An 897974-nucleotide genomic window follows, 5' to 3' on the forward strand; every position below is an offset into this window, starting at 1 on the left:
GCGCGGCGCATCTGCTCGCGCGCCTCGTCGGTGGTGTTCTCGGTCTGCGGCTTGCGCTTGGTCGCCATGGGAGTTCCCTTCCAGGGTGCGGACCACCGGCACACGGCGGCCCTACGGGGCGTCCGACCCCTCCCGCCCGGCGCGTTCCACCGCGCCGCGACGTGAAGCCGTCGGTCTGCTGAGCGCCGGCAGCGGTCCGGGATCACCGGAGCGGCTCCCTGGCAGCGTGAGCCCGGGTCGGTCTGACCCTGGAGGGAGGGAGCACCGGGTGTGGCACCACCGCCCATGACCAGCGCCGAAGCGCCGGCCCCCACCCAAATTAACGTTCACTTTCCAGATGCTGCCCACTGTTCCCGCGATACGGACACCGGAGAACGCGCCTCAGCGGGCCAGGAAGTGCCAGCCCAGCCACCACCAGAACCCGAACAGGCCGATCCGGCCCACCGGCACCGGGCCGACCTCGTACCGCATCACGAAGGCGCAGACGTCGGCCAGGGACGGGATCCGGGAGCCCTCCCGCCGGGCGGCCCACTCGACGGCCGCGAAGAGCAGCAGCGCGGCCAGGAAGCCGCCGATCGCCAGCGCGCGCATCATCGGCGGACCAGCCCCCAGAACGCGGTCAGCCAGGCGAACCAGGCCGCCGAGCGGACCAGGTGGTCCTCCAGCAGCGGGTCGGCCAGCCGGGAGAAGGTGGGGAACTCGTCCCCCACCGACAGCACGAACGTGGCTCCCTCGAACACCCCGAACACGGTGACCGGGAGCAGCCACCAGAGCGCGCCGGGCGGCAGCCGCGTCGGCGCCGGCCGCCGGGGCGGCACCCGGTTGCTCAGACCGACCCAGATCAACGCCCCGCCGGTGCCCAGGGTGTAGAGGTTGGCGGCGGCGGAGAAGGAGGGCATCTGCCCGCCGACCAGCGAGAGGCAGATCAGCACCGGCACGGAGACGACCGGGCGGTCCCAGGCCCGGGGCGCCTCGACGGTGAGCTCACGGGGGTGATCCATCACCCGATTGTCCCCAGCGTCACGGAGCGCGGGAAGACCGGCACGCCCCGGAGTAACCCCCGGTTCCGACCCCGAGCCGCTGTGGGTCAGGCGGGCAGCAGGGCGCCGGACAGCTCGGCGCGGATGCGCTCGACCACCTCGTCGACAGTGCCCCGCCCGGTGAACCCGGCCGCGAACCGGTGGCCGCCGCCGCCGAGCACCGTGGCCACCCGGCTCACGTCGACAGCGCCCTTGCTGCGCAGCGAGACCGCCCACTCGTCGTCGCCGGCCTGCTTGACCACGCAGCTCACGTCCGCCTCGGCGGTGCAGCGCACCGAGTCGATCAGGGCCTCCAGCACGTACGCCGGCTGGTCGTGCCGGGCCAGGTCGTCGCGGGTGGCGTAGGTCCAGACCAGCCCGTGCCCGGCGGCGGCCGCCAGCTCCAGCCGGGCCCGGCCCAGCACCTCACCGAAGAGGCGGACCGCGCCGAAGGGGCGGGTGTCGAAGATCCGCCGGGAGATCTCCCCCGGCCGGATCCCGGTGGCCAGCAGCCGGGCCGCCAGCTCGTGCACGGCGGGCGTGGTGGCCTCGAAGCGGAACGAGCCGGTGTCGGTGCTCAGCGCCACGTAGAGGCAGGCCGCGATCTCCGCGTCCAGCGCCACCCCGAGCCGGTCCAGCAGGCCGAGCGCGACCACCGAGGTGGCCGCCGCGTGCGGATCCACGAGGTGGATGCCGCCGAACCCGGTGTTCGAGGCGTGGTGGTCCAGCACCAACGCGGTGCCCGCCTTGTCCAGCCGGTCGACCAGGTCGCCCAGCCGGGACTCGCTCGCCGCGTCGAAGCAGATCACCAGGTCCGGGTCCGGGTACGCGTCGTCCTGCCCCACGAGCAGCTCCGACCCGGGCAGCCAGCGGAACGGCTCGGGCACCTCCGGCGGGCCGGGGAAGGTCGCCTGGAGCTGCCGTACGCCCAGCCGGCGCAGGCCCAGCCCGAAGCCGAGCATGCTGCCCAGGGCGTCGCCGTCCGGGTTGATGTGACAGATGAGCAGCACCCGCGCCGTGGCGGGGAGCCCGCGTACCGCCGCGACGGCGGCCGCCCAGTCGGTGTCGGTCGGGCCGGCACCGGCCGGCGGCCCGCCCGCGGCGGAACCGGTCACCGGCGGTCGCCGCCGCGCGGCTCGTCGTCCTCGGTGTCGGCGTCCTCGACCTCGTCGGTGTCCTCGTCCTCGACCCGGTACGGCTGGGGCTCGCCCGCGTACTGGGCCTTGGCGGCCAGGCGCTGCACCTCGGCGTCGGCGTTGCGGGCCGCCGCGAGCAGGTCGTCGATGTGCTTGACCTGGTCCTGCACGTCGTCGAGGACGAAGGTCAGGGTCGGCGAGTGGCGCAGCCCGAGCGCCTTGCCGACGGTGCTGCGGAGCATGCCCTTGGCGCTCTCCAGCGCCGCCGCGGTGCTGGCCTGGGCCGCCGCGTCGCCGAGCACGGTGTAGAAGACCGTGGCGTCGCGGAGATCGGCGGTGATCCGGGCGTCGGTGATGGTGATCATCCCGAGCCGGGGGTCCTTGATCTGGCTCCGCACCACCGACGCGACCAGTTCACGGATGCGCTCCGCGTGCCGGCGTACCTTGGCCGGATCCGTCATGTCCCCCACCTCCAGGGCTTCGTGCCTGCTACGACGGCTCCGGCCCGGCGCGTCCGACGCCGGCCCGCTACGACGACCTCAGCTCGGCGCGTCTGACGCCGCGCCGCCACCTGAAGCCGTCGCGGGAGCCGTCGGCCGGAGACGGACGGCGCGGGCGCCGCCGGGTCCGACCGCCCAACATCCCGAACATTACCCGCGCGATCGCCGCCCCCGCGCGGGGCCGCCCGTGCCGACCGGGAGGGCCCGCTCAGTCCTCCTCGCCGTGCAGGCGACGGCGGACCGACAGCAGTTCGATCTCCGGGCGCGCGGCCACCAGCCGCTCGCAGGAGTCGAGCACCTCGCGGACGTGCGCCGGCTCGGCGGCCACCACGGCCACCCCGATCTGGGCCCGGCCGTGCAGGTCGAGCGCCCCGACCTCGGCGGCGGACACCTCGAACCGGCGGAGCGCCGCGACGATCGGCCGGACGTACGACCGCTTGGCCTTCAGGGACCGGGAATCCCCCGGGAGCAACAGGTCGAATTGCGCGGTTCCGGTGTACACGGCGAGCAACGGTACGGCAGGAGCCCCGCCCCGGTCACCCGTTTTGGTCCCCGGGCGCTACCGCCACCAGCACGTCCCGCTCGATCGCCTGGTCGACCCGGTGCGCGAGGTCCCGCCAGCCGGGCCCGTCCACGACGCGCAGGCCGGCCTCGGCCAGCACCGCCTCGGCCGCCGCCCGCGGGGCCACGTGGGTGTTCCAGGACAGCCCCAGCGCCCCGCCCGGGCGCAGCAACTCCCGCCAGACCGGCACGGCGGCGCCGAGCAGGTCCAGCGGGCTGCGGGAGAGCCCCGCGTCGCTGCGGCTGCCGTGCGCCACCCCGTACGGAGCGTCGGTGACTATCACGTCGGCGCAGCGGGGCCGGAGCGCCTCGCGGGCCCGGGTGGTGTCGGCGTGCAGCACGGTCACCCGCTGGGTCGCCCCGGCCCGGTGCGCGTCCCGGGACGGCGCGATCACCGCCTCGAACCGCCGGGCCACGAGCTTCCGGTCCCGCCGCACCGGCACCATCTCGGCGGTGTGCTTGAGCCGCTTGCGGCGCAGCCAGGTACGCAGGAACGCCGCGTACGCGTCGACGTCCTTGCCGTCGTGCTCCACGCCGATGCCGTCGTAGCCGTACATGAGCGCCTGGTTGAGGGTGGTTCCCCGGCCGCAGAGCGGGTCGAGCACCACGACCGGTCCGTCCAGCATCCGGGGCGCCGAGGCCGACGCCAGCACGGTGACGTTGAGCAGCAGCCGGGTGAACTGCTCGTTGGTCTTGCCGGCGTACTTGGGGATGGTGATGAGGTCGGAGTCGTACCGGGCGAGGGGGTGCAGCGGCACCGGCCGGAGCAGGTCGTCACCCACCCGCTCGAAGAGCGCGTACGCCGCCGACAGGTTGGCCAGGTGGGCCAGGTCGCGGGCGCCGAGGCCGGGTTCCGGCGCGGCGAAGGTCAGGTACTCCACCCCGCCGATCCGTTCCACGGCGGCGTCGGCCGGCGGCGCGTCGAGCACCCCCGACCCGGCGAACACGGTCAGCTCGGCGCGGGCGAGCCGGCCGGCGGCGTCGGCGTAGACGCGGTTGGCGGAGGGGGCGAGGAGCAGCGCGTACCTGAGCACGCCCGAGATTGTCGCAGCCTGCGGAAACGGCGACGGCCGGGACCCGCAGGCCCCGGCCGTCTCCGTCGTTCACACCGCTCAGGCGCGCGGCTTCTCCCGCATCTCGAAGGTCTCGATGATGTCGCCGACCTGGACGTTGTTGAACCCGCCCAGCGTCAGACCACACTCGAAGCCTTCGCGGACCTCGGTCGCGTCGTCCTTGAACCGCTTCAGGGAGCTGATCGTGAGGTTGTCCGCCACGACCGCCCCGTCCCGCAGCAGCCGCGCCTTGGCGTTGCGGCGGATGAGGCCGGACCGGACGATACAGCCGGAGATGTTGCCGATCTTGGACGAGCGGAAGACGTCGCGGATCTCCGCGGTGCCCAGCTCGACCTCCTCGTACTCCGGCTTGAGCAGACCCTTGAGCGCGGCGTCGATCTCCTCGATGGCCTGGTAGATGACCGTGTAGTACCGGATCTCCACGCCCTCGCGGTCGGCGATCTCGCGGACCTTGTTGGCGGCCCGCACGTTGAAGCCGATGATCGTGACCGCCTCGGACGAGGCGCTCGCGAGCATGACGTCGCTCTCGGTGATCGCGCCCACGCCCCGGTGGATGATCCGAAGCTGGACCTCCTCGGGGATGTCGAGGTTGAACAGCGCGTCCTCGAGGGCCTCCACGGAACCGGAGACGTCGCCCTTGAGCACCAGGTTGAGCGAGGTCTTCTCGCCCTCCTTGAGCTGCTCCATGAGCGTCTCGAGGGTGGCCCGGCCACGGGAGTTGGCGAATGCCGCCGCCCGCCGTCGCGCCTGCCGCTGCTCGGCGATCTGCCGCACGGTCCGGTCGTCCTCGGCGGCCAGGAAGGTGTCACCCGCACCCGGCACCGTGGTCAGACCCAGCACCATGACCGGACGCGCCGGACCGGCCTCGTCGACCGGCTTGCCGTTCTCGTCCAGCATGGCGCGGACGCGGCCGTGCGCCCCACCGGCGACGATCGAGTCGCCGGCACGGAGCGTGCCCTTCTGCACCAGCACGGTAGCCACCGCACCACGGCCCTTGTCCAGGTGCGCCTCGATGGCGACACCCTGCGCCGGCCCGTCGATCGGAGCGGTCAGCTCCAGCGACGCGTCGGCGGTCAGCAGCACGGCCTCGAGAAGCTCCTCGATGCCGATGCCGGGCTTGGCCGCCACGTTGACGAACATGGTGTCGCCGCCGTACTCCTCGGCGACCAGACCGTACTCGGTCAGCTGCTGGCGGACCTTGTCCGGGTTCGCCTCCGGCTTGTCGACCTTGTTGACCGCGACCACGATCGGCACGTCCGCCGCCTTGGCGTGGTTGAGCGCCTCGATGGTCTGCGGCATCACGCCGTCGTCGGCCGCCACCACCAGGATCACGATGTCCGTCACCTGGGCACCACGGGCACGCATGGCGGTGAACGCCTCGTGACCCGGGGTGTCGATGAAGGTCACCGCGCGGTCCTCGCCCTCGTGCGGGACGTGGACCTGGTAGGCGCCGATGTGCTGGGTGATGCCACCCGCCTCGCCGGCCACGACGTTCGCCTTGCGGATCGCGTCGAGCAGCTTGGTCTTACCGTGGTCGACGTGACCCATGACGGTCACGACCGGCGCACGGCTGACCAGGCGGTCCTCCGACACCACGGCGTCGAGGTCGATGTTGAACTGCGCGAGCAGCTCGCGGTCCTCGTCCTCCGGGCTGACGATCTGCACGTCGAAGCCGAGGTGCTCACCCAGCAGGAGCAGGGTGTCGTCGGAGCAGGACTGGGTCGCGGTCACCATCTCGCCCAGGTTGAACATCTCCTGGACCAGCGAACCCGGGTTGGCGTTGATCTTGTCGGCGAAGTCCGACAGCGAGGCGCCACGGGACAGCCGGACGACCTGACCCTGACCCCGGGGGGCACCCGAGGACATGGTCGGGGCCGACAGGTTGTCGAACTCCTGTCTGCGCTGCTTCTTCGACTTGCGACCGCGGGTCGGCCGGCCACCGGGACGCCCGAAGGCACCCGCGGCGCCACCGCCACGGCCACGACCGCCACCACCCGGACGGCCACCGCCGCCGGCCGGGGCACCCGGGCGGAAACCGCCGCCGGGAGCGCCACCGCCGCCACCGGGACCGCCGCGGTAGCCACCGCCACCGCCACCGCCACCGGGACCGCCGCGGAAACCACCGCCGCCGCCACCGCCACCGGGACCGCCGCGGAAACCACCGCCGCCACCGGGACGGCCCGCGCCGCCACCGGGTCCGCCACGACCGCCACCGGGACCGCCGGGGCGACCCGTGGTCGGCCGCTGGCTCGGCATGGAGGCCGGGCTGGGCCGGGGCGGCATGGACGCCGGGCTGGGCCGCGGCGGCATGCCCGCCGGGCTCGGCCGGGGACCGCCGGCACCGGCGGCCGGGGGCCGCTGCTGCTGGCCACCCTGGATACCGAACGGGTTGTTGCCGGCGCCGCGCGCCGGCGGACGACCACCCGGCCGGGCACCCGGGCCCGGGGTCGGGCCACCGGGACGGCCGGCGCCCGGGGCACCCGGACGCGGCGGCGCCGCGTTCGGACCCGGACGCGGCCCCGGACGGGGACCACCCTCGGTCGGGGGCTCGCGGCGGACGTTCTCCCGCTGCTGCTGGCGGGCGGCCTGCGCGGCCTTGACCGCGGCCTCCTGCTCAGCCTTGAGGGCGGCGGCGCGCGCCTCGGCGGCCGCCACCTCGATGTCGTGCGCGCTCGCCGGCTTGGCGACCGGGGTCGCCGCCTGCGGCGGGCCGGGGACCGGGCCCTTGGGCTTCGGTCCAGGGGTCGGCGCGGCCGGCCGCCGGGGCGGCATCGGCTTGGCCGAGACCCGGGGGGCGCCCGGGGTCGGGGACGGCGTCGGGGTCGTCGCCGGGCTCGGGGCGGCCGCCGGCGGGGCGGCCGGCGCCGAGGTGCCACCGGCGGACGCGACGAATGCGCCACGCAGCCGTCGGGCGACGGGCGCCTCGACGGTGCTGGACGCGGACTTCACGAACTCGCCCATCTCCTTGAGCTTGGCGAGAACGGTCTTACTCTCGACCCCGAGCTCCTTGGCGAGCTCGTGTACGCGGGCCTTTCCTGCCACTGCACTCCTCACTCCGAGGTCGTGCGGGCAGCACCCGCAGCGACCTCACTCGTGCACTTGAAGCCTGGTCATTTCAGGGACTTCATCGTGTGCTCATGTCGGTCGTCCTACCTTGCTAGCGACCCTCGGCCGGTCGGGTTGACCGGTCGTCGGGGTTTGCGCGTCAACGTGCTCCGCGAGCGGACCGTGGTCGAGGACCCCGGTGATGCGCAGTGCCCGCCCGAAGGCGCGGCGCCGCACCGCCTGCGCGAAGCAGGCCGGATCCGGGTGCATGTTCGCTCCCCGACCCGGCAGTCTGCGAGCCGGATCAGGCCGGAGGCTGTAATGACCAGCCTCGTCCCCGACCGCGACCATCCGCAGCAACTCGCTGGCCGGCGCTCGCTTCCGGCAGCCCACACAGGTGCGCTCCGGCAGCGCGCGTCGTGCCACTGGAGGAAGTCTACCCCTAGCTGCTCGAGATCGCGCCGCCCGCCTCGGGAACGTGATCAGCTCCGCCCCGGCCGGGCGCCCCGCTCTGCTCGGCGTCGGACCGGATGTCGATCCGCCAACCGGTCAAGCGGGCCGCGAGCCGGGCATTCTGCCCTTCCCGTCCGATGGCCAGCGAGAGCTGGAAGTCCGGGACGGTCACCCGGGCGGTCCGGCTGGCCAGGTCGACGACCTCCACCCGGAGCGCCTTGGCCGGCGAGAGCGCGTTGCCGACGAAGGTGGCCGGGTCGTCCGACCAGTCGATGATGTCGATCTTCTCGCCGTGGAGCTCGCTCATCACGGCGCGGACCCGCTGGCCCATCGGGCCGATGCAGGCGCCCTTGGCGTTGACCCCGGGGGCGGTCGAGCGCACCGCGATCTTCGTGCGGTGACCTGCCTCACGCGCGATGGCGCCGATCTCCACGGTGCCGTCGGCGATCTCGGGGACCTCCAGGGCGAAGAGCTTCTTCACCAGCGCGGGGTGCGACCGGGACAACGTGATCTGCGGACCGCGCATTCCCTTGGCCACGTGCACCACGACGCAGCGGATCCGCTCGCCGTGCGCGTACCGCTCGCCGGGGACCTGCTCGGACTGGGGCAGGACGCCCTCCAGCTTGCCCAGGTCGACGCTGACGATGCCCTTCTCGGCCCGCGCCTCGTGCGCCTGCACCACGCCGGTGACCAGGTCGCCGTCGCGGCCGACGTACTCGCCGAAGTGCACCTCGTCGGTGGCCTCCCGCAGCCGCTGGAGGATCACCTGCTTGGCGGTCATGGCGGCGATCCGGCCGAAGTCGTGCGGGGTGTCGTCCCACTCCCGGACCACACTGCCGTCGGCGTCCACCTCCTGGGCGTACACCGAGGCGGCACCGGTCTTGCGGTCGATCTCCACCCGGGCGTGCGGCTCGGCGCCGTCGGTGTGCCGGTAGGCGGTCAGCAGCGCGGTCTCGATCGCCGCGAGGATCGTGTCGAACGGGATCTCCCGCTCGCGCTCCAGGGCGCGCAGCGCCGCGAGGTCGATGTTCACCTCTCCTCGTCCTCCAGATCTTCGTCGTCGTCGATGTCGGTGTCGTCACCGAAGTCCTCGTCGGACACCTCGTCCAGGCGGTGGAACTCCACCTGGACCCGGCCGGGCCCCAGCTCGGCGTACGGGTGCTCGGCGCGACCGGCGTCGGTCTCCAGCGCCACGCGCTCGTCGTCGGCGGCGGCGATCCGCCCGGTGACCTGCCGGTCCCCCTCGGGGCCGCGGACGGTCACCTTGACCAGCCGGCCGGCGTTGCGCCGCCAGTGGCGCGGCAGGGTGAGCGGGCGGTCCACGCCGGGCGAGCTGACCTCCAACTGGTACTCGCCGGCCACGATGTCGCCGCCGGCCTCCTCGGCGGCGTCCAGCGCCGCCGAGACCGCCCGGGAGACGTCCGCGACGGCGTCGAGGTTGATCCCGCCGTCGGCGTCCACGATCACCCGGACCACGTGCCGGCGCCCGGCGCGGGACACGGACAGGTCCTCCAGGTCGTAGCCGGCGGCGGTGACCACCGGCTCGATCACCTCGCGCAGCCGCGCCCTGCGGGCGTTCAGGTCGCCGCGGGGTGCGCCGCCCCGGTCCGCGCCACGGGGGCCGTCGGACCGGCGGGGGCGCCCGGAGGGCCCCGTCGGCCGGGTGGCACGGCCACGCTGCGTCATTCGGCGCACCTCTCTGCTGTTGCCACGGACCCGGGGGCCCGGTCGTCTCACTGCCCGGGCGGGCCGGTCGGCCCGCCATGCCGGCACGCCACCGGGGCGTCCGCGCCCCGGTGGCTGCGCAGAGCGTAACGCGCGGGCCGGGCGGCGGCCCGGGCGGCGCACCGACGCCACTGGCCCACAGCGCGCCGGAGATGGTGTTGACTTGTCCGGTGGCGACGGGCAGAACAACGACGGACCAGGGCGCACCGGGACATTCCCGGCGGATGCTGCTGCGCGCCGGGGCGCTGCTGGCGCTCGGCGGCGCGGCCGCGCCGCTGACCGGCTGTGATCTTTTCGACCGCGACGACGAGTCCCGGACCCCGGATCCGCTGGAGCCGCTCGCGGCCGAGGCCACCGCGCTGGAGGCCCGCCACCGGGCCGCCGCCACCGCGGTCCCGGCGCTGGCCGAGCGGCTCACCGCGATCGCCGACGCGCACCGGGCGCACGCCGAGGAGCTGCGCAAGGCGATCGGGCGGCCGGCCCCGTCCGGCAGCCCCGCCGTTGCGCCGTCGGCGGCCCCCGCCGACCCGGACACGGTCCGCGCCGAACTGCGGCAGGCCGAGCAGGAGGGGCGGGACAACGCCGCGAAGGCGTGTGCGGCGGCGCCCGCCGAGCGGGCCGCGCTGCTCGGCTCGATCGCGGCCGCCCGGGCGACCCACGTGGAGGCGTTGAAGTGAGCCCGACCAGCGGCCCGGCCCAGGCCCTCGGCGACGCGCTCGCCGCCGAGTACGCGGCGATCTGGGCGTACGGGGTGATCGGCGTGCACCTGACCGAGGCGGCCCGCTCCGCCGCCCGCGCCGCCGAGGCGGCGCACCGGTCCCGCCGGGACGCCCTCATCCTCCAGCTCAGCTCCGGTGGCGGTCAGGTCCCCGCCGACCGGGCCGGCTACGCGCTGCCCTACCCGGTCACCGACCGGGCGAGCGCGCTCAAGCTGGCCGTGGAGATCGAGGAGCGGACCGCCGGCCACTGGCGGGCGGCGCTGCCGCACACCACCGGGGCGGACCGGAACAAGGCCCTCGCGGCGCTCACCGACTGCGCGCTGCGGGCCACCCGCTGGCGGCGCACCGCCGGGGTGACACCGGTCACCGTCCCGTTCCCCGGCCGCCAGGCCTGAGCGCAGGCCCTGGTCACCCGCCGGAGCCCTGCGGTTGCGGACCGCATACCAGGTATGCATACTCCACGCCATGTCCATCCGCCACGGCCTGCTCGCCCTGCTCGAGCGCGGCCAGATGTACGGCTACCAGCTCCGCTCGGCGTTCGAGGAGTCGACCGGGTCGACCTGGCCGCTGAACATCGGGCAGGTGTACACCACGCTGGCCCGGCTGGAGCGCGACGGCCTGGTCCGCTCGCTGCCGGAGAGCGAGGCCGGGCAGCGGCCGTACGAGATCACCGACGCCGGGCGGGCGGACCTGGCGCTGTGGTTCGCCACCCCGATCAGCCGGGCCGACCGGCCCCGCGACGAGCTGTCGATCAAGTTGGCCCTGGCCCTCACCACCCCCGGCGTGGACGTCCGCGCGGTCGTGCAGACCCAGCGCAGCGCCACCATGCGGGCCCTCCAGGAGTTCACCCGGTTGAAGTTCGCCAGTGACAAGCCGGAGGACCTGCCCTGGCGCCTGGTGCTGGACGCGATGATCTTCCAGGCCGAGGCCGAGGTCCGCTGGCTCGACCACTGCGAGACCAGCCTGGTCCGCCACCGCCCGGCGCCGAGCCGGCCGGCCACCCAGCCGGAGGCGGTGGACCGGGCCGACGAGGAGGCCCGGCGGTGACCGCGGGAGGTCGACCCGTGAACGGGGTGCTGGAACTGCGGGCGGTGCACCGGACCCACGGTGCCGGCGAGGCCGCCGTGCACGCGCTGCGCGGGGTGAGCCTCACCGTGGCCGCCGGCGAACTGGTGGCGGTCATGGGCCCCTCCGGCTCGGGCAAGTCCACCCTGCTCGCCCTGGCCGGCGGGCTGGACCGGCCGACCGGCGGCGAGGTGCTGGTCGAGGGCGAGGCCCTCGGCGGCCTGCCCGCCCGCGACCTGGCCCGGCTGCGCCGCCGCCGGATCGGGTACGTCTTCCAGGACCTGAACCTGCTCGGCAGCCTCACCGCCGTGGAGAACGTGGCGCTCCCCCTCGAACTGGACGGCGCCGGTGTCCGGGCGGCCCGCCGGCTCGCCCTGGCCGCGCTCGCCGAGGTGGACGTGGCCGGGTTGGCGGACCGGTTCCCCGACCAGATGTCCGGCGGCCAGCAGCAGCGGGTGGCGATCGCCCGCGCCCTGGTCGGCGAGCGCCGCCTGGTCCTCGCCGACGAGCCCACCGGCGCACTCGACTCGCAGGCCGGCGAGGCGGTGCTGCACCTGCTGCGCCGCCGGGTCGACGCCGGGGCGGCCGGGGTGCTGGTCACCCACGAGGCGCGGCACGCCGGCTGGGCCGACCGGGTGGTCTTCCTGCGTGACGGGGTGCTTGTCGACTCGACCGCGCCGCTGGTCGGCGTCGAGCACCTGCTCAGCGGTAGCGGTCGGTGAACCGGGGCCGGCTCGCCGCCACGCTCGGGTCGTGGCGGGCCGCGCTGCGGATCGCGCGGCGGGAGGCCCGCCGGGCCCGCCGGCGTACGGCGCTGGTGCTGGCGATGATCGCCCTGCCGGTGCTCGGGTTGAGCTTCGCCGCGGCGAGCTACGACATGGCCGAGCTGACCCGGGCGGAGCAGGTGGACCGGCGGCTGGGCGACGCCGACGCGGAGCTGCGCTGGGGTGACCTCAGCCCGATCGTCCAGGACGCCTGGGGCGAGGGCTCCTGGCCGGTCCAGGGCGATCCGGTGTCCCGGACCCGCCCGGCGACGACCGACGAACTGCGGGCGCTGCTGCCCGCCGGCACCCGGCTCACCCGGCTGCGCCGGTGGGTTCCGTTCGAGGTGCGGATCAACGCGAAGAGCGTCGCGTTCGACGCCCGCTCCGTCGACCTGACCGACCCGATCAGCCGGCCGCTGGCCACCCTGCGCGAGGGCCGGCGGCCGACCCGCCCCGACGAGATCGCGGTCAGCCGGGCCGCGCTGCGCCGGCTCGGCGTCCGGCTCGGCGCGCCGGTGCGGACGGTCGAGGGCTCGACCTACCGGGTGGTCGGGGTGGTGGAGTTCCCGGACAACCTCGGCGAGGTGGTGGCGCTCCGGCCGGAGCTGCCGCCCGGGCCGCTCGGCCCGGGGGACGAGAGCTGGCTGGTGGACCTGCCCGGGCCGCTGGACGGGGCGCTTGTCGACCGGCTGAACGCCCGGGGCGTCCTGGTGGCCGCCCGGAAGCCGCTGCCCGGCCGGGAGGAGATCGGCGCCGGCCCGGACCTGCCCGACGCCGAGGAGACCGGCAACGTCGTGCTGGTCGGCGGGCTCGGCCTGCTGGAGGTGGTGCTGCTGGTCGGCCCGGCCTTCGCGGTCGGCGTACGCCGCCGGCGGCGCGACCTCGCCCTCGTCGCGGTGGCCGGCGGGGACGCCACGCACCTGCGCCGGATCGTGCTCGCCGACGGGGTGGTGCTCGGCGCGGGCGGGGCGGTGGTCGGCCTGCTGCTGGGCACCGGTGCCGCGCTCGCGGGGCGCCCGCTGGTCGAGCAGTTCCTGCTCCAGCAGCGCTTCGGCGCGTACCGGGTCTTCCCGGCGGCGCTGGCGGCGATCGCCGTGGTGGCGGTGCTGGCCGGGGTGCTGGCCGCGCTCGCCCCGGCGTGGGCGGCGGCCCGGCAGGACGTGGTCGCCGGGCTGGCCGGCCGGCGCGAGCCGCCCCGGCCACGTCGCCGCTGGCTGGTGCTCGGGGCGCTGCTCACGGTGGCCGGCGCGGCCGTGGCCGCGTTCGGCGCCACCCGGACGGCCCCGACCGGCGTCCTGGCCGGGGTGGTGCTGGGCGAGCTGGGCCTGGTCTTCTGCACCCCGACGCTGATCGGCGTCCTGGCCCGGGCCGGGCGGCTGCTGCCGCTGGCGCCCCGGCTGGCGCTGCGCGACGCCAGCCGCAACCGCTCGTCGGCCGCGCCCGCCATCTCCGCCGTGATGGCGGCGGTGGCCGGCAGTGTGGCCCTGGGCGTCTACGTGGCCAGCGACGACGCCCGGCAACGGGCGGCCTGGCAGCCCGGTCTGCCCCCGGGCCACGTGCTGCTCCAGCGCACCGACGGGCGGACCACCGGCACGCTGCCCACCGCGGACGAGGTGGCGGAGCGGGTCCGGGCGGTCCTGCCGGGCGCCACGGTGGTGCCGGTCGCGGCCGCGGAGTGCGCCCGGCCGGCGACCCCCGAGGACTACTGCGTCGCCACCGCGGTGCGCCCGCCCGAGCAGCGCTGCCCCTACGACCCGGTCGACCCGGGGCACGCGGCGGCGCGGAAGGACCCGCGCTGCGTGCGGCCGTTCCGCGAGCCGAGCGACCTCTACCTGCCGGCGCTCGTGGACGACGGGACGGGGCTGCCCACGCTGACCGGCGCCCCGGCCGGGGAGGTGGCCGCGGCCCGCCGGACCCTCCAGGCGGGCGGGGTGGTGGTCACCGACCCCCGGCAGTTGGTGGACGGCCGGGTCCGCGTGGAGGTCAGCCACGGAACGACCGCCCCGACGGCCGACGGCACCTTGCCCGGGTACGTGCTGCGCGGCGGCCTCCCGGTGGACCGGCTGGTCCTCTCCCCCGCGGCGGCGGCCACTCTCGGCCTGGCCGCCGCGCCGCTGGGCTACCTGGTCGACACCGCCAACCCGCCCACCGACCGCCAGCGGGACCGGCTGGCCGCCGAGCTGAGCGGTGTCGCCCCGCTGGCCGTCCAGGTGTCGGCGGCCGGGCCGCCGTCCGACCAGCGCCCGCTGCTGCTCCTGCTGGCCGGCGCGGCCGGCGTGATCACCCTCGGCGCGGCCGCGGTGGCGACCGGCCTCGCCGCCGCCGAGGGCCGCCGGGACCTGTCCACCCTCGCCGCGGTCGGCGCCGATCCCCGGGTACGCCGGGTGCTGTCGCTCTGCCAGGCCGGGGTGATCGCGGGGCTCGGCTCGGTGCTCGGCATCCTGGCCGGCCTCGGCTCGGCGGCCATCATCCTGGTCTCGCTCAACCGGCGGTACGCGCAGTCCTGGCCGGTGGAGCCGCCGTACCCGCTGGTGGTGCCCGGGTCGACGCTGACCGTGCTCGTGGTCGTGCCGGTGGTGGCCATGGTCGGGGCGGCCCTGCTCACCCGGTCCCGGCTGCCGGTGGAGCGCCGGCTGGACTGACGACCCTCGATCCGCTCCGACCGGTCGGGGGGTGTCGCGGGCGGGGCGCGGCCGGCACACTGGGCGGGTGTCCGCCGTGCAGTCCCTCACCCGCCGTCTCGGTCACCAGAAGTGGTTCGCCGCCACCATGCGCCTGCTCGTCCCCGCCGACCGGCTGGTCGGCCGGCTGACGAAGGGACGCGTGGTCGCCTTCGGGCTGGTGCCCTCGCTGGTGCTCACCACCACCGGCCGCCGCTCCGGCAAGCCGCGCAGCAATCCCCTGCTCTACGTGCCGGACGGCGACGCGTACGTGGTGATCGGCTCGAACTGGGGGCAGCAGCACCAGCCCGCCTGGTCCCTGAACCTGCTGGCCCAGCCGGCCGCCGAGGTCGACGTCAAGGGGCACCGGGTCCCGGTGCGCGCCGAGCCGATCAGCGGTGAGGAGCGGGAGCGGCTGTTCACCCGGCTGGTCGCCGAGTGGCCGGCCTACCGCACGTACGTGGAACGGGCCGGCGGCCGGGAGATCCGGGTGTTCCGGCTGGTCCCGGTGGGCGAGCCGGCCGCCTGACGCCCGGGCGCGGCGAGCCGGCGGTGCCGGTCCGGCTGGCTAGGGTGGTGGTCGGTCGACGCGCGCCGGGTCGCCGCCGGGCGGGCCGCGCGCGGAACGGAGGTGGACCGTGGACGCCAGCGGCGCCGGGCTGGACACCGACCGGCACCTGGACGATCCCCGGTGGCGGGTCGCCGAGCGGGTGAGCGACGCGGCGTTGCGCCGGTTCCCCGCGGACGTCCTCGCGGTCGCGGTGCACGGCCCGCTCGCGCACGGCGACGACGACGGGGGCGGCAACGGCGAGGTGGGGCTGCTCGTGGTCACCTACCGGCCGGGCGGCGGGCCGTCCCCGGCCACCCGCCGGGTGGACGGGGTGCTTGTCGACCTCACCGTGGCCGGCGCCGACGACTACCTGCGGCAGGCCACGGCGATCACCGCGCTCTGGCCGCTCACCGCCGACCGGTACGTCACCACCCGCGCCCTGCACGACCCGACGGGCTGGCTGCGGACCCTCCGCGACGAGCACCTGGCCCGGCTGGCCCGGGCCCGGCCCGCCGAGTTCACCGACGCGGCCCGGCAGGCGTGGTACCGGGGCAGCGCGGCCCACGCCCGGGCGCTGCGGCTGGCCGAGTGGTACGAGACCGACCAGGCGCTGCTCATGCTCGGCGAGGCCCGGCTGGCCGCGGCCACCGTGCAGGGGCTGCTCAGCCGCACCTACTTCCGGGACCCGGGTGACGCGGTGCGGCGCACCGGCCTGGCCGGGGCGGACATGACCGAGGTGGGCACGGTGCTGGCCCGCCAGGCCGAGGAGCTGACCGCGCGGGGCCGCCCGGTCGACGGCACCGTGGACGACCTGCTCGGCGGCTGACGCCCGCGGGGCCTGTCAGCCGATCCCGCCCTGGATGCCGATCAGCGCGCCCACCAGATAGGTGGCGCCGGCCGCGAGGGCGCCGAGCAGCAACTGCCGCAGCCCGCCGGCCCACCAGGGGCGGTTGGTGAACCGGGCCACGATGGCGCCGGCCACGAAGAGCCCCACCCCGCCGACGCCGAGCGCCAGCGCCAGGCTCGTGAAGCCGAGCAGGTAGGTGATCAGCGGCACCAGCGCGCCGACCGAGAAGCAGAGGAACGAGGAGACCGCCGCCGCCCACGGGCTGGGCTGCTCGTCGGGGTCGACGCCCAACTCCTCCCGGACGTGCACCCGCAGCGCCTCCTCCGGGTTGCGCCGGACCGCCTCGGCGACCTGCGTGGCCAGGTCCCGGGGCAACCCCCGGGCCACCCACGCGTCGGCCAGCTCGCGGGCCTCCGCCTCCGGGTGCCGTTCCAGCTCGCGCCGCTCCTTGGCCACCTCGGCGGCCACCTGCTCGTTGGCCGAGCGGACGCTCGTGTACTCGCCCAGCCCCATCGAGATGGCGCCGGCCACCAGGCCGGCCGCGCCGGTCAGGACGACGCTGCGCGGGGAGACCCCGCCGCCGCCGACGCCGGCGATCAGCGCGATGTTGGTGACCAGCCCGTCCATCGCCCCGAACACCGCCGGCCGGAGCCAGCCGCCGGACACGTCCGCGTGGTGCGCCTCGCGCAGCGCCGCCGGGGTGTCGGTCACGGCAGGGTCAGGATCTCGTAGCCGTCGTCGGTCACGACGATGGTGTGCTCGAACTGCGCCGTCCACCGGCGGTCCTTGGTGACCACGGTCCAGCCGTCGTCCCACATGTCGTACTGGTGCGTGCCGAGGGTGATCATCGGCTCGATGGTGAAGGTCATGCCGGGCTCCATCACGTCGGTGGGGCGCGGGCTGTCGTAGTGCGGCACGTAGAGGCCGCTGTGGAAGGACTCGCCGATGCCGTGGCCGGTGAAGTCGCGGACCACGCCGTAGCCGAACCGCTTGGCGTACGACTCGATGACCCGGCCGATGACGTTGATCTGCCGGCCCGGGGCGACCGCCTTGATCCCCCGCATCATGGCCTGGTGGGTCCGCTCGACGAGCAGGCGTGCCTCCTCGCTCACCTCGCCCACGCAGAAGGTGGCGTCGGTGTCGCCGTGCACCCCGCCGATGTACGCGGTGACGTCGACGTTGATGATGTCGCCGTCCTGGAGCACCGTGGAGTCCGGGATGCCGTGGCAGATGACCTCGTTGAGGCTGGTGCAGCAGGACTTCGGGAAGCCCTTGTAGCCCAGCGTCGAGGGGTACGCGCCGTGGTCGCAGAGGAACTCGTGGACCACCTTGTCGATCTCGTCGGTGGTCACCCCCGGCTTGCAGTGCTCCCCGGCGAGCTGGGTGGCCTGGGCGGCGAGCCGGCCGGCGATCCGCATCTTCTCGATGGTCTCCGGCGTCTGCACGTGCGACCCGCGCCACTCCTGCGGCCGCTTCTTGCCCACGTACTCGGGACGCGGGATGTGGGCGGGGACCGCTCGCCACGGGGAGAGCGTGCCTGGGGTCAGCGGCGCACGGACGGTCATGACGACAGCCTATCGCCGGGCCCCCGGTGACCCCCGCCACGGCCCGCTCGCCCAGGTTGTTGCCGCGCCGCAAGCGCTGTGCCATTGTTGCTCCGTGGATCAAGGGGGCGCACCGCCCGTCTTCTCCGCGACCGCGGAGCTCGACGGTGATCAACTGCGCGTCCGCGTGGCCGGCGAGGTCGACATGGCGACCGCCGACACCATGTACCGGACCGTCCTCGGGGAGTCCGCCCGGCACGTCACGCTCGACCTTCGGTCGGTGACCTTCTTCGACTCGGCCGCGATCCATGCGCTGGTCCGGCTGGCCCAGCAGTTCCCCGGCACGCTCACCGTGCTGCCGTCCCGGCAGGTCCGCCGGGTGCTGGAGATCTCCGGCCTGGGCGAGCAGGACTGGCTGGCGCCGGCCTGAGAGCCCGCCGCCCGCCGCGGCCTCAGTCCGCCAGCCGGCGGCGCAGGACCAGCTCGGTGCCGTTCTCCGTGCGGGTCACGCTCATCTCGCCGAGCGCCTGGATCAGCGCCAGGCCGCGACCCCGGAAGCTCGACCCGCTGGACTCCCGCCACCGGCCGCTGTCGCGGATCGTGGCGGTGACCGTCCGGTCCTCGATGGTGACCTCGACGCCGATCGTCGGCTCGGCCGGGGCGACCGGGTGCTCGATGGCGTTGGCGGCAGCCTCGGAGATGGCCACCGTGAGGTCGAACAGATCGGTCTCACCGACGTGGTGAGCGACCAGGAAGTCCTCCAGCCGCTTGCGCAGCACGCTGAGCCGCGTCGGGTCGGCCGGCAGCCGCAGCGCGAAGCGGTTCAGCTCGGTCGCCTCCAGCGCCAGCACCGCCACGTCGTCGTGCCGGGTGCGCCCGGCGACCCGCTCGACCACCGCGTCGACCAGATCGGCCACGTGCTCGCCCGGGGTCGCCGCGTCCGCCCGGAGCTCGCCGAGCCCGGCGTCGATACCGGCCTGCCGGTCCTCGATCAACCCGTCGGTGTAGAGCAGCAGCCGGCCGCCGGGGGCCAGCTCACCCTCGACGGTCCGGTACGACGTGCCGGGGATCGCCCCGACCGGCGGCCCGAGCGCCCGGTCGTGCAGGAACACCGCGTCTCCGTCCCGGATCAGCAATGGTGAGGGGTGGCCCGCGCTGGCGTACCGGAGCCGGCCGGTGCGCGGGGAGAACCGGAGGCAGACCACGGTGGCGAACGAGCCGCCCTCGGTGGAGCCGACCAGCCGGTTGAGCCGGGTCAGCGCCTCGCCCGGGTCGTAGCCCTCCAGCACGTACGCCCGCAGGGCGTTGCGGAGCTGGCCCATCGCGGCGGCGGCCCGCACCCCCTTGCCGACCACGTCACCGATCACCAGCACCAGCTCGTCGTCGGCGGTGCCGATCACGTCGTACCAGTCGCCGCCGACCTCGACGTCGGCGCTGCCCGGCAGGTAGCGGCTGGCCACCACGGCGCCGGGGAGCTGCGGCAGGGTCCGCGGCAGCAGGCTGTGCTGGAGGGTGGTGGCGATCCGGTGCTCGGCCTCGTAGAGCTGCGCGTTCTCCAGCCGCACGCCGATCAGCCGGGCCAGCTCGGTGAGCGCCGCCTGCTCGGCGCCGCCGTCCTCCCGGCGCCAGACGCGCAGCTCACCGAGCTGCTCGCCGGTGGTGCCGACCAGCGGCAGCACCACGGACGGCTCGGCGGAGACGTCCCCGCCGCCGTCCGCCTCGTAGCGGGCGCCGGTGGCCGTGACCACCACCCGGGCGGCCTCGGCCAGGCTGAGCGCGTGCCGCGCGGCGACCCGCACCACCTCGGCGGTCGACCGGGCGGTGTTGATCGCCACGGCGGCGTCGGCGAGCGCCCGCAGCCGGCGGACGATCTGGCCGCGAAGCTGGCCCAGCTCGACGTTGGCCCGGACCCGCGCGATCAGCTCCTGGCTGGAGAACGGCTTGATGAGGTAGTCGTCCGCACCGACCGCGAGCCCGGCGACCTCCTCGGCGGCGCCGGCCCGGGCGGAGAGCAGCACGATCGGCACCCCCCGGGTCACCGGGTTGGCGCGCAGCGCGGTGACCAGCCCGAAGCCGTCCAGCCGGGGCATCATCACGTCGGACAGCACCAGGTCGAACGGGGAGTCGACGGCCAGCCGCAGCGCCTCCACGCCGTCCGGCACCGTGACCACCTCGTACGACGGGGAGAGCAGCCGGCTCACGTGCTCCCGCAGGTCGGCGTTGTCGTCGGCGACCAGGACCCGGCCCGCCCCACCCGGCACGCCGACCGGCTCCGGCAGCCCACCCGGCCGCGCCACCTCGTCGGTCCAGAGCGTCGTCTCCGCGACGTAGAGCCGGGCCTGCTCGGGCTCGCTCAGCGGCACCGGGGCGAGGGCGGCCACCCGGTCGGCGGGCAGGTGCGCGTACCCGAACGGCAGCCGCACCGTGAAGGCGCTCCCCCGGTCGACGGCGCTGTGCGCCTCGACCGTGCCGCCGTGCATCTCGACCAGTTCGCGGACCAGGGCGAGGCCGATGCCGGTGCCCTCGTGGGTGCGGGAGCGGGCGCCGGGCACCCGGTGGAAGCGCTCGAACACCTGCGGCAGCTCCGCCGGCGCGATGCCGACGCCGGTGTCGGCCACCTCCAGCACGGCGACGCCGTCACGGGCGCGGACCCGGACCCGGATCTCGCCCTCGAAGGTGAACTTCACCGCGTTCGACACCAGGTTGAGGACGATCTTCTCCCACATGTCCCGGTCGACGTAGACCGGCGCGGGCAACGGCGGGCAGTCCACCACCAGGCGCAGCCCGGCCCGCTCGGTGACCGAGCGGAAGGTGCTCGCCAGCCGTGCGGTGTAGTCGGCCAGATCGGTGGGCTGGTAGCGGGCGGCCAGCCGGCCGGACTCCAGCCGGGAGAAGTCGAGCACGGTGTTGACCAGCCGGAGCAGCCGCAGCGCGTTGCGGTGCATCATGGCCAGCCGGTCGAGGTACGGGTCGGGCAGGTCGCGGTCGGCGAGCAGGTCCTCCAGCGGCCCGAGCACCAGGGTGAGCGGGGTGCGGAACTCGTGGCTCACGTTGGCGAAGAAGTTGGTCTTGGCGCGGTCCAGGGCGGCCAGCTCGGCGGCGCGGGCCCGCTCCTGCTCGTACGCCCGCTGCTTGCCGACGGCCCGGGAGACCTGGGCGGCGACCAGGTCGGCGAAGTGCCGGTAGTCGTCGGTGAAGGGCAGCCGGCGGGCGACTCCGAGCAGCAGCGCGCCGGCCAGCTCGTTGGTCGCCGTGAGCGGCAGCAGCAGGGCCTGATCGGCGGCGTCCGGCGGCACCGCGCCGAGCAGGTCGGCGGTGGAGACCCAGCGGGGCTTCTCCGGGGACCCGCCGCGGCGTGGGGGTCCGCCGGCCACCGTTCCGGGGTCCACCCCGGCGCAGCCGGCCAGCGCCGGGACCCCGTCCTCGTCGTGCAGCCAGACGGCGCTGAACGGCACGTCGGCCCGGTGCCCGTCGAGCACCTGGGCGACGGCCCGGCCCAGCTCCACGGTGCTGCGCACGTCGGCCAGCTCGGTGCCCAGCTCGGCCAGGGCGCGCAGCCGGCGCTCGCCGACGACCCGGCCGGTGGTCTCGTTGACGAAGCAGAACACGCCGCTCACGCTGCCGTCGGCGTCCCGGATCGGGTCGTACGAGACGTCGAAGTAGACGTCCTCCAGGAAGCCGTGCCGGTCGAGCACGAAGGGATGGTTCTCGCCGCGGTAGGGCACGCCGGTGCGGCGCACCCCGTCGAGCAGCGGTCCGAGCACGTCCCAGGTCTCGGCCCAGTACCGGCGGGCGGACTGGCCGAGCACCGCCGGGTGCTTGTCGCCGATGGTGGGCCGGTAGGCGTCGTTGTAGAAGGCCAGGTGGTCCGGGCCCCAGAACATCACGATCTGGGCGCGCGAGGAGAGCATGGTGCTGACCGCGTGGCTGAGCGAGGGGGGCCAGCGATGCGGGGCGCCGAGCGGGGTGGTGGACCAGTCGAAGCCGCGCAGCCGCTCGCCCATCTCGCCGCCGGCGGCGAACGCCGCGGTCAGCAGTGGAGAGAGTTTCGCCTCCCCGGTCCCCGAGGACGAACGATCGACGTCCCCGCCCCCCTGGGCCGAGCCCATGCAGCCTCCCGCTTCGGCCATGTCCACGACGACCGGCGCGATCACGCCGGTCGTCCCCGGCTACTACCCCGACGGAGGAGCAACGTAACGCATGTCGCCGGTCGGACGCTGGTTACCTACGCCTCATCCTGACGCAACCGGCGGCCGGGGGCGAGTCGGGCGGGGCGGGGCCGGTGCGGCGCCGGCCGCGGCGCGGACCAGCGCGGCGACCGGCCGCGGATGGGCGTCGTTCTCCGGGTGCCACTGCACGCCGAGCAGGAAGCGTCGCGCCGGATCCTCCACGGCCTCCACGACCCCGTCGTCGGCCCAGCCGGTCACGGCCAGGCCGCCCGGGTCGGCCACCCCCTGATGGTGGTACGAGTTGACCTCGTCCACCCCGGCCATCACGGCCCCGGCCAGGCTGCCGTCGGCGAACCGGACGGGATGCGACCCGTACACCCCGGGGGCCGGGCGGTGGCGGTCGTGCCCGACGACGTCCGGCAGGTGCTGGTGCAGCGAGCCGCCGTAGGCCACGGCGAGCAGCTGCATGCCCCGGCACACCCCGAGCACCGGCAGGTCGGCGGCGAGCGCGGCGGTCAGCAGCGCCAGCTCCCCGGCGTCCCGGTCCGGGCGGCTCTCGGTGCGCGGGTCGGGCGGCCGGCCGTACCGCTCCGGGCCGACGTCGGCGCCGCCGGCCAGCAGCAGCCCGTCGAGCACCCGCAGCACGTCGGCGTCGGTGTCGTCCGGGGGCAGGACCACGGCCCGGCCGCCGGCCGCCGTCACCGCCCGGACGTACGCCTGCGGCACCAGCGCCGCCGGCACGTCCCGCCACACCGCCCAGGCGGCCGGCTCGACGTACGCGGTGACGCCGATCACGGGACGTCGGCTCATAGGGGTGTGACGTACGCGCCGGTGATCCCGCCGTCCACCACGAACTGCGCGGCGGTCATGAACGAGGCGTCGTCGCTGGCCAGGAAGGCCACCGCGGCGGCGATCTCCTCGGGGTTGCCGAACCGGCCCATGGGCACGTGGACGAGGCGGCGGGCGGCGCGCTCCGGGTCCTTGGCGAACAGCTCCAGCAGCAGCGGGGTGGCGACCGGGCCGGGGCAGAGCGCGTTGACCCGGATGCCCTCCCGGGCGAACTGCACGCCCAGCTCCCGGGTCATCGCCAGCACCCCGCCCTTGCTCGCCGTGTACGCGATCTGCGACGTGGCCGCGCCCATGAGCGCCACGAACGAGGCCGTGTTGATGATCGAGCCCTTGCCCTGCCGCCGCATGTGTGGGATCGCGTACTTGCAGCAGAGGTAGACGCTCGTGGTGTTGACCCGCAGCACCCGCTCCCAGGCGTCCAGCCCGGTCTCCAGGATCGAGTCGTCGTCGGGCGGGGAGATGCCGGCGTTGTTGAACGCCACGTCCACCCGGCCGTGCCGCGCGGCCACCCCGTCGAAGAGGTCGCGCACCGCCGCCTCGTCGGCCACGTCGGCGGCCACGAACTCGCCGGCGACCTCGTCGGCGGCCCGCTTGCCCGCCTCGGCGTCGATGTCCACGCAGACCACCCGGGCCCCCTCGGCGGCGAACCGCCGTACGGTGGCCAGGCCGATGCCGCTGCCCGCCCCGGTCACCACCGCGACCCGGTCCTGAAGCCGTCCCTGCATCTCACTCCTCCGTGCTGATGAACACGTTCTTGACGTCGGTGAAGGCGTGCAGCGCGTCCGGGCCCAGCTCCCGGCCGAGGCCGGAGCGCTTCATCCCGCCGAACGGGGTCCAGTAGCGCACCGAGGAGTGCGAGTTGACGCTGAGGTTGCCGGACTCGACCGCCCGGGCCACCCGCACGGCGCGGCCCACGTCCCGGGTCCAGATCGAGCCGGAGAGGCCGTACTCGGTGTCGTTGGCCAGGCGGATCGCATCCGCCTCGTCGTCGAACGGGAGCACCGACACCACCGGGCCGAAGATCTCCTCCCGCCAGTGCCGGTCGGCCGGGGAGTCGGCGAGCAGCACGGTCGGGGCGTACCAGAAACCGGCGCCGTCGGGGCGGGCGCCGGTGAAGGCGACCTTCGCCCCGTCGACGTACCCGGCGACCCGGTCCCGGTGCCCGGCGGAGATCAGCGGGCCCATCTCGGCGGTCTCGGCGGCCGGGTCCTCGACGCGGAACGCCCGCACGGCCGGTTCGAGCAGTTCCAGGAAGCGGTCGTACGCCGATCGCTGGACCAGGATCCGGGAGCGCGCGCAGCAGTCCTGGCCGGCGTTGTCGAAGACCGCGGCCGGCGCGCTGGCCGCCGCCTTCGCCAGGTCGGCGTCGGCGAAGACCAGGTTGGCGGACTTGCCGCCCAGCTCCAGCGTCACCCGCTTCACCTGGGCGGCGCAGCCGGCCATGATCCGGGTGCCGACCTCGGTGGAGCCGGTGAAGCAGACCTTGCGGACCGCCGGGTGGGTGACGAACCGCTCGCCCACCACGCTCCCCTGGCCCGGCAGCACGGTGAACACGCCCTCCGGCAGGCCGGCGTCGAGAGCCAGCTCGGCGAGGCGCAGCGCGGTCAGCGGGGTCAGCTCGGCCGGCTTGAGCACCACCGTGTTGCCGGCGGCGAGCGCCGGGGCGAAGCCCCAGCCGGCGATGGGCATCGGGAAGTTCCACGGCACGATCACGCCGACCACGCCGAGCGGCTCGTGGAAGGTGACGTCGAGCCCCCCGGGCACCGGGATCTGGTGTCCGGTCAGCCGCTCCGGCGCGCCCGCGTAGTAGTCGAGAACGTCCCGGACGTTGCCGGCCTCCCAGCGCGCGTTGCCGATGGTGTGCCCGGCGTTGCGCACCTCCAGCAGCGCCAACTCCTCCCGGTGCGCGTCGACCACGGCGGCGAACCGCCGCAACAACCGCGCCCGGTCCCCCGGCGCCACCGTTCGCCACGTCTCGAAGGCGGCCGCCGCCCGCCCGATGGCCGCGTCGGTCTCGTCGAGCGAGGTGGCCGGCACCTCACGCAGCGCCTCACCGGTCGCCGGGTTGATCACCTGGGTCACGCGCCCCACCCTTCTCCTGGCCGACGGGGAGCGCAAGGTCAGAGGCGCTCGAAGCCACGGGTCAGCTCCCAGTCGGTGACGGCGGCGTCGAAGGCGGCCAGCTCCACCCGCGCGTTGTTGGCGTAGTGGGCGACCACCTCGTCCCCGAAGGCGTCCCTCGCCGTCGCCGAGGACTCCCAGAGGGTGAGGGCGTCCCGGAGCGTCCCGGGCACCCGCTCGGCGTCCCCGTCGTCGTACGCGTTGCCGCCGCACTCCTCGCCCAGTTCCAGCTCCCGCTCGATGCCGTGCACCGCGCCGGCCACCAGCGCGGCGATCGCCAGGTACGGGTTGACGTCCGCGCCCGGCACCCGGTTCTCCACCCGCATCCCCTGGCCGTGCCCGACCAGCCGCAGCGCGCAGGTGCGGTTGTCGGTGCCCCAGCGCAGCGCGGTCGGGGCGAACGAGCCGGGCTGGTAGCGCTTGTAGGAGTTGATGTTGGGGGCGAAGAGGAGGCTGAACTCGCGCATGGTGGCGAGCAGCCCGGCCAGCACCCGCTGCCCTGTGACCGACAGGTGCGCCGGCCCGTCGCCGAGCATGGCCGAGCGGCCGTCGGCGTCGCGCAGCGAGAAGTGGATGTGGCAGGAGTTGCCCTCCCGCGCGTTCGGCTTGGCCATGAAGGTGATCGACATGCCCTCCTGGGCGGCGATCTCCTTCGCCCCGTTCTTGTAGATGACGTGGTGGTCGGCGCAGGCCACCGCCTCGTCGTAGCGGAAGGCGATCTCGTGCTGCCCGAGGTTGCACTCGCCCTTGGCGCTCTCCGGGACCAGCCCCGCGCCGGCCATCTGGTTGCGGATCCGGCGCAGCAGCGGCTCCACCCGGGCGGTGCCCAGCAGCGAGTAGTCCACGTTGTACTGGTTGGCCGGGGTCAGGTCGCGGTAGCCGCGCCGCCACGCCTCCTCGTACGAGTCGCGGAACAGCACGAACTCCAGCTCGGTGCCGGCGTACGCGGTCAGCCCGTGTGCGGCCAGCCGGTCGAGCTGGCGGCGCAGGATCTGCCGGGGCGACGCGACCACCGGGCCGGAGCCGTCCAGCCACTCCAGGTCGGCCAGGAGCATCGCGGTGCCGGGCTGCCAGGGCACCCGGCGCAGGGTGTCCAGGTCGGGCCGCATGGCGAAGTCGCCGTAGCCGCGTTCCCAGCTCGACATGGCGTACCCGTCGACGGTGTTCATGTCGACGTCCACGGCCAGCAGGTAGTTGCAGCCCTCGCTGCCGTGCGCGACCACCTGGTCGAGGAAGTACGGGGCGTGGAAGCGTTTGCCCTGGAGGCGGCCCTGCATGTCGGTCAGCGCGAGCACCACCGTGTCGATCTCGCGCTCGGCGACCGCGACGCGCAACTGTTCCAGCGTGAGCGGAGCTTTCCTCATCGGCGCGCCTCCATCACCAAGGTCTACTGGCAGAACCGGATCACCGTCAATGCCCGTTCCGGACACCTCGGCAAACGCAACGGTCAGTCGGCAGGCGTCCTGGTGCGGAGAGCGCGGCGACGAAGACCTCCCGACTGGCCTCGATGTAGGCGAGTTCGCGTCGTGTCCACGCGACCAGTTCGGCGGAGCGTGCGCGAGGGACCGACGCGGCCGGGTCGTCCTGGACGTCCCGCCAGAACGCCTCGTTGCGGCGTAGACGATCGCCGATCGCGGCTGGCAGGCGCTCGCGGTGGGCCGGACCCAGGCCATAGGCGTCGGCCAGAGCCCGGACCTGGCGGGCCTGTTCCGTCACCGGTCCCCGGTCCGGCCGTGACGAGACGCACCAGGACCAGGCCAGATAGCTCACGTCCTCCAACGGGTCGCCGGGTGCCGCGAAGTCGAAGTCGATGAACGCGACCGGCTGTCCGTCCCGGAACACCGTGTTGTTCGGGCCGGGGTCGTGATGACAGATCACCTCACCGCCGAGTGCCGGCGCGAGGTCACGCGTGGCGTCGTGGAGTCGTCGTAGCAACCTCGCTGCCCGGCACACCTGATCGTCGGTGAAGCGCTGCCATCGTGGCGGAACATGGCCGGGCACGAACGACAACATGTCGCGGCCGAGCTGGTCCCGTCCCAGATGTCGAGGGCAGCCGTCGAAGCCCTTTCCGGCGAGATGGGCCAGCAGCCGCGCCACGAATTCCGACGCGGGCGAGGCCGGGCGACGCACCGTGTCACCGACACGCACCACGCCGGCCGTCAGGCGCCCGCCGGCCAAGGGCTGCTCCGCGTCACCGCAGGGGAGCTGCGGAGAAGGCTCAGTCCTGTCCGGCACGCTGGCTCTCGACAAGGGCCAGCAGGGCGGCGTGGGTCCGCTCGTCGGCGGCCACGACCAGACCGCCCGCGCCGGTGTGCGGGGGCTGGCCGTCGATGCCGGTCACCACACAGCCGGCTGCCGCACAGAGCGCGATGCCGGCCGCGAAGTGGACGCTGTCGCGCAGGTGGCCGTCGGTCACGTACGCGGCGCGCCGGCCGGCGGCGACCCAGGCCACCGCCAGGGTGGTGGAGACGACACGGGGTCGGAACCGCTCGATGAACCGCGGGTCGGCGAGTAGCCGGGCGGCCCGGAAGACGCGCTCGTTGGGGAACGGTGGATCGAGATTGACGTCCACCAGCCCCGACTCGGCCGACGGCGCGAGTGGCTCGTCCACCCCGCCGCGACGCACGTGGGCACCGGCGCCGTCGGTCCAGAACACCTCGTCGGCGAACGGGTCCGCCGAGGCGGCCACGACGACCTGCGTCCCGGTGCGCAGCGCGACGTTTACCGAGACCAGCATGCTCCGTACGGCATAGTTCAACGTCCCGCACAGCGGGTCCACGAGCCAGGTGCGGCCGTTCCCGCCGGTGCCCGTGCGCCCGCTCTCCTCCGCCAGCACGAGGTCGTCCGGCCGGGCGGCCCGCAGGACGTCGAGGATGGCCTTCTCCGCTTCGATGTCGGCCGTCGTGGCGAAGTCTCCGGCGGACTTCCCGAAGCGGGTCAGCGACGTCCCGTAGTGCGAGCGCACGACCGCGGCCCCGGCTGCCGCCGCCTCGATGACCAGATCCCGGTCGGTGATCGACATGCCCGCACAATAGATGCCGGGAGGGCCCGCGGTTACCCGCGTCGGGTCAGGAGACCGCGGCCTTCACGAGCGCGACGACCTTCTTCTCCACGGCGGGGCTCCACTTCTGGAGCGCGTACGCGACCGGCCACATGTCCCCCTCGTCGAGGTTGGCCGGGTCCTGGAAGCCCAGGGTCGAGTACCGGTAGTTGAACTTGCCCGAGTCCTGGAAGAAGAAGACGATCTTGCCGTCGGCGTTCGCGTAGGCGGGCATCCCGTACCAGGTCTTCGGCGAGAGCTGCGGGGCGGCAGCGGTCACGGTCGCGTGCACGCGCTCGGCGAGCGCCCGGTCGTCCGGCGCCATCTGCGCGATCCGGTCGAGGACCGCCTGGAGGTCGTCGGCCTTCTTGGCGCCCTTCTTGCCCTCGGCGCGCAGCTCGGCGGCGCGCTCCTTCATGGCGGCGCGCTCCTCGGCGCTGAAACCATCGGACACGGTCGTGGCGTTCTTCGCGGACATTCTGGGCTCCCTCTCGCTGATCCGGCCCGGCGTCCTGCCGGCTGCCTGGGAAAAGGCTAGGCCCGCCGGCATCCTCGTCGCTTCTTGATTCCTGATCGCTTGGCCGGACCCGCCGGGGTGTCCGGGCAGCCGGTGCCACTCGTGTGCCAGGAGGCCGTAGACCACGAGATCACGTCGTTCGTCGGGGAAGGCCGCCGCCCCGCGCAGGACGGCCTCCTGGGTGAACCCCAGGCGCTCGGCAACGCTGCGGCTGCGGGTGTTGTCGACGGTGGTCGGCAGCCCGATCCGTTCGAGGCCCAGCGGCCCGAACGCGTGGTCGAGCACGGCCGTGACCGCCCGGGTGACCAGTCCCCTCCCCACGTGGCCGGCGTCGAGCCAGTAGCCCACCTCACCCGACCGCGCGGGACTGTCGATCACCAGCTGGACCCAGCCGACCAGGCGCCAGCCGCCCTCCGCCGGCACCGCGATGGACAGCGGGAGCAGCGAACCTTCCTGCCACGCCTGGCCGGCCCGTTCGAGGTTCGCGCGAACCCCTTCCAGGGTCGGCGGCTCCTGGAACGCGTCCGGGAACCACCGGGCGAGCCGCTGGTAGTTGGCCTCTACGAGGGCCAGGTGTGCCTCCGCGATCGCGGCCGTGCGCGGTATCAGGACCGCGTCGTCCCCGAGCGGCCAGGTGAACAGCGCGGCGGTGACGGGTGACACAACTGCTCCCGATTCGGTGGCGGGGGCCCGCAAAGTGCGGGCCCCCGCCGGCGTACGAGGGGTGGTTCAGGCCGGGTCGTCGGCGGGTGCGGCGTCCGCGGCGGGGCGCTGCGCCGGAACGTCCACGGTACGGCGGGGGCCGGTGAACCACTTCCGGGCCGAGGCGTACCACCAGATGGCCACGCCGAGCAGCACCCCGCCGATGGCGAGCGGTGCGTAGTTCACCGCGGTCCAGCTGAACTCCGCGTTGCCCGGCACGCCGGCCGGCACGATGGGCAGCACGAAGTAGACGGAGATGATCGCGATCTCGATCACCGCGATCCAGCCGAGCAGCCGGTACCTGCGGCCCAGCGTCCACGGCCCCGGCACGAACCGGTCCGCCATCCGCAGCCGCAGGAAGATCGGGATGAGGAAGGACAGGTACAGCCCGATCACCGCGACCGAGACCACCGCGTAGAACGCGACAGGCACGCCGGCCTTCTGGTAGAGCGCGGGCAGGGTGAGCACCAGCCCGGCCAGGGTGGCCCCGATGATCGCGTTGACCGGGGTGCCGTTGCGATCCACCCGGGACCAGAGCCGCCAGCCCGGGACCGCGCGGTCCCGGCTGAACGCGTACGCCATCCGGGACATCGAGGTCACGCAGCTCATCCCGCAGAAGAACTGGCCGATCGTGGAGATGATGATGACGGCCTTGAAGAAGAACGGCGTCAGCGCGGACTCGAAGATCGCGCCGGAGAAGCCGCCCGCCGAGTTGATCGCGTCCACGTCGGTGGCCGCGAAGAGGAAGGCGAGCAGCAGGATCCAGCCGCCCACCGCCGAGTAGAAGATCGACCGCCAGAGTCCCTGAGCGGCGGCTTTCGAGGCACCCCGGGTCTCCTCGGAGACGTGCGCGCAGGCGTCGAAGCCGGTGATCGTGTACTGGGTGAGCAGGAAGCCCAGCGGCAGCACGTAGAACCAGAAGGTGAGCCCGCCGGTGTCGCCGTCGCCGAAGCCGGAGTTGTTGAACCGCTCGGTGAAGACGAACCTGAAGCTCTGGTGGTCGTCGGGGACCAGGACCAGGATGAGCACCACCGCGGCCGCGCCGGCCACGTGCCACCAGACCGAGACGTTCTGGAGTACGTCGATGACGTGGTGCCCGTAGATGTTGATGAGCCCGTGCAGGGCGAGGATCACCACGAACAGCCCGAAGGTCTGGTGCGCGGTGCCGGCCCAGCCGTCGAAGAGCGCGGAGAGGGTGAGGTTGAGGAAGGTGGCGCAGCCGTAGTCGACCGAGGCGGTCACCGCCACCAGGCCGATGAGGTTGAGCCAGCCGGTGAACCAGCCGTGCACCGGCCGTCCCATGGTGGCGGCCCACCAGTAGATACCGCCGGCGGTCGGGTAGGCCGAGACCAGCTCGGCCAGGCAGAAGCCGATGATCAGAATGAACAGTGAGATCAGCGGCCAGCCCCAGGAGATGGCGACCGGACCGCCGTTGTTCCACGCCTGGCCGAAGGTGGTGAAGCAGCCGGCCAGGATCGAGATGATCGAGAACGAGATGGCGAAGTTGGAGAAGCCGCTCCACTTGCGGTGGAGTTCCTGCTTGTAGCCGAGTTCGGCGAGCCGTCGGGCGTCGTCGTCCATCGGTTGCTCGGCGGTCGGCGCGGGCGTCGTGGCCACTGCACACCTCCTCGAGGTGGGTTCCCCGGTGCGAGTGGGCAAAGTGTGATCCCGCCGATCAAGGCGGTCAATACGGCAGCCGTGGGAATCTCACGGCCGGCACGGCTAATTGCGTTGCCGCGCCAGACCGTTCCGGGGCATCCTTGAGCCCGTGACCAGGCCCGATCGCGACGGGCCACCGCCGGGCGCTCGGCAACGCCCGGTGCGCGGCGGCGCGCGGCGTCCACCTCTCTCTCACTGAAGTACGGCGGTTCGCCGTACCCCCGGACGCCCCGCGCCGCCGCCTCCTCCGCTATCGTGCGGCGATGGCCGCTCCGCGTGCCCGGTACCGCACCGGCCTCACCGACAGCAGCCGGTGGGACGGTTTCGCGTTCCGGCCGGACGACATCGTGGTGAGCACGCCGTCCAAGTGCGGCACGACCTGGTGGTGGTGGTGGGGCGCGACCCGCGCGACGTCGCCGTGTCGATGAGCCACCACCGGGCCAACCTGGACGGTTCGGTCCTTGCGCGTCTCCTCGCCGTGGCCGGACCGACACACGAGGGGCCCCGGCCGCCACGCCCGAGCGACCCGCGGCTCCGGGTGCTGGAGTGGATCGACCAGGACCTGCGTGAGACGGTCCGGCACCTGGCCGACGCCTGGTCGCGTCGCGACGACAGCCAGGTGGTGCTGCTGCACTACGCCGACCTCTCCCGGGACCTGGCCGGTCAGATGCGGCTGGTCGCCGCCCGACTCGGCGTCGACGTGCCCGAATCGCGCTGGCCGGAACTGGTCCGTGCAGCGACCTTCGGTGACATGCGGCAGCGGGCAGGTCAGCTCGCGCCGGACGAAGGGCTCGGCCTCTTCTCCGACAACGGCCGCTTCTTCCGCAGCGGCTCCTCAGGGCAGTGGCGGCAGCTCCTCACCGAGGCCGACGAGGCCCACTACCAGCGCCGGCTGGCCGCACTGGCCCCGGCAGACCTGCGGCAGTGGCTGCACCACGGCGGCGGAGCGTAGCCGCAGACCCACGCGCTGGCCTCAGGCGAACAGCAGCCCGGCCACCCAGAGCACGGCGATGACCAGGCCGGCCAGGAACTCGACAAGCATGGACAGCCCGGCCGCCTTGAGCGCCTGCACGGTGGCCGGCCAGGCGAGCTGGTTGCTGCCCAGCCGCAGCCGTTCGGCGCCCCAGATCCCGCCGATGAAACCGATGGGCAGGCCGACCACCGGGATGACGAAGAAGCCCACCAGGCCGAGCAGCCCGCCGGCCAGCAGCGACGAGGTGGGCACCCCGGTCCGCTTCAGGTTCCGCCCCGGCCAGAGGTACTTGACCACGACGCCGCCGAGGGCGACCACGGTGGCGGCGGCCAGCACCGCCCAGCGGCCCGGGCCGGCGTCGCCGAAGAGCGCCCACACCAGCACGCCGCCCCAGCACAGCGGCAGCGCCGGCAGCCCGGGCACCACCACCCCGGCCAGCCCGGCCACGATGGCCAGCGCGGCCACCACCGACACCACGGCCTGCGAGTCGCTCAGGCTCACCGCGTCTCCTCCCCGGCGGCACGGGCCTGCGCCCGCCCGGCTCGCTGTTCCGGCAGGTGGGCGGGCAACCCCGCGTCACCGGAGGCGTCCCGACGGGGTGCCGCCGCGGCGGCCAGCCGGGTGCGGATGTCGGCGGCGGGCACCGGGGGGCCGAACCAGCGGCCCTGCCCGGTGTCGCAGCGCAGCGACCGCAGCCGCTCGGCCTGCACCTCGGTCTCCACCGCCTCGGCGGTCACCCACAGCTCCAGCGCATGGGCCAGCCGGACCAGCGCGTCCACGATCCGCTCGTCGCGGTGGTCGGCGACCGCGTCCGCCCCGTCGGCCCGGATCCCCTCGACGAACGGGCCGGCCAGCTTGAGGCACTGGATCGGCAGCCGCCGCAGGTACGCGAGGTTCGAGTAGCCGGTGCCGAAGTCGTCGATGGCCAGCCGGATCCCGAGGTCGGCAAGCTGGTGCAGGGCGCGCAGCGGCTCCCCTGCGGTGCCCATCACGGCACTCTCGGTCAGCTCCAGTTGCAGCAGCTCGGCGGGGAGCCCGGTGCGCTGCAACGCCTCGGCGACGGTCTCCACGATGGCCGGGTCGTCGGCCTGCCGGGCGGCCAGGTTCACGCTGACCACCAGCCGCGCCTCCGGGTACGCCCGCCGCCAGCTCTCCGCGTCCCGGCACGCCTGCCGGAGCACCCAGGCGCCGAGCCGGACGATCAGGCCGGTCTCCTCGGCCAGCCCGATGAACCGGTCCGGGCCGATCAGCCCCAGCTCCGGGTGCTGCCAGCGGACCAGCGCCTCCACCGCCACCATCGTGCCGTCGAGCAGCGAGACGATCGGCTGGTAGTGCAGCACGAACTCGCCCCGGTCCAGCGCGGCGGGCAGGTTGGCGGCCAGCGCGGAGCGGGCGATGTCGGCGGCGCTGCGCTCCGGGTCGTAGACCGCCCAGCGGCCCCGCCCCTCGGCCTTGGCCCAGTAGAGCGTGGTGTCGGCGGCCTTCATGAGGTCGGACACGCTGGTCTCGGCGGCCGGGCACTCCACGATGCCGATGCTGGCCGAGACGGCGAGCTGCTGGTCGCCGACGTGCACCGGGGCGGAGACCGCGGCCAGGGCCAGCTCGGCCACCTCCACGGCGTCGTCGAGGCCGCCGTCGGAGTCGACAAGGATGACGAACTCGTCGCCGCCCATCCGGGCCACCAGGTGGCCGCGGCCGGACACGCAGTCGGCCAGCCGCCGGGCGATCACCTTGAGCAGCCGGTCGCCGAGGTCGTGGCCGAGGCTGTCGTTGATCGCCTTGAAGCCGTCCAGGTCGATGAAGCAGAGCCCGATCCGCTGCTCCGGCTCGGCGGTGTCGAAGACCTGGCCGAGCGTCTCGAAGAAGAGCGTGCGGTTGGGCAGGCCGGTGAGCGGGTCGTGCAGCGCCTGGAAGCGCAGCCGCTGCTGGAGCTGGTAGCGCTCGGTGATGTCCTCGATCATGGCCACGGTGAACCGGGGACGGCCGTCGTCGTGGCGGATCAGCGACACGGCGAGATCGGTCCAGACCACGCTGCCGTCCTTGCGGTAGTAGCGCTTCTCCACCCGGGCGCTGTCCCGCTTGCCCTCGATCAGCTCCTGGTACAGCTCCCACATCCCGGCGGCGTCGTCCGGGTGGAACAGCCCGTCCACATTGATCTCACGCAGCTCGGCCATCGTGTAGCCGAGCATGTCCGCGAACGACTGGTTGACCTCGATGATCCGCCCGTCCACCCCGGCGATGCCGATGCCGATGGCCGCCCCGGTGAACACGGCGCGGAACCGGGCCTCGCTGTCGCGCAGCGCCTGCTCCACCGCGTCGCGCGCCTGCCAGGCCGAGCGGGCGATCCGCTCCTGCTGGCTGAACACCCGGTCGCGCAGCGCCCGGCTGAAGCCGGCGGCGAACGCGCCCTGCATGGCGGCGATCCGCTCCCGCACCTCGGGCGCCTCCACCATGGTGGGCAGCACCCAGGGCAGGAGGCGGTCACCGAGGGCCTGCACCGACCAGTCGAGCACCCCGGGCTCGGTGAGGTGCGCCTCGACCAGGGCCCGCCCGACGTTCTCCGCCGGCTGGGCGGAGAACGCCGGGGCGAGCAGGGCCCGGCCGAGGCGGACCGTGTGTGCCAGCAGCAGCCGCTCGGTCTCGGCCGCGCTCAGCGGCACGAAACCGATGCGCCGCACCGCCCGGGCCCACTCGGCGGCGTACGCCGCGGCGCCCGGCCGGCTGACGTCGCCCCCGTCGGGGTCCGGGGCGCGCATGTCGGCTCAGCCGGCGGTGCGGTCGTGCCGGGCGACGCCGCCGAACGCACCGAACCGCTCGGGGTGCTCGTCCACGTCGGACGGCGAGTCGGGCCGCCAGAGCGGCATGTGCACGACCCCCGGGTCGAGGACCGTCCAGTCGCCGAAGTAGCCGGTGATCTCGGCCCGCGAGCGCAGGGTGATCTCGGTGGCGGTGCGCGCCGACAGTCGCTGCGCGTCGAGCATCTCCTGCGGCTGGTCCTCGAAGGTCGAGTGCGAGATGACCAGGAAGCTGCCGGGCGCCGCGGCGGCCCGCAGGGTGGCCAGGATGTCGCCGGGCCGGTCCTCGTCGGGGATGAAGTGCACCACCCCGGCGAGCAGGATGCCGACCGGGCGGTCGAAGTCGATCAGGCCGCTGGCCCGGGCCTGGTCCAGGATCAGCTTCGGCTCCCGCAGGTCGGCCAGGATCGCGGTGGCCCGGTCGTTGCCGGCGAGCAGTTCCCGGCTGTGCGCCACGGCGACCGGGTCGATGTCGACGTACACGATCCGGGCCTCCGGGTTGGCCGCCTGGGCGACCTCGTGCACGTTGCCGACGGTGGGAATCCCCGAGCCGATGTCGAGGAACTGGTCGATGCCGGCGTCGAGCAGCACCCGGACGGCCCGGCGCAGGAACTCCCGCCCGGAGCGCATGGTGGCCGCCAGGTTCGGTGTCATGGCGGCGATCTGCTCGGCGAGCTGCCGGTCGATCTCGAAGTTGTGCGCGCCGCCGAGGAAGTAGTCGTAGACCCGGGCCGCGCTCGGCCGGGTCAGGTCGATCTCGGCGGGAAGTCCGTCCGGCGTCTGCATTCGCTCGGTCCCCCAGGTCGTCGCCGCGGTGCGCGGGCGCCCGGCGACCGGGCCGACCCCGCGGCATGGTGTGGTCCACACCACTCTATGCGCGCGCTCCCAGGAACGGGAGATCCACAGTCGACGCTTCCCGGGACCTGCCGCGTCAGTCGGCCGACTCCAGCAGCAGCGAGATGCCCTGCCCGACGCCGATGCACATGGTCGCCAGGGCCCGCCGCCCGCCCCGCCGGCGCAGCTCCAGCGCGGCGGTGAGGGCGAGCCGGGCGCCGCTGGCGCCGAGGGGGTGGCCCAGCGCGATGGCCCCGCCGTTCGGGTTGACGTGCTCGGCGTCCTCGGGCAGCCCCAGCTCGCGCAGCACCGCCACCGACTGGGCGGCGAACGCCTCGTTCAGCTCGATCACGTCGAGGTCGGCCAGGCCGAGGCCCTGCCGGTCGAGCAGCTTGCGGGTGGCCGGGACCGGGCCGACGCCCATGATCCGCGGCGGCACGCCGGCCGCCGCCGATCCGGTGACCCGGGCCAGCGGGGTGAGGCCGTACCGCTCGACGGCCGCCGCGGAGGCGACCAGCAGGGCCACCGCGCCGTCGTTGACGCCGGAGGAGTTGCCGGCGGTCACCGTGCCGCCTTCGCGGAACGGGGTGGGCAGGGCGGCGAGCTTCTCCAGCGAGGTCTCCCGGGGGTGCTCGTCGGCCTCGACCAGCTTCGTCTCCCGCTTGCCGGCCGGCACGGTCACCGGCACGATCTCCTCGGCCAGCCGGCCGTCGGCCTGCGCCTTGGCGGCGCGCTGCTGCGAGCGGAACGCGAACTCGTCCTGCGCGGCGCGGTCGACGCCGAAGTCCGCGGCGACGTTCTCCGCCGTCTCCGGCATCGAGTCGATGCCCCACCCCTTCTTCATGAGCGGGTTCACCAGCCGCCAGCCGATGGTGGTGTCGTAGACCTCGGCGGCGCGGGCGAACGCGGCCGTGGCCTTCGGCATCACGAAGGGCGCCCGGCTCATGCTCTCCACCCCGCCGGCGACCAGCAGGTCGGCCTCCCCGGCCACGATCGCCCGGGCGGCCGTGGCGAGGGCGTCCAGGCCCGAGCCGCAGAGCCGGTTGACAGTGCTGCCCGGCACCTCCTCGGGCAGCCCACCGAGCAGCGCGGCCATCCGGGCCACGTTGCGGTTGTCCTCGCCGGCCTGGTTGGCGCAGCCCAGGATCACGTCGTCGGTGCGGGCCCAGTCCACCGAGGGGTGGCGGGCGACGAGCTCGCGGATCACGTGCGCGGCCAGGTCGTCGGGGCGTACCCCGGCCAGGGCGCCGGCGTACCGGCCGATCGGGGTGCGGACACCGGCCACGAGGTATGCGACGGTCATCGGCGCTCAATCCTTCGGGGGGTGGGCGGGGGTGGCGGGTCGCCCGCCGGGTCACGGGGACGCCCGGCGCCAGGATATCCGCGCCCGGAACGGATAGGTTGGCCGCATGGCCCGGGCCCAGTTCAGCGCAGAGAACTCCGGCGGCGGCGCGTTCGTCCGCCAGCCCAACCGGTTCACCGGTCGGGTCACCCCGCACTCCACCTCGCCCGAGGGCGGCGGCCCCGACGACCAGGGCCGCTGGCCGCTGGAGGCGGGCCGCTACCGGCTCATCTGGTGCCGGGCCTGCCCGTGGGCGCACCGGGCCCGGATCGTGCGCGGCCTGCTCGGCCTCGACGAGGTGATCTCGCTGGGCACGGTCGACCCGATCCGGGACGAGCGGGGCTGGCGGTTCAGCCTCGACCAGGACGGCTTCGACCCGGTGCTCGGGATCGGCTACCTCAGCGACGCGTACCTGGCCACCGACCCCGACTACACCGGCCGGGTGACCGTGCCGGCCCTTGTCGACACGCTTACCGGCCGGGTGGTCACCAACGACTACCCGCAGCTCACCCTCGACCTCTCCACCGAGTGGCGGCGGTTCCACAAGCCGGGTGCGCCGGACCTCTACCCGGTCGAGCTGCGGCCGGAGATGGACGCGCTCATGGCGGAGATCCACCGGGACGTCAACAACGGCGTCTACCGGTGCGGCTTCGCCACCTCGCAGGAGGCGTACGACGAGGCGTACACCGCGCTGTTCGCCCGGCTGGACGTGCTGTCGGGGCGGCTGTCCGGGCGGCGCTACCTGATGGGCGAGCGGATCACCGAGGCGGACGTGCGCCTGTTCACCACGCTGGTCCGCTTCGACGTGGCGTACCACGGGCACTTCAAGTGCAACCGGCAGAAGCTCACCGAAATGCCGGTGCTGTGGGCGTACGCCCGGGACCTGTTCCAGACCCCGGGCTTCGGCGAGACGGTGGACTTCGACCACATCAAGCGGCACTACTACGCCACCCACGAGATGATCAACCCGACCCGGATCGTGCCGCTCGGTCCCGACCTGTCCGGCTGGACCACGCCGCACGGGCGTGGCTGACGCCGGCGTCCTCCGGGCCGCCGCCGCGTCCGCCGCGGCCGGCTGCGTCGTGGCCGGGGCGGTCGCCGTGACGGTCGCCGTGGCCGCCGGTCCCGGTCCGGGTCTGACCGGGTACGTCAGCGAGGCCGGGGTCACCGACAGCGGGTACGCCGGGGCGTACCGGATCGGGGTGTTCGCCCTGGCGGCGGCGCTGCTGCTGCTCGCCGCGGCGCTGCCCCCGGCGCTGCGGGCCGCGGCCGGGCTGCTGGTGGCCGGCGCCGCCGGCACGGCGCTCTCCGGGGCGGTGGCCTGCTCCACCGGCTGCCCGCTGCCGCCGTTCGAGGCCGCCACGGTGGCCGACCTGGTGCACGGCGGCGCGAGCATCGCGGCCACCGCCGCGGTGGTCTTCGCCATGCTGGCGTTGGTGCGGCATCCGGCGGCGGGCCGGGCGCTGCGCCGGGTCGCCGGGGTGGGCGCGGCACTGGCGCTGCCGCTGTCCGGTGCGGTCGGGCTGGCGATGCTGCTGGTCGGGCGGGGTGGCCTGGTCGGGGTGCTGGAGCGGCTGCTGCTCGCGGTGGCCGCCGGGTGGGGGCTGGTCACCGCCGCCGTGCTGGGCCTGGCGCACCGCCGATCGTGACGAACGGCGCGGATCGGTCCCTGTAAGGAGCGTCACGCATACCGCTCCTTCCACCTGGGAGCCGGCTGGGAGTAGCGTCGCCAGGCGATGACCAACGTCTGGCACCTCACCGTGCGCCTGTACGTCGACCTCCGACGGCAGGCCAGCGGCATCTGTCCGGCGCAGCCGCTCTCCTGACGCTGCCCGTTCACCCCACCCAGACCTTGGACAGATCCCCATGGCTTCCGCCCTGCGCAAGTTCCCCTTCTCCGTGCAGATCCTGCTCGGCCTCGTCCTCGGCGTGGCGCTCGGCTTCCTCGCCCGCGCCAACGACCTCGCCTGGCTGACCAGCACCCTCGACACCGTCGGCGGCCTCTTCGTCCAGCTGCTCAAGCTGGCCGTGCCGCCGCTGGTCTTCACCGCCATCGTGGTCAGCGTGGTCAGCCTCCGCGGCGTGGCCAACGCCGCCCGGCTGGCGCTCAAGACGCTGCTCTGGTTCGGCATCACCGCGCTGATCGCGGTGAGCATCGGCATCGGCCTCGGCCTGCTCACCAACCCCGGCAAGGGCGTCACCCTCGACGTGGCCGGCGCCACCGCGCCGAAGAAGACCGGCTCCTGGACCGACTTCCTCACCGGCATCGTGCCGACCAACCCGGTCGGCGCGTTCGTCGAGGGCAACGTCCTCCAGATCGTCTTCCTCGCCCTGGTGGTCGGCGCCGCGGCGCTGCTCATCGGCGAGGCCGCCGAGCCGTTCGTGACCCTCAACCGCTCGGTGCTGGCCATCGTGCAGAAGGCGCTCTGGTGGGTCATCCGGCTCGCCCCCATCGGCACCCTCGGCCTCATCGGCAACGCCGTCGCCTCGTACGGCTGGGACCTGCTGGCCCCGCTCGCGAAGTTCACCACCGCCGTCTACGTCGGCTGCGCCATCGTGCTGTTCGTGGTCTACCCGCTGGTGCTCGTGGCCGCCGGCCGGCTCAACCCGCTGCGCTTCTTCGCCGGCGCCTGGCCCGCCATCGAGCTGGCCTTCGTGTCCCGCTCCTCGGTGGGCACCATGCCGGTGACCCAGCGTTCGGTCGAGCGCCTCGGCGTCCCCCGCGAGTACGCCTCCTTCGCCGTGCCGTTCGGCGCCACCACGAAGATGGACGGCTGCGCCGCCATCTACCCGGCCCTCGCCGCGATCTTCGTGGCGCAGGTCTTCGGGGTGCACCTGGGCGTCACCGACTACCTGCTGATCGCCTTCGTCTCGGTGGTCGGCTCGGCCGCCACGGCCGGCCTGACCGGCGCGATCGTCATGCTCACGCTGACCCTCAGCACGCTGGGCCTGCCGCTGGCCGGCGCCGGCCTGCTGCTGGCCATCGACCCGATCCTCGACATGATCCGCACCGCCACCAACGTGGCCGGCCAGGCCCTGGTGCCGACCGTCGTGGCCGCCCGCGAGGGCACCCTCGACCGCACCGCGTACGACTCGGCCGGCAAGCGCGACCTGGTCGACCCGGACGAGGCCGACCGTCCGGCGGAGCGGCTCGCACCCGTCCCCGCCTGACCTGACTGATCGAGGAGGGCCCCGAACGGGGCCCTCCTCCGTCATTGGAGGATCACCCCATGAGTGCCCTGTTCACCCCGCTGACCCTGCGCGCCGTCACCCTGCCCAACCGGGTGGCGCTCGCCCCGATGTGCCAGTACAGCGCCGGCCCCGACGGCCTGCCCACCGACTGGCATCGCGTCCACCTCGGCTCCCGCGCGGTCGGCGGCGCCGGCCTGATCATCACGGAGGCGACCGCCGTGGTGCCCGAGGGCCGGATCAGCCCGCAGGACACCGGGCTCTGGTCCGACGCGCACGCCGAGGCGTGGCGACCCATCACCGCGTTCATCGCCGCGCAGGGTTCGGTGCCGGCAGTGCAGCTCGCGCACGCCGGGTTCAAGGCGTCGACGTACCGGCCGTGGGCCGGGCACCGGGGCGGCGTGCCCGACACCGAGGGGGGCTGGACCCCTGTCGGCCCCGGCGCCGAGCCGTTCCTGCCGGACTACCGCACGCCGGCCGCGCTGGACGAGGCGGGCATCGCCGGGGTGGTCGAGGCGTTCGCCACCGCCGCCCGCCGGGCCCTCGACGCCGGCTTCGCCGCCGTGGAGATCCACGCCGCGCACGGCTACCTGCTGCACGAGTTCCTCTCCCCACTCACCAACCGTCGCACCGACGGCTACGGCGGCGACCGGGCCGGCCGGATGCGGCTGACCCTGGAGGTGGCCCGCGCGGTCCGCGCCGCGGTCGGCGAGGGCGTGCCGGTGCTCACCCGGATCTCCGCCACCGACTGGGTGGACGGCGGCTGGACCGTCGAGGACAGCGTGGTGCTCGCCGGCGAGCTGGCCGCCGCCGGCGTGGACCTGGTGGACGCCTCCTCCGGCGGCGCCTCGACCGCGGCGAGCATCCCGATCGGGCCGGGCTACCAGGTGCCCCTGGCCGCCCGGATCCGCCGCGACGCGGGCGTGCTGACCGGCGCCGTCGGCCTGATCGTCGAGCCCGAGCAGGCCGAGCAGATCGTCGCCGGCGGCGAGGCCGACCTGGTCCTCCTGGGCCGCGAACTCCTCCGCGACCCCTACTGGCCCCACCGCGCCGCCGCCAAACTGACCCCCACGGCCACCTGGCCCAACCAGTACACCCGCGCCTTCTGACGGGCGCCGCCCCGCCCGCGCGGGCGGGGCGGCGCAGGGCGGACCGGAACGGCCGGCCGTCAGCCCGCCAGGTGGCCCCAGCGGGGTTCCAGGTCGTGCCAGGGGCCCTGGGCCGCCACCGTGCCGTCGACCAGGACCACCACGTGGTCCGCGCGGACCAGCGCGGCCCGCTTCGCGGTCGAGCCGACCACTGTCACCCCGTGCTCGCGCAGCGCGGCCCAGAGCGCCAGCTCCGTCGTCACGTCCAGCGCGGACGAGACGTCGTCGGCGACCAGCAGCTCGGTACGCGGCGCGAGCGCCCGGGCCAGCGCCAGCCGCTGGAGCTGGCCGCCGGACAGCCGGGTGCCCTTGTGCCCGATGAGCAGGCCGAGCCCGCCCCCGGCCGCCGCCAGGTCGTGGTCGAGCTGGGCGGTCGACACCGCGCCGGCGGCGTCCACCTGGTGCCCGAGCGCGATGTTGTCGGCCACCGTGCCGGAGAGCACCCGGGGCAGCTGGCCCACGTACCCGACCTGGTTGGGGCGGAGGAACAGCTCCGGCTCGGTGACCGGCTCGCCGTTCCAGCGCAGGGTGCCGGTGTGGTGCACGATCCCGGCGAGGGCCCGCAGCAGCGACGACTTCCCCGCGCCGACCGGCCCCACCACCAGCACCAACTGCCCGCGTTCGACGGTCAGGTCGACGTCCCGGACGGCCAGGGTGCCGTCGGAGTGCAGCGCGCCGAAGCCGGTCAGCTCCAGCCGGCGCAGCGGGTGCCGGGGCGGGGGCTCGGGCGCCGGGGCGGTGCCGGCGGCCAGGTCCAGGCCGGGCACCGTGGCCGAGTAGGTGGCCTCCCCGGTCATCGCCACGGTCCGCCGGGTCCACACCCGGGCCGACGGGTAGTGCGAGACAAGCGACGCGGTGGTCCAGGCGAACCAGCGGGCCGCGCCGAGCGTGGAGACCGCGACAAGTGTGGCGCCGGCGGAGAGGCCGCCGGCCAGGTAGAGCGCCCAGGCCCCGATCGGCAGCAGCCCGCTGGCGATCGACGGGGTGGACCGGGCCCACACCTGCATGGCGATCTCCCGGCGCTGCCGGTCGCTGCGCACGGTGTCCAGCGTCGCGAGGTGGTGCAGCACCGGGCGGGTGGCGCCGGCCAGCTTCACCGTACGGGCGGCGGAGAGCGAGGACACCAGTGCGGTGGCGAAGGCGGCGCGGGCCTTGACGGTGCCGGCGGCCGTGCGCTCCAGGCGGGGCCCGAACAGGGTGGCCGCCAGCCCGGAGACCACCATGGTCCCGACGAAGAACAGCGCGGGTACGAAGCTGCCGGTCACCAGGGTCATGGTGAGCACGAGGGCCAGGGAGATGAACTGGTCCATCAGGTTGTCGGCGAGCTGCACCACCCGGTCGGTGTCGCCGCCCTGGGCCACCACCTCGGCCGGGGTGTGCCCGCTGACCCGGCGGGCCCCGGTCTGCCCGTGCACCAGCCGCGCGCTGATCCGCAGCATCTGCCGGATCCACCACTGCGGGAACCACAGGTTGGTCAGGTACGGCAGCGGCAGCACCACCAGCAGGGCGGCGACGATGCCGAGCGCCGGCAGCCACGGGTCTCCCCCGCCGACCACCTCGGCCCAGAGCCACGGCAGCACCGAGCCGTCCAGCCCGAGCAGCGTCATCACGATGAACAGGCAGACGGAGACCAGCCCGTACCGCGGGTCGTTCGTGCCCAGCCGGAGAATCTCCCGAAGGGTCCGCGCGGGCGGCGGGGCGGGCAGCGGCGGCGGGTCGGTACGCGGCACCGCGACCTGGCGCGGCACGGTGGCCGGCTCGGGCGGCGCGGCCGGCTCGTCGGGCCACCCGTCGGGGCCGTCCAGCAGGTCCACCCCGCCGCGGCGGGCGCCGGCGCCCGCGTAGGCGCTGGCGTGGCTGGTGGCGAGCAGTTCGGCGAACCGGGCCGACTCGCGCAGCGGGCCGGCCTCCAGCACCGCCCCGTCGGCCATCACGACGACCTCGTCGCAGCGGCGCACCGAGGAGAGCCGGTGCGCGATGACGATGCCGATCCGGTCGGTGAGCAGCCGTTCGGTGGCCTGGCGTACCCGGTTCTCGGTGACCGGGTCGAGCCGGGCGGTGGCCTCGTCGAGGATCACCACGTGCGGGTCGCGGACCAGGATCCGGGCGAACGCCACGAGCTGTTCCTGCCCGGCGGAGAGCACGTGCCCGCCCTCGCCGAGCCGGGTGTGCACGCCGTCGGGGAGTTCGGCGATCCAGCCGGCCAGCCCCAGCTCCTCCAGCGCCCGGGTGGCGTCGTCGAGCAGGTCGGGGTCGAAGAGGGCGACGTTCTCGGCGAGGGTGCCGGCCAGGATCTCGGTGCGCTGGGGCACCACGGCAATCCACCGGCGCAGCGCCTCGACGTCGAGGTCGACCAGGTCGGTGTCGCCCAGGAAGACGGTGCGGGGCGGCACGTCCACGGCCCGGGTGAGCACCTTGGCCAGCGTGGACTTGCCGGATCCGGTGCGGCCGACCAGGGCGTACGACCGGCCGCGGGCGAAGGTGAGCGTGACGTCGCGCAGCGCCGGGCCGCGATCCTCGCCGGTGGTGGCGTAGCGGAAGGTGAGACCCTGGACGGTCAGGTCCCCGTCGATCGGGGCGGCGCCGCCGCTCGGCTCCTGCCGGGAGTCGGCGAGCAGTTGCACCCGCGCCCAGGCGCCGAGCGCCTGTTGCAGGTGCGGCACCCAGCGGGCGATGTGCTCGACGGTCGCGCCGAAGGCCAGGGCGAGCAGCCAGATCGCGGTGAGCCGGGCGGCGTCGACCCGGCCGGTGGCGAGCGCCCACGCGCCGGCCAGGACCACGGCGGCGATGCCGACCCGGACGCCGCCGCCGGCCAGCGCCGTGACCCGGGCGGACAGCCGGAACACCCGCTTACCCCGGGAGATCACCTCGGCGGCCCGCCGGGCGTAGAGGCGCAGCACGTACGGGCGGGCCAGGCTGGTGCGCACGTCGTCCTGGCCGTGCACCGCCTCCTCCATCACGGCGGCCAGGTCGGACCAGGCCTCCTCCTCGACCATCCGGGCCGGGGCGATCCGGGCGGTGGGGCGGCGCAGCGCCACCCCGAGCAGGGCGGTCAGCAGGATCATCCCGACGCCGGCCGGCCACCAGACGACAAGCGCGCTGACCGTGGCGAGCAGGCAGACGGCGACGCCCTGGACGAGCCGTACGCCGGTGTTCCGCATCTCGGCGGCGACCTGGTAGACGTCGTTGTCGATCCGGTCGAGCAGCTCGCCGACCGGGGTGGTCTCCAGGGTGGGCAGGTCCTGCCCGAGCGCGACCCGGCAGAGCCGGCGGCGGACGTCGGCGGACCAGTCGGCGGTGAGACCGGCCATCAGCAGGCCGATGAGCAGGTCGCTGACCACGGCCGCGACAAGCGCCACGGCCAGCGCCGTGAACCACCCGAACGAGCGGTGCACGAGCACCGGCCCGGCCAGCGCGGAGGCGGCGGCCTGGCCACCGGCGCCGAGCAGGATCAGCAGCAGGACGACCGCCATCCGACGCGGAGCGGTGGCCCGGAGATCGCGGAGCAGGCGCATGGACAGTCCTCCGGACTCGGGTCGGTGGGGGCGGTTCCCCCAGCCTCACCCGGCCGGCCTGGCCACTCAAACGATTTACCGCTCCGGTGTCACGTCTGGGCGACCCGGCGGACGATGCCGAGCAGCGCCTCCTGCACGTCCTCGATGGGCCGGTCGGGCTGGAAGACGAGCCAGTCCACGGCCACCACGAGCCCGACGCCGAACAGCGCCGAGCTGGCGGTGCGCACGTCCAGGTCGGCGGGGAGGTCGCCGCTGGCCACCCCGGCGCGTACGGTCTCCGCGATCACCTCGATGGCCTCGCCGCGCAGCAGCCGCAGGGTCTGCTGCCACTCGCGGTTGGTGCGCCACATCTCGGAGAGCAGGAGCTGGGCGAAGGCGCGGTAGCGGCGGATGTACTCCAGCTCGGCGCGGACCAGCGCGGCCAGCGCCTCGCGCGGCGGCAGCCCGTCGACGGCGGCCCGGAAGTCGGCGGTGAGCAGGCCGATCCCGTGCCGCAGCAGCTCCTCGAAGAGGACCGTCTTGGACTCGAAGTTGTAGTAGACGGTCCCCTTCGCCACCCCGGCCCGGGCCGCGATGTCGTCCACGGTGGTGGCCGAGAAGCCCTGCTCGGCGATGAGTTCCACCGCCGCCACGAAGAGGCGCTGGCGGGTGTCCTCCCGCCGGCGGGTCCGTCCGTCCGTCACCCGCCCATCCTCACATGGTCAGTTCGGGGTGCAGCTTGGCCGGGGTGAGCCGGCGGGAGCGGCGCGCGGCGCCGACGGCGAGGGTCATGGCGCCCAGCCCGAAGGCGAGCAGCACCAGAGCGCCGGTGACCACCGGCCCGGACGGCCCGCCGTTGATGGTGTGCCGCAGGCCGCCCACCACGTACGTCATGGGCAGCCAGGGGTGGATGGCCTGGAAGAAGCCCGGTGAGGTCTGGACCGGGTAGGTGCCGCCGGAGGAGGTGAGCTGGAGCATGAGCAGGGCCAGCGCGGCGAGCCGGCCGGCGGGGCCGAGCGCCACGCCGAGCAGTTGCATGATCGCGGTGAACGCCAGCGAGGTGAGCGCGAGCAGCCCGAAGGTGGCCGGCCCGTGGCGCGGGTCGAGGCCGAGGGCCAGGGTGACCACCGTGTAGAGCACCGTGACCTGGGCCAGCCCGATCGCCGCGGCGGGCAGCCAGCCGGCGAGCACGACCCGCCAGCCGGGCGCGTCGGACATCACGTGCCGCCGGTTCACCGGCCGCAGCAGCATGTACGTGATCATCGCGCCGACCCAGAGCGCCAGGGCGAGGAAGTACGGGGCGAAGCCGACCCCGTACGAGCCGGCCGGGTGGTCGGAGTGGCGGATCAGGCCCACCGGGTCGCCGAGGATGTCGGAGCGGCTGTCCGCGTCGTCGTACCCGGGCAGCTTCCGCTCCCCGGCGGCGAGCCCGTCGGCGAGGTCGCCGGCGCCGCCCTCCAGCTTGGTCAGCCCGTCGGCGAGCCGGTTGCTGCCGCTGCTGAGCTGGGCCAGGCCGCCGTCGAGCTGCCGGGCGCCGGTGGCGAGCCGGTAGAGGCCGCCGCGGAGCTGGTCGGCGCCGTCCGCGGCGTCGCCGAGCCCGTCGCGCAGCTTGGCGCTGCCCTGCGCCAGGGTGGTCAGACCGCTCGCGAGCTGGTCGACCTTGGCCCGCGCCGAGGCGACGTCGTCGGCCAGGTGCGGCGCGGCGGCGGCGACCTCGCGGGCGGTCTTCGCGACCTCGGTCATCTGCTTCTTGAGCGCGGCGAGGTCGGTCCTGTCCAGCGCGGCGACCATGGCCCGGGCGGCGGTGACCGCCTGGTCGGCGGCCTTGCGGGCGGCGACCAGGTTCGGGTCGTCGGCGAGTTCCGGGTGCTCCGCGACCAGCGCGTCGAGCCGGTCGCGCACCTTCTCCGCCTGGCCGACCACCTCGTCGGCCCGGGCCGGCAGCGCGTCGAGGCCGTCGGCGAGCGCCTGCGCGCCCTCGGCGACCACTGTGGCGGCCCGCTGGATGTCGCCGGCGTTCTTGCGGAGCAGCGGCTCGTACCTGTCCGCCGCCGCGTCGACCTGCTTCGCGGCGGCGCGGGTCTCGGTGGCCGCCCGGTTGGCGCCGTCGGCGATCTGCGCCGCCCCGGTGTAGAGCTGGTCCAGGCCGGTGGCGAGCTTCGTCGCGCCCCGCACCGAGGTGTCCAGCCCGCCGGCGAGCTGCCCGGCGCCGTCCTCGGCGGTGCCCAGCCCGTCGGCGAGCTGGCCGGCACCATCCTCGGCGGTGCCGAGCCCGTCGTGGATCTTCCCGGCGCCGTCGGCGGCCCGGCCCGTCTCGGCCTTGGCGTCGGTGAAACCGATGAGCATCTTGTCGAAGTACGACGCGGCGGTGCTCTCCGCGGCGGCGGCCCGGATCTCGCTGAAGGCGGAGCGGGCGAGCAGCCCGGACAGGTAGTTGGTGGCGTCGTCGTTGACCACCTTCAGCTCGCCCCGGCGGGCCGGCCGGTCCGGCTCGGGGCTGGCCGCCAGGGTGGCGGAGAAGTCCGCCGGGATCGAGAAGACCAGGTGGTAGCGGCCGTCGCGGAGCCCTTCGGTGGCGTCGTCCTGGTCGGTCACGGTCCAGCCGAAGACCTTCCGGTCGAGCAGTTCGTCGGTGAGGTCCCGGCCGGCGTGCACCTCGCTGCCGTCGCTCGCCTTCGCGGGCCGGTCGGCGTTGACCAGGGCGACCGGGATGCGGTCGAGGTTCCCGTACGGGTCCCAGAAGGCGTAGAGGTAGAGGGCACCGTAGAGCAGCGGGATGACGGTGAGGACGGCGAGCGCGGCGCGCGGCAGCCGGCCCCGGGTCATCCGGCGCAGCTCGAACAGCGCGAGTCGAACGACACTCATGCGGTCACCTCGGGGGTCAGGTCCGCCTCCACGGCGGGGCGGGGGGCGACGAGGGCGGGGCTCGGCAGGGCGGGGTCCCCGATCCGGTGGGTGACGGCTGTCGCGCCCGGCTCGACGGCGCGGGCGCTGACGACCACCGCGTACCCCTGGTCGGCGAGGCGGGACAGGGCGGCCCAGATCCAGGCCCGCTCGGGGGCGTCGGCGCCGGCGTCCACGTCGTCGGCGACGATCAGGTTCGGGCCGCTGAGGCTGGCCAGCACGAGCCCGAGCACCTGCCGCTCGACGGGGGTGAGGTCGCGGCCGTACCGGTCGGGGTCGAGCGGGGCGTCGGTGAAGCCGGCCCCGGCGATCGCGGCGGCGAAGGCGTCGCGGCGGTAGGCCCGCCGGGCCCGCACGGCGGCGACCGGGACGAGCTGGCGACGGCGGCGCGGCACCGGCCCGAGCAGCAGCAGCCGTTCCTGGATGTGCTCGGCGACGGTCAGGGTGGGGTCTGGCTCGTGCACCCCGGCGACCTGCCCGAGCGCGGCCGGGCCCCGACGGCGCAGCTCCCCGTGGGTGTGCGGGAAGCGGCCGGCCAGGGCGAGCAGCAGCGAGGTACGCCCGCTGCCCGGCGGGCCGGTGACGGCGTGCAGCTCGCCGGCCTCGGCGCTGAGGTCGACGTCCCGGTAGACCCAGCCGCGGCGGGTCCGCAGCCCGAGCCCGTTGGCCTCGACGATCTTCATCCGCACGTTCCCCGACTTCTAAACTGACCGGTCAGTACAAAAACATGCCCAGCATAGCGTCGGGTGTCCGGTTCGAGGCAAGGTGCGGCGACGTGATCCCGGCCATGCCGACCGGTTCGTCGGGTCAGAACAGCACGGTGGCGAGCGTGCCGACCGGGCGGAACCCGCAGCGCTCGTAGACCCGGCGGGCGGGCCTGTTGAAGTCGTTGACGTAGAGGCTGACCGAGGGCGCCACGCGTTCCAGGGCGTCCCGCACCACGGCCGCCATGGCCGCGGTCGCGATGCCCCGGCCCCGCCACTCCGGCGCGACCCAGACGCCCTGCACCTGGGCGGTGCGGCGGGTCACCACGGCCAGCTCGGCCTTGAAGATCACCTTGCCGTCCACGAACCGGGCGTAGGCACGGCCCGCGCGGACCAGGTCGCCCACCCGCCGCCGGTAGCCGCGCCCGCCGTCCTCGGCCAGCGGCGACACCCCGACCTCCTCGGTGTACATGGCCACCGCCGCCGGGAAGAGCCGGTCGACCTCACCGCTGCGCACCCGGCGCACCTCGGGGTCGGGCGCCACGGCGGGCAGCGCGTCCGTGGCCAGCAGCGGCTGGTTCGGGCGTACGTCCCGGGCCGGCCCCCAGTAGGCGGAGAGGCGGTCCCAGAGCCCGAGGACTGCGTCGGCGCGGCCCACGATCGACGAGCAGAGCCGCTCCTCGGCGCTCAACTGCTCGGCGAAGGCGGCCACCGCCGACTCCGAGGCGAGCACCGGGGTCAGGTTGCCGCCGAGCCAGCAGATCGACTCCAGGTTGCGGCGCGGACCGTAGCCGAGGATCCGCCCCTCGGCCCGCCACCAGGCCAGCCCGCGCGCCGCCACCCGCTCGGCGACCTGCGCGCCGGCGTAGGGGTCGAGGTCGAGCAGCCGTTCGACCGCGCGGCGCTCCGACTCCCCGAGTTGGCGTACCGGAAGCGTGAGCACGGATACCAGCCTGCCAGATGCACCCGGCCCCGCGCGGGCCGACCTGAGGACGCCGGACGATCGGTGGTGAGTGGCGGCTCAGCCCACCGGGACCGGCGCCGGCTCCGGCAGGGCGGGCCGGGTCCGGGCGGCCCAGCGCACCACCGGCGGCACCAGCGCCCCGAGCACCAGGAACAGCCCACCGAGCAGCAGCCAGCCCGGCACGCCCCAGCCGACCGCCAGGGTGGTCACCACCACCGGGGCGACCATCGAGCCGAGCTGCATGCCCATCCCGTACGCGCCCTGGTACTGGCCCTGCGCGTGGGCGGGGGCGAGCCCGAACGAGATGCCCCAGCCGGCCGCCGCGTGCCACAACTCCCCCACCACGTGCACCAGCGCACCGGCGAGCAGCAGCGGCACCGCCACCGCCACGGGCACGCCACCGCCGGCCGCGAAGAGCGCGCAGGCGACGGCGATCACCGCGCCGGCCCGGCGGGCCGCCCGGCCGGCGCCGGTGAGGTCCTCGGTGCCCCGCGAGGCGCGGACCTGGAAGAGCACCACCACCACGGTGTTGACGAGCAGGCAGGCCGAGATCAGCCAGCGCGGGGCGGTGGTGTGCCCGGCGATCCACAGCGGCAGGGCGATGTTGATGAGGCTGAAGTGCATCGACATCAGCCCGTCGAGCACGGTGAAGGCCAGGAACGGGCGGTCCCGCAGGGCGATGAGCCGCGGCCCGTGGGTGGGCGCCGGCACCGGCGGCACGGGCGGCAGCCGGAGCAGCACCGCCGCGGCCAGCAGGTAGGTGGCGCAGTCGAGCAGGATCAGCGACACGTACGCGGTCCGGGTGTCGGCGGCCAGACCGAATCCGGCCAGCACGGTGCCGACCGAGATGCCGACGTTGGTGACCGCGCGCAGGTAGGCACGGGTGCGTACCCGCTGGTCCGGCGGCACCGCGCCGGCGATGAGCGCGCCCCGGGCGCCCCGGGTCGCCGAGTCGGCGACCGCCATGAGCACCCCGACCACCAGGAACCCGGCGAAGGAGCGGACCGCCACGAGCGCGGCGGTGAACCCGGCGGAGGCGAGCAGGGCGGCGAGCTGGAGGCCACGCGGCCCGAGCCGGTCGGCCAGGTAGCCCATGGGCGTGCTGGTCACCAGGCTCACGAGCGCCGTGATGGTGAGCGCGAGGCCGACCTGGGTGACGGTGAGCCCGACCGAGCGGGTGAGGAAGAGCGCGCTGGCGGTGAGCCAGGTGCCCCGACCGACGGTGTTGATGAGGGTGGAGAGGGCGAGGGTCCGCGAGGGGCCCGGTTCGGGAAGCAGGCGCACCCCGACACCCTAGCAAAACGTACGTACGGTTTGTGGATCGTTTCCACATGTTGACTTGTCGACGATGCATTGCCGATATATCGTTGATGCATCAGCGATAACCCGAGAGAAGGAGTCACCCATGGGTTTCCACCGACGGATGCACGCCGCCCACGACGAGATGCGGATGCGGGGCTTCGGCTTCCCGCCCGTACCCCCGGGCCCGCCGCCCTTCCCGCCCGGACCGTTCGGTCACGGCCACGGCCGCGGCGGACGGGGGCGTGGGCGCGGCCGCCGGCCCAACGTGCGCGGCGCCGTGCTGGCCCTGCTCACCGAGCGGCCGATGCACGGCTACGAGATGATCCAGGAGATCGACTCCCGGACCGGCGGGGCCTGGCGGCCCAGCCCCGGGTCGATCTACCCGACCCTGCAACTGCTGGAGGACGAGGGCGTCATCGCCGCCGCCGCGGACTCCGACGGCGGGCGCAAGCGGTTCGCCCTCACCGAGCAGGGGCAGGCCGAGGCCGCCGAGGCGGCACAGACCCCGCCCTGGGGCGAGTTCGCCGAGCAGACCGTGAACAGCTGGCACGACATCCGCGACGCGGGCGCGCAGGCCATGAACGCGCTGCGGCAGGTGATGATGACCGGCACCGACGACCAGCGGGCGCGCGCCGCCCAGGTGCTCGACGAGACCCGGCGCAAGCTGTACGCGATCCTCGCCGAGTCCGAGTGAGTCGCCGCGTCGCGTGCGCCGGCCGGGGTGGTCACGGGACCGCCACCCCGGCCGGCGGCGCGGACCTGAGACGACACGTGCGGCCGCCCCCGGTGGGGACGGCCGCACGTCGTCGGAGCGGGTGCGTCAGTGCACGGTCACCGTGGCGCCCGGCACCAGGTCGCGCAGCTCCTCGGGGATCTCGGCGCCCATCTCGTCGGCGATCCGCAGCGCCTCCTCGATGAGCGTCTCCACGATCTGGCCCTCGGGCACGGTCTTGACGACCTGACCCTTGACGAAGATCTGGCCCTTGCCGTTGCCGGAGGCCACCCCGAGGTCGGCCTCGCGGGCCTCGCCGGGGCCGTTCACCACGCAGCCCATGACTGCCACCCGCAGCGGCACCGGCAGCCCCTCCAGGCCGGCGGTGACCTCCTCGGCCAGCTTGTAGACGTCGACCTGGGCGCGGCCGCACGACGGGCAGGAGACGATCTCCAGGCCCCGCTCGCGCAGGCCCAGCGACTCCAGGATCGCGGTGCCCACCTTGATCTCCTCGACCGGCGGGGCGGACAGCGAGACCCGGATGGTGTCGCCGATCCCCTCGGCCAGCAGCGCGCCGAACGCCACCGCGGACTTGATCGTGCCCTGGAACGCCGGGCCGGCCTCGGTCACGCCCAGGTGCAGCGGGTAGTCGCACTTCTCGGCGAGCTGCCGGTAGGCGCGGATCATCACCACCGGGTCGTTGTGCTTCACCGAGATCTTGATGTCCCGGAAGCCGTGCTCCTCGAACAGCGAGCACTCCCAGAGCGCCGACTCGACAAGCGCCTCGGCGGTGGCCTTGCCGTACTTGGCCAGCAGGCGCTTGTCGAGCGAACCGGCGTTCACGCCGATCCGGATCGGCACGCCCGCGTCGCCGGCCGCCTTGGCGATCTCCTTCACCTTGTCGTCGAACTGCCGGATGTTGCCCGGGTTCACCCGGACCGCGGCGCAGCCCGCGTCGATCGCGGCGAAGACGTACTTCGGCTGGAAGTGGATGTCGGCGATCACCGGGATCTGCGACTTCTTCGCGATCGCGGGCAGCGCCTCGACGTCGTCCTGGGACGGCACGGCCACCCGGACGATCTGGCAGCCGGACGCGGTCAGCTCGGCGATCTGCTGGAGGGTGGCGTTCACGTCGGCGGTCAGGGTGGTGGTCATGGACTGCACCGACACCGGCGCGCCCCCACCGACCGGCACCGAACCGACCATGATCTGACGGCTGGCCCGGCGCGGGGCGAGCGGCGGCGGCGGTACGGGGGGCATACCGAGACTGACAGCTGTCACTTCAGGCACTCACCTTGAGAAGAGCGTGATCGGGTTGACGACGTCCGCGGTGACGGTCAGCAGCGTGAACGCGCCACCGATGAGGATCACCGCGTACGTGAGGGGCATGAGCTTGAGGTAGTCGACGCGGCCGGGGTCGGCCCGGCCGATGCGGGCGTAGAGCCAGGAGCGGGCCCGCTCGAACCAGGCGATGGCGATGTGGCCGCCGTCCAGCGGGAGCAGCGGCAGCAGGTTGAACACGCCGATGAAGAAGTTCAGCGAGACGAAGAGCATGAAGAACACCAGCCACGCGTTGTTCTCCACGGCCTCGCCGCCGAGCCGGCTCGCGCCGACCACGCTGATCGGGGTGTCCACGTCCCGCTCGCCGCCGGTGACGGCGGTCCACAGGGCGGGGACCTTCTGCGGGATCCGCTGCATGGCGTGCACGGTCTGCACCGCCATGTTGCCGGTGAAGTCGGCGGTGGCGCCGAACGCGGCGACCGGACCGTACTGGACCCGGGTGGGGGTGGACGGCTGGAGCGCGACGCCGAGGGCGGAGACCGCCGACGTGGCGCCCTTGGGGTCGCCCAGCGGCGGGCGCTGCACGGCGGCCAGGTCGACGGTGGCGGTGCCCGGCTTGTCGTCGCGCACGTACGCGACGGTGGCCGTGCCGGGCGGGGTGGCGCGGACCACGTCGAGCATGTCGCCCCAGGTGGAGACCGGCCGGCCGTTCACGGCGGTGATCCGGTCGCCGTCCTGGAGCTGGGCCTTCGCGGCCGGGCTGGCCGGGTCACCGGCCTGGCAGCCCCGGGCGGCGTTCTCCACGACCACGCACGGGGCCAGGGCGATCACGGCCGGCTCGGCCTTGAAGCCGTCCTCCGTGTTCGGGAACTTCGGGTTGGGCAGGCCGGCGGAGACCGCGAGGATCCAGAGGGTGATCAGGGCCAGGGCGAAGTGGGTGATCGAGCCCGCGGACATCACGATCGTCCGCTTCCAGACCGGGTAGCGCCACATGACGCGCTTCTCATCGCCCGGCTCGACGTCGTCGTCCTGCGGGGTCATCCCGACGATCTTGCAGAAGCCGCCGAGCGGGATGCCCTTGACGCCGTACTCCGTCTCGCCCCGCTTGAACGACCAGAGCGTCGGACCGAAGCCGACGAAGTAGCGGGTGACCTTCATCCCGAAAGCCTTGGCGGTGAGCATGTGCCCCGCCTCGTGCAGGCTCACCGAGATGAGGATCGCCAGGGCAAACAGCGCCACCCCGAGCAGGTAACTCATCAGGCTCCTTCCACCGACCCGACGATGATCTCCTGGGCGTGCGCCCGTGCCCACGATTCGGCGGCGAGCACGTCCTCGACGGTACCTGGTTCGTCGAAGTCGGGAGCGTCCTCCAGCACGCGCTGGAGGGTGTCGACGATGCCGAGGAACGGCAGCCGGCCGGCCACGAAGGCCGCCACGCACTCCTCGTTCGCCGCGTTGTAGATCGCCGGCCGGCAGCGCCCGGCCTCGCCGGCCGCCTTCGCCAGCGCGACCGCCGGGAAGGCCGCGTCGTCGAGCGGGAAGAACTCCCAGGTGTGTGCCGTGGTCCAGTCGACCGCGGCGGCGGCACCGGGCACCCGGTCCGGCCAGCCGAGGCCGAGGGCGATGGGCAGCCGCATGTCCGGCGGGCTGGCCTGCGCGAGGGTCGAGCCGTCGGTGAACTCCACCATCGAGTGGATCACCGACTGCGGGTGGACCATGACCTCGATGTCGGCGTAGGGCACGTCGAACAGCTCGTGCGCCTCGATCACCTCCAGCGCCTTGTTGACCATGGTGGCGGAGTTGATCGTCACCACCGGCCCCATGTTCCACGTCGGGTGCGCGAGGGCCTGCTCCGGCGTGACCTCGGTCAACTCGTCGCGCCGCCGGCCCCGGAACGGCCCGCCGCTGGCGGTCACCACGAGCCGGCGTACCTCACCCCGGGTGCCCCCGCGCAGGCACTGCGCCAGCGCCGAGTGCTCGCTGTCGACGGGAACGATCTGCCCCGGCCGCGTCACCGCGGCCTTCACCAGCGGGCCGCCGGCGACGAGGGACTCCTTGTTGGCCAGGGCGAGGGTACGCCCGGCGCGCAGCGCCGCGAGGGTCGGCGCGAGCCCGAGCGAGCCCACCACCCCGTTGAGCACCACGTCGCACGGCCACCCGGCCAGCTCGGTCATCGCGTCCGGCCCGGCCACGATCTTGGGAAGCTTGAAGTCGCCGGTGGCCCAGCCGCGCCGGCTCGCCTCGGCGTAGAACGCGAGCTGAAGATCCTGGGCGGCGGACGCCCGGGCCACCCCGACCGCCTCCACGCCCAGCTCCAGGGACTGCGCGGCGAGCAGCTCCACGTTGCCGCCGCCGGCCCCGAGGGCCACCACCCGAAACCGGTCCGGGTTGCGCCGGACGATGTCGATGGCCTGGGTGCCGATCGAGCCGGTCGAGCCGAGCAGGACGAGGGAGCGGGGAGACGTCACCCGCCCATTCTTCCCCAGCCCTCCTGAACGCCCGCTGGGAGCCTCACTCCCCCGCGTCGAGCGCGTTCGGGACAGCGGATCTTGGACACTTTCCGTTCGCTGCGAACGGCAACTGTCCAAGATTCAGAGAGCGAAGGAGCAGGGCGACGGCTACGCCGGGCGGGTCAGGACGAAGGTTTCGAGTTCGGTGCCGCCGTACCAGTCGGTGCGGGTGCCGACGTGCGTCATGCCGAGGCGGCGGGCCACCGCCATCGAGGGCTCGTTGCCGGCCATCACCACCGCGTGGACCTGCCGGGTGCCGGTGGCGAACTCGCGCTCCAGCACGGCCCGGGCGGCCTCGGTGGCGTAGCCGTGCCCCTGGGCGTCGGGGTGCAGGTGCCAGCCGACCTCGATGTCGTCGGTGGGCGTGACCCCGTCCCGGCCGGGCAGCGGCTTGAGCAGCACGCTGCCGACCGCCCGGCCGGCCTCGCGCGGCTCGATCGCCCACAGGCCCCAGCGGCCGGCGTACGGCGCGTAGCGCTCGCGCCACGAGCGCACCCGCTCGCGTGCCTCGGCCGGATCGGTCATCCGCCCCGCGCCGCCGCCCAGCCAGCGCATCACCTCGTCGCGGGAGTAGATGTCGTAGATCCGGGCCAGATCGTCCGGCGACTCCGTCCAGTCCCGGACCACCAGCCGCTCGGTCGAGGCGATCACACGTCGGATCGTAATGCGTGCCGAAGCACCGTACGGGGAACCGCAGGGCGATGGGTGAGCGGTGGCAGACGGCGAAACGGATCACCAGTGCGGCGTTCCGGCCGGTACGCGGGCGGGACCTCTCGCTGCACGCCGCCGCGATCACCTTCTACGGTGCGATCGCCGTGGTGCCGGTGGCGCTGCTGGCCATCTGGCTCACCGGCCTGGTGGCCGGGGACGACCGGGTGCGCCGGCTCACCGCGTACGCGATCAACACGCTCCCCACCGACATCGGCGCCAACCGGGCGGTGGCCGCGCTCGTGGAGGCCGGGTTGGGCCTGACCCCGCTGCTGGCGCTGGCCTCGCTGCTGCCGGCGTCGCTCTACGGCGAGGGGCTGCGCCGGGCGTTCGTCTCGGTCGCCGTCCCGCGCGGCCAGGCCGAGACGCTTGTCGGGTGGCGGGGCCGGCTGCTGCTGCTCCCGCTGCTCGCCCCGGCCCCGGCGCTGCTGCTGTCGGTCCTGCTGGCGCTGCCGCTCACCACCCACCTGGTCCGGCAGGGCGGCTGGCTCGGCGCGCTCGGTGTGGTGCTGTCCTTCCTGGCCACCTGGCTGGTGCTCACCCCGGTGCTGATGTGGGTGTTCCGGGTGGTCGGGCCGGCCGCCCCGGACTGGCTCGCCACACTCCTCCTGGGCTCGTTCACCGCGGCGAACCTCTCCGGGTTCCTGCACGGCTTCGTGCTGTTCTGCTCGCTGCCGCTGGACCTGGGGGCGCCGTTCGGCGGGTTCGACGAGATCGGCGGCGGGGTCGCGGTGCTGCTGTGGCTCTACCTGTTCCACGTGATCGTGCTGGCCGGCTACTCGGCCACCCTGGTGTTCTTCCGCTGGCGGGCCGGCCGCGCCGCCGCCGGCTCCTGAGCACGGAGATCCCGCTCGGAGGTACGGCCCGGCTCCGCCGACCCCTCCCCGGACGGGCGCCCGCGCCACTAGGCTGCCCGGGCATGAGCGAAGCGAGTGAGCTGCCGTCCCGCGCCGACGTCGTCGTGGTCGGCTCCGGGCACAACGGTCTGGTCTCGGCGATCCTGCTGGCCCGCGCCGGCCTCGACGTGCTGGTGCTGGAGGCGGCCGAGGTGATCGGCGGGGCGACCCGCACGGAGAACCCGTTCCCGAAGGTGCCCGGGCTGCGGCACTCCACCGGGTCGTACCTGCTCGGGTTGATGCCGCCGGAACTGCTCACCGCCCTCGACGTGACGATCCCGGTGCTGCGCCGCGACCCGCACTACTTCCTGCCCACCCCGGGCGGGCTCGGCTCGCCGTACCTGCTCTTCGGCAGCGACGCCGCGGCGAGTCGGCGGCAGCTCGCGGAGATGTTCTCCCCCGCTGATGCGGCCGCCGACGACGCGCTCCAGGCCGAGCTGGCCCAGCTCCGGGAGGACCTGGCCCCGGCCTGGCTCACCGAGCCGCTGCCGGTCGAGGAGACCGCCGAACGGTACGTCCGGCCCGGGCTCCGGCAGGTCTTCGTCGACCTGGTGCGGGGCTCGGTCGCCGACTACCTGGCCCGCTTCGACTTCCGCTCCGAGCTGCTGGTCAGCATGTACGCGGTCACCGACGGCCTCTCCGGGCTGAACGCCGGCCCGGACGACCCCGGAACGGGGCACAACTTCCTGGTTCACAACATGTGCCGGCTGCCCGGTTCGGGGGGCACCTGGATGATCGCCCAGGGCGGGATGGGGACGGTCTCCCGTACCTTCGCCGACGCCGCGCGGGCGGCCGGCGCCCGCATCGTGACCGGCGCACCGGTCACCGCGGTCACCCTCGACGGCGGCGCGGCCGCCGGGGTCGTGCTGGCCGACGGGCGGGAGGTGACCGCCTCCGTGGTGCTCGGGGCCTGTGACCCGTACCGGCTGATGGACCTGTTGCCCGGCGGCGCGCTCCCGGCGGAGCTGGGCGCGCGGATGGCGGCGGTCCGCCGGCCCGGCACCACGCTCAAGCTCAACCTGGCGCTCACCGGCCTGCCCCGCTTCTCCTGCCTGCCGGAGGGCACGGCGAGCCCGTTCGGCTCCACCATCCACCTGCTCCCCGGCTCGGCCTCGCTGGTGGGCGCCGGCGGCGAGCCGCCGATGGCCGCGCTGCGCGCCATGTGGGCGGACGTGCAGGCCGGGCGGCTGCCCGAGGAGCCCACGATCGAGTGGTACCTGCACACCACCGTCGACCCGTCGCTCTCCGACGGCGCCGGGCACCACTCGTCGGCGCTGTTCGTCCAGTCGGTCCCCTACGAGCTGGCCGGCACCACCTGGAACGCGGCGCTGCCCGGCTACGTCGACCGCCTCATCGACATCTGCGAGCGGTACGCCCCGGGCACCCGCGACCTGATCGCCGACGCGGTGCCGCTGCCCCCGCCGGGCATCGAGGCGCACTTCGGCATCACCGGCGGGCACATCCACCACGTCGACAACACCGTCTCGTTCACCGACCGGATGCCCTACGCCACCGGGGTCGACGGCGTCTACGCGGGCAGCGCCGGCTGTCACCCGGCCGGCAGCGTGATCGGCGCGGCCGGGCACAACGCCGCCCGGCGGATCCTCAGCGACCTCGGTCGCTGACCTCGCCGCCGGCCCCGGCGGAGCGGGGCAGGTCGCCGGGGCGGCGGACGAGGGAAAGGCCGACGAGCAGCAGCAGGTAGAGGAGCAGGCTGAGGATCGGGTCGACGAAGACGAAGGCGAAGGCCACCGTGTAGAGCAGCGGGCGCACCACCAGCCGGCGCGAGACCGCCCGGGCCAGTTGCGGGTCCAGGTCGGGGTGGAGCAGCCGGCGCCGGCGGGCCCACCACCAGCTCAGGTTGAAGAAGAGCGACTCGCCCAGCACGGTGCCGAGGTACAGGACGGCGGTCAGCCGCTGCTCGGTCTCGCTGCCGCGCAGGTTGTCCGCCAGCAGGTCGGCGGTGAACGGGATCGCCGCCACGAAGAGCAGCACGAGCAGGTTGAACATGAGCAGCGCCTGGTCGACGCGGACCACGTACCGCCACATGTTGTGGTGGCCGAGCCAGATCTGGCCGGCGATCCCGAAGGTGATCACGTACGCCAGGTAGGTCGGCCAGGCCTGGACGAGGGCGTCGGGGAGCTGCCGCCCGGGATCCCGGGCCGGCCCGTTCTGGAGCAGTTCGACGGCCATCACCGTCAGCACGACCGCGAAGACGCCGTCGCTGAACGTCTCCACCCGGGAGGCGTCCCGGGTCATCTCCCGGTCGCCCCGGAACCGGTAGCCGCCCCTGCCCGCGCCGTCCGCCACGCCGCCCCGCCCCCTTCCCGACCTGATGGTCACCCGGCGGGGGCGGCGGGCGGAGGGAAACTCAGCTGATCGCCTCGCCGGCGGGGGCGGGGGTCTCCGCGTCGGCGCGGTGCGCGCGGATCTTGTGTCCGACGCTGGTGAGGCAGCGGCCGCTGGACAGGTCGAACTTCCACCCGTGCAGCTGGCAGGTGAGCTGGTCGCCGTCCACGATTCCGAAGCGGCTCAGGTCGGCCTTCAGGTGCGGGCAGCGGCGCTGCACCACCCAGCCGTCGAGGGTGATGTCCTCGGCGTCGACGGCCCGCTCGTGCTCGTCGTACCAGCCCTCGGCGTACTGGAGCCGCTCCTCGGAGAGGCACTTGAAGAACGCGTAGACGAACTCGTTGTACTGGCCGATCCGGGCCGCCGAGAACCGGCAGGACAGGAAGAGCGAGTTGACCCAGTCCACCTCGCCGATGTGCAGCAGGTGCTCGATGAGCGCCCGCTCGGTGCGGAACCGGTAGCGGACCTTCTCGTCCGCGTACGGCCGGACCTCCTTGCCCGGGAAGTCCACCACGATGGATTCGACGCTCTCGCCGTCGTAGCCGACCAGGTCGAAGCGGACCGGCCCGCCCACGCCCTTGGCCAGGTAGATCGACTCGTCCAGCAGCGGCTCGATCCGGCGCTTCATCTCGCCGAGCACGTCGACCTCGGGGTGCCGCCAGGACGCCTTCTCCGCCTCGATGACCGGGCGCTTGCGCTCCCGCATCTCCTCCAGGTGGGCCCGCTTGTTCGCGAAGAACTCCTCGACCGGCACCGGGTGGGTGGTGGTCGCGCCCTCGGTGGTGACCTCGGCGACGCTGCCCGGCAGCAGCACGATGCCGTTGGTGCCGCCGACCTTGGCGTACTCCGACAGGAACACCGACTGGTCGGGGAAAATGTTCCCCTCGTCGCCGAAGACGTCGTTGAACTGGTACAGCTCGTCGTCGAGGAAGCAGGGCGGGCCGGCGATCGGGAAGACGTGGTCGGCCTTCAGGTCGTCGATGTAGCGCCAGGTGCGGTCGAACTGCCGCTCCCGCTTCTGCTTGCCGAACGCGGTCTTCGCCGCCTGCGGCAGCTCGTAGACCATCGGGTACCAGATCGCGCCGGAGAACTGGAGCAGGTGGGCGTGCACGTGGCCCAGTTCCGCGAAGACCGTGAGGTCGGTCGGGCGGGCGTCGTTCTGGTTGAGCAGCCGGACCCCGTCGTACTCGACCCACAGCGACGAGTCGCCGATCGGGCCGTCGGTCGGGCTGGTCAGCGCCTGGATCATGATCTTCAGGCCGCCGGGCAGCTCCACGACCTGCTCGTTCGGGGCCTTGAGGAACTTGGTGAAGCCCAGCTCCCGCAGCTCGTCCTCCATCTCCGAGGTGGGGAACTCGGGCAGCAGGACGGTGGCGTCCTTGGAGATGTGGTCCCGCAGGTGCTTGGCGTCGAAGTGGTCCCGGTGCAGGTGCGACACGTACAGGTAGTCGCACTGGCCGAGGGTCGCCCAGTCGAGCTGGGAGTTGTCCGGGAAGGGGAACCAGGAGGCGAAGTAGGCGGGATTGACCCACGGGTCGCACAGGATGCTGCCCGCGGGCGTGTCGATCCGCATGCTGGCATGGCCCGTACCGGTCACTCGCACCGCAGTCCCCCTCAAAAAGACAATCAGGCGTACGTCAAGACGCTACCGGAGGCAGTGTGGTCACCGTCCCGCGACGCCGGTAGTGGCCTTCCGCCCCGGCGGGACGGGTCCAACGGCCCGGGTCGCCGGGTGGGCCCGGGGATCCGGGCCGCCGATCAGGGCGGACCCCGCACCGGGGCCGCCACGGGGCGTGCCAGACTAACCGGAGATCCGATCGCGAGGGAAGGACCGACAGTGGCAGGAAGCGAGCCGGTAACCGCGCCAGATCAGCACAAGCCCGGACACCGCAGGTCCGGACGGATCGGGGCGGTGCTGTCGGCGGCGGTGTTGGTGCTCATGGCGCTCTGCGGCAACCACGAGGGCAACGTGGAGAACATCTGGCTGTTCGGGCTCGCGGCGCTGCTGCTGGCCGTCGTCATCGGCGACGCCGTGCTGCGCCGCAACGGCCTGCGGTCCTGACCGGCCCGCACTCGCCCGGTACGCACGAACGCACGAGGGCCCGCCCCCGGTCGGGGGCGGGCCCTTCGTCGTTGCTGGCGGGCGTCGCCGGCGGGGTCAGCGGCCGAGCAGGATGTCCTGCACGTCCTTGAGCGCGGCGTCGACCTCGGCCTCGAAGTAGCCGCCCTGCACCAGCCCGAAGCGCAGGGTGTCCAGGTCCTTCGGGTTCACCGGCATCGGGTTGCGGCCCTGCATCCCGCCGAGCAGGGTCTCGAAGAACCTGTCGACCTGGTCGGGGTCGTACCCGCTGCCGAACCGGCGCACCTGGAAGCTGCGGCGGATCTGGTCCACGCGGTAGAGGTCGCTGCCGGGCGGGCCGGCCATGGGCGGGCCCACCATCGGCGGACCGGCCATCCCGGGGCCACCGCCGTAGCCCTGGTCGGGGGCGCCGTAGCCCTGGTCCGGACCGCCGTAGCCCTGGTCCGGGCCGTAGCCCTGCTGCGGCAGCGGCGGCGGGCCGGCCGGGCCACGGCCGCGCGGGTCACGCAGGTCCCGCTCGGGCATCCGGATCTCGGCGGTCATGTCGGTGCGGCCGTGCCGGCCGGCCTCGAAGCCGTCGAAGCCCCCGTCCTGGCCGTAACCGCCCGGGCCGGGGGGCAGGCCGCGGGAGGGCGGGCCGCCGTGCCCCATCGGGGCGCCCGGACCCATCGGGCCGGGGCCACCCGGGCCGCGGGGCGCGTCGTAGCCGCCGCGCGGGCCGTCGTACCCGCCGGCGAAGGCGCCGGTCGGCTCGTCGTAGCGGTTGCCGTAGCGGTCGGCGGGCGGGCCGGCCTGCGCGGGCATCGGCCGCGGCGGCATCGGGGGCTGCGGCACCGGCGAGAGACCCCGGTCGTCACGCATCGGCGGGCCGAGCCGGTCGGCCATCCGGGGGTCGCCACCCCGCCCGCCGGGGGCGCCGGAGCGCTCCTCCAGCTCGGCGAGCTGCCGCTCCACCCGGTCGAGGTGCAGGTCCACCTGCCACTCGTCGTAGCCGTTGAAGCGGACCCGGAAGACGACGTCGTGGACCTCCTGGGAGGCCACGGGCGCGCCCACCGGCTGGCCGGCGAGTGTCGCCTCGACCCGGTCCAGGAAGGCGTCCACCTCGTCGACCTTGTATCCCCGGCGGAGCGCCTTACGCCGGAAACGCTGACCCTGACTCGCCACTATGTCTCCTGGTCTCTACCGCTACGCCGTTGCGGCGCGTGGGTCGCTGTCCCTGTCCTCGGCGGCGGCGAGCTGCCCACACGCCCCGTCGATCTCGCGACCCCGGGTGTCCCGCACCGTGGTGGACACCCCGGCGTCGCGCAACCGCCGGACGAACTCCCGCTCGACCGGCTTCGGGCTGGCGTCCCAGCGGCTGCCCGGAGTCGGGTTGAGCGGGATCAGGTTCACGTGGGCCAGCTTGCCGGCCAGCAGCCGCCCGAGCAGATCGGCTCTCCACGGCTGGTCGTTCACGTCCTTGATCATCGCGTACTCGATGGACACGCGACGCCCCGTCGTGTCCGCGTAGTCCCACGCCGCGTCCAGCACCTCGGACACCTTCCAGCGCTGGTTGACCGGCACGAGTTCGTCGCGCAGCTCATCATCGGGGGCGTGCAGCGACAACGCAAGGGTCACTGAGAGGTCTTCGCTGGCCAGTCGGCGGATGGCCGGGACCAGGCCGACCGTGGAAACGGTGATGTGCCGCTGGGACAGGCCGAGCCCCTCCGGAGCCGGTGCGACGAGCCGGCGGATCGCCGCCACCACCCGCGAGTAGTTGGCAAGCGGCTCGCCCATGCCCATGAACACCACGTGCGACAGGCGCGGCGGGGAACCGGCCACCGCCCCCGAGGCGGCCACCCCGGCCAGGTAGACGGCCTGGTCGACGATCTCGGCGGTGGACAGGTTGCGGGTCAGCCCGGCCTGGCCGGTCGCGCAGAACGGGCAGGCCATGCCGCAGCCCGCCTGGCTGGAGATGCAGACCGTCACCCGGTCCGGGTAGCCCATCAGCACGCTCTCGACCAGCGAGCCGTCGTGCAGCCGCCAGAGCGCCTTGCGGGTGGCGCCGTCGTCGCAGGCCAGCTCGCGGACCGGGTTGAGCAGGGTGGGCAGCAGCGTGCCCGCCAGCCGCTCGCGCGTCGCCGCCGGCAGGTCGGTCATCTGCGCGGGGTCGCGGACCAGCCGGCCGAAGTAGTGGTTCGAGACCTGCTTGGCGCGGAACGCGGGCTCACCTAGCTCGGTGACGAGCGCCTGCCGGCCCGGCAGGTCCAGGTCGGCGAGGTGACGGGGTGGCATCGCGGGCCGGCGGCCGCGGGCGTCGGGGTCTACGGAGATCAGCGGGAGGCTCGTCATGGCGCGTCCAGTCTGACACGCCGAACGGGGGACGCACCTGTCCGCGGGTGCCGAATCGGCACCGGCCGGGCGGCCGGTGCGACGCCAGCCGCGTGATTCACGCCTCAGCCCGCCATCGGCACGAAGACGGCCAGCAGCAGGTACGCGGTCGGCACCGCGAAGAGGATCGAGTCGAGCCGGTCCATCAGCCCGCCGTGCCCGGGGAGCAGGTTGCTCATGTCCTTGACCCCGAGATCGCGCTTGATCATGGACTCGGCGAGGTCGCCGAGCACCGCCGCGACGGAGATCGCCACCCCGAACACCGCGCCCCACCAGGGCGCCACGTCGAGCAGCAGCCAGAGCAGCAGGGCGCTGCCCGCGGCGGCCGCCGTCACCGAGCCGGCGAAGCCCTCCCAGGACTTCTTCGGGCTGATCGTGGGCGCCATCGGGTGCTTGCCGAAGGACACACCGGCCGCGTAGCCGCCGGTGTCGGAGAGCACCACGGCGACCAGGGTGACAAGCACCCGCAGGTGGCCGTCGTCGGGGGCGGCCGCCAGCATCGCCGCGAAACCGCCGAGGAAGGGCACGTAGACCGCGATCAGGGTGGCCGCGGTGAGGTCGCGCTGGTAGTTGCCGGGGCCGTCGCCCAGCCGCCAGATCATCGTGCCCAGCACGGTGACCAGCAGGCCGAGGCAGAGCGCGTCCGGTCCGGCGAACCAGGCCAGCCCGATGGTGATGACGCCACCGGCGACGAGCGGCACCAGCGGCGGGTGGGCGCCGCTGCGGCGTACCGCGCGGGCCATCTCCCAGGAGCCGATCGCCACCGCGGCGGCGATCACGGCGAGGAACGCCGGCAGGTAGAAGAAGAGCGGCACCACGATCGCCGCGCCGAGGGCAAGCCCGACGCCGATCGCGGCCGGCAGGTTGCGGCCCGCCCGGGAGGTCTTCGGCTGGACGGTCGGGGGACGGTCCGCGCTGGCCCGTCGCCGGCCCCGCGACCGGCGGGCCGCCGGCTGCTCCGGGTCCGGTCCGGGCTCGTCGCGCACCGGCGGGAGCTGAGTGGTCGGTTCGTCCCGTACCGGGGCGATCTGAGCGGTCGGGTACTCGTCGTCCCGCGGGGTCGCCTCGTACCGTTCCCGCGGGTCGGCGTCCCGGCCCCGGTCCCGCGGGGCGTGGTCCCACTGGTCGCGGTCCCGCGGGGCGTGGTCCCACGAGTCCCGGTCCCGCGGGTCGTGGTCCCAGCGGTCCCGGTCCGCGGTCCGGAAACCGGCCGGACCGGCGTCCCGGTGGCGTCGTCCGGCGTCCGCGTGACCCGCGTGACCCGGGCCGCGGGGGGCCGGCTCGTCGCGCCAGCCCCGCTCGGGAACCGGCGGTCCGTCATACGGCCGGCGACCGCGCGGCGCGTCGTAGGCGTCCACGGGCCGGGCGTGCGGGTCGGCGGCGGGGCGGCCGGGCGGACGCGCGTACGCCTCCGGCCCGGCGTCCGGTCGGCGCCAGGGCCCGGGCTCCAGGTCGGTCTCCGGCCAGGGCAGCGGGGCCGGGCGGTCCCAGCCGCGCGGCTCGGCGTTGCCGTAGGGGTCGGGGTGGGACATCACGCACCGGCAGGCGGTACGGGAGCCACCACATGACGCAAGACCAAGACCATCCCCTACAGCCGCGAGCAGTTCCGGTTGACCGGCCCGACGGCCGGCCGATCCCCGCCGTTCACCCGGTGGTGGGGCGGGAATCGTGCCGAGCCTACTGCACCCGGGAAGCCCGCACGGCGGACGCCGCCCGGCACGACGACGGCACCGGGCCGCCACCCGTGTCGGGCGGCGGGGCACCGGTGCCGTGGCGGTACGCGGGCGCTCAGACCTCGAGCAGCTCGTTCTCCTTGTGCTTGACCAGCTCGTCGACGGTGGCCACGAAGCGCTGGGTCAGGTCGTCCAGCTCCTTCTCCGCGCGCCGGCCCTCGTCCTCGCCGACCTCGCCGTCCTTGACGAGGCGGTCCAGTTCTTCCTTGCCCTTGCGGCGGATGTTGCGGACGGCGACCTTCGCCTCCTCGCCCTTGTGCCGGGCGACCTTGATCATCTCTCGGCGCCGCTCCTCGGTCATCTGCGGGAGCACGATGCGCAGCTGGTTGCCCTCGTTGTTCGGGTTGACCCCGAGGTCCGAGTCGCGGATCGCCTTCTCCATGGCGTTGATCTGCGAGTTGTCGTACGGCTTGATGATCACCATGCGCGGCTCCGGCACGGCGATGGACGCCATCTGCGGCAGCGGGGTCGGGCTGCCGTAGTAGTCGATGACGATCCGGGAGAACATCGCGGCGTTGGCGCGACCGGTGCGGATCCCGCCGAACTCCTCTTTGGCGTGCTCGATGGCACGCTCCATCTTCTCCTCTGCCTCGAGGAGGGTGTCGTCGATCACCGGTCTCCTCGCCTCCTTCTGTGCTCGTGGTGGGCTGTGCGGTGCTGCGGTTGTCGGAGGACCGCTGCCGGCTCGGCGGAACCGGTCAGGCGGTGATCAGCGTGCCGATCTTCTCACCGCCGACGGCACGGACGATCGTGTCGTCGCCCTGGGCGCCGAAGACCAGCATCGGCAGGCCGTTCTCCATGCAGAGGCTGAACGCCGCGGCGTCGGCCACCCGCAGGTTGCGGCGCAGCACCTCGGAGAAGGTGATCGAGTCGAGCTTGCTCGCCGTCGGGTCGATCCGGGGGTCGGCCGTGTAGACGGCGTCCACGCCGTTCTTGCTCATCAGCACCACGTCGGCGCGGATCTCCAGCGCCCGCTGGGCGGCCACGGTGTCCGTGGAGAAGTACGGCATCCCGGCGCCCGCGCCGAAGATGACCACGCGGCCCTTCTCCAGGTGCCGGATCGCCCGCAGCGGGATGTACGGCTCGGCGACCTGGGCCATGGTGATCGCGCTCTGCACCCGGGTCTCGATGCCCTCCTTCTCCAGGAAGTCCTGGAGGGCCAGGCAGTTCATCACGGTGCCCAGCATGCCCATGTAGTCCGCGCGGGCCCGGTCCATGCCGCGCTTCTGCAGCTCGGCGCCGCGGAAGAAGTTGCCGCCGCCGACCACCACGGAGACCTGCACGCCGCGGCGTACCACGGTGGCGATCTGCCGGGCGATGGCCTGCACGACGTCCGGGTCGACGCCGATCGCGCCGCCGCCGAAGACCTCACCGGAGAGCTTCAGCACCACCCGGCGGGCCCGACCGGGCGGCGGAGCGGTGGGATCATCCGCCGCCAGGCTCCGGTCACTCACAACCTGCGTCATCCGACCCGCCCCTTCCATCGCGCACCCCGTGGGCGCCGCGTACCGCGTACCTGCCGCTGCCGACCCTATGTGACGAGGAGGCCGCGGTGCCTGTCACGTACACCGGCGGCCTCCTCGTCGAAGATTTCCCTGCGCCCGGCCGCGTCATGCGTCCGGGCCGCGGCTCAGGCCTGGCCGACCTCGAACCGCACGAAGCGGGTCACCTCGATGCCGGCGTCGGCCAGCAGCTGCTTCACCGTCTTCTTGTTGTCGGCGACCGACGCCTGCTCCAGCAGGACGAAGTCCTTGAAGAAGGCGTTGACCCGGCCCTCGACGATCTTCGGCAGCGCCGCCTCGGGCTTGTTCTCCTCGCGGGCGGTCTGCTCGGCGATGCGCCGCTCCGACTCGACGGTCTCGGCCGGAACCTCGTCGCGGGTCAGGTACTTCGGGCGCATGGCGGCGATCTGCATGGCCACGCCGCGGGCGTCCGCGTCGCCGGCCTCGTCGGCCTTGCCCGAGTACTGCACCAGCACGCCGACCGCCGGGGGCAGGTCCTGGCTCTTGCGGTGCAGGTAGACCGCGGTGGTGCCGTCGAGCTTGGCGAAGCGGTTGAGCACCAGCTTCTCGCCGATCTTGGCGGACTGCTCCTGGATCAGGTCGGCCACGCTCTTGCCGTCGATGGTGCTGGCGAGCAGCTCCTCGGCGTTGTTCGCGCCGCTGGCCACACCGTGCTCGACCAGCTGCTGGGCCAGCGCGATGAAGGCGTCGTTCTTGGCGACGAAGTCGGTCTCGCAGTTGAGCTCGAGCAGCGCCTGGCCGGCGTGGGCGATGAGGCCGTTGGCCGCCGTGCGACCGGCCCGCTTGCCGACGTCCTTGGCGCCCTTGACGCGCAGGATCTCGATGGCCTTGTCGAAGTCGCCCTCGGCCTCCGTCAGCGCCTTCTTGGAGTCCATCATGCCGGCGCCGGTGAGGTCGCGGAGCTTCTTGACGTCCGCGGCGGTGAAGTTGGACATGACTCTCTCTTCGGTGTTTGAGACTGCGTTGGGATGGTCTGGCTGCCGGTTACCCGGATCCGGGCCGGTTGTGCCCGGCGTACCCGTCGCGCCCCACCGGCCGCGAAAACGGACGGTGGGGACGCGACGGCGCGATCACTCCGCGGCGGCGGTCGCCGGCTGCTCGGCGGTGGTCGCCGGCTGCTCGTCGGCCTTCTTCGGCTCCTCGAGCAGCTCGCGCTCCCACTCGGCCAGCGGCTCGTCGGCGCCGACCTGGCCCGGCTCCGGCTTCTCGTCGCCGCCACGGCCACGGCCGGAGCGGGCGATCAGACCGTCGGCGACGGCGGCGGCGATGACCTTGGTCAGCAGCTCGGCCGAGCGGATGGCGTCGTCGTTGCCCGGGATCGGGAAGTCGACCTCGTCCGGGTCGCAGTTGGTGTCGAGCACGGCGATCACCGGGATGCCCAGCTTGCGGGCCTCGTCGACGGCGATGTGCTCCTTCTTGGTGTCGACGATCCAGACCGCGGCCGGGAGCTTCTGCATGTCCCGCAGACCACCGAGGGTCTTGGTGAGCTTGATCTTCTCGCGGGAGAGCTGCAGGGTCTCCTTCTTGGTGTAACCGGCGGCGGTGCCGCTCAGGTCACCCAGGGCCTCGAGCTCCTTCATCCGCTGGAGCCGCTTGTAGACCGTCTGGAAGTTGGTCAGCATGCCGCCGAGCCAGCGGTGGTTGACGTACGGCTGGCCGACCCGGGTCGCCTGCTCGGCGATGGCCTCCTGGGCCTGCTTCTTGGTGCCCACGAAGAGGATGCTGCCGCCCCCGGCCACCGTGGTGCGCACGAAGTCGTACGCCTTCTCGATGTAGTCGAGGGTCTGGCGCAGGTCGATGATGTAGATACCGTTGCGCTCGGTGAAGATGAAGCGCTTCATCTTCGGGTTCCAGCGCCGGGTCTGGTGCCCGAAGTGGACACCGCTTTCCAGCAGCTGACGCATGGTCACGACGGCCATGGTGGGTACTCCCTGTTCATCCCTGGTTGTCCCGTCCGGCCGGCGGCCGGACGCCTGGCGCCCGGTCGTCGGCCATGGTGGGCCCGATCAAGATCGGGACCAGGGAGGCCGCCGCCCCACGAGAGGTCCGTGGAGAGGGCGCGCGAGGTCGACCGCGCGAGGCGGTCGCCAGTCGACCAGTGTACGCCCCTTCTCCGCCCTCCGGTCCCGGGGCTCGGGAACCCCCATTCCGCCCCTTTCGGGACGCCCGACGCCGCCACGCCGGGACCGGACAACCGGTGCCGACGGGGCGGCTCGTTCAGTCGACGGGTCAGCGGGCGGCGAGGGCGGCGGCGAGGAAGAGAACCAGTCCGACCGTCAGGTAGGCGGTCGGCGGGCGGAGCCACCCGCGGCTGCCGTCGGCGAGGGCCAGCCCTCCGGTCCGCAGTCCGTACAGGCCGGTGCCGAAGATCGGCAGCCCGAGCACCAGGAACGTGCCCACCACGACGTGCGAGGTGGAGACCGGGTCGCCGACCAGGCCCCGCAGCAGCACCCGCAGCGCGGGAATCTCCAGGACGAGCACCATGACCGCCAGCAGGACGGCGAGCGCGGGACGGCGGGTCCGGTAGACGCCGTCGCCGGGCGGCGGGCCGTCGAGCCGGGGCGCGACCGACGGCATCGGGCCGGTCGGCATCTCCAGCGGGTGCGGGGTCGGGCCGGCCGCCGGCTCCGGCCCGGTGACACCCGGCCGCTCCCCGACGACCAGCGGGGTCGCCGCGCCGGGACCCGGGCGGTCCCCCACGGTGATCGGCGTCGCCCCGGCGTGGGCCGGCTCGGCCGGCCGGCCCGGCTCGACGATCGGGTAGCCGCCCACCGGGCCGGGACGCAGCGGGTCGACGGCGTGGCCTGCGCCGAACGGTTCGCCGGCGCCGTGCGTTGCCGTGCCCAGCGGGCCGGCGCTGCCGTGCGTCACGGTGTCGAGCGGGCCGGCGGTGCTGTGTGCCGGCGGGCCGAGTGGGTCGGCGGCCTCGCGGGCCGCCCGCCGGCCGCCACGCTCCCCCGGCAGTTCGCCGGAGGTCTCCGACGGATCGTCCAGCCGGTGCGGGCGCCAGCTGCCCGAGTCGTCGCCCAGCGGGTCGGCGGTCCCGAAGCGGCTCGGTTCGCCGAACCGGTTCTCCCCCGTGCGCTGCTCCGGGGCGCGGAAGTCGTCGTCGCGGTAGCGCGGTTCGCCGGCGGCGCGCCAGTCCTGCTCGTATCCGCGGTCGCCCCAGTGCGACCCCTGCTCATCCTCGGGAAAGCTCCGTCGTCCGTCCACGACCGGCACGGTATGCGACCGGCACCAGGTGCGCCATCCGGGCCGCCCACCCTGTCGTCGCTGGTCACGGCGATGTCGACGGGTAACCAGGAACACACGATGAGTGATCGGGCGGCCAGGGCCTAGCACAGGCAGGGCATGATCGTCCGCCCGTCCACAGGGCACCCCGTCGTCCACAGGGCGCCCGCCCGGCGCCCCCGCCGCCGCCCGGACGCCGCACGCTCACCGGCATGACGAAGCGGAACCAGGCCGTCGGGGCGTACGGCGAGCGGTGCGCGGTCCGGCACCTGATCGAGGCGGGGCTGCGCCCGATCGTCCGGAACTGGCGGTGCCCCGAGGGGGAGATCGACATCATCGCCTGGGACGGGCCGGTGCTCGCCATCTGCGAGGTGAAGACCCGGCGTACGGAGGAGTACGGCAGTCCCGCCGAGGCGGTGGTCCGGGCCAAGGCGCGCCGGCTGCGTGGGCTGGCCGCCCGGTGGCTCGCGGAGACGGGCACGACCGCCGAGGAGATCCGCTTCGACGTTCTCTCGGTCCGACTCCCGGTCACCGGGCCGGCCCGGGTCGAGCACCTGAGGGGCGCGTTCTGATCATGAGCTACGCCAAGGTGCTCTGCGTGGGCCTGGTCGGGATGGCCGGGCACGTGGTGGAGGTCGAGGCCGACCTGGCCCCCGGGCTGCCCGGCGTGGTGATCTCCGGCCTGCCCGACACCGCGCTGCACGAGGCCCGCGACCGGGTCCGCGCCGCCATCGTCAACTCGGGCCAGCGCTGGCCGAACCGCCGGATCACCCTCAACCTGCTCCCGGCCACCCTGCCGAAGTACGGCTCCGCCTTCGACCTGGCCATCGCCGTGGCGGTGCTCGGCGGCTCGGGCGAGCTGCCGCTGGTGCCGCTGGAGGCCACGGTGGTCCTCGGCGAGTTGGGCCTCGACGGCACGGTCCGCCCGGTGCGCGGCGTGCTGCCGATGGTCGCGGCCGCGGCCCGGGCCGGTTTCCCCCAGGTGGTGGTGCCCGCCGGCAACGCCGCCGAGGCGGCGGTGATCCCCGGCGTCCAGGTCCGCGCCGCCGACACCCTGCACCGGCTCGTCGCCTTCGTCCGAGACGGCACGCCGCTGCTCGCTCCGCCGGACGACGCGCCCACCGCCGAGGCCGGCGGACCGGATCTCGCCGACGTGGCCGGGCAGCGGCTCGGCCGCCGGGCGCTGGAGGTGGCGGCGGCCGGTGGGCACCACCTGGCGCTGCTCGGCCCGCCGGGCGCCGGCAAGACCATGCTCGCCGAGCGGCTGCCGTCGGTCCTGCCGGAGCTCGACGACGACGCCGCCCTGGAGGTCACCGCCCTGCACTCGATCGCCGGTCTGCTCCCGCCCGGCGGCCGGCTGCTCCGCCGACCCCCGTTCCAGGCGCCCCACCACACGGCCACGGTGCCGGCGCTGGTGGGCGGCGGGTCCGGGCTGGCCCGGCCTGGGGCGGTGTCGCTGGCCCACCGGGGCGTGCTCTTCCTCGACGAGGCGGCCGAGTTCAGCAAGGGAGCGCTGGAGGCGCTGCGCCAACCCCTGGAGAACGGCCGGGTCCGGGTCGCCCGGACGCAGGGCTCCACCGAATACCCGGCCCGCACGCAACTGGTGCTGGCCGCGAACCCGTGTCCCTGCGCGAAGCCGTCCGGCGACGCCGCCTGCGAGTGCACCCCGCTGGCCCGGCGGCGCTACCTGGGCCGGCTCTCCGGGCCGCTGCTCGACCGGGTCGACGTGCAGGTGCGGCTCCCCCCGGTACGCGCCGCGGAGCTGTTGCAGACCGGCACGCCGAGCGAGTCGTCCGCGACGGTGGCGGCCCGCGTCGCCGAGGCGCGCCGGGCCGCGGCCGACCGCTGGGCCGCGACCGGTCGCCGGCTGAACGCCGAGATCCCGGGCCCGTACCTGCGCCGGCCGCCGTGGTGCCTGCCCGGGCGGGACACCCGGGAACTGCGGAAGCGGCTCGACAGCGGTTCGCTGTCGGCGCGCGGCTTCGACCGGGTCATCCGGCTCGCCTGGACCATCGCCGACCTGGACGGGCGGGCCCGCCCCGACGGCGGGGACATCGCGGAGGCCATCCAGCTGAGGACAGGAGAGGGCGCATGACGGGCAGGGCGGAACGCCTGATGGCGCGGGTGGCGCTGACCTGGCTCGCGGAGCCGGGCACCTGGTCGGTCCACCGGCTCGTCGACCAGCTCGGCCCGGTCGCCGCGCTCGACCTGCTCCTGGCCGGCGAAGCGCCCGACCGGGCACTGCGGGCGGCCGTCGCGGCCCGCTCCGCCGAAGGTGAGGCGCGGGCGGTCGCCGAGCAGGCGCTGGCCCGGACCGAACGGCTCGGCGCCCGGGTGGTGACCCCCGACGACGAGGATTGGCCGGCCCGGGTGGCGGACCTGCGCGCGCTGCGGCTGTCGGGAGCCGGCCGCCGCGTCGACCTGGAGACCGCGCCACCGCTCTGCTTCTGGGTACGCGGGGCGTGGCCGCTGGGCGAGGCCCTGGCGCGGTCGGTCGCCGTGGTCGGCGCGCGGGCCGCCACCCCGTACGGCACCCACGTCGCCACCGAGCTGGGCTACGGGCTGGCCGAGCGGGACTGGACGGTGGTCTCGGGCGGGGCGTTCGGGATCGACTCCGCCGCGCACCGGGGCGCGCTGACCGCCGGCGGGCTCACGGTCGCCGTGCTGGCCTGCGGGCTGGACCGCCCGTACCCGATGGGCAACGCCGCGCTGTTCGACCGGATCGCCGAGACGGGCCTGCTGGTGAGCGAGTGGATGCCCGGCGCGGAGCCGCTGCGGCCCCGGTTCCTCATCCGCAACCGGGTGATCGCGGCGGCGACCGTGGGCACCGTGCTGGTGGAGGCGGCGGCCCGCAGCGGCGCGACCCAGACCCTCAACCGGGCGATCGGCGTGGGCCGCCCGGCGATGGTGGTGCCGGGGCCGGTCACCTCCGCCATGTCCGTGGGCGCGCACGAGGCGCTCCGCGAGCACCACAGGGCGCGGCTGGTGACCGGCACGGCCCACGTGCTGGAGGAGGTCGGGCGGATCGGCTACGACCTGGCGCCGCCCGCCCGCGCGCCGGAGCGCCCCCGGGACCGGCTCGACGACGAGGCGGCCCAGGTGCTGGAGGCGCTGCCCCGGCGGAAGGCGATCGGCCTGGAGCGCGTCGCGGCGCGCGCCGGGGTGGACCTCCGCACGGCGATGCGCAAGCTCTCCATGTTGGAGGAACTCGCCATGGTGGTACGCCGCTACGACGGCTACGCTCTCGCACCGCCGGCCGAGCGCAGCACCGCTGCTGGCCGGGCACCCACCACCGCCGGGCCGGGCCCGTCGCCCGCTCCGCCGAGCTGAGCCGGCCCGGCCGAGCGGACCTGCCGGCCTGGGCTGTGCGCTCAGTCGCCCTCGAACCGGATCTCGGCGTCCCGGCTGGTCAGGCAGCGCCGGGCCAGGATGGCCAGTCGTCGGATCTGGTCGACCTCCGCGGGCTCCCGCGCCACCTCGGCAAGGCACGGCAGCTCGGCCAGCAGTTGCGGGACCGCCTCGGCGTCCACCACCAGCTCACCGAGCGGGTCCACCCGGTCCAGCAGTGGCGTACGACCGCCGCCCCGCACCCGCTTCAGCAGGTCCAGCAGGACGTCGTGCGGGTCCGCCACCACCTCGGTCGAGACGTACGACGGCCGGCGCCGCGCGGGCCCGGCCCGCACCTGCCGGTAGAGGACGGCATCCACCCCCACGCTCGGTACCTCCTCCCACCGGCGTCGCCACCCGGGGGACGCCCGCTCCGATCGGTCTCGCGAATCACCCTTCCGCGCCGCCACCACGCCCGGTACGCCCCAGCGCCCGGTCGCCCGCCCATGCGCGGGGTGTCGGCACCTGCCGGCAACGCCTGTGGGCCGCCCGACGGCGGACCCGGACGTTGCCACCGTCCTCTTCGTAGTAACAGTTTCCCCTGTACAGGCCCCCGTCAGCCACCCCGAACGGCGTGCCGCGCCCACCGTCGGGTCCGGTGGCGTCGCGCACCGGCCGTCGGGCCGCCACCGGAAGCACCACCCGGCAGGCCGGAGCGGCGGCCGGCAGCCACCTGCGCACGCCCTTAGGCTGGACCGGTGTCTCCCGCCACCCCGGAGCGCGCTCCGGTCACCCTCGGCACCGACGCGGCAGCCGGAGCTCCCGGTGACTGACCAGCGGCGCGGCACGCGGGCGGCCCACGAGGCGCTGCCGGCGCCGATGCGGGCGGCGGTCGACGACTTCGCCGACCACCTGGCCCGGGTGCGCAACCGGTCGGCGCACACCGTGCGGGCGTACGTGACGGACCTCGTCTCGCTGCTCGACCACGCGGTGCGGATGGGGTGCGCGGACCTGTCGGAGCTGGACCTGACAGTGCTGCGGAGCTGGCTGGCGAAGCAGCGGACCATGGGCGCGGCCCGGACGTCCCTCGCCCGGCGGGCGGCCGCCGCCCGCACGTTCAGCGCCTGGGCGCACCGCGCCGGCCTGCTCGCCGCCGACGTGGCGGCCCCGCTGGCCAGCCCCAAGGCGCACCGGGAGCTGCCCACCGTCCTGCGCGCCGACCAGGCCGCCGCCTTGATGGCCGCCCCGGACCGGACGGATCGGGACGGCCCCGACACGCGGCGCCCGGGTGACGGCGTCGCGCCGGCAGACGGGAGGACCGTCGACAACGCGGGCCGCGGAGACGCACCGGCCCCGGGTGGGAACGACGACTCCGAGGCCGTGCTGCTGCGGGACCGGCTACTGCTCGAACTGCTCTACGCCACCGGTGTGCGGATCAGCGAGGCCTGCGGCCTGGACGTCACCGACGTCGACCAGGCCCGCCGGGTGGTACGCGTCCTCGGCAAGGGCGGGCGGGAGCGGGCCGTGCCCTACGGGGTGCCCGCGCAGCGGGCGCTGGACGCGTGGCTCGCCCACGGGCGGCCGGCGCTGGCGGCGCCCCGCTCGGGTGGCGCGCTGCTGCTCGGGGCCCGGGGCGGCCGGCTCAACCCCACCACCGCCCGCCGGATCGTGGCCGGGTACGCCGAGGCCGCGGGCCTGCCCCGGGTGACCCCGCACGGCCTGCGGCACTCGGCGGCCACGCACCTGCTGGAGGGTGGCGCGGACCTGCGCGCCGTGCAGGAACTGCTCGGGCACTCGTCGCTGGCCAGCACGCAGATCTACACGCACGTCTCGGTGGAGCGGCTGCGGGCGGCGTACCGGCAGGCGCATCCGCGGGCCTGACGGTGGGCCGGCCGGACGACTCAACCGCAGGGGTTGATGATCCACGGCGGGCTACGATCAGCCGATGACGGTCCCGCAGCCGCCCGAGCCGATCCCCGGGGCTCGGCTGCTCTTCTCCCTCGACCCGTCGGTCAGCCACCTCAACCACGGATCGTTCGGCGCGGTCCCGATCGTCGTGCAGCGCGCCCAGCAGCGCCTGCGTGACGAGATGGAGTCCAACCCGCTGCGCTTCTTCACCCAGGGTCTGGTCGACCGGATCGCCCACACCCGGCGGCACCTGGCCACCTTCCTCGGCGCGGATCCGGACGGCACGGCCCTGGTCGGCAACGCCACCACCGGCGCGGCCGTCGTGCTCCAGTCGCTGCGCCTGGGGCCGGGCGACGAGGTGCTGACCACCGACCACGGGTACGGGGCGGTCGGCCTCTCCGTGGAACGGGAGTGCGCACGGACCGGGGCGGTCTCCCGGACGCTGCCGGTGCCGCTGACCGCCACCGACGAGGAGGTCGTGGAGATCGTCCGGGCCGGGCTGCGTCCCGGGCGGACCAGGCTGCTGATCGTCGACCAGATCACCTCGCCGACGGCCCGGCTCTTCCCGACGGCGGCGATCGTCGGGGTGGCCCGCGAGCAGGGGATTCCGGTGCTTGTCGACGCCGCGCACGCCCCGGGCATGCTGCCGACCACCGTGGCGTCGGTCGGCGCCGACTTCTGGGTCGGCAACCTGCACAAGTGGGCGTACGCGCCGCGCGGCACCGCCGCGCTCGTGGTCGCCGAGCCGTGGCGGGAGCGGATCCAGCCGCTGGTCGTGTCCTGGGAGCAGGGCAGCGGGTACCCGACCCGCGTGGAGTGGCAGGCCACCCTCGACTACACCGGCTGGCTGGCCGCCCCGGTGGGCCTGTTCACCCTGCGCAGCCTCGGTGTGGACCGGGTGCGGGCGCACAACGCGGCGCTGGCGGCGTACGGGCAACGGGTGGTCGGGGACGCGCTCGGGGTGGCGCCGGCCGACCTGCCGGAGCCCGGCGGACCGACGGTCGCCATGCGGCTGATTCCGCTGCCGCCCGGCGTCGCCACCACGATGGACGCGGCCCGTGAGCTGCGGGCCCGGATCGCGGACCGGCTCTCGGCCGAGGTGTCGACCGCCGCCTGGAACGGTCGCGGCTACCTGCGCCTGTGCGGGCAGGTCTACAACACCCCCGACGAGTACGACCGGCTGGCGGTCCGCCTGCCCACGCTGCTCGCCCGCGGCTGAGCGCCGGGTCCGGCGGGCGGTGGGTCGAGCGGGAGCAGCCGGACCGGGCCGAGTCCGAGCAGGGCGAGCGGATCCAGGTACTCCTCGCCCCGGCGCAGCCCCCAGTGCAGGCAGGCCGCCGCGGCGCAGCCGGGGTGCCCGGCGGTCAGCAGGCCGATGGGTGTGCCGGCGGCGACCCGGGTGCCGGCCGCCGGCGCGGCACGGACGGGCTCGTAGGTGGTGCGCAGCCCGTCGGTGTGCCCGACGGTGACCACGGGCCGCCCGGCCACCGTGCCGGCGAAGAGGACCACCCCGGCGCCGGCCGACCGGACCTCGGCGCCTGGAACGGCGGCCAGGTCCACGCCCCGGTGCCCGGGAAGCCAGGGCTGCGGCGGCGGGTCGAACCGGCGCACGACGCGCGGTGTGCCGGCCAGTGGCCAGCGGAACCGCGCCCCCGGCGCGCCGGCGGCCGACGACCTGGGCGACCCCGGCGACGGCACCGCTACGACCGGCCCCGACAACGACGGCATCCCGACCGACGCCAGGACGGGCGGAACCGCCGCCGATCCGGACGATGAGCCGGGCATGAGCGTGGCCGACGGCGTGACCGCCAGGGTGGGGGCGAGGAGCAGCACCGTCACCAAGGCAGCCACCCCGGCCCGGTTCGACAGGATCCACACGGCCCGCACTCTGCCGCCCCCGCCGCAGCCCCGCGACCGTCCGACCGCCGCCACTGTGGACAACCGCCCACCTGTGGACGCGCCCCCGTCTGCGGGGCGGATCTGCTACCGGCGCCCCGCCTATGCTGGCCGCGTGACGAAGGACTGGTACGCCTGGCACACCGACTACGACCAGCCGGACTCCGCCCTGTCCCGTCGGCTCGCCGAGGTGCGGGACCGCATCGCGGAGGCGCTGGACGGCGCGCCACCCGGGCCGCTGCGGACGATCAGCCTCTGCGCCGGCCAGGGGCGGGACCTGATCCCGGTGCTCGCCACCCACCCACGCGGCCACGACGTGACGGCGCGCCTGGTCGAGTTGGACCCGCGCAACGCCGAGGTGGCCCGGCGCGCCGTCGCCGAGGCCGGGCTGACCGGCGTGGAGGTGGTGGTGGGGGACGCCGCGCTGACCGACCGGTACGCCGATCTCGTGCCGGCGGACCTCGTCGTAGCCTGCGGGATCTTCGGCAACATCACCGACGCCGACATCCGCGCCACCGTGCGGCACTGTGCCTCGCTCTGTGCCACCGGCGGCACGGTCTTCTGGACCCGGCACCGCCACGAACCGGACCTGGTGCCCGCGATCTGTGACTGGTTCGCCGAGGAGGGCTTCGCGCCGGTCGCGGTGAGCAGCCCGGCCGACGGGGTGGGCGTGGGCGTGCACCGCTTCACCGGCCCGCCCCGCCCGCTGGAGCCGGGCGCGGCGATGTTCGCGTTCATCGGCTACGACCGCCTGACCCACCCCTGAGCCGGCCGAGGAGCAGCGACATGACCACTGTGGACGACGTCAGCGGGCCCTCCCGGGTCGCCGGGCCGGACGAGGCGATCAGCGCCGAGGAACTCCAGTTGGCCGCGCGCAACCACGGCATCCCGCTGGAGGCGCTGCGCTACGACGTGACCCCGGCGGGGCTGCACTACCTGCTCATCCACTACGACATCCCGGACGTCGACCCGGCGGCCCACGCGCTGACCGTGGGCGGGGCGGTCGACCGCCCGCTCCGCCTCGACCTGGCGGCGCTGCGGGAGCGGCCCCGGGTCACCCACCGGGTCACCCTGGAGTGCGCGGGGAACGGCCGGGCGCTGCTGCACCCTCGCCCGGTCAGCCAGCCGTGGCTGGTGGAGGCCGTGGGCAACGCCGAGTGGACCGGCACCCCGCTGGCCCCGCTGCTGCGCGAGGCCGGGTTGGCCGCCGACGCGCTGGACGTGGTGTTCACCGGCGCCGACCACGGGGTGGAGCGCGGCGTCGAGCAGGACTACCAGCGGGCGCTGCCGGTGGCGGACGCGCTGCGCGAGGAGGTGCTGCTGGCGTACGAGATGAACGGCGCTCCCCTGCTGCCGCAGCACGGCGCGCCGCTGCGGCTGATCGTGCCCGGCTGGTACGGCATGGCGCACGTCAAGTGGCTGCGCGACATCCGGGTGCTGACCGAGCCGTTCGACGGCTACCAGAACGCGGTGGCCTACCGGCTCCGGCAGGACGCCGACGACCCGGGCGTGCCGGTGACCCGGATCGAGCCCCGCGCCCTGGTCCGCCCGCCGGGCTTCCCGGACTTCATGTCACGGAAGCGGGTGCTGCGGCCGGGCCCGTGCACCGTGGACGGTCGGGCCTGGTCGGGGCACGCGCCGGTGACGGCCGTCGAGGTGACCTTCGACGGGGGTACGACGTGGGTGCCGGCGACCCTGGACGAGCCGACCGGTGGCGCGTGGGCGTGGCGGCGGTGGCAGGTGTCATGGCGGGCGACGCCGGGGCGGCACGTGCTGGGCGCCCGGGCGGTCGACGCCTCCGGGCGGACCCAGCCGGTCGAGCAGCCGTGGAACCGGGGCGGGTTCGCGAACAACCTGGTGCAGCGGGTCGAGGTGGTCGTGCTGGCGGAGTGATCCGCTTCGGTCGGCGGGCCGGGCGGCCCGCCGACCCGGATCAGCTGCCGAATCCGGAGTCTGCGGGAAGCGAGATGTCGGGCTTTTCGAGCTCTTCCACATTGACGTCCTTGAACGTCATTACCCGGACATTCTTGACGAACCGCGCGGGGCGGTACATGTCCCACACCCAGGCGTCGTGCATCTCGACCTCGAAGTAGACCTCGCCGTCCGAGTTGCGCACGTGCAGGTCGACCTGGTTCGCCAGGTAGAAGCGGCGCTCGGTCTCCACCACGTAGGAGAACTGGCGGACAATGTCGCGGTACTCCCGGTAGAGCTGCAGCTCCATCTCGGTCTCGTACTTCTCGAGATCTTCCGCGCTCATCGCACTCCGCCTTCCATGACCACATCTTCCCCCACCGGCGCCGGAGGTCGCGGCTGCTCGCCCAACGCCACGCCGACGGTACCCCCTGGCGCGCCGGAGCGCTCCATCGGCTCGTCCGGGCCATCGGTGAACGCCTCCTCGGTGACGCCGAAGAGCGCCTCCTCGGGGCTGCCGGCGGCCGGCCGGCGCGAGCGGGGCGGCCGCCCGTCCCGTCCGGAGACGGTGGCCACGTTCACGTACGAGAAGCGGTGCTCCCGGCAGGGCCCCCGCTCGCGCAGCGCGGCGCTGTGCTCCGGGGTGATGTAGCCCTTGTGCTCGGCGAAGCCGTAGCCCGGGTACCGCTCGTCCAGCTCCACCATGATCCGGTCCCGGGTGACCTTGGCCAGCACACTTGCCGCCGCCACACAGGCGGCCACCCGGTCACCCTTCCAGACCGCCAGCCCGGGGACGTCCAGCCCGTCCACGCCGAAGCCGTCGGTCAGCACGTATTCGGGGCGGGTGGTCAGCGAGGCGAGCGCCCGGCGCATGGCGGCGAGGTTGCACACGTGCAGCCCCCGCGCGTCGACCTCGTCGGCGGGGATGACCACCACGGCGTACGCCAGGGCCCGCGCCACCACCTCGTCGTAGACGCGCTCGCGGGCCGCCGGGGTGAGCAGCTTGGAGTCGGCCAGCTCGTCGATCTCGCCGCGCCGCCCCTCGGGCAGCACCGCGGCGGCGGCCACCAGCGGCCCCGCGCAGGCGCCCCGGCCGGCCTCGTCGGCGCCGGCCACGTGCCGGAAGCCGCGCCGTTGCAGGGCCCGCTCCAGCGCGTAGAGGCCACCGTCGCGGCGCACCACGGTGCGCGGAGGTGTCAGCACGCCGCACCGCCGTCTCCGGCCGGCGCCACACCGGCGCCGAGCGCCCGGGCAAGCACGGCAGGAAGATCGTCGGGGTAGTAGCGCTCGTCGCTGGCGGCCAACTCGTCGACCGCCCACCAGCGGTGCCGGTGCATTGTCGCCCGCTCGATCTCGTTGAAGCCCGCCGTGTCGACCTCCCAGCTCGGCACCCGCACCAGGAAGAACTCCTGCTCCTGCCGGTACCAGACCCCGTCGAACGGGAACTCGACCGTCTCGGCCCAGACCGGCGGGCCCAGCTCGGCCGGGGCGAGCCGCAGCCCGGTCTCCTCGGCCAGCTCGCGGGCCGCGCCCGCGGCCGGGGTCTCCCCCGGGTCAAGGCCGCCGCCGGGGGTGAACCAGTAGCGGTGGCCCGGCCGGGCCGGATCACTGCCCTCGAACAGCAGCACCCGGTCGGACGCGTCGACGAGCAGCACCCGGGCCGCGCGACGAGGGGTGTAGACGGTCACCGCCCAAGCCTGCCAGACGCCTCCGACGAACGACCACGCCCTCCGGCTCCCGGAACGCGGCCACCGGCGCGGAGCCGGGCCGACGACAGGTCAGGGATTGGGGATGCCGTCGAACTGCTCCGGCACGCTGAGCCAGCTCGCCCGGCCGACCGGCCAGAAGATCGTGAAGGCCCGCCCGACCACCTGGTCCTCGGGGATGGTGGCCTCGGTGATGTCCTCGCCGGACTGCTGCCAGTGCTCCAGCGAGTCACCGGAGGCCTCCCGGTGGTCGCCCATCACCCAGAGCCGGCCCTTCGGCACGGTGATGTCGAAGTCCTGGTCGGCGGGCTTGTTGCCGGGGAAGATGAACGGCTCGTCGATCGCCCTGCCGTTGATGATCAGCCGTTCCTGGCCGCCGGTGCGGTCGCAGCAGACGACGTGGTCGCCACCGACACCGATCACCCGCTTGATGAAGTCCTCGCCCTCCGGATTGCCGCTCCACTCGGTGGGCGCCTTGAAGACGATCACCTCGCCCCGGTGCGGCGAGCGGAAGTCGTACACCAGCTTGTTGACCAGCACCCGATCGTCGATCTTGAGGGTGTTCTCCATGGACGGGGAGGGGATGAAGAAGGTCTGCAGCACGAAGGCACGAACCAGCACTGCGACCAGGATCGCCACGCCCAGGAGGATGGGCAGCTCCTTCCAGAAGGAGCTACGCGGCTTCTCGGTCTGCTCGTCAATCACGGGTGGAGCCTACGTTGCCGGCCCTGGCGCGGTCGCCCCGAACGCGCGAGAACGGAGAGGGCGGCCGTGACCGGGAGGATGAGGACGACGCCACCCACCGGGTCGGGATCCACCGGGGCGGGCCGGGCCGGCGCGGCGTTGGGTCTCGGCAGGTCGGCGAAGGTTTCCGGGACCGGCAGGGTGGTCCACCGCTGCGACGGCCAGACGATCATGAAGGCGCGGCCGACCACGTTGTCGATCGGCACCGGACCCTGGCAGCGGGCGTCCTGCGAGACCAGCCGGTGGTCGCCCATCACGAAGATCTGCCCGGGCGGCACGACGATCTCGGTGAACTGCCGCGAGCGGCACTCCTTCGGGTTCGGCGGCAGCTCGACAGGCGAGTCCTCGGAGACGTAGCCCTGCTCGTCCAGCGGTACGCCGTTGACCACGACGCGACCCTTGTCGCAGCACCAGACCCGGTCGCCGGGCACGCCGATGACCCGCTTGATGAAGTCCTTCTCGCCGGGGCGGCTGATGCCGACCAGGTCGCCGAGGGTGCGGCCCACCTTGCCGGCGAAGTTGGTCGGCGGCGCGGGAGCCTCCTGGGCGACCCACCTGTCGGTGCCCCGGAAGACCACCACCTCGCCGCGGACCGGGTCGCGGACGTCGTAGACGACCTTGTTGACAAGCACCCGGTCGCCGATGAGCAGGGTGTTCTCCATCGACCCGGACGGGATGAAGAAGGCCTGGAGGAGGAAGGTGCGGATCAGGACCGCGAGGCAGAAGGCCACGACGAGGAGCAGCGGCAGCTCCTGCCAGAGCGGCATCTGCCGGCGGGTGCGCCGGGCTCGCCGGCGCCACGGGTCGACGGTGCCGTCCTCGTCAAGCATCTGCACCATGCCACTCTCCGGTCCGCGGAAACGACACTACCGCCCGGGAGTCCCCTCGGAGACCCCACGGGCGGTAGTGGACCGCTTCGCGCCGTCCGGCTGCGCCCGTACCGACCAGGGTAATGCGATCCTGTCGATACGACATCCGCGCAGCTCGGGCGGCGTGGCGAACGAAAAGTCAGCTCGCCGGCTGCTTCTCGCGCAGCTCCTTGATCTTGGCCTTCTTGCCCCGCAGCTCGCGCAGGTAGTAGAGCTTGGCGCGCCGCACGTCGCCGCGGGTCACGACCTCGATCCGGTCGAGCGCCGGGCTGTTCAGCGGGTAGGTGCGCTCCACACCCACGCCGAAGCTGACCTTGCGGACCGAGAAGGTCTCGCGCAGACCGTCACCCTGGCGGCGGATGACGACGCCCTGGAAGATCTGGACCCGGGACCGGTTACCCTCGACGACCCGCGCGTGCACCTTCACGGTGTCACCGGCGCGGAAGTCGGGGATGTCAACGCGCTTCGACTGGGCGTCAAGGGCGTCCAGGATGTTCATCGCTGTGTCCTCGTGAGGCTCACGGCGCACCGTCAGTCGATGCGCGGATGGGTGATTCTGACCCCCGGGTGGTGCCGGCGACGCCGACCCCGGTCGAGGGTCCTCGCAGCCGCCCACGGCGTGGACGGATGCGGCAACCCCTCTACTTTGCCACATCCCCCGCCGGCGGCTGAAATCCACCCCGGTCCAGCGCCGCCCGGTCCCGCTTGTCCAGGCTCTCCGGGGGCAGCGCGGCGATCATGTCGGGGCGGCGGGTCGCCGTCCGCAGCAGCGCCTCGTCGCGCCGCCAGCGGGCGATCCTGCCGTGGTCACCGGAGCGCAGCACCTCGGGCACCTCGTGCCCCCGCCAGGTCGCCGGCTTCGTGTACATGGGGGCTTCCAGCAGCCCGTGGGCGTGCGACTCCTCCTCCAGCGAGCCGGCGTTGCCGAGCACCCCGGGCAGCAGCCGGGTGACCGCCTCCAGGATGACCAGCACGGCCACCTCGCCACCGAAGAGCACGTAGTCGCCGAGGGAGACCTCGGTCACCCGCATCCGGCCCGCCGCGTGGTCGAGCACCCGCTGGTCGATGCCCTCGTAGCGGCCGCAGGCGAAGAGCAGGTGCGACTCGGCGGCCAGCTCGTGCGCCATGGCCTGGGTGAACGGGACGCCGGCCGGCGAGGGGACGAGCAGCCGGGGCAGGGTGTGCCCGTCCGGGCTCAGCTCGTGGGGGGCCAGGGCGTCGAGCGCCTCACCCCACGGCTCCGGCCGCATCACCATGCCGGGACCGCCGCCGTAGGGGGTGTCGTCGACCGTGCGGTGCACGTCGTGGGTCCAGGTCCGCAGATCGTGTACGGCCAGCCGCAACGTGCCGCTCGCCCGGGCCTTGCCGATCAGCGACAGGTCCAACGGGGCGAAGTACTCGGGGAAGATCGACACGATGTCGACGCGCATGAGGGGTGGCTCCAGTCAGAGGTCGAGCAGCCCGCCGGGCAGCTCCACCACCACGCGTCCGCCGGGGACGTCGACCTCGGGCACGATCGCCTTGACGAACGGGATGAGCGCGGTCCGCCCGTCGGGGCGCCGCAGCACCAGCAGGTCGGACGCGGGGGCGTGGTCGATCCGGGCCACCTCGCCCAGCCGCTCACCAGCCGGGGTCACCACGGCCAGACCCACCAGCTGGTGGTCGAGGAACTCCTCCGGGTCCGCCGGCGGAGCGACGTCGGCGCTGTCCACGCCGAGCAGGGTGCCACGCAGCACCTCGGCCACGTCGCGGTCCAGCACGCCCTCGAAGGCGACAAGCAGCCGCCCCTGGTGCCAGCGCGCCGACTCGATTGTCAGCTTCTCCGGCACCCGGTAGGCCCCGGGCGCCGGAGGCGCGACCGCGCCCGGGTCGGTGACGAGCACCGACCCGGGCGCGAAACGTGCTTCGGGCTCATCGGTCCGCACCTCCACGGTGACCTCACCGCGGATGCCGTGCGGCTTGCCGATCCGGCCGACGATGAGAAGCATCAGTACGAGTCGACGATGTCGACGCGCACCCCGCGCCCACCGATGGAGCCGATCACCTGGCGCAGCGCCTTGGCGGTCCGGCCGGACCGCCCGATCACCGTGCCGAGGTCCTCCGGGTGCACGCGGACCTCGAGCCGCTTGCCCCGACGGGAGTCGACCATGCGCACCCGGACGTCATCCGGGTGGTCGACGATCCCCTTGACCAGGTGCTCCAGGGCGGGACGCAGCGCCATGTCAGGCCTGCTCGCCGGACTCGGCACCGGTCTGCTCCTCGGCCTTCGGCGCCTCGGCCTCGGCGGCCGGGGCCTGCGCCTTGGCGGCCTTCTTGGCCGGCGCCGGGGTCTCCGCCACGCCGGCGGCGGCCTTCGCCTCGGCCTCGTACGCCGCCTTGCGGTCGGCCCGCTCCGGGGCGACCTTCAGCGGCGGCGGGGCCGGCAGGCCCTTGAACTTCTGCCAGTCACCGGTCAGCTCCAGCAGGCGCTGCACGGCCTCGCTCGGCTGCGCGCCGACCGACAGCCAGTACTGGACCCGCTCCGACTTGACCTCGATCACCGAAGGGTCCTCCTTCGGCTGGTACACACCGACGAACTCGATCGCGCGACCGTCACGCTTGGTGCGCGAGTCGGCGACGACGATGCGGTACTGCGGGTTGCGGATCTTGCCCATCCGCAGGAGCCGGATCTTTACGGCCACAGTTGTTTCGCTCCTGTTGCGATCTCACCGGCCCGGTGCGGGCGGTGTGGCGGGTGAGCGCCGACCGGCACAGTGGGGTTGGGCCGGAGACTGCTCGGTTAACTGGCGACGCGCCCGGGTTAGAGGGCGCCGGACGCGCGCCGGATACCAGCGACCCATTCTGCCATGTCCGGCCCCGATCTCTCACACCGGACCCGGACAGCTCACCCGGGTCGCCCGCGACGGTGACGAACGACACGGGCTCAGCGCACCGGCGGGCGGTCCCAGCCGGGCGGCAGCTCGTCCGGTACGTCCCATTCGGGGGGCGGGGTGAAGTCGCACCAGGTGCCGTCGAAGGGGAACTCCCCGGCCTCGGCGATGCGGATCACCCGCTCCCCCTCGGCCCGGACCGCCTTCTCGTCGGTGACCCAGTAGTGCCCGGGGAAGGCGAGGCGCTCGACGAACTCGTCCTCGTCCTTCCACTCCCAGCTCAGGTCCGGGTGGACCACCACGTCGAGGTCCTGGTCGACCATGTCGACCCCGGCCACGGCGCCGTCGTCCCAGCGGACGCCGGGCTCCTCCAGGTTGACGTACCAGTTCTGGAACCGACCGTGCGCGTCCCGGAACCACCAGACCGAGTGGGCGGCGCCGGTGGGCAGGAACTTCAGCACCGGCGGACCGTTCCAGCGCCCCTGGTCGAGCCGGTAGGACGAGGTGATCCACTCGGCGAAGGGGACCGCGCGCATGCCGAGACCCGCCGCCGTCACCTCGTGCGCGACCGGGCTGTTCCGGGCCACCCAGAGCAGCAGGCCCCGGTCGTCGTCGGAGACCACGCGGGCCGCCCGCACCCAGCCGAGCCGGCCGTGCCGCACGTTCCGGTGCATGATCAGCCGGCCCGGTGCGAACCGCACGTCACCACCCAGACTTGTTAGCAGGGGACCCCTCCTCTACCGCAGGCGTTAAGAAGGGGCCCTTCCTTACACCTCAGTAGGCGCGGGCCAGGACGGCGACGAGGTCGGGCTCGTCCTCGGAGTCCGGCACCGAGCCGTCGGCCCGCAGCAGGCACCGGACGGTGACGCCCTGGCCGTTCGCCTCTGCCTCGCCCTGGACGCCGACCGCCGACCACGGCACCTTCGCCCAGCCCGTCGCGGCCGCCTCGATGGCCTCGGCCAGCGTGCCGACCTCGACGGTGCGGGACTGCCGGAACGCCAGCGCCTGGTCGTGCAGCGCCTGCTGGTCCGCCTCCAGCGCGGCGAGCACCGCGCCCACCACGTCGGCGACCGCGACCGGCGCCTTCGAGCCGTCCGTACGCCGGACCACGACCGCGTTGCCGGCGGCCAGGTCGCGGGGGCCGACCTCGACGCGCACCGGGTAGCCGCGCAGCTCGGCGTCGACGGCGCGGCGGCCGAACGCAGTGTCGGTCCGGTCGTCCAGCGCGACCCGGACCCCGGCGTCGCGCAGCGCGTCGCGCAGCTTGGCCGCCGCCTCGCCCACGCCCTCGCCGTCCTTGACGATCATCACGTACGCCTGGACGGGCGCCAGCTTCGGCGGCACCCGCAGCCCGTTGTCGTCGCCGTGGCACATGATCAGGCCACCGAGCATCCGGGTCGACGTGCCCCAGGAGGTGGTCCACGCGTGCTCCCGGCCGCCCTCGGCCGAGGAGTAGCTGATGTCGAACGCCTTGGCGAAGTTCTGGCCCAGCTCGTGGCTGGTGCCCAGCTGGAGCGCCTTGCCGTCGCCCATCATGCCTTCGCAGGTGTAGGTGGCCGTCGCGCCGGCGAAGCGCTCGCGGGCCGTCTTGAGGCCCACCACCACCGGGATGCCGAGCACGTTGACCATCAGGTCCTCGTACGCCTCGTGCAGGATCCGGCGGGCGTACGCCCGGGCGTCCTCGCGGGTCGCGTGCGCGGTGTGCCCCTCCTGCCACAGGAACTCGCTGGTGCGCAGGAAGATCCGGGGGCGCAGCTCCCAGCGGACCACGTTCGCCCACTGGTTGAGCAGCAGCGGCAGGTCCCGGTAGGAGTCGATCCACTTGGCCATGAACTCGCCGATCACCGTCTCGCTGGTGGGGCGCACCACCACCGGCTCGGCGAGCTGCTTGCCACCGCCGTGGGTGACCACGGCCAGCTCCGGCGAGAAGCCCTCGACGTGCTCGGCCTCGCGCTTGAGGTAGCTCTCCGGGATGAACAGCGGGAAGTAGGCGTTCTCCGCGCCGGCCGCCTTGATCCGGGCGTCCATCTCGGCCTGCATCCGCTCCCAGATGGCGTAGCCCGCCGGTCGGATGACCATGGTGCCCCGCACCGGGCCGTTGTCGGCCAGCTTCGCCTTGGCGATCAGGTCCTGGTACCAGCGGGGAAAGTCCTCCGCACGGGGAGTGAGCACGCGTGCCATGACCGCACATCCTATGCGCCGGGCGGGCCGCCGCTGCGCCCGGGAGTCGGCGCGCGCCGTGTCGCGCCGCCCGACCGTAGACTTCGACAGCGATGGGTGAGCTTCCGAACGACGGCTCCGGACCGGCACGCGGCGTCCGACGCGCCGAGCCGGAGTCCAACGACGGCTCCAGGTCGCTGCGCGGCGCGAGACGCGCCGAGCTGGAGCCGTCGAAGCGGCTGCGGGACGCGATCGTGGACGCCGCCCGCGCGCAGGCGATCGCCGCCGGCTGGGACGGCGTGCGGATGGGCGGGGTGGCGCAGGCCGCCGGGGTGAGCCGGCAGACCGTCTACAACGAGTTCGGCAGCAAGGCCGGCCTGGCCGAGGCGCTCGCCCGACGCGAGGTGGACCGGTTCGTCGGCGAGGTCCGCGCGGCCCTGGCCGCGCACGGCCCCGACGTGCGGGCGGCGGCGTACGCGGCCATCCGCCACACCCTCGCCGCGGCCGCGGACAACCCCCTGGTCAAGGCGATCCTGACCAGCGCCCGCGGCGGTTCCGACGAGCTGCTGCCCTACCTGACCACCCGGTCGGAGCTGGTGCTCGCCGAGTCGTCCGCGGCCCTGCTCGAATGGGCCGGCCACCACCTGCCCGAGGGCGACCCGGCGGCACTGGCGTTCGCCGCCGACACCATCGTCCGCCTGGTGGTCAGCCACATCGTGCTCCCCCGGACCCCGGTGGACGAGACCGCCGACAAACTCGCCACCCTGGCCCTGCACCTGTTCCAGACCGCCGCCACCCGACCAGCGGGTTGATCAAGAAGTTTGCGTCAGGACACGCCCGTCCACTGACGCAAAACTTCTTGATCAACGAGAAGAGCGCACGTCAGCGCAGGACCCGCCCGCGCACGATGATGCGGGACGGGGTGCGGACCACGCGCAGGTCCACGCGGGGGTCCTCGGGGTAGACGGTCAGGTCGGCGAGGCCGCCCTCGACCAGGCCGGGGAAGCCGAGCCACTCCCGGGCCCGCCAGGAGGCGGCCGCGAGCACGTCGTCGGCGGACATGCCGGCCTGCTCGTGCAGGAGCAGCATCTCCTCGGCGGCCAGCCCGTGGTCGATGCCGCCGCCCGCGTCGGTGCCCACGTAGATCGGCACCCCCGCCTCGTGCGCGGCGCGGACCACCCCGGGGAAGCGGTCGCGCAGGGCGAGCATGTGGTCGGCGTACCCGGGGAACTTCGCGCGGGCCTGGTCGGCGATGTGGCCGAAGGTCCGGATGTTGATCATGGTGGGCACCAGCGCGGTGCCCTGCCGGGCCATCAGGTCGATGAGGTCGAGGCTCAGCCCGGTGCCGTGCTCCACCGAGTCCACCCCCGCCCGCACCATGATCTCCACGGCCGACTCGGAGAAGGTGTGCACGGCCGCGCGGGCCCCGGCGGCGTGCGCGGCGGCGACCGCCGCGGTCAGGGTGTCGGCGTCCCAGGCCGGTGCGAGGTCGCCCACCCCGCGGTCGATCCAGTCGCCGACCAGCTTGACCCAGCCGTTGCCGGCGGCGGCCTGCGCGGCGACCGTCGCGGCCACCTCCGCCGCGCCGACCTCCACCCCGATGTCGCGCAGGTAGCGCTTGGGCGGCGCGACGTGCCGGCCTGCGCGGGCCAGTCGCGGCAGGTCCGGCTCGTCGTCGAGTTCCGGGTACGGGTACGGCGAGCCGGCGTCGCGGATGGCCAGCACCCCGGCGTCCCGGTCGGTGCGGGCCAGCTCGCGGGCCTGGTCGAGGGAGGTGATCGGGGCGCCGCCGCGGGCGATGCCGATGTGGCAGTGGGCGTCGGTCAGGCCGGGCAGGACGAAGCCGCCGTCCACGACCGTCTCGGCGCCGGGCACCGGTTCGAAGGTGACCCGGTCGTCGACGAGCCAGATGTCCCGGACCTCGTCGTCCGGCAGGAGCACACCGCGCACATGCAGAGCCATGTGCACAGTCCTACCGGATGGCGGGCACGGGCGAGGCACCGGCCGGACACGCGGCGGGGCCCGGCCGATCCGGCCGGGCCCCGTCACGCACATGGTCAGCGGGGACCCTTGTCACCGCCCTTGCCGAGCTTGTTGAAGTCGATCTTCGGAAGCTTGAAGCCCGGGGGCAGGCCCTGGCCGCCGGCCAGGTCGCCCGGGTCGAGGCCCGGCGGGAGCTGCGGCATGCCGCCCGGGAAGCCGCCCGGCACGCCGGCGCCGGTGCGCGGCCGCCCGCCGCCCTTCGTGCCCTTGCGCTTGTTCTTCGGCGACTTGGTGGCCTTGCGCCGGCCGCCACCGGGGAGGCCCATCATGCCGCCCATCTGCTTCATCATCTTCTGCGCGTCGGCGAAGCGGTTGAGCAGCTGGTTCACGTCCATGACGGTGACCCCGGAGCCGGCAGCGATGCGGGCCCGGCGGGAGCCGTTGATGATCTTCGGGGTGGTGCGCTCGGCCGGGGTCATCGAGCGGATGATCGCGGTGACCCGGTCGAAGTGCTTGTCGTCCAGCTCGGCGAGCTGGTCCTTCATCTGCCCCATGCCGGGCATCATGGCCAGCACGTTGGCGATCGGGCCCATCCGCCGGACCGCGATGAGCTGGTCGAGGAAGTCCTCCAGGGTGAACTGCTCACCGCCCATCAGCTTGGCGGTCATCTTCTCCTTCTGATCGGCGTCGAAGGCCGCCTCGGCCTGCTCGATCAGAGTGAGGACGTCGCCCATGCCGAGGATCCGGCTGGCCATCCGGTCGGGGTGGAAGACGTCGAAGTCCTCCAACTTCTCGCCGGTGGAGGCGAAGAGGATCGGCTGCCCGGTGACCTCCCGGACCGACAGCGCGGCACCGCCGCGGGCGTCGCCGTCGAGCTTGGAGAGGACCACGCCGGTGATGCCGACGCCGTCGCGGAACGCCTCGGCGGTGCGGACCGCGTCCTGGCCGACCATCGCGTCGATGACGAAGATGACCTCGTCGGGCTGGACCGCGTCGCGGATGTCGGCGGCCTGCTGCATCATCTCGGCGTCGATGCCGAGCCGGCCGGCGGTGTCGACGATGACGATGTCCCGGGCGGCCCGCTTGGCGTGCTCGATCGAGTCGCGCGCGACCTGCACGGGGTTGCCGACGCCGTTGCCGGGCTCCGGGGCGTACACCTCGACGCCGGCCCGGCCGCCGAGCACCTGCAGCTGCCCGACGGCGTTGGGGCGCTGGAGGTCGGCGGCGACAAGCAGCGGCTGGTGGCCCTGGGCCTTGAGCCAGCGGGCCAGCTTGCCGGCGAGGGTGGTCTTACCGGAACCCTGGAGGCCGGCCAGCATGATCACGGTCGGCGGGTGCTTGGCGAACTGGAGCCGCCGCCCCTCGCCGCCGAGGACGTTGATCAGCTCCTCGTTGACGATCTTGATGATCTGCTGGGCCGGGTTCAGCGCCTCGGAGACCTCGGCGCTGCGCGCCCGCTCCTTGACGTTCGCGATGAAGCCCTTGACCACCGGCAGGGCGACGTCGGCCTCCAGCAGCGCCATGCGGATCTCGCGCGCGGTGGCGTCGATGTCGGCGTCGGTGAGCCGACCCTTGCCGCGGAGCTTGGTGAAGATCCCGGACAGGCGGTCACTCAAGGTGTCAAACACGCGAACATCCCGTTTGTCGGTTTGGCGAGCACAGTCGGCCGGCACGCACACGTCCGGCTACCCGCAAGGGTAACGGTCCCGCCTCCGCACTGCTTCCCGCCGGCCCGACCCCCACCAGGAGATCACGACCGCCGGTCGATCACGACGCGACCAGCCCCGACTGGTACGCGAAGACCACGAGCTGGGCCCGGTCCCGGGCGCCCAGCTTGACCATGGCCCGGCTCACGTGGGTCCGCGCGGTGGCCGGGCTGACCACCAGCCGCTCGGCGATCTCGACGTTGCTCAGCCCCTCGCCGACCAGGCCCACCACCTCGCGTTCCCGGTCGGTGAGGGCGCCGAGCCGGGGGTGCGGGCGGGGCACCCGGGCCGGCCGGGTGGCGAACTCCCGCACCACCCGCCGGGTCACCGACGGGGACAGCAGGGCCTCCCCCTCGGCGACCAGCCGGATGGCCCGCAGCAGCTCGGCCGGGCGGGTGTCCTTGGTGAGGAAGCCGCTGGCGCCGTGCCGGAGCGCGTCGAAGACGTACTCGTCCAGCTCGAAGGTGGTCAGCACGACCACCCGGGTGCCGGCCAGCGCGGGGTCGGCGACGATCCGGCGGGTCGCCTCGATGCCGTCGACGCCGGGCATCCGCACGTCCATGAGCACCACGTCGGGGCGTTCCCGGCGGGCCGCCTCGACGGCGGCGAGCCCGTCGGCGGCCTCGCCGACCACGGTGAGGTCGTCCTCGCTCTCGACGAGGGCGCGCAGCCCGATCCGGACCAGGTCCTGGTCGTCGGCGATCAGCACCCGGATCATGTGACCTCCTCCACGGGCAGTGTGGCGGACACCCGGAAGCCGCCGGCGGAGGCGGGGCCGGCGGCGAACGAACCGCCCAGCGCGGTGACCCGCTCCCGCATGCCGGCCAGCCCGTACCCGTCGGCCCGGCCCGCCGGGGCGGCCGCGCCCCGGCCGGTGTCGGTGACCTCCACGGCGACCTCGGTGGGCGCGTACCGCAACCGGATCGTGGCGGTGGCCGGTCCGGCGTGCCGCAGCACGTTTGTCAGCGCCTCCTGCACCACCCGGTACGCGGCCAGGTCGACGGCGACCGGGAGTGGGCGCGGTGACCCGTCCACCTCGACGGTGACCGGGAGCCCGGCGCCGGCCAGCCGCTCGCGCAACTGCGGGAGCTGGGCCAGCCCTGGCGCGGGGGCGCGCTCGTCGGCGGCCTCGTCGCGGCGGACCACGGTCAGCGTCACCCGCAACTCGTCGAGCGCCTCCTTGCTGGTCCGGCTGATCGCGGTGAGCGCCGCCTCGGCCTGCTCGGGCTTGCGGGCCAGCAGGTGCAGGGCGATCTCGGCCTGGAGGTGGATGGCGGCGAGACCGTGCCCGACCACGTCGTGCACCTCCCGCGCCACCCGCAGCCGCTCGGCGTCGGCCAGCCGGCGCGCCTCGTCGGTGCGGCTGCGCGCCGCGTTCTCCCGGCCCAGCCGCACGGTGACCCCCACGGCGAACGGCACCACCACCCACGCGGCGGCCGGCATGAGCCCGACCAGGCCGGGCGGGCGCACCCCGACGAAGACGTGCGTGAGCAGCACGAGCAGCGCCACGCCGTTGGCCACCGCCGCATCCCGCGCCGGCCGGTACGCGGCCACCGTGTAGACCGCGACGAAGAACGACAGGAGGATCGGGCCGTACGGGTAGCCGAGCACCAGGTACGCGGTGCTCGCCGCGGTGACCACGGCCAGGGTGGCAAGCGGCCAGCGCCGGCGGACGGCCACCGCGAGCGCGGCCACCACGACCAGCGGGTACGCGGCCGGCCCGGCCTCCACGCCCTGGTTGAGGCCGGCCGGCGCGGTGCCGGCCAGCCCGATCACCAGCAGGGCCAGGGCGACGAGGCCGTCCAGGAGCCGGCGGCCCCGGTCGCCACGTTCGCGGTCCACGTCCCCTCCCCCGCCCCGCCTCAGCCGATGTCCCGCCGGCGCAGCAGCACCGCGCCGACCGCCGCGAACCCGACCAGGTACGCGGCCACCACCACGGCCGCCTGCCCGCCGCCGACCGCGGTCGTGGCCCCCGGCACGTCGCGCGGTGCGCCGAGCGCGACGACCAGCGACCCGGCGTTCGGCCCGGGCAGCCCCTCCTGCGCCTTCGCCACCCAGTCGACAAGCGGCGCGGCGATCGCGGCGAGCAGGTTCTGCACCGCGAGCATCCACACCAGGCCCAGCCCGACCGGCAACGCCACGGCACGCAGCGCGACGGCGAGCACGGCACCGAGCATGGCCCACATCGTCGCGATGAGCCACCCCGCCCCGATCCCGGTGAGCAGGTCGCCGGCCGACGGCCAGGTCACCGGCTGCGCCTCGGCGGACGCGATGAGCAGGCTGGCCACCGCGCCGACCGCGAAGACGGCGAGCACCACGGCCAGCGCGGCGGCGGCCAGGGCGAGCAGCTTGCCGGCGTACACCTCCAGCCGCGTCGGGCCCTGGGTGAGCACCGTCTTCCAGGTGCCCCAGCCGTACTCGCCGCCGACAGTGAGCACGCCGAGGATCAGCAGGATCGCGCCGAGGAAGACCGGCAGGCCGCCCAGGGAGTTCCCGACCAGCTGGTCGGGGAGCAGCGCGGGCAGCCCCCGGTCGGTGTTCGGCCCGTCGGTGCCGCCCGCGACGCCGGCGTACGGGAAGACGTAGGTGAAGATCAGCGAGAGCACCAGCGTGATGGCCAGCAGCAGCCAGGTGGCCGGCCGCCGGACCAGCTTGACGGTCTCGGCGCGGAAGCTACGCGACATCTGCCGTTCCCTTCTCCACGAGGTCGAAGAAGACCTGTTCCAGGTCCCGTTCCCGGGGGCGCAGCTCGCGCACGGCGAGCCCGGCCCCGACCAGCTCGGCGTTGAGCCAGGCGGCCTGCTCCGGCGCGACGGCCAGCTCCAGCCCGCCGTCGACCACCCGGACCCGCTCGGCGCCGACCAGTTCCCGCGCCCGTTCGGCCGCGTCGTCCAGCGGGTCGGCGAGCAGCCGAAGCCCGGCCGCCCCGCGCAGCTCGGCGACGCTGCCCTCGGCCACCAGCCGGCCCCGGGCGATCACCCCGACCCGGTCGCAGACCTGCTCGACCTCGCCGAGCAGGTGGCTGGAGACCAGCACCGTGCAGCCGGCCGCGCCGAGCCGGCGGATGAGGGTGCGCATGTCCGCCATGCCGGCCGGGTCGAGGCCGTTGGTCGGCTCGTCGAGGATCAGCAGGCGGGGGTCCTTGAGCAGGGCGGCGGCCACCCCGAGCCGCTGCTTCATGCCCAACGAGTAGCCGGCGTAGCGGTCGCCGGCCCGGTCGGTGAGGTCGACCAGGTCGAGCACGAGCGCGACCCGGTCGGCGCCGACCCCGGCGTAGCGGGCCAGCACCCGCAGGTTGTCCCGGCCGGAGAGGTACGGGTAGAAGGCCGGCCCCTCGATGAGCGCCCCGACACCGGTGAGCCGGCCGGCGGCGGGCGGCCGGCCGAGCAGCCGGACCGTGCCGGCGGTGGGCCGGACCAGCCCGAGCAGCATGCGCAGGGTGGTGGTCTTGCCGGCGCCGTTGGGGCCGAGGAAGCCGTACACCTCGCCGGCCCGGACGGTGAGCTGGAGGTCCTGCACGGCGGTCAGGCCGCCGTACCGTTTGGTGAGCCCTTCGGTCTGCACTGGCAGGTTCATGCCACCGAGCGTCCCGCCGGGCGGCCCCCGGCACGTCGCCCCACGGGCGGCTCCGCGCCTACGTCGCCGGGCGTAGTGCCGGCGTGGGTGGGTGTTAGGAGGGGTCCCCTGCTCTACCCGAGGCGTTAAGAAGGGGCCCTTCCTTACACGGCGGCGAGCACGGCGGCCTCGATCCGGGCCCGGTCGGCGTCGGACGGCCAGCCGCCCACCAGGTAGAACGCGTCGACCACGTCGCCGCCGAGGGTGGAGATCCGGGCGGCCCGCACCTGGGCGCCGGCCTCGTCGAGGGCGCAGGAGACCCGGTAGAGCAGCCCGGCCGCGTCGGCGGCCCGCAGTTCCAGCAGCACCGCGTCGGTGGCCGCCTCGCGGTGCCAGACCACTCGGGGCGCGGCGCCCTGACCGCGCGCGGCCAGGGCCCGGCCGCGCAGCCGCTGGGTGACCGAGACGTCGCCACCGACCGCGCGGCGCAGGTCGGCGCGGAGCGCGATGGGGTCGGGGGCCAGCCCGTAGCGCGGCTGCACCCGGCACTGCACCAGGGCCCGGCCGTCGACAGTGGCGGCGTCCGCGGAGATCACCTCCAGCCGGTGCAGTGCCAGGCAGCCGGCCACCGTGGCGAGCAGCCCCCGCCGGTCGGCCGCGGCCACCGACACCCGGTCCTCCCCCAGGTGTACGACGGGCAGCGGCCCGGCGACCAGCGCCGGGTCGGGGGCCGGCGGGGCGGGCACCACGCCGGTGTCCAGGGCGGTGCGCACCCGCGCGACGAGTTCGGCGATCAGCCGCCCCTTCCAGTCCGACCAGGCGGCCGGCCCGGTGGCCGCGGCGTCGGCCCGGACCAGGCCGTGCAGCAGGTCCAGGTTGGTGGTGTCGCCGACCCGCTCGGCGACCCCGGCGACGGTCTTCGGGTCGGAGAGGTCCCGCCGGGTGGCCACGTCGGGCAGCAGCAGGTGCAGCCGCACCAGCCTGCCGATGAGCGCCACCTCGTCGTCGGGCAGGCCGATCCGGGCGGCCACCGCCTCGGCCAGCGGTGCGCCAACGGTGCTGTGGTCGCCGGGGAGCCCCTTGCCGATGTCGTGCAGGAACGCGCCGAGCAGCAGCAGGTCGGGGCGGTCCACGTCGCGGGTGTGCCGGCTCGCCTCGTACGCGGCCTGCACGAGGTGCCGGTCGAGGGTGAACCGGTGGACGGGGTTGTGCTGCGGCAGGCTGCGCAGCCGGGTCCACTCGGGCAGCCAGCCGTCGATCAGGCCGTACCGGTCGCAGGTCTCCCAGGCGGGCACCAGGCCGGGACCGGCGCCGAGCAGGGTGATGAGGGCGGCCCGGGCGGCCGGCGGCCAGGGCGCGGGCAGCGGCGGACAGTACGCGGCAAGCCACTCGCAGGTGGCCCGGGCGATGGGCAGCCGGGTGGTGGCCGCCGCGGCGGCGACCCGCAGCGAGAGGCTCGGGTCGGGGCGGGCGCCGATGGCGGCGCGGGCGAGCACCAGCTCGCCGTCCTGCTCGACCACGTCCCGCGCCACCGGGCGGCGCAGCGGCCGGCCGCCGGCGGTCCGGTGCCGGCCGGCGCGGAGCCGGTCGGCGGCCCGCCAGGCGTCGTCGAGGGCGTGGCTGACGGTCCGGGCGTCCCCGGCCACCCGGCGCAGCAGCGCGTCCCCGTCACCGATGACGCCCCCGGCGTCGGCGACGCGCAGCCCGAGCAGGGCGGCGACGCCGTCGCGTTCCTGGGCGACGAGCCGGTCGACCCGGCGGCCGACCTGCTGGTGCAGGGCGTCGCGGGTGTCGAGGAGCCGCCGGTGGGCGGCGTGCACGGCGGGGCGCAGCGCGTCGGTCACCCCCGCGGTGGCGATGGCCCGGAGGATGCCGACGTCGCGCAGCCCGCCGGCGGCCTCCTTGAGGTCGCCTTCGAGGAGGAAGGCCAGTTCACCGTGGGTCTGCCAGCGGGCGGTGGTGATCTCCCGCAGGCGCGGGAGCTGCCGCACGGCGGTACGCCGCCAGTGGTCGGCAGCGGTGCGGACGAGCTGGTCGGCCAGGGCCGGGTCGCCGGCCACGTGGCGGGCGTCGAGCAGGCCGAGGGCGACCTTGACGTCGTCCTGGGCCACCGAGAGCGCCTCGGGGACGGTCCGCACGGAGTGGTCCAGCCGCAGCCCGGCGTCCCAGATCGGATACCAGAGCGAGGCGGCAATTTCGTCGATGCCGGGCACCCCCGCGTGCAGCAGCACCAGGTCGACGTCGCCGTAGGGCGCACACTGCCGCCGCCCCAGCCCGCCGACGGCGACCAGAGCGATCCCCGCCCGCTGCGGAAAGGCGGACTCCAGCCACGCGTCCAGCGCCTCTGCCCGCGCCCGCCGGGCGTCGGCACCGATCCCGCCCGGCACGCCGACGACCTCGTTGATCAAGAAGTTCGCGTCACCGTCACCGGGGTTTCCTGACGCATTCTCCTTGATCAACGAGGTCATCGAGACGTCCTCAGAGGGCGTCGAGGCCGCGCTCGCCGGTGCGGACCCGGACGACCTCCTCGACACCTGTCACCCAGACCTTCCCGTCGCCGATCTTGCCGGTCCGGGCGGCGCCCACGATGGCGTCGACGATCTTGTCGACGTCCATCTCGTCGGTGAGCACCTCGACCCGGATCTTGGGCAGGAACTCGACCGTGTACTCGGCACCCCGGTAGACCTCGGTGTGCCCCTTCTGCCGGCCGTAGCCCTGGACCTCGCTGACGGTCAGGCCGGCCACGCCGAGGGCGTGCAGGGCCTCCTTCACCGCGTCCAGCTGGTACGGCTTGATGACCGCGGTCACCAGCTTCATGTCCAACCCCTCCATCCCAGGAACGTTAACCGGCGACCTTCTCGCTGACCGGCTCGGCGGGCTCCTCCGCCGGGTCGGTGGGTTCCGGGGCGGGCCTGGCGGCGCCGATCCCGGCCATCGCGAACGCGCCACCGCCGCTGCCGCCCGTGCTGGGCGACAGGTCGTACGCGCTCTCCGCGTGCTCGGCCACGTCGATGCCGTCGACCTCGGCCTCGGGGTCGGTGCGGAGCCCGATCAGGGCCTTGACGGCGAGGGCGATCACCGCGGCCACGGCGAACGAGTAGACCGTGACGATGCCGCTGCCCAACGCCTGGCGGCCGAGCTGGGTGAGGCCGCCGCCGTAGAACAGGCCCTCGCCGCCGCCCAGGCCCTCGATGGCGGAGTTCACCTGGAGGGTGGCGAAGAAGCCGATGGAGAGCGAGCCGATCCAGCCACCGACGAAGTGGACGCCGACCACGTCGAGCGAGTCGTCGAAGCCGAACCGGTACTTCAGGCTCACCGCCAGGGCGCAGACCGCGCCGGCGACCAGGCCGACCAGCACCGCCGGAAGCGGAGCGATGAAGCCACAGGCCGGGGTGATGGCGACCAGCCCGGCGATCGCGCCGGAGGAGGCGCCGACCAGGGTCGGCCTGCCGTTGCGCAGCCACTCCACGACGATCCAGCCGAGCACGGCGGCGGCCGTGGCGACCTGGGTGTTGACGAAAGCCACGGCGGTGGTGCCGTCGACGGTCAGCTCGGAGCCGGCGTTGAAGCCGAACCAGCCGAACCAGAGCAGACCGGCGCCGAGCGCCACCAGCGGCACGCTGTGCGGCTTGAAGCTCTCCTTGGGCCAGCCGATCCGCTTGCCGAGGACCAGCACGAGACCGAGGGCCGCGGCACCGGCGTTGATGTGTACCGCGGTGCCGCCGGCGAAGTCCAACGCCTTGATCTTGGCGCCGATGAAGCCGCCTCCCCAGACCCAGTGGGCGACCGGGATGTAGACCAGGGTGAACCAGGCGAAGGCGAAGAGCAGCCAGCCGGAGAACTTCAACCGGTCGGAAACCGCGCCGCTGATCAGGGCCACGGTGATGATGGCGAACATCATCTGGAAGACCATGAACACGTATGTCGGGATGCCGGTGCCCGCGCCGAGGAAGAGCCACTCCTCGCCGATGAACTTCGTCTCCGTGCCAAGGTACTGGGAGAAGCTGCCGATCACGTTGTTGAGCCCGGCATTGCCGTTGGTGCCGAACGCCAGGGTGAAGCCGTAGATGACCCAGAGTACGGAGATGAGCCCGATGGAGCTGAAGCTCATCATCATCATGTTGAGTACGCCCTTGGACCGGTTCAGGCCACCGTAGAACAGGGCGAGACCCGGCGTCATGAGCAGCACGAGCGCAGACGACAGGAGCAACCAGGCGGTGTTGCCGGTGTTGATCTCCACGCTGCCTCCTCTCGGTGTGGTTGTCCTCCTTCCGACTGAGACCTGGCAGCATCGCCCGTCAGCCGGTTGCGCGGAAGCTTGCTCGGCGGCTGTTTCCTTCACCGACACCGCTCGATTTCCGACGCGTGACGGGTTGTTTCCGGCGTGTGAAGAACGACGATCTTGCCTGGGGAAAACGGAAGGAGTGGCCGGTCCCACGCGGAACCGGCCACTCCTCCTCGACAGGCGGTCAGCGCAGGGCGTACTCCAGGGCGTGCCGCTCGTAGTCGAGCAGCCGCAGGTCGCGCATGGGCCGGCGCAGGTGGCCCTTGTGCACGATCCGGACGAACGCGGGCTCGCCGGCGGCGGCCATCCGCCGGATGCCCTCCACGTGGTCGACGATCCGCTTGCGGATGGTCCGGATGAGCCGGTGCCGGTCCCGCGGGATCAGCCCGTACGCGTCGGCGAAGAGGCGCAGCCGGCGCGGCCGGTCCGGGTGCTTCCAGCCGAGGGTGATCGAGTCCCGGTCGGAGAAGATCGGCACCCAGGTCCAGGCCGCGTACGCCACGTCGTAGATCCGGGCGCCGGGCGAGGCCAGGTCGAAGTCGATCAGCCCGAGGGTGCCGTCGGGCCGCCAGATCACGTTGTGCGGGGCGGCGTCGTGGTGGCAGATCACCTCGGTGTCCGGCGGGGGCGGGCCGAACGAGCGCCAGACCGCCCCGGGCGGCGGGGTGAAGCCGTACTGGGCGTCGTGGAACATCCGCAGCATGGTCGCCACGGTGACCAGGGCCTCGTCGGTGACCCAGTGCGGGGCGAGGGGGTACTCCCCGCACTCCCCCTCCAGGTACGACAGGACCTCGCGGTTGCGCTCGTCCATGCCCAGGGCGCGGGGCGCGCCGGTGAAGCCGACGTACTCCAGGTGGCGCAGCAGCGCGTGCACCGAGGGGGTCCACGGGCCCGCGTTGCGCCGGACCGTGTCGCCCACCCGGACGACGGTGCTCACGTTCCCGCCGTGCAGCGGGATCTCCTGCGAAGTCACGTACGGTCTCCCGAGGCGTGGCGACGGGTGGCTGGGGTCGCGCCACCCCGCGTAGGCGCGATCGTCAGTCGTCACGTCGAGGCTACGCGTCCCGGGCGAGCGGCTCAGTGCCGAGCAGCGCGTCGACGAACTGCGCCGGGTCGAACGGGGCCAGGTCGTCGGGGCCCTCGCCGAGGCCGACGAGCTTCACCGGGATGCCCAGCTTGCGCTGCACGGCGATCACGATGCCGCCCTTGGCGGTCCCGTCGAGCTTGGTCAGCACCACGCCCGTCACGTTGACCACCTCGGTGAAGACCCGGGCCTGCTCCAGGCCGTTCTGGCCGGTGGTGGCGTCGAGCACCAGCAGGGTCTCGTCGATCGGGCCGTGCTTCTCCACGACCCGCTTGACCTTGCCCAGCTCGTCCATGAGGCCGACCTTGTTCTGAAGCCGGCCGGCGGTGTCCACCAGCACGGTGTCGACGGCCGTGTCGATGCCCCGCTTGACCGCGTCGAAGGCGACGCTGGCCGGGTCGGCGGCCTCGGGGCCGCGGACGGTCTCCGCGCCCACCCGGCCGCCCCAGGTCTCCAGCTGGTCGGCGGCGGCGGCCCGGAAGGTGTCGGCCGCGCCGAGCAGCACGGTCCGGCCGTCCGCGATGAGCACCCGGGCGATCTTGCCGCAGGTGGTGGTCTTGCCGGCGCCGTTGACACCGACCACCAGCAGCACCGCCGGGACGCCCTCCTTGGGGGCGGTCTTCAGCGACCGGTCCAGGGTGGGGTCGAGCGCGTTGACCAGTTCGGCGGCGAGCAGCGTGCGCAGCTCGTCGACCGACCGGGTGCCGAGCACCCGGGTCCGCTCGCGCAGCCGGTCGACGATCTCCCGGGTGGAGTCGATGCCGACGTCGGCGGTGATCAGGCTGTCCTCGATCTCCTCCCAGGTGTCCTCGTCGAGGCGGTCCCGGCTGAGCAGGCCGAGCAGGCCCTTGCCGAAGACGTTCTGCGAGCGGGACAGCCGGGAGCGCAGCCGGACCAGCCGGCCGGCGGTGGGCTCGGGGACCTCGATGGTGGGCAGCGGCGGCGCCTCGACCACGGGCGGCGGCTCGACCAGGACGCCGGTGCGCAGGTCCGACTCCGCCGCTTCGACAGGCGGCCCGGCCAGGTCCTCCTCGGCCCTGGTGTCGACCTCCGTCTCCGGCAGCGGCGGCTCGGGGCGCCGGCGCAGCCGGGGCACCACGAGGCTGAGGCCGCCGAGGATCAGCGCCACGAGCAGGGCGAGTGCGACGAGGAGGTATTCCTTCATGCCCGAAATCCTGTCAGATGCCGGCGACGGCGTCCCACTCACCGCCTCGGCACGTGAACAAGCTGCGGGTACGCTCGCGGCTGGAAGGCGTGCCGCAACCGCCGGCCGGGTAGGAAAGGGTTAATGATCTTCGTCGGAGGTGCGCCGTGACCGGTCCCCGTCTGCTCATCGGCCCGCTCCTGCGCCGGGTCGTGGGCACGCGCGCCACCGTCTGGGTGGAGACCAGCGCGCCCGCGATGGTCACCGTCCGCACGGCCGGCGGGGCCACCGGCAGCGCCCCCACCTTCTCGGCGTACGACCACCACTACGCGATCGTGGTGGTGTCGGGGCTGACCCCGGACAGCAGCACCACCTACGAGGTGCTCATCGACGACGTGGTGGCCTGGCCGGTGCCGGAGAGCGGCTTCCCGGCCAGCGTGATCCGGACCCGGGCGGAGGACGACCGGGACCAGCCGGTGACCCTGCTCTTCGGCTCCTGCCGGGAGACCACCCAGCACGCCACGGCCCGCCGGCTGCCCCCGGACGCCCTCGACGCGTACGCCCGGCGGCAGATCGCCACCCCCGACCCGGGCTCGCTGCCCGACCTGCTGGTGCTCCTCGGCGACCAGGTCTACGCCGACGAGACCTCGCCGACCGTGCGCCGGCTGCTCAAGCGGCGGCGCCGCCGCCCGAAGGGCGCCCCGGCCACCCAGGTGGTCAGCTTCGACGAGTACACCAAGCTCTACCTGGAGTCCTGGCGCGACCCGGAGATCCGCTGGCTGCTCTCCACCGTGCCGAGCGTGATGATCTTCGACGACCACGAGATCATCGACGACTGGAACACCTCGGCGTCCTGGCGGGCGGACATGCGCACCCAGCCCTGGTGGGCGGAGCGGATTCGCAGCGGCCTGGCCTCCTACTGGGTCTACCAGCACCTGGGCAACCTCGCCCCGGACGAGATCGCCGCCGACCCGGTGTACGCCAAGGTGATGGCCGCCGAGGACGCCACCGGCGTGCTGCACGAGTTCGGCGAGCGGGTCGACACGGAGGCCGACGTCGCGCACGACACCGAGCGCTGGCGCGCCGTGCAGTACCAGTGGAGCTACGCGCTGGACCTGGGGCGGACCCGCCTGGTCATGCTGGACAACCGCTCCAGCCGGGTCCTCGAACCCGGCAGCCGGGCCATGCTGCCGCCCGGCGAGTGGTCGTGGTTCCTGGACCGGGCGCACGGCGTCTACGACCACCTGGTGGTCGGCGCCTCGTTGCCCTGGCTGCTGCCGCCCGGCATCCACCACGTGGAGTCGTGGAACGAGAAGCTCGCCGACTCCCGCCGGCCCTGGGTCGCCAAGCTGGCCGAGCAGATGCGGCGGGCCTGGGACCTGGAGCACTGGGCCTCGTTCCGGCGCTCCTTCGAGGCGCTGGGCGAGCTGTTCGCCCGGCTGGGCAGCGGCACGGCGCCGCGCGAGGGGGCGCGGGTCGGCGCCGGCCCGGCGTACTCGCGGCCGGCCTCGATCAGCGTGCTCTCCGGGGACGTGCACCACTCGTACGTGGCCCGGGCCCGGTTCGCCGACCGGAGCGTACGCACCCCCGTGCACCAGCTCACCTGCTCCCCGATCCACAACCAGGTGCCGGCCGGGATGCGCCCGCTCATGAAGCTGGGCTGGAATCCGGGGCCGGCCGGCGCGGCCCGGGCGCTGGCCCGCTCGGCCGGGGTGCGCCGCCCGCTGGTGCGGTGGAAGAAGCTGGCCGGACCCTACTTCGGCAACGCGGTGGCCACGCTGACCCACGAGGGCCGGACGGCCGACGTGGTGATCGAGGGCACCACGAGCGACGGGCACCTGCGCACCGTGGCGCGGCAGCGGCTCAGCGACGAGGGGTGAGTACCCTCTCAGGGTGGACGAGAGCCTGCGCGCCGTGGAGCACGAACTGACCGCGCTGCTGCGGCGCGGGCGCGCCCTGTCCTGGGAGATCGCCCGCGAGGTCCACCCCAACCTGGAGCCCAACGCCTACGGGCTGCTGCTCTGGCTGCGCCGGTCCGGCTCGACCCGGCTCACCGACCTGGCCGGGAAGCTGGGCATCGGCAAGGGCACGCTGAGCCGGCAGATCGGCGGCCTGGAGGCGCTGGGCCTGGTCCGCCGCGACCCGGACCCGACCGACCGGCGCGCCGCCCAGCTCAGCCTCACCGAGGAGGGCACCCGCCGGTTCGACGCGGCACGGGCGGCCCGACTCGGACAGATCCGGCGCTCGCTCGAATCGTGGCCGAAACAGGACGTCGAGGACTTCGCCCGGCTCATGCACCGGTTCAACGAGACCTTCTGACCGGGTCCGCCCCGGAATAAGACCTGCGCCACGTGCGGTTGTTGCTTGAGGCAACCAAGCCATACGGTTGCCCGAGGCAACCCCTTCCCCCGTCTTTCCCGGAGGCAATCCACGATGACGCAGGCGACAGCGCCCACCCGGGCGACCGCCGTCGACATGTCCCACCGGCAGATCCTGGAGGCGCTCTCCGGCCTGCTGCTGGGCATGTTCGTCGCGATCCTCTCCTCCACGGTCGTCTCGAACGCGCTGCCGCGGATCATCACCGACCTCCACGGCGGCCAGTCCGCGTACACCTGGGTGGTCACCTCGACGCTGCTGGCGACCACCGCGACCACCCCGATCTGGGGCAAGCTCGCCGACCTGACCAGCAAGAAGGTCCTCGTCCAGCTCGCCCTCGGCATCTTCGTGCTGGGCTCGGTGCTGGCCGGGCAGTCACACACCACCGGCGAGCTCATCGCCTGCCGGGTGGTGCAGGGCGTGGGCGCGGGCGGCCTGACCGCCCTGGCCCAGGTGATCATGGCGACGATGATCGCGCCGCGCGAGCGCGGCCGGTACAGCGGCTACCTCGGCGCGGTCATGGCCGTGGGCACCATCGGCGGCCCGCTCATCGGCGGCGTCATCGTCGACACCGACTGGCTCGGCTGGCGCTGGTGCTTCTACGTGGGCGTGCCGTTCGCCGTCCTCGCCCTCGTCGTGCTCCAGAAGACCCTGCACCTGCCGGTGGTCAAGCGCGAGGCGAAGATCGACTGGTGGGGCGCCACCCTCATCACCGCGGCCGTCTCCCTGCTGCTCATCTGGGTCACCCTGGCCGGCGACAAGTACGACTGGATGTCCTGGCAGACCGCCGTCATGGTGGCCGGCGCCGTGCTGCTCGGCGCGCTCGCCCTGCGGGTGGAGAACCGGGCCGCCGAGCCCATGATCCCGCCGCGCCTGTTCCGCAACCGCACCATCACCCTCGCCGTGATCGCCAGCATCGCGGTCGGCGTGGGCATGTTCGGCGCCTCGGTATTCCTGGGCCAGTACTTCCAGATCAGCCGCGGCGAGAGCCCGACCATGTCCGGCCTCATGACCCTGCCGATGATCCTCGGCCTGCTGATCGCCTCCACCGTGGTCGGCCGGATCATCACCAACACCGGCCGCTGGAAGCGGTACCTGGTGGCCGGCTCGGTGCTGCTCACCGCCGGCTTCGCGCTGATGGGCACCATGCGGGCGGACACCCCGTACTGGCGGCTCGCCGTGTTCATGGCGCTGATCGGCCTCGGCCTGGGCATGACCATGCAGAACCTGGTCCTCGCCGTGCAGAACACCGTCGGTCCGCACGAGCTCGGCGCCGCCAGCTCCGTGGTGGCGTTCTTCCGCAGCCTCGGCGGCGCCATCGGCGTGAGCGCGCTCGGCGCGATCCTCGGCCACAAGGTCAAGGACTATCTCGCCGAGGGACTCGCCGGACTCGGCATCCCCGCCTCCAGCTCCGGCAGCGGCGGTAGCCTGCCCAACGTGCACACCCTGCCCGCACCGATCCGCGCGGTCGTCGAGGCCGCGTACGGGCACGGCGCCGGGGACATCTTCCTGGCCGCCGCCCCGTTCGGGCTGATCGCGCTCATCGCGGTGGTGTTCATCAAGGAGGTGCCGCTGCGCCGGACCAACGGCGACGCGGTCTCCGCCGAGGTCGAGCGCGAGTCGACAGTCGCGGCCGGCGCCGGCGCCCCGGTGGTACGCACCGGCGGGCGGGACTGACCCGATGGACGCACCCGAGCGCGAGAGGTACGGCCCGGAGGCCCGGCCGCTGCCGTTCGAGCGCGGCACGGACGGGCCCCGGGTGGTACTGGTCGGCGTCGACGGCAGCCGCACCTCGCTGCGCGCCGCCTCGTACGCCGCCGGGCTGGCCCGCCGGCAGGGCTCCGGGCTGGTGGTGGTCTTCGTCAGCTCGCCCGCCCCGTACGCGGGCATCATGTCCGGAGTGGTGGCCGGGGCGGTCCAGCAGACCCACGACGAGCTGGCCGCCGAGCTGCGCGAGGAGTGCCGGCGCGGCGCCGAGGAGCTGGGCCTGCCGGTGACCTTCCTGTGCCGGCGCGGCGACGCGTACGCCGAGCTGTGCAAGGCGGCCGACGAGCACCGCGCGGACCTCGTGGTGGTCGGGTCGTCCGAGCAGGCCGGCCACAAGCTGGTCGGCTCGGTCGCCACCCGGCTGGTCCGCACCGGCCGCTGGCCGGTCGTGGTGGTGCCCTGAGCGCAAGGAAGGGCCCCCTGTTAACGCCTGGCGTTGTACAGGGGGCCCTTCCTAACATCGCGGGATGACCTGGAGAGCACCCGAGATCGACCGCAGCCACGAGCCCTACGTCGGTGACGAGCGCACCATGCTGGAAGGCTGGCTCGACTACCACCGCGACACCCTGCTCCACAAGTGCGCCGGCCTGACCGCCGAGCAGCTCCGGACGGCGAGCGTCGAGCCGTCCACCCTGACCCTGCTCGGGCTGGTCCGCCACATGGCCGACGTGGAGCGCTGGTGGTTCCGGATCCGCGCCGCCGGTGAGGACATCCCCGGCCTCTACGACGGCGACGAGGACCCGGACGCGGATTTGAACGCGATCGCCGACGCCGACCCGGCGGAGGCGTTCGCCACCCTCCGCGCCGAGATCGAGGCGGCCCGGAAGGCCGCCGCCGGCCTGTCGCTGGACCACACCTTCCGGCGCCCCCGTCGCGACGGCACCGCCGACGAGATGAGCCTCCGCTGGGTCTACGTGCACATGATCGAGGAGTACGCCCGACACAACGGCCACGCCGACCTGATCCGCGAGCGCATCGACGGCGTCACCGGCGACTGACCCTCCCCGGCACGGCGAGGTGGCGGCGTCCCGGCCGACCGGAACCCGCCACCCGGCCGGCTCAGTACGCCAGCGCCGCGCGCAGGTAGCGCAGGTCCGCGGGCCCGCTCCAGCGGTGCGCGGAGAGCCCGGCCACCCGGGCGCCGGCCACCGCACGGTCCTCGTCGTCGACGAACAGCACCCGCGCCGGCGGGGTCCCGAGCGCCTCGCAGGCCGCCTGGAAGTACTCCTTCGCCGGCTTGTGCACCCCGATCACCGAGGAGTTGACCACCACGTCCAGCTCGTCGGTGAGGTCCAGCGCGGCCAGGTCGGCGTCGAGCACGTCGGTGGCGTTGGTGCCCAGCCCGACCCGGACACCGGCCGACCGGACCTCCCGGATGAAGGCGAGCACGTCGGGGTCGACCTCGCCGCGGTAGCGCTGCCACGCGTCCACCGCGGCCCGGGCCCGGCCCGCGTCGCCGACCGAGGGGGTGAGCGCCTCGGCCACGCTGTTCATCCACTCGGCGTGACTCACCTTGCCGGTGAGCACCGGCTGGAGCAGCCCCCAGGACATGGCGATCTCGCCGAGGACACCCTCGGTCAGCCCGTACTCCCGCTCGACCCGGGCGGCCACCGCCGGATCCCAGCGGCGCAGCACGCCGTCGAAGTCCACCAGGAGCGCCGTGGCGCGTTCCCGACTCACTCGCTGTTCCCCTGCCCCTCGTCGTCGGCCCGGTTGAGCCGCTGGCTGATCACCTGGGTGACGCCGCTGCGCATGGTCACGCCGTAGAGCGCGTCGGCGATCTCCATGGTCCGCTTCTGGTGGGTGATCACGATGAGCTGGCTCTTCTCGCGGAGCTGGGCCAGCAGCGTGATCAGGCGACCCAGGTTGACGTCGTCGAGGGCCGCCTCCACCTCGTCCATGATGTAGAACGGGCTGGGCCGGGCGCGGAAGATCGCCACAAGCATGGCCACCGCGGTGAGCGACCGCTCCCCGCCGGAGAGCAGGGAGAGCCGCTTGATCTTCTTGCCGGGTGGCCGGGCCTCGACCTCGACGCCGGTGGTGAGCAGGTCCTCCGGGTCGGTGAGCACCAGCCGCCCCTCGCCGCCGGGGAAGAGCACCGTGAAGACCTGCTCGAACTCCCGCGCGGTGTCCTCGAACGCGCTGGCGAAGACCTCCAGGATCCGGTCGTCGACGTCCTTGACCACGGTGAGCAGGTCCCGGCGGGTGGCCTTGAGGTCCTCCAGCTGCTCGGAGAGGAACTTGAAGCGCTCCTCCAGCGCGGCGAACTCCTCCAGCGCGAGGGGGTTGACCTTGCCGAGCAGGGCCAGCTCCCGCTCCGCCTTGGCGGCCCGCTTCTCCTGCACCGGCCGCTCGTAGCGGACCGGCTCGGGCACCGGCCTGCCGTCCTTCTCCGCGGCGGCGACATCGGCGTCGGTGGGCGGGACGAGCTGGTCCGGGCCGTACTCGGCGATCAGGGTGGCCACGTCGAGGCCGAAGTCCTCGGCCGCCTTCGCCTCCAGCTGCTCGATGCGCAGCCGCTGCTCGGCGCGGGCCACCTCGTCCCGGTGCACCTGGCTGGTCAGCCGCTCCAGCTCGGCGCCGAGCCGCTTGGCCGCGCCGCGTACCTCGGACAGCTCGGCCTCGCGGGCGGCGCGCTCGCGGGCGACGGCGTCGCGGTGCTCCTCGGCCCGGGCGATCGAGACGGTGAGCCGGGTGAGCGCCTCGCGGGCGCCGCCGACCACGGCCCGGGCGATCTCGGCGCCGCGGGTGCGGGCCGCGCGCCGGGCGGCCGCGCGCTCCCGCGCGGCCCGCTCGGCGGTCGCCTGCCGGGCGAGGGAGTCGGCCCGGCCGGCGATCGAGGAGACCCGCTCCTCGGCGGTACGCACGGCGAGCCGGACCTCCATCTCGTTCTGCCGGGCCTGCGGCACCATGGCGGCGAGCTGGTCGCGTTCCTCGGTGGACGGTTCGGCGTCCAGCGGGGTGGCCTCGGCCAGCCGGAGCCGCTCCTCCAGCTCGGCGAGGGCCTGGAGGTCGCGTTCCCGGGCCGCCTCGGCGCGGGAACGAGACTCGCCGAGCCGGTCGGTCTCCGCCTTGGCCGAGCGGGCGGCCGCGCCCAGCTCGGCGAGGCGGCGGGCGGCGGCGTTGCGGTGGCTCTCGGCCTCCCGCTTGGCGGCGGCGGCGTGCTGCACGGCCTCCTTGGCGGCGGCCACCTCGGCGCGTGCCTCGATGAGCTGCTCGCGCAGCTCGGCGCTGGTCCGCTCGGCGGTGGCCCGGTTGGCCCGCGCCTCCTCGACGGCCGCCTGCACCTCGATGTAGCTGGGCGCCTTGGCCGACCCGCCGGCCGCCGCGTACGCCCCCACCACGTCCCCGTCAGGGGTGACCGCGCGCAGCTCCGGGTTGCCGGCGACCAGCTCAGCCGCGGCGGCGAGGTCGTCGACGAGCGCCACGTCGCGCAGCGCCCGGTGCACGGCCGGGCGCAGCTCGGCGGAGCACTCCACCAGGTCGGGGGCCCAGCGGGCGCCCTCGGGCAGCTTCGGGCGCAGCGCGTCGGCGGAGCCGGCCATGCCGGGGCCGGCGGGGCTGCCGACAAGCAGCCCGGCGCGGCCGGCGTCGGAGATCTTGAGCAGCCGCATGGCCTCGACGGCCTCGTCCACCCCGCTGACCGCGACGGCGTCGGCGAGCCCGCCGAGCGCGGCGGCGAGCGCCGCCTCGTTGCCCGGTGCGACGGTGAGCAGGCCGGAGAGGCTGCCGAGCAGGCCGGGCACCTGGTCGGCGCGGGCCAGCAGGGCGCCCGCGCCGTCCTTGCGGCGCAGGCCGAGGGCGAGCGCCTCCTCGCGGGCCTTCCAGGTGGCGGCGTCCTTCTCGGCGGCCCGCTCGGCGTCGGCGAGGCTGCGCACGGCGGCCTGGGCTTGCTCGTGCACGGCGACCGCCTCGGCGTGCCGGGCGTCCAGGTCGGCGTTGTCCCGGTCGGCCTCGGTGGACTGCTCCGCGACGGCGTCCAGTTCGGCCTGGGCCTTCTCGGCGCGGGTCAGGGCGTCGGTGTGCGCGGCGGCGAGGCGTTCGATCTCCTCGCCCGCGCTGGTGGTGCGGGCCCGGGCGGAGTTGACCTGGCCGGTCAGCCGGGCCAGCCCCTCCCGCCGGTCGGCGATGGCCTTGGCCGCGGCGACCAGTTCGCGTTCGGCGGCGGCGAGCTGCCGTTCCAGCTCCTGCCGGTGCTCGACCGCCTCGGCGAGCCGGACCTGGTCCTCGGTGAGCGCCGCGCGCAGCTCCTCCTCCTGCTCGCGGACCCGCCGGGACTCGGCCTCCAGCTGGTCCGGGTCGCGGCCGGGGCGCTCGTCGTCGCCGGTGGCGCTGAGATGCCGGAGCCGTTCCCGGGCGAGCTGCTCGATGGAGCGGAACCGCTCCTGGAGCGCGGAGAGCTTGTACCAGGTGTCCTGCGCCGCGGCGAGCAGCGGGGCGTCCTCGGCCAGCGCGGCCTCCAGCTCGCCGAGCCGGGCCTGCACCTCGCCGTGCTCGCCCTCGATCTGCTCGCGCCGCTCGCGCAGCGCGGTCTCGTCGGCGATCTCCCGGTCCAGCGTGGTGCGCAGGGTGTGCAGGTCGTCGGCGAGCAGCCGCAGCCGGGCGTCGCGCAGGTTGGCCTGGATGGCGGCGGCCCGGCGGGCCACCTCGGCCTGCCGGCCCAGCGGCTTGAGCTGGCGGCGCAGCTCGGCCGTGAGGTCGGTGAGCCGGTTGAGGTTGGTCTGCATCGCGTCGAGCTTCCGCAGCGCCTTCTCCTTGCGCTTGCGGTGCTTGAGGACGCCGGCCGCCTCCTCGATGAACGCCCGCCGGTCCTCCGGCTTGGCGTGCAGCATGCCGTCGAGCCGGCCCTGCCCGACGATGATGTGCATCTCCCGGCCGATGCCGGAGTCCGAGAGCAGCTCCTGGATGTCCAGCAGCCGGCAGGAGTCGCCGTTGATCTCGTACTCGCTCTCGCCGGAGCGGAACATCCGGCGGGTGATGGAGACCTCGGTGTACTCGATCGGCAGCGCGCCGTCGGTGTTGTCGATGGTGAGGGTGACCTCGGCCCGGCCGAGCGGCGCCCGGCCGGCGGTGCCGGCGAAGATGACGTCCTCCATCTTGCCGCCGCGCAGCGCCTTGGCGCCCTGCTCGCCGAGCACCCAGGCGATGGCGTCGACGACGTTGGACTTGCCGGAGCCGTTCGGGCCGACCACGCAGGTGATCCCGGGCTCCAGCTTCAGCGTCGTCGCGGAGGCGAAGGACTTGAAGCCCTTCACCGTCAGGCTCTTGAGATGCACCTTCTCGATCCTCGTCCGGTGGCCGCCGTACCGTCGCCGGCTGCGCGGACCTGGTGAACCCGCAGACTAACCCGCGGGCGGGGAGAGCCTGGTACGCGACCCACCCGGTGCCGGAGCTGTCCGGTTTCCGGCGATGTGGCGTACGCCACGGAAAAGTGCAAGATCAGAATTGCGGGACGCAATTCCGGGAGGCCGTCAAGATCGCGAATTGCCGTCCCGAAAACAAAAAGCTGCGCGCCGGCACTGGGTGTCGGCGCGCGTTTTCTGTGTGGTGCGATTCAGTTTTCCGACAACCGGAGATCAGGTCAGCGCGGGCTCGGCCAGTCGGAGGAGGTCGTCAGCCTCCGCCGCAGCCGCCGCAAGCCGATCGTTGTCGGCGCGCAGACGCGTGATCTCGAACTCCAGTGCCTGAACCCTGGCACGCAGTCGGGTGACCTCGTCGAGCAGACGCCGGTCGGGCGCTGCACCTACGTGGCCGTAGAGGGCCTTCGCCATGCTGACTCCTTGATATGCGCTGCCGGAAAGGCCGGCCAACGCGCGCCCATGATGTTCGCGGCTGCCATCCCCGCGAAATCCGGGCATGGCTGGGCGCGACTGGCGACACCTATATATTGAGCCGAACCCCCCTCCTTCGTCAAGTTCCCGCAGGCCGTAGATCATCTCCACGTCGCCCGGTCCACTTGTCGGGGGGTTGCCACAAGGCGCGGACACGCTCTGTCCGGACGCCTTTACTGTACGCCCGGGAATGTGTGAACGCCTCACCCTTGCCGTCCGGTTCCCCTTAACTCTTTCTTAGCCACGTTGCCGCAGCTCGCGGCCCGCCCGTAGCGTCACTGCGGCCCGCAACCGACCCGTGGAGGGGACAGGCGTGTACCGCTGGACCGACCCGATCGAACCGGATGGCGTTCCCCGACGCCCCGAGCCGCCGACCGACGAGGGACCGGCCTGGCTCACCGACCGGCCCGAGCCGCGGTCGTCGTACCTCTTCGGCGACGAGCCGGAAGAGCCCGGCCCGCGCCCGACCGAGGCGCCCTCGGGCACCTGGCGGGACGACGCACCGGCCACCGCGTGGCGGGACGACCACACCACGGAGCGCACCGGCACCCTCCCCGCCGCCGGTGCCGCCGCGCACGGGTGGGCCGACGCCGGGCGGTACGCCGACGCCGACCGGACCGGGTACTCCCCGGCCGTCGAGCCGACGTACGGCCCGGCGGCCCACCCGGGCGCCCCGGCGTCCCCCTACGAGCCGGCCGCCGGCTGGCACGCCGGGCAGCCGACCGCCGCGTGGCGCCCGGAGGAGCAGCCCGCCGACACCTGGCAGCCCGGGCAGCCGACCGCCGCCTGGCGCCGCGACGAGCAGCCCGCCACCACCTGGCAGCCCGAACAGCCGGCCGCCGCCTGGCAGCGGGAGGAGCAGCCGACCGGCGCCTGGCAGCCGGCCGCCGACGAACAGCCCGCCTGGCGCCCCCAGGAGCAGCCGACCGCCGCCTGGCAGCCGGTCGCCGACGAACGGCCCACGGCCGCCTGGCAGCCGGTCACCGACGACCCGGCGGACGACACCGGCCGGCACCGGCAGCGGCGGCGGCTGCCGCGTCCCCTCCTGATCGGTGGGGCCGCCGCCGCGGCGACCCTCGTGGTGAGCCTCGGCGTGGGCGCCGTGCTGCTGCCCGGCGACGACCAGCGGACCAAACCCACCGCCGCCGACGGCCCGGTGGCCGCCGCCCCGCTGACCTCCGACAGCGCCGGGGCGGACGCCGCCGACGCGCTCGCACCGGAGTCGACAAGCCCCAGCGCCGCGCCGACCACCGTCAAGCCCAGCCCGACGAAGAAGCCGACCCCGACGCCGAGCCGGACCACCGCGCCGTCCCGGCAGCTGCCGCGGGCCACCGCGTCGAGCGGCACGGGCGCCACGACGACCTCGACCAAGGGACTCACCGCCGAGCTGCGGGAGGTCGTCGACCTCGTCAACCAGGAGCGGGCCAAGGCCGGCTGCAAGGCGCTGACCGTCGACGACAAGCTGACGCTCGCCGCCCAGCGGCACAGCCAGGACCAGGCCGACCACAAGACCATGTCGCACGACGGCAGCGACGGCAGCGACGTGGGCGACCGGCTCGACCGGGTCGGGTACGCGTGGCGGTCGTACGGCGAGAACGTGGCCTGGAACCAGCAGAGCCCGGCCGCGGTGATGGACGCGTGGATGAACTCCCCGGGTCACCGGGCGAACATCCTGAACTGCTCGTTCACCGAGATCGGCGTGGGCGTGGCGCGGAGCAACGGGCCGTACTGGACGCAGGACTTCGGCACGCCGCGCTGAGCGGCGCGTCGTGACCGGGTGCGCGCTCGTTGACCGGGTGAGGTACGCCGGGGACGCCTGAGCGTTGCCGGCCCTGTCGCCGGCGCGCCGGGCCACCGGAGACGTACCGGCAGGGGGCGGGGTGCCGCCCGCGACCCGGGAGCTGTCCATGCGGATCCGGCCGGCGTGGGCCATGCTGCCCCGGCCGGTCCGCGTCCGCCGACGTGGGCCGCGCCGGGGCGTTGCGGTGGTGCTGACGGTGCTGCTGCTCGCCCCGGCGCCGGCCTGCCGGGAGCCGATCGTCCCGCCCGGGGCGCCCACCCCGTGGCCGGTCGCGCAGGCCCGCCACTGGCAGTGGCAGTGGCAGCTCACCGGGCCGGTGGACGTCACCGTCGACGCCGACGTCTTCCTGCTCGACGCGGTGCGGACCACCTCCGGCGAGACCGGCGCGCTGCGCGCCCGCCACCGCCGCCTGGTGTGCCAGGTGCGGGTCGGCACGTACGCGGCCACCGACCCGGACGCGAGCCGCTTCCCGGCGGCGGTACGCGGCACGGCGGTGCCCGGACGGCCGGGCAGCCGGTGGCTGGACATCCGCCGGTGGGACTCCCTGGAGCCGGTGCTGGCCGACCGGTTCCGGCTCTGCCGGGGCAAGGGCTTCGGCGCGGTGGCGCTCGACGACGCCGACGGCTACCTGCACCGCTCCGGCTTCCCGCTCACCTTCGACGACCAGTTGGAGTTCAACCGCCGGCTGGCCGAGCTGGCCCGGCGCCTGGACCTCTCCCCCGGGCTCGTCGACGACCTGCCGCAGGTGGCCGCGCTGGCCCCCGACTTCGACTTCGCGGTCAACCAGGAGTGCGTGCGCCGGGGCGGGTGCGACAAGCTGCTCCCCTTCACCGACGCGCACAAGCCGGTCTTCCACGTCGAGTTCAGCGGCGACCCGGCCGACTTCTGCGTCACCACTGTCGGCTACGGCTTCGCCTCGATCCTCAAGGACCGCAAACTCGACGCCTGGCGCGAACCCTGCACGCTCCCCTGAGCAACCGATCAGATCGAACGACGTGCGATGCGTGGCCGCTGCGGTGGTCTCAGGTGCCGCTCCTTGTGCTGCCGGACCATCTCGTCCCACACCTCCTGGGGAAAGTCGATCGCGGTAGGGCGCGGCCGTTGGGGTGGCAGGGCTGGGCCAGACTGGTCCGCCATGGACCTGGATGAGTATCAGCGTGGCGCTCTCCGCACCGCCGCTCCACGTCACAAGAGGAACGAGCTGTTCCACCTGGTGCTCGGGCTGGTCGGCGAATCGGGTGAGCTCGCCGAGAAGTTCAAGAAGTGGGTCCGCGACCTCGACAGCGACGAGTCGCGGATCGACCGGGCCGGCATCGCCAAGGAACTCGGCGACGTGCTCTGGTACGTGGCGGTGCTCGCCGACCACCTCGACCTGTCACTGAACGACATCGCGACGGCGAACCTGGCCAAGCTGGCCAGCCGCCAGGGCCGTGGTGTGCTGGGTGGCAGCGGCGACGACCGCTGAGCCGGTCGGTCGTCGGGCGACGATCTGCGCCTCGTCGGGAGCCGGCGGTAGCCGGGGGACGGAGCGGTGTGCGTACCCCTGAAAACGCGGCACCGCCCCCGGCCTGGACGGGCGGGGGCGGTGCCGGGGGGAGCGGCGGAGGTCAGCCCGGGGCGCCGCCGGTGACCGGGGCCGGGGTGCCGGCGCCGCGCTGCGCCGGGATGCCGGCGTGCTCGGCGCTGAGCGGGGTGGCCAGTTCCTCCAGGGACTTGCCCTCGGCCTTGACGCCGAGGGTCAGCTCCACGAGACCACCGATGATCATGACGGCGGCGCCGATGACGAAGGCGACCACGGTGTCGCCGACCTTGCCGGTGCCGACCAGCTTGGCGAAGAGCAGCGGGCCGGTGATGCCACCGGCGGCCGTGCCGATCGCGTAGAAGAACGCGATGGCCATGGCCCGGGTCTCCATGGGGAAGATCTCGCTGACCGTCAGGTACGCGGCGCTGGCGCCGGCGGAGGCCAAGAAGAGCACCGCGCACCAGCAGGCGGTCATGGTCACCGCGTTGAGCACGCCCGAGTGGAACAGCCAGGCGGTGCCGAGCAGCAGGATGCCCGAGCCGATGTACGAGCCGGCGATCATCGGGACCCGGCCGACGGTGTCGAAGAGCCGGCCCAGCAGCAGCGGGCCGAGCAGGTTGCCGACCGCGATCACCGCGAAGTAGTAGCCGCTGTTGCCCGGCGGGACGTCGAAGAACGTCTGGAGGATCTGGGCGAAGCCGAAGGTGATCGCGTTGTAGAGGAACGCCTGGCCGATGAAGAGCGAGAAGCCCAGCGTGGCGCGCTTCGGGTAGCGGGCGAACAGCGTCTTCGCGATCTCCAGGAAGTTGGTGCTCTTCCGCTGCTTGATCTCGATCCAGTTGTCCGCCTCGGTGAGGTCCCTGCCGGTCTCCCGCTTCACCTCGGCCTCGACCGAGTCGACGAGATGGTTCGCCTCGTCGGCGCGGCCGTGGATGAACAACCAGCGTGGGCTCTCCGGGACGTGCCGGCGGACCAGCAGGATCACCACGCCGAGCAGGGCGCCCAGGCCGAACGCCACACGCCAGCCGAGGTTGGTGGGCAGGCCGTTGAGCAGCGGCACGGTCAGCAGCGCGCCGAGCGCCGCGCCGAGCCAGAAGGTGCCGTTGATGATGATGTCGATGCGGCCGCGGTGCCGCGCCGGGATCAGCTCGTCGATGGCCGAGTTGATGGCTGCGTACTCGCCGCCGATGCCCATGCCGGTGAGGAACCGGAACAGGAAGAACCACCAGGTGTCGAAGGACAGCGCGGTCAGCGCGGTGGCCACCAGGTAGAGCCCGAGGGTCAGCAGGAACAGCTTCTTGCGCCCGAACCGGTCGGTGAGCCAGCCGAAGAAGAGCGCGCCCGTGCAGGCGCCGGCCACGTAGAGCGCGGCGGCCAGGCCGGTGACCTGGCTCTGGGTGATGCTCAGGCCGCTGCCCGGCTCGGCGAGCTTGCCGGACAGGTTGCCGACGATTGTCACCTCGAGGCCGTCGAGGATCCACACCGTGCCGAGGCCGATCACGATCATCCAGTGCCAGCGGGACCAGGGCAGCCGGTCGAGGCGGGCCGGGACGTTGGTCCGTACGGTGCCGGTCCGCACGTCGGTGCTCATGACGCGCTCCGGAGGGCTGCGGGGGCCGGGGCGCGACGACGGGCCGCCGGCGTGAGCTGTTCGTCCATGGCGGCCCAGATGCCCCGCCGTCACGGCCGTTAATCCTGCCGTGACACCTCCGTCACAGGACGAAGGGCGGACCGGACCGGCCCGCCCTCCCCCGTCCCGTGAATCAGCGTGCGCCGACCAGCTCCGGGGCCGGCGCGGGCGGCTCGGCCGGCGGGGTCGCCGCCCGGCCGCGCAGGAACCGCGGCGCCCACCAGTTCGCGTCGCCCAGCAGGGTCATCAGCGAGGGCAGCACCACCGCCCGGATGATCGTGGCGTCGAGCAGGATGGCCGCGGCCAGCCCGATGCCGAGCTGCTTGAAGTCGATGGTGCTCAGCGTCGCGAAGATCGAGAAGACCCCGACCATGACGATCGCCGCGCTGGTCACCACGCCCGCCGAGGAGGTGATCCCGTACGCCACCGCGTCCTTGTTCGACATCCCCTGGCGGATCCCCTCGCGGATCCGGCTGACCACGAAGACGTGGTAGTCCATGGAGAGCCCGAACAGCACCACGAAGAGGAACAACGGCAGCCAGGTGACGATCGCGTCCATCGAGGTGAAGCCGAGCAGCCCCTCCGCCCAGCTGCCCTGGAAGACCAGCACGAGCAGGCCGTACGCGGCCCCGGCGGAGAGCAGGTTCAGCAGGATCGAGGTGAGCGCCACCACCACCGACCGGAACGTCCAGGCCATCACGAGGAAGGTCAGCGCCAGCACGAAGGCCGCCACCACGGGCAGCTTCGCCCAGATGTGGTCCGCGTAGTCCTCGCTGGCCGCCACGCCGCCGCCGACCGCGTACTCGACGCCGGGGATGCCGCCGAGCGCGGCCGGGACGAGGTCCTGGCGCAGCTCGTGCAGGGACCGGGACGCCTCGTCGGTGCGGCTGGCGTACGGCGTGGCGACCTCCAGCACCGACACCCGCCGGTCCGCCGACACCTTGATCTTCGGGCCGTCCCCCTCGGCCGGCGCGAAGAGCGGGTCGGCGGCGGCGCGGTCGGCCAGCCCGGTCAGCGCTGCCTTCACCCGGTCGGCCTGCTCGGCCGGGGCCTTCACCGCCACCGTGTGGCTGGTGCCGTTGCTCGGGAAGGCAGCGGTGAGGCGGTCGTACGCCTGCATGGCCGCCGTGGTGCGCGGCACGTCCTCCATGCCGGGAAACTTCAGCTTCATGCCCAGCGCCGGGGCGGCCAGGGCGAGCAGCAGCCCGACCGAGACCACCAGGGTGGCCAGCGGGGCGCGCAGCGCGGGCTTCAGCACGGCCGGCCAGAACCGGGGCCCGGCCGGCTGGCCGTGCCGCCCGGCGCGCGGGGCGGTGAGCCGCCACAGCAGCGGCACCCGGGGCCGGTCGACCCAGCGGCCCAGCTTGGCCAGGAGCGCCGGCAGCACGGTCAGCGAGCCGATCACGGCGACCGCGACCACGAGGATCGAGCCGACGGCGAGCGACGAGAAGATGGCGTCCTGGGCGAGCAGCAGCCCGGCCATCGAGATGATCACGGCGGTGCCGGAGACCACCACGGCGTGCCCGGAGGTCTCCGCCGCGATCTCCACGGCGTCGAGGCCGGAGCGGCCCTTGGCCCGCTCCTCGCGTTCCCGGCGGACGTAGAAGAGCGAGTAGTCCACGCCGACCGCCATGCCGATCAGCAGGATCACGCTGGCCGTGGTGTCGGTGGCCGGCACCAGGTGCGAGGCGAGGGTGGAGAGCCCCATGGCCGCGGCCACCGAGGACAGCGCGAGCAGCACCGGCACGCCGGCCGCGATAAGCGCGCCGAACGCGATGATCAGGATGGCCAGGGTGACCGGCAGGCTGAGCAGCTCGGCCCGCTTGAAGTCCTTGCCGAGGGTGTCGTCGAGCGCCTTGCCGATCGACGGCCCGCCGACCTGCTCGACGCGCAGCGCCGGGTGCGCCTCCTGGACCTTCGCGGTGGTGTCGCGCAGCGGCTGCACCCGGTCCGAGGCGGTCTCCGGGTCGCCGGACATGGTGATCGGCACCAGCAGCGCGTTGCCGTCCCGGGACGGCATCGGCGCGCCCACCGAGGTCACCCCGTCGACCTGGCGCAGCCGGGCCGTCGCGTCGTCGGCGGCGGCCTTCGCGGCGGCCTGATCGAGCGTGCCCGCGCGGGGAGTGATGAGCACGTTCTCCGTGGCCGGCTCGTGGAAGCCGCCACTGTCGACGATCAACTGCGCCCGCCCGAACTCGCCGATCGCCTGGTCGTCGTCGGTCGCCTCGTTCAGGCCGGCGGCGTTGCCGCCCACGAAGCACACCGCCACGAACACCACCCAGAGCGCGATGGCCCGCCACGGATGCTCCGCACTCCACCGTGCCAGCCGCACGGTCACCGGTCGCCTGCCCATACCTGGGATCCCCCTCCAGACGTCGGCCCAGTGCCGACGTCTGCTGACGCTAGGGAGTGGGGCGGGCCCGGACATCGGGGAAGGGCCCCCGCTCGTCCCCCATCCGGCCGGCTCCGGCCGGGCGGCCGGAATCGGGTCGGCTAACCGGACAGAAAGGACTTTTCAGGGTACGACCGGGGGACCCACCGGGCGGCGTCCGGTGCGGCACACCGGCGCAACCCCGAGCCCGCTCGGGGTCATCCCCGAAGGCTGCCCCGGGGGCGGGGCTGGCAGCGCGGGCAACTGTAGGACGAACGGTTCATGAACGCCTCGCGCCGGATCGGCGTGCCGCACCGGGGGCAGGGCTCGCCCTCCCGCCCGTACGCGTTCAGCGACCGGTCGAAGTAGCCGCTCTCGCCGTTGACGTTGACGTACAGCTCGTCGAAGCTGGTGCCGCCCTGCTTGATCGCCTCGCCGAGCACGTCCCGGACGTGGCCGAGCAGCCGGCCGGCCGCCGGGCCGGTCAGCGCGTCGGTCGGCCGGGCGCCGTGCAGCTTCGCCCGCCAGAGCGCCTCGTCGGCGTAGATGTTGCCGACACCGGAGATCAGCGTCTGGTCGAGCAGCGCCCGCTTCACCTCGGTCCGCCGCTTGCGCAGCGCGGCCACGAAGGCGGCGTCGGAGAACTCCGGATCCATCGGGTCCCGGGCGATGTGGGCGATCTCGGCCGGCAGCTCGGCCCCGCCCTCGGAGACCGACAGCCCGCCGAACGTCCGCTGGTCGACGAACCGCAGCTCCGGGCCGTCGTCGGCGAACCGGAACCGGACCCGCAGGTGCAGCTCGTCGGCCGCGCCGACCGGCTGGAGCAGGAGCTGGCCGGACATGCCGAGGTGGCCGATGAGGGCGTCCCCGCTGTCCAGCGGCAGCCACAGGTACTTGCCCCGGCGCCGGACGTCGGTGATCGTCCGGCCGGTCAGCACGTCGGCGAAGTGCGCGCCGCCCGGCTCGTGCCGGCGGACCGCCCGGGGGTGGCGCACCTCGACGGCGCTGATCCGCCGGCCGATGACCCACTGGGCCAGCCCCTGCCGGACGGTCTCGACCTCGGGCAGCTCAGGCACGGCCGGCGCCGGTCTCGGCGGGGTCGCCCGCCGGCTCCACCCCGTCGGCGGCGGCCTTCGCGGCGGCCTCCGCCTCCGCCTGCTCGGTCAGCATCCGCCAGGCCGACTCGGCGGCCCGCTGCTCGGCCTCCTTCTTGCTGCGCCCCTCCGCGCCGCCGTACCGGTTGCCGGCCACCACCACCCAGGCCGTGAAGGTCTTGAGGTGGTCCGGGCCGGTGCCCTCGATCCGGTATTCCGGAACGCCCAGCCCCAGCGCGGCGGTCAGCTCCTGGAGGCTCGTCTTCCAGTCGAGCGCCGCGCCCCGGCCGGCCGACTCCGCCATCAGCGGGTCGAACAGGCGGTGGATCACGAGGGCCGCCGTGTCCAGGCCGTACTGGAGGTAGATGGCGCCGAGCAGCGCCTCCAGGGTGTCGGCCAGGATGCTGGCCTTGTCCCGGCCGCCGGTGGCCTCCTCGCCCTTGCCGAGCAGCAGGTACGCGCCCAGCCCGTCCGGGCCGAGGCCGCGCGCCACGTCCGCGAGGGCCCGCATGTTGACCACGCTGGCCCGCAGCTTGGCGAGCTGCCCCTCGGGCAGGTCCGGGTGGTTGTGGAAGAGCGCCGTGGTGATCACCACGCCGAGGACCGAGTCGCCGAGGAACTCCAGCCGCTCGTTGGTGGGCAGGCCACCGTTCTCGTACGCGTAGGAGCGGTGGGTCAGTGCGCGCTCCAGCAGTTCCGGGTCGAGCGACACCCCGAAGGCCGCCTCCAGGTGGCCGACGGGAGCACGCCGCCGCTTGTCGTTGGTCATGGCGCTACCTCGGTGTCGTTACGGTCAGGTGCGGGATCGTGCGGGACGTCGTCGAGCAGGGTCGAGACGGTGTCGGTGGCGCCCCGGCGCCACAGGTGGGCGGCGAGGGCGATGCCGGAGGCGACGTCGTCGGGCCGGGCCGCGCCGTGGCAGACCACCACGGTGCCGGCCACCCCGAGCAGGGCCGCCGCGCGGGGAGCGCCGCCGCTCGCCGGGGGCCCGCCGGCCATGGCGTACGCGCCCTCGATGGCCTTGAGCAGGACGTTGCCGGTGAAGCCGTCGGTCACCACCACGTCGGCGCGGGCGCCGAGGGAGACGTCGTACCCCTCGACGAGGCCGACGTAGCGGGCGCCGCAGGGCAGCGGCACCGCGGCGAGGGCGGGATCGGCGGAGCGGCGGAGCCGGTCGCCCTTGCCCGCCTCGACGCCGACGGAGAGCAGCCCGACCCGGGGCGCGACCACGGCGTGCGCCACGGCCGCGTAGGCGGCGCCGAGGACGGCGTGCCGGGCCAGGGTGGCGGGTCCGGGTTCGAGTGTGCCGCCGACGTCCAGCAGCACCACCGGCCCTTCGACGGCGGGCAGGGTGGCGACCAGGGCGGGCCGGCGGACGCCCGCCCAGCGGCCGAGGCCGAGCGCGGCGGCGGTCACGGTGGCGCCTGTCGAACCGGCGGAGACGAGCGCGTCGGCGATGCCGTCGCGGACGGCGTGCACGGCCGCGCGGACGGTGCTCTCCCCGCGCGCGGCGGTGGGATGGTCGGCCATGCCGACGGCGGTCCGCACCGGGCGGACGGTGACCCGGCTGCGCTGCTCCGGGTCGAGCGCACCGATCAGCCCGTCGGCGACCTCGGTCGGTCCGACGAGCAGCAGGTGCAGGTCAGGGTCGGTACGCACGGCCCGCAGAGCGCCGTCAACCACGACGGCGGGAGCATCGTCCCCGCCGAGGAGGTCGACGGCGATCCGCGCGGTGCCCGGCTCCGTCGGCGCGCCGGCCGGGGAACGGCCGGCGGCGGAGGGAGCCGGGGCACCGGGCGAGAGCCTTGGTGCGTGCGCCACCCGACCGGTGGTCGGGGACGTCACTCGGCGTCCGGTCAGACCTCGAGGACCTGACGGCCGTTGTAGGTGCCGCAGACGGAGCAGGCGGCGTGCGGCAGCTTGGCCGACTTGCACTGGGGGCAAGGCACGGTCGCGACCGCCGTGGCCTTCCAGTTCGCCCGGCGGGCGCGGGTGTTGCTGCGCGACATCTTGCGCTTGGGGACGGCCACGGTTCTTACTCCTCTGTACGGGTCAGTTGCGACAGGCCCGCCCAACGCGGGTCGATCTGCTGGTGACTGTGGTCGGCCGGCAGATCGTCCCAGTGCACCCCGCAGTCGGGGCACAACCCTGGGCAGTCCTCCCGGCAGAGCGGGTTGGTCGGCAGCGCGAGCACCACCGCGTCCCGCAGCGCCGGCTCCAGGTCGATCAGATCGCCCTGCATCCGGCCCACCTCGTCCTCGTCGGTCGTGTCGTCCGTGGTGCTGTTCTCGTACGCGTACAGCTCCTGGATCGTCACGGCCACCGAGTCGTCGATCTCGCGCAGGCAGCGGCCGCACTCGCCCTTGACGGGACCGGTGACGGTCCCGGTGACGAGCACGCCCTCGGACACCGACTCCAACCTCAGGTCGAGGTCGAGGTCCGCGCCCTCCGGCACAGTGATCAACTCCACGCCGAGGTCCGCCGGTGCCGGTACGACGCGCCGGTGCGTACGCAACGCGCCAGGCCGACGCGGCAGGTCCCTCGTGTCGAGGACCAGCGGCGACCTGGGGTCGAGTTGGCTTGGCATGTCTTTGGGCATAGTTAGACTCCGGCCGGTGAGAGGCCGACAAAGAAGGTTACCTGGGCGACCCGTGGACCGTCGAACCGGGGCGTCGTCCCTGGCCCGTCGGCTGCCGGTTGTCGGCCACCGGCCCCCGTGCCGCTGGCAAGGGTAGCGCGGTCGCCGGCCGCCGCCGGCGGCGCTCAGAAGGGCAGCGGGCGGTCCGCCTCGTCGCCGGCGAAGGTGCCGATCTCGCGCAGCGCGTGCATCTTGTCCCGGCCGCGCTCTATCGAGGCGAGCGCCCGGGTGAGGAACTGCTCGAAGTTGGCCAGGGCGGTGTCGACGTAGTCGTCGACCTCCTCGCGCAGGCGCTGCGCCTCGGCCCGGGCCTCGGCGATGATCCGGGCGCCCTCGTGCTCGGCGGACACGGTGATCTCGTTCACCGAGACGAGGCGGGCGTGCTCCGCCTCACCCTCGCTGATGATCCGGTCGGCCTCGCGCTTGCCGGCCTCCATGATCTTGTCCCGCTCCTCCAGCAGCGCGGCGGCCCGGCGCAGGTCGGCGGGAAGCTCCACGCGCAGCTCGTCCAGGGCGGCGATCATCTCGCCCCGGTCGACCATGCAGTTGTTGCGCGACATCGGCACGGAGCGGGCCTGCTCCACCATGGCGATCAGTTCGTCGATGCGATCGAGCGGGTCCACCGGTACCTCACTCCTGTCGTTCGTCGGCCGACCTTCATGATGCGGCCTGCGCCCGGGTTCGGCGCTGCACACATCATGTAACGCGCCCTCCACCCGCGCCGCCGCACCCCTACCCGGCGCGTCGCCCGCGCGGCGGTCAGCGGCGCAGCCGGGCGACCAGTTCCTCCCGGACCACGTCGGGGACGTGCGCGGAGATGTCGCCGCCCCACTTGGCCACGTCCTTGACCAGGCTGGAGGAGAGGAAGGAGTAGAGCGGGTTGGTCGGCATGAAGAGCGTCTCCACGCCGGCCAGGCCGATGTTCATCTGGGCCATCTGGAGCTCGTAGTCGAAGTCGCTGACCGCGCGCAGGCCCTTGATCAGCACGCTCGCCTGCTGGGCGCGGCAGAAGTCGACAAGCAGGCCACGGAACGACTCGACCCGGACGTTGTCGTACGACGAGGTCACCTCGCGGAGCATGTCGATCCGCTCCTCGACCGTGAACAGCCCCTGCTTCGACTGGTTGACCAGCACGCCGACGATCACCTCGTCGAACAGCCGGCTGGCCCGGCCGATGATGTCGAGGTGTCCGTTGGTGACCGGATCGAACGAGCCGGGACAGACCGCACGTCTCATGATCGGCGACCGTACCAAAGGGTGGTCTCGCCGTAGCGGCGGCTGCGCTCGGCAGTGATGCCCTCCACCCACTCGAACGCGCCGCCGCGGCTGGACCGCTCGACGACCACCAGGGCGTCCGGGGCCAGCCAGCCGCCGCCGACCAGTGCGGCCAGCATGGCGGTGATCTCCTCCCCGGGTACGGCGTAGGGCGGGTCGGCGAAGACCACGTCGTACGCCCCGCCCTCCGGGCCGGCGGCCAGCACGGTGGCGACCTTGCCGGTGACCAGCCGGGCGGCCGGGGCGGCCCGGAGCGCGGCGATGTTCTCCCGGATCACCCGGGCGGCCCGGGGGTCGGACTCGACGAGCAGCACGTGCGCCGCGCCCCGGGACAGCGCCTCCAGCCCGACCGCGCCGGAGCCGGCGTAGAGGTCGGCCACGCGGGCCCCGTCGAGATCCGTCTCGGCCTGCACCGCGCTGAACAGCGCCTCGCGGACCCGGTCCGAGGTCGGCCGGGTGCCGGCGCCGGGCGGCGCGGCGATCCGCCGGCCGCCGAGCACCCCCGCCACGATCCGGGTCACCGCCTGCTCCCGCACATGCCCCAGACGCTACGCGACGGCGGGACCGGGCCGGGCGGACCACCCGACGCGACGACCGATCACCTGCCGTACATCAATGATCTCAAATTCATAACAGACCCTTTACGGGCCGTCGATCGCGGTAACGCCCGCGGTGTCGATTTCGCTAGGGTCTGCCCGGTTGTCGGCTCGCCTCGCCGGCACCAGCGTCGGGACGGCGGCGCCGCGCGGATCCGCAAACCTCTCCGCGCCCGCTCCCCGCCCCCACGCGACCACCCCGAACCCCCTCAATCCGGGAGTACCCGTGATCCGTACCAGGCTGTCGCCGCGGCGACCGCTCGCCGTGCTGGGCGCCGCCCTGCTCGGCCTCGCCGGGGCCGTGGCGGTCTCCGCCCCCGCCAGCGCCCACCACACCACCATCAGCGCCACCTCCGCCTGCGACCAGCTCACCGGCGAGCGGGTCCTCACCTGGACGGTGGAGAACAGCGAACGGGACAAGGCCGCCACGCTCCAGCAGGTCACCCCGAACCCGAAGACCGACGTGACCGTCGCCGTCGACGGCGCGCCCGCCATCCCGCTGGAGGGCACGGTCGTCCCCGACGGCGGCTCCGTCCAGGCGGTCCAGCGGGTGCCCGCCGACACCCGGTCGGCCTCGCTGACCATCTACGCGCTGTGGAAGAAGAACGGCAAGGACCACACCGACACCGGCACGGTCGACCTGACCCGGGACGCGCCCTGCGCCCCCGCGCCCAAGTGCGTGGACCTGGACAAGGCCACCTACAGCCACACCTTCGACGGGCCGAAGGGCACGGCCACCGTCAAGCTCGACGGTGACCTGCCGCTGTGCGGCGACGGCAGGCAGTGGTTCACCCTGGTCTCCTACTTCGCCCCGCGCCCGCGCTTCGCCACCCCGCAGTACGTGCACGGCACTCCGGCCAGCGACTGGATCGGCGGCACCCGGACCGCCATCGACCTGAAGGTCGACCTGCCCGACTGCAACACCCAGGTGGACCTCATCTGGGGCGACACCAGCCAGGTCATCGACCCGCTGACCGAGGACGGCAAGCGGTACGGCAACCTCAAGCTCGGCTCCCCCGGCGCGCCCGGCAACCGGTCGCACGGCCCGCAGGGCTGGTACAACGGCGGCAGCCGCGGTTGCGTCAACCCCGCCTCGCTCTTCACCGCCAACTGCGACGGCACGGTCACCGTGGCGCTGAGCAACGACGGCAGCCTGAGCCGCTACCCGGTCGAGTTCGAGGTGCGCGGCGCCAACGGCTGGTCGAGGAAGGTGACCGTCGAGCCCGGCAAGGCGAACACCGACACCGTCGTCCCGGCCGCGAACGCCGCCGCCGTCCAGGTGCTTGTCGACGGCAAGGTGCTCGACAAGGGCACCTACTCCTGGCAGCGCCCGAAGGACTGCCCACTGCCGACGGTGGCCACGAAGGCCGACTGCGACACCTTCACCCTGACCGTCGCGAACCCGAAGGGTGGCCTGCCCGTGAAGGCCGAGCTGGCCTACGGCGGGCGCACCGAGACCCGCACGGTCGCGCCGGGCAGGGCCGAGAAGGTGACCTTCAAGGCCGGCAGGGACGAGCAGGCCACCGTGACCCTGCCCGACCTCGGCCTGGAGCTGGAGGCCGTCTACGCCCCCGAGCAGAACTGCGGTGGCGGCGGTGGCGGGGGCGCCGAGCCGGGCCTGCCGGTGACCGGCGCGGCGGCCGGCGTCATGGCGGCCGTGGCGGGTGCCCTGGTGGCCGCCGGCGCGGTGCTCTTCGTGGTGACCCGACGGCGGCGGATCCGCTTCACCGCCTGACCTGAGCCTGCCCGAGGGCGCGCCGACCACCCCGGCCGGCGCGCCCTCGACTCATTCCAGCTCCGCCTTCAGCAGCGCGGGGTCGATCTCGGCCTGGTTGGTCAGCACCACCAGTCGGCGGTCCGAGTCGGGGAACCAGGCCGCGAACGCCTTGTAGCCGCCGTTGTCCCCGGAGTGGTGGATCGCCCGCTCCCCGGCCAGCGGGCCGACGAACCAGCCGTAGCCGTACGCCTCGCCGGGGCGGCCGGTCGGCGCGTGCGGGGTGATCATGGCGGCCACCGCGGCGGGCCCGAGCAGCCGGCCCCGGCGTGGCACGTCCAGCCAGGTGAGCAGGTCGGCGCCCGTGCACCAGACGTCCCCGGCGCCCATGCTCACCGTGTCCAGGTCCCAGGAGGGCACCGGCCGGCCGCCCTCGTGCCCGACCGCCACGTCGTCCCGCCCGGCGGCGTCGCCCGCGAAGCTGCCCGTCATGCCGAGCGGCGCGAAGACCTCCTCGGCGAGGAACTCGGCGTACGGGCGGCCGGAGGCGCGCTCGACGGCCCGGGCCAGCAGGACGTAGCCCGGGCTGCTGTAGTGCCAGCCCGCACCGGGGGCGAACAGCGGCGGCACGCCGGCGAAGACGGCCAACAGCTTGTCGGGTTCGGCCGGCCCGGCCAGGTCGATCATCGGGTATTCCTCCCAATGGCCCAGGCCGGAGGTGTGGGTGAGCAGGTGGTGCGGGGTGATCCCGGACCAGGCCGCCGGCGGGTCCGGCAGCCAGCGGTTGATCGGATCGTCCAGGCGCAGCGCGCCCCGCTCGGCGAGGAGCAGCACCGCGACGGCGGCCATCTGCTTGCTGATCGAGGCGATCTGGAACCGGGTCGCGGGGGTGCAGGGCGATCCGGCGTCGGCGGAGCCGGTGACCCGCTCCACCTGGAGATCGTCGCCCCGCGCCAGCAGGAGCACACCGCGGTCGAGGGATCGGGTCGGCATCACCCGAGCCTAGGCCGGGACGGGCCTCCGGTGGGGTCAGCCCTTTTCCAGATATTCCGCGCGTTCCTCGTCGACCAGGGCGGCGACCGAGGCGGCCAGCGCGGGGTGGCGGGCCAGCTCCGGGTCCTCCTCGACCAGGGCGATCGCCTCGGCCCGGGCGTCCCGGATGAGGTCGGTGTCACGCAGCAGCGACAGCAGCCGCAGGTGCGACCGGCGGCCGGACTGGGTGGCGCCCAGCACGTCGCCCTCCCGGCGCTGCTCCAGGTCCAGCTCGGCGAGCTTGAAGCCATCGGTGGTGGAGGCGACCGCGTCCAGCCGTTCCCGGGCCGGGGAACCCTCCATGGCCTCGGTGACCAGCAGGCAGAGGCCGGCGGCCGAGCCCCGGCCCACCCGGCCGCGGAGCTGGTGCAGCTGGGAGACACCGAACCGGTCGGCGTCCAGCACGATCATCACGGTGGCGTTGGGCACGTTCACGCCCACCTCGACCACCGTGGTGGCCACCAGCACGTCCAGGTCACCGGCGGCGAAGGAGCGCATCACGGCGTCCTTCTCGTCGGCCGGCAGCCGCCCGTGCAGCACCCCGATCCGCAACCCGTGCAGCGGCCCCTCGGCGAGCAGCGGGGCCACCTCGGTCACCGCCAGCGGGGGCCGGCGGCCGTTGTCGTCCTCGCGGGGGGCCTCCTCGTCCGAGGCCGGCCCTTCGCCGATCCGCGGACACACCACGTACGCCTGGTGTCCCTTGCCGACCTCCTCGCGCAGCCGGCGCCAGGCCCGGTCGAGGAAGGCCGGCTTCTCGGCGGCCGGCACCACGTGCGAGGCGATCGGCGAGCGGCCCTGCGGCAGCTGGGACAGGGTGGAGGTCTCCAGGTCGCCGTAGACGGTCATGGCGACCGTGCGCGGGATCGGGGTGGCAGTCATGACGAGCACGTGCGGCGGCTGGTCGGCCTTGGCCCGCAGCGCGTCCCGCTGCTCCACGCCGAACCGGTGCTGCTCGTCGACCACCACGAGCCCCAGGTCGTGGAAGTCGACCCCCTCGTAGAGCAGGGCGTGGGTGCCCAGCACGATGCCGGCGCGCCCCTCGGCCACCTCGGCGAGCGCCCGCCGCCGCGCCGCCGCGCCGAGCGAGCCGGTCACCAGCTCCACCCGGGTGGCGTCGTCGGCGGCGCCCAGCTCGCCCGCCTGCGCGAGCGGGCCGAGCAGGTCGAGCATGCCGCGGTGGTGCTGGGCGGCGAGCACCTCGGTCGGGGCGAGCAGCGCGGCCTGCCCGCCGGCGTCGACCACCTGGAGCATGGCCCGCAGCGCCACCACGGTCTTGCCGCTGCCCACCTCGCCCTGGAGCAGCCGGTGCATCGGGTGCGCGGTGGCCAGGTCGGCGGCGATCTCCCGGCCGACGGCCTGCTGGCCGGAGGTCAGCTCGTAGGGCAGCCGGGCGTCGAACGCGTCCAGCAGCCCGCCCGGCTTCGCGGGCCGCGCCTTCGCGGGCCAGGCCGCCGCCCGGTGCTTGCGCTGCACCAGTGTGAGCTGCACGGCGAACGCCTCGTCCCACTTGAGCCGACGGCGCGCTTTGTACAGCTCCTCCTTGCTGGTGGGCCGGTGGATCTCGCGCAGCGCGGCGCCGATGCCGACCAGGTTCCGGCTGGCCCGAACGGTGGCGGGCAGTGGGTCGTCCGGCGGGGTGAAGGTGTCCAGCACCACCCGGACGCAGCGGGCGATCACCCAGGTCGGCACGGCCGCCGCGGCCGGGTAGACCGGGATCAGCGCCCCGGCGAACTCCTCGACCTCCTCGTTGGCCGCCGCCTCGCCGTCGCCGCCCTCGCCGAGCAGCACGTACTCCGGGCCGTTGAGCTGCCGCTTGCCCCGGAACTCGGTGACCTTGCCGGCGAACAGCCCCCACCGGCCGGGGCGCAGCTCCCGTTCCCGCCACGCCTGGTTGCCGAAGAAGGTGAGGGTGAGCACCCCGCCGGAGCCGTCGCCGACGGTGACCTCCAGCAGGTTGCCCCGGCGCTGCCGCATCGGCCGGACCGCGGTGCGCTGCACCTGGGCCAACACGGTGACCTGCTCCCCCACGTCCAGCGAGCGGATGTCGGTGTGCTCGCCGCGCTCGTCGTAGCGGCGCGGGAAGTGGTAGATCAGGTCGCCGGCGGTGTGCAGGTCGAGGTGGCTCGCCAGGGCCTTGGCGGTGCGCTCGCCGACCAGCTTCTTCAGCGGCGTGTCCACGGTGGCCGGTTCGCTCGTCATTCGACCCCCACGAGGAGCGGATAGTGCGGCTGCCCGCCCTCGTACGCCTGCACCTCGACGAACGGCCAGGACCGCTCGACGTGCTCGCGGACGCGGTCGGCCAGCCCGGCCGGGGCGTCCGCCCCGCAGAGCAGGGTGACCAGCTCGCCGCCGCCGCCCAGCATCCGGTCGACCATGGCGGTGCAGGTGTCCAGGAGATCGGCGCCGATGAGGTGCACCTCACCCTCGACCAGGGCCAGCACGTCGCCCGGCCGGCACGGCCCGGCCACCGTGAGCGCCTCCTTGCTCGCGTGGCAGACCTCGGCGTAGCGGCAGGCGCCGGCGGCCTCGGCCATGGCGATGACGTCGTCCTCGAAGCGCCGCTTCGGGTCCCGCACGGCGAGGGCGGCGAGTGCCTGCACCTGGGACCGGGTGGGCACCACGCTCACCTTGACCCCGAGCCGGTGCGCCTCCCGGGCGGCCGCGCTCGCCACCGACTGGGTGTTGGGGTCGTTGGGCAGCACCACGACCCGGGCCGCGCCGGTGGCCCGGATCGCGTCGAGCAGCTCGCCGGTGGACGGGTTGGCCGGCACCACGGTGGCGCCCTCGGCGGCGAACAGCTCGGCGAGGCCGGCGCCGGTGGCCACCACCACGGCGGCCCGGCCGTCGGGCAGCGGCGCCGGCAGGGGCGCGGCCGGGGCCACCTGGTCGGCGAACCGGGTCACCGTGATCCGGTGCGGCCGGCCGGCCACCACGCCCGCCTCGACGGCCGCACCGACGTCGTTGACGTGCACGTGCACGTTCCACGTGCCGCCGTCGCCCACGATCACCAGGGAGTCGCCGAGGCCGTCCAGCTCGCCACGCAGCCGCGCCACGGCCTCGTTGGTGGCGTCGAGCAGGTACTGCACCTCGTAGGCGTACGCCGGGGAGCCGGTCTCCCGGACCGCGGTGGCGGGCGGGCGGACCGCGGGCGGGGCGGGCGCCGGTCGCGCCGGGCTCTCCCCGGTGACCACCTCGACCAGCGCGTCGAGCAGCAGGCAGAGGCCGCGCCCGCCCGCGTCCACCACGCCGGCCCGGGCCAGCGCGGGCAGCTGCTCGGGGGTACGCGCCAGCGCGCGGGCCGCCCCGCCGGCCGCCGCCCGGGCCACCGCCCGCAGGTCGTCGGTGTCCGCCTGCTCGGCGGCGCGGGCGGCGGCGGCGACCACGGTGAGCAGGGTGCCCTCGACCGGGTGGGCGACCGCCGCGTACGCGGCCGTGGCGGCGTCGGCCAGCGCGGCGGCGAGCTGCCGGCCGCGGACCGCCGGGGCGGCGGCGAGCGCGTCGGCCAGGCCGCGCAGGATCTGCGAGAGGATCACGCCGGAGTTGCCGCGCGCCCCGAGCAGCGCGCCCCGGGCCATCAGGCGCAGGGCGTGCCCGTGCGGCGTGTGCCCGTCGTCGGGCAGGGTCTCCAGGTCCATGGCGAGGGCCTGCTGGGCCGAGGTGAGGGTGAGCACCAGGTTGGTGCCGGTGTCGCCGTCGGGGACCGGGTAGACGTTGAGGTCGTCGATCTCGCCCTGGTGCCGCTGGAGGGCGGCCAGCCCGCTCGCGCACCAGCGGCGCACCGCGGCGGCGTCGAGGGTCTCCAGCACGTCGGGAAGCCTACTGGCGCGCACCGACACGCGCCGGGTCCGGCCGTCTCCGGCCGGCGTGTCCGGCGTACCCGGGCCGGCGTGGCCCACCGGCGCCCCGGGTACGCTGGGCCGGTCCCGACCGGGCCGGTTGGGCGCCCCGGCATGTCATCGGGTAACCTGGCCAGGTTGCCCGGGCTGCGCCTGGCGGCGACCTCATGAACGTTTCAATCCCAGGAGTATCCCGTGGCTAGCGTGTGCGACGTCTGTGGCAAGGGGCCGGGCTTCGGCCACAACGTGCCCTGGTCCAAGAAGAAGACCAACCGCCGCTGGAACCCGAACATCCAGTCGGTGCGTACCCCGGCCGGTGGTGGCACCACCAAGAAGTTGCAGGTCTGCACCTCGTGCATCAAGGCCGGCAAGGTCACCCGCGCCTGACGCGGTAGCACCGCCTTCACAGTTTCGCCGGATGCCGGCGGACCCCTCGGGTCCGCCGGCTTCTGTCGTGTCCACGGTTCGGCGCTGACGGGTCGCCGACCGGCCGATGGCCGGCCGGGCCGGCCCGGTTAGGGTGCTGCTGCGCCGGCCGTCCGTTCCGGCGCCAGGGGTGGGGAGGACCGACCGGTGGAGCTGGACCTGGGGCGGGAGCAGCTGGTGGTGGTCGGCGGGTCGTTCGGCTCGCTGCGCTGGTTCGACCAGGAGCTGCCGCCGGGCAGCGTGGTCCTGGTCGAGGAGCCGGACGTTATCCGCCGCCGGGGCCTGGAGCGCTTCGCCGCCGGGCTGCCGATGATCGCCCGGCTGGTACCGGCCGAGTACCAGACCGGCTTCGACGCCGACGCCCTGCTCGCCCGGGAGCCCGGCCTCGCCACCGCCCGGCTGGTCCTGCCCGGCCTGGAGTACGCCGTCGGCGCCGCCGCCCGGCTCGCCGACCGGCTCGGCCTGCCCGGCGCGGGAGTGGCCGCCGCGGACGTGTTCTCCGACAAGCACCGGATGCGGCTGCTCGCCGACGCCACCGGCCTGGCCAACCCGGCGTACGAGCTGGTCGACGACCCGGCTCGGGCGGCGGAGTTCGCCCGGGCACACGGTGGCCGGTGCGTGCTCAAGCCCACCCGCCGGTCCGGCAGCCTCGGCGTGCAGCTGGTCACCGACCCGGCGCAGGTCGCCGCGCGCTGGGCGGCCAGCGCCGCCCCGCCCGAGCCGGCCGAAGCCGCCGAGCGCGGCCTGCCCACCGGCGTGCTCGTGGAGGAGCTGCTGGTCGGCTCGGAGCACAGCGTCGAGCTGCTGGTCGCCGAGGGCGAGACGATCTTCGCCAACGTCACGGACAAGCGGATCGCCGGCGGCCGGTACCCGGTGGAGACCGGGCACACCGTGCCGTCCGCGCTGCCGGACACGCCGCGGCGGGCGCTGCGGGACGCGGCGGTCCGGCTCGCCGAGGCGGCCGGCTTCCGCAGCGGCATGCTGCACAGCGAGTGGATCCTGGTCGACGGTGTGCCGACGCTTGTCGAGTGCGCCGCCCGGATGCCCGGCGACATGATCACCGCGCTGGTCTCGATCGCCTACGAGGTCGACTTCATAGAGGCGTACCTGCGGGTGCTGCGCGGCGAGCGCCCCGCGTTGCCGGCCCGGCCGACCGGCGCGGCGGCCGTCGAGTTCCTGGTCGCACCGCCCGGCCGGGTCACGGCGGTGGACGGCCGGCGCGGCGCCCTGCGGGTGCCCGGCGTGCTCGACGTGCAGGTCGAGGCGAAGGTCGGGGACCACGTGCCGGAACTGCTCTCGTCGGCGCACCGCAGCGGGCACCTGCTGGCCTGGGGCGCCACCCCCGACGAGGCGGAGAGCGCCGCCCGCAAGGCCGCCGGCGAGGTCCGGATCACCGTCGGCTGAGCGGCGTCAGAGCGGGCGGCCGTAGGAGAGGCAGCCCGGGGCGTCCTGGTAGAAGCCGAAGTTCGGGATCCGCTCGTAGCCGGCCGAGGTGTACATGGCGATCGCCTCGGGCTGCTTGTCGCCGCACTCCAGGATCATCCGCTTGCGGCCCTGGTCCCGGGCGGAGTGCTCGACGGCCGCGAGCACCGCGCGGGCCACGCCCCGGCCCCGGGCGGCCGGCGCCGTGTACATGCGCTTCAGCTCGGCCGTCTCGCCGTCGTCGCCGTGGCTGCGCCAGCCCCCACAGCCCACCGGCTGCCCGTCGAGGTAGGCGACCAGGAAGGTACCGGCCGGCGGCTCGAACTCGGCCGCGTCGACAGGGGTCTCGTCGCCGCTGCCGCCGTACCGCGCCCCGAGGTCGGCCAGGGCCGCCCGGATCAACGCCTGCGACTCGGGCGCGTCGAAGCGCCGCACCCGGATCTCGATCTCACTCACGACAGGCAAGCCTACGACCGGCCCCCGGCCCGCCCGGGGCCCGACGGCGCGCATCGGACGCAGATCACTCCGTCCGGCGGAAGTGGTCCCAGCCGGCGGTGCCCGAGAAGGGCGCGCCGTCCACCGTCACCCCGGCGCCCTCGGTCACCCGTCCGACCGGCCGCCAGCCCTCGGGCAGGGTCGCGGTCGCCGGGAAGGTCGCCGCCAGGGCGTGGTCGTCGCCCCCGGCCAGGATCCAGGTGTACGGGTCGACGCCGAGCGCCTGCGCCGCGTCGCGCATCTGCCGGGGCACCTCGAACGCCTCCCGGGTCAGGTCGACGGCCACCCCGCTGGCCTTCGCCACGTGCCCCAGGTCGGCCAGCAACCCGTCCGACACGTCGATCATGGCGGTGGCGCCCAGCCCGGCGGCCTGCGGGCCGGCCGCGTACGGCACCTCGGGGCGGCGGAACGCCTCCACCAGCAGCCGGGGCGTGCGGAACCCCCGGGACAGCACGGTGTAGCCGGCGGCCGCCCAGCCGGTGCGTCCCGCCAGGGCCACCACGTCGCCCGGGCGGGCCCCGGAGCGGACCACCGGCGCCCGGCCGGCCAGGTCACCCAGGGCGGTCACCGCGATGGTCAGCGTCGGGCTGGCCGACATGTCCCCGCCGACCACGCTCGCGCCCACGAGGGCCGCCTCGGCGCCCAGCCCGTCGGCCAGCTCCTCGGCCCAGGCCGGGTCGAGGTCGGCGGGCATGCAGAGGGCGACGAGCAGCGCGGTCGGGGTGGCCCCCATGGCCGCGATGTCGGCCAGGTTGGCCGCCGCCGCCCGGTGGCCCACGTCGCGTGCCCCCGACCAGTCCCGCCGGAAGTGCCGCCCCTCCACGAGCACGTCCGTGGAGGCCACCACCCGGCGGTCCGGCGCCGCGACCACGGCCGCGTCGTCTCCGGGGCCGAGCAGGCAGCTCTCCCCCTGGGCCAACCGGGCGGTCACCCGGTCGATCAGCCCGAACTCACCGACATTCGCGACAGTCATGCCGTCCCCTCGTCGCGCTCTTCCCGCTTGGTCGTCCCGCCACCACTACCCCGACGTGGGCTCGCTCACCGCGTCCCGCCGGCGACCGATACAGATCAGGGCCGCTCCGTAGGGTAGTTTCACCCTTCGGGCCGCCCCAGGCGGCGACGGACGGAGGTCGAGTCGTGGTACAGGCGTACATCCTCATCCAGACGGAGGTCGGTCGGGCGCGTGACGTGGCCGGTCTGATCGCGGACCTTGCCGGCGTGGTGCGCGTCGACGCCGTCACCGGGCCCTACGACGTGGTCGTCCTCACCGAGGCGAACACCGTCGACGAGCTCGGCAAACTCATCGTCAGCAAGGTGCAGATGGTGCCCGGCATCACCCGCACCCTCACGTGTTCGGTGGTGCGGCTGTAAGTGGAAGAAGTCACGTCCTCCCCCGCTTCCGACGACTCCGGCCCGGCGCGTCGCGACAGGTCGAACCGCAGCGCGGCGCTCTGGGCGACGCTCGTCGCGGTGCCGGTCACCCTGGCCGTGGCCGGGTTCACCTTCGCGAAGCTCGCCCCCGACACCCCGGCCGCCGAGCCGAGCCCGTCGGCGAGCACCGTGCGGGCGCAGTCGACCACGCCTGTCGAGGTGCCCGCCCCGGCCCTGGCCGAGCGCCCGGCCACGGTGTGCCGCGCCCTGGTGTCGCAGCTCCCGGCGACCGTCCGTGACCTGGCGCAGCGCCCGGTCACCGCGGGCGCCGAGCAGAACGCCGCGTACGGCGACCCGGCGCTCACCGTGGCCTGCGGCGGCACGCCGCCGGTGGTGCAGCCCACCGACGAGGTCTGGTCGGTGAACAAGGTCTGCTGGCACGCCGTGCAGGAGGCGGACGCCACCGTGCTGACCACCGTCGACCGGGAGACCCCGGTGCGGGTACGCGTCCCGAAGCGGTACGAGCAGCCGCTCCAGTGGGTGACGCCGATCTCCGACGCGGTGGTCGCCTCGGTGCCGGCCGCGAAGACCGCCCCCTCGGGCTGCTCCGCCTGACCGTCGCCGGCCGGTCGCGACGCCCCGGCGTTCAGCGGCCGGCGCGGCGCAGGGCCGTGCGGATGAGCCGGTTGACAAGCTTCGGATACTCCAGCCCGCTCGCCGCCCACATCCGGGGGAACATCGAGGTCGGGGTGAAGCCCGGCATGGTGTTGATCTCGTTGAGGTAGACGTCCAGCTCCGGGGTGACGAAGAAGTCGGCCCGGGCCAGGCCCGAGCAGTCCAGCGCGGTGAACGCGCGGGTCGCGTACTCCCGCACCTGCCGGGTCACCTGCTCAGGCAGGTTCGCCGGGATGTCGTACTCGCAGGCGTCGTCGATGTACTTGGCCTCGAAGTCGTACCAGTCGTGGCCGGAGACCACCCGCACCTCGGCCAGCACCGACGCCTCCGGGGCGCCGCCGGCCTCGCCCTCCAGCACGCCGCACTCGACCTCACGGCCGACGATCGCGCCCTCGACGAGCACCTTGGTGTCGATCTCCCGCGCGGTGGCGACCGCCGCGTCGAGCTGCGCCCAGTCGTCGACCTTGGTGATGCCGAACGAGGAACCGGCCCGGGACGGCTTCACGAAGACCGGCAGCCCGAGGCGCTCCTTGTCCTCCTCGGCCAGCGTCATTCCGGCGCGCAGCACCACGTACGGGCCGACCGGGATGCCCTCGGCGGCGCAGAGCTTCTTGGTGAACTCCTTGTCCATGGCGGCCGCCGAGGCGAAGACGTTCGCCCCGACGTACGGGATGTCGGCCATCTCCAGCATCCCCTGGATGGTGCCGTCCTCGCCGTACGCGCCGTGCAGCACCGGGAAGACCACGTCCACGTCGGCAAGCGCCACCGGGCCCTGGGTCGGGTCGAGCACCATGAGGCCGCCCACCGCCGGGTCGGCGCGCAGCACCAGCTCGGCGCCGGAGCCGGCGGTGATCTCCGGCAGCTTGCGGTCGGCGATGGCGAGCTGGCCCGGGTCGCCACTGGCCAGCACCCACTGGCCCTGCCGGGTGATGCCGACCGGCACGACCTCGAACTCGTCGGGGTCGAGGGCGGCCAGCACGCTGCCGGCGCTCACGCAGGAGATGCCGTGCTCCGGGCTGCGGCCGCCGAAGACGATCGCCACGCGGGTCTTGCCTGGGGTGGTCACTGGAGTCACCTCTTCGTTCGCGACTGCGGCTGGCCGTGCTCGCCGGTGGCGCTCACCCGCTGACCTTACTGTGCGTGGCGAGCGCCGGTAGCCGATACCCGGGGAGACGACGCAGCGGCCGACATCCGGTCAGTGACCCATATACGGGGAGTAACCGGGCGGCTGCGGAAGCGCAGAGGTGGATCGAGGTGGCGCGGCTGGGGGCGAGCCCGGGCGGCCGGTGGCGGGACCTGCCACCGGCCGCCCGGCTCCCCGCCCCCGTCACCGCGTCCCGGGGGCGGGCCCGGTTCAGTTCAGGTGGTCCGGGGTCCGCGGCCGGCGCCCGACCGCGATGACCTTGACCCGTTGCCGGCCGGCGCGGACCATGCCCAACGCCATGAAGGCGCCGGCGATCCGGTCCGCCGCCTCGCGGTTGTTCGCGCCGACGACCTGCCGGCGCCGCTCGGGGCTGGTGCGCTCGTTGCGCCAGATCCCGTCGAGGGGGCGCACGTCGGTGAGCACCACGAGGAACCGGGTCATCCCCGTCCACCCCCGGCCTGGCGGGCCGTCGCCGTCATCGCGTCTCCTCCCCGTCTGGCGTGCCGGTACGGGCACGCGGCGATCGGGTCGTGGGGGAGTAAAACCCGATCGCCGCGCGCCCCATCCCCTCCGGTCGCTCACCACCACCGTCGCCACGACAACCGGCGGTGAGGACGCCGTCACAGATTGACAGGTGGACACGCGTGAATGCAACTCTCATCGGATTTCTCTCATGCCCGTTCTCCCGTTGATGTGCGACCATCGATGCATGGCGCCGAAGACCGCCCGGGCCCGACGGCTCGGCATCGCCCTGCGGACCCACCGGGAGGCCGCCGGCCTCACCCTGGAGTCCGCGGCCGACGAGATCAACAGCACCCGCAGCACGCTGTCCCGCTACGAGAACGCGCAGACGCTTGTCAACCCGGCCACCGTGCGGGCGCTGCTCACCCTCTACGGGGTGGGCTCCGACGAGATCGCCGCGGCGGTCCAGCTCGCCAAGGACGCCCGCAAGCCCGGCTGGTGGGTGTCCTACTCGTACCTGCTGGACCGCCGCACTATCGACTTCATCGCGCTGGAGGCCGAGGCGACCGGGATCGCCAACTTCGAGCCGTCGGTGGTGCCGGGCCTGCTCCAGACCGCGGACTACATCCGCGGGGTCATGCGCGGCGGCCCGCACACGCTCAGCGACGAGCAGGTGGAGCAGCGGGTCAAGCTGCGGCTCGACCGCCAGCAACGACTCACGGGTGACGATCCGCCGATCCTCGACGCCATCATCGACGAGGGGGCGTTACTGCGCCCGGTCGGCGACCGGACGGTGATGGGAGGTCAGCTGCAGCACCTGTTGAAGATGGCCGAGCTGCCCAACATCACCGTGCAGGTGATCCCCCTGGCCGCCGGCTACCACCGGGGGACGCGGGGGTCGCTGCACATCCTGGAGTTCGCGGATCCGGAGGACCCGATCATCGCCTCGGTGGAGACGGTCGCCGGGCAGATGGTGCTGGACCGGCCGGGCGACCTGCGTACCTGCACCAAGATCATGGAGCACCTGCGGACCGTGGCGCTGAGCCCGGCGGCCAGCCGGGACGAGCTCCTCCGCCTGCTGAACGAGAGGTAGAAGCGATGAACGGCACGAACAGCGGCCCCGTGGCGACCGGTTGGCGCAAGAGCAGCCACAGCGGCGACGAGGGCGCGTGCGTCGAGATGGCCCTGCTGCCGGCGGCGGTCGCCGTCCGCGACTCCAAGGACCCGGCCGGCCCGGTGCTGGTCTTCCCCCCGGCCGCCTGGACCGCCTTCACCGGCGCCCCGCCGCGCCCCTGACCGGGCGCGGCGACGCCGCGGCTCAGCCTGCGACCAGCGGGGCGGCTGCGGCCCCGCCGCGGACCGCCTCCAGCGCCGCGACGGCCACCCCGCGCGCCCCGGCCATGTCCCGGTCCGGCACCAGGGCGAACGAGGCCACCGCGCGCTGCTCGGCGCGGAGCACGGTGTGCTCCCGCACGGTGGCCAGGAACCAGTCGCGGAACTCCGGCGCCGCCTCCACCACCCCGCCACCGACGAAGTACGCGTGCGGATCGGTGAAGTTGGCGGCGATGGTGAACAGCCGGCCCAACGCCATGGCCTGCTGGGTGAAGACCTCGCGAGCCAACGGATCGCCCCGCTCGCCGTAGCCGCGGACCAGCTTCGCCGCCCGGGCCGGCTCCTCGGCCGCGAGGGGATGCCCCGGGAACCGGCCCAGCCAGTACGGCAGCAGGTTGTTCACGATGGCGGTGAGCGAGGCGACGCTCTCCGCGTCACCCGCGAAACCGCAGGCGCAGACCGGCACCGGCTGGCCGGGCGCGAGCAGCCCGTCGAGCGGGATGTGCACGTGCCCGAACTCGCCCGCCATGCCGGCCGCGCCGCCGACCACCCGGCCGCCCTCCACCACGCCGCCACCGAGCCCGGTGCCGACGATCGCGGCGACCGAGGAACGCTCCATCGCGTCGGCGCCGAAGTGCACGTGGTGCGCGTAGAGGGCCGCCGCGTTGCCGTCGTTGGCGTAGACCACCGGCAGGCCGAGCCGGTGCTCCAGCGCGCCGCGCACGTCGTAGCCGCGCCAGGCCGGCTGGGAGAAGTTTGTCGAGCCGCGCGAGGAGATCACGCCGGTGGCGCTGGCCGGGCCGGGGGTGTCCAGCCCGACCGCCCGGACCAGTTCGCGGGGCACCCCGGTCAGCGCCAGCACGCCGTCCAGCGCCCGGGCCAGGGCCTCGATCGCCGCCTCCGGCCCGGCCTGCACCTCGCTCGGGGTCTCCACGAGCCCGTCCACCAGGAACCGGCCGTCGACGGTCAGCACGGTGGCGTTGTTGCTCGTGCCGCCGTTGTCCAGACCCACCACCACCGGCACACCCGCGCTGCCCACCGCCACCGCCTCCCACCGAGCCTTGATCCGAGGCTAGTGGGCGGTGCGGCGTCCCGCCACGGTCGCGCGTGACCCCGCCCGGTCCGGAACCGGGCGGTGCCAGGGTGCGCGGCTCAGCCGGGCCGGCGGGCGGTGACGGCGGTGGCCTCCAACTCGTCGTCACGCACCACGGTCGGGGTCAGGCCGACGTCGGCCAGCACCGCGCAGAGCGCCGCGGCCTGGCCGGCGCTCACCTCCACCGCCAGGTGACCGCCGGGGGCCAGCCACTCGGCCGCGCCGGCGGCCACCCGGCGCAGCACGGCCAGCCCGTCCACGCCGCCGTCCAGCGCCACCGGCGCCTCGTACAGCCGCGCCTCGGGCGGCAGCATCGCCACCGCCTCGCTCGGCACGTACGGCGCGTTCGCCACCACCAGGTCCAGCCGCCCCCGCCACCGCGAGGGGACGGGCGTGAACAGGTCGCCCTCGTAGACCGGGACGCCCAGCGGGTCGAGGTTGCGCCGGGCGCACGCCACGGCTGCCGGGTCGAGGTCGGCGGCGGCCAGCCAGCGGGGCGCCAGCCGGCCGTGCAGCACCAGCGCGGCGGCACCCGAGCCGCAGCAGAGGTCGAGCACGGCGGGCGCGGGACCGGCCACGGCCGCTGCGGCGGCGACCAGCAGGGCGGTCCGCCCGCGGGGCACGAACACCCCGGGGTCGACGGCGACCCGCAGGCCGCAGAACTCGGCCCAGCCGAGCAGGTGCTCCAGCGGCAGGCCGGCGACCCGGCGGTCGACCAGGTCGGCCAGCGCCTCGGCCGAGCCGGCGGCGGCGATCAGCAGCTCCGCCTCGTCCTCGGCGAAGACGCAGCCGGCGGCGCGCAGCCGACCGACGAGGGCCGGACGGTCGGGAGTGAACAGGGTGGGTGTCATGGCAGGCCTTTCGGGAACGCTCGTCGGCGCTCCCGGCGTCGCCTAACCCTGGGGCGACGCGGACTCGGAGGGAGCGCCGGTCCTCTGCTGGTGGATCGGTCTCACCTCCTCGGGTCGGGGCCCGCGCGGGCCGCTGCTGCCCGTCACCCTAGCGGAGCGGGCACGCCGGTGTCAGGCCGCGTCGAGCGCGGCGGTCACGTCGGCCACCAGGTCGGCGGTGTCCTCGATGCCGCAGGAGAGCCGGACGAAGCCGGGCGGGGTGTCGTCCCCCCACTGGGCCCGCCGGTCGGCGGTGGTGTGCAGCCCGCCGAACGAGGTCGCTGCCGCCACCAGGCGGGACGCGTCGAGGAACCGGGCCACCCGGTCCGCGTCGCCCAGGTCGAAGGAGAGCACGCCGGGCATCCGTCGCATCTGGACCGAGGCCACGGCGTGGGCCGGGTCGGTCGGCAGCCCGGGCCAGCGCACGCCGGTGACGTCCGTGCGGCCGGCGAGCAGCCGGGCCAGCGCCTCGGCGTTGGCGGTCTGCCGGCCCAGCCGCAGGTCCACGGTCGCCAGCGAGCGGTGGGCCAGCCAGCAGTCGAACGGCCCCGGCACGCCGCCGGTCGTCGTCCGCCAGGCGGTCACCGCGTCGAGCAGTTCGGCCGAGCGGGTCGCCACGTAGCCGAGCAGCAGGTCGGAGTGACCGGTGAGGGCCTTGGTGCCGGAGGCGACCACCACGTCGGCGCCGAGCTCCAGCGGGCGCTGCCCGAGCGGGGTGGCGGTGGTGTTGTCGACCGCCACGAGGGCACCGGCACCGTGCGCCGCGACCGCGAGCGCCGTCACGTCGGCCACGTCGAGGCCGGGGTTCGCCGGGGTCTCCAGCAGCACCAGCCGCACGCCCTCGAACGACGGGTACGGCCCCGCGGTCGGCACGAAGCCGACGCGCACCCCGATGCCCGCGAGGGTGTCGGTGGCGAAGGCCCGCACCGGGAAGTAGCCGTCGGCGGGGAGCAGCACGGTGTCCCCGGGGCGCAGCACGGCCAGCAGCAGCCCGGTGATGGCCGCCTGGCCGCTGGCGAAGACCCGGCAGTCGCCGCCCTCCAGCTCGCCGACGGCCGCCTCCAGCAGCCGCCGGGTGGGGTTGTCGGGCCGCCCGTACCCGTTGGGGCTGGCCTCCGGCCCCCGCCACGGGTCCAGGTGGTAGGGCGCCGCGAAGACCGGGCCGGGCAGGAAGGGCTGGCCGGGTTCCGGCGCGGGCAGCCCGGCGTGCACGCTGCGCGTGCCGTCACCCCACTCGTCGGTCATCGCCACCTCACTCGTACGACTCGGGCTTCGCGGTCCGGCTCATGAGGGCGTCCACGGCGAGCCGCGGGTCCATCCCCTCGTGGCAGATCCGCTCGATCTGCTCGGTGATCGGCATCTCCACACCGTGCGCCCGGGCCAGGTCACGGATGGCCAGGCAGCTCTTCACGCCCTCGGCGGTCTGCCGGGTGGCCGCCTGGGCCTGCTCCAGGGTCTCCCCCCGGCCCAGGTGCTCGCCGAAGGTGCGGTTGCGGGCCAGGGGCGACGAGCAGGAGGCGACCAGGTCGCCCATGCCGGCCAGCCCGGCGAAGGTGATCGGGTCGGCGCCCAGCGCCACGCCCAGCCGGGCGGTCTCGGCCAGGCCGCGGGTCATGAGCATGGCCCGGGTGTTGTCGCCGAAGCCCATGGCCGTGGCGATGCCGTACGACAGCGCGATCACGTTCTTCACCGCACCGCCCAGCTCGCAGCCGATCACGTCGTCGTTGGTGTACGGCCGGAAGTACGGCGTCCGGATCGACGACTGGACCAGCGCGGTCCGGCGGCTGTCGGTGCCGGCCACCACTGTCGCGGCCGGCTGCTCGGCGGCGATCTCCGGTGCCAGGTTGGGCCCGGAGACGACCACCACCCGGTCGGCCGGCACCCCGGCGGTCTCCATGATCACCTGGCTCATCCGCTTCGTGGTGCCCAGCTCGATGCCCTTCATGAGGGAGACCAGCGTGGCGTCGGCGTCCAGGTACGGGGTCCAGTCGGCGAGGTTGGCGCGCAGCGTCTGCGACGGCACGGACAGCACCACCACCTCGGCCCCGGCGATCGCCTCCTCGGCGTCACCGGTCGCGGTGACCCGGTCGGGCAGCCGCACGTCGGGCAGGTAGTCCGGGTTGTGCCGCCCGGTCCGGATGGCCTCGGCCACCGAGGCGCGCCGGGCCAGGATGGTCACGTCCCGGCCGGCGTCGGCGAGGATCTTGGCGAACGCGGTGCCCCACGAGCCCGCTCCCAGCACGGCGACGTGCCCGCTCATTCGGTCACCTCGGGCGTACGCGTCCGGGCCGGCCGCTCCCACAGCGGTGGTGGCGTGCCGCCGCGGATCTCGGCCACGAGGTCCCGGATCCGCAGCATGATCGTGTCGGTCATCTCCTCCAGGATCGCCCGGGTCGGCGTGGCGCCCGCAAACCGGCTCAGGTCGATCGGCGGCCCGGCGACAACCGTCACCGGCGTACGCGGGCGCAGCCCGATGCGGGCGGTCCGCGGGTCGAACATCTTCTCCGGGCCCACCATGGCGACCGGGATCACCGGGGCGCCGGTGGCCAGCGCCAGCCGGGCCGCGCCGGTCTTGCCCTTCATGGGCCACAGGTCCGGCTCCCGGGTGGTGGTCCCCTCCGGGTAGATCACCACCGCGCCGCCCTCGTTGAGCGCGGCGACCAGCTTGTCCAGCGACTTGACCGCCTCGACGCTGCCGCGCTCGACCGGGATCTGCTTGCAGCGGTGCAGGATCCACCCGATCACCGGCACCTTGAACACGCTGGCCTTGCCGAGGAACTGCGGCCAGCGCCCCGAGTCGTAGATGAAGTGCGCGGACACCAGCGGATCCGCGTGCGAGATGTGGTTGGGCACGATGATGATGCCGCCGTCGCGGCGCAGGTGTTCCATTCCCCGCCAGGTGCGCCGCGTCCAGACGGTCAACACCGGCTTCACCAGCACCACGGCGAACCGTGGCCAGAATCCCAGCCTCCGCGGTGCCACCCTGCCTCCTCGTTCCGCCCCATGCGCGCGCACGCCCCGGGACGAAATCATGCCTGCTCGCCCCCGGTCCGGCCAGTGAGGGTACCGCCGCCCGACTGGCAGGATTGTCACGTGCCTGAGCCGACCTGGACCGTGGTGGTGCCGGTGAAGCGCCTCGGGGTGGCGAAGAGCCGCCTGCGCGGCGCGCTGCCCGGCGTACCGCATGAGGAGCTGGCGCTGGCCCTGGCTGCCGACACGGTCGGCGCGGTGCGGGCCTGCCCGGCGGTGGCCCGGGTGCTCGTGGTGACCGACGACCCCCGGGTGGCGGCGCAGGCCACGGCGGCCGGCGCGGAGGTCGCGCCGGACCCGGCGGCCGGGCTGAACGCGGCCTTCCGGCACGGCGCGGCCGTGGCCGGCCCGCGCGCCCCGGTGGCCGGCCTGACCGCCGACCTGCCGGCGCTGCGCCCGGCCGAGCTCGCCGCGGCGCTGCGGGCCGTCCCCTCCGCCGGGGTACGCGGCTTCGTGGCCGACGCCCCGGGCAGCGGCACGGTCCTGCTCGCCGCGCCGCCCGGGGTGCCCCTGGCGCCCCGCTTCGGCCCCGGCTCGGCGGCGGCGCACGCGGCGAGCGGGGCGCTGCCGCTGGCCGGCGGCTGGCCCACCCTGCGCCGGGACGTGGACACCGCGGCCGACCTGGCCGCCGCCGCCCGGTTCGGCGCGGGCCCGCGCACCGCCGCGCTGCTGGCGCGGGCCGGCGACGACGTCGGGTACGGTGCTGGCATGCAGGGCACGGTGGCCACCTACGACGCGTCGACCCGCAGCGGGGTGCTGCTCCTCGACGACGGCACCGAGCTGGCCTTCCCGGCCCGCGCCTTCGACGCCTCCGGCCTGCGGCTGCTGCGGCTCGGGCAGCGGGTCCGCATCGAGCGGGACGCCGCCGGCGAGGTCGTCCGGGTGACATTGCCGACGATGGCGTGACCAACCTGCCCCGAGTTCATTTTCCGTTCACCGTTGTCGGGGAATCATGAGGTGGTGAGCACCCCTCGCGAGCACCACGACGGTCCCCGTAACCTCGTCGACCCCGGCGCGCCCCGCAACGGCGCGTCGACCCGCGGCGCCGACGGCCGGTTCCGCCGCGTCCGCCCGCCCGAGGAGAGCGTCAGCCCCGATCCCGCGGCGGCGGCCTCCGCCGGGCTGGAGGAGGCGCTGGACCCGGTCGAAGGGCCGGGCCCGCAGGCGGAGCCGCCCGCGGCCCTGCCGCTGCCCGAGGACCGGTTCTTCAACCGGGAGCTCTCCTGGCTCGACTTCAACGCCCGGGTGCTGGCGCTGGCCGAGGACCCCCGCACCCCGTTGCTGGAGCGGGCCAAGTTCCTGGCCATCTTCGCCAGCAACCTGGACGAGTTCTACATGGTGCGGGTGGCCGGGCTGAAGCGCCGGCTCTCCGCCGGCCTGCCGGTGCGCGGCGGCGACCGGCTGCCGCTGCGGACCCAGCTGGACCTGATCACCGAGAAGACCGCCGACCTGGTCTCCCGGCACGCCGCCTGCTTCGTCGACGACGTGCTGCCGAAGCTGGCCGAGGAGGACATCCGGATCCTGCGCTGGAGCGACCTCGACGACGCCGAGCGGGAACGGCTGCGCACCTGGTTCCGGGAGCACATCTTCCCGGTGCTCACCCCGCTCGCCGTGGACCCGGCGCACCCGTTCCCGTACATCTCGGGCCGGTCGCTGAACCTGGCCGTCTCGGTGCGCGACCCGGACGGCGGCTCCGAGCTGTTCGCCCGGGTGAAGGTGCCGAACAACGTGCCCCGGTTCGTGCGGGTGGCCCGCGACCAGCCCGGGGTGCGCTTCCTGCCGGTGGAGGACCTCATCTCGGTGCATCTCGGGCAGCTCTTCTCCGGCATGCAGGTGGTCGAGTGCCACCTGTTCCGGGTGACCCGCAACGCCGAGGTGGAGGTGGACGAGGACCGCGACGAGGACCTGCTCCAGGCCCTCGAACGGGAGCTGGCCCGGCGCCGGTTCGGCCCGCCGGTGCGGCTGGAGGTGGCCGCCTCCATCTCCGACCACATGCTGGAGCTGCTCGTCCGCGAGCTGGACATGGACGGCCACGACGTGCTCCGGGTCCGCGGCCTGCTCGACCTCTCCGCGCTCTGGCAGGTGTACGGCGAGGCCGACCGCCCGGATCTCAAGGACCCGCCGTTCGTGCCGGCCACCCACCCCCGGCTCGCCGAGGGCGAGGTGCCGCGCAGCGTCTTCGCGACCCTGCGGGACGGGGACGTGCTGGTGCACCACCCGTACCACTCGTTCGCGACGAGCGTGCAGCGCTTCATCGAGCAGGCCGCCGCCGACCCGAACGTGCTGGCCATCAAGCAGACGCTCTACCGCACCAGCGGCGACTCCCCCATCGTCGACGCGCTCGTCGACGCGGCTGCCGCCGGCAAGCAGGTGGTGGTGCTCGTCGAGCTGAAGGCGCGCTTCGACGAGGTGGCCAACATCGGCTGGGCGCGCACGCTGGAGCGGGCCGGCTGCCACGTGGTCTACGGCCTGGTGGGCCTGAAGACGCACTGCAAGACCGCCCTGGTGGTCCGCCAGGAGGGCAACCAGATCCGCCGCTACTGCCACATCGGCACCGGCAACTACCACCCGAAGACGGCCCGGCTCTACGAGGACTTCGGCATGCTCACCGCCGACCCGGAGATCGGCGCCGACCTCACCGACCTGTTCAACGTGCTCACCGGCTACAGCCGGCAGACCGCGTACCGGCGGCTGCTGGTGGCCCCGCAGGGCATCCGCAGCGGCCTGGTCGAGCGGATCGAGCGGGAGATCGAGCACGTCCGGCTCGGCATGCCGGGGCTCGTGCAGTTCAAGGTGAACGCGCTCGTCGACGAGGAGATCACCGACGCGCTCTACCGGGCGTCGCGGGCCGGGGTGCACGTGGACCTGCTGATCCGGGGCATGTGCACACTGCGGCCCGGGGTGCCGGGGCTGTCGGAGAACATCCGGGTCCGCTCGATCCTCGGCCGGTTCCTGGAGCACTCGCGCATCTTCCGGTTCGGCAACAACGGCGACGCGGAGTTCTGGATGGGCTCCGCCGACCTGATGCACCGCAACCTGGACCGCCGGGTGGAGGCGCTCGTGCAGGTGAGCGACCCGGTGGCCCGGGCCGAGCTGGACCACGTGCTGACCGCCGCGTTCAGCCCCGACGTGGACGCCTTCGAACTGGCCGCGGACGGCAGCTGGCAGCGGCGTACCGGCAGCGACGACACGCCGCTGACCCACCTCCAGGACCTGCTGCTGCACCGGGTCGGCGGGAGGGCGGGCTGAGCGGACCACGGCGCGCCGCGGGCGGGCATACGGTGAGCGGATGACGGACGACGAGCCGGTGCGGATCCGGGCGGCGGGCGGGGTCGTCTGGCGCCCGGTGGCCGGCGGCGTCGAGGTCTGCCTGGTCCACCGTCCCCGCTACGGCGACTGGTCGCTGCCGAAGGGCAAGCTGGACGCCGGCGAGCACCCGCTGCGGGCCGCCGTCCGCGAGGTCGCCGAGGAGACCGACGTCCGCGCCGTGCCGCAGGTACGCCTGCCCACCGCCCGCTACCGCAGCGAGGGCCGGCCCAAGGCGGTCGACTACTGGTCGATGCGGGCCGCCGCGCAGGGCGGTTTCCAGCCGGACACCGAGGTGGACGAGGTGGCCTGGTTCCCCGCCGACCGGGCCGTACGCCAGGTCAGCTACCCGCACGACGCCGAGGTGATCGCCGCGTTCGCGGCGCTGCCGCCCGTCACCGCCACCCTGCTGCTGGTCCGGCACGCGCACGCCGGCAAGCGGGGCACCTGGACCGGCCCGGACACCGGCCGGCCGCTGGACGCCGAGGGGTGGGCCCAGGCGCAGGCCCTCGCCGCTCTGGTGGCGCTGGTCCGCCCCACCCGCCTGGTCTCCGCCTCGGCCCGGCGCTGCGTGCAGACCCTCGACCCGGCGGCCGCCCTGCTGGACCTGCCCATCGAGGTGGTCGGCGACCTCGACGAGCCGCGGCCCGGCCAGCAGCCGGACGAGTGCGCCCTGGCCGCCGCGGCCCGGCTCAGCGCACTGGCCGCCGCCGGGGAAACGCTCGTGGTGTGCAGCCAGGGCAAGGTGATCCCGGGCGCGCTGGAACACCTGACCGGCACCGCGGAGGACTTCACCACCCCGAAGGGCGGCGGCTGGCTGCTCGCCTTCACCGGCGACCGGCTGCTCGCGGCCGACCGCCTGTAAGGAAGGGCCCCCTGTTAACGCCTGCGGTAGAGGAAGGGATCCCTCCTAACACCACACCGTGTTCAGGGCAGGGCGAGCGTTACCGCCACCGGGAGGTGGTCGCTCGCCGTGCCGCGCGGGGCCAGCGCCCCGGACGCGATGAGGCCCGCCGAGACGAGGACGTGGTCGATCTGGGTGCGCGGGTCGTCGGCCGGGCTGGTGCGCAAGGGTCGGGCCGCGGCGAGGGCGTCGACCAGGCCGGCCCGGGCGAACTCGGCGAAGGCCGGGTCGGCGGGCTCGGTGTTCAGGTCGCCGCCGAGCACCAGCGGGCGGCCGGCCGCGTACCGGGTGGCGAAGGCGGCGACCTCGCGGGCCTGGGCCGCCGGGTCCTGCCCCGGCGGCGGTTGCAGGTGGGTGGCGACCACCGCGAGGTCCCGGCCGCCGAGGTCGAGCGTGACACCGAGCGCCTGCGCCCCGGTCGGCGCGCCGTGCGCCGCGAGGGGCCGGGTCTCGCCGGCCCGCACCGGGAAGCGGCTCAGCACCGCGTCGCCCCACACCGGATCGGCGGCGGGCGCGAAGACGTACGGCATGCGGAGCCGCCCGGCGAGCAGCGCGAGGGTGTCGTGGCCGCCGTTGAGCAGCCAGCCCCGGTCCACCTCGCTGAGCAGCACCACGTCCGGCCGGCTGCCGTTCACCGCCCGGGCCAGCGCGTCGACGTCGAGCCGCCCGTCCAGCCCGAACCCCATCCGGATGTTGTACGCCACCACCCGTACCGCCGCGGGAGGGGTCGCGGGCGGGTGCGGGGCCGGCGCCGGCCGGTGGATCCCGCCGCCGACGGCGGTCAGCAGCATCGCGCCGAGGACCGTCCACGCCGGCACCGGCGTGCGGAACCGGCGTGCGGCGCCCGGCGGGGCGGCCACGGCCGCGGCGGCCACGGCGAGCGCCGCCAGCACCGGCACCCAACCGTTGGGGTACCCGAGGTCGTAGGCGGCGTAGTAGGCGACCGCGCCGACCGCGAAGCCCAGCATCCCGCCGACGACGGCGAACCCGCGCCGCCCGCCACCGTCCCCGCCGCCCGTGTGCGGCCCGGCCGGCTCGCCGGAACGGGCTGCGTCGTCCGGTCCGGTCACCACGCCGGCACCTGCGCCTGCGACGGAGCCGGAGGCCGTGGCGGTTCCCGCGACCGTCGCGCGGACGAGAGCCCTCCCGGAGCGGCGGTGCGCCAGCGCCTTCCCGGGGTCGGCGACGGTGTCGACGAGGGCGAGGCAGCCACCGAGGCCGGCGGCGCCCAGCAGGACCGCCGCCGCCAGCCAGCCGGCCCGGTCGGCGGCGAACAGCCCCGCGCCGGCCACCAGGGCCACCGGCCAGAGCAGCCGGGCCACCGGCCGGGGTGGCTGGACGAGCAGCGCCACCAGGAACAGGCCGATCGCCAACTCGGGGACCGCTGCGAGGTGGGCCGGTGGCAGTCCCAGGCCGGGCAGGTCCGCCGAGCCGTGCCAGTACGAGGCAGCGGCGTCCCACACGGCCGGCGCGAGCGCCAGCTGACCGGCCAGCAGCAGCACCGGCCCGACCAGCAGCCAGGCGAGCCGGCCCGCCGCACCGCTGTCCCGGAGCCCGGCCGCGGGACCGGCGGCCGACTGCGCGGCGAGGAAGGCGCCGGCCAGCAGGAGGCTCACCGCCCACCCGAGCACGCCGCCCCGCCAGACGAGGTCCTCGGTGCCGAGCAGGGCGTGCCCGACGGCGGCCCCGGCCAGGCCGAACGCCAGCCCCGGCGCCGGGCGGTCGACCGTCGCGGCGGTCGCGGCGAGCCAGACCAGGCCGGCGAGCAGGCCGGCGCAGGCCAGCCAGAGCTGCACCCGGCCGCCGGGCGCGGCGGTCAGGGCGAGCCGCGTGGCGGCCAGGAGGCCGGCCGCGGCCAGGCGTGTCCGGCGCGCACCGAGCCGGCGGACCAGGACCGGTGCGGCGAGGGCGAGCACGAACCAGCCGAGGGCGAAGGCGCCGAGGAGTTCGGCCGGCGTCTCGGCCGCCTGGCCGAAGATGGTGATGATCGACGGCAGCCACACCCGCAGCACGTCGAGCAGGACCCCGACGCCCAGGGCGAGCGCCACGGTGGGGAGGTGACGGTGGCGCACGGGCGCCCCCTCTTCTCGTGACCGACGGGGGTTTCGGCACGAGGATTCTGCGGGTCCGCGCGAGGGCCGGTCAACGCGTACCCACGAAAAGGGCGCCCACCGCGGACGGTGGGCGCCCTTTTCGGCCGTGCGGTCAGCGCCGGGTGGCCGCCTTCTTGGCCGGAGCCTTCTTCGCCGGCGCCTTCTTGGCGGCCGTGCTCTTGGCGGCCGTCGTCTTCTTGGCGGCCGTCGTCTTCTTCGCCGCGGTGGTCTTCTTGGCCGCGGTCGTCTTGGCCGCGGCCTTCTTCGCCGGCGCGGCCTTCTTGGTCGCGGCGGTCGTCTTCGTGGCCTTCGCCGCCGTGGTCTTCTTGGCGGCGCCCGCCGCCGTGGTCTTCTTCGCGGCGGTCGCCTTCGCGCCGGTCGCCTTGGCCCCGGTCGCCTTCGCGCCCGTGGTCTTCGCGGCGGCCGCGGCGGTCTTCCTGGCGGCGGCCGTGGCCTTCGGCAGCTTGCCGCTGGCCACCATCTCCTTGAAGCCCGCGCCCGCGCGGAAGGTCGGGACGGAGGTCTTCTTGACCTTCACCGCCTCGCCGGTCCGCGGGTTGCGCGCTGTTCGGGCGCCCCGGACGCGCTTTTCGAACGCTCCGAATCCGGTGATCGCCACCTTCTCGCCCTTGGTGACCGCCGCCTGGACCTCAGCGAGAACCGCGTCGAGAGCGGCCGTCGCCGTCTTCCGGTCCCCCAGGCGAACGGCGAGCGCCTCGATGAGCTCGGCCTTGTTCACGACTTCCTCCCGATTGTGCAACTGACTCGACGCGAGCCATTCTGCGCGCACGGTATGCCCTGTGCTGCCTGGACACAAACATTCGGTGGAAAAAAGCCCTTGTGTCGTAACGGATTCGCCCCCACCGGCCCCGGCCGGTGGGGGCGAAAAGCTATCTGCGGTCAGGCTACCGAGGGCAGGAACGACGGCCGGGACCCCTCGTAAGCGCTGATCTCGGCCTCGTGCCGGAGGGTGAGTCCAATGTCGTCCAAGCCCTCCATCAGCCGCCAACGGCTGTGGTCGTCCAGCGGGAACGCCCAGGTGGCGTCACCGGCGTGGACCTGGCGGGCGGCGAGGTCGACGGTGATCGGCGTGGTCGGCTCGGATTCCACGAGATCCCACAGTTCTTCCACGGCTTTCAATTCCAGCTCGACCGGAAGGAGGCCTTCCTTGAGCGCGTTGCCGCGGAAGATGTCGCCGAAGCGGGGCGAGATGACGGCCCGGAAGCCCCAGTCGCGCAGCGCCCAGACGGCGTGCTCCCGGGAGGATCCGGTGCCGAACTCGGGGCCGGCGATCAGAATCGACGCACCCGAATGGGCGGGATCGTTGAGGACGAATGACGGGTCCTCCCGCCACGCGTTGAACAGTCCGTCCGCGAATCCGGTCCGGGTCACCCGCTTGAGGTACACGGCGGGGATGATCTGGTCGGTGTCCACGTTGGATCGGCGCAGCGGCACGGCCGTGCCGGTGTGGGTGGTGAACTTGTCCATCTCTCGGCTGCCCTTCTACAGGTCGGCGGGGGCGGCCAGCCGGCCGACCACGGCGGTGGCGGCGGCGACCGGCGGGGACACCAGGTGGGTACGCCCGCCCCGGCCCTGGCGGCCCTCGAAGTTGCGGTTGGAGGTCGAGGCGGAGCGCTCGCCCGGCTTCAGGGTGTCCGGGTTCATGCCCAGACACATGGAGCAGCCGGCGAAGCGCCACTCGGCGCCGGCGTCGGTGAACACCTTGTCCAGCCCCTCGGCCTCGGCCGCCTCGCGGACCGCGGCCGAGCCGGGCACCACGAGCATGCGTACGCCGTCGGCGACCTGGTGGCCGCGCAGCACGTCGGCGGCGGCCCGCAGGTCCTCCAGGCGGCCGTTGGTGCAGGAGCCGACGAAGACCACGTCCACCGCCAGGTCGCGCAGCGCGGTGCCGGGGGTGAGGTCCATGTACTCCAGGGCCCGGCGGGCGGCGACCCGCTCCGGCTCGGTGACGAACTCCTCCGGGTCCGGCACGGCCGCGCCCAGCGGCACGCCCTGGCCGGGGTTGGTGCCCCAGGTCACGAACGGCGTGATCCGGCTGGCGTCCAGGGTCACCTCGGTGTCGAAGGTCGCCCCCTCGTCGGTGGGCAGCGTCCGCCACCAGGCCACCGCCGCGTCCCAGTCGGCGCCCTGCGGCGCGTGGGACCGCCCCTTGAGGTACGCGAAGGTCGTCTCGTCCGGCGCGATCATGCCGGCCTTGGCGCCCCACTCGATGGACATGTTGGCGATCGTCATCCGGCCCTCCATGGAGAGGTTCCGGATGGCCTCGCCCCGGTACTCGACGATGTGGCCGCGCCCGCCGCCGGTGCCCACCTGGGCGATCAGGGCCAGCACCAGGTCCTTGGCGGTCACGCCCGGGGCGAGTTCACCGACGACGTTGACGGCCATGGTCTTCGGGCGGGCCTGCGGCAGCGTCTGGGTGGCCAGGACGTGCTCGACCTCACTGGTGCCGATGCCGAAGGCGAGCGCACCGAACGCGCCGTGGGTGGCGGTGTGCGAGTCGCCGCAGACGATCGTCATGCCCGGCTGGGTGAGGCCGAGCTGCGGGCCGATGACGTGCACGATGCCCTGGTTCTCGTCGCCCAGCGGGTGCAGCCGTACGCCGAACTCGGCGCAGTTGCGGCGCAGCGTCTCGATCTGGGTGCGGGAGGTGGGGTCCGCGATCGTGAGCAGGTCGCCGCGCCGGGAGCGGAACGCCGGGTCGTCGTACCCGGTCGGGGTGTTGTGGTCCTCGGTCGCGATCGTCAGGTCGGTCCGGCGGACCCGACGGCCGGCCAGGCGCAGCCCGTCGAACGCCTGCGGGCTGGTGACCTCGTGGAGCAGGTGCAGGTCGATGAAGAGCAGGTCCGGCTCGCCGGCGGCGGAGCGGACGACGTGCGCGTCCCAGACCTTCTCGGCCAGGGTCCTCGGTTGAGTGACTCCCACCATCTGGACATCCTAAATTCTGGGAGGTAAATTTCGGCTTGTGGGACACAGTATGAGCGGTGTCGGCGTTCTCGACAAGGCGGTGGTCATCCTGGCCGCCTGCGTCGACGGCGCCAGCCTTGCCGAACTCGTTGAACGGACCAAGCTGCCCCGGGCCACCGCGCACCGGCTGGCACAGGCGCTGGAGATCCACCGGATGCTGGTCCGGGACACCCAGGGCCGCTGGCGCCCCGGCCCCCGGCTCGGCGAGCTGGCCAACGCCGCACCCGACGTGCTGCTGACCGCCGCCGAGCCGCTGCTCGCCGCGCTGCGCGACGCCACCGGGGAGAGCGCTCAGCTCTACCTGCGGCGTGCCGACGAGCGGATCTGCGTGGGCGCGGCCGAGCGGGCCAGCGGCCTGCGGGACACCGTGCCGGTCGGCTCGGTGCTGCCCATGACGGCCGGTTCCGCGGCGCAGATCCTGCTGGCCTGGGAGCCGCCCGAGGCGGTCATGCCGCTGCTGCCCCGCTCGAAGTTCACCGGCCGCACCCTCGCCGAGGTGCGCCGCCGCGGCTGGGCGCAGAGCGTCGCCGAGCGGGAGGCCGGTGTGGCGAGCGTCTCGGCCCCGATCCGCGACCGCACCGGCCGGGTCATCGCCGCCATCAGCATCTCCGGCCCGATCGAGCGCCTGGGCCGCCGCCCCGGCGAACGCCACGCCATGGCCGTGGTCCGAGCCGGCCAACGCCTCTCCGGCCTGTAACCCGGCCCCCTCGCGCTGGTTGATCATGAAGTTGGCGGCGGTTCCGGAGATCGAAAACGCCGCCAACGTCATGATCAACGAGGCAGGGGTCGGGCCGGAACGGCGAACGGCCCGTCTCGCGGGTGCGAGACGGGCCGTTCGTGTGTGGTAGCCCCGACCGGATTCGAACCGGCGCTACCGCCTTGAGAGGGCGGCGTCCTGGGCCGCTAGACGACGGGGCCAGGCACTTTTCCTGCTTCACCACCCTGACGGGCGGTGCGGCAGTAGTCTAGCGGCACCACGTCCCGCCCTCCACGAGGGGGTCGGCACGCCGGACCACACAGCTGGAAACACGAAACAGCCCGCCCCACGAGGTGGGACGGGCTGTCAGCGCTTGTAGCCCCGACCGGATTCGAACCGGCGCTACCGCCTTGAGAGGGCGGCGTCCTGGGCCGCTAGACGACGGGGCCAGAACTTCGTGCTTCCACGCCCTCGCGGGCGGGAAGCTGCACTCTATCAGAGATCATCTGCCGCCCCTCTCACGAGGGGCGGAGCGGAACTCCGCCAGAATCCAGCGTCCGGGATTCTCGCGAATCCGCGGCTGCGCTGGGGTACCAGGACTCGAACCTAGACTAACTGAACCAGAATCAGTCGGGCTGCCAATTACCCCATACCCCATTGGCCCCTTGCGGCGCCGGGAATGAACTTTACCCTCCCGGTGCCGGCAGGCCAAATCCAACCCCCCGAAACCGCCAGTGAGCTGCGGAAACGAGGCGTCGGACGCATCAGGCGACCGGGACCACCGGGTTGGTGAGCTCGCCGATCCCCTCGATCCGCACGGTGACCGTATCCCCGTCGGTGAGCGGGCTAACCCCCGCCGGAGTGCCGGTCAGCACCACGTCACCGGGGAGCAACGTCATGACGTGGGAGATGTACGACACCAGGGCCGGCACGTCGAAGACCATGTCCTTGGTCCGGCCGAGCTGGCGTACCTCCATCTCCTCCGGGTTGCGACCGACCTCACAGCGGACCTCCAGGTCGCTGACGTCCAGCCCGGTGGTGATCCACGGCCCGATCGGGCAGAACGAGTCGAAGCCCTTGGCCCGGGTCCACTGCCCGTCGGAGCGCTGGAGGTCCCGCGCCGTGACGTCGTTGGCGCAGGTGTAGCCGAAGATGGCCCGCTCGGCGGCGGCCCGGTCGGCCCGCCGCGCGCCCGGCGCGCCGATCACGACGGCCAGCTCCGCCTCGTGCTCGACCTGCTTCGAGAAGACGGGCAGCCGGATGGCGTCCCGGGGACCGATCACCGAGGTCGACGGCTTGAGGAAGAGCAACGGCTCCTTGGGCACCTCGCTGCCGTGCTCGGCGGCGTGTTCGGCGTAGTTGCGGCCGACGCAGACCACCTTGCTCGGCAGGATCGGCGAGAGCAGCCGGACGTCGGAGAGCGCCCAGCGGGCGCCGGAGAACTGGATCTGCCCGAACGGGTGGCCCTCGATCTCGGCGATGGTCAGGCCCTGCGGCCCGGCCTCCGGCTCGCCCTCGACGACCCCGAACGACATTCCCTTGGCATGAGCGAAACGAGCGATACGCACCCGGCCAATCTATCCCCGACGTCCGGCCGGGCCACGCCGGACGCGGCCACGGGCTCCGCCGGGCGGGTGGCGCGCCAGGGTACGCCGGCCCGCGCCGGCCGGGGCGGGATTGGCGGCTTCGTACCCGCCCGGCGGGCCCGGGCCCATAGCTTCGGGGCCGGAGGTTCGTTCGTATGCCTGCATCGAGACGACACCACAGGACCCTGGCAGTGTTCGTGAACTGCCTCGGCATCATGGCCGCCGTGCCGGCGCTGCCGCTCACCGCACCCCGGGCGGAGGCCGCGACCCCGCCACCGGCGGCTCCGGCGGCAGCACAAGCGACGCCGGCAGCGCGAGCGGCGGCTCCGCCGGCCGTGGCCGCCCGGGCCACCCCGATTCCGACCGGGATGCCTGCGGCGCCACCGGCGATGCCGACCACCAAGCCGGCGCCGATCCAGCTGACCACCCCGCCGGTGACCGTGGCGGTGGCGGCGGCCGGCACCCCGGCGCCGGGCTACCGGATCCAGGTCCGCAACGCCGGCCCCACGCCTGTCGAGACGACCGTCCGGCAGGAGTTGCCGGCCGGGTCCCGGGCGACCGCGGTGACCGGTGGCGGCCGGGCGAACCGCCCGATCGGGTCGGCCACGGCCAACGAGGTGACCTGGCGGCTGCGACTGCCGGCGCGGAGCACCACCACGCTGAACACCGCGCTCAGCGGGGTCGCCCAGGGCCGGGAGGTGACCGCGCCGACCTGCGCGTACGGCACCGACGGCACCCGCCCGTACGACTGCGCCACGGCGACCTGGACGGGGCCCGCGACGGTGCCGGCCGCGAAGGTGACCGCCGCCCCGGCCTGGCGCCGCCCGCCGGTGCTGCTGGCCGCGCTGGCCGCGCTCCTGGTGGTGACCGGCGGCGTGCTGTGGTGGGCGTGGCGACGCCGGCGCTCCGGCCCGCCGCGGGCCACCGGCACCCCGGCCGGCCCGACCCGGCTCGCCGCCGGTGTCCCGCCGGTCGCGGCTGGGACGGGCGGCCCGGCGGACCGTGGCACCGTCTACCCGCGCCCGGCGATGCCCGCCGTCACCGCCCGGCGCCGCCGGCCACCGATCTGGGCGGTGATCGGGGTCGCGGCCGCGGTCCTGGCGGGCGTGGTCGGCGCGGCGGCGTGGACGGCCACCCAGCGGGTCGCCGCCATGGACACCACGAAGCAGCCGACCAGCGGCGCCTGGGTGGGCAACAGCGTCACCGGCCCGCTCGGCGTCCCGCTGCGCGAGAACGCGTTCGAGTTCACCGTCTACCGGCTGGCCTGTGGCGTTGGCACCCCGCCCGCGGCGTCGTCCGGCGGGCGGCAGTGCCTGGCCACGGTCGGGGTGCGCAACGTCACGTCCGGCGAGCAGACCTGGCACGGGCAGTTGCAGCGGGCGTACCTGCCCGGGGGCAACTGGGTGGCCACCGACGAGAGCGCCACCCGCGTGGCGAACCTCGGCCGGGATGTCTTCGCCCAGCCGGTCGCCGCCGGCTCCCGGGTGCTGCTGCCGCTCGTGTTCACCGTGCACGGCGACGACCCGCCGAGGCAGTTGGAGCTGCGCAGCGGGGTCTTCTCCGCCGGGGTGCGGGTGGACGTGCGGTGACCGGGGGCGGGGCGGCGGTCGTACCCTGGGGTCCGTGACCGCCGCCCTCGCCCCCGCCGCCGTGCTCGACGCGGCCGACTGGCAGGCCCGGCGTCGCGCCCACGAGGAGCGGGTGGACGCCTGGCTGGGGCCGCACCTGGCCCGCCGCCGGTCCGGGGTGCGGCACCCCGTCGAGGACTTCCTCTTCACCTACTACTCGCACCGCCCGGCGCAGCTGCGGCGCTGGCACCCCGGCGCCGGGGTGGTGCTGCGCGACGCCGACCCGGCCGGGTTCGGCCGGGACTACCGCGCCACCGCCGCCGGGGTCACCCTTGACACCGAGGGGGTACGCGCGCGGCGCGCCGAGTCGATCGCCTGGATCCGCGCGCTGCTGGCGGCGACCGCCGGCCGCCCGGCCCACCTCGGCTGCTTCGGCATGCACGAGTGGGCGATGGTCTACCGGCAGACCCAGGACGAGGTGCGGCACAACGCCTGGCCGCTGCGGCTCAGCCCGGCGGAGACCGCGGCGGTGGTCGAGGAGCGGGGCGTGCGGTGCAGCCACTTCGACGCGTTCCGGTTCTTCACGGCGCCGGCCCGGCCGCTCAACGTGCTCACCCCGACGCGGGAGAGCCAGCACGCGCTGGAGCAGCCGGGCTGTCTGCACGCCAACATGGATCTCTACAAGTGGGCCTGCAAGCTCTCGCCCCTGGTCGCCTCGGAACTCGTGGCCGACTGCTTCGAGCTGGCGAAGGAGGTCCGGACCCTGGACATGCGGGCGTCGCCGTACGACCTCTCCGAGCTGGGCTACCCGCCCGTCAGGGTCGAGACCGTCGAGGGCAGGCACGAGTACGTGCGCGCCCAGCGGTCGTTCGCCGAACGTGCCGCACCCTTGCGTGCGCGCCTGATCGCGGAGTGCGATCGGATCCTTCCCGCCGCGAACGGGTGAGCCCGCACCCTCCCTCGCAGGCTCTACGCTTCGGCGCATGACGAGCGAGAGGCCCTGGGTACGCGGCGAACTGCCCTGGATTCGTTCGGGTCCGCTCTTCCGGGTGCACCAGGATTCGGCCCCGGCACTCACCAAGTTCCTCGACCGCTGGTCGTACCGCAGGGTCGAACTGGACGGGCGGCGGATGACGTCACGTGCGGACGCGCACACAGAACTACGCCGGGCGTTCGGCTTCCCGGGCTACTACGGCAGGAACTGGGACGCCTTCAACGACTGTTTCGGGGACTACGTCCTGGAGAACAACGGGGCCCTCATCGCCGTCGTCTGGACCGGCATCGAGGCGGCCGCGAAGGCTGCCCCGGCGACGACCGCCGAGGTCGGCTGGGCCCTCCTGCAGGCAGCCGGTGGACAGATGCACTCGCCTGCTGAGGGGGACAACTCAGCCGTGTCCCTGGACGTGTTCGCGATCGGCTCAGGTCCGGACTTCGACCGCGCCGGTTGAGCAGGTGCCCGCGCGGCCGGCGGCGCGGTGGAGACGAGGGCGAACCCGACCGCGAGGGCGGGCAGGAGGGCGGCGACCTCAGCCGGCCGGGTGGCCCCGGTGCGCGGCCCACTCGTCGGCGAGGATCGACATGACGGTGGCGTCCACCCAGCCGTCGCCGTCGCGGAGGACCTGCCGCAGCGTGCCCTCGGCCACGAAGCCGACCTTCTCGTAGGCCCGGCGGGCGCGCGGGTTGAAGGCGAACACCTCCAGCCCGATCCGGTGCAGGCCGAGCTGCTCGAAGCCGTACCCGACCACGAGCCGGACCGCCTCGGTGCCGAGCCCCCGGTCCCGCCCGGCGGGGCCGATCAGGGTGCGGAAGTTGCAGCTGTCGTTGTGCCTGTCCCACTCGTTGAGCACCACCTCGCCGACGCAGGCCCCGGTCGCCCGGTCCACGACGGCCAGGTCGAGCCGGTCCGGCTGGCTGTTGCGGGTGCCGTACCAGGCGCGCAGCCGCGCCGGTTCCAGCCCCTCCCCGGGCGGGCTGCCGGTGAGCCGGGCCACCTCCGGGTCGGCCAGGATCGCCTCGAAGGCCGCGAGGTCGTCGTCGACGAACGGACGCAGCAGGACCCGGTCGCCGGTGAGGGTGGGCTTGACGGAGAAGTCGCTCGGCACCCGGCGAATTCTGGGTGACGGCACGCGGGCCCTCAAACAGTTTTCCGGCGCCTGCCGCTCCAGGGGTGTTTGGAACGGATCCCCGGTCGGCGCCCGGCCCGGTTGGCACAGTGAGGTGGTGGGCGGCCTCGGTCGGATCCAGCTGGCCGGCGACGCGGGCGACGTCAGCCGGCTGGAGCTGTTCCTCGACCTGATCTTCGTCTTCGCGTTCCTCAACGTCACCGGGGTGACCGCCGAGCAGCTCAACCTGTCCGGGCTGCCCCGGGGCCTGCTGCTGCTCGTGCTGCTCTGGTGGTGCTGGGCGCCGTTCGCCTGGCTGGGCAGCACCGTCCGGTTGGACCGCGGGGTCATGCCGGTGGTGATGTTCGGGCTCAGCGCCACCCTGTTCGTGATGGGCCTGACGGTGCGGGAGGCGTTCCAGGACCGGCCGGGCGGCCTGTCCGGCCCGCTGGTCTTCGCCGTCGGCTACCTGCTCGTACGCGGCACCACGCTGACCGTCACCGTGGTGGCCGCCGCCGGAGAGGTGCGTCCCCGCCGGCTGCTGCGGCGGGCGTCGCCGCCCCCGTTGGCCGGCGCACTGTTCCTGCTCGCCGCCGCGCTGGTCCCGGCCCGGGTGCCGGACGAGGTGGGTCGCGAGTGGATCCGCTTCGCGCTGGTGGGCTGCGCGATCGTCGCCGAGTACGGCGGGGCCATGCTGCTCGGCGCGGACCTGTGGCGGATCGGCTCGATCCCGTACTGGGCGGAGCGGCACGGACTGATCATCCTGATCGGGTTCGGCGAGACGATCATCTCGGTGGGGCTGAGCCAGGGGGTGGCCACGGCCCAGCCGCTGACCCCGGAGGTGCTGGTCGGTGCGCTGCTCGGGGTGGCGCTGGCCGGCGCGCTGTGGTGGACGTACTTCGACCTGGCCCGGTTCGCGGCCGAGCAGGCGCTGGAGCGGGTCGCCGGCACCCGGCGCGCGCTGCTCGGCCGGGACGCGTACAGCTTCCTGCACCTGCCGATGATGACCGGGCTCATCCTGGTGGCGCTCGGCCTCAAGAAGGTGCTCGGTGAGCTGCAGGTGGGCAGCGACAAGCCGACCCCGCTGCTCACCCTGCTCGTGCTCCACGGCGGGGTGCTGCTCTACCTGTCGGCGCTGGTGCTGTTCGAGGTGCGGACGCTGCGCATCCTGGGCCGCTCCCCCGTGCTCGGGATTGTGCTGGTGGCCGGGCTGGCGCCGCTCGCTCCGCACCTGCCGGTGCTGGCCGAGCTGGCCCTGCTGGCCGCCGCGGTGGGCGCGACAGCGCTGGCCGACCTGACCGTGTTCCGGCGCCGGCACCGCCGGTTGCACGCGCAGATCGGGCCGGCCCAGGAGCACGCCGGGGTCACCCCGAAGGAGCTCTTCTTCGACCTGGTCTTCGTCTACGCGTTCCTCCAGGTGGCCGCCCTGATGGCCGACGACCCGACGTGGCCGGGCCTGGCGCGCGGGCTGCTGGTGCTCGCCGTGCTCTGGCAGGGCTGGTGCGCGTACGCCTGGCTGGCGGCCGAGGTCCGCGCGGAGAACGCGGTGGTCCGCCTGGTCATGGTGCTGGTGGTGGCGCTCACCGCGATGATCACGCTGGCCAGCCCGCAGGCGCTCGACGACTCGCGCGGCGGCCTGCCCGGGCCGCTGGTCTTCGTCGCCTGCTACGCGGCCATCCGGCTGCTGCACCTGGCCTCGTTCGGGCTGGTGGCGTGGCAGGACCCAGGCTGGCGGACACCGCCGGTGCGGGCCGCCACGCCGACCCTTGTCGCGCTCGGCCTCATGCTGGTCGCCGCGCTGCTGCCGCTGCCCGTCGGCGACGTCCGCCAGTTCTCCCCGCCGCGGGTCGCGCTGTGGGTGCTCGCCATCGCTGTCGACGTGCTCGGCAACGCCCGGGTGGGCGTGCGCCACCTCAGCGTGCGTTCGGCCGAGCACTGGGCCGACCGGCACAGCCTGATCATCATCATCGGGCTGGGCGAGGCGGTGATCTCGATGGGCACCGCGGTGGTCTACACGCCGGTCTCGGCCCGGATCGTGGTGGCCGCGTTCCTGGGCACCGCCCTGCTGGCCGCCCTGTGGTGGACCTACTTCGGCTGGGACAGCACCGAGGGGGAACGGGCGCTGGCCGCGGCCGACCTCCGGACCCGGACCCGGCTGGCCCGCGACGCGTACACCTGGTTGCACCTGCCGATGGTGGCCGGGATCGTGCTGGTCTCGCTCGGCCTGCGCAAGACCATGTCGGTGCTGGGCAGCCGGGGTTTCTTCGAGCTCGGGCCGCCGCCGTACCCGCTGGCGCACGCCGCGCTCTTCGGCGGGGTGCTGCTCTACCTGTTGGGGGTCCAGGCGTTCCGGTGGCGGACGACCGGGCGCGGGCGACCGGCCCGCCAGGCGCTGACCCTGGTCGTGGCGGCGCTGCTGCCGCTGACGGCCGGCCTGTCGGCGCTGCTCGCGCTGGCGCTGCTGGCCGCGGCCTGCCTGGCCCTCACCGCGTTCGAGGTGCTCCGCGACCACGAGCGGGCGGCCACCGGGCCGGTGCCGTCGCGCTGACCCGCGGTCAGTCCCCGTCCACCCGGCGGTCGCGCTTGCGCTGGGACTGCCGCTTCTTCTCGGCCAGCCGGCGCTCCTTGGCGGCGCGGGACGGGCGGGTGGGGCGGCGCGGCTTCGGCGGCGGCGCGACCGCCTCGCGCAGCAGGGCGGCCATCCGCTCGCGGGCCGCCTCGCGGTTGGCCAACTGCGCCCGGTGCTCGCTGGCCGCCACTGTCAGCACCCCGTCGACCAGCCGGCCGGCGAGCCGGTCCAGGGCGCGGGCGCGCAGCGTCTCGGGCACGCTCGGCGACCCGGCCAGGTCGAAGCTCAGCTCCACCCGCGAGTCGGTCGTGTTCACCCCCTGGCCACCCGGGCCGGACGAGCGGGAGAAGCGTTCCCGCAGCTCGGCGTCGGGCAGCACGAGCCGGTCGGTCACCCGCAGTCCGTCGTCCACGCCCCGAGGCTAACGCCCGGCGCGGTGGCCCGGGGTGGCGGTCACGGTCGGGGTCGGGGTGGGGCCGGGGCCCGCGCGGTCGTGGTCCGACCCGGACGCCGCGTACGCCGCCGCCCCGAACAGCAGCAGCGCGATCACGCCGATCTTGGTGATCACCGCACGGGTCGCCATCCAGGCGGTGCGCCGGGCGCCCGGGACGGTGGTCCGGATGGTCTTGTAGTCCTTCCAACCCCGCTGCGCGCGGGCGTACGACGCGCCGACACCGGCGCCGATGACCAGGCCCACCAGGAGGAGGGCCGCGATGACAGCTTGCTCCACCTCCGCCAGTATCCATACTCAGCGTAATATTTCCATGGCCCGATGGTCCCAGGCCGGATATCCGACACTTCTGACCTTCCGGCCGGACGTTCGGCACGCCGGCGCAGGTCAGGACCGCGGGACCGGTCAGCCGCCCCGCCCGATGATGGTGTCCGCGGTCTGCTGGACCTGGTCGATCGGGATGGCGAACCCGATGCCGATCGAGCCGTTGCCGTCGATGGTGGCGATGGCCGTGTTCACCCCGACCACCTCACCCCGCGCGTTGACCAGGGGCCCGCCCGAGTTGCCCGGGTTGATGGAGGCGTCGGTCTGCACCGCGGTGTGCCGGCCGTTGCCGATGCGGACCTGCCGGTTGAGCGCGCTGACGATACCGGCGGTGACGGTGCCGGCCAGGCCGAGCGGCGAGCCGACCGCGAGCACCGGCTCGCCCACCCGGGTGGAGTTCGGCTTGGCCAGCGGCAGCGCCGACAGCCGGGCCGCCGCCGGGACCTTCAGCACCGCCAGGTCGCTGCCGGGCTCCCGCCCCACCACCTCGGCGGTGAACCGGCGCCCGTCGGACGTCTCCACCGTCACCGGTCCGGAACCGCCCTTGGCCAGGATGTGGTCGTTGGTGACGATGTGCTGCTCGTTGTCGATGGCGAAGCCGGAGCCGGAGGCCGAGGCGCCGGATGCCCCGCCCACCATGACCGAGACCACCCCGGGGACGGTCTTCTCGGCGGCGGTGACCAGTTCCGCCGGCACCGGCGCGGCGGAGGCCGCCGCCGGGCCGGGGGCGTCCCGGTCGGCCGCCCACGTGCCGGCCGCCGCCCCCGAGACGGTGGAGAGGGCCACCACCGCCGCCGCGCTCAGCAGCCGGCCGCGCCAGCTCCGCCGTGCCGCCTCCCGCTCGGACCCGGGTACGTCCCAGCGCCCGCGTCCGTCCGGGTCCAGCTCCGGCGAGACGAACCACGGGCCGCGCGGCTCGCCGAGTCCGGTCTGCACTGCCATACCTGAACTCCTCACGTCTCGTGCGTCGTCCGGTCGTGGTGCGCGGGTCAGGGCAGCCGGGAGAACCACCGCAGCGAACCGGCGGCGGCTCCCATGGCGAAGACCAGCCCGAGGCCGATGAAGCGGGCCGAGATGTCCTGCCGTTCCTTGCGGTAGCCCACCGACGTGCCGATGTCCTCGTAGACGGCACGCAGCTCCTCGCTGGTGGACGCCTCGTGGAAGCCGCCGCCGGTCTCGTCGGCGACCGCCTTGAGGGTCTGCCCGTCGACCGGCACCTGGATCGCCCGCCCGCCCCGGTCCACCGAGCCGGACGGCGTGCCGAACGAGATGGTGTGCACCGGCACCTTGGCCGCCACGGCCTGGCCGGCCGCCTCCATGGGGTCCATCCCGGAGGTGTTCGCGCCGTCGGAGAGGACGATGATGCGCGCGGGCGGCGGGTCCTTCGCCGCCTTCGCGTCGAGGCTCTTCACCGCTCCCAGGGAGGTGCTGATCGCCTCCCCGATGGCCGTGCCCTGCACCCCGGTGATGCCTTCGGCGAGCCGCTCGATCCCCTCGTGCAGGGCGTCCCGGTCGGTGCTCGGCGGCACCAGCACCGCCGCGCTGCCGGCGAACGCCACGAGACCCACGTTGAACTCGTCCGGGAGCCCGTCGACGAACCGGCGGGCGGCCTCCTTGGCGGCGGTCAGCCGGTCCGGGTCGACGTCGCCGGCCAGCATCGAGGTGGAGACGTCCACGGCCACCATCACTGTGGCCCGCTCCCGGGGCACCCGCACCTCGGCGTTGGGCCGGGCGAAGCCGACCACCAGCAGCGCGAGCATGGCGAGGAAGAGGCCCGCCGGCACGTGGCGGCGCCAGGCAGGCCGCTGCGGGGCGACCCGGTCCAGCAGCCGCAGGTTGGTGAAGCGGACCGCGTAGCGGCTCTGCCGGCGCTGTATGACGACATAGCCGACGACAAGCGCGGCGACGCCGAGCAGGAGCCAGAGGCGGGCGGGTGACTGCCAGGTCACGCCGCACCTCCCCGGGCCGCGGCGGGCGCGGCGGCCAGCCGGCGCTGGGCGTGCACGTGCCGGACGATGTCCGCGCTCCAGTCCCGGTCGGTACGCAACGCCAGGTGGGTCGCCCCGGACCGGCGCAGCGCGTGCCGGACCTGGTCGCGCTGGGCCGCGGCGGCCTGCGCGAACCGCTCGCGCAGGCCCGGGTCCCCGGTCCACACCTCGCGGTGGCGGCCGGTCTCCGGGTCGACAAGGGTGACCAGCCCGACGTCGGGCAGTTCCAGCTCGCGCGGGTCGGTGACCTCGACGGCGAGCACCTGGTGCCGGACGGCCAGCCGGCGCACCACGGTCTCCCAGGCCGGGGTGGCGTCGGGGTCGTCGGGCAGCCCGTCGAGGAAGTCGGAGACGACCACCACCAGCCCGCGCCGGGTGGCCACCCGGTGCAGCCCGTCCAGCCCGTCGGCCAGGGTCGGCGGGGGCGCGTGCCGGTGCCCGTCGGTGCGCGGCGCGCCCAGCAACGCGCGAAGCAGCCCGAGCAGGTGGGTACGCCCGCCCCGGGCCGGGAACCGGCGGACGCCCTCCGGGGTGAGCACCTGGCCGCCGAGGCGGTTGCCGACGCCGGCGGTCAGGAAGCCGATCGCCGCCACGGCGGCCACCGCCAGTTCCCGTTTGTCCAGGGTGGCCGTGCCGTACTCCATGCTGGGGCTGGCGTCGACAAGCAGCCACGTGGTCAGCTCGCGGTCCGCGTCGACCTCGCGCACGTGCGGGACGGTGGTCCGGGCGGTGACGGCCCAGTCCATCCGGCGTACCTCGTCCTCGCCGGGGCGGTACTCCCGGCTTCCGGCCGCCTCGCTGCCCGGCCCGGGCAGCAGGCCGCGGTACTGGCCGTGCAGCAGGCCGTCGAGCCGCCGGGTGACGGTCAGTTCCAGCCGGCGCAGTCGCTGGTCGGGGGCGAGGTCGGCCAGCCCGGGCTCGGGCAGGACGGGCGCGTCCCGGCGCCTCATGCCGCCGCCAGGTCGGGCGCCGCCTCCGGGTGCCCGGTGACCACCCGGGGTGGCGGCACCGCCTCGACCAGCCGGCGGACCAGCGTCTCGGCGGAGATCCCGTCGGCCACCGCGTCGAAGGAGAGCACCAGCCGGTGCGCCAGTACGTCCACCGCCAGGTCCCGGATGTCCTCGGGGAGGACGTGGTCCCGGCCGTGGATCAGCGCCTGCGCCCGGGCCGCCGCCACCAGGCCGAGGGTGGCCCGCGGGCTCGCACCGTACGCCAGCAGCGGCGCGATCTCGGACAGCCCGAACCGCCCCGGGTCCCGGGTGGCGAGGATGAGCCGGACCACGTACTCGGCGAGCGCGTGGTGGACGAAGATGTCGGCGGCGCGGCGCTGGAGCGCGCGCAGCCGGGACGGGTCGAGCACCGGTCGCGCGGTGGGCCGCTCGGTGCTCATCCGGTAGAGGATGGCCAGCTCGTCGGCGTCGCTCGGGTAGCCGACGACGATCTTCATGAGGAAGCGGTCGCGCTGCGCCTCGGGGAGCTGGTAGACCCCCTCCGACTCGATCGGGTTCTGGGTGGCCAGCACGAGGAACGGATCGGGGACGGGCCAGCTCCGGCCGCCGATGGAGACCTGCCGCTCGGCCATCGCCTCCAGCAGCGCCGACTGCACCTTGGCCGGGGCCCGGTTGATCTCGTCGGCGAGCACCAGGTTCGCCATGATCGGGCCCAGCTCCACGTCGAACGCCTCGCTGGAGGCCCGGTAGATGCGGGTGCCGACGATGTCGGAGGGAACCAGGTCGGGGGTGAACTGGATCCGGGAGAAGGTGCCGCCGACCACCGTGGCGAGGGTCTGCGCCGCGAGGGTCTTGGCCACCCCCGGCACGCCCTCCAGCAGGCAGTGGCCGTCGGCGATCAGGGCGGTGAGCAGGCGGTCGACGAGGCGATCCTGCCCCACGATCACGCGTTTGACCTCGAAGAGGGTCTGTTCCAGCTCGACGCCGCTCGCGTCGGCATCGACCGGGCTGGGCACGCTGGCCAGGGTGTCCGAGATGTCCGTCACGGTGCTTGCTTCCCGTGCCGACGTACGGACAAACGTCGGATTATCGGCCCCTCGGCGTCCCTTTCCGCCCCGGATCGGGACGACTCCCCCGGCCGGTCGGCAACGGCGCGAGCGGGCCCCGGGCACCCCAGGCCCACCCGAAGCGGGCCGGCCGGCCCCCGCGTGGCGCGGGGGCCGGCGTGGCGGCCCGCCGTCAGTTGGCGATGACCAGGTGGAACGGCCGGTCGGCGTACCCGCCGGAGGAACTGCGGGTCTGGACGAAGACGGCGTTCGGGGTCAGGTAGCGGGGCGCCACCGAGACCTCGCCGCCCGGCGGGACGTTCGCCGGGTCGTTGGTGCCGATTGTCGCGTGCAGCGACTTGAGGTGGATGTCGTAGTCGAGCGTCACCTGGTACTGCCCGGCGAACTGGCCCGGCACCGACGGCGAGAACTTCTTGGCGCTCACGACGTTCGCCGAGTGCTGGAGCAGGGTCCCGTTGGCACTCACCACCGCCCAGGCGACCAGGCCGGGGGTGGGCGCGGCGAGGGTGGCGTTCAGTGCCGCCTTCGCCGCCCGGCTCTCGGCGGCGGTCACCGGAGGCTGGTGGCCGGGCTGCCGAGCGCCGGGCTGCCCGGCCTCGGCCGCGGTCTTCGCCGCCGGGTTGGCGGCTGCCGCGATACCCCCGCCGGCCAGGGTGAGGGACAGCGCGGCGAGGGCCACCACCGTCGCCTTGCGCTTGAGGAATGTGGCCATGACAGATCTCCCTTGTGTGACCGTGGTGACACGGCCGACCCGCGTGCGGTGCGGGACGGCTGAATTCGGCACGCGAAGCCAGGTGCGGAAAATTGCGGGCCATCGGGGGACCCACGTCGTCAGCGCACCGTGAATGTCGAGCTACACCTGGCTCTGAACTGGGCTTACTACGGAGAGTCGCGACGCCTCGACCACGTGGAACCTAACACCGCAAAATGCGGAGGGTCAATGGTTCACATTTACGACGCGCCATTCGAAATGCGCTTTCGACAATTGTGAGAGGCGAGGGTCCGGCCATTCACGAAATGAACGCGGGTACACCGCCGCGGGCGGCCGGCCGGTAGCGTGACGGCCGTGATCACGACGAGTGGGCCGGGACCGGCCGGCACCCGGGTCCGCCGGTTCGCCACGATCGCCTGCTGGCTGGCGGTCGCGCCCGTGGCCGCCTGGGCGGTGCTCCGGCTGGCCGGGCTGGAACGGGGGCCGCTGGTGCAGGCGGTCGCCTTCACGCCGTACGTCGCCGCCGCCGCGCCGGCCGCTGTGGCGCTGGCGCTCGCCCTCCGGCGCCGCGCGCCCGCGATGGTCGCGGCGCTCGCCGCCCTGGCCCTGCTCGGCGCGGTGGCGCCGCGCGTCGTCCGCGACGACCGGCCCGCGGTCGACGGGCCCGTGCTCCGGCTGCTCACCGCCAACCTGCTCAAGGGCGGCGCCGACCCGGCGCGGCTGGTCGAGCTGGTACGCACTCACCGGGTGGACGTGCTGGCCGTGCAGGAGTTCACCCCGCAGGCCGCGGCCGAGCTGGACCGGCTCGGGCTGGCGACCCTGCTGCCCTACCGGATGCTGAACCCCGAGGTCGGCACCACCGGCTCCGGCCTGTACGCGCGCCACCCGCTCAGCGGCACCGGCTACCGGCGCAACCAGGGCTTCTTCTTCAGCCAGGCGTACGGGACGGTGGCGGTGCCGGGCGCGCCGCCGCTGCGGGTGGAGTCGGCGCACCCGGCCGCCCCGTACGCCGTCGAGGTGGTGCCGGACTGGTGGACCGACCTGCGGGCCCAGCCGCCGGCCACCCCGCAGGGCGGGTTGAGCGTCCTGGCCGGCGACTTCAACGCCACCCTCGACCACGCGCCGCTGCGCGACCTGATCGACACCGGCTACGTCGACGCCGCCGCCGCGGCCGGCGCCGGGCTCTCCGGCACCTGGGGCCCGTACGACGGCGACCCCATCCCGCCGGTCACCATCGACCACGTGCTTGTCGACCGGCGCATCGCGGTCCGCGGCGTCGACGTGTACGCCGTGCCGGGCAGCGACCACCGCGCCGTGCTGGCCGAGCTGCGGCTGCCCGCCGGGTGAGCCGGCGTCAGACCCGCGCCCGGTCCAGGCCGTAGGTGAGGGCGTCGACCAGGGCGTGCCAGCTGGCCTCGACCACGTTGGGGTGGACGCCGACAGTGGTCCAGTCGCGGCCGGCCCCGGCGGTCTCCACGAGCACCCGGGTCACCGCGCCGGTGCCGTGGCTGCCCTCCAGGATGCGGACCTTGTAGTCGGCCAGCTCGAACTCGCGCAGCTCCGGGTAGTGCCGGGCGAGCGCCACCCGCAGCGCCTCGTCGAGGGCGTTGACCGGGCCGTTCCCCTCGGCGGTGGCGATGACGCGCTCGCCGCGTACCCGGATCTTGACGGTGGCCTCGGAGACCACCGCGCCGTCCTCGCGGTGCTCGACAAGCACCCGGTAGGACTCCAGCGCGAACGGCCGGGCCGGCGCGGCGTCCGGCAGCTCGGAGCGGACCAGCAGCTCGAACGAGGCGTCGGCGGCCTCGAACGACCAGCCGCCGGCCTCCAGCTCCTTGACCCTGTTGGTGACCCGGGACAGGGCGTCCGGATGGCCGGCCAGGTCCAGGCCCAGCTCGCGGCTCTTGAGCTCGACGCTGGCCCGGCCGGCCATCTCGGTCACCAGGATCCGCATGTCGTTGCCCACCACCGAGGGATCCACGTGGTTGTAGAGCAACGGGTCGACCTTGATCGCGCTCGCGTGCAGCCCCGCCTTGTGGGCGAAGGCGGCGGCCCCGACGTAGGCCTGGTGGGTGTCGGGGGCGATGTTGGCGATCTCGGCGATGGCGTGCGAGACCCGCACCATCTGTTCCAGGCAGCCCTCCGGTAGGACGGGCATGCCGAGCTTGAGTTGGAGGTTGGCCACGATCGCGAACAGGTCGGCGTTGCCGGGGCGCTCGCCGTACCCGTTGGCGGTGCCCTGGACGTGCCGGACGCCGGCCTCGACCGCGGCGATCGTGTTGGCCACCGCGCAGGCGGTGTCGTTCTGGGCGTGCATGCCGAGCCGTTCGGGGGCGATCCCGGTGCGGGCGGCGAGGTCGGTGATCGCGGCGGTGACCTGGGAGGGCAGCATCCCGCCGTTGGTGTCGCAGAGGACGAACCGTTCGGCGCCGGCGGCCAGCGCGGTCTCCGCCACCGCGGCGGTGTACGCCGGGTCGTACCGGTGACCGTCGTAGAAGTGCTCGCCGTCGACGAAGACCCGCCGCCCCTGCGCCACCAGGTACGCGACCGTGTCCCGGATCATCGCCAGGTTCTCGTCGGCGGTGGTGCGCAGCGCCCGCTCGACGTGCCGCAGGTCCGCCTTGGCGACGAGCGCCACGGCCGGGGTGCCCGCGTCCAGCAGCCCGCGCACCTGCGGGTCGTCCTCGACCGCGACGCCGGCCTTGCGGGTGGCCCCGAAGGCGACCAGGACCGCGTGCCGCAGTTCCAGTTCGGTGCGGGCCCGGCGGAAGAACTCGGTGTCCTTGGGCACCGCGCCCGGCCAGCCGCCCTCGATGAAGCCGACCCCGAGGTCGTCGAGGAGGCGGGCCACCGCCAGCTTGTCGACCACCGAGTAGCTGAGCCCCTCGCGCTGGGCGCCGTCGCGCAGCGTCGTGTCGTACACCTGGAAGGTCATGGGAGTTCCTCTTCTCGAACCTGGGGGGAGCAACAAAAAGACCCCCCGCGGATGCGGGAGGTCTGCGCGCTCGGCGAGAGGGAAGGCCGGCGCGCTAGCTGCCAATAATGAGGACGGAGCTGGTCACGGCTCGTACTCTGCCACCCCGCACCGGTTTTGGGAGGCGAAATCCACATCGCGGGACGGGCCCGTGATCGGGTTAACACGGCGCCCGCCCGGCGTCCGGCGGGAACCGGCCTGGGGAAGCATCTGGAACAGATCAAGTTACCGGCCTGGCGTCGTCGCCCGGCCGCCGTCAAGGAGGACCCGTGCTCACTGTCGGTGACCGCTTCCCCGAGTACGAACTCACCGCCTGCGTCTCCCTCGACGCCGACAAGGCGTTCGAGACGATCAACCACAAGACCTACGAGGGCAAGTGGCGCGTCGTCTTCTTCTGGCCGAAGGACTTCACCTTCATCTGCCCGACCGAGATCGCCGAGTTCGGCCGCCTCAACGGCGAGTTCGCCGACCGGGACGCCCAGGTCCTCGGCGTCTCCGTGGACAACGAGTTCGTCCACTACGCCTGGCGCAAGGACCACCCGGACCTGCGCGAGCTGCCCTTCCCGATGCTCAGCGACATCAAGCGCGAGCTGACCGCCGACTGCGGCGTGCTCGGTGAGGACGGCGTCGCCCAGCGGGCCACCTTCATCGTCGACCCGGACAACGAGATCCAGTTCGCCATGGTGACCGCCGGTTCGGTCGGCCGGAACGTCTCCGAGGTGCTGCGGGTGCTCGACGCCCTCCAGACCGACGAGCTCTGCCCGTGCAACTGGAACAAGGGCGGCGCCACCCTGGACGCCAACGCGCTGCTCGCCGGCGCCGGGGCCTGAGCATGGGTCTGGACGCGGTCAAGGCGGCCCTGCCGGAGTACGCCAAGGACATCCGGCTCAACCTCGGCTCCACCATCACCACCTCGACCCTGAAGCCGGAGCAGGCCTGGGGCACCGCCCTGGCCTGCGCGGTGGCGGCCCGCAACCCGGTGGTGCTGCGGGAGATCGCCGGCGAGGCGGCCGGTCATCTCACGCCCGAGGCCGTCGAGGCGGCCAAGGGCGCGGCCACCATCATGGCCATGAACAACGTCTACTACCGGGCCAAGCACCTCATCGGCGACGAGCAGTACGCCTCGCTGCCGGCCCGGCTGCGGATGCAGATCATCGCCCGGCCCGGCGTGGAGAAGGTCGACTTCGAGCTGTGGTCCCTCGCCGTATCGGCGATCACCGGCTGCGGCGTCTGCCTGGAGTCGCACGAGAAGACCCTGCGCGCCGCCGGGTTCAGCCGCGACCAGGTGCACGAGGCGCTGCGCATCGCGTCCGTCGTGCACGCCGCCGCGGTGGCCCTGGACGCGGAGGCCGCACTGGCCTGAACCGGTTGGTGTATCGATCTTCGCATCCGGGTATGAACGGGTCCGACAGGCACATCCCCCAGAAGTCGAGAAAGGGAGTGTTGACGCCATGGAGCGGCTCGACCCTCGAACGACCCACGGGACGCCGGATCCGCTGACCCAGGGTGGTCAGGGCGCCTTCGCGGGCGGCGCGCCCGCCGGGCGTTTCGATCCGTGGAGCTACCGGGACGACGCCGGGGTGACCGGTGTGGACCTGGTCGGCTACAAGGTGGAGGCGACTGACGGTTCGATCGGCAAGGTGGACCGGGCCAGCCACGAGGTGAACTCCAGTTTCCTCGTGGTGGACACCGGTCCGTGGATCTTCGGCAAGAAGGTCATGCTGCCGGCCGGCACCGTCAACCACGTCGACCACGACGAGCGGAAGGTCTACGTCGACCGGAGCAAGGACCAGATCAAGGCCGCGCCCGAGTACGACGAGACCACCGACACGGACCCGGCGTACCGGGACAAGCTCGGCGGCTACTACGACGACACGTACTCGTCGATCCCGCCGGGCACGGCCCGGTAACGGAGACACCTGCAACCAGCGGCCGGCGGGGCACATCGTGGCCCCGCCGGCCGTTACCGTGTCAGCTGTGGACGCCCTGGAGACCCCCTTCCCCGCGCTGTTCAACTTCCGCGACGTCGGCGGCTACCGCAGCCGGGACGGGCGCACCGTCCGGCACCGCCGGCTCTACCGCTCCGACTCGCTGCACCGCATCGACGAGACCGACCAGGCCGCGTTCACCGCGCTCGGCATCCGCACCGTCATCGACCTGCGCCGCCCCACCGAGGTGGCGCGGGACGGCCGGGTGCCCGCCTACGACGGGCTCACCTACCGGCACATCCACCCGGAGCACGAGGACTGGGCCGAGCGGCGGTACGAGCCCGGCAGCGACCTGGCCCGCTACCTCGCCGACCGGTACGCCGACCTGGCCCGCACCGGCACCGCCGGGCTGGCCGAGGCGGTCGGCCTGATCGCCGACAGCGCCAACGCGCCCGTGGTGGTGCACTGCGTCGCCGGCAAGGACCGCACCGGGATCGTCTGCGGCCTCACCCTCGCCGTGCTCGGCGTGCCCGACGAGGACATCGCCGCCGACTACGCGCTCAGCACCGCCGCGTCCGAGCGGTTCAGCGCCTGGGTCCGGGCCACCGTGCCGGGCGCCGAGGAGCCACCGCCGCCGTTCCTCGCCTCCCCCGCCGAGGCGATGATGCTCTTCCTCACCGAGCTGCGTGAGGGCTACGGCTCGCCCGAGGGCTACCTCCGCCACGCCGGCGTGACCGACGACCAGCTCGGCGCCCTCCGGGCCCACCTCCTCGACTGACCGCCGCCGCGGGACGCGCACGGCCGGCGCCGTCGAGGACGGGCCGGCCGTGCGGGACGAGCGGGGATCAGAGGACGCGGGTGACCCAGCCGTGCCGGTCCTCGGCGCGGCCGCGCTGGATGTCGACAAGCTTCTGGCGCAGCGCCATGGTGGAGCGGCCCGGCTCGCCGCCGCCGATCAGGAACTCCCCGTCCGGGAAGCGCACCCCGCCGATCGGGGTGATCACCGCGGCGGTGCCGCAGGCGAACACCTCGCGCAGCCGGCCGCTGGCCGCGTCGGCCTGCCAGTCGGCGAAGCTGACCGGGCGCTCCTGCACCTTGTGCCCCGACTCGGCGGCCAGGGTGAGGATCGCGTCGCGGGTGATGCCCGGCAGGATGGTGCCGGTCAGCGGCGGGGTGACCAGGGTGTCGTCGTCGTAGACGAAGAAGACGTTCATGCCGCCCAGCTCGTCGACGAAGCGCCGCTCCACCGCGTCCAGGAAGACCACCTGGTCGCAGCCGGCCTCGATGGCCTCGGCCTGGGCGGCGAGCGACGCGGCGTAGTTGCCGCCGCACTTGGCCGCGCCGGTGCCGCCGGGCGCCGCCCGGGTGTAGTCCGGCGAGACCCAGACCGTCACCGGCTTGACCCCACCCGAGAAGTACGCCCCGGCCGGCGAGGCGATCACGCAGTAGAGGTATTCGTTGGCCGGGCGGACGCCGAGGAAGACCTCGCTGGCGAACATGAACGGACGCAGGTAGAGGCTGGCGTCCTCATGCTCCGGGATCCAGTCCTGGTCGATCTCGACGAGCCGGCGCAGCGACTCGACGAACGTCTCCGCCGGCAGCTCCGGCATGGCCAGCCGGTGGGCGGAGGCGACGAAGCGGGCGGCGTTGGCCTCCGGGCGGAACATGGTCACCGACCCGTCGCCGGTCCGGTACGCCTTCAGCCCCTCGAAGATCTCCTGCGCGTAGTGCAGGACCGCGGCGGCCGGGTCCATGGGGATCGGCGCGCGTGCCTCCACCCGGGCGTCGTACCAGCCCTTGCCCTCGGCGTACCGGATGGTCACCATGTGGTCGGTGAACACCCGGCCGAAGCCCGGGTTCGCCAGCAGGGCGGCCCGGTCGGCGGCGGATACGGGCGCGGGATTCGGACGGATCTCGAAATCGAGCTTGTCACCACCGCTCATCGCGCTGACCTCCCTGCGGGTCCACGGCATGCGGAATCGCACGCCGACGTCACTGGTGCCAGAAACTTACCCCGAACGGTCGTTCAGCGGATAGCTCCGCCCCGGCACATCGCGCGCTCCGGACGGGCGGCCCGCACGGGCCGGGACTCGAACGGGCCCGGGTACGGGTCTGGCGGCCCGCATCCGGGCCGAGGGTGACGGCCCGGTCAGGCTACGGCGTACCCGGCGAGCCGGTCGCCGACCTCCTCGGTGCGCAGCGGCGCGCCCGGCGTACGCCCGGCGAGCTCGGTGCCCACCGCGGCGGTGACCCGCGCGGCGGCGTCGGCGTGGCCGAGCTGGTCGAGCAGCAGCGCGGCGGAGAGCACCGCGGCCACCGGGTCGGCGGCGCCCTTACCGGCGATGTCCGGCGCGGAGCCGTGCACCGGCTCGAACATCGACGGGTAGCGCCCCTCCGGGTTGATGCAGCCGCTGGCCGCCAGCCCGATGCCACCGGTCACCGCGGCCGCGATGTCGGTGAGGATGTCGCCGAAGAGGTTGTCGGTGACCACCACGTCGTACCGCGACGGGTTTGTCACCAGGAACATCGCGGCGGCGTCGACGTGCTGGTACTCGGTGGTCACGTCGGGGTGCTCGGCGGCGACGGCCGCGAAGGCGCGCGCCCACAGCGAGCCGGCGTGGGTGAGCACGTTCGTCTTGTGCACGAGGGTGACCTTGCGCCGCTCCCGGCGGCGGGCCCGGGCGAACGCGTCGCGGATCACCCGCTCGACGCCGTGCCGGGTGTTCAGGCTCTCCTCGGTGGCCACCTCGGCCGGGGTGTCCCGGTGCAGCGAGCCGCCGGCGCCCGCGTAGAGGCCCTCGGTGCCCTCGCGGACCACCACGAGGTCGACCTCGCCGGGCTTCACGGCGGCCAGCGGGCCGGTCACGCCGGGCCAGAGCCGGGAGGGGCGGAGGTTGACGTACTGGTCGAAGGCGAACCGAAGCTTGAGCAGCAGGCCGCGCTCCAGCACGCCCGGCGGCACGGTGGGGTCGCCGACCGCGCCGAGCAGGATGGCGTCGTGGCCGGCCAGCTCGTCGAGGACCGAGTCGGGCAGCACCTCGCCGGTGCGGTGGTAGCGGGCCGCGCCCAGGTCGTACTCCGTGGCCTCGACGCCGGGGAGCACCGCGTCGATGACCTTGCGGGCCTGCGCGACCACCTCGGGTCCGATGCCGTCCCCGGCCACCACCGCAATGCGTGCCACCTGGCGCTCCCTCACCTCGTCGTTCTGCGCAACCGTACGTCGCCGTCCCGGCTCCCGGTACGCGTCTTCCAGCATTCGGGACGCCCCGATGCACAGGAGTCTCCCAGGTGGCATTCATGGTGCGGTCATGTCCGCTGCCTAGGGTCGGTGTCATGCGGATCGAGGAGCAGCGGCGGGCCCGCTGGACGGACGAGCAGCCCCGCAACCGGTGGATCGACCAGTCCGCCTTCCGCCACCGCCGTCCCGACCTCCGCCTCGGCACCCGCAGCCACAAGCTGGAGCGGGCCGGCGGCGCCACCGGGGACCGGATCAGCGTCCGGCACACCGTCCGCACCTCCACCGCGGAATACTCGCTGCTGCTCAACGCCCCCGAGTGGCTGGGCCGCCGGGGCGTCGGGGAGGCGCTCCGGGACGCGGTCGCCGAGCTGCGCGCCATCGACCTGACCTACGGGCCGAACCAGCCCGACAGCCTGGTGTCGAAGCTGCGCCGGGGCGAGATCGCCCCCGAGTCGTACCCGCCGCTGGCCGACCTGGTGGACCGCTGCACCGCGATGCGGGCGGCCACCGACGGATGGTTCGACGCCTGGGCGGTGCCGGGCGGCTTCGACCCGGGCGGCCTGCTCGGCGGCTGGGCGGTGGAGCGGGCCGCGGCCCGGCTGCGCGCCGCCGGGGTGCACGACTACGCCGTGCTGGCCGGCGCGGACCTGACCGTCCGCGGCCACGCCGCGCACGGCGGCCCGTGGCGGGTCGCGGTGCACCACCCGACCGACGCGAAGCGGGCGCCGCTGGTGCTGGAGATGACCGCCGGCGCCGTGGGCACCTCCGGGGTGACCGGGCGGCGGGGGCACGTGGTGGACCCGCACACCGGTGAGCCCGCCGACCAGCTGGTCGCCGCCACGGTGGTGGGCCCGGACCTCGCGGTGGCCGACGCCTACGCCACCGCCCTGTACGCCGCGGGCCCGGCCGGACTGGCCTGGTTCCGCAACGGCTCGGACTACCGGGCGCTCTTCGCCCACCGCCGGCACTGACCGCGCCGTCCCGCCTTCGCATCCGGGACGTGAACCGCGATCGGCCCCCACGGTCTCGGCAACGACCGTGGGGGCCGGTCAGCGACGAGTGCGCGTGGCTCGCGCAATCGAGGGGTGCGGGCCGGTGGGCCGGACGGCCGACCGCGCCACCCGAAGACGGGCCGGTGCGTCGACTCAGCCAGTGACCGCACGGGTACGCTAGCGAATCGACGCAACTCGACGCAAGAGTCTCCACAGCGGACCGTCCGGCGTCCTGTCGGTAATCGGCGGGTTGCCCTGCGGCGGGGCAGGGGTGACGGCGCGGACCGGGGATGGCACGCTGTCCGCCGTGAGTTTCGATCTGAGCGTGTGGGCCCTGCCGGCCGGGGCCACGCCCGACGACGTGCGGGCGGCGGTGCAGCGGTGCCGCGAGGGGCGGCACGGTGAGCGCTACCCCGACCCGCGGGTGGTCGCCTTCTACCGGGCCGTCACGGCCACCTACCCCGACCGTCCGGCGGCCCCGGGCACGCCCTGGGAGGTCGCCCCGCTGCACGCGGCCGGCGACCACGTGGAGATGAACCTCTTCCCCACCTGCCCGGACCAGGTGCTGCTGGACATCGAACGGCTCGCCGGCGAGCACGACCTCATGCTCTTCGACGCCCAGGACGGCTCGGTCTACCCGCCACCGGCACGCGTCACGTCCTGAACCAGGGATACGACGAGGGGCCCGGCCGTCCGGCCGAGCCCCCATCCGTCGTGGTCGGACTACTCGTCGCGCAGGTCCGCCGCGCTGGCCGCGACCGCGCCGATCGAGTCGGCCGCCGAGGTGAGCAGGTCCGCGCCGAGCGCCTGGTCCACGGTGAGCGTCATCAGCGTCTCGCCACCGGCCTCGCGGCGCGCCACCTGCATGGCGGCGATGTTCACGCCGGCCTCGCCGAGCAGCGTGCCGACGGTGCCGACGACACCCGGCCGGTCGGCGTAGCGCAGGAAGACCAGGATGCCCTCGGCGCCGATCTCCACGTCGAAACCGTCCACCTCGGTCAGCTTGAGCACGTCCCGGGTGCCGGTGTGCGCGACAGTGCCGGAGACGCTTACCGTCCGGCCGTCCGGCAGCGCACCGCGGACCGTCACCAGGTTCGGGTGGTCGACGGTCTCGGCCTGGGTGGCGAGGGTGACCTCGACGCCCCGCTCGGCGGCCAGGTGCGGCGCGTTGACGTAGGTGACCTGCTCCTCCACCACCGAGCTGAACAGGCCCTTGGTGGCGGCCAGCTTGAGCACCGACACGTCGTTGGTGACGATCTCGCCGCGCACCTCGACGGTGACGCTGGCGGCCACCCCGCCGGCCACCGCCGTGAAGGCCCGGCCCAGCTTCTCCGCCAGCGGCAGCAGCGGCCGCACGTCCTCGGCGACCACGCCGCCGGCCTGCACGTTCACCGCGTCCGGCACGAACTCGCCCTGGAGCGCCAGCTTGACGCTCTTCGCCACGGCCAGACCGGCCTTGTCCTGCGCCTCGTTGGTGGAGGCGCCCAGGTGCGGCGTCGCCACCACGTTGTCGAAGGCGAACAGCGGCGAGGAGGTGCAGGGCTCCTTCGCGTAGACGTCGACGCCCGCGCCGGCGACCCGGCCCTCGGCGATCGCGTTGGCGAGCGCCTGCTCGTCGACCAGCCCACCACGGGCGGCGTTGACGATCCGGACGCCCGGCTTGACGATCGCCAGCTCCTTCTCGCCGATCAGGCCCAGCGTCTCCGGCGTCTTGGGCAGGTGGATCGAGATGAAGTCGCTCTCCCGGAGCAGCTCCTCCAGGCCCACCAGCCGCACCCCGAGCTGCGCGGCGCGGGCCGGCTGGATGTACGGGTCGTACGCGATCAGGCGGGTGCCGAAGGCGGCGATGCGCTGCGCGAAGAGCACGCCGATGCGACCGAGGCCGACCACGCCGACGGTCTTGCCCTGGATCTCCACGCCGGTGTACTTCGACCGCTTCCACTCTCCCGCCTTGAGCGCGGCGCTGGCGCTGGCGGTGTTGCGGGCCACGGCGAGCAGCAGCGCGAGGGCCTGCTCGGCGGCGGAGACGATGTTGGAGGTGGGAGCGTTGACGACCATGACGCCCCGCGCCGTGGCGGCGGGCACCTCGACGTTGTCCAGCCCGACGCCGGCCCGGGCGACCACCTTCAGCCGCGGCGCGGCGGCGATCGCCTCGGCGTCGATCTGGGTGGCGCTACGTACGATCACCGCGTCGGCCTCGGAGAGCGCGGAGAGCAGGGCCGGACGGTCGGTGCCGTCCACGTGACGCACGTCGAAGTCGTGCGCGAGCACCTCGATGGCGGCGGGAGCGAGTTCTTCGGCGATCAGTACGACAGGATTCATCGGTCCTCGTAGACGCTCGGATTCTTGGTCGGCCGGGGGCGTCGGGACGCCTCGCTGCGCCCTGCGCCGGTCCGTGCCGTGGCCGTCGGGTGCCGGCTGAAGCGGCACCTCACCAAGGATGGTAGGGGTCGGCCCGCCCTCCGGGTCGCGGACCGCGGGGTGAGCGCCCTCACACAGGCTCGTCGCACGCCGGTCATCCCCCGTTCACCGGACGCGGCGGCTGGCGGAGCACGCGTACAACGGAACCCAGCACCCGCACGGGGAGGGAGCCGCTGATGTCGCTCGTGGTCCGGATCGCGCTGCTGCGGCCGCTGGCCCGGCTCGGCCCCCACCGGTGGGGGCCGCGGCTGGCCGAGGCGTTGGTCACCCGGTCCCACCAGATGAGCGGGCTGCCGGGTTCGACCGGCCGGCGCACGGCGGCGGCGGAGGAGGCGGTGGCCCTCTGCCGGCGGCTGGCCGCCGAGCGGCCGGACCAGCACCGGGTCACGCTGGCCCGGGCCCTGGTGGCCCGGGCCGCCGCTCCCGACACCGCCCCCGCCACCGAGGCGATCGACCAGCTCCAGGAGGCCATCGGGTACGTCGAGGACGCCGACGACAGGCCCGCGCTGGTGGTGCTCGCCTCCGCGCGGGGACTCCTCGCGCTGAACCTTCACCTGTGCGGGGAGGTACGCGAAGCGCTCACGCTGGCGCTGCGGGCACGGGCGACCTGGGACGCCTGCGGGCGGTTGCGGCGGCCGGAGCGGATGCGGCTGGCCCGGACCCTGCTGGTGATCGGCGACTGCCACGAGGCGCTGGGCCGGAGGGAGGAGGCGAACACCGCCCGACGGCAGGCGCTGGAACTGCACCGCGCCCTTTCCGCTGTCCGCCGGTCCCAGTGGCTCACCGTCGGCGTGACGGCCGCGACGGACCTCGCCCAGGGCCTGACGGTCACCGGTCCGGCGCGGGAAGCCCTCGCCCTGATCGAGGAGTCCCGCGCCGACGTGGAGATCTGGAGCCGGTTCCAGCCCCGGCAGGGGCGACCGCTGCTGGCCCGGGCCATGCTGATCGAGGCGGAGTGTCGGGCCCAGCTGGGCGATCCGGAGGTGGCCGTGCGGATCGCGGAGCAGGCCGTCGACCGCCAGCGGGCGATGCTGGCGGCGGAGATGCCGGGATCCCGCGCCGCGCTGGCCCACGGGCTGCTCGTGCTCGGCAACCTGGCGGCACGGGCGGGCCGGGAGGGCGAGGCGGTCGCGCACCTGACGGAGGCGACGACGCTCGCCCGGAACCGCCACGACGATGTGCTGGCCCGAGCCCTGTTCGAGCTTGTCGACCTGCGGGTCGCGGCCGGGGACCGGGCGGCTGTCGAAGAACTCCTGGCCGAGGCCGTCCCGCTCTGCCGGAAGCACGCCGGGCGGCTTCCGGAGGTCTGGCGCTCCCGGCTGGCCCGCGCCCTGCTGATGCGCTGCGGGCTGACCGTCTTCGAGCTGCCGGCCACCGCGGGTAGCCGCGGGACGGCGGCACGGGACGGGACGTCGCCGGTGGACGGACCGGACGGGGGCGCGCCGGCGGGCGAGGGCGCGATCGGGCGCGGGAACGGGCTGGCGGCCGGGCGGGAGGCGGTCGAGCTGGCCCGGTCGCTGGCCGGCGCGGACCCGGCGTACCGGGAGTTGCTCGGGCGGTGCCTGTTCACGCTGGCCCGGGCGGTGCACCTGGCCGGCGACCCGCGCGGGTCGGGCGTTCTGCTCCGCGAGTGCGTGGCGGTCCGCCGGGAGCTGTTCTCCGCCGACCCGGTGGAGTTCCGGCTGGGCCTGGCCGATGCGCTGTGCGACCTGGGCAACCGGATGCACGCCGTCGACCGGCTCGACGAGGCGGTCGGGATCTACCGGGAGTGCCTCGACCTGCTGCGGGCCGACCCGGAGCGGATCGACCAGGCGGAACTCCTCACGCCGCTGCGCAACCTCGGACGCACGCTGTGGCGCCTCGACCGGAAGGACGAGGCGGCGCGGATCTGGGACGAGATCGTGGCCGTCGAGGAATTTGTCGACACGGCCCGTTCCGGTCCCTCGCCGCGGCGCGAATGACGGCGGCCCGCGGCCCGACGCCGGGGAGAGCGTCGGGTCGCGGGCCGCCGCGGAGCTGCCCGACCCGTGGTCAGGCGGTCTCGGTGATGGGCCGGTCGACCCAGCTCATCATGGCGCGCAGCTTCTGCCCGGTCTCCTCGATCGGGTGCGCCGCGCCCTCGGCCCGCCACTTGGCGAAGTTCGGCCGGCCCGCCTCGTCCTCGGCCACCCACTCGCGGGCGAACTCGCCGGACTGGATCTCGCCGAGGATCTTGCGCATCTCCTCCTTGACGCGGGAGTCGATGACCCGGGGGCCGCGGGAGAGGTCGCCGTACTCGGCGGTGTCCGAGATGCTGTAGCGCATCCGGGCGATGCCACCCTCGTACATGAGGTCGACGATGAGCTTCAGCTCGTGCAGGCACTCGAAGTAGGCCACCTCGGGGGCGTAGCCCGCCTCGGTGAGCACCTCGAAACCGGTCTGCACCAGCGCGGCCGCGCCGCCGCAGAGCACCGCCTGCTCGCCGAAGAGGTCGGTCTCGGTCTCCTCGGTGAAGGTGGTCCGGATCGCGCCGGCCCGGGTGCCGCCGATCGCCTTGGCGTACGCCAGGGCCAGGCCGAACGCGTTGCCGCTGGCGTCCTGCTCGACCGCGACGAGGCAGGGCACGCCCTTGCCGTCGACGTACTGGCGGCGGACCAGGTGACCGGGGCCCTTCGGGGCGACCATCGCCACGTCCACGTCGGCCGGGGGCTTGATGAGGCCGTACCGGATGTTGAAGCCGTGGCCGAAGAAGAGCGCCTTGCCGGCGGCGAGGTGGGGGGCGATCGCCTCGGCGTACAGGCCGCGCTGGGCGGTGTCCGGCGCCAGGATCATGATCACGTCGGCCTCGGCCGCCGCCTCGGCCGGCGTGAGCACGCGCAGGCCCTGCTCCTCGGCCTTCGGCCGGCTCTTCGAACCGGCGGGCAGGCCGATCACCACGTCGACGCCGGAGTCGCGCAGCGACAGCGCGTGGGCGTGGCCCTGGCTGCCGTAGCCGATCACGGCGACCTTGCGGCCCTGGATCAGGCCCAGGTCGGCGTCGTCGTCGTAGAACACCTCAACGCTCATTGACTTCCCTTTCGTACGGCGGTGCCCGTCGGCCCGTCGAAATCTGGTGTGGTGCGGATCAGGCGGCGCGCAGCGCCGGGCCGGCGGTGATGGAGCGGGAGCCACGCCCGATGGCCACCGTGCCGGACTGGACCATCTCCTTGATGCCGAACGGCTCGAGGTCACGCAGCAGCGCGTCGAGCTTGTCGGGGGTGCCGGTGGCCTCGATGGTCAGCGTGTCCGGCGCGACGTCGACCACCCGGGCGCGGAACAGGGCGACCGTCTCCAGCACCTGACCGCGGGCGTTGCGGTCGGCGCGGACCTTGACCAGCAGCAGCTCCCGGGCCACCGAGACCTGCGGGTCCAGCTCGACGATCTTGAGCACGTTGACCAGCTTGTTGAGCTGCTTGGTGACCTGCTCCAGCGGAGACGACTCGGCGTTGACCACGATGGTGATGCGGGAGACGTCGGGGTTCTCGGTCTCGCCCACGGCGAGGCTGTCGATGTTGAACCCGCGCCGGGAGAACAGCCCGGAGACCCGGGCCAGGACACCCGGCTTGTTCTCCACCAGCACGGACAGGGTGTGCATGGTCATCAGAGCTCGTCCTCGTCGAAGGCGGGGCGGACGCCCCGGGCGAACATGATCTCGTCGTTGCTGGTGCCGGCGGCGACCATCGGCCACACCATGGCGTCCTTGCCGACCACGAAGTCGATGACCACCGGGGCGTCGGTGATCGCCATGGCCGCCTCGATGGTCTTGTCCACGTCGGCGGCGTTCTCGCAGCGCAGGCCGACGCAGCCGAGCGCCTCGGCGAGCTTCACGAAGTCCGGGATGCGGTGCTTGTGGGTGCCCAGCTCCGTGTTGGAGTAGCGCTCCCCGTAGAACAGGGTCTGCCACTGCCGGACCATGCCCAGGTTGCCGTTGTTGATGACGGCGACCTTGATGGGGATGCCCTCCAGGGCGCAGGTGGCCAGCTCCTGGTTGGTCATCTGGAAGCAGCCGTCACCGTCCACCGCCCAGACCGTCGTGTCCGGCTTGCCGACCTTGGCGCCCATCGCCGCCGGGACGGCGTAGCCCATGGTGCCGAGGCCGCCGGAGTTCAGCCAGGTGTACGGCTTCTCGTACGAGATGAACTGGCTGGCCCACATCTGGTGCTGCCCGACCCCCGCCACGTAGACGGTGTCCGGGCCGGCGATCTCGCCCAGCCGCTTGATCACGTACTGCGGGGAGAGCGTGCCGTCGGCCGGCTCCTCGTAACCCAGCGGGTAGCGCGCGCGCAGGTCGTCGAGCTGGTTCCACCAGTCGGCGAGGTCGGCGGCCGGCCGGGCCGCCTGCTCGGCGGTGACGGCCGCGATCAGCTCGTCGATGACGTGCCGGGCGTCGCCCACGATCGGGACGTCGGCGTGCCGGTTCTTGCCGATCTCGGCCGGGTCGATGTCGGCGTGCACCACTGTGGCGTCCGGCGCGAACGAGTCCAGCTTGCCGGTGACCCGGTCGTCGAAGCGGGCGCCCAGCGCCACGATCAGGTCGGACTTCTGGAGGCCGTAGACCGCCGCGACGGTGCCGTGCATGCCGGGCATGCCCAGGTGCTGCCGGTGCGAGTCGGGGAACGCGCCGAGCGCCATGAGGGTGGTGACCACCGGGATGCCGGTCAGCTCGGCCAGCCGGCGCAGCCCCTCGGTGGCGCCGGCCTTCAGCACGCCGCCGCCGACGTAGAGCACCGGGCGGCGGGCGCCGGTCATCAGCCGGGCCGCCTCGCGGATCTGCTTGCCGTGCGGGTGCAGGGTGGGCCGGTAGCCGGGCAGGTCCAGGGTGGGCGGCCAGGTGAAGGTGGTCGGCGCCTGGAGGACGTCCTTGGGGATGTCGACCAGGACCGGGCCGGGCCGACCGGTCGAGGCCAGGTGGAACGCCTCGGCGAGCACCTGCGGGATCTCCTCGGCCGTCTGCACCAGGAAGTTGTGCTTGGTGATCGGCAGGGTGATGCCCTGGATGTCCGCCTCCTGGAAGGCGTCAGTGCCGATCGACGGGCGGGCCACCTGGCCGGTGATCGCCACCATGGGCACCGAGTCCATGTACGCGTCGGCGATCGGCGTCACCAGGTTCGTCGCGCCCGGGCCGGAGGTGGCGATGCAGACGCCGACCTTGCCGGTGGCCTGGGCGTAGCCGGTGGCCGCGTGCCCGGCGCCCTGCTCGTGGCGGACCAGGATGTGCCGCACCGTCGAGTCGTAGAGCGGGTCGTACGCCGGCAGGATCGCACCGCCCGGGATGCCGAAGACGACGTCGACGCCGAGCGCCTCGAGCGACCGCACCAGCGATCCGGCACCGGAGACCGGCGCCGGGTCCGGCTGCCGTACGGCCGGCGAGGCCGGGGTGGCTCCGGTGCGGGGGGCGGGGGCGTGGTCGGCGTCGCCGGCCGGCTCGGTGGCCGGGCGGGCTCGCCGGACGGAGTGGGCGAGGGTCTCTGGCGTGGGTCTCGTCATGGCGGTTCAGGCCTTCGGCTGGAGTGTGTGATGCGCTTCTCAGGATGGGACGCGGGCGTCCCGGCGATGGTCCGACGGCAACAAAAACGGCCCACGTGCAGATGCACGGGGCCAGCGCACTCTCGTTCGGGAGAGTGCGCTCAGGTAAGTACTCGCAGCGACCGGTTCGACGACATGCGGTCAAGCCTGACGCATCTCACGCGATGAGTCAACTGATCCCACATTTTGGTTCACGGACGTGGGCGTGTCGGCGCCCGACACCCCCTCCGCGCCCGGCGCGACCTGCGAAGATCCCTCATTCGAGGTGCGCGGCGCGGGAATCTGGGCGGGTGGATTCGACCGCAGCCGGGGCAGCAGCGGCGACGGCCCGGTACGCACCGGCGCGGCCGGTGGGGCGGGCGGCACGGAGGTCGGGCGGTTGCCGGGCGAGGTGGCCGCCTCGAGCATCGCCTCCAGGTGCTCGGCGGGCACGCCCCAGCCGAAGGCCGCGCCCTGCCCGAAGCGGCAACCGGCGGCCACCACGGCGGCCAGTTCGGCGGGGGTGGTGACGCCCTCGGCGATCACCTCCAGGCCGAGCTGGTGCCCGAGGCGCATGACGATGTCGACCATCGGGGCGAACGCCGGACCGTCCCGGCCGACCGGCCGGACCGGCTCGTGCTCCGCGACCAGGCTGTGGTCGATCTTGAGAATGTCGATCGGGAGGCGGCGGAGCTGCCCCAGCGAGGAGTAGCCGGCGCCGAAGTCGTCCAGCGCGATCCGCACCCCGGTGAGGCGCAGCGCGGTGAGCCGCCGGATCAGCTCGTCCAGGTCGGTGGCGACGGCGTGCTCGGTGACCTCCAGCACCAGCCGCTGCGGCGGCACATGGTGGGCGCGCAGCGCGTCGGCGACCTGGACCACGTACTCCGGGGCGTGCAGCTCCCGGGGCGAGACGTTTACCGACACCCAGACGTCGTGCCCGTCGGCCAGCCAGCGGGAGAGCTGGTAGCACGCCTGGTGCAGCACCCAGGCGCCCAGCTTGGAGATCATCCCGCACTCCTCGGCCAGCGGGATGAACTCGTCGGGCCGGACGTTGCCCAGCTCCGGGTGGTGCCAGCGGAGCAGCGCCTCGGCCCCGACCGGGCGGACCGAGGGCAGCGAGGCCACCGGCTGGAAGGCAAGCCGCAGCTCGTCGCGCTCGATCGCGCCGCGCAGCTCGTGCTCCAGCATGGTGCGCCGGCGCAGCAGCTGGTCGTAGGTGGCGTCGTAGCGCTCGATCCGGTTCTTGCCGCGCTGCTTGGCGTAGCGCAGCGCCAGGTCGGCGTTGCGCAGCAGCAGCTCGACGTCGGTCTCGCCGTAGGCGCCGGCCACCCCGATGCTGACCGAGAGGAAGACCGGCCCGTCGGCCTCCTCGTAGGGGCGACCGAGCACCCCGAGCAGCCGCTCGGCGACCGGCCCCGGGTCGGACGTGCCGTGCATGAGCACGGCGAACTCGTCGCCGCCGAACCGGGCGGCCAGGTCGCCCGGGCGCAGGTTGCCGCGCAGCCGCCGGCCCACCTCGGCGAGCACCGCGTCGCCCACGTCGTGGCCGCGCATGTCGTTGACGTTCTTGAAGCCGTCCAGGTCCAGCCCGAGCAGCACGCAGGGGACGCCGGCCTCGGCGCAGCGGTGCAGCGCGCCCAGCAGGCCGCGCCGGTTGGCCAGACCGGTGAGGGGGTCGGTGTGCGCCAGCTCGCGGAAGTGCGCCTCCCGCTCGGCCAGCCGGCCGGCGTAGCCGCGGACGTCGTTGAGGGCCAGGTACTGTCGCGCCACCAGGGCGAAGCCCTCGAAGCTGCCCGCCGCGATGCCGAACACGTCGAACCGGCCGCCCTGCACGAGGTGGTACATGGCGGAGGCGGCCATCGCGAACATCGGCACGAAGGCGTACTCGCCGTCGCGGCCGATCAGGTCGACGTCGACCCGCGGCAGGTCGACGCGGTGCGCGGCCAGGGCGGTGGCCAGCAGGCCGGCGGCGATCACCGCGGCGCCCGCGAACGCCAGGCCCGCACCGGCCTGGCAGAGCCCGGCCGACAGGCCCAGGCCGCCGCACGTCACCCCGGTCGCGCCGGCGCCGAGCAGGACGAGGCGGCCGCGCGGCGGCGCCGCCCGCAACACCATGATCACGGTCAGCCCGGCGGTCAGCGCCGCGCTCACCGTGGCCAGCAGGATGGGCAGGCAGGCGACAGGCGTCGCGGCGCCGAGCAGCCGGGTCGGCGGGCTGAACAGCGCCCAGCCGACGAACCAGAGCGCCCCGGCCATGATCAGGCCGTCCAGCAGCAGCCGGGCGGTGGCCGCCCGGGTCGCGGCGGTGCCGGGCAGCCGGAGCAGGGCGACGCCGAGGCCGAGCCCGGCGAGCGTGGTGCCGAAGGAGACGAGGGTGGCCCAGCCGGTGCGCTGCCCCTGCCGGTGCGCCCAGTGGTCACCGGCGGCAAGCGTGCCGGCCAGCCCGAGGAGCAGGCTGAGCAGGGCGACCCCGGCGGCGACCGCGAGCAGCACGTGGGCCTGCCGGTGCGGCCCGCCCCGGCGGCGCGCCGACGCGGCGAGCAGGGCGGCGGCACCGGCCGCGGCGAGCCCGCTCAGCACCGCGACGGTGACCATGCCCGGGGACGACTGCACGACCTCAACTGTGCCGGATCGGCGCCCCCCGTGGGGAACCGGGTGTGCAACTGTTGGGACACGGCGCGCGTGCCCGGGGGCCGCCGGGCCGGCGGTGTCAGACTGGTAGGCATGCCTGAGCTGCGGTCGAGGACCTCCACCCACGGTCGGACGATGGCCGGCGCCCGGGCCCTCTGGCGGGCCACCGGGATGACCGACGACGACTTCGGCAAGCCGATCGTCGCCATCGCGAACAGTTTCACCCAGTTCGTCCCGGGCCACGTACACCTCAAGGACCTCGGCGGCCTGGTCGCCGACGCGGTGGCCGAGGCCGGCGGGGTCGGCCGGGAGTTCAACACCATCGCGGTGGACGACGGCATCGCCATGGGCCACGGCGGCATGCTCTACTCGCTGCCCAGCCGCGAGCTGATCGCCGACGCGGTGGAGTACATGGTCAACGCGCACTGCGCGGACGTCCTGGTCTGCATCTCCAACTGCGACAAGATCACCCCGGGCATGCTGCTGGCCGCGCTGCGGCTCAACATCCCGACCGTCTTCGTCTCCGGCGGCCCCATGGAGGCCGGCAAGACGGTGGCGATCGAGGGCGTCGTCCACTCCAAGATCGACCTGATCGACGCCATGATCGCCTCCTCGAACGAGGCGGTCACCGACGACCAGCTCGGCGAGATCGAGCGCTCCGCCTGCCCGACCTGCGGCTCCTGCTCCGGCATGTTCACCGCCAACTCGATGAACTGCCTCACCGAGGCGATCGGCCTGGCGCTGCCCGGCAACGGCTCGACGCTGGCCACCCACGCCGCCCGCCGGTCGCTCTTCGTCGAGGCCGGCCGCACCGCCGTCGAGCTGGCCCGGCGCTGGTACGACGGCGACGACGCCTCAGTGCTGCCCCGGTCGATCGCCACCCGGGCCGCCTTCGAGAACGCCGTCGCGCTGGACGTGGCCATGGGCGGCTCGACAAACACCGTGCTGCACCTGCTCGCCGCCGCCCGCGAGGCCGAACTGGACTTCGGGGTTGCCGACATCGACGCCATCTCCCGGCGGGTGCCCTGCCTGGCGAAGGTCGCGCCGAACTCGCCGCAGTACCACATGGAGGACGTGCACCGGGCCGGCGGCATCCCGGCCATCCTCGGCGAGCTGGACCGCGCCGGCCTGCTCCACCGGGACGTGCACGCGGTGCACTCCCCCTCGCTCCAGCAGTGGCTCGCCGACTGGGACGTGCGCGGCGGCTCCCCCACCCCGGAGGCGGTCGAGCTGTTCCACGCCGCTCCGGGCGGGGTGCGCACCACCGAGCCGTTCTCCACCACCAACCGCTGGTCGTCCCTGGACACCGACGCGGCCGGCGGCTGCGTCCGGGACCGCGAGCACGCGTACAGCGCGGACGGCGGGCTCGCCATCCTGCACGGCAACCTGGCGCCGGACGGCTGCGTGGTGAAGACCGCCGGGGTGCCCGAGGAGTGCCTGACCTTCCGCGGTCCGGCCAAGGTCTACGAGTCGCAGGACGACGCGGTGGCGGCGATCCTGGCCAAGCAGGTCGTCGCCGGGGACGTCGTGGTGATCCGCTACGAGGGCCCGAAGGGCGGCCCCGGCATGCAGGAGATGCTCTACCCCACCTCGTTCCTCAAGGGGCGCGGGCTGGGCCGCTCCTGCGCGCTGCTCACCGACGGCCGGTTCTCCGGCGGCACCTCCGGCCTGTCCATCGGGCACGTCTCCCCCGAGGCGGCCTCGGGCGGGCTCATCGCGCTGGTCCGGGAGGGCGACGAGATCGTCATCGACATCCCGGCCCGGTCGATCCGGCTCGACGTGCCCGACGACGTGCTCCAGGCGCGCCGGGTGGCCGAGGAGAAGCGCGACCGCCCGTACACCCCGACCGACCGGGTGCGGCCGGTGTCGGCGGCGCTGCGCGCGTACGCCTCGATGGCCACCTCGGCCAGCGACGGCGCGTACCGGCGGGTCCCGGAGTAACCGCCCCCGGCGGTCAGCCGGCCAGCGCGATGGCGCGGGCGTGGCGGATGGCGGCGGGGGTGTCCGGGAAGATCAGCCCCTCCCGGCGCAGCTCGGCCGCCACGCCCAGCGTGCTGAGCACCTGGTCGTGACCCGGCGTGATGCCGGAGAGCAGCACGGTGATGCCCCGTGCGCGCAGCCGGTCGACGGCGTCGCCGAGCACCTGCGCGCCGGTGGCGTCGACGGTGGACACCCGGGACATCCGCAGGATGACCACGCGGACGTCGGCCACCTCGGCCAGCTCCAGCAGGAACGTGTGCGCGGCGGCGAAGAAGAGCGGCCCGTCCAGCCGGTACGCCACGATGTGCTCGGCCAGCAGCGCGTGCTCCTCGGCGCTGTGCTCGCCGGGGTCGAGGGGGACCTGTTCCAGCCGGGCGCTGCGGGCCACCGCGCGCAGCGCGAGCACGACGGCCACGGCCAGCCCGACCGCCACGGCGGTGACGAGGTCCCACATCACGGTGACCGCGAAGGTGAGCACCAGCACCACGGCGTCGGCCCGGGTGGCCCGGAGCAGCGCCCGCAGCGACCCGGCCTCGACCATCCGTACGGTCGTGGCGAGCAGGACGCCGGCCAGCGCGGCGAGGGGGATGCGGCCGACGAGCGGGGCGGCGGCCAGCACGATGGCGGCGAGGGCGACGGCGTGGGTGAGCGCGGCGAGCTTCGACGACGCGCCGGCCCGCACGTTCACGGCGGTGCGGGCGATGGCGGCGGTGGCCGGGATGCCGCCGAACACCGGGGCGGCCAGGTTGGCCAGGCCCTGCCCGAAGAGTTCCCGGTCCGGGTCGTGCCGCTCCCCGACGGTCATCCCGTCCGCCACGGTGGCCGAGAGCAGGCTCTCCAGGGCGGCGAGCGCGGCCACCGCGAGCGCGCTGGGCAGCAGGACGCCGATCGCGCCGGGGTCGAGGAAGTCCAGCGACGGGGCGGGCAGCCCCTGCGGCAGGGCGCCGATGCGGACCAGGTCGACCGGGGCCAGTTCGGCGAGGAGCGTGGCGGCGGCCACCCCGAGCAGGGAGAACGGCAGGCCGGGCCGCCAGCGGGCGCCGAGCAGCATGAGCGCGGCCACCCCGAGCGCGACGGCGACGGCCACCGGCCGGGGGTGGGCGGCGAACCGCACCACCGCGTCGGCGGCCACCGCCCAGACCTTCTCGCCGTGGGCGTCGGTGACGCCGAGGGCCGCCGGCACCTGTTGCAGGGCGATGACCACGGCGATGCCGGCCGTGAAGCCCTCGATGACGGGGGTGGGCAGGTAGCGGACGTAGCGGCCGAGGCGCGCCAGGGCGAGGGCGAGCAGGATCAGGCCGGCCAGCGCGCCGACCATGAGCACGCCCCGGGCGCCGAAGCGCTGCACCACCGGCACGAGCACCACGGTCATGGCGCCGGTGGGGCCGGAGACCTGGAGGTTGGAGCCGCCGAAGATCGCCGCGACGGCCCCGGCGACCACGGCGGTGACCAGCCCGGCCTGCGCGCCGAGCCCGGAGGTGACGCCGAAGGCGAGCGCGAGGGGCAGCGCCACCACGGCCACGGTGAGCCCGGCGAGCAGGTCGCGGCGGGGCGAGCGGCGTACCGCCGCCCAGTCGGACCGGCCCGGCAGCAGCCCGGACAGCCGGGTCCCGAGCAGCCGGCCGGCCCGCCGCGGGCCGCCGGGAAGGCCGGGCCGGGACGGGGCGTCGACGGCGGAGGGGGCCGCCGCGTTCACCGCTGCCCGTCCCCGGCGCGCAGCTCGTCGAGGAGGGCGTCCCGGTCGGTGAGGACCGCGCCGAGGATCCGTCGGCCGGCGGCGAGCAGGTCGGCGACGTCGGGGGTGCTGAGCGAGTACACGACCAGCGGGCCGTCCCGGTGCGAGGTGACCATGCCGGCCCGGCGCAGGACGGCGAGCTGCTGGGAGAGGTTGGACGGCTCGACGTCGATGGCGGCGAGCAGGTCGCGGACGGGCTTGGGCCCGTCCTGGAGCAGTTCGAGCACCCGGATCCGGACCGGGTGCCCGAGGGTGCGGAACAGCTCCGCCTTCGCCTGGTACAGCGGCACCGACATGAGAACTCCTCCCCGAGAACCCTGAAGACTTTAGCACTTGCGAAAATCTTCAACTCAACTGCGAGATCTTGGCGAGCTGCCGTCGACCACGAGCGGCAACTCGCCACGATCCAAGCGGCTACCGGGTGAGGTCGTTGACGCAGCGGAGGACCGGGCGGGCGGTGAGCGACGCCGGGTCGAGCGGGGACTCGGCGTGCACCGTGAAGGTGGCCGACTCCCCCGGCAGCAGGGTGACCAGCGCCCGGTCGACCTGCGCGGCCGGGTCGAGCCGGTCCGGGAAGATCGTCAGGTCGCGCAGCACGGTCCGGGCGGTCACCCGCACCCGCTGGCCGCCACCCGCGGGCTCGACCGTCGCGGACAGCTCCGCGGCCGGCCACTCGACCTCCCGGTCGGTCGCGAAGAACCACAGCGCCCGCTCCGCGGTCTCGCCGGCCTCCGCGACCAGCAGCTCCCGCCGGGCCTCGTCCGGCCGCACCAGCTCCGCCGGCAGCGCCAGCACCACCGAGGAGTACGCGGGGACGTCGAGGTCCACCGAGGTCTTCGCCCTCGGCTCCCCGGTGAGCGTGAGCCGGGTGACAGTGGCCGGCGCGCGCCACGCCTCGCGGGTCTCGTTCACGGCCACCAACGCCAGCCCGCCGTCCCGCGGCTGCACGGTGAGCAGCCGGTCGGCGTACGCCCGGCGCAGCGCGTACCACAGGGGTTTGCGCCGGCCGTCGCCGTCGACCGCCGCCCACGAGGTGACCGGCCAGCAGTCGTTGAGCTGCCAGACGATGGTGCCCATGCAGACCGGCCGGTGCGAGCGGAAGTGCTCGACGCCGAGCTGGATGGCCCGGGCCTGGTTGAGCTGGGTGAGGTAGTGCCAGTCGTCGAAGTCGGCGGCCGCCGGCAGGTGGGCGTCCAGCCCCCGTTGGAGTTTCCGGTCGCCGTCGGCCGCCTTCTGGTGGTGGGCCATGCCGGGCGAGTCGTGGGCGAGCGGCTCGTCGGAGAGGGCCCGGCGCAGCGTCGCGTACGCCGGGGGCGCCTGGTAGCCGAACTCGGCGACGAAGCGGGGCACGTACTCCCGGTACTTCGTGTAGTCGTCGGTGTTCCACACGTCCCAGATGTGCGTGGTGCCGTGCGCCGGGTCGTTCGGGTACACGTCCTCGCTGCCCGACCAGGGGCTGCCCGGCCAGTACGGCCGGGTCGGGTCCAGCTCGGCCACGATCGCGGGCAGCAGCTCCAGGTAGTAGCCGCGCCCCCAGGTGCGGCCGGCCAGGGGCTCCTGCCAGTCCCAGTCGTGCCAACCCCAGATGTTCTCGTTGTTGCCGGTCCACAGCACCAGCGAGGGGTGGCTGGCGAGCCGGGTGACCTGCTCCCGCGCCTCCGCCTCGACCTCCGTGCGGAACGGCTCCTCCTCCGGGTACGCGGCGCACGCGAAGAGGAAATCCTGCTGCACCAGGAGCCCGAGCTCGTCCGCCAGCTCGTAGAAGTCCTCCGACTCGTACCGGCCGCCGCCCCAGACCCGCAGCAGGTTGACGTTCGCGCCGACGGCCTGCGCGAAGCGCTCGGCTAGGCGGGCCCGGGTGACCCGGTTCGGGAAGGCGTCGTCGGGGATCCAGTTGACGCCCCTGACGAAGACCGGCACCCCGTTGACGTGCAGGGTGAACGCGGAGCCGTGCGCGTCGGGGGCGGTGTCCAGGCGCACCGAGCGGAAGCCGATCCGGCGGGACCAGCCGTCCAGCGCCCGGCCGTCGGCGGCGCACAGGGTCACGTCGAGGTCGTGCAGGGGCTGGTCGCCGTACCCCACGGGCCACCAGAGCGCCGGGTCGCGGACGGTGACTGTCGCCACGGCGTGACGCTCCCCCGCCGGGACGGCGACCTCGACGGCGACGCCCGCGACGGTGGCGCGCACGGTGAGCGGGTCGTCGCCCGCCCGCTCGACCTCGACGTGCAGGTCCACCCGGCCGACGCCGTCCTCCACCGTGACCAGCGGCCGGACGGTCGCGAGCCGGGCGGTGGACCAGGCGTGCAGCCCGATCTCCTGCCAGATGCCGGCCGTGACCACTGTCGGTCCCCAGTCCCAGCCGAAGTTGCAGGCGGTCTTGCGGATGAAGTGGAAGGGCTCCGGGTACGCGTTGGGCCGGTCGCCGAGCCGGTCCCGGTGCGCCTCCGCGTAGCGGTACGCCGAGCCGAACCGCACGGTGAGGGTGTTGGCGCCTCGCCGCAGCAGGGGGCCGGCGGGGAAGCGGTAGCCGCGGTGCTGGTTCTGGGTGCGGCCGACCTCGGTGCCGTTGAGGGTGACCGTGGCGACCGTGTCCAGGCCGGCGCAGACCAGGTCGACCCGCTCGTCGCCGCCCCGCCGCCAGTCGAAGGTGGTCTCGTAGACCCAGTCGGTCCGGCCGATCCAGTGCAGGCCGTTCTCGTTGTCGTCGAGGTACGGGTCGGGGATGAGGCCGGCCGCCAGCAGGTCGGTGTGCACCTCTCCGGGTACGGTCGCCGGCACCGCCCGGCCGGCGACCTCCGGCGGCACCTGCGGGCCGGGCACGGCCCGCAGCACCCAACCCTCGTGCAGCGTCTGACGGCTCACGACTTCACCGCGCCTTCCATGATTCCCCGGACGATCTGACGTCCACCGATGAACAGCATGACCAGCAGGGGGACGGTGGCGATGAACGCGCCGGCCAGCACCCGCCGGTAGATCACGTAGTTTCCGCTGGCCAGGTCGGACACCGCCACCATCGAGGTGGGGAAGTCGGTGCCGCTCAGCGTGATGAGCGGCCACTGGAAGTCGTTCCAGGTGGCCACGAAGGTGAGCAGCCCGAGCACGGCCAGGGCCGGGCGGATCGCCGGCAGCACGATGCTGGCGTACACCCGCATGGTGGTGGCGCCGTCCATCCGTGCCGACTCGACCAGCTCGTCGGGGACGGTGTTGACGATGAACTGCCGCATGTAGAACACGCCGAACGCGGTCACCAGCCCGGGGGCGATCACCGCGAGCAGGGTGCCGTTCCAGCCGAGCTTGCCCATCACGATGTAGAGCGCCACGATGCCGAGCTGGTTGGGCACGGTCAGGGTGAGCACCACGAAGAGCATCAGCGCGTTGCTGCCCCGGAAGCGCAGCTTGGCGAAGGCGAACCCGGCGAGCGAGCAGAAGAACAGCACCGACGCGGTCACCACGCTGGCCACGATGACGCTGTTGACGAGCGAGGCGGCGAAGTAGACGTCCTGGAGGGAGAAGACCTCGTCGACGTTTGTCATGAACCGGCTGCCCGGGACGATCGCCGGCGGCAGCTTCGCGAGGGCCTCGTCGTCGCTTGTCGCGATGACGAACATCCAGTAGAGCGGGAACGCCGCGAACAGCATGGTCAGCGCGAGGAACAGGTAGGTCCAGAGGCCGGCCGGAGTGTCCTGCGGGGCCCGGGACATCAGCCGCGGCCTGCGGCGCGCGGGTGCGACGCTTGTCATTTGCGCCCTCCGGACAGGCGGTTCGTCACCACGTAGTTGACGCCGGCGACGATCAGGATGATCAGGAAGAGGGCCCAGGACATGGCCGCGGCGTAGCCGAGGTTCAGGTCCTTCCAGCCGACCTTGTAGATGAGCTGGGCGATGGTCTGCCACTCGCCGTTCGGCCCGCCCGTGGCGGCCTGGGCGTTCGGGTCGAAGAGCATCGGCTCGGTGAAGAGCTGGAGGCCGCCGATGGTGGAGAGGATGACGGTGAAGAGCACCACCGGCTGGATCATCGGCACGGTGATCCGCCAGAGCTGCTTCCACGGCCCGGCGCCGTCGATGGCCGCCGCCTCGTAGACGTCGCGCGGGATGGACTGCATGGCGGCCAGGTAGAGCAGCGCGTTGTAGCCGATCCACTTCCAGTTGACCATCGTGGCGATGGCGATCCAGGAGTGCAGCTTGTCGGCCCGCCAGTCGATCGGGTCGTCGGGCCCGCCGAGGCCGAACAGGCCGAGGACCCAGTTGGCCATGCCGAAGTCGCGGGAGAAGAAGACGCTGAACACCATTGTCGAGGCGACGATCGGGGTCACGTACGGCAGCAGCACCCCGACCCGCCACCAGGTCTGCGCGCGCAGCCTGCGGTTGAGCAGCGAGGCGACCACGAGCGCGAGCAGCAGTTGGGGCACCGAGGAGAGCAGGAAGATGCCGAAGGTGTTGTAGAGGGCGTTCCAGAAGTCCTCGTCGCCGACGAGCCGGCTGAAGTTCTCGACGCCCGCCCAGTAGGGCAGCGTCGGGTCGTCGAGCCGGTAGTTGCGCAGCGACACCACGGCGTTGAAGAGCAGCGGGAATAGCCCGAACACGATGAAGAGCAGGAAGAACGGCGCGATCATGAGGTACGGCATGTAGCGCATGTCGAAGCGGTACAGCCGGTTGCGCCAGGTCAGCCGCCGGTCGCCGCCCCCGGAGCTGCCGCGCTCCGGCGCGGCTCGGCGGCTCGGCGACGCGGGCGCGGCACGGGTGGTGGACATCGGATCACTCCAGGGCCGAGGTGGGTGAGGAGATCGGGCGGTGACGGGGCCGGCCGCGGCCCGCCCCGTCACCGGTGTCCGGTCAGGACCTGGCGGCCTTGTCGGCCTCCTTGACCGCCTCGCCCCAGGCGGCGTCCGGCTTCAGGCTCTTGTTCTCGACCCGCCGGATCACGTTCTCCACCGCGACCCGGGTGGGGCCGTTCTTCCTGCCCAGGTACTGCGGGGTGAGGCCCTGCGCCATCTTGGGGAAGATCTGGCCGACCGGCGCGTTGTTGAAGAACGGGTTCTTGAAGTCGGCGATCGCCGGGTCGGCGTAGAGCGCCGGCTGCGAGGGCAGGTTGCCGACCTTCTTGAAGATCTCGATCTGCTGCTCCGGCGCGACCAGCCACTCCAGCAGCTTGTACGCCTCGTCGACGTGCTTGCCCTGCTTGGGGATGGTCAGGAACGAGCCGCCCCAGTTGCCGCCGCCACCGGGCACCGCAGCGATGTCCCACCTGCCCTGGGTGCCGGGGGCGGTGTCCTTGATGTGGCCGAGCATCCACGCCGGGCAGGCGAGCACGGCGAACGCGCCGCTCGTGAAGCCCTTGTCCCAGTCGGCCTGGAAGCTGACCAGGTTGGCCGAGAGCCCGGCCTGGACGGCCTTGACGGTGTAGTCGAAGGCGACCTTCGGGCCGCCGTCCATCTGGAGCTGTTCCTGGTCGGTGTAGAAGCCGACCTGCTGCTGGCCGAGGATCGGGTTGAACAGGTTCGTGCCGGCGTCGATGAACTTCTTGTTGGTCTTGGCGGTGTACTGCCGGCCGACCTCGATGAACCTGTCCCAGTCGGGCCACAGCGCGGAGACCTGGTCGCGCTCGGTGGGCAGGCCGGCGGCCTTGAACAGGTCGGTCCGGTAGCACATGGCCAGGCCGCCGACGTCGGTGCCGAGGCCGATCTGGGTCCTGCCGTCGGCGGAGAGCGACTGCTTCCACTTCCAGGGCAGGTACTTGCTCTCGTACGAGCCGGCGCCCTTGTCCAGCAGGTTGACGAACTTGTCGGCCTGGCTGCGGAACTGGACCATGAAGCCCTCGTCGATCGCCGCGATGTCCGGCGCGCCGTTGCCGGCGACGAGCTTCTTCTGCAGGTCCTCGTGCTGGGCGTTGTACTCGCCCGAGTTCAGCTGGATCTTGATGTTCGGGTGGTCGGCCTCGTACCTGGCCTTGAGGTCCTGGAGGCCGAAGTCGCCCCAGAAATTGATCTTCAGGGTGATCTGACCGTCGGCCGCGTCGGAGCCGCCGGTGGTGCTCCTGCCGCTGCAGGCGGCGACCATGACCAGGCTGACGGCACTCACGGCCGCCGCCCGGGCCCAGTGCGTCCAGGACCGTTTCATGTCATCCTCCGCGCCAAAATGGGAACGCTCCCGACATCGAGAGACGTTGACTGAACCGGATAAGTGAGCACACCGTACGAGGGACACCCTGGACTGTCAACGGCCGGTTAACACGAGGGGAGGACGGGGGAGGGTGGGTCTGGCCGTACGCTTAACCGCGCAAGTGACAGGCCGCCCGGATCCGTTCCGGGTCGCGCCGTGCCGACGGCGCGGCAGCCCCCTTGCAGTAGCGTGACAGCCGCCGGTCACCCGCCGGTTTGTCGAAGGTGGCCCCGCGCGGGCCGGACGAGTGGAGGAGCGCGCCCGTGAAGCGGCCGACAATCGCCGACGTCGCCCGGCGGGCCGGGGTCTCCAAGGGCGCGGTGTCGTACGCGCTGAACGGGCAGCCCGGCGTGTCCGAGGCGACCCGCCAGCGGATCCTGGCGATCGCCGCCGAGATCGGGTTCAGCCCGAGCAGCGCGGCCCGGGCGCTCTCCGGCGCCACCGCCAAGGCGGTCGGCCTGGCCCTGTGCCGGCCCGCCCGGATACTGGGCATCGAGCCCTTCTTCATGGAGCTGATCAGCGGCGTGGAGGCCGAGCTGTCGGCCCGCTCGTACGCGCTGACCCTCCAGGTGGTGGCCGACCAGGAGGCCGAGATCGCGGTCTACCGCCGCTGGTGGGCGGAGCGCCGGGTCGACGGCGTGTTCGTCTGCGACCTGCGCACCGACGACCGGCGGGTGCCGGCACTGGAGGAGCTGCAACTGCCCGCCGTCGTGATCGGCGGGCCGGGCCACACCGGCAGCCTGGCCAGCGTCTGGTCCGACGACGCGGCGGCCCTGGTCGAGACCGTGGAGTACCTGGTCGCGCTGGGGCACCGGCGGATCGCCCGGGTCGGCGGCCTGCCCTCGCTGCTGCACACCGAGATCCGCACCGACGCGTTCACCGGGGTGTGCCGCCGGCTCGGGCTGGACGAGGCCACCACGGTCTGGTCCGACTACACGGGCGAGGAGGGGGCGCGGGCCACCCGCCGCCTGCTCAGCTCCGCCGGCCGGCCCACCGCGGTGATCTACGACAACGACGTGATGGCGATCGCCGGGCTCTCGGTGGCCCAGGAGATGGGGCTGAGCGTGCCCGGCGACCTGTCCATCGTGGCCTGGGACGACTCCCCGCTCTGCCAGCTCGTGCACCCGCCGTTGACGGCGCTGGGCCGGGACATCCCCGCGTACGGGGCGCACGCCGCGCGGCAGCTCCTCGCCGTGATCGCGGGCGAGCCGGTCACCGGCCTCCAGGACGAGACCGCGCACCTCACCCCGCGCGGCAGCACTGCTCCCCCGCGCCCTCGGTGAACCGGTTCAGCGATCACGCAGAACGACCAGGTCAGCGCGGCGTCGACGGGAACTCCTCGAACCACGCCTCCACCCGCTCGGCGGGAGCCGGGCGGGCCAGCGCGAAGCCCTGCCCGTAGTGGCAGCCGGCCCGGCGCGCCCCGGCCACCTGGGCGTCGGACTCCAGGCCCTCGACCACCACCTCCAGGCCGAGCCGGTCACCGAGGTTGGCCACCACGTCGATCAGCGGGCGCTGCCCGTCGGCGCCCGGCCCGACCAGGTGCGGGCCCACCTTGAGCAGGTCGATCGGGAGCCGGCGGAGCTGGGCCAGCGAGGCGTGCTCGGCGCGGAAGTCGTCAAGCGCGGTGCGGATGCCGAGCGAGCGGAGCCCGGCGAGCCGGGCCACCACTGTGGACAGCTCGGCGGCCACCGCCGGCTCGGCCACCTCCACGACCAGGCGCTCCGGCGGCACGTCGTACGCCGCCAGCGCGGTCGCGGTGCGGGCCACGAAGTCGGGCGCGGCCAGCTCCTTGGGAGTGACGTTTACCGCCATCCACAGCGCGCGACCCCCCTCCGACCAGTCCGCGAGCTGACGGCAGGCCCGGTCCAGCACCCACCGCCCGAGCTCGCCGAGCAGGTCGAGGTCGGCCGCGACGGGCAGCAGCTCGTCCGGCAGCACCGTGCCCAGCGCGGGGCTTCGCCAGCGCAGCAGCGCCTCGGTGCCCACCGGCAGCCGGTCGGCCAGCGCCAGCACCGGCTGGTAGACCAGGTCCAGCTCGCCCCGGGCCACCGCGCCCGGCAGCTCCCGCTCCAGGTCCAGCCGGCGGACCAGCTGCTCCTCCAGGTAGGCGTCGTACCACTCGACCCGGTCCCGGCCGAGCTGCACGGCGCGCCGCCGGGCCAGGTCGGCCTGGCGCAGCACGTCCTCCGGCTCGCCGCCGGTGGTCTCGGCGAGCCCCACGCTGGCCCGGATCCGGCTCGCCCCGCCGGGCCGCGGGCACGGCTCGGCGAGCGCGACAAGCAGCCGGGTGCCCAGCGCGTACGCGAGCACGGGCCCCACGTCGGTGAGCACGGCGAACTCGGTGTCGGTGAGCCGGGCCACGACGTCGTGCGGGCCGGCACCGGCCCGGAGCCGGCGGGCGACCTCGGCCAGCACCGGCGCGTCCAGCACGGCCGTCTCGTCGGCGCCGTGCAGGTCGACCACGAGCAGCGCGCCGCCGGCGCGCCGGTCCAGGGCGCGGACCAGCCCGGCCCGGTCGACCGGCGCGGTGCCGGCGGACGGGCGGTCGTCGCCGACCAGGTGCCGCAGCCGCGCCTCGCTGGCGGCCAGCCGCTCGGCCCGGCGCCGCTGGTCGGCCGCGGCGAGCACCTCCCGGACCACCATGGGCGGGATGACGGACAGCCCCAGGGCGATCGCCGGGGCGGTGAACTCTCCCACCGTCCACAGGTGGTGACCGGCGGCCAGCGCCGCGATGCCGGCCGGCGCCGTGAGCCCGGGCCAGGCGGCGGGGGTCACACCGGCGCGCGGCCGCTCCCCGGCCGCCGTACGCCGGGCGCCGGCCGCGGTGACCAGCGCGCCGGCCAGCAGCGGCGGCGCGACGGCCAGCACGGCCCGGTCCGGGGCGGCGTAGGCGAGCAGCACCACGAGCAGGGCCAGCCCACCCAGCGTGGCCGCCGCGCCGGCGTGGCAGCGGGCGGCGCCCGGCCGCCGGCGCCGCTCGGCGAGCGCGGCGACCAGCAGCGCGGCCAGCGCCACGGCGCCGCCGACGCTGGCGGCCCGCGCGGCCGGGGGCACGGGGCCGGGCGGCAGCAGCACCCAGCCGGCGAAGACCAGGCTCACGCCGAGGCCGGCCACGTCCACGCCGCGGCGCAGCCGATCCCGGGCGGACAGCCGGGAGCGGCCGGGCAGCCGGAGCAGGGCCACGGCGTACAGCGGGGCGGTCACCGCCAGGCCGGCCAGCGCGACCGGCAGCCGGTGCGCGGGCTCGCTCAGCGGCAGCACCGCGACGGTGAGCCCGGCGGCCAGCACGGCGACGTCGAGGATCCCGGCGACCCGGCGGGACAGCGCCACCCGGCGGGCCCGCCGGCCGGTCGGCCGGCCGGCGGCCGGGTCGGCCGGGTCCGGCGACGGAATTCGGCCGGGCCGCTGCCCGGACGGCGTGGACGGCGAGGGCGGGTCGGACGCCGTCAGCGGCGTGGACGGCGCGGCGGACAGCCCGGGCGGGTCGGGCGGGGTCAGCGGCGTGGGCGGGTCGGGCGGCGCGGGCGGGGCGCCGGCCAGCCAGGCGAGGCGGACGCAGGCCAGGGCGCAGCCACCGGCGACGGCGAGCGCCACGGCGGCCGGGCCGGGAACCAGGCCGGCGGCGCCGGCCAGGACGAACAGCGCGCCGGCGAGCGACACGGCGAGGTCGGGCAGCGGGGGCCGGCTGCGGGGGCCGGCGGCGGGGTGGGTGACGGGCACGGCGGTCGCCTTCGTGAGGGGGCACGGGGCGGTGCGGTTGCGGTACGACGTGCGGGGTCAGCGGGCAGGGCGGGTCGGCTCTCGGGCACGACCGGCACCGGACGGGGACCGGCGCGGCCACGCCCATAAACGATCCCGGACACCCTGGGTTACGCGACACAGCACGTGACGCCCGTCACACCAATGCGCCGGACCACGCGACGCCGCCCGCCCGGATCGCGCCCGCTCCCGGGTGGGATCATCGTGGGGTGAGCCGCGCCGACACCGTCCGTTTCCGCTACAACCAGGCGATCCTGGTCGCCGCGATCGTCGCGTTCATCGGCGCGCTGCCGCTGGCCACCGCGCGCTGGTGGCTGCTCTGGGTGCTGCTGATCCCGCTCGCGCTCGGCGTCTGGGCGTGGCGGGCCGGCACCGACGCGGACCCCGGCGAGCTGCGGTTGCGGGCCCTCGTGGGGCAGCGGCGGGTGCCCTGGACGCGGGTCGCCGAGCTCACGGCCGACGCACGCGGCCGGGCGGTCGCCCGGCTCGACGACGGCGAGACGCTGGTGCTCCCCGCGGTACGCGCCGCCGACCTGCCCCGGCTGATCTCCGCCACCGGGCAGGAGCTGCCGGAGTCCGCGGGCTGAGCCCTCAGTAGCCGTCCACCACCCGGTTCACCAGCGGCTCCCCGGCCGCGAACCGGCGCACCTGCTCCCCCACCAGCCGGTACGCCCGCGGCAGCAGGCCGCGGACCGAGCCCGCGACGTGCGGGGTGAGCAGGACGTTCGGCAGGTCCCAGAGGGGATGGTCGGCGGGCAGCGGCTCCGGATCGGTCACGTCCAGCGCGGCCCGCAGCCGCCCCGACGCCAGCTCGGCGACCAGCGCCGAGGTCCGGGCCACCGGCCCCCGGGCGGCGTTGACCAGGAGCGCGCCGTCGCGCATGGCGGCGAGGAACTTCTCGTCGACCAGGCCCCGGGTCTGCTCCGTCAACGGCACCAGCAGCACCACGACGTCCGCCTCGGGCAGCAGGGCGGGCAGCTCATCCACCCCGTGCACCTCCTCGGCCGGGCGTGGCGTCCGGGCGACCAGGGTGAAGCTCACCTCGAAGGGGGCCAGCCGGGCCCGGACGGCCGCGCCGATCGAGCCGGCGCCGACGATCAGCACCCGCTTGCCGGCCAGCTCGTCGGTCGGGGCCACCTCGTCGTACGCCCACTCGCGGCGGCCCTGGGCGCGCGCCAGCGGGCCGAAGCCGCGCAGCGCGGACAGGATCGCGGCGACCACCCACTCGGCGGTCGCCGAGTCGTGCACGCCCCGGGCGTCGCAGAGCGTCACGCCGTCGGGAACCCGCCCCACCCAGGCGTCCGCCCCGGCGGAGAGGAGCTGCACCACCGCGAGGTCGGGCAGCTCGGCGAGGAGAGCGCCGGCGTCCGGGCCGGCCAGGAAGGGCGGCACCCAGAACCGCACGTCGGACGGGGACGACGGCAACCGGGCGGGGTCCGTCAGCAGTTCCACGGTGACGCCCGCGGGCAGGTCGCCGAGGAGGCTCCGGCCGGCCGGGTGCGGGATCCATACCTTCACGACCGCCGACGATAGTCGTACGCGGCGCCGCGGGCGGCCGGGCCGTGATGACCGCCGCTCGGCGGGGTTGACGGTCGGCCGCGCGAGGTATAACCGAGTGCGGAACGCCGACCGGCGCTCCGCATGTCGAAGACGGGTGGTCATGAGCGAGGACGGCGTCGGACGTGCGGTCGTGCCGATCCCGGCGCTGGCCGACCCCGAGCGGCTGCGTTCCCTCGCCGAGACCCGGCTCGGCTCGGCGCCCGACGAGGCGTTCGACAGGTTCGCGCGGCTGGTCGGCGACCTGCTCGACGTGCCGGTCGCGCTGGTCTCCCTGGTCACCGCCGACCGCCAGTTCTTCCCCGGGGCCACCGGGCTGCCCGAGCCGTGGGCCGGGCGGCGGGAAACCCCGCTGAGCCACTCGTTCTGCCAGCACGTGGTCGACGTCGAGGTGCCGATGGTGCTGCCCGACGCCCGCCTCTACCCCCGCGTACGCCGCAACCTGGCCATCGAGGACCTCGGGGTGGTCGCGTACGCCGGGATGCCGCTGACCGACCTGGACGGCCGCGTGCTCGGCTCGCTCTGCGCCATCGACAGCAAGCCGCGGGCCTGGACGGGCGAGCAGCTGCGCACCCTCGCCGACCTGGCCGCCGCCTGCTCCTCGGAGTTGCGGCTGCGGATCGCCGTGGAGGGGGCCGAGCAGGCCCGCCGCCGCGCCGAGGAGGCGCACGACCGGCTCGCCATGCTGGCCGGGCTGAGCGAGCTGCTGGGCGGCACGCTCGACATGGCCACGGCGGTGGACCGGCTCGGGCAGGCCATGGTCCCGCTGCTCGCCGACTGGTGCCTGATCACCCTGGTCGACCCGGCGGGCCGGCCGCGGACCGTCTCGGGAATGCACCGGGACCCGGCCCTGGCGGCCGACCTGGACCGCTTCACCGGGCTGCTGAGCACCGGCCTCGGCCCGGACTCGATCATCCGGTCGGTGCTGCGCACCGGACGGCCCGTCATGCGGGGCACCGCCGCCCTGGCCGACGTGGAGCAGGGCACCACCCGGCCGGAACTGGCGCCCCTGGCCGACCGGCTGGGCTTCGGCTCGCACCTCACCGTGCCGATCACCGCGGCCCCGGACCGGGTCGTCGGCGCCGTCACGCTTGTCAACGGCCCGTCCCGGCGCGCGTTCGACGAGAGCGACCTGCGCACGGCGCTGGACATCGGCCACCGCGCGGGCCAGGCCGTGGGCAACAGCCGGCTCTACGGCGAGCAGCGGCACGTCGCCGAGGTGCTCCAGCACAGCATGCTGCCCACCCTGCCCGTGGTGCCCGGCGTCGAGCTGGCCGCGCGCTACCTGCCGGCGGCCGACCGGGTCGAGGTGGGCGGCGACTGGTACGACGCCTTCGTCCAGCCCGACGGCGAGCTGATCGCCGCGATCGGTGACGTGGCCGGGCACGACATCGAGGCGGCGGCGACCATGGGGCAGCTGCGCAACCTGGTCCGCGGCGACGCGTACGGGCGGGACGACCGGGTCGACGAGCTCATGACCCACCTCGACCGGGCCATCCAGGGGCTGCCCGTGCCGACCGTGGCCTCCGCCGTTCTGGCCCGGGTCCGCCCGGCCGCGCCCGGGCTCCGGCTCTCCTGGTGCAACGCGGGGCACCCGCCGCCGCTGCTGCTTCCCACCGAAGGGCCGGTGCAGGTGCTGGACGGGACGCGGGGACCGCTGCTCGGCCTGGCCCGCCCGCCCCGACGCACGCGCCGGGAGCTGACCCTCGCCCCGGGCGACACCCTGCTGCTGCACACCGACGGGCTGATCGAGCGCCGGGACCGGCCGATCGACGAGGGGCAGGCCGCCCTGGTCGAGCAGCTCGCCGACGGCGTGTCACTCCCCCTACCGGTCCTCTGCGACCGGCTGGTCGCCGCCGCCCACCGGCGGGAGGACGACGTCGCCCTGCTCGCCCTGCGCGCCCGCTGAGCCCCGGAGGCGGTTCGTCGAGCCCGGTTCGCCACCCGGCCCGGCTAGGCTGGCCAGGTGAGGTCGCGTCCCCCGTACCCCCGCACCGGCCGCCTGCGGGCGGCGCTGGCGGCGTCCTGCGCGACGCTGCTGCTGGGCACCGCCGGCTGCGCCTTCGGCGACCCGGATCCCGACCCGGCCGGCGAGCCGCCCAACCTCCCGTCGCCGTCCACCTCGGCCAGCCCCGGGGGCGCCGGCCAGCAGGTGGTCGCCACGGTGCTGGCGAAGGGGCTGGCGGTGCCCTGGGGCATCGCCTTCCTCCCCGACGGCGGCGCGCTGGTCACCGAGCGGGACAGCGGGCGGATCCTCCAGGTCGGCCCGGAGTCCGGGCCGGAGGGGATGACCGTCCGGGTGGTGCAGACGGTGCCGGACGTGGCCGCCGCCGGCGAGGGGGGCCTGCTCGGCATCGCGGTCTCCCCGGCGTACGCCCGGGACCGCACGGTCTTCGTCTACTACACGAGCGCCGCGGACAACCGGGTCGCGAAGCTGGAGCTGGGCCGGCCGCCGACGCCGATCCTCACGGGCATCCCGAAGGCCGGCAACCACAACGGCGGCGGGCTGGGCTTCGGCCCCGACGGCTTCCTCTACGCCAGCACCGGCGACGCCGGGCGCACCGCGAACGCGCAGGACCCGAAGAGCCTCGGCGGCAAGATCCTGCGGATCACCCGGGACGGCAAGCCCGCACCGGGCAACCCGACCGCCGGCTCGCCGGTCTGGTCCACCGGGCACCGCAACGTGCAGGGCTTCGCCTGGACGCCGGACAAGAAGATGTTCGCCGTGGAGTTCGGCCAGAACACCTGGGACGAGATCAACCAGATCAACAAGGGCGGCAACTACGGCTGGCCGCAGGTCGAGGGGCGCGGCGACGACAAGCGCTACGTCAACCCGATCGTGCAGTGGCGCACCGGCGACGCCTCCTGCTCCGGCCTGGCGGCCGTGGAGCGGCTGCTGGTCACGGCCTGCCTGCGCGGGCAGCGGCTCTGGCTGGTCGGGCTGGCCGGCAACGGCACCGTGCTCGGCCAGCCGCGCGAACTGTTCACCGGCCGGTACGGCCGGCTGCGGGCCGCCGCCGTGGCACCGGACGGGTCGGTCTGGGTGAGCACCTCCAACCGGGACGGGCGGGGCAAACCGGCCGGCGACGACGACCGGATCCTGCGGCTGGTCTTCGCCGACGGCGGCGCCGGACGAAGCTGATCCGCATCCGGCGGGTTTGCCAAGATCCTTCTACGGGCAGGTCAGAATCTCAGCATGGACGGCCAGGAGAACGAGCAGCACGGCGCCGCGGACGAGGCGGCCCCGGAGGACGCCCGCGCCCGCCGACAATGGCGGCCGCGCAACGCCCTGCGCCGGCTCGGCGTGGTGCTGGCCCTCCTCGTGGTCACCCTGGCCGGCGTGGTGGCCGGCACCTACGCCGGCGGGCACGTGGGCACCGACATCGGGCCGTTCCGCGCCCAGCTCAACCTCAGCCCGTCGCTGAGCGGCGGCACCACCGTCGACATCCCGCCGCTGGGCGCGCTGCTGCTGGACAGCCACGACGGGCCGGCGTACCTGACCGTCGAGCTGGGCGCGCTCGACCAGCGGCGCACCGAGGCGCTCATCGACGATCCGGCGAGCATCAGCCGGGCCAGCCAGTCGGCGGTCGAGGACGTCCGGGCCGGCGTGATGCGGCTCGGCCTGAAGACGGTCGGCTCGGCGGTGCTGGCCACCCTGCTGCTGGCCGGGCTGGTCTTCCGCGACGCGCGCCGGACGGCCTGGGCCGGCGGGCTGGCGCTGGCGGTCACCGCCGGCAGCCTCGGCCTGGCCGCCGCCACCATCCGGCCGCAGGCGATCGAGGAGCCACGCTACGAGGGGCTGCTGGTCAACGCGCCGGCCATCGTCGGTGACGCGCGGCGGATCGCCAACGACTACACCAAGTACGCCGAGCAGCTGCAACGGCTGGTCGGCAACGTCAGCAAGCTCTACACCACGGTCTCCGCGCTGCCCGTGGTCCAGCCGTCGCCCGGCACCACCCGGGTGCTGCACGTCTCCGACATGCACCTCAACCCGACCGGCTGGCAGCTCATCCGCACGGTGGTGGAGCAGTTCAACATCGACGTGGTGATCGACACCGGCGACATCACCGACTGGGGCAGCGAGCCGGAGGCGTCCTTCGTCGGCTCGATCGGCCTGCTCAAGAAGCCGTACGTCTACATCCGCGGCAACCACGACTCGGCGAAGACGGCCGCCGCGGTGGCCGCGCAGCCGAACGCCGTCGTGCTGGACAACTCCACGACCACTGTCGCCGGGCTGACCATCGCCGGCATCGGCGACCCCCGGTTCACCCCGGACAAGGAGACCTCGCCGGCCGGCAGCGGGCTCACCAAGGTCGTCGCCGACCAGGTGATCGGAGCCGGCGAGCAGCTCGCCGCCACGGTCAAGGCCTCGCCGAAGCCGGTGAACATCGCGCTGGTGCACGATCCGGCCTCGGCCGGCCCGCTCTCCGGCACCTGCCCGCTGGTGCTGGCCGGGCACACCCACGCCCGGCAGGTGTCGAAGCTGCCGCAGGTGCCGGACAAGCAGCCGACCCAGCTCTTCGTCGAGGGCTCCACCGGCGGCGCCGGGCTGCGCGGCCTGGAGGGCGAGAAGCCCACCCCGCTGTCGATGTCGGTGCTCTACTTCGACCAGCAGAAGCTGCTCCAGGCGTACGACGACATCACCGTGGGCGGGACCGGGCAGTCGCAGGTCAACCTGGAACGGCACATCATCCAGGACCCGAAGAAGGGCGACCAGGTGCCGGTCACCCCGACGCCGACCCGGGGCGGGCCCGTGTCGCCCGCCCCGACCGGCAGCCCGACCGCGACGCCGAGCCCCACCGGCTGACGCCCTAGCGCAGGGAGAGGGCGGCCAGCGCGGCGTTGACGATGCTGCCGGGCAGCAGGTCGTGCAGCTCGTACAGCTCGCCGACGCTGCCGGACTGGCCGAACTCGTCAACGCCTAGCGGGACCGCCGGGGCGCCGAGCGCGGAGCCGAGCCAGGCCATCGCGTGCGAGGCCGCGTCGTGCACGGTGACCACCGGCACCCGGTCGGCGAAGGCCGACCGCAGCGCGCCGGGCACGCTCGGCACGGTCGCCGTCCGCACGCCCTGGCGCAGCGTCCGCTGCCAGGCCCGGTAGAGCCGGTCCAGGCTCGTCACGTCGACCACGTGCGCCGCGACCCCCTCCTCCGCCAGCTCCGCGGCGGCCGCGAGGACCTCCGGCAGCACCGCGCCGGAGGCGGCGAGCTGCACGACCGGGGCGTCCGCCAGGTGGGGGTACGCCACGTGCGCGTCGACGAGCCGGTAGGCGCCCGCCACCACCTGCCGGCGCAGCACCGCGTCACCGAGCCGGGCCCGCGCCGCCTCGAACGGCGCCTGGTCGATCGGCCGGGTGCTGAGCCGGAAGTAGTACGCACCGTCCTCGGCGGGCGCGGCGGTGGCGGCCGGCGCCGCTCCCCCGGCGATCTGGCCGAGCGCGTCGCAGAGCAGCCAGTCGAGGCTGCCGGCGTACGCGGGTTCGCAGAAGGTCACCCCGGGCAGTTCCAGGCCGACGGAGGCCGTGATTGTCGACTGGTGGGCGCCGCCCTCGGGGGCAAGGGTGATGCCCGACGGGGTGCCGGCGACCACGAACCGGGAGCCGGAGTAGGTGCCGTAGAGGAACGCGTCCAGGCCGCGCAGCACGAACGGGTCGTAGACAGTGCCCACCGGCAGCAGCGGCTGCCCGGACAGGTCCCACGACAGGCCGAGCTGGCCGAGCAGCAGGAACAGGTTCATCTCGGAGATGCCCAGCTCGATGTGCTGCCCGGCGGGGGTCTCCGTCCAGCGCAGCATCCGGTCCTCGGTCCAGGAACGCTGCTCGGTCGGGGCGAACACCCCGGTCTTGTTGATGAACCCGGCCAGGTTGGTGGAGGTGGCCACGTCCGGCGCGGTGGTGACCAGGTAGGGCGCCACCTTCGGGTCGCGGGCCAGGTCGACGAGCACCCGACCGAAGACCTCCTGGGTGGAGACCGGCTTGTTCACGCGTACCTTCGTGGTCTCCGGGACGGTGACCCCCAGCGCCCGCTCGCGCGGCGCGCGGGACAGCGCCTCCCGGCGCTCGCCGGCCCGGATGCCCGCCGGGGACGCCGGGTCGAGGCGGTCCCACTCGGTGTCGCGGGTCAGGCCGTGCGCCGCGCGCAGCGCGTCGACCTGCTCGGTGGTGAGCAGCGCCGAGTGGTTGCGCGGGTTGCCGGCGATCGGCAGCCCCCAGCCCTTGACCGTGTAGGCGAAGACGACGCTGGGCCGGTCGGTGACCGCGTCGCACTGGGCGTACGCGTCGAGCATCGCCTGGAGGTCGTGCCCGCCCAGGTCGGTGACGAGCGGGCCCAGCTCGTCGTCGGGGATGTCCGCCACGAAGGCGGCCACCTCGGCCGGGGCGCCGTCCAGGAACTGCTTACGCAGGGCCGGCCCGGCCAGCCCGAACAGCGACTGGTACTGCTCGTTGGGCATCAGGTCGATCCAGTCGCGCAGCGCCGCACCGCCCGGCCGCTCGTACGCCTCGGCGAGCTTGCGCCCGTACTTGACCTCGACCACGTGCCAGCCGGCGGCCTCGAACTGCCCGCGCCACTGGTTGATCCGCACACCGGGGACGACCCGGTCCAGCGACTGGCGGTTGAAGTCGACGAGCCACATCACGTTGCCCAGCCCGGTGGTGGCCGGGTCGGCGACGGCCTCCCAGATGTTGCCCTCGTCCAGCTCCGCGTCGCCGATGAGGGCGATGAACCGGGAGTGCGGCCGCGCGCCGAAGTGCGCGTCGACGTAGCGGCGGGTGACCGCGGCGAACAGCGGCGCGGCGGCGCCCAGGCCGACCGAGCCGGTGGAGAAGTCGACAGCGTCCGGGTCCTTGGTCCGGGACGGGTACGACTGCAACCCGCCGCGCGCCCGCAGCCTCGGCAGGTAGGACCGGTCCAGGTTGCCGAGCAGGTACTGGACTGCGTGGAAGACCGGCGAGGCGTGCGGCTTGACCGCGACCCGGTCCTCGGCGTCCAGGTGGGCGAACCAGAGCGCGGTCATCGCGGTCACCAGTGAAGCGCTGGACGCCTGGTGGCCGCCGACCTTCACCCCGTCGCCGGTGTTCCGGTCGTGGTTGGCCGCGTCCACGATGCGGGTGGCGAGCCAGAGCACCCGCCGCTGGATCTCGTCGAGGACGTCGAGGTCGTGCTGGTTCACGGTGACTCCATCCGGGCGTCGCCGTTGACGCCCTCAGCGGGGGTGGGGTGAGGCGTTAGGAAGGGCCCCTTCCTATGCACGAGGCGTTAAGAAGGGGCCCTTCCTTGCACGTCAGGCGCCGAGGCGCGCCAGGATCAGCTCGCGGACGGTCTTGGCGTCCGCCTGGCCGCGGGTGGTCTTCATGACCGCGCCGACCAGTGCGCCGGCCGCCGCGACCTTGCCGCTGCGGATCTTGTCGGCGACGTCGGGGTTGGCCGCGATCGCCTCGTCCACGGCGGCGGTCAGCGCGCCCGTGTCGGAGACCACCTCGAGGTTACGGTTGGTCATGACCTCGGTCGGCGAGCCCTCGCCGCCCACCACGCCCTCCAGGACGACGCGGGCCAGCTTGTCGTTGAGCTTGCCGGCGTCGACCAGGCCCTGCAGCTCGGCGACCTGCTCCGGGGTGGCCCCGACGTCGGACAGCTCCACGCCGGTCTCGTTGGCCCGCCGGGACAGCTCGCCCAGCCACCACTTGCGGGCGGCGGCCGGGGTGGCGCCGGCGGCCACGGTCCGCTCGATCAGCTCGACCGCGCCGGCGTTGACCACCGACTGCATGTCCAGGTCGGACAGGCCCCAGTCCTGCTGGATCCGCTTGCGGCGCAGCCGCGGCAGCTCCGGCAGGGCGGCCTTCAGCTCCGCCACCCAGGCCGTGTCCGGCGCCAGCGGGACCAGGTCCGGCTCCGGGAAGTACCGGTAGTCGGTGGCGGTCTCCTTGGACCGGCCGGGCGTCGTGTCCCCGGTGTCCTCGTGGAAGTGCCGGGTCTCCTGGGTGATGGTGCCGCCGGCGTCGAGCACCGACGCCTGGCGCAGCATCTCCGAGCGGACCGCCCGCTCGACCGAGCGCAGCGAGTTGACGTTCTTGGTCTCGGTGCGGGTGCCCCACTCCTCGCCCGGCAGGTTCAGGGAGGTGTTGACGTCGCAGCGCAGCGAGCCCTCCTCCATCCGGACGTCGGAGACGCCCAGGGAGCGGATCACGTCGCGCAGCTCGGTGACGTACGCCCGGGCGACCTCGGGGGCGAGCGCGCCGGTGCCGGGGATCGGCTTGGTGACGATCTCGACGAGCGGGATGCCGGCCCGGTTGTAGTCGACGAGCGACTCGGTGGCGCCGTGGATCCGGCCGGTGGCGCCGCCGACGTGCAGCGTCTTGCCGGTGTCCTCCTCCAGGTGCACCCGCTCGATGCCGATCCGCACGGTCTCGCCGTTGACCTCGACGTCCAGGTAGCCGTCGACGCACAGCGGCTCGTCGTACTGGCTGATCTGGAAGTTCTTCGGCATGTCCGGGTAGAAGTAGTTCTTCCGGGCGAACCGGCACCACTCGGCGATGGAGCAGTTCAGCGCGAGGCCGATCCGGATGGCCGCCTCGATGGCCGCCTTGTTGGCCACCGGCAGCGAGCCGGGCAGACCCAGGCAGACCGGGCAGACCCGGGTGTTCGGCTCGCCGCCGAAGTCGGTCGGGCAGCCGCACCACATCTTGGTGTTCGTGCCCAGCTCGACGTGGGTCTCCAGGCCGATCACCGGTTCGTAGCGCGCCACGACCTCGTCGTACGCGGGCAGTGTCGTCGTCATCGGTGCTCCTGCCTCACAGTGCCGGTGGGGTGAACGTGCCGACCGTGGACTCCAGCGCGGCGGCGACCCGGTACATCCGGTCGTCGGCCATGGTCGGCGCCATGATCTGGAAACCGACCGGGAGCCCCTCGGACAGGCCGCACGGGACCGAGATGGCCGGTCCGCCGTACAGGTTCGTCGGGATGGTGAACAGGTCGGCCAGGTACATCTGGTAGGGGTCGGCGGTGCGCGACCCGATCGGGAAGGCCACGAACGGGGTGGTCGGCGAGATGAGCGCGTCCACCCGCTCGAAGGCGGCCGTGAAGTCCCGGGTGATCAGGGTGCGGACCTTCTGCGCCTGCCCGTAGTAGGCGTCGTAGTAGCCCGAGGAGAGGGCGTAGGTGCCGACCATGATGCGCCGCTTCACCTCGGGACCGAAGCCGGCCTCCCGGGTCAGCGACATGACCTCCTCCAGGGACCGGTTGCCGTCGTCGCCGACCCGCAGGCCGAACCGGACGCCGTCGAACCGGGCCAGGTTGGAGGAGCACTCGCTCGGCGCGATCAGGTAGTAGGCCGGGAGCGCGTACTGGAAGTGCGGGCAGGAGACCTCGACGATCTCGGCGCCCAGCTTCGCCAGGGCCTCCACCGACTCGCGGAACGCGGCCATCACGCCCGGCTCGGCGCCCTCGCCGGTGAACTCGGTCACCACACCGAGCTTCACCCCGGTCAGGTCGCCCGATGCGCCCAGCTTCGCGGCGCTCACCACGTCCGGCACCGGGGCCGGGATGGAGGTGGAGTCGCGCGGGTCGTGGCCGCCGATCGCCTGGTGCAGCAGCGCGGCGTCCAGCACGTTGCGGGCGCACGGGCCGGGCGTGTCCAGCGAGGAGGAGAACGCCACCAGGCCGTACCGCGAGGTGCCGCCGTAGGTGGGCTTCGCGCCGACAGTGCCGGTGACCGCGCCGGGCTGGCGGATCGAGCCACCGGTGTCCGAGCCGATCGACAGCGGCGCCTCGTACGCGGCCAGCGCCGCGGCGCTGCCACCGCCCGAGCCGCCCGGGATGCGGTCCAGGTCCCACGGGTTGCGGGTCGGGCCGTACGCCGAGTATTCCGTGGAGGAGCCCATGGCGAACTCGTCCATGTTGGTCTTGCCGAGCATCACGGTGCCGGCCTCGCGCAGCCGCTCGACGATCGTCGAGTCGTACGGCGGGCGCCACCCCTCCAGGATCTTCGAGCCGACGGTGGTCGGCACGCCCTTCGTGGTGAGCACGTCCTTCACGGCGACCGGCACGCCCGCGAGCGGGCCCAGGTCCTCGCCGGCGGCCCGACGCTCGTCCACGCCGCGGGCGGCGGCCAGCGCGCCCTCGCTGTCGACGTGCAGGAAGGCGTGGACCCGCTCGTCCACGGCGGCGATCCGGTCCAGGTGGGCCTGCGTGACCTCGACGGCGGAGGTCTCGCCGGCCGCCACCAGGCCGGCGATCTCGGCGGCGGTGAGCCGGGTCAGGTCAGTCATGAAGCCACATCCTCGTCCAGGATCCGCGGGACGCGGAACCGCTGCTCCTCGGCGTCGGGCGCACCCGACAGCGCCTCCTGCGGGGTCAGGCACGGCGTCACCACGTCCTCGCGGAGGACGTTCGTCAGCGGCACCGAGTGGGACGTCGGCGGGATGTCCGCCGCGGCGACCTCGCCCACCTTGGCGACCGACTGGAGGATCACGTCCAGCTGGCCGGCGAAGACGTCCAACTCCTCCTCGGTGACGGCGAGCCGCGACAGTCGCGCGAGGTGCGCGACCTCCTCGCGGGAGATGGCGGCCATCGGGTGCCCCCTTCGTGGCTGTCCTGCTGCGTCTGCGGTGTGCCGGCCGCGCGCTCGCCGGTGACGATGACGCGCGGTGACCGGAGCGAGTCTATTGCCCTCCGGTCGGGTCGACGCCTCCGACTCCCGGTGCCGGCCCGCCGGACGCCGGTCAGCGGGCGGCCGGGTTGCCGGTGAGCGGTCCCGGCCCGCGGCCCGGGTTGCCGGTGAGCGGTCCCGGCCCCGGGGGCCGGTTTGGCGATGAGCGCCGGCCCGGGGCCGGGTTGACGGTCAGCGGGGCGGGCGGCGCGGCCCGTCGCCGTCCGCCGCCACGGCCGGGTGGACCGGGCGGTAGCGGGACAGCCAGGTGACGAGTTCCTCGGCCGGCATGGGCCGGGCGTGGAACCAGCCCTGCGCCACGTCGCAGCCGGCCGCGTGCAGCAGCCGCCAGGTGCGCTCGTCCTCCACGCCCTCGGCCACCACCCGCAGCCCGAGCGCCCCGGCCAGCTCGATCATCGACCGGACGATGGCCGCGTCGTCGGGGTCGTCGGCCATCCCGAGCACGAACGACCGGTCCACCTTCACCTCGGACAGCGGCAGCCGGCGCAGGTGCTGCAACGACGAGTAGCCGGTGCCGAAGTCGTCCAGCGCGATGCCGACCCCGATCCGGTGCAGCTGGGTGATGCTGGCCAGCACCCGCCGCGGGTCGGCCATCAGCGCGCCCTCGGTGATCTCCACCTGGAGCCGGTCCGGCGGGACGCCGTACCGGGTCAGCCGGTCCGCGATCTGGTCGGCGATCTCGCCGGTGTGCAGGTCCCGGACGCTGACGTTGAGCGCGGCGCGCAGCGTGAGGCCGGCCGCCGACCACTTGGCCACCTGCTCCACCACGTCGTCCACCACCCGGCGGGTGAGCAGCCGCATCACGGCGCTCTGCTCGGCGACCTGGATCAGCTCTCCCGGATCGACCATGCCCCGGCGCGGGTGCCGCCAGCGCAGCAGCGCCTCGACCCCCACCACCTCGCCGGTCGCGATGGCGATCTGCGGCTGGTAGTACATGGTGATCTCGCCGGGGTCCCCGGCCGGGTCGTCGAGCCCGTCGCCGCGGCGGGCCCCGCCCGTGCCCCGCCGATCCGCCGTCCGGGCCGGCGCCGGGATGGCGTCGACCGTGGCGTCCGCCGGTCCACCGGCGTCCGGCGAATCCGGACCGCCGTGCTCCCGACGGCCGGCGGGCACGGTTTCGCCCGGGCCGCCGAGCACCGCGGCGGGCCGGCCGTGCGGCGCCTCGGCCTGCTCCACGCCTGCTGCCCCAGCGTCGGAGGCCGGGGCGAGCCGGTCCCCGTCACCGGGCGCGGCCGCCGGGGTGAGCCGGTCCCCGTCGCCCGGTGCGGCGGCCGGGCGCGCGCCTCGGCGGCGGATCGGGTCGGCGCCCGTGACGATCCGGTTGATCAGCTCGTCGTCGTGCCGCACCTCGACCCGCTCGCGCCGCCGCAGCCCCCACCGACCCGACCGCTCCAGCGTGCGGCGCGACCGCGCCGCCCCGGAACCGTCCGCGGGCCCGTCGCCGCGTCGCGCCCCCCGCATCCCGTTGCGGGGCAGGGCGTCGGCACGGGCGGGCCGCCCCGACGGGTCGGGCAGGCCGGGCGCCGGGGCGAGGGTCGCGCCGTCGCCGCCGCGTACGCCGGTCGGCTCCTCGGCCGGGGCCCGCGGGCCGGACTCCAGCACGCGGCGCAGGTCGGCGAGGAGGCTCAGCCGCTCGGCGGAGTTGTGGTCGGACTCGGGCGCGTAGACGGCGACCGTGTCGTTGCGGTGCTTCGCGTCGTACATGGCCACGTCGGCGTGGCGCATCAGGGTGGCGAAGTCCTCGCCGTGCTCGGGGAAGAGGGCGACGCCGATGGAGCCGCCCACGTCCAGCGGCAGGCCGTCCAGCGGCACCGGCTCGGCGAGCGCGGCCACCACCCGGTCGGCCCGCTCGCGCGCCTCGTCGGTGCCGGTGAGCCGGGGTACGACGATGGCGAACTCGTCGCCACCGAGCCGCGCCACCAGGTCCTCCTCGCCGACCACCTCGATGAGCCGGGCGCTCACCTCGACCAGCAGCCGGTCCCCGACGGCGTGCCCGAGCGCGTCGTTGACGTGCTTGAACCGGTCGAGGTCGAGCAGCAGCAGGGCCAGGTGGGCGTCGGGCTCGCCGCGGGCCGCGCGCTCGGCGTGCAGGTGGACCTGCTCGGCCACCTCGGTGAGCAGGGCCTTGCGGTTGGGCAGCCCGGTCAGGGGGTCGAGGTCGGCGAGCTGTTCCCGCTCGGCGGAGAGCCGCGCCATCCGGTAGACCGCGAACAGCGGCACCAGCACCAGCGGGATCAGGGCGGCGCTGGCCCGGGCGGCGGCCACCAGCACCGGGGCGAGCAGGAGCAGCGAGCCGGTGGAGAGCAGCTCGTAGGCCAGGCCGAGCCGGACGGCGGGCCACCAGCGGTCGCCGAACCGCAGGCGGATCGCGGAGCTGACCAGGCCGTAGTTGACCACGAACCACGCCGCCGTGGCACCGCCCACCGCCGCCACGTCGGTCCAGTGCAGCCGGCCGCCGTCGAAGAGTTCGCCCGACCCGAGCCGTGTGACCGCGTACGCGGCGGCCAGCGCGCACGCGTACTGGGCCCCGTTGAAGGCGGTGCGCCAACCGGCGTAGCCGAGCCGCCAGCCGGAGACGGCCACCGCGACGGCCTGCACCGCGACGGCCGGCCCGAGCCCCCAGCCGAGCAGGATGGCGAAGGTGAAGCAGGTCGACGGGAACACCGCCGAGGTCTGGCGTCGCCCGGGCGGCACGAACGGGCGGGCGTCGCAGGCGACGGCGAGCGCCGCCATCGTCCAGAAGGCGGCCGGCAGGTGGGGCAGCTCGTCGGGGAGCGCGGCCAGCGGCCCGGCCGAGACGAGCAGGGCCACGACGCCGACCACGCTGACGAAGCCGAAGAACGGCCCGGTCCGCCCGGGCGGGACGGAGTTTCGCGGGTCGCCGGTCTCCATCGCACCTCCCGGGATCGGCCCTGGCGCGCGCCGTCACACGCCGTACGCCAATGAAACGCCCTCGGTGCCGATTTCCCCGACACGACAGTCACGAATCGGTCGTAGTCGTAATTAAGTTGGAATACGCGCCAGGCAGTGACACGAGGGCGGTCAGCCCTCGGTGCGGGCCACCTCCCGGGCCGCGTCCGGGCCGGACTCCAGCAGGACCCGGAAGCCCTCCTCGTCGAGGATCGGCAGTTTCAGGTCGGCCGCCTTGTCGGCCTTGGACCCGGGGTTGTCGCCGACCACCACGAAGCCGGTCTTCTTGGAGACCGAGCCGGTGACCTTGCCGCCCCGGCTCTGGATCGCCTCGGACGCCTGGTCGCGGCTGAACCCGGCCAGCGTGCCGGTGACCACCACCGTCACCCCGTCGAGCGGGCGCGGGCCCTCCTCGCCGGCCTCCTCGGCCATCCGTACGCCGGCCTCGGCCCACTTGCGCACCACCTCGCGGTGCCAGTCGACGGCGAACCACTCCTTGATGCTGGCCGCGATCGTCGGGCCGACCCCGTCCACCGAGGACAGCTCCTCCTCGCTCGCCGCGTCGATGGCCTCGACCGAGCGGAAGTGCCGGGCGAGCGCCTGGGCCGCGGTCGGGCCGACGTGTCGGATGGAGAGCGCGACCAGCACCCGCCACAGCTCGCGTTCCTTGGCCACGGCCAGGTTGTCGAGCAGCTTCGTGGCGTTGCTGCCGAGGCTGCCGTCCTTGTTGACGAAGAACGGGGAGCGGGAGAGCTGCTCGGCGTCGAGGCCGAACAGGTCGCCCTCGTCGTGGATGACCCCGGCGTCGAGCAGCGCGGCGGCGCCCTTGTAGCCGAGCACCTCGATGTCGAAGGCGCCCCGGCCGGCCAGGTGGAAGACCCGCTCCCGCAGCTGCGCCGGGCAACTGCGCGAGTTGGGGCAGCGGATGTCGACGTCGCCCTCCTTGGCCGGCGCCAGCGGGGTGCCGCAGGCCGGGCAGGTGGTGGGCATCACGAACGGGCGCGCGTCGGCGGGACGCAGGTCGACCACCGGGCCGAGCACCTCGGGGATGACGTCGCCCGCCTTGCGCAGCACCACCGTGTCGCCGATGAGGACGCCCTTGCGCTCGACCTCACGGGCGTTGTGCAGGGTGGCCAGGGCGACCGTGGAACCGGCCACCCGGACCGGTTCGAGGACGGCGAACGGGGTGACCCGGCCGGTGCGCCCCACGTTGACGTCGACGTCGAGCAGCTTGGTGGTCACCTCCTCCGGCGGGTACTTGAAGGCGATGGCCCACCGCGGCGCGCGGCTGGTCGAGCCGAGCCGCCCCTGGATGGAGACCGGGTCGACCTTGACCACCACGCCGTCGATCTCGTGCTCGACGTCGTGCCGGTGCTCGGCGTAGTAGGCGATGTATTCGGCCACCCCGGCCAGGTCGGGCACCACGCGCCAGCGGTCGCTGGTGGGCAGCCCCCACGCCTTGAGCGCCGCGTAGGACTCGGACTGGGCGGCCGGCTGGAAGCCCCGCCGGGCGCCGATGCCGTGCACCACGAGTCGCAGCGGCCGGGAGGCGGTGATCCGCGGGTCCTTCTGCCGCAGGCTGCCGGCGGCCGCGTTGCGCGGGTTGGCGAACGGGGCCTTGCCCTGCTCGACCAGGCCGGCGTTGAGGTCGGCGAAGCCGGCCACCGGGAAGTAGATCTCGCCGCGCACCTCGAGGAACTCCGGCACGTCGGGGAAGTCGTCGGAGGGAGTCAGGCGGGCCGGCACGTCCCGGATGCTGCGTACGTTGGCGGTGACGTCCTCGCCGGTGCGCCCGTCGCCCCGGGTGGCGGCCCGGACCAGCCGCCCCTTCTCGTAGGTCAGGTTGATGGCCAGGCCGTCGACCTTCAGCTCGCAGAGGTAGGGCACCGGGCCGCCGGCGTCCCGCTCGACCCGCTCGGCCCACGCGGCCAACTCCTCGTCGGCGAAGGCGTTGTCGAGCGAGAGCATCCGCTCGGCGTGGGCCACCGGGGTGAAGTCGGTGGAGAAGGTGCCGCCGACGCGCTGGGTCGGCGAGTCGGGGGTGCGCAGCGCCGGGTATTCCTCCTCCAGGGCCTCCAGCTCGCGCAACTGCTTGTCGAACTCGGCGTCGGAGATGGTCGGCGCGTCCAGCACGTAGTAGCGGTACTGGTGCTCGGTGAGCTCCTGGCTCAGCGTCGCGTGCCGCTCCCGCGCCTCCGGGGTCGGTTCGGCGCCCGCCGCCGCCTCCTGCGCGGCGCTGACCGTCTGGGGAATCGCTTCTTCGGACACCCTGCCGCCTTCGGACACCGCTGTCGACCTCCCGTGATCGTGCTACCCCCGCACGGTAGCGGGCGGGCCCGACAACCGCTCCCGCCCCGTCGTCCCGTTCCCCGTCGATCATGAGGTCGGCGGCACCGAAGCGGACATTCCACCCCGCCAACCTCATGATCGACCAGCGGGTTGCGGGCCGGGGGCGGGTCGTGGTGCCAGGTGGTGGGGTGGTTGGCGTGCGAGGATCGCCGGGCGGTGGTTCGCCGGCAGTGGCGAGAGGCAGGAGTACGGATGCGCGACGCGCTGATCTGGGCGGCGGTGATCGTGGGCTGCGTCGCGGCCGGCTGGCTGTGGGGCGAGTGGCGACGCCGGGCCGCGGACCGGTCCACCGGGGCGGGTCGGAGCGCGGGGGGCCGTGGCTCCCGGCCCGACGGTCGCCCCGACGGCGGCCGGCCCGGCGGGAAGCCGGCGCGCGGGCGTACCGGGGCGCCGCCGCGGCCTCGGCGCGCCGGGAAGGACTCGGCGGAGGGGCCCCGGCCAGGGGAGATCTGGTGGGCGGACGTGCCCTACGCCGACGGGACCGGCTCGAAGGTGCGGCCCTGCCTGGTGCTGCGGGTCGACAGCCAGGTCGCCGACGTCCTCAAGATCACCAGTCAGGACAAGTCGGACCGGGACGACCACCTGCCGATCCCCACCCGGAGCTGGGACCCGGACGCCGACCACGACAGCTTCCTGGACATCAGCGAGCCCATCCCGGTGCCCCTCGCCGCGTTCGGGGACCGGGCCGGCGCCTGCGACCCCGACCTCTGGCGCGGCATCCGCCGCCTCCCCCACCTGACCGCCTGACCCGTGCAACCAGCAGCTCAGCCGCGTCGGTTTCAGGTCGCATCTCCCGGGAACCACGCCTGCCATGTCCGAGCCCCTGGAGGAGCGTGCGAAGAACGCGGTGCGCGACGTCCATCGGGCCGCCACCCGGCACCGGGACGACAGCCTGCACCGGGCGGCGGTGGAAATCAGCCACATGGCTCGTGAGCTGGGGCACGATCCCGGCCCGATCGCGGATTGGCGGCCCTGCCCGGTCTGCGGGGCGGACCCGGGGGCGCACTGCATCCAGGTGCCCGGGCACGACATGGTCGATGGCATGCATCCGGAACGCACCAGGGAATAGGACGCGGTGGATGGCCACCGAGTGAGTCCGTCGGCGGCGTGCGGGGGCGGCCGTCAGTCGAGCGGCGCGGCGAGGGTGGCGAGTTGGTTGGCGTACTCGATGCGGGTGGACCAGTCGGCCGGCCAGGCAGCCATGCCGTAGGTGGCACCGACGAAGGCGCCGGCCAGGGCGGCGATGGAATCCGAGTCGCCGGCCGTCGTTGCGCCGCGGGCCAGCGCGCCGACCGGGTCGTCGGCGTGCCGCAGGGCGCAGAGCAGGGCCGTGGCCAGCGCTTCCTCCGCGATCCAGCCCTCGCCGGTGAGCCGGCACGGGTCGCCGCCGTCGTCGGGGCGGGCCAGTGCCGCGTCGAGCCGGCCGAGCACGCGCAGGCACTCGTCCCAGCCCCGGGCGATGAACTCCTCCGGCGTGCGGTCGTCCGCGCGCCGCCACAGGTCGCCGAGCCAGTCGGCCCGGTAGACCGTGCGCTGGTCCTGGGCCCGGTCGGTGAGCAGTCGCGGCAGGTCGGGCAGCGTGGCGCCGTCACGCAGCAGCCGGACCGCGTACGCGGTCAGCTCGCTGGCCGCCAGGCCGGTCGGGTGGCCGTGGGTCAGGCCGGCCTGGAGCTGGGCCAGCCCGGCCAGGGTGTCGAGGTCGACGTCGAGCAGCCCGACGGGGGTGACCCGCATGTTCGCGCCGCAGCCCTTCGAACCGGCGACCGTGGCCTCCTGCCAGCGGGTGCCCCGCTCCAGCTCGGCGCAGGCGCGCAGGCAGGTCATCCCGGGCGCGCGGTTGTTGTCCGGGCTGACCGCCCAGTCGAGGAACCGCCGCCGCAGCAACGGCTCCACCGCCTCCGCCGTGTAGGCCGGGGCGTCGTGCAGCGCCCAGGCCACGGCGAGCGCCATCTGGGTGTCGTCGGTGACCAGCGCCGGGTCGCCGGTCAGCTCGCGGGGGCCGGCCGGACCGTAGCGGCGGACGATCTCGGTGACGGTGAGGAACTCGGTGGGCTTGCCCAGGGCGTCGCCGTAGGCGAGGCCGAAGAGCGAGCCGGCGGCGCGGCGCGGGGCGGAGTCGATCACGGTGGCGATCATGCCCCGCCCGCGCAAGACCCGCCCGGTCAGTCCCAGCAGAGGCAGAACGGGTGCCCGGCCGGGTCGGCGTAGACCCGGAAGCCCTCCCCCTCGCCGGGCAGCCGGCGGGCGCCGAGGGCCAGCGCGGCCTTCTCGGCGGCCTCGATGTCGTCGACCGTCACGTCGAGGTGGAACTGCTGCGGCCGCTCCGGGTCCGGCCACTCGGGGGCACGCAGGTTGAGCGCCTTCTGGAAGGCGACACGCGGCTGGTGACCGGGCCGGCCACCGAGCACCACCCAGTCGTCACCGTCGGAGTTCTCCTCGATCAGCGGGAGGCCGAGCAGCTCCGCGTAGAAGCCGGCCAGCGCGCGCGGATCGGGGCAGTCGATCACCACGGAACGCAGCTGTCCAATCATGCCGGTCATCCTGCCCCGGACGTACGACAGGAAACCTCAGTCCTCGGCGAGCCGGCGGCCGGCGTCCCGGCAGGCGGCGAGGACCGTCCGCACGTACGCCGGGGTGGCCCCGGCCAGGCCGCAGGCGGGGGTGACCACCACCTGCTCGGCGAGCCGGCGTCGGGGGAAGCCGAGCTGGTCCCAGACCCGGCGTACCCGCTCGGCGACCTGGGCCGAGGTCGGCGCGCGACCGGCCGGCGGCGGCAGCGCGGGCGCGGCGCCGGCCAGCAGCCCGAGCCCGGCGTCGATGGCCTCGCCGAGCGGGTCCAGATCCTTGACCAGGTCGAGGTCGAGGGCGACGCCGACGGCTCCGGCGGTGCGGATGAGGTCCAGCGGCACGTCCGGCGCGCAGCAGTGCACCACGGTGGGTACGCCGGCCGCCTCGATGACGTCGTGCAGCAGCGTGCGGGCCACCTCGGACCCGACCGCCCGGTGGGTGCCGAAGCCGCTCTCGGTGGGCACCCGGCCGGCCAGCACCGCGGGCAGCGACGGCTCGTCGAGCTGGAGCAGCACCGTGGCGCGGGGCAGTCGCCGGGCCACCGCCGCCACGTGCCCGCGCAGCCCCTCGCCGAGCGAGCCGGCGAGGTCCCGAACCGCGCCGGGGTCGCGCAGCAGCCGGCCGCCGATCGGCAGCTCCAGCGAGGCGGCCAGGGTGAACGGGCCGGCGGCCTGGACCTTGACCGGGCCGGCGTACTCCTCGGCCTGCTCGGCGAGCTGGTCGAGGTCGCGTTCCATCAAATCCCGGGCGCGGCGCAGGTCGCGGCCGGGGCGCGGGGCGATCCGCCAGCGGGCCGCGTACAGCTCGACGGGCAGCTCGACGAGGAGGCCGCCGGTGCGGCCGATCAGGTCGGCGCCGGGGCCCCGGGCGGGCAGCTCCGGCAGGTGCGGCAGGGCGGGCAGCTCACCGAGCACGATCCGCTGCGCCTCGGCGACGTCGGTGCCGGGCAACGACCCGATCCCCGTCGCCGTGCCCACTCCCCACGGCCAGGTGGTCTCACTCACCGCCGCAGCCTATCCACCGCCGCGCGCGCCGCGGGCTCTAGGCGGTGATGGTGGCCGAGCCGAGGACGACATCGCCGGCGGGGTCCGGGCGGTACGCCACGATCGCCTGGCCGGCGGCCACCCCGCGTACCGGGCGGCGCAGGTCGGCGTGCAGCCCGTCGGCGTGCAACGACACGGTCGCCGGCACCACGTCGCCGTGCGCCCGGAGCTGCACCTCGCACTCGATCGGCCCGTCGGGGCGCGTGCCGCCGGTCCAGACCGGACGGGTGGCCCGCACCTCGGCGACCTCCAGGGCCTCGGCCGGGCCGACCGTCACGGTGTTGGTCTTCGGGGTGATGGAGAGCACGTAGCGCGGCCGGCCGTCCGCGGCGGGCCGGTCCAGGTGCAGGCCGCGCCGCTGCCCGACGGTGTACTGGTAGGCGCCGGTGTGGCTGCCCACCACCGCGCCGGTGAGCGCGTCCACCACCTCGCCGGGCGCCTCGCCGAGCCGCTGGGACAGGAAGCCCCGGGTGTCGCCGTCGGCGATGAAGCAGATGTCGTGCGAGTCCGGCTTGTCCGCCACGGCCAGGCCGCGCCGGGCGGCCTCCGCGCGCACCTCGGCCTTCGTCGAGTCGCCGAGTGGGAAGATCGACCGGTCGAGCTGCGCGCGGGTGAGCACCGCGAGGACGTACGACTGGTCCTTGGCCGCGTCGACGCTGCGGCGCAGCAGGCCGTCCGCGCCGAGCCGCGCGTGGTGGCCGGTGACCACGGCGTCGAAGCCCAGGGCAACGGCCCGGTCCAGCACCGCGGCGAACTTGATCTTCTCGTTGCAGCGCAGGCACGGGTTCGGGGTACGGCCCGCCGCGTACTCGGCCACGAAGTCGTCCACCACGTCCTCGTGGAACCGGTCGGCCATGTCCCAGACGTAGAACGGGATGCCGAGCACGTCGGCGGCGCGGCGGGCGTCCCGGGAGTCCTCCAGGGTGCAGCAGCCCCGGGCGCCGGTGCGGTAGGTCTGCGGGTTGCGGGCCAGCGCCAGGTGCACGCCGGTCACGTCGTGCCCGGCCTCCACCGCGCGCGCCGCCGCCACGGCGGAGTCCACCCCGCCCGACATCGCCGCCAGAACCCTCACCAGCTCACTCCCCTCGTCATCACCGAGGGTATCCGGGTCAGCGGGGGGTGCGGAGGGCGGCCGCGCGGCGGGCCCGCTCCACGGCGCCCGGCAGCGCCGCGATGAGGGCGTCGACCTCCGCCTTGGTGCTGGTGTGACCGAGGGTGAAGCGCAGCGACGAGCGGGCCCGGTCGTCGTCGGCGCCCATGGCGAGCAGCACGTGCGAGGGCTGGGCCACCCCGGCCGAGCAGGCCGAGCCGGTCGAGCAGGCGATGCCCTGGGCGTCGAGGAGCAGCAGCAGCGCGTCCCCCTCGCAGCCGGGGAAGGAGAAGTGCGCGTTGCCGGGGAGCCGATCGGTCGGGTCGCCGTTGAAGATCACCTCGGGGACCGCCTGCCGGACCCGCTCGACCAGGTCATCGCGGAGCGCGGCGACCCGGGCCGCGTACTCCTGCTGGCCCTTCACCGCGGCCTCCACGGCGACCGCGAAGGCGACGATGCCGGCGGTGTCGAGGGTGCCGGAGCGGACGTCGCGCTCCTGGCCGCCGCCGTGCAGCAGCGGGGTGGCGGCGACGTCGCGGGCCAGCAGCAGCGCGCCGACCCCGGCCGGACCGCCGAGCTTGTGGCCGGTGACGGTGAGCGCGGCCGCGCCGCTGGCGGCGAAGTCGACAGGCACCTGGCCGACCGCCTGGATCGCGTCGGTGTGGAAGGGCACGCCGTGCTCGGCGGCGACCGCGGCCAGTTCGGCCACCGGCTGCACGGTGCCCACCTCGTTGTTGGCCCACATGGCGGTGACCAGGGCCACCCGGTCGCCGTGCGCGGCCAGTTCGGCGCGCAGCCGCTCCGGGTCGAGCCGGCCGGCGGCGTCGACCGGCAACCAGCCGACCTCGGCGCCCTCGTGCCCGGCCAGCCAGTCCACCGCGTCCAGCACGGCGTGGTGCTCGACGGCGCTGGAGACCACCCGGATCCGCTCGGCCCGGGCGGCGCGGCGGGCCCAGAAGATCCCCTTCACGGCGAGGTTGTCGCTCTCCGTGCCGCCCCCGGTGAAGATCACCTCGGACGGGCGGGCGCCGAGCACGGCGGCCACCCGCTCGCGGGACTCCTCCACCCGCCGCCGGGCGCGCCGGCCCGCCGCGTGCAGCGACGACGCGTTGCCCACCTCGCGGGCCGTGGCGACGTACGCCTCGAGTGCCTCGTCGAGCATCGGGGTCGTCGCCGCGTGATCCAGGTATGCCATCACCGTTCAGCCTAACGGCCGACGGGCGTGCCGCCGGATGCCGGACCGCCCGTCCCGCACTGGGGTGGGGGCGGGCGGTCCGGACGCCTCAGGTGGGAACCGCGGTGACGACGATGTTGTCCCGGTAGTGCCGGGTCTTCGCGTCGAACGGGCCGCCGCAGGTGATCAGGGTGAGCCGGGGGCTGCCGTCCCGGGCGAAGTACCGGTCGAGCGGGATACGCGTCTTCGCGTACTCCTCCCGGGCCACCACCCGGTAGGGGCGCTCCCGGCCGTCGGCGCCGGTCACGGTGAGGGTGTCCCCCCGGTCCAGCTCGCGCAGCCGGAAGAACGCCCCCCGGCCCTGGTCGGCGCTGTCGACGTGGCCGGCGATCACCACCGAGCCGGTCCCGGCCTCCAGGCCGGGCCCGTAGCGGTACCAGCCGACCCGGTCGACGCTGGGCGGCACCTCGAACTCGTCGGTGCGCCGGTTGATGCCGACCGGGTCGACCGTGGCGGTGACCCCGATGGGCGGGATGCGCAGCCCCACCGGCGGGACGGTCGTCCCGGCCGCCGGCAGGGTGCCCGCGTTCACCGGCACCGACGGGTCACCCGTCGCCGTTGGCGTGGCGGCGGGGGTGGCGCTGGCCAGGGCCGCCGCCTCCTCGGCGCCGACGTCCTCGGCGGGCCGTGACCCGCAGGCCACCACGGCCGCGACGGTGAGCGCGGCGACGCCGGCGGCCATCGCCGCCAGCGCCCCGCGGTGTCGCACCGTCACCGGCGACCGGTCCGGGCGGTGGCCACCCGGGCGCCGCCGCTGACGAGGAGCAGCACGCCGGCGCCGGCCAGCACGTACCACCAGGCGTCCACGCCGGTGCCGGCCTGACCACCGGTGCCGCTGGGCACGCCGCCGGGGGCCGAGTGCAGCCCGCTGATCGTCTGGGCGACCACCGTCAGGTTCTTGGCCTCCGCGGAGCCGATCGCGTAGACGATCGTGGCGGTGCCCTCCTTGAGGTTCAGGTCGGCCGGGCCGATGGCGACCGTGTCGGTGCCGGCGAGCACCACGTCGGCCTTCACGGTGCCGGCGGCCACGTCGGCCTTGGCCTCCTTCGGGTTGGTCAGGTTCTCGAAGACCGGCTTGCCACCGGCGCGCACGTCGACGGCCGGGGCGGCGGCGGTGTGCCGGACGATCAGGCGGGCCTTGCCGGCGTCCACCTTGGACACGTCGTTGACGAACGGGGTGATCCGCGGCTTGCCGTCGGCGCTCAGGTGGGCGGCGAGGCTGATGTTCGCGCCGCCCGGCACCGCGGCGTCGTCGACCGTGAGGATCGCCTTGTCGATGGCCTCGCCGGGCTTGGTGAGGGCGATGTCGTACTCCCCCTGGGGCAGGGTGAGCGGGCCGGCCACGTCGCCGGGCTTGAAGTTGTCCAGCGTCTTCCTGCCGTTGACGTACACGTCGACCGGGGTGTCCGGGATGCCGTGGACCACGGAGACCTTGGACGAGGCGGCGTAGGCCGGGCTCGAGGTGGCTGCGCCGACGCCGGCGAACGTCAGGGCGGACACCGCGCCGATGGCGGCGGCCCGACGGAACATGGCGAACTGCATTGTCTGCCTCCTGGTGGTTGGTGCTGATTCGTCAGGACTGGCGTGCAGAACGAGTTACGCCGGCTCCGTCAGCCCCGGATGCGCCCGGGATCCGATTTCTTTTTCCGGCCCGCGGCGCATCCGGACCGGCCCCCGCCGACGAATGGGAGGTGACGGGGGAACCCGACCGACACACCGGGAGAGTGGGGCGACGGCTGTGGGAGTTACAGTTCGGCATGCCCCAGGGAAGGCGAGCCGCCCCGTGACGGTGCCATCGCAGGGACCGGAGCCGCCGGGCGAGGACGACCTCGCGACGCGGTTCCGTGACGGCGACGAGGCCGCTCTGCGCGAGGCGTACGACAGGTACGGCCGAGCGGTGCTGCACCTGGCCACCACGACGCTCGCCAACCGGAGCGACGCCGAGGACGTGACCCAGGCGACATTCGTGGCCGCCTGGCTCGGCCGGGAGACGTTCGACCCGGCGAAGGGTTCGCTGATCGGCTGGCTGCTCGGCATCGGGCGGCGCAAGGTGGTCGACCGGATCCGGGTCGCGACCCGGGAGACCCGGGTGGTCGAGACGGTGAAGCAGTTGCCCGAGCCGGTCTCCACCGGTCCCGACCCCGACACCGTGGTCGACCGGCTGGTGGTCGCCGACGAGCTGGCCCGCCTCCCCGACGAGCAGCGCCGGATGCTGGAGCTGGCGTTCTACGACGACCTGACCCACCAGCAGATCGCGACCGTGACCGGAGTGCCGCTCGGCACGGTCAAGAGCCATATCCGGCGCGGCATGCAGAGCCTGAAACGCAGATGGGAGGTGGACGGTGCAGCACCTGGACCACGACCGGCTGGTCTTTCTGGCGCTCGGTGAGAGCGAGGCGGCGGACCGTGAGGCCACCCATCTCGACACCTGCGAGCACTGCCGCGGCGAGCTGGAGACGCTCCAGCACGTCGCCGGGCTGGGCGCCGGCACGCAGGGCCTGACCGACCTGCCCGACCCGCCGGAGCACGTCTGGCAGGGCATCGTCGCCGAGGTCCGGGCCGCCGAGGCGCTGCCCACGCTGACCGACCGACGCCCGCCGCGCGCCGGTGAGCCGGCCGCACCGGCGGCCGCGCCGCGCCCTCGCCGCGGCCGCCGGTGGCCCCGCTGGGCCACCACGGCGGTCACCGCCGCGGCCGCCGCTCTGATCGGCGTGGTGGGCACCGCCGCGGTGCTGGGCGGGGGCGACGAGCCGGCCCCGCGGCCCACGGTGCTGGCCAGCGCGCCGCTGGCCGCTTTCGGGTCGACGCCGAAGGACGCCTCGGGTGACGCCCGGGTGCTCGGCGACAACCAGTTGCACCTGCACGTGGCGAATCTCCCGAGCGTTCCCGGGTACTACGAGGTCTGGCTCATCGATCCCAAGACGATGGAGATGTTCTCCTTGGGTACGCTGAGCAAGGCGTCGGGAGACGAGTTGCTGCCGATGCCTCCGAACGTGGACCTCCGGACCTACTCGGTGGTCGACGTCTCCGCCGAACAGTTCGACAACAAGCCCGCCCACTCCGGCGACAGCCTGCTGAGGGGCACCCTGACGGGCTGATCGGCGGGCCGGCTCAGCTCCCCGGCCCGCCGATCAGCTCCCTTCCACCGCACGGAAGGGCCCGCGACACACGCGAGCCGCCGCCCGGATCACCGGACGGCGGCTCGTGTCGTGACGGGGTCACTTGCGCTTGCGGATCTCCTCGGCGGCCTGCGGGACGACCTTGAACAGGTCGCCGACCACGCCGAAGTCGGCCAGCTCGAAGATCGGCGCCTCGCCGTCCTTGTTCACGGCGACGATGGTCTTCGAGGTCTGCATGCCGGCCCGGTGCTGGATCGCGCCGGAGATGCCCAGCGCGACGTAGAGCTGCGGGGAGACGGTCTTGCCGGTCTGGCCCACCTGGAACTGGTGCGGGTAGAAGCCGGAGTCGACCGCCGCGCGGGACGCGCCGACCGCGCCGCCGAGCAGGTCGGCCAGCTCCTCGACCAGCTTGAAGTTGTCGGCGTTGCCGACGCCGCGACCGCCGGAGACGACGACCGACGCCTCGGTGAGCTCGGGGCGGGAGCCCTTCTGCTCGGCGACCCGCTCGACGACCTTGGCCAGCTTGTCCGCGTCGGAGACCGACACGGTGAGCTGCTCGACGGCCGGGGTGGCCGCGGCCGGGGTCGGGTTGAGCGAGTTGGGCCGGACGGTGACCAGCGGCAGGCCCTTGGTGACCTTGGACTTGACGATGGTGGAGCCGGCGAAGGCGACCTGGGTGGCGGTGCCGTCGGCGGCCAGGGCCACCACGTCGGTCAGGATGCCGTTGTCCAGCTTGACGGCCAGGCGGGCGGCGATCTCCTTGCCCTCCTGGGAGGAGGCGAGCAGCACGGCGGCCGGCTGCACCCGCCGGACCAGCTCGGCCAGCACGGTGGCCTTCGGGGCCACCAGGTAGCCGTCGATCTCCTCGCCCTCGGCGGCGTAGATCTTCTCCGCGCCGTACTCGCCCAGCTTGGCGCTCAGCGCCTCGGCGGCGCCGGCGCCACCGAGCACGACCGCGCTCGGGGTGCCCAGCTCGCGGGCGAGGGTGAGCATCTCCAGGGTGACCTTCTTGACGCCGAATTCCTTGGTGGCTTCGACGACGACGAGAACCTCAGACATGTCCAGACCTCTCACACGAACTTCTCGGTGGCGAGGAACTCGACCAGCTTCACGCCGCCCTCGCCCTCGTCGGTGATCTTCTCGCCGCCGGAGCGCGGCGGGCGCTTGGAGTGCTCGAGCACGGCGCTGGTGGCGCCGTCGAAGCCCACCTCGGCGGCGGCGACGCCGAGGTCACCGAGGGAGAGCGTCTGCACCGGCTTCTTCTTCGCGGCCATGATGCCCTTGAAGGACGGGTAGCGCGGCTCGTTGATGGTGTCCCAGACGGAGACGACGGCCGGGGTCGAGGCGGTGACCACCTCGTAGCCCTCCTCGGTCTGCCGCTCGACGGTCAGGGTGGCGCCGTCGACGGTGAGCTTGCGCGCGCCGGTCAGGGCGGCCACGCCCAGCCGCTCGGCGATCATGTGCGGCATGACCTGGACCCGGCCGTCGGTCGACTCCGCGCCGCAGATGACCAGGTCGGCGTTGAGCTGACCGAGGGCGGCGGCGAGCACCTTCGAGGTGGCCACGGCACAGGACCCGTGCAGCGCGTCGTCCACCACGTGCACGGCCTTGTCCGGCCCCATGGAGAGCGCCTTGCGGATCGACTCGGTCGCCCGGTCCGGACCCATGGTCAGGACGGTGACCTCGCCGCCGTGCGCCTCCTTGATCTTCAGCGCCTCCTCGATGGCGTACTCGTCCATCTCGTTGATGACGTTGTTCGCCGAACCGCGGTCGACGGTGTTGTCGTCAGGACGCAGGTTGCGGTCCGCGCCCGAATCGGGCACCTGCTTGACGAGTACGACGATGTTCATCGCGCTTCGACGACCCTCCTGTTTGGTGTAGCGATCACTCGCCCGGTCACGGGCGCAGCCTCGCGCGTGACTTAACGTTCGGTCAACCGCGCGGGGCTGTGCAGTTGCCCACGACGGCAATGTTACCCGCAAGTAGCATCCGCTCCCCGGAGCCTCAGAGTGACACAGCTCACCGGAGACCGTCGCGCCGGGTAAGCTCCCGAAACAGGGAGGTGACGGATATGTCGAAAAAGCGCGTTTCGACGGAGGCGCGGGAGGCGGCGAGCGGCTCGCGTACCGCCTCCCGGGCCTGCCGCCGGATGCTCGCCGACACTTACCGGTGCGCCTGCGGCCGGGTCCGTGACCGCTGCGTCCGCGCCAGCGTGCGGGCGCTCTGGTCGGCCGAGCCGGTCAGGCGGGCTCGGCCAGCGCCTGCCTGATCTTGTCGATCACCGCCGCCTCGGCGGGCGCGATCCCCCGGTGGGCCTGCGCCACCCGGTCGGCCGCGGCCAGCACCACCGACCGGTACGCCTGGACGTCCCCCGGCGACTTGGCCCGCAGGATCTCCACCGCCCGGCCCAGCGCCGGCAGCACGATCGCCTCGATCTCCAGCGCCGAGTCCCGCGGCAGCTGCGGCAGCGGACCGGTGGTGAGCGCTTCCTTCACCACCCCGCTGGCGTCGCCCAGCGCCCCGGACGCGGCGATGCTCTCCCGCACCATGGCCAGCATCCCGGGCACGGCGTTGGAGACCAGGAACACGGCTCCGAAGGCGCCGGTCTTGAGGGTGAGCTGCTCGTCCGCCGTCAACCGCTCCATGATCACGGAGTGTAGACGTACGGGGTGGTCGTGGTGACCGCAACGAGCCCGAGCCGCTCCAGGATCGGCCGGCTGTCCGGCGAGCAGTCCACCTGCACCAGCGTCTTGCCGCGCTGCTCGGCCAGCCGCGCCCGGTACGCCACCAGCGCCCGGTAGACGCCCTTGCGCCGCCACTCCGGCAGGGTCGAGCCGCCCCACAGCGTGGCGAACCCGGTGTTGGGCAGGTAGCGCACCCAACCGGCGCTGACCACGGTGTCGCCCGCCTCGGCCACCACGATCGTGATCGACTGCGGGTCGGCCTCGATCTCCTTGGCCAGCCCGGTCACCAGGTGGCTCCGGTCCTCGTTCCAGACCGCCTCCTCCATGGCGGCGATCCGTTCCAGGTCCTCCCGGCTGGTGACCTCGCGCAGGCGTACCCCCTCGGGCAGCACCGGGACGGCGGCGGCCAGGGCCGCGACCGGGCCGACCACGACGGTCTCCAGGTCCTCCGGCACGAAGCCGGCGGCGCGCAGCCGGTCACCCAGGTCGGCCGGCTCGTCGTGCCCGTTGAGCTTCCACTCGACCCCCTCGCCCCGGGCGCGGAAGAACTCGACCTGCCGGGCGATCAGGGCGTCCAGGTCGGCGCCGGCCAGCCCGTCCAGCGTCCGGTACGTGATGAAGCCGCGGTGGTCCAGGCCGAGGATCCGGACCAGCGGGCCGTCCCGGTCGACGGTCACCCCGGCCGGCAGCGGGTCCGGGATCTCCGGGCGGATCTGGGTGTCGTAGGCGTCGCGCAGGCTCCGCGCGTCAAGATCGGTCATCCCTTCAGGCTAGGCACCGGGCAAAGCGGATAATCGGCGACGTGTGGGAGACGATCAGGCGGTGGTTCGACCCGCGCGAGCTGCGGTCGGTCGGCAGCACCCCGGACTACCGCTTCTCGCTGGCCAACGAGCGGACCTTCCTGGCCTGGCTGCGCACCGGGCTGGCGCTGGTCGCCGGCGGGCTGGCCGCCGCGCAGTTCCTGCCCCCGCTCCCCGTCGCCCACCTGCGCGAGGCGATCGCCGTCGCGTTGCTGCTGCTCGGCGCGACGGTCGCGGTCCGGGCGGTGGACCACTGGGCCCGCACCGAGCGGGCCATCCGGCTGGGCGAGGAACTGCCCGCCTCCCGCTTCCCGGCCGTCCTGGCCCTGGTCGTGGCGCTGGGCGCGCTGCTGCTGGTGGTCGCCGTGCTGGCCCGGGGCCTCGGGTGAGCCGGGATCCCGGGCTCCAACCGGAACGGACCCGGCTGGCCTGGCGGCGGACGCTGCTCGCGGTCACCGCGATCCTGGTGCTGGAGCTGCGGCTGGCGTTCACCGGCCGCGCGTTCGACGCGGTGCTGGCCGGGCTGGCGGTGGTCACCTGGCTGGGCGTCCTGGTTGTCGACTGGCGCCGGGCCACCGGCGCCGGGCCGCGGGGCGGGCAGCGCCTCTCGATCCCGCTGACCGCGCTGGCGGCGGCCGTGCTGGCGCTGCTCGGGGTCCTCCACGTGCTGCGCGGGCTGCGCTGACCGTCCCTCGTGGTCCATGATGTCCGGCATGGTTCGCCTCTACGGGCTGCTCTTCCTGGCCCAGATCGTGCTCGCCGTCTGCGCGCTGATCAGCTGCCTCTCCGCCGAGGAGGGGGAGATCCGGGCGCTGCCCCGGATCGCCTGGGTGCTCATCATCCTGTTCTTCCCGCTGGTCGGCTCGATCGCCTGGTTCGTCGCCGGCCGTGAGGCGGGCGCCCGGCCGGCCCGTACCGCCTGGCCGATGGGGAACGGTTTCTCCGAGCAGCAGCGCCGGCGGCCGGTCGCGCCGGACGACGACCCCGAGTTCCTCTCCTCGCTCGCCGAGCGCTCCCGCAACGAGGACCAGGAGCGTCTCCGGCGCTGGGAGGACGACCTGCGCCGGCGCGAGGAGGAGCTGCGCCGCGGGCAGGACGACCGCGACCGGCCGGAGGTCTGAGCACCGCCGGCGGGCGCCGGCCGGGCACAATCGACGCCGTGCGGATCAGCCTGCTCGGCCCCCTGGAGCTGCGCACCGACACCGGTACGCCGGTCGAGGTGGGCGGCGCCCGGCTGCGCCGGCTGCTGATCCTGCTGGCCCTGGAGCCCGGCCGGACGGTGACCGTCGGCCGGCTCACCGACGCGCTCTGGGCCGGCGAGCCGCCGGCGGGGGCGGCCAACGCGCTCCAGGCCCTGGTCTCGCGGCTGCGCCGGGCCGGGCTGCCCGTCGAGGCGCAGCCCGGCGGCTACCGGCTCACCCTCGCCGCGGACGACGTGGACACGCACCGGTTCGAGGCCGCCGTCCGGGCCGCCCGGGCCCGGCTCGCGGACGACCCGGCCGAGGGCTGCCGCCGGCTGGCCGAGGCGCTGAACCTGTGGCGCGGTCCGGCCCTGGCCGACGTGGCCGACGCGGACTTCGCCCGGGCGCCGGTGGCCCGGCTCACCGAGCTGCGGCTCGCCGCCACCGAGGACCTGGTCGAGGCGCGGCTGGACCGTGCGGCGCCCGAGGCCCTGCTGCCGCAGCTGCGCGAGCTGGTCGCCGCCCATCCGCTGCGGGAGCGGCTGACCGGACTGCTGATCCGGGTGCTGAACCGGGCCGGCCGCCCGGCCGAGGCCCTGGCCGAGTATGAGCGGCTGCGCGCCACCCTCGCCGACACCCTCGGCGCCGACCCGGGCCCCGAGCTGGCCGCCCTGCACCTGGAGATCCTGCGCGGCGAGCCGGCGGCCGTCCCCGCTCGCGCCGACCGCCGCGTGCCGGCGCCGGCCGCCGCCCCCGCCGGCGGCCACCGGACGCCCGTCCCTGACCCGGGTGGACCCGACCGGGGGAACCTGCCCGCCACGCTGACCAGCTTCGTCGGGCGCGAGGAGGAGGTGGCCCGGGTCGCCGGGCTGCTCGACCGGTTCCGGCTGGCCACCCTCACCGGCCCGGGCGGGGCCGGCAAGACCCGGCTGGCGGTCGAGTCGGGCCGGGCGGTGGCCGGGCGCTTCCCGGACGGGGTGTGGCTGGTGCCGCTCGCCCCGGTCACCGATCCAGCCGAGGTGCCGCAGGCCGCCCTCGCCGCGCTCGGCCTGCGCGAGCAGGCGCTGCTGGCGCGGGCGGGCCGCGGCGCCCCCGAGCCGGCCGACCCGGTCGGGCGGCTGGTCGACGCGCTCGCCGGTCGGGCCGTCCTGCTGCTGCTGGACAACTGCGAGCACCTGCTCGACGCGGCGGCGGACCTCACCGAACGGCTGCTCACCGCCTGCCCCGCGCTGCGGGTGCTGGCCACCAGCCGGGAGCCGCTGGGCATCACCGGTGAGGCGCTGCGGCCGGTGGAGTCGCTGGCCCTGCCCCCGGCCGACGCGGACCCGGCGGCCGCGCTCGCGTACCCGGCGGTGCGGCTCTTCGCCGACCGGGCCGGCGCCGTCCGCCCGGACTTCGCGGTCGACGCGGCCACGGTCGGGCCGGTGGTGCGCATCTGCCGGGCGCTGGACGGCATGCCGCTCGCCATCGAGCTGGCCGCCGCCCGGCTGCGCACGATGACGGCGGCGCAGGTGGACACCCGGCTGGACGACCGGTTCCGGCTGCTCACCGCCGGCAGCCGCACGGCCCTGCCCCGGCACCAGACGCTCCGGGCCGTGGTCGACTGGAGCTGGGACCTGCTCGACGACACCGAGCGCGCGCTCTGGCGGCGGCTGGCCGTCTTCGCGGGCGGCGCCACCCTGGAGGCGGCCGAACGGGTGTGCGGCGACGGAGCGGTCGCGGACGTACTCGACGGGCTGTCCGCGCTGGTCGACAAGTCGCTGGTCGTGGCGGGCGGCACGGGCGAGCCGCGCTACCGGATGCTGGAGACCATCCGCGAGTACGGCCTGGACCGGCTGGCCGAGGCCGGCGAGGCGGACGCGGTCCGGCGGGCGCACGCCGCCGAGTTCCTGGCCCTGGCCGAGACGGCCGAGCCGGAGCTGCGCGGCGCGGCACAACTGGACTGGCTGCGCCGACTCTCGGCCGACCAGGACAACCTGCACTCCGGGCTGCGCCACGCGATCGCCGTCGGCGACGCCCCCACCGCCGTCCGGTACGCCGCCGCGCTCGGCTGGTACTGGTGGCTCACCGGCCAGCGTGCCGAGGGCGCCGACCTGGCCGGCCAGGTGCTCGCGCTGCCCGGGCTGGCCGGCGCGCCGCCCGCCCCCACCGCCATCGCCCTCGCCACCGCCGCGCTGAACCTGGCCGCCACCCGCCCCGACACCATCGCGATGAGCCGGGAGTGGCTGGACCGCGCCGCGGAGCTGTCCCGCGGGCGGGAGCACGAACACCCCCTGCTGCGCCTCGCCGGGCCGATCACGGCGGCGTTCGCCGGGAACTTCCAGCCGCCGGCCATGGCGGCCGTGGCACCCCTGTTCGACGACCCCGATCCGTGGGTGGCCGGGATCGCCCGGCTGCTCCGGGCGCACGCCCTGCTCAACGCGGGCCTGCCGGACTCCGACGCGGAGGCCGATCTGCGGGCCGGGCTGGCGCACTACCGCGGGGCCGGCGACCGGTGGGGCATGTCGTTCAGCCTCACCTCGCTGGCCGACCTGCTCGACCGGCGCGGCCAGGCCGCCGAGGCCACGCCCTACCACGAGGAGGCCATGACCTACTTCGAGGAGCTGGGCGTCCGCGAGGACGTGCCGGAGATGCGGCTGCGGCTGGCGCACAACCTGTGGCGGCGCGGCGACCGGGACCGGGCGTGGGCGGAACTGGACCGGGCGGTGCACGAGGCCGACATCTCGGGGTCGGACGAGACGCGGGCGGCCCTCGCGTACGGCAAGGCGGAGCTGCTGCGCGCGGAGGGCGACCGGGCCGGGGCGCGGGCCTGCCTCGCGGAGGGCGCCCGGCTGGTGGGCGATCGGTCGATCGCCCCGCAGTGGCGGGCGCTCAACGCCTCCACCCTGGCCGTGCTCGACGCCGCGGACGGCGACCTGGTCTCCGCCCGGGCCGGGCACGACCAGGCCCTGAAGCTGGCCGTCGGCTCGCACGACGCCCCCGTGGTCGCGGCGGTGCTGGTCGGCTACGCCGACCTGGCGCTGCGGCTCGACCGCCCGGCCGCCGCCGCCCGGCTGCTGGGGGCGGCGACCGGAATCCGGGGCGGTCCCGACCACGCGGTGCTGGACCGCGCCCGGGTGGAGGCGGCCGCCCGCGACGCGCTCGGTGAGGCGGGCTTCGCCGAGGCGTACGCGGGCGGGCTGGGCTACCGCTGGGAGACCGCCGCCGAGGCGGTGGCCGTCACACTCGACGGCTGAGCGCGCGCACCGACAGCGGGGCGAACACCAGCAGGATCCCGGCGGCCCAGAGCAGCGACTGCCCGACCGGCCCGGCGACCGGCCCGCCGACCAGGAGGCCGCGCAGCGCGTCGGCCAGGATCGTCACCGGGTTGACGTTCACCCAGTGCTGCAACCAGCTCGGCATCTGGTCGGTCGGCACGAAGACGTTGCTCGTGAAGGTCAGCGGGAAGATCACCGTGAAGCCGAAGATCTGCACCTTGTCCGGCTCGCTGACCAGCACACCGACCAGCACCGAGATCCACGAGGCGGCCAGCGAGAAGACGAGCAGCAGGACCAGCGCGCCGAGCAGCCCCGCCACGCCGTTACCGAGCCGGAAACCGAGGATCATGCCGATCCCGAGCAGCAGCGCCAGGGACCAGGCCTGCTTGACCGTGTCGGCGACGATCCGGCCGGCCAGCGGCGCCCACCGCGCCACCGGCAGGGCGCGGAGCCGGTCGAAGACTCCCTTGGTGAGGTCCTGGTTGAGACCGAACCCGGTGGTCATGGTGGCGAAGAGCGCGGTCTGCACGATGATGCCGGGCAGCGCGAACTTCAGGTACGTCCCGGGCGAGCCGGAGATCGCGGTGCCGAAGACGTACGTGAAGAGCAGCACGAACATGACCGGCTGGACGCTCAGGTCGAGCAGCTCCATCGGGTTGTGCTTGATCTGCACCAGGCTGCGCCAGGCCAGGGTGAGGGTGTGCCGCAGGCCGGCGAGGAAGCCGGGCCGGCGGGCCGGGGCGACCGGGGACGCGGTGGCGGTGAACGTGGTCATGCCGGGCTCCCTTCCAGGGTGGGGGTGGCCTCCTCGGCCCGGTGGCCGGTGAGGGAGAGGAAGACCTCGTCGAGGCTGGAGCCGCGCAGGGCCAGTTCGGCCACGCGTACCCCGGCGTCGTCGAGGCGGCGGACCACCGTCGGCAGCACCTCCGGGTCGCTGACGCCGACGGTGACGGTCTGGTTCGCCACCTCCGGGGTGGCCCGGGTCACGTCGCCGGTGACGGCGAGCACCGTCGGCAGGTCGGCCGGGTCCGCCGGCCGGACGGCGAGCACCTGCCCGCCCACCTTCGCCTTCAGCTCCTCCGGGGTGCCCTGGGCGATCACCCGGCCGTGGTCTACCACCGCGATCTCGCCGGCGAGCTGGTCGGCCTCCTCCAGGTACTGGGTGGTGAGCAGCACTGTCACCCCGTCGGCGACCAGGGTGCGGACGACGTCCCACAGCTCGTTGCGGCTGCGGGGGTCGAGCCCCGTGGTCGGCTCGTCGAGGAAGAGCACCTGCGGGCGGCCGACCAGGCTGGCGGCCAGGTCGAGCCGGCGGCGCATGCCGCCGGAGTAGGTCTTGGCGGCCCGCTCGGCCGCGTCGCTGAGCTGGAAGTCGGCCAGCAGCGCCCGGGCCCGCGCCCGGGCGTCGGACCGGGACAGCCCGAGCAGCCGGCCGATGAGCAGCAGGTTCTCGGTGCCGGTCAGGTTCTCGTCGACCGAGGCGTACTGACCGGTGAGGCCGATCAGCTGGCGCACCCGGTGGGCGTCGCGGCGGACGTCGTAGCCGCCGACCGTGGCGTGCCCCTCGTCGGCGGCGAGCAGGGTGGCCAACACCCGGACCGCGGTGGTCTTGCCCGCCCCGTTCGGCCCGAGCAGCCCGAACACCGTCCCGGTGGGGACGGCCAGGTCGACCCCGGCCAGCGCGGTGGTGGCGCCGAAGCGGCGCACCAGACCTTCCGCGCGGATCGCGTACGTCATCGGAACTCCCGTCGTTCTCGCTGGTCACCCCACCTTGAGCGACGGCGCTGACGTTACGGCGACAGGCGCTGACAGACCGCTGATTTAACCTCCGGGCAGAACGGCGCGACCGCCGTCGCCGGTCACCCGGGCGACGGCGGTCGCGGTGTCGAGGTCAGGCCAGGTTCGACGAGCGGGGGTACGCGTCGGCCGGGTCGGTCAGCACGTTGACCAGGTACGGCACGCCGGCGTCGAAGGCGCGGGACAGGGCCGGGCCGAGGTCGGCGGCCTTCTCCACCGTCTCGCCGGCGCCGCCGAGCGCCTCGACCACCCTGTCGTAGCGCAGCCCGGGCTGGAGGTCGGCGGCCACGTCGTAGCCGTACATGGCCCGCATGGGGTGCTTCTCCAGGCCCCAGATGCCGTTGTTGCCGACCACGATCACGACGGGGAGCCGCTGGCGGGCCAGGGACTCCACGTCCATCAGGGAGAAGCCGGCCGCGCCGTCGCCCATGAGCACGCAGATCTGCCGGTCGGGGTGGCTGACCCGGGCGCCCATGGCGTAGCCCATGCCGGTGCCCAGGCAGCCGTACGGGCCGGGGTCGAGCCAGGTGCCGGGCTGGGCGGGCTCCAGGTACCTGCCGGCGTACGAGACGAAGTCGCCGCCGTCGCCGATCGTGATGGCGTCCGGGGCGAGCACCTTGCGCAGCTCGCCGTAGACCCGGGCCGGGCGGATCGGGTCGGTCTCGGCGGCCATCTCCTCCGCGTCGCGGGCCTTCGCGGCGTCCTCGGCGGTGCGGAGCTGGGCGATCCAGTCGGCGTGGTCGGCCCGGTCGCCGGGGTGCTCGGCGAACGCGGTGAGGATCAGCCGCAGGTCGCCGGCGGGGGCGGCGGCCGGCTGGACGTGCCCGGCGCGCTGGCTGGGCGCGTCCACCACGTGCACGACCCGCGCGTCGCCGAAGTCGCCGAACGCGAGCCGGAAGTCGAGCGGGGTGCCGACGACCACGACCACGTCGGCGCCCTTGAGCGCGACCCGGCGGGCCTTGGCGAAGGCGAGCGGGTGCTCCGGCGGCAGCGCGCCCCGGCCCATGCCGTTGGTGAAGACCGGCGCCTGGAGGGATTCGGCGGCGGCCCGAAGCGCCTCCACGGCGTCGCCCGCGTACACGTCGGAGCCGGCGATGATCACCGGCCGGGACGCGCCGGCGATCAGGGCGGCGGCCTTCGCGACCTCGTCGGGGTCGGCCTCGATCGGCGCCGGCGGGGTGACCGTGGGCAGGTCGGCCTCGCCGACCGAGAAGACGGCCTCCAGGGGGAAGTCGAGGAAGGCCGGGCCGCGGTGCGGGGTGAGCGCGGCGGTGAGCGCCGCGGTGACCGCGCGCGGGATGTCGTCGGCGCCGAACACGGTCTCGGCGTGCTTGGTGACCGGGGCGACCAGCGGCAGGTGGTCCATCTCCTGGAGGCTGCCGGAGCCCCAGCGGAACTGCGGGGCCCGCCCGCCCAGCACCAGCACCGGTGAGGCGTTGAAGAACGCGCTGGTCAGGCCGGAGACGCCGTTGGTGACACCGGGGCCGGCGGTGAGCACGGCCAGGCCGGGGCGGCGCTGGAGCTTCGCCACCGCCTCCGCGGCGAACACGGCGGACTGCTCGTGCCGGACGTCGTAGATCGGGAAGCCGGTCTTGTGCGCGGCGTCGTAGAGCGGGAAGACGTGCCCGCCGGAGAGGGTGAACATCTCCCGTACGCCGTGCGCGCGCAGCGCCGCGAGGGCCAGTTCGCCGCCGTGCCCCTCGACCCGTTCCGTCATCGCCACTTCCCTTCGTCATGACCGGAGTCACACGCTACTGGCCGGTAGGCGGGATGTGAACCGTTCTCGGGTCGGCGGCGGGTGGGCCGCCGACCCGGACCGGCGGTTCAGCGGCCGGTGAAGCCCGGCTTGCGCTTCTCCACGAACGCCGCCATGCCCTCGCGCCGGTCGTCGGTGGCGAACAGCGCCGCGAAGAGCTGGCTCTCCCAGGCCAGGCCGGAGTTGAGGTCCATGTCGAGGCCCCCGTCGACGGCCAGCTTGGCCGCCCGCAGGGCCTGCACCGGGCCGGTCAGGTACGGCTTCACGTAGGCGACGGCGGCCTCGTAGACCTCGGCGGCCGGGACCACCCGGTCGGCCAGGCCGATCCGCAGCGCCTCCTCGGCGTCGACCATCCGACCCGTCATGATCAGGTCCTTGGCGCGGGCCGGGCCGACCAGGCGGGCCAGCCGCTGGGTGCCGCCGGCGCCCGGGATGATGCCGAGCTTGATCTCCGGCTGGCCGAGCTTGGCGTCCTCGGCCACGATCCGCCAGTCGCAGGCCAGGGCCAGCTCGCAGCCGCCACCGAGGGCGTACCCGGTGATCGCGGCGACCACCGGCTTGGGGATGCGGGCGATCGCGCCCAGCGCGCTCGACAGGTCGGCGGCCCGGTCGGCCATGTCCACGTAGGACATGTCCGCCATCTCCTTGATGTCCGCGCCGGCGGCGAAGACCTTCTCCCCGCCGTACACGATGACCGCCCGGACCTCCGGGTCGGCGGTGGCCGCCGCGGCGGCGCGCAACTCCTCCTGCACCTGGGTGTTCAGCGCGTTCATCGGCGGCCGCTCCAGCCGGATGGTGCCGATGCCGTCCTTCACTTCCAGCCTGACGAACTCGCCCACGCTGCCCTCACTTCCTCGTCGAAGTCGCGTGCCAACCTTACGACCAGTGTCGTTGGGGTAGACAGTGTGGTGTCGACGGCCCCAGGTCGCACCGGGAGTGAGGCCATGATCACCTACTACGACGACCGCGCGGTCCGGGTCACCTCCACCGCCGTCCGCGTCGACGGGCGCACCTATCCCCTCGCCGAACTGGGCATGGTGTGGCACCGCCGGGGCAACCGCTCCTGGCGGGTGCTCGCCGGCCGGGGCGCGATCGGTGCGGCCCTCGCCGGCCCGCTGGTGGCCGCCGTGCTCGGCATCGGGCTGGCGGTCTGGCTGCACCGCTCCGCCGTGGTCACGATCGCCATCGTCGGCGCGTCCGTGCTGGTCGGCCTCGGCGTCGGGCCGCTCGCCGACGTGCTCTTCGAACACCTCGACCGGTCGTACGCCCGGGGCAGCCGGGAGTGGGAGATGTGGGCGCGCTGGCGGGGCCAGCCCGTGCGGCTGCTGCACACCGGCGACGCGCTGCGCTTCGGCCAGATCTACCGGGCGGTGCAGCGCGCGATGGAGAGCGCGCCCGCCGCTCAGAAGGCGATCGGCTCGTCGGGCAGCAACCCGAGGCCGCGCAGCAGGCCGTAGGTGTCCTGCTCGCCCCAGAACTGGACGATCCGGCCGCCGGCCAGCCGGTACATCTTGCAGGCGCTCTGCACCGTGGTCGCGCCGGTCGCGTCCCGCCGGTAGGTCTGCGCCATCGACACCACCACCCGGTCTTCGGCCGCGAAGATCTCCAGTATCTGCTGGTCGAGCACGGTCAGGCCCGGCGAGGAGACGGCCGCCTCCGGGTACCGCCGGCCGCGCACCGCCGTGCCGGAACCGTAGATCTCCACGTCCTCGGCGACCACCTCGGCCAGCTCGGCCAGGTCCTTGGTGAGGAAGGTCCGCAGGTAGCGCCGGACCACCTCGACGTTGCGCTCCTGCTCGGTGCCCGCCTCGATTCCGCTCCGGTCCGCCATGCGGCGACGCTACCCCGGCGGCGCTCTCCGCACCGTCCCCTCTGGACCGCGGGTGGTTAGGCTGAGTGATGACCCTCTATTACCGGGACGACGCGGTACAGGTCACCTCCGAGGCCATCCACGCGGGCGGGCACGTCGTCGCGCTCGCCGACGTCACGTACGTCTGGCACGCCCGCGGCGCCACCACCCTGGCGGTCCGGGGCCGGGTCCTGGGGCGTGGGGTGCTGGTCCTGCTGCTGTCGCTGCCGCCGCTCGTGGCGCTGGTCTGCGTGCTCTCGCTGGCCTGGGCGGCGCAGGACCGGGGCGACTGGAAGCTGGCGCTGATCATCGTGGCGGCGTTCGTGGTGGTCGGGCTGGCCCTCACCCCGTTCCTGGAGGTGCCGCTCGGCTGGCTGGACCGCTCGTATGAGCGGGGCAACCGGGTGCACGAGCTGTGGGTGCAGCACCACGGGCGGGAGGAGTTGCTGCTGCGTACCCCCGACGCGCTCCGGTTCGGGCAGATCTACCGGGCCGTGCAGCGCGCGGTCGAACAGCAGGGCGACCGCCGCTGACGGCCCGGGTGTGACGGTGGCCGCCCCGCCACCACCCGGCGGTCCTGGCCGGCGGGACGCACACTGGGTGGCATGGCGATTCCCCTCCCCCGTCCCGGCGCCGTCGTCGGGCTCACCCGTTCCGCCCTGGACCAGGCGTTCGGCTCGGCCGCCGCGTTCGCCGCCGTGCCGGCCCGCGCCTTCGCGGTGCTCGACGAGGTGGAGACGCTGCTGCGGCGGATCAACGGGGTGGTCGACCGGATCGAGGGCACCCTGGACCGCACGGACCGGGTGCTGGACGACGCCGAGGCGGCGGTCCGGGAGGTCGGCGTGATCAGCGCCGCCGCCACCGAGGCGATCGAGACCGCCACCGAGGTCGCCACGGCCGCCGCCGTCGTGGTGGGCGAGGCCGACCGGGTCTCCCGGGCGGCGGCCACCGTGGTCGCCGAGGCCGACGCGGTGGCCACCCGGGCCGCCGGCACGGTGGTCGCGGCCGGGGAGGCGGCCGGCACCGCGGCCGAGCTGCTGGAGGCGTACGAGCCGGCGCTGCGCCGGGCCGCGCCCATGGCGAGCCGGTTCATCGAGCAGCTCAGCCCGGAGGAGGTGACCGCCGCGATCCGGCTTGTCGACGAGCTGCCGAAGCTGAAGGAGCACCTCACCTCGGACGTGCTGCCGATCCTGGCCACCCTGGACCGGGTCGGCCCGGACCTGCACGACCTGCTGGACGTCACCCGCGACCTCAAGCTGGCCGTGGCCGGCATCCCCGGGCTGGGCATGCTGCGCCGTCGGGGCGAGCGCCTGACCGACGAGCCCGTCGACTGACGGTCAGCAGTCGCAGGCGACCGCCGACCGGGGCGCGGTCAGCTCGTCCACCCGGCGGCGCACCGTGCCGGTCGGCGTGACCACCGGCAGCCCCTCCCGGGCCCAGTACTCGAAGCCGCCGATCATCTCCTTCACGGGCCGGCCGAGCCGGGCGAACTCCAGCGCCGCCCGGGTGGCGCCGTTGCAGCCCGGCCCCCAGCAGTACGTCACCACCGTCGACCCGGCCGGCACGAGTTCGGCGCCGCGGGCGGCGATCTCGGCGGTGGGCAGGTGCAGGGCGCCCGGCAGGTGGCCCTGCCGCCACGCGGCGTCGCCCCGCGAGTCGACCACCACCAGTCCGGGCGTGCCCGCCTCCAGGGCGGCGTGCACGTCGCTGACGTCGGTCTCGAAGCTGAGTCGGGCGCGGAAGTGGGCGGCGGCGGTCGCCGGGTCGGCCGGCGGCACGGAGAAGGTCATGTGCCGATCCTGCGGCCCGCGGGGACACCGGCGGGAGTGGCGTGATCGCCGTCCTTCGCTAACATCCCGCCATGACCTCCGTCGACCGGACCGTGGCGGTGCTCGCGTACCCGGGGATGTCGGTCTTCGAGACCGGCATCGTGACCGAGGTGTTCGGGCTGCCCCGGCCCGAGCTGGAGGTCGACTGGTACCGGCTCACCGTCTGCGCGGAGCGCCCCGGCCCGGTGCCGGTCGTCGGCGGGGCCGCCCTGCACACCCCGTACGGCCTGGACACCCTCGCCGCGGCCGGCACGGTGATCCTGCCCGGGGTGCCGGACGTGACAGCCGACCCGTCGCCGGAGCTGGCGGCCGCGCTGCGCCGCGCGCACCGCCGGGGCGCCCGGCTCATGTCGATCTGCTCCGGCGCCTTCGCCCTGGCCGGCGCCGGCCTCCTCGACGGCCGGCGGGCCACCACCCACTGGCGGTACGCGGACCTGCTGGCCCGCCGCCACCCGGCGGTCACTGTCGACCCGGACGTGCTCTACCTGGACGACGGCGACATCCTCACCAGCGCGGGCAGCGCCGCCGGGCTGGACCTCTGCGTGCACGTGGTCCGGCGGGACTTCGGCGCGGCCGTGGCCAACGCGGTGGCCCGCCGGCTGGTGATCCCGCCGCACCGCGACGGCGGGCAGGCGCAGTTCATCGAGGCGCCGGTGAGTGTGGACCCGGACGACGACCGGATCGCCGCGAGCCTGGCCTGGGCGGTCCGCCACCTGGCCGAGCCGCTGACCGTCGCGGCGCTGGCCCGGCAGGCGCACCTGTCGACCCGCAGCTACCTACGGCACTTCGCCCGGGCCACCGGCACCAGCCCGATCCGCTGGCTCATCGACCAGCGGGTACGGGCCAGCCTGGCCCTGCTGGAGACGACCGACGCTCCGGTGGCCGAGATCGCGGCGGCGGTCGGCTTCGACAGCCCGGTCACCTACCGGCACCACTTCGGCCGGGCCATGCGGACATCGCCGTCGGCGTACCGGCGGGCGTTCCGGGCCGGCGCCGCCTGAGGTCAGGCCGGCCGGCTGAACAGCTCGTCGATCTCCACCCGGCGGGGCAGCGCCACCGAGGCGCCCAGCTTGCGGACGCAGGCCGCCCCGGCCGCCGCCGCCCAGTGCACCGCCTCGACCAGTTCCCGCCCCTCGCCCCAGGCCACCGCGAGGGCGGCCGTGAAGGCGTCACCGGCGGCCGTGGAGTCGACCACGTCCACCTTCACGGCCGGCACGTGCACGGCCGGCCGGTCGCGCTCGACGTACCAGGCGCCGTGGCCGCCGAGGGTCAGCACCGCGCGGGGCACCAGGTCGAGCAGCGCCGTCGGCTCGTCGGCGGCCCGGCCGGTGAGCGCGTGCGCCTCCGTCTCGTTGACCACCAGCAGGTCGACCGCGGCCAGCAGCTCCGCCGGCACCGGCCGGGCGGGCGCCGCGTTGAGCACCACCCGGGTGCCGGCCGACCGGGCCGCCAGCGCCGCCGCGGTCACCGTCTCGACCGGCACCTCCAGCTGCGCGACAAGCACGTCCGCCTCGCGTACGGCGGCCAGCTCGTCCTCGGTGAGGCCGGTGAACGCCTCGTTGGCGCCGGGCGTGACGAGGATGGCGTTCTCCCCCGCGCCGCCCACCATGACCAGGGCGACGCCGGAGGCGCCGTACACCACCCGGAGGTGGGCGGTGTCGACGCCGGCCGCCGTGATCCGGGCGCGGAGGGTGACCCCGAAGGCGTCCGAGCCGATCGCGCCGAGGAAGACGCAGGAGGCGCCGGCGCGCACGGCGGCGACGGCCTGGTTGGCGCCCTTGCCGCCGGGCAGCATGACGAAGTCGCTGCCGAGCACGGTCTCCCCCGGCCGGGGCAGCGCCGCGGCGGTGCCCACCAGGTCCATGTTCGCGCTGCCCACCACGGCGACCCGGGTCTGCTGCACGGCGTCGTCTCCCGTCGGGATCAGGCGGCGCGCGCGGTCCAGCGCTCGCCGGCCCGCGACACGACAAGCGGCAGGCCGAACGTCTTCGACAGGTTGTCGGCCGTGAGGGTCTCGGCGAGCAGACCCTGCGCCACGATGCCGCCCTCGCGCAGCAGCAGCGCGTGGGTGAAGCCCGGCGGGATCTCCTCGACGTGGTGGGTGACCAGCACCATGGCCGGGGCGTCCGGGTCGTACGCCAGCTCGGCGAGCCGGGCGACCAGGTCCTCCCGGCCGCCCAGGTCGAGCCCGGCGGCCGGCTCGTCGAGCAGCAGCAGCTCCGGGTCGGTCATGAGGGCCCGGGCGATCTGGACCCGCTTGCGCTCGCCCTCGGAGAGCGTGCCGTACGTCCGCTCGGCGAGGTGGGCGACGCCGAGCTGGCCGAGCAGCGCGCGGGCCCGGGACTCGTCCGTGCGGTCGTAGCTCTCCCGCCAGCGACCGACCACCGACCAGGCCGCGGTCACCACGACGTCGGTGACCCGCTCGTCGGCGGGGATCCGCTCGGCGAGCGTGGCGGTGGAGAGGCCGATCCGGGTGCGCAGCTCGTTGACGTCGGTGCGACCAATCCGCTCGCCGAGCACGTGCGCCACGCCGGTGGTCGGGTGCAGCCGGCCGGCGGCCAGGTTGAGCAGGGTGGTCTTGCCGGCGCCGTTCGGGCCGAGCACCACCCACCGTTCGTCCAGCTCGACCCGCCAGTCGACGTCCTGGAGCAGCGCGCTGCCGGAACGCTTGACGCCGACGCCGTCGAGGCTGACCACCAGATCCGCGTCCACGGGTGCGGGGGCGGGGGCGCCGGCGGCGCCGGGGATCAGGTCACCAGTCACGGCTCCCATCCAACCACGCAGCCGGCCCGGTGCCCCCCACGGGCGTCGTCGCGGCCATAGGGTGGGGCGCCGTGTCGTTGGTCACCACTCCGGGAGGACGCCTCATGCCCCACCGCTGCCGGGAGGCGTGCGGATGAGCGCGGTCATCGAGATCGCCGGTCTCCGCAAGACGTTCCACACCCTGCGCCAGGGGCGCCGGGTCGCCGTCGACGGCTTCGACCTGCTGGTCGAGAGCGGGCAGGTGCACGGTTTCCTCGGGCCGAACGGCTCGGGAAAGACCACCACGCTGCGCGCCCTGCTCGGGCTGGTCCGGGCCGACGCGGGCCGGATGCGCGTGCTCGGGGCCGATTCCCCGGAGCGGCTGTCCGAGGTGGCCGGGCGGGTCGGCGCGATCGTGGAGAGCCCGCAGTTCTTCGGCAACTTCACCGCCCACAAGACGCTGCGGCTGCTGGCGCTGGCCGGCGGCGTGCCCACCACCCGGGTCGACGAGGTGCTGGAGCAGGTCGGCCTGCGGGAGCGGGGCGACGAGCGGGTGAAGGGCTACTCGCTGGGCATGAAGCAGCGGCTGGCGGTCGCCTCGGCGCTGCTCAAGGACCCGGAGCTGCTGATCCTGGACGAGCCGGCGAACGGCCTGGACCCGGCGGGCATCCGGGAGATGCGCGACCTCATGCGGTCGCTCGCCGCGGCCGGGGTGACAGTGCTGCTCTCCAGCCACATCCTGGCCGAGATCCAGCTCATCTGCGACCACGTGACGATCATCAGCCGGGGCCGGCGGGTCGCGTACGGGCCGGTGGAGCATGTGCTGGCCGGCTTCGACCAGCACCAGTGGCAGGTCCGGGTGGCCGAGCCCGAGCGGGCCGTGGAGCTGCTCGGCCGCGCCGGCCTGTCGGTGACCGCGTACCCGGAGCACCTGGTGGTGACCGGCGTCGTCGACCCCGAGCTGATCAGCCGCACGCTGGGCGAGCAGGGCCTCTGGGTGCGCGAGCTGGTCCCGCTCCGGCCGGACCTGGAGAGCGTCTTCCTGGAGCTGACCGGCGACCACCCGCACCCGGCGCTGCCCCGCCAGGTGGACGGGGCCCCGCCGAGTGACGGAGTGATCGACCTGGACGTCCGGGAGAGCCGGGAGGTGGACGCGTGAACCTGGTCCGTGCCGAGCTGGAGCGGCTGGCCGCCCGCCGTTTCGTGCAGCTCATGGTGCTGCTGCTGGTGGTCGCCTTCGCGGTGACCGTGGCGACGACGCTGGCCGGTTCGCACCGGCCCACGCCCGTGGAGCTGAGCCGGGCCCAGGCGCAGGCCGCCGACGAGGTGCGCAACCTGGAGCTGGCGCACGACCGCTGCCTGCGGATCAAGGCGGGCACGTTGACGCCCGACGAGAACGACTACCTGCCCCGGGACTGCGCGCAGATCGACCCGGCGCGGATGGAGAAGCTGCCGGCCGCCTCCGACTACCTCAGCGGGGTGTTCGTCTTCGCCAACGAGGCCGAGCCGCTGCTCTACTTCCTGATCGCCTTCCTGGCCATGTTCGGGTTCCTGGTCGGCGCCTCCTACATCGGCGCCGACCTGAACTCGGGCGGCGTGGTCAACCTGCTGCTCTGGCGGCCGCGCCGGATCGCCGTGCTCGGCGCCAAGCTGGGCACGCTGCTCGGCGGGCTGCTCGGGCTCTCCGCGCTCGCCTCGGTGGCGTACCTGGGGGTGTTCTGGCTGATCGGCGAGGCGTCCGGGCTGGCCGGCCGGATGGGCGGCGAGTTCTGGTCGTCGCTCGGCGTCGTCTGGGGGCGCGGCCTGGTGCTGGTGCTGCTGGCCGCGGCGCTCGGCTTCGCCGTGGCCACGCTGGGCCGGCACACGTCGGCGGCGCTCGGCACGGTGGCCGCCTACCTCGTGGTGTGGGAGCTCGGCGCGCGGCTGGTGTTCCAGATCCTGGAGGTGACCCGCCCGGAGCGGTTCATGCTCTCCAGCTACCTGGCCGCCTGGCTGAGCGGCGAGGCCCGGTTCTGGGACGGCAGCGCCTGCGACGACGGCATCGGCGGCTTCTGCGACGGCTTCTACACGCTGGGCTGGGCGCCGGGGCTGGTGGTCCTGCTCGGCCTGACCGCGGCCCTGGTCGTGGCGGCCTTCGCGGTGTTCCGCCGCCGCGACCTGATCTGAGTCGCGCCGGTGCGGCCCCGACCAGGGGCCGCACCGGCAACTCCTTGCAGTCGCTCGCGGCATCGTGAAGAATTCCTTCACATGGCGGCGCGGGCGACGACGGGCCGGCGGTCAGCCGACCGTCGAGCCGAACACCTCGTCGCGCACCGCGTCCAGGGCGGTACGCAGCGCGCCGCGCAGGATCGGCTCCTCGGTCAGCCCGGTGCTCACCACCCGCGGCCGGACCAGGGTGATGGCGGCGACCTCGTGCTGCACCCGCTCGGCAAGCGCCGCCCCGCCGGCCTGCCCCACCTCGCCGGCCAGCACCACGAGCGGCGGGTCGAGCACCACACAGGTGCTCGCCACGCCGAGCGCCAGCCGGCGGGCGAGTTCGTCCAGCATCGGACCGCCCTCGGTGCCGGCGGCGATGGCGGCGCGCACCGCGTCGGCCGCGCCGGCCGCGGCGAAGCCGTGCTCGGCGGCCACCGCGCGGACCGCGTCGGCCCCGGCGAGCTGCTGGAACGCCGGCTTGGCCCGCTTCGACACGTCGCGCGGGATGGGCACGCCGGGCACCGGCAGGTAGCCGATCTCGCCGGCCGCGCCGCTGCTGCCGTGGTGCAGCCGCCCGCCCAGCATGATCGCCAGGCCGACACCGGCGTCCACCCACACCAGCACGAAGTCCGCCGTCCCCTGCGCCGCGCCGGACTGGGCCTCGGCCACGGCGGCCAGGTTCACGTCGTTCTCGAAGACCACCGGGGTGTGCAGGTCCTCGCGGAGCGCGGCGAGCAGGCCGCTGTGCCAGCGCGGCAGGTTGAACGCGAAGGTGATGTCGCCGGTGCCCGGGTCGACGAGACCCGGGGTGCCCAGCACGATCCGCCGCACGCTGGACAGCTCCGCGCCGGCGCTGCTGGCCGCCTGGACCACCGCGTTGTGCACCACGCCCACCGGGTCGTCGGTGTCCTTCGTGGACTGCTCGACCCGGCCCACCACCGCGCCGGTGATGTCGGCGCAGGCGGCCACCACGCGCTCGGCCCCGACGTCCACGCCGACGACGTACGCGCTGCCCGGGCGGACCGCGTAGAGCTGGGCGTTCGGGCCCCGCCCGCCGGCCTGCTCACCGACCCGGGCGACCAGGCCGCGCTCCTCCAGCCGTTCGACCAGCTGGGACGCGGTGACCTTGGAGAGCCCGGTCAGCTCGCCGATCCGCGCCCGGGTCAGTGGCCCCTGCTCGAGCAGCAGCTCCAGCGCCGCGCGATCGTTGAGCGCCCGCAACAGTCGGGGGGTGCCGGGCAGCCGGGTCGCACTCATGCCACGTCCTCTATTTTCAGTAAAGTTTGCTAACCACAAAACGCCTGCCGAGGGGTGTCCGTTAGCGTATCGGCCGCCCCGATCCGGGGTCGTCGGACGACCCGGCAGGGAAAGGGGCTACTCGTGGGGTTGGATCCAGGACTCCGTCGGCTCGCGCTGGGCACGCTGCTGGCGGCGTACCCCGGCCCGGTCCCGCCCGACTGGGCGGTCGACCTGCTCGCCGACGGGCTCGCCGGGCACACCCTGTTCGGCACCAACATCCACGACCCGGCCCAGGTGGCGGCGACCACCGCGGCGCTGCGCGCCGGCCGACCGGACGTGCTCATCGCGATCGACGAGGAGGGCGGTGACGTCACCCGGCTGGCACACGCCACGGGCAGCCCGTACCCGGGCAACGCCGCCCTCGGCGCGGTCGACGACGTGACCCTGACCCGCCAGGTGTACGCGGCGATCGGCGCCGAACTGGCCGCCCTCGGCATCAACCTGGACCTCGCGCCGACCGTCGACGTGAACACCGCCGACGAGAACCCGGTGATCGGCACCCGCTCGTTCGGCGCCGACCCGGCCCGGGTGGCCGCCCACTCGGCCGCCGCGGTCGCCGGCCTCCAGTCCGCCGGGGTGGCCGCCTGCGCCAAGCACTTCCCGGGGCACGGCGCGACGGTCGCCGACTCCCACTACGAACTGCCCACCGTCGACGTGCCACCGGCCGTGCTGCGCGAGCGCGACCTGCCGCCGTTCGCCGCGGTGGTCGACGCCGGCGTACGCGCCGTCATGACCGCGCACATCCGGGTGCCCGCCCTGACCGGTGACGGTCCGGCCACGTTCAGCCGGGCGGTCCTGGTCGACCTGCTGCGCCGCGAGTACGGCTTCACCGGCGCCGTGATCACCGATGCGCTGGAGATGAAGGGCGCCGCGCTGGCCGCCGGCGGGGTGGGACCGGCCGCCGTCCGCGCCCTGGCCGCCGGGGCGGACCTGCTCTGCATCGGCGCGAAGGTCGACGCCGACCTGGTGGCGCACGTCGTCGAGGAGATCGTGGCCGCCCTCGCCGACGGCCGGCTGGACCGGGCCCGGGTCGAGGAGGCCGCCGGCCGGGCCGCCGAGCTGGCCGCCTGGGCCGTCGCGGGCGGCACGGCGGCCAGGACCCCGGACGGCCTCGGCTACGCGGCCGCCCTGCGCGCGGTGCGCGTGGAGGGTGACGTCGCCGGCCTCACCGCGCCGCTGGTGGTGCAGGTGCACGCCACCTCCACCATCGCCGAGGGGCGGGTGCCGTGGGGGCTGGGTCCGCACCTGGCCGGGGTCGAGGAGGTCCGCGCGGTCGCCGGCGAGACCGACCCGGACGAGCTGCGCCGGCTCGCCGGGGAGCGGCCCATCGTGCTGGTCGGCCGGCACCTGCACCGGCTGCCCGGGGCGCCGGAACTGGTCGACGCGCTGGCCGCCACGCACCCGGTGACCGTGGTGGAGATGGGCTGGCCGGGCGGGTGGCGGCCGACCGGGGCGCGGGCCTTCGTCACCACGTACGGCGCCAGCCACGCCAACGGCCGCGCGGCGGCGCAGGTGCTCGGTCTGGCCGGCTGAGGTCTGCCGGGTCCCGTTCCGGGGTACACGTCTCGGATGAGCGCAACCGACTCCTGGCACCGGGCGCTGGCCGACCTCGCCGAGCGATCCCACCGGGTACCCCCGGACGCGGTGCCCTCGGCCGTGACCGCGGCGGTGCGCGACCTCGGCGTGACGGTCACCACGTACGTGGTGGACGTGGAGCAGGAGCTGCTGCGCCCGCTCCCCGAGCCGGGTCGGCCGCTGCCGGATCCACTGCCGATCGACACCAGCCTGCCCGGGCGCGCCTACAGCGAGGTGCGGGTGCGCACCGGGCAGGACGGCCGGCTCTGGGTTCCGGTGGTCAACGGCACCGAGCGGCTCGGCCTGCTGGAGGTCCGGCTGCCGGCCGGTGCGGACCCGGACGATCCCGCGCTCCGGGACGGCTGCCGGAAGATCGCGGGCCTGGTCGGGCACCTGGTGACCAGCAAGTCCTCGTACGGCGACGGCCTCCAGCGCGTCCGCCGCAGCGAGCCCATGGCGGTCTCCGCCGAGCTGCTCTGGCAGCAGCTGCCCCCGCTCACCTTCGCCATCGACACGGTCGTGGTCAGCGCGATCCTGGAGCCCTGTTACGAGGTGGGCGGGGACGCGTTCGACTACGCGCTGGACGGCGGCCGGCTCGCGCTCGCGGTGCTGGACGGGGTCGGGCACGGGCTGCCCGCGACCTTGACCACCTCGGTGGCGCTCGCCGCCCTGCGGGCCGCCCGGCGCACCGGCGGCGGGCTCGCCGAGCAGGTCGCCGCTGTCGACGCGGCCCTGCTCAGCCAGTGGCGGGACGGGCGGTTCGTGACCGCCGTCCTGGCCGAGGTCGAGGTCGACACCGGGCTGGTCCGGTACGTCAACGCCGGCCATCCCGCCCCGGTGCTGCTGCGCCGGGGACGGGCGGTGCGGGCCCTGACCGGCGGCCGGCGCCCGCCGCTCGGACTGAACCTGCCCGGTGGCGAGCCGGGCGAGGCCCGACTGGAGCCGGAGGACCGGCTGCTGCTCTACACCGACGGCGTGACCGAGGCCCGCGACGCGACCGGGGAGATGTTCGGTCTGCCCCGGCTGGCCGATCTGGCCGAGCGGCACATCGGCTCGGAGCTGCCGGCGGCGGAGACGCTGCGCCGGCTGAGCCGCGCCGTGGCCACGCACCGCGGCACCGCCTCCCAAGACGACGCCAGCATGGTGCTGGTGGAGTGGTCCGGCGCGGCGGCGGCCCGGATGGAGCCCTGAGGCGTTCAGCGGAGGCGGCGCCAGCCGGGTTCCACGGCGGTGCCGTCGTCGTCCCGTCCGCCCGGCCAGCCGAGCAGGACGTCGACCGCGGTGATCCGCAGCACCCGGGCGACCAGGGGCTGAGGATCGGCCACCCGGAGTGTGGCGCCGCGGCCGACCGCCTCCGCGGCGCCGCGCAGCAGGGCGGCCACCCCGGTCGAGTCGAGGAAGGCGACACCGCCGAGGTCGACCACGACCTCCAGCAGGCCCGGCCGGTCCAGCACGCCGTCGAGCGCCCGGTCGAACGCCGGCGTCCCGGCCATGTCGAGGTCGCCGACCGGGCTGAGGACCAGCCGGCCCGCCCCCGCGTCCCGCGTACCGATCTCCATGACCCACCCGTCCGCTCCGTCGACGCCGTCGCGACCATACCGGCCGCGCGGGACCGGCGCGACGGACGCCCCTCTTGAACGCGTTCAAATCTTGTCGTAGGCTGAGCCGGACTTCGATTTGAACGCGTTCAAGAGAGGCGACGGGGATGGATGCGAAGGTCTGGATGTACCTGGCCTACCTCACGGTCAGCATCGGGCTGACCGTCTGGGTGGCCCGGGCGCTCTCCCGCAACGGGCTGGTGTTCTTGGAGGACGTCTTCGCCGAGAAGCGGCTGGCGGACGCGGTCAACAGCCTGCTGGTGGTCGGCTTCTACCTGCTCAACCTCGGCTACGTCACGGTCGCCATGAAGGAGTCCGACCCGGTGGCCGACACCAGCCAGGCACTGGAACAGCTCTCCATGAAGGTGGGCCTCGTGCTGCTGGTCCTCGGCGCGCTGCACTTCTTCAACGTGTTCGCGCTCGGCCGCTACCGCCGCGGGCGGCTGCGCCAGCAGGCAGCCGCGCACCCGCCGCTCGCCCCGGTCGGCTACCTCCCGCCGCAGGGCGGTTCCCGACCGGTCAACCCGGCCGGGCCCACGCCGGCGCAGACGCCGCCCGTCCCGCCACGATGACGCTCGCCCCGGGCGGGCGCCCGACGGATCCCACCGGGCACGGGGCCGGTGGGATCCGCGGGTTCACCGTCCTCTACGACGCGCACTGCCCGCTCTGCCGGGCCGCCCGGCAGTGGCTCGCGTCGCGCGCCCAGCTCGTACCCCTGGAGTTCGTGCCGGCCGGCTCGGCGGAGGCCCGGCGGCGCTTCCCCGGGCTCGACCACGACGCCACGCTGCGGGACCTCACCGTGGTGGCCGACACCGGCGCGGTCTACGCGGGCGACGGCGCCTGGTTCGCCTGCCTCTGGGCCCTGGCCGACCACCGCGGGACGGCCGAGCGGCTGGCCCGCCCGCACCTGCTGCCGCTGGCCCGGCGGATGGTGACGACCGCCTCCGCGGTACGTGAGCTGGTCCGGGAACCCCGGCCGGACCCGGGATACGGTGACGACGATGACCGAGCAGACTGCGCCGACGACCGCTGCGGACGGCCCGAGCACCGGGGCGACCGCCCGGGGTGAGCAGACCCGCCAGCTGATCCTGGACACCGCCATGCGGCTGTTCCGCGAGCGGGGGTACGCGCGCACCACCATGCGCGCCATCGCCCAGGAGGCCGGCGTGGCGGTGGGCAACGCCTACTACTACTTCGGCTCCAAGGAACACCTGATCCAGGAGTTCTACGCGGACACCCAGCGCGAACACCAGCAGGTGGCGGCGCCCGCGCTGGCCCGCGAGCGGGACCTCGCCGCCCGGCTGGCCGCCGTGCTGCACGCCGGGGTGGACGTGCTGACGCCGTACCACTCGTTCGCCGCCAGCTTCTTCAAGACGGCGGCCGAGCCCACCTCGCCGCTCAGCCCGTTCTCGGCCGAGTCGTCCGGCGCGCGGGAGGCGTCGGTCGCGCTCTTCCGCGAGGTGCTGGAGGGCTCGACCACCAAGGTCGACGCCGAGCTGCGCGAACCCCTGCCGGAGCTGCTCTGGCTCGGCTACATGGGCGTGGTCCTCTACTGGGTGCACGACCGCTCCCCCGGCCAGGCCAAGACCCGCCAGCTCATCGACGGCGCGGTCCCGCTCGTCGACCGGCTGGTGGGGCTGTCCCGGCTCCGGGTGCTGCGCCCCGTGACGCGCCAGGTGGTCGCCTTGATCCACACGTTGCGTCACTGACCACCCCGGCCACCCCGGCCGGCTGAAGCGCAGGTCAAGTCCGTAACCGGACAGGGGTCACCGGCCCGTCACCCCTTGCTCGACACGCGGTGGACACATAGCGTTACCAGGGTCGGGACCTGGGGGGAGAGGCCGCGGACCGTGGATCCGGCCCGGGATCCACGGTCCGCGCCCGCCTCACCGCGGGAAGACCCCGTACGAGGTCCAGCCCCGGTCCGGGAAGCCGGCCGCCTCGGCCACCCGCGCCGAGGCGTGGTTGTCGTGGTTGTGCAGGTAGGTGGGGACCGCGCCCTCGTCCAGCACCCGCCGCGCCGCCTGGGCGACCAGCCGCCGGGCCAGCCCGCGCCCCCGCGCCGCCGGCGCCGTGCCCACCGCCAGCTCGTGGCCGTACGCGTCGTGCCGCTTGATCCCCGCGCCCGCCTGGTACGCCCCGTCGGCGTCCCGGACCACCAGCACCTCCCGGTCGAACAGCCGCAACCACGGCGGCAGCCCGGGCGTGGTGGGCGCGACCCACTCGCCGACGTCCGGCAGCGGCGCCGGGGCGGTGCTCCACCGGAACTGCCCGGCGTGGGTGGTGAACTCCGGCGTGCCGACCGCCGCCGGGAGGGCGGGCAGCAGGCTGCCGTCGGGCCGCTCCCGGACCAGCTCCCGGATCGCGGCGGCCCGGTCCGGCGGCACCGACAGGAGCGCGCACTCCGGTGAGGCGACCGCGATGGCCGGGCGCAGCCGGCCGTCCCAGGCCGGGCGGGCCCGCCGGTGCGACCGGACCACGTGCAGCCCGGGACCGGCCGGCCACTGCCCCAACCAGGTCGCCAGGTGCAGGAACAATCGCCGGTCGAGCACGTGATCACGGTACGCCCGCCGCGCCGGTCCGGCGCGCCGGATGCGCCCGCCCGGCGCCGTAAGAACTCGGCAATGGATCGACCACCCGCCCGTGACTACGCTGGCCTCCGGGTACGGGGAGGTACGCCGTGGCGCAACGGGTGCTGGTGGTCGACGACGACCGGACGGTCGCCGACGTGGTCTGCCGCTACCTGGAGCACGCCGGCTACGAGGTCGGCCACGTCGGGGACGGGGCCGCCGCGCTGGCCGCCGTGTCCCGCCAGCCGCCACAGCTCGTCGTGCTCGACCTCATGCTGCCGGTGCTGGACGGGCTGGAGGTCTGCCGGCGGCTGCGGGAGCGGCCGGACGGCGTACCCATCGTCATGCTCACCGCCCGCGGCGACGAGGCGGACCGGATCCTCGGCCTGCAACTGGGCGCGGACGACTACCTGAGCAAGCCCTTCTCCCCCCGTGAGCTGGTGCTGCGGGTCCGCTCGGTGCTGCGCCGGGCCGGCGGCGACCCGACCGGCGTACCCCCGGAACTGCTCACCGACGGCGGCCTGGAGGTGGCGACCGGCCCCCGGGTGGCCCGGCTGCACGGCCGGGAGCTGACCCTGACCCTGCGCGAGTTCGACCTGCTGGCGCACCTCATGCGGCACCCGGCGCGGGCGTTCCGCCGGGCCGAGCTGCTGGAGCGGGTCTGGGGGTGGCGCTTCGGCGACCAGTCGACGGTGACGGTGCACGTGCGACGGCTCCGGGAGAAGATCGAGGCCGACCCGGCCGCGCCCCGCCGGATCGTCACCGTCTGGGGCGTCGGCTACCGGTACGAGCCGGCCGATGCGTGACCTCGCGCTGATTTTCGGGGCGGCCCTGGTCGCGGCGCTCGCCGTCGGGCTGGCCGGCGCCGTGGCGCTGCGGGCGCTGCGCGGCCGGTCGATCACCGTGCACATCTCCGTGCTGCTCGCCATGACGGTCGGCGCCGTGGCGGCCGGCGTGGCGGTGGTCGCCGAGGCGATGTTCCTCTCCCCACACGACCTCGAGGTGGTGCTGACCACGGTGTCCGCCGCCGCCGTGGTGAGCCTCGCCGTCGGCTGGCTGTTCGGTCGCCGGCTGGCCGCCGCGGCCGTCTGGGCCGACCAGGCGCGGGAGCGGGAACGCCGGATCGAGAAGGGACGCCGCGACCTGGTCGCCTGGGTCTCGCACGATCTGCGCACCCCGCTCGCCGGGCTGCGGGCGATGGCCGAGGCCCTGGAGGACGGGGTGGTGGACGACCCGGCGACGGTGGCCGAGTACCACCGCCGGATCCGGGTGGAGACCGACCGGATGACCCGGCTCGTCGACGACCTGTTCGAACTGTCCCGGATCAACGCGGGCGCGCTACGGCTGTCGCTGTCCGCGGTGCCGCTCGGCGACGTGGTCTCCGACGCCCTCGCCGGCACGGCGCCGCTCGCCGCCGCGCGCCGGATCCGGCTCCTCGCCCCCGAGTCGGGCTGGCCGACGGTGACCGCCAGCGAGCCGGAGCTGGCCCGGGTGGTGGGGAACCTGCTGCTCAACGCGATCCGCTACACCCCGGATGACGGCACCGTCCGGGTGGACGCCGGCCGGGACGCCGACACCGCCTGGCTGGCCGTCGCGGACACCTGCGGCGGGATCCCCGAGCGCGACCTGCCCCGGGTCTTCGACGTGGCGTTCCGGGGCGAGCCGGCGCGGACCCCGCGCGCCGCCGACGACGGCGGTTCGGGCGGTCTGGGGCTGGCCATCGTGCGCGGGCTGATTGAGGCGCACGGCGGGCGGGTAGATGTCCAGAACATCAGCGACGGCTGCCGGTTCGTGGTCCGGTTGCCGGCCACGGGAACCTGACGCATCGATCCCGCGTCATATTCATTTCCATACATGTACAAGTTTCTCTGGGACGGTAATGGTCATGCCGAATCAGCCGAATGACCGGTACCAGCAGGACGCCGAGCAGCGCTGGCAGGCCGTCGAGGCCGCCGGGCGGTTCCCGGCCCAGGCCGACTACCGGGGGGCCCGGCGCGGGTCGCTCTCCTGGGCGGAGCTGAACGCGCTGCCCGCCGGCGCCTCCACCCGGCGCGGCCTCACCGCCCGCTGACACGCCCGGGCCGCTCCGCACCGAGCTTTCGCACACCTGTCCTGTAGCGTCTTGTGGTCCGAATCCGGCCAACCACAGGAGAAGCTCCGCGCATGGGCAAGAAGACGATCCACGTCTCCGACTTCAGCGGCCAGGTGCTGCGCCCCGACGACGAGGTGGTCAGGGTCGTCGTGCTGGAGCACCCGGACCTGGTCGCCGGGCCCGTGCAACTCGACGCCACCCCGGTCGAGGTGGAGAGCATCGACGACGCCGCGCTGGACGTGGCCGTGGTGGAGATCCACGACAAGCACGGCGGGGGCGAACCGCGCCGGGTGGTGCTGACCGCCAGCGAGTTCGACGCCATGGCCACCGACGTGCCCATGGCGCAGTTGCTGCGCACCGCCGAGCGGGTCAAGCCGCCCAAGGCCCGGCGCGGCGCCGAGAAGGTCGACTACGGCACCATCGAGCACGCCGGCAAGCCGCACCGCGGCCGGGTCACCGAGGAGGAGGCCCGGCTGGTCCGCGACCGGCTCGACGAGGTGAACAAGCGCCTCGCCGACGCCGGGATCCGCCAGGTCGACCCCGCCGACCCGGAGCACGCGGCCCGCTACGGCTTCCCCACCGCCTGACGCGCCCGTGCCGGGCACGCGCCCCCGTGGCGCGTGCCCGAAGCGGCGCGGGTGTGGTTCAGGCCCGCTTGCGGGTGATCTCGGCCAGGGCGCCCTCGACCGCGGACTCCAGGGCCGCCTTCTCCAGCCCGAGCCCGGTGAGCACGCCGTCGCCGCCCTCCTCCTCGAGCAGGGCCAGCAGGATGTGCTCGGTGCCGACGTAGTTGTGGCCCAGCCGCAGCGCCTCCCGGAAGGTCAGCTCCAGGACCTTCTTGGCCCGCGCGTCATAGGGGATGAGGTCCGGGACCTGGTCGGCCTTCGCCGGCAGGGTCGCGGTGACGACCTCCCGCAGCCGCTCCAGGGGTACGCCCCGAGCCACGATCAGCGCCGCCGCCAGGCCCTCGGGCTCGGCGAGCAGGCCGAGGGCGACGTGCCCCGGCGTTATCTCGGCGTTCCCGGCGGCGCGCGCCTCCTCCTGTGAGGACAACACGACGTTGCGGGCCCGCGGGGTGAACCGGCCGAAGCCGGCGTTCGGGTCGAGCGCGGCGGCCGTCTCGGCCTTCGCGGCGGACCGCTTCTGGGCGGCCTGCTTGCTCACCCCCATGCTGCGGCCGATCTCCGTCCAGGAGGCCCCCGACCGGCGGGCCTGGTCGACGAAGTGCCCGATCAGGTGGTCGGCGACGTCGCCCAGGTGGTCGGCGACCAGGACGGCGTCGGCGAGCTGGTCGAGGGCGTCCGTGTGCGCCTTCTTGATGCCGTCGATCAGGTCGTCGAGGCGTACCGGGTGGTTCATCTTCAGCGGCTCTGTCTCCTCCATGCGTCAACCATAGGTTGACGGCAGCCCTCCGTCAACCATCGGTTGACGATCCACGGGAGCAGTGGACGGCAAAGCGCCCCGGCCCGCGGGAGCGGGTCGGGGCGCTTCGGTTGGCGTGCGGTCAGGCGACGAAGCGGGTGCGGCGGCGCCGGGCGATCAGGTAACCGCCTCCGCCGAGCAGCCCTCGCTGCTCCACTGTGGCCTGTCCAACACCGAAGGCCGGCACCCGCTCGGGGTACCGGCCTTCGTGCGTGTGTCAGCTGTTCCAGTTGTGGGCGACGATGTCGGCGGCCTGCTGCTCCCACTGCGCGTACGCATCCGGGTAGGCCGAGACCTGCACGGTCTGAGCGGCCTCGGTCAGCGGCATGTCCTGCCACCCGTCAACCTGCTTCAGACCCTTCAGGAACGCCAGCGTCGAGTACTCCGGATCGGTGATCTGCTCCGGCGTGCCCCAACCCGAGGACGGGCGCTGCTGGAACAGGCCCAGCGAGTCATGGTCGTTGCGGTCGCCGAGGTGACCCAGGTTCTCCAGCTTCGACTCCTGCAGCGACGTGGCGATCGAGATGACCGCCGCCCGCTCCGGCAGACCGGCCTTCTTCGTCGCGGCGATGATCGCCTTGGCGTTGGCCAGCTGCTCATCGTTCAGGTCGATGTGCGACTGCGCGCCCTGCACACCGTGCGGGATCAGCTTGTCACCCTGCACGCTCACCGCGACCGGCTTGCTGCCCTGCACGGGGGCGGCGTCGGCGTGAGCGGCGATCGGACCGGCGAACACACCACCGGTGAAAGCCAGACCAGCAATACCGAGAACGCTCTTCCGCAGCATCGTGTTCATGGGGGAAAGCTCCATTCGGGGGTTGGCGCACCACGCCGATGGGGGTCGGCGTGTGCGCAAGCACCGTCAGGCGCTCAAAAGAAGTCTTGGGGGGATCCGGCGTGCGGGGCGGGGCCTCTTCGTCGCGCCGGGACCATGTACAACGACCGGCAGCCCACCATCATTCCGGGCCCGACCACCCCGCCTGGCGGGGCGCCCTTCCTCGGCCGTTCACGCAGATACAACGACGCCCACCCGCCGACCATTCCGCCGCCAGAGTGCCGCCGACCACGGCGAACCGGACAATACGGCCCAGATGACCTCGGTCGGGGCACGTCATGTAGGTATCCCCCACCGGGAGACATACATAGCGTTCCACCCAGCGGCGTTGGCAGCGAACGAACCGGACATCAGCCCCGGTCCCGTGCCGGGGGGGCACCACCGGAACGGCCTGCCGCCACCGCAGGCCCAGGGGTCGCCGCTCTGCAGCCACGGACGCACCACGTCCCCACCAGGGCCGCTGCGTGAATGGCTGCAGAGCAAAGGCACCTCGCACCCACGGTGCGGGGCAGGCGGACGTGATCGCGCCGATCGGGTGCCGGAGCGGGGTGAGTCAGGCCAGGGGTCGACAGACGCCCCCCAAGCCGGCGGCAGACGGCATCGACAGCGTCTCGATCTCGCATGAGCCAAGCGGTGCGGCGGCGGCGAGCCGGACCCTGAAATGCGTCAGGCCCGGTCCGAGAGGACCGGGCCTGACCGAACCGTGCGCCGCCAGGGACTCGAACCCCGAACCCGCGGATTAAGAGTCCGCTGCTCTGCCAGTTGAGCTAGCGGCGCTCGTCGGCAACGGCAGGAACGGTAACACGCCGCCGATCGGCCCCTTCCAGGGGCGGCCACCCTTTGGCCCAGGGTGCCGGCGGCTACGGCCGGAGCACCACCCGCCGGCCTGAGCCAGCATGAACAAGAGGCCAAAAGACTCAGGCCCGGTGCATCGCACCGGGCCTGAGTTTCGCTTGTCGTGCGCCGCCAGGGACTCGAACCCCGAACCCGCGGATTAAGAGTCCGCTGCTCTGCCAGTTGAGCTAGCGGCGCTCGCTGACAACGGGAAGAACCTTAGCACGCCCCCAGACCCGGGTTCCAATCCGATACCGGGCTCCACCCTTCGGACGAGCTTAACCGGCGAAAGCGCACAAAGTTCGCAGCTCCCCGGCCGAGGGGCGCAGAGCACGGGCGCTCATGCGGCACGATGTCCGCCAGGCACGCGAGAACAGAGGTGGGGATGGGCAGGTTCGCGCGGACCGGGGCGATGGTGGGCGTCCTGGTCCTCACGGCGTCGCTGGCACTGACCGGGTGCGGCGACGACCAGAAGAAGCCGGCGTTCGTGGCCGGCGCGCAGCAGGGCGACGGGGTCCCGACCACGTCGCCGGACACGACGGGCGACCCGAGCGAGCCCGCCCTGCCGGCGTTGGCGGTGAGCCCCGCCGACGGGTCCGACAAGCGGCCGGTCAGCACCGAGATCAGCGCCCGGATCCCGGGTGGCGGCAAGGTGTCGAAGGTCGTCCTCACCGCCGCCGACGGCGCCACCGTCGCCGGCCGGCTGCGCCGGGACGGCTCGTCGTGGGTGCCGTCGGCCCCGCTGAAGTACGCGACCAGGTACACCGCCACGGTCACGGGCACCGGCACGGACGGCCAGACCCGGCAGGGCAGCAGCAGCTTCACCACGATGGCCAAGCCGAAGTCGATGATCGGCTCGGGGCTCTACATGTTCAGCGGCAAGACGTACGGGGTGGCCATGCCGGTGGTCGCCGAGTTCTCGCCGGGCATCCCGAAGAAGGACCGCGCCGCGGTGCAGAAGCGGATGTTCGTGCAGACCGACCCGCCGCAGCCGGGCGCCTGGCACTGGCTCTACAACGGCACGCAGGCCTACTACCGAGCACCTGAGTACTGGAAGCCGGGCACCACGATCACCGTCCGGCTGGCGCTGGCCGGGATCCCGCTGAGCAACGGCCGCTACGGCAACGTCGACCGCAGCGCCACCGCCAAGATCGGCCGCGCGTTCGAGATGAAGGTCGACAACGCGACCAAGCAGATGACGGTGTACGAGAACGGCGCGGTGGTCCGCACCCTGCCCGTGAGCCTCGGCAAGAAGAGCACTCCCTCCTCCAGCGGCACCATGGTGGTGATGGAGAAGAAGGAGTCCACGGTCTTCGACACCCGCGACGAGCCGGATCCCGACAACCAGTACGTCACCAAGATCGACTTCGCGCAGCGGCTCACCTGGGGCGGCGAGTACATCCACGCGGCGCCCTGGTCGGAGGGGGTGCAGGGCCGGGCGAACGTCTCGCACGGCTGCGTCAACGTCTCGATGGCGAACGGCCGGTGGCTCTTCGGCAAGACGCTTGTCGGCGACCCCATCACGGTGCGGGGCACGGAGCGGCGGCTGGAGCCGGGCAACGGCTGGACGGCTTGGAGCATGAGCTGGTCGCAGTTCGTCGAGGGCAGCGCCCTGCCGGTGCCGGAGGGCGGCCAGGGTTCGCCCTTCTGAGCAGGCGTAACGTGGGCGGACGCGGCATCGCCGGCGACCGTTCGGCCACGTACGGGCGGGTGGAGGATGGACCACTCCGATCGACAAAGCGCCGCAGGATATCGGAATCGTTACATCACGGGCGGGGTGTTTCGGTTCACGTCCGGCAACGGGTAACCGTTCCGGTGCGTCTGTAGGGGACGATGGGACCCGGGACCACGACTGTGAGGGAAGCATGCGAGCTAGCCAGGACGAGCTGATCCGGGGCGGGACCGCCCGGCGCGGCGGGCGACGCCGCGTGTTCGCGGCGGCGGTGCTCGCCGCCGCCATGGCCCTGACCGGCTGCACCGGCAGCGGCGGCGACGACAAGCCGTCGAGCTGGCAGGGTGGCGGGGAGAAGGGCCCGAAGGCGTCGGCCACCATCACCGAGCCCGCGGCCGACGCCAAGGACGTGCCGGCCTCCACCGCCGTCACCTTCACCACGAAGGAGGCGGAGGAGACCACCGTCGAGCTGAAGGACTCCGCCGGCAAGGTCGTCGAGGGCCAGCTCGCCAAGGACGGGAAGAGCTGGCTGCCGGACGGCGCGCTGGCCTACGGCGAGACCTACACCGCGACGGTGACCGCGACGGGCGACGACGGCAAGCCGGCCACCGCCACGAGCACCTTCACCACCATGGCCAAGCCGGGCAAGCAGATCCGGGTCACCAGCTTCCTCGGCGACAACCAGGTCGTCGGGGTGGCCATGCCGCTGATCGTCAAGTTCGGCCGGGCCATCCCGGAGGACTACCGCGACGACCTCCAGCGCCGCATGACGGTCACCGCGAAGCCCGCCCAGGAGGGCATCTGGCACTGGGTCAGCCCGACCGAGGTGCGCTACCGGCCGAAGGAGTTCTGGAAGGCCAACAGCACGGTCACCTACAAGGTGCAGGCGGGTGGGCTGCCGCTCGGCGACGGCTGGTACGGGCGTTCCGACCTCACCGTCGACATCAAGATCGGCCCGTCGTTCGTGATGACCGTCGACAACCGCACCAAGAAGATGACGGTCACCAGGGACGGCCAGGTGATCAAGACGATCCTGGTGAGCCTCGGCAAGAAGACCACCCCGTCGTCCAGCGGCACCATGGTGGTGATCGAGAAGCTCCGCCACACGGTCTTCGACACCATGGAGGAGCTGGGCCCGGAGGAGGGCTACCGCACCGAGATCGACTACGCCCAGCGGCTCACCTGGGGCGGCGAGTTCATCCACGCCGCGCCCTGGTCCGAGGGTGTGCAGGGCAGGACGAACGTCTCGCACGGCTGCGTGAACGTCTCGATGAAGGACGGCAACTGGCTCTTCGCCAACACCCGCATCGGCGACCCGATCACGGTGAAGGGCACCGAGCGCAAGCTCCAGAACGGCAACGGCTGGACCGACTGGAACATGAGCTGGGACGAGTACGTCAAGGGCAGCGCCGTGCCGTACGAGCCGCCGGCCGAGCCGGGCGACGACACCAGCCCGAGCGCGGACGAGCCGAGCGTCGAGCCGACCCCCTGACCGACGGACACTCCAGCGGCCTCCTCCATCCCGGAGGGGGCCGCCGGGCGTTGCGGGGCCGGAAACGACGGAAGCCCCCTCCCGGAGGAGGGGGCTTCGGTCTTCCTGGGGTGACTGATGGGAATTGAACCCACGACAACCGGGACCACAACCCGGTGCTCTGCCAACTGAGCTACAGCCACCATGCTCTCCGCGCCGGTCGGCCGGGCGGTGCGCGGACTAATAATAGCCACACCCCTGCCGGCCCCGTCCAGCGGGTTCGGGCCGGGCCGCCCGGCGGGGCTCAGAGCTGGGCGGCGATCCCCTTGGCGGTCTCCACGTCCGGGCCGGGCAGCGGCACGAAGACGGTCCGCCGGTAGTACTCCAGCTCGCGGATGCTCTCCCGGATGTCGGCCAGCGCCCGGTGGGCCAGCCCCTTCTGCGGCTGGCCGAAGTACACCCGCGGGTACCAGCGCCGGCAGAGTTCCTTGATCGAGGAGACGTCGATCATCCGGTAGTGCAGGTGGGCGTCGAGCCGGGGCATGTCCCGGGCGATGAAGCCCCGGTCCGTGGCGATGGAGTTGCCGCACAGCGGGGCGGTCCGGGGATCCTTCACGTGGCTGGCGACGTAGTCGAGCACCATGTCCTCGGCCTCGGCCAGGGTGACCGTGGAGCGGCGTACCTCCTCGGTGAGGCCGGACTTGCCGTGCATGGTGCGCACGATCTCCGGCATCGCCTCCAGCGCCGCCTCGTCGGCGTGGATGACCACGTCGACGCCCTCTCCCAGCACGTTCAGGTCGGGGTCGGTGACGAGCGCGGCGACCTCGATCAGCGCGTCCCGCCCGAGGTCCAACCCGGTCATCTCACAGTCGATCCAGACGAGAAGATCAGCCACCGGGACAGACTACGCGCCGCCGACCCGCCCGCGCCTGAAGCACCCTCGCCCAGGTGGACCGCTAGGGTTTCCCCGTGCCAGCCGAACCCGTCGCACCACCCGCCGTCACCGAGGACGACCCGGGTGGGCGTACGGCTCGTCGGCTGGTCACGGTGGTGGCGCTCGCGGCGGTGCTGCCGGCGCTCTACCTGCCGGGCCTGGTGCACGACTTCTTCGACCTCAAGATCTACATGCGGGCGATGGACTGGTGGGCGGCCGGTCACCCGCTCTACGACTACGTCCAGCCGGACCGGGTGCAGGGCGCGCTCTACTTCACCTATCCCCCGTTCGCGGCGCTGCTGCTGCGGCCCTTCGCGCTGCTGCCGCTCGGCGCCACCATCGCGATCTTCACGGTGCTGACCGTGGTGGGCGTGGTGGCGACCACGCGCTGGCTGGTGCTGCCCGTGGTGCGGCGGCACGACCTGCCGGCGCTGTTCACCGTCACGGTCGCCGTGCTGCTGGTCCTGGCCGTCGAGAGCACCCGGGAGACGCTCACCTTCGGGCAGATCAACATGCTGCTGGTGGTGCTGATCCTGGGCGACCTGCTGTTCGGCGTACCGCAGGGGCGGCGTTGGGCCGGCGTGGGCGTCGGGCTGGCGGCGGCGCTCAAGCTGTTCCCCGGCATCTTCGTGCTCTACCTGCTGGCCACCCGGCGCTGGCGGGCGGCGGCGGTGGCCGCGGTGACCGCCGCGCTGGCCACGCTGCTCGCGGCCGCGGTCGCGCCCGGCGACTCGTGGCGGTTCTGGACCCACGAGCTGTGGGCGACCGACCGGGTGGGCCGGACCGACTACACCGGCAACCAGTCGCTGTTCGGCCTGCTCAGCCGGATCACCGCGCCGGACAAGCCCAGCCAGCTCCCGTGGCTGCTGCTGGCGCTGCTGGTCGCGGCCTACGGGCTGTGGCGGGCCGCCCGCGCCGCGCGGGCCGGGGACGCGCTGGCCGGCCTCACCCTGACCGGCCTGGTCGGCGGCCTGGTCAGCCCGATCACCTGGACGCACCACCTGTACTGGTTCATCCCGGCGGCCGTGGTGCTTGTCGAAGCGGCGCTGGACACCGACCGGGGCACGGTGGCGGGGGCCCGCCGCCGGCGTTGGCTGCTCGGCCTCGCCATCGGCACCGGCTTCGTGATCATCTACGGGGTGGTCACCTTCCAGGACTGGGGTGTCGCCCCGGCGCGCACCGACAACCCGGGCGAGTTCGTCACCCGCAACGCGTACGTGCTGCTCAGCCTGCTGCTGCTGGCCGTGCTGCCGACCCGCCGGCCGGCGCCGGAGCGGGTCGACGCCGCGGCCGGAAACTTGCACTAACTGGACAGAACTCGCGACAAGCAGCGTTCAGCGCTAATCTGGTCGCAACTACCTCAGGTTTCTCCCAGGTAGCACCGAATTCCCCCGGTGACGGTGGCCCTTCGCGTCGGCAGCGCGGAGGGCCACCCGCCGTGCGGGGCGGGGTGTCACTCGTCGACCGGTGTGGCCGGCCGGACCGGCCGGGGCGTGTCCGCGGCGGCCACCGGGGGCCACGACCAGTCCGCGTCGGCCGGCAGGTCGGCCAGGCTCACCGGCCGCCGGCTCGGCACCGGGCCGATCGCCGCGCGGGAGCGGCCGGTGGGCGCCGAGCCCACGGAGACCAGTTGCCGATCGGGCAGGGTGGACGGTTCCGACCGCTGGCCCAGCCCGCTGAGCGAACTGACCCCCAGCCGCCCGGCCAGCACCGGAACCTGGTCCGGCTCGACGACGAAGACCACCTCGCGGGGGCGCACCGGTCGCAACAGCAGCACCACGGCGAGGACCACCAGCAGCGTCCCGCCGGCCAGCAACGCCCAGGCCACACCCGGGAACCAGCCGGCGCGCAGTTCGGCGCGCAGGTCCAGGGCCAGGTCGGCCCGCCCGTCGGGCCGCATCACCACGAGGCTCAGCGACCGGTCGGCCAACTCGGCCGGGCTCCACTCCAGGGCGCCGATACCCTCGCGTACCCAGAAGTCCTGGCCGAGCGGGACGGCGGCGGCGGTGCCGGCGGTGGCCGGGTCGAGGCGGACCGGCAGCGATCCGCGGGCCAGGGCGACCCGGCGCACGGCGGCGTGCGGGACGTCGGCCAGCCACCGCCGCACCTGATCGGTCGGGGCCAGGCCGAGGAAGGCCGGACCGTCGGCGGTCCGCGCGGTGAGCCGAAGCCGGGTCTGCCCGGCCCGGGCGACCGGCGCCTCGGCGCGGAGCAGGGCGTCCACGTCGGACACCACGACCGCCCGGGCGGGGGTGCGGACCGTCTCGAAGCGGGCGGCGAACCCGCCGTCCGGGTCGGCGTGCCGGGCGGCGAGCCAGAGCCCGGCGCCCACCAGCAGAGCCGGAATCCCCACGGTCAACAGCAGCATGCCGGCGATCGTGCGCACGAAACGCATTCGCGTCGTCCCCCTCGGTAGCGAAGTACCCGGCCGACCTTACCGACGGCGACCACACAATCGCCGGATATCCACGGCAAGCACCTGGAGGACCGGCGAAAGGCCGCCGGCCCACCGGAAGATCCAGCGGGCGGGCGGAGGTCAGGACTTCGCGGCGGGCTCCCGGCGGGTACGCAGGAAGGCCAGCCCGCCGAGGACCAGGCCGGCCAGGCCGGCGACCAGACCGGCCACGCCGAACGCGGTGGCCGTGCCGGTGTCGGCGTCGTCATCGTCGTCGTCCGCGGCGGCCGCCGGGGCGCTCGCGACCGGCGAGGCGGAGGCCGTGGCGGCGGTCAGGGTGAGCACCGGGGCCGGGTTCTCCGGCTCCTCCCCGCCCGGGGTCGGCTCCTCGATCCAGCGGGAGATGTTGCCGTCCGAGTAGGTCTGCAGCACCTTGAACACCATCCGGTCGGCCTGCGGCAGCGGGCCCATCGACACCGGGAACTCCTGGAACTCGCCAGGCTTGACTCCGCCGTTCGGCGCCGCCGTCCAGGTGAGCTTGGAGACGGCCTCGGTGAGCTGGCTGCCGTGCACCTCGATCGGCGGGTCGACCTTGCGCTTCTCCACGGTCACCGTCCAGCCGGGCACCGGCATGGTGGAGACCGAGCCGACCGGGGCGTTCTCCGGCAGGTTCACCTCGACCTTGGTGGTCGACGCCGTGTCGCTCTCGTTCGGCACCCGGAAGGCGAAGCGGCCGTAGCCGCCCTGCCTGGCCTCCGTCGGGTTGACGGTGACGTGCGCCGAGGCCGGCCCGGCCAGGCCGAGCACGGCCGTGGCCACGGCGGCGAGGGTGAGCGCGGCGGCGGTTGCGGGACGCCGGAGACGGATCATGTGGGCGGGCCTTCCGTTACTTGACGGGCACGGTGGCGGTCACCGTGGCCTGGTCGATGTCGGACGTACGGACGGTGAAGCGCAGCTGCCACTGCCCCGCCGCCGGGAGGCTGATCTCGCCGAAGGCGTGGTTGTCGGTCAGCGGCAGCAGCGGGATGGTGATCGGCTCGATGCCGGCCGACGGCAGCGCGGCGGTGGCCTTCCACTCCTGCACCGGCTGGGGCCGGTTGTCCTTGGTGTACGCGTAGAGGTGCAGCGAGTTGCTGCCGGTCTCGGCCGGGTCCAGCTCGACCTGCAGGGAGTAGATCGGGCTGCTCAGCGTGGTCGAGAAGTAGCCGGCCGGCGCGCCGGCCACGTCGGCCGAGGCGGTCCGGGCCGGGGTGGTCTGCACCAGCGTCGCCGAGAGGCCGAGCACCACCGCGGTGATCGCCAGCTCGGCCAGCACGGCCCGCCGCATCAGGCCCGGGCGCCCCGCGGCGGTGCGCCGCCGGACCAGCGACCGGGAGTACGCGGCCACCACGACCACCAGCGCGAACAGCACGATCTTGGCGAGCAGCAGCCGCCCGTACGTGGTGTCGACGAGCGCCTTCGGGGTGGCCACCTCGATGAGCCCCTGCACGGTGCCGGCGAGCAGCAGCGCGGCCACGGCGAGGGCCGCCCAGCGGGACCAGATCGGCAGGATCGCGTCCAGCTCGCGCTCGTCGGCCCGGCGCAGCAGGAAGACCGCGAGCATCACCAGGCCGCCCAGCCAGACGGCCATGCTGCCCAGGTGCACGGCGTCCACCACCACCGACACGGCGGGCGCCGGCGACGCGGCCGGGTGCCCGGCGAGGGGCCAGGTGAACAGCGCCGCCCCGCCGAGGATGGCCAGGATGAGCCCGTCGGTGCGGCCGACCGGGCCGGCGAAGAGCGGGCGGAGCAGGAACGCCGCCGCGGCGAGCAGGCCGAGCCGGACCAGGTGGGCGGTGCCGTACGTGCTGTTGAGCACGTCGCCGAAGCCCGAGCCGGAGACGTCGAACAGGCCGCCGCCGTTGGTGTAGGGCACCTGGAGCCACATCTCGGCCAGGGTGGCCACGGCCAGCAGGCCCAGGCCGGACCAGGCCAGCCGGGCGGGGCCGCGCCGGGACAGCCGGCGCGGCCAGAGCGCGGCCAGCACCAGGGCCGGGCCGACGAGCAGCAGCAGCCCGGCGTAGCCCAGGTACTTGGCCACCTTGACGGCGTTGCCCACCACCGGGTTCGCCCGGGTGTCCGTGCCGGTGTCGGTCGGCGGGGTGGACGGCGCGCCGACCGAGTAGGTGAACGCCCCGGAGACCGGGTGGCTGTCGGCGGAGATCACCCGGTAGCTGACCAGGTAGGTGCCGCGCGCGCCGGACGGGTCCACCGGGATGGTGACCACGGCGCCCTTGAAGGTGGGCTCGCCCCGGTCGGCGCGGGAGCCGTCGGGGGCGATCACCCGCACCTTGTCGGGAACCTTGCGGACCCCCTCGCTGAAGGTGATCACCACCTCGGCGGGCGCGCTGGGCACCACCGCCGAGGCGGCGGGACTGCTGCTCACCAGCACCGCGTGGGCGCTGGCCGGGGTGGCCGGGGCCAGCAGCAGGGCGACGAGGGTGACCAGCAGTCCGGCGGCGGCCCCCAGCCGGGCGACCCGGCGACGGTCGGCGCCGGCCACGGGGCGGCGGCGTACGGCAGCAGTCATGACCGTCATGCTTCCCGAACCGTGCGGCGCCCGGCGACCCGACCTCATCCGCGCCCCGGCGCCGTGGCCGGCCACTGCGCGCGGGCCGGCCGGGGCGAGCGCGCCTCGCGCACGTCGTCGCAGTTCACGAGAAGGTAGTCGGCGGGCCGGCGGGAAAAGTTCCCGGCGTGGGCCGGACCACGGAATGGGCCGAAGGACCCTGTCGGGCACCGGTACGCCGCGTAACCTCGTCTGACGTGATCCCCGCCCCGCGCGACACCTCCGCCGGCCGCCCCGCGGCGGCCCACGAGGCTGCGCGGGACGCCGCGACCGGCGCGGCGCTGGCCGCCCGCGACGGCGATCCGGCCGCCCAGGCCGCCTTCGTCCGGGCCACCCAGGCCGAGGTGTGGCGCTTCGCCGCCGCCCTGGTCGACCCGGACAGCGCGGACGACCTGACCCAGGAGACGTACCTGCGGGCGTTCCGGGCGCTGCCCGGCTTCGAGGGGCGGTCCACCGCGCGGACCTGGCTGCTCGGCATCGCCCGGCGCGCCTGCGCCGACCACCTGCGCACAGTGGTCCGCCGCCGGCGGCTGGACCAGCGGCTCGCCGCGCACGCGGTCGCCGACCGGCCGTACCCGGATCCGGCCGGGCAGCTCGGCGCCACCGACCTGGTGCGCCGGCTCCCCGCCGAGCGGCGCTCCGCGTTCGTGCTCACCCAGCTGCTCGGCCTGTCGTACGCCGAGGCCGCCGCGGTGGAAGGGGTGCCCGTGGGCACCATCCGCTCCCGCGTCGCCCGGGCCCGCGACGAGCTGGTCGCTGCCGTCGGCGACGCGCTGGCGGGTTGATCGTGGAACTTTCCTCGGAGACGGGCCGACCAACGAGCGTGACCGCATCCCGCACCCGGGCCGCCCGCTGGCCCGCCGCCCGGCCCTGGCTCGGCGTCGCGGCCCGCCTCGGCCTGGCCGCCGTCTGGTTGGTCGCCGGCGGCGCGAAGATCGACGACCTGGCCGCCTCCGGCCGGGCCGTCAACGCCTACCAGGTGATGCCGTACGACCTGGCCACCGTGATCGGCGCCGCGCTGCCCTTCGTCGAGCTGGCGCTCGGCGTGCTCCTGCTGGTCGGGCTGGCCACCCGCGTGGTCGCGGGCGTCTCCACGGCGCTGCTGCTGGTCTTCGTCACCGGCATCGCCTCGGCCTGGTCCCGCGGCCTGGCCATCGACTGCGGGTGCTTCGGCAGCGGCGGGCAGCTCGCCGCCGGCCAGGCCCCGAGCTACCTCCCGGAGATCCTCCGGGACCTGGGATTCCTGGTACTGGCCGGATTCCTGCTGATCTGGCCCCGCACCCCGTTCTCGGTGGACGGCTGGCTGGCGGGCGAATCACCCGTGGAGGACCTCGATGAGTAGTCGCAAGGGGCGGAAGAACGCGGCCCAGGTGGTCCGCGCCCAGCTCGCCCGGGAGAAGCGGCGCACCCGCACGATCTGGACCTCCGTCGCCGCGGTCGCGGTGCTGGTGATCGCCGGGCTGATCGGCTGGGCGGTCTACTCCAGCCAGAAGTCGGAGAGCTTCACGACCCCGCCCGGCGCCAACCCGCCCGGCACCGCCATCGTCCTCGGCCAGGGACCGGTCACCGTCGACCTGTACGAGGACTACCTCTGCCCGGTGTGCAAGCAGTTCCAGGAGACCAGCGGCGCGACGCTCAACCAGCTGATCAGCGACGGCAAGATCCGGGTGAACTTCCACCCGGTGGCCTTCCTCAACCGCTTCTCCACCACCGAGTACTCCACCCGCTCCTCGGCCGCCTCCGGCTGCGCCGCCCAGGGCGGCAAGTTCAAGGAGTTCACCGACCAGCTCTTCGCCCGCCAGCCGGCCGAGGGCAGCGCCGGGCTCAGCGACGACGAGCTGATCGACATCGGCGCCGGCGTCGGGCTCAACCGCGACGACTTCGGCTCCTGCGTCAACGACGGCAAGTACAAGGGGTGGACCGAGCACGTCACCGACGACGCCAGCAAGTCCGGCGTCACCGGCACGCCGACCATCCGGGTGAACGGCAGGGACGTCGCGGACCGCTCCCCGGAGGGGATCAAGGCGGCGGTGGAGGCGGCCGGCAAGTGATCCCCGCACCGCTGCGGCGGGCCGGCCTGGTGGTCACCGCCGCGCTCGCCGCCCTCCTCACCCTCGCCACGCCCGCCGCCGCGCACGGCGCCGACGCCCCCGCCGGGACCGACTTCCGGGCCGAGGTCACCGGGGTCGGCCCCGCCCGGCCCGGGCTCACCGCCCGGATGGTCGAGGCCGGCGCCCGCCTGGAGCTGACCAACCGCACGGGGGCCGACATCGAGGTGCTCGGCTACTCCGGTGAGCCGTACCTGCGGATCGGGCCCGGCGGGGTGTACGAGAACGCCCACTCCCCCGCCACCTACCTGAACCGCACCCTCGCCGGGGAAACACCGCTCCCGCCGGAGGCCGACCCCGCGGCCGCGCCGGCCTGGCGGCGGATCTCCGACGGGCCGACCGCCCGCTGGCACGACCAGCGGACCCTCTGGCGGGAGTCGGAACCGCCCGCCCAGGTGGCCGCCGACCCCGGCCGCGAGCACCGGATCCGCGACTGGGTGGTGCCGCTGCGGGCCGGCACCGCGACGGTCGAGGTACGCGGGACCCTGGACTGGGTGCCGCCGCCGGACGCGTACCCCTGGTGGGTGGCCGCCACCCTCGGCCTCCTGGTGATCGGCGCGGCCGGGCTGGTCCCGGCCGGCACCGCCACCGGCGTCCGCGCGCTGCGCGGGGCCGGCGCGCTGCTCGCCCTGGGCGGGGCGGCGACAGTGGCGCTCACCGTCGGCAAAGCCGTGGACACCGGCGCCGCCGGGACCGGCGCGGTGCTGCTCGAACTGCTCACCGGGCAGCTGTGGACGCTGCTCACCGGGCTCGGCGCGCTCGCCGCCGGCGGGTACGCCCTGGCCCGCCGCCCCGCCGCCGACTTCGCGCTGGCACTGGCCGGCGCCTGCGTGACCCTGTTCGCCGGAATCGGGAACCTGGCCGCCCTGTCCCGTGCGGTCCCCCCGATGGCCGGCCCACCCACCCTGACCCGGGTGCTGGTCACCGTGGCCCTGGCCACGGGCGCCGGCGCGGTGACCGCCGGCCTGCTCCGCCTCCACGCCGCCGCCCGGACGACCCGCCCCACCCCCGTCCCCCGCTGACGCTCCCGCCGATCTTGCGGTTCCGGCCCCTGAGTTGCGGCTTTCATCCCGGTCCGGGAGGGCCGAACGTGCAAGATCGCGGGGGTCAGGAGGGGCGGGGGGCGAAGCCGTAGGGGAGTTCCAGGCGGTGCTGGGCCAGCAGGGGCTCGTTGGACAGGAGGTCCAGGGTGGGGGCGTCGGCTGCGATGCGGCCAGCGTCCAGGATCACCGCGCGGTCGCAGAGCTCCGCCGCGTACGGCAGGTCGTGCGTCACCATGAGCAGGGTCACCGGGAGGCCGCGCAGGATCTCCGCCAGCTCCCGGCGGGCGGCCGGATCGAGATTGGACGACGGCTCGTCCAGCACCAGGATCTCCGGGCGCATGGCGAGCACGGTGGCCACCGCCACCCGGCGGCGCTGCCCGAACGAGAGGTGGTGCGGCGCCCGGTCCCGGTGCTCGCTCATCCCCACGGCGGCGAGCGCCTCGTCCACCCGGGCGGCCAGCTCCGCCCCGCGCAACCCCAGGTTGGCCGGGCCGAACGCCACGTCCTCGGCGACAGTGGGCAGGAACAGCTGGTCGTCCGGGTCCTGGAAGACGATGCCCACCCGGCGGCGGATCTCGGCCAGGGTGTCCCGGTCCCGGCTCACCGCCAGGCCGCCGACGCTGACCGTCCCCTCGGTCGGCGTGAGGATGCCGTTGAGGTGCAGCACCAGCGTGGTCTTGCCGGCGCCGTTCGGCCCGAGCAGCGCCACCCGGTCGCCGCGCGGCACGGTCAGGTCCACCCCGTGCAGGGCGACGTGACCGTCCGGGTAGGCGTACCGGACGCCACGGACGTCCAGGGAGGGCGGCTGCTGCACGTACCCGATCATGTCAGGACGAGTGCGACGGCGGCGATGGAGGCCGCGATCGCCGGGACCGTCGCGGCGGCCGCCCACTGGCCCGCGGTGGCCGCGCCCGCGCCCTGCCACACCGCCGGCATCCGGCCCGTGTAGCCGCGGGAGACCATCGCCAGGTAGACCCGCTCGCCCCGCTCGAAGGCCCGCAGGAAGAGCGCCCCCACACCGGCGGCGAACCCGCGCAGCTGCCAGAGGAAGCGCGGGTCGTCGCCCCGGGACACCCGGGCCACCCGCATCCGCCGGGCCTCCCCCACCAGCACGTCCAGGTAGCGCAGCATGAACGTGGCGATCTGGGTGAGGATCTGCGGGCAGCGCAGCCGGTCCAGGCCGACGATCAGGTCCCGCGTCGTCGTGGTCGCCGCCAGCAGGAGCGACGCGAGTACGCCGAGCGTGCCCTTGGCCAGGATGTTCCACGCGCCGTGCAGCCCGTCGACGGAGAGGCTCAGCCCGGCCACCTCGACCCGCTCCCCGGTGCCGAAGAACGGCAGCGCGAACGCGAACAGCACGAACGGCAACTCGATCAGCGCCCGGCCGAGCAGCCAGCCCGGCCCCACCCGGGCCAGCGCCGCCACGGCGGCGACCAGCAGGGCGTAGCCACCGAAGGCCCAGTACGCCTCCCGGGGCGTGGCGACCACCGCGACGGTGAACAGCACCATCGCGACGATCTTCACCTCCGGCGGAAGGCGGTGCACCCGGGAGTACGACTCGCGGTAGAGCACGTGGGCGTGGCCGGCACCCATCCCGGGCTCAGCGGGTGCCGGCGGCGCGCGCCGCGCGCTCGTCCGCGGTCGGGTCGCTGTCGGGGCCGGCCGGGCCTTCCGTCGGGCCGTCGGTGGGGCCGCTTGACGGGTCGGTCGCCGGGCCGCGGCGGCGGGCCAGCCAGAACAGGCCGCCGCCGAGGGCGAAGGTGAGCAGCACGCCGAGCACGCCGGACAGGCCGGTGGAGAGGAAGCCGTTGCTCACCCCCCGGACGCCGTAGTCGGCCAGCGGGCTGTCGGCCAGCTCATGGTCCTTCGCCTGCTGGGCCGGGCAACTGCCGCCGGTGATCTCGTGGTCGGCGTTCACCGTGCAACCCTTGAGCAGCGACGAGTCGAGCCCGTCCGGGTGCGCCGAGGCGTAGTTGCTGACCACGCCGGCCAGCAGCAGGGCCACCAGCAGGCCACCGAGGACGAACGGCCAGGGACGCTTGCTCATCGGGCACCTCCGGCGACCGGGACGGCGGGAGCCGGCACGGCCGGCTTCAGGGCGCGCAGCGCGTACACCAGGTCGGGGCGGACCTTGGCGACGGTGACCACCGTGGTTGCCGTGATCAGGCCCTCGCCGATGCCGATCAGCAGGTGGACGCCGGCCATCGTGCCGGCCAGCCCGGTGAGGTTGCCGCCCAGGTCGGTGGTGCCGCCCAGCCAGTACTGGAGCACGAAGCCCTGGGACGCCACCACGACGCTGACCAGCGCGGAGACGAAGGCGGTGACGGCGAGCCCGGCCGGGGTGCGCGGGAGCACCCGCAGCAGCAGCGCGATCAGCAGGTACGCGGCAGCGGTGCCGAGAATCGCCATGTTCGTGATGTTGAGGCCGAGCATGGCCACCCCGCCGTCGCCGAACACCAGCGCCTGCACGACAAGCACCACGGCGACGCAGAGCGCGCCCACCCACGGGCCGACGAGCATGGCGGCCAGGGCGCCACCGAGCAGGTGGCCGCTGACCCCGGCCGTGAAGATCGGGAAGTTGAGCATCTGCACGGCGAAGATGAACGCGGCCACCAGGCCAGCCATCGGCGCCAGCCGGTCGTCGAGGTCACGGCGCCCGCGCAGCACACAGAAGGTGAGCACGGCCAGCGCGAGGGCCGCGAACACCGCGGCGACGGGACCGTCGATGATCCCGTTCGAGATGTGCATCGCCAGGGTTTCCACCCGCTGAGCTTATTTGCGTACGGTCGTTGTTGCCAATCCCTTGCAACAAGCCATGGTGATCATCACCCGGGCGGCGCGTCGACACCCGCACCGGACCGCCCAGCGGCGGTATCGTCAGCGCCATGACCGACCGCCTGAACCCCGGCGACCCCGCCCCCGAGTTCACCCTCCCCACCGACAGCGGCGGGACCCTGTCCCTGGCCGACCTGCGCGGCCGCAAGGTCATCCTGTACGCGTACCCGGCCGCCATGACCCCCGGCTGCACCAAGCAGGCCTGCGACTTCCGCGACTCGCTCGCGTCGCTCCAGGCGGCCGGCTACGAGGTCGTCGGCATCTCCCCGGACAAACCGGAGAAGCTCGCCAAGTTCCGCGACCGGGACGCCATCACCTTCCCGCTGGTCGCCGACACCGACAAGTCCGTGCTGACCGCGTACGGCGCGTTCGGCGAGAAGCAGATGTACGGCCGGACCGTCACCGGGGTGATCCGCTCGACCTTCGTCGTCGACGAGGACGGGAAGATCGAGCGGGCGCTCTACAACGTCAAGGCCACCGGGCACGTCGCCAAGCTGCGCCGGGACCTCGGCCTCGACTGAACCTGTCGCAGGCCGCCGCTACGGTGCGCGCATGCCTCGTTACAAGTACCCGCCCGAACGGCTGGGGGCCGCGGCGGCGCAGGCGCGCAGCGTGACCGAGGTCATGCGGCTGCTCGGGGTACGGGTCAGCGGCGGCTCGCACGCGCACATCAGCCGGCAGCTCAAGCGCTTCGGCATCGACACCTCGCACTTCACCGGCAGCGTGCACAACAAGGGGCAGCGCGGCGCACGGCGCACCAGGTCATCGCAGCTGCTCGTGCGACTGCCCGCCGGCTCGCGACGCACTCCGGGCACCCGGCTGAAGTGGGCGCTGGGCGACATCGGCGTGCCCGAGGAGTGCGAGGAGTGCCGGGTGGGCCCGGTCTGGCGCGGCCGGCCGCTGACCCTGCACGTCGACCACGTCAACGGCGACTTCCTCGACAACCGGCCGCCCAACCTGCGGATCCTCTGCCCGAACTGCCACAGCCAGACCGACACCTTCGCCGGCCGCAACAAGGCCGATGGTGGACTCCAGCCCCGGCCCCCACCGGACTCGGCGCACCGGGCCCTGCGAAGCGACTGCCGGCGGACCGCGTGGAGGACCTGATCCGGCAGGTGGAACAGGGAATGCTCGGTCCGGGCGAGGCCGCCCGGCGGATCGGCTGTCACCGCAACCGCGTGGCCCGGCTGCGAGCTCGACTCGCCACTCGGGGCACCTTGGCACCCGCACCTCGGCCGGCCCGCGGCTCGCCCTGGGACGAGGTCGTGGTGCGGCACGCGCTGGCGAATCCCGGCCTCGGGCCACGCAGCTCGCCGATGCGATCCGTGCGGCCTCCGACGGCGCGACGGTGATCAGCCACGGGACGGTGTCGAACATCCTGCGGCGGGCCGGACTGCACACCGTCTCGGCGCGACGCTCTAGACTCAGCGGGTCGGCGGGAGTGGCGGAACGGCAGACGCGCAGGCCTTAGGAGCCTGTGTCCGAGAGGACGTGGGGGTTCGAAACCCCCCTCCCGCACCAGCAGCGGTGTCACGAGGGTCACGATCCCGGGTCGGGCCGCGTCGCCTCGCGCAGGATGGCGGGCGTGAACCTGCGTTTCGTCCTGGACCCCGACCTCACCCCCGAGCTGCGCGAGCAGATCATCGCCCTCTGGGTGGACGTGACGAACGCCGGCGGCGCGGTCGGCTTCGTCGCCCCGGTGACCGAGGCCGACGTGCGGCCCATGGCCGCGACGACCTTCGCCGCGATCAGCGACGGCCCGGACCGGCTGCTGGCCGGCTACGAGGGCAACCGTCTCGTCGGCGTCCTGATCATCGGAGACAACCGGTTCCACCTGAAGACGCACTGGCGGGTGCTGAAGCGGGTCATGGTGCATCCGGACACGCAGGGGCGCGGCTACGGCGCGGCGATGATGCGTGAGGCGGAGCGGATCGGCCGGGAACTGGGTCTGGCGGCGTTGCACGTGACGGTCCGGGACGGGCTGGGCCTGGGCGGGTTCTACGAGCGCCTCGGCTACCGCGAGGTCGGGCGGCTGCCCGGCGCGCTGCGGCTCGCGCCCGGGGACGACCGGGACGAGGTCTTCATGTGGCTCGACCTGGGCCCCGCCGCGGCCTGAGTCCGCCGGCGCCGAAGCGCATCCGCACCCGGCCGGGTTTGCCGGGCCCACGCGCGAGCCGGACTCCCGCCTGCGCGCGTGACGCGCCTGGCAGCCTCCGAACCGGAGCCGGGAGGACGTCAGCCGCAGCCGGCAGGGACCGGGGCGAGGCTGGCCGGGGCGGCGGCCGCGTCCACCACGGCGGGAGTCCCGGGCGGCGCGGTGGTCGACGGGGTAGCCGAGGCGCTCGGCCGGGGGCTGGGCCGGGCCGACGCCGAGCGGCTGGGCGTGGCCGGCCGGGCCGGGGCGGCCGCGCCGTACATCCGGACGGTGCTGCGCTGGACCTGGCCGGGGAGCATGCGGATGCCGGTGGCGGTGGCGCGGTGGCCGTACGCGTCGGTGACCCGGATCGTGTACGGCCCGGGGCCGGCGCCGGAGGGGATGAGCCAGTAGTTGTAGTCCTCGCGGGCGGCGGCGCGCCAGGAGCCGCCCTGCCGCACCTCGACGGCGCGCAGGGGGTTGCCGTGGTCGCCGACCAGGACGGCGAACCACCACTGCGAGGCGCCCTCCTTGAGGCGGAAGGTGAGCGGGCCGGGCAGGGGCGGGTCGACGACCGCGCGGTAGGTGACCTTGACGACGCCCTGCACGGGGTCGGCGATCCGGGCGAACGCCTCGGCGGAGAGGTCGAGGTGGCCGGGTTCGCATTCCGGGCACTGGTCCATGACGAGGACCCGGACGGTGCCCCTGGGGCCGGTCACGTCGAGGTGGCCGCCGCAGGACGCGCCGGCCGCGTACTCGTCGGGGCCGAGGGCGACGTAGAGGTGGTTGGCGGGCGCGGCGGGCCGGGAGCAGTTGCCGCCGGCGCCCTTCGAGTCGTAGAAGGTGGCCTTTCCGCTGTGGACGGCACCGCCGAGCGGTGGGGCGGCGAGCGCCCCGGCGGGCAGGCCGCGGGGCGGCGGGGCGGCGCAGGCGGGGGCGGCGCCGCCGCGTACCGCGAGGGTCACGGCGACCACGGCGGCGAGCGCGGCGAGGCCGCCGGCGGCGAGCCACCGGCGCGGGCCGGTCGGGGCACGGCGGCGGCCGGCCCGGGCGGGCCGGTGCGCGTCCCCGGCGGGCGTCGGGCGGCTGGGAGCGCTGCCGTCGGTCACGCCGGTCGATGCTGCCGGACGTGTGGGGTGCCGGACAAGCGGGCTAAGCGAAAGCTAAGACGGGTCCGTCACCAGGCGACGCCGATGCCATCGCCCGGGTACCAGTGCCGGGCGGGGGTCTCCCGGTAGGCGAGGAACCGGCGGCCGGTCCGTTCGGCGTGCTCGGCGAGGACGTTTGTGGCGGTGACGTTGTCGGTGAGCAGCACGGCGCCGGGGGCGAGTTTGGGTTCGACCGCTTCGAACTCGCTGCGTTCGTGCACCCGGCTGTGGTCGCTGTCGTGGAGGAAGAGGTCGACCGGCCGGTCGAGCGCGCCGATCGAGGCGACCGAGTCGCCGATCACGAGATCGACCACATCGGCCCACGGGGTGGCCCGGGCCAGGTAGCCGGCCTCGGGGTTGATGTCGAGCGAGGTGAGCCGGCCGGGGTGGCCCTCGGCGGCGTTGCGGAGCAGGGCGGCGGCCAGGACGCAGCTGCCGAGGCCCTTGTCGACTCCGGTCTCGACGACGTGGGCGGGTTTGCGGGCGCGGACAATGGCGTACCAGCCGATGCGGCGGGCGTAGCGGACCTGCCGGTCGGCCAGGCCGCGGCGGGAGGCGGTGGCGGTGGCGGTCTCGATGTGGACGCGCAACTTGTCGTCGCCCTCGATCTCGGCGAACCAGCGGCGCACCTGCCCGACGGGGACGTCGCAGGTCACGCTGACGAACCAGGCCAGGTGGTGCCTGCTGAGCTTGGTCAGCTCGTACGTGTAGTTGTGGTGCTCCCGGGAGGTGAGCAGCCATCGGGCGGAGGTGCGCAGCACCCGGGCGTCGTGCCGGGCCACCCGGGCCAGGCGCTTGGGAAAGGCGGCGACCGGCGCCAGCCGGCTGCGGGCGATGGCCCGACGGAGCTTCGTTGCATCCACCCGTGCCGTTGTACCAGGTTCGGGGTGACGGTTGAGGAGGAAAGCGCCGATCGGGCGACGGAGGCTGGCCGGTCGGACGAGGGTCCGCGCGGCGGGGCGTCAGTCAGTAGCATCGCGCGCATGTCAGATCGCCAGCGGACCGTCGCCGGACCGTACGTGTCAACCAGCAGTTCCGAAGTGGATCCGGGCGACGCCGGGCCGGGCACCACGACCGCTCCGCGCCGGCGAAGGGGGCGGCGGATCCTGCTGATCACCCTGCTGGTGCTGGCCCTGCTGGGCGCCGGAGGGGCCGGCGCGGCCGCTCTCTACCTGCGGTCGGTGGAGTCTGACATCGAGCGGGTGGACGCGTTCGAGGGTGTGCCGCAGGAGGCGCGACCGCCGGTCGCGGCGGCCGACGCCATGAACATCATGATCCTGGGCAGCGACTCGCGCGACCCGGAGACCACCGGCGGTTCGCGGTCGGACACCATCATCGTGGCGCACCTGCCCAAGGGGCGGAAGAGCGCCCAGCTGATCTCCATCCCCCGGGACACCTGGGTGCACGTGCCGCGTTCGAAGGACGGCCAGCACGGCGACCGTGACGCGAAGATCAACGCGGCGTACGCCTGGGGTGGCGTGCCGCTGATGGTGCAGACCGTCGAGCAGTTCACCAAGGTGCGGATCGACCACGTGGCCATCGTGGACTTCGCCGGGTTCAAGGAGATCATCGACGCGCTCGGGGGCATCGACATCGTCTCCGACCGGGAGTTCACCTCCATCCACCCGCCGTTCCGCCAGTTCGCGAAGGGCGTCCAGCACATGGACGGCGAGACGGCCCTGGACTACTCCCGGCAGCGCAAGCAGTTCCCGGACGGCGACTTCGCCCGGATCCGTCACCAGCAGCAGGTCATCAAGGCGATCCTCGACAAGGCGGCCTCCGGCGGCATCCTCACCAACCCGGGCAGATTGAACGCCTTCGTCAAGGCGTCGACCTCGTCGGTGTCCGTCGACAAGGGAATGTCCCTGCTGGACATGGCCACCGACCTTCGGGGCCTGCGCGGTTCGAACCTCGCCTTCTACACCAGCCCCACGAAGGGCACCGGCCGGGTCGGCACGGAGAGCGTGGTGTTCCCGGACACCGCCAAGGCGCGCACGTTCTACGACGCGGTACGCCGGGATGCGGTGTCCGAAATCGCGCCCGCCGGAAAGTAGGAGCCCGGACTGCCCGGGCGGCCCTGTCGGCATGGCGGTTCCGACCATATCCTGCGTTCGCTCCGTGCGGTCAGTGCTGCCGTGCGTGGGCACCACGGGGGAAGGACCAGTAATGCCATGGCAACCGTTGACGGGCCAGCAGTCTGCCGCGACCAGGGATCCTGTCGAGCATCCACAGGGGATGTCCGGGGTGGCGGATGACGACCACGAGAGCAGCCGGCCCGGTGTGCCACTGAGGCCGGCGGTCCAGCCGGCGGCCGGGCCTCCGGCCGGGGCGGGGCGGCCCGGGCTGGACGTGACGGCGGTGCTGCCGTACGCCGGCTCCCGTGCCTCCCGCCGCACCCGGGGCCTGCGGGCGTGGATGATGACGGCGCCCGTCGACGTCGCCGCGCTGCTCGCTCCGCTGCTGGTCACCCACCAGTACTGGCGCGGGACCCTGGTGATGGCGGGTCTCACCGTCGCCTTCTTCACCGCCGGAGGGCTCTACCACGCCCGGCGGCACGTGAGCATCCTGGACGAGCTGCCCAGCCTCTGCGGGCGGCTGCTGGCCTCGGCCGCGGTGGTGGCGATGATCGCCGCCCTGCGTCACGAGTCCGCCGAGTACGTCCTCGGCTTCACCCGGTTGGTGGGTGTCGCGGCCGGGCTGGTGATCGTGGGCCGGGTGGTGACCCGGGAAGCCGCCACCATCGCCCGCAAGCGCCGGTGGGTGGAGCACAACGCGATCATCATCGGCAGCGGCCCCACCGCGGTGGAACTCGCCCGCCTGCTGCGTCGCTACCCCCAGTACGGCCTGCGCTTCGTGGGCTGTGTCGACACCTCGTCGCGTCCGGGGCCGGCGGCCCACCCGCTGATCGGCCGCCTCGACGAGCTGGAGCAGCTGGTGCGGATCGTCGAGTGCGACGTGCTCATCATCGCCGACCCGGACTGCCCGGAGCCGGTGCTCATGGAGGTGCTGCGGCGGCCGGCAAACGCGAGCTGTGACCTGTGGGCGGTGCCCCGGCTCTGGGGTTCCCGGTCACACGGCGACCACATCGGCGCGATTCCCATCGTCAAGGTCCGCGACACCACGCTCTCCGGTCCCCGGTGGGCGCTCAAGCGCGCGTCCGACGTGGCGTTCGCCCTGGTGGCGCTGCTCCTGCTGAGCCCGGTCCTGCTGCTGTGCGCGCTCGCGGTGCTCATCGACGGCGGACCGGGCATCTTCTTCCGGCAGGAGCGGATCGGCCGGCACGGTACGCCGTTCCACATCATCAAGTTCCGCTCGATGCGGCCGGTGGACGAACACGAGTCCCAGACGAACTGGTCCATCGCGCATGACCAGCGGGTCGGCCCGATCGGCCGGTTCCTGCGGCGTACCTCCCTGGACGAGTTGCCGCAGCTGTGGAACATCCTGCGCGGCGACATGAGCGTCGTCGGCCCGCGGCCGGAACGCCCGTACTTCGTGGAGAAGTTCTCCGCCGAGTACCCGACGTACGCCATGCGTCACCGGGTGCCGGTGGGCCTGACCGGGCTGGCGCAGGTCAGCGGCCTGCGGGGGGACACACCCATCTCCGACCGCGCCCGGTTCGACAACTACTACATCGAGAACTGGTCGCTGTGGCTGGACGCCAAGGTGCTGCTGCGCACGGTGGCCGAGGTGTTCCGCGCCGGCGGTCGCTGACCGACCGGGGCCACCCGGTGGTCCCCGGACCACCGGGCACGTTCCGCCCCTGATTCCCTGGAGATCTTCTTGCCGGACGTTTCGGTCGTCATTCCCACGACGGGCAGGCCCAGCGTCACCGAGGCGGTGCGCAGCGCCCGAGCCCAACGCTCGGTCTCCGTGCGCGTCGTGGTGGTCTGCGACCTCGCCGAGGTGCCCGCCACCGTGCGGGAGCTACGCGGCGAGGTGGACGAGGTGGTCTGCACGGGCGGAGGGCGCCGGGGCTCATACGCGCGCAACGTCGGCGTGGCGCACGCCGCGCCGGGCAGCCACGTCGCGTTCCTCGACGACGACGACGCCTGGCTCCCGGGCAAGCTGGCCGCCCAGGTGCCGGTGCTGGAACGGCTGGCCGCCGAGGGCTGGCGGCCGGTGGTGTCGTCCCGGATCCTGCAACGCAGGGCCGGCGGGGAACCGCTGCCTACCGCCGCGCCGAGCACGCTGATCGCGGACGGCGCGCGGCCCGAGGACTACCTCTTCCGGCGCCGCCGGCTCGGGGTCGGCCGGCAGTCGCTGCCCACCTCGACCCTGCTCACCACCGGGGAGCTGGCCGCCGCGTGCCGCTGGGACGAGACGCTGCCCCGGCACCAGGACTGGGACTGGCTGGTGCGGGTCGCCCGCCTGCCCGGCGCGCGGATCACCCAGGTGCCGGAGGCGACGGCCGTCTACACCGTGGGCAGCCCCGGGTCGATCTCCGCCGGGGCCGACTGGCGTACGTCATGGGCATGGGCTCGCCGCTGGGAGGGTGTCTGGGCCCGGGAGACGTTCGCGGACTTCGTCGCCGCGCAGACGCTCCGGTACGCCCTGCAGGCCCGCGACTGGGAAGGGGTACGCGAGATGATGCGGGCGATCCGGCGGAACTCGACGCCGTCGGTGCCCAACGCCGCGCTGGCCGCACTCGGTATGGTGCCGCGTGCCACCCTCGAACGCGTGGCCATGCGGCGGTCCCGCACGGCCACCGACGCCGCCATCCCGCGACAGCCGGGCGGTTCCCACTGATGCGCCTGCACTTCGTCCTTCCCCAGTTGGAACCCTGCTACGGCATGGAGCGGGCCGCCGTCCTGCTGATGCGGAGCCTGCGGGCGTCCGGGGTGGAGGTCTCCGCGACCGTGCTGTCCCGGGGTGTCCCACCCGGCGTCGACGACCTGGCCGTCGAACGGCTGGGGGTGAGCAGCCGGCTCACCCGCCTCGTGGAGGCCGTCGCGCCGCTCCGGCGCCGGCTGCGGGCGCTGCCCGCCGAGACCGTGGTCGTGTCCAGCGGGCTCTGGGCCACGGTGCCCGTCGGCGCGGCGCTGGCCGGCTCCGGCCGTGACTTCGTCGCCTGGGAGCACTCCGTGCTGCCCGCGCGGCTCGCCGTCGATCGGCGGGTCCGGGTGCTGGCCCGGGTCGCCCGGACCGCGGCGCTGCGACCGCGCCTCGTGGTCGCGGTGTCCGAGGGGGTCGCCCGGACGGTCCGCGGACTCGCGCCCGGCCAGCCGGTGACCACCATCCCGAACCCGCTGCCGGTCGGCGAGTTCGTCCCGCCGCGCCCGATCGGCGCCGGCGACGTCCGGCTCGTCACCACCGGCGCTCTGCGGCCGCTGAAGAACCACGGGTACGCCCTGGCCGCACTCGCCCTGCTGCCCGAGCGGTACCGCCTGACCCTCGCCGGGGACGGCGAGGAACGGGACCTGTTGGCGGGCCGGGCCCGGGAACTGGGGCTGGCGCGCCGCGTCCGCTTCCTCGGACGGATACCGGACGTCGGGGAACTGCTCGCGGAGGCCGACGCGCTGGTGCACCCGTCCCGGGCCGAGACCTTCGGGTTGAGCCTGATCGAGGCGGCCGGGGCGGGCGTCCCGGTCGCCGCCCTGCCGGTGCCCGCGCTGGACGAGCTGGTTCCGACACTCGTGCCCGGCGCCCTGGCCGTCGAGTCGACGCCGCGGGCGCTCGCGGACGCGGTGCTGGCCGTGACGGGCGAGCAGCGTCCGAGCCGCGCCGACTTCGAGAAGGCCTGGCGGGCGAGGTCGGCGGCCCTGGATCCCGTCGAGGTCAGCCGCCGCTGGGTGGAGGCGACGAGCCGATGACCGTCGACACCAGCACGGACCGGGCCGGGCGGGCGGAACCGTCGCGAGCCGCCGCCGGCCCGAGCGACGGCTTCCTGGGCAAGGCGGCGAAGTTCCTCACCGGCACCCTGCTGCGCACCCTCGCCCAGGGAGCGCTGTTCGTCCTGCTGGCCCGCGAGATGCCGATCGGCGAGTACGGGCTCTTCGTCGGCGTCACCGCACTGATCGCGGTGGTGTCGCCCTTCGCGTCCGCCGGCGTGCCGAGCCTGATCTTCCAGAGCCACGCCGACGCGCCGGCGGACTGGGCCCGGCACCTCGCCCGTGGCCTGGTGCTGACCGCCACCTTCGGCGTCGGCGCGTCGGTGCTGGTGACCGCCGCGGGCACCGCCGTCTGGGCGGCCCAGGTCGATCCGGTCGACGTCGCCGCCCTGGCCGTCGCCGACCTGGTCGCCTGGCGGCTCATCGAGGCCGTGGCCGCCTCCGTCCAGGCGCGCGGGAAGGTGTTCGTCGCCTCGGTGATCCCCGCCGTGCTGCACGTGTGCCGGCTGGCCGCCGTGGTGGTGCTCGCCGTCATGGCGCCGGGCAGCGTGACCCTGCACGGCTGGGCGGTCACCTCGGCGCTGCTCTCGGCGGTGATCTGCCTGCTGGTGCTGGCGTACGGCCTGCGCGGGGCGGGCCTCCCGCCGGCCACCGGCGCCTTCGGGCAGGTGCGGGCCGGGCTGCTCTTCGCGGTCGGTCTCTCGGCGCAGACCGTCTACAACGACCTCGACAAGGTGATGCTGTCGCGGCTCGGCAGCCCGGAAGGGGCTGCCATCTACGCCGCCGCGTACCGCGTGGTCGACTTCGCGTACACCCCGGCACGGGCCATGGCGGCGGTCGCCTATCCGCGCTTCTTCGAGGCCGGACGGGACGGCCCCCGCGCGGCCCTGCGGCTGACCCGGCGGTTGCTGCCCCGCTACCTGATGTTCAGCGTGCCGGCGTCCCTGCTGCTGGTGGCCTGCTCCGGACTGACGCCGACCGTCTTCGGCAACGGCTACGCGGCGGCCACCACCGCACTGCAGGGGCTGGCCGCGCTGCTCGTGCTGAAGGCGATCCACTACCTGGCGGCGGACACCCTCTCCGGAAGCCGGATGCAGGGCCGGCGTACCGTCTGCCAGATCGCGATCGGCGTGGTCAACGCCGGGCTCAACGTCTGGCTGATCCCGGCGTACGGCTGGCAGGGCGCCGTTGCCTCCAGTCTGGTCTGCGACGCGCTCCTCGGCGTACTGCTGTGGGGTTGCGTCGTGGCCGCCGTGCGGCGCGACCCGTCCCGGCGGGAACCGACGAGCACCATGGAAAGGGCCTGAGTTGACCGTCTTCTTCGCGTTTCTCCTGACGGTGAGCGGCGTCGCGACGGCCGCCTGGTTGGTGGCCACGCGCCGGAAGGTCGCCGCCGCCTTCGGTGACGGTCGCACCGCGCTCGCGCTCGTGGGCTTTGTGGTGCTGGCCAACGCGGCGCCGGTGCTGGCCGGCGAGCACAGCTCCGCGCTGATCGGTCTGCTCGTGCTGGGCCTCCTCGCCTGGGTGGTCGGCACCGGCGGGCGGGACCTGCGCGGGCCGTCCGACGGGTGGCTGCGGATCGCCTGGTGGGCGGTCGCCGTTCTGCTGCTGTGGTGCCTCGCCGTGGACGCGATCGTCGGCGCCGGCCTGTACGGCTCCCGGCTGGTCTCGTACGCGGCGGCCGGGCTGTTCCTGCTCGCCGGGCTGCTGATCGCCGCGCGTACGGCGGTGACCACCCGGGCCCTGGCGTACACCGGGCTGGCCGTGCTGGCTCTGCTGACGATCCCCACGCTCTTCTCCGGCACGAGCGCGTGGCGGACCTGCACGGGCGGCCAGTTGGAGAAGTGCTCGGTCGCCGGGGCGCTGTTCAAGAGCTTCTTCGAGTCGGAGAACTACGTCGCCATGGTCGCGACGTTCACCCTGGTCGCGGCACTCTGCGCGATGCGACGCGGTGAACTGGTCGTGACGGCGACCCTCTGCCTGCTCGTCATCGTGGCGACCGGCTCCCGCACCAGCTACCTCGCGCTCGCCGCCGGCGCCGCCTGGCTCGCCGGCAGCTACCTGATCGAGCGGTGGCGCCGGTTCGAGCGGATCCCGCTCGTCCTCTCCGCCGGGCTGGTGGTGGTCTTCGGCGCCGCGGCCACGTACCTGATGTGGAGCGCCGACCGTTCGACGCTCAGCAACCGCGGCAACATCTGGGTGCACGCCCGCGAGTACATCGCGGAGCGGAAGGTCACCGGCGTGGGCGTCTCCAAGTGGTACTACCTGCGCGACGTGGGCGAGGCGCCGACCCACTTCTTCCACTCGGGCTATGTTCTGGCCATCTTCGCCGGGGGCTTCGTCGCTCTCGTGATCTGGGGAGTCTGGGCGAGCGCGCTGCTGCACGGCCGGGTCCGCGACGGACGGGCGTTCACCGCGAAGGCGCCCGTCGTGCTGTTCCTCGTCTACTCGGTCACCGAGGTCGTCTGGAACCCGCTGTCGGTGGACGGGCTGTCCTGGATCTTCCTGCTTCTGATGCTGATCCGGGCGGCGGGCAGCCCACGCGACGCGCTGGCCGCCCCCGGCCCGGTGGACGCCGCGGACCGGCCCGGTGGTCTCGCCGGCCTGCGCGCGCTCGCCACCCGCCACCAGCGCCGGAGGTCGACGGCCGACAGCGTCCGCTGAATGGGCGATCAACCGGGCTCGGCGATCGGCAGGCCCTGGAAGGCCAGCAGGCCGATGCCCGAGGCGTTCACGACCCAGGGGCCCGCACCCGTGTGGCCGAGGTAGGTCACACCGGTCGCCCCGGTGGCCGGCGCGGACAGCGTCAGCACCAGCTGTCCGCCCGGCCGGTACGCCACGTCGACGACACTCACTGCGCTGCCCTCGATGCGGAAGTCGGCGGCCACACCGGGCTGCACGGTGAGCGGGGTGTCGTCGCGGAGCCGAATCACCACAGCGGTCCGGCCGGCGTCCAGGAAGGACGCGGAGCGCGGGTTCGGCGGCGCGACCCCGGCAGCCGGCCCTCCGTACAGGTCCCGGGAGAGCACGGCGAACGCCTGGTCGCCCAGTTCGCGGTAACCCTGCTCCCAGCCGAAGTGACAGCCCTCCTGACCGGACAGCCCGTTGGTGGACAGCACGGTCACCCCGAGGGTGTCGCCCATCCGGCGCTGCGCCTCGCGCAGCCGGGCCGAACGGCCGTCACCGCACGGCGACGTACGCACCTGGAACACGTAGTAGCGGGTGTCCCGGCCGCCGAGCTCCGCCCGCCAGTCCCGCAACAGCGCCGTGAAGCCGGCCAGGTGGGCGGCAGCGTTGTCGTTGTCGGCCTCGCCCTGGTACCAGAAGACGCCACGGACGTCGCGGAGCACACCGGCGGCCGTCAGGCGCTGCCGTAGCCGCCCGTAGTTGGTGCGCAGGTCGTCCGGCCGGGCGCCGACCCGCTGGAAGTAGCCGATCGGCCGGCCGTTCTCGCCGCCGTTGATGACGGCCACCGGCACCTGGTAGGTGTCCGAGATCCGGTGTGCCATCCGGATCCCCCACTGGCCGACGGAACCCGGTTGCTGGGTCAGGTCGCCGACGGCGTAGTTCCAGCTCCGGGCCGCCGCGGACCGGGGGCCGTCGGCCACCGGCGAGCCGTAGCTGCGCAGGTACGGGGACTCCTCTGCCGCGGCCGAGCCGCGCTGCATGCCCGCGGCGGCGTTGGACTGCCCCTCGATGACGTAGACGTCGCCGGCGACCACGCCCTCCCAGACGCCGACCCGGCGGGCCACGCCGTCACCCAGCACCCGGAGTTCGAAGCGGTACTCCCGGAGGGCGGCGGTGATCCGGTGGCGGAGCGAGAAGGTGCCGCCGGGGCTGGCCACGGCGCCGTAGTCCCAGCCGTCCGCGCCGCTGCTCACCTTGAGCTGCACGGCGGTCACCCGGGGATCGGTGAACCTCCCGGCCACCTCGACCACAGCGCCGTTGCCGGCGTCCCGCGGGAAGAGCTGGCGGTCTGCCGGATGCCGGTCGATGGTGAGGACCGACGCGCGGGCGTACACGGTCAGCCGGCGTTGGGTGAAGCCGCCGGCGTTTCCGGCGAAGGTCCAGTCCGGGTTACCGGTCGGGGCGGGGCCGATGCCCACCGCGAGCGGGCCGGACCGCGACGTGATGCCGTTGACGGCCAGCACGGTCTGCGGCGGCGTCGTGGTTGGCCGGGTCCCACCGACCAGATGCACCTGGAACGAGCCGTACGCCAGCGCGGGCAGCACCTCGTCGTCCGCGTCGTAGCGGTCCGCCGCGGCTCCGGAGATCTGCCCGGTGCCGCCGGGACCGTAGCTGTTCGGCCACATCTCCAGGTAACCGGGCAGCCCGGTGCCGGTGGTCAGCCCCGCGACGTTGGTGGCAACCTCCAGGTCGTTGACGCGCTGCTGGACGATCTGCCCGGCACGGGTGGGCGGGGCGAGCCGGCCGGGGTCGGTGGTGAACGGTTCCATCGCCGTCCACACCCACTGCCGTCCGGCGGGGCCGTTCAGCTCCAGGCAGTAGCCCACCCGGTCGAAGCCGCGCGCCATGCTCGCGGTGCGGTCGAAGGCGTACGCCGGCGCACGGCCGGTTGCCCGTGCCGGCAGGTCCAGCGCCGCGACCGGGGTGAAACCCGCCATGCCGGCGACGTTCGCCGCGCAGCTCGTGCCGTCCACGGGCACAACGGGCGGCTGCGGCCGGGAGCCCTCCGGAGTGGACCACGCAGCGGTCGGCGCTCCGGACCTGCCCGAGGGCAGCGCGACGACGACGATCGAGGCGAGCAGCAGCACGGTCACTCCCACACCGATCCACGCCGCACGGGGCACAGACCGCAGGCGCTGCCTCACGGAGGGAGCTGAGGGCACCCGTCGAACCTCCAGACCGTTCAGCCAGCGTCGCGGGAAAGGTTATGCGATGGGCGGTCCACGGATCGTCCGGCCGTCGTCGGGGCCGGGCGGGAACGTGCCCGCCCTCGCCGTCTGCCATGATGCGCGCCATGGCCGCAACGAGCACCACCGCACCGGTGACCGCCCGGTCCGCCGGTGTGGACCTTCTCCGGATCGTCGGCATCGCCGCGGTGGTCGTCGGTCACGTGTGGACCGATCCGGTCACCCGCGCCGCCGTCTACCCGTGGCACGTGCCGCTGTTCTTCGTGCTGACCGGATACTTCTGGACGCCCGGCCGGCCGATGGCCGGCGAGGTGCGCAAGCGGTGGCGGTCGCTCGGCCTGCCGTACGTCGTCTGGTTCGTCCTGCTGTTCGCGGCTCTCCTGGCCGCCGAGGCGGCCACCGGGGAGGTCGCCGAGGGGGCGTTCGGCAACGCGCTCTACGGCGGCAGCGCGGCGGTCCGGCCGTTCTCGGCCTTCTGGTTCGTGTCGGTCCTCTTCCTGCTCGCCCTGGCGTACCGCGCCGTGGAGCGGTTCCCGGTGGCGGCCTGGGTGCTCGCCCTGACCGGGCTCGCCGTCGCGTACCTGGCGCCGGAGGTGGTCACCGCCGGTCCGCTGGGCGCTCTCCTCGTGCCGGCGTGCCTGGTGTTCGTGCTCGCCGGGCGGCTGCTGCGCCAGCTGCGGTCGCACCTGTCGATGACCACGGCGGCGGTCATGCTCGCCCTCGGCGCCGGCCTGGTGATCACCGGCCTGAGCGCCCCGCTGGACGTCAAGGCGGGCGACTTCGGCACGCCCGGCGTCAGCGTGGTCACCGCCGTTCTGATCAGCGGTGGACTGCTCGTCCTCGCCGAGGAACTGGACCGCCGCATCACGGGCGGGTCCGCACGGACGATCAGCGAGCTGTCCGCCTGCGGCATCGCCGTCGTGCTGAGTCACGCCGCCGTGCTCTGGGTGCTGCACACCCCGCCGAGCGGCGGTTGGCTGCACCTGGCGGCCGCCCTGGTGCTGCCCTGGGCGTTCGCGCTGGTGGCCCTGCGCACGCCGGCCAGCCCGTACCTGCTCGGCCGGGACGGGGTCGGCCGCCGCTGAGCGGCCGCCCCAACCCCGGGCGGCGTCACACCGCGCTGTTGCGCCGCCTGAGCAGGATCACCACCAGGACGACGAGGCCGGCGACCAGCGCTCCCGCAGCCGCGGCGAGCACCGGGACCGCCCAGTTCGACCCGCCCGACGACGACTCGCCGCCGCCGCTGTCGATGGCGGCCTGCCGGTAGACCTGGGCCAGCACGTTCGTCGGCGAGTCCTGGGCCACCTTGCCGAAGCGCTCGGCCGCGGTGGAGTTCTGGCCGGCGAAGTAGGCGTCGAGGCCGCTGCGATACCGCTTGTCGGCGTCGCCGAGGGTGTTCTGCACGCCGGCCGTGGAGAGGAGTCCGGCCATGGTGGACACCGGCACGACGAACCGGTTCGCCTTGTCCGGTCGCAGGATGTCGTTGTCCAGCATCCCCACCACCCGGCCGCTCGGGTCGATGGCGATCCCCCCGCGCGAGTAGAGGCCCAGGTCGTCGTTGATCCGGTACGCCTGCACCGGCGACTGGGCGTCCACGCCGGTCACCGTCGCCGGCTTGGACGTCACGCTGTAGGTCGCGGACCGGTAGCTGGTGTCGGTGGTGTTGTAGCCGAGGATGAGCAGTGACGTGTCCGCGGCGATGGTGGCGGAGGGGTTGAGTTCCGCGGCCGGAAGGTTGCCCTGTTCGAGCTTGACCAGGGCGAGGTTCCCCGCGTCGAGGGCGAGCGACTGCACGACAGCGCCGGGGATCGCGGGGCTGTCCGTGGTGTCACCCTTGGCCACGTTCAACTGGCCGTAGAGCTTGGCTTCCGGTTCCGTGCCGGCCTCGGTGCCGGTGAACACGGCCGTCTTCATCCGCGATTTGGTGAACGCGGCGACGTCCTTGGAGTTGAGGGTTCGCTCGGCGACCATCGCGTTGGCCAGAGCACCCAGCGCGTTGCCCAGCAGGATGTCCTGGGTGGGGCGTACGCACTGGGTGTTGGTCAGGACGTGCCCGTCGGAATTCACCACGAAGCCGCTGCACCGGCGATTGAAGGTGATGGGGGCCTTCCGCAGCAGGGCGTTGTCCTGCTTGTTGCGGACGTAGCCGGTGAAGATGACCTCGACGAACACCATGGACGGACCCGCCGTCGCCAGCGCGTGCTCCTCCGGGCTGCGCAGCGCCGCCTGCGCCCACGGCTTCAGGCCCGGGTTCACCGGCGCGGCACTCGGGAAGGCGCTGGACGTGGCCGTGGGCGTCGTCGCCGGCTCGTCGGAGCCGTCGCCGGCGACACCCCAGACGCCCACTCCACCGGCCACCACGGCGACCAGCAGGAGCGCCGCCAGCGCGGCCCACAGCCCGTTCTGTCGTGGCGGACGCGGCGGGGACGGCTGGATCCGGCGCACCGGCGAGCTGAACGGGTCACCGGGCGGGGCACTGACCGGCTGCGCGGTGTGCGGGTACGCCGGCTGCGGCGGAGCGGACACCGGGGGCGCCGACACCTGCTGCGGCACGGGGGCCTGCTGCGGCGGCGCGGAAACCTGCTGCGGTGGAGCCGACACCTGCTGGGGCGGCGCCGACACCTGCTGAGGCGGCGCCGACACCTGCTGCGCGGGAAGCGGCGTCTGCTGCGCCGGAAGGGGTGTCTGCTGGGCGGGAACCGGCGTCTGCTGTGGCGGGGACGAGACCTGCTGCGCCTGCCGGGGATCCCCCTGCAACGCCCACGGGGCCAGCTGCGGCTGCTGCTCGGTGGGCACCTGCAGCATGGCCACCGTGCTGTCCTCGACCGCCTGCTCGCTGCGGATCTCCTGGCCCAGCGCGAAGAAGAGATGTTCCGCGCCCGGCCCACCGTCGGCGATGTACGCCGCCCAGGGTGCCTTCGCCGCGAAGTCGGCGGACAGGTACGGCCGACCGCTGCCGCCCGGCGCGGCCAGGGTCTCCGCCATGCCGGAGAACGCCTGGCGCCAGGCCGGATCCTGGGCCACCGCCGGGTCGAGCACCGCGATGGTCACCAGCCGATCCTGCCCGTCGACGGCCCACCAGGCCTTGCCCACCTGGCAAACGCCCATCACCTCGGTGAGCCGGTACGGACCAACGGGCTGCATGCCATATCTCCTCTGCTTATCCGCCGTGCGGATAGTACAGAGACGATGCCCGCGCGCTCGTCCTCCGGTCGCCGCGCGACCACGGCCCGGACGGCCCTTCACCGTACGAGGGTTGCGTCGTGAAAGTTTTCATGCATAGAGTCACGCTGTGAATGAAAGCGGTGCGGCACCCACCGACCGCCTGCTCGACCTCTTCCACGGCGTCCGGCTCACGCCAACCCAGCGCCGGATCGCGCACTGCCTGGTCCAGCAGGCGGGCGCGGCGGCGTACCTGTCCGCGGCGGAGGTGGCCGAGCTGGCCGGGGTGAGCCAGCCGTCGGTGACCCGGTTCGCCATGGCGCTCGGGCACGACGGCTACCCCGCGCTGCGCCGCCGGCTGCGCGAGCTGACTGCCGGCGGCGCCGCCGACCCCGCCGACGCCGGCAACGCCCTCCAGCGGGCGGTGCACGCCGAGATGGGCAACCTCGACCGGCTCGCCGGGCAGCTGGCCGACGCCGGCCGGATCGCCGAGGTGGGCAAGCTGCTCGCCGCGAGCCGGCCGCTGCCGGTGCTCGGGCTGCGCGCCGCCGCGCCCCTGGCCGCGTACTTCGCGTACTTCGCCGCGAAGGTGCACCCGGACGTGCGGGTCCTCGACGACGGCGGCAGCCTCCTCACCGACCGGCTCGAACAGGCCGTGGCGGCCGGGGCGGGCGCGCTGCTCGCCTTCGTGCTGCCCCGCTACCCCCGCGAGACCATGGACGCGCTGCGCGAGGCCCGGGAGGTCGGGCTGACCGTCGTGGCGATCACCGATTCCCCGGTGAGTCCGGCCACCGACCACGCCGACGTGGTGCTTCCCGCCGCCGTCGGCACCGATCTGGTCTTCGACCTGCACACCGCACCGATGACCCTGGCCATGGTGGTGCTGCAGGCGATCTGCGACGCCACCCCCGCCGAGACCCAGGCCCGGCTCGAGGCGTTCGAGTCGTCCGCCACCCGTCGTCAGTTGTTCCTCGGCTGAGAGGAGTACGAGATGCACCAGCCCGTCCGCGCCGCCCGCGGCACCGCACGCACCGCGAAGGGGTGGCCGCAGGAGGCCGCGCTGCGGATGCTGATGAACAACCTCGACCCGGAGGTGGCCGAGCGCCCCGAGGATCTGGTGGTCTACGGCGGCACCGGCAAGGCGGCCCGGGACTGGCCGTCGTACCACGCGCTGGTCCGTACGCTGACCGACCTGCGCGAGGACGAGACCATGCTGGTGCAGTCCGGCCGCCCCGTGGGCGTCATGCGCACCCACGAGTGGGCGCCCCGGGTGCTGCTGGCCAACTCGAACCTGGTCGGTGACTGGGCCACCTGGCCGGAGTTCCGCCGCCTCGAAGCGCTCGGCCTGACCATGTACGGGCAGATGACCGCCGGCTCCTGGATCTACATCGGCACGCAGGGGATCCTCCAGGGCACCTACGAGACGTTCTCGGCGGTGGCCGAGAAGCGGTTCGGTGGCTCCCTGGCCGGGACGCTCACGCTGACCGCCGGCTGCGGCGGGATGGGCGGCGCGCAGCCCTTGGCCGTCACCATGAACGGCGGCGCCTGCCTGATCGTCGACGTGGACCGCACCCGGCTGGAGCGCCGCGCGCACGACCGCTACCTGGACGAGATCGCCGACTCGCTGGACGACGCGGTCGAGCGGGCGCTCGCCGCGAAGCGGGACCGGCGGGCCCTCAGCGTCGGCGTGGTCGGCAACGCCGCGACGGTCTTCCCGGAGCTGCTGCGCCGGGGCGTCGCCATCGACATCGTCACCGACCAGACCAGCGCGCACGACCCGCTGTCGTACCTGCCGGAGGGGGTGGAGCTGGCCGACGCCCGGGACTACGCGGCGACGAAGCCGGCCGAGTTCACCGACCGGGCGCGCGCCTCGATGGCCAAGCACGTCGAGGCGATGGTCGGCTTCCTCGACGCCGGCGCCGAGGTCTTCGACTACGGCAACTCGATCCGCGGCGAGGCGAAGCTCGGCGGCTTCGAGCGGGCCTTCGACTTCCCCGGCTTCGTGCCGGCGTACATCCGTCCGCTGTTCTGCGAGGGCAAGGGCCCGTTCCGCTGGGCGGCGCTCTCCGGCGACCCGAAGGACATCGCGGCCACCGACCGGGCCATCCTCGACCTGTTCCCGGAGAACGAGTCCCTGGCCCGGTGGATCCGGATGGCCGGCGAGCGGGTCGCCTTCCAGGGCCTGCCGGCCCGGATCTGCTGGCTGGGCTACGGCGAGCGGGACAAGGCCGGAGTGCGGTTCAACGAGATGGTCGCCTCCGGCGAGCTGAGCGCGCCCGTGGTGATCGGCCGGGACCACCTGGACTGCGGCAGCGTGGCCAGCCCCTACCGGGAGACCGAGGCGATGGCCGACGGCTCCGACGCGATCGCCGACTGGCCGCTGCTCAACGCGCTTGTCAACACCGCGAGCGGGGCCTCGTGGGTGTCGATCCACCACGGCGGCGGGGTCGGCATCGGCCGGTCCATCCACGCCGGGCAGGTCTGCGTGGCTGACGGCACCGCCCTGGCCGGGCAGAAGATCGAGCGGGTGCTCACCAACGACCCGGCCATGGGCGTCATCCGGCACGTCGACGCCGGCTACGACGACGCCCGCGAGGTCGCCGCGCGCACCGGCGTCCGCATCCCCATGGCCGAGGCGTAAGGAAGGGCCCCTTGTTAACGCATTCGGTAGAGGAAGGGACCCTTCCTAACAGGTTCCGCAAGCTGTGGGACGAGATCGCGCCGGTCGGGCGGGACGCCGGCAGCGGCGGCTACCTGCGCTACGCGCTCACCGAGCCGGAGCTCACGCTGCGCGGCTGGTTCCGGGAGCAGGCCGGGCAGCGCGGCATGCCGGTCACCGAGGACGGCAACGGCAACCTGTTCGCCTGGTGGGGCGACCCGGTGGCCGGGGACGCCGTGCTCACCGGCAGCCACTTCGACTCGGTGCCGCACGGCGGGGCGTACGACGGGCCGCTGGGCATCGTGAGCGCGTTCCTGGCCGTGGACGAGCTGCGGGCCGCCGGGGCCACCCCGGTCCGGCCCGTGGCGGTGGCCGCGTTCGTGGAGGAGGAGGGCGGCCGGTTCGGCGTACCCTGCCTGGGATCGCGGCTGCTCACCGGTGAGATCGCGGTGGACCGCGCGGCCGGGCTGCGCGACGCGGCGGGGGTGAGCTTCGCCGAGGCCCTGGGTGATCGGCCGGCGGGCGCCGATCCGGGGCTGCTCGGCCGCTTCGCGACCTTCGTGGAGCTGCACGTCGAGCAGGGCCGCGCGCTCGTCGACCTCGGCGCGCCCGTCGCGGTGGCCAGCGCCATCTGGCCGCACGGCCGCTGGCGCTTCGACTTCCACGGCGAGGGCAACCACGCGGGTACGACCCGGATGGCCGACCGCCGCGACCCGATGCTCACCTACGCGTTCACGGTGCTCGCGGCGAACAAGGAGGCCCGGCTGCGCGACGCGCACGCCACAGTGGGCCGGGTGGCCGTCGAACCGAACGCCACGAACGCCGTCCCGTCGAAGGTGACCGGCTGGCTGGACGCCCGGGCGGCCGAGCCGGCGACGCTGGACGGCCTGGTCGAGGCGGTCCGGGCCAAGGCCGCCGAGCGGGCGAAGCGGGACGGCACCGAGCTGACCTGCACGCAGGAGTCGGCCACCCCGCTGGTGTCCTTCGACGGCGGGCTGGCCGACCGGCTGGCCGCGCTGCTCGACGCGCCGGTGCTGCCCACCGGGGCCGGGCACGACGCCGGGGTCCTCGCCGCGCACCTGCCGACCGCGATGCTCTTCGTGCGGAACCCGACCGGGGTGTCGCACTCCCCCGCCGAGTCGGCGAGCGACGCCGACTGCGCCGCCGGGGTGGCCGCCCTGGCCCGGGTGCTGGAGGAGCTGGCATGCCGCTGACCCGCTGGCTGGCCGAGTACGCCTGGCTGCCCGACCACGCCGAACCCACCCCCGACGTGCTGATCGAGGCCGAGGGCGGCCGGATCACCGCGGTCACCCCGCTGGTCGGCGGTGGCGCGCCCGCCGCCGGGGTCGAGGTGCTGGGCGACGCCGTACGCCTGCCCGGCCTCACCCTGCCCGGCCTGGCCAACGCCCACTCGCACGCCTTCCACCGGGCGCTGCGCGGGCGCACCCACGGCGGGCGCGGCGACTTCTGGAGCTGGCGCGACGTCATGTACGACGTTGCCGCCCGCCTCGACCCCGACTCCTACCTGGCCCTGGCCCGGGCCGCGTACGCCGAGATGGCCCTCGCCGGGATCACCTGCGTCGGCGAGTTCCACTACCTGCACCACGGCCCCGAGGGGAAGCCGTACGCCGACCCGAACGCCATGTCGGCCGCGCTCGTCGAGGCCGCCGCGCACGCCGGGATCCGGGTCACCCTGCTGGACACCGCCTACCTGACCGCGAGCGTGGACGGCGAGGAACTGGCCGGGACGCAGCGCCGGTTCGGCGACGGCGACGCGCTGCGCTGGGCGGAGCGGGTCGACGCGTTCCGCCCGGAGAACGACCACGCCCGGCTGGGCGCGGCGATCCACTCGGTCCGGGCGGTGCCCGCCGAGCAGCTCGCCACCGTGGCCGGCTGGGCCGACCGCAACGGGGTGCCGCTGCACGTGCACCTCTCCGAGCAGCCGGCCGAGAACGACGCCTGCCGGGCCGTGCACGGCTGCACACCGACGCGGCTGCTGGCCGACCACGGGGTGCTGGGCCCGCACACCACGGCGGTGCACGCCACCCACCCGACAAGCGCCGACGTGGCCCTGCTCGGGGAGAGCCGGACCGGTGTGTGCCTCTGCCCCACCACCGAGCGGGACCTGGCCGACGGGATCGGGCCGGCCCGCCGGATGGCCGAGGCGGGCAGCCCGCTGAGCCTGGGCAGCGACAGCCACGCCGTGGTCGACCTCTTCGAGGAGGCCCGGGCCGTGGAGCTGGACGAGCGGCTGCGCACCCGCAGGCGCGGGCACTTCAGCGCCGCCGAGCTGGTCACCGCGGCCACCGTCGGCAGCCACGCCGCGCTCGGCTGGGGTGACGCCGGCCGGCTGTCCGTCGGCGACCGGGCCGACCTCGTGACGGTACGGCTGGACAGCGCCCGGACCGCCGGGGTGCCGCCGGTCGGCGCGTTCTTCGCGGCCACCGCCGCCGACGTGACGCACGTGGTGGTCGACGGGCGGACCGTGGTGGCCGACGGCCGGCACCTGACGGTGGACGTGCCGGCCGAACTGCGCTCGGCCATCGCGGAGGTGACCTCATGAGGGGCAGCCTGCTTGTCGACAACATCGGGGAGCTGGTCACCAACGACATCGGCGGCGAGGGCGGGCCGCTGGGCATCCGCCGGCACGCCGCCGTACTGGTCGAGGACGGGCAGGTGGCCTGGGTCGGGCCGGCCCGGGACGCGCCGGCCGCCGACCGGCGGATCGACGCCGAGGGCGGAGCCGTGCTGCCCGGATTCGTGGACAGCCACGCCCACCTGGTCTTCGCCGGCGACCGGGCCGCCGAGTTCGCCGCCCGGATGGCCGGCGAGCCCTACACCGGGGGCGGCATCCGGACCACCGTGGGCGCCACCCGGGCCGCCTCCGACGACGAGCTGCGGGCCACCGTCCGGCGGCTGCGCGGCGAGGCCATGCGGCAGGGCACCACCACCATCGAGATCAAGAGCGGGTACGGGCTGACCGTCGCCGACGAGGCCCGCTCGCTGCGGATCGCCGCCGAGTTCACCGAGGACACCACCTTCCTCGGCGCGCACGTGGTCCCCGCCGAGTACGCCGACCGCCCCGACGACTACGTGGGCATGGTGTGCGGGCCGATGCTCGCCGCCGCCGCGCCGTACGCCCGCTGGATCGACGTGTTCTGTGAGCGGGGCGCCTTCGACGTGGACCACGCCCGGGCGATCCTCGCCTGCGGGCAGGCCGTCGGGCTGGGCGTGCGGGTGCACGCCAACCAGCTCGGCCCCGGGCCGGGCGTCCAGCTCGGGGTGGAACTCGGTGCGGCCAGCGTGGACCACTGCACGCACCTGACCGACGCCGACGTCGACGCGCTCGCCGCCACCCGGGTCGACTGCATGTGCGCCGAGGGGCAGCACACCGCCACCGTCGCCACCCTGCTGCCCGGGGCCGAGTTCTCCACCCGGTCGCCGTACCCGGACGCGCGCCGGCTGCTCGACGCCGGTGTCACCGTCGCACTGGCCACCGACTGCAACCCCGGGTCGTCGTACACCTCGTCGATGCCGTTCTGCGTCGCCCTCGCCGTACGCGAGATGCGGATGACCCCGGCGGAGGCGGTGTGGGCCGCGACGGCGGGCGGGGCGGCGGCGCTGCGCCGCACCGACGTGGGCCGGCTCGCGCGGGGCGCGCGGGCCGACCTCATGATCCTCGACGCCCCGTCCCACCTGCACCTGGCCTACCGGCCGGGGGTTCCCTTGATCCGCCAGGTTCTGCACAACGGAGTGCCGCAATGTCGACAGTAGTCATCCAGCCCACCGGGATCTCCCCCGCCGACGTGCTCGCGGTGGCTCGCGGCACCGCCAAGGTCGTTCTCGACCCCGCCACGGTGGAGGCGATGGCGACCAGCCGGTCCATCGTGGACGGCATCGAGGCCGCCGGCCGGCCCGTGTACGGCGTCTCCACCGGATTCGGGGCGCTCGCCAACACGTTCGTGGCGCCCGAGCGGCGGGCCGAACTCCAGCACGCGCTGATCCGCTCGCACGCCGCCGGGGTCGGCGCGCCCATGCCCCGCGAGGTGGTGCGGGCCATGATGCTGCTGCGGGTACGCTCGCTCGCCCTGGGCCGCTCCGGCGTCCGGCCGCTGGTCGCCGAGGCCCTCGTGGACCTGCTCAACCACGAGGTGACCCCGTGGGTGCCCGAGCACGGTTCGCTCGGCGCCTCCGGTGACCTGGCGCCCCTCGCGCACTGCGCGCTGGTGCTGCTCGGCGAGGGCTGGGTGCTCGGCCCGGCCGGCGACCGGATCCCGGCCGGCGACGCGCTGCGCCGGGTCGGGCTGGAGCCGCTGGAGCTGGCCGCCAAGGAGGGCCTCGCGCTGATCAACGGGACCGACGGCATGCTCGGCATGCTGCTGCTGGCCGTCCACGACGCCCGGCACCTGTTCGCCATGGCCGACGTGACCGCCGCGCTGGCCATCGAGGCGATGCTCGGCTCGGAGCGGCCGTTCCTGCCCGAGCTGCACGCCATCCGGCCGCACCCCGGCCAGGCCACCTCGGCCGCGAACATCCACAAGCTGCTGCAGAACTCGGCGGTGATGGACTCGCACCGCGACGACCTGGGGCACGCGGTGCAGGACGCCTACTCGATGCGCTGCGCGCCGCAGGTGGCCGGCGCGGCCCGGGACACCCTCGACTTCGTCGAGGTGGTGGCCGGGCGGGAGCTGCTGTCGGTCGTGGACAACCCGGTGGTGCTGCCGGACGGGCGGGTCGAGTCGACAGGCAACTTCCACGGCGCGCCGCTCGGCTTCGCCGCCGACTACCTGGCCATCGCCGCGTCCGAGGTGGGCGCCATCGCCGAGCGCCGGGTGGACCGGCTGCTCGACGTCACCCGCTCCCGGGAGCTGCCGGCGTTCCTGTCCCCCGACGCCGGGGTCAACTCCGGCCTGATGATCGCCCAGTACACGGCGGCCGGGATCGTCGCGGAGAACCGCCGGCTGGCCGCGCCCGCCTCGGTCGACTCGCTGCCCACGAGCGGCATGCAGGAGGACCACGTCTCGATGGGCTGGGCGGCGACCAAGAAGCTGCGCACCGTGCTGGACAACCTGACCAGCCTGCTCGCGGTGGAACTGCTGGCCGCCGTGCGCGGGCTCCAGCTCCGCGCCCCGCTGACCCCGTCGCCGGCCGGCCGGGCCGCGCTGGCCGCGCTCGGCGAGGTGGCCGGCGAGCCGGGCCCGGACGTGTTCCTGGCCCCGCTCATGGAGGCGGCCCGGGACGTCGTCCGCGGCCCCGGGCTGCGCGCCGCGATCGAGCGCGAGGTGGGCCCGCTGGGCTGACCCCGGTGTGGCGGTGTCCGGCCGGGCCGGGCACCGCCACCACGTGCCGTCAGGCGGCCGGCGGGAGCACCTTGGCGACCAGCTTGGCCAGTTCGCGCAGCGCCTTGCCGCGGTGGCTCACCGCGTCCTTCTCCTCCGGGGTCAGCTCCGCGTTGGTCCGCTCCTGCCCGTCGCCCAGGAAGATCGGGTCGTAGCCGAAGCCGCCGTCGCCGCGCGGGGCGCGCAGCAGCCGGCCGGACTGCCGGCCGTCGACCAGGTGCTCCTTGCCGCTGGGGAGCACCAGCGCCACAGTGCAGACGAAGGCGGCGCCGCGGTGCTCGTCCGGCACGTCCGCGATCTGGTCCAGCACGAGCTGGAGGTTGGCCCGGTCGTCGCCGTGCGAACCGGCCCAGCGGGCGCTGAACACGCCCGGCATGCCGTTGAGCGCGTCCACCGCCAGACCCGAGTCGTCGGCGATCGTCGGCAGGCCGGTGCGCCGGCAGCCCTCCCGGGCCTTGATCAGCGCGTTCTCGCCGAAGGTCAGGCCGGACTCGGGCAGCTCCGGGTACTCCTCGACGTCGTCGAGGCCGAGCAGGGCGATCCGGTGGGCGCCGAGCGCGCCGTCGAGGATCCGCTGGAGCTCGACGAGCTTCTTCCGGTTGCGGGTGGCCAGGAGCACCGTGTTCATCAGTTCAGCGCCTTCCGCTGCGCGTCGGCCAGTTCCAGGCAGCCCGCCACGCCCAGGTCGAGCAGGGCGTCGAGCTGCTCCCGAGCGAAGACGCCGGCCTCGCCCGTCCCCTGCACCTCGACGAAGTCGCCCGTCCCGGTGCAGACCACGTTCATGTCGACCTCGGCGGCCACGTCCTCCTCGTAGCAGAGGTCGAGCCGCGGCTCGCCGGCGATGATGCCGACGCTGACCGCCGCCACCGACCGGTGCATGACCTTCTCCACCTTGCCCGCCAGGGCCTTGCGCTCGGCGAGCCAGGTCACCGCGTCGTGCAGCGCCACGTACGCGCCCGTGATGGCGGCCGTCCGGGTGCCGCCGTCGGCCTGGAGCACGTCGCAGTCGAGCACCACCGAGTTCTCGCCCAGCGCCTTGAGGTCCACGCAGGCCCGCAGGCTGCGGCCGATCAGCCGGGAGATCTCGTGGGTCCGGCCGCCGACGCGGCCCTTGACGCTCTCCCGGTCGGAGCGGGTGTTGGTGGCCCGGGGCAGCATCGCGTACTCGGCGGTCACCCAGCCGAGCCCGGAGCCCTTGCGCCAGCGGGGCACGCCCTCGGTCACGCTGGCCGTGCAGAGCACCCGGGTCGCCCCGAACTCGACGAGCACCGAGCCCTCCGGGTGGGTGCTCCAGCCCCGGGTCAGGGTCACCGGTCGGAGTTGGTCGGGCCGCCGCCCGTCAGGTCGCGCCATGCCTGCACCTTATGCGGTGCCGTGATCGAACCGGCCCGCGGTCTCCCCACGGTCGCCCGCGCCGGTCACCGGCAGCAGGCGCGACAGCCCAGCGGAAGGACTCACGCTCGGTCACGGCCGCGCCGTCCCGGCGGGTGCCCCGGAGCGCCTTTGCTCTGCAGCCACGGACGCATCAGCTACCGACCGTCATCAGGGTCGGCCGCGGCCGACCGGGAAGAGGATCGGGAAGCCGCAGCTCAACGAGCTGCTGCGTGGATGGCTGCAGAGCAAAGGCGGCCGCGGGCGACCTGCCGTCGGGACCGGGCTGGACACGGAGTGTCACAAGACGCGCCCATACGATGAGTAACGGGGACCGGCGCCGCCGGCAATGCCGGCGGGGTCAGATCTCGTAGGAGGCGCCGGCCCGGACCACCTCGAGGGGCCCGGCGTACGCGCCGGCCGCCGACTCCACGGTGTGCGACTCGCTGCCCCAGGCGGGAACGAGGTGGGTGAGCAGCAGCCGACCCACCCCCGCCTTCGTGGCCGCCTCGCCGGCCTCCCGGCCGGTCAGGTGCAGGTCCGGCGGGTTCTCCACCCCGTCCATGTAACTGGCCTCGCAGAGGAACACGTCGGCGCCCTGGGCCAGCCGCAGCAGCGCGTCGCAGGGCGCGGTGTCCGAGGAGTAGCAGAACACCCGGCCCCCGTGCTCCAGCCGCACCCCGTACGTCTCGACCGGGTGGTTCATCTGGTCGACGGTGACGGTGAACGGGCCGATCGGGAAGGTGCCCGGCTGGAGGCCGTAGAACTGGTAGACGTCCTCGACCGTGCTGTCCTCCTGCCCGTACGCGCTCGCGAGCCGGTCCGGCGCGCCGGAGGGGGCGTACATGGGCAGCGGCGGGTAAGGGCCGTCCGGGGCGTACCGGCGCACCACCACATAGGTGACCGCGTCGAGCATGTGGTCGCAGTGCAGGTGGGTGAGGAGGATGGCGTCGGGGGCGTGCAGCCCGACGTAACGCTGGAGGGTGGAGAGCGACCCCGAGCCGAAGTCGATCAGCAGCCGGAACCCGTCGGCCTCCAGCAGGTAGGCGGAACACGGGGACTCGGGCCCGGGAAAGCTGCCGGCGCAGCCGAGAACGGTCAGTCGCATCCGGTCGCCTCGATCTCACGCTCGGTAGTCGACACGCCGGCGGTCGCCCCGCCGATGATCTCTACCGACGCGTTCGCCACGCTGCGCAGCCTACGCGTCGGCCCGGTCGGGCAAGAATCATCTGCCGGAAGTTGTCATCAACGTGACACCCGCACGCGTCCGGTCCCGGGACGTAACGGTCGGTTCGGTCCGCGGCGTGCGCGGACCGAACCGACCGGCGGGTCGTCAGGCCCAGAGCTGCCCCTCCAGGGCGTCCTCGGCATCCGCGAGGGTGCCGCCGTACGCCCCGGTCGACAGGTACTTCCAGCCGCCGTCGGCGACCACGAACGCCACGTCGGCGCGGCGGCCGTCGCGGACCGCCTCGTGCGCCACGGCGAGCGCGGCGTGCAGGATCGCCCCCGTGGAGAAGCCCGCGAAGATGCCCTCCACCTCGACGAGCTGCCGGGTCCGCAGGACCGCATCCCGGGTGCCCACCGAGAAGCGCCGGGAGAGCACCGAGGCGTCGTACAGCTCGGGCACGTAGCCCTCGTCGATGTTGCGCAGCCCGTAGACCAGCTCGCCGTAGCGGGGCTCGGCCGCGACGACCTGGATGCCGTCGACCTTCTCCCGCAGGTAGCGCCCGGTGCCCATGAGGGTGCCGGTGGTGCCCAGGCCGGCCACGAAGTGGGTGATGGTCGGCAGATCGTGCAGCAGCTCCGGCCCGGTCGTCTCGTAGTGCGCCCGGGCGTTCGCCTCGTTGCCGTACTGGTAGAGCATCACCCAGTCCGGGTGCTCGGCGGCGATCTGCTTCGCGGTCGCGACGGCCTGGTTCGAGCCGCCGGCGGCCGGCGAGAAGATGATCTCCGCGCCGTACATCCGGAGCAGCTGGACCCGCTCGGTGGAGACGTTCTCCGGCATCACGCAGACGAGCCGGTAACCGCGCAGCTTGGCCACCATGGCCAGGGAGATGCCGGTGTTGCCGCTCGTCGGCTCCAGGATGGTGTCGCCGGGGCGGAGCCGGCCGGACTCCTCTGCCGAGCGGACCATGAACAGGGCGGCCCGGTCCTTGATGCTGCCGGTCGGGTTCCGGTCCTCCAGCTTCGCCCAGAGCCGCACCGGCGGCGCCCCGTCGGGCACCGTCGGCGAGAGCCGGGGCAGCCCGACCAGGGGCGTGCCGCCACAGGCGTCGAGCAGGCTGTCGTACCTGGCCATAGCCGCAGCCCTCAGCGGGCGGTGACGGCCGCGCGGTGACCGGCGATGGCAGCCGCGGCAGCGAAGCCGAACGCGCCGCCGGCCACGGCCGGCAGGATGGTGACGCTGTCACCGTCGTTGAGCTTGGCGTCGAGCGCGCCGAGGAAGCGGACGTCCTCGTCGTTGACGTAGACGTTGACGAACCGGTGCAGGGCGCCGGCGTCGGTGACCAGCCGGGCCCGCAGGCCGCCGTGCCGGGAGTCCAGGTCGGCGAGCAGGTCGCCCAGGGTGTCGCCGCTGCCCTCGACGACCTTCGCGCCGCCGGTGTAGCTGCGCAGGATGGTGGGGATGCGAACCTCGATGGCCATGATGTCTCGTGCTCCTTGTTCGGGTGCTGCCAGGTGACGGAAGGAAGAAAAGGTGTGCCGGCGCTGGGAGGTCAGCGGTCGGAACACTCGTAGTCGACCGTCGCCGGGCTCTGCCCGAACATGTAGGACTGGACGGCGTGCGGGTCCACGGCAGCCACGATCTCGACCGGCTCCTCGGTGACCACGCCGTCGACGATCCGGAAGGACCGGATCTCCTCGGTGTCGGGCTCGCGGGTCGAGACGAGCAGGTAGTGCGCTCCCGGCTCACCGGCGAAGGAGATGTCCGTGCGGGACGGGTAGGCCTCCGTCGCGGTGTGCGAGTGGTAGATGACGACCGGCTCCTCGTCGCGGTCGTCCATCTCGCGCCACAGCCGCAGCTGCTCCATCGAGTCGAACTCGTAGAAGGTCATGGAGCGGGCGGCGTTCGCCATCGGGATGTGCCGGGTCGGGGTGTCGCTGCCGGCGGGACCGGCGACCACGCCGCACGCCTCGTCCGGGTGGTCCCGGCGCGCGTGGGCCACGATCGCGTCGATGATCGACCGGTCGATGCTCAGCACGCCGCCCAGCCTAGCGCCTGGCCGTCCCGGCCGGCGAGGTGGTGACCGTCACGGCTCAGTCGATCAGGGCGTTGAGCAGGGACTCCTGGAGATATCCCAGGTACGCGTAGACCGATAGTTGGAACACGCGCGACGAGGTGGGGTCCTCGGCGACCGCGTCGTCCAGCTCCTCACCCAGGTCGGTGCCGTCCTTGATCTCCAACCGGACGCCCATGGCGAGCCGGGCGTCGTTGAGGGCGCGCAGCCACGCCTCGGCGGCCTCCGCGTCCAGCCGCACCTCGCCGCCGGCCTCGCCGTCGGGCAGCGCGGCGAGGATCGCCCCGGCCTGGTCGATCTTGGCGGTCTTGAGGTCGCCCTCGGTGTAGCGGCGGAACTCCGCGCTGCCCGCCGCGTCGTCCGGGTAGACCTCGGGGAAGAGCCGGCCGACCACCGGGTCGCCGTGGTCGAAGCCGTCGGTGAGCAGGCCCACCACCTCGGAGGCGACCTTGCGCAGCACCCGGACCTCGTCCACCGCGAAGGTGGCCACGTAGCGGTCGCCCTGGCGACGGAACATGCTCATGACCGGTCCACCGTCGCCCAGAGGCCGTACGCGTGCAGCTGCGACGCGTCGTGCTCCATCCGCTCCCGGGCGCCGCTGGAGACGACCGCCTTGCCCTTGTGGTGCACGTCCAGCATGAGCTGCTCGGCCTTCTCCCGGCTGTATCCGAAGAGCTTCTGGAACACCCAGGTCACATACGTCATGAGGTTGACCGGATCGTCCCAGACGATGGTCACCCAAGGCCGGTCGGAGACCGGCACCTCTTCGGTGTCCGGCGTCTCGACCGGCGCAACCTGTGGAGCCGCCATGCCCCCCATCGTGCCACCGGATCCGGGGAACCGATGAACCGGAACGGCGCGGCGGTCGGGATCACCCGCCCGGGCCGCGTACGCCGGCCCGCGCGGCAGTGCGGCCGCCCCGACCTCAGGCGAGCAGGATGCCGTGGTCGACAGCATCGGTGAGGACCGCGCCCAGCGAGAGACGGATCACCTCGAAACGGCGGGACACCTGGCGGGACAGCTCCAGCTCGACCTCGCGCAGCGCCCGCTGCGCCCAGGAGCGGGCGGCGTTCGGGTCGGCGTTGCCGGGGACCCGCCAGTGCTGCCAGCACCCGCCGTTGAGGGCCACCCCGACGGGTGGGAGCGCCTCGTCGCGCTCCGCGCCCGGACAGCCGGCCAGCGCGTCGAGCGCGCCGGCCCCGGCCAGCCCGGCCACCCCGGCCGTGCTGGTGACCAGGAGCACCCGGTCCAGCTCCGGACCATCGGGGTGGTCGGCCAGGCCCCAACGGACGGCGTGCACGATCCGGCGGCGCACCCCCTCGGCGAGCGGCGCGCCGAAGACCCGGGCGGCCGCGTCGTCGACGATGCCCCGGACCGCCTCGTCGCACTGCGCGGTGGCCAGCAGCGACAGCGCCTCCATCTCGCGGTCGAGCAGCTGCGGCAGGCCGGCGCAGCCCACCCCGAAGACGATCTCCTGCACCACCCGGAGGTGGATGTCGGCCAGCTCCAGGGCGAGGTGCTGGCGGATCCGCTGGGCGCACGAACGGGCCTGGCGGTCGATCCGCTGGGTGAGGTCGGCCGGCTCGACACCGGCCACCACGGGCACGCGGCCGTGCGCGCCGGGCGGCTCCGGCGGGCGGGAACTGGCCCGGCGCAGCCCCTCGTCGGCGGCCCAGCCGACCAGTGCGCGGCGCAGCACCGAGTGCTCGTTCTGGCGGACCGGGAACCAGCGGGCCGACGCGAGCGCGGGCACCGCGGCCAGCAGCGCGGCCCGGTGCGCCGCCACGGAGACGTCCACCGGGTCGTACCGGCGGGCGGCGGGGCCGGGCGGGCCGGACCCGCCGGCCGACGACCCGGACGCCCCCGTGTCCTCCGTCGTCGTGCCGTCCGCCGGCGCCGCCCAGCCCGCCACGCCGGGGGTGACGGCGAAGAACACCTCGACCCGCGTGCGCGCCACCTCGGCCAGCAGGTGCAGCTCGGCCGCGCTGAACGCCTGGTCGGCGGAGATCACGAAGAGCAGGGCGCCGGCCCGGCCCGCCGCGTCGAGCAGCACCCGGCCGCCGGCCACCCCGAGGACGCCGGTGTCCGGCGTGTCGAGCACGGCGAAATGCCGCAGCAGCGGGTCCGGCAGGCTCAGCTCCACCCGGCGTGGCGGCCGGGCCAGCGCCGGGCCGGCGGCGAGCGGGTCGGCCCCGTAGGAGTGCGGCTGGCGGTAGCCCGGCACGTAGGCGGCGCGGGTGGGCACCTTGGCGTGGTTGACGAGCAGGTGGCTGCCGGCGGGCACGGCGAGCATCCCGGGATCCAGCCCGAGCAGGCCGGCGAGCAGCTCGCGGCGGCCGGCGCCGGCCGGGCCGGTGACCACGACACCCAGCGGCTCCTCGGGCCCGGGCTCGGTCACCCCCAGCCGGGTGGGCAGCGGGGCACAGCGGGGCGGCTCGGCGAGCCCGTCGGGGTCGGGCACGTCGATCGAGGGGAGCGAACCCGGCTTCATCAGGCGGCCTCCCGGTGAGGCGACCGGGTTGCGGTCCGGTCGCGTGGAAATCCCTGGTCGCAGGGGATGTCGGAAGAGTACGGCTGTCGCGGATCCGACACCGAACACATCCGATACTCACGAGTAATCGACAGATTACTCAACTTCGCTCCGTGACGGTATGCGCGCGGACGGAACACCATCGATATGCTGCACCGATGAGTCGGTGGGACTTCGTCGGCCGAACGGATGAGCTCAACCGTCTGTTGTCGGCGGTCGGCGGCCAGGAGGGACGCGGGCTGCTCTTCAGCGGAAGCGCAGGGGTCGGCAAGAGCCGGCTGCTGCGCGAGGGGGTGGCCGCCCTCCCCACCGACCGCTACGCGATCTGGTCCGTCGCGGCCAGCGCCACCACCGCCGCGCTGCCGTTCGGCGGGCTGGTCCAGGTGCTCCCCGCCGCCCAGCCGCAGGGCCTGTCCCCCGCCGGCATCCTGCGCTGGGCGGTCGACGTGCTCCAGGAGCAGGCCGCCGGCCGGCCGATCGTGCTGGCCATCGACGACGCGCACCTGCTCGACCCGCCGTCGGCCGCGCTCGTGCACCTCATCGCCCGCTCCGAGAACGCCACGGTGCTCGGCACGCTGCGCAACGGCGAGCAGATCCCGCTGCCGATCCGTGCCCTGTGGACCGACGACCTCGTCGACCTGGTCGAGCTGGGTCCGCTGGGTCCGAGCGAGACCACCGGGCTGCTCGCCGCGATCCTCGGCGGGCCGGTCGACGCCGGCTCCTCCGAGCGGCTGTTCCGGCTCTCCGCCGGCAACCCGCTGCTGCTGCGCGAGCTGGTGCTGGCCGCCTCCGGCGGCGACGAGCTGAGCCGCAGGTACGGCATCTGGAAGTGGACCGGCCGGCTGGAGCTGGCACCCAGCCTCACCGACCTGATCGACACCCGGATCGGCCAGCTCACACCCGGCGTACGGGCCGTGGTCGAGCTGGTGGCGTTCGGCGAGCCGCTCGGCCTGCAACTGCTGGAGCAGGCGGTCGACCCGGCCGACGTGGAGATCGCCGAGGAGCGCGGCCTGATCGCCATGGTGCACGACGACCGGCGGCTGAACGTCCGCCTCGCCCACCCGCTCTACGGCGAGGTGATGCGCCGGCACTGCCCGGTCAGCCGCACCCGCCGGCTCCAGGCCACCCTGGCCGGGCTGCTGGAGCGCGTCGGCAAGCGGCGCCGCGACGACCTGCTGCGGGTCGCCGTCTGGCGGCTCGACTCGGGCACGGCGCAGGACCCCGCCCTGCTGCTCGACGCGGCGGCCCAGGCCTTCGGCCGCTACGACGTGCCGCTGGCCACCCGGCTGGCCCGGGCGGCGCTGGACGGCGAGGGCGGCTCGGACGCGGCGGAACTGCTCGCCACCATCCTCATGTTCGGCGACCGGCCGGAGGAGGCCATCGAGGTGCTCGACCAGGTGGCCGGGGCGATCCAGGACGACCGGCGCCGCGGCCGCTGGCTGACGGCCCGGGGCATGGTCAGCTACTGGGGGCTGAGCCGGGAGTCCACGGTGGAGGAGATCGCGGCGCGGGGCGCCGAGCTGACCGACGCCGCCGACCAGGCCCGGGTCCGCGCCTTCGAGGCGATCATGCGGCTGCACCGCCTGGACATCGAGGCGGCGGTCCGGCTGGCCCAGACGGTGCTGGACCGGCCGGCCGCCCCGATGGCGGCACGCGAGCTGGCCCGGTGCACCCTCGCGCACCTCCAGGCCGCGCAGGGGCAGTACCGGCGCAGCGCCACGGCGATCGCCCGGGTCGAGGCCGAGGCGGCGTACTGGCGGGGCGACATGCCCTACCTCCAGCTCGCCATGGAGCTGGCCCGGGGCACCCGCCTGGCGCTCTCCGGCGACCTGGCCGGCATCGACGCGATCGTCGCCGACGAGTTCGCCGACCTGGCCGGCGCCGGGGACTTCCGGCTCGGCACGGGCTACCTCGCCATCCTTCAGGCGTACGCGGCGCGGCTGCGCGGGCGCGGCGACGAGGCGCTGAAGACCAGCCTGGGCGCCTGTGCCGTGCTCGCGACCAGCCGCGTCTACGCCGGTCTGGCCCACGCCGAGCGGGCCCAGGCGGCGGCGCTGCGCGGCGACGCCGACCACGCGGCGGAGGCGATGGCCGAGGCGGACCGGACCCACGCGCCCGGGATGGCGGTGCTCTACCCCTGGCTGGAGCAGGCCCGGGGCGCCGTGCACGCGGTGGCCGGCGACCTGCCGGCGGCCGTCAAGCACCTCTGCGCGCTCGCCGACCGCCTGCGCGAGGACGGCCTGGCCGGGCACGAACTGCTCGTCCTGCTCGACCTGGTCCGGTTCGACCAGGCCGCCGCGGCGGTCGGGCCGACCTGCACCGACGGCGGCCGGCGGACCGTGGCACAACGCCTCGCCGAGCTCTCCGAGCAGGTCGACGGGGTGCTGCCGCCGCTTGTCGCCCGCTACGCCCGCGCCACCCTCGACGGCGGCCCCGACGAGCTGCTCGCCGTGGCCGACGGCTTCGCCGCCCGGGAGCTGATCGTCTACGCCGCCGAGGCGACCGCCATGGCGTTGCACCGGATGGGCCGCAGCCGCGCCGGCGCCACCGGCCCGGCCCGGGAACGTCTCGCGGACCTGCTCCGCCGCTGCGACGAGGTGTCCACGCCGGCGCTGCGGCTGCTCCGCCCGACGCTCACTGAGCGCGAGTGGGAGATCGGCCGGCTGGCCGCCGACGGCGTGACCAGCCGCGCCATCGCCGAGCGGCTCTTCCTCTCCACCCGCACGGTGGAGAACCACCTCCAGCGGATCTACAGCAAGCTCGGGGTGGCCGGGCGGGCGGAGCTGCGGGCCGCGCTGCGCTCGATGCCGGGCCACGACGGCGGGGATCCGGCCTGAACTCTAGGCTGAGGCGGTGAGCACCCTTCGCCCCGCGCTGCTGACCGACCACTACGAGCTGACCATGGTCAGCGCCGCCCTGCGGGACGGCACGGCCGACCGTCGCTGCGTCTTCGAGGTGTTCAGCCGGCGGCTGCCGGCCGGCCGCCGCTATGGCGTGGTCGCCGGGACCGGCCGGCTGATCGACCTGATCCGCGACTTCCGGTTCGACCCCGACGAGATCGAGTTCCTGCGCCGCACCGGCGTGGTGGACGACCGGGCCGCCCGGTGGTTGGCCGACTACCGCTTCAGCGGCGACGTCGACGGGTACGCGGAGGGCGAGCTGTTCTTCCCCGGCTCCCCGATCCTCACCGTCTCGGGCACCTTCGCGGAGTGCGTGGTGCTGGAGACGCTGGTGCTGTCGGTGCTCAACCACGACTGCGCGGTGGCCGCCGCGGCGGCCCGGATGGTGACCGCGGCCCGGGGCCGGGCGCTGATCGAGATGGGCTCCCGGCGGGCGCACGAGGAGGCCGCGGTGGCCGCCGCCCGGGCCGCGTACCTGGCCGGGTTCCGGTTCACCTCCAACCTGGCCGCCGGGCAGCGCTACGGCATCCCCACCGCCGGCACCGCGGCGCACGCGTTCACCCTGCTGCACGACGATGAGCAGGCGGCGTTCGCCTCGCAGGTCGCCACGCTGGGCAAGGACACCACGCTGCTGGTCGACACCTACGACATCAGCCAGGGCATCCGCAACGCCATCGCGGTGGCCGGGCCGGAGCTGCGCGCGGTCCGGATCGACTCGGGCGACCTCGCGGTGATCGCCCAGCAGTCCCGCGAGCTGCTCGACTCGCTGGGCGCCACCGAGACGAAGATCATCGTGTCCGGCGACCTCGACGAGTACGCCATCGCCTCGCTCGCCGCCGAGCCCGTCGACATGTACGGCGCGGGCACCGCCGTGGTGACCGGCTCGGGCGCCCCCACCGCCGGCCTGGTCTACAAGCTGGTCGAGGTGGAGGGGCGCCCGGTGGTCAAGCGCTCCGAGCACAAGGCCACGATCGGCGGCCGGAAGGTGGCCGTGCGCCGGCACAAGCCCACCGGCACCGCCACCGAGGAGATCATCGTCCCGCAGGGGGTGCCGGACCGGCAGCCCAACGACCGGTTGCTCCAGCGCTCGTTCGTCGTCGAGGGCGAGCCGGTGGCGCTGCCCACCCTCGACGAGTCCCGGGAGCACCTGCGGCAGTGCCTCATCTCCATCCCCTGGGAGGGGCTCAAGCTCTCCGGCGGCGACCCGGCCGTCCCGGTGACCGTCGTACCCGCGAGCTGAGAGGAGCGATCCGATGGCCAACGCCTTGATCATCGTCGACGTGCAGAACGACTTCTGCGAGGGCGGCTCCCTGGCGGTGACCGGCGGGGCGGGCGTCGCCGCCGGCATCTCCCGGCTGCTCGCCGCCGAGCCGGAGCGCTGGGACCACGTGGTCGCGACGAAGGACTACCACATCGACCCGGGCGCGCACTTCGGCGACCCGCCGGACTACGTCGACTCCTGGCCCCGGCACTGCGTCGTGGGCACCGCCGGCTCGGAGTTCCACCCCGACCTGGAGACCGGCCCGGTGGAGGCGATCTTCCACAAGGGCGAGCACGCGGCCGCGTACTCGGGTTTCGAGGGCCACGCGGACGACGGCGAGTGCCTGGCCGACTGGCTGCGCCGGCACGACGTCGACCGGGTCGACGTGGTCGGCATCGCGACCGACCACTGCGTCCGCGCCACGGCGCTGGACGCCGCCCGGGAGGGGTTCCGGACCACCGTGCTGCTGGACCTGACGGCCGCCGTCGCGCCCGACACCCTGGACGTGGCGCTGCGGTCGCTGGAGGGCGCCGGGGTCACCATGGTCGGGGAGCCTGTGATCAGGGCCGCTTGAGCGGGTAATCGGTTGCGGGTGTCGTACCCCCGGCCCAGGATTGCGGCCGGAGGTACGGACCGTCGTGAACTTGAAACCTTACCGGGAGGCGCTCGCCCTGCCCGGTCTCCGGTCGTTGCTGCTGATCTCGGTGCTGGCGCGCATCCCGCTCACCGCGACCGGCGTGACGCTCACCTTCCACGTCGTGCTGGACCTCGGTCGCGGCTACGGCGCGGCCGGCCTGGTGGGCGCCGCGTCCACCGTCGGCGCCGCGCTCGGCTCCCCGCTGCTCGGCCGGCTGGTCGACAGGCGCGGGCTGCGCCCGGTGCTGCTGCTCACCACTGTCGCGGAGGGCGTCTTCTGGGCCTGCGCGCCGACCCTGTCGTACCCCGTGCTGCTGCCCACCGCGTTCCTGGCCGGCCTGCTCGCGCTGCCGGTCTTCTCGGTGGTCCGGCAGTCGGTCGCCGCGCTGGTGCCGGCCGAGCGGCGCCGCCCCGCGTACGCCCTCGACTCGATGTCGGTGGAGCTGTCGTTCATGGTCGGCCCCGCGCTGGCCGTGGCCATGGCCGCCGCCGTGTCGCCCCGGCTGACCATGTGGGCGGTCGGCGCCGGCATCGTGGCCTCCGGGATCTGCTTCTGGCTGCTCGACCCGCCCACCCGCGCCGCCGACGAGCCGGCCGGCCCGGCCCGCAAGGTGCCCCGCCGGGAGTGGCTCACCCCGCGGCTGCTGGCCGTCCTGGCGGTCAGCCTGGCCGCCACCCTCGTGCTCGGCGGCACCGACGTCGCGGTGGTCGCCGTGCTACGCGAGGGCGGCGAGGTCGGCTGGACCGGCGCCGTCCTGGCCATGTGGGCTATCGCGTCGCTGCTGGGCGGCTTCGCGTACGGGGCGGTCACCCGCTCGCTCTCCCCGCTGGTCCTCGTGGCGGCGCTGAGCCTGACCACCATCCCGGTGGGGCTGGGCGGGTCGCACTGGTGGCTGCTCAGCCTGGCGCTCTTCCCGGCCGGGGCGCTCTGCGCGCCGTCCATCGCCTCGACCTCCGACGCGGTGAGCCGGCTCGCCCCGGCCGGCGTACGCGGCGAGGCCATGGGCCTGCACGGCTCGGCCGTGACCGTCGGCATCGCGCTGGGTGCGCCGCTGGCCGGCGCGGTGATCGACGCCTCGGCGCCGGCGTGGGGGTTCGCGGTCACCGGCGCGATCGGCGTGCTGGTCGCCCTGGCCGTCCTGCCGCTCGAACTCCGCCACCGCCGCAACCAAACCCCGACCCCCACCCCCGAACTGGCCCCCGCCACCCTCTGACCCCCTCCCTGGGGGCGCGTTGATCAAGAGGTTTGCGTCAGGTTCGGCCTCGTCCCCGACGCAAACTCCTTGATCAACGCGCGCCGGGCGAGAACGGGCATCGGTTCGCCGAGGTGGGGGTGTGCGGCCTCCTCCGCCTCCCTCGCCCCGACCTTCAGCGGGTCGATCAAGAGGTTTGCGTCAGGTTCGGGCTGGTTCCTGACGCAAACCTCTTGATCAACCGCGCCAGGCCGTGGGGTGGCGGTGCGCGTCGGGGTTGGGGTGGAAAGCGACGGGCGCCGCACCCCCGTGGGGTGCGGCGCCCGTCGTTCGGTTCTGGCCGGGTCAGCTCTTGTCGAGCCGGCCCTCGGTGTCCTCCTGGTAGCTGGCGCCACCGTCGGACTCGCTGGTCAGCGGCTTGGCGCCGCCCTCCGGCGGGCCGGCCAGGGTGGTGCCGGCGGCCAGCTCGGGGAACTTGAGGTCGAACGCCGGCCGCTCGGAGCGGATCCGCGGCATCCGGTCGAAGTTCCGCAGCGGGGGCGGCGAGCTGGTGGCCCACTCGAGCGAGTTGCCGTGGCCCCACGGGTCGTCGACCTCGACCACCGGACCGGTCTTGTACGACTTCCAGCAGTTCCAGATGAACGGCAGGGTCGAGATACCGGTGATGAACGCGCCGATCGTGGACAGCGTGTTCAGGAAGGTGAAGCCGTCACCGGGCAGGTAGTCGACGTACCGGCGGGGCATGCCCTCGGCGCCGAGCCAGTGCTGCACCAGGAAGGTGGTGTGGAAGCCGATCATCGTCAGCCAGAAGTGGATCTTGCCGAGCCGCTCGTCGAGCATCCGGCCGAACATCTTCGGGAACCAGAAGTAGATGCCGCCGAAGACGGCGAACACGATGGTGCCGAAGAGCACGTAGTGGAAGTGCGCGACCACGAAGTACGAGTCGTGCAGGTGGAAGTCCAGCGGCGGGCTGGCGAGCAGCACACCGGTAAGGCCACCGAAGAGGAAGGTCACCAGGAAGCCGACCGCGAAGAGCATCGGCGTCTCGAAGGTGATCTGGCCCCGCCACATGGTGCCGATCCAGTTGAAGAACTTCATACCGGTCGGCACGGCGATCAGGTAGCTGAGGAAGCTGAAGAACGGCAGCAGCACCTGGCCGGTCGCGAACATGTGGTGCGCCCACACGCTCATCGACAGGGCGGCGATGGCGATGGTCGCGGCGACCAGGCCCTTGTAACCGAAGATCGGCTTCCGGGAGAAGACCGGGATGATCTCGGTGATGATGCCGAAGAACGGCAGCGCGATGATGTAGACCTCGGGGTGCCCGAAGAACCAGAACAGGTGCTGCCACAGCATCGGGCCGCCGGTGGCGGGGTCGTACACGTGGGCGCCGATCAGGCGGTCCGCGGCCAGCGCGAAGAGCGCGGCGGCCAGCAGCGGGAAGACCAGGATCGCCAGCAGGCTGGTGACCAGCATGTTCCAGGTGAAGATCGGCATCCGGAACATGGTCATGCCGGGGGCGCGCAGGGTCAGGATCGTGGTGATCAGGTTGACCGCGCCGAGGATCGTGCCCAGACCGGAGATGGCCAGGCCGACGACCCACATGTTCGCGCCGACGCCCGGCGCGTGCTCGGCGGTGCTCAGCGGCGTGTACGCCGTCCAGCCGAAGTCGGCCGCACCGCCCGGGGTGATGAAGCCGGCCGTGGCCATGGTGCCGCCGAACAGGTACAGCCAGTAGGCGAACGCGTTCAGTCGGGGGAACGACACGTCGGGCGCGCCGATCTGCAGCGGCACCACGTAGTTCGCGAAGGCGAACACGATCGGCGTCGCGAAGAACAGCAGCATGATCGTGCCGTGCATGGTGAAGAGCTGGTTGTACTGCTCGGGCGACAGGAACTGCAGCCCCGGTCGCGCCAGCTCGGCGCGCATGATCAGGGCCATGAGGCCGCCGATCATGAAGAACGCGAACGCGGTGACCATGTACATGATCCCGATCTGCTTCGCGTCCGTGGTGCGCAGCAGCCGCGCGAGGGCCGACCCCTTGACCGGCTCGCGGACCGGCCAGGGCCGGGTCACGACCGGCTTGGGTGCGACGGTGGTCACGAGTGGCCTCCGGTTCTGGGTTGTCCCGCTCGGCGCGCTGTTCATCTGCGCAGCCGTCATCCGCAAGGAGGATAGTCCCCGGTAGTGGGCCCCGCCGCGTGGGGTGGGCGGCTACGATCTTCGGCCCTCAGAGCGGGCCGGTGAGGAGCCGGTAGTGCTCCTGGAAGATCCGCCCGCCACGTCCGCGCAGCAACGGGTCGCGCAGCGCCGGCGGCACGTCGCGGGTGCGGTTGCGGTCCCGGGTCCGGTCCCGCACCCAGCGGGTACGGGGGCGGCGGCGACTCTCGTACGCGATGAGCGCGGCCTCGACGCTGCCGGCCGCCCGCAGCGACTCGGCGAGCACCACGGCGTCCTCCAGCGCCATGGCGGCGCCCTGGGACAGCGTCGGCGCGGTGGCGTGAGCGGCGTCACCGACGAGCAGCACCCGGCCGTGGAACCAGCGCCCCAGCTCGACCTCGGTGGTGAGCTCCACATCCACCGTCTCCAGCGCGGCGAGCACCTCGGGGACCGGGCCGCCGTAGTCGCCGAACAGTTCGTGCAGCCGGGCGAGCGGGTCGGCCGGCAGGCTGGTGCCGGCCTCGTCGGCGTAGCAGTGCAGCCGGCCGGCGCCGAGCGGCACCACGAGGAAGCCGGCGCGCTGGCCGAGCAGGGCGGTCCAGTCGGCCACCCGGGGGCCGCCGCGCACCACGCTGCGGTAGACGACCTGGCCGGCGGGGCGGGGCGGGCCGCCGAGCGCGGCCAGGGTACGCACCGCCGAGCGGGGGCCGTCGGCGCCGATGACGAGGTCGTACTCCCCGCTGGTGCCGTCGGTGAAGCCGACCGCGACGCCGCCGGGCAGCGGATCGACGGTGCTGACCTCGGCCCCGTGCCGGACGGCGCCGCCGGCCCCGCTGAGCAGCACCCGGTGCAGTTCGGCGCGGGGCAGCGCCCGGCACTCGCCCACCCCGGCCCAGAGCCCGTCGAGGTCGACCTCGCAGAGCGGCGCGCCGGTGGCGTCCAGGAAGCGCTGCCGGTGGATGACCTGGCCGAGGGGGCGTACGGGGCCGTCCAGGTCGAGCCGGCGCAGCGCGCGGGCCGCGTTGCCCGGCAGGTAGAGGCCGATGTCGGCACGCTCGGTCGGCGGCAGCTTCTCGGTCACGTCGGGGCGGAACCCCGCGAGGCGCAGCGCCCGGGCCACGGCGAGACCGGCGATGCCCGCGCCGACGACGAGGATGCGCAGGGGGGAACCACCCATCGTGGGGTACGCCTCCGGAGGGGATCGGAACGCGTTGGAGGCAAGACATTACTCGCCGCAACCAACTGGCGGAAGTGCCCATCGGCCCGGGCGTACCGGCCCGGTCAGCGACCGGGAGCCCTCCCACCGGCGGGAATCCCGCCCCGACCGGGGGAACCGCCTTGCGACCGCCACAACAGAACGACATCAGAGCTTCACCGACGGTGGCCGGAACTATCGAGATGGTCGGTGCGGTTGCGCAGCAGTTTCAGGCATGTAAATGTGTTGGTCTAAGTGTGGGAGCGCTCCCGGACCCACCCGCCACCACGAATCGGAGCATCATGAAGCGTCCACTGAGAGCCCTCGCGGCGGCCGGCCTGCTGGCCGCCGGCGCGATCGTCGCCGTCGCGCTCGGCGGCACCGCCTCGGCCGACACCCAGATCTGCGAGCAGTACGGGTCGACCACCATCGGCGGGAAGTACGTCGTGCAGAACAACCGCTGGGGCACCAGCGCGCAGCAGTGCATCAACGTCACCTCCACCGGCTTCTCGATCACCCGCCAGGACGGCGTCGGATCGACGAGCGGCGCACCGGTGTCGTACCCGTCGATCTTCGTGGGCTGCCACTACACGAACTGCTCACCCGGCACCAACCTGCCGGTGCAGGTGAAGAACATCAGCAGCGCGCCGGGCAGCATCAGCTACAACTACGTCAGCGGCGCCATCTACGACGCCGCGTACGACATCTGGCTCGACCCGTCCCCGAAGAAGGACGGCGTGAACCAGATGGAGATCATGATCTGGCTCAACCGGCAGGGCCCCATCCAGCCCATCGGCTCGCCCGTCGGCAACGCCAGCATCGCGGGCCGGACCTGGGAGGTCTGGCGGGGCAGCAACGGCTCGAACAACGTCATCTCGTACGTGGCCCCGTCGGCGATCCCCAGCATGAGCTTCGACGCCATGGCGTTCATCAACGACACGAAGAACCGCGGTGCGATCACCAGCGACTGGTACCTGACCAGCATCCAGGCCGGCTTCGAGCCGTGGCAGGGCGGCGTCGGCCTGGCGGTCAACTCCTTCTCGCAGAGCGTCAACACCGGCGGCACCACGCCGACCACGCCGCCGCCGGCCACCACCCCGCCGCCGGGCAACGCCGCCTGCTCGGTGAAGTACACGACAAACGTCTGGAGCAACGGCTTCACCGCCGACGTGACGATCACCAACACCGGCTCCAGCACCGTCAACGGCTGGACCCTGAACTACAACCTGCCCTCCGGACAGACCATCACCGGCTCGTGGAACGCCACGGTGACGCAGAGCGGGTCCGCGGTGACCGCGCGGAACCTGAGCTACAACGGCACCCTCGCACCCGGAGCCTCGACCAGCTTCGGCTACCAGGCGACGCTGAACGGCGCGTTCTCCACGCCCAGCAGCTTCACCCTCAACGGCGCCACCTGCGCCAGGGCGTGACGCCCACCTGATCCCGGGGCGCGGTTCGCATGGGCCGCGCCCCGCCTCAGGCTCGGAACTCAGTGGCCGAGGGCGTCGATGTCGCGCATCTCCTCGGCGGTGAGCGAGAAGCCGAACACGTCGGCGTTGGCCCGGATCCGGTCCGGGGTGACCGACTTCGGGATGACCACGATCTCGTGGTCGATGTGCCAGCGCAGCACCACCTGGGCCGGCGAGACGTCGTGCGCCTGGGCGATCCGGACCAGCACCGGATCGGAGAGGTCGCTGGTCTTGAACGGGCTGTAGCCCTCCAGCACCACGCCCCGGTCCCGGTGCGCGGCGTGCACCTGGCGGTCGTACAGGGACGGGCTCCAGCGGATCTGGTTGACCGCCGGGGTCTCCTCGGTGGCCTGGATCAGCTCGTCGATCTGGCTGACGCTGTAGTTGCTCACCCCGACGGCCCGGGTCAGGTTCTCGTCGCGGGCGGCGAGCAGCTCACGCCACACCGGGATGCTGTCGCCGGGCGCGGACGGCGGCCAGTGGATCAGCCACAGGTCGACGTGGTCGGTGTCCAGGGCGGCGAGGCTCGCCTCGATGGTCTCCCGCTCCCGGCCCACCCGGTCCGGCGGCAGCTTCGTGGTGATGAAGAGGTCCTCGCGGCGCAGCCCGCTCTCCTTCACCGCGCGGCCGACCTCCTTCTCGTTGCCGTACATCGTGGCCGTGTCGATGTGCCGGTAACCGGCGTCGAGGGCGGCGAGCACCGCGTCGTACCCGGCCTCGCCGGTGGCCTGCCAGGTGCCGAAGCCGAGCAGCGGCATCCGGACGTCGCCGGTGAGCGGGGCGGTGGGCTGGTCGAGGTCCATACCGACGCTTCTACCCGTGATCGCCGCCGCCATGCCGGCGACCCGCCGAGGCACGGCCGAACGGGACAGAAGCGGCAGGAACCGGGCGATCGGGCCGGACCTGCCGGAGAATGCGGGGGTGGCTGACCGGCTGGAGGAGTACCGGCGGAAACGGGACGCGGCGCGTACCCCGGAGCCGGTGCCGGAAGAGACCCCGGAGCGGAAGCGGGCCGCGCGGCGCAAGCCCCGGTTCGTGATCCAGCAGCACCACGCCCGGAGCCTGCACTGGGACCTGCGCCTGGAGCACGACGGCGTGCTGGCCTCCTGGGCGGTGCCGCGCGGCCTGCCCCGCGACCCGGGCCGCAACCACCTCGCCGTGCACACCGAGGACCACCCGATGGAGTACCTCACCTTCCACGGCGAGATCCCGGCCGGCGAGTACGGCGGCGGGCGGATGACCGTCCACGACACCGGCACCTACCGCCTGGAGAAGTGGCGCGACGACGAGGTCATCGTGGTCCTGGACGGCCGGCGGACGAAGGGGCGCTACGTCCTCTTCGCCACGGGTGGCCGGGGCCGGGACTGGATGGTCCGGCGCACCGACCCGGCCCCGGAGGGCTGGACGCCGATGCCGGAGCTGGTCCGGCCCATGCACAGCACGCCCGGCAAGGGACTGCCGAAGGACGAGGCCGCCTGGGGGTACGAGCTGCGCTGGGACGGGGTGCGGGCGATGGCGTACGTCTCCGGCGGCCGGCTGCGGCTGCTCGACTCCTCGGACGAGGACGTCAGCGGCGCGTACCCGTGGTTGCGGGCCATGGCCGAGGAGCTGGCCCCGGTCGAGGCGGTGCTGGACGGCGTGCTGGTCCGGATCGACCCGGGCGGGCGGGTCAAGGCGCCGACGAAGCGCGACGGCCAGTTCCTCGCCGTCGACCTGCTCTGGCTGGAGGGCGTGAGCAGCCTCGACGTGCCGTACGCGCAGCGCCGGGAGCTGCTCGACGGTCTGGCGCTGACCGGCCCGCACTGGCAGACTCCGCCGTGGTTCCCGGGGGTCGGCGCGGACGCCCTGCGGACCGCCCGCGAGCAGGGGCTCCCGGGGGTCGTGGCCAAGCGGCTGGACTCCCCCTACGAGCCGGGTCGGCGCAGCCGGCACTGGCTGAGCCTCGACCCGAGCTGAGGAGCACCGTGCACCTGACGCACCTGGAGTGCCCGCGCTGCGACCAGCGGCACCCGGCCGACAAGTTGCAGAACCTGTGCGCGTGCGGCTCCCCGCTGCTGGCCCGCTACGACCTGGCCGCGGTGGCCGCCTCGGTCACCCCCGAGCAGTTCGGGCTGCGCCCGGCCGACCTGTGGCGCTACCGGGAGCTGCTGCCGGTGGCCGATCCCCGCTTCGTCACCACACTGGGCGAGGGCTGGACGCCGCTGCTGCGCGCCCCGGCGTACGGGCAGGAGATCGGCATCCCGGACCTGATCGTGAAGGACGAGGGGCTGACCCCCACCGGTTCGTTCAAGGCCCGGGGCGCGGCGGTGGGCGTGAGCCGGGCCCGGGAGCTGGGCGTCGAGCGCATCGCCATGCCGACGAACGGCAACGCGGGGGCGGCCTGGGCGACGTACGCGGCCCGGGCCGGGATGGGCGCCACCATCGCCATGCCGCTCGACGCGCCCACCATCTGCCGGCGGGAGTGCGTCGCCGCCGGGGCGGACCTGCGGCTGGTCGACGGCCTGATCAGCGACGCCGGCCGGTGGGTGGCCGGGCTGGTCGCCGAGTCGGGCGGGCGGGTCTTCGACGCCGGCACGCTGCGCGAGCCGTACCGCCTGGAGGGCAAGAAGACCATGGGGTACGAGATCGTCGAGCAGCTCGGCTGGCAGGTGCCCGACGTGATCATCTATCCGACCGGCGGCGGGGTCGGGCTGATCGGCATCCACAAGGCGCTGCACGAGCTGCGCGAGCTGGGCTGGGTCGAGGACCGGCTGCCCCGCCTCGTGGCGGTCCAGTCCACCGGCTGCGCGCCGATCGTCCGGGCGTTCGCGGCCGGCGAGGCGCGGGCCACCCCGTGGGCGGACGCGCACACCCTGGCGTTCGGCATCACCGTGCCCGCCCCGCTCGGCGACGAGCTGATCCTGGCCGCGCTGCGGGAGAGCAGCGGCACCGCGATCGCCGTGGACGACGAGGAGATCCTCGCCGACCTGCGCGACTTCGCCGCCCGGGAGGGGCTGCTGCTCTGCCCCGAGGGGGCGGCCTGCCTGACCGCCGCCCGGCACCTGCGGGCCGGCGGCTGGATCCGCCCCGGGGAGCGGGTGGTGGTCCTCAACACCGGCGCGGGCCTCAAGTACCCGGAGACAGTGGACGTCTCCGGCGTGCCGACGGTGTGACGCGGGCTCCCCGCGGCCGGGGAACCCGCGTCGGACCGTCCTACCGGTACCTGATGTCGGACGCGGAGTAGAAGCAGTTCACCCCGTCGACGCCCGCGCCGATCTCGGTCGGCGGTCAGGAGGTGGGCGGCTCGTCCTCGCCGGCGGCCTCGGCCGCGTCGGCCTCCTCCTTGGTCCGGTGCACCGCACCGTCGGCGTGGTCCGGCGGGCCGTACACCGTGTACAGCACGAGCGGGTTGGGGCCCGTGTTGACGAAGTTGTGCTTCGTGCCGGCCGGTACGACCACGAGGTCGCCCGCGACGACCTCCTTCTTCTCACCGGCCACCCGCGCCTCACCGGTGCCGCTGACGAAGGTCAGGATCTGGTCGATGCCCTCGTGGACCTCCTCGCCGATCTCCCCGCCCGCCGGGATCGTCATGATCACCAGCTGGGTGTGCTCCCCCGTCCAGAGCACGCGGCGGAAGTCGGGACTCTTCTCGGCGACGGTCGCGATCGTGAAATGCTCCATGGCCCGCACATACCCGGTCCCCGCGCCGCTCACGCCGGGACTCGCAAATGGTGGAATTCCCCACCCGTGCGGGGTTTGGATCCCCTCTGGACGGGCATCTGCTGCTCCGAGACCGGCGCACGCTTGCCGGTCGAGCCAGGTCCCTGCTGTCGTACCGCCGTACGGCTGCGATGGTGGGAGACGGCCAGAGCGCGGCGACGTTACGACCCAGGTCGGGCGGCGCCGTGCGCTCGTCTGCACACCCGTTCCGCCCACCGGCAGCCGGCCAGCACGACCGCCGCCGCCAGGAAGCCCAGCAGGTCCGCCGCCACCCCACCCCCGGTCACCCGGACGTGGTACTCCTCGGCGCTGTAGAAGGTCAGCCCGGAACCCGGGGCGCCGCCCGCCGCCCAGGCCCACGGCAGCACGCCGAGCGCGGCCACCGCCGCCAGGCCCAGGCCCAGGGCCACGGGCACCGACCCCGACCGGACGAGGGCGACCAGGGCGAGGGCCACCAGCACGAGGTACGCCGGCAGCACGTCGGCCAGGTCGGGCGGCAGCGCGTACGGGGGCAGGAGGCTGTCCCGGAATACGACGAGCAGCCCGGCCAGCACGGCCAGCGCCAGGGCGGCCGCCGTGCGACGCCGGTCCGGCCCCCGCCGCGGCAGCGCGGCGACGGCCACCGCGAGCCCGATCCCGGCCACGCCGCGCAGGGCCTGCTCCGGGATCCGGCCCGGCTCGACCGGCGGCGCCACCACCCAGCCGAACTGCGGCTCACCGTGCAGGGGCAGGGCCGCCACCGCGACGGCGGCCGCGGCGACGGCCAGCCCGTACCGGGCGCGGGGAGGCGGTTCGGGCGCGGTCAGCGCGGCGCCGGCCAGGGCGCACCAGGCCAGCGCCTGCGCGGCGGGCAGCAGCGGCTGGTCGTACCAACGCCCGACCAGGTGGGCCAGGGCCAGGAGGGCCGCGGCCGCGGCGAGCAGGCGGTGGGGACGCACCGCGCGATGCTGCCACAGGACGTACGCCGGCACCGCCCCGCGGCCGGTCAGGCGAGCACGGCCAGGTGGAACGGGCGGTCGGTGTGGCCGCTCGCCGCGTACGTCTCGACGAAGACGGCGTTCGGGATGCCGGTCCGGGACGCCACGGTGATGGATCCCTGCGGGGCGAGCCCGCCTGCGGCCGGGCCCACGGTGCCGACGTAGGCGGCGCGGGCGACGTCCTGGTCGAAGGCGACCTGGTACATCCCGGCGGCCAGCCGGGTGGCCGAGGTGGCGCCGAGCCCACGGACCAGGCTGCCGTTCGCGTCGACCACGGCGAACAGCACGCGGGCGCTGGCCGGCAGCCCGGCCGCGGTGCACGAGTTGATCTCGGTGTCGGCGCGGGCGGCCTCCTCCGCGTCGGGGGCGGGCTGGCCGACCGCTCCCCTCCTCGATCTGGAGCTGGACATGGCGGTCCTCTCTGCCGCCGGTGCGGCGGCGGCGGCGAGGCGTACATGGCGGGTGGGCGATCGGCGGCGATCACCCTCCGTGTTCCCGAAGCTATGCCGGCCCACCGCCCGCCAACCAGCCACAGCACTGTCCGATCATGGACAGTTGATGCCGCTGACCTGCGGAAACTTGGGGGCGCCACGGCCGGATCGTCGCGATCGGGGCCGCGACGAGACACGGGCGTCCGCTCTCCCGTGTCAGGGCACCGCCCTGCGAGGACGGATGGAGCGTCAACGATGCCCGGAAGGGCTGTGGCGGAACGCGATCGGGTCGCTACATTGAAGTATGGTGCCCGCCCACGGGGGTCGGGCGGCGGAACCGGTCTACCGCCCTCTGCTGGCCGGTCGCCGGGGTGAGCTGGACGCGCTGGCCCATCTCGACGAGGCCCTCGCCCCGCTGCTCGCTCCGGTCATCGACGTCCACGCGGTGGATCCGTGCACCGTGGACCTGCTCGGCCGGCTGCCGGCCGGGCTCCTCCCCGCCGTCGACGTGTCGGCGCTGCCCGACTCGCCGGAGAGCGAACTGGTCCGCTGGGGGGTACCGCTGGTGCCGGTGATCGGGCTTGCCGAGAGCAACCGGAGGCTGGTGGCGCACGGCGCGGCCGCCCGGGCGTACGCGCGGCGGGCCGTGGTGCGGCTGCGGACCGGGCAGGACCGGGCCGGCCCGGACGCCACCACGGCCGCCGTGGAGCGGGTGTGGCGGCTGACCCGGCTGGTGCCGGAGCAGTGCGACCTGCTCGTCGACGCCGGGGACGTGTGCTGCCCGGCCGACGTCCGGCTGGTCGAGCCGCGGGTCCGGCGGCTGGCGGAGTGGGCCCGGCGGCACGCCTGGCGCTCGGTGAGCGTGGCGGCCGGCGGGATGCCGCCGACCCTGTCCCGGCTTCCCACCGACGAGCCGGTCCGCGTCGACCGCTTCGACTGGCAGCTCTGGCAGCGCCTGGCCGACCTCGGTCTGGGCTACGGCGACTACGGCGTGAGCTGCGCGGTGCCCGGGGACGGGCCGGGCGACCGGCTGCCGACGCTGCGCTACACCACGGACGGGGCGTGGTGGGTCTACCGGTGGTCGCGCCGGGGCGGTCGGGGCGACGACCGCTTCGCCGACCTGTGCCGCACGCTCGTCGCGGCCCCGCACTGGTCGGCCGCGGGCGCGGGTTTCTCCTGGGGCGACCACGAGATCCTGCGCCGGGCGCGGCGTGGTGCGGGCGCCGGCTCGCCGGTGAACTGGATCGCGTGGAGCACGTCGCATCACCTGGCGCACGTGCTGGCCACGCTGCTGCGTCCGGAGCGGGAACAGCGTGGTGGGCCGTGGCGGGCCGACCAGGACAGTCCCGAGCGGGGGCGCGCCGGTCGGCCGCAGCGCGGCGGCGAGACCCGCCGCGCCGGGTGAGTCACTCCTTCTCGGTGAAGCCGAACTGGACGATGCCCTCGTCGTCGACCGTCGCGTCCACGGAGGTGTCGTTGAGCAGTTCGGCGGCGTCGGCGTCGAGGAAGATCCGGGCGCCCTGGTTGTCCACCACCTGGTCGCCCTGGATCGGCTGCTCGACCAGTTCGATGGAGAGCGAACCGGCGTCGGTGTCGGCGGCGATGCGCAGCCCGCCGGCCTCGGCGACGTCCTGCTGGTTGGCCAGGTCGCGGATCACCAGGATGGCGTTTTCGGTCATGGTCAGCATGGCGGAACTCCTCGTGGGCTGGTTCGGGAATCGCGGGCGGTCGACGCGGCCCGTGCGGCCGGCCGGGACCCGGGGAAGGCGAATCAGGCTTCGCCGTGCAAACCAGGGCAGGTCGAACGGCCCCTCACGCCCCACGGTGCCCCCTGTCCGGGCATCCGTCAAATAGAGGCGGGTCAGTCGACACCGGACCGGTGATGTCGCTCCGCCGAATGTTTTTCCCGCCGAATCAGGGGTATTGCGACCGGTTCGACCCGCGTCCGGCAATAACTTTCGCATGGGAGTCTTCTCCGGAAGAAAGCTCCATGGCAGCATCGGCACATGCATCGTCGTCTCTTCCCCCGGGCGCTCGCGGTGCTGGCGCTGGTCGCCACCGCGGCCACCGCCGGCGCGCCCACCGCCACGGCCGAAGCGCCCACCCCGGCGCAGACCCGGCTGCACGCGACAATCGACGCGATCCTCGCCGACTCCCGGCTGGCCGGGGCACAGGCGGGCGTGGTCGTCGTCGACACCACCACCGGGCAGACCCTCTACGACCGCAACGGGGAACGGCGGCTCGTCCCCGCCTCGAACACGAAGCTGCTCACCTCGACGGCGGCCATGGAACTGCTCGGCCCGGGGCACCGCTTCACCACCGACGTGTCCGGCGACGGCGTACGGCATGCCGGGCTGCTCTCCGGCAACCTCTACCTGCGCGGCGGGGGCGACCCCACCATGCTGGCCGAGGACTACGACCGGCTGGCCGCCGAGGTGGCCGCGGCGGGCGTACGGGTGGTGACCGGCAACCTGGTCGCCGACGACACCCGCTACGACCGGACCCGGCTCGGTCCGGACTGGACCTGGGACGACGAGTCCTACTACTACGCCGCGCAGGTCTCCGCGCTGACCGTCGCGCCGAACACCGACTACGACGCCGGCACGGTGATCGTGCACGCCGCGCCGGCCGGGCAGGCCGGCACGCGGCCGAAGATCACCATGACGCCGGCCAACGGCTGGCTGCGGATCGACAACCGGGCCGAGACGGTCGCCACGGGCGAGACGACGATCTCCTTCGAGCGCGAGCACGGCGGCAACACCATCGTGGTCACCGGCCAGATCGCGGTCGGCCAGGCCGAGGAGAGCGACTGGATGACGGTCTGGGAGCCGACCGGGTACGCGGCCGACATCTTCCGGTCCGCGTTGCAGCGGCACGGGGTGCGGGTCCTCGGCCGGACCGTGCTCGGCCAGGCCACCCCGGACGACGCCAAGCCGGTCGCCCGGCACGACTCGATGCCGCTGGCCGACCTCATGGTGCCGTTCCTCAAGCTCTCCAACAACGGCCACGCCGAGGTGCTCACGAAGGAACTGGGCCGGGTGCTCTCCGGCTCCGGCACCTGGGGCGCCGGACTGACCGCGATCAGCGAGTACGTCGGAGACTCCGGAATGGACACCGGCACGCTGCGCCAGCGCGACGGCTCCGGGCTGTCCCGGCGCAACATGATCCCGCCCGCCCAGTTCGTCGCGCTGCTCACGGCGGTCCGCGCCGAACCCTGGTTCGACACCTGGTACGCCGCCCTGCCGGTAGCCGGCAACCCGGAGCGGTTCGTCGGTGGCACGCTGCGCAGCCGGATGCGCGGCACCGCCGCGGCCGACAACGTGCACGCCAAGACCGGCAGCCTGACCGGCGCGTCCAGCCTCTCCGGCTACGCCACCGACGCCGACGGGCACGTGCTGGCCTTCTCGATCGTGCTCAACAACTACCTGACCTCGTCGGTCAAGGGGCTGGAGGACCAGATCGCGATCGCGCTGGCCTCGTACACCGAGAAGGGCACGACCACGGCGCGGCTGGCGGTGCCGACGGCGCCGGAGTCGCCGCGGGTGCCCGAGGGCCTGGAGTGTTCCTGGGTGAAGCCGATCGTCTGCTGAGCCGCAACCGCCCCGGGCCGGCCGCTCAGGCGCCGGGCCGGGGCGGGCGGGCCTCGGCGGCGGGGTCGCCGCGCTCGATCAGCGCGTCGATCTCGGCGGGCGGCAGGCCGCGCAGCGTGAGCACGCGCCGTCCCCACCGGTGCAGCCGGCACGGGTGTGGGCTGGCGTCGTTGCGGCAGATCGTCCCGCCCGACCAGCGCCGTGGCGCGTGCACCACCACCGCCCGCACCGCGAACTGGGCGTCCTCCCCGGTCACGTACGGCGGCAGCGGGATCTCCCGCAGCACGTCGCCGTCGGACGGCGGAACGGAACGGACGACGCGGGCCCTGCTGCTCATCTGTCGAGCCTCCACAGCGGATGGTCGGACGGGAACATCGGAAACGTACGGCGTCCCGCGCCGGCCGCGACGGACAAACTGTCCCCGCGCGTGATCGGCGGTCAGCGCAGCGCGACCGCCTGGAGGCTGACGCTGCCGCAGTCCCCCAGGGACTCCTCCACCGTCCAGGACATGAGCAGCTTCGCGCCGGGCGCGGCGCGGAACCGGATGGTGAAGTCGGCGGTCCGCGCGGTGTGCGGGTCCTCCAGGCGCAGCGTGCTGGCCGGCCCGCCACCGGAGATCCGCAGGTCGAGGCGGCCGCGGGCCATCCACACCCCGGCGTAGAGGTGCACGGTGCGCAACTGCCCGTCGGCGGCCACGGCCAGGGTGAACCCGCTGCCCCGGTCGCAGGTGTACACGCCGGACATGGTGCCGTCGGCCGACCCGACAGGTGCGCCGTCGTGCCAGGCGTACGCCTCCGGGTTGTTGTCGTAGCTCTGCCGCTCGCCCCGGCCGCCCTCGTCGCGGATGGCGCCGGAGCCGTGCCGCTTGCGCACCAGCGTCCGAGGGCCGAGCAGCCCCCACTGGACCCAGTCGACCGGCCCCGCCGCGCTGAGGTCGACCCGCGCCGGCACCTCGGCCTGGCTCACGGCGAGCGCCGGCGGCACCACGGGGATGGACGGCGACGGGCTGGGCGAGGGCGTGCGCTGGCGGGGCCGCAGTCCCGGCGTGACTGCCCCGGCCTGCGCGCCGCCGGGGGGCGGCAGCACGGGGCGGCCGCTCGGCGCGGCGGGCAGCACGGCGCTCTCCTCCCGGGGTGTGCCGTGCCGCTCGCTGCCGAGGTAGGCCACCAGCGCGGTCAGGCAGGCGAACGCGGCCAGCGCCTCCAGCAGCCAGCGCCGCCGTTGCCGGGCCCGCGCCAGCCGGCGGAGCGCCGACCGCGTCGGCCCGTGCGGGTACGACGTCCGGTCGCCGACCCGACCGTGGTCCTGCTGCCCCACCGAACCTCCGCTCACCGCCGCGCTCCGGCCGCCGGTTCACGTTTCCATCATGGGCGGCGATGCGCCATATGTCGGCGGGGGGCAGTTTCCAGTTCGTTACCAATCGGTAGCGACGGCGGCTCGACGCACCGTGACCGTTGTCCCGCCACGACGGTCAGCGGCGCTCCCGCCGCCGCAGGCCACGGTCGGGGTGCCAGCTCTCGATCACCAGGTGGTCCGGCGGGTCGCCCACCCGGGTCAGCACCACCTCGGTCAGCTCGACGCGGAACCGGTGCGAACCGTCCTCGCCCGCCGGCTCCTCGTGCGCCCGGCCGGCGATCTTCGCGTCGCCGCCCCAGGAGGCCGGGTCGTCCTCCGGGGTGTCCTCGGTCGGGCAGTGCAGCGCCACCCGCGGGTCACGGCGCAGGTCGAGCGCCTTCCGCGCGCCCGCCATGCTGCCCAGCCGGAGCTGCCCGTCGTCGCCGAAGTCGAACTCCGTGCCGCTGATGCGGGGCGAGCCGTCCCGCCGCAGGGTCGCCATCGTGCCGTGCTTGCGGACGGCGAAGCGGGCGCGCACCCGCGCCGCGAAGTCGGGTTCGGACGCCACCAGGTCGGACCACCATGTCATGCGGGCCAGCCTGGCAGGAAAGCCTGACAGCCCGCGGCGCCTTTCCCGCGCGGGTCAGCGGATCTCGAAGCCCAGCGCCTGCGCCAGCACCACGGCCTGCTCGGCGTCGACGACCGCGCCGGCCCGCTCCACCGCCGTGGGGTCGAGCGCGGTCAGGTCGCTGCCGCGCAGGTCGGCCCGGATCAGCTTGGCGGCGTGCAGCTGCGCGCCGGAAAGGTCGACGCCGGTGAGCACCGCGCCGGTCAGGTCGGCGCCGGTCAGGTCGACCTCGCGCATCCGCACGTCGGTGATCCGCACCCCGCGCAGGTCGGCGCCGGGCAGCGCGACGAAGGACCAGTCGCCGCCGTCGACCCGCAGCGGGCGCAGGTCGCACTGCTCGAAGGTGCTGCCGACCAGCTTGCAGCCGGTGAACTCGGCCTCGAACAGGTTGCACCGCTTGAAGGTGCAGCGGTGGAACGCGGAGTCGGTGTGCCGGGAGGCGTTGAGGGCCACGTTGCCGAAGACGCACTCGGTGAAGGTGGCACCCTGGCTGACCGCCTCGGTGAGGTCGACGTGGAAGAACTCGCACCGGACGAAGTGCCGGTCAACCAGCTCCTCGGCGTACCAGTCCTCGTGGCGGTAGGTGACGTCCTCGACGGCTTCCGGCATGGGGCCGAGACTAGTGTGCGCGGCCGACACTTCCCGCCCGGCGTACCGGCCGGTAGGTTCGGCGTCGTGAGCGTCGCAGTGAGCACCGACCCGGACCGCATCGGCTTCGACCCCGCCCGGCTGGCGCGGATCGACGAGCACTTCGGCAGGTACGTCGACGACGGCCGGCTCGCCGGCTGGCAGATCGTCGTCACCCGCCGGGGCGAGGTGGCCCACTCCTCGACGTACGGGCTGCGGGACCGGGAGGCCGGCGCGCCGGTCGAGCCGGACACCCTCTGGCGCATCTACTCGATGACCAAGCCGATCACCTCGGTCGCCGCCATGATGCTCTGGGAGGAGGGCCGGCTCGAGCTGAACGACCCGGTCAGCCGCTGGCTGCCGGAGTTCGCCGACGTCCGGGTCTACGACCGGGGCTCGGTCCTCAAGCCGTACACGGTGCCGGCGGTCGAGCCGGTCCGCGTGTGGCACCTGCTCACCCACACGGCCGGCCTGACGTACGGCTTCGCCCAGGTCAGCGTGGTCGACGGCCTCTACCGGGCGGCGGGCTTCGACCTGGGCGTGCCGGCCGGCGCCGACCTGGCCGAGGCGACCCGCGGGATGGCCCGCCTGCCGCTGCTCTTCCAGCCGGGCACGAGCTGGAACTACGGCGTCTCCACCGACGTGCTGGGCCGGCTGGTCGAGGTGGTCTCCGGGCAGTCGCTGGACACGTTCTTCGCCGAGCGGATCTTCCGGCCGCTGGGCATGGCCGACACCCGCTGGTGGGTCGACGAGCCGGACGCCAAGCGCCTCGCCGCGCTCTACACGCCCCACCCGGCCACCGGCCAGGCGGTCCGCGCCGACGCGATCGGCCGCTACGCGCTCAGCGCGCCGGACTGCCTCTCCGGCGGCGGCGGGCTGGTCTCCACGGCCGCCGACTACCACCGGTTCACCCAGTTCCTGCTGCGCGGCGGCGAGCTGGACGGCGTACGCCTGCTCGGCCCCCGCACGGTGCGCTTCATGACCCGCAACCACCTGCCCGGCAACCGGGACCTGGCGTCGTTCTCCCCCGAAGGCTTCGCCGAGACGATCCTCGACGGGGTCGGCTTCGGGCTGGGCTTCGCCGTGGTGCTCGACCCGGTGCCGTCCCGGGTGCCGAGCAGCGTGGGCGAGTACTACTGGGGCGGCCTGGCCAGCACGGCGTTCTGGGTGGACCCGGTGGAGGAGGTTACGGCGCTGCTCTTCACCCAGCTCATGCCGTCGAGCACCTACCCGCTCCGCCCCCAGCTGCGCCAGCTCGTCTACTCGGCGCTGGTCGACTGACATCCGCCGGGTCCGCCGGGGGGCGCCGGTCGGGCTGGCGACTCCACCAACGCCCCGCCGGGTCCGCCGGCGGGCGCCGGTCGGGCTGGCGACTCCACCAACGCCCCGCCGGGTCCGCCGGTCGGCGCCGGTCGGTTCTGCCGTTCCACCAAGGCCGGGTCGGTTCGTCGGAACGGCACCGGTCGGGGCGGCGCGCTCCCTAGCCTGGGGAGCATGAGCGACATCGTCGTGTTCGGCGCCGGCGGCACCGCGGGCTCGCGGATCGCCGCCGAGGCGGCCGAGCGGGGGCACCGGGTCACCGCGGCGGTGCGCCGCCCGGAGGCGACCAGCTACCTGCCACCCGGGGTCCGCACGGTGACCGGTGACGCGACCTCGCCCCGGAGCGTCCGGGAGCTGGCCGAGGACGCGGACGTGTTCGTGGTGGCCATCGGCGGCGGCGAACGCGAGCTGTGGCGCGACGCCGCGCGGACCCTTGTCGACACCCTGCGCGAACTGCCCGACCCGCCCCGGGTGATCCACGTGGGCGGCGGGGCGACGTTGCTGACCCCGAAGGGCACCCGCTACCTGGACGAGCCCGACTTCCCCGAGGAGTACCGGGACTCGGCCGAGGGCCAGGCCGACGCCCTGGAGTTCTACCGCTCCTCGGCCGACGGGGTGACCTGGACGTACGTCTCGCCGCCGCCGCTGGAGTTCCACCCGGGCGAGCGGACCGGCCACTACCGCACCGGCACCGACCACCCGGTCACCGACGCGCAGGGCCGCTCGGTGCTCACCTACGAGGACCTGGCGGTGGCGATCGTCGACGAGATCGAGAACCCGCGGTTCGGCAACGCCCGCTTCACGGCGGCGTACTGAGGTCAGTCGGCCAGCCGGGCCGGGAAGCCACCGGTCGCGATCGGCCCCCAGCTGTCGATGGTCACCCGGATCAGCGACTTGCCCTGCTTGACCATGGCGGCGCGGTACTCGTCCCAGTCGGGGTGCTCGCCGGAGATGCTGCGGAAGTAGTCGACGAGCGGTTCCAGCGCCTCGGACAGGTCGAGGACCTCGGCGGTGCCGTCGACCTGCACCCACGGCCCGTTCCAGTCGTCGGAGAGCACGCACGCGGAGACCCGGGGGTCGCGGCGGATATTGGCGACCTTGGCCCGCTCCGGGTAGGTGGAGATGACCAGGCGGCCCTCGGCGTCGACGCCGCAGGAGACCGGGGACGACTGCGGCCGGCCGTCGGCGCGGGTGGTCATGAGCACCACCCGGTGCCGGGGACGGAGGAACTCGATGAGGGCGTCCCGGTCGACCCGGGTGTTGCTCGCGATGGTGCGTGCCATGTCTCGGTTCTACCAGGCGGGCCGGACGGGCCTCAGCGGGGACGGCCCGCTACCCGGCGCGGGGACGCCTGCTCCGGCACGCGCGGCCGGGCGCTCGGCCGCCAGGCGCGGCCGTTTGCGTAGATCACCCGGAAGCCGAGGTAGGAGGCGAGCGGCGCCCAGTGCGCCGAGCCCATCCGCAGCTCGGCGGCGTTGTGCCGCTGCCCGTTGGCCAGCACGTCGAGCAGCACGGTCTCGAAGGCGGCCGACTCGACCCAGTCGACCTCGCGGGTGAAACCGCAGACCAGCGCGGCCCCGGTGACGTCGAGGAAGTCGCGCAGCGCGGCGTCGGACGCGCGCAGCACCGAGCAGCTGCCGAAGTAGAGGCGGCGCCCCTCGCAGCGGCCGGCCATCCGCTCGGCGACGTCGGCCAGCTCGACGGAGTCCCAGTCGGTGAGGCAGAGCCGGCTCGGCTCGCCGTGCATGGCGAAGAAGCCGACCCGGTAGTCGGCGTACTGCTTGAGCAGCCAGCGGTCGAGGAAGTAGAAGAGCTCGTCGCGGGTGGCGGCGTCCTTGTGGATGAAACGGATCCGGCCCAGCCGTTCGAGCAGTTCGAGGGTGGGCAGCACGGAGCCGCGCTCGTTGAGGTCCCGGTGCCACTGCCCCTCGACGCAGAAGACGCCACCACGCGCCAACGCCCACCTCCCCCGCCCGCGAAGGTCGCCCCGGGGGCCGCGCCCCGGCCCCCGGGGGCAGACGTTACCGGCCCGGGGTGACAAGGCGGCGTCACCCTCGGTGTGGCTCATTGCCGGATTCCGTCACGGTCGGGCGGTTCGGTCGTCGCCGATGCCGACCGGCCCGGGATGGGCGTTTCGCAATCGCCGCAATTCACAGGCAATGCCCAGCAAGCGCCTAATGCGAGAGCAATTCCGGTTATTCGCCACGAACCGCCAGGGCGGCTGTCACGGTGGAAGGGACGGGACGTCCCGGTCGATGTCCCGTCCCAACCCCAGTACACCTTCAACCGGGAGGAACTCTGTGCGCGTCAACACGCTCAAGCGGGCGGCCGTCGCGTTCGCGCTGGCCCTGCCCGGGGCCGCCATCGCCACGGTCGTCGCCGCGCCACCGGCCCACGCCGACAGCTGCTACACCTGGACCCGGAACCTCTACCAGGGGCGCTCCGGGGAGGACGTGCGGCAACTCCAGATCCGCGTGGCCGGTTGGGCCGCGTACCGGGACATCGTCCGGGTCGACGGCATCTACGGCCCCGAGACGGCGGCCGCGGTGCGCCGGTTCCAGTCCGCGTACGGGCTGCGCGCCGACGGCGTCGCCGGCCCGCAGACCTTCGCCAAGATCTACGACCTCCAGGACGGCGACTGCACGCCGAAGCACTTCAGCTACACCGAACTCGACAACGGCTGCGGCAAGGGCGGGTGGAGCGGGGGCCCGCTCTCGCCTACCGCGACCCGGGAGAACGCGCTGCGCACCATGTGGAAGCTGGAGGCGCTGCGGCGCAGCCTCGGCGACAAGCCGCTCTACGTCAACAGCGCCTTCCGCAGCATCGCCTGCAACCAGCAGGTCGGCGGCGCCTCGGACAGCCAGCACCTCTACGGCACCGCGGCCGACGTGATCTCCCGCAGCAGCTCGCTGTGCCAGGTGGCCAGGTCGGCCCGCAACCACGGCTTCAGCGGCCTCTTCGGCCCCGGATACCCGGGCCACGACGACCACGTCCACGTGGACTCCCGCCGGGAGAACAACCAGGACCGGTCGTCGAACACCACCACCTGGTCCGCCCCGGACTGCGGGGTCAGCTGACCCGACGTCGACGGCGGCCCGGCGCGGGGGTGGGGGCTCCCCGCGACCGGGCCGCCGTCCCGTGCCCCGGGCCGAGCTGCTAGCTCGCCCGGGGCCAGCGCGGCCGGGTGGCGGGGGGCGCCACCGGCCGACCGGTACCGCCGGGCCGGAGAGCGGGCCGCACCGGAGGTGCGGCGACCCGGCCGGCCGGGCCGCGCGGGGACTGGGCGGCCGAAGGCCGTCCGGCCGACGGTCCGGACAGCACGAACGGGAAGGGCACGTGCACGAACGGGTTCCCGTGGCGTACCAGGGCGTCGATCTGGCGCTCGTTGAGGCCGTGGGCCTCCAGCACCCGCCGCCCCCACCGGTGCAGCCGGCAGGGGTACGCGGCGCCGTCGTTGCGGCACTTCGGTCCGGCGGGCCACTCCTCGGCGGCGTGCACCACCACCGCCCGGACCGCGAGCCGGACATCCTCGGGGGTCAGCGATGCCGGCACCGGCACCTCACCCAGGATCTGATCGATGGGATCCGTCGACTGCTCACCAACTCGCACGGCAGGCCTCCCGCAGCTCGGCAGCGGTGCGGCGGACCGGCCGCACCACATCCTCGACCACTGGTACGGCCCCGCGCCGGCAGCAGTTCAATCCGCTCGGCGGGCGCGCTGTCCCGGGCGGCTGGTCCCCGGTCCGCCGGACCGGGACGGCGTACGGCGGTAGCGTCGGCGGTGGGACCACCGAGGCCGGGGAGGGCGCGATGACCGAGCGGCAGCCGTACCGCGTGGTGGCCCGCCACCCGGGGTTCGAGCTGCGCCGCTACCCGGCCCACCTGGTCGCCGAGGTGCGCGTCGAAGGGTCGTTCGAGTCGGCCGGCAACGCCGCGTTCCGGCCGCTGGCCCGGTACATCTCCGGCGCGAACCGGTCCCGGCGGGCGGTCCCCGTGGTCACGGCGGTGACACCCGGGTCCGCCGGGGCGGAGCGGATCGCCATGACCGCTCCCGTGCTCCAGGAGGAGGACGAACGGCCGGGAAGCTGGCTGGTGCGGTTCGTGATGCCGGCCGGCTTCACCCCGGCCACGCTGCCCGAGCCGGCGGACCCCCTGGTCCGCACCCGGGAGATCCCCGCGCAGCTCGCCGCGGCGATGCGGTTCTCCGGGCGGTGGACCGCCCGGGCGTTCGAGCGGCGGACCACCGCGCTGGGCCGCGCGGTCACCGCCGCCGGCCTGCGCCCGACCGGCGCGGTCCGGTACGCCCGCTTCGACCCGCCGTGGAAGCCCTGGTTCCTGCGCCGTAACGAGGTCGTCCTCCCGGTCGCCGAATAGCCGGCGCGGCTGCTGCGGCGGCATCCCCGCTCCCACTCGAAGGCTGGCCACGGACGGCGTCGGGCCCGCGCCGATGTGCGGCGCGGGCCCGACCGAGTGCGGCAACTACTTCTTGTTGCCCGTGTTGCTCACCCGGAAGGTGTAGTCCGCGTCCAGGTACGTGAGGTCACCGGTCGGCAGGTTGGAGATCAGGACGGCGAAGTCGTCCTGGTTGCCGTTGGCGCACTTCGTCCGCAGGCCGCTGGCGGTGAACTGGTCGCCGGTGTACCGGTAGACCCAGTTGCCGGCGCCGTCGGTGGTCTCCCCCGCCGAGGTGACGCCCGGCGTGAGGTCGCAGTGGCTGACGATCTGCACCGTCCAGTTGTTGTCCTGCACGCCGGTGGTGGTCACCCAGTTGCCCGCCGCCGAGGTCAGGGTCGCGGCGGCGCCGTTGACCCGAACGTCGTCGACGAACCAGCCGGTGTCCAGGTACGCGGCGTCGGTCGAGTACCGGAACCGCACGTCGGTGGCGCCGGCCGGCAGGTCGGCGGTGAGGTGCACGTAGACCGGGTCGTCCACGAAGTACTCGCCACCGGAGGTGCCGGTGATCCCGTTGCCCTCCTCGTTGTTGCCGTGCGGGTCGTCGTCGGTGGTGACGACCTGCCCGGCGTCGTTGCGCACCGGCACCGTCACCCAGTTGCCGCCGACGAGCGCCTCGACGAAGCCGTAGTCCCAGCCTTCCTCGATGAAGTACCAGCTCCAGAAGTCCAGCGAGGTGACCGCGCCGGAGGTGGTGACGTCGAGGATGTTGTCGTCCTGGCTCTCGTAGCCGGCGTACCAGTGGGTGGTGCCGGTGTGCGGCGCGATCACCGTCTCGTCGTCGCCGTCGAACGCCAGCGACACCGTCGGGCCGGGGTTGCGGAACCGCTCGACCGACATGCCGAACGGCACGGCGGTGGTGTCGGGGCGGTTCTTCAGCCGCGCCCACTTGGCCTCCGGGGTGGCGCCGTTGTAGCTGCCCCGGCCCGCCCAGACGACGTCGTCGGCGATGTCGATCGTCCACGAGGTGTCGGCGGGGTCGCCGAAGTTGAACGCCTTGATGTCGTAGATCGGCGAGCCCTCGTCGTCCAGGTAGACGGCCACCGACCAGTCGCGGAACAGGTCGGCCGCGCTGCGCAGGTTCGCGCCGGTCGCCGCGTTGAAGTCGTCGATGGCGTTCTGCACGCCGGCCATGCCGTCCGCCTGCTCCTCGAAGATCATCTTGATGAGCAGGTCACCGGCCCTGCCGTCGTACTGCTTGTCCGGCGTGTAGGTGCCGTCGCCGTTGCCGCCCGCCTGCTCCCAGAGGTACTGGAAGTAGGTGAACGCGGCGCCGTAGTTGGCGAGGGTGCCACCCCACCGGGTCAGGGAGGTCTCCTCGTAGAGGACCTGGTGGTTGCTCAGGTGCGAGCCGCCGGCGTCCAGGCCGTTGAGGAAGATGGCGAAGTCGGCCAGGCCCTCGTCGACCCAGGACAGCTCACCGGGGTCGCTGTAGTTGTGCAGCAGGTGCTCCAGCTCGTGCGCGACGGTGCCCTCGTACAGCTCCGGGCGGTCGTTGGCCGGGTTGGCGTCGCGCCACGGCGAGTCGTTCGGGCCGACCCGGTTGGCCCAGTCCAGGGCGTCGACCACGATGACGTTCATGCCGTTGGAGTCGATGAAGTCCGGCGCGAAGTAGCCGGCCGTGTACGAGCCGACGGCGCAGTCGTAGTAGGCGTCGTCCTGGATGTTGTAAATGATCATGACGAGCGAGTCGCTGGCCGGCTCGTCCGGGTCGGCCGCGTCCATCGGGCCGAAGTGCTCCTCGTCCACGGCCACGATCTGGTCGGCGAGCTTGTCACCGACGTAGTTGATCTCCGCCTGGGTGAGGGTGAACTGCGCGGCCGTGGCGGTGGCGCAGGGGACGAACTCGTCACCCGGATTGTGGTCGAACTGCGGGTCGAGGCTGGCCACGCCGGCCGGCGCGGTGCCGTCGAGCGGGGTGCCCTTCGGGACGTAGATGTAGACCGGGGTGCCGTCCGGCGTGGTGTTGGCGTAGACCCGGGTGAAGTCCTGGTTGTACGTGCCGCCCGCCGCGCTGTCGTTGATCGGCAACGTGATGGTCGGCTCGCCGGGAAGGTTCTCGTGGTCGTTGGCCTGGGCCGGGGCCGAGACCGTGAAGGCCAGCGCCGTCACGCCCGCCACCGCGGCCGCGATCCGGCTCGGTCGTCTCATTCGCACGCGGATGCCTCCTGCCGTGAGGCGGTGATCAGCTCCGGCCACCGCCGTCGGGTGAGCAGATGCCCCGGCACCGCCGCGCGAGGCAGCAGCTGACCAGGGGAATGTTGTCTTCAGGCAACCACTTGCGACGGTGTCACGGGAGGGAGCTTCAGGTCACAAATGTGTCACGAACGCGAGTCACCTGTTCGCGGGCGGACGACCGGCGGAGACGGCTCTAGGCTGGCGTCCACGTGACGCCGAGGCGAGGAGGCCCGATGAACCGCTACGCCGCCCTGCTGCGGGGCGTCAACGTGGGCACCACCCGCCTCGCCATGGCCGACCTGCGCCGCCTCGTCACCGACCTCGGGCACTCCGACGTCAAGACCTACCTGCAGAGCGGCAACGTCGTCTTCAGCAGCCCGCCGGCGAAGGACGACATCCTGGCCGAGGGCATCGCGCGCAAGCTCGCCGACGAGCTGGGCCTGCGCGTGCCGGTGCTGGTGCGCGGCGGCGACGAGCTGGCTGCTGTGGTGGCGGCCAGCCCGTACGCCGGGAAGCAGGACGACCCGACCCGGGTGCTGGTGGCCTTCCTCTCGGCCGCGCCCAGCAAGGCCAAGGTCAAGGATCTGGCCGCGCCGGCCGGGGAGAACCTGGAGTTCGCGGTCGACGGCCGCGAGATCCACCTGCACTTCCCCGACGGCGGTTACGGGCGGACCAAGTTCACCAACGCCCACCTGGAGAAGAAGCTGGGCGTCGTGGCGACCACCCGCAACTGGAAGTCGGTGCTGGCGCTGCGCGACCTGACCGCCGCCTGAGCGGAGGGGCCGACCCCCGTGGCCCGGCCCCTCCCCCACCGGCTCCTAGAAGCGGTACGCCGTGTGGTACTCCGGCACCAGCACGCGACTGCGCGGCGACGCCTTCCGCACGGCGGCGATCAGGTCGTCGAGACGCCTGCGGTCGTTCGGCGCCACCGTCGGCGGGTTGGTCAGCGGGGTCTCGAAGTTGTCCCAGTGCACCGGCACCACGACCTTCGGGTAATCGAGCGCGGCAATCAGCCGGGGCACGTAGTCGGCGGTGGAGGTGGTCGCGGCGGAGGCCACCATCGCCACGTCGGGGGCCAGCCCGACGAGGTTGCGCTCGGCGAAGTCGCTCGCCCCCATGAAGAACACCGACGGGCCGCCGTCGACCCGGATCTGGTACGCCATGGTGTCCCCCTCGGGCAGGTCGGAGATCTTCTCCGGCTTCGGCGGACGGCTGACGCGTACGCCGGGGAAGGCCATCGACCAGGCGCCGTTGCGGCTGTGCAGGGAGCTGACCACCTCGACCGTGTACGCGCCGAAGTCGAGCACCTCGCCGCCCTTGACCGGTGCGAGCTGCCCGGACGGCAGCCCCTGTGCCAGCCCGAGGTGGTAGGCGGTCAGCGTGCCGATGACCCGGGCCCCGGTCCGCTCGGCGATGTAGGGCACGTCGTTGAAGTGGTCCCAGTGGGTGTGCGTGACAAGGATGTTCTCGGCCCGGTCGACGAGCGGGTCGATGACCGTGGGCCGCACGGTCAGCGGGGTGTTCTCGTCGAACGCGCCCCTGAACAGGCCGGTGTCGTAGCGGCTCAGGTACGGGTCGACAAGCACCGTCCGGTCGCCGATGTCGATCCGCCAGCCGGACGTACCCCACCAGCGGAAGCTGACCGCGTCGGAGCGCGCGGTCCCGGTGGTGGTGGCGGCCCGGGCCGGCGCGCCGGCGACGAGGCCGGCGGTCGACACGGCGGCGGCGCCGACCGCGGCGTCGCGCAGGAAACGGCGGCGGTCGTACGACAGTTCGTCGAACATGGAGGGTCCTCCCCGTGCAGCAGGTGATGCGGGTGGCTCCACCCCACCACCGGCCACCCGTCCACGTCCAAGATCGTCCGCCGGCACTGTCGATACGTGACCGGATATCACCGCAGGCCACAGCCTCGGGGAACGGCCCGGCCCGTACGGAAATCAGCCGGCGCGCAGGGCCTCGACGGCGGCCCGGGCGGCATCGCCCATCGCCAGGTCCACGTCGATCCGTCGGGTGCTGAGCCGCTCGGTCCTGGCGAAGACCGCGACCGCGTACCGGCCGCCGTCGGGATACTCGACGACGCCGGCCTCCAGGTGCAGGCCGGGCAGGGTGCCGGTCTTGCCGGCGACCCGGACGCCGGGCGGGAAGCCGGCGGCGAGCCGGGTCCAGAAGAGCTGCCGGGCCATCAGTTCCCGGACCAGCGCGCAGGCGGCGGGCGGCCCGGCCTCGTCCCGCCAGATCAGGCCGAGCAGCCGGGTGATCTCCCGGGCCGTGCTGGAGGTGGTGTGGTCCGGGTCGAACACCCGCATGGACCGGACCCGCTCCGGCGGCAGGGTGGGGAAGATCCGCGCGAAGTCGGCCTCGGTGCGGGCCCCCACGTCGGCGAGCATCGTCTCCACCAGCTGCCGGGGGCCGCCGACGATCCGGGTACGCGGCAGGTCCAGCTCGGCGGCGAGCATCGGCAGCACGTCCGGGCCGACCCGGCGCAGCAGCAGGTCAGCGGCCGTGTTGTCGCTCACCGACATGGCGAAGTAGGCCAGGTCGCGCAGGGACACCTCGACGTCGTCGGCGCAGCCGGCCACACCCCAGCCGCCGAGCCGGTCGGCGGCGTCGACCACCACCCGCTCGGCCGGGTCGAGCTGCCCGGCGACGGCCTGCCGGGCGAACTCCAGCACCAGCAGGATCTTGAACACCGAGGCGATCACCATCTGCTCGTCGGCGCGCAGCGCCACCTCCCGCCCCGGCGCGTCGACGTCCACGACGTGCAGGCAGCCGCTGATCCCGGCCCGCTGGAAGATCTCCCCGATCCGCTCGGTGCTCACCCCGACACGCTAGCCACCGCCGACCGGAGCGGGCGTAGGGTGGCCCGTCGTGGACCTGCTGCGACACCTGCGGCACTTCGTGGTGGTGGCCCGGGAGCTGCACTTCGGCCGGGCGGCCGAGGTGCTCGGCATGGCGCAGCCGCCGCTGAGCCAGTCGATCCAACGGCTGGAACGCGAGCTGGGCGCCACGCTCTTCGACCGGTCACAGCGCCGGGTCCGGCTCACCACGGCCGGCCAGCTCCTGCTCGGCGAGGCCGACGAACTGCTCGCCGGGGAGCGCCGACTGCGCAACCTCGTCGACCAGGTACGCCGGGGCGCGCTCGGCGTGCTGCGCGCCGGCGTACCCCCGGAGACCCCGGCCGTGACGCTGCGGGCCCTGCTCGACGGCCTCGCGGCGCAGGCGCCCGGGCTCGACCTGGACCTGCACGAGCTGACCAGCGCCGAGCAGGGTCGGATGCTGGCCGAGGGGCGGCTCGACGTCGGCCTGCTGCACCACCCGGTCGAGGAGGCGGGGCTACGCTTCGGCCCGGCCGTGGAGGCGCCGGTCGGGGTGCTGCTGCCCCGGACGGCCCCGGCGGCCCGGGCACGCGAGGTGCAGCTGGCCGACCTGGCGGGCCTGGACCTGATCACCGCGCCGCCGGCCACCGCGCCCGGCTGGCACGGGCACCTGCTGGCGGTCTGCCACCGGCACGGCTTCGTGCCGGCCCGGGTGCGGCCCGCCCGCAACCCGGAGTTCCTGTTCGGGCTGCTCCTGGCCGGCGGCGCGGTCGCCCTGGAACCGGAGTCGGTGGCCCGACGCGAGGCCCGGATCGCCTGGCGGCCGCTGGTCGGCACGCCGCTGGTGAAGCGCACCTCGGCCGCCTGGCCGGCCCGGGCGGGCCACCCCGCCGCCCCGATGTTCGGGCAGCTCGCGGCCGAGGTGCTGGCCATCGCGGAGCCGGTGCCGGCGACCGCGGCGCTCGCGTCGTCCGCCCGGCCCTGGCCGGTGCTCTTCGAGGCCGGCCAGGGCGGCCACGGCCCCGGTCAGCAGCCGCAGGTGTAGTAAAGGATGTCCCAGTGGTTGCCCTCCAAGGTGTAGAGGTTGCCGGAGGGCGCGCGGTACTGGTAGCCCCAGCCGGAGATGTAGCCGACGTAGGTGTAGGCGGCGGAGATGTAGTTCTGGATGCAGGTGCTGGGGGCGATGTCGACCTTGTAGCCGTTCCAGTGGCTGTAGGTGCCGCTCGCGTGGCCGACCTCGGTGCCGGCCGTGATGGTGATGGCGCAGCCGCTGGCGCGCTTGAAGGTGATGATCCCGTCGATGGTGGCCTGGCGGATGCCCTCGAACGACGTGCAGGTGGAAACGTAGCGGTCGCTGCAGTTGCCGCTGGAGGTCCAGGAGATCCCGGCGGCGCGTAGCTGCGAGGTGGCGCTGGAGTGGCTGATGGCCCACGCCGGCGCGGCCAGCCCGAGGGCGGCGCCGACGGTGACGGCCGTGGCAGTGAGCAGGGTGAGCAGGCGACGACGCAGACCGGTTCGGATGGACGACATGACGCTCCCGTTCCCGTGGCGGTGGAGTCCTGCAAGACGGTGAAACGACTTGCAGGATTCCTACCAAGCATTGAAGATCGCCAATATGTGTCCGGCACACAGGAGCGGCCCGGGCGGGTGTGCGCCCCCGACCTTGCCCGCGCCACCTCAGCCGTGCTGCGCAGATCACCCCGGCCGGGGCTGTGACGAGCCGGGCCGAGCGGGTAGAGAAGCCTGGTGGCAGGCCCGGCGCCGCGCGTGGAAGCGTTCCCGGGCACCCCGGACGATCGGAGATGAGGCTTTCCATGGCCCCGAACAGCGTTCCCGACATCTCGCTCAACGACGGCAACACCATCCCGCAGCTCGGCTTCGGGGTCTTCCAGATCGACCCGAAGGACACCGCGCAGGCCGTCGGCACCGCGCTGGAGGTCGGCTACCGGCACATCGACACCGCCGAGATGTACGGCAACGAGGCCGAGGTCGGGCAGGCGGTCCGCACCTCCGGGCTGGACCGGAGCGAGGTCTTCGTCACCAGCAAGCTGAACAACGGCTTCCACCGCCCGGACGACGCCCGCAAGGCGTTCGAGTCGACACTCCAGGCGCTGAAGTTCGACTACCTCGACCTGTTCCTCATCCACTGGCCGCTGCCGACCCTCTACGACGGCGACTTCGTCTCGACCTGGAAGGTGCTGGAGGACCTCCAGCGCGACGGCAGGATCAGGTCGATCGGCGTCTCCAACTTCCAGGTGGCCCACCTGGAGCGGCTGGCCGCCGAGGCGACGGTCACGCCGTCGGTGAACCAGATCGAGGTGCACCCGTACTTCGCCAACGAGGAGGTGCGCGCCTACGGGAAGGCGCACAACATCCTCACCGAGGCGTGGTCCCCGATCGCCCAGGGCAAGGTGCTCGACGACCCGACCGTCGTCGACATCGCCGAGGAGGTCGGCCGGACGCCGGCGCAGGTGGTGCTGCGCTGGCACGTGCAGCGCGGCGACATCGTCTTCCCGAAGTCGACCACCCCGAGCCGGATCGAGGAGAACTTCCGGATCTTCGACTTCGAGTTGGACGACGCCTCGATGGACCGGATCAACGGCCTGAACAAGGGCGAGCCGGGCCGGCAGGGACCGAACCCGGACACCTTCGACTACGTGCCCCGATGAGCCGTCGCCGCGCCCGGGGCCCGGCCACCGGGCCCCGGGCGCGGGTTCAGGAGTCGACCCGCTCGGCGACCCGGCGGAACGCCGCCTGGGTCGACGACCCCGGCTCGGGAACGTAGACGATCAGCCGCTGGTCGGTCTCCGGCACGTGCAGCACCCGGCACTCGAACTCCAGCGGGCCCAGCTCCGGGTGGGCCACCCGCTTGACAGTCGGGCGCCGCTCCCCCACCTCGTGCTCCGCCCACAGCGCGGCGAACCGCGGTGAGAGCCCGAGCAGCTCGGTGACCAGCGCGGCCAGCGCCGGATCGGCCGGATAGCGGCCGTACGCGGCCCGCAGGTCCGCCACTGTGGTCCGCGCGAAGCGCAGCACCTCCGGGTCGGCCCAGTGCGACTCGGGCACCGCCGCGCCGAACATCCAGCGGACCATGCTCCGCTCGCCGGCCGGCACCGCCGACAGGTCGCCGACGAAGAAGGCGGCCAGCCGGTTCCAGGCCAGGATCTCGTACGCCGCGTCGACCAGGTAGGCGGGCGTCTCCGCCATCGCGTCGAGCAGGTGCCGCAGGCCGGGCGACACCTCCCGGCCGGGCCCGGTCGCGTCCGGTGGGGCCTCCCCGGCGACCCGGAACAGGTAGGCCCGCTCGTCGCGGCTGAGCAGCAGCGCCCGGGCCAGCGCGGCGAGCACCTGCCGGGACGGGTGCGGGCCGCGCCCCTGCTCCAGCCGGATGTAGTAGTCGATGGACATGCCGGCGAGCTGGGCGACCTCCTGGCGGCGCAGGCCCGGCGTGCGGCGGCGTACCCCCTCGGGGAGGCCGACCTCGGCGGGACGCAGCCGGGCGCGGCGGGTGCGCAGGAAATTCGCCAGTTCGTCGCGGCGCAGCGTGCTCACGCTCCCAAGCGTGCCGCATCGCCGGCTGCCGGAGGTGGTACCGCCGGTACCAGCCTCAGCGGACCTCTCCCGCCGGCCCGCGACGGGCGGCAGCCTCGACGCCATGACGACGACGATCGCCCTGATCACCGGGGCCAACAAGGGAATCGGCCTGGCCACCGCCCGGCAGCTCGGCGCGCGCGGGATGACCGTGCTGGTCGGCGCGCGCGACGCCGCGCGCGGCCGGGAGGCGGCGGACAAGCTGCGCGCCGAGGGGGTGGACGCCCGCTTCGTGCCGCTGGAGGTCACCGACGCGGCGTCGATCGCCGCCGCGGCCGAGCTGGTCGAGCGGGAGTACAGCCACCTGGACGTGCTGGTCAACAACGCCGGGATCGTCCGGGCCGACGGCGCCGGGCTGCCCAGCCAGACCACCCTGGACACGCTGCGCGAGGTGTACGAGACAAACGTGTTCGGCGTGGTCGCGGTGACAAACGCGCTGCTGCCGCTGCTGCGCCGGGCGCCCGCCGCCCGGATCGTGAACGTCTCCAGCGAGGTCGGCTCGATCGCCGTGATGACCGACCCGCAGGGCGCCCTGTTCGCGCTGACCTCGGTCCCCTACCCGTCCTCCAAGACGGCGCTGAACATGATCACGGCCATGTACGCCAAGGAGCTGCGGGACACCCCGATCAAGGTGAACGCGGCCAACCCCGGCTACTGCGCGACCGACCTCAACCACCACAGCGGCTTCCGCACCCCGGAGGAGGGCGCGGAGGTGAGCGTGCACCTGGCGACCCTGCCGGCGGACGCGCCCAGCGGCCTGCTCTGGGGCTACCAGATGGATGCCGGCGGCGGCTACGGCGTGCTCCCCTGGTGAGGGAGTTTGACTTCGCGCGCACTCGAAGGTGGAGGGTGGTGGCACGTTCTGACGGGGAGGAATCCATGCGATACCGCACCATCGGCACCGACCCGGCCACCCGCCGCGAGGTCAGCGTGCTCAGCCTCGGCGCGATGCTCTTCGGCACCGCCACCGACGAGGCCACCTCGTACGCCATCCTCGACCGGTACGTCGAGGCCGGCGGCACCTTCATCGACACCTCGGACAACTACGCGTTCTGGCAGAACGGGGGCCAGGGCGGGGAAAGCGAGGAGCTGCTGGGCCGCTGGCGGCGCAGCCGCGGCGTCGGCGGCGAGGTGGTCATCGCCACCAAGCTCGGCGCCCGGCCCCTCGCCCCGGGCACCAGCTACGTGGACAACGCCGAGGGCCTGTCGGCAAAGGTGATCCGCGAGTCGGCCGAGCGCAGCCGGGAACGGCTCGGCGTGGACCGGCTCGACCTGCTCTACGCGCACATCGAGGACCACACCGTGCCGCTGGAGGAGACGGTCCAGGGCTTCGCGGAACTGGTCGCCGAGGGCACGGTCGGCCTGCTGGGCGCGAGCAACCACCGCGCCTGGAGGGTCGAGCGGGCCCGGGCGCTCGCCGCCGCGGCCGGCCTGCCCGGGTACGAGGTGCTCCAGTACCACCGCAGCTACCTGGCGCGGCGGCCGGACCTGCCGAGCGACCTGGACCCGGACGGCGACGTCGGCTGGGTCGGCCCGGACCTGGCCAGCTACCTGCGCGCCGAGCCGCGGCTCACCCTGGTGGCGTACTCGCCGCTGCTCAAGGGCGCCTACGCGAAGCCGGAACGCCTCGGCGAGGACTACGCGCTGCCCAGCACCCCGGCCCGGCTGGCGGCGCTGCGCGCGGTGGCCGACGAGACCGGGGCGACGGTCAACCAGGTGGTGCTCGCCTGGCTGCTGGGCGGCGACGTGCCGTCGATCCCGCTGGTCGGGTTCTCCTCCGTGGCGCAACTGGAGGAGAGCCTCGCGGCGGTCGATCTGGAGCTGACCCCGGAGCAGCGGACCCGGCTGGACACGGCCCGCTGACGCCGGCCCTGGTCGGGCGTGCCCCGCACGCCCGACCAGGGATCCGCGCCGGGCGTGCCCCGCACGCCCGGCCAGGGGTCCGCGAGGTCAGCCCGCCGGGAACGGGCGCAGTCCGATGTCGACGGTCAGCGTGCCGCTGGACGGGACGGTGACCCGCTTCGCGGCGGCCGCGTCGGCGACGCCGTCGTACCAGCCGGCGTAGCTGACGAAGCTGCCCCACTCCCAGCCGACGGTGATCGTCTGCCGGCCGAGCACCCGTGCCTCGTACCGGCCGTCGTAGTCCCACACCGACCCGACCACCTCACCGGTGGCCGCGTTGTGGAACGTGAGCACCGCGCTGACCGGGCGTCCCGCGGAGTCGGTCAGCCCGCCGGTCACGAGAGTGCCGGGCTTCAGCGCCGGGCTGTAGACAGTGCTGCGACCGGCCCGGACGGTGACCGGCTTCGCCTGGCCCCGGGTGGCGACGCCGCCCGACCACTGGAGGGCGTGGTCGCCGGTGGTGAACAGCAGCGGCCACCGGTAGGGACCGAGCCAGTCGATCCGGTAGCCGCCCTGGTCGTCCAGGTAGGCGCCCCAGCGGAGGTAGGAGAGGCCGGACGCGTGGGCGAGCGACACCTCGCCCGAGGTGACCGGCGCACCGGTGGCGGCGCTGGTCACCGTGCCGGTGACGATCCCGGCCCGGTCCAGCCGGATCGGCGGGACGGTGACGGCCTGACCCGTGGCGAGGGTGATCGTGCGCGCCTGCGCCGGGTCGCCCGTGCCGCCGGTGGCCCCGACCCACTGCGCCCCGTACGGCGAGTCACCAGTCGGACGGACGAAGAGGTTCCAGGAGCCGGCCTCGACCTCGCCGAGCCGGAGCCGCCCCGTCGCGTCGCTACAGGCCAGCGGGCCGACGGCGGGGAGTTCCCCGGTGCCGGCCGGCGCGACCACCGCGCACGCTCCCGCGACCGGCGCGCCGGTGGCGGCGTCGACAACCGTCGTCTCGACGTGGGCCGCGGGCGTCAGGTCGACCACCGCGACGGCGGTCTCGCCCTCGACCACGTTCACCGTGGCGTCCGTGGCCAGGTAGTTGCCGTCCTCGGTGTAGACCCGGATCGTCTGCGGGCCGGGGACGAGCCCGTGGATGGTGATCTCGGGGTCGCCGCAGTTGGCGCCACGGCCGTCCGCGTACGCGCAGACCTCGGTGATCGGCGCGCCCGTGATCGCGTCCCGCGCCCGCACGGTGATCGGGCTCGGCGGGAGCAGCCGCTCGGCGACGTCCGTCGTGCCCCCCGCGGTCACGCGGAACGCCTCGGCCTGGGCGTAACTGGTCTTCCCCGGCACCCACTGCCGGAGCCCCTCGTCCGGCATGTCGGGGTCGTAGTAGGCCGGAGTGATCCTGATCTTGTAGTCGGTGGCCGGCACCTCGACGCTGAGCTGCCCGGACTCGTCGAGTTGCAGGTATTCGGCGTGGCTGTCGTCGGTGGCGGTCAGGTCGACCGCGCCCCGGGCGGCGGTGCCGTCGGGCTGGGTCACGGTGAGCCGGAGCAGCCCGACATCCTGCTCCTGCGTGGCGGAGGCGGCGGTGGCCGGTAGGACGGCGGCCAGAACCGCGGCGGTGAACGTGGCGAGACTTCGACGTGCGACGGACACAGGGATCCCCTCTCCGGTGCGCGCACGGGGACCTTCGTGGCAACCGACGAGACACGCCCCCGTGCGTCATGTGCCGCCGGCAGCGTAGGGCGACCGGCCGGTCGCGCACTGTCCGCGACCCGGCACCCGGCGGCGGTGCCGCACTCCCCGCGCGAAGAGGCATATCGGTCGTGCCCGCGTCACCCCTTCCCCGTCAGCTCCACGCGCCAGTCGTTCGACCGCATGAGGTGCCCCGGCGGGTATTCGAACTCCGTCTCGCCGAGCAGCGCGAACCCGGCCTTGCGGCACACCGCGTTCGACGCCGGGTGGTCCACCGACGGGTAGGCGTGCGCGTGGCGCCGGTCGCCGTGCGCCGCGGCCTCCGCGACGAGCGCGCGCACCGCCGCGCTCGCCAGCCCCCGCCCCTGGTACGCCGGCAGCACCGCCCAGCCCATCTCGTAGACCGGCTCGCCGCGCCACTCCCGCTCCCAGTAGCCCACGCTGCCGACCTTCGTGCCGTCGGGCAGGCCGACGGTGAACATGTGCCCGCTGCGCGCGCCGGGCCCGCGCAGGTAGCGCTCGTGCCGGGCCACCACCTGCTCGTCGGTCTCCGGGCCGCCCGTGTGCGCCCGCACCTCCGGCGCGTTGAGCTGCCGCAGCAGCGCCAGGTCGTCGGCGCTCCACCGCGCGAGGCGTACCTCGGTCATGCCGTTCCCCTTCCGGTCCGGCGCCGATTCAAGCAGCCACCCCCGACACGCGCCGGCCGCCAGATCGGATCTGGCGGGCTGCCGGCCGGCGTCTGGCGCCTGTGGGACGAGACCCGACACCAGCGGGGAGGGGAGCATGACGCCGTTGCGGCTCGCCGTGATCATCGGCAGCACCCGGGAGGGGCGGATGGGCGACCGGATCGGTCGCTGGTTCGTCGCGCAGGCACGCCGGCGCGAGGGCGTGGACGTGTCCGTGCTCGACCTGGCCGGATACGACTTCCCGGCCAGCCTGCCGGCCGAGCCCACGGACGCGATGCGGTCGTTCGCCGAGGAGGTGAACCGCGCGGAGGCGTTCGTGGTGGTCACCCCCGAGTACAACCACAGCTTCCCGGCCTCGTTGAAACAGGCGATCGACTACGCCTACGACGAGTGGCAGGCCAAGCCGGTCGGCTTCGTGTCGTACGGCTGCCGGTCGGTCGGCCTGCACGCGGTCGACCAGCTGCGCACCGTGTTCACCGCCCTGCACGCGATGACCGTGCGGGACACCGTCGGCGTCGACCTGCTCGACGGCGAGCCGACGGGGCGGGCCGAGGAGCAGCTCCGGCAGGACGTCCGGGTGCTCCTCGACGAGCTCTGCTGGTGGGGTCTGGCGCTGCGCGAGGGTCGCGCGGCGCGCCCGTACGTCTCCTGAGCTACACCGACGAAGAGAGGTAGTGATCATGAGTAACCGGAACACCGGCCCGGCCGTCGAGGCCGACGGGCTGGTCCGGTCGTTCGGCTCGACCCGCGCGCTCGACGGCCTGGACCTCCAGGTCCCCGCCGGCACCGTCTACGGGCTGCTCGGCCCGAACGGCGCCGGCAAGACCACAGCGGTACGGGTGCTGGCCACGCTGCTGCGCCCCGACGGCGGGCGGGCCCGCGTCTTCGGCCACGACGTCGTCACCGAGGCGGACGCGGTCCGCGCCCGGGTCAGCCTGACCGGCCAGTACGCCTCGCTCGACGAGGATCTCACCGGGGCGAAGAACCTGGTCCTGCTGGGCCGGCTGCTCGGGCTGGCTAGGCCGGCGGCCCGGCAGCGGGCCGAGAGCCTGCTCGCCGCGTTCGGGCTGACCGAGGCGGCCGGGCGGCAGGTGAAGAAGTACTCGGGCGGGATGCGGCGGCGGATCGACATCGCGGCCAGCATCCTCAACACCCCGGACCTGCTCTTCCTGGACGAGCCGACGACCGGGCTGGACCCGCGCAGCCGCAACCAGGTGTGGGAGATCGTCCGGGCGGTGGTGGCGCACGGCACCACGGTGCTGCTGACCACCCAGTACCTGGACGAGGCCGACCAGCTCGCCGGCCGCATCGCGGTGGTCGACCACGGCCGGGTGATCGCGGCCAGCCGCCTCGCCGGGCTCGGAGAGGCGCCAGGGCACGGGCTCGCGGGGCAGGTAGCGGCAGGAACTGCCGGTGGAGACGGTGGCCCGCAGGTGCTCGGCGAGCGCCGGATGCCGATCGTCCAGCCGGCGCAGCGTGTCACGGATCCGGGCCGTCACCGCCTTGCGGGCCCGCTCAGCCTCGTCCCCGAGCCGGCGGGTGCGCCCGGCCAGCCCGGCTGCGGCGCGCAACTCGGCCAGCAGCGCGGTGCGCTCGGCGTCCAGGGCGGCCACCTTCCGGCCGTCGCCCCGGCCGGCGGCCCGGTCGATCTCGTCGTCGAGCCGTTGCAGGTGGCGCCGGTAGCGGGCCTTGGCCTCGTCGTCGAGGACCGGGTCACCACCGAGCCGCCGGGCGGCGACCAGCTCCGGCCCGGCGGCAGGGTCGAGCAGCTCGACCGCGGGCACGTCGACGCCGGGCCGGCCCAGCAGCAGCCGCAGGTCGTGCAGGCCCTTGGCATCGGGCAGGTGCACCACCGTGCCGGCGTACCCGAGCCGCCACACGGCCCCGTCCCACCGGAACTCGGGTTCGTCGGCGACGGCCGAGTCGCCGCTGCCGGAACCGACCGGGCCAGCGGCCGGGGCAGGCACCGGGACGGCCGGGCCGGCATCCTGTCGTCCCGGCGCGGGTCCGGCGACGACGGGCACCTCGCCCAGCCGGTGCAGGACGTGGGTCATGCCGAGCGCCCGGGCCTCGGCCGCCGTGTCGGCGCGCAACCGGGCCGCCGTGGCCACGTCGCCGGGCCGCCCCCGCGCGCCCAGGGCGGCCACCAGCCCGGCCCGGCTGAGCAGCGACCAGGGCCGGGCGCCCATCCGGTCGGCGGCGTCGCGGGCCGCCGTGTAGCCGGCGACCGCGTCGTCCCAGCGCCCCTCGGCGGCGTCGACTGCGGCCAGCCAGAGGTCGACCGGGCCGCTGATGTCGCAGCCGAAGAGCGCGGCCAGCCACCGGCCCCGGTGCGGCTCCAGCGCCGCCCGCGCCTCGGCGCAGCGCCGCGGGTCGCCGCTCGCTGCCGCCGCCTGCGCCCGCAGCCGCACCCACAACGGCGACACCGGCCGGGGGTACGTGGTGCCGGCCGCCTCGATGCCGGCGGCGAGCCGCAGCACGGTCTCCGTGTCGCCGCGCTCGGCGGCCGTGATGGCCTTCAGCAGCTCCAGTTGCGGGTGGCCGGCCGCCTCCGGCCCGTCAAGCAGGGCTTCGGCCTCGGCGAGGCGGCCGCGGAGCAGCAGCAGGCACCAGCGCAGGTGCTGGCCCATGAAGGCGTGGTCGGAGTGCTCCCACTCGCCGTAGCCGTCCATCTCGGCGAAGTGCGTCTCGGCGGCGGCGAAGTCGCCGCGGAAGCCGGCGATGATGCCGCTGTCGATGGCCGCCCCCATCCGGTGGCGGGCGACGTCCCCCTGCCGGCAGCCGGTGACGAAGGCGGTGAGCTCGTCGCGGTAGCGCGGGTCGCCCAGTTCCAGCAGCGCGACCCAGCGCAGCGAGGTCGCCCACAGCTCGGTCTCCCGGTCCCCGGTCCGGCGGGCCACCTCGCGGATCTCGGCGGTGACCACGGCCCGGTCCTCGGCGGTGCCGAGCCCCCAGGTGGTGTCGTGCCGGGCCCACAGGCTGAAGGTCAGCGCCTCGTCGTCGCGGCCGTGCCGGGCGAGCGTCTCGGTGGCGGTGATCAGGTCGGTGACCAGGGCCCTCGTCCCCCGCCCCGGCTCGGGCTCCCCGATCAACCGCCGGTACGCCTCGCCCACCAGCGCGTCGGCGCCGACGCGGCGGCGGGCGGCCGCCCGCTGCCGGTGGGCGGTGAGCGCGACACGGGCCAGCAGCGCCGGCTCGTCGAGCGGGCGGGCCAGCGCCGCGGCGTCGACGAGCAGCCGCTCGGCCTCCTCCTGCGTGCCCACGTGGGTGAGCAGTTGGGCCAGCTCCAGCAGCACCTTGACCCGGCGGGCCGGCTCGTCGGCGACCTCCAGCGCGCGCCGGAAGTGCTGCGTCGACTCCTCCACGGCCAGCCGGCCGCTGGCGTCCCGGGCGGCGGCGACCAGCAGGTCGACGGCACGGGCCGGGTCGAGGTCGGCGCCGGCGAGCCACGCGTGGCGGGCCAGGTCGGCGGGGATGAGCCGCTCGGCGAGCGCCGCCGACCTGTCGACGGCGCGGACGACGGCGGCGTGCCGGGCACTCCGCTCGGCATCGGCCAACCCGTCGTAGAGGGTCTCCCGGACCAGATCGTGGGCGAAGGCGAACCGGCCGTCGCCCCGGGGCAGCACGAGCCGGGCGGTGGCCGCGCGGTCGAGCAGCCGGTCCACCTGTGCGGCAGGCCCGGGCAGGCAGGCCGCGAGGACCTGGCGGTGGAACTCGCGGCCCAGCACGGCAGCCACGGTGAGCGCCTCGACGACCGGGGCGGGCAACTGGTCGAGCCGGCGGCGCACCGCCTCCCGTACGCCGGGTGCGATGGTGGTGGCCAGCCCGTCGGTGTGCCACAGCCGGGCGGTCTGCTCGACGAAGAACGGGTTGCCGCCGGTGCGCCGGTGCACCTCGTCGACGAGGTCGGCGCCGGGTTCGCGCCCGGCGGTGCGGCGGATCAGCGCGGCCACCTCGTCGCGGGCCAACCCGGTGAGGGTGATCGTGGTGGCCTTCGCGGTCAGCGGCAGCAGCAGCGGCCGGAGCCGGTGGTCGCCGGACTCGACCTCGGCGTCGCGGTAGGTGCCGACCAGCAGGAGCCGTTCGAACCAGGTGTGCTGGGTGGCGAACTGGAGCAGCCGCATCGAGGCCGGGTCAGCCCAGTGCAGGTCGTCGAGGACGACCACGACCGGCCGGTGCTGGGCGACGGCCACCAGCGCGGTGGTCACGGCGTCGTGCAGGGCGAACTCCGCCTGGCCGCCGTCGTCGGCGGGCTCGTCGCCAACCGGGTCGGCGCCCTCGCCGAGCAGCGCCGCGAGCCCCGGCCCCGCGGCCTCCCGCGCCCGGGCCCAGTCGTCCGGCCGGCGGCCCAGGCGGCGCAGCACCTGTACCCAGGGCCAGTAGCCGGGGGCGCTGTGGGAGTCCCAGCAGGCCGCGCCGAGCACCAGCGCCCCGCGCCGCCGGGCCTCGTCGGCGGCGGCGCTCACCAGCGTGGTCTTGCCGATGCCCGGCTCGCCGGCGACCAGGACCAGACCGCCGTGGCTCGCGGTCACCCGGTCCACTTCGGCGCGCAGCAGGGCCGCGGGGTGCTCCCGCCCGATGATCGCCTCGCCGAACCGCGGCTCCATGACTTCCCGACGGTAGTCGACACGTCCGACAACGCGGGGTACCCGACCGGCGCCGCTCGCACCACAGCCGTGGCACGCACCGGGATCGGGCCGGCTCGGGGCCAGGACTACCGCCGGAGGCAGCGGGTAACCGCGGCCCATGGGTAGCCACAAGGAGAACAAGCACGATCCGGGCGGCGAGTCGGCGCGGGCGGGGCGGAACCCGGGCAGCGGCGCCCGGGGTCGCCAAGGCGCGGGGATGGAACGTCCGGGGAAGCGGCACCAGTTGCACACCGCCACCGGCGCCGGGGGCAGCGAGCGGGACCAGGGCCGGGCGAAGGTCGAGGGCGCGCAGCGCGTGCAGCGGCAGGGCAACAGCTGAGATGCCCGCCTTCCTGCTGCGGTCCATCTACACCGTCGACGGGATCAGCGGGCTCACCCGCGACGGTGGCAGCAAGCGCGCCGAGGTGGTCCGCAAGATGGTCGAGGAGGCCGGCGGGCGGATGCTGTCGATGCACTTCGCCTTCGCCGACGACGACACGTACGTGCTGTGCGACCTGCCCGACCACCGCACCGCCGCCGCACTGGCGATGCGCATCGGCGCGGCCGGCGGGCTGCGGAGCCGCGTCACCCCGCTGCTGACCCCGGCCGAAGTGGACGAGGCCACGCGGACGCCTACCGACTACAGCGCCCCGGGCGACTGAGCCATCGGGCGGCGGATCCCGCGGGCTGGACTTATCGATTGATAAGGATGACTGGACCTCCCTAGCATCCGCACCATGCGTGCCCGTCGTGTCACCGTCAGCGCTGTCGCCGTGCTGGCGACCGTGCTCGCCGCCGGCGTCGCCCACGCCGACGACGAACCCGCCCTCACCACGCCCGGCGCGCCGGTGGTGGTCGCCAACGAGCCGCACCGGCTCGCGCTCTCCTGGACGCCGTCGACCTGGCGCGACCCCGCCCGGCAGGAGCCGGTCACGTACGACGTGCGCGCGCAGGTCGGTCCCAACGCGTACCGGGGGCTGGCCAGCACCGGCTCCACCGCCAGCACGCTGACCGGCCTCGCCCCGGGCACCAGCTACCGGATCGCCGTGCAGGCGTACGCGCCGGGCGGCTACTCCGACACCTCGCCGGTCACCGTGGTCCGCACCGCGTACGGCCGGGCGAAGGTCGACTACCTGAACCTGGACTGGTCGCCGACGAACAACCAGGCGCAGTTCGCGCTCCAGGTCACCAACACCGGCGCGACACCGCTCGACCTCACGACCGTCCGGGTGCGCTACCACCTGCGCTTCGAGGACGGCAATCCGTCGCTGGCGATCGAGTGCGACTGGGCGGCGCTGGGCTGCGCCACGATCCGCCGCACCCTCCAGTACTTCCTGCCGCCCGCGCCGCCGCCCGGCCCCACGCCGAGCCCCACGCCGACGGTCTACCCGGTTCCCGGCACCCCGGTCCCCGGCTGGGTCGAGCTGACCTTCGCCGCGGGCGTGCTGGCCCCCGGCGCCTCCTCCGGACCGATCCAGCTCCGGCTGCACCGTCCGGCCTGGACGGACCTCGACGAGCGGGACGACCCGAGCTGGCGGGCCGCGACCGGCACCTGGGCCGACAACGACCACGTCACAGTCGACGTCGACGGCGTCCGCGAGTTCGGCGACACCTGGTCCTGAGCCTCAGCGCGCGTCGGTGACCACGTGCGAGCAGGCCGGGCAGGCCGCCGGACCCTGCTCGGCGAACCACCGGCAGGTACGCCGGATCGCGCACTTCGGCAGCTGCTCCTCGCCCGGCTCGGCGGTCTCCGCGTAGGAGGCGGCCATCCGCGCGCCCAGGCCGCAGTGCTCGCCGGTCCAGAAGCCGCAGGACGAGGTGACGCAGGGTCCGGCCAGCCGGAAGCGGGACTCGACCGGGGCGTCGGAGTCGCCCGCCGCGGCGAGCGCCACCTCGGCCGGCACCGCCGGCGTGACGTAGGCGACCCGCCCCGCCGGAGTGATCATGCCGAGGAACACCGTGGCGTTCGCCGCGGGCGTGCTCGGACACATCCGCTCCGGCGGGTCGGTCCGTCCGACGGCGTCGGTCACCGCTGCATCCAGAAGCCGATGTCGTTGATCTTCTGGCCGAGGTCCTGGGCGAACGCACCGTCGAGCACCCAGAGGCCGTACCACTCGGGGCGCAGCTTGAGGTTGCCGTGGCCGAGGGTGAGCGGGTTGGTCAGCTTGGCGTTGGCGGTGCCCAGGGCGGCCAGGCCGGCCTTCTGGATCTCGCCGGCGATGAGGGTCTGCTGCTCGGGGGTCAGGTCGACGCCGTCGACCACGAACCGGAACTCGTTGCGGGACATGTGCTACCTCCGGTCACTCGTACGATTCGGTGCCCAGCCCGCGGCGCAGGCTGATCCGGGTGAAGGCCGCCCAGCCGGCGTGCGAGGCGGCGTGGGCCGGCTGCCCGGCCCGGGCGAGCGCCCGTCCGGCGTGCTCGGCCCAGCGGGCCGCGGTGGCGTCGTCGTCGCCCCACAGCTCCCGGCAGGCCGCGACCGCGAACGCGACCTGCCCCGGCGCGCCGGTGAAGCCGGCGGGCCCGTCGCCGACCCGGACCGTCCCGTCCGGCAGGACGCGCACGCTCGGGAAGTGGTGGTGCAGGCTGGCCAGGGTCGCCGCGTGGCTGGCGTCCCGCCGCCCCGCCGCGAAGCCGGCGCGCAGTTCGTCGTCGCGCCGGTAGCGGATCGCGTGCAGGGTGAGGGCGTCGCCGGCCGGCGCGACCCGGCCGACCACGTGGACGGGAGCGCTCCAGGCGCGGGGTGAGTTCGCCGACCAGAAGGCCAGCCAGGCGGCCAGCCGGGCGTGGAAGTCGGCCTGGAAGCGGACCGCCGCCGCGGTGCCATCGGGAGCACGCAGCGCGGCGGTGGCTATCCGGTCCCGGGCGACCAGCGGGGTGGTGGCGCGGACGGGGGTCGCCGCGGTGGCGGTCGGGGCGACGGCCACGCCGGTCACGGTGACCGCCGAGGCCGCCGCCGCGCCGGCGAGCAGCCGCCGGCGCGAGAGGGGGTACGGGTTGTCGTTCATCGTCGGCCTTTCGTCGACGGCAGTGCACCGACGCTATCGACCGAGACGAATCAGATGAACACTGCGCGTGACGGGAGACCGACACGAAAGCCGGGAATCCCCGGCGGCGTGAATCATCATTCCTGTGCCACCCCCGCACCGCATTCACGCCGTGCTCCCGGCTCGGCGAGGTGGCATACCCGCGGCGGCCGGCCCGAACGACGCCGGGCGGCGCGGCGCGTCAGCCGCGCGCCGGGGCGGGCACCGCCCGCGCCAGGTGACCGGGAACGGCCCCGACCAGGGAAGGCAGGATCACCGTCACGACGAGCCCGCCGCCCTCGCGGGGTTGGGCGTGCACGGCACCGCCGTGCGCCTGCGCCACCGCCCGCACGATCGACAGGCCCAGCCCGAAGCCCCGTCCGGCACCCGCCCGGTCCGGCGCGCCGTTGCGCCGAGGTGCGGCCACCCGGTCGTGGTGCAGCCGCCGGAACGGCTGGAAGATCGTCTCGATCTCGTAGCCGGGCACCACGGGTCCGGTGTTGGCCACGACCAGGGTGGCACGGCCGTCGACGGTGCCGGTGCTCACGTCGATCTCGCCCCCGGCCGGCAGGTTGTGCCGGACCGCGTTCTCCACCAGGTTCTGCGTCAGCCGCTCCAGCAGCACCGGGTCACCGGCCGTGGTGGCGGGCGCGAGCCGCCGGCGTACGGTCAGCTCCGGCGTGCCGGCCACCTGGTCGAGGAGGTGGCCGGCGATGTCGGCGAGGTCGACCGGGGTACGGTCGACCACCCGCTGCTCCGAGTCGGCCAGGGTGAGCAGCCCGTCGATGAGCCGCTCGTGGCGTTCGTTGACCGCCATGAGGGTCTCCCCGAGCTGCCGCAGTTCGGCGGAGGCGCCCGGCCGGGACATGGCCACCTCCAGCAGCGACCGGTTGAGCGCGAGCGGGGTACGCAGCTCGTGGGACGCGTTCGCCACGAACCGCCGCTGGCCGTCGAAGGACCGGTCGAGCCGCTCCAGCATGAGGTCGAAGGTGTCGGCCAGTTCCCTCACCTCGTCGCGTGGCCCCCGCAGCGCGATCCGCTCGTGCAGCCCCCGGCCGCCGGCGTCAGCGGCCGCGATCCGCCGCGCGGTGCCGGTGATCTGGTGCAGCGGCTGCAACGCCCGCCCGGCGATCAGCCAGCCGAAGCCGACGGCGACCACCGAGATCAGCAGGAGCGCCACGCCGCCCTGGGTGAGCAGCGACTCCAGCGCGTTCCGCTTCGCCTCGTCCTGGGCCTCCTGGATCAGGATCCGCAGCTGGTCGGCCGCACCCACGCCGGGCAGCGCGCCGAACGGGTTCTGGACGACCTGCGCCCGCACACCCGTCAGCGGCTCCCGCATCCGCTGGTCCACCAGCACGTACGTGACGGCGAGCAGGACCACGCCGGCGAGCAGCAGGAGCCCGCCGTACACCAGGGTCAGGCGCGCCCGGATGGTCAGTCGTTTCACCGGATCTGATACCCCACTCCCGGCACCGTCTCGACCACCTGCGGGTCGCCGAGCTTGCGGCGCAGCTTCATCACTGTCACCCGCACCACGTTGGTGAACGGGTCGATGTGCTCGTCCCAGGCCCGGTCCAGCAGCTCCTCGGCGGAGACCACCGCCCCGCCGGCCCGCACCAGCTCCGCCAGCACCGCGAACTCCTTGCGGGACAGCGCGACGTACCGGCCGTCGCGGTAGACCTCCCGGCGGGCCGGGTCGACCACGATGCCGGCCCGGCTCAGCTTCGGCGGGGCCGCCGGCCGGGCCCGCCGGGCCAGCGCGTGCACCCGGGCGGACAGCTCCACCAGCGCGAACGGTTTGACCAGGTAGTCGTCGGCGCCGAGGGCCAGCCCCGCCACCCGTTCCCGGACCGCCGCGGCGGCGGTCAGCATGAGCACCCGGGTCTCGGTGCCGCTGTCCACCACCGCCCGGCACACGTCGTCGCCGTGGACCACCGGCAGGTCCCGGTCGAGCACCACGACGTCGTAGTCGGTGACGCCGAGCCGTTCCAGCGCCGCGTCCCCGTCGTACGCGACGTCCACGGCGAACGCCTCCCGGCGCAGCCACTCCGCGATGGAGTCGGCCAGCAGCGTCTCGTCCTCGACCACAAGCACTCGCACGTCCCCCATGGTGCCGCGCCCGCGGATAACGGCGGCGTTAACGCCGGCGGTTACGCCCGGGATACCGCCGCTGCGGTCGACTCGTCCGTATACGGCCGGCGATCGGCGCCGGCCGGAGGGAAGGAGTTGTGCCATGCGCCGACGAATGTCGGGCACACTGCTCGTCCTGCCCCTGCTCCTGGGTCTGGCGGCCGCCGGTTGCGCGGGTGCCGACCCGGACGGGGAGCGGGTGGCCACGGCCGGCGGCGGTGCGGGTGGCGCGTCGCCCAGCGCCAGCGTCGCCCCGGTCAGCGACGAGGACCGGCAGCGCGAGTTCGCCAAGTGCATGCGGGAGAACGGGGTGCCGGACTTCCCCGACCCGGAGCCCGGTGAGGGCGGCGGCTTCCGCATCCGGATGCCCGCCGGGACCGACAAGGCGAAGGTCGAGGCGGCCATGGAGCAGTGCCGGAGCTTCATGCCCAACGGCGGCAAGGCGCTCAAGCTCGACCCCGAGCAGGTGGAGCAGGTGCGCAAGCTGGCCCGGTGCATGCGGGAGAACGGCGTGCCGGACTTCCCGGACCCGGGCCCGGACGGCAGCATCGAGCTGAAGGCCGGCGCCGGCATCGACCCGGAGAACCCGACCACGCGGGCCGCGCTGGAGAAGTGCCGCGAGGGCGACACGCCGCTGCTGATGAAGAGGACCTCGTGAGCGCGAGGAGTGAGCCGGGTTTCGCGAGCCCCGCAGTCGCGAACAACTGTGGCCCCGTGACGGCGGGCACCACCGCGCCGGCCGAGGCGACCACCGCCACCCCGCCGGCCGTCGTGCCGGCGAGCGCCGGGCGCAGCCGTCGCCGCCGCCGGGCGCGTACCCCGCTGGTGGTGGCCTCGGCGGTGGTGGTCGCCGCCGCGGCGGGCGTCACGGCCGTGGTGGCCTCCGGTGGCCGCGACGGGGGTACGGCGGCCAGCGGGGGCCTGCCGCCGGCGACCACCCCGGTCACCCGGCAGACCCTTGTCGACGCCGAGAGCTTCGACGGGGAACTCGGCTACGGCACCAGCCACAGCGCGGCGCCGCGCACCGGCGGCACGGTCACCTGGCTGGCCGCCACCGGCAGCCAGGTGACCCGGGGCAAGCCGCTGTTCACGGTCGACGACGCCAAGGTCGTGCTGCTGTACGGAAAGCTGCCGGCGTACCGGACCCTGGGTCCCGGCGTGTCCGGCGACGACGTGCGGCAGTTCGAGCGGAACCTCAAGGCGCTCGGCTACTCCGGGTTAACCGTCGACGACGAGTACACCTCGGCCACCGCCGATGCCGTCCGGGACTGGCAGGAGGACCTCGGCCTGCCCGAGACCGGCCGGGTCGAGCTGGGCCGGGTGGTCTACGCCGACGGCGCGGTGCGGGTGGAGAGCCACGAGGCGGAACCCGGCGACCCGGCCCAGCCGGGCCAGGCGGTGCTCAGCTGGACCGGCACCACCCGGGTGGTGACCGTGTCCCTCGACGTCGACGACGAGCGGCTGGCGAAGAAGGGCACCAAGGTGACCGTCTCGCTACCCGACGGCAAGGAGGTCGCCGGCACCGTCGCCGCGACGGAAACGGTGATCGAGCCCGGCGCCGACGGCGGGGCGGGCGGCCAGGGCGACCCGGAGACGAAGATCGAGGTCACCGTGACGGTGGCCGACCCCAAGGCGCTGACCGGCTTCGACCAGGCCTCGGCCACTGTCGCGTTCACCGCCGCCGAGCGCCGCGACGTGCTCACCGTGCCGGTCGCCGCGCTGCTCGCGCTGGCCGAGGGCGGCTACGGCGTGCAGCTCGTCGAGGGCAGCACCACCCGGATCGTCGCGGTGGAGACCGGCCTGTTCGCCGCCGGCCGGGTGGAGGTCTCCGGCGCGGGGCTCACCGAGGGGGCGACCGTGGGGATGCCGACGTGACCGGCGAGGCGGTCGTCGAGCTGACCGAGGTGACCAAGGTCTACCCGGGCGGCGTACGGGCCCTGGACGGGGTGTCGCTGACGGTCCGGCGCGGCGAGCTGGTCGCCATCGTCGGCCCCTCCGGGTCGGGCAAGTCCACAATGCTGCACCTGATCGGCACCCTGGACCGGCCGACCACCGGCCGGGTACGCATCGACGGGCACGACGTGGCCGCGCTCGCCGACCGGCAGCTCTCCGCGCTGCGGTCCACCCGGATCGGCTTCGTCTTCCAGCAGTTCCACCTCGCCCCGAACGTGCCGGTGCGGGACAACGTCGCCGACGGGCTGCTCTACGCGGGCGTACCCCTTCGGGAGCGGCGGCGGCGCGCGGAGGCCGCGCTGGCCCGGGTGGGGCTGGGGCACCGCCTCGACCACCGGCCGCACGAGCTGTCCGGCGGCGAGCGGCAGCGGGTGGCGATCGCCCGCGCGGTGGTGGGGGCGCCCGCGCTGCTGCTGGCGGACGAGCCGACCGGCAACCTGGACTCGGCGTCCGGCGCCGGGGTGCTGGCGCTGCTGCGGGACCTGCACGCGACCGGGACCACCATCGTGGTGATCACCCACGACCTGGAGGTCGCGGCCGGGCTGCCCCGGCGGGTCCAGATGCGGGACGGCCGGATCGTGGCCGACCACCGCCCCGCGGGGGTGCCGGCATGAGCGGGCCGGTCCGGCTGACGCCCGCCCGGCTCCGCCCCCGGGACGTCCTGCGGGTCGGCGGTGTCGGGCTGCGCACCCGACCGCTGCGGGCCTTCCTGTCGGCGCTGGGCATCGCGATCGGGATCGCCGCCATGGTGTCGGTGGTGGGGATCTCGGCGTCGTCCCGGGCGGAGCTGGACCGCACGCTTGCCGAACTCGGCACCAACCTGCTCACCGTCGGCCCGGGCAACACGCTCTTCGGCGACGACGCCCAGCTCCCGACGGAGTCGGTGGCGATGATCGGGCGGATCGGGCCGGTGCGGGAGGTGGCCGCCACCGGGCTGCTGGCCGACGCGCGGGTGTACCGCTCGGACCTGATCTCCCGGAGTGAGAGCGGCGGGATCGCGGCCCGCGCCGCTGGTCTGGAGCTGCGTGACACGGTAGGGCTGGAGGTGGTCAGCGGCACCTGGCTGAACGCCGCCACCGCCCACTACCCGGCGGTGGTGCTCGGCGCCACCACGGCCCAGCGGCTCGGCATCGGCGCCGCCGGGCCGGACGTGCGGATCCAGCTCGGCGGGCGCCTGTTCACCGTGGTGGGCATCCTGGCGCCCGCGCCGCTCGCGCCGGAGCTGGACCTGTCCGCGCTTGTCGGCTGGGACGCCGCGCGCTCGTACCTCGACTTCGACGGGCACCCGACCACGGTCTACACCCGGACGTCGGAGACCGCTGTCGAGGCGGTACGCGCGGTGCTCGCCGCCACGGCGAACCCGGAGGCGCCGAACGAGGTGAAGGTGGCACGGCCCTCCGACGCGCTCGCGGCGAAGCAGGCCACCGACGAGGCGTTCACCGGGCTGCTGCTCGGCCTCGGCGCGGTCGCCCTGCTGGTGGGTGGCGTCGGGGTGGCCAACACCATGGTGATCTCGGTGCTGGAGCGGCGCCCGGAGATCGGCCTGCGCCGGTCGCTCGGGGCCACCCGCGGGCAGGTCCGCACCCAGTTCCTGGCCGAGTCGCTGCTGCTGTCCGCCCTCGGCGGGCTGGGCGGGGTCCTGCTGGGCGGCGCGGTCACGGCGGGCTATGCGTTCTCCCGGTCCTGGCCGGCGGTGGTGCCGCCCTGGGTGTTGGGCGGCGGGATCGGCGCGACCCTGCTGATCGGGGCCCTCGCCGGCCTCTACCCGGCGATCCGCGCGGCGCGGCTCGCACCGACCGAGGCGCTCGCCACGCCGTGAGCGCCGGCCGGCGGGCGTAGGCCGGGTGACCGGTCACGCCCGCCGGCCCGTTTCACCCGGATCCTCCCGGGTATCCGGGTCGCCCGGCCGGGTCGCCGTCCCACGACGGCCAGCCGGGCGGCGGTCGTCGCGTGATGTCGGGTATCGGGGCAGGTTCGGGGGGACGCATGCGCGCGCTGCTGACCGTCGTGGCCTGGGTCGTCGCCGCCCTGCTCGTGGCCTGGCTCGCCGGGCTGTTCTTCCGGTGGGCGTGCCGCACCCGCTACGGGTGGATCATCAAACCGGTGTACGAGGCGTGCCGCCGTCCCGCGGTGGTGGTCCTGGTGGTCGGGGCGCTGTTCGCCTCGGTCCCCGGCCGGCGGTACGAGTGGTTGGCGGCGTTCCGGCACGGGCTGCTGCTGGCGTTCGCGGCGGCCTGCGCCTGGCTGGTGATCAGATTCCTCCAGGTCACCGAGGGCCTGGCGTTGGGGCGCCTGTCCCACGAGCCGACGGCGAACCGGCAGCACCGGCGGGCCCGTACCCAGATCCGGATGATCCGGGGCGTGACGGCCGTGCTCGTGACGCTGGCCGCGATCGCCGTCGCCCTGATGAGCTACCAGCAGATACGCGTCGTCGGAGTGTCCCTGGTGACCTCCGCGGGCGTGATCGGCGTGCTCATCGGCGTGGCCGCCCGCACGTCGCTGTCCAACGCCTTCGCGGGCCTGCAGATCGCGTTCACCGACGCGATCCACGTCGACGACGTGGTGGTGGTCGACGACGCGTGGGGTCGCGTCGAGGAGGTGAAGCTGACCAGCGTCGTGATCCGAATGTGGGACGAGCGTCGACTCATCCTGCCGACCACCCACTTCACCGACCGCCCCTTCCAGAACTGGACGCGACACGAGTCCCGCGTGGTTGGCGAGTTGCGGGTGCACGTCGACTACACGGCGGACGTGGAGCAGATCCGGCGCGAGGCGCGCCGGCTGGTCGAGGAGTCACCGCTGTGGGACCGGGCCCTCTGGGTGCTCCAGGTGGTCGACGTCACCCCGCAGACGCTGGAACTCCAGGTGCGCGTCTCGGCCGCGGACGGGCCGAGCAGCTGGGATCTCCGCTGCGACCTGCGCGAGGGCCTCATGAAGTACATCCGCGAGCAGCACCCTCAGTGGCTGCCCCGGACCCGCGCCGAGTTCCAGCCCTAGCTGGCGGCTGGTGGACACGCGCTAACCGAGCGCGGCTTCGCCGAGGGGTGTACGCCGATAGCGGATCTCGTGCCGGTGTCGTTCCCCGGCGACGAACCCGGCGTCGCGCAGCACCGACAGATGCTCGGACACCGTCCCGGCCGCCAGCGCGTGGCGGTGGGCCAGCGTCGTCGTGCTGGTGGGCTCGTCGAGGCTGAACAGCAGCGCCGCCCGGGTTCTGCCGATCAGCCGTCCCAGAGCCGCATGCCGATCGGTGGACAGCGGCTGCCAGAGCGTGCCGAGCCCTCGCGCCGGATAGATCACTGTGGGCTGCCACGGCGGGTCCACGATGACCACGACCTGATCCCACTTGAAGGCGCTGGGCACCAGGGCAAGCCCCTCGCCGCGCAGATCGCGATGCTCGTCGTCGCCGTACTCGCGGGTCAGCACGCCGTTGTTCCAGCGCAGTCGTGGATGCAGCTCGGCGAACAACCGGTCCAGGCCGCCTTCGGCGAGACGTCGGGTCTGGAAGCCCACATCGGCATCGAGCAGTCCGCGTACGTGCGGCCAGACCGGTTCGATCAGGACCTCCCACGCCTGCGTCACGAGTGACACCAGCGTCTGGAGAACAACGGCCGGATCGCCCAGCAGGAGGCGTCCGGTCGACGACTCGGCCGCCCCCGGGGTGTCCGCCAGTGACCGGCGCACCTCCGCGCGTACCCGATCATGGTCGGTGGCCGCCACGGCCGCGAGCTCGTCCTGGAACCGGGCGTGTGGGCTGACCGGAGGCGGCGAGAGGAAGTCGGGGGTGTAGCCGCGACGCGGCTGCAGCAGGGCGATCGGTCGCAGGTCGAGCCCCCGCGTGTCGAGGGTGTCGAGCCAGCGGCGGTGGGGGCCGACGCCCTCGTGCGGGGAGAGCAGGCGCACCGCGGACAGCGTCTCGAGCATGGGCGAGACGGCGAAGCGACAGTGCAGCAGGTCGGCGGCACCGAACCGCAGCGTGATCGCCATCCGCACCGCCTTCGGGAGGAAGATTCGGCCTGCGCCGAATCACTCGCGGCGACGGTACCAGCGCTCGCAGAGTGTCTCCCGTCCGAACCGACGATCACGAGGAGAACGACGATGAACCCGAGCGCCGACTGGGAGCAGCGCAGCGCGGACCTGTGGGCGGCCTTCAACGCCGCACCCGACGGCTGGGACGAGGAGGAGTTCCGCGAGCGGGTCGACGTGCTCGCCGACGAGTTGGGGCCGGATCATCCGGTGGCGGCGTTCGAGCGGGCCTGCGCCTGGGACTCGACAGGTCATTCGGACAAGGCGGTGCCGCTCTACCGCAGGGCACTGGAGCGGGGCATCGACGGCATCCGTCGCCGGCGCGCGGTGATCCAGATGTCCAGCTCCCTGCGGAACACCGGGCAGCCCGAGGAGAGCGTCCGGCTGCTGACCGAGGAGCGCGAGCGCGGCTCCGACGAGCTCGACGACGCGGTCAGCGCGACGCTCGCGCTGGCGCTGACCAGCGTCGGCCGGGAGCGGGAGGCGGTCTCAATCGCCGTCGGGGCACTGGCCAGGCATTTGCCGCGCTACCAGCGGTCGATGGCGAACTACGCCCGGCTCCTGATCGAGCCCAACTGATCCGTCTCGTCTAAGTGCTGGCCGGGAAGCGCTCATGCCCCAGCACGGCCAGCAGCCGCAGCTTCTCGTCGCCCTCGCTGCGCGGCGGCGCGGTGAGCACGAGCAGGGCCTGGGACTGGTCCTCGGTGAACAGCACCTGGCAGTCCAGCTCGATCGGCCCCAGCTCGGGGTGGATCAGCGTCTTGTGGTCCGCGAAGCGCTGGGCCACCTCGTGCCGCTCCCACAGCTCGGCGAACTCCGGGCTGGCCTTCTGCAGCGCCCGCACCAGCTCACCGGCCCGCGACTGCGGCCCCATCGACCCGTACGCGGCGCGCAGGTTGGCGACCTGGGCGCGGCTCTGCCGGTCGCGGTCCTCCTCGGGGTAGCGGCTCCGCTCCGCCGGGTCGGTGAACCACCGGTAGATCTCGCTGCGGGCCAGCCCCGTGTGGCCCGACCGGTCCCCGAACAGCGCCTCGGCCATCCGGTTCTGCACGAGGGTCTCGCCGAGGTTGGACAGGATGAGCGCCGGGGTGTCCGCCAGCCGGTCGAGCACCCGCAGCAGCGCCGGGGAGACGTGCGTCGCCGCGGACACCGAGGCCGGCGGGTTGTGCCCCGCCACCCGGAACAGGTAGTCGCGCTCGTCGCCGGTCAGCCGCAGCGCCCGGGCCAGCGCGGCGAGCAACTGCGGGCTCGGCTGCGGGCCGCGCTGCTGCTCCAGCCGGGTGTAGTAGTCGGTCGACATGGTGGCCAGCGCGGCCACCTCCTCGCGCCGCAGCCCCGGGGCGCGGCGGCGGACGCCGGCGGCCAGCCCGACGTCCCCGGGCTGCAACGCCTCACGGCGGCGGCGGAGGAAGTCGGCCAGGGCTGCGCGGTCCATGATCCCAGTATCCGCCGGTCGTGCGGCCCAACCAGGGATTGCCGATCCCCCGATAAGCGGTCTCTGCCCCCGGACCGCACCGGTAGGCCAGGCTCGACGCATGAACATTTCCGGAAACACCATCTTCGTCCCCGGCTCCACGAGCGGGATCGGCCTCGCCCTCGCCCTCGCCCTCAAGGCCAGGGGCAACACGGTGATCATCGGCGGCCGGCGTACCGACCTGCTCGAGAAGGTCGCCGCGGAGCACCCCGACATCGACACCGTCACGATCGACACGGCGGACCCCGCGAGCATCGCCTCGGCGGCCGCGCAGGTGCTGGCGAAGCACCCGGACCTCAACGTCCTGGTCACCATGGCGGGCATCATGCGCGTCGAGGACTGGCACCGGCCCGAGTCGTTCCTGGACTCGGCCGAGGCGACCGTGACCACCAACCTGCTCGGCCCGATCCGCCTCATCGCCGCGTTCATCGAGCACCTGCGGGCGCAGCCGGACGCCACGATCATGACGGTCTCCTCGGGCCTGGCGTTCACTCCGCTCAAGGTCACCCCCAGCTACAACGCGTCGAAGGCCGCGATCCACATGCTCAGCGAGTCGCTGCGGCTGCAGCTGGCGGACACGAGCGTCAAGGTCGTGGAGCTTGAGCCGCCGGCGGTCCGTACCGCGCTGATGCCCGGACAGGAGACCAGCGAGTTCGCCATGCCGCTCGACGAGTTCGTCAGCGAGGTCGTCGCGCTGATCGAGGCGCAGCCCGACGCCCGGGAGATCCAGGTCGAGCGGGTGAAATTCCTCCGCTACGGCGAGGCGCGCGGCGACTACGACCAGGTCGTCGCCACCCTCAACGCCGCCGACCCGCACGGCAAGTAGGGGGCGTGGTCAGCGGGCGTGGTGCGCGGCGAGATGGGCCAGCATGGTGTGGTTGGCCTCCCAGCCGTCCGGGAACTTCACCGGCACGTCCAGGTGCACCCGCTCGGTCGACGGGTGGGCGTCCAGCAGTTCGGTGATCCCGGCCCGCGCCACCACCACGCACGCGTGCCGGTGCCGCGACGCCAGCACGCAGAGCCGTCCCGACTCCAGGTGGAAGGCGGTCGCGTCCCGCCGCCCCGAGAGGGGGTGCAGCACGATCGTCACGTCGTACTCCCGGCCCTGGAGCCGGTTGGCGGTGTCGACGGTGATGCCCGCGCCGGCCGCGCCCAGGTGCGACCGGATGGCCGCCACCTGGTCGCGGTGCGCGGCCCCGACGGCGATCCGGTCCGCGGTCACCGGCGCGCCGCCGGGCGCATGCTCGGAGATCCCGACCGGTTTCCGGTCCAGGAATCGCAGGGCGAGGGCGGCGCAGGCCACGGCGGCCTCTCCATCGGTACGCAGCGTGTGCCGGGCGGGCAGTTCGTGCAGCGCCCAGCCAGCGGCGGCCGCCACCTCAACGGTCGCGTCGAAGCGGTCGCCCGGCCCGGGCTCGGTGAAGGTGAGCGCCCGGTCGGCCGGCCCGGTGCCGGCGCGGAACCCGGTGAACGGGTAGAACGCGGCGGCCACCACCGGCGCGGCGGTGGCGGGCAGCCGCCACGACACCGGCAACCGGTGCACGGGCAGCTCGGGGTTGTGCCGCAGCAGGGTGGCCACCGCCGACTGCATCGGATCCCAGGTCAGCCCGGTCCACCGCGCGGTCTCCACGGTCGAGAACGGGTCGAGCTGCCCCGGGTCGCCCACGAACAGTGCCCGCTCGAACCGCCCGGCCACGCGCAGCAGCGCGTCCGACCGCATCTGGTACGCCTCGTCGACAATCGCCCACGGCCACACGCCCTCGGCGACGGTGGCCCACTTGGCGGCCGTACCGATGACGACGGCCGGACCACCGAGGTCGGCGACCTTTGCCGCGACCCGGACCGTCTCGTGGCCCTTCACCCGGTCGGTGGGCTGGTAGTCGGTGGCGGAGAGCCGGCCGATGCGCAGCTCGGGGGCTTTGCGGGCGAGCCGGTCAATGAGGTCGTCGACCTGCTCGTTGGTCTGCGCCACGATGATCAGCGGCTCGCCGGCGGCGGCCAGCTCGACGGCGGCGCGGACCACGAGGGTGGATTTCCCGGCGCCGGGCGGCGAGTCGACCACCACGCCCCGGTGGTCGCCGGAGCGCAGGTCGGCCAGGACGGCGGTGATCACCCGCTCGGCCGCGACGGCCGGTGGGGCTGCGAGTTCCGCGAGCATGGACCACCCTCCCCGAGCCGACTGCCGCGTCCCGCCACCATACGAGCCGGGTCCGTCAGCGGTAGCGCCCCCTGGTCCTTCGATCCCTCGGTGCCGGGGCGTCTTCAGCGGGTGAGCGCGGCGAGGAAGTCGTCGACGAGTCGGGTCTGTGTCGCGGCCGGCAGCCGGTCCGGGTCGAACAGCGCCTGGACCACCAGGCCGTGCGTGAACGCCAGCACGGTCGTCGCGAGCCGGCCCGGGTCACCGTCGGCAAGCTCGCCCAGCCGCTGGGCGTCCTCGATGGACGCGCGCAGCCCGGCCCGGACGCGTTCGTAGCGAAGGGTCTGGGCGGCGAACAGGTCCGGATCCGACAGGGCGACGTCCCAGGAGCCGACCCAGATCCGGTTCATCGCCACCGCGTCGGGAGTCAGCGGGAGGATGTTGACCATCTGCGTGCGCAGCGCCGCCAGTCCGGGTGCGGGAGCGGCCTGCCGGGGGCGCTGCGCGGTGCGTACCTCGAGGATGTCGAGGGCGTGGGCGATCAGCTCGCGCTTGCCCGCGAAGTAGTGGGTGACCAGTCCGGTCGAGGAGCCCAGGGCCGCCGCGACGGCGCGCATGGTGAGGCCGCCGAAGCCGTGCTCGGCCAGGACCTGCCAGACCGCCTCCGAGACGTCCTGTCTGCGGGAGTCGTGGTCGGTGCGTGCGGGGGTCATGGCCTGTTAGCGTACCTGCCAAACGTTTGTTATGTACGGAGGTTGTGATGTTCGCGTTGCCCCTCACCGACTCGGCCGTGCTGCGCCCGCTGGAGCCCTGGCACGCCGAGGAGTTCCTCGACCACCTGGACCGGGCGCGCGAGCACATCCTGCCGTGGGTCTCACCCGCGTTCGTCGCCCGCGACCTCGACGGGGCCCGCGCGGTCCTGCGGCGCTACGCGGACAAGCGCACCCAGGACAGCGGCGGCATCTGGGGCATCTGGCGGGACGGCCGCCTGGTCGGCGGCGTCATGTTCGTCTCCTTCGACACCGCGTCGGGCGTCGCCGAGGCGGGCTGCTGGCTGGAGCCCGGCGCACAGGGCCACGGGCTGATCACCCGCGCCGCGGAGCGGATCATCGACTGGGCCGTCGAGGAACGCGGCATCGCCCGCGTCGAGTGGCGCACCAACTCCCGCAACGCGCGCAGCATCGCGGTCGCCCGGCGGCTGGGAATGAGCCGCGACGGAACGCTGCGCCAGAACTACCCGGACGGCGAAGGCGGACGGATCGATCTCGACATCTGGTCCGTGCTGGCCGACGAGTGGCGGGCCCGCCGCGCCGGCCAGTCCGGCCTCGCGGCCAGGGGCATGTCCGCGAAGGTGAAGGCTTCGGAGGTGAAGGCCGAACTCGACGGCCTGATGGCCACCTTCCTGGGTGCCTTCGCCAACCCGGGCGGCGCCAAGCCGAACATCGGGGCGATAGAGGAGGTGTTCATCTCCGAAGGGATGATCATCAGCACCGTCGGCGAGACCCCGGTCGTCTACGACCTGCGCCAGTTCGTCGAACCTCGCGAGAAGATCCTCACCGACGGGACGCTGACCGAGTTCCGGGAGTGGGAGACCTCGGAGACCACCGAGATCTACGGCTCGATCGCCCACCGGTTCAGCGAGTACCGCAAGTCGGGCTACCTCAACGGCGAGTGGTTCGAGGGGCGGGGCGTGAAGACGACCCAGTTCGTCAGGACCCCGTCGGGCTGGAAGCTCAGCTCACTGGCCTGGGACGACGAGCCGACCCTCGGGCACACCAGGGCAGTTGCCTGAGCGGATCCGAACGCGGCCACGAGGGATCGCTGCTTCTCGCGGAAGCGCCGGCCGCAGGCGGCCACGACGGATCGCTGCTTCTGACGAAAGCGCCGGCCTCCCTGACACGCGGAGCCCGGGCAGGTCGTGTCGATCCTGCCCGGCCCCTTTTGTGTCAGCGGTGCCCGCGGGTGTTCAGCACGATGGCGATGGTGATCAGCCCGGCGCCGACGAGCCCGGCCGCGCTCAGGCGATCGCCGAGGAACAGGGTGGCCAGGAGTGTGGCGACGAGTGGTTCCAGCAGCGCGATCAGCGCGGCCGTACTGGCCGGGGTGGTGCGCAGGCCGCGGAAGTACAGGGCGTACGCCGTCGCGGTCGGCACGGCGCCCAGCAGGAGCAGCAACCCCACGGACGTCGGGGTCGGGACGAAGCTCATGCCGGACGTCAGTGTGGACGCGGCGGCGAGCACGGCCCCACCGATGGCGAAGCTCACGCCGGTGGCGGTGAGATCGTCGAGACCGGCGACAGGCCGGGTGCCGATCACCGTCAGCGCGGCGAAGCCAGCGGCCGCCAGCAACGCGAGTCCGCCCCCGGCGAGCGCGCCGGTCGTGGTGATACCGCCGGCCGGGGTGCCGACGAGCAGGACCAGACCGGCCACGGCCAGCGCCACCGCGGCGAGCCTCGACGCGCCGACCCGCCGCCGTCCGGCGACCCGCTCCGCGGCCAGAACCAGCGCTGGTGAGGCACCGATGGTGAGCAGGGTGGCGAGGCTGACGTTGGTCAGTGACACCGCTGCGAAGAAGCTGGCCTGGAAAACCGCGGCGAGCAGTGCGTTCACGGTGATCCGAGACCAGGCTTCCCGGCTGCGGGGCAGCGGCTTCCGCGCCAGGCAGAGCCAGCCGATGACGAGCAGGCCCGCAACGGCGAGCCGGTAGGACGCCACCGCCAGCGGTGACAGCCCCGTTTGGTGGGCGAGCAGGCCGCCGGTGGGGCCACCGGTGCCCCACAGCACGCCGGCGAGGACAAGCGACCACAGGCCGGTGGCGGAGCCTCGGGCGGCAACCACCGGTTTTTCGGAGACAAGCATGAGGAAATCGCTCCTGCGACGAGAAGAAGTTGGGGTCGCGGAAGCGGGGCGGGCCGGACTCAGCGCTGGGTGAACCGCGCGTCCAGCCGACACCGGCTGGACACGATGAGCGAAGGCGCCCCGCTCAGGAGCGCGGCGGGGAGATGATGTCGAAGGTCCGGCCCATGACCCGATCCTATGCACGCCGCGAACCCGTTTTCGCCGGGCACCACGCATTTCATGGGTCGACGACGGCTGTGCGGGGCGACACACCGCCAGGTCATCACACGCCGGACCGGTGATCCGTCCAGAGGGGTGAGACCCACAGGAAGGGACCGAAGCCATGAGAGTCCTGCTCGCCGGCGCCTCGGGCGCGATCGGTACGCCCCTCACCCGGCAACTTCTCGCCGCCGGCCACCAGGTGGTCGGCATCAGCCGCAGCCAGTCCAACGCCGAGCGGCTGCGCAGCGCCGGCGCCGAGGCGGTGGTGGCCGACGTGCTGGACCGCGAGAACCTGCTCGCCGCCGTACGGGACGTGCGGGCCGACGCGGTCGTCCACGAGTTGACGGCGCTGGGCACCACGAAGATGGGCGAGGCGCTCCAGGGCACGAACGCCCTGCGTACCACCGGCACGGCCAACCTGCTCGCAGCGGCCCGGGCGGTCGGCGCCCACCGCTTCGTCACCCAGTCGATCGTGCTCGGGTACGGCTACCGCGACCACGGGCCGCGTGTGATCACCGAGGACGACCCGTTCGCCGAACCCGTGGGCGGCAAGCTCGGGGAGGCCGTCGCGGCCATGGGCTCCACCGAAAAGCAGGTGTTCTCGGCCGACGAGATGGAGGGCGTCGCGCTGCGCTACGGGTTCTTCTACGGGCACGACCGCATGACGAACATGATGGTCAACCTGGTGCGCAAGCGCCGGTTGCCAGTGCCCTCATCCGGTGGCTTCGCCAACTTCATCTACCTGGACGACGCCGCCGCGGCGACGGTGGCCGGGCTCGAGAAGGGGCGGGCCGGGCAGGCGTACAACATCGTCGACGACGAGCCGGTGCGCTGGGGCGACTACCTGGACACGCTCGCGGCCGCGTTCGGGGCGCGCCGGCCGTGGCGGGTCCCGAGCTGGATGCTGCGGCCCATCCCGTACGCGCACGCCATGATGACCACGTCGATGCGCGTCTCCAATGCCAAGGCCAAGCGCGAGCTGGGCTGGGCTCCGGGGGTGCCGACCTACCGCGAGGGCATCCCGCTGATCGCGAGGGCGATCGGCTGAGCGCTCACCCCGGGGTGGTGTTAGCAGGCTCGGGCTCGAGCTGCGGCTCCTCCGCTGCCCTACGTGCAGGGTCTCGGGCTCGGGCTTCGGCCCGTCCCCTGCCCGACGCGGAGGGCCTCAGGCTCGGGCTTCGGCCCGTCCGCTGCCCGACGCGGAGGGTCTCGGGCCCGGGCTGCGGGCCGTCCGCTGCCCGACGCGGAGCGTCTCGGGCCCGGGCTTCGGCCCGTCCGCTGCCCGACGCGGAGCGTCTCGGGCCGGGCTTCGGCCCGTCCGCTGCCCCAAGCACGGGGTCTCGGTCGGTGGCGGGCGGGGTCCGGCGTGGCCGGTCAGTCGATGGTGTTCAGTTCGGTCAGGGCGTCCTCGGGGAGGGCCAGCGCGGCGGCGGCGACGTTCTCGCGCAGGTGCGCGACGGAGGAGGTGCCCGGAATGAGCAGGATATTCGGGGACCGGTGCAGCAGCCATGCCAGCGCGACCGCCAGCGGGGTGGCCTCCAGGCGGGCGGCGACGGCCTGCAGCTCCTCGGACTGCAGCGGGGTGAAGCCGCCGAGGGGAAAGTAGGGCACGTAGGCGATGCCCTGCGCCGCGAGGGAATCGATGAGCGGGTCGTCGTCGCGGTTGGCGATGTTGTAGAAGTTCTGCACGCACACCACCGGTGCAATGGACTGCGCCTCGGCGACCTGCTCGGCGTTGACGGTGCTGAGCCCGAGGTGCTTGATCAGCCCCTGCTGCTGCAGCTCGGCGAGGACCGTGAACGGCTCCTCGACCGAGCCGGGGGTGGGCCGGTCGAACCCGCCGACGCGCAGGTTGACCACGTCGAGCACGTCGAGGCCCAGGCGGTTCAGGTTGTCGTGGACGGCCTGGCGTAGTTGCTCCGGCGCGAGGGCCGGTGGCCAGTTGCCCTCGGCGTCGCGCAGCGCCCCGACCTTGGTGACGATGTGCAGGTCATCCGGATACGGGTGCAGGGCCTCGCGGATGATCTCGTTGGTGACGTACGGGCCGTAGTAGTCGGCCGTGTCGATGTGGTTGATGCCGAGGCCGACGGCCTCGCGCAGCACGGCCACGGCAGCGGCACGGTCGGCTGGCGGGCCGAAGACGTGCGGTCCGGCCAGCTGCATGGCGCCGTAACCCATCCGGGTGACCGTCAGGTCCCCCAGGCTGAACGTCCCGCCGGGGAGGCTGGTCGATGTCATGGGATTTCCTCTCCTCGTGGTGGCAAATCCGCAAGCTTCCCGCCGGCACGAGCACCAAACCGCCGCGGCGTCAGCCGATGCGAACCCCACACTCCGCCACCATCGGCCCGGGTGGGACGCGATCCGGAATCAGATGCGCAAAGCCGGGCCGGCTAGGTCGAAACTGGGTGAGGGCCAGCCCGGAGGCTTTGCGATTCCCACTCGCCCCGCCACCAGGCGGGCCGGTGCCGGTCCAGGTGCCAGTGCCAGTGCCAATCCCGGTCCCGGGCCAGTGCCGGCGTCGCTGCCGCTGCGGCTACCGCTGCCGGGAGCAGGGTCCGTCCGCTCGGCGCTCCCCCGGTCAGCCCCAGCGGTCGTGGAACAGCGCCATCTCCACCTCGTCGGGCTCGATGCCCCGGCGGTGCGCCTGATCCGCCGCCCAGCCCAGGTAGGCGAGCCACTCCTCCGACACCCACCCGGACTCGCGTCGCACACCGGCCTCGACGGGCAGCCGGCGCCGGACGACGCTGTCGAGGATGAGCGGTTGCCGGCCCGGCGCGCCGCGCCGGTAGCCGGCGAAATAGAGCAGCTTGGTGAAAAGGTTGGGGCCGAGCCGCGGCAGCCGCGACTCCTTCGGGTCACGCAAGCGCTGGTAGGCGGTCCGCAGGGCGTCCTCGTCCAGGGCTGGCGTGCGCAGCCCCTCGAGCGTGTGCAACAGGCGCTTGCCGTCCGGGTCGCCCTCCAGCGACCGCGCGGCGCGCCACGGGCCGTATCCGATCGGGCCGTAGCCCCACATGAGCACCGCGCTCAGCAACTGCCGCGGGCTCGCCTCTCCGGCGCGCCACGCCTCGGCAACGGTGAACACGTCCCGCCGCCACACCGACCCGACCTCCGGAAAACCGTCGGGCCAGGCATCCGGCGGAAGCGCGGCACGCCATTTCTCGATGTGCACGGTCACGGGTTTCGGCTCGCCGGGGAGCGCCGGACTGGGTGGCTGGCTCACGCATCCTCCTCGATCGTTGACCGGTCACCCGAACGCTATTGGCGGCACCGGCCCCCGCGGTGTCCCGCCCGGGCAGGTGGCGGTATCACGCCGAGGCGCCGAGCCGGACCACCGCGAGAATCCGGTGGTGCCGGGCGCATGAGTCACGCCTCAGTCCTGGGCACGGATGCTGCCCACCCGGTAGCTGACCAGGTTCGGGTCGGCACGAAGCTGTCGCTCGGTGAACTTGATCGTGTCCCAGCCCTTGCGGGAGTAGAGCGTGGTCTGGTCGGCGTACCAGGGCGAGTTCGGGTTGGCCGACTGCGAGTAGGTGAGCAGCTGCCGGCCCGACGGCCCGTCCGGACCCAGCTCGACGGCCATGAGGTACGAGGTGCCGTGCCGCACCTTCGGGTAGCCGACCCCGGGCACCAGCATGTCGACGGCCATGTTGAACGCCCCCGGCTCCGGACGGCCGCCGTGGATCGGAATCCGCCGGCCGCCACGCGGCTCGGTCTGGAGGTCACCGAGGCGGGCATCGAGAGGGATGCCGGCCAGTCGGCGGACGGCGTCGGCCAGTGCGATGCGTACCCTCGGGTCGTCGACGGCCAAGCGACGCGGGGTGGTGAGCGGCGCGGCCGGGTCGAAGCGGTCGGCGAAGCGCAGCCCGCCGGCCAGGGTGAACTCGCTGAACAGGTGCGCCCCCCGGCTGTCCAGGTCGACCCGCAGGTCCCAGCCGCGCAACGCCCGGCATGCCGCGGTCAGGTCGGTCCGGGTGCCGTCACTCGCGGCCGCGATCGGGTGCGCTGTGCAGAGTCGCACGAGGTCGTCGCGGACCAGCTCGCCGGCGTACGTCCGATTGCCGAGCGTGACCGCCCACAGCCGGTCGACCGTGAAGCGGGTGCCGGGAAGGCCGTCGCTGCCGGCCAAGCGCCGTTGGACCTGGTCCACGCCGAGGCGGGTACGCAGGCTGCGCTCGGTCCGCTCGTCGCCGATGACGCGCGGGAAGCCGGTCAGCGGGTGGGCCGGGTTGGCCAGCCAGTAGCTGTCGTTGGAGTTCGTCACGTAATCGCGGCGGACGAGCGTGGGCAGGTGCCCCGGGCCGAGGATGCCGGGCAGCGCGGCCTCCGGGTCGCGGCCCAGCGCGCAGCGGGACCGGGAGCCGTCGAGGACGGCCTGGCCGCTGGTGGCGTAGAGGTCGCGCCAGGCGGGCGGGATGCAGGTGGCGGCGAGCCGGTCGGTGACCCGGGGCACGACCGAGTGGTCGGCGTAGAGGGCAGCGCCGGAGCGGTCGGCGGCGATCACGTTGACCCACGGCAGGAACTGCCGCCGGTCCAGCTCTTTCCGTAGCTGCGGCACGGACCGGGCCCGTCCCATCGCGAGCCAGCCGTCCAAGGCCGGAGGCTGGCCGCGTTGGGGTCGGAGATGGCGTACGCGGTGTCGGCGGTCCAGTCGAAGACGTCGGGTACCAGCACGACGGGGCCGAAGTGGGTGTCGTAGAGGGTGCGGGTCGTGCTTGGTTTTTGGAGGGTGACCGTCCGGGCGGTCATCTTCCGGGGTCGGCCGTCGTAGAGGTAGCTGGTCGGGTCGCCGGGGACGAGGGTGAGCCGGTGCCAGACGAAGCGGCGGGCCGTGGAGACGGTGTGGCTCCAGGCGAGCCGGCCGTTGTGGCCGATCTCGATGAGCGGGTCGCCGACCAGGGCGGCGCCCTCGACGTCGTAGCGGCCGGGCACCTTGAGGTGCATCCGGTAGAACCGTTCCGGGCCGTCCCACGGGAAGTGCGGGTTGGCCAGCAGCATCCCGGCGCCGCTGACGGTGGCGTCGCTACCGAGGCCGTACGCGTTGCTGCCCAACCCGGCCGGCGCACCGTCGCGTGCCTTCACCACGGCGGTGGCCTTCGGTGCGGGGAGCTGGCCAGCTATCTCCGTCGTGGCCCGGGTTGCCGGCTCGGCTGTGGTGTCTCGCTTGGGGGCGGCCTGACGGGGTGCGGTGCTCCCTGCGGGCGGGACGGCAGCACGGGCGATTGGCGCACTCGCCGGGGATGAGGCGGCAGCTGTGCTTGTCGTGGGAGGGGCGGCGGCGATGATACCGTCCGCGAGGGCTCCTGAGCCCGCCCGGACCATGGTCGTCCAGTGAACGCGCCAGACGTCCAGGTCGGTGATCGGAAGTACCCATGGCTTGCCGGCGCAGGCCGGGTCGGTGAGGCGGGCCGGGCCGGTGCGGCGCAGGTAGGCGTTGTATCCGGCGGCGAAGCCGCGGACCTGGTCACGGACCTCCTGCGACGGTGAGTGGATGCCGTCGCGGCGGCCGGTGAGCAGCCGCTCGACGGTCCTGTCGTCGATGGCCTTCTGGTGGAACAGATCGCTGGTGATGTTGCTGCCGTCCTCGCCCGTGGGGCCGAACCATCGGGTGCGTTGGGCGCGGACGGTCACGACGTTCTCGGCGATGAGGCAGATGTTGTCCTCGGCCTGGGCGTAGCCGACACCGAAGCCGAGGCTGCCGAAGTCGCGGGCGGTGATGTGGGGGACGCCGTAGGAGGCGCGGCGGATGAGGGCTTCATATCCGCCCTGCCGGGCGGCGGCGGGGCCGGTGGGAACAGTCAAGGGGGCGGCGAGCAGGGCGAGGGCGGTGATCGCGGCGAGCTGGCGTCGCCACGAATGTGAATGGGGCATCAGGGGCCTCCTCGCCTGTCAATCGTCCAAATCGGCTTGAAGTTCAAGATGCCTGTGTGATGCGAACATCCAGGGAAATTGCTATTTCGATCCGTTTTGGTGGCTTCGGGCGGACTGCCAGGAGCGGAGGGCGCCTCTGATTCGCTGGCCTTCGTGGCGCGCTTCGTCCCGCTCCTGCGTACGGCGCTGCAGCTCAAAGGCGAGCCGGTGCAGCAGCGCGTCCACGTCCTCGGGCCGGTAACCCCTTCGGGCCGTGGGGATCCGCAGGGCGGCGATCCGGTTCGGAGTGAGCGGGCCGGCCAGGGCGTGGCGGCTGCGGTAGACCGTCATCGCCACGGGATCCGGTTCGGCAGGTGCAGGTGATCTGCGGGCACGCCGGCGGCGAGCAGCCGCAGCCGCGCACCGGCCAGCATCAGCGGGGGCCCGCAGACGTAGACGTGCTGACCGGGACGGTGGTGGTAGAGGCCGACGGTCAGCGCGTCGCCTTGCTCGGCCGGCTCCGCACAGAGGTCGTGGGAGAACGCCGGCACAATGCTCAGCCAGTCGTGGCGCAGCTTGTCGAGGGTGATCGCGTCGTACAGGCTCTCCACCGATCGGGCCCCGACGACCAGCGTGACCCGCCGGCCGCCCGGGGCCGCGGCGACCTGCTCGACCAGGGCGCGCAGCGGGGCCAGGCCGGTGCCGCCGGCGATCAGCAGCAGGTCCCGGCCTTCGCCCAGGTGCAGGCCGGCGTCCGCGGGTGGGCCGAGGTGTAGGAGTTCGCCGGGGCGTACCTCGCGGACCAGGCTGGTGGAGACGGCGCCGCCGCGGACCGCGCGGACATGCAGCTCGACCGTGCCGTCCGGGCGCGGCGCGTTCGCCGGGCAGTACCAGCGCCATCGGCCCGGGTGGCGCGGCGTGCAGACCGGCAGCGCCTGGCCGGGCCGCCAGAGCAGCCGCCGCCATGGCCGTACGGTGAGAACGCCGACGCCGTCGGCGGCCCGGTCGTGGTCGATGACCTCCGCCGGCCACCAGGCGGGGCCGTCCCCCGCGCGGCGGGCGGCCCGCTCGACTTCTCGCCACGGCACCCTGGTCCGCAGTACGTCGTCGATGACTCCCCCGTGCTCCGGTCGCAGGCCGTAGCGGCGGTATGCGCGGCCGAGCACGCTGAGCAGCGCCAGCTTGTTGGGTCGACTGTCCTCGCGCGTGAGCTGACGCAGCGTGGCCTCGACGAGCGGGCCGTCCCGCTCGGGTAGCAGGCCGGGACAGCGGTCCTCGACCTGTTCCCAGAAGGGCGGTCGGCTCACGGCTCCGGTCAGGTAGTCGGTGGCGCGGCGGTGCTGGGCCTCCGGCCAGCCGAGGTTCGGCAGTTCCTCCCCGGTGGTCAGCGTCCGCGCGACGTGCGCCTTCAGCCGGTCCCAGTCCACGCCCATCAGGTACGGGGACAGCTCGGCGTCAGCCGCAATGAGGCTGAGCCAGCGGGCGGCCACCTCTCGGAACTGCGCTTCCGTCACGCCGGGCCCCCGAGCTGGTCTGCCATAGGGCCGGCGGATTCGAGCGCTGCGTGGCCCCAGCATGCCCGACGGCACGGGTAGGGGCGGCGTTCGGTGCGGCAGAGCAGGGCGCGCGGCCAAGGCCAGGGCACGTTCACGCGGATCGCCCGGGAAGTGAGGGCCAACGCCTCGTCGATGACCGGGGCGAGCAGGGGAAAGTCGGCGAATACGGTGGACATAAATGGGCGCCTCCGGCCTAGTGGTGCGCGAAGTGGCGCCGGGGCGGGCGGGGGCGGTCGCCGTCGTTCGGGTCGACGGCGACCGGAGCCAGCACCCGCCCCGGGCCATGCGCCTAGCTTCGGCGGGCAGCTGACCTGGAACTACAGCGTCCGAGGAGCGTCAATGACGCAGAAATGAGGCGTCTGCGTACCCGCGGCATCGACGCACAGTCACTACAGTGACGGCAGAACGGAGGGAGACCGGGCGTGGCTTTGAAGCGGCATCGGCTGTGTCAGCGACGAAAGGCCGTCGGCTACAGCCAGGAGCGCCTGGCCGGCCTCCTCGGTGTGGAACGGTCGACCGTTGTGCGCTGGGAAAACGCCGAGACGGACCCGCAGCCGTGGCATCGCAGCCGGATCGCCTCCGCCCTGGGCGTTACGCTCGAACAGCTCGACGACATGCTCGTCGACGTGTCGGTGGCAGCACATCGAGGGCAGGCCATGGGAGATGAGAGCCGCGTTCCCGCTTCCGGCGCCACCCGTCCGGAGCTACTGAACGATCTCCGGGCTTTTCTCACCACCTACCTGGGGGCGCCGAACGAATCGGCGCAGTCGCCTGTCGAGGTACGGCGTGTTGTGGGCCGGGTGCACAACCTGTACCAGAGGGCGAGCTACACCTCCGCAGCGCGTCTCCTGCCGGACGTGCTCAACCAGGCGACGGCCCTTACCACCAGCTCCACCGGGATGCATCGCGGCAGCGGCTGCCGCCTACTCTCTGCTGCCTACATCGCCGCATCCAAGCTAGCTGCCAAGGTCGGTGACGGCGATACTGCTCTGCTGACCGCCGATCGGGCGGCCACCGCGGCTCGGCTCGCGAGCGATCAGGCGTTGGCAGCCGTCGCGGCGTATCAGGCAGCGTGCGGGCTGCTGCGACTGCCGGGGAGAAGAACCGAGGCTGAGCAGGTTGTGCTGGGCACGATCGATCGCCTGGCCGACGCCGGTCCGGGCGCTGATTCGGACCTGCTCTCCGCTCACGGCGCGTTGCTGCTTCTCGCTGCTGTGCTAGCGGCCGGGCAGGGCAACCCTCGGGCGGCGGGTCAGTTCCTGGCGCGGGCTGAAGGGCTGGCGACGGTGCTTGGCTCAGACCGCAACCGGTTGTGGACGGGGTTCGGTCCGACGAATGTCGTCATCCACGCAGTCTCCGCTGCCGTTCGGGCCGGCAACGCTGATCAAGCGCTGGAGATCGGGTCACAACTCGACACGTCGCGGATGCCCACGGTTTTGGTCGGTCGGCGGGCGCAGGTGCACGTCGATTTGGCGGCAGCGGCGGTGATGTCGTCCGGGGACAGGTCGGCGTCCGTCCTGCATTTGCTTGAAGCCGAGCGGGTGGCCGTCGAGGCGGTTCATGCGAATGTGCAGGCGCGGGCGCTGCTGCTCGACCTTCTAGCCAAGGAGCGACGAGCGGCAACGCCGGGGCTACGGCCGCTGGCGGAGCGGGCCGGGCTGCTGGCATGACGCAGCGAGGCGTACTTGCTCTGATCATCTGTGCCGCTCCTCCCGTGCTGCGAATCGGTGAGTTGATCGAGCTGCTACATGAGGATGGATGGACCGTCTGCCTCACTGCTACGCCGACCGCTGCAACGTGGATCGACCGAGAGGCGCTAGCCCGGCAGACGGGATATCCGGTGCGGGTGGAGTGGCGGATGCCGGGTGAGGCGGAGCCGCATCCGCCGGCGGATGCGGTCGCTGTAGTGCCGGCGACGTTCAATGTGATTAACAAATGGGCCCAGGGGATCAACGACGCGCTTGCCCTCGGCATCCTCAACGAAGCACTTGGCGCTGGCATCCCGGTGTACGCCTTCCCAAACGTCAAGGCGCAACTTGCCGCACATCCGAGCTACGACCGGCACCTGAGACTGCTTGAGAGCGCCGGCGTCCGAGCAACACCCATGACCAGCGTTCCCAATTGGCAGATGATCGCGGATCGCGTCCGCCCGTACGACGCGAGGCCGCTGGACTTTTAATACACAGCTTCTTTTGAATGCAAAGCGCTAAGGCACCCATGCTGCGGATAAGCCACACCCTGCCCCGCCATCCATTGCGGCTTCCGGGTGCTCATAGGGTTGCGGTTGTTTGCACGTTCCTTGGCAGCGGCGGCAATGGCCTCAACCAGATTGCTATCGAACCTCAGCCGCGGCGTTTGCACGGGCAGAGGCGCTGACTGCGCCCAGGCGACGAGTCAGCAAGCAACAGACGGCATTAACTCGTCAGCCAGCACGCATGCCTGGTTCGGCCATTTTTTCAGCAAGATTGACGGCAAAGCTACGAAGATCGGCAAGGCTCGGCGTTGCAAGGTTCACGGTGCGTATCCGAATCGTCCTTCCGTTGAACTCGTACATGCTGTCGATCTGGTCCTCCATCTCTGGGTATACGAGTAAGCCATCACATCGAAGGGCAGCGCAGTAGGTTGCGAGCTGATAAAGGTGCTGGTTGCGTAGACGCTTCTTGCCGTACCTGAGCTCGAGGGCAGGAGCCCATTTGAGGTCGATTGCGAGTGCGGGAGTCCCTCGATAGCCAATGAGTAGATCCGGCCGGAGCGTGACTCTCAGTTTGGGATAACCGCCTTGCTGCACAAAGCGGTCAGCAAACTCAGGCTGTTCATGCACGTGCTGAATGCCCGCATCACGTAACGCCGAGGCTACAGCTGCCTCCCAAACCCGCCACATAGGAACGAAGTACGCCGGTGCGGTCGACGCGCCAACAGCATCATGCACGCCTGCCCCTTCGAGAGCGATCCGTGCCAGCCGGAGACTCGGCTGATAGTGGGCATTCAGCCGAGTCACCGCGACTCGATCGAAGGCCACCAGCGATGGCCGAACCAACGAGACACCAGCGAAAGCCGCGAGGGCGTCCCCCATGCGCCGGCGAACGATAGGGTTACTCGCAGCGGGTGCGAGAAATTCCAGGACGCCACGCAGCAGCCGGTTTTCTGCCGTGTCCGAAACGAAGTCGCTGTATTCACAATCAGCGAACGGGAGTCTAGCCGGGTTGAGCTGTGGCCGCAGCCGACCTCGGACGTAGGCGAGCAACTCGCGACGCTCGACGTACCCGCGGCGAAGCCCGCGTGAAAGCAGCTCCTCGATTTCACCAATTAATTGGAGAAGAAGCCAGTCTGTTGGTATGGCCTCGTCGATCGCCGCAGCACCTGCGGCCAGCGGAAGAGCCATGGCTCGGTAGGCCAACGCCAACAATTCGGGTAGATTGGAAATTGGAGCCTTCGGCATGACCACGATGCGCCGACCCGTCGGAAGCAGTACCGTGCCGGCGTATCCGATCCGCGGGCCCACCCGCACGCGGTCGTCACCCAATTCTTCGATACGCAGGCCATGGCGCGCTCTTCGAAGCGTGCGCAGCTCGGAAGGCGTCGCCGTGATTTCTCGGGGCGGGTCGAGCTCCGTGAATTCGAGATCAATCATAAGAGCGGACCCAGGAAAGCGTCCCGAAGCGCAGGGAGGTCGTCCTGGCGGCCGAGTAGATGGTCCCGCAGGACGGCCTCGAGATCCTCCATCCAAACTGCCTCGAAGCCTACCTGGGCCAGATCCTCCCGCATCAGAAACGAATGGCCGATCGCTCGGTCGTCATCCAGAAGAGCGACTACCTGGGAATTGAGGCGTTTCAAGCGCTCCACCGCCTCCTTGCCCAGTTCAACGCTGGTGCGCTTCTCGTGCCAGCGGAGCAGTGCGTCCAGGTCCACACCGAACCGAACCTCTTTGAACCGTCGACGCATTGCGGCATCCATCAGTGCGACTGAGCGATCTGCAGTGTTCATGGTGCCGATCAACCAAAGGTTCTCTGGCATGTAGATCTGTTCGCCGCTATAAGGCAATTCAATCTTGTTGTCCTCACCTCGGTACTCTAGGGCGAATAGCAGCTCGCCCAGGACGCGCGGCAAGTTTGCCCGGTTAATCTCATCGACGATCAGGAAGTGCGCGGCACCGGGGGCGTCAGTAGCGGCGGAGATGAGCCGCCGGAGCACGCCTTTATGGACCTTATACCTCAGTTCGGTGGCGGCCTCATCCAGGCGGGGACGTATGCCCTCGACAAAATCTTCATAAGCGTACGTCGGATGAAACTGGACCAACTTCACGCGTGTATCGCCGCCTAAAGCCCTGGCGAGAGCGCGTGCGGCGAGTGTCTTCCCGGTGCCCGGCGGTCCGGCAAACAGCAGCTGACGAGAGCGGCCGGCAAGCTCGACGAGCGCTCGTGCCCGTTCCTCTGCCCAGTGCAGTTCGGTTACAAGCACATGGGTGGGATCGTTTCCGATGTCATCGGCCGTCGCGATCGCGCGCAACGTCACGACAGTCAGCTGCTTGACCAGCTCACCAGCGTTATCCGTCGCAGCTAACGTTTCAGGATCTATATGCCGTCTCACTAGACCGCTGCTGGACGGCTCCGCAGCCATCGCGGCGATCCATTCCCCGGCAGTCGCGAACCGGGCCCCCGTTCCGTTGTCGGCCTCAAATATCCAATCGTCCGAAGCGAGGGACTCCAGTGGTACGCGGTCTTGGGCGGAAAGGGACGCGAGCTGCATGCGAACGCGTAGACGACTTTCTGATTCTTTGGCCTCGAGAGATTCCTCGTCCGCGGGTGCCAGTTGGAACATGAGGTCTAGTCCCTGACCGTCCAGACGAGCAATGACGCAGGAACGGGCCGGTTCCATGCCTGAGATGTACACGGTGAGAATCGGCTTATCGTCGTCGACGATCGCCGACACGGTTACTCCTTCATCCGCTGCAGCCCGCTTGGCTAGACGTCCGAGCAGCGCTAATCTCGCGCGGGCTTTTGCGAGCGCCGCCGTTTGGGCTGCGTCGAGTCCTCGCCTGTCGGCTGCTTGTAGAACGCGCCCGGCGAGTTCGCAATCGTCCGTGCTGAACCGGATCGAAAGCATACGTCTCATCTGACCGCTTAGAGTCCAGACCGTTGCTGTCTTCCCGGACCCCGTCGGACGCTTCCTCCCGGAATCTTCGAGCAGCCCGATGTTGACTAGCTCGTTCCGTCGCGGGCGGATGTTATTGAGACCGCCCGGCGCCTCCAGGATTTCCGAAAGCTCGTGATCCGTGGTCCCCTGCGCACGACGGTCGGCTACGACCATCAACGCCTTGTAAAGCCAGTTGTCCGGATTGCCCACCTGCGCGGGAAGGAGCTGGTCAGCTATCAGATCATCGAGGTCGGCCATGCGGGGATCTTACCGTTCGTAGGCTTCAATTCGATCATCCAGGCACCGGCGCGAGGACTCCGGAACATCCTCAGTCGATCAAGGAGCGGACCACCGCGTGACCGCTCACAGGAGATTTCCGTCCCCTCAGTTGGCTGGCCAGGAGGCCTGACAGTTAGGCAGCGGTAGATGACTGAGCAGGCCGTGGCGAGGCGAGCTTCGGGTGATCGTTTTTGCCCGGTAAGGGCGTGGCGTGCAGGCCACAAGTGAGCGCTCGGCGAGGGTGTCGGTCGTGACACAAAAAATCCCACGACTGTCTACCGGTCCCGCCTACCGCTGTCCACGACGACGCCGACAGTCAGCATCGCCATCCGCCGATACCTTACCCGTGCGGCGGTGGCGGTGGCGGTGGCGGTGGCGGTGGCGGAACCTACAACACCACACCGCAGCGGCGATCGGGCTGGCCGTGCTGCCACGCCAACGCCCCGCCGACCTGGCCGCGGCAAACCGCACCTACGCCCTTCGAGTTGACTATGTTGACCTTCACCGATCTTCAGAAGTACCCGCTGTGGATCTCCGCTGCCCCCACCGCCGGCCGCGCCGCCGATATCACCGCAGATTCGCCCGGCATCCCCGCCTACGCCCCACGACCCGACCGCCAGCCGTGACCTCGGCTTACCAACTCTGACGACCGACCTGGCCCGACCCAGTGGCCGCGATGGATGGGGTATTGGCCGCCACTCATTCCCACCTCAAAGGGTCAACGATCGCCTCGCCAAGCGCGCGTCCAAGGCGCGGCGGAACGGCGTTCGCTACTTGAAGTCGCTGGGAGGTGCTGACCCCTAAGAAATGGAATCTGTCAGGAAAGGACTGCAGTCGGGCGCCTTCTCTAGTCGTTAGGCCTCGATGCTGCGATGGGTGAATACAGCGCGTACCAGACGGCTTGCCCATGTTCTGCGTTACTGCAACTGCAGGGGCCCATGAAGCGAGTCGGCTGTATGAGTTGTGGAATCCGGATTTGGGCTGCAGGTGGTCTGGGATACTTCGCCTGTTGCCACCGTCAGGCACGTGGGAGATCGCCTCGACCAAGTAGGCCGGATGTTTTGAGGCGGCATGACCCTGAAGGGAGACTGAATCTTCTCGCATCTCTTTCTGGTAAGGGTTCTCAGGCTCGCGATCGTAATCGGTAGCGGATTGTCCCGCCGTCAGGCGAGGGAGATCCCCAATCGCTTCGCCGACCGTGACATAGGTGTCTGGATCATGGCTTGCTGTAACGCCCAGGAACCTGCGTTCGAGATGCCCGACAAACACTACGCGTCGGCGCAACTGTGGCACGCCATGCTCCGCTGCCGTCAAGATAAACCATTGAACGGAATATCCGAGTTCTCTGAACGCTGTGGCGACCTCTTCCTCGAATGACATGTCCTTCAAGCCTAGAACATTTTCGAGGAGGAACCCGGATGGCTTCAATTCCGCCACAATACGGCGGAATTGCAGAAAGAGCTGGTTTCGGTCGTCCGTGCGCTGTCGTTTGCCGACAGTGGAGTAGCCCTGACACGGCGGTCCACCGACGACCCAATCAGGAACTTCCTCAAGGACTCGGGCCAGCCGCGGAGCGTCTAGCTCGTGAACATCACGACATTCAGCCAAGTGGTCGGGCATGTTCGCGCGATAGGTCTCAATTGCGTCTTTCCAGTAGTCCACCGCGTAGAGGGGCTTCCATCCTGCCTGGACAAGCCCCCATGAAAGGCCTCCAGCACCGGAGAATAGGTCAATGAAGGATGGGCCAACCATGCGGAGGAGGGTACACGAGAGCTCCGACATTTCGACTGCACCGCTCCGTGACCGCGCGACAGCCATCAGTAGACCAGCCCTCCCGAAAGCGGAACGTAGTTGCTAGATGACAGACAGTTGCGGAGCGGCACTCGTCACTCTAGGCCCGCAAGGTAAGCGGGTGGGGACAATCCCGACAGCAACGCTGACAGCATCCGCTCCGGATAAGGCGACACGTGCACTTGATCACTCGCGATCTGAACGAGCGGCTCCAGCACGTCGACTCCTCCTGACCCACGGAGCAGCTCGACCGTCGGCACCCGCGAGACCCTCCTTCGACACAATGCCGTCGGGCCCGCCGCGGCTCTCCAGGTCCCCACGACGACAGACTCACCTGTCAGATCCGGGCAACAAGCCTCTCGATAAGCTGTTACGCCGCCCGGGCGCCGCACATTCCACGGGCGCTCACCGAGCGCCTGCCGAGAGGCATGTCGTCAACGCCTGGAGCGAGCCGCGCTATTCTTCAATCACTCTAGAAGCAGCTCAAGGATCTTCCCGACAAAGACCGCAGCGCTCCTATGCTGTTCGACAATTTCTGAAACGGTCTTCTCGATAGTGAAGCTGGCGTAGTCTTGATGAACAAGCTGGTTCCTTAAAGAACCAAGTTCCATGAAATCGCGGACCGCCTGATCCAGTGTCGGATCGCCGCGCACAACTTCGACGACGCGCGCTTTGAACTCTTCCCCAAAGAGGCCGAAGAACTTGTTTGCATTCCTTCGATCCCAATCAAAGAAACTGTGATACTGCCGAGAAATCGCCTTATTTTTAACGAAGTTCACGGCAAGCGAGTGCCGTCCTGACACTTCCTTGAAGTAGCGTATTATCGCTTCACAAATACGGCTCTCCGCCTGGCTCGCCGAGGCTAGGAGGAGAACTTTGGGAAAGGTCCGCTCAAGAGTCGCGAGATAGGAGATCTCCTGCGCATCTCGTAAGTGATGGACGATTCTCTCATATTCGTCATACAAGGACTCGACCAAGTCCATCATTTACCCGCAGATTCAAGAATCGTCCGGGCAACGCGAAGCCTGCCCTTAACATTTTCAGTGTGAGTTGTGCGCTCGGAGGCGTAAGCCTGAAACTCTGAGTCGTCGCGTATCTGCATAACGAGCCGGGTGCTAAACACTACCGGGAAACCCTCATCGCGAAGACGACAAGCGGCCGCAAAAATGCTTTCAAAGAGGGGGACGCTAAACTTCTTCTGCCTAAGCCACGCATTGCGTTCAACGTTCTTGGCCTCGCTCAGGAACCAGTCAAGGTTGGAAAAGGCCGCAGACCTCTCGCTCTCTCCATATCTCTGCGCGTTATGAGAAAATCGATTAAGGAACCGCACCATCGACGGCGTGTACTCGTCTCCAAGGCGCCAGACTGCAAAAGCCCGCAGAAGTACCTCGATGTCCCGCATATGCAAGTCGGGTTCTCGTCGTCCAAGGAGAGCCCTCCATCGATCATCCAAATTCCATTTGAACAAGTCGTCATAAAAGCTTGAGTGATATAGGCTGGACCTGATCTCCTGCGGCGTCAGATTGACGCCACCTGTGTTTAGCCGATTGAACATCTCGTAAATTGACGACGTATCGTCCGACGGCCTGACCTGCTTGACAATGATATTACGGATAGTGCGCAGGTCGAACTGCATACGATACTCGCCAAGCGTCGAGTATCTCAACTTGTTGAACCGATTCGGTCCACCCGGCCTTACCTCGGCCAGGCGGAGATCGAACGACTCGAAATAGTCATCGTCATGCAGGATGTCGTCGGGTATCGTACCTGCGTCGCCGAAAATCTTCCGGATTTCGGACCTCCGCTCCTTTCGCGGGAAGCGCTCTTTCACGAAATAGTAGATCGTCATCAGCCGCTGCTGACCATCGACGACCAAGAACCTGTTGCGATCTTCCTCGTAAAGGAACACCTGCGGAACCGGAAGCCCAATAATCAGAGACTCAATAAGTTTCGAGGCTCTTTTAATGTCCCAGACATAATTCCGCTGGAAGCCGGGTATCTTCACCGCCCCGGACTCGATGAAGCTGAAAATGGTTGACACATTGAAGTCATTCGGAGAGGAAGTTAGGTCGTACTCCTCGATCTGATCAGTCTCTTCGATCTCGATATCGCGCCACTCTTCCTCGACTGCGTCGTCAAACACAACCTCAGTCCTCTCCGATTCTATCGCCGAGCCATTGCAGTCCGGGGTCAAGCACGAACCGCTAGCTCGGCTAGCACTCGTCGACTTGCCTCTCCCAACGCGTCCTCGGACCCTACCTCCAAAGGCGAAGTAGCGGGGCCCCTGACCCTCATTAATGCGTGCCCCAGGGTCGCCTGACTAGCCGGTCACTTGTCAGGAATCCGACAGATAATCTGCGGTGCCGAGGCCACGACGGTCTCAAATGGTATTGCGAGGCTGGGCGCCAGAACGCGAAGGGATGCCAAGCTCACGGAATGCCCACAGGAGTTGAGTCGCGTTTAGACGCCGGCGCCAACGAGAGGCTCCATGCACGGCAGGCGTTGTCGGCCATGTCGGCGGAGACTCACAGACTGATAGCCGGCATGACCCTTGCCGCCAGATGCCCCGGCACGCAAAATTCAGCCACTCAGCACGGCGCCGGCCCTTCACCGGCGGGTGGCCGCCGACCCCCTGGTCGGCGGCCCCCAACCTCCAAGCGGTGGCTACTGGACCCTTACCCTCTGCCTGCTGTAGTTCGTACCTTCACCGTCCGGCTTGTAGTTGCTCTCCACGTTGCCGGCGATGTCGATCGAGAACCAGTTCACGGTGGTATCGCTGTTCACCGTGATGTTCTGGACCCCCTCACGCATCCCCGCCAGCGCCAGCTTGGCCGACCCGTACGTAGGCCGACTCCCGTCAAGCGTGTAGTACAGGTTCGCCGGCTCACTCGTGCTGAACGTGAACGCCGTAGCCCCCTGCTCCCGCTTGACGACCTGCAACGACGTCCGAGGCTGGGTCTTGTCCGTCGCGTACGCCCGGGCCACCTCAAGGATCGCGATGTTGCCGTTGGCAAACTCCATCGCCTCCTCATGCCCCTCGGCGAACGGCGGCTGGAACCCGACGGCCGTGAACCGCCCGGTCGCCGGGTTGTAGATGTCCGCACCGACCTCGAAGTCCCAGCCGATGATGCCCCGGTTGTACCAGTGCTCGTCGGCGCTGTTGCCGGCCGCCGAGTACAGAACATCGGTCACCGGTCCGGTGCGGCCCGGCCAGATCGCCGTGCCCCGGTACTCCTGGACCCGGGAGAGGATGTAGTCGGAGGAGGTCCAGAAGTACGCCTCGGTGCCCTGATCCACCCGCGGCAGCACCTCCCGCCCCTCGGCCTTGTACGCCCCCGGCGGCCACATGAAGTACCCGCCGTAGGAGTGGGTGTTCATGGACAGCTTGATGTTGGGGAAGGTGTCGACCAGCCAGACCTCGTTGCGCGCCTCCGGCTCGGACAGCTCACTGGGCCCGGCGAACGTGTCGCTGACGCAGTTGGTGGCCGACGCGCCGACATAGCCGTCGAAGACGGAGCCGACCGAGAAGTTCCGGTTGATGTCGACGCCCCAGGCGTTGCGGCGGGCGGGGTCGGCGTTGGACTCCGGGCAGTAGTTCGTCAGGTTTCGCCGCTGCATGTTGTAGTCGTACATGCTGTAGTGCGCGCCGTCGGGGTTGACGACCGGGAGGATGAAGATGTCCAGGTCGTCGACGATCTTGCGGGTGTCCGGATCCTTGGCGTAGTTGCGCAGCAGCCGCTCGGCCGACTCCACGCAGACCAGCGGGGTCACCCACTCCCGGGCGTGCTCTTGGCAGTAGAGGAAGACGCCGACCTTCGAGCCGTCGCGGTGCTTGCCGATGCGCAGCACCTTCATCTGGAACGGTTCGCGGGACACGCTCGCCGGCGCCTTCAGGTTGTCGGTCAGCTGGGTGACGGGAGCGGCGGCCATCACGCCGGCGCCGGCGTTGCCCCGGTAAGTGCTGGCGGTGAGCAGCTTGGCCGCGTCGGCGTTGCCGTTGACCGCGGCGACGACCTGCGCCGCCGTGCTGGTGATGGCACCGGAGCCGTCGGTGGCAAGACGCACCGTGACGGCCTTGCCGGACACGCTCACCGTCAGCGGAGCGTTGGCCGTGCCCGGGTCGACCAGCGCCATGGTGATGTCGTTGCCGCCCTCGGAGCCGTACGCCGTCGAGGTGACGTAGAGGGTGCTCGCCGCGGCGGTGCCGAACTGCGCCTGCGCGTTGCGCCGATAGCCGTTCGTCTTGTACGGCAGGTCGATCAGCTCGGTCAGCTTCGGGAACTCCGCGGCCAGGCCGGTGAACCGCGCGGTGACCTCGGTCGGGTCCATGTAGTGGTCGACGAAGTCCGACACGTACGGGTGCTTGCCGGGGTCCTTGCGCGGGCTGCCGAGCCACTTCGCGACGTCGACCGTGGCCGAGCCGCCCTTGTTGCTGGTGATGGTGGCCCTGGCCGGCGCGGCGGTGACGGGGACCGGGTTGCTGAACCGGTGGTACATGTACTGGCCGGCGTCGGTGAACCGGGACATGGTGGCGGTGCCGCCGGAGCCGATCTCCGTGCCGGGTCCGCTGTCCCAGCTCGCCGTCAGCACCGTCGTCGAGTCGGTGCCGGCGCTCGACTTCACCTCGATGTTGAGGAAGAGCTGGTTGTCGAGGCTGGTGAACCATTCGGCCCGCAGCACGGTCAGGGTGTCGGTGGTGGCGGTCGCCGCCGTCGCGGCCCGGATGGCGGCGGAGCGTTCGGCCATGTTCTGCGCGTAGTCGCTCTGGTCGGAGATGGCGTCCCGCACGTCGAAGCCCTTGTCGCGCAGCGCCCGGCTCTCCTCGGGGCTGAGGATGGCGTGCACCTCGATGCCGTTGTCGACGGGCTTGACGTACTCGGCGAGGTCGACGCCGAGCTGGTGGAGGCGGTCGATGCCCGACTTGTCGGCCACGACGATGCGCATGAGGCCGACGCCGTTCTGTTCGCCGGTCGATGACCGGTCGGGGGCGACGGCGGCATCATTCGTCGGGCTGGCGAGGCTGGGTGCGCTGACGGCGAGCGCCAGCGGTAGGGCGAGCAGGGCCAGGAATCGGCGCGGGCGGTTGGATCTTCCTGTACTCCTCATGAGAGTCCTTCCGGCAAGCGATCCAGAAGGCCGCGCAGTCGAGGAGTCGGGGTAGGTCACCCCGGCTGCCGCAGCTACACACAGCGTCGTCGCCGTCTCACCATCAGTCAAGATCTATAGTGAGCCACGCTCACCCGGATTCGTCGACCCGGCGGCGGTAGCCGCACAACGCCGGCGCCAGCAGGTGAACAAGGGCGGCGGGCTGACTGGCCGGCCGTCCGCGCCCGGGGGGCACGGGGCGTCCGGCGCCGAGCTGTCAGCGCAACGGTCACCCAGTGATCGTCAGCTTTACCGGCAGGCCCTGCGTCACCTCCAGGACTGCCCGCTCCCCCAGCGGTCGCGACAGCTTGAGGGTGGCGGTGCGCTGCGCGCCGATGTCCGCGCATGCCTCGTCCTTGGCGTGCCGGTGCTCGATGACGATCACCACGACCGCCAGATCCGACTCGACCGCTTCGGCACTGTAGTCGGCCCCGCACGGCTCGCTGCCGGGGCCGGGCGCGCCGGTGAAGGTGACGGTCAGTTCGCTGCTCGCGGTCGTGGTGGTCGCCGACTCGATCGCCAGCCCCGCATGTGGGTGATCGGCGTCCCAGGGCGGTGGGGTCACCCGGACGATGGCCGAGGGATCCACCGCCACCCGCGCCAGCCGCACGGTCGTTCCATCGAGGGTGTATTCCCACGCCGGGGCGGTCGCCGGGCCGCGGGTGGTCGGGACCGTCATGGTGGTGAGGCGAGCCCGGGTGATCTTGAGCGGCGCGCAGCCGGAACAGTCGCCCGTCCCCGCGGCGCGTAGCTGCACCAACGCCCCGTCCGCCGAGAGCACGGGCATGTCCTGACGGGTGCCGTTGGCCCAGACGATGGTGCCGGCCTGCTGGGGCGCCCCGGGCAGCGTCGAGGCGGCCTCGACACGGCCGGCCGACAGGCTCTCCTTGTAGGACCCGTTCGCCGGCTCCCAGTCGCCGAGCTGGCGGGTCAGCTCCCCACCGGAACGAAGGGCGCACCTCCCGCGGCGCGAAACGCCTGGTCGTACCGGGTGAGGGCCTCGCCCGCCTGCTGGCGCAGCCCGTCGAGCGGCTCGACGGCCGGATTGTTCCCGGCGGCCCCACAACCGCCGAGCAGGGCGACGGCCGTGATCCAAGGAAGAATCCGGCCCCGACGGGTCCTCGCTGTCTCCACCTCCTTGAGACGCCCGCACACCGGTCCGGGTTGCACGCCCGCGCCGCCCGCTACACCTCCGCCACGCTCACCGGCTCGGGCGGGGCCTGCGGCCCGGTGACCCGCCGCTCGTCCCCGTGCCCCGGCCACCATGCCTTGTGCCCGATCAACGCCGTCAACGCCGGCACGAAGAACATCGACATCACGAACGCCGACAGCACGATCCCGATGGCGACCGCGAACCCCATCTGCTGCAGGAACGAGATCGGCGCCAGCATCAGCACCCCGAAGGTCCCGGCCAGGATGAGGCCGGCCGCGGCGACGGTCGGCCCGGCATGCTCCACGCCGATGGCGGCGGCCTGGTGCGGCTCGTTGCCCTCCCGGGCCTCCTCCCGCAGCCGGGCGATCATGAGGATGTTGTAGTCCGTCCCGATCGCCACCACGAAGAGGTACAGGATGATCGGCAACTGGAAGGTCACCCCGGGCTTGTCCTGGAGCCCCTGGAACAGGTAGACCGTCGCCCCCAGGGTCGCCGCGAAGTTGAGCAGCACCGCGATCACCAGGTAGATCGGCGCGACCAGGCTCCGGAGCAGCAGCGCGAGGATGAGCGCGATGAGCCCCGCCGCCACCGGCAGGATCACCGACAGGTCCCGGTTGTTCGCCGAGTTGATGTCCGCGAAGATCGCGGTCGTTCCGCCGACCAGCGCCTTGGTGCCGGGTGGCGCCGCCTCGTGCACGGCGTCGCGCAGGTCGTCGCGGACAAGAGTGATGGCCTCGTTGGAGACCGGATTCTCGTTCAGCAGCAGGTTGACCCGGGCCACGCTCGGGTCGCTGGCCCGCTCCGGCGGCTGCACCCGGGCCACGCCCGGGGCCTTCGCGGCGGCCGCCGCGAAGTCGGTGACCTGCTGCTCGGTCAGCGGCGTGCCGTTGCCGGTGGTCAGGTAGACCTCGGTGGGGGCCAGGGCGCCGGCGGCGAACCCGCGCTGGAGGTCCTTGGCGGCCTTCGCCGACTCGGTGTCCTGCGGGAAGCCGGCGCTGAAGTCGTAGTCGGCCTTGTAGCTCAGCACGCCCGCGGCGAGCGCGACCAGCAGGGCGCCGGAGGCCGCCGCGACGAGCGCCGGTCGGCGTCCGACGGCGGTGCCGAGCCGCCGCGACAGGGTCGCCTTGGGGGTACGCTGCCACGCCTTTGACGGCCAGAACACGTACCGGCCGAGCAGGGAGACGACCGCCGGGATGAGGGTGAGCGAGGTGATCAGCATGACGGCGACGGCGATGGCGAGCGCCGGACCGAGCGAGCCGAAGAAGCCCAGCGAGGCGAGCAGCAGCACGAGGAACGCGACGATGACCGCTCCCGCAGCCGAGGTGATGACCTCGCCGACCCGCTGGACGGAGACGACCATGGCGGTGCGCTTGTCGTCGCCGGCGCGCAGCCGTTCCCGGTAGCGGAAGAGCAGGAACAGGATGTAGTCGGTGCCGATGCCGAACAGCACGATCAGCAGGATCGTCTGCAGGTCCTGGCTGACGTTCAGGTCGAACGCCTTGCCCGCGGCGGCGACGAGCCCGGTCGTGATGGTCAGGACGACGCTGACGACCACGACGGGCAGCAGCGCGGCGATGGGGCTGCGGAAGATGATCAGGATCAGTCCGATGATCAGGATGATCGTGGCGACGCCGACGACGGCGAAGGCCTTGTTGAAGGTGTCCTCGTTGTCGACGAAGCTCGCCACGTCGCCGGCCACGCCCGCGGTCAGCCCGCTGCCGGCCAGGTCGGGCCCGATGGCCGACCGCAGGGCGCGTACGGAATCGAGCAGGGCCGGGTCGTTCGGGTTCGTCGCGTCGAGCCCGACGCTGACCACCTGCACGGACTTGTCCGGCGCGACGGCCGGCGGGCCGGTCTGGTAGCCGGACGTGGCCGGGATGTTGCGGGCCTTGAGCGCCTGGGCGAACTGCCCGACCCGCGCCTCGTCGGCCGGCGCGAGCGGCTTCCCGTCGGCGCGCTTGACCACGATGGTGGCCGTGGCGGTGGCCTGCTGCGGGAACGCCTTCATGCCGAGTTCGGTGGCCTGCACCGACTCGTACGAGTGCGGCAGGAAGCTCTCCTGGTCGGCGGAGGTGATGTCGCTCAGCGACGGCGTGGTGGCGATGATGGCGATGGCCGCGAGCACCCAGCCCGCGATCACCCACCATGCCTTGCCGACGACGAATCTGCCCAGCCGCTCGAACATTGGTTGCCCCCGTGTGTCCGGCTCTCCTGACGCCGGGCCTGAGCACTGTCGCGCGCCCGCCCGTCACCATGACGGCAGCCCTTCGCTACCCGCGGTGAATCGTACCGCCGCCCGCCAATCCTTTTCGGACGCCTCGCGGCGCTAGGCCGACGGACGGACCCACGGCACGAGGCCGACGGACGCCCACGGAGACCCCCACGGCGCCGACCAACAAACAGGCGCTATCGCGAGCCGCCGGCCTCCGCGCTGTCGCGCCGCTCGATACCGGCCGCGTCGAGTGCCGGCGTGGCCAGCAGGGCGGTGAGGTGTTCCTGCATCCGTTCCAGTGGCCCGTCGGCGCTGTGCAGTCCCTGGTGGAGGTCGCGGAGCACCTCGTCGGATCCGTTGGTGAAGGCCAGGATCTCGGCGAGGGACAACTGGTGGTTGAAGATCTCCGCCTCGTTCCGCCAGTCGTGCAGCATGCCGACGAGCGTTTCGTCGCGCCGGGGGGACAGCACGGCCGACGACAGCGCGGCGTTCACGGCTGACAGGCTCAGGCGGGGGTAGACCTGCCGGCGGGCCGGCTGCGTGGTGTCCACGGCGAACGGCGGAGCGGCCAGGATCCTCCGGTTGTCCCGCAACTCCTCGCCGATGGCCTGGAGGGCCTCCGCGCGCCGCTCGCGGCCGGCCGCCCACCGTTCGGCGACGATGCCGGTGATGCCGCCGAGCAGGCCCAGGACCTGCACGGTCGGCTCGAAGCTCGACACGCCGGACGACCGGGTCCACCAGACGGCACTGACGACGAAGGCCACCGCCAGGCTGCCGGCGGTGACCAGCATGATCCAGGTGCGGGGTGCCGTCACCCACGACGGCAGGGGCGCCCGGCGTGGCCGCGCCGGTCGGTTCGTCATGTGCCGGGGCGGCGGAAGACGTCCCGGGCGGCCGTGTCGGGACCGGTGCCGGCGTCGCTGCTGGACAGCAGCATGAGATCCATGCCGAACCGGCGGGCCCGCTCGTACGCCTGGAACTGCGTGAAGGCCTCGCTCTCCACGAACAGGCCGGCCTTGGCCAGCGCGGCGGCGAGGGCCTTGAGCTGGTACTTCCGGGTGATGAGCAGGCGGATGGTGTCGCCGCTGGGGAAGTGGACCTCACTGCGGTTCGGCAGCACGATCTTCAGGTCCTCGGGTGAGCGGTTGCAGTAGATCACCTTGATGACCAGCGACCGGCCCTCCTCGACCACCCCTTCGAAGCGGACGTAGTTCATGTTCACCGAGAGATCGGTGTTCTGGCGCAGGGCGCTGATGACGAACTCGCGGAACACCCAGCTGGTCTCGTACTCCCGGGCCGCCTGCTGCGCCATCCGCTCGTCGAGGTGGGAGGCGGTGGCGACCTCCACAAGGAGCCGGTCCTGCGGGCGCAGCAGTTGCTTGCTGAGGCGCTCGACCAGGCCGACGTCCTCGTCGAAGTTGGCCATCGTGTTGCCGAGAAGCGAGAACAGCACGGGCTCGTCACCCATCAGCCGGTCACGCAGTTCGTTCAACTCGGCCACGTTCTCTTCGACCGAGAAGTCGAGTTGCACCGGGAGAAGCTGATTCCGGAACTGCCGGAAGAACGGCAGGGACTTTATCGGCTTGAGACCGAGGCGGAGCATCTCCGCGCTCATGTCCACGGGCACGTAATACATTTCCGGGTTCGACGGGTAAAGATCGGCCAGAACCGCGGCATCCTTCTCCCCGGTGCCCGGGCCGAGGCTGACGTAGTGGTAGGGCCGGCCGTTGTGCCGGGAGTGCAGGTTCCGCCAGCGCCGGCTGAAGGTCTCGATCCCGTCCCTCATGACGGGATAGTTGGGGTCGGTGCAGGCCCGCTGCCAGTTGACCGCGGGCTCGATTCCCCAGTACGAATAGCCGGAGACGATCCGCTTCTCGTCACCCGTGGCCGAGAAGGGCCGCTGGAGTTCGGCGGCCAGTTCGTTGAGCTTTCGGGACTGGTCCTCCCCCACGAGGCACAGCGACCAGGAGAACTCGGTTTCGGAGATGACTTTCTCGAGTCTGCGCAGCAGTTTCAACTGCTCCCTGGCCTGCTGATCCATGCTGTGCCATCCCCCGGGAGAGGTCCGACCGTCCCCATGCGACGCTCGCCAACCCTATCAGCGTCAAAGTCCCCGAAGGCATCCACTTTGCGGTGGTCCCGGGCCCGGGCAACGACCCCTTTAGTGGGGTCAGCCTGCGGCCGGCTGATTGGCGTACACCGGGTCTTTCCGGCCGGCGCGCTCCGGACACCTGCCGGTCGGACCGCCCACCATGCCGATCCTGCCGTCCGCGCACACGGTCAGGTAACCCCGGCCCGCCCAGAATCCGGGCACGCAGACGAACCACCGGCACACGTCGGGAGCCGGCTCGTGGACCAGCGCCCCGCCGCAGTAGGTGTAGCCATACGGGTTCTCCGGCGCCCCGCACCGCTCGGTGCCGGTCGGCGGCGGCACGTTCGGCGAATCGCTGGGGTCGGGCGTCGGGTCGGCGGGTCCCGGCGTAGGGGCGGGTCGGGAAGAACCGGAGCCGGCCGGACCGCGAGTCGGTCCGCCACTCACGGCAGCCGGAGCCGCCCGGCGGGGAGCGGTCGTGCGGGGCGGCGGGGACACCGAAGGTTCGCGTGCGGCCTCGGGAGACGACGTGCGGGACGCGGTGATGCCGGGCGCCGGAGAAGCCTCGCCAGGGCCATCCGGGGCCGCCGGGCGGGAGGGAGCCGGGCGGGAGGGAGTCGCGCCGGGCGTCGACGGAGCGGCCGTCGGCCCGGTCGCGCTGGGCAGGGGACCCGGTGTCGTCCATTCGCCGCCACCGAAGCTGCCCTCCGGCCCGCCGGGTCCCGCCCGGTCGGCGGTCATGACGTACCCGGACAGGGCGACGAGCACGACGGCGGCGGCCAGTTTCGCGAGGTTGCTCGGCGCCGGAGCCGCCGGCCGCTCGACGGCGGCGGCCGGGGCCGCCTCCGGTGCGGCATGGCGTGGGGTGTACGCCCGCCGGTCGCTCAAGGACACCGCCGACACCTCCGCTCCGAACGCCTTGACCTCTCGCCTACCCAGGAAGGCGGCCGGGCACGCCCCTACCGGGGACAAGGCCCCGGAACCCGCGACGGCTCGGCGCGGGAGTGCCTAGCCTGGCGGGGAGGTGTAAGGGGGGCATCGTGGCGAATGCGGTCTGGGACGCGCTCGACGGCGTCCGTGAGGTCGAGATCACCGTGACCGGCCGGCGGACCGGCCGGCAGATCACCCACCCCGTCTGGTTCGTGCTGGACGAGGACAGCGTGTTCCTGGTGCCGGTGACCGGCTCGGACAGCCAGTGGTACAAGAACGTCCGGCAGACCCCGATGATCGAGGTAACGGCGAACGGGACGGCGTTGAGTTCCAGCGCCACCCCGATCACCGAGGCCGACCGGGTCAACCACGTGGTCGAGCTGTTCAAGGCCAAGTACGGCGCCGACACGGTGGAACGCTCCTACCCGAAGCACGACGTCGCCGTACAGGTGCCGTTGGGGTGACGGACCAGGTGCCGCTCACTCGTTGCGGGCGGTCTCCGGGCCGGTGATCCGGCGCAGCAGCGGCAACGTCGAGGCGACGATCCCCAGCGACACCGCCAGCCCTCCGGCGACCATCAGGTAGAACGACCCGTCCGGCGCCAGCAGCGTGTAGCCGAGCTGCGCACGCAGGAACAGGTGCGCCGCCAGGAAGCCCATCCCGGTCGCCACCGCCGCGACGGCCAGCAGAGGGACCACCGTCTCCAGCGCCACCACCCGCCGCAGCGTCCGCAGCTGCACCCCGGTCAGCCGCAGCATGCTGAACGGCCGCTTCCGGTCGGTCAGCCCGCCGGCCACGCTCACCGCCAGGCTGCACCCGGCGATCGGCAGGCTGGCCAGCATGACCACGTTGGCCAGCTGCTGGAACTGCACCAGGAGCCGGGCGGCGTCCGCCTCCCACTCGGCGGTGCTGGCCGGGAAGCGTACCGCCGGGAACGCGTTGATCAGCATGGTCCGCGCCTGTTCGAACGCGGCGCGGTTGGTGGTGTTGACGACCACCGACCGGATCGGTTGCCGGTCGACCTGCGCGGGGTCCATGTGGGCGTCGGCCCAGACGTAGTTGTCGTTGGTCAGGTCCCACGCGCGCTCGCCGATGAGGTTGTCGGCCACGGCGGCGACCTGGGCACCGGCCGGGCAGCTACCGAACTCCGCCAGCCGGTCCAGCTCGGCGCAGGTGATGACGCCCGGCCACCACCATCGGTAGGTGGGATTCACCGTCCCGTTCACCTCGAGCGGTGGTGGTGTCTCGACGGGATTGGCGCGGACCAGGGTCACGCTGCGTACCCCCGGGATGCTCGCGAGCCCGGCCGGGATCTGGTCGGCGGTCGGTGCGGGGCCCTCCTCGGGGTCGAACCACGTCGACAGGGAGGTGGCGGCCACCGAGTCGGTGCGCGGCTCGCCCCGGTTCGCCACGTAGCTGGTGATGATGCCGGTGGCCACGCTGGTCACGAAGAGCGCCACGATCAGCCCGCTGACCGACCGGAAGGCCGCCCGGGGATTGTCCGCGAGGCGCCGCCCGGCGATGAGGGTGGCCGGCCGGCTGGCCCGCCCGGCCAGCAGGCGGGCGCCGAGCATGGTCAGCCACGGCCCGGCCAGCAGCAGCCCGGTCAGGATCAGGAGAAAACCCGAGAGGTACGCGGTGAGCTGGCCGTTGGTGGTGGGGGGACGCCGGCCGATGAAGTACGTCAGCTCGACGAGCCCGGCGACCAGCGGGATCAGCCGCCAGGCGCGCGGCGGTTTCGGGGTGACCCGGCGCGCGACGCCCAGCGGGGAGATCTGCACCCGGCGCAGCGCCAGCCAGGCGGCCACGACGGCGCCGAGCGGGATGCCGAGCGCGACCGCCAGCACGTCGACGAGGGTGAGGGACAGGTCGGCGGTGAAGAAGCGCTCGCCGGTGAACGGTACGGCGGCGAGCCCCGGGCGCAGCGCGAGGAACAGGCCGAACCCGACGGCCGTGCCCACGGCGGCCGCGAGCACCGATTCGACGGCGGAGATGACGGAGATCTGCCGGGGCGTGGCGCCGATCAGCCGCATCGCGGCGAACCGCTGCTCCCGGCGGGTCGCGGCCAGCCGGGTGGCGGTGCCGATGAAGATGAGCACCGGGAAGAGCAGCGCGACCGCGACGATGGAGAGCACGAGGGCCATGCCGTCGTGGTTGATGCCGACGTAGCAGCCCCGGGAGCAGACGCTCGGCGAGGTGGTCATGATCTGCGTGGCCTTGCGCGCCCCGAGGTGTTCCATGTCGCTCGGGGTGCGGCCGATGACGATCAGCAGTGAGTCGGGGGACGGCAGCGCCACCTCTCCGATGGTGCCGACCTCGTGGCCGGGGAACCGGTCGCCGAGCTGCGCGGCCGGGGTGGTGTGCAGCAACTCGCCGAGGGCGGGCGACACGTAGTACTCGCCGGGCCCGGGCAGGCGCGGGATGCCCGGCGGGACGGGCGAGTCCGGTCCGGTCGCCGCGACCTCGACCCGGCCGATCGAGTCGCCGTGGAAGTAGTCCTCTCGGATCAGCCACCACAGCGGGTCGACCGACGGGTCAGCGGCGGCCGGCGCGACGGCGGTGTTCAACCAGGCGTACCGCTCGTTCTGCGCGTTGACCGCGTTCATGCCCGCGAGCGTGGCGAGCAGCATGCCGACGCCGAGCGCCACGGCGGTGGCGATGACGGCGAGCCGGGTGGCGGCCTCGCGCCCGCCGGCCAGGGACAGTCGCACCGCGAACCGGATCATGCGGACACCAGCGCGTTCACCTTGCCGTCGCGCACGATGACCTGCCGGTCGGCGTACGCGGCGACCCGGGCCTCGTGGGTGACCAGCACGACGGTGGTGCCCTGCTCGCGCGCCGAGGAGACCAGCAGGTCCATGACCTGCTCGCCGGTCAGCGAGTCGAGGGCCCCGGTCGGCTCGTCGGCGAACAGCGCCCCGGGTCGGGCGACCAGGCCGCGGGCCAGCGCGACGCGCTGTGCCTGCCCGCCGGAGAGCTCACCGGACCGGCGCCGCTCCAGCCCGCCCAGGCCGAGCCGCTCGAACCAGGGCCGCGCCGCCTTGAGCGCGGCGGCCCGCTTGACGCCGCGCAGCAGCAGCGGCAGCGCGACGTTCTCCTCGGCGGTCAGCTCCGGCACGAGCTGCCCGAACTGGAACACGAACCCGAACTCGTCGCGGCGCAGGACGCTGCGCCGTGTCTCGCTGAGGGTGTCGATCCGGCGGCCGTCGTAGTGGATCTCGCCCTTGTCGGGCACCAGGATCCCGGCCAGACAGTGCAGCAGGGTGGTCTTGCCGGAGCCGCTCGGGCCCATGATGGCGACGATCTCGCCCGGCTCCACCAGGACGCTGGCGCCGCGCAGCGCCGGGGTCTCGCCGAAGGATAGCGAGATGTCGCGCGCCTCGATGGCCTTCACTTCCGCACCGCCTTGGCGAGGGCGTCCAGCCGGGCGACGGTGGTGTCGATCCAGTGCAGGTCGGCCTCCAGGTGGAACAGGCCGTGGTCGGCGAGCATGGCGTCGACAAGCGTGCCGGAGCGCTTGATGTCGGTGAGTTCCTTCATGCGCACCAGGTGGGCCGCACGCTGGCGGTCGAGGTAGTCCTCAGCGGGGCGGCCGAGCATCAGCGCCAGCACCACCTTGGTGAACAGGACCGTCTGGAGGTTGGGCTCGGCCGCGACGGGCTCGGTGAGCCACGACTCGACCTCCGTGGCCCCGCGTTCGGTGATGACGTAGCGCTTGCGCTCGGGGCCCTCGCCCGGCTCGACCTCGCCGATCACGATCTTGCCGTCGCGGGCGAGCCGGCTCAGGGTCGCGTAGACCTGGCCGAACGGCAGCGGCTTTCCCCGGCTGAAGAAGGCGTCGTAGTCGCGCTTGAGGTCGTAGCCGTGGCTGGGCTCCCGTTCGAGCAGGCCAAGGAGGGTCATGGGAACGCTCATGACCTGACTATAACCCGAGGGTATACCTCGCGTATATATCTTCGGCGTATGTCAGTGCGCGCTCGCGGTGTCGGCGTCGGCGTCGGCGGCCATCGGTTGGCCGGCGGTGGCCGACGGCACCAGTGCGAAATGGACAGTGCGGCCGGTCCTGGCCCTGCCCAGCCGGTGGGTCAGCGGCACCAGCACCCCGTGTAGCAGCGGATGCTTGCGGACCAGCGCCCGGCTGGCCGCCCGGTACTCCGCCCCGCTCAACCGCCGCGCCACCGCCGCCACGGCCTCCCCGGTCGGCTTGCCGAGGGCCGTCGACGGGGCCAGCGTCACGTGCGGGTTGTTGCGGATCCGCCGGGTCTTCCACGCCTTCTCGAAGCTGCGCACGTACGCCCGCTCCCCCGCCACCGCGACGCTCACCGCCGTCGGCACCCGGGTGCCGTCCCGCTTGAAGGTCGTCAGCACCACGGTCTTCTGGCGCACCAGCGGGGCCCACGCGGGGGCCGGGGCGCTGTCGACGTACCCGACGACCCAGCCGAGCTGGCGCAGCCGGGCCGCCAGCGCGGCCAGGGCCAGGAGCGCCGACAGCCCGACCAGCCAGGTCTGGGCCGCGCTGCCGCCCAGGTCGGCGTCGACCACGTGCGACACGGTGTGCGCCGCCGCGCCGACGACGTAACCGGCCAGGGCTACCGCCAGGGCGTCAGCCCAGATGAGCGCCAGCAGCAAGGTGGCGCCGATGCCGAGCTGGAACGCCCCGACGTCGTGCACGAAGTGCTCGTGCGGCGGGAACCCCACCGCCGAGCTGAACGAGTCCGCCCGGGCCAGCGCCCACACCCCGACGACCAGCGAGGCCACGCCGAGCAGCGCGACCGTCCCACGTACGAGTGCTCTCATGCCGGGGGGACGGCACGGCGCCCGGCGGTGTGACCGCCGGGCGCCGGGAGGTGCCGTCAGCCCTCGTGCGGCCCCTCGCTCACCCGCCGCACGTCGACCTCGACGTCGAGCCCGCTCTCGGTGAAGACGTCGACGAACCGCTTCGCCCACTCGACCGCCTCCTCCTTCGACCGGACCTCGATCAGCCCGAACCCGGCGATCAGCTCCTTGGTCTCGGTGAACGGCCCGTCGGTGACGGTCTTCTTCCCCTTGGTCGCGGTGATCCGCGCCGACTCGTCGCTGCTCTTGCAGAGCCCCTCGGCGGCCAGCAGGATCCCCGCCCTGGAGACCTCCTCCATGTAGGCGCCCATCCGCTTCAGGAACTCCGGCGACGGCTCGAAGTTGCCGGGAACCGCCTCGTCCAGCTTGTGCATCAGCATGTAACGCATCTCAGTGCTTCCTCTCGGTGATCGTGTGCAGGGAAACCGCGGTGAGCCAGCCGAAGACCAGGGCCGAGCCGAGCACCATCCGGACGCTGATGCTGTCCTGGTCGGGCCAGGCCATGACGGCGACCGTCGCCAGGGCGACGAGGACCGACGCCAGCGCGCCCACCCGGCCGAAGCGGCGGGCGAAGACCAGGCAGGCGACGGTGAGCGAGCCGAAGGAGAGCATCGCGCCGACCCCGTGGCCGTAGGAGTGCCAGCTCATCGTCTCGGGGTTGCCCTCCGGCGCGCCGGCCGGCCAGCCCATGCTCGGGTCGGCGCGGAGCACCCCGGCGACGATCAGCCCCACGCCGAGCACCGCCACCAGCGCCGGCCCCCACGTGGCGGCCGGTCCGCCGCGCAGCGCCCGCCGGAAGCCGGCCGCCCCGGCGAGGGCCAGCAGCCCGGAGACGACGAAGTTGGCGATCTGGATCCAGCCGTGCTCGCCGAGGGCGAGCAGGCTGAGCGGCTGCCGGCTCAGGTCGAAGCCGTCCCGGGTGAACGCCTGGGCGAGGCCCAGCCCGAGGAACAGCGGCCCGGCGGCGGCGCCGGCCGTGAGCAGGGTGGCGGTCGAGACACCCCGTGTGGTCCCGGCCTGGGTGAGCGTCGTACCTGTCATCTCGATCTCCTCGTCATCGGTTCTCGCTGACGCGTCGATCGGGGTGGCCCGGATCCGACATGGGTCTTCAAGATTTTTACGGGCCGCAGGCAGCGGCCCGGTCGAGCAGCAGGGCCCGCTCGCGGGCGTTGCCGGTGAGCGACGCCGCCCGCTCGAACTCGGCCCGCGCCTCCGCGTGCCGGCCCAGCTTGACGAGCAGGTCGCCCACGACGCTGGGCAGCAGGTGGTAGCCGGCCAGCGCCGGCTCGGACTCCAACTCCCGGACGAGTTCGAGGCCGGCGGCGGGCCCGTCGGCCTGGGCGACGGCGACGGCCCGGTTCAGCTCCACCACGGGCGAGGGCACGAGCCGGGCCAGCTCCGCGTAGAGGGCCGCGATCCGCGCCCAGTCGGTCTCATCCGGGGTACGCGCCCGCGCGTGACAGGCCGCGATCTCGGCCTGGAGGGTGTACGGGCCGGGGTGGTCGGTGCGGGCCCGGTCGAGGGCGGCGAGGCCGCGCCGGATGAGCAACTGGTCCCAGCGGCTGCGGTCCTGGTCGTTGAGGAGGATCGGCGTGCCGTCGGGGGCGGTGCGGGCGCGGGTGCGCGACGCCTGGATCTCCAGCAGCGCGGCCAGCCCGTGCGCCTCGGGCTCGTCGGGCATGAGCCCCTGCAGCAGCCGCGCCAGGCGCAGCGCCTCCTGGCAGAGGGCAGGGCGCATCCAGTCGTCGCCCGCGGTGGCCGAGTAGCCCTCGTTGAAGATCAGGTAGACGACCTCCAGGACCGAGTCGAGGCGTTCGGCGGCCTCGGCCGGGCCGGGCACCTCGAAGGGGATCTTCGCGGCGGCGAGGGTCTGCTTGGCCCGGGTGATCCGCTGCCCGACCGTGGGTTCGGTGGTGAGGAAGGCGCGGGCGATCTCACCGGTGGTGAGGCCGCCGAGCAGCCGCAGGGTGAGCGCGGCGCGGGCGATCGGCGACAGGATCGGGTGGCAGGCCACGAAGATCAGCCGCAGCAGGTCGTCCTCGATGTGCTCGTCCAGCGCGGCGTCGACCTCGGGGGTGACCTGCCCGTCGAGGTCCCGGCCGAGCTCGACGAGCGTACGCTGCTGGGTCTGCCTGCGGCGCAACATGTCGATGGCCCGGCGCTTGCCGACGGTCGTCAGCCACGCCCCGGGGTTGGCCGGCACACCGTCGCGCGGCCACTGCTCCAGTGCGGCGACAAGCGCGTCCTGGGCCAGTTCCTCGGCCTGGCCGACGTCGCGGACCAGCGCCGCGATGCCGGCGACCACCCGGCCGGCCTCCATCCGCCACACCGCCTCGACGGTGCGCCGCGCGTCGGACTCCCCCATGGGCCCATCCCAGCAGCCCGATACGACGTTCGCCAGCACTTGTGCGGGCCGGCACGATGGCGGGATGGACGAGGACGAGTGGTACCGCCGGCACGGCCTGCGCCCGGCGGATCTCGAACCGGTGCGCGCCCTGCTCCGCGAGCAGACCGCGCTGGGCGTGCACAACGACAGCGCGCTCATCCATCTCGGCTGCGTGCAGCTGTTCCTGCACGGCGACCTGGCCGACGTGCCGCTGATCTGGCGGGCGAAGCACTCCAGCTTCGACGCCGCCTGCTCGGTGGAGTGGCAACTGCTGTGCGGCGCGGGCCGGGAGCGGACCCTCGACCACCTGCGTGCGCTCGGCACGGCGGAGGCCGGGGAGGTGCTGGCGTACCTGTCGATCGTCGATCCGGCGGACGTGGCGGCGTTCAGCGTCGAGGAACAGTCCCGGTGGTACGCGCAGTACTACGAGGCCGAGGAAGTGTCGTAGCCCGCTCGTAGCCTGGCGCGGTCAACGACGATCGCGGGAGGCGTTGTGCTCGACCACTTCTCTGTCATGGTGCGCGACCTGCCGGCCAGCGCCGCCTTCTACGACGCGGTGCTCGCCCCGCTGGGCGGCAGGCGGATCATGGAGCCTGGCCCGATCGGCTACGGCGTCGACAGTCCCGACTTCTGGCTGGTGCCCGCGCCCGCCGAGGCCGGCGGGCCGCTCGAGTCGCACATCGCCTTCACCGCCCCGGACCGGGCGGCCGTGCGGGCGTTCCACGACGCGGCGGTGGCGGCCGGCGCGGAGGTGCTGCACGCGCCGCGCGAGTGGCCGGAATACCACCAGGGCTACTTCGGGGCGTTCGTCCGCGACCCGGACGGCAACAACGTCGAGGCGGTCTGCCACCGGCCGGAGTGAGGCATCCCCGCTTCCCGGCCGGCCTCTGGACCCGGTGCGGCAACACCGGTCCGGCGGCGGCCCGGCGCATCGCGCGCCGGGCCGCCGCACTGCCACCGGTTCCCGGTCGTTGAACCGGGCGGGTCCGCGCGGGGCCCGACGAGGAGGCGGCATCGGGTGTTCGACGGCTTCGCGGAGCTGGACATCGTCACCAGCGACACGACGATCCACGGGCGGCGGGGTGGTGACGGGCCGCCGGTCCTGCTGCTGCACGGCATGCCCGAGACGCACCTCATGTGGCACCGGGTCGCGCCCCGGCTCGCGGAGCGGTTCACCGTGGTCGCCACGGACCTGCGCGGTTTCGGCGGCAGCGGTGCGCCGCCCAGCGCGCCGGACCACGCCCCGTACAGCATGCGGCGGGTGGCCGCCGAGCAGGTGGAGGTCATGCGGCTGCTGGGCTACGACCGGTTCGCGGTCGTGGGGCACGACCGGGGCGGGCGGTGCGCGTACCGGATGGCACTGGACCATCCCGACGCGGTGAGCCGCCTCGCGGTGCTCGACATCGTGCCCACCGGCGACGCCTTCGACCGGGCCGACATGGCCTTCAGCCTCGGGTTCTGGCTCTGGTCGTTCCTGGCCGCGCCGGAGCCGGTGCCGGAGCGGCTGGTCGCCGGGGTGCCGGAGGTCATCGTCGCGCACATGCTGGACGACCTGTCGGAGGTGACGGACGCCTTTCCCGCGGCGGTGCGGGCCGAGTACGTGGCGCAGTTCCGCAGGCCGGAGGGCGTCCACGCGATCTGCGAGCAGTACCGGGCGGCGGCAACGCTGGACTACGAGCACGATCGCGCGGATCGGGGCCGGCGGCGGATCGGCTGCCCGGTGCTGGCGCTGTGGGGGCACGCCGGCCCGGTGGCGACCTGGTACCGGCCGCTTGAGGTGTGGCGGGCCTGGGCGGATCAGGTCGAGGGCGGGCCGGTCGCGGCCGGGCACTTCCTGCCCGAGGAGGCGCCCGACGAGACGCTGCGGCACCTGCTGGCGTTCCTCGAATGACCGCCGCACCGGGGCACGATGGAGCCGTGGACATCGAGCCGGTCGACTGCGCGCCCGTCCGGGCGTTCCCGCGCGCGTGGCTGCGGCAGCGCTGGCAGGACCTCACCTTCCTGCACTGGGCGGTCGCGTCGGAGGTGGTCGCGCCGCTGCTGCCCGCCGGCACCCGCCCCGACACCTTCGACGGGCTCAGCTACGTCGGGCTGATCGGTTTCCGGATGGTCGGGCTGGGTCTCGGGCGAGGACCGGGGGTGCCGTACTTCGGCACGTTCTGGGAGACCAACGTGCGGCTCTACTCGGTCGACGGCACCGGGCGGCGGGCCGTGGTGTTCCGCTCGTTGGACGCCTCCCGGCTGGTGCCGGTGCTTGTGGCGCAGCTGAGCCTGCGGCTGCCGTACAAGTGGTCGGCGATGCGGCTGGACCGGGACGGTGACCGCCTCACCTACCGCTGCCGGCGGCGCTGGCCCGGCCCGGCCGGGGCGTCGAGCCGGATGGCGGTCCGGGTCGGGGAACTGATCGTCGATCCGACCCCGCTGGAGCATTTCCTGACCGCCCGCTGGGGTCTGCACACCCGGGCGTACGGGCGCACCCTGCACCTGCCGAACTGGCATCCACAGTGGCCGCTGCACCGGGCCGAGCTCCTGCACCTCGACGACGAGCTGGTCACCGCCGCCGGGTTGCCGCCGCCGGCCGGGCCGCCGGTGAGCGTGCTCCACTCCCCCGGCATCCCGGTCGTGTTCGGCGGGCCGACGGTGGTGGGCTGAGGCGTCAGCGCAGCGGGTCGTGGGTGCCGCGCGGGACGTCCGGCCGGCAGCGGCGGACCCGGTCGGCGGCCAGGCGCCCGCCCACCGCGAGGCCGTACTTCTCCACCGCTGCCAGGCCGTACGTGCTGCAGGTGGGGGTGTAGCGGCACTGGGCGGGCCAGCGGTGCGACAGCCAGCGGCGGTAGCCGAGGATGGCGGCGCGGCCGGCGCGGTCCACGGCGGGGCCGCGCACCACGCCGGCGGCCACCGAGCCGACGGTCAGCAGCAGGGAGAAGAGGCCGAGGTCGCAGCAGGCCGGGCCGTCACAGTCGGGAAGATCGCAGTTGCACCAGTCCCGGTCCTTCTTCTTGTGGCGCCGCCTCCGCATGATCACGACGCCATGATGCGACACCCGCGCCAACGGCCGGGACGTACCCGATGTCAGGCGGCGTCGGCGACCGGCGAGAACCGGACGTCGAGTCGCATGTCCAACGCCCGGGCGAGTCGTTCGAGGACGACGAGCGTGGGTACGGTGCCACCGGCCTCGAAGCGGGCCACGGCCGACTGGGTCATGCCGGCCGCACGCGCGAGCTGCGTCTGGCTCCAGCCGATGCGTTCCCGCAGGTCCCGGACCGTTTGACCGAGCTCGAACGCCAACCGCGCGGCCGCGTACGCCTCGTCCGCCCCCGGCTCGGCCATCCGCCGCTGGCGCAGGTCGTTCCAGTCCACCCGATCCGTCATCACTCTGCCCCCTCGACCACGGCGTGCCGCTCCGCCACGCACCGCTCCAGAGCCCGGCGCGCCCGCTCGATCTCCCGGTCTTCCCGCATCCGCGTCTTGCGGAAAACCGTCAGCAGGATGATCTCCGCTCGGAGGCTATCCAGTACGTGATTCTGATTGCCGCGCGCTCCAGGTAGAAGCGCAGTTCCCGGAGCTTGCCGTCGAGTTGCCGCGTGTGCGGCTCACTCAGCAGCGGGCCCCGGTCGGCGAGAAGATCGATGTAGAAGGCGGCTCTCGCGAACTCTGCAGTCGGCAGCTCCTCCAACCAGCTACGGATTTCTGGTTCGAGCTCCACGCTACCCAGGCCATAGCACCGATGCTATAACATCGGCCTGCTCTGGCTGGACCAGTGACGTCGCGTGTCGCGCTGGGATGATGCGGCGCCTGCGCCAGCGACCAGGGGCCTCAGCGCCGGTCCAGCGCCAGCACGCTCAGGCCGAACATCAGGACACCCAGCGGCAGGTGGACCGACGGGACGTGCGCGATGCCCAGGACGACCTGGACCGAGGCGAGCACGAGGAACCCGGACGCGTGCCAGACCGGCCGGGGCGAGCCGCCGCCCGGCTTCCACGCCAGCACGGCCGCGAGCACGTAGAGCATCGACGCCCCGTACATGACACGGGCTCCGACGCTGTGCAGCGTCTCCCCGTAGGAGGAGGTCAGCAGCAGTCCGGCGGAGATCGCCTGACCGAAGATGGTCAGGGTCTGGAGGGCGATCGCGATGCGCAGGAACGTGGAGCTGCGGGGTGCTGTCGCCGTCACCTGAGTGGCCATGTCACTCCCCTTGTCCGCCCTCGGGCGGTAGGTCGATAAGGTCTCACCGACCCGACGACGCGGGCCTGCGAAAGGTAAGGCGAGGGGGCGGCCGGAAGCGTGGGGACTGTCGCGACCAGCGCGGATGGGATCGCCGGCGAGCGACGCCAACTGATCAACGTCGCCTACCGGTTGCTCGGTTCGGTCAGCGAGGCCGAGGACGCCGTACAGGATGCCTACGCCCGCTGGTACGCGCTGCCGCGCAGCCGGCGGGAGGAGATCCGGTCCCCTGGCGCGTGGCTGACGACGGTGACCAGCCGCATCTGCCTGGACCTGCTCGGCTCCGCGCGGGCCCGCCGGGAACGCTACGTCGGCGCGTGGCTGCCCGAGCCGCTGCCCGACCGCACCGAGGGGGACCCCGGGGCCTCCTCCGTCCACGCGGACCCCGCCGACCAGATCGTCCTGGACGAGTCGGTGTCCATGGCGTTCCTCGTCGTCCTGGAGTCGATGACGCCCGCCGAGCGGGTGGCGTTCGTGCTGCACGAGGTCTTCCGGTACCCGTTCGCCGAGATCGCCGGCGTTCTCGAGCGGACCCCCGCGGCCTGCAAGCAGCTGGCGGCCTCGGCCCGGCGGCGGGTGACGGTCGCGCCGGCCCCGGTGCCGGCGGCCGGGCAGGCCGACGTGGTGCGGCACGTCAAGGAGGCATGGGAGAGCAGGGACATCGCCGCCCTCGTCGCCCTCCTCAACCCGGCCGCCGTGATGACCGCCGACGGCGGCGGCATGGCGGGCACCGCCCTGCACCCGGTCGAGGGCGGCGCGCTCATCGCCCGGTACATGGTCGCCATCGCCGAGCGGGCTCCGGGGCTCGAACTCCTGGAGCGGACGGTCAACGGCGTGCCGGGCCTGGTGGCCCGGCGTGCCGGCGTCGTCGAGACCGTGGCCTCGTTCGACATCGCCGACGGGCGCGTCACGCGGATCTGGGTGGTCCGCAACCCGGAGAAGCTGCGGCCGTGGGCCTAGCCAGCGGGCGCCGGGCCGTTTCGACCCGACCGGACCCGGTCCGGCGGGGTCGGGTCGAGCGGAACCTGGATGCCTAGCGTCGAGGGCGTCAACGGAAGGAGCACCGGGTGCTGGAGCGGCTCAACCAGGCCATGGACCATCTCGAACGCCACCTCGACCAACCGCTCGACGTGGCCGGGCTGGCCCGGATCGCCTGCACGTCGGAGCACCACTTCCGGCGGCTCTTCTCGGCCCTGGCCGGGATGCCGCTGTCGGAGTACGTGCGCCGGCGCCGGCTCACCGTGGCCGGCGCCGAGGTGCTGACCGGCGAGGCGTCGCTGCTCGACGTGGCGGTCCGCTGGGGGTACGGCTCGAACGAGGCGTTCGCCCGGGCGTTCCGCGCGGTGCACGGGGTCGGCCCGGCCGAGGCCCGGCGCACCGGGGCGGTGCTGCGGTCGCAGCCCCGGATGTCCTTCCGGCTCGTCGTCGAAGGGAGCACCAGCATGGACTACCGGATCGTGACCAAGAACGCCTTCCAGCTCGCCGGGGTGAAGGCCCGGGTGCCGCTCGTCCACGAGGGGATGAACCCGCACATCGTGGCGTTCATCAAGGGCCTGGACCCGGAGACGGTACGCCGGATCGAGGCGCTGTCCGACCAGGAGCCGGGCGGCATCGTGAACGTCAGCGACGACCTGGCCGGCTCCCGGGCCGAGGGCACCGAGCTGGACTACTGGCACGGGGTGGTGACCGGCGCGGACGTGCCGGAGGACCTGGACCGCCTGCCCGTGACGGCCGGTTCCTGGGCGGTGTTCACCGTGTCGGGCGAGTTCCCGCAGGCGGTGCAGCACCTGTGGCGGGACGTGTTCACCCAGTGGTTCCCGTCCAACCCGTACGAGAGCCGCCCGGGCCCGGAGATCTCGAAGGTGCGGGTGTCGGCGGACGGGAGGACCGCCGACGCCGAGCTGTGGATCCCGGTGCGTCAGGCCGCGGCGGCGGCCCGTTCCAGGCAGGCCGGCACGTCGCGCACGTGATAGGCGTGCTCGCTGGGCTCGATGCCGGCGAGGAACATCGCGTAGACGGCGGCCATCCGCAGGTGGGCGACGGGGCCGAGCAGCTTCACGGCGCGTTCCGGGTCGCTGCCCGGCACGTCGGCCCGCCAGCGGGCGGCCCAGGCGTCGAGCAGCCGGGCGGCCACGCCAGGGTCGAGGGTCTCGGTGAGGCGCAGGATGTCGAAGGCGGGGTGGCCCACGAACGCGTCACCCCAGTCGATGACCACCCGTCGGGTGCCGTCGCCGCGCACGTTGCCCGGGTGCAGGTCGCCGTGCACGAGGGTGTCGGGCAGGCCGCAGTCGCGGACCTGGTCGAGCCGGTCGTCGAGGCCGGCGAGCAGGTCGGCGGCCACGGCCGTGTCGTGCGGGGCCAGCCGGTCGCGGATCCAGCCGGCCAGCGCCGGCCCGCGCAGATCGGGTACGCCGGCCGCGACCAGCCCGGCCGTGTCGCCGGCGGCGCGGAGTTGCACGGCGTGGTGCTCGGCGGCGACGGCCGCCCGCTCCGCCTCGTCGGCGCCGTAGCGGTCCTCGCCGGGCACGTGGTCCAGCAGCATCCGGCCGGTGTCGTCGGCGGCGAGCAGGGTGGGGGCGGTCGCGGGCGCGGTGGCGCCGAGCCAGCGCAGCACGGCCGCCTCGTGGCGGAAGAACGGGGGCACCTGCTTGAGCCAGGCGCTGCCGGCCGGACCGTCGAGCCGCCAGATCGCGGACAGGTTCCAGGTGCGGTGCGGCGCCACGGCGGTCACCGGACGGCCGAGGCGGCGCAGCTCACCGGTGGCCCAGGCGACGCTGCGGGCCGGGCCGCCGGGCTCGGCGTACGGGGCGCGCAGCGGGTGCGGTGTCAGGTCGACAGGCGCCGGGGTCAGGGGCACGGCGGGTGGGGCGGTGACCTGGCCCAGGTAGGCGACGTGGCCGCCGGGCGGCTCGGGGCGGTCGCCGGCGAGCAGCCGCAGCACGGCCACGTCGACGCCGTAGCGGCGGCGGGCCTCGTCGACGATCGAGCCGACCTGCTGCCACCACGGCTCGGGCACGTCGTACGGGGGCAGGGCGCCGAGCGGCCGGTCGGCGGCGTCGACCAGGATCAGGGTCACGGTGCGGGACACGTGCCGGACGCTAGCCGCGCGCCCCTGAGGGACGCGAACGGTTAATCCGGGGTGGGTGAGGGTCCCACCCGGATGTCCCCGGCCGGTCCGCCGAGAAGGCTGACGCCATGACCCTCACCGATATCCGGACCCGTCCCGCGTACCCCTGGTTGCGGCCGGTGGCCGTGGCCGCGTCGCTGCTGCTCCTCGGCTACGGCCTGCTCCGCCTGATCGACCGCCTCGACGGGCACAGCGACAAGGGCGCCTGGGCGTGGAACACCGGGCACACCCTGTTCCTGCTGGGCATCCTCGGCTTCGCCGCGCTGATCGTCGGGTTGCACGGCGTGCTGCGTACCCGCTCGACCCGGCTGCGGGCGGTGGACGACGCGGCCGCGCTGGCCGGCCTGGTCGGTGCGGCCGCCTTCGTGTGGGTGATCCTCGGCGACCTGTTCCCGCGCTTCGCCGACGCGGTGGAGACGCCCGGCGCGGTGCTGCTCGGCGGGCCGGCGCTGTTCGAGCTGGGCCTGCTGGTGCTGCTGTACCGGGTCGCCGCGGCGCGGCTGCTGCCGGTGTGGGCGCCGGTGCTGGTGCTTGTCGGGTTCGTGGCGATCGCGGTGAACCTGGACCTGCTGCCGGTGGGCGCGGCCCTGGTCCTCGCCGGCCTGCTCCCGCTGCGCCCGGCGCGGCTGAGCGGTCAGGTCCAGAAGGTCCGCCGGTAGCCCTGGTTGGCGGCGCACGACTCGCGCTGCCCGCCGGTCAGGCTGACCGCGCCGTCGCGGCACTGCACCAGCCAGCCACGCCCGGACCAGAAGCCGGGCGCGCACTCGAACCAGTCGCAGATCCCGGCGGCCGGCTTGCGGATCCGTTGGCCGCCGCAGAAGTCGTACCCGTAGGGGTTGGCCGGGGCGCCGCAGCGGCGTTCGGCGGCCGGCTGCGGCGCGGCGCTCCGGGACGGCGCGGTGGTCGGCGCGGTCCGGGTGCGCTGCGGCGTGGGGCGGGGCTTGACCTGGACGGCGGGCGCGATCGGCGGGGGCGCGGGAGTGGCGGTGGCGGTGGCCGCCGGGGTGGCGGCGGAGGCGACATCCGAGCCGGGGCGCACCGGCGGGTCGGACTCGAAGAGCATCGCCGGCACGATCAGCGCGAGGGCCGCACCGACCGCCACGGTCCGCCGGCCGCCGGGCAGCAGCGCGGAGACCCGGGCCTGCGCGGGGGTGAGCACCGCCGGGCGGGCGGGCCGCACCGCCTCGTGCTCCGCGATCAACTCGTCGAGCTGGGCGACGACCGCGGCGCGCTGCTCGATCGCGTCGGCGAAGGCCAGCGTGAGCTTGAACCGGAAGTCGGCCACCGCGCCGGTGGGCAGCAGGAGACCTGAGGTACGCCGCCGGTCGAGGACCTGGATCAGCGTGACCGGGGCCCCGGGGTCGTGGGACAGGCCGGTCATCCGCCCGTACGTCCAGTCGCGCCGGCCCCGGCCGCCGAGCAGCACGAGCCGCCGGTTGGTGAGCACGGCGAGCCCGGCGTCGACGACCTTCACGCCTTCGGGGCGGCGCGGGCGCACCACCGGCGGTTCCGGGTCGACGGTCAGCTCGGGGGCCGGCAGCACGGCGGTGTGCCGGACCTCGACCAGTTGCGCGGCCGGCAGGGTCCAGAAGACCACCTCACCGGGGGCCAGCTCCACGGGCAGGCCGGCGCCGGCCTCGACCGAGCCGTGGAAGGACCCGGCGAGGGTACGCAGCCGCCGCAGCTCGTCGTCGCGGCGTCGCCACGCCTCGTCGGCCAGACGGAAGGCCCGCTGCCGCCTGTCGTTCTGCCGGTGCGCCCACCGGTAGCGCCATGTGGAACCCGTCGAATCAGTCATCGCCACGCCGACTCCTCCGCCGCGCGAGCCCACCAATCGGGGTGTCATTCATGTCAACGGCGGCGCAGGGGTGGCAAGACACGCGCTAGTCACCAATTTGACCAAACGGGTGATTGCGCGACACGTTAGGCGGAATCGCCTGCGTCGGTTCGCGGTCCGCGCCGGCGGCGCGCTCACTCCTGGGGCGGCGCCCCGGTCGGCGTGGCCCGGGCGGTGATCTCGTCGAACCAGTCCCGCAGGTCCGGCGGCGCGGCCACCGGCAGCCCGGTCGCCCGGGCCTGCTCGGGATGCAGCCGGCGGTGTACCCGACCGGCGAGATTCATGGCCGGCAACAGCAGGTCGACGGGCTCGCCGAAGCCGGTGAGCACCGGCTGGTTCTCGTCGATGTGGTTGCGCCAGTCGGAGTGGAACACCGCCCAGCGCGCCTCCGGGTTGGCGCGCAGCAGGCACTCGGCCAGGTAGTACACGAGCGCGTCGAGCAGGGCGAGGGTGTCGTCCGACCAGAAGTGCGGCGCCTGCACCGCGCGGCGGCCGTACCAGATCGGCAGGGTGGCCCCGCGCGGCACGAAGTACCGCCCGAGGCCCTCCTCGACCCGGTCCAGCGGTTGGTCGGGGGACCGTTCCTCGAACCGGTCCATCGCCCAGGTCCACAGCGGGACGAGGCTGTCCCGGCTGTGGTCGAGACGGTCGGGAGCGGGTCCGCCGGACCGGGCGGCCTCCTCGCGCAGCCAGCGCAGGCGGGGCGCCGCCTCGGCCAGGTAGCGGCGGAGGTACTCCTCGGCCTCCCTGGCCTGCTCGGCCCGTTCCGCGGCGCTCGTCTTCCGGCGTCCCACTCCCGACCTCCCGGTCACACGTCCGGCGCGTGGATGGTGAACTTGATTCCGTTCTGCACGAGGCAGTCGAGCAGGTCCTGCGACGGCCCCAGGCTGTTGTACCGGCCGTGCGGGAAGAAGTGCCAGACGATGTCGACGACCGGCTTCTGGTGGGTCGCCTGGTTCTTCAGGATCCAGGCGTCCTTCTGGCACTGGGTGACCTCGTCACCGTAGTTGGAGGTGCCGGTCTTCACCTCGTGCGCCACGATGCCGTTCGGCGTCTGCTCGGCATAGTCGATCTTGCGCTTCTTGGACCGCGGCGTCGGGTAGCCCACCGTGGGCACCTCGTACTGGCGGGTCCCGGTGGTGTTGCCGAGCAGCACGTTGGCCAGGTACTCCTCGCCCTTGTAGCCGCTGTACTGGAACGGCACCCGCGGGCCGTCGATGTGGTTGGGCGAGTACATGGCCCGGGCGAGACGCCGGATGTCGGTCCGGTCGCCCCGGGCGAGCCGGGTCAGGCCCGCCTTGGAGAACCGCGGCCCGGCCAGCGCCTGGAAACCGGACCCGTCGCCGACCAGCGCAGTCCAGTCGGTGCCCAGGATCAGCGCGAACGCGGTTTCCTTGACGAAATCCGGGATCTTGTCGTAGCGGGCCACGAAGCGGACGACCGCCTCGATGCGGTGCACGTACTTGAGGGCGAACTTGGCGGCCTTGCCGGGGATTGCGACCGCGTCGCCGGCGTACGGGACGAGGCCGAGAATGCTGAGCCCGGCGCCGACCCAGTCGCCGTGGATCAGGGCGGCGACGGTGTCGCGGATGTCCGCCAGGCCGCCGAGCACCCAGCCGACGACCGGGATGAAGCTCAGGCCGCCGGAGCAGAGGTTGCCGGCCAGCCACGCCATCGAGTCCTTTGGCGCGAAGTCGCCGGCGAACATGCCGAGCAGGAAGTCGCTGACGTACGTCCACTTGCTGATCTGCTCGTCCGGCCGGCCCGGGTCGAGGCCCTGGTCCTCGGCGTGGGCCACCTCGTAGTCGTCGCGCAGCCCGTCCCCGTCGGTGTCCGCCTTGACCGGGGAGGTCAGGTGCTCGTCGACCTCGGCGCCGTCGGAGAGCCCGTCGCCGTCGGTGTCCACGTTGGCGACGTCGGTGAGTTCCTCGTCCTCGGCGAGGTCGATCAGGCCGTCGCCGTCGGTGTCGGTGTCGGTGGGCATCGGCGTGATCGGCGCCGGGTCCCCGGCTACCGGCGGCGCGCGCGGCTGGTCGAAGACGAGCGGGTCGCTCCCGCGGGCCACCTCGTCACCGTCGTTCACGCCGTCGCCGTCGGTGTCCGGGTCGGTGGGCGAGGTGCCGATCCGCTGCTCGTCGAGGTTGGTCAGGCCGTCGACGTCGACGTCCTCGTTGCCGTCGGCGGTCGCGTCCTGGTCCGTGTCGTACGCGTTGGGCCGCGTCCACCCCGCCAGCTCGGTGATCTCGTACCGGTCGGTCAGGCCGTCGCCGTCGGAGTCGACCAGCAGCGGGCTGGAGCCGAAGCGCAACTCGACGACGTCGATGACGCCGTCCCGGTCGTGGTCGCCGTCGTAGGTGATGCCGAGCCGGGTGAGCACGGCGAAGCCGTTGCGCCAGGCGTCGGCGGCCTGGATCGTCGCCGGCTCCGGGTTGGCCTTCGCCAGCATCTCGTCGGCCTTGGCCAGGTTGACTCGGGCGGCCGCCAGGTCGGCGAACGCTTCGGCGAGGCCCTCCGGCGCGGGCGCCGGAGGCGGGCTGGCCCGGAACGGGCCGATCGTGGCCTCGGCGTCCTGGATCGCCGCGTCGGCGAGCAGCCGCACGCCGGACAGCGTCTCCACCAGGGCGGCCACGTGCGCCTGCTCGGCCTCGCCGTTGGGTGGGCTGGCGCCGGTGAGCCGGCTCTTGAGGAACGACTCCAGGTGTTCCAGGTTGTCGAACGCCGCCTCGCCGTCGCCGGCGCTCTTGAGCCGGGCGCCGTCGAAGTACCGGCTGTCGACGTCGGCGAGCACCGGGCCGATCCGGCTGTCGCCCAGGCCGTCCCCCACGTACGGGCGCAGGGCCTGGGTGGCCTCGCTGACGTACACCTTGGCGTCGCGGGTGTACTTCGCGGTGGGGATCTTCGCGACCTCCACCTGCCACAGCGGCGTCTCCCCCGCCGACGCCTCCGTGGCGAAGAGCATTCCTTGTGCGGCCACCGTCGCGGCGACCACGACGGCGAGTCTTCGCCGCAGTCCCTTGCGCTGTCTCACAGGCACCCCGTCCATCGATAGATGCGCAACTGGCAATGCCTGGCGAGCGTATTGGCGCGGGACGACCGCGCGTGGCCCCGCGGCGTCCGTTCCACTCCTTAACGGCGGGACCGTCGGCTTGGATCGAATTCCCGCAATAAGAAAACGCTGTTTCCTGTAACGCCAGAGACCTCGACGACGCTATTGGCATTCTCGCCCCGGAGATAGACGATCACCGTCGTCCGGCCTCGCGGCTTTCGCCGTGCGGCGGCCTGGGTGGCTCGGTAACGTCAGCGGCAGGGCGGGACGCGCCGCGACCCCCGCCGGACGCGAGGAGGTGCACCGGTGGGTGACCCGGCCGTCGTGGTGGGGGTGGACCTCGGCACCACCAGCACCAAGGCGGTCGCGTACGACACCGGCGGCCGGCAGCTCGCCACGCACTCGATCGGCTATCCGCTGGAGGAGCCGCACCCCGGCTACGCCGAGCAGGACCCGGCACTGATCTTCGACGCGGTGGTGGGCTCGATCCGTGCGGTGATCGCGGAGCTGGGCCGGCCGGTCGCCGGCCTGTCGTTCAGCACCGCGATGCACAGCCTCATCGGGCTCGACGCCGGCGGCGCCCCGCTCACCCCCTCGGTCACCTGGGCCGACTCCCGGGCCGCCGCCCAGGCCGAGCGGCTGCGCGCCGTCCCCGCCGGGCTGGCCCTGCACCGGCGCACCGGCACGCCCGTGCACCCGATGGCGCCGCTGCCCAAGCTGGTCTGGTTCGCCGAGCAGCAGCCGAAGCTGCACGAGCGTGTCGCGCACTGGGTCGGCATCAAGGAGTACGTGCTGCTGCGGCTGGCCGAGGCGCTGGTCATCGACCACTCGGTCGCCTCCGCCACCGGCCTCATGAACATCCACCGGCTCGCCTGGGACCCCGAGGCGCTCGGCATCGCGGGGATCACCGAGCAGCAGCTTCCGCAGCTCGTCCCCACCACCCACGTGCTGCCCGGGCTCACCGCCGAGGCGGCGCGGGCCACCGGCCTGCCCGCCGGCACCCCGCTGGTCGTGGGCGCCGGCGACGGGCCGCTGGCGAACCTGGGGCTCGGCGCGGTGCATCCCGGCGAGGTGGCCTGCTCCATCGGCACCAGCGGGGCCATGCGGGTGATGGTGGAACGCCCCGGCGTCGACCCGCTCGGCGGCGTCTTCTGCTACGCGCTGACCGAGCACCGCTGGGTGGTCGGCGGGGCGATCAACAACGGCGGGATCGTCCTCCAGTGGGCCAACGAGGCGCTCGCCCCCGAGCTGGGCGAGCACGCCGAGGAGGAGCTGCTCGACCTGGCCGCCCGGGCGCCGGTCGGCTCCGGCGGGCTGATCATGTTGCCGTACCTGCTCAGCGAGCGGGCGCCGCACTGGAGCGCGCTGCCCCGCGGCGCGTACGTGGGGCTGACCCACGGGCACGGCCGGGCCCACCTGGTCCGGGCCGCGCTGGAGGGGGTCTGCCAGCAGCTCGCCCTCGTCCTCGCCTCGGTGCGGGCCGCCGGCAACGAGGTACGCGAGATCCGCGCCAGCGGCGGCTTCGCCCGCAGCCCGCTGTGGCGGCAGATCCTCGCCGACGCGCTCGGCATGCCGGTGCGTTTCCCGGCCGGGCACGAGGGCTCCAGCTTCGGGGCCGCGCTGCTCGGCATGCAGGCGCTCGGCCTGATCGAGTCGATCGAGGTCGCCGCCGACCTGGTCCGCATCGAGGAGACGGTCCGCCCGGACCCCGCCTCCGCCGCCACGTACGCGGCCCTGCTGCCGCTCTTCTCCGAGCTGTACGACGCGCTCGTCCCGACGTTCGCGTCCCTGCGGCGGCTGGCGCCGAGCCTGCCGCCGGAACCACCACCCACCGCTCCTCCCCAGTGATCGCCCGTACCGGAGGCACGGACGACTACCGAAGGTCGTGATTGCCGTGGTCACACTGCTCGCCGCACCGGCGGAACCGCTCACGAACGCCGGCAACACCCAGCTCGTCATCGCCGCCGTGCTCGGCATCGCCGCCGTGGTGGTGCTGATCGGCTGGGGCAAGGTGCACCCGTTCCTGGCGCTGATCCTCGGCGCGGCCGTGCTCGGCGTGGTCGCCGGGGTCAGCGCCGACAAGATCGTCACCTCGTTCAGCGGCGGGGTCGGCTCGACCGTCGGCGGCGTCGGCCTGCTGATCGCGCTCGGCGCGATGATCGGCGGCCTGCTCGCCGAGTCCGGCGGCGCGGACAGCATCGTGGAACGGGTGGTCGGCCGGGTCTCCGGCGGCGCGCTGCCGTGGGCCATGGCCGGCGTGGCCGCGCTGATCGGGCTGCCGCTCTTCTTCGAGGTCGGCGTGGTGCTGCTGGTCCCGATCGTGCTGCTGGTCTCCCGCCGGGTCGACGTGCCGCTCATGAAGATCGGCATCCCGGCGCTGGCGGGCCTGTCGGTGCTGCACGGCCTGGTGCCGCCGCACCCCGGCCCGCTGGTCGCGATCGACGCGCTCGGCGCGAACCTGGGCCAGACCCTGGCCCTGGGCCTGCTCGTCGCGATCCCCACGGTGATCATCGCCGGCCCGGTCTTCGGTAATTTCATCGCCCGGCACGTGCCGGCCACCGCGCCCGAGGCGCTGCTGCCCACCCGGCGGCCGCTCGCCGTCGGCGGGGAGCGGCGGCCGACCCGCCCCGGCGAGGGCCGGCTCGACGCCGACGGCGACCTGGTCACCGAGGACGACCTGGTCAACCCGGGCGCCGGCCGCCCCGGCGCGCCGATCGAGGAGCCGGTGGGTCCCCGCGCCCGCCGCGAGCCCGCGCTGTGGGCCGCCGTGGTCACCGTGCTGCTGCCCGTGGTGCTGATGCTGCTGCGCGCGATCGGCGAGCTGACGCTGGCCGAGGGCACCGCCGGCCGCAAGACGCTCGACATCATCGGCACGCCGATCGTCGCGCTGCTGGCCGGCGTCATCTTCGCGATGATCTTCCTGGGCTACCGGACCGGGTTCAGCCGCAGCCAGGTCTCCGGTTTCCTGGGCGGCTCGCTGCCGGCGATCGCCGGCATCCTGCTGATCGTCGCGGCCGGCGGCGGCTTCAAGCAGGTGCTCGTCGACGCCGGCGTGGGCAACATGGTCGCGGACGCCGCCAAGGGCGCGAACCTGTCGCCGCTGCTGCTGGGCTGGCTGGTCGCCGTCGGCATCCGGGTGGCCACCGGCTCGGCCACCGTCGCCACGATCACCGCCGCCGGCATCGTGTCGCCGCTCGCGGCCACCCTCCAGGGCCCCGAGGTGGCGCTGCTGGCGCTGGCCATCGGCTGCGGATCGCTGTTCTTCTCGCACGTCAACGACGCCGGCTTCTGGCTGGTGAAGGAGTACTTCGGGTTGACCGTCGGGCAGACCATCAAGAGCTGGTCGGTGATGGAGACCATCATCTCGGTGGTCGGCTTCGCCGGCGTACTCCTGCTCGACCTGGTGTTGTAGCGGCCGCGTGCCGCGCGGGCGCCCGGCCCGGCCGGTCGGGCGCCCGCGTCACGGCGCCTCGACGCCGGAGATGCGGAACTTGTGCACCTCGGCGCCGAGGATCATCGCCGCCTGCTCCCCGTCCGGGCCGGCGCCGCGGAAGTCCAGCAGTTGCTGGTCGGACTCCCACCGCTCGTAGACGTTGATCCGGCCCGGCTCGACCAGGTCCGCGCTGACCGCGAAGTCCACGCAACCCGGCGCCGAGCGGGCCGCCCGGACGACGTCGACGCAGGAGGCCAGGTAGGCGTCCCGCCGGGCCGGGTCGACGTAGAGGGTGCCGGCGACGATGAACAACGTGACCTCCCGAGGGTGAGCCGTCCGGCCCATCCTGGCACCCCGGGCGGATCAGGCCCGGCTGATCGCGTTGGCGTGGATCGCCTCGTTCAGGTACGCCGCCAGCCCCGGCCGGATGTTCTCGTAGTACGCGGTGAACCGCGGGTCGGCCAGGTACATGTCCGCGAGCCCGGTGTGGATCTCGTACGAGCAGTCGTAGAACCACCGGCTGATGAGCTGCCGGTGCTCCTCGGCCAGCGCCATGGCCTCCGCCGAGTCGGCCGGCGCGCCCGACTCCATGAGCGCGGTGATCCGCCGCCCCCACTCCTCGTTCTCGGCCTTGTTGCGCAGCCAGTCGTCCTTCGAGTAGCGGGCGGCCCGCTCGCTCGACTGCCGGTACGCCTCGGTGCCGCCCCAGCGCCGCTCGGCCTCCTCGGCGTGCTCGTCCGGGTCGAAGTTCCCGAACACCTCGAACCGCTCCTCCGGGGTGAGCTGAATGTTCAACTTTCTCGCCTCCATCGCGAGTTCGATCGCCGCGACCATGTCCCGCAGCTTCCCGATCCGCCCGGTCAGCAGCTCGTGCTGCCGGCGCAGGTGCGGCAACGGGTCGCCGCCCGGGTCGTCGAGGATCTCGGCGATCTCCTCCAACGGGAACCCCAGCTCCCGGTAGGCCCGGATCAGCTGCAACCGCTCCAGGTCCGCGTCGTCGTAGCGGCGGTAGCCCGCCGCGGTGCGGCCGCTCGGCGAGAGCAGCCCGATCTCGTCGTAGTGGTGCAGCGTCCGGACCGTCACCCGGGCCGCCCGCGCCACCTGACCCACCGTGTACGCCATGGTTTCCCTCCCTTCCGCGACCAAGGCTCCCGCCTCCCGCTGCGTGAGGGTCAAGCCCGATTCTGCGGCCCGTGTCACACGGCCGGCGCGCGAAACGGCGATCGCCCCCGGTCTCCCGAGAGGGTGCGGGAGACCGGGGGCGATCGGGGGCCGGGTCAGGTGGTGATCCGCTCCCGCTCCGGAGCGGCGAAGGTCGCGCTGACCGGGGTGCGGAAGGCGTGCACCAGGCCGGCGACCGAGAGCAGCAGGAGCAGCGCCGCGCCGAGGTACATGGCCAGGGCGCCCTGCTCGGCCTTGCGGCCGAACTCGCTGAAGCCGTACGAGGTGAGCAGCAGGCCGCGCAGCGTCTCGCCCTTGAACACGGTCTCCCGCTGGGCGGTGACGTCGGCGAGCTGCTTCTGGAGGTCGGCCAGGTTGGCGGCGTTGGTCTGCTGGGCCTGGGCCACCTGCTCGCGCAGCGCGGTCTGCGGCGCGCCCAGGTCGGCGTACGTCTTGCCGCCGCCGATCGCCTTGAGGTGCAGGCCGATGTACTCGTTGGCGTAGCACTCGGCCTGCTTGCCCGTGGTGAGCCGCTTGCCGGCGTACTCGCGCAGGCAGTCCGACTTCTTCTCCTCGTCGCTCAGCTTGTCGGCCGGCGTGAAGCTGATGTGCTGGGCGGCGAGCTGGTCGTGCACGTACTTGTTGGCGAAGTTGGCGTTCGTCGTCAGGACGACGCCGACGACGAGCAGCAGGACCGCGAGGCCCAGCCCACCGATGCTGAACAACAGGTCGAGCGTCCGTCGCTTCATGTCTGTACTCCTGTATGGATGGTGTCCGTCGGTTGTTGACACCATCCTGGTGGTGGACCGGGCACCGCCAGCAGGGCCGAACCCCCTGTCCTGTCCGGGACCTTCGGCCCGGCGCCGGCCGGGCCGGTCAGCGGGCCGCGTCGACCGGGGTGAGCGCGTGGAGCAGCTCGGACAGGGCGACCGGGCGGCCGTAGCGCCAGCCCTGGCCGTGCAGGCAGCCGATCGCGGTCACCGCGGCGTGCTGGCTGCCGGTCTCCACGCCCTCGGCCACCACGGCCAGGTCGAACGCGCCGGCCAGCCGGTTGACCATCTCGACAGTGGCGTACGCCCGCGCGTCGTCGGCGTCCAGCCGGGACACGAACGACCGGTCGATCTTCAGCTCGGTGGCCGGGATCCGGTGCAGGTAGCTCAGCGAGGAGTAGCCGGTGCCGAAGTCGTCGATGGCGATGCGGATGCCCAGGTCGCGGAGCTGGGTCAGCCGGTCGAGCACCGCCTCGCTCCCCTCGATCAGCGCCGACTCGGTGAGTTCCAGGGTGAGCGCGCGTGGCGGCAGGCCGACCGCGCCGACCGCCTCGGTGACCGTGGCGATCAGGTCGGGCCGGCGCAGGTGGGCGGCGGCGATGTTGACGGCCACGGTCACCTCGGGCACGTGCCTCCGCCAGGTGGCCGCGGCCCGGCACGCCTCGTGGATCACCCACCGGTCGATGGCCAGGATCAGCCCGGTCTCCTCGGCCAGCGGCAGGAACCGCGCCGGGGGGAGCACCCCGAGCCGGGGGTGCCGCCAGCGGACCAGCGCCTCGGCGCTGCGTACCGTGCCGGTGGCCAGGTCGACGATGGGCTGGAACTCCATGAGCAGCTGCCCCTCGTCGACCGCGCGGCGCAGGTCGGCGATCAGCTCGGCCCGGGTCACCGCCGACTCCCGCAGCTGCGGCGTGCACGTCCGGTACGCGGACTTGCCGGCCGCCTTGGCCGCGTACATGGCGATGTCGGCGTCGCGGAGCAGGTCGGTGTGGGAGGTGTGTTGCGGGCCGTACTCGGCGATGCCGATGCTGGCCGACGGGTGCACCCCCAGGTCCTCCTCGCCGGGCAGCGGTTCGAGGGCGGCGAGCAGCCGGACGGCGAGCCGCTCCGGCGGCACCGGCCGGTCCCCGGCCACCAGCACGGCGAACTCGTCGCCGCCCAGCCGCGCGATCATCCCGTCGGGGCCGATCGCGTCACCCATCCGTTCGGCGATGGTGGTCAGCAGCCGGTCACCGGCGGCGTGCCCGAAGCGGTCGTTTACCTGCTTGAACCCGTCCAGGTCGAGGAGCAGCACGGCGACCGGCCCGCCGTCGCGCAGGGCCCGGCGCAGCCGCCGGGTGAAGGTCAACCGGTTGGGCAGGCCGGTGAGCTGGTCGGAGTAGGCGAGCCGGCGGAGCCGGGCGACCAGCCGCAGGTTCTCGTTGGCGGCCAGCCCCTGACGCAGCGCGAGCACCCCGAGCAGCGCCATCATGCCGATGAAGATCATGTGCGGGGTCTGCCCGGTGGGCCGCCGGGCGAGCACCACGGCGACGATCGCGCCGCCCACCGGCAGGTACGGCAGGGCGACCCGCCACCACGGCGGCAGCGGCGACTCGCCGGTCTCCTCCTCGCCCTCGCAGGCGGGCGGCGGCGGGTACCGGGTCGCGAGCCCCATCAGCAGGTAGCTCAGCGGCCAGCAGACGTCGATCGGATGGCCGGGGGCGTAGCTGCCGTGCGCCACCAGGGAGACGTAGACGGCGTCGGCGGCGGCCCGGGTGGCCAGACCGACCCCGATGACGGTGAGCGCCCGCCACATCGGCCGGGCCGGCCCGGCCACCGCCACCAGGATGGTGAGCTGCATCAGGTCGAGCATCGGGTAGAGCAGCCCGAAGGTGCGCTGCGGATCGGCCAGGTCGGCGTCGGCGAGGTCGCGGAAGACCACGACCCACCCGATCGGGATGAGGGCCAGGCCGACGATCACCCCGTCGAGCAGCGTGCGAGCCTGCCCGACCAGGCTGCGCGGGGCGGCCAGGGAACAGAGCAGCGCGGCGGTGCCGGTGACGATGCCGGCGGTGAACAGCCCGCCGACCAGCGGGGTGTGCGGCAGGTCGTGCCCGCTGAGCCGCTCGACCGTCCACACCGTCCGGCCGACCGCGGCGAGGATCATGGTGGCCGCGAGCAGCGCCCAGAACCGGCGCAGCGGGGTCGGGTGCCGCCGGGCCACAAGCGTGCAGGCCACCGCCGCCCAGCTCGACACCGCCACCGCGCCGAGGTCGCTGACCAGGGCCGCGCCCGGCAGGCCGCCGGCCAGCCACACCGCTTCCCCGAGTACGACGAGGACGGCCGCGACGAGCCCGACACGGCCGGAGAGCGGGCGACGGGCCGGCGCCACGGCGGCGAGGCTCACGTCCTGCTGCGGTACAACGATTCGCTCCGGCTCTCTCTTGAGACGGGCACCCTCGACGGTGAGGACCGGTTGCGGACGGCGAACGGCGCAAGCCTAGTCAGCGCCCGGTGCCGCCGCCAGAGCCGATCGCTGTCGGCCACCGAACGGCGGCGCGGGCCGCCCCCACCGCAGTGGAGACGGCCCGCGTCGTCATCGGGTGCCGCTGGTCACCAGCGGCGCGTGCTGTCCGGCCAGGCGTCGTACGGCTGGACGGAGAGGATGGCGTCCCAACCACCGCCGGCCGTGCCGGTCGGCACGTACGCCGTCAGGTCGGCGCCGGTGCTGTCGAACGGGCTGGTCTCCAGGTAGCCGGTCAGCACGCCGTTGGCGTCGCGGCGGTAGTAGTGACCGCTGCCGGGCGAGAAGAGCGAGGTGACCCCGCTCCAGCCCGTCGTCGCCGGGTCGAAGCGGCCGTCCCAGGCGCCGGCCGGGGTGATGTAGTACGTGGCGAGGGCCCCCGTGCTGGTCGTGGTGATCAGGTGGCCCTTGCCGTTGGCGCCCAGCGACAGCACACCGAAGCCACTGCTGATCGGCACCACGTGGTTCGTGATGTCGGTGGCGACGGCCGGCTTGGACTTGGTCACCGTGTAGCGGTGCAGGACACTGCCCGCCTGGCCGAAGAGTGAGCCGTAGCCGTCGTAGACCAGCCGGGTGTGCGTCCAGCCCCCCTGAATGGAGGCGGTCCGGGTGAAGGTGAGCGGCTGGGTGCCCGTGATGTCGACCCGGTAGAGGTCACCACCGTCGGTGACGAGCAGCGTGTCCGAGTTCAGGGTGGCCAGCGTCTTCGGCGTGAAGCCGAGGGTCTGCGTCGACACGGTGCTGAAGACCGTGGCGCCGGTCACCGGGTCGAACGCGGTGTAGGAGAGCCGGCCGTCGGGCTTGGCGCCGTAGACCGAGACCAGGCCGTGCCACGGCCGGGCCGACAGCAGCGTCTGGCTCCAGCCGCTGGTGCTGACCGCGGTGGACTTCGTCAGGTCGGCACCGCTGCCGTCGTACGGGTTGGCGTCACGGTACCGGTCCAGCCCGCCGGTCGAGGTGCGGGCGAAGTACCAGCCGCCACCGGGCGAGAGCACGTGGGTGTAGCCGGCCCAGCCGGTCGCGGCCAGGGCGCTGTAGACGAAGCCCTCCGGCCCGCCACCGTTGATCTTGTAGGAGAGCAGCCGACCGTCCGCGATGTTGCCGAGGATCCGGCCGGGCCCGCTCGCCGTGAGGGTCTTCTGGGAGAAGCCGGTGGCGACGACGGTGGACCGGCTGAGGTCGGCCGCCGTGGCCGGCTTCTCCGTCGTCAGCGTCCGGCGGCGCAGCTCGTTGGTGGTGGCGATGATGCCGTAGAGCGAACCGTAGCCGTCGTAGGCCAGCCGGTCGTAGGTGGACCAGCCGTCCATGACGGAGGTGGTGGTGAAGGTCAGCGGGTCGAGCCCCGTGACGTCCACCCGGTACATCGTGCCGCTGGTGCTTGTGATCAGGATCGTGTTCTCGTTCAGCGTGGCCATGGCCTTGGCCGTGAAGCCGAGCGTGGCGGTCGACTGGCGGTTGGCGCGCAGCTGGCCGCTGGCCGCGTCGATCACGCTGTAGGTGAGCTGACCCCCGGCGGCGACGCCGAAGATCTGCACGTCGGCGGTCTGCTCGCGGATCCACGAGCCCAGGTCGTCCACCCGGGTGACGGTGGCGCCGTCGCGGGTCTCCGTCTCGGCCAGGCAGCCCTTCTGCCAGGAGGTGTTGCTGATCGCCACGAGCTGCGGCGTGCCGGCGACGTCGCGGAGCGCGGGGCCACCCGCGTCGCCCTTGCAGATGGTCGCCCCGGCCGAGGCGCCGACGATGTCGGCGGTGTCGGCGGCGACGGCCTGGACGGTGAAGTCGGCCGCGTGCAGCCGGTCCGGCACCCACTCGGTGGCGGTGCGGCCGTAGCCGGCCACCTTCAGCGTCTCCGCGGCGGCGGGCGCGGTCGCGGCCAGGGCGACCGGCGCGATGCCGGCGACCGGGGCGGAGAGCCGCAGCAGGGCGAGGTTCCGGTCCGGGTGCGGGACGACCGCGACGGCCGCCAGCTCCCGACCGGCTGTCGTGGTGAGGTCGGTGCGGCCGACGACCACCGTGGTCGGCTTGGTGGGCGCGCCGGCGGCGACCGGCGTGGTCCCGTCGGTGAGGCAGGTCTTGGCCGTCACGACGAAGTTCTGGTCGACGAGCGCGCCGGTGCAGGCCCGGGCGTCGCCGAAGGTCACCTTGGCGGTGAAGGCGTAGGTGCCGTCGGGCACCGGGGTGGCGCCGGTGACGGCCGAGGCGGTTCCGCCGCCCAGCAGACCCGAGGCGAGGACGACGCCGAGGAGACCGGCTCCCCATCGCCGTGCACGATGAGCTGACAACACATCCCCCGTTGAGGTAGCGACAGCGGGCCGGGGGTCCGACCCGATCTCGCAGGATGTTAGCCATCGATAGCGGTTCGCGATGCGCGCAGGAACATAAGCGATCAAGAGGGACGATCAGGGCGGCGGTAGAGGGAGACCAGGACGCCGTAGCGGGGCTGGTCCGGGCCGGCCTCCTCGGCCTCGCCGACCAGTGTGTCCAGCGTGGACCGCAGCCGTTCGGCCTGTGCCGGGGTGAGCCGCAGGTGGCGCAGGTGCAGCAGCGGGTCGGGGTCGCCGGCCAGTTCCTCGGCGACCGCGCCGAACAGCGCGGTGGTGGCGCCGGCGTCGCCGGTCTCGCCGGTCAGTCGGCGGAAGGCGCGCTCGTGGTACTGCTCGGTGCCGCCGCGCACCTGCCGGGTGTGCGCGGTCCGCACCATGCCGGCCTCGGTCAGCACCTTGAGGTGGTGGGCGACGGTGCCCTTGGCCGCGCCGAGCCCGGTGGCGAGCTGGCTGATGGTGGCCGGCCCGGACCCGAGCGCGAAGAGCAGCCGGTGCCGGAACGGGTGGGCCAGCGCCTTGAAGTGGGCCGGGGTCCGGACCTCCAGCTCGGTCTCGTGGTTCACCGCCAAAGCGTCTAATTCTCTTGACGCTTTGTCAACCCGACTGCTCTACTCAGGACATGCGACAGGATGAGATCACCGACATCGTCGAGCGGGCCGCGAAGCTGGTCGCCGAGCAGTACGTCTTTCCCGAGGTGGCCGGCCGGATCGCCGCCCACCTGGGCGACCGGCTCCGCGCCGGGGCGTACGACGGGGTGGCCGACGCGGCGGCGCTCGGCGCGCTGGTCACCACCGACCTCCAGGAGGCCAACGGCGACCTGCACCTGCGGCTCAAGCACCACGAGGCGCCGCTGGCCGACATCGCCGGTGACCCGGCCGAGGAGCACTTCGTCCAGCTCGCCGCGCTCACCATGGGCGGCGTTGCCCGGGTGGAACGGCTGCCCGGCAACGTCGGGCTGCTGGAGATCAGGCCGTACCTCTTCCCGCCGCACCTGGCCGGGGACCTCGTCGTCGCCGCGTTGCGGCTGCTCGCCGGCACCGACGCGCTCCTGCTCGACCTGCGCGGCAACCGGGGCGGCAGCCCGGACATGGTGGCACTGGTCTGCGGCTGGTTCTTCGCCGAGCCGACCCACCTGCACACCATGCACGAGCGGGCGGGGACCACCCACCAGTACTGGAGCGCGGCGTGGCTGCCCGTGCCCCGCTACGCGCCGGACAAACCGGTGCTCGTGCTGACCGGTCCGGAGACGTTCTCCGGCGGCGAGGAGTTGGCGTACGACCTCCAGCAGTTCGGCCGGGCCACAGTGGTCGGCGAGCGGACCCGGGGCGGCGCGCACCCGCGGATCGGGCACCGGCTGCACCCCCACCTGGAGCTGACCGTGCCGGTGGCCCGGCCGGTGAACGCGGCGAGCGGCACCAACTGGGAGGGCTGCGGGGTCGCCCCCGACGTCGAGACGCCGGCCGGGGCGGCGCGCGAGGTCGCGTACCGGAGGGCCCTGGAGAGCCTGCTCGCCGCGGACCCGGAGCGGCCGACGGCGGCCGAGGCGCGCGACGCCCTGGCCGCCCTGGGCTGAGGCGTCAGGACCAGTCCTCGGCCGCGGCCTCGGGAGCGGGTGCCGTGGCCGGTGGGCCGCCGTGGGTCCAGGGGGTCTCCTCCGGGGCGGGGAAGGCCCCGGCCGGCAGGAAGCCGTCCGACAGGGTGGTGAGGCAGAGCCGCTCCCCCACCTCCGGCACGGTGCCCGGCGGCGCGGTCAGCCCGCGCCCCATCCCGCCGGAGAGCTCCAGCACCACCTCGGTCTTGCCGTCGGCGGCCGGGGTCACGAAGACCACCTTCGCCTTCTGGGCCGGCCGGGCCGGGGAGTACAGGGTCGCGCCGACGGGCACGAGCACCGGCTCGGTGGTGACGACCTGGATCCGCGGGCGCAGCACCGGCCGCTTGCCGGTGTCGTCCACCCGCTTCGGGTCGGCAAGGGTCACGTCGCCGACGAACGCCTCCCCGGTCAGCCGGTGCTCGGCCATGACCAGGGGGTCGTCGTAGGCGCGCTGCACCGCGTAGGAGGTGAGCGCCCGTTCCAGCCGGTGCAGACGCAGCGCCGCGGCCACCGCCCCGTCCCGGCGCGGCTGCGGGCCGCCTCCCGCGTCGACGTGCTCGGCGTGCGCCGTGAAGGCGTCCTTGTCGCCGTCCCAGCGGCCGGCCACCCGCGCGCCGGCCGGCAGCGCGCGGAGCAACCCGACGCCGCGCCACATCATCTCCCAGGTGGGCGTCAGCTGGTCGCGCAGCAGCCGTTCCAGCTCCGCGTACGCGGCCGCGCGGGCGACCGGGTCGTCCTCGGCGCGGGTGTACGCCTCGATGGCCGGGGCGAGCCGGTGGTTGTCGAAGTCCGGGTCGGTGGCCGGGCCGGCCGGCGGGCAGTGGGCCGCGTCCTCGGCCCGGGCGGCCGCCTCGGCGCCGGTGAGCCCGGGCGGCGGGTCGAGCCAGCCGAGCAGCGCCGGCAGGTGGAGGTCCTCGACGGCGCTCTGCCCGGTCGCCCAGTGCAGGGTCAGCGCCTCGGTGAGCGCCACGAGAGCCGCCGAGCCGGGGTGCTCGGCGCGCTCCGCGAAGAAGGTCAGCCAGCGGCCGAGCAGCGGCACCGACGGGTGCACCGGGTGCTCGCCGTCCGGCCGGCGGAACCGGGTGGAGCGGCCGAACAGCCGCAGGAAGGTGATCCCGGCCGGGTTCGGCACGAGAAGCTGCGGGGCGTCGACGTAGCGGTGCCGGACGTCCCGGCCCCGGTCGACAGGCACCGCCTCGGTGCGGTCCCGGAACTCGTCCAGGTACGGCAGCACGATCCCGGCCAGCTCGGCCGCGAACGCGAAGCGCTGGTCCCGGTTGCGGGGCTGCGGCACGACGAGCAGCCGGGCCTCGTCGGGCGCGGCGCCGACCAGGGCGGCGAGCGGGGCGTTGGCCTCGCCGGCCAGGGCCAGCGGCACCAGCACGAGCGGGCGGTCGGACAGGTGCAGGTGCCGGACGGTGGCCACCGGCTGGGCCACCCCGGCGGTGACCGCCTGCGCCTGGGCGAGGGCACGCAGGGTGCTCACCGGGTGCTCCGGGTGGGGTGTCGGGGCGTACTCATGCGGGGTGCCCGGCGAGGGCGTCGGCGCGCAGGCGCGCGGCGGCGCGCAGCAGCGCGGCGGCCTCCGCCTGCTCCGGCTCGGGGGCACGTTCTCCGGCGGCGAGGGCCAGCACGTCGGCCACCTCGGCGACGCCGCCCAGCGCCTCGCGGACCGGCCGGCCCAGCGCGCCGGTGTGGCCGCGCGCCTCGTGCCGGCAGAAGTAGGCCAGCTCGCAGGCGGCCAGGCAGTCCGGCGCGTAGCGGGCCGGTACGCCGTGCAGCGCGCCGGCCAGCGTGGCCGGGTCGGCGCTCAGGTCGGCGGTGAACCCGGCCGGCACAGCGGTGAGCAGGTCGTCGATCCGGGCCATCCGGTCGAGCTGGCGGCGCAGCACCAGCAGTTGCTTGCGCACGTCGAGCAGGCTGGCCACCGGCCGGTTGGCGAAGTCCCGCGGGCAGACCAGCACCACCTCGTGCGAGACGAGGTCCGGGTCCCGCCCCTCGGCGGCGAGCAGCTCGCGCAGCGCCAGCACGTAGACGGCGGACTGGATCGCCGCGGCGGCGACCTTGGCCGGGTCTGCCTGGCCGTCGATGATCGGGAAGGACTTGATCTCCACGACGTGGAAGCGGCCGGCGAGCCGGGCGGCCACCAGGTCCGGTTCCAGGTTCACCCGGCGGCCGGCGACGTCCAGGCCGAGCAGCGGGTGGTCGAACAGCGCCGGCCCGTCCCCGGACGCCGTGAGCGCCGTGCGGGACCGCTCCGGCCGGTCCTCGTCGCCGCCCAGGTCGGTCCAGGTGGCCCCGTCCGGCACCGGCACGCCCAGCCGCTCCGCGACCAGGCGCAGCAGCTCCGCCCCGCCGTCGGCCTTCACCTGGGCCTCGAACGCGTTGCCCCGGGTGATGGCGAAGCGGGACTGGCCGAACCGGGCCGGGAAGCCGACCCGCTCGGCCAGCTTCGGCTTGTCGACCCCGGCGCTGTCCAGCACGGCCCGGCGCGTGCAGCCGGGGTTGCCGGTCAGCGCGGCGATGGTGCGGGCGTTGTGCCGCCGGGGCGGCACGCCACCCCGGATCTCGGCCAGGCGCTGCGCGGTCTCCGTCATGATCCGCCCAGGATAGGCGGTGTCCGCCGCCACGCCATGCCGGCGCGGGTCAGCGGCCGGCCGACCGGTTCCAGGGTGAGCGGGGTGACTCGGCGCCCGCCGTGGGACGGCTGCGGCGGCGGCGCCGGCGGCCGGGCGTGCACGGGGGCCGGGAGACGGTGTGCACCGGCGCGGCCGGCGGGGTGACCGGCTGGCGGCCGATCAGCCAGCAGAGGAAGCGCGCCACGGTCAGCCGACCGGGAGGCGCTCGGCCTCGGCCCGGGAGACCTCGTACTGGGCGCCGCAGAACGTGCACTGCTGCGCGTACCGGGTGCGTACCGGGATCAGCGGGATGAAGAAGAGGGTGAATTTCGTGGCCCGCCGGGTGATGACCTGGGCGGCCCGGTTGCCGCAGTTGCGGCAGACCTGGGTGACCACGCCGGACCGGTCGACCTTGGTCCGGAGCCCGAAGATGAAGAACATCGCCCGGCATTACCCCGCCGGGCCCCGGAAATCACCACCGATATTTTTTCTCTCGGCTGTCCGGATGCGCGACGCCCGATCGTCAGGGTGGATGGAAGCACGACCGACAGGAGAGACGCGATGAAGTACATGATGCTCGTCTGCACCGACACCCAGCCGGACCGGAACCCGGACGCCGCGCCCGACATCGAGAAGTGGGTGGCCGAGCGGGACGCCAACGGCCAGCGCCTCACCGGCAGCCGGTTCGCGCCCCCGTCGGCCGCCACCACGGTCCGGGTCCGCGACGGCGAACTGCTGCTCACCGACGGCCCGTTCGCCGAGACGAAGGAGGTCATCGTGGGCTTCGACCTGCTGGAGTGCGCCGACCTGGACGAGGCGGTCGAGGTGGCCCGCGCCCACCCGATGGCGTACGCCGGGCGCATCGAACTGCGCCCGCTGGTGGAGGACTGATCCGGATGACCGACGCGGCCGGGGCGGTCGCCGACGCGGGTGCCGAGGCGTACCCGCGGATCGTGGCCGCCCTGATCCGCGTCACCGGCGACTGGACCCTCGCCGAGGACTGCGCCCAGGAGGCCCTCGCGGCTGCGCTGGAACGCTGGCCCCGCACCGGCGTGCCGGACAACCCCGGCGGGTGGCTGATGACCGCCGCCCGCAACCGGGCCGTGGACGTGCTGCGCCGCGCCAGCGTGGAACGCCGCAAGCTGCGCGACCTGGCGCTGCTCACCGATCCCGCGCCCGCGCCACCGGAGGGAGACGTGGTGGACGACCGGCTCCGGCTCATCTTCACCTGCTGCCACCCGGCGCTCGCGTTGGAGGCCCGGGTGGCGCTGACCCTGCGCACGGTGGCCGGGGTGCCGACCGCCGACATCGCCCGCGCCTTCCTGGTCACCGAGTCGACGATGACCCGCCGGCTCACCCGGGCCAAGGCCCGGATCGCCGCGGCCGGCGTCCCGTACCGGGTGCCGACCGGGCCCGCGCTTGTCGAGCGCCTGCCGGGCGTGCTGGGCGTGCTCTACCTGCTCTTCACCCGGGGGTACGACGCCGACGGCGAGCCCGCGTTCGCCGCCGAGGCGATCCGCCTGGCCCGGCTGCTGCACACACTCCTGCCGGACCAGGCCGAGGCGGCCGGGCTGCTCGCCCTGTTCCTGCTGCACCACTCCCGCCGGACGGCCCGCCGCGACCCGTCCGGCGACCTGCTCACCCTCGACCAGCAGGACCGCGCCCGGTGGGACCGGTCCGCCATCGCCGAGGGCGTCGCGCTGCTGGCGCGTGCCGGCGACGGCCCGTACGCCCTCCAGGCCCGGATCGCCGCCGCGCACGCGACCGCCCCGACCGCCGCGGCGACGGACTGGCCGGCCATCGCCGGCTGCTACGACGCGCTGGCCCGGCTCCAGCCGACCCCGGTGGTCGGGCTGAACCGGGCGGTGGCCCACGGGTACGCGTACGGCCCCGCCGCCGGTCTGGCCCTGCTCGCCGAGGCCCGGGCCGGCGGGGCGCTGGACGGCTACCCGCCGGCGGTGGCCGCCGAGGCCGAGCTGACCGCCCGCCTCGGCGACCCGGCACGCGCCGCCGCGCTGTTCCGGGCCGCCGCCGACCTGGTCCGCTCCGACCCCGAGCGGCGGGCGCTGCTCCGCCGGGCCGCCGAACTGTCGCCCTGAGGCTCAGGCGTTGCTGGGCATTTCCACGGCGAGCCAGATCGGCTGCCAGTCGGCCATCTCGTGGAAGCGGCGCAGCTCGGCGAGCCCGGCCACGGACCCGGTCCAGGCCGCGTACGGGGGGTTGCCCTCGTCGAAGCCGGACTGCACGAAGGTCAGCTTCGTCCGGCCGTCGGACTCGGCCAGCTCCCACGTGCTGACGCCGGTCGGTCCCCAGTCGACGGAGAGCGCGCGGCCCGGGGTGAGGTCGACGACCTTGGCCGCGTAGCCGGCGTCGAAGCCGCCCATGGCGTAGCGGCCGCCGACCCAGGGCTCGATGCCGATCGGGAAGCCGAACCAGGCGCTGGCCTGCTCCGAGTCGGTCAGGGAGGTCCACACCTTGTCCACCGGCGCGTCGATGAGCACCTCGCCGCGCAGGTCGGCGGAGGTGAAGTCGGTGCGCGGCAGCAGCGGGCGGCCCTCCAGGTGCGCGTTGAGGTTGGCGATCGCGAGGGCCCAGAAGGTCTGGAGGACGCCGCGGATGCTGCTGCCGTCCATGGCCTCGGCGAAGCTGAAGTGGCTCTGCCGCAGGGTCAGCACGGTGCTGTCGCCCTCCGGCGTCAGCTCGAACTCGGTGGTGGTCTCCACCCCGTCGAGCGTCCAGGCGAAGCGCAGCGTCCGCTCGTCGGCGTGCAGCAGCCGCTGGTGCGGCGCGTCGCCCTCCGGTGTGTAGCGGCCCCAGAACTCGTAGCGCCGGGGCAGTTCGACCTCGGCGTGCTCGGCCAGCCAGGCGCGCAGCTCGGCCGGGTCGGTCAGCGCGTGGCGCACGGCCTCGGCCGGCGCGGCGAGGCGGGCCCGGACGGTCAGCAGGTCACTCATCGTTGTCGCCCTTCGGGTAGCAGGCCACGGCGAGCTTGAAGGCGTCCCCCTCGGCGCCGCCGTAGCGCGTGAACAGGTCCCGCAGCGTCGACTGCAGGTCGTGCAGGAACTCCTGCCGCCGTTCGGCGGGCACCCGGATCTCGCCGGAGACACCTATCGACGGCAACTCGGGGGCGGTGCGGTCCAGCGCGGCGATGTCCGCCTGGACCTCCTCCATGAGGTCGAGCAGGTAGCCCAGGCTCAGCTCGTCCTGTGCGCGGCGGGCCCCGCCGATCCGGCCGACGAGTCGGGGCGAGAGCCAGTAGGACCGGGCGGCGGCCTGGTAGATGCCCTCGCTGATGCCGCGCACCCGCCGCTCGGCGACCTGCTCGGCCAGCCCGGCGGCGACCAGCTGCTTGACGTGGTAGTAGACCCGCTGCGGCGTCTGCTCCAGCCGGGCGGCGATCTCGGTGCAGGTGCGGGGCTCGGCGAGCTGCCGCAGCACCTCGATCCGCTGCGGCTTGAGCAGGGCTTCGGCCTGCTCGCGCTCTTCCAGGTACAGGACGTCTCTCATGGCAAAATCAGTTTGTACGTACAAAACTTCTTTGTCAATGAATTCGACGAAAGGCCGCGCGGGCCGCGCGGCCTTTCGGGGACGAGGATCGTCAGGGCGTCCAGTCGGGACGCAACGGGTAGCCGTTCACCCCGTCCGGACCGTTGTGCGTGGCGACCACCTGGTGCAGCTGGATGCCGTTGCGCTCGAAGGCCATCCGCGAGCCGGCCATGTAGAGACCCCAGACCCGGGCGGTGCCCGGGCCCACCTCGCCGACGCAGAAGTCCCAGTGCTCGACGAGGTTGCGGCACCAGCCGGCAAGCGTCAGCGCGTAGTGCTGGCGCAGGTTCTCCTCGTGGTGCACCTCCAGCCCGGCATCGTGGATCTCGCTGATCAGCCGGCCCGGGCCGGCCAGCTCGCCGTCCGGGAAGACGTACCTGTCGATGAACGCCCCGGAACGGTGCGGCGCGCGGTTGTCGGCCCGGGTGATGCAGTGGTTGAGCAGCCGGCCGCCGGTCTTGAGCCGGCTGCGCAGCGCCCCGAAGTAGGCCGGGTAGTTGCGCACCCCGATGTGCTCGGTCAGCCCGATCGACGAGATCGCGTCGAACTGCTCGCGCGGCGCGTCCCGGTAGTCGAGGTGGCGCACCTCGGCGAGGTCACCCAGCCCCTCCCGCTCGATCGCCGCCTGCGCCCACTCGGCCTGCGCCCGCGACAGGGTCACGCCGAGCGCCTTGACCCCGTACTCCCGGGCCGCGTGCCGGACCATGCCGCCCCAGCCGCAGCCGACGTCGAGCAGCCGCATCCCCGGCTTCAGCGCCAGCTTGCCGGCGACCAGGTCGTACTTGGCCCGCTGCGCCTCCTCCAGGGTGTCGGTGGGACTGTGGAAGACCGCGCAGGTGTACGTCATCGACGGGCCGAGCACCTTCTCGTAGAAGGCGTTGGAGACGTCGTAGTGGTGGGAGATCGCGTTGCTGTCCCGGGTGCGGGAGTGGCGCAGCCCGTTGACCACCCGCTTCCAGCGCGGCGCGGCCTCCTGCGGCGGGGGCGGCGGTGGCAGCAGCCGCTCCCAGCCGAGCCCCCGGACCAGGGCGAGCGCCTCGCCCACCGGCGGCATGCGCAGCGGCATCTCGTCCTTGAGCACCCGCAACGCCTCGTACGGGTCGCCCGGGTGGACGCCCTCCAGCCCGAGGTCGCCGCTCACGTAGGCCCGGGCCATGCCCAGGTCACCCGGGGCGGTGAGCAGATAGGACAGCCCGCGTTCGGAGCGGATCGCCAGGGTGATCCCGGCGTCGGCCGGGCCGACCGCGCTGCCGTCGTATCCGGTGATGCGCACGGGCAGGTCGCCCGTGGTGACCGCGCGGATCACGTCCGCCACGGTCGGTCCGCCACGCCGGCCCCCCGCCGGCGGGCCGGCCGGGGCACTCGCCGCCCCGGGCGTTCGGTCGGTCAGACTCATGCTCTCGCTACCGCCTTCTCGTACAGTCCGGTGAGCCGGTGGTCCGGGTCGTAGCGTTCCTTCACGGCGCGCCAGGTCGCCCCGCCGTAGAGCCGGTCGAACGCCGCCCGGTCGTAGTACGCGTCGGAGTAGAGCGACTTGTGCCCGCCCGCGTCCGACACCGCGCGCTCGATCTCCCGGTTGACGTCGCCGTCGGCGGCGCCCTCGGCGATCGGCACGCTCCCCCAGAAACCGATGTTCACATAGGTTTCGCCCGGTTGGAGGGGATACAGCGGCCACGCCCGGGCGGATCCCGGACCGGCCGGCTCCCGCAGCCGCAGCGGGCAGAGCCACACCGGAGTCATCCGCACCGTCCGGGCGAACCAGCGCAGGAAGTCGGCGGTGCCGGCGAGCGGGATCTCCACGTCCTGCACCACCCGCTCCCGGGCCGGCCGGCCCCGCAGGCGGTCGATCCGGGCGGCCACCTGGTGCCGGTGCTCCAGCCGGACCAGGCGGTGGTAGAAGTCGCTGCGCCGGTAGCGCTGCGGCCAGAGCCGGCGGACCACCGGGTGCTGCACCCCGAACGCCGCGGAGCACCAGAACCAGTCGGTGTCCCAGCGCCACAGGTAGTCGTAGGTGGTGAGCACGTCGCGGGTGCGCCGGCGCAGCGAGCGGTAGTAGATGTCCTGGCCGGTGTAGTCGCTGGGCCCGCCGTCGGCCTCGTCGGTGAACGTGGCCAGCACCAGGTACGCCTCGCCGGGGCTGAACATCACCCCGTCCATGCCGTCGACCGGCTCGCCCTCCCAGGAGCCCTTGGCGACCACCTCGGCGATCGCGTCGGTCAGCTCCTCCAGCCGGCTGAACCGGATGTTGCGCAGCGCCACGTAGCGGCGCACGGGTTGCAGCTCGATGCGCAGCCGGGTGGAGTAGCCGAGGCTGCCCAGCGAGTTGGGGAAGGCCCGGAACAGGTCGGCGTGCTCGCCCACCGGCCGGGCCGTGACCAGCTCGCCGGCCCCGGTGAGGATGTCCAGCTCGGTCACCGACTCGTGCGGCAGGCCGTTGCGGAACGAGGTGGACTCGATGCCCAGCCCGGTCACCGCGCCGCCCAGCGTGATGGTGCGCAGCTGCGGCACGACCAGCGGCATCAGGTTGTGCGGCAGGGTGGCGTCGACCAGGTCCTCGTAGGTGCACATGCCCTGCACGTCGGCGGTCCGGGCGTCCGGGTCGACGGAGAGCACCCCGGTCAGCCCGCTCACGTCCAGGCCGGGGGTGCGCGGCGCGGACCGGGGTCGGAACAGGTTGGAGGTCTGCTTGGCCAGCCGTACGGGTTCCCCGGCGGGCACCGCGGCGTACGACCGCCGCAGCGCGTCCACCGCCCGCTCATGATCACGGACAGCGTGCATGAGATCACCTTACGCCTGGGTACGACAATTCGTGGGATGTCCACGGTGGCCGTTTCTCGGCCACCCGGAGACGCGCGGGTTACCGTGGCGGGCATGTCCTCCCCCGCCCTCACCGCCCTGGACGACGCCGGCCTGCCCTACCGGGTGATCCGGCACGGCCCGGTACGCAGCCTCGCCGAGGCGGCGGCGGCGCGCGGCGTCGCGGTCCCCGACGTGGTGAAGACGATCGTGGTCCGCCGCGGCGAGGACGACCACCTGTTCGTGCTCACCCCCGGCGACCGGGTCGTCTCCTGGCCGAAGCTGCGCCACCTGCTGGGCGTGAGCCGGATGTCCATGCCGGACGCCGCCGCCGCGAAGGCCGCCACCGGCTACGAACGCGGCACCATCACCCCGTTCGGCGCCACCACCGCCTGGCCGGTGGTCGCCGACGAGCGGCTGCGCGGCCGGGAGATCACCCTCGGCGCCGGCGAGCACGGGGTGGCCGTCGCGGTCGACGCCGACGCCGCCCTCGCCGCTCTCGACGCGACAGTCGCCGACGTCACCGACCCGGAGCCCGCCCGCTGAACGGTGGCCGCCGCCCGGTCGCCGGCATAGCGTGGGGGCATGCCGAAAGCCGTCTGGAACGACCTGGTCGTCGCGGAGAGCGACGACACCGTGCTGGTCGAGGGAAACCACTACTTCCCCCGCACGGCCCTGCGCGACGACCTGATCCGCGACTCCGACACCCACACGGTCTGCCCGTGGAAGGGCACGGCCTCCTACTACACGCTCGAACACGAGGGCGCCACCAGCCCGGACGCCGTCTGGTACTACCCCGACCCCAAGCCGGAGGCGGAGATGGTGCGCGACCGGGTGGCGTTCTGGAAGGACGTCCGGGTCGTCGACTGAGTCACCCCGCCGCCGGGGCGACTGGCTCTCGGTGGCAGCCGTGGGTCAGGATGCCCCCATGGCCGACCCGCGCACCGACCCGTCCGGCACCGTCTACGGCGGTCGCCGCCCGGCCCGCCGCGGGCTGCCGCAGGACCCGCTGATGCGGATCGCGCTGGGCGTCGCCCTGGTGGGCGTACTCCTGGGGGTGTTCTTCGCCACCGGCGTGCTCGGCGGCGGCGGCGACCCGCCGGTGGTGCCGGCGGCGGCCGTGCCGACCCCCGCGGCGAGCGAGTCGAGTGCGGCCCCGGCCACGACGGAGCCCGCTCCCACCACGGCCGCGCCCTCGCCGAGCACCGCCCCGACCACGCCGGTGGCCCCCGCGGCCACGCCGCGGGTGCTCCGCGGGGTGCCCTCCGGGCTCTGCCTCGGTGTGACCGGCGACGATCCGGAGGGAGCGAAGGCCGCGCTGGCCGACTGCACCGGTGGGCCGGAACAGCAGTGGGTCGTCACCCCGGTGGCCGCCGACACCTACGTCCTGGTCAACGCGGCCAGCGGCAAGTGCCTGGACGTGTTCGAGCAGCGCACCGACGACGGCACGGACCTGGTGCAGTGGTCCTGCAACGGCCAGGCCAACCAGCAGTGGAAGCTCAACCCGACCGGGTCCGGCCCGGTGCTGCTGGTCGCCGTGCACAGCGGCAAGTGCGCGCAGGTCGACGACGCCGCCACCGAGGCGGGGAGCCGGCTCGAACAGGCGCCCTGCAACGGCGCCCCCGAGCAGCAGTGGGCGGTCGGCTGACCGGTCAGCCCCGGTAGCTCCAGGCCCGCCGGCCGACCGCGACCGGCAGGGCGAACGCCGGCTCGTCGCCCCGGCGACGCAGCAGCAGCGAGAGCCCGGCCGCGCCGATCGACAGGGCACCGGCCACGTACCAGGCCGCCGCGTAGTCGCCGAGCCGGTCGCGGACCAGGCCGGCCCCGGTCGCGGCGAGTGCCGCGCCGACCTGGTGGGCGGCGAACACCCAGCCGAAGACCACCGCCCCGGACGCGCCGAACCACTCCCGGCACAGCGCCACGGTGGGCGGCACGGTGGCCACCCAGTCCAGGCCGTAGAAGACGATGAAGACCAGCATGCTCGGCCGCGCGGAACCCGCGAACAGGCTCGGCAGCACCAGCAGCGACGCGCCGCGCAGCGCGTAGTAGGCGCCGAGCAGCAGCCGGCTGTCCACCCGGTCGGTGAGCCAGCCGGAGGCGACAGTGCCGACGATGTCGAAGAGGCCGACCAGGGCGAGCAGCCCCGCCGCCGTGGTCTCCGCCATGCCGTGGTCGTGCGCGGCCGGCACGAAGTGGGTGCCCACGAGGCCGTTGGTGGTGGCGCCGCAGATCGCGAAGCCGCCGGCGAGCAGCCAGAACGGCCGGGTCCGCGCGGCGGCGGCGAGCGCGCCGACCGCCCGGGCCGCCGCCCCGCCGGCCGGTGCCGCCGGGGGCGCCACCTCGGTCGCGCCGTAGGCGGGCAGGTCGAGATCCGCCGGGTGCTCGCGGAGCAGCCACACCACAAGGGGTACGACCGCCAGCGCGGCCCCGGCCACCACGAGCGCCGCCACCCGCCAGCCGTGGTCGCGCACCAGCACGGCGACCAGCGGGAGGAAGACCAGTTGGCCGGCGGCCCCGCCCGCGGTCAGCACGCCGGTGACCAGGCCCCGGCGCTTGACGAACCAGCGCCCGGTGACCGTCGCCACGAAGGCCAGCGCCATCGAGCCGGTGCCCAGCCCGACCAGCACGCCCCAGCAGAGGATCAACTGCCAGCTCGCCGTCATCCCCACGGTCAGCGCGCTGCCCAGCGCCACCAGCACGAGCGCGCCGGCGACCACCCGGCGGATGCCGAACCGGTCCATCAGCGCGGCGGCGAACGGGGCGGTGAGCCCGTAGAGCATGAGGTTTACCGAGACGGCGGCGGAGATGGTCGCCAGCGGCCAGCCGAACTCGGCGTGCAGGGGGTGCAGCAGCACCCCGGGGGTGGCGCGGAAGCCGGCGGCGCCGACCAGGGCGACGAACGAGACGCCGGCCACGAGCCAGGCCGGATGCAGACGGTGTCGGGTCACGCTCCGAGTCTGGGCGGGGCCGGCCGGCACGACGAGTGGCCGGAAAGCCATCATGCGCAATAATCGGGCCATGCACCGTATTGCCGTCCTCGCCCTCGACGACGTGGTGGGCCTCGACCTCGGCACCCCGGCCCAGGTCTTCGGCACCGCCCGCACCGGCGACCTGACGCCCCTCTACCGCGTCGAGGTCTGCACCCCCGGCGGCCGGCCCATCCGCAGCACTGCCGGCTTCCAGGTGGTTCCCGATCACGGCTTGGAGCTGCTGGACTCCGCCGACACGGTGATCGTCCCCGGCATCCACGACGGCCCCCCGCTGACCGACGGCACGCTTGACGCTTCGGTGGCGGCAGCGCTGCGCGCCGCCCACGACCGTGGCGCGCGGATCATGTCGATCTGCACGGGCGCGTTCGTGCTGGCCGCCGCCGGCCTGCTCGACGGCCGCCGGGCCACCACCCACTGGGCGTACGCCGACCGGTTCCGCCGCTTCCACCCGCACGTGGACCTCGACCCGGACGTGCTCTTCGTCGACGGCGGCGACGTGCTCACCTCCGCCGGGGTGGCCGCCGGCATCGACCTCTGCCTCCACGTCATCCGCACCGACCACGGCAGCGCGGTGGCCAACCGGTCGGCCCGGCGCTGCGTGGTGCCACCGTGGCGGGAGGGCGGCCAGTCCCAGTACATCGAGCGCCCGGTGCCCCGGACGGCCGAGACCGGCACCGCGGCCACCCGCGAATGGGCCCGGCAGCGGCTGCAGGAACCGGTCGCCCTGCGCGAGCTGGCCGCGCACGCGCGGATGAGCGTCCGCACCTTCACCCGGCACTTCCGCTCCGAGACCGGGCTCAGCCCGGCGCAGTGGCTGCTCCAGCAACGCACCGAGCACGCCCGGCTGCTGCTGGAGACCACCGACCTGACCGTCGACCAGATCGCCCGGCACGCCGGCTTCGGCACCACCGCGGCCCTGCGGCAGCACTTCCACTCCCGGGTCGGGGTGGCCCCCACCGCCTACCGCCGCTCCTTCCGCCGAACGCCTGACCCGGTGGCGTCGTCCCGCCCCTGACCGCGCGGGCGCTGTCGCGGCTCGGTGGTGGCTGGAGCGGTGGCGCGGCTCGGCGCGGTGGCGGGCTCGACGCGGTGGCGGCTCGGTGGTGGCTGCTGTCAGGCGAGGTGAGGTTGGCGGCGGAGGGCGCGGAGTTGGGCCAGGTGCATGGGGAGGTGGACGCGGGTGTGCAGGTCGAGGGCGCGGCCCCAGGGCAGGGACTCGTCCACGTCCAGGTCGAAGCCCTCGCGCAGCACGGTGTCGACAGGGGTCTCGGCAGCTGGGCCGAGCCGCTCGGCGAGGGCGCAGAGCTTCTGGCTGGTGGCCCGGAGCAGCGCGGACAGGCCGTCCAGCCCGCCGCACTCGGACGCCAGGGCGTCGAGCTGCGGCCGGTGGATGGTCTCCAGGTCGTAGTAGGCGAACGGCGACCCGACCAGCACCGCCTCGGTCGCCTCGCTCATCAACTCGTCGTTGGCGGCGAGGTGCGCCACGATCTGCTCGGCGCTCAACTCCCCGTCCGGGGGCGGCCCGAAGCCGCCCGCGTCCACCTCCGCGAGCACCGACTCGTACGCCCGCCGCAGCGCCGCGGCGTCCACCTCGTCCATGCCCGAATCCAACCCCCGCCCCCGGCAACCGCACCGCGGTTACCCCGCCCCCTTCACCCGGACGGGGCTCCGCCCCCTCCGATCTTGGTGAGTTTCCGTGCACTGCAAACAGCAACTTGCCAAGATCCGAGGACGCCGAAGGCCGGCACCCGCTCGGGGTGCCGGCCTTCGTGCGTGTGTCAGCTGTTCCAGTTGTGGGCGACGATGTCGGCGGCCTGCTGCTCCCACTGCGCGTACGCATCCGGGTAGGCCGACACCTGCACGGTCTGGGCGGCCTCGGTCAGCGGCATGTCCTGCCACCCGTCAACCTGCTTCAGACCCTTCAGGAAGGCGAGGGTGGAGTACTCCGGGTCGGTGATCTGCTCCGGCGTGCCCCAACCCGAGGACGGGCGCTGCTGGAACAGGCCCAGCGAGTCATGGTCGTTGCGGTCGCCGAGGTGACCCAGGTTCTCCAGCTTCGACTCCTGCAGCGACGTGGCGATCGAGATGACCGCCGCCCGCTCCGGCAGACCGGCCTTCTTCGTCGCGGCGATGATCGCCTTGGCGTTGGCGGTCTGCTCGCCGTTCAGGTCGATCTTCGACTGCGCACCCTGCACCGACACGGCCACCGGCTTGGTGGCGCTCACCGGCTCCGCGGCGTGGGCGGCGATCGGACCGGCGAACACACCACCGGTGAAGGCCAGACCAGCAATACCGAGCACGCTCTTACGCAGCATCGTGTTCATGGGGGAAAGCTCCATTCGGGGGTTGGCGCACCACGCCGATGGGGGTCGGCGTGTGCGCAAGCACCGTCAGGCGCTCAAAGGGGAAAGTCTTGGGGGATCATCCGGCGTGCGGGGCGGGGCCTCTTCGTCGCGCCGGGACCATGTACAACGACCGGCGGCCCGCCATCATTCCGGGCCCGGGACACCCGCGTCGGCGGGCCATCCTCCTCGATCGTTCACGGGGATACAACCACCCCCACCCGCCCGCCATTCCGCCCCGAGCGTGCCGCCGACCACCCCGAAAACGGACATCCGGCGCAGGACACCCCGGTCAGTGGAACGCCACGGGTGTATCCGGGCGGCCAAGACACCCGTGGCGTTCCACCCAGCGGGTCGGGGCCCGCACGAAAGCGAACATTCGATCCCGGTCCGAGCGGGCTCGGGCGCCGGTAGCCGGGCGAAGCCCGGTGGGGCCGGCGCTCCGCGTACCCCTTTGGGGGTTATCGGTCTTGACACCCCCGCCGGCGCCCGGCCCACTTGGCTCGCCGCCTTTGCTCTGCAGCCACGGAAGCAACACTCGGAAATCTCCCCTGTTGCGCGAAGGCTGCAGAGCAAAGGCGCGGCCGGAGCGGCGGAACCCGGGTCAGTGGCGGCCGTGGCGGGCGCGGAGGTAGTCGGAGACGACGTACTCGCCGAGGTCGTCGAGGTCCGGCGTGAACATCCGGCCCTTGGAGCGGCGGGCCACCGCGTCCACGAACCGCCGCAGCCCCGGGTCGTCGCCGAGCATGAACAGGTTGAGCGTGGCGCCGTACCGGGTCAGCTTGTCCACCTCGCGGATGGTCGCCTCGATGGTTTCCGGCAGCGGCGGCCAGTGGAAGTACGCCTCGCCGTCGGTCGGGTCGAGGTGGGCGGTGGGCTCGCCGTCGGTGACGACCAGCACGACCGGCTCGGCGCCGGGGTGCCGGCGCAGGTGCCGCCCGGCCAGCCGCAGCGCGTGCTGGAGGTTGGTGCCCTGCTCCATGTCCGGCTCCACGGCGGCCAGTTCCTGCTGGGTCAGCGGCATGGCCTCCCGGCCGAATCCGATGATCTGGAGAGCGTCCTGCGGGAAGCGGGTCGCCATGAGGTGCGACAGGGCCAGCGCCGTCTGCTTCATCGGGCCCCAGCGGCCCTGCGAGATCATCGAGTACGACAGGTCGACGCAGAGCGCCACGGCCGCCGAGGCCCGCCGCTCGGTCTCCATCACCTCGAAGTCCTCGACCGCGAGCTGCACGGGCACACCGGGGCCGGCGCGGCGTACGGCGCGGGTGAGGGTGCGGACCACGTCGAGGGGTTGCTCGTCGCCGTACTCCCACTGCCGGGAGGCGCCGCTCACCTCGCCGGCCGCGCCCGCGGAGCGCAGGTCGTGCTGGCCGCGCGGGCCGGCGGTCAGGTCGGCGAAGACCCGGCGCAGGGCGGTGCCGGCGAGCCGGCGGAGCGCCTTCGGGCTGAGCGTCAGCCCTTCGGCGTCCCGGGTCACCCAGCCCTGCCGGCGCAGCTCGCGTTCCAGCTCGCGCAGCCGGCGCGCGTCGTCGGCGGCGTCCCGGCCCAGCGTGCGGGCCACCGCCTCGACGTCGATGTCGTCGAGGGTGGCGCCGGGGTGGTCCTGGTCGAGGGAGTCGAGCAGCTCGTCCAGCTCGGCGATCTCGCCGAGCGCGCCGGTGGCCTCGCCGTAGCCGAGCGGCTGGTCGCCCCGGACCCGCTCGCCGCGCTGCCAGTTCAGGTCGGGGCGCAGCGACCGCAGGTGGGCGTCGAGCTGGGACAGTTCCCCGGCCAGCTGTTCGCCGAGGGACTGGCGCATGAGCCCGGCCAGTTCCTCGCGTTGCCGGTCGGACAGCGACCGCATGAGCCGCTCGCCGGCCGCCGCCCGGCGGGCCAGCGCGTCGATCAGCTCGTCGACGTCCTTCGGTTGCTCCGGGAAGAACTCGCCATGCCGGCGCATGAACTCGGCGAACGCGTCGGTGGTGTCCTCGGAGCGGGCGTGCCGGGCGAGCAGGTCGTTGAGGTCGCGCATCATCTCGGCGAGCTGCCGCTGTGCGGCCGGGTCGGCGGCGGCCCGCGCCGCGTCGCGCAGCCCGGCGAAGCGCTGTTCCAGCACGTCGCCGCGCAGCCCGTCGAGGATCCGCTGGTAGGTCTGCCGCGCCTCGTCGCTGGCCCAGTCGTAACCGGACAGCTCCTCGACGGCCCGGGCGGTCGAGCGGGGCAGGTTGTCCAGCACCGCCTCGGCGAAGCGCGCGTCGTCGCCGTCCCGCCCGCGCAGCTCCTCCCGCTCGGCGGCGAGGGCCTGGTCGAGCAGCGCCTGCGCGCGGGTCACGGCGCCGTCCAGGTCGCCCCGGCGCAGCGCCTCGCGGCGCAGCCGGCGGGCCCGGGCGGCCAGGTCGTCCAGGCCGCCGCGCCCCTGCGGGCCACGTCGCAGCAGGTCGCGCAGCGCCTCCCGCAGGCTGCCGCCGGCGAGGACCTCCGCGCCGACCGCGTCCACGGCGGCACGTACGTCGTACGGCGGGGCGAGCGGGTCGGGCCCGCCGCGCCACTGCCCGTACCGGAACCGGTTGCCGGCCACCGTCAGCCCCGGCCGCCGTAGACGGTGCGCCCGGACTCGGTGACGTCCTTGCCCAGCCGGCGGGTGAGGTGCAGCCCTTCCAGGACGAACTCGATGCCGGCGGCGGCCTCCTCGGGGGTGGGCGCGTCGCCGAGGCCGAGCCGGTCGAGCACCTTGGCGAGCCCGGGGACGGTGCCGACCTGGCGCAGCAGTTCGGCCGAGGAGACCAGCTCGCCGGTCTCGATCTCGCCGCCCTCGGCGACCAGCGCGGTGAACCCGGAGAGGTCCAGCCCGGCCAGCCGGGCCCGGAACGTCTCGGCGGTGGCGGTGCGCAGCAGGTGGCCGAGGACCTCGATCTCCCTCCCCTCCTCACCGCTCTCGAACTCGACCTTGCCGCGCAGGGTGGAGGTCACCGAGACGGCGTCGCCGACCCGGGCGACCGGGGCCTCGTGGGCGGCGGTGGCGAGCAGGCCGGCGCGGCGCAGCGCGGCGGCGGCGACGGTCTCCGCGGCGGCGATGGCGAACCGGGCGGAGACGCCGGAGCGCGGGTCCACCGACGGCGACTCCCGGACGGCGCGGGCGAACCGGGCGAGCACCTCCAGCACGTGCTCGGGGACGGTGGCGACCAGGTCGGCCTCCTGCCGGATCAGCTCCAGCTCCAGGTCCAGGTCGAGCGGGTAGTGGGTGCGGATCTCGGCGCCGAAGCGGTCCTTCAACGGGGTGATGATCCGGCCCCGGTTGGTGTAGTCCTCCGGGTTCGCGCTGGCCACCAGGAGCAGGTCCAGCGGCAGCCGGAGCTGGTAGCCGCGGACCTGGATGTCCCGCTCCTCCAGCACGTTGAGCAGCGCCACCTGGATGCGTTCGGCCAGGTCGGGCAGCTCGTTGACGGCGAAGACGCCCCGGTTGGTGCGGGGCACGAGTCCGAAGTGGATGGTCTCGGGGTCGCCGAGGGTACGCCCCTGGGCGAGCCGGATCGGGTCGACGTCGCCGATGAGGTCGCCGACGCTGGTGTCCGGGGTGGCGAGCTTCTCGCCGTACCGCATCGAGCGGTGCAGCCAGCCGATCGGCAGGTCGTCGCCGCGCTCGGCGACCAGGGCGCGGGACGCCGGGGTGAGCGGGTGCATGGGGTGCTCGTTGAGCACCGATCCGGGGATCACCGGGGTCCACTCGTCGAGCAGCGCGCCGAGCGAGCGGATGAGCCGGGTCTTGCCCTGGCCGCGCTCGCCGAGCAGCACCATGTCGTGGCCGGCGAGCAGGGCCCGCTCGACCTCCGGCAGCACCGTGTCCTCGTAGCCGACGATGCCGGGGAAGCGCTCCTCGCCGGCGCGCATCCGGGCGAGGAGGTTGTCGCGGAGTTCCTGCTTGACCGTGCGGTGGTGATGGCCGGAGGCCCGCAGCTCGCCGAGCGTGCCGGGCAGGTCGGCGGGCGGGACCGGGGGAACCTGGTTGGGCGCAGTCACCCGACCCACGCTATCTCGGTCGGGTGACCGCGCGCCGCCTTCCGGGCGGCCGGATCGTCACGGACGGGGAACGGGCCGCCGGCACCGCGCGCAGGCGCCCCGCCGCCGCAGGTGGTACGCCAGGGTGGCCGCCCCGAGCGCGACGCCCCAGAGGGGCCACAGCAGCATCGGCGCGGAGGCCAGGCTGAACTCGTGCCCGATCTGCCAGAACTCCGGCTTCGTGAGCAGCCCGAGGGTGGCCGCCGTCACCGACACCGCGACAAGCGTCGCGGGGACGACCGCCAGCTTGATCGGCACCCGCCGGCCGGCCAGCCCCGGCAGCCACCGGGGGAAGCGCTCGCCCCAGGGGCGGACCAGCCCGAGGGTGAGGATCGCCCCGATGGTGGCGAACGCGCCCAGCCCGGCCCCGGCCCAGACGAGCCCGGTCTCCCGCATCTCGCCGAGGAAGTCCCGGGAGATGCCGAGCGGGATGCCGGCCGCCCAGGCGAACCGGGTGAGCGCGTAGGCGAACGGGATCACGGCGGCCGTGTACGCGGCCCAGCGCCCCCAGCGAGCGGCCGAGGCCGGCGTGGTCCAGCCGTGCTCGTGGTCGTCCCGCCCGCAGGCCGGGCAGGCGCCGGCGGTCCGCCGCTGCCAGAGCACCAGTGCCCCGGCCAGCAGGACGCCGCCGACGAGTGCGGCGCACCGGGCGGCCAGCGGCCAGTCGAAGATCTGCCCGTAGTCGACGGGCGGCCAGCCGAACGGCGCGCCGATGATCAGCATCGGGAGGTAGCCGAGCACGATCAGCACCCGGGCGTCCGGGACGACAACGGTCAGCGCGAAGGCGACCGCCCAGCCGTAGCCGAGCAGCAGCGCGCGGGGCAGGCCGGGGCGGCGTACCCTCGCCGGGCCGCTCATGGCGAGGGCCGCGACCGCCGCGAGCAGCAGCACCCCGGCGAAGATCGGTGCTCCGGCGTCGACCGGGACCAGCCGGAGGAGGCTGACGTTGCCGCCGTGCGGGTCGTTGGCGCCGAAGGGGTAGCCGGCGCCGGTCAGTGTCGAGATCAGGGCGAGGACGCCCCAGGCGCCGAGCCAGGCGGCGGCGAGCGGGGCGGCCAGGTCGAGCCGGGTCCGGCCGGCCGGACGGGGTGGGGAATCGGTTGTCGTCGTCATGACCTCAGCCTCGGCCGGCCGGGTCCCTGATCCCTCCCGCGCGGGGGTGGACCGTCTCCCCCGCGCGAGGGGTCAGCCGGTCGGCACCACGAAACCCGACTCGTACGCGGCGATCACCGCCTGGGTCCGGTCGCGTACGCCGAGCTTGGCCAGCACGTTGCCGACGTGCGTCTTGACCGTCTCCACGCCGACCACCAGCCGGTCGGCGATCTCCGGGTTGGACAGCCCGGCGGCCATCAGCCGCAGCACCTCGGCCTCCCGCTCGGTGAGCCGGGCCGCGCGCAGCCCGTCGGAGCCCCGGCCGCCGTACGCGCCGACGAGCTGGCGGATCGCCGCCGGGAACAGCAGCGACTCGCCGGCCGCCACCACGCGGATCGCCTCCACCACCTCGGCCGGGCGGGCCCGCTTGAGCAGGAACCCGCTGGCTCCGGCGCGCAGCGCCTCGTAGACGTACTCGTCGTTGGCGAACGTGGTGACGACCAGGACGCGGGGCGGGTCGGCGGAGGTGGCCAGCAGCCGCCGGGTGGCCTGGATGCCGTCGATGGCCGGCATCCGGACGTCCATGAGCACCACGCGTGGGCGCAGCCGGGCCACCAGCGGCGGCACCTCGGCACCGTCCGCGGCCTCGCCGACGACCCGCAGGTCGGGCTGGGCGTCCACGATCGCCCGCAGGCCGACCCGGATCAGCTCGTCGTCGTCGACGATCAGCACGTCGATGGTCATCGGGTCTCCTCCCTCGGCGCCGGCAGGGTGACCCGTACCCGCCAGCGGTCACCCTCCGGCCCGGCGGTGAGCTGCCCGCCGAGCAGCAGCACCCGCTCCCGCATGCCGTCGAGGCCGCGCCCGCCGCCACCCGGCCCCGTGGCGCCGCGCAGCCCGTTGACCAGCTCGATCTCCAGACGACCATCGGGTACGGCCACCCGCAGCTCCACCGGCCCCCGCCCGTGCCGGGCCGCGTTGGTGAGCCCCTCCTGGACGATCCGGTAGCCCTCCCGGGACACGACGGCGGGCAGGCCGGCCAGCGCCCCGCTGACCCGGGGCTCCACCACCAGGCCGGCGGCCCGGGTGTCGGCGACCAGCCGGTCCAGCCCGTCGAGGGTGGCCTGCGGCGCGGTGGGTCTGGGCGCTCGCCCGTCCTCGGTCTCGCGGAGCAGCCCGAGCACGTGGTCCAGGTCGTCCATGGCGCGGCGGCTGGTCTCCTCGATGGCGCGCAGCGCCCGCCGGCTGAACTCCGGGTCGGTGTCGAGCAGCTCGCGGGCGGCCCCGGCCTGGAGGGTCGCCACCGTGAGCGCGTGGCCCACCGAGTCGTGCAGCTCGCGGGCCAGCCGGTTGCGCTCGGCCAGCCGGGCGGACCGGGCCTCCAGGGCGGCGATCCGCTCGGCCTGCGCCGGCCCGAGCAGCACCGGGGCCATCGAGGCGGCGAGCGCGCCCAGCCCCGCGACCGCGTATCCGAGCGCGACGAGCAGGGCCAGCCCGGCCAGTCCCGCCGCGACCGGGTGACCCGGGCCGAACGGGCCGAAGCCGTCCTCGGGCGCGGCGCCGGTGTCGACGCCGACCAGCCCGGCGAGGAAGACCAGCGCCATGGGGAACGCGCTGATCGCCGCGAACAGCACCAGGCCGCCGGTGAACAGGTGCAGGGCGATCCAGAGCGCGGCGCGCAGCCGGGTCTCCCGGTCGATCCGGTGGCCCGGCGCGGGCTCGGGCAGGTCGACAGCGAGCAGCGCCCGGGCCGCGGCGATCTCCAGCGCCCGGCTGCCGGCGAGGAACACCGGCACGGCGGCGAGCACCACGGCGACCAGCAGCAGGCCGGCGCCGATCGGGCGGGGCACGTCGTCGTTGCCGAGCAGTTGCGCGAACGTCGCCGCGAGCAGCGCGTACGGCAGGGCGAGCACCCCGCCGAGGAGCAGGAACACGGCACGCCGCCAGGTGCTCCCGCGCACCAGCGGCGCCAGCACACCCCGGACCGTCACCCGGCCATTCTCCCGCCCGGGTACGTCCGCCGACTCCCCCGTGACGGGGAGATCGGGTCAGCGGTGGTCCTGGACGTACTTCTCCGGGTCCTTGTCGCGGAAGGGCAGGTCGCGCCCGTTCTTGTGCTCGCCGTAGAAGGTCAGCCACCGTTGCCCCAGCTCGGCCCGCAGCTCGACGCTCGCGTGCCGGCGGAAGTCCGGCAGCGCCTCGTCCTCCTCCTCGGCCAGGTGCTCGCTGTTCTCCCGGCGGGCCCGCCACACCGCGGCCCACCAGGCGTCCGAGCCGACCTCGTGCAGCTTCGACTCGGCGACGGCGTCGCGGATCTTGTTGTGGTCGCCGATGGCGTCCTCGGTCTCCTCCGCGCCGTCGTCGCCGTGCCGGACCAGGTGCGGGTAGAGGATGGCCTCCTCGGCCTCCGCGTGGATGTCGAGGTGCAGGGCGAGCGCCTCCCAGACGGCCAGCAGCTCGGCCGGGTCGCGGGCGTCGTCCAGGCGGGCGAACCCGCGGCGGAAGGCGGCGTGGTCGTCGAGGATCAGTGCGGTGATGTCGTCCATGGTGGTCACTTCCGGGTGCGGGCGCGGATCAGCTTGGGTACGGCGGCCAGCCCGGTGACCGGGCGGAACGCGTGGGCGGCGGTGACCAGTGCGGCGTGCTCGTCGTCGGCCAGGTCGATCTCGGCGGCGGCGGCGTTGCGCTCCACCTGCTCCACCCCGGACGCGCCGGGGATGGCGACCACGTTGGGGTGGCGGAGCAGGTACGCCAGGGCGATCTGGCTGGGCGTGGCGTCGTGCGCGTCGGCCACCTCGCGCAGGGTGGCGATCAGCTCGGTGCCCCGTTCCAGGTTCTCCGGCAGGAAGTACGGGTTGGCCCGGCGCACCGCCCCGGCCGGCGGGTTCCGCGCGTCGTACCGGCCGGAGAGGAAGCCCTGCCCCAGCGGGCTGTACGCGATGACGATCCGCCCGGCCTGCTCCGCGTACGGGATGAGGTCCTTCTCGGGGCCGCGGTCGACCATGCTGTAGCGGACCTGGTTGCTCAGCACCCGGCGGCCCAGCGCGGCCTCGGCGAACCGCCAGCGGCGCAGTCCGTAGTTGCTGACCCCGACCTCGCCGACGAGCCCGACGTCCTGGAGCGCGCGCATGCCGCGCATGGTGGTGGTGTCGGCGACCACCGGGTTGGGCTGGTGCACCTGGTAGAGGTCGATGCCGGCGACGCCGAGCCGGGCGGCCGAGGCGACCGCCCGCTGCTGCACCACCGGGGCGAGCGGCAGCACCGGGAAGATCTTGCTGGCCACGACGACCTTGGCCCGGTCGCCGCCAAGCGCCGCGCCGAGGATGCGCTCGCTGCGGCCGAAGCCGTAGATCTCGGCGGTGTCGAAGAGCGTGACGCCCAGGTCGAGCGCGCGCCGGACGATCTGCGCCGCCCGCTGTTCGTAGTCGGGGCCGTAGCCCCACTCGCGCGAGCCGAACTGCCACGTGCCGAGGCCGATCTTGGAGATGGGCTTGGGGGTGTCGAGCGGGACGTAGCGCATGGACTCGAAGCTACCCAAGCGAAGGGAAGCGCACGCCGGTTCCGGCGGCCCCACCTCCGGCCCGACCTGGGCGCCGGGCCGGGACTAGGGTCGGACGGGTGACCTACCTCGCCAGCGAAGACCGTTACGACTCGATGATCTACCGGCGCAGCGGCCGGAGCGGCCTGCGCCTGCCCGCCATCTCGCTCGGGCTGTGGCACAACTTCGGGCCGGACCGGCCGTACGAGCGGCAGCGGGACATCGTCCGGCGCGCCTTCGACCTCGGGATCACCCACTTCGACCTGGCCAACAACTACGGCCCGCCGCCCGGCACGGCCGAGGAGAACTTCGGCCGGATGCTCGCCACCGACCTGAAGCCGTACCGGGACGAGCTGGTCATCTCCAGCAAGGCCGGCTACCTCATGTGGCCCGGCCCGTACGGCGAGTGGGGCTCGCGCAAGTACCTGATCTCCTCGCTGGACCAGTCGCTGCGCCGGATGGGGCTCGACTACGTCGACATCTTCTACTCGCACCGGTTCGACCCGGACACCCCGCTGGAGGAGACGATGGGCGCGCTGGACGCGGTCGTCCGCTCCGGCAAGGCGCTCTACGTGGGCGTCTCCAACTACAACTCGGAGCAGACCGCCCGGGCCGCCGAGATCCTCCGCGAGCTGGGCACGCCGCTGCTGATCAACCAGCCGTCGTACTCGATGCTCAACCGCTGGACCGAGGCCGACGGGCTGCTCGACACGCTGGAGCAGGCCGGCGCCGGCTGCATCGCCTACAGCCCGCTGGCGCAGGGCCTGCTCACCGACCGCTACCTGGCCGGCATCCCGGCCGACTCCCGGGTCCGGACCAGCGTCTTCCTCAACGAGAGCGACCTCAGCGAGGAGAAGATGGCCACCATCCGCGGGCTCGCCGCGGTCGCCGAGCGGCGCGGACAGAGCCTGGCCCAGCTCGCGCTGGCCTGGGCGCTGCGCGACCCCCGGATGACCAGCCTCATCATCGGGGCGAGCAGCGTGGCCCAGCTGGAGGGGAACGTCGCCGCGCTGGACAACCTCGACCTCGGCGTCGACGAACTGGCCGAGATCGACCGCCACCTGGGCTGAGGACTACCAGATCCGGCGCCGGCCGGCGCGGTGGTTACGGACCCCGCACGGCCGGCCCGCCGGCACGCTGCCGGCCCGCCGCAGCCGCAGCGCCACCACCGCCGCGAGCAGCACGGTGACCCCGGCCGCCGCGCCGACCACCACCGGCCGGGGGACGCCGTCCGTGTCCGTCACGGCCGCCACCGGCACCCCGGCCGCCGGGTCGCCGCCGCCGGTCGCGGCCCTCGGCACGGTACGCGGGGCCGCCGCGGGTGTGCTCCGCGGCGCGGACGCCGCCTCGCCGGACGCCGCCCGGAACACCACGTCGGAGCACGAGTAGTAGGTGTCCTGGGTGTTCGAGTTCTGCCAGATGGTGTAGATGATGTGCCGGCCGGTGCGCCCGGCCGGCAGCCGACCCGGCATCTGGTAGGCGCCGTCCCGGATCGGCGGGTCGGTGACCGTCAGGAACGGCTTCTCCTCCAGGTCCGCCCAGGTGAGCCGGCGGGTCGGGGCGTACGAGGCGGTGGTGGCGTAGAACCGGAACGTGCCCCTGTGCGGGATCGTGGTGCGGTAGCGGAAGGTGTGCCGGGCCCCGGCCGTGAGCGTGGTGGCCGGCCAGTCGGTCCGCGGCAGGTCCAACCCCCGGTACGCCGACAGCCCGCCGCTGCACAGTTCCCCGTCGGGGATGCGTTCCCGGTCCCGCCCGTCGATCTGTGCCACCCGGATGTTGTCCCACTCCCGAACGGCCGCCCCGGCGGCGATCGCCGCCCGGCAGGCCGGCGTGTCCGCCCGGCCACCCTCCGGGCCGCAGGCCGCGGCCCGGCTCAACGGGCTCGTGGGGGCGCCGTGGGCGCTCGCCGGCACGCCGGTGAGCAGCAGGGTCGCGGCGACGGCGGCGAGCGCGGCGAGCGTGCGGCGTACGGCCATGTCATCGACCTCCCGGGCACTGGTACGGGCGCGGGCCGGCAAAGGTTCGATCGGCGGCCCGAGTGCTGGGAGCCGTTCGGCACGAGGGGGGCGGTGGCCCTAGCGTGGTCGGCATGCGGGTCGCCGTCTTCAGCACCAAGCCGTACGACCGGGACTTCCTCGACGAGGCGAACGCGACGGCCGGCCACGACCTGGTCCTGCTGGAGCCCCGGCTCTCGGTGGAGACGGCGGCGCTGGCGGCCGGCGCCGACGCGGTCTGCGCCTTCGTCAACGACGACCTCGGCGAGCCCGTGCTGGACCGGCTCGCCGCGTCCGGGGTACGCCTGGTGGCGCTGCGCTCGGCCGGCTACAACCACGTGGACGTGGCGGCGGCCACCCGGCTGGGCGTCACCGTGGTGCGGGTCCCGGAATACTCGCCGCACGCGGTGGCCGAGCACTGCGTCGGGCTGATGCTCACGCTCAACCGCCGGATCCACCGCGCTCACAACCGCGTACGCGAGCACAACTTCGCGCTGACCGGGCTGCTCGGCTTCGACCTGCACGGCAAGACCGTCGGGGTGGTCGGCACCGGCAAGATCGGTGTCTGCGTGGCCCGGATCATGGCCGGCTTCGGCTGCCGGGTGCTGGCCAGCGACCCGTACCCGAACCCGGAGGCGCTCGCCGTCGGCGTCGAGTACGTGCCGTTGAAGACCCTGCTGGCCGAGTCGCACGTGGTGACGCTGCACTGCCCGCTGACCCCGGAGACGCACCACCTGATCGACGAGGAGCGCATCGCGCAGATGCGCCCCGGCGTGATGCTGATCAACACGAGCCGGGGCGCGCTGGTGGACACCCGGGCCGTCATCCGCGGGCTGAAGACCGGCCGGATCGGGCACCTCGGGCTCGACGTCTACGAGGAGGAGACCGAACTCTTCTTCGAGGACCTCTCCGACCAGATGCTGCGCGACGACGACTTCTCCCGGCTGAGCACCTTCCCCAACGTGCTGATCACCGGCCACCAGGCGTTCTTCACCCAGGAGGCCATGCACAACATCGCCGCCACCACGATCGCGAACCTGGACGCGGTGGAACGGCACGGCCCCGACGGGGTCACCGGGCCGGCCCGGGTCTGCTGACCGAACGGACCAGCGGGGCGGCGGCGGAGCGGGGTGCGGCCCTACAGTGACGGCACCCCGTGATCAAGGAGCGTGCCGTGTCCGAGCCGCCACAGACGCCAGAACCGCCCCGCCCCGCCCCGGCGGGCGGGTCCGCGGCCGGCGACGTCCCCACCGACGTCACGCCGCACCTGCTCGTCGCGCCCGCCGTGGCGGGTGCGCCGCCCGCGATGCCGTGGCCCGGCCCGGAGGGGCAGCCCGCCTGGGCCATCCCGGTGGTCGTGCCGCCGGGCACCCGCGGCTACGCGCTCTTCGTGCCGCTGGTGCCGGTGGCCGAGGCCGAGCCGGGCGCCGCCCCGGGGGCGGCCGCCCCGCGGGTGCTGGTCCCCGCGCCGGGCGTGCCCACCCAGGCCGCCCCGCCGGCCGTCGAGACCCCGGCCCCGAGCCGCGCCGTGGCCTCCGGTGACGACGGCACCGGCACCACGACCGACGCCGCCGCCACGGCGGCCTCCACCTCCGTCGGACCGTCCGATACCGAGGCTCAGCCGGCACCGGCCACGAAGGCCGACCCGCAACCCGACGCCGCCCCGGCGAAGGCCGCCACTCCGACCGCCGGACCGGCGACGACCGCGGCATCCGCAACGACCGCGGGATCCGCAACGACCGCGCCGCCGAGCGCCGAAGCGGCGAGGGCTGCCGGACCGGCGACGGCCGCGGTTCCGGCCACCGGACCAGCAACGGCTGCCGGACCGGCGACGGCCGCGGTTCCGGCCACCGGACCAGCAACGGCTGCCGGACCGGCGACGGCCGCGGTTCCGGCCACCGGACCAGCAACGGCTGCCGGACCGGCGACGGCCGCGGCGCCGACCGCCGGAGCGGTGACGACCGGCACGCCGGCGGGGCCGCCCGTCGCCGTCCCAGCCCCGCCGGTTGCCGCGCCGCCCTATCCGGGCGGGGTCCACGGGGCGCAGCCCTGGGGCGGCTACCCGCCCGGCCCTGGCTGGACGCCCCGGCCGCGGACGCCCCGGACCTCGTTCCTCGGCGCGCGCTGGCCGGGCCCGAAGCAGGCCACCGGCCGCGCGGTCCCGCTCGCGGTGCTGGCCGGCGCGCTCGGCACCGCCTTCTTCGTGCCGCTGAGCCGGGTCGGCATCGGCTGGTTCCTGGGCTGGCTCACGCTGACCCTCGGCGTGCTGGTCGCGGTGCGCCGGCGTACCGCCGAACTGCCCCGCACCGAGCGGCTGATCCGCGGCGGGTGGGCCGCGGCGGCGCTGGTCCTGCTGGCCGTGCTGGCCTTCCGCAACGCCTGGTGGCTTGTGACGTTCTGCGTGCTCGGCGCCCTGGGCTGCGCCACCCTGGCCATCGTCGGCGGCCGGCTGGTCCGCTCGATCCTGTTCGGCCTGGTCGCCACGCCGTTCGCGGCGTTCCGCGGCCTGCCCTGGGTGCGCCGGCACGTCACCGCCTCCCCGGAGGCCGGGACCGTCCGCAAGGTCACCGGCTCGGTGGTCGCCACAGTGCTGGTGCTGCTCGTCTTCGGCAGCCTGCTCTCCTCGGCCGACGCGGCCTTCTCGAAGGTGCTGACCGCCGTCGTCCCCGAGATCAACATCGGCACGGTGTTCCGCTGGATCTTCGTGGCCGCGGTCGGCGGGCTGATCGCGGTCGCCGCGGTCTACACCCTGGCCGCCCCGCCCGACCTGTCCACCGTGGACCGGCCGAGCGGCCGCCGGCTCGGCGTGCTGGAGTGGGCGCCGGCCATCGGGGCGCTCACGCTGCTCTTCGTGGGCTTCGTGATCGTGCAGTTCACCGTGCTCTTCGGCGGCCAGCGGCACGTGCAGAAGGTCGCGGGCCTCAGCTACTCCGAGTACGCCCGCAGCGGCTTCTGGCAGCTCCTATTCGTCACCCTGCTGACCCTGGCGGTGCTGGGCGGGGTGACCCGCTGGGCCAGCCGCGAGCGGCCGGTCGAGCGACACCTGCTGCGTGTCCTGCTGGGCCTGCTCAGCGCGCTCAGCGTGGTGATCGTCGTGTCGGCGCTGTCCCGGATGTGGACGTACCAGAAGGTCTACAGCTTCACCGGCGAGCGGATCTTCGTGATGGCGTTCGAGCTGCTGCTCGGCGCCGTCTTCCTCATGATCCTTGCGGCGGGCGTGCGGTGGCAGGGCCGGTGGATCCCGGGCACCACGGTGGCGCTGGCCGTGGCCATGCTGCTCGGCCTGGCCGTGCTGAACCCCGAGGACTACGCGGCGAAGCGCAACATCCTCCGGTACGAGCAGACCGGCAAGATCGACGCGTGGTACCTGCGGGCGCTCTCCGCCGACGCCACGCCCGCGCTGACCGGACTCCCCGACCCGGTCCGCCGGTGCACGCTGAGCTGGATCGCCGACGACCTTGAGGATTCCGACCCCTGGTACGCCTGGAACCTCGGCCGGTACCGGGCCCGCCAGGCCCTCGACCGGGTCGGGCCGGACGCCATCGGTGGCCCGAAGGACTGCCGCCGGGCAGACCAGTTCGACCTGCCCAAGTCGCGCCGTACCCGGTGACGCCGCCGGCCGGGCCGCGGAACGCCGTGGCCCGGCCGGCGGCGCATCCTGCCCGTCCGCGAACGTTCACCGCTCCCTCACGTCAGGGCCACGACGGACACCGACCCCGCACCTAGCTTCGGCTGCGCGAACGTCAACCGAGGTAGCGGAGGTTTTCCCATGTCCGTCCGTCAGCTCATGACGGTGCTGGCCGTCGGGGCGGTGCTGGCCGTGCCAACGACCGCCCACGCGGCCCCCGTCGCCGGCCCCGGCGTGCTGCCGCAGAAGACCCACTTCGACCTTCAGGCGCACCGGGGCGGGATCGGGCTGACCACCGAGGAGACCCTGGCCGGTTTCGCCAAGGCCATGCGTCTCGGCGTCACCACGCTGGAGCTGGACACCCAGGTCACCCGGGACGAAAAGGTGGTCGTCACGCACGACCGGCAGGTCAGCGCGCAGAAGTGCCGCGACACCGGCCCGGTGACCCCGGGCGACCCGATGTACCCGTACGTCGGGAAGTACATCAAGGACCTGACCCTGGCGCAGATCAAGACCATGGACTGCGGCTACCAGCAGCTGCCCGGCTTCCCGGAGCAGGAGCAGGTCGCCGGGGTCCGGATGGCCGAGCTGCGCGACGTGCTGGACCTGGTGAGGACCTGGCGCGCCCACCAGATCACCCTGAACATCGAGACGAAGGTGGAGGCCGGCGCGCCCGAGCAGACCGCCCCGCGCGAGCTGTTCGTCCGCCGGGTCTTCGAGGAGATCCGCGCCTCGGGCATCGAGGACCAGGTCACCATCCAGTCCTTCGACTGGGGTGCGCTGCGGGTGATGCACCGGCTCGCGCCGCGCTGGCCGCTCGTCGCGCTGACCAACTACGACTTCCTCCAGGTCGGCAAGCCCGGCGCCTCGCCCTGGCTGGGCGGCCTGGACGCGGACGACTTCGGTGGCGACTTCGTCCGGGCGGCCGCCGCGATCCCCGGCGTGACGACCCTCTCCCCCAACTACGGCTTCCCGCAGAACGGCACGGTCGCCGACCCGGCCTTCCGCTTCTACCCGGACCCGCGGATGATCGCCGACGCGCACGCCCGCGGCCTGAAGGTCGTGCCGTGGACCTGCGACGACCCGGCCACCGTGGCGGCCCTGATGGACCTGGGCGTCGACGGGATCATCACGAACTACCCGGACCGGGTCCGGCAGCTCATGGCCGAGCGGGGCATGCGCCTGCCCAAGGCGTACGAGCCGCGCTGATTTTCGTGGGGGCGTCCGTCCCGCGGGACGGACGCCCCCGGCCGGGTCAGGCCGGGCCGCCGCCGAAGCCGATCTCGTTGCCGTCCGGGTCGCGGAAGATGGCCTTGCGGACGCCGTTGTCGTACGTTTCCCGCTCGGCCGGCGTCAGGCCGCGCTCGGCGATCTGCGCGAGGCGGGCGTCGAGGTCGTCGACGAAGACGGTGTGCATGGCGTGCCCGGCGTGCTCGGGTCGCACCTCGATGAACAGGTACCGGTGCTCGGCGAGCTCCCACACCGCCTCGGTGTCGTTCGGCAGGAACGAGGGCGGGGCGCCGAGGAGCCGCTCGTACCAGGCCGCCGCCGCGCGGTGGTCACGGACAGGCAGGCCCGCGAACAGATCTACGGTCATGAGGGCATGCTGCCACTGATCACCCGGTAGAGGGCCGGACGCTGCACAAGCCTCTCAACGGGGCTGGCTGCCGGCCTCGGCTCGTGCATGTGCGGCTGGTCGTCGTGTGGGTCCGGGTTGTCCGCGTGGTCGGCGTGGAAGAGGGCTTCGGCGAGCAGGGCCCGTACGTGGCTGTCCGCCGCGGAGTAGTGCACGAAGGTGCCTTCCCGGCGCCCCTTGACCAGGCCGGCGAGCCGCAGTTTGGCGAGGTGCTGACTGACGGCGGTGGGGCTGGCTCCGACCAGTTCCGCGAGGCAGGCCACCGACGACTCGCCCTGGAGCAGCGCCCAGAGGATCTTGATGCGGGGCGCGGCGTCTCCGCCCTCGTCGAGGGCAGGCGGGTAGCCGTCGGCCGACCCGGCCCGCTCGGCGAACGACCCGAACACGACGCCGCCGAGATCCGGCGCGCCGTCACCGACGTTCAGGCGGCCGGCCAGACCGCCGTCGTGGTGACGATCGACGGGAGGCCAGGGGGCGTGCTGGCGCTCGCCGACCACATCCGCCCGCGGTCGGCCGCCACCGTCGAATCGCTCAGCGCCCTCACCGGCGCCACACCTGTCCTGCTCACCGGCGACAACCCCGGCGCGGCCCGACATCTCGCGGCCGAAGCCGGCATCACCGACACGTACGCGGGCCTCCTGCCCGCCGACAAGGTCGATCGGGTGCGCGACCTACAGGGCCAGGGAAGGCGGGTCCTCCTCGTCGGCGACGGCGTCAACGACGCACCCGCCCTCGCCGCCGCCGACCTCGGCGTGGCGATGGGCCGCCAGGGATCTGATCTCGCCCTGCAGACCGCCGACGCCGTGCTCGTCCGCGACGACCTCAGCACCCTGCCCGCCGTGATCGCCCTGTCGCGGCGAGCCCGCCGCGTGGTGAAGGCCAACCTCCTGATCGCCGGGACCTTCATCGTCGTCCTGGTGACCTGGGATCTCATCGGCCACCTGCCCCTCCCCCTGGGCGTCGCCGGGCACGAAGGCTCCACGGTCATCGTCGGCCTCAACGGGCTCCGACTCCTCCGCCGATCCGCCTGGCGCAGGATCACGTAGGAGCGCCAGGCATCGGTTCCCCGGCACTACGGGCTTGCATCCGATACCCAGGTACAGGCTTACCGTCGGAACATGAGCGACGGACAAGTGGCACCCGATGACTCGTGGGCGCCGGATGCGTGCACCCTGCCGACGGCGGAACGGCCGCTGCGGCTCGCGGAGTTCGATCAGTTCTTCCGCGACGCGGTCCGGGGCGTCGACCGGTTGTCCGCGCGGCATCTGCGGCTGCATCTCGCCGGAGACGCGCGGGTCGAGGAGTCGGCGCGGGACCTGACCGCCCGGGAATCGTCGTGCTGCTCGTTCTTCGCCTTCGCCGTCTCCCGGTCCGGCCCGGACGCGCTGACGCTTGACGTTCGGGTGCCCGCGGCCCACATCCACGTGCTCGACGGCCTCGCCGACCGTGCCGCGTCAGCGGAAGGCTCCCGATGAACGGATCGGGACTCCGCAGCGGCCAGCTCGCCGACGCGGCCGGGGTTAACCTCCAGACGCTCCGCTACTACGAGCGCCGGGGCCTGCTCACCGCCCCGCCGCGCTCCCCCGGCGGCCACCGGCTCTACCCGGCCGACACCGTCACCCTCCTGCGGGTCATCAAGACAGCACAGCGCCTCGGCTTCACCCTCGACGAGGTCGCCGACCTGCTCGACGCCGGCCGGCACCGGCACCGCGGCCGGTCCGACACCGGTCTCCAGGTACGGGCCAGGGAGAAGCTCGTCGAGGTGGAGCAGAGGCTGGCTGACCTCACCGTCATCCGCGACACGCTGCGCGCCGCCATCTCGGCCGGCTGCGACGACCTGGTCGCCTGCGCCGACAGTTCCTGCTGCCCCCTGCCGTTCGCCGAACTCGCCGAGAGGAACGACCGTGCCGACACCCGCTGACCGGCTGCGGCGCCTGCTCCTGCGGGCAGCGTGACGGGAGGGACCGCGAGGTGGTGCGGATAGGGTCCGACGCATGACGGTTGCCCGGTCGATCCTGCTGTTCGTCATCGCCGCGCTGGCCGAGATCGGCGGGGCGTGGCTGGTGTGGCAGGGCTGGCGGGAACACCGCGGGCTGCTCTGGGTCGCCGCGGGGGTCATCGCGCTCGGGCTCTACGGCTTCGTGGCCACCTTCCAGCCCGACCCGAACTTCGGCCGTATCCTCGCCGCCTACGGCGGCATCTTCGTCGCCGGGTCCCTCGCCTGGGGCATGGTCGTCGACAGGTTCCGGCCCGACCGCTACGACGTCGTCGGCGCCGCCATCTGCCTGGTCGGCGTCGCCGTCATCATGTACGCCCCGCGCGCCAGCTGACCACCTCAGCCGCGACCAGGAGCCGCACCTGCCACGAGCAGGTCATGCCCCAGTTTCGACCGGAACACGACGAAGGGCGTCCGTCATGTACGACGAACGCCCTGATCGTGAAGGGTGGAGCCGAGGGGACTCGAACCCCTGACCCCCACACTGCCAGTGTGGTGCGCTACCAGCTGCGCCACGGCCCCTTGCGGTGTCCCCGGTCGCCCGGGCACGGAGAGAACTATACACACGCCGGTCGGCATGGTCATCTCGCGGGGGTACCCCCGGCCGGTCGCTCAGTTCAGGGCCACATCCGGCGGGAAGTGGGCGACCGCCGCCATCATGCCACCCTGCCGGCGCAGCACCATCGGCCAGAGATCGTCCGGGCGGTCGACGAAGGCGTCGCCGGGGAGGGCGTCGAGCACGAACCAGGACCCGTCCTCGATCTCCCGCTCCAACTGGCCGGCGCCCCAGCCGGAGTAGCCGGCGAAGACCCGGATCCCGCCGACGGCGTCGCGCAGCTTCTCCGGGTCGACCGAGAGGTCGATGGTGCCGACCGCCCCGGAGACCCGGTGGAAGCCCTTCACCGGCTTGATCGGGTGGCGCATCCGGGCAAGGCAGATCGCGGAGTCGGGCTGCACGGGGCCGCCCTCGAAGAGCACCGCGGGGTGTCGGGCGAGGTCGCTCCAGTCGCCGAGGACGTCGGCCACCGGGACCTCGGTGGCCCGGTTGAGCACCACGCCGAGGGCGCCGCCGGGCTCGTGGGCGACGAGCAGCACGACCGTGCGATCGAAGTTCGGGTCCTTCAGCGCAGGCGTCGCGACCAGCAGCCGCCCGGTCATGGAATCCATGGCTCGGCCACCGATCGCCTGTCCCTCACCCTGCATGTCCGACACCCGTCAGCCGTACGCCGCGACCCGCCGCGCTGTCAACGCCATGCAAGGCACCATAGCCTGCGGTCCGCCCGCTGGCTAAGGTCTGACCGGCGGGTGATCGCGACGGAATCGAGGGAGGGCCGCATGGCGGCTACGGCCGAACTGGCGGTGATCGGCGGGTCGGGCCTCTACGCCCTACTCGACGGCGCCACCGAGCACGTGCTGGAGACGCCGTACGGCGCGCCGTCGGATCCGGTCACGATCGCCGAGGTGGGCGGCCGGCGGGTGGCGTTCCTGCCCCGGCACGGGCGCGACCACCGCTACCCGCCGCACCTGATCCCCTACCGGGCCAACCTCTGGGCGCTGCGCTCCCTGGGCGTACGCCAGGTGCTGGCGCCCTGCGCGGTCGGCGGGCTGCGGCCGGAGCTGGGCCCGGGCACGTTCGTGGTGCCGGATCAGCTCATCGACCGCACCAGCGGGCGGACGCAGACGTACTACGACCAGGGCGCGGTGCACGTGTCGTTCGCCGACCCGTACTGCCCGGCCGGGCGGCGCACGCTGCTCGACGCCGCGGCCGGGCGGGGCGTGCCGGCGGTGGACGGCGGCACGGTGGTGGTGGTCGAGGGGCCGCGGTTCTCCACCCGGGCGGAGTCGCGCTGGTTCGCCTCGATCGGCGGCACGGTGGTCAACATGACCGGGCACCCGGAGGCGGTGCTCGCCCGCGAGCTGGCCCTCTGCTACACCTCGATCGCCCTGGTCACCGACCTGGACGCCGGCGTCGAGGCGGGCGGGTCGGTGACCCAGGAGGAGGTCTTCCGGGTCTTCGGGGAGAACACCGACCGGCTGCGCGGGGTGCTGCTGGACGCGGTCGCCGCGCTGCCCGCCGAGCGGGACTGCCCCTGCGGGCGGGCGCTGGACGGGATCAAGCTCCCGTTCCCGCTGCCCTGAGCGCCGGGAAGCGCCGGGAAGCGCCCGAAAAGTCGACCTCGGCCCGATAGATTCGGCTGGTCGGGACACTGATCACCGGGCCGTCTCCCGGCACGCGCGGGGGACGGGAGGCAGCCGGCGATGGCAACGGTGCGCGACACGACCTACGACCTGCTCCGCGCGCTGGGCCTGACCACCGTCTTCGGCAATCCCGGCTCCACCGAGGAACCCTTCCTCGCGGACTTCCCGGCCGACTTCCGCTACGTGCACGCCCTCCAGGAGGCGTCGGCGATGGCCATGGCGGACGGCTACGCGCAGGCCACCGGCCGTCCCGCGCACGTCAACCTGCACACCGCCCCGGGCATCGGCAACGGCATGGGCAACCTGGTCACCGCCTGGCACAACAAGACGCCACTGATCGTCACCGCCGGCCAGCAGACCCGGGAGATGCTGCTCATCGAGCCCCGGCTGGCCAACCCGCGGGCGGTCGAGCTGACCCAGCCGTACGTCAAGTGGGCGCACGAGCCGGCCCGCGCGCAGGACGTCCCGGCGGCCTTCATGCGGGCGTACGCCTCGGCGGTGCAGCCCCCGGCCGGGCCGGTCTTCCTCTCCCTGCCGATGGACGACTGGGCCCAACCCGCCGACCCGCCGCCGCAGGTGCGGACGGTGGCCACCCGGATCGCGCCGGACCCGGACCGGTTGCGCGGCTTCGCCGCCACGCTGGCCGCCGCCCGCGCCCCGGCGCTGGTGCTCGGCGCGGCGGTGGACCGGGCGGACGCCTGGCCGGCCGCCGTGGCGCTGGCCGAACGGCTGGCCGCCCCGGTCTGGGCGGCACCGGCGCCGGAGCGGGCCGTCTTCCCCGAGGGCCACCCGCAGTTCCGGGGTGTCCTGCCGTACGCGATCGGGCCGCTGGCCGAGGCGTTGCACGGCCACGACACGGTCCTGGTGGTCGGGGCGCCCGTGTTCCGCTACTACCCGCACGTGCCGGGCGACTACCTGCCCGCCGACGCCCAACTGCTGCACGTCACCGACGACCCGGACGAGGCGGCCCGCGCCCCGGTCGGGGAGAGCCTGCTCGGCGACGCCGGGCTGGCCATGGCCGGCCTGGTGGAGCTGCTGCCGCCGGCGGACCGGCCCGCGCCGCCGGCCCGGGACGCCCCGGCGCCGCCGGAGGCCACCGACCCGCCGAGTGCCGACGCCGTCTTCGCCGCGCTGGCCGCTCAGTGGCCGGCCGACGGGGTGCTGGTGCAGGAGTCACCGTCCAACCTGGCGGCGCTGCGCCGCCGGCTGCGCATCGACCGGCCCCGGTCGTACTTCACGATGGCCAGCGGCGGCCTGGGCTTCGGCCTGCCCGCGGCCGTGGGCATCGCGCTGGCCGAGCGGGACACCGGGCGCGGCCGGCCGGTGGTCGCGGTGGTCGGCGACGGCTCGTTCCACTACTCGGTGCAGGCGCTGTGGACCGCCGCGCAGCTCGGCCTGCCGCTCGCCGTCGTGGTCCCGGTCAACCGGCAGTACGCGATCCTCAAGGCGTTCGCCGAGCTGAAGCACACGCCCGGGGTGCCGGCGCTGGACCTGCCCGGGCTGGACGTCACGGCGGTGGCCCGCGGCTACGGCTGCGCGGCCGAGGTGGTGGAGTCGCCGGACCGGCTCGGCCCGGCGCTGGCCGCCGCGCTCGCCGCCGACCGGCCGACAGTGCTGCCGGTGCCGATCAGCACCGACGTGCCGCGAATCCTCTAGCGGCGTACGACGAGCGGGGTGCCGCCGGCCACGTCGAGCACCGTCCGGTCGCCGAGGGGCGCCTTGAGCGTGACGCTCACCGGCTTCATCACGAGCTGCATCGTGCACGGCCCGGTCGAGCGGACCACCGCGCCGCCGAGCACCACCACGTCGTCCCGCTCCAGCACCAGCGGGGTGGGTTCCCCGTCGCAGGCGCCCGTCCCGACCCGGTAGTCGAGCCGGTTCCCGGTCACCGCCCGCAGGTCGAGGGCCCCCACGAACCCGTCGTCCATGGGGCGGCTCGGCGCGGTCCCCTCCGGCGCCGCGCCGACCGCGCTCGGCGCGACCGCGAGGCGGGCCACCGGCACCCGGAGCCCTTCCACGGTGAACAGCCAGGCGGGCACGGTGGCCTCACCCCGGCTGGTTCGTACCGACGCGGTGCCCAGCTTCGCCCCGGTGACCGTCAGCGGCACGCACGGGCTGGCGGCCCGGGTGGCGACCGGCCCGTCGGGCCCGGGCTCAACGGTCGGGCCACCCTCGGGTCGCGGCGCCGGGGCCATCGGCCGCCCGTCGCAGGGCGGCGGGTCGCCCTGGTCCATCTGGGCGTACGCCTCGGCGGCGCTGACCAGCGGGACCCGCAGCGTGCCTTCCGGGAAGCGGATCGTCCCGTCGGCGGGGCGGGCGGCCGGCAGGTCGATCTGGTCCCGGTACCAGCCGTTGAGGAAGGCCTGCTTCGTCTCGTCGGTGAAGCCGGGGTCGCCGACCAGCACGGTGGCGTCGTCGAGCGGGACGTACCCGCTGCGCCACGCGGGGCCGGGGCGCCACGCGTCGGCCACCTCGGTGGCCCGCTGGCCGAACGCCTCCCAGCGGTGGTCGGGGCCGGAGACCGACGGACCGCTCGGGTCGGCGGCCGGCGGGCCGGCCGGGTCGGCGCCGGGCGCGGCGCAGCCGGCCAGGACCAGGAGCGGCAGCCCGAGCAGGGCGAGGTGACGACGCATGCCGGTTGGACGCGACGCTCCCCCGACCGGTTCCCGGATCAGTTCTCCCCGCCCAGGTCCGCCTGGTACGCCTCCCAGAGCAGGTCCGCGCCGCGCTGCCGGTGCCGGTCGAGCGCCCGTAGCAGGTTCCGGGCCTGTGCCCGCAGTTCCTCGGCGGGCACCGCGGGGAGCCGTGCGGCGTGCTGGAGCGCGGCTATCGCCGCCGCGATGGCGGCGTGCTCGCCGGCCAGCAGGCGTACGCCGCGGTCGAGCCGGGGCGCCTGGTGGAGCAGTTCGGCGTAGAGGCCGGCCGGTCCCTCGGTGACCCGGACGTGCTCGGCGAAGCCCTGCCGGACCGGGCCGAGGCGGCCGATCAGGTGCTCCCGCCAGCGCGGTTCCGCCGATGCCGCGGCGAGCGCCCGGGCGAGGGCGTGCACGTCGCCTGGGTGGGCGGGCCGCGGCAGGGGCACGGCGGTGACGGTGGACGGCTGCTGGATCGGATGGGTGACCATGGCACCTCCCGCGCTGCTGCGCTACCGCGTACAGCGATGGTGAACCTGGTCACCGGACCTGTCCAGGAGGGGCGGGCGCCTCATCTGCCCCTTCCGCCCCGGCGGTCACACCGGCCCCTGGAGCCCCAGCGGATCGGCCGCCATGCCGCGCAGCCGGCCGGCGAGGGCGTGCGCTTCGGCGTCCCGGCCCTGGTCCGGCCGGCCCGCACTGATCGCGTCGGCGAGCGCCTGCAGCTCGGCCGGGGGCAGGCTGCCCAGTCCGGGGCCCTGCAACGGGATGGTGACCCGCCGGCCGCTGTCCCGGTCCCGGGCGATCAGCGTGGGCACCCGCACCACCGCGTCGTCGCCGACGCGGTGGGCGATGGCGCCGCCGCGCACCTCGGCGGTGGCCAGGTCGACGGTGCGGGTGCCGAGCGCGCCCCGCACCGAGGCCCGGGTCCCGTCCAGCCAGGCGGCCGTGCGCAGCACCCGCAGCACCAGCCAGAGCCCGAGCAGGACGAACGGCAGGCCGCAGAGTCCGGCCCAGCGCAGCGGGCTGGGCGCGGCGGTGGCGCCGTCGTGCAGGTCGGGTGGGAGCAGGTCGGGCGGCAGGTCCCGGACGTCGTCGTACGAGGGGACCGGGTCGCCGAAGCCGGTGACCCGGCGCAGCAGGCCGTCGGCGACCACCGGCAGCAGCACGAAGGCCGCGCCGACGGCGGTGAACAGGACACCCACCACGGCGGCCACGGCGCGCGGGCCGGGCGCCGCGCCGACGGAGAGTCGGATCCGCTCGTTCGTCACAGCAGGCAGCCTAGAGCCGGACCGGGCGCGGAGACGACTGTGCGCCCCGGTCCGGTGGACCGGGGCGCACAGGTCAGGTGGTGGAGGTGCCGGGAATCGAACCCGGGTCCTTCGCCGCCTTGTCAGGGCTTCTCCGAGCGCAGCTCGCTGTGCCTCTACTCGGCCCCTCCGATCACGCGAGCGAGTCGGTGTGACGGGCCCAGTCGCTGATTGATCTCGCCGCACGGACCCCGCGACCGGGTCCGGTTGGCCAGCCTTCTAGCTGATGCCGGCTAACTGGGTCGAAGGCGCTCCCAGGCCGACAGACTTGCTACTCGCCTCAGGCGGCGAGAGCGAAGTCAGCGCGATTGTTCTTGGCGCTTATTGGTTTCCGACGAACGATTCTCGAGACGACGTCGGCTTCCTCGGCTCGCTTCCCCTGCCGCAACGTACGAAGTCGAAACCAGTCACCCCCTCGACGGGCTGCCCCTGTCGGCAGCAACACCAAGCCTAACGCCTGGCGCAACCGGATTCATTCCGAGGCCGGCCGGAAGCCGGCACCGGGACGAACCGGACGTTTCACTCACTCATGCCCTTGCCGCGCCGGCCCACCGCCCGGGCGATCTCCCGGTCGGCGTCCCGCTTGGCCAGGTCCTGGCGCTTGTCGTACGACTTCTTACCCCGGGCCAGGCCGATCTCCACCTTCGCCCAGCCGTCGGAGAAGTAGACCTGCAGCGGCACCATGGTGAGGCCGCTCTCCTTGGTCTTGCCGATCAGCCGGTCGATCTCCAGCCGCTTGAGCAGCAACTTCCGGGTACGCCGGGGCTCGTGGTTGGTCCAGGTGCCCTGGGTGTACTCGGGGATGTGCATGCCGTGCAGGTAGAGCTCGCCGTCACGTTCCTGGGCGAACGCGTCGACAAGCGACGCCCGCCCGGCCCGCAGCGACTTGACCTCGGTGCCGGTCAGCGACATGCCCGCCTCGTACGTGTCGAGGATGGCGTAGTCGTGCCGCGCCTTCTTGTTGGAGGCGACCACCTTGCGACCCTTTTCCCGTGGCATCGGCGCCACCTCCCTTCCGATCGTGGAGCGCGGATCATGCTACCGGAAACACAAGGACCCTCCCGCGCGGTTTATTCCGCGCGGGAGGGTCCCCGGAGAGCCGTGCGGCGGGAGCTAGACCCGCAGGTAGAAGCGGAGCGTGACCCAGGCGGTCACCGCGCTGACCAGACCACCGACGGCGGCCATCAGCGGGAAGGTCAGGAAGATCTCGGACCAGGAGATCGGGGTGATCAGGCCCTCCAGGGCCGCCATCGAACTCCCTGCCGCGAGCACCTTCAGGGCGATGAGCGCGACGAGGCCGAGGATCGAGCCGATCAGACCGGCGACCACCGCCTCCAGCACGAACGGCGCCTGGATGAACCAGTTGGAGGCGCCGACCAGCTTCATGACCGCGACCTCACGCCGCTTGCTGTACGCGGCCACCTGGATGGTGTTGGCGACCAGCAGCAGGGCGGCCACGGCCATCACGATCGCGATGACCAGTGCGCCGTTCTGGAAGCCGCTGAGCACGCCGAAGACCTTGTCGAGCAGCTTGCTCTGGTCGACGATCGTGTCGATGCCCTCGGAGGTCTTGTACTCGTCGTAGATCTTCTTGTACTGCTCCGGGTTGACCAGCGTGAGCCGGAACGACTCGGGAAGCTGGTCGGGCTTGACCGCGTTGACCAGGTCGGGCGCGTCGGCGTACATCTGCTGGAAGCGCTTGTACGCCTCGTCCTTGTCGACGTACGTGACGTCCTTGATCATCGGATCGGCCTTGAGCTTGGTCTCGAGGTCGGTCCGCTGCTGCTCGTTGACGTCGGTCTTCAGGAAGATCGAGACCTGGACGTTCTCGTAGTAGAGGTCCTTCATGTCGCCGACCTTCTGGTACAGAAGGCCGCTGCCGCCCAGCATGAACAGCGACACCGCCATGGTGATGATCATGGCGAGGGTCATGGTGACGTTGCGCCACAGTCCGACCAGTACCTCGGACAGGACGTACTTCATCCGCATCGGGATATTCCTCCGGCTCTCCGGCGTGAGGTGTTCGTCGTCAGGGTCAGCGGATCGTCAGCGGCTCAGCCGTAGACACCGCGGGCCTGGTCGCGCACGATGCGGCCGCTCTCGATCTCGATGACGCGGCGGCGCATCTGGTTCACGATGTTGGAGTCGTGCGTGACCATCACGACGGTCGTGCCGGTGCGGTTGATCCGGTCCAGCAGGCGCATGATCTCGATCGAGGTGTCCGGGTCCAGGTTTCCGGTGGGCTCGTCCGCCAGGAGGATCAGCGGCCGGTTCACGAACGCCCGGGCCACCGCGACCCGCTGCTGCTCACCACCGGACAGCTCGTGGGGGTAGCGGTGCTCCTTCCCACCGAGCCCGACCAGCTCCAGCACTTCCGGCACGACCCGGCGGGCGACCGCCTTGGTCTTGCCGATCACCTCCAGCGCGAACGCCACGTTCTCGTAGGCGGTGCGGTTCGGCAGGAGGCGGAAGTCCTGGAAGACGCAGCCGATGGAACGCCGGAAGTGGGGTCGCTTCCAGGAACGCATCGACGTGACGTCCTTGCCGTTGACGACGACCCGCCCCTTGTTGGGGGTGACCTCGTGCAGCAGCAGCTTGATGATCGTGGACTTGCCGGAGCCGGATGGACCGATGAAGAAGACGAACTCGCCCTTCTCGATCGAGACGGACACGTTGTCGAGCGAAGGCCGGGACGCCTTCGGGTACGTCTTCGTCACTTGCTCAAGCTGAATCACGGGTCGAGAGTCTACGCGGTGTAACCGGAGAGCCAAGCCCCCCGCCCCTCCGAAGCGAGTCGCGTCATCGATTCAGCCGGTCAGACAGAGATCGATGACGCGCTGCGTCCGAGATCGATCACGCACCGTCAGCGGTGAGCTGCTGCTGCTTCCGCCAGCGGATACCCGCCTCGATGAAGCTGTCCAGCTCGCCGTCGAAGACCGCGGACGGATTGCCCGTCTCCTGCTCGGTCCGCAGATCCTTCACCATCTGATAAGGGTGCAGAACGTACGAGCGCATCTGGTCGCCCCAGGAGCCGGCGGCGTCGGTCTTCAGGCCCTGGAGCTTGGCCTGCTCCTCCTGCCGCTTGCGCTCCAGCAGCCGGGCCTGAAGCACCCGCAGCGCGGATGCCTTGTTCTGCAGCTGGGACTTCTCGTTCTGGCAGGTGACCACGATGCCGGTCGGGATGTGGGTGATCCGGACCGCCGAGTCGGTGGTGTTGACGCTCTGCCCGCCCGGGCCCGACGAGCGGTAGACGTCGATCCGCATCTCGTTCTCGGGAATCTCGATGTGGTCGGTCTGCTCCACCACCGGCAGCACCTCGACGCCGGCGAAGCTGGTCTGCCGGCGGCCCTGGTTGTCGAACGGGCTGATCCGGACCAGCCGGTGGGTGCCGGACTCCACGCTGAGCGTGCCGAACGCGTAGGGCACCTTGACCGTGAAGGTGGCCGACTTGAGGCCCGCCTCCTCGGCGTACGAGGTCTCGTAGACCTCGGTCGGGTAGCCGTGCCGCTCGGCCCAGCGCAGGTACATCCGGAGCAGCATCTCGGCGAAGTCCGCCGCGTCCACGCCGCCGGCGCCGGCCCGGATGGCGACAAGCGCCTCCCGGGAGTCGTACTCGCCGGAGAGCAGGGTGCGGACCTCCATCTCCTGGATGGCCTTGGTCAGCCCGGTGATCTCCGACTCGACCTCGGTCAGGGTGCCGGGGTCGGACTCGGCCTGGGCCAGCTCCAGCAGCACCCCGGCGTCGTCGAGGCGGGAGCGGAGGGAGCCGAGCTTGGAGATCTCGCCGTTGACGTACGACAGCTGCGAGGTCACCTGCTGCGCCTTGGCCTGGTCGTCCCACAGGTCCGGCGCGGAGGCCTCCTGCTCCAGGCGGGCCTTCTGCTCGCGCAGCTTGTCGAGGTCGAGCACCGCCTCGATGTTGCGCAGGGTGGCGTCGAGTTCCTTGAGCTGTTCGGCGTAATCGGCAGCGGTCACGACAGACAAGCCTACTGCCTCTGCTGGCCGGTCCGGCGCAGGTGGTCAGCCGACCGGTGCGCTCTTCAGCCAGGACAGGGCGGCACGGTGGTAGGCGACGGCGAACTCCAACGCGCTGGCGTCGTAGTTGTCGCCCTCCTTCTTGGCGTTCTTGACCTGCTCGCGCACCGCCGCCAGGGCCTCGGTGTGGTACTCGTTCGCCGAGGCGTACAGGTTCTTGAGCTGGCTCGCCGAGTGCAGGTTGCCGAAGGCGATCCGTAGCGCTATCGGGTTACGGATGGTGTCCCGGCCGGGGTTCTCCGCCAGCCAGCGGGAGAATGTCCGTTTCCCGGCCGCGGTGATCGCGTACGGCTGGCTCAACCGCGGCCCGGGCTTGCCGAGCCGCACGAGGCCCTTCTCGGCCAGGACGGGAAGCTCCCGGTAGACCTGGCTGCGGGTCATCGACCAGTACGGCGCCAGCCGGCGCTCGGCGGCGGCCATGAGTTGGCCGCCTGTCATCGGGCCGTCGTGCAGCAGACCCAGCAGGGCCGCCGCCGTCGGGTTGACTCCGGATTCCGCCATGCCCTCTAAGCTGCCACTTTGTCGGACCTGGCGTCCAGGATTTGCCGTTTTAGCCACCCGTTGGCTGGTCCGATGTGCACTGTCGGCGGACGACAGTCCGCCGGGGACGTCCGTGCCCTCCCCCGGCCGGCCGGTCGCCGGTGACGCTACGTGCGCCACCGGCGACCGTCGCGCAGGTCAGCCCATGTGCGGGTAGCCGTGGTCGGTCGGCGGGACGAAGGTCTCCTTGATCGTCCGCGGCGACATCCAGCGGACCAGGTTGTGCCAGGAGCCCGCCTTGTCGTTGGTGCCGCTGGCCCGGGCGCCGCCGAAGGGCTGCTGCCCGACCACCGCGCCGGTCGGCTTGTCGTTGATGTAGAAGTTGCCGGCCGCGTACCGCATCTTCTCGGCCACCTGGTCGACCACCCGGCGGTCGGTCGCGAAGATCGACCCGGTCAGCGCGTACGGCGCGATCGACTCGGCCTGGTGGACCACCTCGTCGAAGCGGGCGTCGTCGAAGACGTGCACGCCGAGGATCGGGCCGAAGTATTCGGTGGTAAAGGTCTCGTGCGCGGCGTCCGAGCACTCGAAGAGGGTCGGCCGGACGAAGTAGCCGACCGAGTCGTCGGCGGTGCCACCGGCCAGGACCCGGCAGCTGTCGTCACCCTTGATCAGCTCCAGCGCGGCGGCGTGCCGGCCGAACGCCTTGTCGTCGATCACGGCGCCGCCGAAGTTGCTGAAGTCGGTGACGTCGCCGTAGGTGAGCGAGTCGGCGGTGGCGGCCAGCCGGTCGCGCAGCCCGCCCTCCCAGATCGACCGGGGGATGTACGCCCGCGAGGCGGCCGAGCACTTCTGGCCCTGGTACTCGTAGGCGCCCCGGATCAGCGCGGTGTGCAGGGCGTCCACGTCGGCGCTGGTGTGCGCCACCACGAAGTCCTTGCCGCCGGTCTCGCCGACCAGGCGGGGGTAACCCCGGTAGCGGGCGATGTTGTCGCCGACGGTCTTCCACAGGTGCTGGAAGACCTTGGTGGACCCGGTGAAGTGGATGCCGGCCAGGTCCGGGTCGGCGAGCACGACGTCGGAGACCTCCTCGCCGCGCCCCGTGACCATGTTGATCACGCCGGGCGGCAGGCCGGCCGCCTCGAACAGCCGCATGGTGAAGTGGGCGGCGAACTGCTGGGTCGGGCCCGGCTTCCAGACCACGGTGTTGCCGAGCAGCGCCGGGGCCGAGGGCAGGTTGCCGGCGATCGCCGTGAAGTTGAACGGGGTGACCGCGTAGACGAAACCCTCCAGGGGCCGGTGGTCGAAGCGGTTCCACACGCCCGGCGAGGACATCGGCTGCTCGGCCAGGAGCTTGCGGGCGAAGTAGACGTTGAACCGGAGGAAGTCGATCAGCTCGCAGGCCGCGTCGATCTCGGCCTGGACCACGGTCTTGGACTGGCCCAGCATGGTGGCCGCGTTGAGCGTGTCCCGCCAGGGCCCGGAGAGCAGGTCGGCGGCGCGCAGGAAGATCGCGGCGCGCTCCTCGAACGGCAGCGCCCGCCACATCGGCGCGGCGTCCTTGGCGGCCTTGACGGCGGCGCGGGCGTCGTCGTGGGTGGCGTGGCCGGTCACGCCGAGCACGTGGGCGTGCTTGTGCGGCTGGACCACGTCGATCGGGTCGCCGGCGGCCATCCGCTGCTCGCCGGCGATGGTCATCGGCAGGTCGATCCGCTCGGCGGCCAGGTCGGCCAGCCGCCGCTGGAGCCGCTCCCGCTCGGCGCTGCCGGGCTCGTAGGTGTGGACCGGCTCGTTGCGCGGCTCGGGTACGGAGAACACGGCGTCCATCACAGGCTCCTGTGCGATCTCGACGGCGGTGGCGAGTAGGGGCCCGCGGGCGCCGGCCGGGAGGCCGGGTGCCGGGCACCGCGCAACGGACCGGTCGCGGCGGCGGGACCTCGGCCAATTCTTCCATGCGAGAGGCCCGGCCCCACCTCCACCGCCCCGGTTCCGGCCGCCTCCGCCGGCGCACCCGGACGCACCACCGCACACCGGACCGTAGGCGACAAGCCGCCCGCTCCGACGAATCCCTGGCCAAGTCGAACGCTCACCTGCGATCCGTTGCCGGCCGGTCACGACGGGATCGGACGCGCCGGGCTGACCCGGGTCGGCCGGCCGGGTCCGGAGCGGGACCGGGCGGGCCGCGTACCCTGGAGGGCCGGTGACCTGCCCGGCCTTCGCGGCCGATCCGGCGTCCGTCGAGAGGGAGACGATGAGCAAGCAGCCCGGCAGCTCCACGGCCGCGGAACCGGACCAGCCCGCCACCGGGCCGGCGGTCGAGACGCCGGCCGAGTCCCCCTCGGACGGGACCGTCGAGGCCGCGCCCGCCGGGAGCCGCCCCGCCCACGCGCCCGGCGCCCTCGTGCTGGCCGTGCTGTCGCTGGGCTGGCTGGCCGCCATGCTCTGGTCCACCCGGGCGGCGATCACCTCGGCCGCGGCCGGGGTCACCGCGATCAGCCTCTCCGCGTACGCCCTGCCCGGCGTGATCACCGCCGCGCTGGTGGCCGGCGCCGCGGTCGCCCTGGCGGCGACCAACCGGCTGGGCCGGGCCACCCTGCGCTTCCTGGCCGCCGTCGGCGCCGGCCTGCTGGTCGGGCTCGCCGCCGCCGTGGCGGTCAACCTGACGTACGCCGACAACGCGACCACCAACACCATCGCCGGCACCACGGCCGCGGCGGCGATCATCGGCGGGGCGATGGCCGGGGCGCGTAACGCCCGGGTGGTCGGCGGGCTGGCCGCCGCCACGCTCGCCGCGCAGGTCTTCGTGGTGCTGTTCAGCCGCGCCCGGGACCCGCTCTCCGACCTGTTCGGTGCCGGGGACACCCAGGAGTCGATGCTCGACGCCGCGAAGTGGGTGTCCCGGACCGAGTCCCTCCTCGCCGGGCTGATCGCCGGCGTGGTGGCGTACCTCTATCTGGCCTGGGCCCGCCGCCGCGCTGAGCGGCGCGACGGCGTCGTCGCGGAGGTGCGCTGGCCGGGGTACCTGCTGGCCGGTGCCGGCGCGGGCCTGCTCCTGCTGCTCACCGAGGTGATCATCCGGATCGGCGGGCGCGGGCTGCTCGACCTGGCGGCGGCGCTCAGCGAGGCGGACCAGGTGGCCCAGACGGCGCTCGGCACCTCGCGGGTGGACAACGGCATCTGGGTGCTCTTCGTGGGGGCGCTCACCGCGCTCATCCTGTTCGGCCGCACCCTCGGCCCGCGTGCCGTGGAGGACGAGGACGAGTCCGACTCCTGAGCCCTCCGGGGGTCAGGAAACCTCGCGCAGCAGCAGGTCCAGCTCGGTCACGTCGTACCACTCCAGCTCGTGGTCCTCGGCCCCGTCGACGGTGAACTGGGCGTCCGGGTCGCCGGCCTGCGCCTCCGCCACCACCTCGGCGGCGGCGGCCACGTCCTCGACGGCGTCCGCGCCGTCCACGTGGATCGCGGCCACGGACTTCACCGGCACCGGCCCGGAGAGGCCGACCACGCTGGACCCCAGCTCGCCGCCGATCCGGCCGACCGCGCGCGCCGGCAGGTCCACCGAGACGACCACCCGCCGCCGGGGCGCGCCCGGATCGGCCCGGAGCAGCAGCAGCGCCTCCTGGGCGGCCCGGGTGAAGGCGACGTACTCCAACTCCTCCTCGTCGCCCTCGGCGTACCACTCGCGCAGCTCCGGGGTGACCGCGTGCGCCTCCCCGCCGGCCAGGCCCTCCTCGCGCAGCCGGGCCAGCATGGGGACGGTCGCCGGCACGTACACCCGGACAAGCTCGTCGGTCACTGGTCTCTCCCCGCCGTCAGGCCCCGGCCGGCGGACGCCGGCTCCGGGCGCCGATCATGCCGTACGCCGTGACCGTCATACACCTCGCACCCGCCTGGGAGAAGTTCCCCGCCGGTGTGTCCCCCGGCCGGATTCGCCGTGGCGGGCCTGGGGCCATCGCGCTCCTGATGGCAAACTGAGGCAAACGAAGCCAACTGTGGGAGTCACCGTGGAGCCGAGGTTCCTGCTGCTGTCCGACGTGGCCGCCGAGCTGAACGTCTCGGACTCGCAGGTCTACCACATGGTGCGCAGCGGCGAGCTGCCCGCCATCAAGATCGGCGGGCGGGGCCAGTGGCGGGTCGAGCGCGCCCGGCTGGAGGAGTACATCGAGCGCAAGTACGCCGAGACCGCCGACTGGGTACGCGGCAATCCCCTCACGGAGCGCGACGCGGAATGAGCACCGGGTATTGACGGTCGGCGCCGCCCTGCCGGAAGATGAGAGCCTGTCGGAGGCAAACGAAGGCAAACGCAAGGAACAGGGGTTGATGATGGTCGACACCCGTCGCCCGCTGGCACCGCGTCCCCCGGTCCGGCTCCGGCCCGCACCGCCGCTCGACCCGCCCTGCACCGACCGGGACCCGGCCTGGGGCGAGGCCTGGGGCAGCGTCGACCAGCTCGCGCTCGACCTCTTCGACGCGCGCCGGGACCTCGACCGGCCCGCCGGCCGCGCCGCCGACCGCCCGACCCGTGCCGGTCGCTCGCCCGATCGGGCCACCGACATGCGGCCGGCGCCGACCGGTCCGGGGCGCTCCGCCGGCCCGCCGCCGGCCGCCCTGGTGACCGCTACCCCCGAGGCGGCCCGGGCGGCGCACCGGTTCGTCCGCACCTTCCTGGAGATCGTCAACGGCTACCGCCCGCCCGGGCAGCTCCGGCCGCTCTGCCTCCCCGAGGCCGCCGCCCGAGTGGCCGCCGAGCTGACCCGCGCCGCCCGCCGGGCCGGCCCGGCACGCCGCCGCACCGCCCGGCCGGTCCTCCAGCTCCGCCGCCTACGGGTCTGCGAGCCCCGGTCGGGCGCGGTCGAGGCCGCCGCCGTACTCGCCGGTGCCGGCGGGGTGAGCTGGGCAGTCGCGCTACGCCTGGAACACCGCCGCGGCACCTGGCTCTGCACCGCCCTCACGGTCCTCTGACCCGCCGGCCCTCCCCCCTCCGCGATCTTGCACTTTGAGCCCGCGCGATGCGGCTTTCGCCCGTTTCGCCCGGGCAGCAACTGCAAGATCGCCGGGCTGGTCGTGGCGGGGACGGGGGCGGGGACGGGGGCGGCAACGGGCCCCGGCCGGTGGCCGGGGCCCGTTCTGGCGCTGGTGGTGGTGGTCAGTTGCCGCCGTTGGGGCTGCCGTGGCAGCGCTTGTACTTGCGGCCGGAGCCGCAGGGGCAGGGCGCGTTGCGGGACGGGCCCTCGCCCGCGCCCTCGACCTGCCCGGGGGCGGCCCGCCGGGCGGTGCTCGCCGCGACGGCCTGGCCGCTCATCCCGGCCGTCGACCGGCGCGGGGTGGACGCAGCCGGACGCTCCGACGTCTCGGGGCGGCCGATGCCCAGCGCCGGCGCCTGCTCGTCGGCGCGCTCGATCACCGGGGCGCCGCGGCCCGCCTCGCCGTCGACCGAGGGCGCCGAGTACTGCAGGCCCTGCTGCTGCGGCGCGCGGTTGAGACCCTTGGCCCGGATCTCCACCGGCTTCTCCAGCAGCTGGACCTCCTCCTCGGCCTCCGGCGCGGGCTCCTCGACCTGGACCTCCAGGTTGTAGAGGAAGCCGACCGTCTCCTCCTTGATGCCGTCCATCATGGTGGCGAACATGTCGAAGCCCTCGCGCTGGTACTCGATGACCGGGTCGCGCTGGGCGTACGCCCGCAGGCTGATGCCCTCCTGGAGGTAGTCCATCTCGTAGAGGTGCTCGCGCCACTTGCGGTCGATCACCTGGAGCAGGACCATCCGCTCGAGCTGGCGCACCGGCTCCTCGCCGAGCTGCTCCTCACGCCGGTCGTACGCGGCGTGCGCGTCCTCCTTGAGGCGGGCGAGCAGGAAGTCCTGGTCGAGGCCGGCCCGGGAGCCCACCTCCTCCTCCAGCTCGTCGATGGTGACGCCCACCGGGTAGAGCTGCTTGAGGTTGGACCAGAGCTGGTCGAGGTCCCAGTCCTCGGCGTAGCCCTCGCTCGTGGCGCCCACCACGTACGCACCGACCACGTCGTCGATCATGTTGCGGACCTGCTCGGAGAGGTCCTCGCCGTTGAGCACCCGGAGGCGCTCGGCGTAGATCACCTGGCGCTGCTTGTTGAGCACCTCGTCGTACTTGAGGACGTTCTTGCGGATCTCGGCGTTCTGGCCCTCGATCTGGGCCTGCGCGCTCTTGATCTGGCGGGTGACCATCTTGGACTCGATGGGCACGTCCTCCGGGATGTTGAAGCGCTCCATCACCGCCTCGACGGCGCCGGCCCGGAAGCGCTTCATGAGGTCGTCCTGGAGCGACAGGTAGAAGCGGGACTCGCCCGGGTCACCCTGCCGGCCGGCGCGACCGCGCAGCTGGTTGTCGATACGCCGCGACTCGTGCCGCTCGGTGCCCAGCACGTAGAGGCCACCGGCGGCGGCGACCTCCTCCGCCTCGACGTCGCAGGCCTGCTTCCACTTCGGCAGGATCTCCTCCATCGCCTTCGCGTACTCCTCCGGCTGCTCGACCGGGTCGAGACCGCGCTGGCGGAGTTCGTTGGCGGCGAGGAACTCGGCGTTGCCGCCGAGCAGGATGTCCGTGCCGCGGCCGGCCATGTTCGTGGCGACCGTGACCGCGCCCTTACGCCCGGCCTGGGCGACGATCTCCGCCTCCTTGGCGTGGAACTTGGCGTTCAGCACGGAGTGCGGGATGCCCCGGCGGCGCAGCATGTGGGAGAGGATCTCGGAGTTCTCCACCGAGACCGTGCCGACCAGCACCGGCTGGCCCTGCTCGTGCCGCTCGGCGATGTCCTCGACCACGGCGTTGAACTTGGCCTTCTCGGTCTTGTAGATGACGTCCGCGCGGTCGAGGCGGACCATCGGCCGGTGCGTCGGGATGGTCACGACGCCGACCTTGTAGACCTTGTTGAACTCGCTCGCCTCGGTCTGGGCCGTGCCGGTCATGCCGGACAGCTTCTCGTAGAGGCGGAAGTAGTTCTGGAGGGTGATGGTGGCCAGGGTCTGGTTCTCCTGCTTGATCTCCACCCCCTCCTTGGCCTCGATCGCCTGGTGCATGCCCTCGTTGTAGCGGCGGCCGTGCAGGATGCGGCCGGTGAACTCGTCGACGATGAGGACCTCGCCGTCGCTGACGATGTAGTCCTTGTCGCGCTTGTAGAGCTCCTTGGCCTTGATCGCGTTGTTCATGTAGCCGACGAGCGGCGTGTTGACCGACTCGTAGAGGTTGTCGATGCCGAGCCGGTCCTCGATCTTGGCGACGCCGCGCTCGGTGATGGCGATCGTGCGCTTGGCGTGGTCGACCTCGTAGTCGCCCTCACCGTCGGTGCCGGGCTGGAGGCGGGCCACCACGGCGGCGAACTCCTGGTACCAGCGGGCCGAGTGCTCGGCCGGACCGGAGATGATCAGCGGGGTGCGGGCCTCGTCGATGAGGATCGAGTCGACCTCGTCGACCACCGCGAAGAAGTGGCCGCGCTGGACCAGCTCATCCCGCGACCAGGCCATGTTGTCGCGCAGGTAGTCGAAGCCGAACTCGTTGTTGGTGCCGTACGTGATGTCGCACTCGTAGGCCGCCCGGTGCTCGCTGGCCGGCCGGTTGGGCAGCACCACGCCGACGGTGAGGCCCAGGAACTCGTGCACCCGGCCCATCCAGGCGGCGTCGCGCTCGGCCAGGTAGTCGTTCACCGTGACCACGTGGACGCCCTTGCCGGCGAGCGCGTTCAGGTAGACCGGCATGACCGAGGTCAGGGTCTTGCCCTCACCGGTCTTCATCTCGGCGATGTTGCCGAAGTGCAGCGCCGCACCGCCCATCACCTGGACGTCGTAGGGCCGCTGGCCGAGCACCCGCGAGGCGGCCTCCCGGCACACCGCGAACGCCTCGGGCAGCAGGTCGTCGAGGGTCTCCCCGTCGGCGAGCCGCTCCTTGAACTGGTCGGTCATGTCCCGCAGCTCGTCGTCGGTGAGGTTGACGTAGTCGTCCTCGATCGAGTTGACGGCGGCGGCGATGGCCTTGAGCCGACGCACCATGCGGCCCGAGCCAGCGCTAAGGACCTTTTCCAGAATCGACACGGATCAACGCTCCCCTAGACAGTCTCGAACCATCGTAGGCGCTCCGGCACGGCGATGGTCACTGGTGGCGGCGGTCCGGAGCCGCGAACCCGACATAACGCCGAGCGGGGGCCCTGAGCGGCGGTAATCGGGTTACGCCGTACGCGAACGATCCGGCACGATGGCTCGGGTGGAGCCTGTGGAGATCACCGAGGACGGTCTGCTGCTGCGACCCTGGCGGGCGGAGGACGCCGACGCGGTGTACCGCGCCTGCCAGGATCCGGACATCCAGCGCTGGACCACCGTACCTCGCCCGTACCTGCCCGAACACGCCCTCGGATTCGTGACCACGGTCAGCGGGACGGCCTGGGCGGAGGGCACCGGAACGCCGTTCGCGGTGTGCGACGCGGAGACCGGTGAACTGCTCGCCTCCTGCGGCCTCGTCGCGATCGACAGGGGCCTCGACTCCGCCGAGATCGGCTACTGGACCGCGCCCTGGGCCCGTGGCCGGGGCGTGGCGGTCCGGGCCACCCGGGCGGTCGCCCGCTGGGCGTTCGACGCGCTGAAGCTGCGCCGCCTGATCTGGCAGGCCGAGATCGGCAACCACGCCTCCCGGCTGGTCGCGCTCCGGGCCGGCTTCCGGGTGGAAGGCGAGCTGCGGATGGCCCACCCGGCGGTCGACGGCCGCCCGGAGGGCTGGATCGGCTCCCTCCTCCCGGCCGAACTCGCCGCGCCCGGCGAGCCCGCCCCGTACGGGCCGGACACCCTTCAGGCCCGCCGGGCGGCGGTCTTCGGCCGGCCCCAGCCGGACCTGTTCGCCACGGCCGGGACGACCGAGCTGCGGCTGCGGCCGCTGGAGGAGCGCGACCTCGACGCGATCGTGACCACCTGCCGCGACGAGGACACCATCCGCTGGACCACGGTGCCGCACCCCTATCAGCGCGAGCACGCCGAGGGCTTCCTGCGGGACATCGCGCAGGCGGCCTGGGCCCGGGGCACCGGCGCCACGTACGCGGTCGCCGACGCCGACGACCGGTACGTCGCCTCGATCGACCTGCGGATCTCCCCCGGCGCGCCGCTCGTCGCCGACGTGGGCTTCATGACCGCGCCGCACGCGCGGGGCCGGGGCTACCTGCCGGCCGCGCTCGCCGCGCTCTGCGCCTGGGGCTTCACCACGCTGGGGCTGGCCCGGATCGAGTGGCGGGCCAACGTGGGCAACACCGCGTCCCGCCGGGCCGCCGAGAAGGCCGGCTTCACCGTCGAGGGCACCCTCCGCGGCGGCGTCCAGCACCGCGGGGAACGGCAGGACGTCTGGGTCGGCGGGCTGCTCCCGCAGGACCTGTGATGACACCGGAGACCATCGAGGCGTACGGGGTGCGGCTGCGGCCGAACCGGCTCACCGACCTCCCCGACACGGCCGCCGCCTGCGCCGACCCGCTGACCCAGCGGTTCCTGCCCGGCCTGCCCGACCCGTACACCGAGGAGAGCGCCCGGTGGTGGATCACCGAGGGCGCGCCGGCGGCCTGGGCCGGCGGCGGCGCGGCGTACGTGATCGCCGACCCGGCCACCGACCGGTTGATCGGCGCGGCCGGCCTCAGCCACCCGGTGGCGGAGCGCGGGCAGGCGGAGATCGGCTACTGGGTCGCGCCGTGGGCGCGCGGCCGGGGCGTCGCCACGGCCGCCGTCCGCGCGCTGGCCGAGGCGGCGTTCGCCACCGGCACGGTCCGGCTCGAACTGCTCACCCAGGAGGAGAACGGGCCCAGCCAGCGGGTTGCGCTGGCCGCCGGGTTCCGCCACGAGGGGGTACGCCGGTCGGCCGGCCAGGGTCGGCACGGTCGGCACGACCTGGCCGTCTGGGTGCGCCTCGCCGACGACCCGCCCGGCCCGACCGCCCGGCTCCTGCCGGACCTGCCCGAGGGCCGGCTCACCGACGGCGTGGTGACGCTGCGCCGGGTGGGGCCGGAGGACGCCGAGGCGCTGTACCGCCTGCACTCACTGCCGGAGGTGGTGGCGAACCGGGTCCCGCCGGTGGCGCCGGACCGGGCGTCCATCGAGCGGCGCTGCCGGCTGGCGGAAAGCCGTTGGCTCGCCGGCCTCTCGGCGGACTTCGCGATCCTCGACGCGGCGACCGGCGCGGTGGCCGGCGGCTGCGCCCTGATGTACGACGAGCCCGCCACCGGCCAGGGCATGCTCGGCTACAGCCTGCTGCCGGAGGCGCGCGGCCGAGGGCTGACCACCCGGGCGGTGCGGCTCGTCGCCGGCTGGGCGTTCGACGTCGGGCTGGCCCGGCTCTGGGCCGGCACCCGAGCGGAGAACGTCGCCTCCCAGCGGGTCCTCGACAAGGTCGGCTTCCGGCGGGAGGGGCTGCTGCGCGGCCGGCTCCCCGGCCCGGACGGCACCCGGTACGACTCGCTCGTCTTCGGGTTGCTGCCGGACGACCGCACCACCTGACGGCGGAAGCCGCGGTGGTCGCCCACCACGGCTTCCGGCCGGTCGTGTCCTGCGGGGTGGTCAGGGGTCAGGTGTCGAGCGAGATGATCCCGTAGTCGTAGGCGTGCCGGCGGTAGACCACGCTCGGGCGGCCCGACTCCTTGTCCTGGAACAGGTAGAAGTCGTGGCCGACCAGTTCCATCTGGAACAGCGCGTCGTCGACCGTCATGGGCTCGGCGGGGTGCACCTTCGCCCGCGCGATGTGCCACGGCTGGTCGTCGTGTTCCTCGTAGCCGCCCTCGTCGGGCCGTTCCGCGACGGCGGTGGCCGTCCCGTGCCCGTTCAGCGACGCCAGGCCGGGCTCGTCGAGGCCGGCCACCGGCAGGTCGGCGGTGGCGGCGGAGACGGAGAGCGGCGCGTGCCGGCCCCGGTGCACCCGGCGGCGGTCGGCCGCCCGGCGGAAGCGGGTGTCCAGCTTGGCGATGGCGGCGTCCAGCGCGCTGTAGAAGTCATTCGTGCAGGCCTCGGCCCGGATCACCGGGCCGCGCGTCACGCAGGTGATTTCCACCCGCTGGCAGTGATCGGCCTGGCGCGGATTGCGCTCGTGGAACAACTCGACGTCCACGCGAATGAGCTTGTGGTCGTAGCGTTCGATCTTTGCGAGTTTCTCGGCTACGTGCACCCGGTAATGGTCCGGCACTTCGACGTTACGGCCCTTGACCACGATGTCCACGTGACCTCCCTTGTTCGGACGGTCGTTCGGTCCGGATCTTCCGGTCGACGCACCCAGGGAGAACCCCGTTCGGCGTCGACCGATGGTGTACGGCTACGCCTCCTTCCAGTGCCGGGGAAGGTTGGAGACCTCCTACCCCCGACACGAAAACGCTAACTCCTGTTCGGCCACCAGTCACCCCCAGTCGCCGGGAGAGGCCGCGAAATTTAACAGCTCATACACCATGGGGTGAAACGGAAACACGAAGCGTCACTGATGGTGCCGTTTTTGCGTTGCGGCGAGCACGGCCGCGGCGTTTGGCGTCATTCCCGCGTCGCGCAGAACACGGCTCACCGCCGCCAGCGTCGCCCCGGTCGTGACGATGTCGTCGAGCAGCACCACGGACCCGTCCGCCCCGCCGGCGCGGCGCAGGCGGAACGCCGCCTCGGCAGCGGCCGCCCGCCCGGCGCTGTCCAGCGCCACCGAATCGGGCCGGGGCAGCGCGCGCAGCGGGCGGAGCACGCGTACCGGCCAGCCGGCCGCCCGCAGCCGGTCCGCCGCGTGGCGGGCCAGCCGGTCCAGGTGGTCGCCGTAGCGGGCCCGGGCCGCCCGGGCGGTGTCCGGCACCGCCACCAGGGTCACCGCCTGACGCGGGCCCACCGCCCCGGCGACCACCTCGGCGAGCAGCGCGCCCAGCGGCCGGGCCAGCCCGTGCCGGCCCCGCTCCTTGTACGCCAGCAGCCCGTGGCGCAGCGCGCCCGCGTACGGGCCGAGGGCGACGCAGGGCGGCAGGCCCGGTGGGGCCGGATCGGGGCGGGTCGGCGCGGGGCGCAGCGACTCCAACTCGCCGACGCACCGCGGGCAGAAGCCCTGCCGCAGGTCGGGTGCCCGCTCCGCGCAGCCGGCGCACCCGGCCGGCAGCACCAGGTCGGTCAGATCCGACCAGACTCCGCGCAGGTCCCGCACCGGGCGCCTCTCAGTAGAAGAAGAACGGAGCGCTCGGGTCGGAGGGCTTGGCGTCCGCCGCCACGTCCCGGACCTGGGCCCGCTCGATCTTGCCGATCGGGTTGTTCCGGTAGGCCGCGGTGGCCTGGTACATGAACGACAGGGAGGGCAGCGGCCCGACCGCGCCGCCCGGGTAGGCGGCCAGGTGGGACACCGGCGCGCCGGTGTCCCGGTTGAGCGCGTACTCCCAGGCCCCGTCGACAGTGGTCTGGTAGATGGCCGGCTGGCGGCCGTCGTTGCCGGCGAAGACCAGCTGGTTCTCCGCGTACCAGTCGACGGCGGTCAGCCTGGTGAGCCGGGTGGTGAGCGGCCGCAGGGCGCCCACGGTGACCTCGCCGCCGTCGACGTTGACCGGCGCGACGTAGAGCGCGCCACCGATGATCAGCGCGATCCGGTGCCCGTCGAGCGACGCGGCGACCGCGGTGACCGAGCCGGATACGGGGACCGGGCCGGGAATGGTGACCCGGCTCATTCCCGCGCCACCGTCGAACCGGTAGAGCGTGCCGTCGGCCACCACCAGACCGGAGGGGTGCCGCGTGTCGGCGGAGCGCAGCCAGATCGGGCGCCCGACGGAGCGGTAGGCGTGGGAGCTGGCGTTGAACACGCGCACCGGGTTCGGGCCGGTGCCGACCAGCAGCCGCTGCTGCTGGCCCGACCGGGTCACCAGCGCCGCCAGCACCTCGTCGTCGGACCGGCCGAGCGCTGCCGACACCACGTTCCGGTTGGCCTCGGCCGCCACCGGCACCGCTCCGACGGGCTCGCTGGCGATGGCGAGCGGGTGGATCGCCCCGTCGTAGACGCAGTACCGCTCCGGGGCGCGCAGCGTCGGGTACACGGGATGGTCGGCCCGCTCCTGCCGCAGGTCGACCGTGCGCCGCTTCTGGTTCTGGATCTTGAGATCGAGCTGACCGGCCAGCTCCGGCAGCGACCACGCGAGCTGGGTGGCCAGCTTGGCCAGCCGGTCCTCGCTGGCGGCAGGCATGGTCAGGTTGACCTCCCACCGGTCGTCGGAGCCGGTGGCGTTGTTGATCGGTGCGGTGCCGTCGGGCACCTTGGTCACCCCGGGGGCGAGCCATTCGGAGGGGCCGCCGGTCAGCCACCGCACGACCTCGGTGACCCGCCGCTCGACCGGCACCGCGTTGGGCAGGTACCGCCAGTCGGGCACCAGGCGGCTCTGGTCCGAGTTCCAGAAGTAGATGGTGTGCGTGCCGTAGTACTGGCGCAACGCCTCGTCGCTGAGCAGCAGCACGTTGGGCAGGTCGGTGATCACCAGCCCCTGGCTGCCGGAATCGGCGGGACGGAGCTGGAACACGTACTCGGTCTCCGGGGCCGCGGGCGCCTCCAGGGTGCCGTCGGCGCGCAGGACGCCGACCTGCTGGACCCGGACCTTGACCTGCCAGAGGCCCTGGTTGGTCAGCAGCCGGCTCTCCGGGGACTCCAGCAGCCGGACCACGGTCAGCTCGACCTCGCTGCTCTGCTTCTTCCGCAGCCGGCCCTGGGCCTCGTTCGCGATGAACTGCTTGACCCGGTCGTACGCCTGCTCCCGCTCGCCGGCCGCCGCCGCGAGGTAGTCGCGGATGAACTGCTTGGGGTCCTCGGTCGCGCTGCGGGTCGGCGGTTGACTGCCGCTGCCGTTCAGCGAACCGGACTCGCCGGCCGGCCCCCGGCCGTCGACCTGGACTGCGGTCTGGTCCGGGATGCCGCAGCCGGCCAGCCCGGCGGGCAGCAGCGCACCGGCCAGCAGCATGGTCACCAACCGCCGCCTCATGAGGTCACCTCGGCCCGGTCCGTGCCCTCTGCCGGCCCGACGGCGAGCGCGCCGGTGCCGCTGCCCGGACCGATGGCGAGCAGGCCGCCGGAGCGGGGGCCGCCGAACGGCAGGGTGGCGTCGGCCGGCACGAGCCGCAGCGGCGAGGTGGTCAGCCGGTCGCCGGCCCGGACCGGCAGGGTCAGCCGGAACTGGGCGCCCTGCCCGGGCGCGCCCCACGCCTCCAGCCAGCCGCCGTGCAGCCGGGCGTCCTCGAGGCTGATCGACAGGCCCAGGCCGGTGCCACCGGTCTGCCGCGCCCGGGACGGGTCGGCCCGCCAGAACCGGTTGAAGACCAGCTTCTCCTCGCCCGGCTTGAGCCCGACGCCGTGGTCCCGCACGGTGATCGCCACCGCGCTCTGGTCCATGCCCATGGTGATCCGCACGGGCTTGGCCTCGCCGTGCTCGACCGCGTTGCCGACGAGGTTGCGCAGCACGCGCTCGACCCGGCGCGGATCCACCTCGGCGATGACCGGGCTGTCCGGCAGGTCCAGCTCGATGGCAACCCCGACCCGCTCGGCCAGCCCGGCCAGCCGCTCGGCCACCCGGTGCACGACCGGCACCAGGTCGGTCGGCTCGCTGTCGAGCATCGCGAAGCCGGCGTCGAAGCGGCTGATCTCCAGCAGGTCGGTGAGGAGTTCCTCGAACCGGTCCAGCTCAGCCTGGAGCAGCTCGGCGCTGCGCGCCACGGCCGGGTCGAACTCGTCCCGCTCGGCGAAGATCAGGTCGGCGGCCATCCGGACCGTGGTCAGCGGGGTCCGCAGTTCGTGGGAGACGTCGGAGGTGAACCGGCGTTGCAGCCGGGACATCTCCTCCAGCCGGAGGATCTGCCGTTGCAGGTTGGTCGCCATCTGGTTGAACGAGGCGGCGAGCAGGGCCAGGTCGTCCTCGCCGTTGACCACCATCCGCTGGTCGAGCAGGCCGGCGGAGAGTCGCTGGGCGGTGCGGGCGGCGACCCGCACCGGGGTCACCACCAGGCGGGTGACCAGGGCGGCCAGCAGGCCGAGCAGCAGAACCAGGGCCGCGCCGGTGGCGACGACGGTGGCCCGGGCGTCGGCCGCCGTGGCGTCCTGCCGCGCCAGCGGTACGAGGTAGTAGAGCTCGAGCTGCCCGAACCGGGTCGGCACCGGGGAGCCGTAGACCAGGTACTTGGTGCGCTGCCCGTCGAGCGTGCCGGTGCGGACCTGGTGGGCGACGTTGCCGGCCGCCACCGAGGCCCGCAGCTCCCGGCTGATCAGCGGGCGCACCTGAACGTCGGGCGAGGTGCGCGACTCGATGTAGCCGGCGAAGTTGTCGGCGGTGATCGCCACCACCACGCCGCTCGTCTGCGCCGGGTCACCGCCGGCCAGGTAGTTGACCGTGCCGTCGATGGTGTCCTGGAGCTGGGCCTCCTGCGGCTGGCTGTAGAGGTTGAACTGCTTCGAGGCGTAGTCGCTGCCGTTCTGGAGCCGCAGGAGGACGTCGGTCTCGGCGTTCTCCAGCAGGATGTTGGTGAGCTTGTCGGCGATCAGGTAGGCGAACCCGCCCACCAGCAGGCTGGACGCCACAAGTGTGATGGTGACCACACGCACCTGCAGCGAGCGGCGCCAGGTCTGGTGGACGCCCGCGGCGAGCCGGGCCGTGCGGCCGGCCAGCACGCGCCACAGCGCCCGCGCGGCGGGGAGCCGGCGGGGCGCGGGGGTCGGCGAGTCGGGGCGCGGGGAGGTCACCACAGTGCTGACCAGGCTATCCGGTGCCCGCCTTGTAGCCCACGCCTCGCACGGTGAGGATGATTTCGGGTCGCTCCGGATCCGGCTCGATCTTGGCGCGCAGCCGCTGCACGTGCACGTTGACCAGGCGGGTGTCGGCGGCGTGCCGGTAGCCCCAGACCTGCTCCAGCAGCACCTCCCGGGTGAAGACCTGGCGCGGCTTGCGGGCGAGCGCGACCAGCAGGTCGAACTCCAGCGGCGTCAGCTTCACCTCCTCGCCGTCCCGGCTCACCGTGTGCGCGGGCACGTCGATGGTGATCTGGTTCCCGGGCGGCCCGATGGTGAGCAGCTCCGGAGCCACGTCCTCGCCCCGGCGCAGCCGGGCCCGCATCCGGGCCACCAGCTCCTTGGGCTTGAACGGCTTGACCACGTAGTCGTCGGCCCCGGACTCCAGCCCGAGCACCACGTCGACCGTGTCGCTCTTGGCGGTCAGCATCACGATCGGCACGCCCGACTCGCCCCGGATGGCCCGGGCCACGTCGATGCCGCTCATGCCGGGCAGCATCAGGTCGAGCAGGACGATGTCGGGCCGGCTGTCACGGAACGCGGCAAGTGCCCGTTCTCCGTCCGCGACGAAGGACGGCACGAAGCCCTCGCTGCGCAGGACGATGCCGAGCATCTCAGCGAGTGCGGGGTCGTCGTCGACCACCAGTACCCGGGCTCTCATGGGGTTTATCGTTCCATCCCCGTTCGTTCGTAGGGTCCGCCGTCTTCACGGCACCGTAGCGCCGAGGGCGGCCCGGCACCACAGCTGACGGCGTGGCCGCCCGCGTGGCGCGTCGTGGCGGACGGGTCCACCGGCCGCGGACGCGCCGTGCAACCATGATCCCTCGGGTGTGTCGCCGCCCGCCACCTCGACCCGCTCGCCAGGAGTACCCCGTGCCCGACGTCGGCCCGACCGCGGTGCTCCCGCGCCGTCCGCTGACGGTCGGTGAGCTGCTCGACTCGGCCGTCCTGCTGCTGCGCAACCAGGCCCGGGTGCTCGTCCCGCTCGCCGTCCTGCTGGCCGTCGGCGAGCAGGCCCTGCTGCACCCGCTACGGATGCTGGCCGGTGCCCGGCCGCCCGAGTGGTGGCTGAACCCGGACCGGCTCGGCTGGTACTGGCTCCTGCTCGCCGTCGGCGCCGGCACCGAGGCCATGATCATCGCGCTGCTGGGCAATCCGGCCGCCCGGGGCGCCGGTGCCGCCCTGCTGGGCCGCCGCACCGGGGCACGCGACCTGCTGCACGGCGCCCGCTGGGGGGCCACCCTGCTGGCCGGAGCCGTGGTCGGGTCGGCCGTCCTGCTCGCCGGGCTGGCCGGGCCGGCCTGGTTCGTCGCGTACGGGCTGCTCGGCGCCGTGGTGCCGGTGCTCGTGGTGGACCGGGTGGCGGCGTACCGGGCGCCGGGGCGGGCGCTGCGGCTGGCGGCACGGGTCGGCGGGCGGGCCGCCGCGATCCGGCTGCTCGGCTACCTGGGCTGGTGGCTGATCCGGCTCGGCATCGGGCTGGGCGTCTACCACGGCCTCGGCCTGCTGGGGCTCTTCGACGTCTCGGCCTGGGCGCTGCCGGTCGCCACCGTCGCGTGGACGGCGGTCAACGCGGTCGCGTACCCGGCGCTGGCCTGCCTGGACGCGGTGCTGCACCTGGAGACGCGGATGCGCACCGAGGGGCTGGACATCCGGCTGTCCCGGGCGCCGGCCGGCACCCCGGAGCCCGCCCTGCTGGCGGTGCCCAGGTGAGCCGGTGGTGGACCGAGTCGGTCGCCGCGCTGGGCGACGCCGTACCGCTGCCGCTGGCCGCCCTGCTCCTGCTGGCCGGTGCGCTGCTGGTCGCGCTGGCCTGGTACTTCTTCCCGGCCTGGGTGCCCCGCCGCCTGCCCCGGGTCGGCCGGCCCCGCCTGCCCCGGCTCCGGCTGCCCCGGCTCCGCCTGCCCCGGCTGCGCCTGCCCCGGCTGCGGCGGCCGAAGCTGCGGCTGCCCCGGCGGCGGCGCCGGGCCCGGCCGGACACGCCGGCGGTGCCGCTGCCCGCGCCCCGGTCGCCCGAGCCGGGGCCGGCCGCCCCCGCCGGCCTCGCCGACCGGCTCGCCGCCGAGGGCCGGTACGCCGAGGCGGTCCGGGAACGGCTGCGCGAGATGGTCCGCCTCCTGGTGGCGCGGCAACTGGTGGAGCCCCGCCCCGGGCTGACCGTCACCGAGCTGACCGCGGCCGTCACCCGGGTCCGCCCCGGGGTGCACCCCACCCTGCACGCCGCCGGGGCGATCTTCTCCGACCTCTGGTACGCCCAGCGCCCGGCCACCGCCGCCCACGACCACCGGATGCGTGACCTCGCCGCCGACCTGCGGCGCGAGCTGGCCGCGGAGGGGGACCACCGGTGACCGCCACCCTCGACCCGGCCCGCCCGGCGGCACCCAACGCGCCCCGCCGCCGGTGGCACCGGATACTGGTCCCGCTCGGGCTGGCCGTACTGCTGATCGTGACCACCCTGGTCCTGCACGCCGTGGACCAGCCCGACCCGGACGACCGGGGCTTCCTGTCCCCGGTCGCCACCGGCGACGACGGGGGCAGCCGGCTGGCCGGGGCGCTGCGGGCCCAGGGGGTGCCGATCCGCCGGGAGACCGACGTGCGGCAGGCCCTGCGGTCCGTCGGTTCCGGCCCGGTGACCCTCTTCGTGCCCGCCCCCGAGCTGGTGCACCCGAAAACCCTGACCGCACTGACCGTGCTGCCCGGGGGCAGCCGGCTCGTGCTTGTCGAGCCGTCCCGCCGGGTGCTGACCGGCCTGGCCCTGCCGCTGGAGCCGACCGACCGCCGGTGGGCCACCCGGGCCCTGCCGCCGGACGCCGACGGCGCGGCGTGCCGGCTGCCCGAGGCGCTGCGCGCCGGCACCGCCGCCGTCGACCACCAGCGGTACGCCGGGCCGCCCTCCGTCGACAGGTGCTACGCGGGCGCGCTGCACCGCATCTCGTGGGGCGCCGAGGTGGTGGTGGTCGGCGCCAGCGACCCGTTCCGCAACGACCGGATCGACGAGTTAGGCAACCGGAGCCTCGTCACCGGCCTGCTCGGCGGCGACCGCCCGCTGGTCTGGCTCGACCTGCCCGGGCCCGAGCCGGCCCCGACCGGGCCCAGCCTGTCGCCGACGCCGGACGACGGCGGGACCCCGCTGCCCCGGCGCACCGGCGGGCGCGCGGACGACCGGGCGGACCCGCCGCCCAACTGGCACAACCCGCTCTGGGACGCCTTCCCGACCTGGTTCTGGGCGGTGCTGGCGCAGCTCGCCGTGGCCGGGCTGCTGCTGGTGCTGTGGCGGGCCCGCCGGCTCGGCCCGCCGGTGCCGGAGCCGCTGCCGGTGACCGTCCACTCCGCCGAGACGGTGCTCGGCCGCGCCCGGCTCTACCGCCGGGCCGGCGCCCGGGACACCGCCGCGGCGACACTGCGCGCCGCCGCGCTGGACCGGCTGCTGCCCCGGCTCAACCTGCCCCCGGACACCCCGCCCGACGAGGTGGCCGCCCGGGTCGCCGCGCATGCCGGCGCCGACCCGGAGCGGGTGGCCGAGCTGCTGCACGGCGCCGCCCCGGACGACGACCGGGAGCTGCTGGAGCTGGCCCGCGGCCTGGACGCCCTGACCCGTACCCTGGCCCCCCACCCGACCGAAGGAGATCCCCGGTGACCGGACCCGTCATCGCCGCCGCGTCGCCCGCCGCCCAGCCCGACGCCCGCGCCGCCCTGCACCGGCTGCGGGCCGAGGTGGCCAAGGCCGTCGTCGGGCAGGACGCCGTGGTCACCGGCCTGGTCATCGCGCTGCTCTGCCGGGGGCACGTGCTTCTGGAGGGCGTACCCGGGGTGGCCAAGACCCTGCTGGTGCGGACCGTGGCCGGCGCGCTGGACCTGGAGTCCAAGCGGGTGCAGTTCACCCCCGACCTGATGCCCGGCGACGTCACCGGGTCGCTGATCTTCGACCCGCGCACCGCCGCCTTCACCTTCCGGGAGGGGCCGGTCTTCACCAACCTGCTCCTCGCCGACGAGATCAACCGCACCCCGCCGAAGACCCAGTCGGCGCTGCTGGAGGTCATGGAGGAGCGGCAGGTCTCCGTCGAGGGCGAGCGCCGCCCGCTGCCCGACCCGTTCATCGTGGCGGCCACCCAGAACCCCGTCGAGTACGAGGGCACCTACCCGCTGCCGGAGGCGCAGCTGGACCGGTTCCTGCTCAAGCTGACCGTGCCGCTGCCGGAGCGGGACGAGGAGCTGGGCGTGCTCCGCGCGCACCACGCCGGCTTCGACCCGCGCGACCTGCGCGCCGCCGGCGTACGCCCGGTGGCCGGCGCGGCCGACCTGGCCGCGGCCCGGGCGGCGGTGCGGGCGGTGCACGTGGCCGAACCGGTGCTCGGCTACATCGTGGACCTGTGCCGGGCCACCCGGGTCGCCCCCGCGCTGGAGCTGGGCGCCTCGCCGCGGGGGGCCACGGCCCTGCTGAGCACCGCCAAGGCGTGGTCCTGGCTGGCCGGCCGGGACCACGTCACCCCGGACGACGTGAAGGCTGTCGCCCGGCCCACCCTGCGGCACCGGCTGCGGCTGCGCCCGGAGGTGGAGCTGGAGGGCGTGACAGTGGACGCCGTGCTGGACGCGGTGCTGGCCACCGTGCCGACGCCGCGATGACCTGGCGGGCGGGTCTGCTGCTCGCGGCGAGCGCGGCGACCCTGCCGGCCTGGCCGGCGCCGTTCATCGGCGTCGCCGTGCTGACCGCGGCGGTGCTGCTGCTGGTCGTGCTCGACTGGACCCTCGCGGCGCCGCTGCACGGGATCACCGCCACCCGCGCCGGTGACCGGGCCGTCCGGCTGGGCGGCACCGCCACCGTCACCCTGCACCTGGCCAACGCCTCCGCCCGGACGCTGCGCGCCCAGGTGCGCGACGCCTGGGTGCCGTCGGCCGGGGCGCGCCCCGACCTCCCCGACGGGCTGGTGCTCACCGTCGCACCGGGCGGCACGGCCGCCCTGCCGGTCCGGCTCACCCCGGCGCGGCGCGGCGACCGGCCCGCGGTGGCGCTGACCGTACGCTCGCTCGGGCCGCTGCGGCTGGCGTTCCGGCAGCGCGCCGGTCACCCGGCCACGCCACCGTGGACGCTGCGCGTGCTCCCCCGGTTCGACTCGCGCCGGCACCTGCCCGAGAAGCTGGCGAAGCTGCGCGTCATCGACGGCGTCCAGGTGACCCGGGGCCGCGGCCACGGCACCGAGTTCGACACCCTCCGCGAGTACGTGGTCGGCGACGACGTGCGCTCGATCGACTGGCGGGCCAGCGCCCGCCGTGCCGACGTGCTGGTGCGCACCTGGCGGCCGGAGCGGGACCGGCGGCTGGTCTGCGTGCTGGACACCGGCCGCACCTCGGCGGTCCGGCTCGGCGACGAGCCCCGGCTGGACACCGCGATCGACGCGGCGCTGCTGCTCACCGCGCTGGCCGCCCGGGCCGGCGACCGGGTCGACCTGCTCGCCGCCGACACCGCCGTACGGGCCCGGGTCACCGGCAGCGGCCGGCCCGCGCTGCTCGCCCGGCTGGTCGACGCGGTCGCCCCGCTCCAGCCGGCGCTTGTGGAGACGGACTTCGAACTGATCGCCGGGGAGGTGCTGCGCCGGGAACGGCAGCGCAGCCTCGTGGTGCTGTTCACCGCCCTGGAGGCGGGCGCGCTGGGCGAAGGGCTCCTGCCCGTGCTGCCCCGGCTGGCCGCCCGGCACCGGGTGGTGCTCGCGGCCACCCACGACCCGGTGCTGACCGGGCTCACGACCGCCCCGCCGACCGGCCCCGACGACGCGTACGCCGCCGCGGCGGCCTGGCGGGCCCTGGCCGAACGGGACCGGGTCCGGACCGCGCTGTCCCGGCACGGGGTGACAGTGGTGGACGCCCCGGCCGACCGGCTCGCCCCGGCGGTCGCCGACACCTACCTGCGGCTCAAGTCCCTCGGGCAGCTCTGACCGCCCGGCCGCCGAGGAGCAGCGCGTACGCCAGGAAGGCCAGCCAGACCGTGGCGCCGATCCCCACCCGGACGGCGACCGGCAGCGGCGCGGGGGTCACGAAGGCCTCCAGCAGCGCCGACACCGCGAAGAGGCCGACCAGGCCGGCGGCGACCACGATGGCCGAGCGGCCCGCCTCGGCGACGGCGCGGCCGCGGCTCAGGTGCGCCGGCGGCGCGATCCAGGCCCACGCGGTACGCAGCCCGACCCCGGCCGCCACGTGGATGCCGGTGAGTTCGAGCAGCCCGTGCGGGGTGATCATGCCGAAGAACACGTCGGCCCGGCCGTAGGAGATCATCACGCCGCCCACCACGCCGATGTTCAGCGCGTTCTGCCAGAGCAGCCAGAACACCGGCACCACCAGCACCCCGGCGGCCAGGCACTGCGCGGCGAGCCAGGCGTTGTGCGTCCACAGGTGGAACGCGAAGGTCGGCGCGGTGAACTCGGTGTAGTAACCGGCGAAGCCGGAGTCGACGAGCTGTCGGGCCGCCTCGGCGCCGATGAACGCGGCGGCGGTGTCCGGGTGGCCGGCGACGAACCAGATGAGGAAGGCGGTGAGCGCGCTGAACCCGGTGGCCACCGCGCACCACCAGGGCCAGGCCCGGTAGAGGGCGGCCGGCAGGTCGCCGAGTAGGAACCGGCCCACCGCCGCCCACGAGGGTCGGGGGCGGCCGGTGATCCGGGCCCGGGCCGCGAGCACCAGGTGGGAGAGGCGGCCGACCAGGGCCGGTTCGGGCGCCCGGCTGCGCAGCACGGACAGGTGGGTGGCGGCGCGCTGGTAGAGGCCGACCAGCTCGTCCACCTCGGCCGCGTCCAGCTTCCGCCGGCCGGTCAACTGCTCCAGCCGTCGCCACTCGCCGCCGTGCTCGGCCACGTACGCGTCGAGATCCACTCGTCCTCCCCCGTCCGGCGCACATAGTGTTCACTGTCGGGGTGCGCGCGCAACCTCCCCCACCGGCCCGGTGGGCCGACGCCGGTCTGGTGAGCGGCGAGGCGGTGGAGCTGGACGTCCGGGCGGCCCGGCTGGGCTCCCGGGTGCTCGCCCTGCTGATCGACCTGGTGGCCCAGCTCGTCGTGGCGATGCTGCTCAGCGCGGGCCTGTCGGTGCTGGTGGTGAGCCTGCCGGGTGACCTCATGGACGCCGCGCTGGCCGGCGCCCTCCAGCTCGTGGTGCTGGTGCTGGTGCTCGTCGGCTACCCGGTGCTCATGGAGCGCTTCGCTGGCGGCCGGACGCTGGGCAAGCTGGCCGTGGGGCTGCGGGTGGTCCGCGCCGACGGCGGCCCGGTCGGGGTCGGCCAGTCGCTGACCCGGGCCCTGGTGGGCGTGGCCGTGGAGTGGCCGGGGCTGGTGCTGCCGCTGTTGAGCTGGGCGGCGAGCGTGACGGTGATGCTCACCGACCCGCGCGGGCGGCGGCTGGGCGACCTCGTCGCCGGCACGCTTGTGGTGCACACCCGCGGCGCCGGGGTGTGGCGGCCGGCCCCGCCGCCCGTGCCGCCGCTGCTCGGCTGGGCGGCCACCCTCGACCTGACCCGCGTGGACGACGGGCTGGCCCTGGCCGTCCGGCAGTACCTGGGCCGGTTGCACCAGCTCGCCGAGCCGGACCGGAGCCGGCTGGGCCGGGGGCTGTGGGCCGAGGTCGCGGCGGTCACGTCGCCGCCCCCGCCGTGGGCCGCGCCCGAGCCGGCGTACCTGGCCGCGGTGCTGGCCGAGCGGGGTCGCCGGGCCGCGTACCGGCTGGGCCGCGCCCGGGCGGTCACCGCCACGCTGTGGCCGGAGCTGACCTCCGCGCCGGCCACTTCGGCGCCGGCCGCCCTGCGGCCCGCCGTCCCGACCCAACCCGATCCGGTACGCGGGCAGCCCACCTCGGTCCGCGCCGGGCGCTGACCCCGGTCAGGAGAACAGTTCCCGGCCCCACCAGTCGGCGGCGTCGCGGACGCCGGGCGGGCAGGCGAACAGGCCGCTGGAGACGTGCCGCAGGTACTCGTTCATGGCGTCGTTGCGGGCCAGCCGGGTCTGGATCGGCACGAACTGCTTGCGCGGGTCCCGCTGGTAGGCGATGAAGAAGAGCCCGGCGTCGAGCCGGCCCAGCCCGTCGGAGCCGTCCACGAAGTTGTAGCCGCGGCGCAGCAGGCGGGCGCCGTCGTTCTGGTCCGGGTGGGCGAGCCGGACGTGCGAGGTCTCGGCGATCACCGGCTCGCCGTCGTCGCCCTTGGCGGCGAAGTCCGGCTCGTCGAACTCGGCGCGCTTGCCGAGCGGCGCGCCGCTGCCCTTGGTCCGGCCGACGATCATCTCCTGCTCGGCCAGGGGGCTGCGGTCCCAGGTCTCGATCAGCATCCGGATCTTGCGGGTGACGAGGTAGGACCCGCCGGCCATCCAGGCGGGGCCGTCGCCGGCCTGGGCCCAGAGCTGCTCGCGGAGCAGGTCGGCGTCCTCGGCCTTGAGGTTGGCGGTGCCGTCCTTGAAGCCGAACAGGTTGCGCGGGGTGGCCTGCCCCCGCGACGTCGACGAGGTACGCCCGAAGCCGAGCTGGGACCAGCGGACGCTGACCACGCCCATGCCGATCCGGGCCAGGTTGCGGATGGCGTGCACCGCCACCTGCGGGTCGTTGGCGCACGCCTGGACGCAGATGTCGCCGCCGGACAGTTCCGGCTTGAGCGCGTCACCGGCGAAGTGCGGCAGGTCGGCCAGGGCGGCGGGCCGCTTGTCGGCGATGCCGAAGCGGTCCCGGCCCTGGGCGTCGCGGAACAGCGTCGGTCCGAAGCCGACGGTGATGGTGAGCTGCGACGGGGGCAGCCCGAGCGCCTCGCCGGTGTCGTCCGGCGGGGCCTCCGGCACGCCGCCGACCGCGCCGATCAGCCCGGCGTCCTTGCCGGCGGTCATCCGGGCCGCGGCGGCGCTCCACTCCTGAAGCAGCGCGACCAGCCGGGCCCGGTCCTTGGTGATCACGTCGAACGCGACGAAGTGCAGCCGGTCCTGGGCCGGGGTGATGATGCCGGCCTGGTGCTCGCCGTGGAACGGGACCGCGCCGGCCGCCGTCTCGGTGGCCGACGCCTGGTCCCCACGGCCGAGCAGCGCGCCCGCGCCGACCGCCACCCCGGCGACGCCGGCCACGCCGGCTCCGGCCAGGGTGATGGCCCGGCGCCGGGACACACCGGTCCCGCGGGTCGTCTCGTCGGTGTTCGGCTCGCTCATCACATCACCTCCGGACCCGGTCGTCATCGGGCGACGACCGCGGCAACCTTGCTGATCGGCTCGGCCAGGGCGTTGATGCTGTCCGAGAGTTCCTTGAGCTCGGCCTTGCTGAGCTGGGTGTGCAGCTTCCAGCCGTCGCCGGCGCGGTGCTTGCCGAGCGCGGCCTCGACGTTGGCGAACTCGGTGTCGAGCTGCTTGACCAGGTCGGGCGAGCGCTGCTCCAGGGCGGGGCGCAGCGCGGCGATGGCCGCCTTCGAGCCCTCCAGGTTGGCGTTGAAGTCCCAGAGGTCGGTGTGCGAGTACCGCTCCTCCTCGCCGGTGATCTTGCCGCTGGCGACCTCGTCGAGGAGCGCCTTGGCGCCGTTGGCGAGCTGGAGCGGGGTGAGCTTCTCGGCGTTGGCCTTGGCCACGATCGCCTTGACGTCGACGAGGAGCTGGTCGGCGATGGCGCCGTCCTTGCTGACGTCGCCGGTGGTCCACAGGTCCTTCTCGATCCGGTGGAAACCGGTGAACGGCATGCCCTCCTCGACGACCTCCTCGCGGCCGTCGATCTTCGGGTCGAGGTCGCCGAAGCTCTCCGCCACCGGCTCGATCCGCTCCCAGTAGGTGCGGGCCACCGGGTACAGCTCCTTGGCCCTGGTCACGTCGTTGGCCTTGACCGCGGCCACGAACTCCTCGGTCTTGGTGAGCAGCGCGGCGGTCTGGCTCTGCACGTAGCGCTGGTAGCTGGCGGTGGCCTGGCTGAGCGCGGCGTCGGGCGCGACGGTGGCGGCGGTGCCGCTGACCTTCAGGGCGCCCCGGATGCCGCGGCCGCTCATGCCCGGCTTGCAGGCGGTCTCGTACGTGCCGGCGGGCAGCTCGACGTGCAGCTCACGGCTCAGGCCCGGGGCGATGTTCTCCACCTCGCCCATCACCCGGTCGCCGGCGGCGTAGACGTAGAACTCGTTGACCTTGGAGCCGGAGTTGGTCACCTTGAAGGTCACCTGCCCGGCCTCGACCTCGGTGACGCCGACCTCGCAGGCGCTGTCGGTGGCCTTGACGGCGATCGGGCCGCCGGCCTTGGCGTCGGGGTCGTCACCGCCCCCGCAACCGGCCAGACCGGCGACGGCGAGCACCCCGGCGGCGGCGGGCACGACGAATCGAGTGGTACGCATCGGTGGTGTCTCCTCGGAAACGGGCCGGTCAGGCGCGCTGGGTCGCGGTGGTGGTGGGAGCCTCGGCGGCGGCCGGCTCGGTCGGCGTGGTCGCGGCGGCCGGCTCGGTCGGCGTGCTCGCGCCGTCGCCGGTCGCGGCCGGCGGGGCGGCAGGCGCTGCCGGCGGGGCGGCGGGTGCGGCGGGCCGTGCCGGGGCGGCCGGCTTGCGCAGGAAGAGGACGAGCACCGGGACCGCGTAGGCCACCCAGGCGATCATCTCCAGCACGGTCGGGGCGGCGGTGATGTTGAACATGCCGGCGAGCAGCGCGCCGTACCAGGCGTTGGGGTCGAGCGTCGAGGAGATGTCGAAGGCCTGGTTGTTCAGGCCGGGCAGCACGCCGGCCTCCTGGAAGTCGTGCACGCCGTACTTGAGGATGCCGGCGGCGACCAGGATCAGCAGCGCGCCGGTCCAGGTGAAGAACTTGCTCAGGTTGATCTTCAGGGCGCTGCGGTAGAGCAGGAAGCCGATCACCACGGCGGTGGCGACGCCGCCGGCCAGCGAGAGCAGCGCGCCGGCGCCGGTGCCGCCGGCCGCGCTCTGCGCGGCGGAGTAGAAGATCAGCGCGGTCTCCAGGCCCTCCCGGATCACCGCGAGGAAGGCCATGCCGGCGACCGCGAGGGAGCCGACGGCGAGCGCCTCGGTCAGCTTGCCGCGCAGCTCGCCGGCGATCGTCCGGGCGGCCGTGCGCATCCAGAAGATCATCCAGGTCACGAAGACGACGGCGGCCACCGAGGTGACGGCCTCGAACAGCTCGCGGTCCTCGGAGCGCGCCAGCAGCGAGGTCGAGGTGTACTCGATCAGCCAGCCGAAGACGACGGAGAGCGCCACGGCCAGGCCGACCCCGGCCCAGACCTGCGGCAGGCGGTCACGCCGCTGCGACTTCACGAGGAAGGCGACCAGGATGCTGACCACGAGGGTCGCTTCCAGGCCCTCTCGCAGGCCGATCAGGTAGGTGGCGAACATCGGTACTCCGTGTTTGGTTAGGCACGCCTCAGTTAACTTAGGGCAGCCATACCTTGCTCCTGATCGGGCACCGAGTCAAGTCGATCGGCCGAACGTCACCCCGCCCGTCGGCATGCTGACATGCCCTGGTCACCTCACCTTCGCCCGGCGGCGGCCACACCCGCCAGGGCCGTTCGACCCCACCCGGACACCGGGAGCCGGCGCGCAGCGCCGGAGCCGCCGACGCCCCGCGTACGCGAAGGGGACCGGGACGGCCGCGCGACGGCCGACCCCGGTCCCCTCCGGGCGGAACTCAGTAGCGGTAGTGCTCCGGCTTGAACGGGCCCTCCTGGGAAACACCCAGGTAGGCGGCCTGCTCCTTGGTGAGGGTGCTCAGCTTGGCGCCGAGCGCGTCCAGGTGCAGGCGGGCGACCTTCTCGTCCAGGTGCTTGGGGAGCACGTACACGCCGACCGGGTATTCGTCGGTCTTGGTGTAGAGCTCGATCTGGGCGATGGTCTGGTTGGCGAACGAGTTCGACATCACAAAGCTCGGGTGACCGGTGGCGTTGCCCAGGTTCAGCAGGCGGCCCTCGGAGAGCACGATGATGGCGTGGCCGTCGTCGAAGCGCCACACGTCGACCTGCGGCTTGATGTTCTCCCGGGTCACGTCGGAGCGCTTCGCCAGACCGGCCATGTCGATCTCGTTGTCGAAGTGGCCGATGTTGCCCACGATGGCCTGGTGCTTCATCCGGGCCATCTGCTCGTGCGTGATGACGTTGAAGCAGCCGGTCGCGGTGATGAAGATGTCGGCCTGCTCGACCACGTCGTCGAGGGTGGCCACCTGGTAGCCGTCCATCGCCGCCTGGAGGGCGCAGATCGGGTCGACCTCGGTCACCACGACCCGGGCGCCCTGGCCGCGCAGCGACTCGGCGCAGCCCTTGCCCACGTCGCCGTAGCCCATGACGACCGCCATCTTGCCGCCGATCAGCACGTCGGTGGCGCGGTTGATGCCGTCGATGAGCGAGTGGCGGCAGCCGTACTTGTTGTCGAACTTGCTCTTGGTCACCGAGTCGTTGACGTTGATGGCCGGGAAGAGCAGGGTGCCGGCGCGGTGCATCTCGTAGAGCCGGTGCACGCCGGTGGTGGTCTCCTCGGTCACGCCCTTGATGCCGGCGGCGATCCGGGTCCAGCGCTGGCCGTCCTCGGCGAGCGAGCGGTGCAGCAGCTGGAGGATGACCGCGTACTCCTCCGAGTCGGCGGACTCGACCGGCGGCACGACGCCGGCCTTCTCGAACTCGGCGCCCTTGTGCACGAGCAGGGTGGCGTCGCCGCCGTCGTCGAGGATCATGTTCGGGCCCTGCCCGTCGGGCCAGGTGAGCACCTGCTCGGTGCACCACCAGTACTCCTCCAGGCTCTCGCCCTTCCAGGCGTAGACCGGGACGCCGGCCGGGGCCTCGGGGGTCCCGTCCGGGCCGACGACGATCGCGGCGGCGGCGTGGTCCTGGGTGGAGAAGATGTTGCAGGACGCCCAGCGGACCTGCGCGCCGAGCGCGACCAGGGTCTCGATCAGGACGGCGGTCTGGATGGTCATGTGCAGCGAGCCGGTGATGCGGGCGCCGGCGAGCGGCTGGGCCTCGGCGAACTCGCGCCGGATCGCCATCAGGCCGGGCATCTCGTGCTCGGCGAGCCGGATCTCCTTACGCCCGAACGCGGCGAGCGACAGATCCGCCACCTTGTAGTCGCCCTCGGCGAGGGTGCTCGGCCGGGCTCCGGACGACGCGCCACGGGGGGCCGCCGGGAGGGTGCTGGTCATGGAAGCTCCTGTCGAACGATGACTGCGCAGCCTTCCACCTTACGCGCGTGGACTTCTTCTCCCGTGCCCGGTTGACCGACGGGGCGGCGGCCCGGTCGGCGGACAGCGCACGGGGCGGTCGGTCGTGAACGGACTTTCCGCTCACGGCCCGGCCGCCCCGTGCATCCCCCCGGTTTGGTTCCCCCGCGCGTTACCGGACCTTCGTCGCGACAACGCTGCGTACCCATAGAGTCACACCAGGTCAGGACCGCGTCAAGCCATTTCGGGAAAGTCGGACTTGGGCGAGGCTGAGCCGCCGCGTAGCGCTCCGGTCAGCGCAGTCCGGAGGTGGCGACGAACGCCACGCCGGCCCCACCGAGCACGAGCGGCCCGCCGGCCGCGGTGCCGATCGCCGCCTGGCCGGCAGCCAGGGTGACGGTCCCCACCCCGTCGGCAACGGTGACCTCACCGGCGCGGCACAGCACCACCCGCGGGCCAGGGACGTCCAACCGTGCCGCCGGGCCGCCGGCGGTCACCTCGACCCGGTGCAGCGCGAAGTCGTCCACGGGCACCAGCCAGGTCACCACCCCGGGCGCCACCTGCTCCGGCCGGACCACCGGCTCGTCGAGCACCTCGAAACGCAGCACCCGCAGCAGCTCGTCCACGTCCACCCGCTTCGGGGTGAGCCCGCCGCGCAGCACGTTGTCGCTGGCCGCCATGATCTCCACGCCGGTGCCCCGCAGGTAGGCGTGCAGGTTGCCGGCCGGCATCCAGATCGCCTCGCCCGGCGCCAGCCGGACGTGGTGCAGCAGCAACGCCACCACCACACCCGGGTCGGCCGGGTAGTCGACCGCCAGCGCCCGGGCCAGCCCGGCGTCCGGACCGGCGGCCTCCGCCGCCAGCACGTCCGCCACCAGCCCGGCACGCTCCGCCTCCGGCCAGCTCAACAGCAGGCGTACGGCCTCCCGCAGCCCTTCCGGCCCGGTCCGCAGCGCCGCCACCACGGGCTCCAGCGCCGGTACGCCGAATGCCGCGATGGCCGCCGCCGACTCCGCCGGATCCCGGAACCCGCAGAGCGCCTCGAACTCCGAGAGCGCGACCAGCAGCTCCGGCTTGTGGTACGGGTCCACGTAGTTGACCCGGCCGGTGTCGGCGGCATAGCCGGCCCGGGCCTGCTCGGCGTCCGGGTGGGCCTGGAGGCTCAGCGGGGCGTCCGCCGCCAGGACCTTCAACAGGAACGGCAACCGGGTGCCGAACCGGCCGACCAGGCGCTCGCCCAGCCAGTGCTCCGGCTCCCCGACCAGCAGTTCGGTGAGGCTGACCGGGTTGCCGTCGCGGTCCACCGTGGCCGGCGCGCCCGGGTGGGCGCCCAGCCACAGCTCGGCCTCCGGCCCGGCGCTCGGCACCGGCCGCCCCTGCAACTCGGCGATCGCCGTGCGGGAGCCCCAGGCGTAGTCCCGGATCCGGCCCTGCAACAGCTCCACGGTCAGCTCCCGGGCCGTCCGGCCACCTCGTCGCCGCCGGCGGCGGCCTCCGGCTGCGGGACGGCCGTGTGGGCCGCCTGCCCGGTGCCCGCCCGGTCCGCCGCCGCGCTGTAGATGTCGGGCTCCAGGTAGATGACCCGGGCGATGGGCACCGCGGCGCGGATCCGCGCCTCCACGGCGTTGATGCCCCGCGCCACCTCCTCGGCCGTCTCGCAGGCCGGCACCCCGATCTTCGCGGCCACCATCAGCTCCTCCGGGCCCAGGTAGAGCGTCTTCATGTGGATGATGCGCTCGACCTCGGGCCCCTCGGTGACCGCTTGCGCGATCTTCGCCAGATCGTGGCGCTCCGCGCCCTCACCGAGCAGCAGGCTCTTCGTCTCGATGGCCAGCGTGATCGCGATGATCACCAGCAGCACGCCGATCATCGCGGTGCCGGCCGCGTCCCACATGCCGTTCCCGGTGATCAGCGTCATGCCCACGCCGAACAGCGCGAAGACCAGACCGATCAGCGCGCCGAAGTCCTCCAGCAGCACCACCGGCAGCTCCGGCGCCTTGGCCCGGCGGATGAACCGCACCCAGGACTGGTTGCCCCGGATGTGGTTGGACTCCTGGATGGCGGTCCGGAACGAGAAGCTCTCCATGCCGATGGCGATCACCAGGACGGCCACCGGGACCCACTGCCAGCTCGTGATCGGCTCCGGGTGCTGCGCCTTGTGGTACGCCTCGTACAGCGCGAAGAGGCCACCGACGCTGAACAGCACGATCGCCACGATGAACGCGTAGATGTAGCGCTCCCGGCCGTAGCCGAACGGATGCTCCGGGGTGGCCTCCCGCTTGGCCCGCCGGCCGCCCAGCAGCAGCAGGCCCTGGTTGCCGGAGTCGGCGACCGAGTGGATCGACTCGGCCAGCATCGACGAGGAGCCGGTCAGCAGGAACGCGACGAACTTGGTGACGGCGATGCCGATGTTGGCCGCCAGCGCGGCGACGATCGCCTTCGTCCCACCGTTGGCGCTCACGCCGCCGCCTCGCTTCGCTCCGCGGCGGCGCGAGGCGCCGCGCTGCTGAGCCCGATGGTGAGCTCGCTCCGCTCGCTCACGCTTCTCCCCGCCCGATGCCGCACGTGCTCACTGGTTCGCCAGCTCCTTCATCTCGGTGATGGCCGGTACGGCCATCGGGTCCAGTCCGTGTGCCAGGGCGAGGTAGACCGAGGCGAAGTCCGGGACGGCCATCAGCGACGCGAGCCGCTCCAGCGCGGACCCGCCCTCGGCGGTGACCACGTCGCAGCGCACCCCGCGCCGCTCGGCGAGGGTCTGCACCGCGTCCGCGCGGCGCTCCTCCACCGCCAGCGGCTCGTCGGTGTCGTCCTCGGCGTTGAGGCCGCCGTCGCGCAGCAGCACCAGCCGCAGCCGGGTGGCGTCGCCGTCGGTCTCGTCGGGGTCGGCGAAGATGTCGCGCTCCCCCTCGACCAGGCCGCCGAAGACGCCGTCGAGCAGACCGACCCGGCCCCGGCCCGCCTCGCCCAGCGCCCCGGTGACCACCGGGTAGCGGGCGTTCGCGGACAGCGTGTCACCGAACCGGCGCGCCGCCACCGTCGCGAGCGGCGACGAGCCCCAGACGATCGGGATCGACCCGGACAGGCCCAGGGCCAGCGACTTCGCCGGGTTGACGAAGGACTCGGCGGTGGGCCGGCACCGGTCGGCGTCGGCGTCCAGCCGGGCCGCGGTCTCGGCCAGGTCCGCCTCGTTGACCTTCACGAGCCCGAGCGTACGGGCGGCGAGCAGAACCGGCACGGTGAGCGCCCAGAGGCTGGCCCGGGCCGGGGCGCGCCGGGGTACCGGGATGAACGGCGCCCGGGCCCGCTCGGCCACCGACTGGAGCTGCGAGTCCGGCGCGCCGACGGCGACCAGGCGGGCGCCCCGCCGGTGCGCGGCCTCGGCGGCGCCCAGCGCCTCGGGGCTGCGACCGGAGGCGCTCACCGCGATGACCACGTCCGCCGCGCCCACCCAGCCGGGCACGCCGGCGCTTCGGTGCGGGATGACCGGCACCGGGCAGCGCGGCCCGGCGACCGTGGCCAGCACGTCACCGGTCCGCCCGGCGGTGCCGATGCCGGCGATGACCACCGCGCGCGGGCGGCCCTCGTCGGCGAGCACGGTCAGGTTGGCCTCGGCGGCCAGCGCCGCCGATTCCCGGACCTGCGCGCCCGCGGAGGCGGTGAACCGCAGCATGCCGCCCGGGTCCTGCTCGCGCAGCCGGTCCGGATCGTCAAGCAGTGACTCGTCGGCGTGCCGGTGGCCGCTGACCCCGGCCGTACCCTCCATCATCGCGACGACCCGGAGCCGCCGCGCGCGTCGTCGGCGGCGGGGCCGCCACGCGCCTCGTCGAGCAGCAGCACCGGGACGTCGTCCCGGACCTCGAAGATCCGACCGCACTCGGTGCAGGTAAGGGTCTGCGCCTGCGCGTCGTAGTCGAGCGGTGCGTGGTGCGTGTCCGGGCAGGCGAGAATCTCGAGCAACTGCGGGTCCAGGGCCACGGCGCGGCTCCTTCCACGTATGCGGTCTCACCGGTCGGCGGTGCCGTCCGGCGCACGCGATCTTATCGGCGAACCGGCGCGGGCACCGTGCCACATCTCGGCACCCGGCGGGCACGGCGGCCCGGTCAGGTCGCCATCACCCATCGTCACCGTAACCCCGGCGACCGGCCGGGCTCCGGCTCAGCGCGGCATGCGGGGCAGCACGGTGGTGGCGTCACCGCCCGCGGCGGCCGGCGGCTCGCCGTCCGTCCCGTCGGCCGTGGCCGCGGGGGCGCCGTAGACGTTCCCCGCCGGGCGGGGCGCCGGGGCGGGCGGCTGCTGCCCGTACACCTGACCGGCGGGCGCGCCCGACCGGTAGGTCGTGCTGCTGCGCGGCAGCGGGACCGGCGGCTGACCGGCGCCCGGCTGCCCGTCCGTCTTCTCCGCGCGGTTGCGGCGGACCAGCAACACGATCAGCGCGACACCGACGAGCACCAGTGCGATGCCGAACCACATGATGGGGGAACCTCCGGAGGACGATTCGGCAGCTTGACCACCGGCAGCCGGGTCGAGCGCCGCGGCGGCCACCGCCGAGGTGGTGTCTCCCTCGGCGGGCGTGGTCGCGACGGCGCTCGGGGTGGGCGACGGCTTTCGCGACGGCGTCGGGCTGGGGCTGGCGGTGCGCTCCGCACCCACCACCCGGGCGGCGGTCGCGGACCGGCCCAGCACCCGGCCGCTCGCGGCACTCGCCTCGCCGACGACAGCCAACCGCCCGCCGGCCGTGCCGGCCAGGAACGCCACCCGGTAGCGGACGGTGATCGCCTTGCCCTTGCACAGGGCCGCGTTGGCGGGCGACGTCTGAGCCGTGGCGACCGCGCCACCACCACCGGAGACCGGCACCGGCACCCACCGGCCACCGGTGGCCACCTGCACCTGGACCTGGTCCGCCCGCAGACCGTCGAGCCGCAGCCCGAGAGCGGTCCGAAGAAGTACGCAGCCGTCGGTGCGCTTACGCACCTCGACCGCCACCGTGCCCGCCGAACCACCGGCCGTGAAGCTGCTCGCCGAGCGCACCTCCACCCGGTCGTCGGCAGCCAGCGCCGGGGACGCCGCGCCGGCCACCAGGCCGCCCAGCATCACGCCGACCGTGGCCCACCGCGCCGCGTGCCGCCTCACCGACATCTCCACCTCACTGTTTCCACACCCCGGACGGATCCGCCGGTCAGGTTACTACCGGGCCGTATAGGCACCCGCCCATTGAGCACTCCGCATGTGCGCCGCGACACCCCGGGGCACCCGCACCATCCTCGCCGCGACGCGGCCGGCCTGCATGATCACTTCCGCGCCCTGGGTGTGCGGTTGCCGGCGGGACCGGCCGATGCGCGCGGTCGGAGATCTTGGACACGTACCGTTCGTCACGAACGACAACAGTCCAAGATTCACATCAGCCCGCGCCCGCAAGTCGACGCCGGCTCTCGACCGCTGACCCTCAGGCGCTCGCGGCCGGGTCGCCGTCGCCGGCCGGTGTCGCGGCTCGACCGCCAGCCTCGGCGAGGGCACGGCGACACAGGTGGTCGGCTGTCCTGGTGGTCTCCGGAAGCCGGTAGCGGGGCGTCAACGCCAGCACCCGGTCCACCGCGTTGTCCAGGCTCATCCGGTGCCCGACGCTGACGAAGACCGGCTTCACCCCGTCCCGCGTCCGCAGCACACGACCCACCACCTCACCGCCGTCGCGCGGCGGCGTCCAGGCGCCCCGCTGCGGCGCCGGCTCGTCCCAGACCCCGACCAGCGGCGTCTTCCCCACCCCGACCGCCGGCAGCCCCGTCACCAGCCCGAGGTGGCAGGCCAGCCCGAACCGGCGCGGATGCGCCAGCCCGTGCCCGTCGCAGATCAGCAGGTCGGGCCGGACGGTCAACCGATCCAGCGCCGCCAACAGCGCCGGCAGCTCACGGAAGGCGAACAGCCCCGGCACGTAGTCGAACGCCGGTCGGCTCACGACCACCGCCTCGTCCACCACGGCGAGGGTCGCCGCGTCCAGCACCGTGACGGCCGCTGCCAGTCGGTCACCGCTCTCCGCGTAGGCGACATCCAGCCCGGCCACTGTCGCAGGCGCCGTCGGCCCCGGCCCGACAAGGTCGACCCGAGGACGCAACTCCTCCTGTATGCGCAACGCCTCCGCGACGTCCGCCGGTGGCCGGTAGGGCACTCCCCTGTCCGTCATGGCCGGCCGGTTCCGGTGCCGGGGTGCGCGTCAGAGATGCTGGCGCTTCGTGCTGGGATCGGCGGTCGAGCAAACCGCTCGGAGGGCATCAAGAGGCGGCGGTGGCGATGGTCGGGTCGGCACCGGGATCGCCGGCCTGCTGCAGCTGCTCCTCGAACATCACAAACGTCCGCCGTCGGATGCCCGCAATCAGTGCAGCCTCCTCAGCCGTGTACGGACGACCCTCTGCGACAGCTACGTCGTCGATGGCCTTGACCGTCTCGTACAAAGCGAAGATCGGCCCCTCGCCCTTCAGGTAGCGCCCCCGCACAGCTTCCGTACGCTGCACGAACTGAGCCGGCGTCCGAACGAAGACCTCTCCGCCAATAGCAAAGAGGATCTCGTCGACGATGTCGTTCGCAGGCTGCCAGCCGCCGGTCTTCTTGTCCAAGCGCCAAGCAGTAAGCCCGCCGTCTGGAGTGGCAACCATCTTCACCGGCGTTTTGTAGTACTCGTAGTAGCCAGGAAGGTCGACTTCTTCTTCCGTGCCAGTCACTCGTGTCCTCCGATGAGTGCCGACTCGAGGGCCGCCCAGAAGTACTCACGCTGACGATGGATGATGCCCTTGCGGATCGCCGACTCCATGTCCGAGAGGCTACGTCCTTGCTCTCTGGCCACCGATCCGAGGTCCCGCCGCACCTCATAGAGCGAATGCTCCCAAGTCGCCACTTCATCTAGAGCAGCCAAGTGCAACCGGAACTCGGCGATGTGGCCAGTGGACGTACGAACCATCATCTGCACGTCCCGGTATCCGCCCTTTTGTGGGGCAACAAAGCGGTCCTCGAACTCTACGAGCCGCAGTCGTTCGTCACCACGTAGCGACGCCAGCGCTTCATACAAGTCATCCAGGCGCTCATAGGCGACGCGGCCAGCCGCCAGGTCTGTCAGTTGCGACACGTCACCGCCATAGCCATCGATTTTGTCTTCAGCTCGCCCACGGTCCTTGGGTTTCGGCCTCGGGTAATACGTGCCTTTACTGCCCAAAGCCTCAGCTAAGCTTCGTCCGAGCGCATCAATTTCGGCCTGCGCAACAACTGCGGACGCATACAACTGATCCAAGTACTGCTGCCTGTAGGCAGCGTCCTCAAGGCGGTCAAGGTCGAAGCCCGGTTGCACTGCAGCCGGGCCCTGGACGGCGAAGGCCGCGCTCACCTCCATCTGCTCCGACGTAAGCGGGGTGGGTGCGACAGGCGGCGTCCGCACTGCGGCGGCAACAGCGGCACCCTGCTCGGCGATCTCGTCCAGGACCTCGCCCAGCACGTCGATCGCCTTCTGGTGGCTGGCCAGGTGGTGGAGGGTGACTGGGCGGGCGATCAGCGAGTTGGCGAGTTCCGGGGTCGACAGGATCATGCGAACCAGGTCGGGCCGCTGCGCGAGCTGCCGTACCAGTGTTTCGGCCAGCAGTTCCTCGCCCCGGGGCGGCGCCTCCCAGGTCTGGTCGAGCATCTGCCTGACTCGCGGATCGGCGAGCAGCCGCGTCAGGTCGTCGGCCGCGGCCGGCTCCAGTTCCGGCACCAGCCGTTGCAGCGTCGGTCCGTCGAGGTGTTGCGCCAGCTCGACCGGCGTCACCCCGGCGGCGAAGACCTCGTCCAGGCTTCCGCTCGCGGCCAGCGCGTCCCGGACGTACAGCCCGGCGGCGATCCGGTCGGCGTGGGCGTCGCGATGCGCGTTCCGTAGCTGGACCGCCTCCGACTCCGCGTCGGGAACTCTGCCGGGGAATGGGGTGCCGTCGGATCGCTGGAAGGTGGTGGATTCGCCGAGCAGGTGGACGTGGTTGAAGTCCGGGGCATTGCCGTCGTGGGGTGGCGGCGGCGGTTCGAGGGTTCGGGGTGGCGCCGGCCTCTCCACCGGATCGGGTAGGACGTTGTAGTCGCCCGGCGGCCGGTCCGCGAGCGGCATCGGGTGACCGTCGGGACCGAGCACCAGCGCGTCGATGCCCACCACGTTGTGGGGACCCCGGATTCCGTTGTGGGAGTAGAGCGGATGCCTGCCGATCCGGCCCGTCTGGGGGTCGAGGTAGAGGACCGTGCCGTTCTGGTTCAGCGCCACCCAGGCGTGTGAGCCGCCGCCCTCGATGGCCGTGATGAGGAAGGCGTAGCTGCCGTGGCCACCGGCCAGCAGCTGCGCCTGGAGGTCGCGGTAACCGTCCTCGATCATGTCGCGCGTCTCGGGATCGGGGACGCCCGACAACGCTGTAGGGCACAGGTTCTGGAACCGGCCACCGGTGATCTCCTCGACCCGGCGGGGTCCGTCCGCCTCGCCGCCCACCGGCTGGCGGACGTCCCCTTGCAGATAGCCGTCGAAGGTCCGCGGCGCGGAGACCCGCGGCCGGCCGTGCATCCAGGTCTCGAAGAGTGACAACGTGCAGTCCAGGCAGTTGATGCCCCGGGTGGCGTCGGCGGCGGGTCCACCGTCGTTCGCCAGTTGGAACCACCCGCCCTCGCGGGGATCGGCGGTCCGCACCACACTGCCGTCGGGATTACGCGGCATCTGTCGCTCCAGGTCGGTCTGGTGCAGCGCGAGCGGTGGCCGGAGTCCGCCCCGTACCCCGTACCGGCGGGAGCGGTCGATCGGCGGTGGGTGGCCGTGACCGGTGAGTGCCGAGTGGTCGGGCGTCTCCACGGCACCCGGCGCGAGGTCGGCTACGTCGTCGTTGATCCGGTAGAAGTCGAGGTCGTCCTCGACCATCACCTCGCTGGGAAGCAGTTCCCCCGCGCGTACCGCCTCCGCCGCATCGACGGCGCGATAGTGGAGGCGCTCCCTCAGGCGCCCCTCGCGCACGTGCTGGTCGGCGAGGTCCTCTCGCCCCGCCTCACGCAGCTCGTGCGCCCGCTGGAGAAGCCAGCGCGCCGCTTCATAGTGCTGCTCGGCGACGTCGCGCAGCTCCTTTACCTGGCCCTGCCGCCTGTTCTCCTCGTACAGCTTCCGCTGATGCTGCAGGTAGCGCTGATAGCGACGGCGATCGAGGCCCTCCCGATCGGCCGCGAGTCGGGCGGCGCGTTCCTGCGACGTCATCCCACGTGGCCGCATCGGATCGAAGGGACCGGCGAGCGTGGCCGATGGATCCGACGCCGGGCGCTGCGGGGCAAGTGCTTCCAGCAGCGGGAACCGGGGATTCGGGGCGGGTTGCGCATTCGACCCGTTGACCGGTGCCCCCGTTGCCGGGCCGACGGATGGTGCGACGTGTGAATGCGCCGGTGAAGCGGTCAGTGGACCGGGTGGGCTTACGGCACCAATCGTCGAGCGGTCCGGCGGCATGGACACCGGCCCCTGCGGCTGTGGTGCAACGGTGGTAGGCGTGCCCACGGTCGGCGTGGCGGCAGCCTGCACCGGCGCCGTCTGGCTCGATGTGGCGATGTCGGGCAGCATGGTGGCCTTGACCGGGCCGGGCTTCAGCTCGGCGGTGTCGGGAACCGGCGTGCCCGCGACGGGCGCCTCGACGGCCACGGACGAGAGCGTGGGGCTCGCGGTGGCCAGCACCGAACTCGTCGTCACCTCGGCGCTCGGAGGGTTCGTCGCCACGTCCGCATCCATCCGGTGAGGTGGGGAAGCGCCCACCCCCTCCGCGTCCTGGCCCACGTTCAGAGACGGGACATTCGCCGGAGCGGGCCGGTCGCCAGCGAGCGGTGACAAAGGGTCCGGCGCCGAGGCGGAATCGGCCGTCGCAGGTTGCGGCACCGGTCCGGGGCCGGAATCCCCGAGCGGCGGGGCCGGCTCCGGCGCTCGCTGGGAGGGGATGACAGACGGTGGAAGCCCCAGGTCCAGCGACTGTGTGGGAAGGCCGGCCAGCTTCTCGTCGAGGCGGTGGTGCAGGGCGTTGTCGGCCTGTCCGGTGGCGGAGCCGCTGGCGCCCGAGGCCGCGGCCCGGGCCAGATCCTCCAGCGACAGGTCCTGTCCGGTGGCGAGCCCCGCGGCACTCTCGGCCAGGGTCTCGCCGGCCATCTCCCGCCCGAAACGCTCACCGATCTCGGCGAACCGCCCGTGCGCGTGCCGCCCGAGACCGGCCAGCGGCGCGGCCGCACCACCGGCGAAGCCACCGAGCCCCGACATGCCCACGTCGGTCAGGTCCAGGCCGTCACGGCGGCCTGTGGAGTTCTGGTACGCCTGCGTCGCCAGGCTGGTGCCGGCCTCCTGCCCCGCCTCGACCAGTCCGGCGAGTACGGCCCGGCGGGCGAGTCCGCGGGCGCCGCTCTTGACGACCTCCTTGGCGGCCCGTTCGCCGGCCTCCTTCAGCCCTTCCTTCACCGCCTTGCGGGCCAGCTGGGCCACCAGCCGCTTGAAGATCTGCTGCACGGCGATCCGGCTGGCCGTGATCGCGGCGCCGGCCGCCGGCGAGGCGGCGCCCATGGTCAGCACGGTGGCCACCGCGAGCGAGAGCAGTTCGACGACCAGGATGCCCAGCTCGATCCAGGCTTCCAGCTTGGCGCCCTCGATGTCGCAGCCACACGAGTCGACCAGCCGGCCCAGCTCGCCGGTGGCCGCCACGAGCACGTGCAGGGGCGCGTCCTCGCCCTCGGCGACCTTGCCCCAGGCCACGTCGAACGCCTGCGCCACGAGCCCGACGCCGCCGTACCCGCTACGGACCTCGCCCGCGGCGGTGGTGGCGTCGTCCCGTGGGCTCGCCAGGACGTCGGCGACGCCGTACCACTTGTCGGCCAGGTCCCAGACGGCGCGTTCGTCGCCCTCCGGCCATTCGACGCCGACGACCCAGTCCAGCGCCTCGTAGATCCAACCGGGCACGTCCCAGGGGCAGTAGTCGAGCGGGTGCGGGATCGGGCTGGGCAGCATGCTCACGCGCGGATCCTCCGGTGGTCAGCGCCAGGGCCGGTGCGGGTTGTGCTGCTGGTGCGGGATCTCGCCGAGCTGGCGAGCGTTTGTCAGGTCGGTCTCCACGGTGGCGACGACGGAACGCACCACGTCGCTGCCCAGCCCTTCGAGCGAGCGGCCGAGGATCTCCCACGCCCGCAACAGGGTCTCCGCGTAGCCCTGGTAGTGCTTGTCGAAGGCGGCGCCGATGTCGTCCCGACCCCACGGCCGCTGCGCGCTCGCCGCCGCGATGGGTTCGCCCGCCTCCCGCCGGGAGGCGGCCACCGCCTTCCCCGCCAGGGCCAGGTCGGCGCCGCCGCGCCGGGCCCGGTCGGGGTCCAGCCAGATCTGCCCGTCGGCCATCGCCGTCACTCCCCGCGGGACAGGACGGCGTCCGCCCGGCCGAGCAGGGCGCCGAAATCATGCGTACGCAGGAACTCCACCGACGGCGACCCGGGCGGGAGGAATCCGGCGACCAGGTCACGGGTCGCGGTGACAGCGGACGCCGACGCCCGCAGCACGGTGTCGGTGATCTTCCGGCTCAGCGCCCTGGCGTCCCGTTCGTGGAACACCGACGGGGCGACCTCGACGCTTATCAGCTCGCCGCGGGCGCCGACGACAGCGGTCACCTGGCCGTCGTCGGAGCGCTCGGTCACCCGCAACTCGGCGAGCCTGGCCTGGAGTTCGTCCAATCCGGACCGAAGTCGCTGGTACTGGCCGTACACCTCGTCGAACCGCGCACGCAGCGCGCGGTTCGCGTCCCGGTCCGCGCTCTCGGCCACCGCCGCCCCCTTCCGTCACCGTCAGTAGGGCCGACCATACCGGGCGCCACGGAATCCGTGGGGTCCGGTAACTTCAGGCTGTGATCGAACGACAGCAGGCCGAGCAACTCGCCGCCGTCTGGGCCCGACGCGACTCCGAGCGGCTGGGATTCCCGTGCACGCCGATGGTCGACGAGTTCGAGCTGGGCTACCTGGTCACGTCCACTGTGTCCACCAGCGCTCGGGCCCTGCCTGGCGACCTGCCGACCACGGTCATCGACAAGGAGACCGGCGAGGTGTCGACCTGGCCGAGGGTGCCGGCCCCCGCCGTCGAGGAGATGTTCCGCCAGCGCCGGCCGGCAACTCCACGGGCGCCTCGCACCGTGGACCCAGCCAGCCAACTCCTCCGGGAGATCACCCGGCTGCCCACGCCCGGCGCCGCCGCGCACCTCACCGTCGACGGCCGCCTGCACGTCGCGCAGGGCGTCAAGGGCGACGTCGAGCTGCGGCACCACCCGCTGGTGGGGTCCTATCTGGACGGGCTGCCACCCGGCCACCTGGTGCGGGGTGGTGAGCGGCACGCCGAGATGGTCGTCGTCTCGGACGTCCTGCACGAAGAGGATCACCGACGCAGCGCCGAGAGCCTTCCCCCGCTGACGTTCGAGGAGGCCCGAGCACTCCTGGGCACGTGCCGGTTCGAGGTCTTCCGGGTCCGGGAACCGGGAGATCCCTCCGGTGGGCCGGCAGAGCTGCCCTGCGACTCGTGCGTCAACTTCCTGGTGCGCTTCAACGCCCTCCCGTGGTCGGATCTCGCATACACGGAAGAGTGGCGCCCGGAGCCGCGGCGGATCGTCCAGCCCGGCCGGTTCCCCGACGCGGTCGGGCACGCGCTCATGGACGCGGGCTGGCAGGTCAGCATGTTCAACGAGGCGCTCGCGATGGGCGCGATCGCCGAAACGCGCGACATCGCCGGACGGCACCATCGGCACGAGACATTCCCGGCCGCCGAGCAGGCGCTCACCGACTTCCCGGCGATCCTCAGCCGCAGGCGGGGGCCGGGTCAGGACGTGTGGATCAGCCGATTCACCACGAATCCACTGCGCGGCGCGCACAGCGCCGACAGCCTCGCCGATTTCGGCACGGTCCTCGGCGTCCGGCTCTTCCCAATCGGCACCGAGCGCGGTGACAGCATCATCGCCGTCGACGAGCGCGGCCGGATCTTCGCGCTCGATCAGGCCGGCGAGTGGTTCCTCGGCCCCGACATCGACGCCGCCCTCACCACCCTGCTGCTCGGCCGCGCCCCCGCCCGGGTCCGCGACGACGGCACCTGGTGAACGGGGCTACAGCGTCACCCCGGTCAGGACCATGACGCGCGGCTCGGTGTAGTCGTCCATGGCGCTGCGCAGCCCCTCCCGCCCCACGCCCGAGCCCTTCACCCCGCCGTACGGCATCTGGTCGGCCCGGTACGACGGCACGTCCCCGACGATCACGCCGCCGACCTCCAGCGTCCGGTGCGCGAGGAAGGCGGTCTGCAGGTTGTGGGTGAACACCCCGGCCTGCAACCCGTACGCCGAGTCGTTGACGGCGGCGAACCCGGCCCGGTCGTCGGTGACCGGGGCGACCACCAGCACCGGCCCGAACACCTCCTCGGTGCAGACCTTGGCCGTGGACGGCACCCCGCTGAGCACGGTCGGCGGGTAGGTGGCGCCGTTCCGCCGCCCGCCCACCTCGATGGTGGCGCCGGCGGCGACGGCCTCGTCGACCCACGCCTCGACGCGTTCGGCCGCCTCGACGGAGACCAGCGGCCCCACGTCGGTCAGTTCGGAGGTCGGGTCGCCGGTGCGCAGTTCCTCGACGGCCGCGACGAGCCGGGGCAGGAAGCCGTCGTAGAGCCATTCGTGCACGTACACCCGCTGCACGGCGATGCACGACTGCCCGGCCTGGTAGTTGGAGAAGGTGGCGATCCGGTGGGCGGCGAAGGTGAGGTCACCGTCCGACGCCCAGTCCTCGCAGATCACCGCCGCCGCGTTGCCGCCGAGTTCCAGGGTGACGTGCTTGTCCGGCGCGGCCCGGCGGATGGCCGCGCCGACCGGCCCGGAACCGGTGAACGACACGACGGGCAGCCGCGGGTCGGTGACGAGGTCGGCGGCGCGCTCGTTGGGCAGCGGCAGCACCGAGAACATCCCCTCGGGCAGGTCGGTCTCGGCCAGGATCTCGCCGAGCAGCAGCGCGGAGAGCGGGGTGGCCGGGGCGGGCTTGACCACGATGGGCGCGCCGACGGCGATGGCCGGGGCGACCTTGTGCGCGACCAGGTTCAGCGGAAAGTTGAACGGGGCGATGCCCAGCACCGGCCCCTTGGGCACCCGCCGGACCAGCGCGATCCGTCCGGTGGCCGCCGGGTCGGTGTCCAGGCGTTGCAGTTCGCCGGAGAAGCGCCGGGCCTCCTCGGCCGCCCAGCGGAAGGTGGAGACAGCCCGGCCCACCTCGGCCTTCGCCCATTTCACCGGCTTGCCGTTCTCGGCGGTGATGAGGGCGGCGACCTCGTCGGCCCGTTCGGCCAGCCGCCGGGAGACGTGGTCGAGGGCGGCCGCGCGGGCGTGCGCGGGCAGGGCCGCGGCCGCCGCGGACACCTCGGCGGCTGCCGCGACGGCGGCTTCGACCTGGTCGGCCGTGGCGAGGGTGGTACGCCCCACCGCCCGGCCGTCGTACGGGTGGGTGACGGTCAGCTCCCCCTCGCCGTGGGCGGGGCGGCCGGCGACATAGAAGGCTCTCGGCTCCACGCTCGGCAGCGTAGACCACGCAAGCCCGCGCGGAAACAGTTGCCCAAACCCTTGTCTGCCTCGGATTCAGTAGCCAAGATGGCAGTCAGATTGCGATAACCTCCGCTGACCCTCCCCCCGGCCATCCCTCGGAGACTTCTGATGAGCGACCAGCAACAGCTGCGCAACTTCGTCAACGGCGAGTACGTCGACCCGGTGGACGGCGGCTACGCCGATCTGATCGACCCGTGCACCGGCGAGGTCTTCGCCCAGGCGCCGGTCTCCGGGGCGGCGGACGTGGACAACGCCATGGAGGCGGCCGCCGCCGCGTTCGAGTCCTGGCGCGACGCCACCCCGGGCGAACGGCAGAAGGCCCTGCTGAAGCTCGCCGACGCGGTGGAGTCCCGGGCGGCCGAGCTGGTCGACGCCGAGGTCCGCAACACCGGCAAGCCCCGCCAGCTCACGGCGGACGAGGAGCTGCCGCCCGCGGTGGACCAGTTCCGGTTCTTCGCGGGCGCGGCCCGCCTGCTGGAGGGGCGCTCGGCCGGGGAGTACATGGCCGGGCACACCTCGTACGTGCGGCGCGAGCCAATCGGTGTCTGCGCCCAGGTCACGCCCTGGAACTACCCGCTCATGATGGCGGTCTGGAAGATCGCCCCGGCCCTGGCGGCCGGCAACACGGTGGTGCTGAAGCCGTCCGACACCACCCCGGTGTCGACGCTGCTGCTGGCCGAGATCGCGTCGGAGTTCTTCCCGCCGGGCGTGTTCAACGTCGTCTGCGGTAACCGGGACACCGGTCGCGCCCTCGTCTCCCACCCGACCCCGCAGCTGGTGTCCATCACGGGCTCGACCCGGGCGGGCATGGAGGTGGCCTCCGCGGCCGCGCCGGACCTGAAGCGGACCCACCTTGAGCTGGGCGGCAAGGCCCCCGTCGTGATCTTCGACGACGCCGACATCGAGGCCGCGGCCGAGGCGATCGCGGTGGGCGGCTACTTCAACGCCGGCCAGGACTGCACGGCCGCGACCCGCGTGCTCGCCGGCCCGGGCATCCACGACGACTTCGTGGCCGCCCTGGCCGAGCAGGCCCGCAACACCAGGACCGGCGCGCCGGACGACGAGGACGTCCTGTACGGCCCGCTGAACAACGCCAACCAGCTCGCCCGGGTGCGGGGCTTCGTGGACCGGCTGCCGGACCACGCGAAGGTCGACACCGGCGGCTCGCAGGTCGGCGAGCGCGGCTACTTCTACGCCCCGACCGTGGTGTCCGGGGTCCGGCAGGCCGACGAGATCATCCAGGACGAGGTGTTCGGGCCGGTGATCACCGTGCAGCGCTTCTCGGACGAGGACGAGGCGGTGCGCTGGGCCAACGGCGTGGACTACGGCCTCTCCGCCTCGGTGTGGACGAAGGACCACGGCCGGGCCATGCGGATGACCCGCCGGCTGGACTTCGGCTGTGTCTGGGTCAACACCCACATCCCGTTCGTCTCGGAGATGCCGCACGGCGGCTTCAAGCACTCCGGGCACGGCAAGGACCTCTCGGTCTACAGCCTGGAGGACTACACCCGGATCAAGCACGTCATGCACAACATCGAGGGCTGACCAATGGCATCGTCGGACGAGCTGCACAAGCGCCGGGGGGCGGCCGTCGCCCGGGGCGTCGGCAGCACCATCACCGCCTACGTCGACCACGCGGGCGGCGGGACGATCACCGACGTCGACGGGCGGCAGTGGATCGACTTCGCGGCCGGAATCGCGGTCGCCAACGTGGGCAACTCCGCCCCGAAGGTCGTCGAGGCGGTGCGGGCGCAGGTCGAGCGCTTCACCCACACCTGCTTCATGGTGGCGCCCTACGAGTCGTACGTGGCGGTCTGCGAGCAGCTCAACGCGCTGACGCCGGGCGACTTCGAGAAGCGCTCGGCGCTGTTCAACTCCGGTGCCGAGGCGGTGGAGAACGCCGTGAAGATCGCACGGCACGCCACCGGGCGGCCGGCCGTGGTGGTCTTCGACCACGCGTACCACGGCCGGACGAACCTGACCATGGCGCTGACCGCGAAGAACATGCCGTACAAGCACCGGTTCGGGCCGTTCGCCGGTGAGGTCTACCGGGTGCCGATGTCGTACCCGCTGCGCGACGGCGGCCTCGACGGTGCGACCGCCGCGGCCCGTGCGATCGAGATGGTGGAGAAGCAGGTCGGCGCGGAGAACGTGGCGGCGCTGCTGATCGAGCCGATCCAGGGCGAGGGCGGTTTCGTGGTGCCGGCCGAGGGGTTCCTGCCGGCGCTGCGCGAGTGGGCGACCGCCGCCGGCGTGGTGTTCGTCGCCGACGAGATCCAGACCGGGTTCTGCCGGACCGGCGACTGGTTCGCCTGCCAGCACGAGGGCGTCGAGCCGGATCTGGTCACCCTGGCCAAGGGCATCGCCGGCGGGCTGCCGCTCGCCGCGGTCACCGGCCGGGCGGAGCTGATGAACGCGGTGCACGTGGGCGGCCTCGGCGGGACGTACGGCGGCAACCCGATCGCCTGCGCGGCGGCGCTCGCGGCCATCGAGACCATGCACGAGCTGGACCTGGCCGCCGCCGCCCGGCGGATCGGCACGGTCATGGTCGACCGGCTGCGCGCGATCGCCGCCCGCGACCCCCGCGTCGCCGAGGTACGCGGCCGCGGCGCGATGCTCGCCGTGGAGATCGTCCAGCCGGGCACGCTGACGCCGGATCCGGCCGCCACGGCGGCGATCTCGGCCGCCTGCCACGCGGCCGGCCTGCTCACCCTGACCTGCGGCACGTACGGCAACGTGCTGCGGTTCCTGCCCCCGCTCGTCATCTCCGACGACGAGCTGGCCCGCGGCCTGGACATCCTGGAGGCGGCGTTCGGCTGACCGAGGTCAGCCCCGATCCTGGAACACCACGGGCGTCGACCCCCCCAGGTGCCGCCCGTGGTGTTCCACCCAGAGCCCTACAGGCAGATCCAGCAGTACGCGTCGAGCCCGTCGGCCAGTGCCCGCCGGGCCGTTCCGCGCACCTCGTCGACGAGCGCGGCCAGAAAATCCACGTCGGCACCGTCCCACCATTCCCCGCCGGTCGCCCACACGACGGCGGTCCGCGCCTGCTCCACAGTGGCCGCACCGCAGCCGCTCAGGATGCCCACGACCGGCACGCCAGGACTCATCCCTGACATCCCCCCACCGCGACGGCATTCTGTCCTATAGTCCTACTGTCGTAGGACAATAGAAGGGCGTCGCGTGATCGAGTTCGTACTGGACGGCCGGTCCAAGGTCAACACCTATGTGCAGCTCATCCAGCAGGTCAAACAGGCTCTGCGGGTGGGGCTGCTGACCGCCGGCGACCAGTTGCCCAAGGTCCGCGACGTCGCGCAGTCGCTGGCCATCAACCCGAACACGGTGCTGAAGGCGTACCGCGAGCTGGAGATCGAGGGTCTGGTCGAGGGACGCCCGGGCGTCGGCACGTTCGTCCGCCGGACCCTCGCCGGCTCGTCGCTGGCCGATCAGGCCGAGCTCCGCGAGGAGCTGGTCGCCTGGCTGCACCGCGCCCGCGCTGCCGGGCTCACCCCGGAAGACGTCACCGCCCTGGTCGAGACCACCATGCGGGCCGCGCTCGTCGCCGGCACGACGCGTGCCGAACCCGCCTCAGCAGGATGAGAGGACAGCTGATGGAGATCGCGCTGGAGGCCGAGCAGCTCGGCAAACGGTACGGAAGAACCTGGGCGCTGCGGGACTGCTCGCTGCGCCTGCCCGCCGGGCGGATCGCCGCCCTCGTCGGCCCCAACGGTGCCGGTAAGAGCACCCTGCTGCACCTCGCGGTCGGCCTGCTGCAGCCGGACGCCGGCGCGGTGCGGATCTTCGGCGAAACGCCGTACGCCAACCCGTCGGTGCTGCCCGACATCGGCTTCGTCGCCCAGGACACCCCGCTCTACCGGGACTTCACCGCCGCCGAGCTGGTGGAGGCGGGCCGACGAATGAACAAGAACTGGGACGGGGCACTCGCCCGCAACCGGCTGGCCCAGCTCGGCATCCCGCCGAAGCTGCCCGTCGGCAAGCTGTCCGGCGGCCAGCGGGCCCAGGTCGCGCTGGCGCTCGCGCTCGCGAAGCGGCCCCGGCTGCTGCTCCTCGACGAACCGGTCGCCAGCCTCGATCCACTGGCACGCCGGGAGTTCCTGCAGTCGCTGATGGGTAGCGTCGCGGACTCCGAGACGACCGTGCTGCTCTCCTCGCACCTGCTGGCCGACCTGGAACGGGTCTGCGACTACCTGGTCGTGCTGCAGGCCGCCCGGGTGCACCTGGCGGGCGCGGTCGACGACCTGGTCGCCGCACACCGGCAGATGGTCGGGCCTCGACACGGCGGCGAACCGATCGAGGGGGTCGAGGCGGTGGTCCGGGCGAGCCACACCACCCGGCAGTCGACGCTGCTGGTCCGCACGACCGGCGAGGTCATCGCTCCGGAATGGACGGTGCACGACGTGACGCTGGAGGACCTCGTGCTGGCCTACCTCGCCGAGGGCGAGACCATCACGAGCCACGACGCCTGGGAGGTGCCGGCATGATCTGGTTGGCCTGGCGGCAGCACCGCAAGCAGCTGCTCTTCACTCTCCTCGGCTTCGCCGCGCTCGCGGCCCTGATGGTCCCGATCGGCCTGTCGATGCGGCACAGCTTCACCGAGCTCGGGCTGCCGAACTGCGTCAGTCAGCTGGCGCGTTCGGACGTCGACCCGGTCACCGCGAACGGCTGCGAGTCGGCGTTCCGCCAGTTCACCAACCGGTACCAGAGCCTGAACCTGGTGGCGGTCCTGCTCGTCGTCCTGCCGGTGCTCGTCGGTCTGTTCTGGGGCGCCCCGCTGGTCGCCCGGGAGGTGGAGCACGGCACGCACCGGTTCGCCTGGACGCAGGGTGTCGGCCGGACGCGGTGGGCCCTGGTGAAGTTCGGCCTGGTCGTCGCGGTCACGCTGGCGCTGGCGATCGGCTACGGACTGGGCATGGCCTGGTGGGTCAGCCCGCTGACCCAGGCCGCGCACGAGGGCCGTCTCGGCTTCATCGTCTTCGACCTGCAGGGCATCGCCCCGATCGGCTACACCCTCTTCGCGGTGGCGCTCGGCATCTTCGCCGGCACCCTCTGGCGCCGGATGCTGCCCGCCATGGGCGTCACCCTGGCCGCGTTCATCGGGGTCCGGGCGGCGGTGGCGATCCTGGCCAGACCCCACTACCAGGCCGCCCGCACCCGCACCTTCCCGATCGAGGGAGCCGAACCGCTGCAGGAGCCCCGGGGCAACTGGGTCCTGGCCAGCGGGGTGCGCAACCCCGACGGGAAGATGGTGGCGGCCGACACCCGCATTATGTGCCCGCCGGGCGGCAAGGGCCCGGACGGCCACCGCTGCGGGGAGGAACTCGGCGTCCAGCCCGGCGCCTACAACTGGGAGCTGTACCAGCCGGCGGACCGGTTCTGGCCGTTCCAGTGGATCGAGACCGGCATCTTCGTCGCCCTCGCTGCCCTCCTGCTCTACCTCGCCGTACGCCGGCTCCGCCGGATCGCCTGAGCCCTCCGGCAGGGTGGGTGGGCGCCACCCACCCTGCCCGGCCGGCTCAGCGGAGCAGTTCCACCACGTTGCGGCGGACCAGGTTCTTGCCCGGCTCCCGGATCAGGTCCATGGCCGCCGCGTTGAGCAGCACACAACTCCCGGACGGCCCGGTGACCGTCACGGTCGCCACCTTGCCGTTGTCCAGGTTGGTCACCCGCAGCCGGGTGCCCACCGGGAACTGCCCGCTGGTGGCGGCCGGCGCGCCGCCCTCGGCCGAGAAGGTGATCGCCCCGGTGCAGACACTGGCGGGCGCGCCACCGGGCTGGGCGTTGCCCGGTCGGGCCTCGCCCACCGGGGCCCCGCCACCCGGCCGTGCCGCGCCGGTCGCCGGGGCGCCGCCGTCGAGGCGTTCGACCAGGTTGCGGCGGATCACGTTCTTGCCCGGCTCGCGGACCAGGTCCATCGCCGCCGCGTTGAGCAGCACGCAACTCCCGGACGGCCCGGTCACCGTCACCGTGGCCACCTTGCGGTTGTCCAGGTTGGTCACCCGCAGCCGGGTACCCACCGGGAACCGGTCGCTGGTCGCCGCCGGCGCGCCGCCCTCGGCCGAGAAGGTCACCGACCCGGCACAGGCCGACTGCCCGGCGGGGGCGGTCTCCGCGAAGCCCATCCCCGTGCCCACCGCGACGACCGCCGAGGCGGCCAGTGCCACGGTCGCCGCCAGCACGTGCTTGCGCTGCACCCTCACGTTGTCTCTCCCGTCGTCCGGTGATCGCGTTCGACGCCTGGTACGGACGGGAGGGCCGGACCGTTCAGCAGGGACGGCGAATCACAACGGACCGTAACGGGTGTGCGGCGCTCCGGTGAGAAGCGCCCAGTACCGGTCGCCGTAGGACCAGTGCCACCACTCGGTCGGGTAGTTCACCAGTCCCGCCCCGCTCAGCGCGGCCACCAGGATCTGCCGGTTCCGCCAGGCGCTCACCGGGATGTGCCGGGCCGCCGTGAAGCAGGCGTCGGCGCTCTCCTCCGGGGTGGCGTCGAGAGCGGTGCCCATGGCCAGCTCCTTCCCGTCGGCGTCACACAGGGTGAGGTCGACAGCGCCGCCGGTGCTGTGCGGCGCCACCTCGACCGGCGAGACGAACTTGGCGGTCTCCCGGTGCAGCCGCTCCGCGGACCAGTCCGGGTAGCGCCGGCGCAGCTCGTCCCGGTAACCCGTGAAGATGTCGAGCTGCGCCCGGTACGGCCGGTACCCCTCGACGACCAGGAGGCGCAGGCCGGCCGGCAGCGCGCGCTGCGCGGCCAGCAACCGGTCCGCGACCCCGCGCCGCACCCGGGCGTACGCCCCGGCGGGGTCGGCGGCCCGGGTGTCCAGCCGCAGCTCCGGCAGGTCCCGCAGGTCGACGAGCGGATCGCCGTCGTCCCGGCTGGACACCGCCGCGACCCGGGGATCGGAGAGCAGGATCATGCCGCACCTCCCGGCCGGGCCGCGTGCCGGGCGAAGGCGAGCGCGACCAGGCGGTCCACCACCTCGGGGTAGTCGACGCCGGACTCGGCCCACACCTTCGGGTACATCGAGTGCGCCGTGAAGCCGGGCAGGGTGTTCAGCTCGTTGACGAACACCTCGCCGGTCGCCTCGTCGTAGAGGAAGTCGACCCGGGCCAGACCCCAGCCGCCGATCGCCGTGAACGCCCGGACGGACAGCTCCCGGATCCGCTCGGTGACCTCGTCGGGCAGCGGCGCCGGCACGATCATCGGGTCGGCGTCGCCGAAGTACTTCTGCCGGTAGTCGAACCAGCCGCCCGCGACCCGGACCTCGCCCACCGCCGACGCCTCCGGGCGCCAGCCGCCCAGCACGCCGCACTCCAGCTCCCGGCCGGTCACGCCCTGCTCGACCAGCACCACGTGGTCGTGCCGGAGCGCCTCCTCGACCGCGGCCGCCAGGTCGTCCCCGTCGGCCACCCGCGAGATCCCGATGGAGGAGCCCATCCGGGCCGGCTTCACGAACAGCGGCCGGCGCAGCCCGACGACAAGCTTCTCCGGGTCCTCCGCGGCCCGCCAGGTGAGCGCGTCGAACCAGACGTGCGGGGTGGTCGGCACCCCCTCGGCCCGCAGTGCCCGCTTCATCGCCACCTTGTCCATGCCGACGGCGGAGGCGAGGATGCCGCACCCGACGTACGGCACCCCGAGCGATTCGAGCAGCCCCTGCACCACGCCGTCCTCGCCGTACGGGCCGTGCAGCACCGGGAACACCACGTCCAGCTCGGCGTGCACCGCGCCGGGCGCGTCGGCCGCAGTGACCGCCACCGTGCCGGCGCGCGCCCCGGCCCGCAGCTCCACGGCGGGGCCGGTCACCGGCAGCCGGTCGTCGATGGCCCGACCGGCGGCCACGTGCGCGCAGCGCTCGGTCAGCACCGGCTCCGGCACGAGCCGCATCCCGCCCCCGCGGGTGATCCCGAGCGCGACCACCTCGTGGCCCCGCTCCACCAGGGCGCGAGCCACGCCGAGCGCCGAGGCGCAGGAGACCTGGTGCTCCGCCGACGGGCCACCGAACAGGACACCGATCCGCACCGCAGCGCTCACGCCGCCACCCCTTCCATCCGGACCAGGCCGGCGACGGGTCCCGTCGCCAGCCGGGCCACGACATCCGCCTCGACATTGCCGCCGGTCAGCACCACGCCGACCGTCCGGTACCGCCCGGGGGCCGCGCCGCCGGAGCCGCCCGGCACGCCCGCCACCCGCAGCACGCCGTCGGAGCCGCCCGGCCGGGCCGGGGGCCGCAGCGCGCCGTCGGGGTCGTCCGACCCGGTCACCAGCCGTAGCGCGCCGGCCAGCCCGGCCGCCCCGGACGGCTCGACGAGGACCTTCAGCTCCAGCAGGAGCAGCCGGAACGCCGCAGCGATCGCGTCGTCGTCGACCCGGACGACGCCCCGGACGGCGTCGCGGGCGACCGCGAACGGCAGGTCGCCGACGCAGTCCGGCCGCAGCCCGTCGGCGATGGTGGGTGCCGGGACGACAGGTGTGGGCCGGCGGGCGGCCAGGCTGCGGGCCAGCGAGTCGCAGCCGAGCGGCTCGACGCCGTACACCTCGATCGGGGTGCCGGCGGCGGCCAGGCAGGCTCCCGCGACGCCGCCGCCCCCGCCCACCGGCAGCAGCAGCGCGTCCAGCGGGGTGCCGGCGCGTTCCGCCTCCTCGATCAGCTCCAGGCTGGCACTGCCCTGCCCGGCCAGCACGTCCGGGTGGTCGTACGCGTCGACCAGCGGGTGGCCGTCCGCGGCGGCGAGCTGCCGGGCGGCGGCCAGCCGCTCCTCGACGGCGGTGCCGGCGAGGACCACCCGCGCCCCGGCCGCCCGGGCCCGGGCCACCTTGACCGGCGCGGCGTCGACAGGCAGCACCACTGTCGCCGCCAGCCCGTGCCGGCCGGCCGCCAGCGCCACGGCCACCGCGTGGTTGCCGGTGCTCTGCGCGACCACCCCGGTGTGGCCGGCCGCGGCGAGCCGGCCCACCGCCAGCATGGCGCCGCGCATCTTGTATGAGCCCCCGGTCTGGAGGTTCTCCGCCTTGAGCAGGATCCGGGCGCCGGCCAGCCGGTCGATCGCCGGGGCGTTCAGCACGGGGGTACGCACCACCCGACCGGACAGCCACCGGGCGGCCTCCTCGACGCGGGCCCGGTCCGGGAGGGCCGGAGCGTGACTGCGGGACATGGTCTCTCCTTCTCGGTTGTGGTCGGTGCCGGCGCGGCGCGGCAGGTCGAGCAGCCGGCGCGCCCGGGACCCCGTGAGCCGCCTTCGGGCAGTTGGCATCGCGGGACGCCGCGAAGGCGGCTCCCGTCGTCGGAAGGGGTGGGTCAGCGCACGGCGGGTAGCTGGACGTCGACCCGCAGGCCGCCGTCCTCGCCCGGGCGGGCGGCGATGATGCCGTCGTGCGCCTGGGTGATCGAGCGGGCGATGGCCAGGCCGAGCCCGGCACCGCCGCCCTGGTTGGTCCGGTCCCGGGCCAGGCGCCGGAAGGGTTCGAAGAGGCCGGCGACCGCCTCGCCCGGGACGGTCTGGCCGGTGTTGGCGACGGTCAGCGCCGGGTCCCCGCCCACGGTGACGGTGAGTTGGCCGCCCGGCCGGTTGTACTTGATCCCGTTCTCCACGAGGTTGCCGACCAGACGCTCCAGCAGCACCCGCTCACCGGGCACGACCCGGGGCGCCAGCCGGCTCTCCACGGTCACCCCGGCCTCGGCCGCCCGGTCCGCGTACGCGGCCAGGACGCTGGTGACGATCTCGTCGAGGCGCTGCGGGGTGGAGGAGCGCAGCCCCTGGTCGCTCTCGCTGAGCGCGAGCAGGCCCTCGATGAGCCGCTCGTTGCGCTCGTTGGTGGCCAGCAGCTGGGCCGTGAGCAGGTCGAGCTGCTCGGCGGTGAGCGACTGGGCCATGCCGACCTCGATGAGCGTCCGCTGCACCGCGAGCGGCGTACGCAGCTCGTGGGAGGCGTTCGCGGCGAACCGCCGCTGCCCCTCGTAGCCGGCCGTGACCCGGTCCATCATGTCGTCGATGGCACGGGAGAGCCGGCCCAGCTCGTCGGTGCCGCCCCGACGGATCCGGTGACCGAGGTTCTGCGGCCCGAGGTCGGCGATCGGGTCGGCGAGGTCACGCACCGGGCGCAGGCACCAGCGGGCCGCGCCCCAGACGGCGAGCACACCGGCCAGCAGGACCAGCAACTCGATCAGCCCGGGCAGCACCGGGATGAGCGGCCGGACCGGCTCGCACACCACGCCGACCGTCTGGAGGTCGCAGAACGCCTGCGCCCGCCACCACACCCCGGCGAGCAGCTGCTTGCCGAGGCCGGGCAGCCAGTAGCCGCCGAGCAGGGCGAGCGCCCCGACCAGCAGGACGCGCCGGCGGGGGCTCACGCCGGCTCGCCGATCCGGTAGCCGGCCCTGGGCACGGTGTGGATGACGGACGGCTGGCCGAGCTTCTTGCGCAGCGTCATCACGGTGACCCGTACCGCATTGGTGAACGGGTCGGCGAACTCGTCCCAGGCCTGTTCCAGCAGGTCCTCGGCGCTGACCACGCCGCCGCCGGCGCGCATGAGCACGTGCAGGACGGCAAACTCCTTGGGGCTCAGGCCGAGCGGCCGCCCGTCCCGGGTGACCGTGTGCCGGGCCACGTCGAGCACCACCCCGTGCCGCTCCAGCACCGGCGGCACCGCCGGGGCGGACCGCCGGCCCAGTGCCTGCACCCGGGCCACCAGCTCGGCGAACGCGAACGGCTTGGTCAGGTAGTCGTCGGCGCCCAGACCGAGACCGGCCACCCGGTCCCGGATGCCGGCGGCCGCGGTGAGCAGCAGCACCCGGGTGCCGGCGTCGGACCGGGCGAGACTGCGGCACACCTCGTCGCCGGTGGCGCCGGGCATGTCCCGGTCCAGGACGGCCACGTCGTACCGGTTGACGCCGATCCGCTCCAGCGCGCCGTCGCCGTCGTAGCAGACGTCGACAGCCATCGAGAACCGACGCAGCCCCTCGGCGACCGTGTCCGCCAGCAACCGCTCGTCGTCCGCCACCAACACCCGCACCGCTGTCCGCTCCCCCGTGCTCCTCGGCCGTCCCGCATACGGTCCCAGACCGGAGATAAGGGTTCCGTAAGCGCCGCCGGAGCAATCCTCCACGCCGGCGGGCCGGTGACGGTCCCCGTCGTGCCGTGTGAGGCGTTCGTCCCGCCGTTTGGCGATCGGGGGTGAGCTGGGTCACCATGGGCGCGAGGAGGTCGCCGATGGCTGACCCGTGGCTCGCCCTGGAATTCGGCGCCGATCCGGCGGAGCGGATCGCGCAGGTCGGCGCCGCCCACGAAGCGTTCCTCACCGCCGGCACGACCACCGGCCGGGTCCGCGACGTGGTCCGCCGCTCGTGGGAGCGGTCCGCGCTGCTCGACCCCGAGGCCACCGCCCCGGTCGACCTCACCGACGACGCGCTGGCGAGCTACCGGGCCGCCCACCCACTGGCCCGCGTGCTGCCCCTCTTCCGCGACCTGCTCGGCGGCATCGCGCAGGACGGCGCCCACCTCATGGCGGTCTGCGACGCGGACGGGCGGCTGCTCTGGGTGGAGGGGCACCCGGGGGTGCTCCGGCACGCCGAGCGGATGAACTTCGTGCCCGGCGCCCGCTGGGACGAGGCCCACGCCGGCACCAACGCTCCCGGCACCGCCCTGGCCGTCGACCACAGCGTGCAGATCTTCGCCACCGAGCACTTCGTCCGGCCGGTCCAGCGCTGGACCTGCGCCGCCGCCCCGATCCACGACCCGACCACCGGCCGGCTGCTCGGCGCCGTCGACATCACCGGCGGGGACCATCTGGCCACCCCACAGAGCCTGGCCCTGGTCCGCGCCACCGCCCGGGCCGCCGAGGCGTTCCTGGCCGGCGCCGCCCCCGCCGAACCCGACGTGCTGCACGTCGCCGCCCTCGGCCGGGACGAGGCGGAGCTGCGCGTGGCCGGCCGCCGGATCCGGCTCGGTCGCCGGCACAGCGAGCTGCTGGTGCTGCTCCTCGACCACCCCGAGGGGCGCACCGGGGAACAGCTCGGCCTCGACCTGTACGGCGACGACCGGCTGCACCCGGTCACCCTGCGCGCCGAGCTGTCCCGGCTGCGCCGGGCGCTCGGCGAGGAACTGCTCGACTCCCGCCCCTACCGGCTGCGGCCGGCCGTGCGCGCGGACTTCCGTACCGTCACCGAACTGCTGGAACACGGCGATCCGGCCGGGGCGCTGCGCGCGTACCCCGGGCCCCTGCTGCCCGGGTCGGACGCGCCGGGAGTGGCGCGACTGCGTCGGCTGGTCGACGGCCAGCTCCGCGCGGCCGTGCTGGCCGCCGCGGACCCGGCGCTGCTCACGGCCTGGACCGCGACACCCACCGGCGCCGACGACCTCACCGCCTGGCAGGCCCTGGCGCGGGCGTTGCCGCCGGGTGCGCCGCGCCGGCCGCTCGCCCTGGCGCGGGCCCGCCAGCTCGCCGAGGAGTACGACCTCCCGCGCGCAACGTTGCTGCAACGTCGCGGAAACTAGCGTCCCCGCCGTCCACCCCTGACGGACGGCGGAGGTACCCATGACGCGCTACGACGCCCCCACCCACTGGCAGTCCCGCTACGACCACTTCATCGGCGGCGAGTACGTGAAGCCGCACGGCGGCCGGTACTTCGAGAACCCCACCCCGGTGACCGGGCAGACCTTCTGCGAGGTGGCCCGGGGCACCGCCGAGGACGTGGAGAAGGCCCTCGACGCGGCGCACGGCGCCGCCGACGCCTGGGGCCGCACCTCGGTGGCCGAACGGTCGCTCATCCTGAACAAGATCGCCGACCGCATGCAGGACAACCTGGAATCCCTCGCCATCGCCGAGACCTGGGAGAACGGCAAGCCGGTACGCGAGACCCTGGCCGCCGACATCCCCCTCGCGATCGACCACTTCCGCTACTTCGCCGGAGCGATCCGGGCCCAGGAGGGCTCCCTCGGCGAGATCGACGACGACACGGTGGCCTACCACTTCCACGAGCCGCTCGGCGTGGTCGGGCAGATCATCCCGTGGAACTTCCCGATCCTCATGGCGGTCTGGAAGCTCGCCCCGGCGCTCGCCGCCGGCAACGCCGTGGTGCTCAAGCCCGCCGAGCAGACCCCGGCCTCGATCCACTACCTGCTCTCGCTGGTCGCCGACCTGCTCCCGCCGGGCGTGGTCAACGTGGTCAACGGCTTCGGCGTCGAGGCGGGCAAGCCGCTCGCCTCCTCGCCCCGGGTGGCGAAGGTGGCGTTCACCGGCGAGACCACCACCGGGCGGCTGATCATGCAGTACGCCAGCGAGAACATCAAACCCGTCACCCTCGAACTGGGTGGCAAGAGCCCGAACATCTTCTTCGACGACGTCAGCGCCGCCTCCGACGACTTCCGCGACAAGGCGCTCGAAGGCTTCACGATGTTCGCGCTCAACCAGGGCGAGGTCTGCACCTGCCCGTCCCGGGCGCTGATCCAGCAGGGTCACTACTCCGACTTCCTGGCCGCCGCCGTCGAGCGGACGAAGGCGGTCAAGCAGGGGCATCCGCTGGACACCGACACGATGATCGGGGCGCAGGCCTCCAACGACCAGTTGGAGAAGATCCTCTCCTACCTGGACATCGGCCGTCAGGAGGGTGCTCGCGTTCTGGCCGGCGGTGAGCGGGCGGACCTGGGCGGTGAGCTGTCCGGCGGGTACTACGTGCAGCCCACGATCTTCGAGGGCGACAACTCGATGCGGATCTTCCAGGAGGAGATCTTCGGTCCGGTGGTCTCGGTGACGTCCTTCGCCGACCTGGACGACGCCGTGAAGATCGCCAACGACACCCTGTACGGCCTCGGGGCCGGCGTGTGGACCCGGGACATGAACACCGCGTACCGGGCCGGGCGCGCGATCCAGGCCGGCCGGGTCTGGACCAACTGCTACCACGCCTACCCGGCACACGCCGCGTTCGGCGGGTACAAGCAGTCCGGCATCGGCCGGGAGAACCACAAGATGATGCTGGAGCACTACCAGCAGACCAAGAACCTGCTGGTCAGCTACTCCCCCCAGAAGCTGGGCTTCTTCTGATGGGTGACCCCGTCACGCTGACGCCCGCGGCGGCCGGACTGATCCGGTCGCTGCGGGCGGCCCACGGCCCGCTCATGTTCCACCAGTCCGGCGGCTGCTGCGACGGCAGCGCCCCGATGTGCTACCCGGCCGGCGAGTTCCGCACCGGCTCCTCGGACGTGCTGCTCGCCTCGCTGACGGTGGAGGGCGTGCCCGAGCCGGTCGAGTTCTGGATGTCCACAGCCCAGTGGGAGCTGTGGAAACACACCAGGCTCACGGTCGACGTGGTGCCCGGCCGAGGCAGCGGCTTCTCCCTGGAGGCCCCGGAGGGCGTCCGCTTCCTGATCCGCTCCCACCTGGCCCGCTGACCGTCCGTGATCCTCACTCGCACACCCGGACAACCGAACCGCTGCCGCCTCGTCCCGCGCTTCGCGAGGCGGCAGCGGTCAAGCAATCTGCCGAAGGTCGTCCCCGTAGTCGAAGATGATGCGCAGCTTCGCGCCGAGTGCGGCCGCATAGCGGCTCAGGGTCGCCACCTCGTTCACGTCGAGGTCGCCGTTCTCGATCTGGCTGACCCGGCCAGGGGTGACCCCCATGAGCTCGGCGACCTGTCGCTGGGTGAGCCCCAGCCGCTTGCGCTCCTCGGCCAGGTGGAAGGCGCTCACCCAGGCCTCGGTGCGGGCCCGCTCCGCCTCATAGGCCGCGTCGTCCCCGCCGAGTTCGGCGCGGACCTCGTCCCAGTCGTAGAACTCCGTCACGACTCCCCCCTTCGCTCGCGCTCATTGTCGAGCCAAGCCTTGTACGCAACCTCCGCCATCGGGATGTTCTGCTGATACCAGCGGCTCCAGTTGCCCGCCTTGTTGCCCGCCACCAGGAGCACAGCCTGCGACCACGGGTCGAAGACGAACAGCACGCGGATCGCCACGTCACGGCCCGACCTGGGGCGGAGCTCCTTGAGATTGCGGAGGTTGCTGCCGCGGAGCGTGTCAACGAGGGGCCGGCCCAGGCCGGGGCCGACCTCGGCCAACTTGTCCACGGCGACCCGGACACTCTCGTACGACGCGGGATCGTTCCGCCGCAGATCACGCAGTCAGTGGCGGACCTCGCCCGTGACCCGTACCGACCACCGTGCCCCGTCAGCACCCACGGCCCAACTATAGCTCGGACTAAACAGCGGGGTGAAGGGTCAGCGGGCGTCTAGGAGGGGTTGGTGCGGGTTCCAGGGATCGCCGCCTGCGGCGTCGCGGCGGCGGCGGGCTATTGCGGACAGCGCTTCCAGCACCACCCGGTTGCCCAGGTACGCGGTGATGTCGGCGTGGTCGTAGGGCGGGGCGACCTCGACGACGTCCACGCCCACCACCGGCAGCTCGTAGCAGACCCGGCGGACGGCGTCGAGGAGTTGCCGGGAGGTGAACCCGCCCGGCTCGGGGGTGCCGGTGCCGGGAGCCATGCCGGGGTCGACCACGTCCACGTCGACGGAGAGGAAGACGCCCTCGCACTCGTCGGTGGCGATCTCGAACGCCTCCGCGAGGCACTCGTCCAGCCCGCGCGCCACCACCTCGGTCATCTCGTACGAGCGCATCCGCTGCTCGGCCATCCACGACAGGGTCTCCGGCCCCGGCCAGTAGCCGCGCAGGCCGATCTGGAGGAAGCGGTCGCCGCGTACGGCGCCGGACTCGATGAGCCGGCGCATCGGCTGGCCGTGCCCGTGGAGGGAGCCGAACTCGATGTCCCCGGTGTCGGCGTGCGCGTCGAAGTGCACCAGCGACACCCGGCCGAGCCCGTGGTGCCGGGCCACGCCGGTGGCGTCGGGCAGGGCGATGGAGTGGTCGCCGCCGAGCACGATCGGGATGGCCCCGGCCGCGGCGACCGCGTGCACGGCGGTCTCCAGGGAGGCCAGCGAGCGCTCGATGTCGCCGGAGAACATCTCGACGTCGCCCGCGTCGTACACCGTCAGGTCCTGCAGGCCGTCCACGCGCAGCGCGAGGGACGGGCGGGAGCCGTCGTGCGGCAGGTAGCAGGCCTGACGGATGGCGGACGGGCCGAACCGGGTGCCGGGCCGGTGCGACGTGCCGCCGTCGAAGGGTGCGCCGACGATCACCACGTCGGCGTCGGCGTACGTCACCGGCTCCTCCAGCGTGCACGGGGGCACGCCGAGGAACGTGATGTCGGGGCCGAACATCGGACCGTAGCGGGTCACCGCTCCTCCATTCCCCACGGCGAGCCGTAGCCGGTCAGCAGGTCGAGGAAGGGCACCGGGGGCAGCGCCTCCGGGCCGAGCACGCCGACGCCGGACCACGCCCCGGTGGCCAGCAGTTCCAGGGCCACGACCGGGTTGACGGCGGTCTGCCAGACCACCGCCTGGTGGCCGTACTCCGCCATCGACCACTCGTTGTCGACCACGTGGTAGAGGTAGACCCGCCGCGGCCGCCCGTCCAAGCCGGTTCCGGTGACGTACGTGCCGGCGCAGGTCTTGCCGCGCATCCGGTCGCCGAGGGTGGCGGGGTCGGGCAGGCAGGCGGCCACGACGTCGCGCGGCGACACCTCGACGCCGCGGACGCGGACGGGCGACGTCGAGTCGAGGCCGAGCTTGTGCAGCGTCTTCAGCACCTCGATGAACTCGTCACCGAGGCCGTACTTGAAGGTGACCCGCTTCGCCTTCACCCAGCGCGGGATGAGCAGCACCTCCTCGTGCTCCACGTTGACGCACTCGACCGGGCCGATCCCCTCGGGGAACTCGAACACCTCGGGCTCGGAGAACGGCGGGGTGGTGTACCAGCCCCGGTCGGCCTCCCAGACCACCGGCGGGTTCAGGCACTCCTCGATGGTGGTCCAGATGGAGAACGAGGGGGCGAAGTCGTAGCCGTCGACGGTGAGGTTCGCGCCGTCGCGTACCCCGATCTCGTCGATCTCGGCGAAGAGTTCGTCGGCGGCGTAGCGGGCGAACACGTCGGAGAGGCCCGGTTCGATGCCGATGCCGCAGAGCGCGAGCCGCCCGGCGGCCGACCACTGGTCAGCAAGCGCGAACTGCTCGTCGCCGAGCTTCACCCCGGTCTCGGCGTGCGGCGCGTCCGGGTGCGGCCGGGACAGCGACATGGCCATGTCGAGGTAGTCGGCTCCGGCGGCGAACGCGCCGTCGAAGATCGGCATGACGAAGCGCGGATCGACGGCGTTGAGCACGTGGCTGATCCGGTGCTCCCGGCAGAGCGCGGCGACCGCCTCGGCGGAGGAGGCGTCGACGCGGGCGGCGACGAACGGGTCGCCGTGGCCGGCCACCGCCCGTGACGCGCGGTCGAGGTCGTAGTCCGCGACCACCATGGTCTCGAAGAAGGAACGGCGGGCGGCGATGGATACGGCGGCGGAGCCGACGCCACCGGCGCCGACGAGGAGGATACGCATCAGGAGTCGAACCCCAGTCCAAGACGATCGAGAGTACGGAGCCAGAGGTTGCGCCGCCCCTCCCGCGCGTCGGCGCGGGCGAGCGACCAGCGGGTGAGGTTGATGCCGGTGGCCCGGATCGGCTCCGGCGGGAACGGCAGCGGCTTGCGGCGGACCAGGTCGAGCCGGGTCAGCGGGGTGTCCTCCCCGCCGAGCAGGTCGAGCATCACCCGCGCCCCGAACCGGGTCGCCCCGACGCCCAGCCCGGTGAACCCGGCCGCGTACGCCAGCCGCCCCTCGTAGGCGGTGCCGAAGAACGCGCAGAACCGGGTGCAGGTGTCGATGACGCCACCCCAGCGGTGGCTGAACCGCAACCCTTCCAGCTGGGGGAAGGTCGTGAAGAAGTGCGACGCCAGCGCCGTGAAGGTGGCCTCGCGCTGCTCCAACTCCGGAGCCATCCGGTTGCCGTAGTGGTAGATGGCGTCGTAGCCGCCGAACAGGATCCGGCCGTCGGCGGTGATCCGGTAGTAGTGGAACTGGTTGCCGGTGTCGGCCAGCCCCTGCCGGTTGCGCCAGCCGATGGCGTCGCGCTGGGCGGGCGTCAGCGGCTCGGTCATCAGCGCGTAGTCGTAGACCGGCACCAGCCAGGCGCGCAGCCGGCGCAGCAGCGGCGGGAACGCGTTGGTGGCGAGCACCACCTGCCGGGCCCGCACCGCGCCGGGCACGCCGTCCGGGCCGCCGGCCGTGGCCGCGCGCAGCGCGCCGCCGTCGCGGGCCAGCCCGGTGACCCGGGTGTGCTCGTGGATGCGGACGCCCAGGTCGAGGGCGGCGCGGCGCAGGCCCCAGGCCAGCTTCGCCGGGTCGAGCAGGGCCACCCGGTCCCGGTCCCACATCCCACCGAGGTACGTCGGCGAGGCGACCTCGGCGCGTACCTCGTCGCGGTCGAGCAGCCGCACGTCGTGGCCGTACCGGCGGGCCAGCGCGGCGTCCTCCGCCAGCCCGGCGAGCTGGTACGGCTCGACGGCCACCGCCAGCTCGCCGGTGCGCTCGAAGTCGCAGTCGATGCCGTGCTTCACGACGGTGTCGGCGATGGCGTCCAGGTTCTCCCGGCCGAGCCGTTCCAGCTCGTCGATCTCGTCGGGCCACCGCTCGGCGCCGTTGGCGAGGCCGTGGGTGAGCGACGCGGCGCAGAACCCGCCGTTGCGCCCGGAGGCCGCCCAGCCGCAGGTGCCGGCCTCGACCAGGAGCACGTCCCGGTCCGGGTCGGCCTCCTTGGCCAGCAGCGCGGTCCAGAGCCCGGAGTAGCCGCCGCCGACCACCAGCAGGTCGGCGTCGTGGACGCCGGCCAGGGGCGGTAGCGGATCCGGGCGTTCCGGTCGGTCGAGCCAGTACGGGACGGGCGCGGCGTCGGCCAGCGCCCGGCCGGTATGCGGGAGGTTCATGACGCGCTCTTGCCGGCCCCGACGGCGGCGACGGGCGCCGCGAGGGCGGCGCGCCGGGCCCGGCGACCGCGCAGCGAGCTGGCGCCGACCAGGAGCAGCGCGATCGCGAACATGGCCGTGCCGATGACGTTCACCTGCGGCGGGATTCCCCGCTGGGCGGCGCCCCAGACGTACATGGGGAAGGTGACAGTGGTGCCGGCGTTGAAGTTCGTGATGATGAAGTCGTCGAAGCTCAGCGAGAAGGCCAGCAGCGCGGCGGCCACGATGCCGGGCAGCACCAGGGGCAGGGTGATCCGCCGGAAGGTCTGCCACTCGCTGGCGTAGAGGTCCATGGCGGCCTCCTCCAGCCGCCGGTCCATGCCGGCCAGCCGGGCCTTGACGGTGACCACCACGAACGACACGCAGAACATCACGTGCGCGATGACGATGGTCCAGAAGCCCTGCGGCACCCCGGCGGCCACGAAGAGGGCGAGCAGCGAGGTGCCCATCACCAGCTCCGGGGTGGCCATCGGCAGGAAGATCAGGCCGTTGATCCCGGACCGGCCGCGGAAGCCGTGCCGGACCAGGGCGAACGCCATGAGCGTGCCGAGGATGGTGGAGACCACCGTGGCGATCAGGCCGATCTCCATGCTGCGTACCACCGCGTCGCACATGTCGGAGGTGGCGCAGGGGTGGGTCCAGTTGTCGAGCGTGAACTCGTTGAAGTCGTAGGACAGCCGGCTGGACGGCCGGTTGAAGGAGAGCCCGGCGACCACGAGGATCGGCAGCGAGAGGTAGCCGAGGACGAGCAGTGCCACGCCCATGACCCAGCGGTCGGCGAGCCAACGCTTCAGTTTCACAGCACCTCCTCCGTGCCGGCCTTGCGCAGGTAGACGAAGACGATCGCGAGGATCGCGGCCATCAGCAGGAACGACAGCGCCGCGCCCTGCGGGTAGTCCAGCCGGACCAGGAACGCCGAGTCGATGACGTTGCCGATCATGTACTCGTTGGGGGTGCCGAGCAGTTCGGCGTTGATGTAGTCGCCGGTGGCCGGGATGAAGAAGAGCAGCGTGCCGGCGATCAGCCCGGGCATGGACAGCGGCAGGGTGACCTTCCGGAAGGCGCGCAGCGGGCTCGCGTACAGGTCGCTCGCCGCCTCCAGCAGCCGCGGGTCGAGCCGCTCCAGGCTCGCGTACAGCGGCAGCACCAGGAAGGGCAGGAAGTTGTACGTCAGGCCGAGCACCACCGCGAACGGGGTGGCCAGCAGCCGGCCGTCCGCCCCGAGCAGGTGCACCTCGCGCAGCAGCCCGACCACCCAGCCGTTGTCCGACAGGATGGTCTTCCAGGCCAGGGTGCGCACCAGGAAGCTGGTGAACATCGGCGCGACGACGGCCACCAGCAGCAGGTTCTTCCACCGGCCGGCCTTCTGGGCGATCGCGTACGCCAGCGGGTAGCCCATGAGCAGGGCCAGCACCAGCGCGATCGCCGAGTAGACGAAGGACCTGGCGAACTGCGGCCAGTACGCCTGCAACGCGACCCAGTAGTTGCCGACCTCCCCGGTCATCGCGTAGCCGGTGGAGAGCGACCCGCTCGGGTCGTAGAGGCTGGCGGCGGCGAGCTGGAGCAGCGGCAGGACGAAGAAGACGAGCAGCCAGGCGGCGCCGGGCAGCAGCAGGAGGTACGGCAGCAGCCTGCTCCGCCCCCGCCGGGTCCCTGGCGGCGCGGCCGGCTGCCCCGACGAGGTCGGTACGTGGGCCAGGGCGCTCATGACAGCGCACCCACCGGCGGCTCGTCGAGCAGCGGGCTGGTCTGGTCGTCCTCACCGGCCGCCCGGGGCAGCAGGAAGGCGTGCCGTGGATCCCAGTGCGCGGTCACCGGGGCGCCGACCGGCAGCCGCCCGCCGACCCCGCTGTTCGCCGCGAACACGGACAGCTCGCTGCCCCACGCCGTGCGCACCAGGTACTGCGTGCTCACCCCGACGTACGAGGCGTCGCTGACCACGCCGCCGAGGTGCTGGTGGCCGGCGGGCACCTGATCGGGGCCGCCGACCAGGTGCAGCTTCTCGGGACGTACCCCGAGGAAGACCGGCCCGTAATCGGCCCGGGCCCGGCCGGCGGGCACCGAGAAGCGCGCGCCGTGCGCCGTGACCAGCACGTCGTGGCCGCTGCGGCCGGCGGCCTCGCCGGCCAGCAGGTTGGACTGGCCGAGGAAGTTCGCCACGAACGCGGTGGCCGGGTACTCGTAGAGGTCGGCGGGGGCGCCGAGCTGCTCGATCCGGCCGGCGTTCATCACCGCGACCGTGTCGGCCATGGTCATGGCCTCCTCCTGGTCGTGGGTGACGTGCACGAAGGTGATGCCGACCTCGGTCTGGATCCGCTTCAGCTCGATCTGCATCTGCCGGCGCAGCTTGAGGTCGAGCGCGCCGAGCGGCTCGTCCAGCAGCAGCACCTGCGGGTGGTTGATGAGCGCCCGGGCCAGCGCCACGCGCTGCTGCTGGCCGCCGGAGAGCTGGGCCGGCTTGCGCCGGCCGTACCCTTCGAGCTGCACCAGCGAGAGCATCCGCTCGACCTGGTCGGTCACCTTGCGGATGCCCCGCCGGCGCAGCCCGAAGGCCACGTTCTCGTGGATGTCGAGGTGCGGGAAGAGCGCGTAACTCTGGAACACGGTGTTCACCGGCCGCTTGTACGGCCGCAGCCCGGCGATGTCACGGTCGCCGAGCAGCACCTGCCCGCTGGTCGGTTCCTCCAGCCCGGCGATCATCCGCAGGGTGGTGGTCTTGCCGCAGCCGGACGCCCCGAGCAGGGCGAAGAACGAGCCCTGTGGGATGGTGAGGCTGAGGTCGTCCACCGCGGTGAAGACGCCGAACCGCTTGGTCAGGTTGGCCAGGCGCAGATCGCCGGCCGGTGTCTCGTGTCCCATGTGCCTCACGCCCCGATGACCTGCTGGAACTTGGCCTCGTACTCCTTCTCCCGCTTCTCGTCCAGGGCCATGAAGACCTTGGACTTCGACAGCATCGCCTCGTCGGGGAAGATGAGCGGGTTGGCGGCCAGTTCCGGGTCGATCTTCTCCATCTCGGCCTGTGCGCCCTTGACCGGGCAGATGTAGTTGACGTACGCGGCGAGCTTCGCGGCGACCGCCGGGTCGTAGTAGTAGTTGATCAGCTCTTCGGCGTTGGCCTTGTGGGTGGCCTTGTTCGGCACGAGCATGTTGTCCGACCACAGCATCACGCCGGAATCGGGCACCACGAACTTGATCTTCTCGTCCTCGAAGCCGAGCTGGATCACGTCGCCGGACCAGCCGATGCAGGCGGCGATGTCGCCCTTGGCCAGGTCGGGGGCGTAGTCGTTGCCGGTGAACTTCCGGATCTGCTTGGAGTCCACGGCCTTCTTCAGCTTGTTCAGCGCGTCGTCGAACTGCGCCGTGGTGAAGTTCGCCGGGTCGTGCCCGTTGGACTGGAGCAGCAGGCCCATGGTGTCCCGCATCTCCGACAGCGCGGTCACCTTGCCCTTGAGGTCGGGGCGGGTGAGCAGCTCGTCGACGGTGCGGATCTCCTTGGCCACCTTGGCGTTGTACGCGAGCCCGGCCAGGCCGGACTGCCACGGGATGGCGAGCTGGTTGTCGCTGTCGAAGGAGCGGTTGCGCAGTGAGGGCAGCAGGTTGGCCTCGACGTTGGGCAGCTTGGCCTTGTCCAGCTTCTGGATCCAGCCGAGCCGGATCATCCGGGCCGCCATCCAGTCGGTGAGGACCATGATGTCCCGCCCGGTGGTCTGACAGCCGGCGAGCTGGTTCTGCACCTTGCCGAAGAACTCGTTGTTGTCGTTGACGTCCTCGGTGTAGGTCACCTGGATGCCGGACTTCTTGATGAACTCGTCCAGCGTGGGGCGCTTGGACTCGTCCTTCTCGTCCGCGTCCATGTACTGCGGCCAGTTCGAGAAGGCCAGTTTCTTCTCCGTGGCGGAGAGATCCTCGCTCTTGCAACCGGCCTCGGTCTGCTGTGCACCCTTGGTGCCGCAGCCGGCCAGCGTGCCCGCCGTGGCGAGCAGGGCGGCCGAGCCGAGGGTCCCGGTGAGCAGACCACGCCGCGTGAGGTGCCGGTGGGGACTACGCATGTGACGACTCCTAGGGGGGTCATCGTCGGCGGCGGGACGGGGGTGGCGCGCCGGCGGGAGGGTCAATGGCGATGGACGACTGATCCTGACATGAGGTGACCTCCCTTACAAGGGATTCCGTTGCGGGATTAGCCAAGCACCACGAAATACGCCAGACTGCGCCGGGGCACTACGCTCAGCACGAGGATTCGGACATGGGGAGCGGACGATGGCCAACCGGCAACTGGAGAACGGCAACGGCAGCCGCCGCGTCACGGTGCGTGAAGGTGCCAGTCACGCTCTGCTCGACGACGTGGCCAAGCAGATCATCGAGCAGCTCCAGGAGGACGGCCGTCGCCCCTACGCGACCATCGGCAAGGCGGTCGGCCTGTCCGAGGCGGCGGTGCGCCAGCGGGTGCAGCGCCTGCTCGACGCCGGGGTCATGCAGATCGTGGCGGTGACCGATCCGCTCCAGCTCGGCTTCCCCCGCCAGGCCATGATCGGCCTGCGCACCGACGGCGACCTGGAGCGGGTGGCCGACCGGCTCGCCGAGTTCGAGGAGATCGACTACGTGGTGATCACCGCCGGGTCGTTCGACCTGCTGGCCGAGGTGGTCTGCCGCAACGACGAGCACCTGCTGGAGATCCTCCAGAAGCTGCGCGGGGTCTCCGGTGTGGTCTCCACCGAGGCGTTCGTCTACCTCAAGCTCCGCAAGCAGACCTACAGCTGGGGCACCGCCTGATGCGGATTCCGTTGCGGCGATAAACGCCGCTCGCTGAATCCGTTGTCATTCGCCCCACACACTTGCGTTATCAGCATCGACTGTGGGATAACCGTGGGCAGAGCGGCCGGTGTCACCCCTGACCGGCCCGAGACCCGATGGGGCTGACATGGCCAACGCCACCGACCACCTCTGGATGCACTTCACCCGGATGGCCAGCTACTCCGCCGGCGAGGTACCGACCATCGTGCGCGGCGAGGGCGCGTACGTGTGGGACTCGCAGGGCCGCCGCTACCTGGACGGGCTGGCCGGGCTCTTCGTCGTCAACGCCGGCCACGGCCGCACCGAACTCGCCGAGGCGGCCGCCAAGCAGGCCGGCGAGCTGGCCTACTTCCCACTGTGGTCGTACGCCCACCCCAAGGCCGTCGAGCTGGCCGAGAAGGTCGCCTCGCTGGCCCCCGGCGACCTGAACCGGGTCTTCTTCACCACCGGCGGCTCCGAGGCCGTCGAGGCGGCGTGGAAGCTGGCCCGGGCCTACTTCAAGCGCACCGGACAGCCGAACAAGTACAAGGTCGTCAGCCGGTACATCGCGTACCACGGCACCTCCATGGGCGCGCTGTCGATCACCGGCCTGCCCGGCATCAAGAGCGACTTCGAGCCGCTGGTGCCCGGCGGCATCAAGGTGCCGAACACCAACTTCTACCGGGCCCCCGAGCACGGCGACGACCCCGAGGCGTTCGGCCGCTGGGCCGCCGAGGAGATCGGCCGCGCCATCGAGCGGGAAGGGCCGGACACCGTCGCCGCGGTCTTCCTGGAGCCGGTGCAGAACTCCGGCGGCTGCTTCCCGCCGCCGCCCGGCTACTTCGAGCGGGTCCGGGAGATCTGCGACGCGTACGACGTGCTGCTCGTCAGCGACGAGGTGATCTGCTCGTGGGGCCGGCTCGGCGAGTACTTCGGCGCCGTCCGCTACGGCTACCAGCCCGACATCATCACCACGGCCAAGGGCATCACCTCCGGCTACGCCCCGCTCGGCGCGATGATCGCCAGCGAGCGGCTCATGGAGCCGTTCCTCACCGAGACCGGCATGTTCGCCCACGGTGTGACCTTCGGCGGCCACCCCGTCTCCTGCGCGGTCGCCCTGGCCAACCTGGAGGTCTTCGCCCGCGAGGACCTCGTCGGGCACGTCCGGGCCAACGAGGGCGCCTTCCGGTCCACCCTGGAGAAGCTCAACGACCTGCCGATCGTCGGCGAGGTCCGCGGCGACGGCTACTTCTACGGCATCGAACTGGTCAAGGACAAGGCGACCCGGGAGACCTTCGACGAGGCCGAGTCGGAGCGGCTGCTGCGCGGCTTCCTCTCCACCGCGCTCTTCCAGGCCGGGCTCTACTGCCGCGCCGACGACCGGGGCGACCCCGTGATCCAGCTCGCCCCGCCGCTGATCGCCCAGCAGCAGCAGTTCGACGAGATCGAGCAGATCCTGCGCGCCGTGCTGACCGAGGCATGGGCGCGCCTCTGACCGGCGACCCGTCGTCGGCCGGGGCCGGGGACCGCGACGGCGGTTCCCGGCCCCGCGCCGTCGGGGGCACCGACCGGACCCGCGTACGGCGGCTGCCCGACCTGGCCGTCGACGACCGGGCGACGCTGCACGCCGTACTCGACGCCGGCCGCGTCGCCCACCTGGCCATCGCCGACGGCGACCAGCCGTACGCGCTGCCGGTGGCGTACGCCCGGGACGGGGAGCGGGTGCTCGTGCACGGCTCCACCGGCAGCCGGCTGTTCCGGCACCTCGCCGCCGGCGCGCCCGCCTGCCTCACCGTCACCCTGCTCGACGGCCTGGTGCTGGCCCGCAGCGCCTTCGAGTCCTCGATGAACTACCGCTGCGCCATGGTGCTCGGCACGCTCACCGCGCTCACCGGCGAGGCGAAGCTGGCCGCGCTGCACCGCCTCTCCGAGCACCTGCTCCCCGGCCGCTGGGCGGAGATCCGGCCACCCTCGGCGAAGGAACTGGCCGCCACGCTGGTGCTCGCCCTGCCGCTGGACGAGTGCTCGGTGAAGGTCAGCGCCGGCCCGCCCGACGACCCCGACGACGACCTCGACCGCCAGGTCTGGGCCGGGGTGGTGCCTGTCGTCGAGGCGTACGGCATCCCGCAGCCCGACCCGCGGCTGCGCCACGACCTGCCCCCACCGGAGTGGTGATGCGCTACCAGGATCTGTCGTACTGGCTGTCCAGCCTGGACGCCCCGCTGACTCCCCGCCCCGGCCTGCCCGGCGACACGGACGCCGACGTGGTGATCGTGGGTGCCGGCTACACCGGGCTGTGGACGGCCTACTACCTCGCCGCGGCCGACCCGTCGCTGCGGATCGTCGTGCTGGAGAAGGAGATCGCCGGGTACGGCGCCTCCGGCCGCAACGGCGGCTGGTGCTCGGCGCTCTTCCCCACCTCCCTGCCGGCGCTGGCCCGCCGGCACGGCCGGGACCGGGCGCTCGCCATGCAGTGGGCCATGCACGAGACCGTCCGCGAGGTCGGCCGGGTGGTCGCGGCCGAGGGCATCGACTGCGACTGGCGGGCCGGCGGCACCGTGGTGCTGGCCCGCACCGAGGTGCAGCTCGGCCGGGCGCGGGCCGCCGTCGCCGAGGCCCGCGAGCACGGGCTCACCGACGCCGACCTGGTGCTGCTCGACGCCGCCGAGGCCGCCGCCCGCTGCCACGCCGAGGGGGTACGCGGCGGCACGTACACCCCGCACTGCGCCGCCGTGCACCCGGCGAAGCTGGTCCGCGGCCTGGCCACGGCGGTGGAGCGACGGGGCGTACGCGTCTTCGAGCGGACCCCGGTGACCGCCCTGCGGCCCGGTGCGGCGGTGACCCCGGCCGGCGTGGTCCGCGCGCCGGTGGTGGTCCGGGCGACCGAGGGATTCACCCCGGCGCTGCCCGGCCAGCGGCGGGCCGTGGCGCCGGTCTACTCGCTGATGGTGGCCACCGCGCCGCTGCCCGAGGCGACCTGGGCGGAGATCGGCCTGGCCGAGCGGGAGACGTTCTCCGACTACCGGCACGTCATCATCTACGGCCAGCGCACCGCCGACGGGCGGCTCGCCTTCGGCGGGCGGGGCGCCCCCTACCACTACGGCTCCCGGGTCCGTCCCGACTTCGACCGCGAGCCCCGGGTCTTCGCGGCGCTGCGCCGGGTGCTCGGCGAACTCTTCCCCGTGCTCGGGCCCGAAGTGCCGGTGACGCACACCTGGGGCGGTCCGCTCGGCGTGGCCCGGGACTGGGCCGCCTCGGTGGGGCTGGACCGGTCGACAGGTCTCGCCTGGGCCGGCGGCTACGTGGGCGACGGTGTCGGCACCAGCAACCTGGCCGGCCGTACGCTGGCCGACCTGATCCGGGGCGAGCGGACCGACCTGACCGCCCTCCCCTGGGTCAACCACCGCTCCCCGAGATGGGAACCCGAACCCCTCCGCTGGCTGGCGGTCAACGCCGGCCTGAAGGTCATGTTCTCAGCCGACGAGGCCGAGCAGAAAACCAACCGCCCGTCCCGCCGAGCCAAGGCCTTCTCCCACCTCCTGGGCCACTGACCACCCCCACCGGTCCCCGACCCCGGCCCCACCCTCGTCCCGTTGATCTTGAAATAGCGGCACCCTGGGAGATCAGAAACGCCGCCAACTTCATGATCAACCGGGCCTTGGGCCGGCCCCCACGACGGGCGACCCTCGACCTCAGGGGTTGATCAAGGAGTTTTGGTCGGCCGGTGGGCGGATCCTGACGCGAACCTCTTGATCACCGCCGACGGGCCGCGGGCCTAGTGGTTCGGGGGGATGACGCGGAGGTGACCTCGGCGGCCCTGCTGGTGGGGCTGGGGGGTCTGGTGGTGGTCGTCGTCCGACGGGGGGCGCGGGGGTGCGGGGCGGGCGGCCTCGCGGACCGCCTCGGCAAGGGCCACCAGGTCGTCCGTCGTCGGGGGCGGGGGCTCGAACTCGCCCTCGTGGCGCACCACGTCCCAGCCGCGCGGGGCGGTGAGGTTGCGGGCGTGCGGCTCGCACAGGTCGTACGTGTGCGGCTCGGCGAACGCGGCCAGCGGCCCCACCACGGCCGTCGACTCGTTGTAGACATAGGTCAATGTGGCGACCGCTTGCCGGGGGCAGCCGTTACGGGAGCAGCGCCGTGGTGACCTCACGGCGGCAGGGTATCTCCATTACCGGGTGCGGCGCACCGCTTCGCGTTGCGACACGCCCGTCATGGTGATCACAATTCGTCCGATCGGCGCGTCGGCGCGCCGGGCCGGCGGCGCGACGGCGGCCGACCCTGGTCCGGGGGCTACCCTTTGCGTCATGACGAGCCCGGAACACCGCCGCCCCGGCTCCGGCCGGCGCACCCACCGTGACCGCCACGGGCGGGGGCTGCGGGGGCGGCTGGTGCCGGCCACCGTGCCGCTGGCCCGGACCAAGGCCGAGGTCTTCGACGACCTGGTGCTGGACACGGTGGAGACGCTCGAACGCCGCTTCGCGAAGGAGCTGGCCGGGGTCGAGTTCGCCGTCGAGGACGTCCCGCCGGACCTGAACGTCTACGACTCGGACGTGCTGGAGGACGGCGAGGTCCCGCTCGCCCGGCTGCTGCCGGGCCGCCCGGGCCGGCAGGAGGTGCCGCCCCGGATCGTGCTCTACCGGCGGCCGCTGGAGTTCCGGGCCATGGACCGGGAGGACCTCGCGGACCTCGTGCACGACGTGATCATCGAGCAGGTGGCGAACCTGCTCGGGGTCGACCCCGACGAACTGGCCTGAGCCGTGACCGGCGGGCCGTCGGCAAACCTGGCCGCCGCCGCATCCCCGCCTGCCTGACGGGCCGTCGGCGCATCGTGGCCGGGCGACTGCCGCACCCCACCGTTGCCGCGTCCCGGCCGGCCCCCGCCGGCCGGGTCGTCGGCCCGGATCCCGGGCGGCCCCCACCGCCCCGGTCCGGTACGCGCGTCAGGCGGCGACCCGCCGCTTGAGCTTGCGCCGCTCCCGCTCGGAGAGCCCACCCCAGATCCCGAACCGCTCGTCGTGGCCGAGCGCGTATTCGAGACACTCCGTCTTCACTTCACACCGCGAGCAGATGCGCTTCGCCTCGCGGGTCGAGCCGCCCTTCTCGGGAAAGAACGCCTCCGGGTCGGTCTGCGAGCACAGCGCCCGCTCCTGCCACTCCGGCGCGTTTCCGAGCAGGTCGGCCACCTCGAGCTGGCCGTCCATCCGTTGCCTCCTTGTCGCGCACCGGCGTCATCGCCGCTGCAACCCCCCACGCGAAAGGCGTGCTTGTTCGTCCGGTCACAATTTGTTGCGTTCCGCGCGAACAACCCCATTCAAATTACACGCGTGTAATGCGTGCGCCGTCAAGCCAAACTTGATAATGGAGTCGCCCTCCCGACACGTTCCGGACGACCGCCTGGCCGCCCGACCCTCGCAACCTGCCCTATCGATTCAGACCCCGGACGAGTAACGCCTTCCCCGGCGAGTTGCCCCAAGTTTTCTGCCGTGGCGCACCGGTGTGGACACCGCCGGCGGCCCCCGGTGGAGGCTTCCCGGCGGGCCGTACCCGGGCGGTCGTCGTGACACCGTCCAAGATCAGCATTGGTGGGGCACAGGTTAACCCGGTCGCGGCGATACCGCCCGTCGAGGCCGCAGACGCCGACCGCGCCCCGCCCACCATGTGGACGAGGCGCGACGGTGCGACGGCCTGAGCGCTCAGTCAGCTCCCGTCGGTGAGCTGGCCGGCCAGACGAATTCGGCGATCGACCCGCCGGTGACGGAAATCGCTCCGGCGGGGGTGCGCTCATCCCACCAGACGGTATAGAGGCCGGCCGCCAGATCCGGGTAGACGGCGCTGTGGACGACCCCGTCGCGGACGTGCCGCTCGCGTACGGCGGAGTGGGTGCGGGGGCCCTCCCGGTCGGCGCGGCTGATCTCGATCTCCCGGCCGTGCAGGTCGCGTCCGGTGTGGATGATCAGCGCGCCGGAGTCGCCACCCAGGTCGAGCACGACGCTGCCGCTCTCCGACGGGCCGAGGGTGTGCTGGTGGTGCATCTGACCTCCCGCTCAGGACTTCGCCGCCGGCGGGTTGTTGAACCCGTCGTACGGCGTGCCGAGGAACGGGAAGTCACCGAGGAAGGGCGCCGTCACGTCGGCGGCGCTCAGTCCCGGAGTGACCGCGGCCGCCGCGGCGTCGGGCTTGAACGTCTTGTCCACCAGCGGCACGGTCAACCCGGCGATGGCCCGCAGGGCGATGCTCACCACGTCGTCGCCGACCCGCCGGCCGTTCGGGAAGCCCGCCAGGTCGCCGCCGAGCACCCCGAACCGGTCCGGCTTGCGGCTGGGCCGGATGGCCGTGTTCAGCCGCAGCATGTCGGCCTGCACGTCGCCGGTGGTGTTGGCGAAGCCGTCGATCAGCCCGGCCGGTACGCCGGTGAGCAGGATCGCCACGAGGTCCGCCCGCGGCTTCTTCGACTTGTTCAGCGCGTCCAGGTTGGGGAACACGCCCGGGTAGAGCGCGGGCAGCAGCGCGGCCAGCTCGGGGTGCTCGACGAACGGGGCGAAGCGCTTGTCCTCGGCCGGCGGCAGGGTGTTCCACAGGTCCTTTCTGGACATCGGCACGACGACCTCGTTGAACAGCGGGTTGCCCAACCGGGAGACCTGGGTGAAGGGGCCGGCGGCGGTGTCCGCGGCCACCCGGTCGCCCAGCACCCGGACCTGCTGCCGGGAGGCCGTCGTCCAGACGCCGATGGTCGAGGCGCGGTCGGCCTGGCCGTACCGGCTGGCCTTGCGCCGCACCTTGGCGAGCGGGATCTGCACGGCGATGCTGTGCACGTTCAGGCGGTCCAGCGCGTTGACCGGTTCACCCTCGGTCTTGAACAGCTTCTTGCCGGCCACGTGCAACTGCTGGAAGGGGCGCAGCGTACCGAGGTCGAAGACGGCGCCCAGGTCGACGAAGAACCCGTCGGCGCGCTGGCCGGCGAACACCTTCTCCCCGGTCGACAGCTTGAACGTCGCCTGCCGCACCAGATCGGCGTACTTCGGGGTGGACAGCGGCCCGACGTTGCACGGCGGGCAGGGCAGCTGGTGCGCCAGGACGTGCTCACGGCCGTCGGCGATCCGGGTCAGCCGGTAGAACTGCCGCCGGTTCCAGTTCCTGCTCTCCAGCGACTCGATCGGTCCCGTGTTGTAAAGAAAGCTGTTCGGATTCGTGATCTCGGTGGTGAATTCGAAACGATAGGTGACATCGGGATAACCGTCGCCGTCGTTGTCGACGTGAATCTCGTACCGGACGTCGTCGCCGAACTCGAAGAAGTTGGGGCCGCCGGAGGGAAGCTGCACCGGCACGTAGTTGGCGATCAACGTGACCGTGTCGGGCTGGCTCGGGGTGACGAACGCGTACAGGTCGGAGCTGTCGGCGACCGGATCCTTGGCTATCTCCGGGGCCTCGCGGTGAGAGGACATGGCGGACCACACCTTCGTCGGGGGTAGCGGAAGTCGGGACCGGCGTGGGGAGCCCGCGCCGGGAAGGGCCGGGCCGGTGCGGCCCGGGAGGATCAGCGCCGGCCGGCGGCGCGGACCAGGCGGTCGGCCAGGCCGCGGTCGCGTACCTGGATCCGGGTCGTGCCGACGAAGACGTCCAGGGCGCCGGAGGCCGCGTCGCGGAGGTGGACCACGATCGGCTCGTCGCGCCGGCCCGCCGAGGGGGCGTTCTGCGCGGCGGACAGGCCCGGCACGGTGAGGGCGGCGGCGCCCAGGGTGGCGCTCGCCGCCGCGGTCAACGTCTGCCGGCGGGTCAGTCGCGGCCAGGGCCGCCGCTTCGGCTCATCAGTGGTCATGGGCAACCTTTCCGGGCCGGCGCCGCAGCGCCCACGGTGGACCGGGACCCGGACGCCGCCGGGTGCCCCGGGCTGGGGCGCCGGCGGCGGTCCTCGCCGCAACCGCCGCCGGCATCCACTGGTACGGCCGGCGGCGGGGAAAGGTTCGACGCTACGCGTCGGCGTGACCGTACGCGGTCGTCCGCTTGCGGACCGGCCGGCCCGCCGCCGCCGCGATCCCCCGGAGCTGCTCCTCCGTGCGGGCCGAGCCGTTGCCCGAGCCGGCCATCCGGGAGATGGTCTCCTCCATGAGGGTGCCGCCCAGGTCGTTGCAGCCGCCCTGGAGCATCGCCACCGTGCCGGCGTCGCCGAGCTTCACCCAGGAGCACTGGATGTTGGCGATCCGGCCGTGCAGCAGCAGCCGCGCCATGGCGTGCACGACGCGGTTCTCCCGCCAGGTCGGGCCGGGCCGGGCGATGCCGGCCAGGTAGATCGGCGCGTTGGTGTGCACGAACGGCAGCGCCACGAACTCGGTGAAGCCGCCGGTGCGGTCCTGCACGCCGGCCAGCACCCGGAAGTGGGCCAGCCACTGGCCGGGATGGTCGACATGGCCGTACATCATCGTGGAGCTGGACCGGATGCCCAGCTCGTGTGCCGTGCTCACCACGTCGACCCAGGCGGCGGCCGGCAGTTTGCCCTTGGTGAGCACCCAGCGCACCTCGTCGTCGAGGATCTCCGCGGCGGTGCCGGGGATGGTGTCCAGGCCGGCGTCGCGGAGCTGGAGCAGCCACTCCTTCACCGGCACGCCGGCCTTCGCGGCGGCCGTGACGATCTCCATGGGCGAGAAGGCGTGCACGTGCATCCCGGGCACCCGCGCCTTGATCGCCCGGACGATGTCGGCGTAGCCGGTGACCGGCAGCTTCGGGTCGATGCCGCCCTGGAGGCAGACCTCGGTGGCGCCGGCCGCCCACGCCTCCTCGGCCCGGTCGGCGACCTGCGCCAGGGAGAGCCGGAACGCGTCGGCGTCGCTCTCCCGCTGGGCGAAGGCGCAGAACCGGCAGCCCACGTAGCAGACGTTCGTGAAGTTGATGTTGCGGTTGACGACGTACGTGACGTCGTCGCCGACCGCGTCCCGGCGCACGTCGTCGGCGATCCGGCACAGCTCGTCCAGCGCCGGCCCGTCCGCCCCGAACAGCGCCAGCGCCTTCGCCTCGTGCGCCGGTTCGAGCAGCGCGCCCGGGTCGTCGGCGGCCAGCCGCAGGCCGGCCCGCAGGTCGGGGTCGCTCGCCACGGCGACCGGGACGGCGACCTTCGCGGCCACCTCCGACCAGTCGCCGTAGACGTCGTCGAAGTCGCCCCGCCGGTCGCCGGTCCGCCCGGTGGTGTCGATGGTGACGTGCAGGTCGGTACGCCCGCCGAACACCTCCTCCGGCTCCTGCCACGGCCGGCCCACCGGGCGGGCCGCCTCGACGGCGAGCCCGGTCTCCGGATCGGCGAGGGCGGTGACGTGCGGCAGCAGGCGCGGATCGAGCCACGGATCGCCGGCCCGGACGTACTCGGGGTAGACGGTCAGCCGCTCGCGCAGGGTGAAGCCGGCCTGCCCGGTGCGCCGGGCCAGCTCGTCCAGCTGGGGCCAGGGCCGCTCGGGGTTGACGTGGTCGGGGGTCACCGGCGAGACGCCGCCCCAGTCGTCGATGCCGGCGCGCAGCAGCAGGTCGTACTCGCCCTCGATGAGGTTCGGCGGGGCCTGGATCCGGGCCTTCGGGCCGAGCAGCACCCGGGCCACCGCCACCGTGGCGGCCAGATCGTGCAACTCCGCGTCCGGCATGCCGCGCATCGCGGTGTCCGGCTTGGCACGGAAGTTCTGCACGATCACCTCCTGGAGGTGGCCGTACTCCCGGTGCGCCCGGCGGATGGCGAACAGCGCGTCGACCCGCTCGGCCAGGGTCTCCCCGATCCCGATGAGCAGCCCGGTGGTGAACGGCACGCCGACCCGGCCGGCGTCGTCGAGCACCCGCAGCCGCACCGCCGGCTCCTTGTCCGGCGAGCCGTAGTGCGGGCCGCCCGGCTCGGACCAGAGCCGCGTCGCGGTGGTCTCCAGCATCATGCCCATGCTCGGCGCCACCGGCTTGAGCCGTTGCAGCTCCGACCAGGACAGCACGCCCGGGTTGAGGTGCGGCAACAGCCCGGTCTCCTCCAGCACCGCCACCGCGCAGGCGCGCAGGTAGTCGAGGGTGGAGTCGTAGCCCCGCTCGTCCAGCCACCGCCGGGCGGCCGGCCAGCGCTCCTCGGGGCGGTCGCCGAGGGTGAACAGCGCCTCCTTGCAGCCCTGCGCGGCGCCCTCCCGGGCGATGGCGAGGACCTCGTCCTTCTCCAGGTACGCGGCGGGCAGCCGGTGCGGCACGGTGGCGAAGGTGCAGTAGTGGCAGCGGTCCCGGCAGAGCCGGGTCAGCGGGATGAACACCTTCTTGGAGAAGGTGACGACGCCGGGGCGGCCGGCCTCCCGCAGCCCGGCGTCGCGGATCTCACCGGCGATCCGGAGCAGTTCGTCCAGGGCCGCGCCGCGCGCGGTCAGCAGCCCGCTCGCCTCGGCCACGTCCAGGGCCCGGCCCGTGGCGGCCCGGCCCAGGGCCCGCCGGACGCTCGCCTCGGTGGGGGCGGGATCGCTGCGATCAACCATCCGCCCAGCCTATGCGCTGGCCGGTGCGGAGCCGCCCGCCCCCGGCCACGAGGCGGGGACGGGCGGCATCCGACGGCTCAGCGCGGGTAGTTCGGGTCCTCCCGGTCGAAGCGCTGGGTGCGGTCGTCCGGCGGCGCCGGGTGGCCGGGGTCGACCGGCTGGCGCGGGATGGCCTGGGTCGGGTCCGCGGACGGCGGCTGACCGAACGGCGGGGCCGGGTGCGGAGCACCGCCGTAGGCCGGCCCGGACTGCGGGAAGGGCGGGCTCGACTGCGGCGCGCCGAACGGCGGGCTCGACTGCGGAGTGTGCGGCGGGGCGGTGTTGAACGGCGGCGCGGACTGCGGCGGGCCGTACGGACCGGGCTGCGGGTAGCCGCCCGGCTGCTGCGGCGCGCCGGCCTGCGGGTAGCCGCCCGGAGCCGGGTAACCGCCGGGCTGCTGCGGCCAGCCGGGCTGCGCCTGGCCGTAGACACCGGGCTGCGGCTTCGGCTTCGGGACGTAGTAGAGGGTGCGCCAGATCTTGACGACGACGAACGCGGCGATCGCGAAGACGGCCAGCCAGGCCACCCGGGTGAGCAGGCCGAGGAAGGCGTCCAGCACCTCGCCGTCGGCGAGCCGGCCGACCATCCAGATCAGGAAGGTGAGCGCGCCGAACGCCGCGGAGACGGCGTACTCGACAAGCGCCACCTGGGTGATCAGCTTCGCCTTCGGCAGCACCGGGCGGACGTGGGTGGCCAGCAGCACGGCCAGCAGCGGCAGGACCGTCGACTCCAGGCCGACGAAGGCGAAGAAGGTGCTCCCGGCCCGGCCGCTGAACGTGCTGTAGTCGTCGACGGGCACCAGCAGGCGCAGCAGGCCGACGAAGAGCAGCACGGCGTTCGCGCCGAGCAGGACGAGCGCGGCCAGTTCGCGCAACGGCTTGGTCAACTGGCTGGCCTGCGTGGTGTCGCCGGACGCGGGCTCGGCGGGGCTGGTCACGGACTCCCCCTGGGGACGAAAACGGACAGTTGCCGACGTGAGCGTAGTCTCTCGGGCCACCGGGCGATCGACGGCCGCGCGTGCGGAAGGATGGACGCCATGCGCATCGTGGTTCTGACCGGCGGGATCGGGGGCGCCCGGTTCCTGCTCGGCGTCCGGGCGTACGCCCGGGAGGTGGGCGCCGAGGTGACCGCCGTGGTCAACGTCGGCGACGATCTGCTGCTGCACGGGCTGAAGGTCTGCCCCGACCTGGACAGTGTCATGTACACGCTGGGCGGTGGCGCCGACCCGGAGCGCGGCTGGGGCCGGGTCGGCGAGACCTGGACGGTCAAGTCTGAGCTGGCCGCGTACGGCGCCGAGCCGGCCTGGTTCGGGCTGGGCGACAAGGACATCGCCACCCATCTGGTGCGCACCACCATGCTCAACGCCGGCTACCCGCTGTCCCAGGTCACCGAGGCGCTGGCCACCCGGTGGCAGCCCGGCGTACGCCTGCTGCCAGCGACCGACGACCGGCTGGAGACGCATGTCGTGGTCGACCTGGACGGCGGCCAGCGGGCGATCCACTTCCAGGAGTGGTGGGTGCGCCACCGGGCGGACGTGCCGACGCACCGGTTCGTCTTCGTGGGCGCGGAGGCGGCCAAGCCGGCGCCCGGGGTGGTGGAGGCCATCGGCGCCGCCGACGTGGTGCTCGTGGCGCCCAGCAACCCGGTGGTGAGCATCGCCCCGATCCTGGCCGTGCCGGGCCTGCGCGACGCGGTCGCCGACGGTCCGGCACCGGTCGTCGGGGTGTCCCCGATCATCGGCGGCGCGCCGGTCCGTGGCATGGCCGACCGCTGCCTGTCCGTGCTCGGCGTCGAGTGCAGCGCGGCCGGTGTGGGGGGCCTGTACGGCGCCCGGTCGGCCGGCGGCCTGCTCGACGGCTGGCTGGTCGCGCCCGAGGACGAGGGCACCGTGGTGCCGGAGGTGACCGTGCGCGCGGCGCCGCTGCGGATGATCGACGAGGCGGCGACGGTGGCGATGGTCCGGGCCGCGTTGGAGCTGATGTGAGGCTGGAGATCCTGCCGGTGCTGGGCATCGGCCACGTGACCGAGGGCGACGACCTGGCGGCGCTGATCGCCACCGCGGCGCCCTGGCTGCGCGACGGCGACGTGCTGGTGGTGACCAGCAAGATCGTGTCGAAGGCGGAGGGCCGGCTGGTCGACGTGCCGGCCGACGGCCCGGACCGGCTCGCCGCCCGGGACGAGGTGCTGGCCGGGGAGACCGCCCGGGTGGTGGCCAGCCGCGGCGCGACCCGGATCGTGCAGACCCACCACGGGTTCGTGATGGCCTCCGCCGGCATCGACGCGTCCAACGTGGACAAGACCCGGCTGGTGCTGCTGCCCGAGGACCCGGACGCCTCCGCCCGCGCGCTGCGGGCCGCGCTGCGCGAGCGGTACGACCTCGACGTCGCGGTCATCGTCTCCGACACCATGGGCCGGCCGTGGCGCAACGGTCTCACCGACGTGGCGCTCGGGGTGGCCGGAATGCCGGCGATCCGCGACCACCGGGGCGAGATCGACCCCTACGGCAACGAGCTCCACCTCACCCAGATGGCCGTGGTGGACGAGTTGGCCGGCGCCGGCGAGCTGATCAAGGGCAAGTGCGACCAGGTGCCGGTCGCGGTGATCCGGGGCTACCTGGGCGCGACGCGGGACGACGACACGGGCGCCCGGGCGCTGGTCCGGGACGCGTCGCTGGACCTCTTCTCCCTCGGCACGGCGGAGGCGCACGCCGCCGGGCTGCGGGCGGCGGCCACCCTGGCCGACGGCCCCGGTCCGGCACCGGCCGACCCGGCCGCCGTCGACCGGGCGATCGCCGCGGTCGCCGAGGTGGTCGCGCCCGGCACCGTCTTCACCCACGTCACCGACCAGGAGGTACGCGCCGGACTGGTCGCCACCGTGCCCGGCTGGCCGGCGGAGGCCACCGGTCTGGTGCTGGGCGCGCCGCCGGCCCCGGTGGACCCGGCGGACCTGGTGCGGTTCGGCGCCGACCTGCAACGGCTGCGTACCGCGCTGGCCGCCGAGGGCGTCCCGTCGGCGCTGCTTTCCCCGCCGCCCGGAAGCACCGCCTGCGCGGCCCTCGCCGTCTGACCGTGCGGGCCGGGCGGCGTGGTGTCGCCCGCTGGGCCGTCCGTGTCGTCCCATGGCGGCGTGGCCGGGCGGCTCGTCAGGCGTCGAGGACGGCCCGGCCGAGCGGGGTCAGGGTGTGCAGGACGGTGTTGCGGTCGCGGTGGCTGACCAGCAGCCCGGCGTTGCGCAGCACGGTGGTGTGCTGGCTGGCCGCAGCGGCGGAGATGCGCAGCCGGCGGGCGACCTCGCCGGTGGTGCAGCCCTGGTCGGCGGCCTCCAGCACGCCCGCCCGGGTCCGGCCGAGCAGGGCGGCCAGCGCCTCCCGCTGCGCGGCGTCGGCGTGGCCGCCCGCCTCGGGCATGAGGCCGCCGAGCCGGTCGACGGGGTAGACCAGCACCGGCGGCAGGCTCGGGTCGAGCAGCGCGACCGGGGTGCGCGCGCAGAAGAACGAGGGAACCAGCAGCAGTCCGCGGCCGTCGAGGTGCAGTTCCCGGCTGTCCGGGTAGTCGAGGACCTCCAGCACCTCGCCGTCCCAGCGCATGCTCGGGCGGAGGCTGGCCAGCAGCCCCTCGGCGCCGCCGTCGAGCAGGGCCCGGGCGCGGCGGGCCCGGTCCGCCTCCACGGCGGCCTGGATCCGGGACCAGTACGGGGTGACGGCCAGCGACTGGTAGCGCAGCATCGAGTCGGTCAGGTGGTGCAGCACCTCGGGCTCGCCGCGGGCCAGCGCGGTCGCCGACGGCGGCAGCGTGTTCTCCTCGGCCAGCAGGCCGAGGTCCCGGCGGAGCATGTCGGCCGGGGTGCCCCGGACCGCCTCCAGCCCGGCCTCCAGGCCGTCCTTGCTGGCGTACGGGGTGAGGAAGTCGGGGAAGTAGCCGCGGGGCGGGTTGAGGGCCAGCAGCAGTCGGTAGCGTTCGGCCGCGCTGTCGGTCCGCAGCCCGCGGGCCACGGTGCGTCGCCACTCGGTCAGCAGCGGGTCACGCCCGCGCCCCTGGAGCAGGTGCAGGCTGAGGACCAGCTCCCAGACCGGGTCCGCGGCGGGGGCCACCCTGGTCCGCAGGATGTCCTCGCGGGAGAAAACGACCTTCAGCATGGAACTCTCCCGGGCGGACAGAGGGAGTGCCCGCCACCCTGAGCACTGTACTCGCCGGCACTTATCTCCATTTTTAAGCGTGGGATGAAAAACCTCGACGGTGCGTGGGCGGGTTGGGCAGACTGCCCTTGCCCGCCGTAGCCGGGGCGCGGCAGTGCCGGCCCGGTCGACGGTCAGCGGGCGCGCCGGTCGCCCGGACGGCACCACGAGGGTCTGCGGCTCTTCTCCGTGGAGGTGTCGTCCGGCGACCGCTCAGCCGAGCCAGAGCGCCACCCGGTGGTCCTCGTCGGTGACGTAGTAGCAGCTCCCGTCCAGCTCGGCCAGCCCCTCCACGTGGTGGAACGGCGCCAGCTCGGCCACCAGCTTCCCCGCCACCCGGGCGTCCGGGCCGACGTCGTGCCGGAACCGGACGTGCCGCGAGGTGACCTCGCCGCCGTGCGGGTGGTCGTCCAGCAGCACCGAACCCTTGCCGACCGCGTCGATGGAGCCGATCACCGCCGCGTAGCCGCCGTCCGGCGTCGGGGCGATGGCCCGGAAGCCGGTGAGCGTGCCCGCCGGGGTCACCCCGGTCAGGGCGTACGCACCGACGGCCCGCGGCCAGCCGGGGTGATCGCCGAACATATCGGCCACACCGGCCACCTCGACGAGGATCGGCTCGCCCTCGGCGGTCACCGGGAAGCGCAGCCCGAGCAGCACCGTCCCGGCCGGGGTGAAGGCCGCCGCCTCGACGTTGAGCGGCAGGTCGCCCTCGGCCAGCCGGCTCACCCAACTCTTCGCCCGGGCGGTGCTCCGGGCCAGGGTCTCCACGATGAACCGCTGCCGGACCCGTTCCCCGGGCGGCAGCGGGGTCAGCGGCGCCGCGGCGAGCGCGTCGTTGACCGCCCGGTGCAGCCGGAACCGGTTGCGCACCACGTGCACCGGCAGCGTCCCGCGCGCCGCGTCGTCCTCGCGGAACCGGGCCACGAACGCCCGCCGGGGGCGCAGCGGGCCGGCCTTGGAGCCGAAGTGCGAGCCGAAGACGTACACCCAGCCGTCGTGGTGGGCGAGCGCCTCGCCGTCCTCGGTGCGGCCGTTCTCGGGGCCGGCGTCGGCGGACACGTGGTGCGCCACCCACTCGCCGTCCGCGCGCTCCAGCAGCAGGGCCAGGCACTGTTCCACCGGGCCCTCGTCGAGGACGGTCCAGAATCCCCGCCGGGCGCCGTGGGCGCGCAGCAGGGCCGGGGAGCGTACCGGCAGCAGGTCACTGGCCTCGTTGCCGGCCACGACGAACTCGACGAGTCGCAGGGTCACCCGGCCAGGGTACGGAGGGCGCGCCCGTACAGTGGCGGGGTGCCGGAGACCGAGACGTACGCCCACCTGCACGCCGACGCCACCGCGGTGCTGAGCCGCTGGACGGCGACCAGCCCGGCGGCCGCCGCGAACCGGGACCGGACCCTGGCGCTGCTCGCCGCCGGGCCGGCGGCGATGAGCCGGGCGCACCGGCCCGGGCACGTCACCGCCAGCGCCCTGGTGCTCGACCCGGCCGGCGACCGGGTGCTGCTGTGCCTGCACGGCAAGTTCCGCAAGTGGGTGCAGCTCGGCGGGCACTGCGAGCCCGGCGACCGGACCCTGGCGGCCGCCGCGCTGCGTGAGGCCACCGAGGAGTCCGGGATCGCCGGCCTCGTGGTCGACCCCACGCCGATCGACGTGGACATCCACCCGGTGGCCTGCCAGGGCGGCTCGCTGCACTACGACGTCCGGTTCGCCGTGCTCGCCCCGGCCGGGGCGACCGAGCGGGTCAGCGCCGAGTCCGAGGCGCTGGGCTGGTTCCCGCCGGACCGGCTGCCCGAGCCGCTGGCCGACGGGACCGTCCAACTGGTGGCCCCGGCGCTGGCGACGCTGGCCCGGCGGGTCGCCGGCTGAACCGGGGCCGGCTCAGACCAGCCCCTCCTCGCCGCGCTCCTTGAGCTCGTCGACGATCTTCTTGACGTCCTGCGCCCGGTCGCGCGGGCAGACCAGCAGGGCGTCCGGGGTGTCCACCACGATCAGGTCGTGGACGCCGATCGCGGCCACCAGCCGACCGGACTGCGGCACCACCACCAGGCCGCTGGTGTCCCGCAGCAGCACGCCCGGCTTGGCGTCGCCGCCCAGCACCACGTTGCCGGCGGCGTCGGCGGGGAGCACCTCGCCGAGGGTGTGGAAGTCGCCGACGTCGTTCCAGCCGAAGTCGCCGGGGACGGTCGCCACCCGGCCGGCGGTGGCCGCGCCCTCCATCACCGCGTAGTCCACGGAGATCTTCGGCAGGGTCGGCCAGACCGTGCCGAGGACGTCGTCCTGCTCGGGGCTGCCCCACGCCGCCGCGATCGCGGTGATCCCCGCGTGCAGGGCCGGCTGCTGCCGGGCCAGCTCGGCCAGGAAGACGTCCACCCGCCAGACGAACATGCTGGCGTTCCAGAGGTGCCGGCCGGAGCGGAGGTAGACCTCCGCCACCTCGACGGCCGGCTTCTCCTTGAACTCGATCACCGGGCGCAGCGGACTGTCGCCCACCGGTTCGCCGGTCTCCAGGTAGCCGTAGCCGGTCTCGGGGCGGGTCGGGGTGATGCCCACGGTCATGAGGGAACCCTGCTCGGCGCCGCGGATGGCCTGCCGGACCACCTCGGCCCAGCGCGCCGGGTCACCGATGAGGTGGTCGGCGGCGAACGAGCCCATCACCGCCTCCGGGTCGCGTGCGGCGATCACCGCGGCCGCCAGCGCGATCGCCGCGCAGGAGTCGCGGGGCGAGGGCTCGACCAGGATGTTCTCCTCCGGCACGCCCGCCAGTTGCCGGGCCACCGCCGCGACGTGCGCGGCCCCCGTGACCACCAGCGTGCGCTCGGGGCTGGTCAACGGCGACAGCCGGTCGACCGTCGCCTGGAGCAGCGAGGCCGGTGTGCCGGTCAGCGGGTGGAGGAACTTGGGGTGGCCGGCACGGGACAGCGGCCACAACCTTGTGCCGCTGCCACCCGCCGGGATGACGGCGTAGAACATCAGCACATCATGCCCGAACCGCCGTGCTACGGGACCGGGGTCGGGCGTACCCGCAGGTGACACTCAGGAACGCGCACGGCTCCACGCGGCGATGTGCACCTCGGCGCTGGACTCCCACGTGAACTCCTTGGCCCGGTCGAAGCCGGCTTTGGCCAGCGACAGCCGGCGCTGCTCGTCGTCGAGCAGGGCGGTCAGGTCGGTGGCGATCTGGTCCGGGTCCTCGCTCGTGTACGCCACGGCGTCGCCGCCCACCTCGGGCAGGGACAGCCGCGGGGTGGTGAGCACCGGCGCCGCGCACGCCATGGCCTCCAGGATGGGCAGGCCGAAGCCCTCGCCGTAGGACGGGTAGGCGGCGACCAGGGCGCCACCGAGGAAGCCGGGCAGGTCGCCGTAGCGCAGGTAGCCGGGGCGGAGCAGGCGCAGGTGCGACGGCACCTCGGCCACGGCGCGGTCGATGTCGTCGTCGTGCCCCTGACCGCCGGCGATGACCAGCGCGGGCGGGTTCTCCCGGTCGGCCACCGCGCGGGCCCAGCCGCGGATCAGGTTGGGGACGTTCTTGCGCGGCTCCTTGGCCCCGAGGAACGCCACGTAGCTGCTGCTGCCCAACCCGAGGCGGGCCCGGACGCGGGCCTTCTCCTCCTCGCTCGGCGCGTGGAAGGCGGCCTGGTCGACGCCGTGGTAGGCCACGTCGATCCGGGTCGGGTCGGCGTCCAGCAGGCGGATCAGCTCGTCACGGGTGGCCTTGCTCGGCACGATCACCCGGTTGGCGCGGCGCAGCGAGGTCTTGATCGCGCTGCGGAAGAAGGTGCGACGCGACTTGTCGTAGTGCTCCGGCTCGGTGAAGAAGGTCGCGTCGTGCACGGTGACCGTGACCGGGCAGCCGGCCCGCAGCGGGCAGGTGTAGAAGGGCGAGTGCAGCACCTCGGCGCCGACCTGCTGGGCCAGCAGCGGCAGGCCGGTCTGCTCCCAGGCGAGCCGGGCGGGCCGGTGCGCGACGGCCGCCGGGGCGGGGATCACCTCGGCGCCGGGCAGCATCCGGGTGTAGCGCTCCAGGTCGGTGCGGAGGCTCACCACGGCCAGGTCGACGCCGGAGCCGCAGACCCGGCCGAGGGCACCGAGCAGGCCGTCGACGTATCTACCGACGCCGCCGCGATCGGCGGGGACACTCGTGGCGTCGATGAGCACGCGGGGCGGGCGGCCGGCGGTCACGGGGCGACTCCTCAGGCTGGCGCGTCTGTGGGGAACAACACTGTCGGCAAGCCTACGCCGGGCCGGGTGCCCGACGCTGACTGCGACCCGACGGTACGCCGACTTGTCGTTGTCATCGAGTACGCGCCCCGGGCGCGTATCGTTCGCGCCGATGGCCGACAACATTGCCCGGGTGTTCGCCGACGCGATCGCGAGCGACCCCGCCCGCCCTCTGCTGACCTGGTACGACGACGCCACCGGCGAGCGCACCGAACTGTCCGGCGCGACGCTGGCGAACTGGGTGGCCAAGACGGCCAACCTGCTCGTCGACGAGGTCGCCCTCGCCCCCGGCGACACGGCCGCCGTGCTGCTGCCGCCGCACTGGCAGACCGCCGCCGTGCTGCTCGGCTGCTGGTCGGCGAAGCTGACCGTGGCCGAGGCCCCGGGCGACGTGGACGTGCTCTTCGCGGCCGCCGGCCGGGTCGACGAGGCGGGCGCCTGGCCGGCCGGCGAGCGGTACGCGCTGGCCCTCGACCCGTTCGCGCTGCCGATGCGGGAGGTGCCGGCCGGCTTCGCCGACTTCGTGTCGGCGGTGCGCGGTCACGGCGACCACTTCACCCCGTACCCCGAAGCTGGTGCGGGGGACGCGGCGCTGCTGGCCCGCGCGGAGGCCCGGGCCGCGGAGCTCTGCCTGACCCCCGGCGACCGCCTCCTGGTCGACGTGACGGCGCACGCCGACCCGGTCGACTGGCTCCTCGCCCCGTTGACGGCCGCCACCACAGTGGTCGCCTGCGCAAACCTAGACCCGACAGTCCTGGACTCCCGCACAGCAACGGAAAAGGTCACCCGAGCCCTGACCTGACGCGGGGGTCAGGCCCGGGTCGGGTTCTCCGCGTCGGCGCGGCGTTGGGCGAAGGCGGCGAATGCCGTCAGGGACTCCGGGTTGGCCAGCGCGCCCTTGGCCGCGGCGTTGTCCACCGGGGTGCCGGTCAGGATCTTCTTCACCGGGACCTCCAGCTTCTTCGCGCTCAGGGTGCGCGGGACGGCCCGGACCTGGTGGATCTCGTCGGGGACGTGCCGCGGCGACAGCGCGGTACGCAGCTCCCGGCAGATCCTGCGCCGCAGCTCGTCGTCCAGCTCCAGCCCCTCGGCGAGCACCACGAAGAGGAGCAGCTCGCCGGCCCCGCCCTCGTCGTCCTCCAGGTGCACCACGACCGAGTCGACCACCTCGTCGAGCCCCTCGACCACCGAGTAGAACTCGGCCGTGCCGAGCCGGACGCCGCCCCGGTTGAGGGTGGCGTCGGAGCGGCCCGTGATCACGCAACCGCCACGCTCGTTGATGGTGATCCAGTCGCCGTGCCGCCAGACCCCCGGGTAGACCTCGAAGTACGCCTCCCGGTAGCGGGAGCCGTCGGTGTCGTTCCAGAAGCCGACCGGCATGCTCGGCATCGGCTCGGTGATCACCAGCTCGCCGAGCTGGCCGATCACCGGCGTGCCGTCGGCCGAGCGGGCCTCCACCTTCGCGCCGAGCGCCCGGCAGGTGATCTCCCCGGCGTGCACCGGCAGCAGCGGCACGCCGCCGACGAAGCCGGTGCAGACGTCCGTGCCGCCGGAGAGCGACTGGAGCTGGAGGCGGTCGCCGACGTTCTCGTAGACCCAGGTGAAGCCCTCGACGGGCAGCGGGGCGCCGGTCGAGCCCACCCCGCGCAGCGCGGACAGGTCGGCGCTCTCCTTCGGGACCAGCCCGGCCTTGCGGCAGGCCAGCAGGAACGGCGCCGAGGTGCCGAAGTAGGTGGTGCCGGTCTCCGCCGCCAGCCGCCAGAGCGCGCCCAGGTCGGGGTGGCCCGGGTTGCCGTCGAAGAGCACGATCGCCGCGCCCACCGCCGGCCCGGAGACCAGGAAGTTCCACATCATCCAGCCGGTGGTGGTGAACCAGAAGAACCTGTCGGCCGGGCCCAGGTCGTGGTGCAGGGCCAGCATCTTCAGGTGCTCCAGCAGGATGCCGCCGTGGCCGTGCACGATCGGCTTGGGCAGCCCCGTGGTGCCGGAGGAGTAGAGCACGTAGAGCGGGTGGTCGAAGGGCACCGGGGTGAAGGCCAGCGGCTCGTCGGTCTCCGCCGCCAGCTCGCCCCAGGACAGCGCGCCCTCGGGCGGGGCGCCGGCCGGGTCGAGGTACGCGATGCCGACGGTGTGCCGCAGCGACGGCAGGGCGGCCCGGATGGCGGCCACCTCGGCGCGCCTGTCGACCGGCTTGTCGCCGTAGCGGTAGCCGTCGACCGCCACGAGCACCGTGGGCTCGATCTGCTGCCAGCGGTCGGTGACGCTGCGGGTGCCGAACTCGGGCGCGCACGAGGAGAAGATCGCGCCGAGGCTGGCCGTGGCGAGCAGCAGGACGTAGGTCTCCGGGATGTTCGGCGCGTACGCCGCCACCCGGTCGCCCTTCCCCACGCCGAGCCGGCGCAGGCCGGCCGCCACCCGGCGGACCTGCTCGCGCAGCTGCGCGGCGGTCAGCGTCTCCGGCGCGCGGGTCTGCCCGTGCGCGATCACCACCGGGTCGGCATCGCCCCGGCCCGGCATCCGCAGCACGTTCTCGGCGTAGTTGAGGGTCGCGCCGGGGAACCAGCGGGTGCCGGGCATGGTCCGGTCGGTGAGCGTGGCGGTCGGCGGGGTGTGCGCGACCACGTCGAAGTAGTCCCAGACCGACCGCCAGAAGGCGGGCAGGTCGGTCACCGACCACTGCCACAGCGCGTCGTAGTCGGCGAACTCCAGCCCCCGGTGCTCGGCCAGCCAGCGCAGGTAGTCACCGATCCGGGACCGCTCACGCACGTCGGCCGGCGGCGTCCACAGCACGTCACCCACTGTTCCACCCTCCCTGAGGCCCGTCACGACACTGTGCATGGGCCGTGGCGCCATCTTGCCCTACCTCGCGAGGCCATTCTCCGCACCGGGTGCCGGTGAGGGGGCGTGGCCGGCCCACACGCCCGGGCCGCGGGGTGTGTGGGCCGGCTTCCGTCAGCCGGCGCGGTGGGCCTGGATGGCGCGGCGGCGGGCCAGCCGGTGGGCCCGGCGGATCTCCGCCTCCCGGTAGCGCCGCTCGTCCTCCGCCGTCTCCGGCAGCACCGGCCGCACCGGGCGCGGCGCGCCGCCCACGTCCACCCCCACGAAGACCAGGTACGCCGTGGCGACCCGGACCGGCTCGTCCTCGGCCGAGTCCCAGCGCTCGGCGACCACCTTCACCCCGACCTCCATCGAGGTGTTGCCGGTCCAGTTGACCTGGGCGTGCGCGTGCACCAGGTCGCCGACCCGGACCGGCTCGGAGAAGACGATCTCGTCGATCGAGGCGGTCACCGCGGTGCCCCCGCTGTGCCGGGCCGCCGCCGCCCCGGCGACGTCGTCGACGAACTTCATCAGTACCCCACCGTGCACGGTCCCGTACAGATTGACATCGACAGCGGTCATGATGCGACTCAGCGTGACGCGCGAGTACGAGGTCGGCTTGCCCTGCGGGGCGGAGGGGTGATCTGTCATGCCGAAAACGGTACGGTGCGCGGATGCGACATCTCTGGAGCTTCCTCGCCGGGTTGGTGGTGGCGCCCGTCACCTGGGTGCTCGTCACGCTCGGTCAGGACGGATCTGAGCGCACCGTGCACCGCTGGGTGGAGATCGGTACGTACAGCACGCCCAACCTGATCGAGCCGGCCGTCTACCTGGGCGTCGCCGGCATCCTGCTCGGCCTGCTCGGCACGCTGCGCTTCTCGCCACTCGGCCCGGCCGTGGCCGGGCTGCTGCTCGCGGTCCCGTACCTCGGGCTGTTCGTCGCGCCCTTCAGCGTGCGGGACCGGATCCCCGAGAGCTGGAAGATGCTCGGGGACCCGCTGCCGCTGCGCCACCCCCTGGAGAACGGCACGCTGTTCCTGATCGGCGTGCTGCTGCTGATGGCCGTGTTCAGCGGCCAGCGCTGGCGGCAGCGGCCGCGCGGGGCGGCGGCCGAGGCGGAGCTGACCCCGGCCGACAAGCCGGTCGAGCACAACCCCTCGCTCGGCGACTGGCCCCCGACGGGCCCGAATAAGGAGGGCGACCCGGCTCCGCTCACGCTGGCCTACCCCGACACCCCCACCGAACCCCTGCCCCGCCGCTCCGGCGGCGAGTCGCCGTGGTCCGCGCCTCCGCGCGCGACCACCCGGCCGGAGGGCACCACCGAGACCCGTTGACGACCGCGGGCGGGCCGGTCACCCGGCCCGCCCGCCCGATCGTCGCCCCCGGAGGGTCAGCCCTTGAGCAGCTGGCGCGCCATGACGATGCGCTGCACCTGGTTGGTGCCCTCGTAGATCTGGGTGATCTTGGCGTCCCGCATCATCCGCTCGACCGGGTAGTCCCGGGTGTAGCCGTAGCCGCCGAGCAGCTGCACCGCGTCAGTGGTGATCTCCATGGCGGCGTCGGACGCGAAGCACTTGGCCGCCGCGCCGAAGTAGGTCAGGTCGGCGTCGCCCCGCTCGGACTTGCCGGCGGCCGTGTAGGTGAGCTGGCGGGCCGCCTCCAGCTTCATGCCCATGTCGGCGACCATGAACTGGATGCCCTGGAACTCGGCGACCGCCTTGCCGAACTGCTTGCGCTCCTGGATGTAGCCCTTGGCGTAGTCCAGCGCGCCCTGCGCGATGCCCACCGCCTGCGCGGCGATGGTGACCCGGGTGTGGTCCAGGGTCCGCATCGCGGTGGCGAAGCCGGTGCCCTCGGCGCCGATCATGCGGTCCGCCGGGATCCGGACGTTGTCGAAGTAGACCTCGCGGGTCGGCGAGCCCTTGATGCCCAGCTTCTTCTCCGGCGCGCCGAAGCTCACCCCGGCGTCGGACTTCTCCACCACGAAGGCCGAGATGCCCTTCGAGCGCGCTGTGGGGTCCGTCACAGCGAAGACGGTGTAGTACTCCGAGACGCCCGCGTTGGTGATCCACCGCTTCACGCCGTTGAGCACCCAGTGGTCGCCGTCCCGGACCGCCTTGGTGGTCATCGAGGCGGCGTCGCTGCCCGCCTCCGGCTCGGAGAGGCAGTAGGAGAACATCGCGTCGCCGGCCGCCACCGGGGTCAGGTACTTCCGCTTCAGCTCCTCGGAGCCGGCCAGGATCAGCGGCATGGTGCCCAGCTTGTTCACGGCCGGGATCAGCGAGGACGAGGCGCAGGCGCGGGCCACCTCCTCGATCACGATGGCCGTGGCCAGCGCGTCCGCGCCGGCGCCGCCGTACTCGACGGGGATGTGCGGCGCGTGGAAGTCGGCGGCCCGCAGCGCGTCGTACGACGCCTTCGGGAACTCACCTGTCTCATCCGCCTCCGCGGCGTGCGGAGCGACCTTCGCCGCACAGACCTCCCGGACCGCCTCCCGGATCGCGTCGTGCTCCTCCGGCAACCGGTAGACGTCGAACGACTGTTCTGCGGGCATGTCGGCCCTCCCCTTTCACCGCTATCATGCGCAGTCTGTGACGCCCGGAGGCCGCCAACTGCCGCAGACTGAAGGATAGCCACCAGGGTTCGGCCGGACCCTACCGGCGGGTAGGCTCGCGCACGAGCGGGGTCGACAGGCCACAACTACCCTCACACACGACGACACAGTTCCCTCGGTGCCGGCCCTGGCGCCCCAGCCGAACGCGACGCGAGGAAGCGCCGCCAGTGCGAGCGGAGAAGACAGGCGTGACGATCCCGTACCCGAACACCCAGCCGATGCCCGCCATCGCCGCGGTGACGCCGCCCTCGGGCGCGGCCCGACCCCGGGTGACCTTCCTGGGCACCGGCTACCTCGGCGCGACGTACGCCATCTGCTACGCCGAACTGGGCTACGAGGTGCTCGGCTTCGACGTCGACGCGGACAAGATCGCGAAGCTGAACGCCGGCGAGGTGCCGATCCACGAGCCCGGCCTGGACGAGCTGCTCCGGCGCAACCTGGCCGCCGGCCGGCTCCGGTTCAGCACCGACATCCAGGAGACCGCCGACTTCGGCGACGTGCACTTCATCTGCGTCGGCACCCCGCAGCGCGCCGACGGGATGGGCGCCGACCTGTCGTACGTCGAGGCGTCCGTGACGAGCCTCGCCCAGCACCTGAGCCGCAAGGCGCTGATCGTCGGCAAGTCCACCGTGCCGGTCGGCACCGCCGAGTGGGTCGAGCAGCTGGTGGGCAAGCACACCCCCGCCGACCTGGGCGTCGAGGTGGCCTGGAGCCCCGAGTTCCTCCAGGAGGGCTTCGCCGTCGACGACGTGCTGCGCCCCAACCGGATCGTGGTCGGGGTCAAGAGCGAGTGGGCCAACGGCATGCTCTACGCCGCCCACAAGGGCGTCTTCGACCTGGCCGCCACCGAGGACCGCGAGGTGCCGCTGGTCGTCACCGACTTCGCCACCGCCGAGCTGGTCAAGGTCGCCGCGAACGCCTTCCTGGCCACCAAGATCTCGTTCATCAACGCGATGGCCGAGGTCTGCGAGGCCGCCGGCGGCGACGTGACCCAGCTCGCCCGCTCGATCGGGTACGACCCCCGGATCGGCAACCGCTTCCTCCAGGCCGGCCTCGGCTTCGGCGGCGCCTGCCTGCCCAAGGACATCCGGGCCTTCCAGGCCCGCGCCCAGGAGCTGGGCGCCGGCGAGGCGCTGCGCTTCCTGCACGAGGTGGACCTGATCAACCTGCGCCGGCGCACCCGGGTCATCCAGCTCGCCGCCGACCTGCTCGGCCGCCGCTCCGGCCCGGCCGGCCCGGACCTCTCCGGCACCCGGATCGCCGTGCTCGGCGCCACCTTCAAGCCGAACACCGACGACGTCCGGGACGCCCCGGCCCTCGCCGTCGCGGCGCTGCTCGGCAAGGCCGGCGCCGACGTGCACGTGTTCGACCCGCAGGGCGTCGAGAACGCCCGCCGGGCCGTGCCCGAGCTGACCTACGAGGCCACCATGAACGACGCCGTCCGCGGCGCCGACCTGGTCTGCGTCCTCACCGAGTGGGCCGAGTTCCGCAACGCCGACCCGGTCGCCCTGGGCGAGCTGGCCAACGGCCGCAAGGTAGTCGACGGCCGCAACTGCCTGGACTCCACACTGTGGACGCAGGCCGGGTGGGAGTACCGCGGCATGGGTCGCCCCTGACCCCGTGAACCGTCGGCCGGCCGGCCGGGGACCCGATCCCCGGCCGGCCGGCTCTTTTTGTTGTCCGGAACGCGCCGGCAACTGTCGAAATCCGGGCCCGGTCAAGGCATGCTGCGACTGGGAGGTCCACCGTGCGGGGGCCGACCGGACGGGAGAGTGTCGTGCAGAGCTTCAGGTGCGCCTCGTGCGGGCGGGAGATCAAGCCCGCCGTCGTCTGTCCGCACTGCGGCGCGGACCAGCCACAGTGGGCCGAGCACCTGGCCGAGATCGAGCGCTCGATCGCCGAGATGAAGGCCCGCGACGCCGAGATCGCCCGCGAGCAGCGGCAGATCGCCGCCAAGATGCAGGCCGCCCTCTTCCAGCGGGACATCCTGGCGCACGCCGGTGAGGAACGGATCAAGCAGGCCACCCGGCCCCGCCGCGTGCTGCGCCGCCGGCCCGGCCGCCGCCCCCCGACCGCCACCACCGGCGCGCCGCCCCGGGTGCCCCGCCAGGGCACCCCGACGACCGGCCCCGAGGACCTTCCGCCCCCGCCGCCGCCGCGCAGCCGCCCACAGTGGCTCGACGTGGACGACCCCGAGCACCCGCCGGAGGCGTCCTCGCGGGAGGTGCAGAACATCCCCCTCGGGCTCGGCGCGCTGCTGCTCGGCGTCGCGGCGGTGGTCTTCGCCGCCGTCGCCACCAGCTCGATGGACGCGCTGGCCCGGCTCGGTGTGCTGCTGGTCGCCACGGTGCTGATGCTGCTCGCCCCGCCGGTGCTGGCCCGGCGCGGGCTCACCTCGACCGCCGAGACCATCGCCGCGGTGGGCCTGCTGCTGGTGCCGCTGGCCGGTTACGCGCTCTGGGCCGTCGACCGCATCGGCGGCGGCACCTCCGGCGCCGCCTTCTCCGGGTCGATCTTCCTGGTCACCACCGCGGTCGCCTTCGGGTACGCGTACGGGACCGGCCTGCGGGCGCCCCGCTTCGCCACCGTGCTGGCCGCCCAGCCGGTGCTGCCGCTGCTGGCGTACGAGCGGATCACCGGGCCGGCCGGGTGGGCGCTGGTGCTCACCGTGGTGGCCGTGGTCGACCTCGCGCTGGCCCGCTCGGCGGTGGTGCTCGAACGCCCCGTCCGGCGGGACCTGCCGATCCCGCCCCCGGAGCCCGCCCCGCCCCGGCAGCGCGCCGCCGACGACCGGCCCGAGTCGGACCCGGAGGAGTCCGCCGAGGTGCTCGGCGCCGAGCCGCCGCCCGGCGCGGAGCCGGTCCCGCCGGCGCGCCCGGTGCCGTGGCTGCGCGAGCTGACCTGGGTGCTGCACGGGGCGGCGGTGGCCGTCGCCCTGGCGTACGCGGTCACCGCCCTGCTGCGCGCCGCCACCGTGCCGGCCGCCGCCGCGGCGGGCGCCGTCCTGCTGCTCGCCGCGCTGGTCGGGCTCGCCGGGACGCTCGTGCTGCGCCGGCCGCCGCTGCCGGACGTGGGCGCCGGCATCGTGACCCTCGCGGTGATCGGCGCGCTGGGCCGGGTCGCGTCGGTGGCCTTCCCCGGCCGGTCGTTGCTGCTCATCGCCGCGGTCATCGCGCTCACCGGGTTCGCGGTCCGGGGCGTACCGGAGGCGGCCCGGCGGGGGCCGCAGCTCGCCTCGGCGGTCGCGCTCACGGTCAGCGGCCTGGTGGTGGCCGGCGGCGCGCTGCGCGCCGGACTGGCGCCGGTCCGCGCCGCGCTGCCCGCCTGGTCGGCGGACCTCAGCGGGTGGCACGCCGAACTGGCGGCGGCGGTCGGCCCGACCGGCTGGCAGCTCGCCGCCAGCGCGCTGCTGCTCACCATCGCCGCGGTGGTCGCCCTGCCCGCGGAGATCCGGCGGGAGTTCGCGGTCGTCGGGGCGGCCCTGACCGCCCTCGCCGTGCCGGCCTCGCTCGGGCTCGGCTGGGCCACCGCCTGCTGGCCGATGCTGCTGACCGCGGTGGCCATCGGCGTGCTCGGGCTCACCGCCGGCACCGAGCGTGCCGCGGTGGCCCACTCGGTGACCGCCGCCGGGCTGGGGCTGATCGGGGCCGGCGCCGCGCTCGCCCGGCCCGCGCTCACGGCCGCCGCGCTGACCCTGCTGTTCCTGGCCGGCGCGCTGGTCTCGCTGGCGCCGCGGGTCCGGATCGCCGCGGCCGCCGCGGACACCGTCTGCGCCTGGGCGGCCGGCGGGGCCGCGTTCGCGTTCCCGGGCGCGGTGGCCGCGTTCGTCGCCGCCACGGTGCCGACCGCGCCGACCCTCACCCCGGCGAACCTGCGCGAGGTCACCGTCCCGATCCTCGCGGCGAGCTTCCTCGGCGTCTGCGTCACGCTGGGCTACGCCGCCCTCGTCCAGGTGGCGCAGCGGCACCTCAGCGTGCCGCACGCGCTCGGCACCGTGCTGGGTGCCGTGGCGGTCGCGGCGGCCGGGTTCGGCGCGCCCGGCGCCACCACCGCCGACGCCTGGGTGGGCGGGCTGCTGCTGGTGGCCGCCGCGCTGCTCGCGCTGGCCCCCCGGATCGACGCCGGCCGCCGCGCCGACCTGTCCCTCGACGGTTCCGACCTCGCCCTCGCCGCGACCACGGTGGCGCTCATCGCCACCCTGGCCCGGATCGCCGCCGTGCTGGCCCCCGGCGGGCAGCTCGTGGTGGCCGCCGCGCTGGTGACCCTCGTCGCCGTCGCCGCCCGGGCCATGCCCGAGGAGTGGCGGCGCGGACCGGTCCTCGGCATCGCCGTCGGCGGCACGCTGATCGGTCTCATCGCGGCCTGGAGCGCGCTGCGCGGCGGGGTCGGCGTGCTCGCCACGCCGGGTCCCATCTGGGCCGGCGACCTGAGCGGCTGGCCGGCCGCGCCGACCGGCGGGTCGACCTGGCAGGCGCCGGTCGCGCTGGCGCTGCTGGCCGTGGCCGCCGGCATCCTGCTGCCGCCGCCCTGGAAGTACGACGTCTCCGGCGCGGCCGCCGTGCTCGCCACGATCGGCGCGCCGGCCGCGTTCGACCTGCCCTGGTGGTCCCCGGTGCTGGTGGGCGCCATGGTCGCCACCGTCTTCGGGATGGCGGCGGTGGCCGCGGCCGACCCGCGGGCCGCGCTGTCCCGGGCCACGGTGGCCGGGGTGGTCGCCCTGCACGCCGCCGGCGCCGGGCTGGTCCGCCCGTGGACCACCGCGCTGGCGCTGGGCAGCATCGCGCTCATCGGCGTGACGGTGGCCGCCCTGGCCCGGGCGCTCACGCCGGGCCTGGTCGAGGACGTCCGCACCGAGGGGATGCCGCCACACCTCGTGCAGGTCGGCGGCGCGGCGGCCGGGGCCGCCCTGCTCGCCCTGCCCGGGGCGGTGGCCGCACTGGCCGCCGAGTACGGCCGGCCCCCGCAGGTGGTGCTCACGGCCGCGCTGGCCGCGTCCAGCATCGGCCTGGCCGCGGTGGCGGCGGTCCGCCGGCAGGTGCCGCAGTACCTTCCCTACGCGAGCGTGGCAGTGGTCGGCGGTGCGACGGTCAGCGCGGCCGCCGCCGTGATCACCCACCTCCCCGCCGGCGTGTACGCCGCCGCGGCGGCGCTGCTCGGCGTGCTCGCCGAGCTGATCCGGGCCGCCACCGTCCCACCGGTCGGCTCGGCCCAACCGGTCCGCCGCTGGTCGGTGCTGCTCAACGGGGCGCTGCGCCGGGCGCCGGACGACCCCACCGAGCTGCGCTGGCGGGTCAGCCCGGCGGCCGGTGCGCTCGCCGCGGCGGCGCTGCCCACCGCCCTGGCCCTGGCGACCCTGGCGCCGGCGCTGGTCGTGGCGCTGGTCGAGCCGCTCCAGGTGTTGTCCCGGGTCTGGCAGGGTCCGCCGCCGGACCTGCTCACCCCGCCGCCCGAGGCGGTGGATCCCACACACGTGCTCACCGCGCTGCTGCTCACCGCGACGGCGGCGCTCGCCGCCACCGGGTTCAGCGGCGGCCGGCGGTCCCGGGCCGTGCCGGTGATCCTGCCGGGCGCGGCGCTCACGCTGCTCATCACGCCGGTGGCGCTCGGCCGAGGCTGGCCGGTGACCGCGACGGCCGGGCTGGCCGTCTTCACCGTGTCGATGCTGGGGCTGGCACTCACCCCACCGCCCGCGCTCGCCGAACCGGCCCGCTCGATCCGGGTGGCCCGGGTGCTGGTGTTCGCCATCGGGCTGGCCGCCGGCAACGCCGGGCTCGCCGGCAGCCTCGCCACCCGGGAGCTGACCCTGTTCACGCTGGGCGGCGCGGTCGGCGTGGGCACGGTCGCCGCGCTCTTCGGCACCACCCAGCGGGCCCGCATCCTCGGCTGGCTGTTCGCCTCGCTGATGGCCCAGCTCTTCGTGCTCACCCTCGGCCTGGTGGCCGGGCTCGCCCCGGTCTGGTCCGCGTTCGGGGTGCTGGCCGTCGGGGCGGCGCTCCAGGTCTTCGCCACCGCCCTCCCCCGGCTGCGCCGGCCCGAGGCGTACCGGGAGGCGGCCACCGTCGAGTGGAGCGGCCACGCCGCGGCGCTCATCGCGCTGGCCCTGGCGTACGACTCGCCCCGGCACATCGCCGCGCTGCTGGCCGCCTGGGGCGCGGTACTCGGGGTGGCGGCCAGCCGCCCGGGCCGGCGGCCGGTGGAGCGGAACGTGCTGTTCTGGGCGGTGGTGATCTGCGAGATCAGCGCCTGGTGGATCCTCATGCGGACGGCCGACGTGGCGCTACCGGAGGCGTACACGCTGCCGTTCGCGCTGCTCGCCCTCATCGTCGGGGTGCTGCAACTGCGCCACCGGCCCGACCTGTCGAGCTGGGTGGCGTACGGGCCGGCGCTGGTCGCCGCGTTCCTCCCGACGCTGGCGATCGTGCTGGCCACCGAGTCCAGCATGCTGCGCCAGGTGCTGCTGCTGCTCGGCGCCGTCGCGGTGCTGATCTTCGGCTCGACGAGCCGGCAGCAGGCGCCGGTGATCGTGGGCGCCACGGTCACCGCTGTCGCCGCGGTGCACGCTTTGTTCAGCCTCGGCCCGTGGCTGGTGCTGATCCCGGTCGGCTTCGTCCTGCTGGTGCTCGGCGCGAGCAACGAGCGCCGCCGCCGCGCTCAGGAACGACTCCAGACGGCCCTCCGCGGGATGAGGTGAAACCGGAGGGGTGGGCGCTCGCCGTCGAGGGCGGGCAGAGGACGCCGGCTCCGCGCGATGGTCCTGGCCGTGACGCCGGGTCCGCGCGGGTTCAGCCGATTGAGGCGCGGAGGGTGGCTTCCTTCTCGGCCACCAGGTCCTCCAGGCTGGCCTGGTAGGCGGCCATCCGGTCGCGCAGCGCCGGGTCGGAGGCGCCCAGGATGCGCACGGCGAGCAGCCCCGCGTTGCGGGCGTTGCCGATCGACACCGTGGCCACCGGCACGCCGGCCGGCATCTGCACGATGGAGAGCAGCGAGTCCATGCCGTCGAGATACTTCAGCGGCACCGGCACGCCGATCACCGGCAGCGGCGTCACCGAGGCGACCATGCCCGGCAGGTGCGCCGCGCCGCCCGCCCCGGCGATGATCACCTTGACGCCGCGGTCGGCGGCCGACCGGCCGTACTCGATCATCTTGACCGGGGTGCGGTGCGCCGACACCACGCCGACCTCGTAGGGCACCCCGAACTCGTCGAGCACCTCGGCGGCGGCCCGCATGGTGGGCCAGTCCGAGTCGCTGCCCATGATCAGCCCGACGGTGCTCATTCGTGTCCTTCCCGCAGCCAGCGGGCCGCACGCGCGGCCCGGGCCCGTACGTCGTCCAGGTCGTCGCCGAGCACCGTGACGTGCCCGATCTTGCGGCCCGGGCGCACCTGCTTGCCGTAGAGGTGGACCTTGGCCCCCGGCTCCGCGGCGAAGAGGTGGTGCAGCCGCTCGTCGATCGACATGCCACCGGGCTCGCCGCCGAGCACGTTGGCCATCACCACGACCGGCGCGGTGAGCGAGGTGTCCCCCATCGGGTAGTCGAGCACGGCCCGCAGGTGCTGCTCGAACTGGGAGGTTCGCGCCCCCTCGATCGTCCAGTGCCCGGAGTTGTGCGGCCGCATGGCCAGCTCGTTCACCACGAGCCCGGTGGGGGTCTCGAACAGCTCCACCGCGAGCAGGCCGACCACGCCGAGCGCGGTGGCCAGGTCGATGGCGAGCTGCTGCGCGGCCACCGCCCGCTCCTCCGGCAGGTCGGGCGCCGGGGCGAGCACCTCGACGCAGATGCCGTCCCGCTGCACCGTCTCCACCACCGGGTACGCGGCGACCTGCCCGAACGGCGAGCGCGCCACCTGCACGGCCAGCTCCCGGCGCAGCGCCACCCGCTCCTCGACGATCAGCGGGGTGCCGCCGGCCAGCAGGGTGGTGGCCAGCTCGGCGGCCGCGATGGCGTCGTCCACCATCCAGACGCCCCGGCCGTCGTAGCCGCCGCGGGCGGCCTTGAGCACCACCGGCCAGCCGGTCTCCGTGCCGAACGCCACCAGGTCGGCCGGGGCCTCCACCGGGCGCCAGGCCGGATTCGGCGCGCCCAGCTCACCGAGCCGCTCGCGCATCACCCGCTTGTCCTGAGCGTGCACCAGCGCCTCGGCCGGCGGGAAGAGCTTCACACCCTCCTCGGCCAGGGTGCGGATGTGCGCGTTGGGCACGTGCTCGTGGTCGAAGGTGACCACGTCGCAGCCCTTGGCGAAGGTGCGCAGGGCGGCCAGGTCGGTGTGGTCGCCGTACTGGACGTCGGCGGCGACCAGGGCGGCGCCGTCGTCCGGGGCGAGCGCGAGCACGCGCAGCGACTGGCCGAGGGCGATGGCGGCCTGGTGGGTCATCCGGGCCAGCTGGCCACCGCCCACCATTCCGACGACAGGCAGTCCGGTACGGGAATCCATAGCGCCGCCAGCCTATCGGGGCGGCGGCGGGCGGCGGTCCCGAGGGCCGGACCCGGGCGAGGTGGTCCGGACCCGCACCCGGCCCGGTTGGGATGATCACCGCATGACGACCCGCGATCTGCTCCGCGGCCTGCCGGTGCTCGCCCACGACATGCCGTCCTTCGACCCGACCGACGTACCGGCGGAACCCACCGCCCTCTTCGCCGACTGGCTCGCCGGAGCGGTCGCCGCCGGGGTGGACGAGCCGCACGCCATGACGGTCGCGACGGTCGACGCCGGCGGCGCGCCCGACGTGCGGGTACTGATCCTCAAGGACCTGAACGTCGAGGGCTGGCACTTCGCGACCACCGCCACCAGCGCCAAGGGGAGACAGATCGCCGGCAACCCCCTGGTCGCGCTCGGCTTCCACTGGCGGGAGCAGGGCCGGCAGGTCCGGGTGCGCGGCACCGCCCGGCCCGCCGACCCCGCCGTCTCCCGGCGGGACTTCCTGGCCCGGCCGGAGGGCTCGCGGATCGCGACCCTGGCCGGTCGGCAGAGCGCCGTCCTCGCCGACCGCGCCGAGCTGGACCGGGAGCTGGCCGAAGTGCGGGCCCGGCTGGCCGCCGATCCCGGTCTGGTCGCCGAGGGGCACACGGTCTACTCGGTGACGCCGGCGAGCGTCGAGTTCTGGCAGGCCGACCGGGAGCGCCGGCACGTCCGGCTGCGGTACCGGCGGGACGCCGACGGGTGGAGCCGCGACCTGCTCTGGCCGTGACCGTCAGCCGAGCCGGGCGACCAGATCATCGACGGTGGTGACCGGCCGGTCGCAGACGAACCCACGGCAGACGTACGCGGTGGGCCGCCCGCCCAGCGCCGGACGGTCGGCCAGCAGCGGCACACCGGGCTGGTCGGCGCGGCCCGCCACCACCACGGCCCCGGGCGGGGCGTGCCGGAGCGCGGTGGCCAGCAGCGGGTCGCCCACCGGGTCGTCGGTGACCACCGCGATCTCGTACGGCCCGGAGAGCAGCGCCTCGCCGACCGTGGCCGAGTAGCCGGTGAACCGGGCGTGCCGAGCGACGATCGGCGCGACCGTCGACAGCGCCGCCTCGGCCGCCTCCCGGTAGCGGGCGTGACCCGTCAGGGCCGCGTACGCGACGAGCGCCGCGACCATCGCCGAGCGGCCGGCCGGGGTGGCGTTGTCGGTCGGGTCGGCCGGCCGGGTGACCAGGCGCTCGGCGTCGTCGGCGGTGTCGTAGAAGCCGCCGTCCGGTGCGGCGAACCGGGCCAGCGCCACGTCGAGGAGCTGACCGGCCAGGGTCAGCCAGCGCCCCTCGCCGGTGAGCTGGTGCAGCGCGCAGAACGCCTCGGCCACGCAGCCGTAGTCCTCCAGCACGCCGGCCGGCTCGCCGACGGCCTTGTCCCGGGAGACGCGGCGCAGCCGGCCGTCCACCACGTGCACGGCCGCCAGGTGCTCGGCCGCGTCCCGCATCGCCCCGTCGGACACGATGGTGACGCCCTCCATGAGGTTGGCGTCCTCGTCGTCGGGGGACGCGTAGAGCGCCGCGACCTGCTGGAACTCGGCGATCGCGGTGATGGCGAGACCGTTCCAGGCGGCCACCACCTTGTCATCGCGGGCGGGCTGGGGGCGGGTGTCCCGGGCGGCGAGCAGCCGTCCGACCACCTCCTGCCAGCGGGCGCGGACCTCCGGGTCGGCGTCGTCCACGTCGCGGGCCAGCCGGAGCACGCTCGTGCCGCCCTCGAAGTTGCCCTGCTCGGTCACGCCGAACAGGTCGGCGGCGAACCGGCCGTCCTCCTCGCCCAGCACCTCGACGAGCTGGGCCGGGGTCCAGACGTAGGTGAGGCCCTCGACGCCCTCGGTGTCGGCGTCCAGCGCCGACGCGAATCCCTCGCCGGCCCGGTGCAGCTCGTCGGCGAGGAAGCGGGCCGTGTCGCGGGCCACCCGCCGGGCCAGCCGGTCCCCGGTGAGCCGCCAGAGCTGGGTGTAGACCCGCAGCAGCAGGGCGTTGTCGTAGAGCATCTTCTCGAAGTGCGGCACCGTCCAGTGTCCGTCCACCGAGTAGCGGGCGAAGCCGCCGGCGAGCTGGTCGTGCAGGCCGCCGCGGGCCATCGCCTCGCAGGTGTGCCGGACGATCTCCAGGCTCCGGGTCGAGCCGGTGCGCTGGTGGTGCCGGAGCAGGAAGAGCAGGTTCATGTGCGGCGGGAACTTCGGGGCGCCGCCGAAGCCGCCGTTCGTCTCGTCGTACTCCGTGGCGAGCTGGTCGGCGGCGGCGTCCAGCAGCTCGGCGGTGAGCGGGGCGGTCAGGCCGCCCACGGCCTGCGCGCCGCCGATCGCCTCGACTACGGCGGCGCCCTGCTTGAGCACCGCCTCGCGCTGGTCCCGCCAGGCGGTGGCGACCGAGCCGAGCAGCCGGACGAAGTTGGCCCGCGGGAAGTAGGTGCCGCAGAAGAACGGGGTGCCGTCCGGGGTGGCGAACACCGTCATGGGCCAGCCGCCCTGCCCGGTCATCGCCTGGGTGGCGGTCATGTAGACGGCGTCGACGTCGGGCCGTTCCTCCCGGTCCACCTTCACGCAGACGAAGTCGTCGTTCATGAGCTGGGCGACGCCCTCGTTCTCGAACGACTCGTGCGCCATCACGTGGCACCAGTGGCAGGCCGCGTAGCCGACCGAGATGAGCACCGGCACGTCGCGCCGCTTCGCCTCCGCGAACGCCTCGTCACACCAGGGCCACCAGTCGACCGGGTTGTCGGCGTGCTGGAGCAGGTAGGGCGAGGTGGCGTCGGCGAGTCGGTTCACCCGACGACCATATCGAGCGCGGGACGACCGTGCGGCGCGAGCAGGACGGCCGGGCCGGGATGATTTCCCGGCCCGGCCGACCCGTCAGCGGGTGAGGGTGACCGTCGAGGTGTCGGTCACCGTGAACTCGCGCCAGTAGACGAAGTCCCGGATGGGCACCTCGGTGACGGCCTGGGCCGTGCCGCGCTCGAAGCGGAGGTCGGCCGGGTAGGTGCTGGCCGACCAGGGCACCTCCTGGCCCGGGGTGCACGGGACCGAGGTGGAGTACCAGGCGGTGACCAGGCCCGCCTTCTTCTGCTGCTGGCTCAGCTGGCCGTCCACACTCAGCGTGTCCGCCCGGGTGCACGTCAGCGTGCCGCGCACGGTGGCGATGCCCTTGCTGTCGACGCTGGCCGTCGGGTTGACCGTGACGGTGGCGTCGAGCGGAGGCAACGGCGGCGGGTTGCCGATGTGCACCTCGCCGCGGGAACCGCCGGGGGCACCCTCGCACCGGTACTCGAAGGTCGCGTCGAACCGCTCCAGGTAGCCGTAGGGCCCCCAGGACACGTCCTGCACGGTGAACGAGCCGGTGCTCTCGGCGCAGCCCCGCCAGGAGTTGTTGTAGAAGGAGATCCCGGCGCCGTCGCCGATCGCGTGGCCGACGTTCTGGTAGGTGTCGCCGGCCTTGAGGACCTCGCCGGTCGGGGCCGCGAGGGTGAGGCGCCAGAGGTTGTCGAGTTCGCCGAAGAGTTCGAGCCCGAAGCTCCGTCGGTCCTCGCTGCCCCAGGCGTTCATCTCCTCGCCCGGCACGGGCTCGGTGCTGCTGTACGAGTAGGAGCCGCCGCCGGTGATCACGTCGCCCGGCTCGCCCGCGACGCTGAAGGACCAGGTCTGGGGCGTATCGGCCTGGGCCGGCGTGGCGACGGCCAGGCCGGCGATGCCGGCGGTGAGGGACAGGGCTGCGGCTAGCAGGGGCCGCCGCCAGGAACGGATCATGTGTCCTCCCCCGTAGTTGGACATGAAGTGCGACGCAGGTCGTGCGCCGCCATGCCACGAGGTTAGGAAACGGCCGCCGGTTCCGCTGCCCCGTCCGGGCCGGTGTCGGTGACGCGACCGAGGGACACGGTCCGTCCTTCCGATATTCATCTTTGTTGATCTGAATCAGCGCATGCCCGGCGCCGCCGGGCCGTCCGAAGGAGACGGTTCATGCGCAGACTCCCCACCCTGCTCGCCCTCGCCGCCCTCGCCGGATCCGTGCTGGCCCCCGGCACCGCGTCGGCCGACGTCCCGCCGGAGACCCGCTTCTCCGCCACCACCGGCGTCGGGATCCACAACGCGTACGAGCGCGGCACCTACCCCTACCTGGCCCAGGCGCTCGACGCCCGGCCCGGGCTCATCGAGCTGGACGTCTGGCCGGACGTGCTGACCCGGCAGTGGCGGGTCAGCCACTCCAACCCGCTCGGCAACGACAACAACTGCGTGGCCGCAACGAGCGCCGCCCAGCTCTACACCGGCACCCGGAACCGGAACCTGGAGCACTGCCTGGACGACATCCGGCTCTGGCTGGGCGCGCACCCCGACGCCGGCCCGCTGGTGCTCAAGCTGGAGCTGAAGACGGGCTTCAGCGGCCGTACCGGGCAGGGGCCGGCTCAGCTCGACGCGGTGCTGGCCGCCCGGCTCGGCGACCGGGTGTTCCGCCCGGCCGACCTGCTCGGCGGTCACGCCGGCCTGGACGCCGCCGCGCGCGCCGACGCCTGGCCCAGCCGCGCCCAGCTCGCCGGCCGGGTGATCGTCGAGCTGATCCCTGGCACGGTCGAGGAGGGCAACCCGACCGACATGCTCTGGACCGACGTCGAGTACGCCCGCCACCTGGCCGGCCTCGCGGCGGCCGGCACGCTGGGCACGGCCCGCGCCTTCCCGGCCGTGCACCGGGCGCAGGCCGGCGACCCGCGCATCCGGTACGCCGACGCGAGCCTGCGGCAGTGGTTCGTGCTCTTCGACGGCGACGCCACCGCGTACGTCACCGGCGGCATCGACACCGCCTGGTACGACGCCAACCACTACCTGCTGGTGATGACCGACGCGCAGAACGTCCCACCGGCGGTCGGCACTGGCGACGCCGGCGCGGCGGCGGCCCGGGTGGCCGAGCTGGCCCGGAAGCACGCCAGCATCGCCTCCGCCGACTGGGCGACCCTGCCCAGCGTCCTCGACGACGTGCTGCCCCGCGGCTGAACCGGCGACCGGCCGTCCCGCGCCGCCGTGGCGAATCGGCCCCGGCGGCGCGGGACGGCCGCCCTCCGTGGGACGGCAGCAGGGCCTGGAACGGTCAGGAGGCGCCGTCGGCGCGGAACGGGAGGACGTTGCCGCGCGCGGTGTCCCGCAGCGACCCCAGCACCGCCCCGATCTTGTCCGCCGGCATCGGCTTGAAGAAGTGGTAGCCCTGGGCGGCGGTGCAGCCCAGCTCGGCCAGGGCGGTCCGCTGCTCGGCGGTCTCCACGCCCTCGGCCACCACCCGCAGCCCCAGCTCGTGCGCGAGCCCGACGGTGGTACGCACGATCGCGGCGGCCTCCGGCGAGTCGGCCATCCGGATCACGAAGGAACGGTCCACCTTCAACTCGTCCACCGCGATCCGGGTGAGGAAGGTCAGCGAGGAGAACCCGGTGCCGAAGTCGTCGACCGCGAGCTGCACACCCATGGCGCGCAGGGTGGCCAGCACCTCGTCGATGACCTCCAGCTCGCTCATCACCACCGTCTCGGTGATCTCCAGCACCAGCCGGTGCGGCGGCACCTGGTGCCGGCGCAGCGCCTCGCCGATCTCGGCCGGCAGCCGCGGGTCGAGCAGGCTGCGCGCCGACAGGTTCACCGAGATCGGGATGTCCAGCCCCTCGCGTGCCCAACCGGCTGCCACCGCCAGGGCCTTGTCCAGCACGTAGCGGGTGAAGCTGCCGAGCTGCTCGCTGTTCTCCACCGGGCGGATGAAGTCCGCCGGGCCGAGCCAGCCCCGACGCGGGTGCCGCCAGCGGATCAGCGCCTCCACCCCGGTCGGGGCGCCGGTGGCCAGGTCCACCGCCGGCTGCAACGCCAGCACGAGCTGGTCGTCGGCCTCCAGGGCCTCCCGCAGCTCCGCGAGCAGCGCCAGGTGGTCGGTGCTCGCGGCGTCGCGCGAGCTGTCGTACGCGGCGACGCTGCCGCCGCCCTCCTTCGCCTGGTACATGGCGATGTCGGCCCGGCGCAGAAGCTCCGTCAGGTCGGCGGTGCCCGCGTCGGCGACCACCACACCCACCGCCACCTCGACCGACATGCGCACCCCGGCCACCTCGGTCGGCGCGGCCAGCCGCTCGGCGATCTCCCGGGCCTGCCGCAGCGCGTACGCCAGCGGGGCCGCCCGGTCGTCGACCACCGGGACCGTGGTGAGCAGCAGGGCGAACTCGTCGCCGCCGAGCCGGCCGAGCAGGTCGCCCGGACGGGTCATGGTGGCCAGCCGGTTCGCGGCCAGCCGCAGCAGCTGGTCGCCGGCCGCGTGCCCCAGCGTGTCGTTGACCTCTTTGAACTGGTTGATGTCGAGCAGCAGCAGCGCCACCGGGTGGTCGTGGGCGCGCTGCCGCAGCGCCTGGTCGCCCTTGGCCAGCAGGGCGGCCCGGTTGAGCAGCCCGGTGAGCTGGTCGTGCACGGCCTCGTACGACGAGCGGGCGGTGACCAGCCGCAGCTCGCGGTGGGTCGCGGCGTCGTGCAGGGCGGCGGCCAGCGCGTCGCCGAACGCCGCGACGCCGTCCCGTTCCCGGGCCGTGGGCGGGGCGGAGCGGGGGAACCGGACCCGCAGCTGGCCGACCTCGGCGCTGCCCACGGCGAGCCGCCGGACCAGCTCGTGCTCGCCGGACCCGGTGGCCGACGGGGGTTCCACCTCGCGGTCGCGCACCTGGGCGCCGGTGTCCGCCCGGTAGCGGCGCCAGCGGCCGTCGCCCCGGGCCACGTCCACCTCGACCAGCTCGGCGCCGAACAGGGTGAGCGCCCCGGTCACGGCGGCGGTCGCCACGCCCCGCTCGTCGAGCTGGTTGAGCGCGGCGGTGGCCTCGGCGAACGCCCGCCAGGTGCGCCGCTCCTGGTCGGCCCGGAGGCGGTGCCGGTAGGTCTGCTGGAGCAGCCAGAGCGGCGGCGGCAGGAGCAGCAGCCAGCGCGCGTCCAGCTCCAGCAGGGTGACCACGACCAGGCCGACCGCCACGTTGCCCACGAACATGAGCAGCTTGCCGCGGAGCGCGGCGAGCAGCGGCGGGCCGATGGGGATGCCGTGCAGCAGGGCGAGGCCGGCGCCGCCCAGCCAGGCGCTGGTGAGCAGGTAGGCCACCGCGCCGGCGGTGAGCGCGAGGGCCAGCTCCGGGGTGGGCGCGGCGAGCAGCGGCTGGCCGAGCGCGCTGGCGACCGCCGCGGCGAGCGCGGTGGCGGCGGTGAGCGAACCGGCGATCCGGACCAGTTCCAATGCGGGCCGGCGGTCGGTGACCAGGGACATGGCGGTCCACGCGGCCCCCGTGCCGAGCAGGGCCGCGGCCGGCAGCCAGCCGGCCGGCACGAGGTAGAGGCAGACGACGAGGGCCGCCTCGCCCCAGGTGATGCTGACCATGCCGGATGCGGTGCGGAAGCGCAGCCGGGCGAGCTGTGCCACGGCGAACGCGACGACGGCGACGCCGAACCGGACGAATCCGGGCAGCGGGTCGTCCGGCGGCAGGTGCGCGGGAACGGTCAGGCCGACCACGGCGGCCGCCAGGGCGGTGACGGCGACGGCGGCGGTCAGCAGCAGAACGCCGACCGGCGTGCCGCGCGGGCCCCGCTCATCGGGGGGTTGGCCGGCCCGGCCGGAGGTCACGGGCCCACCCCGTCGGACGGCGGCCGGAGGGCACGGTCGGGGGCTGTTGCTGCCATCGACATCGGCGCCCCCCTTCCGCGCACGGCTCGGGGCCTTTACGGTCCCCCCGGCGGAAGGCTAAGCCAAAGCCGGTGGTCGCAACAGGGGTGGACGACCGGCTTCGGCGTGATTCACGCGCTGTTCAGCCGTTCCGGCGCTGCTGGGAGCCGTTGGGCGCGTTCGTCGGGGATTCCTGCGGGGCGGTCCCGTCTGTCGGATCGGCGACTGTCGAGTCGGCCCGGCCCGGCTCGGCCGGCCCGGCCTGCTGGGGGAACCGGTCGGGCAGCCGGCGCAGCCGGGCGTTCATGTTGCGGATCAACAGGACGGTGGCGGTGGCCAGCAGCACGATGAGGAAGAGGCCCATCGGGCCGGCCAGACCACCCGTGCGGGTGTCACCGAAGTTGTTCTCCGCGAGCACCTGGGCGGTGGTCAGCATGGTGTTCCTCCGATGTGCGGCTGACGACCAGCGTAGCCCGCCGGGAAATCAGCGGGCATGGCACGTCTCGCGCACCCCGGCGAAGAGGTCGGACTCGGGCAGCGGGCTGTCGACCATCGAGCGGGCGAGCTGGAAGTCCTCGGTGGGCCAGGCGCGCTGCTGGAGGTCCATCGGCACCTGGAACCAGAACCCGTCCGGGTCGATCTGGGTGGCGTGGGCACGCAGCGCGTCGTCGCGGACCGGGAAGTATTCGGCGCACTCGACCCGGGTGGTGATCCGCTCGCCCTTGTCGGGGCGGTCCTCCCAGCGCTTCATCCACTCGCCGTACGGCGACTCCAGGCCGGCGGCCAGCATCGCCTCGTGCAGCGCCATGATCTTGGCGCGCGAGAAGCCCACGTCGTAGTAGAGCTTGAGCGGCTGCCACGGCTCGCCCAGCTCCGGGTGGTGGTCCGGGTCGCCGGCGGCCTCGAAGGCGGCCACTGTCACCCTGTGGGTCATGATGTGGTCGGGGTGCGGGTAGCCGCCCTCCTCGTCGTACGTGGTGACGACGTGCGGGCGGAACTGGCGCATGAGCCGCACCAGCGGGGCGGCCGCGACGTCGACCTCCTCCAGCGCGAAGCAGCCGTCCGGCAGCGGCGGCAGCGGGTCACCCTCGGGCAGGCCGGAGTCGACGAAACCGAGCCACGCCTGCTCGATGCCGAGGATGGCGCGGGCCGCGTCCATCTCGGCGCGGCGGATGTCGCCGATGTTGGCCCACACGTCGGGCCGGTCCATCTTGGGGTTGAGCACGCTGCCCCGCTCGCCACCCGTGCACGTGACGACCAGGACATCCACCCCCTCGGCGACGTATTTCGCCATGGTGGCGGCGCCCTTGCTCGACTCGTCGTCGGGATGGGCGTGCACCGCCATGAGCCGCAGCTGCTCTGCCACCTTCGGCGCTCCTCGTCTGTGCCCGCCGGGCCCGGCCCACCCGGGCCCGCCCGGCTGACCTGCCGGAATCTCCCCCCGCGCCCGCGAAAGCCCCCGTGCTGGCCGGTCGGCGGCGGGGCCGACCTGCCATCCTTGGCTCAGCGCCGGGCTGGGAAGATGGACTCTGCCATTCTTGCCGATGCCGCCGACAACAACGCCAGGAGATACCCGCCGGTGAGCGAGACGCACGCCACAATCGCACCGGGTGCACCGGTCTTCCCGCCCGGCCGCTACGGCCGCCGCCGGGAGCCGGGGCGCCGCCGTCCGCTCCTGCTCGTGCTGGTGGGGGCCCTCCTGCTCGCGCTCCTCGGGCTGCTCTCCGTGAAGCTCTACGGCCAGTACGGCGACCCGGACTACCGCGCCGAGGTGATCACCTACACGGGAATCACCGACTCGCGCGTCGTGGTCGAGTTCCGGGTCACCGTCCCCGAGGGCGGCTCGGCGACCTGCCTGCTGCGGGCGCGCTCCCACGACGGCGCCGAGGTGGGCCACGTCGAGACCACCGTGACCGCCCCGCCCGGCGAACGGCACGTCCGGACCCGGCAGGAGGTGCCGACCACGGCCCGACCCTTCATCGGCGAGGTGCTGCGCTGCCGAGCGGCCGGCTGAGCCGGAAGCCGGCGAGCCGCCGGCACGCGTACCCCGGGTCCGACCGCCGGCACCCGGGGTGATCAGCGACACCCTGACGTGGCCGGCACTGGTAACTTGGTAGTTCACCTGTCAGCCAGTCCGCACCAACGAGGAGATCGCCTGTGTCCACCAATGACAACGAGGCGCCCGCCACCTGGCTGTCCCAGGACGCGTACGACCGCCTGCAGGCCGAGCTCGACGAGCACATCGCCAACCGACCGGTGATCGCCGCCGAGATCAACGCCCGGCGGGAGGAGGGCGACCTGCGGGAGAACGGTGGCTACCACGCCGCCCGCGAGGAGCAGGGCAAGGCCGAGGGTCGCATCCTCTACCTGAAGGAGCTGCTCCGCACGGCCAAGGTCGGCGAGGCCCCGACCGCCGACGTGGTGTCGCCCGGCATGGTCGTCACGATCTACTTCGACGACGACGCCGACGACACGGAGACCTTCCTGCTCGGCTCCCGTGAGATCGCCTCCACGACCGACCTCACCGTCTACAGCCCCGAGTCCGCGCTCGGCAAGGCGATCCTGGGCGGCAAGGCGGGCCAGACCTGCACCTACACGGCCCCCAGCGGGGCCGACATCAAGGTGACGGTCGTCAAGTTCGAGCCGTTCTCCGGCTAGCCGCCAACCGGACCCGCGCCGGATGGCTCGGGTCCGACCCGACCGAGGCTGACAGGCTCCTCGGATCCGAGCCAGAAACACCCGACCGCCCCGACCGGCATCGTCCGGCCGGGGCGGTCGCGTCCTCGGTGCTCATCCCTCGCCCGCGAAGACCACCTGGTAGCCGCTGGCCCGCAGGGCGCTGATCAGCGTGTCCGAGTGCTCGACACCGCGGGTCTCCACCGACAGCGCGACCTCCACCTCGCCGAGCCGCAAGTGGGGGTTGGCCCGCTGGTGCACCACGTCGACCACGTTGGCCCGGTGCTCGGCGATCTCGCTGAGCAGCGAGGCGAGCTGACCCGGCCGGTCCGTGCAGCGGACGGTGACCCGCAGGTAGCGGCCGGCCGCCGCCAACCCGTGCTCGATCACCCGCAGCATCAGCAGCGGGTCGATGTTGCCGCCGGAGAGCACGGCCACCACCGGCGCCTGCACCTCCACGGCCCCCGCCAGCAGCGCGGCCACGCCGACCGCGCCGGCGGGCTCCACCACCTGCTTGCCGCGTTCGAGCAGCATGAGCAGCGCCCGGGAGATGTCCTCCTCGGTGACCGTGACGATCTCGTCGACAAGCTTGCGGACGTGGGTGAAGGTCAGCTCGCCCGGGCGGCCGACCGCGATCCCGTCGGCGATCGTCGAGAAGAAGGGCAGCCGGACCGGCTCGCCGGCCTTGAGCGAGGGCGGGAAGGCGGCGGCGCTCGCCGCCTGCACGCCGATCACGCGTACGTCGGGGCGCAGCGCCTTGGCGACCACCGCCAGGCCGGAGATCAGCCCGCCGCCGCCCACCCCGGTCACGATGGTCTTCACGTCCGGGCACTGTTCGAGGATCTCCAGGGCCACCGTGCCCTGCCCGGCGATGACGTCCCGGTGGTCGAACGGGTGGATGAACACCGCCCCGGTCCGCTCGGCGAAGGTCTGCGCCGCGACGAGCGACTCGTCCACCGTGTTGCCGACCAACTCGACCTGGGCCCCGTACCCCTTGGTGGCGGCCACCTTCGGCAGCGGCGCGTTCACCGGCATGAACACCGTGGCGTGCGCGCCGACCAGGCCGGCGGCGAGCGCCACCCCCTGGGCGTGGTTGCCGGCGCTCGCCGCGACCACGCCGCGCTCCCGCTCCTCCGGGGAGAGCCGGGAGATCCGCACGTACGCGCCGCGGACCTTGTACGACCCGGCGCGCTGCACGTTCTCGCACTTCAACCACGTCGGCCCGCCGAGCGCGGCGCTGAGCGGCCGGGACGGCTCCAGCGGGGTGGTGCGGGTGACGCCGGCGAGCAGTTCCCGCGCGGCCTGTACGTCGGCGAGACCGACCAGTTCCGTCATGCCCCGATCGTGCCACCCGACCCCGGCGGAACCTGCGGCGACGCCACGGTCGGCTCCGCCGGCACCTGCGGTGACGGCGCAACTCCCGGCTGCGCCGGGTGGGCGTACCCGAACGGCACGCCCGGCGCCGGCCAGCCGGCGGGGACGGGCCAGGCAGGCCGGCCGAGAGCAATCCGCTGCTCCTGCGCCACGGAGATGCGCCGGATCAGCACGATCACCGACACCGCGGCGGTCAGGCAGGCGACCAGCGGGATGAGGTGCCAGCCGAGCGCCTCGCGGTAGAAGTCGGCATACCACCGGAACTCGGTGTCGAACCGGGGCTCCTCGGGCAGCCGGGCGTACGCCCGGTCGTCGCGCCGGCTGACCAGGCGCTCCCCGACGCTGAAGGCCAGCCACGCGGCCCACCAGATCCAGACCAGCCCCGGGGTGAACCGCTTCCAGAGGCTGTCCCGGGCGAGGTTGGCGACCACCCGGGCGGGCACCACGAAGTTGGCGAACGGCACCAGCCAGCCGGCGATCGCCCAGCCGGTCCCGAGGTGCGGAAGCGCACCCGGGAAGGCATCCAGGTTCTTCCGGGCCCGCCAGGTCCAGATGATGACCAGTACGGCGGCCGTCAGGTAGGCCACCAGGAACGGCAGCGAGAGCACCACCTCGAGCAGCACGGCGCCGAGCAGCACGTCCGGGTCCTGGCTCTCCCTCGCCCGGCCGGCCAGCACGACGCCGGCCAGCGGGAAGAGTGCCACCAACGCGTAGAGCAGCGCGGTCGCGCCCACCGCGACGGAGGCGGCGAGGCCGATCCCGCGCACCGAGTAGGTGGGCACGCCCGGGGCGAGGGCGGGCTGGCCGTGCGGCGTGTAGCAGTTCTGGCACTCATTGTCGGCGGGGGATGTCTCGTCCCCGCAGGTGTGGCAGCGCATGGATGACCGTCCCGGTGTGCGTGAGGTGCGCACACGCTAGACGATCATGCGCGGGCCGGCGACCCCGTCCCGACCCGGGGATAGCCGGGGGCGTGCCGCTGCCACGGCGCCTGCATCTCGAACTGGCCGGCCACGCCGAGCAGCAGCAGCTCCGAGCCGGGCGGGCCGACGAACTGCACGGCGACCGGCAGGCCGTCCGGGCGGCGGCCGACCGGCACCACGATGGCGGGCAGCCCCGCGATGTTCCAGGGCGCGGCGTACGGGGCGTACCCGATGTTGGCCTTCATGTTCGCCACCCAGGACCGGCCGGACCAGCCGGCGGCCGCCGGCGGCGGGCCGGCCAGCGCCGGGGTGAGCAGCAGGTCGACCGAGTGGTCGGCGAAGAAGTTCACCGACCGGTCGCGCCAGGCGGCGCGGTCGGCCTCGCGCACGTACCCCCGGCGCTGCGCCCACTCGCCGAGCGCGACGTGCCGGCGGCTGCGCCGCTGGAGGCCGCGCCGCTCCACGCCCGCGGCCTGCACGTCGGCGGCGGCCGCGGCGAACCAGGTGGCGATGCCCTGGAGGCCGAGCCGGGTCGGGTAGACCGGGTCGGCGGGGACGGTGTCGTGGCCGGCGGCGGCGAGCAGCCGGCCCGCGGCGGCGACCGCGTCCCGGTTCGGCGCGTCCGGCGAGACGCCGCGCACCGGGGAGCGCAGCGAGACGCCGACCCGCAGCCGCGGCGGCGGGACCAGCTTCTCCGGACGCCGCCCGGCCAGCACCGAGAAGCCGACCACCGCGTCGGCCACCGTGCCGGTCAGCACGCCGTGCTCGGTGAGGCCGAACCAGTCGTCCGCGCCGAGCTGGCAGGGCACCACGCCCCGGCCCGGCTTGAGCCCGACCAGACCGCAGCAGGCCGCCGGGATACGGATCGAGCCGAGGCCGTCGTTGCCGTGCGCCATCGGCACCAGCCCGGCGGCCACCGCGGCGGCCGCGCCGCCGGACGAGCCGCCGGGGGTCCGCGCCGGGTCCCACGGGTTGCGGGTCACCCCGGTCTCGTCGTCCGTGAGGGCCCAGAGGCCCAGCTCCGGCATCCGCGTCACGCCGAGGATCACCGCGCCCGCGCCGCGCAGCCGCCGGACCACCTCGTGGTCGGCCTCCGCCACAGGGGTACGCACGGCGGCCGACCCGTTCCACGTCGGCAGGCCGGCGACCGGGGTGTTCTCCTTGACCGCGACCGGCACGCCGGCCAGGGGGAGGTTGGCCAGATCCTCCTGCTCGTCGACCTTCTCCGCCTCGGTGATCGCCTCGCCGCCGCGTACCGCGCGGAACGCGGCCAGCTCGGCGTCGGCACGGGCGATGTGGTCCAGGTGGTCGGCCACGACCTGGGTGGCGGAGACGTCACCCCGGCGTACGCCGCGGGCGATCTGCTTCGCGGTCGCCCCCACCCAGGTCGTCGGCATGATGTCCTGCACGGCCATCCTCCCCAGCCAGCGGTCAGCCCAGCGCCTGCTCCAGATCGGCGAGCAGGTCGTCGACCGTCTCGATGCCGACAGACAGTCGCACGAGATCGCCGGGAACTTCAAGCGGCGAGCCGGCAGCGCTCGCGTGTGTCATCCGTCCCGGGTGCTCGATCAGGGATTCGACCCCGCCGAGCGACTCCGCGAGCACGAAGAGCTTCGCCCGGTTGCAGATCTCCACGGCGTGCTCCTCGCCGCCCGCGGCACGGAAGGAGATCATCCCGCCGAAGCGACGCATCTGCTTGGCGGCGACCTCGTGACCGGGGTGCGCCGGCAGGCCCGGGTAGATGACCTGCGCGACCTTCGCGTGACCGTCCAGGTAGGCGGCGATCCGCTCGGCGTTGTCGCAGTGCCGGTCCATGCGTACCCCGAGGGTCTTGATGCCGCGCAGGGTGAGCCAGGCGTCGAAGGGGCCGTTGACGGCGCCCATCGCGTTCTGGTGGTAGCGCAGCTCCTCGCCGAGCGCCCGGTCCGCGGCGATCAGGGCGCCACCGACCACGTCGGAGTGGCCGCCGATGTACTTGGTGGTCGAGTGGACCACCACGTCCGCGCCGAACGCGATCGGCTGCTGGAGGTACGGCGAGGCGAAGGTGTTGTCGACCACCAGCAGCGCGTCGGCCTCGTGCGCGACGGCGGCAAGCGCGGCGATGTCGGCGATGCCGAGCAGCGGGTTGGTCGGCGTCTCCACCCAGACGATCCGGGTGGCGCCGGGGCGGATGGCCGCCCGCACCGCGTCCGGGTCGGAGACCCGGGCCGGCGTGTAGTCGAGGCCCCAGCGCTCGGCCACCTTGGCGAAGAGCCGGTAGGTGCCGCCGTACGCGTCGTCCGGGATCACCACGTGGTCCCCGGGCTTGCAGACGGTCCGCAGCAGGGTGTCCTCGGCGGCCAGGCCGCTGGCGAAGGCGAGCCCCACCGGCCCGCCCTCCAGGGCGGCCAGGCACTCCTGGAGCGCGTCGCGGGTGGGGTTGCCGGAGCGGCTGTACTCGTAGCCCTCCCGGGGCGCGCCGACGGCGTCCTGGGCGTAGGTGCTGGTCTGATAGATCGGCGGGATCACCGCGCCGGTGCGGGCCTCCGGGTCCTGACCGGCGTGGATGGCGAGCGTCTCGAAGCCGTGACTCATTCCCGAGACGTTAGTCCGCCCGCCGATCCCACCGCGTGGAACCCGCCATCAGCGCCTAGCCTGGCGGGGTGGCTGGGTGCGTGTTCTGCGGGATCGTGGCGGGTGAGGTGCCGGCGTTCCGGGTCGCCGACGAGGCGGACGGCGTGGCGTTCCTGGACACCCGGCCGGTGTTCAAGGGGCACGTGCTGGTGGTGCCGCGGACCCACCTGGTGACCCTGGCCGACCTGCCGGCCGAGGCGTTGCCCGGCTACTTCCGGCTGGTGCAGCGGCTCGCCGTGGCGGTGGAGGCCGGCCTGGGCTCGGGCGGGACGTTCGTGGCCATGAACAACAAGGTGTCCCAGTCGGTCCCCCACCTGCACACCCATGTCGTGCCGCGGACCAAGGGCGACGGGTTGCGCGGCTTCTTCTGGCCCCGGACCCGGTACGCGGACGACGCCGAGGCCCGCGGCTACGCGGAGCGCGTCGCCGCCGCCCTGGCGGGGCCCTGACCGTCCGCCGGACGGGAGGCCGACGGCGACGCGCCGCCGCCGACCTCCCACCCCCGCTAGCGAGGCCAGCGGTCGCGGTACCAGGCGAAGGTGCGCCGCACCCCCTCCTCCAGCGACACCACCGGCTCGTAGCCGGTGAGCGCGCGCAGCCGGGACAGGTCGGGGCACCGGCGCGCCACCGCTCCGGGCGGTGCCGGCACCGGGTCGAGCCGCGGGTCGAACTCGGCGACCCGGAGCACCAGCTTGGCGAGGTCGCCGATGTTCGTCTCCTCCGCGTCGTTGCCGATGTGCACCACCCCACCGGCGGCGGCCGGGGTGTCCATGAGCCGCACCACCGCCTCCACCGCGTCGTCGACGTGGCAGAACGCGCGGGTCTGGTCCATCCCGTACACCCGGTAGGGGTCCTCGCCGCGCAGCGCGCGCAGCGACAGTTCGGGGATCACGTGGTCGGCGCCCATCCGGGGGCCGTAGACGTTGTGGAAGCGGCCCACCACGGCCGTCAGGCCCCGGGCGCGGGCCGTGTGCAGGACGGCCGCCTCGCCGAGCAGCTTGCTGATCGCGTAGCTGAACCGGGGCGCGGTCGGGTCCGCCACCACCACCGGCACGTCCTCGGCCGTCGGCACCGGCACGAGGCCGAGGTCGACGCCGCCGGCGTACACCTCGCTCGTCGAGGCGAAGAAGAGCTTCTCGTCCGGCCGGATCCAGTCGAGCAGGTGCAGCGCCGCCAGCGTGTTGACCCGGACCACGCGGGCCGGGTCGGACTCCACGTTGCGGACCCCGACGACCGCGGCGAGCAGGTGCACCTGACCCCAGCCGTGCGGCAGGGCCGCCCAGGTCGCCGGGTCGGTCAGGTCGCCGTTGCGGATCTCCACCCCCGGGGTGTCCCGCAACGCGGCGAGGTCGGCGTCGTCGCGTCCCCGGGAGAAGTTGTCGACGATGGTCACGGCGTGCCCGTCGCGGGTCAGCCGACGGGCCAGGTGCAGGCCGATGAAACCGGCTCCGCCCAGCAGCAGCGCCCTCACGCGACCACCGCCTTCGACCGGTAGCCGAGCCCGGCGTACCGGGCGCCGGCCGCGGTGACCGCCTCCTCGTCGAGGATCCGCCAGGAGTCGTACACGAGCTTCGGGCCGTCCGCGCCGAGCATCGAGTCGATCCGGATCGCCCGGTAGTCCGGGTGGTCGTTGACGACCAGGACGGCGTCGGCCTCGCTGAACGCCTTGTCGAGGCTGATGGGCTCACCGCCGTACCGGCGGATGACCTCCGGGGCCACCATCGGGTCGTGGCCGAGCACGGTGATCCCGGCCGCCCGGAACACCGGCATCATGCTGGCGATCGGGGTGCCGCGCATGTCGTCGGTGGGGGGCCAGCCCTTGTACGCCCAGCCGAGCACGGCCAGCCGGGCGCCGTCGGCGCTCCCCCGCTGCTCGGTGATCAGGTCCACCAGGCGCTCCGCCACGTGCACGGGAAGGTGCTCGTTCAGCTCGCGGGCCCGGCCGACGAGGAACGGCTCCCGGTCCACCGAGCTGTCGATCATGATGTACGGGTCCTTGGACAGGCAGCCACCGCCGACGTACCCGGGCCTGGCCAGGTCGGGACGCGGATAGTCGAGGTTCGCCGCGCGGATGACCTCCAGCGGATCGAGCCCGTGCCCCTCGGCGACGAGGGCGATCTCGTTGCCGTACGCGTAGATCAGGTCCGTGTGGCAGTTGTTGGCGAGCTTCACCAGCTCCGCCGCCTCCAGGCTGGAGACCGGGACCAGCTGGGCCGCCAGGCCGCCGAAGAAGTCCAGGCCGGCGCGGAGGCTCTCGTCGTCGAGGCCGCCGACGACCTGCGGCAGCTCGACCAGTTCGCGCAGGGCCTGCCCCTGGATGGTCCGCTCCGGGGCCATCACCAACCTGGCCCGGCCCCAGGCGGCGAGCAGCACCGGCAGCACCACGGCGCGGCTGGTGCCCACCGGGACCGTGCTGCGCACCACGACCAGCGTGTCCGGCCCACACCACTCGGCCACCCCCGCGGCGGCCGAGGCGAGGTTGCGCAGGTCGGGCCGGTGGGTCTCCTCGTCCACCGGCGTGGACACGCAGATCACCGCCACGTCGACGGTGTCCGACGGCAGGCGGGTGTCGACGAAGATGGACCGGCCGCAGTGCGCGGCGAAGGTCTCCTCGACGCCCGGCTCGTAGATGTGCGGCCGGCCGTTCGACAGCGCCTCCACCACGGCCGGTGCGACGTCGGCGCCGTGCACGGTGAAGCCCTTCCGGGCCAGGGCCGCGGTCAGGGTCAGGCCGACGTAGCCCATCCCCACCACTCCGATTGTCATGGGCACTCGTGTGTCTCCTGTCGTTCGAGTCGGTTGACTGGTCAGGGGCAGGGTGGGTGGACGCGGTCGAGCGCCCGGGAGGTCACGTACCCCCCGAAGCCCTCCTGCCGGTACCGGGCGCAGGCGGCCCGGACATCCTCGGCGCGGTCGGCGTAGTCGACGGCGAGGACCTGTTTGCCCGCGTCGCGCAGGGCTCGGGCGTTGCCGAGGTTCTCCTCGCACCAGCTCTCGGTGCACGGGTCACCGGGTGAGCGGTAGAAGAGGTCCTCCATGCCGATCCCGTCGATCGCCGCGGTGTAGCCGTCGTACGCACGCAGCTCCGGGGAGTTCTGCGGGTACACCAGCAGGCCGGGCCGCTGCCCCTTGGCGTACCGGCTGATCCGGACGATCAGCTCGACCATGGCGCGGGCCAGGTCGGTGCGGCTCCGACCCGGGGTCAGCGCCAGGTCCAGCTCCTCGTAGGCCAGCGGGGTGTCCAGGTAGATCCCGTCGAATCCGGCCCGGACGGCCTGGTCGATCCGGGGCCGGACGGCCATGTCCCACCACCGCTGCTCCCAGTAGCGGACGAAGAACTCGTCGGGCCAGTCCGGCCACCGGTTGAGGACGAGGCCCGGCTCCTGCCGGATCCGCGGGTACTCCGGCCGGAACTGCTCGATGCTGCCGATCTCGAAGTAGGCCAGCACGACCTTGCCCGAGGACCGCAGCGCCCCGACCTCCGCCCGGGTGAAGTAGTCGGCGTGGGCGTCCCGGGCCAGGTCGATCACGGCGAGCGGCTGCGGCGTCCTGGCCAGCTCGTCGAGCCGCCCGCCGGGGTAGCCCTGCAACTGGTAGACCCATCCGCCGCTCACCGGGGCCGGCCCGGTCCGGATCTCCGCGGGGCGCGCCGGGCCGTCCCGCGTGCAGCCGGTGACGGCGAGGGCCAGCCCGACGGCCAGTGCCACCATCGCGCGCCACCGGCCGCCGAGGCTCACCTGTCGTCCTCACCGACCCACACCGCCTTCACCGACTCCGCCAGCTCGTACGTCGGCGCCCAGCCCAGCAGCCGGGCCGCCCGCGAGCTGTCCCCCTGGATCCAGGAGACCGCGGCGGACCGGGTGGGCGGCGGCGCCTCCTCGCGGATCGCGCCGTCGAAGCCGGCCGCCTCGGCGAGCAGTTCCACCACCCGGCGGGTGGGCACGGCCCGGCCGCTGGCGAGGTTCAGCACCCGGGCGTCCAGCCGGGGCACGAACGCGGCCGCGACGACCCCGGCCGCCACGTCCCGCACGTCGACGAAGTCGCGGTGCGCCGACAGCGGCCCCATCGTGATCTCGCCGGCGCCGGTACGCCGGGCGTGCCGGATGAGCGCCGCCGCCCGGCCGAGCACGGTGTCCTCGTGCAGGCCCGGGCCGATCGGGTTGAACACCCGCAGCGTCACGCCGTCCACCCGGCCGGCCGCGCTGCTCAGCTCCAGCAGCGCGGTGGCGGCCAGGTGGCTCAGCCCGTACGGGCTCACCGGCCGGGCCGGGTCGTCCTCGCCGACCGGCCGTCCGGGCGGCACCGGGCCGTACTCGCCGGCCGAGCCCAGCCGGACGAGGCGGACACCCGGCGCCGCCTCGCCGATCGCGTCGATCAGCTTCGCGGTCACCGCCGTGTTGGCCGCGACCAGGTCGTGGTTGCCGCCGGAGAGCGCGCCGGTGCAGTTGATCACGACGTCCGGACGGGCGGCCCGCAGCAACGCCACCACGTCGGCGACCCGTCCGTGGACGAGGTCGAGGTCGGCGCGGCCCGGCGTGGTGAGTTCGCCGAGGCGCGGATCCTGCCGGAGGTGCCGGCACACCTGGCGGCCGATGAAGCCGGAGCCGCCGAAGACGAGCACCCGCGTCATACCGCCTCCACCTCCTTCTCCTTCTGCCGCAGCAGCACCGGCTTGAGCTGCTCGAAGCTGCGGTTCGCCTCGTCGTAGTCCTCGGGGTGTCCGATGTCGACCCAGTAGCCCTCGAAGTCGTAGCTCGCCGGCGGGTCGCCGCGCTGGATCAGGTCGAGCACGAGCTGGTCGAAACCGAAGGACAGACCCTCCGGGTACGGGGCCAGCGCCCGCCGGGACATGCCGTACACACCCATGCTGACCCGGTAGCGGAACGTCGGCTTCTCGGTGAAACCGACGACGTGCCGGTCCCGTACGTCGAGGACGCCGAACTCGATCGGCACGGTGCGGACCGCGGTGGCCACGGTCAGCGACGCGTCCGACAGCGCGTGGCCGTGCAGCAGGTCGGCGAAGTCGAGGTCCGTGAGCACGTCCCCGTTCATCACCACGAAGTGCTCGGGCAGCCGGTCGCGGAGCGCGAACAGCGGCCCCACTGTCGACAGCGGCACCGTCTCCTCGGCGTACTCGACCTGGAGTCCCCAGGACGACCCGTCCCCGACGAACGCCCTGATGAGCGGGCCGAGGTGGTTGATCGCCAGCGTGACGTGCGTGAACCCGCACACCGACAACTGGTGCAGCACCACCTCCAGCACCGCGTGGTTGTCGCCGATCGGCACCAACGGTTTGGGCAGGGCCGTCGTGTAGGGGCGCAGCCGGACACCCTTGCCACCGGCCAGGATCACCGCATGCATCTCTCCTCCGTCCTCGTTCACTGGTATCGCCACGCCTGCCCGAGCACCCGGGACAGGGCGGCGAGGAGCATTGCCTGGAGCAGGACGGCGCTGCCGAGGAAGCCGGCGGCGTCGGCCAGTGGATGGGATCCGCCCGGCACGAGCAGCAGCACCGCCAGGTGCGCGGCCAGCGCGCTGCCGAGCAGCGCGCTGAGCCGGCCGAACCGGCCGTGCCCGGCGAGGACGAACGCCAGGAAGTACGCGCCGGCGACGGCGACGTGCGCCGCCACCAGCACGGTGCCCGCCGGGCTGAGCAGCCCGGCCTGGCGCAGGGGCGCGAACATCGCCAGCGCCAGGCCCGCCACCGCGGCTGTGACCACCGCCAACTCGACGGCCAACCCGGCCCAGACGCCCGCGGCGAACCGGCGTGTGTCCCTCGCCTGGCGGAGCCGGGCCCGGGCCCGTTCGTGGAACCGGCGGGCCCGCCACTCCACCAGGCCCATGCCGAGCACGAGCGGCGCCGCGGCGACCGCGAGGTCCAGCGGGCCGGACAGGTGACGCGCCGCCGAGTGCAGCAGGAACGCGGCCGAGAGCGCCGCGTACAGCAGAACGGCGCAGAGCTGCGGCAGTTCGGGGCGGACGGCGCGGTGCAGGGGCACGGCGGCGGGTGGCGTCGTGGGCCACGCGTACCAGCCGGGGAGGTCGGTCCGGGTGAACCAGGCCAGCGCCACGACGAACGCCAGGGCCACCGACCCGGCGGCCACGGCCACCGCGACCGGGGCGCTGGGCGCCCCGACCAGCAGGTATCCCCCGCCGGCCACGGCGGCGGGCGCCATCGCGGCGAGCAGCGCGCCCTCCCGCCGGTAGAAGAGGGCGGCGGTCACGGCCGCCTGGTACATCAGCAGCGCCCCGGCCAGCAGGACCGGTGGCAGGTCAGCACCGGTCCTGCCGGCCAGGGCAGCCGTGGCGGCGGCCGCGACCGCCGGGCCGAGCAGCGTCGACCAGCCGAGCAGCCGGGCGGCTACGCGGACCAGGCCCCGCCCGACCAGGCGGTAGGCCAGCCAGGCCGTCCCGCCCGACCAGACCCAGCCGAGCGGCCCCACCAGCAGCAGCGCGAGCGTCACCGACCGTTCGTCGACGATCGCCAGCACGGCCGGGAGCACCACGCCCGGCATCAGGTACAGCAGCCCGTGCGACACGTCGCGGGCGGCGCGGACCGGATCCTCCGCGGCGGGCCGGGCGGCAGCCCGCGGCCGGATCTCCTGGTCCAGTCGCCGGAACACGGCCTCGGCCAGCACGAAGACGTCGGGATGGTCGTAGTGGTCCCGGGCCGACCGGTCGGTCAGGCCGTCGGACTCCAGCGCGGCGGCCACCTGGAGCGCGTCGACCGGTCGTCCGACCCGGGGGCGCATCCGCTCGACCAGGCCGACCACCGGGTCGTCGGCCCGGGGCGGCACCGGCGCGGGGGCCGCGATGGTCCCGGTCATGCCGCCGCCACCGGTTGCCCGGTGAGGTGGCGGTAGATCCGCCGGTACGCCTCGATGGACTGGTCGAGCGTGAAGTGCGCGAGGACGCGTTCGCGCGCCGCGGCGCCCAGCCGGGTCCGCAGCGGTGCGTCCTGGAGCAGCCGTACGCAGGCGGCCGCCACCGCCGCGTGGTCGCGCGGCGGCACCACGTACCCGGCGTCGCCCACCGCCTCGGCCACCCCGCCGACGTTGGTGCAGACCACCGGGCGGCCGCAGGCCATCGCCTCGACCACCGAGTACGGGAAGCCCTCGGAGATGCTGGTGAGCGCCACCACCTGCCCCTGGTGGTACGCCGCCACGGACTGGTCCACCCGGCCCTCGAGCACGGCGTCACCGGTGAGCCCGAGGTCGGCGATGAGCTTCTGGCAGCTGTCGCGGTAGTCGGCGCCGCCGGCCGGAGCGTCCCCGAAGATCCGCAGCCGGGCACCGGGCACCTCCGCCCGGACCAGCGCGAAGGCCCGGATCAGGGTGTGCAGGTCCTTGATCGGGTCGATCCGGCCGAGGTAGACGATCACCGGCTGGGCCGGCTCGCCCCGCGCCGCCGGGAACTCGTCCGGGTCGACGCCGTTGTAGACGGTCCAGATGCGCTCCGGGTCGGCGCCGTTGCGCAGTTGCCACCGCCGGTTGTAGCCGCCGTGCGGGGCCAACGCGTCGACCAGGAGGTACGCGGCCCGGGCGAGCTGGCGCTGGAAGCCGAGCACCAGCACCTGGACCGGGTACGGCTCGTCGGACGCGAGCAGGTCGAGGTAGCGCTCGCGCAGGTACATGCCGTGCTCCGACATGATCATCGGGGTGCCGTACCGCCAGCGGGCGGTCATCCCGACCAGCGCGCAGAGCCCGTTCATGGAGGAATGGACGAGATCGGCCCGGACCGGCTCGGCCGAGAGCGGGCGGAGCAGGTGCTCGATCCAGGCGAGCGCGCCGACGGTGTCGGCGAGGCCGAGGGCCGGCTCCTGCGGCCGGACACCCCGCCAGGCGTCCATCGTCATGCCGACCGCGGTGTTCGAGGTCAGGGCGTCGGTGAGGTCGCCGCCCCGGACGGCGTACTCGTGCAGGAGGCGCAGGGCGTGCAGGAACCGCATGCGGCTCATCTCCTCCCGTCCCGGGTGCGGGTCGTCGGGGCGCAGGACGGCGCCCAGCAGCGCGGCGAAGCCCTCCCGGAAGTCCCGCCCCGGCCGTCGTCCCGCGCCGCGGCGCTCGGGCCGGGGTCCCCACAGCGGGATGGTGCGCAGCCGGCCGAGGTTCGGTGGCGGCGCCCACCGTGGCCGTTCGGTGTCGTCCACGGTGAGCGCCACCATCTCCCAGTCGTGCTCGGGCAGTCCCCGGATGAGCTGGTCGCACCAGATGCTCACGCCGCCCATGGCGAACGGGTAAGTCCCCTCGGAGACCAGCGCCACCTTCACCGCAGCGGACTCGCCGGGATGGTGACCGGCTGCCCGGCCGACAGCGTGACCGGCGCGGACACCTCGCTGCCGTAGGTGGTGGCGGTCGCGGTGCGCGCACCGCTCACGGTGAGCGTGCCGGCCCTGGGCGAGCTGATCGTGACGGTGCCGGCGGCCTGGTCGAACACCCCGTCCACCCCGGCCGAGAGCTGCGCGAAGTGCTCGTTCCGGTCGACCGCCCGCTGGGCCAGGGCCGGCCAGTCCAGGCTGAGCACCGGCACGGCGTAGTACGCGCTGTACTTGCCGAGCAGGCTGTCCAGCCAGTCGGTGAGCAGCGTCCGGCCACTGCCGTAGTCGCGCAGGTTGGCGATGTGGAAGGTGTGGCTGTAGAGCGAGCCGCCGCTCAGGTGGCTCAGGGCCACGTCGGTCTCGGCCGAGACCACCTGGTTGTAGGTGAGGTTCGCCGGCCAGTACGGGAACTTGCCGTTCGGGCCGTAGAAGGAGTTGTAGAAGGCGGTCTCCTCGGCCGGCGTGGTGCAGTGGTACGCGATGTTCGTCGGCCAGTCCGGCACCACCGAGACGCCCGGCTCCATCGGGTGCGTGATGGCGCAGTTGAAGCAGGCCGGCTTGTGGCTCGGGAACGACATGTTGCCGTGCAGGTACTTCACGCCGAGGTCGCGGGCCGCCCGCAGCAGCTCCGGGTTGGACGCCGTCAGGCCGTAGTCCGTCGGCGGGTCGGTGTCGTTGTCCGGGTTCGGGTTGTAGACGCCGAGGCCCGAGTACTCGCCGGTCTTGAGCACGGTGCCGTCCACCGGGAGACCGAGCCGGCGGGCCACGGCGAGGTTGTCGGCGATCTCGGCCCGGCTCGTGGCGTAGTCGGTGAAGTTCATCTCGGGGTGGGTCAGCGTGTGGTTGATCCACCGGAACTGGTTCGCCAGGCACCGGGTCGTGGCGGTGAGCCGGCTGACCCCGCCGTACGGGTAGCACCGGTTGCCCGCGTTCAGGTTCGCGTCGCCGCCGTTGTACGCCATCCCCAGGGTGAGCGTGCCGGCCAGCGGGTACTTCTGGCGCAGTGCCTGTTGCCGCAGGCTGACGTTGTACGCGTCGTGCCCGGACATCTGGTAGCCGGGGTCGGACTCGATGTGGCCGTCCGGGTAGTAGTGGTCCGCCGAGTTGAACCAGTCGTCGACGTCGACGTGCAGGTAGTGGCGCTGCTCCCCGAGGAAGAGCCCGCGGCTGGCCCACCGGAACAGCCCGTACGCCAGCAGGTCGGACTGGAGCAGGTACTGGTTGGACGTGAAGGTCAGCATCAGCCGCTCGCGGCCGTCGGCGGACGGGCTCAACACCCCGAGGGTGTCGTTACCGGCGCTCAGGACCGGGGTGGCCGAGCAGTCCGACCGCACGGCGGTGCGGTAGACGTACGACTCGACGACGGGCACCTGGGCGCTGGGCTTGAGGTAGTCGAAGATCCCGGCCCCGGCGGTGGTCAGCGTCGTCTTCAGTGGTGTGGCGCCGACCGCGCCCTCGCTCACCGCCCCGAGGCAGTAGTCCTCGGGCCAGGTGCCGTGGCTGCCGTAGAGCACCGCCTGGCGCACCCCGTAGTCGCGCTCGTACGCCCAGAGCAGGTTCCACTCGTCGGCGGTGAGGCCGCTGACGTATCCGCCGTTCTCCGCGTAGAGCAGGCTGCTGTTGGTCAGCAGGACCGCCCCGTAGCGGCCGACGCCGTCCGGGCGTACCAGGGTCTCCGCGGCGAGCGGGGCGTCGCGGGTCAGCAGCACGTCGTAGGCGGCCCCGACACGGTCCAGCGTCGACGTCCAGGTCGGCAGGCCGAAGTCGCTCTCGTCGACGGCGACGACGAGAGCCCGCAGCGCGACCTTGCCGGTCGCCGTCGCGGACACGGCGCCGTCCGGTGCCACGCTCAGCGTGGAGGCGCCGGAGCGGGCCGAGCCCCCGTCCGTCCCGGAGCGGAAGGTCTCCGTCCGGCGCAGTGGCACGGAACCCTTCCGGCGGGGCAGCGCCTCCGGCCTGTCGAGTTCCTGCCCCGCCGCCACCGCGGCCAGGCCGACGACCGACGGCGGTGCCGTGTCCGGTCGGGCCGGTGCCGCCGAGCCCGGACCGACACGCACCGTGCTCGTCACCACCAGCGCCGCGACGGCGACCGCCAGCGTGCGGACGACTACGGAACGACCCATTTCCCGACCTCCAGGGGGGCAAAAAGGACAAACAATCTAATACGGATATGAACTTCCCGGACGCATAGATGAGTCCCCCTCGGGGGGCACTCGGGGAACCTAACAGGACCAATCAGGCGTTGCAGGCAAAAGGTGCATCATCGGCAGTTTTGCCTGGTCAATCAGTAAGTCCCCAATGGACATTCGCCGGAGGTCCGGCGTCAACGGGGCGAGGCGACGTCGACCGCCCACGGGACCGCACGACCGGCGGCGGCCAGCAACTCGGCCCGCCACCAGTCCTCGCCCGGCATCGAGATCCACGGGTGGCCGAGACCGTCCACCGTGTGACTACCGTCCGTGACGTGGACGAAGCCCACGTTGCGCCCCTTGCTCAGGGCCACGGCGCGCCGCAGGCCGGCCGGGCCGGGGGCTGCGTAGACGAGGTGCCAGAACCGCTCCGCCGGCAGTTCGCCCTCCCAGCCGGACGGTCGCCAGTCCAGATAGTCCCGGTACGGCCCCTCGAAGGTGACGAGGGTGTCCGCGAGGTCGCGGTAGCAGCGCTCGGTGGTGCGCCCCGGGTTCATGACGAGGTAGGCGCCGGGGTGCCGCTCGCGGATCCGGGCGACGACCGCCCGGTAGCTGTCGACGTACCCGTCGTCCGGGCCGCAGAGGGCGGTGGTCCGGTCCAGGAAGATCCCCTGGAGCCCGGCCGCCCCGTACACCCGGTACCAGTCGTCGATGTCGCGGTCGATCTGCGCCGTCCAGGAGTCCACGTCGGAGCGCCCCCGGCCGGGCCCGTCAGGTCGGGTCACCTGCCCCGGCCCACCGAAGGTCAGTCCGAGGTAGCCGGTGTCCACGTAGCCGATCGGCCGGGCACCGGCGCGGTGCAGCAGCGTGAAGGCATGGCCCCAGTGCGGGTCGTACGGAAGCTCCGGCGCGCTGCGCGAGCCGTTCACGACGACGATGCCGGCGGCGGGGCCGGCTCGTCCCAGCCGCTCGAACATGGCCCGCCCGTCCGCCGTGGCGGGTGACCAGTAGGCCGGCAGCCCCAGCCGCTGCGGGAACGCCTCCGCGCCCTCACCGCCACCGATGAGCGCCAGGGGCATCAGGAACACCGCCAGCAGGCCGACCCTCGCGGCACGTCGCACGCCACCATCCGAGAACATCGTGGAGTCCGTCGGCCGGGCCGACTGAAGACTCAGTCAAGGTAACGGACTATTCACATCAGACAGCCTGATTCCCGGAAAATGTTCAATTGCGGCACGTAACCGCGCAGCGATCACAAGCCGGGTAAGGAACCCGGGGCCGGTGCTGTTGCACACGCTGGGAAAGCCAAGAGAGGAGTCCCACCGTGTTCCTTCGTCGCATGAAGGCCGAGATGATCTCCCCCGACCAGGCCCTGCCGGGCCGCCCGATCGCCATGCCGATCGCCGACCGGCACGAGGTGCTGCCGTCCTCGCTGAAGGGCCCCTTCCCCGCGGGCGCGCAGGTCGCCGTCTTCGGGATGGGCTGCTTCTGGGGCGCCGAGCGGCTCTTCTGGACCCTCCCCGGCGTCATCACCACGTCGGCCGGCTACGCGGGCGGGTACACCACCAACCCGACGTACGAGGAGGTCTGCTCGGGGATGACCGGGCACGCCGAGGTGGTCCAGGTGGTCTACGACCCGTCGAAGATCAGCTACGAGGACCTGCTCAAGGTCTTCTGGGAGAACCACGACCCGACCCAGGGCATGCGCCAGGGCAACGACGTCGGCACGCAGTACCGGTCGGCGATCTACGCCACCACCGACGAGCAGCTGGCCACCGCGCAGGCTTCCCGCGACGCGTTCGCGCCGATCGTGGCGCGGGCCGGCAAGGGTGAGATCACCACGGAGATCGCCCGGCTCGGCGACTACTACTTCGCCGAGGACTACCACCAGCAGTACCTGGCGCCGACGAAGAACCCGAACGGCTACTGCAACCACGGCCCCAACGGGCTGAGCTGCCCGGTCGGCGTGGCCCGTACCGCCGGCTGAACGACCCGGTGTCCGTTTCCGGGCCTGCGGTGTTTGTCACATCGCGGGCCCGGCCCGATTCGGGCACCCGGCCCGCCCCGCCATCGGATCTTCGCCCAGGCCAGCGGCCGATGAACGAAGCCGCGCATCCTAGCAAAGACGTAACGTCACCGACATCAGCTCAACAGGCGAACCGCAACAACCTCTGGCAGCATTGCCCGGCATGTGCGGACTGGCTGGAGAGTTCCGCCGTGACGGTTCACGCGCCGATGTGTCGGCCGTGGAGCGGATGGCGGCCACGATGAGTGACCGAGGACCCGACGACAGTGGCGTCTGGTCCCAGGGGCCCACGGCGCTGGGACACCGACGCCTGAAGATCATCGACCTCTCGGCCGCAAGCGGCCAGCCGCTCGTCGACCCGACCTCCGGGCTCACCGGCGTGTTCAACGGGTGCATCTACAACTACCGCGAGCTGCGCGAGGAGTTGCAGGCCAAGGGGCACCGCTTCTTCTCCGCCGGTGACAGCGAGGTCGTGGTCAAGGCGTACGCCGAGTGGGGGCTCGACTTCGTCGACCACCTGGTCGGCATGTTCGCGGTGGCGATCAGCGAGCGGGACACCGGCCGGCTGGTGCTGGCCCGGGACCGGCTCGGCATCAAGCCGCTCTACCTGGCCGAGAGCCCCGGCGTGGTGCGCTTCGCCTCGACCCTGCCGGCACTGCTCGCCGGCGGCGGCGTCGACACGGGCATCGACCCTGTGGCGCTCGCCCACTACCTGAGCTTCCACAGCATCGTGCCGCCGCCGCGGACCATCCTGCGCGGGGTAGCCAAGCTCCCTCCGGCCACTGTCCGGGTGTACGAGCCGGACGGCAGCAGCCGCGACCGGGTCTACTGGGACCCGTCCTTCACCCGCGCCGCCGAACGGGCCGGCTGGTCCGAGCGGGACTGGCAGGACGCGCTGCTGGAGTCGCTGACCACCGCCGTCCGCCGCCGGATGGTGGCCGACGTGCCGGTGGGCGTGCTGCTCTCCGGCGGGCTCGACTCCAGCCTCGTGGTCGCGCTGCTGGCCGGCGAGGGACAGTCGGGGCTGGCCACCTTCTCGATCGGCTTCGACGCGGTCGGCGGCCGGGAGGGCGACGAGTTCGTCTACTCCGACCTGGTGGCGAAGACCTTCGGCACCGACCACCACCAGCTCCGGGTGCCCACGGGCGACCTGCTGCCGCCGCTGGAGGCCGCCGTCGCCGCGATGAGCGAGCCCATGGTGAGCCATGACTGCGTGGCGTTCTGGCTGCTCAGTCAGGAGGTCGCCCGGCACGTCAAGGTGGTCCAGTCCGGTCAGGGCGCGGACGAGATCCTGGGCGGCTACCACTGGTACCCGCCGCTGGCCGGTGTCGACCGGGACCGGGCGCTGGAGACGTACGCGAAGGCGTTCTTCGACCGCGACGCGGCCGGCCTGGCCCGGGTGCTCAACCCGGCGTGGCTGGCCGACGGCGACCCGGCGCGGGAGTTCGTGGCCGCCCACCTGGGCCGGCCCGGCGCGGCGACAGCTGTAGACGCCGGCCTGCGCATCGACACCCAGGTCATGCTCACCGACGACCCGGTCAAGCGCGTGGACAACATGACCATGGCGCACGGGCTGGAGGCCCGGGTGCCGTTCCTCGACCACGAGTTCGTCGAACTGGCCGCGAGCTGCCCGCCGGAGCTGAAGCTGGCCCAGGGCGGCAAGGGCGTGCTCAAGGAGATCGGCCGGCGGGTCCTGCCGCACGAGGTCATCGACCGGCCCAAGGGCTACTTCCCCGTCCCGGGCCTCACCCACCTGGAGGACAAGCTCCTCGACCGGGTACGCGACGCCCTCACCGCACCCGAGGCCCGCCGCCGCGACCTGTTCCGCGCCGACTACGTCGACGCGCTGCTCGCCGACCCGAACGCCGAACTGACCCCGTTGAACGGAAACAAGCTGTGGCAGCTGGGACTCCTGGAAATGTGGCTCCAGAGCCACGGAATCGACTGACCGTGACCGACACCCTCGCCACGGGCGCGGCGCGTCCCGACCGGGAACGGGTGCTGGGCCGGCGCCGGGAGCGGGTCGGCCCGGGCGGCGATCCGGTCGCGCCCGGCACCCCCGAGCCGCGCCGGCGGCCCGCCGACAACTCCGGCGTGGTGCTGGACTGCGGCTGGGGCCGGCTGGTCTTCGGGCAGACCTTCGCCGAGCAGGTCGAGGTGGCCGACGTGCTGCGCTCCGAGGCGGTCGGCGCCCGGGACATCTGCATCTACCTGCGCGACCCGCACGTGCTGGTCTCCCGCCTGCCCGACGAGCTGTTCATCGACCCGTCGCTGACCTACCGGCTGCCGCTCGGCGAGCACCGGCCGGCCGCCACCGAGACCGGCGAGATCCCGGGCCTGGCCGTCCGGCCGCTGCGCGACGCCGGCGACGCGGACGCGGTGAACCGGATCTACGCCCGCAACGGCATGGTGACCGCGCCCGTCGAGGTGCTCGTCGACAACGCCGCCACCGACCGGTTCCTGCACCTGGTGGCGGAGGACGCCACCGGCGAGGTGGTCGGCACGATCACCGGGGTCGACCACGTCGCGGTCTTCGACGATCCGGAGAACGGCGCGAGCCTCTGGTGCCTGACCGTGGACTTCAACACCGCGCCGCCCGGCACCGGCCAGGCGCTGCTCACCGCGCTGGCCGACCGGCTCGACGCGCGCGGCCGGGCGTACGTGGACCTGTCGGTGCTGGCCGAGAACTCCGGCGCCATCCGGCTCTACGAGCGGCTCGGCTTCCACCGCACCGGGACGCTCTGCGTGAAGCGGAAGAACCCGATCAACGAGCGGCTGTTCCTGCCCGCCATGCCGGCGGGGTACGACGAGCTGAACCCGTACGCGAAGATCGTCGCGGACGAGGCGATGCGGCGCGGCATCCGGGTCGAGGTGACCGACCCGCGTTGGGGCGAGCTGCGGCTGAGCAGCGGCGGCCGGACCGTGCACACCCGCGAGTCGCTGTCCGAGCTGACCTCGGCCGTGGCCATGAGCCGCTGCGACGACAAGCGGGTCACCCGGCGGATCCTCACCGAGGCCGGGCTGTCGGTGCCGCGCGGCCGGACCGCCACCGGCGACGCCGACGACCTGGCCTTCCTGGCCGACGTGGGCCCGGTGGTGGTCAAGCCGGCCCGCGGCGAGCAGGGCAACGGCATCACGGTCGGGGTACGCACCCCGGAGGCGCTGACCGCGGCCGTCGAGCTGGCCCGCCGGTTCTGCCCGGACGTGCTCATCGAGGAGCTGCGGGAGGGCGAGGACCTGCGGGTGGTCGTCATCGACCACGAGGTGGTGGCCGCGGCCGTCCGCCGGCCCGCCCAGATCACCGGGGACGGGGTGCACGACATCACCGAGCTGATCGAGCGGCAGAGCCGCCGCCGCGCCGCCGCCACCGGCGGGGAGTCCCGCATCCCGATCGACGACATGACCCGCGAGGTGGTGGCCGAGGCCGGCCACCGCATGCACGACGTGCTCCCCGAGGGGCAGGTGCTGGCGGTCCGCCGGACCGCGAACCTGCACACCGGGGGCACCATCCACGACGTGACCGCCCAGCTGCACCCGGCCATCGCCGAGGCGTGCGTGACGGCCAGCCGGGCGCTGGACATCCCGGTCACCGGGCTGGACCTGCTGGTCCCCGCCGCCGACCGGCCGGAGCACGTGTTCATCGAGGCGAACGAACGGCCCGGCCTGGCCAACCACGAGCCGCAGCCGACCGCCGAGCGCTTCGTCGACCTGCTCTTCCCCGGCACCCGGGCGCCGCAGAAGCTCTGGTCGCCCGCCGGCACGGGAGGGGCGGCGTGAGCCCCGAGCCGCTGGAGCTCGACCTCGACTACCTGCGCCAGGTGCTGGTGGAGCTGCTGGAGATCCCCAGCCCGTCGGGGCGTACCGACCACATCCAGCAGTACGTGGGCGAGCGGCTCTCCGCGCTCGGCATCAGCTCGACGCTGACCCGGCGCGGGGCGCTGAGCGCCAGCCTGCCCGGGCCGCGGCAGACCGGCGCCGACCGGGCCATCGTGGTGCACACCGACACCATCGGCGGCATGGTGAAGCGGCTCAAGGACAACGGCCGGCTGGAGGTCAAGCCGATCGGCACGCACAGCGCCCGCTTCGCCGAGGGCGCCCACGTGCGGATCTTCACCGACGACCTGGACCGGGTGGTCACCGGCCAGGTGCTGCCGCTGAAGGCCAGCGGGCACCGCTACAACGAGGGCGTCGACCTCCAGGGCGTCGGATGGGAACTGGTCGAGGTCCGGGTCGACGAGCCGGTCACCGACGAGGCCGGCCTCCGGGCACTCGGCGTCGACGCCGGCGACTTCGTCGCGCTGCTCGCCAACCCGACGATCACCCCGAGCGGGTACGTCAAGTCCCGGCACCTGGACGACAAGGCCGGGGTGGCCGCCGTGCTGACCGCGTTCAAGGCGATTGTCGACGCGGGCGTCACCCCGGCGGTCACCGCGCACCTGCTGGTAACGGTCACCGAGGAGATCGGGCACGGCGCCAGCCACGGCCTCGACCCCGACGTCGCGGAGATCGTCTCCGTGGACGCCGCGGTGGTCGCGCCCGGCCAGCAGTCCCGGGAGGACGCCGCCACCCTGGCCATGGGCGACGGGGTGGGCCCCTTCGACTACCACCTCACCCGGCACCTGGCCGCCATCGCCCGCGAACACGGCGTCGACCTGGTCCGGGACGTCTTCGACTACTACCGCTCCGACGTGGCGGCGGCGGTCGAGGCCGGTGCGCACGCCCGGGTGGCGCTGCTCGGCTTCGGGGTGGACGCCACCCACGGGCACGAGCGCACCCACCTCGACGGGCTGCGCCACCTCGCCCAACTGCTCTGCCTATACCTCCAGAAGCCGCTGGTCTTCCCCGAGTGGGACGCCGAGCCCGAGGGCGACCTCGCCGACTTCCCGTCGCTGGCCGTCCAGCCCGCCTCCGAGGAGGGCCCCCGCGAGGGACCCATCGGCGTGGAGTGACGCGCGGCTGATTCCCGCCCGGGCGTGTGATCGAAATCCGTTGCCGGGCTCGCGGGGAAGTGGATAGCGTGGCGGTACACGGGAAAGGAGGTGGTCCAGACTTGTATAGCAATCGGACTCGTGAGGTGGCTGTCCGCTAGCCGCTGTCCTCGACAGTGAAACACCGTCCGCCGCGAGGCGGGCACCATGCACCATCGTCGAGACCGTGTGGCAGCGGTGCGGCGAAACCACGACAGCCACCCGACCCCCGGGGTGCCGGCCCAGTCCAGCCGGCCCGCGCGCGAGCGCGGAAGCCCCGGGGGTCGCTTCATGTGTGAGGGGGCCCCGCATGTCGATGCGCGAGCTGGCGGTGCTCGGCACGGCCAGCCAGGCCCCCACCCGGCAGCGCAACCACAACGGCTACCTGCTGCGCTGGGACGACGAGGTGCTCCTCTTCGACCCCGGCGAGGGCAGCCAGCGGCAGATGCTGCACACCGGGATCTCCGCCACCGACCTGACCCGGATCTGCGTCACCCACTTCCACGGCGACCACTGCCTGGGTCTGCCCGGCATGATCCAGCGGCTCTCCCTGGACCGGGTCCCGCACCCGGTGGCCGTGCACTTCCCCGCCGGGGGCGCCGACTACTTCGCCCGGCTGCGCCACGCGTCGAGCTTCTACGAGACCGCCGAGCTGGCCGTCGAGCCGATCGAGGCGGACGGGCAACGGATCACGCTGGGCATCGGCACGCTGGAGGCCCGCCGGCTGCGGCACCCCATCGAGACGTACGGCTACCGGCTCGTCGAGCCGGACGGCTGCCGGATGCTGCCGGAGAAGCTGTCCGCGTACGGCATCGCCGGCCCGGCCGTCGGTCAGCTCCTGCGCGACGGCCACCTGGACCTGGACGGGCGCCGCGTCACCCGGGACGAGGTGAGCGTCACCCGACCGGGGCAGCGGTTCGCCTTCGTCATGGACACCGGGCTCTGCGACGGCGTGTGGGCCCTGGCCGAGCACGCCGACCTGCTGGTCATCGAGTCGACCTTCCTGGAGTCGGAGGCCGCCCTCGCCGCCGAGGTCGGCCACCTCACCGCCGGCCAGGCCGCGCGGGTGGCGGCCGAGTCGGGGGTACGCACGCTCGTGCTCACCCACTTCTCCCAGCGGTACGCGGACCCGCGCCGCTTCGCCGACGAGGCCCGCGAGCACTTCACCGGTGAGCTGGTGATCGCCGAGGACCTGATGACGGTTCAGGTGCCGCCCCGCCGGGTAGCCTCGGCCGGGTGACGATCTCCCTACGCCCCGCCACCGGGGACGACCTCATGGCGGTCGGCGCCCTGCACCAGCGGTCCCGGGTCGCGGCGTACTCGTCGTTCCTGCCGGCGGACGCGCTGGCGGATCCCACACCGGAGGCGATGGGCCGGTACTGGACGGAACGGGTGGCCTGGGAGAGCGCGGACCACCGGATGACCGTGGCCGAGCGGGACGGCCGGCTGGTCGGCTTCAGCTACCTGGGGCCGGACGACGCCGGCGACCCGGCCACCGGCCTGCTCAACGCCATCCACCTGGAGCCGGACGAGCGGGGCCGGGGCACCGGGCGGGCGCTCATGGCCGACGCCCTCGACGCCATGCGGGCCCGCGGCTGGTCCCGGGCGGCGCTCTGGGTGCTCCGGGAGAACGCGACGGCCCGCCGGTTCTACGAGGGCGGCGGCTGGACCGCCACGGGCCAGCAGCGCGACGAGCACATCGGGTCCGCGCTGGTGCCGCAGCTCCGCTACGCCCGTTCGGTGTAAGGAAGGGCCCCTTCTTAACGCATTCGGTAGAGCAGGGGGCCCCTGCTAACACATGGTCCGGCGTTCGCTCTGAGCGGATCGGGGCATGGGCGTCGATGCCGGCGCGTTGGCACCGGCATGGACACCGAGCACACCGAGCGGGCGGAGGACGCCGCGCTCGACGCGTACTCCCGGGTGGTGACGGGCGTGGCCGCCCGGGTGCTGCCCAGCGTGGCCGCCCTGTCGGTGCGGACCCCGCGCGGCGCCGGCGCGGGCTCCGCCGTGGTGATCGGCCCGGACGGGCTGCTGCTCACCAGCGCCCACGTCGTGCAGGGCGCCCGGGACGGGTCGGCCGCGTTCGGCGACGGCACCGAGACCGGGTTCCGGGTGGTCGGCGCCGACCCGCTCTCCGACCTGGCGGTGCTGCGGGCGGAGCGGGCGACCGTCGAGCCCGTGGAGCTGGGCGACGCGGACCGGCTGCGGATCGGCCAGCTCGTGGTCGCCGTCGGCAACCCGATGGGGCTTGCCGGTTCGGTCACCGCCGGGGTGGTCTCCGGGCTGGGCCGGTCGCTGCCGGCCCGGGACGGGCGGGTCACCCGGCTCATCGAGGACGTCATCCAGACCGACGCGGCGTTGAACCCGGGCAACTCCGGCGGGGCGCTTGCCGACTCGACCGGGCGGGTGGTCGGGGTCAACACGGCGGTCGCCGGGTACGGCCTCGGGCTGGCCGTGCCGATCAACGCCACCACCCGGCAGATCATCGCCGACCTCACCAGCAACGGCCGGGTGCGCCGGGCCTGGCTGGGCGTGGCCGGGGTGCCGGTGCCGCTGCCACCGGAGATCACCGCCCGGACCGGGCAGCGGCGCGGCCTGCGGGTGGTCGAGGTGGTGCCGGGCAGCCCGGCCGGGCTGGCCGGGCTCTACCTCGGCGACGTGATCGTGGCGGCCGGCGGCCGGCCCGTGCAGGACGGCCAGGGCCTGCAACGGCTGATGCTCGGCCCCGCGATCGGTGCCCGCCTGCCCGTCACGGTGCTGCGCAAGGGCGCGTACGTCGACGTGGTGGCCGTCCCGACCGAGCTGGGCCGCTGACGCCCATTGGGCGTTAGGAAGGGCCCCTTCCTATACGCGAGGCGTTAAGAAGGGGCCCTTCCTTACCGCTCAGCGGGCGCCGAGGTGGGCGAGCAGGTCCTGGCGGGTCAGCACGCCCTTGGGCTTGCCGTCGACCAGCACCAGCGCGGCGTCGGCCTTCTCCAGCAGGGCGACCGCCTCGCTCACCGGCTGGCCGCCACCGATCATGGGCAGCGGGTCGGCCATGTGCCGCTCGATGGTGTCGTGCAGGTGGGCCTGGCCGGTGAAGAGCGCGTCGAGCAGGTCCTTCTCGGCGATCGAGCCGGCCACCTCGCCGGTCACGACCGGCGGCTCGGCCTTGAGCACCGGGAGCTGGGAGACGCCGTATTCCCGCATGTAGTCGATGGCGTCGCGGACCGTCTCGGTCGGGTGCACGTGCACCAGCTCGGGCAGGCCGCCCGGCTTGCCGCCGAGCGCGTCGGCCACGGTCGGCTCGGCACCCGAGTTGTCCAGGAAGCCGTACCGGGCCATCCACTGGTCGTTGAAGATCTTGGACATGTAGCCCTTGCCGCTGTCCGGCAGGAGCACCACGATCACGTCGTCCGGGCCGGCCTTGCGGGCCACCTCCAGGGCGGCGACCACGGCCATACCGCAGGAGCCGCCGACCAGCAGCCCCTCCTCGCGGGCCAGCCGCCGGGTCATCTCGAAGGACTGCTTGTCCGAGACCTCGACGATCTCGTCGGCCACGGTCCGGTCGTAGGTCTCCGGCCAGAAGTCCTCGCCGACGCCCTCGACCAGGTACGGCCGGCCGGTGCCGCCCGAGTAGACCGAGCCCTCCGGGTCCGCGCCGATCACCCGGACCCGCCCCTCGGACGCCTCCTTCAGGTAGCGGCCGATGCCGGAGATGGTGCCGCCGGTGCCGACGCCCGCCACGAAGTGGGTGAGCCCACCCTCGGTCTGCTTCCAGAGCTCCGGGCCGGTGGTCTCGTAGTGCGAGCGCGGGTTGGCCGGGTTGCTGTACTGGTTGGGCTTCCAGGCACCGGGGATCTCCCGAGCCAGCCGGTCGGAGACGTTGTAGTAGGAGCGCGGGTCCTCCGGTGCCACGGCGGTCGGGCAGACCACCACCTCGGCGCCGTACGCCCGCAGCACGTCCTGCTTGTCCTGGCTGACCTTGTCGGGGCAGACGAAGACGCACTTGTAGCCCTTGAGCTGGGCGACGAGGGCCAGCCCGACGCCGGTGTTGCCGCTGGTCGGCTCGACGATCGTGCCGCCCGGCTGGAGCAGGCCCGCCTTCTCGGCGTCCTCGACCATCCGCAGGGCGATCCGGTCCTTCACGGAACCGCCCGGGTTGACGTACTCCACCTTCGCCAGCACGGTCGCCTGGATGCCCTCGGTGACGTTGCGCAGGCGGACCAGCGGGGTGTTGCCGATCAGCTCGACCACGTTGTCGTAGTACTGCACCTCGTTGTGCCCTTCGTCGCGCCGCCGTCGTGGGGCGGCCGGTAAGTCGTCAGTTCGTCGCCCAGGGTACGTGCCCTCAGGGCGCCACATGCCCCGGGATGACGGACCTGCGACGTGCCTCCCACTCCAGGAAGCGGTCGGTCTCGGCGAGCACGCTGCCGGCCAGCCAGGTGACCATGACCGCGTCGTCGGCCAGGCCGAAGATCGCCAGCGGGATCTCCGGCAGCAGGTCGATCGGCGAGACGATGTACGCCGTGGCGCCGGCCATCAGGGCCAGCCGCAGGCCGCCGTCGTACTCGCCGCGGGCGGTGGCCCGGATCATCCGGGGCAGCGCCGCCAGCCGGACGCCCAGCGACGGGCCGCCCCGCGCCCCGGCCGCCAGGGCCCGGGCCAGCGCGGTGAACGCCCCGCTCCGATTCAATGTCTTCCCCATCTCCTCGCCCCTTTCCGCTCGATCAGGGTGCGGTCCCGGCGCAAGCCCGCTCCTGCCTCTACCGGTACCCGGAACGGTCCCGTTCCAGCCGTGGCGATCACGGGGAGAGCGGGTGTCGTGGCGGCGCGATAATGTCGGTGCATGGGGGACGCTGGTTCCGTCGCGCCGGGCGGCTGGCAGCGCGCCCGGCGGATCGCCCGCCTGACGGCGATCGGCACGGGCGCCACGGTGGCGGCCACCGTCGCCACGGGCGGGGTGCTGCTGGGGCAGGCCCGCCAGGCCCGGCGCACCATCCCGATGGCCGAGGCGCCCCCGCCGCGCTGCGACGGCGTCTACGGGGCGAAGCTGCCCGGGCCGCCGGTCACCATGGTGATCCTCGGTGACTCCTCAGCGGCCGGCTACGGCGTGCACCGCCGCCGGGAGACCCCGGGCGCGCTGCTGGCCACCGGGCTGTCCCGCCGGCTGCACCGGCCGGTCCGGCTGCACCGGTTCGCCGTGGTGGGCGCCCTGTCCGCCGGGCTGAAGCCGCAGGTCGAGTCGGCCCTGGAGGTCGAGCCGGACATCGCGGTCATCCTGGTCGGCGGCAACGACGTCACCAACCGCACCCCGCTGTCGGTGGCCGTGCGCTATCTGGTCGCCGCGGTCCGCACGCTGCGGGCCGCCGGCTGCGAGGTGGTCGTGGGCACCTGTCCCGACCTGGGCGCCATCCGGCCCATCCAGCCGCCGCTGCGCTGGCTGGCCCGGCGCTGGAGCCGCCAGCTCGCCGCCGCACAGACCATGGCGGTGGTCGAGGCGGGCGGCTGGACGGTCTCCCTCGGCGACCTGCTCGGCCCGCGGTTCGCCGCCGAGCCGGCCCGGATGTTCGCCTGGGACCGGTTCCATCCGTCCGCCGAGGGGTACGCGGTCGCCGCGGCGGCACTGCTGCCCACGGTGCTCTCCGCGTTGGGCGCCGGCCAGGAACGCCGGCCCCCGCTCGCCGGGGTCGAGGGCGTACGGTCGCTGCCCGAGGCGGCCCAGGAGGCGGCCCGGCACGCCGGCACCGAGGTCAGTGGCACCCAGGTCCGGGGCCGCGAGCGCGGGCCGGGCGGGCGCTGGGCGCAGCTGCGGCGGCGGGCCTTCTTCGGCGTCGGCGCGGTGCCGCAGCCCGGTGCGGCCGGCGACCCCGCCCAGCTGGAGGGACTGGCATGAGCGGGGCTGTGGGGGCATCATCAGCAGGCACAACGTGTGACATGCTCATGTCGACGCCGTTTCGCCACGAGCAGACCGGCCCTCGGGCCGTGGGAGCTGGGGAGGTGTCGTCATGACCGAGCGTAACGAGCTCGCGGTCCGGCTCGGTCGGGCCGCCGCGCTCTCCCTGCTCGCCGGCACGGTGGGCGGGGCGGCGGTCCTCGCCGGCCAGGCCATCGCCGCCCGCAGCCGGGAGTACGCCCAGCCCGAGCTGGGCCTGGCGCTGCGCGCCACGGTCGGCCGGGCGGACGCCCCGCCGCTGCGGCTGGTGCTGCTCGGCGACTCGTCGGCGCTCGGCGTCGGCGTCGAACGCTTCGAGGAGACCATCGGCGGCCAGCTCGCCCACCTGCTGGCCGAGGGACCCACCGGCCGGCGGGTCCACCTGTCCAGCGTCGGGGTCTCCGGGTCCCGCGCCACCGACCTGGCCACCCAGGTGGCCCGGGCGCTGCTCGGCGAGCGGCCCGACGTGGCCGTCATCCTCATCGGGGCGAACGACGCCACCGGGCTGGCCCGCCCGGCCGACGCGGCGGCCTACCTCGGCTCGGCGGTGCGCCGGCTGCGTGAGGCGCACGTCGAGGTGGTCGTGGGCACTTGCCCCGACCTCGGGGCGGTCCGCGCGGTCGCGTCCCCGCTGCGGCAGGTGCTCGGCTGGGCGGGGCGGCGGATGGCGCGCGCCCAGACGGCCGCCGTGCTCGACGCCGGGGGCGGTGTCGTCGACCTGGGCACCGAGACGGGCCCGGTGTTCCGGGCGGATGCCGGCACCCTGTGCCACGACGGCTTCCACCCCTCCGCCGACGGCTACCGGGTCTGGGCGCACGCCCTGCTCCCGGCGGTCGAGGCGGCCGCCACGGTCGCGCACCGGCACCACCACTGAGCGCGCGAGGGGTGACATTTCCCGCCCGCTGAGCGGCTTCCGCCACAAGTTACTCGCGGGTTAACGTTGGTTTCATGCCGATTGAGTCGCCCCGCGACGCCGTCATCGTCGCCACCGCCCGGTCCCCCATCGGCCGCGCGTTCAAGGGTTCCCTGCGGGAGGTCCGCCCGGACGACCTCGCCGCCACCATCGTCCAGGCCGCCCTCGACAAGGTCCCGGCGCTCGATCCCACCACCATCGACGACCTCTACCTGGGCTGCGGCCTGCCCGGTGGCGAGCAGGGCTTCAACATGGCCCGGGTGGTCGCCACCCTGCTGGGCCTGGACGGCCTGCCCGGCGCCACGCTGACCCGCTACTGCGCCTCCTCGCTCCAGACCACCCGGATGGCGATGCACGCGATCCGGGCCGGGGAGGGCGACGTCTTCATCTCCGCCGGTGTCGAGACCGTCTCCCGGTACGCGCGGGGCAACTCGGACACCCTGCCGCCGGAGGCGCAGGCGCTGGTCGGCGGCGGATGGGAGAACCCGCGCTTCGCCGAGGCGCGCGAGCGCTCGAAGGCCCGCGCCCAGGGCGGCGCCGAGGTGTGGACCGACCCGCGCGAGGCCGGCCAGCTCCCCGACATCTACCTGACCATGGGCCAGACCGCCGAGAACCTCGCCCAGGTGTACGACGTCACCCGCGCGGACATGGACGCGTTCGGCGTGCGCAGCCAGAACCTCGCCGAGAAGGCGATCGCGGACGGCTTCTGGGCCCGCGAGATCACCCCGGTCACCACGCCGGACGGCACCGTCGTCAGCACCGACGACGGCCCGCGCCCCGGCGTGACCCTGGAGGCGGTCGCCGGCCTGAAGCCGGTCTTCCGTCCGGACGGCCGGATCACCGCCGGCAACTGCTGCCCGCTCAACGACGGCGCGGCAGCCGTGGTGGTCATGAGCGCCGAACGGGCGCGGGAGCTGGGGCTCACCCCGCTGGCCCGGATCGTCTCCACCGGCGTCACCGCGCTCTCCCCCGAGATCATGGGCCTGGGCCCGGTCGAGGCGTCGAAGCAGGCGCTGAAGCGGGCCGGCATGACCATCGACGACGTCGACCTGGTCGAGATCAACGAGGCGTTCGCCGCCCAGGTGATCCCGTCGTACCGGCAGCTCGGCATCCCGGAGGAGAAGCTGAACGTGATGGGCGGCGCGATCGCCGTCGGCCACCCGTTCGGCATGACCGGCGCCCGGATCACCGGCACCCTGCTCAACGCCCTGGAGTGGCACGACAGGACCATCGGTCTGGAGACCATGTGCGTCGGCGGCGGCCAGGGCATGGCCATGGTGCTCGAACGCCTGAACTGAGGTCGATTCACCGGACCGGGAGCCGGGTACGGGAGGCGCCATGGCGACCGTCGTGGAACGCGAGCGCAAGTACTCCGGCGACGAGGGATTCCGGCTGCCCGACCTGACGGGGTGCGGTGGCGTCGCGACGGCGTCCGACGCCACCGCCCTCGACCTGGACGCGGTCTACTGGGACACCGCCGACCTCCGGCTGGCCCGCAGCGGCTACGCGCTGCGGCGGCGCACCGGCGGGCACGACGCCGGCTGGCACCTCAAGGTGGGCGCGGTCGGCGGCGCGCGCACCGAGCACCAGTTCCCGGCCGGGCCGGAGGACGCCGACCCACCGGCCGACCTGGTCGCGCTCTTCCGGGGCGCGTCCCGGGGCCGGCCGGTCGCCCCGGCCGCGCGGGTCGTCACCCGCCGCCGGGAACGCCGCCTGCTGGACGCGGCCGGCCGCACCCTCGCCGAGGTGGCCGAGGACGACGTACGGGCCGAGGACCTGGTCAGCGGCGAGCGGCAGACCTGGCACGAGATCGAGGTCGAGCTGGTCGAGGGCGACGAGGCGCTGCTCGACGCCGTCGACGACCGGCTGCGCGCCGCCGGCGCCCGGACCGTCCCGGTCTCGAAGTCACACCGCGCCCTGGGCGGCCGGCTCGCCGCCACCCGCCCGGCGCCCGCCGACCCGGCGGCCGCGCCCGTGGTCGACTACCTCACCGCCCAGCGCGACACCCTGATCGGCCACCACGCCGGCGCGCTCGGCGGCGACGAGGACGCCGTGCACGACATGCGGGTGGCCGTCCGCCGGCTCCGCTCCACGCTGCGAACCTTCCGGGGGCTGTGGGACCGGGCGGAGAGCGAGGGCGTACGCGCGGAGCTGCGCTGGCTGGGCGGGCAGCTCGGGCCGGTCCGGGACGTCCAGGTCATGGCCGCCCGGCTGGCCGACGCGGTCCACGCGGAACCGGACGAGCTGGTGCTGGGCCCGGTCGAGGCCCGGTTCGCCGAGCGGTTCGCCGCCGACCTGGCCACCGCCCTCGACGGGCTGCGCGCCGCGCTCGGCTCCGACCGCTACACCGGCCTGCTGCGCCGGCTCGACGCGCTGGTGGAGGCGCCGACCGCGCGGGACGTACGGCCCCGGTGGGTGACCCGGCGGGTGCGTCGCGCGGTGACCCGCTTCGACGAGCGGCTGGACCGGGCGCTCGCCGACGGCGGCCACGACGACACCGCGCTGCACGAGGCGCGCAAGGCGGGCAAGCGGGCCCGGTACGCCGTCGAGGTGCGCCGGCCCGACGCGAAGCTGGTGGACCGGCTGAAGGACCTCCAGGACGCGCTCGGCGCGCACCAGGACTCGGTGGTGACCCGGGAGGTGCTGCGCGAGCAGGCGCTGCGGGCGTACGCCGACGGGGAGAACACCTTCACCTACGGTCTGCTGCACGCCCGCCAGGCCGCGGTGGCCGACCGGGCCGGGCCGGCGCTGGCGAAGGCACGGGACAGGGCCCGCCGCCGGAAGGTGCGGCGCTGGCTGAAGGGCTGACCGGGGGCTACAGCGCGGACCGGGTCCGGGCGACCGCGGCTGCCGCCCCGGCCAGCACCGGCTCCGGCGCGTTGGCCGCCAGCAGGTCGGCGGTGACCACCCGGAGCTGGTCGGGCAGGGCCAGGTCGCTGGGGAGCCGGGGCACCTCGCGGCGCGGCTGCCGCTCCGCGTCGGCCGCCAGGTTGGCGATCTCCTGGACCAGCTTGTGCACGAGGTCGGCCCGGGACACGTTGCCACCCTGGGCCGCCGCCGACCAGCGCGGCTGCTCCCAGTGCCCGACCTGTCGGACCAGCAGTGTCACGGCCCGGTCCAGTTCCGCTGCGCTCATCGCGGCCGAGTCTACGACGGCTCCAGGTCGCGGCGCGGCGCCGAGCTGGAGTCGTCGTACGGTCAGCGGCGGACGTAGCTGAGCAGGCGGAGGATCTGCCAGTACAGGAAGATCAGCCCGACCAGCAGCCCGAACGCGCAGAACCAGGCGTACCGGCGGGGCAGGCCGTTGCGGGCCGACCGCTCGACCAGGTCGAAGTCGAGCACGAAGCTGAGCGCCCCGGCGATGATGGCCACCACCGAGAAGAGGTACGGCAGCCAGCCGACCCGCGCCGTGAGGCTGTAGACCTCGATGCCCTGCTTCCCGGTGAGCAGGTAGGTGACCAGGTTGACCAGGCCGATGGCCACGATGCCGATGAGCGTGCCGAGCACCAGCCGGGCCAGCCGCGGCGTGGCCCGGACCAGCCGGGCCCGGTAGAGCAGCGCCATGCCGAGGAAGACCCCGAAGGTGCCGATCACCGCCTGCGCCACGATGCCCGGGTAGACCAGTTCGAAGGCGCGGCTGGCCACCCCGAGCAGCAGGCCCTGGAGCACCGCGTAGCCGGCGATCAGCGCCGGGTTGGTGATCTGCTTCAGCGAGATGACAAGCACCAGCACGAGGCTGGCCAGGGCGCTGCCGGCCAGCGCCGCGGAGATCCACACCGCCTGCGGCACGAGCACCCAGGCCACCGCCGCGGTGACGCCGGTGAGCAGCAGCAGCCCGACCGTCCGGCTGGCCACGTCGGCCACCGTCATCGTCTCGGCGGCTCCCGTGCCGAGCACCTGACGCTCGGTCCGGCCCACGTCGTCCAGCCGGTCCAGCACCGGGTTGGCACTGCGCACCGCGACCTCCTCGCGCCGACGTACCCCGGCTCCCACTCTGCCCCGGGCGGCCCGGCGGCGGCGGGCAAACGACGACGCCCGCCGCCGCTGGCGCGGCAGGCGGGCGTCGCAGGTCGGGCGGGGACGGTCAGTCGTCGCCCTGGAAGTAGCTGAGCAGGCGGAGGATCTCCAGGTAGAGCCAGACCAGGCCGACCACGATGCCGAACGCGGCCGTCCAGGAGTAGCGCTGCGGGAGCCCCATCCGGACGCCCTCCTCGATCTCCGCGAAGTTGAGCACGAAGCTCAGCGCGGCGACCACGATGCAGACCAGGCTGAACCCGATGGCCAGCGGGCTGCCGTCGCGGAGGTGGGTGTTGACGCCGAACAGCGCGAGCACCAGGTTGATCAGCATGACGCCGAAGAGGCCCGCGATGATCGCCACCATGATCCGGGCGAACTTCGGGGTGGCCCGGATGATCCGCGCCTTGTAGATCATCGCCATCAGGAAGAAGACGCCGAACGTGGCGACCACGGCCTGGAGCACGACGCCGTCGTAGAAGTTCTCGAAGGTCTTGCTGACCATGCCGACGAAGACGCCCTCGACGATCGAGTACGCCACGACGAGCGCCGGGTTGGCCATCCGGGAGAACGAGATGATCAGGCCGAGGACCAGGCCGACCACCGCGGCGCCGATCCACGCGACGCCGGTCAGGGCGTCCGGCACGAGCACCCACGCCGCGGCGGCCGAGACGCCCAGGATGCCGAGCATCAGCACCGTCTTGACGACCACGTCGTCGAGGGTCATCGGGGTCACGGTGGGCGGGGCGGCCGGGTAGCCGTGACCCGTCGGGTACGGCTGCTGCTGCGGGTACGGCGAGTACTGCTGGGGATATCCGGGCTGACCGTACGGCCCGGGCTGGGCGTACCCGGCCGCCCGCTCCCGCTCAGCCGCCTGGCCGAGCCGGGCGAGCACCGGGTTCGTGGACTTCACTTCTCAGGCCTCCCTCAGGGGGTCGATGCACGTGAACGTGCCTCTCCAGGGTAAACGGGGTGGCAACGCCGTGCGCGGCGCGAAGCTGTGGGAAAGCTGAGAGTTGGTGCCCGGGGCGGGGGTCGAACCCGCACGCCTTGCGGCAGCCGCTTTTAAGGCGGCCGTGTCTGCCGTTCCACCACCCGGGCGGGTGACACCGGCGCGTCGACACGCGGCGGTGCAGATCTCACCGTAGCGGCTGCGCCACGGCCGGGCGTACCCCGAGGGGCCCGGCCGATATGGTCGAGCCCGTGACCAGCGCCGCCCGCACGGCCCCCGGGCCCGACCCCGACCAGGCACTCCGCCTCGACCCGGCGTCCCGCCCGGGCCGGGCCGGGCGGCTGCTGGCCGCCGGCCGCCGGCACCGCGCGGACCTGCTGGCCGGGCTGCTCTTCGCCGTGCTCGCCGGCTGGCTCACCCACGGGCTGTGGCCGGCGCCCGGGCACCGGGCGCTCGCCCTCAACCCGGCCGACCAGACCCTCTACGAGTGGTTCCTGGCCGTCGACTCGCGCGCCCTGTTCGGCGACTTCAGCCTGATCACCGACCGGCTCAACGCGCCGGACGGGGTCAACCTCATGGCCAACACCTCGGTCATCGCGCTCGGCGTGCTGCTCGCCCCGGTCACGCTCGCCCTCGGCGCGCCGGTCACCTTCGCGCTGCTGGCCGCGGCCAACCTGGCCGGCACGGCGCTGGCCTGGTACCTGCTGTTCACCCGGACGCTGCGGGCCCGGCGACTCGCCGCCGGGCTCGGCGCGGCACTCTGCGGCTTCGGCCCCGGCATGGTCTCGCAGAGCAACGCCCACCTGCACATGACCGCGCAGTGGCTGGTCCCGGTGATCGTCTGGCTGGTGGTCCGGCTGCTCCGCGCCGCCGACCCGGCCGGCCGCCCGGTCGGCCCGGACCACCGCCGGCTGGCCACCTCGTCGCTCGGGCTGGCCGTCACCGCCACCGTCCAGGTGTTCATCGGCGAGGAGGTGCTCTTCCTCACCGCTCTCACCCTGCTGGTCATGGCCGTCGCGTACGGGCTGGCCGACCCGGCGCTGCTGCGCCGGGCGCTGCCGGGCTTCGCCGGCGGGCTGATGTGCGCCGCCGGGCTGGCCCTGTTCGTGCTGGCGTACCCGCTGTGGCACCAGTTCGCCGGGCCGCAGGGCGTCTCGGACGGGATGTTCAGCCCGCACTACTTCTCCGCCGACCTCACCGGCTGGACCCGGCTCTCGTCGTTGTCCATGCTGGGCGGCGACGACGCGACCCGGCTGACCACCGGCCCGGCCGAGTTCAACACCTTCCTGGGCTGGCCGCTGCTGCTGGTCGCCGTCGGCTGCGCGTTCTGGCTCGGGCGGCGCGCCCTGGTGGTCGCCTGCGTCGCGGGGGCACTGGTCATGGCGGCGCTGTCACTCGGCCCCGAGGTGGTGGTCGGCGGCGAGCGGACCGGGGTGCCCGGCCCGTACGCCCTGCTCGCCGGGTGGCCGGTGGTCGACGGCGCGCTGCCGACGCGGTTCGGCCTGGCGGTGCTGCCACTGGTCGGGACCGTGCTCACCCTGGCCGTGCACCGGGCGCTGGGCGAGCCGGGACGGGCCCGCCGGCTGGTCCCCCTCGCGGTCGGCGCGGCCCTGCTCAGTGTCTTCCCCGCGCCGCTGCCCACCACCGACCGGCCGCCGCTGCCCGAGTTCGTCACCGGCGGGCACTGGCGGCAGTGCGTACGCCCCGGCGGGGTGCTCGTGCCGGTGCCCACGGCCACCCCGAAGGACCCGTGGCCGATGCGCTGGGGCACCGCGGCCGACGCCGCCTTCGGCATGCCGGAGGGCTTCTTCATCGGCCCGTACGGCCGCAACGGCTCGGCCACCATGGGCACGTACCAGCGCCCCACATCGGCGCTGCTGGCCGAGGTCGCCAGGCGGGGGGTGGCGCCGGCCGTCGGTGACCGGCAGCGCCGGCAGGCCGCCCGGGACATCGAGTTCTGGGGCGCCTCCTGCGTGGCGCTGACCGACGACGCGCCGCACGCGGAGACCCTGCGCCGCACCCTGGAACAGCTCTTCGGGCCGGGCACCCGGATCGCCGACGCGTGGACCTGGCGGTTCTGAGTCCGGACACGGCGAAGGGCCCCTCCCGTACGGGAAGGGCCCTTTCCGGTTGTCTCAGACGCGGGCGCCGACCGGCGGCGCGGACGCCTCGGCGAACTCCTCGCGCGGGTCGTGCAACTGGCCCAGGGCGACCACCTCGCGCTTGAGGACGAACGCCAGCGTCCAGTCGACCACGACCCGGACCTTGCGGTTGAACGACGGGATCCGCGACATGTGGTACGTGCGGTGCATGAACCAGGCCGGCCAGCCGGTCATCTTCACGCCGTAGACCTGCGCCACGCCCTTGTGCAGGCCGAGGCTGGCCACGCTGCCCACGTGCTTGTGCTTGTAGTTGACCGGCTCGCGCCCGCGGATCACGTTCGCGATGTTGTCGGCCATCCGGGCGGCCTGCCGCACCGCGTGCTGCGCGCTCGGCGAGCAGAAGTTGCCCGGCTCCTTGGTGAGGTCCGGCACCGCGGCGCAGTCGCCGGCGCTCCACGCGCCCTCGACCACCCGGTCACCGTCCACGATCTGGAGGGTGGGCAGGCAGGTGACGCGGCGCCGCTCGTCGCGCGGGAAGTCCGTCGCGTCCAGCATCGGCGACGGCTTCACGCCGGCCGTCCAGACGATCGTGTCGGACGGGAAGACGGACCCGTCGGAGAGCTTCGCCACCCCGTCGACGCAGGACTCCAGGCGGGTGTCCAGCCGGATGTCCATGTTCCGCTTGAGCAGCTGCTGCACCGTGTAGGCGCCCATGTCCCGGTCGACCTCCGGCAGCACCCGCTGGGTGGCTTCGACGAGCACCCAGCGCATGTCGTCCGGCTTCAGCTCCGGGTAGTAACGCAGCGCGTCCCGGGCCATGTCCTCCATCTCGGCGAGCGCCTCGATGCCGGCGTAACCACCGCCGACGAAGACGAAGGTCAGCGCGCGGCTGCGAACCTCGGGGTCGGTGGTGGCGGCCGCCACGTCCAGCCGGTCCAGCACGTGGTTGCGCAGGAAGATGGCCTCACCGATCGTCTTGAACCCGATGCCGTGTTCGTGCAGGCCGGGGATCGGCAGGGTGCGGGAGACCGATCCGGGGGCGACCACGACGTGGTCGTACTGGATCTCGCGGGTCGGGCCGCTGATCGGCTGCACGACGGCGGTCCGGCGGTCGTGGTCGATCCGGGTGACCGTGCCGGCCACGACCTTGCACTTACGCAACTCCCGCCGCAGCGGCACCACAGCGTGCCGCGGGGAGATGTTGCCCGCCGAAGCCTCCGGGAGGAACGGCTGGTAGGTCATGTGCGGCTGCGGGTCGACGACGATGACCTCGGCCTCACGGGAGCTCAGCTTCTTGGACAGGCGCAGAGCGGCGTACAGGCCCACGTGCCCGGCACCCACGACAAGGATCCGCTTCGGATTCACGTCATCTATCTTTCCCCGGGGGCCTCGGCTAATCCCGATCGAGACCCCCATCTGTGACGGAGCACAACCCCTGTGACCTGCGCAACTTTGCGCGGCGTCCCGTTATCTGCGACGCAGGAGCCAGGCCAGGAGGCCGCTCACGCCGACCGCGACCAGCAGTCCGACCACCGTCGCCACCTGCGACCCGGTGTCCCCGCCAACCCCACCGACCGACGCCAGCACGATGCCGAGCACGGCGCCGGCCAGCACCACCGCGCCGGCCCGGGCCAGCCAGCGCAGCACCAGGTCGGGGTCGACCACGGCGTCGTAGGGCAGCAGGGCGGCCAGCGCGCAGAGGGTGTGCGCCAGGTAGAGCAGGGTGGCCACGGCGAGCAGCCGCCACAGCGCCGGCGGACGGTCGAAGCCGAGCGTGGCGAGCAGCCAGCCGCCGACGGTCACCAGCGCCGCGAAGGTCGGCCAGACCCGGCGCGGACCGACCGCCGGTAGCACCGCCACCACCGTGAGGGCCAGCAGCGACCGCGGGGTGAAGGCCTGTGCCGGGTACGCGACCAGGAAGCCGACAAGCACCGCGAAGAAGATCCCGGCCCGCACCAGCAGCGGCGTCGGGCTGACCCGCCCCACCGCGTACCGGAGCGCCCGCGCCCGCTCGTTCAGCCCTTCGACGAGATCGTTCATCTGCGCCACTCTTCGTTCGCGACTGCGGGACTCCGCTCCGCCGCGTTCCTCGCGCTCACCGCATACCCGCCTTCGGGGCCGTCGCCAGCCGCGCCACGTCGCGCAGCACCTGGTCGAGGCTGCCGGCGCCGGCCCAGCGCACCACCGGCACGCCGTGCTCGCGGAGCTGACCGATCATCGTGTCGCGGTCCAGCCGCCACAGCCGGTACGCCACCTCGGCCCAGCCCCGGTCCTTCGGCACCGGCAGCTCGGCCGGCAGGGTGTCCACCGCGACCACGAACCGCCCGCCCCGGGCCATCCGGGCCAGCATCTGCGCCGACCGCTCGTCCAGCAGCGGGGTGAGCACCACCACGAGCGCGTCCGAGGAGAGCAGCTGCGGGCCGAAGACCTGGTCGTACGGCTCGTGCGGGGACGACTCGGCCTTGACGTCGAGCAGCCACTCCAGCACGGTCAGGTACTGCCGCCGGCCGGTGGCCGGGCGCAACCGACGGGCGGCCGGACCGTATTCCAGCAGCGCCACCCGGTCACCCCGGTGCAGGTAGTGCTCGGCGATGGCCGCGGCCGCCCGGACGGTGGTGTCCAACACGGACGCCGGCCCGCGTACGCCGCCGGAGCGGCCCGCCTCGGCCAGCACGTCGAGCAGCACCACCACCTCGGCGTCCCGGTCCGAGAGGGTGGCCGCCACGTGCAGCTGGCGGGCCCGCAGCGAGACCCGCCAGTCGATCCGGCGCAGCCGGTCCCCGGGCGCGAAGACGCGGACCCCGGCCAGCTCGCCGCCCTCCCCCGGGCGGCGCGAGTGGTGCGCGCCGACCAGCCCGGCGGCACGGGGCATCGCCTCCACCGCCTCGAACGGCTCGGTCATCGGGTAGACCCGCGTGCGGACCGCGTCGGTGACCACGGCCCGTGACACCAGCAGCCCGTCCGCGGCGGCCACCCGGGCGCCGGCCGGACCGATCGGGTGCCGCCCCCAGCGCAGCGCCGTCCCGGTCAGCTCCAGGTCGACGGCCGAGCCGGACGGCACCGAGGTCACGAACGGCCGGTCGGCGCCGCCGGAGCGGCTCACGTCCACACCGGACCCGCCGAAGCCGACCTTCTCCACCCGCAGCCAGCGCGACATCCGGGTCCGCACCACCGCCACGTCGTAGGAGACGGTGTCCGGGTTGGCCACGGCCACCGTGGCGGCCATCGGCGCGCCCTCCACCAGGTGCGTGTCCCCGACGCCGATCTCCAGCTCGGGCAGCGCGGTGGGCCGGCGGCGCAGCCCGTACGCGGTGCCCAGCGCGAACGGCGTGGCCAGGACGACCAGGTCGATCCGGCCGAGCAGCACCGCCGCGACCAGCAGCAGGCCGGTGAGCAGCACGGCCCGGCCGAGCGCCCAGGTGGGCGCCCAGCCGCTCGCCGGTTCCTGACGGTCGGTCATCAGCGCCCGACGGGTCCGGCCGCGTAGCTGGGCAGGGCGCCGCTGGCCGGGGCGGGCGTGGACTCCAGCACCTCACCGACCACGAAGGACGGGTCGACCCGGCGCAGCCACATCTCCGGGCGCAGCGTGATCCGGTGCGCCAGCGCGGGCACCGCCACCGCCTTGACGTCCTCCGGCACCACGTAGTCGCGGTTGGCGAGCACCGCGCGTACCCGGGACAGCAGCAGCAGCGCCAGCGAGCCGCGCGGCGAGGCGCCGACAAGCGCGGACGGGTGCTCGCGGGTGGCCGCGGTCAGCGCCACGATGTACCGGCCGATCGAGTCCTCGACGACCACGTCCTCCAGCGCGGCCTGCATGGCGCGCAACGTGGCGGCGTCCACCACCGGCTTGATCTCGGCCTCCTCCCGGCGGCGGGCGATACGCCGTTGCAGCACCTCCCACTCCTCGTCGTGGTTCGGGTAGCCGAACGAGACCCGGAGCAGGAACCGGTCGAGCTGGGCCTCCGGCAGCGGGTAGGTGCCCTCGTACTCGATCGGGTTGGCGGTGGCGAGCACGTGGAACGGCTCGTCCAGCCGGTAGGTGACGCCCTCGACCGAGACCTGCTTCTCCTGCATGGCCTCCAGCAGCGCCGACTGGGTCTTCGGCGGGGTCCGGTTGATCTCGTCGGCGAGCAGCAGGTTGGTGAAGACCGGGCCGGCGCGGAACGAGAAGTCGCCGCTGCGCTGGTCGTAGAGGAAGGAGCCGGTGACGTCGGCGGGGAGCAGGTCCGGGGTGAACTGGAGGCGCCGGAAGTCCAGACCCAGGGCCTGCGCGAACGAGCGCGCGGTGAGCGTCTTGCCCAGGCCGGGCAGGTCCTCCAGCAGCACGTGGCCGCCGGCCAGGATGCCGGCCAGGACCAGCTCCAGCGCCTCCCGCTTGCCGACCACGACGGTGCCGACCGCGTCCAGCACCGCCCGGGCCAGCCGGCCGACCTCGGCGGGGGGCATGCTCCGGTCCACGTCGTTCATCACAGCTTCTCCAGTTCGGCGACGATCGCCGCGAGGTCGCGCGGCGACGGGGGGCGGCGGGCGGGGGTGCCGAGGAACGTCCACAGCGGCTCGCCCAGCAGGGCGCGGGCACGGGCCGGATCGGACTCGCGGGTGACACCGTGCTTCTGGCGCAGCCGCTCGTCGGCCAGCTCGCCGAGGCGGGGCAGCACCCGCTCGGTGAACCGTTCGCGGTTGTCGGAGCACCAGTCCAGCGGGCGTTCCCACCCGTTGATCGCGGCACGGAGCGCGTCCCGGGCGGCCCAGTTCCAGGTGCCGGGCTCCTCGCCAGCCGGGGCACGGCCGCCGGCCCGGGGCGGCGGCGGGGGCGACAGCGCGGCGGTGACCCGGCGGACGGCGAGCACGGCGAGCACGGCCGCCACGATGATCCAGAGCGAGACCTGGAGGCCGACCGCGCGCAGCCCGACGACGACCACCACCACGATCGCGGCGGTGACCGCGAGAGTGCGCAGCACCCAGCGCACCCGCCCGCCGCCGGGCCGGTGCGCCTCCTCGGCGGGCTCCTCGGCGAACGAGAGCAGGTCGTCGATGCTGGTGCTCATGCCGTTGCCTCGCCGACGGCCACCGTGGTCAGTTCGCCGCGCAGCCGGCGCAGGGCGGCCCGGGCCTGGTCGCGCATCCGCTCGTCTACGGTGTGGGTGGCGTACCGGGCCTCACGGTAGACGTGCGCGAAGCCGTCCAGCACGTCGGCGCTGACGATGGCCGGCACGCCGGCCGCCGGGTCGCCGCGCAGCAGCCGGCTCACCAGGTCGGTGGGGGTGTCCCCGGCGCGCCGGGGCACGCCGGCCTCGTCGGCGGCCTCCTCCAGCCGGACCCAGCAGGCGATCACCGCGGTGCGCGGGTCGGTGGACCGGTCGTCGAGATCCTCCAGGCCGGCGTCGAGCGCGGCCACCACCTCGCGGGCGGTGCCCTCGGCGGTACGCCGCGTCCGCTGGGTGGGCACCGCGCGGGTGGTCCGGCGCAGCGCGCCGCCCAGCAGGGTCCACAGCACGTACCCGACTGCGGCCAGCACCGCCGCACCGAGCAGCACGACGGCCGTGGTGGCGAGCCAGCCCGGGATGCCGCCCGAGGTGGGTTCGCCCAGGTCCCGCGGTTCGAGCGTGATCGAGGGTGCGGGCTCGGCGGAGGGATAGTCCGGCACGTACGGGATGTTGTCGGCAGCGGGCGGAATGCGGCTCGCCCCGATGGTGGAGTGCCCGGCGGCGAGCGCGGCGACGGTGAGCAGCAGGATCACCGCCGCGACCGGCCACCACCTGCGCAGCACGCCGAGGTCCATCCCACCGCCCCACGTAATCCTCAGTCCACCCCGGCCAGGTCCTTCGCCCGGGCGAACACGTCGTCCAACATCGCTGGTGTCAGCCGCCCGGTGAAGGTGTTCTGCTGGCTGACGTGGTAACAGCCGAGCAGCTCCGGTGCGGACGTGCCGGACCAGTGTGCCCCATGACCGAAGGCCGGGCGCGGCGTGGGCGGGCGCTGCGCGTACACGTCGCGCAGCACCGGCCACCACGCGGCCCAGGCGAACGCGCCCAGGGCGACCACGACGCGCAGGGTGGGCCGGATCAGCGCGACCTCGCGGTGCAGCCACGGCGCGCAGGTGTCCCGCTCGGCCGGGGTGGGCTTGTTGTCCGGCGGCGCGCAGCGCACGGAGGCGAAGATGCGGGTGTCGCGCAGGGCGAGGCCGTCGTCGGCGGACACGCTTGTCGCCTGGTTGGCCAGCCCGGCCCGGTGCAGCGCGGCGAAGAGCACGTCGCCGGAGCGGTCCCCGGTGAAGATCCGGCCGGTGCGGTTGCCGCCGTGCGCGGCGGGCGCCAGCCCGAGGATGCCGATCCGCGCGTCGGGCGGGCCGAAGCCGGGCACCGGCCGCCCCCAGTAGTCCTGGTCGCGGAAGGCCGCCCGCTTGACCCGGGCGACCTCCTCCCGCCAGGCGACCAGCCTTGGGCAGGCGAAGCAGTTGCTCACCGCGCCGTCGAGGTCGGCCAGGTCGGTCGCCCGCGCGGCGCGGGCGACCACCTCGGCGGGGGTACGCGGCTCAGCCAAGCTTGGCCCGGAAGAGTTCCAGGGTGCGGGCCCAGGCGGTGGCGGCGGCCCGCTGGTCGAAGTGCTCCGGCCGGTCCTCGTTGAAGAACGCGTGGGCGGTGCCCGGGTAGTCGTAGGTCTGGCAGGTGCCGCCGGCCGCCTCGATGGCCCGGCGTACGCTCTGCACCCCGTCGGCGGCGGAGAGGCCGTCCGCCTCGGAGCAGTGGACGAGCGCCGCCTTACCCGCGTAGTCGGTCCAGTCGCTGCGCATGCCCTCCCAGGGCAGCCGCGGGTAGAAGCCGGCGGTCGCGACGATCCGCTCGGAGAACGTGCCGGACCAGAGTGCCAGGCTGGCGCCGGCGCAGAACCCGGCGCAGCCCACCTTGCCGGCGACCTCGGGCCGGTTGGCGAGGTATTCGGCGGCGGCCGCGATGTCGCTCGCCGCCTCGTCCATCTGGGCGCTGTTCAGCATCTGCCGGGGCTCACTCGGCTTGCTCGCCGGGCCGCCGTGCCGGAAGTCGGGCGCCAGGGCGACGAAGCCGGCCTCCGCGAAGCGGTCCACCACCGCCCGGACGTGGGGCACCAGACCCCACCAGTCCTGGATGACGATGACCGCCGGGCTGGCCGCACCGCCGGAGGGTATCGCGAGATACCCCTCGCTCGTCCCCCCGTTGCCGGTGAAGCTCACCATCTCGCCCATGGTCCCGTCCTCCTAGCGGTCAGTCATCGTTGGCTGGTCGCACAGTGGGTGTTACGTGCGGGTAGCGTGCCACGCGCTCACCGGCCCGGGGAAGACGAAAGAACAGTGGCATTCACCTCCTGTTCGTCTCCCGGACCGGTCCGTCACCGCCGCCGCGCCCCGCTGCGCGCTCCCGTGCTCCACGCGGCCCTCCACCGTGGACGCGCCGAGGGGCGCCCACCGGTCGGTGGGCGCCCCTCGGAGGTCGGCTTCAGCGGGTCGGCTCGGGCGTCGGCGTGCTCCCGCCGGGCGCGGCCGACGGGTTCACGGTCGGCGCGGGGGCCACGCTCTCGCTCGGCGCGGGGGCCACGGTTCCGCTCGGCGCCGGGGTCCCGGGCGCCGGGGCGACGCTCGCGCCCGGTGCGGGCGGGGCGTTCAGGGTCGGCGCGGCCGGCGCCGGCGGTCCGAAGGGCGCCCGGTCCGGGCAGTACGGGTAGGCGTTGCGCGGCGCGGGCATGCTGCCGCTCGCGTCCAGGCAGCTCGGCCAGCCGAGCCGGATCGGCACGCCGTTCTGATCGAAGAGCTGGGCGTTGCGGACCAGCCGCCCCTCCTGGTCGTAGACGAAGACGTCCTCGATCCGGTCGTACCGGTGGTCGACCGACACCTCCTGGTAGCTGCCGAACTGGTCGGAGCTGGCGTGCTGGTCGACGTTGACGAGCATCGCGAAGGAGAAGATCAGGAACGCCGCGGTGCCCAGTCGCAGCAGCCGTCGCGGCCAGCCCCGGAGGCCGGGTGCGCGCCGGCCCAGCCACACCGAGGCGAGGACCGTGCCGGCGAGGAGGAACAGGCCGGCCAGCACGCTGCCGTCGAGCCGGGGCAGCAACCCGGACGGCTCCTGGAGCACCACGGAGATCACCAGCGCCGCGAGCCAGCCGCGCAGCAGCCACCAGGCCGGGCGCAGCGGGCGGAGGAACTCGCTCACCGACGACTGCCCGAGCAGCGGGCCGAGCTGGGTGTCGAGAGCGCGGAGCTGGACGCCGGCACGCGCCTGCGCAGCGGCCAGTCGCCGGCCCCGGCGCCCCGGGCCGGCTCCCGTCTCGGCGCCGGCGGCGGCCCGGAGTTCGGCCGCGTACGCCTCCGGCTCGCCCAGCCGGTCGACAAGCGTGCCGTCGGTCTCGGCGGCCACCTCGGCGAGGTGCTCCGGCAGATCCTCGGTCAACTCGTCGCGCGCGGCGGGCGGCAGGTCGGCCAGGGCGGCCCGCACCCGCTCGACGTAGTCCGCGATCTCCTGCCCCGTGACGGTCATGCCGCCATCCCCCGATCGTCGAGCAGTGCGTCCATGGTGGTGGCGAAGGAGCGCCAGGTCTTGCCGGAGCGGGTGAGCTGGTCCCGGCCGGCGGCGTTGAGTGAGTAGTACTTGCGGTGGGGACCGGACTCGCTCGGCACCACGTAGGTGGTCAGCAGGCCGGCGGCGAAGAGCCGGCGCAGGGTGCCGTAGACCGAGGCGTCGCCGACCTCCTCCAGGCCGGCCTCGCGCAGCCGGCGGAGGATGTCGTAACCGTAGCCGTCCTCCTCCTTGAGCACGGCGAGAACGGCCAGGTCGAGCACGCCCTTGAGGAGCTGCGTCGTATCCACGCTCCGCACACTAGTGTGGATTGCGTAGTACCGTCAAGAACATGGTAGCTGCGTAGGCTCGGGGCATGTCGTGGAGCAGCTACGCGTCCTTCCTCGTCTTCGCCACCGTGCTGATCCTCATCCCGGGGCCCGACTTCGCCGTGGTCACCCGCAACACGCTCGCCGCCGGTAGGCGCCGGGGCAGGTGGAGCGCGATCGGCGTGACCGCCTCGAACGCGGTGCAGGGGGTCACCGCCGCCGCCGGGCTCGGCGCGCTCATCGTCCGCTCCCAGCCGTTGTTCGAGGCGATCCGCTGGGCCGGCGTGGCCTACCTGGCGTACCTCGGGGTGCAGGCGTGGCGGTCGGCCTGGCGCGGCGACTACCCGCCCCTGGCCGGCGACGCCACCGCCACGCCCGGGCAGGCGCTGACCGGGTTCCGGCAGGGCTTCCTGTCCAACATCACCAATCCGAAGGTGCTGGCGTTCTACCTGGCCGTGCTCCCCCAGTTCGTCGGCGGCGCCGCGCCGATCGGCACGCTGCTCGCCTTCGCGCTCAGCCACGCGGTGCTCAGCCTCGCGTACCTGTTGATCCTGGTCGCGGCGCTGGACCGGGCCCGGGACCTGCTGTCCCGGCGGCGGATCCGGCGCTGGCTGGACGGGCTGACCGGGGTGGCGCTGCTCGGCTTCGGCGCCCGCCTCGCCACCGAACGCACCTGACCGTGGCGCGCGGATCGACTTAATTTTCCCTTATGGGGCCTGCTCATCGACGCGGTACATCGGTAGGTTGCCCGGATGCGACACCTCGGAACCGTGCTCGCCGCGGCCATCGTCGGTCCGCTGGCCTGGATACTCTTCGCCCTCGGTCAGGACCGGTCGGAACGGGCGTTCGCCGCCGCACAGAACGGCGGCGCACTCGACAGCGCTGACTTCGTTCGACCCGCACTGGTGCTGGCCGCAGCCGGGATCGTGCTCGGGCTCATCGCCACGCTCCGGTTCTCCCCCCTGGGCGCGGCGCTGACCGGACTGGCCTACTCGGCCAGCTACCTGGGCCTGCTGGTCAGCCCGACCACGGTGACGAAACTGTTCGACCACGAACTGACCCTGAGCGGCCACCCGGTCGACCTGGCGGCCCCACTCCGGACCGGGACGACGCTGCTGGTCGGCTCGCTGCTCCTCGTCGGGGTCGTGAGCGTCCGCCGCTGGCAGCGGTGGCCGCGGCCCGCCGACGACACCCCCGCGGCGCTGCAGGCGGACGAGATCATCCCGCCCGCGACCCCACGGGACCGCCCGCTGGGCGTCGACGGTCTCGGGCTGGGCACGCCACGGAGCACGCCCGAGCCGGAGCCGGTTCGGACCGGCGCTTCCGCCGGGGCGGGCGGTTCGGACTGGGCCGGCCGTTCGGACTGGGCCGGGCTGCTGTCCGGCGGCTCCGCGGTCCGGTCCGGCCGGTCGTCGGACTGGCCGCGCCAGCGTTCACGGTGAGCCACCGCACGCCCTGACGCGCCGGGCCATCAGGGGCGCGGAAGGCCGCGGTACGCGTCCAGCCAGGCCCAGTCACCCGGGCAGGTCGCCAGCTCGGCCAGGCAGTGATCGAGGGCGTCCGGCAGGGTCTTCGTGTCGACGCGGATCACTTGCCGACCGCCGAGACCGGGCCCGGAGAGCAGCATCGTCCACGGTCGGCCGTTGAACTGGGCCATCCGCTCCCGGTCGACGCGGATCAGAACGTCGACCTGCCGCCGCCCCAACTCGTCCATGAGCAGCTCGACGTCGATCACGCCGTGCCGTCTCAGGCCAGGGACCAGGCGATGCCGTCGAGGATGTCGTGTTCGGAGGCGACCACCGAGGGCATGCCGGCGCGCTCCATGATGACCCGCAGCACCAGCGCCCCCGCGCCGATCACGTCGGCCCGCCCGGGGTGCATCACCGGGATGGCCAGCCGCTGCTCGCGCGTCCTGCCCAGCAGGTCGGCGGTGACCTCGGCGACCTGGTCGTACGACACCCGGGCGTGGTGGATGCGCTCCGGGTCGTACTCCTGGAGCCCCTGGGCGATGGCGACAACTGTGGTGACCGACCCGGCGAGCCCGACCAGGGTGGCGGCCTCCCGGCCCGGCACCGCGGTGAGCGCCCGGTCCACCGCGACCGCGATGTCGGCCTGTGCGGCGGCGACCTCGTCCAGGCCGGGCGGATCGCCGTGCAGGTGACGCTCGGTCATCCGGACGCAGCCGATGTCCATGGAGATGGCGGCCTGGACGCCGCCCTCGCGGGTGCCGACCACGAACTCGGTGGAGCCGCCGCCGATGTCGACCACCAGGTACGGCGGTTCGGCGTCGGCGGGCAGGCCGCGGACGGCGCCGGTGAAGGAGAGCCGGGCCTCCTCGTCACCGGTGACCACCTCGGGCGCCACGCCGAGGGTCTCCTCGACCATGACGCGGAAGTCGGCGGCGTTGGACGCGTCGCGGGAGGCGGAGGTGGCGCACATCCGGACCTTCTCGGCGCCCAGCTTCTCGATCTCCGCCGCGTAGTCGGCGAGCGCGACCCGGGTGCGCTCGATCGCCTCGGGCGCGAGGCGGCCGGTCCGGTCCACGCCCTGGCCCAGCCGGACGATCTCCATCCGGCGGCTCAGGTCGACAAGCGGGGCCTGCGGCCCGGCGGACGGGTCGGGCAGGTCGGCGACCAGCAGTCGGATCGAGTTGGTCCCGCAGTCGATGGCGGCCACACGCGTCGTCACGGCTGTCACCCTACGGCAGCGGGACCGGCCGTCGAGCGGATCAGTCGTCGGCCGTGGGGCAGCCGAGCAGGTGGGCGCCGAGCGGGGTGAGGCGGTGGCGGACCGCGCCGCCGTCGCGCTCGGTGGTGAGCAGGCCGGCCGCGCGCAGCGCGGTGGCGTGCTCGGAGGCCGTGGAGAGCCCGACCCCGACGCCCCGGGCCAGCGCCGTGGTGGTGTGCGGGCCCGGCTCGGCGAGGTGGCGCAGCACGGCGGCCCGGGTGGCGCCCAGCACGCCGGCGAGCGGGTCGACCGCCGGGTCGGTGGCCCGCGCCGGCATCGCGGCGGGGTACACGAGCAGGACCGGCCGGCCCGGTTCGACCAGGACCCGGGGCAGCGGGCCGGCCACCGGCGACGGGAGCAGCACCATCCCCTCGCCGGTGCCGGTGACCTCGCCGCTCCACCAGCTGCGTATCTCCAGCACGGGTGGCAGCCACCGGATCGCCGGGTGCAGCCCGTCGAACAGGCCGGCCAGGCCCCGCCGGGCCAGCCGGTGCGCGGCGTCGGCCAACTGCCGCTGGTGGACGGTGGTCAGGGTGGACCAGTGCGGGGCGAGCACCGCCCCGAACCAGGTGTCGAGCGCCCGGCCGAACAGGTCGAGCACCTCCGGCTCGGCGGCGGCGAACCCGCGCCGCAGCGGCGTCGCGGCGACGGCGGCGTAGGCGGCGGCGACCTCCGCCCGGACCCGGCGGGCCGGGGTGGACCGGATCGCCGCGAGACCCGCGGCCACCGAGTCCAGCCCGTCGAACGGGGTGAGGAAGTCCGGCAGGCGGCCGCGGGCCGGCAGGAGGTGCCGCAGGGACGTGGCGGCGGCGCGGACCCCGCGTACGGAGGTCGCCGCGCCGGCCGCCGCCACGAGTTCGGGCGCCATGGCCACGGTGGCCGGATCGTGCAGCGCCTGGCAGGCCAGCATGGCGGTGCCGACCGGGTGCAGGCGGTCGACGAACCGTACCCGGCACAGGTCCGCCGGTCCGAGGTGCAGCCGCAGCATGGGAGCAGCCTGCCCGGCTTCGGCGACGACCGAAAGGGTTGACCGGCCCGGGTCCCGGATCCGACGGTGGAGCCCGGTCGACCCACGGGGGAGGGCGGGACGTGCGGCGGACGATCGCGGTGCTGGTGGGGCTGGTTCTGGCGTTGGCGGGTGGGGCGTGCGGCGGGAAGGGCGGGACGGCCGCCACGCCGGCGCCCGCCGAACGGCCGGCCGCCGGGGACCACGAGCTGACCCTGCGCCACGACGGTGTGGAACGGCGCTACCTGCTGCACGCCCCGCCCGGCTACGACCCGGCGCGCCCCACGGCGCTGGTCATCGCGTTGCACTTCTTCCCCGGCAGCGGGGCCGGGATGCGGGAGCTGACCGGCCTGGACGCCCGCGCGGACCGGGAGAACTTCCTGGTGGCCTACCCGGACGGGCGCGACGGCGGCTTCAACGCGCTGATCTGCTGCGGGTCCGCGGACGACGTCGGCTTCCTCACGACGCTCACCGGCCACCTGGTCGACACCTGGCGGGCCGACCCGGACCGGGTCTTCCTGACCGGCATCTCCAACGGCGGTGACCTCAGCTTCCGCCTCGCGGTGGAGGCCACCGGCCTGTTCGCGGCGATCGGCGTGGTCAGCGGCGGTTACAGCGGCCCGCTGACCGAGCCGGACAGCTACGTGCCGAAGCGGCCGGTCTCGGTGATCACCTTCGTGGGCGGGCAGGACCGGTACGCCGGCATCTTCCAGGACGGCCTGCGCACCTGGCAGCGGCGGCTCGGCTGCCGTCCGGTGGCCGGAGGGAAGCCGGCGGCCCCGGCCGGCCTGAGCCGGGCCGACGCGCGCTGCGCCGACGGCAGCGACGTGACCGTGTGGAGCCTCCCCGGGATGGGGCACTCCTGGCCGGGCGCCACGACGGGGCAGCTCGCCGCACCGGACGCCGGCGTCTCCGCCACCGACCTGATCTGGGAGTTCTTCGCGGCCCACCCGCGCCGCACGTGAGGCGGGTCAGAGGCGCAGCAGCATGCGGCTGTTGCCGAGGGTGTTCGGCTTGACCCGTTCCAGGTCGAGGAACTCCGCGACACCCTCGTCGTAGGAGCGGAGCAACTGCTCGTAGACCGGCTGCGGCACCGGGGCGCCGTCGATCTCGCGGAAGCCGAACGAGCCGAAGAAGCCCGTCTCGAAGGTCAGCACGAAGATTCGGGCGACGCCCAGCTCGCGGGCCGCGTCGATCAGCTCGCCCACGATCCGGTGCCCGATCTTGTGCCCGCGGCAGGACGGGTCGACGGCCACCGTGCGGATCTCGGCCAGGTCCTCCCACATGACGTGCAGCGCGCCGCAGCCGACCACCGTGCCGTCGGCCGTGGCGGCAACCCGGAACTCCTGCACGTCCTCGTAGAGGGTGACGGTGGCCTTGCTGAGCAGCCGCCGGTCGTCGGTGTAGGTGTCCACCAGCCGCCGGATGCCGCGCACGTCGGCGGTGCGGGCGCGGCGGACCACGATCTCGTCGGCGGCGGTCATCTCACTCCCCCGCGGGCACGTCCACGCAGGGGCCGGCGGCCCACCACTTCTCCACCAGGGCGAGGGTCTCGTCGCCGAACGGGTTGACCCCCGGCCCGGCGGCGAGCGCGTGCCCGAGGTGCACGTGCAGGCACTTGACCCGCCCCGGCATGCCGCCGGCCGAGATGCCGGCGATCTCCGGCACCTGGCCGATCGCCTCCCGGCGGGCCAGGTAGTCCTCGTGCGCGGCCCGGTAGCGGGCGGCCAGCTCCGGGTCCTCGACGAGCCGTTCGGCCATCTCCTTCATGAGCCCGGCGGACTCCAGCCGGCTGCACGCCGCGGTGGCTCGCGGGCAGGTCAGGTAGAACAGCGTCGGGAACGGGGTGCCGTCGGCCAGCCGGGGCGTCGTCTCCACCACGTCGGGCAGGCCGCACGGGCACCGGTGGGCCACCGCCCGGGTGCCGCGGGGCGGGCGTCCGAGCTGCGCGGCCACCGCGGCCAGGTCGGCCTCGGTGGCCGGCTGGCGCTCCGGCGGGGGTACGGATTCCGCCGCCGGATCCTGCGGTGGTACGACGCTCAAGGGTGCCTCTCTCGTCTGTCGGTCACTTGTCGGGGCGCTCGGCGTTGGCCGCCTGCACGCTCGACCACAGGGTGTCGTACCAGGGATCGGGCGGCTTCGGCGGCCCCTGCTTCGCGCCCTTGCCGGCGTCCTTGGCGGCCCCGTCCGGGTCGGAGAGCACCACCAGCAGCGTCTCCCCGGGCCGGCCCATGAAGAACCGCTCCCGGGCCTGCGTCTCGATGTAGGCCGGGTCGTGCCACTTCTCCGCCTCGAGCGTGAGCCGCTCGATCTCCCGGCGCTGGGCGGCCTGGGACGCCTCCATCCGCTCGATGTCCGTCTGCTGGTCGAGGTAGACCCGGACCGGATAGGTGTACGCCAGGGCGAGCGCGATCAGCACCGCGAAGAGCACGGTGGCGCGCCCGGTGAAGCGCCGGGGTTGGGGTGCGGTGAGCCGCTTGACCGTGCCACCGGCCGCGGTACGCCGGGCCGCCGCGGGGCGGCTCGCGGAGCGTACCCCCTCGGTGGCGCGGGTGGCGGCGGGCGACCGGCCGGCGGCGCGCGGCTCGGCGCGGACGCCGGCGTCGCGGGCCGTCGACCGGACCCGGGCCCCGCCCGGCCGGCCGGCCTGACCCGGCCGACGGGCGGGCCGCTGGCCACCCGGTGTGCGGCGCTGCTGCATCGTCACACCCCTCCCCCGGAGCTCTCGGCTCAGGCCGAACGGTAGCGCGGGAACGCGCCGGCGCCGGCGTACCGCGCCGCGTCGGCCAGCTCCTCCTCGATCCGCAGGAGCTGGTTGTACTTCGCGACCCGGTCGGAGCGGGCCGGGGCACCGGTCTTGATCTGGCCACAGCCGGTGGCGACCGCCAGGTCGGCGATGGTGGTGTCCTCGGTCTCGCCGGAGCGGTGGCTCATCATGCACTTGAAGCCGGCCCGGTGGGCCAGGTCCACGGCGTCCAGGGTCTCGGTGAGCGAGCCGATCTGGTTGACCTTCACGAGCACGGCGTTGGCGGCCTTCTCGGTGATGCCCCGGGCGATGCGCTGCGGGTTGGTCACGAACAGGTCGTCGCCGACGATCTGGATGCGGTCGCCGAGCGCCGCCGTGAGGGTGGCCCAGCCGCTCCAGTCGTCCTCGGCCAGCGGGTCCTCGATGGAGACGATCGGGTAGTCGCCGGCGAGCTTGGTGTAGTAGTTGCTCATCTCCTCGGCGCTCTTCGCGCTGCCCTCGAAGGTGTAGCTGCCGTTGTCGAAGAACTCGGTGGCGGCCACGTCGAGCGCGAAGACGATGTCGGTGCCCAGCCGGTAGCCGGCCTTCTCCACGGCCTCGGCGATCAGGTCGAGCGCGGCGGCGTTGGTCGGCAGGTTCGGGGCGAAGCCGCCCTCGTCGCCGAGGCCGGTCGACAGGTCCTTCTTCTTCAGCACCGACTTGAGCGCGTGGTAGACCTCGGCGCCGGAGCGGAGCGCGTCCCGGAAGGTCGGCGCGCCGATCGGCGCGATCATGAACTCCTGGATGTCGACGTTCGAGTCGGCGTGCGCGCCGCCGTTGAGGATGTTCATCATCGGCACCGGGAGCAGGTGCGCGTTGGGGCCGCCCAGGTAGCGGAAGAGGCTCAGCTCGGCGCTGCCCGCGGCGGCCTTCGCCACGGCCAGCGAGACGCCCAGGATGGCGTTGGCGCCCAGCTCGGCCTTGTTGTCCGTGCCGTCGATGTCGATCATCTTCTGGTCGATCAGTCGCTGCTCGCTGGCCTCGTAGCCGATGAGCTGGTCGACGATCTTGTCCTCGATGTTGGCGACGGCGTTCTCGACACCCTTGCCCAGGTAGCGGTCCTTGTCACCGTCGCGCAGCTCGATCGCCTCGAAGGCGCCGGTGGAGGCGCCGGACGGCACCGCGGCGCGGGCGATCGTGCCGTCGTCGAGCCCGACCTCGACCTCGACCGTCGGGTTGCCCCGCGAGTCCAGGATCTCCCGGGCGACGATTCCCTCGATGGTTGCCACTGAGTCGCTCCTCGTTTGTGTGTTCCGGTCCGGTATGGGCCGCGACGGTGCGGCTGAGGCAGGTGTTGAACGCAGCGTATCGGTCCCCGCCCTCACGTACCTGTCTCGGGGCCGGACCCGGTGACGGAACGCGAGGGACCTCGCCCCACGCGGACCCTCACCTGAATACCGCCCACGACGGCGCGTGACACGGACACGGACATTCCCGGATTAGCGGGCCTCAACCGACAACGGGTTTGCGAGAGCTTGCGTCGATCGACAAGGCTGGGCACCATGCCCGCCGCCTCGACGACTCTCCGCGTGCTCGCCGCCTCGGCCATCGTGTCGCTCTCGGTCACCGGCTGCCAGGCCCTCGACGACACCGGGGTCGCCCTCGGGCGGGCCGACCTGGTCAACGACCTCGCCGCCCGGATGGACCGGGCGCTGGAGCGGACCTGGGCCGCCGAATACCAGCTCAGCGGCGGGCGGACCGCCTCCATCGCGCAGACCGAGGAGCCGCTGCGCTCCTCGTACACCTGGCCGGACGGCAAGATCACGGTGACCCAGGAGGCGGTGAGCCGGTGCGCGACCGCGGCCGGCCGCACCTCCTGCACGGTGTCGCCGCCGGTGCTGACCGCCGGCAAGCCGTCGGTGATCGTGTACGGCGAGGCGCGCGAGCACGGGCTGGTCACCCCGCCGGCGGTGATCCGGCTGCTCACCGAGGCGGCGCTCAACCCCGAAGCGATCATCGAGCAGACCGACACCACGCTGGCCGGGCACCACGCCACCTGCGTCGACGTCACCGGAACCGGCGACCACTTCACCGCCTGCGTGACCTCCGAGGGGGTGCTCGGCAGCTTCATCGGCACCCTCGACGGCAAGCCGGAGGAGGTCACCCTGAGCCGCTACAGCGACACCGTCGAGTCCGCCGCCTTCGACCTGCCGGCCGGGGCGGCCGTGATGGACCGCCGCCGGACCACGTCGTGAGCCCTGGCGGCGCCGGACCCCGCACGCCCGGCGACGCCGACGAACCCGTCCGGACGGGCGCGACAGACTCCGGCCCGGCCCGCTTCCTTCCCGCCGCCGACCACGGCCGGCCGCCGGACCCGGACGACCTGGCCCTCGCGGTGGCCGGGCGGAAGCTGCTCACCGGCGCCGACGGGCGGCTGCCCCGGATCGGCGACCTGCCCGCCGGGATCGGCTGGGTGCCGGTCGGCACGCTGGACGGGGTGCCCGCCTGGGCCGCCGAGGCCGCCGACCCCGACGCGCTGCCGGGCCGCTGGCGCGGGTGGCGGAGCCTCGCCGCCGACCTGCCCGAGCCGCACGCCGCCCTGGCCGGGCGGGCGCTCGCCGTGGTCACCTGGCGGCGTACGCACCGCTGGTGCGGGGCGTGCCGGACCGAACTGACCGACGTGCCCGGCGAGACCGCGCGGCGCTGCCCCGCCTGCGGGCTGACCGGGTTCCCGCCGCTCTCCGTCGCGGTGCTGGTGGCGATCACCCGTTCCGGTCCGGCCGGCGGGCCCGACGAGCTGCTGCTGGTGCGGCACGCGTACGGGCCGACCGACCTGTGGGCGCTGGTCGCCGGCTTCGTCGAGGCGGGCGAGTCGCTGGAGGCGGCCGCCCACCGGGAGGTAGCCGAGGAGGTCGGGCTGGCCATCGCCCGGCCCACCTACGTGGACAGCCAGCCCTGGGCCATGTCCGGGCCGGGCACCCTGCTCGCCGGCTTCACGGCCACCGTCGCCGACCCGGCGGCCGAGCCGGTGGTCGACCCGGCGGAACTGACCGAGGCGCGCTGGTTCCCGGTGGACGCGCTGCCCGCCGAGCTGCCCCCGGCGTACTCCCTGTCGCGCTGGCTCGTCGACGCGGCCGCCGCCCGCGGGTCCCGCTGAGGGTCAGATCCCCAGCAGCGTCCGCAGGTGGCGGGGCGGCGGGCAGTCGTGCGCCAGCATGGCGTCGTGCCAGTCCCGCACGGACACCCCGTCGGGACGGGCGCGGGCGATGTCGGCCATCTCGCTGTAGCCGACGAAGTAGGTGGAGAGCTGCGTCGAGGTGAGCAGCGCCCGCCGCCACTTGCCGGCCGCCTCGCCCTCCTCCTGGAAGCCGCGCCCGGTCATCAACGCCATGGCCTCGGACTCGGGCAGGTCCTCGCAGTGCACGAGCTGGTCGAGCAGCGCGTTGATGGTCATCCGGAGCTGCATCTTGAGCTGCTGGAGCCGGACCGGCAGCCCGCCGAAGCCGAGCCCGGCCATCAGCTCCTCGGTGTAGACCGCCCAGCCCTCGATGAACACCCCGGACTCGGTGAGCGCGCGGACCCGGGTCGGGCCGGCGTAGCGGCGGGCGTGGGCGAGCTGGAGGAAGTGGCCCGGCATCGCCTCGTGCACGGTCAGGTTGCGGATCATGTGGTCGTTGTATTCGCGGTAGAACGACTCGACCCGCTGCGCCGGCCAGTCCGCCGGGGTGGGGGCGATGCAGTAGAAGGTCGGCACGTCGGCCGTCTCCAGCGGGCCGGGCGAGTCGCAGTAGGCCACCGCCACGCCCCGGGCGAACTCCGGCATCTCCTGGATCACGCACGGGTCGTCGACCAGGCTGATCAGGTCGTGGGCCCGGACCAAGTCGCTCGCCTCGTCGAGGGTGACCGAGGCGAGGTCCACGATGGTGGCGTCGTCCGGGTGCTCGGCGGCGAGCAGGTCCAGCGCCCGGCGGACCGTCTCGTCGTCGGCCGGGCCGCCGACCAGCTCGACGGCAGCCGCGCGGATCTCCGCGGTGACCCGGTCGAGGTTGTCCCAGGCGCGGCGCTGCACCTCGGCGGCGCTCAGCTCGGTGTCGAGCGTGTGCCACAGCCGCGCCTCCCAGCGCCGCCGGCCCAGCCGGGGATCGCGCCCCGGGCCGGCGTCGGCGGCCAGGCCGATGCGCAGCCACGCCACGAACTCCTCCAGCGCCGCGATCGCCGCGGTGGCGGCGGGCTCGACCCGGTCGTGCAGCGCGGGCGCCTCGGCGAGCAGCCCGGGCACCTCGTCGCGGATCAGCGCCGCCGTGCCGGTGAACTGCCCGACCGCCGTCTCGGCGTGGATCCGCGGCATGTCGCGCAGCGTCGCGCGCGCGGTCGCCAGCGCGTCGGGTACGGCCGCCAGCCGCCCGGCCAGGGCGGTCAACCGCTCCTCGACCGGCGCGTACGGGCGGGCCATGAGGGCGTGCAGCAACGGACCCGGGTTGTGCCGCAGCGGGTCCCACTCGTGGCCACGGATCTCGGTGGCCTCGAACAGCCCGCGGTCGACCATGCTGCTGAGCAGCGCGTGGTCGACGCGTTCCTCGACGTCGAGCGAGTCGGGGTCGATCTCGGAGAGTGCGTCGGCCGCGTCCTTGAGCATCGCCTGGTCGGCGGCGAGGGCGTCGGCGGACAGGTCGGGCAGCCGGTCGTCGTACCGGTGGTCACCGGCCGACGTGGCCAGCCCGGGCCGGCTCTCCAGCAACGCCTCCACGATCCGCTCGGCGAGCGGCACGAACGACTCCATGCCGACGACCCTACCGATCTCCGCCGACGTTTCCGGCGTCGCCGACGCGGGCGGGACCCGTCCGGTCAGCCGGCCGCGTCCCCGGCAGCGCGTTCGGCGGCGCGGACGGCCTCCGCGTACGCCAGGGTGGCGCGGCGGAGGGCGGCCTCCGGGTCGATGCCGGCCTGCCGCGCGGCGGCGACCGTGGCCAGGAGCCCGGCGCCGAGCCGCGCCTCGGGGTCGACCTGGGACTCCGCCAGCGGCGGCGGGACGGCCAGGCCGATGCGGCCGGCGCGGTCCAGGATCTTCGCGGCCAGGGCGAGCGCGGGCTGGCTCAACGCGATGCCGTCCAGCACCGACTCGCGGGTCTTCTCGGCCCGCTTGATCCGCTCCCAGTTCGCCTCGATCTCCTCGATCGAGCCGGCCTGCTCACCGGAGAAGACGTGCGGGTTGCGGCGGACCATCTTGTCGACCAGGCCGCCGGCCACGTCGTCGACCGTCCAGCGCTTGCCCTCCGGCAGGTCCTCGGCCAACCGGGCGTGCAGCAGCACCTGGAGCAGCACGTCGCCCAGTTCCTCGCGGAGCGCGTCGGTGTCGTCGGCGCTTATCGCGTCGTACGCCTCGTAGCACTCCTCCAGAAGGAAGCCCGCCAGGCTGCGGTGGGTCTGCGCCCGCTTCCACGGGTCACCGCCCGGGGAGGCCAGCCGGTCCATCACCTCGACCGCGTCGAGCAGCCGGGCCCCCGGCGGGTCCCAGGAGCCGTACATGAGCTCCAGCTCGGCGAGGCCCGGTTGGCGCGCCAGCCGCAGCCCCAGCTCGCGGGCGAGCGCCTCGTCGCCGGCCGGGCCGGCCAGCCAGACCGCGCTGCCGTGCGCCGCCGCCGCGTCGAGCAACGCCTGCGTGGCGCCCTCGGTCACCACGCTGACCTCGGCGCCCGTCGACCGGACCGCCGTGGCCAGCTCGCTCTCCGCGCCGGCCAGCACCGGCGCGGAGCGTACGACGTCCCAGGCGGCCGCGGTCAGCAGGCCGGCCGGCAGCCGCGGCGAGGTGACCAGCAGGACGATGCGCGCGGTCATGCTCAGGGCGCCACCGACGCGCTCGGCTCGACCGTGCCCGGCTCCGTCGACTCGGGCTCCGGCGTGGAGATCTCGGTGACCGCGGAGCCGGCCTCACCCAGCGGCACGGAGACCGCCGCCACGTCGCCCTTGAAGCTGAGCAACGGGAAGAGCAGCGGGCGGTAGCGCGGGTTCACCGACACGTCGTAGTCGCCGATCGCGTCGGCGAGCACCTTGCGGGTGGCCAGCGCGGACCGGAGCTGCGAACCGTCGAGCTGGCCCGCCGCGTCCGCGTCGCTGACGTCCGGCGGGATGGCGCCGGCGGAGCGGCCCGCCGCGATCACGGCCGCCAGCTCCTCCTTGCTGGGAGCCGCCTGCTCACCGGCCGGCACGCCGGACAGGCAGGTGTAGAACTCGGCCACCCGCTGCGGGTAGACGGCGTCGGCCGGCAGGCCCGTCTGCTGGGCGACCTGCGCCGCGCTGACCTGCCCCTGCGGCTGGTAGCCCTTGTCGGCGGAGAGGTCCCGGCACACGTCCCGCAGCACCAGGGTGGCCACCACCTGGTCCCGGCCGGGCAGCATGGCGGAGGCCTGCTCCGCGGTGGCGGGCGAGTCGGCGAGGCCGTCCCGCATCTCGTCGAGGATCGAGGTGACCTGGTCCTCGGTGACCCGGTGGTCACCGATGTAGGCGGCGACCCCGGGCTCGGTACGGCAACCGGTGAGGGCGACGAGGCCGACCGCCACGCTGGCGACGGCGACAAGACGGCGAGCACGCATGCCGGTCACTCTCTCACGGCCCGCGCTCCGCTGTGACGCCGCCCACCTCACCGCGCGCCCGCCCCGGCCGGCTGCGCCGCGACCGGCTCGCCGAGAACATCCTTGAGGAGCTGGGCGCACCACTCCAGCAGCGCCTGGTCGCGCAGCGGCTCGCCACCGACCCGGCGGGTGCTCGGCCGGGGCACGCTGACCTGGTCGAGCGCCTGCTTGTAGACCGAGTCCGGGTGGTAGCGCTTGAGCCGGAGCTGCTTCGAGTCGGGCAGCGGCAGCGGGCCGAACCGGATGTGCTTGCCCTGCATCGACACGTCGGTGAGGCCGTACCGCCGGGCCAGCAGCCGGAACCGGGCCACCGCGACCAGGTTCTGCACCGGCGCGGGCGGCTCGCCGTAGCGGTCCGTCATCTCGGCGACGACCTCGCGCAGCCGCTCCTCGTCGCGGGCCTCGGCCAGCTTGCGGTACATCTCCAGGCGCAGCCGCTCCACGCCGACGTAGTCGTGCGGCAGGTGCGCGTCGATGGGGAGATCCACCTTGACCTCGGTCTCCTCCTCCGCGTGCTCACCCTTGAACGCGGAGACCGCCTCGCCGACCATCCGGACGTAGAGGTCGAAGCCGACGCCCTCGATGTGCCCGGACTGCTCGCCGCCGAGCAGGTTGCCGGCGCCCCGGATCTCCAGGTCCTTCATGGCCACGTACATGCCGGCGCCCAGCTCGGTGTGCTGGGCGATGGTGGCCAGCCGCTCGTGCGCGTTCTCGGTGAGCGGCTTGTCCGGCGGGTAGAGGAAGTAGGCGTACGCCCGCTCCCGGCCCCGGCCGACCCGGCCGCGGATCTGGTGCAGCTGGGCCAGGCCGAGCAGGTCGGCCCGCTCGACGATGAGGGTGTTGGCGTTGGGGATGTCGATGCCGGACTCCACGATCGTGGTGCAGACCAGGACGTCGAACTCCTTCTCCCAGAAGCCGACCATCACCTTTTCGAGGGCTTCCTCGCCCATCTGGCCGTGCGCCACGGCGACCCGGGCCTCGGGCACCAGCTCGCGGATCCGGCGGGCCGCCTTGTCGATCGACTCGACCCGGTTGTGCAGGTAGAAGACCTGCCCGTCGCGGAGCAGCTCACGGTGGATCGAGGCGGCCACCTGCCGGTCGTCGTACGCCCCCACGAAGGTCAGCACCGGGTGCCGCTCCTCGGGCGGGGTGGCGATGGTGGACATCTCCCGGATGCCGGTGATCGCCATCTCCAGGGTGCGCGGGATCGGGGTGGCCGACATGGCCAGCACGTCGACCGAGGCGCGCAGCGTCTTCAGGTGCTCCTTGTGCTCGACGCCGAAGCGCTGCTCCTCGTCGATGATGACCAGCCCGAGCTGCTTGAACCGGGTGGCCGACTGGAGCAGCCGGTGGGTGCCGATCACGACGTCGACGGTGCCGTCGGCGACCATCTCCAGCGTCCGCTCGGTCTCCTTCGGCGTCTGGAACCGGGACAGCTGGCGGATGGTGATCGGGAACTGGCTCATCCGCTCGGCGAAGGTGTTGTAGTGCTGCTGCACCAGCAGGGTGGTGGGCACCAGCACGGCCACCTGCTTGCCGTCCTGCACCGCCTTGAACGCCGCCCGGACCGCGATCTCGGTCTTGCCGTAGCCGACGTCGCCGCAGATCAGCCGGTCCATCGGGACGGTCTGCTCCATGTCCCGCTTGACCTCTTCGATGGCGGCGAGCTGGTCGGGCGTCTCCTGCCAGGGGAACGCGTCCTCCAGCTCCCGCTGCCAGGGGGTGTCCGGGCCGAAGGAGTGCCCCTTGGACGCCTTGCGGGCGGCGTAGAGCTGGATGAGCTGCGCGGCGATCTCGCGGACCGCCTTGCGGGCCCGGGCCTTCGACTTCTGCCAGTCCGAGCCGCCCATCTTGTGCAGGGTGGGCTGCTCGCCGCCGACGTAGCGGGAGAGCTGGTCGAGCTGGTCGGTGGGGACGAAGAGGCGGTCGCCGGGCTGGCCGCGCTTGCTCGGCGCGTACTCGATGACCAGGTATTCGCGGCTCGCGCCGTTGACCGTGCGCTGGACCAGCTCGACGTACCGGCCGATGCCGTGCTGCTCGTGCACCACGTGGTCGCCGGCCTTCAGCTCCAGCGGGTCGATGGTGTTGCGCCGCCGGCTCGGCATCTTGCGCATGTCGCGGGTGGAGGTGCCCCGGCCGCCGGTGACGTCGTTGCCGGTGAGCAGCACGAACCGGGACGCCTCGTCGACGAAGCCGGCGGTCAGGCAGCCGCAGGAGACCAGCACGTCGCCGGGAGTGGGCGCGGCCGGCACCTCCTCGGTGAGCCGGGCGCCGAGACCGGCGTCGCGGAGCACCTCGACGGCCCGCTGGGCGGGGCCGTGCCCCTCGAAGACCAGCGCGATCGACCAGCCCTCGCCGGCCCAGCGCTTGAGGTCGTCGACCACCCGGGCGGTCTCGCCGTGGTAGAGCGGGGCGGGCTGGGCGGCCAGGGTCACGGCGATGGCGTCGTCCGGGGTGACGTCGACCTCCGTGGGCTCGTCCTCCCAGGGCTGCCGGGCGGGCGCGGCCTCGGCCTCGACCAGGCCGAACGGGGCGAGCGTCCACCACGGCTGGCGCAGGGCGCGGGCTCGCGTGCGTACGTCGGCCAGGGTCTTGAAGGCGGCGGCGCCGAGGTCGACCGGGGCCTGACCCCCGACGGCGGCCGCGGCCCAGCTGGCCTGGAGGAACTCGTCGGAGGTACGCACCAGGTCGTGCGCCCGGGTGCGGATCCGCTCCGGGTCGCAGAGCAGCACGTGGGTGCCGGCCGGCATGCAGTCGACAAGCAGCTCCATCGAGTCGGCGCCGATCAGCGCCGGCGCCAGGGACTCCATCCCCTCGACCGGGATGCCCTCGGCCAGCTTGTCGAGGATCTCGGCCAGCTCGGGGTGCTCCTGCGCGAGCGCGGCGGCCCGCTTGCGCACGCCGGGGGTGAGCAGCAGCTCGCGGCAGGGCGGCGCCCAGAGCTGCGGCACGCCCTCGATGGTGCGCTGGTCGGCGACGGCGAAGGTGCGGATCTCCTCCACCTCGTCTCCCCAGAACTCGACACGGGACGGGTGCTCGTCGGTGGGCGGGAAGACGTCGAGGATGCCGCCGCGCACGGCGAACTCGCCGCGCTTGGTGACCAGGTCGACCCGGGCGTACGCCATGTCGGTGAGCCGGCGGGCGACCTCCTCCAGGTCCGCCTCGTCGCCGGCGGCGAGCTGCACCGGCTCCAGGTCGCCGAGCCCCTTGAGCTGCGGCTGGAGCAGCGAGCGGACGGGCGCCACGACGACCCGCAGCGGGCCGGTGCGGCCGTGCGCGTCGGCCGAGCCGGGGTGGGCCAGCCGGCGCAGCACGGCCAGCCGCCGCCCGACCGTGTCCGAGCGGGGCGAGAGCCGTTCGTGGGGCAGCGTCTCCCAGGACGGGAAGACCGCCACCTGCTCCGGGGGCAGCAGGCTGCCCAGGGCGGCGGCCAGGTCGTCGGCCTCGCGGGTGGTGGCCGTCACGGCCAGCACGGGACGGCCCGCGCCGCCGGCCGGCTCGTCGGCCGCGACGGCGGCGACGGCGAACGGGCGCAGCGCGGCCGGGGCGGTGAGGTCGAGGCCGTCGACCTGGGCGGCACCGGAGCGCGCCAGGTCACGCGCCCGGGCCAGCCCGGGGTCGGCCAGGGCGGCGGAGAAGAGGCCGGTGAGCATCTGTGATCACTTCCAGGAGGTCGGCGCACGGCGACGACCCCGCGTCCGGTGCGGACGGGGGGTGGCACCGTTCGAGACTATCTCCCTGCCCGGACATTCCGGGCCGCAGCCGCGGGCCCCGAGATCGATCTTGACGGGGTCGCGGCCGGCGTGGTGCGGTGGGCGCATGACGGGTGAGTACCGGGCGGTCTTCGACGCCGAGGTGATCTTTTCCAACGGCGGCGGGTTGCGGACCGACGGCTTCCGGCTCGACATCCCGGGCCCGGAGATCACCGACGACGAATTGTCCGCGCTCCTCGTCCGGCACCTCGGGCTGCTCATGGTCGGCGAGGTGCGCATCACCAACCGGACGGTGATCGAGGAGCCGCACAAGGGCGGTCGCGGCGTGGCCGCCCCGGCGGCCGGCGGTCAGCGGCTCGTCGAGCTCAGCCACGTCATCACCGACGGCATGGTCACCCTGCCCGGCTGGCAGCCGCCCCGGGTCACCGACTGGCTGACCCGCGAGGCCTCCCGGGAGCGGTACGCGCCGGGCGTCGAGTTCCACGTGGCGCGGATCGACATGATCGCCAACACCGGCACCTACGTGGACGCGCCGGCGCACCGCTGGGCGGACGGCCCCGACCTGACCGGCGTGCCGCTGGACCGCCTCGCCGACCTGCCCGGGCTCGTGGTCCGGGTGCCCGCCGGCACCCGTGCGGTGGACCGCCTCATGCTGGCGCCGTACGACGTGGCCGGCCGGGCGGTGCTGCTGCACACCGGCTGGGACACCCTCTTCGGCACCGACCGGTACGCCGGCCCCGACGCGCCGTACCTGACCGCCGACGGCGCGGACTGGCTGGTCGAGGCGGGGGCGGCGCTGGTCGGCATCGACTCGATCAACATCGACGACATGACGCCGGCGGCGGCCGGCGAGCGCCCAGCGCACAGCGCCCTGCTCCGCGCCGGAGTGCCGATCGTCGAACACCTGACCAACCTGGCCGCCCTGCCCCCGGAGGGGTTCCGGTTCACGGCCGCCCCACCGCGGGTCGCCGGCATGGGCACCTTCCCGGTCCGCGCCTTCGCGGCGATCGGCTGAAGCGCGGGCATCGCTTGGGGATCTTGGTACGAAGTGGCCCCTGTGAGGGCCGTTTGCTACCAAGATCTCCGAGCGGTCTCGGCTGATCCCGGCCGGTCGCGGTTCACGAGGCTCCGGCGGCTCCGGGATTCAGGCCGGATCGGGGCTGGCGGGCGGCGACCAGGTGAGCCGGCCGGCACGCAGGTCCTCGACGACCGTGCGCAGCCACCGCTCCTCGGCGGCGGTGACCGCGTCCAGGTGCTCGTCCTCGAGGTGGAAGACCCGGGGCAGGTCGGCGTGCGCGGCGAGCGCCGTGGTCCGCTCCTGCCGGGCCTGCCCGATCCGGTCGGCACGCCGTTCCAGCAGCTCCGCCGCCTCCGCCGGGCTGATCATCGCGAGGTGTGACAGGGCCGCGGGGAACTGCGGGAACTCCTGCTTCGGCTCGACAAGCATCGCCCGCAGCCAGGTGCGGGCGATTCGCCTCCCGGCGTCGGTCAACTCGTAGACGGTGCGTTCCGGGTAGGCCTGCTCCCGGCCGGTCTTCCGCACCGCGATCAGGCCGTCGGCGTGCAGCCGCTCGATGGTCCGGTAGAGGCTCGCCCGCTGCCCCACGTTGACCACCTGGTCCTTACCCCACTGCTTGATGAGCCGCTGCACCCCGTACGGGTGCAGCGGCTCATGGTGCAGCAGTGCCAGCACGGTGAGGGCGAGTGGCGAGCTTCGGGTGGCGGTCTCCATGCCGATGATCCTAGAGCCATCGGAACTAGTTGACACGGACTAGTTGCACTGAAACTATTCGCGTTGGAACGCGATGAAGTTCCGCGGCGGGAGGGAGCGAGGAGATGGGCACGGTACGGACGGCAGTGGTGATCGGCGGCGGCATCGGCGGCACGGTCGCCGCCATGGCACTGGCCCGGGCGGGCATCGAGGCGACGGTGCACGAGGCGTACCCGGGCGGGGCGGACGGCGTCGGAGCGATGCTGAGCCTCGCTCCGAACGGCCTGGCGGCGCTGCGGATCGTCGGGGCCGAGGAGGCGGTCCGGGCGGTCGGCCATCCGGTGCCCGGCGTGGTCATGGCCGACGGCGCCGGGAACCGCCTCGCCGAGTTCCACGGCTTTCCCGGGCTGCCCGCCACCCATGCGATGGCCCGCGCCGACCTGCACCGGGCGCTCACCGAACAGGCGCTCGCACAGGGCGTGAAGATCGAATACGGCCGGCGCCTCGTCGGGGCCGAGGAGGGTCTCGACGGGGTCACCGCGGTCTTCGCCGACGGCGGCACGACCCACGCGGACGTGCTGATCGGCGCCGACGGCATCCGCTCCACCGTCCGGACGCTCATCGACCCGGCCGCCCCCGGGCCCGAGTACGCCGGCGTGCTCGGCTTCGGCGGCCTGGCCGCCGATGACGTGGCACCCACCGGGGCCGTGACGCCCGCCGGCGACGTGACACCCGCCGAACCCGGCACCATGTACTTCGCCTTCGGCAGGTCGTTCATCGGCTGGTGGCGGCTGCCCGACGGGCAGGTCTGCTGGTTCGCCAGCCTCCCCCGCACCGAGCCGCTCACCTGGGCGGAGGTCCAGCGGATCCCGGCGGAGCAGTGGCTGGCGCGGCTGCGCGAGCGCTACGCGGACCACGTCCCCGGGGAGCGGCTGCTGGCCCACACCGCGCCGGACACGCTGATGGCCACCGGGCCGATGGAGCGGATGCCGTCCGTGCCGCACTGGCACCGGGGTCGCCTGGTCCTCGTCGGCGACGCGGTCCACGCGCCCTCGTCCAGCTCCGGCCAGGGCGCCTCGCTCGCCGTCGAGAGCGCTGTCGAGCTGGCCCGCTGCCTACGCGACCTGCCCGACCACGCCGCCGCGTTCGGGGCGTACGAGCGGCTGCGCCGGAGCCGGGTGGAGCTGATCGGCGGCAATGCGGCCGCCACCAACCGCGCCAAGGCCGGACAGGCCGGTCCACCCGCCCTGCCCAGCCCGGAGCAGATGTTCGGTCCCGTCCACCGTCACCACATCGACTGGCACGCCACGGTGCCCGGCGAGGCTCAGTAGCGCACCGAGATCCGGCGTTCGACGGCGTCGACCCGGATCTCCCCGCCGTACGGGATGATCAGCTGCGGGTCGGTGTGGCCGAGGTCGACGTCGAAGACCACCACGGGGTCGTCGGCGTACGGGGCGAGGGCCCGGAGGATCGCCTCCCGCTGCGCCTCGCCCCAGGCCAGCCGCTCGTCCAGGGTGTGCGGCCGCTCGAAGTCCCACGCCTTGGGCCGGCCGACCACGATGGCCGGGAAGCCGGCGAGCAGCCCGCGCTCGCCCAGGTTGCGCACGATCCGGAAGACCTCCTGGGCGCCGGGCAGCTCGTTGGAGGTCTCGAAGACGAGCACGGATCCGGCCAGCTCGGCCGCCGACGGCACCCGGTCGGTGGCCATCAGCCAGTGGATGATCTCCAGGCAGCCGCCCCAGGTGCGTCCCTGGACGACCCGGGCCGGCCCGTGCCAGCGCCAGCCCTCGCCCGGGAACATCACCGGCTCGTCGGCCAGGGTCGCCGGGTCCCGCCAGTCGCGTGGCTCGTCGCCCCACTCGGGCGCCGGGGTCAGGTCGTACCAGCCGGAGGTGAACAGCGCGGCCCGCAGGGAATCGAAGGTGAGCGGGTGGGGTGCGCCGGACCGGCCGAGGTGCACCAGCACCGAGCCCCCGTGATAGGCCACGATCCCCAGCCGGTAGAGGTGGTTGAGGACGTTGGTGTTGTCCGAGTAGCCGTAGTACGGCTTCGGGTTGGCCCGCAGTACCGCGTCGTCGAGGAACGGGGTGACCGTGATCAGGTCGTCCCCGCCGACAGTGGCGAGCACCGCGGTGACGCTCGGGTCGGCGAAGGCGGCGGTCAGGTCCCGCGCCCGGTCGCGGGGGTCGGCCCCCATCTGCCGGGTGGTCGGATACTCCACCGGCTCCAGCCCGAACTCCTCGCGGAGCCGGCGGAGGCCCAGCTCGTACACGTGCGGGAAGAGGCCGGGCAGGCCGGCGGAGGGCGAGACGACCGCGACCCGGTCGCCCGGCTTCGGCTTCTGGGGGTAGTGGGGCAGCGCCATGATCCGAAGCTATCGGGCCGGGCCAGCGAATTCCGCCGGAAGAAACCGCCCGGGTCGGGCATATGCGGGCAATAGGCTGTCCGCGTGGACGAGGCGCAGCGGAACCTCCCGGTACGCGACTGGCTACCCCGCACGGCGGCGCTGCTGCTCGGCACGCTCGCCCTGGCCACCGCGTTCATCGCCGCCTACGTCGGCGCGCTGCACCAGCCCACCCCGCGCGACGTGCCGGTCGGGGTGGTCCTCGGCGACCAGCGCGCCCAGGCCGTCATGGCGGCCGTGCGCCAGCGCACCGACAAGATCGAACCCATCGAGTACGACGACCCGGGCGCCGCCGACGACGGCCTCACCAGCCGAAAGGTGTACGGCGTGCTCACCTCCGGCCCGGACAACGGGCTGCGCCTGACCACCGCCTCCGCCTCCGCCCCGGCCGCCGCCGAACTGGTGACCCAGGTGCTCGGGCAGGCCGCCCGGCAGGCGAACCTGCCGATCCAGGTCACCGACGAGGTGCCGGTCGAGTCGACCGACCCGCGCGGCCTGGTCCCCTTCTACCTGGCGGTCGGCTACGTGCTCGGCGGCTACCTGGCGTCCACCGCGCTGGGCCTGCGGACCGGCACCGCCCCGGTCAGCCTGCCCCGGGCCGGGCTGCGGGTCGCCGCGCTGGCGGTCTACTCGGTCGTCCTGGGGATCGTGGGCGCCACCGTCGTCGGCCCGGTGCTCGACGTCTGGCACCACGACATCCCGGCGGTCGCGGCGGTCGGCGCGCTGGCGGTCTTCGCCGCCGCCATGGTGGCCAGCGCCGTGCAGGCGTGGCTCGGGCTGCTCGGCACCGGCATCGTGATCCTGCTGCTGGTGGTGCTCGGCAACCCCGGCTCGGGCGGCATCTACGCCCCGGAGTTCCTGCCGGCCTGGCTGCGCGGGATGCACCGGTGGAACGTGCCCGGCCTGGCCACCGACCTGATCAAGTCGGCGGTCTACTTCGACCGCCGCTCGACGGGCTGGGCGCTGTCCGGGCTCACCATCTGGACCCTGCTCGGGATCCTCGGTCTGGTCACCGCGACGGTCTTCCGGGCGCACCGCCGGGCCGCCCGGGCGCGCGCCCGCCCCGACGCACCCGACGCGCCGGCGGCCCATGGCTGAGCGCGCCGGCTCGTCCCAGAGTGCAGATCATCACGCGGTCCCCCTCCTGCCGCCGGGGCTCGCGCGGATACCATCCAGAGAGTCGGACAGCGCTGTCCTTCGTACTCGCGTAAGGAGCGCACCGTGACCGACCAGCACGACCACGACGGCCCCGACGCCGCTCTCCGGGCCGACATCCGGCGCCTCGGCACGCTGCTCGGGCAGACCCTCGCCCGGCAGGAGGGCCGGCCGCTGCTCGACCTCGTCGAGGAGATCCGCGCCCAGGTCCGCTCCGACCCGCCGGCCGCCGCCCAGCGCCTCGGCGGGCTCGACGTCACCACCGGCACCAAGCTGGCCCGGGCCTTCTCCACCTACTTCCACCTGGCCAACATCACCGAGCAGGTGCACCGCGCCCGCGACCTGCGCCGGCGGCGGGCCACCCACGGCGGCTGGCTGGACCAGGCCGCCAAGATGATCGCCGAGCGCGGGGTGCCGGCCGAGGAGATCGCGGCGGCGGCCCGCCGGCTCGCGGTACGCCCGGTCTTCACCGCCCACCCGACCGAGGCGGCCCGCCGGTCCATCCTGTCCAAGCTGCGCGCGGTCGCCGACGAGCTGGACGCCGAGACCGCCAACGCCATCCTCTACGGCGCCAGCGACGAGGGCCCGGCCAACCGGCGCCTTGCCGAGCTGCTCGACCTCATGTGGCAGACCGACGAGCTGCGGCTGGACCGGCCGGACCCGACCGACGAGGCGCGCAACGCCATCTACTACCTGCGCGACCTGCACGCCGAGGCCGCCCCGCAGGTCCTCGACGACCTCGCCGACACGCTGCGCACCCTCGGCGTGGAGACCTCGCCGACCGCCCGCCCGCTGACCTTCGGCACCTGGATCGGCGGCGACCGGGACGGCAACCCGTTCGTCACCCCGGCCGTCACCCGCGAGGTGCTGCGCATCCAGCACGAGCACGGCATCGAGGCCACCGAGAAGGCGATGGACGAGCTGATCAACGAGGTCAGCGTCTCCCGCCGGCTCCGCGCGGTCTCCCTCGACCTCTCCGCCAGCCTCGCCGCCGACCTGGACGCGCTGCCCGAGGTGGCGCCCCGGTTCCGCCGGGTCAACGCCGAGGAGCCCTACCGGCTCAAGGCGCGCTGCGTGAAGGCCAAGCTGGCCAACACCCGGGAGCGCCTGCGCGCCGGCACCCCGCACGTGCCGGGGCGGGACTACCGCGGCTCCGCCGAGCTGATCGCCGACCTGGAGCTGCTGCGCGCCTCGCTGGCCCGCAACTCCGGGCAGCTCACCGCCGTGGGCCGGCTCGCCTCGACCATCCGTACGGTCTCCGCGTTCGGGCTGCACCTGGCCACCATGGACGTCCGGGAGCACGCCGAGAAGCACCACGAGGTGCTCACCCAGCTCTACGCGGCCGTCGGCGAGGTGTCCGACTACCCGTCGCTGACCCGGCTGGAGCGCACCAAGCTGCTCGCCGACGAGCTGGCCGGCCGCCGGCCGCTCTCCACCCAGGACAGCCCGCTGACCGAGTCGGCGCAGAAGACGTTCGACGTGTTCGGGGCGATCCGGGAGGCGCAGGACCGGTTCGGCGCCGAGGTGATCGAGTCGTACATCATCTCGATGACCCTCGGCGTGGACGACGTGCTCGCGGCGGTCGTGCTGGCCCGCGAGGCCGGCCTGGTCGACGTGCACAGCGGCCGGGCCCGGATCGGGATCGTGCCGCTGCTGGAGACCCCGGCCGAGCTGAACGCCGGCGGCGAGATCCTCGACGAGCTGCTGTCCCTGCCGGCCTACCGGGCGCTCGTGGCGGCCCGCGGCGACGTGCAGGAGGTGATGCTGGGCTACTCCGACTCGAACAAGGAGGCGGGCATCACCACGAGCCAGTGGTCCATCCACCGGGCCCAGCGGGCGCTGCGGGACGTGGCCGCCCGGCACGGCGTACACCTGCGGCTCTTCCACGGCCGGGGCGGCACGGTCGGCCGGGGCGGCGGCCCCACCCACGACGCCATCCTGGCCCAGCCGTACGGCACGCTCGACGGCGCGATCAAGGTGACCGAGCAGGGCGAGGTCATCTCCGACAAGTACACGCTGCCCGCGCTGGCCCGGGAGAACCTGGAGCTGACCGTGGCCGCGGTGCTCCAGGCCACGCTGCTGCACACCGCGCCCCGGCAGCCGGCCGAGATGCTGGAGCGCTGGGACGCGACGATGGACGTGGTCTCCGAGTCGGCCTTCCGGCGCTACCGGTCCCTGGTCGAGGACCCGGACCTGCCGGCCTACTTCTGGGCTTCCACCCCGACCGAGCTGCTGGGCGCGCTGAACATCGGTTCCCGGCCGGCGAAGCGGCCGAACACCGGCGCCGGTCTGGCCGGCCTGCGGGCCATCCCGTGGGTGTTCGGCTGGACGCAGACCCGGCAGATCGTGCCCGGCTGGTTCGGCGTGGGCTCGGGGCTGGCCGCGGCGCGGGCGGCCGGGCTGGCGGACGTGCTCGCCGAGATGAACCGGAACTGGCACTTCTTCCGCACGTTCCTGTCGAACGTCGAGATGATGCTGACCAAGACCGACCTGAGCATCGCCCGGCGCTACGTGGAGACCCTGGTCCCGAAGAAGCTGCACCCGATCTTCGAGAAGATCGAGCAGGAGTACGAGCTGACCAAGCAGGAGGTGCTGGCGGTCACCGCCTCGCCGGCCCTGCTGGACAACTCGCCCGTGCTCCAGCGCACCCTGGCCGTGCGGGACACGTACCTGGAGCCGCTGCACCACCTCCAGGTGGCCCTGCTGCGCCAGTACCGGGACTCCGGCGCCGCGGGCCGCGCCGTGGCCACCGCGCCGGGCGGTCGCCGCGCCCCGAACGACGGCACGGCGCTGGAGCGGGCGCTGCTCACCACGGTCAACGGCATCGCCGCCGGCATGCGCAACACCGGCTGACCCCGGTCGACGAGGAAGGCCCCGGTCGCGCCGACCGGGGCCTTCCTCGTCCGCGTGGGCGGGCTACCAGTCGCCGCCGCCGAAGTCCCCGCCGCCGAAGTCGCCCCCACCGAAGTCGCCGCCGAAGTCCCCGCCGCCGTAGCCGCCGGAGTAGTCGCCCTGGCCGCCGACGTCCTGGCCGGCGAAGTCCTGACCCTGGTCGCCGAAGTCCTGACCCTGGTCGCCGTAGTCCTGGCCCTGGTCCTGGCCGTTGTCGAAGCCGTCGTTGAAGCCCTCCTGGTAGCCGGCCTCGTAGCCGTAGCCCGGGTCGGCGAAGGCGGGCGAGAAGAGCGCGTCGGCGATCAGGATGCCGCCGAGCACGCCGGCCCCGGTGCCGAGCGCCGTCTTCCACCAGGGGGTCGAGTACCAGCCGGCCGGCACCGGCCGACCCTGCCAGTTTCCGCCCGGATAGTAGTAGGGCGTCTGGTTTCCCGGCTGGGGTCCGGCCCGGTAGGTCTGCCCCTGCACGTTGACCTCGCGCTCCTTGGTGAGCATCCCCGCTCCTCGGGCGGCGGCCAGCGGCGGCAGCTCCGGGCCCGGGTCGATACCCATGGCGGTACGCGCCGCCCGGATGTACGCCAGCCCCTCCAGCGCGGTCTCCCGGGCCAGCGCGAACTGGTGCGGGGTGCGGGCCTGCTCCAGCTGCGAACCGGCCGCGTTGTACCGCTCACCCGCGTCGGCCAGCGCCTGGCGGACGGCCGGGGCGTCCCCGTGCAGGTTCATGAGCTGCCCACCGAGCCGCTCGTACCAGCGCTGCGCCTCGGCGCGCGCATCGGCCAGCTCGGTGGCCCGCCGGGACCTGCTCCCCCACCGCCAGAACACGAACGCACCTCCGAGCATCAGGATCAGGACCACCCACAGGGCAACCTCCATGACCTCGAACGTACCCAGCGGGCGCACGTCGTACCCGTTTGGCAAGCTCTTCGGCATGAGCTTCTCGACGCTGGCCGTGGTGGTGCTCTGCCTCGCCGCGGGCGGCGCGGTGGGCTGGCTGGCCGCCCGGTCCCGCTCGGCGACCGAGATCGCCCGGCTGGAGGCGACGCTTGCCGCCACCCGCGAGGGCGAGGGGCGGCTGGAGCAGTCCATGCGGGCGCTCAGCTACGAGGCGACCGCGCAGTCCCAGGAGGCGGTGGCCCGGGCCGTGGCTCCGCTGCACGAGACCCTCCGCCGCTACGAGCAGCGGGTCGCCGAGTTGGAGCGCGACCGGGTCGACGCCTACGCCGAGCTGCGCGAGCAGGTGCGGTCCATGAGCGCGGTCTCCGGCGAGCTGCGCACCGAGACCAAGCAGCTCGTGGCGGCGCTGCGGGCCCCGCAGGTGCGCGGCCGGTGGGGCGAGCACCAGCTGCGCCGGATCGTCGAGGCCGCCGGCATGCTGGAGCACTGCGACTTCAACGAGCAGGTCACCGCGGCCACCGACCACCAGGGCGTCCGCCCCGACCTGGTGGTCCGGCTGCACGGCGGCCGCACGGTGGTGGTCGACGCCAAGGCGCCCTTCGACGCCTACCTGACCGCCATGGAGGCGCGCGACGAGCGGGGGCGGGACACCCACCTCGACGCGCACGCCCGGCACCTGCGGGCGCACGTCGACGGGCTCGCCGCCAAGACCTACTGGGCGGCGTTCGACCAGACTCCCGAGTTCGTGGTGCTGTTCGTGCCGGCCGACCCGTTCCTCGACGTGGCGTTGCAGCGCGACCCGTCGCTGCTGGAGCACGCCTTCGCCCGAAACGTCGTGCTGGCCACGCCGGCCACCCTGGTGGCGCTGCTGCGCACGGTGGCCTACTCCTGGCGGCAGGAGGCGCTGGCCCGCAACGCGGCCACCGTCCACTCGCTGGCCCGCGAGCTCTACGGGCGGCTGTCCACCCTGGGCGATCACGTCGGCAAGCTCGGCGGCGCGCTCGGCGGGGCGGTGACGGCCTACAACCGGGCGGTCGGCTCGCTGGAGGCGCGGGTGCTGGTCAGCGCCCGCAAGCTGGCCGAGCTGGGCGTCTCCGACCAGGAGTTGGCCGCCCCCGCACAGGTCGAGCTGGCGCCCCGCCAGCCGCAGGCCCCGGAGCTGGTGGAGGGGATGTCCACATCGGTCGATCGGTCGGTAGACATCGACGGTTGACACAACCGTATGACGATGACGGCCGATCCGAGTCACGGAGTGGTCACAACCTACTTCGGAGTAGTGACACCGGCAGGGCGAGACCGAAGGATCACGGTCACGTGTGCCCTGTTTCTGTAGGGCCCTGTTCTCTGGAGGAAGAGAACGTGAGTCAACCCCGCAACCGGAGCCGGCGTACCTCCGCCGCGCTCTTCGCCTCGGTCCTGGCGGCCGGCGCCATGACCGTCGGGGGTGGCGCCGCGACCGCGAGCGCAGCCCCCGCCGCCGCCCCCGACGTCCCGCAGCCGACCGCCGCGAAGACGCTGGGCGCCCACGACGCCAAGCTCCTGGACGAGGCGGAGGCGAAGCACGCTCCGACCGTCACCCTGATCATCGCCGCCAAGAAGGGCTCGGCCAAGAAGGTCGCCGACGGGCTGGCCGGCCTGGGCGCCTCCGTGAGCCAGCGCTACGACCAGGTCGGCTACCTGCTGGCCAAGGTCCCCACCGCGAAGGTCCTCAAGGCCGCGACGCTCCCCGGCGTCTCCGCCGTCGACCTCGACGAGACCATCAAGCTCCCCGACCCGGCTCCCGAGGCCGCGCCCGCCGGGGCGAAGACCGCCGCGCAGGGCGAGACCCTGGCCGGGCCCGGCGCCGACACCGGCCCGGTCAACCCGTACATGCCGACCAACGAGACCGGCGCGGAGGCCTTCAAGGCCGCGCACCCGGAGTGGGACGGCCGCGGCGTGACCATCGGCATCATGGACTCCGGGGTTGACCTGGACCAGCCGGCGCTGCAGAAGACCACCACGGGCGAGCGCAAGATCGTCGACTGGGTCACCGCGACCGACCCGCTCGAGGACGCCTCCTGGCGCGCCATGGCCACCGACGTGGCCGGCCCCTCGTTCACCACCACGCTGGGCACCTGGACCGCGCCCGCCGGCTCGTACAAGTTCAACGTGTTCCGCGAGAACATCACCGCGGGCAGCGACGCGCGGGGCGACGTCAACCGCGACGGCGACACCAGCGACTTCTGGGGCATCCTCTACAACCCGGCCAACGGCGACATCCGGGTCGACGCCAACCAGAACAACGACTTCACCGACGACGAGCCGATGCGGCCGTACAAGGAGAAGTTCCAGGTCGGCCACTTCGGCACGGACAACCCGGCCACCGCGGTGCGCGAGCAGATCCCGTTCGTGGTCGAGTACCGCAAGAACGTGGACATCGCGCCGGCCGACGGCCAGGCCGGCCCGTACTACGACTTCGTCAACATCGGCATCATCGAGAGCACCCACGGCACCCACGTCGCCGGCATCACCGCCGCCAACGACATGCTGGGCAACAGCGCCTTCGACGGCGCCGCCCCGGGCGCCAAGCTGGTCTCCGCCCGGGCCTGCTCGTGGGGCGGCGGCTGCACCGCCGCGGCGCTCACCACCGGCATGGTGGACCTGGTCGTCAACCGCAAGGTCGACGTGATCAACATGTCGATCGGCGGCCTGCCGGCGCTGAACGACGGCGCCAACGCCCGCTCCGAGCTCTACAACAGCCTGATCACCACGTACGGCGTGCAGATGTTCATCTCGGCCGGCAACTCCGGCCCGGGCCTGAACACGATCGGCGACCCCTCGGTGGCCGGCAACGTGGTGAGCGTGGCCGCGAACGTCAGCAAGGAGACCTGGCTGGCCAACTACGGCTCGGTCGTCCGCAAGGACAACGCGCTGTTCAACTTCTCCTCGCGCGGCCCGCGTGAGGACGGCGGCTTCAAGCCCAACATCTCCGCCCCCGGCTCCGCCATCTCCACGGCGCCGACCTGGCAGCCCGGCAACCCGGTCCCCGAGGCCGGCTACCCGCTGCCCCCGGGCTACCAGATGCTGAACGGCACCTCGATGGCCTCGCCGCAGGCCACCGGCGCCGCCGCGCTGCTGCTGTCGGCGGCCAAGGCGACCGACAAGGGCGTCACCCCGGCCGCGCTGCGCCGGGCCATCTACACCTCCGCCAAGCCGATCGCGGGCGTCCCGACGTACGCCCAGGGCTACGGCATGTTCAACGTGCCCGGTGCGTGGGACCTGCTCGCCGCCGGCGTGCAGACCCGGACCTACACCTCCACGGCGCCGGTCTGCACCGAGCTGTCGGCCAACCTGACCCGGTACAACCCGGCCAGCGGCGGCTTCGAGCCGACCCCGAACGTGGGCACCGGCATCTACAACCGCTGCGCGGCCGGCGAGGGCGGGCAGCAGGTCAAGGAGAGCCGCTACTACGAGGTCAAGGTGACCCGCACCAGCGGCCCGAACAAGGGCCTCCAGCACAACGTCGCCTTCCGCGGCAACGACGGCACCTTCTCGGCCCCCGCGGTCGTGTGGCTGCCGCTGAACAAGACGGTCACCGTCAAGGTGAAGGCCAAGCCGCTGACCGCCGGCGCGCACGGCGCGATCATGACCGTCGACGACCCGGCCACCTCGGTGGTCGACTTCGAGGTCGCCACCGTCGTGGTCGCCTCGGCCGCGGTCTCCGCCCCGGCCTACTCCTTCTCCACCGAGGGTTCGGTCGAGCGGAACAGCTTCACCTCGTACTTCGTGACGGTCCCGGAGGGCGCGGGCGCGCTCCAGGTCAACCTCTCCGGCATCGCCACCGGCTCGCAGACCCGGTTCATCGCCTTCAACCCGTACGGCGTGCCGGTCGAGAGCACCGCGAGCACCGGCTGCTACACCAACTTCTCCGACGCCGCCGCCTGCAAGCCGCAGGAGCGGGACTACCAGAACCCGCTGCCGGGCGTCTGGGAGATCGAGGTGGAGGCCCGGCGTACCTCGCCGACGCTGGACAACCCGTTCCAGTTGCAGGCGCGGGTGCAGGGCGTCAAGGTCGAGCCGGCCGTGGTCGAGCTGCCGTCGGTGACCGCCGGCACCCCGACCGAGGTGAGCTGGGGCCTGACCAACGTCTTCGGCCCGGTGCAGGTGACCGGCGTCGGCGGCCCGCTGGCCAGCGTGCACGCCGAGCGGCCGAGCATCGCCCAGGGCGCCCGCCAGGAGTACACGGTGGACGTCCCGGCGGGGGCCACCTCGTTCACCGCGCGGATCGGCAACCCGTCCGACCTGAGCGCCGACCTGGACCTGTCGGTCTTCCTCGGCGCGACCCGGGTGGGCCAGTCGGCCGACGGTGACTCGGAGGAGGCGGTCACCCTGTCCAACCCGGCCGCCGGCACCTACCGGGTGGTCGTGGACGGCTACGCGATGAGCGACCCGACCACCGCGTACGACTACCGCGACTCCTTCGCCGCCCCGGCGCTGGGTTCGCTCTCGGCCCCCAGCACCCCGCTGGCCCTGGCCAACGGCGCCACCGCCACCCTGACCGGCACGGTGACCGCCCAGGCCACCCCGGCCGCCGGCCGGGAGCTCTACGGTGACCTGGCCGTGACCACCACGGAGGGCGCGGTCGTCGGCCGCGGCTCGGTGGAGGTCGGCGCGGTCAGCTGACCCGCTGAGTCCAGAAGCCCCGCCCCTCGTCCGGGGGGCGGGGCTTCGCCGTTTCCCGGGGTGCGCTCAGGCGCGGCGGGCGGATTCGACGACGAACGGGGTGCCCTGCTGGCAGGTGGTCATCATGCCGGGCTCCGCGTGGCCGGTGACCTCCACCCGGGCGCCGGGCGTGAGCACGTCGCGCGGGCCGCCGATCAGCAGGTGGTCGTCGATCAGCAGGCAGTTCGGCTCGACGCCGGCGCGGATCGTGCCGGTGAGCGTGGTGGCGCCGGGGCCGGGCGGCTTCGACGGGCCGCCCTTCCAGGTGGGATCCGGGCGGCTGGGGCCGATGCTCGGGCCGGTGCTGGGGCCGGGGTCGGGCTGGCTGGTCACCGGGGTGGCTCCCGTCGGGGTGTGGCCGGCGGGCTCGGCGCCCGGGCCGGCGCAGGCGGTCAGCGCCGCGCCGGCGAGCAGGGCGACGAGCGCTGTCCGAGGAGTCTTCATGAGCGCTTGGACGTGGCGGGCGGTCGTTTCGTTCCGGCCGGTCAGCCGCGGGCCGCCGCGGCCTTCAGGTCCCGCTTGAGCTCCTGCGGCAGCGAGAAGGTCAGCCGCTCGTTGGCGGTGGTGATCTCCTCGACGTCGGCGAAGCCGCGCTCGGCCAGGTGCGCGAGGACCTGCTGGACCAGCTCGTCCGGCACGCTGGCGCCCGAGGTCAACCCCACGGTGCGGGCCCCCGCCAGCCAGGCGTCGTCGATCTCGTGGGCGAAGTCGACCAGGTATCCGGCTCGGGCGCCGGCGTCCAGCGCCACCTCGACCAGGCGGACCGAGTTCGAGGAGTTCCGCGAGCCCACCACGATCACCACGTCGCAGTCCGGGGCGATCTCCTTAACCACGTGCTGGCGGTTGGAGGTGGCGTAGCAGATGTCGTCGCTGGGCGGCGACTGGAGCAGCGGCAGCCGCTGCTTGAGCCGGGCCACGGTCTCCAGGGTCTCGTCGACCGAGAGGGTGGTCTGGGAGAGCCAGACAACCTTCTCGGGGTCGCGCACGGTCACCTTGTCGACGCCGTCCGGGCCGTCCACGAGCTGGATGTGCGCGGGCGCCTCACCGGCGGTGCCGATGACCTCCTCGTGCCCCTCGTGGCCGATGAGCAGGATGTCGTAGTCCTCGGCGGCGAACCGCCGGGCCTCCTGGTGCACCTTGGTGACGAGCGGGCACGTCGCGTCGATCGCCTTGAGCGAGCGCACCTTGGCCTGCTCGTAGACCTCGGGGGCCACGCCGTGGGCGGAGAAGATGACGGTGGCGCCCTCCGGCACCTCCTCGTTCTCCTCCACGAAGATCGCGCCCTTGGCCTCCAGCGTCTGCACCACGTGCTTGTTGTGCACGATCTGCTTGCGGACGTAGATCGGCGCGCCGTAGAGCTTCAGCGCCTCCTCGACGGTCTGCACCGCCCGGTCCACGCCCGCGCAGTAGCCGCGGGGCTTGGCCAGGAGCACGCGCTTGCCGGTCCGGGAAGTCTCAGCCTCAGTCACCCGACCATCGTACGTGCCGGCTCCCGGCCGGCCCGTCGATCATGAGGTGGCCGGCGGTCACGGAGATCGACATCACCGTCAACCGCATGATCGACGCGGGGTCGGTCGGGGGTGGGGCTTAGGGTGGGCGGGTGAGCGAGGGGGAGCGGAGCACGTCCGAGGAGCCGTGGCCGGTCCGGGTGGTGAGCCAGAAGGTCGGTGCCTGGATCGCCCGCCTGGGGTGGGTCTGGGTCGACGGGCAGGTGGCGCAGATCAGCCGGCGGCCCGGGGCGAGCACCGTCTTCCTGACGCTGCGTGACCCGTCGGCGGATCTCAGCTTGACCGTCACCACCAACCGCGACGTGCTCGACGCGGGCGCGCCCGAGCTGCGCGAGGGCGCCCGGGTGGTGCTGCACGCCAAGCCCGAGTTCTACGCCGCCCGGGGCACGCTCAGCCTCCGCGCCGACGAGATCCGCCAGGTCGGGCTCGGCGAGCTGCTGGCCCGGCTGGAGAAGCTCAAGAAGCTGCTGGCCGCCGAGGGGCTCTTCGACCGGGCCCGCAAGCGCCGGCCGCCCTTCCTGCCCGGCCGCGTCGGGCTGATCACGGGCCGCGCCTCGGCCGCCGAGCGCGACGTGCTGACCAACGCCCGCCGCCGGTGGCCGGCCGTGGAGTTCCGGACGGTCAACGTGGCCGTGCAGGGGCCCAGCGCCGTGCCCGACATCGTGGGCGCGCTCAAGGTGCTCGACGCCGACCCGACGATCGACGTGATCGTCATCGCCCGCGGCGGCGGCAGCATCGAGGACCTGCTGCCCTTCTCCGACGAGGCGCTCTGCCGGGCGGTCTTCGCCTGCCGCACGCCGGTGGTCAGCGCGATCGGCCACGAGACCGACGCCCCACTGCTCGACTACGTCGCCGACGTGCGCGCCTCGACGCCTACCGACGCCGCGAAGCGGATCGTGCCCGACCTCACCGAGGAGGTGCGCCTCATCGGCCAGGCGCGGTCCCGGCTGGAGCGGGCCGTGCGCAACCTGGTCGACCGGGAGCAGCACCGGCTGGACCTGCTGCGCTCCCGCCCGGTCCTGGCCCGCCCGCAGGTGATGGTCGACCAGCGGGCCACCGACGTCGCCGCGCTGCGCGACCGGACCGGCCGCTGCCTGGACCACCGGCTGGGCGCCGCCACCGACGACCTGCGGCACACCCTGGCGCGGCTGCGCGCCCTCTCCCCCGCAGCCACCCTCGACCGCGGCTACGCCATCGTCCAGCGCGCCGACGGGCACGTGGTCCGCGCCGCGTCCGAGGTGGCCAAGGGCGACCCGCTGCGCGTACGCCTCGCCGAGGGCGAGCTGACCGCCACCGTGGACGGCTGATGGAATGGGACCCGATGACTGACACGACCAAGGACGAGCAGCTCAGCTACGAGCAGGCCCGGGGCGAGCTGGCCTCGGTGGTCGAGCGGCTGGAGGCGGGCGGCACCTCGCTGGAGGAGTCACTGGCGCTCTGGGAGCGCGGCGAGCAGCTCGCCGGGATCTGCCAGCGCTGGCTGGACGGCGCCCGGGCCCGCATCGACGCCGCCCGGCAGCGCGCCGAGGACTGAGCGGCGGGACGGCCGGAGCCGTCCCGCCGGCACGCTCAGTTGAACAGGTTGTAGAACTCCGGCGGCGCCTCGACGACCTGGTCGGCCGGGGGCTTCTGCGCGGCGGTGGCGCTGCCGTAGTCCGAGTAGGTGATCTTCAGGTCCTGCGCGGCGCTCTGGCCGGCGGCCGGGATCTGCAGCACCAGCTCGCTGAGCCGGCCCTGCGTGTCGACCTTGGCGGTGAACGGCACCGACTGGGCCTGCGCGCCGAGCGCGGTGATCACGGCCGGGTCGAGCGAGCCCGCCTCGGCCGCCTTCGACACGTCGACGGTGCCCGCGTACGCGCCGTCGCCGGTCTTCCGCACCTCGGTGACGCCCTGGGTCAGCACCGCGCTGCCGGCGGGGTCGACCTTGTCGAAGTCGAAGCCGAGCGCCCGGTTGCCCTTGATCCGGGTCTGGTCGAGGTGCTGGTACTTGCCGAGGTTGAGGTTCTTGAGCCCCGGCACGCTGGCGGCGGCCTTGCCGCCCAGTTCCAGCTTGACCCAGCTGTCCGGCTTGGCGTGGATCAGGTCCAGCTTCATCATCAGGTCCGACGACGGGTCGCCGATCGTCATCCGCATCTCGGCGCTCTGGCTGGGCTCGTGCACCTGCCCCTCGGCGGTGGAGCCCGCGCCGGACATGGTGAACCGGAAGTTCCCGTCGCGGATCGCGTTGGTGGAGTCCAGCAGGGCCTGCTTGGCGTCGCCGGCGGGCGTGCCGCTCGGTGCGATGCTGCCGGAGGCGGCCGGGGTCGCGGAGGCCCCCGCTCCGGCGGTGCCGGTGTCGTTGCAGGCAGCCAGGCCGGGAATGAGCAGCGCCGCGGCGAACGCGGTGGCGCTGAAGCGTCGAATCTTCACGTCAACCTCTCCAGGTGGGTCGTCCGGCCCACGGAGGTGCCGGAGTCGGGCGCCGCAGCCCGGACGCCGGCTCCGGCGCACGAGCCCGATCCAGCCGGTGGTCGGCCCCGGCGGGCTCGTGCCCCCTTCTGTTCCCTGAAGCGGTGTTCCGCAATCCCTGTCCGGTGCGCGACGGCACCGGAGGCGGCGGTCGGGGACGGCGCGAGCCGTCCCCGACCGCCGGAGGATCAGCCCTTGAACATCTCGTAGACGCTGGCGGGTGCCTCGACGACCTGGGCGGCCGGCGGGGTCTGCACCGGGGTGGCGGTGCCGTACTCGGCGTAGGTGACGGTCACGGTCTGCGCCTCGGCGGCGCCGGCGGCCGGCACCTCCACGGCGAACTCGGTGAGCCGGCCCTGCGCGTCGAGCTTGGCGGTGAACGGCACGGCGGTGGCCTTGGTGCCGAGGGCCTTGACGGTGTCGGCGTCGAGCAGGTCCGAGTCGGCGGCCTTGCTGGCGTCGAGGGTGCCCTCGTAGGTGCCCTCGCCCGTCTTCCTGACGTCGGTGATGGCCTTGATCATCTTGTCGCTGCCGGCCGGGTCCACGTCGCTGAAGTCGAAGTTCAGCTCCTTGGCGTCCTTGATCCGGGTGCGGTCCAGGTGCTGGTACTTGCCCTTGGTCGCCTTGAAGCCCGGGATGGCGTCGGCCATCGCGCCGTCCAGGTCGAGCTTGAGCCAGCTGTCGGTGTCGATGAACACCAGGTGCATGGTCATGGAGAAGTCCTCGGCGGCGGACGCGCCGCTGGACATCTTCATCTCGGCGCTCTTGGACGGCATGTGCACCTTGCCGTCGCCGTTGAACTCGCCACCCTTGATGGCGAAGCTGAAGTTGCCCTTCTGGATCTCCTTGGTGGAGGCGGCGAGCGCCTCCTTCGGGTCCGCGGGCACCGCCGGGGCGGTGGACTTGCTGTCGGCGGTCGGCGAGTCGGCCTCGGTCTTGCAGGCGGCCAGACCGGGGACGAACAGGGCGGCGGCGAGGACGCCGACGCTCCACCGTCGAATGTTCACGGGTATCTCTTTCCGGTTGCTGTCCGGGACGCGTCACGCGTACCGGTTTGTCGGGCCCGGGCAGAGTAGCGGACCGCCGCCGGCCCCGGGGGGGCAGCGGCGGCGGGGGCGGTCAGCGCAGCGCGGTGGCCAGCTCGCGCAGCTCCGACTCCCGGGCGTCGCCCACGACGATCACCGTGCGGTTCGGCTCCAGCAGGACGAGGGCCTGCTCGTTGCCCCGGGCGGTGTAGCGCTGCCAGCTCACCCCGCCGGGCAGTTCGGCCGGACCCTGCGGCTGGCCGCCGCTCAGCTCGGCCGGCAGCAGCTTCTCCGCCGGCACGTTGCTCTCCACGAGCTGCGCGCCCCGGCCCTCCGGGGTCAGGTAGCCGATGCGCAGCGTGCCGCCGCCGGGCTCGGTCTGGAAGCGGGCGCTGACCGTACGCCAGTCGGAGCCCAGGTCCCGCGGCTGCGCGACCGGGAAGGCATTGGTCGCGCGGGCCTGCTCGACGGCGGGCGCGGGGTCGACGGTGACCGGCGAGTCCCCGCCGAGGAAACCCCGGTAGAAGGCGATGAGCAGGGCGATCGGGACCAGCAGGACCAGCAGCGAGAGCGCCATGTCCTTCGGCGACCGCTCGGACCGGGCCTTCTCCTTCCGGGCGGGCGGGGCGGGGTGCTCGCCCGCGTCCACCGCCGGCACGGGCCCGGTCGGCTCGACCAGGGCCGGCTCCCCGGCCGGCGGGGTCGCCCCGGCGGTCGGTCGCACCGGCGGCTGGCCGTCCGGCGGGGTGGCGTCGGTCGGTGCGCGGTCGGCAGGCTGTGCGGGTTCCACACGGCCATTCTCGCAGCCGTCCGAGTGACGTGATCCTGGCCTCCTCCGCCCCGCTCCGGCGGCGAACCTGAGATCGTGTGAGGATCAGCGACAAAACCGGCGGCGGCGACGGCCGCATCCCGCCGGTCCACCCCGCAACGTCGCGAGGAGGAAGCCGTGATGACAACCACCAGGACGCGGACCCCGCAGGATCTCGACCGTAACCTCGCCCTCGATCTCGTCCGGGTCACCGAGGCCGCGGCCATGGCCGCCGGTCGCTGGGTCGGCCGGGGCGACAAGGAGGGCGGTGACGGGGCCGCCGTCGACGCCATGCGCAAGCTCATCAACTCGATCCCGATGCGCGGTGTCGTGGTGATCGGCGAGGGCGAGAAGGACAACGCCCCGATGCTCTTCAACGGCGAGGAGGTCGGCGACGGGACGGGTCCCGAGGTGGACGTGGCGGTCGACCCGATCGACGGCACCACCCTGATGAGCAAGGGCATGCCGAACGCGCTCGCCGTGCTCGCGGTGGCCGAGCGGGGCGCCATGTTCGACCCGAGCGCCGTCTTCTACATGGAGAAGCTCGCCGTCGGCCCGATGTACGCGGACGTGGTCGACATCAACGCCGGCGTGGCCGAGAACATCCGCCGGATCGCCAAGGTCAAGGGCACCGACCCGGCCGAGGTGACGGTCTGCGTGCTGGACCGGTCGCGCCACGACGACCTGGTGAAGCAGATCCGGCGCACCGGGGCGGGCATCCGGTTCATCTCCGACGGGGACATCGCCGGCGCCATCGCGGCGGCCCGGGGCGAGTCGGACGTCGACGTGCTCATGGGCATCGGCGGCACCCCGGAGGGCATCACCGCGGCCTGCGCACTGAAGTGCATGGGCGGCATGATGCAGGCCAAGCTCTGGCCCAAGGACGCCGAGGAGCGGGAGAAGGCGCTGGCCGCCGGGCACGACCTGGACCGGGTGCTCTTCACCGACGACCTGGTCACCGGCGACAACTGCTTCTTCGTGGCCACCGGCGTCACCTCCGGTGACCTGCTGCGCGGCGTGCGCTACCGGGCGGGCGGGGCGTACACCCAGTCGATCGTGATGCGGTCCAAGAGCGGCACGATCCGGGTGATCGACTCGTACCACCGGCTGGAGAAGCTGGCGCTCTACTCGGCTGTCGACTTCGACGGGCGTCCCCTGGCCGAGCAGGAGTGACCGCGACCGGGACGGCGGCGCCCCCGACGCTGTCGACCACGCGGCGGATCGCCGGCACCGGGCTGGCCACCGCCTCGGGGGTCGCGGTGGCCGTCCAGTCCCGGATCAACGGTGAACTCGGCGTACGGCTGGCCGACGGCATCGCCGCCGCCGTGGTCTCGTTCGGCGTGGGCCTGCTGGTGCTGCTCGTGCTGGTCCCCGCCACCCCCGGTGGCCGGCGTGGGCTGGCGGCCCTGCGGGCCGCGCTCCGGGACGGCTCGCTGCGCCCGTGGCAGTGCCTCGGCGGGGTCTGCGGCGCCTTCCTGGTCGCCACCCAGGGGCTGACCATCGGCACCCTCGGCGTGGCGGTGTTCACGGTCGCCGTGGTGGCCGGTCAGACCGGCAGCAGCCTGCTTGTCGACCGGGCCGGCGTCGGCCCGACCGGCCGGCAGCCGGTCACCCCGAACCGGCTGGTCGGCGCGGTGCTGACCGTGCTGGCCGTGCTGCTGGCGGTGGGCGACCGGCTCGGCGACCCGGGCGCCCTGGCGCTGGCCCTGCTGCCGCTGGCCGCCGGGGTGGGCATCGCCTGGCAGCAGGCGGTCAACGGCCGGGTCCGGGGGGCGGCCGGCAGCGCCATGACCGCCACCCTCGTCAACTTCACCGTCGGGACGGTGGCGCTGCTCGCCACCTTCGCGGTGGAGGTCGCCGTCCGGGGCCGCCCGGCCGGGAGTTTCCCCGCCGAGCCATGGCTCTACGTGGGCGGCCCCATCGGCATCGTGTTCATCGCTCTGGCCGCCGCCATCGTCCGGTTCACCGGCGTGCTGCTGCTCGGCCTGGCCACCATCGCCGGGCAGGTCGTGGGGGCCGTCCTGCTGGACGTGCTGCTGCCCACCGCCGCCTCCCACCCGACGCCGACGACCCTGCTGGGGGCGGGGCTGACCCTGGTCGCGGTGCTGGTCGCCGCCCTCGGTCCGCCCCCGCGGCCGGTCATCCGCGCAGCGCCGCCACCGTCTCCTTGACCACCCGGTCCAGCGGCGTCGCCTCGACGCCGAGGGTGGCGGTGGCGGCTGTCGAGTCCAGCAGGTACGGCCGGTCGAACTGGTAGGCGGTCTCCCGCAGTTCCCGGGCGAACGGGTTGGCCAGCCCGGCGACCCAGAGCAGCGGGTACGGCATCCGGATGAGCCGCGGCGCGGGCGCACCGACCAGGGCCGCCGCCCGACCGGCCAGGTCCCGCATCGACACGGCGGGGGCGCTGGGCACGTGCCAGGCCCGCCCCCAGGCCCGCTCGTCGGTCGCGGCGGCCACGAGGGTACGGGCGACGTCGGGAATGTACGTCCAGGTGTGCGGGGCGTCCCAGTCGACCGGCAGGAACACCCGCTGCCCGGCGAGCACCTGGGGCAGCACCATCATGGCCAGCGAGGTGCCGTCCGCACCGACGTAGTCGGAGCCGCGTACCTCGGTGATCCGGGCCCGGCCCGCCCGGTGCGCGGCCAGCGCGTCGGCCCACATCCGGTTGCGTACCCGCCCCTTGGTGCCGGTGGCGGCCAGCGGGGTGGCTTCGGTCATCGGGGCGTCGACCGGGCCGTACCCGTAGAGGTTGCCGACGGTGGCGAGGACGGCGCCGGTCCGCTCGGCGGCGGTGAGCAGCGCGGCGGCCAGCGGCGGCCAGTCCAGCGGCCACCTGTGGTACGCCGGGTTGGCGCAGTTGTAGAGGGCCGCCGCCCCGTCGGTCAGCGCGGTCAGCCGCTCCGCGTCCGCGGCGTCGGCGGCGATCCGCTCGATCGCGGGGTGCGCGGGCCCGGTGCCACGGCGGGTCACCACGCGTACCCGCTCGCCGCGCTCGGCGAGGAGGCGGGCGGTGGCGGTGCCGACGGGTCCGGCGCCGACGATCACGTGCAGGGCCATGGGGGGCCACCCTTCGAAGCAGGAGTTCGATGTGAGAGCACCGCTCTCGCAACAGAGCATGCACCGCAACCACGCCGCCCGTCAAGAGCAGTGCTCTCTATTTTGATTGGCGCTCTCATCCGTGGCAGAGTGGGGGCATGGTCGCTCCCTCGCTCCGCGCCCGCGTCCGTGCCGGAATGATCGACGAGATCAAGGCCGTCGCCCGCCGCCACCTGGCCACCGACGGCGCGAACCTCTCGCTCCGGGCGGTCGCCCGGGACATGGGCATGGTCTCCTCGGCGATCTACCGCTACTTCCCCAGCCGCGACGACCTGCTCACCGCGCTGATCCTCGACGCGTACGAGGCGCTCGGCGACGCCGTGGAGGCGGCCGACGCCGGCACCGACCGGGCCGACCTGCGCGGGCGCTGGCACGCCGTGAGCCGGGCCGCCCGGTCCTGGGCGCTGGCCCACCCCGCCGAGTACGCCCTGCTCTACGGCAGCCCCGTCCCCGGCTACGCGGCACCGGACGACACGGTGGCGCCCGCCCAGCGCCCTCCGGTGACCCTGGTCGGCATCCTCCGCGACGGGGTGGCCGCCGGACTGCTCACCCCGTCGGGCGAGGACCTCCCCGAACCGCTGCGGTCGGACGTGGCCGAGCTGGGCGCCCTGATCGACGTGGACCTGCCGCCCGCCCTGCTGGCCCGGGGCATGGCCGGCTGGACCCAGCTCTTCGGGCTGATCAGCTTCGAGCTGTTCGGGCGGATCAACCGGATGCTGCCGCACCGCGACGAGTACTTCGACCACCAGACCGGGCTCATGGCCGACCTGATCGGCCTGCCCGCCGCCTGAGCCGGTCAGGTGCCGTCGGACGAGTGGCCGGGGAAGAGGTGCGCGGCCGGGTCGATGACGACCGCCGCGTTGTTGACGGCGGTGGCCGCCTCGCCGAAACCGGTGGCGATCAGCCGGACCTTGCCCGGGTAGTCGGTGATGTCCCCGGCCGCGAAGACCCGGGGCAGGTTGGTGGCCATCGCGCTGTCGACCACGATGTGCCGCCGGTCCAGGTTCAGCCCCCACTCGGCCAGCGGGCCCAGGTCGGCGGTGAACCCGAGCGCCGCCACCACGGTGTCCACCGGCACGGTCTCCACCGCGCCGCCGCGTACGGTCAGCTCGGCGCCGGTCACCCGGTCCTCCCCGTGCAGCCGGCTCACCTCGGCGTTGACCACGATCCGCACCGGCAGCGCACGAACCCGGTCGACGGTCGAGGCGTGCGCGCGGAACCGGTCCCGCCGGTGCACCAGGGTCACCGAGCGGGCGATCGGGGCCAGCGTCACCGCCCAGTCGAACGCCGAGTCGCCGCCACCCACGATGAGCACGTCCCGCCCGGTCAGCTCGGTCGGCTGCGGCACGAAGTAGACGATCCCGGTGCCCACGAAGCTGTCGGCCACCGGCAGCGGCCGAGGGCTGAAGCTGCCCAGCCCGCCGGTGACCAGCACCGCGCCGCAGCGCAGCTGCTCACCGCCGGCCAGCCCGAGCACCGGCCGCCCGTCCAGGTACGACAGCTTCTCGGCGCGCACCCCGAGCAGGTACTCCGGGCGGAAGGGCGCGGCCTGCGCGACCAGGTTCGCCACCAGCTCGCGCCCCTTGATGGCGGGAAACCCGGCGACGTCGAGGATGAGCTTCTCCGGGTACATGGCGGTGACCTGCCCACCCGGCTCGGGCAGCGCGTCGATCACAGCCACGGAGAGCCCGCGGAACCCCGCGTAGTAGGCGGCGAACAGCCCGGCGGGACCGGCCCCGATCACGGCGACATCGACCTCGCGCATGGCGTACCGTCCCGTCACTTCGCCAGGGATCAACGCGTGCTGATCCCGACGGTAGGCGGGCCGGTGGCCGCGGGCAAGCATGTCCCGCCGGCCGGTGGACGTGCCGTCAGGGCGACGTGACCGGAGGTGACCCGAGCGGGTCCCGCCCCGCGACCTCGGCCCGGCGACGGCGGAACAGGACCGCCGCGACGACCCCGCCGAGCAGCCCGAACAGGTGGCCCTGCCAGGAGATGCGCTCGTCGGTGGGAAGGATGCCGAGCAACTGCCAGCCGTAGAGCAGGCCGACCAGGAGCACGACGGCGAAGTTCCACCAGCTGCGCTCGACGATGCCGCGGGTGAGCAGGATGCCGAGGTAGCCGAAGATCACCCCGCTCGCGCCCACCACCACGGAGTTGGGCGAGCCGGTGAACCACACCCCCAGCCCGCTGACCAGGATGATCACCAGGGTGGACCACAGGAACCGGCGGGTGCCGGCGGCCAGCACGAAGGTGCCGAGCAGGATCAGCGGGATGCTGTTGCTGTAGAGGTGGTTCCAGCCCGCGTGCAGGAACGGCGAGAAGAACACCCCGTCCAGCCCCTGGATGCGGTGCGGGATGATGCCGGCCGTGACGTCGAGGTCGGCGCGCAGGCCGACGTCGACGGCCTCGACGAGGAACAGCACCGGCACCACCGCGCACATGGCGACGAAGGCACGGCCGAGGGAGGCGTAGAACGCCTCGGTGCCGAACCGGTGTCTGTCGCCGCCCGTCGGGCCGTCCTGCCAGGTCATCCGTCAAGAGCTATCAGCAATCGGGGCGGACCGCCACCCGGGGACGGCACGGCGACGGCGGGGCGTGCGAATCTCCGCACGCCCCGCCGTCGGTGTCCGATCAGTACCAGCCGGTGCTCTGCGAGTGCGCCCAGGCACCGCAGGGGTCGTCGTAGCGGCCCTCGATGTAGCCGAGGCCCCACTTGATCTGGGTGGCCGGGTTGGTCTTCCAGTCGTCCGCCACCGAGCCCATCTTGCTGCCCGGGAGGGCCTGCGGGATGCCGTAGGCGCCGGACCCCTCGTTGTAGGCCTTGTGGTTCCAGCCGCTCTCCTTGGTCCAGAGCTTGTCCAGACAGGGGAACTGGTCGATGCCGAAGCCCTCGTCGAGCATGATCGCGCAACCGATCTTGCGGTTGCCGCTGAACTCCTCGCACGAGGACGGGATCGGCCCGTCGTACGGCTTGGCCGCCGCCTTCTCCGCGGCCTCCCGCTCCTTCTTGCGGGACGCGGCCGCCGCCTCGGCCTCCTTGGCCCGCTCGGCGGCCTCCTTGGCCGCCGCGGCGGCCCGGAGCTTCGCCTGGTACTCGGCGGCCCGCTGCTTGGCCGACGCCAGGCGGTGGTCGGCCTGGAGGTCGCGCTGGTACGCGTACTCCGTCCGGTCGACCTTGAGGCCGACCTGCGCGGTCAGGCCCTGTTGCTGGGTCTGTCGGTCTTCGCCCAGGTAGAAGCCACCGGCAACGCCCACGGAGAGCAGCGCGACAGCGGCCGTACGGGCGCCGAACCGGCTCCACAGCCGACTCACGAAGTGTCCCTTCGTCGGGGGCAAGGACACGGCGCGACGCGTGGCCCTGGGTCGGGCCCGCCGGCGCCGTGAGCGCCCCGACCCTCGCGGTCGCAGCCGACGCACCGGTGCTCGCAGCTCTCCGCCGGGCTGGTGGTGTGTCGTAAGCGCTCGATGGACACCATTGCGCACAGTGAGGCCGATGGGAAACCAAGGAAGCCAAATGTGATCTGCGACACAACACGAGCGCCATCAAATCGGGACAAACCTCAGCCTCAGAGCGGAATGTCCTCCAACAGATCGGTGACCATGGCGGCGATGGGAGATCGCTCCGAACGGCTGAGGGTGACGTGCGCGAAGAGGTGATGGCCCTTCAGCGCCTCGATCACCGCGGTCACCCCGTCATGCCGCCCGACCCGGAGGTTGTCCCGCTGCGCCACGTCGTGGGTGAGCACCACCCGCGAGCCCTGACCGATCCGGGACAGCACGGTGAGCAGGACACCGCGCTCCAGCGACTGCGCCTCGTCGACGATGACGAAGGCGTCGTGCAGGCTCCGGCCGCGGATGTGGGTCAGCGGCAGGACCTCCAGCAGGCCCCGCGAGGTGACCTCCTCCAGCACGTTCTCGTGCACCACCGAGCCGAGGGTGTCGAAGACGGCCTGGGCCCAGGGCGACATCTTCTCCGACTCCGAGCCGGGCAGGTAGCCCAGCTCCTGGCCGCCGACCGCGTACAACGGGCGGAACACGACGACCTTCTTGTGCCGGCGGCGCTCCATCACCGCCTCCAGGCCGGCGCAGAGCGCCAGCGCCGACTTGCCCGTGCCGGCCCGGCCGCCGAGCGAGACGATGCCTATCGACTCGTCCAGCAGCAGGTCGAGCGCGACCCGCTGCTCCGCCGAGCGGCCGTGCACGCCGAACGCCTCCCGGTCGCCACGGACCAGCCGGACCGTCTTGTCCGGCAGCACCCGGCCGAGCGCCGAGCCCCGCCCGGAGTGCAGCACCAGGCCGGTGTGGCAGGGCAGGCCGGCGGCGGCGTCGAGGTCCAACGTCTCCCCCGCGTACAGCCGGCCGATCTCCTCCTCGGCCAGCTCCAGCTCGGCCATCCCGGTCCAGGTGGGATCGCTGGCCTGACCGTGCCGGTACTCGTCGGCGCGCAGGCCGACCGAGGCCGCCTTCACCCGCAGCGGCATGTCCTTGCTGACCAGGGTGACCTCGCGCCCCTCGGCGGCGAGGTTGAGCGCCACGGAGAGGATCCGGGCGTCGTTCGACTCGTTCCGGAACCCGGGCGGCAGCACCCCGTCGTCGGTGTGGTTCAGCTCCACCCGGAGGGTGCCGCCCTGGTCGTTGGCGGGCACCGGCCGGTCCAGCCGGCCGTGCCGCACCCGCAGCTCGTCCAGCATGCGCAGCGACTGCCGGGCGAACCAGCCCAGCTCGGGGTGGTGGCGCTTGCCCTCCAGCTCGGAGATCACCACCAGCGGCAGCACCACCTCGTGCTCCGCGAAGCGGTGGAACGCCGCGGGGTCGGACAGGAGGACCGAGGTGTCCAGGACGAAGGCCTGGCCGGCTGGTCGGGGCTCCTCGGCGCCGGCGGACGCGGCGGCGGTACGGCGACCGCGGGTGCTCCGGCGGGTGGTGGCGGTCGAGGCCGGGGTCTGGTCGGCACCGGCGGGGGTACGGCGAGTGGTCACAGGCCTGCTCCGCGGATGGGCACCCGGCCACCCGAGTTCCGCCTCGTCCGGTGCCCGGTGGACACGGGGTCGGATGCGGGCCCCGTGCGCGAGGTCGCAGGTCCGGGCTGTCCGGCTGGCCCGGGAAAGCCCCGTGCCATGCCTAGACGCTAATCGCCGCGGGCCCGGTCGGCTAGTGGTGCGAGTGGATCACTCCTGGAGGGGAGATGAACGCTGCGCGGCGGACCGGCCGGGATGCATGCCCCCTGCGCGCATCCCGGCCGGCGGAGCCGTCGTCACCGGTCTGACGACGGCTCCGACGGTGCGCGTCCGCCGCGGACGGCACACCGTGCTCTGGCGGACCTCAGCCCTGCCGCCGCACCAGGGTCCCGGTCCGCGGTCCACCGCCGGCCGCGCCGAACGAGGAGCCGGTGTACGTGGTGCCCTGCCGGGTGGCCAGCCCACCGAACTGGGCGGTCGCGGTGGCCCGCAGGGCCGGGCCGGACGCGGCCCGGGCGGTGACCGCGGCGGGGACGGCCGTGCCGGCGAACGGCGCGGTGCGCCCGGCCGGGGTGGTCACCACGCTCGGGGCGGGGCCGGCGAGCGCCGAGGCGATCGCGGCCTGGGCGTCCCGGCGGCGGCGGTTCCAGGCGCCCCGGTCGCCGTCGAAGTAGCCCTGGCGGTAGCCGAACCGGTAGCCGATGCGGTAGCTGAGCTGGCCGTGCAGTCGGCCTGCCGCGTAGCAGGTCGAGCCGAGCACGAGGACCAGGACGACGGCCAGAAAGGGGCTCATCGCTCGTCCGCCCCGGGCAGGGGGTCGACGACCAGCAGCCGCTCCAGGTCGGCGGTGCTGACCTCCTCGACCAGTTCGACGCTGATCCGGCAGCCGTCGACGATCACCTCGGCCACCGAGGCCCGCCGGATCTCGCCGCCCGCGTCGTAGACCCGGACGCTCAGCTCGGGACAGCCGAGGTGGGTCCGCCAGGCGTCCCACTCGTCGCGGTCGCCGACGCTGAGGGAGAGGTAGCGGCAGCCCCGGGCGAGGTAGAGCCGCCACGGCGCGCTCAGCCCGGCGGTCACCCCGTCCGCGATCAGGCCGAACGCCTGCGCACGGGTCGCGAGCTCGGTCACGAGACCCCCTCGACACCCGCGGAGTGACGCATGTGAGCACTCGTCGTCTCATGCACGTGACACACCGTAAGTTGTCTCATGAGCGTGACAGTATCAGCTTTTCGTCTGTTTACCGCCGTACTGGCGTCCATCTATTCTGCCCGGGTGACACCCCTCAGGAACAGCGTTGGATCGTTTACCGAGAATCGTGGATCACCGTCACGTAGGCGTGACAGCAGCGTGCCGGGCCGCGCCACCGAGACCGACTGGTCGTACCGTCACGGGGTGACCGACGCACGGAAGATCGCCTTCGCCACCTTCGTCCGCCGCGCACTGGAGGACGCGCGCGCCATGCGGGCCTGGAGCGGCACCGAGGTCTCCCGGCGTACCGGCGTCTCCCGCCAGACCATCAACCGGTGGGTACGCGGCGACTGGGCCAGCGACCCCGAGGCCGAGCGGGTGGTCGCCTTCTGCGAGGGGCTGGGGCTCAACCCGGCGGCCGCGTTCGCCGCCCTCGGCTGGGACCGGGCCGCCACCCCCCGCGCCACCCCGACCCCACCGCCGATGGACCCGGACGTCGAGGCGCTGCTGCGCCGGCTGGTCGACCCGAACGTCTCCGACGCGGAGAAGTTCCACATCCGGGAAACCATTCGCTACCTCGCTTACCGCCCGACGCTCCCGGCCGATTCCGGAAAACGAGGAAGACAGGCCGGATAGACGACACGCCAGTTAGTTCCGCAAATGGCGAAAGAACGGCCAGACAGATTGGATCGATCCCCTCCGGGTCCGGATCGGACCGGCTAGCGTGCCTGTTTGTACTGCTCGGGGCTCGTCGTCGGCGGGGGGACGGGACAAAGCCGAACTCAGCCCTGCGGGACAGAAGGAGGGGTCTGTCCATGACCCTGAAATGGTTGGCAGTCGTGGTCGCGGTGGTGTCGGTGACATCGTGCGTGACCGGCAACGTGGTGGTCGGCGTTCTGGACGGCGGGCAGCTTCCCCTGGTCGTCAACCTCTTCGCCCTCATCACGGCCGGCACCGCGGTGGTCCTCGCCGTCGTCGCCGAGCTTCACGACCGGCTCAACGACCGGGTCAGCGCGCTCACCGAGTTCCTGGTGGCGCGGCTCAACGAGATCGAGGCGCACACCGGCGACCGGAACACCGGCTTCGTGGAGGGCTACCTGCTGAGCCACGGGCAGGAAGCGGCCGTGGTGCCGTTCGGCCGTCGGGGACGGGGAGCCGCCGAACGCTGACCTTCCGCGTCGTCCCGACGTCACATCTCGGCCACGAATACGCCGCCGTGCCCGGGGTACGCTGTCGCGCGTGCCGCCGTTGAATCTGGGCAACCAGCAGCCGAAGACCCCGTTGGACGCCGAGCACGCGTGGCGTGCCACCGCCGCCCGCGCGGCCGACGTGGTGCTCTTCTTCGACTTCGACGGCACCCTCGCGCCGGTCGACGACGACCCGACCGCGGTCCAGCCCGCGCCCAAGGTGCTCGCCGCGCTGGAGGCGCTCGCCCCGCGGGTACGCCGGATCGCCATCGTCTCCGCCCGCCCGGTGGAGTTCCTCCGCGACCACCTCGGCGGCCTCGCCGGCATCGACCTCTACGGCCTCTACGGCCTGGAGCACAGCCACTCCGGCGGCGAGACCGTCACCGAGCCGGCCGCCCTGCCCTGGGTGCCCACCATGGCCGAGCTGGCCGAGCAGGCCCGCGCCGAGCTGCCGCCCGGCGCCCTCGTGGAGTTCAAGCGGCTGTCCGTGGCGCTGCACTGGCGCACCGCGCCGCAGCTCGGCGACCTCGTGCAGGAGTGGGGCCGCGCCCGGGCCGAGCGGCTGGGCCTGCGCTGCCAGGCCGGGCGCATGGTGCTGGAGCTGAAGCCCCCGGTCGACCGGGACAAGGGCATGGTCATCGGCGAGGCGGTCCGCGACGCCGGCGGCGCCTGGTACTTCGGCGACGACGTCTCCGACATCAAGGCGTTCGCGGCGCTGCGCGCCCGGGCCGCCACCGACCCGCAGTTCCTCGGCGTGTGCGTCGCCGTGGCGAACCCGGAGACCGGCCACGAGGTGGCCGACGCGGCCGACCTGACGCTGGACTCCCCCGCCGCCCTCGGTGACTTCCTCACCGAGGCGCTGCCCCACCTGACCTGATCCCCCCTGCGGGGGCGGGGTCACGCGCCGAAGCGGCGTTGGCGGGTGGCGTAGGAGCGGAGGGCGCGGAGGAAGTCGACCCGGCGGAAGTCGGGCCAGTTGAGTTCGCAGAAGTAGAACTCCGAGTGGGCGCTCTGCCAGAGCATGAAGCCGGAGAGGCGCTGCTCACCGCTGGTCCGGATGATCAGATCCGGGTCGGGCAGGCCCTTGGTGTAGAGGTGCTCGGAGATGTGGTCGACGTCGATCGAGTTGGCCAGCTCCTCGACGGTCCCGCCGGTGGCGGCGTGCTCCAGCAGCAGCGAGCGGACCGCGTCGGCGATCTCGCGCCGGCCGCCGTACCCCACGGCGATGTTGACCTGAGCCCCGCCGTCGCGCTGCCGCGTGCGCTCCTCGGCCGCCTTGAGCGCGGCGGCGTGGTGCGCGGGCAGCACGTCGAGGGCGCCGACCATCCGCAGCCGCCAGGGGTTGCCGTCCTCGGCCAGCTCGGTGGTGAGGTCCTCGATGATCTGGAGCAGCGGGTCCAGCTCGGCGGCCGGCCGGGAGAGGTTGTCGGTGGAGAGCAACCAGAGCGTGACGTGCCCGACACCGGCGGCGTCGCACCAGCGCAGCAGCTCCTTGATCCGCTCGGCGCCCATCCGGTGACCGTCGTTCGGGTCGACGAAGCCCATCTCCCGGGCCCATCTGCGGTTGCCGTCGCACATCACGCCGACGTGCCGGGGCACCGGCTTGCCCGCGAGCTTCGCCGTGAGCCGGCGCTCGTACACGGAGTAGAGAAGTTTCCGCAGAGTCATCACCTTGCAGGGTAGCGACCCGCGCGAGAGATCAGTGTCTCGGTGGCGCAACGCGCCCCGCGAGGCCGAAGCCGATCATTCCCAGGGTGCGGGCGTCGAGACGTCCGTCACCCAGTCCCAGCTCCACCACGGTCCGGTAGACCCGCTCGTCACGACGGGCGGCACGCACCGCCGCGTCGACCACCCACCGGCGCCGGGCCAGCCAGGCCGCCACCGAGCTGTGCCGCAGGTGGGTGCCGAGCCGGCGGCGCAGCGCGTCGGCGTACCGGCTGGCCGCCCGGTCGGGGGCGCCGGCCGCGGCCGCGCCGGCCAGCGCCCCGGAGCGCAGCGCGTAGAAGATGCCCTCGCCGGTGAACGGATTGATCAGCGAGAGCGCGTCGCCGGCCAGCACCACCCGGCCCCGCCCCGGCGCCGGGCGGTGGGTGGAGAGCGGCAGGTGGTGGGCGCGCAAATCGGTCACCGCCGCCGGATCGGTGCCGGGGAGCAGGGCGGCCAGCCGGTCCAGCAGGTGCGCGCGGGTCAGCGGTTCGCCGCGCAGCACCTCCCCGTACCCGACGTTCGCCCGGCCGTCACCGATCGGGAAGGACCAGGCGTACGCCGGCCAGCGCGGCGAGGAGGTGACGATGACCTGCTCGGGCGGGCCCGGGAGGGCCGGGGCGTAGCCGCGGATGGCGAGGGCGAGGTGCCGGTCCGGGTTCACCGGGTGGCCGAGCGCCCGGCGCAGCACCGAGCCGGCCCCGTCCGCCCCGACCACCGCGCGGGCGGCCAGTTCCCCGTCGACCACCACCCGGTCGTCGCGCACCTCCACCGCGCGTACGGTGTGCCGGCGCAGTTCCGCCCCGGCCGCGGTCGCCGCCGCCACCAGCCGCGCGTCGAACACCCGCCGGGGCACCGTGTACGCCGGCCGGGGCAGCGCGCGGGCCACCGTGCCGCCACCGGGGCCGACCAGGCGCAGCGCGGGCAGCGGGGCGTACCCGTCGACCGCCCCGGTCACGCCCAGCTCGGCGAGGACGTCCAGGGCGTGCGCGGCGATGCCGTCCCCACACGCCTTGTCCCGGGGAAAGTCGTACCGGTCGAGCAGCAACACCCGCGCCGCCCCCGCCCGCCGCGCGCCAAGAGCGGCGGCCGCCCCCGCAGGCCCGGCCCCAACCACGACCACGTCCCACAACTCCCCCACCCGACCATCCTCCCCGCGCTACCCCACCCTCCCCGCACGCCGCGCCCGCCCCACCCCGTCGATCATGAAGTTGACGGCAGCGAAGGAGATCAACACCGCCGCCAACCTCATGATCACCGGGGTGGGCGGGATGCGAACTTCTTGATCAACGCGCCGAGGACGGGGAGGGATGCGGGGTGGGGGTGGGGGGTCGGGTGCGGTTCAGGGAGTAGAGGGTCAGGAGGGCTGCTGTTACCAGGGGGGCGCCGTCTCGGATCAGGCCGTCTACGCCCAGGAGCCACCAGCACAGGGGGAGGTCCACCGCGAGGGTGGCCAGGGTGATGGCGACCAGGAGCTTGCGGGCCCAGGGGCGGTCGCGCATCAGGAAGGCCGTGCAGAAGAGCACCGCGTAGCTGACCGCGATGCCGGCGGCGAACCAGAACAGCACGGCCGGCACGGCGCTGATCCGCCCGTCCAGGATGGAGCCGGTCGCGATCAGGGCCGGGACCAGCATGAGCGGGCTGTAGGTAAAGGCGGCGACCCGGGCCGTGAGCAGCCAGCCGGTGACCGGCGGGCGCTTCGGGACGACCTCCCGCCAGGAGATCACCCCGCCCTCGACGACCAGGCCCTTGCGGTGCCGGACCAGGTGCCCGCTCACCGCGTCGGAGCGGTAGAGCAGCGCCACCACCGCGACGCAGAGCGCGGTGAGCACGCCGAAGCCGAGCAGGCCGGGCAGCGGCGGCACCCCCGCCCGGGGTACGACAAGCCGCCCGACCGCGAAGACCGTGGTCACCGAGAGGATCAGCCCGAACGGCTTCGCCACGGCCCGGCCCCGCTTGACGTGGCCGATCAGCACGAGGAAACCCAGCGAGCGCAGCATCGCCCAACCGGTGCGGACAGCGAGCCCGAACTCCTGCTCGGGGGCGTACCAGTAGTTGAGCAACTCGACCACGACGGTGGCCGCCGCCGTCACGGCGAGCAGGGTGGTCAGCGCCCGGACGGCGGACGGCCGCCGGACCTCGACAGGTTCGGCGGCCGTCCTCATGGCATCCGGTGTTGCCCGGTGCGGGCTTCCGTCACACCTCTACTTCTGCGGCTCCGCGTCGAGCCGGGCGCGCAGCGCGTCCAGTTCGGCCCAGAGGACGCCGGGGAGCTTGTCACCGAACTTCTCGAACCACTCGGTGACCAGCGGCAGCTCGTTGCGCCACTCCTCCGGGTCGACCTTGAGCGCGATTCGGACGTCCTCCGGGGTCATGTCCAGGCCCTCGACGTCGAGCGCGTCCTGGGCGGGGACCATGCCGATCGGGGTCTCGACCGCCTCGGCCCGACCCTCCAGGCGCTCGATGACCCACTTGAGCACCCGGGAGTTCTCGCCGAAGCCCGGCCAGAGGAAGTTGCCCTCGGCGTCCTTGCGGAACCAGTTGACGTAGTAGATCTTCGGCAGCTTGGCCTCGTCGCCGTCGGCGCCCTTGCCCATCTCGATCCAGTGCCGGAAGTAGTCGCCGGCGTGGTAGCCGATGAACGGCAGCATGGCCATCGGGTCGCGGCGGACCACGCCGACGGCGCCGGACGCGGCGGCGGTGGTCTCCGAGGAGAGCGTGGCACCCATGTAGACGCCGTGCACCCAGTCGCGGGCCTCGGTGACCAGCGGGACGGTGTCCCGGCGGCGACCGCCGAACAGGATCGCGTCGATCGGCACGCCGTTCGGGTCGTAGTAGTCGTCGGCCAGGATGGGGCACTGCGTGATCGGGGTGCAGAACCGGCTGTTCGCGTGCGAGGAGAGGCTGTCGCTCTCCGGCGTCCAGTCGTTGCCCTTCCAGTCGATCAGGTGCGCCGGCGGCTCACCCATGCCCTCCCACCAGATGTCACCGTCGTCGGTGAGGGCCACGTTGGTGAAGATGGAGTTGCCGCGGTCCAGCGTCCGCATGGCGTTGGCGTTGGTCTTCCAGTCGGTGCCGGGCGCGACGCCGAAGAGGCCGTACTCCGGGTTGATCGCGTAGAGGCGGCCGTCCGGGCCGAACCGCATCCAGGCGATGTCGTCACCGATGGTCTCGACCTTCCAGCCCGGGATGGTCGGCTCCAGCATGGCCAGGTTGGTCTTGCCGCAGGCGGACGGGAAGGCGCCCGCGATGTGGTAGACCTTGCCCTCCGGAGAGGTGATCTTGAGGATCAGCATGTGCTCGGCGAGCCAGCCCTCGTCGCGCCCCATCACACTGGCGATACGGAGCGAGTAGCACTTCTTGCCGAGCAGCGAGTTGCCGCCGTAGCCGGAGCCGTAGGACCAGATCTCCCGGGTCTCCGGGAAGTGCGAGATGTACTTGGTCTCGTTGCAGGGCCAGGCCACGTCCTGCTGGCCCGGCTCCAGCGGGGCGCCGATCGAGTGCAGCGCGTGCACGAAGTCGGCGTCGTCCCCCATCGCGTCCAGGACCTTCTGGCCCATCCGGGTCATGATGCGCATCGAGGCGACCACGTACGGGCTGTCGGTGATCTCGACGCCGAACATGGGGCTCTCGGCCTCGACCGGACCCATGCAGAACGGGATGACGTACATGGTGCGGCCGCGCATGGACCCGCGGTACAGCTCCGTCATCGTCCGCTTCATCTCGGCCGGCGCCATCCAGTTGTTGGTGGGGCCGGCGTCCGCCTCGTCGGCGGAGCAGATGAAGGTGCGCTCCTCGACACGCGCGACATCCGTCGGGTCCGTCCGCGCGTAGAACGAGTTGGGCTTCTTCTCGGGATTCAGCCGGATCAGGGTGCCGCTCTCGACGAGCTCGTCGGTGAGGCGGCGCCACTCCTCATCGGACCCGTCCACCCAGACCACCCGGTCGGGGGTGGTCAGTTCCGCGACCTCACGTACCCAGGCGAGCAGTTTGGGGTGGGACGTCGGGGCCTGATCGATACCCCGAACAGTAGCCGGAGCAACCATGTCACATCTCCTTGTGGTCGACGCTGACCGATGTATGGGATGCACGAGTTCTGGCGAGCCGGTGCGCCGCCTTCGTGGAAACCTGGGATTGGCCTCAGCGTAAACCGGGCTGCCTCCCCAGTCAGTGGGACTGGTTGTGAAGAACTGCACAAGGTACGGCCACGCTGCGGCATCGCGATCTCTTACCCGCTTTCGCGCGCAGTTTCACGCAAATCTTGCGAAGAACCTCCGACGGCCCGGGACTTCGCCAACCCGGCGGAGGACTCCGATGCGGGGATGCCGATCGTCATGTCACGAACGACGATTCCGTGATCCGGTCCACAATTCCGTACGCCGGGTCACGCTCCGCTCACGGATATCGGAACCGGACGGCGGCCTCCGGAGGGGGCCGGACGGCCCGGGGGCGACGCGCCGGGACGGCCGACCGCCGACTCGCCGTAGCGGCCGGTCCCGGGAGCGCGCACCCGGTACTCTCGGCGGGTGGCCGCGACGATGACCGGGGACCAGCCGGGGGCTCCGCAGACCCGTCGAGGTCTGATCGGGGCCCTCATCGACCGCTTCGGTCACCTGGTCCGCGAGATGAGCAAGTTCGCCACCGTCGGCGGCTTCGCCTTCCTCGTCGACTTCGCGCTCTTCAACTACCTGGCGAGCGTGCGCCACATGCCGCCGGTGGCGGCCAAGACCATCTCCACAGTCGTCGCGGCCACCCTGGCGTTCCTGGGCAACCGGTTCTGGACCTGGCGGCACCGCCAGCGCTCCCACCCGGCCCGGGAGTACGCACTGTTCTTCTTCTTCAACGGGGTGGGCCTCGGCATCGCGGTGGCCTGTCTCGCGATCAGCCGCTACGGGCTCGGCGCCATCTGGCCCGAGGTGTTCCAGACCCCGCTGGCCGACAACATCGCCAGTTTCATCGTCGGCACCGGCCTGGGGACGCTGTTCCGGTTCTGGTCGTACCGACGGTTCGTTTTCGTCGAGGCGGGAACTCCCCCCGTTCCGGCGACGAGCCGCGACCGAGAGTCCGGGGCGTGACCCACCGCCCATCCCGTCCTGCCGGGCCCAGTCGGCCCTGCCCACTGCCCTAAGGTGTTCCGCATGCCTCCTGTCCGTCTGCTGCCCCAGCGCTGGCAGAAGTTCATCCACGAGGCGCTCAAATTCGGCATCGTCGGCGGCATCAACACCGTCATCAATTACGCGGTGTTCAATGCGCTGGCACTCACGGTTTTCCGCGACGGCCAGCTCAAGGCGACAGTCATCGCGACCATCGTCGCGACGATCACGTCGTATCTGATGAATCGGCACTGGACGTACCGGGACCGGCCGAAGTCGGCGCTTCGCCGCGAATATGTCCTGTTCTTCCTCTTCAACGGCGCGGGCCTGGTCATCGAACTCGGCGTCCTTGCGCTGGCCAAGTACGGCCTCGGCGTACACAGCCTGCTCGCCTTGAACGTGGCGAAGACCGGGGGCGTGCTGCTGGCCACCCTGTTCCGCTTCTGGTCCTACCGGACGTTCGTGTTCCAGCCGGTGCCGAAGCACGCCGAGGAAACCTGGCACACCATCCCGCGCGACGAGTGGGACACCATGGCCGAGATGGACCCGGTGGCCGAGCTGGCCGAATCGGTCAGCGAGCTGGAGGAGACCGAGCCACCGCTCGGCGAGCGGCGCGCGGGCGACTACGCCCCGCAGCAGGGCCGTCCCGCACCCGCGGACGCCGGCCTGGGCCGCACCCTCGGCGCCGACCTCGACGCCGAACTGGCCGCCGAACTCCAGCCCACTCCGCGCCGCGCTCCGCGCCGCTGACCGACCCGGCACTCCGGCGCCCGCCCAGCGGGCGCCGGAGGCTTCCGCGGGTCAGGCCGACGGGTCGCGCAGCGGCTTGCCCTCGGCCATGTCGGCCAGGATCTCGCGCATCTCGCCGTCGCCCAGGCTGTGCTTGTCGTGGTGGGCCTCGACCAGCTCGTAGAGCTTCGTCTGCACCTTGTCGACGTGCGGCACGTCGCTGAGCACCGACTGGCCGCGCTCACCGGCGGACTCGATGGTCAGCGTGCCGCAGCCGAGCAGCCGCTCCACGAACTTCTGGTGCATGGCGTGGTCGTTGATCCGGGTCAGCGGCAGGTCACGCCGGTTGCGGGAGAACACGCCCTCCTGGAGCAGCACCCGCTCGTTGGTGAAGAGGTAGTGGGTGGTGCGCCAGACCAGGAACGGCCACAGCCCCAGCCAGAACACCAGCACCAGGCCGAGCGCGGCGATCACGTAGAGAGCGATCGTGCCGCCGTCGCCCTCGGGCAGCAGGACCCAGCCCGCGACCACCGCCGCGACGGCGAGCACCAGCACCAGGATCGGCCGGATCAGGGCCTTCCAGTGCGGGTGCAGATGCAGCACGACGTGCTCGTCCTCGGTGAGCACGTCTTCGGGGAACGCCACGGGAACCTCCTCGCAGAACAGGACGCGCTGACCGTAACCGGTCGGCGCTCGCCCGGGGATCAGCCGCGCGGCGGGTGTTAGGAGGGGGCCCCTGCTATACCGCAGGCGTTAACAGGGGGCCCTTCCTTCAGCGCAAGTGCAGCACGTCGCCGGCCGCGAGGCGCAGCTCGCCCTCGGGGGCGTCGACCAGGAGTTGGCCGTCGGGGTCCACACCGGTGGCGGTGCCGCGCACCTCCCGGCCGTCGGGGAGCAGCACCCGGACCTGCCGGCCGACCGTGGCGCAGCCGGCCAGGTAGGCGTCCCGCAGGCCGCTGGCGACCGCGTCGCCGCCGGCGTCGCGCCAGCGCTCGTACCAGTCGGCGAGCGCCCGGAGCAGGGCCCGGAGCAGGGGGTCGCGGTCGGTGGCGGTGGCGCCGGCGAGCTGGAGCGAGGTGGCCGGCAGCCCGGTCGGGTTCTCGGGCAGCTCGTCGGCGCGCAGGGTCACGTTCAGGCCGATGCCGACCACGATCGCCGGCGGCCGGTCGGGTGCCGGGCCGGGCACCGCCTCGGCCAGCACGCCCGCGCACTTCGCGCCGTCCAGCAGCAGGTCGTTCGGCCACTTGAGCCGGGCGTCCAGCTCGGCCAGGCGGGCCACCGCCTCGACCAGCGCGACGCCGGCCAGCAGCGGCATCCAGCCGTACCCCTGCGGTGGCACGGGCGCCCAACCGCGCTCCGGGACGGCCTCACCCGGCCGGAGCAGGACGCTTGTCGCGATGCCGGCCCGCGGCGGCGACTGCCAGACGCGGCCGCGCCGGCCCCGGCCGGCGGTCTGCCGCTCGGCGACCACCACCAGGCCCTCCGGCTCACCGGCGCGCGCGGCCTCGACCACGTCGGCGTTTGTCGAGCCGGTCTCGGCCCGCAGTTCCAGTTGGCGCCACGGCCCGTGCGGCGCGACCAGCGCGCGGCGCAGCCGGGCCGCGGACAGCGGTGGGCGGTCCAGATCGGTGTACGGCGAGCCGGGCATCCCGCCAGCCTACGGCCCGGGTGAGGCGCACTGCACAACGTCGCCCACCTGAACCATCGTTATATTCCACGGGTGACTACCGAGACCGGGATCAACATCCACACGACCGCCGGCAAGCTGGCGGACCTGGAGCGACGGCTCGACGAGGCGGTGCACGCCGGGTCGGCACGCGCGGTCGAGAAGCAGCACGCGCGGGGCAAGAAGACCGCTCGCGAGCGGATCGAGATGCTCCTCGACGAGGGCTCCTTCGTCGAGCTGGACGAATTCGCCCGGCACCGCTCGACAAACTTCGGGCTGGAGAAGACCCGCCCGTACGGCGACGGCGTGGTGACCGGCTACGGCACGGTGGACGGCCGGCAGATCTGCGTCTTCGCGCAGGACTTCACCGTCTTCGGCGGCTCGCTCGGGGAGGTCTTCGGCGAGAAGATCGTCAAGCTGATGGACCTGGCCATGAAGATCGGCTGCCCGGTGGTCGGCATCAACGACTCGGGCGGCGCGCGCATCCAGGAGGGCGTCGCCTCGCTCGGCCTCTACGGCGAGATCTTCTTCCGCAACGTGCGGGCCAGCGGCGTCATCCCGCAGATCTCGCTGATCATGGGTCCGTGCGCCGGTGGCGCGGTCTACTCCCCGGCGGTCACCGACTTCACCGTGATGGTCGACCAGACCTCGCACATGTTCATCACCGGCCCCGACGTGATCAAGACGGTCACCGGCGAGGACGTGGGCATGGAGGAGCTGGGCGGCGCCCGCACCCACAACGCCCGCAGCGGCAACGCGCACTACCTCGGCACCGACGAGGAGGACGCGATCGAGTACGTCAAGGCGCTGCTGTCGTACCTGCCGTCCAACAACCTGGACGAGCCGGTGGTGTTCGACTCGCCGGCGATCCTCGACATCACCGACGAGGACCGCGAGCTGGACACGCTGATCCCGGACTCGGCCAACCAGCCGTACGACATGCACCGGGTCATCGAGCACGTCCTCGACGACGGCGAGTTCCTGGAGGTCCAGCCGCTCTACGCGCAGAACCTCGTGGTGGGCTTCGGCCGCGTCGAGGGGCGCCCGGTGGGCGTGGTCGCCAACCAGCCCATGCACTTCGCCGGCACCCTCGACATCGCCGCCTCGGAGAAGGCCGCCCGGTTCGTGCGCACCTGCGACGCGTTCAACATCCCGGTGCTGACCTTCGTGGACGTCCCCGGCTTCCTCCCCGGCACCGGGCAGGAGTGGGACGGCATCATCCGCCGCGGCGCGAAGCTCATCTACGCGTACGCCGAGGCCACCGTCCCGAAGGTCACCGTCATCACCCGCAAGGCGTACGGCGGGGCGTACGACGTGATGGGCTCCAAGCACCTCGGCGCGGACCTGAACTTCGCCTGGCCGACCGCCCAGATCGCGGTGATGGGGGCGCAGGGCGCGGTGAACATCCTCTACCGCTCGGAGCTGGCGAACGCCGAGGACCCGGCCGCCGTCCGGGCCGAGAAGATCGCCGAGTACGAGGACACTCTGGCCAACCCGTACATCGCCGCCGAGCGCGGGTACGTCGACGGGGTGATCCCGCCGCACGAGACGCGTACGCAGGTCGTGCGGGCGTTGCGGGTGCTGCGCACCAAGCGCGAGACGATGCCGCCGAAGAAGCACGGCAACATCCCCCTGTAGCACGCGCTGCCGAGGCCCCCGCCGGACGTCCGGCGGGGGCCTCGGCGCGTCAGCAGCCGGGGTTCGCCGCCCCGCACAGCCGCCGGGCGGCCACCCTCCCGAGTGACTCGAGCTGGGCGTAGCTCAGCCCCGGCCCGCTGCCGTCGACCCGGTCCTCGATCGTGCCCGGGCCGGGCACGATCACGGTCACCAGGTCGCCGACCCGGATCACCAGCGTGACGTCGATCGACGCCGCCGGACCGACCGCCTTCCCGCCACTCCGGTCGCGGGCCTGGCCCGTGACGTGCCGCAGCATCACCGACTGGTCGCCGGCGAAGCCGGTGACGGCGGGCTCCCACCGGTGCTCGGTCTCCGCCGACACCGTCCGGCCGGTCAGCGTCAGGAGCGAACTGGTCCGCCACGTCGGGCAGACCTGCACCATCCGGTCGATGTCCCCGAAGAGGCCCATGCCCCACGGCGGGTCGACCCGGTACACGTCCTGGCTGAGCACCGGGGGGACACCGTCGGACGCCTCCGCCACGGGCCGCAGCAGCACCCGGGAACGGGAGTAGCGGGAGACGGTCGACTGGAGGTAGATCCCCTGCTGGTGGGCGCAGGACTCCAATTGCCCGTCGACCCGCACCGGCTCCAGCAGGCCGACGTCGCCGAGCCGCGCCCCCGTCTTCAGCGTGAGGTCGCGCGGCTCCAGCAGCACCGCCTCGGGGATCTCGGCGCGCCCGGACGGCGCCGGAGAGGCCACCGGTGCGCTCGTCGGACTGCCGGCCCCGGCGCCGGTCACCACCGTGTCCGTCGGGCCGCCGCTTCGGCCACCGGCCACCACGGTGGTGGCCGACGCCACGAGGAGCGCGGCCACCGCCGTCGCCACCGCTGCCGTACGCCGGCTGCGCCGTCGGCCTCGGGCCCGGAGCTCGGCCGGCTCGGCCCAGCGGACGTCGCGCAGGTCCCGCTGCACCAGCTCGACGAAGGTCAGGTCATCGTCACGCATCGGCCGCCTCCTCCAGATCCACGACCGCGAGCAGTCCGGCGAGCGCGGTGCGCCCCCGGGAAAGCCGCGCCTTGACCGTGCCGACCGGCGCCTCGGTCTGCCGGGCCACCTCGGCGACCGGCATGCCGAGCAGGTAGTAGAGCGCGATGGCGGTGCGCTGCTCCTCGGGGAGCCGGCGCAGCGCGGCCACCACCTCGACCGTGTCGGTGGTCGGGGCGGGGAAGCTCTCCTCCGCCCCGTGACGCAGGTAGGCACGGGCCCGGCTGCGCAGGCTGCGCCAGCGGCTCACCGCGATCCGGCTGGCCACCACCCGCACCCATGCCTCCGGGTCGTCGTACCCGCGTACCGTCGACCAGCGCTGCCACGCCTTGATGTACGCCTCCTGCACGGCGTCCTGGGCCTCGGCCCGGTTGCCGGTGAGCACGTAGACGAAACCAAGCAGTCGTTGCCGGCTGCCGCGGTAGAACTCGTCGAATCCCTCGCTGTCGGGCACCTGTCACCTCCCCGTGTTCGCAGGGGACACGCCTGGCGCGCGGGGTGCGGTTGCCCGGTCAGCCGACCAATTTCTCCAGCTCCGCGAGGGGGAAGCCGCCGGCCGGGATGCGCTCGCGGACCGCTCGGCGGACGGCGGCCTGGACCGCCTCGTTGGCCGGGGTCGGCACCCCGTGCAGCCGGCCGAGCAGCACGATTTCGCCGTTCAGGTGGTCCGCCTCGGCGGAGCCGGCGCCCCGGGCCAGGCTCTGCCAGGTGGAACCACCGGCGCGCTCCTCGCCGTCGACCGGCCGGTGCCGTACCCGATCGCCCCGCTCGGCGGCCTCCTCCTCGCGCGTCGTGTGCGGGATGCCGGCGGCGGCCAGCGCCTCCTCCCCCTCGGCGCGGACCCGGGCGGCCAGCGGCTCCGGTACGTCCGGGCCGAGCAGCGCCTGGAGCCCGTTGCCCAGGTTGCCGAGGAGCTTGCCGTACTTCCAGCGCATCACGTCGTCGCGGACCGGGGCGACGAACCCGGCGGCGGTCAGGTCGGCGGCGACCGCCCGGCTGGTGTCGTCCGCGCCGGACGGGTAGCGGCCGAGGTGCAGCATCCCCGGGTGCGGGTGCCCGTTCGCCACCACCACACCGGGTTCCAGGTGGGTGGCGGGCAGCCAGACGCAGACCGGGTGTACCCGGGCGAACAGCCGCAGCGCCGCCGGCTCGTTGGCGACACCGTTCTGGGCCAGCACGATCGGCAGCCGCTCGCCCGCCGTCCCGCCGCCCTGGACGGGGGCGTCGACCCAGGTCGCCAGGGCCGCCGCCGTGTCCTGGGACTTGACCGTGAGCACCAGCACGGTGTCCGCCGGCAGGGGTCGGTCGTCCGGCCCGGCCACCGCGGGCAGCCGGCTGGTGACCGTGCCGTCCGGCGTCCGGAGGGTCAGGCCCCGCTCCCGGAGCGCGTCCAGATGCGCGCCGCGGGCCACCAGCGTCACGTCGCGGCCGGCCTCCCCCAGCCGCACGCCGATGGTGCCGCCGACCGCGCCCGCCCCGATGATCACGTATCGCATGCGTCCGATTCTGCCCCGGCCCGGCGCTCCCGCGCGGTGAGGCACGGCTCAGATGGTCAGCCCGGCGTCGGTGAGGATCGGGCCGGCGAGCAGCAGCGCGCCGGCGCCCAGCGCGGCCAGGCTGACCAGCAGGAACACGGTCACCCAGAACAGCGCCGGGAAGGGGGTGAGGCGGGCGAGCTGGTCCGCGTCGGACTCGGGCATCCGCCCCCGGCTGCGCAGCCGTTGCAGCTCGATCACCGGGCGGACGCCGCCGAAGAGCAGGAACCAGACGGACGTCCAGGCGAACGCCGCCTGGACCTGCGGCGAGGCGTACCAGGAGACGGCGAGCACCACGCCGCCGGTGACCAGCAGGGACAGCACGCCGAAGACGTTGCGGATCATCACCAGCATGGCCAGCAGCAGCGCCACGGCCACCCAGAGCAGCAGGGTGATCCGGTTGCCGGCGAGCAGCCACGCCCCGGCGAGACCGATGAGCGACGGGGCGACGTACCCGGCCAGGAGGGTGAGGATCATCCCCGGGCCGGTGGGGCGGCCGGCGGAGAGGGTGAGCCCGGAGGTGTCGGAGTGCAGCCGGATGCCGCGCAGCCGCCGCCCGGTGAGCAGGGCCATGAGCGCGTGGCCCCCCTCGTGGGCGATGGTCACCGCGTTGCGGGCGATCCGCCACGGCAGCCGGGTGGCGACCACGACCAGCGCGACGGCGGCGGTCAGCAACACCAGGAGCGGCGGCGGATCGGGCTGGGCGCTGAGCAGCTTGTCCCAGAGGGTGGTCAGGCCGTCGATCAGGGGCATGGGCGGGGAGCCTACCGGCCTGAGCCGTGTCGTTCGAGAGGCGCAGCCTCGCAGCACCGCAGAATCGATCCGTATCGGCCACCGAGGCGACGACGGCCGTCAATGAAAAATTCTTTAATCCCTCTTGCGCTCTAGGGCACTTACCTCCAAAGATAGGCGTCAATCATTTGACGTCCTGGAGGCATCAATGGCTCGTACCACACTCTCCGTGCGCCGGCTGCTCGCCGCCGCCCTGACCGTCGCCGCCACCGCGGCGGCGGGCCTCGTCGCGACCGCCGGACCGGCGGCCGCAGCCACCACCCCCGGCATCGACGTCTCGCGCTACCAGGGCACCATCAACTGGACCAGCGTGCGGAACGCCGGCATCCAGTTCGCCTTCATCAAGGCGACCGAGGGCACGAGCTACAAGGACCCGAACTTCAACACGAACTACGTCAACGCCTACAACGCCGGGGTCATCCGCGGGGCGTACCACTTCGCGCGGCCGAACATCTCCTCCGGCGCCACCCAGGCCGGCTACCTGGCCAGCAACGGCGGCGCCTGGTCGGCCGACAGCCGCACCCTCCCGGCCGCGCTCGACCTCGAGGCCAACCCGTACAGCGGCGGCTACTGCTACGGCCTGACCACGACCGGCATGCGCAACTGGGTCCAGGACTTCCTCAACACCTACCGGTCCCGCACCGGCCGGTACGCGGTCATCTACACCACCACCAGCTGGTGGAACCAGTGCACCGGCAGCTGGACCGCCCCGTGGGCCAACCACCCGCTGTGGATCGCCCGGTGGTCCAGCACGGTGGGCACCCTGCCGGCCGGCGCCCCGTTCTGGAGCTTCTGGCAGTACACCAGCACCGGCAGCGTCTCCGGGATCAGCGGCAACGTCGACCGCAACTACTGGAACGGTGACCGGACCCGGCTGATCGCCCTGGCCAACAACACCTGACCGGTTCCCCGGTCGCCAGTCGGCGGCAGCGGGATTGGCTACGACCGAGGTCGATAGCTGGTCCGGCTGCCGCCACTGTCGTCGTACTGCCCGGGGTCACGCCCTGCGTCGCGAGGCGACCGGCACGGGGACGGCGCCCCGACCGGCCAGGGTGGTCCGGCGGGCCAGTCGCCACGTCGCCACCCCCGCGACGGTGAGGGCGACGACACCGAGCACCGCGACCGGCGCGGACAGGCCGGCGCTCACCAGCAGCAGGACCACGTCCCCGAGCGCGACCAGCATCCACAGTGCCAGCCGGGGGCCGGTGTCCTTGTGTCGGTAACCCATGTCGTACCTCCTTCCGTCGTCGCGGGTCTCAATACCCCCGAGGACGGAAGGCCATGCGAGTCAGTTTCGCAACGGCGGGATTCGCCGGGTCAGCTCGCCCGATCGGACTGGAAGCCCTTCGTGATGATGCCGGGGGCGGCACGCTGATCGCCCAGTCCTCACCGGCACCTTCCAGCCGCCAGGTGCAATCGCAAAACAGGCGCCCCGATCGGGCCGTGCACCGTGGCACGGCCCCATCCCGTCGCACTGGCAGGCCCCGTACGACCGCCACCCCCAAGATGCACGGCTGATCCAGCAGGGACCTCAAACGGGTGATGGGCCCGCAACCGGTTGGGGCCGCCCAGCCCCAACAGGCTGCCGAAGTGTGGAAACAACGGCCGGGAGGACACATCTGCGGGCGCCCCCTCGCCCCTCAGCCATTGACGACAGGGGCAACTCAAGCTAGGGGACATCCAGCGGGGGCCGACATTTTCTCGCTTCGGCCAAATAGATATTGACTTATGCCTTAGATCGAGTAACGTCACTTCCGTTAGGGCAGCCATCGGCTGCCATGGAAAGTCGACAGCAGCGGGGGTCACATCCACATGAGAGCCCGGAAGTTCATCGCATCCACTGTCGCCCTAGCGGCAAGCTTGACTGGCGTGATGATCGTCAGCACCCAAACCTCAGCTAGCGCGAACTGCACCAGCCACATTGCTACATTGGTTGACGGCACGTCGGGGTATCTCGTCAACGGTAGTAACGTCAACTTCCGCACCGGCCCTCATACCTCGTGTAGCAGCCGTGGACTGGGCCAGAGAAGTACCTACGTAACGTACTATTGCTACACCCGAGGTGACACAGTCACCGCGAACGGCGTTACGTTATCGACATGGACGATGGTCCACAGGGACGGCCAGCTTTACGGGTGGGTTAGTGACACTCTACTTGTAAATTACGGCAGCCCTAAATTGTGCCCCTAATTCAACTCCAACTGCTAATCGGCGATAGCGAGCGTACGTCGTTCGTCGGATTACCGTCAGTAATCTCTACGATTCCGACATGTTCCACAGCTACCCTCGGCCGAGGCTTCGACTTGGGCGACGCGGCGGCAGGCCACCAGTTGTCGTGACGGGATGGCACCATCGCAGTCACGGGACAGTTGTATGACAGTCTCGCCTCTTACTGACACCACTTTGCCGTCCGGTCTTACGACTCAGAGTCAATTCACCTATCAGGCTGGAAGCCCTTGATGATGATCTCCCAGTTGGCCAGGTTGGCGTCCCAGGCGCTCGCCGGGACCTCCCAGCGCAGGGCGTAGCCCCGGTTGCTGGCGGTGGCGACACCCCGGTTGCGCACGTGGAAGCGGGTTCCGCTGTCGCGCGTCTCCAGCCAGTCCCAGTCGGCGCAGGTCCGGTACCAGTCGCAACGGTTGATGCTGACGTACTGGTACGCGGTCACCCGGCTCCGGCGGTCCGGCTCCTTGCTCTTCCAGTCGGCGTACGCGTCCTTCTCCGGCGAGTTCGTCCACTGGATGAGCAGTACCCGGTTCGTGCCACCCACCTCGTAGAGCACCACCGAGTTGTCGGACGAGCGAACCCGCGCCTTCCACCCGTTCGGGATCGGCACCTTGAAGCCGATGGGGCCCTCGTAGAGACTCCACCCGGCCGGCAGCACGAAGCCCGTGGGTGACGGCGACGCGGACGCCGACGGGGTGGCGCTGGGCACCGCGTCGCTCGGCGCGGCCGAGGTCGGCGCGGCGCCGCTGGTCTGCGGCGCGGGCGGGGCCGCGGCCGACGAGGTGGCGGCGGCCTGCTGCCCGCCCTTCGGGTCGTCGTCACCGGAGTTGAGCAGTGGCACGGCCACCGCCAGGCCGACCAGCAGCACCGCGACCAGGGCGCCGATCAGCAGGTTGCGCCTGTTGCGCTCGGGCTTCGTGCCCGGGATGACCGCCGCCCGGCCGGTCGACGGCGCCGGGCTGACCGGCTCGGCCAGCACCGACGTGGGGTTCCTCGGCGGGGCCGGCGGCTCCACCACCGGCTCGCCGTCCAGCCGCGTCTCGTCCAGGGCCGGGTCGGGACCGTCCACCCGGGTGTCGTCGACCACCGGCCCGGCGTCGAGCTTCGTGGTCGGCTCGGCCACCGGCGGGGCCACCTTCGCGGTGGGCGCCGCGTCCGCGCCGGCCGGCACCCTGGCGGTGGCGCCGGCGATCCCCGCGGCACCCGCGGCGGCGGCCGCGGCCGTACCCCCGTCGGGCTTGCGCGGCGCCGGGGTCACCGGCGACTCGGCCTGGTCGTCGGCCGGGCGCGGCGCCGGCACCAGCGGCGGGCGCGGCCCGCGCGGACCGTTCGGCCCCGGCCGGCGTACGCCGTCGAGCAGCGAGATGCCCTTGGCCCGCCGCCCCGCGGCCTTGCGCAACATGCGCTCCGCGACCTCGGCGGTGATCCGCTCCTCCGGGTCCTTGCGCAGCAGGCCCTGGAGCACCGGCTTCAGCGGCCCGGCGTTCTTCGGCGGCGGCAGCGGCTCGGTGGCGAGCGCGGCCAGCGTGGCGATCGCGGAGGGCCGCGCGTAGGGCGACTTGCCCTCCACGGCGGCGTAGAGCGTGGCGCCCAGCGACCAGAGGTCGGCCTCCGGCCCGGCCGTGCCGTCCTTCGCCCGTTCCGGCGCGATGTACGCGGGCGAGCCGAGCACCATGCCGGTGCGGGTCACGTTCGGGTCGCCCGGGATCGTGGCCAGGCCGAAGTCGGTGAGCACCACGCGGCCGTCGTTGCCGAGCAGCACGTTGCCCGGCTTCACGTCGCGGTGCATGATGCCGGCCTTGTGGGCGGCCTTCAGCGCGCCCAGCACGCCCAGACCGATCTCCACGGCCTTCGCCGGCGAGACCGGGCCGTCCTCGGCAATGGTGTCCTGCAAGGACTTCGACGCCACGTACTCCATGACGATCCACGGATCGCCGTCGGTGCGCAGCACGTCGAAGATGCGGACCACGTTGATGTTGTTGAGCCGGGCGATCGCCCGGGCCTCCCGCAACGAGCGTTCCCGCATCTCGCGGCGCTCCTCCGGGGTGAGGCTGGGCGGCGGAACGAGTTCCTTGATCGCCACGTCGCGGTGCAGGACCTCGTCGCGCGCCTTCCACACCCGACCCATGCCGCCCTGGCCGAGCGGCGAGATGAGCCGGTACCGGTCGGCGACGAGTTGGGGAAGCGCGTTAGACATCGCCTGAGACCGTACCCGGCAGGCGCGACGCGTACACCGGCGGCACGCCACTGTGCGGTGAAGGTCAAGTTCTGGACGCGTACCCTGTCGGCATGTCTGCCGAAGAGCCGCTGTTCCGGATCGTCCGCGGCGTGCCCACCGCCGAGGAACTGGCCGCCCTGGTCGGCGCGATCATGGTGCGGACCCGACCGGCCGCGCCCACCGCGCCGGCCGCCGTGTCCCAGTGGGCGCGCAGCGCCCGGCCGGCCGGCGCGGCGCCGGTAGCCGGCCCCGGCGCGTGGCGCGCCTCCGGCCTCCCCCGCTGACCCTTCCCGGGTACGCCGGCCGCGCATCAGGACTGCCGGGATCCGCGACGAGCCATTAACCTCACTGAGGGAAACCGTGTGGTGACGGGCAGGGAGGGTCGATGATCCCGGAGGACAACCAGCCGGCCGGCTGGCTGCGTGACTACGGCGGCATCGAGGCCGACATCCGACGGATGCGCGAGTTCGCCGAACGGCTCCAGGACGAGGTGACCCGCAACTACGCCCCCCACCTGTCGTACATCGCGGACGACATGAAGGCCCCGGTCCCCAACCCCGCCGACGCGTTCGTCGAACTGGTCCAGTTCCTCCAGGCCCACCACGAGACCCAGCAGGCCACGGTCAGCATGGTGTGGGACCTGGCCCCGGCCACCGGGCGGCTGGCCGGGGCCGCCGCCCACATCGCCACCAGATACGGCGACTCCGACGCGTTCTCCTCGGCCCGCGTCGCCGACGTGGAACGCGCCCTCGCCGCGCCGTCCACCGCAGCGGCCCGCCCCGTGCCGCCACTCACCGATCCGACCGCCCCCGAGCAGGGGCGGGTGGTCCTGCCGTGATCGAACGGGGCAGCGGGCGCACCTCCGGGCTCACCGACTGGCGGCTCATGGACGTGCTCAGCATGTGGGCGTGCCTCCAGGACCAGGACACCACCGGCCAGTGGAAGCAGGTCGCCGGCTGGCGCAAGGTCTGCGACCTCGCCCTCGCCCACCTCGGCAGGCTGCGCGAATACCGGCGCGGGCTCGCCGAGGCGTGGCCACCGGAGACCAACGCGGCCGCGCGGGCGTACCTCGGGGAACTCGACCAGCTCATCGACCAGGTGCAACGCACCCACGACGCCGCCGCCGCGAACTACGACGCGCTCGCCGCCGCCACCCGCGCCATCGGCAGCACCCGGGCCGAACTACAACCGCTTCATGACGAGTACGCGGAGAAGCTGCGGCAGAAGCGGGCGTACGAGACGATCGTCGCCGACCCGAAGGCCGTGGCGGGGAGCCGGCTGCCGGAGAAGCCTCCCGTGACGGATGACGAACTGGAGCAGCTGAACGTCCGCGCTCGCGGGTTGATGACGGGATTGAGCAGCGAACTCCAACAAGCCCAAGTCATGCTCCGCCAACCCCCGCCCAGACGAGTCCCGAAGGTCGACGAGCCCACGCGGCAGCCAGACACAGATGGCTCCGCACCGCTGATTCCGCCAATTGCCCCTGTGCCGCTATCGATTGAAAAGGCATCTTTTGCGACGCGTCCTCGGGCGACGGCAGGGTCGACGCCGATGCCTCAGGCGCCGAGCGGTGGTCCGATTCTAGGCGGAACAGGCAGTGGCCTGGTCCCGGCACCGCAGCAAAACACCGCGGCAACTCCCCCGCTTCCTCCGAGCTTCCAATCAGGAGTTGGTGTCAACGGAGCACTGCCTCCAGTACCGGGTGCGCCGAGGGCGCTTCCGGCGTCAGGACTTCCTCGAGGCGAGGTGACGCGTGGCGGCGGAGGGGGCCGATCTACATCTCCCACCCCTCCCTCGCGCTCGGTGCCGTTTGGCGGCCTAATTGGTAGCGGTCCTCAGTCCGGGTGGAGCCAACCGACGGGTGGAACTTCACCTCGTCGAGTCAATCCCGTAGGCGGCGTGATCGGCGGTGGAGCTGCCGGCACAGCCCCAAGTGGCGCTGCAGGTAGCCGGCCAGGCACAGGTCGATACTCCCCACACGGAAACCTAGGCAGCCTCCCTCCGATAGGCGGCAGCCCCGGCGCAACCGGAACCAACTCGTTTGGGCCGACGAGCCGTCTCGCAAGGAGTTCAGGCGACAAAAATAGGGGAGGTGATTGGGATCCCCATGATCCATGGAAGACGGACGAAGGAGTTGATCCTGTCGTCCGCTCGCCGGACGAAGAGGGGCCGATTGATCCAGGGCCGGCAATCGGATTCAACAGGTGAAGGCGCTGTTGCGCCGCGTTGTTAGCACAGCGACTGGACTTGCAGCAACGATTCTTATCGCGCCAAGCCCGTCTACCGCCGATTTGGGCACAGAAACTCAATGGCACCTCGAATATCTGAAGGTAAGGGAAGCACATGCCATAACCGAGGGCGCTGGAGTTGTAGTTGCCGTGCCCGACAGTGGAGTAGATTCGCATCCCGACTTACGGAAGAACCTCCTATCTGGAGTCGACGTAATTTCAGGAGGAGTTGGGAACGGCCAGCGTGACGAGGATGGGCATGGCACCGGGATGGCCGGGTTAATCGCCGCCCATGGCCACGGCGCTGGGGAGGGAGCCCTTGGCATCGCACCGAGGGCAAAAATAATGCCTATTTACGCGTCGCCACCTCACGAAGATGGAAGCTCAGAGGCACTCGCCGAGAGCGTTGAGATTGCAGTATCGCGCCACGTTGGTGTAATCAGCATATCCGCCGCCGGCGGGGCGGATGCACGGCTTCAACGAGCTATCAGAACCGCGCTGCAATCAGACATCATCGTTGTAGCCGGAGCTGGCAATACAACGAGGTCATCACTCGTGGGCTATCCCGCTAGTGAACCGGGCGTTATCGCAGTCGGGGGTGTCGACAGACGCGGGAACCACGCGGCTGTCTCCGTCAGCGGTCCAGAGATCGACGTGGTGGCGCCGGCGGTGGACATCTACAGCACTGGGCTCAACGGCGGTTATCGCGTCGGCACCGGTACCTCCGATGCCACCGCGATCGTCGCCGGAGCTGCCGCCTTGATCCGTTCCAAGTATCCCGATCTCCCCGCGCAGGAGGTCGCTCACCGCCTGACCGCCACCGCGATCGACAAGGGCCCACCAGGCCGCGACGACGAGTACGGCTACGGCGTCATCGACCTCGTCGCGGCCCTCACCGCCGACGTCCCTCCGCTCGGCTTCGAATCGCCGTCGGTAACGGCGCCCGCCTCGACGGCGGCCCACGGCAGCAGCGGCGACAACTCGACGGCCCGCGGCCTGGCCACGTTGGGCGTGCTGCTCGCGGCGGGCGGCGGTTATCTGGTCTGGCGCCGGCGTCGACGTGCCGGCGACCCGCCGCCGCGGATCAGCCGGTAGCGTCGGTGGGGTGTTGACCTCCGTGCCGCTGCGCCTCGTGCTCGCCTCGCAGAGTCCCGCCCGCCGCAAGCTGCTCCAGGGCGCCGGGATCGAACCCGACGTGCTGGTGAGCGGCGTGGACGAGTCGCAGGTGGTCAGCGATCGGGCCGAGGATCTGTGCCTGGAGCTGGCCCGGCTGAAGGCGCAGGCGGTGCTGGGCCGGCTGCGTCCCAACCCGGACGAGCGGACGCTGGTGCTGGGCTGTGATTCGGTGCTGGCGTTCGACGGGGAGATTCTCGGCAAGCCGACCGACGCGGCGGACGCCACCCGGCGGTGGGAGCGGATGCGTGGGCGCAGCGGGGTGCTGCACACCGGCCACTGTCTGATCGACGTGGTGCACGAGTCCCGCGCGGAGGCGGTGGCCTCGACGACGGTGCACTTCGCCGACATCAGCGACGCGGAGATCGCCGCGTACGTGGCGACGGGTGAGCCGCTGGCGGTTGCCGGGGCGTTCACCATCGACGGGCTGGGCGGGGCGTTCCTGACCGGCATCGAGGGCGACCCGGGCACCGTGGTGGGGCTCTCCCTGCCGCTGCTGCGCGGTCTCCTCGCCGAGTTGGGGCTGAACATCACCGACCTGTGGACGAAGGTCGCGCCCGGGGGCCAGGAGATCGAGCATCTCGGCTAACGTCCGATCATGAGCACGAAGCCGTTGCCGCTGACCCCGGAACTGCACGCGTACCTCGTGGCGCACGGATCCGCCCCCGACGAGATCGTCCGGGAGCTGGCCGAGGAGACCCGCGCCGCCCTTCCCGCCCAGGCGGACATGCAGGTCGCGCCGGAGCAGGCCGCGTTCCTGACCTTCCTGACCCGGCTGCTCGGCGTGCGGCAGGCGGTGGAGGTGGGCACGTTCACCGGGCTCTCCTCGCTGGCCATCGCCCGGGGCCTGGCCGAGGGCGGCCGTCTGACCTGCTTCGACATCTCGGAGGAGTACACGGGCGTGGCCCGGCGCTACTGGACCCGGGCCGGCGTGCAGGACCGGATCGAGCTGCGGATCGGTCCGGCCGCGGAGACGCTGCGCCAGTTGCCGCAGGAGCGCTACCTGGACCTGGCGTTCATCGACGCCGACAAGGTCGGCTACCCGGTCTACTGGGACGAGCTGGTGCCCCGGATGCGCCCGGGCGCGGTGATCGCCGTGGACAACACGCTCCGCGGCGGTCGGGTGCTCGCCCCGCAGAACGCCGACGACCGCGCCATCGCCGCCTTCAACGACGAGATCCTCGCCGACGTCCGCGTCGAGGTCGTCATGCTGCCCATCGCCGACGGCGTGACCCTGGCCCGGGTGCTCTGAACCACTACGCCGAGGTGGCGGTGCCCGCCTGCGCCGGACACGCCCGTCGGACCGGGGAGCCGGCGAGCGGAGACGGACCAAGCACGCCGGTCAGGCGGCGGCCGAAACCGGGGTGCGGTCGTCGCCGGGTGCGGGCAGGCGCAGGGCGCGGCCGAGGCGCACGGTGAGCAGCATGGCCGCGGCGATGAAGCCCGGCAGGAGCAGGAAGGCCAGGTGCGGGCCGACGCCGTCGGCCACCCACCCGAGCGCGACCGGCGCGATCCCGAAACCCACACCCATCGAGTACGACGCCCAGCCGGCCGCCTTGTCGGCGGCCGGCCCGGCCGCGGCGAGGGCGATGGAGATCGCCAGGGGGTAGTGCAGGGCGTTGCCGAGCCCGAGCACGACCAGGCCGGTGACGGCCAGCCAGCCGACCGGAGCCGACCAGAACAGCGCGAACCCGGCCAGGGAGACGGTGAGCGCGGCGAGCAGCAGCGGCACCGGCCGCCAGCGCAGCGCGAGCCGGCCGCCGGCCAGCCGGCCCACGAACATGCCGCAGACGATCGCCGCGACGGCCGCCGAGGCTCCGCCGGCGCCGAGCCCGGCGTGGGTACGGAGCACGTCGGCGGTCCAGAGCGACAGGCAGACCTCGATCGAGCCGGTGACCGACATCAGCACCCAGGCGATCCAGTACGCCCGCGGCAGCCCCGCACGTTGCCGGGAATCCTGGACAGTTTCCGTTCGAGACGAACGGTGAGTGTCCAAGATCGGCCGCGCCGGCCCAGCAGGGACGCCGGTAGCCGCGACAGCGGGGGCGGCCTTCGGTAGGCGTACCCGGAAGGTCAGGGCGGCGAGGGCGACAAGCGTGATGAGCCCGACCTCGACGGCCATCACCGGCCGCCAGCCGAGCCCGGCGTCCACGGTCGCGCCGATGACCAGCGGCGCGAGGATGCCCATGCCGGCGCAGGCGGCGTTGGCCTCGCTGAGCGCGGCCGGCGCGCCGGGCCCGTGGTGGGCGGTGAGCACGACGTTGATTCCGCTGATCACCATCATGCCGAAGGTGGCGATGACCGCGACGGCGGCGATGGTGGCGGGCAGCGGGCGGAGCAGGCCGAGGGCGGTGACGCCGGCGGCCACGCCGGCCAGCCCGAGCCAGATGGCGGGGCCGCGGCCGAGGCGGCGGGCGGCCGGCGCGAACAGCGCGCCGCCGGCCAGCGCGCCGACCGCGATGCCGGTGCTGTGCAGGCCGGCGACGGCGGCGCTGGTGCCCTGTTCGTCCCGGAGCAGCGGTACGACGGGGCCGAACCCGTAGAGGAAGAAGCCCCACAGTCCCAGCTGGGAGTAGGTCAGCCAGGTCGTCCGGTCACGGGTGAGGCGGGGCACTGGCCTTACGCTACGCGCGCACGGCCGGCGCCCCGCCCCGGATGAGAGGCAGCTCTCGTCCTGCTCAGCGGACGCTGCGGGCGAACTGCCGGGCGGCCCAGACCACCCCGGCGACGGCGAGCACCGCGACGATGGTCAGCCCCTGCCAGACCTTGTCGTTGCCCAGGTCGCCGGCGAAGAGCGCCCGGGTGCCGTCGACCGCCCAGGAGAACGGGTTCCAGTCGGCGATGCCCTGGAGCCAGCCGGGGGCGAAGGTCAGCGGCAGCAGGATGCCGGAGAGCAGCAGCACCGGCTGGGCCACGGTGTTCATGAGCGGGGCCAGCGCGTCCTCGCTCTTGACCTTGAGCGCCACGCCGTACGAGACGGCCGAGGTCATGAGCGCGATGAGGGCCAGCATCAGGTACGCGAGCAGCAGGTCGCCGATGAAGACGCGCAGGTCGAACAGGAGCGCGAGCAGCGTGATGATCACTGCCTGCACGATCAGCGAGACGACGTCCCGCAGCGAGCGGCCGAGCAGCAGGGCGAGCCGGCTGACCGGGGTGACCCGGGACCGTTCGATCACCCCGGCGCGCAGCTCGGCGATCAGGCCGAAGCCCTGGAACAGGCCACCGAAGATGGCCAGCAGCACCAGCAGGCCGGGCACGAAGATCTTGTACGCGGCGGCCTGGGTCGGCGCGTTCAGCGCCGGCTTGAGCAGCGGGGCGAAGAGCAGCAGGTACATCACCGGCTGGAAGACGCCGACGAAGACCCAGACGGGGTTGCGCAGCAGCAGCTGGATCTGGCGCTGGAAGATCAGCCAGGTGTCGCGGGCGAGTTTCATGACAGTTCTCCGGATGGTCAGGACTCGCGCAGCGAGCGGCCGGTCTTGGTGAGGAAGACGTCGTCCAGGCTGGGACGGTGCAGCTCGATGGAGCGCAGCTCCAGCCCGGCGTGGTCGAGGCGGCGCAGCACCTGCGGGATGGCGGTGGCGCCCTCCTCGACGTAGAGCCGCAGGCCGCCCTCGTCGACGGTCTCCAGCTTGCTGACGTACGCCTCGGTGTCGAGCAGTTCGGCGGCCTTCGGGGTGGTGGCGGCGTCGAGGCCGACCAGCACGACCTCACCGGAGATCTCCCGCTTCAGCTCGGCCGGGGTGCCCTCCGCGACCACCTCGCCGTGATCCATGATCGCGATCCGGTCGCAGAGCGCGTCGGCCTCGTCGAGGTAGTGCGTGGTGATGAAGACTGTCATCCCCTCGGTGCGCAGCCGGCGGATCTCGTCCCACATGTGGGCCCGGCTCTGCGGGTCGAGGCCCGTGGTCGGCTCGTCCAGGAAGACGATCTTCGGTTCGTGGATGATGCCGAGCGCGATCTCGACGCGGCGGCGCTGGCCGCCGGAGTAGGTCTTGCACTTGCGGTCGGCGTACTCGCTGAGCTGGAAGGCGTCCAGGGCGCGGGTGGCGCGGCGGTGCGCCTCGGCCTTGGAGATGCCGTAGAGCCGGGCGTGCAGCACCAGTTCCTCGCGGGCGGTGGACTCGTCCCAGGTGCTGCCGCCCTGGGCCACGTAGCCGATCCGCCGGCGCACCTCGGCCGGGTCCTTGCGCAGGTCGGCCCCGGCGATGGTGGCCTCGCCGCCGTCGGGCTCGATGAGGGTGGCGAGCATCCGCAGGGTGGTGGTCTTGCCGGCGCCGTTGGGGCCGAGGAAGCCGAAGATCTCCCCCTCGGCCACCTCGAGGTTGACGCCGCGGACCGCGTCCACGGTCTTCGTCTCGCGACCCGCGCGGGAGCGGAACGACTTCCGCAGCCCCCTGGTCTCGATCATGTCTGCTCCTGGTCCTCCGGGCCGGACGCGACCGGCCGTCGATGGTCCGCGAGGACGCACGGCTCCCCCACGGCTCGCGCAGAGACTAACGCGATATAGCTCTTGTGGTCAACGTTGATTATTCCGCGTCGGGAGCGCCGTCCCGCCAGCCCGACCACCCCTCGGCCTGCTCCAGCCCAGCAGGCAGGTACGACACTCCGGACTCGATCCGCTCGGCGATCCGCTCGCACCAGCCAATCTCCGCCTCGGCCCGGGCCAGCCACAGTTCGAACATCCAGCCGACGTGCACCGGCTTGCGGTTGCGGACCCAGTCCGAGTCCAGCGAGGCGCGCATCGACTCGACGCCCGCCCGCAGGAGGTTCGCCCGGTTGCGCAGGGCCGCCGCCGCCTCGTCGCGAGGCATGGCGGGCAGGAACGAGAAGGCCGCCACGAACGGGTCCGGCGGCTCGTTGAGCTGCCACCACTGCGCCCGCAGCAGGGTCTCGAACTCCTCCTCGCCCTTCGCCGTCACCTCGTACGTGGTGCGGGCGGGGCGGGCGCCGACCTGCTCGACGGAGACCGTCCGGAGCAGTCCCTCGTCGGTGAGCTTGCGCAGCGCGTGGTAGATCGAACCGGGCTGCACGTTGGCCCACTTGTCCGCGCTCCAACTGAGCAGCTCACGGCGCACGTCGTAGCCGTGCACCGGCTGCATCCACCTGACCAGGCCGAGAATCATCATCCGCGTTGCCGACACCGGGCAAGCGTAATAGCCAAATTTGACTACAGTGCGGCATCCCACACTGAGCGATCGTTAGGGCCGAATCCCCGGCCGATACACTCCCGGCAACGACCTCGGGAGGAGCCACCAAGGTGCGCAAGGTACTCATCGCCAACCGCGGCGAGATCGCCGTCCGCGTCATCCGCGCCTGCCGCGACGCCGGCCTGGCGAGCGTCGCCGTCTACGCGGACTCCGACCGGGACGCCCTGCACGCCACCCTCGCCGACGAGGCGTACGCCCTGGGCGGCGACACCGCGGCCGACAGCTACCTGCGGATCGACAAGCTGATCGACGTGGCCGCGCGGGCCGGCGCCGACGCGGTGCATCCCGGCTACGGCTTCCTCTCCGAGAACGCCGACTTCGCCCAGGCGGTCATCGACGCCGGGCTGACCTGGATCGGTCCCACCCCGCAGGCCATCCGCGACCTGGGCGACAAGGTGACCGCCCGGCACATCGCCCAGCGGGCCGGCGCGCCACTGGTCCCCGGCACGCCGGACCCGGTCGGCAACGCCGACGAGGTGATGGCCTTCGCCGTCGACCACGGGCTGCCGGTCGCCATCAAGGCGGCGTTCGGCGGCGGCGGGCGCGGCCTCAAGGTGGCCCGCACCATGGAGGAGATCCCGCACCTGTTCGAGTCGGCCACCCGCGAGGCGGTCGCCGCGTTCGGCCGGGGCGAGTGCTTCGTCGAGCGCTACCTGGACAAGCCCCGCCACGTCGAGGCGCAGGTGCTGGCCGACCAGCACGGCAACGTCATCGTGGTGGGCACCCGGGACTGCTCGCTCCAGCGCCGGCACCAGAAGCTGGTCGAGGAGGCCCCGGCGCCGTTCCTCACCGAGGCCCAGCGCCGGCAGATCCACGACAGCGCCAAGGCGATCTGCCGGGAGGCCGGCTACCACGGCGCCGGCACCGTGGAATACCTGGTCGGCGCGGACGGCACCATCTCCTTCCTGGAGGTCAACACCCGGCTCCAGGTCGAGCACCCGGTCACCGAGGAGACCTCCGGCATCGACCTGGTCCGCGAGCAGTTCCGCATCGCCGACGGTGAGAAGCTGCGGTTCACCGAGGACCCGGCCCCGCGCGGGCACTCGATCGAGTTCCGGATCAACGGCGAGGACCCGGGCCGCAACTTCCTGCCCGCCCCGGGCACCATCACCGCGCTGCGGCTGCCCACCGGGCCGGGCGTGCGGGTGGACACGGGCGTCGCGGCCGGCGACGTGATCGGCGGCAACTTCGACTCGCTGCTGGCCAAGGTGATCATCAGTGGGGAGACCCGCACCGAGGCGCTGGAGCGGGCGCGCCGCGCGCTGGACGAGATGGTCGTCGAGGGCATGGCGACGGCGCTGCCCTTCCACCGCCTGGTGGTGCGCGACGAGGCGTTCACCGCCGAGCCGTTCACCGTGCACACCCGGTGGATCGAGACCGAGTGGGACAACACCGTCCCGGCCTTCACCGCCGCCGGCGCCGCCGAGGGCCCGGCCGAGCGCGAGACCGTCGTGGTCGAGGTGGGCGGCAAGCGGCTGGAGGTCACCCTCCCGGCCGGCCTCGGCGCGGGTACGGCGGCAGCCGCGCCCGCCGCGAAGAAGCCGGCCCGCCGGGGCGGCGGCGCCAAGGCCGGCGCGGCGGCCGGCGGCGACACGCTCGCCTCGCCCATGCAGGGCACCATCGTCAAGATCGCCGTGGCGGACGGGGACACCGTCGCCGAGGGCGACCTCGTGGTGGTCCTGGAGGCCATGAAGATGGAGCAGCCCCTGCACGCCCACAAGGCCGGCACGGTGAGCGGCCTGTCGGCGGAGGTCGGTGCCGTGATCACGGCCGGCGCGGCGATCTGCACCATCGCCTGACGTCCGCGGCGGTCCCGCCGGCCGGGGTGGTTTGGGCCACCAGCGGCGGCGGGACCGGCCGCGAGCGGGAATGATGGCCGGGTGCGGTTCCTTCATGGCGCGGTTCCCGCGCACGACCTGACCTACAACGACGTCTTCATGGCGCCCAACCGGTCCGAGGTGGGCTCCCGGCTCGACGTCGACCTGGCCACGGCCGACGGCACCGGCACCACCATCCCGCTGGTGGTGTCGAACATGACAGCGGTCGCCGGCCGCCGGATGGCCGAGACGGTCGCCCGGCGCGGCGCCATCGCGGTGATCCCGCAGGACATCCCCATCGAGGTGGTCGCGAACGTCGTCGCCTGGGTCAAGCAGCGGCACCTGGTGCACGACACGGCGATCACGCTCGGCCCCACGGACACCGTGGGCGACGCCATCCACCTGCTGCCGAAGCGGTCGCACGGCGCGGTGGTCGTGGTGGACGAGGCCGGCCGGCCGCTCGGCGTGGTCACCGAGGCCGACACCGTCGGGGTGGACCGCTTCGCCCAGCTCCGGCACGTCATGTCGACCGAGCTGCACACCGTGCCGGCGGACGCGGACCCGCGTACCGGCTTCGACCGGCTCTCGGCGGGCCGGCGGCGGCTCGCCCCCGTGGTGGACGCCGAGGGGCGCCTGGTCGGGGTGCTGACCCGGTCGGGCGCGCTGCGCGCCACGCTCTACAAGCCGGCCGTCGACGACCGGGGCCGGCTGCGCGTCGCCGCCGCGGTGGGCATCAACGGCGACGTGACCGGCAAGGCGGCCGCCCTGCTGGAGGCCGGCGTGGACACCCTCGTGGTGGACACCGCGCACGGGCACCAGGAGCGGATGATCTCGGCGCTGCGGGCGGTCCGCAAGCTCGACCCGGCGGTGCCGGTGGCGGCCGGCAACGTGGTCACGGCCGACGGCGTACGCGACCTGGTCGAGGCGGGCGCGGACATCATCAAGGTCGGCGTCGGCCCGGGCGCCATGTGCACCACCCGGATGATGACCGGCGTGGGCCGCCCGCAGTTCTCCGCGGTGCTCGACTGCGCCGCGGCGGCCCGTTCGCTCGGCCGGCACGTCTGGGCCGACGGCGGCGTACGCCACCCGCGGGACGTGGCGCTGGCCCTCGCCGCGGGCGCCTCGAACGTGATGATCGGCTCCTGGTTCGCCGGCACCTACGAGTCCCCCGGCGACCTCTACACCGACGCGGACGGCCGGCGCTACAAGGAGAGCTTCGGCATGGCCTCGGCCCGCGCGGTGAGCGCCCGTACCGCCGAGGACAGCGCCTTCGACCGGGCCCGGAAGGCGATCTTCGAGGAGGGCATCTCCTCGGCCCGGATGTACCTGGACCCGACCCGTCCGGGTGTCGAGGACCTGATCGACGAGATCATCTCCGGCGTGCGCAGCGCGTTCACGTACGCGGGCGCCCGCAACCTGGAGGAGTTCCACGAGCGGGCCCTGGTCGGCGTGCAGAGCACCGCCGGCTACACCGAGGGCATGCCCCTGCCGACGAGCTGGTGATCCCGGGGGCCGGGTCCCGCGCCGAGGGGCCCGGCCGTCAGGGGAAGAGCCCGCTGATCACGGTGCGGGCGGCGGCCTCCGGGTCGGGGCCGACCCGGGGCGGCAGAGCGCCGGAGAGCCAGAGCGTCGCGAAGCCGTGCACGATCGACCACGCCGCCAGCGCGTCGACGTCCGGCCCCCGGCCGGTGCGCCGGGACACGCCGGTGCGCAGCAGTTCGCCGGCGCGGGTCCGGGCGGCCACCACCTCGGGATCGTCGGCCCGGTAGAGGTCGGGGCGGAACATCACCTCGAAGTGGGCCCGGTGCCGGACCGCGAACCCCACGTACGCCACCCCGGTGTCGATCAGATCGTCGCCGGCGTTCGCCAGGGCGTCGGCCAGCAGCGTGAAGCCCTGAGCGGCGAGCGCGGTGAGCAGCCCCGCCTTGTCGCCGAAGTGGTGGGCGGGGGCGGCGTGCGAGACGCCGGCCCGGCGGGCCAGGTCGCGGAGGCTCAGCGCGGCCGGGCCGGACTCGGCCATCACCTCCACCGCCGCGTCGAGCAGGGCGCGGCGGAGGTCCCCGTGGTGGTACGGGCGGGACTGGGTCATGCACACCACTCTAACTTGTCATTGACAAGATGGCTCTTCGCGGCGCAATCTTGTCAATGACAAGTTGATCCCCTCGGAAGGCGTACCCATGGCACCTCTGATCGCCCTCATCGCCGGCACCGCCGCGGCCCGGCTCGCCGGCCTGCTCGGCGTCGACGCCCTCGACGGCTGGCACTCCGCCCTGCGGATCGGCCTGGCCCTGATGTTCGTGCTGACCGGCTCGGCCCACTTCCTGTCCCGCCGCGCCGACCTGATCGCCATGGTGCCGCCACGGCTGCCCCGGCCCGACCTGCTGGTCACGCTGACCGGGGTCCTCGAACTGGCCGGCGCGCTCGGGCTGCTCCTGCCGGCCACCGCGCGGGCCGCGGCCGCCGGCCTGGCGCTGCTCATGCTGGCCATGTTCCCGGCCAACGTCTCGGCCGCGCGTCGCGGGCTCACCCTCGCCGGGCGCCCGGTCACCCCGGTCGGCGTCCGGACGGCCCTCCAGGTGGTCTTCGTCGCCGCCGCCCTGGCCGTGGTGTTCGGCTGACCGCGAAAATAGTTTGGGGCCTTACCGTTCGGGGGCTAACGTAACGCCCGTGAACATGGGACCGCTCGTCCGCTTCCCCGACGTGCTCCAGCAGGCGCCGCTCGGCCGGCTCATCTCCATCGCCGGACACGTCGTCGAGCAGCGCTGGGGCCGCTACCTCGCCGAACACCACGGGCTCACCTCCGCCGGCATGCGGGTGCTGCTCGTCCTGCTGCGGGCCGGCGACAGCACCCACCGGGAGATGGCGGAGCGGTGCTTCGTCCGGCCCGCCACCCTCACCGGCATCGTCGACACCCTGGAGCGGGACGGCTTCGTCGCCCGCCGCCGGGACCCGGCCGACCGGCGCAGCGTCCAGCTCAGCCTCACCGACAAGGGCCGGGAGCACGCGCTCGCCATCATCGACCTGATCCACAGCAATCGGCCGCTGACCTCGGTCGACGCGGACCCGGCGAAGCAGGCGGTCATCCGCGAGTTCCTCACCGAAATCATCACGAGCATGTCCGATGGGGACCTTCGCCGGTTGAACCCGGACAGCGAGTCCGACACCGAGAACCCATCGGGGAGCCGTCCGTGCTGATCCGCCTGCTCCGTACCCACCTGCGCCCGTACCGGCGGTTGCTGGCCGCGGTGGTGGCCTTCCAGTTCGTCGGCACGATGGCATCGCTCTACCTGCCGAGCCTCAACGCCGACATCATCGACCGCGGCGTGGCCGTCGGCGACACCGACCAGATCCTGCGTACGGGCGGCTGGATGCTGCTCGTCAGCCTGCTCCAGATCGCCTGCTCGATCGTCGCCGTCTACCTCGGCGCGAAGACGGCCATGGGCTTCGGCCGGGATGTCCGGGCCGGCATCTTCGCGCACGTCAACCGCTTCTCCGCCCGCGAGGTGGCCCGGTTCGGGGCGCCCTCGCTGATCACCCGGAACACCAACGACGTGCAGCAGGTGCAGATGCTCGTGCTCATGAGCTGCACCATGCTGGTCGCCGCGCCGATCATGAGCGTCGGCGGCGTGGTCATGGCGCTCCAGGAGGACGTCGGGCTCTCCTGGCTCATGCTGGTCTGCGTGCCGGTCCTGGCCGTCGCGCTGGGCCTCATCACCCGGCGGATGGTCCCGGGCTTCCGGCTCATGCAGACCCGGATCGACACGGTCAACCGGGTGCTGCGCGAGCAGATCAGCGGAATCCGGGTGGTCCGGGCCTTCGTCCGCGAGCCCTACGAGACCGAGCGGTTCCGGGTGGCGAACACGGACCTGACCGCGACCGCGCTGCGGATCGGCCGCCTCCAGGCGCTGATCTTCCCGGTGGTGATGCTGGTGCTCAACGTCTCCAGCGTCGCGGTGCTCTGGTTCGGCGCGGAGCGGGTCGACTCCGGCCAGATCCAGGTCGGCGCGCTCACCGCCTTCCTGCAGTACCTGATGCAGATCCTGATGGCGGTCATGATGGCCACCTTCATGCTGATGATGGTGCCGCGCGCGGCCGTCTGCTCCGAGCGGATCGTCGAGGTGCTGGACACCGACTCGTCGGTGGTGCCGCCGGTCGAGCCGATGATCGCGATGACCCGGCGCGCGGAGCTGGAGTTCCGCCGCGTCTCCTTCCAGTACCCGGGCGCGAGCGCCCCGGTGCTGCACGACATCTCGTTCCGGGCCAGCCCCGGCCGGACCACGGCGATCATCGGGTCCACCGGCGCCGGCAAGACCACCCTGCTCACCCTGATCCCCCGGCTGGTCGACCCCACCGCCGGCGCCGTGCTTGTCGACGGGGTGGACGTACGGCTGCTGGAGCAGGACGAGGTGTGGCGCCGGATCGGGCTGGTGCCGCAGCGGCCGTACCTGTTCACCGGCACCGTCGCCAGCAACCTCCGGTACGGCAACCCGGACGCGACCGACGCCGAACTCTGGGCGGCGCTGGAGATCGCGCAGGCCCGCGACTTCGTCGCGGAGATGCCGGGCGGGCTGGAGGCGCCCATCGCGCAGGGCGGCACGAACGTCTCCGGCGGCCAGCGGCAACGGCTCGCCATCGCCCGCGCGCTGGTCCGCCAGCCGGAGATCTACCTCTTCGACGACTCCTTCTCCGCGCTCGACCTCGGCACGGACGCCCGGCTGCGGGCCGCGCTGAAACCGGTCACCGCGGACGCGGTGGTGGTGATCGTGGCCCAACGGGTCTCCACGATCGTCGACGCCGATCAGATCATCGTGCTCGAGGACGGGGGCGTCGTCGGGATGGGACGACACGAGGACCTGCTGGTGACCTGCCCGACGTACGCCGAGATCGTGGCGTCCCAGCAGACGGCGGAGGTGACCGCATGACCGCCGTACCCGGACAGAAGCCCGGCCCCGGTCCGAAGGCCGACGGGCAGGCGCCGCAGCGGCTGCCCGCGGCGGCCGCCGCACGGCGCGGCGGGGGCCCGCCGTGGATGGGCGCCGCCATGCCGGCGGAGAAGTCGATGAACTTCGGGCCGTCCGCCCGCCGGCTGCTCGGCCGCCTGCGGCCGCACCGGTTCTCCCTGACCGCGATCATCACCCTGGCGGTGGCAAGCGTCGGGGCGAGCGTGATCGGCCCGAAGATCCTCGGGCACGCCACCGACATCATCTTCGCCGGGGTGATCGGCCGGCAGATCCCCGCCGGCACCACCCCGGAGCAGGCGGTCGCCGCGGCCCGGGCCGCCGGCAACGACAACTTCGCCGACATGCTGGCCCGGATGGACGTGGTGCCCGGGGCGGGCATCGACTTCACGGCGCTGGGCCGCACCCTCACCCTGGCGCTCGCGCTGTACCTGGGCGCCAGCCTGCTCATGTGGTGGCAGGGCTGGCTGCTCAACGGGGTGGTGCAGCGCACCGTGCTTCGGCTGCGCGCCGACGTGGAGGACAAGCTCAACCGGCTGCCGCTGCCCTACTTCGACAAGCAGCCCCGGGGTGAGCTGCTCAGCCGGGTCACCAACGACATCGACAACATCTCGCAGACCCTGTCGCAGACCCTCAGCCAACTGCTCAGCGCACTGCTCACCGTTGTCGGCGTGCTGGCCATGATGTTCTGGATCTCGCCGCTGCTGGCCCTGGTCGCCCTGGTGGCGGTGCCGCTGTCGGTGGTCGTCACCCAGCAGATCGCGAAGCGCTCGCAGCGCCGGTTCATCGCCCAGTGGCGGCACACCGGCGAGCTGAACGGCCTCATCGAGGAGACCTACACCGGCCACGAGCTGGTAAAGGTCTTCGGCCGGCAGCGCGAGGCGCAGGCCGCCTTCGCGGCCAAGAACGAGGAGCTGTTCCAAGCCAGCTTCGCCGCCCAGTTCATCTCCGGGATCATCATGCCGGCGATGATGTTCGTGGGGAACCTCAGCTACGTCGCGATCGCCGTGGTCGGCGGGCTGCGGGTGGCCTCCGGCACGATGAGCCTCGGCGACGTGCAGGCGTTCATCCAGTACTCGCGGCAGTTCACGCAGCCGCTGACCCAGATCGCCTCGATGGCCAACCTGCTCCAGTCCGGGGTGGCCTCGGCCGAGCGGGTCTTCGAGGTCCTCGACGCCGAGGAGCAGGTCGCGGACCGGCCCGCGCCCCCCAAGGTCACCGGCCGGGTCGAGTTCGAGCACGTCTCCTTCCGCTACGACCCGGACAAGCCGCTGATCGACGACCTCTCGCTGGTGGCCGAGCCCGGGCACACCGTGGCCATCGTCGGCCCGACCGGCGCCGGCAAGACCACCCTGGTCAACCTGATCATGCGGTTCTACGAGCTGGACGCCGGCCGGATCACCCTGGACGGGGTGGACATCAGGTCGATGAAGCGGGCCGAGCTGCGCGGCCGGATCGGCATGGTGCTCCAGGACACCTGGCTCTTCGGCGGCACCATCCGGGACAACATCGCGTACGGGCGGCCGACCGCCACCGAGGAGGAGATCCTGACCGCGGCCCGGGCCACCTTCGTGGACCGGTTCGTGCGCAGCCTCCCCGACGGCTACGACACCGTGATCGACGAGGAGGGCAGCAACGTCAGCGCCGGCGAGAAGCAGCTCATCACCATCGCCCGGGCGTTCCTCGCCGAGCCGTCGCTGCTGATCCTCGACGAGGCCACCAGCTCCGTCGACACCCGCACCGAGGTGCTGCTCCAGCGGGCCATGGCGGCGCTGCGCAGCGACCGGACCAGCTTCGTCATCGCGCACCGGCTCTCCACCATCCGCGACGCCGACCTGATCCTCATGATGGACGAGGGCCGGATCGTCGAGCAGGGCACGCACGACGAGCTGGTCGCGGCGAACGGCCCGTACGCCGAGCTCTACCGGTCGCAGTTCACCGGCGCGGCCGTCGACGAGGAGGCCGCCGCGCCGCTGCCGGCCGGCGGACCGCCCGGGAGGCCGGGCGGGCCGCCCGGACGCCCCGGCGGCGGGCCGCCCGGGAAGCCGGCGGCCGCGCCGGCCGGACGCTGACATGGACGCCACGAGCGGCGGCCCGGCCGGAGCGGCGCGCCGCCGGTCAGGCCGGCGGGAGCAGGTCGGCCGAGCGGGCCGCCACCACGGCGCCGACCAGCCCCAGCGCGTCGGCCGCGGGCATCGGGTCGAGCCCGCGCCCGTCGCGCAGCCGCAGGGCGACCGACCCGTCGGCGGCCTCCCGGCGGCCGATCACCCCGACGTACGGCACCTTCCGGCGGGCCGCGTCGCGGATCCGGGCGCCCAGCGAGCCGGCCAGGTCGACCTCGGCCCGCAACCCGGCCGCCTCGGCCCGGCGGGCCAGCGCCACGGCCGCGTCGGCCTGGCCGTCGTCGACCGGGAGCAGCACCAGCTGCACCGGGGCGTACCAGGCCGGGAAGGCGCCGGCGTGCACCTCGATGAGGTACGCGAAGAGCCGCTCCATGCTGCCCACCAGGCTCCGGTGCACCATGACCGGCCGCTTCCGGCGCCCGTCCGCGTCGGTGTACGACAGGTCGAACCGCTCCGGCTTGTCGAAGTCGAGCTGGACGGTGGAGATGGTCGACTCCCGGCCGGCCGCGTCCACGATCTGGATGTCGATCTTCGGGCCGTAGAAGGCGGCCTCGCCCGGCCCTTCCTCGTAGTCCACCCCGTCGAGCGCCGCGCGGAGCAGCTCCTCGGCCCGCGCCCAGTCGGCGTCGTCGCCGACGTACTTCTCCCCCGGCCCGCGCATCGACAACCGGAACCCGGCCGGGCGGACGCCGAGCGCCGCGTGCGCCTCGCGGATCAGCCGGAGGATCTCGCGTACCTCGTCGCCGACCTGCTCCAGCGCGCAGAAGTTGTGCGCGTCGTTCAGCGAGATGGCGCGGACCCGCGACAGTCCGCCGAGCACCCCGGAGCGCTCCGCCCGGTACATCCCGCCGATCTCCGCGACCCGCAGCGGCAGCTCCCGGTAGGAGCGGCCGCGGGCGCGGAACACCAACGCGTGGTGCGGGCAGAGCGCGGGGCGCAGCACGAACTCGTCGTCGGCGCTCAGCCGCATCGGCGGGAACATGTCGCCGGCGAAGTAGCCGACGTGGCCGGACAGCTCGAACAGCTCCCGTTTGCCCAGCGGCGGCGAGTAGACGTGCCGGTAGCCGGCGCGGCGCTCCAACTCCCGCACGTACTCCTCGACGGCGTGCCGGGCGGCGGCGCCGGCCGGCAGCCAGATCGGCAGCCCGGCGCCCGCGAGGGGGTCCGAGACGAACAGCTCCAGGTCCCGGCCGAGCCTGCGGTGGTCGATCATGTCGCTCTCCTTGATCGGGTACGACCCGGAGGCGAGCTGGCCCGGAACGCCGCGAGGCCCCGGAGCGGATCGCCCCGGGGCCTCGTCGACGAAAACGTCAGTGCGGCGCGCCGGGAACACCCGGCGTCGTGGTCCTCACCGCGCTGCGCATGCGGCGACGGTACGCGCGGCGGCGCGGCTGGTGCACCTGGATTCCGCGACGCACCCGGCGGTGGTGCGGTAGGAGCGGGTCGCCGGCACGGGACCTGCCGGCGACCCGCGGCGGCCCGTCCGTCGGGAACGGGGGACCCGACGTCTCCGGAGCCGCGCGCCGACAACGGTACGCCGCCGATCGTCGATCCGCCGCCCGCCCCCGCGGCCGGCGGCGCCTCCGCGGCTCGTCACATTCGGCGCCGCTGCGTCGTTGTACACCAGTGGCCTGCCGGTGTCGCCGGTCACCGCCGGGCAGGGCCGATCACGGTGACGCGGGACACGCCGTCAGGCTCGGTGCTGTCGAACGGGGAACTCCGGCGAGGTGGCGGTCGTGGCCGAACTCATCTCTGACGTCGCGTCGCCCACGTGGGCGTACGCGGTGCTGCTCACCCTGCTGGTCGCCGACGCCTTCGTGCCGGTGGTGCCGACCCAGGTCGTCATGATCACCAGCGGGGCACTGACCGTCTACGGCGGGCTCAACCTGCCGCTGACCATCGCGGTCGGCGCGCTCGGCGTGTTCGCGGGCGACCTCGCCTGCTACGTGCTGGGCCGCACCGCGCCCACCCGCCGCGAGCCGCGACACGGGACGCCGGGACGGGCCCGCCGGGCCGCCGCCCGGGTCACCCGTGGCCTGCGCGAACCCGGGCCACTGGTGATCCTGCTCTGCCGGTTCGTGCCCGGCGGCCGGATGGCGGCCTGCTTCTCGGCCGGGCGCAGCCGCTACCCGTACCGCCTCTTCATCCTGTACGAGGCCGCCGCGGCCGTCTGCTGGGCCGCGTACGGGACGCTCGTCGGCCACCTCGGCGGAGCGGCGCTGACCGAGTCGGCGTGGCGGCTGCTGCTGATCGGCGGCACGGCGGCGGCCGGGTTCGCGGCGGCAGGCTGGGCCATGACGGCGATCAGCGCCCGCCACGCCCACTCGGAGGCCGAGGCAACGGTCGAGGAACCGACGATCGCCTCCTGAGGCACGGCCTGTAGGGGGCGACCCCGGGATCGAAGTGGGTGGTGGTCCCCGATCCGTTTCGGGCGGTTCCGGCGACAGGCTGAGGCATGCCTGGAACCCGGAACAGCGGCCTGCTGGCCCTCGGCGGGATCGCCCTGGCGGCGGTGCTCGCCGTCCTCGGTCACCTCGAGGTGAGCGACGACCTGAATCCCTGGTCGCTGACCGTCAGCGACTTCGCCGTCTCGGACCGGGGCGGCGTCATCGACACGGCCATAGCGGTGCTGGCGGCGGCGACCGTCGTACTCCTGCCGGCGCTGCGGCGGGCCGGCGCGGGCCGGCTCGCGGGAACGCTGCTGGTGGCCTGGTCCGCGGGCCTGCTGGCGGCCGCGGTGGTGCCCACCAACGAGCCGGGGCTCCCCATGGACACCGCCGCCTACCTGCACCGGTACGCCTCGGTGGTGGCCTTCCTGGCGCTGCCGGTCGCCGGCTGGCTGCTCGCCCGGCCGCTCGGCGGGCGGGCCGCCGGCTGGCTGCGCGGGCTCGCCCTGACCAGCCTGCTGCTGGCCGCGGTGATGGTCTGGTCGGCCTACCCGGGCGACCGGCTGCTGATCGGCCTCGCCGAACGCGTGCTCATCCTCGCCGAGGTCGCCCTGCTCGCGGTGGTCGCGGCCACGCTGGCCGGACGCCGCCTCGGCGGCGTGGCGGTGCCCCGGGGGTGGGAACACCGCCAGCTCGCCGAGGTGGCGCGCGAGGTCACTCCAGCTCGTGGAGCATGAGCTGGCGGGCCGCCTCGGTGATCGAGCCGGACAGGCTCGGGTAGATGGTGATGGTCTGGGCCAGCTCGTTGACGGTGAGGTTGTTCTCCACCGCCATGGTGATCGGCAGGATCAGCTCGCTGGCCTTCGGCGCCACGACCACGCCGCCGATCACCTGCCCGCTGGCGGGCCGGCAGAAGAGCTTGACGAAGCCGTCGGCCAGGTCGGCCATCTTCGCCCGGGCGTTGCCGGAAAGCGGCAGCATCACCTGTCGGGCCGGGACCTTGCCGGCGTCGACCTCGTCCTGCGAGACGCCGACGGTGGCCAGCTCCGGGTCGGTGAAGACGTTCGCCGCGACGGTACGCAGCCGCAGCGGCCGGACGGCCTCGCCGAGCGCGTGCCACATGGCGATCCGGCCCTGCATGGCGGCGACGCTGGCCAGCGGCAGCACGCCGGTGCAGTCGCCGGCCGCGTAGATGCCGGGGACGTTGGTCCGGGACACCCGGTCGACCGTGACGTAGCCGCCCCGGGCCAGCTCGACGCCGTACTCGGCGAGGCCCAGGTCGGCGGTGTTGGGGATCGAGCCGACCGCGATCAGCGCGTGCGAACCGGCCACCACCCGGCCGTCGGAGAGCACCACCTCGACGCCGTCGCCGATCCGGCGGACCGCCTCGGCGCGGGAGTTGTTGAGGATGGTCATGCCCCGGTTGCGGAACACCCGCTCGATGGCCGAGGCGGCGTCGGCGTCCTCGTGCGGCATGACCCGGTCGCGGCTGGAGACCAGCGTGACCTCGACCCCCATGGCCAGGTACGCGCTGGCGAACTCGGCGCCGGTCACGCCGGAGCCGACCACGATCAGGTGCTCGGGCAGCTCCGGAAGGTCGTACACCTGGCGCCAGGTGAGGATGCGCTCGCCGTCGGGCAGGGCGGTGGGGAGCTGGCGCGGGGTGGCGCCGGTGGCGATCAGCACTGTGGTGGCGGCGATCGAGTACTCCTCGCCCCCGTCGGCCGGCGCCACGATCACCCGGTGGGTGTGACCGAGGGTGTCCTCGCCGAGCCGGGCGGTGCCGGCGACGAACTCGACCCCGGCCTTGATCAGCTTGGCGTGGATGTCCGCGGACTGCGCCAGGGCGAGCCGCTTGACCCGCTCGTGCACCGCCGGGGCGTCGACGGTGACCGCCTCCAGCCCGTCGGAGTGCACACCGAACTCCTCGGTGTCCCGGTAGCCGGTGACCACCTCGGAGCTGGCGATGAAGGTCTTCGACGGCACGCAGTCGGAGAGGACGCAGGCGCCGCCGGCCCCCTCGGCCTCGACCACGGTGACATCGGCGTCCAGCTGGGCGGCGACGAGCGCCGCCTCGTACCCGGCCGGCCCCCCGCCGATGATCACGATCTGGCTCACAGGGCCATCCTTTCGTCCGCGATGCTCACAGTGACTTTCTTCTCCCCGTCGCGTTCGACACGCACCGTCGTATTCTCCCCCACCCGTCGGCCGGGCTATCGTCATCGCCGTGCGTCTCTACGCCGCTTACGGCTCGAACCTGGACCCCGCTCGCATGCGCGCCTACTGCCCGCATTCGCCGATGGTGGGCACCGGCTGGCTGGAGGGGTGGCGGCTCACCTTCGCGGGCGAGGACGTCATCGGCTGGGAGGGCTCGGTCAGCACCGTCGTCGAGTCGCCGGGCGACCGCGTCTTCGTGGCGCTCTACGACATCCACCCGTACGACGCGGCGCAGCTCGACGAGATCGAAGGCGTCACCTCGGGGACGTACCGGAAGCTGACCGTCCGCGTCTCGACGCTGGACGGGGACGTGACCGCCTGGGTCTACGTGTTCGACGGGTACGAGGGCGGCCTGCCGACGTCGTGGTACCTGTCGGAGATCGCGAACGCGGCGGAGAAGGCGGGCGCGCCGGACGACTACGTCACCGAGCTGCGGTCCCGCCCCACCGGCACCGCGTCCGCGTAGCGCGTCTCCCACGTCTCCAGTCTGCTCCGGCGGGTCCTCCGGCCGGGCGTCGACCCCGCGGCGGGTCGCGTATCACACACCCGCGGCGGGGACACTCCGCTCGTACATGTCGGTCCAGCGCGCGTCGGCCAGCCCGACGGAGCGGTAGAGGGTGACCGGCGCGGTCGGGTTGGCCAGGTCGACACCGAGGCCGGCCTCGGCCCGACCCTTCGCGGCGTAGACGGCGAAGGCCCGGCGCAGCAGCGCCGCACCCACCCCGCGCCGCCGGTACGCGGGCAGCACGGACAGCGTCCGCACCCAGCCCATGTCCTGGTCGAGGGCCTGGTCGGAGGACTGGAGCGCGCCGGCCGGCTCGCCGTCGACCTCGGCCACGAACCACTCGTCCCACACCTTGCCGTACGACGGGAGCTGCTCGCGCCACTGGTCGAAGCCGACCGGCTCGTAGTCGGGGGTGTCCCGGAAGGCGGTGTCAAAGATCCGGTGGAACAGCCGCAGGTCGGACTCGTCGTCGGCGCGCAGCAGCCGGACGGTCACCCCGGCTGGGGGCGCCGGCTCGGCGGGAAGGTCGGCCAGCGAGCGGGTCATCCGGATGTACCGCTTGATCCGGGTGAAGCCGGCCTCGACCAGTTCCTCGGCCCAGCGGGTCTCCGGGGCGTAGACCCCGGTGCGGGCGGTGAGGGCGGGCAGGCCGCGTTCGGCGGCCCGCTCGGCGACCCGGTCGAGCAGCCGGGCCAGCAGCGGAGCGCGCAGGTCGGCGGCCCGGTCCGGGTCTACCAGGACGTCCACCCACTCCCGGCCCACGCCGGTGGGGTTGCTCAGGATGGACCAGGCCACGGCGGTGCCGTCCGGGTCGGTGACCAGCCAGGAGTCCCGGGCCATGTCGACGAAGGGCGCGGTCAGGGCGTCCCGCACGTCCTCCGCGTCGAAGTCGGGGTAGCCGACCGCGAAGGTGTCGGCGGCGTGCACCACCTTCAGGATCGCGGGCACGTCGTCGAGGGTGGGGCGGCGGGCGGTCCAACCGGCGGGAATCGTCACGCGGCAGATAGTGGCAGCCGCCCTCGCGACGCGCTTCCCATTTATCGGCCGCGGAGGCGCAGCCGCGCGACGGTGAGCAGGTTGAGCAGTTCCGCGCCCTCGCCGGGGCCGAGGGCCCGGAACGCCGGGGAGACCAGCCGGTCGGTCACCGCCTCGGCCCAGAGCCGCCGCCGCACCAGCGGGCCCACCGGCGGGTACGGCGGCGGCCAGCCGCACGCGGCGGCCCCGGCGTCCCCCTCCGGCCCGGCCAGCACCGCCTCCAGCGGTGTCATCCCGGAGGCCCGCACCGCCAGCAGGTACGCCCCGGCGAAGTGCTCGCGGAGCAGCAGCAGCGCGACGGCCGCCCGGGCGCCGGGCGCGGGATCGTCGACCGGCATGGCCCGCCAGGCGGCGAAGAGCGGCATCGCGCTGCCGTCCGCCGCGTCGACAGCCCGGCCCAGCAGCCCGGCGAGCCGGGACGTCTCCGGTGCGTCGCCCAGGGTGGCCACGCCCCACCGGCAGCACTCGGCCAGGTTCGCGGCGGCCACCTCCAGCGGCGGGACGGTCCGCACGGCGGCGTCCCAGCCGTCGGCGACCGCCTCCGGTGCGATGAAACCGAGCGCGGCGGCGACGGTCTCGGCGCGGACGTCGCCGAGGGCCCCGGCCCGGCCGGTGATGTAGAAGGCCCAGCCGGAGATGCCGAGCAGCCGGGCCCGGCGCAGCGTCGACGGGCAGCGGGAGAATGCCTCCCCGAGCTCCAGCACCAGCGGCTTGCTGGCGGCGGCGACCTGCTCCGGGGTCATCGGCGGCACCCCACCGTCCGTCCACCGTGGTCATCCATCACGGTCAGTCTGCCCCGTGACCACCCTCCGCGGCATCCCCCTCTTCGGCGTCGAGCGCCTCCAACGCGGCCTCGACCTCGCCGGTGCGCCGGCGCGCCGCGGTGAGCGACCGCTCCGCGCCCCGGCGGGCCAGCTTGGCCCGGCTCAGCTCCTGCTCGGCGACGGCCCGACGGCGTTCGAGTTCGGCGAGCTCGGTCTCGATCCGGTCCAGCGTCGCCCCGCCGTCCCGTTCGGCGTCGGCGGCCTCGGCCAGCTCCGCCTCGGCCCGCTCCTGCTCCTCGCGGGCCTTCGCCAGCTCTCGTTCCACGGCCCGGCGGCGCTTCGCCCGCTCGGCCCTCGCCGCCCGCTCGGCGGCGCGCTCGTCACGCGTCCGCCGGGCCTCGGCGCGCTCGGCCGCCCGGTCCGGTACGGCGGGTTCCTCCTCCCCACCGCCGGTGACCAGCCGCAGTTGCGGCCTGGGCACCTCGCCGAACCCGGCGTAGTGGGTGGCCCGGAGCAGCCGGCCGGCGCGGACCTGCTCGGCCACCTCGGTGTCGGAGAGTGCGGCGTTCAGCGTCGCCTCCACCTCGCCGAGCGGCAGCTTCCCGACCGGCGGGGCGCCCGGCTCGGTGGCGGCGAGCTTGCGTACCTCGGCGACCAGGGCGCCCACGACGGCCCGGCGTTGCGCGGACAGCTCGCGGAGCCGGCCGCCGCGCAGTTCCCGCTGGGCGGAGCGGAGGGACTCGGCGAGCTGCGCCAGGTCGGCGACCAGCTCCGGGCGGCGGATGGCGAGGAGGTTGACCAGCCAGGCGGCGACGGTGGGCCGGCGCAGCTTGCCGATCTCCCGGGCGCCCTTCGGGTCGCCGGCCCGGCGTGCCTCGGCGACGGCGGCGTCCCGGGCCGCGACGAACCGGTCCGGCGGCGTCGCGTAGAGCCGCTGGACCAGGTCGGGGGGTGGACCGGCCATGCGGGGTCAGGCGTCGATCCGGGTGCCCGGTTCCAGCCGCCGGTACTCGGTCTTCGACAGCGCGGTGTACTGGCGGTCGAGCACGCCGAAGCCCCTGTCGTTGAGCAGCCCGTCGTGCAGCGCGAAGGCCCGCCGCGGAGCGACCGCCCGGATGAAGTCGACGACCTCGGAGAACTTCGACCAGGGGGCGTGGATCGGGGCGAAGAGCGTGTCCACCTGGATGTCGTCGGGAACGACCAGCGAGTCGCCCGGGTGGTAGACGACGTCGTTGAACACGTAGCCCAGGTTCTGCACGACCGGGATGTCCGGGTGGATGACGGCGTGCTGGCCGCCGTACGCGCGGACCGCCACGCCGGCCGCGGTGAACGACTCGCCCGGCACGACCACGGTCAGCGCCTCGGCCGCGTCGCCCAGGGTGCCGGCGAGCGACGCGGGACCGTGCACGGGGACCGGCCGCCGGTCCAGCGCCCGGGTCAGCGCCTCGACGTTCACGTGGTCCGGATGCTCGTGGGTGATGAGCACCGCGTCCACCCCGTCCAGCGCCTCGGGTTCGCTGTAGACACCGGGGTCCACGACCAGCACTCCGCCGTCGTGCTCCAGCCGGACGCAGGAGTGGGTGTACTTGGTGACCTGCATCGTGACTCCTCGATTATCGAATCGTGACGTCCTCAGCGCAGTCTGCCGGAACCGGCGCGGTGTCGCGTCGCGTCCGACGTATCGGTCCCGTGGCGGGGCCGTCGGAGGATCGGAGCGGGGACATGAGGATACGGGACAGCCGGCGCCGGGGCCGGGCGCTCGCGGCGGCCGGGCTGCTGGTGGTGTTGGGCGTCGGGGCGTGCAGCGCGGGCAGCGACTCGGGCGGCGACAACGCGGGTTCGGCCGCCCAGCCGCAGGCGGTGGCGGGTGGGGCGGCGGACCGGGACCAGGCCGCGCCGGAGAAGGCGCAGTCCGGTGCGGGAGGCGCGGACCTGCGGGTCGACCAGCGGGCGATCATCTACACCGGAACGCTCCAGGTGCGGGTGGACGACGTGGAGCGCGCGGCACGCGAGGCGAGCACGGCGGTGACGGCGGCGGGCGGTTTCGTCGGCGGCGACCAGCGCAACAGCGATTCCGCGGACGCCCGGGCCGAGCTAATCCTGCGGGTGCCGGCGGACCGGTTCACGAGCGTGCTGGAGGCGCTGGCGAAGCTCGGCAGGCAGGAACGGCGCGAGGTACGGACCGAGGACGTGACCGAGGAGACCGTCGACCTGGACGCCCGGATCGCCACCCAGCGCGCCCGGGTGGACAGCGCCCGCCGGCTGCTGGCCCGGGCCACCTCGATCAACGACCTGGTCACGCTGGAGAACGAGGTGGGCCGCCGGGAGGCGGACCTGGCCTCGCTGGAGGCGAAGAAGCGCCGGCTCGCCGACCTGACGGCGCTCTCCACCGTCACGGTGACCTTCGTCGGCCCGGAGGCCGCGGCCACCGAGGACGAGGAGGACCTCGGCTTCCTGACCGGGCTGCGGGGCGGCTGGTCGGCGTTCCTGGGCTCGCTGCGGGTGGCGCTCACCGTGCTGGGCGCGGTGCTGCCGTTCGCGCTGGCGATCGGCGTGCCGGTGGCGCTCGTGGTGGCCCTGGCGCGTCGCCGCGGGCGCCGTACGCCGCCGGCCGGTCCGGCGCAGCCGGAGCCGGCGGCTCCGGTGCCTAGCGGGCCGCCGCCAGTGCCCGCAGCGCGGTCTGGACCATGAGGCGTACGCCCACCGGGATGGCGCGCTCGTCCACGTCGAACGAGGCCCGGTGCAGGTCCACGTTGGGCCCGTTCCGGCCGACGCCGAGGCGGGCGAGCGCGCCGGGCACGTGCTCCAGGTACCAGGAGAAGTCCTCGCCGCCCATGCTCTGCGGGGTCTCGGCGATGCCCTCCGGGCCGAGCGCGGCGGCGGTGGCGGCGGTGAGCACGCCGATGGCGCGGGCGTCGTTGGTGACCGGCGGCCGGCCGCGCAGGTATTCCAGGTCGACGGTGGCGCCGGTGGGGGCGAGGACGTCCCGCACCACCTGGGCCACGATCTTCGGCGCCTGGTCCCACGTGTCCCGGTCCATCACCCGCAGGGTGCCGGCGGCGCAGGCCTCGGAGGGGATGACGTTGTAGCGGGTGCCGGCCGAGGCGTGGCCGAACACCAGCAGCAGCCCGCTGTTGGCCGGCACCCGGCGACTGACCAGGGTCGGCACCTCGGTGACCAGCCGGCCGAGCGCGTCGACCAGGTCGACGGTCAGGTGCGGGCGGGCGGTGTGCCCGCCGGGGCCGGTGAGCCGCACGGTGACGTTGTCGGCGGCGGCGGTGATCGGGCCGACCCGCAGGCCGACCTTGCCGACCGGCAGGTTCGGGTCGCAGTGCACCGCGAAGATCTGCACGACGTCGTCCAGGCCGCCGGCCTCGATGACCTCCAGCGAGCCGCAGGGCAGGATCTCCTCGGCGGGCTGGAAGATGAGCCGCACCCGGCCGTCGAGCTGGCCGAGGTCGGCGAGCTGGGCGAGGAGCATGCCCACGCCGAGCATGACGCTCGTGTGCACGTCGTGCCCGCAGGCGTGGCAGACGCCGTCCACCGTGGACCGGTACGGCACGTCCTTCGGGTCGGTCAGCGGCAGCGCGTCGATGTCGGCGCGGAGCGCGATCACGGGACCGTCCGGGCGCCCGTCGATGTCGCAGATGACGCCGTTGCCCTTGGGCAGCAGGCGCGGGTTCAGCCCGGCGAGGGAGAGCTCCCGGTGGACCAGGGCGGCCGTCTCGAACTCCTCGCCGGAGAGCTCCGGGTGGGAGTGGATGTGACGGCGGGTCGCGATGAGGCCGGGTACCCGCAGCGCGAGCAGATGGTCGAGCTCGAATGGCAGGGGTTGGGACCCGGTCGGCGCCTCCGGCCAGGACGATGCCAGCGGGCTGCCCGACGGCAGCGTCAACGCACTCGTCACGTCGAATTCTCGATCACTAGAGATGGATGGATCATCGGGGAGAACAGCAGACAGCCTAGACCTCCGGCGGTGACGCTGCGCAACATCTTTCGCGTAGCGGTCGGACCGCGCAGCGTCACGAATGCCCTGGTGGGAGGGCCCGAATATCTGCGGGACAGCAGGTAGATCGCGGTCGAACGCCGTCATCTGCCCCACACCTCCTACAACGCGTAACCGATTCATCGGTCACCAAATCCCCGGTCGTCGTTCCGAATTGTCGCATTAGTCGTGGCAATTAACTGCCGCTCGGACAATTCGCGACAACCGTCGGCTGTCGAGCGACTCCCGACGGTGACATGCCGGTCCCGAGTGCGACCGCACAGGCTGTCCGTCCGGTTCACCCCGACCGGGTTACCCGCATTCCCGATCCGCACACGCGCGCCGGCTCCGGCCACGCTGCCCGACGGACCCGGGAGCGGCGCCCGGGCGGCGGCGCCCGGGGAGGATCCGCACCGAGCCGTCACCGCCCCCGCCGCGTGCGGGGAGACCATCGACTGTACGCCGCCCCGCGCCGAACGCCCAGGTCAGCGCCGGGTCGGGAACGCGACGGCGGCCCGCGCCGGACACCACGCGGGTGCCGGCGGGGCCGCCGTCGGGTCGACTCAGAACCTGTCGCTCGGCCGGTAGATCCCCCACACGTCGCGCAGCGTGCCGCACACCTCGCCGACGGTGGCCCGGGCACGCAGCGCGTCCTTCATCGGGTAGAGCACGTTGGCGTTGCCCTCGGCCGCGGCCCGCAGCTCGGCCAGGGCGCGCTCGACCGCGCCGGAGTCCCGCTGGGCGCGCAGCTTGGCGAGCCGCTCGGCCTGGGCGACCTCGATCGTCGGGTCCACCCGCAGCGGCTCGTACGGCTCCTCCTCGTCGATCTGGAACCGGTTGAGCCCCACCACCACGCGCTCGCCCGAGTCGATCTCCTGGGCGATCCGGTACGCGGACTGCTCGATCTCCCGCTTCTGGAAGCCGGCCTCGATGGCGTCCACCGCCGAACCGTGGTCGAAGACCCGGTGCATCAGCTCGTCGGCCGCCGTCTCCAGCTCGGCGGTCATCGCCTCCACCACGTACGACCCGGCGAACGGGTCGACGGTGGCGGTCAGGTCCGTCTCGTACGCCAGCACCTGCTGGGTGCGCAAAGCCAGCCGGGCCGCCTTCTCGGTGGGCAGCGCGATCGCCTCGTCGAAGCTGTTGGTGTGCAGCGACTGGGTGCCGCCGAGCACCGCGCCGAGGCCCTGCACCGCCACCCGGACCAGGTTCACCTCCGGCTGCTGGGCGGTGAGCTGCACGCCCGCGGTCTGGGTGTGGAACCGCAGCATCATCGACTTCGGGTCCTTCGCCCCGAACTCGTCGCGCATGAGCCGGGCCCAGATGCGCCGGGCCGCCCGGAACTTGGCGACCTCCTCCAGCAGCGTGGTGCGGGCCACGAAGAAGAACGAGAGCCGGGGCGCGAAGTCGTCCACGGCCAGCCCGGCGGCGAGCGCCGCCCGGACGTACTCCACGCCGTTGGCCAGGGTGAACGCGATCTCCTGCGCGGGCGACGCCCCCGCCTCCGCCATGTGGTAGCCGGAGATGGAGATGGTGTTCCACTTCGGCACCTCGGCGCGGCAGTACGCGAAGGTGTCGGCGACCAGCCGCAGCGAGGGCTTCGGCGGGAAGATGTACGTCCCCCGGGCGATGTACTCCTTGAGGATGTCGTTCTGGATGGTGCCGTTGAGCGCCGAGCCCGGCACCCCGGACTCCTCCGCCACGAGCTGGTAGAGCAGGAGCAGCACCGAACCGGGCGCGTTGATGGTCATCGAGGTGGACACCTTGTCCAGCGGGATGCCGTCGAAGAGCGTCCGCATGTCCTCGATGGAGTCGATGGCGACCCCGACCTTGCCCACCTCGCCGTGCGCGATCGGCTCGTCGGAGTCGTACCCCATCTGGGTGGGCAGGTCGAAGGCGACGGAGAGGCCCATGGTGCCGGCGCGCAGAAGCTGGTGGTAGCGCGCGTTGCTCTCCGTGGCGGTGCCGAAGCCGGCGTACTGCCGCATGGTCCACGGGCGGGAGGTGTACATCGTCGGGTAGACCCCGCGGGTGTACGGGTACTCGCCCGGGCCGCCCAGCCGGGAGTCCAGGTCCTCCGGAAGGTCGGCCGCCGTGTAGACGCCCTTGATCGGGAAACCCGACTCGCTTGACCGCGCTTCGCTCATTACCGGATGGTAGGACGCGGTCGCCGTTCGTTGGGTGAGGGATACCGCACACCGCGACGGCGGCATCGACCGGAGGTGAGTAGCTGGCCACATACCGTCGAGTAGGTAAACGTCCGCCGCGTCGGGTTTCGCATCGGGCGTCGGAACCAGCAAGATAGGGGGGTTGTGTCCCAGCCCCCTCGATATCCCCCGGTGGCTTTTCTGTGACTCAGATCCCGACGTGGAGCGGCGGACCGGCCAGTCCCCCCACTGGACGCGCAGCACCCGGCACCACCATCGGTGACCGCTACTCGCTGCGCTCGCCCGTGGGCAACGGCGGCATGGGCACGGTGTGGCGTGCCACAGACACCCTGCTGCGGCGCGACGTGGCGGTGAAGGAGGTCGTCCTCCCGCCGGGGCTCGCGCCCAGCGACCGCGACGCGATGTACGAACGGACCCTCCGCGAGGCCCGCGCCGCCGCGGCGATCCAGCACCCCGCCGTCGTCCAGGTGTACGACGTGGTCACCGAGGGTGGCCGCCCGTGGATCGTCATGGAGCTGCTGGACGCGCGCAGCCTGGCCGACATGGTGATCGAGGACGGGCCCGTCGCGCCCCGCGCCGTCGCCAAGATCGGCATCGCCCTGCTCGGCGCGCTGGAGGTGGCGCACGCCATCGGCGTGCTGCACCGCGACGTGAAGCCGGCGAACGTGCTCATCTGCTCCGACGGCCGGTGCGTGCTGACCGACTTCGGCGTGGCCCGGATGCCCACCGACGTGCAGCTCACCACGCCCGGCATGGTGCTCGGCTCGCCGCACTTCATCTCTCCCGAGCGGGCCATGGGCCAGGACTTCGGCCCGCCCAGCGACCTCTTCTCGCTCGGCGTGACGCTCTACACCGCGGTGGAGGGGCGTCCCCCGTTCGACAAGGGCGACCCCATCGAGACCATGCACGCGGTCGTCGAGGACCCGCCGGCCACCCCGCAGCGCAGCGGCCCGCTGACCCGGGTGCTGATGGGCCTGCTGGAGAAGGACCCGGCCCGCCGGCTGGACGTGCACACCGCCCGGGGCATGCTCCGCGAGCTGCTCGCCGGCCCGCTGACCAGCACCGCCACCGCGGTCAACTCGGTGACCGACCCGTACGCCGTGGTGCCCGTGCAGCGGCCGTCGACGCCGCCGCCCGCCATCGAGCCGAAGCCGACCGGGCAGATCGGCGGCCCGGCGATGATCGCCCCCGGCGAGTCGCTCACCGACCGGCTCGCCGCCCTGCGTCGCGGCGAGCGTCCCGGCGCCACGCCGGCGGTGGGTGGCGCCGCGCTCGACGAGACCAGCGCCGACGCGCTGGCCGGCCCGCTGCACACCCCGACCGGGGCGATGTCCGGGCCGAACGCGGCACCGGAGGCCACCCAGCGCATCTCGCCGGACGCCACCCAGCGGCTCGGCCACACCGCCGCGCCCGACGCCACCCAGCGGGTGCCCGCCGGGCGTCCGGACACCACCCAGCCGGTCTACGGCCGCGGCGCCGACACCACCCAGCCGGTGTACGGCGGCAACCAGTGGTCGGTGCCGGGCACCGGCCAGCCCTGGACGGCGGCCCCGGCCGGGCCGCCCACCGACGGCGGCACGCTCGGCCGCGCCAAGGGCGTCGGCGGCCAGCTCGTCGGCCGCGTGAAGGGCTGGCCGCGCAAGGTCCAGCTCGCCGTAGCCGGTGGGGTGGCCGTGCTGCTCCTGGTCAGCGTGATCGCGCTGACCAGCGGCGGCGACGACACGCCCCCGCCGATCGTGGGCGCGCTGCCCTCGTCGTCCGCGGAGGCCCCGCCCGTGGAGATGCAGGAGCAGTCCGTCAAGGGCATCACCCTCCAGGTGCCGAAGGGCTGGGACCGCAAGACCGGCGGCCTCTTCGTCGACTACGTCGACCCGAACACCGAGGGCCGCAAGGTCCGCATCCTCGCCGAGGACTGGGGCGGGACCTCGGTCAGCTGGGCCGAGTTCGCCTCCCGCAACCTGCGGGACAAGAGCAAGTCGTGCGCCAAGCCCTACGAGCAGCTGGCTATGAGCGAGCCGACGTTGGCCGGCAAGCCGGCGGCGGAGTTCGAGTACACCTGCGGCGACGGCGAAGCGAAGCGGCACGGCATGTGGCGTGGCGTGGTGCAGAACGGAAAGGTCTACTCGTTCTACCTGACCGCGAACGAGGCCGACTTCGCCGAGAGCAAGCCGATCTTCGAGGCGATGGCCCGCTCGTTCCAGCTCACCGGTAACAACTGAAGTCGAGGCCGACGGCCGGTGGTGATCCGTCGCCGTGCTTTCATGAGGCAATGGCGGCGGAAACCACTGACCTTGACGACCTTCGCGCCCGGGCCGAGCGCTGGCTCGACGACGACCCGGACCCGGCCGACCGCGACGAGCTGCGCGCCGTCCTCGCCGGGCTGCCGGGCAGCGCACCGGAGCTGGCCGACCGGTTCGCCGGCCCGCTGACCTTCGGCACCGCCGGGCTGCGCGGCCCGCTGCGGGCCGGCCCGAACGGGATGAACCTCGCGGTGGTCACCCAGGCCGCCGCCGGGCTGGTCGGTTGGCTCGCCGCACAGGGTGGCGAGGGCCCGCTGGTGATCGGGTACGACGCCCGGCGCGGCTCGCGGGCCTTCGCCGAGCGCACCGCCCAGGTGGCCACCGGCGCGGGCCGCCCGGCCCTGCTGCTGCCCCGCCCGCTGCCCACCCCGGTGCTGGCCTTCGCGGTGCGGCACCTCGGCGCGGTGGCCGGTGTGATGGTGACCGCCAGCCACAACCCGCCGCAGGACAACGGCTACAAGGTCTACCTGGGTGCGCAGCTCGGCGGTGAGCTGGGCGCGGGCGCGCAGATCGTGCCGCCGGCCGACGCCGGCATCGAGGCCGCCATCCGGGCCGTCGGCCCCCTCGCCGCGGTACCGCTCGGCCCGCCCGGCCAGGTCCTCGGCGACGACCTGGTCGCCGGCTACGTGGAGCGGGCCGCCGCGGTGGTCGACCCGGCCGGCCCGCGGGATTTGAAGGTGGCGTACACGCCGCTGCACGGTGTGGGCGCCGCGGTGCTGACCGCCGCGTTCGCCCGGGCCGGTTTCCCGACGCCCGGCGTGGTCCCCGAGCAGGCCGAGCCCGACCCGGCCTTCCCGACGGTCAGCTTCCCCAACCCGGAGGAGCCGGGCGCGGTGGACAAGCTGGTGGCGCTGGCCGGCAGCACCGGCGCGGACATCGCCATCGCCAACGACCCGGACGCGGACCGGTGCGCCGTGGCCGTGCCGGCGGACGGCACCTGGCGGATGCTGCGCGGGGACGAGGTGGGCGCGCTGCTCGCCGACCACCTCATGCGGCGCGGCGTGACCGGCCTCTACGCCACCACGATCGTCTCCTCGACCCTGCTCCGGGCCATGGCCGCGGCCCGGGGCGTGCCCTACGACGAGACGCTTACCGGGTTCAAGTGGATCGTCCGGGCCGGGGGCGGCCGGGAGCCGCTGGTCTTCGGCTACGAGGAGGCGCTCGGCTACTGCGTCGCGCCGGAGCACGTGCGGGACAAGGACGGCATCACCGCGGCGCTGACCGTTGCCGAGCTGGCCGCCGTCCTCAAGGCCGAGGGCCGGACGCTCACCGACCGGCTGGACGACCTGGCCGCCGAGTTCGGCGTGCACCACACCGACCAGCTCTCCGTCCGGGTGGAGGACCTGCGGGTCATCGCGGACGGCATGGCCCGGATCCGCGCCGCCACCCCGACCGCGCTGCTCGGCCACCCGGTCACCGAGGTGTCCGACCTGCTCCCCGAGTCCGACGTGGTGATCCTGCGCACCGACGCCGCCCGGGTGGTGATCCGCCCCTCCGGCACCGAGCCGAAGCTCAAGGCGTACCTGGAGGTGGTGGAACCGGTGACCGACGGCGATGTCCCGTCGGCCCGCCGCCGCGCCCACGCCCTGGTGACGGAACTCCGGGGTGAGATCGCCGCCGCCCTAGGCCTCTGACCAGCCGTAAGCAGGGGCCCCTTCTTAACGCCGAGTGTTAAGAAGGGGCCCCTGCTCTACCGGAGGCGTTAAGAAGGGGCCCTTCCTTAAGGGCGCTTGCCCAGGGCGGCGTCCACCGCTTCCGCCAGGGCGGCTATCACCAGGCTCACCGAGGGGCGGACGACGCTGTCGTCCAGGCTCACCGTGCCGGAGAAGCCGGCGCCGCTGGCGATCTCCTCCAGGCGCTTTCCCGCCTCGTCGGCCGCCGTGCCGGTCAGGCCCAGCGCCGGCTCCATCCGCAGCACCGCGACAAGGGTGGCGAGCGCGGCGGTCCGCTCGTCGGGGACCTGCCCGACGGTCAGCGCGTCGGCCAGCCGCTGCCGGATGTCGGCCTCCACCGAGGCGTCCGCGACCGGGTAGCGGTGCACGTGGATGAAGCCCAGCTCCGTCTCGTCGACGTCCCGCACCACGCCCCGGCCGCAGAGGTCGCCGAGGATCCGGTCCCGCAGGCCGTGCCGCAGCCGCTGCACCCACGAGGACGGGGTGTGCGGTGTGTCGGCGGCGATCCGGGCGAGGACGTCGTCGGCGATCGGCTCGCCCGTCGGCGTCGGGTCGAGCACCGTGAGGTTCCCGTCGGCGTACGCGATCCGCCCGGCCAGGGCCAGCTCGACAAGCACCGCGGCGGCCATGCCGAGGTCCAGGCTGATCCGCGGCATGGTGGCCTTGCCGGTTTCGTCGTCATAAGCGAGGAGCAGCAGCTCTTCGGCGAGCGCAACACCAGTCATGGCCGCAGACGCTAGCGGGTACGCGCACACCGCGCACGGACTCGCCGGACGACGGATCCGGGCGGCCCGCCGGCGCTGCCGGCGGGCCGGTCCACGGGGTCAGAAGCGGGGCATGCCGCCGAACTGGCGGTCCCCGGCGTCGCCGAGGCCCGGGACGATGAACATCCGGTCGTTGAGGCCCTCGTCGATCGAGGCGGTGACCAGGCGCAACGGCAGCCCGGACCGCTCCAGCCGCTCGATGCCGGCCGGCGCGGCGAGCACGCAGAGCACCGTGATGTCGGTGCAGCCGCGGTCGGCGAGCAGCCGGCAGGAGTGCTCCAGCGAGCCGCCGGTGGCCAGCATCGGGTCGAGCACCAGCACCGGCAGGCCTCTCAGGTCCCGGGGCAGCGACTCCATGTACGCGCGCGGCTCGTACGTCTCCTCGTCGCGGGCCAGGCCGACGAAGCCCATCGACGACTCGGGCAGGAGGCCGAGCGCGGCGTCGGCCATGCCGAGACCGGCCCGCAGCACCGGCACCAGCAGCGGCGGGTTCGCCAGCCGGGTGCCCTCGGTGGCGGTGACCGGGGTCTGGATCGAGTACTTCTCGACGGGGAACGAGCGCGCGGCCTCGTACACCAGCATGGTGGTGAGTTCGTGCAGCGCGGCCCGGAACGACGCGGAGTCGGTCCGGGCGTCCCGCATGGCGGTCAGCCGCGCCTGGGCGAGCGGGTGGTCAATGACGTGTACGTCCACGATCGCTCAACCTACCGGTCCCGGGGCGGGGACATCGCAGGTGCGGGCGGACCAGCGACGCCGCTCACGTGCGGGCGCCGCCGGCCGGGCCGGCGTGACCAAGATCACCCGACGCGCGGGTGCGTAGTATTCGGGGCATGACGGCGACAGCGACGTCGGCCCGGTCGGAGCTCTCCGAGCTGGGACGATCCGAGACCGCTCTGCGGACCTTCCTGCACGGCCTGCCCGGCGTGGACCAGGTCGGCGCGGAGCAGCGGGCGGCACAGCTCGGCACCCGCTCCATCAAGACCACCGCCAAGGCGGAGGCCATCGACCTGGCGATCCGGATGGTCGACCTGACCACCCTGGAAGGGGCCGACACCCCCGGCAAGGTGCGGGCGCTCGCCGCGAAGGCACTGCGCCCCGACCCGGCCGACCCGTCCTGCCCGCACGTCGGCGCGGTCTGCGTCTACCCGGCGATGGTCCCGTACGTGGCCGAGGTGCTGCGCGGGTCCGGCGTGCACCTGGCCAGCGTGGCGACCGCCTTCCCGTCCGGCCAGGCGCCGCTGGAGATCAAGCTCGCCGACACCCGGGCGGCCGTCGAGGCCGGCGCGGACGAGATCGACATGGTGATCAACCGGGGCGCCTTCCTGTCCGGCCGCTACAAGGAGGTCTACGACGAGATCGTGGCCACCAAGGAGGCCTGCGGGGACGCCCACCTCAAGGTGATCCTGGAGACCGGCGAGCTGGCCACCTACGACAACGTGCGCCGCGCCTCCTGGCTGGCCATGCTGGCCGGCGGCGACTTCATCAAGACCTCCACCGGCAAGGTCCCGGTCGCGGCCACCCCGCCGGTGACCCTCGTGATGCTGGAGGCGGTCCGCGACTTCCGCGCCGCCACCGGGCGGCAGGTCGGCGTGAAGCCGGCCGGCGGCATCAAGACCACCAAGGACGCGATCAAGTACCTGGTCATGGTCAACGAGACCGTCGGCCCCGACTGGCTGGACCCGGACTGGTTCCGGTTCGGCGCGTCGAGCCTCCTGAACGACCTGCTCATGCAGCGCACCAAGCTGACGACCGGCGTCTACGCCGGCCCCGACTACTTCACCCTGGACTGAGCGCGATGTTCGAATACGCACCCGCCCCCGAGTCGCGCTCGGTGGTGGACATCAAGCCCTCGTACGGGCTCTTCGTCGACGGCAAGTTCGTCGACCCGACCGACGGCGGCAGCTTCAAGTCGATCAACCCGGCCTCGGAGGAGGTGCTGGCCGAGATCGCCGAGGCCGGCAGCCAGGACGTCGACCTCGCCGTCCGCGCCGCCCGCGAGGCGTACGAGAAGGTCTGGGGTCCGATGCCGGGCCGGGACCGGGCCAAGTACCTGTTCCGGATCGCCCGGATCATCCAGGAGCGCTCCCGCGAGCTGGCCGTGCTGGAGTCGCTGGACAACGGCAAGCCGATCAAGGAGTCGCGCGACGTCGACCTGCCCCTGGTCGCCGCCCACTTCTTCTACTACGCCGGCTGGGCGGACAAGCTGGAGCACGCCGGCTTCGGTCCGAACCCCCGGTCGCTCGGCGTGGCCGCACAGGTCATCCCGTGGAACTTCCCGCTGCTCATGCTGGCCTGGAAGATCGCGCCGGCACTGGCGGCCGGCAACACGGTCGTGCTCAAGCCGGCCGAGACCACCCCGCTGACCGCGCTGCTCTTCGCCGAGATCTGCCAGCAGGCCGACCTGCCGGCCGGCGTGGTCAACATCGTCACCGGCGCCGGCGAGACCGGCCGGGCGCTGGTCGAGCACCCGGGCGTGGACAAGGTCGCCTTCACCGGCTCCACCGAGGTGGGCAAGGCCATCGCCCGGGCCGTCGCCGGCACCCGCAAGAAGCTCACCCTGGAGCTGGGCGGCAAGGCCGCCAACATCGTCTTCGACGACGCCCCTGTCGACCAGGCCGTCGAGGGCATCGTCAACGGCATCTTCTTCAACCAGGGGCACGTCTGCTGCGCCGGCTCCCGGCTGCTGGTCCAGGAGTCGGTCGCCGACCGGGTGCTGGAGTCGCTGAAGCGCCGGATGGCGCAGCTCCGGGTCGGTGACCCGCTGGACAAGAACACCGACATCGGCGCGATCAACTCGGCAGCGCAGCTGGCCCGGATCCGGGAGCTGTCGGAGGCCGGCGCCGCCGAGGGCGCCGAGCGCTGGTCGCCGCCGTGCGAGCTGCCGGACCGCGGCTTCTGGTTCGCGCCGACGATCTTCACCGGGGTCACCCAGGCGCACCGGATCGCCCGCGAGGAGATCTTCGGCCCGGTGCTGTCCGTGCTGACCTTCCGCACCCCGGCCGAGGCCGTGGAGAAGGCCAACAACACGCCGTACGGGCTGTCGGCCGGGATCTGGACCGACAAGGGCTCCCGGATCCTGTGGATGGCCGACCGGCTGCGCGCCGGCGTGGTCTGGGCCAACACGTTCAACAAGTTCGACCCCACCTCGCCGTTCGGCGGCTACAAGGAGTCGGGCTACGGTCGCGAGGGCGGCCGGCACGGGCTGGAGGCGTACCTCAATGTCTGAGCGGGTCGCGGTACGCAAGACGTACAAGCTCTTCATCGGCGGGAAGTTCCCGCGCAGCGAGTCGGGACGGTCGTATCTCGTGCAGGACTCCAACGTGTCGCTGGCCTCCCGCAAGGACGCGCGGGACGCGGTGGTCGCCGCCCGGGCCGCCGTGAAGGGCTGGGCCGGGGCGACCGCGTACAACCGCGGTCAGATCCTCTACCGGGTCGCCGAGATGCTGGAGGGCCGGCGGGACCAGTTCGTCGCCCTCGGCGCCTCCGTCGACGAGGTCGACGCGGCCATCGACCGCTGGGTCTGGTACGCCGGCTGGGCCGACAAGCTCCCCCAGGTGTACGGCGGGGCGAACCCGGTGGCCGGGCCGTACTTCAACCTTTCCGCGCCGGAGCCGACCGGTGTGGTGGCCGTGGTGGCCCCGGAGTCGCCGGCGCTGCTCGGCCTGGTCAGCGTGATCGCCCCGGCGATCGTCACGGGCAACACCGTGGTGGTGGCCGCCTCCCCGTCGGCGCCGCTCGCGGCGGTGACACTGGCCGAGGTGCTGGCCACCTCCGACCTACCGGGCGGGGTGGTGAACATCCTCACCGGCCGGCTGTCGGAGACCGTGCCGACGCTGGCCGCGCACATGGACGTCAACGCCATCGACCTGACCGGCGTCGCCGACGCCGACCTGGCCGCCGAACTGGAGGTCAAGGCCGCGGAGAACCTGAAGCGGGTGCTCCGGCCGGCCCCGGCCGACCACGACTGGTCCGCCGACCCGGGCCTCGCCCGGATGACCACGCTCCTGGAGACCAAGACGGTCTGGCACCCGAAGGGCGTCTGACCCAGCGCTCCCGCGCAGGAGTGGCCTCCGATCCCCGGACGGCCACTCCTGCCGTTTCCGGGCCGGGCCGCCTCGCCCGGGCAGGTCGGGTGCGGGGTTGCCCTACCCTCCTGGGCGTGATCAACCCCTTCCCGGCGACCGAGAGCCGGGCCGCGCGTGCCGTGCTGAGCCTGCTGGCCCTCGCGGTCGCCACCGCCGGCACGGTCTGGCTGGTCGACCTCTCCGGCGCGGTGGCCGGGGCCCGGGCGGCGCAGCGGCACTGGCACCCGCAGGGCTACGCCCTGATCGTGTTCTTCCTGCTGGCCGTGCCGGTCGGCACTCTCCTGCACACGCCGTCGGCCGCCGCCGCCGGACTGTCGGTCCGGCGGGCGTGGGCGACCGTCGGGCTGCTCCTGGGCTACGGGGTGCTGGTCGCCGCGGCGGCCTGGGTGGTCGCCCCGCTCGCCCCGGCCCACGTCGGCGGGGGCCGACACGACCCGTCCGGCCTGTACCCGGCCTGGCTCGTCTGCGTGCTGCTGTCCGTGGCGGTGCTCGCCTGCGCCGGCGGGCTCTTCGTCCGGCCCGCCCGGCGTGCGGATCCGCTCGACTTCCGGCCGCCCTCGGCCCGCGGCCGGGCCGCGTCGGCGGCCCGCTCCGACCGGGCCGCCGAGCCGCGCCGTCGGATCAGCGGGGCATTGTTCACCACGGCCGTCCTCGGCTGGGTGATCGGGACTCCGCTGCTGGTCCTGCTCCTGCTCAACGGGCTGGCCGGCTGGGCGGTCGGCTAGTCGACGCCGGCCTGCCGGGCCACCTACTACGCGAGGTAGGATTACCTGGTGACTCGGCTGGGTGATCTCGAACGTGCGGTGATGGACGTGCTGTGGGACTCGGTGCCCGCCACGTCGGACGGCGTGACCGTGCGCGAGGTCGCCGACGCCCTCGACGGGCGTGAGCTGGCCTACACGACGGTGATGACAGTGCTCGACCGGCTCGCCGGCAAGGGCATGGTGCAGCGCGAGCGGGAGGGGCGGGCCTGGCGTTACCGGCCGGCCGCCACCCGGGAGGCGCACATCGCCCAGCTCATGCTCGACGCCCTCGACCTCGGCGGCAGCCGGGACGCCGCGCTGGTGCGCTTCGCCCGCTCGGTGACCGGCACCGAGGCGGAGGTGCTGCGCGCGGCGCTCGGCGCCGAGGCGGGCCTGGCCGGCTCCGGGCCGGCCGAGTCCGGGCTGACCGACCGGGTCGAGGACCCGCGGGCCGGCGGCCCGGCGCTCGACGAGGCGACGGACCGGTAGGGCGGCCGCCGTGGCGTACGCCCTGCACTTCGCCGCGACCATCCTGGCCTGCTGGCTGACCGCGCAGGTCCTCGCGACCGCGCGGTGGACCTGGCGGGCCCCGCGGGTGGCGATCGTCTGCTGGCAGGCCGTCGGGCTGGCGCTCGGCCTCTCCGCCATGGGGCTGCCCATGGCGCTCGGCCTCGCCGCGTACGACCTGCCGACCGGGAGCGCGCTGCTGACGCTCGCCGACGACCTGGCCCACGGAACACTGCCGGGCGGGCTGGGCGCGCCGCACCTGGGCCTCGTCGGGGTCGGTTTCGGCATCGGCGCGGTGCTGCTGACCACGACGGTACGCAGCATCCACGGCACCGTACGCGCCCAGCGCCGGCACCGGGAGCTGCTCAGCCTGGTCGCCCGGCGGGACCCGACGGTGCCCGGGGCGCTGGTGCTCGACCACCCGAGCGCGGCCGCCTACTGCCTGCCCGGGGTGAAGCCCCGCGTGGTGGTCAGCGCCGGCACGCTGAGCCTGCTCGACCGGGCCGAACTGGCGGCGGTGCTCACCCACGAGCGGGCGCACGCGCAGGAGCGGCACGACCTCGTGCTGCTGCCGTTCACCGCGCTCTGCCGGGCGCTGCCCTGGTTCCGCTGGGTGCGGGACGCCCACGAGCGGGTGGCCCTGCTGGTCGAGATGCGCGCCGACGACAAGGCCCGCGAGCTGCACGCCGAGGAGCCCCTGGCCGGGGCGCTGCGCCGGTTCGCCGCCGCCGGGCACCGGGTGACCCCGGCCGGCACGCTCGGTCTCGGTGACCGCGACCTCGACGCGCGGGTGCAGCGGCTCATGGTCCCGGACCGGCCGCCGCGGGTGCTCGGCGCCACCGCGCTCTCCGTCGCGACCCTGCTCGTCACCCTCCCGATCTCCCTCTTCCTGAGCTGACCCCGCCGGCGGCGGCACCCGCGCCGACGCCGGGACCGATAGGTAGCGAGGCTACGTGTAGTCTCGCTATGACAAGCGAGACAACCCGTGGGAGTCGGCCATGGATCCCCTGCTCATCGCCCGCCTGCAGTTCGCCACCACCACGTCGATCCACTTCCTCTTCGTGGTGGTCACGCTCGGCCTGGTCACCCTGCTGGTCGGCCTCCAGACCGCCGGCTTCGTCACCGGCAAGCCCGTGTACGAGCGGCTGACCCGCTTCTGGGGCCAGCTCTACGTGATCAACTACGTGCTCGGCATCGCCACGGGCATCGTGATGGAGTTCCAGTTCGGGCTGAACTGGAGCGGCCTGTCGCGCTACGTGGGCAACGTGTTCGGGGCGCCGCTGGCCATCGAGACGCTTGTCGCCTTCTTCCTGGAGTCCACGTTCCTCGGCATGTGGATCTTCGGCTGGCACCGGCTGCGGCGCGGCGTCCACCTGGCCCTGCTCTGGGGCGTCGCGATCACCGCGTACGCCTCCGCGTTCTGGATCATGGTGGCCAACGCCTGGCTCCAGCACCCGGTCGGCTACGAGGTCCGCGACGGCGTCGCCCACCTCACCGACTTCGGCGCGCTGCTCACCAACCCCACCTTCGGCTTCGCCTTCGGCCACGTGGTCTCGGCCGGCCTGGTCACCGGCGGGATCCTGATGGCCGCGGTCAGCGCCTGGCACCTGCTCCGGCGTACCCCCGACTTCCTGCTCTTCCGGAAGTCGCTGCGGCTCGGCCTGGTCACCGCGGCGCTCGCCGTGACCGCGCTCCAGGGCTTCGGCTTCGCGCAGTTCGGCCCGGTCGGGGAACTCCAGCCGACCAAGTTCGGCGGCGGGCCCGACCGCGACGCGCTGGTCGCCGAGTGGACGGCGCGGTTCGGCCCGGGCGACTACACCCCGCCCGTGCTGTCCAACGTCGGCCTCGGCTTCATGATCCTCATCGGCTTCACCCTGGGCTGCGTCTGGCTCCTGCTGCCGCTGCTCTGGCGGGACTGGATCATCCGGTGGAAGTTCCCGCTCTGGCTGGTGCTGCTCGGCGTGCCGCTGCCCTTCGTCGCGGTGCTCCTCGGCTGGATCGCCCGGGAGGTGGGCCGGCAGCCCTGGGTCGCGTACGGGCTGCTGCCGACCGGGCAGGCCGTCTCGCCGGTGAGCGCCGGGCTGATGCTCACCTCGCTGATCGCCTTCACGCTGCTGCTCGGCACCCTCGCCGTCACCAACTGGGTGCTGCTGGCCCGGCACGCCGCCCGGGGCGCGCACGATCCCGCCCTCGGCCGGCCGCCCGCGCCGGACACCGACCACCACCCCGACCCCGTGTTCGCCTGAGGGAGCCCGCCGTGGAACTCGCCTGGTACGCCCTGCTCGGCCTCTTCTTCGCCGCCTACCTCGTGCTCGGCGGCTACGACTACGGCGTCGGGCTGCTGCTGGCCCGGGGCGCGACACCCGAGGCCCGCCGGGCCGCGCTGAACGCGGTCGGGCCGTTCTTCCTCGGCAACGAGGTCTGGCTGGTGGCGGCGGTAGGCATCCTGTTCGGGGCCTTCCCCACCCTGGAGGGTGAACTGCTCTCCGGCTGCTACCCGGCCGTGCTCGGCGCGCTGGCCGGGGTGGTGCTCGTGACGGCCGGGGTGCAGCTACGCAGCCGGCCGCGTTCCGCCGCCGCCCGGGCCGGCTGGGACCGGGTGGTGGTGGCCGGCAGCGTCCTCGCCGCGCTCGGCTGGGGCGCGCTGCTCGGCGCGCTGCTCCAGGGCGTGCCGCTGTCCGGCGACGGGCACGCGGCCGGGGTCGGCCACCTGCTCACCCCGTTCGTGGCCGCCGCCGCGCTGGCGCTGCTCGCGCTGGTCGCCGTGCACGGTGCGACCTTCCTCACGCTCCGGCTGCCGGCCGCCGACCTGCCGATAGTCGCCCGCCTGGCCCGCGGCCTGGTGCCGGTCGCGCTCACCGCGGTCGCCACCGCCACCGTCCTGGGCCTGCTCTCCGACCGGGTACGCGCCGCCGTGGCGCGCCCGGCGGTCGCCGTACTCCTGCCGTTGGCGCTGGTGGCGGCGCTGCTCGCGGCCCGCGCGGCGCTGCGCCGGGGCCGGGCCGGCCTGGCCTTCGCGGCGACAAGCGTGGCGCTGGCCCTGCCGGTCCCGCTGGTCGGCGCGGCGCTCTGGCCCCGGGTGCTGGTCTCCACGGCCGACGCGGCAGGGCCGCAGCTGGCCGACCCGGCCGCGCTGACCGTGGCCGACGCGGCCGCCAGCGGGCCGACCCTGGCGCTGCTGGGCTGGCTGGCGCTGCCGCTCGTGCCGGCCCTACTAGGCTTTCAGGCGATGTGCTGGTGGGTGTTCCGGGGACGGACCGACGGCAGGGCACCGGTGTACTGGTGAACCGCCGCCCGTTCGACCCGCGTCTGCTGCGCCGGGTCCCCGCGGCCCGGCGCGACCTCGCCGTGCTCGCGGTTCTCGGCGGGCTGACCGCGCTGCTGGTGGTCGCGCAGGCGACCGCGCTGGCCACCCTGCTGGCCACCGCGATCGACGGGCGGCTGCACCGGCCGGCGCTGGCCGGTCTCCTGGCGGCCGTCGCCGCCCGGGCGCTGGTGAGCTGGGCGCAGGGCACGGTGGCGGCCCGGGCCGCGGCGACGGTCAAGGCGGCGCTCCGCGCCGACCTGCTGCGCGCGGTCGGCCGGCACGGCCCCACCTGGGTCGCCGGCCGGCGCGCCGGGCAGCTCGCCACCCTCGCCGGGCGCGGGCTGGACGCGCTCGACCCCTACTTCACCGGCTATTTGCCGCAGCTCGTGCTGAGCGTGACCGTGCCGCTGGCCGTGCTGGCCCGGATCGTGCTCGCCGACTGGAGCTCGGCGCTGATCATCGCGCTGACCATCCCGCTCATCCCGATCTTCGGTGCGCTGCTCGGCTGGCAGGCGCAGGCCGCCACCGAGCGGCAGTGGCGGCGGCTGTCGCTGCTCGGCGGCCACTTCCTCGACATGGTGGCCGGGCTGCCCACGCTGCGCGCGTTCGGCCGGGCCCGGGCCCAGGTCGACGTCGTACGCCGGATGGCCGACGGGCACCGCCAGGCCACCATGAGGACCCTGCGGATCGCCTTCCTGTCGGCGCTGGTCCTCGAACTGGTCGCCACCCTCTCGGTGGCGCTGGTCGCCGTACCGGTCGGCATCCGGCTGCTCGGTGGCGGGATCACGCTGTCCACCGCGCTGCTGGTGCTGCTGCTCACCCCGGAGGCCTACCTGCCGCTGCGGGCGGCCGGCAGCCGGTTCCACGCCAGCATGGAGGGCCTGACCGCGCTGGACGAGGCGCTCACCCTCTCCGCGACCCCCGAGACGGCCGGCCCCGAAGGCGCCCGACCGGCGCCCGAGGGCCGGGGCGAGATCCGCTTCGAGGGCGTGACCGTCGCGTACGAGCGGACCACCGCGCTGCGGGACGTCACGCTCACCATCCGCCCCGGCGAGCGGGTCGCCGTCATCGGGCCCAGCGGCGCGGGCAAGAGCACCCTGCTCCACCTGCTGCTCGGCTTCGTCACCCCGACCGCCGGCCGGGTCACCGTCGACGGGGTGGACCTCGCCGGGGTCGACCTCGACGCGTGGCGGCGCGAGCTGGCCTGGGTGCCGCAGCGCGCCCACCTGTTCGCCGGCTCCCTCGCCGACAACATCCGCCTCGGCGCCCCCGACACCCCGGACGCCGCACTGGCCGGCGCGGTCACCGACGCCGCGCTGGACGAGGTGGTCGCCGCGCTGCCCGACGGGCTCGGCACCACGCTGGGCGAGCGCGGGCACGGCCTGTCCAGCGGGCAACGGCAGCGGGTCGCGCTGGCCCGGGCGTTCCTCCGGGACGCCCCGCTGGTGCTCCTCGACGAGCCCACCGCCCGGCTCGACAGCGCCAGCGAGGCGGTCGTGCTGGCGGCCACCCGGCGGCTGGTCGCCGGGCGTACCGCCCTGCTGGTCGCGCACCGGCCCGCGCTGCTGGAGGACGCCGACCGCATCCTCCGCGTCGAGGACGGCCGGGTCACCGAGCTGAGCCGGGTGCCGGCCGGGAAGGTCACGCCATGACCGGGGGACCCGAGCGGGCCGTGCTGCGGCTGGCCCGCCCCTACCTGGGCCGCCTGCTCGGCGCCGGGCTGCTCGCGGCGGCCACCGAGTTCGCCGGGCTGGCCCTGATGGCCACCGCCACCTGGCTGCTCATGAGCGCCGCCGGCCGGCCGCCGCTGGACCGGCTGACCGTGGCGATCGTCGCGGTCCGGGCGCTCGCGGTCAGCCGCGGCGTGTTCCGCTACACCGAACGGCTCGCCGGGCACGACGCGGTGCTCCGCATGATCACCGACGTCCGGACCCGGGTCTTCGCCACCCTGACCGCCCGGCGGGCCGCCCCGCGCACCGGTGACGCGCTGAGCCGGCTGGTCTCCGACGTGGAGGCGGTGCAGGACCTGCTGCTGCGCGTGGTGGTGCCCGGAGCGGCGGCCGCGCTCGTGAGCCTGCTCGCCATCGGCAGCGCCGCGCTGATCTCGCCCCCGGCCGCCGGCGTGCTCGCCGTCGGCCTGCTCGTGGCCGGGGTGGCGCTGCCCGTCCTGGCCGCCGGGCTGACCCGGCGCGCCGCCGACGAGGTGGCCCCGCTGCGTGGCGCGCTCGCGGCCGACGCAGTCGACCTGACCCACGGCGCCGCCGACCTGGCCGCCTTCGGTGCGACCGGCACGGCGCTCGCCGCCGCCGAGGCCCGGGGCGGCCGCCTGGCCCGGCTGGAGCGCCGGCTCGCCGCGACCGGTTTCGCGGTCGACGCCGCCGGGGTGCTGGTCGGCGGGCTCACCGCCGCCGCCGTGGTGGTCGTGGCGCTGCGCGCGGGTGTCGGCGGGGTGCTGGTCGGCGTCCTGGCGGTGGGCTCGCTGGCCACCGTCGAGGTCGCCCTCGCGCTGGTCGGTGCGGCCCGGCAGCGCACCCAACTCCGCGCCGGCCTGGCCCGGGTGGCCGACCTGCTCACCGATGCCGGGGAGCCGGCGCGCACCGCCCCCGCCGAACCGGCGCCGGGCGGGCACGACGTCCGGTTCGAGGACGTGACCGTCCGGTACCGGGAGGGGGCGGCGCCCGCCCTGGCCGCTGTCGACCTCGACCTGCCGGCCGGCCGCCGGGTGGCCGTCGTCGGGCCGAGCGGGGCCGGCAAGAGCACCCTGGCCGCCGTGCTCACCAACGCGGTACGCCCCGACGCCGGCCGGGTCACCGTCGACGGCGTGGACGTGTCCGAATTCCCAACCGAGGAGCTGCCCCGGGTGGTCGGCGGCCTGCTCGCCGAGGCGTACGTCTTCCACGCCACCGTGCGGGAGAACCTCCTGCTCGGCCGCCCCCGCGCCGACGAGGCGGAGCTGACCGCCGCCACCCGGGCGGCCGGCCTGCTCGACTGGGTGGTTGCCCAGCCGGAGGGCTGGAACACAGTGGTGGGCGAGCAGGGCGGGCAGCTCTCCGGCGGGCAGCGGCAGCGCCTCGCGCTGGCCCGGGCCCTGCTGGCCGCCCCGCCGGTGCTGGTGCTGGACGAGCCGACCGAGGGGCTCGACCCGGCGGCCGCCGACGCCGTGCTCGCCTCGGCGCTGGCCGCCACCCCGGCCGGGCACTCGGTGCTGCTCATCAGCCACCGGCTCAGCGGCCTCGCCGGGTTGGACGAGATCGTGGTGCTCGACGCGGGCCGGGTGGTGCAGCGCGGCCGGCACGAGGAGCTGGTGGCCCGCCCGGGTTGGTACCGGGAACAGTGGCTGCTCCAGGAGGCGGCCGAGCGCGGCTACCTCGCTCTCGCCCCCTGAGCGCATTCCGGGGTTTTCCCCGACGCGGCCGGCCGCCCGTGGTGGCAGGGTGGTCCCATGCGGGGGCACGAGGACATCCGCGTCGACGAGCGGCTGCGCGAGCTGGCCGGGCAGCTGCACGGGCCGGCCCGGCTCAAGGCGGACCTGCTGACCGAGGCGCGGCACGCGCTGGAGGACGCCGTCGAGGCGTACCGGGAGGGGGGCCTGCCGGCCGCGGAGGCGGAACGGCGGGCGGTGGCCGAGTTCGGCACCCCGGCCCAGCTCGCTCCCGGCTACCAGGCCGAGCTGGCCGCCGGGGCGCTGCGCGGGCTGGCGCTGCGGGCGCTGGCCGTGGCGGTGGTGCTGATGGCCGGCGGCGACCTGACCTGGCGCGGGGCGAGCTGGACCGAGGGGCCGCGCCCGCCCGCGGCCTACCTGCTCCTCTCCTCCGCCGTCAACGGCGTCTGGGCGGTCGTCGCCGCGCTGGCGGTGGCCGGGCTGCTGCTCGGCCTGCTCGCCGCCCGGCACGCCACGACCCGGCTGTCCCGGCTGGCCCGGGCCGTGGGCTTCGGCCTGACCGGCGGGCTGGTGGTCGGCGCGGCGACCGGCGTGGCGCTGTTCGGCTGGTCGGTCCACCTCTGGGACGCGGCGCTGACCTGGCCCCCGATGATCATCGGCGCGGTGGTGGTCGGCGCCGCGTGGTTCGCGCTGGCCCGGGCCGCCCGCTACTGGCTGCTGAGCAGCCGCGGCGCCCACGTCGCGGCCTGACCGACGCTCAGGTCGCGGCCTGACCGCGACACCCACGTCGCGGCCTGAATGCGACGCTCAAGCCGCGGATCGCGGGCCGCCGAGCACGGATCGCGCGGCGCGGATCGCCGGCTGGCCACGGCTCAGGCCGGAGCCGTCGGCGGCTCGTCGGCGCCGAGGAAGCGGCCCACGGTGGCGCTGAACTCGCGCCACCCCGCGCGCTCCCCCGCGAGCGCCCGGCCGCCGGCCTCGGTGAGCTGGTAGGTGCGCCGCTCCCGGCCGTTGACGATGCTCCACTCGCTGGCCACGTAGCCGGCCCGCTCCAGGCGGCGCAGCGCCGGATAGATGGTGCCGGTCGGCAGGTCCAGGGTGCCGCCGCTGCGGGCCCGGAGCGCCTCGATGATCGCGTAGCCGTGCAGGGCGCCCTGCTCCAGCACCGCGAGCAGCAGCGCGTCCAGGTGTCCGTGCAGCGCCTGGGCCTTCATGCGTAGCAAGACTACTTGTCCGCGGGTCGGGACGCCACCGGGGTGCGGCTCCCGGCCACCCCGGGACGACCACTAGGGTATGTGCGCAGAGTCACTCGGCGGTCGAGCGTCGCCGGGTGGGCAACCCGAAAGCACACGGAGGTCAGCGTGGCCCGCCAGTCGCCCCAACGGCCCGACGCCGACGAGCCCGAGCTCGACGACACCACCGCGTCGGCCGCAGCAGACGAGGACGAGGTCGACCGCCCGGCGGCGGACCGCGCGCTCTGGGACGAGCTGCGCATCGACCCGGTGGAGATCGCCCTGCCCGCCGGCACCGGCTTCACCCTGCGGGCCTACCGGCCGGCGCGGGAGCTGACCCCGACCGACGTCGCCGAGCGCGACCAGGACGACCCCTTCCTGGCCCGCCGCCAGGTCGTCGAGACCGAGGACGACGAGGAGGTGGTGATCCTCGACGAGGAGTTCGCCGCCCTCTCCGCCGAGGAAGAGGACGAGGAAGAGGACGACGAGAAGCGGGCCGACCGGCGCGGGCGCGGCAAGACCGAGGCGGCCGAGGTCGCCGACGAGGACGAAGCCGACGAGGACGAGGACGAGGCGGACGCCGCCGGCGACGAGGAGGTGCCCGTCTTCCTCACCCACCGCGGCAAGCTGCTGCTGTTCAAGACCCCGGAGTCGCTTGTCAGTTTCATCCGTTCCGGCGCGCCCAACGACCTGTCCCAACTGGACAGCTGGAATGAACTGTCCGAACGGGTGGAACCGGCCGACATCGCCCCGTTGGACGAGGACACCTACGAGCTCGACCTGGTAGTGGAGAACCTCCGCGGCGGCCACGACGCGTGGGACCCCACGCTGTTGATCGAAGCCGGCGAGATCGCCCGTGACCTGGCGTACGCACTGCGCCTACCGGGCGTGCTCGACATGCTCTCGGCCGGCTCCAGCCTGGACGACCTGGACGAGGCGTTGCGCGCCTCTGTCAACGGCGGAATCGGTGGATTCATGGGTCGGCGCCGGCTCAAGAAAATCGGGGCACAAACCGCAAGTTTGGGTTGGCGCACCATTGTCGGCAAGATCTCTGCTGTTGTGGACTGGCGCGACTGACCCGGAGCGGGGAGCATCAGTCTCTGGCAGAGCAAGACCTGTGTCCCGGGAGGAGGACGACGCCGTGGCGCTCGTGCGCGTGTACTGCGGTCTGGCCTCGGCGGATCCGGCCGACCGGTCGGCTTCGGCCGGATCGGCGCTGACGTCCGCTGTGGTCGACGACGCAGGCCGTCTGCTGCATGTCTGCGAGATCGGTGACGACCCGGCTGGCTACGCCCAGCTTGTCGCGCTGCTCGTGGAGCGGTCGGGCGGGCCGAGCGGCGCGGCCATCGCGGCCGACAGCGACGACCACACGGTCACCTCGCTGCTCAGCGCGGCGGGCCGGCCACTGGCGATCGCGGACGACGACTCGGTCGACGACTTCGCCGAGCGCTTCGCCGACGACGACTCGCTGGAGGAGATGCAGTCCCCGCCGGCCGAACGTCGGGCGGTCGGACTGGCCCGGGCGCTCCAGGCCGGCGCGCTCTCCGCGGTGACCCTCCCGGCGCCGCGCGACCTCGCCAACTACAAGCAGGTCCTCGCGGCGCACGCGGCACTGGCCAGCGGCCGGCACTCCGCCGCGGTCGCGCTGCGCGAGGTCCTCCGCGAGCTCTACCCGGCCGCGCTGCGCGCGTACCCCGACCCGGCCGAGCCGGTCTCCCTGGCCGTCCTCGACGCGCTGCCCGAGCCGGGCATGCTCACCGGCACCGTGACCCGGGGCCGCGAGGTCGCGGTCGCGGCGGACGCCGTCGCCGCGCACCTGGCCGCCGAGGGCGTGGCGGACGCCGACAGCATCAACGACGCGGTGACCGCGCTGCGGGTCGCCATCTCCGAGACGCCCCGGCGGGCCGCCGTCAACCGGGCGCTCACCGCCGCCGTCGCCGAGACCGTGCGGCAGGCGGTCGCCTCGGTGCGGGCCTGCGACGCCGGCTGCGACGCGCTGGTCGGCGCACTGAGCGCACGGGTCACCACGCCCGCTCCGGCGCCCGGCCGCCGGGCCGCCGCCCGCCGCGGCGAGCAGGTCGAGGAGCTGGTCCCGTCGGCCGCCTCCGGTCTGCGCCCGGTGCGCCCGACCGAGCCCGAGCCGGCCCTGGAGCAGGCCGCCCGGCGCGGCCGCCCCGAGCCGGCCCCGGGACTGGTGGGTCGGCGCAGCCGCCCCGAGCCGGTCTCCGGTCCGGCCGCATCGGCCTCGCCCCGGCCGCTCGGTCCGCCACCGGTGGCCCCCGCGCCGGTCGCGCCGCCGCCCGTCGCTCCCGCCCCGGTCACCCCGGCCGCCAACCTGGGCCGGCCGACCTCCGCGCCGCCCGCCCGTCACGAGCCGACCGGCGCGCCACTGCCGTCCCGGGTGGACGGGCCGACCAACCGGCCGATCTCCGCGCCGCCACCGCCGCCGCCCGGGATCACCCCGATCGCACCGGCGCAGCGCGGCGCCGTGCCGCCGGCCGAGGCGGGGGAACCGTTCCGTCCGACGCTGACCACCGCGGCCATCAACAAGGCCCGCGCCGAACGGCAGCGCACGGTCATCCCGCCGCGCCCCAAGACCAACCAGGAGCCGCCGACCGGTGGCTTCAGCGCCACCGACCTCACCATCCCGGTGCCGACGCCCCGCCCCGGCCAGGAGTCCGCGCCCCCGGGCTCCCGGGCCAACTGGCCGCTGGTCAACACCGGCGAGGACCAGGACAACCGGGCCAAGGAAACGGCCTACCCGTACGGGCATGGTGTGGACGCACCGAGCGACCCGGGCCGGGTCACCCCGCCCTGGCTCGCGGACGACCTGCCGCAGGAGCCGCCGATGCTGCGGCTGGTGGAGCCTCCGCCGCTGGCCGACCGGGCGCTGCGCGACGAGCTGAACCCGCCGACCGACCCCGGGCTGGACGCGCCGTCGCTGCGGCTGGTCGACCGGGCGGAAGCCAACCGGCCGAACCGTCCGGCGCCCCGCGCCGACATGCCCGCCCCGCTGGAGCGGCGGCCCGCGCCGAAGGAGCACCGGCCGCCGCCGGTGTCCGACGAGGGCGACGGCGACCTGCTGATCTTCGCGCAGGCGAAGTCCGCCTGGTTCGTCGGGCACGGCGACGAGGCCGACCTCGACTGGTCGACCACCGCGGACACCGGCTGGCAGGCGGCCGAGCAGGCGGCCCGCCCGTCGGTGGGCTCGGAGACCAAGGCCGGCCTGCCCAAGCGGGTCCCGCAGGCCAACCTGGTGCCCGGCTCGCCGCTGCGCGAGGAGCGTCCACTGCGGATCGTCCGGAACGCGGCCAGCCTCGCCGAGAACACCACCGGATACTTCCGGGGTTGGCGGCGCGGTCAGGAGATCGGTGGCTTCGCCGTCGGCGGCCGCCCCGGCCGGGAGGCGGCCGGCGGGTGGGACTTCAGCCGCGACACCGGTGACCGCGACGACGACCGGGAATACGAGTACCGCTCCGCCGGCTACCGGTCCTGATCGGAGTCCCGTCCCTCCCCACCTGCGTGTTCCTGCCCACACCCGGATAATTTGACGCCGGGTCCGGCCGGCCGGGAGCATACCCGGCGGACCAGCCGGCGGCGGGCGTTCGCCGGGGGTGGGAAAGGCGGCTCCAATGGCGACACCGGCATTCGACTCCTCCCTGCTCACCCGGCGGGGCATCCTCGCCGCGGCGGCCGGCAGCCTGCTGCTCGCCGGTTGCGGGCAGCCGGGCGAGCGCCCGGACGACGAGTCCTCGGCCAGCAGCGCCCCCGGCAACCAGGACCTGGTCGTCGGCGCCAGCCTGGAACTGACCGGCCGTGGCGCCGCGCTCGGCGTGCCCCAGCAGCGGGCCCTGGAGATCAGGGCGGACGCGCTGAACAAGGTCGGCATCCCGGTCGGCAACCTGCGGCGCTCGGTCCGGCTGGAGATCCGGGACAACCGCAGCGATCCGCGGGAGGCGGCCCGGCAGGCCGCCGAGCTGACCCGCAAGGGCGCCCAGGTCCTGATCGGCGGCGCCCTGGCGGAGACCTCGACGGCGATCGCCGAGGTCGCCCAGAAGGTCAAGACGCCGTTCCTCTCGGTGGGCTTCGGGGACGGCATCGTGCTGCCGCTCGCCGCCCGCACCTTCACGTACAAGCTCACCCCGGACGCCGTCGACGTGGCCCGCCGCCTCGCGGACCTTGCCGCGTCGCAGCGGGTACGGCGGGTCGCCCTGCTGGCCGCCGACGGGCTGCACGGCGACGCCGGCGTACGGGCGGTGCGCAGCGCACTGCGCGACGCCGACGTGCACCTGGTCCGCACGGTCCGGCTGCCCGCCACCGGGCAGAGCTTCGCCGGCGCCGCCCGGCGGATCGCCACAGTGGAGCCGGACGGGGTCATCGTCTGGGGCACCGCCCCGGATTCCGGCGTGGCGGCCCGGGAGCTGCGCCGCGCCGACTACACCGGACCGCTCTACTTCGACGCCGGCGCGGTGGCCGCGGACACGCTCGCCAACGCCAACGCGCGGGCGGTCGAGGGCGCGTACGCCGTGCACCCTGCCTGCCTGGGCACCTCCACCCTGACCGCGACCAGCACGACGGAGCTGGAGCGGCGGGACTTCAACTACCGCTACAACCAGCGGTACGGCAGCTCCAACGTCTCCGCCCCGTACGCGTCGGACGCGCTCCAGCTCGTCGCCGCGTCGGCCCGGATGGCGGCGAGCCTCGACCGTGGACGGTTGCGGGCGCTCCTCCAGACCCAGCTGGCCGAGGGCATCGCCGGCGCGTACGCCTTCACACCGAGCCGGCACGGCGGCATGGAGCCCGACTCGCTGGCCGTCTACGTGGTCGCGCAGCGCGCCTGGCAGTTGTACGCCTGACCGCCCGGGCCCGGTGACCGTCCCGGTGGGACGGTCACCGGCCGGATGCGCAGCGTACCGACCGGCGAACAGCGAGAAGCGCCCGGTGGCCAGGGGCCGCCGGGCGCTTCGTCACCTTGGTCAGGCGGGGGCGACGGCCCGCGAGCGCCGCATGGTGAGCACGTACTCGACAAGCGAGATCAGCACGTGCTTCGTCGACTCCCGGTTGCGGGCGTCGCAGGCCACCACCGGCACGTCCGGGGAGATCGCGAGCGCGTCCCGGACGTCCTGCGGGTCGTGGTACTGCATCCCGTCGAAGCAGTTGATGGCCACCAGGTACGGCAGCCGCCGGTGCTCGAAGAAGTCGATGGCGGCGAAGCAGTCGGCCAGTCGACGGGTGTCGACCAGCACCACGGCGCCGATCGCGCCCCGGACCAGTTCATCCCACATGAACCAGAACCGGGTCTGACCCGGCGTACCGAACAGGTACAGGATCAGATCGCGGTCGATCGAGATACGACCGAAGTCCATCGCCACCGTGGTCGTCGTCTTGCCCGGCACCTGCCGGGTGTCGTCGACGCCCACGCCGGCGGAGGTCATGATCGCCTCGGTGGTCAGCGGCGTGATCTCCGAGACCGAGCCGACCAGCGTCGTCTTGCCGACGCCGAATCCACCGGCGATAACGATCTTCGCCGACGTCACGCGCCCGCTCGGGGCCGGCGGCCGGTGCGACATGTCAGAGCCTGCGAAGTCCACTCAGCACCCTCTCCAGCAGTTCAGTGCCCACCGCGTCGTCGGAGTCGTCCAAAATGGTCGGCTCGTGGACCGCGACCAGGCCGTCCGTCGCCATGTCGGCGATGAGCACCCGGGCCACGCCGAGCGGAAGCTGCATCCGCGCCGCGATCTCGGCGAGCGACTGCACGCGTCCGTCACACAGCGCGGCGATGTACTGGTGCTCACGGCCCTGGCCACCGTTGCCAGTGGCAACCGACCGGCCGCGCACCGTCGTCTCGACGAGCGCCTCCAGGGCGATCTCGAGCCGGGGGCGGGTACGACCGCGGGTCACGGCGTATGGACGGACCAACGCTCCGGTCGGTTCGTCACGATCGACCATGTCGCCGCTCACCTCCTTCGTACCCGGCACCGGCTCGCCCCGGTGGTGTTCGTCCCTGTCGTAGTTGTTGCCGCTTCTGACCCACCGGTCAGCGCGTCGTTCAGCCCATCATCCCGACAGCCGTGCGCGGCTGCGGGGTCAGAGCGTCGCCCACCCGGTCGACGAGCAGGGCCATCTCGTAACCGACCTGCCCGACGTCGCAGCTGCGCGCGGCCAGCACGGCGAAGGACGAGCCGTCCGAGATGGACATCAGGAACAGGAAGCCGTTGTCCATCTCGACGACGGTCTGGAGCACCGCCCCGCCCTCGAAGCAGCGCGCCGCGCCCTGGGTCAGGCTGACCAGGCCGGACGCGATCGCCGCGAGCTGGTCCGCGCGGTCCCGCGGAAGGTCACGGGACGAAGCGAGGAGCAGGCCGTCGGCGGAGACCGCGACCGCGTGCGCCACACCGGGCACCCGGTCGGCGAAGTTGGCGAGCAGCCATCCGAGATCCTGCGTAGTTGTCATCCTTGTTGCTCCTTCTGCCCGCTCCCGGCCACTGGGCCTGAGCCAGACTGCGAGGACTGCTGCCCGCCCGGAGTCCCCTCCGGGCCGGTGGAGTTGCTGTCGGTCGGGTTGTTACGCCCCCGCTGCACGCCCCGATGGTAGGCCGAGAGCAGACCGCGTACGCCTTCCGGTGTGCGGCGCTGCACCGACGTGGACGGCTTCTCGATGCCACCCGGCACGAGCTGCGCCATCGGCTTCCGCTTCGGCAGGCCCTTCTGGGTGGTCTCCGCGACCGGGACCTCGGTGGCCGCCGAGGCGGCCCGCCAACCGTCGTCGGCCGCGGTCTGCCAACCGGGCTGCGGCGGGGCGGCGGGCTGCCGGGTGGGCAGCGCACCGGCGTAACCGGGACGGGTTCCCCCGTTCGCCGAGCCGTTGTCGTGCGGCGCTCCGCCGGCCGTCGGAGTGTGTGCCATCGGCGTGTTACCTGTCGTCCCGGGTGGTGTCTGCTGCACGGCCCGACCGGCGGCGTCGACCTTGGCGAACTGCTGGGTCGCGGCGCTGTTGGCCGCCGCGGCCGGTGCCGCGGCCGCCTCCTCGTTGGGCCCCGGCTTGCGCGTGCGGAACCAGGCCGATTCCAGCTCCCGGAAGATCGGCAGCTCCATCGTCTCGTCCGCGTACCGCTGGCGGTTGCCCGCCTGCTGCGGCGTGGTCGGCCGCGGCGCGGGGACCGGTGCCGGCGCGGGCGCGGTGACGGCCGGCGGCGTCTCCGGGCGGGTGACCCGGGGCAGCTCGGTCGTCATGTCGAGGCCGGCGGCGAGCCGCTCCGGAACCGCCGGGGCGGCGCCCTGGTCGGGCGTGGCGACCGGCGGCCAGACCGGCGGGGCGCCGACCTGCGGCGCGGGAGCCGGCGGAGCCGGACGCGGCGGCACCTGGGTCACCGGCGGCACCGGCGCGGGCGCGGCCGACACCGGCTGGCCGAAGGCCGGCACACCCGACACCGGGTAGCCCTGCGCGGGCGAGCCGGACACGGGGTAGCCCTGCGCGGGCGAGCCGGACACGGGGTAGCCCTGCGCGGGCGAGCCGGAGACGGGGTAGCCGGCGGACGGCGCCCCGGACACGGGGTAACCGGAGGACGGCGCACCCGACACGGGGTAGCCGGAGGCCGGCGAGCCGGACACGGGGTGGCCGGAGACCGGCACACCGGAGACCGGCGGCAGCGGCGGCGCCGACACCGGCGGGACCGGCGGAGCGGAGACCGGCGGCGGGTTGTACCCACGGGTCTCGGGGCTGCTCGGCAGCTGCCGCGGGATGGCCGGCTGCTGGCCGGTGGAGGCCGGGTCGGCCTCGGCCGGGGTGCGCCGCTGGGGCAGCGGGTCGATCTGCTGGCCGTTCGAGCTGCGCGGGGTGAAGCCGTCACCGCCGGCGAGAGGGCCGGCACCGGTCAGGTCGGACCAGGCCGGCATCGAGCGGCCGGCGCCGGCGTTGGCCGGGGTGCCGGAGCCGTTGCGCGGCGCCGGGTCGAAGGAACGCCCGCCCAGGGTGACCTGGTTGCCGGAGGCGCCGGGGTGCGGAGCCGGCGGCGGGGTGTGCGGGCCGTTGCCCAGCGCGGCAAGGGCGCCGAACGCCGGGGTGGGGCCACCCTGCTGCGGGCCCGCGCCGAACGCCGGAGCCAGGCCGCCCTGCTGCGGACCGGTGGCGGCCGGGAGGGCCGGCGCCGGCTGGCCGCGGCCGGCGAGGGCGCGCGGCACCAGGACCGAGGTGGGCAGCGTGACGTCGGCGACGGTGCCACGGTCGCCGCCGGGCCGCAGCTCGACCTTGACGCCGTGCCGGGAGGCCAGCCGGGCGACCACGACGAGGCCCATCATCCGGGAGACCGCCACGTCCACCTGCGGCGGCGTGGCCAGCCGCTCGTTCAGCTCGCGGAGCTGCTCGTGGCTGATGCCGATGCCCCGGTCCTCCACGTAGAGGGAGGCGCGGTCACCCACCCGCCGGGCCTCCACCATGACGTGCGAGTCCGGCGGGGAGAAGGCGGTGGCGTTGTCGAACAGCTCGGCGACCAGGTGCACGAGGTCGTTGACCGCGTGCGCGGCGACCTCGATGTCCCGGTCGATCACGCCGAACTCGATCCGGGTGTAGTGCTCGACCTCGGACTGGGCGGCGCGGAGCACGTCGATGAGGGCGGCCGGCTCGCGCTGCACGCGGGTGGAGTCCGCGCCGGCGAGGACCAGCAGGTTCTCGTCGTTGCGGCGCATCCGGGTGGCCAGGTGGTCGAGCTGGAACAGCTCGGCCAGCCGGTCCGGGTCCTCCTCGCCGCGCTCCAGCCGGTCGAGGTGGCCGATCAGCCGGTCGACCAGGATCTGCGACCGGCGGGCCAGGTTGACGAACATGGTCGCGACGGACGCCCGCAGGGCGGCCTGCTCGGCCGCGGTCCGGACGGCCTCCAGGTGGACCGCGTTGAACGCCTCGGTCACCTGGCCGAACTCGTCCTTGCTGCGGACCGGCAGCGGCTCGGCGATCTGGTTCGCCAGCTGCACCGGGGAGAGCTGCCCGGTGACCTGGGGGTCGCGCAGCCGGGCCACCGCCTGCGGCAGGCCGTACTGGGCCACCGAGAGGGCGCCCTGGCGCAGGTCACGCAGCGATCGGGCCATCGAGCGGGCCACCAGGTAGGCGAAGAGGATGGCCAGCAGCAGCATGCTGAGCAGCAGGCCGGTCTCCAGGAACACCTGGCGCTGGGTGTCCGACCGCAGCTCGTCGGCGTGGCGGACCACGTTGCCGTCCAGCCGCGTCTCCACCGTGCGGATCAGCTTCGCGTTGGCCACCATGGCCCCGTCCCACTGGTCCCGCGTGAAGGGCGGGCTGTCCAGCTTGCCGGAGATGTTGTTCCGGATGAGGCCGGTGTAGAGGTCCGCCTCGCGCTTGTCGGGGCCGGAGACGGTCTGGTCGAAGAACTCGGAGTCGGCCTGGTTGGCGACCGCCTTGAAGCTCTCCAACGCCTGCGTCCCGCCGGTCTCGCTGGCGGTGAACTGCTGGCGCAGGTTCTGGGTGAGGCTCTGCTGGGTGAGCGCCTGGTGGACGACCACCCGGCGCTGGGCCAGGTACTCCTTCTGCCGGGCGACCGCGGCCGCCGCGCGCATCTGGTCGCTCAGGTCGTTGTCGCCGGCGAGCTGGATGGCCGAGTCGCGGATCGCCAGCAGGTCGCTGATCAGCGCCTCGTAGTTCGTCCGCGCCTCGTCGCCGGTGAACTTGCCGTTGTAGACCTGGCTGCGGGTGCCCGGCAGGTCGGCGAGCCCGTCGTCGACGTCCTTCAGCCTGGCCTCGAAGGTGCGGGGCAGGTCCTCGATCGTGCGCCGCTGGTCGGAGTAGGGGCCCTTCGCCTGGTCCACCCGCTGGTTGGCCCGGTTGTAGGCCTCCTGGTACTGCGCCCGCGTCTGCACTTCCTTCGCGGTGAGGAAGAGCACCGAGGTGACCCGCTCGTCCTGGAGCCGGTCCGCCAGATCGCCCGAGTAGGCGACCAGGTTCGCCAGGTCACCGGCCCGGTTGGCGTTGTTGAGCGTCTCCAGGTGGTCGACCAGACCGCTGGTGCCGACCACGACTGTGGCGATCGTCGGCACGATCATGATCAGGCCGAGCTTGGACCAGATCGGCATGTCGCGGAGCCGGCTGGCCGGCCGGCTCAGACGCGACAGGAAGGAGCCCGCCGTCGTTGGCCGTTTGCTCACGTCACCGCCCTCGCATTACCGCGTCCGGCGTGCCCTGTGGGCAACGCCGAGCGACCGACCCGGCGGGTCGGACCTCCGAGATTCCATCACGCCGCCCCCCAAAGAGAAAGCCCAGGTTGTCCCTCGCCGGAGGTGTGATGAGATGTTGATGCAATTTGATAGCAATCCGTCTGGCCGGAGTCACTCAAGGTAATGGAACACCCTCACCGCGTCGTCCTGCTCGCCGGACCCTCCGGCTCCGGAAAGTCATACATTGCCCATCGAACCGGACTTCCTGTCCTCTGCCTGGACGACTTCTACAAGGACGGCGATGACCCTACGTTGCCGCGTCGGAACGGAGAGGTGGACTGGGAGTCCCCGCTGTCCTGGGACGCGGACACGGCGGTGGAAACAATCGCCCGACTGGCCCGGCACGGCAAGGCCGAAGTGCCGGTTTATGCGATCGGCGCGGACCGCCGGGTGGCCACCCGGCCATTCGACGTCGACGGATCGCCACTTTTCGTCGCCGAAGGGATCTTCGCCGCCGAGATCGTCGAGGAGTGCCGCCGCCGGGGCCTGCTCGCCGGGGCGTACGCGCTGCGCCGCCCCCGTGGCGCGACCTTCGTCCGCCGGCTCGCCCGCGACCTGGCCGAGCAGCGCAAGGCGCCGCGGGTGCTGATCCGGCGCGGGGTGGCGCTGCTGCGCGCGGAGCCGGCGGTGCTGCGCCGGCAGACCGGGCTGGGCGCCGAGGCGGCCCGGGCCGGGCAGGTGCTGCGCCGGGTGGCCGCCCTGCTCGCCGGCCACCCGCGGCAGCCCTGATCAGCTGATCAGCTTGGCGTACGCCGGCTTGATCACCTCGTCGATGATCTTCAGTCGCTCGTCGAACGGGATGAAGGCGCTCTTCATCGCGTTGATGGTGAACCACTGGAGTTCCTTCCAGCCGTAGCCGAAGGCGTCCACCAGCAGGGCCATCTCCCGGGACATCGAGGTGCCGCTCATCAGCCGGTTGTCGGTGTTCACCGTCACCCGGAAGCGCAGGTCGCGCAGCAGCCCGATCGGGTGGTCGGCGATCGACGCGGCGGCCCCGGTCTGCACGTTCGAGGAGGGGCACAGCTCCAGCGGGATGCGCTTGTCCCGGACGTACGCGGCCAGCCGGCCGAGCACCGGCGGGTTCCCGGGCGTGATGTCGTCGACGATCCGGACGCCGTGGCCCAGCCGGTCCGCGCCGCACCACTGGATCGCCTGCCAGATCGACGGCAGCCCGAACGCCTCGCCGGCGTGGATCGTGAAGTGGAAGTTCTCCCGCTGGAGGTACTCGAAGGCGTCCAGGTGGCGGGTGGGCGGGAAACCCGCCTCGGCGCCGGCGATGTCGAAGCCGACCACCCCGGTGTCCCGGTGCCGCACGGCCAGCTCGGCGATCTCCTGCGACCGGGCCGCGTGCCGCATCGCGGTGAGCAGCGTGCCGACCCGGATGGGAGTGCCCGCCTCGGCGGCCAGGGCGCTGCCCTCCCGGAAGCCGGTGACCACCGCGTCGACCACCTCGTCCAGGGTCAGGTTCTGCTCCAGGTGCTGCTCGGGAGCGAACCTGACCTCGGCGTAGACCACCCCGTCGGCGGCCAGGTCGAGCGCGCACTCGCGGGCCACCCGGCGCAGCGCGGGCCCGGTCTGCATGACCGCCACGGTGTGCGCGAAGGTCTCCAGGTAGCGCTCCAGCGAACCGGAGTTGGCCGCCTCGGCGAACCACCGGCCCAGCGCCTCGGGGTCGGTGGTGGGCAGCTCGTGGCCCGCCTCGGCGGCCAGCTCGACGATCGTCGCGGGCCGCAGACCGCCGTCGAGGTGGTCGTGCAGCAGCGCCTTCGGGACCTTGACGATGTCCTCGTACGAGATTGCCATGCACCGACCCTAGTCACCGGCGGCCGGGGCGCGGCACCGGACCGGGGCTGCTCACGGCCGCCAGCCGTACACCCGCTCGACCGTGAGGCGCAGCACCAGCCGGCCGTCGGCCACCATGGCCGCCCGGTAGTCCGCCCAGTCCGGGTGCTCGCCCCGGATCCGCCGGTAGACCTCGACCAGCTCCTCGACCGTGGGGTCGTCGGCCGCCGCGGCCGGCGGGGTGAGGTCCACCCGTCCCTCGGCCACCGCGTACGCACCGCCGTCCGGGGTGCTGACGTGGAAGCTGGCCCGCGGGTCCCGCCGCAGGTTGCGCACCTTCGCCCGGTCCCCTGTCGTGGAGCAGCGGATCAGCCCCGGCTCGGCCAGGTAGTCGACGTTGGAGAGCTGCGGCCGCCCGTCCCGGCGCAGGGTCACCAGCACCCCGCGCCCCCGCTCGCCGAACAGCTCCCACAGCCGGGCGGTCACGCCGGCACCCGCAACGGCGCGAGCGCGACGGCCAGCCGGGCCAGCTGGTCGAGCATCTGGTCCGCGGCCTCTTCCCGGCCCGGATCCGGTCGCAGCTCGCCGGCCTCGTCCAGCGCCTGCCGCAGGAAGATCGTCACCGCCTCGTTGACCGGCATCATGTTCAACGTGGTCACCACCTGCTTGATCATCTGGACCGCCCGCAGGCCGCCGGAGCTCATGCCGTAGCTCACGAAGCCCACGGGCTTGTGCCGCCACTCGTGGTAGAGGTAGTCGATCGCGTTCTTCAGCGGCGCGCTGAAGCCGTAGTTGTACTCCGGCATGACCAGCACGAAGGCGTCCGCGGCGGCGGTGGTCTCGCTCCACGACCGGGTGTGCTCGTGCAGGTAGACGCCCTCGGAGGGGTGGTGCGGCTCGTCGTGGAACGGCAGCCCGACCTCGGCGAGGTCGACCAGGCGCACCTCGTCGAAGGCACCGTGGCGGACGGCGACCGCGGTGAACCAGTCACCGATCCGCCGGCCCACCCGGCCGGGTCGGGTGCTGGCGACGATCACGTTCAGGCGGGGCATGGCGTGGTCACTCCTGTCGTGGCGGGCCGGCCCGGGGCGGGCACGGCGAGTCGGGGGATGAGGAACTGGGCGAGCGGCCCGATGGAGAGCGCGTACAGCAGGGTGCCGGGGCCGACCGTCCCACCGAGCAGCCAGCCGACGGCGAGCACCGCCAGCTCGATCCCGGTGCGGACCCGGCCGACGGGCAGGCCGCGCGCGGCCAGGCCGGTCATCAGGCCGTCCCGGGGCCCGGGCCCGAGACGGGCGCCGAGGTAGAGACCGGTGGCGACCCCGTTGAGCAGGATGCCGAGGAGCAGCAGGCCGATCCGGGCGGGAAGCGCGGACGGCGGCGGCAGCACCGCGAGCACCGCGTCGAGCGCCAGGCCGACAAGCGCGACGTTGGCCACCGTCCCCACGCCCGGGCGCTGACGCAGCGGGAACCAGAGCAGCAGGACCAGCAGCGCCACGCAATTGACGATCCACCCGAGCGGCAGACCGGTCCGGGCGGCGAGGCCCTGGTGCAGCACGTCCCACGAGGAAAGGCCGAGATCCGCCCGGACCATCAGCGCCACGCTGGCGCCGAAGAGGGCCAGGCCGGCGAGGAGCCGTACCAGCCGTGCCGGCAATGTGGTTGACATGTCATCGAACGTAGGGCGAGGTTGGTGACATGTCAACAAGTAAGTTAGGCTCGGCACATGGACGCACCACGCTGGCTGGACGCGCGCGAGGCCCGGGCCTGGCGCGGCTACCGCCGCATGCGCCGCCTGCTCGACCTGGAGCTGGCCCGGGAGCTGATGCAGGACGCCGGCCTCTCCGAGCCGGACTACGACGTCCTCTCCGACCTGTCCGAGACGCCCGACCAGCGGCTGCGGCTCAGCGAGCTGGCCGACCGGATGCTCTGGTCACGCAGCCGGCTGTCCCACCACCTGGCCCGGATGCAGCAGCGCGGCCTGGTCACCCGGGAGGAGCACCCCTCGGACGGCCGCGGCTCCATCGTGGTGCTGACGCCGGCCGGCCGGGCCGCTATCGAGGCCGCCGCCCCCGGCCACGTCGCCGCGGTCCGCCGGCACCTCATCGACCTGCTTACCCCTGAGGAGATCGACGTGCTGGGCGCGCTGACCCAGCGGGTGGTCGACCGACTGTCCGCACCGAAGGGCTGACGTGGACGACCGCATCCTGGCCCGGCTGCGCTGCCCGGTGTGCGCCGAGCCGCTGGCGGAGACCACCGCCGGCACCGCCCGGGCGCTGCGCTGCCCGCGCCGGCACAGCTTCGACATCGCCCGCCAGGGGTACGTCAACCTGCTCGCCGGCCGCGCCCCGCACACCGGGGACAGCGCCGAGATGGTCGCCGCCCGCGCCGACTTCCTGGCCGCCGGCCACTATGCGCCGGTCGCCGCCGCCCTGGCCGCCGCCGCGGTCCGGGTGGCCGACCGGGTACGCGCCGTCGGGCCGCCGGCCCGCTTCGTCCCCGCCGACGTGCCGCCGGGCGACGCCGGCCCGTACCCCCTGGTGGTGGACGCCGGCGCCGGCACCGGCTGGTACCTCGCGGCGGTGCTGGCGGCGCTGCCGGACGCGGTCGGCCTGGCCCTCGACGTCGCCAAGCCGGCGCTGCGCCGGGCGGCCCGGGCCCACCCGCGGGCCGCCGCCGCGCTGGCCGACACCTGGCAGCGGCTGCCCCTGGCCGACCGGTCCGCGGCCGTGCTGCTGAACGTCTTCGCGCCGCGCAACGGCGCCGAGTTCCACCGGGTGCTCGACCCGGCCGGCGCGCTGCTGGTGGTCACCCCGGCCGGCGACCATCTCGCCGAACTTGTCGCCGCGCTCGACCTGCTCCGGGTGGACCCGGCCAAGGCCGACCGGGTCGCCGGCAGCCTCAGCGGGCAGTTCACCGAGGAGTCGGCCACCGAGCACCGGGCCCGGCTGGAGCTGAGCCGCACCGAGGTGGCCACCCTGGTCGGGATGGGCCCCAGCGCCTGGCACGCCGACCCGGGCCCGCTCGCCGAGCGGATCGCCGCGCTGCCCGAGCCGACGCCGGTCACCCTCGCCGTCCGGCTCGCCGTGCACCGGCCGCGCTGACCACCGCCGCTCAGGTGGAGAGGTCGACCTCTTCCCAGCCGGGGGGCTCGTCGTGGTACGGCCCGCGCAGCACCACGGCCCACTCCAACGCCCACCGGCGCTGCCCGATGGCGTTCGCGTCCACCAGCCCCGGCAGCGCCAGCCCGGCCTCCTCCGACTCCAGGTAGGCCCAGTCCAGGCAGTAGTGCAGGTCGAGCAGGGCGGCCGCGTCGGCGGGGTGCTGCGGTGCGGCCAGGATGCGGGCCCGCCACTGGCCGAAGGTCTCCCCCGCCACCAGGTTCGGCATCCGCTCGACCAGCCGCTCGTCCACCGGCACCGTCGGGTCCAGCTCCTTGGCCAGCCCGAGCACCCAGGCCAGCGAGAACAGCGCGTCGTGGTGCAGCACGAACGAGCGGTGGTCGCCCTTGCCGCCCATCACGAACTGCCACTCCGGCGGGGTCACCATCTCGACCAGGTGCGACTCCAGCAGCCAGCTCATCGCCGCCTGCGCGGGCATCCCGAAGCAGCGGGCCAGGATCACGTGCAGCACCGCGATGCGGGCCTCGATCTCCCGGGTGGGACGCAGTTCGATCTCGTCGCCCGGCTCCCACACCAGCGGAAACTGCGGGGGTGGCAGCGGGAGGCCCAGCCGCGACAGCTCGTCGAGGCTCGCCTCACGGACGGCCCGGGGGTCGGGGGCGGGTACGCGCACGGCTCAGGTCCCTGTCTGCTCGCAACGGCTCATCGCCGGTCGGTCCCCCCTTGGCCTGCGAGGATAGCGGCTCGGTGGGCACCACACCATGACCGGAAAAGATCAGCCGATCCGCTCGATAACCAGCGGCGTCGCGGCGGGGGCGTCGGGCGCGATCCGCACCGCCCGCTCCGCCTCGGCCAGCGCTGCCGGGATCCGCTCGGCGTGCTCCGCGCGCAGCTCGTACAGGGTCTCGCCGACGCGTACCCGGTCGCCGGGGCGCTTGTGCAGCACCACGCCGGCCGGGATGCTCACCGGGTCCTCCTTGCGGGCCCGGCCGGCGCCCAGCCGCCAGGCGGCCACGCCCATGGCGTACGCGTCGATCGCGGCGACGTAGCCGTCGTCGGTCGCGGTGACCACCTCGACCTCGGGGGCCGTGGGCATCGGGGCGTCCGGGTCGCCGCCCTGCGCCCGGATCATCGTGCGCCAGGCGTCCATGGCCCGGCCGTCCCGCAGCGCCGCCTCGGGGTCGGCGTCGGGCAGGCCCGCCGCGGCCAGCATCTCCCGGGCCAGCGCCAGGGTCAGCTCCACCACGTCGGCCGGGCCGCCGCCGGCCAGCACCTCGACCGACTCGGTCACCTCGACCGCGTTGCCGATGGCCAGGCCGAGCGGGGTCGACATGTCGGTGAGCAGGGCGACCGTCCGCACCCCGTGCGCGCCGCCCAGCTCCACCATGGTCCGGGCCAGCTCGCGGGCGTCGTCGACGTTCTTCATGAAGGCGCCGGAGCCGACCTTCACGTCGAGCACCAGCGCCCCGGTCCCCTCGGCGATCTTCTTGCTCATGATCGAGCTGGCGATCAGCGGGATGGCCTCGACGGTGCCGGTGACGTCGCGCAGCGCGTACAGCTTGCGGTCGGCCGGGGCCAGCCCGTCGCCGGCCGCGCAGATCACCGCGCCCACGTCGCGGAGCTGGGCGATGAACTCGTCGTTGGTCAGCGCGGCCCGCCAGCCGGGGATCGACTCCAGCTTGTCCAGGGTGCCGCCGGTGTGGCCGAGGCCCCGGCCGCTGAGCTGCGGCACCGCCGCGCCGCAGGCGGCGACCAGCGGGGTCAGCGGCAGGGTGATCTTGTCACCGACGCCGCCGGTCGAGTGCTTGTCCACTGTCGGCCGGGCCACCGGCGACAGGTCCAGGCGCTCGCCGCTGGCGATCATGGCGGCGGTCCACCGGGCGATCTCCGGCCCGGTCATGCCGCGCAGCAGGATCGCCATGGCCAGCGCCGACATCTGCTCGTCGGCGACCAGCCCCTTGGTGTACGCGTCGACGACCCAGTCGATCTGGCCGTCGCTCAGCACGCCACCGTCCCGCTTGGCCCGGATGACGTCAACCGCCGTGAATGCACTCATCAGATGATCTTTCCTCGTCGCTCAGGAACCGGTCCGGCCGCTCAGGCGGGGGACCAGCGGACCGGGATCTCCAGGGGCGGCTCGCCCTCGCCGGCCCAGAAGATGGTGCCCGACGCGTCCACCACGACGACGCGCGGCGTCCGGGCCAGCCCCCAGGTGATCGCCTCGGCCGGGTCGTCCCAGGTCGGGCCCTCCTCCAGCACGCCGGTCTCAGCGCCCTCGGTGTCCCCGGCCGACCGCTCCCAGTACGCCGTCCAGACCTGCTGCCCGGCGGAGAGGTCGGGGTGCACGAAGACCGAGCCCCGGCCCCGCCAGGCGGCCAGCCGCTCCGGCACCACGGGCACCGGCGTCTCCCCGGTCACCGCCTCCAGGTCCTCCACGCCGAACGCGTGCGGCAGCAACTCGGCCATGCGCAGCGGCCGGCCCTTCGTCTCGATCAGGCAGTCCGGGCCACCGTTCTCCCACAGCAGCTGCCGGCACCGGCCGCACGGCATCAGCGGCTCACCCGTGGCGTCGACGCAGGACAGGGCCACGATCCGCCCGCCGCCGGTGGCGTGCAGCGAGGAGACCACCCCGCACTCGGCGCAGAGGACCACGCCGTACGCGGCGTTCTCCACGTTGCAGCCGACCACCACCCGGCCGTCGTCGACCAGGGCGGCCGCCCCGACGGGGAACTTCGAGTAGGGCGCGTACGCGTGCCGCATGACCTCGGTGGCGGCGGCCCGCAGCCGCTCCCAGTCGATCTCCATCACGACTCCCATTCTGCCCAATTCACGCCGATCGGTCGCGGTGGCGGCCGGAGACGACGGTGCCCGGCGGGTTCTCCCCCGCCGGGCACGGTGTGTCGCGGGCGGTCAGCCCTTGATGTACGGCTTGCCGTCGGCGGCCGGCGCCCGGACCTTGCCGACCAGCCCGGCCACCGCCAGGATCGTCGCCAGGTAGGGGAGCATCGCGAGGAACTGGCTCGGGATGCTGCTGCCGATCGCCCCCAGGTAGGTGGCGAGCTGGTCGGCGAACCCGAAGAAGAGCGCCGCGAGCAGCGCGCCGGTCGGGCTCCACCGGCCGAAGATCAGCGCGGCCAGGGCGATGAAGCCCTTACCGCCGATCATGTTCTTGGTGAACGAGTAGAGCGCCAGGGTGTACGAGGCGCCACCCACGCCGGCCACCAGCCCGGCCATGAGCACGTTGCGGTAGCGCAGCCGCAGCACCTTCACGCCGAGCGTGTCGGCCGCCGTGGGGTGCTCACCCACGGACCGGGTCCGCAGGCCCCACCGGGTACGGAACAGCGCGATGTGGATGACCAGCACCAGCAGCAGCCCGAGGTAGAGGAAGATGTTGCCCCGGAACAGCGCCGGACCGATCAGCGGGATGTCCTTGAGCAGCGGGATCTCCCAGTTGCTGAACCGCGGCGCGCTGTTGTACTTCGTCGCGTCGGTCTGCATCAGCCGCTCGTAGAGGAAGCCGGTGACGCCGACCGCCAGCAGGTTGAGCACGATGCCCATGACCACCTGGTCGACCAGGTAGCGGATGGCGAAGACGGCCAGCAGCAGGGAGATCAGCGCACCGCCGATGGCGGCGGCGACCAGGCCCACCCAGACGCTGCCGGAGATGCTGCCGAACAGCGCGCCGGAGAAGGCACCCATCAGCAACTGGCCCTCGATCGCCACGTTCACCACGCCGGACCGCTCGCAGAGCACGCCGGCCAGCGCGCCGAAGATCAGCGGCAGGGCCAGGATGAACGTGCCCCGGATGACGTTGACGAGCGGCATGAAGTTGCGGCCCTCGGGGGCGGCGGACACCTGCCAGCACAGGAAGCTCAGCACGAAGGCGACCAGACCGACCCCGAGCACCAGGGTGAACCAGCGCTTCGGCACCCCGGCGAGCAGGGCGGCACCGGCCGCGGCGGCGATGATCCCGAAGAGGATCGCGCCGATCGTGCCGTTGATCTCCAGGGCGGCGCCACCCTCGGTCTCGCTGAGCGTGAAGCGGGCCTGCTGGTCGGTGGCGAGCGCCCCGAACAGCACCGTGGCGAGCACGCCCAGCGCCAGCAGGACGGCCCCGGTCTTGCGGACGCGCGTCCAGAAGCCCTCGTCGACCGCGGTAACGGCGACCTCGGGGACAGCGGTGGTGGACATGCTCACCAGCCCTTCGCGAGGCTCGTCTGCAGCCGGGCCGCGCGGGCCGCCCGGAGCTGGAAGATCGCCTTCACCAGGGCCGGCGCGGCGATGAAGATGACGATGAGCGCCTGGAGCACGGTGACCAGCTCCAGCGAGATCCCGGAGTACGACTGCATCCGGTTGCCACCGGCCTGGAGCGCGCCGAACAGCAGCGCGGCCAGCAGAACGCCCCACGGCTTCACCCGCCCGAGCAGGGCGACCAGGATGCCGTCGAAGCCGATCTGCGCGATCACCAGCGGGGTCAGCGCGTTCGCCGTCGAGCCGAGCACCATGTTCGACCCGCCGAGACCGGCCAGCAGACCCGAGATCACCATGACCAGCACGTACGTCTTCGTGACGCTGATGCCGGCGGTCCGGGCGGCGTCCGGGTTCTCGCCCACCGCGCGCAGCTCGAAGCCGAGCGTCGAGCGGTTCAGCAGCCAGGCGATGAACCAGGTGGCCAGCACCGCGACCAGGATGCCGGCGTGCACCCGCAGGTTGTCGCCGAGCAGCCGGGGCAGCTGGGCGGAGGCGTCGACCGGCTTGCTGATCGCGTCCGACCGGTTCGGGTTCTGCACCCCGCTCTGGATGATGATCCAGGACAGGAAGTAGACCGCCACGTAGTTGAGCATGATCGTGTTGATCACCTCGTGGGCGCCGGTGCGCGCCTTGAGGATGCCCGGGACGAAGCCCCAGAGCGCGCCGCCCAGAGCGCCGGCGATCAGCGCGACGAGCAGGTGCACCCCGGGCGGCAGCGGCAGCGCGAAGCCGGCCACGGCGGACAGGATGACGCCGATGGTCGCCTGGCCCTGGGCGCCGATGTTGAACAGGCCGCCACGGAAGGCGAGCGCGACCGCCAGGCCGGTGAAGACCAGCGGCGCGGTGTAGGTGAGCGTCTCCGAGATCGGGCCCATCGCGGCGGTGAAGCCGACCGCGTCCGGGTCGAAGATCGCGCCCTTGAACAGGTTGGCGTACGCCTCGCTCACCACGGTCCAGCTGGCGTTGAGCGCGTCGGCCGGACGGGCGGTGATGTAGCCGTAGGTGGCCAGCACCTCCGGGTCGGAGACGATGATCAGCACCGCGCCGACCAGCATGGCCAGCAGCACGGCCAGCACGGTCACGGTCACCGTGTTGGCCGCCCAGAGGTTGTCCAGGAAGAGCCGGCCCAGCGTGGGGCGGGGCCCCTCGGCCGCGGGCTGCTTCGTCGCGGTGGCGGGCACCGCCCGCTCGGTGTCGCCGGCGGGCGCGGACGGCGTCGCCCGGGCCTCGCTGCGCGCCTCCTGCGCCTCGGTCGCCGGCTCCTTGTCCGGGGAGCCCGACACCGGGTTCGGGTTGGTCATGCCTCGTCCTCGTTGCCAGGGCGGTCAGCGGTCGTGGTGGCGGTGTCCGGCGTGATGCCGGCCATCAGCAGGCCGATCTCCTCGCGCGGGGTGTCCGGGCCGACCACGCCGATGACGCGGCCGCGGTACATCACCGCGATCCGGTCGGCCAGGCCGATCACCTCGTCCAGTTCGCTGGAGACCACCATGACGGCGGTGCCGATGTCCCGCTCGCGGATGACCCGGCTGTGGATGAACTCGATCGAGCCGACGTCCACGCCCCGGGTGGGCTGTGCGGCGATGAACAGCTTCAGCGGCCGGGACAGCTCCCGGGCCACGATCACCTTCTGCTGGTTGCCGCCGGAGAGGGTGCCGACCGCCGCGTCCGCCGAGGAGGTGCGGATGTCGAACTGCTCGACCCGCTCCTTCGCCGACTTCGCGATGGCGTCCGGCTTGAGCGAGAGGCCCTTGCCGAAGGGCGGCCGGTCGTAGATGTCCAGCACCAGGTTCTCCGCGACGGAGAACTCCTTGACCAGGCCGTCGACGCTGCGGTCCTCCGGGACGTACCCGACGCCGGCGCGGAGCACCTTCTTGGTCGACCAGCCGTGCACGGCCTGGCCGTCCAGGGTCACCGAGCCGGCGAGCACCGGGCGCAGCCCCATGATCGCCTCGATCAGTTCGGTCTGCCCGTTGCCCTGCACGCCCGCGACGCCGAGCACCTCACCGGCATGCACGGTCAGGTCGACGCCGTCGACCGCGCGTACCTGCCGGTCGTCGTCGACGACCAGGCCGGCGACCTCCAGGATCGGCTTGCCGGGCTGGGCCGGCTTCTTGTCCACGGTCAGCCGGACGCTGCGGCCCACCATGAGCGCGGCCAGCTCGTCGCGGCTGGCGCTCGGCTCGGCGGTGCCGACCGTCTTCCCGCGCCGGATGACGGTGATCCGGTCGGCGATGGCCTTGACCTCACCCAGCTTGTGGGTGATGAACACGATCGACTTGCCGGCCTCCTTGAGCGACCGCATGACCGTGAGCAGTTCCTCGGTCTCCTGCGGGGTCAGCACGGCGGTCGGCTCGTCGAGGATGAGCAGGTCGACGTCGCGGGTCAGCGCCTTGACGATCTCCACCCGCTGCTGGATGCCGACCGGCAGGTCCTCGATCACCGCGTCCGGGTCGACCCGGAGGTTGTACCGCTCGGAGACCTCGGCGACCTCGCGGCGGGCCCGCCGGCGGTCGAGGAAGCCGGTGAAGCCTCCCTTGACCTGTTCCGCGCCCAGCATCACGTTCTCGGCCACGGTGAAGACCGGCACCAGCATGAAGTGCTGGTGCACCATGCCGATCCCGGCGGCGATCGCGTCGGACGGGCCCTTCAGCTTCAGCGGCTTGCCGTCGACCAGGATCTCGCCCTCGTCGGGCTGGTAGAGCCCGTAGAGCACGTTCATCAGGGTCGACTTGCCGGCGCCGTTCTCGCCGAGCAGGGCGTGGATCTCTCCAGGCTCCACCGTCAGGTCGATGTGGTCGTTGGCGACCAGATCACCGAACCGCTTGGTGATGCCGCGCAGTTCGAGTCTCAGCGCAACCTCCTGGAGTGCGAGCGATGGTGCAGCGTAGCGGCTACGCGCCGGCCACCGCGCCGGGTGGGGGTCAGTGGGGGATCAAGGTGATCGGCCGCCCCGGCGTCGCGCGGGTCTTCCCCGCGTACGCCGAGGCGGCCGGTCGTCAAAGCTGGTGCCCGCCGGCCTCCGCTGCCGATGATCTCACCGCGGCGGCCGGCGGAGCGGTCACTTGGTCGGCTGGGCCTTCGAGGTGACCGTGATGGTGCCGGCGGCGATGTCCGCCTTGATCTTGTCGACCTCGGCCTTCAGGTCAGCGGGGACCTTGCTGTCGAAGTCGTGGTACGGCGCGATCGAGACGCCGTTGTTGGCCAGGGTGCCGACGAAGCCGGGCTTGGCCTGGAGCTTCTCGCCGTTGGCGGCCTTCAGCACGGCGTCCTTGACGGCGTCCGGGATGTTCTTGACGACAGTGGTCAGGATCGCGGAGCAGTCCGGGGTGCTCTCGCAGCCGTCGACGTCCACCCAGACGACCGAGTACTTGCCACCCGAGGCCTTGGCCGCGGCGGTGGTGCCGAGGCCGGCGCCGCCGGCGACCGGCATGATGATGTCCGCGCCCTGGGCGACCAGCGCGTCGGAGACCTTCTTGCCCTCGTCCTGCTTGACGAAGTCGTTGGTGAAGGAGCCCTTCTGGGTGGCCTTGTCCCAGCCGATGACCTGGACGGTCTTGCCCTTGGCCTTGTTGTAGTACGCCACGCCGTCGGCGAAGCCGTCCATGAAGATGGTGACCGGCGGGATCGGCAGACCGCCGTAGGTGCCGACCTTGCCGGACTTGCTCATCCCGGCGGCCAGGTAACCGGCCTGGAAGCCGGCCTGCGCGGTGTCGAACTGCATGGGGTAGATGTTGTCCACGCCCGGGTTCGCGTCCACGATGGCGAACTGCTGGTTCTTGTTCGCCTCGGCGGCCTTCTTGGTGGCGTCCGACATCAGGCCACCGACGGCCAGGATGAAGTCGCACTTCTGGTTGACGAACCCGGTCAGGTTGACCTCGTAGTCCGCCTCGGCCTTCGACTGGACGTTCTTGATGTCGATGTTGTCGTTCTCCTTCTTCGCCTCCTGAAGGCCCTTCCAGGCTGAGGTGTTGAAGGACTTGTCATCGATGCCGCCGACGTCGGTCACCATGCAGGCGCTGAACTTCTTGCCGCCGTTGCCGCCGGCGTTGTTGTCGTCCTTGGGGGCCTCACCACACGCGGCGGCGCCCAGCACGAGGCCACCCGCCACGATGGCGGAGGCGATCCGCATCCCACGCACAGAGCGCAAGACGTCTCCTTCCCATTGCACACCGCGTCGTGCGCGGTGGCAGCCCTTGCGCCGGCCTGCGGTGTGCCGCCGGCGTCCCACGTTACGGACGGGAGCGTACGCCCGCGCCCACCCACCGGCCGACAATCGTGCACGACTGTTGAACGGTCGTTACCCCTACGTAACCCGCACGTGGGGCACATCACCTTTCGTGCCGAAGGCCCTCCGGAGAGGTGTCGCGAACGTCCGTTTCCCGGGGTCTTCCCACCGTGCCGGGAGGCTAACGCCAGAAGACCGCCACCGCCGCGTTGACCAGCGTCAACCCGATGATCGCCAGGAAGTGCCCGCGGTTCACGGACTCCCGCTTACGCGAGAAGAAGACCATGACAAAGATCAGCAGCGCGAGCACCAACTTGGTAACAAGCTTGGCCGGTGCCGGCTCGTCGCCGTCGCGCAGCGGGGCGGACAGACCGATTCCGGTCAGCAGCCCGATCACCGAGCCCCAGAGCATGGCCGCGTTGATCCGCAGCCGGCCGCTGACGAACTGGGCGATCGAACCGCCGAGCAGCAGCGCGAACCCGATCAGATGGACGTAGAGAAGGATCAGTCGAAGAGCTTCCACGCCGGCCATCCTCCCCCATCAACGACGCTTTGTAGTAGCCGGCCCGCCGAGGTGCCGTCATACCGTGACCTCGGCGGGCCGCCCGGCCGGCGTCGGGCTGCCCGCGCCGACCCGTGGGCTCCGGCTGCCGACGAGGACCAGGGCGAGGCCGACCAGCGCGTAGCCGGCCAGGACGGCCAGCGACCGGCCGGCGCCCGCCCCGTCGAAGAACGCGGCCGAGCGCAGCAGCGTGCCGCCCGCTCCGACGGGCAGGAACTGCCCCACCACACCCCAGGGCTGGGGCAGCAGTTCGGGCGCGGCGGCGACCGCGGAGAGCGGGTTGCCGACCAGGAAGACGAGCAGCGCGCCGAGCCCCAGCCCGGCCCGGCCGAGCAGCGCGCCGAGGCCCGCCACGGTGGCCGCCGTGGCCAGCGCGAACAGCCCGATGGCCCCCGCCTCGCGCCACGGGTCCCCGGCGAGGACACCGAGCCAGCCGTGCAGCACCGCGGTCCCGGCCAGGCCGGCCAGGACGGCGTAGCCGAGCAGGCCGGCCAGCCGCACGGCACGGCGGGCCACCAGCACGGTGAGCAGCACGCCGGCCAGCATGCCGGTCAGCGCGAGGGGCAGGAACCCGGCGGCGAAGCCGGCCCCGCGCGGGTCGTCCGGGTCGGCCGGCACGACCTGCACCACCGGCACCGGTCGGCCGGCGGAGAGGTGCCCGGCGGCCTCGGTGAGCAGCGCGGCGACGGTCGGGCTCGCGGCCGGGGCGGTGTGCAGGGCAACCCCGTCCGGGCCCACCACGAAGGCGGCGTACACCTCCCGGTCGCGCAGGGCCCGGTCGGCCGACGCGGCGTCCGGCAGCGTGGTCACGGCGAAGCCGCCGGGCCGGGCGGCGGCGAGCCGGGCGGCCAGGTCGGCTGTGGCGGGCGGCGGCCCGGCGACGGCGACCGGCAGGTCGCGCGGCGCGAGGTGCGCGGCGGGCGCCGCGAAGAGGGGTACGAGCAGCGCCTGCACCACGACCACGAGGCTGGCGAGCAGCGCGGCGAGCGCCCAGGGCGAGCGGGACCGGAGCATCGTCGTCTCCTTAAAACGAATGTTCGTTCTCTTGGGATGAGCGTGCGCCGCCGCCGCGAGATTCGTCAAGAACGAACGTTCGATTTAGAATGTGGGCCGTGCCACGCGTCTCCGAGCAGCATCTGGCCGCCCGCCGTCAGCAGATCCTCGACGCGGCCCGGCGCTGCTTCGTGCGCGACGGCTTCCACAACACCTCGATGCAGGACGTGATCAAGGAAGCCGGTCTCTCGGTCGGCGCGGTCTACCGCTACTTCCCGAGCAAGAACGACCTGATCACGGCCATCGCCCAGGCGGTGATCGGCACCGCCGACGCGACCTTCGCCGACCTGGCCACCGCCGACCCGCCGCTGCCCCTGACCGGGGTGCTGGAGCGGGCGCTGACCTTCGTCGACACCCAGCTCGGCCCGGACGGCGTGCTGCCGCTGGCGCTTCAGGTGTGGAGCGAGGCCCAGCGCGACCCGGTGCTGGCCGAGTTCGTCCGGGCCACCTACACCCGGCTGCGTGGCCACTTCGTGGCCGCCGCCGCACGCGCGCGCGACGCCGGCGAGCTGCCCGCGGACGCCGACCCGGAAGCCGTCGGCACCGCGCTGTTCGGCCTGGTACCCGGCTACTTCACCCAACGCATCCTGACCGGCTCCCCGAACCGCGCCACCTACCTGGCGGGCGTCCACACCCTGCTCAACCCCACCCCCCACCCCTGACCCCCGCGATCTTGCAGTTCCCGCCCCGGCATAAAGGGGCGAAAGCCCCAGGGTGCGGGCCGCAACTGCAAGATCGCCGGGGGCTGGGGTCAGGTGAGGCGCCAGACCTGGAAGGTCGGGCCGTCTCCGGGCAGGAGGACCGTGCCGTCGGGGGTCGGGCTTAGGGCGGGGGCGTTGCCGTAGACGTTTTCTCCCGCACCGAGGGCGGTCAGGCGGAGCGGGGTGCCGGGGGCGCGGCGGGCCAGCACCAGCACCGCGCCCGTCGGCGCCTCGCGGAGGAAGACCAGGGTGTCCGCGTCGGCGTACACCCAGCGCAGGCCGCCGTGCCGCAGCGCCGGCTCGTTCCGGCGCAGCGCCAGCAGCGACCGGTACGCCTCGAAGGTGCCCCGGTCCCAGCTCTCCGGCCGGTGCCACGGCATCGGGGTGCGCGACCCCTCCCCGTTGGTGCCGGTCAGGCCCAGCTCGTCGCCCGCGAAGATCACCGGGGTGCCCGGCATGGTGGCGAGCAGGCCGGCGGCCACCTCCTGCCGGGCCGCGTCGCCGACCACGGTCCGGATCCGGGCCGAGTCGTGCGAGCCGAGCAGCTGCCACGAGTGCGTGTACGACCGCCAGGACACCAGCGACCGGTAGGTGTTCATGGTGGCCAGCACCGCGCCCGCGTCCCGCCGCCGCACCCCGCCGGGCGTGCCGAGGAAGTTCGGCACCGGGTCGTCGCCCTGGCGCAGCCAGGACCAGACCGGATCGGTGAAGCCGACGTAGTTCATGGTGCCGTGCCAGCCGTCCCGGTCCAGGTCACCGGTGTGGTCGTGGCCGTGCTCGGCGAGCAGCAGCCCGTCGGCGCGGGTCTCGGCGACCACCTCGCGCAGCAGCCGGGCCACCTCGTGGGTGTACGCGTCCGCGCCCCGCCGGCCGGTCATGTTCGCGACGTCCACCCGCCAGCCGTCCAGGGCGTACGGCGGGCGCAGCCAGCGGCGCAGCAGCGAGTCCTCGGCGGTGGCGAAGCGGCGGCGCAGCTCGGCGCTGCCCCAGTTGAGCTTCGGCAGCGACTTGACCCCGTTCCACGACTCGTAATCACCCGCCGCCAGGTCGAAGTAGTACAGCTCCCGTTCGGGCGCGTGCACGTCGGAGACCGCCGCGGTGAACCACTGGTGGGCGTCGCCCGTGTGGTTGCTGGTGATGTCGCCGAGCAGGCGCCAGCCCCGGGCGTGCACCGCGTCGGCCAGCCGGGCCAGGGCGGCGTCCCCGCCGAGCAACGGGTCGACGGTGTCGAAGCTTGCCGCGTCGTACCGGTGGTTGGAGCGGGCCGGGAAGATCGGCGTGAGGTAGACGGTGTTCACGCCGAGCCGGTCCAGGTGGTCCAGGCGCTCGGTGATCCCGTCGAGGTCGCCGCCGTAGAACTGGCGGGGCGTCTCCGGGCCGCGCCCGATCACCGGGGTGTCCCAGTCGCACGGGATCGCCCAGTCCGGCGCGGTGCGGCCGGCCGCGGCGGCCGAGCGGGCGAACCGGTCCGGGAAGATCTGGTAGATCACCGCGTCCCGGGCCCAGGCCGGCGGCGGCGCGTGGCTGACCAGCTTGAAGTCGCCGTTGTCCGGCACGTCGTGGTCGACCAGGCCGGCGGCGTTCAGCCAGCGGGCGCCCGCCGGGCCGTCGAGCAGGAAGCGGTAGTTGCTGACCGGGTTGCGGACCTCGACGTCGGCCCGCCACCACACGTCACCGCCCTCGGTGCGGTCGACCACCGCCTCGGCGAAGCGCGGCTCGCCGTCGCCGGTGGTCCGGACGTGCACCTGGCGGACGCCGGAGCCGGCTGGGACCCGGACGAACACCGGGACGGTCTGCCCGAGCGCGGGTTCCTGCTCGGGCACGTAGGTGGCGGATCCGTCGTGGTGCGGCTGGAGAGACATGGGGATGCCTTTCGCGTCGTTCTCGACAGGGAGTCGGGCGGGCACCCGCCGCGATCGGTCACCCGACCGCGGCGGTCCGCCCGAAGACCGCTCCGGTGTACGTCGACAGGACGCCCTTGCCGCAGCGTGAGCCGAGGAGGCTCAGCCTTTGACCGCCCCGGCGGTGAGGCCGGAGACGATGTAGCGCTGGAGCAGTTGGAACACCAGCACCGTCGGGATGGCGGTGAGCAGGGTGCCCGCCGCGAACATCCCGAAGTTGTTGTTGCGCTCGCCCGCCACCAGGCCGAACATGCCGACCGCGAGGGTCTTCGACTCGGTGTTGGTGAGGAACACGTTGGCGATCATGAACTCGTTGATCGTGCCGATGAACGACAGCAGCGCGGTCACCGCCAGGATCGGCGCCACGAGGGGCAGCATGATCCGGAAGAAGACCTGGGCGTGCGTGGCGCCGTCCATGGTCGCCGACTCGTCCAGCTCGCGCGGCAGGGTGTCGAAGAAGCCCTTCATGAGCCAGGTGTTCACGCCCAGCGCGCCACCCATGTAGAGCAGGAACAGGCCCCACGGGGTGTTGAAGCCGAGCACCGGCCACAGGTCGGTGACCGTTGTGAAGATCAGGAAGATCGCCACGATGGCCAGGAACTGCGGGAACATCTGGATCAGCAGCAGCGTGAGCAGGCCGATCCGGCGACCGGCGAACCGCATCCGGGAGAACGCGTACGCCGCCAGCGCGGACAGGAAGATCGACACGAAGCTGGCCGTGCCGGCGATCAGCAGCGAGTTGAGGAACCAGTGCCCGAACGCGGTCTTGTCGAACAGGTTGGCGAAGTTCTCGAAGGACGCGCCGGTCGGCAGCAGCTCGGTCGAGGAGAGCGTGCCGAGCGGGTTGAGCGCCGCCGAGAGCACGAACAGGATCGGGAAGAGGCTGAACACCACCGCCAGCACCCCGACGAGGTGCCGCCAGCCCACCTGGGCGAACCAGCGGTTCCTGGCCCTCCCCGTCGCGTTCCGGTTGGCGACCGGTGCGTCCGCGTAGGTCGTCACGAGTACACCTCCTCCTGCTTGCGGGTACGCCGGAAGCTGATCGCCGACACCGTCGCCACGATCGCGAAGATGAAGATCGAGACCGCGGCGGCCATGCCGAACTCCGCGCCCTGGGCGCCGAAGGCCAGCCGGTAGGTGTAGGTGATGAGCAGGTCGGTGGCGCCGTTCGTCGGGTTGTCCGGCGCGAACGGTCCACCCTCGGTGGTCAGCCAGATCGCGTTGATGTTGTTGAAGTTGTACGCGAACGACGCGATGAGCAGCGGCGACAGCGCGACAAGCAGCAGCGGCAGGGTGACCGCCCGGAAGGACTGCCACGGGCTGGCGCCGTCGACCGAGGTGGCCTCGGTCAGCTCGCGCGGGATCGCCTGGAGCGCGCCGGTGGCCACCAGGAACATGTACGGGTAGCCCAGCCAGAGCTGCACCAGCAGCACCGCGGCACGGGCCGACCAGCTCTGGCCGAACCAGTCGACGTCCAGCCCGAACAGGTTGTTGACCAGGCCGAAGTCGGTGTTGAACATGTCCCGCCAGACCAGCAGCATGGCGAACGACGGCATGGCGTACGGCAGGATGAGCAGCACCCGGTAGAGGTTGGTCCCGCGCATCCGGGGCGAGTGCAGGGCGAGCGCGATGGCCATGCCGAGCAGGAAGGTCAGCCCGGTCGAGCCGATCGCGAAGGCGAAGTTCCACACCAGCGTGCCGAAGAACGGCCCGGAGATGTTCGGGTCGGTGAGCACCCGGCTGAAGTTCTTCAGCCCGACGTTCACCTTCCAGCCCTGGGTGAGCCGCTCGCCGTCGGCGGCCACGAAGGCGCCGGTCGCCGCGTCGGCGGTCCAGGTCTTGCCGGTCTCGCTGTCCTTGACGCAGTCGCAGCCCGCGTCGTACGCCCGGACGGCCTTGCCCTCGTAGGCGCGGGTGAGGCCGTTGGACCGGATGGCGCCGCCGGAGGTCGGCACCACCAGGTCGGTGATCTCCTTGCTCCGGCCGCTGGCCTGGCCGATGTTCAGGATGGTGTAGCCGTCCGCGGCGGTGATCTTGCCGGTGAGGCTGCTTGCCTCCACCTGGCCGGCGTCGAGCTTGCGCAGCCCGCCCGCGTCGCCCGCGAAGACGTCCTTGGTCTTCGGGTCGCTGAGCAGGAAGACCAGCGCGCCGGTGGCTGGGTCGCCCTTGGTGGCGATGGAGAGGGCGTACTCGGTGGAGCCGGGGACCTGCTTCACCGAGGAGGTCTGGATGGCGACGATCGCGTCGTCCTTGCTGCCGCGGTGGCCGTCGCCGAAGTTCGTGAACGCGGTGCTCGCCGTGTAGAGCACCGGGAAGACCTGGAAGGCGATGAGGAAGATCGTGCCGGGGACCAGGTACTTGGCCGGGATGTGCCGGCGGCCGAGGTAGAGGTAGAACAGGCCCGCGGTGGTGGCGGCGAGGATCGCCAGCCCGACCCAGTGTTCGGCCTCGATGAGCGGGAACGCCGCCCAGATCGCGATCCCGGCCACGAGGCCGAGCAGGACCACCTTGACGACGAGGCCGGTCGCGGTGATCGGCGCGTGGTTCCGCGCGGTACGGGACGTGCGCGGGAGCCCGCGGCGAACGGGCTCCCGGCCCGGGGCCTGCTCAGCAGACCCCGGGCCGGACAGCGACGTGCTCATTACTTGATCTGACCCTGGATGGTCTTGCCGGCGGCGGTGATCGTCTTGGCCGGGTCGGCGCCGCCGATGATGGCGGCCTCCGCCTTGCCGAACGGGTCCCAGATCGCGGCCATGGCCGGGATCGCCGGGAGCACCTGGCCGTTCTTGCCGGCCTCCTGGAACTTGGCCAGGTCCGGGTCCTCACCCTTGACCTGGTCGAAGGCGGCGGTCAGCGCCGGCGGGCGCGGCTCGGCCTTGTACAGCGCGACGGCCAGCTCGGGCTTGGTCACGTAGTTGGTGACGAACTCCTGGGCCAGGGCCTTGTTCTTGCCCTTGGCGGCGACGTAGAACGCCTGGACGCCCACGAACGGCTGGGCCTCCTTGCCACCGGCGAAGCCGGGGACCGGGGAGATGTCGTACTTGATGTTGGCCTTCTTGGCGTCGGCGATGGCCCACGGGCCGGAGACCAGGAAGGCGCACTTCTTGCCGGTGAAGGTGGCGATGGAGTTCTCGCCGGTGATGGAGCGCTTCAGCGCGCCCTCGCCCTTCTCACCGAGCTTCGCGATCTTCTGGAAGGCCGCGATCGACTCCGGCTTGCCCACGCCCAGGTCCTTGGGGTCGTAGTCGCCGTTGGCCGCGGTGCCGAACAGGTAGCCGCCGCCCGAGGTGTACAGCGGGTAGACGTGGTACGCGTCGCCGTTCTGGCCGGACTGGAGGCAGAGGATCTCGCTGGCCTTCTTCTCGGCCTTGAGCTTCTTGCCGGTGGTGACCAGCTCCTCGATGGTCTTCGGCGCCTCGGGGGCCAGCTCGGTGTTGCGGATCAGCGCGACGTTCTCGGTGGCGTAGGGGACGCCGTAGAGCTGGCCGTTGAAGGTGACGGCCTTGACGGCGGTCTCGTTGAACGCACTCTTCTGCTCGGCGGCGAGCTGCACCGGGTCGATGGCGCCGTTCTGGACCAGGTTGCCGATCCAGTCGTGCGCGCCGACCACGACGTCCGGGCCGCTGCCCTGCTGCGAGGCGGTGACGAAGTTGGTCTGCAGGTCCTTGGAGACGGCCTGGACCTCGACGGTCACACCGTTCTCCTTGCCGAACTCCTCGGCGAACGGCTTCAGGGCGGCGGTCCGCTTGTCGTCGGCCCAGATGACCAGCTTGCCGCCGGTGGCCTTGGCGGACTCCTTCGCGGCCGGCTTGTCGCTGTCACTGCCGCCGCAGCCGGACGCGGCGAGCGCCAGGCCGAGGACAGCGACCACACCCGCGGTACGGATGCGCATCGGTACTCCTGTCGTCATGGCGGCCCGCCGGGGGAAGGGCGGCCCACCAGTGGAAACCTCGGAAATTTCTTGCTGACCGGCGCGGGGGTACTGCGCCGCTGCTCTCGCATGTTGCGGGGACGTTAGCAAGAGGTTGCAGAGAATGGAAGGGCTTGCAGGAGTGTACGCAAGAACTTGCCCGTGAGCTAAAGTGCCGCCATGCGCGCTCGACTGTCCGACATCGCCCAACAGGCCGAAGTCAGCGAGGCCACGGTGTCGCGGGTGCTCAACGACCGCCCCGGAGTGGCCCCGGAGACCCGGCAGGCCGTCCTCACCGCCCTCGACGTGCTCGGCTACGAGCGCCCCGCCCGGCTGCGCAAGCGCAGCGCCGGGCTGGTGGGCCTGGTCGTGCCCGAGCTGGACAACCCCATCTTCCCGGCCTTCGCCCAGGTCATCGAGTCGACGCTGGCGCAGAGCGGGTTCACCCCGGTGCTCTGCACGCAGACCCCCGGCGGCGTCACCGAGGACGAGTACGTCGAGATGCTGCTCGACCGGCAGGTCTCCGGGATCGTCTTCGTCTCCGGCCTGCACGCCGACACCGCCGCCAACCACGACCGCTACCGGGCGCTGATCGCCCGACCGCTGCCGATCGTCATGATCAACGGGTACGCGCCCGGCATCGCGGCCCCCTTCGTCTCCTGCGACGACGGCGAGGCCACCGAACTGGCCGTCGCGCACCTGGTCGCGCTCGGCCACCGGCGGATCGGCCTGATCACCGGCCCGGACCGGTTCGTGCCCGTGCAGCGCCGCGTGGCCGGCTTCCGCACCGCCATGAAGCGGCTGGTCGGCGCCACCGAGGCCGAGGTGGGCGAGCTGGCCGAGCTCTCCCTGTTCGGTGTGGAGGGCGGCGAGGCGGCCGCGGGCCGGCTCATCGAGCGCGGGGTGACCGGCCTGGTCTGCGGCTCCGACCTGATGGCCCTGGGCGCGATCCGGGCCGCCCGGCAGCGCGGGCTTGCCGTCCCCGGCGACATCTCGGTGGTCGGCTACGACGACTCCCCGCTGATGGCCTTCACCGACCCGCCCCTGACCACCATGCGCCAGCCGGTCACCGCCATGGCGGTGGCCGCCGTGCGGGCCCTGGTCGACGAGATCAACGGGCACGCCGCACCGAACTCCGAGTACGTGTTCCGCCCGGAGCTGGTGGTGCGCGGCTCGACGGCGGTGGCCCGCCCGGCCGAGGCGGGCGGCGGCCCGCAGCGGCAGCGCACCACCCCGCCCACCCTCGCCGTCCCGGCCTGAGCCGCAGCGGACCGCCCGACCCCGTCATTTCTTGCGCAAGGAATGCTTGACTCTTGCAGCGGTCGGGCGGCATTCTGCTCAGACACCCTGCGCCCACCACCACGCCCGCGCCGGGGCGTCACCGCCCCGCGCCAGAGAACGGGGATCTGAACCGATGACCTCCGCCCCCCACCCCACGCCGCTGACCGCCGACGACGACTGGTGGCGGTCCGCCGTCGTCTACCAGGTCTACGTCCGCAGCTTCGCGGACTCGAACTCCGACGGCGTCGGTGACCTGGAGGGCATTCGACAGCGCCTGCCGTACCTGCGCGACCTCGGGGTGGACGCGCTCTGGCTGACCCCGTTCTACACCTCGCCCCAGATCGACGCCGGCTACGACGTGGCCGACTACCGGGACGTGGACCCGCTCTTCGGCAGCCTCGGCGACTTCGACGCGATGATCACCGACGCGCACGCCCTGGGCCTGCGGATCATCGTGGACCTGGTGCCCAACCACACCTCCAGCGCGCACCCGTGGTTCACCGCGGCCCTCGCCGCCGGCCCCGGCTCCCCCGAGCGCGAGCGCTACCTCTTCGCCGAGGGCAAGGGCGAGCAGGGCGAGTTGCCGCCGAACGACTGGGAGAGCATCTTCGGCGGTCCCGCCTGGACCCGGGTGCCCGACGGCCAGTGGTACCTGCACCTGTTCGACCCGGCCCAGCCCGACCTGAACTGGCGGCACCCGGAGGTGCGCGCCGAGTTCGAGGACGTCCTGCGGTTCTGGCTCGACCGGGGCGTGGACGGCTTCCGGATCGACGTGGCACACGGAATGATCAAGGCCGAGGGGCTGCCGGACGTCGGCTTCAACTCGATGACCACCGGCCAGCGCCAGTCCGAGCTGCTGGGCAAGGGCCGGCTGCCCTACTTCGACCAGGACGAGGTGCACGACATCTACCGCGCCTGGCGGCCGATCCTGGACAGCTACCCCGGCGGCCGGATGGCCGTGGCCGAGGCGTGGGCCGAGACCCCGCAGCGGCTGGCCCGCTACATCGGCCCGGACGAGCTGCACCAGGCGTTCAGCTTCGACTTCCTCGACGCCACGTGGTCGGCCGACTCGTTCCGCAAGGTGATCGACACGGCGCTCGCCGAGTCGACGATCGTGGGCGCGCCGACCACCTGGGTGCTCTCCAACCACGACCGGCAGCGGCACGTCACCCGGTACGGCGACGGCGAGGTCGGCCTGCGCCGCGCCCGGGCCGCCACCCTGCTGATGCTCTCCCTGCCCGGCTGCGCGTACGTCTACCAGGGCGAGGAGCTGGGCCTGCCCGAGGTGCTGGACCTCCCCGACGAGCTGCGCCAGGACCCGGCGTTCCTGCGCACCGGGGAGAGCCGGGACGGCTGCCGGGTGCCGATCCCGTGGAGCGGCGAGCTGGCCCCGTACGGCTTCGGCCCGGAGGGCAGCGAGCTGAGCTGGCTGCCGGCCCCGGCGACCTGGCGTGCCCTCTCGGTGGCCGCCCAGGCCGGGGTGCCCGGCTCGACGCTGGAGCTCTACCGGGCCGCGCTGCGGATCCGGCGCGAGCACCCGGCGCTGGCCGGCACCGACGGGATCACCTGGCTGGAGACCGAGCCCGGGGTGCTGGCGTTCCGCCGCACCGCCGGCGGCGCGGAGCTGACCTGCGTGGTCAACATCAGCGGCGCGGAGGTGACCGTCGCCGGCCACGGCCGGCCGGTCGTCGCCAGCGCGGACCTCACCGAGCGGGGCGACGGGCACGTCCTGCCGGTGGACGCGGCTGCGTGGTTCGAACGGCGCTGAGCCGGGTAACCCGCCATTGACCTGGTCGTCCGTTGTGCCCCGCGCCGACGGGCGGCTGGGCTACCGACCCCTTGTGGTGGGGGGTGAGGTGGCGCCGGCCCCTCGGGGACTCGTTCCCGAGGGGCCGGTGTCCATCTGGGACGCCGGGGTACCACGTGGTGATGACCGCACACGTGGCGCAGTACACCCTCGACGTCGGCGACCTCGACCGGATGGCCGACTTCTGGTCGGCCGCCCTCGGCTACACCGTCGGCCGGGGCGACGACGGCAGCGCGAAGCTCTACCCGCCACCCGGCCGGCCCGGCCCCACCGTCTGGTTGCAGGGCAGCGGGACGCCGAAGAACGGCAAGAACCGGCTCCACCTGGACCTGGTGGCGGACGGGGACCCGGCGGCGGAGGTCGACCGGCTGGTCGGGCTCGGCGCCCGGCACGCCGACGTCGGGCAGACCGGCGGCGAGGGCTTCGTGGTGCTGGCCGACCCGGAGGACAACGAGTTCTGTGTGCTCGATGGGCCGCCGAGCTGAGCCTCAGTCCCCCTTGGTGGTGAGCAGCGCGGCGATCCGGGCGAGCCCGGCCCGCACCTCGTCCCGGCTGGGCGGGGTCACCGGCTCCGGCTCCGGCTGCCGCTCGGCGGCCAGTTCCAGCTCCTCGTCGATGACGTCCTCGAAGTCGCCGTAGAGGTCGGCCTCGTCGACCCGGGCCGCCTCGTCCTCGGCGGCGATCTGCGCGGCGGCGATCTCGCCGCGGATCTCCTCGGGGGTCAGCGCCGGCAGCAGCGGCTCCACCACCGCCATGAGCTGCTCCTCGGCCACCACCGCCTCGGCCAGGGCGAGCGCGTGCGGCCGCTCGTACGGGCCGCACACCACCGGCTCCCACTCGTCGTCGTCGCCGAGCGGGCCGAAGGTGATGATCCACGGCAGGCCCAGCATCGGCGAGTCGTCCGGCAGGTCCAGTGTCACGAGTGCGCCCACCGGCCCATCATGGTCGGTGGCGACGCGGACGTGCGCCTCATTCACGCCAACTCCCCCCTCTCCGGCGGCCGCTCTCACCCGCGCGTACCGGCGTCCAGAGCCGCACGGACCAGGGCGACCGCACGCTCCGGCGGGACGCCCAGGCGCAGCGCCTCGGCCGCGTACGCCACGGCGGCCCGGTGCAGGCGGTCGGCGGCGTCGTCGCGCCCCGGCGCCACCACGGTGCCGTGCCGGCCGCGGGTCTCCACCAGCCCGGCGGACTCCAGCTCCCGGTACGCCCGGGCCACGGTGTTCACGGCCAGGCCCAGGTCGGCGGCGAGCTGCCGGACGGCGGGCAGCCGGGTGCCGACCGCCAGCCGACCGTCCCCGATCATGCCGGCGAGCTGCCCGCGCACCTGCTCGTACGGGGGCACCGCCGAGTCCTCGTCGATGCGGACGCGGGTGCTCATCCCGCTCCTCCCGGCGTGCCCGGGTCGGTCTCCTCGTCGACCTCCACGTCCACCTCCCGCGCGGCGCCGCCCTCGGCCAGGTCCACCACCCGACCGTAGCGGCTGGTGGCGGCCAGCGCGGCGCCGAAGAGCACCATCTGGTTGAGCAGGTAGAGGTAGAGCAGCAGCCCCACAGCGGTGGCCACCACGGTGTACGCCGGGTTCCGCTCGGTGCGCACCACGTAGTAGCGCCCGACCGTGTTGAGCAGCGTGATGCCCACGGCGACCGCCAGCACGGCGGGGCGCAGCCGGCGCCGGCTCATCCGCAGCCGGGGCACCGCCACCAGCAGCGCGGTGGCCAGCACCGCGTTGACCAGCACGCTGAGCACCGCGCTGACCGTGGTCAGCCCGACCGACCCGGTGCTGCGCAGCAGGAAGCGCAGCAGCGACTCCAGGGCGTCGACGGCGGCCACCGAGACACCCAGCAGCACGAAGACCGCGACCAGCACCCCCAGGTCGACCAGGCGGCGGACCACCAGGTTGCCGGGCTGCTGGTTGAACCCGTACATGAGCCGCTGCGAGGAGCGGATGGCCTCGACCCAGCCGATCCCGGTGAAGACCAGGATGACGAGGCCGACCACGCCGACGGTGTTGCTGCTCTCGGCGATCTGCTGGGGGTCGAGGAACGGCAGGTTCCCCTCCAGGAAATCGGCCGCCGCCCGGCTGACCTCGCGGTTGTCCTGGAGGATCGTGCCGAAGATCCAGTACCCGACCAGGGCCAGCGCGAACACGGCGAAGAAGCCGTAGTAGGCGATCGCCGCGGCCAGCCGGCCGGCGAGCAGGTCGGCGTAGAGCGTCCCGGCCCGCCACACGTGGTCGAAGACCGCCGACCGGTCGCGGGCCGCGTCGATGCGGCGCCCCAGCGCGGCCTCGATCCGGCCGATGACGTTCACCCCGCCATCCTCGCCGAATCCCGGACCCGGTGGAGGCAGGCCGGCCGGCCGCGCGCTCAGCTCAGCCGCCGAGGCGGAAGTCGCGGCGGGGCTGCCACCGGGTGGCCCCGCTGTGCGAGAAGAGGGTGAACGCCTCCACCTCGAAGAGCGCGGAGAAGTCGGCCAGGTCCTCGTACGCCTTGTCGAGCACCTCGGGCGGCACGTCCTGGGCCACCGTGACGTGCGGGTGGTACGGGAAGCGCGCCTCGCGGTGCAGCTCGGGGGCCGCGTTGATGGCGGCGGCGAGCAGTTCGCACTCGCTGATCCCGGCGGCCACCGCCACGAAGACCACCTGGGTGACCGGCCGGAACGTGCCGGTGCCCCGCAGGTGCAGGGTGAACGGCAGGTGCGTGGCCGCCACCCGGGCCAGGTGCTCCTCGACGGCGGGCAGCGCGCGCACCGGGATCTCGGTGGGCCCGAGAAGAGTGACGTGCGCCGGGACGGCCTGCGGGTCGCCGGCCTCGACCCGCCGGCGGGTGAGCATCCCGCCCCACGGCTCGGGGATGTCGACCGCGATCCCGATCTGGATGGTGTCGCCGGCGTCCGGCGAACCGTCCCTGCCCTCCACGCTGCGCGCCACCCCTCCGGCCACCGACCGCTTCACCCGTTCCCGCCCTGCCCGGGACCGCTACTCGAACCGGACCGGCGGGAAGAAGCCGATCCGCTCGTACGCGGTGCGCAGCGTCGCGGCGGCCACGGCGCGGGCCTTCTCCGCGCCCTGCGCGAGCAGCTTGTCGAGCTGGGCCGGGTCGTCCAGGTAGGCGCGGGTGCGCTCCTGGATCGGGGTGACGAACTCCCGGACCACCTCGGCGAGATCCTTCTTCAGGTCGCCGTAGCCCTTGCCGTCGTAGGCTGCCACGAGGTCGTCGATGCTGCGACCGGAGAGCGCCGAGTAGATGGTGAGCAGGTTGGAGATGCCGGGCTTGCCCTCGGCGTCGAAGACGATCTCGCGGCCGGTGTCGGTGACCGCCGAGCGGATCTTCTTGGCGGAGCGGGCCGGCTCCTCCAGCAGGTCGATGATGCCGGCCGGCGAGGAGGACGACTTCGACATCTTGGCCGTCGGGTCCTGCAGGTCGGTGATCTTCGCGGTGTCCTTGACGATGTGCGGGGCGGGCACCGTGAAGGTCGGGCCGAACAGCGAGTTGAACCGCTGGGCCAGGTCGCGGGAGAGCTCCAGGTGCTGCCGCTGGTCCTCGCCGACCGGCACCGCGTGGGCCTGGTAGAGCAGGATGTCGGCGGCCTGGAGGATCGGGTAGGTGAACAGGCCGACGCTGGCCCGCTCGCTGCCCTGCTTCTGCGACTTGTCCTTGAACTGGGTCATCCGGCTCGCCTCGCCGAAGCCGGTGATGCAGCCGAGCACCCAGGCCAGCTGCGGGTGCTCGGGCACCTGCGACTGGACGAAGAGGGTGCTGCGCTCCGGGTCCAGGCCGACGGCGAAGAGCTGCGCGGCGGCGATCCGGCTGCGCTGCTTGAGCACCTTCGGGTCGTGCCCGGCCGTGATCGCGTGCAGGTCCACCACGCAGTAGAACGCGTCGTGGCTCTCCTGGAGAGCCACCCAGTGCCGTACCGCGCCCAGGTAGTTGCCGAGGTGGAACGAGTCGGCCGTCGGCTGGATGCCGGAGAAGACACGCGGGCGGGCGGGTACGTCGGACATGACGGCAATTCTGTCAGCAAGCCCCGGCGTCCGTCATGACGGGCCGCCCGGTCGGGTGGGCACGGGCGGGAGCGGGGCGGTGACCTCGCGCCGCGGTTCGGGCAGGCGCGCCGTGGAGACCGCGAGGCGGGACACCCGCCGCCCGTCGAGCGCCACCACCCGCAGCAGCCAGCCGCCGGGCGGGTCGTCCGGATCGGGCCCTCCGGCCTCGTCCCCGTCGACGGCCACCGGCACCTCGTCGCCGGCCACCGGCAGCCGGCCGAGGGCGGCCATCACGAAGCCGCCGACCGTCTCGTACGGCCCGGCGGGCAGCGGCACCCCGGTCCGCTCGGCGAAGTCGGCCAGGTTGAGCCGGCCGTCGACCACGGCGGGCAGGCCGGCGTGGGCCGGGTCGGGCGGGGCGTCGTGCTCGTCGTGGATCTCCCCGACCAGCTCCTCCACCAGGTCCTCGCAGGTGACGATGCCGGCGGTGCCGCCGTACTCGTCGACCACCACGGCCAGGTGGTGGCCCTCCCGCCGCATCTCGGTGAGCGCGGCCAGCACCCGCTTGCTGCCGGGGAGGCGCTTCACCTCGCGGGCCAGGTCGCCGACCGTGGCGCGCGGGTCCCGATCCGGGCGCAGCAGCACGTCCCGCAGGTGGACGAGGCCGACCACGTCGTCGTGGGTGCCGTCGACCACCGGGTAGCGGGTGTGCGGCTCGGCCCGGACCAGCCGCTCGGCCTCGGCGACGGTGAGCCCGGCGGCGAGGAAGACCACCTCGGTGCGCGGCACCATGACCTCCCGGATCAGCCGGGCGCCGGCCACCAGCACCTCGTCGATGATCCGCCGCTCGTCCGGGTCGAGCACCGTGTTGGCCGCGACCAGGTCACGCAGCTCGGCCTCGCTGATCCGCTCCCGGCCGGCGGTCGGGCTCGCGCCGAGCAGGTCGGTGACCAGGCGGGTGGCGCCGTCGGCGGCCCGCACCACGAGGCGGGCGACGGTGCGGGCCACGGGTCCCGGGTCGCGTCTGGGCCGCCCCGACGAACGCCGCCGGGGCCCGGGACCACCTCCCTCCCGCATGAGAAGGATGGTAGACAGCAGGCGCCGCGCGCTCCGGGCAATGTTCGGATCTGTTCAATCATGAAGGATTGTGATGGAATGGTGGACGGCCTCACTCGCAGCCGCGGTACAGCCCGCGGCCGTAGGGTGATCACGGACGGCCGCCGCGCCACGCGGCCAGGCAGAGGAGGACCGACGTGAAACTGCTCGTCACCGGCGGCGCCGGTTACATCGGCAGCGTGGTGACCCGGATGCTGCTGGACCACGGTCACGAGGTGACCGTGCTGGACGACCTGCGCACCGGCCACCGGGCGGCGCTCGCCCCCGAGGCGACCCACGTCGACCTGCCGATCCACGAGGCCGCCCGGGTGCTCACCCCCGACGCCGGCTTCGACGGCGTGCTGCACTTCGCCGCCCTGATCGCCGCCGGCGAGTCGATGGTGAAGCCGGAGCTCTACTGGCAGACCAACACCGTCGGCTCGCTCGCCCTCATCGACGCGGTCCGCGCCGCCCGGGTGCCCCGGCTGGTCTTCTCCTCCACCGCCGCCGTCTACGGCAACCCCACCGAGCTGCCCATCCCGGAGACCGCCGTCAAGGCCCCCACCAACACCTACGGGGCCACCAAACTGGCCGTCGACATGGCGCTCACCTCCGAGGCGATCGCGCACGACCTGGCCGCCGTCTCGCTGCGCTACTTCAACGTGGCCGGGGCGTACCGGCACGACGGGCGGGTCATCGGCGAACGGCACGACCCCGAGACCCACCTCATCCCGCTCGCCCTCGAGGTGGCCGCCGGCCGGCGCGACAAGCTGCAACTCTTCGGCGACGACTACCCGACCGTCGACGGCACCTGCGTCCGCGACTACATCCACGTCGAGGACCTGGCCCGCGCGCACCTGCTGGCCCTCGACGCCGCCACGGCGGGCCGGCACCGCATCTACAACCTGGGCAACGGCAACGGCTTCACCAACCGGCAGGTGATCGAGGTGGTCCGGGAGGTCACCGGGCACCCGGTGCCCGTCGAGGTGGCGCCGCGCCGCGAGGGCGACCCGGCCGAGCTGGTCGCCTCCTCGGCGCTGGCCCGCGCCGAGCTGGGCTGGGTGCCGGAGAAGGCCACCCTCCAGGACATGGTCGGCGACGCCTGGGAGTTCTACCGCACGCACATCCTGGAGCAGCGGTGAGCGGTGACGTCGCGGCCCGCGCCACCGCCGGCTTCCGGCAGCGGTACGGCGGGGAGCCCGCGGGCCGCTGGGCGGCTCCCGGCCGGGTCAACCTCATCGGCGAGCACACCGACTACAACGACGGCTTCGTGCTGCCCTTCGCGCTGCCGCTGCGTACCGTCGTCGCCGCGGCGGTCGCCGACGACGGGCGCTGGAGCGTCTGGTCGGAGCTGGACGACGAGCCGGTGGAGTTCGGGCCGGCCGAGGCCGACGAGCCCGGCCGGGTCGACGGCTGGGCCGCCTACGTGGCCGGGGTGGTCTGGGCGCTGCGCGCCGCCGGCCACACCGTCCCCGGCGCCCGGCTGGCCATCGCCTCCGACGTGCCGGTCGGCTCCGGGCTCTCCTCGTCGGCGGCCATCGAGGCCGCGGTGCTCGCCGCGCTTGTCGAGCTGGGCGGCCTGGACCTGCCCGCCGAGCGCCGGCCCCGGCTCGCCCAGCGGGCCGAGAACGACTACGTGGGCGCGCCCACCGGGATCATGGACCAGTCCGCGGTGATCCGCGGCCGGTCCGGGCACGCCCTCTTCCTGGACTGCCGCACCGAGGAGGTCGAGCAGATCCCGTTCGACCTGGGGGCCGCCGGGCTGGCCGTGCTCGTGATCGACAGCCGCGCCCCGCACCGGCACGCCGACGGCGAGTACGCGGCCCGCCGCAAGTCCTGCGAGCGGGCCGCCGAGGCGCTCGGGGTGGCCGCGCTGCGCGACGTCGCCACCGGCGACCTGGACGCCGCGCTGGCCCGACTGGACGACGACGAGACCCGCCGCCGGGTCCGGCACGTGGTCACCGAGGACCAGCGGGTGCTCGACACCGTCGAGCTGCTGCGGGCCGGCCGGATCCGCGACATCGGCCCGCTGCTGACCGCCTCCCACGCCTCCATGCGGGACGACTTCGAGATCACCGTGCCGGAGATCGACACCGCGGTCGAGGCGGCGCTGGCCGCCGGGGCGTACGGGGCGCGGATGACCGGCGGCGGCTTCGGCGGCTGCGTCCTCGCCCTGGTCGACGCGGACGCCGCCGACACCGTGGCCGCCGCCGTCACTGCCGCGTACGCCGACCGTGGCTTCGCCGCGCCCGGCACGCTCACCGTCCTCCCGGCGGGCGGCGCGAGCCGCCTGGACTGATCTACCGCTCGAGCGAAAGGGGGTGGCCGTCCCGCACGGGACGGCCACCCCTCTTTCACGCCTTGCCGAAGCGGTCAGCCGGCCTCGACGATCATGCCGGCGCCGACGGTGCGGTTGGTGGTCTCGTCGATGATGACGAAACCGCCGGTGGTGCGGTTGCGGCGGTACTCGTCGGCCAGCAGCGGGACCGTGGTGCGCAGCCGCACCCGGCCGATCTCGTTGAGCTTCAGCTCGCCGGCCGTCTCGTCGCGGTGCAGCGAGTTGATGTCCAGCCGGTAGTGCAGCCCGCGCACGATCGCCCGGGCGGACCGGGTGGTGTGCTTGATGGCGTACTTCCCGCCGACCTGCAGCGGGCGGGTCTCGTCCATCCAGCAGATCATCGCCTCGATGTCCTGCGCGACGGTCGGGGCGTTGTTCGGCCGGCAGATCATGTCGCCGCGCGAGATGTCGATCTCGTCGGCCAGCCGGACGGTCACCGACATCGGCGGGAACGCCTCGTCCACCGGGCCGTCGGCGGTCTCCACGGCGGCGATCCGGCTGGTGAAGCCCGAGGGCAGCACCATCACCTCGTCGCCGGCCTTGAGCACGCCCGAGGCCACCTGGCCCGCGTAGCCGCGGTAGTCGGTGACGGTGGTGGACTGCGGCCGGATCACGTACTGCACCGGGAAGCGGACATCGACCAGGTTGCGGTCCGAGGCGATGTGCACCCGCTCCAGGTGGTGCAGCAGCGACGGGCCCTCGTACCAGGGCATGTTCTCCGAGCGGGTGACGATGTTGTCGCCCTGGAGCGCGGAGATCGGCACCACGGTCAGGTCCGGCACGTCGAGCTTCGCGGCGAACGCGGTGAACTCGTCGGCGATCTGCTCGAACACCTCCTGCGACCAGTCGACCAGGTCCATCTTGTTCACGCAGAGGACCAGGTGCGGCACCCGCAGCAGCGAGCAGAGGAACGCGTGCCGGCGGGACTGCTCCACCAGGCCCTTGCGCGCGTCCACGAGGATCAGCGCCAGGTCAGCCGTGGAGGCGCCGGTGACCATGTTCCGGGTGTACTGGATGTGCCCCGGGGTGTCGGCGATGATGAACTTCCGCCGCGGCGTGGCGAAGTAGCGGTACGCCACGTCGATGGTGATGCCCTGCTCCCGCTCGGCGCGCAGGCCGTCGGTGAGCAGCGCCAGGTTGGTGTACTCGTCGCCCCGGGCCGCGCTGACCGCCTCGACGGCGGCGAGCTGGTCGGTGAAGAGCGACTTCGTGTCGTAGAGCAGCCGGCCGATCAGTGTCGACTTGCCGTCGTCGACGCTCCCGGCGGTCGCGAACCGCAGCAGGTCCATCGGCCGGGCCGACGCGTCGGCCTCGGCCGGCGCAACAGTCTCGACGCTCATCAGAAGTAGCCCTCCCGCTTGCGGTCCTCCATGGCGGCCTCGCTGACCCGGTCGTCGCCGCGGGTCGCGCCGCGCTCGGTGATCCGCGTGGCGGCCACCTCCTCGATGACCTTCTCCACCGTGTCGGCGTCCGAGCGGACCGCCGCGGTGCAGGAGGCGTCACCCACGGTCCGGTACCGGACCTGGGCCTTGAACGGCTGCTCACCGGCGCGGCCCCGGAAGAACTCGTTGACCGCGTAGAGCATGCCGTCGCGCTCGATCACCTCGCGCTCGTGCGCGAAGTAGATCGACGGCAGCGGGATCCGCTCCCGGGCGATGTAGTGCCAGACGTCCAGCTCGGTCCAGTTGGAGAGCGGGAACACCCGGATCGACTCGCCCGGGTGGTGCCGGCCGTTGTAGAGCGCCCACAGCTCGGGGCGCTGGTTCTTCGGGTCCCACTGGCCGAACTCGTCGCGGAAGCTGAACACCCGCTCCTTGGCCCGGGCCTTCTCCTCGTCCCGGCGGGCGCCACCGAACAGCGCGTCGAAGCGGTGCTTCTCCACCGCGTCGAGCAGCACCGGCGTCTGGATCCGGTTGCGCATGCCGTCGGCCGACTCGCGCACCAGCCCCTTGGCCAGGGCCTCCGGCACGCTGGCCACGATGAGCTGGAGACCCAGCTCCGCGACGCGCTGGTCCCGGTATTCGAGAACCTCGGGGAAGTTGTGCCCGGTGTCGACGTGCATCACCGGGAAGGGAATGTTGGCCGGGGCGAACGCCTTCTGGGCCAACCGGAGCATCACGATCGAGTCCTTGCCGCCCGAGAAGAGCAGCACGGGCCGCTCCATCTCGGCGACGACCTCGCGCATCACGAAGATGCTCTCCGCCTCGAGGGCGTCCAGGTGGGACACCTGGTACGCGGCGGGGGCCGTCATGACACGAACTCGATTCGCTCGGATCCGCACATCGGAATTCCAGACCTTTCCGGTCGGACTCGTGAAGAAGAACGCTCAGGCTACCCGGAATGCCTCTGCAGCGCTGCAAGCAACCGGCTGGCGAGATCCTTGCGGCAGACCAGCAGGTCCGGCAGGCGCGGGTCGGCCTCGTTGTATTTCAGCGCAGATCCGTCGATCCGGGAAGCGTGCAGTCCGGTGGCCGTCGCCACAGCGACCGGAGCGGCCGAGTCCCACTCGTACTGACCGCCCGCGTGGATGTACGCGTCGACCTCCCCGGTGACCACAGCGGCGATCTTCGCGCCCGCCGAGCCCATCGGAACCAGATGCGCGCCGATGTCCTCTGCCAGATCGGACAGGAAAACCGGCGGACGGCTACGACTGGCCGCCAACCGGATGGTCCTGCCGCCGCCCGCCGTGGCCGCCTCCAGGGTCATGGGCGGGTACGCCGGCGGGTAGTCCGTGCCCAGCACCCGGTGCTGCGCCGGCAGCCCCACCGCCCCCGCCACCAGGCCGTGCGGCGTCGGCGCGCTGCGCGCCCAGAGCGCCACGTGCACCGCCCAGTCCGAGCGGCCCTCCTCGGCGAACTCCCGGGTGCCGTCCAGCGGGTCGATGATCCACACCCGGTCGGCGTTCAGCCGGGACACCGCGTCGCCGCTCACCTCGGCCGTCCAGGCCAGCCGGGAACCCTCGTCCTCCTCCGACAGCACCGCGTCCGCCGGCCGCCACTTCGCCAGCTCGGTGCGGATCAGGTCGTGCGAGACCTTGTCCCCGGCCGACTTCAGCGCCCCCGCGTCGGCGAAGCCCAGCTCCGCGCGCAGGCCCATCAGCGCCTGCCCCGCCCGCGCCGCCAACCACCGGGCGAACGCGCCGTCGATCATCGGAGGACTGCCCATGCCGTTCCCGCTCCCGTCGCCCGCCTTCGCACGCCAGAAAGGCGCAGACTACCGGGCCGGACGCGACCGGCCCGGCACGCCCCGCCCGCGCCTCAGGCTCCGTGGTACAGGTTCTGCGTCGGCTCCACGCCCTTGGCGACCACCGACTCCACCACGTCCGCCGCCCGGTCCACCACGAACTCCAGTTCTTTGCGCTCGGCCGAGGAGAAGTCCGACAGCACGTAGTCCGCCGGATCCTGCCGGCCCGGCGGCCGGCCGATCCCGAACCGCACCCGCACGTAGTCCTTCGTGCCCAGCGACTTCGACATCGAACGCAGGCCGTTGTGGCCGCCCTCGCCGCCGCCGCACTTCACCCGCAGCTGGCCGTACGGGATGTCCAGCTCGTCGTGCACCGCGATCACCCGCTCCGGCGGGATCTTGTGGAACTGCGCCAGCGCGACCACCGGGCCGCCGGAGAGGTTCATGTAGGTCAGCGGCTTCAGCAGCACCAGCTTCGGGCCACCGAAACCCAGCCGCCCCTCGGCCACCTCGGCCATCGCCCGCTTGTGCCGGCCGAACTTACCGCCCACCCGGCCGGCCAGCAGCTCGGCCACCATGAAGCCGACGTTGTGCCGGTTGCCCGCGTACTCCCGACCGGGGTTGCCCAGGCCGACCACCAGCCACGGCCCCGCCTCGTCCGTCACGCCACGTCCCTTCCGCTCTCCCCCACGACCCGCCTCCGATACGCCGACAGGCGCCCCCGGGAACCGGGGACGCCTGTCGCACAGCCTGCGGGCCGATCAGGCCTCGGTCTTCGGCTCCTCGGCAGCCGGCTCGCCCTCGGCCGGAGTGCCCTCCTCGCCCTCGGCGGTCTCCTCGCCGACCTCGGCCTCGGCCTCCTCCTCGGCGACCTCGACCTCGGGCAGGGTGGCCTCGAGCTGCTCGGCGGTCGGAGCGGCGGTCACCGAGGCGACCGGCATCTCCGCGTCCGCGACCAGCTCGACACCGGCCGGCAGCTCGACGTCGGCGGCGGTGATCTGGGTGCCGGCCTCGGCGCCCTCGATCGACGCCTCCAGGTGGTCCGGCACCTTGGTGGCGTCGGCGGTCACCGAGAGGGTGTCGTGGTCGTGCACGATCAGGGTGTCCTTCGCGGCCTCACCGGTCAGCTGGACCGGGACCTCGACGGTGACCTTCTCGCCCCGGCGGACCAGCAGCAGGTCCACGTGCTCGAAGGTGTCCTTGATCGGGTCACGCTGGATCGCCTTCGGCAGCGCCAGCACCTGGGTGCCGTCGCTCACCTCGATCGCGAAGAGCTGGTTCGCGCCACCCTTGCGGATCGCGGCGGCGAACTCACGCGCCGGGAGCGCGATGTGCTTGGGCTTCTCGCCGTGGCCGTACAGCACGGCGGGCACCTTGCCGGCCCGGCGGGTACGACGGGCACCACCCTTGCCGAACTCGGTACGGGGCTCGGCGCTGATCTTTACCTCGGACACGGGGAAACTCCTGATGCTTCGCTGCGGCGGCTTGTCGTCTGGCGGTGCTGGGCGAGGGGCTCGCTGGGGCTCAAGGTCATGAACGACCGCCCGGAGCACCGCGTCGATGACGGCGCCTCCGTGCGGTGCTTTTCAGCGGCCCGCCGGGCACCCTCGCCGTGGCAACCGCACCAGTCTACCCGAGCGATTTCCGAGCCATCCGGCAGTCCCCACATCACCGCCGGCCACACCTCAACGACCGAACTTCCCGCCGGTGGCGGCCGTCCGCGACGGCCGCCACCGGCGGGCGCCGGAACTCAGCTCAGGCCACCGAAGAGGGTGGTCACCGAACCGTCGTCGAAGACCTCCCGGATCGCCCGCGCCAGCAGCGGGGCGATCGACAGCACGGTCAGCTTGTCGAGCTGCTTCTCCGGCGGCAGCGGCAGCGTGTTGGTCACCACGACCTCGCTGATCGGGCTGTTCTTCAGCCGCTCGGTCGCCGGGTCGGACAGCAGCGCGTGGGTCGAGGCCACCACGATCTCCGCCGCGCCCTGCTCCTTGAGGATGTCGGCGGCCTTCGTGATCGTGCCACCCGTGTCGATCATGTCGTCGACGATCAGGCACACCCGGCCCTCGACCTCACCGACCACCCGGTTCGCCACCACCTGGTTCGGCTTCAGCGGATCCCGGGTCTTGTGGATGAACGCCAGCGGGCAACCACCCAGCCGGTCCGTCCACCGCTCCGCCACCCGCACCCGGCCCGAGTCCGGCGCCACCACCGTCATCGGTCGGCCCGCGTACTTGTGCTCCACGTACTCGGCCAGCACGTCCATGGCGAACAGGTGGTCCACCGGGCCGTCGAAGAAGCCCTGGATCTGCGCGGTGTGCAGGTCCACCGTCAGGATCCGGTTCGCGCCCGCCGTCTTCAGCAGGTCGGCCACCAGCCGGGCCGAGATCGGCTCCCGGCCACGGTGCTTCTTGTCCTGCCGCGAGTAGGGATAGAACGGCAGGACCACGGTGATCCGCTTGGCCGAACCACGCTTCAGCGCGTCGACCATGATCAGGGTCTCCATGACCCAGGTGTTGACCCCGTGCGTCACGGACTGCACCACGAAGGCGTCCGAACCGCGTACCGAGTCCTTGAAGCGCACGAAGATCTCGCCGTTGGCGAAATCGTACGAGTCGGAGGGCGTCGGCGCGACGCCGAGCACCTCACCGATCTCCTTGGCCAGCTCCGGAAAACCCCGTCCGGAGAAGAGCATCAGGCTCTTGCGGTTTTCGGCGACGATGCTGCCCATGGGCCCGTCTGCTCCCGTATGTCGGTGGTTCCCGGCGGCGGTGAGCCGGGGACTATTCGGTTGCAGTATCCCCCGCGTTCACCGGTCCTCCCACCGTCTCCGGCCCCCCGTGGATTCAGTCACCTTCGCTTGCGGCTCCGCCGGATTCCGACGCACCCTCACGGGCCCGCTGCGCCGCCTCCGCGGCCGCCGTGCCGGACCGCTTGCGCAGCACCCAACCCTCGACGTTGCGCTGCTGGCCCCGGGCCACCGCCATGGCGCCCGGCGGCACATCCGCGATGATCACCGAGCCGGCCGCCGTGTACGCCCCGTCGCCCACCCGCACCGGCGCCACGAACATGTTGTCCGCCCCGGTGCGCGCGTGGCTGCCGATGGTCGTGTGGTGCTTCTTCACCCCGTCGTAGTTCACGAACACCGTCGCCGCGCCGATGTTGCTGTGCTCGCCGATCGTCGCGTCACCCACGTACGACAGGTGCGGCACCTTCGAGCCCTCACCGATCGCGGCCTTCTTCGTCTCCACGAACGTGCCGACCTTCGCCTTGCGGCCCAGCCGCGACTCCGGCCGCAGGTAGGCGTACGGCCCCACGCTGGCCTCCGGACCCACCTCGGCGCCCACCGCGTGACTGCGCACCACGCTCGCGCCCGCGCCCACGGTCGTGTCCACCAGCGTGGTGTCCGGCCCGACCAGCGCCCCCGCGCCGACCACCGTCGCGCCCTGGAGCTGGGTGTTCTGGTCGATCACCGCGTCCCGCTCGACGGTCACCGTCACGTCGATCCAGGTGGTGTGCGGGTCCAGGATGCTCACCCCGGTCCGCATCCAGCCCTCGTTCACCCGGTCCCGCAGCAGCCGCCGCAGCGCCGCCAGCTCGACCCGGTCGTTGCAGCCCAGCGTCTCCACGTGGTCGGCGGCGCAGTGCACCGCCACCGGCTCCCCCGCGTCCCGCAGCAGGCCGAAGACGTCGGTCAGGTACTCCTCGCCCTGGTCGTTGTCCGTGGAGAGCTTGCCCAGCGCGTCCCGCAGCCGCGCCACGTCGAACGCGTAGATGCCCGCGTTGATCTCCCGCAGCGCGCGCTGCTCCGGGGTGGCGTCACGCTCCTCGACGATCGCCGCCAGCCGCCCCTGCGCGTCCCGCACGATCCGGCCCAGGCCCGTCGGGTCGGGCACCTCGGCGGCCAGCACGGTCGCCGCCGCGCCGGCGCCCTCGTGTGCCTCGACCAGGGCCGCCACGGTCTCCGGCCGCAGCAGCGGCACGTCCCCGTTGATCACCACGACCGTGCCGGCGGCCTCCGGGACCGCGTCCAGCGCGATCCGCACCGCGTGCCCCGTGCCGAGCTGCTGCGCCTGGAGCACCGGGGTGGCCCCCGGGGCGACCTCGGCGAGGTGCGCGCCCACCTGGTCGGCGCCGTGGCCGACGACGACCACCGTGCGGTCCGCGCCCAGCGGCGCGGCCGCGGCCAGCACGTGACCGAGCAGGGTACGACCGAGCAGCGGGTGCAGCACCTTGGGCAGGGCCGACTTCATCCGCTTGCCCTCACCGGCGGCGAGCACGACAACGGTGCGGAGGTGGGGCTGGGGCACGACGTGGCTCCCGTCGGGACGGCGACAGTCTCGCGGCCATGCTAACCACGCGGCTCGCTGCAATTCGCATCCGGCCACACAAATGCCGTCATCACGCGTGGGATCCGACAGGGCGAGCTGGGGTGCCTGGATTCGAACCAGGAGCTCAAGGCTCCAAAGGCCTGCGGGTTGCCGTTACCCCACACCCCATTGCCGTGTCAAGACCTACGGCCCGTCATTTCGGGTCCGCGTTTCGTCCGCGATCCGGAACAGCTCGGCGATCATACCTTCGATCCGCCAGTAGAGCGCGCGGCTGCGCGGCACGGTGATCACGAGGCAGCCGTGGTAGCCGTCGCCGGTGTTCCGGCGCACCGTGGTCGGGTTGTGCCGCTTGAGCACCGACCGCCGGAACCGGTCCGGGGGCAACCGGAGCCGTTCCACCCACCACTGGACCGCCGCCTCCGCGTCGGCCGACTCGTGGATGCTCACCCGGTAGGTCGGCACCGCCGGGTCGACGCCGCACACCTCGAGGAACCTGAGGAACAGCGCCAGCAGGCCGGGGTCACTGTTGACGAACTCCAGGCGATCCTGCGCACGCCACGGCTTCGACTTGCTTCCCTCGCACCAGTAGATCGCCGCGCCCAGCACCAGCAGGTCGCGTTCGTCGAGCCCGCCGACCACGCCGGCGGCCCGCTGGTGTTCGGCGGCCTGGGCCGCGTCCCGCGCCTCCCGGTACGCGCCCCACCGCGCGTCCGTCATCGCCTTCGAATGCGCCCGCCGGCGCCGGGCCGTCGCCTCGTCCGGATTCAACGGCAGGTGCCGGACCCACTGGTAGGCCGTCGACTTCGCGACGCCGAGCTGCTCGGCGATCTCGTTGACCGACCGCCCCGCCGCCCGTAGCCGCTCCGCCTCGGCGCGGGTCGCGTCGCGAGCCCGGGGCCGCCGGGTCCATTCAGGTGGTGGCACGCCGCGCAGCAGCGCGTACGCCCGATCCCGGCCGATGCCCAGCCGGGCCCGGATCTGCTGGACGGAGAGCTGTTCCTCGACGCGCAGGCGGCGCGCCTCGGCGGCGAGCGGGTCGGTCACGTCGGCAGGTTAGGACGGGCGTACGACAGGTCCGCCATCGACGGATCCACGTGTCCGCTGCGATCTAGAGCGCTCCTGTTTACGGTGACGTAGGCGTAGCCCGTACCACTGGGAGGTGCCATGTCGACCACCCTGACCGGCCCGGACAGCGGGCCGAAGCCGCTGACCCAGGGTCACCAGTCCCCCGGCATCCTGATCGCCCTGTGGGCCTTCGTGGTCGTTCCGTTCCTCGCCCTGCTGGCCGCCGTGCCGGTGGCCTGGGGCGGCTGGCTGGGCTGGACCGACGTGCTGGTGGCCGGGTTCTGGTACGTGCTGTCCGGCCTCGGCATCACCGTCGGCTACCACCGCTACTTCACCCACGGCTCGTTCAAGGCGAAACCCTGGCTGCGGGCGGCGCTGGCGGTGGCGGGTTCGTTCGCCGTGCAGGGCGAGATCATCCAGTGGGTGGCCGACCACCGGCGGCACCACGCGTTCTCGGACCAGGAGGGCGATCCGCACTCGCCGTGGCGGTTCGGGGAGAGCATCGCTGGGCTGACCAGGGGGCTGTTCCACGCGCACGTGGGCTGGCTGTTCAACCGGGAGCTGTCGAACCGGGAGCGGTTCGCCCCGGACCTGCTGGCCGACCCGATCACCCGCCGCGTCGACCGGCTCTTCCCGGTGCTGGTGGTGGTCTCGGTGCTCGGGCCGGCGGCGATGGGCGGGCTGCTCACCGGGTCGTGGCAGGGCGCGCTGACCGCGTTCTTCTGGGGCGGGCTGGTCCGGATCGCGCTGCTGCACCACGTCACCTGGTCGATCAACTCGGTCTGCCACGTCTACGGGGAGCGCCCGTTCGCGGTGCGGCAGGGTGACCGGGCGTCGAACTTCTGGCCGTTGGCGCTGCTGTCGTTCGGGGAGAGCTGGCACAACCTGCACCACGCGGAGCCGACCAGCGCGCGGCACGGGGTGCTGCGGGGCCAGGTCGACCCGTCGGCGCGGGTGATCTGGCTGTTGGAGAAGGTGGGCGCGGCCTGGTCGGTGCGGTGGCCGAAACCGGAGCGGATCACGGCGAAGCTGGTGGAGCCGGGGCGGGTGCGCGGCCGGCCGGCGCGGTAACCGGTCGATCGACGCGGGCCGGGTTTGGCAGGATGGGCCGGGTGACCGATGTTCCCGGCAGCGACGCCAGCACCGCCCGCCGGCGGGCCGTCCCGGCGGCGAAGCCTTCCCGGGTACGGATGTCCGCGACCCAGCGGCGCGAGCAGTTGATCTCGATCGCGCGGCAGATCTTCGCCGAGCGCGGGTTCGACGCGACCTCGATCGAGGAGGTGGCGGCCCGGGCGAAGGTCTCCAAGCCGGTGGTCTACGAGCACTTCGGCGGCAAGGAGGGGCTCTACGCGGTGGTGGTGGACCGGGAGGTCCGCTCGCTGCTGGACCGGATCACCACGGCGTTGACGGCGGGGCATCCGCGGGAGTTGCTGGAGCAGGCGGCGTTGACCCTGCTGACGTACATCGAGGAGGAGACCAGCGGGTTCCGGGTGCTGGTCCGGGAGTCGCCGCTGATGTCGGCGACGGGCAACTTCAGCAGCGTGATGAACGACGTGGCGCATCAGGTGGAGCACATCCTGGGCGCGGAGTTCTCCAGCCGGGGCTACGACCCGAAGCTGGCGGAGCTGTACTCGCAGGCGCTGGTGGGCATGGTGGCGTTGACCGGGCGCTGGTGGTTGGAGGTGCGCAAGCCGCGGAAGGAGACGGTGGCGGCGCACCTGGTGAACCTGGCCTGGAACGGCCTGTCGCACCTGGAGGCGAAGCCGGGTCTGATCACGGTGCGCAAGCGGGGCTGAGCCGGCTCAGCGGTGGGCCTCGGCGATGGGGTGTTCGCGGCGGCGGCGCTCGTCCTCGGCGTGCTCGTCGGTGCCGACCTTGTCGTAGAGGCCGGTGGCGAGCAGGATCAGCCCGAACACCAGCGAGACGAGCACGGTGGACATCGAGAAGTTGAGGAAGTTCGCCGAGGTCTGGAGCACGGCCATCATGAGGATGCCGGTGACCAGGAAGACGGCTCCGGCGGTCAGGTTCATGTAGTGGCCGAGGTTGCCGCGGCGGGACGCGCCGATCAGCAGGAAGGCGCCGAACACCACGGAGACCAGGGCGAACGCCAGGTTGGTGCGGAGGCCGAGGGCGCTGGTGCTCTCCCGGCTGAACAGGCTGTTGCCCCAGGTCTCGAAGACCCCCCAGACGCCGAAGACCAGGATGTAGAGGCCGATGAGCCCGGACAGCACCCGGTAGAGCGGCCGTGCGGGGTGGTTCACCGGGAAGTGCGCCATGGGAGCCTCCGGTCGACTGACTGATTTGGCGCAATTGTCCCCCGAGCGGGCCGCTCCCGTCCCCGGAAACGCCGAAGGCCCGGCGGTCGCCGGGCCTTCGGGAACGGGCTGCGGGTCAGAGCACCAGGCGGGCCTTCTGCCAGGCCTCGTGCTCGTCGTCGGTGCCGACCTTGCCGTACATGCCGGCCATGAGGAGCACCAGCGACAGGGTGAGCACCACGATGTCGGTGAGGATCGAGAAGTTGAAGATGTTGGCGTCGGTCTGGAGGAACGCCAGCTCGGCCAGGCCGAGGGCCATCAGGGCGTAGGCGAGCCACTGGTTGATCGCCACGTCGAGGTTGCGGCCGATCGCGGTGCCGACCAGGATCGCGGCCCCGAGCAGGATCGTGAGCATCGAGAAGCCGAGGTTGGTGCCCTGGCCGAGGACCTTGGTGTCGTCCCGGGCGAGGACGTCGTTGCCGGCGCTGGCGATGATGCCGAGCACGCCGAACACGACGAAGTACAGACCAACGAGCCCGCCGATCGCCCGGTAGACAGGCCGCGCGGGGTGGTTGACGGGGGTGTGGGCCATCTCTGCGTCTCCAAGACCGAACGGGAAAGGGGTCGCCTGCGATTGTCCCGTACGCCCGGGAGTGACGCCGCACACCCCCCACCCCGGCCGGGTCAGCCGGCCGGCAGCTCCTCGGCGAGGGCCAGCCAGGTCTCCTCGGTGCGGTCCCGCTCGGCGCGGACCTCCTTGAGCTGGGCGTCCAGCTCGGCGACCTTCGCGTAGTCGGTGGCGTTGGCGGCGAGCTGCTCGTGCAGCGTCGCCTCCTTCTGCTCCAGCTTGGCGATCTGGCGTTCCAGCCGGCTGAGTTCCTTCTTGGCGGTGCGTACCTCGGCGGCGGACAGGCCCGCGCGGGCCGGCGCGGCCGCGGCGGGGGTGAGGTCGGCGGGGGCCGGGCCGCCGCCCGCGGCGGCGCGGGCCAGGTACTCGTCGACCCCGCCGGGGAGGTGCACGAGCCGGCCGTCGCCGAACATCCCGTACGCGACGTCGGTGACCCGCTCGATCAGGTAGCGGTCGTGGCTGGCCACCACGATGGTGCCGGGCCAGGAGTCGAGCAGGTCCTCCAGCGCGGCGAGCGTGTCGGTGTCCAGGTCGTTCGTGGGCTCGTCGAGGAGGAGCACGTTGGGCTCGCCGGCGAGCAGCCGCAGCATCTGGAGCCGGCGACGCTCGCCGCCGGAGAGGTCGCTGACCGGGGTCCAGAGCCGCCGGTCGTCGAACCCGAAGACCTCGGCGAGCTGGGCGGCGCTGATCTCCCGGTCACCGAGTTGCACGCGCCGGGCCACCTCCTCGACGGCTTCGAGGACGCGCAGGTGGCCGGGGAGTTCGGCGAGTTCCTGGGAGAGGAACGCGGGGCGTACGGTCTGCCCGGCGGCGAACCGGCCGCCGTCGGGGCGGGTCACCCCGGCGAGCATCCGCAGCAGGGTGGTCTTGCCGGCGCCGTTGCGGCCCAGGATGGCGACCCGGTCGCCGGGGCCGACCTGCCAGGTGACGCCGTGCAGGATCTCCTTGGGGCCGGCGTGCAGGGTGACCTGGTCGAGGTCGTACACCTGCTTGCCGAGCCGGGCGGTGGCGAGCCGTTGCAGCGACATGGTGTCGCGGGGTTCCGGCACGTCCGCGATGAGCGCGTTGGCGGCGTCGATCCGGAACTTCGGCTTGGAGGTCCGGGCGGGGGCGCCCCGGCGCAGCCAGGCGATCTCCTTGCGGAGCAGGTTCTGCCGGCGGGCCTCGGTGGCGGCGGCGACCCGCTGCCGCTCGACCCGGGCCAGGGTCCAGGCGGCGAAGCCACCCTCGTAGGCCCGGACGGTCTGGTCGGCGACCTCCCAGGTGGTGGTGCAGACGGCGTCGAGGAACCAGCGGTCGTGGGTGACCACGACGAGCGCGCCCTTGCGGGTGACGAGGTGCCGGGCCAGCCAGTCGACGCCGCCGACGTCGAGGTGGTTGGTGGGCTCGTCGAGGATGAGCAGGTCGGCGTCGCGGACCAGCAGGGCGGCGAGGGCGACGCGGCGGCGTTCGCCGCCGGACATGGTCCCGACGGGCGCGTCGAGGCCGAGGTGGGGCATGCCGAGGCCGTCGAGGATGGCCCGGACGCCGGCGTCGCCGGCCCACTCGTGCTCGGCGCCCATGCTCTCGCCGAGCCAGGCGGTGCCGAGCACCACGTCCCGGACGGTGGCCTCGGGGGCCAGGGTCAGGGTCTGCGGCAGCCAGGAGACCCGCAGGTCACGGCGGTGGGTGACGCGCCCGTCGTCGGGGTCCTCCTGCTTGGTGAGCAGGCGCAGCAGCGTGGACTTGCCGGCGCCGTTGAGGCCGACCACGCCGACCCGGTCGGCGTCGTCGAGACCGAGCGAGACGTCGGTGAGCAGTGGCCCGGCGGCGCCGTACCCCTTGGACACCCGGTCCAGGTTGACGATGTTGGCCACTGACCCACCTTTCATGATCAAGGGCGCCCCGGTGCCCGGGACGCCCACCTCAAGGGTACGCGGCCGGGCGGCGGGGCTCAGACGACGCGGGCGCCGGCGACCGGGCCGTGCGCGACCCGGGCCTCCCGGCAGACGCCGGCGGCCGTGAGGTCGGCGGCGATCCGCCCGGCGTGTGCCTCGTCGGTGGCGAGGAAGACGCAGGTCGGGCCGGAACCGGACACGAGGCCGGCGAGCGCACCGGCCGCCTCCCCCGCCTTGAGCGTCTCGGCCAGCGACGGGCGCATGGCCAGCGCGGCGGCCTGGAGGTCGTTGCCGAGGGCGGCGGCGAGCACCCGGGGGTCGCGCTGGCGCAGCGCGCCGAGCAGCCCGTCGGTGCTGCCCAGCGGCTCGCCCGCGGTGCCCGCGTCGCGGAGCCGGTCCAGCTCCCGGTAGGCGGCCGGGGTGGAGAGGCCGCCGTCGGCGACGGCCACCACCCAGTGCCAGGAGGTGGGGCGGGCCAGCACGGGACTGACCGCCTCGCCGCGCCCGGTGCCGAGCGCGGTGCCGCCGTGGATCAGGAACGGCACGTCGGAGCCCAGGTCGGCGGCGATGCCGGCCAGTTCGTCGCGGGACAGCCCGGTGCCCCACAGCGCGTCGCAGGCGACAAGCGCGGCGGCGGCGTCGGCGCTGCCGCCGGCCAGCCCACCGGCGAGCGGGATCTGCTTGCGCAGGTGCAGCCGGGCGTGCGGCAGGACACCCGCGTAGCCGGCGAGGGCGTGGGCGGCCCGGATCACCAGGTTGGTGTCGTCCAGGGCCAGCTCGCCGGCGCCCTCGCCCTCCATGGTGAGGGTGAGGGTGTCGCCCCGGCGGGCGGTCAGCTCGTCGTAGATGGAGATCGCGTGGTAGACGGTGTTCAGCTCGTGGTAGCCGTCCCGGCGCAGCGGTCCCACCCCGAGGTGCAGGTTGACCTTGGCCGGCACCCGCACCTTCACCGGGCCGCTGGCCCCGCGCCGCTGCCCGTCCTCGTCGTCCGGTCGCCAGGCCTCGGTCACGGGGCGATGTCCCGCGGGCGCAGGCGGATGTCGAACGGCTTCTGCACGGTCAGCTCCTCGGCGGGGTGGGCAACGGCGCCAGCCTAACGGGCGGCGGCCGGGGCGGTCGGGGCCGACGCGGCGATGGCGGCGAACTGCTCCACGGTGAGTGACTCGCCGCGGGCGCCGGGGTCCACGCCCGCGGCGGTGAGCGCCGCGGCGGCCCGGTCCGCGCCGCCGGCCCAGCCCGCGAGGGCGGCGCGCAGCGTCTTGCGGCGCTGCGCGAACGCCGCGTCGACGACGGCGAAGACCGCCTGCCGGGGTACGTCGGCGCGGGGCGGCTCGCGCCGGGTGAAGGCGACCAGCCCGGAGTCGACGTTCGGCACCGGCCAGAAGACGTTCGGCGGGACCTTGCCGGCGGCCCGGGACCGGGCGTACCAGGCGAGCTTGACCGACGGGATGCCGTACACCTTCGAGCCGGGACCGGCGACGAGCCGGTCGGCGACCTCCTTCTGCACCATGACGAGGCCGTGCCGCAGCGTGGGCAGCTCGGCGAGGAGGTGCAGCACCACGGGCACGGCCACGTTGTAGGGCAGGTTCGCCACCAGCGCGGTCGGCGCCGGGTCGGCCAGGTCGCCGGCGGTGACCCGCAGCGCGTCGCCGGGGTGCACGGTGAGCCGGGCGGCGTCCGGGCCGGCGAACCGGGCGGCGGTCTCCGGCAGCGCGGCGGCCAGCGCGGGGTCGAGTTCCACGGCGTGTACGTGCGCGGCCACCGGGAGCAGGGCCAGGGTGAGCGAGCCGAGCCCGGGGCCGACCTCCAGCGCCACGTCGTCCGGGGCGAGCCCGGCCGTGGTGACGATCCGGCGGACCGTGTTCGGGTCGTGCACGAAGTTCTGGCCGAGCTTCTTGGTCGGCGACACGCCGAGCCGCGCGGCGAGTTCCCGGATCTCCGCCGGGCCGAGGAGACCGGTCACGCCGGGCATCCTTTCACCACGGCCCGAACGCGCGCTCGCCGGTCGCGGAGATCGCCGCGCAGAGCTCGTCGAGGTCGGTCCCCGTGGTCTCGGCGAGGAACCGGACGGTCAGCGGGATCAGGTACGAGGCGTTGGGCCGCCCCCGGTGCGGCATGGGGGTGAGGTACGGCGCGTCGGTCTCCACCAGCAGCTGCCCGGGCGGGGTCACCGCGGCGGCCTCGCGCAGCGCCGTGGCGCTGCCGAAGGTGACAGTGCCGGCGAAGCTCAGCAGGTAGCCGCGGCGGACGCACTCGCGGGCGAAGTCGGCGTCGCCGGAGAAGCAGTGCAGCACCACGGTGTCCGGCGCGCCCTCGTCGTCGAGGATCCGCAGCACGTCGGCGTGCGCGTCCCGGTCGTGGATGACAAGCGCCTTGCCGTAGCGCTTGGCGATGGCGATGTGCGCCCGGAAGCTCTCCTCCTGCGCGGCCCGCCCCTCGTCGCCGGTGCGGAAGAAGTCCATGCCGGTCTCGCCGATGCCCCGGACGCGGCTCCGGCCGGCGAGGGCCTCGATCTCACGCAGCGCCTCGTCCAGGTCGGCCAGTCGGGGCGCCTCGTTCGGGTGCAGCGCCACGGTGGCCAGCACCGCGCCGTAGCGCTCGGCGACGTCGGCGCTCCACCGGGACGACTCGACGTCCACGCCCACCTGCACGAGCCGGTCCACGCCGACACCGGCGGCCACCGCGATGGCCGCCGCCACCGGGTCGTCGGCCGGACCGCCGGGAACCCCGGCCTCGCTGACCGTGATGTCCAGGTGGGTGTGGCTGTCCAGCACGGGCACCGCGAGCGCCTCCGGGGCGGGCGGGAACTCGCCCGCCCGGCGGGCGGCGCGCTGCTTGCGGGTTTCGGTCTGCTCGCTCATCGCGGCCAGCATCACACACCGTGGGCGGCCGGCGTTTCCCGACCGCCACCGACTGTTCACGCGCGCAACATCTGCCGCGCCTACGGTCCGGGGCGTGACCGTCACTCCCCAGGCCGGCGGGGCCGCCTCCGAGCGGACCGGGCTGCGCGTGACGTACGACGGCCGCGTCCACCCGGCGGAGGAGATCGCCCGTGGCGCGGCGTACGAGCTGTTCAGCGCCGAGGAGGCGCCCGGTTTCGAGTGGGCGCCCCGGCCCGGGGTGGCGTACCCGTGGCGGAGGTTCGTGCACGTCACCGAGGTGAGTGCCGTGCACGGCGCGGCCGAGCCGACCGAGGACCTCGACCCGCCGCTGCTGATGCCGCTGCACCGGCAGCACGGCTGGGCGTACGTGCACCAGCTCAGCCAGCAGCCGGGCGCGGCCGGCGACCCGATGCTCGCGGCGGTGCGCGGCTCGGCGGTGATCCGGCCGGGCACCCGGATGGTGAAGGTGCTCTCCGCCCGCCAGCTCGCCGGCTACGTGCGGGGCTGGCTGCCGCACGGCTTCTGCCACCGGGAGCACGACGTGGCGCACCTGCGCACACCGGCGGGGATGGCGGTGCTGCGCGGCGACTCCGAGGGCGGCGACGTGGCGTACGCGCTGCGCTGGCGTGCCACCGACCCGGCCGACTACGACGTGCCGGTCGGCCCGGCGTACCAGGGGCTGACCGCGCTGCCGCCGCGCGACCGGCTCGGGCCGCCGGTGCTGGGCACGGGCTTCGTGCCGAGCAACGCCCAGCTGGTCCCGGAGTTCGTGACCCGCGACTTCGCCGATCTGCCGATGCCGGCGAACGCCGCCCTGCTCGCCTACCCGGCGGAGGGGGTGGAGGTGGTGCTCTACACCTACCAGGCCGAGCAGCGGGGCTGGCTGCGCATGGTGGGCCCGCAGTGGCGGCACCTGCTCGCCGCGGTGCCCGGCGTCTCCCCCGACCAGGAGTACGTGCCGACCGGCGACGCGCCCCGCTCCACGCAGCTCGTCGGCGTGTACGGCGGCGCCGAGTACGAGGCGGTGGCCGACCTGCCCGGCGGGTTCCGGGTGCTGGCCATGACCCGGGCGGCCCGCTACCCGGTGGAGTCGGCGGCCCGCCGGCTGCGCTACGCCACCTGGCGTGGGGTGCCCTGCCTGGTGCTCCGGGAGGAGGCGGGCTGGCTGCGGCTGCGGCTGTGCCGTCCGGATCCGGACGCGGTGACCACGACCGGGGCGCAGTGCCACGAGCGGGGCGTCTACGAGACCTGGGCCCCGGGCGCCGAACTGACCGACGACCGGGTGGTGGACCTGCCGTACCGGACGGCATAACCGGGGCCGGGCCGGGAAAGCGCGGGCGTCCTAGACGCACCGCAAGGGGAGAGCCCGACATGCCTTTCGTCACCGTCGGTACGGAGAATTCCGCACCCATCGACCTCTACTACGAGGATCACGGCTCCGGCCAGCCGATCGTCCTGATCCACGGTTTCCCGTTCAACGGGGCAACCTGGGAGAAGATGTCCGGTCCGCTGCTCGCGGCCGGCTACCGGGTGATCACGTACGACCGGCGGGGGTTCGGCAACTCCGCCCAACCGGCGTTCGGCTACGACTACAACACCTTCGCGGCCGACCTCGACGTGCTGATGACCGAGCTGGACCTGCGCAACGCGATCCTCATCGGGCACTCGATGGGCACCGGCGAGGTGACCCGCTACCTGGGGGCGTACGGGTCGGACCGGGTGGACCGGGCGGTGCTGATGGCCCCGCTGGCGCCGTTCCTGCTGAAGACGGCCGACAATCCGGAAGGTGTCGACAAGAGCCTGTTCGACGGCTTCCAGAAGGCGATCATCCAGGACCGGTTCGCGTACCTGACGCAGTTCTGCGACGCGTTCTTCAACTACAGCGAGACCAAGGGCAAGTGGGTGAGCGAGGAGGCGTACCGGGCGCACTGGCAGATCGGCGCGCAGGCGTCGGCGAAGGGCACCTACGACAGCGTCGACGCCTGGCTGACCGACTTCCGCGGCGACCTGCCGAACATCACCATCCCGGTGCTGATCATCCAGGGTGACAAGGACAACGTGCTGCCGTACCCGGTGACGGGCCAGCGGTTGCAGCACATGCTCCCCAACTGCCAGATGATCACCTTGAAGGGTGCGCCCCACGGCACGCCGTGGACGCACCCCAGCGAGGTCAACCAGGCGATCATGGAGTTCATCGGCGCGCCGAGGATGGCCCGCGCCTGACCCACCGACGACGCGGCCCCGGGGACATCCCCGGGGCCGCGTCGTGCGTCGGGCGGCTCAGCCGGCCAGCCGGGCCAGTTCCTCGTCGACGATGGACGGGTCGAGCTTGCGGAACACCGGCTTCGGCGCCGCGAGCGGCCGGCCCGCCTCCACGGGTACGGACTCCCAGCGCGCCCCGACCGTGTAGTCACCGGTCAGCACCGGGTACGCCGGCCCGCCGTCGAGGTCCTCGACCTCCTCGATCACCGGCATGGGCGCGTGCACCCCGGTGCCGCCGAGCAGCTCGTGGATCTTCTGCGCGGAGTGCGGCAGGAACGGGGTGAGCAGCGTGTTGGCGTCGCTGACCACCTGGAGGGCGACGTGCAGGATGGTGCCCATCCGGGGCTTGTCGTCCTCGCCCTTGAGCTTCCAGGGCGCCTGCTCGGACAGGTACCTGTTGGCCTCGGCGACAACCTTCATGGCCTCGCCGATGGCCTGCTTCTGCCGGTGCCGGGCGATGAGGTCGCCGACGGTGGCGAACCCCGCCCGGGCCGTGTCGAGCAGCGCCTGGTCGGCCTCGGTGAGCCCGGCCGGGTCGACCGGAGGGATCGCCCCGAAGTTCTTCGCCGCCATCGAGATGGACCGGTTGACCAGGTTGCCCCAGCCGGCGACCAGCTCGTCGTTGTTGCGGCGGAGGAACTCGGCCCAGGTGAAGTCGGTGTCGTTGCTCTCCGGGCCGGCCACCGCGATGAAGTAGCGCAGCGCGTCGGCGTCGTACCGCTCCAGGAAGTCGCGGACGTAGATGACCACCTTGCGCGAGGAGGAGAACTTGCGGCCCTCCATGGTCAGGTACTCGCTGGAGACCACCTCGGTGGGCAGGTTGAGCCGGCCCAGCGCGCCCGGCTCGCCGTCCCGGGAGCCCTCGCCGGAGTAGCCCCCGAGCAGCGCCGGCCAGATCACCGAGTGGAAGACGATGTTGTCCTTGCCCATGAAGTAGTAGCCCCGGGCGTCCTTGCCCTCGCCGTCGGCGGACCACCACTTCCGCCACGCCTCCGGGTCGCCGGTGCGGCGGGCCCACTCGATGGACGCGGACAGGTAGCCGATGACCGCGTCGAACCAGACGTAGATCCGCTTGTCGGGCCGGTCGCGCCAGCCGTCGAGCGGGATGGGCACGCCCCACTCCAGGTCGCGGGTGATGGCTCGGGGCTGGAGGTCGTCGAGCAGGTTGCGGGAGAAGCGCAGCACGTTGGGCCGCCAGCCCTCCCGGGTGTCCAGCCACTGCCGCAGCGCGTCGGCCAGGGCGGGCAGGTCCAGGAAGAAGTGCTCGGTCTCCACGAACTCCGGCGTCTCGCCGTTGATCTTCGACTTGGGGTTGATCAGGTCGACCGGGTCGAGCTGGTTGCCGCAGTTGTCGCACTGGTCGCCGCGGGCGCTGTCGTAGCCGCAGATCGGGCAGGTGCCCTCGATGTAGCGGTCGGGCAGCGTGCGGCCGGTGGACGGGGAGATCGCCCCGGTGGTGACCTTGGGGACGATGTAGCCGTTGCGGTGCAGACCCTCGAACAGCTCCTGCACCACCGCGTAGTGGTTGCGGGTGGTGGTCCGGGTGAACAGGTCGTACGACAGCCCCAGCGCCCGCAGGTCCTCGGCGATCACCCGGTTGTACCGGTCGGCCAGTTCGCGCGGGGTGACCCCCTCGGCGTCGGCCTGCACCTGGATCGGGGTGCCGTGCTCGTCGGTGCCGGAGACCATGAGCACGTCGTGACCGGCCATCCGCATGTACCGGGCGAAGACGTCGGAGGGAACGCCGAATCCGGATACGTGGCCGATGTGGCGCGGGCCGTTGGCGTAGGGCCAGGCGACCGCGGCGAGAACGTGACTCATGAGCGTCAAGCCTAGTGAGTGCCGCGGGCGACCCGCGAACCAATAGGGCGCGTCCCACCGGCCGCACCCGGCCGTACGTCCGATTTGTCGCCGACACGCGGCCTGAGCTGCCCGGCTGGCCCGGCCCGCCGGTGTCAAATGAACGGCGTGACCAGCAGACCAGCGGCGCCCGGGCCGGGCGGGTCCTCCGCGCCGGCGGCCGGGGAGGCCGCGCGGCGGACCCCGGCGCGCGGCGCGTCGGTCGCTCCCCAGCCCCGGCTGGACCCCGCCGATCCTCCGGTGGAGGTGGAGCCGACCACCGGGGCGCCGGTGGACGCCGTCCCCCGCCGGGTGCCGGTCCGGCAGCCGCGTTGGCACCGGCGTTCCGCGCCGGCGGACGGCGGGACCGCCTGGGCACCGATCGAGGAGGTGCACTGGGACGGCACCCCGCTGCGGGAGGAGCCGCAGCGGCGGGCCGGCCGCTGGCCGCGCCGCCGGACGGCGTCCCGGCGCGAGCGGCCGGTCCGTCCCCCGGACCCGGTCAGCGGCCTGTCCGTGCTGCTGTCTCTGACCCTGCTGGCCGCGTTCTTCGCCTGGGTGAGCGCCGGGCCGTTCTGGCTGGCCGTGGGACACGGGACGAACGGCACGGCGGTGATCACCGACTGCACCGGCGGCGGGCTGACCCAGCGCTGCCGCGGGCTCTTCCTGGCCGACGGCCAGCGCTTCCTGGCCCACGGTGTCCGGGTCAGCGGCGTCCCGGCCGAGCGCAGCGCCACCGGCTCGGTGCTGCCCGCCCGGATGACCGGGCCGGCCGGCCGCACCGCCTACGCCGACGCCGGCGCCGGCCGGCACCTGCGCTGGCTGCTCGGGCTGCTGCTGGTGGCCGGCTGCGCCGCCGGGATCGCCCGGTGGACCGGCGCGACCCGGCTGCCGGACCCCCGGCAACGCCGTTGGGCGGTGGGTGTGGCGCTGGCCGGCCCGCTGCTGATCACCGTCGGCTTCCTGGGCGCGGCCTGGTAGCCGTGCCTCAGCTGTGCACAACCGTGTAGACCTCGCGGCGGCGCAGCCCGAACTCGGTGGCGACCTCGGTGATGGCGTCGCGCCGGGACAGCCCGGCCGCCTCCCGCGCGGCCACCGCGGCGCGCAGCGTGTCGTCGTCGGGCCGGACGGCCGCGGCCGGCGGCGCCCCGGCCACGACCAGTGTGATTTCGCCGCGCGGCTCGCCCGCCGCGGCCCACTCGGCCAGTTCGCCAAGCGGCCGGCGGACCACCTCCTCGTACGTCTTGGTCAGCTCGCGGCAGAGCGCGGCGGGCCGGTCCGGGCCGAACGCCTCGGCCAGGTCGGCGAGCGCCCCGGCGATCCGGTGCGGCGCCTCGAAGAGCACCAGGGTGCGCTCCTCGGCGGCGAGCGCGCGCAGCCGGGACCGGCGGGCGCCGGGCGTGCGGGGCAGGAAGCCCTCGAAGCAGAACCGGTCGCAGGGCAGCCCGGACAGCGCCAGGGCGGTCGTGACGGCGCTCGGCCCGGGGGCCGCGGTGACCGGGATCCCGGCGTCGAGGGCGGCCCGGACCAGGCGGTAGCCGGGGTCGGAGACGCTGGGCATGCCACCGTCGGTGACCAGCGCGATCGTGTAGCCGGCGGCGAGCACGTCGACCAGTTCCGGGGTACGCCGCTCCTCGTTGCCCTCGAAGTAGGAGACGATCCGGCCGGGCACGGTCACCGCCAGGTCCCGGGCCAGCCGGGTGAGCCGGCGGGTGTCCTCGGCGGCGACCACGTCGGCGGTGGCGAGCACCTCCCGGAACCGGGCGGACGCGTCGGCCGGGTTGCCCAGCGGCGCGCCGAGCAGCACCAGGCGGCCAACCTCGGACATTTCACCCACGACGTGCGCTCCTTCATCGACGGCCGTACCAATCTCGGAGACGACGGGCGCCACCGGGCACCTTCGCAGCCTACGATCGCCGGGTGACGAGTGCGTCGACAGCACAGAGCGCGAACGCGGGCGGGTCCGCCGACGAGCCGACCCCCGCCGACCGGGCCGCCGGCCCCGCGACGAGCGGCGGCCGTGGCCGGATCCCGGCGATCGTCCGGCGACGGCTCGACACGGTCGACGCCCACCTCGGCCGGGGGCAGGCGTGGCTGGCCACCGGGGTCGTGGTGGCGATCGCGGCGATCCTGCGCTTCGTCGGGCTGAGCGGCCCCAACGGCAAGATCTTCGACGAGATCTACTACGCCCGCGACGCGTACGGGCTGATCGACCGCGGCGTCGAGTGGAACTACAAGGACAACGGCCCGTCGTACGTGGTGCACCCGCCGCTGGGCAAGTGGCTCATCGGCCTCGGCGAGTGGGCCTTCGGCTACCAGGACGCGGAGACGAAGATCTCCGTGCCGGGGCACCTCATGACCACCGCCCCCGAGTTCGGCTGGCGCTTCGCGGCGGCCGTCGCCGGCACCCTGTCGGTGCTGCTGCTGGTGCGGATCGGCCGGCGGATGTTCCGGTCGACCACGTTGGGCTGCGCGGCCGGGCTACTGCTCGCCCTGGACGGCTTCCACTTCGTGCTCTCCCGCACCGCCCTGCTCGACATCTTCCTGCTGCTGTTCGTGCTTGCCGCGTTCGGCGCCCTGGTGCTCGACCGGGACGCCCGGCGGCGGCGCTGGACGCGGGCGCTGGAGGCGGGGCTCGACCCGTCGCTGCCGGGGCGGGCCGGCCGGCCGCCGTCGACCTGGCGGGACTGGCCGTGGTGGCGGCTGGCCGCCGGCGTGCTGCTCGGCTGCGCGTGCGCGGTGAAGTGGAGCGGCCTCTACTTCGTCCCGGCCTTCGCGCTCCTGGTGCTCCTCTGGGAGGTAGGCGTCCGCCGCTCGGCCGGGGTCCGCCGCCCGTGGCGGGACGCCCTGCTGGACGAGCTGCCGTGGCTCCTGGCGGCCGGCGTGCTGATGGTCGTCACCTACGTGCTCACCTGGTCGGGCTGGCTGCTCGGCGACGACGGCTACTACCGCCTGGCCAGCCGCTACCCGAACACCCCGGGCCTGAGCGACACCCCGGTCATCGGGCCGCTGATCAACCTGTGGGAATACCACAAGGCCGCGTACGGCTTCCACACTCAGCTCGACGACCCGCACAAGTACCAGTCGTGGCCGTGGCAGTGGCTGCTGCTCGGCCGGCCGGTCGCCTTCTACTGGTCCGGCGACGGCAACTGCGGCGCGCCGAGCTGCGCCTCGGAGATCCTGCTGCTGGGCACCCCGCTGCTCTGGTGGTCGTTCCTGCCGGCGCTGGCCGCGACGGTCTGGCTCGGGCTGGCCCGGCGGGACTGGCGGGCCGGGGCGATCCTGCTCAGCGTGGCCGCCGGCCTGCTGCCCTGGTTCTGGTTCGCCCTCGACGGCCGCACGATGTTCTCGTTCTACGCCGCGCCGGCCGTGCCGTTCCTGGTGCTGGCGGTGGTCTACGTGCTCGGCGCGATCATCTCGCCGGCCCCGGCCGTCGGCACGGCGGCGCCACCGAGCACGGAGGACACCTCCGACCGCCGCCTGGTGGGCGGGATCATCGCGGGCGCGTACGTGCTGCTTGTCGCCCTCTGCTTCGGTTACTTCTACCCGATCTTCGTGGGCCGGCTGATGGCCTACGCGGACTGGTCCGCCCGGATGTGGCTGGACGGTCGCTGGATCTGACCGGCGTGGACCCGGCGGGGGCACCCGCCGGGTCGGAAAACCGATTGCGATCACGGGCCGGTCTGGTGCCGGTGCAGGTGCCCGGGCCCGGGCACGAAAAAGCGCGCCCCGATCGCCTGCCACGGGGGAAGCGGGCGATTGGGGCGCGCAAGACAGAGCTTAACCACAGTGCGGCACTGGCACAACGGGTCGAGTGGGGTCAGATTTCCGACGAATGCGCCACCCCACAAAAGGTTTACATCGGGCACCTTACGGTGGGTCACGCAGGGAAAACATTACGAATTCCTTACTATCCACGGCCGCGCCCGCGAAGCGCCGCGCAAGACCTGATCATGCCGCCTCTCGCATCGACCTGCCTCGATCACCCGACCCGGATGATCTTCCATTGTGGATCTCACTACACTTCGCCCGGTGATCAACAAGAGACGATCGGCGGCCGTCCTTCTCGGACTGCTGGCGACGACCGCGCTGATCGGTACGCCGCCCGCCGCGGCCGACGACGAGACCGCGGAACCCCCCGCCGAGCCGCCCAAGGTCGAACTGGTCCTGGACGTCAGCGGCTCGATGCGGGCCCGGGACATCGACGGGCGCAGCCGGATCTCCGTCGCCCAGCAGGCGTTCAACGAGGTGGTCGACGCGCTGCCGGACGAGACCCAGCTCGGCATCCGGGTGCTCGGCGCCACCTACCGCGGCAAGGACAAGAAGCAGGGCTGCCTGGACACCCAGCAGATCGTGCCGGTCGGTCCGGTGGACCGTACGCAGGCCAAGGCCGCCGTCGCCACGCTGCGCCCGACCGGCTTCACCCCGGTGGGGCTGGCGCTCCGCTCCGCCGCGCAGGACCTGGGCACCGGCAGCACAGCCCGGCGGATCGTGCTGATCACCGACGGCGAGGACACCTGCGCCCCGCCCGACCCCTGCGAGGTGGCCCGCGAGCTGGCCGCCCAGGGCACCAGGCTTGTCGTCGACACGCTCGGCCTGGCCCCGGACGAGAAGGTCCGCCGGCAGCTGCTCTGCATCGCCGGTGCTACCGGCGGCACCTACACCGCGGCGCAGAGCGCCGACGAGCTGACCGGGCGGATCAAGCAGCTGGTGGACCGGGCCCGGGACACGTACACCGCCACCCCGACCGTGGTGGGCGGGTCGGCCGGGTGCGACAACGCGCCGCTGCTCGCCCCCGGCGTCTACACCGACCGGGAGGCGTTCGCCGAGCACCGCTGGTACCGGGTGCCGGTGCGCCCCGGGCAGGAGCTGCGCGCCTCGGTGAGCGTCGCGCTGGACCGCCCGGTCAACCCCGACTACGGCGTGCTGCTGCGGGCCACCGCGCCGGACGGGCGGGAACTCGTCCGGGGGGTCGACGCGGGCAGCGGGCGTACCGACGTGGTCTCCGCCGGGCTGCGCTGGTCGGCCGCCGAGGAGGCGAGCCCCGCCCCCGCCCCGAGCGGGGTACAGCCCGCGCGGACCGTCTGCCTGGTGGTCAGCAACTCGTTCGCCCCGCGCCCGGGCACCCAGGTCACCCCGGGCATGCCGGTGGAGCTGACCGTGGACGTGGTCGCCGCGTCCCCCGCCCCGGACGGACCGGACCTCGGCCGGGGCTGGGCGCTGCTGCTCCTGCTCACCCTGGCCGGGCTGGTCACCGGGCTCGTCGCCGGGCTGCTCACCCGCTGGTGGGTGGCCACGTGGAGGGAGAACTGAGGATGCGTACACTGATCCGCTCCGCGGCGGCGCTGGCCGCCGCCGGGCTCGCCCTCGCCCCGGGGGCCGCCGCGGCGGCGCCGACCCCGTCGCCGGGCGCGGCCACCGTCACCAAGGCCGGCACCTCGTTCCTGACCGCCACCCCGATCACCCCCGGCCAGCCGGTCCGGGTGGACGCCTCCACCGGCGACCACCTCTACTGGTCGTTCCGGGCGGAGGCGGGCCAGGTCCACGAGGTCACCGCGACGGTCGCCTTCCCGAAGGCGCGCACCGGCGCGTCCACCTGGACCGTCGACGTCTTCGACGGGCTGCGCCGCCGCCAGGCGTGCACGGCCGGCGCGCAGACCCCGACCGCGGCGGCGACCGCGACAAGCGTGGCCCTCGGCTGCACGCTGCGCCGGGTCCGGCCCTGGGCGGAACCGTGGTCCGGCGACCCGCTGCCCGGCACCTACTACCTCCGGCTCTCGGTCACCGACCTGCCCGAGCCCGACCTGGGCCTGCCGGTCGAGGTGGACCTGCTGGTCGGCGCGGACACCGAGGGCGGCGGGTCCGGCGACGACGGGGAACTGGAGGCGCCGCTGGTGCCGAACACCCGGGCCGGCCAGGTGCTCACCGCCGAGCCCGCCCCCGAGCCGGTCGCCGAGGAGGAAGGTGGCCTCATCGGCTGGCTGCCGGAGCCCGGCTCCCGGTGGGTGTGGACCGGCGTGGGCGGCGTGCTCGCCGCCGTGGCGGGCGTCGTGGGCTTCGCCGTGACCCGCCGGCCCCGCCGCCCCTGAGCCCGCGACCGGTGGCCGCCGCGAACCCGACGCGGCGGCCGCCGGAAGCGCGGCTCAGAAGGTACGCGGGCCGCGCGGCACCCAGCCGATGAACCGGTCCTGGAGCGAGGAGACCGGGGCGGCGCGCAGGTCCTGCGTGGCGGCGGCCAGGCAGGAGCCGAGATAGACGCTCAACGAGGCGCGGTCCACCTGGTACTCGTCCAGCAGTTGCCGGCGTTTCGTGGCGCAGGGCCAGTCGTCGCCGCAGGAGCCACAGGTCCAGTCGGGGGTCACGGGGGCGTGCTCGCCGGGTCGTGATTCCGACGCCTTCGCGCCAGGCGTCATCGGCCGATCCTCTCGTCAATGGACACACGTCAGTGGACGGTCGCCTCCCCGCAACGACCCAACAGCGCCCCGAAACGCTCCGGCGTTACATGGTTGCGGTACGTTTCCGCGTCATGCGGGACCTACTGCCGCCCGAGGTCGCCGTGGCGGTGGCCGCCGCCGCGGACTGGACCGGCGCGCTGCTCCCGGCCGAGTGGGCCTGCCTGGGCGACCGCGCCGTGGCCAGCCGCCGCCGGGACTTCACCGCCGGCCGGGTGTGCGCCCGCCGGGCGCTGGCCGGGCTCGGGCTGCCGGCCACGCCGGTGCCCGCGGCCCCCGACCGCGCCCCGGTCTGGCCACCCGGCGTCGTCGGGGCCATCACCCACACCCGGGACTACTGCGCGGCCGCCGCCGCCCGCGCCACCGAGATCCGCGCGGTGGGCCTCGACGCCGAACGACACCGGGACCTCACCCCGGGGGTACGCCGAAGGGTCTGCCTGCCCGAGGAGGAGGCGGACCTGGTTCGGCTGCCCGCCGGGGTGGCCTGGCCGACCGTGCTGTTCAGCGCCAAGGAGACCGTCTACAAGGTCTGGCACCCGCTCGTCGGGACCTGGCTGGACTTCGCCGACGCCCGGGTCACCCTCGACCCCGACGCGGGCACGTTCACGGCCCGGATCGCGCCCGCCCGGCTCGCCGCCGCCCCCGTGACCGATCCGCCGCTGTCGATAGCCGGTCGGTTCGCGGTGGACGCCGAACTGGTGCGCACGGCGGCCGTTCTGGTACCCCGGTGAGGGCCTGACGGTCGCGTTGCCGCCGGCTTGTACCGTCGTCCCGACCGACGATCTCGAAGGTGCCCAAGGAGTACGGTGAGCCACCCTCAGCCTCCGTTCGGACCGCAGGACCCGAACCAGCAGCCTCAGGAACCGCCGACCCAGGCGTTCCCCACCGCGCCGATGCCGCCGGTGTCCGGCAGCCCGTACGCGCCGCAGCCGCCGGTCTCCGGTGCTCCGCAGCCGCCCACCTCGGGTGCCCCGTACCCGCCGGCCCCGGAGTCGCCGTACGCGCCGCAGCCGCCGACGTCCGGCGCGCCGTACCCGCCGCAGCCGCCCACCTCCGGGGCGCCGTACCCGCCGCCGGCCGCGGGGCAGCCTCCGTACCCGCCGCCGGCCCCGGCCGCGGCGTTCCCGCCGCCGCCCGGGCAGTACCCGCCGCCCCCGGGTGGGGCGTACCCGCCGAGCGGGCCGTACCCGCCCGCGCCCGGGCAGTTCGGCCCGCCGCCCAAGAAGTCCAACAAGAACGTCTGGATCACCGTCGGCATCGTGCTGGCGGTCATGCTGCTGCTCTGCTGCGGCGGCGGCATCTTCGCCATCTACAGCGGCGCGAAGAAGACCAAGGACGCCATCGACAACCTGCCCACCCCGGGGGTCACCTACAGCAACCCGGTCGACGACTCCCCGACCGGCGGCACGTCGGCGACGCCCGAGCCGGGCAGGACCGACGGCGAGACCTTCAACATGCCGGCCGGCGACAAGCTGATCGTCGTCGACGACGACGGCACCGTCGAGATCACCGTCGGCAACTTCCGGACCAAGGACAAGGCCTGCCAGGAGTTCATGCCGGCGCCGAAGAACGGCATGTACCTGATCGCCGACGTGACCGCCGAGGTCACCAAGGGCACCGGCTCGATCAACCCGTTCTTCTTCAAGTGGGTCGGCACCGACGGCGCCGAGGAGAGCGGCGTCGGCGGCGCCTTCTCCGGCTGCGGCAAGCTGATGGGCTCGGGCAACAACCTGCCCACCGGCAGCAAGCGCAGCGGCCAGCTCATCTTCGACGTCAAGGACAAGAACGGCACGCTGGAGTACGAGCACCACCTGCGTACGGCGGGCTCCTGGAAGCCGTAACGGCCCGAGGGTCGAGGGGGTCGGTCCCGCGTGGACCGGCCCCCTTTTCGCGTCGCTTGGGGAACGGACGAGGAAGGCCGCCCAGCCCGGGTTTCAGTTCCCGACGGCCGGGGACGCCGCTGCCGGTGGGGCGCGACGGCGCCCACGACGACACGGGAGGCGGCATGAGCGTCGAACGGGCGAAGGACGACCTCGAGGACCTGGCCGGCCCGGCCCGAGCCCGGTTGGGCGACATGACCCGGGACGAACGGTCCGAGGCGGACCAGGTGCGGCGCCAGGACGAGATCCGGGGCAAGCGACCCGGCGAGCACGTCCAGCAGGACGCCCGGGACGCACGGGACGACTTCTCCGACTGAGGTGTCCCGGGTCCCGGCCGGTGGCGACGGCGTGGCGGGAACGCGGGCGTCGTGATCGGTCGCCGGTCCGACCTGAACCCGGCTGACCAGCGTTCACGGTGAGCCGGGTAGCGGATCACAGTTCGGCGCGGTCCCGCCGTACCCCATGGCGCCGCCGCGGCAGTCCTGGTGGGGCCGGCTCTCCCGCGGCGCGCGGGTCGCCGTCGTGGCGGCGGGCGTCATGGTGCTCTGCTGCTGCGGCGGCGTGGCCATCGGCGCGGTCACCGACCCGCCGGCGAGCACCGACAAGAAGGACGCCGCCCCGGCCTCCTCCGCGCCGGTGAACGGCGGGGAGGCCGCCGCACCCGCTCCCGCGGTGGCCGATCTCGCCACGCCGTCGGCGACGGCCAGCCCGACCGAGGCGGCGCCGAGCGAGTCACCGTCGCCGTCCCCGCAGGTGCGGATCCGGACCGTCACGGCGACCCAGAAGATCGCCTACTCGACCAGGACGGTCAAGGACTCCACCCTGGCGGAGGGCACCACGAAGGTCCGGACCAGGGGTGTGGCCGGCGTCCGGACCCTCACGTACCAGGTGACCCTCACCGACGGCGTGGAGACCGGGAGGAAGCTGGTGCGGTCGGTGGTCACCAAGGCTCCCGTCACGCAGGTGGTAGCCGTCGGGACCAAGCAGACACGGCAGTGCGACCCGAACTACAGCGGGGCCTGCGTGCCGATCGCCAGCGACGTCGACTGCTCGGGCGGCAGCGGCAACGGCCCCGCGTACGTCGACGGTCCGGTCTACGTGGTGGGCCGGGACATCTACGACCTCGACCGCGACGGCGACGGGGTGGGCTGCGACTGACGCGCATCCGCCGGGGCGCGGCATCCGCGCCCCGGCGGCCCTCACCGCGGCGGCGGGAGGAACAGGTGGCCGTGCCAGGCGCCGCGGACGGTGCGCGCCGCCACCGTCGTCCAGGCGGCCACCAGCAGCCCGTACAGCAGCACCGCGAGCGTGGTCAGCACGGCCGAGCCGGCCCGGGTGGCCAGCCCGGTGACCCCGGTGACCAGCGTGCCGACCGGGAAGGTGAAGCTCCACCAGGTGAGCGAGAAGGGCAGCCCGGCGCGCGCGGTGCGCACCGTGATCGCGGCCGCCAGGGCCAGCCACACCAGGGCGAACCCCAGCACGGGTACGCCGTAGAGCACGGCGAGCATCTGCGCCCCGGCCGCGTACGGCTCGGGCAGCACCCCCGCGGCGGCCCGGCCGAGCAGGTGGGCCGCGGTGATGGACTGGCCGAGCGGCCCCAGCACGATCCACAGGGTGGGGACCATCCGGGCGGCGCCGACCCGGTGCACGACCAACCGGTTCCAGAGCTGCGGCAGGATGACCAGGGTGGCGACCAGGCTCACGCCGAACATCGCGTAGCAGGCGAGCACCAGGTCGAGCCGGGCCTGCCCGGCCGGCAGGTGCGGCACGAGCAGCGCGCCGTTCGCGGCCGAGACCATCGGCGGCACCACCGGCATCAGCCAGCCACCGAACGCGGCGTCCGGCCCGATCCGGTGCCGGGTCATCATCAGGTACGGGATGGCCACCGCGGTCAGCAGGCCCAGCCCGGTCCCGACGCCCCACAGCAGGAGGTCGACCGCCACGGCGGCGGACTGCCCGATCAGCGCCGGCCCGAGCAGCAGCGCGCCACCGCCCACGGTCATCAGCGCCATGGGCGGCGCGCCCCAGAACTGCGCCATGACCGGGTCGGCCGCGTATCCGAGGGCGGTCTCCCGGTCCCGGCGCAGGTGCACCGCCCACGCGACGACCAACGCCACGAGCAGCGCCGCCGCCGCGAGCCAGACGACGGTCGCCACGAACCGCAGCCCGGGCAGGTGCACGGGCAGACCGGCGGCTGCGGTGGCCACGATCCCGGTGCCCATCACCGAGGCGAACCAGTTCGGGCCGAGGTGGGCGGTGGGGCTTGCGGGACGCGGCAGCACGGCCGGTTGGTGCAGGCTGTTCATGTCGCCAACCCTCGGACCGCCACGGCCGACCCGGTAGGCGGGGATCTCCTACCGAGCCATAACCTCTGCCTATGCCTCTGCCGCCGCAGGTGACCGACCTGAGCAGCCTCGACCTGCTGCTCTCCGTCGCCCGGCTCGGCAGCATCGGCCAGGCCGCGGCGGAACACCGCATCTCCCAACCGGCGGCCAGCGCCCGCCTCCGTCACCTGGAACGCCGGCTCGGCCTCACCCTGCTGCACCGCACGCCGCGCGGGTCCGCGCTCACCCCGACCGGCGCGCTGATCGCCGACTGGGCCCGCACCGTGGTGGACGCGGCCGACTCGTTCGCCGCCGCCGTGCAGGCGCTGCGCGTCACGAAGGAGAGCCGGCTCACCGTCGCGGCCAGCCAGACCGTCGCCGAGTACCTGCTCCCGGCGTGGCTCGTGGCACTGCGCGTACGGCAGCCGGACCTCGCCGTCACCCTCCAGGCCGCCAACTCCGCGGAGGTGGCCGCCCGCCTCCTCGCGGACCGGGCCGACCTCGGGTTCGTGGAGGGTCCCGACCTGCCGGGCGGGCTCGACGCCGACACGGTGGCCACGGACCGGCTCACGGTGGTCGTCGCCCCTTCCCACCGCTGGGCGCGCCGGCGGCGCGGCATCACCCCGGCCGAGTTGGCCGCCGCGCCGCTGGTGGCCCGGGAGGCGGGCTCGGGCACCCGCCGGGCGCTGGAGAGCGCGCTGCGCGAGCAGGGTGCGGGCGAGCTCGCCGCGCCGATCCTCGAACTCTCCTCGACGACGGCGATCAAGCACGCGGTCGGTGCGGGCAGTGGACCGGCCGTGCTGAGTTCGCTGGCGGTGAGCACCGAACTGGCCGCCGGCGTGCTGGTCGCGGTGCCGGTCCACGGGCTCGACCTGCGCCGCCGGCTGCGGGCGGTGTGGCCGGCGGGACGGCAGCTCACCGGCCCGGCGCGGGATCTCCACGCGATCGCCCGCCGGCACGGGTGACCTGGCCGACCGGGCCTCGGACGCGCGATGGCGGGCTCGTCGTCGGGGCCGGCGAGCAGGAGGCCAAGATGCCCGCCGGCCCTATCCGGTCATGGTCGGCGAGGTCAGCCGCGCCGGACCGAGCGACCCGCTCACCCGGTCACTCGGGGGCCGTCCGCACGTGGGTGGTGAGGGTGCCGTCGTCGTCGAGGACGTGGAACATCACGCCGGGCGGGTCAGTCAGGTCGGCGGTGTTGGCCCACGTGAGCGCGTCGGTGGTGGTCCACGGCAGGCGGGTGGTGGACACCACGCCGGGCGCCGCGAGCAGCGGTCGACCGGCGAACGACCCCGCGGCGGCCGCGTGGGCGTGTCCGCAGAGGACGGCCACCACCCCCTGGGCCCGCTGGAGGATCGCGGCGAACTCGTCGGCGTTGCCGAGCCCGATGCCGTCCACCAGCGGGTTGTGCAGGCGGATCGGATGATGGTGCAGCCCGACGACCACGGGCGCGTCAGCCTCGGCCAGGACCCCGCGCAGCCATTCCAGGGTCTCGGGAGCGAGCGCACCGTCGTCGCGACCGGGGATGGTGGAGTCGCAGAGTGCGAACAGCACGCCACCCACCCGGTGCAGCTGGTTGATCGGCGCGTCACCGTCAGTCCCCAACAGCACGCTGCGGTACGCCGACCGTTTGTCGTGGTTGCCCGGCAGCATGAGCACCGGAACGTCGGCGACGAGTTCCGCCTTGACCTGCTCGTACTCGGAGATCTCGCCGTGGTCGGCCAGGTCACCGGAGACGAGGATCAGGTCGATGGCGCAGCCGCGCAGGTAGCGCATCACCCGCCGGGCGCGGGCCAGGGCGCGTTCACTCCCGTCGAGGTGGGTGTCGCTGATGTGCGCGATGATCATCATGTACCGATGGTGCGCACCGCCGAGTCCGCCGCGAAAGCACCAATCACCCTCGACTGGCCCGGCCACCGTGGATGCCGGTCCCGGGAAAAATCCTTCCGGCATGGCGTCGGATCCGGGACGAGTCGTTCGTAGAACAGGTGAGAGGCGGCCGGCAAGAGCCGCCGGGACAAGGGAGCCATGGGATGACCCGGTACCTGATCTCGTTCAACGCCGGCGCGATGGACCACATCCCCGAGGAGGAGATCCCCGACGTCTCCAAGACCACGCACGCGGTGATCCAGGAGGCCGTCAACGCCGGCGTCTGGGTGTTCGGCGCCGGACTGCAGAGCCAGCGGGCGAGCGTCGTGGGCACGGACGGGGTGGTCACCGACGGCCCTTACCCGGAGACCAAGGAGGTCATCGGCGGGTTCTGCGTCGTCGACGTGGCCTCACGCGAGGAGGCGCTGGAGTGGGCCGCCAAGGTCGCCGCCTCCTGCCGCTGCGCACAGGAGGTCCGGGAACTCCTGCCCGACCCCGAGCACGACGCGATGCTCCGCCAGGCCGGCCGGCGATGGTGACATCCCGCTGATGACTGATCGACGGAGACCTGCCGCGCTGGAGCGGAACGCGCGTCGGCACGGTTGACAATGCGGGCCACCGACCGGGGATCGGGCGTGGAACGAAGCCCGGTCCCCGGTTTCGGCCGATGGATGCACCCGACGCCGCTGCCGGATCAGCTCACAGCCAGCCTGCCGATGACCGCTGCGCAAGATCGAAAAAGGCCGTCCCCCACGACGGGAAACGGCCTTTGAACTGGGTGGAGCTGAGGGGATTTGAACCCCTGACCCCCTCGATGCGAACGAGGTGCGCTACCGGTCTGCGCCACAGCCCCTCCGCTGGCGTACCAGCGTCGGTCCCACCCGGCTTTCACCGGGCGGGCCGGCGACAAGGCTAACAGGTTCGGCACCTCGGAAGCGAACCGCCCCACCGCCTGAGCAGATCTTGGAGGGAATAGGCCCCCAGAGGGGCCCAAACCCTCCAAGATCTCGCGGGGACCGGATCAGGCGGGGGCGTAGGTCAGGTTCAGGACGCCGCTCTTCAACGTGGCGCTGTCGACGAGGCGCAGGGGGTAGGTGGGCGTGCCCTCGAAGAGGCGCTGGCCGTGGCCCACGGCGATCGGGTGGACCAGCAGCCGCAGCTCGTCCAGCAGCCCGTTGGCCAGCAGCCACCGGACCGTGGTGGCGCCGCCGGACATGGCGATCTCCCCGTCGGTCTGCTCCTTCAGCTCTCGCAGCCGGGCGGCGACCTGGTCGGTGTCGCCGGAGATCAGGTGCGAGTTCTGCCAGGTGGTCTCGGTGAGGGTGTTGGACAGCACGTACTTCGGCACCGAGTTGATGAACGACGCGAACTCCATGTCGTCCCCGCTCTGGTTGGGCCAGAACTCCGACCACTCCTGGTACTGCGTGCGGCCCATGAGGAACGCCGTGGTCGCCGCCACCCCGCGGCCGACGACCGCGCCCATCTCGTCGTCGAAGTAGGGGAAGTGCCACTGGTCGGGCCGCTCCACGACACCGTCCAGCGAGATGAAGAAGTTCGACACGATCTTGGCCATCACAGGCTCCCCTGTCCGCGGCCGGCCCTTGCGCCGGCCCTCACCAACCCGTCGAACGGCACCCGCCGGATTCGACAACACCGGCGGAAGAACTTCTAAGCGCCCCGCCCGCTCTGGTACGGCCGCCCCCGCAGGCCACCCGCCCGCCGGTAGGAGACCGAGCCGCCGCTCGCCGCGGGCGGCAGGTCCGCGGGCCGGTCCAGCCCCATGGCGGTACGCCGGACCGCCTCGCGCTGGGCCGCCAGGCGGCGCTGCGCCTCCCGCCGGGCGGCGGCACGCCGCGCCTGCTCGCGCCGCACCTCGGCCTGGCGGGCGGCCAGCCACGCCGCCTCCCGGGCCTCCGCGCGCCGCCGCCGGCGCTCGGCCAGGGCCCGCTGCCGCAGGTGTACGACGTACGCCACGAGCAGTGCGCCGGTGACCGAGACGCTGATCCAGAACCCGGGGCTGACCAGCACCACGCCGATCAGCTCGACGAAGTTGAGCAGCAGCAGCGCGGCGAGGACCCGCCGGCGGCGGTAGATGGCCGGGGTGTGCTGCCGGCGCTTCGGTGGGTGCCGTCGGCGGGACCTGGCCGGGGCGGGCGGCACCGACCGGAGCCGGCCCGAGCGACGCCGGGCGGGTGGCGCCGACACCGGCCGGGCGAGACCGCCCGTGCCCGAGTCCTCACTGAGGGTGACGACGAGGGAGCGCGGCGGGTGCACCGGCCGCCGTCCGGGCACGGTGCGACGCCGACGGCGGCGCTGGAGCACCCGGGCCGTCGACTGCGCCCGCTCCGCCACCAGCCGCTCGGTGGCGTCGTACCGGCGGACCAGCGCCGGCGCGAGGGCGAGCAGACCGGCGGCGGCGAGGACGGCGAGGAGCACCGAGGTCGGCACCCTCACCCCTCCCGTCACCAAGTTCGGGGCGAGCGCCACACGACCGCAACTTCTTCCGTCGCCCGTCGTTTACGGCGCAGATCGTGCGGGCAGGCAGCGCTTGCCACAGCTTGCAGTTACTTGAGGTTACGGGCCGCCGACCGACTTCACCGTGCGCCGCGCCGGGCGCGGCAGGTGGGACGCTTCACCCGCGGTTGTCACGTACGCGGTGCCACCGGGCCAGCAACCCGCCCTCGGCGGCCACTTCCTCACTGGTCATCGCGTATCCGATGTGGTCCCGCCAGGCGCCGTCGATGTGCATGTAGCGCACGTGGTAGGCCTCCTCGCGGAAGCCGAGCTTCTCCACGACCCGGCGGGACGGCTGGTTCTCCGGCCGGATGTTGACCTCGATCCGGTGCAGCCCGCCGGGGCCGAACGCGTGGTCCACGGCCAGGGCCACCGCCGTGGGAATGACGCCGCGACCGGCCACCCGGGAGTCCACCCAGTAGCCGATGTAGCCGGAGCAGAACGCGCGCCGCACGATGCTGCCCACGTTGACGTGGCCGACCAGCCGTTCCGCGCCGTTCTCGCGTAGGCAGACCGCGAACGGCATGCCGTCGCCGGTGCGCGCGGACCTCCGCTGGTCGGCGTGGACGAAGCGGAACGCGGCCGGCGAGTTCGTCTCGTCCCAACTGCCCGGCACGTGGGACTCCCAGGGGGACAGCCAGGCCCGGTTGGCCCGCCGGATCTCCGACCAGGCCAGCGCGTCGGATCGCCGGTACGGCCGCAGCACCACCGGACCGTCCACCAGCACCGCCGGCCACCCGGGCGGCCGCCGGAACCAGCTCATCGGGTCAGCCTTCCACACGCGACCGGGGGGCCCGCAAGCTCACTCCCCACGCTCACCGGCGCCGGTCCAGCAGGAGCACGTCCACCGTGGAGCCGGCCGCCGCGGTGGTGACCCGCTCACCGAGGACGAGCAGGCCGTTGGCCTCGGCCAGGCCGGAGAGGGTGAACGGCCCACCGGCGAGCGGCTGCACGGTGTAGCCCCCGCCGCGCCGCTCGGCGACGTGCGCCGGGCGGAACTCGCGCAGCCCCACCGGGGACGAGACCGTCTCCAGCAGGTGCGCCCGGACGCTGGGCCGGAACACCGGCTCGGCGCCGGCCAGCAGCTGGATGGCGGGGCGGGCCAGCACCTCGAAGCCGATCAGCGCCGCACCGGGCTCACCGGGAAGACACACCACCGGCACCTCCTCGGCGCCGACCGTACCGAATCCGAGGGCCGTTCCGGGATAGAGGGCGACCTCGGTGAAGGCGACCGGTCCGGCCCGGCCGCCCTCCTTGCGGGACAGGATCCGGCGGACCATGTCGCCGGGGCCGGTGCCCGTGCCGCCGGTGGTGATGATGAGGTCGGCCCGCAGCGTCTGGTCCTCCAGCAGGCCGCGCAACGCCTCCGGGTCGTCGTCGCAGATCCCGACCCGGTACGCCAACGCGCCCGCCTCGGCCGCCGCGGCGGTCAGCGCGTGCGAGTTGGTGTCCACCACCTGGCCGGGCTGGCTGCCCCGGCCGACGTCGACCAGTTCGTCGCCGGTGGCCACGATGACCACCCGCGGGCTGGGCCGGACCACCACGTGCCCGATGCCCGTGGCCGCGAAGACCGCGACCAGGGCGGGCGAGACGTACGTGCCGGCGCGGGCGAGCAGGGTGCCGGCCGGCAGTTCCTCACCGGCGCGGCGGACGCCGTACCCCCGCTTGGGGGCGCGGAAGATCTCCACGGCGGCCATGCCCTGGTCGGTCCACTCGACCGGAACCACCACGTCCGCGCCGACGGGCAGCGGCGCTCCCGCGGCCACCGAGAAGCAGGAGCCGGGGGTGAGCCGGACCGGCCGCCAGCTCGCCGCGCCCAGGTCACCGACCACGTTCAGCCGGATGCTGCGGCCACCGGGGATACCGGAGGGGGCCGGGACGTAGCCCGGCCCCCGGCTCCCTCCGGAGATGTCCTCCCAGCGCGCGGCGTACCCGTCCACCGCCGCCTGGTCGAAGGCGGGGAACGAGTGCGGGGCGACCACGTCCTCGGCGAGGACGTTGCCGTACGCCTGGGTGAGGTCGAGGTCGAGCGGAGGCAGCGCGCGTAACCTGCGCAGCACGCTGCCCAGGTAGTCGGCGAGCGGCGTCAACTCGTTCGCGGCCGCCTCGGCGTCGGCCGTCGCGGTCATGTACCGGCACCGCCGGACCGGTCGCGCATGCCGTTCAGGATCGCCGCGGTGACCGTCTCGTCGCCGTTGTTGACGAACTCGGTAAGCCACTTGCGGAACTCGGCGCCCAGGTCCTCGCGCTCGACGGCGATCTGCACCACGGTCTGGAGGTAGCCGAGCGGCTGGCCGGTGTCGTAGCGGGTGCCCCGGTAGACGATGGCGTGCACCGGCACCCCCTCGGTACGCAGGAGCTCCATGGCGTCGGTCAGCTGGATCTCCCCGCCGCTGCCCGGCTCGGTGCGCCGGATCGCGTCGAAGATCTTCCCGGGGAGCACGTAGCGGCCGAGGACGGCGAGGTTGCTGGGCGCGTCCTCCGGCTTCGGCTTCTCCACCATGCCGGTGACCCTGACGACCTCGGCGAGGTCGCCGAACTCGTCGCCGGCCGGCTCGACGGAGGCGATCCCGTAGCGCGAGGTCTCCGCCGGGTCGACCTCGAAGAAGGCCAGCACGATGCCGCCGGTGCGGGCCTGAAGGTCCAGCATGGCCGGCAGCAGCGGCTCGTCCAGCTTGACGAACTCGTCGCCGAGCAGCACCGCGAAGGGCGCGTCGCCCACGTGCGACTCGGCGTAGCCGACGGCGTGGCCCAGGCCGAGCTGCTCGGGCTGCCGGCAGGTGTAGATCTCGGCCAGCTCTTCGGGGCGGCGTACGGCCTCCAGCAGGTCGGGCTTGCTCTCCAGCCGCGCCTCCAGGTCGGGCCGGCGGTCGAAGTGGTCCACCATCGACGTCTTGCCGCGCCCGGTGATCAGCAGCACGTCGGTCAGGCCGGCCTGTGCGGCCTCCTCGACGATGTACTGGAGCACCGGCCGGTCGACGACCGGCAGCAACTCCTTGGGGACCGCCTTCGTGGCCGGCAGGAACCGGGTGGCCAGGCCTGCGGCCGGGATGACGGCCTTGACCGCGCGGGAGCGACCGGTCGCGGCGGTCGCTGAGGGGTTCGCTGAGTGCTCCGACATGTCGCGAGACTATCGGCCACGGCTCTGCCGCGGCGGGTGAGGACCGGAAGACGCGCCGCCCTGTGCCACCGGCGCGGCCTCTCCGGCGCCCGCCCGGGGCAGTCCGTCGGGCGGGCTGACCGCCGCCGCCACCACGGGGATCTCCTGGGTGGGGACCGGGTCGGGGGCCCGGGCCAGCCGGTAGCCGTCCCGGCCGGCGGCCTTGGCCGCGTAGAGCGCGTCGTCGGCGGCGTCGAGCACCTGCTGGCCGCCGGCCGCGTGATCCGGGTAGACGGCGATGCCGATGGAGACGGTGACCGGCACCGCGATCGGCTCCCCGTTGTGCCCCTCCACCCGCACCGGCTGGTCCCGGACCACCGAGCCGAGCCGCTCGGCGACGATGGTGGCGCCCCGGGCGTCGGTCTCCGGCAGCAGCACCACGAACTCCTCGCCACCCTGCCGGAACGCCAGGTCGACCTCGCGGATCTCGCCGCGTACCCGGCGGGCGAACTCGATGAGCACCGCGTCCCCGGCGGCGTGCCCCCAGGTGTCGTTGACGTCCTTGAACCGGTCCAGGTCGAGGGCGAGCACGCTGAGCATCCGGCCGAAGCGGTTGGCCCGTTCGACCTCGCGCCGGATCGACTCGCGCAGGTAGCGGTAGTTCCACAGCCCGGTCAGCGGGTCGGTCAGGGAGAGCCGCTGCGCCTCCTCGTGCACCCGGACGTTCTCCACCGCCACGGCCGCGTGGCCGGCGAAGGTGCGCAGCGTGACCAGGTCGCCGTCGTCGAACTCGTCCGCACCGGGCCGGTCGTAGAGGGCCAGCACACCGAGCGCACAGCTTTCGGTGGCGTCGTCGTCGGCCGGCGGGTGGCCGGGCCGGTCCGGGCCGCCGCGCGGTTCCGCGCCGCGGGGGGCGGCGAAGGGCACCGCCACGTACGTCTCGCAGGACGGTTCCCCGGTCGGCGGGTCCGCCGCCTCCCACCGGCCGCGCAACGGCTCCCCGGTGGCGGCCACCGTGCCGAGCACCCCGGCGCCGACCGGCACCCGCAGCGTCGCGGGATCGGCCGGGTCCTCCGTCGGCCAGCGCCCGTCCAGCCCTTCGACGCACTGGCCGACCAGCACGCCGTCGCCGTCCAGCAGCAGCACCGCGCCGGCCCGCGCGCCCGTGGCGGCGATCGCGCTGTGCAGGATGACCCGCAGGATGCGTTGCAGGTCGTGGGTGCTGGCCAGGGTGTCGCCGAGCACGGTCAGGTGGCCGCGGAGCTGATCCCGGCTGCTGGTCAACGCGGCCACGTAGCTGCCCGTCTCCCGGGTCATCCGGTTGAACGCGGCGGCCAGCCGCCCGATCTCGTCCCGGCTGCGGACCGGCACCCGGGCGGTCAGGTCGCCGTGCGCCACCCGGTCCACCGCGCCGGCCAGCTCGACCAGGGGCCGGGTGGTCGCCCGGGCCAGCCGCCAGGCCGCCAGCACGGCCAGCAGGGCGGCCAGCACCACCGCGCCGACCAGGGCGGCGTAGAGGCCGGGCGGGCGCTCCCCCGGCACCGACAGCACCAGCGGCAGCGGCTGGCCGGGGGACGGGCCGACCCGGCGCACGTACCGTCCGTCCGCCGTGTCGGCCACCCGGTCCCCGTCCGCCTCGCGGGCGGCGGCCAGCACCGCTGCGCGTACCTCCCGGTTCTCGGTCGTGTGGGTGATGCGGCCCGGGTCGTCGAGGAGGGTGACCCCGACGCCGGTCACCGCGGCGAGCCGCGCCACGAAGGCCGGGTCGACGGGCTGCGCGGCGGCGACCGTGCCCAGGTCGGTGCCGGCCGGATCGCGCAGCCGGACCCGGGCGGCGAGCGCGCGCACCGGGCCGGCCGCCGCGTCGGCGGCGCAGTCCTGCCAGGGCCCGGCCGGACCGCCGATGGTGGCATAGCTGGTCCGGCCGGCGGTGTCGACGATCTGCACGGCGGCGGCCAGGCCCCGGCCGACCACCTGGTCGGCCGCGCGCGGCCGGGCGGCCGGGTCGGAGACGAGCGCGACCGCGTCGGCCGCCGCGCGGAGCTGCTGGCAGAGGGCGTCGACGGAGGTGCGCACCCCGGCCGCCGCCAGGCCCAGCCGCTCGGTGGCGCGGCCCCGGTCGACGGCGCTCAGGGTGGACCCGACGAAGAACGCGCCGAGCAGGACGGGGCCGAGCACCACCGTGAGGAACGCCGCCGTCAACCGCCCGCGTAGCGTCAAGCTTCCCCCCGGAAGTTCCGCGCCCCTCCCTGCGATGCTGACACAGAGCGACCGGGAGGCAAGCGTTGCGTCAGGAGTGTTGCGTGCCGGAATTTTCTGATGGAGCGGATGTGGCCAAGCGCGACCTGCGCGTCGCCCTGCTCGCCCACCGCCGGTCGCTGCCGGCGTCGCGCCGGGCGGAGGCGGCGGCGTCCGTCCAGGCCGAGCTTGTCGCCCTGGTACGCCGGCTGCGCCCCACCCGGATGACCGCGTACGTGCCGGTCGCCTCGGAGCCCGGCGGCGACGACCTGCCCGCGGTGCTGCGGGCGGCGCTGCCGCCGGCGGCGGAGCTGCTGCTGCCGGTGCTCCTCGACGACCTCGACCTGGACTGGGCGGCCTACACCGACCCGGAGTCGCTGCGGGCCGCCGGCCGGGGCCTGCGCGAGCCGACCGGCCCGCCGCTGGGGAGCGCGGCGGTCGCCGGGGCCGACCTCGTGGTGGTGCCGGCGCTGGCGGTGGACCGCCGGGGCTTCCGGCTGGGCCGGGGCGGCGGCTCGTACGACCGGGCACTGGCCCGGGTGCCCGCCACGGTCCCCACGGTGGCGCTGCTGCACGACGGGGAGCTGGTCGAGGCGGTACCGGCCCAGCCGCACGACCGGCCGGTGCGCTTCGTGATCACGCCGGGCGGCGGGCTGGCGGCGGTGCCGGATGTGGCCCGGGGCGCTTCCGCTGGACGAACCCGGGTTCCATGACGCACCATTGGCACTCGAATCCGTCGAGTGCCAACCGGCCGTGCCAAGATCCGGAGGAGAACGTGCCCACGTACCAGTACGCCTGCACCGCGTGCGGCCACCAGCTCGAGGCGGTGCAGTCCTTCTCTGACGCGCCGCTGACCGAGTGCCCGGCGTGTGAGGGGCGGCTGCGCAAGGTCTTCAACTCGGTCGGCATCGTGTTCAAGGGCTCCGGCTTCTACCGTACGGACTCCCGTTCGTCCGGTTCCGAGAGCGCCACGAGCACCGCGAGCAAGCCGGCCAAGTCGGAGTCGTCGACAAGCGGATCGTCCGGCAGCTCCACGAACGGGTCGAGCAACGGCTCGTCCGCCGCGTCGTCCAGCTCGTCTTCCGGGTCGTCGTCCGGCTCGTCCTCCGGTTCGTCGACCAGCAAGGCGCCGGCCAGCAGCTCCTCCTGACCTCATCAGGTCTCCCGAAAAGTGGTCATCCGTGCGGGATGGCCACTTTTCGCGTTCCCGGACGGTTTCCCCCGGCACGCGTTGCCCCACCCACCCCGGCGTTGATCAAGAAGTTTGCGTCAAAATCTCGCGCCATCGCGACGCAAACTTCTTGATCAACGATGTCTTGGGCGTTCCACAGGCTGGCGTGTTTTCCACAGGTCGGCGGGTTTTCCACAGGTGGGTTCCTTGGGGCGGCGGCCACCGGCGGCTGCTGCCTAACCTGCCCGCGTACTTGTCGGATCGGTGGGCGGGAGGGGCGACGTGGCGGGTGGGGAGGCATCGCTGCGGCCGGTGCGTTGGCGTGGGCTGCCCCGGGGCCGGACACTGCTCCGGGTGGCGCTGGTCGCGGTGCTGCTCGGGCTGGCGGCAGCCGTGCTGAAGACTCCGGCGGGTTGTCAGCCCGATGGGAGCCCGGCCCGGGACCCCGCCTCGACCGGCGGCGCTCCGGCTGCCGGCGCTCCGGGTGTCGGGGCCCCGGCCGCCGGTGGCGGCGTGCCGGGTGGTGGCGTCCAGGCCGGTGGTGGCGGTCCGCCTGGCGGCGTCCAGGCGGGTGGTGACCGTCGGGGCACTGCCCTTCCGCTGCCGGCCGGGGCGGTCGGGGTGCCTGTCCGGCTCGCCGAGCCGGCCGCACTGGCCGTGCTCCGCCCCGGCGCCCGGGTTGACCTGCTGGTCGTACCGGCCGGCGGGGCGACGGGAACGGCCACCCTGCTCGCGCCGCGGGCGCTCGTCCTCGACGTGGTGGGCGCGGCCGGGGCGGTGGACGGCTCCTCGGCGCTCTACCTGGCGCTCCGCCCCGAGCAGGCCCAGCGGGCGGTCGGCCTGCCCGAGGGCAGCCGCTTCGCCGTGGTGGTCCGCGAATGACCCGGTCGGTCGGGGCGGCCTTGTCCGCCGGGGGCCCGGAACCTTCGCTCGCGGCGCAGGCGGGTCAGTCCCAGTGCGGGGGGCGCTCGGCGAGCAGCCAGTCCTCGTTGCCGTAGGACCGCTCGCCCCAGCCACGGTCGGTGTCGTCGGTGGTCTGCTCGGGCAGCACCACGAAGTCTTCGCTGAGGTCGACCACGCGGTCGTCGTCGCCGCGCGGGACACGGATGCCGGGATCGCTCACGAGCGGCAAGGATACCGCCGGAAGGACACCAGTTCGACCGTCGCGGGGCGAACGCCCGGCACGGCGGGCCGTCCGGGTGCGGCAGGCCTCGGGCGCGGCGGGCCGCCCGGCGCAGCAGGCCGGGTCCGAGCCGGGCGGCACGCCGGGGGTCCGCGCGGGGCGGCAGGCCGGGGGCTCCGCGCGGTGCGGCAGGCGGGGCCCGCGTGTAGACCCGGCCCGTCGCGTCGGACGGCCGACCGGCCCGGGCGTTGGTAGCGTCGGACGGCGTGACGACGCCGAGCGGTGGCAGCCCTGAGGACGAGACCTGGCGACGCCCGGACCAGCCGGCCGGCGAGGCCCCGGCGCCCGGCACCCACCGACCGGAGCCGGCGACCGGCAGCGACCAGCCCGACGGTTCGAACACTGAAGAACCCGGGCCCGGTAGCTCATCCGGCGGCGAAGCCGGGTCCGGTGGCTCGGCCGGCGGCGTCGCTATGGACCCGGAGGCCAGCCCCTGGTCGCGCGCCGGCCACACCGACAACCCGTGGGCGAGGCCCGGCCAGGGTGCCGCCTCGACCGGAGGCTGGCCCGGTCAGGCTGCTCCGACCGGAGGCTGGCCCGGTCAGGTCGCCCCGGCCGGTGGCTGGCCGCAGCAGCCCGCTGGGGCAGGCGGCTGGGGCCCGGGTGGCGCGCCGGGTGGCTACGCCGGGCCGCCGCCGACCATCCCACCGCCGCCGGGTTGGCGCCCGCCGGTGCACGTGCGGCCCACGCCGCCCCGCCAGCTCCCGGCGCAGGACATGGCCGCCATGGACCAGGCCGAGGGACGGGCCCAGCGGCTCACCTACGGCATCGGCGCCGTCGTCGGCGTCGTGCTGGTGCTGCTCACCTGCCTGCTCTGCTCGCGCCTGCTCTTCTGAGCCGGCCGAACACCGCTGATCCGAGCACCCGGCCGGAACGAAGTCAGACGATGCCGCTCCAGACCATCTTCGCCCCGCTGTCACCGGTCAGGTAGACGTACATGAGCGCGAAGACGGCAAGCACGACCACCACGCCGGTGAGCACCAGGGGCAGCCAACGGGGCAGGTCACGGGTTCGGGGCAGGCCGCTGGTCACCAGCAGCAGGAGGAGCGCCGCGACGGCCAGCCCGACGGTGAACCAGAGCAGGTTCTCGCCGTACTCGGAGTGTTCGTGGATCTTCTGGAGGCCCTCGGGCGGGTAGCCCCGCTTGCGGAGCACCTCCTCCAACTCCTCGCCGGACTCCGTCGCCACCCAGGCGATGATGGGGGTGAGCACGGCGAGGACCGCCACCGCCCAGCCCATGCGAGGCCGCCAGCGGGGCAGCACCCCGTACGCGACGGAGAGCAACGCCAGCAGCGGCACCAGCACCACGGCGGCGTGTACGACCAGGACGTGGCCCGGCAGGCCGTTGACTTCCCTGAACACCGACACCTCCGGCGAGTGGACGGGATCGCGCGGTCAGCGTACGACGTGATGATCCGCCGTCGCCGTTCCGTACATCGACACACGCACGTGTGCCCGGCGTGGTTCACCTGTGGCCCCGGCCACCCGCGGTCACGCTCGCTTGTCGGCCCGGGGGCACCGTGCTGTCATGGACGCATGTCCACCGGTGAGGAGCTGCTCCGGTCGAGGGGCCTTCGGGTCACCCGACCGCGCCTCGCCGTGCTGGACGTGCTGGCCGCCGGCGGTCACCTGGAGGTCGACGAGATCACCCGCCGGGTCCGCGAGCGCCTCGACTCGGTCTCCACCCAGGCCGTCTACGACGTGCTCGGCGCGCTGTCGCGGGCCGGGCTGTCCCGGCGGATCGAGCCGGCCGGCAGTCCCGCGCGGTACGAGGCCCGCGTCGGGGACAACCACCACCACGTGGTGTGCCGGGGCTGCGGCGAGATCGCCGACGTGGACTGCGCCACCGGCGACGCCCCGTGCCTCGACCCGAACGTGTCGCACGGCTTCGAGGTGGACGAGGCGGAAGTGACCTTCTGGGGCCTCTGCCCGGCCTGCCAGGCCCGCCGCTCCGCCGACGACTGACGGCTGCGGCTCGGGGACGGCCTGGTGTGCCCGGCGCGTGGCACTCTTGGGCGGTGGATTCCGATGACCTCGGCCTGTTCGGTCCGGGTTCGGTCACGTGGAAGGTGCACGAGGAGCCGATCCTGATCGTCGCCGGCCTGCGTTCGCTCTACCTCCAGGCGCTGCACCCCCGCGCGATGGCCGGCGTGGCGCAGAACAGCAACTACAAGTCCGACGCCTGGGGCCGGCTGATCCGCACGGCCACCTACGTGGCGACGACGATCTACGGCACCACCGCCGAGGCGGAGGCGGCCGGCCGGCGGCTGCGGACGCTGCACGCCCGGATGCGCGCCACCGACCCGTTCACCGGCGAGCAGTTCCGGATCGACGATCCCGACCTGCTGCGCTGGGTGCACGTCACCGAGGTCGAGTCGTTCGTGAGCACCGCACGCCGGGCCGGCCTCGCGCTGACCGACGACGAGGTGGACGGCTACTACACCGAGCAGCGCCGGGCGGCGGCCCTGGTCGGGCTGGACCCGGCCGACGTGCCGGGCACCGCCGCCGAGGTGGCCGACTACTACCGCCGGGTCCGGCCCGAGCTGCGGATGACGAAAGAGGCGGCCGAGACGGCGCTCTTCCTGACCGCCCCGCCGATCCCGTGGAAGCTCAGCCTGCCGGTGAAGCTGGGCCTGCACCTCGGCCCGCCACGCTGGGCGTACCTGGGGATCGCCGGCACGGCGCTGGCGCTGCTGCCGGGCTGGGCCCACCGGCTGTACGGCGGCCTCGGCCTGCCCACCACCGCGCTCTCGGCGGACCTGAGCGTGCGCGCGCTGCGACTGGCTCTCGCGGCGGTGCCGCGCCGCTACCGGGAGGGCCCGTTGCAGCAGGCCGCCAAGGAGCGCGCCGCCCGCCTCGCCGCCGCCTGACTCCCCGGCCACCCGATCGCGACCGCGCTGCCCGCCGGCGCGGGCGGGTCAGTCCTGGTCGGCGGCCGGCTCGGCGGGGCGCTCCACGGCCGCCCACGGGTCCTTGCCGGGGGCCTGCGCGCCGGCCGGGCAGGTGCGCCGGTAGTCGCACCAGCCGCAGCGTGGCCCCGGCTCGGTGGGGAACGCCGTGTCGGGGTCGGCCCCGTCGGCGACGGCCCGCTCGGCGGCCATGATGTCCCGGGCGGTGTCCTCGGCGCGGGTGAGCTGCCGCTGCAACGACTCCGGGCTGTGCTCGTGCGCGGCGACCGTGCCGGTGGGCAGGTGGTGCAGCTCGACCCGGCGGCACGGGCGGCGGAAGACCCGCTCGGCCGCGTACGCGTAGAGCGCGAGGGCCTGCGAGCCGCGCGCGTCGTCGCTGTCCAGCCCGGTGCGGCCGGTCTTGTAGTCGACGATGACCAGCTCGGGCCGGCCGTCGGGGCCGGGGCGGGAGTCGATCCGGTCGGTGCGGCCGTTGAAGGCGAGCACCGCGGTCTTCACGGCGACCACCCGCTCCACCCCGACCGGCTCGTCGGCCGGGTCGAGCCCCGCCACGTAGGACTCCAGCCAGGACAGCGCCCGCCGGAAGGCGTCCCGCTCCTGCTCGTCGTCGCGGTAGCCCTCGCGCACCCAGGTGCCCTTGAGCAGGGTGGCCAGCACCTCGGGGCGGCGGCGGTCGGGGGCCAGCGCGTACCAGTTCTTCAGGGCGGTGTGGACGCTGGCGCCGAGCGAGTTGTGCGCCCACGGCGGGCCCTTGGGCGGCGCGGGGCGGTCCACGTACGAGTAGCGGTAGCGGCGGGGGCAGTCGGCGTAGGCGCCGAGCTTGCTGGGCGTGCAGACGAAGAGCCGTTCCGGCATGCCCTCGAAACCGAGCTGCTCGGCCTGCTCGGCGCGTGGCCGGGGTGGCCGGCCGCCGGTGGGTCGCCCGGTCGGGGAGGGTCGTCGCACGCCTGAGATCCTGCCACCTCCGTACGACAGCGCCGCGACGGCTCAGCCCATGGTGAGGTACTGCGTGACGAACGCGGCGATGGCGTCGGCGATGAGCTGCACGGCGATGGCGGCCAGCAGCAGGCCGGCGATCCGGGTGAGCACCTCGATCCCGCCGGGCCGGAGGACCTTGACGATGCCGCCGGAGAAGCGCAGCACCACCCAGACCGCGACCATGACCGCGACGATCGCGGCGGCGATGGCGAGGTAGTCGGTGAAGCCGCCGGCCTGCTGCACGAAGAGCATGGTGGCGACGATGGCGCCGGGACCGGCCAGCAGCGGGGTGCCCAGCGGCACCAGCGCGATGTTGGAGGTGGCCTGCTGGTTCGGGTCGTCGGACTTGCCGGTCAGCAGCTCCAGGGCGACGAGGATCAGCAGCAACCCGCCGGCGGCCTGCAACGCGGGAAGGTCGACGTGCAGGTAGGCCAGGATCGTCTGGCCGGCCACGGCGAACACCACGATCACGCCGAGCGCCAACGCGACGGCCTGCCAGGCGGCCCGGTTCCGGTCGCGGGCGGCCAGCGGGCCGGTCAGCGCGAGGAAGATGGGCATCATGCCGGGCGGGTCGACGATCACCAGCAGGGTCACGAAGACCTCGCCGAAGAGCTTGAGATCCACCCGGACACGGTAGCCGCGCCGCCGGAACGCTTCAGCCTGAAGCGACCGGGGTCACCCCCCGAGCCAGCTCGACGATCCGCTCGTACGCCTCCACCCCGGTGGTGAACGCGCCGAGCCGGACGGTCTTGTGCGTGCCGTGGAAGTCCGATGATCCGGTGACCAGCAGCCCCAGCTCGGCGGCGAGCGCGCGGACGTGCTCCCGCTCGGCCGGGCTGTGGTCCTCGTGGTCGGCCTCCAGGCCGGCCAGGCCGGCAGCGGCCAGCTCCACGATCAGCTCGTCGGGGACGATCCGGCCGCGGCGGCTGGCCCGGGGGTGGGCGAAGACCGGCACCCCGCCGGCCGCCCGGACCAGCGCCACGGCCCGGAACACGTCGATGTCCTCCTTGGGCAGCCGGTACCGCTCCCCCAGCCAGCGCGGACCGAACGCCTCGGTGGTGGTGGCGACCAGCCCGGCCCGGATCAGCGCCTGGGCGATGTGGGGCCGGCCGACGGTGCCGCCGGCCGCGCCGGCCAGGATCTCGGACCAGCTCACCCGGATCCCGTCGGCCTGGAGCAGCCGCACGATGCGCTCGCCGCGTTCCTCCCGGGCGCGCCGGACCCGGGCCAGCTCGGCGACCAGCTCCGGCTCGGTCGGGTCGAAGAGGTACGCGAGCAGGTGCAGCGGGATCGCCGGCTCGACGCCGAACCAGCGGCAGGAGAGTTCGGCGCCCCGGACCAGGGTGAGGCCGCGCGGCAGGGCGGCGACCGCCGGCTCCCAGCCGGCCGTGGTGTCGTGGTCGGTGAGCGCCACGACGTCGAGACCGGCCTCGGCGGCGGCCCGGACCAGCTCGGCGGGGCCGAGGGTGCCGTCGCTGGCGGTGGAGTGGGTGTGCAGGTCGATCCGGGCGCTCACCCCGCCGACGCTACCGCCCCGCGCGATCAGGAGCGGGTGTCGCCCACCACCACGGGCCGCTCGCCCGGGGCCACCCCGTCGAGCGCCGAGGCGGTGGGACGCTCGCCGGCCAGCACCTGCTCGGGCCGGACCCGGACCAGGCCGCCGGTGGCGTCGACGTGCAGGGCCGCGCCGCTGCGGGTCCAGGCCACCGCCCCGGCGACCGCCGGGCCGGCGGGGTGGGTCGCGGCGGCGGTGCCGAGGTTGGCCAGGTCGACCAGCAGGGCGCTCCGGCGGGCGGTGTTGAGCAGCAGCCACCGCCCGTCGGCGGAGACTCCGCCGAGGCCGTCGGTGGCCAGGGCCGTCCCGCAGCCGGTGCGGACCGGGGTGAGGCCGTGGGCCGGGTCGAGCAGGCCCACGCAGGGCTGCCGGGGCGTGCCGGTGGAGACCAGGCCGACCACCCGGCCGTCGGGCAGCGCGCCGTAGACGGCGAGCACGTCCGGGTTCGCCGCGCCGGGCACCCCGCCCTCCGCCCGCCGCCAGACGCTGACCCCGCCCCGCTCGGGCTGCCGGACCAGGATGGCGTCGCCGGCGAAGCCGACCGGCGTCGCGCCCGCCGGGGCCGCCGCCCGGCTGAAGGCCAGGAGCTGGCCGCCCACCACGGCGGCGGCCTGCAGGTAGGGACCGTCGCGCCAGGCGACCTGCCGCCCGTCGGGGGAGACCACCACGGCGTCCGCCCCGGCGAGCAGCACCTGCGGCGCGCTGCCGTTGGGCGGCACCCACCAGAGGGTACGGCCGGCCGGGGTGACCGCCGAGGTGACCAGCCAACCGCCGTAGTCGGGGACCCGCTGCGCCCGGTCGACGGCGCTCACCCCGGTCAGCTCCCGGCGTTCACCCCCGCTGGTGTCCAGCGACGAGCCGACGATGAGGTCCAGCTCGGCGCGGACCGGGCCCTTCCCGGGCGCCGGGGTCGAGGCGGTGGGCAGCGGGGAGGCCGAGAAGCCGCGCGGGTCACCGAGCACCACTGTGGGCGTGCCGCCCTGCCCGCCCGGGCCGCCGAGCTGGGCCATGCCGGTGGTGACCAGCACGGTCGCCACCCCGGCCAGGGCGAGCCCGGTCAGGGTGCGGCGCCGGCCGGTGCGCCGGGCCCGCCGGAGCACCGCGCCGGCCGGGTCGGCGGCGAGCGGCCGGGGCGTGGCGACGCGACCGGCCAGCGTCTGCCGCAGCGCCCGCTCCAGCTCGTCCTCGGTCACGGGGAATGGACGCTCCGGGCCGCCCGTCCGGTTGTCGCAGGACTCCGGCGTGCGTGTCATCGGGACTCCACCGGCACGGACGCGACGGATCGTGCCGGTGTCGGGTCGGCGGGGACCGCGGCCGGCCGGACGACCGGCGGCACCGGGGCGGGCGGCGGCGCGGCGGCGGGCTGCCGGAGCACCCGCGGCGGCGTACGCGGCGCGGGCGGGGCGGCCTTCTCCTCCGGCTCGACCGGCAGGCCGAGGGCGGCCTCGGAGCCGAGCCGGCGGCGCAGCGTGTTCAGCGCCCGGGAGGTCTGGCTCTTCACGGTGCCCGGGGAGATCTCCAGCAGCGCGGCGGTCTGCGCCTCGGACATGTCCTCGTAGAAGCGGAGCACCAGCACGGCCCGCTGCCGCGCCGGGAGCGCCTGGAGGTGCCGCCACAGGGCGTCCCGGTCGAGCTGCTGCTCGATCTCGTCGACACCGGCCCGCTCGGGCAGCACCTCGGTCGGGCGCTCGCCGTGCCACCGGCGGCGCCACCAGCTCGTCGAGGTGTTGACCAGGACCCGGCGGGCGTACGGCTCGAGGGCGTCGATCCCACCGAGGCGCTTCCAGGCCAGGTAGGTCTTGGTCAGCGCGGTCTGGAGCAGGTCCTCGGCCGTGGCCCAGTCACCGGCCAGCAGGTACGCGGTGCGCAGCAGGGCGCCGGAGCGGGCCGCGACGAAGTCGCGGAACTCCTCCTCCAGCGGATCCCTGTTCGCCACGCTCACCTCCGCACCCGGTCCTGCCTGGCAGGTTCCCACGCCGGACGGGGCCGGGTCGACGGCAAATGGTGCGCAGTTCCTCCGATGTTCGGACGAAAAGTTTCAGGCGCCGTCGTCGGCCTTCGCCTCGTCGGCCTCCTTGCCCAACCGCGCCTCGACGGCCTGCGGCTCGTACATCTCTTCGACGACACGCAGGTAGAGCTCGTTCGGGTTGGGCAGGTTCTTGATCTCGCGGAGCGCCTGCTCCTGACCGGCCGACTCCAGCACGAAGGTGCCGTAGTTGAGCGCGCGGCCGGTCGGGGTCTGCTCGTACTTCATGTCGGTGACCCGGACCAGCGGCATCATGGCCACCCGGCGGGTGATGATCCCGTTGACCACCATGACCCGCTTGTTGGTGAGGATGAAGCGGTCGTACCACCAGTCGGCGACCCGCCAGGCGACCCAGCCCATCACGGCGAACCAGAGCAGCACCGCGACGGTGGTCAGCGCCCCGACGTCACGCCCGGCCAGGAAGCCGGAGAGGTAGCCGAGCACGAAGGTCGCCGCGATGCCGACGACGATCGGAGTGGAGAGGTGGATCCAGTGCCGCTTCCACTCGCCCCGGTAACGCTCCGTGGGGAAGAGGTAACGCGCGACCAGCGAGCTGGGCTCGTCCTCCAGCGGCAGGACCCGGCGGGGGGCCATGCCGGAGGCGTCGGCGCGCAGGCCGGCCAGCTCGGCCTCGGAGATCTGGGGATTCTGGTAGCCGGACTCGGGGTCGCGGATCCAGGCGCGGCCGGACCGCCCCTCCCCGGCGAACCCCGGCCCGTCGCCGAACGCGGCGTCGTCCGAAAGGGAGGGACCACTGCCGTAGCCGGAACCCGAGCCGAAGCCCGGGCCGTCGTCGGGGTCGATCCGCGGGATCGGCTCGGTGTCGCGCTCCCGGCGTTCCCGGTCGGGATCGTCGGGGTCGAAGGGTGGACCGGAGGGGCTTCCCATCGGTGGCTAGGCGACCAGGTTGGTGAAGAAGTCGCCGAAGCCCTGCGCGATGTCCATGATGCCGCCACCGAGAGACTTGAACACGTCGGCGGCGGAGTTCGGCCGGTAGGCGATGAAGAAGATCAAGAATGCGAGGCCGGCCCAGGTGAGGACCTTCTTGACCATAGCGGGCCATCCTCTCGCGCGGAGCCGGGTCCGTTTGTCGCAGCGGCACCCAGAGTATCAGCATGGTGTCGTACAGTGAATATCTGCGTCTGTTCTCCGACTCGCCGGTGCCGGCCGGTCAGGCCCGCCCGTGCAGGTACGGAGATGGTGCGCCGTACACGAGTTCGGGCGGTGTCCACTCGGTGAGGTCGTGCAGCACGACTTCTTCCGCGAGGAGGTGACCCGCACTCGCCGGCCAGGCTATCGCATGGAGCCACATTCCCCGAGCCTCGCCGGCGTACGCGCTTCGATCCGTCGGCGAATTCACAAGCCACAGTGGAGTGGGATGGCCTCCCACCCGGATCTTGGCGTGCGGCACCCGCTCGGGATGACCAGGGCCGGGATCGGAGAGCGCCTCCGCCACCTCGGGCCCCGGATCGGGGCCGGGGAGGCCCGCGAGGCGGGAACCGAGCCCGACACCCGGCTCCTCGGCGACGAAGAGCAGGTCGGCCGGTCCACCGTCGAGCGGGGCCGGACCGGCGCAGGCCACCGCGGTGGCGCGCACCCCGGACCGGTCGTCCCCCACCCAGGCCACACCGGTCAGCGTCCACCCGGTCGGCAGCGGCCACGGGCACCAGAGCGGCACCCCGGGCTGCCCGGCCGGATCGGTGTCGGCGGCCACCCGCTCCACCACGCTCGCCATGATCTCGGCGCCGATGTGCTCCGGCACGTGCAGGGGCGGCACCGGACCGCAGCGCAGGCACCGGTACTCACCGTGCATCAGGTCCGGCTCCCGGACCGGGCCCGCGCACCTCGGACAACTCACCGCGACACTCACGTCTTCACCGTCACCCGGGACCGGCGGGGCGTCAAGCCGAGCGGGCGGACGCGCCCCGGGATTTCCGTCCGTCGGCGGAACCGACATCGGAATTCCCGCGGAGCGGCGAGGTCGGCGCGCTCAGTCCGGGGGTGGTCCGGCGTACTCCCGGATCCAGGCGTGCATGGCGATCCCGCTGGCCACGCCCGCGTTGATCGAGCGGGTGGAGCCGTACTGGGCGATCGAGAAGAGCTGGCCGCACGCGGCCCGCGCGACGTCGGAGAGCCCCGGCCCCTCCTGGCCGAAGAGCAGCACGCAGCGCCGCGGCAGGGTGCTCGTCTCCAGCGGCTTGGAGCCGGGCAGGTTGTCGATGCCGACCACCGGCAGCCGCTCCCCGGCCGCCCAGGCCACGAACTCCTCGATCGTCGGGTGGTGCCGGACGTGCTGGTAGCGGTCGGTCACCATGGCGCCCCGTCGGTTCCACCGCCGCCGCCCCACGATGTGCACCTCGGCGGCGAGGAAGGCGTTGGCGTTGCGCACGACAGTGCCGATGTTGAAGTCGTGCTGCCAGTTCTCGACGGCCACGTGGAAGTCGTGCCGGCGCCGGTCCAGGTCGGCCACCACGGCCTCGCGTCGCCAGTAGCGGTAGCGGTCCACCACGTTGCGCCGGTCGCCCTGCGCGAGCAGCTCCGGGTCGTAGCGCGGGTCGTCCGGCGGGTCCCCGGGCCAGGGCCCCACACCCACGTCGAGCTGGTCGTCGGTCACGGTCTGAAGAGGGTACGGCCCGAAGTGTCGGACCTGCGGGACCGGGTGTCGGGTGTCCGGCGGCGCGCGGGACAGCCGATCCGGCGGCGGGCCACCTACGCTCCACTCGGAAACGGGGGTGCACCGTGCGGACGTGGTGTGGGTGGAAGGTGACGGCGGCCCTGCTGGCGAGCGTGGTGGCGACGGGCTGCGCGCCGACCGCCGAGCCGGGGGGTGGAGCGACCACGGTCGCCGCCCAGGGCGGGAGCACCGCCGCCGGGCCGGGCCCGGGACCGTGGCCCAACCCCAGCGCGTCGCCCCTGGAGCGGGTGCTGCGCACCGGCATGCGGATCGGTGACGACGAGCTGCTGCTCAGCCCCTCCCGCGACCACATCGTCGACACCGCATGGTTCGACACCCGCACCGGCCGCTACCACGAACTCCCTGAGGACGAGAACTTCCGCTCGGCGCTCGGCGGCGATCGGGCCCTGCCCTTGTTCGAGGTACGCGAACGACCCGACGCGGACGGCCGGCTGATCACGTACGGCTTCGCCTCGACGCGGGTGAGCCGGGCGACCATCGCCCAGCCGGGCTACCCGACCACCACCCTCGCGCTGGCGCCGTGGGGCGGGGACGACCCCTCGACGCTGTTCTGGGCCGCCCGCCCGGGCCGGCCACTGACCGCGGAGCTGTCCACCGACCAGCGCGCCGTCTGCACGCTCTACGGCGCGACGGGACAGGTGATCGCCCGGCTGACGCTGGCCGAGCCACGCTTCGAGCCGAAGGGCGGCTGACCGCCCGGCCCGCGCCCGACGCGTGGCGGCACCGGTCAGCGGAGGTCCAGGGCGCCGGCGAGCCGGTCGAGGAAGCGCCGGTCGGCGGGGCTCGGCGGGGTACCACCGGCCCGGCACACCCGGGCCGCCACCGATTCCACCCACTGCCGGTACGCCGCCGAGTCGGCCGGGTCGGCGCGGCGCCGGAGCACCCGTACCGTGGCCCGGGCGGCGGCGAGCAGGTCGACCAGGTCGGTGAGGCGCTCGTCCCGCTCGGCGGCGCCGTCGTGGCGGGCGTAGATCGCGGCGACCACGGCCCGGATCAGGTCGCTGTCGAAGGCCCGGCCGGCCGCGACCGCGTCCAGCCCGGCGAGCCCGGCGGCGACGCCGCGCGGCGGGCGGCCCGGACCGGGTGAGGCGGCGGCGACGAGGACCCGGCCCGGCAGGTCGGTCAGCAGGTCCCACTCCGCCGCGGAGTAGACGGCGGTGGTCAGCGGTGCGGCACGGCGGCCGGCAGAGGGCGGCTCTCCGGCGACGGAGCGGCTCATGCCGAAGCTCCACTCCGCTCCGCGGCGCCATGAGCCACCGACGCGCTGAGCCTGATGATTCGCTCGCTGCGCTCGCTCATCGCGGGACCTCCGGCGTCAGCATATGCCCCGGAACGGGAAAAGGGCCCCTTCCCCGCGGATCGGAAAAGAGGCCCTTCCGGGCGTACGTGAAGGTCAGCGCGGCTCGGGGAAGCTGGGCCGCTCGGGGTCGACGCCCTCGGGCAGCGCGGCGGCCGCGTACTCCTTCTTGGGGACCATGACCTTGCGGCGGAACACGCAGACGAGCGTGCCGTCCTGGTTGTAGCCCCGGGTCTCCACCGCCACCACGCCGCGGTCCGGCTTCGAGGAGGACTCCCGCTTGTCCAGCACGGTGGTCTCGCCGTAGATGGTGTCGCCGTGGAAGGTCGGGGCGACGTGCCGCAGCGACTCGATCTCCAGGTTCGCGATCGCCTTGCCGCTGACGTCCGGCACCGACATGCCGAGCAGCAGCGAGTAGATGTAGTTGCCGACCACCACGTTGCGCTTGAACTGGCTCGCCGACTCGGCGTAGTGGGCGTCCATGTGCAGCGGGTGGTGGTTCATGGTGAGCAGGCAGAAGAGGTGGTCGTCGTACTCGGTGACCGTCTTGCCGGGCCAGTGCCGGTAGACCGCGCCGACCTCGAACTCCTCGTAGTAGCGGCCGAACTGCATCCTTGTCCCCTTCGACGGGCGGCGATGGAGTTCGGCACAGCATGCCTTACCGCTTGTTAAGGCGGTGTGCGGGGCGTTGCCGGTGTGGAAAAGTCACACCCGGACCGACCCGGGTGGAGACGCAATGAGCGGCGGGGCCCTCCCCGGCACCCGCCGCCCACGCTCTGATGCGAGAGATTCTGCCGTACGGCGGTACTGTATCGACAGAGACGGACGTCACATTTATCTTTTCGTAACACTACGGGCAGTGACGGAAGCTCACTCCACAAGCGATCTCCGGCGGCCGGATCGCCGCTTGTCAGGCGTCAAGTTACCGATTCGTAGCTCGCACGCAGAGTGATCTTCCTGGAAGCGCTCCCATCACGTCCCGTCACGCAAATGCGTCGTGCACTTGCGTTCCGCAGGGGCGGGGAAACAGACTTCGTTCGATGCGTCGCAGCGTCACCGTGATGCTGCGCAGCGTTTCGTCGCGCACGTCACGGGAATGCGGAGGCATCCACCCTGGTTCCACGGGACGTAGGCAATCCGCGCTGATCGGAGAGTGCAATGGCAACGGTTGAGCTGACCACGGCCAACTTCGACGAGGTGACCGAACGCGACGGCATCGTCCTGCTCGACTTCTGGGCGGACTGGTGCGGCCCGTGCAAGCGCTTCGCCCCCGTCTACGAGCGCTCGTCCGACAAGCACCCGGACATCGTGTTCGGCAAGGTCGACACCGAGGCGCAGCAGGAGCTGGGCGCCAAGTTCAACATCAGCTCGATTCCGACGGTGATGGCGATCCGCGACGGCGTGATCGTCTACGCCCAGCCGGGCGCCCTGCCGGAGTCGGCGCTGGAGAACCTGATTGAGCAGGTCCAGCAGCTCGACATGGACGACGTCCGCAAGAAGCTGGCCGAGCACGGCCACAAGCACTGAGCCGACCGGCTCCGACACACCGGCCGGGTCCCCACCGCGGGGACCCGGCCGGTGTCGTTTCGCCTGCCCGGGACGCCCGGAAAGAGCGATACGGGCAGCGAGGAATGGACGACGGACCGACGCCGTCCGGACATGTTTCTCCCGTATCGTCACGAGCCGATGGAGACCTTGACCACCCGCGGGCGTGCCGTCCGACTGGGCGCCACGCTGCTCGGGCTGGCGCTGCTCCTGCTCGGCACCGTGCGCGGCACCGACGACGACTTCCCGTTCGGGCCGTTCCGGATGTACTCCACCTCCGACCCGGCGGACGCGCCCGCCCCCGACACCCGGGTCGAGGGCGTGGACCGGACCGGCGCCGTGGTGCCGCTCGGCCAGGACGCCACGGGCATCCGGCGCGCCGAGATCGAGGGCCAGCAGGACCGCTACGCCGCCGACCCGAGCCTGCTGCGCCGGGTCGCCGAGGCGTACGCCGAGCGCCACCCCGCCGCCCCCGGCCTGGTCGAGGTCCGCATCGTGGTCCGCTGGTACGACATCCAGGGCGGCCGCCCGACCGGCCGCTGGACCGATCGCACCGCCGTACGCTGGGAGACCGCCCCGTGACCGGCTGGCTGACCGAGGCGGTCCCGCGCGGCCGGGTGGCCGCCTTCCGCACCCTGGTCTACCTCTTCGTCGCCGCCGACCTGGTGGTCTTCACCCCCTGGGTCCGCACCCGGGTCGACGTGCCCGGCGACCTCTACCAGCCCCTGCTGATCGGCCGGCTGCTCCCGCTGCCCACCCCCACGTCGGCCCTGGTCGGCGTGATCTTCTGGGTGCTGTTGGCCGTCTCCCTGCTCGCCGCCACCGGCCGGGCGCCCCGGCTGCTCGGCTGGACGGTCTTCGCCCTCTACTTCGAGTGGATGATCGTCGCGATGAGCTACGGCAAGGTCGACCACGACCGGTTCGGCCTGCTCGTCGCGCTGGCCGTGCTGCCGACCGCCGGGCGGGCCCGGCACGGCGACCCGACCCGCACCCAGGCGGGCGGTTGGGCGCTGCGGGTCACCCAGATCGCGGTGATCTGCACCTACTTCCTGGCCGCCTGGGCCAAGTTCCGCTTCGGCGGCCTGGACTGGGCCACCGGCTCGGTCCTGGCCCGGGCGATCATCCGGCGCGGCACGGACCTGGCCGACGTGATCGCCCAGGTGCCGCACCTGCTGATCGTCGCCCAGTTCGGCATCCTGGCCTTCGAGCTGCTCAGCCCGGTGGTGTTCCTGCTGCCCGAGCGGTGGCGGCTGGCCACGGTCGGCTTCTTCTACTCGTTCCACCTGGTGACCATCGCGACGATCACCATCTCGTTCGCCCCGCACCTGGCGGCCATGACCAGCTTCCTGCCCCTGGAGAAGGTGCGCCCGGTGCTCTGGCTCCGGCGCCCGCTCACCCGCCGCCGCGACCCCGCGGGCGGGGAGAGCACCCCGGTCGCCGGCCCCGAGCCGGCCGTCGACCCCGCCTGAGGCCCCGCCGCCGGCTCACGCGTCCGGCGGACCGGGAGTCCGGTCAGGAGGTCGGGCCGGGCCGGCCGGTGGGGCCGTAGAGGCGCTCCCGGGCCTCCTGCGGCAGGGCGCATGCGGCCGTGCCGCCGGGCAGCCGGTGCCGGTTGCGGGCCACCCACCGGTACGCGGGCCAGGCCGCCGCCCGCACCGGCGGGAAGCGCAGCCCGGCGCCGGCGACCCGCCAGGCCGGCCCGCTTTCGCCGAGCAGCCTGGCGATGGCGTCGGGACCGGCGGCGCGGGAGCCGTCGGCGCCCACCCACTGCACCGCCTCCTCGCACTCGGCCTCCGTCAGCCCCAGCGCCGCCAGATCGGCGAACTGCCAGGGGACCACGCGGGCGCCGGTGGGGATCCGGCGCTCGATGAACTGCGCGCAGCGGGTGCAGAACGCGCAGTCGCCGTCGTAGACGAAGGTCGACGTCTCCATGCCTCCATCCTGCACCCCGGCGGTCCCACTCCGGTGGCCGGTGTCCGGCGGGTCACTTGCGCTTCGTTCGTACGCATGTTCGAATGAAGCACATGCGCTGGGACAACCTCTCCGCTCCCCCGGACGAGGGGACTCCCGACGGGGCAGCGCCAGCGACTCCACCCCTGCCGCTGGCGCTCCCCGGCGCGATCGCCCGCACGTTCGACACCCCCGGCTTCGCCGGCATGACGTTCTACGAGGTGCGCGCCAAGTCGATCATCAACCGGGTGCCGGGCCAGTCCCGCGTCCCGTTCGAGTGGACGATCAACCCCTACCGGGGCTGTTCCCATGCCTGCGTTTACTGCGTTTCCGGTGACACACCGATCCTCATGGCCGACGGCCGCACCAGACCGATCAGCGAGCTGGAGGTCGGCGACCGTATCTACGGCACCGAGCGGCGCGGGGCCTACCGGCACTACGTGGTGACCACGGTGCTCGCCAAGTGGTCGACGGTGAAGCGGGCCCACCGGGTCACCCTGGAGGACGGCACCACGCTTGTCGCCAGCGGTGACCACCGGTTTCTCACCGAGCGCGGCTGGAAGCACGTGACCGGCAGCATGCGGGGTGGCGACCGGCGGCCCTACCTCACCACCCGCAACCGGCTGCTCGGGACCGGCCGGTTCGCGTCCGCACCGAAGCGCTCCGCCGACTACCGGCGGGGCTATCTCTGCGCCCTGGTCCGCGACGCCGGCCACCCGGGCAGCCGCTTCCGGCTGGCCACCGCCGAGGAGGAGGCCCTCGCGCGCGCCGAGCGGTTCCTCGCCGACGCCGGCATCCGCACCGAGCGGATGCCCGGCCCGCCGGTCCGCGCCGGCCGCCGGTCGACGACCGCGATCCGCACCAGCCGACCCGGCGACGCCGAGGCGGTCGCCGAGCTGATCCGCCCGGCGGACGAGCCGACGGACGACTGGTGGCTGGGCCTCCTCGCCGGCACCTTCGACGCCGCCGGCAGCTGCCGGCGGGGCGTGTTCCGGATCAGCGTCGGCGACGACGAGAGCCGCGACCGGGCGGGCGCCGCCCTGGACCGGTTCGGCTTCCGGTGGATGCTCGACGACCCGGGCACGCTCAACCGGGCACCCCAGCTCCGGCTGACCGGCGGCCTGCCGGAGCGGTTGCGCTTCTTCCACCTCACCGACCCGGCCGTCACCAGCAGGCGCTCGATCGAGGGCATGGCGCTCAAGTGCCGGGCCCGACTGCGGGTGGCCGCCATCGAGGACCTCGGGCTGGAGCTGCCGCTGTGGGACATCACCACCGGCACCGGCGACTTCATCGCCAACGGGGTGGTCAGCCACAACTGCTTCGCCCGCAACACGCACACCTACCTCGACCTCGACCCGGGCGCGGACTTCGACCGGAAGGTGATCGTGAAGGTCAACGCCGGTGAGCTGGTCCGCCGGGAGCTGGCCGCCCCGAAGTGGCGCGGCGCGCACATCGCCATGGGCACCAACGTGGACTGCTACCAGCGGGCCGAGGGGCGCTACCGGCTCATGCCCCAGATCATCGAGGCGCTGCGCGACTTCGCCAACCCGTTCTCGATCCTGACCAAGGGCACACTCCTGCTGCGCGACCTGCCACTGCTGCGCCAGGCCGCCGAGGTGACCCGGGTCGGGCTGTCCTACTCGGTGGGTTTCGTGGACGAGGCGCTCTGGCGGGCCGTCGAGCCCGGCACACCGAGCCCGCGCCGCCGCCTCGACGCCGTACGCCAGCTCACCGACGCGGGCTTCTCCGTCGGCGTGCTCATGGCGCCGATCCTGCCGGGGCTCAGCGACGACGACGAGTCCGTCGACGCCACGGTGGCCGCGATCGCCGCCTCCGGGGCCACCAGCGTCACCCCACTGCCGCTGCACCTGCGCCCCGGCGCCCGCGAGTGGTACGCGCGCTGGCTGGCCCGGGAGTTCCCGCACCTGGTCCCCCGCTACCGACAGCTCTACCAGGCCGGGGCGTACGCGCCGCAGGCATACCAGCGGGAGGTGACCGCGCGGGTGCGGATGGCGGCCCGCCGGCACGGGCTGCACCGGGGCGAGGCCGGCGACAACCGTCAGCTGCCCGAGGCGCCCGCCCCGGTGGCCGAGCAGCTCTCCCTGCTGTAGCCGGGACCGCCTACGATTCGCCCGTGCGGGAGATCATCGTTGCTGCGCTGCGCCGCCAGCGGGCCAGCGCACTGATGGCACCTGCCGTGGGTTTCGGCGGTGGGTTGCTCTCCCAGTGGGCGGGCTCGGCCGGCGGAGCCGTCGGCCTGCTGGCCGTGGTCCCGCCCGTCCTTCTCGTCGTCCTGGCAGTCAGGGATCTGCTGCGCCGGCCGGGCACCGCGCAGTTGCGCGTCGACGAGACCGCCCGCGCCTTCTTCTCGCCGCCGAACCGGGCCCTCACCGTCCCGCCGATCCTGTGCGGGTGGTTCGCGTTCATGGCGGTCGACAGCGGGCACCGGGCCGGTCACGACCCTCTCCGGTGGACGCTTGTCGCCGCGTACGTCGTGCTCGGCGTCGCGATCACGGCCGGGCAGTGGCGGCGGTTGCCGTTCGTCACGCTGACCGCGGCGGGCGTCACCTGCGGCGCCCCGCGTCCGCTGGCCGTCGTGCCGTGGGAGGCACTCGGCACGGAGATGCCGGTCGGGCCGGGTGCGGCGGGCCGCTACCTCCGGCTGCCGATCGTCCGGCCGGAACTGGTCCGCCGGGCCGGCCGGTGGCCACGAACGGGCGTCCTCGTGCCGGTCCGGGAGCTGACCGTCGCCCCGGCGCTCCTGGCCGCGGCCATCCAGCATTACGCCACCCATCCGCAGCACCGGGCGGCCATCGGCTCCCCGGCGGAGTACGACCGGCTCCGGCACGCACTCACGGGCGGGTCCGCTGAGCGTGCAGCCCTGACGCGCCGCGCTCTCCCGGTCGGCGACGGCCGGCCGGGCTAGGCTCGGGGAATGCGTTCCGCCCAGCAGATCCTCGCCGACTCCGCCGTGATCGCCGTCGTGGGCGCGTCCCGCGACCCGGGCAAGGCCGCGCACCGCGTACCGCTGGAGATGCAGCGGCACGGCTGGCGGATCATCCCGGTGAACCCGACCGTGGACGAGCTGTTCGGCGAGAAGGCGTACCCGACGCTCGCCGACATCCCGCACCCCGTCGATCTGGTCGACGTGTTCCGCCCGGCCGCGGACGCCGTCGAGGTGGTCCGGCAGGCGGTGGCGATCGGCGCGCCGGCGGTCTGGTTGCAGCTCGGGATCTTCTCGGCCGAGGCGCGACGGATCGCCGAGGAGGCGGGCATCGACTACGTCGAGGACCGCTGCCTCATCATCGAGCGCGCCGCTGCGGGGCTCTCGCGCAGGAACTGAGACACCGGACGCGCCCGGCTCACGGGCACGCCGGATCGGGGGACGGCGGCACTGGCGGCCGCCGCGTACCCTCCGGGCGTGTCCCTTCCAGGTTCGGGGGTAGGGCCGGTGCGATCCGGCCCCGACGAGCTCTGGTCCCGGCGGCTGCTCGCCCTGCTGGCAGGCACGGCGGTGGCCGTGGCGACCGCCCGCGGGCTGCTCGCGCTGGATGCGTCCGACCTGACCCAGTTTCGCGGCCAGGTGTGGATGGTGACCGCGGTGCACCTGGCGCAGCAGCACTGGCGGCCACGCCGGACCGGCCGGCTGCGCTGGCGGTCCCGGGTGGTCGGACGGCACGGCACGGAGCCCGGGCTGGTGGCCCGGCGGTCCACGGCGGGCTGGCTGCGGCTGACCGCCGATCTGGCCCTGGGGTCGGTGGTGACGCTCGGCGTCGCCTCGCTGCTGCCAGACCGTTGGCGGTGGGTGGAGGTGGGGCGACCGGTGCTGCTGGCGGCCGTGGCCCTCGGCCTGGGCTGGGCCGTCTACCGAGAGGTCCGGTTCACCGGCCGGCTCGCGTTGACCGCGAGCGGAATCCGGGACGGTGGGGAGTGGTATCCGTGGTCGGAGATCCGGGAGGCCCGACCGAACTCCCGGAAGCGGGAGGACGGCGTGTGGCTGCGTCTCGATCCGGGCCGGCTCCTGCCGCAGGTGGTCGGCGGGCGCGACGTGACAGTGTCGGACGAGCGGCTGCTGGCCGCGATCGAGCGATTTCGCGCCGCGCCGGAGGCGCTGGCGGTGGGGCTGCCGGTGACCCCGCCGGAACCGGCCTCATCGTCGGACGGGCGGTTGCCGGCCTGACCCGTCACGGTTGACGGCCCCGGGTGGGGGCTCGGGGCCGAAAAGCAGGTCGAGTTGGGTGTCGAGGGCGGCCAGGGCGGTCTCCGGCGGGTAGTGACCGCCGAGCAGGTAGATGCCGAGCCCCTCCATCACCGCCAGCAACCCGACCGCGGCCCGCTCCGGGTCCACCCTCGAGGGGGCTCCGGAACGGATCAGGCCGGCGATGAAGTCCAGCAGCCCGGCTGTCTCGTCGTGCAGCGCGGCGGCGACGGCCGGGCGTACGGCGGTGTAGGCCAGGAACGCCAGCGCCACGCGGCCGTCGGCTCGGCGCTCCTCGTCGAGCGGCAGCAACTCGGCCAGCATGGTCCGCAGCAGCTCGCGCGGTGCCGGTGCCTCCCCGAGCGCCGCGATGGCCCGGGTCACCCGCGCCTCGTTGCGGTCGCGGACCACGGCGAGCGCGAAGGTCATCATCTCGTCGCGGGTGCGGAAGTAGTGCTGCACCATCCCGGAGCTGACGCCGGCCGCGGCCGCCACGTGCCGAAGGCTGACCGCCTCCAGGCCCTGCTCGGCCGCGACCCGCATGAGCGCGTCCGCGATCAGCGCGCGGCGCTCCCGGTGATCGACCCGCTTCGGCATCCACCCATGCTTTCACAATACGACTGCATTGACACGTCGCCCGGCCAGCGTTTACGTTGCAACTGCAATGCAAACGGAAGGGTGGGCGGGAGATGGCAGGCGTCGACGTGGTCCGGCTGGCTCGCCGCGCGGTCGCGTACGAGTGGGGCATGTGGCGCAGCCTGGCCCGATGGGTCCTGCGACGGCCCTACCCGGTGGCGCCCGGCGCGGAGACGTTCTCCTACGTCGGCGTGGTGCAGCCGATCCTCGGCGTGTTCATCGCGCTGTCGACAATCGAGATCCCGGTCCTCGACCTGATCCTCAGGCACACCGTCGGCTGGCCCACGGTCCGGCATGCCGCCATCGGGCTCGGCGTCTGGGGCGTGCTGTGGATGGTGGGACTGCTCGCCAGCCTGCGGATCCACCCGCACGTCGCCGACGACACCGGCCTGCGGATCCGCAACGGCGCCTCGCTGGACGTCACGATCCCGTGGAGTGCGGTCGCCCGGGTAGAGGCGCGCTACCGGTCACTGCCGTCCAGCCGAGCCGTCCAGTACGACCCGGACGACCCCACGGTGCTGAACCTCGGCGTAGGCAGCCAGACCGCGGTGGACGTGATGCTGCGAGAACCCCTGTCGGTACCCCTACCAAAGGGACCGAGCACACCGGTGAAAGAAATCCGCCTCTACGCCGACGACCCAAAGGCACTGGTGACCCGCGCCCGCCGGCACCTCCCCGCGCCGGACCCCACCCAGCCCCGTTGATCAAGAAGTTCGCGTCAGCGGAACGGCCGGATCCGACGCGAACTTCTTGATCAACACGGGGGTCGGGCGGGTCTCAGGGCGTCAGAGCTTGTACTCCTTCAGGAGGCCTCGGCTGATGATGGTCTTCTGGATCTCCGAGGTGCCCTCGCCGATGAGCAGGAACGGCGCCTCGCGCATCAGCCGCTCGATCTCGTACTCCTTGGAGTAGCCGTAGCCGCCGTGGATGCGGAACGCCTCCTGGACGACCTCGGCGCAGTACTCGGAGGCCAGCAGCTTGGCCATCCCGGCCTCGACGTCGTTGCGCTGGCCGGCGTCCTTCAGCCGGGCCGCGTTGACCATGAGGCCGTGCGCCGCCTCGATCTTCGTGCCCATCTCGGCGAGCTTGAACGCGACCGCCTGGTGCTTGGCGAGCGGCTGGCCGAAGGTGCGGCGCTGCTGGGCGTACGCGACGGCCAACTCGAAGGCGCGGATGGAGATGCCGCAGGCGCGGGCGGCCACGTTGACCCGGCCGACCTCGATGCCGTCCATCATCTGGTAGAAGCCGCGGCCCACCTTGTCCTCGCCGCCGAGCACGGCGGAGGCGGGGACGGTGACGCCGTCGAGCACCATCTCGGTGGTCTCGACGCCCTTGTAGCCCATCTTGTCGATCTTGCCGGGGATGGTCAGGCCGGGGGCGGTCTCGCCGAAGCCGGGCTCCTTCTCCAGCAGGAAGGTGCTCATGTTGCCGTAGACCGAGTCGGCCCCGGTGTCGGTCTTGACCAGGGTGGCGACCACCGACGAGTACGCGCCGTTGGTCAGCCACATCTTCTGGCCGTTGAGCACGTAGTTGTCGCCGTCGCGGACCGCCTTGGACTTGATCGCCGAGACGTCCGAGCCGCACTCGGGCTCCGACATCGAGAAGGCGCCGCGCACCTCGCCGGTGGCCATCCGCGGCAGCAGCCGGGCCTTCTGGTCGGCCGAGCCGTGCTGGGAGATCAGGTACGCCACGATGAAGTGGGTGTTGACGATGCCGGAGATCGACATCCAGCCCCGGGACAGCTCCTCCACCACGAGGGCGTAGGTCAGCAGGGACTCGCCGAGACCGCCGTACTCCTCGTCGATGGTGAGGCCGAACAGCCCCATCTCCCGCATCCCGTCGAGGATGTCGGTGGGGTACTCGTCGGCGTGCTCCAGCCGCTGGGCGTGCGGGATGATCTCCTTGTCGGCGAACTCCCGTACCGTTTCCAGGATCGACCGCTGCACATCGGTCAGGCCGGGCGTCTGGGCGAGTCGGGCCATCTCAGCCTCCGGGGGATCGGCGCACTACTCGTGGGTAACTGAACGCTGGGTCAGTATCGGGCCCGGGACCGGCGGAGCCAAGGTGACCAGTCCACACAACCGCTGTGAAAAGGTTCACCGCTGCGGGTAGCGTCCGCAAGAGAGAGGGCCGTCGACCTGCGAGGCGAGGGGGCGAGGAGGGCGTGAGCCAACCACCCGGTGAGCCGGACCAGCCACCGTCGCCGTACGAGCCGCCCACCTACGGCCAGCCTTACGGGGAGCCGCAGCAGCCGTACGGGCAGCCGCAGCAGCAGCCGCACTGGGGGCACCAGCCGCCCGGCGGTGCCCAGCCGCCCTACGCCCCGCAGCCCCCGTACGGCCAGTACGGGCCGCCCGGGCCCGGACCGCAGCCGCCGCGCGGCGGCGGGCCGAACGTGCTCGCCATCCTGTCGCTGGTCCTCGCCTTCGTGTTCGCCCCGGCCGGCATCGTCTGCGGCCACCTGGCCAAGCGGCAGATCCGGCAGACGGGCGAGGAGGGCGACCAGCTCGCCACCTGGGGGCTGATCCTCAGCTACGTCTTCACCGGGATCGGCCTGCTGGTCTGCTGCGGCTGGATCGGCCTCGCCTTCTGGGCCAACTCGGACAACGGCCGCGGCTACTGACGGTCAGCGGAACTCGGCCTCGCGGACGCTGTTGCCGCCGTCGACCACAAGCATCTGCCCGGTGATGTAGGAGGCGGCCGGCGAGCAGAGGAAGGCGATGGCCGCGGCCACCTCGTCCGGCGTGCCGGGGCGGCCAACCGGGGTGCCGAGACCCTGCTTGATCTCGACCATCGTGGACGCCGCCGTGTGGATGATCCCCGGCGCCACCGCGTTGACGGTCACCCCGTCGGCGATCATCTCCATGGCCAGCGCCCGGGTCAGCCCCACCACGCCGGCCTTCGCGGCGGCGTACGCGGCCTCGGTGGGCAGCGCGTTGACCGGCCCGGCGGTCGCGGCCAGGTTGACGATGCGCCCCCAGCCCCGCTCGGCCATCCCGCCGATGAACGCGCGGCTGCACAGGAACGCGGTGGTCAGGTTCCGGTCGATCTCGCCACGCCACTCGTCGTAGGTCAGCTGCGCCACCGGCCGGAGCACCTCCGGGCTGGCCCGGCTGGCCAGGCCGGCGTTGTTGACGAGCACCTCGACGTCGCCGAGCTGCTCGGCCACGGCGTCGGCGAGCGCGCCCACCTCGGACTCGTCGGTGAGGTCGGCGACGAAGCCGGTGACCCCCAGCTCGCCGGCCCGGTCGTGGATCCGCCGGGTGGTGGAGACGATCGCCACCCGGGCGCCCAGGTCGGCCAGGCGGCGGGCGGTCGCGTACCCGATGCCGTCGGGACTGCCCGCGCCGGTGACAAGCGCGACCCGGCCGTCCAGGCGCATGGTGGCCGGCTCTTCGAGCGGTGCCGGCTGGTCCTGGTCGGCGGAGCCGGTCGGGCCGCCGACGCGCGGCCGGCGCACCAGGCCCGGCCGGCTGACGTCCCGTCGCGACCGACCGCCGCGCGCGTCAAGTGCCATGCCGCGATCCTGCCCGTTGTGGACGTCCCGGGCAACGCGGCACCCGGAAAGGGGGTCCTGCGACTTGCGCGCCGATGGCTACCCTGACCGCACCACGTCCATGGAGATGATCTGATGACCTATCCCCCAGCGCCCGGTGGTTGGCACGACCCGTCGACGGCGGCCGGACCGCAGTCGAGCCCGCCGGCCGACCCGACGCTGCCGATGGCCGGCAACCCCATCCCGGCCCAGCCGACCTCGGCGGACCCGTACTCGCCCGCCGACCCGTACGCCGGCATGAAGTCCGGCGACCCGTACGCCGCCCCCGGCTACCCGCCGGCCGGCACGCCCTACGCCGCGCCGGGCTACCCGACGCCCGGCGACCCGTACGCGGCGGCCGGCTACCCCGCGCCGGCGTACCCCGCCTACGCGCCCCCGTCCAGCAAGACGAACTCCCTGGCCATCGTGGCGCTGGTGCTCTCGCTGATCGGCTTCACCTCCTGCATCACCGCCCCGATCGGCGCGATCATGGGCCACGTCGCCCGCAAGCAGATCCGGGAGACCGGCGAGCAGGGCGAGGGCATGGCGAAGGCGGCCATCATCGTGGGCTGGATCCTCACCGCATTCCTGGTGGCGCTGATCATCTTCTACGTCGTGATGATCGTGATCGCCGTCAACTCGGACAGCTCCAGCGGCTACTGACGTGGACGGGCCGCCCCGGTCGGCCGGGGCGGCCCGTCGCGGTCAGCGTCCCGCGGTCACTCCGACGGCGGGGTGAACGAGGAGGTGCGGCTCATCCCGGCGGCCCGGCCCTTGGCCGCGATCACCAGCGCCATCTTGCGCGACGCCTCGTCGATCATCTCGTCGCCGAGCATCACGGCGCCGAGCTTCCCGCCCGCCTCCGAGGTGTAGTAGTCGTACGCGTCGAGGATCAGTTCGGCGTGGTCGTAGTCGTCCTGGGCCGGGGAGTAGACCTCGTTGGCCGCGTCGATCTGGCCCGGGTGCAGCACCCACTTGCCGTCGAAGCCGAGCGCCGCGGAGCGCTTGGCCACCTCACGGAACGCGTCCACGTCCCGGATCTGGAGGAACGGGCCGTCGATGGCCTGCTTGTCGTGCATCCGGGCGGCCATGAGGATCCGCATGAGGATGTAGTGGTAGGGGTCGCCCGGGTAGTCCGGGATCAGCGCGCCGACCACCAGCGACTTCATGTTGATCGAGGCCATGAAGTCGGCCGGGCCGAAGATGATCGTCTCGACCCGGGGCGAGGCGGCCGCGATGGCGTCGACGTTGACCAGGCCCGCCGCGTTCTCGATCTGCGCCTCGATGCCGATCCGGCCGACCTCCAGGCCGAGCGTCTTCTCGATCTGGGTGAGCAGCAGGTCCAGCCAGTGCACCTGCTCGGCGTTCTGGACCTTCGGCAGCATGATGCAGTCCAGGTTGGCGCCGGCGCCCTCGACCACCTCGATGACGTCGCGGTAGGTCCACGGCGTGGTCAGGTCGTTCACCCGGACCACCCGGGTCTTGCCGGCCCAGTCGCCCTCGTTCAGCGCGGCGACGATGTTCTTGCGGGCGTCCGGCTTGGCCAGCGGCGCGACCGCGTCCTCCAGGTCGAGGAAGACCTGGTCGGCGGGGAGGCCCTGGGCCTTGCCGAGCATCTTGACGCTGGAGCCGGGTACCGCGAGGCAGGACCGGCGGGGGCGACCGACTGCGGCCATGGATGCGCTCCTTCCAGCGTCCGGCGGGCACGCCGACGCCACCACGTGAAAGACGAGAACTTAACGATCCCAAAGGGCGTTGTGACGCCACGGTAACCTCGTGCCGTGACCGGGGTGAATGGACCTGTGGAAGATCTCACTGAGCGGCGGACCGTGGTGGTGACCGGCGCCAGCTCGGGCATCGGACTGGCCGCCGCGGTCGACCTGGCGGGCCGCGGCGACCGCGTGGTACTTGTCGGCCGGGATCCGGCCCGGCTGCGCGCCGCCGGGGAACGGGTGCGCGAGTGCTGCGGCGAGCAACCCGAGCTGTTCCGCGCCGACTTCGCCGTGCTGGACGACGTACGCGGGCTCGCCGAGCGGCTGCGCGCCGCGTACGACCGGATCGACGTGCTGGCCAACAACGCCGGGGCGATCGTGCTCCAGCCCGTCACCACGGTCGACGGCTTCGAGCTGAGCATGCAGGCCAACCACCTCGCGCCGTTCCTGCTCAGCAACCTGCTGCGGGACCGGATCGGCCGGATGGTGGTGACCGCGTCGGGCGCGCACCGCAGCGGGGCGCTCGACCCGGACGACCTCAACGCCGCGCTGCGCCGCTACCGGCCGATGCGCGCGTACGGCACCAGCAAGCAGGCGAACATCCTGTTCACCGCCGAGGCGGCCCGGCGCTGGCCGGAGGTGCCGGCGTACTCGTTCCACCCGGGAGTGGTGCGGACCCGGTTCGGCAACGACAGCCGGCTGGTCGCGCTCGGCATGCGGCTGCTGCCGTTCCGCAGCCCGGAGCGCGGCGCGGAAACCCTGGTCTGGCTGGCCAACCAGGACCCGGCCCGGCTGGTCGACGGCGGCTACTACGCCGACCGGCGACTCCGCCGGCCGCTGCCCAAGGCGGCCGACCCGGCCCTCGCCGCCCGGCTCTGGACCGCCAGCGCCAAGGCCGTCGGCATCGACGCCTGAACCGTCGCCGGGTCCGCCCGCCGGGTCGTCCGCTGCCATACTCCGCCGCATGACCGAGCACGAGGGACCGACCCTGCACGTCGGCGGCGCCGACGACGAGCTGGCCGCCCGGATCGACCGGGAGCTGACCGCCTTCAACAACGCCGCCACGGGCGCCACCGACGAGGCCGACCTGACGGTGCGCGTCGTCGACCCGGACGGTGGGCTGGTGGCCGGGCTGACCGGGTGGACCTGGGGCGGCCGGGCCGGGATCAACACCGTGTGGGTGCGGGCGGACCGCCGCCGCGAGGGTTGGGGCGGCCGGCTGCTGGACGCCGCCGAGGAGGAGGCCCGGCGGCGCGGCTGCACCGAGATCTCGGTGGCCTCGTTCTCCTTCCAGGCGCCGGACTTCTACCGCCGGCACGGCTACACCGACACCGGCATCCGGGACGGCATCCCGGGCGGCCACGTCGACCACCACTTCTGGAAGCCGCTCGTCGAGGACCCGGCCGGGGTGCTCCGGGTCGTCGCCCTGGTCGACCTGAGCGCCGACCCGGAGGCCGGCCGGCGGTACGAGGACGACGTGCTGGCCCTGCTCGGGCGGCACGGCGGGCGGCTGGAGCGGCGGCTGCGTACCGGGGACGGGCGGACCGAGGTGCACGTGATCCGGTTCGCGGCGCGGGCCGGCTACGACGCGTTCCTTGTCGACCCGGAGCGGGTGGCGCTGCGGGAGGCGCTGGGCGACGCCGCCCCCACCACCCAGGTCCTCGACGTCCACGACGTCTGAGCCGAATTCCCTTCCTTCCCTCACTCCATCACGGCCGGCCGGCGGGAACAAGACTTGATCTTGCGGCTGACCGCGCGCAGGGTCGAGGCATGGACTTCGATCCGCTCGCCACCGCGCGCCGGGCCCTCTGGATCGGTGGCGCCCAGTGGGCCGGCAAGACGACCCTGGCCGTCACGCTCGCGCTGCGCCACGGGCTGACCGCCTACCTCTACGACAGGCACGACGCCCGGGGGCACGAGGACCGGCGGGTGGCCGAACGGGTCCGCCGCGGCGATCCGCCCGCCGGGCCCGACCCGGACGCGGTTTGGGTGGACCTCGCCCCGGAGCGGATGGCGGTCGAGACGCTGGCCGGTTTCCCAGGCCGGTTCGCCTGGGTGCTGGACGACCTCAGCGCGCTGGTCAGCGGCCGCCGGGTGGTCGCCGAGGGTTGGGGGCTGCGGCCGGAACTCGTCGCGCCGGTCGTCGAGTCGACCGGGCAGATGGTGGTGCTGGCGCCGACGCCGGAGTTCCGCGCGTACCAGGTGGAGCGGCTGCCGCGGGCGAGAGCGCGCCATCCCCGGGTCCGCGACCCGGAGCGGGCCTGGCGCAACCAGATCGCCCGCGACGAACTGGTCGCGGCAGACGCCGTGGCCCGGGCCCGGGACCTGGGGATCCGGGTGGTCGAGGTGGACGGGAGCCGGGACGCGGAGGAGGTCTTCGCGCTGGTGGCCGACCACTTCGCGGCGTACCTCTGAGCGTCACTCGGCCACGTGGACCGGGACGGTGGTGACCACCACGCCGGGCAGCGCCCGCAGGGCGGCGCGGAGCCGCTGCTCGACGCGGCTGTGCAGGGGGCGGTGCCAGCGGCGGCGGAGCACCACCTCCGGCACGATCACGGTCAGCGTGAGCTCGGGCCGGGTGGTGTGCAGCGCCTCCAGGTAGTGCGCCAGCGGCCCGATCACCGCCCGGTACGGCGACACGATCGTCTCCAGCCGCAGGTGGTCGCCCCATGCCTGCCACTGCTCGCGGAAACGGTCCGCCTCGACCTCCTCCGGGGCGATGTGCACGGCCAGCGTGGGCTGGCCCAGCGACGCCGCGTACGCCAGGGCCCGTAGCGACGCCCGGTTCAGCCGGGCCACCGGCACGACGACCAGGTGGCGTACCTCCTGGGGTAGCTCCTCGCGCTCGGCGGACGCGGCGGGCCCGGACGGCGTGGGCGGCTGCAGCGCCAGGGCGCGGTGCAGCGTGGCGTAGTGCCGGTGGATCCGCCGGAACAGCAGCACCAGCAGCGGCACCGCGACCACCACGACCCAGGCGCCCTCGCTGAACTTGGCCACGGCGGCGGTGATCAGCACCAACGCGGAGAGCGTCGCGCCGACGGCGTTGAGCGCCAGCCGGCGGTGCCAGCCCGGCCCGCGGTGGCGGCGCCAGTGCACCACCATGCCGGCCTGGGACAGGGTGAAGGCGAGGAAGACGCCGACGGCGTAGAGCGGGATCAGCCGTTCCGTGTGCCCGCCGAACGCGACGAAGACGACCCCGGCGGTGACCGAGAGGGCGACCAGGCCGTTGCTGAACGCCAGCCGGTCACCCATGTGCAGGAACCGGCGGGGGGTGTGGCCGTCCCGGGCCATGAAGAAGAGCAGGCGGGGGAAGTCGTTGAACGCGGTGTTCGCCGCCAGCAGCAGGATGAGCGCGGTGGTGGCCTGGAGGAACGCGTACCAGGGTCCGGTCGGGAAGGTCACCCGGCCGAGCTGGGAGAGCAGCGTCTCGCCCGGCCGCGGGACCAGGCCGTCCAGGTGGATCAGCCCGACCAGGCCGGCGAAGAGGGTGACCAGCATGGCGACCATCCAGCCCAGCGTGGTGCGGGCGTTGCGCCACTCGGTGGGCCGGAAGGCGGGGACGGCGTTCGACACCGCCTCGATGCCGGTCATCGACACCGCGCCGGAGGAGAACGCGCGCAGCACCAGCAGCAGGCCCAGCCCTTCGGCGGCCGGCACCGGCGGCGGCGACACGGGCGCGAAGCCCCGCCCCGCCGCCCGCGCGTAGCCGACCACCAGCACCGCGAGGACCGCGACCACGAAGGCGTACGTGGGCAGGACGAAGAGGTTTCCGGCGGTGCGCACGCCACGCAGGTTGCCCGCGAGCAGCACGGCGATCACCAGCACACCGAGCGGCACGGTGACCGGGGTGAGGCCGGGCACCGCCGAGGTGACCGCGTGCACGCCGGCCGCCACCGACACCGACACGGTCAGCACGTAGTCGAGCATGAGCCCGGCCGCCGCCGCCAGTCCCGGGGTACGGCCCAGGTTGTCGCCGGCCACGATGTACGAGCCGGCGCCGTGCGGGTAGGCGGGGATGGTCTGCCGGTAGGACAGCCCGACCGCGATCATCAGCACCACCAGCAGGGCGGCCAGCGGCAGGGACAGCCCGAGCGCGGCGCTGCCGGCCAGCACCAGGACGCTCACCAGCGCCTCCGGCCCGTACGCCACCGAGCTGAGCAGGTCGGAGGAGAGCACGGGCAGGGCGACCAGCTTGCGCATCCGCTCGTAGAGCACCGAGGCGCTGGAGAGCGGCGGGCCGAACAGCGTCCGGCGGGCCCGGGAGAGCAGCCGCCCGGCCCGCGAGCCGGGCAGATGGGCCGGCTCGCTGGCGACCAGCTCCCCCGGCTCCTCGACGGTGAACATCTCGATGGGCGCGAACCGGCCGAACCGGGTCGGTCGTGGGGCCCGCCCGCTGCGCCCGAGGGTCGGGTCGACGGGCAGGTCGTCCGGGTCGCGCGGCTCCCGCCAGCGCTCACCGATCCGGCTGAGGGCCGCACGCTCCTCGATGCCGAGCGGCGGCAGCTCGGCCGACGGGGTGACGATCGTCCCCCGCTCGTCCGCGTCGTCGTGCTCCCCTGCCGCCCCCACCCTCCGCACTTTCACGGAATCGGGTCGGGCGGGGGGCACTTTCCGCAAAAGCGGGTCAGTCGGTCAGCGGGGAGGGGTCGGCGGGCACCGGGACCGGCTCGGCGCGGCGGCCGGCCCGGGCCCCGCCGAGGATGACGACGGCGACGCCGGCCAGCAGCAGACCCAGCCCGGGCAGGGCCAGCGTGCGGGGCAACTGGCCCAGCCAGACCCAGCCGATCAGCGCCGCCCCGGGCGCCTCCAGCAGGATCAGCACGCTGACCGTGGTGGCCGAGACCCGGTGCAGGGCGTAGTTGAACATCGAGTGGCCGAGCAGTTGGGCGCCGGCCACCAGGCCGAGGATCGCCAGCCAGGTGGCGCCGTCGTAGCCGTGCAGGCGTACCCCGCCGGCCAGGCAGACCACCAGCAGGATCGCGGCGCAGACCCCGTAGCAGATGGTGGTGTAGGTGGTGGTGCTGATGCTCGCCCGGGCGCGCTCGCCGAAGGCGGTGTAGACCGCCGCGAACATGCCGCCGGCGACCGCCAGCAGGTCGCCCGTGAAGGCCCGGCCGGAGACGCTGAAGTCGGCGCCGGTGGCCAGCGCCGCACCGAGTACCGCGACCGCGATGCCGGCCCAGACCGCCGCGGGCAGTCGCCGCCCCTGCCACCGGGCGATGAGCCCCTGCCAGACCGGCTGGGTGGCGCCCAGCGCGGTCGCCGCGGCCACCGAGGTGAGCTGCGCGCTCGGCATCCAGGTGGCGAAGTGGGCGGCCAACGCCACCCCGGAGAGTACGCAGTACAGCCCCTCCCGCCGGCCCGCGCCGACCGTCAGCGCCCGGAACTCGGCCCGCCGCCGGGTCAGCGAGACCGGCCCGAGCACGGCCAGCGAAAGGACGTTGCGCCAGAAGGCGATGGCCAGGGCCGGCGCGGCGGCGAACGCGACCAGCGGCGCCGAGGACGAGACGGCGGCGACGGCCAGCGCGAGCGCGCCGACGGTCAGCGCGTCGAGCGGTGGGCGGTGCGGAGGGTGGGACACGGGGAGCAATACTCACACGCCCTCCGACACCACGGACCGTCAGCACTCCGTTACGATCATGCGCGTCCCGGCGATCCCCCCTCGACGCCCGGAGGCAGTTCCCCCATGCCCAGGTACCAGGCGGTGCTGTTCGACTTCTTCGGCACGCTGACCCGCTGCGTCCAGCGCGGGTCCGCCCACCGCACCATCGCCGAGCTGCTCGGCTGCCCCACCGAGACCCTGATCGACGTGCTCGACCGCAGCTACTACCAGCGCGCCAGCGGGCGGTTCGGCAACGCCGAGGCGACCCTGCGCTGGGTCTGCGGCCAGGCCGGCGTGCATCCGTCCGACGAGGCGGTACGCGCCGCCGTCGCCTCCCGCCACCGGGCGGTACGCGCCGACACCCGGCTGCGCGCCGAGGCGGTGCCGGTGCTGGCCGCGCTGCGCGGTCAGGGCGTCCGCACCGGCCTGATCAGCGACTGCACGCACGAACTGCCGGCGTTCCTGCCCCAGTTGGCGGTCGCGCCGCTGCTCGACGTGCGGGTCTTCTCGGTGCAGGTCGGGCGGTGCAAGCCCGACTCGGCGCTCTACCTGGCCGCCTGCCACCGGCTCGACCTCACCCCGGCCGACTGCCTCTACGTGGGCGACGGCGGCAGCCAGGAACTCACCGGCGCCGAGCGGGCCGGCATGACGGCGGTCCGGCTGGCCGCCCCGGACCTGACCGGCCACATGGTCTTCAACGCCGACCACGGCTGGGACGGCCCTGCGCTCACCTCGCTCACCGAGGTGCTCGACCTGCTCGACCCGGTCGGCGTCGGCTGACCGGCCGGCGGTGACGGGGGCGGCGGCTCAGCGGCGGCGGACCTTGTGGAGCCGGAACGGCTTGCGGGTGGCGCGGACCACCGGCGCCTCCCGGGGCTGCTCGGCCAGCGACCCGGCCGGCAGGTCGGCGCCGGTCAGCGCGGTGCCCGCCGGACTCAGCCGGTTCAGGGCACAGCCCTCGGCCGCCCAGCGGGCCACCAGGTCGGCGGAGGGGCCGGAGGCGTTCAGCCGCTTCGCGGCGACCAGCGGCGCGGCGTTCTCCCACTCCTCGGTGCCCGGCCGCAGCCGGGTCACCCGGGCCGGCCAGGTCACGATCCGGCCGCCGTGGTCGCCGCGCAGGGTCACGTCCGCCTCGGCGGCGTCGGCCAGGCCGGGGGCGGACTGCTCGCCCGGGCCGGTCACCACCAGCAGCGCGCCGTCGAGCGGCAGGCACCACAACGCGTACGCCGGCCCGCCGGCCACCGACACCCAGGCGACCGCGGCCTTCTTCACGGCCTCGTCCACCAGGGGCGGCGTCACCCGCTCGTCCACCTCGTCGCTCACTCCGGCATCCTCCCGCATCCCGGCCCGAAAGGGTGCTCAGCCCACGAAGGGCGGGACGGCGATCTCGCCCCGGGCCACCGGCATCACGTGGCCGGCGACCGTCGCGCCCACCGCCACCCCGCCGGCGGCGGTCACCGTGCAGGCCAGCGCGGACGGCCGGTTGATCTCGATGCCCTGGCGGACCGCGTACTCGGAGCGGCCCTCGCCGGGCAGCAGCCCGCTGGCCACCAGCCAGACGCCCAGGCCCAGGGCGGCCGAGCCGGTCGCCGGGTCCTCCGGCACGCCGAGGCCCGGCACGAACACGCGGGCGTGCGCGGTTTGCGAGTCGGCGTCCCAGGAGAAGACGCTGACGTGCTCCACGCCGTACCGCTCCGCAGCCGCCGTGTTCACCCGCGCGCGGGCCACCGCGTCGGGGCGCACCGGGAGGTAGGGGAACTCCAGGCCGCAGCCGGCGACCCGGGGCGCCGGGCCGGCATGATCGGCGGCGGTGAGGCCGGCCATCTCCAGCAGCGGCTCCGGGTCGAGTTCGGGCCCGAGGGTCGGGGTGCCGCCGGTGAGCGTCGCGCCGGTGGGGGTGACCTCGATGGGCAGCACGCCGGCGCCGCACTCCTGGGTGATCCTGCCCACATCGAACAGACCCCGCCGGCTCGCGGTCACCGCGGCGCCCACGCTGGGGTGCCCGGCGAACGGCAGTTCCTCGACCGGGGTGAAGATCCGCGCCCGGTACGTCGCCCCGACCTGCGTGGGCGGCAGCACGAACACCGTTTCCGACAGGTTGAACTCCACCGCGAGCGCCTGCATCTGCTCGGTGGCGAGCCCTTCCGCGCCGAACACCACGGCCAGCGGATTGCCGGCGAACGGGCGGTCGGTGAAGACGTCCACGATCTCGTACGCCAAGGTCGACATGTTGATAAACACTAGGCCCTTAGGCTGGTGCCCGTGAGCACGCCGAACCGGGTCTACATCGCTCGACTCGCCGGAGTCGCCGTCTTCGACCCGAACGGCGACCAGGTGGGCCGGGTCCGGGACGCCGTGGCCCGGATGCGGCCGACGCAACGCCCGCCCGAGGTGGTGGGCCTGGTGGCCGAGATGCCGATGCGGCGTCGCATCTTCCTCTCCATCAACCGGATCACCTCCATCGACCCGGACGCCGTGGTGCTCGGCAGCGGCACCCTCAACCTGCGCCGGTTCGAGAAGCGCCCGAACGAGCTGCTGGTGCTCCAGGAGCTGCTGGACCGGCGGGTCCAGCTGGACACCGGGCAGGCCGGCTCGGTGGTCGACGTGGCCATGGAGAGCAGCCGCGGCGGCGAGTGGGCACTGACCCGGGTCGCCGTCCGCGAGCAGACCAGCCGGCTGGCCCGCCGCGGCCACCTGCACCAGGTGGAGTGGGACCGGGTCCGTGGTCTCGGCGGTCTCGCCGACAGCCGGGGCACGGCCAACCTGCTCGCCGTGCTGGAGGACATGCGCCCGGCCGACCTGGCCAACGCCCTCCAGGACCTGCCCGACGCCCGGCGCAACGAGGTGGCCGCCGCGCTGGACGACGAGCGCCTCGCCGACGTGCTCGGCGAACTGCCCGAGCACGACCAGGTGGAGATCCTGGCCGCGCTGGACCGGGAACGCGCCGCGGACGTGCTGGAGGAGATGGACCCGGACGACGCGGCCGACCTGCTCAACGAGCTGCCCCCGCCGGAGCAGGATGTGCTGCTCGACCTGATGGAGCCCGACGAGGCCACCCCGGTCCGCCAGCTGCTGCGCTACGCCTCCGGCACCGCCGGCAGCGTCATGACCTCCGAGCCGGTGATCCTGCCGCCGGACGCCACGGTGGCCGAGGCGCTGGCCCGGATCCGCGAGCCGCAGCTCTCCCCCGCCGTGGCCGCGCAGGTCTTCGTGACCCGCGCCCCGCTCACCACGCCCACCGGCCGCTATCTGGGCATGGTCCACTTCCAGGCGCTGCTCCGCGAGCCCCCGGCCGACCTGCTCGGCGGTGTCGTCGTCAACGACATAGACCCGCTGCGGCCGACCACCCCGCTGCCCGAGATAACCCGCCGGATGGCCACGTACGACCTGGTCGCCATGCCCGTGGTGGACCGGAGCATGCGGCTGGTCGGCGCGGTGACCGTGGACGACGTGCTGGACCACTCGCTGCCACGCGACTGGCGGGACCGGGACGCCATGACCGGCGCGCCGGCCGACGACGATGCGCCGCTGGACGGCGACAATGGCTGACCAGCGACGGACCGAGCGGCTGGACCAGCCCCGGGCGCCCCGGGGCCTCCGGCTGCCCCGGATCGACGCGGAGACCTTCGGCCGCTGGTCGGAGGGGATCGCCCGGGGCATGGGCACCGCGAACTTCATCGTCTACATGACGCTGGTGATCGCCGCCTGGTTCGCCTGGAACACCCTGGCACCGGCCGACCTGCGCTTCGACCCGTACACGTTCACCTTCCTGACCCTGGTGCTCTCCCTCCAGGCCTCGTACGCGGCCCCGCTGATCCTGCTCGCGCAGAACCGGCAGGCCGACCGGGACCGGATCGCGCTGGAGGAGGACCGGCGGCGGGCCACCATGCAGAAGGCCGACACGGAGTACCTGGCCCGGGAGATCGCCGCCCTGCGCATCGCCATGGGTGAGGTGGCGACCCGGGACTTCCTCCGCTCCGAACTGGCCCGGCTGGCCGAGGAGCTGGACGAGGCGGCCGAGCGGCGGCGGAAGCTGGAGCGGCGGCAGCAGGAGCGGGAGGCCCGGCGGCAGGCCGGCGCGGAGCCGCTCGACGAGCCCCGCGACGACCTCGACGGCGACTTCGCGCACGACGGCCACTTCGAGAGCTGACCCGGCCCGGAACGTATTGAACGCCGCGCGCCTCAAGGGGCCAGGCGAGCGGCGTTCGCGCCGATCGTCCCACTTCCCGGCACGCCCCGTCCACCCCTCGGGCGGCCATCGATTCGCTCACACCGGCCCCCGCCAGCGGCGGGCGCCGATGACCACCGACGTAGCATTGCGGGCATGTCAGCACCCGTCAGCACCGTCTCCGACGCGATCCAGGCCGCCCTGGCCACCGTCAACGACCCGGAGATCCGTCGGCCGATCACCGAGCTCGGCATGGTCCGTTCCGCCGTGGTCGGCGACGACGGCGTGGTCCGGGTGGAGCTGCTGCTCACCGTGGCCGGCTGCCCGCTGAAGGACAAGCTGCGCACCGACATCACCGCCGCCGTCGCGGCGGTGCCCGGCGTGACCGGCGTCGAGATCGAGTTCGGCGTGATGAGCCCGGAGCAGCGGCAGGAACTCCAGTCGAAGCTGCGCGGCGGCGGGGCCACCGCCGAGCCGGTCATCCCGTTCGCCCAGCCCGGCTCCCGCACCCGCGTCTACGCGGTCGCCAGCGGCAAGGGCGGCGTCGGCAAGTCCAGCGTCACGGTCAACCTGGCCGCCGCGCTGGCCGCCCGCGGCCTCTCGGTCGGTGTCGTGGACGCCGACATCTACGGCCACTCGGTGCCCCGGATGCTCGGCGCCGACGGCGCGCCCACCCGCGTCGAGGACATGATCATGCCGCCGCAGTCGCACGGCGTGAAGGTGATCTCGATCGGCATGTTCACCCCGGGCAACGCGGCAGTCGTGTGGCGCGGCCCGATGCTGCACCGGGCGCTCCAGCAGTTCCTCGCCGACGTCTACTGGGGCGACCTCGACGTCCTCCTGCTCGACCTGCCCCCGGGCACCGGCGACATCGCGATCTCCGTGGCGCAGCTGCTGCCGAACGCGGAGATCCTTGTCGTCACCACCCCGCAGGCGGCCGCCGCCGAGGTGGCCGAGCGGGCCGGCGCCATCGCGCTCCAGACCCACCAGCGGGTGGTCGGCGTGATCGAGAACATGTCCTGGCTGGAGCTGCCCGACGGCTCCCGGATGGAGGTCTTCGGCGCCGGCGGCGGCGAGGCCGTCGCCGAGTCGCTGACCCGGACCATCGGCGCGCAGGTGCCGGTGCTGGGGCAGATCCCGATGGACACCCGGGTCCGCGAGGGCGGCGACGCCGGCACCCCGATCGTGCTGGCCCAGCCGGACGCCCCGGCCGCCCGGGCGCTGGTGCAGGTCGCCGACCGGCTCGCGGTGCGCCGCGAGTCCCTGCTCGGCAAGCCCCTGGGTCTCAAGCCCGCCGGCCGCTGACCCTTCGCACGGTTTCCACCGACCCTCTTCGGCCCACGGCCGAGGGGGGTCGGTCCCGTTACGGGGTCAGGTGGCGTCGTCGTAGGAGGGGCGGGGGGCCGGCGCCGGGGCGCCGCCGGTGGCGGTGGCCGGGCGGGCGCCGTTGGTGCGCAGGTCGGCCGCCTTCGCCACGTCCTTCAGCTCCTCGTGCACGCCGGTGACGTCCGAGCGCAGGTTGTCGTACATGCTCTGGAGCGGCTTCCGGAGGGCCTGCTCGTCCTCCTCGCTGAGCAGGTGCTTCCGGATGAACGCCTTGGGGTGCAGGTCCTCCAGCTGGATGTCCGTGCCCAGCTCGCGGCTCAGGTCACCGGTGGCGTTCCGGGCCATGTTGCGCAGGTTGCGGACCATCCGGAGGCCGTCGTTGATCACCGTGGGCAGCCGGTCACCGAAGATCAACAGTGCCAGGAGCAGCAGCGCGCCGATCTCCCACCAGTTCAGGTTCTCGAACACTCCGGCCTCCTCGTGGCGGTGTCAGGGCAAGACTACGCACGTCAGGTGGCCGACGGGGAGGGGGTGCGGGGTCCCTACTTGGCGTCTGCGGCGAGCGTCACCGAGGCGTTCTGCCGATTCGACCCGCGCCGGTACTCCACCGTCACCACCGAGCCCGGGGCGTACTTGCGGACCAGCGCCACCAGATCGGTCGGATCGTTCATGGGGTGCCCGTCCAGCCGGAGCACCACGTCGCCGGTGCGCAGCCCGGCGGCCGCGGCCGGACCGGCCGGCTCGACGCCGTTGAGGCGTACGCCGCCGCCGCTCACGCCGGTGCCGCCCACCTGGGCGCCGATCACCGTACGGCGGGCCTTGCCGGTGCCGATGATGTCCTCGGTGACGCGCTTCGCCTGGTTGATCGGGATGGCGAAGGCGAGCCCGATGTTGCCGGCCTCCTGGCCGTCCGCGACCAGCGACTTGATCGTCGAGTTCACACCGACCACCCGGCCGGCCCCGTCGACAAGCGGGCCGCCGGAGTTGCCGTGGTTGACGGCCGCGTCGGTCTGGATCGCCGCGTAGTAGCGGGTCGGCCCGCCCGGCTCGCCGGCCATCATGGTCCGGTCCAGCGCGCTGACGATGCCGGCGGTGACCGTGTTGGCCAGGGAGAGCGGCGAGCCGACGGCGAGCACCGGGTCGCCCACGGCGAGCGCGTCGGAGTCGCCGAACTCCACCGGCTTCAGCCCGCTCCGGTTCACCTTGATCACCGCGATGTCCGACTCCGGGTCCTGCCCGACCACGGTGCCCGGTGCCGTGCTGCCGTCGGTGAAGACGACCGTCGCCTTGCCGGGGCCGCCCGCGACCACGTGGTCGTTGGTGACGATGTGCCCGTCGGCGCTCACCACGAAGCCGGAGCCCTCGCTGGTGCCGCCGAGGCTGGCCACCCGGACGGTCACCACGCTGGGCAGCACCTTCTCGGCGACCCCGGCCAGCGACTCGGGCTTGCGCTGGGCGAGCGCGGGAGCCTGACCGGACTGCGCCCCGAGCGTCGGCACGGCCCCACCGCCGCGCAGGAAGGCGTAGGTCAGGGCGCTGCCGAGCGAGCCGGCGAGCAGGGCGGTGATCAGCGAGACCAGCACCACCTGGCGGAGCCCCGGCCGGGTCGGCGCGTCCGGGTCGGTCACCGGTTCCGGCTCGCCGCTCCCGGTGACCGGGCCGGCCGGGACCACCACGGCCGCCGGCGCGTACGGGTCGCGCCACGGGTCGGCGAGCGCGTCGGACCACCAGGGCGAGGTCGTGGCGCCCCCGGCGCCCTGCGGGGGCTGCCCGGGCGCCGGCCCACCCGCCGGTGGCGGGCTCCCGCCGGGCTGGCGCCAGTCCCAGCCGTCGGTCACGTCGGTGCCTCCCAGTCCGTCCCCCACGCCCGCGCCGGAGGGCCGGCGGAGCCGACCGTGCCGCACGGGACTCCGTCCAGGATTGCACGGATGCCCCGCGTGGAGTCAGGGGTTGCCGCGCGTGATCGTCCGAGGGCGGACTCGCGGCTGCGCCCGCCGCGGCACGCCTCTAGGCTCTCAGTGCCAACCGACCCCTCGCACCAGTCCGCCCGGAGGTGTCCCATCGCCACGGTCGCCGGCTCCGGCAACTCGACCGCGCAGGCGCTCCAGTTCGCCGAGTCGTACGTCACCGAGGACCTCGTGCTGCGGACGGCCCGCGCCCTCGCCCACGAGGTGGGCGTGGACGCGGTGACGCCGGGCGCCGGGGCCGCGCTGCGCCTGCTCGCCGCCGCCGGGAACGCCCGGGCCGTGGTGGAGATCGGCACCGGCACCGGGGTGAGCGGGGTCTGGCTGCTCCGCGGTATGCGCCCCGACGGGGTGCTCACCACGATCGACGTGGAGGTCGAGCACCAGCGCATCGCCCGGCGGCTGTTCCAGGAGGCGGGTTTCGCGTCGGGGCGTACCCGGATCATCACCGGGCGGGCCCTCGACGTGCTGCCGCGGCTCGCGGACGGCGCCTACGACCTGGTCTTCGTCGACGCCGAGGCGACCGGCTTCGCCGCCTGCGTGGACGCCGCGCTGCGGCTGCTGCGCCCCGGCGGGGTGCTCGCGCTCAACGGCGCCCTGGCCGGCGGCCGGATCGGCGACCCGGCCGCCCGCGACGTGGAGACGGTGACCGTGCGGGAGACCATCAAGGCGATCCGCGAGTCGGAGCACTGGGTGCCGGCGCTGCTGCCCGTCGGGCACGGCCTGCTCGCCGCCGTGAAGGGCTGACCGTCCCGCCCGGTCAGCCCAGCGTGGCCAGCCATCGCAGCAGCCCGCGGACGCCCCAGCCGGTGGCGCCCTTGACCAGCTCGCCGTGCACGTCGTCCGACCAGGAGGGGGCGGACATGTCCACGTGCACCCAGCGGTCGCGGAGGTCACCCGTGAACTCGCGGAGGAAGAGCGCGGCCACCACCGAGCCGGCGCCCAGGGCCGGGGAGCTGTGCAGGTCGGCGATCTCGCTGCCCAGGTACTCGACGTAGTCGTCGGCCAGCGGCATCCGCCAGGCCCGCTCACCGGCCGCCGTGATCGCGGCCAGCAGGTCGGCTGCCAGGTCGTCGTTCTCGCTGTAGAGGGCGGCGTGCCGCTTGCCCAGGGCCACGGCGTTCGCACCGGTCAGGGTCGCCAGGTCGACAAGCAGGTCGGGCTTCAGCTCCCGGACGGCGTACGCCATGGCGTCGGCGAGCACCAGCCGGCCCTCCGCGTCGGAGTTGGTGCTCTCGCTGGTCAGGCCGCCGTAGTGGCGGACGATGTCGCCGGGGCGGAACGCCGAGCCGCTGACCATGTTCTCGGCGAGCGGGGCCAGCGTGGTGACCCGCACCGGCAGCCCCAGCGCGGCGGCGCCCAGGGTGGCGGTGACCACCGCGGCGGCGCCGGCCATGTCCTTGCGCATCAGCTTCATGGCCGGCACCGGTTTGATCGAGATGCCGCCGGTGTCGAAGGTGATGCCCTTGCCGACCAGCACCACGTGGGTACGCGCCCCGGCCGGCCGCCAGTCCAGCTCGACCAGGCGGGGGCCGCTCGCCGAGCCGCCGCCGACGGCCAGGATGCCGCCGAAGCCCTCGGCCGCCAGTTCCTCCGGGCCGCGCACCCGCAGGTGCAGGTCGGCACGGCCGGACGCGGCGGAGGCCACCTGGGCGGCGAACCACTCCGGGTTCTTGGTGGACGAGGGGGTGTTGGTCAGGTCCCGGGCCAGCCGCGTCATCTCGGCGGTGGTCCGGGCGGTGTCCAGGGTCGGCGCGAGCGCCTCCGGGTCCCCGACCACGACGTCCACCTCGGCCAGGGCGGGCGTGCCGCCGGCCTCGGTCAGTCGGTAGCGGTAGGAGCCGAGCAGCAGCCCCTCGGCCAGGCCGCGCAGCGCCTCCGCGGCAGCCTCGCCCGGCAGCGCGATCGTGATATGCGTCTCATCCTTGGCCACCCGCGCCAGCGCCGCGCCGGCGGCCCGCCAGTCGTGCTCGTCGCCGGCGCCGACGCCGAGCAGCCAGAGCCGCGCCGGGGTGCCACCGGGGCGCAGGTGCTCCCGCACCTCGCCGGCGGCGCCGGTGAGCCGGGCGGCCGGCAGCAGCGCCACCGCCTCGGTCCGGACGTCGTCGCCGGGCGGGGCGGCGGTGGGGACCAGCGCGGCCGGGCCGTCCGGCCCTGCGGGACGAATGGGCAGGACGAGGGTGTCGGGCCGCGCGGGCCCGCTCACCAGACGAATGGCCAGCACGCTGGACCGTACCTCCGAAGACTGCTCGAATCGGGACACTTTGCCGCTCACCGGCCGATGAAGGCCCTGAGCCACCGGCTCAGCCGGTGGCTCAGGGTAGGAGGAACCGTTCGCACGGCGGACGCCGCGCGAACCGCTCCTCGAATCAGCCGGCGGCCGCCTTCAGCGCGTCACCCAGCGCGGTGGCCTCGTCGGGAGTCATCTCGACGACGAGCCGGCCACCACCCTCCAGCGGGACCCGCATGACGATGCCCCGGCCCTCCTTGGTGACCTCCAGCGGACCGTCGCCCGTCCGCGGCTTCATCGCCGCCATGTTGTCTCCCCTCAGACCTACACCAGGGTCGGTGGGTTGCCCCACAGCCACTTCGTCATGACCACCCGCAACCGTCGCGGGGGCGTCGACTGATGATTTTCCCTGATGAACACCGCCGGACCCAAACCGAAGCAGCATTGATGTAACAGCATCTAGCTTATCTCGGATAGGCCTGTCACAATGTGCGGTCATGCAGGCACGGTCGGCACTCTTCGACCTGTACGGCGACCACCTCCGGGCGAGGGGTGGCCGCGCACCGGTCGCCGCCCTGGTCAAGCTGCTGGCGCCGCTCGGGATCGCGCCACCGGCGGTCCGCACCGCGGTCTCCCGCATGGTCCGCCAGGGCTGGCTCGAACCGCTGCGGCTCGCCTCCGGACCCGGATATTCGATCACACCGAAGGCGGCCCGGAGACTCGACGAGGCGGGCGCCCGGATCTACCGCACCGGCCGGCACGCCTGGGACGGCCGCTTCGACCTGCTCGTGCTGGAGGCGCCCGCGTCCCGGCGGGAGCGGCAGCGGCTCGCCGCCAACCTGACCTACCTCGGCTACGGCACGCTGGACGACTGCACCTGGGTGGCGACCCGGCCGGGCGAGGACGTCGACGTGCTGCTCGCCGAGGCCGGGGTGCGCTACGAGCGGTTCACCGCCGCGCACGCCGCCGGCACCCCGGGCGCCATGGGGGTGGTCCGCCGCGCCTGGGACCTGGCCGAGATCGGCCGCGCCTACGAACGGTTCGTCGCCGAGCAGAAGCCGTTGCTCACCGGGGTCACCGTGCGCAGCAGCGACGAGGAGGCGTACGCGGCCCGGTTCCGGCTCGTGCACGCGTGGCGTACCTTCCTGTTCCGGGACCCGCAGCTGCCACCGGCGCTGCTCCCCGAGCGCTGGCCGGGCAGCAGCGCCGCCAGTTTCTTCGACCGGCACGCCGCCCGGCTACGGCCGGCCGCCGACCGGTACGTGGAGCACTGCCTCGACGCCGGCAACCGCCTAGCCCGACAGAAGGGTCGTTAGAACGTGACCGAGCCGCTGCTCGTCGACCGCACCGACGCCGTCGTCACCGTGACGCTGAACCGCCCGACGGCGATGAACTCGCTCGACGTGGCGCTCAAGGAGGCGCTCCGGGACACCCTCGCCGAGCTGGAGGCCGACCGGTCCTGCCGGGCCGTCGTGCTGGCCGGCGCGGGCGGCTCGTTCAGCGCCGGGCAGGACCTGCGGGAGCACGTGCAGACCCTGGAGTCCGCCGACGCCGACCCGCTGGGCACCGTGCGGGCCCACTACAACCCGATCGCCGCCCGGCTGGCCAACCTGCCCAAGCCGGTGGTCGCCGCGGTCCGGGGCATGGCCGCCGGGGCCGGCGCCTCGCTGGCGTTCCTCGCCGACTTCCGCATCGGCGGCCCGAAGACCCGGTTCCTCATGGCCTTCGCCGGGGTCGGGCTGGCCGCCGACACCGGCGCCTCCTGGACGCTGCCCCGGCTGGTCGGCCACGCCAAGGCCGTCGAGCTGCTGATGCTCGCCGAGCCGGTGGGCGCCGAGGACGCCTGCCGGCTGGGCCTGCTCACCCGGCTGGTGGACGACGACGAGAAGGTGCTCCCGGCCGCGCAGGAGCTGGCCGCCCGGCTCGCCGCCGGCCCGACCGTCGCGTACGGGGCGATCAAGCGGCAGCTCTCCATCGCCGACGCCGGCACCCTGGCCGACGCGCTGGCCGCCGAGGCCCAGGCCCAGGCGATCTGCGGCGCCACCGCCGACCACCGGGCCGCCACCATGGCCTTCGTGAACAAGCAGAAGCCGGTCTTCGAGGGCCGCTGACCCGTCGCCGGGTCAGTCGTCCTCCTCGGGATCCTGGTTCGCCTCGGCGCCCAGCACGAACGCCTGCATGGCCAGCTCGTCGCCGGACGGCGAGACGAAGGCGGGCAGCTCGCGCGGGCCCAGCTCCTGCACGTAGGACCAGAAGAGCCGGACCGCCTCGGCGGGTGAGGCCGCCTCGATCGGCAGGTCGAGGCTGACCAGCCAGGAGCGGCGGGCCGGCGGCGGGCCGATGCGGTCGGCCAGCTCGCGGAAGCGGGCCGGGTCGAGCCCGGTCACCGGCCCGCCGAGGGCCAGGCCGGGCACCGGCACCGGCTCGTCGAGCACCCGCCGGGTGTACGTCACCACGAGCACCCCCGGACCGGCCTCGGACTGCGGGTCGTCCGGGTCCTCCCGGACCTCGCCGGTGGCCGACGCGACCCGGCCGAGCCCCACCAGCCGCAGCGGCTCGTCGACAAGCACCGCGACCGGGTCACCGGGGCGGGGCCGGACGGCCGAGTCCAGGCCGGTGAGCTCCAGCGCGTCGTGGTGCACGAGCCGCTCGGCCTCGTAGCGCTCGGCGGGCAGCAGCACCGCCCAGGCGCCCGGCGCGGTGCCGCCCTCGATCGTCCCGCTCGTCCGCGGCTCGGTGTCGGTCATGTCCCAATCCCATCACGCCGGACCGGGGCCGGTCCCGCCGCGTCCGGGTCACGCCCCGGGACGGTCGCGGACCACGTGGCAGCCGGCGAGGTGGTCGTCGACCATGCCGGTGGCCTGCATGAGCGCGTAGGCCGTGGTGGGGCCGACGAACCGGAAGCCGCTCTTCTTGAGGGCCTTGGCCATCGCCGTGGACTCCGGGGTGAGCGCCGGCACCTCGCCGAACGACCGCGGCCGGGCCGCCCGGGGCGGCGGCGCATAGGACCAGAGCAGCGCGGAGAGGCCGTCGGGCAGGGCCAGGGCCGCCCGGGCGTTGGCGATGGCCGCCTCGACCTTGGCCCGGTTGCGGACGATCCCGGCGTCGGCCAACAGCCGGGCCACGTCGGCCTCGCCGTAGCCGGCGACCTTCTCGATCCGGAACTCGTCGAAGGCGAGCCGGAACGCGGGCCGCTTGCGCAGGATGGTCAGCCAGGACAGGCCGGACTGGAACGCCTCCAGGGTCAGCCGCTCGTAGAGCGCGTCGTCGCCGCGCAGCGGCCGGCCCCACTCCTCGTCGTGGTAGACGGCGTAGTCCGGGGTGCTCGCTCCCCAGGCGCAGCGGGGCAGCCCGTCGGCGCCGGTCACCAGGTCAGTCACGCCGTACACGGTAGGCCAGGCCACCGACAGCGTCCGGCGGCCGGCGGTCAGGGCAGCCGGCCCTGCTCCACCAGCCGGGCGAACTTCTTGAGCGCCTGGGTCAGGCTGAACTTCGAGCCGGGCCAGAGCACCGGCCAGGCGACCCGGCCGGCCGCCCCGCCGGGCAGGTGGAACCACTCGTGCCAGACCACCTGGGTCCGGTCCCGCCCCAGTGGGGTGCAGCGCAGCACGCCGGGGCCGCGCAGCAGCCGGCCGCAGTGCACCACCCCGACCTCGTACGGCGCGTCCACCCGGACCACCCGCATCTCGTCGCGGAGCACGGCGGGGCCGAGCGCGGTGACCGCCTCGACCAGGCTTCCCTCGCCGCCGTCCCCCTCGACCACCCGGACGGTGGTGAGCGGGATCCAGTCGGACTGCCGCTCCCAGGCGGTCAGCGCGGCGAACACCCGCTCGGCAGGCGCCTTGACGATCACCGTGGCGGTGACCTCGGCGGCCCCGCGCTGCGCCGCCTCGGCGAAGCCGGCGCCGCCGTCGGAGCCGGTCACGCGGACTCCGAGCGGACCACCGGCCCACGGTCCCGTTCGGCGTCGTCGTCGCTGTCGGCGTCGCGGGCGCCGTCGGCGGTCGGGTCGGTGTCGGGTGCGGGCTCGGCGGTCGGGTCGCGGTCGGTGGCGGTGGTGGGCGGCCGGAGGCCCACCTCGGGCGGGGTGTGGTCGACCGGGGCCGCCACGGGGGCGATCGGGGCCGGCCCGCCGGTGGCGGCCACCGGGGCGGGCGTGGACGGCAGCGTGGCCACGTCCTCGACGGCGGCGGCGGCCGGGGCCTCCGCCACGCCGGCCTCGGCGGTGAGCGGCTCGGCTGTCGACGGCTCGGCGGCCGGCGGGTCGGTGGGAACGTCGGCCTCCGAACCGGCCGCCGCGGCCTCGGCACGGGCCCGGCGCAGGGCGTCGGCCTCCTCGATCCGGCCCTCGCGGAGCGCGGCGTTCTCGGCCTCCAGCACACCGATCAGCTCGGACTTGTAGCCGATGTCGTACGCGGCCCGGCGCAGCGCCGCGTCGACCTGGGCCATCCGGTAGCCGCGGAGTGCGGTGTCGAAGCGCACCTCGGCGACGTCCGACTCGTCGAGCGGGCGGCTGCCCGGCAGGGGCACGGCCCGCCCGTCCGGCTCGGCCGGTGTCAGGCCCGGGTCCCGCCCGGAGACCAGCACCGTCACCCCGAACACCACCGCCGCGACGACCAGCGCGACGACCAAGAGGAGCAGAACCTCACCCATGGGGAGATCGTGGCATGCGGGGCGGGATCGGGCGAGCCCTCCGCCGCCTCCGATCGGAATCGACCGGCGGGATAGCGTCGGGGGCGACCGGGGCGGATCGGCGATGCGGAGGCGGGAATGACCGGGGCGCTGCGGCTCGGCGGGCGGACCTTCTCCCCCGGCGAGCTGGTGGTGATGGCGATCGTCAACCGCACGCCGGACTCGTTCTTCGACCGGGGCGCCACGTTCGCCCAGGACAGCGCGCTGCGCGCGGTCGAGCGGGCGGTGACCGAGGGCGCCGAGATCATCGACATCGGCGGGGTGAAGGCCGGGCCGGGCGACGAGGTCGACGTGACGGAGGAGATCCGCCGCACCGTGGACACCATCGCCGCGGTCCGGGCCGCCTTCCCGGACGTGGTGATCTCGATCGACACCTGGCGCGCCGAGGTGGCGGTGGAGGCGGTGGCGGCCGGTGCCGACCTGCTCAACGACACCTGGTCGGGCGCGGATCCCGCGCTGGCCCGGGTCGCCGCGGCGACCGGCGCCGGGCTGGTCTGCTCGCACGCGGGCGGGCTCACCCCGCGGACCCGGCCGCACCGGGCCGCGTTCGACGACGTGGTGGCCGACGTCGTCGCGACGGTCACCGGCCTCGCCGACCGGGCGGTGGGCCTCGGCGTACGGCGGGACGGCATCCTCATCGACCCGGCGCACGACTTCGGCAAGAACACCCGGCACTCGTTGGAGATCACCCGGCGGCTGGGCGAGCTGACCGACACGGGCTGGCCGCTGCTTGTCGCCCTGTCGAACAAGGACTTCATCGGCGAGACGCTGGACCTGCCGGTGCCGGACCGGCTGGAGGGCACCCTGGCCGCCACCGCGGTCTCGGCCTGGCTGGGAGCGCGGGTGTTCCGCGCCCACCAGGTCCGCGAGACCCGCCGGGTGCTGGACATGGTGGCCACGATCCGGGGGGACCGGCCGCCGGCCCTCACCCGGCGCGGGCTGGCCTGAGCCGGGTCAGGCCCAGCGGAGGATGTTCCGGCGCCAGGCGTAGAGGATGCCGAGCGCCACCACGGCGACGAAAACGCCCATCTCCACCACCGTGGTCACGCCGAACCCGGGCCGGTCGAAGATCAGCGCCCAGGGGAAGAGGAAGACCGCCTCCACCGCGAAGAGCACGTAGAGGTAGGCGTAGACGTAGTAGCGGATCTGCATCTGCGCCCAGTCGCCGCCGACCGGGTCGAGACCGCACTCATACGTGGCCCGCTTGCCCCAGGGATCAGCCGGACGGCCGGGACGTAACACCCGATTGGCTGAGAACGCCGTAACGAAGAAGAGCACGGCGGCCAGCAGCAGGAGACCGAGCGTGGCGTACGACCCGAGGTAACCGGTCACGGTCGGGAGCCTACCGGGCCGGTCGTCACGACACCCGAAACACGTTACGTATTTGTTTCCTCGCGGGACTAGTGCTCGAAGGCAACTGTTGTCAAATAATGAGACCTCACTGAGCGTCACGGAGGACAGATGGCCCGCCCCCGCGTACGGCCTGCTCGGCGCGCCGCGCTCCGAGGTGCCCCCGCCCTGCTCGTACCCGCACTGATCGCCGGCTTCGCGGCGGCCGTCGCGGTGGCGCCGACGTGGGCGGCGGCCTCGCCGACCGTGACCGGGGTGGTCCAGGCGGCCGAGCCGGGCGACCCGGGCGAGCCGGTCGGCGAGCCCGGCACCGACCCGACCGAGCCGACGCCGACCGTGGACCCCACGACGACGGAGCCGGTGCCGACCACCCCGCCGCCGACCGAGGAGGCGCCGCCGACCACGCCGCCGGCACCGACCACCACCGCGCCGGCGCCCGTGCCGACGACCACGGCGCCCGCCGAACCGGTGCCCACCACCACGTCGCCGACCACCACGGCGCCCGCTCCCCCGCCGGTCGGGCCACCGCCCGCCGTGCCGCCGGGCCAGCCGGCCCAGCCGGCCGGCAGCCCGCTCGGGGTGCGGGTCACCACCGAGGACGTCGTGCTGACCCCCGCCTACTGGAACGCGGACAGCACGGTCACCACGCTGCGGGTGACGGTGGCCAACACCGGCGGCCGGACGGAGCGGATCCGCCTCGGCTACACCCTGCCGGCCGGCCTGACCGACGCCGGCACGCCCGGCTGCGCGTCCGCCGGGGGCGGTAGTCACGTCTGCGGCGAGTGGACCGCCGCCCCGGGCGCCCGGTTCCGTGCCTCGATCCGGGTCCGGGTCGCGGGCGCCGCCTGGCGGTCCATGCCGCTGAGCGGGTCGGTCCAGGTCACCGCCACCGCCCCGGGGGTGACCGGCACGGCCGGCGACGACGAGGGCTTCGCGGTGCTCTTCCCGCCCGGGCCGCCGGTGCCCGGCATCTCGCTCCGCGCCGACGAGCTGGTCTTCGACATCAGCGGCGCGCCGAGCACCCTGGCGGTCCGCCTCGGGAACACCGGCAAGGTCGACGCCGCGGGCCGGGTCGACGTGGTCCTTCCCGAGGGGGTCACCGTCAGCGGGCCGCCGGCCGGCTGCACGGCGGCGGCCCCGGACCGCACCCGGTGCGAGCTGGGCAGCGTGCCGGCCGGCCACACCGTCACCCTGAGCCTGCCGGTGGCCGCCTCGGCGGAGGCCCAGCGCCGCGCGCCCCTGGCCGGCGCGGTGGTCGGGCGGCTCGACCCGCGCAGCGGGCGGGACCGGCAGGTGCAGATGACGTTCCGGATCACCGCCGCGGCCGCGCTGGCGACCCCGGCGGTCGGCGCGCCGGCCCCGACCGGGTCGCAGGGCGTGGTGGCCGCCGCCGGTGAGACCACCGACGACGGCGCCGGCTCGGTACACCGGACGGCGCTCACCCTGATCGGGGTCTCCGGGCTGCTGGTGGTGCTGGCGCTGGCCCTGGCCACCACGTCGCTGCGCCGCCGCATGGGCGCCCCGGCGACCGACCCGGTCGTCCGCCCCGCCGAGGAATGAGTCGCGGAGGAGTCGGGCCGGTTGCGGTGATCTGAATTACGGGCCGCGGTACTAAACGCCGCAAAGCCGGGCATACACCGGCCCGATCAGGTCCCATACGTCGGACCTCCACCAAGGTTGCCCTAACGGACCGACGTAGGCTCTGACGTGAGAAATGGAGCGGGCCGAGCCAGCGACGGACGGCCTGCGGCAGCAGCGCGTCTAGGAGGGCACGTGGCCGGGCAAGGCGGGGTCACCATCACGTTCAGCCGCCCGTGCGACGGCGCTCAGCGAAGCGAGGTACGGGCGTGACCAAGCAGATCCGTCAACTGGACCGGGTGGTCATCCGGTTCGCCGGCGACTCCGGCGACGGCATGCAGCTCACCGGCGACCGGTTCACCTCGGAGACGGCGCAGCTGGGCAACGACATCTCCACGTTGCCCAACTTCCCCGCCGAGATCCGCGCCCCCGCAGGCACCCTGCCGGGCGTGTCGAGCTTCCAGGTGCACTTCGCCGACTACGACATCCTGACCCCCGGCGACGCGCCGAACGTGCTTGTGGCCATGAACCCGGCCGCGCTCAAGGCCAACCTCACCGACCTGCCGCGCGGGGCCGACATCATCGTCAACACCGACGAGTTCACCCGGCGCAACCTGGCCAAGGTGGGCTACGCGACCAGTCCGCTCGAGGACGACTCGCTCGCCGGCTACGTGGTGCACCCGGTCGCGCTGACCTCGATGACGATCGGCGCGCTGGCCGAGCACGAGGTGTCCAAGAAGGACGCCGAGCGGGCCAAGAACATGTTCGCGCTCGGCCTGCTGAGCTGGATGTACTCGCGCCCGTACGAGTCGACGCTGCGCTTCCTGGAGCGCAAGTTCGCCGCCCGCCCCGAGCTGGTCGCGGCGAACGTGGCGGCCTTCCGGGCCGGCTGGAACTTCGGCGAGACCACCGAGGACTTCTCCGTCCGCTACGAGGTCAAGCCGGCGAAGATGCTGCCGGGCACCTACCGGAACATCACCGGCAACGCCGCGCTGTCGCTGGGTCTGGTGGCCGCCGGGGTCCGCTCCGGGCTGCCGGTCTTCCTCGGCGCGTACCCGATCACCCCGGCCTCGGACATCCTGCACGAGCTGAGCAAGCACAAGAAGTTCGGCGTGGTCACCATGCAGGCCGAGGACGAGATCGCCGCGGTCGGCGCGGCGCTGGGCGCCTCGTACGGCGGCTCGCTCGGCATCACCACCACCAGCGGCCCGGGCGTGGCGCTCAAGAGCGAGACCATCTCCCTGGCCGTGGCGCTGGAGCTGCCGCTGGTCATCGTCGACGTGCAGCGGGCGGGGCCGTCCACCGGCATGCCGACCAAGACCGAGCAGGCCGACCTGAACATGGCCCTGTACGGCCGGCACGGCGAGGCCCCGGTCGCGGTGATCGCGCCGAAGTCGCCGGCGGACTGTTTCCACGCGGCCCTGGAGGCGGCGCGGATCGCGCTGACCTACCGCACCCCGGTGCTGCTGCTGTCGGACAACTACGTGGCCAACGGCTCCGAGCCGTGGCTGCTGCCGGACGTGGAGAGCCTGCCCGACCTGCGGGTCGAGTTCGCCACCCGGCCCAACGGCGAGGACGGCACGACCTTCCTGCCGTACCTGCGCGACCCGGAGACGCTCGCCCGGCCGTGGGCCATCCCGGGCACCCCGGGGCTGGAGCACCGGATCGGCGGCCTGGAGAAGGCCGACAAGACCGGCGACATCTCGTACGACCCGGCGAACCACGACTTCATGGTGCGCACCCGGGCGGCCCGCATCGAGACCATCCCGGTGCCGGACGTCGAGGTGGAGGACCCGGACGGCGACGCCCGGGTGCTGGTGCTCGGCTGGGGCTCGACGTACGGCCCGATCGGCGCCGCCTGCCGGGGCCTGCGGCAGCGCGGGCTGTCCATCGCCCAGGCGCACCTGCGCCACCTGGCCCCGATGCCGGCAAACCTCGGCGAGGTGCTGCGCGCGTACGACCGGGTGGTCATCCCCGAGATGAACCTCGGCCAGCTCGCCCACGTGATCCGGGCGAAGTACCTGGTCGACGCGATCGGCTACAACCAGGTCCGCGGCCTGCCGTTCACCGCCGCCGAGCTGGAGACGATGCTGGAAGAGGTCCTGAAGAATGTCTGAGCCCGTCGCCCTCAAGCTCACCGCCAAGGACTTCAAGTCCGACCAGGAGGTGCGCTGGTGCCCCGGCTGCGGCGACTACGCCATCCTGGCGGCCGTCCAGGGCTTCATGCCGGAGCTGAACATCCCCCGGGAGAACGTCGTCTTCGTCTCGGGCATCGGCTGCTCGTCCCGCTTCCCGTACTACATGAACACCTACGGGATGCACTCGATCCACGGCCGCGCCCCGGCGATCGCCACCGGCCTGTCGGTGACCCGGCCGGACCTGTCGGTCTGGGTGGTCACCGGTGACGGCGACGCCCTCTCCATCGGCGGCAACCACCTGATCCACGCACTGCGCCGCAACGTCAACCTCAAGATCCTGCTGTTCAACAACCGGATCTACGGGCTGACCAAGGGGCAGTACTCGCCGACCTCCGAGATCGGCAAGGTCACCAAGTCGACGCCGGTCGGCTCGGCCGACGCCCCGTTCAACCCGCTGTCGCTGGCGCTCGGCGCGGAGGCCACCTTCGTGGCCCGGACCATCGACTCGGACCGCAAGCACCTCCAGTCGGTGCTGCGGGCCGCCGCCGAGCACCAGGGCTCCGCGTTCGTGGAGATCTACCAGAACTGCAACATCTTCAACGACGGCGCGTTCGACACGCTCAAGGAGCCGGCCACCCGGGACGACTTCCTGATCCGGCTGGAGCACGGGCAGCCGATCACCTTCGGCAAGGACGGCCAGTTCTGCGTCGTCCACCCGCCGGGCGGCTTCGGGCTGGAGGTCCGGGAGACGGCGGCGACGCCGGCCGAGGACATCGTGGTGCACGACGCGGGAGTGGCCGACCCGGCGTACGCCTTCGCGCTGTCCCGGCTGCCCGGGCTGGACCTGCGGAACACCCCGATCGGCGTGTTCCGCTCGGTGACCCGCTCGTCGTACGACAGCGTGGTGCAGGAGCAGGTCGCCGCGGCGAAGGCCGGTGTCGACCAGACTCCCGAGCAACAGCTCGCTGGGCTGCTCTCCGCCGGCGACACCTGGACGATCCTCTGACCCGTCCCTGACGACAGCCGAAAGGGCGGGCCGTTCCCCGAGGGGGACGGCCCGCCCTTTTCCGATGGGCTCAGGCCGCGGCCGAGGCCGGCACCCACAGTTCGTCGATGGCCCGCTCGGCGGCGGCGAGGCTCTGCTCGTGCAGCGGGATCAGCTCGGTCATGGCCGGGTTGACCGGGGCGAGGGTCAGCTCGGCCGAGATGAAGCGCGGCTCCAGGCCGGTCATGGACAGGCCGTGCGGGAGCCAGGGCTCGGCGTGGTCCCAGCCCTCGCGCGGGGTGCCGGGGCCGTAGCCGCCGCCCCGGCTGCCCAGCACGATGAACTCGCGACCGCCGAGGAGGCCGGCGCCGGTGGCCGGGTCGTACGCGATGCCGGGCGCGATGAGGTGGTCGACCCAGGTCTTCACGCTGCTCGGCGCGCCGTAGTTGTAGAGCGGGAGGCCGAGCAGGATCGTGTCGGCCCGCCGCACCTCGTCCACCAGCCGCTCGCTGAGCTGCCAGGACTCGCGCTGCGCCGGGGTGTGCTGCTCGGCCGGCACCATCCGGGCCAGGCCACCGGCCTCGTCCAGGTGCGGTAGCGGCTCCCGGCCGAGGTCGCGGTAGGTGACCGTGCCGCCTGGGTGGGCGGCGCGCCACGCGGCGGCGGCGCGGGCGGTGAGGCGCCGGCTGACCGAGTGCTCGCCCCGGATGCTCGAGTCGATGTACAACAGGTGTGCCATTTGGTTAACCCTCCACGGATCGTTTGTGTAGCGCCAACCATTTATAGCAGGCCGATGTTCCACGCCGTGCGTAAACTGGGTCACATGGCAGCCGTACCGGTCGAGGAGTCGGAGCACCGCTCCGGGCCCCTGCTCGACCACCTGGCCCGGCGGATGCGGCTCCGGTCGGAGTCGGTGCTGGCGCCCCTCGGGCTGCGCCCCCGGCACCTCGTCGCGCTCACCGTGCTGCGGGACTCGGACGGCATCAGCCAGCAGGGGCTGGCCGGCACGCTCCAGATCGACGGCACGAACGTGGTCGGGCTGCTCAACGACCTGGAGGCGGAGGGGCTGGTCGAGCGGCGACGCTCACCCGAGGACCGCCGCCGGCACGTGGTGAGCCTCACCGGGGCGGGCACGAAGCGGCTCCGCGAGGCCGAGTGCGCCCTCGCCGCCGCCGAGGAGGAGGTGCTCGGCGCGCTGGAGCCGGCCGAGCGGGACACGCTCTACGAACTGCTCCGCCGGGCGACCAGCGGCCGCCCGATCAACTGCGCCGAGGCGTCCGGGGACGAGCCGGACACCACCTGCTGACGCCGGGCAGCCGGCCGGCTCGGGGGAAGGTCAGACCGTCGCCGCGGACTGCGGCCGGTCGTCACGCACGTGGACCAGCATGTCGCCGGTCTCGATCACCGCGCCGGCCTTGTCGTTCAGCGTGACCACCTTGCCCCGGCGGACCAGGGCGATGACCAGGGACTCCAACTCGCGGGGAGACCGGCCCACCTCGCTGCGCTCGGCGGAGCGCATGGCCAGCGCCATGCCCTGACCCGGGGTGAGCAGGTCCTCCACCACGTCGATCAGCGGCGGGGCGGAGGTGGAGAGGCCGAGCAGCCGGCCGGCCGTCGCCGACGAGACGATCACGTGGTGCGCCCCGCTCTGCTTGAGCAGCGGCGCGTTCTCCGCCTCCCGGACCGCCGCGATGATCCGCACCTGGCCGGCGGTGAGCTGCCGGACGGTCAGCGCCACCAGCACCGAGGCGTCGTCACTGTCCGTCGCGATGATGACCGCCTTGGCGGTGCGGACGTGCGCCTCCTCCAGCACCGAGGAACGGGTCGCGGAGCCCTCGATGGCGACCAGCCCGGCCGAGGTGGCCTGCCGCAGCGCGGCGCCGCTCCGCTCGACCACCACGATCTTGGACTTGTCGAGGCCGTTCTCCAGCAGCGCGGAGACGGCGCTGCGGCCCTTGGTGCCGTAGCCGCAGATGATGACGTGGTCCTTCACGACTCTCCTCCACCGCGCCAGGCGACGGCCGGTCCGGTACTGCTCGGTCAGGACTTCCAGGGTGGTGCCGACCAGGATGATCAGGAAGAGCACCCGGGCGGGGGTGACGAACAGGACGTTCACCAGGCGCGCCGAGGCGGCGGCCGGGGTGATGTCGCCGTAGCCCGTGGTGGAGAGCGAGACCACCGCGTAGTAGAAGCAGTCGAGGAGGGTCAGGCCGTCCTCGTTCACGTCGCGGTAGCCGTCGCGGTCGATCCAGACCGCCGCCACCACGGCGAGGACCAGACCCAGGGCGGCGAGCAGGCGCAGACTCAGCGCGCTCAGCGGCCCCCGCCGTTGCGCGGGAAAATGGATCACCGTCGGCCCTGCTCCGCCACCGTCGCCTGCACGCCCACAACATAGCGGGTACGCCGGGATCCGGCCTGCCGGGGCGACGATCACCCGGGCGGGTGCACCACAGGTAAGGATCTCGTCACATCCATCGCCGTCGTGGCGGGTGAGACTCGGGGAATCGACAGTCCTGAGGAGGGAGAACCCGGATGCGGACACGTACGGCACTGGCCACGGGGGGCGTGGCGCTCGGGATGCTGCTGGCCGGCGCGGCACCGGCGGTGGCGAGCCGTCCGGACGACCGGCCGACGCCCCGGCGGACCGAGGCGACCCGGACACCCCGGCCGAAGCCCACCGCCTCACCATCGCCGACCAGCACACCGCCACCGACCACCGCCCCGTCGCCGACCGGCACGCCCTCCCCGACGGGCTCACCGACCGCCACCACACCGGCACCGATGCCGACGGCGGATCGGAGCGTCGTCGTGCTGCCGTCGCTCGACGGCCTCAGCACCTCGGCGTCCGACGTCAACGGGCAGGGGGTGGTGGTCGGGTCGGCCCAGCTGGCCAGCGGCTACTGGCACGCGGTGCGCTGGGTGGACGGCGGAATCGAGGACCTGGGCACCCTGGGCGGGCTGAACAGCCAGGCCGAGGCCATCGACGAGCAGGGCCGCATCGTGGGCACCAGCCAGGACGCCACGGGCGCGAGTCACGCGGTCGCCTGGGTGGACGGGAAGATCCAGGACCTCGGCCTCACCGGCGGGATCTTCTCCATCGCGTACGACACGGCCGGCGACCGGGTGGTCGGCGTCTACAACGTCACCGACAGCTTCTCCGGCCGCCGGGCCTTCGTCCGTACCGGCGACACGGAGGTCACCATCGACGTGCCGCCGGGAGCGAGCGCGACCGCCGTGAACGAGGCGGGGACGGTCGCGGGCACCTACGGCTGGCAGGACTGGGACGATCCGGCGCCCGACGACTACCAGGCGTTCGTCTGGCGGGACGGGGTGACCCGACCACTCGGCACCCTGGGTGGGGCCACCAGCACGGCGAACGGCATCAACGACCTCGGCCAGGTGGTCGGCACCAGTTGGACCGCCGACGGTGTGTTCGCCGCCTTCTTCTGGGACGGCTCGGCGATGCGCCGGCTGGCCACCACCGCCGTCTCCCCCACCGCCCAGGCTGTCAACGACGCGGGCCTGGTGATCGGGACCGAGGGCCACGGCGACCGGGCGATGATCTGGCCCGACCCGTCGGCGAGCTCGCAACTGCTTCCGTTGCCGAGCGACGCGGTGGGCAGCCGGGCGATAAACGTGAACGACCAGGGCGTGATCGTCGGCCAGGTGGACTACCTCTCGCCGAGCTGGCACGGCCGGGCGGTGGTCTGGCGCTGAGCCCGGAGGGGCCCGGTCGGCGGCACGGGGGCCGACCGGGCCGGTCTCCGTCGCCGGGACGGGGCATGATGGGGACGTCCGAGGGGACGACGACCGCGAGGAGGCCCGCATGTCGTTGCTGCGACGGGTGATCGGCGGGGTGCTCCGCCGCGTACGCCTGCGTCAGGGCCGCACCCTGCGCGAGGTGGCGCTGGCCGCCGGCGTCTCCCTGCCCTACCTCTCCGAGGTGGAACGCGGCCGCAAGGAGGCCTCCTCCGAGGTGCTGGCGGCGATCTGCCGCGCCCTCGGGATCCATTTGTCCGACCTTCTCGAAGAGGCCCGCGACGAGCTGCGCCGGGTCGAGCGGCGGGCGCCGGTGGCCTCCGGGGTGACGCTGGCCCGGCTCGACCGGGTGCCGGCCACCCGGACCGGGCCGCAGCTCCGGGTCGGCGGGCCGCGGCTGCACGCCACCCGGCGGCCGGTCGCACCGACCCCGCTGCTCGGCGGGACGCTGCGGCTGCCGGGCGCCGCGCCCGCACCGGTCGGCCCGGACCTCGGTTACGCCTCCCCCACCGTGTTCGGCACCGGCACCCGCATCTGGCTGATCCCCTCCGTGCCGGCCGCCCGCCACCGTCCGCGTACCTCCGTCACGCTGGCCCGGCGGCAGGCCCGGGCCGGCCGGCGGAGGCTGGCCGCCGCGTAGGCCCGCCTGGTTCTGCCCACGGCGGATCTGCCCGGGGCAGAAACGCTGGGCCGCGGGGTGCCGCCCGCCGGAGGCTGGAGACCGCCGGTTGCCGGGCGGTCCCTCGCCCACCGGCGGCACGGAGGGTGGTCAGGTCATGGGATACGGCATCTGGATGCTGGACGAGGGGCAGCCGACCCTCGGCGACCGGGTCTTCGAGCGGCTGCTCAAGGAGCGGATCATCTTCCTCGGCACCGAGGTCACCGACGCCTCGGCCAACCAGATCTGCGCGCAGATCCTGCTGCTGGCCGCCGAGGACCCGGAGCGGGACATCTTCCTCTACATCAACTCGCCCGGCGGCTCGGTCAGCGCCGGGATGGCCGTCTACGACACCATGCGGTACGTCAAGAACGACGTGGCGACGCTGGCCCTCGGCATGGCCGGCTCGATGGGGCAGTTCCTGCTCTGCGCGGGCGCGGCGGGGAAGCGGTTCGCGCTGCCGCACTCGCGGGTGATGATGCACCAGCCGTCCGGCGGGATGGGCGGCACGGCCGCCGACATCACCATCCAGGCGGAGAACATGCTGCACGTGAAGCGCACCATGCAGGAGCTGATCGCCCGGCACAGCGGGCACACGCTGGACGAGATCCAGCGCGACTGGGACCGGGACCGGTGGTTCACCGCCGAGCAGGCCCGCGACTACGGCCTGATCGACCAGGTGGTCACCCGGGCGGAGCAGCTGCCGGGCTGAGGTGCGGCCGTGAACGGGGGCGGCCGGCGGGTGATCCCGCCGGCCGCCGGTCGTGCGTCGGCTCAGGGCAGGTCGACGAACTCGTCGAGGAAGTCCCGCGCGGTCGGGGCGTCCAGCCGGTACGCCACGTTCGTGGCGTAGCAGGGGCCGTCGCCGGTGATGGTGGTGGCGGCCAGCACCCGCCGGCCGTCGAGGGTGACGAAGTTCGGGCCGCCGGAGTCGCCGTAGCAGGCGCCGCCGTAGCCGCGGCTCTCGTTCATGGCCAGCCGCACCCAGGTCTTGTTGAGGGCGTCGAAGCCGACCTCGGCCTTGTTGCGGACACCGCCGCCGGGATGGGTCTGCCCGCCCGGCCCGCGTGTGGCCTCCTCGGTGCCGTAGCCGGCGACCACCCAGGTCGCGGCGTCCAGCGCGCGGGAGCCCAGCGCGTCGAGCTGGCCGGCGGCGGGCAGCGTCGCCGGGGTGAACGGCCACCGCTTCGCCAGCTCGGCGGCCTGGCCGTCGGAGAACTCGATGACCGCGATGTCGTGCGCGTCGGCGGAGTTGCCGGGGTAGTCCGGACTGGTGTGCTCGGTGCCCTCGACGCCGACCGCGGCGGCGGTCTGCGCCGGGGTCAGCCCCGCGGCCTTGGCCGCGTCGAGCGCGCCCTGCACGTCCTGGGCCAGCGAGACGTAGAAGCGCACGCCGGGCGACCAGTCGGTGGTGCAGTGCGCGGCGGTGAGGAAGGTGTTCCGGTCGACCATCGTGCCGGAGCAGTACCAGTCGATGGTCTCCGAGACACCGTCGCCGTCGCGGTCCCAGAGGGCCAGCATGGCACCGACCTCGGTGCGCTCCGGCGCGGGCTGGGCGTTGTAGGTGTTGATGGCCGATGCCGGCGCGGCGCCGGCCAGGACCGCCGCGACGGCCGCGGTGGTCAGGGAGGCGAGAAGTGCGGAACGACGCAAAGAGTCCTCCGGTGCAGGATCTGGTGGCGGGACCAGGCGGCGGCCGGTGCCGGACGCGCCCCCTCGATCGCGTCCGTCACCCCCTCACGGGTGGCCGCGATGCCGCCGGTCCTCGATGTACGCGAGCCTATGACCGGCATTCCCGCCGCGCACGGGATGACGGGTGCAGCGTGTTCGGGCGAATTCTTGTTACACCTCGGGGGTCACCCCCGGCCGACCGCGTGCACGGCCGGCCGGGGTCCTGGTCGGCGGATCAGGGGTAGCTGACCACCGGGCTGGTGCCGTACGAGCCGACGACCGGGGTGCCGGCCTCGTTGACGGTGCGCTCGATGCCGCCGCTGCCGTCCAGGAAGACGGTGATGGCGTCGTGGAACCGCACGCCGGCCCGGCGCGGCGCCTCGATGGCCCGGTCGCAGCGGATGTCCACCTTCTGGTTGAAGTACGAGTAGACCCCCAGCCCCCACGCCTCGTGCTCGCGCACGTGGTCGGCGACCTTGTACGAGGCCCAGCCGTTGCCGGTCGGGCTGCGCCAGGCCGCCTGGCTCGGCGGGTCGTAGGGCAGCTCGCTCTGGTAGAAGACGGTCCGGCCGCGCTCGCCGTTCCAGATCGTCTGCCAGCGCTGGTAGTGCTCGACGAAGAGCCCGTACGCGGTCACGTCGTCCCCGTTGACCACCACTCCGGTGTCGGCCGTGTTGACGGTCCACCCGATGGTGCCGGGCTTGCCGTGGTCGCCGCGCCACGCCCAGATGTTGTCGATGAGGGTGTGCCGGCTGTTCACCACCAGGCTGGTCACCGCCCGGCCCGCGTACGGACCGCCGATGCGGAAGAAGACGTCCTGGAGCGAGATCGGGTCGGTGGCGTGCGACCGGTGGCTGTTGCGCTTGCCGACCTCGACGAGCACCTCCGACTCGACCGGCCCGGCGTCGACAAGCACCCCGGCGATCCGGACGCCGTCGACGTCCTCGATCCGCAGGGCGGCGTCGCCGGTGGTCGGTGCGAGGCTGGGCATGCCGAGGCCGAGCACGACGGTGTCCGGGTGCTTGACCCGCAGCGCCCGGTCCAGGTGGTAGACGCCCGGGGTGAGCAGCAGGTGCCGGCCCGGCCGGGAGAGCTCCTGGTTGATCCGCCTGGCCGAGTCGGTGGGCTTGGCGATGAAGAAGTCGGAAAGCGGCAGCGACGGCACCGGCGGGGCGCCGACGCCCCAGGTGGTGCCGGCGGTGTCGCGGCGCAGCCGGGGCACGGCCACCCGCCAGCAGCCCTCGCCGTCCACGAAGAGGTACGGCTTCTCCCGGGTCACCGGGCTGGTCGCCAGCGTGGTGTACGGCGGGTTCGGGAAGCCCTGCGCGGGTGCGCCGACGACACCGGAGAAGACCTGGTTCCAGACCCCGTTGGTCCAGTCGCCGCCGAGTTCGCTGTCCCGGGTCAGCCACTGCTGCTGGGAGCCGTTGATGGTGATGCCGTCCACCTTGGAGTCGGCGATGTAGCCGCCGCTGGAGTAGCCGCCGTTGCCGGGCTCCAGCCAGAGGATGCCCTTGATGTGTACGCGGCGCATCGGGGACGCCTGGGAGACCGCCCACTGGTTCGACCAGTCGGTCGGGCTGACGGCGAGGTTCTCCGCCGAGCGCCAGAAGTTGGTGAGCGCGGAGATGCCGGCCTGGGAGTTCGGGTCGGGCTGGCCGATCACCCGCACCGCGCCGTGGATCTCCACGTCGTCGGGGTGCGCGCCGAGGCCGGCCACTGTGGTGTAGTAGCCGAGCCGGGCGTTCACCTCGTACCGGCCGGGCTTGAACAGCACGGCGTACCTGTCGAAGCCCATCTCATTGTGCTCCTGGGCGGCGAACAGCCGGTCCAGGGTGGACTGGATCTCCTCGACGGGAGTGGCCGGGTCGTACACGAAGACGTTGGGGCCGAAGTCGGGCTCGGCGGCGGTGTCGTCGCCGGCCGGGGACGCGGCGGCGGACGTGGCCGGAAGCCCGAGGGCGGTGACCGACGCCGCCGAGGCGGCGGTGAGGGCGAGGAAGCGGCGGCGGGAGGGGTCGAGTGGTCTCATCTGCCTGCCTGTTCGGTGATGGGGTACGGAGAGCGCTCTCTGGGCGTTCCTACCGCATCGACACCGATCCCGCCAGACTCGGCCGGTTCCGGAACTAGCCCCGGGCGTCGTACCGGGCGCGGGCGGCCTCGACCTCGACGAGGTGGGTGGTGGCCCACGCCTCCAGGCCGGCCACCAGGTCCAGGAGGCTGCGGCCGAGATCGGTGAGGGCGTAGTCCACCCGGGGCGGCACGCTGGCGTGCACCGTGCGGGTGACGATGCCGTCCCGTTCCAGGCCGCGCAGGGTCTGGGTGAGCATCTTCTGGCTGATCCCGTCGACCCGCTCGGCCAGCTCGCCGTAGCGCTTGTCGCCGCCGGCGAGGGTGAGCACGATCAGCACGCTCCACCGGTCGCCGATCCGGTCGAGGACCTTCCGGCTGCCGCAGTTCCGGTTGAACGGGTCGGCCTGCATGTCGTCACTCTCTTTCAGTGCGTACCGAACTTCAAGGTGCCTACTCTCCAACGGGAAGTAAGCCGCCGGTGTTCCCGTTGGCGTGGGAAGAAGTTGTTGTCGCCACCAACAGGGAGTGCTCATGTCCATCGTCGTCACCGGCGCCACCGGTCACCTCGGTCGCCTCATCGTCGAAGCGCTGCTCGACCGGGGCGTGCCCGCCGGCCAGATCGTGGCGCTCGGCCGCGACGTCGACCGGCTCGCCGGCCTCGCCGAGCGGGGAGTGGTCACCCAGCGGGCCGACTACGACGACCCCGGGTCGCTCCAGGCGGCCTTCGCGGGCGCCGAGAAGCTGATGTTCGTCTCCGGCAGCGAGGTCGGCAAGCGGCTGGTGCAGCACGGCAACGTGGTCACCGCCGCGAAGGAGGCCGGCGTCCGCCTGGTCGTCTACACCAGCATCGCGAACGCCGACACCTCCAGCCTGGTCCTCGCCGCCGAGCACAAGGCGACCGAGCAGCTGATCCGCGACTCCGGCCTGCCGTACGTGTTCCTGCGCAACAGCTGGTACCTGGAGAACTACACCGGCCAGCTCCCCACGTACCTCCAGCACGGGGTGGCGGGCGCGGCGGGTGACGGGCGGGTCAGCGCCGCCACCCGCGCGGACTACGCCGCGGCCGCCGCCGAGGTGCTCACCGCCGAGGGCCAGGCCGGAAAGGTGTACGAGCTGGGCGGCGCGCCCTTCACCCTCACCGAACTGGCCGCCGAGATCTCCCGGCAGACCGGCGGCACGGTCAGCTACCTCGACCTGCCCGTGGACAAGTACACCGAGCTGCTGGTCGCGGCCGGCCTGCCCGAGGGGTACGCGGCCGTGCTCGCCGACGGCGACCGGGGCCTCGCCCAGGGCGAGCTGGAGGTCGGCGACGACCTGGCCAGGCTGCTCGGCCGCACGCCGACCACGCTCGCAGAGGCGATCCGCGCCGCCCTCTGACGCCCGGCCCTGACCGCCGTCCGACTCTCCGGGGCGGCGGTCAGGCCGGCTCGGCCCGCAGCTTCACCAGGTCGTCGACGAGAGCCTCCACGTAGTCGGCCGTCTCCTCCCAGCGGGTGACCGCCACGCAGCGGATGCCCATGTCCTTCACCGGGTAGTCGTTGCCGCCCTCGTCCAGCCGGTCACCGACGAAGAGCACGTTGTCGGTCTTCAGGTCCAGGCACTCCAGCAGCTTCCGCATGCCGTACGCCTTGTCCACGCCCTTGCGGGTGACGTCGATGGAGGTCGAGCCGCCACCGCGGACCTCCAGGTCGGGCAGCTTCGCGGCGACCGCATCGCGGAGCCGCTTCTTCTTGCTGCCGTCCGGGTCCCAGCCGTACTTCTCGGCCGGCGGGGCGGACTGGCCCAGCGCCGAGAAGGTGATCTGGCTGCCCCGGTCCTCGATGATGTCGCCCCAGGTCTTCGGCTCCCACAGGTCGAGGGCCTGCGCCGACTCGGTGAGCGCCGCGACGACCCGGGCCTTGTCGGCCTCGCTCAGGTCCTCGGCGTAGACCTGCCGCCAGTCGCCGTCGGACCAGCGGTAGTAGCGGGTGCCGCAGGTCGGCATCAGGTGCAGGCGGCCGCGCTGCTCCTCGGTCAGGTCCAGGTGGGCCAGCACCTGCATCTCGAACTGCTCGAAGCGGCCACCGGAGATGATCAGCACGTCCACCTCGGTGAGCAGGTGGCCGAGGAGTTCCGCCATCCGACGATCGATCTGGGACTTGGAAACCGCCAGGGTGTCGTCCAGGTCGAACGCCACCACTCGAAGATCGTTCACGAAGTACCACCATGTCGTCGCGGGCAGGCCAGGACTAGCAGGGTACCGACGAAGACCATCCGGCACCCGCGAGCCCCGATCGTCACCCCACGCGGCACCCCGATCGCAGGCTATCGCCTTCTTTCCCGCCGGCCTTCCGGAACGGCCGCCGAAGAGCCGCCGGCCGGCGGAAACCCGTTGGACAGCGCCGGGATCGACGACGATCGTGGGCGCCATGCGTCAGGAGGAGATCTGGGACGCCGAGACGGCCCAGCGCTACGACACACCGGGCAGCGGGATGTTCGCGCCGGAGGTCCTCGGGCCCACCGTGGACCGCCTCGCCGCCCTCGCCGGCGACGGCCGCGCGCTCGAGTTCGCCGTCGGCACCGGCCGGGTGGCCGTGCCGCTCGCGGAACGCGGCGTGCCGGTGACCGGGATCGAGCTGTCCGCACCGATGGTCGAGCAGCTCCGGACGAAGGTCGACGAGGCGACCATCCCCGTGGTCGTCGGCGACATGGCCACCGCCACGGCGCCCGGCGAATACACGCTGGTCTACCTGGTCTACAACACCATCTCCAACCTGCTCGACCAGGCCGAACAGGTCGCCTGCTTCCGCAACGCGGCCCGCCACCTGCGGCCGGGCGGGCGGTTCGTGATCGAGCTGTGGGTGCCCGAGCTGCGCAAACTGCCTCCCGGGCAGGAGGCCGTGGTGTGGTGCGCCGAGCCCGGCTACATCGGCCTGGACACGTACGACGTGCTGCGCCAGCAGGTCGTGTCCCACCACTTCCGGTTCGGCGAGGGCCGCGAGGCGCGGCTGGGCCGCAGCCCGCACCGCTACATCTGGCCGGCCGAGCTGGACCTCATGGGCCAGCTCGCCGGATTCGAACTGGAGGCTAGGCACGCGGACTGGTCCGGGGCGGAGTTCACGGCCGAGTCCCGTTCCCACGTCTCCGTCTACCGCCTGCCCGGCTGACCAACGCCTCGGCCAGGAAGACGTTCCGGCGGGCGATCAGCCGGCGCAGGTACGGCCGCAGGACGACGCGGGCGACCAGGGCGCCGGCCGGTCCCATCGGGGCGCCGAACTCGATGCGGTCGCGCATGATCGTGACCGACGGGTCGGCGGGGTCGGGCGCGAAGAGGTGCTCGTGGCGCCAGCGCGCGAACGGGCCGCTGGTCTGCTCGTCCACGAACCGGTGCGGCCGCTGGTGGTCGGTGATCCGCACGGTCATGCGCCACGGCAGGCCGAAGTGCCGCGCCTGCCAGGTGACGACGTCGCCGGCCGAGAGGCGGCCGGTCGTGACGCCTCCGGTCGCGCGCTCGCCGCTGGCGCCCATCGACGTGGTGTGCAGGTCGACGTCCAGACAGGCGTCGAAGACGGCCTCGGGGGTGGCACTGACCCTCGTGGTCAGGTCGATACGCGGCACGCGGCCACCCTAAGCGCCCACGCGCCGCGCGCCCGCCCCCCTGGTCGAGGACGGGCGCGTGGGCCTCGCGTGTCAGCAGCAGCTTCCGGCGGCTCCGGCCGCGGCGGGCTCCTTGTCGGCGGCCGGGGTGCAGCAGGCACTCTCGGTCGCCTTCTCGAGCTGCCCGGAGTCGGCCTTGACGGTGTAGACCTCCCACGGCTCGTTGCCGGGGCCGCGCACCCACACCTTGTCCTGGAGGGCGTAACAGCACTCGGTGTCGTTCTCCTCCAGCGTGATCAGGCCGGAGTCGGTGAGGCGCCTGGTCGCGGCGTTGACCTCGTCGGTGCTGAACACCTCGACGCCGAGGTGGTCCATGACCGTGGGCTGGTCGGCCTCACCTTCGAGGAGGACGAGCTTCAGCGGCGGGTTCTCGACGGCGAAGTTGGCGTAGCCGGGGCGGCGCTTGGCCGGCTCGACGCCGAACAGCTTCGAGTAGAAGGCCACGGAGCCTTCGAGGTCGGACACGCGCAGGGCGAGCTGGACACGGGACATGATCGTTCCTCCTGACGGATTCGTCATCGCTTCGGACCTTGTCTAGATGTTTTTCGAAGCAAGACCTACGTTGCACCCTGTTTTGAAATCTGTCAACCTAGAGGCATGTCGAAACAAGAGCTGCCGGTGGTGGACCTCAACGCGGTCGCCTGCTGCTCCCCCATCGCCGTCCGCCCGATGGACGCCGATCAGGCGGCGGTGGTCGCGCCGATGTTCAAGGCCCTGGGCGACCCGGTCCGGCTGCGCCTGATGTCGATGATCGCCTCGGTGCCGGAGATGTGCGTCTGCGACCTGACCCCGGCGTTCGACCTGTCCGCGCCGACCATCTCCCACCACCTCAAGGTGCTGCGCGAGGCCGGCCTGGTCGACTCCGAGCGGCGCGGCACGTGGGTCTGGTACCGGGTCAAGCCGGAGGCGTTCCGCCAGCTCGGCGCACTGCTCGACGTGTCTGCCGCCCCGACCGCCGGCAGCGCCGCGTGAGCCTCGCCCTGCCCCGGCGGGCCTCGGCGGAGTTCGCGGGCACCGCGCTCCTGGTCGCCGCCGTCGTCGGCTCCGGGATCGCCGCCGCCCGGCTCTCCCCCACCGACGTCGGCCTCCAACTGCTGGAGAACGCGATCGCCACCGCCCTAGCCCTGGGCGCGCTGATCCTGATGTTCGGCCCGGTGTCCGGCGCGCACTTCAACCCGGTCGTCTCGGCGGTCGACTGGTGGCTCGGCCGCCGCGCCGGCACCGGCCTGACCGCCCGCGAGCTGGTCGCCTACGCCACCGCCCAGACCGGCGGCGCCATCGTGGGCGCCGTGCTGGCCGACCTGATGTTCGATCTTCCGGCCGTTGCCTGGTCGCGCACCGACCGGACCGGGGGAAACCTGTGGCTGGCCGAGGTGGTCGCCACCGCCGGCCTCGTCGTCCTGGTCTTCGCCCTCGCCCGCTCCGGTCGCACCGCCGCCGCCCCGGCCGCCGTGGGCGCCTACATCGGCGCGGCGTACTGGTTCACCTCGTCGACGTCGTTCGCGAATCCCGCCGTCACCATCGGCCGGGCCTTCACCGACACCTTCGCCGGCATCGCCCCGGCGTCGGTGCCCGGCTTCGTCGCCGCCCAGGTCGTCGGCGGCCTGGTCGCCGTCGCCGCCCTCGCCGCCTGGTACCCCCACGCCGCCGAATCGGCGGACGCCGTCGTCGTGCCGCACCTCGCCGAGGAGAAACCATGACCACTGCTGGGTCGCCGTCGACCCCACGGGCCGTGTCCTCGGCTGGGTCGCCTGCACCGCTGTCTCCGACCGGTGCGTCTACGCCGGGGTGGTGGAGCACTCCGTCTACGTCCACCCCGACGCCCGCGGTCAGGGCGTCGGCCGGCTCCTGCTCGACGCCCTGATCGCCTCCACCGAGCGGGCGGGCATCTGGACTATCCAGTCCGGCGTCTTCCCCGAGAACACCGCGAGCCTGGCCCTGCACGCCGCCTGCGGCTTCCGCACCGTCGGCACCCGGGAACGCGTCGGCCGACACCACGGCACCTGGCGCGACGTGACCCTCATCGAACGCCGCAGCCCCACCATCACCTGACCGGAGAATCCGCGATGAGCGACAAGCCCACCGTCCTGTTCGTCTGCGTCCACAACGCCGGCCGCTCCCAGATGGCCGCCGGCTGGCTGCGCCACCTCGCCGGCGACACCGTCGAGGTCCGGTCCGCCGGCTCCGAACCCGCCGACCAGATCAACCCCGTCGCCGTCGAGGCCATGCACGAAGTCGGCATCGACATCACCGGCCAGACCCCGGCCCGCCTCACCTGGGACGCGGCCGAGGCCAGCGACGTCATCGTCACCATGGGCTGCGGCGACGCCTGCCCCGTCTTCCCCGGCAAACGCTACGAGGACTGGAAGCTCACCGATCCGGCCGGGCAACCCGTCGAGGTGGTCCGCCAGGTCCGGGACGACATCAGGGCCCGGGTCGCCGCGCTGGTCGCCGATCTCCACGGCGAGCGGTGATCTCTGTGTTGGAGGTGCCCCCGGCAGGATTCGAACCTGCGACACACGGTTTAGGAAACCGATGCTCTATCCCCTGAGCTACGAGGGCGCGAGGGCCCAGTCTAGCGACCTGCGGGGTGGCCCGCGTGGGCAGGGAGCGGCAGACGTCGACCTGTGACGGCCGCTGGTTGCCGCCTAGGAATCCCGTCCGCGCCCGGGCAGCTTCCGCGCCAAGCTCAGAGCCACCGCGTGGACGCCGGTCACCGTCCGGGCGAGATGGGTCCGGTTCTGGTGGACGTACGCGGCGACCAGCGCGACGAGGAAACTCAGCCCGGTGAGCCAGGCCAGCCACTCCCCGACCGAACCCAGGAGCGGAAGGGTCACGAACAGGCAGACGGCTCCGGACAGCGGGAAGACCAGTTGCAGCCCGAACTCGTACAGCAGGGAGCGGGAGTCCTTCTGCCGCGCGTAGAAGTCGTCCCACTGGAAGACCCGGTCGTCGCCGGAGCACTCGACGGCGACCGGCCGGAGCACGTCGCGGATGTAGGTGTTCGCCGCCTCGCGGTCCCGGCGGCGCCGGAGAATGGTGATTCCGGAGATCGCCGCCAGCACGGGCACAGCCAGCAGCAGGCGGGGATCGGCGCGGTTGGCGACGACGAACCCCAGGATCACCGCCACGACGGTCAGGTACGCGCCGACGAGGGTGTGCGACGCGGCGGATTTCTGCGCCATCACGGCACGGATCGCGTTGTACTCCGCGACGAGCAGGTTGGTGCGGCTGTCGGCGCGGGCGGCCGCCAGGGGAGCGTGCACGGCTTCGTCGCCCGGTGCGGTGCCGCTCTGTCGGACCAGGTCATCCCACACCACGTATCGATGATGGCAATCCCCCACAACCTCCCAGCGGTGCCTACTGTCCGATTGCTGATCGTCACCTACGGTGAGTCGCCCCTACCCTGACGCCGGAAGCGCCGCTTCCCGACCACCGGCCAGGAGGCGCGACGGCATGGGTCCCACCAGGCACGCTTCGGACACGAGCACCGAGGACGAACTCGTCCGGCTGGCGATCCGCGCGGTCGCGCCCGAGGAGGAGCACCTGCTGCCGTTCCTCGAACCCGCCTACCGGCGCCGTCCGGCCCGGTGGCGGCGGGACCCCCGGGCGCTGACGCGGGTGGGCGGCGGGGAGGCCGGTGGCGGCGGGTTCGCCGAGGTCGTCGAGCCGGTGCTGCCGTACGTGATGGTGTTGTGCGGTGTCGGTCTCGCGGCGCTGCGCGACGCCGTGCAGGGCGAGGCGACCGACGCGGTCCGGGGTGGCCTGCGGGCGCTCGGCCGGCGGTGGCGGTCCCGCCGTCCCCCGGAGTTGGCGACGGCCGCTCAGGTACGGCTGCGGCCGGGCCAGTTGCTGCGGATCGAGGAAGCGGTCACGGCGGCGGCCCGTGACCCGCGCTGGCAGCTCACGGAGGACCAGGTGGCGGTCCTGCGGGACGCGGTGCGCGAGGCGTTCGCCGCCCGGTTCGGCACGGACGCCGACGGTGGGTGAGCCGGCGCCGCGCACCGGGACGCCGCACCCGCCGCTCCCGTCGGCCACCCTGGGCCGGTTCGTCGCCGCGGCGACGGCGGTGGTCGGGACCAGCATGTTCGGCTGGCAGATCGTGCTGGTCGATGCGGCCGCCACCCGGGAGCGGGCCACCTGCCTGGCCGGGTTGCGGGGCCTGCCGCCCGCCATCGACGTGCGGGCCGGCACTGTCGACGCCGAGTCGGAGGCCGCCGTGAACCGGTGCCTCGGCACCCTCGACTCGGACGTGCGGCGGCAGTTGCTCACCGGCCTGGCGGTGCTCCTGGTGGTGACGGCGCTGGTCTACCTGGCCGCGCCGTGGGTCGAGCGGAGGCTGCGCGGCCTGCGCCGGCTGGACCGGGTGCCGGGTACGGAGGCGCTGCGGGCCGACCTGGCCGCGCTGGTGCGGGAGGCGGGCCTGCGGCGGGCACCCACGTTCCTGGTCTCCCGGTCGGCCCGGGTCAGCGGGAACACCTTCGGCACGGTGGCCGGCCGCTACGTCCGGCTCGATCTGGGGCTGGTGCACGCGCATCGCACGGCCCCGGCGCGGTTCCGCGCCGTCGTGCTGCACGAACTCGCGCACCTGCGCAACGCGGACGTGGACCTGACCCGGCTGACCGTCGCGCTGGCGTGGGCGTTCCCGCTGGGTGTGGTCGTCCCGGCCGCCGTCACCTTCGTCGGCGCGCGCCGGGCGCCGGACCTGGGCCGGGACGTGTGGCGGCTGGCGCTGTTCGCGGTGGTGGTGCAGGTCTCCGCCTGGTCGGTGCTGCGGGCCCGCGAGTTCGCGGCGGACGCCCGCCTCGGCGGCGACGACGCGGTGGGTGCCCGGGCGCTGCTCGGCGTCGAGGGACGGCCGGCCGGGTGGCGGGACCGGTTGGGTGCCCTGTTCCGGTTCCATCCGCTGGCCCGGGCGCGCGCCGACGAGCTGGACCGGCCCCGACGGCTGGTGTCCGCCCGGCCGGTCGAGGCGCTCGGCGCCGGGCTTGCCGCCGGCATCGCGGCACCGCCGCTCATGGACCTGCTGTCCCACCTGCCGCGCCGGCTGGTCGGGCTCGACGCGCTCACCGGCGGGTCCTACGCGGCGGGGTTGCTGCTCGGTGCGCCGCTGGCGTTGGTGCTCACCGGGACGCTGTGGCGGTCGGCGTGGTGGGCGCGGCGGCACGGTGGGCGGCCGGTCCGGGGGGCGGTGTTCGGGGCGGCGCTGGTGGTCGGGCTGCTGGTGGGCCGGCGGCTCGCCTGGTCGGCCGGGTACGCGGACGACCGTCCGGTGTGGTGGGTGGAACTGACGCTGGCGCTGGGCGCGGTGGCCGGTGGTGCCCTGCTCGGCCGCTGGGTGGTGCTGGGCGCCGACGCCTGGCTGCGCCGCCTCCCCCGGCACGCGGACGGCCGCGCGGTGCGGCGCGTCTGGGCCGCCGCCGCCGTGGCGGCGACCGTGCTGACCGCCGGTTTCCTCGGTTCGCTGCTGATGCTGGACACATGGTTCGCCGACGGCGAGGTGAGCCTCGTGCGCCTGGTCGCCGCCCGCGAGGGCCACCCGGACCACGTCACAGTCGTCACGGTGGCCGACACCCTCGGCTGGCACGTGCGGGCCCTCGCCGACCAGGCGCCGTACCTGCTGGCCGCCCCGCTGGCCGCCGCGCTCCTCCCGCTGGTCGCCACGCGGGCCGCCACCCGGCTGGCGCTCCGGCTCGGCGCGGTCAGCGGGATCGTGGCCGCCGTGGCGCTGCCGGTGGTGGCGGCCGGCGTGGCGGTGGCCGCCCGGGACCCGGGCCTCGGGCCGGGCGCGCTGCGCGGCCTGGTCGACGGGCACACCCTGCTGCCCGTGACGCTTGTCGAGGTCACCGCCGCGGTGGCCGTCGTGGCGGGCCGCCGGCTGTCGATCTGGCACGGCACGCTCGCCGCGCTCACCGCCGGCGTGCTGCTCGCGCCGGCGGTGCTGGCCGCCGGCGTACTGCTGTCCTGCGGGGCGGGCTGCGTCGCTCCCGACCGGGCGGCGGTGGCCCGCGCGTTGGGGCACGCGCTGCTCGTCGCGCCGGTGGTCGCCACAGTCGCCGCGGCGCTCGGCGCCGCCGTGACGGCCGGGCTGGTCCGGGCCGCGTCCCGGCGCTGGCTCGCCTCCGGTACGGCGGCGGCCGTGCTGCTCGGCCTGGCCGCCGCGGCCGTCACGGGCGACGGGCCGGGCAGCCGCTCCGCCGCGCCGGTGGACCGGGACCGCTGCCTCGTCGGCGTGTGGCGGCTCTCCGCCGGCCGCTACCACTTTCCCGTGGCGACGGACTCGGTGCTGGGCCGGCTGGCCGGGGTGTCGGCGGCCACGACCGTCGACCTGACCAGCGGGGCGTCGACCGGGTACGCCACCGCGTACCGGGTGGACGGCACGGCGACGGACCTGTACGACCTGGCGGTGGCGGAGGGGACGCTGAACGGGCACCGCGTCCAGCGGGTGCGCCGGGGCACCCAGACCTACCGGTGGACGGCCGGGTCGGGCCGGTACACCCAGCGGAACGTGGTGACCAGCGGTGACCTCGCCCTGCTGCGGGTGGACGGGCGGGAGGCCGACGTGACGACGGTGGTGGACGACTCGGCCAGCACGTACCGGTGCGGACCGGCCGAGCTGGTGATCCGGTCCGACGGCGACGACGGTTCGTGGGGCGAGGAGACGTTCGTCCGCAGCCCGGCGTGACGGGACCACCGGGTGTCCGGTGGTCCCGTCGACCGCTACGCGGGGACCACGTCGAGCCGCGGGCCGGCGGGCCGCCCGGCCCCGGCCAGGGCCAGCAGCGTCTGCCCGGTGGCGTCGTCGACGACGGCGACGCGTACCGCGTCGGGCTCGCCGCCGACCAGCGGCACCGCGAAGACCGCGGTGGCCGGCCGGCCCTGGTAGCGCGCGGCGTGGCCGACGAAGCGCCACTCGCCGTCGTCCCAGTGTTCGCGGACGTCGGAGCGGAGCAGCGGCGCCACCCGCCGGTACGAGTCGCTGAGCTGGACCTGCTGCACGGTGGCGAGCAGCGGCAGACCGGTGCCGCCGCGCAGCGGGTTGGTCAGCCGGGCGCGCAGCCGGCGCAGCGGCAGCAGCCAGGCGGCGTCCAGTTCGGGCGAGAGCGCCACCACGGCCGCCGCCTCGGCCAGGAGCGCGGCGCCGCCGGCGAGCGGGCGGTCGGCGAGTGCGGCGGGCCAGCCGCCGGGCGCCAGGGTGGCCAGCCCGGCCGCCGCCACCAGCAGAGCGGCCCGGCCGAGGCCGCGACCGGAGACCGGGGTCGGCCGGCTGCTCAGGCAGCCGCACGAGGAGGTGGGCGCGGTCCGGCGGGCGTACGTGAGGTAGCCGAGGAAGCCGGCGGCCAGGGCGGTGGCGACGGCGTTCTCCAGCCGCAGGGCGGGCGGCAGCACGAGGAGCGCGCCGAGGATCAGCTCGACGCCTCCGAGCAGCCGGTACGCGGGCAGCGCGCGGCCCTCCCCGAGCAGCGGGGCGAGCGCGGAGCGGCGGGCGACCGTCGCGGCGTGCCGGTTGAGGAGTTTGACGCGTGCGGACCAGATCAGCACCGCACCGACGACCAGCGGTTGCAGCGCCGCGATCATGTCGATCATGGGTTCTCCCCTCGGGTGGGGCCGACGGGTGACGCCCGGGCGGCACGGGTGGCGTGCCGCCCTGCGACGGCTCCGGGCTCGGCGTGCCTGACGCCGGGCCGGAGCCGTCGGGCGTACCGGTCAGGCGGCGGCGTAGACGGTGGCGATGTCGATCTCGTTGGTGTCCGGGTGCCAGGCGCCGAGCACCTGGACGTGCCGGCCGACCCGGAGCAGCGACAGGTCGCTGACGGCCGGGGTGCCGTTGTAGACCGCGGCGGACCGGCCGGGCACGACGTGGGCGACGATGCGCTGGCCCTTGTGGTCGAGGTGCAGCAGGTTGCGGCCGACGGCGGCGATGTGCGCGTGCAGGTTGACGATGTTGACCCACACCGAGTCGGCGGCGAGCGTGCCGTCGGGCAGGCGGACGCCGCGGGCGTAGAGCCCGTCGCCGATGGCGACCTGGTCGAACGTGGTCGGGTGCAGTTTCCAGATGCTCGTGCCGTCGGTGATCCGGATCGAGTGCAGCACGGTGTCGGATCCGGTGACCAGCAGCAGGTGGCCGGAGATCTTGCTGATGCGGCCCTCGACGAAGTTCGGGTCGGGGGCGCCGGGTTCGACTGTCGCCGGCTCGGCGGCGAAGGCCGCCTCGGGGGCGAGCGAGCCGAGTCCGGTGGCGCCCACCACGCCGCCGAGCGCGGCGGTGGCGAGGAGGCGGCGGCGGTCCAGGGTCTGGGGCATGGCGGAACCCTCCCGTTCAGACGGTGTCGACCGAGCAGGGCCGCAGCCCCACGGACAGGCTGCCGATCGCACTGAACGCCGCGGGCGTCAGGTCGATGATCCGGTTGCTGCCGCAGGCCGAGCCGCAGCAGGTGCGCTCACCGCAGAACAGGTCGGTCTGCGGGCCGCAGTCGGCGATGGTGGTGCCGACCCGGGCGCCGTTGCAGAGGTTTGTGGTGTAGTGCCGGAAGCCGCACCCCCGCCGGCTCATGCTGAGGCCACAGGTGTCCGGGTGGGTGATGGCGTAGCACGCGTCCGAGGTGTTCGGCCAGGCGTGCTGGTAGTTGCCGGACTTGCAGGTGCCGCAGGCGCCGCCACCGGCGGTGCCGCACGGTCCCCAGGCGGTGCCGCAGCAGAACCACGACACCTCGCCTCGTATGGCCGCCATGGATACCTCCTCTCCGATCGCTTACCGACAACGATGGATGTCGATATAGATGGCGATTGTTGTGTTGGAAATCACCTGAGTCAATATCCCGAACGGAGAATTCCTACATACGGCGGAGCGCGACCAGGGAAACCAGCCCGACCAGGGCCGCCGCGGGCGCCGGCGCCCAGGCCGGCGCGACCTCCAGCAGCACCCCGCCGAGTGCCGCGCCGGCGAGCAACCCGGCCAACCGACCCAGCCCACCCCGGGTGGCGGCGAACCGGCGCGGACCCGACAGCACCCGCCGCACCGCGTCGGTGAGCGACCCGGTGAAGTACGTGGTCGACGCGCCGGGCACCCCGAGGCTCAGGGTGAGCGCGGTCTGCGTACCGCTGGCGGTCGCGGCGAGGCCGAGCAGGACGAGGCCGGTGCCGTAGCCGGGCCGCGCGCCGGCCGCCAGCCAGCCGGCGGCCACCACGACCAGCAACGCCGCCTCGGCCGTCGCGACAGCCGTGGAACGCGGGCGCCAGCCCGGCCCGGCGCGGCGCAACGCGTGGCTGGCGGCGCCGACCCCGGCCGCGTACCCGCCCACCGCGACGGCACCGCCCGCCAGGGCGCGGAGGTCCCCCGCGGCGAGCGCCCGGCCGACCTGCACCAGGTTGCCGGTGATCACGCTGGCGAAGAAGCCGCCGAGGCGGGTCACACACACCACGTCCAGCACGCCCGACGCGACGGCCAGCAGCACCAGCAGTCGTGGCACCACGGGGCGCGGAACGGCGGCCGGGCCCGTCGGGTCGTGGCCGCCCGGGGGCGCGGGCCCGACCCGGCTCAGGAGCTCACCGCCCGGCGGGGACCACGTACGGGAAGGCGGCGGCCCGGGCGTCCCTGGTGATGTCCGGGGTGAGGCCGGAGGTCACCCCCGTGTTGAGCACCAGGGAGAACATCACCTCGGGGGCGTTGTCGGCCATGGTGCGCCCGTTGCGGAGGGCGAAGCCGTAGTTCGCCGGCGTGCCGACCTGGTAGGACAGCACGTCCGGGTAGACCTCGCGGGCCACGCTCCAGCCGTACGCCCCCGGGTCGGGCGCGGTGCCGTTGGCGGCCACCACCCGGGCGACGGTCGAGGCGATCTCCTCCCCGTCGGCCCGCAGGTCCTCGCAGGGGTGGCGGGTGTTCGCGGGGTTCGAGAAGTCGGTGTCGGTGGGCCAGAAGATCGGCCACATCATCGGGTGCCCGGCGCGGTTGATCTGCCGCCATCCGCCGGCGTCCGTGGCCAGCTTGGTGGCCGCCCAGACGCCGATCCGGGTGCCGACGCGCAGCATCGGCGCGTCCCGGGACACCTCCAGCACGATCGAGTCGACGGTGGTGCCGGCGAAGCTGTTCTTCGCGTTCTCGGGCCGCCAGGCGGAGCGGTCCAGCGCGGCGCCGTTCTTGAAGGCGTCGTTGACGGTGGCGAGCTGGTCCAGGTCGATGTAGAAGGGGTCGGTGATCCGCCCGGCCCAGACCCGCAGGTGGTCGCCGGTCACCTCCTCGCCGGTGCGGCCCTGGGCGACCGGCGTGCCGGTGGCGGCGTCGTCGTACGCCTCCGCGCCGGTGAGGGCGTGCACGGTCAGTTCCTGCCGGCCCTGCCCGTCGAGTTCACCGAAGGCCACCCGGTAGGTCAGCTCCTCCATCTCGCTGCCGTCGACGTGCACCTTGAACTCGTACCGCGCCTCGTGGTGGAAGCCCGGCTTGATGTCGGCGCGGGTCACCGAGCTGTTGACGTCCATGACCAGGACGGTCCCGCGCTCGCCGTCGAAGACGTAGAGGTCGTCGAGGTAGAGCTGGCCGCTCTGGGCGGCGAGCGGGGTGTCGAGGTGGTGCGACATGGCTGTCTCCCGGGTCAGCGGCTCGGCAGGGCACGGCAGAGCCTATCCGCGCAGAACGCCCCAAATGCTCCAATCGGAGCTTTCCGTCCGGCTGGCCGGTGGGTTACCGTCGGCGGGTGATCCCGGTGGAGGCCGCGGCGGCCGCGTACGCCCAGTGGCTCACTCCTGCCCTGCCGCTCTACGGCAACGACCACGAGCGGGCCGACTTCGCTCCCTGAGGCGCCCCGGCACCTGACGCCTCCTGTCCCCGTCACGTCGCACCGGGAGCGATGTCCCATGTCCGTCGACAGTTCCGGGATCCGGGCGGTGCTGCGCGCACCCCAGGTCCTCCGGGTCCTCCTCAGCAGCCAGGTCGGCCGGCTGCCCACCGCCAGCGGGCCGCTGGCCCTGCTCCTCTTCGCCCGCCAGTCGCTGAGCCTGGCCGCGGCCGGCCTGCTCGTCGCCGCGTACACGGCCGGGATGGCGGTGGGCACCCCGCTGCTGGCCCGGGCCGTGGACCGCTGGCGGCAGCCGCCCGTGCTGTGGGGCGCCGCGATCCTCTCCGGCCTCGGGTTCGGCGCGGTGGCGCTGACCGGCGGGCACGTCACCGGCGCCGTGCTCGGCGCCGCCGTGGCCGGGCTGGGCACGCCGCCGCTGGAGGCGTGCCTGCGTACCCTCTGGCCCGCCCTGCTCCCGCCCGCCACGGTGCCCACCGCGTACACGCTGGACATCGCCGTGCAGGAGGTGATCTTCGTGGTCGGCCCGCTGGTCACCCTCCTCGCGGTGACCGTGGCCGGCCCGGCCGCCGGGCTGGTCGCCGCCGGGGTCCTCCAGCTCGCCGGCACCGCGGCGTACGCGCTCAGCCCCGCCGTCCGCGCCTGGCGCGGCGTGCCGGCGGTGCGGCACTGGGCCGGGCCGCTGCGCGTACCCCGGTTCACCCTCCTGATGGCCGGCGTGGTCGGCGTCGGCGCGGCGGTCGGGAGCATCGCCGTGGCGGTGACCGGCTACGCCGAGACGGCCGGCGACCGGC

General features: G+C 73.6%; 837 protein-coding genes, 12 tRNA genes, 1 other RNA gene and 15 pseudogenes (1 of these 865 running past the window's edge). 341 read left to right on the plus strand and 524 right to left on the minus strand.

Going from position 1 to position 897974, the window contains the following annotated elements:
• Positions 1 to 381: 381 nt before the first annotated feature.
• The 10 genes from GA0070603_RS12560 to rimP all read right to left on the minus strand — a co-directional run bounded on the left by GA0070603_RS12560 (position 382) and on the right by rimP (position 9473).
• Positions 382 to 591, minus strand: coding sequence for a DUF6186 family protein (locus GA0070603_RS12560; protein ID WP_172968016.1), 210 nt, complete (start codon positions 589 to 591; stop codon positions 382 to 384).
• Entirely contained in the window at positions 591 to 1001 is a 411-nt protein-coding gene (locus GA0070603_RS12565; protein WP_091312186.1) for a hypothetical protein, read from the minus strand. Before GA0070603_RS12565 ends, GA0070603_RS12560 begins: the two co-directional genes overlap by 1 nt.
• Positions 1002 to 1087: 86 nt before the next feature.
• Positions 1088 to 2134, minus strand: coding sequence for a DHH family phosphoesterase (locus tag GA0070603_RS12570; protein WP_091312190.1), 1047 nt, complete (start codon positions 2132 to 2134; stop codon positions 1088 to 1090).
• On the minus strand, positions 2131 to 2616 hold the full coding sequence (gene rbfA / locus GA0070603_RS12575; RefSeq protein WP_091312194.1) for a 30S ribosome-binding factor RbfA: 486 nt from the start codon (positions 2614 to 2616) through the stop codon (positions 2131 to 2133). Before rbfA ends, GA0070603_RS12570 begins: the two co-directional genes overlap by 4 nt.
• Before the next feature lie 247 nt (positions 2617 to 2863).
• On the minus strand, positions 2864 to 3157 hold the full coding sequence (locus GA0070603_RS12580) for a DUF503 domain-containing protein (protein ID WP_091312198.1): 294 nt from the start codon (positions 3155 to 3157) through the stop codon (positions 2864 to 2866).
• A 34-nt stretch (positions 3158 to 3191) separates the two neighbouring features.
• A complete protein-coding gene (locus GA0070603_RS12585) occupies positions 3192 to 4250 on the minus strand; it encodes a TRM11 family SAM-dependent methyltransferase (RefSeq protein ID WP_091312201.1) in 1059 nt (352 codons plus the stop codon).
• Between the two features lie 78 nt (positions 4251 to 4328).
• On the minus strand, positions 4329 to 7331 hold the full coding sequence (gene infB, locus GA0070603_RS12590) for a translation initiation factor IF-2 (RefSeq protein WP_091312205.1): 3003 nt from the start codon (positions 7329 to 7331) through the stop codon (positions 4329 to 4331).
• Between the two features lie 93 nt (positions 7332 to 7424).
• Positions 7425 to 7760, minus strand: coding sequence for a YlxR family protein (locus GA0070603_RS12595; protein WP_091312207.1), 336 nt, complete (start codon positions 7758 to 7760; stop codon positions 7425 to 7427).
• 16 nt (positions 7761 to 7776) lie between these two features.
• Positions 7777 to 8820, minus strand: coding sequence for a transcription termination factor NusA (gene nusA, locus GA0070603_RS12600; protein ID WP_091312210.1), 1044 nt, complete (start codon positions 8818 to 8820; stop codon positions 7777 to 7779).
• Positions 8817 to 9473, minus strand: coding sequence for a ribosome maturation factor RimP (gene rimP, locus GA0070603_RS12605; RefSeq protein ID WP_091312213.1), 657 nt, complete (start codon positions 9471 to 9473; stop codon positions 8817 to 8819). Before rimP ends, nusA begins: the two co-directional genes overlap by 4 nt.
• Positions 9474 to 9739: 266 nt before the next feature.
• On the opposite strand from rimP, the gene GA0070603_RS12610 reads away from it, so the two are divergent.
• The 7 genes from GA0070603_RS12610 (at position 9740) to GA0070603_RS12640 (ending at position 16096) form a co-directional block, all read left to right on the plus strand.
• Positions 9740 to 10189: a hypothetical protein gene (locus GA0070603_RS12610; RefSeq protein WP_208863034.1), complete on the plus strand. Its 450-nt coding sequence runs from the start codon at positions 9740 to 9742 to the stop codon at positions 10187 to 10189.
• A complete protein-coding gene (locus GA0070603_RS12615) occupies positions 10186 to 10626 on the plus strand; it encodes a ferritin-like domain-containing protein (protein WP_091312216.1) in 441 nt (146 codons plus the stop codon). The genes GA0070603_RS12610 and GA0070603_RS12615 overlap by 4 nt, the downstream gene beginning before the upstream one ends.
• A 70-nt stretch (positions 10627 to 10696) precedes the next feature.
• A complete protein-coding gene (locus GA0070603_RS12620; RefSeq protein ID WP_091312219.1) occupies positions 10697 to 11278 on the plus strand; it encodes a PadR family transcriptional regulator in 582 nt (193 codons plus the stop codon).
• A gap of 17 nt (positions 11279 to 11295) precedes the next feature.
• The gene (locus tag GA0070603_RS12625) at positions 11296 to 12018 is read left to right on the plus strand and encodes an ABC transporter ATP-binding protein (RefSeq protein ID WP_244282509.1); all 723 of its coding nucleotides are present in this window, start codon (positions 11296 to 11298) and stop codon (positions 12016 to 12018) included.
• Positions 12015 to 14702: an FtsX-like permease family protein gene (locus tag GA0070603_RS12630; RefSeq protein WP_091312226.1), complete on the plus strand. Its 2688-nt coding sequence runs from the start codon at positions 12015 to 12017 to the stop codon at positions 14700 to 14702. The genes GA0070603_RS12625 and GA0070603_RS12630 overlap by 4 nt, the downstream gene beginning before the upstream one ends.
• Before the next feature lie 67 nt (positions 14703 to 14769).
• The gene (locus tag GA0070603_RS12635; protein ID WP_091312228.1) at positions 14770 to 15249 is read left to right on the plus strand and encodes a nitroreductase family deazaflavin-dependent oxidoreductase; all 480 of its coding nucleotides are present in this window, start codon (positions 14770 to 14772) and stop codon (positions 15247 to 15249) included.
• A 109-nt stretch (positions 15250 to 15358) separates the two neighbouring features.
• Positions 15359 to 16096 carry a nucleotidyltransferase domain-containing protein gene (locus GA0070603_RS12640; RefSeq protein WP_244282510.1) on the plus strand — a complete coding sequence of 246 codons (738 nt, stop codon included), beginning with the start codon at positions 15359 to 15361 and terminating at the stop codon, positions 16094 to 16096.
• A gap of 15 nt (positions 16097 to 16111) precedes the next feature.
• Here the strand turns inward: GA0070603_RS12640 and GA0070603_RS12645 are convergent, their stop codons facing one another.
• Both GA0070603_RS12645 and map read right to left on the minus strand, forming a co-directional pair.
• A complete protein-coding gene (locus GA0070603_RS12645) occupies positions 16112 to 16828 on the minus strand; it encodes a VIT1/CCC1 transporter family protein (protein WP_091312233.1) in 717 nt (238 codons plus the stop codon).
• Complete coding sequence (gene map / locus GA0070603_RS12650) at positions 16825 to 17682, minus strand: type I methionyl aminopeptidase (protein ID WP_091312236.1); 858 nt, start codon at positions 17680 to 17682, stop codon at positions 16825 to 16827. Before map ends, GA0070603_RS12645 begins: the two co-directional genes overlap by 4 nt.
• A 94-nt stretch (positions 17683 to 17776) precedes the next feature.
• Here map and GA0070603_RS12655 point away from each other — a divergent pair, with 94 nt between their 5' ends.
• Positions 17777 to 18091 carry an STAS domain-containing protein gene (locus GA0070603_RS12655; RefSeq protein WP_244282511.1) on the plus strand — a complete coding sequence of 105 codons (315 nt, stop codon included), beginning with the start codon at positions 17777 to 17779 and terminating at the stop codon, positions 18089 to 18091.
• A gap of 22 nt (positions 18092 to 18113) precedes the next feature.
• On the opposite strand, the gene GA0070603_RS12660 is transcribed toward GA0070603_RS12655, so the two are convergent.
• From GA0070603_RS12660 to GA0070603_RS12700, 9 genes are all read right to left on the minus strand, one after another.
• Positions 18114 to 21770, minus strand: a complete 3657-nt coding sequence (locus GA0070603_RS12660) for a SpoIIE family protein phosphatase (protein WP_091321892.1) — start codon at positions 21768 to 21770, stop codon at positions 18114 to 18116.
• Positions 21771 to 21893: 123 nt separating this feature from the next.
• Positions 21894 to 22640, minus strand: a complete 747-nt coding sequence (locus GA0070603_RS12665) for a gamma-glutamyl-gamma-aminobutyrate hydrolase family protein (protein ID WP_091312242.1) — start codon at positions 22638 to 22640, stop codon at positions 21894 to 21896.
• Positions 22637 to 23404: a 3-oxoacyl-ACP reductase gene (locus GA0070603_RS12670; protein ID WP_091312246.1), complete on the minus strand. Its 768-nt coding sequence runs from the start codon at positions 23402 to 23404 to the stop codon at positions 22637 to 22639. The genes GA0070603_RS12665 and GA0070603_RS12670 overlap by 4 nt, the downstream gene beginning before the upstream one ends.
• A 1-nt stretch (position 23405) precedes the next feature.
• Entirely contained in the window at positions 23406 to 24761 is a 1356-nt protein-coding gene (locus GA0070603_RS12675; protein ID WP_091312250.1) for an aldehyde dehydrogenase family protein, read from the minus strand.
• A gap of 38 nt (positions 24762 to 24799) precedes the next feature.
• Positions 24800 to 26164 (minus strand): glutamine synthetase family protein, encoded by a 1365-nt coding sequence (locus GA0070603_RS12680; protein ID WP_091312253.1) that lies wholly within the window; start codon positions 26162 to 26164, stop codon positions 24800 to 24802.
• Positions 26165 to 26210: 46 nt separating this feature from the next.
• Positions 26211 to 26978 carry a phosphotransferase family protein gene (locus GA0070603_RS12685; RefSeq protein ID WP_208862870.1) on the minus strand — a complete coding sequence of 256 codons (768 nt, stop codon included), beginning with the start codon at positions 26976 to 26978 and terminating at the stop codon, positions 26211 to 26213.
• A gap of 40 nt (positions 26979 to 27018) precedes the next feature.
• Complete coding sequence (locus tag GA0070603_RS12690; RefSeq protein WP_091312260.1) at positions 27019 to 27822, minus strand: inositol monophosphatase family protein; 804 nt, start codon at positions 27820 to 27822, stop codon at positions 27019 to 27021.
• 46 nt (positions 27823 to 27868) lie between these two features.
• Complete coding sequence (locus GA0070603_RS32630) at positions 27869 to 29020, minus strand: GNAT family N-acetyltransferase (RefSeq protein WP_167544541.1); 1152 nt, start codon at positions 29018 to 29020, stop codon at positions 27869 to 27871.
• A 66-nt stretch (positions 29021 to 29086) separates the two neighbouring features.
• The gene (locus GA0070603_RS12700; RefSeq protein WP_091312269.1) at positions 29087 to 30676 is read right to left on the minus strand and encodes an amino acid permease; all 1590 of its coding nucleotides are present in this window, start codon (positions 30674 to 30676) and stop codon (positions 29087 to 29089) included.
• A gap of 409 nt (positions 30677 to 31085) precedes the next feature.
• Between GA0070603_RS12700 and GA0070603_RS12705 the strand changes: the two genes are divergently transcribed.
• A complete protein-coding gene (locus tag GA0070603_RS12705; RefSeq protein ID WP_244282512.1) occupies positions 31086 to 31670 on the plus strand; it encodes a sulfotransferase domain-containing protein in 585 nt (194 codons plus the stop codon).
• 21 nt (positions 31671 to 31691) lie between these two features.
• On the opposite strand, the gene GA0070603_RS12710 is transcribed toward GA0070603_RS12705, so the two are convergent.
• The 4 genes and pseudogenes from GA0070603_RS12710 to pcaF form a co-directional block, all read right to left on the minus strand.
• Complete coding sequence (locus GA0070603_RS12710; RefSeq protein WP_091312273.1) at positions 31692 to 32192, minus strand: DUF456 domain-containing protein; 501 nt, start codon at positions 32190 to 32192, stop codon at positions 31692 to 31694.
• Positions 32193 to 32305: 113 nt separating this feature from the next.
• Positions 32306 to 34447, minus strand: a pseudogene (locus GA0070603_RS12715) (putative bifunctional diguanylate cyclase/phosphodiesterase); the annotation flags it as partial.
• A gap of 6 nt (positions 34448 to 34453) precedes the next feature.
• The gene (locus tag GA0070603_RS12720; protein ID WP_091312276.1) at positions 34454 to 35272 is read right to left on the minus strand and encodes an SAM-dependent methyltransferase; all 819 of its coding nucleotides are present in this window, start codon (positions 35270 to 35272) and stop codon (positions 34454 to 34456) included.
• A 145-nt stretch (positions 35273 to 35417) separates the two neighbouring features.
• Complete coding sequence (gene pcaF, locus GA0070603_RS12725; RefSeq protein ID WP_091312278.1) at positions 35418 to 36623, minus strand: 3-oxoadipyl-CoA thiolase; 1206 nt, start codon at positions 36621 to 36623, stop codon at positions 35418 to 35420.
• A 106-nt stretch (positions 36624 to 36729) separates the two neighbouring features.
• Here pcaF and GA0070603_RS12730 point away from each other — a divergent pair, with 106 nt between their 5' ends.
• From GA0070603_RS12730 to GA0070603_RS12745, 4 genes are all read left to right on the plus strand, one after another.
• Entirely contained in the window at positions 36730 to 37695 is a 966-nt protein-coding gene (locus GA0070603_RS12730) for a glutathione S-transferase family protein (protein WP_091312281.1), read from the plus strand.
• The gene (locus GA0070603_RS12735; protein WP_091312285.1) at positions 37688 to 38311 is read left to right on the plus strand and encodes a DUF998 domain-containing protein; all 624 of its coding nucleotides are present in this window, start codon (positions 37688 to 37690) and stop codon (positions 38309 to 38311) included. The genes GA0070603_RS12730 and GA0070603_RS12735 overlap by 8 nt, the downstream gene beginning before the upstream one ends.
• Positions 38312 to 38540: 229 nt before the next feature.
• Positions 38541 to 39833 carry a dicarboxylate/amino acid:cation symporter gene (locus tag GA0070603_RS12740; protein WP_208863035.1) on the plus strand — a complete coding sequence of 431 codons (1293 nt, stop codon included), beginning with the start codon at positions 38541 to 38543 and terminating at the stop codon, positions 39831 to 39833.
• Between the two features lie 59 nt (positions 39834 to 39892).
• On the plus strand, positions 39893 to 40960 hold the full coding sequence (locus tag GA0070603_RS12745) for an NADH:flavin oxidoreductase/NADH oxidase (RefSeq protein ID WP_091312291.1): 1068 nt from the start codon (positions 39893 to 39895) through the stop codon (positions 40958 to 40960).
• 59 nt (positions 40961 to 41019) lie between these two features.
• Here the strand turns inward: GA0070603_RS12745 and GA0070603_RS12750 are convergent, their stop codons facing one another.
• From GA0070603_RS12750 to GA0070603_RS12775, 6 genes are all read right to left on the minus strand, one after another.
• Positions 41020 to 44514 (minus strand): ATP-binding cassette domain-containing protein, encoded by a 3495-nt coding sequence (locus GA0070603_RS12750; RefSeq protein WP_091312293.1) that lies wholly within the window; start codon positions 44512 to 44514, stop codon positions 41020 to 41022.
• A gap of 89 nt (positions 44515 to 44603) precedes the next feature.
• Positions 44604 to 45197, minus strand: coding sequence for a TetR/AcrR family transcriptional regulator (locus GA0070603_RS12755; RefSeq protein ID WP_091312296.1), 594 nt, complete (start codon positions 45195 to 45197; stop codon positions 44604 to 44606).
• 10 nt (positions 45198 to 45207) lie between these two features.
• Complete coding sequence (locus tag GA0070603_RS12760) at positions 45208 to 47358, minus strand: YhgE/Pip domain-containing protein (protein ID WP_091312299.1); 2151 nt, start codon at positions 47356 to 47358, stop codon at positions 45208 to 45210.
• Entirely contained in the window at positions 47355 to 48080 is a 726-nt protein-coding gene (locus tag GA0070603_RS12765; protein ID WP_091312302.1) for an ATP-binding cassette domain-containing protein, read from the minus strand. Before GA0070603_RS12765 ends, GA0070603_RS12760 begins: the two co-directional genes overlap by 4 nt.
• Before the next feature lie 124 nt (positions 48081 to 48204).
• A complete protein-coding gene (locus GA0070603_RS12770) occupies positions 48205 to 49044 on the minus strand; it encodes a GNAT family N-acetyltransferase (protein WP_091312305.1) in 840 nt (279 codons plus the stop codon).
• Between the two features lie 78 nt (positions 49045 to 49122).
• Entirely contained in the window at positions 49123 to 50349 is a 1227-nt protein-coding gene (locus GA0070603_RS12775) for an MFS transporter (RefSeq protein WP_091312308.1), read from the minus strand.
• Between the two features lie 121 nt (positions 50350 to 50470).
• On the opposite strand from GA0070603_RS12775, the gene GA0070603_RS12780 reads away from it, so the two are divergent.
• Positions 50471 to 51061 carry a PadR family transcriptional regulator gene (locus tag GA0070603_RS12780; protein WP_091312311.1) on the plus strand — a complete coding sequence of 197 codons (591 nt, stop codon included), beginning with the start codon at positions 50471 to 50473 and terminating at the stop codon, positions 51059 to 51061.
• Between the two features lie 126 nt (positions 51062 to 51187).
• Here GA0070603_RS12780 and ispG read toward each other — a convergent pair whose 3' ends face one another.
• The 4 genes from ispG to GA0070603_RS12800 all read right to left on the minus strand — a co-directional run bounded on the left by ispG (position 51188) and on the right by GA0070603_RS12800 (position 55521).
• Positions 51188 to 52360, minus strand: a complete 1173-nt coding sequence (ispG, locus tag GA0070603_RS12785) for a flavodoxin-dependent (E)-4-hydroxy-3-methylbut-2-enyl-diphosphate synthase (protein WP_091312314.1) — start codon at positions 52358 to 52360, stop codon at positions 51188 to 51190.
• 9 nt (positions 52361 to 52369) lie between these two features.
• Positions 52370 to 53617, minus strand: coding sequence for a M50 family metallopeptidase (locus GA0070603_RS12790; RefSeq protein ID WP_091312315.1), 1248 nt, complete (start codon positions 53615 to 53617; stop codon positions 52370 to 52372).
• Positions 53617 to 54828, minus strand: coding sequence for a 1-deoxy-D-xylulose-5-phosphate reductoisomerase (gene dxr / locus GA0070603_RS12795; protein WP_091312318.1), 1212 nt, complete (start codon positions 54826 to 54828; stop codon positions 53617 to 53619). The genes GA0070603_RS12790 and dxr overlap by 1 nt, the downstream gene beginning before the upstream one ends.
• Before the next feature lie 150 nt (positions 54829 to 54978).
• Positions 54979 to 55521, minus strand: a complete 543-nt coding sequence (locus tag GA0070603_RS12800) for a GNAT family N-acetyltransferase (RefSeq protein WP_091312323.1) — start codon at positions 55519 to 55521, stop codon at positions 54979 to 54981.
• Between the two features lie 50 nt (positions 55522 to 55571).
• Between GA0070603_RS12800 and GA0070603_RS12805 the strand changes: the two genes are divergently transcribed.
• Both GA0070603_RS12805 and GA0070603_RS12810 read left to right on the plus strand, forming a co-directional pair.
• Positions 55572 to 56414, plus strand: a complete 843-nt coding sequence (locus tag GA0070603_RS12805; protein ID WP_091312325.1) for a YhjD/YihY/BrkB family envelope integrity protein — start codon at positions 55572 to 55574, stop codon at positions 56412 to 56414.
• Positions 56415 to 56497: 83 nt separating this feature from the next.
• A complete protein-coding gene (locus GA0070603_RS12810; RefSeq protein ID WP_091312328.1) occupies positions 56498 to 58099 on the plus strand; it encodes a phytoene desaturase family protein in 1602 nt (533 codons plus the stop codon).
• Here GA0070603_RS12810 and GA0070603_RS12815 read toward each other — a convergent pair.
• Entirely contained in the window at positions 58080 to 58733 is a 654-nt protein-coding gene (locus GA0070603_RS12815) for a TMEM175 family protein (protein WP_091321894.1), read from the minus strand. The genes GA0070603_RS12810 and GA0070603_RS12815 overlap by 20 nt on opposite strands.
• Before the next feature lie 112 nt (positions 58734 to 58845).
• On the minus strand, positions 58846 to 60426 hold the full coding sequence (locus GA0070603_RS12820) for a Rieske 2Fe-2S domain-containing protein (RefSeq protein ID WP_091312331.1): 1581 nt from the start codon (positions 60424 to 60426) through the stop codon (positions 58846 to 58848).
• A 234-nt stretch (positions 60427 to 60660) separates the two neighbouring features.
• Between GA0070603_RS12820 and GA0070603_RS12825 the strand changes: the two genes are divergently transcribed.
• Positions 60661 to 60885, plus strand: coding sequence for a DUF2631 domain-containing protein (locus GA0070603_RS12825; RefSeq protein WP_091312335.1), 225 nt, complete (start codon positions 60661 to 60663; stop codon positions 60883 to 60885).
• A 96-nt stretch (positions 60886 to 60981) separates the two neighbouring features.
• Here GA0070603_RS12825 and GA0070603_RS12830 read toward each other — a convergent pair whose 3' ends face one another.
• The 8 genes from GA0070603_RS12830 to GA0070603_RS12865 all read right to left on the minus strand — a co-directional run bounded on the left by GA0070603_RS12830 (position 60982) and on the right by GA0070603_RS12865 (position 69751).
• Positions 60982 to 62067, minus strand: a complete 1086-nt coding sequence (locus GA0070603_RS12830) for a DivIVA domain-containing protein (RefSeq protein ID WP_091312338.1) — start codon at positions 62065 to 62067, stop codon at positions 60982 to 60984.
• Positions 62068 to 62088: 21 nt separating this feature from the next.
• Positions 62089 to 63234 carry a dual-specificity RNA methyltransferase RlmN gene (gene rlmN / locus GA0070603_RS12835; RefSeq protein WP_091312342.1) on the minus strand — a complete coding sequence of 382 codons (1146 nt, stop codon included), beginning with the start codon at positions 63232 to 63234 and terminating at the stop codon, positions 62089 to 62091.
• 104 nt (positions 63235 to 63338) lie between these two features.
• Entirely contained in the window at positions 63339 to 64805 is a 1467-nt protein-coding gene (locus GA0070603_RS12840; protein WP_091312345.1) for a phosphatidate cytidylyltransferase, read from the minus strand.
• Positions 64806 to 65061: 256 nt separating this feature from the next.
• Positions 65062 to 65619: a ribosome recycling factor gene (gene frr, locus GA0070603_RS12845; protein WP_091268662.1), complete on the minus strand. Its 558-nt coding sequence runs from the start codon at positions 65617 to 65619 to the stop codon at positions 65062 to 65064.
• 85 nt (positions 65620 to 65704) lie between these two features.
• The gene (pyrH, locus tag GA0070603_RS12850) at positions 65705 to 66472 is read right to left on the minus strand and encodes a UMP kinase (RefSeq protein WP_091268664.1); all 768 of its coding nucleotides are present in this window, start codon (positions 66470 to 66472) and stop codon (positions 65705 to 65707) included.
• A gap of 164 nt (positions 66473 to 66636) precedes the next feature.
• Positions 66637 to 67464: a translation elongation factor Ts gene (gene tsf, locus GA0070603_RS12855; RefSeq protein ID WP_091312348.1), complete on the minus strand. Its 828-nt coding sequence runs from the start codon at positions 67462 to 67464 to the stop codon at positions 66637 to 66639.
• Positions 67465 to 67599: 135 nt separating this feature from the next.
• Positions 67600 to 68448, minus strand: a complete 849-nt coding sequence (gene rpsB / locus GA0070603_RS12860; RefSeq protein WP_091312351.1) for a 30S ribosomal protein S2 — start codon at positions 68446 to 68448, stop codon at positions 67600 to 67602.
• Between the two features lie 310 nt (positions 68449 to 68758).
• On the minus strand, positions 68759 to 69751 hold the full coding sequence (locus GA0070603_RS12865; protein ID WP_091312354.1) for a hypothetical protein: 993 nt from the start codon (positions 69749 to 69751) through the stop codon (positions 68759 to 68761).
• 221 nt (positions 69752 to 69972) lie between these two features.
• On the opposite strand from GA0070603_RS12865, the gene GA0070603_RS12870 reads away from it, so the two are divergent.
• From GA0070603_RS12870 to GA0070603_RS12880, 3 genes are read left to right on the plus strand one after another with little or no spacing between them, the layout of a single operon-like run.
• Complete coding sequence (locus GA0070603_RS12870) at positions 69973 to 70332, plus strand: YraN family protein (protein ID WP_091312357.1); 360 nt, start codon at positions 69973 to 69975, stop codon at positions 70330 to 70332.
• Between the two features lie 2 nt (positions 70333 to 70334).
• The gene (locus GA0070603_RS12875; RefSeq protein ID WP_091312360.1) at positions 70335 to 71855 is read left to right on the plus strand and encodes a YifB family Mg chelatase-like AAA ATPase; all 1521 of its coding nucleotides are present in this window, start codon (positions 70335 to 70337) and stop codon (positions 71853 to 71855) included.
• On the plus strand, positions 71852 to 73090 hold the full coding sequence (locus tag GA0070603_RS12880) for a DNA-processing protein DprA (RefSeq protein ID WP_091312363.1): 1239 nt from the start codon (positions 71852 to 71854) through the stop codon (positions 73088 to 73090). Before GA0070603_RS12875 ends, GA0070603_RS12880 begins: the two co-directional genes overlap by 4 nt.
• Positions 73091 to 73131: 41 nt before the next feature.
• On the opposite strand, the gene GA0070603_RS12885 is transcribed toward GA0070603_RS12880, so the two are convergent.
• Positions 73132 to 73473, minus strand: a complete 342-nt coding sequence (locus GA0070603_RS12885; RefSeq protein ID WP_091312367.1) for a hypothetical protein — start codon at positions 73471 to 73473, stop codon at positions 73132 to 73134.
• A gap of 493 nt (positions 73474 to 73966) precedes the next feature.
• Here GA0070603_RS12885 and GA0070603_RS32635 point away from each other — a divergent pair.
• The 3 genes and pseudogenes from GA0070603_RS32635 to GA0070603_RS12895 all read left to right on the plus strand — a co-directional run.
• A pseudogene (locus tag GA0070603_RS32635) lies at positions 73967 to 74332 on the plus strand (site-specific integrase); the annotation flags it as partial.
• Positions 74333 to 74467: 135 nt separating this feature from the next.
• Positions 74468 to 74968: pseudogene (locus GA0070603_RS32640) on the plus strand (tyrosine-type recombinase/integrase); the annotation flags it as partial.
• Between the two features lie 64 nt (positions 74969 to 75032).
• The gene (locus tag GA0070603_RS12895) at positions 75033 to 76214 is read left to right on the plus strand and encodes an aminotransferase class V-fold PLP-dependent enzyme (RefSeq protein WP_091312370.1); all 1182 of its coding nucleotides are present in this window, start codon (positions 75033 to 75035) and stop codon (positions 76212 to 76214) included.
• Here GA0070603_RS12895 and GA0070603_RS12900 read toward each other — a convergent pair.
• Complete coding sequence (locus GA0070603_RS12900) at positions 76148 to 76780, minus strand: murein hydrolase activator EnvC family protein (protein ID WP_425270504.1); 633 nt, start codon at positions 76778 to 76780, stop codon at positions 76148 to 76150. The two genes, GA0070603_RS12895 and GA0070603_RS12900, sit on opposite strands and share 67 nt — an antisense overlap.
• Positions 76781 to 77006: 226 nt before the next feature.
• On the opposite strand from GA0070603_RS12900, the gene GA0070603_RS12905 reads away from it, so the two are divergent.
• Positions 77007 to 77657 carry a class I SAM-dependent methyltransferase gene (locus GA0070603_RS12905; protein WP_091312374.1) on the plus strand — a complete coding sequence of 217 codons (651 nt, stop codon included), beginning with the start codon at positions 77007 to 77009 and terminating at the stop codon, positions 77655 to 77657.
• Between the two features lie 20 nt (positions 77658 to 77677).
• On the plus strand, positions 77678 to 78784 hold the full coding sequence (locus GA0070603_RS12910) for a sulfite oxidase (RefSeq protein WP_091312377.1): 1107 nt from the start codon (positions 77678 to 77680) through the stop codon (positions 78782 to 78784).
• A gap of 40 nt (positions 78785 to 78824) precedes the next feature.
• Here GA0070603_RS12910 and GA0070603_RS12915 read toward each other — a convergent pair whose 3' ends face one another.
• The 12 genes and pseudogenes from GA0070603_RS12915 to proS form a co-directional block, all read right to left on the minus strand.
• Positions 78825 to 79148 carry a DUF2469 domain-containing protein gene (locus GA0070603_RS12915; RefSeq protein ID WP_011905215.1) on the minus strand — a complete coding sequence of 108 codons (324 nt, stop codon included), beginning with the start codon at positions 79146 to 79148 and terminating at the stop codon, positions 78825 to 78827.
• Positions 79145 to 80005 carry a ribonuclease HII gene (locus GA0070603_RS12920; RefSeq protein ID WP_091312379.1) on the minus strand — a complete coding sequence of 287 codons (861 nt, stop codon included), beginning with the start codon at positions 80003 to 80005 and terminating at the stop codon, positions 79145 to 79147. The genes GA0070603_RS12915 and GA0070603_RS12920 overlap by 4 nt, the downstream gene beginning before the upstream one ends.
• Positions 79999 to 80490 (minus strand): NUDIX hydrolase, encoded by a 492-nt coding sequence (locus tag GA0070603_RS12925; protein WP_091312384.1) that lies wholly within the window; start codon positions 80488 to 80490, stop codon positions 79999 to 80001. Before GA0070603_RS12925 ends, GA0070603_RS12920 begins: the two co-directional genes overlap by 7 nt.
• Before the next feature lie 90 nt (positions 80491 to 80580).
• Positions 80581 to 81213, minus strand: a complete 633-nt coding sequence (lepB, locus tag GA0070603_RS12930) for a signal peptidase I (RefSeq protein ID WP_091312388.1) — start codon at positions 81211 to 81213, stop codon at positions 80581 to 80583.
• Positions 81214 to 81222: 9 nt separating this feature from the next.
• Positions 81223 to 82091: pseudogene (gene lepB / locus GA0070603_RS12935) on the minus strand (signal peptidase I).
• Between the two features lie 169 nt (positions 82092 to 82260).
• Positions 82261 to 82620 carry a 50S ribosomal protein L19 gene (rplS, locus tag GA0070603_RS12940; protein ID WP_091268704.1) on the minus strand — a complete coding sequence of 120 codons (360 nt, stop codon included), beginning with the start codon at positions 82618 to 82620 and terminating at the stop codon, positions 82261 to 82263.
• 142 nt (positions 82621 to 82762) lie between these two features.
• Positions 82763 to 83551 carry a tRNA (guanosine(37)-N1)-methyltransferase TrmD gene (trmD, locus tag GA0070603_RS12945; protein ID WP_091312395.1) on the minus strand — a complete coding sequence of 263 codons (789 nt, stop codon included), beginning with the start codon at positions 83549 to 83551 and terminating at the stop codon, positions 82763 to 82765.
• 15 nt (positions 83552 to 83566) lie between these two features.
• Positions 83567 to 84109: a ribosome maturation factor RimM gene (gene rimM / locus GA0070603_RS12950; RefSeq protein WP_091312401.1), complete on the minus strand. Its 543-nt coding sequence runs from the start codon at positions 84107 to 84109 to the stop codon at positions 83567 to 83569.
• Positions 84109 to 84369 (minus strand): RNA-binding protein, encoded by a 261-nt coding sequence (locus GA0070603_RS12955; RefSeq protein ID WP_030500803.1) that lies wholly within the window; start codon positions 84367 to 84369, stop codon positions 84109 to 84111. The genes rimM and GA0070603_RS12955 overlap by 1 nt, the downstream gene beginning before the upstream one ends.
• Positions 84344 to 84802, minus strand: a complete 459-nt coding sequence (rpsP, locus tag GA0070603_RS12960) for a 30S ribosomal protein S16 (protein WP_091312409.1) — start codon at positions 84800 to 84802, stop codon at positions 84344 to 84346. The genes GA0070603_RS12955 and rpsP overlap by 26 nt, the downstream gene beginning before the upstream one ends.
• 242 nt (positions 84803 to 85044) lie before the next feature.
• Entirely contained in the window at positions 85045 to 85692 is a 648-nt protein-coding gene (locus GA0070603_RS12965) for a ribonuclease FAU-1 family protein (RefSeq protein WP_091312414.1), read from the minus strand.
• Positions 85693 to 85765: 73 nt separating this feature from the next.
• Entirely contained in the window at positions 85766 to 87172 is a 1407-nt protein-coding gene (gene proS, locus GA0070603_RS12970) for a proline--tRNA ligase (protein ID WP_091312419.1), read from the minus strand.
• A gap of 218 nt (positions 87173 to 87390) precedes the next feature.
• On the opposite strand from proS, the gene GA0070603_RS12975 reads away from it, so the two are divergent.
• A complete protein-coding gene (locus tag GA0070603_RS12975) occupies positions 87391 to 87963 on the plus strand; it encodes a TetR family transcriptional regulator (RefSeq protein ID WP_244282705.1) in 573 nt (190 codons plus the stop codon).
• A gap of 70 nt (positions 87964 to 88033) precedes the next feature.
• On the opposite strand, the gene GA0070603_RS12980 is transcribed toward GA0070603_RS12975, so the two are convergent.
• The 11 genes from GA0070603_RS12980 to ftsY form a co-directional block, all read right to left on the minus strand.
• Entirely contained in the window at positions 88034 to 89113 is a 1080-nt protein-coding gene (locus GA0070603_RS12980) for an amidohydrolase family protein (RefSeq protein ID WP_091312423.1), read from the minus strand.
• A gap of 95 nt (positions 89114 to 89208) precedes the next feature.
• The gene (ffh, locus tag GA0070603_RS12985) at positions 89209 to 90762 is read right to left on the minus strand and encodes a signal recognition particle protein (RefSeq protein WP_091312431.1); all 1554 of its coding nucleotides are present in this window, start codon (positions 90760 to 90762) and stop codon (positions 89209 to 89211) included.
• Between the two features lie 139 nt (positions 90763 to 90901).
• The gene (locus GA0070603_RS12990; protein WP_091312433.1) at positions 90902 to 91558 is read right to left on the minus strand and encodes a response regulator transcription factor; all 657 of its coding nucleotides are present in this window, start codon (positions 91556 to 91558) and stop codon (positions 90902 to 90904) included.
• Positions 91555 to 92682, minus strand: a complete 1128-nt coding sequence (locus GA0070603_RS12995; protein ID WP_091312435.1) for a sensor histidine kinase — start codon at positions 92680 to 92682, stop codon at positions 91555 to 91557. The genes GA0070603_RS12990 and GA0070603_RS12995 overlap by 4 nt, the downstream gene beginning before the upstream one ends.
• 20 nt (positions 92683 to 92702) lie before the next feature.
• Positions 92703 to 93524 (minus strand): ABC transporter permease, encoded by an 822-nt coding sequence (locus tag GA0070603_RS13000; protein WP_091312439.1) that lies wholly within the window; start codon positions 93522 to 93524, stop codon positions 92703 to 92705.
• Complete coding sequence (locus tag GA0070603_RS13005; RefSeq protein WP_091312442.1) at positions 93514 to 94416, minus strand: ABC transporter ATP-binding protein; 903 nt, start codon at positions 94414 to 94416, stop codon at positions 93514 to 93516. The genes GA0070603_RS13000 and GA0070603_RS13005 overlap by 11 nt, the downstream gene beginning before the upstream one ends.
• Positions 94417 to 94559: 143 nt before the next feature.
• Positions 94560 to 96863, minus strand: coding sequence for a [protein-PII] uridylyltransferase (locus GA0070603_RS13010; RefSeq protein ID WP_091312446.1), 2304 nt, complete (start codon positions 96861 to 96863; stop codon positions 94560 to 94562).
• A 10-nt stretch (positions 96864 to 96873) separates the two neighbouring features.
• Entirely contained in the window at positions 96874 to 97212 is a 339-nt protein-coding gene (locus tag GA0070603_RS13015; protein WP_013284578.1) for a P-II family nitrogen regulator, read from the minus strand.
• A 25-nt stretch (positions 97213 to 97237) separates the two neighbouring features.
• Positions 97238 to 98635, minus strand: coding sequence for an ammonium transporter (locus tag GA0070603_RS13020; protein WP_091312449.1), 1398 nt, complete (start codon positions 98633 to 98635; stop codon positions 97238 to 97240).
• 229 nt (positions 98636 to 98864) lie between these two features.
• Positions 98865 to 99761, minus strand: coding sequence for a phosphotransferase (locus tag GA0070603_RS13025; RefSeq protein WP_187399608.1), 897 nt, complete (start codon positions 99759 to 99761; stop codon positions 98865 to 98867).
• Complete coding sequence (ftsY, locus tag GA0070603_RS13030; RefSeq protein ID WP_091312453.1) at positions 99736 to 100929, minus strand: signal recognition particle-docking protein FtsY; 1194 nt, start codon at positions 100927 to 100929, stop codon at positions 99736 to 99738. Before ftsY ends, GA0070603_RS13025 begins: the two co-directional genes overlap by 26 nt.
• Positions 100930 to 101075: 146 nt before the next feature.
• Between ftsY and GA0070603_RS13035 the strand changes: the two genes are divergently transcribed.
• The 5 genes from GA0070603_RS13035 to GA0070603_RS13055 all read left to right on the plus strand — a co-directional run bounded on the left by GA0070603_RS13035 (position 101076) and on the right by GA0070603_RS13055 (position 106049).
• Positions 101076 to 102788 carry an alkaline phosphatase D family protein gene (locus GA0070603_RS13035; protein ID WP_091312457.1) on the plus strand — a complete coding sequence of 571 codons (1713 nt, stop codon included), beginning with the start codon at positions 101076 to 101078 and terminating at the stop codon, positions 102786 to 102788.
• 13 nt (positions 102789 to 102801) lie between these two features.
• Positions 102802 to 103227: a MarR family winged helix-turn-helix transcriptional regulator gene (locus GA0070603_RS13040; RefSeq protein ID WP_091312461.1), complete on the plus strand. Its 426-nt coding sequence runs from the start codon at positions 102802 to 102804 to the stop codon at positions 103225 to 103227.
• A gap of 114 nt (positions 103228 to 103341) precedes the next feature.
• Positions 103342 to 104961 (plus strand): MDR family MFS transporter, encoded by a 1620-nt coding sequence (locus GA0070603_RS13045; protein ID WP_091312465.1) that lies wholly within the window; start codon positions 103342 to 103344, stop codon positions 104959 to 104961.
• Between the two features lie 4 nt (positions 104962 to 104965).
• Positions 104966 to 105454, plus strand: coding sequence for a universal stress protein (locus tag GA0070603_RS13050; protein ID WP_091312469.1), 489 nt, complete (start codon positions 104966 to 104968; stop codon positions 105452 to 105454).
• A 64-nt stretch (positions 105455 to 105518) separates the two neighbouring features.
• Positions 105519 to 106049, plus strand: a complete 531-nt coding sequence (locus GA0070603_RS13055) for a DinB family protein (protein WP_091312472.1) — start codon at positions 105519 to 105521, stop codon at positions 106047 to 106049.
• A 61-nt stretch (positions 106050 to 106110) separates the two neighbouring features.
• Here the strand turns inward: GA0070603_RS13055 and GA0070603_RS13060 are convergent, their stop codons facing one another.
• From GA0070603_RS13060 to GA0070603_RS13070, 3 genes are all read right to left on the minus strand, one after another.
• Positions 106111 to 106731 (minus strand): HAD-IA family hydrolase, encoded by a 621-nt coding sequence (locus GA0070603_RS13060; protein WP_091312475.1) that lies wholly within the window; start codon positions 106729 to 106731, stop codon positions 106111 to 106113.
• Positions 106728 to 110327: a chromosome segregation protein SMC gene (gene smc, locus GA0070603_RS13065; RefSeq protein WP_091312478.1), complete on the minus strand. Its 3600-nt coding sequence runs from the start codon at positions 110325 to 110327 to the stop codon at positions 106728 to 106730. Before smc ends, GA0070603_RS13060 begins: the two co-directional genes overlap by 4 nt.
• A 300-nt stretch (positions 110328 to 110627) precedes the next feature.
• A complete protein-coding gene (locus tag GA0070603_RS13070; protein WP_007456482.1) occupies positions 110628 to 110822 on the minus strand; it encodes a hypothetical protein in 195 nt (64 codons plus the stop codon).
• 373 nt (positions 110823 to 111195) lie between these two features.
• Between GA0070603_RS13070 and GA0070603_RS13075 the strand changes: the two genes are divergently transcribed.
• From GA0070603_RS13075 to GA0070603_RS13085, 3 genes are all read left to right on the plus strand, one after another.
• Positions 111196 to 112641: a CAP domain-containing protein gene (locus tag GA0070603_RS13075; RefSeq protein WP_208862871.1), complete on the plus strand. Its 1446-nt coding sequence runs from the start codon at positions 111196 to 111198 to the stop codon at positions 112639 to 112641.
• Positions 112642 to 112789: 148 nt separating this feature from the next.
• A complete protein-coding gene (locus GA0070603_RS13080) occupies positions 112790 to 113656 on the plus strand; it encodes an endo alpha-1,4 polygalactosaminidase (protein ID WP_091321902.1) in 867 nt (288 codons plus the stop codon).
• 162 nt (positions 113657 to 113818) lie between these two features.
• Complete coding sequence (locus GA0070603_RS13085; RefSeq protein WP_091312482.1) at positions 113819 to 114148, plus strand: nucleoside triphosphate pyrophosphohydrolase family protein; 330 nt, start codon at positions 113819 to 113821, stop codon at positions 114146 to 114148.
• A 142-nt stretch (positions 114149 to 114290) separates the two neighbouring features.
• Here the strand turns inward: GA0070603_RS13085 and GA0070603_RS13090 are convergent, their stop codons facing one another.
• The 10 genes from GA0070603_RS13090 to rsmD all read right to left on the minus strand — a co-directional run bounded on the left by GA0070603_RS13090 (position 114291) and on the right by rsmD (position 123734).
• Positions 114291 to 115796 (minus strand): MFS transporter, encoded by a 1506-nt coding sequence (locus tag GA0070603_RS13090; protein WP_091312486.1) that lies wholly within the window; start codon positions 115794 to 115796, stop codon positions 114291 to 114293.
• 172 nt (positions 115797 to 115968) lie between these two features.
• Positions 115969 to 118188, minus strand: a complete 2220-nt coding sequence (locus GA0070603_RS13095; RefSeq protein ID WP_091312489.1) for an MMPL family transporter — start codon at positions 118186 to 118188, stop codon at positions 115969 to 115971.
• 236 nt (positions 118189 to 118424) lie between these two features.
• Positions 118425 to 119282 (minus strand): bifunctional DNA-formamidopyrimidine glycosylase/DNA-(apurinic or apyrimidinic site) lyase, encoded by an 858-nt coding sequence (gene mutM / locus GA0070603_RS13100; protein WP_091312493.1) that lies wholly within the window; start codon positions 119280 to 119282, stop codon positions 118425 to 118427.
• Positions 119275 to 120069, minus strand: coding sequence for a ribonuclease III (rnc, locus tag GA0070603_RS13105; protein WP_091312497.1), 795 nt, complete (start codon positions 120067 to 120069; stop codon positions 119275 to 119277). The genes mutM and rnc overlap by 8 nt, the downstream gene beginning before the upstream one ends.
• On the minus strand, positions 120066 to 121025 hold the full coding sequence (locus GA0070603_RS13110) for a phosphate acyltransferase PlsX (protein ID WP_244282706.1): 960 nt from the start codon (positions 121023 to 121025) through the stop codon (positions 120066 to 120068). The genes rnc and GA0070603_RS13110 overlap by 4 nt, the downstream gene beginning before the upstream one ends.
• Positions 121026 to 121156: 131 nt before the next feature.
• Complete coding sequence (rpmF, locus tag GA0070603_RS13115) at positions 121157 to 121330, minus strand: 50S ribosomal protein L32 (protein ID WP_091312500.1); 174 nt, start codon at positions 121328 to 121330, stop codon at positions 121157 to 121159.
• A 5-nt stretch (positions 121331 to 121335) separates the two neighbouring features.
• Complete coding sequence (locus GA0070603_RS13120) at positions 121336 to 121899, minus strand: YceD family protein (protein ID WP_091312504.1); 564 nt, start codon at positions 121897 to 121899, stop codon at positions 121336 to 121338.
• 164 nt (positions 121900 to 122063) lie between these two features.
• Positions 122064 to 122561, minus strand: a complete 498-nt coding sequence (locus GA0070603_RS13125; RefSeq protein WP_091312510.1) for an SPFH domain-containing protein — start codon at positions 122559 to 122561, stop codon at positions 122064 to 122066.
• Between the two features lie 136 nt (positions 122562 to 122697).
• Positions 122698 to 123174, minus strand: coding sequence for a pantetheine-phosphate adenylyltransferase (gene coaD, locus GA0070603_RS13130; protein WP_091312514.1), 477 nt, complete (start codon positions 123172 to 123174; stop codon positions 122698 to 122700).
• Positions 123171 to 123734 (minus strand): 16S rRNA (guanine(966)-N(2))-methyltransferase RsmD, encoded by a 564-nt coding sequence (gene rsmD / locus GA0070603_RS13135; protein WP_091321907.1) that lies wholly within the window; start codon positions 123732 to 123734, stop codon positions 123171 to 123173. The genes coaD and rsmD overlap by 4 nt, the downstream gene beginning before the upstream one ends.
• Positions 123735 to 124035: 301 nt before the next feature.
• Here rsmD and GA0070603_RS13140 point away from each other — a divergent pair, with 301 nt between their 5' ends.
• The gene (locus tag GA0070603_RS13140) at positions 124036 to 125544 is read left to right on the plus strand and encodes an LPXTG cell wall anchor domain-containing protein (RefSeq protein ID WP_091312517.1); all 1509 of its coding nucleotides are present in this window, start codon (positions 124036 to 124038) and stop codon (positions 125542 to 125544) included.
• Between the two features lie 51 nt (positions 125545 to 125595).
• On the opposite strand, the gene GA0070603_RS13145 is transcribed toward GA0070603_RS13140, so the two are convergent.
• The 3 genes from GA0070603_RS13145 to GA0070603_RS13155 are packed head-to-tail and all read right to left on the minus strand — an operon-like array spanning position 125596 to position 130361.
• Positions 125596 to 126516 carry a serine hydrolase domain-containing protein gene (locus GA0070603_RS13145; protein WP_091312521.1) on the minus strand — a complete coding sequence of 307 codons (921 nt, stop codon included), beginning with the start codon at positions 126514 to 126516 and terminating at the stop codon, positions 125596 to 125598.
• Between the two features lie 36 nt (positions 126517 to 126552).
• Positions 126553 to 128754: an ATP-dependent DNA helicase RecG gene (recG, locus tag GA0070603_RS13150; protein ID WP_091312526.1), complete on the minus strand. Its 2202-nt coding sequence runs from the start codon at positions 128752 to 128754 to the stop codon at positions 126553 to 126555.
• The gene (locus tag GA0070603_RS13155) at positions 128751 to 130361 is read right to left on the minus strand and encodes a DAK2 domain-containing protein (protein ID WP_091312529.1); all 1611 of its coding nucleotides are present in this window, start codon (positions 130359 to 130361) and stop codon (positions 128751 to 128753) included. Before GA0070603_RS13155 ends, recG begins: the two co-directional genes overlap by 4 nt.
• A 225-nt stretch (positions 130362 to 130586) precedes the next feature.
• Here GA0070603_RS13155 and rpmB point away from each other — a divergent pair, with 225 nt between their 5' ends.
• Together rpmB and GA0070603_RS13165 are read left to right on the plus strand one after the other, a co-directional pair.
• Positions 130587 to 130778, plus strand: a complete 192-nt coding sequence (gene rpmB / locus GA0070603_RS13160) for a 50S ribosomal protein L28 (RefSeq protein WP_046569512.1) — start codon at positions 130587 to 130589, stop codon at positions 130776 to 130778.
• 186 nt (positions 130779 to 130964) lie between these two features.
• Positions 130965 to 132221, plus strand: coding sequence for an ATP-grasp domain-containing protein (locus tag GA0070603_RS13165; protein WP_091312531.1), 1257 nt, complete (start codon positions 130965 to 130967; stop codon positions 132219 to 132221).
• 6 nt (positions 132222 to 132227) lie between these two features.
• On the opposite strand, the gene GA0070603_RS13170 is transcribed toward GA0070603_RS13165, so the two are convergent.
• Both GA0070603_RS13170 and GA0070603_RS13175 read right to left on the minus strand, forming a co-directional pair.
• Positions 132228 to 132695, minus strand: coding sequence for a GNAT family N-acetyltransferase (locus tag GA0070603_RS13170; protein WP_091312534.1), 468 nt, complete (start codon positions 132693 to 132695; stop codon positions 132228 to 132230).
• A gap of 64 nt (positions 132696 to 132759) precedes the next feature.
• Positions 132760 to 133707 carry a thiamine-phosphate kinase gene (locus GA0070603_RS13175; RefSeq protein ID WP_091312537.1) on the minus strand — a complete coding sequence of 316 codons (948 nt, stop codon included), beginning with the start codon at positions 133705 to 133707 and terminating at the stop codon, positions 132760 to 132762.
• A 164-nt stretch (positions 133708 to 133871) separates the two neighbouring features.
• Here GA0070603_RS13175 and GA0070603_RS13180 point away from each other — a divergent pair, with 164 nt between their 5' ends.
• Positions 133872 to 134105, plus strand: coding sequence for an Lrp/AsnC ligand binding domain-containing protein (locus GA0070603_RS13180; protein WP_013284547.1), 234 nt, complete (start codon positions 133872 to 133874; stop codon positions 134103 to 134105).
• Positions 134106 to 134720 (plus strand): DUF3515 family protein, encoded by a 615-nt coding sequence (locus GA0070603_RS13185; protein WP_091312540.1) that lies wholly within the window; start codon positions 134106 to 134108, stop codon positions 134718 to 134720.
• Positions 134721 to 134751: 31 nt separating this feature from the next.
• Here GA0070603_RS13185 and GA0070603_RS13190 read toward each other — a convergent pair whose 3' ends face one another.
• Together GA0070603_RS13190 and GA0070603_RS13195 are read right to left on the minus strand one after the other, a co-directional pair.
• Positions 134752 to 135846, minus strand: a complete 1095-nt coding sequence (locus tag GA0070603_RS13190) for a D-alanine--D-alanine ligase family protein (RefSeq protein ID WP_091312543.1) — start codon at positions 135844 to 135846, stop codon at positions 134752 to 134754.
• A gap of 288 nt (positions 135847 to 136134) precedes the next feature.
• Positions 136135 to 136365 (minus strand): hypothetical protein, encoded by a 231-nt coding sequence (locus GA0070603_RS13195; RefSeq protein ID WP_091312547.1) that lies wholly within the window; start codon positions 136363 to 136365, stop codon positions 136135 to 136137.
• A gap of 268 nt (positions 136366 to 136633) precedes the next feature.
• Between GA0070603_RS13195 and GA0070603_RS13200 the strand changes: the two genes are divergently transcribed.
• Both GA0070603_RS13200 and GA0070603_RS13205 read left to right on the plus strand, forming a co-directional pair.
• A complete protein-coding gene (locus GA0070603_RS13200; protein WP_091312549.1) occupies positions 136634 to 137479 on the plus strand; it encodes a helix-turn-helix domain-containing protein in 846 nt (281 codons plus the stop codon).
• A gap of 5 nt (positions 137480 to 137484) precedes the next feature.
• A complete protein-coding gene (locus tag GA0070603_RS13205; RefSeq protein ID WP_091312553.1) occupies positions 137485 to 137682 on the plus strand; it encodes a DUF397 domain-containing protein in 198 nt (65 codons plus the stop codon).
• Positions 137683 to 137704: 22 nt separating this feature from the next.
• On the opposite strand, the gene GA0070603_RS13210 is transcribed toward GA0070603_RS13205, so the two are convergent.
• From GA0070603_RS13210 to GA0070603_RS13230, 5 genes are all read right to left on the minus strand, one after another.
• Complete coding sequence (locus tag GA0070603_RS13210) at positions 137705 to 138757, minus strand: ROK family protein (protein ID WP_091321909.1); 1053 nt, start codon at positions 138755 to 138757, stop codon at positions 137705 to 137707.
• A 113-nt stretch (positions 138758 to 138870) separates the two neighbouring features.
• On the minus strand, positions 138871 to 139662 hold the full coding sequence (locus tag GA0070603_RS13215; protein ID WP_091312557.1) for a putative protein N(5)-glutamine methyltransferase: 792 nt from the start codon (positions 139660 to 139662) through the stop codon (positions 138871 to 138873).
• A gap of 171 nt (positions 139663 to 139833) precedes the next feature.
• Positions 139834 to 140946, minus strand: coding sequence for a cystathionine gamma-lyase (locus tag GA0070603_RS13220; protein WP_091321911.1), 1113 nt, complete (start codon positions 140944 to 140946; stop codon positions 139834 to 139836).
• 7 nt (positions 140947 to 140953) lie between these two features.
• Complete coding sequence (locus tag GA0070603_RS13225) at positions 140954 to 141961, minus strand: NAD(P)H-dependent glycerol-3-phosphate dehydrogenase (protein ID WP_091312560.1); 1008 nt, start codon at positions 141959 to 141961, stop codon at positions 140954 to 140956.
• A complete protein-coding gene (locus GA0070603_RS13230; protein ID WP_091312564.1) occupies positions 141958 to 142683 on the minus strand; it encodes a lysophospholipid acyltransferase family protein in 726 nt (241 codons plus the stop codon). The genes GA0070603_RS13225 and GA0070603_RS13230 overlap by 4 nt, the downstream gene beginning before the upstream one ends.
• Positions 142684 to 142794: 111 nt before the next feature.
• Here GA0070603_RS13230 and cofC point away from each other — a divergent pair.
• The 3 genes and pseudogenes from cofC to GA0070603_RS13245 form a co-directional block, all read left to right on the plus strand.
• Positions 142795 to 143427, plus strand: a pseudogene (cofC, locus tag GA0070603_RS13235) (2-phospho-L-lactate guanylyltransferase); the annotation flags it as partial.
• 264 nt (positions 143428 to 143691) lie between these two features.
• The gene (locus tag GA0070603_RS13240) at positions 143692 to 145980 is read left to right on the plus strand and encodes an RNA degradosome polyphosphate kinase (protein ID WP_208862873.1); all 2289 of its coding nucleotides are present in this window, start codon (positions 143692 to 143694) and stop codon (positions 145978 to 145980) included.
• A gap of 40 nt (positions 145981 to 146020) precedes the next feature.
• Positions 146021 to 146902 carry an NUDIX hydrolase gene (locus GA0070603_RS13245; protein ID WP_091312574.1) on the plus strand — a complete coding sequence of 294 codons (882 nt, stop codon included), beginning with the start codon at positions 146021 to 146023 and terminating at the stop codon, positions 146900 to 146902.
• 62 nt (positions 146903 to 146964) lie between these two features.
• Here GA0070603_RS13245 and GA0070603_RS13250 read toward each other — a convergent pair whose 3' ends face one another.
• From GA0070603_RS13250 to leuC, 4 genes are all read right to left on the minus strand, one after another.
• On the minus strand, positions 146965 to 149013 hold the full coding sequence (locus GA0070603_RS13250) for an endonuclease/exonuclease/phosphatase family protein (RefSeq protein ID WP_091312577.1): 2049 nt from the start codon (positions 149011 to 149013) through the stop codon (positions 146965 to 146967).
• A gap of 133 nt (positions 149014 to 149146) precedes the next feature.
• A complete protein-coding gene (locus GA0070603_RS13255) occupies positions 149147 to 149773 on the minus strand; it encodes an HU family DNA-binding protein (RefSeq protein WP_208862874.1) in 627 nt (208 codons plus the stop codon).
• A gap of 161 nt (positions 149774 to 149934) precedes the next feature.
• On the minus strand, positions 149935 to 150522 hold the full coding sequence (gene leuD, locus GA0070603_RS13260; protein WP_091312584.1) for a 3-isopropylmalate dehydratase small subunit: 588 nt from the start codon (positions 150520 to 150522) through the stop codon (positions 149935 to 149937).
• A gap of 15 nt (positions 150523 to 150537) precedes the next feature.
• Complete coding sequence (gene leuC, locus GA0070603_RS13265; protein ID WP_091312587.1) at positions 150538 to 151980, minus strand: 3-isopropylmalate dehydratase large subunit; 1443 nt, start codon at positions 151978 to 151980, stop codon at positions 150538 to 150540.
• A 49-nt stretch (positions 151981 to 152029) separates the two neighbouring features.
• Between leuC and GA0070603_RS13270 the strand changes: the two genes are divergently transcribed.
• Entirely contained in the window at positions 152030 to 152716 is a 687-nt protein-coding gene (locus GA0070603_RS13270; RefSeq protein ID WP_091312590.1) for an IclR family transcriptional regulator, read from the plus strand.
• Between the two features lie 145 nt (positions 152717 to 152861).
• Here the strand turns inward: GA0070603_RS13270 and GA0070603_RS13275 are convergent.
• The 4 genes from GA0070603_RS13275 to GA0070603_RS13290 form a co-directional block, all read right to left on the minus strand.
• Positions 152862 to 152937: transfer RNA gene (locus tag GA0070603_RS13275), tRNA-Glu, on the minus strand.
• Positions 152938 to 153092: 155 nt separating this feature from the next.
• Positions 153093 to 153165: transfer RNA gene (locus tag GA0070603_RS13280), tRNA-Glu, on the minus strand.
• A gap of 136 nt (positions 153166 to 153301) precedes the next feature.
• Positions 153302 to 153373 (minus strand) — tRNA-Gln (locus tag GA0070603_RS13285).
• A 107-nt stretch (positions 153374 to 153480) separates the two neighbouring features.
• Positions 153481 to 154284, minus strand: a complete 804-nt coding sequence (locus GA0070603_RS13290) for a fumarylacetoacetate hydrolase family protein (protein WP_091312593.1) — start codon at positions 154282 to 154284, stop codon at positions 153481 to 153483.
• A gap of 173 nt (positions 154285 to 154457) precedes the next feature.
• Here GA0070603_RS13290 and GA0070603_RS13295 point away from each other — a divergent pair, with 173 nt between their 5' ends.
• From GA0070603_RS13295 to GA0070603_RS13305, 3 genes are read left to right on the plus strand one after another with little or no spacing between them, the layout of a single operon-like run.
• Positions 154458 to 155891 (plus strand): hypothetical protein, encoded by a 1434-nt coding sequence (locus GA0070603_RS13295; RefSeq protein WP_091312597.1) that lies wholly within the window; start codon positions 154458 to 154460, stop codon positions 155889 to 155891.
• A gap of 34 nt (positions 155892 to 155925) precedes the next feature.
• Positions 155926 to 156816: a 3-methyladenine DNA glycosylase gene (locus tag GA0070603_RS13300; protein ID WP_091312601.1), complete on the plus strand. Its 891-nt coding sequence runs from the start codon at positions 155926 to 155928 to the stop codon at positions 156814 to 156816.
• A gap of 37 nt (positions 156817 to 156853) precedes the next feature.
• Entirely contained in the window at positions 156854 to 157318 is a 465-nt protein-coding gene (locus GA0070603_RS13305) for a barstar family protein (protein ID WP_091312604.1), read from the plus strand.
• A 78-nt stretch (positions 157319 to 157396) separates the two neighbouring features.
• Here the strand turns inward: GA0070603_RS13305 and GA0070603_RS13310 are convergent, their stop codons facing one another.
• Positions 157397 to 157972, minus strand: a complete 576-nt coding sequence (locus GA0070603_RS13310) for a GNAT family N-acetyltransferase (protein WP_244282515.1) — start codon at positions 157970 to 157972, stop codon at positions 157397 to 157399.
• Between the two features lie 118 nt (positions 157973 to 158090).
• On the opposite strand from GA0070603_RS13310, the gene GA0070603_RS13315 reads away from it, so the two are divergent.
• Positions 158091 to 160520: a low temperature requirement protein A gene (locus GA0070603_RS13315; RefSeq protein ID WP_167544544.1), complete on the plus strand. Its 2430-nt coding sequence runs from the start codon at positions 158091 to 158093 to the stop codon at positions 160518 to 160520.
• Positions 160521 to 160527: 7 nt separating this feature from the next.
• On the opposite strand, the gene arfB is transcribed toward GA0070603_RS13315, so the two are convergent.
• The 7 genes from arfB to GA0070603_RS13350 form a co-directional block, all read right to left on the minus strand.
• Entirely contained in the window at positions 160528 to 160953 is a 426-nt protein-coding gene (gene arfB / locus GA0070603_RS13320) for an alternative ribosome rescue aminoacyl-tRNA hydrolase ArfB (protein ID WP_091312612.1), read from the minus strand.
• 9 nt (positions 160954 to 160962) lie between these two features.
• Positions 160963 to 161271, minus strand: a complete 309-nt coding sequence (locus GA0070603_RS13325) for a hypothetical protein (protein WP_091312616.1) — start codon at positions 161269 to 161271, stop codon at positions 160963 to 160965.
• Positions 161272 to 161397: 126 nt separating this feature from the next.
• The gene (locus GA0070603_RS13330; RefSeq protein WP_091312621.1) at positions 161398 to 162258 is read right to left on the minus strand and encodes a S1C family serine protease; all 861 of its coding nucleotides are present in this window, start codon (positions 162256 to 162258) and stop codon (positions 161398 to 161400) included.
• Between the two features lie 47 nt (positions 162259 to 162305).
• Complete coding sequence (locus GA0070603_RS13335; RefSeq protein WP_091312627.1) at positions 162306 to 163265, minus strand: VWA domain-containing protein; 960 nt, start codon at positions 163263 to 163265, stop codon at positions 162306 to 162308.
• Positions 163262 to 164254 (minus strand): DUF58 domain-containing protein, encoded by a 993-nt coding sequence (locus tag GA0070603_RS13340; protein WP_091312630.1) that lies wholly within the window; start codon positions 164252 to 164254, stop codon positions 163262 to 163264. Before GA0070603_RS13340 ends, GA0070603_RS13335 begins: the two co-directional genes overlap by 4 nt.
• A complete protein-coding gene (locus GA0070603_RS13345) occupies positions 164251 to 165300 on the minus strand; it encodes an AAA family ATPase (protein ID WP_091312633.1) in 1050 nt (349 codons plus the stop codon). Before GA0070603_RS13345 ends, GA0070603_RS13340 begins: the two co-directional genes overlap by 4 nt.
• A 193-nt stretch (positions 165301 to 165493) precedes the next feature.
• Positions 165494 to 166033, minus strand: a complete 540-nt coding sequence (locus tag GA0070603_RS13350) for a hypothetical protein (RefSeq protein WP_091312636.1) — start codon at positions 166031 to 166033, stop codon at positions 165494 to 165496.
• 411 nt (positions 166034 to 166444) lie between these two features.
• Between GA0070603_RS13350 and GA0070603_RS13355 the strand changes: the two genes are divergently transcribed.
• Entirely contained in the window at positions 166445 to 167380 is a 936-nt protein-coding gene (locus GA0070603_RS13355) for an endonuclease/exonuclease/phosphatase family protein (RefSeq protein WP_091321914.1), read from the plus strand.
• A 7-nt stretch (positions 167381 to 167387) separates the two neighbouring features.
• Here the strand turns inward: GA0070603_RS13355 and cimA are convergent, their stop codons facing one another.
• Positions 167388 to 168968: a citramalate synthase gene (cimA, locus tag GA0070603_RS13360; RefSeq protein WP_091312639.1), complete on the minus strand. Its 1581-nt coding sequence runs from the start codon at positions 168966 to 168968 to the stop codon at positions 167388 to 167390.
• 308 nt (positions 168969 to 169276) lie between these two features.
• Between cimA and GA0070603_RS13365 the strand changes: the two genes are divergently transcribed.
• The 4 genes from GA0070603_RS13365 (at position 169277) to GA0070603_RS13380 (ending at position 171713) form a co-directional block, all read left to right on the plus strand.
• Positions 169277 to 169837, plus strand: a complete 561-nt coding sequence (locus GA0070603_RS13365) for a peroxiredoxin (protein ID WP_091312648.1) — start codon at positions 169277 to 169279, stop codon at positions 169835 to 169837.
• 2 nt (positions 169838 to 169839) lie between these two features.
• On the plus strand, positions 169840 to 170370 hold the full coding sequence (gene ahpD, locus GA0070603_RS13370; protein WP_091312650.1) for an alkylhydroperoxidase, AhpD family: 531 nt from the start codon (positions 169840 to 169842) through the stop codon (positions 170368 to 170370).
• 88 nt (positions 170371 to 170458) lie between these two features.
• The gene (locus GA0070603_RS13375) at positions 170459 to 170917 is read left to right on the plus strand and encodes a PRC-barrel domain-containing protein (RefSeq protein WP_091312653.1); all 459 of its coding nucleotides are present in this window, start codon (positions 170459 to 170461) and stop codon (positions 170915 to 170917) included.
• Between the two features lie 58 nt (positions 170918 to 170975).
• A complete protein-coding gene (locus tag GA0070603_RS13380; protein ID WP_091321915.1) occupies positions 170976 to 171713 on the plus strand; it encodes a tyrosine-protein phosphatase in 738 nt (245 codons plus the stop codon).
• A gap of 67 nt (positions 171714 to 171780) precedes the next feature.
• Here GA0070603_RS13380 and GA0070603_RS13385 read toward each other — a convergent pair whose 3' ends face one another.
• Together GA0070603_RS13385 and GA0070603_RS13390 are read right to left on the minus strand one after the other, a co-directional pair.
• A complete protein-coding gene (locus tag GA0070603_RS13385; RefSeq protein WP_091312657.1) occupies positions 171781 to 172878 on the minus strand; it encodes a branched-chain amino acid aminotransferase in 1098 nt (365 codons plus the stop codon).
• Between the two features lie 206 nt (positions 172879 to 173084).
• Complete coding sequence (locus GA0070603_RS13390) at positions 173085 to 174116, minus strand: 3-isopropylmalate dehydrogenase (RefSeq protein ID WP_091312660.1); 1032 nt, start codon at positions 174114 to 174116, stop codon at positions 173085 to 173087.
• Between the two features lie 152 nt (positions 174117 to 174268).
• Here GA0070603_RS13390 and GA0070603_RS13395 point away from each other — a divergent pair, with 152 nt between their 5' ends.
• Both GA0070603_RS13395 and GA0070603_RS13400 read left to right on the plus strand, forming a co-directional pair.
• Positions 174269 to 175144 carry an FAD:protein FMN transferase gene (locus GA0070603_RS13395; protein ID WP_091312663.1) on the plus strand — a complete coding sequence of 292 codons (876 nt, stop codon included), beginning with the start codon at positions 174269 to 174271 and terminating at the stop codon, positions 175142 to 175144.
• A 328-nt stretch (positions 175145 to 175472) separates the two neighbouring features.
• Positions 175473 to 175829 carry a hypothetical protein gene (locus tag GA0070603_RS13400; protein ID WP_208862875.1) on the plus strand — a complete coding sequence of 119 codons (357 nt, stop codon included), beginning with the start codon at positions 175473 to 175475 and terminating at the stop codon, positions 175827 to 175829.
• Positions 175830 to 175888: 59 nt separating this feature from the next.
• On the opposite strand, the gene serA is transcribed toward GA0070603_RS13400, so the two are convergent.
• Entirely contained in the window at positions 175889 to 177487 is a 1599-nt protein-coding gene (serA, locus tag GA0070603_RS13405; protein WP_091312671.1) for a phosphoglycerate dehydrogenase, read from the minus strand.
• A 275-nt stretch (positions 177488 to 177762) separates the two neighbouring features.
• Between serA and GA0070603_RS13410 the strand changes: the two genes are divergently transcribed.
• Positions 177763 to 179547, plus strand: coding sequence for a tetratricopeptide repeat protein (locus tag GA0070603_RS13410; protein ID WP_091312674.1), 1785 nt, complete (start codon positions 177763 to 177765; stop codon positions 179545 to 179547).
• Between the two features lie 70 nt (positions 179548 to 179617).
• On the opposite strand, the gene ilvC is transcribed toward GA0070603_RS13410, so the two are convergent.
• From ilvC to GA0070603_RS13430, 4 genes are all read right to left on the minus strand, one after another.
• Positions 179618 to 180631 (minus strand): ketol-acid reductoisomerase, encoded by a 1014-nt coding sequence (gene ilvC / locus GA0070603_RS13415; RefSeq protein WP_091312677.1) that lies wholly within the window; start codon positions 180629 to 180631, stop codon positions 179618 to 179620.
• A 58-nt stretch (positions 180632 to 180689) separates the two neighbouring features.
• Positions 180690 to 181205 carry an acetolactate synthase small subunit gene (ilvN, locus tag GA0070603_RS13420; RefSeq protein ID WP_046563652.1) on the minus strand — a complete coding sequence of 172 codons (516 nt, stop codon included), beginning with the start codon at positions 181203 to 181205 and terminating at the stop codon, positions 180690 to 180692.
• On the minus strand, positions 181205 to 183091 hold the full coding sequence (locus GA0070603_RS13425; RefSeq protein ID WP_091312680.1) for an acetolactate synthase large subunit: 1887 nt from the start codon (positions 183089 to 183091) through the stop codon (positions 181205 to 181207). The genes ilvN and GA0070603_RS13425 overlap by 1 nt, the downstream gene beginning before the upstream one ends.
• Positions 183092 to 183271: 180 nt before the next feature.
• Complete coding sequence (locus GA0070603_RS13430) at positions 183272 to 185722, minus strand: putative bifunctional diguanylate cyclase/phosphodiesterase (RefSeq protein ID WP_091312683.1); 2451 nt, start codon at positions 185720 to 185722, stop codon at positions 183272 to 183274.
• Between the two features lie 111 nt (positions 185723 to 185833).
• Here GA0070603_RS13430 and ilvD point away from each other — a divergent pair, with 111 nt between their 5' ends.
• The gene (gene ilvD / locus GA0070603_RS13435; protein WP_091312686.1) at positions 185834 to 187681 is read left to right on the plus strand and encodes a dihydroxy-acid dehydratase; all 1848 of its coding nucleotides are present in this window, start codon (positions 185834 to 185836) and stop codon (positions 187679 to 187681) included.
• 13 nt (positions 187682 to 187694) lie between these two features.
• Here the strand turns inward: ilvD and GA0070603_RS13440 are convergent, their stop codons facing one another.
• From GA0070603_RS13440 to GA0070603_RS13465, 6 genes are all read right to left on the minus strand, one after another.
• Complete coding sequence (locus GA0070603_RS13440; protein ID WP_425270431.1) at positions 187695 to 189416, minus strand: SulP family inorganic anion transporter; 1722 nt, start codon at positions 189414 to 189416, stop codon at positions 187695 to 187697.
• A complete protein-coding gene (locus GA0070603_RS13445) occupies positions 189413 to 189751 on the minus strand; it encodes an ArsR/SmtB family transcription factor (protein WP_091312689.1) in 339 nt (112 codons plus the stop codon). Before GA0070603_RS13445 ends, GA0070603_RS13440 begins: the two co-directional genes overlap by 4 nt.
• A gap of 118 nt (positions 189752 to 189869) precedes the next feature.
• Complete coding sequence (locus tag GA0070603_RS13450; protein ID WP_091312692.1) at positions 189870 to 192317, minus strand: glycoside hydrolase family 2 protein; 2448 nt, start codon at positions 192315 to 192317, stop codon at positions 189870 to 189872.
• On the minus strand, positions 192314 to 193195 hold the full coding sequence (locus GA0070603_RS13455) for a carbohydrate ABC transporter permease (protein ID WP_091312695.1): 882 nt from the start codon (positions 193193 to 193195) through the stop codon (positions 192314 to 192316). The genes GA0070603_RS13450 and GA0070603_RS13455 overlap by 4 nt, the downstream gene beginning before the upstream one ends.
• Positions 193192 to 194205, minus strand: coding sequence for a carbohydrate ABC transporter permease (locus GA0070603_RS13460; protein WP_091312698.1), 1014 nt, complete (start codon positions 194203 to 194205; stop codon positions 193192 to 193194). The genes GA0070603_RS13455 and GA0070603_RS13460 overlap by 4 nt, the downstream gene beginning before the upstream one ends.
• 82 nt (positions 194206 to 194287) lie before the next feature.
• Positions 194288 to 195571: an ABC transporter substrate-binding protein gene (locus GA0070603_RS13465; RefSeq protein ID WP_091312701.1), complete on the minus strand. Its 1284-nt coding sequence runs from the start codon at positions 195569 to 195571 to the stop codon at positions 194288 to 194290.
• A gap of 305 nt (positions 195572 to 195876) precedes the next feature.
• On the opposite strand from GA0070603_RS13465, the gene GA0070603_RS13470 reads away from it, so the two are divergent.
• Entirely contained in the window at positions 195877 to 196896 is a 1020-nt protein-coding gene (locus GA0070603_RS13470; protein ID WP_091312704.1) for a LacI family DNA-binding transcriptional regulator, read from the plus strand.
• A gap of 31 nt (positions 196897 to 196927) precedes the next feature.
• On the opposite strand, the gene GA0070603_RS13475 is transcribed toward GA0070603_RS13470, so the two are convergent.
• Positions 196928 to 199336, minus strand: a complete 2409-nt coding sequence (locus GA0070603_RS13475; RefSeq protein ID WP_244282516.1) for a putative bifunctional diguanylate cyclase/phosphodiesterase — start codon at positions 199334 to 199336, stop codon at positions 196928 to 196930.
• 248 nt (positions 199337 to 199584) lie between these two features.
• Between GA0070603_RS13475 and GA0070603_RS13480 the strand changes: the two genes are divergently transcribed.
• Positions 199585 to 199962 carry a PH domain-containing protein gene (locus tag GA0070603_RS13480; RefSeq protein ID WP_091312708.1) on the plus strand — a complete coding sequence of 126 codons (378 nt, stop codon included), beginning with the start codon at positions 199585 to 199587 and terminating at the stop codon, positions 199960 to 199962.
• 4 nt (positions 199963 to 199966) lie between these two features.
• Here the strand turns inward: GA0070603_RS13480 and GA0070603_RS13485 are convergent, their stop codons facing one another.
• Positions 199967 to 200893, minus strand: coding sequence for a 2-hydroxyacid dehydrogenase (locus GA0070603_RS13485; RefSeq protein WP_091312712.1), 927 nt, complete (start codon positions 200891 to 200893; stop codon positions 199967 to 199969).
• Between the two features lie 142 nt (positions 200894 to 201035).
• Here GA0070603_RS13485 and GA0070603_RS13490 point away from each other — a divergent pair, with 142 nt between their 5' ends.
• Genes GA0070603_RS13490 through GA0070603_RS13500 form a run of 3 tightly spaced genes read left to right on the plus strand, consistent with a single transcriptional unit; the run spans position 201036 to position 205739 of the window.
• Positions 201036 to 202841 carry a SpoIIE family protein phosphatase gene (locus tag GA0070603_RS13490; protein ID WP_091321918.1) on the plus strand — a complete coding sequence of 602 codons (1806 nt, stop codon included), beginning with the start codon at positions 201036 to 201038 and terminating at the stop codon, positions 202839 to 202841.
• Between the two features lie 57 nt (positions 202842 to 202898).
• Positions 202899 to 204074 carry a PQQ-dependent sugar dehydrogenase gene (locus GA0070603_RS13495; RefSeq protein WP_091312714.1) on the plus strand — a complete coding sequence of 392 codons (1176 nt, stop codon included), beginning with the start codon at positions 202899 to 202901 and terminating at the stop codon, positions 204072 to 204074.
• 54 nt (positions 204075 to 204128) lie between these two features.
• A complete protein-coding gene (locus GA0070603_RS13500; protein ID WP_091312717.1) occupies positions 204129 to 205739 on the plus strand; it encodes a metallophosphoesterase in 1611 nt (536 codons plus the stop codon).
• A 4-nt stretch (positions 205740 to 205743) separates the two neighbouring features.
• Here GA0070603_RS13500 and GA0070603_RS13505 read toward each other — a convergent pair whose 3' ends face one another.
• The 6 genes from GA0070603_RS13505 to ligA all read right to left on the minus strand — a co-directional run bounded on the left by GA0070603_RS13505 (position 205744) and on the right by ligA (position 216774).
• A complete protein-coding gene (locus GA0070603_RS13505; protein WP_091312721.1) occupies positions 205744 to 208101 on the minus strand; it encodes a thiamine pyrophosphate-binding protein in 2358 nt (785 codons plus the stop codon).
• 111 nt (positions 208102 to 208212) lie between these two features.
• Positions 208213 to 209706, minus strand: coding sequence for an Asp-tRNA(Asn)/Glu-tRNA(Gln) amidotransferase subunit GatB (gatB, locus tag GA0070603_RS13510; protein WP_091312724.1), 1494 nt, complete (start codon positions 209704 to 209706; stop codon positions 208213 to 208215).
• Between the two features lie 13 nt (positions 209707 to 209719).
• The gene (gene gatA, locus GA0070603_RS13515) at positions 209720 to 211195 is read right to left on the minus strand and encodes an Asp-tRNA(Asn)/Glu-tRNA(Gln) amidotransferase subunit GatA (RefSeq protein WP_091312728.1); all 1476 of its coding nucleotides are present in this window, start codon (positions 211193 to 211195) and stop codon (positions 209720 to 209722) included.
• The gene (gene gatC, locus GA0070603_RS13520) at positions 211192 to 211497 is read right to left on the minus strand and encodes an Asp-tRNA(Asn)/Glu-tRNA(Gln) amidotransferase subunit GatC (protein WP_091312731.1); all 306 of its coding nucleotides are present in this window, start codon (positions 211495 to 211497) and stop codon (positions 211192 to 211194) included. The genes gatA and gatC overlap by 4 nt, the downstream gene beginning before the upstream one ends.
• 270 nt (positions 211498 to 211767) lie before the next feature.
• Positions 211768 to 214488, minus strand: a complete 2721-nt coding sequence (locus GA0070603_RS13525) for a bifunctional diguanylate cyclase/phosphodiesterase (protein ID WP_091312734.1) — start codon at positions 214486 to 214488, stop codon at positions 211768 to 211770.
• A 150-nt stretch (positions 214489 to 214638) separates the two neighbouring features.
• The gene (gene ligA, locus GA0070603_RS13530; RefSeq protein ID WP_091312737.1) at positions 214639 to 216774 is read right to left on the minus strand and encodes an NAD-dependent DNA ligase LigA; all 2136 of its coding nucleotides are present in this window, start codon (positions 216772 to 216774) and stop codon (positions 214639 to 214641) included.
• A gap of 273 nt (positions 216775 to 217047) precedes the next feature.
• On the opposite strand from ligA, the gene GA0070603_RS13535 reads away from it, so the two are divergent.
• Both GA0070603_RS13535 and GA0070603_RS13540 read left to right on the plus strand, forming a co-directional pair.
• Positions 217048 to 217602, plus strand: coding sequence for a type II toxin-antitoxin system PemK/MazF family toxin (locus GA0070603_RS13535; RefSeq protein WP_091312741.1), 555 nt, complete (start codon positions 217048 to 217050; stop codon positions 217600 to 217602).
• A 64-nt stretch (positions 217603 to 217666) separates the two neighbouring features.
• Positions 217667 to 217924 carry a hypothetical protein gene (locus tag GA0070603_RS13540; RefSeq protein ID WP_091312744.1) on the plus strand — a complete coding sequence of 86 codons (258 nt, stop codon included), beginning with the start codon at positions 217667 to 217669 and terminating at the stop codon, positions 217922 to 217924.
• A gap of 53 nt (positions 217925 to 217977) precedes the next feature.
• On the opposite strand, the gene GA0070603_RS13545 is transcribed toward GA0070603_RS13540, so the two are convergent.
• From GA0070603_RS13545 to GA0070603_RS13575, 7 genes are all read right to left on the minus strand, one after another.
• Complete coding sequence (locus GA0070603_RS13545) at positions 217978 to 218991, minus strand: ADP-ribosylglycohydrolase family protein (protein WP_091312749.1); 1014 nt, start codon at positions 218989 to 218991, stop codon at positions 217978 to 217980.
• A gap of 26 nt (positions 218992 to 219017) precedes the next feature.
• Complete coding sequence (locus tag GA0070603_RS13550; protein ID WP_208862876.1) at positions 219018 to 219386, minus strand: VOC family protein; 369 nt, start codon at positions 219384 to 219386, stop codon at positions 219018 to 219020.
• 36 nt (positions 219387 to 219422) lie between these two features.
• Positions 219423 to 220427 carry a uroporphyrinogen decarboxylase/cobalamine-independent methonine synthase family protein gene (locus GA0070603_RS13555; RefSeq protein WP_091312756.1) on the minus strand — a complete coding sequence of 335 codons (1005 nt, stop codon included), beginning with the start codon at positions 220425 to 220427 and terminating at the stop codon, positions 219423 to 219425.
• A 37-nt stretch (positions 220428 to 220464) separates the two neighbouring features.
• Complete coding sequence (gene mnmA, locus GA0070603_RS13560) at positions 220465 to 221538, minus strand: tRNA 2-thiouridine(34) synthase MnmA (RefSeq protein ID WP_091312761.1); 1074 nt, start codon at positions 221536 to 221538, stop codon at positions 220465 to 220467.
• A 37-nt stretch (positions 221539 to 221575) separates the two neighbouring features.
• Positions 221576 to 222751 carry a cysteine desulfurase family protein gene (locus GA0070603_RS13565; protein WP_091312768.1) on the minus strand — a complete coding sequence of 392 codons (1176 nt, stop codon included), beginning with the start codon at positions 222749 to 222751 and terminating at the stop codon, positions 221576 to 221578.
• 88 nt (positions 222752 to 222839) lie between these two features.
• Positions 222840 to 223505, minus strand: coding sequence for a class F sortase (locus GA0070603_RS13570; protein WP_091312772.1), 666 nt, complete (start codon positions 223503 to 223505; stop codon positions 222840 to 222842).
• Positions 223502 to 224332 carry a DUF4397 domain-containing protein gene (locus tag GA0070603_RS13575; protein WP_091312775.1) on the minus strand — a complete coding sequence of 277 codons (831 nt, stop codon included), beginning with the start codon at positions 224330 to 224332 and terminating at the stop codon, positions 223502 to 223504. The genes GA0070603_RS13570 and GA0070603_RS13575 overlap by 4 nt, the downstream gene beginning before the upstream one ends.
• Before the next feature lie 241 nt (positions 224333 to 224573).
• Here GA0070603_RS13575 and GA0070603_RS13580 point away from each other — a divergent pair, with 241 nt between their 5' ends.
• Complete coding sequence (locus GA0070603_RS13580; RefSeq protein ID WP_091312778.1) at positions 224574 to 225179, plus strand: RNA polymerase sigma factor; 606 nt, start codon at positions 224574 to 224576, stop codon at positions 225177 to 225179.
• Positions 225133 to 225888, plus strand: a complete 756-nt coding sequence (locus tag GA0070603_RS13585) for an anti-sigma factor (protein WP_091312782.1) — start codon at positions 225133 to 225135, stop codon at positions 225886 to 225888. Before GA0070603_RS13580 ends, GA0070603_RS13585 begins: the two co-directional genes overlap by 47 nt.
• Before the next feature lie 120 nt (positions 225889 to 226008).
• Here GA0070603_RS13585 and GA0070603_RS13590 read toward each other — a convergent pair whose 3' ends face one another.
• The 4 genes from GA0070603_RS13590 to GA0070603_RS13605 all read right to left on the minus strand — a co-directional run bounded on the left by GA0070603_RS13590 (position 226009) and on the right by GA0070603_RS13605 (position 229354).
• Entirely contained in the window at positions 226009 to 226968 is a 960-nt protein-coding gene (locus GA0070603_RS13590; protein WP_091312785.1) for an electron transfer flavoprotein subunit alpha/FixB family protein, read from the minus strand.
• An 11-nt stretch (positions 226969 to 226979) separates the two neighbouring features.
• Complete coding sequence (locus GA0070603_RS13595; RefSeq protein ID WP_091312787.1) at positions 226980 to 227759, minus strand: electron transfer flavoprotein subunit beta/FixA family protein; 780 nt, start codon at positions 227757 to 227759, stop codon at positions 226980 to 226982.
• A 390-nt stretch (positions 227760 to 228149) separates the two neighbouring features.
• Positions 228150 to 228554: a hypothetical protein gene (locus GA0070603_RS13600; protein WP_091312790.1), complete on the minus strand. Its 405-nt coding sequence runs from the start codon at positions 228552 to 228554 to the stop codon at positions 228150 to 228152.
• 2 nt (positions 228555 to 228556) lie between these two features.
• Complete coding sequence (locus tag GA0070603_RS13605; RefSeq protein WP_091312793.1) at positions 228557 to 229354, minus strand: GNAT family N-acetyltransferase; 798 nt, start codon at positions 229352 to 229354, stop codon at positions 228557 to 228559.
• Between the two features lie 41 nt (positions 229355 to 229395).
• On the opposite strand from GA0070603_RS13605, the gene GA0070603_RS13610 reads away from it, so the two are divergent.
• The 4 genes from GA0070603_RS13610 to GA0070603_RS13625 are packed head-to-tail and all read left to right on the plus strand — an operon-like array spanning position 229396 to position 233810.
• Positions 229396 to 229782, plus strand: a complete 387-nt coding sequence (locus GA0070603_RS13610; protein ID WP_091312796.1) for a YidH family protein — start codon at positions 229396 to 229398, stop codon at positions 229780 to 229782.
• Positions 229779 to 230078, plus strand: a complete 300-nt coding sequence (locus GA0070603_RS13615; protein WP_091312799.1) for a DUF202 domain-containing protein — start codon at positions 229779 to 229781, stop codon at positions 230076 to 230078. The genes GA0070603_RS13610 and GA0070603_RS13615 overlap by 4 nt, the downstream gene beginning before the upstream one ends.
• Before the next feature lie 28 nt (positions 230079 to 230106).
• Positions 230107 to 230514, plus strand: a complete 408-nt coding sequence (locus tag GA0070603_RS13620; protein WP_091312802.1) for a PLD nuclease N-terminal domain-containing protein — start codon at positions 230107 to 230109, stop codon at positions 230512 to 230514.
• A 38-nt stretch (positions 230515 to 230552) separates the two neighbouring features.
• Positions 230553 to 233810, plus strand: a complete 3258-nt coding sequence (locus GA0070603_RS13625; RefSeq protein WP_091312805.1) for an AfsR/SARP family transcriptional regulator — start codon at positions 230553 to 230555, stop codon at positions 233808 to 233810.
• Here GA0070603_RS13625 and GA0070603_RS13630 read toward each other — a convergent pair.
• The 4 genes from GA0070603_RS13630 to GA0070603_RS13645 all read right to left on the minus strand — a co-directional run bounded on the left by GA0070603_RS13630 (position 233794) and on the right by GA0070603_RS13645 (position 238223).
• On the minus strand, positions 233794 to 234606 hold the full coding sequence (locus tag GA0070603_RS13630) for an ABC transporter permease (RefSeq protein ID WP_091312808.1): 813 nt from the start codon (positions 234604 to 234606) through the stop codon (positions 233794 to 233796). The two genes, GA0070603_RS13625 and GA0070603_RS13630, sit on opposite strands and share 17 nt — an antisense overlap.
• The gene (locus GA0070603_RS13635; RefSeq protein WP_091312812.1) at positions 234603 to 235568 is read right to left on the minus strand and encodes an ATP-binding cassette domain-containing protein; all 966 of its coding nucleotides are present in this window, start codon (positions 235566 to 235568) and stop codon (positions 234603 to 234605) included. The genes GA0070603_RS13630 and GA0070603_RS13635 overlap by 4 nt, the downstream gene beginning before the upstream one ends.
• A 154-nt stretch (positions 235569 to 235722) precedes the next feature.
• The gene (locus tag GA0070603_RS13640; protein WP_091321920.1) at positions 235723 to 237345 is read right to left on the minus strand and encodes an acetolactate synthase; all 1623 of its coding nucleotides are present in this window, start codon (positions 237343 to 237345) and stop codon (positions 235723 to 235725) included.
• A gap of 107 nt (positions 237346 to 237452) precedes the next feature.
• Positions 237453 to 238223, minus strand: coding sequence for an enoyl-CoA hydratase-related protein (locus tag GA0070603_RS13645; protein ID WP_091312817.1), 771 nt, complete (start codon positions 238221 to 238223; stop codon positions 237453 to 237455).
• 105 nt (positions 238224 to 238328) lie between these two features.
• Between GA0070603_RS13645 and GA0070603_RS13650 the strand changes: the two genes are divergently transcribed.
• A complete protein-coding gene (locus GA0070603_RS13650) occupies positions 238329 to 238841 on the plus strand; it encodes a DUF6232 family protein (RefSeq protein ID WP_091312821.1) in 513 nt (170 codons plus the stop codon).
• On the opposite strand, the gene GA0070603_RS13655 is transcribed toward GA0070603_RS13650, so the two are convergent.
• Positions 238787 to 239215, minus strand: a complete 429-nt coding sequence (locus tag GA0070603_RS13655) for a nuclear transport factor 2 family protein (protein ID WP_091312825.1) — start codon at positions 239213 to 239215, stop codon at positions 238787 to 238789. The genes GA0070603_RS13650 and GA0070603_RS13655 overlap by 55 nt on opposite strands.
• A gap of 68 nt (positions 239216 to 239283) precedes the next feature.
• Between GA0070603_RS13655 and GA0070603_RS13660 the strand changes: the two genes are divergently transcribed.
• The gene (locus GA0070603_RS13660; RefSeq protein WP_091312828.1) at positions 239284 to 239766 is read left to right on the plus strand and encodes a DUF6232 family protein; all 483 of its coding nucleotides are present in this window, start codon (positions 239284 to 239286) and stop codon (positions 239764 to 239766) included.
• Between the two features lie 72 nt (positions 239767 to 239838).
• Positions 239839 to 240567 carry a hypothetical protein gene (locus GA0070603_RS13665; RefSeq protein ID WP_091312831.1) on the plus strand — a complete coding sequence of 243 codons (729 nt, stop codon included), beginning with the start codon at positions 239839 to 239841 and terminating at the stop codon, positions 240565 to 240567.
• Positions 240568 to 240570: 3 nt separating this feature from the next.
• Here the strand turns inward: GA0070603_RS13665 and GA0070603_RS13670 are convergent, their stop codons facing one another.
• A complete protein-coding gene (locus GA0070603_RS13670) occupies positions 240571 to 241023 on the minus strand; it encodes a rhodanese-like domain-containing protein (protein WP_091312833.1) in 453 nt (150 codons plus the stop codon).
• 71 nt (positions 241024 to 241094) lie between these two features.
• Between GA0070603_RS13670 and GA0070603_RS13675 the strand changes: the two genes are divergently transcribed.
• Positions 241095 to 242063: a helix-turn-helix domain-containing protein gene (locus GA0070603_RS13675; protein ID WP_091312836.1), complete on the plus strand. Its 969-nt coding sequence runs from the start codon at positions 241095 to 241097 to the stop codon at positions 242061 to 242063.
• Between the two features lie 2 nt (positions 242064 to 242065).
• Here GA0070603_RS13675 and GA0070603_RS13680 read toward each other — a convergent pair whose 3' ends face one another.
• Both GA0070603_RS13680 and GA0070603_RS13685 read right to left on the minus strand, forming a co-directional pair.
• Positions 242066 to 242965, minus strand: a complete 900-nt coding sequence (locus GA0070603_RS13680) for a ribokinase (protein ID WP_091312840.1) — start codon at positions 242963 to 242965, stop codon at positions 242066 to 242068.
• Positions 242966 to 242985: 20 nt separating this feature from the next.
• Positions 242986 to 243883 (minus strand): annotated as a pseudogene (locus GA0070603_RS13685) (ABC transporter ATP-binding protein).
• A gap of 75 nt (positions 243884 to 243958) precedes the next feature.
• Here GA0070603_RS13685 and GA0070603_RS13690 point away from each other — a divergent pair.
• Positions 243959 to 244963, plus strand: a complete 1005-nt coding sequence (locus GA0070603_RS13690; protein WP_091312846.1) for an ABC transporter ATP-binding protein — start codon at positions 243959 to 243961, stop codon at positions 244961 to 244963.
• Positions 244960 to 245970 (plus strand): ABC transporter permease subunit, encoded by a 1011-nt coding sequence (locus GA0070603_RS13695; protein ID WP_091312850.1) that lies wholly within the window; start codon positions 244960 to 244962, stop codon positions 245968 to 245970. The genes GA0070603_RS13690 and GA0070603_RS13695 overlap by 4 nt, the downstream gene beginning before the upstream one ends.
• 111 nt (positions 245971 to 246081) lie before the next feature.
• Here the strand turns inward: GA0070603_RS13695 and GA0070603_RS13700 are convergent, their stop codons facing one another.
• Positions 246082 to 247257 (minus strand): ROK family transcriptional regulator, encoded by a 1176-nt coding sequence (locus tag GA0070603_RS13700; RefSeq protein WP_091312853.1) that lies wholly within the window; start codon positions 247255 to 247257, stop codon positions 246082 to 246084.
• A 123-nt stretch (positions 247258 to 247380) separates the two neighbouring features.
• On the opposite strand from GA0070603_RS13700, the gene GA0070603_RS13705 reads away from it, so the two are divergent.
• Both GA0070603_RS13705 and GA0070603_RS13710 read left to right on the plus strand, forming a co-directional pair.
• Positions 247381 to 248832 carry a glycoside hydrolase family 3 N-terminal domain-containing protein gene (locus GA0070603_RS13705; protein ID WP_091312856.1) on the plus strand — a complete coding sequence of 484 codons (1452 nt, stop codon included), beginning with the start codon at positions 247381 to 247383 and terminating at the stop codon, positions 248830 to 248832.
• Positions 248833 to 248868: 36 nt separating this feature from the next.
• Positions 248869 to 250065 (plus strand): PP2C family protein-serine/threonine phosphatase, encoded by a 1197-nt coding sequence (locus GA0070603_RS13710; protein WP_091312860.1) that lies wholly within the window; start codon positions 248869 to 248871, stop codon positions 250063 to 250065.
• A gap of 5 nt (positions 250066 to 250070) precedes the next feature.
• Here GA0070603_RS13710 and GA0070603_RS13715 read toward each other — a convergent pair whose 3' ends face one another.
• Entirely contained in the window at positions 250071 to 250433 is a 363-nt protein-coding gene (locus GA0070603_RS13715; RefSeq protein WP_091312863.1) for an STAS domain-containing protein, read from the minus strand.
• 146 nt (positions 250434 to 250579) lie between these two features.
• Here GA0070603_RS13715 and GA0070603_RS13720 point away from each other — a divergent pair, with 146 nt between their 5' ends.
• Genes GA0070603_RS13720 through GA0070603_RS13730 form a run of 3 tightly spaced genes read left to right on the plus strand, consistent with a single transcriptional unit; the run spans position 250580 to position 252181 of the window.
• On the plus strand, positions 250580 to 251044 hold the full coding sequence (locus GA0070603_RS13720; protein WP_091312867.1) for a hypothetical protein: 465 nt from the start codon (positions 250580 to 250582) through the stop codon (positions 251042 to 251044).
• Positions 251041 to 251541 (plus strand): thiol-disulfide oxidoreductase DCC family protein, encoded by a 501-nt coding sequence (locus GA0070603_RS13725; protein ID WP_091312870.1) that lies wholly within the window; start codon positions 251041 to 251043, stop codon positions 251539 to 251541. The genes GA0070603_RS13720 and GA0070603_RS13725 overlap by 4 nt, the downstream gene beginning before the upstream one ends.
• Positions 251474 to 252181 carry a TetR/AcrR family transcriptional regulator gene (locus tag GA0070603_RS13730; protein WP_091312873.1) on the plus strand — a complete coding sequence of 236 codons (708 nt, stop codon included), beginning with the start codon at positions 251474 to 251476 and terminating at the stop codon, positions 252179 to 252181. Before GA0070603_RS13725 ends, GA0070603_RS13730 begins: the two co-directional genes overlap by 68 nt.
• Positions 252182 to 252358: 177 nt before the next feature.
• Here GA0070603_RS13730 and GA0070603_RS13735 read toward each other — a convergent pair whose 3' ends face one another.
• Positions 252359 to 253024 (minus strand): GNAT family N-acetyltransferase, encoded by a 666-nt coding sequence (locus tag GA0070603_RS13735; RefSeq protein WP_091312876.1) that lies wholly within the window; start codon positions 253022 to 253024, stop codon positions 252359 to 252361.
• Positions 253025 to 253152: 128 nt separating this feature from the next.
• Between GA0070603_RS13735 and GA0070603_RS13740 the strand changes: the two genes are divergently transcribed.
• The 4 genes from GA0070603_RS13740 to GA0070603_RS13755 all read left to right on the plus strand — a co-directional run bounded on the left by GA0070603_RS13740 (position 253153) and on the right by GA0070603_RS13755 (position 255721).
• Positions 253153 to 253848: a response regulator transcription factor gene (locus GA0070603_RS13740; RefSeq protein WP_091312879.1), complete on the plus strand. Its 696-nt coding sequence runs from the start codon at positions 253153 to 253155 to the stop codon at positions 253846 to 253848.
• Positions 253841 to 254863, plus strand: a complete 1023-nt coding sequence (locus GA0070603_RS13745) for a sensor histidine kinase (protein ID WP_091312885.1) — start codon at positions 253841 to 253843, stop codon at positions 254861 to 254863. Before GA0070603_RS13740 ends, GA0070603_RS13745 begins: the two co-directional genes overlap by 8 nt.
• 64 nt (positions 254864 to 254927) lie before the next feature.
• A complete protein-coding gene (locus tag GA0070603_RS13750) occupies positions 254928 to 255113 on the plus strand; it encodes a DNA repair protein (protein WP_091321922.1) in 186 nt (61 codons plus the stop codon).
• 92 nt (positions 255114 to 255205) lie between these two features.
• A complete protein-coding gene (locus tag GA0070603_RS13755) occupies positions 255206 to 255721 on the plus strand; it encodes a hypothetical protein (protein WP_091312888.1) in 516 nt (171 codons plus the stop codon).
• Between the two features lie 58 nt (positions 255722 to 255779).
• Here the strand turns inward: GA0070603_RS13755 and GA0070603_RS13760 are convergent, their stop codons facing one another.
• The 4 genes from GA0070603_RS13760 to GA0070603_RS13775 form a co-directional block, all read right to left on the minus strand.
• Positions 255780 to 256517 carry a Clp protease N-terminal domain-containing protein gene (locus tag GA0070603_RS13760; RefSeq protein WP_091312891.1) on the minus strand — a complete coding sequence of 246 codons (738 nt, stop codon included), beginning with the start codon at positions 256515 to 256517 and terminating at the stop codon, positions 255780 to 255782.
• Positions 256518 to 256773: 256 nt separating this feature from the next.
• The gene (locus GA0070603_RS13765; RefSeq protein WP_091312894.1) at positions 256774 to 257352 is read right to left on the minus strand and encodes a hypothetical protein; all 579 of its coding nucleotides are present in this window, start codon (positions 257350 to 257352) and stop codon (positions 256774 to 256776) included.
• 743 nt (positions 257353 to 258095) lie between these two features.
• Positions 258096 to 258168 (minus strand) — tRNA-Lys (locus tag GA0070603_RS13770).
• A gap of 182 nt (positions 258169 to 258350) precedes the next feature.
• Positions 258351 to 258423, minus strand: a tRNA-Lys gene (locus GA0070603_RS13775).
• 187 nt (positions 258424 to 258610) lie between these two features.
• Here GA0070603_RS13775 and GA0070603_RS13780 point away from each other — a divergent pair.
• Together GA0070603_RS13780 and GA0070603_RS13785 are read left to right on the plus strand one after the other, a co-directional pair.
• Positions 258611 to 259876: a L,D-transpeptidase gene (locus tag GA0070603_RS13780; protein ID WP_091312897.1), complete on the plus strand. Its 1266-nt coding sequence runs from the start codon at positions 258611 to 258613 to the stop codon at positions 259874 to 259876.
• 214 nt (positions 259877 to 260090) lie between these two features.
• On the plus strand, positions 260091 to 261389 hold the full coding sequence (locus tag GA0070603_RS13785) for a L,D-transpeptidase (protein ID WP_091312900.1): 1299 nt from the start codon (positions 260091 to 260093) through the stop codon (positions 261387 to 261389).
• Positions 261390 to 261495: 106 nt separating this feature from the next.
• Here GA0070603_RS13785 and GA0070603_RS13790 read toward each other — a convergent pair.
• Together GA0070603_RS13790 and orn are read right to left on the minus strand one after the other, a co-directional pair.
• A tRNA-His gene (locus GA0070603_RS13790) sits at positions 261496 to 261571 on the minus strand.
• A gap of 101 nt (positions 261572 to 261672) precedes the next feature.
• The gene (orn, locus tag GA0070603_RS13795) at positions 261673 to 262263 is read right to left on the minus strand and encodes an oligoribonuclease (protein ID WP_091312903.1); all 591 of its coding nucleotides are present in this window, start codon (positions 262261 to 262263) and stop codon (positions 261673 to 261675) included.
• A 74-nt stretch (positions 262264 to 262337) separates the two neighbouring features.
• On the opposite strand from orn, the gene GA0070603_RS13800 reads away from it, so the two are divergent.
• Positions 262338 to 263609 (plus strand): glycosyltransferase family 87 protein, encoded by a 1272-nt coding sequence (locus tag GA0070603_RS13800; protein WP_091312906.1) that lies wholly within the window; start codon positions 262338 to 262340, stop codon positions 263607 to 263609.
• A gap of 146 nt (positions 263610 to 263755) precedes the next feature.
• On the opposite strand, the gene GA0070603_RS32645 is transcribed toward GA0070603_RS13800, so the two are convergent.
• From GA0070603_RS32645 to GA0070603_RS13815, 3 genes are all read right to left on the minus strand, one after another.
• Positions 263756 to 264697 (minus strand): hypothetical protein, encoded by a 942-nt coding sequence (locus GA0070603_RS32645; protein WP_091312908.1) that lies wholly within the window; start codon positions 264695 to 264697, stop codon positions 263756 to 263758.
• A gap of 141 nt (positions 264698 to 264838) precedes the next feature.
• Positions 264839 to 265567: a YcnI family copper-binding membrane protein gene (locus tag GA0070603_RS13810; RefSeq protein ID WP_091312911.1), complete on the minus strand. Its 729-nt coding sequence runs from the start codon at positions 265565 to 265567 to the stop codon at positions 264839 to 264841.
• Positions 265568 to 265583: 16 nt separating this feature from the next.
• The gene (locus GA0070603_RS13815) at positions 265584 to 267266 is read right to left on the minus strand and encodes a copper resistance CopC/CopD family protein (protein WP_091321925.1); all 1683 of its coding nucleotides are present in this window, start codon (positions 267264 to 267266) and stop codon (positions 265584 to 265586) included.
• A gap of 236 nt (positions 267267 to 267502) precedes the next feature.
• Here GA0070603_RS13815 and GA0070603_RS13820 point away from each other — a divergent pair, with 236 nt between their 5' ends.
• Genes GA0070603_RS13820 through GA0070603_RS13835 form a run of 4 tightly spaced genes read left to right on the plus strand, consistent with a single transcriptional unit; the run spans position 267503 to position 270435 of the window.
• Complete coding sequence (locus tag GA0070603_RS13820) at positions 267503 to 268090, plus strand: sigma-70 family RNA polymerase sigma factor (RefSeq protein WP_091312914.1); 588 nt, start codon at positions 267503 to 267505, stop codon at positions 268088 to 268090.
• A 38-nt stretch (positions 268091 to 268128) separates the two neighbouring features.
• On the plus strand, positions 268129 to 268647 hold the full coding sequence (locus tag GA0070603_RS13825) for a MauE/DoxX family redox-associated membrane protein (protein ID WP_244282517.1): 519 nt from the start codon (positions 268129 to 268131) through the stop codon (positions 268645 to 268647).
• The gene (locus GA0070603_RS13830; protein ID WP_091312922.1) at positions 268640 to 269356 is read left to right on the plus strand and encodes a DsbA family protein; all 717 of its coding nucleotides are present in this window, start codon (positions 268640 to 268642) and stop codon (positions 269354 to 269356) included. The genes GA0070603_RS13825 and GA0070603_RS13830 overlap by 8 nt, the downstream gene beginning before the upstream one ends.
• Positions 269353 to 270435 (plus strand): hypothetical protein, encoded by a 1083-nt coding sequence (locus GA0070603_RS13835; protein ID WP_244282518.1) that lies wholly within the window; start codon positions 269353 to 269355, stop codon positions 270433 to 270435. The genes GA0070603_RS13830 and GA0070603_RS13835 overlap by 4 nt, the downstream gene beginning before the upstream one ends.
• A gap of 85 nt (positions 270436 to 270520) precedes the next feature.
• Here the strand turns inward: GA0070603_RS13835 and GA0070603_RS13840 are convergent, their stop codons facing one another.
• The 4 genes from GA0070603_RS13840 to GA0070603_RS13855 are packed head-to-tail and all read right to left on the minus strand — an operon-like array spanning position 270521 to position 273219.
• A complete protein-coding gene (locus GA0070603_RS13840; RefSeq protein WP_091312925.1) occupies positions 270521 to 271282 on the minus strand; it encodes an energy-coupling factor ABC transporter ATP-binding protein in 762 nt (253 codons plus the stop codon).
• The gene (cbiQ, locus tag GA0070603_RS13845) at positions 271279 to 272049 is read right to left on the minus strand and encodes a cobalt ECF transporter T component CbiQ (protein ID WP_091312929.1); all 771 of its coding nucleotides are present in this window, start codon (positions 272047 to 272049) and stop codon (positions 271279 to 271281) included. Before cbiQ ends, GA0070603_RS13840 begins: the two co-directional genes overlap by 4 nt.
• A 7-nt stretch (positions 272050 to 272056) precedes the next feature.
• Complete coding sequence (locus tag GA0070603_RS13850) at positions 272057 to 272503, minus strand: PDGLE domain-containing protein (protein ID WP_091312932.1); 447 nt, start codon at positions 272501 to 272503, stop codon at positions 272057 to 272059.
• The gene (locus tag GA0070603_RS13855) at positions 272500 to 273219 is read right to left on the minus strand and encodes an energy-coupling factor ABC transporter permease (RefSeq protein ID WP_091312935.1); all 720 of its coding nucleotides are present in this window, start codon (positions 273217 to 273219) and stop codon (positions 272500 to 272502) included. The genes GA0070603_RS13850 and GA0070603_RS13855 overlap by 4 nt, the downstream gene beginning before the upstream one ends.
• Positions 273220 to 273341: 122 nt before the next feature.
• On the opposite strand from GA0070603_RS13855, the gene bcp reads away from it, so the two are divergent.
• From bcp to GA0070603_RS13875, 4 genes are all read left to right on the plus strand, one after another.
• Positions 273342 to 273812 (plus strand): thioredoxin-dependent thiol peroxidase, encoded by a 471-nt coding sequence (gene bcp / locus GA0070603_RS13860; RefSeq protein ID WP_091312939.1) that lies wholly within the window; start codon positions 273342 to 273344, stop codon positions 273810 to 273812.
• Between the two features lie 31 nt (positions 273813 to 273843).
• On the plus strand, positions 273844 to 274398 hold the full coding sequence (locus tag GA0070603_RS13865) for an HNH endonuclease (RefSeq protein ID WP_139131870.1): 555 nt from the start codon (positions 273844 to 273846) through the stop codon (positions 274396 to 274398).
• A 328-nt stretch (positions 274399 to 274726) separates the two neighbouring features.
• Positions 274727 to 274812, plus strand: a tRNA-Leu gene (locus tag GA0070603_RS13870).
• A gap of 64 nt (positions 274813 to 274876) precedes the next feature.
• Complete coding sequence (locus GA0070603_RS13875) at positions 274877 to 275407, plus strand: GNAT family N-acetyltransferase (protein WP_091312940.1); 531 nt, start codon at positions 274877 to 274879, stop codon at positions 275405 to 275407.
• A gap of 119 nt (positions 275408 to 275526) precedes the next feature.
• Here the strand turns inward: GA0070603_RS13875 and GA0070603_RS13880 are convergent, their stop codons facing one another.
• Positions 275527 to 276534, minus strand: a complete 1008-nt coding sequence (locus GA0070603_RS13880) for an expansin EXLX1 family cellulose-binding protein (RefSeq protein ID WP_091312943.1) — start codon at positions 276532 to 276534, stop codon at positions 275527 to 275529.
• Positions 276535 to 276602: 68 nt separating this feature from the next.
• Positions 276603 to 277436 carry an O-methyltransferase gene (locus GA0070603_RS13885; RefSeq protein WP_091312946.1) on the minus strand — a complete coding sequence of 278 codons (834 nt, stop codon included), beginning with the start codon at positions 277434 to 277436 and terminating at the stop codon, positions 276603 to 276605.
• Positions 277437 to 277556: 120 nt separating this feature from the next.
• Here GA0070603_RS13885 and GA0070603_RS13890 point away from each other — a divergent pair, with 120 nt between their 5' ends.
• The 6 genes from GA0070603_RS13890 (at position 277557) to GA0070603_RS13915 (ending at position 285065) form a co-directional block, all read left to right on the plus strand.
• Complete coding sequence (locus GA0070603_RS13890) at positions 277557 to 278627, plus strand: LCP family protein (RefSeq protein WP_091312948.1); 1071 nt, start codon at positions 277557 to 277559, stop codon at positions 278625 to 278627.
• Positions 278628 to 278817: 190 nt separating this feature from the next.
• Complete coding sequence (locus GA0070603_RS13895; protein WP_425270432.1) at positions 278818 to 280284, plus strand: sugar transferase; 1467 nt, start codon at positions 278818 to 278820, stop codon at positions 280282 to 280284.
• 69 nt (positions 280285 to 280353) lie between these two features.
• Positions 280354 to 281319, plus strand: a complete 966-nt coding sequence (locus GA0070603_RS13900) for a glycosyltransferase family 2 protein (RefSeq protein WP_167544545.1) — start codon at positions 280354 to 280356, stop codon at positions 281317 to 281319.
• Positions 281319 to 282383 carry a glycosyltransferase gene (locus GA0070603_RS13905; protein ID WP_091312954.1) on the plus strand — a complete coding sequence of 355 codons (1065 nt, stop codon included), beginning with the start codon at positions 281319 to 281321 and terminating at the stop codon, positions 282381 to 282383. Before GA0070603_RS13900 ends, GA0070603_RS13905 begins: the two co-directional genes overlap by 1 nt.
• Positions 282380 to 283708, plus strand: a complete 1329-nt coding sequence (locus GA0070603_RS13910; RefSeq protein WP_091312957.1) for a lipopolysaccharide biosynthesis protein — start codon at positions 282380 to 282382, stop codon at positions 283706 to 283708. Before GA0070603_RS13905 ends, GA0070603_RS13910 begins: the two co-directional genes overlap by 4 nt.
• A 1-nt stretch (position 283709) precedes the next feature.
• Entirely contained in the window at positions 283710 to 285065 is a 1356-nt protein-coding gene (locus GA0070603_RS13915) for an O-antigen ligase family protein (RefSeq protein WP_091312960.1), read from the plus strand.
• Positions 285066 to 285073: 8 nt separating this feature from the next.
• Here the strand turns inward: GA0070603_RS13915 and GA0070603_RS13920 are convergent, their stop codons facing one another.
• On the minus strand, positions 285074 to 287182 hold the full coding sequence (locus GA0070603_RS13920; RefSeq protein ID WP_091312962.1) for a sialate O-acetylesterase: 2109 nt from the start codon (positions 287180 to 287182) through the stop codon (positions 285074 to 285076).
• 200 nt (positions 287183 to 287382) lie between these two features.
• Here GA0070603_RS13920 and GA0070603_RS13925 point away from each other — a divergent pair, with 200 nt between their 5' ends.
• Complete coding sequence (locus GA0070603_RS13925; RefSeq protein ID WP_167544546.1) at positions 287383 to 288360, plus strand: acyltransferase family protein; 978 nt, start codon at positions 287383 to 287385, stop codon at positions 288358 to 288360.
• 25 nt (positions 288361 to 288385) lie between these two features.
• Here the strand turns inward: GA0070603_RS13925 and GA0070603_RS32375 are convergent, their stop codons facing one another.
• Positions 288386 to 290419, minus strand: a complete 2034-nt coding sequence (locus GA0070603_RS32375; protein ID WP_091312968.1) for a trypsin-like peptidase domain-containing protein — start codon at positions 290417 to 290419, stop codon at positions 288386 to 288388.
• 148 nt (positions 290420 to 290567) lie between these two features.
• On the opposite strand from GA0070603_RS32375, the gene GA0070603_RS13935 reads away from it, so the two are divergent.
• From GA0070603_RS13935 to hutH, 6 genes are read left to right on the plus strand one after another with little or no spacing between them, the layout of a single operon-like run.
• The gene (locus tag GA0070603_RS13935) at positions 290568 to 291416 is read left to right on the plus strand and encodes a MurR/RpiR family transcriptional regulator (RefSeq protein ID WP_091312971.1); all 849 of its coding nucleotides are present in this window, start codon (positions 290568 to 290570) and stop codon (positions 291414 to 291416) included.
• A gap of 12 nt (positions 291417 to 291428) precedes the next feature.
• Positions 291429 to 293078, plus strand: coding sequence for a urocanate hydratase (hutU, locus tag GA0070603_RS13940; RefSeq protein ID WP_091312973.1), 1650 nt, complete (start codon positions 291429 to 291431; stop codon positions 293076 to 293078).
• Positions 293079 to 293089: 11 nt separating this feature from the next.
• Positions 293090 to 294310, plus strand: a complete 1221-nt coding sequence (locus GA0070603_RS13945) for an allantoate amidohydrolase (RefSeq protein ID WP_091312976.1) — start codon at positions 293090 to 293092, stop codon at positions 294308 to 294310.
• Entirely contained in the window at positions 294307 to 295659 is a 1353-nt protein-coding gene (locus GA0070603_RS13950; protein WP_091321931.1) for a formimidoylglutamate deiminase, read from the plus strand. The genes GA0070603_RS13945 and GA0070603_RS13950 overlap by 4 nt, the downstream gene beginning before the upstream one ends.
• The gene (hutI, locus tag GA0070603_RS13955) at positions 295656 to 296870 is read left to right on the plus strand and encodes an imidazolonepropionase (RefSeq protein ID WP_091312979.1); all 1215 of its coding nucleotides are present in this window, start codon (positions 295656 to 295658) and stop codon (positions 296868 to 296870) included. The genes GA0070603_RS13950 and hutI overlap by 4 nt, the downstream gene beginning before the upstream one ends.
• Positions 296858 to 298396 (plus strand): histidine ammonia-lyase, encoded by a 1539-nt coding sequence (hutH, locus tag GA0070603_RS13960; protein ID WP_091312982.1) that lies wholly within the window; start codon positions 296858 to 296860, stop codon positions 298394 to 298396. Before hutI ends, hutH begins: the two co-directional genes overlap by 13 nt.
• Positions 298397 to 298445: 49 nt before the next feature.
• On the opposite strand, the gene rdgB is transcribed toward hutH, so the two are convergent.
• The 9 genes from rdgB to GA0070603_RS14005 form a co-directional block, all read right to left on the minus strand.
• Positions 298446 to 299063, minus strand: a complete 618-nt coding sequence (rdgB, locus tag GA0070603_RS13965) for an RdgB/HAM1 family non-canonical purine NTP pyrophosphatase (RefSeq protein ID WP_091312988.1) — start codon at positions 299061 to 299063, stop codon at positions 298446 to 298448.
• A complete protein-coding gene (rph, locus tag GA0070603_RS13970; protein WP_091312992.1) occupies positions 299063 to 299788 on the minus strand; it encodes a ribonuclease PH in 726 nt (241 codons plus the stop codon). The genes rdgB and rph overlap by 1 nt, the downstream gene beginning before the upstream one ends.
• Positions 299789 to 300167: 379 nt before the next feature.
• Complete coding sequence (locus tag GA0070603_RS13975; protein ID WP_091312996.1) at positions 300168 to 300914, minus strand: MBL fold metallo-hydrolase; 747 nt, start codon at positions 300912 to 300914, stop codon at positions 300168 to 300170.
• Between the two features lie 225 nt (positions 300915 to 301139).
• The gene (locus tag GA0070603_RS13980) at positions 301140 to 302105 is read right to left on the minus strand and encodes a PLP-dependent cysteine synthase family protein (RefSeq protein WP_091312998.1); all 966 of its coding nucleotides are present in this window, start codon (positions 302103 to 302105) and stop codon (positions 301140 to 301142) included.
• A gap of 11 nt (positions 302106 to 302116) precedes the next feature.
• Positions 302117 to 302452 (minus strand): MoaD family protein, encoded by a 336-nt coding sequence (locus GA0070603_RS13985; protein WP_091313002.1) that lies wholly within the window; start codon positions 302450 to 302452, stop codon positions 302117 to 302119.
• Between the two features lie 71 nt (positions 302453 to 302523).
• The gene (locus tag GA0070603_RS13990; RefSeq protein WP_091313004.1) at positions 302524 to 303009 is read right to left on the minus strand and encodes a M67 family metallopeptidase; all 486 of its coding nucleotides are present in this window, start codon (positions 303007 to 303009) and stop codon (positions 302524 to 302526) included.
• A 55-nt stretch (positions 303010 to 303064) separates the two neighbouring features.
• On the minus strand, positions 303065 to 303568 hold the full coding sequence (locus GA0070603_RS13995) for a DUF2017 domain-containing protein (RefSeq protein ID WP_091313008.1): 504 nt from the start codon (positions 303566 to 303568) through the stop codon (positions 303065 to 303067).
• Complete coding sequence (gene clpS / locus GA0070603_RS14000) at positions 303565 to 303855, minus strand: ATP-dependent Clp protease adapter ClpS (RefSeq protein ID WP_091269570.1); 291 nt, start codon at positions 303853 to 303855, stop codon at positions 303565 to 303567. Before clpS ends, GA0070603_RS13995 begins: the two co-directional genes overlap by 4 nt.
• 115 nt (positions 303856 to 303970) lie before the next feature.
• Positions 303971 to 305536, minus strand: a complete 1566-nt coding sequence (locus GA0070603_RS14005; protein WP_091313011.1) for a P-loop NTPase family protein — start codon at positions 305534 to 305536, stop codon at positions 303971 to 303973.
• 197 nt (positions 305537 to 305733) lie between these two features.
• Here GA0070603_RS14005 and GA0070603_RS14010 point away from each other — a divergent pair, with 197 nt between their 5' ends.
• From GA0070603_RS14010 to GA0070603_RS14025, 4 genes are read left to right on the plus strand one after another with little or no spacing between them, the layout of a single operon-like run.
• The gene (locus GA0070603_RS14010; protein WP_091313014.1) at positions 305734 to 308412 is read left to right on the plus strand and encodes a LuxR C-terminal-related transcriptional regulator; all 2679 of its coding nucleotides are present in this window, start codon (positions 305734 to 305736) and stop codon (positions 308410 to 308412) included.
• Positions 308413 to 308428: 16 nt separating this feature from the next.
• Complete coding sequence (locus GA0070603_RS14015) at positions 308429 to 309715, plus strand: nicotinate phosphoribosyltransferase (protein ID WP_091313017.1); 1287 nt, start codon at positions 308429 to 308431, stop codon at positions 309713 to 309715.
• A gap of 13 nt (positions 309716 to 309728) precedes the next feature.
• Positions 309729 to 310310, plus strand: coding sequence for an isochorismatase family protein (locus GA0070603_RS14020; RefSeq protein ID WP_091313019.1), 582 nt, complete (start codon positions 309729 to 309731; stop codon positions 310308 to 310310).
• A 40-nt stretch (positions 310311 to 310350) separates the two neighbouring features.
• Positions 310351 to 311586, plus strand: coding sequence for an MFS transporter (locus GA0070603_RS14025; RefSeq protein ID WP_091313022.1), 1236 nt, complete (start codon positions 310351 to 310353; stop codon positions 311584 to 311586).
• 324 nt (positions 311587 to 311910) lie between these two features.
• Here GA0070603_RS14025 and ctaD read toward each other — a convergent pair whose 3' ends face one another.
• Together ctaD and GA0070603_RS14035 are read right to left on the minus strand one after the other, a co-directional pair.
• Complete coding sequence (gene ctaD / locus GA0070603_RS14030; RefSeq protein ID WP_091313023.1) at positions 311911 to 313668, minus strand: aa3-type cytochrome oxidase subunit I; 1758 nt, start codon at positions 313666 to 313668, stop codon at positions 311911 to 311913.
• Between the two features lie 127 nt (positions 313669 to 313795).
• The gene (locus GA0070603_RS14035) at positions 313796 to 314902 is read right to left on the minus strand and encodes an FAD-dependent monooxygenase (protein ID WP_091313026.1); all 1107 of its coding nucleotides are present in this window, start codon (positions 314900 to 314902) and stop codon (positions 313796 to 313798) included.
• A gap of 320 nt (positions 314903 to 315222) precedes the next feature.
• Here GA0070603_RS14035 and GA0070603_RS14040 point away from each other — a divergent pair, with 320 nt between their 5' ends.
• The gene (locus GA0070603_RS14040; RefSeq protein WP_091313028.1) at positions 315223 to 316350 is read left to right on the plus strand and encodes a glycoside hydrolase family 12 protein; all 1128 of its coding nucleotides are present in this window, start codon (positions 315223 to 315225) and stop codon (positions 316348 to 316350) included.
• A 59-nt stretch (positions 316351 to 316409) separates the two neighbouring features.
• Here GA0070603_RS14040 and GA0070603_RS14045 read toward each other — a convergent pair whose 3' ends face one another.
• Complete coding sequence (locus GA0070603_RS14045; RefSeq protein WP_091313031.1) at positions 316410 to 317192, minus strand: aldo/keto reductase; 783 nt, start codon at positions 317190 to 317192, stop codon at positions 316410 to 316412.
• A 118-nt stretch (positions 317193 to 317310) separates the two neighbouring features.
• On the opposite strand from GA0070603_RS14045, the gene GA0070603_RS14050 reads away from it, so the two are divergent.
• A complete protein-coding gene (locus GA0070603_RS14050) occupies positions 317311 to 318345 on the plus strand; it encodes a DNA polymerase ligase N-terminal domain-containing protein (protein WP_091321932.1) in 1035 nt (344 codons plus the stop codon).
• Positions 318346 to 318353: 8 nt separating this feature from the next.
• Entirely contained in the window at positions 318354 to 319541 is a 1188-nt protein-coding gene (locus tag GA0070603_RS14055) for a threonine synthase (RefSeq protein ID WP_091313034.1), read from the plus strand.
• Between the two features lie 115 nt (positions 319542 to 319656).
• On the opposite strand, the gene GA0070603_RS14060 is transcribed toward GA0070603_RS14055, so the two are convergent.
• The 3 genes from GA0070603_RS14060 to GA0070603_RS14070 form a co-directional block, all read right to left on the minus strand.
• Positions 319657 to 320049 carry a cupin domain-containing protein gene (locus tag GA0070603_RS14060; RefSeq protein ID WP_091321935.1) on the minus strand — a complete coding sequence of 131 codons (393 nt, stop codon included), beginning with the start codon at positions 320047 to 320049 and terminating at the stop codon, positions 319657 to 319659.
• Between the two features lie 200 nt (positions 320050 to 320249).
• Complete coding sequence (locus GA0070603_RS14065) at positions 320250 to 321026, minus strand: hypothetical protein (RefSeq protein ID WP_139131872.1); 777 nt, start codon at positions 321024 to 321026, stop codon at positions 320250 to 320252.
• Positions 321027 to 321073: 47 nt separating this feature from the next.
• The gene (locus GA0070603_RS14070; protein ID WP_091313039.1) at positions 321074 to 321475 is read right to left on the minus strand and encodes a hypothetical protein; all 402 of its coding nucleotides are present in this window, start codon (positions 321473 to 321475) and stop codon (positions 321074 to 321076) included.
• A gap of 325 nt (positions 321476 to 321800) precedes the next feature.
• Between GA0070603_RS14070 and GA0070603_RS14075 the strand changes: the two genes are divergently transcribed.
• Positions 321801 to 322901 carry a beta family protein gene (locus GA0070603_RS14075; protein WP_208862879.1) on the plus strand — a complete coding sequence of 367 codons (1101 nt, stop codon included), beginning with the start codon at positions 321801 to 321803 and terminating at the stop codon, positions 322899 to 322901.
• 1 nt (position 322902) lies between these two features.
• Here GA0070603_RS14075 and GA0070603_RS14080 read toward each other — a convergent pair whose 3' ends face one another.
• Positions 322903 to 323184, minus strand: a complete 282-nt coding sequence (locus GA0070603_RS14080) for an iron-sulfur cluster biosynthesis family protein (protein ID WP_091313043.1) — start codon at positions 323182 to 323184, stop codon at positions 322903 to 322905.
• 318 nt (positions 323185 to 323502) lie between these two features.
• On the opposite strand from GA0070603_RS14080, the gene dacB reads away from it, so the two are divergent.
• Positions 323503 to 325086: a D-alanyl-D-alanine carboxypeptidase/D-alanyl-D-alanine endopeptidase gene (gene dacB / locus GA0070603_RS14085; RefSeq protein WP_091313046.1), complete on the plus strand. Its 1584-nt coding sequence runs from the start codon at positions 323503 to 323505 to the stop codon at positions 325084 to 325086.
• Between the two features lie 25 nt (positions 325087 to 325111).
• Here dacB and GA0070603_RS14090 read toward each other — a convergent pair whose 3' ends face one another.
• The 4 genes from GA0070603_RS14090 to GA0070603_RS14105 all read right to left on the minus strand — a co-directional run bounded on the left by GA0070603_RS14090 (position 325112) and on the right by GA0070603_RS14105 (position 327658).
• Complete coding sequence (locus tag GA0070603_RS14090) at positions 325112 to 325423, minus strand: hypothetical protein (RefSeq protein ID WP_091313050.1); 312 nt, start codon at positions 325421 to 325423, stop codon at positions 325112 to 325114.
• A 101-nt stretch (positions 325424 to 325524) separates the two neighbouring features.
• Positions 325525 to 326403 (minus strand): hypothetical protein, encoded by an 879-nt coding sequence (locus tag GA0070603_RS14095; protein ID WP_244282520.1) that lies wholly within the window; start codon positions 326401 to 326403, stop codon positions 325525 to 325527.
• 154 nt (positions 326404 to 326557) lie between these two features.
• Complete coding sequence (locus tag GA0070603_RS14100; protein WP_091313053.1) at positions 326558 to 327010, minus strand: pyridoxamine 5'-phosphate oxidase family protein; 453 nt, start codon at positions 327008 to 327010, stop codon at positions 326558 to 326560.
• Between the two features lie 54 nt (positions 327011 to 327064).
• Positions 327065 to 327658, minus strand: coding sequence for a pentapeptide repeat-containing protein (locus GA0070603_RS14105; RefSeq protein WP_091313056.1), 594 nt, complete (start codon positions 327656 to 327658; stop codon positions 327065 to 327067).
• A 66-nt stretch (positions 327659 to 327724) separates the two neighbouring features.
• Here GA0070603_RS14105 and GA0070603_RS14110 point away from each other — a divergent pair, with 66 nt between their 5' ends.
• Both GA0070603_RS14110 and GA0070603_RS14115 read left to right on the plus strand, forming a co-directional pair.
• Positions 327725 to 328957 carry a serine hydrolase domain-containing protein gene (locus GA0070603_RS14110; RefSeq protein ID WP_091313059.1) on the plus strand — a complete coding sequence of 411 codons (1233 nt, stop codon included), beginning with the start codon at positions 327725 to 327727 and terminating at the stop codon, positions 328955 to 328957.
• A 213-nt stretch (positions 328958 to 329170) separates the two neighbouring features.
• Positions 329171 to 329812, plus strand: coding sequence for an NAD(P)-dependent oxidoreductase (locus GA0070603_RS14115; protein ID WP_091313063.1), 642 nt, complete (start codon positions 329171 to 329173; stop codon positions 329810 to 329812).
• Positions 329813 to 329814: 2 nt separating this feature from the next.
• Here GA0070603_RS14115 and GA0070603_RS14120 read toward each other — a convergent pair whose 3' ends face one another.
• Together GA0070603_RS14120 and GA0070603_RS14125 are read right to left on the minus strand one after the other, a co-directional pair.
• Positions 329815 to 330279, minus strand: coding sequence for a PPOX class F420-dependent oxidoreductase (locus GA0070603_RS14120; protein ID WP_091313066.1), 465 nt, complete (start codon positions 330277 to 330279; stop codon positions 329815 to 329817).
• Between the two features lie 32 nt (positions 330280 to 330311).
• Positions 330312 to 330953 carry a DUF6642 family protein gene (locus GA0070603_RS14125; protein WP_091313069.1) on the minus strand — a complete coding sequence of 214 codons (642 nt, stop codon included), beginning with the start codon at positions 330951 to 330953 and terminating at the stop codon, positions 330312 to 330314.
• A 343-nt stretch (positions 330954 to 331296) separates the two neighbouring features.
• Here GA0070603_RS14125 and GA0070603_RS14130 point away from each other — a divergent pair, with 343 nt between their 5' ends.
• Positions 331297 to 332073, plus strand: coding sequence for a D-Ala-D-Ala carboxypeptidase family metallohydrolase (locus tag GA0070603_RS14130; RefSeq protein ID WP_091313071.1), 777 nt, complete (start codon positions 331297 to 331299; stop codon positions 332071 to 332073).
• Between the two features lie 79 nt (positions 332074 to 332152).
• On the opposite strand, the gene GA0070603_RS14135 is transcribed toward GA0070603_RS14130, so the two are convergent.
• Entirely contained in the window at positions 332153 to 332605 is a 453-nt protein-coding gene (locus GA0070603_RS14135) for a hypothetical protein (RefSeq protein WP_091313074.1), read from the minus strand.
• A gap of 200 nt (positions 332606 to 332805) precedes the next feature.
• Between GA0070603_RS14135 and GA0070603_RS14140 the strand changes: the two genes are divergently transcribed.
• On the plus strand, positions 332806 to 333369 hold the full coding sequence (locus GA0070603_RS14140) for an SOUL family heme-binding protein (protein WP_091313076.1): 564 nt from the start codon (positions 332806 to 332808) through the stop codon (positions 333367 to 333369).
• A 105-nt stretch (positions 333370 to 333474) separates the two neighbouring features.
• On the opposite strand, the gene GA0070603_RS14145 is transcribed toward GA0070603_RS14140, so the two are convergent.
• A complete protein-coding gene (locus GA0070603_RS14145; protein ID WP_091313079.1) occupies positions 333475 to 335598 on the minus strand; it encodes a M6 family metallopeptidase in 2124 nt (707 codons plus the stop codon).
• 260 nt (positions 335599 to 335858) lie between these two features.
• On the opposite strand from GA0070603_RS14145, the gene GA0070603_RS14150 reads away from it, so the two are divergent.
• Positions 335859 to 336398 carry a DUF1697 domain-containing protein gene (locus tag GA0070603_RS14150; RefSeq protein WP_091313081.1) on the plus strand — a complete coding sequence of 180 codons (540 nt, stop codon included), beginning with the start codon at positions 335859 to 335861 and terminating at the stop codon, positions 336396 to 336398.
• 45 nt (positions 336399 to 336443) lie between these two features.
• On the opposite strand, the gene GA0070603_RS14155 is transcribed toward GA0070603_RS14150, so the two are convergent.
• On the minus strand, positions 336444 to 337409 hold the full coding sequence (locus tag GA0070603_RS14155) for an MBL fold metallo-hydrolase (RefSeq protein ID WP_091313084.1): 966 nt from the start codon (positions 337407 to 337409) through the stop codon (positions 336444 to 336446).
• Positions 337410 to 337562: 153 nt separating this feature from the next.
• Positions 337563 to 338444 (minus strand): serine hydrolase, encoded by an 882-nt coding sequence (locus tag GA0070603_RS14160; RefSeq protein WP_091313087.1) that lies wholly within the window; start codon positions 338442 to 338444, stop codon positions 337563 to 337565.
• A gap of 49 nt (positions 338445 to 338493) precedes the next feature.
• Here GA0070603_RS14160 and GA0070603_RS14165 point away from each other — a divergent pair, with 49 nt between their 5' ends.
• Complete coding sequence (locus tag GA0070603_RS14165; RefSeq protein WP_091313090.1) at positions 338494 to 339486, plus strand: LysR family transcriptional regulator; 993 nt, start codon at positions 338494 to 338496, stop codon at positions 339484 to 339486.
• On the opposite strand, the gene GA0070603_RS14170 is transcribed toward GA0070603_RS14165, so the two are convergent.
• Positions 339468 to 339971 carry a hypothetical protein gene (locus GA0070603_RS14170; RefSeq protein ID WP_091313093.1) on the minus strand — a complete coding sequence of 168 codons (504 nt, stop codon included), beginning with the start codon at positions 339969 to 339971 and terminating at the stop codon, positions 339468 to 339470. The two genes, GA0070603_RS14165 and GA0070603_RS14170, sit on opposite strands and share 19 nt — an antisense overlap.
• Before the next feature lie 284 nt (positions 339972 to 340255).
• Between GA0070603_RS14170 and GA0070603_RS14175 the strand changes: the two genes are divergently transcribed.
• Positions 340256 to 341110 carry an aldo/keto reductase gene (locus tag GA0070603_RS14175; RefSeq protein ID WP_091313096.1) on the plus strand — a complete coding sequence of 285 codons (855 nt, stop codon included), beginning with the start codon at positions 340256 to 340258 and terminating at the stop codon, positions 341108 to 341110.
• 46 nt (positions 341111 to 341156) lie between these two features.
• On the opposite strand, the gene GA0070603_RS14180 is transcribed toward GA0070603_RS14175, so the two are convergent.
• A complete protein-coding gene (locus tag GA0070603_RS14180) occupies positions 341157 to 341993 on the minus strand; it encodes a helix-turn-helix transcriptional regulator (RefSeq protein WP_244282521.1) in 837 nt (278 codons plus the stop codon).
• Between the two features lie 103 nt (positions 341994 to 342096).
• On the opposite strand from GA0070603_RS14180, the gene GA0070603_RS14185 reads away from it, so the two are divergent.
• Complete coding sequence (locus GA0070603_RS14185; protein ID WP_091313099.1) at positions 342097 to 342846, plus strand: SDR family oxidoreductase; 750 nt, start codon at positions 342097 to 342099, stop codon at positions 342844 to 342846.
• A gap of 65 nt (positions 342847 to 342911) precedes the next feature.
• Positions 342912 to 343895 carry an aldo/keto reductase gene (locus GA0070603_RS14190; RefSeq protein ID WP_091313102.1) on the plus strand — a complete coding sequence of 328 codons (984 nt, stop codon included), beginning with the start codon at positions 342912 to 342914 and terminating at the stop codon, positions 343893 to 343895.
• 87 nt (positions 343896 to 343982) lie between these two features.
• Here the strand turns inward: GA0070603_RS14190 and GA0070603_RS31490 are convergent, their stop codons facing one another.
• Both GA0070603_RS31490 and GA0070603_RS14200 read right to left on the minus strand, forming a co-directional pair.
• On the minus strand, positions 343983 to 345527 hold the full coding sequence (locus GA0070603_RS31490) for a hypothetical protein (protein WP_091313106.1): 1545 nt from the start codon (positions 345525 to 345527) through the stop codon (positions 343983 to 343985).
• 179 nt (positions 345528 to 345706) lie between these two features.
• Positions 345707 to 346213 (minus strand): GNAT family N-acetyltransferase, encoded by a 507-nt coding sequence (locus GA0070603_RS14200; protein ID WP_091313109.1) that lies wholly within the window; start codon positions 346211 to 346213, stop codon positions 345707 to 345709.
• A 136-nt stretch (positions 346214 to 346349) separates the two neighbouring features.
• On the opposite strand from GA0070603_RS14200, the gene GA0070603_RS14205 reads away from it, so the two are divergent.
• Positions 346350 to 346904 carry an NADPH-dependent FMN reductase gene (locus GA0070603_RS14205; protein WP_091313112.1) on the plus strand — a complete coding sequence of 185 codons (555 nt, stop codon included), beginning with the start codon at positions 346350 to 346352 and terminating at the stop codon, positions 346902 to 346904.
• A 28-nt stretch (positions 346905 to 346932) separates the two neighbouring features.
• Positions 346933 to 347634: pseudogene (locus GA0070603_RS14210) on the plus strand (ATP-binding cassette domain-containing protein); the annotation flags it as partial.
• Here GA0070603_RS14210 and GA0070603_RS14215 read toward each other — a convergent pair.
• A pseudogene (locus tag GA0070603_RS14215) lies at positions 347617 to 350859 on the minus strand (ATP-binding protein); the annotation flags it as partial. The pseudogenes GA0070603_RS14210 and GA0070603_RS14215 overlap by 18 nt on opposite strands.
• 238 nt (positions 350860 to 351097) lie before the next feature.
• Between GA0070603_RS14215 and GA0070603_RS32380 the strand changes: the two are divergent.
• The 3 genes from GA0070603_RS32380 (at position 351098) to GA0070603_RS14230 (ending at position 352502) form a co-directional block, all read left to right on the plus strand.
• Positions 351098 to 351220: a hypothetical protein gene (locus tag GA0070603_RS32380; protein WP_279627490.1), complete on the plus strand. Its 123-nt coding sequence runs from the start codon at positions 351098 to 351100 to the stop codon at positions 351218 to 351220.
• A 1-nt stretch (position 351221) separates the two neighbouring features.
• Complete coding sequence (locus tag GA0070603_RS14225) at positions 351222 to 351542, plus strand: GYD domain-containing protein (RefSeq protein ID WP_091313119.1); 321 nt, start codon at positions 351222 to 351224, stop codon at positions 351540 to 351542.
• Between the two features lie 75 nt (positions 351543 to 351617).
• Positions 351618 to 352502, plus strand: coding sequence for a cellulose binding domain-containing protein (locus GA0070603_RS14230; RefSeq protein ID WP_091313123.1), 885 nt, complete (start codon positions 351618 to 351620; stop codon positions 352500 to 352502).
• A 3-nt stretch (positions 352503 to 352505) separates the two neighbouring features.
• Here GA0070603_RS14230 and GA0070603_RS14235 read toward each other — a convergent pair whose 3' ends face one another.
• The 5 genes from GA0070603_RS14235 to GA0070603_RS14255 all read right to left on the minus strand — a co-directional run bounded on the left by GA0070603_RS14235 (position 352506) and on the right by GA0070603_RS14255 (position 356006).
• Positions 352506 to 352910, minus strand: coding sequence for a hypothetical protein (locus GA0070603_RS14235; protein WP_244282522.1), 405 nt, complete (start codon positions 352908 to 352910; stop codon positions 352506 to 352508).
• Positions 352907 to 353167, minus strand: a complete 261-nt coding sequence (locus tag GA0070603_RS14240; protein ID WP_091313127.1) for a hypothetical protein — start codon at positions 353165 to 353167, stop codon at positions 352907 to 352909. The genes GA0070603_RS14235 and GA0070603_RS14240 overlap by 4 nt, the downstream gene beginning before the upstream one ends.
• 13 nt (positions 353168 to 353180) lie before the next feature.
• Complete coding sequence (locus GA0070603_RS14245) at positions 353181 to 353888, minus strand: hypothetical protein (RefSeq protein ID WP_091313131.1); 708 nt, start codon at positions 353886 to 353888, stop codon at positions 353181 to 353183.
• A 220-nt stretch (positions 353889 to 354108) separates the two neighbouring features.
• Complete coding sequence (locus GA0070603_RS14250; RefSeq protein ID WP_091313134.1) at positions 354109 to 355353, minus strand: sensor histidine kinase; 1245 nt, start codon at positions 355351 to 355353, stop codon at positions 354109 to 354111.
• Positions 355350 to 356006, minus strand: a complete 657-nt coding sequence (locus GA0070603_RS14255) for a response regulator transcription factor (RefSeq protein ID WP_208862880.1) — start codon at positions 356004 to 356006, stop codon at positions 355350 to 355352. Before GA0070603_RS14255 ends, GA0070603_RS14250 begins: the two co-directional genes overlap by 4 nt.
• 133 nt (positions 356007 to 356139) lie before the next feature.
• Here GA0070603_RS14255 and GA0070603_RS14260 point away from each other — a divergent pair, with 133 nt between their 5' ends.
• From GA0070603_RS14260 to GA0070603_RS14280, 5 genes are all read left to right on the plus strand, one after another.
• Positions 356140 to 356694 carry a hypothetical protein gene (locus GA0070603_RS14260; RefSeq protein ID WP_091313140.1) on the plus strand — a complete coding sequence of 185 codons (555 nt, stop codon included), beginning with the start codon at positions 356140 to 356142 and terminating at the stop codon, positions 356692 to 356694.
• Between the two features lie 164 nt (positions 356695 to 356858).
• On the plus strand, positions 356859 to 357911 hold the full coding sequence (locus GA0070603_RS14265) for an efflux RND transporter periplasmic adaptor subunit (protein WP_208863037.1): 1053 nt from the start codon (positions 356859 to 356861) through the stop codon (positions 357909 to 357911).
• Positions 357908 to 358603 carry an ABC transporter ATP-binding protein gene (locus tag GA0070603_RS14270; protein ID WP_091313143.1) on the plus strand — a complete coding sequence of 232 codons (696 nt, stop codon included), beginning with the start codon at positions 357908 to 357910 and terminating at the stop codon, positions 358601 to 358603. Before GA0070603_RS14265 ends, GA0070603_RS14270 begins: the two co-directional genes overlap by 4 nt.
• Positions 358600 to 359808: an ABC transporter permease gene (locus GA0070603_RS14275; protein WP_091313146.1), complete on the plus strand. Its 1209-nt coding sequence runs from the start codon at positions 358600 to 358602 to the stop codon at positions 359806 to 359808. The genes GA0070603_RS14270 and GA0070603_RS14275 overlap by 4 nt, the downstream gene beginning before the upstream one ends.
• Positions 359809 to 359975: 167 nt before the next feature.
• A complete protein-coding gene (locus GA0070603_RS14280; RefSeq protein ID WP_091313149.1) occupies positions 359976 to 360986 on the plus strand; it encodes a mechanosensitive ion channel family protein in 1011 nt (336 codons plus the stop codon).
• A 21-nt stretch (positions 360987 to 361007) separates the two neighbouring features.
• Here the strand turns inward: GA0070603_RS14280 and GA0070603_RS14285 are convergent, their stop codons facing one another.
• Complete coding sequence (locus GA0070603_RS14285; RefSeq protein WP_091313153.1) at positions 361008 to 361976, minus strand: ArsR/SmtB family transcription factor; 969 nt, start codon at positions 361974 to 361976, stop codon at positions 361008 to 361010.
• Between the two features lie 111 nt (positions 361977 to 362087).
• Between GA0070603_RS14285 and GA0070603_RS14290 the strand changes: the two genes are divergently transcribed.
• A complete protein-coding gene (locus tag GA0070603_RS14290; protein ID WP_091313157.1) occupies positions 362088 to 362594 on the plus strand; it encodes a tetratricopeptide repeat protein in 507 nt (168 codons plus the stop codon).
• A gap of 10 nt (positions 362595 to 362604) precedes the next feature.
• Here GA0070603_RS14290 and GA0070603_RS14295 read toward each other — a convergent pair whose 3' ends face one another.
• Positions 362605 to 363450: a helix-turn-helix transcriptional regulator gene (locus tag GA0070603_RS14295; RefSeq protein WP_091313161.1), complete on the minus strand. Its 846-nt coding sequence runs from the start codon at positions 363448 to 363450 to the stop codon at positions 362605 to 362607.
• Between the two features lie 100 nt (positions 363451 to 363550).
• Here GA0070603_RS14295 and GA0070603_RS14300 point away from each other — a divergent pair, with 100 nt between their 5' ends.
• Complete coding sequence (locus GA0070603_RS14300) at positions 363551 to 364315, plus strand: SDR family oxidoreductase (RefSeq protein ID WP_091313166.1); 765 nt, start codon at positions 363551 to 363553, stop codon at positions 364313 to 364315.
• A gap of 9 nt (positions 364316 to 364324) precedes the next feature.
• Here GA0070603_RS14300 and GA0070603_RS14305 read toward each other — a convergent pair whose 3' ends face one another.
• Positions 364325 to 365647, minus strand: coding sequence for an AAA domain-containing protein (locus GA0070603_RS14305; RefSeq protein WP_091313170.1), 1323 nt, complete (start codon positions 365645 to 365647; stop codon positions 364325 to 364327).
• A 104-nt stretch (positions 365648 to 365751) separates the two neighbouring features.
• Positions 365752 to 366339, minus strand: coding sequence for a TetR/AcrR family transcriptional regulator (locus GA0070603_RS14310; RefSeq protein WP_091313174.1), 588 nt, complete (start codon positions 366337 to 366339; stop codon positions 365752 to 365754).
• Positions 366340 to 366386: 47 nt separating this feature from the next.
• On the opposite strand from GA0070603_RS14310, the pseudogene GA0070603_RS32035 reads away from it, so the two are divergent.
• Positions 366387 to 366935 (plus strand): annotated as a pseudogene (locus tag GA0070603_RS32035) (GNAT family N-acetyltransferase); the annotation flags it as partial.
• 637 nt (positions 366936 to 367572) lie between these two features.
• Here the strand turns inward: GA0070603_RS32035 and GA0070603_RS14320 are convergent.
• A complete protein-coding gene (locus GA0070603_RS14320) occupies positions 367573 to 368463 on the minus strand; it encodes a DMT family transporter (RefSeq protein ID WP_244282524.1) in 891 nt (296 codons plus the stop codon).
• A 343-nt stretch (positions 368464 to 368806) separates the two neighbouring features.
• Between GA0070603_RS14320 and GA0070603_RS14325 the strand changes: the two genes are divergently transcribed.
• Positions 368807 to 369733, plus strand: a complete 927-nt coding sequence (locus GA0070603_RS14325; protein ID WP_091313181.1) for an NAD-dependent epimerase/dehydratase family protein — start codon at positions 368807 to 368809, stop codon at positions 369731 to 369733.
• A 326-nt stretch (positions 369734 to 370059) separates the two neighbouring features.
• Here GA0070603_RS14325 and GA0070603_RS14330 read toward each other — a convergent pair whose 3' ends face one another.
• From GA0070603_RS14330 to GA0070603_RS14355, 4 genes and pseudogenes are all read right to left on the minus strand, one after another.
• Entirely contained in the window at positions 370060 to 370923 is an 864-nt protein-coding gene (locus GA0070603_RS14330) for an aldo/keto reductase family oxidoreductase (protein ID WP_091313185.1), read from the minus strand.
• A 340-nt stretch (positions 370924 to 371263) separates the two neighbouring features.
• A complete protein-coding gene (locus GA0070603_RS14335; protein ID WP_139131873.1) occupies positions 371264 to 371905 on the minus strand; it encodes an 8-oxoguanine DNA glycosylase OGG fold protein in 642 nt (213 codons plus the stop codon).
• Between the two features lie 150 nt (positions 371906 to 372055).
• Positions 372056 to 374553 (minus strand): annotated as a pseudogene (locus GA0070603_RS32650) (acylase).
• Positions 374554 to 374879: 326 nt separating this feature from the next.
• Entirely contained in the window at positions 374880 to 376046 is a 1167-nt protein-coding gene (locus GA0070603_RS14355; RefSeq protein WP_091313201.1) for an FAD-binding oxidoreductase, read from the minus strand.
• A gap of 464 nt (positions 376047 to 376510) precedes the next feature.
• On the opposite strand from GA0070603_RS14355, the gene GA0070603_RS14365 reads away from it, so the two are divergent.
• Together GA0070603_RS14365 and GA0070603_RS14370 are read left to right on the plus strand one after the other, a co-directional pair.
• Positions 376511 to 377758: a helix-turn-helix transcriptional regulator gene (locus tag GA0070603_RS14365; RefSeq protein ID WP_091313207.1), complete on the plus strand. Its 1248-nt coding sequence runs from the start codon at positions 376511 to 376513 to the stop codon at positions 377756 to 377758.
• Complete coding sequence (locus tag GA0070603_RS14370; protein ID WP_091313210.1) at positions 377755 to 378267, plus strand: flavoprotein; 513 nt, start codon at positions 377755 to 377757, stop codon at positions 378265 to 378267. The genes GA0070603_RS14365 and GA0070603_RS14370 overlap by 4 nt, the downstream gene beginning before the upstream one ends.
• A gap of 243 nt (positions 378268 to 378510) precedes the next feature.
• Here GA0070603_RS14370 and GA0070603_RS14375 read toward each other — a convergent pair whose 3' ends face one another.
• The 10 genes from GA0070603_RS14375 to GA0070603_RS14425 all read right to left on the minus strand — a co-directional run bounded on the left by GA0070603_RS14375 (position 378511) and on the right by GA0070603_RS14425 (position 393842).
• Positions 378511 to 379719 carry an McrC family protein gene (locus GA0070603_RS14375; protein WP_091313212.1) on the minus strand — a complete coding sequence of 403 codons (1209 nt, stop codon included), beginning with the start codon at positions 379717 to 379719 and terminating at the stop codon, positions 378511 to 378513.
• Positions 379716 to 381479 (minus strand): AAA family ATPase, encoded by a 1764-nt coding sequence (locus GA0070603_RS14380; RefSeq protein WP_091313215.1) that lies wholly within the window; start codon positions 381477 to 381479, stop codon positions 379716 to 379718. The genes GA0070603_RS14375 and GA0070603_RS14380 overlap by 4 nt, the downstream gene beginning before the upstream one ends.
• Before the next feature lie 720 nt (positions 381480 to 382199).
• Positions 382200 to 383252, minus strand: a complete 1053-nt coding sequence (locus tag GA0070603_RS14385) for a DNA cytosine methyltransferase (protein ID WP_208862881.1) — start codon at positions 383250 to 383252, stop codon at positions 382200 to 382202.
• A 506-nt stretch (positions 383253 to 383758) separates the two neighbouring features.
• Positions 383759 to 384277: a HEPN domain-containing protein gene (locus GA0070603_RS14390; RefSeq protein WP_091313220.1), complete on the minus strand. Its 519-nt coding sequence runs from the start codon at positions 384275 to 384277 to the stop codon at positions 383759 to 383761.
• Positions 384274 to 385485 carry a DUF262 domain-containing protein gene (locus tag GA0070603_RS14395; RefSeq protein WP_208862882.1) on the minus strand — a complete coding sequence of 404 codons (1212 nt, stop codon included), beginning with the start codon at positions 385483 to 385485 and terminating at the stop codon, positions 384274 to 384276. Before GA0070603_RS14395 ends, GA0070603_RS14390 begins: the two co-directional genes overlap by 4 nt.
• Positions 385486 to 385955: 470 nt before the next feature.
• Positions 385956 to 388397: a M14 family zinc carboxypeptidase gene (locus tag GA0070603_RS14400; RefSeq protein ID WP_091313226.1), complete on the minus strand. Its 2442-nt coding sequence runs from the start codon at positions 388395 to 388397 to the stop codon at positions 385956 to 385958.
• A gap of 268 nt (positions 388398 to 388665) precedes the next feature.
• Positions 388666 to 389217, minus strand: coding sequence for a hypothetical protein (locus tag GA0070603_RS14405; RefSeq protein WP_139131876.1), 552 nt, complete (start codon positions 389215 to 389217; stop codon positions 388666 to 388668).
• A 403-nt stretch (positions 389218 to 389620) separates the two neighbouring features.
• Entirely contained in the window at positions 389621 to 391774 is a 2154-nt protein-coding gene (locus GA0070603_RS14415; RefSeq protein WP_091313235.1) for an MMPL family transporter, read from the minus strand.
• A gap of 221 nt (positions 391775 to 391995) precedes the next feature.
• Positions 391996 to 392616: a hypothetical protein gene (locus tag GA0070603_RS14420; RefSeq protein WP_139131877.1), complete on the minus strand. Its 621-nt coding sequence runs from the start codon at positions 392614 to 392616 to the stop codon at positions 391996 to 391998.
• A gap of 44 nt (positions 392617 to 392660) precedes the next feature.
• On the minus strand, positions 392661 to 393842 hold the full coding sequence (locus GA0070603_RS14425; RefSeq protein WP_091313242.1) for an L-histidine N(alpha)-methyltransferase: 1182 nt from the start codon (positions 393840 to 393842) through the stop codon (positions 392661 to 392663).
• A 1091-nt stretch (positions 393843 to 394933) separates the two neighbouring features.
• Between GA0070603_RS14425 and GA0070603_RS14435 the strand changes: the two genes are divergently transcribed.
• Positions 394934 to 395287: a nitroreductase/quinone reductase family protein gene (locus GA0070603_RS14435; RefSeq protein ID WP_091313248.1), complete on the plus strand. Its 354-nt coding sequence runs from the start codon at positions 394934 to 394936 to the stop codon at positions 395285 to 395287.
• Positions 395288 to 395302: 15 nt separating this feature from the next.
• Here GA0070603_RS14435 and GA0070603_RS14440 read toward each other — a convergent pair whose 3' ends face one another.
• The 7 genes from GA0070603_RS14440 to GA0070603_RS14470 all read right to left on the minus strand — a co-directional run bounded on the left by GA0070603_RS14440 (position 395303) and on the right by GA0070603_RS14470 (position 402024).
• Complete coding sequence (locus tag GA0070603_RS14440) at positions 395303 to 397549, minus strand: FtsX-like permease family protein (protein ID WP_091313251.1); 2247 nt, start codon at positions 397547 to 397549, stop codon at positions 395303 to 395305.
• A complete protein-coding gene (locus tag GA0070603_RS14445) occupies positions 397546 to 398217 on the minus strand; it encodes an ABC transporter ATP-binding protein (protein WP_091313254.1) in 672 nt (223 codons plus the stop codon). The genes GA0070603_RS14440 and GA0070603_RS14445 overlap by 4 nt, the downstream gene beginning before the upstream one ends.
• Positions 398214 to 398738, minus strand: a complete 525-nt coding sequence (locus GA0070603_RS14450) for a PadR family transcriptional regulator (RefSeq protein WP_091313259.1) — start codon at positions 398736 to 398738, stop codon at positions 398214 to 398216. Before GA0070603_RS14450 ends, GA0070603_RS14445 begins: the two co-directional genes overlap by 4 nt.
• 51 nt (positions 398739 to 398789) lie before the next feature.
• Positions 398790 to 399620, minus strand: a complete 831-nt coding sequence (locus tag GA0070603_RS14455; protein WP_091313263.1) for a PPOX class F420-dependent oxidoreductase — start codon at positions 399618 to 399620, stop codon at positions 398790 to 398792.
• 56 nt (positions 399621 to 399676) lie between these two features.
• The gene (locus GA0070603_RS14460) at positions 399677 to 400048 is read right to left on the minus strand and encodes a YciI family protein (protein WP_091313266.1); all 372 of its coding nucleotides are present in this window, start codon (positions 400046 to 400048) and stop codon (positions 399677 to 399679) included.
• Position 400049: 1 nt separating this feature from the next.
• Complete coding sequence (locus GA0070603_RS14465) at positions 400050 to 400700, minus strand: DUF998 domain-containing protein (protein ID WP_091313269.1); 651 nt, start codon at positions 400698 to 400700, stop codon at positions 400050 to 400052.
• A 76-nt stretch (positions 400701 to 400776) separates the two neighbouring features.
• Complete coding sequence (locus tag GA0070603_RS14470; protein WP_091313273.1) at positions 400777 to 402024, minus strand: RNA polymerase sigma factor; 1248 nt, start codon at positions 402022 to 402024, stop codon at positions 400777 to 400779.
• Between the two features lie 64 nt (positions 402025 to 402088).
• Here GA0070603_RS14470 and GA0070603_RS14475 point away from each other — a divergent pair, with 64 nt between their 5' ends.
• The 4 genes from GA0070603_RS14475 to GA0070603_RS14490 all read left to right on the plus strand — a co-directional run bounded on the left by GA0070603_RS14475 (position 402089) and on the right by GA0070603_RS14490 (position 404697).
• A complete protein-coding gene (locus GA0070603_RS14475; RefSeq protein ID WP_091313276.1) occupies positions 402089 to 402493 on the plus strand; it encodes a hypothetical protein in 405 nt (134 codons plus the stop codon).
• A 45-nt stretch (positions 402494 to 402538) separates the two neighbouring features.
• A complete protein-coding gene (locus tag GA0070603_RS14480; RefSeq protein ID WP_091313279.1) occupies positions 402539 to 402907 on the plus strand; it encodes a VOC family protein in 369 nt (122 codons plus the stop codon).
• Positions 402908 to 403063: 156 nt separating this feature from the next.
• The gene (locus GA0070603_RS14485) at positions 403064 to 403936 is read left to right on the plus strand and encodes an alpha/beta fold hydrolase (protein WP_091313282.1); all 873 of its coding nucleotides are present in this window, start codon (positions 403064 to 403066) and stop codon (positions 403934 to 403936) included.
• 26 nt (positions 403937 to 403962) lie between these two features.
• Positions 403963 to 404697 (plus strand): YqjF family protein, encoded by a 735-nt coding sequence (locus tag GA0070603_RS14490; RefSeq protein ID WP_091313284.1) that lies wholly within the window; start codon positions 403963 to 403965, stop codon positions 404695 to 404697.
• A 4-nt stretch (positions 404698 to 404701) separates the two neighbouring features.
• Here the strand turns inward: GA0070603_RS14490 and yidD are convergent, their stop codons facing one another.
• The 4 genes from yidD to GA0070603_RS14510 all read right to left on the minus strand — a co-directional run bounded on the left by yidD (position 404702) and on the right by GA0070603_RS14510 (position 406230).
• Positions 404702 to 405064, minus strand: a complete 363-nt coding sequence (yidD, locus tag GA0070603_RS14495) for a membrane protein insertion efficiency factor YidD (protein WP_244282710.1) — start codon at positions 405062 to 405064, stop codon at positions 404702 to 404704.
• 53 nt (positions 405065 to 405117) lie between these two features.
• Positions 405118 to 405417, minus strand: a complete 300-nt coding sequence (locus tag GA0070603_RS14500; protein WP_091313290.1) for a helix-turn-helix domain-containing protein — start codon at positions 405415 to 405417, stop codon at positions 405118 to 405120.
• A 109-nt stretch (positions 405418 to 405526) separates the two neighbouring features.
• Positions 405527 to 405751, minus strand: coding sequence for a type II toxin-antitoxin system RelE/ParE family toxin (locus GA0070603_RS14505; RefSeq protein WP_208862883.1), 225 nt, complete (start codon positions 405749 to 405751; stop codon positions 405527 to 405529).
• Between the two features lie 110 nt (positions 405752 to 405861).
• Positions 405862 to 406230: a hypothetical protein gene (locus GA0070603_RS14510; RefSeq protein WP_091313292.1), complete on the minus strand. Its 369-nt coding sequence runs from the start codon at positions 406228 to 406230 to the stop codon at positions 405862 to 405864.
• Positions 406231 to 406329: 99 nt separating this feature from the next.
• On the opposite strand from GA0070603_RS14510, the gene sigJ reads away from it, so the two are divergent.
• Complete coding sequence (sigJ, locus tag GA0070603_RS14515; protein ID WP_091313295.1) at positions 406330 to 407229, plus strand: RNA polymerase sigma factor SigJ; 900 nt, start codon at positions 406330 to 406332, stop codon at positions 407227 to 407229.
• Between the two features lie 107 nt (positions 407230 to 407336).
• The gene (locus GA0070603_RS14520) at positions 407337 to 408239 is read left to right on the plus strand and encodes an AraC family transcriptional regulator (protein WP_091313299.1); all 903 of its coding nucleotides are present in this window, start codon (positions 407337 to 407339) and stop codon (positions 408237 to 408239) included.
• Here the strand turns inward: GA0070603_RS14520 and GA0070603_RS14525 are convergent.
• The gene (locus GA0070603_RS14525) at positions 408188 to 409357 is read right to left on the minus strand and encodes a phosphotransferase family protein (protein WP_091313301.1); all 1170 of its coding nucleotides are present in this window, start codon (positions 409355 to 409357) and stop codon (positions 408188 to 408190) included. The two genes, GA0070603_RS14520 and GA0070603_RS14525, sit on opposite strands and share 52 nt — an antisense overlap.
• A gap of 107 nt (positions 409358 to 409464) precedes the next feature.
• Between GA0070603_RS14525 and GA0070603_RS14530 the strand changes: the two genes are divergently transcribed.
• Positions 409465 to 410055 carry a hypothetical protein gene (locus GA0070603_RS14530; RefSeq protein ID WP_091313305.1) on the plus strand — a complete coding sequence of 197 codons (591 nt, stop codon included), beginning with the start codon at positions 409465 to 409467 and terminating at the stop codon, positions 410053 to 410055.
• Here the strand turns inward: GA0070603_RS14530 and GA0070603_RS14535 are convergent.
• The 3 genes from GA0070603_RS14535 to GA0070603_RS14545 form a co-directional block, all read right to left on the minus strand.
• A complete protein-coding gene (locus tag GA0070603_RS14535; protein ID WP_091313309.1) occupies positions 410031 to 411200 on the minus strand; it encodes a hypothetical protein in 1170 nt (389 codons plus the stop codon). The two genes, GA0070603_RS14530 and GA0070603_RS14535, sit on opposite strands and share 25 nt — an antisense overlap.
• A 167-nt stretch (positions 411201 to 411367) precedes the next feature.
• The gene (locus GA0070603_RS14540; protein WP_091313312.1) at positions 411368 to 412027 is read right to left on the minus strand and encodes a hypothetical protein; all 660 of its coding nucleotides are present in this window, start codon (positions 412025 to 412027) and stop codon (positions 411368 to 411370) included.
• Positions 412028 to 412041: 14 nt separating this feature from the next.
• Complete coding sequence (locus tag GA0070603_RS14545; protein ID WP_139131878.1) at positions 412042 to 414267, minus strand: hypothetical protein; 2226 nt, start codon at positions 414265 to 414267, stop codon at positions 412042 to 412044.
• 318 nt (positions 414268 to 414585) lie between these two features.
• Here GA0070603_RS14545 and GA0070603_RS14550 point away from each other — a divergent pair, with 318 nt between their 5' ends.
• Together GA0070603_RS14550 and GA0070603_RS14555 are read left to right on the plus strand one after the other, a co-directional pair.
• A complete protein-coding gene (locus GA0070603_RS14550) occupies positions 414586 to 416127 on the plus strand; it encodes a gluconokinase (RefSeq protein WP_091313319.1) in 1542 nt (513 codons plus the stop codon).
• A gap of 46 nt (positions 416128 to 416173) precedes the next feature.
• Positions 416174 to 417691 (plus strand): GntP family permease, encoded by a 1518-nt coding sequence (locus GA0070603_RS14555; RefSeq protein WP_091313323.1) that lies wholly within the window; start codon positions 416174 to 416176, stop codon positions 417689 to 417691.
• A gap of 48 nt (positions 417692 to 417739) precedes the next feature.
• On the opposite strand, the gene GA0070603_RS14560 is transcribed toward GA0070603_RS14555, so the two are convergent.
• From GA0070603_RS14560 to GA0070603_RS14585, 6 genes are all read right to left on the minus strand, one after another.
• On the minus strand, positions 417740 to 418057 hold the full coding sequence (locus tag GA0070603_RS14560) for a putative quinol monooxygenase (RefSeq protein WP_208862884.1): 318 nt from the start codon (positions 418055 to 418057) through the stop codon (positions 417740 to 417742).
• 18 nt (positions 418058 to 418075) lie between these two features.
• Positions 418076 to 418834, minus strand: a complete 759-nt coding sequence (locus tag GA0070603_RS14565) for a MerR family transcriptional regulator (RefSeq protein WP_091313329.1) — start codon at positions 418832 to 418834, stop codon at positions 418076 to 418078.
• Positions 418835 to 418989: 155 nt separating this feature from the next.
• Positions 418990 to 419622: a hypothetical protein gene (locus tag GA0070603_RS14570; RefSeq protein WP_091313332.1), complete on the minus strand. Its 633-nt coding sequence runs from the start codon at positions 419620 to 419622 to the stop codon at positions 418990 to 418992.
• A 127-nt stretch (positions 419623 to 419749) separates the two neighbouring features.
• On the minus strand, positions 419750 to 422029 hold the full coding sequence (locus GA0070603_RS14575; RefSeq protein WP_208862885.1) for a putative bifunctional diguanylate cyclase/phosphodiesterase: 2280 nt from the start codon (positions 422027 to 422029) through the stop codon (positions 419750 to 419752).
• Positions 422030 to 422235: 206 nt separating this feature from the next.
• Complete coding sequence (locus GA0070603_RS14580; protein WP_091313336.1) at positions 422236 to 424428, minus strand: trypsin-like serine protease; 2193 nt, start codon at positions 424426 to 424428, stop codon at positions 422236 to 422238.
• Positions 424429 to 424532: 104 nt separating this feature from the next.
• Positions 424533 to 425033 carry an ArsR/SmtB family transcription factor gene (locus tag GA0070603_RS14585; RefSeq protein ID WP_208862886.1) on the minus strand — a complete coding sequence of 167 codons (501 nt, stop codon included), beginning with the start codon at positions 425031 to 425033 and terminating at the stop codon, positions 424533 to 424535.
• Between the two features lie 56 nt (positions 425034 to 425089).
• Here GA0070603_RS14585 and GA0070603_RS14590 point away from each other — a divergent pair, with 56 nt between their 5' ends.
• A complete protein-coding gene (locus GA0070603_RS14590) occupies positions 425090 to 426043 on the plus strand; it encodes a S41 family peptidase (protein ID WP_091313340.1) in 954 nt (317 codons plus the stop codon).
• 4 nt (positions 426044 to 426047) lie between these two features.
• Here GA0070603_RS14590 and GA0070603_RS14595 read toward each other — a convergent pair whose 3' ends face one another.
• From GA0070603_RS14595 to GA0070603_RS14605, 3 genes are all read right to left on the minus strand, one after another.
• The gene (locus tag GA0070603_RS14595) at positions 426048 to 427547 is read right to left on the minus strand and encodes a hypothetical protein (protein ID WP_091313346.1); all 1500 of its coding nucleotides are present in this window, start codon (positions 427545 to 427547) and stop codon (positions 426048 to 426050) included.
• Between the two features lie 31 nt (positions 427548 to 427578).
• Positions 427579 to 428658 (minus strand): hypothetical protein, encoded by a 1080-nt coding sequence (locus tag GA0070603_RS14600; RefSeq protein WP_091313352.1) that lies wholly within the window; start codon positions 428656 to 428658, stop codon positions 427579 to 427581.
• A gap of 228 nt (positions 428659 to 428886) precedes the next feature.
• Positions 428887 to 429120, minus strand: a complete 234-nt coding sequence (locus tag GA0070603_RS14605) for a zinc-ribbon domain-containing protein (protein ID WP_091313358.1) — start codon at positions 429118 to 429120, stop codon at positions 428887 to 428889.
• Positions 429121 to 429240: 120 nt separating this feature from the next.
• Here GA0070603_RS14605 and GA0070603_RS14610 point away from each other — a divergent pair, with 120 nt between their 5' ends.
• Together GA0070603_RS14610 and GA0070603_RS14615 are read left to right on the plus strand one after the other, a co-directional pair.
• The gene (locus GA0070603_RS14610; protein ID WP_091313367.1) at positions 429241 to 429570 is read left to right on the plus strand and encodes a YciI family protein; all 330 of its coding nucleotides are present in this window, start codon (positions 429241 to 429243) and stop codon (positions 429568 to 429570) included.
• Between the two features lie 5 nt (positions 429571 to 429575).
• Positions 429576 to 430778: an RNA polymerase sigma factor gene (locus GA0070603_RS14615; RefSeq protein ID WP_091313377.1), complete on the plus strand. Its 1203-nt coding sequence runs from the start codon at positions 429576 to 429578 to the stop codon at positions 430776 to 430778.
• A gap of 3 nt (positions 430779 to 430781) precedes the next feature.
• Here the strand turns inward: GA0070603_RS14615 and GA0070603_RS14620 are convergent, their stop codons facing one another.
• From GA0070603_RS14620 to GA0070603_RS14635, 4 genes are all read right to left on the minus strand, one after another.
• The gene (locus GA0070603_RS14620; protein ID WP_091313384.1) at positions 430782 to 431633 is read right to left on the minus strand and encodes an SRPBCC family protein; all 852 of its coding nucleotides are present in this window, start codon (positions 431631 to 431633) and stop codon (positions 430782 to 430784) included.
• Positions 431626 to 432186: a winged helix-turn-helix domain-containing protein gene (locus tag GA0070603_RS14625; protein ID WP_091313387.1), complete on the minus strand. Its 561-nt coding sequence runs from the start codon at positions 432184 to 432186 to the stop codon at positions 431626 to 431628. The genes GA0070603_RS14620 and GA0070603_RS14625 overlap by 8 nt, the downstream gene beginning before the upstream one ends.
• Positions 432187 to 432277: 91 nt before the next feature.
• Complete coding sequence (locus GA0070603_RS14630) at positions 432278 to 433621, minus strand: class I SAM-dependent methyltransferase (protein WP_091313391.1); 1344 nt, start codon at positions 433619 to 433621, stop codon at positions 432278 to 432280.
• The gene (locus tag GA0070603_RS14635; RefSeq protein WP_091313394.1) at positions 433618 to 435003 is read right to left on the minus strand and encodes an FAD-binding oxidoreductase; all 1386 of its coding nucleotides are present in this window, start codon (positions 435001 to 435003) and stop codon (positions 433618 to 433620) included. Before GA0070603_RS14635 ends, GA0070603_RS14630 begins: the two co-directional genes overlap by 4 nt.
• A gap of 93 nt (positions 435004 to 435096) precedes the next feature.
• Here GA0070603_RS14635 and GA0070603_RS14640 point away from each other — a divergent pair, with 93 nt between their 5' ends.
• Genes GA0070603_RS14640 through GA0070603_RS14650 form a run of 3 tightly spaced genes read left to right on the plus strand, consistent with a single transcriptional unit; the run spans position 435097 to position 436669 of the window.
• Positions 435097 to 435567: an aminoacyl-tRNA deacylase gene (locus tag GA0070603_RS14640; RefSeq protein WP_244282526.1), complete on the plus strand. Its 471-nt coding sequence runs from the start codon at positions 435097 to 435099 to the stop codon at positions 435565 to 435567.
• Between the two features lie 39 nt (positions 435568 to 435606).
• Positions 435607 to 435891 (plus strand): DUF427 domain-containing protein, encoded by a 285-nt coding sequence (locus GA0070603_RS14645; protein ID WP_091313402.1) that lies wholly within the window; start codon positions 435607 to 435609, stop codon positions 435889 to 435891.
• Positions 435892 to 435949: 58 nt separating this feature from the next.
• On the plus strand, positions 435950 to 436669 hold the full coding sequence (locus GA0070603_RS14650; RefSeq protein ID WP_091313409.1) for an RICIN domain-containing protein: 720 nt from the start codon (positions 435950 to 435952) through the stop codon (positions 436667 to 436669).
• A 4-nt stretch (positions 436670 to 436673) separates the two neighbouring features.
• Here GA0070603_RS14650 and GA0070603_RS14655 read toward each other — a convergent pair whose 3' ends face one another.
• Positions 436674 to 437969 carry an MFS transporter gene (locus tag GA0070603_RS14655; protein ID WP_091321954.1) on the minus strand — a complete coding sequence of 432 codons (1296 nt, stop codon included), beginning with the start codon at positions 437967 to 437969 and terminating at the stop codon, positions 436674 to 436676.
• Between the two features lie 52 nt (positions 437970 to 438021).
• Here GA0070603_RS14655 and GA0070603_RS14660 point away from each other — a divergent pair, with 52 nt between their 5' ends.
• Entirely contained in the window at positions 438022 to 439026 is a 1005-nt protein-coding gene (locus GA0070603_RS14660) for a GlxA family transcriptional regulator (protein WP_091313413.1), read from the plus strand.
• Between the two features lie 98 nt (positions 439027 to 439124).
• On the opposite strand, the gene GA0070603_RS14665 is transcribed toward GA0070603_RS14660, so the two are convergent.
• The 9 genes from GA0070603_RS14665 to GA0070603_RS14705 all read right to left on the minus strand — a co-directional run bounded on the left by GA0070603_RS14665 (position 439125) and on the right by GA0070603_RS14705 (position 449000).
• Positions 439125 to 439601 carry a hypothetical protein gene (locus GA0070603_RS14665; RefSeq protein WP_091321956.1) on the minus strand — a complete coding sequence of 159 codons (477 nt, stop codon included), beginning with the start codon at positions 439599 to 439601 and terminating at the stop codon, positions 439125 to 439127.
• Positions 439602 to 439789: 188 nt separating this feature from the next.
• A complete protein-coding gene (locus GA0070603_RS14670) occupies positions 439790 to 440335 on the minus strand; it encodes a hypothetical protein (protein WP_091313418.1) in 546 nt (181 codons plus the stop codon).
• A gap of 622 nt (positions 440336 to 440957) precedes the next feature.
• Positions 440958 to 442910, minus strand: coding sequence for a vWA domain-containing protein (locus GA0070603_RS14675; protein WP_091313420.1), 1953 nt, complete (start codon positions 442908 to 442910; stop codon positions 440958 to 440960).
• Between the two features lie 2 nt (positions 442911 to 442912).
• Complete coding sequence (locus tag GA0070603_RS14680; RefSeq protein ID WP_091313424.1) at positions 442913 to 444358, minus strand: magnesium chelatase ATPase subunit I; 1446 nt, start codon at positions 444356 to 444358, stop codon at positions 442913 to 442915.
• Between the two features lie 48 nt (positions 444359 to 444406).
• Complete coding sequence (locus tag GA0070603_RS14685) at positions 444407 to 445501, minus strand: hypothetical protein (RefSeq protein ID WP_091313427.1); 1095 nt, start codon at positions 445499 to 445501, stop codon at positions 444407 to 444409.
• 72 nt (positions 445502 to 445573) lie between these two features.
• Positions 445574 to 446224 carry a response regulator gene (locus GA0070603_RS14690; protein ID WP_091313429.1) on the minus strand — a complete coding sequence of 217 codons (651 nt, stop codon included), beginning with the start codon at positions 446222 to 446224 and terminating at the stop codon, positions 445574 to 445576.
• A complete protein-coding gene (locus GA0070603_RS14695) occupies positions 446221 to 447471 on the minus strand; it encodes a sensor histidine kinase (protein ID WP_091313432.1) in 1251 nt (416 codons plus the stop codon). Before GA0070603_RS14695 ends, GA0070603_RS14690 begins: the two co-directional genes overlap by 4 nt.
• Positions 447472 to 447528: 57 nt before the next feature.
• The gene (locus GA0070603_RS14700) at positions 447529 to 448026 is read right to left on the minus strand and encodes a hemerythrin domain-containing protein (protein ID WP_091321958.1); all 498 of its coding nucleotides are present in this window, start codon (positions 448024 to 448026) and stop codon (positions 447529 to 447531) included.
• Positions 448027 to 448031: 5 nt separating this feature from the next.
• The gene (locus tag GA0070603_RS14705) at positions 448032 to 449000 is read right to left on the minus strand and encodes an aldo/keto reductase (protein ID WP_091313435.1); all 969 of its coding nucleotides are present in this window, start codon (positions 448998 to 449000) and stop codon (positions 448032 to 448034) included.
• 98 nt (positions 449001 to 449098) lie between these two features.
• Between GA0070603_RS14705 and mgrA the strand changes: the two genes are divergently transcribed.
• A complete protein-coding gene (mgrA, locus tag GA0070603_RS14710; protein ID WP_091313438.1) occupies positions 449099 to 450088 on the plus strand; it encodes an L-glyceraldehyde 3-phosphate reductase in 990 nt (329 codons plus the stop codon).
• Positions 450089 to 450091: 3 nt separating this feature from the next.
• On the opposite strand, the gene GA0070603_RS14715 is transcribed toward mgrA, so the two are convergent.
• Entirely contained in the window at positions 450092 to 450994 is a 903-nt protein-coding gene (locus tag GA0070603_RS14715) for a lytic polysaccharide monooxygenase auxiliary activity family 9 protein (protein WP_091313441.1), read from the minus strand.
• A 113-nt stretch (positions 450995 to 451107) separates the two neighbouring features.
• Between GA0070603_RS14715 and GA0070603_RS14720 the strand changes: the two genes are divergently transcribed.
• From GA0070603_RS14720 to GA0070603_RS14730, 3 genes are all read left to right on the plus strand, one after another.
• Positions 451108 to 452109, plus strand: coding sequence for a 2-hydroxyacid dehydrogenase (locus GA0070603_RS14720; protein WP_091321960.1), 1002 nt, complete (start codon positions 451108 to 451110; stop codon positions 452107 to 452109).
• A 77-nt stretch (positions 452110 to 452186) separates the two neighbouring features.
• Positions 452187 to 454622: a DUF4153 domain-containing protein gene (locus GA0070603_RS14725; protein WP_091321962.1), complete on the plus strand. Its 2436-nt coding sequence runs from the start codon at positions 452187 to 452189 to the stop codon at positions 454620 to 454622.
• Positions 454623 to 454781: 159 nt separating this feature from the next.
• A complete protein-coding gene (locus GA0070603_RS14730; RefSeq protein WP_091313444.1) occupies positions 454782 to 455849 on the plus strand; it encodes a glycerophosphodiester phosphodiesterase family protein in 1068 nt (355 codons plus the stop codon).
• A 46-nt stretch (positions 455850 to 455895) separates the two neighbouring features.
• Here GA0070603_RS14730 and GA0070603_RS14735 read toward each other — a convergent pair whose 3' ends face one another.
• On the minus strand, positions 455896 to 456237 hold the full coding sequence (locus tag GA0070603_RS14735; RefSeq protein ID WP_091313447.1) for a VOC family protein: 342 nt from the start codon (positions 456235 to 456237) through the stop codon (positions 455896 to 455898).
• Positions 456234 to 456662 carry an ArsR/SmtB family transcription factor gene (locus GA0070603_RS32040; RefSeq protein ID WP_244282527.1) on the minus strand — a complete coding sequence of 143 codons (429 nt, stop codon included), beginning with the start codon at positions 456660 to 456662 and terminating at the stop codon, positions 456234 to 456236. The genes GA0070603_RS14735 and GA0070603_RS32040 overlap by 4 nt, the downstream gene beginning before the upstream one ends.
• On the opposite strand from GA0070603_RS32040, the gene GA0070603_RS14745 reads away from it, so the two are divergent.
• The 4 genes from GA0070603_RS14745 to GA0070603_RS14760 all read left to right on the plus strand — a co-directional run bounded on the left by GA0070603_RS14745 (position 456552) and on the right by GA0070603_RS14760 (position 458606).
• On the plus strand, positions 456552 to 457322 hold the full coding sequence (locus GA0070603_RS14745; RefSeq protein ID WP_279627509.1) for an HAD-IC family P-type ATPase: 771 nt from the start codon (positions 456552 to 456554) through the stop codon (positions 457320 to 457322). The two genes, GA0070603_RS32040 and GA0070603_RS14745, sit on opposite strands and share 111 nt — an antisense overlap.
• Before the next feature lie 72 nt (positions 457323 to 457394).
• Positions 457395 to 457751: a hypothetical protein gene (locus GA0070603_RS14750; protein WP_091313454.1), complete on the plus strand. Its 357-nt coding sequence runs from the start codon at positions 457395 to 457397 to the stop codon at positions 457749 to 457751.
• Positions 457748 to 458197: a MerR family transcriptional regulator gene (locus tag GA0070603_RS14755; RefSeq protein WP_091313456.1), complete on the plus strand. Its 450-nt coding sequence runs from the start codon at positions 457748 to 457750 to the stop codon at positions 458195 to 458197. Before GA0070603_RS14750 ends, GA0070603_RS14755 begins: the two co-directional genes overlap by 4 nt.
• Before the next feature lie 73 nt (positions 458198 to 458270).
• Positions 458271 to 458606 carry a YnfA family protein gene (locus GA0070603_RS14760; RefSeq protein WP_091313459.1) on the plus strand — a complete coding sequence of 112 codons (336 nt, stop codon included), beginning with the start codon at positions 458271 to 458273 and terminating at the stop codon, positions 458604 to 458606.
• Between the two features lie 115 nt (positions 458607 to 458721).
• Here the strand turns inward: GA0070603_RS14760 and GA0070603_RS14765 are convergent.
• A tRNA-Ala gene (locus tag GA0070603_RS14765) sits at positions 458722 to 458794 on the minus strand.
• Between the two features lie 90 nt (positions 458795 to 458884).
• Positions 458885 to 459475, minus strand: coding sequence for a YqgE/AlgH family protein (locus tag GA0070603_RS14770; RefSeq protein ID WP_091259972.1), 591 nt, complete (start codon positions 459473 to 459475; stop codon positions 458885 to 458887).
• A gap of 132 nt (positions 459476 to 459607) precedes the next feature.
• Here GA0070603_RS14770 and GA0070603_RS14775 point away from each other — a divergent pair, with 132 nt between their 5' ends.
• Together GA0070603_RS14775 and mdlC are read left to right on the plus strand one after the other, a co-directional pair.
• On the plus strand, positions 459608 to 460411 hold the full coding sequence (locus GA0070603_RS14775) for an S-methyl-5'-thioadenosine phosphorylase (protein WP_091313462.1): 804 nt from the start codon (positions 459608 to 459610) through the stop codon (positions 460409 to 460411).
• A gap of 120 nt (positions 460412 to 460531) precedes the next feature.
• Positions 460532 to 462127: a benzoylformate decarboxylase gene (gene mdlC, locus GA0070603_RS14780; RefSeq protein WP_091313465.1), complete on the plus strand. Its 1596-nt coding sequence runs from the start codon at positions 460532 to 460534 to the stop codon at positions 462125 to 462127.
• Here mdlC and GA0070603_RS14785 read toward each other — a convergent pair.
• The 10 genes from GA0070603_RS14785 to pruA all read right to left on the minus strand — a co-directional run bounded on the left by GA0070603_RS14785 (position 462124) and on the right by pruA (position 470756).
• Positions 462124 to 463104, minus strand: coding sequence for a hypothetical protein (locus tag GA0070603_RS14785; protein WP_091313468.1), 981 nt, complete (start codon positions 463102 to 463104; stop codon positions 462124 to 462126). The genes mdlC and GA0070603_RS14785 overlap by 4 nt on opposite strands.
• A 38-nt stretch (positions 463105 to 463142) precedes the next feature.
• Positions 463143 to 463595: a hypothetical protein gene (locus GA0070603_RS14790; RefSeq protein WP_091313471.1), complete on the minus strand. Its 453-nt coding sequence runs from the start codon at positions 463593 to 463595 to the stop codon at positions 463143 to 463145.
• A gap of 105 nt (positions 463596 to 463700) precedes the next feature.
• Entirely contained in the window at positions 463701 to 464375 is a 675-nt protein-coding gene (locus tag GA0070603_RS14795) for a hypothetical protein (protein WP_091313472.1), read from the minus strand.
• Positions 464376 to 464453: 78 nt separating this feature from the next.
• Positions 464454 to 464829: a transfer-messenger RNA gene (gene ssrA / locus GA0070603_RS14800) on the minus strand.
• Positions 464830 to 464933: 104 nt separating this feature from the next.
• Complete coding sequence (gene smpB / locus GA0070603_RS14805) at positions 464934 to 465413, minus strand: SsrA-binding protein SmpB (protein WP_091261380.1); 480 nt, start codon at positions 465411 to 465413, stop codon at positions 464934 to 464936.
• A 114-nt stretch (positions 465414 to 465527) separates the two neighbouring features.
• On the minus strand, positions 465528 to 466403 hold the full coding sequence (gene ftsX / locus GA0070603_RS14810; RefSeq protein ID WP_091313475.1) for a permease-like cell division protein FtsX: 876 nt from the start codon (positions 466401 to 466403) through the stop codon (positions 465528 to 465530).
• A gap of 65 nt (positions 466404 to 466468) precedes the next feature.
• Positions 466469 to 467149 (minus strand): cell division ATP-binding protein FtsE, encoded by a 681-nt coding sequence (ftsE, locus tag GA0070603_RS14815; RefSeq protein ID WP_013284225.1) that lies wholly within the window; start codon positions 467147 to 467149, stop codon positions 466469 to 466471.
• A gap of 118 nt (positions 467150 to 467267) precedes the next feature.
• Positions 467268 to 468389 (minus strand): peptide chain release factor 2, encoded by a 1122-nt coding sequence (prfB, locus tag GA0070603_RS14820; protein ID WP_091313477.1) that lies wholly within the window; start codon positions 468387 to 468389, stop codon positions 467268 to 467270.
• Between the two features lie 45 nt (positions 468390 to 468434).
• Positions 468435 to 468950: a PadR family transcriptional regulator gene (locus GA0070603_RS14825; protein ID WP_091313480.1), complete on the minus strand. Its 516-nt coding sequence runs from the start codon at positions 468948 to 468950 to the stop codon at positions 468435 to 468437.
• A 177-nt stretch (positions 468951 to 469127) separates the two neighbouring features.
• Positions 469128 to 470756, minus strand: coding sequence for an L-glutamate gamma-semialdehyde dehydrogenase (gene pruA / locus GA0070603_RS14830; RefSeq protein ID WP_091313482.1), 1629 nt, complete (start codon positions 470754 to 470756; stop codon positions 469128 to 469130).
• 424 nt (positions 470757 to 471180) lie between these two features.
• On the opposite strand from pruA, the gene GA0070603_RS14835 reads away from it, so the two are divergent.
• A complete protein-coding gene (locus GA0070603_RS14835) occupies positions 471181 to 472203 on the plus strand; it encodes a hypothetical protein (RefSeq protein WP_091321964.1) in 1023 nt (340 codons plus the stop codon).
• Positions 472204 to 472215: 12 nt separating this feature from the next.
• Here the strand turns inward: GA0070603_RS14835 and GA0070603_RS14840 are convergent, their stop codons facing one another.
• On the minus strand, positions 472216 to 472725 hold the full coding sequence (locus GA0070603_RS14840; protein ID WP_091313483.1) for a DUF6912 family protein: 510 nt from the start codon (positions 472723 to 472725) through the stop codon (positions 472216 to 472218).
• A 208-nt stretch (positions 472726 to 472933) separates the two neighbouring features.
• Between GA0070603_RS14840 and GA0070603_RS14845 the strand changes: the two genes are divergently transcribed.
• Both GA0070603_RS14845 and GA0070603_RS14850 read left to right on the plus strand, forming a co-directional pair.
• The gene (locus GA0070603_RS14845) at positions 472934 to 473161 is read left to right on the plus strand and encodes a helix-turn-helix domain-containing protein (RefSeq protein ID WP_091321966.1); all 228 of its coding nucleotides are present in this window, start codon (positions 472934 to 472936) and stop codon (positions 473159 to 473161) included.
• Between the two features lie 91 nt (positions 473162 to 473252).
• Positions 473253 to 473891: an Rv3235 family protein gene (locus GA0070603_RS14850; protein WP_091321968.1), complete on the plus strand. Its 639-nt coding sequence runs from the start codon at positions 473253 to 473255 to the stop codon at positions 473889 to 473891.
• 184 nt (positions 473892 to 474075) lie between these two features.
• On the opposite strand, the gene secA is transcribed toward GA0070603_RS14850, so the two are convergent.
• Positions 474076 to 476985 carry a preprotein translocase subunit SecA gene (gene secA, locus GA0070603_RS14855; protein ID WP_091313486.1) on the minus strand — a complete coding sequence of 970 codons (2910 nt, stop codon included), beginning with the start codon at positions 476983 to 476985 and terminating at the stop codon, positions 474076 to 474078.
• A 160-nt stretch (positions 476986 to 477145) separates the two neighbouring features.
• Between secA and GA0070603_RS14860 the strand changes: the two genes are divergently transcribed.
• Together GA0070603_RS14860 and GA0070603_RS14865 are read left to right on the plus strand one after the other, a co-directional pair.
• Positions 477146 to 478309 (plus strand): GNAT family N-acetyltransferase, encoded by a 1164-nt coding sequence (locus tag GA0070603_RS14860; protein WP_425270434.1) that lies wholly within the window; start codon positions 477146 to 477148, stop codon positions 478307 to 478309.
• Positions 478309 to 479415, plus strand: coding sequence for a GNAT family N-acetyltransferase (locus GA0070603_RS14865; RefSeq protein ID WP_091313491.1), 1107 nt, complete (start codon positions 478309 to 478311; stop codon positions 479413 to 479415). Before GA0070603_RS14860 ends, GA0070603_RS14865 begins: the two co-directional genes overlap by 1 nt.
• Before the next feature lie 67 nt (positions 479416 to 479482).
• Here GA0070603_RS14865 and hpf read toward each other — a convergent pair whose 3' ends face one another.
• The 5 genes from hpf to mtrA form a co-directional block, all read right to left on the minus strand.
• Positions 479483 to 480127, minus strand: a complete 645-nt coding sequence (hpf, locus tag GA0070603_RS14870; RefSeq protein ID WP_091313495.1) for a ribosome hibernation-promoting factor, HPF/YfiA family — start codon at positions 480125 to 480127, stop codon at positions 479483 to 479485.
• Between the two features lie 249 nt (positions 480128 to 480376).
• Positions 480377 to 481072: a ComF family protein gene (locus GA0070603_RS14875; protein WP_091313497.1), complete on the minus strand. Its 696-nt coding sequence runs from the start codon at positions 481070 to 481072 to the stop codon at positions 480377 to 480379.
• 10 nt (positions 481073 to 481082) lie between these two features.
• Complete coding sequence (locus GA0070603_RS14880; RefSeq protein WP_091313501.1) at positions 481083 to 482879, minus strand: LpqB family beta-propeller domain-containing protein; 1797 nt, start codon at positions 482877 to 482879, stop codon at positions 481083 to 481085.
• Positions 482876 to 484630 (minus strand): MtrAB system histidine kinase MtrB, encoded by a 1755-nt coding sequence (gene mtrB, locus GA0070603_RS14885; RefSeq protein WP_425270435.1) that lies wholly within the window; start codon positions 484628 to 484630, stop codon positions 482876 to 482878. Before mtrB ends, GA0070603_RS14880 begins: the two co-directional genes overlap by 4 nt.
• A gap of 13 nt (positions 484631 to 484643) precedes the next feature.
• Positions 484644 to 485333: an MtrAB system response regulator MtrA gene (gene mtrA, locus GA0070603_RS14890; RefSeq protein ID WP_046564340.1), complete on the minus strand. Its 690-nt coding sequence runs from the start codon at positions 485331 to 485333 to the stop codon at positions 484644 to 484646.
• A 212-nt stretch (positions 485334 to 485545) separates the two neighbouring features.
• Here mtrA and GA0070603_RS14895 point away from each other — a divergent pair, with 212 nt between their 5' ends.
• The 5 genes from GA0070603_RS14895 to GA0070603_RS14915 are packed head-to-tail and all read left to right on the plus strand — an operon-like array spanning position 485546 to position 490602.
• Positions 485546 to 486385 carry a hypothetical protein gene (locus GA0070603_RS14895; RefSeq protein ID WP_091313508.1) on the plus strand — a complete coding sequence of 280 codons (840 nt, stop codon included), beginning with the start codon at positions 485546 to 485548 and terminating at the stop codon, positions 486383 to 486385.
• Positions 486382 to 487020 carry a DUF4129 domain-containing protein gene (locus tag GA0070603_RS14900; protein WP_091313512.1) on the plus strand — a complete coding sequence of 213 codons (639 nt, stop codon included), beginning with the start codon at positions 486382 to 486384 and terminating at the stop codon, positions 487018 to 487020. The genes GA0070603_RS14895 and GA0070603_RS14900 overlap by 4 nt, the downstream gene beginning before the upstream one ends.
• Positions 487017 to 488309: a DUF4350 domain-containing protein gene (locus GA0070603_RS14905; protein WP_091313515.1), complete on the plus strand. Its 1293-nt coding sequence runs from the start codon at positions 487017 to 487019 to the stop codon at positions 488307 to 488309. The genes GA0070603_RS14900 and GA0070603_RS14905 overlap by 4 nt, the downstream gene beginning before the upstream one ends.
• Before the next feature lie 11 nt (positions 488310 to 488320).
• A complete protein-coding gene (locus GA0070603_RS14910; RefSeq protein WP_091321971.1) occupies positions 488321 to 489295 on the plus strand; it encodes an AAA family ATPase in 975 nt (324 codons plus the stop codon).
• The gene (locus GA0070603_RS14915) at positions 489292 to 490602 is read left to right on the plus strand and encodes a DUF58 domain-containing protein (RefSeq protein ID WP_091313519.1); all 1311 of its coding nucleotides are present in this window, start codon (positions 489292 to 489294) and stop codon (positions 490600 to 490602) included. The genes GA0070603_RS14910 and GA0070603_RS14915 overlap by 4 nt, the downstream gene beginning before the upstream one ends.
• Here GA0070603_RS14915 and GA0070603_RS14920 read toward each other — a convergent pair.
• Positions 490580 to 491533, minus strand: a complete 954-nt coding sequence (locus tag GA0070603_RS14920; protein WP_091313522.1) for a stage II sporulation protein M — start codon at positions 491531 to 491533, stop codon at positions 490580 to 490582. The genes GA0070603_RS14915 and GA0070603_RS14920 overlap by 23 nt on opposite strands.
• 41 nt (positions 491534 to 491574) lie before the next feature.
• Here GA0070603_RS14920 and GA0070603_RS14925 point away from each other — a divergent pair, with 41 nt between their 5' ends.
• A complete protein-coding gene (locus GA0070603_RS14925; RefSeq protein WP_244282528.1) occupies positions 491575 to 492525 on the plus strand; it encodes an RDD family protein in 951 nt (316 codons plus the stop codon).
• 6 nt (positions 492526 to 492531) lie between these two features.
• On the opposite strand, the gene efeB is transcribed toward GA0070603_RS14925, so the two are convergent.
• The 14 genes from efeB to GA0070603_RS14995 form a co-directional block, all read right to left on the minus strand.
• Positions 492532 to 493833 carry an iron uptake transporter deferrochelatase/peroxidase subunit gene (efeB, locus tag GA0070603_RS14930; RefSeq protein WP_244282529.1) on the minus strand — a complete coding sequence of 434 codons (1302 nt, stop codon included), beginning with the start codon at positions 493831 to 493833 and terminating at the stop codon, positions 492532 to 492534.
• A gap of 23 nt (positions 493834 to 493856) precedes the next feature.
• Positions 493857 to 494987: an iron uptake system protein EfeO gene (gene efeO, locus GA0070603_RS14935; protein WP_091313531.1), complete on the minus strand. Its 1131-nt coding sequence runs from the start codon at positions 494985 to 494987 to the stop codon at positions 493857 to 493859.
• A gap of 28 nt (positions 494988 to 495015) precedes the next feature.
• The gene (efeU, locus tag GA0070603_RS14940; RefSeq protein ID WP_091313535.1) at positions 495016 to 495990 is read right to left on the minus strand and encodes an iron uptake transporter permease EfeU; all 975 of its coding nucleotides are present in this window, start codon (positions 495988 to 495990) and stop codon (positions 495016 to 495018) included.
• Positions 495991 to 496282: 292 nt separating this feature from the next.
• Positions 496283 to 497782, minus strand: coding sequence for an adenosylhomocysteinase (gene ahcY / locus GA0070603_RS14945; RefSeq protein WP_091313539.1), 1500 nt, complete (start codon positions 497780 to 497782; stop codon positions 496283 to 496285).
• Positions 497783 to 498093: 311 nt separating this feature from the next.
• Positions 498094 to 499245 carry a mannose-6-phosphate isomerase, class I gene (gene manA, locus GA0070603_RS14950; protein WP_091313542.1) on the minus strand — a complete coding sequence of 384 codons (1152 nt, stop codon included), beginning with the start codon at positions 499243 to 499245 and terminating at the stop codon, positions 498094 to 498096.
• 2 nt (positions 499246 to 499247) lie between these two features.
• Positions 499248 to 500261 (minus strand): cation diffusion facilitator family transporter, encoded by a 1014-nt coding sequence (locus tag GA0070603_RS14955; protein WP_091313546.1) that lies wholly within the window; start codon positions 500259 to 500261, stop codon positions 499248 to 499250.
• A 108-nt stretch (positions 500262 to 500369) separates the two neighbouring features.
• Entirely contained in the window at positions 500370 to 501566 is a 1197-nt protein-coding gene (locus GA0070603_RS14960; protein WP_091313549.1) for an SIS domain-containing protein, read from the minus strand.
• Complete coding sequence (locus GA0070603_RS14965) at positions 501563 to 501775, minus strand: Trm112 family protein (RefSeq protein ID WP_091313552.1); 213 nt, start codon at positions 501773 to 501775, stop codon at positions 501563 to 501565. The genes GA0070603_RS14960 and GA0070603_RS14965 overlap by 4 nt, the downstream gene beginning before the upstream one ends.
• Positions 501776 to 501955: 180 nt before the next feature.
• A complete protein-coding gene (locus tag GA0070603_RS14970; protein ID WP_091321973.1) occupies positions 501956 to 502936 on the minus strand; it encodes a hypothetical protein in 981 nt (326 codons plus the stop codon).
• 307 nt (positions 502937 to 503243) lie between these two features.
• Positions 503244 to 503975, minus strand: a complete 732-nt coding sequence (nfi, locus tag GA0070603_RS14975) for a deoxyribonuclease V (RefSeq protein WP_091313554.1) — start codon at positions 503973 to 503975, stop codon at positions 503244 to 503246.
• A gap of 88 nt (positions 503976 to 504063) precedes the next feature.
• The gene (locus GA0070603_RS14980; protein WP_091313557.1) at positions 504064 to 504510 is read right to left on the minus strand and encodes a hypothetical protein; all 447 of its coding nucleotides are present in this window, start codon (positions 504508 to 504510) and stop codon (positions 504064 to 504066) included.
• On the minus strand, positions 504507 to 508802 hold the full coding sequence (locus GA0070603_RS14985; RefSeq protein ID WP_244282712.1) for a toxin glutamine deamidase domain-containing protein: 4296 nt from the start codon (positions 508800 to 508802) through the stop codon (positions 504507 to 504509). Before GA0070603_RS14985 ends, GA0070603_RS14980 begins: the two co-directional genes overlap by 4 nt.
• A gap of 24 nt (positions 508803 to 508826) precedes the next feature.
• Positions 508827 to 509183 (minus strand): hypothetical protein, encoded by a 357-nt coding sequence (locus tag GA0070603_RS14990; protein ID WP_091321975.1) that lies wholly within the window; start codon positions 509181 to 509183, stop codon positions 508827 to 508829.
• A 5-nt stretch (positions 509184 to 509188) separates the two neighbouring features.
• Positions 509189 to 509602, minus strand: a complete 414-nt coding sequence (locus GA0070603_RS14995; protein ID WP_091313564.1) for a YbaB/EbfC family nucleoid-associated protein — start codon at positions 509600 to 509602, stop codon at positions 509189 to 509191.
• An 80-nt stretch (positions 509603 to 509682) separates the two neighbouring features.
• Between GA0070603_RS14995 and GA0070603_RS15000 the strand changes: the two genes are divergently transcribed.
• On the plus strand, positions 509683 to 510915 hold the full coding sequence (locus tag GA0070603_RS15000; RefSeq protein ID WP_091313565.1) for an SUKH-3 domain-containing protein: 1233 nt from the start codon (positions 509683 to 509685) through the stop codon (positions 510913 to 510915).
• 6 nt (positions 510916 to 510921) lie between these two features.
• Here GA0070603_RS15000 and GA0070603_RS15005 read toward each other — a convergent pair whose 3' ends face one another.
• A complete protein-coding gene (locus GA0070603_RS15005) occupies positions 510922 to 512361 on the minus strand; it encodes an aldehyde dehydrogenase family protein (RefSeq protein ID WP_091313568.1) in 1440 nt (479 codons plus the stop codon).
• Between the two features lie 141 nt (positions 512362 to 512502).
• On the opposite strand from GA0070603_RS15005, the gene GA0070603_RS15010 reads away from it, so the two are divergent.
• Positions 512503 to 513939 (plus strand): gamma-aminobutyraldehyde dehydrogenase, encoded by a 1437-nt coding sequence (locus GA0070603_RS15010; protein WP_091313571.1) that lies wholly within the window; start codon positions 512503 to 512505, stop codon positions 513937 to 513939.
• Between the two features lie 3 nt (positions 513940 to 513942).
• Positions 513943 to 515214 carry a 4-aminobutyrate--2-oxoglutarate transaminase gene (gabT, locus tag GA0070603_RS15015; RefSeq protein WP_091313575.1) on the plus strand — a complete coding sequence of 424 codons (1272 nt, stop codon included), beginning with the start codon at positions 513943 to 513945 and terminating at the stop codon, positions 515212 to 515214.
• Between the two features lie 77 nt (positions 515215 to 515291).
• Here the strand turns inward: gabT and GA0070603_RS15020 are convergent, their stop codons facing one another.
• Positions 515292 to 515504, minus strand: coding sequence for a hypothetical protein (locus GA0070603_RS15020; RefSeq protein ID WP_139131879.1), 213 nt, complete (start codon positions 515502 to 515504; stop codon positions 515292 to 515294).
• Between the two features lie 73 nt (positions 515505 to 515577).
• On the opposite strand from GA0070603_RS15020, the gene GA0070603_RS15025 reads away from it, so the two are divergent.
• From GA0070603_RS15025 to GA0070603_RS15035, 3 genes are read left to right on the plus strand one after another with little or no spacing between them, the layout of a single operon-like run.
• Positions 515578 to 515994: a GntR family transcriptional regulator gene (locus tag GA0070603_RS15025; protein ID WP_091313583.1), complete on the plus strand. Its 417-nt coding sequence runs from the start codon at positions 515578 to 515580 to the stop codon at positions 515992 to 515994.
• 11 nt (positions 515995 to 516005) lie between these two features.
• Complete coding sequence (locus GA0070603_RS15030; RefSeq protein ID WP_091313587.1) at positions 516006 to 516896, plus strand: ABC transporter ATP-binding protein; 891 nt, start codon at positions 516006 to 516008, stop codon at positions 516894 to 516896.
• Entirely contained in the window at positions 516893 to 517882 is a 990-nt protein-coding gene (locus GA0070603_RS15035; RefSeq protein ID WP_091313590.1) for an ABC transporter permease, read from the plus strand. Before GA0070603_RS15030 ends, GA0070603_RS15035 begins: the two co-directional genes overlap by 4 nt.
• Positions 517883 to 517928: 46 nt before the next feature.
• On the opposite strand, the gene GA0070603_RS15040 is transcribed toward GA0070603_RS15035, so the two are convergent.
• From GA0070603_RS15040 to GA0070603_RS15065, 6 genes are all read right to left on the minus strand, one after another.
• Positions 517929 to 518612 (minus strand): RlpA-like double-psi beta-barrel domain-containing protein, encoded by a 684-nt coding sequence (locus GA0070603_RS15040; RefSeq protein WP_091313594.1) that lies wholly within the window; start codon positions 518610 to 518612, stop codon positions 517929 to 517931.
• Between the two features lie 81 nt (positions 518613 to 518693).
• Positions 518694 to 519329 carry a M15 family metallopeptidase gene (locus GA0070603_RS15045; protein WP_091313597.1) on the minus strand — a complete coding sequence of 212 codons (636 nt, stop codon included), beginning with the start codon at positions 519327 to 519329 and terminating at the stop codon, positions 518694 to 518696.
• Positions 519326 to 520444 carry a D-alanine--D-alanine ligase family protein gene (locus tag GA0070603_RS15050; protein ID WP_091313600.1) on the minus strand — a complete coding sequence of 373 codons (1119 nt, stop codon included), beginning with the start codon at positions 520442 to 520444 and terminating at the stop codon, positions 519326 to 519328. The genes GA0070603_RS15045 and GA0070603_RS15050 overlap by 4 nt, the downstream gene beginning before the upstream one ends.
• On the minus strand, positions 520441 to 521565 hold the full coding sequence (locus GA0070603_RS15055) for a threonine ammonia-lyase (RefSeq protein WP_244282530.1): 1125 nt from the start codon (positions 521563 to 521565) through the stop codon (positions 520441 to 520443). The genes GA0070603_RS15050 and GA0070603_RS15055 overlap by 4 nt, the downstream gene beginning before the upstream one ends.
• 143 nt (positions 521566 to 521708) lie before the next feature.
• Positions 521709 to 522761, minus strand: coding sequence for a sensor histidine kinase (locus GA0070603_RS15060; protein WP_091313604.1), 1053 nt, complete (start codon positions 522759 to 522761; stop codon positions 521709 to 521711).
• Complete coding sequence (locus GA0070603_RS15065; RefSeq protein ID WP_091313607.1) at positions 522758 to 523423, minus strand: response regulator transcription factor; 666 nt, start codon at positions 523421 to 523423, stop codon at positions 522758 to 522760. Before GA0070603_RS15065 ends, GA0070603_RS15060 begins: the two co-directional genes overlap by 4 nt.
• A 197-nt stretch (positions 523424 to 523620) precedes the next feature.
• On the opposite strand from GA0070603_RS15065, the gene GA0070603_RS15070 reads away from it, so the two are divergent.
• Genes GA0070603_RS15070 through GA0070603_RS15080 form a run of 3 tightly spaced genes read left to right on the plus strand, consistent with a single transcriptional unit; the run spans position 523621 to position 526797 of the window.
• Complete coding sequence (locus tag GA0070603_RS15070; RefSeq protein ID WP_091313610.1) at positions 523621 to 524904, plus strand: GAF domain-containing protein; 1284 nt, start codon at positions 523621 to 523623, stop codon at positions 524902 to 524904.
• 40 nt (positions 524905 to 524944) lie between these two features.
• Entirely contained in the window at positions 524945 to 526450 is a 1506-nt protein-coding gene (gene adh, locus GA0070603_RS15075) for an aldehyde dehydrogenase (protein WP_091313613.1), read from the plus strand.
• A complete protein-coding gene (locus GA0070603_RS15080; protein ID WP_091313616.1) occupies positions 526450 to 526797 on the plus strand; it encodes a DUF779 domain-containing protein in 348 nt (115 codons plus the stop codon). The genes adh and GA0070603_RS15080 overlap by 1 nt, the downstream gene beginning before the upstream one ends.
• Before the next feature lie 78 nt (positions 526798 to 526875).
• Here the strand turns inward: GA0070603_RS15080 and GA0070603_RS15085 are convergent, their stop codons facing one another.
• The 9 genes from GA0070603_RS15085 to GA0070603_RS15125 all read right to left on the minus strand — a co-directional run bounded on the left by GA0070603_RS15085 (position 526876) and on the right by GA0070603_RS15125 (position 535337).
• Positions 526876 to 527187, minus strand: coding sequence for a helix-turn-helix domain-containing protein (locus GA0070603_RS15085; protein WP_091313619.1), 312 nt, complete (start codon positions 527185 to 527187; stop codon positions 526876 to 526878).
• Positions 527184 to 527519: a type II toxin-antitoxin system RelE/ParE family toxin gene (locus GA0070603_RS15090; protein WP_167544627.1), complete on the minus strand. Its 336-nt coding sequence runs from the start codon at positions 527517 to 527519 to the stop codon at positions 527184 to 527186. Before GA0070603_RS15090 ends, GA0070603_RS15085 begins: the two co-directional genes overlap by 4 nt.
• Before the next feature lie 96 nt (positions 527520 to 527615).
• Positions 527616 to 528629, minus strand: coding sequence for an agmatinase (gene speB / locus GA0070603_RS15095; protein WP_091313622.1), 1014 nt, complete (start codon positions 528627 to 528629; stop codon positions 527616 to 527618).
• The gene (locus GA0070603_RS15100) at positions 528626 to 529828 is read right to left on the minus strand and encodes a saccharopine dehydrogenase family protein (RefSeq protein ID WP_091313625.1); all 1203 of its coding nucleotides are present in this window, start codon (positions 529826 to 529828) and stop codon (positions 528626 to 528628) included. The genes speB and GA0070603_RS15100 overlap by 4 nt, the downstream gene beginning before the upstream one ends.
• Complete coding sequence (locus GA0070603_RS15105) at positions 529828 to 531249, minus strand: NAD(P)/FAD-dependent oxidoreductase (RefSeq protein ID WP_091313628.1); 1422 nt, start codon at positions 531247 to 531249, stop codon at positions 529828 to 529830. Before GA0070603_RS15105 ends, GA0070603_RS15100 begins: the two co-directional genes overlap by 1 nt.
• Positions 531246 to 532088 carry an ABC transporter permease gene (locus GA0070603_RS15110; protein WP_244282532.1) on the minus strand — a complete coding sequence of 281 codons (843 nt, stop codon included), beginning with the start codon at positions 532086 to 532088 and terminating at the stop codon, positions 531246 to 531248. Before GA0070603_RS15110 ends, GA0070603_RS15105 begins: the two co-directional genes overlap by 4 nt.
• A complete protein-coding gene (locus GA0070603_RS15115) occupies positions 532085 to 532996 on the minus strand; it encodes an ABC transporter permease (RefSeq protein WP_091313632.1) in 912 nt (303 codons plus the stop codon). The genes GA0070603_RS15110 and GA0070603_RS15115 overlap by 4 nt, the downstream gene beginning before the upstream one ends.
• Positions 532993 to 534147, minus strand: a complete 1155-nt coding sequence (locus GA0070603_RS15120) for an ABC transporter ATP-binding protein (RefSeq protein ID WP_091313635.1) — start codon at positions 534145 to 534147, stop codon at positions 532993 to 532995. The genes GA0070603_RS15115 and GA0070603_RS15120 overlap by 4 nt, the downstream gene beginning before the upstream one ends.
• A 5-nt stretch (positions 534148 to 534152) precedes the next feature.
• Positions 534153 to 535337: an ABC transporter substrate-binding protein gene (locus GA0070603_RS15125; RefSeq protein WP_091313639.1), complete on the minus strand. Its 1185-nt coding sequence runs from the start codon at positions 535335 to 535337 to the stop codon at positions 534153 to 534155.
• Positions 535338 to 535545: 208 nt separating this feature from the next.
• Here GA0070603_RS15125 and GA0070603_RS15130 point away from each other — a divergent pair, with 208 nt between their 5' ends.
• The 4 genes from GA0070603_RS15130 to GA0070603_RS15145 all read left to right on the plus strand — a co-directional run bounded on the left by GA0070603_RS15130 (position 535546) and on the right by GA0070603_RS15145 (position 539609).
• The gene (locus GA0070603_RS15130; RefSeq protein ID WP_091313642.1) at positions 535546 to 536058 is read left to right on the plus strand and encodes an Lrp/AsnC family transcriptional regulator; all 513 of its coding nucleotides are present in this window, start codon (positions 535546 to 535548) and stop codon (positions 536056 to 536058) included.
• A gap of 148 nt (positions 536059 to 536206) precedes the next feature.
• On the plus strand, positions 536207 to 537553 hold the full coding sequence (locus tag GA0070603_RS15135) for an aspartate aminotransferase family protein (RefSeq protein WP_091313645.1): 1347 nt from the start codon (positions 536207 to 536209) through the stop codon (positions 537551 to 537553).
• Positions 537538 to 538233: a pyridoxamine 5'-phosphate oxidase family protein gene (locus GA0070603_RS15140; protein ID WP_091313649.1), complete on the plus strand. Its 696-nt coding sequence runs from the start codon at positions 537538 to 537540 to the stop codon at positions 538231 to 538233. The genes GA0070603_RS15135 and GA0070603_RS15140 overlap by 16 nt, the downstream gene beginning before the upstream one ends.
• Positions 538233 to 539609, plus strand: coding sequence for an NAD(P)/FAD-dependent oxidoreductase (locus GA0070603_RS15145; protein WP_208862889.1), 1377 nt, complete (start codon positions 538233 to 538235; stop codon positions 539607 to 539609). The genes GA0070603_RS15140 and GA0070603_RS15145 overlap by 1 nt, the downstream gene beginning before the upstream one ends.
• 224 nt (positions 539610 to 539833) lie before the next feature.
• On the opposite strand, the gene GA0070603_RS15150 is transcribed toward GA0070603_RS15145, so the two are convergent.
• Positions 539834 to 540208, minus strand: coding sequence for a DUF3499 domain-containing protein (locus GA0070603_RS15150; RefSeq protein WP_091313652.1), 375 nt, complete (start codon positions 540206 to 540208; stop codon positions 539834 to 539836).
• Positions 540209 to 540362: 154 nt separating this feature from the next.
• On the opposite strand from GA0070603_RS15150, the gene GA0070603_RS15155 reads away from it, so the two are divergent.
• On the plus strand, positions 540363 to 540812 hold the full coding sequence (locus tag GA0070603_RS15155) for a metallopeptidase family protein (protein ID WP_088963879.1): 450 nt from the start codon (positions 540363 to 540365) through the stop codon (positions 540810 to 540812).
• A gap of 186 nt (positions 540813 to 540998) precedes the next feature.
• Here GA0070603_RS15155 and GA0070603_RS15160 read toward each other — a convergent pair whose 3' ends face one another.
• The 6 genes from GA0070603_RS15160 to GA0070603_RS15185 form a co-directional block, all read right to left on the minus strand.
• Complete coding sequence (locus GA0070603_RS15160; protein ID WP_013284161.1) at positions 540999 to 541259, minus strand: WhiB family transcriptional regulator; 261 nt, start codon at positions 541257 to 541259, stop codon at positions 540999 to 541001.
• Between the two features lie 492 nt (positions 541260 to 541751).
• Positions 541752 to 542090 carry a phospholipase gene (locus GA0070603_RS15165; RefSeq protein ID WP_091313656.1) on the minus strand — a complete coding sequence of 113 codons (339 nt, stop codon included), beginning with the start codon at positions 542088 to 542090 and terminating at the stop codon, positions 541752 to 541754.
• A 12-nt stretch (positions 542091 to 542102) separates the two neighbouring features.
• On the minus strand, positions 542103 to 543500 hold the full coding sequence (locus GA0070603_RS15170) for a DUF4331 domain-containing protein (protein ID WP_091313659.1): 1398 nt from the start codon (positions 543498 to 543500) through the stop codon (positions 542103 to 542105).
• Between the two features lie 92 nt (positions 543501 to 543592).
• Positions 543593 to 543874: a hypothetical protein gene (locus GA0070603_RS15175; RefSeq protein WP_091260123.1), complete on the minus strand. Its 282-nt coding sequence runs from the start codon at positions 543872 to 543874 to the stop codon at positions 543593 to 543595.
• Positions 543875 to 544025: 151 nt separating this feature from the next.
• Complete coding sequence (locus GA0070603_RS15180) at positions 544026 to 546533, minus strand: bifunctional FO biosynthesis protein CofGH (protein ID WP_091313663.1); 2508 nt, start codon at positions 546531 to 546533, stop codon at positions 544026 to 544028.
• 77 nt (positions 546534 to 546610) lie between these two features.
• The gene (locus GA0070603_RS15185; protein ID WP_091313666.1) at positions 546611 to 547510 is read right to left on the minus strand and encodes a hypothetical protein; all 900 of its coding nucleotides are present in this window, start codon (positions 547508 to 547510) and stop codon (positions 546611 to 546613) included.
• A gap of 99 nt (positions 547511 to 547609) precedes the next feature.
• Between GA0070603_RS15185 and cofD the strand changes: the two genes are divergently transcribed.
• Both cofD and GA0070603_RS15195 read left to right on the plus strand, forming a co-directional pair.
• Complete coding sequence (gene cofD / locus GA0070603_RS15190) at positions 547610 to 548557, plus strand: 2-phospho-L-lactate transferase (protein WP_091313669.1); 948 nt, start codon at positions 547610 to 547612, stop codon at positions 548555 to 548557.
• Positions 548554 to 549639 carry a coenzyme F420-0:L-glutamate ligase gene (locus GA0070603_RS15195; protein WP_091313673.1) on the plus strand — a complete coding sequence of 362 codons (1086 nt, stop codon included), beginning with the start codon at positions 548554 to 548556 and terminating at the stop codon, positions 549637 to 549639. The genes cofD and GA0070603_RS15195 overlap by 4 nt, the downstream gene beginning before the upstream one ends.
• 76 nt (positions 549640 to 549715) lie before the next feature.
• Here GA0070603_RS15195 and GA0070603_RS15200 read toward each other — a convergent pair whose 3' ends face one another.
• Complete coding sequence (locus GA0070603_RS15200) at positions 549716 to 550708, minus strand: ArsR/SmtB family transcription factor (RefSeq protein WP_091313677.1); 993 nt, start codon at positions 550706 to 550708, stop codon at positions 549716 to 549718.
• A gap of 252 nt (positions 550709 to 550960) precedes the next feature.
• On the minus strand, positions 550961 to 551998 hold the full coding sequence (locus tag GA0070603_RS15205; RefSeq protein ID WP_091313680.1) for a hypothetical protein: 1038 nt from the start codon (positions 551996 to 551998) through the stop codon (positions 550961 to 550963).
• A 39-nt stretch (positions 551999 to 552037) separates the two neighbouring features.
• Here GA0070603_RS15205 and GA0070603_RS15210 point away from each other — a divergent pair, with 39 nt between their 5' ends.
• Positions 552038 to 552610: an NUDIX hydrolase gene (locus tag GA0070603_RS15210; RefSeq protein WP_091313683.1), complete on the plus strand. Its 573-nt coding sequence runs from the start codon at positions 552038 to 552040 to the stop codon at positions 552608 to 552610.
• A 12-nt stretch (positions 552611 to 552622) separates the two neighbouring features.
• Here GA0070603_RS15210 and GA0070603_RS15215 read toward each other — a convergent pair whose 3' ends face one another.
• Entirely contained in the window at positions 552623 to 553714 is a 1092-nt protein-coding gene (locus GA0070603_RS15215; RefSeq protein ID WP_091313685.1) for a mannose-1-phosphate guanylyltransferase, read from the minus strand.
• Between the two features lie 63 nt (positions 553715 to 553777).
• The gene (locus tag GA0070603_RS15220) at positions 553778 to 554923 is read right to left on the minus strand and encodes a glycosyltransferase family 4 protein (RefSeq protein WP_091313687.1); all 1146 of its coding nucleotides are present in this window, start codon (positions 554921 to 554923) and stop codon (positions 553778 to 553780) included.
• 151 nt (positions 554924 to 555074) lie between these two features.
• Here GA0070603_RS15220 and GA0070603_RS15225 point away from each other — a divergent pair, with 151 nt between their 5' ends.
• Entirely contained in the window at positions 555075 to 555764 is a 690-nt protein-coding gene (locus GA0070603_RS15225; RefSeq protein WP_091313690.1) for a TIGR03089 family protein, read from the plus strand.
• An 8-nt stretch (positions 555765 to 555772) separates the two neighbouring features.
• On the opposite strand, the gene GA0070603_RS15230 is transcribed toward GA0070603_RS15225, so the two are convergent.
• Together GA0070603_RS15230 and GA0070603_RS15235 are read right to left on the minus strand one after the other, a co-directional pair.
• The gene (locus GA0070603_RS15230; protein WP_091313693.1) at positions 555773 to 557761 is read right to left on the minus strand and encodes an acetoacetate--CoA ligase; all 1989 of its coding nucleotides are present in this window, start codon (positions 557759 to 557761) and stop codon (positions 555773 to 555775) included.
• A gap of 153 nt (positions 557762 to 557914) precedes the next feature.
• The gene (locus GA0070603_RS15235) at positions 557915 to 558430 is read right to left on the minus strand and encodes an acyl-CoA thioesterase (protein ID WP_091313696.1); all 516 of its coding nucleotides are present in this window, start codon (positions 558428 to 558430) and stop codon (positions 557915 to 557917) included.
• 23 nt (positions 558431 to 558453) lie between these two features.
• On the opposite strand from GA0070603_RS15235, the gene GA0070603_RS15240 reads away from it, so the two are divergent.
• The gene (locus tag GA0070603_RS15240) at positions 558454 to 559113 is read left to right on the plus strand and encodes a hypothetical protein (protein ID WP_091313698.1); all 660 of its coding nucleotides are present in this window, start codon (positions 558454 to 558456) and stop codon (positions 559111 to 559113) included.
• Between the two features lie 56 nt (positions 559114 to 559169).
• On the opposite strand, the gene GA0070603_RS15245 is transcribed toward GA0070603_RS15240, so the two are convergent.
• Positions 559170 to 560333: an acyl-CoA dehydrogenase family protein gene (locus GA0070603_RS15245; RefSeq protein WP_091313701.1), complete on the minus strand. Its 1164-nt coding sequence runs from the start codon at positions 560331 to 560333 to the stop codon at positions 559170 to 559172.
• A gap of 248 nt (positions 560334 to 560581) precedes the next feature.
• On the opposite strand from GA0070603_RS15245, the gene GA0070603_RS15250 reads away from it, so the two are divergent.
• Positions 560582 to 562009, plus strand: a complete 1428-nt coding sequence (locus GA0070603_RS15250) for a UDP-glucose dehydrogenase family protein (protein WP_091313704.1) — start codon at positions 560582 to 560584, stop codon at positions 562007 to 562009.
• 161 nt (positions 562010 to 562170) lie between these two features.
• Entirely contained in the window at positions 562171 to 567084 is a 4914-nt protein-coding gene (locus GA0070603_RS15255; protein ID WP_091313707.1) for an SCO7613 C-terminal domain-containing membrane protein, read from the plus strand.
• Between the two features lie 91 nt (positions 567085 to 567175).
• On the opposite strand, the gene purE is transcribed toward GA0070603_RS15255, so the two are convergent.
• Positions 567176 to 567667 carry a 5-(carboxyamino)imidazole ribonucleotide mutase gene (purE, locus tag GA0070603_RS15260; RefSeq protein ID WP_091313715.1) on the minus strand — a complete coding sequence of 164 codons (492 nt, stop codon included), beginning with the start codon at positions 567665 to 567667 and terminating at the stop codon, positions 567176 to 567178.
• Positions 567664 to 568824 (minus strand): 5-(carboxyamino)imidazole ribonucleotide synthase, encoded by a 1161-nt coding sequence (locus tag GA0070603_RS15265; protein ID WP_091313718.1) that lies wholly within the window; start codon positions 568822 to 568824, stop codon positions 567664 to 567666. The genes purE and GA0070603_RS15265 overlap by 4 nt, the downstream gene beginning before the upstream one ends.
• 103 nt (positions 568825 to 568927) lie before the next feature.
• Here GA0070603_RS15265 and GA0070603_RS15270 point away from each other — a divergent pair, with 103 nt between their 5' ends.
• Positions 568928 to 569578 (plus strand): pyridoxine/pyridoxamine 5'-phosphate oxidase, encoded by a 651-nt coding sequence (locus GA0070603_RS15270; protein WP_091313723.1) that lies wholly within the window; start codon positions 568928 to 568930, stop codon positions 569576 to 569578.
• A 3-nt stretch (positions 569579 to 569581) separates the two neighbouring features.
• On the opposite strand, the gene GA0070603_RS15275 is transcribed toward GA0070603_RS15270, so the two are convergent.
• Positions 569582 to 571618: a thioredoxin domain-containing protein gene (locus GA0070603_RS15275; RefSeq protein WP_091313727.1), complete on the minus strand. Its 2037-nt coding sequence runs from the start codon at positions 571616 to 571618 to the stop codon at positions 569582 to 569584.
• Positions 571619 to 571702: 84 nt separating this feature from the next.
• Complete coding sequence (locus GA0070603_RS15280) at positions 571703 to 572593, minus strand: hypothetical protein (protein WP_091313731.1); 891 nt, start codon at positions 572591 to 572593, stop codon at positions 571703 to 571705.
• A 210-nt stretch (positions 572594 to 572803) separates the two neighbouring features.
• On the opposite strand from GA0070603_RS15280, the gene GA0070603_RS15285 reads away from it, so the two are divergent.
• Positions 572804 to 573829: a phosphatidylinositol-specific phospholipase C domain-containing protein gene (locus tag GA0070603_RS15285; protein WP_091313735.1), complete on the plus strand. Its 1026-nt coding sequence runs from the start codon at positions 572804 to 572806 to the stop codon at positions 573827 to 573829.
• A gap of 94 nt (positions 573830 to 573923) precedes the next feature.
• On the opposite strand, the gene GA0070603_RS15290 is transcribed toward GA0070603_RS15285, so the two are convergent.
• The 3 genes from GA0070603_RS15290 to mca all read right to left on the minus strand — a co-directional run bounded on the left by GA0070603_RS15290 (position 573924) and on the right by mca (position 577860).
• Positions 573924 to 576389, minus strand: coding sequence for a putative bifunctional diguanylate cyclase/phosphodiesterase (locus tag GA0070603_RS15290; RefSeq protein WP_208863041.1), 2466 nt, complete (start codon positions 576387 to 576389; stop codon positions 573924 to 573926).
• A 247-nt stretch (positions 576390 to 576636) separates the two neighbouring features.
• Entirely contained in the window at positions 576637 to 576930 is a 294-nt protein-coding gene (locus GA0070603_RS15295; protein ID WP_091313740.1) for a hypothetical protein, read from the minus strand.
• 48 nt (positions 576931 to 576978) lie between these two features.
• A complete protein-coding gene (gene mca, locus GA0070603_RS15300; protein ID WP_091313743.1) occupies positions 576979 to 577860 on the minus strand; it encodes a mycothiol conjugate amidase Mca in 882 nt (293 codons plus the stop codon).
• 213 nt (positions 577861 to 578073) lie between these two features.
• Here mca and GA0070603_RS15305 point away from each other — a divergent pair, with 213 nt between their 5' ends.
• A complete protein-coding gene (locus GA0070603_RS15305; RefSeq protein ID WP_091313746.1) occupies positions 578074 to 578508 on the plus strand; it encodes a DUF4307 domain-containing protein in 435 nt (144 codons plus the stop codon).
• 143 nt (positions 578509 to 578651) lie between these two features.
• On the plus strand, positions 578652 to 579152 hold the full coding sequence (gene greA / locus GA0070603_RS15310; protein WP_091313749.1) for a transcription elongation factor GreA: 501 nt from the start codon (positions 578652 to 578654) through the stop codon (positions 579150 to 579152).
• 132 nt (positions 579153 to 579284) lie between these two features.
• Here greA and ilvA read toward each other — a convergent pair whose 3' ends face one another.
• Genes ilvA through GA0070603_RS15330 form a run of 4 tightly spaced genes read right to left on the minus strand, consistent with a single transcriptional unit; the run spans position 579285 to position 584038 of the window.
• Positions 579285 to 580505 (minus strand): threonine ammonia-lyase, encoded by a 1221-nt coding sequence (gene ilvA, locus GA0070603_RS15315; RefSeq protein ID WP_091313753.1) that lies wholly within the window; start codon positions 580503 to 580505, stop codon positions 579285 to 579287.
• The gene (locus tag GA0070603_RS15320; protein ID WP_091313756.1) at positions 580502 to 581422 is read right to left on the minus strand and encodes a DUF4328 domain-containing protein; all 921 of its coding nucleotides are present in this window, start codon (positions 581420 to 581422) and stop codon (positions 580502 to 580504) included. Before GA0070603_RS15320 ends, ilvA begins: the two co-directional genes overlap by 4 nt.
• A 44-nt stretch (positions 581423 to 581466) precedes the next feature.
• Positions 581467 to 582879: an amidase gene (locus GA0070603_RS15325; RefSeq protein ID WP_091313760.1), complete on the minus strand. Its 1413-nt coding sequence runs from the start codon at positions 582877 to 582879 to the stop codon at positions 581467 to 581469.
• Positions 582880 to 582895: 16 nt separating this feature from the next.
• Entirely contained in the window at positions 582896 to 584038 is a 1143-nt protein-coding gene (locus tag GA0070603_RS15330) for a cystathionine gamma-synthase (RefSeq protein ID WP_091313764.1), read from the minus strand.
• 68 nt (positions 584039 to 584106) lie between these two features.
• Here GA0070603_RS15330 and GA0070603_RS15335 point away from each other — a divergent pair, with 68 nt between their 5' ends.
• A complete protein-coding gene (locus GA0070603_RS15335) occupies positions 584107 to 584526 on the plus strand; it encodes an HIT family protein (RefSeq protein WP_091313767.1) in 420 nt (139 codons plus the stop codon).
• A 56-nt stretch (positions 584527 to 584582) separates the two neighbouring features.
• Here the strand turns inward: GA0070603_RS15335 and GA0070603_RS15340 are convergent, their stop codons facing one another.
• From GA0070603_RS15340 to GA0070603_RS15380, 9 genes are all read right to left on the minus strand, one after another.
• On the minus strand, positions 584583 to 585548 hold the full coding sequence (locus GA0070603_RS15340; RefSeq protein WP_091313770.1) for an NAD-dependent epimerase/dehydratase family protein: 966 nt from the start codon (positions 585546 to 585548) through the stop codon (positions 584583 to 584585).
• A complete protein-coding gene (locus GA0070603_RS15345; RefSeq protein ID WP_091313774.1) occupies positions 585545 to 586843 on the minus strand; it encodes a nucleotide sugar dehydrogenase in 1299 nt (432 codons plus the stop codon). The genes GA0070603_RS15340 and GA0070603_RS15345 overlap by 4 nt, the downstream gene beginning before the upstream one ends.
• A 41-nt stretch (positions 586844 to 586884) precedes the next feature.
• Entirely contained in the window at positions 586885 to 587814 is a 930-nt protein-coding gene (locus GA0070603_RS15350; RefSeq protein WP_244282533.1) for a glycoside hydrolase family 191 protein, read from the minus strand.
• Positions 587811 to 588707, minus strand: coding sequence for an NAD-dependent epimerase/dehydratase family protein (locus GA0070603_RS15355; RefSeq protein ID WP_167544548.1), 897 nt, complete (start codon positions 588705 to 588707; stop codon positions 587811 to 587813). The genes GA0070603_RS15350 and GA0070603_RS15355 overlap by 4 nt, the downstream gene beginning before the upstream one ends.
• Positions 588704 to 589438: a nucleotidyltransferase family protein gene (locus GA0070603_RS15360; RefSeq protein WP_091313778.1), complete on the minus strand. Its 735-nt coding sequence runs from the start codon at positions 589436 to 589438 to the stop codon at positions 588704 to 588706. Before GA0070603_RS15360 ends, GA0070603_RS15355 begins: the two co-directional genes overlap by 4 nt.
• Positions 589439 to 589455: 17 nt before the next feature.
• Positions 589456 to 590904 (minus strand): hypothetical protein, encoded by a 1449-nt coding sequence (locus GA0070603_RS15365; RefSeq protein ID WP_091313781.1) that lies wholly within the window; start codon positions 590902 to 590904, stop codon positions 589456 to 589458.
• Entirely contained in the window at positions 590901 to 592346 is a 1446-nt protein-coding gene (gene pelF / locus GA0070603_RS15370; protein WP_091313785.1) for a GT4 family glycosyltransferase PelF, read from the minus strand. The genes GA0070603_RS15365 and pelF overlap by 4 nt, the downstream gene beginning before the upstream one ends.
• On the minus strand, positions 592343 to 594517 hold the full coding sequence (locus tag GA0070603_RS15375; RefSeq protein WP_091313788.1) for an Agd3-related carbohydrate deacetylase: 2175 nt from the start codon (positions 594515 to 594517) through the stop codon (positions 592343 to 592345). Before GA0070603_RS15375 ends, pelF begins: the two co-directional genes overlap by 4 nt.
• A 200-nt stretch (positions 594518 to 594717) precedes the next feature.
• Positions 594718 to 595644, minus strand: a complete 927-nt coding sequence (locus GA0070603_RS15380) for a spherulation-specific family 4 protein (protein WP_167544549.1) — start codon at positions 595642 to 595644, stop codon at positions 594718 to 594720.
• Between the two features lie 203 nt (positions 595645 to 595847).
• Between GA0070603_RS15380 and msrA the strand changes: the two genes are divergently transcribed.
• The 7 genes from msrA to GA0070603_RS15415 all read left to right on the plus strand — a co-directional run bounded on the left by msrA (position 595848) and on the right by GA0070603_RS15415 (position 604330).
• A complete protein-coding gene (gene msrA / locus GA0070603_RS15385) occupies positions 595848 to 596510 on the plus strand; it encodes a peptide-methionine (S)-S-oxide reductase MsrA (protein ID WP_091313794.1) in 663 nt (220 codons plus the stop codon).
• Between the two features lie 202 nt (positions 596511 to 596712).
• A complete protein-coding gene (locus GA0070603_RS15390) occupies positions 596713 to 598497 on the plus strand; it encodes an N-acetylglutaminylglutamine amidotransferase (protein ID WP_091313797.1) in 1785 nt (594 codons plus the stop codon).
• A gap of 2 nt (positions 598498 to 598499) precedes the next feature.
• The gene (ngg, locus tag GA0070603_RS15395; RefSeq protein ID WP_091313800.1) at positions 598500 to 600326 is read left to right on the plus strand and encodes an N-acetylglutaminylglutamine synthetase; all 1827 of its coding nucleotides are present in this window, start codon (positions 598500 to 598502) and stop codon (positions 600324 to 600326) included.
• Complete coding sequence (locus tag GA0070603_RS15400) at positions 600323 to 601498, plus strand: osmoprotectant NAGGN system M42 family peptidase (RefSeq protein ID WP_091313803.1); 1176 nt, start codon at positions 600323 to 600325, stop codon at positions 601496 to 601498. The genes ngg and GA0070603_RS15400 overlap by 4 nt, the downstream gene beginning before the upstream one ends.
• Positions 601499 to 601826: 328 nt before the next feature.
• The gene (locus GA0070603_RS15405; protein WP_091313807.1) at positions 601827 to 602756 is read left to right on the plus strand and encodes a ribonuclease Z; all 930 of its coding nucleotides are present in this window, start codon (positions 601827 to 601829) and stop codon (positions 602754 to 602756) included.
• Positions 602753 to 603262: a GNAT family N-acetyltransferase gene (locus GA0070603_RS15410; protein WP_091313810.1), complete on the plus strand. Its 510-nt coding sequence runs from the start codon at positions 602753 to 602755 to the stop codon at positions 603260 to 603262. Before GA0070603_RS15405 ends, GA0070603_RS15410 begins: the two co-directional genes overlap by 4 nt.
• Positions 603263 to 603379: 117 nt before the next feature.
• Positions 603380 to 604330 carry a S1C family serine protease gene (locus tag GA0070603_RS15415; RefSeq protein ID WP_091313813.1) on the plus strand — a complete coding sequence of 317 codons (951 nt, stop codon included), beginning with the start codon at positions 603380 to 603382 and terminating at the stop codon, positions 604328 to 604330.
• A 69-nt stretch (positions 604331 to 604399) separates the two neighbouring features.
• Here the strand turns inward: GA0070603_RS15415 and GA0070603_RS15420 are convergent, their stop codons facing one another.
• A complete protein-coding gene (locus GA0070603_RS15420) occupies positions 604400 to 605770 on the minus strand; it encodes a cystathionine beta-synthase (RefSeq protein WP_091313816.1) in 1371 nt (456 codons plus the stop codon).
• Between the two features lie 76 nt (positions 605771 to 605846).
• A complete protein-coding gene (locus GA0070603_RS15425) occupies positions 605847 to 606203 on the minus strand; it encodes a YkvA family protein (RefSeq protein WP_091313819.1) in 357 nt (118 codons plus the stop codon).
• Positions 606204 to 606344: 141 nt separating this feature from the next.
• Between GA0070603_RS15425 and GA0070603_RS15430 the strand changes: the two genes are divergently transcribed.
• The 4 genes from GA0070603_RS15430 (at position 606345) to GA0070603_RS15445 (ending at position 611151) form a co-directional block, all read left to right on the plus strand.
• A complete protein-coding gene (locus GA0070603_RS15430) occupies positions 606345 to 607391 on the plus strand; it encodes an SGNH/GDSL hydrolase family protein (RefSeq protein WP_091313821.1) in 1047 nt (348 codons plus the stop codon).
• Positions 607392 to 607503: 112 nt separating this feature from the next.
• A complete protein-coding gene (locus GA0070603_RS15435; RefSeq protein ID WP_091313824.1) occupies positions 607504 to 608304 on the plus strand; it encodes an SGNH/GDSL hydrolase family protein in 801 nt (266 codons plus the stop codon).
• A gap of 74 nt (positions 608305 to 608378) precedes the next feature.
• Entirely contained in the window at positions 608379 to 609641 is a 1263-nt protein-coding gene (locus tag GA0070603_RS15440; protein WP_091313827.1) for an acetyl-CoA C-acetyltransferase, read from the plus strand.
• A gap of 40 nt (positions 609642 to 609681) precedes the next feature.
• On the plus strand, positions 609682 to 611151 hold the full coding sequence (locus GA0070603_RS15445) for a CYTH and CHAD domain-containing protein (protein WP_091313829.1): 1470 nt from the start codon (positions 609682 to 609684) through the stop codon (positions 611149 to 611151).
• A 7-nt stretch (positions 611152 to 611158) separates the two neighbouring features.
• Here GA0070603_RS15445 and GA0070603_RS15450 read toward each other — a convergent pair whose 3' ends face one another.
• The 4 genes from GA0070603_RS15450 to GA0070603_RS15465 all read right to left on the minus strand — a co-directional run bounded on the left by GA0070603_RS15450 (position 611159) and on the right by GA0070603_RS15465 (position 613458).
• Positions 611159 to 611479, minus strand: coding sequence for a hypothetical protein (locus GA0070603_RS15450; protein ID WP_091313832.1), 321 nt, complete (start codon positions 611477 to 611479; stop codon positions 611159 to 611161).
• Between the two features lie 62 nt (positions 611480 to 611541).
• The gene (locus tag GA0070603_RS15455; RefSeq protein WP_091313835.1) at positions 611542 to 612300 is read right to left on the minus strand and encodes a Bax inhibitor-1/YccA family protein; all 759 of its coding nucleotides are present in this window, start codon (positions 612298 to 612300) and stop codon (positions 611542 to 611544) included.
• Positions 612301 to 612427: 127 nt separating this feature from the next.
• A complete protein-coding gene (locus GA0070603_RS15460; protein WP_091313837.1) occupies positions 612428 to 613270 on the minus strand; it encodes a Bax inhibitor-1/YccA family protein in 843 nt (280 codons plus the stop codon).
• A 104-nt stretch (positions 613271 to 613374) separates the two neighbouring features.
• Positions 613375 to 613458: transfer RNA gene (locus tag GA0070603_RS15465), tRNA-Leu, on the minus strand.
• Between the two features lie 90 nt (positions 613459 to 613548).
• Here GA0070603_RS15465 and GA0070603_RS15470 point away from each other — a divergent pair.
• Positions 613549 to 615390 carry a hypothetical protein gene (locus GA0070603_RS15470; protein ID WP_091313840.1) on the plus strand — a complete coding sequence of 614 codons (1842 nt, stop codon included), beginning with the start codon at positions 613549 to 613551 and terminating at the stop codon, positions 615388 to 615390.
• A 54-nt stretch (positions 615391 to 615444) separates the two neighbouring features.
• Here the strand turns inward: GA0070603_RS15470 and GA0070603_RS15475 are convergent, their stop codons facing one another.
• The 10 genes from GA0070603_RS15475 to GA0070603_RS15520 form a co-directional block, all read right to left on the minus strand.
• Positions 615445 to 616776 (minus strand): NAD(P)/FAD-dependent oxidoreductase, encoded by a 1332-nt coding sequence (locus tag GA0070603_RS15475; protein ID WP_091313843.1) that lies wholly within the window; start codon positions 616774 to 616776, stop codon positions 615445 to 615447.
• Positions 616777 to 616878: 102 nt separating this feature from the next.
• A complete protein-coding gene (locus tag GA0070603_RS15480) occupies positions 616879 to 617451 on the minus strand; it encodes a hypothetical protein (RefSeq protein ID WP_091313846.1) in 573 nt (190 codons plus the stop codon).
• Between the two features lie 55 nt (positions 617452 to 617506).
• Complete coding sequence (locus tag GA0070603_RS15485; RefSeq protein ID WP_091313850.1) at positions 617507 to 618871, minus strand: DUF58 domain-containing protein; 1365 nt, start codon at positions 618869 to 618871, stop codon at positions 617507 to 617509.
• Positions 618871 to 619878, minus strand: coding sequence for an AAA family ATPase (locus GA0070603_RS15490; RefSeq protein WP_091313853.1), 1008 nt, complete (start codon positions 619876 to 619878; stop codon positions 618871 to 618873). Before GA0070603_RS15490 ends, GA0070603_RS15485 begins: the two co-directional genes overlap by 1 nt.
• On the minus strand, positions 619878 to 620459 hold the full coding sequence (locus GA0070603_RS15495) for a hypothetical protein (RefSeq protein WP_091313856.1): 582 nt from the start codon (positions 620457 to 620459) through the stop codon (positions 619878 to 619880). Before GA0070603_RS15495 ends, GA0070603_RS15490 begins: the two co-directional genes overlap by 1 nt.
• Positions 620456 to 621193 (minus strand): DUF4129 domain-containing protein, encoded by a 738-nt coding sequence (locus tag GA0070603_RS15500; protein WP_091313859.1) that lies wholly within the window; start codon positions 621191 to 621193, stop codon positions 620456 to 620458. The genes GA0070603_RS15495 and GA0070603_RS15500 overlap by 4 nt, the downstream gene beginning before the upstream one ends.
• A 20-nt stretch (positions 621194 to 621213) precedes the next feature.
• The gene (locus GA0070603_RS15505; RefSeq protein ID WP_091313862.1) at positions 621214 to 621927 is read right to left on the minus strand and encodes a uracil-DNA glycosylase; all 714 of its coding nucleotides are present in this window, start codon (positions 621925 to 621927) and stop codon (positions 621214 to 621216) included.
• Between the two features lie 19 nt (positions 621928 to 621946).
• The gene (locus tag GA0070603_RS15510; protein ID WP_091313866.1) at positions 621947 to 622633 is read right to left on the minus strand and encodes a dienelactone hydrolase family protein; all 687 of its coding nucleotides are present in this window, start codon (positions 622631 to 622633) and stop codon (positions 621947 to 621949) included.
• 250 nt (positions 622634 to 622883) lie between these two features.
• The gene (locus tag GA0070603_RS15515; protein WP_091313869.1) at positions 622884 to 623918 is read right to left on the minus strand and encodes an HAAS signaling domain-containing protein; all 1035 of its coding nucleotides are present in this window, start codon (positions 623916 to 623918) and stop codon (positions 622884 to 622886) included.
• Positions 623915 to 624247 carry a PadR family transcriptional regulator gene (locus GA0070603_RS15520; RefSeq protein WP_091313871.1) on the minus strand — a complete coding sequence of 111 codons (333 nt, stop codon included), beginning with the start codon at positions 624245 to 624247 and terminating at the stop codon, positions 623915 to 623917. Before GA0070603_RS15520 ends, GA0070603_RS15515 begins: the two co-directional genes overlap by 4 nt.
• A gap of 65 nt (positions 624248 to 624312) precedes the next feature.
• Between GA0070603_RS15520 and GA0070603_RS15525 the strand changes: the two genes are divergently transcribed.
• Together GA0070603_RS15525 and GA0070603_RS15530 are read left to right on the plus strand one after the other, a co-directional pair.
• A complete protein-coding gene (locus GA0070603_RS15525) occupies positions 624313 to 624942 on the plus strand; it encodes a LysE family translocator (RefSeq protein ID WP_091313875.1) in 630 nt (209 codons plus the stop codon).
• A gap of 75 nt (positions 624943 to 625017) precedes the next feature.
• Positions 625018 to 625707 (plus strand): hypothetical protein, encoded by a 690-nt coding sequence (locus GA0070603_RS15530; protein ID WP_091313878.1) that lies wholly within the window; start codon positions 625018 to 625020, stop codon positions 625705 to 625707.
• Positions 625708 to 625736: 29 nt separating this feature from the next.
• Here the strand turns inward: GA0070603_RS15530 and GA0070603_RS15535 are convergent, their stop codons facing one another.
• The 3 genes from GA0070603_RS15535 to GA0070603_RS15545 are packed head-to-tail and all read right to left on the minus strand — an operon-like array spanning position 625737 to position 627980.
• On the minus strand, positions 625737 to 626000 hold the full coding sequence (locus tag GA0070603_RS15535; protein WP_091313882.1) for a hypothetical protein: 264 nt from the start codon (positions 625998 to 626000) through the stop codon (positions 625737 to 625739).
• Positions 626001 to 626011: 11 nt separating this feature from the next.
• Complete coding sequence (locus GA0070603_RS15540) at positions 626012 to 626941, minus strand: Ppx/GppA phosphatase family protein (RefSeq protein WP_091313885.1); 930 nt, start codon at positions 626939 to 626941, stop codon at positions 626012 to 626014.
• A 52-nt stretch (positions 626942 to 626993) separates the two neighbouring features.
• The gene (locus GA0070603_RS15545; RefSeq protein WP_091313888.1) at positions 626994 to 627980 is read right to left on the minus strand and encodes an ArsR/SmtB family transcription factor; all 987 of its coding nucleotides are present in this window, start codon (positions 627978 to 627980) and stop codon (positions 626994 to 626996) included.
• Positions 627981 to 628081: 101 nt separating this feature from the next.
• Between GA0070603_RS15545 and GA0070603_RS15550 the strand changes: the two genes are divergently transcribed.
• A complete protein-coding gene (locus GA0070603_RS15550) occupies positions 628082 to 628963 on the plus strand; it encodes a CE1 family esterase (protein WP_244282535.1) in 882 nt (293 codons plus the stop codon).
• A 6-nt stretch (positions 628964 to 628969) separates the two neighbouring features.
• On the opposite strand, the gene GA0070603_RS15555 is transcribed toward GA0070603_RS15550, so the two are convergent.
• The 4 genes from GA0070603_RS15555 to eno are packed head-to-tail and all read right to left on the minus strand — an operon-like array spanning position 628970 to position 632012.
• Positions 628970 to 629482, minus strand: a complete 513-nt coding sequence (locus GA0070603_RS15555; RefSeq protein ID WP_091313891.1) for an amino-acid N-acetyltransferase — start codon at positions 629480 to 629482, stop codon at positions 628970 to 628972.
• A 1-nt stretch (position 629483) separates the two neighbouring features.
• The gene (locus tag GA0070603_RS15560) at positions 629484 to 630041 is read right to left on the minus strand and encodes a DUF501 domain-containing protein (protein ID WP_091313893.1); all 558 of its coding nucleotides are present in this window, start codon (positions 630039 to 630041) and stop codon (positions 629484 to 629486) included.
• Between the two features lie 22 nt (positions 630042 to 630063).
• A complete protein-coding gene (locus GA0070603_RS15565; RefSeq protein WP_091313897.1) occupies positions 630064 to 630699 on the minus strand; it encodes an FtsB family cell division protein in 636 nt (211 codons plus the stop codon).
• Positions 630700 to 630728: 29 nt separating this feature from the next.
• Positions 630729 to 632012, minus strand: a complete 1284-nt coding sequence (gene eno / locus GA0070603_RS15570; RefSeq protein ID WP_091313900.1) for a phosphopyruvate hydratase — start codon at positions 632010 to 632012, stop codon at positions 630729 to 630731.
• Positions 632013 to 632285: 273 nt separating this feature from the next.
• On the opposite strand from eno, the gene GA0070603_RS15575 reads away from it, so the two are divergent.
• Both GA0070603_RS15575 and nudC read left to right on the plus strand, forming a co-directional pair.
• Positions 632286 to 632978 carry a hypothetical protein gene (locus tag GA0070603_RS15575; RefSeq protein ID WP_091313903.1) on the plus strand — a complete coding sequence of 231 codons (693 nt, stop codon included), beginning with the start codon at positions 632286 to 632288 and terminating at the stop codon, positions 632976 to 632978.
• Positions 632975 to 633880: an NAD(+) diphosphatase gene (gene nudC, locus GA0070603_RS15580; RefSeq protein ID WP_091313907.1), complete on the plus strand. Its 906-nt coding sequence runs from the start codon at positions 632975 to 632977 to the stop codon at positions 633878 to 633880. Before GA0070603_RS15575 ends, nudC begins: the two co-directional genes overlap by 4 nt.
• A 3-nt stretch (positions 633881 to 633883) precedes the next feature.
• Here nudC and GA0070603_RS15585 read toward each other — a convergent pair whose 3' ends face one another.
• The 4 genes from GA0070603_RS15585 to mfd form a co-directional block, all read right to left on the minus strand.
• Positions 633884 to 635503 (minus strand): DUF885 domain-containing protein, encoded by a 1620-nt coding sequence (locus tag GA0070603_RS15585; protein WP_091313910.1) that lies wholly within the window; start codon positions 635501 to 635503, stop codon positions 633884 to 633886.
• A 65-nt stretch (positions 635504 to 635568) separates the two neighbouring features.
• Positions 635569 to 636558 carry a nucleoside triphosphate pyrophosphohydrolase gene (locus tag GA0070603_RS15590; protein ID WP_091313914.1) on the minus strand — a complete coding sequence of 330 codons (990 nt, stop codon included), beginning with the start codon at positions 636556 to 636558 and terminating at the stop codon, positions 635569 to 635571.
• Positions 636559 to 636560: 2 nt separating this feature from the next.
• The gene (locus GA0070603_RS15595; RefSeq protein ID WP_091321987.1) at positions 636561 to 637313 is read right to left on the minus strand and encodes a hypothetical protein; all 753 of its coding nucleotides are present in this window, start codon (positions 637311 to 637313) and stop codon (positions 636561 to 636563) included.
• 47 nt (positions 637314 to 637360) lie between these two features.
• A complete protein-coding gene (gene mfd / locus GA0070603_RS15600; RefSeq protein ID WP_091313917.1) occupies positions 637361 to 641005 on the minus strand; it encodes a transcription-repair coupling factor in 3645 nt (1214 codons plus the stop codon).
• A 166-nt stretch (positions 641006 to 641171) separates the two neighbouring features.
• Here mfd and GA0070603_RS15605 point away from each other — a divergent pair, with 166 nt between their 5' ends.
• Positions 641172 to 642080 carry a cyclase family protein gene (locus tag GA0070603_RS15605; RefSeq protein WP_091313921.1) on the plus strand — a complete coding sequence of 303 codons (909 nt, stop codon included), beginning with the start codon at positions 641172 to 641174 and terminating at the stop codon, positions 642078 to 642080.
• A gap of 129 nt (positions 642081 to 642209) precedes the next feature.
• Here GA0070603_RS15605 and GA0070603_RS15610 read toward each other — a convergent pair whose 3' ends face one another.
• On the minus strand, positions 642210 to 642797 hold the full coding sequence (locus tag GA0070603_RS15610; protein WP_091313925.1) for a PadR family transcriptional regulator: 588 nt from the start codon (positions 642795 to 642797) through the stop codon (positions 642210 to 642212).
• Positions 642798 to 642901: 104 nt separating this feature from the next.
• Between GA0070603_RS15610 and GA0070603_RS15615 the strand changes: the two genes are divergently transcribed.
• The gene (locus GA0070603_RS15615) at positions 642902 to 644107 is read left to right on the plus strand and encodes an FAD-dependent monooxygenase (RefSeq protein WP_091313929.1); all 1206 of its coding nucleotides are present in this window, start codon (positions 642902 to 642904) and stop codon (positions 644105 to 644107) included.
• Here GA0070603_RS15615 and GA0070603_RS15620 read toward each other — a convergent pair.
• Positions 644101 to 645141: a S66 family peptidase gene (locus tag GA0070603_RS15620; RefSeq protein WP_091313933.1), complete on the minus strand. Its 1041-nt coding sequence runs from the start codon at positions 645139 to 645141 to the stop codon at positions 644101 to 644103. The two genes, GA0070603_RS15615 and GA0070603_RS15620, sit on opposite strands and share 7 nt — an antisense overlap.
• Before the next feature lie 84 nt (positions 645142 to 645225).
• On the opposite strand from GA0070603_RS15620, the gene GA0070603_RS15625 reads away from it, so the two are divergent.
• Together GA0070603_RS15625 and ppc are read left to right on the plus strand one after the other, a co-directional pair.
• Entirely contained in the window at positions 645226 to 646278 is a 1053-nt protein-coding gene (locus GA0070603_RS15625; RefSeq protein ID WP_091313936.1) for an ABC-2 transporter permease, read from the plus strand.
• A 123-nt stretch (positions 646279 to 646401) separates the two neighbouring features.
• The gene (gene ppc, locus GA0070603_RS15630) at positions 646402 to 649188 is read left to right on the plus strand and encodes a phosphoenolpyruvate carboxylase (RefSeq protein WP_091313940.1); all 2787 of its coding nucleotides are present in this window, start codon (positions 646402 to 646404) and stop codon (positions 649186 to 649188) included.
• A 63-nt stretch (positions 649189 to 649251) separates the two neighbouring features.
• Here ppc and GA0070603_RS15635 read toward each other — a convergent pair whose 3' ends face one another.
• Positions 649252 to 650100, minus strand: a complete 849-nt coding sequence (locus GA0070603_RS15635) for a hypothetical protein (RefSeq protein ID WP_091321989.1) — start codon at positions 650098 to 650100, stop codon at positions 649252 to 649254.
• A gap of 55 nt (positions 650101 to 650155) precedes the next feature.
• On the opposite strand from GA0070603_RS15635, the gene rmuC reads away from it, so the two are divergent.
• Both rmuC and GA0070603_RS15645 read left to right on the plus strand, forming a co-directional pair.
• Positions 650156 to 651334, plus strand: a complete 1179-nt coding sequence (gene rmuC, locus GA0070603_RS15640; protein ID WP_091313943.1) for a DNA recombination protein RmuC — start codon at positions 650156 to 650158, stop codon at positions 651332 to 651334.
• 146 nt (positions 651335 to 651480) lie between these two features.
• Entirely contained in the window at positions 651481 to 654783 is a 3303-nt protein-coding gene (locus tag GA0070603_RS15645; RefSeq protein WP_091313947.1) for a S8 family serine peptidase, read from the plus strand.
• Positions 654784 to 654849: 66 nt separating this feature from the next.
• On the opposite strand, the gene GA0070603_RS15650 is transcribed toward GA0070603_RS15645, so the two are convergent.
• Positions 654850 to 655266, minus strand: a complete 417-nt coding sequence (locus GA0070603_RS15650) for a hypothetical protein (RefSeq protein WP_091313950.1) — start codon at positions 655264 to 655266, stop codon at positions 654850 to 654852.
• A gap of 41 nt (positions 655267 to 655307) precedes the next feature.
• Positions 655308 to 656291: a 4-hydroxy-3-methylbut-2-enyl diphosphate reductase gene (locus tag GA0070603_RS15655; RefSeq protein ID WP_091313953.1), complete on the minus strand. Its 984-nt coding sequence runs from the start codon at positions 656289 to 656291 to the stop codon at positions 655308 to 655310.
• Between the two features lie 131 nt (positions 656292 to 656422).
• Here GA0070603_RS15655 and xseA point away from each other — a divergent pair, with 131 nt between their 5' ends.
• Positions 656423 to 657637: an exodeoxyribonuclease VII large subunit gene (gene xseA, locus GA0070603_RS15660; RefSeq protein WP_091313958.1), complete on the plus strand. Its 1215-nt coding sequence runs from the start codon at positions 656423 to 656425 to the stop codon at positions 657635 to 657637.
• Positions 657638 to 657651: 14 nt separating this feature from the next.
• A complete protein-coding gene (locus tag GA0070603_RS15665) occupies positions 657652 to 657864 on the plus strand; it encodes an exodeoxyribonuclease VII small subunit (RefSeq protein WP_091321990.1) in 213 nt (70 codons plus the stop codon).
• 35 nt (positions 657865 to 657899) lie between these two features.
• Here GA0070603_RS15665 and GA0070603_RS15670 read toward each other — a convergent pair whose 3' ends face one another.
• The 3 genes from GA0070603_RS15670 to GA0070603_RS15680 form a co-directional block, all read right to left on the minus strand.
• A complete protein-coding gene (locus GA0070603_RS15670; RefSeq protein WP_091313961.1) occupies positions 657900 to 658739 on the minus strand; it encodes a hypothetical protein in 840 nt (279 codons plus the stop codon).
• Between the two features lie 227 nt (positions 658740 to 658966).
• Positions 658967 to 659785: a hypothetical protein gene (locus GA0070603_RS15675; RefSeq protein ID WP_091313965.1), complete on the minus strand. Its 819-nt coding sequence runs from the start codon at positions 659783 to 659785 to the stop codon at positions 658967 to 658969.
• Between the two features lie 112 nt (positions 659786 to 659897).
• Positions 659898 to 660593: a DUF4245 domain-containing protein gene (locus tag GA0070603_RS15680; RefSeq protein WP_091313968.1), complete on the minus strand. Its 696-nt coding sequence runs from the start codon at positions 660591 to 660593 to the stop codon at positions 659898 to 659900.
• A 159-nt stretch (positions 660594 to 660752) separates the two neighbouring features.
• Here GA0070603_RS15680 and glpX point away from each other — a divergent pair, with 159 nt between their 5' ends.
• Both glpX and GA0070603_RS15690 read left to right on the plus strand, forming a co-directional pair.
• Positions 660753 to 661784, plus strand: coding sequence for a class II fructose-bisphosphatase (glpX, locus tag GA0070603_RS15685; RefSeq protein WP_091313972.1), 1032 nt, complete (start codon positions 660753 to 660755; stop codon positions 661782 to 661784).
• A complete protein-coding gene (locus tag GA0070603_RS15690) occupies positions 661781 to 662782 on the plus strand; it encodes a DMT family transporter (protein ID WP_091313976.1) in 1002 nt (333 codons plus the stop codon). Before glpX ends, GA0070603_RS15690 begins: the two co-directional genes overlap by 4 nt.
• On the opposite strand, the gene GA0070603_RS15695 is transcribed toward GA0070603_RS15690, so the two are convergent.
• Positions 662751 to 663668 (minus strand): NAD-dependent epimerase/dehydratase family protein, encoded by a 918-nt coding sequence (locus GA0070603_RS15695; RefSeq protein WP_091313980.1) that lies wholly within the window; start codon positions 663666 to 663668, stop codon positions 662751 to 662753. The genes GA0070603_RS15690 and GA0070603_RS15695 overlap by 32 nt on opposite strands.
• Positions 663669 to 663805: 137 nt before the next feature.
• Between GA0070603_RS15695 and GA0070603_RS15700 the strand changes: the two genes are divergently transcribed.
• Positions 663806 to 664498, plus strand: coding sequence for a TetR/AcrR family transcriptional regulator (locus GA0070603_RS15700; protein ID WP_091313984.1), 693 nt, complete (start codon positions 663806 to 663808; stop codon positions 664496 to 664498).
• A 5-nt stretch (positions 664499 to 664503) separates the two neighbouring features.
• Here GA0070603_RS15700 and GA0070603_RS15705 read toward each other — a convergent pair whose 3' ends face one another.
• From GA0070603_RS15705 to GA0070603_RS15730, 6 genes are all read right to left on the minus strand, one after another.
• Complete coding sequence (locus GA0070603_RS15705) at positions 664504 to 665472, minus strand: NAD(P)/FAD-dependent oxidoreductase (protein WP_091313988.1); 969 nt, start codon at positions 665470 to 665472, stop codon at positions 664504 to 664506.
• Positions 665473 to 665578: 106 nt separating this feature from the next.
• Positions 665579 to 666241, minus strand: a complete 663-nt coding sequence (locus GA0070603_RS15710; protein WP_091313991.1) for a rhomboid family intramembrane serine protease — start codon at positions 666239 to 666241, stop codon at positions 665579 to 665581.
• A gap of 100 nt (positions 666242 to 666341) precedes the next feature.
• Positions 666342 to 667022, minus strand: a complete 681-nt coding sequence (locus GA0070603_RS15715; RefSeq protein ID WP_167544550.1) for an aggregation-promoting factor C-terminal-like domain-containing protein — start codon at positions 667020 to 667022, stop codon at positions 666342 to 666344.
• A 254-nt stretch (positions 667023 to 667276) separates the two neighbouring features.
• On the minus strand, positions 667277 to 668689 hold the full coding sequence (gene phoH2, locus GA0070603_RS15720) for an RNA 5'-3' helicase PhoH2 (RefSeq protein WP_091313996.1): 1413 nt from the start codon (positions 668687 to 668689) through the stop codon (positions 667277 to 667279).
• 343 nt (positions 668690 to 669032) lie between these two features.
• A complete protein-coding gene (locus GA0070603_RS15725) occupies positions 669033 to 669461 on the minus strand; it encodes a hypothetical protein (RefSeq protein ID WP_091314000.1) in 429 nt (142 codons plus the stop codon).
• Complete coding sequence (locus GA0070603_RS15730; protein WP_091314004.1) at positions 669458 to 669799, minus strand: hypothetical protein; 342 nt, start codon at positions 669797 to 669799, stop codon at positions 669458 to 669460. The genes GA0070603_RS15725 and GA0070603_RS15730 overlap by 4 nt, the downstream gene beginning before the upstream one ends.
• Before the next feature lie 264 nt (positions 669800 to 670063).
• Here GA0070603_RS15730 and GA0070603_RS15735 point away from each other — a divergent pair, with 264 nt between their 5' ends.
• From GA0070603_RS15735 to otsB, 3 genes are all read left to right on the plus strand, one after another.
• On the plus strand, positions 670064 to 670495 hold the full coding sequence (locus GA0070603_RS15735) for a helix-turn-helix domain-containing protein (protein ID WP_091321992.1): 432 nt from the start codon (positions 670064 to 670066) through the stop codon (positions 670493 to 670495).
• Between the two features lie 179 nt (positions 670496 to 670674).
• Positions 670675 to 671028, plus strand: coding sequence for a hypothetical protein (locus GA0070603_RS15740; protein ID WP_091314007.1), 354 nt, complete (start codon positions 670675 to 670677; stop codon positions 671026 to 671028).
• Positions 671029 to 671098: 70 nt separating this feature from the next.
• Positions 671099 to 671923 carry a trehalose-phosphatase gene (otsB, locus tag GA0070603_RS15745; protein ID WP_091314011.1) on the plus strand — a complete coding sequence of 275 codons (825 nt, stop codon included), beginning with the start codon at positions 671099 to 671101 and terminating at the stop codon, positions 671921 to 671923.
• Positions 671924 to 671943: 20 nt separating this feature from the next.
• Here the strand turns inward: otsB and GA0070603_RS15750 are convergent, their stop codons facing one another.
• The 4 genes from GA0070603_RS15750 to GA0070603_RS15765 all read right to left on the minus strand — a co-directional run bounded on the left by GA0070603_RS15750 (position 671944) and on the right by GA0070603_RS15765 (position 676796).
• A complete protein-coding gene (locus GA0070603_RS15750) occupies positions 671944 to 672714 on the minus strand; it encodes an isoprenyl transferase (protein ID WP_091314016.1) in 771 nt (256 codons plus the stop codon).
• 31 nt (positions 672715 to 672745) lie between these two features.
• Positions 672746 to 673882, minus strand: coding sequence for a geranylgeranyl reductase family protein (locus GA0070603_RS15755; protein ID WP_091321994.1), 1137 nt, complete (start codon positions 673880 to 673882; stop codon positions 672746 to 672748).
• Between the two features lie 154 nt (positions 673883 to 674036).
• Complete coding sequence (locus tag GA0070603_RS15760; protein ID WP_091314020.1) at positions 674037 to 674915, minus strand: hypothetical protein; 879 nt, start codon at positions 674913 to 674915, stop codon at positions 674037 to 674039.
• A gap of 39 nt (positions 674916 to 674954) precedes the next feature.
• Positions 674955 to 676796, minus strand: a complete 1842-nt coding sequence (locus GA0070603_RS15765; protein WP_091314023.1) for a phosphoenolpyruvate carboxykinase (GTP) — start codon at positions 676794 to 676796, stop codon at positions 674955 to 674957.
• Between the two features lie 492 nt (positions 676797 to 677288).
• Here GA0070603_RS15765 and GA0070603_RS15770 point away from each other — a divergent pair, with 492 nt between their 5' ends.
• Both GA0070603_RS15770 and GA0070603_RS15775 read left to right on the plus strand, forming a co-directional pair.
• Complete coding sequence (locus GA0070603_RS15770; protein WP_091321995.1) at positions 677289 to 677825, plus strand: GtrA family protein; 537 nt, start codon at positions 677289 to 677291, stop codon at positions 677823 to 677825.
• Between the two features lie 63 nt (positions 677826 to 677888).
• Positions 677889 to 678593: a GtrA family protein gene (locus tag GA0070603_RS15775; protein ID WP_091314026.1), complete on the plus strand. Its 705-nt coding sequence runs from the start codon at positions 677889 to 677891 to the stop codon at positions 678591 to 678593.
• Between the two features lie 51 nt (positions 678594 to 678644).
• Here the strand turns inward: GA0070603_RS15775 and GA0070603_RS15780 are convergent, their stop codons facing one another.
• Complete coding sequence (locus GA0070603_RS15780) at positions 678645 to 679217, minus strand: PH domain-containing protein (RefSeq protein WP_091314029.1); 573 nt, start codon at positions 679215 to 679217, stop codon at positions 678645 to 678647.
• Positions 679218 to 679344: 127 nt separating this feature from the next.
• Positions 679345 to 680220 carry a biotin--[acetyl-CoA-carboxylase] ligase gene (locus tag GA0070603_RS15785; RefSeq protein ID WP_091314033.1) on the minus strand — a complete coding sequence of 292 codons (876 nt, stop codon included), beginning with the start codon at positions 680218 to 680220 and terminating at the stop codon, positions 679345 to 679347.
• A gap of 72 nt (positions 680221 to 680292) precedes the next feature.
• On the opposite strand from GA0070603_RS15785, the gene GA0070603_RS15790 reads away from it, so the two are divergent.
• Positions 680293 to 681876, plus strand: a complete 1584-nt coding sequence (locus tag GA0070603_RS15790; protein WP_091314036.1) for an acyl-CoA carboxylase subunit beta — start codon at positions 680293 to 680295, stop codon at positions 681874 to 681876.
• Positions 681877 to 681925: 49 nt separating this feature from the next.
• On the opposite strand, the gene GA0070603_RS15795 is transcribed toward GA0070603_RS15790, so the two are convergent.
• The 4 genes from GA0070603_RS15795 to GA0070603_RS15810 are packed head-to-tail and all read right to left on the minus strand — an operon-like array spanning position 681926 to position 685188.
• Positions 681926 to 682861, minus strand: coding sequence for a hypothetical protein (locus GA0070603_RS15795; RefSeq protein ID WP_091314038.1), 936 nt, complete (start codon positions 682859 to 682861; stop codon positions 681926 to 681928).
• On the minus strand, positions 682854 to 683354 hold the full coding sequence (locus tag GA0070603_RS15800; RefSeq protein ID WP_091314041.1) for an RNA polymerase sigma factor: 501 nt from the start codon (positions 683352 to 683354) through the stop codon (positions 682854 to 682856). The genes GA0070603_RS15795 and GA0070603_RS15800 overlap by 8 nt, the downstream gene beginning before the upstream one ends.
• Positions 683355 to 683412: 58 nt before the next feature.
• Positions 683413 to 684396, minus strand: a complete 984-nt coding sequence (locus GA0070603_RS15805; protein WP_091314045.1) for a ketopantoate reductase family protein — start codon at positions 684394 to 684396, stop codon at positions 683413 to 683415.
• Positions 684397 to 684444: 48 nt separating this feature from the next.
• Positions 684445 to 685188: a M50 family metallopeptidase gene (locus GA0070603_RS15810; protein WP_091314048.1), complete on the minus strand. Its 744-nt coding sequence runs from the start codon at positions 685186 to 685188 to the stop codon at positions 684445 to 684447.
• A gap of 187 nt (positions 685189 to 685375) precedes the next feature.
• Here GA0070603_RS15810 and GA0070603_RS15815 point away from each other — a divergent pair, with 187 nt between their 5' ends.
• Positions 685376 to 686128 (plus strand): GH25 family lysozyme, encoded by a 753-nt coding sequence (locus GA0070603_RS15815; RefSeq protein WP_091314052.1) that lies wholly within the window; start codon positions 685376 to 685378, stop codon positions 686126 to 686128.
• Positions 686129 to 686224: 96 nt separating this feature from the next.
• On the opposite strand, the gene GA0070603_RS15820 is transcribed toward GA0070603_RS15815, so the two are convergent.
• Both GA0070603_RS15820 and GA0070603_RS15825 read right to left on the minus strand, forming a co-directional pair.
• Complete coding sequence (locus GA0070603_RS15820; RefSeq protein ID WP_091314056.1) at positions 686225 to 686455, minus strand: hypothetical protein; 231 nt, start codon at positions 686453 to 686455, stop codon at positions 686225 to 686227.
• Positions 686456 to 687661: 1206 nt separating this feature from the next.
• Positions 687662 to 689650: a serine/threonine-protein kinase gene (locus GA0070603_RS15825; protein ID WP_091314059.1), complete on the minus strand. Its 1989-nt coding sequence runs from the start codon at positions 689648 to 689650 to the stop codon at positions 687662 to 687664.
• Between the two features lie 92 nt (positions 689651 to 689742).
• Here GA0070603_RS15825 and GA0070603_RS15830 point away from each other — a divergent pair, with 92 nt between their 5' ends.
• From GA0070603_RS15830 to GA0070603_RS15855, 5 genes are all read left to right on the plus strand, one after another.
• Positions 689743 to 689955, plus strand: a complete 213-nt coding sequence (locus GA0070603_RS15830; protein WP_091314064.1) for an acyl-CoA carboxylase subunit epsilon — start codon at positions 689743 to 689745, stop codon at positions 689953 to 689955.
• Positions 689956 to 690056: 101 nt separating this feature from the next.
• The gene (locus GA0070603_RS15835; RefSeq protein WP_091314067.1) at positions 690057 to 690509 is read left to right on the plus strand and encodes a hypothetical protein; all 453 of its coding nucleotides are present in this window, start codon (positions 690057 to 690059) and stop codon (positions 690507 to 690509) included.
• 1378 nt (positions 690510 to 691887) lie between these two features.
• Entirely contained in the window at positions 691888 to 692994 is a 1107-nt protein-coding gene (locus GA0070603_RS15845; protein ID WP_425270505.1) for a S8 family serine peptidase, read from the plus strand.
• Positions 692995 to 693004: 10 nt separating this feature from the next.
• A complete protein-coding gene (locus tag GA0070603_RS15850; RefSeq protein WP_091314071.1) occupies positions 693005 to 693661 on the plus strand; it encodes a Maf family protein in 657 nt (218 codons plus the stop codon).
• A 9-nt stretch (positions 693662 to 693670) separates the two neighbouring features.
• On the plus strand, positions 693671 to 694324 hold the full coding sequence (locus tag GA0070603_RS15855) for an O-methyltransferase (protein ID WP_091314075.1): 654 nt from the start codon (positions 693671 to 693673) through the stop codon (positions 694322 to 694324).
• A gap of 90 nt (positions 694325 to 694414) precedes the next feature.
• Here GA0070603_RS15855 and GA0070603_RS15860 read toward each other — a convergent pair whose 3' ends face one another.
• From GA0070603_RS15860 to GA0070603_RS15875, 4 genes are all read right to left on the minus strand, one after another.
• Positions 694415 to 695686: an MFS transporter gene (locus tag GA0070603_RS15860; RefSeq protein WP_091314078.1), complete on the minus strand. Its 1272-nt coding sequence runs from the start codon at positions 695684 to 695686 to the stop codon at positions 694415 to 694417.
• 64 nt (positions 695687 to 695750) lie between these two features.
• Positions 695751 to 696506 (minus strand): ABC transporter permease, encoded by a 756-nt coding sequence (locus GA0070603_RS15865; protein WP_091260395.1) that lies wholly within the window; start codon positions 696504 to 696506, stop codon positions 695751 to 695753.
• 17 nt (positions 696507 to 696523) lie between these two features.
• A complete protein-coding gene (locus GA0070603_RS15870; RefSeq protein WP_091314081.1) occupies positions 696524 to 697483 on the minus strand; it encodes an ATP-binding cassette domain-containing protein in 960 nt (319 codons plus the stop codon).
• 118 nt (positions 697484 to 697601) lie between these two features.
• The gene (locus GA0070603_RS15875) at positions 697602 to 698201 is read right to left on the minus strand and encodes a PadR family transcriptional regulator (RefSeq protein ID WP_091314085.1); all 600 of its coding nucleotides are present in this window, start codon (positions 698199 to 698201) and stop codon (positions 697602 to 697604) included.
• Positions 698202 to 698332: 131 nt separating this feature from the next.
• On the opposite strand from GA0070603_RS15875, the gene GA0070603_RS15880 reads away from it, so the two are divergent.
• The gene (locus tag GA0070603_RS15880; protein WP_091314088.1) at positions 698333 to 700081 is read left to right on the plus strand and encodes an acetyl/propionyl/methylcrotonyl-CoA carboxylase subunit alpha; all 1749 of its coding nucleotides are present in this window, start codon (positions 698333 to 698335) and stop codon (positions 700079 to 700081) included.
• A gap of 81 nt (positions 700082 to 700162) precedes the next feature.
• Positions 700163 to 701602, plus strand: a complete 1440-nt coding sequence (locus GA0070603_RS15885) for a GuaB1 family IMP dehydrogenase-related protein (protein ID WP_091314091.1) — start codon at positions 700163 to 700165, stop codon at positions 701600 to 701602.
• A 37-nt stretch (positions 701603 to 701639) separates the two neighbouring features.
• Here the strand turns inward: GA0070603_RS15885 and GA0070603_RS15890 are convergent, their stop codons facing one another.
• Positions 701640 to 702188 carry a TetR/AcrR family transcriptional regulator gene (locus GA0070603_RS15890; protein WP_091314095.1) on the minus strand — a complete coding sequence of 183 codons (549 nt, stop codon included), beginning with the start codon at positions 702186 to 702188 and terminating at the stop codon, positions 701640 to 701642.
• 88 nt (positions 702189 to 702276) lie between these two features.
• On the opposite strand from GA0070603_RS15890, the gene GA0070603_RS15895 reads away from it, so the two are divergent.
• From GA0070603_RS15895 to GA0070603_RS15910, 4 genes are read left to right on the plus strand one after another with little or no spacing between them, the layout of a single operon-like run.
• On the plus strand, positions 702277 to 702717 hold the full coding sequence (locus tag GA0070603_RS15895) for a DoxX-related protein (protein WP_091314098.1): 441 nt from the start codon (positions 702277 to 702279) through the stop codon (positions 702715 to 702717).
• Between the two features lie 55 nt (positions 702718 to 702772).
• Positions 702773 to 703294, plus strand: a complete 522-nt coding sequence (locus GA0070603_RS15900) for a MarR family winged helix-turn-helix transcriptional regulator (RefSeq protein ID WP_091321999.1) — start codon at positions 702773 to 702775, stop codon at positions 703292 to 703294.
• Positions 703288 to 705021 (plus strand): ABC transporter ATP-binding protein, encoded by a 1734-nt coding sequence (locus GA0070603_RS15905; RefSeq protein ID WP_091314101.1) that lies wholly within the window; start codon positions 703288 to 703290, stop codon positions 705019 to 705021. Before GA0070603_RS15900 ends, GA0070603_RS15905 begins: the two co-directional genes overlap by 7 nt.
• Positions 705018 to 707129 carry an ABC transporter ATP-binding protein gene (locus tag GA0070603_RS15910; protein WP_091314104.1) on the plus strand — a complete coding sequence of 704 codons (2112 nt, stop codon included), beginning with the start codon at positions 705018 to 705020 and terminating at the stop codon, positions 707127 to 707129. The genes GA0070603_RS15905 and GA0070603_RS15910 overlap by 4 nt, the downstream gene beginning before the upstream one ends.
• A gap of 46 nt (positions 707130 to 707175) precedes the next feature.
• Here the strand turns inward: GA0070603_RS15910 and thrS are convergent, their stop codons facing one another.
• Entirely contained in the window at positions 707176 to 708408 is a 1233-nt protein-coding gene (gene thrS, locus GA0070603_RS15915) for a threonine--tRNA ligase (protein ID WP_341864954.1), read from the minus strand.
• 508 nt (positions 708409 to 708916) lie between these two features.
• Between thrS and GA0070603_RS15920 the strand changes: the two genes are divergently transcribed.
• Positions 708917 to 709549 (plus strand): DedA family protein, encoded by a 633-nt coding sequence (locus tag GA0070603_RS15920; protein WP_091322000.1) that lies wholly within the window; start codon positions 708917 to 708919, stop codon positions 709547 to 709549.
• Between the two features lie 86 nt (positions 709550 to 709635).
• A complete protein-coding gene (locus tag GA0070603_RS15925) occupies positions 709636 to 710304 on the plus strand; it encodes a DUF998 domain-containing protein (RefSeq protein WP_091314112.1) in 669 nt (222 codons plus the stop codon).
• Here GA0070603_RS15925 and GA0070603_RS15930 read toward each other — a convergent pair.
• Positions 710282 to 711685 (minus strand): NAD(P)H-quinone dehydrogenase, encoded by a 1404-nt coding sequence (locus GA0070603_RS15930; RefSeq protein ID WP_091314116.1) that lies wholly within the window; start codon positions 711683 to 711685, stop codon positions 710282 to 710284. The genes GA0070603_RS15925 and GA0070603_RS15930 overlap by 23 nt on opposite strands.
• Before the next feature lie 109 nt (positions 711686 to 711794).
• Here GA0070603_RS15930 and GA0070603_RS15935 point away from each other — a divergent pair, with 109 nt between their 5' ends.
• Complete coding sequence (locus GA0070603_RS15935; protein ID WP_091260426.1) at positions 711795 to 712250, plus strand: gamma-glutamylcyclotransferase; 456 nt, start codon at positions 711795 to 711797, stop codon at positions 712248 to 712250.
• A 72-nt stretch (positions 712251 to 712322) separates the two neighbouring features.
• Here the strand turns inward: GA0070603_RS15935 and GA0070603_RS15940 are convergent, their stop codons facing one another.
• Genes GA0070603_RS15940 through GA0070603_RS15955 form a run of 4 tightly spaced genes read right to left on the minus strand, consistent with a single transcriptional unit; the run spans position 712323 to position 715688 of the window.
• Positions 712323 to 713285 carry a GNAT family N-acetyltransferase gene (locus tag GA0070603_RS15940; RefSeq protein WP_091314119.1) on the minus strand — a complete coding sequence of 321 codons (963 nt, stop codon included), beginning with the start codon at positions 713283 to 713285 and terminating at the stop codon, positions 712323 to 712325.
• A gap of 41 nt (positions 713286 to 713326) precedes the next feature.
• Positions 713327 to 714067, minus strand: a complete 741-nt coding sequence (locus GA0070603_RS15945) for an SCO6745 family protein (protein WP_091314122.1) — start codon at positions 714065 to 714067, stop codon at positions 713327 to 713329.
• A 43-nt stretch (positions 714068 to 714110) separates the two neighbouring features.
• A complete protein-coding gene (locus GA0070603_RS15950; RefSeq protein WP_091314124.1) occupies positions 714111 to 715052 on the minus strand; it encodes a hypothetical protein in 942 nt (313 codons plus the stop codon).
• Between the two features lie 6 nt (positions 715053 to 715058).
• Positions 715059 to 715688, minus strand: a complete 630-nt coding sequence (locus tag GA0070603_RS15955) for an MBL fold metallo-hydrolase (RefSeq protein ID WP_091314128.1) — start codon at positions 715686 to 715688, stop codon at positions 715059 to 715061.
• Positions 715689 to 715810: 122 nt separating this feature from the next.
• On the opposite strand from GA0070603_RS15955, the gene GA0070603_RS15960 reads away from it, so the two are divergent.
• Complete coding sequence (locus GA0070603_RS15960) at positions 715811 to 716779, plus strand: DUF4349 domain-containing protein (RefSeq protein ID WP_208862890.1); 969 nt, start codon at positions 715811 to 715813, stop codon at positions 716777 to 716779.
• On the opposite strand, the gene GA0070603_RS15965 is transcribed toward GA0070603_RS15960, so the two are convergent.
• The gene (locus GA0070603_RS15965; protein ID WP_091314131.1) at positions 716736 to 717995 is read right to left on the minus strand and encodes an amidohydrolase; all 1260 of its coding nucleotides are present in this window, start codon (positions 717993 to 717995) and stop codon (positions 716736 to 716738) included. The two genes, GA0070603_RS15960 and GA0070603_RS15965, sit on opposite strands and share 44 nt — an antisense overlap.
• Before the next feature lie 641 nt (positions 717996 to 718636).
• Positions 718637 to 720220, minus strand: a complete 1584-nt coding sequence (locus GA0070603_RS15970; protein WP_091314134.1) for an acyl-CoA mutase large subunit family protein — start codon at positions 720218 to 720220, stop codon at positions 718637 to 718639.
• A gap of 203 nt (positions 720221 to 720423) precedes the next feature.
• Between GA0070603_RS15970 and GA0070603_RS15975 the strand changes: the two genes are divergently transcribed.
• Together GA0070603_RS15975 and GA0070603_RS15980 are read left to right on the plus strand one after the other, a co-directional pair.
• On the plus strand, positions 720424 to 722460 hold the full coding sequence (locus GA0070603_RS15975; RefSeq protein ID WP_091314138.1) for a protein kinase domain-containing protein: 2037 nt from the start codon (positions 720424 to 720426) through the stop codon (positions 722458 to 722460).
• 50 nt (positions 722461 to 722510) lie between these two features.
• Complete coding sequence (locus GA0070603_RS15980; RefSeq protein WP_091314141.1) at positions 722511 to 724175, plus strand: phospho-sugar mutase; 1665 nt, start codon at positions 722511 to 722513, stop codon at positions 724173 to 724175.
• A gap of 86 nt (positions 724176 to 724261) precedes the next feature.
• Here GA0070603_RS15980 and GA0070603_RS15985 read toward each other — a convergent pair whose 3' ends face one another.
• Both GA0070603_RS15985 and upp read right to left on the minus strand, forming a co-directional pair.
• On the minus strand, positions 724262 to 724939 hold the full coding sequence (locus GA0070603_RS15985; RefSeq protein WP_091314144.1) for a GOLPH3/VPS74 family protein: 678 nt from the start codon (positions 724937 to 724939) through the stop codon (positions 724262 to 724264).
• A gap of 99 nt (positions 724940 to 725038) precedes the next feature.
• Positions 725039 to 725671, minus strand: coding sequence for a uracil phosphoribosyltransferase (upp, locus tag GA0070603_RS15990; RefSeq protein ID WP_091314146.1), 633 nt, complete (start codon positions 725669 to 725671; stop codon positions 725039 to 725041).
• A 137-nt stretch (positions 725672 to 725808) separates the two neighbouring features.
• Between upp and deoC the strand changes: the two genes are divergently transcribed.
• From deoC to GA0070603_RS16045, 11 genes and pseudogenes are all read left to right on the plus strand, one after another.
• The gene (gene deoC, locus GA0070603_RS15995) at positions 725809 to 726768 is read left to right on the plus strand and encodes a deoxyribose-phosphate aldolase (protein ID WP_091314148.1); all 960 of its coding nucleotides are present in this window, start codon (positions 725809 to 725811) and stop codon (positions 726766 to 726768) included.
• Positions 726769 to 726773: 5 nt separating this feature from the next.
• Positions 726774 to 728204, plus strand: a complete 1431-nt coding sequence (locus tag GA0070603_RS16000) for an aldehyde dehydrogenase family protein (RefSeq protein WP_091314151.1) — start codon at positions 726774 to 726776, stop codon at positions 728202 to 728204.
• The gene (locus tag GA0070603_RS16005) at positions 728197 to 729021 is read left to right on the plus strand and encodes an aldehyde dehydrogenase family protein (protein WP_091314153.1); all 825 of its coding nucleotides are present in this window, start codon (positions 728197 to 728199) and stop codon (positions 729019 to 729021) included. The genes GA0070603_RS16000 and GA0070603_RS16005 overlap by 8 nt, the downstream gene beginning before the upstream one ends.
• A gap of 116 nt (positions 729022 to 729137) precedes the next feature.
• On the plus strand, positions 729138 to 729788 hold the full coding sequence (locus GA0070603_RS16010; protein WP_091314154.1) for a hypothetical protein: 651 nt from the start codon (positions 729138 to 729140) through the stop codon (positions 729786 to 729788).
• A 48-nt stretch (positions 729789 to 729836) separates the two neighbouring features.
• On the plus strand, positions 729837 to 730295 hold the full coding sequence (locus GA0070603_RS16015; protein ID WP_091314157.1) for a BlaI/MecI/CopY family transcriptional regulator: 459 nt from the start codon (positions 729837 to 729839) through the stop codon (positions 730293 to 730295).
• A 10-nt stretch (positions 730296 to 730305) separates the two neighbouring features.
• Positions 730306 to 731211, plus strand: coding sequence for a M56 family metallopeptidase (locus GA0070603_RS16020; protein WP_091314160.1), 906 nt, complete (start codon positions 730306 to 730308; stop codon positions 731209 to 731211).
• Between the two features lie 100 nt (positions 731212 to 731311).
• Positions 731312 to 732559: a cytochrome ubiquinol oxidase subunit I gene (locus GA0070603_RS16025; protein ID WP_091314163.1), complete on the plus strand. Its 1248-nt coding sequence runs from the start codon at positions 731312 to 731314 to the stop codon at positions 732557 to 732559.
• An 11-nt stretch (positions 732560 to 732570) separates the two neighbouring features.
• Positions 732571 to 733599 carry a cytochrome d ubiquinol oxidase subunit II gene (locus tag GA0070603_RS16030; protein ID WP_091314167.1) on the plus strand — a complete coding sequence of 343 codons (1029 nt, stop codon included), beginning with the start codon at positions 732571 to 732573 and terminating at the stop codon, positions 733597 to 733599.
• Positions 733596 to 735272, plus strand: coding sequence for a thiol reductant ABC exporter subunit CydD (gene cydD / locus GA0070603_RS16035; protein WP_091314170.1), 1677 nt, complete (start codon positions 733596 to 733598; stop codon positions 735270 to 735272). Before GA0070603_RS16030 ends, cydD begins: the two co-directional genes overlap by 4 nt.
• Positions 735197 to 737005: pseudogene (gene cydC / locus GA0070603_RS16040) on the plus strand (thiol reductant ABC exporter subunit CydC); the annotation flags it as partial. The gene cydD and the pseudogene cydC, both read left to right, overlap by 76 nt.
• Before the next feature lie 57 nt (positions 737006 to 737062).
• Positions 737063 to 737752, plus strand: a complete 690-nt coding sequence (locus GA0070603_RS16045; protein WP_091314177.1) for a permease prefix domain 1-containing protein — start codon at positions 737063 to 737065, stop codon at positions 737750 to 737752.
• 122 nt (positions 737753 to 737874) lie between these two features.
• Here GA0070603_RS16045 and GA0070603_RS16050 read toward each other — a convergent pair whose 3' ends face one another.
• The gene (locus GA0070603_RS16050; RefSeq protein WP_091314180.1) at positions 737875 to 738216 is read right to left on the minus strand and encodes a PadR family transcriptional regulator; all 342 of its coding nucleotides are present in this window, start codon (positions 738214 to 738216) and stop codon (positions 737875 to 737877) included.
• Positions 738217 to 738363: 147 nt separating this feature from the next.
• Between GA0070603_RS16050 and GA0070603_RS16055 the strand changes: the two genes are divergently transcribed.
• The 3 genes from GA0070603_RS16055 (at position 738364) to GA0070603_RS16065 (ending at position 743090) form a co-directional block, all read left to right on the plus strand.
• A complete protein-coding gene (locus GA0070603_RS16055; RefSeq protein ID WP_091314184.1) occupies positions 738364 to 739311 on the plus strand; it encodes a SatS C-terminal domain-containing protein in 948 nt (315 codons plus the stop codon).
• Positions 739312 to 739351: 40 nt separating this feature from the next.
• Positions 739352 to 741730, plus strand: coding sequence for a transposase (locus GA0070603_RS16060; protein ID WP_091314188.1), 2379 nt, complete (start codon positions 739352 to 739354; stop codon positions 741728 to 741730).
• Between the two features lie 136 nt (positions 741731 to 741866).
• A complete protein-coding gene (locus GA0070603_RS16065; protein WP_091314191.1) occupies positions 741867 to 743090 on the plus strand; it encodes an ABC transporter substrate-binding protein in 1224 nt (407 codons plus the stop codon).
• A gap of 120 nt (positions 743091 to 743210) precedes the next feature.
• On the opposite strand, the gene GA0070603_RS16070 is transcribed toward GA0070603_RS16065, so the two are convergent.
• The 4 genes from GA0070603_RS16070 to GA0070603_RS16085 form a co-directional block, all read right to left on the minus strand.
• On the minus strand, positions 743211 to 743804 hold the full coding sequence (locus GA0070603_RS16070; RefSeq protein WP_091314194.1) for a GTP-binding protein: 594 nt from the start codon (positions 743802 to 743804) through the stop codon (positions 743211 to 743213).
• 1 nt (position 743805) lies between these two features.
• Positions 743806 to 744183: a DUF742 domain-containing protein gene (locus GA0070603_RS16075; protein WP_091261430.1), complete on the minus strand. Its 378-nt coding sequence runs from the start codon at positions 744181 to 744183 to the stop codon at positions 743806 to 743808.
• 100 nt (positions 744184 to 744283) lie between these two features.
• Positions 744284 to 744688, minus strand: coding sequence for a roadblock/LC7 domain-containing protein (locus tag GA0070603_RS16080; RefSeq protein ID WP_013283992.1), 405 nt, complete (start codon positions 744686 to 744688; stop codon positions 744284 to 744286).
• Positions 744685 to 748386 carry a sensor histidine kinase gene (locus GA0070603_RS16085; protein WP_091314196.1) on the minus strand — a complete coding sequence of 1234 codons (3702 nt, stop codon included), beginning with the start codon at positions 748384 to 748386 and terminating at the stop codon, positions 744685 to 744687. Before GA0070603_RS16085 ends, GA0070603_RS16080 begins: the two co-directional genes overlap by 4 nt.
• A 342-nt stretch (positions 748387 to 748728) precedes the next feature.
• On the opposite strand from GA0070603_RS16085, the gene GA0070603_RS16090 reads away from it, so the two are divergent.
• A complete protein-coding gene (locus GA0070603_RS16090; RefSeq protein WP_244282537.1) occupies positions 748729 to 749184 on the plus strand; it encodes an ATP-binding protein in 456 nt (151 codons plus the stop codon).
• Here the strand turns inward: GA0070603_RS16090 and GA0070603_RS16095 are convergent, their stop codons facing one another.
• The 4 genes from GA0070603_RS16095 to yczE are packed head-to-tail and all read right to left on the minus strand — an operon-like array spanning position 749185 to position 751906.
• The gene (locus GA0070603_RS16095; RefSeq protein ID WP_091314202.1) at positions 749185 to 750258 is read right to left on the minus strand and encodes an adenosine deaminase; all 1074 of its coding nucleotides are present in this window, start codon (positions 750256 to 750258) and stop codon (positions 749185 to 749187) included.
• 51 nt (positions 750259 to 750309) lie between these two features.
• A complete protein-coding gene (locus tag GA0070603_RS16100; protein ID WP_091314209.1) occupies positions 750310 to 750723 on the minus strand; it encodes a PPOX class F420-dependent oxidoreductase in 414 nt (137 codons plus the stop codon).
• A complete protein-coding gene (locus GA0070603_RS16105) occupies positions 750720 to 751289 on the minus strand; it encodes an NADPH-dependent FMN reductase (RefSeq protein WP_091314215.1) in 570 nt (189 codons plus the stop codon). Before GA0070603_RS16105 ends, GA0070603_RS16100 begins: the two co-directional genes overlap by 4 nt.
• Positions 751277 to 751906, minus strand: a complete 630-nt coding sequence (yczE, locus tag GA0070603_RS16110) for a membrane protein YczE (protein ID WP_091314218.1) — start codon at positions 751904 to 751906, stop codon at positions 751277 to 751279. The genes GA0070603_RS16105 and yczE overlap by 13 nt, the downstream gene beginning before the upstream one ends.
• A 57-nt stretch (positions 751907 to 751963) precedes the next feature.
• Here yczE and GA0070603_RS16115 point away from each other — a divergent pair, with 57 nt between their 5' ends.
• Positions 751964 to 752428 carry a MarR family winged helix-turn-helix transcriptional regulator gene (locus GA0070603_RS16115; protein ID WP_091314222.1) on the plus strand — a complete coding sequence of 155 codons (465 nt, stop codon included), beginning with the start codon at positions 751964 to 751966 and terminating at the stop codon, positions 752426 to 752428.
• 1 nt (position 752429) lies between these two features.
• On the plus strand, positions 752430 to 753341 hold the full coding sequence (locus GA0070603_RS16120) for a putative RNA methyltransferase (protein ID WP_091314225.1): 912 nt from the start codon (positions 752430 to 752432) through the stop codon (positions 753339 to 753341).
• A 10-nt stretch (positions 753342 to 753351) separates the two neighbouring features.
• Here the strand turns inward: GA0070603_RS16120 and GA0070603_RS16125 are convergent, their stop codons facing one another.
• The 9 genes from GA0070603_RS16125 to GA0070603_RS16165 all read right to left on the minus strand — a co-directional run bounded on the left by GA0070603_RS16125 (position 753352) and on the right by GA0070603_RS16165 (position 763411).
• The gene (locus GA0070603_RS16125) at positions 753352 to 754032 is read right to left on the minus strand and encodes a DUF4272 domain-containing protein (protein ID WP_091314228.1); all 681 of its coding nucleotides are present in this window, start codon (positions 754030 to 754032) and stop codon (positions 753352 to 753354) included.
• 102 nt (positions 754033 to 754134) lie between these two features.
• Positions 754135 to 755415, minus strand: a complete 1281-nt coding sequence (locus tag GA0070603_RS16130; protein ID WP_091314230.1) for a thymidine phosphorylase — start codon at positions 755413 to 755415, stop codon at positions 754135 to 754137.
• Between the two features lie 41 nt (positions 755416 to 755456).
• A complete protein-coding gene (locus GA0070603_RS16135; protein WP_208862891.1) occupies positions 755457 to 756176 on the minus strand; it encodes a cytidine deaminase in 720 nt (239 codons plus the stop codon).
• Positions 756177 to 756269: 93 nt separating this feature from the next.
• Positions 756270 to 757550 carry an ABC transporter permease gene (locus GA0070603_RS16140; protein WP_091314237.1) on the minus strand — a complete coding sequence of 427 codons (1281 nt, stop codon included), beginning with the start codon at positions 757548 to 757550 and terminating at the stop codon, positions 756270 to 756272.
• 2 nt (positions 757551 to 757552) lie between these two features.
• The gene (locus GA0070603_RS16145; RefSeq protein WP_091314240.1) at positions 757553 to 758911 is read right to left on the minus strand and encodes an ABC transporter permease; all 1359 of its coding nucleotides are present in this window, start codon (positions 758909 to 758911) and stop codon (positions 757553 to 757555) included.
• The gene (locus GA0070603_RS16150) at positions 758908 to 760461 is read right to left on the minus strand and encodes an ABC transporter ATP-binding protein (RefSeq protein WP_091314244.1); all 1554 of its coding nucleotides are present in this window, start codon (positions 760459 to 760461) and stop codon (positions 758908 to 758910) included. The genes GA0070603_RS16145 and GA0070603_RS16150 overlap by 4 nt, the downstream gene beginning before the upstream one ends.
• A gap of 207 nt (positions 760462 to 760668) precedes the next feature.
• Positions 760669 to 761739 carry a BMP family lipoprotein gene (locus GA0070603_RS16155; RefSeq protein WP_091314247.1) on the minus strand — a complete coding sequence of 357 codons (1071 nt, stop codon included), beginning with the start codon at positions 761737 to 761739 and terminating at the stop codon, positions 760669 to 760671.
• A 277-nt stretch (positions 761740 to 762016) separates the two neighbouring features.
• Entirely contained in the window at positions 762017 to 762358 is a 342-nt protein-coding gene (locus GA0070603_RS16160) for a hypothetical protein (protein ID WP_091322005.1), read from the minus strand.
• A 57-nt stretch (positions 762359 to 762415) separates the two neighbouring features.
• Positions 762416 to 763411: a hypothetical protein gene (locus tag GA0070603_RS16165; RefSeq protein ID WP_091314251.1), complete on the minus strand. Its 996-nt coding sequence runs from the start codon at positions 763409 to 763411 to the stop codon at positions 762416 to 762418.
• A 98-nt stretch (positions 763412 to 763509) separates the two neighbouring features.
• Here GA0070603_RS16165 and GA0070603_RS16170 point away from each other — a divergent pair, with 98 nt between their 5' ends.
• On the plus strand, positions 763510 to 764112 hold the full coding sequence (locus GA0070603_RS16170; protein ID WP_208862892.1) for a TetR/AcrR family transcriptional regulator: 603 nt from the start codon (positions 763510 to 763512) through the stop codon (positions 764110 to 764112).
• A gap of 89 nt (positions 764113 to 764201) precedes the next feature.
• Here GA0070603_RS16170 and GA0070603_RS16175 read toward each other — a convergent pair whose 3' ends face one another.
• From GA0070603_RS16175 to GA0070603_RS16190, 4 genes are all read right to left on the minus strand, one after another.
• Entirely contained in the window at positions 764202 to 766013 is a 1812-nt protein-coding gene (locus GA0070603_RS16175) for a glycoside hydrolase family 13 protein (protein ID WP_091314259.1), read from the minus strand.
• Between the two features lie 141 nt (positions 766014 to 766154).
• Complete coding sequence (locus tag GA0070603_RS16180) at positions 766155 to 767054, minus strand: sugar ABC transporter permease (RefSeq protein WP_091314263.1); 900 nt, start codon at positions 767052 to 767054, stop codon at positions 766155 to 766157.
• Positions 767051 to 768694, minus strand: a complete 1644-nt coding sequence (locus GA0070603_RS16185) for an ABC transporter permease subunit (protein WP_091314266.1) — start codon at positions 768692 to 768694, stop codon at positions 767051 to 767053. Before GA0070603_RS16185 ends, GA0070603_RS16180 begins: the two co-directional genes overlap by 4 nt.
• Positions 768694 to 769944, minus strand: coding sequence for a sugar ABC transporter substrate-binding protein (locus tag GA0070603_RS16190; protein WP_091314270.1), 1251 nt, complete (start codon positions 769942 to 769944; stop codon positions 768694 to 768696). The genes GA0070603_RS16185 and GA0070603_RS16190 overlap by 1 nt, the downstream gene beginning before the upstream one ends.
• Positions 769945 to 770142: 198 nt before the next feature.
• Here GA0070603_RS16190 and GA0070603_RS16195 point away from each other — a divergent pair, with 198 nt between their 5' ends.
• The 3 genes from GA0070603_RS16195 to GA0070603_RS16205 all read left to right on the plus strand — a co-directional run bounded on the left by GA0070603_RS16195 (position 770143) and on the right by GA0070603_RS16205 (position 773535).
• Positions 770143 to 771222 carry a LacI family DNA-binding transcriptional regulator gene (locus tag GA0070603_RS16195; protein WP_091314273.1) on the plus strand — a complete coding sequence of 360 codons (1080 nt, stop codon included), beginning with the start codon at positions 770143 to 770145 and terminating at the stop codon, positions 771220 to 771222.
• Between the two features lie 154 nt (positions 771223 to 771376).
• On the plus strand, positions 771377 to 773011 hold the full coding sequence (locus tag GA0070603_RS16200; RefSeq protein ID WP_091314277.1) for a glycoside hydrolase family 13 protein: 1635 nt from the start codon (positions 771377 to 771379) through the stop codon (positions 773009 to 773011).
• Positions 773012 to 773172: 161 nt separating this feature from the next.
• Positions 773173 to 773535, plus strand: coding sequence for a VOC family protein (locus tag GA0070603_RS16205; RefSeq protein WP_091322007.1), 363 nt, complete (start codon positions 773173 to 773175; stop codon positions 773533 to 773535).
• A 3-nt stretch (positions 773536 to 773538) separates the two neighbouring features.
• Here GA0070603_RS16205 and GA0070603_RS16210 read toward each other — a convergent pair whose 3' ends face one another.
• The 6 genes from GA0070603_RS16210 to GA0070603_RS16235 all read right to left on the minus strand — a co-directional run bounded on the left by GA0070603_RS16210 (position 773539) and on the right by GA0070603_RS16235 (position 778115).
• Positions 773539 to 773982, minus strand: a complete 444-nt coding sequence (locus tag GA0070603_RS16210) for a hypothetical protein (protein WP_091314280.1) — start codon at positions 773980 to 773982, stop codon at positions 773539 to 773541.
• 74 nt (positions 773983 to 774056) lie between these two features.
• Positions 774057 to 774431 carry a GntR family transcriptional regulator gene (locus tag GA0070603_RS16215; protein ID WP_091314284.1) on the minus strand — a complete coding sequence of 125 codons (375 nt, stop codon included), beginning with the start codon at positions 774429 to 774431 and terminating at the stop codon, positions 774057 to 774059.
• Positions 774428 to 775363, minus strand: a complete 936-nt coding sequence (locus GA0070603_RS16220; protein ID WP_091314286.1) for a YihY/virulence factor BrkB family protein — start codon at positions 775361 to 775363, stop codon at positions 774428 to 774430. The genes GA0070603_RS16215 and GA0070603_RS16220 overlap by 4 nt, the downstream gene beginning before the upstream one ends.
• Positions 775364 to 775424: 61 nt before the next feature.
• Complete coding sequence (locus GA0070603_RS16225; protein ID WP_091314290.1) at positions 775425 to 776006, minus strand: 2'-5' RNA ligase family protein; 582 nt, start codon at positions 776004 to 776006, stop codon at positions 775425 to 775427.
• Between the two features lie 24 nt (positions 776007 to 776030).
• Entirely contained in the window at positions 776031 to 777056 is a 1026-nt protein-coding gene (gene trpS, locus GA0070603_RS16230) for a tryptophan--tRNA ligase (protein ID WP_091314292.1), read from the minus strand.
• Positions 777057 to 777089: 33 nt separating this feature from the next.
• Positions 777090 to 778115: a hemolysin family protein gene (locus GA0070603_RS16235; protein ID WP_091314294.1), complete on the minus strand. Its 1026-nt coding sequence runs from the start codon at positions 778113 to 778115 to the stop codon at positions 777090 to 777092.
• A gap of 230 nt (positions 778116 to 778345) precedes the next feature.
• Between GA0070603_RS16235 and galE the strand changes: the two genes are divergently transcribed.
• Positions 778346 to 779275, plus strand: a complete 930-nt coding sequence (gene galE, locus GA0070603_RS16240) for a UDP-glucose 4-epimerase GalE (protein ID WP_244282716.1) — start codon at positions 778346 to 778348, stop codon at positions 779273 to 779275.
• Positions 779272 to 780432 (plus strand): galactokinase, encoded by a 1161-nt coding sequence (galK, locus tag GA0070603_RS16245; RefSeq protein ID WP_091314306.1) that lies wholly within the window; start codon positions 779272 to 779274, stop codon positions 780430 to 780432. The genes galE and galK overlap by 4 nt, the downstream gene beginning before the upstream one ends.
• Before the next feature lie 74 nt (positions 780433 to 780506).
• On the opposite strand, the gene cysN is transcribed toward galK, so the two are convergent.
• The 9 genes and pseudogenes from cysN to GA0070603_RS16290 form a co-directional block, all read right to left on the minus strand.
• Positions 780507 to 781811, minus strand: a complete 1305-nt coding sequence (gene cysN, locus GA0070603_RS16250) for a sulfate adenylyltransferase subunit CysN (protein WP_091314310.1) — start codon at positions 781809 to 781811, stop codon at positions 780507 to 780509.
• Positions 781811 to 782722, minus strand: a complete 912-nt coding sequence (gene cysD, locus GA0070603_RS16255; RefSeq protein ID WP_091314313.1) for a sulfate adenylyltransferase subunit CysD — start codon at positions 782720 to 782722, stop codon at positions 781811 to 781813. The genes cysN and cysD overlap by 1 nt, the downstream gene beginning before the upstream one ends.
• 80 nt (positions 782723 to 782802) lie before the next feature.
• Complete coding sequence (locus GA0070603_RS16260) at positions 782803 to 783636, minus strand: inositol monophosphatase family protein (protein ID WP_091314316.1); 834 nt, start codon at positions 783634 to 783636, stop codon at positions 782803 to 782805.
• Between the two features lie 92 nt (positions 783637 to 783728).
• The gene (pth, locus tag GA0070603_RS16265; protein ID WP_091314319.1) at positions 783729 to 784319 is read right to left on the minus strand and encodes an aminoacyl-tRNA hydrolase; all 591 of its coding nucleotides are present in this window, start codon (positions 784317 to 784319) and stop codon (positions 783729 to 783731) included.
• A 96-nt stretch (positions 784320 to 784415) separates the two neighbouring features.
• Positions 784416 to 785108 (minus strand): 50S ribosomal protein L25/general stress protein Ctc, encoded by a 693-nt coding sequence (locus GA0070603_RS16270; RefSeq protein WP_091314322.1) that lies wholly within the window; start codon positions 785106 to 785108, stop codon positions 784416 to 784418.
• Between the two features lie 296 nt (positions 785109 to 785404).
• Positions 785405 to 786385 (minus strand): ribose-phosphate diphosphokinase, encoded by a 981-nt coding sequence (locus GA0070603_RS16275; protein WP_091314326.1) that lies wholly within the window; start codon positions 786383 to 786385, stop codon positions 785405 to 785407.
• Between the two features lie 52 nt (positions 786386 to 786437).
• A pseudogene (gene glmU / locus GA0070603_RS16280) lies at positions 786438 to 787964 on the minus strand (bifunctional UDP-N-acetylglucosamine diphosphorylase/glucosamine-1-phosphate N-acetyltransferase GlmU).
• A 117-nt stretch (positions 787965 to 788081) separates the two neighbouring features.
• Positions 788082 to 788153: transfer RNA gene (locus GA0070603_RS16285), tRNA-Gln, on the minus strand.
• A 15-nt stretch (positions 788154 to 788168) separates the two neighbouring features.
• A complete protein-coding gene (locus GA0070603_RS16290) occupies positions 788169 to 789029 on the minus strand; it encodes a helix-turn-helix domain-containing protein (RefSeq protein ID WP_091314333.1) in 861 nt (286 codons plus the stop codon).
• A gap of 120 nt (positions 789030 to 789149) precedes the next feature.
• Between GA0070603_RS16290 and GA0070603_RS16295 the strand changes: the two genes are divergently transcribed.
• Both GA0070603_RS16295 and GA0070603_RS16300 read left to right on the plus strand, forming a co-directional pair.
• Positions 789150 to 790121, plus strand: coding sequence for an acyl-CoA desaturase (locus tag GA0070603_RS16295; RefSeq protein WP_091314335.1), 972 nt, complete (start codon positions 789150 to 789152; stop codon positions 790119 to 790121).
• Between the two features lie 41 nt (positions 790122 to 790162).
• Entirely contained in the window at positions 790163 to 790846 is a 684-nt protein-coding gene (locus tag GA0070603_RS16300; RefSeq protein ID WP_091314339.1) for a TetR/AcrR family transcriptional regulator, read from the plus strand.
• 6 nt (positions 790847 to 790852) lie between these two features.
• On the opposite strand, the gene GA0070603_RS16305 is transcribed toward GA0070603_RS16300, so the two are convergent.
• From GA0070603_RS16305 to GA0070603_RS16330, 6 genes are all read right to left on the minus strand, one after another.
• Complete coding sequence (locus GA0070603_RS16305) at positions 790853 to 791326, minus strand: DUF4383 domain-containing protein (RefSeq protein WP_091314342.1); 474 nt, start codon at positions 791324 to 791326, stop codon at positions 790853 to 790855.
• A 115-nt stretch (positions 791327 to 791441) separates the two neighbouring features.
• Positions 791442 to 791897, minus strand: a complete 456-nt coding sequence (locus tag GA0070603_RS16310) for a DUF4383 domain-containing protein (RefSeq protein ID WP_091314346.1) — start codon at positions 791895 to 791897, stop codon at positions 791442 to 791444.
• 92 nt (positions 791898 to 791989) lie between these two features.
• On the minus strand, positions 791990 to 793789 hold the full coding sequence (locus GA0070603_RS16315) for an ABC-F family ATP-binding cassette domain-containing protein (protein WP_091314348.1): 1800 nt from the start codon (positions 793787 to 793789) through the stop codon (positions 791990 to 791992).
• 77 nt (positions 793790 to 793866) lie between these two features.
• Complete coding sequence (locus tag GA0070603_RS16320) at positions 793867 to 794820, minus strand: 4-(cytidine 5'-diphospho)-2-C-methyl-D-erythritol kinase (protein WP_091314351.1); 954 nt, start codon at positions 794818 to 794820, stop codon at positions 793867 to 793869.
• 83 nt (positions 794821 to 794903) lie between these two features.
• Positions 794904 to 795773: a 16S rRNA (adenine(1518)-N(6)/adenine(1519)-N(6))-dimethyltransferase RsmA gene (gene rsmA, locus GA0070603_RS16325; protein ID WP_091314355.1), complete on the minus strand. Its 870-nt coding sequence runs from the start codon at positions 795771 to 795773 to the stop codon at positions 794904 to 794906.
• Between the two features lie 13 nt (positions 795774 to 795786).
• Positions 795787 to 796683: a TatD family hydrolase gene (locus GA0070603_RS16330; RefSeq protein ID WP_091314360.1), complete on the minus strand. Its 897-nt coding sequence runs from the start codon at positions 796681 to 796683 to the stop codon at positions 795787 to 795789.
• 82 nt (positions 796684 to 796765) lie between these two features.
• Here GA0070603_RS16330 and GA0070603_RS16335 point away from each other — a divergent pair, with 82 nt between their 5' ends.
• A complete protein-coding gene (locus GA0070603_RS16335; RefSeq protein ID WP_091314364.1) occupies positions 796766 to 798004 on the plus strand; it encodes a hypothetical protein in 1239 nt (412 codons plus the stop codon).
• 59 nt (positions 798005 to 798063) lie between these two features.
• Complete coding sequence (locus GA0070603_RS16340) at positions 798064 to 798915, plus strand: alpha/beta fold hydrolase (protein ID WP_091314368.1); 852 nt, start codon at positions 798064 to 798066, stop codon at positions 798913 to 798915.
• A gap of 57 nt (positions 798916 to 798972) precedes the next feature.
• Here GA0070603_RS16340 and metG read toward each other — a convergent pair whose 3' ends face one another.
• Positions 798973 to 800775, minus strand: coding sequence for a methionine--tRNA ligase (gene metG / locus GA0070603_RS16345; protein ID WP_091314371.1), 1803 nt, complete (start codon positions 800773 to 800775; stop codon positions 798973 to 798975).
• A gap of 138 nt (positions 800776 to 800913) precedes the next feature.
• On the opposite strand from metG, the gene GA0070603_RS16350 reads away from it, so the two are divergent.
• Positions 800914 to 801774 carry a hypothetical protein gene (locus tag GA0070603_RS16350; RefSeq protein WP_244282538.1) on the plus strand — a complete coding sequence of 287 codons (861 nt, stop codon included), beginning with the start codon at positions 800914 to 800916 and terminating at the stop codon, positions 801772 to 801774.
• Between the two features lie 7 nt (positions 801775 to 801781).
• Here GA0070603_RS16350 and rsmI read toward each other — a convergent pair whose 3' ends face one another.
• The gene (gene rsmI / locus GA0070603_RS16355; protein ID WP_370464086.1) at positions 801782 to 802621 is read right to left on the minus strand and encodes a 16S rRNA (cytidine(1402)-2'-O)-methyltransferase; all 840 of its coding nucleotides are present in this window, start codon (positions 802619 to 802621) and stop codon (positions 801782 to 801784) included.
• Between the two features lie 92 nt (positions 802622 to 802713).
• Here rsmI and GA0070603_RS16360 point away from each other — a divergent pair, with 92 nt between their 5' ends.
• The 3 genes from GA0070603_RS16360 to GA0070603_RS16370 all read left to right on the plus strand — a co-directional run bounded on the left by GA0070603_RS16360 (position 802714) and on the right by GA0070603_RS16370 (position 806882).
• Positions 802714 to 804414 (plus strand): dolichyl-phosphate-mannose--protein mannosyltransferase, encoded by a 1701-nt coding sequence (locus tag GA0070603_RS16360; RefSeq protein ID WP_091314377.1) that lies wholly within the window; start codon positions 802714 to 802716, stop codon positions 804412 to 804414.
• A gap of 411 nt (positions 804415 to 804825) precedes the next feature.
• On the plus strand, positions 804826 to 806106 hold the full coding sequence (locus GA0070603_RS16365; RefSeq protein WP_091314379.1) for a VWA domain-containing protein: 1281 nt from the start codon (positions 804826 to 804828) through the stop codon (positions 806104 to 806106).
• 2 nt (positions 806107 to 806108) lie between these two features.
• The gene (locus tag GA0070603_RS16370; protein ID WP_091314382.1) at positions 806109 to 806882 is read left to right on the plus strand and encodes a peptidase; all 774 of its coding nucleotides are present in this window, start codon (positions 806109 to 806111) and stop codon (positions 806880 to 806882) included.
• A gap of 54 nt (positions 806883 to 806936) precedes the next feature.
• Here the strand turns inward: GA0070603_RS16370 and GA0070603_RS16375 are convergent, their stop codons facing one another.
• Positions 806937 to 807206: a hypothetical protein gene (locus GA0070603_RS16375; protein ID WP_091314385.1), complete on the minus strand. Its 270-nt coding sequence runs from the start codon at positions 807204 to 807206 to the stop codon at positions 806937 to 806939.
• Between the two features lie 113 nt (positions 807207 to 807319).
• Between GA0070603_RS16375 and GA0070603_RS16380 the strand changes: the two genes are divergently transcribed.
• The 4 genes from GA0070603_RS16380 (at position 807320) to GA0070603_RS31765 (ending at position 810283) form a co-directional block, all read left to right on the plus strand.
• Complete coding sequence (locus GA0070603_RS16380) at positions 807320 to 807976, plus strand: 4'-phosphopantetheinyl transferase family protein (RefSeq protein WP_091314388.1); 657 nt, start codon at positions 807320 to 807322, stop codon at positions 807974 to 807976.
• Between the two features lie 75 nt (positions 807977 to 808051).
• Complete coding sequence (locus tag GA0070603_RS16385) at positions 808052 to 809086, plus strand: DUF4352 domain-containing protein (protein ID WP_091314391.1); 1035 nt, start codon at positions 808052 to 808054, stop codon at positions 809084 to 809086.
• A 164-nt stretch (positions 809087 to 809250) separates the two neighbouring features.
• Entirely contained in the window at positions 809251 to 809442 is a 192-nt protein-coding gene (locus tag GA0070603_RS16390; RefSeq protein WP_091322009.1) for a general stress protein CsbD, read from the plus strand.
• Positions 809443 to 809587: 145 nt separating this feature from the next.
• Positions 809588 to 810283 (plus strand): G5 domain-containing protein, encoded by a 696-nt coding sequence (locus tag GA0070603_RS31765; RefSeq protein ID WP_208862893.1) that lies wholly within the window; start codon positions 809588 to 809590, stop codon positions 810281 to 810283.
• A 41-nt stretch (positions 810284 to 810324) separates the two neighbouring features.
• On the opposite strand, the gene GA0070603_RS16400 is transcribed toward GA0070603_RS31765, so the two are convergent.
• Complete coding sequence (locus tag GA0070603_RS16400; protein WP_091314394.1) at positions 810325 to 811431, minus strand: TDT family transporter; 1107 nt, start codon at positions 811429 to 811431, stop codon at positions 810325 to 810327.
• 71 nt (positions 811432 to 811502) lie between these two features.
• On the opposite strand from GA0070603_RS16400, the gene GA0070603_RS16405 reads away from it, so the two are divergent.
• The gene (locus tag GA0070603_RS16405) at positions 811503 to 812414 is read left to right on the plus strand and encodes a LysR family transcriptional regulator (protein WP_091314396.1); all 912 of its coding nucleotides are present in this window, start codon (positions 811503 to 811505) and stop codon (positions 812412 to 812414) included.
• Positions 812415 to 812553: 139 nt separating this feature from the next.
• Here GA0070603_RS16405 and GA0070603_RS16410 read toward each other — a convergent pair whose 3' ends face one another.
• Positions 812554 to 813300 (minus strand): metallophosphoesterase, encoded by a 747-nt coding sequence (locus GA0070603_RS16410; protein ID WP_091314402.1) that lies wholly within the window; start codon positions 813298 to 813300, stop codon positions 812554 to 812556.
• A 182-nt stretch (positions 813301 to 813482) separates the two neighbouring features.
• Here GA0070603_RS16410 and GA0070603_RS16415 point away from each other — a divergent pair, with 182 nt between their 5' ends.
• Positions 813483 to 813857: a YciI family protein gene (locus GA0070603_RS16415; RefSeq protein ID WP_091314405.1), complete on the plus strand. Its 375-nt coding sequence runs from the start codon at positions 813483 to 813485 to the stop codon at positions 813855 to 813857.
• Between the two features lie 240 nt (positions 813858 to 814097).
• On the opposite strand, the gene GA0070603_RS16420 is transcribed toward GA0070603_RS16415, so the two are convergent.
• The 7 genes from GA0070603_RS16420 to GA0070603_RS16450 form a co-directional block, all read right to left on the minus strand.
• Positions 814098 to 814171: transfer RNA gene (locus GA0070603_RS16420), tRNA-Ala, on the minus strand.
• A 168-nt stretch (positions 814172 to 814339) separates the two neighbouring features.
• Positions 814340 to 814891 carry a dihydrofolate reductase family protein gene (locus tag GA0070603_RS16425; protein WP_091314408.1) on the minus strand — a complete coding sequence of 184 codons (552 nt, stop codon included), beginning with the start codon at positions 814889 to 814891 and terminating at the stop codon, positions 814340 to 814342.
• Positions 814892 to 814986: 95 nt separating this feature from the next.
• Positions 814987 to 815772, minus strand: coding sequence for a divisome protein SepX/GlpR (gene sepX, locus GA0070603_RS16430; protein WP_208862894.1), 786 nt, complete (start codon positions 815770 to 815772; stop codon positions 814987 to 814989).
• 178 nt (positions 815773 to 815950) lie between these two features.
• Positions 815951 to 816595 carry a GNAT family N-acetyltransferase gene (locus tag GA0070603_RS16435; protein WP_091314416.1) on the minus strand — a complete coding sequence of 215 codons (645 nt, stop codon included), beginning with the start codon at positions 816593 to 816595 and terminating at the stop codon, positions 815951 to 815953.
• 52 nt (positions 816596 to 816647) lie between these two features.
• Entirely contained in the window at positions 816648 to 817961 is a 1314-nt protein-coding gene (locus GA0070603_RS16440) for a molybdopterin molybdotransferase MoeA (protein WP_091314420.1), read from the minus strand.
• Positions 817958 to 818953: a UTP--glucose-1-phosphate uridylyltransferase gene (locus GA0070603_RS16445; RefSeq protein ID WP_091314423.1), complete on the minus strand. Its 996-nt coding sequence runs from the start codon at positions 818951 to 818953 to the stop codon at positions 817958 to 817960. Before GA0070603_RS16445 ends, GA0070603_RS16440 begins: the two co-directional genes overlap by 4 nt.
• Before the next feature lie 9 nt (positions 818954 to 818962).
• Entirely contained in the window at positions 818963 to 821152 is a 2190-nt protein-coding gene (locus GA0070603_RS16450) for a GGDEF domain-containing protein (protein ID WP_167544551.1), read from the minus strand.
• 83 nt (positions 821153 to 821235) lie between these two features.
• Between GA0070603_RS16450 and GA0070603_RS16455 the strand changes: the two genes are divergently transcribed.
• Together GA0070603_RS16455 and GA0070603_RS32050 are read left to right on the plus strand one after the other, a co-directional pair.
• On the plus strand, positions 821236 to 821883 hold the full coding sequence (locus GA0070603_RS16455) for a 5-formyltetrahydrofolate cyclo-ligase (protein ID WP_091314426.1): 648 nt from the start codon (positions 821236 to 821238) through the stop codon (positions 821881 to 821883).
• Positions 821880 to 822086, plus strand: a pseudogene (locus tag GA0070603_RS32050) (FmdB family zinc ribbon protein); the annotation flags it as partial. The gene GA0070603_RS16455 and the pseudogene GA0070603_RS32050, both read left to right, overlap by 4 nt.
• 14 nt (positions 822087 to 822100) lie before the next feature.
• On the opposite strand, the gene GA0070603_RS32055 reads toward GA0070603_RS32050, so the two are convergent.
• Positions 822101 to 822295 (minus strand): hypothetical protein, encoded by a 195-nt coding sequence (locus tag GA0070603_RS32055; RefSeq protein WP_244282539.1) that lies wholly within the window; start codon positions 822293 to 822295, stop codon positions 822101 to 822103.
• Positions 822296 to 822623: 328 nt separating this feature from the next.
• On the opposite strand from GA0070603_RS32055, the gene GA0070603_RS16465 reads away from it, so the two are divergent.
• Positions 822624 to 823223: a flagellar biosynthesis protein FlgA gene (locus GA0070603_RS16465; RefSeq protein ID WP_244282772.1), complete on the plus strand. Its 600-nt coding sequence runs from the start codon at positions 822624 to 822626 to the stop codon at positions 823221 to 823223.
• Positions 823224 to 823287: 64 nt separating this feature from the next.
• Here GA0070603_RS16465 and GA0070603_RS16470 read toward each other — a convergent pair whose 3' ends face one another.
• The gene (locus tag GA0070603_RS16470) at positions 823288 to 823473 is read right to left on the minus strand and encodes a hypothetical protein (protein WP_091314433.1); all 186 of its coding nucleotides are present in this window, start codon (positions 823471 to 823473) and stop codon (positions 823288 to 823290) included.
• Between the two features lie 722 nt (positions 823474 to 824195).
• On the opposite strand from GA0070603_RS16470, the gene GA0070603_RS31495 reads away from it, so the two are divergent.
• Positions 824196 to 824360, plus strand: a complete 165-nt coding sequence (locus tag GA0070603_RS31495; RefSeq protein WP_167544552.1) for a hypothetical protein — start codon at positions 824196 to 824198, stop codon at positions 824358 to 824360.
• A 43-nt stretch (positions 824361 to 824403) separates the two neighbouring features.
• Here GA0070603_RS31495 and GA0070603_RS16475 read toward each other — a convergent pair whose 3' ends face one another.
• On the minus strand, positions 824404 to 824886 hold the full coding sequence (locus GA0070603_RS16475) for a DUF2231 domain-containing protein (RefSeq protein WP_091314437.1): 483 nt from the start codon (positions 824884 to 824886) through the stop codon (positions 824404 to 824406).
• A gap of 174 nt (positions 824887 to 825060) precedes the next feature.
• On the opposite strand from GA0070603_RS16475, the gene GA0070603_RS16480 reads away from it, so the two are divergent.
• Together GA0070603_RS16480 and GA0070603_RS16485 are read left to right on the plus strand one after the other, a co-directional pair.
• Positions 825061 to 825489, plus strand: a complete 429-nt coding sequence (locus tag GA0070603_RS16480; RefSeq protein ID WP_091314440.1) for a Fur family transcriptional regulator — start codon at positions 825061 to 825063, stop codon at positions 825487 to 825489.
• Positions 825490 to 825542: 53 nt separating this feature from the next.
• Positions 825543 to 826394, plus strand: a complete 852-nt coding sequence (locus tag GA0070603_RS16485) for an oxygenase MpaB family protein (protein WP_091314446.1) — start codon at positions 825543 to 825545, stop codon at positions 826392 to 826394.
• Positions 826395 to 826442: 48 nt separating this feature from the next.
• On the opposite strand, the gene GA0070603_RS16490 is transcribed toward GA0070603_RS16485, so the two are convergent.
• From GA0070603_RS16490 to GA0070603_RS16525, 9 genes are all read right to left on the minus strand, one after another.
• Positions 826443 to 827288, minus strand: coding sequence for a RecB family exonuclease (locus GA0070603_RS16490; protein ID WP_244282717.1), 846 nt, complete (start codon positions 827286 to 827288; stop codon positions 826443 to 826445).
• Between the two features lie 132 nt (positions 827289 to 827420).
• Positions 827421 to 828035 (minus strand): MarC family protein, encoded by a 615-nt coding sequence (locus GA0070603_RS16495; RefSeq protein WP_091260721.1) that lies wholly within the window; start codon positions 828033 to 828035, stop codon positions 827421 to 827423.
• Between the two features lie 31 nt (positions 828036 to 828066).
• Positions 828067 to 828927 carry a PHP domain-containing protein gene (locus GA0070603_RS16500; protein ID WP_091314454.1) on the minus strand — a complete coding sequence of 287 codons (861 nt, stop codon included), beginning with the start codon at positions 828925 to 828927 and terminating at the stop codon, positions 828067 to 828069.
• Positions 828928 to 828953: 26 nt separating this feature from the next.
• On the minus strand, positions 828954 to 830219 hold the full coding sequence (locus GA0070603_RS16505; RefSeq protein ID WP_091314458.1) for a TolB-like translocation protein: 1266 nt from the start codon (positions 830217 to 830219) through the stop codon (positions 828954 to 828956).
• Complete coding sequence (locus tag GA0070603_RS16510; protein ID WP_091322018.1) at positions 830216 to 830902, minus strand: SigE family RNA polymerase sigma factor; 687 nt, start codon at positions 830900 to 830902, stop codon at positions 830216 to 830218. The genes GA0070603_RS16505 and GA0070603_RS16510 overlap by 4 nt, the downstream gene beginning before the upstream one ends.
• 102 nt (positions 830903 to 831004) lie before the next feature.
• Positions 831005 to 831880 carry a PH domain-containing protein gene (locus GA0070603_RS16515; RefSeq protein WP_091314461.1) on the minus strand — a complete coding sequence of 292 codons (876 nt, stop codon included), beginning with the start codon at positions 831878 to 831880 and terminating at the stop codon, positions 831005 to 831007.
• 6 nt (positions 831881 to 831886) lie between these two features.
• Entirely contained in the window at positions 831887 to 832045 is a 159-nt protein-coding gene (locus GA0070603_RS31500; protein WP_167544553.1) for a hypothetical protein, read from the minus strand.
• 118 nt (positions 832046 to 832163) lie between these two features.
• Positions 832164 to 832862 (minus strand): DUF6758 family protein, encoded by a 699-nt coding sequence (locus tag GA0070603_RS16520; RefSeq protein ID WP_341864933.1) that lies wholly within the window; start codon positions 832860 to 832862, stop codon positions 832164 to 832166.
• Positions 832863 to 832982: 120 nt separating this feature from the next.
• Positions 832983 to 833606 (minus strand): TrmH family RNA methyltransferase, encoded by a 624-nt coding sequence (locus GA0070603_RS16525; RefSeq protein ID WP_091314469.1) that lies wholly within the window; start codon positions 833604 to 833606, stop codon positions 832983 to 832985.
• Positions 833607 to 833755: 149 nt separating this feature from the next.
• Here GA0070603_RS16525 and GA0070603_RS16530 point away from each other — a divergent pair, with 149 nt between their 5' ends.
• Positions 833756 to 834379: a hypothetical protein gene (locus GA0070603_RS16530; RefSeq protein WP_091314473.1), complete on the plus strand. Its 624-nt coding sequence runs from the start codon at positions 833756 to 833758 to the stop codon at positions 834377 to 834379.
• Positions 834380 to 834414: 35 nt separating this feature from the next.
• Here GA0070603_RS16530 and GA0070603_RS16535 read toward each other — a convergent pair whose 3' ends face one another.
• Positions 834415 to 834906 (minus strand): hypothetical protein, encoded by a 492-nt coding sequence (locus tag GA0070603_RS16535; protein ID WP_091314477.1) that lies wholly within the window; start codon positions 834904 to 834906, stop codon positions 834415 to 834417.
• 174 nt (positions 834907 to 835080) lie between these two features.
• A complete protein-coding gene (locus GA0070603_RS16540) occupies positions 835081 to 835596 on the minus strand; it encodes a MaoC family dehydratase (RefSeq protein ID WP_091314480.1) in 516 nt (171 codons plus the stop codon).
• 546 nt (positions 835597 to 836142) lie between these two features.
• Here GA0070603_RS16540 and trxA point away from each other — a divergent pair.
• The 3 genes from trxA (at position 836143) to GA0070603_RS16555 (ending at position 837998) form a co-directional block, all read left to right on the plus strand.
• Positions 836143 to 836511 carry a thioredoxin gene (gene trxA / locus GA0070603_RS16545; RefSeq protein ID WP_091314483.1) on the plus strand — a complete coding sequence of 123 codons (369 nt, stop codon included), beginning with the start codon at positions 836143 to 836145 and terminating at the stop codon, positions 836509 to 836511.
• Positions 836512 to 836670: 159 nt separating this feature from the next.
• A complete protein-coding gene (locus GA0070603_RS16550; protein ID WP_091314486.1) occupies positions 836671 to 837111 on the plus strand; it encodes a hypothetical protein in 441 nt (146 codons plus the stop codon).
• Complete coding sequence (locus tag GA0070603_RS16555; protein ID WP_139131880.1) at positions 837108 to 837998, plus strand: HTTM domain-containing protein; 891 nt, start codon at positions 837108 to 837110, stop codon at positions 837996 to 837998. Before GA0070603_RS16550 ends, GA0070603_RS16555 begins: the two co-directional genes overlap by 4 nt.
• A gap of 43 nt (positions 837999 to 838041) precedes the next feature.
• Here the strand turns inward: GA0070603_RS16555 and GA0070603_RS16560 are convergent, their stop codons facing one another.
• Complete coding sequence (locus GA0070603_RS16560) at positions 838042 to 838461, minus strand: thiol-disulfide oxidoreductase DCC family protein (protein WP_091314489.1); 420 nt, start codon at positions 838459 to 838461, stop codon at positions 838042 to 838044.
• 92 nt (positions 838462 to 838553) lie between these two features.
• Between GA0070603_RS16560 and GA0070603_RS16565 the strand changes: the two genes are divergently transcribed.
• The 4 genes from GA0070603_RS16565 (at position 838554) to GA0070603_RS16580 (ending at position 842659) form a co-directional block, all read left to right on the plus strand.
• Positions 838554 to 840590, plus strand: coding sequence for an intein-containing Rv2578c family radical SAM protein (locus tag GA0070603_RS16565; RefSeq protein WP_091314493.1), 2037 nt, complete (start codon positions 838554 to 838556; stop codon positions 840588 to 840590).
• 23 nt (positions 840591 to 840613) lie between these two features.
• Positions 840614 to 841405, plus strand: a complete 792-nt coding sequence (locus tag GA0070603_RS16570) for a hypothetical protein (RefSeq protein ID WP_139131881.1) — start codon at positions 840614 to 840616, stop codon at positions 841403 to 841405.
• Positions 841406 to 841414: 9 nt separating this feature from the next.
• Positions 841415 to 841822, plus strand: coding sequence for a CoA-binding protein (locus tag GA0070603_RS16575; protein WP_091314502.1), 408 nt, complete (start codon positions 841415 to 841417; stop codon positions 841820 to 841822).
• A 108-nt stretch (positions 841823 to 841930) separates the two neighbouring features.
• Entirely contained in the window at positions 841931 to 842659 is a 729-nt protein-coding gene (locus GA0070603_RS16580; protein WP_091314506.1) for a hypothetical protein, read from the plus strand.
• Here the strand turns inward: GA0070603_RS16580 and GA0070603_RS16585 are convergent.
• A complete protein-coding gene (locus GA0070603_RS16585; RefSeq protein ID WP_091314509.1) occupies positions 842630 to 843274 on the minus strand; it encodes a TetR/AcrR family transcriptional regulator in 645 nt (214 codons plus the stop codon). The genes GA0070603_RS16580 and GA0070603_RS16585 overlap by 30 nt on opposite strands.
• Before the next feature lie 92 nt (positions 843275 to 843366).
• Here GA0070603_RS16585 and GA0070603_RS16590 point away from each other — a divergent pair, with 92 nt between their 5' ends.
• Positions 843367 to 844017 carry a PH domain-containing protein gene (locus GA0070603_RS16590; protein WP_091314513.1) on the plus strand — a complete coding sequence of 217 codons (651 nt, stop codon included), beginning with the start codon at positions 843367 to 843369 and terminating at the stop codon, positions 844015 to 844017.
• A gap of 81 nt (positions 844018 to 844098) precedes the next feature.
• On the opposite strand, the gene GA0070603_RS16595 is transcribed toward GA0070603_RS16590, so the two are convergent.
• Positions 844099 to 845295, minus strand: coding sequence for an acyl-CoA dehydrogenase family protein (locus GA0070603_RS16595; RefSeq protein WP_091314517.1), 1197 nt, complete (start codon positions 845293 to 845295; stop codon positions 844099 to 844101).
• Between the two features lie 182 nt (positions 845296 to 845477).
• On the opposite strand from GA0070603_RS16595, the gene GA0070603_RS16600 reads away from it, so the two are divergent.
• Positions 845478 to 845936, plus strand: coding sequence for a DUF4190 domain-containing protein (locus GA0070603_RS16600; RefSeq protein ID WP_091314521.1), 459 nt, complete (start codon positions 845478 to 845480; stop codon positions 845934 to 845936).
• A 3-nt stretch (positions 845937 to 845939) separates the two neighbouring features.
• Here GA0070603_RS16600 and GA0070603_RS16605 read toward each other — a convergent pair whose 3' ends face one another.
• A complete protein-coding gene (locus tag GA0070603_RS16605) occupies positions 845940 to 846830 on the minus strand; it encodes an SDR family NAD(P)-dependent oxidoreductase (RefSeq protein WP_091314524.1) in 891 nt (296 codons plus the stop codon).
• Between the two features lie 114 nt (positions 846831 to 846944).
• Here GA0070603_RS16605 and GA0070603_RS16610 point away from each other — a divergent pair, with 114 nt between their 5' ends.
• Positions 846945 to 847511 (plus strand): DUF4190 domain-containing protein, encoded by a 567-nt coding sequence (locus GA0070603_RS16610; RefSeq protein WP_091314529.1) that lies wholly within the window; start codon positions 846945 to 846947, stop codon positions 847509 to 847511.
• A 56-nt stretch (positions 847512 to 847567) separates the two neighbouring features.
• On the opposite strand, the gene GA0070603_RS16615 is transcribed toward GA0070603_RS16610, so the two are convergent.
• Positions 847568 to 848524, minus strand: coding sequence for an HpcH/HpaI aldolase/citrate lyase family protein (locus GA0070603_RS16615; RefSeq protein ID WP_091314533.1), 957 nt, complete (start codon positions 848522 to 848524; stop codon positions 847568 to 847570).
• A gap of 126 nt (positions 848525 to 848650) precedes the next feature.
• Between GA0070603_RS16615 and GA0070603_RS16620 the strand changes: the two genes are divergently transcribed.
• From GA0070603_RS16620 to GA0070603_RS32060, 3 genes are all read left to right on the plus strand, one after another.
• Positions 848651 to 849475, plus strand: a complete 825-nt coding sequence (locus GA0070603_RS16620; RefSeq protein WP_091314535.1) for an SDR family NAD(P)-dependent oxidoreductase — start codon at positions 848651 to 848653, stop codon at positions 849473 to 849475.
• A 49-nt stretch (positions 849476 to 849524) separates the two neighbouring features.
• Positions 849525 to 850241: a GNAT family N-acetyltransferase gene (locus GA0070603_RS16625; protein WP_091314538.1), complete on the plus strand. Its 717-nt coding sequence runs from the start codon at positions 849525 to 849527 to the stop codon at positions 850239 to 850241.
• An 89-nt stretch (positions 850242 to 850330) separates the two neighbouring features.
• On the plus strand, positions 850331 to 850975 hold the full coding sequence (locus GA0070603_RS32060; RefSeq protein WP_091314542.1) for a hypothetical protein: 645 nt from the start codon (positions 850331 to 850333) through the stop codon (positions 850973 to 850975).
• Positions 850976 to 850978: 3 nt separating this feature from the next.
• On the opposite strand, the gene GA0070603_RS16635 is transcribed toward GA0070603_RS32060, so the two are convergent.
• Both GA0070603_RS16635 and GA0070603_RS16640 read right to left on the minus strand, forming a co-directional pair.
• The gene (locus GA0070603_RS16635) at positions 850979 to 853129 is read right to left on the minus strand and encodes an APC family permease (RefSeq protein ID WP_244282540.1); all 2151 of its coding nucleotides are present in this window, start codon (positions 853127 to 853129) and stop codon (positions 850979 to 850981) included.
• A 55-nt stretch (positions 853130 to 853184) separates the two neighbouring features.
• Entirely contained in the window at positions 853185 to 854150 is a 966-nt protein-coding gene (locus GA0070603_RS16640) for a DMT family transporter (RefSeq protein WP_425270437.1), read from the minus strand.
• A 96-nt stretch (positions 854151 to 854246) separates the two neighbouring features.
• On the opposite strand from GA0070603_RS16640, the gene GA0070603_RS16645 reads away from it, so the two are divergent.
• Entirely contained in the window at positions 854247 to 854942 is a 696-nt protein-coding gene (locus GA0070603_RS16645) for an HAD family hydrolase (RefSeq protein ID WP_091314554.1), read from the plus strand.
• Positions 854943 to 854969: 27 nt separating this feature from the next.
• Here the strand turns inward: GA0070603_RS16645 and GA0070603_RS16650 are convergent, their stop codons facing one another.
• Entirely contained in the window at positions 854970 to 855503 is a 534-nt protein-coding gene (locus GA0070603_RS16650) for a hypothetical protein (RefSeq protein ID WP_167544554.1), read from the minus strand.
• Positions 855504 to 855521: 18 nt separating this feature from the next.
• Entirely contained in the window at positions 855522 to 856391 is an 870-nt protein-coding gene (locus GA0070603_RS16655; protein WP_091314560.1) for a PhzF family phenazine biosynthesis protein, read from the minus strand.
• 33 nt (positions 856392 to 856424) lie between these two features.
• Between GA0070603_RS16655 and GA0070603_RS16660 the strand changes: the two genes are divergently transcribed.
• The 3 genes from GA0070603_RS16660 to GA0070603_RS16670 all read left to right on the plus strand — a co-directional run bounded on the left by GA0070603_RS16660 (position 856425) and on the right by GA0070603_RS16670 (position 859635).
• The gene (locus GA0070603_RS16660; protein WP_091322023.1) at positions 856425 to 857711 is read left to right on the plus strand and encodes a magnesium transporter MgtE N-terminal domain-containing protein; all 1287 of its coding nucleotides are present in this window, start codon (positions 856425 to 856427) and stop codon (positions 857709 to 857711) included.
• Positions 857704 to 858312, plus strand: coding sequence for a DUF1003 domain-containing protein (locus tag GA0070603_RS16665; protein ID WP_091314563.1), 609 nt, complete (start codon positions 857704 to 857706; stop codon positions 858310 to 858312). Before GA0070603_RS16660 ends, GA0070603_RS16665 begins: the two co-directional genes overlap by 8 nt.
• 174 nt (positions 858313 to 858486) lie before the next feature.
• Entirely contained in the window at positions 858487 to 859635 is a 1149-nt protein-coding gene (locus GA0070603_RS16670) for an Mrp/NBP35 family ATP-binding protein (protein ID WP_091314566.1), read from the plus strand.
• Between the two features lie 66 nt (positions 859636 to 859701).
• Here GA0070603_RS16670 and GA0070603_RS16675 read toward each other — a convergent pair whose 3' ends face one another.
• Positions 859702 to 860124, minus strand: coding sequence for a twin-arginine translocase TatA/TatE family subunit (locus tag GA0070603_RS16675; RefSeq protein WP_091314569.1), 423 nt, complete (start codon positions 860122 to 860124; stop codon positions 859702 to 859704).
• Positions 860125 to 860198: 74 nt separating this feature from the next.
• Positions 860199 to 861509, minus strand: coding sequence for a S1C family serine protease (locus GA0070603_RS16680; protein WP_208863043.1), 1311 nt, complete (start codon positions 861507 to 861509; stop codon positions 860199 to 860201).
• A 165-nt stretch (positions 861510 to 861674) separates the two neighbouring features.
• On the opposite strand from GA0070603_RS16680, the gene GA0070603_RS16685 reads away from it, so the two are divergent.
• Complete coding sequence (locus tag GA0070603_RS16685) at positions 861675 to 862367, plus strand: O-methyltransferase (RefSeq protein WP_370464085.1); 693 nt, start codon at positions 861675 to 861677, stop codon at positions 862365 to 862367.
• 13 nt (positions 862368 to 862380) lie between these two features.
• Here the strand turns inward: GA0070603_RS16685 and GA0070603_RS16690 are convergent, their stop codons facing one another.
• Together GA0070603_RS16690 and GA0070603_RS16695 are read right to left on the minus strand one after the other, a co-directional pair.
• Complete coding sequence (locus tag GA0070603_RS16690; protein WP_091314573.1) at positions 862381 to 863844, minus strand: leucyl aminopeptidase family protein; 1464 nt, start codon at positions 863842 to 863844, stop codon at positions 862381 to 862383.
• 145 nt (positions 863845 to 863989) lie between these two features.
• Positions 863990 to 864157: a DUF3117 domain-containing protein gene (locus GA0070603_RS16695; protein WP_013283866.1), complete on the minus strand. Its 168-nt coding sequence runs from the start codon at positions 864155 to 864157 to the stop codon at positions 863990 to 863992.
• Positions 864158 to 864347: 190 nt separating this feature from the next.
• Here GA0070603_RS16695 and GA0070603_RS16700 point away from each other — a divergent pair, with 190 nt between their 5' ends.
• Together GA0070603_RS16700 and GA0070603_RS16705 are read left to right on the plus strand one after the other, a co-directional pair.
• Positions 864348 to 865166, plus strand: coding sequence for a PaaX family transcriptional regulator (locus tag GA0070603_RS16700; RefSeq protein ID WP_091314576.1), 819 nt, complete (start codon positions 864348 to 864350; stop codon positions 865164 to 865166).
• Positions 865167 to 865169: 3 nt separating this feature from the next.
• Positions 865170 to 865961: an enoyl-CoA hydratase/isomerase family protein gene (locus GA0070603_RS16705; protein WP_091314581.1), complete on the plus strand. Its 792-nt coding sequence runs from the start codon at positions 865170 to 865172 to the stop codon at positions 865959 to 865961.
• Between the two features lie 12 nt (positions 865962 to 865973).
• On the opposite strand, the gene GA0070603_RS16710 is transcribed toward GA0070603_RS16705, so the two are convergent.
• Genes GA0070603_RS16710 through GA0070603_RS16725 form a run of 4 tightly spaced genes read right to left on the minus strand, consistent with a single transcriptional unit; the run spans position 865974 to position 868503 of the window.
• Positions 865974 to 866597, minus strand: coding sequence for a hypothetical protein (locus GA0070603_RS16710; protein WP_091314585.1), 624 nt, complete (start codon positions 866595 to 866597; stop codon positions 865974 to 865976).
• 48 nt (positions 866598 to 866645) lie between these two features.
• On the minus strand, positions 866646 to 867230 hold the full coding sequence (locus GA0070603_RS16715) for a DNA-3-methyladenine glycosylase I (RefSeq protein WP_091322030.1): 585 nt from the start codon (positions 867228 to 867230) through the stop codon (positions 866646 to 866648).
• Positions 867231 to 867277: 47 nt separating this feature from the next.
• Complete coding sequence (locus tag GA0070603_RS16720) at positions 867278 to 867775, minus strand: SRPBCC family protein (protein ID WP_091314588.1); 498 nt, start codon at positions 867773 to 867775, stop codon at positions 867278 to 867280.
• Complete coding sequence (locus tag GA0070603_RS16725; RefSeq protein ID WP_091314591.1) at positions 867772 to 868503, minus strand: DivIVA domain-containing protein; 732 nt, start codon at positions 868501 to 868503, stop codon at positions 867772 to 867774. The genes GA0070603_RS16720 and GA0070603_RS16725 overlap by 4 nt, the downstream gene beginning before the upstream one ends.
• Before the next feature lie 117 nt (positions 868504 to 868620).
• Between GA0070603_RS16725 and folP the strand changes: the two genes are divergently transcribed.
• Positions 868621 to 869490 carry a dihydropteroate synthase gene (gene folP, locus GA0070603_RS16730; RefSeq protein ID WP_091314595.1) on the plus strand — a complete coding sequence of 290 codons (870 nt, stop codon included), beginning with the start codon at positions 868621 to 868623 and terminating at the stop codon, positions 869488 to 869490.
• Between the two features lie 6 nt (positions 869491 to 869496).
• Here the strand turns inward: folP and ndhC are convergent, their stop codons facing one another.
• Positions 869497 to 869874: an NADH-quinone oxidoreductase subunit A gene (ndhC, locus tag GA0070603_RS16735; protein ID WP_091314599.1), complete on the minus strand. Its 378-nt coding sequence runs from the start codon at positions 869872 to 869874 to the stop codon at positions 869497 to 869499.
• A gap of 129 nt (positions 869875 to 870003) precedes the next feature.
• On the opposite strand from ndhC, the gene GA0070603_RS16740 reads away from it, so the two are divergent.
• From GA0070603_RS16740 to GA0070603_RS16750, 3 genes are all read left to right on the plus strand, one after another.
• Complete coding sequence (locus GA0070603_RS16740; RefSeq protein WP_091314602.1) at positions 870004 to 871452, plus strand: hypothetical protein; 1449 nt, start codon at positions 870004 to 870006, stop codon at positions 871450 to 871452.
• Between the two features lie 287 nt (positions 871453 to 871739).
• Positions 871740 to 873587 carry a 2-oxoacid:acceptor oxidoreductase subunit alpha gene (locus tag GA0070603_RS16745; protein WP_091314606.1) on the plus strand — a complete coding sequence of 616 codons (1848 nt, stop codon included), beginning with the start codon at positions 871740 to 871742 and terminating at the stop codon, positions 873585 to 873587.
• Entirely contained in the window at positions 873580 to 874614 is a 1035-nt protein-coding gene (locus GA0070603_RS16750) for a 2-oxoacid:ferredoxin oxidoreductase subunit beta (RefSeq protein WP_091314609.1), read from the plus strand. The genes GA0070603_RS16745 and GA0070603_RS16750 overlap by 8 nt, the downstream gene beginning before the upstream one ends.
• 70 nt (positions 874615 to 874684) lie before the next feature.
• Here GA0070603_RS16750 and GA0070603_RS16755 read toward each other — a convergent pair whose 3' ends face one another.
• The gene (locus GA0070603_RS16755; RefSeq protein WP_091314612.1) at positions 874685 to 875332 is read right to left on the minus strand and encodes an FMN-dependent NADH-azoreductase; all 648 of its coding nucleotides are present in this window, start codon (positions 875330 to 875332) and stop codon (positions 874685 to 874687) included.
• An 84-nt stretch (positions 875333 to 875416) separates the two neighbouring features.
• On the opposite strand from GA0070603_RS16755, the gene GA0070603_RS16760 reads away from it, so the two are divergent.
• Positions 875417 to 875899: a MarR family winged helix-turn-helix transcriptional regulator gene (locus GA0070603_RS16760; RefSeq protein WP_244282541.1), complete on the plus strand. Its 483-nt coding sequence runs from the start codon at positions 875417 to 875419 to the stop codon at positions 875897 to 875899.
• Positions 875900 to 875929: 30 nt separating this feature from the next.
• Here the strand turns inward: GA0070603_RS16760 and GA0070603_RS16765 are convergent, their stop codons facing one another.
• The gene (locus tag GA0070603_RS16765) at positions 875930 to 876943 is read right to left on the minus strand and encodes a potassium channel family protein (protein WP_091314619.1); all 1014 of its coding nucleotides are present in this window, start codon (positions 876941 to 876943) and stop codon (positions 875930 to 875932) included.
• 182 nt (positions 876944 to 877125) lie between these two features.
• Here GA0070603_RS16765 and GA0070603_RS16770 point away from each other — a divergent pair, with 182 nt between their 5' ends.
• The 3 genes from GA0070603_RS16770 to GA0070603_RS16780 all read left to right on the plus strand — a co-directional run bounded on the left by GA0070603_RS16770 (position 877126) and on the right by GA0070603_RS16780 (position 879722).
• Positions 877126 to 878310 carry a hypothetical protein gene (locus tag GA0070603_RS16770; RefSeq protein WP_139131882.1) on the plus strand — a complete coding sequence of 395 codons (1185 nt, stop codon included), beginning with the start codon at positions 877126 to 877128 and terminating at the stop codon, positions 878308 to 878310.
• A 109-nt stretch (positions 878311 to 878419) separates the two neighbouring features.
• Positions 878420 to 878992, plus strand: coding sequence for a helix-turn-helix domain-containing protein (locus tag GA0070603_RS16775; RefSeq protein ID WP_091314625.1), 573 nt, complete (start codon positions 878420 to 878422; stop codon positions 878990 to 878992).
• A gap of 136 nt (positions 878993 to 879128) precedes the next feature.
• Complete coding sequence (locus GA0070603_RS16780; protein WP_091314629.1) at positions 879129 to 879722, plus strand: ClpP family protease; 594 nt, start codon at positions 879129 to 879131, stop codon at positions 879720 to 879722.
• A 62-nt stretch (positions 879723 to 879784) separates the two neighbouring features.
• Here the strand turns inward: GA0070603_RS16780 and GA0070603_RS16785 are convergent, their stop codons facing one another.
• The 3 genes from GA0070603_RS16785 to GA0070603_RS16795 all read right to left on the minus strand — a co-directional run bounded on the left by GA0070603_RS16785 (position 879785) and on the right by GA0070603_RS16795 (position 883164).
• Positions 879785 to 880663: a trypsin-like serine protease gene (locus GA0070603_RS16785; RefSeq protein ID WP_091314634.1), complete on the minus strand. Its 879-nt coding sequence runs from the start codon at positions 880661 to 880663 to the stop codon at positions 879785 to 879787.
• Between the two features lie 253 nt (positions 880664 to 880916).
• On the minus strand, positions 880917 to 882713 hold the full coding sequence (locus GA0070603_RS16790; RefSeq protein WP_091314638.1) for a pectate lyase-like domain-containing protein: 1797 nt from the start codon (positions 882711 to 882713) through the stop codon (positions 880917 to 880919).
• A gap of 94 nt (positions 882714 to 882807) precedes the next feature.
• Positions 882808 to 883164: a winged helix-turn-helix transcriptional regulator gene (locus GA0070603_RS16795; protein ID WP_091314640.1), complete on the minus strand. Its 357-nt coding sequence runs from the start codon at positions 883162 to 883164 to the stop codon at positions 882808 to 882810.
• A gap of 121 nt (positions 883165 to 883285) precedes the next feature.
• On the opposite strand from GA0070603_RS16795, the gene GA0070603_RS16800 reads away from it, so the two are divergent.
• On the plus strand, positions 883286 to 884131 hold the full coding sequence (locus tag GA0070603_RS16800) for an SDR family oxidoreductase (RefSeq protein ID WP_091314643.1): 846 nt from the start codon (positions 883286 to 883288) through the stop codon (positions 884129 to 884131).
• 40 nt (positions 884132 to 884171) lie between these two features.
• Here GA0070603_RS16800 and GA0070603_RS16805 read toward each other — a convergent pair whose 3' ends face one another.
• Entirely contained in the window at positions 884172 to 884948 is a 777-nt protein-coding gene (locus GA0070603_RS16805; protein WP_091314647.1) for an HAD-IIB family hydrolase, read from the minus strand.
• Between the two features lie 214 nt (positions 884949 to 885162).
• On the opposite strand from GA0070603_RS16805, the gene GA0070603_RS16810 reads away from it, so the two are divergent.
• Positions 885163 to 885900 (plus strand): class I SAM-dependent methyltransferase, encoded by a 738-nt coding sequence (locus tag GA0070603_RS16810; RefSeq protein WP_091314650.1) that lies wholly within the window; start codon positions 885163 to 885165, stop codon positions 885898 to 885900.
• Here GA0070603_RS16810 and GA0070603_RS16815 read toward each other — a convergent pair.
• Together GA0070603_RS16815 and GA0070603_RS16820 are read right to left on the minus strand one after the other, a co-directional pair.
• Positions 885851 to 886351 (minus strand): SRPBCC family protein, encoded by a 501-nt coding sequence (locus tag GA0070603_RS16815; protein WP_091314653.1) that lies wholly within the window; start codon positions 886349 to 886351, stop codon positions 885851 to 885853. The genes GA0070603_RS16810 and GA0070603_RS16815 overlap by 50 nt on opposite strands.
• A 72-nt stretch (positions 886352 to 886423) precedes the next feature.
• Entirely contained in the window at positions 886424 to 886882 is a 459-nt protein-coding gene (locus GA0070603_RS16820) for an ArsI/CadI family heavy metal resistance metalloenzyme (RefSeq protein WP_091314655.1), read from the minus strand.
• Between the two features lie 105 nt (positions 886883 to 886987).
• Between GA0070603_RS16820 and GA0070603_RS16825 the strand changes: the two genes are divergently transcribed.
• From GA0070603_RS16825 to GA0070603_RS16840, 4 genes and pseudogenes are all read left to right on the plus strand, one after another.
• Positions 886988 to 887362, plus strand: a complete 375-nt coding sequence (locus tag GA0070603_RS16825) for an ArsR/SmtB family transcription factor (RefSeq protein ID WP_091314658.1) — start codon at positions 886988 to 886990, stop codon at positions 887360 to 887362.
• Positions 887359 to 888066: pseudogene (locus tag GA0070603_RS16830) on the plus strand (aquaporin); the annotation flags it as partial. The gene GA0070603_RS16825 and the pseudogene GA0070603_RS16830, both read left to right, overlap by 4 nt.
• Positions 888067 to 888088: 22 nt before the next feature.
• Positions 888089 to 888442, plus strand: a pseudogene (locus tag GA0070603_RS16835) (GNAT family N-acetyltransferase); the annotation flags it as partial.
• Between the two features lie 14 nt (positions 888443 to 888456).
• On the plus strand, positions 888457 to 888864 hold the full coding sequence (locus tag GA0070603_RS16840; protein WP_091314665.1) for an arsenate reductase ArsC: 408 nt from the start codon (positions 888457 to 888459) through the stop codon (positions 888862 to 888864).
• Positions 888865 to 888879: 15 nt separating this feature from the next.
• Here the strand turns inward: GA0070603_RS16840 and GA0070603_RS16845 are convergent.
• Together GA0070603_RS16845 and GA0070603_RS16850 are read right to left on the minus strand one after the other, a co-directional pair.
• A tRNA-Arg gene (locus GA0070603_RS16845) sits at positions 888880 to 888952 on the minus strand.
• Between the two features lie 86 nt (positions 888953 to 889038).
• Entirely contained in the window at positions 889039 to 889710 is a 672-nt protein-coding gene (locus GA0070603_RS16850; RefSeq protein ID WP_139131883.1) for a hypothetical protein, read from the minus strand.
• Positions 889711 to 889846: 136 nt separating this feature from the next.
• On the opposite strand from GA0070603_RS16850, the gene GA0070603_RS31505 reads away from it, so the two are divergent.
• Positions 889847 to 890380 carry a hypothetical protein gene (locus GA0070603_RS31505; RefSeq protein WP_091314671.1) on the plus strand — a complete coding sequence of 178 codons (534 nt, stop codon included), beginning with the start codon at positions 889847 to 889849 and terminating at the stop codon, positions 890378 to 890380.
• Positions 890373 to 893075, plus strand: a complete 2703-nt coding sequence (locus GA0070603_RS16860) for a M48 family metalloprotease (protein ID WP_091314674.1) — start codon at positions 890373 to 890375, stop codon at positions 893073 to 893075. Before GA0070603_RS31505 ends, GA0070603_RS16860 begins: the two co-directional genes overlap by 8 nt.
• 35 nt (positions 893076 to 893110) lie before the next feature.
• On the opposite strand, the gene GA0070603_RS16865 is transcribed toward GA0070603_RS16860, so the two are convergent.
• The 5 genes from GA0070603_RS16865 to GA0070603_RS16885 form a co-directional block, all read right to left on the minus strand.
• Positions 893111 to 893977: a MauE/DoxX family redox-associated membrane protein gene (locus GA0070603_RS16865; protein ID WP_208862895.1), complete on the minus strand. Its 867-nt coding sequence runs from the start codon at positions 893975 to 893977 to the stop codon at positions 893111 to 893113.
• Between the two features lie 120 nt (positions 893978 to 894097).
• Entirely contained in the window at positions 894098 to 894694 is a 597-nt protein-coding gene (locus GA0070603_RS16870; protein WP_091314678.1) for a cell wall protein, read from the minus strand.
• A 16-nt stretch (positions 894695 to 894710) separates the two neighbouring features.
• Positions 894711 to 895121, minus strand: a complete 411-nt coding sequence (locus tag GA0070603_RS16875; protein WP_091314680.1) for an RlpA-like double-psi beta-barrel domain-containing protein — start codon at positions 895119 to 895121, stop codon at positions 894711 to 894713.
• A 103-nt stretch (positions 895122 to 895224) separates the two neighbouring features.
• The gene (locus tag GA0070603_RS16880) at positions 895225 to 895863 is read right to left on the minus strand and encodes a YoaK family protein (RefSeq protein WP_244282542.1); all 639 of its coding nucleotides are present in this window, start codon (positions 895861 to 895863) and stop codon (positions 895225 to 895227) included.
• Positions 895864 to 895936: 73 nt separating this feature from the next.
• Positions 895937 to 896965, minus strand: a complete 1029-nt coding sequence (locus GA0070603_RS16885) for a DUF4331 family protein (protein WP_091314686.1) — start codon at positions 896963 to 896965, stop codon at positions 895937 to 895939.
• 276 nt (positions 896966 to 897241) lie between these two features.
• Here GA0070603_RS16885 and GA0070603_RS16890 point away from each other — a divergent pair, with 276 nt between their 5' ends.
• Positions 897242 to 897974, plus strand: the 5' portion of a protein-coding gene (locus tag GA0070603_RS16890) for an MFS transporter (protein ID WP_208862896.1). The gene runs 485 nt beyond the window's last position; only the first 733 of its 1218 coding nucleotides appear in the window; its start codon is at positions 897242 to 897244; its stop codon lies off the right edge, out of view.

Origin of the sequence: Micromonospora chersina (genome assembly GCF_900091475.1) — a bacterium.
GTDB lineage: Bacteria > Actinomycetota > Actinomycetes > Mycobacteriales > Micromonosporaceae > Micromonospora > Micromonospora chersina.

Excerpts from the sequence above, each read along its gene's own strand:
- recG (WP_091312526.1), bottom strand. The coding sequence starts at position 128,754 with ATGACGAGCGAACCGGCCACCGTGGACACGCCGCTGAAGAAGCTGGTC.
- GA0070603_RS14570 (WP_091313332.1), bottom strand. The coding sequence starts at position 419,622 with ATGAAGCGACGGACGCTCGACCTGTTGTTCAGCATCGGTGGGCTGGGC.
- GA0070603_RS16820 (WP_091314655.1), bottom strand. The coding sequence starts at position 886,882 with ATGTCCCGTGTCCAGCTCGCCCTGCGCGTGTCCGACCTCGAAGGCTCC.
- GA0070603_RS15805 (WP_091314045.1), bottom strand. The coding sequence starts at position 684,396 with ATGCGATACGTGATCATCGGGGCGGGCGCGGTCGGCGGCACCATCGGC.
- ilvD (WP_091312686.1), top strand. The coding sequence starts at position 185,834 with ATGCCTGAGCTGCGGTCGAGGACCTCCACCCACGGTCGGACGATGGCC.
- GA0070603_RS15035 (WP_091313590.1), top strand. The coding sequence starts at position 516,893 with ATGATCTGGTTGGCCTGGCGGCAGCACCGCAAGCAGCTGCTCTTCACT.
- GA0070603_RS16095 (WP_091314202.1), bottom strand. The coding sequence starts at position 750,258 with ATGGCAATCTCGTACGAGGACATCGTCAAGGTCCCGAAGGCGCTGCTG.
- GA0070603_RS14500 (WP_091313290.1), bottom strand. The coding sequence starts at position 405,417 with ATGACGGATCGGGTGGACTGGAACGACCTGCGCCAGCGGCGGATGGCC.
- GA0070603_RS14005 (WP_091313011.1), bottom strand. The coding sequence starts at position 305,536 with ATGAAGCCGGGTTCGCTCCCCTCGATCGACGTGCCCGACCCCGACGGG.
- GA0070603_RS13490 (WP_091321918.1), top strand. The coding sequence starts at position 201,036 with ATGAGCGAGGACGGCGTCGGACGTGCGGTCGTGCCGATCCCGGCGCTG.
- GA0070603_RS14865 (WP_091313491.1), top strand. The coding sequence starts at position 478,309 with ATGACACCGGAGACCATCGAGGCGTACGGGGTGCGGCTGCGGCCGAAC.
- GA0070603_RS15650 (WP_091313950.1), bottom strand. The coding sequence starts at position 655,266 with ATGAAGACTCCTCGGACAGCGCTCGTCGCCCTGCTCGCCGGCGCGGCG.
- GA0070603_RS15925 (WP_091314112.1), top strand. The coding sequence starts at position 709,636 with ATGCCTGGAACCCGGAACAGCGGCCTGCTGGCCCTCGGCGGGATCGCC.
- GA0070603_RS14310 (WP_091313174.1), bottom strand. The coding sequence starts at position 366,339 with ATGACCCCCGCACGCACCGACCACGACTCCCGCAGACAGGACGTCTCG.
- GA0070603_RS12790 (WP_091312315.1), bottom strand. The coding sequence starts at position 53,617 with ATGAGTTACCTGCTCGGGGTGGCGCTGTTTGCCCTGGCGATCCTCATC.
- GA0070603_RS15415 (WP_091313813.1), top strand. The coding sequence starts at position 603,380 with ATGGACACCGAGCACACCGAGCGGGCGGAGGACGCCGCGCTCGACGCG.
- GA0070603_RS14170 (WP_091313093.1), bottom strand. The coding sequence starts at position 339,971 with ATGTCGTCCATCCGAACCGGTCTGCGTCGTCGCCTGCTCACCCTGCTC.
- glpX (WP_091313972.1), top strand. The coding sequence starts at position 660,753 with ATGACAACCACCAGGACGCGGACCCCGCAGGATCTCGACCGTAACCTC.
- rdgB (WP_091312988.1), bottom strand. The coding sequence starts at position 299,063 with ATGAACACGGTGCTCCTGGCCACCCGCAACCGGAAGAAGCTCGTCGAG.
- GA0070603_RS13445 (WP_091312689.1), bottom strand. The coding sequence starts at position 189,751 with ATGTCGGTGCCGCTGTACCAGGCGAAGGCGGAGCTGTTCCGCACCCTC.
- GA0070603_RS12910 (WP_091312377.1), top strand. The coding sequence starts at position 77,678 with ATGACCACTGTGGACGACGTCAGCGGGCCCTCCCGGGTCGCCGGGCCG.
- proS (WP_091312419.1), bottom strand. The coding sequence starts at position 87,172 with ATGGCACGCGTGCTCACTCCCCGTGCGGAGGACTTTCCCCGCTGGTAC.
- GA0070603_RS15945 (WP_091314122.1), bottom strand. The coding sequence starts at position 714,067 with ATGACCCCGGAGCAGGTCGCCGCCGCCAGCAAGCCGCTGGTGCTGGAG.
- GA0070603_RS15605 (WP_091313921.1), top strand. The coding sequence starts at position 641,172 with ATGACGGGTGAGTACCGGGCGGTCTTCGACGCCGAGGTGATCTTTTCC.
- adh (WP_091313613.1), top strand. The coding sequence starts at position 524,945 with ATGACGCGCTACGACGCCCCCACCCACTGGCAGTCCCGCTACGACCAC.
- GA0070603_RS14660 (WP_091313413.1), top strand. The coding sequence starts at position 438,022 with ATGCGCAATAATCGGGCCATGCACCGTATTGCCGTCCTCGCCCTCGAC.
- rpsB (WP_091312351.1), bottom strand. The coding sequence starts at position 68,448 with ATGGCCGTCGTGACCATGCGTCAGCTGCTGGAAAGCGGTGTCCACTTC.
- GA0070603_RS16175 (WP_091314259.1), bottom strand. The coding sequence starts at position 766,013 with ATGTCTCTCCAGCCGCACCACGACGGATCCGCCACCTACGTGCCCGAG.
- GA0070603_RS15575 (WP_091313903.1), top strand. The coding sequence starts at position 632,286 with ATGCCCGCCGCCTCGACGACTCTCCGCGTGCTCGCCGCCTCGGCCATC.
- GA0070603_RS15765 (WP_091314023.1), bottom strand. The coding sequence starts at position 676,796 with ATGGTTGCTCCGGCTACTGTTCGGGGTATCGATCAGGCCCCGACGTCC.
- GA0070603_RS14450 (WP_091313259.1), bottom strand. The coding sequence starts at position 398,738 with ATGAGCGTTCCCATGACCCTCCTTGGCCTGCTCGAACGGGAGCCCAGC.
- GA0070603_RS15865 (WP_091260395.1), bottom strand. The coding sequence starts at position 696,506 with ATGAAACTCGCCCGCGACACCTGGCTGATCTTCCAGCGCCAGATCCAG.
- GA0070603_RS15240 (WP_091313698.1), top strand. The coding sequence starts at position 558,454 with ATGCGACATCTCTGGAGCTTCCTCGCCGGGTTGGTGGTGGCGCCCGTC.
- GA0070603_RS13385 (WP_091312657.1), bottom strand. The coding sequence starts at position 172,878 with ATGAGCGGTGGTGACAAGCTCGATTTCGAGATCCGTCCGAATCCCGCG.
- GA0070603_RS14385 (WP_208862881.1), bottom strand. The coding sequence starts at position 383,252 with ATGGTTGGCCCATCCTTCATTGACCTATTCTCCGGTGCTGGAGGCCTT.
- GA0070603_RS14305 (WP_091313170.1), bottom strand. The coding sequence starts at position 365,647 with ATGCTCGCGGAACTCGCAGCCCCACCGGCCGTCGCGGCCGAGCGGGTG.
- GA0070603_RS15100 (WP_091313625.1), bottom strand. The coding sequence starts at position 529,828 with ATGCGTATCCTCCTCGTCGGCGCCGGTGGCGTCGGCTCCGCCGCCGTA.
- GA0070603_RS15500 (WP_091313859.1), bottom strand. The coding sequence starts at position 621,193 with ATGGACCTCGGCGTGCTGCGCAGGTGGTGGCCGGTCGCGGCGGTGATC.
- GA0070603_RS16105 (WP_091314215.1), bottom strand. The coding sequence starts at position 751,289 with ATGCCCCGCCTGAACGTGATCGTCGCCAGCACCCGACCCGGCCGGGTG.
- rsmI (WP_370464086.1), bottom strand. The coding sequence starts at position 802,621 with ATGTCCGAGGTTGGCCGCCTGGTGCTGCTCGGCGCGCCGCTGGGCAAC.
- GA0070603_RS13660 (WP_091312828.1), top strand. The coding sequence starts at position 239,284 with ATGACCCTCTATTACCGGGACGACGCGGTACAGGTCACCTCCGAGGCC.
- GA0070603_RS16870 (WP_091314678.1), bottom strand. The coding sequence starts at position 894,694 with ATGCCCCAGACCCTGGACCGCCGCCGCCTCCTCGCCACCGCCGCGCTC.
- GA0070603_RS15895 (WP_091314098.1), top strand. The coding sequence starts at position 702,277 with ATGGCACCTCTGATCGCCCTCATCGCCGGCACCGCCGCGGCCCGGCTC.
- GA0070603_RS14735 (WP_091313447.1), bottom strand. The coding sequence starts at position 456,237 with ATGACCGTAGATCTGTTCGCGGGCCTGCCTGTCCGTGACCACCGCGCG.
- GA0070603_RS15320 (WP_091313756.1), bottom strand. The coding sequence starts at position 581,422 with ATGCGCTGCCACACCTGCGGGGACGAGACATCCCCCGCCGACAATGAG.
- GA0070603_RS12880 (WP_091312363.1), top strand. The coding sequence starts at position 71,852 with ATGACGGGCAGGGCGGAACGCCTGATGGCGCGGGTGGCGCTGACCTGG.
- GA0070603_RS13635 (WP_091312812.1), bottom strand. The coding sequence starts at position 235,568 with ATGACGTACGCGATCCGCGCGGAAGGTCTGGTGCGCCGCTTCGGCGCC.
- GA0070603_RS15545 (WP_091313888.1), bottom strand. The coding sequence starts at position 627,980 with ATGCTGCGGCTGCACCTCGGACCGGCGGACCTGTGCCGGGTACGGTTC.
- GA0070603_RS15830 (WP_091314064.1), top strand. The coding sequence starts at position 689,743 with ATGTCTGCCGAAGAGCCGCTGTTCCGGATCGTCCGCGGCGTGCCCACC.
- GA0070603_RS15175 (WP_091260123.1), bottom strand. The coding sequence starts at position 543,874 with ATGACCACTGATGAGCCGAAGCGGCGGCCCTGGCCGCGACTGACCCGC.
- GA0070603_RS16795 (WP_091314640.1), bottom strand. The coding sequence starts at position 883,164 with ATGCAGGCCGACCCGTTCAACCGGAACTGCGGCAGCCGGAAGGTCCTC.
- GA0070603_RS16590 (WP_091314513.1), top strand. The coding sequence starts at position 843,367 with ATGGCAGGCGTCGACGTGGTCCGGCTGGCTCGCCGCGCGGTCGCGTAC.
- GA0070603_RS15890 (WP_091314095.1), bottom strand. The coding sequence starts at position 702,188 with ATGACCCAGTCCCGCCCGTACCACCACGGGGACCTCCGCCGCGCCCTG.
- GA0070603_RS15710 (WP_091313991.1), bottom strand. The coding sequence starts at position 666,241 with ATGACCTGGCAGGACGGCCCGACGGGCGGCGACAGACACCGGTTCGGC.
- GA0070603_RS16135 (WP_208862891.1), bottom strand. The coding sequence starts at position 756,176 with ATGGGAGTCGTGATGGAGATCGACTGGGAGCGGCTGCGGGCCGCCGCC.
- GA0070603_RS13055 (WP_091312472.1), top strand. The coding sequence starts at position 105,519 with ATGACCTGGAGAGCACCCGAGATCGACCGCAGCCACGAGCCCTACGTC.
- GA0070603_RS14225 (WP_091313119.1), top strand. The coding sequence starts at position 351,222 with ATGCCCGCCTTCCTGCTGCGGTCCATCTACACCGTCGACGGGATCAGC.
- GA0070603_RS14230 (WP_091313123.1), top strand. The coding sequence starts at position 351,618 with ATGCGTGCCCGTCGTGTCACCGTCAGCGCTGTCGCCGTGCTGGCGACC.
- GA0070603_RS15585 (WP_091313910.1), bottom strand. The coding sequence starts at position 635,503 with ATGGAGTCGTTCGTGCCGCTCGCCGAGCGGATCGTGGAGGCGTTGCTG.
- GA0070603_RS14730 (WP_091313444.1), top strand. The coding sequence starts at position 454,782 with ATGTCCGTCCGTCAGCTCATGACGGTGCTGGCCGTCGGGGCGGTGCTG.
- GA0070603_RS14590 (WP_091313340.1), top strand. The coding sequence starts at position 425,090 with ATGCGACAGGATGAGATCACCGACATCGTCGAGCGGGCCGCGAAGCTG.
- GA0070603_RS16005 (WP_091314153.1), top strand. The coding sequence starts at position 728,197 with ATGTCTGAGCGGGTCGCGGTACGCAAGACGTACAAGCTCTTCATCGGC.
- GA0070603_RS13710 (WP_091312860.1), top strand. The coding sequence starts at position 248,869 with ATGAGCGCAACCGACTCCTGGCACCGGGCGCTGGCCGACCTCGCCGAG.
- gatC (WP_091312731.1), bottom strand. The coding sequence starts at position 211,497 with ATGGCCGCCATCTCCCGCGAGGAGGTCGCGCACCTCGCGCGACTGTCG.
- GA0070603_RS15170 (WP_091313659.1), bottom strand. The coding sequence starts at position 543,500 with ATGTCCTCTCACCGCGAGGCCCCGGAGATAGCCAAGGATCCGGTCGCC.
- GA0070603_RS16380 (WP_091314388.1), top strand. The coding sequence starts at position 807,320 with ATGCGGGACCTACTGCCGCCCGAGGTCGCCGTGGCGGTGGCCGCCGCC.
- GA0070603_RS16710 (WP_091314585.1), bottom strand. The coding sequence starts at position 866,597 with ATGACCGACACCGAGCCGCGGACGAGCGGGACGATCGAGGGCGGCACC.
- GA0070603_RS15405 (WP_091313807.1), top strand. The coding sequence starts at position 601,827 with ATGTCGATGCGCGAGCTGGCGGTGCTCGGCACGGCCAGCCAGGCCCCC.
- GA0070603_RS16070 (WP_091314194.1), bottom strand. The coding sequence starts at position 743,804 with ATGTCGCACCGGCCGCCGGCCCCGAGCGGGCGCGTGACGTCGGCGAAG.
- smpB (WP_091261380.1), bottom strand. The coding sequence starts at position 465,413 with ATGCCACGGGAAAAGGGTCGCAAGGTGGTCGCCTCCAACAAGAAGGCG.
- pcaF (WP_091312278.1), bottom strand. The coding sequence starts at position 36,623 with ATGACCGTCGCATACCTCGTGGCCGGTGTCCGCACCCCGATCGGCCGG.
- GA0070603_RS13395 (WP_091312663.1), top strand. The coding sequence starts at position 174,269 with ATGCGGATCGAGGAGCAGCGGCGGGCCCGCTGGACGGACGAGCAGCCC.
- GA0070603_RS15010 (WP_091313571.1), top strand. The coding sequence starts at position 512,503 with ATGAGCGACCAGCAACAGCTGCGCAACTTCGTCAACGGCGAGTACGTC.
- hutI (WP_091312979.1), top strand. The coding sequence starts at position 295,656 with ATGAGGGGCAGCCTGCTTGTCGACAACATCGGGGAGCTGGTCACCAAC.
- GA0070603_RS15510 (WP_091313866.1), bottom strand. The coding sequence starts at position 622,633 with ATGGGCGAGATGGTGAGCTTCACCGGCAACGGGGGGACGAGCGAGGGG.
- efeO (WP_091313531.1), bottom strand. The coding sequence starts at position 494,987 with ATGCGTACCACTCGATTCGTCGTGCCCGCCGCCGCCGGGGTGCTCGCC.
- GA0070603_RS15345 (WP_091313774.1), bottom strand. The coding sequence starts at position 586,843 with ATGACAATCGGAGTGGTGGGGATGGGCTACGTCGGCCTGACCCTGACC.
- efeU (WP_091313535.1), bottom strand. The coding sequence starts at position 495,990 with ATGTTCGCCACCTACCTGATCGGCCTGCGAGAGGGCCTGGAAGCGACC.
- GA0070603_RS16865 (WP_208862895.1), bottom strand. The coding sequence starts at position 893,977 with ATGATCGACATGATCGCGGCGCTGCAACCGCTGGTCGTCGGTGCGGTG.
- GA0070603_RS14715 (WP_091313441.1), bottom strand. The coding sequence starts at position 450,994 with ATGGCCGTACGCCGCACGCTCGCCGCGCTCGCCGCCGTCGCCGCGACC.
- GA0070603_RS16435 (WP_091314416.1), bottom strand. The coding sequence starts at position 816,595 with ATGAGCTGGTTCCGGCGGCCGCCCGGGTGGCCGGCGGTGCTGGTGGAC.
- GA0070603_RS14750 (WP_091313454.1), top strand. The coding sequence starts at position 457,395 with ATGAGCGACGGACAAGTGGCACCCGATGACTCGTGGGCGCCGGATGCG.
- GA0070603_RS16535 (WP_091314477.1), bottom strand. The coding sequence starts at position 834,906 with ATGAGCCGCTCCGTCGCCGGAGAGCCGCCCTCTGCCGGCCGCCGTGCC.
- GA0070603_RS15700 (WP_091313984.1), top strand. The coding sequence starts at position 663,806 with ATGGTCGCTCCCTCGCTCCGCGCCCGCGTCCGTGCCGGAATGATCGAC.
- GA0070603_RS15325 (WP_091313760.1), bottom strand. The coding sequence starts at position 582,879 with ATGGCCGTGCAGGACATCATGCCGACGACCTGGGTGGGGGCGACCGCG.
- GA0070603_RS16305 (WP_091314342.1), bottom strand. The coding sequence starts at position 791,326 with ATGGCGCACTTCCCGGTGAACCACCCCGCACGGCCGCTCTACCGGGTG.
- GA0070603_RS15225 (WP_091313690.1), top strand. The coding sequence starts at position 555,075 with ATGGCCGACAACATTGCCCGGGTGTTCGCCGACGCGATCGCGAGCGAC.
- GA0070603_RS12810 (WP_091312328.1), top strand. The coding sequence starts at position 56,498 with ATGAGCGAAGCGAGTGAGCTGCCGTCCCGCGCCGACGTCGTCGTGGTC.
- pruA (WP_091313482.1), bottom strand. The coding sequence starts at position 470,756 with ATGGACGCCGTGTTCTCCGTACCCGAGCCGCGCAACGAGCCGGTCCAC.
- GA0070603_RS13010 (WP_091312446.1), bottom strand. The coding sequence starts at position 96,863 with ATGACCTCGTTGATCAAGGAGAATGCGTCAGGAAACCCCGGTGACGGT.
- GA0070603_RS14705 (WP_091313435.1), bottom strand. The coding sequence starts at position 449,000 with ATGCGCTACGTCCCGCTCGACACCCCCAAGCCCATCTCCAAGATCGGC.
- GA0070603_RS16775 (WP_091314625.1), top strand. The coding sequence starts at position 878,420 with ATGTCGTTGCTGCGACGGGTGATCGGCGGGGTGCTCCGCCGCGTACGC.
- GA0070603_RS15740 (WP_091314007.1), top strand. The coding sequence starts at position 670,675 with ATGACCCTGAAATGGTTGGCAGTCGTGGTCGCGGTGGTGTCGGTGACA.
- GA0070603_RS15365 (WP_091313781.1), bottom strand. The coding sequence starts at position 590,904 with ATGACCGGGACCATCGCGGCCCCCGCGCCGGTGCCGCCCCGGGCCGAC.
- GA0070603_RS14075 (WP_208862879.1), top strand. The coding sequence starts at position 321,801 with ATGGTGCCCGCCCACGGGGGTCGGGCGGCGGAACCGGTCTACCGCCCT.
- GA0070603_RS15705 (WP_091313988.1), bottom strand. The coding sequence starts at position 665,472 with ATGCGCGAGGTCGATGTCGCCGTGATCGGGGCCGGTCCCGCCGGGCTG.
- GA0070603_RS15145 (WP_208862889.1), top strand. The coding sequence starts at position 538,233 with ATGCGCTACCAGGATCTGTCGTACTGGCTGTCCAGCCTGGACGCCCCG.
- GA0070603_RS15875 (WP_091314085.1), bottom strand. The coding sequence starts at position 698,201 with ATGATGATTCTCGGCCTGGTCAGGTGGATGCAGCCGGTGCACGGCTAC.
- deoC (WP_091314148.1), top strand. The coding sequence starts at position 725,809 with ATGACGGCGACAGCGACGTCGGCCCGGTCGGAGCTCTCCGAGCTGGGA.
- bcp (WP_091312939.1), top strand. The coding sequence starts at position 273,342 with ATGACCGACCGCCTGAACCCCGGCGACCCCGCCCCCGAGTTCACCCTC.
- GA0070603_RS12875 (WP_091312360.1), top strand. The coding sequence starts at position 70,335 with ATGAGCTACGCCAAGGTGCTCTGCGTGGGCCTGGTCGGGATGGCCGGG.
- GA0070603_RS16490 (WP_244282717.1), bottom strand. The coding sequence starts at position 827,288 with ATGCCGGAACGGCTCTTCGTCTGCACGCCCAGCAAGCTCGGCGCCTAC.
- GA0070603_RS13340 (WP_091312630.1), bottom strand. The coding sequence starts at position 164,254 with ATGAGGCGCCGGGACGCGCCCGTCCTGCCCGAGCCCGGGCTGGCCGAC.
- rimP (WP_091312213.1), bottom strand. The coding sequence starts at position 9,473 with ATGACGCAGCGTGGCCGTGCCACCCGGCCGACGGGGCCCTCCGGGCGC.
- GA0070603_RS13765 (WP_091312894.1), bottom strand. The coding sequence starts at position 257,352 with ATGAACACGATGCTGCGGAAGAGCGTTCTCGGTATTGCTGGTCTGGCT.
- GA0070603_RS14785 (WP_091313468.1), bottom strand. The coding sequence starts at position 463,104 with ATGCGTCGTCACCTCGCCCTGCTCGGGCTGCCGCTCCTGGTCCTGGCC.
- ilvN (WP_046563652.1), bottom strand. The coding sequence starts at position 181,205 with ATGACCATGCACACCCTGTCCGTGCTGGTGGAGAACAAGCCGGGTGTC.
- GA0070603_RS13850 (WP_091312932.1), bottom strand. The coding sequence starts at position 272,503 with ATGAGCAAGCGTCCCTGGCCGTTCGTCCTCGGTGGCCTGCTGGTGGCC.
- GA0070603_RS12665 (WP_091312242.1), bottom strand. The coding sequence starts at position 22,640 with ATGAGCCGACGTCCCGTGATCGGCGTCACCGCGTACGTCGAGCCGGCC.
- GA0070603_RS16295 (WP_091314335.1), top strand. The coding sequence starts at position 789,150 with ATGTCGACCACCCTGACCGGCCCGGACAGCGGGCCGAAGCCGCTGACC.
- GA0070603_RS14620 (WP_091313384.1), bottom strand. The coding sequence starts at position 431,633 with ATGAGTGACCTGCTGACCGTCCGGGCCCGCCTCGCCGCGCCGGCCGAG.
- GA0070603_RS13595 (WP_091312787.1), bottom strand. The coding sequence starts at position 227,759 with ATGAACATCGTCGTACTCGTCAAGCAGGTGCCCGATTCGGGCGCGGAC.
- GA0070603_RS13715 (WP_091312863.1), bottom strand. The coding sequence starts at position 250,433 with ATGGAGATCGGTACGCGGGACGCGGGGGCGGGCCGGCTGGTCCTCAGC.
- GA0070603_RS16215 (WP_091314284.1), bottom strand. The coding sequence starts at position 774,431 with ATGAGCACCCGCGTCCGCATCGACGAGGACTCGGCGGTGCCCCCGTAC.
- GA0070603_RS12760 (WP_091312299.1), bottom strand. The coding sequence starts at position 47,358 with ATGAGTGTCGTTCGACTCGCGCTGTTCGAGCTGCGCCGGATGACCCGG.
- GA0070603_RS16575 (WP_091314502.1), top strand. The coding sequence starts at position 841,415 with ATGCGTTCCGCCCAGCAGATCCTCGCCGACTCCGCCGTGATCGCCGTC.
- GA0070603_RS15020 (WP_139131879.1), bottom strand. The coding sequence starts at position 515,504 with ATGAGTCCTGGCGTGCCGGTCGTGGGCATCCTGAGCGGCTGCGGTGCG.
- GA0070603_RS16650 (WP_167544554.1), bottom strand. The coding sequence starts at position 855,503 with ATGCGGGAGGATGCCGGAGTGAGCGACGAGGTGGACGAGCGGGTGACG.
- GA0070603_RS16605 (WP_091314524.1), bottom strand. The coding sequence starts at position 846,830 with ATGGCACTTGACGCGCGCGGCGGTCGGTCGCGACGGGACGTCAGCCGG.
- GA0070603_RS15635 (WP_091321989.1), bottom strand. The coding sequence starts at position 650,100 with ATGGAGGTTGCCCTGTGGGTGGTCCTGATCCTGATGCTCGGAGGTGCG.
- GA0070603_RS13540 (WP_091312744.1), top strand. The coding sequence starts at position 217,667 with ATGTCCGAGCCCCTGGAGGAGCGTGCGAAGAACGCGGTGCGCGACGTC.
- GA0070603_RS15360 (WP_091313778.1), bottom strand. The coding sequence starts at position 589,438 with ATGCATGCGGTGATCCTGGCCGGTGGCAAGGGTGTCCGGCTGCGCCCC.
- GA0070603_RS15615 (WP_091313929.1), top strand. The coding sequence starts at position 642,902 with ATGGGCACGGTACGGACGGCAGTGGTGATCGGCGGCGGCATCGGCGGC.
- GA0070603_RS16755 (WP_091314612.1), bottom strand. The coding sequence starts at position 875,332 with ATGGCACACCTGTTGTACATCGACTCGAGCATCCGGGGCGAGCACTCG.
- GA0070603_RS14150 (WP_091313081.1), top strand. The coding sequence starts at position 335,859 with ATGAACCGCTACGCCGCCCTGCTGCGGGGCGTCAACGTGGGCACCACC.
- GA0070603_RS12670 (WP_091312246.1), bottom strand. The coding sequence starts at position 23,404 with ATGCAGGGACGGCTTCAGGACCGGGTCGCGGTGGTGACCGGGGCGGGC.
- GA0070603_RS16185 (WP_091314266.1), bottom strand. The coding sequence starts at position 768,694 with ATGAGCACGTCGCTGTCCGGCCCGGGGTCTGCTGAGCAGGCCCCGGGC.
- coaD (WP_091312514.1), bottom strand. The coding sequence starts at position 123,174 with ATGAGACGTGCGGTCTGTCCCGGCTCGTTCGATCCGGTCACCAACGGA.
- GA0070603_RS31505 (WP_091314671.1), top strand. The coding sequence starts at position 889,847 with ATGGGTCCCACCAGGCACGCTTCGGACACGAGCACCGAGGACGAACTC.
- GA0070603_RS15900 (WP_091321999.1), top strand. The coding sequence starts at position 702,773 with ATGGGACCGCTCGTCCGCTTCCCCGACGTGCTCCAGCAGGCGCCGCTC.
- mdlC (WP_091313465.1), top strand. The coding sequence starts at position 460,532 with ATGGCAACGGTGCGCGACACGACCTACGACCTGCTCCGCGCGCTGGGC.
- GA0070603_RS13535 (WP_091312741.1), top strand. The coding sequence starts at position 217,048 with ATGCGCGACGCGCTGATCTGGGCGGCGGTGATCGTGGGCTGCGTCGCG.
- GA0070603_RS13590 (WP_091312785.1), bottom strand. The coding sequence starts at position 226,968 with ATGTCTGAGGTTCTCGTCGTCGTCGAAGCCACCAAGGAATTCGGCGTC.
- GA0070603_RS16200 (WP_091314277.1), top strand. The coding sequence starts at position 771,377 with ATGACCTCCGCCCCCCACCCCACGCCGCTGACCGCCGACGACGACTGG.
- rplS (WP_091268704.1), bottom strand. The coding sequence starts at position 82,620 with ATGAACATCCTGGACGCCCTTGACGCCCAGTCGAAGCGCGTTGACATC.
- GA0070603_RS15955 (WP_091314128.1), bottom strand. The coding sequence starts at position 715,688 with ATGCAGGTCACCAAGTACACCCACTCCTGCGTCCGGCTGGAGCACGAC.
- GA0070603_RS14650 (WP_091313409.1), top strand. The coding sequence starts at position 435,950 with ATGGCCGACCCGCGCACCGACCCGTCCGGCACCGTCTACGGCGGTCGC.
- nfi (WP_091313554.1), bottom strand. The coding sequence starts at position 503,975 with ATGACGGACAGGGGAGTGCCCTACCGGCCACCGGCGGACGTCGCGGAG.
- GA0070603_RS16725 (WP_091314591.1), bottom strand. The coding sequence starts at position 868,503 with ATGGGTGAGGTTCTGCTCCTCTTGGTCGTCGCGCTGGTCGTCGCGGCG.
- GA0070603_RS31500 (WP_167544553.1), bottom strand. The coding sequence starts at position 832,045 with ATGGTCAAGAAGGTCCTCACCTGGGCCGGCCTCGCATTCTTGATCTTC.
- GA0070603_RS14400 (WP_091313226.1), bottom strand. The coding sequence starts at position 388,397 with ATGAGGAGTACAGGAAGATCCAACCGCCCGCGCCGATTCCTGGCCCTG.
- GA0070603_RS15155 (WP_088963879.1), top strand. The coding sequence starts at position 540,363 with ATGACGAGCCCGGAACACCGCCGCCCCGGCTCCGGCCGGCGCACCCAC.
- GA0070603_RS14510 (WP_091313292.1), bottom strand. The coding sequence starts at position 406,230 with ATGGCCACTCAGGTGACGGCGACAGCACCCCGCAGCTCCACGTTCCTG.
- GA0070603_RS13525 (WP_091312734.1), bottom strand. The coding sequence starts at position 214,488 with ATGGAGACCGGCGACCCGCGAAACTCCGTCCCGCCCGGGCGGACCGGG.
- GA0070603_RS13925 (WP_167544546.1), top strand. The coding sequence starts at position 287,383 with ATGGCCGCAACGAGCACCACCGCACCGGTGACCGCCCGGTCCGCCGGT.
- GA0070603_RS13730 (WP_091312873.1), top strand. The coding sequence starts at position 251,474 with ATGACCGAGCAGACTGCGCCGACGACCGCTGCGGACGGCCCGAGCACC.
- GA0070603_RS13295 (WP_091312597.1), top strand. The coding sequence starts at position 154,458 with ATGCCTGCATCGAGACGACACCACAGGACCCTGGCAGTGTTCGTGAAC.
- GA0070603_RS15445 (WP_091313829.1), top strand. The coding sequence starts at position 609,682 with ATGGCGACCGTCGTGGAACGCGAGCGCAAGTACTCCGGCGACGAGGGA.
- GA0070603_RS16340 (WP_091314368.1), top strand. The coding sequence starts at position 798,064 with ATGCCTTTCGTCACCGTCGGTACGGAGAATTCCGCACCCATCGACCTC.
- GA0070603_RS13810 (WP_091312911.1), bottom strand. The coding sequence starts at position 265,567 with ATGATCCGTCTCCGGCGTCCCGCAACCGCCGCCGCGCTCACCCTCGCC.
- GA0070603_RS16075 (WP_091261430.1), bottom strand. The coding sequence starts at position 744,183 with ATGGTCGATCGTGACGAACCGACCGGAGCGTTGGTCCGTCCATACGCC.
- GA0070603_RS15515 (WP_091313869.1), bottom strand. The coding sequence starts at position 623,918 with ATGACCGTCACGGGGCAGGAGATCGCGGACTACGTCGAGCGGGTGCGG.
- GA0070603_RS13840 (WP_091312925.1), bottom strand. The coding sequence starts at position 271,282 with ATGATCGGGTACGTGCAGCAGCCGCCCTCCCTGGACGTCCGTGGCGTC.
- GA0070603_RS16440 (WP_091314420.1), bottom strand. The coding sequence starts at position 817,961 with ATGACCGCGACGGCCGACGCCGAGGCGGCCGCGAACGAGTTGACGCCG.
- GA0070603_RS16565 (WP_091314493.1), top strand. The coding sequence starts at position 838,554 with ATGCGCTGGGACAACCTCTCCGCTCCCCCGGACGAGGGGACTCCCGAC.
- cbiQ (WP_091312929.1), bottom strand. The coding sequence starts at position 272,049 with ATGGGTGCCGGCCACGCCCACGTGCTCTACCGCGAGTCGTACTCCCGG.
- GA0070603_RS13785 (WP_091312900.1), top strand. The coding sequence starts at position 260,091 with ATGCGAGCTAGCCAGGACGAGCTGATCCGGGGCGGGACCGCCCGGCGC.
- mfd (WP_091313917.1), bottom strand. The coding sequence starts at position 641,005 with ATGCTCACCGGCCTCTTCTCCGCCGCCCTGGCCGACCCCGGGCTGGCC.
- GA0070603_RS14835 (WP_091321964.1), top strand. The coding sequence starts at position 471,181 with ATGAGCAAGCAGCCCGGCAGCTCCACGGCCGCGGAACCGGACCAGCCC.
- GA0070603_RS14645 (WP_091313402.1), top strand. The coding sequence starts at position 435,607 with ATGCCGAAAGCCGTCTGGAACGACCTGGTCGTCGCGGAGAGCGACGAC.
- GA0070603_RS14245 (WP_091313131.1), bottom strand. The coding sequence starts at position 353,888 with ATGAACGACAACCCGTACCCCCTCTCGCGCCGGCGGCTGCTCGCCGGC.
- GA0070603_RS15970 (WP_091314134.1), bottom strand. The coding sequence starts at position 720,220 with ATGAGCGAAGCGCGGTCAAGCGAGTCGGGTTTCCCGATCAAGGGCGTC.
- GA0070603_RS15245 (WP_091313701.1), bottom strand. The coding sequence starts at position 560,333 with ATGCCCGCAGAACAGTCGTTCGACGTCTACCGGTTGCCGGAGGAGCAC.
- GA0070603_RS15750 (WP_091314016.1), bottom strand. The coding sequence starts at position 672,714 with ATGACTCTGCGGAAACTTCTCTACTCCGTGTACGAGCGCCGGCTCACG.
- GA0070603_RS16560 (WP_091314489.1), bottom strand. The coding sequence starts at position 838,461 with ATGGAGACGTCGACCTTCGTCTACGACGGCGACTGCGCGTTCTGCACC.
- GA0070603_RS14635 (WP_091313394.1), bottom strand. The coding sequence starts at position 435,003 with ATGCACGCTGTCCGTGATCATGAGCGGGCGGTGGACGCGCTGCGGCGG.
- GA0070603_RS14240 (WP_091313127.1), bottom strand. The coding sequence starts at position 353,167 with ATGTCCCGCAACGAGTTCCGGTTCGTGGTCGACGGCGTCGACCTGACC.
- GA0070603_RS13085 (WP_091312482.1), top strand. The coding sequence starts at position 113,819 with ATGGACCTGGATGAGTATCAGCGTGGCGCTCTCCGCACCGCCGCTCCA.
- GA0070603_RS16045 (WP_091314177.1), top strand. The coding sequence starts at position 737,063 with ATGCGGGGGCACGAGGACATCCGCGTCGACGAGCGGCTGCGCGAGCTG.
- GA0070603_RS13080 (WP_091321902.1), top strand. The coding sequence starts at position 112,790 with ATGCGGATCCGGCCGGCGTGGGCCATGCTGCCCCGGCCGGTCCGCGTC.
- GA0070603_RS12780 (WP_091312311.1), top strand. The coding sequence starts at position 50,471 with ATGGGTTTCCACCGACGGATGCACGCCGCCCACGACGAGATGCGGATG.
- gatA (WP_091312728.1), bottom strand. The coding sequence starts at position 211,195 with ATGACTGACCTGACCCGGCTCACCGCCGCCGAGATCGCCGGCCTGGTG.
- GA0070603_RS15495 (WP_091313856.1), bottom strand. The coding sequence starts at position 620,459 with ATGAGCACCAGCATCGACGACCTGCTCTCGTTCGCCGAGGAGCCCGCC.
- GA0070603_RS14990 (WP_091321975.1), bottom strand. The coding sequence starts at position 509,183 with ATGGCCGACGGGCAGATCTGGCTGGACCCCGACCGGGCCCGGCGCGGC.
- GA0070603_RS14120 (WP_091313066.1), bottom strand. The coding sequence starts at position 330,279 with ATGGCACGCACCATCGCGAGCAACACCCGGGTCGACCGGGACGCCCTC.
- GA0070603_RS15775 (WP_091314026.1), top strand. The coding sequence starts at position 677,889 with ATGCCTCCTGTCCGTCTGCTGCCCCAGCGCTGGCAGAAGTTCATCCAC.
- GA0070603_RS16260 (WP_091314316.1), bottom strand. The coding sequence starts at position 783,636 with ATGGGCAGTCCTCCGATGATCGACGGCGCGTTCGCCCGGTGGTTGGCG.
- GA0070603_RS14970 (WP_091321973.1), bottom strand. The coding sequence starts at position 502,936 with ATGTCGGTGAGGCGGCACGCGGCGCGGTGGGCCACGGTCGGCGTGATG.
- GA0070603_RS16445 (WP_091314423.1), bottom strand. The coding sequence starts at position 818,953 with ATGTCGGAGCACTCAGCGAACCCCTCAGCGACCGCCGCGACCGGTCGC.
- GA0070603_RS12565 (WP_091312186.1), bottom strand. The coding sequence starts at position 1,001 with ATGGATCACCCCCGTGAGCTCACCGTCGAGGCGCCCCGGGCCTGGGAC.
- GA0070603_RS14425 (WP_091313242.1), bottom strand. The coding sequence starts at position 393,842 with ATGGATCAGCAGGCCAGGGAGCAGTTGAAACTGCTGCGCAGACTCGAG.
- GA0070603_RS14295 (WP_091313161.1), bottom strand. The coding sequence starts at position 363,450 with ATGGACCGCGCAGCCCTGGCCGACTTCCTCCGCCGCCGCCGTGAGGCG.
- tsf (WP_091312348.1), bottom strand. The coding sequence starts at position 67,464 with ATGTCCAACTTCACCGCCGCGGACGTCAAGAAGCTCCGCGACCTCACC.
- GA0070603_RS16065 (WP_091314191.1), top strand. The coding sequence starts at position 741,867 with ATGGCGACACCGGCATTCGACTCCTCCCTGCTCACCCGGCGGGGCATC.
- GA0070603_RS14115 (WP_091313063.1), top strand. The coding sequence starts at position 329,171 with ATGAGCGACATCGTCGTGTTCGGCGCCGGCGGCACCGCGGGCTCGCGG.
- GA0070603_RS14475 (WP_091313276.1), top strand. The coding sequence starts at position 402,089 with ATGGACGAGGACGAGTGGTACCGCCGGCACGGCCTGCGCCCGGCGGAT.
- folP (WP_091314595.1), top strand. The coding sequence starts at position 868,621 with ATGACCGGGGCGCTGCGGCTCGGCGGGCGGACCTTCTCCCCCGGCGAG.
- GA0070603_RS13910 (WP_091312957.1), top strand. The coding sequence starts at position 282,380 with ATGACCGTCGACACCAGCACGGACCGGGCCGGGCGGGCGGAACCGTCG.
- GA0070603_RS15480 (WP_091313846.1), bottom strand. The coding sequence starts at position 617,451 with ATGAACGATCTCGTCGAAGGGCTGAACGAGCGGGCGCGGGCGCTCCGG.
- GA0070603_RS16615 (WP_091314533.1), bottom strand. The coding sequence starts at position 848,524 with ATGGCCGCAGTCGGTCGCCCCCGCCGGTCCTGCCTCGCGGTACCCGGC.
- GA0070603_RS15130 (WP_091313642.1), top strand. The coding sequence starts at position 535,546 with ATGGCCAACCGGCAACTGGAGAACGGCAACGGCAGCCGCCGCGTCACG.
- GA0070603_RS14175 (WP_091313096.1), top strand. The coding sequence starts at position 340,256 with ATGGCCCCGAACAGCGTTCCCGACATCTCGCTCAACGACGGCAACACC.
- GA0070603_RS13375 (WP_091312653.1), top strand. The coding sequence starts at position 170,459 with ATGGAGCGGCTCGACCCTCGAACGACCCACGGGACGCCGGATCCGCTG.
- GA0070603_RS14200 (WP_091313109.1), bottom strand. The coding sequence starts at position 346,213 with ATGACCGAGGTACGCCTCGCGCGGTGGAGCGCCGACGACCTGGCGCTG.
- GA0070603_RS15355 (WP_167544548.1), bottom strand. The coding sequence starts at position 588,707 with ATGACGCGGGTGCTCGTCTTCGGCGGCTCCGGCTTCATCGGCCGCCAG.
- GA0070603_RS16165 (WP_091314251.1), bottom strand. The coding sequence starts at position 763,411 with ATGCTCCGGTCCCGCTCGCCCTGGGCGCTCGCCGCGCTGCTCGCCAGC.
- GA0070603_RS15610 (WP_091313925.1), bottom strand. The coding sequence starts at position 642,797 with ATGGAGACCGCCACCCGAAGCTCGCCACTCGCCCTCACCGTGCTGGCA.
- clpS (WP_091269570.1), bottom strand. The coding sequence starts at position 303,855 with ATGGCGGCTCCACAGGTTGCGCCGGTCGAGACGCCGGACACCGAAGAG.
- GA0070603_RS15120 (WP_091313635.1), bottom strand. The coding sequence starts at position 534,147 with ATGGGACACGAGACACCGGCCGGCGATCTGCGCCTGGCCAACCTGACC.
- GA0070603_RS15125 (WP_091313639.1), bottom strand. The coding sequence starts at position 535,337 with ATGCGTAGTCCCCACCGGCACCTCACGCGGCGTGGTCTGCTCACCGGG.
- GA0070603_RS16400 (WP_091314394.1), bottom strand. The coding sequence starts at position 811,431 with ATGAACAGCCTGCACCAACCGGCCGTGCTGCCGCGTCCCGCAAGCCCC.
- GA0070603_RS12895 (WP_091312370.1), top strand. The coding sequence starts at position 75,033 with ATGACGGTCCCGCAGCCGCCCGAGCCGATCCCCGGGGCTCGGCTGCTC.
- GA0070603_RS13565 (WP_091312768.1), bottom strand. The coding sequence starts at position 222,751 with ATGGCATACCTGGATCACGCGGCGACGACCCCGATGCTCGACGAGGCA.
- GA0070603_RS15200 (WP_091313677.1), bottom strand. The coding sequence starts at position 550,708 with ATGCTGAAGGTCGTTTTCTCCCGCGAGGACATCCTGCGGACCAGGGTG.
- GA0070603_RS13985 (WP_091313002.1), bottom strand. The coding sequence starts at position 302,452 with ATGGCCATCGAGGTTCGCATCCCCACCATCCTGCGCAGCTACACCGGC.
- GA0070603_RS13005 (WP_091312442.1), bottom strand. The coding sequence starts at position 94,416 with ATGAACCTGCCAGTGCAGACCGAAGGGCTCACCAAACGGTACGGCGGC.
- GA0070603_RS15390 (WP_091313797.1), top strand. The coding sequence starts at position 596,713 with ATGTGCGGACTGGCTGGAGAGTTCCGCCGTGACGGTTCACGCGCCGAT.
- GA0070603_RS15375 (WP_091313788.1), bottom strand. The coding sequence starts at position 594,517 with ATGGGTCGTTCCGTAGTCGTCCGCACGCTGGCGGTCGCCGTCGCGGCG.
- GA0070603_RS13070 (WP_007456482.1), bottom strand. The coding sequence starts at position 110,822 with ATGGCGAAGGCCCTCTACGGCCACGTAGGTGCAGCGCCCGACCGGCGT.
- GA0070603_RS15565 (WP_091313897.1), bottom strand. The coding sequence starts at position 630,699 with ATGCAGCAGCGCCGCACACCGGGTGGCCAGCGGCCCGCCCGTCGGCCG.
- GA0070603_RS12730 (WP_091312281.1), top strand. The coding sequence starts at position 36,730 with ATGGCCCGGGCCCAGTTCAGCGCAGAGAACTCCGGCGGCGGCGCGTTC.
- GA0070603_RS13460 (WP_091312698.1), bottom strand. The coding sequence starts at position 194,205 with ATGTCCACCACCCGTGCCGCGCCCGCGTCGCCGAGCCGCCGAGCCGCG.
- GA0070603_RS16205 (WP_091322007.1), top strand. The coding sequence starts at position 773,173 with ATGACCGCACACGTGGCGCAGTACACCCTCGACGTCGGCGACCTCGAC.
- GA0070603_RS15055 (WP_244282530.1), bottom strand. The coding sequence starts at position 521,565 with ATGTCCCGCAGTCACGCTCCGGCCCTCCCGGACCGGGCCCGCGTCGAG.
- GA0070603_RS16145 (WP_091314240.1), bottom strand. The coding sequence starts at position 758,911 with ATGACCAACCCGAACCCGGTGTCGGGCTCCCCGGACAAGGAGCCGGCG.
- rmuC (WP_091313943.1), top strand. The coding sequence starts at position 650,156 with ATGAGCTTCTCGACGCTGGCCGTGGTGGTGCTCTGCCTCGCCGCGGGC.
- GA0070603_RS16875 (WP_091314680.1), bottom strand. The coding sequence starts at position 895,121 with ATGGCGGCCATACGAGGCGAGGTGTCGTGGTTCTGCTGCGGCACCGCC.
- GA0070603_RS13780 (WP_091312897.1), top strand. The coding sequence starts at position 258,611 with ATGGGCAGGTTCGCGCGGACCGGGGCGATGGTGGGCGTCCTGGTCCTC.
- GA0070603_RS14630 (WP_091313391.1), bottom strand. The coding sequence starts at position 433,621 with ATGAGTCTGACCGACCGAACGCCCGGGGCGGCGAGTGCCCCGGCCGGC.
- GA0070603_RS13500 (WP_091312717.1), top strand. The coding sequence starts at position 204,129 with ATGGACGGCCAGGAGAACGAGCAGCACGGCGCCGCGGACGAGGCGGCC.
- GA0070603_RS13750 (WP_091321922.1), top strand. The coding sequence starts at position 254,928 with ATGCCGAATCAGCCGAATGACCGGTACCAGCAGGACGCCGAGCAGCGC.
- GA0070603_RS14720 (WP_091321960.1), top strand. The coding sequence starts at position 451,108 with ATGCGGGTCGCCGTCTTCAGCACCAAGCCGTACGACCGGGACTTCCTC.
- GA0070603_RS14775 (WP_091313462.1), top strand. The coding sequence starts at position 459,608 with ATGGCGGCTACGGCCGAACTGGCGGTGATCGGCGGGTCGGGCCTCTAC.
- GA0070603_RS14285 (WP_091313153.1), bottom strand. The coding sequence starts at position 361,976 with ATGGCGATCACGCTGCGGTTCGGTGCCGCCGACCTGCTGCACTGTCGC.
- rph (WP_091312992.1), bottom strand. The coding sequence starts at position 299,788 with ATGGCGCGACCTGACGGGCGGCGGCCCGACCAACTCCGACCGGTGACC.
- GA0070603_RS16670 (WP_091314566.1), top strand. The coding sequence starts at position 858,487 with ATGTCAGCACCCGTCAGCACCGTCTCCGACGCGATCCAGGCCGCCCTG.
- GA0070603_RS13000 (WP_091312439.1), bottom strand. The coding sequence starts at position 93,524 with ATGTCGCGTAGCTTCCGCGCCGAGACCGTCAAGCTGGTCCGGCGGCCG.
- GA0070603_RS32645 (WP_091312908.1), bottom strand. The coding sequence starts at position 264,697 with ATGCGTTTCGTGCGCACGATCGCCGGCATGCTGCTGTTGACCGTGGGG.
- GA0070603_RS16770 (WP_139131882.1), top strand. The coding sequence starts at position 877,126 with ATGCGGACACGTACGGCACTGGCCACGGGGGGCGTGGCGCTCGGGATG.
- GA0070603_RS14105 (WP_091313056.1), bottom strand. The coding sequence starts at position 327,658 with ATGCCGGAAGCCGTCGAGGACGTCACCTACCGCCACGAGGACTGGTAC.
- rbfA (WP_091312194.1), bottom strand. The coding sequence starts at position 2,616 with ATGACGGATCCGGCCAAGGTACGCCGGCACGCGGAGCGCATCCGTGAA.
- GA0070603_RS15820 (WP_091314056.1), bottom strand. The coding sequence starts at position 686,455 with ATGGGTTACCGACACAAGGACACCGGCCCCCGGCTGGCACTGTGGATG.
- GA0070603_RS12840 (WP_091312345.1), bottom strand. The coding sequence starts at position 64,805 with ATGTCCCACCCCGACCCCTACGGCAACGCCGAGCCGCGCGGCTGGGAC.
- GA0070603_RS13650 (WP_091312821.1), top strand. The coding sequence starts at position 238,329 with ATGATCACCTACTACGACGACCGCGCGGTCCGGGTCACCTCCACCGCC.
- GA0070603_RS14850 (WP_091321968.1), top strand. The coding sequence starts at position 473,253 with ATGGTCGACACCCGTCGCCCGCTGGCACCGCGTCCCCCGGTCCGGCTC.
- GA0070603_RS15280 (WP_091313731.1), bottom strand. The coding sequence starts at position 572,593 with ATGATCCGTTCCTGGCGGCGGCCCCTGCTAGCCGCAGCCCTGTCCCTC.
- GA0070603_RS16310 (WP_091314346.1), bottom strand. The coding sequence starts at position 791,897 with ATGGCCCACACCCCCGTCAACCACCCCGCGCGGCCTGTCTACCGGGCG.
- rimM (WP_091312401.1), bottom strand. The coding sequence starts at position 84,109 with ATGCTTCTCATCGTCGGCCGGATCGGCAAGCCGCACGGCATCCGCGGT.
- GA0070603_RS13270 (WP_091312590.1), top strand. The coding sequence starts at position 152,030 with ATGAGCGGTGTCGGCGTTCTCGACAAGGCGGTGGTCATCCTGGCCGCC.
- GA0070603_RS15825 (WP_091314059.1), bottom strand. The coding sequence starts at position 689,650 with ATGTCTAACGCGCTTCCCCAACTCGTCGCCGACCGGTACCGGCTCATC.
- GA0070603_RS14755 (WP_091313456.1), top strand. The coding sequence starts at position 457,748 with ATGAACGGATCGGGACTCCGCAGCGGCCAGCTCGCCGACGCGGCCGGG.
- GA0070603_RS14090 (WP_091313050.1), bottom strand. The coding sequence starts at position 325,423 with ATGAGCAGCAGGGCCCGCGTCGTCCGTTCCGTTCCGCCGTCCGACGGC.
- GA0070603_RS14375 (WP_091313212.1), bottom strand. The coding sequence starts at position 379,719 with ATGATTGATCTCGAATTCACGGAGCTCGACCCGCCCCGAGAAATCACG.
- GA0070603_RS14280 (WP_091313149.1), top strand. The coding sequence starts at position 359,976 with ATGCGCGCGCTGCTGACCGTCGTGGCCTGGGTCGTCGCCGCCCTGCTC.
- GA0070603_RS14440 (WP_091313251.1), bottom strand. The coding sequence starts at position 397,549 with ATGATCCGGTTCGCGGTGCGACTGTCCCTGGCCGGCGGGCGCGAGGCC.
- hutU (WP_091312973.1), top strand. The coding sequence starts at position 291,429 with ATGCACCAGCCCGTCCGCGCCGCCCGCGGCACCGCACGCACCGCGAAG.
- GA0070603_RS15590 (WP_091313914.1), bottom strand. The coding sequence starts at position 636,558 with ATGACCGCGCGCATCGTCCTGCTGGTCACCTCGCCGCGGCTGCCGGCC.
- GA0070603_RS16780 (WP_091314629.1), top strand. The coding sequence starts at position 879,129 with ATGGGATACGGCATCTGGATGCTGGACGAGGGGCAGCCGACCCTCGGC.
- GA0070603_RS13670 (WP_091312833.1), bottom strand. The coding sequence starts at position 241,023 with ATGACCTTCTCCGTGCCGCCGGCCGACCCGGCGACCGCCGCCGCCCAC.
- GA0070603_RS12900 (WP_425270504.1), bottom strand. The coding sequence starts at position 76,780 with ATGCCCGGCTCATCGTCCGGATCGGCGGCGGTTCCGCCCGTCCTGGCG.
- GA0070603_RS13605 (WP_091312793.1), bottom strand. The coding sequence starts at position 229,354 with ATGACCGATCTTGACGCGCGGAGCCTGCGCGACGCCTACGACACCCAG.
- GA0070603_RS16790 (WP_091314638.1), bottom strand. The coding sequence starts at position 882,713 with ATGAGACCACTCGACCCCTCCCGCCGCCGCTTCCTCGCCCTCACCGCC.
- GA0070603_RS14880 (WP_091313501.1), bottom strand. The coding sequence starts at position 482,879 with ATGAGGCGGCGGTTGGTGACCATGCTGCTGGCCGGTGCGCTGCTGCCC.
- GA0070603_RS13700 (WP_091312853.1), bottom strand. The coding sequence starts at position 247,257 with ATGAGTGCGACCCGGCTGCCCGGCACCCCCCGACTGTTGCGGGCGCTC.
- GA0070603_RS14020 (WP_091313019.1), top strand. The coding sequence starts at position 309,729 with ATGGCCAACGCCTTGATCATCGTCGACGTGCAGAACGACTTCTGCGAG.
- GA0070603_RS15265 (WP_091313718.1), bottom strand. The coding sequence starts at position 568,824 with ATGGATTCCCGTACCGGACTGCCTGTCGTCGGAATGGTGGGCGGTGGC.
- GA0070603_RS13095 (WP_091312489.1), bottom strand. The coding sequence starts at position 118,188 with ATGGGCAGGCGACCGGTGACCGTGCGGCTGGCACGGTGGAGTGCGGAG.
- GA0070603_RS15910 (WP_091314104.1), top strand. The coding sequence starts at position 705,018 with ATGACCGCCGTACCCGGACAGAAGCCCGGCCCCGGTCCGAAGGCCGAC.
- GA0070603_RS32380 (WP_279627490.1), top strand. The coding sequence starts at position 351,098 with ATGGAACGTCCGGGGAAGCGGCACCAGTTGCACACCGCCACCGGCGCC.
- rlmN (WP_091312342.1), bottom strand. The coding sequence starts at position 63,234 with ATGACGAGCCTCCCGCTGATCTCCGTAGACCCCGACGCCCGCGGCCGC.
- map (WP_091312236.1), bottom strand. The coding sequence starts at position 17,682 with ATGACCGTCCGTGCGCCGCTGACCCCAGGCACGCTCTCCCCGTGGCGA.
- GA0070603_RS12690 (WP_091312260.1), bottom strand. The coding sequence starts at position 27,822 with ATGTCGATCACCGACCGGGATCTGGTCATCGAGGCGGCGGCAGCCGGG.
- GA0070603_RS14960 (WP_091313549.1), bottom strand. The coding sequence starts at position 501,566 with ATGATGGAGGGTACGGCCGGGGTCAGCGGCCACCGGCACGCCGACGAG.
- GA0070603_RS16190 (WP_091314270.1), bottom strand. The coding sequence starts at position 769,944 with ATGCGCATCCGTACCGCGGGTGTGGTCGCTGTCCTCGGCCTGGCGCTC.
- GA0070603_RS13600 (WP_091312790.1), bottom strand. The coding sequence starts at position 228,554 with ATGGAGCGGTTGACGGCGGACGAGCAGCTCACCCTCAAGACCGGCGCC.
- GA0070603_RS15785 (WP_091314033.1), bottom strand. The coding sequence starts at position 680,220 with ATGCCCGGCTCGCCGTACACCGATCTGGACCGCCCACCGCTGTCCGCG.
- GA0070603_RS15140 (WP_091313649.1), top strand. The coding sequence starts at position 537,538 with ATGGGCGCGCCTCTGACCGGCGACCCGTCGTCGGCCGGGGCCGGGGAC.
- GA0070603_RS14610 (WP_091313367.1), top strand. The coding sequence starts at position 429,241 with ATGAAGTACATGATGCTCGTCTGCACCGACACCCAGCCGGACCGGAAC.
- GA0070603_RS14275 (WP_091313146.1), top strand. The coding sequence starts at position 358,600 with ATGAGCGGGCCGGTCCGGCTGACGCCCGCCCGGCTCCGCCCCCGGGAC.
- GA0070603_RS16750 (WP_091314609.1), top strand. The coding sequence starts at position 873,580 with ATGTCTGAGCCCGTCGCCCTCAAGCTCACCGCCAAGGACTTCAAGTCC.
- GA0070603_RS16585 (WP_091314509.1), bottom strand. The coding sequence starts at position 843,274 with ATGCCGAAGCGGGTCGATCACCGGGAGCGCCGCGCGCTGATCGCGGAC.
- GA0070603_RS15430 (WP_091313821.1), top strand. The coding sequence starts at position 606,345 with ATGGGGGACGCTGGTTCCGTCGCGCCGGGCGGCTGGCAGCGCGCCCGG.
- GA0070603_RS14565 (WP_091313329.1), bottom strand. The coding sequence starts at position 418,834 with ATGGCGTACACGGTGGGTCAGGTGGCGCGGGCGGCCCGGGTGACGGTC.
- GA0070603_RS12870 (WP_091312357.1), top strand. The coding sequence starts at position 69,973 with ATGACGAAGCGGAACCAGGCCGTCGGGGCGTACGGCGAGCGGTGCGCG.
- GA0070603_RS13425 (WP_091312680.1), bottom strand. The coding sequence starts at position 183,091 with ATGACGAGACCCACGCCAGAGACCCTCGCCCACTCCGTCCGGCGAGCC.
- GA0070603_RS15235 (WP_091313696.1), bottom strand. The coding sequence starts at position 558,430 with ATGACAGATCACCCCTCCGCCCCGCAGGGCAAGCCGACCTCGTACTCG.
- GA0070603_RS16505 (WP_091314458.1), bottom strand. The coding sequence starts at position 830,219 with ATGACACGCACGCCGGAGTCCTGCGACAACCGGACGGGCGGCCCGGAG.
- galE (WP_244282716.1), top strand. The coding sequence starts at position 778,346 with ATGCTGCTGGACCACGGTCACGAGGTGACCGTGCTGGACGACCTGCGC.
- GA0070603_RS13760 (WP_091312891.1), bottom strand. The coding sequence starts at position 256,517 with ATGGAGGAGACAGAGCCGCTGAAGATGAACCACCCGGTACGCCTCGAC.
- ilvC (WP_091312677.1), bottom strand. The coding sequence starts at position 180,631 with ATGAGCGTTGAGGTGTTCTACGACGACGACGCCGACCTGGGCCTGATC.
- mtrA (WP_046564340.1), bottom strand. The coding sequence starts at position 485,333 with ATGAGAGCCCGGGTACTGGTGGTCGACGACGACCCCGCACTCGCTGAG.
- GA0070603_RS13215 (WP_091312557.1), bottom strand. The coding sequence starts at position 139,662 with ATGACACCCACCCTGTTCACTCCCGACCGTCCGGCCCTCGTCGGTCGG.
- GA0070603_RS15795 (WP_091314038.1), bottom strand. The coding sequence starts at position 682,861 with ATGCGTGACGATGACCTGACCTTCGTCGAGCTGGTGCAGCGGGACCTG.
- cysD (WP_091314313.1), bottom strand. The coding sequence starts at position 782,722 with ATGACGGCCCCCGCCGCGTACCAGGTGTCCCACCTGGACGCCCTCGAG.
- GA0070603_RS13045 (WP_091312465.1), top strand. The coding sequence starts at position 103,342 with ATGACGCAGGCGACAGCGCCCACCCGGGCGACCGCCGTCGACATGTCC.
- cofD (WP_091313669.1), top strand. The coding sequence starts at position 547,610 with ATGCGCATCGTGGTTCTGACCGGCGGGATCGGGGGCGCCCGGTTCCTG.
- GA0070603_RS16375 (WP_091314385.1), bottom strand. The coding sequence starts at position 807,206 with ATGACGCCTGGCGCGAAGGCGTCGGAATCACGACCCGGCGAGCACGCC.
- GA0070603_RS16000 (WP_091314151.1), top strand. The coding sequence starts at position 726,774 with ATGTTCGAATACGCACCCGCCCCCGAGTCGCGCTCGGTGGTGGACATC.
- GA0070603_RS13050 (WP_091312469.1), top strand. The coding sequence starts at position 104,966 with ATGGACGCACCCGAGCGCGAGAGGTACGGCCCGGAGGCCCGGCCGCTG.
- GA0070603_RS13725 (WP_091312870.1), top strand. The coding sequence starts at position 251,041 with ATGACGCTCGCCCCGGGCGGGCGCCCGACGGATCCCACCGGGCACGGG.
- GA0070603_RS14455 (WP_091313263.1), bottom strand. The coding sequence starts at position 399,620 with ATGAGAGCACTCGTACGTGGGACGGTCGCGCTGCTCGGCGTGGCCTCG.
- GA0070603_RS15810 (WP_091314048.1), bottom strand. The coding sequence starts at position 685,188 with ATGCCCCTGATCGACGGCCTGACCACCCTCTGGGACAAGCTGCTCAGC.
- GA0070603_RS14560 (WP_208862884.1), bottom strand. The coding sequence starts at position 418,057 with ATGGGCCGGACGGCTCACCCTCGGGAGGTCACGTTGTTCATCGTCGCC.
- yidD (WP_244282710.1), bottom strand. The coding sequence starts at position 405,064 with ATGCGGAGGCGGCGCCACAAGAAGAAGGACCGGGACTGGTGCAACTGC.
- GA0070603_RS15485 (WP_091313850.1), bottom strand. The coding sequence starts at position 618,871 with ATGACCGACCGTCAGGAACCGGCGAGCGGCTGGGCGCCCACCTGGGCG.
- GA0070603_RS16275 (WP_091314326.1), bottom strand. The coding sequence starts at position 786,385 with ATGGGCAGCATCGTCGCCGAAAACCGCAAGAGCCTGATGCTCTTCTCC.
- GA0070603_RS15030 (WP_091313587.1), top strand. The coding sequence starts at position 516,006 with ATGGAGATCGCGCTGGAGGCCGAGCAGCTCGGCAAACGGTACGGAAGA.
- GA0070603_RS16080 (WP_013283992.1), bottom strand. The coding sequence starts at position 744,688 with ATGACAACTACGCAGGATCTCGGATGGCTGCTCGCCAACTTCGCCGAC.
- ftsX (WP_091313475.1), bottom strand. The coding sequence starts at position 466,403 with ATGCGGATGAAGTACGTCCTGTCCGAGGTACTGGTCGGACTGTGGCGC.
- GA0070603_RS16810 (WP_091314650.1), top strand. The coding sequence starts at position 885,163 with ATGCGTCAGGAGGAGATCTGGGACGCCGAGACGGCCCAGCGCTACGAC.
- GA0070603_RS15870 (WP_091314081.1), bottom strand. The coding sequence starts at position 697,483 with ATGATCGAGACCAGGGGGCTGCGGAAGTCGTTCCGCTCCCGCGCGGGT.
- GA0070603_RS16370 (WP_091314382.1), top strand. The coding sequence starts at position 806,109 with ATGCGTACACTGATCCGCTCCGCGGCGGCGCTGGCCGCCGCCGGGCTC.
- GA0070603_RS14860 (WP_425270434.1), top strand. The coding sequence starts at position 477,146 with ATGGCTCGGGTGGAGCCTGTGGAGATCACCGAGGACGGTCTGCTGCTG.
- GA0070603_RS16235 (WP_091314294.1), bottom strand. The coding sequence starts at position 778,115 with ATGCGGGAGGGAGGTGGTCCCGGGCCCCGGCGGCGTTCGTCGGGGCGG.
- GA0070603_RS13665 (WP_091312831.1), top strand. The coding sequence starts at position 239,839 with ATGGCGATTCCCCTCCCCCGTCCCGGCGCCGTCGTCGGGCTCACCCGT.
- GA0070603_RS16410 (WP_091314402.1), bottom strand. The coding sequence starts at position 813,300 with ATGATGATCATCGCGCACATCAGCGACACCCACCTCGACGGGAGTGAA.
- GA0070603_RS13200 (WP_091312549.1), top strand. The coding sequence starts at position 136,634 with ATGGCGCCGAAGACCGCCCGGGCCCGACGGCTCGGCATCGCCCTGCGG.
- GA0070603_RS14330 (WP_091313185.1), bottom strand. The coding sequence starts at position 370,923 with ATGACATCGACCAGCCTCCCCGGCGGGACGTTCAGCCTGGGGGACCTG.
- GA0070603_RS15855 (WP_091314075.1), top strand. The coding sequence starts at position 693,671 with ATGAGCACGAAGCCGTTGCCGCTGACCCCGGAACTGCACGCGTACCTC.
- GA0070603_RS15080 (WP_091313616.1), top strand. The coding sequence starts at position 526,450 with ATGGGTGACCCCGTCACGCTGACGCCCGCGGCGGCCGGACTGATCCGG.
- GA0070603_RS14045 (WP_091313031.1), bottom strand. The coding sequence starts at position 317,192 with ATGGACCTCGACCAGCCCACCGCCCCGCTCACCGGCGACGTCCGGATG.
- GA0070603_RS15815 (WP_091314052.1), top strand. The coding sequence starts at position 685,376 with ATGGCTCGTACCACACTCTCCGTGCGCCGGCTGCTCGCCGCCGCCCTG.
- GA0070603_RS13815 (WP_091321925.1), bottom strand. The coding sequence starts at position 267,266 with ATGACTGCTGCCGTACGCCGCCGCCCCGTGGCCGGCGCCGACCGTCGC.
- GA0070603_RS16695 (WP_013283866.1), bottom strand. The coding sequence starts at position 864,157 with ATGGCGGCGATGAAGCCGCGGACGGGCGACGGTCCGCTGGAGGTCACC.
- yczE (WP_091314218.1), bottom strand. The coding sequence starts at position 751,906 with ATGTCAACCACATTGCCGGCACGGCTGGTACGGCTCCTCGCCGGCCTG.
- GA0070603_RS14370 (WP_091313210.1), top strand. The coding sequence starts at position 377,755 with ATGACGCAGCGAGGCGTACTTGCTCTGATCATCTGTGCCGCTCCTCCC.
- GA0070603_RS13305 (WP_091312604.1), top strand. The coding sequence starts at position 156,854 with ATGACGAGCGAGAGGCCCTGGGTACGCGGCGAACTGCCCTGGATTCGT.
- GA0070603_RS13350 (WP_091312636.1), bottom strand. The coding sequence starts at position 166,033 with ATGGCCACATTCCTCAAGCGCAAGGCGACGGTGGTGGCCCTCGCCGCG.
- GA0070603_RS13630 (WP_091312808.1), bottom strand. The coding sequence starts at position 234,606 with ATGACCACGTTCACCGCCACCGCGTCCCCGGTCGCCCCGGCCCGCCGG.
- GA0070603_RS15215 (WP_091313685.1), bottom strand. The coding sequence starts at position 553,714 with ATGTTCTACGCCGTCATCCCGGCGGGTGGCAGCGGCACAAGGTTGTGG.
- GA0070603_RS15070 (WP_091313610.1), top strand. The coding sequence starts at position 523,621 with ATGGCTGACCCGTGGCTCGCCCTGGAATTCGGCGCCGATCCGGCGGAG.
- GA0070603_RS13545 (WP_091312749.1), bottom strand. The coding sequence starts at position 218,991 with ATGATCGCCACCGTGATCGACTCCGCCCCGCGCCGCGCCGCCGGCTCG.
- GA0070603_RS15525 (WP_091313875.1), top strand. The coding sequence starts at position 624,313 with ATGTCGTGGAGCAGCTACGCGTCCTTCCTCGTCTTCGCCACCGTGCTG.
- GA0070603_RS13975 (WP_091312996.1), bottom strand. The coding sequence starts at position 300,914 with ATGCGACTGACCGTTCTCGGCTGCGCCGGCAGCTTTCCCGGGCCCGAG.
- GA0070603_RS14700 (WP_091321958.1), bottom strand. The coding sequence starts at position 448,026 with ATGGACGACATCACCGCACTGATCCTCGACGACCACGCCGCCTTCCGC.
- GA0070603_RS15595 (WP_091321987.1), bottom strand. The coding sequence starts at position 637,313 with ATGCGTGCTCGCCGTCTTGTCGCCGTCGCCAGCGTGGCGGTCGGCCTC.
- GA0070603_RS13120 (WP_091312504.1), bottom strand. The coding sequence starts at position 121,899 with ATGCCCAAAGACATGCCAAGCCAACTCGACCCCAGGTCGCCGCTGGTC.
- GA0070603_RS13720 (WP_091312867.1), top strand. The coding sequence starts at position 250,580 with ATGGATGCGAAGGTCTGGATGTACCTGGCCTACCTCACGGTCAGCATC.
- GA0070603_RS15435 (WP_091313824.1), top strand. The coding sequence starts at position 607,504 with ATGACCGAGCGTAACGAGCTCGCGGTCCGGCTCGGTCGGGCCGCCGCG.
- GA0070603_RS13575 (WP_091312775.1), bottom strand. The coding sequence starts at position 224,332 with ATGCAGTTCGCCATGTTCCGTCGGGCCGCCGCCATCGGCGCGGTGTCC.
- GA0070603_RS13090 (WP_091312486.1), bottom strand. The coding sequence starts at position 115,796 with ATGAGCACCGACGTGCGGACCGGCACCGTACGGACCAACGTCCCGGCC.
- GA0070603_RS14205 (WP_091313112.1), top strand. The coding sequence starts at position 346,350 with ATGACGCCGTTGCGGCTCGCCGTGATCATCGGCAGCACCCGGGAGGGG.
- GA0070603_RS12560 (WP_172968016.1), bottom strand. The coding sequence starts at position 591 with ATGCGCGCGCTGGCGATCGGCGGCTTCCTGGCCGCGCTGCTGCTCTTC.
- pyrH (WP_091268664.1), bottom strand. The coding sequence starts at position 66,472 with ATGACGCAGGTTGTGAGTGACCGGAGCCTGGCGGCGGATGATCCCACC.
- GA0070603_RS14190 (WP_091313102.1), top strand. The coding sequence starts at position 342,912 with ATGCGATACCGCACCATCGGCACCGACCCGGCCACCCGCCGCGAGGTC.
- GA0070603_RS16740 (WP_091314602.1), top strand. The coding sequence starts at position 870,004 with ATGGCCCGCCCCCGCGTACGGCCTGCTCGGCGCGCCGCGCTCCGAGGT.
- GA0070603_RS14290 (WP_091313157.1), top strand. The coding sequence starts at position 362,088 with ATGAACCCGAGCGCCGACTGGGAGCAGCGCAGCGCGGACCTGTGGGCG.
- GA0070603_RS13145 (WP_091312521.1), bottom strand. The coding sequence starts at position 126,516 with ATGCCGACCCGATCCCTCGACCGCGGTGTGCTCCTGCTGGCGCGGGGC.
- GA0070603_RS13245 (WP_091312574.1), top strand. The coding sequence starts at position 146,021 with ATGACGGACGACGAGCCGGTGCGGATCCGGGCGGCGGGCGGGGTCGTC.
- GA0070603_RS15105 (WP_091313628.1), bottom strand. The coding sequence starts at position 531,249 with ATGAACCTCCCGCATACCGGCCGGGCGCTGGCCGACGCCGCGCCCGTC.
- GA0070603_RS16665 (WP_091314563.1), top strand. The coding sequence starts at position 857,704 with ATGGCTGACCAGCGACGGACCGAGCGGCTGGACCAGCCCCGGGCGCCC.
- GA0070603_RS14465 (WP_091313269.1), bottom strand. The coding sequence starts at position 400,700 with ATGACAGGTACGACGCTCACCCAGGCCGGGACCACACGGGGTGTCTCG.
- GA0070603_RS16050 (WP_091314180.1), bottom strand. The coding sequence starts at position 738,216 with ATGAAGGCCCAGGCGCTGCACGGACACCTGGACGCGCTGCTGCTCGCG.
- GA0070603_RS12680 (WP_091312253.1), bottom strand. The coding sequence starts at position 26,164 with ATGAGGAAAGCTCCGCTCACGCTGGAACAGTTGCGCGTCGCGGTCGCC.
- GA0070603_RS15045 (WP_091313597.1), bottom strand. The coding sequence starts at position 519,329 with ATGATCCTGCTCTCCGATCCCCGGGTCGCGGCGGTGTCCAGCCGGGAC.
- GA0070603_RS13550 (WP_208862876.1), bottom strand. The coding sequence starts at position 219,386 with ATGATTGGACAGCTGCGTTCCGTGGTGATCGACTGCCCCGATCCGCGC.
- GA0070603_RS13865 (WP_139131870.1), top strand. The coding sequence starts at position 273,844 with ATGCCTCGTTACAAGTACCCGCCCGAACGGCTGGGGGCCGCGGCGGCG.
- GA0070603_RS14915 (WP_091313519.1), top strand. The coding sequence starts at position 489,292 with ATGACCTGGCGGGCGGGTCTGCTGCTCGCGGCGAGCGCGGCGACCCTG.
- GA0070603_RS14825 (WP_091313480.1), bottom strand. The coding sequence starts at position 468,950 with ATGGCGGAATCCGGAGTCAACCCGACGGCGGCGGCCCTGCTGGGTCTG.
- GA0070603_RS14185 (WP_091313099.1), top strand. The coding sequence starts at position 342,097 with ATGACGACGACGATCGCCCTGATCACCGGGGCCAACAAGGGAATCGGC.
- leuC (WP_091312587.1), bottom strand. The coding sequence starts at position 151,980 with ATGGTGGGAGTCACTCAACCGAGGACCCTGGCCGAGAAGGTCTGGGAC.
- GA0070603_RS15440 (WP_091313827.1), top strand. The coding sequence starts at position 608,379 with ATGCCGATTGAGTCGCCCCGCGACGCCGTCATCGTCGCCACCGCCCGG.
- GA0070603_RS16405 (WP_091314396.1), top strand. The coding sequence starts at position 811,503 with ATGCCTCTGCCGCCGCAGGTGACCGACCTGAGCAGCCTCGACCTGCTG.
- GA0070603_RS15530 (WP_091313878.1), top strand. The coding sequence starts at position 625,018 with ATGCGACACCTCGGAACCGTGCTCGCCGCGGCCATCGTCGGTCCGCTG.
- GA0070603_RS16885 (WP_091314686.1), bottom strand. The coding sequence starts at position 896,965 with ATGTCGCACCACCTCGACACCCCGCTCGCCGCCCAGAGCGGCCAGCTC.
- GA0070603_RS14390 (WP_091313220.1), bottom strand. The coding sequence starts at position 384,277 with ATGATGGACTTGGTCGAGTCCTTGTATGACGAATATGAGAGAATCGTC.
- ahcY (WP_091313539.1), bottom strand. The coding sequence starts at position 497,782 with ATGACCAGCACCCTCCCGGCGGCCCCCCGTGGCGCGTCGTCCGGAGCC.
- purE (WP_091313715.1), bottom strand. The coding sequence starts at position 567,667 with ATGAGCACCGTCGGGCTGATCATGGGCAGCGACTCGGACTGGCCCACC.
- serA (WP_091312671.1), bottom strand. The coding sequence starts at position 177,487 with ATGAATCCTGTCGTACTGATCGCCGAAGAACTCGCTCCCGCCGCCATC.
- trpS (WP_091314292.1), bottom strand. The coding sequence starts at position 777,056 with ATGTCCGACGTACCCGCCCGCCCGCGTGTCTTCTCCGGCATCCAGCCG.
- GA0070603_RS14670 (WP_091313418.1), bottom strand. The coding sequence starts at position 440,335 with ATGAACACGATGCTGCGTAAGAGCGTGCTCGGTATTGCTGGTCTGGCC.
- GA0070603_RS14605 (WP_091313358.1), bottom strand. The coding sequence starts at position 429,120 with ATGTTCTTCATCTTCGGGCTCCGGACCAAGGTCGACCGGTCCGGCGTG.
- GA0070603_RS13830 (WP_091312922.1), top strand. The coding sequence starts at position 268,640 with ATGAGTAGTCGCAAGGGGCGGAAGAACGCGGCCCAGGTGGTCCGCGCC.
- GA0070603_RS15490 (WP_091313853.1), bottom strand. The coding sequence starts at position 619,878 with ATGAACGACGTGGACCGGAGCATGCCCCCCGCCGAGGTCGGCCGGCTG.
- GA0070603_RS15285 (WP_091313735.1), top strand. The coding sequence starts at position 572,804 with ATGCGCAGACTCCCCACCCTGCTCGCCCTCGCCGCCCTCGCCGGATCC.
- GA0070603_RS13225 (WP_091312560.1), bottom strand. The coding sequence starts at position 141,961 with ATGAGCGGGCACGTCGCCGTGCTGGGAGCGGGCTCGTGGGGCACCGCG.
- GA0070603_RS32060 (WP_091314542.1), top strand. The coding sequence starts at position 850,331 with ATGGACTTCGATCCGCTCGCCACCGCGCGCCGGGCCCTCTGGATCGGT.
- GA0070603_RS12745 (WP_091312291.1), top strand. The coding sequence starts at position 39,893 with ATGAGTGCCCTGTTCACCCCGCTGACCCTGCGCGCCGTCACCCTGCCC.
- GA0070603_RS12980 (WP_091312423.1), bottom strand. The coding sequence starts at position 89,113 with ATGGCTCTGCATGTGCGCGGTGTGCTCCTGCCGGACGACGAGGTCCGG.
- GA0070603_RS13015 (WP_013284578.1), bottom strand. The coding sequence starts at position 97,212 with ATGAAGCTGGTGACCGCGGTCATCAAGCCGTACCAGCTGGACGCGGTG.
- GA0070603_RS14760 (WP_091313459.1), top strand. The coding sequence starts at position 458,271 with ATGACGGTTGCCCGGTCGATCCTGCTGTTCGTCATCGCCGCGCTGGCC.
- GA0070603_RS12660 (WP_091321892.1), bottom strand. The coding sequence starts at position 21,770 with ATGGGCTCGGCCCAGGGGGGCGGGGACGTCGATCGTTCGTCCTCGGGG.
- GA0070603_RS16595 (WP_091314517.1), bottom strand. The coding sequence starts at position 845,295 with ATGGCCCGACTCGCCCAGACGCCCGGCCTGACCGATGTGCAGCGGTCG.
- GA0070603_RS16415 (WP_091314405.1), top strand. The coding sequence starts at position 813,483 with ATGACCCGGTACCTGATCTCGTTCAACGCCGGCGCGATGGACCACATC.
- GA0070603_RS12805 (WP_091312325.1), top strand. The coding sequence starts at position 55,572 with ATGGGTGAGCGGTGGCAGACGGCGAAACGGATCACCAGTGCGGCGTTC.
- GA0070603_RS13655 (WP_091312825.1), bottom strand. The coding sequence starts at position 239,215 with ATGGCGGACCGGAGCGGAATCGAGGCGGGCACCGAGCAGGAGCGCAAC.
- gabT (WP_091313575.1), top strand. The coding sequence starts at position 513,943 with ATGGCATCGTCGGACGAGCTGCACAAGCGCCGGGGGGCGGCCGTCGCC.
- GA0070603_RS14300 (WP_091313166.1), top strand. The coding sequence starts at position 363,551 with ATGAACATTTCCGGAAACACCATCTTCGTCCCCGGCTCCACGAGCGGG.
- GA0070603_RS14035 (WP_091313026.1), bottom strand. The coding sequence starts at position 314,902 with ATGGGTGGTTCCCCCCTGCGCATCCTCGTCGTCGGCGCGGGCATCGCC.
- GA0070603_RS12990 (WP_091312433.1), bottom strand. The coding sequence starts at position 91,558 with ATGATCCGGGTGCTGATCGCCGACGACCAGGACCTGGTCCGGATCGGG.
- GA0070603_RS16390 (WP_091322009.1), top strand. The coding sequence starts at position 809,251 with ATGAGCGTCGAACGGGCGAAGGACGACCTCGAGGACCTGGCCGGCCCG.
- GA0070603_RS15985 (WP_091314144.1), bottom strand. The coding sequence starts at position 724,939 with ATGACTGGTGTTGCGCTCGCCGAAGAGCTGCTGCTCCTCGCTTATGAC.
- GA0070603_RS15295 (WP_091313740.1), bottom strand. The coding sequence starts at position 576,930 with ATGCTGACCACCGCCCAGGTGCTCGCGGAGAACAACTTCGGTGACACC.
- GA0070603_RS16840 (WP_091314665.1), top strand. The coding sequence starts at position 888,457 with ATGAGCGACAAGCCCACCGTCCTGTTCGTCTGCGTCCACAACGCCGGC.
- GA0070603_RS14470 (WP_091313273.1), bottom strand. The coding sequence starts at position 402,024 with ATGGGGGAGTCCGACGCGCGGCGCACCGTCGAGGCGGTGTGGCGGATG.
- leuD (WP_091312584.1), bottom strand. The coding sequence starts at position 150,522 with ATGGACAAGTTCACCACCCACACCGGCACGGCCGTGCCGCTGCGCCGA.
- GA0070603_RS15555 (WP_091313891.1), bottom strand. The coding sequence starts at position 629,482 with ATGACCGCCGCCGACGAGATCGTGGTCCGCCGCGCCCGCACCGCCGAC.
- GA0070603_RS16195 (WP_091314273.1), top strand. The coding sequence starts at position 770,143 with ATGCGCGCTCGACTGTCCGACATCGCCCAACAGGCCGAAGTCAGCGAG.
- GA0070603_RS14145 (WP_091313079.1), bottom strand. The coding sequence starts at position 335,598 with ATGAGACGACCGAGCCGGATCGCGGCCGCGGTGGCGGGCGTGACGGCG.
- GA0070603_RS15760 (WP_091314020.1), bottom strand. The coding sequence starts at position 674,915 with ATGAGGACGGCCGCCGAACCTGTCGAGGTCCGGCGGCCGTCCGCCGTC.
- GA0070603_RS12915 (WP_011905215.1), bottom strand. The coding sequence starts at position 79,148 with ATGAGCGCGGAAGATCTCGAGAAGTACGAGACCGAGATGGAGCTGCAG.
- metG (WP_091314371.1), bottom strand. The coding sequence starts at position 800,775 with ATGAGTCACGTTCTCGCCGCGGTCGCCTGGCCCTACGCCAACGGCCCG.
- GA0070603_RS16115 (WP_091314222.1), top strand. The coding sequence starts at position 751,964 with ATGGACGCACCACGCTGGCTGGACGCGCGCGAGGCCCGGGCCTGGCGC.
- GA0070603_RS16330 (WP_091314360.1), bottom strand. The coding sequence starts at position 796,683 with ATGCTGGCCGCGATGAGCGAGCAGACCGAAACCCGCAAGCAGCGCGCC.
- trmD (WP_091312395.1), bottom strand. The coding sequence starts at position 83,551 with ATGCGCGTCGACATCGTGTCGATCTTCCCCGAGTACTTCGCCCCGTTG.
- GA0070603_RS14140 (WP_091313076.1), top strand. The coding sequence starts at position 332,806 with ATGACCGAGCGGCAGCCGTACCGCGTGGTGGCCCGCCACCCGGGGTTC.
- cysN (WP_091314310.1), bottom strand. The coding sequence starts at position 781,811 with ATGAGCGTCGAGACTGTTGCGCCGGCCGAGGCCGACGCGTCGGCCCGG.
- GA0070603_RS14260 (WP_091313140.1), top strand. The coding sequence starts at position 356,140 with ATGCGCCGACGAATGTCGGGCACACTGCTCGTCCTGCCCCTGCTCCTG.
- GA0070603_RS14040 (WP_091313028.1), top strand. The coding sequence starts at position 315,223 with ATGAAGCGTCCACTGAGAGCCCTCGCGGCGGCCGGCCTGCTGGCCGCC.
- GA0070603_RS14640 (WP_244282526.1), top strand. The coding sequence starts at position 435,097 with ATGTCCTCCCCCGCCCTCACCGCCCTGGACGACGCCGGCCTGCCCTAC.
- GA0070603_RS14155 (WP_091313084.1), bottom strand. The coding sequence starts at position 337,409 with ATGTTCGACGAACTGTCGTACGACCGCCGCCGTTTCCTGCGCGACGCC.
- GA0070603_RS14790 (WP_091313471.1), bottom strand. The coding sequence starts at position 463,595 with ATGGTCACCCATCCGATCCAGCAGCCGTCCACCGTCACCGCCGTGCCC.
- GA0070603_RS15135 (WP_091313645.1), top strand. The coding sequence starts at position 536,207 with ATGGCCAACGCCACCGACCACCTCTGGATGCACTTCACCCGGATGGCC.
- dacB (WP_091313046.1), top strand. The coding sequence starts at position 323,503 with ATGCATCGTCGTCTCTTCCCCCGGGCGCTCGCGGTGCTGGCGCTGGTC.
- GA0070603_RS15470 (WP_091313840.1), top strand. The coding sequence starts at position 613,549 with ATGGTCGAGCCCGTGACCAGCGCCGCCCGCACGGCCCCCGGGCCCGAC.
- cimA (WP_091312639.1), bottom strand. The coding sequence starts at position 168,968 with ATGACCTTCCAGGTGTACGACACGACGCTGCGCGACGGCGCCCAGCGC.
- GA0070603_RS15835 (WP_091314067.1), top strand. The coding sequence starts at position 690,057 with ATGATCCCGGAGGACAACCAGCCGGCCGGCTGGCTGCGTGACTACGGC.
- GA0070603_RS13905 (WP_091312954.1), top strand. The coding sequence starts at position 281,319 with ATGCGCCTGCACTTCGTCCTTCCCCAGTTGGAACCCTGCTACGGCATG.
- GA0070603_RS16155 (WP_091314247.1), bottom strand. The coding sequence starts at position 761,739 with ATGCGGATCGCCTCCGCCATCGTGGCGGGTGGCCTCGTGCTGGGCGCC.
- GA0070603_RS13195 (WP_091312547.1), bottom strand. The coding sequence starts at position 136,365 with ATGACCCGGTTCCTCGTGGTGCTCACCGACGTGCGCCCCCTCGACGGG.
- GA0070603_RS31765 (WP_208862893.1), top strand. The coding sequence starts at position 809,588 with ATGGCGCCGCCGCGGCAGTCCTGGTGGGGCCGGCTCTCCCGCGGCGCG.
- GA0070603_RS16550 (WP_091314486.1), top strand. The coding sequence starts at position 836,671 with ATGGAGACCTTGACCACCCGCGGGCGTGCCGTCCGACTGGGCGCCACG.
- GA0070603_RS15980 (WP_091314141.1), top strand. The coding sequence starts at position 722,511 with ATGGCGGCGGAAACCACTGACCTTGACGACCTTCGCGCCCGGGCCGAG.
- GA0070603_RS15270 (WP_091313723.1), top strand. The coding sequence starts at position 568,928 with ATGACGACCCGCGATCTGCTCCGCGGCCTGCCGGTGCTCGCCCACGAC.
- GA0070603_RS14010 (WP_091313014.1), top strand. The coding sequence starts at position 305,734 with ATGAGTCGGTGGGACTTCGTCGGCCGAACGGATGAGCTCAACCGTCTG.
- GA0070603_RS12750 (WP_091312293.1), bottom strand. The coding sequence starts at position 44,514 with ATGCGCCTGCTCCGCGATCTCCGGGCCACCGCTCCGCGTCGGATGGCG.
- GA0070603_RS16655 (WP_091314560.1), bottom strand. The coding sequence starts at position 856,391 with ATGTCGACCTTGGCGTACGAGATCGTGGACGTCTTCACCGACCGCCCG.
- GA0070603_RS16825 (WP_091314658.1), top strand. The coding sequence starts at position 886,988 with ATGTCGAAACAAGAGCTGCCGGTGGTGGACCTCAACGCGGTCGCCTGC.
- GA0070603_RS13675 (WP_091312836.1), top strand. The coding sequence starts at position 241,095 with ATGACCTCCGTCGACCGGACCGTGGCGGTGCTCGCGTACCCGGGGATG.
- GA0070603_RS16645 (WP_091314554.1), top strand. The coding sequence starts at position 854,247 with ATGCCCAGGTACCAGGCGGTGCTGTTCGACTTCTTCGGCACGCTGACC.
- GA0070603_RS15725 (WP_091314000.1), bottom strand. The coding sequence starts at position 669,461 with ATGAGCCCCTTTCTGGCCGTCGTCCTGGTCCTCGTGCTCGGCTCGACC.
- GA0070603_RS16350 (WP_244282538.1), top strand. The coding sequence starts at position 800,914 with ATGAACGGCGTGACCAGCAGACCAGCGGCGCCCGGGCCGGGCGGGTCC.
- hutH (WP_091312982.1), top strand. The coding sequence starts at position 296,858 with ATGTCGACAGTAGTCATCCAGCCCACCGGGATCTCCCCCGCCGACGTG.
- GA0070603_RS16025 (WP_091314163.1), top strand. The coding sequence starts at position 731,312 with ATGGATCCCCTGCTCATCGCCCGCCTGCAGTTCGCCACCACCACGTCG.
- GA0070603_RS14625 (WP_091313387.1), bottom strand. The coding sequence starts at position 432,186 with ATGAGAGACGTCCTGTACCTGGAAGAGCGCGAGCAGGCCGAAGCCCTG.
- GA0070603_RS15695 (WP_091313980.1), bottom strand. The coding sequence starts at position 663,668 with ATGGCCCTGCACGTGATCGTCGGCGCCGGACCCGTCGGCACCGCCACC.
- GA0070603_RS13455 (WP_091312695.1), bottom strand. The coding sequence starts at position 193,195 with ATGACAAGCGTCGCACCCGCGCGCCGCAGGCCGCGGCTGATGTCCCGG.
- GA0070603_RS13410 (WP_091312674.1), top strand. The coding sequence starts at position 177,763 with ATGTCGCTCGTGGTCCGGATCGCGCTGCTGCGGCCGCTGGCCCGGCTC.
- GA0070603_RS13745 (WP_091312885.1), top strand. The coding sequence starts at position 253,841 with ATGCGTGACCTCGCGCTGATTTTCGGGGCGGCCCTGGTCGCGGCGCTC.
- GA0070603_RS14685 (WP_091313427.1), bottom strand. The coding sequence starts at position 445,501 with ATGACGACGACAACCGATTCCCCACCCCGTCCGGCCGGCCGGACCCGG.
- GA0070603_RS15665 (WP_091321990.1), top strand. The coding sequence starts at position 657,652 with ATGACTGACACGACCAAGGACGAGCAGCTCAGCTACGAGCAGGCCCGG.
- GA0070603_RS13175 (WP_091312537.1), bottom strand. The coding sequence starts at position 133,707 with ATGACTGTCGCGAATGTCGGTGAGTTCGGGCTGATCGACCGGGTGACC.
- GA0070603_RS13620 (WP_091312802.1), top strand. The coding sequence starts at position 230,107 with ATGGTTCGCCTCTACGGGCTGCTCTTCCTGGCCCAGATCGTGCTCGCC.
- GA0070603_RS15425 (WP_091313819.1), bottom strand. The coding sequence starts at position 606,203 with ATGGGGAAGACATTGAATCGGAGCGGGGCGTTCACCGCGCTGGCCCGG.
- GA0070603_RS13890 (WP_091312948.1), top strand. The coding sequence starts at position 277,557 with ATGTCAGATCGCCAGCGGACCGTCGCCGGACCGTACGTGTCAACCAGC.
- GA0070603_RS16130 (WP_091314230.1), bottom strand. The coding sequence starts at position 755,415 with ATGAGTGCATTCACGGCGGTTGACGTCATCCGGGCCAAGCGGGACGGT.
- ahpD (WP_091312650.1), top strand. The coding sequence starts at position 169,840 with ATGGGTCTGGACGCGGTCAAGGCGGCCCTGCCGGAGTACGCCAAGGAC.
- GA0070603_RS14070 (WP_091313039.1), bottom strand. The coding sequence starts at position 321,475 with ATGTCCAGCTCCAGATCGAGGAGGGGAGCGGTCGGCCAGCCCGCCCCC.
- GA0070603_RS16760 (WP_244282541.1), top strand. The coding sequence starts at position 875,417 with ATGGCAGCCGTACCGGTCGAGGAGTCGGAGCACCGCTCCGGGCCCCTG.
- GA0070603_RS16800 (WP_091314643.1), top strand. The coding sequence starts at position 883,286 with ATGTCCATCGTCGTCACCGGCGCCACCGGTCACCTCGGTCGCCTCATC.
- GA0070603_RS16700 (WP_091314576.1), top strand. The coding sequence starts at position 864,348 with ATGCAGGCACGGTCGGCACTCTTCGACCTGTACGGCGACCACCTCCGG.
- gatB (WP_091312724.1), bottom strand. The coding sequence starts at position 209,706 with ATGACGACGACACTGCCCGCGTACGACGAGGTCGTGGCGCGCTACGAA.
- GA0070603_RS12815 (WP_091321894.1), bottom strand. The coding sequence starts at position 58,733 with ATGACCCGGGACGCCTCCCGGGTGGAGACGTTCAGCGACGGCGTCTTC.
- GA0070603_RS14600 (WP_091313352.1), bottom strand. The coding sequence starts at position 428,658 with ATGACGGAGACCGCGCAGCGCCTGGCCGAGATCCGGGGTGGCGTGCCG.
- GA0070603_RS15180 (WP_091313663.1), bottom strand. The coding sequence starts at position 546,533 with ATGGTTGATCGCAGCGATCCCGCCCCCACCGAGGCGAGCGTCCGGCGG.
- efeB (WP_244282529.1), bottom strand. The coding sequence starts at position 493,833 with ATGAGCGAGCCGAACACCGACGAGACGACCCGCGGGACCGGTGTGTCC.
- GA0070603_RS16625 (WP_091314538.1), top strand. The coding sequence starts at position 849,525 with ATGACCGAGCACGAGGGACCGACCCTGCACGTCGGCGGCGCCGACGAC.
- GA0070603_RS14690 (WP_091313429.1), bottom strand. The coding sequence starts at position 446,224 with ATGACCATCGACGTGCTGATCGTCGACGACGACGAGCTGATCCGGGTC.
- GA0070603_RS14100 (WP_091313053.1), bottom strand. The coding sequence starts at position 327,010 with ATGACATGGTGGTCCGACCTGGTGGCGTCCGAACCCGACTTCGCGGCG.
- GA0070603_RS15950 (WP_091314124.1), bottom strand. The coding sequence starts at position 715,052 with ATGGCCGGTCCACCCCCCGACCTGGTCCAGCGGCTCTACGCGACGCCG.
- GA0070603_RS15770 (WP_091321995.1), top strand. The coding sequence starts at position 677,289 with ATGACCGGGGACCAGCCGGGGGCTCCGCAGACCCGTCGAGGTCTGATC.
- GA0070603_RS14530 (WP_091313305.1), top strand. The coding sequence starts at position 409,465 with ATGACCCTCACCGATATCCGGACCCGTCCCGCGTACCCCTGGTTGCGG.
- GA0070603_RS14415 (WP_091313235.1), bottom strand. The coding sequence starts at position 391,774 with ATGTTCGAGCGGCTGGGCAGATTCGTCGTCGGCAAGGCATGGTGGGTG.
- GA0070603_RS14770 (WP_091259972.1), bottom strand. The coding sequence starts at position 459,475 with ATGCAGGGTGAGGGACAGGCGATCGGTGGCCGAGCCATGGATTCCATG.
- GA0070603_RS15960 (WP_208862890.1), top strand. The coding sequence starts at position 715,811 with ATGAGGATACGGGACAGCCGGCGCCGGGGCCGGGCGCTCGCGGCGGCC.
- ilvA (WP_091313753.1), bottom strand. The coding sequence starts at position 580,505 with ATGACGGAACTGGTCGGTCTCGCCGACGTACAGGCCGCGCGGGAACTG.
- GA0070603_RS32375 (WP_091312968.1), bottom strand. The coding sequence starts at position 290,419 with ATGCAGCCCGTTGGTCCGTACCGGCTCACCGAGGTGATGGGCGTTTGC.
- GA0070603_RS13640 (WP_091321920.1), bottom strand. The coding sequence starts at position 237,345 with ATGACGGAACGGGTCGAGGGGCACGGCGGCGAACTGGCCCTCGCGGCG.
- GA0070603_RS15160 (WP_013284161.1), bottom strand. The coding sequence starts at position 541,259 with ATGGACGGCCAGCTCGAGGTGGCCGACCTGCTCGGAAACGCGCCGGAG.
- GA0070603_RS13220 (WP_091321911.1), bottom strand. The coding sequence starts at position 140,946 with ATGACCGACGAGTGGGGTGACGGCACGCGCAGCGTGCACGCCGGGCTG.
- GA0070603_RS13205 (WP_091312553.1), top strand. The coding sequence starts at position 137,485 with ATGAACGGCACGAACAGCGGCCCCGTGGCGACCGGTTGGCGCAAGAGC.
- GA0070603_RS16540 (WP_091314480.1), bottom strand. The coding sequence starts at position 835,596 with ATGCAGTTCGGCCGCTACTACGAGGAGTTCGAGGTCGGCGCGGTCTAC.
- rnc (WP_091312497.1), bottom strand. The coding sequence starts at position 120,069 with ATGACCAACGACAAGCGGCGGCGTGCTCCCGTCGGCCACCTGGAGGCG.
- GA0070603_RS15450 (WP_091313832.1), bottom strand. The coding sequence starts at position 611,479 with ATGAGCGCAGCGGAACTGGACCGGGCCGTGACACTGCTGGTCCGACAG.
- GA0070603_RS16140 (WP_091314237.1), bottom strand. The coding sequence starts at position 757,550 with ATGTCCACCACCGCTGTCCCCGAGGTCGCCGTTACCGCGGTCGACGAG.
- GA0070603_RS13995 (WP_091313008.1), bottom strand. The coding sequence starts at position 303,568 with ATGAGCATGTTCCGTCGCCAGGGCGACCGCTACGTGGCCACCTTCGCG.
- GA0070603_RS15330 (WP_091313764.1), bottom strand. The coding sequence starts at position 584,038 with ATGAGTCACGGCTTCGAGACGCTCGCCATCCACGCCGGTCAGGACCCG.
- GA0070603_RS13980 (WP_091312998.1), bottom strand. The coding sequence starts at position 302,105 with ATGGCCAGGTACGACAGCCTGCTCGACGCCTGTGGCGGCACGCCCCTG.
- GA0070603_RS15620 (WP_091313933.1), bottom strand. The coding sequence starts at position 645,141 with ATGGCGCTGCCCCACTACCCCCAGAAGCCGAAGCCGGGCGACCGGGTC.
- GA0070603_RS16515 (WP_091314461.1), bottom strand. The coding sequence starts at position 831,880 with ATGGGAAGCCCCTCCGGTCCACCCTTCGACCCCGACGATCCCGACCGG.
- GA0070603_RS14080 (WP_091313043.1), bottom strand. The coding sequence starts at position 323,184 with ATGCTGACCATGACCGAAAACGCCATCCTGGTGATCCGCGACCTGGCC.
- GA0070603_RS15115 (WP_091313632.1), bottom strand. The coding sequence starts at position 532,996 with ATGAGCGCCCTGGCCCACGTACCGACCTCGTCGGGGCAGCCGGCCGCG.
- GA0070603_RS14460 (WP_091313266.1), bottom strand. The coding sequence starts at position 400,048 with ATGCGTTACATGCTGATGCACAAGCTGGACGAGGCGGTTCCCGGCAAC.
- GA0070603_RS14325 (WP_091313181.1), top strand. The coding sequence starts at position 368,807 with ATGAGAGTCCTGCTCGCCGGCGCCTCGGGCGCGATCGGTACGCCCCTC.
- GA0070603_RS14985 (WP_244282712.1), bottom strand. The coding sequence starts at position 508,802 with ATGCTGCCCAGCCCGATCCCGCACCCGCTCGACTACTGCCCCTGGGAC.
- GA0070603_RS14615 (WP_091313377.1), top strand. The coding sequence starts at position 429,576 with ATGACCGACGCGGCCGGGGCGGTCGCCGACGCGGGTGCCGAGGCGTAC.
- GA0070603_RS14060 (WP_091321935.1), bottom strand. The coding sequence starts at position 320,049 with ATGGAGCATTTCACGATCGCGACCGTCGCCGAGAAGAGTCCCGACTTC.
- GA0070603_RS12620 (WP_091312219.1), top strand. The coding sequence starts at position 10,697 with ATGTCCATCCGCCACGGCCTGCTCGCCCTGCTCGAGCGCGGCCAGATG.
- GA0070603_RS13690 (WP_091312846.1), top strand. The coding sequence starts at position 243,959 with ATGAGCGCGGTCATCGAGATCGCCGGTCTCCGCAAGACGTTCCACACC.
- trxA (WP_091314483.1), top strand. The coding sequence starts at position 836,143 with ATGGCAACGGTTGAGCTGACCACGGCCAACTTCGACGAGGTGACCGAA.
- GA0070603_RS13755 (WP_091312888.1), top strand. The coding sequence starts at position 255,206 with ATGGGCAAGAAGACGATCCACGTCTCCGACTTCAGCGGCCAGGTGCTG.
- GA0070603_RS12765 (WP_091312302.1), bottom strand. The coding sequence starts at position 48,080 with ATGAAGATCGTCGAGGCCAACGGGCTCGGGCTGCGGACCCGCCGCGGC.
- GA0070603_RS12720 (WP_091312276.1), bottom strand. The coding sequence starts at position 35,272 with ATGCAGACGCCGGACGGACTTCCCGCCGAGATCGACCTGACCCGGCCG.
- ftsY (WP_091312453.1), bottom strand. The coding sequence starts at position 100,929 with ATGAAGGAATACCTCCTCGTCGCACTCGCCCTGCTCGTGGCGCTGATC.
- GA0070603_RS13330 (WP_091312621.1), bottom strand. The coding sequence starts at position 162,258 with ATGGCAGTGCAGACCGGACTCGGCGAGCCGCGCGGCCCGTGGTTCGTC.
- GA0070603_RS16610 (WP_091314529.1), top strand. The coding sequence starts at position 846,945 with ATGACCTATCCCCCAGCGCCCGGTGGTTGGCACGACCCGTCGACGGCG.
- GA0070603_RS16480 (WP_091314440.1), top strand. The coding sequence starts at position 825,061 with ATGTCCACCGGTGAGGAGCTGCTCCGGTCGAGGGGCCTTCGGGTCACC.
- GA0070603_RS15165 (WP_091313656.1), bottom strand. The coding sequence starts at position 542,090 with ATGCACCACCAGCACACCCTCGGCCCGTCGGAGAGCGGCAGCGTCGTG.
- GA0070603_RS16425 (WP_091314408.1), bottom strand. The coding sequence starts at position 814,891 with ATGGCCAAGATCGTGTCGAACTTCTTCATCTCGCTGGACGGTGTCGTG.
- GA0070603_RS13465 (WP_091312701.1), bottom strand. The coding sequence starts at position 195,571 with ATGAAACGGTCCTGGACGCACTGGGCCCGGGCGGCGGCCGTGAGTGCC.
- GA0070603_RS14380 (WP_091313215.1), bottom strand. The coding sequence starts at position 381,479 with ATGGCCGACCTCGATGATCTGATAGCTGACCAGCTCCTTCCCGCGCAG.